This window comes from Cereibacter azotoformans (genome assembly GCF_021391315.1).
GTDB lineage: Bacteria > Pseudomonadota > Alphaproteobacteria > Rhodobacterales > Rhodobacteraceae > Cereibacter_A > Cereibacter_A azotoformans.
The window spans coordinates 1-889,723 of the sequence record NZ_CP090021.1 but is presented as its reverse complement, the minus strand read 5'-3'; the positions used below and the strand labels follow the sequence as shown (position 1 = coordinate 889,723).

Genomic DNA, 889,723 nt, shown 5'->3' with positions numbered 1-889,723 from the left:
GTCATCGCGTCAATGAAATGGTAATCGGTGTAGCCGGCCTTCTTCAGCGCGCCGCAAAGATAGGCGACCCACGCCGGCGGCCAGCTGCCGGCGATCTCGGCGCCCCCGGAGTGGTAGTTCGGGTGAACGAATACGATACGCATGGTGGACTCCCGCTGTGTCCATTTCAGTTGACATAGTTCTGTCGCGGGTAAATTGATGCATGTCAAAGCGACCATTCGCCCCGCGCGGATGGGCACACACTTTCGCAAAGGCGGGGGAAATGCCCTGCGGCAGCAGGGCGCAGGGGCTACTCGTCCTTGTTGAGCAGGCCGAACTTGCGCAGCTTGACATAGAGGGACTGGCGCGAGAGCGACAGCATCTCGGCCGCCGCGACCCGGTTGTTCCGCGTCAGTTCCAGGGCCGTCTCGATGCACATTTTCTCAACGACGTCCGTGGTTTCGGCCACGATGTCCTTGAGGGTCGAGTTGCCCACAAGCTCCATGACGTTGCGGACGGGTTCGTCCACCACGCCGGTCGCCGGGATCGGACGGCGCAGCGTGTCGGCGCGGCTCGTATCCCGCACCACGAGCACGAGCAGCGGATGCTCACGATCGTCGAGCCAGGTGGCCGACAGCTCTGCGGCAATCTGCCCCGCGAAGTCGGTCGTGAGTCGGGTGGCATAGAGCCGCAGCTGTCCAGTGCGCCTGACACTGTCGATCAGCACGCGCAGGTCAACCGTGCCGCGGGCGAGGAAATCGGCCAGCGAGCGGCCGCGGATCGCCGCCAGGCTCGAAGAGTCGGTCAGATTGAGGAACGCCTCGTTCGCGCCGCGGATCGTGCCCTCGGCGTCGGTGAAGACGATGCCGTCCACCCCCTCGTGATAGAGCCGCGCCAGATTGTTCAGCAACTCGTCACTCACGGGTTGCACCACGTCGGCCGGGTCGAGCTGGCAGAGCAGAAGCCGCTCGCCCGCCGCCCGGAAGACCCGCGGCACCACCAGAAGCCGCTTCTGCGACCGGCGCGCCACCAGCTCCAGCGGGGCCGCGCTTTCGGTGGCGGCGAGATTCGCCATCGCCTCCATGAACTCGCCCCGGCGCCGGCCCTCGAACTCCTGCGCGATGGCGGCCCCGAGCAGATCCTGCCGCACGCCGCCGAGCAGCATCCCCGCCGCCCCGTTCAGATCCACGATCCGCCCGGTGGACATCGAGACCAGCACCATCGGATCGCGCGAGACATCGAGGATCACGCGGTAGCGCGTCTCCATCTCGCGCTGGGTCTCGTAGTCCCGTTCCATCGCAAGCTGGGCGGCGACGAGCTGCTGCTGCACCTCGGCGATGGGGCGCAGGTCGCGCCCGAGCATCAGGATCGAGCGATCCTCGGGCAGGCGATGAAGGATGTAGCGGACGGGAAACTCGAAGCTGCGCGGATCGGCGTGGTTCAGCTCGACCGCGATCGAGCCGCGGCCCGGCTCCAGCCCCTCGCTGCGCAGGCGGAACTTCGTGACGCTCTCGGGCGTGAGCACCTCGTCGAGACGCTGACCTTCCCAGGCCGACAGCTGGCCGAAGCTCGGATGGTGCGGATTGACCATCACCGACCGGATCAGCCCCTCCGGCGAGATCATGAGCGAGATGTCGGCCGCGGTGGCCACCACATCGCGCACCATGTCGGGAGCGAGAGGCGGGAGCCCCCCGCCGGCCAGCGTATCTCTGCCTTCTGACGTCAATGTCTCACCGATCATACCGGCCTTCCGGCCGCCCGCCTCACGCGCGCCCCGGCTGGGCCCGCAGCCGGCTTCCGCCCAGCCCGAAGGCCTGCAGCGCCGTCTCTATGTCGTTCGTCACTATATCTGCTTCCGGAACCGCCGCCGCGACCACACCCTCGAGGAACAGCGCCCCGCCGACGGCGACCGGAACCCTGCCACCGGTCATCTCCTTCAGCGTCTTTACCAACTTGCGACAGACTTCAAGCATCTCCGCATGGGCAATCGAGATCATTATTGCATCGAATGCTCTTTTGACAAACAGTTCCCGGAGTTCGGCAGGGCCCGAGCCGATGCGGAGGCAGACGGACACTCCCATCCTGCGAAGTTTCGCGACCGCGACCATGCCGCCGAGCGTGTGCTGCTCGCCCGGCGGAAGCAGCACGAGAACGGTGGGCCCGTCCTGCAGCCCATGCTCGTCCGCCGACCAGGACATGGCGATGTCGCGCAGGATCGCCTGCAGCCGGGCCGTGCCGATCGTGACCTCGGCAAAGGTGCAGCTGTCCTCGTGCCAGCCCTGCCCCAGCCGGCGGGCCACTTCGGGAATGTAGAGTTCGGCCAGCGCCACGCGGCTCACCCGCGCCCGGCGCAGATCGGGCTTCAGGGCCTCGAACGGCGCCCGATCCACCGAGCGCACCGCGAGCAGGAGGCGACGCACCAGATCCTCGCGGATCGGGGCGAGGGTGGCGCCGTCGCGGGCCGACAGTCGTGCCACGATCTCGGCCGCGAAACGCGACACAGCGACCGGGCCATCCCCGGGAGGGCTGCGCCCTTCTCTTTCCAACCCATCATGCATCGCCAGCTCCGCCGGGCGGGCCGGCCATCCTGCACGGCGCCGGGCGGGCCTCCGAAACGTGGGGAACGGAGCCCGGACGGGCGCGGACGCAAGGGCCGGACGCTCGTGATGGGACTGTTCCCCAAGGAGGGGCCATGTCAAAGCAAATTGACACCTTTGACGGAACCATGTGGCGCAGCTTCGCCTACAAGATTGATTTGCAGCGATTATTATGGCGGATTGTCGCAGGTGGGCGCGACGATCTGCACCTTTGCCGCACTGTTTCCGCGCCGCAAAAGATGTAAGTCAGAATTGACACTTTCGGAATCGGAACGATAATCTCCCCCTAAAGGCAGCCCCTTTTGCGGGCCCTCCTCGGAAGGCGAACCTCAAGATGCAGCCCACTTCCCCCGCAACGCCGCGTCGGCGGCTCTACACCGAGGAACAGCGCGCCCGCCGTGACGCGACGCGCTGGACGCTGGTGCAGGCGATCCTCGCGCCGTTGCAGTTCGCGGTCTTTGCCATCTCGCTGGGTCTGGTGCTGTGGTATCTCGCCACCGGCGAGGGCTACCTGGCCGCGACGATCTCGATCCTGATCAAGACGCTGCTTCTCTACACGATCATGGTCACCGGCGCGATCTGGGAGAAGGTGGTCTTCGGCAAGTATCTCTTCGCGCCCGCCTTCTTCTGGGAAGACGTCTTCTCGATGGCGGTGATCGCGCTGCACACCGCCTATCTCTGGGCGCTCTTCACCGGCCAGCCGCACGAGACGCAGATGTTCATCGCGCTTGCGGCCTATGCCACCTACGTCATCAACGCCGGCCAGTTCCTGTGGAAGCTGCGGATGGCCCGCCTCGACATGAAGGCCGCCCAATGAGCCTCGATCTTCCGCCCCCGCCCGCCCGCGGCTGCCGCAACGGCGACATCCTGAAGGAGCGCGGCCAGCGCGAGGTGTTCTGCGGCCTGACCGGCATCATCTGGCTGCACCGAAAGATGCAGGACGCCTTCTTCCTTGTCGTCGGCTCGCGCACCTGCGCGCACCTGCTGCAATCGGCGGCCGGGGTGATGATCTTCGCCGAGCCGCGCTTCGGCACCGCGATCCTCGAGGAAAAGGATCTGGCGGGCCTCGCCGACGCCAATGCCGAACTGGACCGCGAGGTCGAGCGCCTGCTCTCGCGCCGGCCCGACATCCGGCAGTTGTTCCTTGTCGGCTCCTGCCCGTCCGAGGTGATCAAGCTCGACCTGCACCGCGCGGCCGAGCGTCTCTCGGCGCAGCATGGGCCGGCGGTCCGGGTCTACAACTTCACCGGCTCGGGGATCGAGACGACCTTCACGCAAGGCGAGGACGCCTGCCTCGCCTCGATCGTCCCCACCCTGCCCGCCACCGAGGCGCGCGAGCTGCTGCTGGTCGGCGCCCTGCCCGATGTGGTCGAGGATCAGGCAGTCTCGCTGCTGACCGCGCTCGGCATCGGACCGATCCGCGTCCTGCCCGCCCATCACGCGGCCGAGGCGCCGGGCGTCGGGCCGAATACGGTCTTCGCCCTCGTCCAGCCCTTCCTCGGCGAGACGCATGGTGCCCTGACCCGCCGCGGCGCGCGCCACATCGCGGCGCCCTTCCCCTTCGGCGAGGAAGGCACGACGCTCTGGCTGAAGGCCATCGCCGACGAATTCGGCGTGAGCCCCGCGAAATTCGAGGAAGTCACCGCCGCCCCCCGCGCCCGCGCCCGCAAGGCCGTGGCCGCCGCGTCCGAGACGCTGAAGGGCAAGTCGCTCTTCTTCTTCCCCGACAGCCAGCTGGAACCCTCGCTTGCGCGCTTCCTGACCCGCGAATGCGGCATGAGCGCGATCGAGGTCGGCACGCCCTTCCTGCACCGCGGCATCCTCGGCCCCGATCTCGACCTGCTGGCCGAAGGCCCGGTGATCTCGGAAGGCCAGGACGTCGAGCGCCAGATCGACCGGGTGCGCGCCACGAATCCCGACCTGACGGTCTGCGGACTTGGCCTTGCCAACCCGCTCGAGGCCGAGGGCTTCACCACGAAATGGGCGATCGAGCTGGTCTTCACGCCCGTCCATTTCTACGAGCAAGCCGGCGATCTGGCGGGGCTTTTCGCCCGTCCCCTGCGCAGGCGGGCGATCCTGCGGCGCGAGGCCGCGGAATGACGCATCCCCAGAACCCCAATTCTCGGCTATCCCAAGCCCAAGGGGCGGCTCACGGCCCCGGGAACCGGACATGAAACTGACGCTCTGGACATATGAAGGCCCGCCCCATGTGGGCGCGATGCGCGTGGCCACCGGCATGACCGGCCTGCATTACGTGCTGCACGCTCCGCAGGGAGACACCTATGCGGACCTGCTCTTCACCATGATCGAGCGGCGCGGCAAGCGCCCTCCGGTCAGCTACACCACCTTCCAGGCCCGCGACCTCGGCTCGGACACCGCCGAGGTGTTCCAGCAGGCCTGCCGCGACGCCTACGAGCGGTTCCAGCCGCAGGCGATCATGGTCGGCGCCTCCTGCACGGCCGAGCTGATCCAGGACGACACCGGCGGCCTGGCGGATGCGCTGAGCCTGCCGGTGCCGGTCGTGCATCTGGAACTGCCCTCCTACCAGCGCAAGGAAAACTTCGGCGCTGACGAGAGCTTCCTGCAGATCTGCCGCAAGCTTGCGAAGCCCACGGAGCGGACGGCACAGGTCTCCTGCAACATCCTCGGCCCGACCGCGCTCGGCTTCCGCCACCGCGATGACGTGACGGAAATCACCCAGCTTCTCAATGCTATGGGGATCGCGGTGAATGTGGTGGCCCCGATGGGCTCGAGCCCGGCCGACATCGCCCGCCTTGGCGCCGCGCACTTCAACGTCCTCCTCTACCCCGAGACGGCCGAATCCGCCGCCCGCTGGGCCGAGAAGACGCTGAAGCAGCCCTACACCAAGGTCGTCCCGATCGGCGTCGGCGCCACCCGCGACTTCATCGCCGAAGTGGCGAAGCTGGCGGGCGTCGAGCCGAAGGCCGACGAGAGCCGCCTGCGCCAGCCCTGGTGGTCGGCCTCGGTCGATTCGACCTACCTCACCGGCAAGCGGGTGTTCCTGTTCGGCGACGCGACCCATGTCATCGCCGCCGCCCGCATCGCCCGCGACGAGGTCGGCTTCGAGGTCGTCGGCATGGGCTGCTACAACCGCGAATACGCAAGGCCCCTGCGCGCCGCCGCGAAGGACTATGGCCTCGAGGCGCTGATCACCGACGACTACCTCGAGGTCGAGGAGGCGATCCAGGCCCTCGCGCCCGAACTCATCCTCGGCACGCAGATGGAGCGTCACATCGCCAAGCGGCTCGGCATCCCCTGCGCGGTGATCTCGGCCCCGGTCCATGTGCAGGATTTCCCGGCCCGCTATTCGCCGCAGATGGGGTTCGAAGGTGCGAACGTCATCTTCGACACCTGGATCCACCCGCTGACCATGGGGCTCGAGGAACATCTCCTCACCATGTTCCGCGAGGATTTCGAGTTCCACGACGAGGCCGGCCCCTCGCACCACGGCGGAAAGGCGGTGCCGGCATCGGCGCCCCGCGCCGAGGCCACGGCCGACGAGGGGTCAACCCCCGAGGAGGCCGTTCCCCCCGTCGCCGCCGAGGCGACCTCGGGCGAGATCGTCTGGCTGTCGGACGCCGAGAAGGAACTCAAGAAGATCCCGTTCTTCGTGCGCGGCAAGGCACGCAGGAACACCGAGAAATTCGCGGCTGAGAAGGGCCTGACCCGGATCAGCATCGAGACCCTGTACGAGGCGAAGGCTCATTATGCGCGGTGAAGTCTCAGGTTCGGCCGGCGTGACCGGCTACAACATCGTCATCGTCACCCTCGACGCCCATGCGGCGGGGCCCGCCGCGCGGATCGCGCCGCGGCTGCGGCAGGACTTTCCGGGCCTCACGGTCTCGATCCATGCCGCCGCCGAATGGGCCGAAAAGCCCGAGACGCTGGTGCGCGCGAAAGAGGCGATCAACAGCGCCGATCTCGTGATCGCCAACCTCCTCTTCATCGAGGAACACATCAACGCCGTCCTGCCCGAGCTTCAGGCCGCGCGCGAGCGCGCCGATGCCTTCGTCGGCATGATCGCCGATCCCCAGATCGTGAAGCTCACGAAGATGGGCGACCTCGACATGCAGAAGCCGGCCTCGGGGCCGATGGCGCTCTTGAAGAAGCTGCGCGGCTCCTCGAAGGAATCGGGCAACACCGGCGAAAGCCAGATGCGGATGCTCCGCACCATCCCGAAGATGCTGAAGTTCGTCCCCGGGAAGGCGCAGGACCTGCGGGCCTGGTTCCTGGCCATGCAATACTGGCTCGGCGGCTCCGACGACAACCTCGAGCAGATGATGCGCTATCTCGTCTCGCGCTACTCGCGCGTGCGCGAATGGCACAAGGTCAGCGCCAAGGCTCCGATCGAATATCCCGAGGTCGGCCTCTACCACCCGAGCCTGCCCAACCGCATCACCACCGACCCGAACGACCTGCCCCGCCCCGCGGGCGCGAAGGTCACGGTCGGCCTCCTGATGCTGCGCTCCTACATCCTGGCCTCCGACACCGCCCATTATGACGCGGTGATCGAGGCCTTCGAGCAGAAGGGCATCGCGGTCCTGCCGGCCTTTGCGGGCGGGCTCGACGGGCGCCCGGCGATCGACGCCTACTTCCACGACAAGCTCGGCCCCACCATCGACGCGATGGTGTCGCTGACCGGCTTCAGCCTCGTCGGCGGCCCGGCCTACAACGACAGCCACGCCGCGATCGAGGCGCTGAAGGCGCTCGATGTGCCCTACATCGCCGCCCACCCGCTCGAGTTCCAGACGCTCGGGCAATGGGCTCAGGCCGGCGGCGGACTCGGCCCGGTCGAGACCACGATGCTCGTGGCGCTGCCCGAGATCGACGGCGCGACCAACCCCACCGTCTTCGCCGGCCGCCATGACCTGGCCGGCTGCGACGGCTGCCCCGGCGGCTGCCGCGCCACCGCACAAGGCGCCGAGACGCGCGCGATGGCTCCCTGCCACGAGCGCATCCAGACGCTCGCGGAAAAGACCCTGCGCCTCGCCCTCCTCCGCCGCTCGAAGGTGGCCGAGCGCAAGGTTGGCGTCGTCCTCTACGGCTTCCCGCCGAACGCGGGCGCGGTCGGCACCGCCGCCTATCTCGGCGTGTTCGAAAGCCTGTTCAACGTGCTGAACGCGATGAAGCGCGAAGGCTACCAGCTCGAGGTTCCCGAAAGCGTGCAGGCGCTGCGGGACGCGGTCCTCGGCGGCACCTCGAGCCAGTATGGCCAGCCCGCGAACATCGCGGCCCATGTCCCGGCCGAGAAGATCGTCTCGGGCACCCCCTGGCTTGCCGACATCGAGAAGGCCTGGGGCGCCGCCCCCGGCCGCATCCAGTCGGACGGCCGCGGCGTCTACATCCTCGGCCAGAACTTCGGCAATGTCTTCGTGGGCATCCAGCCGGTCTTCGGCTACGAGGGCGACCCGATGCGCCTTCTGTTCGAGAAGGGCTTCGCCCCCACCCATGCCTTCAGCGTCTTCTACCGCTGGCTGCGCGAGGATTTCCACGCCGATGTGCTCTTGCATTTCGGGATGCACGGCGCGCTGGAGTTCATGCCCGGCAAGCAGGCCGGCATGTCGGGCGCCTGCTGGCCCGATCGCCTGATCGGTGCGCTGCCGAACGTCTATCTCTACGCCGCGAACAACCCCTCCGAAGCCTCGCTCGCCAAGCGCCGGACCAACGCGATCACCGTCTCGCACCTGACGCCCCCGCTGACGCAGGCGGGCCTCTACCGAGGGCTGCAGGATCTGAAGGACAGCCTGACGCGCTACCGTCAGCTCGCCCCGGAAGCCCCTGAACGCGAAGAGCTTTCCTTGCTGATCCAGGAGCAGGCCCGCGCCGTCAACCTCGACATGCACCCGGTCGAGACGATGTGGCTGAAGCTGCTGGAGACCGAGGGCTCGCTGATCACCGACGGCCTGCATGTCGTGGGCACGCCCATGACCGAAGAGCAGATCGCGGCCAACATCGCGCTGATGCCCGAGATGGACGCGGACCGCCGCGCCGAGATCGAGGCCCTGCTGCGGCAGGAGACCGAGATCCCCGGCGTCCTGCGCGCCTTGGGTGGCCACTTCATGGAGCCGGTGCCGGGCGGAGACCTGATCCGCGCGCCCGAGATCCTGCCCACGGGCCGCAACATCCACGCCTTCGACCCGTTCCGCATGCCCACCGCCTTCGCGCTGCAGGACGGCGCGGCGCAGGCGCAGCGGCTGCTGGATGCCCATCCGAAGCTGCCCGAGACGGTGGCGCTGGTGCTCTGGGGGTCGGACAACATCAAGTCGGACGGCGGGCCGATCGCGCAGGCGCTGGCGCTGATGGGGGCGCGTCCCCGCTTCGACCATTACGGCCGTCTCGCGGGTGCCGACCTCATCCCGCTCTCGGAACTGGGCCGTCCGCGGATCGACGTGATCATGACCCTCTCGGGCATCTTCCGCGACCTGCTGCCCTTGCAGACCCGGATGCTGGCCGAGGCCGCGTGGAAATGCGCCAATGCGGAAGGTGAGCCGCTGTCGCAGAACTTCATCCGTGCCCATGCGCTGGCCTATGCGCAGGAGATGGGCGTGGACATGGAGACCGCCTCGCTCCGCGTGTTCTCGAACGCGGAAGGCGCCTATGGCTCGAACGTGAACGTGCTGGTGGGCTCGTCCGCCTTCGGTGAGGAAGACGAACTGGCCGACGCCTACGAGGCGCGGAAGTCCTTCGCCTATGGCCGCTCGGGCAAGCCGGTGCAGAACGCGGCGCTGCTGCAGAAGTCGCTCAAGACCGTGGACGTGGCCTACCAGAACCTCGAGTCCGTGGAACTGGGCGTGACCACCGTCGACCATTACTTCGACACGCTGGGCGGCATCGCCCGCGCGGTAAAGCGGGCCAAGGGCGAGGAAGCGGCGGTCTATATCGGCGACCAGACCCGCGGCGGCGGCACCGTCCGCACGCTCAAGGACCAGATCGCGCTGGAAACCCGCGCCCGCAGCCTGAACCCCAAATATTACGAGGGGCTTCTGCGTCACGGCGCCGAGGGCGTCCGGCAGATCGAGGCGCAGGTGACCAACACGCTCGGCTGGTCGGCCACGACCCAGCAGGTCGAGCCCTGGGTCTACCAGCGCCTGTCCGAGACCTTCGTGCTGGACGAGGCGATGCGCCGCCGTCTGGCCGAACTGAACCCCGAGGCGAGCGTCCGCATGGCCGAACGTCTTCTGGAAGCGAGTGCCCGTAACTATTGGCAGCCCGACGCGGAAACGCTTGCCGCGCTTCAGGGGGCTGCGGACGAGTTGGAAGACCGTCTCGAAGGGATCGCCGCCGAGTAAGGCGGCGCCCGGGACGGCGAGCCCCGCAGGCTGCGGGGATGGCTTTAACAAATGGGGGGCCTCCGATGAGCCCGAAAGACTTGACGATCCCGACCGGAGAGGATGGAGAAGGCTCCGTTCAGGTCCATCTCGACGAGAGCGACAAGATCACCGGCGCCAAGGTCTTTGCCGTCTATGGCAAGGGCGGGATCGGGAAATCGACCACCTCGTCGAACCTCTCGGCCGCCTTCTCGATCCTTGGCAAGCGCGTGCTGCAGATCGGCTGCGATCCGAAGCATGACTCGACCTTCACGCTGACCGGCAGCCTCGTGCCGACGGTGATCGACGTGCTGAAGGACGTGGACTTCCACCCCGAGGAGCTGCGCCCCGAGGATTTCGTGTTCGAGGGCTTCAACGGCGTGATGTGCGTCGAGGCGGGCGGCCCGCCGGCCGGTACCGGCTGCGGCGGCTATGTCGTGGGCCAGACGGTGAAGCTCTTGAAGCAGCACCACCTGCTCGACGACACCGACGTGGTGATCTTCGACGTGCTGGGCGACGTGGTCTGCGGCGGCTTTGCGGCCCCTCTGCAGCATGCCGACCAGGCGGTGGTGGTGACGGCGAACGACTTCGACTCGATCTACGCCATGAACCGCATCATCGCCGCGGTTCAGGCCAAGTCGAAGAACTACAAGGTGCGGCTTGCCGGCTGCGTCGCCAACCGCTCGCGCGCGACGGACGAGGTGGACCGCTTCTGCGAGGCCTCGGACTTCCGCCGTCTGGCGCACATGCCCGATCTCGATGCGATCCGCCGCTCGCGCCTGAAGAAGAAGACCCTCTTTGCGATGGACGAGGACCCGGACGTGCTGGTGGCGCGGGCCGAATACCTGCGGCTGGCGCAGAGCCTGTGGGACGGGCTGCCGCCGATGTCGCCGCATTCGCTGCCGGACCGCGAGATTTTCGAGTTGCTGGGTTTCGATTGAGCCGCCCCCTGCCGGAGCCGATCCGGCGTTCAAGGAAGACCCCATGACCGACTATTCGACCACCCGCGACCGTGTCGAACATTACTTCGACCGCACCGCCACCCATACCTGGGAGCGGCTGACCTCGTCCGCGCCGGTGAGCCGGGTCCGCCAGACGGTCCGCGAGGGCCGCGACACGATGCGGGCGAAGATGCTCTGGCGGCTGCCGAAGGATCTGACCGGCCTGCGCGTGCTGGATGCCGGCTGCGGCGCAGGCCAGATGACGGCCGAGCTTGCGGCCCGCGGGGCGCAGGTGACGGCGGTGGACATCTCGCCGCAGCTGGTCGAGATCGCGCGGAAACGCCTGCCGCCCGAGCATCTCGACCGCGTGACCTTCGCCAGCGGAGACATGCTGTCCGATGATCTGGGTCCGTTTGACTATGTCGTCGCGATGGACAGCCTGATCTACTACACCGACGAGGACATCGCGAAGGCGCTGGACAAGCTGGGCGCGAGAACGCGGCATTCGGTCGTCTTTACCGTAGCGCCGCGAACGCCTTTTCTGATGGCGTTTTGGTGGATGGGAAAGCTGTTCCCGCGTTCCGACCGCTCGCCGGTGATGATTCCGCATCCGTTCAAGCCTCTGAATGAGGCCACGGGGGATCGGCTGGTGAAGATCGGTCGGGTCTCGCGCGGCTTCTACATCTCCGAGTGTCTGGAGTTCCGGCCGTGATCCTGGGGCGGAAACAGCTGAAGAGACTAACGATCGGCGCGCTTCCCTTCGCGGATGCGGCCTCGGAAGGGCTGCCGCTGGGGCAACTGCTGCGGCTGTCGCTGTTCCAGGTCTCGGTCGGCATGTGTTCGGTGCTGCTTCTGGGCACGCTGAACCGGGTGATGATCGTCGAACTGGCCGTGCCGGCGACGGTGGTGGCGCTGATGATCGCGCTGCCGGTGCTGTCGGCGCCGTTCCGGGCACTTCTGGGCCACCGAAGCGACAATTACCGCTCGTCGCTGGGCTGGAAACGCATCCCCTATCTCTGGTTCGGCTCGCTCTGGCAGATGGGCGGGCTTGCGATCATGCCCTTTGCGTTGATCGTGCTGTCGGGCGACCAGATCCACGGGCCCACCTGGGCGGGCGAGGCGCTGGCGGCGCTGGCCTTCCTGATGGCGGGGCTGGGCATGCACATGACCCAGACCGCGGGCCTCGCCCTCGCCTCGGACCGTGCGACCGACGAAACCCGGCCGCGTGTGGTGGCGCTGCTCTATGTGATGTTCCTCGTGGGCATGGGGATCTCGTCGCTGATCGTGGGCTGGCTGCTGGCCGATTTCTCCGAGATCCGGCTGATCCGCGTGGTGCAGGGCTGCGCCTTCCTGACGATGGTGCTGAACCTGATCGCGCTGTGGAAGCAGGAGCATGTCCGGCCGATGTCGAAGGAGGAGCGCGCCGCCCCGCGGCCGCGCCTGCGCGACGCCTGGGCCGAACTGAACGTGGACGGCACCGCCTTCCGCCTGCTGGCGGCGGTGGCCTGCGGCACGCTTGCCTTCAACATGCAGGACGTGCTGCTCGAGCCCTATGGCGGCGAGATCCTCAATCTGCCGGTGGCGGCGACCACCCTTCTGACCGCCATGTGGTCGCTGGGCGCGCTCATCGGCTTCGGACTGGCTGCGCGCTGGCTTGCGCGCGGTCTCGACCCGGCCCGCATGGCGGGGCGGGGTATCCTGATCGGGCTGGCGGCCTTCCTGCTCGTGCTCTTCGCCTGGCCGGCGGAGTCGCGGGCGATGTTCTTCGCCGGCGCGGCATTGATCGGGATGGGCGGCGGACTGTTCTCCGTCGCCACCCTCACGATGGCCATGGCGATGCCCGTCTCTGGCCTGGCCGGCCGCGGGCTCGCGCTCGGCGCGTGGGGGGCTGCGCAGGCCACGGCGGCGGGCACCGCCATCTTCATGGGTGGCGCCCTGCGCGACCTGATCGGCCACTGGGCCGAGGCGGGGCATCTCGGTGCCGCGCTGCAGGACGCGGCCATCGGCTACAGCTCCGTGTATCTCCTCGAGATCGGGCTGCTGTTCGCCACACTGATCGTGCTGGGGCCTCTGGTCCGGACCACGATCCTCTCATCCGAACGACCGGCCGGCGGGACCCGCGTGGGACTCGCCGACTTCCCCACCTGACACCGGAGGACCCCTTAAATGGTTGGTGTGACTGCTTTTGGAAACTTCGATCTGGCGTCGCTGGCGATCTATAGCTTCTGGATCTTCCTCGCGGGCCTGATCTACTACCTCCAGACCGAGAACATGCGCGAGGGCTATCCGCTGGAGAACGAGGACGGCACCCCGGCCGCAAACCAGGGCCCGTTCCCGCTGCCGAAGCCCAAGACCTTCATCCTGCCCCACGGCCGCGGCACGCTGACCGTTCCCGGCCCGGAAAGCGAAGACCGTCCGATCCCGCTTGCGCGGACGGCGGTCTCGGAAGGCTTCCCGCATGTTCCGACCGGCGACCCGATGAAGGACGGCGTGGGCCCGGCCTCGTGGGTTGCCCGCCGTGACCTGCCCGAACTCGACGGCCACGGCCACAACAAGATCAAGCCGATGAAGGCCGCCGCCGGCTTCTACGTCTCGGCCGGCAAGAACCCGATCGGCCTGCCCGTCCGCGGCTGCGATCTCGAGATCGCCGGCAAGGTCGTGGACATCTGGGTGGACATCCCCGAGCAGATGGCCCGCTTCCTCGAGGTCGAACTCAAGGACGGCACCACCCGTCTCGTGCCGATGCAGATGGTGAAGGTGCAGGCGAACCGCGTCCATGTGAACGCGCTCTCGTCGGACCTCTTCGCCGGCATCCCGACGATCAAGAACCCCTCCGAGGTCACGCTCCTCGAAGAGGACAAGATCTGCGCCTATGTCGCGGGCGGCCTGATGTACGCCGCACCGAAGCGCAAGTCGGTCATCAGCGCGATGCTGGCCGAATACGCCTGATCTGACCACGGCGCGGCCCTCTCCGGGGCCGCGCCGCACCTGCCGGACCCGATCCGAATGGGGCCCCCGAGGCCCGATCCGCATCCGATCCGCCGCCGACGAACCCGAGGAGACGACCATGGACCATGACGATTTCAAGTTCGAACCGATCCCTGGCCTCCCCGAGCGTCCGCCGCAGGGCGAGACGCTGCTGTGGCAGGGCCGCCCGGCGGCCTTCGCGCTGGCGCGCGAGGCCTACAAGGTCAACTGGATTGCCGGCTACTTTGCGCTGATCGTGCTCTGGCGCGGCTCGATGGGCTGGGCCGATGGCGGACTGCCGATGGCCCTGGCCTACGGCCTGCCCTATGTGGGGATGGGCGTTCTGACCTATCTGCTGCTGCTGCTCGGGGCCTTCTGGCAGGCGCGCGCCACGATCTATACGATCACCACCGCCCGCGTGATCCTGCGGATCGGCGCGGCCCTGTCGGTGACGCTCAACCTGCCCTTCAAGCAGCTTGAAAGCGCGGCGCTTGACCTGCGCAAGTCCGGCTCGGGCACCATCGCGCTGAAGATGAAGCAGCCGAACCGGATCTCGAAGCTGGTCTGCTGGCCGCACATCCGCCCGTGGAAGTGGCGGGGCGAGCCGGCCATGCGCTGCATTCCCGACGCCGAGCGGGTGGCCCGGATCCTGACCGAAGCGGCCGAGGCGCGGCTGTCGGTTCCCTCCATCGCCCGGGCCGAGGCGGCCATGCCGGCGCAGGCCGTGCCCGCCGCCTGAGACCGCCGCGAACGGCAAGATCCACGGCCGGAGGATGCCCTCCGGCAACAGCCCGCAGGAAGACCATGATGACCGCACCGAACTCCCGCCGTCCCCAGAGCGACAAGGAGAAGGAGCTGATCCCGCCCTTCCTGCTCAAGGGGATGTTCGCGCTTGCCCTCGGCTCGATCCTGATGGTGGCCTGGGCCGTCTGGACCGGACGCGAGCCGACCGGCCAGCCACCCGCCGCCCCCGTGGTGGCCGAGCGGCAGCTCGTGCTGGTGGGGCTGGGCGAACAGGCCGTCGCGGTCCGCACCCCCGAGGGCGAGACCCTGTTCGAAGCCGACAACGGCGGCTTCGTCACCGTGATCCAGATCGGCCTGAGGCGCGCCCGCACCGTGCATCGGGTTGAGGACAATCCCCCCGTGCGGTTGGTGAAGTACGAGAACGGCAGACTTTCCCTGCAGGATGACGCAACCGGCTGGAGCGCCGAGCTCCAGGCCTTCGGACCCGACAATCAAGCGGTTTTCGCGCGGATGCTGTCCGAATGACGCCAAGAGAAGGGAACCCCCATGGGTCTGTTCACAAAACAAGCGGAAGAGGTGCCCTGCACCGTTGAAGTGAGTCACAGGTTCGAGTCTCTCCACGCGCATGTGCGCTTTGACAATGGTGCCATCGTCCATCCGGGCGATGAGGTTCTGGTTCACGGCGGGCCGGTCACGGCCGCCTTCGGCGAGGTGGTGGTCGAGGAACGCACCGCCACGATCACCCGTGCCTCGGCGCTCGAGCGGCTGTGGACGCGGCTGACGGGCGACCTCGGCGCGATGGAGCTGTGCGAGTTCTCCTTCTCCGAGCAGGTGACGCTGTGAACGCCTCGCCCGGAGACCTGTCCCCCGCGCTCGATCCCGAAGCCGTCGCCGACACGACCGCCATGGCGACGGAAACCCACATCCTCAACCCGCGCTTCTACACCACCGATTTCGACGAACTCGACCGCGTGGACGTGACCCCGATCCGCGCCCAGTGGGACGAGCTGATCGCCGAGATGAAGGCGGACCCGAACAAGGGCCACTTCAAGAAGACCGACGCGTGGGACCGGATCGACTGGGAGGCGATGGACCCGGCCCTGCGGGTCGAGTTCATCGACTTCCTCGTGTCCTCCTGCACGGCCGAGTTTTCGGGCTGCGTGCTCTACAAGGAGATGAAGCGCCGGGGCTCGAACCCCGACATCTGCGAGCTGTTCAGCTACATGGCGCGCGACGAGGCGCGGCACGCGGGCTTCATCAACGACGCGCTGCGCGAGGCGGGCGTGGCGGTGAACCTCGGCTTCCTGACCAAGGCCAAGAAATACACCTATTTCCGGCCGAAGTTCATCTACTACGCCACCTACCTGTCGGAAAAGATCGGCTACGCGCGCTACATCACGATCTACCGCCACCTCGAGGCCAACCCCGAACATCGGTTCCACCCGATCTTCAAATGGTTCAAGGAGTGGTGCAACGACGAGTTCCGCCACGGCGAGGCCTTCGCGCTCTTGATGAAGACCGATCCGAAGCTGACCGACTCGACGGTCAACCGGCTCTGGATCCGCTTCTTCCTGACGGCGGTCTATTCGACCATGTGGGTGCGCGACCATGCCCGGCCCGAGTTTCACAAGGCGCTCGGGGTCGACATCGACTGGTACGACCAGGAGGTGTTCCGCAAGACCTCCGAGATCGCGCGGCAGATCTTCCCGGTCGAGCTGGACATCGACCATCCGCGCTGGAAGCCGGCGCTGAACCGCATGAACGCCGCCTTCCTTCGGATGGACCGGGGCAACCGCAGGGGCGGCCTTGCGGGGCGGCTCGACAAGGTGCTGGGCGGCGCGCAGGCGCTGGCCGCCTTCACCGCCCTCTACACGATTCCGGTCAGGACCAACGCCCTGCCCGCGAATGTGCGACTGGAGCCGAGCTATTGACTGTTGACGATCTCCGGAAGCGGGCCCTGCCCGCTTCCTCCTGCCGGCTGGGTGGCCGCTGATGCTTACGAGTCCCTGGGTCGTTGCCCTGTCGGCCATCTTCGTCTGGTGGTTCTCCACCGGCATCCTGCTCTGGCGGGTGCGCCACGCCGACAACCGCGGACCCGAGTCGCACCTGACGTCGGTCATCATCGGCCTGCCGATGCTGTTCGCGGGCGCCTGGGGCTATGTTCACACGTTGCAGGATGCAACGGTGCAGGGGGTCTATGTGGCCTTCCTGTCCTCGCTCGCCGTCTGGGGCTGGATCGAGCTTGCCTTCCTGTCCGGCGTGATCACCGGGCCGAACACCGACCCCTGTCCGACCCATGCCGGGCCGCTCGAGCGGTTCCTGCGCGCCGTCGGCACGGTCCTGTGGCACGAGATCGTGCTGGTGACGGTTCTGGTGGCCATGGCCATGCATGCCGGCGACGCGCCGAACCGCTTCGGCCTCTGGACCTTCCTGATCCTCTTCGTGGCGCGGGTCTCGGCCAAGCTGAACCTCTACCTGGGCGTGCCCTACATCAACGTCGAGTTCCTGCCCTCGACCCTGGCCCATCTGTCGAGCTACTTCCGCCGCACGCGGATGAACCATTTCTTTCCGCTGTCGGTGACGCTGCTGACCTTCGCCACCGGCTGCTGGGTCGAGCGCGCGATCTCGTCCGGCGGCACGAGCCATCGGGAAGTGGGCTTCTGGCTGCTCGCCGCCCTGACCGCGCTCGCCGTTCTTGAACATTGGTTCATGGTGGTGAACCTGCAGGACCGCAAGCTGTGGAAATGGATGATGCCCGAGCGGCGGTCGCCCGGCGCGCGCGCCTTCCGGCCCGCACCCGCGCCCCTGCCGGTGCGCCGCGCCGAGGCCAAGCTGCTCAAGGAAGAGGCGAAGGGGGCGCTGCTCAAATCGAGGTGAGGCAGGCCCCTCCGCACATTCTGCGGCAATCCGTCATATAATTCAGGACGTGGGCGGGCGGCATAGTCCCCTGCGTCCGAACAGCCCGGCAGGAAGTTCATGTCAGCCGCCTCGAAACCGCAAGCACCTTTGGGCTCCGCAGGTCCGGCTCTTCCCCGAAGCTACCGGGCGCTCCGCCCGTTCCCCGTTCCCGCCGCCTCCCGTGGCCGTTGCGCAACCTTTTTCCAGATGCCATGGATGATCGGGGGCGCGCGTTCCGCAGTATTGAGTATGTGCCGGCGGCACCCGATATTATCGCAATCATCTACCCATACAGGGAGGATACCCATGAAGTTCGAAATCAAGGCTCTCGCGGCCATCGCCGCACTCGCCGCCGCCCCGGCGCTCGCTCAGGAAGGCGACGCCGCGGCCGGTGAGAAGGCCTTCAACCAGTGCCAGACCTGCCACGTCATCGTGGACGATGCCGGCACCACCATCGCCGGGCGCAACGCCAAGACCGGCCCGAACCTCTATGGCGTGCCGGGCCGTCAGGCCGGCACCCGTGAGGATTTCAAAGGCTACGGTAAGGACCTTGTCGCGGCGGGCGAAAGCGGGCTGGTCTGGAACGAAGAGCAGTTCACCGCCTACACCAAGGACCCCACCGCCTTCCTGAAAGAGTACACCGACAACTCGAAGGCCCGCGGGAAGATGACCTACAAGGTCCGCAAGGAAGAAGACGCCCACAACATCTGGGCCTATCTCGTGTCCGTCTCGCCCGCCGCCGAAGAGGCCCCGGCCGAAGCCGCGACCAACTGATCGCGTTCCCGACGCGAAGAGGGGCCGGCAAGCTCGCCGGCCCCTTTGTCATGCCGCGGCTCAGGACGATCGGCCGTCAGACCGAAACGGCCTGCCGCACCCGGTCACGCCCCAGTTCGGCCTTGGTGCCCGCCACATCGACCGATCCGCGCTTGAGCACATAGAAGCGGTCGGCGAGCCCGTAGGCGAACTCGAAATACTGCTCGACCAGGATGATCGCCATGTCGCCCTTCCCGCGCAGATACGAGATCACGCGGCCGATCTGCTGGATGATGTTGGGCTGGATGCCCTCGGTCGGCTCGTCGAGGAGCAGAAGCCTCGGCTTCATGATCAGGGCGCGGGCAATGGCCAGCTGCTGCTGCTGCCCGCCGGAGAGGTCCCCGCCCCGCCGGTGCGCCATGTCCTTCAGCACCGGGAACAGCTCGTAGATCTCGTCCGGGATGCGGTGCTCGGATCGCGGCAGGACGGCAAAGCCGGTCTCGAGATTCTCCGTCACCGTCAGCAGCGGGAAGATCATCCGCCCCTGCGGCACGAACCCCAGCCTGCGCCGCGCCATGGCCTGCGGCGGCAGCCGTGGCAGCTCTTCGCCATCAAGGATCACGCGCCCGCCCGATCGCGGATGCGCCCCCGCGATGGCCTTGAGCAGCGAGGTCTTGCCCACGCCGTTGGTGCCCATGATGCAGGTCACCTCGCCCGCGCGGGCCTCCATGTCGATCCCGTAAAGGATCTGGCTGCCGCCGTAATGCAGGGTCAGCCCTTCGGTCTTCAGCATCTCATCCCCGCCCCAGATAGACTTCGATCACGGCCGGGTTCTTCGTCACATGGTCAAGGCTGCCCTCGGCCAGAACCGAGCCCTCGTGCAGCACCGTCACCTTGCAGTTCAGCCGGCGCACGAACTCCATGTCATGCTCCACCACCACCACGGCGCGGGTCTTCGCCATCTCGACCAGAAGCGCCGTGGTATGTTCGCGCTCGGCCAGCGTCATGCCGGCGGCGGGCTCGTCCACCAGCAGAAGCCGCGGCTCCTGCGCGAGAAGCATCCCGATCTCGAGCCATTGTTTCTGCCCATGGCTCAGCTCGCCCGACTTGCGCGCGAGATGATCGCCAAGCCCCACCTCGGCCGCCAGTTCCTCGACGCGGGCGGCGTCGCGACCCGATGGACGGAAGAAGAGCACCGAAAAGGGCGAGCGCGGCTTCTTCAGCGCCATCATCAGGTTGTCGAAGACCGTCTGATCCTCGAACACCGTGGGGCGCTGGAACTTGCGCCCGATTCCCTCCTGCGCGATCCGCGACTCGGACAAGGCGAGCAGCGAGACCGAGCGTTCGCCGAAGGTCACCGAGCCTTCGTCGGGCCGGGTCTTGCCGGTCACGATGTCCATGAAGGTGGTCTTGCCGGCGCCGTTCGGCCCGATGATGGCGCGCAACTCCTGCGCGCCGATGTTGAAGGACAGGTTGTTGATGGCGCGGAAGCCGTCGAAGGTGACCGAGACGCCCGAAACCTCGAGAAGCGCGCTCATTCCGTGGCCTCCCTCTCCTGCAGCGCGCCTTCGGCGGGCCCGAGCGGTGCCCCGCGCCGCGCCGGATGGCGGAGGCCCGCGGCCCAGTCGAACAGCCCGCCGATCCCCTGCGGAGCAAGGAGCGTGACCAGCACGAAGGCGAGCCCCAGCAGGATCTGCCACCAGTCCACCCACTGGATCGTGGCGAAGCCGAGGTTCACGTCCGGCGCCCGCCCCCCGGTGAACCAGGTCGAGAGCAGCGAGACGAACGCCGCGCCGATCACGGCCCCGTAGAGCCTCCCCCGCCCGCCGATCGCCACCCAGACCGCCAGATAGATCGAGGCGATGGGCGCCAGCTCGGCCGGGTTGATGATCCCGGCCTGCGGATAGTAGAGCGCGCCCGCAACCGCCGCGACCACCGCCGTAAAGGTGAAGATGAAGAGCTTGTAGCCCTCGACCGAATAGCCGAGGAAGCGCACGCGCTGCTCGTCATCCCGGATCGCGCGCAGGACCGAGCCGAACTTGCCCGACACCAGCCAGGCCGCGAGCAGATAGCCCAGTGCCAGCGCCGCGGCCGAGGCCCAGAAGAACCAGACCGACAGCCGGTCCTGCGACACGCCGCCGAGGCCGGGGATGTTCTGAAGCCCCGAGAGCCCGTTGTTGCCGCGCAGGCCCGAGTCGTTCTGGAAGAGATGCAGCGCGAGGGCGAGGGTCATGGCCTGCGTGAGGATGGAGAGATAGACGCCCGTCACCCGGCTGCGGAAGGCCAGCCATCCGAAGGCGAGCGCCAGCAGACCGGGCACGAGCACCACGAGCGCAAGTTGCAGGGGCAGGCTGTGGGCGAAGGTCCAGACCGCGGGCAGTTCGGCCCCGCCGACCACGCCGAAGATCTGACTGGCCACCCCGTTCGAGATCTCCTGCGGTGTGGCCGGCAGCGGCGCGTTCGCCAGCGCCTGCACCACGATCTCCTCGGTGCGGGCATACATCAGCCACATGCCGATCATGTAGCCGCCGAGCGCGAAGAAGGCCATGTGGCCAAGGCTGAGGATGCCGGCATAGCCCCAGACCAGATCCATCGCGAGCGCCACGAGGCAGAGGCAGAGCGTCTTGCCCAGTGTCTTGATGAAGGAGGTCGAGAGGAAGGCGCTGCCATAGGCGTGCGACAGGAGCGTCACCCCCAGCGTGAACAGCGCGAGGATCAGCAGGAACACCAGCACCGAGGGGTTGCGGGAAAGGAAGCCCTGTCTCATGGCAGGCGGCCCCAGAGGTTCGTCGGGCGCATGTCAGTCTCCTGCGGCGCGGCCCTTGAGGGCGATGATCCCCCGCGGCCGGAACTGGATGAAGATGATGATGAGAAGGATCATGTAGGTCTGGGCCGCAAGCGTGTTCGAGGGGTTCAGCCACTCGATGCCCTTCTGCGCGCCGCCGATCATCGCGGCCCCCGCAAGCGTGCCCCAGATGTTGCCCACGCCGCCCACGACCACGGTCATGAAGCTCTGCACGATATAGTCCTGCCCCAGCTCCGAGGTGACCTTGGCGAAGAGGCCGATGGCCACCCCCGCGACGCCCGCGATGCCCGAGCCGAGGCCGAAGGTCAGCATGTTGATCCGGTCGGGGTTGATCCCCATGGAGGCCGCCATCGACGGGTTCTGCGTCACCGCGCGGACCTCGAGCCCGAGGCGCGTCCGCTTCATGATGATGAGGAAGACGCCAAGGAAGATCAGGGCCAGGACGAAGATCGCGATGCGGATGTAGCTGATCGACACCACGTCGTTGAAGCTCAGCGCGCCGTCGAGCCAGGCGGGCGCGGTCAGCGGCCGGGCCTGGGTGCCGAAGATGTTCTTGGCCAGCTGCTGGAGCGCGATCGAGATCCCGAAGGTGGCAAGCAACGTCTCCAGCGGGCGGCGGTAGAGGTGGCGGATCACCAGCCGCTCCATCGCCACGCCGGCGGCGAAGGTGACGGCGAAGGCGAGCGGCAGCGCCACAAGGATCGAGATCGTGTAATCGGCGATCCAGAGTTGCGTCACGTAGCCGGTGTAGGCGCCCATCATGATGAACTCGCCATGCGCCATGTTGATCACCCGCATGACGCCGAAGGTGATGGCGAGGCCGATGGCGGCGAGGAAATAGATCGAGGCGAGCGAGGCCGCATCAAGCGCGAGGTCCGCCGCCTGCATAAGGCCCACGGTGCGGCCGATCCGGGTCAGCGCGGCGCTGGCGGCCTCGGTCACCGCCCGGTCGGGCTCGGCATAGACCTCTGCGAAGCGGTGGGCCTCGAGCGCGGCCGTCACCTCGTCCTCGGTCGCGGCGGCGGGCACGGCGCCCTGCGCTTCCAGCGCGGTATAGGCACGGTCGCGCGCCTCCTGGCTGTCGAGATCGGCGACCGGGATGCCGGCCGCCTGACCGTCGCGAATCTGGCCCACCAGTGTCTCGCGCTGCGCCTGCAGGGTGAGGCGCGCGGGGGCATCGCCCTGCGCCACCAGCAGGTCATAGGCTTCTTCGCGCGTCAGATCACGTCCGGGCACCAAGTTGCGGGCAATGTTCAGGTTTTCCGCCTCGCCCCGGATCGCCAGGCGGCGCGTGGCAACCAACGGATTGAGCGCCGCGCGCAGGTCGAGACCCAGATCGGCGCCGAAGCTATCGATGGCCGCCACCCGCTCTTCGGGCGTCGCGCCGAAGCGCAGCGTCAGCAGCCGCTCCAGCCGGGCCAGCGCCGGATCGGGCGTCTGGGCCAGCGCGGCGCGCAGCGGCTCCAGATGCTCGGCCGAGGGGTCGCGGGCGATGGACTCCATGGCCGCCGAGCGCCGTGCCGGATCGGGGTCGGCCAACTGGAAGCGGACCAGCGCGGTCGCGATCAGGCCGCGGACGCCGCTGTTCGGGCGCAGTTGGTCGATCTCGGCCCTGGCGGCGGTGCCGGCGGGGGCGCCGTCGAGGTCGGTCAGCGCCCAGCCGCCCTCGGCCGGGGCGATCAGGAAGAAGGCGCCATCCGCCGCGCGCAGGCCGAGGCCGCGGTTGGCCCAGGCATCGAGGATGGTAACCGCGGCGGGATCGCCCGAGGCCGCCAGCGCCTCGATCACCGGCCCGATGGTCTGGCGCGAGGCCCTTTCCACCAGCGCCCGGTTTTCGGACAGGATCTGCGCGGCGGGCGTGCCCTGCGCATGAACGGAGAGCGGCGCGAGCACCACCGCCAGAAGGATCAGGACAAACCGCATTCAAACCTCGGTCTCACGGTCGGGGGCGACGGTGCGGCGCCCCCGCTGTCGGCATGACGGCCGCGGCGGCGGGGACGGCGCGGGGCCGCCCCCGGCCGGTCAGTAGTTCGACTTGATCTGGACGCAGGTCTTGGTCTCGGTGTTGTACATGCCGCAATCCAGCGTCTTCCAGTCCGACTCGAGCACGGCGGATTCGGGCAGGAAGTCGGTCCAGGCGTCGCCCGGCACCGGCTCGGTCTGCGAGACGATGTCGAACTGGCCGTCGTCCATGATCTCGCCGATCAGCACGGGCTTGGTCAGGTGGTGGTTCGGCAGCATCTCGGCCTCGGAGCCGGTGAGGTTCGGGAATTTCTGCCCGATCATCGCATCGGCCACCGGGTCCACGTCGGTCGTGCCGGCCTCGGTGACCGCGTTCACCCACATGTTGAAGCCGATGTAGGTGGCTTCCATCGGGTCGTTCGTCACCCGCTTCTCGCCCATCCGGGCCTTCCAGTCCGTGATGAAGGCCTCGTTCTCGGGGCTTTCGGCGGACTGGAAGTAGTTCCAGGCGGCGAGGTGCCCCACGAGGTTCGACGTGTCGAGACCCGAAAGCTCCTCCTCGCCGACGGAGAAGGCCACCACGGGGATGTCGTCGGCCGAAATGCCGGCGGCGGCCAGCTCCTTGTAGAAGCCGATGTTGGCGTCGCCGTTGATGGTCGAGATCACGCCCACCTTCTTGCCGTCAGCACCCAGCGCCTTCACGTCGGCCACGATCTTCGACCAGTCGGAATGGCCGAAGGGGGTGTAGTTCACGAAGATGTCGCCCTTGGCGATGCCCTTCTGCTGCAGGTAGCTTTCGAGGATGTTGTTCGTGGTGCGCGGATAGACGTAGTCGGTGCCAAGGAGCGCGAACTTCTCGACGCCCAGTTCCTCGAGGAAGTAATCCACCGCCGGAATCGCCTGCTGGTTCGGCGCGGCGCCCGTGTAGAAGACGTTCTTCGAGGATTCCTCGCCCTCATACTGGACGGGATAGAACAGCAGGCCATTCAGCTCCTCGATCACCGGCAGCACCGACTTGCGGCTGACGGAGGTCCAGCAGCCGAAGATCACGTCCACGTCGTTGACGGTCAGAAGCTCGCGCGCCTTCTCGGCAAAGAGCGGCCAATCCGAGGCGGGGTCCACCACCACCGCCTCGAGCTTCTTGCCGAGCAGGCCGCCCTTGGCGTTCTGCTGATCGACGAGCATCAGGACCGTGTCCTTCAGCGTCGTCTCGGAAATCGCCATCGTGCCCGAGAGCGAATGGAGCACGCCGATCTTGATCGTGTCCTGCTGAGCGAGCGCCGCGCCCGCCAGCGACAGGCCCAGCGCCGTGCCGATCAGATATCCCCTGAACATCTTCATGGTCCTGTTCCCTGTTTCAGCAAGGCTCCGCCCGTCCGGTCCCGGTGGGCCGGTCGCGATTCTCGAGCCTTGGCAGTCCCCTGTTGATCCGCCGCGGGGCTGTTTGCCCGCGGGCGCCGGATCGCCTCGCGGACGATCCTCGCGGGATCAGATGACGTCGGGGCGCCGGAGCGGGCAAGACAGCGAGACCAAGCCCGCCGGACGATGGGCGAGAATGCCCGTCTTTTCATCAGAAGCGGGCGCCACGTCCAAGGATCAGGCAGCGGTCGCGCCGGTGTGGCGCGGAATCGGCCAGCTGCTTATTCCTGAGGCAGGAGTTGGAGCCCGCCCTCACGCTCGAGGAAGGCCACGATCTCGGCCACGCCCGCCCCCCGGCGAAGCTGCGCCATGACATAGGGTCTCCGGCCTCGCGCCGTCTTCGTGTCCTCTTCGAGCAGGCGAAGATCGACGCCCACATGGGGCGCGAGATCGGTCTTGTTGACAACCAGCAGATCCGAGCGCGCGAGGCCGGGCCCCCGCTTGCGCGGGATGTCCTGCCCGGCGGCCGTGTCGATCACATAGAGGGTGAGGTCGGCCAGTTCCGGGCTGAAGGTCGCGGCGAGATTGTCGCCCCCCGACTCGATCAGGATCAGGTCGAGGTCGGGAAAGGCACGCCGCAGATCGGCCACGGCGGCGAGGTTGATCGAGGCATCCTCGCGGATCGCGGTATGGGGGCAGCCTCCGGTCTCGACCCCGCGGATCCGCTCGGCCGGCAGCACCTGCGCCCGCATCAGCGCCTCGGCGTCCTCGCGCGTGTAGATGTCGTTGGTGATGACCGCCATCGAGCAGCGATGCGCCAGCGCCGCGCAGAGTTTTTCGGTCAGGGTGGTCTTGCCGGCGCCCACCGGGCCGCCGATTCCCACCCGCAGGGGTCCGTGGCTCATGTCTTGAAGATCCTCACTTGCTGGGTTTCGTGCCGCATGGCCGCAAGGTCGCCGCGGACGGCCGCGCTGCCGATCGCCTCGATCGGCGCCTCCGCCGACTCGCGCGCGATCTCCTCGATCAGCGGATGCAGGCTGGACAGGATCGCCTGCCCCTCGGTCTGGCCGAGCGGGACGAATCGCACCGCCGCCGAGACCAGATTGGCGGCGAAGGCATGGAGCGTCAGCTCCAGCACCTCGGTCACCGGCCGACCGAGCGCGGCCGCCGCCTGCCCGATCGCCACCGGCAGGGGCCGCGGCGGCAGCGCGCGCCCGGTCAGCGCCGCCGTGGTGGCCGCAAAGGCCGCCCCCTGCTCCTCGGTCTCGCGCAGCCGTTCGGCCGAAGGCGCCAGAGCGCGCGCCAGATCCGAGAGCGCCTCGAGATCATGGCCCTTCAGAGCGTGGGCGAGCAGGATCGCATCCGTCCGCCCGGACCCGAAGCGCAGGATGTCGGCGACCCACTGTTCCACGCCGGCCGCATCCTGCACCTCGCCCTCGGCGATCGCCCATTCCAGCCCATGCGAATAGGCGAAGGCCCCGGTCGGGAAGGCCGGCGAGAGCCACTGGACGAGCGTGAGCAGCGCGCGGCTCATGCCGGGTCGGCGTCGGGCGTCTCGTCCTCGTCGGCCTTGCGCGAGATGTGAACATGGACATGCGGGTGGTGATGATCATGGTCATGCGCGGGGCCATGATCGTGGCCCATCGTGCGGCCGTGGCCGTAGGCGCCGCCTTCGGGCCGGAACGGCTCGGTTCTCGGCTCGAGGCTGAGGCCCAGGCCCCGCAGCATCCCTTCGAGCACATGGTCGCGGCGGATCACCAGCCGGTCCGGCTCGATCTGGCAGGGCGTGTGTCGGTTGCCGATGTGCCAGGCGGCCCGCAGGATCGGCCCGGTTATCGAGACCACCTCTTCCTCGGCCGCGCACACCTCGATCAGACGGCCGTCGGCCAGCTCGAAGGCGTCGCCCTCGTCAAGGCTGGTCGTCTCGGGCAGATCCACAAGGAACCCGTCGCCCGCAACGGTCTCGAGGCGCTTGCGGCGCAGGAACCGCTCGTCATAGCCGAGCTGCACGCGGCCCGCGGCCACGCCCGTCCATTCACCCTGTCTCAGCAGCCGGCGTGCCTGGGGAAGCTCGGTCATGGAAGGTCCTTTCTCTGCTCCGGCGTCAGCGATTCGTTAAGGGACGGCCGGTTATGTGTCGGGAACAGAATGGCAACGGGGGCAGACATGCACAAGTCGAAGGCGGCCAGCCCGGCGGACGAACTGGGAGAGGTGCGGGCGGCCATCGCGCGTTTGCGGCTGCGAGAGGCTCGGCTCTGTGCCCGGATCCTTGCGGCACCGGATGACGAGATGGAAGGCCGGCACTTCCGCGCCGAAGTGGCCGAGCGGCGGTTCCGCCTGTTCGACACCGCCCGTCTGCCCGAAGCGGTCCTGGCCGACCCCCGCTACTGGAGCGAGAGCGTCACGCGGGAGGTGCGCTGTCTGCCCGCCGCCGTGGGTCCGGCCCGCCCGCCTGTCCCCGCCCTGCGCGCCGTGCATTAGGCGCGGCGGTCCGCCGCAGGCCGACCCTCCCGCGCCTGCCCCGCCACGGCCGGCCTCAGTACAGGAAGTAGCGTTGGGCAAGCGGCAACTCGGCCAGCGGCTGGCAGGTCAGGATCTCTCCATCCGCGCGCACCTCGTAGGTTTCGGGATTGACCTCGATGGCCGGCCGGTGGGCGTTGAGCTTCATGTCGGCCTTGCCGATCCCTCGCGTCCCTTCGACGGCCAGGGTCCCCTTCTGCAACCGCAGCCGCTCGCCGACGCCGTCGGCCTGGGCCGCCTGCGACACGAACGTGACGGCACTGGCATGAAGTGCCCCGCCGAAGGCCCCGAACATGGGCCGCGAATAGAAGGGCTGCGCCGGGATCGACCCGTTCGGATCGCCCATCTGCGCGCAGACGATCATGCCTCCCAGAAGCACCATGTCGGGCTTGGCCCCAAAGAAGGCGGGCGTCCAGAGCACGAGATCGGCGCGTTTTCCCTCTTCCACGCTGCCGATATGGCGCGAGAGGCCATGCGCAATTGCCGGGTTGATCGTATATTTCGCGATGTAGCGGCGCACCCGCATGTTGTCGTTCGCGCCGGTCTCCTCGGCCAGACGCCCGCGCTGCACCTTCATCTTGTGCGCCGTCTGCCAGGTGCGGGTGATGACCTCGCCCACCCGCCCCATCGCCTGGCTGTCCGACGAGATCACCGAGAAGGCGCCCATGTCGTGCAGGATGTCCTCGGCGGCGATGGTCTCCTTGCGGATGCGGCTCTCGGCGAAGGCCACGTCCTCGGGGATCGAACGGTCGAGGTGGTGGCAGACCATCAGCATGTCGAGATGCTCCTCCACCGTGTTGGCGGTGTAGGGCATCGTCGGGTTGGTCGAGGAGGGGATGACGTTCGCCGCCCCCACCACCTTGATGATGTCGGGCGCGTGGCCGCCGCCCGCCCCCTCGGTATGGAAGGCGTGGATGGTGCGCCCGCCGATCGCGGCCAGCGTGTTCTCGACGAAGCCCGATTCGTTCAGCGTGTCGGTATGGATCATCACCTGCACATCCATTCGGTCGGCGACCGTCAGGCAGCAGTCGATGGCGGCGGGGGTGGTGCCCCAGTCCTCGTGCAGCTTCAGACAGGAGGCGCCGGCGCGGACCTGCTCCTCGAGTGCCGCGGGAAGCGAGGCGTTGCCCTTCCCCGCGAAGGCGAGGTTGATCGGAAAGGCATCAGCCGCCTGCAGCATCCGCCCGATGTGCCAGGGCCCCGGCGTGCAGGTGGTGGCGAGGGTGCCATGTGCGGGCCCCGTGCCGCCGCCGAGCATGGTGGTGATGCCGGAATGCAGCGAATCCTCGATCTGCTGCGGGCAGATGAAGTGGATATGGGCGTCCATTCCGCCGGCTGTGAGGATCCGCCCCTCGCCCGCGATGATCTCGGTGCCCGGCCCGATCACGATGTCCACCCCCGGCTGGGTGTCGGGGTTGCCGGCCTTGCCGATCTTCGCGATCCGCCCGTCGCGCAGGCCGACATCCGCCTTGTAGATCCCGCTCCAGTCCAGGATGAGCGCGTTGGTGATGACCGTGTCCATCGCACCGTCCGCCCGGGTGCGCTGGCTCTGGCCCATGCCGTCGCGGATCACCTTGCCGCCGCCGAACTTCACCTCCTCGCCGTAGGTGGTCAGGTCGCGCTCGACCTCGATGATCAGGTCGGTGTCGCCCAGCCTCAGCCGGTCGCCGGTGGTGGGGCCGAACATGGCGGCGTAGGTCGAACGCGAGATGGAAGCAGGCATGAACCCTCCTTGGCGCTAGCGGGAGTGGGGCGTGTCCGCCCCGTGCGGCGATGGACACAGGCGGGCGTGCAACCCGACATTGGCGCGCCGGGTGCGGTGACCCTAGGTCGCCTCCGCCCCGCACGGCCCGCGCCGGATGTGAGGGAGGCATCCCGAGACGGATCAGCACCTGTCTGCGCGCAGGAACCCTCGTCGGAGCGCCGGCCGGACGCGCGCCCGGCCGGCGCAAGACAGGCGCCGAGGGGTCCGTCCTCTGCCCAAGGGGCCTGCCTCCGCCGCCGGACGCCGATCGGACCGCACAGGCCCGCAGATCCGGCAGGCAGGCGCGTCACGTCAGGCCTTCGCGCGCTTCGCGGCACGGGTGAGGCGCGCCGCATTGACGCGCGTCCGGCGGCGGATCGGCTTCAGCGCGGCCGCGGCGACCTCGTCGGGCCGCTTGCCCTGCATCGCGGCCGTCGTGGCCGCGTGGGCCGCCTGAGCGAAGGCCACGCCCTTCTCGGCCACCATGCGCTGATTCTCGAGCGGGTGCGGCGTCAGCACGCCCATCATGCCCATGGTTCGGATCGCCATGACGGTCTGCGCTTCGACGACCATCATCCCGGTCTGCCAATAGAGCGCCATAAGGCTGGTGAAGGGCAAGGCGAGCGGCATTCCATACTCCTGTTGTCGAGGCCGCTACAACTTGCCCATGATCCGGCCGTTGAAGCCATAGACTTCACGGGCACCGGCATAAGACACAAGTCGCACTTCCCGGGTCTGGCCGGGCTCGAATCGCACAGCGGTGCCGGCGGGGATGTCCAGACGCATCCCGCGTGCGGCCTCACGGTCGAAGTTGAGCGCGGGGTTCGTCTCCGCGAAGTGGTAGTGCGAGCCTACCTGCACCGGCCGATCGCCGGCATTGGAGACAACAAGCGTCACCTGCATGCGTTCCGCGTTCAGCAGAATCTCACCCTCGGCGGGGAAGATCTCTCCGGGGATCATGCGCTCACCTGTGGGGAGACGCGGAAGGGATGGGCCGGCATCCGCACCTCTCAGCGGATCGGGTGGTGGACGGTGACGAGCTTGGTTCCGTCGGGGAAGGTCGCCTCGACCTGCACCGAATGCAGCATCTCGGGCACGCCCTCCATACATTGCTCGGCGCGGATCACATGGGCCCCGGCCTGCATGAGATCGGCGACCGAGCGGCCTTCGCGCGCCCCCTCGACCACGAAATCCGAGATCAGCGCCACCGCTTCGGGGTGGTTGAGCCTGACCCCGCGCTCGAGCCTGTTGCGCGCCACGATGGCGGCCAGACTGATGAGGAGCTTGTCCTTTTCTCTCGGCGTCAGGTTCATGTCGTTCCCCTCAGTCCTGCCACACGCGCGGCAGAGCCCGGCCCCGCAGCACCCCCAGCACCCGCGCCACCTGCCGCCGCAGCGGCCAGCCGTCAAGCGCCAGCATCCGCACCAGCAGCTTGCCATCGAAGGCCGAGGCTGCGGCTTCCACCCCCGGCTCGTCCAGCACGGCCCGCGCGGGCCCGAGCGCATCCTCGGCGCCCGGCCCCACCAGGGCAAGCGTGGCAAGAGCGCGCGATCCACCAAGGACAGCCGCCCCGGCCGCCGCCGCGAGCGCCCGATCGTCCAGCGCCAGCGGCTCGACCAGCACCGGGCGCCCCCCGCGCGTGATCTGGCGCAGGTCGCGGAAGGCCAGCCGCGACAGCGTCTCGCCCATGGCCGCCCGCCCCAGCACCACCGATTCCACCATGAGGCAGCCCGCCCCCGGCCCGAGCACGATCTCGGTCCGCCGGTCCAGGGCCGAATCCTCGAACAGGATCGTCTCCTGCGGCAGCCAGTCGAGCCAGCCGCCCGCCCCGACCTCGTGCGCAACCCGCACCTGTGCGACGCCCCGGCCCGCGGCATAGGCCCGCTCGGCGGTCTGGGTGGTGGCGACGGCGCGGCATCCCTCGCCCACCTCCAGCCGATAGGAGAGCCGGTCGCCGCCGGTCAGTCCCCCCGACGTGTTGAGGAACACGATCTCGGGCACCGGCCCGTCCACCCGCGGCAGAAAGGCCTTGGCCGAGCCCCGCTGCGCCAGATCGCGCAGCCGGACCGCCCCGCGCACCCGCGCAAGCGTCACCTGCGCATGGCCTTGGCTGCGTTCCAGACAGTCGCGTGGGGGCGTGAGGGCGTTCATTCTCAGCGCATACCATCATCGGCCCCCGGGCGCAGCAACCGGCCATCCCGGCCCGGTTCGCGAGGTCACCGCCCGCATGGGCATCATTGCCGGTTTCTCCGGCGCCTTGCCTGCGGATCAGGCGGAATGAAAACGGCCTCTTCGGCTTCCCTTCCGCGAGCGGCTCGCCCATGATCGCCTCCTCATCGCCGAGGAGCCCACCTTGCCCCACTCCGCCTTGCCGATCGGAACCCTGCTCGCCGCGCCCCGCCCCGCCTTCACGGCAACCGAGGCGGAAGGGCTGGCACGGGCGCATTTCGGACAGGACGGCCGAGCCCTGCCGCTCACCTCCGAGCGCGACCAGAACTTCCGCCTCGTGACCGGGCACGGCGAGTTCGTGCTCAAGATCGCGAACGCCGCCGAGCCGCGGGGCGTGACCGAGTTCCAGACGCTCGCCCTCCTTCATCTCGAGGACCGGGCGCCGAGCCTGCCGGTGCCGCGCGTCGGCCGCACCCTGGAGGGCGCGCCGTGGGCCGAGCTGCCGTCGGGCAATCTGCTGCGGCTTCTGACATGGGTCGGGGGCGAGCCGCTCTGGCGCGCCCGCGGCGGGGCGGCGCAGCGGCGGGCCATCGGGCGCTGCCTCGGCGGGATCACGGCGGCCCTGGCCGACTTCGCGCATCCGGCGGCCGATTACGAGCTTCTGTGGGACATCCGCCACGCGGCCCGGCTGCGGCCCCTTCTGCCCGCCATTCCCGATGCGCGAACGGCGGTCCTCGCCGGGCAGGTGATCGACCGGTTCGACGCCGAGGCCGCCCCGCGGCTGGCCGACCTGCCCTGGCAGGTGGTGCACAACGACATGAATTCCCACAATATCATGGTGGATCCGGCCGACCCGTCGCTTGTGACGGGCGTGATCGACTTCGGCGACATGGTGAGGACCGCGCGGGCCTGCGATCTGGCGATTGCGGGATCCTATCAACTGGAGCCGGGCGATCCGGCCGGCTCGCTGGCCGATCTGGTGGCGGGCTATCACGAGGCCAATCCGCTTCAGCCCTCCGAGATCGAGATCCTGCCGGAGCTGGTCGCGGCGCGCATGGTTGCGACGATTGCCATCGCCTCGTCGCGGGCCGCGCAGCAGCCCGAGAACGCGCCCTACATCCTGCGCAACCTGCCCGCGGCGGCGGCGGGGCTCGAGGCGCTGACGGCGCTCGCGCCGGGGGCGGCGGCCGCATCCCTCGCCCGCGCAGTCGGCGAGGCGTGAGGCCAGGATGATCCGCGATGCCATGCCCAACGCCTTCCGTCCGGGCGATGCGCGTCTCTCCGAACGCGAGCGGTTGCTGGTCGGGCGACGGCAGGCGGTGCTCGGGCCGGCCTACCGGCTCTTTTACGAGCGTCCGCTGCATATCGTGCGGGGCGAGGGCGTCTGGCTCTATGACGCGGAGGGGACGGCCTATCTCGATGCCTACAACAATGTGGCCTCCCTCGGCCATTGCCATCCCCGCGTGGTCGAGGCCGTGGCGCGGCAGGCGGCCGAACTGGCCACCCACACGCGCTATCTGCATGACGGCGTGCTGGAGCTGGCCGAGCGGCTGCTGGCCACCCTGCCCGAGGCGATCGGCCATGTGATGTTCACCTGCACCGGGTCGGAGGCGAACGATCTCGCACTCCGGCTGGCCTTTGCGGCGACGGGCGGCACGGGCGTGATCGTGACCGAGAACGCCTATCACGGCGTGACGCTGGCCGTCGCAGCCCTGTCGCCGTCGCTCGGGCCGGGCGTGCCGCTCGGGGCCCATGTCCGCACCGTGCCCGCGCCGGATGCGGCCAGGCAGGCGGATGCCGGCTTTGCCGCGGCGGTCGCGGCGGCGGCGGCGGATCTTCAGCGGCACGGCATCCGCCCCGCGGCGCTGATCGTGGACACGGTCTTCTCGTCCGACGGGGTCTTCACCGATCCGCCGGACTTCCTCGCTCCTGCGGCCGAGGCGATCCGCGCGGCGGGCGGCCTCTTCATCGCCGACGAGGTGCAGCCGGGCTTCGGGCGCACCGGCGAGGCGATGTGGGGGTTCCTGCGGCATGGGGTGGTGCCCGACATGATCTCGATGGGCAAGCCGATGGGCAACGGCTATCCGGTGGCCGCCCTCGCGCTGCGGCCCGAACTGGTCGAGGGCTTCGGGGCCCGTGCGCGCTACTTCAACACGTTCGGCGGCAACGCCGTCGCCGCGGCGGCCGCGCTGGCCGTCCTCGAGGTGATCGAGGCCGAGAGGGTGCAGGCCAATGCCCTGACGGTCGGGGCGCGGCTGCGCGAGGATCTTCGCGCCCTCGCCGCGCGCTTTCCCCGGCTGGGCGCGGTGCGGGGCGCCGGTCTCTTCATCGGAATCGACGTCGAGCATCCCGACTCGCGGGCGCCGGACCCGGTCGCCGCCGGCCGCATCGTCAACGGGCTGCGCGAGGCGCGGGTGCTGATTTCGGCCACGGGTCCGCTCGGCCATGTGCTGAAGATCCGCCCGCCCCTGGTCTTCTCGGAGGCGCATGCGGCGCTCTTCCTCGAACGGATTGAGTCGGTGCTGGTGGCGACCGGCTGATTCAGGGCGCTCCGAGGGGGCGGCCCGCAAGCGGCCAAGCCCCCTGTTCCAGCGGAAAAATCACCCGACATAGGGGAGCCGAGACCCCGGCGCAAGGGGGCCGTCTGGCGTGGATTTCGCGGCAGAACATGGCCTTGAACGGCCCTGGCGAGGGTGCGGCAGGCAGCGTCAATTTTCCGCGCACCTGCGTCAAAATTGTCCCTTTTCAATCTCTTAGTCCGTCGCGTGCGCCAATTCGGCGGCCAATAAGTCGCACCCAAAACGGCCCTGTCAGCCCACGTTGACGTTGAAACTGTCAGTGGGATGTGACACCCATAATGTGAGCCGGGGCGGATCCAAGGACGCCGACAAGGTGGCCAAGGGCTCTCCGGTCTCGTCGAAGCCAGCGTGCAGGCCCTACACGCAAAACCGTCGATTACCAGTTGGGAGACGACACAGTGACTGACGATCTGAACAAAGTCTGGCCGAGCGGCCTGACCGTTGCCGAAGCCGAAGAAGTTCATAAGCAACTCATCCTCGGCACCCGTGTGTTCGGTGGCATGGCGCTCATCGCGCACTTCCTCGCCGCCGCTGCGACCCCGTGGCTCGGCTGATAGGAGAAGACTGACATGACCAACGGCAAAATCTGGCTCGTGGTGAAACCGACTGTTGGCGTTCCGCTGTTCCTCAGCGCCGCCGTCATCGCTTCGGTTGTGATTCACGCTGCGGTGCTGACCACCACCACCTGGCTGCCCGACTACTACCAGGGCTCGGCGAAAGTCGCTGCTGAGTAATGCTGCGAACGGCGCGGGCCGCGGGCCCGCGCCATGCAGGCATTGAGTTCCGAGCAGGCCGGGATCGCAGGGTTCCGGCCTGCTCGTCGCAATAGCGACGCGTTGTTGTCGCCTTACCCGTTCGGGCGGCGTGCCTGAAAGCCCGATCTTCCTCAAGCTGCGCTGTCCTGCGCCTTCCCGGGAACTTCCACGCATGAGCCGCTTTGTCCAGCAACTGGTCCGTGTCGGACCGCGTTTCCTGCCATTTGCCGATGCGGCGTCGGACGAGCTGCCCCTGCGCAAGCTGCTGCGCCTGTCCCTGTTCCAGGTGGCGGTGGGGATGGCCATCGTCCTGCTCGTCGGCACGCTGAACCGCGTGATGATCGTCGAACTCAAGGTGCCGGCCTCGGTCGTCGGCATCATGATCTCGCTGCCGCTGCTGTTCGCGCCGTTCCGGGCCCTGATCGGCTTCAAGTCCGACACCCATGTCTCGGCGCTGGGCTGGCGGCGCGTGCCCTGGATCTATCGCGGAACGCTCGCTCTCTGGGGCGGCTTTGCCATCATGCCCTTCGCCCTCATCGTGCTCGGCGGACAGGGCTATGCCGAGGGCCAGCCTCTCTGGCTGGGCGTCTCGTCGGCCGCCCTCGCCTTCCTGATGGTCGGCGGCGGCGTCCACACGATCCAGACCGTGGGCCTTGCCCTGGCCACCGACCTCGCCCCGCGCGAGGATCAGCCGAAGGTCGTGGGCCTGATGTATGTGGTGCTGCTTGTCAGCATGATCTTCTCCTCGATCGGCTTCGGCTGGCTGCTGGAACCCTACTACGACGCGCAGCTGATCAAGGTGATCTCGGGTGTCGCGGTGGCCGTGTTCTTCCTGAACATGATCGCGCTCTGGAAGATGGAGCCGCGCAACCGCGCCTACACGATCAAGCCCGAGAAGGAGCCCGAGTTCTCGGACCACTGGCGCGAGTTCATCAGCCGCGAGAACGCGCTGCACGGGCTGATCGTGATCGCCCTCGGCACGCTCGGCTTCGGCATGGCCGATGTGATCCTCGAGCCCTACGGCGGCCAGGTGCTGTCGATGACGGTGGCCGAGACCACGCGGCTGACGGCGACCTTCGCCGGCGGCGGGCTCGTGGGCTTCTGGCTGGCCTCCTGGGTGCTGGGCCGCGGCTTCGATCCGCTGCGCATGGCCTTCCTGGGCGCGGCCGCGGGCCTTCCGGGCTTCTTTGCCATCATGGGCGCGACGGGCATGACCAGCACCTGGATCTTCATCCTCGGCACGCTGACGGTGGGCTTTGGCGGCGGCCTCTTCAGCCACGGGACGCTGACGGCCACCATGCGCCTGGCCCCGAAGGAGCAGGTGGGCCTGGCTCTGGGCGCCTGGGGGGCTGTGCAGGCCACGGCGGCCGGGATCGGCATCGCCAGCGCCGGCATCATCCGCGACCTGCTTCAGGCCCTGCCGGACCTGGGCGCCTACGGCCCCGGTGCGCCCTATCTGGCTGTATTCGCTCTGGAAGCGGCCTTCCTGCTGGTCACCATGATCGTGATCCTGCCGCTCTTGCGCTCGGCCCTGGCGGCCCGCCGCCTCTGAGCGAATCAGTGGGCGGGCGAGCCTCGCCCGCCGGCCCGCCTGCGGCGGCACCCAAGGCTCCCCCACAGCTTCCGGTGACCTCCGGCCTGTTCCCTTTCACCGAAAGGTTGAACCCATACAACTCTCAAGGCGAGATTCCGCCCATTGCAGGAATTGTCTTGCAGTGCCGATGATCATGCTTAACACAACGGAAACAATATGTTCCGAGTGTTCATCCAGGGGTGACCTGTCCATTTCGGCAGGGTCGGGGTTGGGATCCACCTTTTTCCTGTCATTACAGGACTTTGCGGCTGCCCATACCGCATGCTAAGTATGGATATCGACAAAACTTTGAAGAGTAGGATTAGCCGGAACAGACGTCCCAGCCACAGAGTGGACAGATTACGATGAAACATTTGCCCGACACTTTTTCCAAGTCCCTGAACTCCATCGGCGCCGATCTGCCCGGATCGGCCGGTGTCTGTCTCTCGGAACGTTGCACCCTGATCATGATCGACCCCCGGACGCTCGAGCGTGAGTGTCTTGTCCGTTGCGTCGAACTCGCTCATCCCGAGATCAAGGTCATGGGCTTCGGCTCGATCGACGAGTGGCAGAACCGCCGCGACCGCCACGGGCACGAGGTGATCCTCTACAGCACCGGCAATCGCCCGGTGACGGAGGTCTCCCGTGAAATCGCGACGCTTGTTGCGGAGGCCGGCGTTGCGCCGGTCGTCGTGATCGGCGCCGCCAACGATCTGCGCGAGATGATCGCGGCCTTCGATTGCGGAGCACGCAGCTATCTGCCCTCCTCGGTCGGCATCGACGATATCGTCGAGGCGAGCCGCCTTGCGTCCTTCGACGGGATCTTCCTGCCGACGGCGAGCCTGACGGCCCTGCGCGGCGCCCTTCCCGACCGGGAAGAGTCGCACATGGCTGTGAACGAGCACCTGACCGAGCGCCAGCGGGCCGTCTGTGACGCGCTCCGCCGGGGCAAGTCCAACAAGATCATCGCGGGAGAGCTCAATCTCTGCGAGAGCACCGTGAAGGTCCATATCCGCAACATCATGAAGAAGCTGGGCGCGAAAAACCGCACCGAGGCTGCCTTCAAGCTGAATTCCAGCATGTTTGCGGGGGAAGGTCGCCTCTCCTGAACCGGAGCGGCCCATGCCCCGGCCCCCTCGCAGGGGGCCGGGGCAATTCGTTCACGAGGCCTGCGAGTAACGCGCCTCGGGCGTCTCATAGGCATCGAACACACGCGCGATCATCCGCGTCAGCGCCCGGCCCTCTGCCTCGATCGACATGGAGCCCGCCTCGTCCACCGTGATGAAGGGCGCGAACTTGGCCGCAGCCTCGGTAATGCGCGGCACCATGGTCTCCGCGGCCTCGCCGAAGCGCGCCCGCAGGGCCGGCAGATCCAGCCGGAACTCGCACATGATCATCTCGATCGCGCGGCCGTGGAGGTAGTCCTCATCGGTCATGCGGTGGCCGCGGTAGCCGGGCAGACGCCCTTCCTCGATCGCCTTGATATAGGCGGCGGTGGCGGCGGTGTTCTGCAGGTAGCCCTGCTCGAACTTCGAGATCGACGAGGCGCCGATGCCCAGCAGCGTCGGGCAGGTGTCGTCCGTGTAGCCCTGGAAGTTGCGGCGCAGCTTGCCGCTGCGTGCGGCGACGGCCATGCTGTCGTCGGGCCGGGCGAAGTGGTCGATGCCGATCCGCTCGAATCCGCCCTCGGTGAACATCTTCGCCGCGAGATTGGCCAGCTCGTGCCGCTCCATGTCGTTGGGCAGCACGTTCTCGTCGATCAGCTTCTGCCGCTTGGCCATCCACGGCACATGCGCATAGCCGAAGATCGCCACGCGGTCGGGCCCGAGTTGCAGCACCTTGTCGATGGTGGCCGCAAGGCTTTCGCGGTTCTGGTGCGGCAGGCCATAGACGAGATCGGTGTTCAGCGAATGGACCCCGTAGCGGCGCAGCGTCTCGACGCAGGCCCGGGTGTTCTCGAAGGGCTGCTCGCGGCCGATGGCGCTCTGAACGATGTCGGTGAAGTCTTGGATGCCGATCGAGGCGCGGTTCATGCCCTCCTCGCTCAGGGCGCGGATCTTCGGCTCGTCCACCATCATCGGGTCGATCTCGACCGAGAACTCGTAATCCTCGGCGAAGGGGATGACCGCCTTGATCGCCTGCGCGAGCTTGTGGATCAGCTCAGGCGAGAGAATCGTGGGCGTGCCGCCGCCCCAGTGCAGCCGCCCCGCCTTCACGCCCGCCGGAAGGTGCTTCTTCACCAGTTCCAGCTCTTGCAGGAGGGTGCCGACATAGGCCTCGACCGGGGCCAGCGTCTGCGTGCCCTGGGTGCGGCAGGCGCAGAACCAGCAGAGCCGCTCGCAGAAGGGCACATGGATATAGACGGAGATCGGCACGGCGGGATCGAGCGCCTCGATCGCCTGTGCCTGAAAGTCCGCACCGACGGCACCGGAAAAGACGGGCGCCGCCGGGTAGCTCGTGTAGCGCGGCACGCGCGCATCAAAGAGTCCGAGACTCTGGAGGAGGGCGATGTTTGTCATGCTGAACCTGATAACGGTTCACGCGACATTAGACTTTGCGCAGGATCAAACGGCCGGGACAGGGTGTCGCAGGCTCAGTGCGGCAGGGGAGAGACCCCCAGCAGGATCGGATGCAGCGCAAGCGCGGCCGCCCAGAAGGCCACGATCGCCAGCAGGCGGGGGATCAGGTGGTCCTCGTTCTGCTTCAGCCACTCGGGGTTCAGCAGCGGGCGCAGCGAGAAGATCGAGGTGGCCCGGAAGGCGTCCCAGGCCTCGCAGGGCGGCAGGGCGCGTCGGGCGCGGGCGTCGAACATCGGGATCGCGGCAAGCGACAGGCCGAAGAACGAGCCAAAGAGGATCACATGCGCCAGGTCGCCGTTCGGAAAGAGATGGGCGAACGACCAGAGCATCAGCGCGATGAGCAGCGGGTGACGGGTGACGGCGGCAAAGCCGGGCCGGTCGGGGTCGAATCGCGCCGCCCGCTGGCCACCGAGCGTCCAGGGCCAGGGCAGGCGGATGCCGAGAACCACCAGCGTCCAGAAGATCGGCGAGGTGACGTTGGGCACCCAGCGCGAAGCCGGCGTCTGCGGCCAGAGTTCGACGTAAGGCGCGCGGCCGGCGGCGACGATGACCCAGGCCAGAACCAGCAGCGAGACGGTGCCATAGAGCGCGAAATAGAGCCGCCGGCCCAGAAGGCCGGTCAGCCGCTCGCGCACGCCGGGCCGCGCCGGCAGCAGGTGCGATCCGAAGAAGGCCGCAAGCGCCGCCGCAAATTCGATCCAGTCGGTCAAGCCTGGGTCTCCGCCCGCTCCATCAGCCGCACGATATGCCCGGCAAAGAGGTGCGTAGCGGGAATGCCGAGGATCATCCCGCCCAGCACCGACCATGCGGGGCTCAGGACCGGCAGACCGACCCAGGAAAGGATGAGCGAGGCGAAGAACAGGTTCACCGCCACCGCCCCGGCCCCGAACGGATAGAGCACCAGCGTCACGCGGCGCTGACGGCTCATCGGCGCTGCACCAGCCATTGCACGGCCGCCAGCGCCACGACGAAGCTGCCGGCCGCCACCGCGAACCAGAATTCGGCCGCGGCGGTCTGGGCCGCGGGGGTCGGAACGTCAAAAGTGGCGGCCATGGCGATGCCGGGGACGAGGATCAGCAGGGGAAGGAGCATGCGCATCTCAGATATCCTGTGTGAGGGAACGGTAGAGGTCGGGCAGAGCGCGGGGAAGACGGGCCGGATCGGGCAGCAGCGTGAAGCCCGCCCGGCCGAAGATGCGGGCGAACCAGTCCTGCCCGTCCGCATCGATGACAACGGCATGAACCGACTGCGCGAGGCTCCGGGCCTCGCGGACGGCCATGCGGCTGTCCTCGATGCCGTGCACGCCCTCGTAATGGTCGAGGTCGTTGGGCTTGCCGTCGGTCAGGATCAGCAGGAGCTTCCGGCTCGAGCCTTCGGCGGCCAGCATGGCCGAGGCATGGCGGACAGCGGCGCCGAGGCGGGTGTAGTGGCCGGGGCGCAGGCCCCCGATGCGGCCGGTGACCGCTTCGCCCATCGGCTCGTCGAAGCCCTTGCAGCGGTGGAGGAACACCCGGTCGCGGCGCAGCGAGGAAAAGCCCCAGATCGCGAGCCGGTCGCCGGCCACGTCGATGCCGCCGGACAGCGCCGCCAGCGCCTCGCGCGCGGTCTCGATCACCGGCCGCTCGCCGACCACGGCCTCGGTGGAACGCGAGCAGTCCATCAGGATCGCCACCGACAGATCCCGCTCGATCGCGCGGGCGTCGCGGTAGATCCGGTCGGACCCGCGGCCGGTGCTGCGCAGCGCCACCTGCGCCTCGATCAGCGCGTCGAGATCCAGTTCCGATCCCTCGACCTGCCGCTTGCAGAGGATGCGGCGGGGGTGCAGCGTCTCGAACTGCCGCCGGACGCGGGTCATCAGCCGCGGATCGGGATGGAACCCCGGCCCCTCGTCGGCCTCGGCCTCCAGCACGCGGGTGTGGTCGGGCATCAGGCTGCGCGAGCGGTGGTTCCATTCGGGATAGGTGAAGCGGTCCGACAGCCGCTCGTGCTCGGCATCCTGCGGCGCAAGGTCGAGATGCAGCCGGAGCCGGCTGGCCGCGCGCTTGAAATGCTGCGTGAGGGTGATGTGATCCTGATCCTCGGCCGCCTTCTGCGCGTTCTCCTGATCGTCGTCATCGGTCGCGCGGTTGATGTTGAGGCTCTCGACCCAGCTCAGGATCGCCTCGAAGCGGTGAACGATGAAGCTGTCCTTGCGGTTCGCCTGGTCGAGGTCGCGGCGCTGGCCCACCTTGCGCGTCGTGGTGGGCAGGCCCGCGGGGGCGTTGGCCGCCTCGGGCGTCTCGGCCGCGGCCTGCCCCCTGCCCCGCCCGAGCCGCAGCCAGAGCGGCACCGGCGCGAAGGGCATGTAGCCGCGCGGCTCGTGGCGCGCGATCTCGCGCGTGGCGGCCGGGCCGCCGAGCGCCGCCCGGACCCGCGCCTCGACGGCCGACTCGATGCCGAAGGCGGCATGGGTGGTGCGCGAGGCCAGCACATGCGCGGCCAGCACCCCGTGAACGGCGGCAAGGCCCGGCGCCAGGGCCCGCACCCGCGCGCTCGCCGCCTCCATCGCCGCGATCTGCGCAAGGTCCGCCGCCAGCGCGCCTTCGGCCTCGGGCAGATCCACCTGCGCGGCCACCGCCGCGAGCCACAGATAGGCCGCGCGGTTGAGGTCGCACGACGGGAAGGCGTCGATCCGGGCGGGCAGCCGCAGCCGCTCGCCGTCGAAACTGGCCACCTGCTCGAGGATGCGCGTCTCGCCCACGACCGAGCCGAGGCTGCGGCGATGGCGGGCGGCGGTGTCGGGGCTGGGGCCGATCTCGACGCCGGCCGCGCCGCCGAGCGCCCGGAAGAGGACGGCCACGCTCGGGCGCATCGCCTCGAGCGACACCGCCGCGCCGTCGTTGGCCGTCACCGCGGCAAAGCGGCTGGCGTAGTCGTGCCAGAGGTTGCCGACGGTCTCTTCCGGCTCCATCAGGTCGAGCAGGTGGAAGCTCATGACATCACCCGTAAACGGTCGCGATCAGGTCGCGCAGCGCCTGCGCGACATCGGGTTCGTCGGTCAGCGGCTCGATCACCGCCGCCTCGAGCGCCTGCTCGACCGTCATGCCCCCGGCCATCAGCGAGGCCGCATAGACCAGAAGCCGGGTCGAGACCCCTTCCTCGAGATCCATCCCCGACAGGGCCCGGACATGGCCCGCAAGCCGGACCAGCGGCGCAACGCGGGCCTCGGACAGCCCGCTTTCGCGGGCCACCACGGCGGTTTCGGTGACGGGATCGGGGAAGGTGAAGCTGATCGACAGGAACCGCTGCCGGGTCGAGGGCTTCAGCCGCTTGAGGATGTTCTGGTAGCCGGGGTTGTAGGAGGCCACCAGCATGAAGCCCGGAGGCGCTATCAGCTCTTCGCCCGTCCGGTCGATCATCAGCGTGCGGCGGTTGTCGGTCAGCGGGTGAAGGACCACGGTCACATCCTTGCGCGCCTCCACCACCTCGTCGAGATAGCAGATTGCGCCTTCGCGGACGGCCCGGGTCAGGGGCCCATCGACCCATTCGGTCGCCCCCCCCTTCAGCAGGAAGCGCCCGATCAGATCCGCGGCCGACAGGTCGTCGTGGCAGGCGACGGTATGGAGCTTGCGCCCCATCCGTGCCGCCATGTGTTCCACGAACCGCGTCTTGCCGCAGCCGGTCGGCCCCTTCAGAAGAAGGGGAAGACCGTTGGCGCTGGCCGCCTCGAACAGCTCGCACTCGTTGCCGACGGGTTTGTAGAAGGGCACCGTGGCGTCGCGCAGGATCGCGTTCATGCCGCTTCTCCCACCGCATGGGCGGCCGGGGCCGTCTTGCGCACGGCGGCGAGGCTGTAGATGAAGAGCAGCGCGCCCAGCACCACCATCGCACCCGAGCCGAAGCGGATCATGTAGAACATGGCCAGCTGGTCCTGCACGTCCATGTAATAGTCGCCGATCACCCGCTGCATGTGGACCTGGACGGTGCCCGCGAAGGTCAGCGTGAAGGTCATGAAGGCCATGCCGGTCGTCATCAGCCAGAACGAGGTCATGTTGAGCCACTGGTTGTAGGGGGCCCGGCCCAGCAGCATCGGCATGGCATAGGTGAACATCGCCAGGTTCAGCGCGACATAGGCACCGTAGAAGGCGAGGTGCCCGTGGGCCGCGGTGATCTGCGTGCCGTGGGTGAAGTAGTTGACGCCGTGCAGCGTGTGCAGGAAGCCCCAGACGCCCGCGCCGAAGAAGGCCACCGTCGAGGCGCCGAGCGACCAGAGCAGGGCCGCCTTGTTCGGGTGGTTCCGGCGGCCCTTCCAGACCATGACGAAGGCAAAGGACATCATCGCGAAGAAGGGGATGACTTCCATCGTCGAGAAGATCGAGCCGATCCACTGCCAGTAGCCCGGCAGGCCGATCCAGTAGAAGTGGTGCCCCGTCCCCAGGATGCCCGAGAAGAGCGCGGTGGCGACGATGACATAGAGCCACTTCTCGATCACTTCGCGGTCAACGCCGGTCAGCTTGAGCATCAGGTAGCCCAGGATCGCGGCCATCACCAGTTCCCAGGTGCCTTCGACCCAGAGGTGCACGATGTACCACCAGTACATCTTGTCGAGGCCGAGGTTGTCGGGGTTGATGAAGGCAAAGACCCACAGCAGGCACAGAAGCCACAGGCCCGCCAGGAGGATGTTGGTGATCGCGGTCTTGCGGCCCGCCAAGGCGGTCAGCGAGATGTTCACGAGGAAGATCACCGCCGCAACGAGGATGCCGAACTTGACCCAGAGCGGCTGTTCCAGGAACTCGCGCCCGCCGTGGATGCCGACCAGGTAGCTGACCACCGCGCCCAGCGTGCCGATGACAAGGATCGCCAGCTGCAGATAGGCGAGTTTCACCGAGAACAGCTCGCGCTCGGCCTCTTCGGGCACGAGGAAATAGGCCGCACCGAAGAAGCCCAGCAGCAGCCAGACGATCAGCGCGTTGGTGTGGATCATCCGCACCACGTTGAAGGGCAGGATTTCCGACAGGGTGTTCGGCGAGACATAGATCCAGCCGGCCAGAAGGCCGCCCAGCACCTGGATGGCGAAGAGCCCCATCGCCACGCTGAAATAGGCCAGCGCCACCTTTTGCGATTGATATTTCATGATGCGGTCCCCCTCAGCCGGCGTCGTTCGGCGGCCAGGATTGCGTGTTCATCTGATCGGCCCAGCGCAGGAACTCGGACAGGCCGCGCTTTTCCTCGTCGGTCAGCTCGAAGTGCGGCATCTGCCGGCGCCCCTCGACGCCCGAGGGCTGCGCATCCATCCAGCCGCCCAGCATCTCGGCCGCGGCGTCGGGATCATCGAGCACGCCCCAGCGGGTCATCACGTTGCCGACCTCGGGGGCGAAATAGGCGCCCTCGCCGTGCAGCGTGTGGCAGTTGATGCAGCTGTTTCGTTCCCAGACATGCTTGCCGAGGATGACCTCGTCGGTCAGCGCGGGCGTGGTGGAAACCACATAGTTGTGGCTCTGGACCGTCAGGCCCACGAACACGGCTATGAAGAAGAGCGATCCCCCATAGAACACGTTGCGGGCCCGCGATTTCGTGAGGATTTCCGACATGGGAGGGTCCTGGCGAATGGTTTCGGGTGGACCTCCTCTAGCCCCGGCCGGCGCCGGAGAGGTTGCGGGATCACAAAGAAGCATGAGATTGACCGGCGTTATCTGGATCCGACATCGGTCGGGCCTTTCCCGGCCGGGCGGAGGCCCAGATGCGACCCGATCTCGACGACCCAGACCTGCCGCTCTCGCGGCTCTTCGACCGCTGGCCGGCCACGGCCGCGGTCTTCCTCACGCGGCGGATGCTCTGCCCCGGCTGTCCCATCGCGCCCTTCCACACGGTCGTGGAAGCCTGCGCCGAATACGGGCTGGACGAGGACGAGTTCCGTCGCGCCCTGCGTCTTCTGGCCGGGATCTGAGAACGCCGCGCCCCGGCCGCCTCAGACCTGTCCGGCAGGCCCGCTCAGCACCACCAGCCGGTGCGGGGCGGTGACGACGATGCGCCGGCGCGTGCTCTCGACGATCCCCTCGCGCTCCCAGGCCGAGAGAAGCCGCGAGACCGTGTGAAGCGTAGTGCCCGTCATCTCCGAGATGTTCTGCCGCGTGATCGGGAACGAGATCTCGATTCCGGTCGCGACCTTCCGCCCGGACTGGTTGACCATGCGCAGGAGGCAGGCCGCGACCCGCTGCTCGACCTGCTGCGTCGCAAGCTCGGTGATCCGGTTCTGCATTTCCCCCAGCCGCGCGCCGAGCGTCCGGTAGCTCTCGGTCGCAAAGCCCGGATAGGACGCGACGAAATCCCCCCAGAGCCGCACGGGCCAGGAGAGCGTGACGCACTCGGCCGCGGCCACCGCCGTCGCCGGATAGGTGTCGCGCGCCAGCGCCGGAGCGATCCCGAACAGCTGCCCCGGTCCGATATGCAGCGCGATGATCTGCTCGCCGGTGGGGGTGGTGCGCACCACGCGGATCGTGCCGTCGAGCAGCAGGTAGAACCGGTCCGCCGCCATCCCCTCGCCAAAGACCGTGCTGCCCTCGTCGTAGCGGCGCGGCGTGGCCTGATCCAGAATGGTGCGGATCTGCGGACGATCGAGCAGCGAGAAGGGCGGCAGCCTGGTCAGAAGGGTTTCGTCGAGTTTGTTCACGGATCCGTTCCGAATTTGCGGCAGCACAATGAGCGTCTGCCGGTCCTGAGGCAAGAGAGTGAGCGACGGGAACAGATCAGGCACCGGCCCACAGCAGAGCCTGACCGTCGTACCTGCAAGCAACCGGCCACCCGCGTCCCGGAACGGCCGGCACCTCGGAGGGCGGCGGCACCAGCCGCCGTCCTCTCTTTGCACGAGGAGGCGGCCAATGGCCAGCGACAGACCCAGAACCTACACCGGACCCGCGCTGCTCAGCTACGGGTTCCGACCCTTCTTCCTCCTCTCGGCCCTCTTCGCCGCCGGCGCCGTCCCGGTCTGGCTGGCGGTGTGGAGCGGACGGATCGGGCTCGCCGGCCCCTTCTCTCCGATCGACTGGCACATCCACGAGATGCTGTTCGGCTATACGTCGGCCGTGATCGCCGGGTTCCTCTTCACGGCGATTCCGAACTGGACGGGCCGGATGCCGCGCCGGGGCCTGCCGCTGGCCGCCCTCGCCGCCCTCTGGATCGCGGGCCGCTTCGCCGTCGCCGGCGCCTTCGGCACCGATCCGCTTCTCGTGCTTGTCATCGATGCGGGCTTCCTGCTCGCCGTCACCCTGATGGCCGTGATCGAGATCGCGGCGGGGAAGAACTGGAAGAACCTCATGGTGGTCGGGCCCGTGGGCCTCTATCTGGCCGCCAATGTCCTCTTCCACCTCGAGGCGATGCAGCAGGGCGAAAGCGACATCGGCCGCCGCCTCGGCTTTGCCACCGTGACCTTCCTCATCATGCTGATCGGCGGGCGCATCATCCCGAGCTTCACCCGCAACTGGCTGGCCAAGGGCGGCCCCGGCCCCCTGCCCGTCCCCTTCGGCCGGTTCGACGGCGCGAGCCTCCTTGTCGCGGTCGGCGCTCTCCTGTGCTGGACGCTGGCGCCCGACGCGATCCTGACGGCGGCCCTCCTCGCCCTGGCCGCCGCGCTCCACGTCGTCCGCCTCGTGCGGTGGCGGGGCCACCTCGTCTGGCGCTCTCCGCTCCTTCTCATGCTCCATGTCGCATATGCCTTCCTGCCCCTCGGCCTGGCCGCCACGGCGGCGGCCGCGGTGGGCTGGGCTTCGGCCCCGGCCGGGCTGCATCTCCTCGGGATCGGCGCCATCGGGGGCATGACGCTGGCGGTGATGATGCGCGCCTCGCTCGGCCACACCGGCCGTCCGCTCGAGGCCGGACGGGCCCTCTCCGCCGGCTTTGCCTGCATCGTGGCCGCGGCCGCCGCCCGGACGGTTCTTGCCGCGACCGACATCGGCGGGATCGACGGCTACAGCCTTGCCGCGGCCTTCTGGACCATGGGCTTCGCGATCTATGTCGGCCGGATCGGTCCCTGCCTGCTGCGGCCCTCGCTCGGCCGGACACCTTCGAAAGGATAGTCTCATCCGTATAGGGTAATTCGCCGAAGGGTTGACAACCTGTCCGGAGGAGAGATTAGTTCTCACATCGGTCCGCGCCCATCCGGGTGCCACGCATATTCGCCGGGTTGGCCGCATCAGGAGCTTATCAAAGGCATGTCCCTTACGGACAAAGAAGCAGCGCGGCTGGCTGCCCTCCAGCGCTACGAGATTCTCGATACGGAACCCGAGGTCGAGTTCGACCTGATGATCGGACTTCTCAGATCGATCTATGCAGTGCCGATGGCGGCCATGACGCTGATCGACGATCAGCGTCTCTGGCTCAAGTCGCACTCGGGCGCGACCGAGGTGGACATCCCGCGGTGCCATGCCTTCTGCGACCAGACGATCCGCGACAACAAGGTGGTGCAGATCGTCGATACGCTCAGCGACCCGCGCTTTCGCGACAATCCCTATGTGGTGGGCGCTCCCCACGTCCGCAGCTATCTCGGGGCGCCGCTGACCACGCCCGACGGCCACAACATCGGCACGATCTGCATCGCGGACACGATCCCGAGGGATTACACGGCGGTGGATCGCGAGGTGCTGGCCGACCTTGCGCGGCTTGCGGTGATCCAGCTGGAACTCCGCCTGCAGGCGACCGAGGATCAGCAGACGACCGCCGCGACCCGCCGCGCCTTCCTGTCCGTGCTGCGTCGCGCGATGGACCGGGCACGGCGGAACGGCCCGCCCTCGGCTGTCGTCACCTTTGACCTTGATCACCTGAAGCTGATCAACGACACGCACGGCCATGCCTTTGGCGACGTCGTGCTCTCGACGGTCGCGCGCACCATCCGCGGCATGATCCGCCGCGGCGACCAGTTCGGTCGGCTGAGCGGCGAGGAATTCGGCATCTATCTCGAGAATGCGACACCCGAGGCGGCCGTGCAGGTGACCGAGCGTCTGAGGCAGGCGGTCGAGGACACGCGCTTTCCCGGCCATCCCGAGGTGCGCGTTACCGCAAGCTTCGGCATCGCGCCCTGGTCGCCGGCCTACACCAGCGCCGAGGCCTGGGTCGCGGCCGCCGATGTCTCCGTCAAGGCCGCCAAGGCCGCAGGCCGCAACCGGAGCGAGATGACGCCCGACAAGCGCGACAGGCCCGTGCCGGGACTGCTTCACTGACTTCAGGCGCAGGCCGCGTTGCGGTAGGCAGCCTGCCCCCTCGGCCCTACCGGCTCGCGTTGAGGCCCGCCCGCGTCTCGGGCGTGGCAAGCTGGCTGTTCAACTCCGTGAAAATCCTTTTCGCCTCCGTGCGCTTGCCGATGTTGAGCCAGGCGTAGCCCCGCAGGATCGCGAGATCGCGGCGCAGGCCGCCGGTCAGCTCCTCGTAGGCGTCGAAGAAGGCGATGGCACGGCGATACTCCTTGAGCCGATAGGAACGCACGCCGCGCTGGTCGAGGATGATCGCCTCGACCTCGCGCCGCTGCTGATCGGTCAGGTCGGTCGCGGCGGCGAGGCGTGCGGCCTCTTCGGTCATCTGCAGGGCAAGGAAGGCCAACGCCTTCCCGAACCGCGCATCACGGGCGACCTGCGCCCCCAGACGCCCCGAGGCGGCCGGTTCGAAGGCCGCCAGCGCCTCCAGCGGCCGTTCGAGATTGTAGACGCACCATGCGCGCTCATAGAGCATCTCGGCCGAGGTCGCTCCGGTGGTCAGGCTCGTGCACCTGCGCCAGTCGCCCTGCTGGGCGGCGGCCCGGACCGCGGAAAGACCCGCCCCGCCGCCGCGCGCAACGGTCGCGACAGCCGCGCCGCGGGGCTGGCCCGCCTGGGGCAGCCCGGCCGCGGACCCCGCCCTTCGGCCTGGCGCAGTGGTCGCCGTGGCAGATGCAGCGCCCGCCGCAGGTGGAGTGCCAGCAGGATCCGTCTGGCCCCGCCCGGCCCGGAGCCGATTTTCGAGGACACGGAGCGCCGGCCCCGAGTTCGGTAGCTGGCTGTTCGCCAGCCGGAACAGCTCCGCCAACTCCGCGTCGCTGGCGACCGTTTCGGCCTTTTCCAGCGTCGCCGTGATCTCGGCCGGCCCCGAGCAGGAGCCGATCACTCCCCGGTAGCTCTGCACCGCCGCCGAGGTCTGGCCGGCCGCCGCCTGAAGCTCGGCCAGACGCCAGACATTGTTCACCCGGTCGCAGCGCAGGATCGCGGGCATGCGCCGGGCGATCTCGACCGCCGCAGCCGCATTGCCCGCGTCGGCCGCGGCGTCGAAGGCCACCTGCGCCTCGGCCGTCTCGAGCAGGCGCACCATCTCGGCCGGCGGCGTCCAGCCGGGAAAGCTGCGCGAGGTCTCGTCCATCGATCGGCGGGCCTCGGTCAACTCGCCCGCGGCAATCTGGCGATAGATCCGGTCGATCTCGGACGCAGGGGATCGTTGCGCGCCCAGCGTCGAGAGATCCGAAGGCACGGCCCAATCGGGAAACTGGGCCCGCAGCCGGCGCAACTCCGCCTCTGCCGCACGTGTATCACCGCTCGAGACATAGTAGTTCAGCGCCTCGAGATCCTGCGGCGTCGGCGCCGCAGCCTGCGCGAAGGCAGCCCCTCCCGCAACAACGAGGACCAGCGTCAGGCGGCGCAGGGAGATCAGATCGGAGCGCATGCGGAAAAACCTTCCACTTGTGCGACGAGCGTCATCAGATGCAGCGTCGCGGGATAGTAGGGCTGCCGCGCGTCAAACGGCGGGATGGCCGCCCCGGGCCGCCCGGACAGCGCACAGTCCGCCAGAGCGGGCACCGAGGCAAAACCCGGATCCGCCGACCTCTCAAGCAGGGCGCCGGTGTCGCGGTCGAAGACGACGGGGGTCCCGGTTCCGGGTTCCGCCTCGCGCTGCACCTCGATGAAGCGGCGAAGGGCGGGGTTCGCCGTAAGGCCGGACCAGAGCAGGAAGAGCGGCACGCGCATCGCATCATAGCCGCTGTGCGCCGACAGGCCCTTGGCCGGCAGATCCCCCGTGGACGTCACCAGCACCCAGTCCGGCGCGAGACCGAGCCCGCCAATCCAGAGGGCGCCATCCTGCGCGCAACGGGCCAGCCGCTCCTGTCCGCTGAAGGCGGCAAGCTCGGTCATGGCGCGCGGCATGTAGTAGGACGGGTTGAGCACCAACCCCTCCTCGGTCTCGAACCCTGTGGCGCCCGGCAGCAGCACCAGCCGCTCGGAGCCATCCGGGTGCGGACGGACACAGTGCAGCGCAATGGCGCGGGCGATCTCGGTTGCGCGTTTGGCAAGGTCGGCGTTGCCGAACCGCTGGGCGGCAAGCGCAAGACCCCAGCCGTAGAACAGGTCGCCGTCGGTGGCGTTGTTCTCGTCGGGCACCGCGAGCGTCACGCCCGGCAGCCAGCGCCAGCTCAGCAGATTGTCGTCACGGCGGGCGAGATTCGTCTCGGTCCAGTCCACGATGCGACGCAGCGCCGCCTCGTCGCCGAAGATGGCCGCCAGCGCCGCACCATACCCCTGCCCCTCGGAGTGGCTGGCATTCTGTTGCGGACCATCGACGATCCGGCCGGCCGGCAGCAGGAAGGCCGCCTTCCAGCTCTCCCAGGCGGTCTGAAGCGGATGATCGGACGGCAGCACACCGCCCTCCTGAGCCAGGAGCCGCCCCGCCGGAGAGGCAAGGGCCGTGGCGGCGGCAAGCCGGAGAAGGGTGCGACGTCTCATGACCGGCTCCTCGCGCGGGTGCGCAACACGAAGGCCACCGCGATGGCGGCGCTGATCCAGGCGAGCCCCAGCATCCCCCCGAGCAGCAGCGGCGGGCGGGCCGAGGCCACGTTGCCCACGACGCTGCGCACATTCGAGAGGCTCACAGGTTCTTCCAGTTGTGGCATCAGCCCCGGAGCGGACCAGCTCGACCAGCTGCCATCCTCAGCCAGAAGCGACACCTGCCCCCGCGGCCCCACGGGCGAATGCACGGCCACGGCCAGCGCCGTGGCGACCTTCGCAGGCTCCGCGCCGGGCCCGAGCACCACCCAGAGATGGCCGGGCTCGGGCGACAGCAGCATGGCGATGCCCTTGCGCGCGGCAAACCACTCGGTCAGCTCTCCATCGCCCGGCCGCGCGAGGCGGCGCATCCCGTCGAGCGCCGGCTCGAGCGTCGCCAGCGTGAAGGCACGCGCCCGGTCAAGCCAGTTCGACTCGACCAACGCCGGCATCGTCCTCTCTCCCGGTGCGGCGCCCAACGGAGAGAGCGGATCCGCGCCCGCGTCGGCCGCCGGCACCTCTGGAAGATCCAGACGCATCGCGCTGGAGGGCAGCAGGGCCATGGCCAGAAGCCGCGGCGTGAGACCTTCCTCTGCCAGCGGCATCCGGCCCAGATCGTGGATCCCCGCCACCGTCATCCGCACCTGTCCGCCCCCTGCCGCATCGCGGAAGGCAGACATGAAGGGCAGCGCGCGTGCCAGCCCCTCGGGCGTGGCGGGTTGCACGGCCTCCGGCGAGACCTGCGCGAGATCCTGCGCCATGTCCGCCATCCGCATCCGGGGCGAGGGCGGCACCGTCAGGTCGGTCGTGTCCAGAACCGCAAGCAATTCTCCCTGCCCGGCCGGACAGGGCTCGTCCGGCGGGTTGCCCGGAATGATCGCCTCGAACGCGAGCCGGTTCGCGCCGGGCCGCAGCAGCCGGGCCGGAAACGGGATCTCGAGCCGCGGCTTCTGCGGAGCCGCCTCGCGGTCGAGCGGCAGCATCCGCACGGTCGTGCCATTGACCTTCACGAGAAGCAGCGCGCCCTCGGCCAGCCCCTCTGCAAAGCCGTAGTCAATGCCGATGCGCGCCTTCTGGCTGGCCAGCAGCAGCCAGTCATCGGGCAGGCGGAAGTCCAGCTTGCGGTAGAAATACCGCTCCTCGGTGACGATCGTGGGCACGCCGAGCGCCGCAAGCGTCGTGGTCTGCCCCGGCGGCACCTGCGGCAGCACCGGCGGCGGGAGGGCGGCGTCGTCCTGAAGCAGCTCTTCCACCAGCGCGAGCCGGGGCGCAGCACCGGCCTGATGCTCGATCACGAGCACGAGGGCGCCGTCGCCACCGCGCCGGATGGTGGCGCGATCCGTATCCGAACCAAGCAGCGTCACACGCGCAAACGACCTGCCCGCGCTGGTCGTCCAGGGCCTGGCCAGCGCGATCGGCAGCGCCTCGTCGGGCAGCGGCCGACCCAACACCTGCGCAAGCTCGCGCAGGATGTCTGCGTCCGGCGTTTCGGCGGCACGGATCTCGATCGGGCGGCCCGAGGCCGCCTGCGCGGTCAGGGCCCCGATGAAGGCGTTCGACCCGGTGCCCAGCGCGGGGCCGGCCATGGCAAGGCCGCTCTGGCTCAGGTCGATGTCGGTCCAGAGGTTGAACTCGGCGTCGGCGCCGCAGTAGATCCGGTGGCGGTGCTGGGCCTCGATCGTCACGAGATTGTCCCCGGCCCGGGCGGCCGTGCCCAGCGGCATCTCGACCGCACCGAGCGCGCCGAACTGGCGCGGCTCGAAACTGCCGATCTCGGCACCATTCAGGCGCACCACGATCCGAGAGGCCTCGGGCAGCACGTCGATGCTGCTGCGCTGCGCAAGCGTGAGGGTTCCGCCCAGCGCCTCTTGCGGCAGGAACAGGCGGAACTCGGCCTGCGCCTGCTGACCCTGGATCCGCAGAACCCGGCCGGGCTGCACCGTCTCGAGCACCGGGCGCAGAGGCAGGAGCCACGGTGCCACGGGCTCTGGCGTGGCGGCCGGGGCTGGCTGCGCCTGTTCCTCGGGCGTGAGCCCTTCGATCACGATCATGGGCGCCTCCTGCGCCCGCGAAGCCTGCAGCGGCACCGCGAGGAGAAGGCAGGCCAGAAGCGGCGCTCGCATCAGTTTGCCCCCCATGCGACGGTGCCGGGCCGGGGCGCCACCTGCGATGTCGGGTCGAGCAGATCATCCTGCCAGTCCGCCTCGGTGGCGAAGTCGGTGCCGAAGGCCAGAAGATGCGCCTGACGCTCCACCGGCTCTTCCCGGCGCCGTTTCCGCCTTGCCGGCTCGGCCAGGAAGTCGCCCGCCGTGCTGGGCAGGCTGGCAACAGCCTTCCACAGGATGCGGCCGAGGCCGCGCAGGAGACCCATCGGCTGCGAGGTCGCCTCGCGCATCGTGCGCCAGTGGGCGCTTTCGCCGAAGATCAGGTAGGCCACCGTCTCGCGGACCGCGATCGGCTGATCGGCCTCGAACACCATGCCGATCATAACCGTCCCTCCGTCCCGCCGCGCCGATCGGATCCGGCCCCGCACCATGCGCTCGAGTTGCGGTGCATCGGGGAACTTCGGCTGGAACTGGATCATGCCACCCGGCTCGATCGCAGGCCGCGGATCGCCCGACCCCGGCAGACGCAGCAGCAGCCGGACGCCCCGCGTCGAGGCATCCAGAACCGTGGCCGCAAGCGGCCGGTTGCCGAAGGCGGGCAACTGGGCTTCGGCCGGCACCTCCATATGGACACGCGGCGCGGTGCGCCGTTGCTGCTTTTCGGCCACGGCGCGCAGGGCGAAGCCCACAAGCACGAAGTTGAACAGGGCCCAGCCGCCCACGACGAGAAGCACGGACCGGTCGCCGGGGAAGGCGACCCAACGCACGAGGCTTGCCGCCACCCCCGCCGCGCAGAGCAGGAAGGTCAGCAGCAGGGGCCGGTAGATCGGCGAGATGTAGTTCTCGCTCAGCGTCTCGTCCTTGGCGGTCACGGCGAAGCGGGCCCCGCGCGGGCGCAGCAGCGTGCCGATCACGGCGCGGGAGAGATAGGGCGCCTGCGCCACCTCATAGACCTCCGAGACGAGCGGCCATCTCTGCCGCGAGAAGAGCGCATTCTGCACGAGAAAGCTTACCGCAAGGTAACCAGGCATGTAGGCCAGCACCTCCTCGAAGGTGGCCACGAACACCTGCACGCCGAAGAAGAGATAAATGAGCGGCGCGATCAGGAAGGTCATGCGCACCAGCGGGAAGAACCAGAAGCTCATAGAGTTGAGGTAGCACAGGCGCTGCGCGATCCCGAGCCCGGGCCGGAAGAGCGGGTTCTTGAGCCGGAGCATCTGCATCATCCCGGTGGCCCAGCGGCCCCGCTGCTGGATGAAGGAGGCGAAGGTTTCCGGCTGCAGCCCCGCGATCATCGCCCGGTCGATATAGAGGCTCTTCCAGCCGCGCGCGTGGATCTCGAGCGCGGTTTCGGCATCCTCCGTGATGGTCTCGCCGGCAAAGCCCCCCACGTCGTCCAGCGCACGGCGCCGCAGGACCGCGGCCGAGCCGCAGAAGAAGGCCCCGCCCCACCGGTCGAGCCCGCGGTGGATCTTGGCGTAGAACATCTCGTTCTCGGGCGGGCAATCGTCGCCGAGCGCGAGGTTGCGCTGGATCGGATCGGGATTGATGAAGAAGTGCGGCGTCTGGACGAGGAACAGCTTCGGATCCTCGACGAAATAGCCCACCGTGCGAGCAAGAAAGTCGCGGCTGGGCACATGGTCGGCGTCGAAGACCACGACAAGGTCGCCCTTCAGCCGCTCGAGCGCGGCCGACATGTTGCCGGCCTTGGCATGTTCGTTGCGCTCGCGCGTGGAATAGACCACCCCCAGTTCCCGGCAGAGCTGCTGGAGTTCCCGCCGCCGCTCCTGCGCCTGCCGGGCGATCTCGGGATCGGGCGAAAGGCAGCGCTGGTCCGTTCCGCCGTCGTCGCAGAGCACCACCGTGCGCAGCCGCGACGGGTAGATCATGTTCTTGGCCGCGGAGAGCGTCACGCTCAGCATGTCGGCCGGCTCGTTGTAGGAGGGCACGAGGATGTCCACCGTCGGCAGATCCTCGGGCTGCACCTGGGGCGGAAAGGGGCGGTCGGTCGGATCGGCGCTGAGAAAGCCGTTCAGGAAGAAGATGCCGATCGAGAAGGTCTCGACCGCGAAGAGGAGCATCGCGAAGACGAAGGACGGGTCGAGCGCGGGCGGTGGCAGGGTCTCGAACAGGCGCCAGAACCAGTAGCGCATCACCAGCATCGAGGCGGCCGACAGCAGCAGGAACCGCGGCACCATATGGCTGGCAAAGGGCTTGAGGACGGCCACGAGGAGCACCGCCGACAGCGCGATGAGGCCCTGCGCCGAGGGAGCCACGGGCGCCGCGGCCAGCAGCGCGAAGGGCACAAGCAGCGCCGCCCACATGAGGAACAGGAACAGCGGCAGGACACGGCTTCGGGCGCGGGCCGCGGTTCGGTCGGTCATGGGCGGGTCTCCGGCAGGGTCAAGGCGGTGGCTCACTGGGTGGGGGCGGCAAGAGGCGAGAGGTTGCGGCGGCTGCCGGTGGCCGTTGCGGCCTCGGGCACGGGCGACGCGAAGCCGAGGCTTGCGGCGTCGATCGGTCGCAGCGCCTCGTCGGGTCCGCCGCGGGCGCAGTTGCGCATCATCACGTCCAGCGCCTCGGTCTGCGGGGGCAGCGGCCGCGCGGTGGGCGGCATCCGCCGCATCGCCAGCACGCAGACCGTATCCACACCCATCCGCCGCTCCGCATAGACGACGGAGCCGAGCGCGTCCTCGCGCGTGTTGAGCGCGCTTTCGCTGGCCCGGCCGAAGGGCGCGGGCAGCCGGCCCTCGGCATCGGCGAAGGAGGCAAGCTGCAGCCGCGGCAGCACCGGGCCCGCGGCGACTCGGGCGCGCAGAAGCATCATGTTGTCGCCCTCGAGCGTCGTGGCGTTGGGCAACGCGATGCGCTGCTCCACATCGCCCCCGAGATCACGCTCCTGCACCAGAAGTGCGCCGGGCACCGCGACCCAGCGGCGGCTGTCCGGCACGCTGAGGAACTGCGCCGTCTCCTCGCGGATGGAGAGGGCCGGCCGCCCGGGGATCGACGTTTCCTGACAGCCGGCGATCGCCAGAAGAGCCGCCCCGAGCAGAAATGCGGGCCTCAGCGAGGCGCGAAAAGTGCAAGCCTGTGTCATCCTTGCTCCGTCACAGCAGATCCGATCGCGACCTTCCCCGACGGGAGGACTCAAGCGATCTGCATCGCATTCCTCGTCCTTTGTCGCTACTTTTTATCAAAACGAGCCCACCGGAATTCCCTGACTGTTGTAGCACTGCATCCTTAAGGAGGTGTAACGCCAGAAATACAGGCCTCCGGCGCGCATGACCCATTCGAAATGGAGAATGGTGGTGACTTCCTTGCCAAGCCGGCGCAATATGTTGAGGACCTTGAAGACCTTCTCGATCTGATCTGACCGGCCCTCGCCAGAGGGGCTCTCCCCTAACGGTTTGACAGTGCCTTCGGCTGTGCTCTAGGTTGAAACCACGGTCGGGTCCCTCCCCGCCTGAACAGAAGACGAAGCCGATCGATGACGGGCAAGGGACAGGGTGGATCATGGGTGCCGACGGTCGTTTCCTCGACCGGGAACGGCAAGTTTCATGCCAGCCCCGCGGCATTGGACCTCATCGACCTGATGGGCCGGCTGCTGCGGTCGGACGATCCGGCCGGGATCCAGGAGGCGCTGGCGCATGTGGCCCTGAGCTGCGGTGCGGATGTGGCGCAGTTCTGCCGTGCCGTTCCGGGCGGCGATCTGGAGACATGCCACCACTGGGCGCGCGATCCTTCCGCGGACGCACCCCGAACAGGTCTGGCCCTGCCCGTCGGAGAGACGCCCCTGGTGCTTCGCGACCGCGCCGATGCGGGGGATGCGGCGCTGCGCGCGCAGCTCGAAGCGGCGGGCCTGCGGTCGGTCGTGGCGATACCGGCGCTGCGGCAGGAGGCGCTTGCGGGCAACCTCCTGCTGGGCTGGCGATCCCAGGGGCCCGGTCTGCCGCCCGAGGATCTCGCCGTTCTGCGGTCGCTGGTCGAGGCGATGCTGGCCGCGGCCGAACGGCGTGACCACGAGGGACGTCACGCCCTGTCCCTGCAGGCGCTTCAGGACGACCGTATGTTGCTCGAGGCGATCCTGCGCACCAGCAACTCGGCCATCATCGCCTTCGACGGCGAAGCCCGGATCGTCTTTGCCAACGAGGAAGCCGCGGGCCTGCTGGGGACAGAGCCCAAGGCGCTGCGGGGATGCACACTGGAAGGCATCGGCTGCCGGCTGCTGTCGCGCGACGGCGAACCGCTTGCGCCCGAGGCGATGCCGGTCCGGCAGGCGATGGCGGAAGGTCATGCTCTGCGCGGGCTCCATCATGTGCTGATCGGCGCCGACGGGCGCCAGCGTATCCTGTCGGTCAATGCCGCGCCGGTCGCGGGCGGCGATGGCGGCGGCGGAGTGCGCGTCGTGGCGACGGTGGATGATGTCACCGGCCAGGTGTCGGCCGACAGCGCGCTACGGACCGCGCTGGCCGAGGCGCATCAGCTCGCCTTCTTCGATCCGCTGACCGGGCTCTACAACCGCCGCGGCGTGGTCGAGGTGCTGCGCGACTGCCTGCAGATCTGCGCGCGGGAAAACTCCTCACTGGCCCTGCTCTACATCGACATCGACGGGATGCGGCAGGTGAACGGCACCCGCGGGCACTGGCTGGGCGACCGGGTGCTTCAGGCTCTGGCCGCGCGGCTCGAGGATCTGCGGCACGACGGCTGCGATCTGGGGCGGATCTCGGCCGACGAGTTCGTGCTCACCTGCAGCGAGAGCCACCCCGATCCCGCCAGCGCCGTGGCCGCCGCCGAGGTCTCGGCCGAGCGTGTGCTCACCGAGTTGCGCAAGCCGCTTGTGGTCGATGGGCTCACCATCGAGATCACCGTCTCGATCGGCCTCGCCGCCATCACGGCCGAGGACACGGTCGAGGGCCTGCTGAAGGGCGTCGATCTGGCGGTCATGGCCGCCAAGGCCGCCGGTGGCGACCGCGCCTGCGCCTACCGCCCCGACATGGAGCAGGACATGGTCGGGCGCGTCGCGCTCGCGCAGGAATTGCGCGAGGCGATCCGGCGCGACGAGTTCCGCATCTTCTTCGAGCCGATGGTCCGGCTGGGCGACGGCGGCCTCGAGGTGGTCGGGCAGGAGGCGCTGATCCGCTGGCAGCATCCGGTGCGCGGCCTGCTGTCGCCCGTGGCCTTCATCCCCTTCGCCGAGGAAACCGGGTTCATCCGCGACATCGACCGCTGGGTCCTGCGCGCCGCGGCGCTGGAGCTGGCCCGCTGGGCCGACGATCCCGAGCGGCGCCACCTGCGGCTGTCGATCAACATCAGCTCGGCCCAGTTCCTCTCGGACGAGTTCGGGCAGATGGTGCGCGAGGTTCTGGCCGAGACCGGGGTCGATCCGACCCGCGTCGAGCTTGAGGTGACCGAGGGCACGCTGCTGTCGAACCTCGGCCTCGCACGGGCCACCATGATGGATCTGCGGTCCCTGGGCCTGTCGATCGCGCTCGATGACTTCGGCACCGGCTTCTCCTCGCTCAGCTATCTGCGGGACCTGCCGGTGGACGTGCTCAAGATCGACCGGAGCTTCCTCGGCGGGCTGTCGGAGTCGAAGGCGAACCGGACGATTCTCGAAGGGATCATCGGCCTCGCCTCGGGCCTGGGCGTGGCGCTGGTGGCCGAAGGTGTCGAAACGACCGCGCAGTTTGCCTGGCTGCGGGCCAAGGGGTGCCGGACCTTCCAGGGCTATCTCTTCGGGCGCCCGACGGACGCGCCGCAGCTGACCCTCCCCCCCGAGGTCGAGGCTCTGGCGGCGCCCGCGTCGGTCGAACGTGCGGCGCTGGGGCACGGTCAGGGCTGAAGACGGCACTCAGGCGGAATCGGTCGTCTCCATCCGCCACTGGCCGCCGCCGCCGCGGAAGGTGCGGGTCTCGGTCGGCCGGAAGCCCGACCCATCCTCGAGCGCGGTGTGGCGCTGCACATGGATGCGGTCCGCCGAGACCTCGAGAAGGTTGAAGTCGTTCGGCTCGCCCCGCACACGGGTCGAAAGGCCCGTGCCCGCATGAACCTGCAGGACGACGCCCCGCCCATCCACTTCAGCGAAGGGCCCGACGCGCCAGGTGTGCAGGTGCCCCGACAGGATCACGTCGGCGCCACATTCGGCCAGTTCGCCGATCGCTCGCCCCGCGCCGCGCATCAGCTCCTTCGTGTCCTCGGGCGTATGTTCCATCGGATGATGCACCACCACCACCCGCACCCGGCTTTCCTCGTTGGCAAAGATGCGGCGGATTCGCGCCAGCGAGCGCGAGCGGAACCAGCCCTGCTGCCAGGCCAGCGGATTGACCGTGTTGGCCCCCGCCACGATCATCTCGTCATCCTCCCAGCAAGGTTCGAGATCGCGGCCGAACCAGCGGCGATACCGCTTCCAGGGCTTGACGAGACGGACATAGAGATTGTGGAGCGGCACGTCATGGTTGCCCGGCACCACCAGCACCGGCGGCTTCAGACGCTCGACAAAGGCCGCCGCCGCCCGGAACTGCGCCTCTGTCGCCCGCTGCGTCAGGTCGCCCGAGATCGCCACCAGATCGGGGGCGAGCCCGTTGACCGTCTCGATCAGCGGGCGCAGAAGCTCGGGCCGGTCGCGGCCGAAATGCAGATCGGACAGGTGGAGCAATCGCTTCATCGGACCTCTCGGTTCCAGTGTTCGGGAACGGTGACCTCGAGGGCGCCCTCGATCGCCCGCAGATCGAAGGGCGGCACCATCCGCTCGCGCTCGCCGTCGCGGGCAACATGCCAGACCCGACGATGCCCCTGCGGCAGGTCGATCTCGACATGCGGGCCGCTCATCATCATGTAGTTCTGATCGACGCTGGCATAGCCCAGCGCCAGCGCCACGGCGTTGCGGAACATGCCAAGCCGCCCCGTGTTCGGCGCGATGAAGACCACCAGATCCCCGGCCGCCACCCGCTCGGCGCCGTCCAGGTTCATCTGCTCGAGCTGGAAGGCGTTGTTCACGACAAAGACCAGCGGCGAGCGCACGACGCGCTCCTCGCCCCCGGCCCGGACGCGCAGCCGCAGGGGCCGTCCCATCCGCGCCAGAACCTTGAGGACCGACCAGTAGGCCAGCGCCCGGCTGCGGCCCCACCGCTTGTAGATCTCCTCGCGCGTCTCGAGGATCGCGGGATAGACGCCGAGGCTTGCGTTGTTCAGGAACACCTCGTCGTTCACCGTGGCGATCCGGATGGGGGCGGTGCGCCCGGCGCAGATCACCGCGACCGCCGCCTCGAGTTCCTGGGGCAGAAGCAGGGACCGGGCGAAATAGTTGAAGGTGCCCAGCGGCAGGATCCCCATCCGGCGCCCCGAGCCCGCCATCGCCGCTGCGACAGCGCAGATGGTGCCGTCGCCGCCCGCGGCCACGATCGTGCCGAAGCCGCGGTTCACCGCCTCCGCCGCCACCGAGGCGAGGCGGCTGCCGTCTTCGACCAGTTCCAGGTGAACCGGCACCTGCTGCGCCTCGAAGGCGGCGCGGACGCGATCCGCGTCCTCGCCCTTGCCCGAACCGGCATTCATCACCACGCAGATATCCGGCTCGGGCATCATGGTCTCCGCACTCGCGCTCCGCGGCCCTGTCGCCGCCGGGCCAAACGTTCCCGGCGGGGCGCGGTTCCTCTCAGGCCGCGGCCGCGCGGTCGGGCTCGAAGACGTCGATGCGGAACAGCCGGTCGAGGTTGCAGGCCGTCAGCGACCGGCCAAGGGCCGCGCCCAGCCGCGCCTGAGGGCGGAAGGCCTCGTCCGGCGCCTCGAACAGCAGGCTGCGCAGGCAGAGGATGTCGGCCGCGGGCGCGACCGCCTGCAGGCGGAGCGCCAGCCGCTCCAGTTCCTCGGGGGACAGGTCCTGCAGCACGCCGTTCAGCACGACGAGATCGAAGGGGCCCTCGGGAATGTCATGGGGCACCCGCCCCTGAAGGAAGTCGGTCCGGGCAAAGCGCGCCGGCAGGGCCCGCGCCTCGACCAGCGCCTCGGCGTCGGCATCAAGCCCGACATACTGATCGCAGCGCACGACCAGGCCGCGCGCCAGCGCCCCCGCGCCGCATCCCAGTTCCAGCACCCGGCGGTAGTGCTGCCGCGGCAGGAACGCCAGGGCCTGACCGAACATCCGCCGTTGCGGGAAGCTCAGGGCAACGGTGGGATTGCCCGCAATGTCGAGGCAGCGGTCCAGTGTCTGGGCCAGGGTCACACTCATCTTCGTCTTCTCCGGGGTTGTCTTCGGCCGCAAGAGGCGGCGGCGTCAGCACAATTCCCGGCGCCCCTCGGCGTTCCCCCCTTTATCCGAAAGGAGAGGACTGTTGCGGCAATGCCGCAGGTTCCTCCTAAAGTTGTCTTTTTTCTTGCATTGGTTGATCCGGCGGATCCCGCAGAAGGAGCGTCTCCTGCCTTTCTTCAAGATAATCATGCACATAAACCTCACGCACCAGGGCGAGCACCAGCGCGGCCAGCGGCGTGGCAAGCAGAAGCCCCATCAGCCCGAACAGCACCCCCATCAGCAGTTGCGCCGAGATGATGAGGGCCGGCGGCAAGGAAACCCTCTCCTTCTGGATGATGGGCGTGACGACGTAGCTCTCGACGGCCTGGACGGTGAGGAACACGGCCAGCACCAGCCCCACCTGGCTCCAGCCCTCGGGCATGGCCAGCAGCAGCGCCGGCACGGCCGAAAGGACCGGACCGATGTTCGGAATGAAGGTGAGGATCGCCGCGATCAGTCCCAGGATGAAAGCCAGCGGGATGCCGATGAGCCAGAGCCCGAGCCAGGTGAAGAGCCCGACAAAGCTCATCGAGATCAGTTGCCCGCCCAGCCAGTTGCGCAACGTATGTCCCGCGACATCCATCACTTCCTCGCCGCGCGGGCGCAGCTCCGGGGACAGCAGCGCCCGCAGGCCGCGCCGGTAGAGACCGGGATCAATGGCCGCATAGAGGCCCACGAAGAGGATGATGACGAAGTTGCCGATCGCGCCGAAGGTGGCACTGACCGCGGTCGAGGCAAAGCCGCCCTCGCCCGACATCAGCCGCGACGGGGCCAGGCGGCCCAGGAGCGAGGGGCCCCAGCTGAAGCTTGAGATCCTGTCACGCAGGCTTTCAAGCGCCGGCGGAAGCTGGCGCGCCAGTTCGTCGGCCTGCTCGAGCATGGCCGGAGCGAAGGCGAGGAAGCTGCCGATCAGCCCCGCCGTCACCAGCAGGATGAAGAGCGCAATGGCGCCCCCCCGTCCGACGCCGGTCACACGCGAGACGAGCCCCGCTCCGGCCGAGAGGAACACGCCGAACAGGATGCCGGCGAAGATCACCAGAAGAACGTCAGCCGCCAAGAGGATCAGGAGCGCCAGCACGAAGGCCAGCACCGAAAGGGAAACCGCGCGCCGGCTCATCATGCCTCCGTCCGTGGTGCGGGGCCGATGAGCCCGTGGACAGAGGCAACGTGGTGGCGGGCAAGCTGTTCCGAAGCCCCGGCGGCGGGCTGCGAGCTCAAGTGAGGGGGCACGTCGTCGCGGATCGCATCGCGTGGATGCCGCCGCCGCGATCCCCTCGCGCTCCGGGCCCGCGACCGGCGTCCCTCCTCAGCGCGGCGGCAACTCGTGGCGGCGGCGCACCGTCGCGGGACGGCCCGGCAGGCCAAGGCGCGCGTCGTTGCGCGCCTTCTCCGAGACGACCTGCCCCTTGGCGATCACGCAGAGCCGGTCGGGCCGGAGCCGCAGCGCCTCGACCGGGTTGCCCGCGTCGAGCACCACGAGCGAGGCCACCGCCCCTTCCCTCAGCCCGTAGTCGAGGCCCATGATCTTCGCATTCTCGGCCGTCACCATGTCGAAACAGCGCCGCATCTCGTCGGGATGGGTCATCTGCGCCACATGGAGGCCCATGAAGGCCACGTCGAGCATGTCGGCCGTGCCCAGCGAATACCACGGGTCGAGGACGCAATCCTGCCCCCAGCCCACGGTGATGCCCAAGGCCTGCATCTCCTTGACCCGCGTCAGGCCGCGCCGCTTGGGGAAGCTGTCGTGGCGGCCCTGCAGCACGATGTTGATGAGCGGGTTCGGGATCGCCGCGATCCCGGCCTCGGCGATCAGCGGCAGGAGCTTGGAGACATAGTAATTGTCCATGGAATGCATCGAGGTCAGATGCCCCGCCGCCGCCCGGCCCTGAAGGCCCGTGCGCAGCACTTCGGCGGCATAGGTCTCGATATGGCGGCTGAGCGGATCGTCGGTCTCGTCGCAATGGAAATCGATCGGAAGGCCACGGTCCGCCGCGATCTCGCACAAGTCGCGCACCGAGGCCGCGCCGTCCGCCATCGTCCGCTCGAAATGCGGGATGCCGCCCACGACATCCACGCCCATGTCGAGCGCGCGCAAGAGGTTCGCCCGCGCCGTCGGGTCGCGGTAGAGCCCGTCCTGCGGAAAGGCCACGAGCTGCAGGTCCATCCAGCCCTTGACCTTTTCGCGCACCGCCAGCATCGCCTCGACACCCAGGAGCCGGTCGTCGCAGACATCGACATGGGTCCGCACGGCCAGAAGACCCATGCTCGCCGCCCAGTCGCAATAGGCCAGCGCCCGCTCGGCCATGGCCTCGACGGTCACGATCTCCTTCAGCTCGCCCCAGAGCCGGATCCCCTCCAGAAGCGTCCCGCTCGCATTCACGCGCGGCAGCCCATAGGAGAGCGTCGCATCCATGTGGAAATGGGGATCGACGAAGGCCGGGCTCACCAGATCGCCCGTGGCCTCGATCACCCGTCCGGCCTCGGTCCCGAGCGCCCCGATGGCGGCGATCCGGTCGCCCCGGATGCCCACATCGGCCACGCGCCCGTCGGGCAGCGTGCCCCCCTTGACGATCAGATCGAACATCAGCGTTCTCCCCTGTTGAACGGCTGCATCAGCGCCGCAGGCACTTCGGCCCGGCGCGACATGAGGACAAGCGCCGCGATCGAGAGCGCATAGGGCGCCATCAGGAAGAGCTGGTAGGGCACGACCTGCCCCACCGGCGTCTGCTGAAGCCGCACCTGCAGCGCGTCGAAGGCGGCAAAGAGGAGCGCGCCGAGCACGGCCTTGCCGGGCCGCCACGCGCCGAAGACCACCAGCGCGATGCAGATCCAGCCGCGGCCGTTCACCATCTCGAAGAAGAAGCTCGAGAAGGCCGAGAGGGTGAGGAAGGCGCCCCCGACCGCCATCAGCCCCGAGCCCACCATCACCGCGCCGATACGGAGCCCGGTGACCGAGAGCCCCTGCGCATCGACCGCCGAAGGATTCTCGCCCGCGGCCCGCACGGCCAGACCGAGCGGCGTCCGCCAGAGGACCAGCGCCGTCAGCGCCGCCACGGCAAAGGCTGCGTAGGTCAGCGGCGTCTGGGCAAAGAGCGCGGGCCCCAGCAGCGGGATCTCGGACAGGAGAGGCACCTCCCAGACGGCGAAGGGCTCGATCCGCGGCGGGCTCGTGACCTCGGGCAGGATCAGCCGATAGGCGAAGTAGCTGGTCGAGGTGGCCAGGAGCGTGATCCCCAGCCCCACGACGTGCTGCGAGAGGCCGAAGGGCACCACGAGCACGGCGTGCAGAAGGCCGAAGAGCATTCCCGACAGCATGGCCACCGCCACGCCCTCCCAGAGCCCGGCCCCCGCCCAGACGGTGATCCAGCCCGAGAAGGCGCCGATCACCATGATCCCCTCGATCCCGAGGTTCAGCACGCCCGCCCGCTCGCAGATCAGCTCGCCCATCGTGGCGAAGATCAGCGGCGAGGCGATGCGGACCGCCGCGGCCCAGAAGGTCGCGGACAGCAGAATGTCGAACAGGCTCATCATCCGCGCACCACCCGGAACCGGATCAGAAGGATCGCCAGCACCATGAAGAGGAGCGAGGTGGCCAGCAGCATGTCGGCGATGTAGGTGGGCACGCCGGCGGCCCGGCTCATGCTGTCGGCGCCGACGAAGACGCCCGCCACGAAGAGCGCAGCCGGCACCACCGCCAGCGGATTGAGCAGCGCGAGCATGGCCACGATGATGCCGGTGTAGCCGAAGCCGGGCGACAGATCGAGCGTGAGGTGCCCCTTCAGCCCCGCCACCTCCGAGAAGCCCGCCAGCGCCGCAAGCCCGCCCGAGAGGAGCGCGGTCTTGACCAGCACACTGTCCACCGGGATGCCGGCAAAGCGCGCGGCGCGGGCGTTCAGACCCACCGCCCGCATCTCGTAGCCGAGCGCGGTGCGCCGCTCGATCACCCAGACCGCGACGGCCGCGATCAGCGCAAGCGCGAAGCCCCAATGGAGGCGCAGGCCATCCACGATGCGCGGAAGGCGGGCCTCCTTCGCCAGGGGCGCCGACTTGGGCCAGCCCATTCCCATCGGATCCTTCAGCGGCCCCTCGAGGAGGTAGCTGACGAAGAGCAGCATGATGAAGTTGAAGAGAAGCGTCGTCACCACCTCGTCCACGCCGAAGCGGGTCTTGAGCACGACCGGCCCCAGCAGCACCACCGCCCCCGCGGCCATGGCGGCGAGCGCCATCAGCGGCAGGACGAGGGGGCCGCCGACCGCACCCGTGCCCAGAAGGACCGTGACGATGGCCCCGGCGTAGAGTTGCGCCTCGGCCCCGATGTTCCAGAGCCGGGCGCGGAAGGCCACGGCCACGGCAAGCCCGGTGAAGATCAGCGGCGTCGCGCGGTTCAGCGTCTCGAGAGCGGCGAACTTCGACCCCACCGCGCCCTTCACGATCAGGCCCAGCGTGGCGAGCGGGTCGGCGCCTGCCACCGCGGCCAGGCCCGAGGCCACGGCGATGGTGGCCAGCAGCGCCGCGGCCGGCAGTCCGGCCCGGCGAAGCGCCGAGGGATTGGCTACAGGCTCAAGCCGCATCGGCGAATCCGTGGCCGGCCATCCAGAGGCCAAGTTCGGCCTGGCTCATCGTGCCGCGGGCGAAACCGGGCGAAAGGCGCCCTTCGGACATGACATGAACGGTGTCGGACAAGGACATGATTTCATCCAGATCTTCCGAGATGAGGATGACCGCGGCCCCCTCGTCCCGCGCCTTCAGCAGGCGGGAATGCACATAGGTGATGGCCCCGATGTCGAGGCCCCGCACCGGCTGGTTGGCCAGGATGATCCGGGGGCCGGGCTCGAGCACGCGGCCGAGGATCAGTTTCTGCATGTTGCCCCCCGACAGGAGGCGGATGCGCGTTTCGGGGCCGGGGCAGCGCACGTCGTAGGTGGCGATGATGCCGTCGGCAAAGGCGCGGGCCGCGCGCCAGTCCATCCAGCCGCCCTTCGCGAAGCGCGAACGGTAGCCTTCGAGAATGGCGTTCTCGGTCAGGGTGAAGTCGGCGATGGTGCCGGTGGAATGCCGGTCCTCGGGGATGCGGGCGATGCCCGAGGCCACGGCGGTTCGCGGCGTCCACCGGACCACCTCGGCGCCCGCCAGCTCGAGCCGCCCCTCCTCGGGGCGCACGAGGCCCGAGACGAGGTCGGAGAGCGCCGCCTGCCCGTTCCCGGACACGCCCGCAAGCCCGGTGATCGTGCCCGCGCGCAGATCGAGGCTGACGCCGCGCAGGCCGGTGGCCGAGCCTTGCGACGGCGTCGTCACCCGGTCGAGCCGCAGGAGCACCGGGCCCGGCTTCGGCGGGGCGACGGCGGGCGGCATGATCTCCTCACCCACCATCAGCGCGGCCAGCCGGTGCCGGTCGGTCTCGGCGGTGGCCACCTCGCCCACCACCCGCCCGTGCCGCAGCACGACGCAGCGGTCGGCCACACCCATCACCTCATGCAGCTTGTGCGAGATGAAGATGATCGACAGCCCCTTCGCCACGGCGAGCTTCAGCGTGCGGAAGAGCGCCTCGGTCTCCTGCGGGGTCAGGACCGCGGTCGGCTCGTCGAGGATCAGGATGCGCGCGTCGCGGTAGAGCGCCTTGAGGATCTCGACCCGCTGCCGCTCGCCCACCGAGAGCGTGCCCACCCGCGCGTCGGGATGGACCGCAAGGCCGAAGTCCCGCGACAGCGCCTCGATCCGCGCGCGCGCCGCCCTCCGGCCGAGGGACAGGCGCCAGAGGGGCGCGGTCCCGAGAAGGATGTTCTCGAGCACGGTCAGGTTGTCGGCCAGCGTGAAATGCTGGTGCACCATGCCCACGCCGGCCGCCAGCGCGGCGCGCGGATGGCCGGGCGGCAGCGGCTGGCCGAAGACCTCCACCGTGCCCTCGTCGGCCACATAATGGCCGAAGAGGATGTTCATCAGCGTCGTCTTGCCCGCGCCGTTCTCGCCCAAGAGGGCCACGACCTCTCCCCTGTGCAGGGAGAGGCTGATGCCGGCATTGGCCAGAAGGGACCCGAACCGCTTGGTGATCCCCGAAAGACGCAGGACGACCGGATCGATCACGAGGATTTCGGCTCGCTGTCGTCGATGGCGACGGTGAAGGTGCCGGCCCGGATCGCGGCCTCGCGCTCGGCCACGAGGGCCTTGGCCTCTTCCGGCACCTTGTCCTCGAAGGTGCCCAGCGGCGCGAGCGACGAGCCGCCTTCCTTCATGAAGGAATAGACGCCGTAGTCGGCGGCCGTGAAGTTGCCGGCCTGAACCTCCTCGACCGCCCGGTCGAAGGTCGGCTCGAAATGCCAGATCGCCGAGGCGACCACCGTGTCGGGATAGTCGCCCTGCGTGTCGATCACGTTGCCGATGGCCAGCACGCCCCGCTCCTTCGCGGCATCCGACACGCCGAACCGCTCGGCATAGAGAAGGTCGGCGCCGTTCTCGATCATGGCGAAGGCGGTCTCCTTCGCTTTCGGCGGATCGAACCACGAGCCGATGAAGCTGACCTGGAAGGTCACGTCCGGCTTGACCTCGCGCGCGCCCGCCATGAAGGCGTTCATCAGGCGGTTGACCTCGGGGATCGGGAAGCCGCCGACCATGCCGATGTTGCCGGCCGTCATGGACCCGGCAATGAGACCAGTCAGGTAGGCGGCGTCCTGAATGTAGTTGTCGAAGACGGCGAGGTTCGGGATCGACTCGTCGGGCGGCAGGCTCGACCCCATGAGGAAGGCCACGTCGGGATATTCGGCCGCCACCTCGCGGGCCTCCTGCTCGACGCCGAAGATCTCGCCCACGATCAGCCTGACGCCGCTTTCGGCATATTCGCGCATGACGCGGGGATAGTCGGTGTTGGCCACATTCTCGGTGAAGGTGTATTCCACCCGCCCTGCAGCGCGGGCCGCCTCGGCGGCCTTGTGGATGCGGCTGACCCACTGCTGCTCGACCGGCACGGTATAGATGCCGGCGACCTTCAGCGCCTCCTGCGCGCGCAGCGTCCGGGGCAAGGCCCCCAGCGCAAGCGCCGCCCCTCCGGCCATCAGAAGCCCGCGCCGTGTGGTTGCGAATCCCGTCATGTCACCCTCTCGTCCTGTCGGATAAGTTTTGCGCGACGGTAAGACGGTGGCGCGCCACGGGCAAGGCCGCCGCTCCTGCCCGAAAGTCGGGCAGCCTGTCGGAATCGTTACAGACTGATTAATCCGCGAAAAATCTGTTACCTGCTCCGGTTAGGGAACTTGCCAGAATCCGTTTCAGGCCGTTAGCTGACACTAATCGCCGCTCCGCTCGCGGAAGAACGGCATTCGGCACGACAACAACCGGGAGAAAGTTCCGATGACGATCAAACTTGCACTGGCTGCTTCGGTCAGCCTTGTGGCGGTCGCCGCCGCCTCGGGGGCCAGCGCGCAAAGCGCCGAACTCGTGGAGGCCGCGAAGGCTGAAGGCATGCTGACCACGATCGCCCTGCCCCACAACTGGTGCGGCTATGGCGACGTGATCGCGGGCTTCAAGGCCAAGTATCCCGAGATCACCGTGAACGAGCTGAACCCCGACGCGGGCTCGGCCGACGAACTGGAGGCGATCCGGGCGAACAAGGACAACAAGGGCCCGCAGGCGCCCGACGTGATCGACGTGGGCCTCGCCTTCGGGCCGCAGGCCAAGGACGAGGGGCTGATCGTTCCCTACAAGGTCGAGACCTGGGACGAGATCCCCGACGAGATCAAGGATGCCGACGGCTACTGGTATGGCGACTATTACGGCGTCATGTCCTTCGGCGTGAACACCGACCTCGTGACCGAGGTGCCGACGAGCTGGACCGCCCTTCTGGACAGCCAGTATGCGAACGCTTTTGCGCTGGCGGGCGATCCGCGCGCCTCGAACCAGGCGATCCTTGCCGTGATGTCGGCCGGTGTCGCGGCCGGCGCCGAGCCGGGCGAGGCTTCGGCGCAGAAGGGGCTCGAGTTCTTCGGCGAGCTGAACAAGGCGGGCGGCTTCGTTCCGGTGATCGGCAAGGCGGGCACCATTGCCCAGGGCCAGACGCCGATTGTCGCAGCCTGGGACTACAACCTGCTCTCGTGGCGCGACGAGCTGAAGGGCAACCCGCCGCTCGAGGTCATCATCCCCGAGGGCCCGAGCCTCGCCGGCGTCTATGTCCAGGCGATCTCGGCCTATGCGCCGCATCCGAACGCGGCCAAGCTCTGGATGGAATATCTCTATTCGGACGAAGGTCAGCTGGGCTGGCTCAAGGGCTACTGCCACCCCGCCCGCTTCAACGCGATGGTCGAGGCCGGCAAGGTCCCGCAGGAGCTGCTCGACGCGCTGCCGCCGGCCGAGGGCTACGCCCGCGCGGTCTTCCCGACCATCGAGCAGCAGGAGGCCAACAAGGCGGCCGTCACCGCCGGCTGGGATGGTGTCGTCGGCGCCAACGTCCAGTAACGCAAGCGCCGGCCCTCGCCCTGCGGGCGGGGGCCTTCGCTCCGGGGGCTCGAGGCGTCCGCGCGCTGTTGGAACGGCCGCGCGCGCCCCGAGCTTCTTCCGCCTTCGCCCGTCTGGCGGAGGCTTCCTCGCCTGACGGACCCTGCATGACCGACCTGCCCCCGCCGAGCGCCCGACGCCGCGTCTCGCTGCCGCTGAACTGGTTCGGCGTGGCGCCCTTCCTGCTGTTCGCGCTGCTGTTCCTGTTCCTTCCGACGATGCATATCGTGCTCGGCGCCTTCCGCACGCCGGCGGGCGACTTCACGCTTGCCAACATCAGAGGGCTCTTCACGCCCTCGATCATGAACGCCTTCTGGATCTCGATCCGGATCAGCCTGGTGACAGCCCTGCTCGGCTGCGTCGCGGGCTTCCTGATCGCCGCGGCCGTGACGCGCGGCCCCCTGCCCAAACCGCTGCGCGGCTTCGCGCTGACCTTCTCGGGGGTGGCGTCGAACTTCGCGGGCGTACCGCTCGCCTTCGCCTTCATCGCGACGCTGGGCCGGTTGGGCTTTCTCACCGTGATCCTGCGCGACTGGTTCGGCTTCAACCTCTATGGGACGGGGTTCAACCTGATCAGCTTCCTCGGGCTGACCCTGACCTACCTCTATTTCCAGATCCCGCTGATGATCCTCATCATCACGCCCGCCCTTGACGGGCTGAAGCGCGAGTGGCGCGAGGCGGCCGAGACGCTGGGCGCGACGGGCGCGCAGTACTGGCGGATGGTGGCGCTGCCGGTGCTCTGGCCCTCGTTCCTCGGCACCTTTGCGCTGCTCTTTGCCAACAGCTTCGGGGCGGTGGCGACCGCCATGGCCTTGACCGGATCGCAACTGTCGATCGTGCCGATCATCCTCTTCGCGCAGATCCGCGGCGACGTGCTGCAGGATCCGCACCTCGGCTATGCCATCGCCTTCGGGATGATCGTGCTCACGGGCCTTGCCAACCTCGTCTATATCGTGCTGCGCACGCGGGCCGAGAGGTGGGTGAAATGAGGTCGGCCAAGCTCTGGTCCTGGATCGCGCTGATCGCGGGCATCCTCTATTTCTTCCTGCCGCTGATCGGGATGTTCGAATTCTCGCTGCGGGCGCGCCGCGGGGAATACAGCTTCGACGCCTATGCCAACGTGCTGGGCGATCCGGCCTTCCGCGCGACCTTCGGCTATTCGGTGCTGATGGCGCTCTTCACCATCGCCTTCGGCATCCTGCTCGTCGTGCCCACCGTCTTCTGGGTCCGGCTGAAGCTGCCCCGCTGGCGCCCGGTGATCGAGTTCATCACGCTTCTGCCGCTGGTGATCCCGCCCATCGTCATCGTCTTCGGCTACATCCGGCTCTACAACACCTCGAGCTGGCTGCCGCTGACCGGCAGCGCGATGGGGACGAACCTGCTTCTGATGTTCGGCTACACGATGCTGGCGCTGCCCTACATGTATCGTGCGGTGGATACGGGCCTGCGCACCATCGACGTGCAGACCCTGACCGAGGCGGCGCAAAGCCTCGGTGCGGGCTGGATCACCATCATCGCGCGGCTGATCCTGCCCAACGTGCTGGTGGCGGTCCTGTCGGGGGCCTTCCTCACCTTCGCCATCGTGATCGGCGAGTTCGTGCTGGCGGCGCTGCTGAACCGCCCGGCCTTTGGCCCCTACATGGTCTGGATGGGCGCCAACAAGGCCTACGAGCCGGCGGCGCTGGCCGTGATCGCCTTTGTCGTCACCTGGGCCTGCATGGCGCTGATCCAGCTGGTGACCCGCCTGTCGAAACACACCCGAGCCCAACAAAGATGAGTAGGAACACAGCCTGATGGCCTTCCTGGAGATCGCCCGGCTGGAGAAATCCTTCGGCCCCCTGCGCGTCGTGCGCGACTTCAACCTGACCGTCGAGCAGGGAGAGTTCGTCTCGCTGCTCGGGCCCTCGGGCTGCGGCAAGACCACCGTCCTGCGCATGGTGGCGGGTTTCGAGATGCCCGACCAGGGCGCCATCCGCATCGAGGGCAAGGATGTCGTCCGCCAGCGCCCGAACGCGCGCAAGATCGGCATGGTCTTTCAGGCCTACGCGCTCTTTCCCAACCTGACCGTCGCGCAGAACGTGGGCTTCGGGCTGAAGGTCGCCGGTGTGCCGCGCCGCGAGGCGGTCGAGCGGGTGGCCGAGATGCTGGCGCTGATCGGCCTGCCCGATCTGGGCGCGCGCTACCCGTTCCAGCTCTCGGGCGGGCAGCAGCAGCGCGTGGCGCTGGCCCGCGCGCTGGCCGTGCGGCCGCGCGTGCTGCTGCTGGACGAGCCGCTCTCGGCGCTCGACGCCAAGATCCGGGTGAGCCTGCGCACCGAGATCCGCGCCATCCAGCAGCGGCTGGGCATCACCACCATCTTCGTGACCCACGATCAGGAAGAGGCCCTGTCGATGTCCGACCGGATCGTGGTGATGAACGGCGGCATCGCCGAGCAGGTGGGCACCCCCTTCGAGATCTACAACCACCCGACGACCAAGTTCGTGGCCAACTTCGTGGGCACGATCAGCACGCTCGTGGCCGAGGTCGAGGATCCGGCGGCGGGAGAGGTCCGCGTCGCGGGCCAGACGATCCGCCTGCCCCAGCCGGTCGAGGCGCCGCGCGGTGGCCGCATCGGGCTCGCGCTCCGCCCCGAGGCGCTGCATCTCGGGCCCGGCGACGGGCGCGACACGATGCTGCCCGCAACCATCGCCGACGTGCAGTTCCTGGGCAGCGTGATCCGCCTGCAACTGCACACGGGCGGCACGACGGTTGCTCTCGACACGTTCAACCGGCCCGATCTGCCCCCGCCGCAGGTGGGCGCCCATACGCAGGTCAGTTTCGCGGCCCGCGACGTGATCGTGCTCGAGCACTGAGGCGGCCGGGGAACCTGTTCCGCCCTCGTGGCCTTCCTTCGGAAAGGGAGGCGCCGATGGACAGACGGATCATCCTGGACGGGCTGGTGGAGTTCGAGACGCTCGCGTTGCGCGGCGGGATCAGGATCGAGCTGTCGGACGAGGACGAGCGCCTCACGGTCGTGACCGAGTTCGAGGAGGCCGACCCCGACTCGCCCGCAGGCTTCCGCCTGCTCGACCTGAGGCAGGAGTTCGAGGTGCGCGGCCGGCTCTGCGAGGCCGGCATCGTGCTGAACGCGGGCGGCATGTACGCCACCTGCGTGGCGGGGCGGCTCGGGCGCTATGTCGCCGAGCGGCTCGTCGAGGTGCAGGAGACGGAAGGAACGGTGCAGGAGCGGCTTGCCGCCGCACGGGATTGTCTTCTGCGCCACGCGGACGACCATGAGGAAGAGGTGCGGCAGGCCCTGGTGCGCTGCGCCTTCCTGGGCCGGACGCTGGCCGACTGAAAGCGGGCGCGGCGGGGGCCGCGCAGGCAGGAGGATCTGATGCGATTGGCAATGCGTGACTTTCACCGGGCGGGGCGCCCGCTCCGTTTCACGAGTCTCGGCCTCGGCACGTCGCCGCTCGGCAATCTCTACCGGGCGATTTCGGACGCCGAGGCGCAGGCGCTGCTCGAACGCGCCTGGGCAAGCGGGGTGCGCTACTTCGACACCGCGCCGCTCTACGGCTACGGGCTGGCCGAAGAGCGGCTGGGCCGGTTCCTCGCGGACAAGCCGCGGTCGGAGCATGTGGTCTCGACCAAGGTGGGCCGGCTCCTGCGGCCGGTCGAGCCGGGCGAGAAACGCGACGGGCTGGGCAAGTTCTTCGAGGTGCCCGAGCGCAAGGAGCGGTTCGACTACGGCTATGACGGGGTGATGCGGTCGCTCGAAGCCTCTCTGGGCCGCTTGGGCCTCGACCGGGTGGACATGCTCTTTGTCCATGATCTCGACCTCTTCACCCACCGCTCGCAGGAGGCGCTCGAGGCGAGGCTGGCCGAGTTCATGCAGGGCGGCTACCGGGCGCTGGTGGAGTTGCGCGACCAGGGCGTGATCGCGGCCTTCGGCGCCGGCGTGAACGAGTGGCAGCCCTGCCAGTGGCTGGCCGAGCGGGGCGACTTCGACCTGTTCCTGCTCGCCGGGCGCTACACTCTCCTCGAGCAGGAGGCGCTCGAGAGCTTCCTGCCGATGGCGGAAGAGCGTGGCATCGGCATCGTCATCGGCGGGCCCTACAATTCCGGCGTGCTGGCCACCGGGCCCCGGCCCGGCTCGTTCTACGACTACCGGCTGGCGCCGCAGGCGGTTCTGGACCGCGTGGCGCAGATCCACACGATCTGCGAGCGCTGGGGCGTGCGGATGTTCGAGGCGGCCTTCCAGTTCCCGCTGCGCCATCCGGCCGTGCTCTCGGTGATCCCCGGCTCGCAGTCCATCACCGAAGTGCTGGAGAACCGCATCGCGGCCGACGCCGAACTTCCCGATGGTCTCTGGCAGGATCTGAAGGAGGCGGGCCTCCTCCACCCTCTGGCCCCGGTCTGATCCGGTCGCCCGCCGCCGACCGGGGCAGCCTCCATGCGACAGGGGGCCCCGGCATCCGCCGCGACGGGCTGATTTTCGGGGCGTTCCTCAGATCTGCTTTTCGGGAATGAAGACCTTCAGCCCGTCGAGCGACTCGGTCACCTTGATCTGGCAGGTGAGGCGCGAGCGGACGGGATCGGGCTCCCAGGCGAAGTCGAGCATGTCCTCTTCCATCGCCTCCTTGCGGGGAAGCTTCCCGACCCAGGCGGGATCGACATAGACATGGCAGGTGGAGCAGGCGCAGGCGCCCCCGCAGTCGGCCTCGATCCCCGGAACGCCATTGTCGCGCGCGCCCTCCATCACGGTCAGGCCGTTGGCCACATCGATGACATGCTCGGTTCCGTTATGTTCGACATAGGTGATCTTGGCCATCTTGCCCCGCTCTTGGCTGCCTCGCAGTGCCGAGAGGCTTAGGGCAATCCGGCAGGCTTGGCCAGAGGCGGGGGCTTGCCTGTTGCGGCGCGCCGCTATATGTTCCCTCTATGTTCCCCAACTCTCCTCCTCCCCCACGGTGGCTCGGCCTGACCCCCACCCCCCAAAGCTGGCCCCGCACCCCCAGGGCCGTCCCCGCGGCCCGGCTGGACGAACCGCCTTCGGGCGCGCGTGTGGCGGTGGCGGGCCTGGTCCTCGTGCGCCAGAGGCCGGGAACGGCAAGGGGCGTGATCTTCCTCACGCTCGAGGATGAGACCGGCGTGGTCAATGTGGTGGTCCGGGCCGGCATCTACGAGCGTTTCCGCCGTGAGGTGGTTGCGGGAAGGCTCCTGCGCGTGACGGGCCGCCTCCAGCGCGAGGGGAAAGTGGTGCATGTGGTGGCAGAGGAGATCGAGGATCTCTCGCACCTGCTCGACAGCCTTCTGCATGACGAAGCCTGCACGCTCCCGCCACCGCACGACGAACCGGCCGAGCGTCCACCGCACGATCTGGAAGCGCGGGTCGCTGCCGATCCGGCCAGGGTAGGAGATGGCCTGCCTCGCGCGGCGTAAGGGAAGACCGAGTTTTCCTCTGTTTCGACCGGACGCTTGGGCCTGGCAGATGCCCGCCGGCGGTGGTTGGGGGCTGCCGATCCTCGGCCTCGTGACCGTGGGGCTCGGCATCCTGCACAGCGCGCGGGGCGCCGAGGCCGCGCATCCGGCCCCGACGCCCGCGATAGCCGACTCCTGATACGCCTGCCTGCCGGAGCCGCGCACCCGCGTTTTCCTGCCGCTCCGTCGTGGCTGGGACCGGTTGCGACCGGCCCCTTTTTCCGTTTGCAATCCCCGGTGCCGCGGCGAGCGTCCGGGCCGCGCCCCTCATCCGGCCGGTCCCCGGTCCACCCCCACTGCCACCCGTTGAGCAAAGACGAGGAAGCCGCCGCCATGTTGTCGGAGGCTTATGCGCATGCTCCGACTGAGCCAAAAGCAAGAGCGAACAAGGCATTTAGGCTCCAGACTTCGGTAACGGGTCCGTCCCGGTCAAGCCGTTTTGCGCATGGGGATGTGCCGCCGAACGGCGATTTTCTGCCTTGAGCAAGTGATCTGCCTCCCTGTTCGGCGGCCTTCGACTGAGATCGCCCCGGGTGCATGCTTCGGTCCGTGGTCGGCGCGAAGGCCGCCAACATGATGCTGGTTCAATGCAGTTTCGGTGTGCCCATCTCATTGGCGTGCTCGATGCTATCGGCATCAGTCCTGAGCACGGCATCACCGGAACCGCGTCCCGTGGGGACCTCGAAGGCCCGCGATCAGGCGGGCAGCGGTCTGGAACCTCTATCTTCAGCCGGCAGGAAACACCGGAAGATCGAAGCGGAAGTCGGTGTCGTCCTTCCACATGCGGTGCAGGATCACGGCGATGCGCCGCGCCAGTGCAACCATTGCGCGCTTGGCACCACGACGGCGCGCGAGTTTCGCCGCCCAGCTTCGCAGCCAGTTCGCCCTCCCGCGATGCATCATGACGGTGGCAGCCTGACAGAGCGCGCGTCGAAGATTGACGTCGCCCGCCTTGGTGATCCCGCCAGAGACATCGCGCTCGCCCGATTGGTTGCGAGACGGCGTCAGGCCGACCCACGGCCCGACCTTCGGTAACGGGTCCGTCCCGGTCAAGCCGTTTTGCGCATGGGGATGTGCCGCCGAACGGCGATTTTCTGCCTTGAGCAAGTGATCTGCCTCCCTGTTCGGCGGCCTTCGACTGAGATCGCCCCGGGTGCATGCTTCGGTCCGTGGTCGGCGCGAAGGCCGCCAACATGATGCTGGTTCAATGCAGTTTCGGTGTGCCCATCTCATTGGCGTGCTCGATGCTATCGGCATCAGTCCTGAGCACGGCATCACCGGAACCGCGTCCCGTGGGGACCTCGAAGGCCCGCGATCAGGCGGGCAGCGGTCTGGAACCTCTATCTTCAGCCGGCAGGAAACACCGGAAGATCGAAGCGGAAGTCGGTGTCGTCCTTCCACATGCGGTGCAGGATCACGGCGATGCGCCGCGCCAGTGCAACCATTGCGCGCTTGGCACCACGACGGCGCGCGAGTTTCGCCGCCCAGCTTCGCAGCCAGTTCGCCCTCCCGCGATGCATCATGACGGTGGCAGCCTGACAGAGCGCGCGTCGAAGATTGACGTCGCCCGCCTTGGTGATCCCGCCAGAGACATCGCGCTCGCCCGATTGGTTGCGAGACGGCGTCAGGCCGACCCACGGCCCGACCTTCTTCGAGGACGTGAATCGAGCCGGGTCGTCGACAGCGGATCGATAGGTCAGTGCCACGACCGCGCCAATCCCGGGCATCGACATGAGGCGCAGACAGACCGGATCCTCATGGGCGAGTTGGCGGACGAGGCGTTCAAGGCCCGCCAGCTCACGCCGCAGCGCCGAGCGTGCGCGGAGCATGGGTTCGGTCGCCGCTATCAGCATCGGGTTTCCCGCAGCCAGTTCGCGGATCCGCTGTTCGAACCCGCCACGCGATATGGTGCCGACCTTGAGCCCGAAGTTCCGCAGCAGCCCGCGCAGGGACATTTCCAGAGTGATGAACCCCTGTTGCACAGCCTTGCGGGCGCTGAGCACCGCGCGGACCTCCTGTGCAGACACCGATTTGCAGTGAACCGGCCGGAACCAGCCGAGATGCAACAGACGCGCGATGCCCTCCGCGTCCCGGCGATCGGTCTTGATCGGCATGGCCTTCAGTGCGCCCTTCACCTGCCGGGTCTCCATCAGCACGACGTCCAGTCCCGCCCCGGTCAGCCCGCGGTGCAGCCATTGCGACAGGGGGCCGGCTTCAAGGCCGATGGCGGCGATGGTGCCGTCCTGGTCCCCAATCCAGCGCGCCAGCGCTTCCGGCTCGCTGGCTGCCTGCGCCTCCCTCACGATCTTCCCATGCTCGTTGATCACGCAGATCGCGGTCTTCTCCAGCGATACGTCCAGTCCGACAAACAGCTTCATCCCGCAGTCCTCCCGATGGATCCGATACGGGAATGGCGCCAGCGTGCCCTCGATTTGGCAACGGGTACGGGCAGGTCGCGACGCAGGCCCCGTTACGGCATCTCATTGCGTTTCAGAGCCCGAACAGGCCGATGGCTGCGAGTGCGATAGCAGAGAAGAACGTCTCCGGGCTGCGGTCGTATCGGGTGGCAACGCGCCTCCAGTCCTTCAGCCGACCGCACATGATCTCGATGCGATTGTGCGCACACCGGGGTCATCCGGTCGCGGATTCCGGGGTGCCCGATCGCTCCGAGATCCTGCCGTAGGACACGCTGCTGGGCGATCGCAGCGGGTTAGCCTTGCCGTCCTGGAGGACGAGCAGGGAGCCCAGGATGAGACGATTGCCGATGCGCAAGATTGCAGAAGCCCTTCGCCTGAAGGCGGCCGGGTTGGCGACCCGGAAGATCGCAGCAAGCCTGAACGTGGGCCAGTCGACGGTCAGCGAGTATCTCAAGCGCGCCGAGCGGGCGGGCTTGGTCTGGCCACTGCCGGATGGCCTGGACGAAGCCGCACTGGAGCGGCGGCTCTTCGCACCAACGGGCGGAAGGACCCGCCGCGGGCTGGCGGTTCCGGACTGGCCGGCGGTGCATCGGGCACTACGCCGCAAGGGCGTCACCCTGGCCTTGATCTGGGAGGACTATCGCGCCGCCCATCCCCATGATGGTTATGGCTACAGCCGGTTCTGCGAACTCTACAGCCGTTGGGAAGGGAAGCTCTCGCCCACGATGCGCCAGCATCACGTCGCCGGCGAGCGCGTGTTCGTCGATTACGCGGGAGATGCCGTGGAGATCATCGACGGTGCGACCGGCGAGGTGCGGGCCGCGCAGATCTTCGTCGGCGTGCTGGGCGCCTCGAACTACACCTATGTTGAGGCGACCTGGAGCCAGAGCCTGCCGGACTGGATCGGCGCCCATGTCCGCATGTTCGACTTCTTCGGCGGCGTGCCCGAGCAGATCGTCTCCGACAACCTGAAGGCGGGTGTCACCAAGGCCTGCTTCCACGAGCCGCGGATCAACCGGACCTACGCCGAGATGGCCGCCCATTACGGCACCGCGGTGCTCCCGGCGCGCCCCTACAAGCCGCGCGACAAGGCCAAGGCCGAGGTCGGCGTGCTGCTGGTTCAGCGCTGGATCATCGCGCGCTTGCGCAGGCGGCGGTTCTTCTCGCTTGCTGAATTGAACGCGGCGATCCGCGACCTGCTGCCCGGTCTGAACGCCAAGGTGACCCGCCACCTCGGCGCCAGCCGCCGGAATCTGTTCGAGCAACTCGACCGGCCGGCCCTGCGGCCCCTGCCGGCCAGCCCCTACGAGTATGCCGACTGGCTCGAGCGCCGCGTCGGTCTCGATTATCATGTCGAGGTCGAGAAGCACTACTACTCGGTGCCCCACCAGCTTCTGAAGAAGACGCTCTGGGCCCGGATCACCTCGCGGACCGTCGAAGTCTTCCACGACGGCCAGCGTGTCGCGTCCCATATCCGCAGCGCGGGCGACTGCCGACACACGACGGTCGCCGTCCACATGCCCGCCAGCCACCGCCGCTATGCCGGGCTCACCCCGGCCGAGCTGCGGCGCAAGGCCGAGAAGATCGGGCCGAACACGGCGGCGCTGGTGGATCTGATCCTGCAAGCAAAGACCCATCCCGAGCAGGGCTTCCGGGCCTGCGTGGGGATCGTGGATCTGGCCAAGCCTCATGGGCGTGACGCGCTCGAGGCCGCCTGCCTGCGCGCCCGGGAGATTGGCGGGCTGTCCTACAGCTCGGTCAAGTCGATCCTCCGGAACAACCTGCATCGCCAACGGCCCGAGACGCCCGCGGAGGGGCCGGCGATCACGCACCCCAACATCCGCGGCGCCAGCTACTTCCACTGAGACGGAGACCACATGCTCGACCATCCCACCCTGAACCGCCTGCGCGAGCTCAAGCTCGAAGGCATGGCCGAAGCCTTCGCCGAGTTGCAGCGACAAGACGATGCCGCCGCGCTCAGCCATGCCGAATGGCTGGGCCTGCTGATCGACCGCGAGGCGGCCCGCCGCAGCACAAAGCGCTATCAGAGCCGGATCCGCACGGCGAAGCTGCGCCATGTCGGCGCCGCCATCGAGGACGTCAACTACCGCGCGCCGCGTCAACTCGACCGGGACCTGTTCCGCCAACTCGCGCAAGGCGACTCCCGCTGCCCGAGTTGCGGCACGGCCTCGACCCGGCTCCACAGCCGATACGCTCGCCGTCTGTCGGACCTGCCCGCGCATGGGCGTCGCGTCCGGATCGTGCTGACCGTGCGGCGCTTTCGGTGCCCGAGCCGGACGTGCCGGACCCGGATCTTCGGCGAACGGCTCGATGAGGGGATCGGCCAGCGGCATGGGCGCCGCACTGCGCGGCTGCAGGGCCTCGTCCAATGTCTCGGGCTGGCCTTGGGTGGCCGGCCCGGGCAGGCACTGGCCCATCGACTGCTGCTGCGCGTGAGCAAGGACACCTTGCTTCGCGCCGTGAAGAATGGCCTGGCTTCGGAAGCGCCACCGCCCCGCGTCATCGGCATCGACGACTGGGCCTGGAGGAAGGGGCACCGCTACGGCTCGATCCTCTGCGACCTCGAGCGGCGCAAGGTGATCGACCTTTTGCCGGACCGGGAGCCGGCGACCGTCGAGGCTTGGCTAGCCGAGCACCCCAGCGTGGAGATCGTCTCCCGCGACCGCGGCGGCGGGTATGGACTGGCCGTGGCGAACGGACGACCTGAGGCCGTCCAGGTGGCCGATCGCTGGCACCTGCTCGAGAATGCGAGCCGCGCGTTCCTTGATGCGGTCCGCAGTTCCATGCCGGAGATCCGTCGGGCGCTGGGGCGGGCAAGGTGGATCCCACCTTGCTGACCTCGGCGGAACGCATTCAATACGTTGGATTTCTCCGTCGGCAAGAGGCGAACGCGGCGGTGCGCGCGCTGGCCGATGAGGGAATGCCCATCAAGCAGATCGTCCGGCGAACGGGCTGCAGCCGACAACTGGTGCGCCGGATCCTGAGGGGGCAGCGCGAGGACGTCTTCCGCGTCCGGCAGCACTCGCTCGAGCCATGGCTGCCTTGGCTGGATGCCGAGTGGACGGCCGGGTGCCGGAACGGTGCCGAGCTCTGGCGTCGGATGCAGGCGGCCGGATTCCGCGGCAGCCTGCGCGTCGTCACTGAATGGGCAACCCGCCGTCGCCGGGCGGAGGCGTCGCGCGCCGAACTTCCGGCCCGCTGCCCGGCAGCCCGCACCATCGCCAGGGCGATGACGTTGCGACGCCACGACCTCGCTCGGGACGAAGCCCTCATGGTCGCGGCGATCGAGGCGAAGGTGCCGGAGCTCGCCACGGCCGCGGCGCTGCTCGACCGGTTCCAGCGCATGGTCCGAAAGCGAAGCGCCGACCATCTGGCCGAGTGGCTGGATGCTGCCGCCACCAGCCCGCTCGCCTCTTTTGCACGGGGCATCAAGGCCGATGAGGCAGCCGTTACCGCGGCGCTGAACGAGCCGTGGTCCAACGGTCAGACGGAAGGCCAGATCAACCGCCTGAAGATGCTCAAGCGCCAGATGTACGGTCGCGCCGGCCTTGTGCTTCTCAAGGCACGCCTGATCGGAGCTGTGTCATGACCGCGGAAATTGCACCGAAATTGAGTCAGAGCCGAAGCGTTGCCCCCTGTGCACGTAGGTTCGGTCCCCGACCGGGACGGAGGCGGTGTTCGTCAAGCTAGTTGTCCCGGTCTCTCGTTTTCAGGCTGCCTGTACGGCCGACCCGGCCATGGGTCCGCCGCCGCCAGCTTGATGGGGGAGCGCGGCGGCGAACCCATGGCCTCCGCGCCCGGCATCGGGCCGGACCGAGCCGATGGGCTGCCAGTTGCGGGTCTGGCCTGACCAGCGTTCGGGGTGTGCAGCGCGGGCCAGCTGGTAGACGCGGTGGCGCTCGGCCAGCAGCGCCTTGTCCTCGCCGCGGTGGCGCTGGTCGGGGGTGACGAAGCGGATCGCGCTGTGACGGTGCTCGAGATTGTACCAACGCACGAAGCTCTGGACCCAGGTCCGCGCCTCCTCGATCGTGGCGAAGCCCCGGGTCGGCCAGCGGGGCGTGTACTTGCAGGTGCGGAACAGCGCCTCGGAGAAGGCATTGTCGTTGCTGACGCGGGGCCGGCTGAAGGAGGCGATGACGCCCAGCCGCTCCATCGTCACCTTCATCGTCGCGCCCTTCATCGGGCTGCCATTGTCCGCATGGAGTACGAGCGGGCTGGTCAGGCACCGCTCCGACCAGACGGCGCGCCTGAGCACCTCGGCCGCGAACTCCGAGGTCTCGCGGTCGTGGACCTCCCAGCCGACAATCTTCCGGCTGAAGATGTCGACGATGAGGTAGAGGTAGAAGAAGGTCCCCGCGATCGACCCTGGAAGCCACGTTATATCCCAACTCCACACCTGGCACGGCCCCTTCGCCTCGAAGCTCGTCGGTGGTTTCCGGCGCGCAGCGGGGCGGGCGCGGCCACGGCGATGGTTCTGCCCGCGCTCGCGCAACACCCTGTAGAAGCTGGATTCCGAGGCGATCCAGATGTTTCGGTCGGCCAGCCGGGGCACGATCTGGCTCGGCGGAAGGCTCGCGAATTCCGGCGTGGCGCAGGTCGCCACGATCCGGTCGCCCTCCTCCTCGGTGAGCTTGTTGGCCGGCGCCGGGCGGTCGGCAGAGGGGCGGCGATCCTCGCGGATCCCGCCGTCGGGGCCCTGCCAGCGGCGCAGGGTGCGCGGGCTGAGGCCCGCTGCGGCGCAGGCGGCCGAGGGCCGGGCCCCGGCCTCCGTGGCGGCAGCGACGAGGGCGGCAATCTCCTGGCGATCCGGGGCTGAGGTCATTCGTCCTCGCCCTCCCTGCGGTCCCAGATCGCCTCGACCTTTTTTCGCAGGATCATCAGCGCGGCCGCCTCGGCCAGCGCCTTCTCCTTGCGCGCCAACTCACGCTCCAGCTGCTGGATCCGTTTCTTGTCGTCGCGCGTCTCGCGGGCGATCCGGCTCGCGGCTGCCCGCTCCCAGTCGTTGGCGCGCGCGCAGGCTTCGCGCCAGACAGCGAGTGCTCGGGGTAGATGCCACGGCGGCGGCAGTACTCAGCCAGCTCCGCCTCGTTCATCGAAGCGGTCTCGATCACCGCCGCCAGCTTGTCCTGGGAGGTCCAGCCCTCAGGCCCGGCGTTCGCATCCGGCAGGAGCTGGCCCTTCGCCCGAGCCTCCGCCCGCCACTTGGCGAGCGTCGCGACACTGATCCCGTCCTCCTTGGCCAACTGGCCCAGGGGCATGTTGTTCGGCGGCAGCATCTTCGTAAGAACCGCCGCCTTTCGTTCCCGTGAGTAAGCCAAACCCGTCGTCCTGTCCCGCCCGCCTCAGGATACACTTCCAGATCCAGAACCGGTGACAACTGCCCTGACGGGGCGGGCGGCAGAGACATTCGCCATACCGGCCGTTTTACGCCGATCCGGCCGGGTATCTTCGCTTCGCCTTGAGCCCCCGACATCCTTGCGACCGCGCGCCTCTTCGGAGGCACGCTGTCGCTGCTCGCCATCCGTCATGATGCGAACGTTCCCGCTCATGTCGGTGCCCCCGACCTGATCCGCCCGCGCCGTCACCACCGTCCCGTCGTGCGGATGAGCCGCCCGCGGCGCGGGCCGGTGGGGTGCGAGCAGGCCATGCGCCTTCATCAGCCGCCGCACCCGGCGCGCCACCGTCCGGAGGCCGCGGAAGCGCAGCCGCGCCTAGACCTTGCGATAGCCTTTCCCCGTGAAGGGCGAGACCTCGATCACCTCGCGGATCGCCGCCAGCAGGTCGGTGTCGCCGGCAGCACCCTGAGGGCCGCGGCGACGGGGTGTGCGCGGGTCGTTCGCTGCTTGCCGCATGCGCTGGCGATGAAGGGTCGCTCGCGACAGGCCCCAGAGATGCGCTGATCGGGCTTTGCGCCAAGCGTCGACGTTGAGACCCTGTCCTGCATCGCAACCGATCAAGGAGCTCATGCCATGGAGTTTTTCGTGGGTCTTGATGTGTCGCTCGACGAGACGCACATCTGCGTCGTCGACGAAGGCGGTCGCATCGTCAAGGAGACACGCGCTGCGAGCGAGCCGAAGGCGATTGCCAAGGCTATCCGGCACCAGGGCCGGCGCATCGAGCATGTCGGCCTCGAAGCCGGAAACCTTTCCCAGTGGCTCCACGAGGGGCTTGTCCGCGAGGGGTTCTCTGTCTCGGTGATGGAGGCGCGTCACGTCCGAGCGGCCTTCGCCGCGATGCGCGTCAAGACCGATCGCCATGACGCCCGCGGCATCGCCCAGCTCGTGCGCCTTGGCTGGTTCAAGCGCGTACACGTGAAGTCGCTGACCGCCCAGGAGACCCGCGTTCTGCTCACCGCGCGCACCTTCCTCATAGAAAAAGTGACGGCGACGGAGAACTCGCTCCGCGCCGCGCTGAGGACCTTCGGGCTGAAGATGGGATCTGTGACGCGGAAGACGTGGGAGGCCCGGGCGCGCGAACTTGCCGCCGGAAACCCGCTCCTCGAGGGCATCGTGGACGCCATGTTGCGGGTGCGAGCCCTGCTCCTTGACGAACTTGCCAGCCTCGACGGCCAGCTCATGGCACTCGCGAAGTCCGATCCCGTGACACGGCTGCTGATGACGACCCCGGGTGTGGGCGTGATCGTGGCGCTGACCTTCCGAAGTGCCGTCGATGACCCGGACCGCTTCCCACGCAGCAGGGATGTTGGCGCCTGGGCGGGACTGACCCCGCGAAGGTGGCAATCGGGCAAGACTGATATCGCCGGACGGATCACCAAGGCCGGTGATCCGCGGGTGCGCGTCATGCTCTTCGAGGCCGCGGCGAGCATTCTCGGGCGGGCGCGGGTCATGTCGCCCTTGAAGTCCTGGGGTTTGAGGATCGCGAAACGGACATCAATGAAGAAGGCGATCGTTGCCGTGAGCCGCAAGCTCGCAACGATCCTGCTGGCGATGTGGAAGTCCGGAACCGCATACTGGGCGGCGGGTCGGCCACCAGCCTCGGCCCAGGACCTCGCAGCAGCATGATGACGAAATTTATCAGGCCCCGCGAGCCACCAGGACCACGTGCTCGTCATCACTGAGATCCGGCGCCTTTGGGCGACGGTGTGAAGTCCCGAGTAGGGACGACGGACGGGATCAGCTCGGATTTGCCCATGGCTGAAGTGAAGCCGAGGTAGAGCTTAGGAGCATCCCGACCTCCACAGTCCGCATCTTGTGGCGGCGCGCCGACCACGGACAGAAGCATGGACCTGCTCGTTGGACCGTCATCGCCATTGACCGAACCCGCCCGATCACAGAAGCGGCATGTGTTCGGAATGCTTGGCCACGGCGACATGGGCAAGCAGCGCCTCGGTCGGCCAGCTGCCTTCCAGCAGATGCGCCGGAGCCTTGGCCTGGACGACGCCAATCCGCCCCTTCGGGCAGGCGTATTTCGGGCGGATCGTGACGATCACCTGGTACCGGGCCGGAATGATGTCGAGCCGCTCGGTTCGATCCTCGCCGATCCGGACCATGTCCCCGCAGCCGCAGGGGCAGACGATGTTGGCCGGCTCGATCACCCGTTCGACCCGCGGCAGGTGGTCCGGCAGGGCACGGGCCCTGCGGGGCGCGCGGGGCTTCTTCTCCGCATCGGGAGCGCTGGCTGCGATCCTCTCCTCGACCGCGGCGATGCGCGCCTCGGTCTCGGCGATGGCGGTCTCCAGATCCTCGAGGGCCAGTTCCAGCTGGGCCGGATCAAGCTTCTCGGACTTCGGCCCGAACTTCGCCTGCCGGTACTGCGCGACCTGGCCCTCCAGCGTCCCGATCAGTTCCTTGAGCTCGGCAATGAAGGCGTCCTTCTCGGCCACCACCGCCTGCTCGTGCAGGCGCGCGGCACGCTCGACGGAGGCCTCGAACCGGGCCGCTTCCAGAGCCGCATGCTGGGCCTGGAAGGCCGTCACCACCTCGGGCGGAAGATCGGGAAACCGGCTGAGATCGAGGGGCTGCGACATGCGCCCTTCGACCCGATCCGAGCCGCGGACCCCAGTAAAACAAGGTCGGAAACGACCGCCTGAGTCACCCCGCCGCAGCCGGAGGCGCCACCCGTTGTGCCACCACCCGACGCCACTCCAGCCCTTCGAACAGAGCCTCGTACTGCGCCCGGGACAGCCGCATGACCCCGTCCTGGATCCTCGGCCAGGCGAAGTTTCCCTGCTCGAGCCGCTTGTAGATCAGCACCAGGCCGCTGCCGTCCCAGACCAAAATCTTCAGCCGATCGCCCCGCTTCGAGCGGAAGATCACCGTCACGCCCGAATGCGGATCGAGCTTCAGCTCGTTCTGCACGATCAGCGCCAGCGCCGGATGGCCGCAGCGGAAGTCGACGGGCCGGGTCGCCACCACGATCGGCAGCCGCTGGCCGGCGACGATCATGGTGCCTCCTGCAGCGCCCGCACCAGCGCCGCCGCCCGTTCGGCCGGAACGTTACCCGGAACCCGCAGGATGACGGCGCCGATCTCGATGGTGACCACGCCTGACAGGCCATCCAGTCCGGCGCCACACTCCGGCTCCACCGTCAGGGGCACGAAGGCAGCCTCCAGGCCCTCCACCGCGTCCTCGGGCAGAGCGAGCAGCCCCTTACGGGCTTGCCGCCGCCAAGCCGAAAGCTGGTGCGCAAGCACCCCGTGCCGCCGCGCCACTTCTGCCACACGGACGCCCGGGCGAAAGCTCTCTGCCACGATCCGGGCCTTCACCTCGTCCGGCCAACGCCGATAGCCACGAGTGCGCCGGATCACCTCGATCCGGCCGTCGAACCCTTCACCGCCATCCGGCATGGTCGCCTCCTTCTGAACCCTCAGAACGAGACTCGCCCCTCCCATCCCGATCCGGAACCCGGGAACTCAATGGGCCATAGGCGGCGCATACGGTCGACCGGCGGCTCAGGGCGGAGGTGACACCCGCGGCATCCGCTACGGCCGCGTCTCCACCCGGTGGCTTCCTGTGCATTCTCGCCATTCCGTCCATGGTTCTGATCGACGGCTGGCGAATGATTATGCAGGTTCAGCTCGGCAGCGCTGCCACGTCTGCCGTGTGGAAGATAGTTCGATGTTGACCCGCCTTCGAACGCCTTCCCATCAGCCGCACGTAATGGCCGTACGGCAGCCCCTCAGAATCATTCACCAGCCTCTCGCCAACCCGTGATGCCCTCGATTGGCTGGGGTGGAACGGGCTGTGTCACGAGGTAATTCTTGCGCTTCTCGTAGAAGGCGTTCCCGCCCGTCACGAGCACGTAGTGCATGTTGTCGTAGGGGAAGCGGTGGCCGGCGGTGTGGAAGAACATCGCGTTGCCGATCATCGGATGGCGCTCGCCCTGCAGGACGGACCGGGCCGTCTCGCGCACCAGCGGCAAGGACCGCGAGTCCATCCGGCGGGACATGATGCGGGGAGCGAACTGGCCCCGCTGGGCGACGACGCCGCAGACCGACCTCGGATACTGGCCTGACTCGACGCGGTTCATGACCACGCTGCCCACCGCGACCATCCCGTCGCGGCTGGAGCGGTTGGATTCGAAATACATCGCCCGCTCCATGCACTCTTGCGGGGAGCGGCCGCAGGCGCCGAGCAGCAGGCCCGCCACGAGACCGGCGAGGAGTGTGGTCCGGGAGAGGTTCATCGCGAAATCCTCATCGAGTGATCCGTCCCTGCGGCGCCACCGGCAGGGCAAGTGGAAGCGCCTTGAGCCGCCTCGCGTCCCAGCCAACCGCCGGATCCTGACTTGCCGCTTGCGAGGATCAGTGCGGGGCCGATCACGTCTCTCGGGTTCAGGCGCATCCTTCTGCCTCTGAACATCCGGGGGCACAGGCCGCATCCGGAGTTTCGTAAGTTTTACCAATACTTGCGCGAAATTTCGCCGGCGGAAAGGACCAGAAGTCAGGGCTGCAAGAACCGCGCGGGACAGACTTTACCCCCCAAACCGGGACAAACTCGCCCGATTTGGGAGGAACTTTCGCCGCAGCGACAACAACCTCAATTTCCTCAGCTGCAGCCGCTCGTTGCACCGCAGGTGTTGCACTTCATGCAGGTGCCGTTGCGCACCAGCGTGTAGTTGCCGCACTCGCCGCAGGGATCGCCCTCGTAGCCCTGCATCTTGGCCTTCGCCCGCGCGTCCATCGCGACCGTGCCGGAGGCGAGGGCCGTCGCGGCGCGCGTTTCGGCGAAGCCGGTCAGCGAGGCGGACTCGAAGCCCACGGCCATGCCGCCCTGAAGCACCGTCAGTTCCTGCGGCAGGCGCTTGCGCAGGTAGCCGGTCGAACTGATCTGCTTGAGCACCTCGAGGCTGCGCGAGGCGGCGGCCTCGGAGACCTCGGTCACGTTCGAGCGCTTGCCCTCGTCCGTGCCGCCGCCGAGATCGTCGAAGCTCGCGCCCTGCGGTTTGACATGCGCAAGGTCGGTGCGGTCGAGGTAGGAAATCGCCAGTTCGCGGAAGATGTAGTCGAGGATCGAGGTCGCGTTCTTGATCGAGTCGTTGCCCTGCACCATGCCCGCGGGCTCGAACTTGGTGAAGGTGAAGGCGTCGACGAATTCTTCCAGCGGCACGCCATATTGCAGGCCGACCGACACCGCGATGGCGAAGTTGTTCATCATCGCCCGGAAGCCCGCGCCTTCCTTGTGCATGTCGATGAAGATCTCGCCAAGCGAGCCGTCCTTGTATTCGCCGGTGCGCAGATAGACCTTGTGGCCGCCGACGATCGCCTTTTGCGTGTAGCCCTTGCGCCGCTCGGGCAGCTTCTCGCGGTTCGAACGGACGATCTCCTTGACGATCACCTTCTCGACGATCTTCTCGGCGATCACGATCGCCTTCTCCTGCGGCGTGCCGGTGGCGAGGATCTCCTCGGCCTCCTCGTCATCCTCGACCAGCGCCGAGGCGAGGGGCTGCGACAGCTTGGAGCCGTCGCGGTAGAGGGCGTTGGCCTTGATGCCCAGCGAGTGGGAAAGTTCGTAGGCCGCCAGCACCTCGGCGATGGTGGCCGAGTTCGGCATGTTGATCGTCTTCGAGATCGCGCCCGAGATGAAGCTCTGCGCCGCGGCCATCATGTGGATGTGGCTCTCGACCGAGAGGTAGCGGCGGCCCTTCTTGCCGCAGGGGTTGGCGCAGTCGAAGACCGGCAGATGCTCGGCCTTCAGATGCGGCGCCCCCTCCAGCGTCATCGTCCCGCAGACATGGTCGTTCGCGGCGTCGATCTGGGCGCGGGTGAAGCCGAGGTGGCGCAGCAGGTCGAAGGTCGGGTCGGCGAGCTTGTCGGCCGGGATGCCGAGCGCGCGCTTGCAGAAGTCTTCGCCCAGCGTCCACTGGTTGAAGACGAAGCGGATGTCGAAGGCCGACGGCAGCGCCGCCTCGACCTTCTCGAGCTCCGCGGCGCCGAAGCCGTGGCCGACCAGCGCGGCATGGCTGATCGCGGGGCAGTTGGCCAGCGTGCCGTGGCCCACCGCATAGGCCACGATCTGCGAGATCTGGGCGGAACTGTAGCCAAGGGTCTCCAGCGCGGCCGGAACCGACTGGTTGATGATCTTGAAATAGCCGCCGCCAGCGAGCTTCTTGAACTTGACCAGCGCGAAGTCGGGCTCGATGCCGGTGGTATCGCAGTCCATCACGAGGCCGATGGTGCCGGTGGGCGCGATCACCGTCACCTGCGCGTTGCGGTAGCCGTGGGCCTCGCCCAGCGCCAGCGCCTCGTCCCAGGCGGATTTCGCGAGACTGACCAGACGCGCGTCCGGGCAGTTGGCGGCATCGAGCGGCACGGGGGCCACGTTCACCGCTTCGTAGCTTGTAGCACCATGCGCCGCGGCGCGGTGGTTGCGGATGACGCGGAGCATGTGCTGGGCGTTCCGCTGGTAGCCCGCGAAGGCGCCAAGCTCGGCCGCCATCTCCGCCGAGGTGGCATAGGCCACGCCGGTCATGATCGCCGAGAGCGCGCCGCAGAGCGCCCTGCCCTCCTTCGAGTCATAGCCCAGCCCCATGTTCATCAGGAGCCCGCCGATGTTGGCATAGCCAAGGCCCAGCGTGCGGAAGTCGAAGGACAGCTGCGCGATTTCCTTCGACGGGAACTGCGCCATCATCACCGAGACTTCCAGCGTCAGCGTCCAGAGCCGCGTGGCATGGATATACGCATCGGCGTCAAAGCGGCCGCCCTCGAAGAACGTGAGCAGGTTCATCGACGCCAGGTTGCAGGCCGTGTCGTCGAGGAACATGTATTCCGAACAGGGGTTCGATCCGCGGATCGGCCCGTCCTCGGGGCAGGTGTGCCAGGCGTTCACCGTGTCGTGGAACTGGATGCCGGGATCGGCGCAGGCCCAGGCGGCGTGGCCCACCTGATCCCACAGCTCGCGCGCCTTCACGGTCTTGGCGACCTTGCCGTCGGTGCGGCGCAGAAGCGCCCAGTCGGCATCCTCCTTCACGGCCCGCAGGAAGGCATCCGTCACGCGGACGGAGTTGTTCGAGTTCTGGCCCGAGACGGTGATGTAGGCCTCGGAGTCCCAATCCGTATCGTAGGTCGGGAACTCGATCGACGAGAAGCCCTGCCGCGCATACTGCAGCACGCGGTTGATGTAGGTCTCGGGGATCATGGCCTTTTTCGCGGCACGGATCGCGGTCTTGAGGCCTGCGTTTCCGGCCGGGTCGGTCGCGCGCTTCATCGAGCCGTCGAAGCTGCGGATGGCGGCGAAGATGTCGTTCAGCTTCGCTTCATGCTGCTTCGAACCGGCGACGAGAGAGGCGACCTTCTGCTCTTCGATGACTTTCCAGTTGATGAACTGCTCGATGTCGGGGTGATCCATGTCGCAGATCACCATCTTGGCCGCGCGCCGGGTCGTGCCGCCCGACTTGATCGCGCCGGCTGCGCGGTCGCCGATCTTCAGGAACCCCATCAGCCCCGAGGACTTGCCGCCGCCCGACAGTTTCTCGCCCTCGCCGCGCAAGCTCGAGAAGTTGGTGCCGGTGCCCGAGCCATACTTGAACAGCCGCGCCTCGCGGACCCAGAGGTCCATGATCCCGCCCTCGTTCACCAGATCATCCGCGACCGACTGGATGAAGCAGGCGTGCGGCTGGGGATGCTCATAGGCGCTGTCGGACTTCACCAGCTTGCCCGTCGCGTGATCGACGTAGAAGTGACCCTGCGAGGGGCCGTCGATGCCATAGGCCCAGTGCAGGCCGGTGTTGAACCACTGCGGGCTGTTCGGCGCCGCCATCTGGCGGGCCAGCATGTGGCGCATCTCGTCGTAATAGGCGCGCGCATCGGCCTCGGAGGTGAAATAGCCGCCCTTCCAGCCCCAGTAGGCCCAGGCACCGGCCAGCCGGTCGAAGACCTGCCGGGCCGAGGTCTCGCCTACGAAGCGCTCGTCCTCGGGCAGCGCCGCCAGCGCCGCCTCGTCGGGAACCGAGCGCCACAGGAAGTCCGGAACCCCCTTCTCCTTCACGCGGCGCAGGCGTGCGGGCACGCCGGCCTTGCGGAAGTATTTCTGGGCGAGCACGTCCGAGGCCACCTGGCTCCAGCCCTCCGGCACCTCGACGCTCTCGTTGCGGAAGACCACGGTGCCGTCCGGGTTCCGGATCTCCGAAACCATGGTCGTGAAGCCGATGTCGCCATAGGCGCCGCCTTCAGCCGTGGTGAACTTCCGCTCGATCTTCATCTCGCCCTCTCCGTTCTCGTCCCTCGCGGGGCTTGGCCCCGTCGTTGATCCAGCAGCCCGCCACAACACGGCGCCCTCCCGCGAAAGCAGGCGGGTCCGGCGCGTCCCGTAGGGCGGTCTGTCGATGGTTCCCGGCAAGCATCCGCTACATGTAGTGGCGGGCCTCCGTGTCACATCAAGTTGTCGCAAAGCCGACAGCGTGGCAACGGGATTCTTGAAGCCGCCTGCTAGATAATGTGCTTGACGCGCCCTCCGCCTCCATGGGTGGTATCAGTCGAAAGGCTGTGGGTAGTCGTGTGGATAATTCGAGGGAGACCGCGAAGGACAGACGCAAAGGCACGGCCCGGCAGGCAGTTGCAGGCGTGGCCGCAGGCTGGGGATGAACGGCCCTGCCCCGAGTCGCGGGCTTCAAGGCACGGAAATCGCGCGCCTTTCGCGTGGCATCCCTGCAACGCAAACCCCGCACGCCCTGGGGCGGTCGAGGCGGGCGATTCCCCCTCTCCGCCCGGCAGGAAACCGCTGGCAGAGCCGCCGGGGATCGCTTAGATCTTCGGCTGACACCGGCCACGACACCGGAGATCTGCATGCAGGACTCGATCATCTCCCGCTGCGAGGCCAAGGGCCTGCGCATGACCGAACAGCGCCGCATCATCGCGCGGGTGATCGGCGAATCCGCCGACCATCCCGATGTCGAGGAACTGCATGCCCGCGCCTCGGCCGTCGATCCGCGCATCTCGATCGCCACGGTCTATCGCACGGTGAAGCTCTTCGAAGAGGCCGGGATCCTCGAGCGGCTCGAGTTCGGCGACGGCCGCGCGCGCTATGAGGATGCCGAGCGCGACCATCACGACCACCTGATCGACGTGACGACCGGCGCGGTGATCGAGTTCGTCGATCCCGAGATCGAAGCGCTGCAGGAGAAGATCGCCGCCCGGCTGGGCTACCGGCTGGTGGGCCACAGGTTCGAGCTGTTCGGCCGCCCCGTGAAGAGGGGCTGACGCTCGCATCCGGGGTCGCAAGACCCCCGCAAAGGGAGCGGCAGGGACCGCCTCCGCATCCGGGGACAGGATCCCCAAGTCAGGGACAGACATGGAAAACTTGCGCGGCATCGTGATGATGATCGTGTCCATGGCGGGCTTCGCCATGGAGGACATGTTCGTGAAGCTGGCCTCGGCCGGCATGCCGACGGGGCAGATCCTGCTGTTCCTGGGCCTCTTCGGCGCGCCGCTCTTCTGGGCGCTGGCCCGGCGCGAGGGCAAGGCGGTCCTCTCGCGCGAGGTGCTGGCGGGCCCGATCCTCTGGCGCAATCTGGGCGAGATGGTGGGCACGGCCGGTTTCGTGACCGCGCTGGCGCTGACGCCGCTCTCGAGCGCCTCGGCGATCCTGCAGGCGACACCGCTTGTCGTGACCTTCGGGGCGGCGGTCTTTCTCGGCGAGAAGGTGGGATGGCGGCGCTGGAGCGCGATTGCCGTGGGGTTCGCCGGCGTGGTGGTGGTGATCCGACCGGGGCTCGAAGGGTTCGAGCTGGCCTCGCTCTGGGCCGTGCTCGGCGTGATCGGGCTTGCAGGCCGCGACCTCGCCACGCGCCGGGTGGCGGCCTCGACCTCGACCATGCAGGTCGGCGCCTGGGCCTTTCTCACGGTGGCGGCCGTGGGCGGGATGATGCTGGCCGTCGGCGGTGGCGCGGTCTGGCCCGGGCCCGGGCAGATGGGCCTGCTGCTGGGCGCGCTCTGTTTCGGCTTCGTCGGCTACTGGACGCTGATCCTGGCCACCCGCGTGGGCGAGGTCTCGGCCATCGTGCCCTTCCGCTACACGCGGCTCGTCTTCGCCATGCTGATCGGGTTCCTGGTGTTCCACGAACGCCCCGACGCCTGGATGCTGGCGGGCGCGGCGCTGATCATCGGCTCGGGGCTCTACAGCTTCACGCGCGAGCAGCGGCTGCGCCGTCTTTCCTTGCGGCAAGCCGCAGAGTAAGAAGCCGCAAACCCACGGCAACCCAAGGGACAGATTATGAGCACGATCATCGACATCCACGCCCGCGAGATCCTCGACAGCCGCGGCAACCCCACCGTCGAGGTGGACGTCACGCTGGAAAGCGGCGCCTTCGGCCGCGCCGCGGTGCCCTCGGGCGCCTCGACCGGCGCGCATGAGGCGGTGGAGAAGCGCGACGGCGACACGTCGCGCTACATGGGCAAGGGCGTGCTCGAGGCGGTTGCGGCCGTCAACGGCGAGATTGCCGAGATGCTGGTGGGGTTCGATGCGACCGACCAGGTCGGCATCGACCGCACGATGATCGAGATGGACGGCACGCCGAACAAGGGCCGCCTGGGCGCCAACGCCATCCTCGGCGTGTCGCTCGCGGTAGCCAAGGCCGCGGCCGAGTTCACCAACCAGCCGCTCTTCCGCTACGTCGGCGGCGCCTCGGCGCGCGTGCTGCCGGTGCCGATGATGAACATCATCAACGGCGGCGAGCATGCCGACAACCCGATCGACATCCAGGAATTCATGATCATGCCGGTCGCCGCGAAGAACGTGCGCGACGCGATCCGCATGGGCTCGGAAGTGTTCCACACGCTGAAGAAGGAACTGGCGGCCGGCGGCTTCAACACCGGCATCGGCGACGAGGGCGGCTTTGCCCCGAACATCTCGTCCACCCGCGAGGCGCTGGACTACATCCTGCGCTCGATCGAGAAGGCGGGCTACAAGCCGGGCGAGGACATCTACCTCGCGCTCGACTGCGCCTCGACCGAGTATTTCAAGGGCGGCAAGTACGAGATGAAGGGCGAGGGCAAGTCGCTGACCTCGGCCGAGAACGTGGACTATCTCGCGGCCCTCTGTGCCGACTATCCGATCATCTCGATCGAGGACGGCTGCGCCGAGGACGACTGGGACGGCTGGAAACTGCTGACCGACCGTCTGGGCGCCAAGGTGCAGCTGGTGGGCGACGACCTCTTCGTGACCAATCCCAAGCGGCTCGAACAGGGCATCAAGGCGGGCGTCGGCAACTCGATGCTGGTCAAGGTGAACCAGATCGGCTCGCTGACCGAGACGCTGATGGCCGTCGATATGGCCCATCGTGCGCGCTACACCAACGTCATGTCGCACCGCTCGGGCGAGACGGAAGACTCCACCATCGCCGATCTCGCGGTGGCGACGAACTGCGGCCAGATCAAGACCGGCTCGCTGTCGCGCTCGGACCGGCTGGCGAAATACAACCAGCTCATCCGCATCGAGGAAATGCTGGGCGAGGTGGCGGAATACGCCGGCCGCTCGATCCTCAAGGGCTGAGTGCCGAAAGGGGGCTGAGCCCCCTCCTCGCATCTGCGTGGGCCGGCTGATCGTCGGCGCGCGCGGGTCGCTTGCGAGCCCGGCCCGGACGCGGTGCGCCCGGGCCTCTTCTCCTGATCAGGAGAAGGTGTAGTCGCACGGATCGTGCGGACGACCACGGCCGGGACCACGGCCATGCCCGGGGCCGCCATGACCGCGGCCATGAGTCATTTCCTCCAGCGTGCCGAGCGCGCGAAGCACCGGAGCTTCGTAAGTCTGAAACTCTTTATCCAATTTTCGTCTCCTTTATGACTGCCAGTGACCTGGCAGCCCAAGCTTGGCGGCCGCTCTTCACCTGTCAACAAAGGGTTCCTTCCAGGCGCCTTGATGGCCGGAAATACAACCGGACGGGCAGCCGCCTTCAATCGGGGTGCTCATTTCGAGAGGGATTCCGCCGGCTTTCGCAGGGCAGCGCGATGCAGCTCCCCTCGGATGCCGGGCGGCCAGCAGGCTTGAAGGCGGGCCGGAGCCCCCCGGTGTTGCCAGGCCCCCGGCGGGCCACGGTCCATGCGCGCGGCGGGATCAGCCTTCGAGAGCCAGTTCCTCGGGGCGGCTGATCCGGCCCCCGCCGATGCAGGCGGACACGCCGGTCGTCGCGGGGCCCGAGGTCGGCAGCCCGCGCGCCACCCTCACGGCCAGGTAGGCGAAGGCCTGCGCCTCGAGCATGTCGCCATCCAGACCCACCTGCTCGACCGGGACGGCCTCGATCCCGGTGCGCGACTCGAGCATGGCCATCAGCACCGGGTTGCGCCGTCCGCCGCCTGTCACCAGAAGCTGCCGGACCGGAGTCGGGAAATGCCCCGCCCCGCGGGCGACCGCCGCGGCCGCCGCCGCGGTCAGCGTGGCTGCCGCGTCGGCGTCGGCCAGCCCCTCCACCGCCCCGAGCAGGTCCGCGAAGGCGTCGCGGTCGAGCGACTTCGGCGGCATCCGGGCGAAGAAGGCGTGGCCGAGAAACCGCTCGACCACCGGCTCCGCCACCTGTCCGCGAGCCGCGAGCCGCCCGCCCTCGTCATGGCTGCGCCCGAAGCGGGCCTGCATGAGGTCGTTGATCGGCGCGTTTGCCGGCCCGGTGTCGAAGGCCAGGCAGGCGCCCGGCGCCTCGGGGCTGGCCTGCCGCGGATCGACCCAGGTGAGATTGCCCACACCTCCGAGGTTCAGGAAGGCCACCGGCTGCTCGGCCCCCAGTCGCCGCGCGCAGGCGAAATGGTAGAAGGGCGCAAGCGGCGCCCCCTGCCCCCCCGCCTGCACATCGGCCGAGCGGAAATCCCAGACCACCGGCAACCCCAGCGCACGGGCGAGCCGCTCGCCCGAGCCCGCCTGATGCGTGCCCCGTCCGCCCGGCTCATGCGCAAGGGTCTGGCCGTGGAAGCCCACCAGTTCCGCGCCCCGAAAGCGGGCCAGCAGCTCGGCGTGGGCCGCCTCGACCACCTGCTCGGCCGCGGCGACCGCCTCCTCGCCGGGCCAGCGCCCGAGCGCCGTCCGCAAGACCTCGCGCTCCGGCCCGGAATAGGGCCGGTAGGCCGTTGCGCCGAACTCGAGGATCCGCTCGCCGTCCGTCAGCACCATGGCCGCATCCACCCCGTCGAGGGACGTCCCCGACATGGTGCCAAGCGCCCAGACCGCACCGCCCTTCAACATGGCTTTCCCTCCATGACCACCACGGATATACCCCGCCATCATAGCTGTGACGACCGCCCAAGGCACGAGGGACCGATGACCTACCATCCCAAATCCGACTTCCTGCGCGTGATGCAGGAACGCGGCTACCTCGCCGACTGCACCGACATGCAGGCGCTGGACGAGGCCATGTCCAAGGGGGTCGTGCCTGCCTATATCGGCTATGATGCGACGGCGGCCTCGCTGCATGTCGGGCATCTGCTGAACATCATGATGCTGCGCTGGCTGCAGAAGACCGGGCACAAGCCGATCACGCTGATGGGCGGCGGCACGACCAAGGTGGGCGATCCGTCCTTCCGCTCGGAGGAGCGCCCGCTGCTCACGCCCGAGAAGATCGACGCCAACATCGCCGGGATGAAGCAGGTCTTCGCGCGCTACCTCGATTACGGCGACGGCGCGACGGGCGCGCTGATGCTGAACAACGCCGAGTGGCTCGACAGCCTGAACTACCTCGATTTCCTGCGCGACATCGGCCGGCATTTCTCGGTCAACCGGATGCTCTCGTTCGAGAGCGTGAAGAGCCGGCTCGACCGCGAGCAGTCGCTGTCGTTCCTCGAATTCAACTACATGATCCTGCAGGCCTATGACTTCCTCGAGCTGTTCCGGCGCTACGGCTGCCGGCTGCAGATGGGCGGCTCGGACCAGTGGGGCAACATCGTCAACGGCATCGACCTGACGCGCCGCGTGCTCGAGGGCGAGATCTTCGGCCTGACCTCGCCGCTCCTGACCACATCGGACGGGCGCAAGATGGGCAAGTCGGCCGGTGGCGCCGTCTGGCTGTCGGGCGAGATGCTGGCGCCCTACGACTTCTGGCAGTTCTGGCGCAACACGACCGATGCGGACGTGGGCCGGTTCCTGAAGCTCTACACCGAGCTTCCGGTCGAGGAATGCGACCGGCTGGGCGCGCTGCAGGGGGCCGAGATCAACGGCGCGAAGATCCGGCTGGCCAATGAGGTGACGACGCTTCTGCATGGGCGCGAGGCGGCCGAGGCGGCCGAGGCCACGGCGCGGGCGGTCTTCGAGCAGGGGGGCGTCGGAGGCGCGCTCGAGGTGGTGGAGATCGCTCCCGCGACGTTGGGAGAGGGTCTTTCGGTCACGCATTTCCTCGTGGTGGCGGGCCTCGTCACGTCGGGCAAGGAGGCCAAGCGCCTCGTGGCCGAGAATGGCCTGCGCTTCAACAACGAGCCGGTGAGCGATGCCAACGCGCCCGTGACGGCGGCCATGATCGGCGACGAACTCAAGGTCTCGATCGGCCGGAAGAAGCACAAGCTGGTGCGCCTCGCCTGAGGTCCGGGCCCGGCGCCAGAGGTGCCGGGCCGGATCCGTTCCCTGATGCCCTTGTGCGCGCGACGCCGGCCGCACGTTTCCCGCAGCCCGCTCGCGCGCCCACAGCCGGGCGCCCCACCTGCAGATGCGACCCGTCGCCGCCGGGTCAGGGTGCCGCTCCCGAGGCGCCGCGATGCTCCCTTTTCTTTTTCCTTGCGGCAAAATAGGGTCGGCCGCAGGATTTCGATCCAATCAGGGAGTTGAACAATGAAGAAGCTGCTTCTGGCCGGAACGGCTACCGTGGCGCTTGCCGGTGCCGCCTCGGCACAGGATGTCAAGCTCGGCATCATCCTGGGCTTCACCGGCCCGCTCGAATCGATCACGCCCAGCATGGCTGCGGGTGCGGAGCTTGCGGTCAACGAGGTGAATGCGGCGGGCACGCTGCTCGATGGCGCGCAGGTGACGGTGGTGCGGGCGGACTCGACCTGCGTCGATGCGGCGGCGGCAACGGCTGCGGCCGAACGTCTCGTGACCTCGGACAAGGTGCAGGGCATCATGGGCGCCGACTGCTCGGGCGTGACCGGGGCGGTGCTGCAGAACGTCGCCCGTCCGAACGGCGTCGTGATGATCTCGCCCTCGGCCACCTCGCCCGCGCTGTCGGAAGCCGAGGATGACGGGCTGTTCTTCCGCACCGCGCCCTCCGATGCCCGCCAGGGCGAGGTGATCGCCGAGATTCTGCAGGAACGCGGCATGGGCTCCGTCGCGATCACCTACACCAACAACGACTACGGCAAGGGGCTGGCGGACTCGATCCAGGCGGCCTTCGAGAAGGCCGGCGGCACGGTCACGATCTCGGCCGCGCACGAGGACGGCAAGGCCGACTATTCGGCCGAGGTCGCGGCGCTGGCGGCGGCGGGCGGCGACATGCTGGTCGTGGCGGGCTATGTCGATCAGGGCGGCAAGGGCGTGATCCAGGGCGCGCTCGACACCGGCGCCTTCGAGACCTTCTTCCTGCCGGACGGCATGTATGGCGACTCGCTCGTGCAGGCCATCGGCTCGTCGCTCGACGGCTCGTTCGGCACCGTGCCGGGCACCGACAGCGAAGGTGCGACGAAGATTCTCGACATGGCGAAGGAAGCGGGCTTCGACGGCACCTCCTCCTATGTGGGCGAGAGCTACGACGCGGCCTCGCTGATCCTACTCGCCATGCAGGCGGCGGGCTCGTCCGCACCGGCCGACTACAAGGCCAAGATCGAGGAAGTGGCGAACGCGCCTGGGGAAAAGATCTATCCTGGCGATCTGGCCAAGGCGATCGAACTGCTCAAGGCGGGCACCGACATCGACTATGTGGGCGCCACCAGCGTCGAACTGATCGGCCCCGGCGAAAGCGCGGGCAGCTTCCGCGAATATACCGTCAAGGACGGTCAGTTCGTCACGGACCGCTTCCGCTAAGGCAGGCGAACGTATAAGGGACCGGGACGGCCCGGGGCGCGCGAGAGGGTGCGCCTTGGGCCGTTGCCATTAAGAAGAACGGACCCGGCGGTGCGGGAGGGCGCGGATCGGCGGGCAAAGGGGAAAGCATGATAGCAGTCGAGAACCTGCACAGGCACTTCGGCGGATTCCGCGCCGTGGACGGCGCCTCGCTGCAGATCGCCACCGGCTCGATCACCGGGCTGATCGGACCGAACGGGGCGGGCAAGACCACGCTCTTCAACGTGATCGCCGGGCGGCTGAAGCCGACCTCGGGCCGCGTCACGATGGACGGCGAGGAGATCACCGGCCTGCCGCCGCACGAACTGTTTCACAAGGGCCTTCTGCGCACCTTTCAGATCGCGCACGAGTTCGGCTCGATGAGCGTGCGGGAAAATCTCATGATGGTTCCGGCCCGGCAGTCCGGCGAGACGCTGTGGAACGCCTGGTTCCGGCGGGGCGCGGTGGAGGCCGAAGAGCGGCGCCTGCGCGACAAGGCCGACGAGGTGCTGGAGTTCCTGACGATCTCGCATCTCGCCGACGAGAAGGCCGCCAACATCTCGGGCGGGCAGAAGAAGCTCCTGGAGCTTGGCCGCACCATGATGGTGGATGCCAAGATCGTGTTCCTCGACGAGGTGGGCGCGGGCGTGAACCGGACACTTCTCAACACGATCGGCGACGCCATCGTGCGGTTGAACGAGGAGCGCGGCTATACGTTCTGCGTGATCGAGCACGACATGGATTTCATCGCCCGCCTCTGCAACCCGGTCATCTGCATGGCCGAGGGCAAGGTCCTGGCGGAAGGCACGGTCGAGGAAGTGAAGAATGACGAGCGGGTGATCGAGGCCTATCTCGGCACCGGCCTCAAGAACAAGGTGGCGGGTCATGCGTGAGACCTCCGGCGTGGTGCGGGAGGCCGCTGTCGGAGCCTCCGGCGGGGATATTTGTGCCAGAATGAAGGGGCACGCCCGTGCGGGAGGCCGCCGTGGCTGAGCCCTTCCTCATCGGCGAGAACATGACGGGCGGCTATGGCGCCGCCGACATCCTGCACGGCTGCACGCTGGCCGTGGAGAAGGGCCAGATCGCGGTGATCGTGGGGCCGAACGGCGCGGGCAAGTCCACCGCCATGAAGGCGGTCTTCGGGATGCTGAAGCTGCGCGCGGGCCATGTGCGGCTTGATGGCGAGGATATCACCGCGCTCTCGCCGCAGGCGCGCGTGGCCAAGGGGATGGCCTTCGTGCCCCAGACCCACAACATCTTCACCTCGATGACGGTCGAGGAGAACCTCGAGATGGGCGCCTTCCTGCGCCGCGACGACATCCGGGGCACCATGGAGCAGGTCTATGGCCTGTTCCCGATCCTCAAGCAGAAGCGCCGCCAGCCGGCGGGAGAGCTTTCGGGCGGCCAGCGCCAGCAGGTGGCCGTGGGCCGCGCGCTGATGACCCAGCCCAAGGTGCTGATGCTGGACGAGCCCACGGCCGGCGTCTCGCCGATCGTGATGGACGAGCTGTTCGACCGCATCATCGAGGTCGCCCGCACCGGCATCTCGATCCTGATGGTCGAGCAGAACGCCCGGCAGGCGCTGATGATCGCCGACCGCGGCTATGTGCTCGTGCAGGGCGCCAACCGATTCACCGACACGGGGCCCGCGCTGATGGCCGACCCCGAGGTCCGCCGTTCCTTCCTCGGAGGCTGACGCATGGACATCCTGAACGCTCTTGTGGCCTTCCTCAATTTCGTCTTCGTGCCGGGCCTGGCCTACGGGGCGCAGCTGGCGCTGGGTGCGCTCGGCGTCACGCTGATCTATGGCATCCTGCGCTTTTCCAATTTCGCCCACGGCGACACGATGGCCTTCGGCACCATGGTGACGATCCTTGGCACCTGGGGCCTGCAAGCGGCGGGCGTGAGCGCGGGGCCGCTGCCCACGGCGCTCCTGGCCCTGCCGCTCGGCATTGCGGTGACGGCGGCGCTGGTGCTGGGCACCGACCGCGCGGTCTATCGCTTCTACCGCAGGCAGAAGGCGGCGCCGACCATCCTCGTCATCGTCTCGCTGGGCGTGATGTTCGTGATGAACGGGATCGTGCGCTTCATCATCGGTGTCGAGGAGATCGGCTTCACCGACGGCGAGCGGTTCCTGATCACCGCCGGCGACTTCCGCAACATGACGGGCCTTTCGGAGGGGCTGGCCATCCGGACCACGCAGGCGATCACCGTCGTGACGGCCGTCATCGTGGTGGCCGCGCTCTTCTGGTTCCTGAACCGCACCCGCACCGGCAAGTCCATGCGCGCCTTTTCCGACAACGAGGATCTGGCGCTGCTCTCGGGCATCAACCCCGAGCGCGTCGTGGCCGTGACCTGGATCCTGGCGGCGGCGCTGGCGACGACGGCGGGCGTGCTTTACGGGCTCGACAAGAGCTTCAAGGCCTTCACCTACTTCCAGCTCCTGCTGCCGATCTTCGCATCGGCGATCGTGGGCGGGCTTGGAAGCCCGATCGGCGCGATCGCGGGCGGCTTCGTCATCGCCTTCTCGGAGGTGACGGTGACCTACGCCTGGAAGAAGGTGGCGACCTACCTCTTGCCCGACGCGCTGGCGCCCGACGGGCTCGTGCAGCTCATGTCCACCGACTACAAGTTCGCGGTGAGCTTTGCCATCCTGATCATCGTGCTGCTGTTCATGCCCACCGGGCTCTTCAAGGGGAAATCGGTATGAACCGCAACCTCCTTCTCTTTGCCTTCGTGGCGCTGCTCTTCATCGCGACGGGGATGCTGCAGAGCTGGAACTCGGCGCTCGGCATCCTGAACATGGCGCTGATCTCGGCGATCATGGCGCTCGGCGTGAACATGCAGTGGGGCTATGCCGGCCTCTTCAACGTCGGCGTGATGGGATTCGTGGCGCTCGGCGGGCTTGCGGTGGTGCTGACGGCGGCGCAGCCCGTGCCGGGCGCCTTCGCGGCCGGCGGCTGGGGGATCCTGGGCGCGCTGGCGCTGGCGGCGGCCACCCTCGCCGCGGCGGTCGCGATCTGGCGCCGCCTGCGGGCCGGCTGGACGCGGACGCTGGCGCTGCTGGCCGTTCTGATCGGCGGCTTCTTCGCCTTCCGCGCGCTCTTCGACCCGGCCGTGGCGGCGATCGAGGCGATCAACCCGGCCCTGACCGGCAATATCGGCGGCCTCGGACTTCCGGTGCTGCTGGCCTGGCCGGCCGGAGGCCTTCTGGCCGCCATCGCCGCCTGGGCGATCGGCAAGACGGCGCTGGGGCTCCGCTCGGACTATCTCGCCATCGCCACGCTGGGCATTGCCGAGATCATCATCGCGGTGATGAAGAACGAGGACTGGCTGGCCCGCGGGGTCAAGAACATGATCTCGCTGCCGCGGCCGGTGCCCTACGAGGTCGATCTGCAACGCAGCGCCGCGTTCGTCTCCTGGGCGCAGGGCTGGGGCTTCGATCCGGTGACGGCCTCGGCCATCGTGGTCAAGCTCTGCTATGCGGCGCTGTTCGTGGCCGTCCTGGCCATCATCATCACCCTGTCCGAACTCGCGCTGAGGTCTCCCTGGGGGCGGATGATGCGCGCGATCCGCGACAACGAGGTGGCCGCCGCCGCCATGGGCAAGAACGTCACCCGGCGGCACCTGCAGATCTTCGTGCTGGGCGCGGCGGTGATCGGCATTGCCGGCGCCATGATGACGACGCTCGACAGCCAGCTCACGCCGGGCACCTACAACCCGTTGCGCTTCACCTTCCTGGTCTGGGTGATGGTGATCGTCGGCGGGTCGGGCTCGAACTGGGGCGCGGTGCTGGGCGGCTTCCTGATCTGGTGGCTGTGGGTGATGGTCGAGCCGATCGGCCTTGCGGTCATGGGCGCGGTGACGGCCGGCATGGCCGACGGTTCCTGGCTGAAGGTCCATCTGCAGGACTCCGCGGCGCACATGCGGCTGCTGACGATGGGGCTGATCCTGCTGATCGTGCTGCGCTTCTCGCCGCGCGGGCTGATCCCCGGGCGCTGAAGTGGCGCCCCTCGCTCCCGTCGTGCTGTTGCTGGCGGCGGGGGCCTCGCGCCGCATGAGGGGTGCGGACAAGCTGCTGGAGCCGGTGGGGGGCGTGCCCCTCCTCCGCCTCCAGGCAGCCAGGGCGCTGGAGGCCGGACTGCCGCTGGTCGTGACGCTGCCGCCCGACCGCCCGGCCCGTGTGGCGGCTCTCGACGGGCTCGACCTGACCCGCGTGACGGTCGCCGACGCCGCAAGCGGCCTCTCGGCCTCGATCCGGGCGGGCCTCGGGGCGGTGCCGGAGGGACGTGCGGTGCTGATCCTGCTGGCCGACCTGCCCGAGATCGAGGCGTCCGACCTTGCCGCACTCGCCGCCCTCCACCATCAGGCGCCCGCCGCGATCCTCCGTGCGACCTCGGCCGACGGGCGCCCCGGCCATCCGATCCTCTTCCCGGCCGATCTTCGCGCCGACCTGCTGGCGCTGGAGGGCGACGCGGGGGCGCGGACGCTCCTGAGGCGCGAGGCGGCCCGGGTGCGCCCTGTCGCGCTGGAGGCCGCGCGCGCCATCACCGATCTCGACACGCCGGAAGACTGGGCGGCCTGGCGGGCCCGGACAGGCCGCTGAGGTCACCATGGGCCGGGAATCGAAAAGGGGCTCCCGGAGGAGCCCCTTTCCGCATCGGCCTGCCTTGGGGGGTGCCGTGCCGATGCCTTGCCTGTCAGCGGACCAGGGCGGCTTCCCTGTCCGGGACGAGAACGGGGCGCGCCCTGCCAAAGGCGGCCAGTCCGTCGCTGCTGCGCAGGCTGGGGAAAAGTTCGAGCAGTTCGGTGCGTTGCGCGTTGCCCATCCCGTGGATGAGCCGCTCGGTCGGCTGGAAGCTCTCGCACCAGGCGCCGTTGGCAAGCACCACCTCATGCCGGTCGAACATGACGTGGATGTAGGTCGTGCCGCCACAGTCCACCTCGCGGATCCCCCGCGGGCCGACGAGGTGCTTGGCCGCAACCAGCGCCTCGGGCTCGTCGAAATGGATGTGCGTCCGATCGCGGGTGACCAGCAGACGGTGGTTCGGGCTGACCATCATGTCGCGGTCGGGCAGGTCCTGTCCGAGGCTCCCTTTCTCGACCAGCACGGGTCTGAGGTGCGGATGGGCCAGAAGCAGCGCGTGATCGAGCCGGCGGCGGCTGATCCAGCGGATGGGCTGGATCCCGTTGTCGCGGCTGATGACACGGTCGCCGACGGCGAGTTCTTCCACCGCCACCTCTCCCCGTGGCGTGGCGATCAGCGTGCCCGGCGTGAAGCAGGCAACAACGACCGTGCCGGATTGGGACCTGGATTCACTCATGACACGCGATGCTCCGATACACCTCCAGCGCCTTTTCGCCGCCCGAAAGGGCCGGGTGATGCGGACCGGAAGCCATCGGCTTCTGCTCCGGGCGTGGCTCACCGGAGCCGGCATGGCGCAATCTGAAATCCAACATTCTCAAAATGGGTCCGGCTTCTCGAGCCGTGCCTGAAACTCCCGATCCGCACCCCGACCGATGGCCGACTGTCGCCGCCGCGAGGTCCGATCCCGCCAAGCCGGGACAGGAAAAACGTAGCGGCCTCCGCGGCTTGCACAAAGGGAAAAGCGAAGGTCGGCTCGGCTGCGGGCTCCCGCGGAGCCTCGTGGCGAGGCGTTTCGCTGCAATTGCACAACCGCCAATGGCAAAATGTCACGCACTCGCCCGAAGGCTGGGAACACTCCCCTGCGCAGGATTGCACCAACCGAAGAAGGCGCTTGGCCTGTCCACCTTCCCCGGCGCCCCTGGCCGATCGGCGCTTCGGCATCAAGAACTGCAACCGCAGCTTGCAAGATCGCGCGCGCACCGCCCTGGATGCAGACGAAAGAGGCGGATCACCCTGAGGTTGCGCGCCCGGCGTTGGGCGCGATTCGTGGCCACGCCGGCAGCGCGCATGATGGGTTGAGAACAAACCGGGATCTGGTGCGGCTGGTCGGACTCGAACCGACACTCCGTGAGGAAAGGGTGTTTGAGACCCCCGCGTCTACCATTCCGCCACAACCGCACGCGGGTCCGTTTAGCCTGCGCCCTCGCCCACGTCAATGTGGCGGTCCGGAGCCGCGATCAAGGGGTGCCAGCCCCCCCCGGCAGGCTGCGAACGTCGCGCACGGTCAGAGGCGGTCGGCGCCGAAGCTGTCGCAATCCACCAGCCTGCCAGAGCCGTAGCCCCTCTCGAACCAGCGCATCCGCTGCTCGGAGGTGCCGTGGGTGAAGGTGTGGGGCATCGGCACCCGCCCCGCCGCGCGCTGGAGCGTGTCGTCGCCGATCCGGCGCGCCGCGTTGATGGCCTCTTCGATGTCCCCCGGCTCAAGGCTGCCGAACTGCGCCTCGGCATGGCGGGCCCATATGCCCGAGAAGCAGTCGGCCTGCAGCTCGATCCGAACCGAGATCGCGTTGCTCTCGGCCTCGCCGACGCGGGCGCGCAGGGCGTTGGCCTCGTCGAGGATGCCCAGTTCGTTCTGCACATGATGCCCGATTTCATGCGCCACGACATAGGCGGCCGCAAAGTCGCCGCTGGCGCCCAACTGCCGCTCCATGGTCGCGAAGAAGGCGGTGTCGAGATAGGCCTTGCGGTCGAGCGGGCAGTAGAACGGGCCGGTCGCCCCGTTCGCCCCGCCACAGGGCGAGCCGGTGGCCTGAGAGAACAGCACCAGCACCGGCGGCCGGTAACGGGCATCGAGCTGGTCGGCGAAAACCTGGGCCCAGACCTCCTCGGTGTCGGCGAGCGTCACCGAGACGAACTCCGCCGCCTCCTGATCCGCGGCCGAAAGTTCCCGCGGGGCCTGCGACCCCGTGGTGCCCTCGAGCAAGGGCGTGACATCGACGCCGAGCGCCCAACCGATCAGGAGCACCGCGAGAAACCCCGCCCCGCCGATCCCGCCGATGCTGCCCACGCGCGAGCGCCGCCGGTCCTCGATGTTCCGGCTGCCCCGCCGTCCGCGCCAGTCCATTCCGATTCTCCCTCGGCCATCTTCTGCACGAACTAGAACCGCCCGACCGCCCCGCCACTCTCGTTTCATCTTGACCGCCGCGGCCGCGCATGATGCAACCCGCGGGATCATGCCGGAGGTGCAGCGATGACACGCAGGTTCCTGATGCTGGTGGCCGCCGCCGGGTCGGCCGGGCTGCTTCTCGGCGCGCTGGGGTTCCAGTTCTTCGTCGAGCTTCCGCCCTGCCCGCTGTGCATCTGGCAACGCTGGCCGCACGTTCTGGCCGTGCTGGCCGGGGCTGTCGCCGTCTTCCGTCCCGCCCCGATTGTGGCGCTGGTGGGTGGCCTTGGCGCCGCGGCATCGGCCGCCATCGGCTTCTACCACGTGGGCGTCGAGCAGAAATGGTGGCTCGGCTTTGCCTCCTGCTCCACCGGCTCCATCGAGGGCATCTCGGCGGCGGATCTGCTCAATCCTGCGGTCGATCTCGGGCCGGTCGTGCGCTGCGACGAGATCGCCTGGCAGTTCATCGGCATCTCGATGGCCGGGTGGAACGTGATCATCTCGGCCACACTCGCCGCCCTCTGGCTGGCCGCGGCCCTGCGGAAGGCATAGGCTTGGCGCCCCTTCCTTCGCAGCCGCAGCGCGCTATGCTGAGGGATCGGCGAAGAGAGGGACGCGCATGGAAGGTTTCTCGCGATACGCGATCTACTGGACGCCCGAGGGCCCGCTCGCCCGCTTCGGCCGGAGCTGGCTGGGGTGGGATCCGGTGACGGCCGAGCCGGTAGCCCATCCCGCGATCGAGGACCTGCCGCGCGATGTGGCCCTCATCACGCAGGCGCCACGCAAGTACGGCCTGCACGCCACGCTGAAGCCGCCGTTCCGGCTGGCCGACGGAGCGGACGTGACAGACCTTCACGCCGCGGTCGTGGCGCTCTGCCCCTATCTCGCGCCCGTGACCCTGCCCGGCCTTAAGCTCGACCGCATCGGCGGCTTTCTCGCACTGGTGCCTGCGGGCAATGAGGAACCTCTCGCGGACCTCGCCGCCGAGGTGATGCGGGCGCTTGACGGTTTTCGCGCGCCGCTGACAGAGGCCGAACTCGCGCGCAGACGGCCCGAGCGGCTGACACCCCGGCAGCGCGGCCATCTGGCGGACTGGGGCTATCCCTACGTCTTCGACGATTACCGCTTTCACGTCACGCTGACGGGTGAACTGCCCGAAGCCGAGCTTGCCGAGGTGGTGACGGTGCTCGAGCCGCTGCTCGAGCCCATTCTGGCCGAGCCCGTGCGCATCGGCAGCCTCTGCCTCTTTGCCGAAGCCTCCGACGGCCGTTTCCGCATGCTCGAGCGGCTGCCGATCACCCGCTCGTGAGGCGTCAGCACATGAGGGTGCCGGGCGCCGCGGCACGGCGACGCTCGCGGACCAGCTGCGCCGGCAGGCCAAGCGCCCAGTGAAGCCCGGCCAGCGCCAGCGCCGTCAGCATCGCCTCGCGCGGGGGCTGCGCGCCCAGCCAGATCAGCATCGGAAAGGTGAGCATGAGCGAGGTGGCCGCGCCCGAAAGAGAGCGCACGATCCAGGTGCCGGCCGGCCGCATGGTGTCGGGCCGGCGGGTCAGGTGCCAGTCGAACCAGTCGAAGAGCAGGCGATGCAGGCCGGACCAGAGGAAGGCCACGGCGGCCACGGGCAGCACCACCGTCAGCGCCGCGCGCGCCGAAACGTCAAGGGCCAGACTGTAGAGCGGGATGGCAAGCGCCAGCGCCACCGCCTCGAAGAAGAGGGTCTGGAACAGGCGTCCGGCAAAGGAAGGCGAGGACATGGAAACTCCAAACAACAAAAGAAAGGTCTCGTATCGGAGCGCGGACGGCGCTCCGCGGCCCTAATGGGACCTGTGCAACCCTTAGCAGCGGATCAGGAAAACCGATAGGCCCCTGTCGGGCCATCGGCGGATTTCAGCGCCGGAACCTGCCCGCGATCCGGTCGTCAGCGGCCCGCGCGGCGGGTTTTCTGCGCAGCCTTCCGCGCCAGCTTGGCCGCCGAACGCGCGCTGCGCGTGGGCCCGGGTGCCCCGAGGACGAGGTCCTGGGCCGCCCCGGCCGCGCGACCGAGGAAGAGGCGCCGGAGCCGGCTGACGAATGCGCGAGCGATCATGGTCAGTCCTCGAAGAGTTCGCTTTGTCCCGTCACCGGCTCGTCCTCGTCCGGCTGCCGCGCGCTGCCCGGCGGCGGACGGTTGTCGAGCAGGCCCGCCGCGCGCAGTTCCTTGATCCCCGGCAGATCGCGCGCCGACTCGAGCCCGAAGTGATCGAGGAAGGTCTCGGTCACGACGAAGGTCACCGGGCGGCCGGGCGTCATGCGCCTGCGGCCGAACCGGATCCATTCCAGCTCGATCAGCTGGTCGATGGTGCCGCGACTGACGGCCACGCCGCGGATCTCCTCGATCTCGGCGCGGGTGACGGGCTGGTGATAGGCCACGATGGCCAGCGTCTCGATCGCGGCGCGCGAGAGCTTCTTCTGCTCGACCGTCTCCTTGCGCATCAGGAAGCCCAGATCGGCGGCCGTGCGGAAGGCCCAGGCGTCGCCCACCCGCACCAGATGCACGCCGCGCCCCTCGTAGCGGCTGCGCAGATGCATCAGCGCCTCGGCCGGATCGCAGCCATGCGGCATCCGGGCCGCCAGCTCGGCCACCGTCACCGGATCGGCGGAGGCGAACAGGATCGCCTCGACCATCCGTTCCTGCTCGGCCATCACCGGCGCGTCGAACAGGCACTTTTCCGGCCGTTCGTTCATCAGCCTTCCTTCCTGCGGATCAGGATGGGGGCGAAGGTCTCGCCCTGTCGGACCTCGATCTGGCCGCGCTTGGTCATCTCGAGGATCGCCGCGAAGTGGGCCGCGGTGGCCGAGCGGCGGCGCATCGGATGGCCGTCCCAGCCCTCGGGCAGATACGAGGTCAGCTCGCCCCAGTCGCCGAACCAGCCGAGCATTCCGCGCATCCGCTCCAGCGCCTGTTCCATGGTGAAGACATGGTGGCGGTCCATCACGAAGGGGCGGAACTCGTCGCGGGTGCGGATGCGGGCATAGGCGCGCATCAGGTCGATGAGGGTGACCGTGTAGCTGATCTGTCGGTGGCGCGTGACATCCTCGGGCAGGCCGCGGGCGAAGAAGTCCCGTCCCTTCTGGTCGCGCGCCATGAGCCGGGCGGCGGCATCGCGCATCGCCTCGAGCCGTTCGAGCTGAAAGGCCAGATGCGCGGCCAGTTCCTCGGCCGAAGGCCCCTCCTCGGTCGGGTCGGGGGGCAGCAGCAGCCGGCTTTTCAGATAGGCGAGCCAGGCCGCCATCACGAGATAATCGGCCGCAAGCTCGATCCGCAGTTGCCTGGCGTGGGTCACGAACAGCAGATACTGCTCGGCCAGCTTCAGGACCGAGATCCGGCGCAGGTCCACCTTCTGCGTGCGGGAGAGCGTCAGAAGCAGGTCGAGCGGGCCCTCGAACCCCTCGACATCGACGATCAGCGCCTCGGCCGCCAGCCGGTCCGCGACGCTGAGGACGGAGGTCTCTTCCCAACCGTCAGCCATGCACATGCCCGCCCAGAAGGCCGGCATGTTCGGCCTCGAGCGCCCGGCTGTCAACCGGCTCCGGCGGACGGCGCGCGGCAAGGGCCGCCCGCGCCCGGGCCAGCGTCGCCGCGCCCATGTCACCTGAGGCCAGGGCCACCGCGTCCATCTCGGCCAGATCGCCGTTGCAATGCAGCGCCAGATCGCAGCCGGCGGCGATGGCCGCGCCCGCGCGCGCGCCGATGCTGCCCGACAGCGCCTGCATCGAGAGATCATCGGTCATCAGAAGGCCGCCGAAGCCGATCTCGTCCCGGATCACCCGGATCATGGCGGGCGAGCAGGTCGCGGGCCGCTCGGCGTCATGGGCCGCAAAGATCACATGAGCGGTCATGGCGAGCGGCAGGTCCGACAGCGCCCGGAACGGCGCGAAGTCGCTTTCGGCCAGCGTCTCGCGCCCGGCGGTCACGGTGGGCAGGTCGTGGTGCGTGTCGGCCGCGGCGCGACCGTGGCCCGGCAGGTGCTTCATCACCGGCAGGACGCCGCCCGCCAGATGCGCCTCGGCCACGGCACGCGCCAGACGCGCCACGCGCGCCGCCTCGTCGGACAGGCAGCGGTTGGCGAGGAACGGGTGCGTGGCCGGGGTCAGGACATCGGCCACCGGAGCGCAGTTGCCGTCGATGCCCACGGCGCGCAGCTCCTCCGCGATCAGCCGGTAGCGCAGCCAGAGCATCCGCTCGGCGCTCTCGCTCGCCTTGCCCACCGCCTCGAGGGGCGGCAGCCACTCGCGCCAGTGCGGCGCGCGCAGGCGCTGGACGCGCCCCCCCTCCTGGTCGATGAAGATCGGCGCGTCGCGCCCGACCGACCCGCGCAGATCGGCCGTCAGGGCCGAGACTTGCGCCGGGTTCTCGATGTTGCGCGCAAAGAGGATGAAGCCGAACGGATCAACCTGCCGGAAGAAGTGGCGCTCGGCGTCGGTCAGGGTGGGGCCGGAGCAGCCGAAGATCGTGGCCGACCGGCCGGCTTCGCTCATCGCAGCGCGACCGGAATGCAGGCGGTGTCCTCGGCCAGAAGCGCCGAGCAGAAGCGGCGTGCTTCGCCCTCATCCGCAAAGCCCGAGGCGCGGAGCCGGTAGAAGGTCCGCCCACCGCTCTGCGCGGTCTGGACCACGCGGCCCTTGTCGGTGATCAGGGCGCCGAAGCGGGAGGCGAGCTTGTCCCACTCGCGGCGCGCCGAATCCGCATCATCGAAGGCGCCGAGCTGGACGAGCCGCGTTCCGGCCGGGAGGGTCGAGGCGTCCACCTCGGTCGCGGCGACGGCGGCGGCGGGCGCAGCGGCCGGCGTGGCGGCGGCCGCGCGTGCGGACCGGGCCGGGCGCGGCGGCGGGATGGGCGAGCTGCGGATGGCGCCGGGCTCGGCCACCAGCGGCATGGTCTCTTCGACCGCGGCCTCGGGCTCCGGCGTGTCCGCAAGGGCCTCGGCAAGCGCGAGCTTCGTGGCATCCACGTCCAGGGCCGGAAGGTCCGTGCCGGCAAGGTCGGCGCCGTCATCCTCCTCCGCGACCTCGGGCAGGATCTCGGTCGTCGCCGCCAGACTTTCTTCGGCGGATGTGGCCGCAGTGGCCCCCGGCTGATCGAGGCCCGGCTCATCTTCCAGGGCAAGTTCCACCGGCTTGGGCGCCAGAACCAGCCGGTCCGGCGGCGGGGCCGCCGTGCCGGCCGCGGCCACATCATTGACGGCAAGCCCCTGATGGGCCGCGATCTCGCCGCCCGGATTGTCGGGAACGATGCGCATCGGCCCTTCCAGCGCGCGCACCACGGGGATGCCGTTCACGTCGCGCACCGCCAGCTTGTAACCCCAGATCGCAAGCCCGAGGATCAGCGCGATCGACGAGACGCCGCCTGCGATGTTGATCATGCGCTGGACCTTCGCAGGCCGCTGGGGGGCGTAATACCCCTCGAAGTCGTCGAAATCCACGTCCGCCATGCTCTGCCCCACTGCGCGCGGGGCACGCCCCGGCGCTGCTTGCCTGTTACGCCCCGGCGGATGCATGTTTTCAGCGCATTTCTTCGACCGGAGTGACCCCCAAGATACCCAAACCGGCGCAAATCACAACGCCTACGGCCCGGGCAAGGGCGATTTTCGCCTGTGAAACCACAGGATCGTCCTGCAGGAAGCGCAATCCCGGCTCATCGTTGCCGCGGTTCCACAGCCCGTGCAGGTCCGAGGAAAGCTCGTGCAGGTAGAAGGCGATGCGATGCGGCTCGTTCGTGCGGGCCGCGATCTCGACCAGCCGCGGCCATTCGGCCAGCTTGGCGATCAGCGCAATCTCGGCCGGATGGTCGAGCCGGTCGAGATCCGCGCCGGCCAGCGCCGCGTCGGCCACGTCCATCCCCTGCTCGCGCGCCTTGCGCAGCACCGAGTTGATCCGGGCATTGGCATACTGGACGTAGAAGACCGGGTTTTCCTTCGACTGTTCGAGCACCTTGTCGAAGTCGAAGTCCAGCGCGGCGTCGTTCTTGCGCGTCAGCATGACGAAGCGGGTGACGTCCGGCCCCACCTGCTCCACCACGTCGCGCAGCGTGACATAGGTGCCGGCGCGCTTCGACATCTTGAAGGGCTCGCCGTTCTTCCACAGCTTCACCAACTGGATCAGCTTGATGTCGAGCGGCACGCGCCCATCCGACAACGCGGCCACGGCGGCCTTCATCCGCTTGACGTAGCCGCCATGGTCGGCGCCGAAGATATCGATCAGCTGGTCGAAACCGCGGGTCACCTTGTCGTAGTGATAGGCGATGTCGGGGGCGAAGTAGGTCCAGCTGCCGTCCGACTTCTTCACCGGCCGGTCCACGTCGTCGCCATGGGCGGTCGAGCGGAACAGGGTCTGCTCGCGCGGCTCCCAATCCTCGGGGGTCTTGCCCTTCGGCGGCTCCAGAACGCCTTCATAGATCAGACCCATGTCCTGCAGGCGCTGCAGCGCGGCCTCGATCTTGCCGGTCCCGTAGAGCGCCTTTTCCGAGGAATAGACATCCATCTCGACGCCGAGGGCGGCCAGATCCTCGCGGATCATCTGCATCATCATCTCGGTGGCGAACTCGCGCACGTCGGTGAGCCAGAAGTGCTCGCCCTTGTCGAGCAGGCTGTCGCCATACTTCGCCTTCAGCGCCTCGCCCACCGGGATCAGATAGTCGCCGGGGTAGAGCCCCTCGCGGATCTCGGGCTCGAGACCATGGGCCTCGCGGTAGCGTTCGTAGGCCGAGCGGGCCAGCACATCGACCTGCGCGCCGCCGTCGTTGATGTAATATTCCCGCGTCACGTCCCAGCCGGCGAAGACCAGAAGCCGCGCCAGCGCGTCGCCCACCACCGCACCGCGGACATGGCCCACATGCATCGGCCCCGTCGGGTTGGCCGAGACGAATTCGACGTTCACCCGCTGGCCCGCGCCGATGGTCGAGCGGCCGTAGGCGTCGCCCGCCTGCAGCACGCGGGCCACGAGGCCCTGCCAGACCGCCGGCCGCAGCCGCAGGTTGAGAAAGCCCGGCCCCGCCACCTCGGCCGACAGAATCCGAGGATCCGCCGCAAGCCGCGTGGCCAGCGCCTCGGCGATCGCGCGCGGCGGCTTGCCCGCGGGCTTGGCGAGCACCATCGCCGCGTTGGTGGCCATGTCTCCGTGGGCCGGATCGCGCGGCGGCTCGACCGCGACGGCGGACAGGTCGAGCCCTGCGGGAAGCTCGCCCGCCTCGGCCATGGCGCCAAGCTCGGCGGTCACGAGAGAACGGATTTCGGTGAAGAGGTTCATTCGGGGCTTGTCCTGATTGTTGCCCCGGCTTTGCCAGAGGCGGGCGCACAGGTCAATGGCGCCCGCCCCGGCCGTCAGCTCCGCCCGTCGCGCCAGTCGTCGAGCGCCGCATTGGCCTCGCCCCGGGCCGCGGGCGCGGCTCCGGGAGCCACCGCCCCCGCCGCGCTTGGATGGCGGGTGCGGAAGTAATGCGCCTCGCGCGAGCCGAAGTAGAAGCCCACGATCGCCGCCAGCAGCCACCAGAGCGGATCGGGCACGAGGGCGAGACCCGACATGCGCCGGCCGAAGCTCTCGGGATCGACCATGGCGAAGCTGAAGAGCGCAAGCGTTCCGAAGGCGAGCATCGGCCGCGGCAGCCGGTTCACCCCGTTCACGAACCGGTCGAACCCGCCATTGCCGGGATTGGCGAACTCTTCGGAATATTGCTGCAGCGCCTCGCCCTGCATCTCGGCCGAAAGCTCGATCTCGCGCGTGGCGTTCGGGCGGAAGACCTCCGCCACATCCTTCACCGCGGCCCCGAGAGTGGCCACGCCGTCGCCGCCGGCGATGATGCGTCCGATCAGGCCCATGAGGCGGTCCTTTCCCGATGCTGGGCATCGGTCAGGCGGTAACGGGGCGCCATGAACTCTTCCGCCCGGAGGATCCAGCCGCCCTTTCCGCCGTCCTTCCTCCGGGCGTACTTGCGCGACGAGGGCCGCCCATCGGCCAGCGCATAGTAGAAGTTTCGGCGGGCGACGGCGTAGGCATCCGCAAGATGATCGGGCGCGGCCTCATGGGCCGCCTGCGCCTGCCGGATGGTCTGGGGCCCGATGGCCCCATCGGCGGCGCAGGGAAATCCCATCTCGGACACGAGCCGCTGGAGGATTTTCACCGCGTTCGAGCCGGCGTTGACATACATGTCGAAGAGGCCGGGGTGCAGCACCTCGGGCAGGTTGCCGATGCCGGGGCGGCGGAAGTAATGTTCGACGAAGATCGCCTCGGCCTGCGCGCGGGTCACGGCGCGCACATCCTCGAGGCCGATGCGCCCGTCGCCCGTCGTGTCGAACCCCAGACGCCGCAGCGTGGCGATGGTGACACCGTATCTCGTGGCCCCGCCGGGATCGTCGGGGTCGTTCACAAAGCCGCCCTCGCGGGCGACGATCTCTTTCGCGATCTGCTGGACCGTCTGCATCTCACCCTCGTCTTCAGCCGGAGGCCAGACTGGAGGAGGAGGTTCAAGCCGTGGTTAAGACCGCGCACGGCGGAGCGGTGAGAGCGGGGGCTCTGCCCCCGCGCCCCCGGGATATTTGGGCCAGAATGAAGGACGGCGTGCGCGGCATCGGGAGGCGGCGCGGGAGCGGCCGGTCAGCCCTGGGGCTGGTCCTCGGTGTGCTGGAAGACGCCCTGTTCCTTCAGCGCATCCACCACTTCCTTCGGCATGTAGGTCTCGTCATGCTTGGCGAGGATCTCGCTGGCCTGGAAGACGCCGTCCACGAGGCGGCCGGTGCCGACCATGCCCGCATCCTCGGCAAAGAGGTCGGGCAGGACGCCGGTGAAGCGGACAGGCACGGTCGCGTTCGTGTCGGTCACGCGGAAGGTGACGGTCTCGCCCTGCCCCCGCACGAGGCTGCCCTTCTCGACCAGCCCGCCGATGCGGAACACCTCGGTCTCGGACGGCGGCGCCTCGACCACCTGCGTCGGCGAGCGGAAGAAGTTGATCCCGTCGCGCATGGCGTAGCCGATCAGGGCCGTCGAACCCGCCAGCGCCACGAAGGCCAGCGTGATGATCTGGATGCGGCGTTTCTTCTTCAGGCCCTTCATGTCACCCTCTTGGCAGAACGGCTCTTACGGGAAGACCGGGGCGAGCCGGAGGCCCGCCGCCTCGTCCAGCCCCAGCATCAGGTTCGCATTCTGGATCGCCTGCCCCGAAGAGCCCTTGCACAGGTTGTCCAGCACCGCCACCACCAGGGCGCAGCCGGGGATCCGGTCCCCGATCACGCCGATATGGACGTAGTTGGACCCCCGGATATCCCGTGTCGAGGGGAGCGCGCCAAAAGGTAGCACCTCAAGGAACGTTTCCGTGAGGTAGCGGTCCGCGAGGGCCCGGTGCACCGCTTGCGGGTCGCCCTTGACATGGACGCTGGCAAGGATGCCGCGGTTCATCGGCGTCAGATGCGGGGTGAAGCGGACCTGCACGGGCCGCCCGGCGATCTTCGAAAACTCCTGGTCGAACTCGCCCAGGTGGCGGTGCGTGCCGCCGGCGGAATAGGCGTGCGTGCCCTCGGACAGCTCGGCATGGAGGAGGTTCTCCTTCAGGCTCCGTCCCGCGCCGGAGACGCCGGCCTTGAGGTCGATCAGGATGTCGTCGAGGTCGATCACGCCCGCCTCGATCAGCGGCCGGATCGCATACTGGCCGGTCGCCGCGTTGCATCCCGTGCCGGCCACCAGCCGCGCGCCGCGGATCTCGTCGCGGTAGAATTCGGTCAGCCCGTAGACCGCCTCCTTCTGCAGCTCGGGCGCGGAATGGGGCTTGCCATACCAGGTCTCGTAGGCGGCCGGATCGCGGAGGCGGAAATCGGCGGAGAGATCGACGATCTTCAGATCGCGCGGCAGGGCCGAGATCACCTCCTGCGAGGTCGCGTGAGGAAGGGCGCAGAAGGCCAAGTCCACATTCGAGAAATTGATCTCGTCGATCTTCTGCAGGCGCGGCAGGTCGAGATGGCGCAGGAACGGAAAGACCTCGGACATCGCCATGCCTGCCTTGCGGTCGCCCGAGAGCGCCACGATCCGCATCGAGGGATGGGTGGCGATCAACCTGACCAGCTCGGCGCCCGTGTAGCCGGAGGCTCCGAGGATGGCGATGTTCTGAACCATGTGTCTCTTTTCCGTTTCTTTCGGTCAGGCGGCCTCGAAGGTGATGCGCCGGCGCAGGAACTGCGTGGCCTTGTTCGAGACCGACCGGGGGTCGCCCGTCGTCAGGAACTTCGACTCGGTGCCCTGCCCCACGAACTCGGGCCTGCGGGCCAGATAATCCGCAAGGCTCTCGGCCACAAGATTGGCCTGCGAATAGACGGTGACCTCCGGCCCCAGCGCCTCCTGGAAGGTGGCCTCCATCAGCGGATAATGGGTGCAGCCGAGGATCGCCGCCTGCGGATGCGGCATCCGCCGCTTGAGCGCTTCGACATGGCTGCGCACCAGCGCCTCGGCGAGGATCTCGTCGCCCTGCTCGATCGCATCCACCACGCCGCCGCAGGGCTGGGCCTCGACATCCACGCCAATGGCGCGGAAGGCCAGTTCGCGCTGGAAGGCGCGGCTGGCCACGGTCGCGGGCGTGGCAAACAGCGCCACATGCTTCACCGCCACCTCGCGCGGGGGGCTGTTGTCGCCCCACTGCCGCTCGGTCAGCGCCTCGATCAGCGGCACGAAGACGCCGAGCACGCGCTTGTCCCGGGGGATCCAGCTCTCCTGCATCCGCTTGAGCGCCGCGGCCGAGGCGGTGTTGCAGGCCAGGATCACCAGATCGCAGCCCTCGGCCCAGAGCCGCTCGGTCGCCGCGCAGGTCAGGGCGAAGATGTCGTCGGCGTCGCGCACGCCGTAGGGCGCATGGGCGTTGTCGCCGAAATAGACGAAGGGCACCTCGGGCAAGCGCCTCTGGACCGCATCAAGAACCGTGAGGCCACCCAGCCCCGAATCGAACACACCAACCGCCATGCCTGCCCCCGCCCCTCAGGACTTTTCTGTCCCGTCAGCATAGGATCATGCCGCGCAAGACGGAAGCGCCGAGGTGGCGCCATCCGACTTATTCCGCAGGGCCCGCGAGCCCGCAACGGGCACGGGAGACCGCACCGCCCTCGGGCGCCGAGGACTACTCGGCCGCCATCGGCAGGGGCGCCCCGCCCGCGCGGATCGCGGCCAGAAGCTCGGCCCGGCGGTGCGCGGCCGTCTCGGCATTGGCCTCCTTCACCGGCCCGTAGCCGCGGATCGCGAGGGGCAGCCGTGCCAGCTCGCGGCCCAGTTCCATCGTTTCGGGCGTCAGAGCGGGAAGGATCTCGGCCATGTCCGCCTCGAACTGGGCGATCAGCCGGCGTTCGAGCCGCCGCTCGGGGTTCCGGCCGAACGGATCGAGCGGGGTGCCGCGCAACGGCTTGAGCGCCGCGAGCAGCCGGAACGCCGGGATCATCCACGGGCCGAACTGGCGCTTCCTGGGCCGTTCCTCTCCCTTGCCGGCCAGGAACGGCGGCGCGAGGTGGAAGGTCGGGCGGAAGTCGCCGTCGAACTCGGCCCGCGCCCGCGCCATCGTGTCGAGATGCAGCCGCGCCACCTCATACTCGTCCTTGTAGGCCAGAAGCTGGTAGTAGCCGCGCGCCACATCCTCGCGGATCTCTGGCGGGGCGCGGTCCACCAGCGCGCGGAAGCGCCGCGCGAGCCGGCGGGACTGGTAGCCGACCAGCCGTTCGGCGCGGTAGTCCACCGGATCGACGGGTTTCACCGGCTCGGGCTGCAGGATACGGGCGGCCTCGGCCGGATGCAGCACCGCCCAACGGCCGAGGGCAAAGGCGCGCGCATTCCGCGCCACCGCCGCGCCGTTCAGCTCGATCGCGCGATGGATCGCCTCGGCCGAGAGCGGGATCAGACCCTTCTGCCACGCCGCCCCGAACACCATCATGTTGGAATAGATCGAGTCGCCCATCAGCGCCCGCGCAAGCTCGGTCGCATCCAGGAAGGCCACCCGATCCTGGAGCCGCGCCTGAAGCGAAACCTGCAACCGTTCCGAAGGCACGCGGAAGTCGGTGTTCCGGGTGAACTCTCCCGTCACGATGTCATGGCTGTTCACCACCGCCCCCGTGCGGCCCGTGGCCATCAGCCCCAGGGTCTTCGCACCCGCCGTCACGACGAGATCGCCCCCGATCACCGCATCCGCCTCGCCCACCGCCACGCGGATGGCGCTGATGTCCGAGGGCTGCTCGGCGATGCGGCAGTGGATGTGGACGGCTCCGCCCTTCTGGGCGAGGCCCGCCATCTCCATCATGGCTGCAGCCTTGCCGTCGATGTGGGCCGCCATCGAGAGGATCGCGCCCACCGTGACCACCCCCGTGCCGCCGACCCCCGTCACGAGCAGGTTGTGCGTGCCCCGGATCGTCGGCAGATCGGGCTCGGGCAGGTGCGGCAGGTCGATCTCGGCGGTCGCGGCCTTTCGGGGCTGCGCGCCTTCGAGCGTGACGAACGAGGGGCAGAAGCCGTTGAGGCAGGAGAAATCCTTGTTGCAGGAGGATTGGTCGATGGCGCGCTTGCGGCCCAGTTCGGTCTCGACCGGCACGATCGAGACGCAGTTCGACTGCACGCCGCAGTCGCCGCAGCCTTCGCACACGTCCGTGTTGATGAACACCCGCCGGTCGATGTCGGGGAAGGTGCCCCGCTTGCGGCGCCGGCGCTTCTCGGCGGCGCAGGTCTGGATATAGACGATGGCCGAGACGCCCGGAATCCGGCTGAACTTCTTCTGCACCTCCATCAGGTCGGCGCGCTCGTGGATCTCGATGCCGCCGGGGAAGCGCGAAAGGTCCACCTCCTCCTTCGCGTCATGCACGACCGCGATGTGGCCCACACCCATCGCCTGGATCTCGCGCACGATGCGGTCGGCGCTGAGGTCGCCCTCGTTGTGCTGCCCCCCCGTCATGGCCACGGCGTCGTTGAAGAGGATCTTGTAGGTGATGGTGGTGCCCGCAGCCAGCGCCGCCCGGATCGCCTGCACGCCTGAGTGGTTGTAGGTGCCGTCGCCCAGATTCTGGAACACATGCGGGCGCTTCGAGAACGGAGCTTCCCCGATCCAGTTCGCGCCCTCGCCGCCCATCTGGGTGAAGCCCACGGTGTCGCGGTCCATCCATTGCACCATGTAATGGCAGCCGATGCCCGCATAGGCGCGGCTGCCCTCGGGCAGCCGGGTCGAGCTGTTGTGCGGGCAGCCCGAGCAGAAATAGGGCAGCCGCGCCGCAAGGTCCTGCGCATTGTCCGCCCGGCGCGCCTCGGCCAGCCGGGTGAGGCCCGCCTTCACCCGGTCGGTGCCCCGGCCCTCCTCGATGAGGATCGCGCCGATCTTTTCCGCGATCCCGACGGGATCGAGCGCGAACCGTGTCGGAAACAGCTCTTCCCCCCGATCGTTCTGCCAGCCGTAGATGCGCCGGCCGCGGCGGTCGTTGAAGATCGCCTCCTTGGCCTGCACCTCGATCAGCTTGCGCTTTTCCTCGACGCAGACGATCAGTTCGAGCCCCTCGGCCCAGTCCTGAAAGCCGCGGAAGTCCATGGGCCAGACCTGCCCCACCTTGTAGGTGGTGATGCCCAGCCGCTCGGCCTCGGCCTCGCCGATCCCCAGCAGCGACAGGGCATGGACAAGATCAAGCCAGCTTTTCCCGGCCGAGACAAAGCCGATCTTCGCGCCGCGGCGGCCCCAGACGCGGCGGTCCATGCGGTTGGCATGGCTGAAGGCTTCGGCCGCGAACCGCTTGTGGTCGATCATCCGCGCTTCCTGCGCGACGGGCGTATCGACAAGCCGGATGTTGAGCCCGCCCTCGGGCATGCGGAAGTCGGGCAGGACGAAATTCATGCGGTCGGGCCGGCCATCCACGACCGCCGTCGCCTCGACCGTGTCCTTCATGGTCTTGAGACCGACCCAGACGCCCGCAAACCGCGACAGCGCCCAGCCATAGAGCCCGTAATCGAGGATCTCCTGCACGCCCGCCGGCGAGAGGACGGGAATGTAGGCATCGACCATCGCCCAGTCCGACTGGTGCAGCGTGGTCGAGCTTTCGCCGGTATGGTCATCGCCCATCGCCATCAGCACGCCGCCGTGGCGCGAGGTGCCGGCCATGTTGGCGTGGCGCATCACGTCGCCGGTGCGATCCACCCCCGGCCCCTTGCCATACCAGAGCGCGAAGACGCCATCGAAGCGCCCCTCGCCGCGCAGCTCGGCCTGCTGGGTGCCCCAGATGGCGGTCGCCGCCAGATCCTCGTTCAGCCCCGGCTGGAACAGGATGTCCGCGCCCCTGAGGTCCTTCTCGGCGCGCGCCATCGTCAGGTCCACCGCGCCCAGCGGCGAGCCGCGGTAGCCTGTCACATAGCCTGCGGTATTCAGCCCCGCCGCCCGGTCGCGCGCCTTCTGCATCAGCATCAGCCGCACCATGGCCTGCGTTCCGTTCAGCAACACCGGCGATTTCGCGAGGTCGGTGCGGTCGGACAGCTTCACATCCTGCCTGCTCATAGGTCTCCTCCCAGTGCCTTTGAACATGACTCCATGTTAGGTCAAAATTGCTGACCTACAAAGCGGTTTCCGAGCCATGTTTCCATTGCAACCCGGATATGCAATCCGATAGGGATCATTGCGCACGGGCCGCCTGACGCGGCGGAGGATTGCGACATGGACTGGGACAAGCTCAGAATATTCCACGCCGTCGCGGATGCGGGCAGCCTGACCCATGCCGGCGACACGCTCCACCTCTCTCAGTCGGCGGTCAGCCGCCAGATCCGGGCGCTGGAAGAGAGCCTGAACGTGACCCTTTTCCACCGTCACGCGCGGGGGCTGATTCTCACCGAGCAGGGCGAGCTTCTGTTCGATGCGACCAGCCAGATGGTCAAGCGGCTGGAGGCCGCGGCCGCGCGGATCCGCGACAGCGAGGACGAGGTCTTTGGCGAGCTGCGCGTGACCACCACCACCGGCTTCGGCACCCTCTGGCTCGCGCCGCGGCTGGTCGGGCTTTACCGCAAGTATCCCGCGCTGAAGATCGACCTGATGCTCGAGGAGCGCGTGCTCGACCTGCCGATGCGCGAGGCCGACGTCGCGATCCGCATGAAGGAGCCGAGCCAGGCCGACCTGATCCGCAAGCGCCTCATGTCGATCCGCATGCGCCTCTATGCCTCGCCGGACTATGTGGCCGAGCACGGAATGCCCGAGAAGATGGAGGATTTCTCGCATCACCGGCTGATCTGCCAGCTTCCGGGGGCGCCTCAGGTGGCGGCGGGGGCGGCGCTGGTGCAGGAGATCCTGACGAACGACATTCCCTCCACTCTCACGGTGAACAACTACTTCGGCGTGCTTCAGGCGGTGCTGAACAATCTCGGGGTGGGCGTCATGCCGGACTATCTGGCCGTGGCCTTCCCGCAGCTGGTCCGGGTCATGCCGGAGGTCGAGTCGAACGACGTGCCCGTGTTCCTCGCCTACCCCGAGGAACTGCGCCACTCCAAGCGTGTCGCCGCCTTCCGCGAGTTCGTGATGGAAGAGATCTCGCTCTACCGCAGGCAGCAACAGACCTGAGCGTGCTCGCCCGGCCGTGCGGCGGGGAAGCGCCTCGGCGGGCTAACCGCATGGCAATACAGGAAAAGATGGATCCGTGGCTAAGCTATGCACCAGACGCATGACGGCCATGCCTTCAGCATAGCATCATGGCGCTTGATCGCGACGAGTCGCGGCCCTACATCGCCTCTCGAAGCGGGTGATCGAGAGTCTCTCTCGTCCGCTTCATACCTCCCTGTTGGACTTGGGCCGAGCTTCTGCTCGGCCTTTTTTTTGCTTTCCGCATAGCTTTGTCGGAATGCCCATCCGATGGGCCATTTGCGGCGACGATGCCGAACGGCACAGCAGAACAAGGACGGTCGGGCGAAAAATCTTGCGCCGGCGCGCGGTGCGCCTCCTTCCCCTGATGGCCGTTCCGTCCTATGAGGCGCCAAAGCCCCTGCCGCGGAGAGATGTGCCATGACCGAGCCCGAAATCACCCCCGAGCTGATCGCGGCCCACGGCCTCAAGCCCGACGAATATGAGCGCATCCTCGGGATCATCGGGCGCGAGCCGAGCTTCACCGAGCTTGGCATCTTCTCGGCGATGTGGAACGAGCATTGCTCCTACAAGTCGTCGAAGAAATGGCTGCGCACCCTGCCCACCACCGGCCCGCAGGTGATCTGCGGCCCCGGCGAGAACGCGGGCGTGGTGGATATCGGCGACGGTCAGGCGGTCATCTTCAAGATGGAGAGCCACAACCACCCGTCCTACATCGAGCCCTATCAGGGGGCGGCGACCGGGGTCGGCGGCATCCTGCGCGACGTCTTCACCATGGGCGCGCGGCCTATCGCGGCGATGAACGCGCTCAGCTTCGGCGAGCCGAGCCACCCCAAGACCGCCCATATCGTCAAGGGCGTGGTCGAAGGGATCGGCGGCTATGGCAATGCCTTCGGCGTGCCCACGGTGGGCGGCGAGGTGCGCTTCCACCGCGCCTACAACGGCAACTGTCTGGTGAACGCCTTTGCGGCCGGGCTCGCGGACGCCGACAAGATCTTCTACTCGGCGGCCTCGGGCGTGGGGATGCCGGTGGTCTATCTCGGCGCCAAGACGGGCCGTGACGGCGTGGGCGGCGCCACGATGGCCTCGGCCGAATTCGACGACACGATCGAGGAGAAGCGCCCGACCGTGCAGGTCGGCGACCCCTTCACCGAAAAGCGCCTTCTGGAAGCCTGTCTCGAACTGATGGCCTCGGATTCGGTCATCTCCATTCAGGACATGGGGGCGGCCGGCCTCACCTGCTCGGCCGTCGAGATGGGCGACAAGGGCGACCTCGGCATCAAGCTGCAGCTGGACAATGTCCCGCAGCGCGAGGCCAACATGACGGCCTACGAGATGATGCTGTCGGAAAGCCAGGAGCGGATGCTCATGGTGCTGAAGCCCGAGAAGGAGGCCGTGGCCCGCGCGATCTTCGAGAAGTGGGATCTCGACTTCGCCATCGTCGGCGAGACCATCCCCGAGGACCGCTTCCTGATCCTGCACGGCAACGAGGTGAAGGCCGACCTGCCGCTGAAGGCGCTGTCGGGCACTGCACCGGAATACGACCGCCCGTGGGTCGAAACGCCCGCCGCCGCGCCCTTGGGCGACGTGCCCGAGGTCGATCCGATCGAGGGTCTCAAGGCGCTGATCGGCTCGCCCTCCTATGCGCACAAGGCCTGGGTCTGGGAGCAGTATGACAGCCAGGTGATGGCGGATACCGTGCGGGCACCCGGCCTCGGCGCGGGCGTCGTGCGGGTGCATGGGACGCCGAAGGCGCTGGCCTTCACCTCGGACGTGACGCCGCGCTACGTCAAGGCCAACCCGTTCGAGGGCGGCAAGCAGGCGGTGGCCGAAGCCTACCGCAACCTGACCGCAGTGGGCGCGAAGCCCTTGGCCACCACCGACAACATGAACTTCGGCAACCCGGAAAAGCCCGAGATCATGGGCCAGTTCGTCGGCGCCATCAAAGGCATCGGCGCCGCCGTCGCGGCGCTCGACATGCCGATCGTCTCGGGCAACGTCTCGCTCTACAACGAGACCGACGGCGTGGCGATCCTGCCCACCCCCACCATCGGCGCGGTCGGCATCCTGCAAAGCCTGGACGAGCTGATCGCGGGCCAGCCCGAGCAAGGCGACGTGGCGCTGGTGATCGGCGAAACAAAGGGCCACCTCGGCCAGTCCGCGCTGCTGGCGGAACTGCTCGGCCGCGAGGACGGCGACGCGCCGCATGTCGATCTCGACGCCGAGAAGCGCCACGGCGAGTTCCTGCGCGCCAACCGCAAGCTCGTGTCGGCCGCGACCGACCTGTCCGACGGCGGCCTCGCTCTCGCGGCCTTCGAGATGGCCGAGGGCGCGGGCCTCGGCCTGACGCTGACGGTCACCGGCACCGCGCAGCTCTTCGGCGAGGATCAGGCACGCTATCTGGTGGCCGTCCATCCCGACCAGACCAAGGCGCTGCAGGCGGCGGCCGAAGCCGCCGGAGTGCCGCTGCAGCAAGTCGGCCAGTTCGGCGGCGAGGAAGTGACGCTGGGCACCGTCTCGGCACCGCTGGTGGACCTGTCGCGCCTCTACCGCGGCGCCTTCGCGGCTGCCATCGGCTGATGCTTTTGCGGGCAGAGGCCACGCGGCCCCTGCCTGCAGCCCGCGCACCGCTTGCGCGCGTCCTGCATGCGTCATACATCTTTCGCAAGAGTGACCGCACAGGAACCCCCGCCCCATGGCCATGGAAGCCCAGGACATCGAGAACCTCATCCGCGCCAGTTTCCCGCAGGCGAAGATCACCATCACCGACCTTGCGGGCGACGGAAACCACTGGTCGGCCGAGGTGATCGACGAAAGCTTCCGCGGCATGAACCGCGTCCAGCAGCAGCGCGCGGTCTATGCCTCGCTCAAGGGCAAGATGGATGGCGCGCACGGCGAACTCCACGCCCTCGCGCTGACCACCAAGGCCCCCGACTGAGCCCAATCCACCATCGACGACCGCGTGAAGGCGCGGCCCAACCACGAGGACGATCCGACATGACCACCACCGTCGAAGAACAGCTCCGTGACCTCGTCACCACGAACGACGTGGTCCTGTTCATGAAGGGCAGCAAGACCATGCCGCAATGCGGCTTCTCGAGCCGCGTCGCCGGCGTGCTCAACTACATGCAGGTGGCCTACAAGGATGTGAACGTGCTCGAGGACGCCGACATCCGCCAGGGCATCAAGGACTTCTCCGACTGGCCCACGATCCCGCAACTCTACGTCAAGGGCGAGTTCGTGGGCGGCTGCGACATCGTCACCGAAATGACCCTCTCGGGTGAGCTTGACCAGCTCTTCGAAGCCAAGGGCGTCACCTACGACAAGGCCGCCGCCGACAAGATCCGCGAAGCCAACGCCTGACCCTTGCGGGCGCGCCTGCGGGGCGCGCCCCTTCCCCCGGCGCCCGCCCGCAGGCGATGCCTCGCACCCTCCGCGCGACAGCCGGCCCTTTCACTCTGTAAAAATATCCTCGGGGGGAGCCGCCCGTTCGGGCGGCCGGGGGGCAGACAGCCCCCCGCCTCCGACACCAACCCTGAAGGCCCGGCCTCAGGCGCGGGCGCGCTCCTCGACCCGCTCGGCCATGGCCTCGGCCCGCGCCGCAAGCTCGGCCAGCGCCTCTTTCACGCCCTCGGGGATCACGGGAACCTCGATCCGCTCGGGCTCCGGCGCCGGACGGGCTTCGAGTTCGGCCACCTGCTCGCGCAGCCGGCGGATCTCCTCGTCCACGCCCGCCATCCGGTCGGCCAGCATCAGTCCCGCCATCAGCAGCATCCGTGAATCCGTCATGCGGCCCATCTGCTCGACCACGGGCGCCGCCTCGGCGTCGAGCATGGCTGCGGCCGCGTGCAGGAACTCTTCCTCGCCCGGCTGGCAGGCGACCTCGAAGGTCTTGCCACCGATGGCAATGCTCAGTTCAGGCATCCGAGCGGCCCTCCGCGATCAGGGGTTGCAGCGCCGAGAGCACCTCGTCCACCTCGGCGGCCTCGGTGGCGCGGGCCGCGCGCAGAGACTCGAGCTCGACCACCATCGAACGGTTGAGCAGGTGCGGGTCGGCCACGCCTTCGGCGGTGGCCTCGCGCAGGCTGCGCAGCGCCTCGCGCAACTGTCCCGTCGTCTTCTTCATCCGCTGAAGCTCCAGCCCCTGCACGTCGAGCTGCCGCGTCAGCGCCTCGACCTGCTCCTCAAGCTGGCCGATCCTGGCCCCCTCGCGCTCCTTCACGGCCTTCAGCCGCTCAGCGAGCTGGGCATTGACCATCCGCTCCTCGTCGAGTTCGGCCTGCAACGGGTTCTCCGCCGGCATGACGGGGATCGCGTCGATCCCCGCTCCGATCCGTTCAAGGGCGGCCGTGAGCCGCCGCTCGAGTTCCACCATCTCCTGCATAGGTCTGCCTTTCCGTTCCGTTTCGGCCGGGCCGTCCACATTTCGCTTGCGCGAACATGCGGCGGCACATTGTCGCGCGAATCACATCCGCCCGGCGCTTTTCCCCGATCTTATCGTCGGTTGCCCCGCGATGCGCCCCCCTTTGGCATCAGAAAGGGACCCACGCGCTTGATCTTGCCGGTCGGGCTGATATGCAGCCCTGAAGCGGTGCGCGCAAGAAGCCGCGCCCGGGGGCATCCAAGTCGGAGAATTGCCGTGGACATACAGAGCCTGCGCGAGCAGCATCCCGATCACTGGAAGAAAGCCTGCGCCATCCGCGCGCTGACGCTCGACGCCGTGGCGGCGGCCAATTCCGGCCATTCCGGCATGCCGATGGGCATGGCGGACGTCGCGACCGTGCTCTACGAAAAGCACATGGTCTTCGACGCGCAGTCCCCCGACTGGCCGAACCGCGACCGGTTCGTGCTGTCCGCGGGTCACGGCTCGATGCTGGTCTATTCGCTGCTTCACCTGACCGGCGACCCCGAGTTCCCGATCGAGCAGATCAGGAACTTCCGCCAGTGGGGCTCCCGAACCGCTGGCCACCCCGAGAACTTCCTCGCCAAGGGGATCGAGACCACGACCGGCCCGCTGGGCCAGGGTCTCGCGATGGCCGTGGGTCTCGCGATGGCCGAAGAGTCGCTCCGCGCCCGCTGGGGGGCGAAGATCATCGACCACTACACCTACTGCATCGCCGGCGACGGCTGTCTGATGGAGGGGGTGAGCCAGGAGGCCATCGGCCTCGCCGGCCGGCACGAGCTGTCGCGCCTGATCGTGATGTGGGACAACAACGGCATCACCATCGACGGCAAGGTGGCGCTGTCGGACCGCACCGACCAGAAGGCGCGCTTCGCCGCCGCGGGCTGGGACGTGTTCGAATGCGACGGCCATGATCCCGCCGACATCGACCGCGCGCTGACCGAAGCCAAGGCCTCGAAGGGCCCGGCCTTCATCGCCTGCACCACGCATATCGCGCTCGGCTCTTCGGCGCAGGACACCTCCAAGGGTCACGGCGCGCTGACCGATGCCAAGCTGATCACCGACACCAAGGCCGCCTATGGCTGGACCGCCGGGGCCTTCGAGATCCCGGCCGACATCAAGACGGCCTGGGAGACCATCGGCTCGCGCGGAGCCGAGGCCCGCAAGGCATGGGACGAGCGGTTCGCCGCCCTCTCGGACAGCAAGCGCGCCCTCTTCCAGCAGCAGTTCTCCTGCGAGCCGCCGAAGAAGCTCGCCGCCGCGGTCCGCGCCGTGAAGAAGGACGCGGTCGAGAAGATGCCGAAGGTCGCGACCCGCCGCGCCTCGGAGATGGTGCTGGAAGCGGTCAATCCGATCATGACCGAGACCATCGGCGGCTCGGCCGACCTGACCGGCTCGAACAACACCAAGACCGCCGACCTCGGCGTGTTCGACCCGATCAACCGCAAGGGCCGCTACGTCTATTACGGCATCCGCGAGCACGGCATGGCCGCGGCGATGAACGGCATGGCGCTGCACGGCGGCCTGCGCCCCTACGGCGGCACCTTCATGTGCTTTGCCGACTACTGCCGCCCCGCCGTGCGCCTCTCGGCGCTGATGCACATGCCGGTGGTCTATGTCTTCACCCATGACTCGATCGGTCTGGGCGAGGATGGGCCGACCCACCAGCCGGTCGAGCATCTGGCCATGCTGCGCGCGACGCCGAACATGCTGGTGTTCCGCCCCGCCGACCTGACCGAGACCGCCGAGGCCTGGGAGATCGCGCTCTCCGAAAAGGCCACGCCCTCGGTGCTGGCGCTGTCGCGGCAGAACCTGCCGGCGGTGCGCAAGACCCACACCAACAAGAACCTCGTCGCGCAGGGCGCCTATGTCCTCGAGGAAGCGACCGGCAAGCGTCAGGTCATCCTGATCGCCTCGGGCTCCGAGGTCGAGGTCGCGCTGAAGGCCCGCGAGGCGCTCGAGGCCGAGGGCATCGGCACCCGCGTCGTCTCGATGCCCTGCATGGAGCTGTTCGCCCGGCAGGACGAGGCCTACCGCCGCAAGGTTCTGCCGGCGGGCGCCGTCCGCATCGCCATCGAGGCGGGTGTCCGCATGGGCTGGGACCGCTGGCTTCTGGGCGAGCGCGGCCGCGAGGGCAAGGACGGCTTCATCGGCATGTCGGGCTTCGGCGCCTCGGCCCCGGCCGAGCGGCTGTTCCAGGAGTTCGGCATCACGCCCGAGGCGACCGTCGCCAAGGCCAAGGCCCTGCTCGGCTGAACCAACCTGCCCACCGCAACAGAGCGTCCCGCCCGATGATGAAGCATCGGGCGGGCGTTTCCATTCGTTTCCTGCCGAGGCCATGCCAGCAATAGGCGATGGCGGCCGTCAACCGCAGGGATATCTGTCTCGGGCGGTTGTCAGTGGGGCTGGCGCTCAGCCTCGTGAGACAACACCCCCTGCGGACCCGGTCCGGGCAGCAGAGTTCCGTGCCGGTGTAGCCTTGAGGGTGAGGAGGCCCACGGCCGCCCCTCATCCCAGACACGGGCATGTAAATCAGGCTTGCAGGAGGGGAGTGGAGCGGGTGAAGGGAGCCGGTAGGCGGTTGCAGCCGGTATCAGGGCGTTGCATTTGGCCTGTAAAACAAGGGGTTTTTGGCGACAGCCTGTAATTTCCAGTTGCGTCTATACGCACCAAGTAGCATCGTTTTTGGCCAGCGGCGTGGCTGGCGGGAAAATGGATCTGCTGCCGTTCTTCGGCTCCCCCGCCACCCGGCTGATGGGAGGCGGTTTGGCAAGCGGACGCGGGTTCTATTCCGGTTCCGATCCATACTGCGGATTGCTGATTGGAGGCTACAGGAATGCCGAAACGGGCGAAAGAGCTCGGGGCGCTCGACATCAAGAGGGCGGCGCACCCCGGCACACATGATCGCAACGTGTGGATGCAGGCGGGCGGCGTGGCCGGGCTCCTGCTGCAGATCACTCCGAACGGGGCGAAGTCTTGGATCCTCCGCACGATGGTCGCGGGCAGCCGGCGGGCCATCGGCCTCGGGGCATATCCTGAAGTCGGTCTCGCCGACGCCCGCGATAGGGCGCGGGAGGCGAAGCGGAAGATCGCCGAAGGGATCGACCCTATCGAAGAGCGGAAGGAGGCGCGCGCCGCACTGGCGGCCGCGCGGCGCAACACGCTGACCTTCGCCGACGCCGCCGACAGGTGGATCAAGGCGAAGCTGTCCGACCGACCTGAGAAGTCTCAGAAGGCGGTGCGCTCGACCCTGACGGCCTATGCCTTCCCGGAGATCGGCGACCTGACCGTGCAGGAGGTGGCACCGCATGACGTGGTGCGCGCCCTCAACACGATCTGGACGACGAAGCCGGACACCGCCACGAAGATGAGGGGCTATCTCGAGGCGATCCTGTCGTGGGCGACCGTATCGGGCTACCGCACGGGCGAGAACCCGGCCCGGTGGGCTGGCAATCTGAAGGAGCTGCTACCGTCGCCCACCGCGGTCGCCAAGGCCCGCGCCGGCAATTTCCCGGCGGTGCCGCTGGCCCGGCTTGCCGACTGGTGGGAGGAGCTGGGCCAGCGCGAGGGCATGGGCGCCACCGCCCTCCGCTTTGCCACCCTGACGGCGGCGCGCTCGGGCGAGGTCAGGGGCGCGACGTGGTCGGAGATCGACCTTGGCGCGGGCCTGTGGGTGATCCAGGCCGACCGGATGAAGATGGGGCGCGAGCACCGGGTGCCGCTCTCTGCGGACGCCGTGGCGATCCTGAAGGCCGTGCCGCGGATGCAGGGGTGCGACTATGTCTTCCCGAGCACCCGCGGCGGGATGATCAGCGACATGAGCGTGAGCGCCGTCATGCGGCGGATGCAGGAGGATGCTGAGGCCGAGGCCAAGGCGGCCGGTCTGCCGGTGGACAAGGCCGGGTGGCGCGACGCCCGCACCGGCCGCCCCGCGGTGCCCCACGGCCTGCGCAGCTCGTTCCGGGACTGGACGGCCGAGCTCGGCTACGACCGCGACATGTCCGAGATCGCCCTCGCCCACCTCGTGGGGTCCGAGGTCGAGCGGGCCTACCGCCGCACCGACATGGTCGAGCGCAGGCGCGCCATGATGGATCATTGGGCCCGATTTCTGCGAGGCGAGGCGACCGGCCGGGTGATCGAGTTGCGCACCGCGCGATGATGCATTGACGAAACGCGGGGCCTTCCCGATATTGGGCAGGTCCGCGAACGCTCCCTGCGCGGAATTGATACTGCTGATTGGAGAGGTGGCGTCGCGCCATGGGGTGCACCAATCATCCCTCCCGAGCGGGAGGGGCAGTGGGGGAACCCCATGCAGTATCAATCAGCGCCCACGGGCGCACTCTCTGCCGCCGATCTGCTCAAGTGGCTCGACCAAGTCGCCGATGACCGGGATCTCGCGCCCGTCACGTCGCGCATTGCCACGAGGCTTGCCGCGAAGCTCACCGGCAGCGAACCGCGTGTGGAGCTTGTCCTCGACGCCGTCGCCGATGATCTGAGGATCGGGAGGTCGACCGCTCATCGCGCGCTAGCAGCCCTTCGGGAGCGCGGGCATGTGCTTGCCGCGCCGTGCCGCGGCAACGTCCTCGCCTATCAGCCCGTCCTTCGGCAGGAGGCGTGAAGCCATGGGGCGAAATGAAAACCCCGGCGCGCTGGCGGGCGCGGCCGGGGCGAATGGGAAGTCGAGCAAGCGCGATGATGCCGCAGGGTGCGACCGCGTGCAAGGGCGCGGCATGAGTGTTGATCGCAAGCCCGAGCGCTCCTCGTTCGACACCGAGCGCGACAGTTTCCTCCTGGAGGTTTCAGCGAACCGGAAGCTCAGTGCTGCCGCCAAGTCGGTCGCCATCGAGATTGCCATCGGGCATGCCAGCCGCAAGCGCTTCAACAAGGGTGATCGCTGGATCGCGTGGCCGTCCTTCGAAACGCTGGCGGGCGCAACCTGCTACGGCCGCAACGCCATCATTCAGGCGGTGAAGGAGCTGGAGGTGGAGGGCCACCTCGCGGTGCTCCGGCACAAAGGCGGCGGGTCGGGCCGTTCGAACCGTTACCGGCCCCTCGTGAAAGGCACGAGGAACAGTATCGTGGAGGATACCATTGAAGGCGACCCGAACGGTATCGTGGAGGATACCGTTTCGGACGGAAACGGTATCGTGGAGGATACCGAGAGGGTATCGTGCAGGATACCTGAACCGCTGAAAGAACCGCTGGACGGCGCGGGCGCTCACGCGCCTGCGCCTGAACCGCCGAAGACGGCACCCAGCCCGGCTACCGTAGAGTCCTCGAATGATGTTTCAGACGCGAGCGCGAGCGCGGGCGCGCGTGGACGCGCCCGCTCGGACGACGTTCAGGGGGAAGATCATCACGCGTCGGATCCAGAGGCCGCGTCTTTCGACCTCGACCTCGTGCCTGAGCACGCGCCGGCCGACGGTGTCGTGCCGCTTCCGATCCCGCGGCGAGGTCAACACATCTCACTCGCCGAACGCGACGCGCTGGCCGAGGGATGGCTCCGAGCTGAAGGCCCGCTCGCAGACGAAGCAGACGACGAGGATGCCGAGGCCGAAGAGCAAGACGATCGGGAATACGCTGCGGTCATCCAAGCCGCCGCCGAACTCCGGAGGCTTCACGGATGGTCGACCGGTGATGCTGAGACCCTTGTTTTTGAGGCCGTGCGCGGTTGCGTCTACGGCGCCCGCGAGAGCGCGCAGCTTGCAGGCGACATGGCCTGTCGCGCCATGAGCGGCTTGCAGGACGAGGCGGCGGCGCAGGCGTGGCGGCGGCATCTTGCCGTGATGCGGGCCGTCTTCGTTGTCCACGCCGGAGACAAGAAGGCTGAGGCTGTCGTCGCACGCTACGCCCGGCGCTACGAGGCAGCGAAGGGCATGGCCGCCCAAGTTCAGGCGGAAGCAGGCAAGGAGGTATCTCATGGGTGACATTGTGCGGCCGAATTTTCGCGGAGCCCGGCCGGACTGTGAGCGACCATCGTCGGAAGGCGCTGGCGCCGTCGTGGCCTCCATCAGGAGCTTCCTGCTCTGGGCGCCGCCAACGCTCGACCCTCATTCTGTCGCGCTCGACATCTTGATGATGGAGACGACTTCAAGGGACCGAGCCAAGGCGAAGGCGGCCGCTCTCGAGGCTTGGCAGGATGCGGTCGCCAAGTTTCGCGCAACAGCCGACGCTCGTCACCTCGACGCCGAAACGGCGGATCGCCTGTTCGCCCAGTGGCGGGCGCTGGTGGCGGTGGCCGGTGCGGCAGAGCGCGCAAGGCGCCAAGCCGCCTTTCTTCACGAGGAGGAAGAAAGGCGGCGCCGCCTCGACAGCTTCAGCCGGATTTTGGCGGCCGACCTGGAGCGGACCATCCGCGGCCTGGAGGGCGGGATCCATGGCTAACGCACGGAAATACCCGATCGACTTTTCCGCACCGCCCGCCGTCGGAACGACGCTGAAGATCGGCCGCAAGGTGGGTGAGGTGGTTGCGGTAACGCCGCACGCCCGGCGCGACGGCGCCCCGTCGTGGCTGATTACATGGTCAATCGAGGGCCGGCGCGCGACCTCCGGGCTGCGCGCCGCCGGGGTTTGCTACGAAAGGGGCGAACGATGAGCGGCGAAGTCCAGATCATGTTGGGCATGACGGAGCGACTTCTTCCCGCGTTCAACCCGGAGGCGTTCGCGCAGATGTTGACCCCGATACTCGACCGCAGCGATTCCGGGACGGCGGTCGCTGTTTGGAGCGCCTGGAAGACGCGGGCGGAGCGGCAGCTCATTCAGCGGAAAGTGCCGGAGGCGACCCGCCGCCTGATCCTGCGCGACCTCACCGCAGCCGTGCGCCTCGAGCTCTACGAGATCCGTGGCAGCGTCAAGTGCGGGCCGCGTCCGGCGCAGGTAGCCTCGTCGGCCCAGGTGCTTTCCTTCCGCCCGCGCGCAGCTGCGGGAGGGGGCGACCGTGGCTGACCTCCTCGCTCTCGACCCCGCCGACCTCTGGCGCCCGCCACTCCACCAGATCGACGAGAACACCCGCCTCAGCCACCTTGACGCGCTGGGGCGGACGAGCCTCTTCCGGCACGCTGCCGACAAGCTTGCAGCCGATCCGGACCCCCGAAGCCGGCTGTTTGTGGAGATGGTCGATCGAGCGCTACATGCGCACGTCCACGAGCGCGAACCACTCGGCCGTGCTCTCGGCACCCAGCCGCCAGCCGGTCTGTCCGCGCGATGGGCGGCGCTGCAGGCCGAGCGAGACCGGCTCTTGCACACTGCCCGCGCCTCTCGGCCGGAATGGCGCACGGCCTCGGCAGCGCGGGCGGCGCAGTTGATCGACGCTGCCTGGCAGCGCTACGCGGCGACCGTCTGGCCACAGGCACGGGAGGATCGTGACACGGCCCCCGCGGTTGAACCGCAAGCGTCGTTCTGGCGGCTCTGTCGTCTCGAGGCCGGGGGCGGGCCCAAGGCGGTGGGCAGCGAGCGGATTAGGCAGATCCTCCAGTTGGCAGACGGCCCCATGGATCGACCGGAACAGCTCCCGCTCCTCTGATGAGGCCCGGGGCGGTCATCCGCCCCGGTGCCGTTTCGGCAAATCTGCCAGAGGTTCGGATTTGTCGCGCGCGCGCGCACCTTGGCTCCAGAACAAAGCACCGGAGCCGCCCATGCCCCCGAAGTCCCCGCCCCTGACCCTCGACCCCGCGCGCCTGGACGCGCTGGCGCGGGTCGCCGACACGAAGACCTCCGCCGTCCGTTCGCACACCGATCGCCGGCACGATCTGCGCGAGAAGCTGTCCGACGTCGATCTGCGTCGCCGCCTCCATGGCGACAAAGTTGCCCAGGCCTCGCCGCCGCGCGATGCCCGCGCCACCTTTGCCGCGTTCGACGGTGAGGCCTCACGGCTTGACCGAGAGGCCGCCGACCTGCGCCGGCAGATGGACGATCTCGACGCCGAGATCAGCGCCACCAGCCGCGAAGCTGGCGCTGCGCGTGAGGCCTACAAGCGCGCCCTCGAGCTCGCCTGCATCGAAGGCTTGCCGCTGACGCTCGCGCACCTTGAGGCGGCGCGGGCCGCTAAATTCGACACGATGGCGAGCGAGCTCGCCGCCTTCTCGGCGGAGGTGGGCCAATGATCGCCGATATCCTCTCCAGGCTCCGCGGGCAGCGTGAGGGCGCCGTGGGCGCTCTCGACGCCTTGGAAACCATGCGTGCCCAGATCGATGATGCCAAGGCCGAGATCCGGCGCATCGCGTCCGCCCCGCAACCGCTCGAAGACGCGATGGCCGCGTTCGACCGGTGGGCGGATCAGCAGGTCGTGGCTGCCATCGACGGGCTGCCGACCGGCCGGCTCCTCGATCCGATCGAAGCCCGCCGTGGGCTCACGCGTGAGGCCGTGCAAGTGGGTGGGCTGACCCTCCTCCCGCCCGAGATCGACAACGTGCGTGGCGTCCTGCTCGCTTCCCCGACCGTCCGCGCGGAGATCCGCGCCGTGGTCGAGGGCCAGCTTCGCGACCGGCTGAACGGCTTGGAGCCGATGGACCCGGAGACCCGCCGGAAGAAGCTGGGCCGTGCGCAGGCTGATCTGCTCGCGCTCGAGATGGCCGAGGAAAGCGCCATCCGCATGATGGAACGCGCCGGCTTGCCGGTGATGCGTCGGCCCGATGCCGATGCGCGGGCGCTGCTGGCGGCCGACGCCTCGCTGCCCGCGGCCTGACATGAACACCCGCCCGGCTGTTAGTGGGTTTCTGGCCGGGCTGGGGCGGCGTGGGCAGGACTTCTTTCGTGGTCCGCAATCTGTCGCGTACGACACGATGTCCCGTCGTCCCGCTGCCTGTCCCGCGTGTCCCTGCACGCGGGGCAGGTGGCAAAGATCACACCGCCCCCCCTTCAAGGGACCGTATGCTGCCCCCTCCAGGTGCGGCGTATCGACGGCCCGACTCTCGCCCGATTTCCGGAAGCGCAAATCGCAATTTTTCTTTGAAAGGTGGAACGTGGTTCCGATGAATGACCGCATGGAAGAACATCATCGCGACCCGAGGGCGATCCGCGCCGAGTTGCAGGATCGCCAAGCGGCGACCCAGCCGGACCTTGCCGTGATTTTCGCCGCACGACCGGCCGTCGCCGATCTCTGCCGGCATGCCGCCGCGCTGATGGCGCCCGACGGTCCCACCTTGCACCAGGAGGATCGCCATGACTGAACCTGCCGTCACGCCGGCCCCGTCCGGCCCCTCGCTTCTGCACATCGCTGACCGGGTGCTGGGGCGCCCGCTTCTGATGCACCCCGGCAAGGTCGAGGTTCTGCTGCACGTCTTGGAGGGCCGCATCCCGCTCGGGGATGCAGCCCTCGCGCCGCTCTCGCCTGACGCCAGCCGGTTCACCGGGCAGATCAGCGCGTCCCGCACCTTCCGCGTTGAGGGCGGCGTCGGGATCGTGTCGATCGTCGGCAGCCTTGTGAACCGCGGCGCGTGGATCGGCGCGAGTTCGGGTCTGACCTCCTACGAGGGGCTGGCGAAGCAGCTGACCGACGCCGCGGCCGATCCCAAGGTCAAGGCCATCATGCTCGACCTGGATAGCCCCGGCGGCGAGGCCACTGGCATGTTTGCCCTGGCGGCGAAGGTGCGCGAGGTGGCGGCCGAGAAGCCCATCGTCGCCGTGGTCAACGACATGGCCGCCTCGGCCGCCTACGGGATCGCGTCGCAGGCGACCGAGATCGTGGTCAGCCCGACCAGCATCGTCGGCAGCATCGGCGTGGTGCTGACCCACCTCGACCGGTCGGGCGAGTTGGCGTCGAAGGGCATCAAGCCGACCCTGATCCATGCCGGCGCCCACAAGGTGGACGGCAATCCCTTTGGTCCGCTGTCCGACGCGGTGCGCGCCGACCTGCAGGCCGAGGTGGGCAAGTTCTACGACCAGTTCGTGGGCCTCGTCGCGCAGGGACGCGGCGGCAAGCTGTCTGCGGCCAAGGCCCGCGCCACTGAGGCGCGGACGTTCATCGGGCAGGAGGCCATCGACCGCGGCCTTGCTGACCGCGTCTCGACCTTCGAGGCGGTTCTTGCGTCCTTGCAATCGCGACCCGCCGGACGAGGTGCCGCCGCCTCGAAGATCGCTCCCGCGACCACGGGCACCACACCGGCCGCCGTCGCGCCGGATGCCGATGTGCTGGCCACCGCGCGGGCTGAAGGCCACGCGGCTGGCCTGGCCGAGGGCAAGGCCCTGGGGGCCAAGGAAGCGGCAGAGCGCATCGGCGCCATTCTCGGCAGCGACGAGGCCAAGGCGAACGCGACGCTGGCCGCGCATCTGGCCTTCAAGATCTCGTTCGGCCCGGAAGAGGCAGTTCATGCGCTGATCGCCGCCGGGCGTGCCGCTGCGCCGGCCGTCCCGAGCATAGCCGAACGGGCGGCCGGTCTGGCCGAGTTCGGCGCCCCGGATGATTTCACCGCGGGGCGCGGCCGGTCCTCGACCGATGAATCCTGGTCGAAGGCCGTGGCCGAGGCGAACCGCTCGATCGGCGCCGTGGGTCCGATGCCGACCGGGAATGAGCATCTGGCCGGCCTGCACGCCCGCGGCGGGATGCGGTGATCTGATGCCCCGCGCCGGCAAACCCCGCGCAGATGCGCCCCCACTGCCACCGGACGCTGTCCGACTGGCCGAGGCGGCCGAGGTCGTCGGCGTCGGTGCCGAGAGGCTGCGCCAACTGGCCCGTGAAGGAAGGTTTGAGATTCGGCGCGGGCAGGTCTCCCTCACGGCGGCCATCGGCGGGGTGATCGCCGCATTGCGCGAGCGGGCGAAGCGGGACACGAAGACCGCGAGCCTGTCGCGGGCGCAGGACGCGCGGGCCGAGCTGCTGGCCGCCCGCACCCAGCGTCGGCGCGAGCTGATGGTCGCCCGTGGCGATGCCGATCAGGCGATCCAGGAGCTTGGCCGCCGGGCGGTGGCGGCCCTCCGTCGCGTCCCTGTGGAGCGTGTCGCGGAGCCGTTGCGGGCTCCTGTGCTGGCTGAGGTCCACGAGGCCGAGCGCGCGATCAACTCGGCCGTGCGCAAAGCCAGGGCTGCGCTAGCGAATGGCGACTTCTCGGAGGTCACACCCCAATGAATAGCCTCGCCGTTGCTCTCCTCGATCGGCCGTTCCGCTATCGCGATGCCGCCAGGGCGCTGGCCGTCCCGCCCGCGCTGCTTGATCCTGCTGCTGATGCCGAAGGGCTGATCGAGTTCCGCCACGCCCTCCGGATCGCACTTGCGCATCATCGGCTGCGGGCCAACGCCGCGCGCGGCCGGAAGCCCGTCCGGGTGAAGCGGTCCACCTTCATGGGCCGGCTGCCCGCGGCCCGGCAGGCGCTGGGTGAAGAGATCTCGACCATCTTCGCGGATGCCGCCACGCGGGTCGCCGATCTACCGGCCGTCCACGAATGGGATGTGGCGGCGCGGGATCGCGTGGCCACGTCGCTCCGCACGGCCTCGGCCCGCCGCCATGGGAGGCGCGCCGATGCCTGACCGCACCGTCACCCTGGCAGCCTTCCGGCACCTCGTGGGCGCCTCAAAAGCCGAGCTGGACGGGCTGATCTCGTCTGGCGTGCTACCCCAGCCCACAGGCCGGGATCGGCGCCTCCCGCTGCGAGAGGCGGCTCGGGCATACCTTGAGCATCTGCGCGCACACCTCGCGACGGCCAGGGCGGGCGCCTCAGCAAGCCGGGCGCAGGACGCTCGCGCTGATGCCGCCGCTCTCGAGCTTGCCGTGGAGCAGCGGGAGCTCATCGACGCCGAGGATGCGCACGCTGCCCTTGATGCGGTCTGCGGCGTCGTCGCCACACAGTTCACGATGATCCCGGCGCGCGTGACCCGCGACCGGATCCAGCGCGAGACCCTGCGGCAGGACTTCTTTGACCTGCAATCAGACCTTGCCGCCGACCTTGCTGGCGAGCCCCCCATATCGGACAGGCCGAATCCATGACCCCGACGACCTACGACAACGTGACCGTGAACGGCGACGGGATCACCCTGCCGCTGCTCATCTGGCGCCGGTTCAAGCGCCCGGTTCCCGGGGTGATCGAGGCGACCCTCGACGCGAACCCTGGCCTTGCGGCCCTCGGGCCGGTCCTGCCGATCGGAACGAATCTCCGCATCCCGATCCCGACCCCCGAGGCCGAGAAGCGGCCTGCCGAACGCATTTCGCTCTGGTGATGTTAAGACACGCAGGGGCGGCCAGCCCTTCAGAAGAACCTGAGGCCTTTTTGCCGCAAGATGTGATGCACGCGACGGCGACCGGCAGCTTACTTTTTTAGCGAGTACCCGCATTCCGTCAGCATGCCATCGTGCTCAGGAATGCTGCCAAGCTTGACAGTTGCCCAGCCTCCCTTCACCGCTTGCGCATCATGCTCGATCTGCGCCCCGTCGGCTTTGTCATTGGACTTCTCGTGGCGGGTCTCGGCCTCGCGATGCTGTTGCCGAGCGGTCTTGATCTTCTACTCGAGGACAGCAACTGCTGGCAGCTTCTCAAGGCCGCACTCCTCACGACTTTGGCCGGCACGATGGTTGCGCTTGCCTGTGCCAACTTTCCACAACGCGCGATCGGCATCCGTCAGGCCTTCGTCCTGACAGCCTCAGTCTGGTTCATCCTTCCCGCGTTCGGCAGTCTGCCGCTAGTCTTCGGCAAGCCGGATCTGTCCTTCACGGATGCCATGTTCGAGGCGGTGTCGGGCATCACCACCACCGGCTCGACCGTCATAACTGGCCTTGATCAGCTTCCCGCCGGGACCAATCTGTGGCGCGGAATGCTGAACTGGCTTGGCGGTCTCGGCATCGCCTTTATCGCCATGATCTTCCTGCCCGTCATGCGGGTTGGTGGCATGCAGTTCTTCCGCACCGAAGGCTTCGACACCATGGGCAAGGTTCTGCCCCGGGCAACCGACATCGCCCGGGCGTTGCTCGGCGTCTATGCCGGTCTTACACTCGCCTGCATCTCGGCCTACCTGCTGGTGGGAATGGAACCGCTCGACGCTGTGGTGAACGGGATGGCCACCATCGCCACAGGAGGCTTCTCCCCGGCCGACATGTCGTTCGGCAAGTACCCGGGCGCGGGAGAGTATGCCGGCATTGTATTCATGATCCTCGGCGCCATGCCCTACATCCGTCTCGTCCAGCTGGTCCACGGATCGACGCGCAACCTGCTCGCCGACAGCCAGATCAGGGCGATGCTGCGCTGGATGGCCTACGCCGTCGGCATCGTGACGCTCTGGCGGACAGCCACCTCCGATCAGGGGTTGGAGCCGGCGTTCCGCGAGTCAGCCTTCAATCTCGTCTCGATTTTCACCGGGACCGGGTTCTTCTCGGGCAGCTTCGGCGGCTGGGGAGGCTTCTCCATGGTCGTGGCGTTCTGTGTCGGGATGATCGGCGGCTGCTCCTCGTCGAGTTCGGGAGCCTTGAGCGTCTTCCGGATTCAGGTCGTGCTGGAGGCAATACGCGTTCAGATCCAGAAAATCGGCCTACCGCATCGGGTGGCTGTAGTGCGCTACGAGAGTCGAGCCGTCCAAGATGACGTGATGAACGCGCTGATCCTTTACGTCACGGGCTACATCGTGGCGATAGGTGTGCTCAGCACGGCGATGACCATCACAGGCGTCGATGCCACTTCTGCCGTCTTCGGCATCTGGACCTCGATCGGCAACATCGGGTACGGCTACGGGCAGATGGTGGCTGCCACCGGCACATTCATCGACTTCCCCGATGCTGCCAAGTGGCTCATGATCGTTGCGATGCTGATGGGACGGCTTGCGCTGCTGTCGTTGGTCGTGCTCGTCATACCGCGTTTCTGGAGAGGCTGATGCGCCCATGATGCTCCGTCTGCCGTGCGGGAAGGGTCGGACGGCTCAGCGCTGGTGATCATGCTTCACAGCAACGAGGTGTAGCGAGGCGGGCGCGCGACAATCTGGATGCACACGCCGAACGGGTGGTCTGCATCAAGGCAGGCGGCCCCGGCTGGCAATCTCGGATGAACCGCGCCCTGCGGGAGGCGGCGGGCCTCTCCGGCTGACGGCGCGACGGGCAGATGGGGCCGGGCGCCCGGAGAACCCCATTTTCCGAGCCACCTGCGGGCGCTGGCCTCTGTGGCTACTAAGCCGCGGCACCCCCGCGCGCTAGCGCCCGTCCTGCGCCCTCTCCGTGTCTCCCGTGGCGTCAAGGTGTTTTCTTGCGGTAGGTTCGGCGCCGTGGCATGTCGGGAACATCCCCACATAGGAGTTGCGCCGATGAACGCCCGGACGCCCGCCCTTGTCGCCCTTCTCGGTGCCGTCGCCGCAGATCTGCGCCTCGATCAGGTCAGGCGCCGGGCCGCGCCCATCGCGGCCCCGGCGCCGAAGGTCGAGCCCGAAGTCGGCTGGACGCCCGAGCTGGTCGAGCAGGCGCTTGTGGACGCGCTGACATGGGTCCGCAGCACGAGCGGATCAGCGGGGCCGAGGGGCTTCTCCCGCAGTCAGAGCCGCTTCGTCCGCGCACTCGGCTGGGAAGATGAATGGGGCGTGGTCGAGACGGCAAACGATGACGAGCCGCCGCAGATCCGCATTCAGGTCTCGGCCGCGCAGGTGACGTTCTACGAGACCGTGCTCGAGTGGCCGGCCCGCTACCTCTGTCCGGATAACGTCGGCAGCGCCCGCTGCGTCGGCCTGTGGGCGCGCTGCAAGGCCCGCAAGGCGAGCTTCGCCGCCGGGGCTGAGGCGCGCGGTCTGGCCAAGCGGCACGCCTACGCGCTGAAGGACCGCGGCCTGTCCATGATCGCCCAGGGCCTCGAGCGGGACCGGGTGCCTGTGCCCCAGCCCGTGGCCCTCTGACCTCGTCTTTTGATGTTGCGCCCGATGGAACACCCGCCCCGCAACCGCAGTCCGGAAGTGGCGAAACCTGGGACTGGACCGAAATGAACCGACACGAGCGGCGGAAAGCTGGCAAGGGCAAGCAGGCGCAGGCACGGCCTGAATTCTACCAGATGATTGGAAAAGGAGGGGTGCCGCTCCTCCTCGATGTGCGCGCGATGCGGCGCTGGGCTCAGCAACACGCGGAGCTGGTGAGGGTGCCCGTCGACTTGGCCTACATCGAGCGGCTATTCAGGCGAGGCGCTATCACGGAAGATAGCCTCCTGAAGAAAGCCTCGACCGGTCGCCCGAAACCGATCCTTCTGTGCCGCGACATCAACGATGAAGGCGACGAGATCGTGGATGGGAACCACACATATGCCGCCACGGCCGTTGCTTGGACAATCGCCCGGCGTCAGGGTTCTGCGCCGGCGGATGCCGTTCCATGGGCGAAAGGGTATCTGCTGGAACGAGAGCACTGGATCCGCTTCGTAGTGCCGCTGCCCGCCTGAGCGCAACCGGAGCTCGGGCTTTCCCGCCCGGCGCTCGATCACCTCCACCTGCTCGGATGGCGTCGGGGCCTTGGCGGCTTCCAGAAGGACCGACTGCGGTGCCTTCGTCTTCTTCGCGGTGGCCTTCGCCTCGGGGCTCAGGCCGGCGATCTTCACCGCCTGCCGAAGGTTCGTCTCCGGCATCCCAATTTCACGGGCCGCGTGCTTGATGCCGCCGGGCTTGCGGCCCTCTGCCCTACTTCTGACGGAGAGTTTCGCGCGAACTTCGCGCGAAACGTCAGCACCGTCTTCGGCCTTCACCGGCCGCCGCGCCACGATCTCGACCCAGCGCGCCAGCAGCTCGGCCCGCTCGATCTCGCCCAGCTCGCGGCGGTGATCCAGCGCCTCAGGGGCGAGCCGCTTGCCGCGGCGGCGGGTCGAGCTGTTCACGCTCCCGCCCAGCCCCGGCGCCCGAATCGCTCTGCGCCGTCCAGCGTCGGAAAAGATCCGACGCCTTGAGCTTTTCCGCATCAAATCCAACCGGCCCGGCCAGCAATCCAACCGCTTCGGCGCGCGCGGGGCAGATCGTTGGAAAATATCCGCCTAACCAGTTGGAAAATATCGTTTCTTTACGAAATGCCGCGATGTGCTACCGTCTTCGCACTGGCAACATGCTGATTGGAGAAGGCCATGACCACGATCGAAACCATCCCCGCCTCTGACGCCCTCGCCGCTGCCGTGCATGGCATCATCCTGCACGACATGCTCGACACGCTCGGGCAGCACCCGGACCTGCCCATGGAGAGGGACGCCGTGAGGGACGCGCTCCTGGGCGCAGGCTTCGGCCAGCGGTCGGTGGATGCGCTGGCAGAGCGGGCGCTGGAGGAAGGGCGAGCGCTCCGGGCGCTCTGCGCCGTGGTCGAGCAAGGGGCCGGACGGGCCTGATCCACAACCGCGAGGACGGGTGGCCGGATGGCGGCCACCTGTCGCACCCCGTGTCAGGACGGCGCATCAAGCATCCTTTTCGTTGGCCAGCGCATTAGGCAGCGGCATTCCGGCGCCATTTTATTTTAGCGCAAAATCAATAGCTTACGGGATGGGGTGGAGCGGGTGAAGGGAATCGAACCCTCGTCGTAAGCTTGGGAAGCTTCTGCTCTACCATTGAGCTACACCCGCGACAGCCCCTCACCTAAGCCACGGACAGGGCTTCGTCAAGCGGTTGCTGCGGGGTCTCGGCCCGGCATCCTCCGCCCGCGCACCCCTTTTCGCGCCGGGCGTCTTGCGGCATTCTCCGCCGCCGGACAGACAGGGAATCCCATGACGCGCATCGCTGCCCTCATCACGCTGCTGCTTCTGCCCGCCTGCCAGGGGCCCGCCATGCCCGAGCCGCCCCGCCTCCCGGATCTGGCGCAGGGCGTCCGTTCCGAGAGGCCGCCGGCCGGGCAGGGGCTGTGCTGGTCGGGAGATGAGGGCCGCTGGTTCCAGGTCCCCTGCCCCGATGCGTTGACCCCGGAGCGGGTGGCAACGCTGCAGCGCGCGCTTGAGGTGCGTGGCCTCCACAGGGGCGCAATCAGCGGAGAGATGGACAGGAAGACGCGGGCGGCGATCCGCAGATTCCAGGAGCCGCTCGGCCTCGACAGTGACCGCCTGTCAATCGAGGCCGCCCGCTACCTGGGGGTGGTTCCGGTCGAACTCGACCTGCCCGAGCCGGAGGAGGAGGAGCCCCTGCCATCCGCCGGGCCGACCGAGGCGCCCGGCACCCCGGCTTCGGCCTGAACCGGCGGCTTGACGATCAGGCCACCGCCCTGACCCTGCGCTAAGAGAAGCGCCGCCCCGTGGGGCGGCGCGACAGTCATTCGGTGATCGTGAGAGCCACGAAGCGTGGGTCACCGCCCCGTCGGATCAGAAGCAGGAGCGACTTGCGCCCGGCCTCGCGAGCCTCGTCCACGCGGTCCTGGAGATCCTTGATCGTCATGACCTTCTGCTGACCCGCCTCGGTGATGACATCCCCCTCGCGCAGCCCCTTGGAATAGGCCTCGGAGGCCGTGTCCACATCCGTCACCGCGAGCCCCTCGGTGCCGGGCGGCAGACCCAGCTCGGCGGCCTGCTCGGCCGTCAGCGGAGCCACTGTCAGGCCCAGAAGGTTGGCGGTCGAAGGTTCCGTCGGGGCAGACTCGACGGACGCCGCCGCGCCCTCACCCTCGGCTTCCTCCCGGCGCCCGAGCACCACGGAGAGCGTGCGGGTCTTGCCTTCACGCATCACGACCACGCGCACGGCCTCACCGATCGGGGCGTCCGCCACGCGGCGCACGAGATCGCGGGTGTCGGCCACCGGCGCCTTGTCAAAGGTCACTATCACGTCGCCCGACTGCATTCCGGCCTCTTTCGCAGGCCCTTCGGGCACGTCCGTCACCAGCGCCCCCTTCGCCTCGGCCAGCCCCATCGCCTCGGCCACGTCCGGGGTCACGTCCTGGATCCGCACGCCGAGCCAGCCGCGCCGCGTCTCGCCGAACTCGCGAAGTTGCTGGACGACCTTCACCACCACGTTCGAGGCCATCGAGAAGCCGATCCCGATCGAGCCGCCGTTGGGCGAGAGGATCGCCGTGTTCACGCCGATCACCTGACCGTCGAGATTGAACAGCGGCCCGCCCGAGTTGCCGCGGTTGATGGCGGCGTCGGTCTGGATGTAGTCATCGTAGGTGCCCGAGAGCGCCCGGTTGCGCGCCGAGATGATCCCGGCCGAGACCGAAAAGCCCTGCCCCAGAGGGTTGCCCATCGCCACCACCCAGTCGCCCACCCGCGCGAGATCCGAGTTGCCGAAGCTCACGAACGGGAGCGGCTGGTTGCTCGAGACCTTGAGAAGGGCGATGTCGGTCTTGGGATCGGTGCCCACGAGCTTCGCCTCGAGCTTGTTGCCCGAGAAGAACTCGATCTGGATGTCGTCCGCCCCTTCGATGACATGGTTGTTGGTCACGATGAAGCCGTCTTCCGAGATCACGAAGCCCGAGCCCAGCGCCTCGGAGCGGCGCGGTCCACCCTCGCGGTTCTGCGGGTCCATGAAGTCGCGGAAGAAATCCTCGAAGGGCGAGCCTTCGGGCACGAGCGGAGAATTCTGCGTGGGTGCCGCGACCACGGTCGAGGTGGTGATGTTCACCACCGCCGGGCTGATCTTTTCGGCGAGACCGGCGAAGCTGGCCGGGGCCCCCTGCGCATGGGCCGACACCGCCTGCGCAAGCGCCAGCCCCAGGCCCAGCATCAGCGCGAGGAAAAGGCGCCATGCGGCGATGGGCACCGGTTCCTTCCGGCGGGCGATGGAAATGGCGTGAGACTGCACACCCGACTCCTTTCGAAATGCGGGGCGCCGTCCTTGGCTGAAACGCCCCAAGATGACAGTCGGGCAACACGCGCCGCAATGCAAATGGCGTGTGGGCCCGTCAAGCGCATGTGAAGCCTCCCGGCCGTGGCCGGGAGGCGCGGAGTCACTGGGCCGCCGCGGGGGCCGGGGCGGCAGGCGCAGCGGCCGTCGGCTGACCGGCCGGCGAGCCGACCTGATCGCCCGGCTCTTCGCCCGCGGCCGCCTCTCCGTCACCGGCCGGTGCGGCTTGGGCGGGGGCCGCGGCCAAGGGACCGCCTTCGGGGGCGCGGTCGGTGCGCAGATACTGGAAGAAGTCGCTGTCCGGCTGCATCACGATCGACGAGCTGCCCGATTGCAGCGCCCGCTCGTAGGAGGTGAGCGACCGGGTGAAGGCGAAGAACTCGGGATCGCGGCCGAAGGCGTTGGCGTAGATCCCGTTGCGCTGCGCATCGGCCTCACCGCGGATCACCTCGGCCAGACGCCGCGCTTCCGATGTGACCTCGACCACCGTCCGGTCCGCCGCCGCACGCACGCGCTGCGCCGCCTCGTTGCCTCGGGCGATCTCGTCGGCGGCCTCACGCTCGCGCTCGGCCCGCATCCGGCCATAGGTGGCCGCAAGGTTCTGCTCGGGCAGGTCGGTGCGCGTCAGACGCACGTCGATGACATCCACCCCCAGCGCCTGTGCCTGACGGCGGGCGAGGTCGCGGATCTGGTTCATCAGCACCGTCCGGTCCTCGGACAGCACCCGGATCGAGGGCACGCCGCCGAGCACTTCACGGATCGCCGGGCTCATGATGCGCTGGAGGCGCGTCTGGGCGGCGTCGATGCCGCCGACGCCCACGGCCTCGCGGAACTCGACCACATCGACGATGCGCCAGCGCGCGAAGGCGTCCACAACGAGACGCCGGTCGTCGAGGGGCGTCACCTCGATGGGCTGCGTCGGCAGGCCGAGGATGCGGCCGTCATAGCGCACGACCTCCTGGATGAGCGGGATCTTGAAGCCGATGCCCGGCTCTTCCTTGACCGCCTTCACCTGGCCGAACTGCAGGACCAGCGCCTTCTCGCGCTCGTCCACGATGAAGATCGACGAGAAGCCGATCGCCACCAGGATCGCGAGGATGGGCAGTATGAGTGAGCTGCGGTTCATCAGTTGGCCTCCCCGCCGTTGGTGGCCGCGCGGGCGGCGGCGGAGTTGCGACCCAGCTCGTTCAGGGGCAGGTAGGGCACCACGCCGGAGCCGCCCTGTCCGTCGATCCCGTCAAGGATCACCTTGTCCATCGAACCGAGCACCTTCTCCATCGTCTCGAGATACAGGCGGCGGCGGGTGACGTCGGGCGCCTTCACATATTCGTCGTAGATCGAGATGAAGCGGCTCGCCTCACCCTCGGCGTTGTTCACCACCTCGGCGCGGTAGCCTTCGGCCTGTTCGGTCAGCCGCGCGGCTTCCCCGCGGGCCGCCGCCGTCACGCGGTTGGCATAGGCGTCGGCTTCCTTCTCGAGACGGTCACGCTCCTGCTGGGCCGCCTGCACTTCGCGGAAGCTGTCGATCACTTCCTGAGGCGGGTCGGCCTTGTCGAAGTTGACGCGGACGACGTTGATGCCGGCCTGATAGCTGTCGAGCGTGGTCTGCACCGCCGCAAGCAGATCCGAGGCGATAATGCCGCGGTCCCGGTTGAGGATCGGAGACAGTTCGGATCGCGCGATGATATCGCGCATCGCGGATTCCGACACGGCGCGGATCGTGTCCGCCGGATCGGCAAGGTTGAACAGGAATTGCGCCGGATCCGAGATGTTCCAGACCACCTGGAACTCGATGTCCACGATGTTCTGGTCGCGGGTCAGCATCAGCCCGTTGTCGGTATCGCCACCGCGGCCGGTGCCGATGTCGGTGGTCCGTTCCCCGGTCACCTGCACCACCTCGGCGGTGACGACCGGCCAGGGCGCGAAGTTCAGGCCCGGATTGCCGATATCGCTGAACTCACCCAGAAACAGCTCGACCGAGCGTTCCTCCGGGCGCACCGTGTAGAGGGACATGAAGGCCCAGACGCCCACCAGCGCGAGCGCGCCCAGCGCGAGACCCTGACGGGTGAAGAGCGGGCCCATCGGGTTGCCCCCGTTTCCGCCACCGCCACCGCCACCGCGTCCGCCGTTCGTACGGCCGCGGCCGCCCATCAGCACACGCAACTGTTCCTGTCCTTTCTTCACGATCTCGTCGATCTCGGGGATCTGCGAGCCGTCACCACCGCCGGGACGCCGCCCGCCGCGGCCGTCACGCCCATCCCTGTCGCCGCGGTCTCCTCCGCCTCCGCCCCAAGGTCCTCCGTTGGACATATAACCCTTTCCCTTTTCCTTGCCTGCCGCCTTAACTGGTCATCAAAAAAGCAAATTCAAGCCGTTCGAACCGGTTTGCGCAGGGTCACGAGTTCCTCGGCCATGGTCGGATGAACCGCGACCGTCCGGTCGAAGTCCTCCTTCGTCGCCCCCATCTTCACCGCGATGGCGGCCAGCTGGATCATCTCGCCCGCATTGGGCGCGACGATGTGGCAGCCGAGAACCTTCCGGCTGGCCTGGCTGACGATCAGTTTCATGAGCACGCGATCGGGCCGCCCGGCAAAGAGCGACTGCATCGGCCGGAACGCCGCGGCATAGACCTCGATCGGCTCCTGCTCGCGCGCGGCCTCTTCGGTCAGGCCGACCGAGCCCAGCTCGGGCTGGGTGAAGACCGCCGAGGGCACAAGCTCGTGATCGGCCGTGCGGGGCTCTCCCTTGAAGACGGTGTCGGCGAAGGCATGCCCCTCGCGGATGGCGACCGGGGTCAGGTTGATCCGGTCCGTCACGTCGCCCACCGCATAGATCGAGGGCACGCAGGTCTGGCTCCAGTCATCGACCGGGATCTGGCCGTGGCGTCCGAGTTCGATCCCCAGCGCCTCGAGGCCAAGGCCCGCGCTGTTGGGCCGCCGCCCGGTCGCATAGAGAACCGCGCCGAACTCCCGGTCCGATCCGTCGGTGGTGATGGCGCGCACCCCACCCTCGGTCCGTTCCAGGCGGATGACATCGGTTCCGCACTTGATCTGGATGCCGCGGTCGATCATGGCGGACGAGACATGGCCGCGGGCCTCGTCGTCGAAGCCGCGCAGGATCTGCGCCCCACGGTAGAACTGACAGACATCGACACCCAGCCCGTGCAGGATGCAGGCGAATTCGCTGGCGATGTAGCCGCCGCCCACCACCAGGATCGACGGCGGCAGGCTCTCGAGCCTGAAGACATCGTCCGACGTCAGGGCCAGCTCGCAGCCGGGGAAATCCGGCACGAAGGGCCGCCCGCCGGTCGCGATCAGGATGTGCTTGGCCGTGACCGTCCGACCCGAGGCGAGCCGCACCGTATGGGCGTCGGCCACCGTCGCGCGCTCGTCGAAGATCTCCACCCCCGCCGAGGTCAGGCCCGAGCGGTAGGCCGCCTCGAGCCGGTCAAGCTCGCGATCCAGGCTCGTGCGGAACTTCGGCCAGTCGAACCCGCCGATCGAGGCCTCCCAGCCATAGGCGCGGGCGTCCTCGACGGCCTCCGGGTAGCCCGAGGCGAAGACCATCAGCTTCTTGGGCACGCAGCCGCGAATGACGCAGGTGCCGCCCATCCGGCTTTCCTCGGCGAGCGCCACCTTCGCGCCCCCTTCCGAGGCCGCGATCCGGGCCGCGCGCACCCCGCCCGAGCCGCCGCCGATCACGAACAGGTCATGGTCGAATGCCAAGCTCACTCTCCAAGGTCGGCGAAGATGTTGCGCGAGGCGCCGAGATCCACCTGCCCGTCCTCCGTCAGGCCGGACTCGAGATCACGCACCGTCACCCGGCCATCGCCATGACCCACCACCACCGTGTCGCAGATGTCAATGAAAAGCCCGTTTTCCACCACGCCCGCGATCTGGTTCAGCGTGAGGGCGAGCTGGCGCGGATGGCCGATGCGCGTCAGGTGCAGGTCGAGGATGTAGTTCTTCTCGTCCGTGAGCAGCGGCGCCTCGCCCGACCGGCGCAGCGTCACCTCGCGGCCAAGGACATCGAGCCCGATCAGCGCCTCCTCGATCAGCATCCTGGTGCTCTGCCAGCCGAAGGGGATCACCTCGACCGGCAGCGGGAAGGCGCCAAGCTGCGCCACCTCCTTGGCCGCGTCGGCGATCACGATCATCCGGTCCGAGGCCGTCGCCACGATCTTTTCCTGCAACAGCGCGGCGCCGCCGCCCTTGATCAGGTTGAACTCGCTGTCGAACTCGTCGGCCCCGTCGATGGTCAGGTCGAGCCACCGCGCCTCATCGAGGGTCACGACCGGGATCCCCAGCTCGCGCGCAAGGTCGGCCGTCCGGGACGAGGTCGGCACGCCCTGCACCCGCAGTCCCTCTTCGCGGACACGCTCGGCCAGGCAGCGCACCATCCACGCCGCGGTCGAGCCGGTTCCGAGGCCCAGCTTCATGCCGTCCTGCACGAAATCCACCGCACGGCGAGCGGCGGCGAACTTGGCGGTGTCAATGGGGGAACGTTCTGCAGGCATCCTCTGTCTCCGCTGGGGCGCCCCCCGGTTATAGGCACGAAGCCGGGGCCGTGCGAGGGGAAAGCTGCACGAGGGCGGATCGGGGCCTGCAAGCAACAGTTGAAGATTTTCACGTTTTCATGCATCCTGAACGCACATTTTCGCGTTTCCTTTTCATGCAGACCTTTGTTCAGGAACCCTTGCCATGAGTAACCTCAGCCAGACGAAGTCTCCCCACCACCTCCCGGACCGCCGGTCGGGCGCGGATTTCACCGACGCCATCCTGCGCGAGGCCGCCTGTCAGGCGATCGTGGACTCGCTGCGCAGCGAAGGCCCGCTCGCGCCGGCGGGCTCGGACGACCGGCACAACTGACCGCCGCTTCCCCGCCCGGCGCGCGATGACGCGAATTGCGCGGCGAGGTCGTTTCCAGCGTGTCCGCGACAGGCCGTCGCACCTATCTAGGAAGGACGCACTGTCCGAGGTCCGCGCATGTTCCTGTCCGTCTTCGATATCTTCAAGGTCGGCATCGGCCCGTCCTCCTCGCACACGATGGGACCGATGGTGGCCGCCGGCCGCTTCCTCGACCGCCTGCGGGCAAGCCCGTTCCACGCCCACGGCCTGCGCGCCTCGCTGCACGGCAGCCTCGCCTTCACGGGCGTGGGTCACGCCACCGACCGGGCCACGATCCTCGGCCTCGCCGGCTTCGAGCCCGGCAGCTATGACGCCGCGCGGGCCGAGGAGGCGCTCGCCGCCATCCGCGCGACGCGCCGGATCGAGGCGCCGGGCCTCGGCCCGCTCCGCTTCGACCCCGAGAAGGACCTGATCTTCGACTATGGCCATGCGCTGCCGGGCCATGCCAACGGGATGCGGCTCACCGCCACCGACGCGCAGGGCGACGTGCTCTTGTCAGAGGTCTATTATTCGGTCGGCGGCGGCTTCGTTCTGACCGAGGCCGAACTGGCCGGGTCGAAGGCCGATCGCACCGTTCCCGGCCCCGCCGTTCCCTTCCCCTTCGACAGCGCGCAGCAGATGCTCGGCATGGCCGAGGCCTCGGGCCTCTCGATCGCCGCGATGAAGCGGGCGAACGAACTGGTCGTCCGCAGCCCGGCCGACCTCGACCGCGGCCTGAAGCGGATCTGGCAGGTGATGAACGACTGCATCGAGCGCGGCATGGCCACCGGCGGCACCCTGCCCGGCGGCCTCCACGTCCGCCGCCGCGCCCAGGGGATCCGCGAGGCGCTCCTGGCCGAGCGGGGGCTGAACATGACGGCGCCGCATACGATCAACGACTGGATGAGCCTCTATGCGATGGCCGTCAACGAGGAGAACGCGGCCGGCGGCCAGGTGGTGACGGCGCCGACCAACGGGGCTGCGGGCGTGGTGCCCGCCGTCCTTCGCTACTGGCTCGACCACGTTCCCGGCGCCAGCCCCGCGAACCTTCCCGACTTCCTGCTCACCGCCGCCGCGATCGGCGGTCTCGTCAAGCACAATGCCTCGATCTCGGGCGCCGAATGCGGCTGCCAGGCCGAGGTGGGCTCGGCCGCCGCGATGGCCGCCGCAGGTCTGGCCGCCGTCCTCGGCGGCACGCCTGCTCAGGTCGAGAACGCCGCCGAAATCGCACTCGAGCATCACCTCGGCATGACCTGCGACCCGGTCAGGGGCCTCGTCCAGGTGCCCTGCATCGAGCGCAACGGGCTCGGCGCGATCAAGGCCGTCTCGGCGGCAAGCCTCGCGATGCGCGGCGACGGCGAACATCTGGTCAGCCTCGACGTCTGCATCGAGACCATGCGCCAGACCGGGCGCGACATGAACGAGAAATACAAGGAAACCTCGCTCGGCGGTCTCGCGGTCAATGTCCCCAACTGCTGATCCCTGCCCGCCGCCTGCGGTCACCTCCTTCATTCTGGCGGAAGTATCCCGGGGGTCCGGGGGCAGAGCCCCCGGCCTTCCCCGCCTGCCTCTGGACGGGCCGGAGGGGCTGCGCTAGGCCGATGCCATGACCGCCCCTCCCGATCGCATCCTCCCCGGCGTCGCGCTGATGATCGCCTTCTGCGTCCTGGCGCCCCTGCTCGACGTCTGCGCCAAGCTGGCCTCGGCCACCATTCCCGTCGGCCAGATCACCTTCGCGCGCTTCCTCGTGCAGGCGATCCTCATGCTGCCCGTGGTGGTGCTGATGGGCACCGACTGGCGGATGGGCCGGCGGATGGCGGGCCTTGTCCTGCTGCGCGCGATCTTCCTGATCCTCTCGACCTACAGCTTCGTCGCGGCCATCACCGTCATGCCGATCGCCGACGCGCTCGCCATCGCCTTCGTCGAGCCCTTCATCCTGCTCCTGCTCGGCCGCCTCCTCTTCGGCGACGAGGTCGGGCCGCGCCGGATCGCGGCCAGCCTCGTGGGCTTTGGCGGCGCGCTGATGGTGATCCAGCCCTCGCTGGCCGCCTTCGGGCCGGTGGCGCTCTGGCCGCTGGGGACGGCGGTCTTCTTCGCCTTCTACATGCTGGTCACGCGGCAGATGTCGCGCGGCATGCACCCGGTGACGATGCAGCTGCACACGGCGCTCGCGGGCGTCCTGGTGATGCTTCCCGTTCTTGCGGTGGGAGAGGCCGCCGCGATCCCGACCCTCGATCCGGTGTGGCCGGAGGGATTTGCCTGGCTGCTTCTCTTCGGCGTGGGCTTCTGGGCCTCGGCCAGCCACATCTGCATGACCTACGCGCTGAAGTTCGCCCCCTCGGCCACGCTCGCGCCCCTCCACTATCTCGAAATCGTGGCGGCGGTGGGCCTGGGCTATCTCGTGTTCGGCGACTTCCCCAATCCGCTGACCTGGGCCGGGATCGGCGTGATCTCGGCCTCGGGACTCTACATCATCTACCGCGAGCGGCTGTCGTCGCGCCTGCCCGCCACCCCGGCACCAGCGCCCTGAGCGCGCGGTCGAGGCGCGCGCGCGGCAGGATGACCAGCATTCCCGGCCCGTCGAACGCCAGCCGCACCTCGGGCTCGGCCACGGCGTTCGAGGTGCCCACCCGCCCGTCCGGCGCGAAGGGGATGCCGTCGATCGGCCAGCGCAGCCCCCGGCTTTCGCCGGTGACCGGGCCGAGCGGAAAGAGCGAGATCCGCTCGCCGACCTTCAGCCGCAGCCTGAGTTCGGGCGGCGCATGAAACACCACGTCCTGCGGCCCGACCAGCAGGCAGACCGGCTCGGTCCGGCGGACGAGCACGTTCATCACCGCAAGCCCGTGGTCGATCCGCGCCCCCGCCACACCCAGCGCCAGCACGAAGGGCGCGCGAATGCTGCGCAGGCACTTGTCGAAATCGGTGGTTTCCTGTTCCGGCAGGTGATGCACACGGCCGCGGAGCGCCTCGCGCCCCTCGTGGGACAGCGAGTCCATGTCCCCGATCACCGCCTGGGGCAGCCGGCCGAGACGCAGGGCGCTGTCGCCACCGCCATCCGCCGCCACCAGCACCGGCGCCCGCGCCAGCGCCACGGAAAGATCGCGCCGCGTGACAGGTCCGCCCGCCACCAGCGTGACGCCTTCGGTCGATTCAACAATGGGCCGGGTCATCTGCATACTGTATATAAGGACCTGTGGAGGTATGCCCGTCCGGAGCCATAATCAATCCTTCAAATCACCCAGATCTCATCGTTGATTTGGAGGGCAGGCAGGTCCCGAACCTGACGAACGCAAGGGAGCGCGCGCAGCCGATGACCGGCGAAACGAAGATCCTCACAGTGACCTGCGGCGGTTTCTGCTGCAGGCTCGAGGGATTCGACGACCCCTTCAGCCTGCTGAAGGAGGTGGCGGATCCTCTCCGCGATCTCGCCGCCACCGGCCTTGCGGGGTGCGACCTGACGGAGTTGCGTCGCCTGTTCCAGAAGGACGGCGCGCGGGGCATCGACGTCGAGGTCACGGCGGAAGGGCTCGTCCTCCGCCCGGCGCCGGCGGAGGACGCAAGTCTGGCAGCCCGCCTCAGCCGCCTGCGGTCGGCCATGGAAGAGGCGCGCCGTCTCCAGCCCCGCACGCCCCCCGCTGCGGCCGGGTCGCGGCACGAACCTGCGCGATCCATGCATCGGCCCGACGCACCGGATTCGCAGCCGTCTGACATGGGCCCTGCCCCGGTCCCCGAGGTCGAGGCCCGGCGGCTTGCGCGCCCCCTAGCGCCGGACGATCCGGTCGGACCTACCGCACCGGACAGCCCCCCTCCCCTTCGCCTCGAGCATCCCTGCCCGCCCGGCCCGCCGGCCGCCGAGGCCGATGACACGGCGATCCGCACGCTCGTGGCCGAGACCCGAGCCCTGCAGGAGCGCGAGGAAGCCGAGGAGCGGGCCCGGAACCTCGAACGGGCCCGCGCCCGCGTCGCCAGGCCCCGCGCGGCGCCCGATCCGCTCCTGCTGCAGGAACTGTCCCGGATCGGGACGGATCTCGCCCATCAGCGGACGCCATGCGCCGCCGGCCGTCAGCTTGCCGAGGCAACCGGCGAGGATGCGGTCGAGCGGATCCTCGACAAGACCACGAACGAGATGCGGGCGCCCGAAAGCCGGCGACGGATCTCGGCGCTGTCCCATCTCAAGGCGGCCGTGGCGGCCACCGTGGCTGACCGGATGGCCGGAGGATTGCCCGCCGGTGGAGAGGCCCGGATGGACGCCTATCGCGACGATCTTGCGCGGGTGGTCCGGCCGTCGGACCTGTCCACGCCGCTGCTGCTGGGCCTGGAGCAGAGGATCGACCCCGCCCGGCCCGCGCGCGCAGGGTCACCGCTGGAGGATCCGGCGCCCCTTTCCGAAGACCTGCCCGAGCCGGGCGGGAGTGCGGCCCGAAGGCGGGGACATTAGGCGGTCCAGACCGGACGGAGCGGCGCCCGGATCGGCCGTCGGAGCCTCCGGCGGGGATATTTGGGCCAGAATGAAAGGCAGGGGCGGCGCCGGGGTGACGGGCCGCACAGGCCCGGACTAGCGGGAGTTGCCGTCGTCCTCGGGCGTCTTCGCGTCGGGGTCGGCCTGCCCGACGCCGATGAAGATCGGCTTCAGGGGCAGAATCCAGACGACACCCAGCGCCACATAGATGACGAGTTCGAGCCAGAAGGGCGGCCGGTCGAAGAGGCCGACCAGCGTCACCGCCGCCACGATATAGAGCGGCATCCCCACGACGAGGACAAGCAGCGACAGGCGGCGACGTGTCTTGTAGCTCAGGGCCATGGAACCTCCTGCGGCAAGGGAGGCCGCCCCGGCGGGGGCGGCCCCGGATGTCTCAGTCCTCGAACGGGTCGGTGACGAGGATCGTGTCGTCGCGCTCGGGCGAGGTGGAGAGCAGCGCCACCGGGCACTGGATCAGTTCCTCGATCCGGCGGACGTATTTCACCGCGGCGCCCGGAAGGTCCGCCCAGCTGCGTGCCCCGGCGGTGCTTTCGGACCAGCCTTCGAGTTCTTCATAGATCGGGGTGCAGCGCGCCTGCTGGTCGGCGGCGATCGGCAGGTGGTCGAGCCGCTCGCCGTCGAGGTCGTAGCCCACGCAGATCTTCAGCGTCTCGAATCCATCGAGCACGTCGAGCTTGGTCAGCGCGATGCCCGAGACGCCGGAGGTGGCGCAGGTCTGGCGCACGAGGACCGCGTCGAACCAGCCGCAGCGGCGCTTGCGCCCCGTCACGGTGCCGAATTCGCGCCCACGCTCGCCCAGACGCTCGCCGTCGGCGTCCTTCAGTTCCGCCGGGAACGGGCCCTCGCCCACGCGGGTGGTGTAGGCCTTGACGATGCCGAGCACGAAGCCGATGGCGCCCGGCCCGATGCCCGTGCCGGTGGCGGCCTGCCCCGCGATCACGTTCGAGGAGGTGACGAAGGGATAGGTGCCGAAGTCGATGTCGAGCAGCGCGCCCTGCGCCCCCTCGAAGAGGATGCGCTTTCCGGCCTTGCGCATCTCGTTCATCACCTTCCACACCGGCTTCGCGTAGGGCAGCACCTGCGGCGCGATCTCGCGCAGCTGCGCCAGCAGGGCCTCGCGGTCGATGGGCTCGATCCCGAGGCCGCGGCGCAGCGCGTCGTGGTGCACCATCAGCCGGTCCACCCGGAGCGCAAGCGTCGCCTCGTCGGCGAGGTCGGCCACGCGGATCGCCCGGCGACCCACCTTGTCCTCGTAGGCCGGGCCGATGCCGCGGCCGGTGGTGCCGATCTTGGCCACCGCATTGTGCGACTCGCGCGCCCGGTCCAGTTCGCCGTGCAGCGGCAGGATCAGCACGGCGTTCTCGGCGATCATCAGATTGTCGGGCGTGATCTCGACGCCTTCACCGCGCAGCTTCGCAATCTCTCCGACGAGATGCCACGGATCGAGCACGACGCCATTGCCGATCACCGAGAGCTTGCCCGGCCGCACGATCCCCGAGGGCAGCAGCGACAGCTTGTAGACCTTGCCGTCGATCACCAGCGTGTGGCCCGCATTGTGCCCGCCCTGGAAGCGCGCGATCACGTCGGCCCGCTCCGAGAGCCAGTCCACGATCTTGCCCTTCCCCTCGTCGCCCCACTGGGCGCCCACGACGACGACGTTGGCCATGTCCGTTCCTTGCTGATGAAAAAAGACCCGCGCTCTATATCTCTCCCCCGAGCGGGACGGAACCGCAAATTCGCCCGACGGACGGACGGCCGCAATCGGCGGCCGGGCCATGGCCGGCGGGGCCCTGGCCGGCGGGGCCGGGACCGGCACCCGCGGCGCGAGGCCCGCGGCACCCGGACCTGCGGCCTTGAAGGGCTTGCGGCGACGGACGCATGGGCCTAGATAGGCGCGTCAGCATCTGAAGGCCCCCTCCGCATGCAAAACGTCGTTCTCATCGTCCATCTGATCCTCGCGCTTCTGCTCATCGGCGTGGTGCTGCTGCAGCGCTCGGAGGGTGGCGGGCTCGGCATGGGCGGCGGCGGCGGCGCCATGACCGGCCGTCAGGCGGCAAACGCCATGACGCGCCTGACCTGGGTCTTTGCGGTGGCCTTCATCGGCACCTCGATCGCTTTGACGATCTTTGCCGCGCAGAACTCGCATGGATCCTCGGTGATCGACCAGTTCGGCGGCACCACGCGCCAGCAGGCCCCGGCAACGCCCGAGGCGCCGCTCGGCGGTGACCTGCTGCCCCCGGCACCGACCAACGCCCCGCTGGCGCCGCCGCGCGCCGACGAGCCGGCGGCCCCGGCGGTGGAAGCTCCGGCGGTGGAAGCTCCGGCTCCGGCCGAAGCGCCCCTTCCTGAGGCCCCGGCCCCCGAGGCGGCGGAGACACCCGACGTGGCACCGGCTGCACCGGAGGCGAGCGCCCCGGAGACGACCGAGCCGGAGGCCGCCCAGCCCGAAGCCAGCGCGCCCGAGGCCGCTCCGGCGCCGGAAACGGCCGCACCGGACGCCCCTGTCGCGCCCGCTCCGACGACGGCCAACTGAGCCCCACAATCCTTTGAGGCCTTTGCCTTTCTGACGACAGCATCTAGCTGTCGTCAGTTGCGAACTCTTTGCGGATGCGCTATATCCCGACTCCCGTGATGGTGGGATTCGGGCAAGCCGATCGCACTACCTTGAACCGACAGTCACGGGAGATCCCACCGCATGGCACGCTACGTCTTCATCACCGGCGGGGTGGTGTCTTCGCTGGGCAAAGGTCTGGCCTCGGCCGCGCTCGGCGCGCTGCTGCAGGCACGCGGATTCTCGGTCAGACTGAGAAAGCTCGACCCCTATCTGAACGTCGATCCGGGCACGATGTCGCCCTTCGAGCATGGCGAAGTGTTCGTCACCGACGACGGCGCCGAGACCGACCTCGACCTCGGCCATTACGAGCGCTTCACCGGCGTCTCGGCGCGCAAGACGGATTCGGTGTCGTCGGGCCGGATCTATTCCAACGTGCTCGAGAAGGAGCGCCGTGGCGACTATCTCGGCAAGACCATTCAGGTGATCCCGCACGTCACCAACGAAATCAAGGACTTCCTGAAGGTCGGCGAGGATGAGGTCGATTTCATGCTCTGCGAGATCGGCGGCACGGTCGGCGACATCGAGGGCCTGCCCTTCTTCGAGGCCATCCGCCAGTTCGCACAGGACAAGCCGCGCGGCCAGTGCATCTTCGTCCACCTGACCCTCCTGCCCTACGTCTCGGCCTCGCACGAGCTGAAGACCAAGCCCACCCAGCATTCGGTGAAGGAGCTGCGCTCGATCGGCATCGCGCCGGACGTGCTGCTCCTGCGCTCGGAGCATCCGATCCCCGAGAAGGAGCGCGAGAAGATCGCCCTCTTCTGCAACGTGCGCAAAGAAGCGGTGATCGCCGCCTATGACCTGAAGACCATCTACGAGGCGCCGCTGGCCTATCACCGCGAGGGGCTGGATCAGGCGGTGCTGGATGCGTTCGGGATCTCGCCCGCGCCGAAGCCCAACCTCGACCGCTGGGTGGATGTAATGGACCGGCTTGAGCATGCCGAGGGCGAGGTGCGCGTCGCGATCGTCGGCAAATACACCCAGCTGGAAGATGCCTACAAATCCATCGCCGAGGCGCTGACCCACGGCGGGATGGCGAACCGGACGCGGGTCAGGGCCGAATGGATCAACGCCGAGCTGTTCGAGCGCGAGGATCCGAGCCCGTTCCTCGAAGGCTTCCACGCCATCCTCGTGCCCGGCGGCTTTGGCGAACGCGGCACGGAAGGGAAGATCCGCGCCGCGCAATATGCGCGCGAGAAGGGCATTCCCTATCTCGGCATCTGCCTGGGCATGCAGATGGCGGTGATCGAGGCCGCCCGGAACCTTGCCCATGTGAAGGATGCAGGCTCGGAAGAGTTCGATCACGAGATCGGCCGGAAGCGCTACACCCCCGTGGTCTATCACCTCAAGGAATGGATCCAGGGCAACCATATCGTCGAGCGCAAGCATGACGACGACAAGGGCGGCACGATGCGGCTTGGCGCCTATACGGCCGCGCTGGCGGCGGGATCGCGCGTGGCCACCATCTACGGCTCGACCGAGATCGAGGAGCGCCACCGCCACCGCTACGAGGTGGACGTGCGTTACCGCGAGGCGCTCGAGGGCTGCGGGCTGACCTTCTCGGGCATGAGCCCCGACGGCCGCCTGCCCGAGATCGTGGAGATCAAGGACCACCCGTGGTTCGTCGGCGTGCAGTTCCACCCCGAGCTGAAGTCCAAGCCCTTCGCGCCCCACCCGCTGTTCGCCGACTTCATCCGCGCCGCCGTCGAGGTGTCGCGGCTGGTCTGAGATTGCCCGCCGGCCGTCCCGAAGGGGCGGCCGCGCGACGACATAAGGCCTGCCCCGCCAGGAGATCGCATGAACCCTCAGCACTCCCGGCATCGGCCCGATCCCGGCCACGCACTGTCGCGACCCGGCGCCCCGGACGCGCGCGGACGGAGGCGGCCCTGATGCTCTCCTATCAGCACATCTTCCACGCGGGGAACCTCGCCGACGTGCACAAGCACGCCCTCCTGTGTGCGATGCTCGACTACATGGTGAAGAAGGACAAGCCGCTCACCTACATCGAGACCCACGCGGGGCGGGGGCTCTACGATCTGTCCTCGGCCGAGGCGGTCAAGACCGGCGAGGCGGCGCAGGGCGTCGTGGTGCTGGAGCGGCGGCTGCCCGAGGACCATCCCTATCGGCGGCGGCTGCGCGAAGAGCGCGCGCTCTTCGGGCCCGCGGCCTATCCCGGCTCGCCCCTGCTGGCTGCGGGGTTCCTGCGCGACGGTGACGTGATGCATCTGGCCGAGCTGCATCCGCAGGAATACCGGGCGCTCGCGCGGGTCATGGAGCCCTGGGGGGCGCATCTGCGGCAGGAAGACGGCTTCCGCGCCGCGCTGGCGCTGACGCCGCCCGTGCCGCGCCGGGGCCTGATGCTGATCGACCCGAGCTTCGAGGTGAAGGCCGACTATGCGGCGATCCCCAGGCACATGGCCGCCATCGCGCGGAAATGGAATGTGGGGACGCTGGCGCTGTGGTATCCGATCCTGCCCGCGGGCCTGCACCGTCCGATGGTCGAGGCGCTGCGGGCGCAGTTCCCGGAGGCCCTGGCGCATGAGGTCCGCTTCCCCCCCGCGCGCGACGGGCACGGTCTGGTGGGGTCGGGGATGTTCGTGGTGAACCCTCCCTGGGGAACGGACGATGAGGCCGCGCGCCTGACCGCGCTCTTCGCCGGATGAGCACTCCGCGCGCGACGTGATGTCCGGGCGCTTGGCAGCCGCCGGGGGCCGCTCTATATCCTGTCCCATGTTCGATAGCCTTCTCCGCCGCCTGACGGCGCCCGCCCCCGATCGTCTGCCCGAGCCCGACGCCGACCTTGCACTGGCGGCGCTTCTGGTGCGCGTGGCCCGCGCCGACGGCCATTACGACGAGGCAGAGATCACCCGCATCGACCGGGTGCTCTCCGGCCGGCGCGGAATCACGCCCGAGGAAGCCACCCGGATCCGACGCGAGGCCGAGGCGCTCGAGGCCGAGGCGCCCGATACGGTGCGCTTCACCCGCGCCCTCAAGGAAGCCGTGCCGGTCGAGGATCGCTTCTCGCTGATGCAGGCGCTCTGGACGGTGGCGCTGGCCGATGGCGAGCGCGACGACGGCGAGGATCAGGTGCTTCGGCTGGTGGCGAACCTGCTCGGCCTGACCGACCAGGAAAGCGCCATCGCCCGCCAGCGGGCCGAACGCGACTGAACGGCCGAAGACCGTGCGGGCCGTTGCCTTCCGACGAGGCAGCAGGGCCCGCGGCCGGTCGTCGGCCGCGGGTGCGCGGCGAATCCGCCTTGCCTTGGCCAAGGATTTGGGTCCTACTCGGGCCAGAGTGACAATTTGCGAGCCGTCGTGACCGCCCAGACCCGAGACCCAGGCCCCTCGCGCCCCGTTCCCGTCATCGAGATCCGAAACCTGCACAAGAGCTACGGCAGTCTCGAGGTGCTCAAGGGCGTGGACATGGTGGCCCCCAAGGGCCATGTGGTCTCGCTCATAGGGTCGTCCGGCTCGGGCAAGTCCACCCTGCTGCGCTGCGCGAACCTGCTCGAGGACAGCCAGGACGGCGAGATCCTCTTCGAGGGCGAGGCGGTGCGCTGGAAGGGCACGGGGCTCGCCCGCCACCCGGCCGACAAGGCGCAGGTGATCCGCATCCGAACCAACCTGTCGATGGTGTTCCAGCAGTTCAACCTCTGGTCCCACATGACCATCCTCCAGAACGTCATGGAGGCGCCGGTGACGGTGCTCGGGCGGCCGCGGGCCGAGGTCGAGGAGGCCGCGCGGCGCTATCTGGCCAAGGTGGGGATCGGCGACAAGTGCGACGCCTACCCCGCCCAGCTTTCGGGCGGCCAGCAGCAGCGCGCCGCCATCGCCCGCGCCCTCTGCATGGAGCCCCGCGCGCTGCTCTTCGACGAACCCACCTCGGCGCTCGATCCCGAGCTGGAGCAGGAGGTGGTGCGCGTCATCAAGGCGCTGGCCGAAGAGGGCCGGACCATGCTTCTCGTGACCCACGACATGCGGATGGCCTCCGACGTGTCGGACCATGTGATCTTCCTCCACCAGGGCAGGATCGAGGAAGAGGGGCCGCCCGACCGGCTCTTCGGCGCGCCGCAGACCGATCGGCTGCGCCAGTTCCTGTCCGCCACCGCCTGACGACCAACAACAACAGAACACTGACCGGGAGAGACCGATGAAGAAGCTGATCCTGACCACCGCGCTTCTGGCGCTGGCCGCGGGCACGGCCGCCGCGCAACAGACCGTGCGCATGGGCACCGAGGGCGCCTACCCTCCCTACAACTTCATCAACGACAAGGGCGAGGTGGACGGCTACGAGCGCGAGCTGGGCGACGAGCTGTGCAAGCGCGCGAACCTCACCTGCACCTGGGTGAAGAACGAGTGGGACAGCATCATCCCCAACCTGCAGTCCGGCAACTATGACACGATCATGGCCGGGATGAGCATCACCGAAGAGCGGGAAGAGGTCATCGACTTCACCCAGAACTACATCCCGCCGCTGGCCTCGGCCTATGCCGCGATTTCGCCCGATGCCGACATCGAGGGCGGCGTGGTGGCGGCGCAGACCGGCACGATCCAGGCGAGCCATGTGGCCGAGAGCGGCGCGACGCTGCTCGAGTTCGCCACCGGCGAGGAGACCGTGGCGGCGGTGCGCAACGGCGAGGCCGACGCGGTCTTCGCCGACAAGGACTTCCTCGTGCCCTTCGTCAACGAGTCGAACGGCGAGTTCACCTTCGTGGGCGAGGACGTGCCGCTGGGCGGCGGCGTGGGCATGGGCGTTCGCAAGTCCGACACCGAGCTGAAGGAAAAGTTCAACGCGGCCATCCAGTCCATGAAGGACGACGGCACGATCAACGCCATGATCCGCAAGTGGTTCGGCGACGAGATCCAGACCTTCTGACCGAAAGGAGGGGGGCCCGGCGAGGGCCCTCCGCCCGCCCATGTTCGCAAGCTGCGCCGATCCCAAAAGTCTCGAGGGCCTGAGCTGGCTCCTGTGCTACCTCACCTCGGGGTCGCACATCGCCTTCTACTGGTCCTTCGTCACCGTGCTTGTGCTGCTCGCCGTCACGGCTCCGGTGGCGCTGGCCTTCGGCTTTGCCGGTGCGGTCGCGGCACGGTCGCACCTCTGGCCGGTCTCGGTCGCGGGCAAGACCTACACGGCCATGGTCCGGGGCATCCCCGACATCGTCTTCTTCCTCTTCTTCGTCATCGCGCTCGACCAGGGCATCGAATGGGTCACCCACCAGATCCGCTGCCCCGACTGGACCGAGCCCGTGCGGCAGGGGCTGGAGTTCCGCGTCTGCCCCTCGGCCAAGGTGCCGCCCGGCAACGCCGCGCAGATCTGGCACCAGATCTACGGCTTCGGGCTGGCGGTCGTGACCTTCGCGATCGTCTTCGGGGCCTTCGTCTCGAACGTGCTGACCGGCGCGATGAACGCCGTGCCGCGCGCGCAGCTTGAGACCGCCGAAAGCTACGGCATGACGCAGGGTCAGGTCTTCCGCCGCATCCTCGTGCCGCAGATGTGGATCTACGCCCTGCCCGGCCTCTCGAACCTCTGGATGATCCTCATCAAGGCCACGCCGCTGCTGTTCCTGCTCGGCGTGCAGGACATCGTCTATTGGGCGCGTGAGCTGGGCGGCACCAAGACCTCGCTCTACGCCTATCCGCACCCGGACTGGCGGCTCTATTACTTCCTCGCGCTGCTGGTCTTCTACCTCGGCATGACGCGCCTGTCCGAGATCGTGCTGGGCCGTCTGACGCGCAGGCTCAGCTTCGGGCAGGCCACGGCCGCGGGCGAAGCACAGCGGAAGGCCGCGGCATGAGTTGCATCGAAACGATCGCCGATTACGGCCTCCGCTCGCTGGGCATGGGCGAGCGGCTGTTGCCGCGCAGCGACTTCACGCTCTGCCAGCAGTTCACGCTGATCGGCTCGGGCATGATCTGGAACATCTATTTCGGGGTGCTGGCGCTGGCGGCGGGCTTCTTCCTCGCCAACGCGCTGGCCATGGCCAAGGCCGCCCCCTCGCCCGTCGTCCGCAAGCCCGCGGAATGGTTCATTTTCCTCTTCCGCGGCTCGCCCCTCTTCATCCAGTTCTTCCTGGCCTACGAGGCGCTGGTTCTGCTGCCGCGGGCGGGCATAGACATCTTCGGCCTCACGGTCGAGACCGGCTGGTTGACCCGCGCCTGGGCGGGGGCGCTGATCGTGCTGTTCCTGAACACGGCCGCCTATTCGGCCGAGATCTTCCACGGCGCGCTGATGGCGATCCCGAAGGGCGATCTCGAGGCGGCCGACGCCTACGGCCTGTCGGGCTGGAAGAAGTTCCGCCGCATCCAGTGGCCCACCATGCTGCGCCTTGCCTGGCCCGCCTACACCAACGAGGCGATCTTCCTGTTCCACGCCACCACGCTCGTCTTCTTCTCGGGCTTTCCGGCCTTCCAGCAGCGCGGCGACGCCCTCTACTACGCCAAATATTTCGCCGACAAGACCTTCAACCCGTTCGTGCCTTACCCCATCGTGGCCTTCTATTTCATCTGCCTCACTCTTCTCGTGATCTGGCTCTTCGGGCTGATGAACCGGAGGCTGAACCGCCACGTTCCCGCGGCCCGCAGGCCGCGCCTGAGGGTCAGGCCGCAGATCATCAGGTGACGTGATGAAAGACTGGCTGAGAAAGCACCCCCAGGTCCGCACGATCCGTGTCGCGGCCGCGGATCTCAACGGGCAGGCGCGCGGCAAGCGCATCCCCGCCCGCTTCGCCGACAAGGTGGTGAAGGACGGGACGCGTTTTCCGTTCTCGGTGCTGAACCTCGACATCTGGGGCGAGGACATCGACGACAGCCCGCTGGTGTTCGAGCAGGGCGACGCCGACGGCATCCTGCGCCCGACCGAGCGCGGCTTCATGCCGATGCCCTGGCTCGAGGCGCCGACCGCGCTCTTGCCGATCTGGATGTTCCGCGAGGACGGCCGCCCCTACGAGGGCGACCCGCGCCACGCGCTGCGCGCCGTGCTTGATCGCTACAAGGCGCGGGGACTGACCCCGGTGGTCGCGGTCGAGCTGGAGTTCTTCCTGATCGACGACAGCGGCAAGACGCTGCAGGTGCCGCCCTCGCCCCGCTCGGGCAAGCGCCGGAAGGCAGCCGAGGCGCTCTCGATCCGCGCGCTCGACGCCTTCGACACCTTCTTCACCGACCTCTACGACGCCTGTGAAGAGATGGACATTCCCGCCGACACCGCCACCTCCGAGACCGGCCTCGGCCAGTTCGAGGTGAACCTGATGCATTGCGACGACGCACTGCGCGCGGCCGACGATGCCTGGCTCTTCAAGCTGCTGGTCAAGGGGCTTGCGCGGCGGCACGGCTTTGCCGCCAGCTTCATGGCCAAGCCCTACCCGGAATATTCCGGCTCGGGGCTGCACATGCATTTCTCGGTGCTCGACGCGCAGGGCCGCAACGTGTTCGACAGCGGCGGCCCCACGGGCACCGCCATGATGCGCCATGCGGTGGCGGGCTGCCTGAACGCGATGCACGACAGCACGCTCGTCTTTGCGCCGCACGCCAACAGCTACGACCGGCTCGTGCCGGGGATGCATGCGCCGACGGCGATCTCCTGGGGCTACGAGAACCGCACCACCGCGGTCCGCATTCCCGCGGGCAATCCCGCCGCGCGGCGGATCGAGCATCGCGTGGCGGGGGGTGACGTGAACCCCTACCTGCTGGTGGCCACGATCCTCGGCGCGGCCCTGACCGGGATCGAGGACCAGGAAGAGCCGCCTCAGGCCATCATGGGCAACGCCTATGCGCTCGAGGACCTGCCCCAGATCCCCGCCACCTGGGAAGAGGCGATCCGGGCCTTCGAAAATTCCGCCATCCTGCCGCGCATCCTTCCGCGCGAGCTGATCCGCAACTATGTGCTGACGAAGCGGCAGGAACTGCACTACCTGGCCGAGCTCTCACCCGAGGAACAGGTCGAGCTCTACCTCGATACCGTGTGACCTCTTGCCGCCTCACCCGGGCCGGGGTTAGTATCCGGCTCAGACAATTTCGGACAATTCATGCTGATCGGCATCCTGCAGACGGGCGAAGCGCCCGACGTCCTCTCCGGCGAGATGGGGGACTATCCCGACATGTTCCGGCACCTGCTCGACGAGAAGGGGCTCGAGTTCCGCACCTACCGGGTGATGGACATGGAGTTTCCCGCGAGCGTGACTGAATGCGACGGCTGGCTCATCACCGGCTCGCGCCACGGCGTCTATGAGGATCACGCCTTCATCCCGCCGCTCGAGACCTTCATCCGCGAGGCGCGCGCGGCGCGCGTGCCGATGGTGGGGATCTGCTTCGGCCACCAGATCATCGCCCAGGCCCTCGGAGGGCGCGTCGAGCGGTCGGAGAAGGGCTGGGCCGTGGGCCCGACCGCCTACGACTTCGGCGCCGACCGGATCGTGCTGAACGCCTGGCACCGCGACCAGGTGATCGAGCCGCCCGCCGATGCCGAGGTGATCGCCTCGAACGATTTCTGCGCGCATGCGGCGCTGCTCTACCCCGGCTTCGCCCTGACGGTGCAGGCCCACCCCGAGTTCCGCGACGATTTCATCGACGGGCTGATGCGGACACGCGGCAAGGGCGTCATTCCCGACGACCGGCTCGAGGCCGCGCAGCAGCGGCTTGGCCAGTCCAACGATGCCGGCCGCCTCGCCGACCGCATCGCCCAGTTCTTCAATCAGGCAAGATAGACCCATGTCCGACTGGACCGATCGTCTCCCCGAAGCCGCCCGCGCCTACATCGGCAACCGCCGCGTGGACGAGGTGGAATGCATCCTCTCCGACATCGCCGGTGTGGCGCGCGGCAAGGCCATGCCCGCCTACAAGTTCGGCCGGCAGACGAGCTTCTTCCTGCCGAACTCGATCTTTCTTCAGACCATCACCGGCGAATGGGCCGACAACCCCTCGGGCGCCTTCACCGAACCCGACATGATCCTGATCCCTGACTATTCGACCGCGACCGCCGCGCCCTGGACGGCGGATGTGACGCTGCAGGTGATCCATGACGCGGTGGACCAGCAGGGCCATCCCGTGCCCGTCTCGCCGCGCAACGTGCTCAAACGCATCGTCGAGCTCTACAATGCCGAGGGCTGGACGCCAATCGTGGCGCCGGAAATGGAGTTCTTCCTCGTCGCCCGCAACATCGACCCGAACATGCCCGTCATGCCGCCGATGGGGCGGACGGGCCGGCGGGCGGCGGCCAAGCAGGCCTATTCCATGTCCGCCGTGGATGAATACGGCAAGGTGATCGACGACATCTATGACTTTGCCGAGGCGCAGGGCTTCGAGATCGACGGGATCCTTCAGGAAGGCGGCGCGGGTCAGGTCGAGATCAACCTCGCCCACGGCGATCCGGTCGCGCTGGCCGACCAGATCTTCTTCTTCAAGCGGCTGATCCGCGAGGCGGCGCTGCGGCACGACTGCTTCGCCACCTTCATGGCCAAGCCCATCGAGGGCGAGCCCGGCTCGGCCATGCATATCCATCATTCCGTGGTCGAGACCGGGACGAACCTCAACATCTTCTCGGACGCCAAGGGGGGCGAGGCCGAGGCCTTCCTCCATTTCATCGCCGGGATGCAGACCCATCTGCCCGCCGCGGTGGCCCTGCTTGCGCCCTACGTCAACAGCTACCGCCGCTATGTCCCGGACTTCGCGGCGCCCATCAACCTCGAGTGGGGCCGCGACAACCGCACCACCGGACTGCGCGTGCCGATCTCGGGGCCCGAGGCGCGCCGGCTTGAAAACCGGCTCGCGGGGATGGACTGCAACCCCTATCTGGGCCTCGCGGCCTCGCTGGCCTGCGGCTACCTCGGGCTGAAGGAGCGGAAGATGCCGCGCCCCGAATGCACGGGCGACGCCTACATGTCCGAGACGGACCTGCCCTACAACCTCGGCGATGCGCTCGACCTGCTCGAGGAGAACGCGGCGCTCCGCGACGTGCTGGGGCACGAGTTCTGCGGCGTCTATGACGCGGTCAAGCGCAACGAATACAAGGAGTTCCTGCAGGTCATCAGCCCGTGGGAGCGCGAGCATCTGCTGCTGAACGTATGAACCTGCTCTATGCCAACGACCGGCCGGGGGAATATCCCCGCTCCTGGTATGCGGCCACCGCGGCCGATCTTGCCCCCTTCCCCGCGTTGGAGGGCGAGGTGCGGGCCGATGTCTGCGTCGTGGGGGCCGGATATACGGGCCTCTCGGCCGCGCTGCATCTGGCCGAGCGCGGCTATTCGGTGGTTCTGCTCGAGGCGCATCGGGTGGGCTTTGGCGCCTCGGGGCGCAACGGCGGGCAGGTGGGCTCGGGCCAGCGGCTCGGGCAGGACGAGCTTGAGGCGATGGTGGGCCTCGACGATGCGCGGAAGCTCTGGGATCTGGGCGAGGAAGCCAAGGCGCTGGTCCGCGATCTGATCCTCCGCCACGACATGCCGGTCAGCTTCCATCCGGGCATTGCCCACGCCTGCCGCAAGTCCTCGGAGGTGGCCCACGCTCACGCTTATGCCGAGAAGCTTGCGCGCGACTACGGCTATGACCGGATCGAGCCGCTCGACCGGGACGGGATCCGCCGCCTGATCGGCTCGGAAGCCTATGTCGGCGGGGACATCGACCGCGGGGCCGGCCATCTCCATCCGCTGAACTACGCCATCGGCCTGGCCCGCGCCTGCGTTGCGGCGGGCGTGCGGATCTGCGAGCGGAGCCCGGTGACGCGGGTCCTTCATGGCGCCGAGCCTGTGGTCGAGACCGCCGCGGGGCGCGTGCGCGCCGCCCAGGTCGTGCTGGCCGCGAACGGCTACCTGGGCAGTCTCGAACCCTCCGTCGCGGCCCGCGTGATGCCGATCAACAACTTCATCCTGACGACGGAACCGCTGGGCTCCCTCGCGGCCGAGGTTCTGTCGGAACCCGTGGCGGTGGCGGACACGCGCTTCGTCGTGAACTACTGGCGGCTGTCCGAGGACGGGCGACTGCTCTTCGGCGGCGGCGAGAGCTACGGATACCGCTTCCCCGACATCGAGCGGACCGTGCGGAAGCCCATGCTCGAGGTCTATCCGCAGCTGCGCGACGTGCGGATCACCCATGCGTGGGGCGGCACGCTCGCCATTACCATGAACCGGCTGCCCTGCTTCACGCGGGTGACACCCAACATCCTGTCAGCCTCGGGCTATTCGGGACACGGGGTGGCGATGGCGACGCTCGCAGGGCGGCTGATTGCGGAAGCGGTGGCAGGTCAGGCCGAGCGGTTCGATCTGATGACAGGCTTGCCGCAGCCCCGCTTTCCCGGCGGCGCTGCGCTGCGCTGGCCGATGCTGGTGCTGGCGATGACCTGGTATTCCCTCCGCGATCGGCTGGGGATCTGAAGCGCGGCGCCAGCGGGAGCCGCCGGGGGCTGTCTGCCCCCGGACCCCCGAGGATATTTGAGCCAGAATGAGAGGCATGTTGCCGAGGCCACTTGCGAAGCGGTCACGCGGCCGACCATGCGGTTCGTCGCGGTGAAGACCGAGAATCAGCAGGCGGTGCTGATGCTGCACAAGGCGCGCGAGCTTCTGGTGCGCCAGCGGACGATGCTGACGAACGCGCTGCGGGCGCATCTGGCCGAACTGGGCCTGGTGGCGGCACAGGGGCCGGAGGGGCTGAACCAGCTGAAAGCCCGGTTCGGCTCCGTCCTAGACAGCCTGTCGGATCATGCCGTTGCCGCACTGACCGCCCGGATCACCCGAGCCGAAGGTCTGGCGGACGAGGTGGATCGCCTCGAGCGCCGGATCCTGGACTGGCACCGGACCAGCGACGCCAGCCGTCGGCTCGCCACCATCTCCGGCATCGGCCCGATCACCGCCAGCGCTATTGCGGCGAACGTGCCGGACGCGAGCCTCTTCCGCTCTGCCCGCCAGTTGTTCGCGGGGGCAAGCGTCCACTGGAAGCTTGCCTGATCCCGCTCACCATGGCTCGGGCTGACACCGAGAGCGCATTCCAGCCGCGGCAAGGGCCGCCAGACCGGGATCAGCAAGCAGCGCGACGGATACATCCGGCGCCTCCTGGTTTCCGGGGCAAGCGCCGCGCTGCGGTTCACGCGCCAGGGCGATCCGGGCAAGGCGTGGCTCTTGCTGCTCAAGGAGCGCAAGCGCCCGAGGGTCGTCGCCGTCGCCCAGGCGAACAAGACCGCGCGCAACGCCTGGGCGCTCCTGCGCCGCAACGAGATCCACGCGGCTCCGGCTCCTTGAGGGGCTGACGGGCTGCGGACGCGAATGCGTGAAGACTGAGGAAAGTTGACAAACCGGTCGAACCGGGGATCAGGACACGCCACGGGGTCAAGGCGCCACCTACAGCGCGTACTTTGAATGGGACCTGATCCGCGGACTTCATCCGGGCCAGCGGGCGACCGCACACATGGGCCGTAGACAAGACTGCTTTCGGCATGGGCTCGTCAGTTTCCCGGCTTGCGCCTCAGGGGCCCTCCAGACAGGACCGCATCGCGCCTGAGCCCCGATCCGGCCAGACCTCGACTTCTACATCGTCGCCGTCGCCCGCCTCGGCGGATACCTTGCCCGAAAACACGACGCGCCGCCCGGAGCCATCATCCTCTGGCGAGGCTTCTCCCGCCTCGCCGACCTCGTCATCGGTTTCGAGGCTGCAGCCCAACCAGAGCAGAACACTTGTGGGTAAGTGAAAGACAGAACGGCCGGTTCCTGTCGAAGGATCGGCGGCGGGTGTTGAACCTCTGCCGGCGCGTCGCTAGCCTGTGCCCCAACCCAATACGAGGAGCCGATCATGCGTGACGATGCGCCAAATTCCTGGGAGTCGCGGGCCGACGCCTTCTCCCTCTACGGTTTCACTGACCTGCCTTCGGTGCACCGGCGCGGCGCTGTGGTGCTGACGCATGGCACGGGGCCCTACGTTTACGACGTTCACGGGCGCGCCTATCTGGATGCCAATTCGGGGCTTTGGAACATGGTGGCCGGGTTCGACCATCCGGGTCTGATCGAGGCCGCCAAGGCGCAGTATGACCGCTTTCCGGGCTATCACGCCTTCTTCGGGCGGATGTCGGACCAGACCGTGATGCTGTCGGAGAAGCTCGTGGAGGTCTCGCCCTTCGACCGCGGCCGGGTGTTCTACACCAACTCGGGCTCCGAGGCGAACGACACGATGGTCAAGATCCTGTGGTTCCTCGGGGCGGCCGAAGGGCATCCCGAGCGGCGCAAGATCATCACCCGCGTGAACAGCTATCACGGCGTCACCGCCGTCTCGGCCTCGATGACCGGCAAGCCCTACAACAGCCTGTTCGGCCTGCCGCTGCCGGGCTTCATCCATGTGGGCTGCCCGCACTACTGGCGCTTCGGCCAGGAGGGGGAGAGCGAGGCCGCCTTCACCCAGCGCCTCGCGCGGGAACTTGAAGCCACCATCATCAAGGAGGGGCCGGAGACGATCGCGGGCTTCTTCGCCGAGCCCGTGATGGGTGCCGGCGGGGTGATCCCGCCGTCGGAGGGCTATTTCCAGGCCATCCAGCCGGTCCTGAAGCGCTACGGCATCCCTCTGATCGCGGACGAGGTGATCTGCGGCTTCGGGCGGACCGGCAACACCTGGGGCTGCCAGACCTACGACTTCGTGCCGGACGCGATCATCAGCTCGAAGAACATCACCGCGGGCTTCTTCCCGATGGGAGCGGTGATCCTTGGGGCGGAGCTGTCGGATCGGGTGCAGGCGGCCGCCGAGGCGGTCGAGGAGTTCCCGCACGGCTTCACCGCCTCGGGCCATCCGGTGGGCTGCGCCATCGCGCTCAAGGCCATAGACGTGGTGATGAACGAGGGGCTGGCCGAGAATGTGAAGCGGCTGACGCCGAAGTTCGAGGCGGGGCTGGCCCATCTGGCCGAACATCCGAACATCGGCGAGTGGCGCGGCAAGGGTCTGATGGGGGCGCTTGAGGCGGTGAAGGACAAGGCCACCAAGACCCCCTTCCCCGGCGACCTCTCGGTGTCGGAGCGGATCGCCAACACCTGCACCGATCACGGGCTGATCTGCCGGCCGCTGGGCCAGTCGATCGTGCTCTGCCCGCCCTTCATCATGACGGAGGCGCAGATGGACGAGATGTTCGACAAGCTGGGCGCCGCGCTGAAACAGGTCTTCGCAGAGGTCGCCTGACCCTTGCCAACGGGGGCTCCGCAGTCGCCTGCGGAGCGCCTCCGGGCCGTCAGAGCTTGGAGAGCTTCTTCTGCAGGTCGGCGAGCTGCTTGCGGATCTGGGCCAGCTCTTCGGCGCTGCCGGCCTCGGGCGTCTCTTCCCTCGTCGGCGCCGGCGGTGTCCAGCCGGGCAAGGCCATCATCGCCTTGATGAAGGCTTCCTGCTGCTTGCGCATCGCCTCGAAGCCCGGCATCCCCGCCATCGGCCCCGACATCTGGCTGAAATTCTCCATCATCTTGGTCTGGCCCGAGCGCAGCATCTCGAAGGAGGCCGCCAGGAACTGCGGCACAACGGACTGAACCTCGGTCGTGTAGCTGCGGACGAGATCGGTCAGCACCGCGAGAGGCAGGACATTGTCGCCCTTCGATTCATGCTCGGCGATGATCTGGAGGAGATATTGCCGGGTCAGGTCATCCCCGGACTTCAGGTCGATGATCTGGACCTCGCGCCCCGCCCGGATGAACCCGGCGATATCCTCGAGCGTGACGTAATCGCTGGTCTCGGTATTGTAGAGGCGCCGACTGGCATAGCGCTTGATCAGCAACGGCTTGTCGGTCTCGGCCATACCCAACCCTGTCCTCTTGTGCGGTTGCAGAGAAGACTAGGGCAGGCCCGGAAAAAAGGAAAGGGCGGGCTTTTGGCCCGCCCCCCGCGCATCCGCCTTGGGAGGAGTGGGTGGATGCGCGCCGGCTCACTTCGCCGGTGCGGTGGACTTCTTGGCGGCCGAGGTCACATCGACGGTCGCCTTCTTGACCGCCGCGGTCGCGTCGTCCTGCATGTCCTTGCCGGCGGCCAGCATCAGCTCGACCGTCTCCATCTGCACCTTCTTGGCCACTTCGGCGAAGGCGGCGAGGTTCTCGGCGGCCATCTCGGCGGCGGCCGACGCAAAGTCCGTCGCAGCCTTGGTATATTCGGTCGGTTCGGACTTGGCCTTGGCCAGGTCGCCGAACTTGGCGATCGTGTCCTTGGCCCACTTGGCGGTGATCTCGGTCGATTTCTCGGCGGCCTCGAGGGTCACCTTCGACATCTTCTCGGCCATCGCGGCCTGGGTCTTGAACGCGTTCTGCATCGCGGACGAGTCGACCGGGAAAGCCGCCATCATGTCCTGCATCACTTTGGTGAAGTCGGGGGTCTTGGTCATTGCCTTGTCTCCTGCGAGCGGGCTCATGCCCGGTTGTCCTGTGACAAGGATATAAATGCTGCGCCGCAGCAAATCAAGCCTGATTTCTGCGACGCAGCATTTTTGGCCGGATGGCCGAAAAGTCCTTACCTTGCGGCAGGCTTTTGCCGGGTCATCCCAGCTCGGGCTGAGAGACGACATAGGTGCCGGGCGCCGGAGCAAGCTCGGGATGCTTCGAATCACCCGGCTGGCGCGCCTTGATCCGCTTGCCCGAACGCTCGGCCAGCCAGGCGCCCCACCGCGGCCACCACGAGCCCTCATGGAACTCGGCCGATTCCCGGAAGGCGTCGGCTGTGGTCAGGGGCGCGGGATTGACGTAGTGCCCATACTTGTTGCGGCTGGGCGGGTTCACGATCCCGGCCACATGGCCGGACTGGGACAGGATGAAGGTCTTGTCATCGGAGCCGAACTGCCGGAAGCCGTTGAAACTGCTCTTCCAGGGCGCGATGTGGTCGGTCTCGCAGGCGATGGCGCAGACCGGGATGGTCACGTCGGCAAGCCCCACGGGCGAACTGAGCACCGGGAAGCTCCCCTTGGCGAGCCGGTCCTGCTGGCAAAGACCGCGCAGATATTCCACCGCCATCTGGGCGGGCAGGTTGGTGCCGTCGCCGTTCCAGTAGAGCAGGTCGAAGGCCGGCGGCGCCTCGCCCATCATGTAGCTCTTGATGGCGGGCTGGTAGATCAGGTCGTTCGAGCGCAGGTAGCTGAAGGTCCGCGACATGAAGGTCTTGTCGAGGATGCCGTCCACCGCGACCTGCCGCTCGATCCCGTCCACGAAATCGTCGTTCAGGAACACGCCCACCTCGCCCGGATCCGAGAAGTCGGTGAGCGTGGTGAAGAAGGTGGCCGAGCGCACGGTCGCGTCGCCAGCCTTTTCCAGATGCGCGAGCGTCAGCGTCAGCGTGGTGCCCGCGATGCAGTAGCCGACCGCGTTGATCTGCTTCTGCCGGGTGATCGAGCGCACCTCGGCCATGGCGCGCATGTAGCCCTCGCGGATGTAGTCATCCATGCCGACGCCGGCATAGCCCTTGCCGGGGTTCACCCAGGAGACGACGAAGACGGTGAAGCCCTGGTCCACCAGCCATTTCAGCAGCGAATTCTGCGGCTTGAGGTCGAGGATGTAGAACTTGTTGATCCAGGGCGGGAAGATCAGCAGCGGCGTCTCGTGGACCGTGTCGGTCGTCGGGCGATACTGGATCAGCTCGAACATGCGGTTGCGATAGACCACCGCGCCTTCCGTCGTGGCGAGGTTGTGGCCGACGTGGAACGCCTCGCGGTCGGCCAGCGTCACCAGCAGGTCGCCGTTGTTCGCCTCGATGTCGCGCACCAGATTCTCGAGCCCCTGCACGAGGCTCTCGCCATCCGTCGCGATGGCGCGCTCGAGCGCGTCGGGGTTCGTGCCGAAGAAATTGGTGGGCGAGAAGAGATCGACGATCTGGCGCGAGAAATACTCGACCCGCTTCTTGTCGGAAGGCTCGATCTGCTCGAGCGCGTCCACGGCCTGCTGCACCGCCTCGGCGTTCATCAGATACTGCTGCTTGAGGTAGTTGAAGAACGGATGCGTCTGCCAGAGCGGGTTCGAGAAGCGCCGGTCCTTCGGCGTCGCATCCGGCGGCGGCTTCAGCTCGCCCTTGACGAGCTGCTGCTGCGCCTCGACGTAGTGCTTCAGGCTCTTGCCCCAGAAACTGATCTGATGCTCGAGGATCTTGGCCGGATTCTGCATCATCTCGGCCATGTAGGCGGTCATCGCCTTGAGAAACACGTCGCTGGACGGGCCATGGAGCGCCGGGTCGGACAGCTTGCGCCGGGTCAGCGCCGCCGTAAGCCGCTTCGACAACTCGTCGATGCGCGCCAGGTTGGCGTTCAGACGCTCGAGCTGCGCGTCGCGGACGGAACCCGGGGCCTGCTCTTCGGTTGCCATATTGACTTTTCCCCCCTCATTTGCTGCCATGCAGCATCGTGTGCCTGCCTCTGGGGGGAGAACTGCAGGATCACAGCGCCTCCACCGGGCAGGGATACCGAATGAAATATATGACAACCTATGACGTCATGGAGAGTGCGCGCAACACCAACGAGTGGTTGGGCGCGACCGCAAGGGCCATGGCCTCCTATCCACTCTTTGCCCTTTCGATGAATCCCATGCTGGCGCTGACCGCCGCCTGGGGAGAGGTGACAGAGCGCAGCTTCGCCCGGATGGTCGCCAAGCCCGACTGGGGCATCCGCTCGATCGTGGGCGAGGACGGGCAGGACCATCTGGTCGATGTGAAGACCATCGTGGAAAAGCCTTTCGGCAACCTCATACAGTTCTTCGTCCGCCGCCGGCCCCCGATGGCCCGCAAGGTGCTGCTGGTGGCCCCCATGTCGGGCCACTACGCGACGCTCCTGCGCTCGACCGTGCTCAGTCTGCTGCCGGACTGCGACGTCTATGTGACGGACTGGCACAATGCGCGGGACATTCCGGTGTCCTGCGGCAAGTTCGACGTCGAGGATTACACCCTCTATGTCGTCGAGTTCATGCGCGCCCTCGGCCCCGACACCAACGTGATCGCCATCTGCCAGCCGGCGCCGCTCGTGCTCGCCGCCACGGCCTATCTGGCGGGCGAGGATCCGGCGGCGCAACCGCGGACCCTCACGCTCATCGGTGGCCCGATCGACCCGGATGCGGCCGCGACCGAAGTGACGGATTTCGGCCGCCGCGTGACGATGGGCCAGCTCGAGCAACTCGCCATCCAGCGCGTCGGCTTCAAGTACATGGGCGCCGGGCGGCTGGTCTATCCGGGCCTCCTCCAGCTTCAGAGCTTCATCTCGATGAACATGGAGCGCCATTCCAAGGCGTTTCACGAGCAGATCGTGCGCGTGGCGCGCGGGCAGGCGTCGGACCATGACGCGCACAACCGCTTCTACGACGAATACCTCGCCGTGATGGACATGACGGCCGAGTTCTACCTCTCGACCGTCGAGCGCGTGTTCAAGAACCGCGAGATCGCGAAGAACGAGTTCACCGTCGCGGGCAAGCGGGTGGATATCGGCGCGATCACCGATGTGGCGGTGAAGACGGTCGAGGGCGAGAAGGACGACATCTCGGCCCCCGGCCAGTGCGTCGCCGCACTGAACCTGCTGACGGGTCTGCCGGACTCGAAGAAGGCGAGCCACCTCGAGCCCGACGCCGGTCACTACGGCATCTTCGCGGGCAAGAGCTGGCGGCTCAACATCCGCCCGCTGGTGTTGCGCTTCATCGACGCGAACGCCCCCAAGCCGAAACCCAAGATCGTCCCCGCGGCCGTGGCGGGCTGACCGGAATGAGGGCGCCCCGCGGGGCGCCCTTCTCGCAAGTCCCGGCCGCGGATCACCGGCCGAGAACCTGCCCCACCGCATCCTCGATCATCGTCAGGCATTCGGGCGTCGAGAATCGGTGGTCCGCCCCCTTGACCAGCGTGAGGCGGATGTCCGGCCCCGTCGCATGATCCAGCAGCCGGAGCGCGACCGAGGGCGGAACATCCGTATCCGCGGTGCCCTGCAGCAGCCGCACCGGGAACGGCAGGTCGAGCGGATCGCGCAGCACGAGGCGCCCGCGCCCCTCCTCGATCAGGCGGCGCGTGATGATGTAGGGCTCATCGGAATAGTCCGAAGGCAACGTCACCTGCCCGTCGCGCTGCAACGCCGCGCGTTGCGCCTCGGAAAAGCCTGCCCACATGCTGTCCTCGGTGAAATCGGGGGCTGCGGCAATGCCGACAAGCCCTGCGATCCGCTCCGGCATCGCGCGGGCAAGGAGGAGCGAGATCCACCCGCCCATCGACGAGCCCACCAGAACGAGCGGCCCCGCCAGCAGGCCGCAGGCGGCGCGGGCATCCTCGAACCAGTCGCCGATGGCGCCTTCGAGGAAGGCGCCCTCCGAGGATCCGTGGCCGGAATAATCGAAGCGCAGGAACGCCCTGCCCGTCTGCTCGGCCCAGCGTTGCAGATGCAGCGCCTTCGTCCCCTCCATGTCCGACTTGAAGCCGCCGCAGAAGACCACCGCCGGCCCTTCGCCGTCGGTGAGACGGTAGGCGATGCGGCGATGTTCGGGGGTCACGAGAAAGCTCGGGTCTGGCATGGGGCACCTCCTTTGCGCCCAGCCTTAGCAAAGCCCGCCACAGCAGGCCACCTCGGGTGCGTTGACTTTCCCCGACGTGCGGCGCAGAAGCGGGCGACCATAACCCGCAACCGGGCGCAATCGTAGGCGCCAAACCGACGAGGAGAGCCAGCCATGGCCCAGATTTCCCTCACATTTCCCGACGGCAACGCACGCGAGTTCCCCGCCGGCATCACCCCTGCCGAAGTGGCGGCTTCGATCTCGACCTCGCTCGGGAAGAAGGCGATCTCGGCCAGCGTCGATGGCCGGCACTACGACCTGCAATGGCCCATCGAGGCGGATGCGAAGATCGCCATCCACACCATGGCCGACGAGGCGCAGGCGCTGGAACTGATCCGCCACGACCTCGCCCACATCATGGCCCGCGCGGTGCAGGAGCTGTGGCCCGACGTCAAGGTCACCATCGGCCCGGTCGTCGCGAACGGCTGGTATTACGACTTCGACCGCGAGGAGACCTTCACGCCCGAGGATCTGGGCGCGATCGAGAAGCGGATGAAGGAGATCATCAACGCCCGCGACGCGGTGCGCACCGAGACGTGGGACCGCGACCGCGCCATCGCCCATTACGAGGCGCGCGGCGAGAACTTCAAGGTGGAGCTGGTGCAGGCGATCCCCGCCGACCAGCAGATCCGCATGTATTGGCACGGGAACTGGCAGGACCTCTGCCGTGGCCCGCATCTGCAGCACACGGGCCAGGTTCCGGCGGATGCCTTCAAGCTGATGTCGGTGGCCGGCGCCTACTGGCGCGGCGATTCGAACAACAAGCAGCTCCAGCGCATCTACGGCGTGGCCTTCAAGACCCGCGACGAGCTGAAGGCCTACCTCCACATGCTGGAAGAAGCCGCCAAGCGCGACCACCGCAAGCTGGGAAAGGAGATGGAGCTGTTCCATCTTCAGGAAGAGGCCCCCGGCATGGTGTTCTGGCACCCGAACGGCTGGCAGATCTACCGCACGCTGGAAGACTACATGCGCGGCCGACTGCGGCAGGCGGGCTACAAGGAGATCCGCACCCCGCAGGTGGTGGACCGCAAGCTCTGGGAAGCCTCGGGCCACTGGGAGGCCTACAAGGAGAACATGTTCCTCGTCGAGGTCGAGGAAGAACATGCCAAGGAAAAGCGCATCAACGCGCTGAAGCCGATGAACTGCCCCTGCCATGTGCAGGTCTATAACCAGGGCCTCAAGTCCTACCGCGACCTGCCGCTGCGGCTCGCCGAATTCGGCTCGTGCCACCGCTATGAATCCTCCGGCTCCATGCACGGGCTGATGCGGGTGCGCGGCTTCGTGCAGGATGACGCCCACATCTTCTGCACCGAGGACCAGATCGAGGGCGAATGCGCGGCCTTCATCGAACTCCTGTCCAGCGTCTACAAGGATCTCGGCTTCGACAGTTTCGAGATCAAGCTCTCCACCCGCCCCGAGGTGCGCATCGGTTCGGACGAGGCGTGGGACAAGGTCGAGACCGCGCTCGAGAATGCGATCAAGAAGGTGGGCGCCGCCTATGAGATCGACCCCGGCGAAGGCGCCTTCTACGGGCCGAAGCTCGACTTCAAGCTGACCGACGCGATCGGGCGGAAATGGCAGTGCGGCACCTTCCAGGTCGATCCGAACCTGCCCACCCGCCTCGGCGCCGAATATATCGGCGAGGATGGGGCCAAGCACCGGCCCTACATGCTGCACCGCGCGATCCTCGGCTCTTTCGAGCGGTTCATCGGCATCCTGATCGAGAACTACGCCGGCAAGCTGCCCTTCTGGCTCGCACCGCGGCAGGTGGTGGTGGCCTCGATCGTCTCGGACGCCGATGCCTACGTCGCCGAGGTGGTGGCGGCGCTTCGGGCGCGCGGCGTGCGCGCCGAGGCCGACACCCGGAACGAGAAGATCAACTACAAGGTGCGTGAGCATTCGGTGGGCAAGGTGCCGGTGATCCTCGCCATCGGGATGCAGGAGGTCGAGGGCCGGACCGTCTCGGTCCGCCGCCTCGGCGAGACACGGACAGAGTCGGCGCCCCTCGATCAGGTGGTCGAGAGGCTCGCCACCGACGCCCGCATCCCCGGTTGAATCCCGCCATCGGCGGGATGTCGCTCATCCGCCCCCGGCATCATCCGACCTTGGGATGATGCCGGCCTCATCGGCCAGGGCCTTCCTCCGCCCGGCCGGAGCGATGGCCGGTTCGGGGCGCCGGTGCGCGCCCCGGCTCTTCTGATTGCGGGTTCCCGCAAGGACACGCCTTATCAAGTGATTAAGAGTTCTGCGCCGCATGCCGCGCGGCAGTTGGTCGCGCGGCCTCCGGCGGATTTCTGCCCTTTAATCGAGAGCACGCAAGCCAGATCCGCCAGCGACCGGAAACCAGAAGGCAATTGCTCGCCCTGCGGGCAAATGCTTGTTTCGCACGACTTTTCCTTTGTTGCTTGATTTTCGTTGGCGCTTTGGCATCCTTTCGCACGTGACAACAGACGTTCTGACGCTTTCCTGTTTCCAGGGCGGATGCGGAGAACCTGGATGCACGGCCCGCGGCAATGTCGCCCGGGTGAAGGCTGACGAAGGGAGAGACGGAATGCCGACCGGCACCGTGAAATGGTTCAACAGCACCAAGGGTTTTGGCTTCATTGCGCCGGATGATGGCGGCAAGGACGTGTTCGTCCACATATCGGCGGTGGAACGTGCCGGCCTCAAAGGCCTCAGCGACAACCAGAAGATCGGTTACGAGCTGCAGTCCGGCCGCGATGGCCGCTCCTCTGCGGGCGACCTGCGGCTGCTGTAACGCCAGAGAACGAGCCTGAGACTACAGAGACAGCCTGCCGACCCGTGGGCTGTTCTCATCCCAGAAGCCGCCGCTGCACCCCCGAATCCCATCCCAGAAACAGCCCCTCCTCCGTGCGGATGACCGGACGCTTCATCAGCGTCGGTTGGGCCGCAATCTGGGCCTCGGGTTCCGAAGCCTTCAGCCAGTCCGAAAGCCCGCGCCAGGTGGTGGACTGCCGGTTGACGATCGCATCGCCGAACTCCGTCACCAGTTCCGAGATCTCGCTCTCGCTCAGGGGCCTGGCCCGCACGTCGCGGAATTCGATGCTGTGTCCCGCCGCCTCCAGCGCCTTCAGCGCCTTCTTGCAGGTGTCGCAGGTGGATATGCCGTAGAGGATCATGGAGTGCCCGTGCTCGCGATGTGGGGGCCCAGTGATGCCGGATTTCCGCGCCTGCGCAAGCACCCTCAGATCGGAGCGATCCAACGTGTGACCGCAACGCCCACGCCGGCCGAAACGCCGGTGAGGATGGCGCCCCAGGCCAGATCCACCGCCACCATCGTCGGGTGCCAGTCGCGCAGGATCGTGTAGCTGGTGAATTCGTAGGTGCCATAGGCCACCGCGCCGAGCACCGCGCCCGCAATCAGCGCCTGCATCGCCGATCCCTCGCGCAGCGCGGGCCAGGAGACGAGCCAGATCAGCCCCGCGATGTAGCCGACATAGAAGATCGCCGCGGGCAGCATCCGCGGGCTTTCGAGCATCAAGGGCCCGATATGGGCCTCAAACAGCGGCTTCATAACGCGCGACAGCATCAGCGCGTCGAGCCCGAGAAAGACAAGGCCGGTGACGATGGCAAGGACGGCGAGACTCATGCGGCGACTCCTGTGCGGGTGGTGAACCCGCCCAGTATCAGCGCCGCCGCAGGTATTCGTAAAGCACGCAGGCGGGCGACGCAGCCCGCAGCTCGATCCGGGCGGCGCAGACCCACTCCGACGGATCGAACTCGGGGAAGAAGGTATCCGCCCCCTCGACCTCCAGATCGACCTCGGTCACGAGCAGCCGGTCGGCGATCGGCAAGTGGGCCGAAAAGACCCGCGCCCCGCCGATCGAATAGATCCGGGCATGGCCCGCCGCCCGCGCCGCGGGAATGGCCGCGTCGAACGAGGTGAAGAGCGCCTCGCCCTCCAGCTTCCGCGAGGTGACCACGATGTTCAGCCGCCGTGGCAACGGCCTCTTCGGCAGGCTCTCCCAGGTGCGCCGCCCCATGATGAGGGCGCCGCCCAGGGTCTCGCGCTGGAAAAAGGCCAGATCCTCCGGCGCGTGCCAGGGGATCGTGCCGTCCTTGCCGATCGCGCCGCCCTTCGCGCGGGCCACCACCAGCGTCAGCATCAGACCGCCACCTCCGCCGCAATCGCCGGATGGGGCTCGTAGCCCTCCACCGCGAAATCCTCGATCCGATAGTCGTCGATGCTCTCCGCCCGACGCACCAGCCGCATCCGCGGCCAGTCCCGCGGCGCCCTCGAGATCTGCTCGCGCGCCTGCTCGAGATGGTTCAGATAGAGATGCGTGTCGCCCCCGACCCAGACCAGCTCTCCGGGCAGGAGGTCCGCCTGCTGCGCGATCATCAGCTGCAGCGCCGCCGCGCCGACGAAGTTGAACGGCGCCCCCAGGAGCAGATCCACCGACCGCTGGTAGAGCAGCGCATTCAGCCGCCCGTCCGAGGTGACGTGATACTGATAGACCATGTGACAGGGCGGCAGCGCCATCTGCCCCACCTCGGCCACATTCCAGGCGTGGAACAGCATCCGTCGGCTTGCCGGATTGGTCCGCAGCGTCTCGATCAGTCCCGCGATCTGGTCATGCTCGCGCCCGTCCGGCCCGAGCCAATGCCGCCACTGCTTGCCATAGACGGGCCCGAGATCGCCCCAACGGGCAGCAAACCCTTCATCCGCCACGATCCGGGCCTCGAACTCGGCCTGGCCAATCTCCTCGCCCGTCGCGCGCCGATAGGCCGCCAGCGGCCAGTCGGTCCAGATCCGCACATTCTGTTGCAGCAGCGGCCGGATGTTCGTGCCGCCGGTGAGGAACCACAGCATCTCCTTCACCGCGGTCTTCCAGTAAACCTTCTTCGTGGTCAGGATCGGCGCCGCGCCCTTCGACAGGTCGAACCGCAGCATCGCTCCGAACAGCGAAAGCGTGCCCACGCCGGTCCGGTCCACCCGCCGGTCGCCGCGCGCAAGCACCTGCGCCAGAAGATCGAGATAATGCTGCTCCGGATGCGCCACGCCGGTCCTCCCTGTCCCGCCCCTGCCATTTTCACTCTGCGAAAATATCCCGGGGGTCCGGGGGCAGAGCCCCCGGCGGTTGCTACCAGACCGCCGCCCGCCATGCCAGTCGGTTTACCGGCCGACCATCGCACCTGCCTCCTGCCCACGGTTTCCTTCCCGCCGCAATCTGGCTAGCCTGCCCCCAAAACATGAAAGGGAACCACATGCAGGTCAAATATCTCCACACCATGGTCCGCGTCCTCGACCTCGAGAAGAGCATGGAGTTCTTCCGCCTTCTCGGGCTGGAGGAAACACGCCGCACCGAGAGCGAGAAGGGCCGCTTCACCCTCGTCTTCATGGCGCCGCCCGGACAGCCCGAATGCCCGGTCGAGCTCACCTACAACTGGGACGGCGACGAGGGCCTGCCCTCCGACAGCCGCCATTTCGGCCATCTCGCCTATGCGGTCGAGGATATCTACGACATGTGCGCCCGGCTGCAGGCGGCGGGTGTCACGATCAACCGCCCCCCGCGCGACGGCCACATGGCCTTCGTCCGCAGCCCCGACAACATCTCGATCGAACTGCTGCAGATGGGCGATGCGCTGCCCCCGGCCGAGCCCTGGGCCTCGATGCCGAACACCGGCCACTGGTAAGGCCTGCGCCTTCGAGGACTGCCCGGCGGGCAGTCCTCAGAGCGGCCGCCAGCGCGCCAGAAGATCCACGCCCACCGTCTCGACCGAGGCCAGCCGGAAGGCCGGCGCTCCGGCAAGCTGCGCCAGCCGCAAGGGCCCCATCGCGCCGCGTCCCTCCTCGCCGATCAGCTTGCCGGCCGTAAAGGACACAAGCTCGTCGCAGAGGCCGGCCCGCACCAGGGCCGCGCCGAGCCGCGCGCCCCCCTCGCAGAAGATGCGCGTCAGCCCTTCGGACGCCAGGCGCCGCATCACCGCGGCCGGATCGAGCCCGTCCGGCCCCGCCTCGCATTCGAGCAGGAGCGCACCCGCCGCCCGCCAGCCGGCCCGCGCGGCTTCGGGCGCATCCGGCCCGTGGCAGAGCCAGACCGGCACATGCCGCGCGGTCCGCCCCAGGCGGCTGTCGCAGGAATGGCGCAGGAGGCTGTCCACCACGATCCGCACCGGCTGGTGCGCCGCCCCCAGGTCTCGCACGGAGAGGTCGGGGTCGTCGGCCAGCGCCGTTCCCACGCCCACCATCACCGCATCATGCCGCATTCGCATCGCATGAACGGCCCGCCGCGCATGCGCCCCCGTGATCCAGCGGCTCTCGCCCGAGGCGGTGGCGATGCGCCCATCGACGCTCGCCGCCAGCTTCAGCGTGACGAAGGGCAGCCCAAGGGTCACGCGCTTCAGGAACCCCGCGTTGGCCGCGCGCGCCTCCGCCTCGAGAACACCTTCGGTCACGGCAATTCCCGCCGCCCGCAGCAGGGCGTGCCCGCGGCCCGCAACGCGCGGATCGGGATCGCCGGCGGCCGTCACCACACGGGCGACCCCGGCGGCGGCAAGCGCCTCGGCGCAGGGCGGCGTCCGCCCATGATGCGCGCAGGGCTCGAGCGTGACATAGGCCGTGGCCCCCAACGCCGCGACCCCGGCCTCGGCCAGCGCCACAGGCTCGGCGTGGGGGCGCCCGCCGGGACGGGTCCAGCCGCGGCCCACCACGCGCCCCGCCTTCACGATCACGCAGCCCACCGCCGGGTTGGGCCAGGTCCGCCCGAGGCCCCGCGCGCCCAGCCGCAGCGCATGGGCCATGTGGTCGGCGTCGGTCACTCTTCCGCGGGGGCGGTGGGACGCAGCTCGGACACGAACTTGTCGAAATCGTCCGCCGCCTGGAAGTTCTTGTAAACGCTCGCAAAGCGAACGTAGGCGACCGTGTCGATCCGCGCGAGGCTCTCCATCACGATCTCGCCGATCACCTTCGAAGGGATGTCGGTGTCGCCCAGGCTCTCCAGCCGCCGCACGATGCCCGAGATCATCTGGTCGATCCGCTCGGGCTCGATCGGGCGCTTCTGCATCGCGATGCGGATCGAACGTTCCAGCTTGGTGCGATCGAAATCCTCGCGTTTGCCCGAGGATTTGATCACGACGAGATCGCGCAGCTGCACCCGCTCGTAGGTCGTGAACCGGCCGCCGCAGGCCGGGCAGAAGCGGCGGCGGCGGATCGAGACATGATCCTCGGCCGGGCGGCTGTCTTTCACTTGCGTGTCGATGTTTCCGCAGAACGGGCAGCGCATCGCCTCTCCCTCATGCCTCAGGTCGGGGGCGCAGGCCCCGGAGATCAGATCCGGGGGGTGCCCCTCTCGTTATCCACAAGACCATAGCCAGAGGCCGAGGGGTTGCACAGCGGAAATCTCAAACCCCCAGATGAGGGACGCGGGCTGTGGCGCAGGAGACTCAGGCGGCCGGATCGAAGGGTCCTGCCGGCGCGCGTGGACGGGCTGGCACCCGGAAATGAAAAGGGCCGGCGCATCGGCCGACCCTCGGACTCATCCTGTCAGGGGCGATCAATCGTTGATCGGCGGGTCCTTCCGGCAGAGGGTGCGGGCGTGGATCGCGCTGAGCGACGCATCCTCGGAGCCCAGGATGAAGAGGCCGGTCTTGCTGGCCGCACCCTCAGGCGACAGGCCAAAACGCACGCCCTCGCCCTGCCGCCGCGGCGGCTCGGACAGGCGCCAGATCCGGGTCGTCGGCGCAAGGCCCATCGCCATCACATAATCCCCCGCCGCGCACCAGCTTTCGCCCGGCCCCTGCCCCGGGCTGCCCACAACCAGAAAGCTGCCGCCGCTTTCGGCCCGGACCTGCAGACCGTTCTGCGCGATGTAGGCCGCCGCCGGCCCTGCAAGGGCCAGCGCGGCGACAGAGGCAATCACGAGATGACGGATCATGGAACCGCTCCTTACTGGTCGAGGAAGCTTCGCAGCTTGCGGCTGCGGCTGGGATGCTTCAGCTTGCGCAGCGCCTTGGCCTCGATCTGGCGGATGCGCTCGCGCGTGACCGAGAACTGCTGGCCCACCTCTTCGAGTGTGTGGTCGGTGTTCATGCCGATGCCGAAGCGCATCCGCAGGACCCGCTCTTCCCGCGGGGTGAGCGAAGCCAGAACCCGCGTCGTCGTCTCCTTCAGGTTCTCCTGAATGGCGCTGTCGAGCGGCAGGATCGCGTTCTTGTCCTCGATGAAATCACCGAGCTGGCTGTCTTCCTCGTCGCCGATCGGCGTCTCGAGCGAGATCGGCTCCTTGGCGATCTTCATCACCTTGCGAACCTTCTCGAGCGGCATCTGCAGCTTTTCCGCCAGTTCTTCCGGCGTCGGTTCCCGGCCGATCTCGTGCAGCATCTGGCGCCCCGTCCGCACCAGCTTGTTGATCGTCTCGATCATGTGGACCGGGATGCGGATCGTCCGCGCCTGGTCGGCGATCGAGCGGGTGATCGCCTGCCGGATCCACCAGGTCGCATAAGTCGAGAACTTGTAGCCGCGGCGATACTCGAACTTGTCCACCGCCTTCATCAGGCCGATGTTGCCTTCCTGAATGAGGTCCAGGAACTGCAGCCCGCGGTTGGTGTATTTCTTGGCGATCGAGATCACGAGGCGCAGGTTCGCCTCGACCATCTCCTTCTTGGCCTGCCGGGCTTCCTTCTCGCCCTTCTGGACCTGGTTCACGATGCGGCGGAACTCGCTGATGTCCACGCCGACATACTGGCCGACCTGCGCCATGTCGCCCCGCAGATCCTCGACCTTGTCGCGGCTCTTCTCCATCAGGGTCTGCCAGCCGCGCCCCGACTTCTGCGCCATCCGTTCGGCCCAGGTCGGATCCAGCTCGTAGCCCTGATATTCCTCGATGAATTCGCGGCGGTTGATGCGAGCGGCGTCGGCCAGTTTCACCATGGCCGAGTTGATCGACATGATCTTGCGGTTGATCCCGTAGAGCTGGTCGATCAGCGCCTCGATCCGGTTGTTGTGCAGGTGAAGCTCGTTCACCAGCAGCACGATTTCCGAGCGCAGCTTCTGGTAGGCGGCCTCATCCTCGGGGTTGAAGCGGATATTGTCGTTCAGCGTGGCCGACATCCGCTTGGTCTGCATCTCGGCCAGCGTCGCGTAGTCGCGCGCGATCAGTTCGAGCGTTTCCAGCACGCGCGGCTTCAGCGCCGCTTCCATCGCGGCGAGCGACATGGCCGAAGCCTCGTCGTCCTCGTCCTCCTCCTCGGCGCGGCTGATCGGATTGCCGTCGGCATCGAGTTCGGGCTCGGAGGCGTTCGTGCGGCGCGGCGCGGGGGACGGGGCCGCGGCGGTCACCTCGACTTCCTCGATCTCGGGCCCGTCCAGGTCGTCATCCCCGTCGAGCGAGCGCCCGAAGGTCGCCTCGAGGTCGATCACGTCGCGCAGCAGGATGTCCTCGGACAGAAGCTCGTCGCGCCAGATCGTGATGGCCTGGAAGGTCAGTGGGCTCTCGCACAGGCCCGCGATCATCGTGTTGCGGCCGGCCTCGATGCGCTTGGCGATGGCGATCTCGCCCTCGCGGCTCAGAAGCTCCACCGACCCCATCTCACGCAGATACATCCGCACCGGATCGTCCGTCCGGTCGAGCGTCTCGCCCTGCGTTCCGGCCACGGCGATCTCGCGCGAGCCCGAGCCCTGCTCGACCAGCTCGCCCGCCGGCTCGCCCTCCTCGGCTTCCTCGTTCTCGATGACGTTGATGCCCATCTCCGAGAGCATCGCCATCACGTCCTCGATCTGCTCGGACGAGACCTGATCCTGCGGCAGGACGGTGTTGAGCTGGTCGTAGGTGATGTAGCCGCGCTCACGCGCCTCCGCGATCATCCGTTTGACGGCGGCCTGGCTCATGTCCAGCGAGGTTTCGGCGTCCTGATCCTCGGGTTTGCCGTCGTCAGTGTCTTTGACTGCCATGGATGCTCCTCAGAAGCGCGGAGGGTGGTCTTGCCGAAGCGAAAGTCGAATCGTCGGGACGATATAGCGAATCAATAGCTCGAATCACAGGTGGGGGAAGCGCACGGGCCGCAGTTTTTACGGCCGCGCCGAGTCGGGGCCCTATCGGTGCCTCGTCCGGCCGCCACGGGAAAAATCGATCTGGTCGAAAGACTTCTTCATGTATTCCACTTCGTCCCTGTTCAGTTCGACCCCGTTGGGCGCGATGATGACCTCCGGCCCGGCCTGGGCGGGACCACGTGCCGCATCGAATCGCGCGCGGTTGATCTGGTCGATCCGCCATGTGAGGCTTTCGTCCGGCAGGCCGTTGATGTCCTCGAGCGCCTCCTCGATCTCGCGCCGGGCGGCGATGCGGGCGGCCTTCTTGGCCAGCGCCTCGCGCACGCATTGTTCGGCCAGATCGTCCTCGTCGCCCTCCCGCGCACCGGGCGCTATGCGCAGGTGGCTCTCCGACAGGAGCTTTTCAAGCCCCTCTCCCGCCTCCGCTGCGATCCGCGCGCGCAGGTCGCGCACCTCCACCCCCGGAAGGGCGTGGCGCATCAGGGACCGCCACACCTGCCGGTGGCCCTCGCCCAGAAAGTCCACCGCCTCGATCCCGGCCTCGAATCGCGCAACCAGCCCCGGATGCGTCACCAGCGCGGCCAGCAGCACGGCCTCCTGCAACTGCTCCTCCGCCGCCTCGCTCGCCGCCCGCGCCAGCAGCGAGTTGCGCGCGACCGAGACCTGCATCCCGGCCCCGGCCTCGCGGCGCCCGCCCCGATGAAAGGCCCGCCGCGGCGTGGCGCTGCCGAAGAGATCCATCCGCAGCCGGTTCAGCTCGTCGCCGTAGTGCCGCCGGATCGTCGGGTCCGCGATCCGCTGCACCGCCGCCCGCAGCCGCTTGTCCAGCGCGGCCCGCCGCTCGGGGCTGTCGAAGATCTGCCCTTCGGTCTCGCGCCGCCAGAGCAGGCTCACCATCGGCTGCGCGCCCTCGATCACGCGCGCCATGGCCGCGGCCCCCTCCGAGCGGATGAGATCGTCGGGATCGAGCCCCGGCGGCAGCACCGCAAAGCGCAGCCCCTGCCCCGCCTCCAGCAGTGGCAGCGCCAGATCCACCACCCGCAGCGCCGCCCGCAGGCCCGCCGCATCCCCGTCGAGCGCGATCACCGGCTCGGAATGGATGCGCCACATCAGGCGCAGCTGATCCTCGGTGACCGCCGTCCCGAGCGGCGCCACAGTGGCCCCGAAGCCCGCCTCCGAGAGCGCGATCACATCCATGTAGCCCTCGGCCACCACGAGCGGCTGGCCCTTGCCCGCCGCCTCGCGCGCCGGCCCGATGTTGTAGAGGTTTCGCCCCTTGTCGAAGAGCGGCGTCTCGGGCCCGTTGAGATATTTCGCCCGCGCCGCCGGATCCATCGCCCGCCCGCCGAGGCTGATCGCCCGCCCGCGCGCGTCCCGGATCGGAAAGATGATGCGGTTGCGAAAGCGGTCATAGGGCGCGCCGCCATCCTCGGGCCGGGCGCAGAGCCCCGCCTCGACCAGCAGTTCCGCCGCAATCCCCTTGCCGGTCAGGGCCTGGAACAGGGCCTGCCGCCCGTCGGGCGCGAAACCGATCCCGAACCGCTCCTGCCCCTCATTCGAGAGGCGGCGCCGCACCAGATAGTCGCGGGCCGCCGAGGCCGCCCCGGTGCGCAGCTGGAGACGGTAGAACTTCACCGCCTCCTCCATCGCCTCGGCCAGCTGGCTTCGCCGGTCCGCCTTCTCCGCCGCCCGCGGATCGCGGGCCGGCATCGTCATCCCCGCCTCCCGCGCGAGGATCTCGACGGCCTCCATGAAGCCCACGTTCTCGGTTTCCTTCACGAAGCCGATGGCATCGCCCTTCGCATGGCAGCCGAAGCAGTAGTAGAAGCCCTTGCGGTCATCGACGTGAAAGCTCGCCGACTTCTCCTGATGGAACGGACACGGCGCCCAGAAGTCGCCCCTGCCCTGGTTCGACTTGCGCAGATCCCATGTCACCTTGCGCCCGACCACCTGCGAGAGCGGGACGCGGTTGCGCAGTTCGTCGAGGAATCCGGGTGGCAGGCTCATGCTCCGGTTATCGTGCCGCCCGGCCCCCGAGTCCAGCAGCCACCGACAGCGCCCCCCTTGCGAGCGCCGCCACCGACCGGCGCCGCGCCCGCCCACTTCATTCTGGCCCAAATATCCCGGGGGGGGTGGGGGCAGCGCCCCCACCCTTAACTTACAGCCCCTTCGACCGATAGGTCGCCGCCACGCGCCGGATCGCCACGATATAGGCGGCCACCCGCAGATCCTCGACCCCGTCGCCCCCGTGCCAGACCTCGCGCATCGACTGGTAGGCGATGCGCATCGCATCATCGAGCCCCGAGCGCACCAGCGCCAGTTCGTCCGAGCCCTGCATGAACTTCTCCTTGAAATCCGGCGCCAGCTGCCAGCCCAGCCCCTGATCGGCCGAGAGCCGCTCCAGCTCCTCGACAAGCGCCCGGCTCCGCGCCTCCTCGGCGCGGCGCTGCATCCGGCCGAAGCGGATGTGGCTGAGGTTCTTCACCCACTCGAAGTAGGAGACCGTCACGCCGCCGGCGTTTGCATAGAGGTCGGGGATGATGACCGTCCCCTTCTGCCGCAGGATCTCGTCCGCGCCGAACGTCACCGGCCCGTTGGCGGCCTCGATGATCAGCGGCGCCTTGATCCGGGCGGCGTTGTCGCGGGTGATCACGCCCTCCATGGCCGCGGGCATGAGGATGTCGCACTCCTCCTCCAGCACCGCGCCGCCCTCTTCGGTGAAGTCGGCATGCGCAAAGCCCCGGATCGAGCCGGTCTTGAGCATCCAGTGGCGGAGTTCCTCGATCGGGATGCCCGCCGGGTTCACCAGCGCCCCGTCGCGCTCGATCACGGCCACGACCTTCGCCCCGTCCTCTTCCGAGAGGAACTTGGCCGCATGGTAGCCCACGTTGCCAAGCCCCTGCACGATCACCCGCTTTCCCTCGAGATCGCCCGAAAGGCCGGCGCGCGCCTTGTCGTCCGCGTGCCGGAAGAATTCGCGAAGCGCGAACTGCACGCCCCGGCCCGTCGCCTCGACCCGGCCATGAATGCCGCCCGCATTGATCGGCTTGCCGGTCACGCAGGCGCGCGCGTTGATGTCGGTGGTGTTCATCCGCGCATACTGGTCGGCAATCCAGGCCATCTCGCGCTCGCCCGTTCCCATGTCCGGGGCGGGCACGTTCTGCGCGGGATGGATCAGGTCGCGCTTGGCCAGTTCGTAGGCGAAGCGGCGGGTGATCTGCTCGAGTTCATGCTCGTCCCATTCGCGCGGGTCGATGCAGAGCCCGCCCTTCGAGCCGCCGAAGGGCGTCTCGACCAGCGCGCATTTGTAGGTCATCAGCGCGGCCAGCGCCTCCACCTCGTCCTGGCTCACCGAGAGCGAGTAGCGGATCCCGCCCTTCACCGGCTCCATATGCTCGGAATGGACCGAGCGGTATCCGGTGAAGGTGAAGATCTTGCCCCGCAGCCGCACCCCGAAGCGCACGGTGTAGGTCGAGTTGCAGACCCGGATCTTCTCCTCGAGGCCAGGCGACAGATCCATGAGCGCCACCGCGCGATTGAACATCAGATCGACGGATTCGCGGAAACCGGGTTCTGCGACATGCATGGTATGCCTCCTCCTCGCATCGGGCGCGGCGTGCGCCCGGGGTGCAAGCTAGTCCGCCCCGGCCCGGTCGTCACCTCCTTCGGCAGCCAAAGCGATTCGCCGGCCCGGCGCCGGCGCCTTTCGCAGGCGTCCGGGCCCGCGGAACGCGGAACAATCCACAGGCCGGCCGCGGCACCGTTTCCGGCAGCCGGCCCAATCCGCCAAGTCTCGTGCGGGGCGCCACAATTCTGCCCCACCCCATACGTTAGATGAGGATGCTCCTCCGCTTTCGGATGCGGCCGCGCCGCAGGCGGCGGAGCGCGTTTCGAGGATCGCGTTTCATGGCCCAGTTCAACATTTCCGTCCCGAGGGAGTCCGACGTCACCGCTTGTCCAGCGGGCCGATCGCAAGGATGCGCCGCACGTTTCGCGCGGTCCGAGGAGGGTTCGATCCTCGTCTTCGGCCTCATGCTGTTCATCCTCATGCTGATGCTCGGCGGCTTTGCGGTCGATGTCATGTCCTTCGAGGCCAAGCGCACCGACCTTCAGCAGGCCGTGGACCGCTGCGCCCTGACGGCGGCGGCGCTGGCGCAGACCCGCGACCCCGAGGAGGTGGTCGAGGACTGCATGCTCAAGGCGGGCAAGGCGGACTATGTCACCCTCATCGACCACGACGAGGGGCTGAACTACCGCGAGGTGGTGGTCACGGCCCAGCAGCCGACCAAACCCCTGTTCGCGCACATGCTGGGCATCGACAGCCTCACCGCCCCCGCCGCCACCAAGGCCGAGCAGAAGGTGACCAACGTCGAGATCGTCATGGTTCTCGACGTGTCCGGCTCGATGGTCCGCGACTCTTACAGCAGACCCACGGACAAGCTGAAGAACCTGAAGGCCGCGGCCAAGGAATTCGTGGACACGATGTTGGCGAAGGATCTGAACCACCGGATCTCGATCGCCATCGTGCCCTACAACGGTCAGGTGAACCTCGGCAAATCCCTGCGGCAGAAGTTCAATATCTACGACAACAACGGCGTGACCTACATGGATTGCGTGGACATGCCGGCGTCAGTCTATGCCAGCACCGGGCTTTCCCGGACGGTGAAGATGCCGATGACGGCGAATGCCGATACCTTTTCGGCGGCCTTCAGCAACGCGCGGACAGGTGGCACGCCGCCCGATACCTATTCGGGTCCGAAGACATCCGAGGCACAGCCCACCCCCGGCAACCGCTGGTGCCTGCCTACGGCTGCCAACGTGGTCCGCCTCCCGACGGGCAGCATTTCGAGCCTTCAGGCCAGCATCGACGGGCTCGAGGGCAACGGCGCCACCTCGATCAACGCGGGAATGAAGGTCGGGCTGTCGCTTCTGGACCCATCGGCCCGCCCCATGTTTTCGGAATTCGTCGGCTCGGGTGAAATCCAGTCCTATTTCCATGGCCGCCCCTTCGACTACACCGACGAAGAGGTGATGAAGGTCATGATCGTGATGACCGATGGCGAGCATTTCGAGGAAGAGCGGGTCAATGACGGCTACCGCGTCGGCGACTCCCCGATCTACCGCAGCAGCGACGGCGAATATCTCTCGCTCAAGCTGAGCAATGGCAAATTCTACTGGCCCTACGACAACACGACGACCAACAGCGCGGCAAAGGGCAAATCACCCACACAACTGACCTGGCAGCAGGTCTGGGCCAGCTACAGGACCTCCTACATCGCCTGGCAGCTTTATTCCCGGCGCCCCGGCTTCAAATCCAGCGACCGGCTGGCCGCCTATACGGCACAGATGAATGCGTTCCGCACCCTGACGCCCATCAGCACGATGGACGCGCAGTTGCAGGCGCTCTGCAACCTCGCCAAGTCCAACAATGTCACCATCTTCGGCATCGCGTTCGAGGCGCCGGCGAATGGCAAGACGCAGATCCAGAACTGCTCGACCTCCAGGAGCAGCCACTATTTCGATGCGTCCGGCCTCGAGATCCAGACCGCCTTCCGGGCCATCGCCAGCCAGATCAGCTACCTGAGGCTCAGCCAATGAACCGCCTCTTCGCACGGCTCCGGCGCAGGGCGTCGAACGAAAGCGGCTCGGCCGGCGTCGAATTCGTGCTGGCGCTGCCGATCATCTTCTCGATCTTCATGGCATCGGCTGAAAGCGGCCTGCTGATGATGCGCCTCATCATGCTGCAACGGGCCACCGACATGACGATGCGGGATCTGCGGCTGGGCAACTTCTCCGACCCGAACGCGCAGATCCTGAAGAAGGAGATCTGCGACAAGGGCGTGATCCTCGGCGACTGCGAAAGCCGGATCATGGTCGAACTTCAGCCGGTCAGTTCGGACAGCTGGGCCATGCCCGCCACCGCGACCCAGTGCAGCGACCGCGACGAGAGCCTCGACCCGCCCCCCTTCGTGCTCGGCTCCGACAAGGAGATCATGCTGGTCCGCGTCTGCCTCATCATGGACCCGATCTTCCCGACCACCGGCATCGGCCTGTCGCTCCAGCGCGACAAGGGCGGCTATGCGCTGATCGCCGCCTCGGCCTTCGTGAACGAACCGCAACAGAACACTCCGGGCACATGATGGACCGTCTGTTCCGTCCCTTCCGCCGCGACGAAAGCGGCACCGCGGTGGTCGAGCTGGTGCTTGTCCTGCCGATCATGCTGTGGGCCTATCTCGCGCTCTTCACCTACTGGGACGCCTACCGCGTGCTCAACACCACGCAGAAGGCCAGCTACACGATCGCCGACATGATCTCGCGCTTCGACACGCTGGACCCTGCGGACTTTCCGGGGATGCAGGACGTTCTCGAATACATGATCGGCGACCGCGAAGGGGCGAAGATGCGGATCACCGCCGTCGTCTGGAGCGACAGGGACAAGCGGTTCAACGTCCAGTGGTCCTGCTCTCCGGGCAACGCGAAATCGGTCTGGAACACGGCCCTCCTCAATGCCGACACCGGGGTCAAGGGGCGCATCCCCTCGCTGGATGATGGCGAATGGTCGGTGATCGTCGAGACCTGGGTCGATTTCGTGCCCGCGATGGATCTCAGTTCGCTGCCGGTCTCGACCCCGCTCGAACCGCGGACCTTTCACCAGTTCATCGCCACCCGTCCGCGTCCGGGCAAGACCAACCTCACGAACAGATGTGAGTGACGGCCGCCACCGCCTTCAGCGCCATGTCGGCGTAGATCGCCTGCACCTCCTCGCGACCCAGACGCCCGCCCTCGCGGTACCAGTTCGTCACGCCCGTCAGCATGGCGATCAGCGCGAGCGAGGCGAGCCTCACGTCGGGCAGGTCAAAGACGCGTTCGGCGGCCCCCCGCTCGAGGATCGCCTCGAGATGCCGCTCATAGCGCCGCCGGAGCCGCTCGATCTCGGCGAAGTTCTCGGGGCTCAGGTTCCGCAGTTCCATGTAGGCGATGAAGACCGCCTCGGGCCGGTCGATGTGATAGCCGATGTGGAACCGGGCGAACCGGGCCAACGCCTCGCGCGGGTCGCGGGGCACGGCAAGCGCCTCATAGGCGGCCAGCAGTTCCTCCATGTGCAGCCGCATGAGGTCGAAGAGCAGCGTCTGCTTGTCGGGCGTGTAGAGGTAGAGGGCCCCGGCCTGCACCCCCACCTCGGCCGCGATCTGGCGCATCGAGACGGCCGCATAGCCGTGGCGCGCGATCAGGGTCTGGGCCGCCGCGCGCACGCGCGGGCCTGTCGTTTCGGCGTGGGATCCTGCCTTGCGTGCCATGACCGCAGGATTATCTGAACGGTGGTTCAGTTCAAGGACCCGCGTTCCCGCCGCCGGACGGGGGCTTGTCGCCGCCGCGGGACGGGCGCTAATCTCCGCCCGCCCGATGGAGCGACCGATGCGCCCTGCCCTGATCCTTGCCGTGATGACCGCTCTCGCAGGCTGCGAGCAGTTTCCAGAGGTCGATGCGGCCCGAGCGGGGCGCGAGGATGCGCCACCGCCTCCCCTCCTGCCGCTCGACGAGCTGCTTGCGCAGGCCGGAACCCCGACCGTCTCTCCCGAGACCGAGGCCGCGCTCGAGGCGCGCGCGGCGGCACTGCGCGTCCGTGCGGCCGCGCTGCAGGCGGCGCCCGCAGCGCCCTGAGCCGCGTTGCTCTTCCGGCCGCGAAAGGCTAACAGACCAGCGCATCCCAGCCCGGCGCGCGCCGCCGGTCCACAGTTCTCGGAGGTTTCATGGCTGCCCCCCTGCGTCTTGGTATTGCCGGTCTCGGCACCGTCGGTATCGGGGTGGTCAAGATCATCCAGCGCCACGCGGACCTGATCGCGGCGCGCGCGGGACGCCCCGTCACCATCACCGCCGTCTGCGCCCGCGACCGCGCGAAGAACCGCGACGCGGATCTCTCCGGCTACGCCTGGGAGACGGACGCCGTGGCGCTCGCACAGCGCGAGGATGTCGATGTCTTCGTCGAGGTCATGGGCGGATCGGAGGGCGCGGCCCGCGCCTCGACCGAGGCCGCGCTCGCCGCAGGCAAGGATGTGGTGACGGCCAACAAGGCGCTCCTGGCCCATCACGGGCAGGCCCTGGCCGAGATGGCCGAGGCCGCGGGCCTCGCCATCCGGTTCGAAGCCGCCGTCGCGGGCGGCATCCCGGTCATCAAGGCGCTGACCGAAGGGCTCGCCGGCAACCAGATGCGCCGCGTGATGGGCGTGATGAACGGCACCTGCAACTACATCCTGACCCGGATGGAGACCGCGGGCCTGCCCTACGAGCATGTCTTCGAGGAGGCCCGCCAGCTCGGCTATCTCGAGGCCGACCCGAACCTCGACGTGGGCGGGATCGACGCGGGTCACAAGCTCTCGCTGCTGGCTTCGATCGCCTTCGGCACCCGCGTCAGCTTTGACGCGGTGCAGCTTGAAGGGATCGGCCAGATCTCGATCGACGACATCCGCCATGCGGGCGATCTCGGCTTCCGCATCAAGCTTCTGGGCGTGGCGCAGGTCTCGGGCCGCGGGCTCGAGCAGCGGATGACCCCCTGCCTCGTGCCGGCCGACAGCCCCTTGGGACAGCTTCAGGGCGGCACCAACATGGTGGTGCTGGAAGGCGACTCGGTCGGACAGATCGTCCTGCGCGGGCCCGGCGCGGGCGAAGGCCCGACGGCCAGCGCCGTGATGGGCGACGTGATCGACCTCGCCCGCGGCCTGCGCCTGCCCACCTTCGGCCGCCCCGCCACCAGCCTCGTCGAGGCGGTGCCCGCCAAGGTCGCGGCGCCTGCGCCCTGGTATCTGCGCATGACGCTCCTCGACAAGCCCGGCGCGCTGGCCAAGATCGCGACCGCCCTCGGCGACGCCGGCATCTCGATCGACCGGATGCGCCAGTATGGCCACGCGGGCGGCCACGCCCCGGTGCTGATCGTCACGCACAAGGCCACGCGCGACGACATTTCCCATGCGATAAGCCAGTTTGGCGCCACCGGCGTCCTCGTCGGCGAGCCTGTGGCCATCCGCATCGAAGAGGTTTGATCCCCCCCTCCCGTTCCGATAGGGAGGGGTCGGAGAACTTGCACCCTCGAGGAAAGTGATCATGGCAGACGCCGCACAATTTCATGACCGAATGCTTTCGCTGGGCCTCGCCCGTGTGTCCGAGGCCGCTGCCCTCGCCTCGGCCCGCCTGATCGGGCGCGGCGACGAGAAGGCCGCCGACCAGGCCGCGGTCAACGCGATGCGCGACCAGCTCAACCTGCTCGACATCGCCGGGGTCGTCGTCATCGGCGAGGCCGAACGCGACGAGGCGCCGATGCTCTTCATCGGCGAGGAAGTGGGCACCGGCCATGGCCCGGCCGTCGATATCGCCCTCGACCCGCTGGAAGGCACGACGCTCACCGCCAAGGACATGCCGAACGCGCTGACCGTGATCGCCATGGCCCCGCGTGGCACGCTGCTGCACGCGCCCGACGTCTATATGGAAAAGCTCGCCATCGGGCCGGGCTACGCACCCGACACGGTGACGCTGAAGATGAGCCCCGCCGAGCGCGTCCATGCGCTGGCCCGCGCCAAGAACGGCACGGCCGAGGATGTGACCGTCTGCATCCTCGAGCGTCCGCGCCACGAAGAGCTGATCGCCGAGGTCCGCTCGACCGGCGCGGCGATCCGGCTGATCACCGACGGCGACGTGGCCGGCGTGATCCACTGCGCCGAGGCCCACCTGACCGGCATCGACATGTACATGGGCTCGGGCGGGGCGCCCGAGGGAGTTCTGGCCGCCGCCGCGCTGAAATGCATGGGCGGGCAGATGTATGGCCAGCTCCTGTTCCGCAACGACGACGAGCGTTCGCGCGCCCGCCGCGCCGGCATCCAGGATCTCGACCGGATCTACACCCGCGACGAGCTGGTGACGGCCGACGTGATCTTCGCCGCGACCGGCGTGACCAACGGCTCGATCCTCGCCGGCATCAAGCGCGAGCCGGGCTGGGTCACCACCGAAACGATTTTGATGCGGTCCAAGACCGGCTCGGTCCGCCGGATGAGCTACCGCAACCCGGTGAAATGACGGGTCCGGCGGCGCGTGCGTTTCTGGGGGTCGAGGCCTCCGCGACCGGGCGCCGCTGGGTCGGCCCCTCCCCCGAGGAGGACCGGCTGGCCGAGGCGATGGCGCAGACCACGCGCCTGCCGCTCGCGCTCTGCCGCACTCTGGTGCGGCGGGGTGTCCCCCCCACGGAGGCCGAGAGCTTCCTTGCGCCCGCACTGCGCGACCTGCTGCCCGATCCCCTCACGCTGAAGGACATGGCGCCCGCCGCCGCGCGGCTCCTGCAGGCCGTGGCGCGGCGCGAGAAGATCGCGATCTTCGCCGATTACGACGTGGACGGCGGCTCCTCGGCCGCGCTGCTGATCGTCTGGCTGCGGGCGATGGGGCGCGCGGCCACGCTCTACATTCCCGACCGGATCGACGAGGGCTATGGCCCGAACGTGCCCGCCATGCAGGCGCTGGCCGCGGCGCACGACCTGATCCTCTGCGTCGATTGCGGCACCCTCTCGCACGAGCCGATCGCGGCGGCGACGGGAGCGGATGTGGTGGTGCTCGACCACCATCTGGGGACCGAGACCCTGCCCCCCGCGCTCGCCGTGGTGAACCCGAACCGGCAGGACGAGGACGGCAGCCTGGGCCATCTCTGCGCCGCGTCCGTGGTCTTTCTCCTGCTGGTCGAGGCCAACCGCCGCCTGCGCGCCGAGGGCGTGCAGGGGCCCGATCTGATGGCGATGCTCGACCTCGTGGCGCTAGCCACCGTGGCCGACGTGGCGCCATTGACAGGCGTCAACCGCGCCCTCGTGCGGCAGGGCCTGAAGGTCATGGCGCGGCGCGAGCGGCCGGGCCTCGTGGCGCTGGCCGATGTCTCGCGCATGAACAGCGCGCCGAACTGCTACGCCCTGGGCTTCCTGCTCGGACCGCGTGTCAATGCCGGTGGCCGCATCGGACAGGCCGACCTCGGCGCGCGGCTTCTCGCCACCGACGACCCGCGCGAGGCTGCGGCGCTGGCCGAGCGGCTCGACCAGCTCAACACCGAGCGGCGCGAGATCGAGGCCCGCGTGCGCGAAGAGGCGCTGGCCCAGGCCGAGGCGCGCGGCACCTCCGGCCCCCTGGTCTGGGCCGCGGGCGAGGGCTGGCATCCGGGCGTGGTGGGGATCGTCGCCGCCCGTCTCAAGGAAGCGACCAACCGCCCGGCCATCGTGATCGGCCTCGAGAACGGGATCGGCAAGGGTTCGGGTCGCTCCATATCCGGGGTGGATCTGGGCGCCGCGGTGCATCGCGTGGCGCATGAGGGGCTCTTGCTGAAGGGCGGCGGGCACCGGATGGCCGCGGGCCTCACGGTCGAGGAAGGGCGTCTTGGCGCGGCGATGGAACGGCTCTCGGACCTTCTGGCGCGGCAGGGTGCGGCCTCGGCGGGGCCGGCCGATCTGCGGCTCGACGGGGTGCTGATGCCGTCGGCCGCCACGGCCGCCTTTGTCGAGCAGATCGAATCCGCGGGCCCCTACGGCGCGGGCGCCGCCGCCCCGCGCTTCGCCCTGGCCAGCCAGCGCGTCGTGACCCGGCGCATGGGCGAGAAGCACCTGCGCCTGACCATCGGCGGCGCCGAGGGCCGGCTGGAGGCGGTGGCCTTCGGCTGTTTCGACGGCCCGCTCGGGCCGCTTCTGGAAGGCGGCGGCGCAGGCTTGTTCCATCTGGCGGGCCGGCTCGAGATCGACACCTGGGGGGGCAGCGCGCGGGTGCAGATGCGGCTCGAAGATGCCGCACGCGCGTGATTTTCACGAAGCGTGAATTTCCCTCTTGCGCCTTTCCGCGCGCCGACATAAGACCGCGCCAGTCCACAGTGGCCCGTTCGTCTATCGGTTAGGACACCAGGTTTTCAACCTGGGAAGAGGGGTTCGACTCCCCTACGGGCTGCCACTTATCCCCTTGATCCAGATAGGGATGGTCGGTTTTCGACTGATCTGGTCTTGTCGAAGCACCCGGGGTCTTGGCGGCATGCCACGGAATTTCCCGGCAAGAGGCGACACGCTTGGATAGGCCGCCGGTAATCCTCCCCAAGGTTAGAGGGATGCGGAAGTAGAATTTTCTCGGCAGGATGGACGAGGAGATTCCGATGAAGAAGAGCCGTTTCACCGAAGCCCAGATCATGGGCGTGCTGCGTCAGGCGGAGGGCGGTTTGGCCGTGGCCGAACTGTGCCGCGAGCATGGGATCAGCACTGCGACGTTCTACAAGTGGCGGGCGAAGTATGGCGGCATGGACGCGTCCATGATGAGCCAGATGAAGGCCCTCGAGGACGAGAACCGGCGGCTGAAGCGCATGTTCGCCGACCTGAGTATGCAGGCCGACCTGCTTCGCGAGGCCCTTGGAAAAAAGTGACGCGGCCAGCTCAGCGCCGCGAGCTGGCCGAGAAGGCGGTGGCGACGAAGGGTGTGAGCATCGCGCTGGCCTGCCGGGCGTTTGGCGTCAGCGAGACCTGTTTCCGCTACAGCCCGAAGCGCGACGAAGAGAACGAGATGATCGCAGACCTGCTGGTCGGGCTGACCAATGTCCACAAGACCTGGGGGTTCGGGCTGTGTTTCCTGCACCTGCGGAACGTCAAAGGGCACGTCTGGAACCACAAGCGGGTCCATCGGATCTACTGCGAACTGGAACTGAACCTGCGCATCAAGCCGCGGCGACGGCTGAAGCGGGAGAAGCCCGAGGAACTGGCCGTGCCCGAGGCGCCGAACCTGGTCTGGTCGATGGATTTCATGGCCGATCGGCTGGCGGATGGGCGGCAGTTCCGGCTGTTGAACGTGCTGGACGACTTCAACCGCGAAGGTCTGGGTATCGAGGTCGACTTCTCGCTGCCCGCCGAGCGGGTCGTCCGGTCGCTGAACCAGATCATCGAGTGGCGCGGCAAGCCCTTGGCGATCAGGGTGGACAACGGCCCGGAATACGTCAGTTCCACGCTGATGACCTGGGCTTCGAAGCAGGGCATCGCCCTGACCTACATCCAGCCCGGCAAGCCGCAGCAGAACGCTTACGTCGAGCGCTACAACCGGACGGTCCGGCATGAATGGCTGGACCTCTACATCTTTGAAACCATCGAGGAAGTGCAGCAGATCGCCACCGAATGGCTCTGGAACTACAACAATGAACGCCCCAACATGGGCATCGGCGGGGTCACACCTGCCATGAAGCTGAAGATGGCCGCGTGAATTCTACGGCCGGATCCCGCTAAAACCGGGAGGATTACCCGCCCGCAAGCCGATCTGCCGCGAGGCCGTCGCCTGCCACGGCGTCAGGCCAACATCTGCAGGCACAGCTTGGCTCCGCCGCCGACAGACTGCTGAAGGCACGTGCCCGCAGGCCGAGAGCCTCCCATCTGACGTTCGGAGGCAGCCGCAAGGAACCCGTGGGAGACCCTTTGACGGGACGGCCGCCACTGCGGCGGGCAAGTGCAGCGGAGATCACGATGCAAAAGTGCGGCTAGTGTCGCCGATCTTTCAGCGTTCGGAAGAAGTGGCAGCCCGTAGGGGAGTCGAACCCCTCTTCCCAGGTTGAAAACCTGGTGTCCTAACCGATAGACGAACGGGCCACTGTGGACGAGGCGCTGTCTAGGCGACTCGGCCGCCGGGCGCAAGAGGCAAAATCACCGATCGATCTGTTGTGCCATGATCGCAATGGCCTGCTGATAGACGCTCGCCGCGTTCCACTCGCGGATCACGGCAAAGTTTGGCTCGCCCGGCTGGTAGCCCAGCCCCGGTTGCCAGCCCTTGCGCGCGAGGAAGTTCGCCGTCGAAGCCATGGCGTCGGTGATGTTGCCCAGATCCACCCGCCCGTCTCCGTTGCCGTCCACCCCGTAGGCCAGCGCGTTGCCCGGCAGGAACTGCGTATGGCCCAGCTCGCCGTGCTTGGCGCCCACCGACGCGGGGCTGATCGAGCCGCGATCCACAAGCACCAGTGCGGCCAGCAGGTGCGGCGTGAAGAAATCCGACCGGCGGCAGTCGTAGGCCAGTGTCGCAATGGCCGAAACCACGTTCGTGTCACCCATGAAGCTGCCGAAACCCGTCTCCATCCCGTGGATCGCCAGCAACACCCCGGCCGGCACGCCGTAGCGCCGCTCGAGCGAGGCGTAGAACTCGGGGTTCTTGGCCTTGCGCGCCCGGCCCTGCCGGATGATCGTGTCCGACCCGCGCACCTGCATGAACTTGTCGAGACTGTATCGGAAGCTCTTCTGGTTGCGATCCGCGGCGATGGTGCGGGAGGAATAGGAACTGCCCATGAGGGCCGCAATGCCCCTCTGCCCCACGCCCGCCGCCGCGGCTTCCTGCGCCATGAGGCTCTTCCAGCTCTCATAGTCGGCGCCGGTGTTGCTGCAGGGCGCCGCCGCCACCGGCCCGGCCAACAGTCCGGCGATCAGGGCGAGGGCGCAACGGCCAAGGCGAAAGGTCATCGTGCAATCCTTGTTGGGAACGCGCTGACTGTAGGCGGGGCAGGGCCGCGCGCAAGAGGTTGCTACCGCTTTCGCACGATAAGTTGTCGAGACGCGGCGCGCAGGTTCCCGCGTCATCACCCTTCGGTGAAGGGGCCACCGGGCCCGCCAGAACCAACTCGATACTCCCGAACCAGCGGTCTCAGCCTCTGCAGTTCGCCATTGCCGGGCATTTCCCGCACGGAACATGAATTATTCTTGACGCTTTCATGACGATCAGGGTTTCCTACCCGGATTGGTGAATTGAGGATTACGATAATGTTACAGGCTGCCGCCGCACTTGATCTGGAGCTTTCGTTGCTGATCAACAGCCCCGTCGGGACGCTGCCCACCTTCGATCAGATCCTGCACATCATCGAGCGGAACAGCCTGTTCAAGGGCGTCTTCTCGATGATGCTCTTCTGGGGGCTCTGGTTCGGGGTGCAGCGGAACGCAGAGCAGACGCGCACCCGTCTGCTCGCGACGCTGGTGGTCTCGATGCTCGCGGTCTTCGTGGGCCGGGCGCTTGCGGTCACGCTGCCCTATCGGCCGCGGCCGATCCATGACCCGGAGCTGGGCTTCCTGCTGCATACGGGCCTCAGCCACGAGACCCTCGACGGCTGGAGTTCGATGCCGAGCGATCATGCGGTTCTCTACTTCGCCCTGGCGACCGGAATCTTTCTTGCGCATCGCGCCGTGGGGGCGGTGGCCCTGCTGCATGCGATCTTCATCATCTGCCTTCCGAGGGTCTATTTCGGGCTCCACTACTCGTTCGACATCCTCGTGGGGGCGGTGATCGGGGTGGCGATGGCGCTGGCGCTGGTGCCGTGGCTGGCCCGGCAGTTCCAGCGGTTCGACGTGCCTGCCTACGCCGCCACTCACGGCGGGCTGTTCTACCCGGCCGTGTTCTTCGTGACCTGGCAGGTGGCGGCCATGTTCGGACCCGTGCGAGACCTGCTGCGCGAACTGGCGGCCGTGCTCACCTGAGCCTGCCCCACCCCCAAGGGGGCCAAGGCGCAAGCCATGCGGTGACGCGGCGCTCGGGCGGATCCTGTCCGGCACATCACCGGGGCGGTCTGCGGCCCGCAGGGCTGTGGATCGGCCCGGCGTCCGGGGGCAGTCGGACAACGGCGCCCCTCGGCAGGAGCCTGCCGGTGCGGTCCTTCGACGCAATCTTCCGACCCAGTGCCTGCGTTACATGACTGAAGGGAGACGGTCACAAAACGGTGTCGTGACCGTGGCATAGCGCGGGCAAGCCGGCCCCGTTTCCCCAGTCAAGGACGCGTCCATGGACATGTGCCCCCTGCCGCCGCCGCGCCGCCACCGCAGCCTCTTTCTGTCCGACCTGCATCTGGGCTCGCGCGGGTGCCGCGCCGAGCGCATCCTCGCCTTCCTGCGCGACCACACGGCGCCGGACATCTACCTCGTGGGTGACATCCTCGACCTCTGGCACCCGCCCTTCCCCCACTGGACGGCCAGCCACGACGCCATCCTCGCGCTTCTGCTGCGGCGCGTGCAGGAGGGCGCGCGCCTGCATTACCTGACCGGAAACCACGACGCGGCGATGCGCGTCTATCTCGGCCAGCATTTCCAGCGCATCACCGTCGCCGAAGAGATCCTCCACGAGGCGGCCGATGGGCGGCGCTATCTGGTGATCCATGGCGATGTCTGCGACCCGCGCCTGCTGCGCTTTCACATGATGACACGGCTGGGCAGCCGCCTCGACTGGATGCTGCGCCACCTCGACGAGCGGCTGAAGCGGATGCGCCGCACCGCCGATCCAGACCGCCGGAGCCTGATCGAGGCCCTGCTGAAGGGCGTGGATGCGGCCATGGCCTTCGGCACCGCCTACGAGCAGCGGCTCGTGGCGCGGGCCCGTCGGGCGGGGTGCGACGGGGTGATCTGCGGCCATTTCCACAAGGCGGCCCTGCACGAGGCCCACGGGCTCGTCTATGCCAACTGCGGCGACTGGGTGGACAGCTTCACCGCGCTGGCCGAGGACGACGCGGGACGGCTCTCCCTGATCGAAGCCAGCGCCGCCCCCGAACCCGCGGACGCCTTCGCCCGCGCCTTTCCCATCCCTGCCGAGGCATGATGTCCCTCACCCTTGCCGCCTTAGGGCTTCTGACGCTTCACCTGCTGGCGGCGGCGCTTGCCGCCTCGCACGGCCGCCGCCGCGGCCCCGCGCCCTCGCACCGGCCCTTCATCTGCCTCCTGCGCCCGGTCTGCGGCCGCGACCGGCATGACCGCGAGACGCTCGGATCCAGCTTCGGGCTGAACTGGCCCGATTACGAGATCGTCTTCTGCGCGGCCCATGAGGAGGATGCCGCCGTCCCGCTGGTGCGCGAGCTGATCCGCCTCCATCCGGGCGCACGGGCGCGGCTGCTGATCGGAGAGGAGCGCCTCACCGCCAATCCCAAGCTCAACAATCTGGCCAAGGGCTGGGCCGGCACCGAAGCGCGCATGATCGCCATTGCGGACGCCAACCTGATGCTGCCGGGCGACTACCTGGAACAGCTCATGTCGGAATGGCGGCCGGGCGTGGGGCTGGTCTCCTCGCCCCCTGCAGGCGGGAGGGCCGAGGGGATCTGGGGCGCTCTCGAGGCATCGTTCCTCAACGGGTTGCAGGGCCGCTGGCAGCTTGCGGCCGCGCGCGTGGGGCTGGGCTTCGCGCAGGGCAAGACCATGTTCCTCGACCGCTCGCTTCTGGACGAGCGCGGCGGTCTGGCAGCACTCGGGGCCGAACTGGCCGAGGATGTGGCCGCGACACGCCTCGTCCGTGCGGCGGGCCGCTCGGTCAGGCTGGTCCCGCGCCCCTTCACCCAGCCGATCGGTCGCCGCCGCCTGCGCGATGTCTGGGACCGGCAGCTGCGCTGGTCACGGATCCGCCGGAAGGGCTTTCCGGCCCTCTTCGCGCTCGAGCCGCTGCTGTCGCCCGTCGTGCCCCTCGTCATGCTGGGGGTGGCCGCGCCGCTCTGGATCCTGCCGTTCCTCGCGCTCTGGTATGGGGCCGAGACGGCGCTCTGCCGGGCGATGGGCTGGCCCTGTGGGCGGCGCGATCTGGCGGCCTGGGCGGCGCGCGACCTGATGCTGCCGGTGCTGTGGGTTGCGACCTTCGCCCGGCAGGGGTTCGAATGGCGCGGCACGTCGATGTCGCCCGCGGCGGGAAAGCCCGCGGCCTGATCCCGCCCGCCGGCCGGGTCAGTCGGCCAGCGCGAGGGTCACGCGGCGGTTCTGCCGGCCCTTCTTCTCGATCTTGCCGATCGCCACCCGTCCGATCTCGCCGGTGCGCGCGACATGGGTGCCGCCGCAGGGCTGGAGGTCCACCTGATCCGCCCCCTGCCCGATGCGGACGAGCCGCACCCGGCCCTGCCCCGTGGGCGGCATCACCGACATGGTCTTGACGATCGAGGGATCGGCCAGAAGCTCCGCGTCGGTGATCCAGTCCTCGGACACCGGCAGGTCACGCCCGACCAGCGCGTTCAGCGCCTCTTCGAGCGCGGCCACATCGGCCGGCGGCTCAGGCATGTCGAAGTCGAGCCGGCCACGCTCGGCCCCGATCTGGCCACCCGTCACCGGCAGAGGGATCACCACCGACAGCAGATGCAGCGCCGTATGCACGCGCATGTGCCGGTGCCGCCGGTCCCAGTCGAGGATCTGGCGAACCGGCGCGCCCTCGGGCGGCAGCGCCGCGGCCTCGGCCGGCACCAGCGCGACGCGCCCGCCCTCGGCCTTGAGCGCGGTGGCGATCGGAAGCCGGCCGCCGTCCCACACGAGACAGCCGCTGTCGCCGGGCTGCCCGCCGCCCGTCGGATAGAAGATCGAGCGGTCGATCAGGATGCCCCCCTCGGCGGTGTGGCCGATGACGCGGGCTTCGGCCTCGCGCAGGTAGGGATCGGTGCGAAAAAGCGGCTCGGTCATCAACGGTTGCTCCCGGTTGCTTCGGCGCCCCCCTCGGTCGCGCCATCGGCGTCCGCATCGCCGTCCGGCTCGTCCTCGGGGTCGTCCTCGTCCTCGGCGCGGGGATCGACCGCGCTCGTGCCCTTTGGCACATTGTCCTTCTGCCGGGGCGCAGGCGCCAGCAGGGCGGCCATCTCCTCCTCGTCGAGCCCTTCGGGCTCGGGTTCTTCCGGCTCCGGCGGCCAGACCTCGCGCGTCATGTGGGTGAGCCGGAGCCCCTCCTCGGCGAATCTCTGCACGATCATGTGGTTGATGTCGGAGCGCACCGAGAGCGAGAAGTTCACGTCGCGCAGGATCACCCGGATCTCGAAGCTCATGAACTCCTGCGTGAAGCCCATGAAGACCACCGAAGGCGGCGGGTTCAGGATCGCGAGCGGCTGCGCCTCGGCGATCTCGCGCAGCACGCGCTCGACCTTGCGGGTGTCGCAGCCATAGGCCACGCCGACGGGCACGATCAGCCGCCCGGTCATGTTGTAGCGGGTCCAGTTCGTCACCCGGCCGGCCACGAGATCCTGGTTCGGCACGATCACGTCGGTTCGGTCGAAGGTCTGGATCCGGGTGGAGCGGACCGAGATCGACTTGACGGTGCCCTGCACCCCGCCCACCTCGATCCAGTCGCCCTCCGAGACGGGGCGCTCGATCAGCAGGATGATGCCCGAGACGAAGTTGCCGACGATGTTCTGGAGACCGAAACCGATGCCGACCGACAGGGCACCGGCGACGATGGCGAGATTCGACAGGTCGAGGCCCGCGGAATTGACCGCGACAAGGGCCGCAAGGATGATGCCGAGGTAGCCCACCCCCGAGACGACCGCGTTGCGCCCGCCCTGATCGAGCCGCGTCTTGGGCAGGATCTGGCTCTTGAGCGCGCCCTGCAGCAGGCGGGTGATGCCGTAGCCGATCGAGAAGACGATGGCGAGGAGCAGGAAGTTCGTGGGCGAGATGCGGGTCGAACCGACCTGATAGCCCTCGCGGAAGCGGGCCCAGATCTCGGTCAGGTCGGCCACGCGCGCGCCCCAGACCAGCGCCAGCAGCGGCACCATGGCCAGCGCAAGCAGGAAGCCGATCAGCACCGGCAGAAGCGCGTCGCGCCCGCCCTCCTCGTTGCGGGTGGCAAGGCCATAGAGGTCCACCACCAGCGTCTGCAGCACGAAGAGCAGCCCGATCAGCCCGAGGGTGATGCCCGCCGGATAGACCAGCGCCGTGGCCGCCGCGATGTAGCCCGGCGCCGCCAGCAGCGGGCCGATCACGCCGATGGCGATGGCGCCGCGCCCGAGCAGGTCGATGACGCTGTTGCGAAAGCTCGTGGGTTCGTCGTCGCCCAGATCGTTGCGGACGCTGGCCAGCATCAGCTGGCCGATGCGGAACAGGACGACGCCCGCAAGGACGATCATGGGGAAGGCCATGACCGAGGTTGCGGCCTCGCCCACCCGCGCGGGCGGCAGCGCCACGCTGCGCAACCCGTCGAGCGCCAGCACCACGCCGAACATGGCCGTGTGGAAGCGCCCCTCGCGCCGGCGCTCGACCGAGAGGTTCAGGGGCGAGGTCTGCTGGCCGTTCTTGGGAAAGATCCGGCCGGCGAGCCACCCCGCCGAATAGAGGATGAAGCCCACGGCCGGCAGGGCCTCGACGATCAGCGTCGTGCGGGGCCCAGCCAGCCCCGAGAGCGTGATCGCGTGGCTCACCGCCACGACGCCCGCCACCGGAGCCGCGATCTGCCCCAGCGAGACCAGGAGCGAGGTCACCTTGCGCCCCCGCGCCGAGGCCTGATCCTGCAGCTGCTGCGTCAGCCGCTCCATCAGCGAGCGCCCGCGCGCCATGAGCAGCAGCCCCACGGCCAGCAGGCCGAGGATCGCGGGCAGGTTGTCCCGCGTGGTCGATTGCGCGGCGGGCGAGTTGACGCGACCCGAGCCCTCGTCCCAGAGATCCACGGCGAGGCCCGACACCTCGGCGGCGGCGCTCGGCCAGTTGGCGGGGTTGAGCGGCATGGGCCAGATGCGCAGCAGCTCTTCGGTCTGACGTTCGCGCACCACGCGGTCGATCTCGCGGATCAGGCCGTCCGCGCGCTGGTAGGCCTCTTCGGCGGCCAGGACCGGCGCCCGAAGCTCGGCCACCTGCGCGGTCAGCTCGCGGCGGCGTTGCGCGATGTCGTCGGGTTCGGTTTCGCCCTCGGCGGGCGCCGGCCCGAGCGCGTCGAGCTGGCTGCGCACCGAGGCGATGCGGCTGGCGTTCAGCCCCTGCGCCCCGAGGAACGTGTCGCGCCATTGCACGAGGTAGCCGCGCATCATCTCGTAGGACGCGCTCTCGGTCTCGCGGTCGGCGATCTCGCGCTCGGCCCGCGTGGCGGTCTTCTCCCACTGCTTGTAGTCCGGCGCCTTCATCTCGTCGGCGCCGGCGGCCGGGCCGACCATCTCCTGGGCCACCGCCCGGTCCGGAGACCAGAGCGGCAGGCTCGCGCAGGCGAACATCACCCACAGCAGCAGGACAGGCATCACGCGCAGGATGGGCATGGGGTCAGATGTCCTCGAACACCGACGGGACGGCCGGCGGCGCCTCGTCGAGCCAATGGGGCACCGGAAGCCCCTTGTCGCGCAGGAAGTAGGGGTTGAACAGCTTGGACTGGTAGCGGTTGCCATAGTCGCAGAGCACGGTGACGATCGTGTGGCCCGGCCCCATCTCGCGCGCCATGCGGATCGCGCCCGCGATGTTGATCCCCGACGAGCCCCCGAGGCACAGCCCCTCTTCCTGAAGCAGGTCGAAGACGATCGGCAGCGCCTCGGCGTCGGGGATGCGGCAGCTGAAGTCGGGCGTCAGCCCTTCGAGGTTGGCCGTGATCCGGCCCTGCCCGATCCCCTCGGTGATCGAACTGCCGGGGGCATCGAACGTGCCCTCGGTGTAGAAGGAATGGAGCGCCGCGCCCTCGGGGTCGGCAAGGCCGATCCTGACGCCCTTCGGCTGCAGCGCCATCGCCACGCCCGCGAGTGTCCCGCCCGAGCCCACGGCGCAGATGAAGCCGTCCACCCCGCCCTGCGTCTGCTCCCAGATCTCGGGGCCGGTGGTCTCGACATGGGCCTGACGGTTGGCGATGTTGTCGAATTGGTTGGCCCAGATCGCGCCCTGCGGCTCGGTCCGGGCCAGCACCTCGGCCAGACGGCCCGAGTAACGGACATAGTTGTTCGGGTTGCGGTAGGGAGCGGCCGGGACCTGCACCAGTTGCGCCCCCGCAAGGCGCAGCATGTCCTTCTTTTCCTGGCTCTGGGTCTCGGGGATCACGATGACCGTGCGGAAGCCCATCGAGGCCCCCACCAGCGCCAGCCCGATCCCGGTGTTGCCCGCCGTTCCCTCGACGATGGTGCCTCCGGGCTGCAGCAGCCCCTTCGCCACCGCGTCGCGGATGATGTAGAGCGCGGCCCTGTCCTTGACCGACTGGCCGGGGTTCAGGAACTCGCACTTGCCGAGGATCTCGCAGCCCGTCAGCTCCGAAGCCTTGCGGAGACGAATGAGGGGGGTGTTGCCGATCGTGTCGGCAAGGTCGCGGTGAATGCGCATTCGGGGCCGTCCTTTGCTGAGACCTCCTGTGTAGGAGGCGGGTCGGCGGAACTCAAGCACCCGGCCCCTCACGCCTTGCGGCGTTCAGCGGCTTTCGGCCCGACGGACGGCGCGGGCCGGACCTGCGCCCCCCCTCAGCGGCGGGCCGCCCTCAGCCCCGGACGCTCGCGCTCGAGCCAGAGCGCGGTCAGCAGCAGCGGCCCGTTGCAGATCTCTCCGCTGCGGACAAGCTCCATCATCTCGTCGAAGGCCATGAGATGCCCACGGATGTCCTCGCCCTCGCCCTCCATGCCGAAGACGCCCTCGATCCCGTCGGGCAGTTCGGCCAGAGCGACGTAGGAATAGAGATATTCCGCCTTGGCCGCGGGCGTGGGGTAGTAGGAGGCCACGGGCAACAACTCGCCCAGCGCAAGGCCCGCCTCCTCGACCGCCTCGCGCCGGGCCGACCCCTCGGGCGTCTCGCCCGGATCGATGCGGCCCGCGATGGGCTCGAGAAGCCAGGGCTGGCCGTCCCCGCGCCCGAAGGGACCGGGGCGGAACTGCTCGATCAGAAGCACCCGGTCGCGCGCGGGATCGTAGGGCACCACCGTCACCGCATCGCCCGAGATGAACACGGCCCGGTTGACCGCCGGGCTCATGCCGCCGCCAAAGCTGCGGAACGACAGGTCATATTCCTCGACCGCGAAGAAATTGGCGTAGGGCTGCCTGCGGCGGATCACCGACACATCGGCGGGCGAGGCCGCAAGGCGCCGCCGCGACGGCGCGGGGGCCGCGGCGCGCACCCGGCTCGCGCCCTGCACCAGCATCAGCCGGTAGCGCCGCCCGACCTGCTCGGCCGGCACCTCGGGCCAGAGCGCCATCACATCGCCCGCGGTGGCCGCGACGATGGGCCCCCAGACGGCGTTCCACGTCACGGGATCCCAGGCCTCGGCCCCGTCGGGATCGGCCGTGAAGACAACCGCCGGCGCGCCGCCGATCTCGTGCGTCTCGACCCGATAGCCCGCGGCCTGCTGGTGATAGGCGAGCCGTGCGGCCGCCTCTGGCCCCGGTTCGGCCAGCACCCCCTCGACCCCATCGGATCCGGCCGGCACCGGCACGACCGTCGCCCCCGCGGCGCGCAGCGCGTGCCCCTCGAGCCGCGCGAGCACGCCCGCCACCTCCTCGCCCAGCACCAGCGCGCGCAGCGCCTCGTCGGCCATCGGCCCGCAGAGGAACACCCTCATTTCCAGCGCCGCCCCGCCCATTCCGAGATGCTGCCACCCATGAGCCCCCCCACGAGCAGCATGGCAAGGATCTCCGGCACGGCGAGCAGCCTGGCATAGGACAGCATCAGCGCGGAGACCCCCAGCAGCGCCTCGATCGGCCCGTCATAGAGCATCCGCATCGCCCGGAGCACCATGATGTAGATCGAATAGGCCAGCAGCGCGACGAAGGCCGTGGTGACGACGGTGCGCACCCCGGTGCTCATGGCGGCGACATAGCCGCGCCCGACCAGCGCCCCCGAGATCATCCAGCCGCAGACGAGGCCCACGGCCGCCGTGGCGGGCCCGAAGATGTCGGTCGGCGTCCCCTCGGGCAGCTGCCCCGCAAAGAGCCGCCCCCCGAGAAAGCCCAGCGCGGCGAAGGCGAGGGCTGCGAACAGTTTGGCGGCGGTCGGCATGCCTGTCCTGCGAAGGGGCCGTCTCAGGCGGCCCGGGTTACCGTGATCTGCGTCACGTCGCAGTTTCCGCCGTCGAACGAGCCCGCGCAAGAGGTCAGGTAGAAGTTCCACATGCGGCGGAACCGCTCGTCAAAGCCCAGCGCCGCCACCCGGTCCCAGCGGTCGTTGAAGGTCTCGTGCCAGCGGCGCAGCGTCATCGAGTAACTCTGGCCGAACTCGACCGAGTCCGTCACATGCAGACCCGCCTTCGCGATCTCGACCCGCAGGGCCGTCGGAGAAGGCAGCATCCCGCCCGGAAAAATGTATTTCTGGATGAAGTCCACGCCGCGGCGATAGACCTCCCACCTCTTGTCCTGCACGGTGATGATCTGCAGCGTGGCACGGGCCTCGGGCTTCAGCCGCTCGCGCAGCGTCTGGAAATAGACCGGCCAGTATTTCTCGCCCACCGCCTCGAACATCTCGATCGAGGCGATGCCGTCGAAGGTGCCGCGCTCGTCCCGGTAATCCTGCAGCCGGATCTCGACCCGGTCCGACAGGCCCGCTCGCGCGATCCGCCGGGCGGCGTAATCGTGCTGGGCCCGGCTGATCGTCAGCCCGGTGACGCGCAGTCCGCGCTCCTTCGCGGCATATTCGGCGAATCCGCCCCAGCCGCAGCCGATCTCGAGCACATGATCACCCGGCTTCGCGCCGATCCGGTCCACCATGCTGGCGTATTTCGCCCGCTGCGCCTCCTCGAGGCTTTCCTGCCCGGTGCGGAACAGGGCCGAGGAATAGGTCATGCTCTCATCGAGCCAGAGCTCGTAGAAGTCGTTGCCGAGGTCGTAATGCGCGGCGATGTTCTTCCGGGCCTGCCGCTTCGAGTTGCCGCGCAGCCAGTGGCGGAGATTCTCGAAGGCGCGCAGCAGCCCCATGCCCGGAAAGCCGTCATAGACGTCGTCATTGTCGGCATGCACGAGATCCATGAACGCCTGCAGATCCGGGGTGGACCAGCCGCCCTCCAGATAGGCCTCGCAGAAACCCAGATCGCCCTCGCGGATCAGCCGGGCGAAGATGTCGGAATCGTGGATGTCCAGCTCGGCCACCGGACCCGGTCCCGCGCCCTCGATGCGGAAGCGCCGGCCATCGTCCAGCACGAAATCAAGCCGCCCGTGACGCAGGCCCTGCATCACGTCGAACACCTGCGGGAAGTAGCGCGGCAATTCGGTCTGCCCTCGCGTGCTCATCAATGCCGTCATTCCTTCTCCTTCCCGTCCGGCGCCTGCCCGCGCCCTGTCAGTCGTCCCTGCGCCCGTAGGCCGCCAGTGCCCGCGCGCGCCCCTCGGCCAGCCCCACGACAGGCCGAGGATAGCATTGATCCGGCGCAAGCCCCCAACTCCGAGGCACCGCCTCGAAGAACGACAGCGCCTCCGGCCCCGGATCGGGCGAAAGTTCGGCGATGAACCGCCGTCGATAGGCGCCGTCGGGATCGAACTTCTCCGCCTGCGTCGCCGGATTGAAGACCCGGAAATAGGGCGAGGCATCGGGCCCCGAACCCGCCACCCATTGCCAGCCCAGCGCGTTCGAGGCCGGATCCCAGTCGATCAGACAATCCTCGAACCAGGCCTGCCCCACCCGCCAGTCCGTCAGAAGGTGCTTCGTCAGGTAGCTGCCCGCGATCAGCCGGGCGCGGTTGTGCATCGTGCCGGTCACGAACAGCTCGCGCATGGCGGCATCGACGAAGGGCTCGCCCGTCATCCCGCGCCGCCACCGCTCGGCCTCGGCATTGTCCGCGCGCCACGGAAACGCATCCCATTCGCCGCGCCAGTTCCGGCTGGCAATCTCGGGCGTGTGGTAGAGCAGATGCCAGGCGAACTCGCGCCAGACGAGCTCCTGCAGGAACTTCTCGGCGCCCGCGCGCCCTTCCGCACGGGCCCGCAGCCCCGCGTGCCAGATCGTGCGCGCCGAAATCTCGCCATAGGTCAGGTTTTCGGACAGTCGCGAGGTCACCGCCTGGTCGGTCCGGTCGCGCCCGGCCGCGTAGCGGTCCATGGGATCGTCGAGGAACCGCGCCAGCCGCTCCGCCGCGGCCGCCTCGCCCACCGCCACATGGCGCGCCACGACGGCCGCGCCCCGGTTCATCGCCCGCGCCAGCCCCCAGTCCGCCAGCCGGTCCGACCGGGGCCAGACCGTCGGCGCCCGCAACCCCGCCGGAGCGGCGAGCGGGGCCGGCACCGGGCGGTCCTTCACGCTCTTCCAGAAGGGCGTGAAGACCCGGTAGAAGCCGCCCTGCCCGGTCCGAACCTCCCACGGCTCGAACAGCGTGTGGCCGGCATGGCTCTCGGCCGCGATCCCCTGCCGCTTGAGCCCCGCCTTCACCCCCTCGTCCCGGCTGCGCCAGCCAGGCTCGCAGAGCCGAGACCAGCGCACGCCCAGGGCCCCGGTCTCTGCGGCCAGCCGCCCGAGCACCTCGAGCGCCGGCCCGCGCCGCAGGATCAGCCGGCTGCCCAACCGCTCCAGCGCCTGCGCGAAAGACTCCACGGCCAAGCCGAGGCGCCATTTCGGCGCCGCGCCCAACCGCTCGGTCTCGGGGTCGAGGATGAAGACCGGCACCAGCGGACGCCCCGTCGCCGCCGCCTCCCGCACCATCGGATTGTCGGTCAGCCGCAGGTCGCGCCGGAACCACAGGATCAGGGGAGCCTCGGCCATGTCGTCCTTTCTCGTCTTGCCCCGTTCTACGCGCGGCCGCCCGGCCCGGATCACATGGCCTGGCCCAACTTGTTCATTCTGGCGGAAATATCCTCGGGGGAGATCGGCCGAAGGCCGATCCGGGGGCAGACAGCCCCCGCCTTCGCCCGGCCCCCACCTTCGCCCGGCCCGCGCGCCCCGCGCCTACAGCACCGCGTCGAGCGCCAACATCAGCTGCGCCACCTCGGCCTCCGAGGTGTAATGCACGAAACTCATCCGCAACACGCCGCGCGTGCGATCCACCCCCATCGCCTCCAGCGGGCGCACCGCGTAGAAATCCCCGCCGCTCGCCATGATCCCGTGCGCCGCGAGCGCCGTCGCAACCTGCTCGGCGGGCCGGTCAAGCGCCAGCGCCACCGTCGGCGCCCGAAGCCCGGCCTCGCTCGGGCCGAGCAGGCGCACGTCGTTCCGCCCCGCGAGCTGGTCGAGCAGCGGCCGCAGCAGCCGGATCTCGTGCTCTCGCATCAGCCGGTGCACCTCGCGCGCGCGATCAAGAGGCGACGGGCACGGGGCCGCCAGGGCGCGCTCGGCGTCACGTTGCACCCGATGCGCGCCATCGACCGACGGCGCCCCGCCCGAGCCCTGCCCCGCGGCCGCATGATGGTCCGCCAGCGCGTCGATGTAATCCGCAAGCCCCGCGCAGGCCGCGACCTGCGCATGATCCGGCCCCGCGGGCGTGAAGCGCTTGTGGAGCGTGCCTGCGTTGAACCAATGCCCCTGCGCGGGCAGCAACTCTCCGACCTCGCGCCGGATCAGCATGAGGCCCTGATGCGGCCCGTAGGTCTTGTAGGTCGAGAAGAGATAGATGTCGGCCCCCAGCGCGCCCATGTCGGGCAGGCCGTGCGGGGCATAGCTGACGCCGTCCACGCAGGTGAAGGCGCCCGCGGCGCGCGCCATGGCGCAGATCTCGGCCACCGGGTTGATTTCGGCCACGACATTCGAGCAATGCGGAAAGCACACCAGCCGCACCCGCCCGTCGCCGAGGAGCTGCGCAAGGCCCGCGGGATCGAGATGCCCCGTGTCCGGGTCGATCCGCCACTCCCGCACCTCGATCCCCTCGTCGGCCAGCCTGCGCCAGACGCCCGAATTGGCCTCGTGGTCCTGATCGGTGACGACCACGGCGCCGCCCTCGCGCTTCAGCCAGCCGCGCACGGCCTGCGCCAGCACGAAGGTGTTGGCCGACGTCGATGGGCCGAAGGACAGCTCGTCCTCATCCACCCCCATCAGCGCGGCAAGCCGGCTCCGCGCCTCGTCCATCTCGGCCCCGGCGGCATGGGAGGCGGCGTAGGGCGCATAGGGCTGCACCTTGCGCTGGTGATAGAAGCGGCTGAGCCGGTCGATCACCTGCCGGCAGGTGTAGGACCCGCCCGCATTCTCGAAGAAGGCCTGTCCGGCAAGGGCGGGCTCGGACAAGGCGGGAAAGCAGGCGCGGACATAGTCGATGTCGAGGACGGTCATGGGATCTCCGGGGCTGGCCAGCCAAGGCTAGACATGCGCTTGCCGCAAGACAAGCAGGCGCGGGCACGCGCCGGCCGCCGGGACGGAGGCCCCGCACGGACAAGCCTGCGTGAGGATCCGGCCGCCCCGCTTGCCCGCCGGCCCGCCCCACCGCCAGACTGCAATAAGTGCTTGAGCCGTCACGGGTGCTATTCTAGCGTCCGATCATCTGCCGGCCAGCCCGGGACCCGTCGCAGACCCATGTTTCAAGGAGCCTCCATGATCCGTCGCACTTCCCTTCTGGTCAGCGTTGCCGCCGTCCTGGCGCAGCCGGCCCTTGCCGCCGATCCGAACCTCATCGTCTTCGACTGGGCCGGATTCGAAAGCGAAGGCCTGATGAAAAGCTACATCGAGAAACACGGGCAGATGCCGACCTACGCCTTCTACGGCGACGATGACGAGGCCTTCCAGAAGGTCGCCTCGGGCTTCAAGGCCGACCTCGCGCATCCCTGCTCGCAGATGGTGTCGAAATACCGCGACGCCGGCCTGATCGAGCCCTGGGACGTGAGCCGGATCCCCGAGTACGAGAACATCTCCGAACGGTTCAAGGACTCCGAGATCTTCAGCGACGATCAGGGCGTCTGGTACATCCCGACCGACTACGCCTACACGGCCATCGCCTACAACACCGAGAGCGTACCCCCCGAGGATCTCGCCTCGGTGCAGATCTTCCTCGATCCCCGATATGCCGGCCGCATCTCGCTGCCCGACAACACCGACGACATCTGGTCGCTCGCCCTGCTCGCCACCGGCGTCTCGGACTGGACCGAGCTTACCGAAGAGCAGTTCCAGGCGGGCGCCCAGTGGCTGCGCCAGGCCCACGAGAATGTGCGCGCCTATTGGGCGGACCCGTCCGAACTGTCGCAGTTGATGGCCACCGGCGAGGTGCAGCTCGCCTGGACCTGGAACGACGCCATCGCGCTGATGCGGCAGGAGGGCTTCCCCGTGGGCTTCCAGCGCCAGTCGGAAGAGGGCTCGGCCACCTGGTTCTGCGGCTATGTCAACATGAAGGACGCGCCCGGCAGCGAGGACAAGGCCTACGACTTCATCAACTCGTGGCTGGCCCATTCCTCGGCGCCCTCGCTGCTCGAGACGCACGGCTATGCGCTGACCAACGAGGCCGCCATGGCCGAGATCTCGGAGGAGGATCTGAAGAAGGCGGATCTCGACCCGGTCGAGACGACGCTGCTCGCCCAGACGCCGCTCGATCCGGCGATGCGCGACCGGATGCTGGAAGAGTTCGAGAAGATCAAGGCGGGCTTCTGACCCGCAAGGGCGCGGGGGCTTCGGCTCCCGCGCCACCATCGGGCGCGCAGGATCGCAACCGCCGCCCCCTTCTTGCGCACTCCACGGCTGGCGGCGCCCCAAGGGTCCGCGCCCTGCACCGGCCCCCCCCCCGCTCGGCTGCGCCTCCCCCAAACCACATCCGCTTGCAGCGCGCGGTGCGCGCCCCTATATTCACCCTGTCCGGGGCAACCCGGACTATGGGCATAAACGCGCTCGTCATAAGCGGATCGGACCCGGGGGCGGTACCCGGCGGCTCCACCATACATCCCTCGTTGGGGGCGGAAGGGGCCGAAACAGGATCGACGAACGTCTAAAGGGGTTGCTTTGTCCCGGTGAGGTACCACCGTTATCGGTCCGAAAAGTACAGTTGCCAACGACAACCGTGCTCCGGTGGCTCTGGCTGCGTAAGCAGTTCGAGTTATCGAAACCTAAGTCCTTGCGCTTAGCCGTGTAAGGCGGGGCTCGCAGGTGCCTGGCAACAGAAACCTGCACTTCCTCCTTGCCCTTCCCGTCACCGCGCGCCACGCTTTGCCATGCTTCGCGCGCTGTTCCTTGCCCTCTGTCTCGCCGCGCCCCTGCCCGCACCGGCCTGCGACACGGCGCTTCTCCTTGCCATCGATGTTTCGGGCTCGATCGACCGCGGCGAATATGCGCTGCAGGTCGAGGGCCTTGCCGATGCGCTCGAGGATGCGGACGTGGGCGAGATGCTGCTCGCCGGCCAGAGCGCGCTCGCCGTCGTCCAGTGGTCGGGCGTGGGCCGGCAGGCGCTGGTGCTGCCCTGGCGGCGGATGCTGGGCCCGGACGAGCTGGCGGATTTCGCCCGCGAGGCCCGCGCGCTCCCTCGCGCCTTCGCCGCCTCGGACACGGCGGTGGGCGAGGCCATCACCTTCGCGCTGGACCAGTTCGGCGCCGTGGCGGACTGCCGCCGCAAGGTGATCGACATCTCGGGCGACGGCCCCGAGAACGCGGGCTTCACCGTCGCCGCCGCACGCCGCGCCGCCGAAACCGCCGGGGTCGAGATCAACGCCATCGCCATCGAGGACATGGGCGCCTCCGCGCCGATCACGGCCTTCTACAACCGCTGGGCCGTGACGCGGAACGGCTTCGTGCTCACCGCCCGCGGCCTGCAGGACTACCGTCGGGCCATCCGCGCCAAGCTGCTGCGCGAACTCGGCAAGCCCGCGAGTTGACCCGGCACCCCGTCGCCTTTCGGCAGAAAAACCCCCGCGCGGCCCCCTTTTCTTCCGAACCGAATCCCCTATGCTGACCCCGAAGCGACAGGGGATATTGCATGGCGCGTTCGATTGACTACGGCAACCTCATGCACCGCGCGATGCGGGGCCTGATCCAGAGCGTGCTCGAGGATGTGGCCGAGCACGGGCTGCCGGGAGCGCACCATTTCTTCATCACCTTCGACACGACCCACCCCGATGTGGCCATGGCCGACTGGTTGCGCGCCCGCTACCCGCAGGAAATGACCGTCGTCATCCAGCACTGGTACGAGAACCTCGCCGTGGACGACCGCGGCTTCTCGATCACGCTGAACTTCGGCAACCAGCCCGAGCCGCTGGTGATCCCCTTCGACGCCGTCCGCACCTTCGTCGATCCGTCCGTGGAATTCGGCCTCCGGTTCGAAACCCACGAGGACGAGGACGAGGAGGAGGACACCGACAGCGACGAGGGTCCCGACGGCGATGACGAGCCGCCGCGCCACGACGCGCAGGTGGTCAGCCTCGACAAGTTCCGCAAGTAGCGCGCCGCCCCCCTTTCATTCTGGCTCAAATATCCCCGGGGGAGTCTCCGGCATCGGCCGGAGACGGGGGCAGGCAGCCCCCCTGCGCCGCTTCCGCATGCGATGGCATGCCGATTGATTTTCCCGCCCGTCTTCCCTAAGAGCTTGCGGGAAAATCAAGGAGCTTGCGCATGACTGCAACCCGCACCGAGACCGACAGCTTCGGCCCGCTCGAGGTTCCCGCCGACAAATACTGGGGCGCGCAGACGCAGCGCTCGATCCAGAACTTCCCCATCGGCTGGGAGCGTCAGCCCGTCGCCATCATCCGCGCGCTCGGCGTGATCAAGAAGGCCTGCGCGCTGGTCAATGTCGATCAGGGCGACATGCCCAAGGAACTGGGCGAGGCCATCGCCGCCGCCGCGACCGAGGTGATCGAGGGCCGCTTCGACGACAACTTCCCGCTGGTGGTCTGGCAGACCGGCTCGGGCACGCAGTCGAACATGAACGCGAACGAGGTGATCTCGAACCGCGCGATCGAGATGCTGGGCGGCGTGATGGGCTCGAAAAAGCCCGTGCACCCGAACGACCATGTGAACATGGGCCAGTCCTCGAACGACACTTTCCCCACCGCGATGCATGTCGCCATCGGCATGATGGCGCGCGATGTGCTGCTGCCGGGGCTCGAGAAGCTGCATGCCGCGCTGCTGGCCAAGTCGGAAGAGTTCAAGGACATCATCAAGATCGGCCGCACCCACACGCAGGACGCGACGCCCCTGACGCTGGGCCAGGAGTTCTCAGGCTATGCCAAGCAGGTGGAAAAAGGCATCGCTCGCGTGAAGGCCTGCCTGCCCGACATCTACGAACTGGCGCAGGGCGGCACCGCCGTCGGCACCGGCCTCAACACCCGCGTCGGCTGGGACAGCCGCGTGGCGGGCAAGATCGCCGAGATCACCGGCCTGCCCTTCGTCACCGCCGAAAACAAGTTCGAAGCGCTGGCCGCGCATGACGCGATGGTGATGTTCTCGGGCGCGCTGAAGACGGTCGCCGCCTCGCTCTTCAAGATCGCGAACGACATGCGGCTTCTGGGCTCGGGCCCCCGCTCGGGTCTGGGCGAGTTGATCCTGCCCGAGAACGAGCCCGGCTCGTCGATCATGCCGGGCAAGGTGAACCCGACGCAGGCCGAGGCGCTGACCATGGTCTGCGCCCATGTCATGGGCAACGACGCCGCCGTGGGCTTCGCCGGCAGCCAAGGCCATTTCGAGCTGAACGTCTACAACCCGATGATGTCCTACAACGTGCTGCAGTCGATGCAGCTTCTGGGCGATGCGGCGGGCAGCTTCACCGACAACATGGTGGTGGGCACGCAGGCCAACACCGCTCGGATCGACAAGCTGATGAAGGAAAGCCTGATGCTGGTGACGGCGCTCGCCCCCACCATCGGCTACGACAACGCGACCAAGGTCGCCAAGACCGCGCACAAGAACGGCACCACGCTGCGCGAAGAGGCGATTGCCCTCGGCTTCGTCGATGCAGAGACCTTCGACCGCATCGTGCGGCCCGAGGACATGATCGGGCCCAAGGGCTGATGGCCGAGATCGTCAACCTTCGCGCGAAGCGCAAGGCGGCGGAGCGCGACGCCCGCCGCCGGAAGGGCGACGAGAACGCCGCGAAGTTCGGCCGCACCAAGGCCGAGCGCGATCTGCAGGAGGCCCGGGCCGAGAAGGCCCGGGATCACCTCGATGCCCACAGGCGAGAGTCCGGGCGCGAGCCCGGGCCCGAGCCGGAATGAGGCCCGAGAAACACTCGCTGACGCTGCGGGGCCACCGCACCAGCGTCTCGCTGGAAGAGGACTTCTGGCGCGCCTTCCGCGAGATCGCGGCCGAGCGGGGACTGCCGGTCAATGCACTCGCCGCCGAACTGGACGAGGGGCGCGACCCAGAGGTGGGGCTGGCCACCGCCATCCGGCTCTTCGTGCTGCGCCACTACCGCGACCGCCGGGTTTAGCCGCCACCGATCGGGGTCATCACCTTGCCGGTGCCGCCGCAATCGGGGCACTCGCCGCCCTCGATCCGGCCGCTGCCCTCGCACCGGCGGCAGATGTTCTCTCCGGCGCCCACGGGCTTGCCGGGCACTTCCTCGGGGTTCTGGTCGGACATGGCGTGCCTCCTCGGATGGCACACGAAACCGGGGCGCGCGGGCTTTGTTCCCCCTCAGCCCAGCCGGGCCAGCGCCGGGAAGGTCTCGAGCAGCCAGTAGGAGAAGCTGGAGAAGCCCCCGGTCAGCATCAGAAGGCCGATGGTCCAGAGCAGCAGGCCCATGATGCGCTCGATCCGCTCCATGTGCCGCTTCATCCAGGCCATGAGGCCGGTCAGCCGCGGGAAGAAGGCCGCGACCAGCAGGAAGGGGATGCCGAGACCGGCGGCGTAGGTGGCCAGCAGCGTGGTGCCGCGCGCGATGCTCGCCTCGGACGCCGCAAGCGTCAGGATCGCGCCCAGCTGCGGACCGATGCAGGGCGTCCAGCCGAAGGCGAAGGCCAGGCCCAGAATGTAGGCTCCGAAGGCCGAGCCGCCCCGGTCGCCCGCATCCATCCGCATCTCCCGATCCAGGAAGGAGATGCGGTAGATGCCGAGGAAATGCGCGCCGAAGGCCATGACGATGATGCCCGCCAGCGTGGCGAAACTGTCGGCGTTCTGAAGGAAGAAGGCGCCAAAGGCAGAGGCGGTGAACCCGAGAAACAGGAAGACCGTCGAAAGCCCCATCACGAAGAACAAGGCCGCGAGGATCGGCCCGCGCGAGGCGCCCTCGTTCAGGTCCTTCATCGAGATCCCGCCCATGTAGGCGAGGTAGGGCGGCACGATCGGCAGGACGCAGGGGCTGAGGAAGGAGAGCACCCCCGCCACCAGCGCAATCAGCATCGCCGGCAGCAGCCCTGCGTCGATCAGCTCCAGTCCGAACATCTTCGCTCCCTCTTTCCTGCTCTCCTAGCCGCTTGCCGGCGCCCCGTCACGGGGCCGGGTCTCACATTGACGTGGACCGGCCCCCGGCGTATCGCGCGGACGGGCGCTGCGCGCGTTGATCCGGCGCAACTTTCGGAGAAGGCCATGGAGTTCGACGAGGATCTGGATTGCGCGGGGCTGATCTGCCCCCTGCCCGTCCTGCGCGCCCGCAAGCGGCTGATGGGGATGGCGCCCGGCCGCGTGCTGCGCGTGACGGCCACCGATCCGATGGCGGTGATCGACCTGCCGCATTTCTGCAACGATGCCGGGCATGAGATCCTCGCCTGTCAGCGCGAGGGCCGAGAAAGCGTCTGGCTGATCCGCCGCGGAGAGTGATCCCGGCCGGGCGAAGGAAAAGGGCGCCCGCAGGCGCCCCGATCCGTTCTTCGCTCAGCGGCTGATCGACCACCAGCCGCGGCGCCTGGGCTTGCTCTCCTCGTCCGTCTCGCCCGAGACCGGCTCGGGCTGGGGCTCGGGGGCCGCCTCGGGTTGCGGGGCCCCCGGGGCCGGCTCGGCCGGCGTCTCGACCACGTCGAGCGCGGCCTCGGCCGGAGCTTCATCGACCGTCACCGCCACCTCGACCGCAGGAGCGGCTTCCTCGGCTGCCGACGCGCTCTTGCGGCTGCGGCTCGTGCGGCTCCGGGAGGGCTTCTTCGGCTCCTTCGGCTCGGCTTCGGGCGCGGCCTCGGCGGGGGCCGCCGCACTCTCCTCGACCACCTTCGGCTTGCGGACGCGGGTGCGCTTGCGCGGGGCGGGCGGCTCTTCGGCCACCGCCTCGGGCTCGGCCACAGGTTCGGCCACCGGCTCGGCTGCGGGTTCCGCGATCACCGCCTCGGGCGCCATCTCGGGCACGAAGGCTGCCGGTTCCGGCACGTCGCCCTCGTCGGCGGTTTCGTCCTCATCCTCGTCCGAGTCGTCCGACTCGTCGCTCTCGGCCACCTCGGCGCCGGTCTGGTCCGTGGCACCGTTCGCGCCATTGCGGCGGCGGCGACGACGGCGGCGCTTTTTCTTGGGCTGGCCTTCAGAGGGAGCGGCCTCGGCAGGTTCCGCGGCCTCGACCGCTTCCTCGGCCTCCTCGACCTCGGGCTCCTCCTCGATCCAGTCGTCCTCGGGCTCGTCCACCGGCGCGCCCATGAGATCGGCGCTGCCCGAGATCACCTTGACCGTCTCGGGCACAACCCGCGTCGCGGTCTTGAACTTCTCGATCACATAGTCCGGGCTGGACAGCGAAGGATCGGCCTCGACCCGCACCGCCATGCCATACCGGGCCTCGATCATCGCGATATGCTCGCGCTTCTGGTTCATCAGGAAGTTGACGACCGCGATCGGGGCGCGCAGCAGCACCTCCTTCGAGCGTTTCCGCGTGCCTTCTTCCTCCAGCTGGCGCAGCACCTGCAGCGCGAGGCTGTCGTCCGAGCGGATCAGGCCCGTGCCGTGGCAATGCGCGCAGGGCTGCGTCGTCGACTCGAGCATCCCCGGACGCAGGCGCTGGCGGCTCATCTCCATCAGGCCGAAGCCCGAGATGCGGCCGACCTGGATCCGCGCGCGGTCGGTCTTCAGCTTGTCCTTCAGACGCTTCTCGACGGCGGCGTTGTTCTTCCGCTCTTCCATGTCGATGAAGTCGATGACGATCAGCCCGGCAAGGTCACGCAGGCGCAACTGCCGCGCCACCTCTTCGGCGGCCTCGAGGTTGGTCTTGAGCGCCGTGTCCTCGATCGAGCCCTCCTTGGTGGCCCGGCCGGAGTTCACGTCGATGGCGACCAGCGCCTCGGTCACGCCGATGACGATGTAACCGCCGGATTTCAGCTGGACCACCGGGTTGAACATGCCCGAGAGGTAGCTTTCCACCTGATAGCGCGCAAACAGCGGCATCGGCTCATCGTAGCGGATCACCTGCCGGGCGTGGGCCGGCATGATCATCCGCATGAAGTCCTTGGCGGTGCGGTAGCCCGTCTCGCCCTCGACCAGCACTTCCTCGATCTCGCGGTTGAAGAGGTCGCGGATCGACCGCTTGATCAGGTCGCCTTCCTCGTAGATCGGCGCCGGGGCGACCGACTTCAGCGTGAGTTCGCGGATCTGCTCCCAGAGGCGGAGCAGGTATTCGTAGTCGCGCCGGATCTCCTGCTTGGTGCGCTTGGCGCCGGCCGTGCGGATGATCAGGCCCGCGCCTTCCGGCACCTCAAGCTCCGAGGCGATTTCCTTCAGCTTCTTGCGGTCGGCGGCCTGGGTGATCTTGCGGCTGATCCCGCCGCCCCGCGCCGTGTTCGGCATCAGCACGCAATAGCGGCCGGCCAGGCTGAGATAGGTCGTGAGCGCCGCGCCCTTGTTGCCGCGCTCTTCCTTGACCACCTGCACCAGCATGATCTGGCGCACCTTGATCACTTCCTGGATCTTGTAGCGGCGCTGGCGGGGCTTCCTCGGGGCCGGGATCTCCTCGGCCACATCCTCGTCGGCGACGGATTCGATCTCGTCGTCGGTCTCGGCGGCGTGATCCACCGCCTTCCAGGGCTTCTCGGCCTCGTCCGCCTCGGGCCGGGCCTCCCCGCGCTCGGTCTCGTAGAGAGCGTCGGCGCCGGTCTCTTCACCGAGATCGACCACATCCATGCCGCCCACATCGCCCGACTGGACGGCATCCGCCGACGGCGCCTCGGCCGGGGCCGGCCGCGACCTGCGGCGCGAGCGGCCGTGATCCTCATCCTCCTCGGCGCGGGCGTAGGCCCGCTCTTCCTCGATCAGGGCCTTACGATCGGCCACCGGGATCTGGTAATAATCGGGATGGATTTCGGCGAAGGCCAGAAAGCCGTGCCGGTTGCCGCCGTAATCGACGAAGGCCGCCTGAAGCGAAGGTTCGACCCGCGTTACCTTGGCGAGATAGATGTTGCCGGCAAGCTGCCGTTTGTTGACGGTCTCGAAGTCGAACTCCTCGACCTTGTTTCCGTCCACCACCACGACCCGGGTCTCCTCCGGGTGGGTGGCATCGATAAGCATTTTCTTGGCCATTTGATTCCATGGCACCCGGACAACGGGCTTGGGCCGGAGCATGCTCCGGCCGGGGTCCATTGCGCGTGGTGGCTTGTTCGGGCGTGGCTGCGCCGGGGGCCGGATCGTGGGCCAGACCGCGCGGAGCCCCAAGGGCCCTTCGCGCGGTCTTGCAGTCGGTCGGCGCGGCTCATCGCGTTTCTGTATCCCGAGACGCCGGAGCGTCCATTGCACTGGCCCGTTCCGTCAGGGACTTGGCGGGCGAACTTGTGGGCCTCGCGGCCCGGAGGTCTGCCAGGACGGTGCCCCGGACCCCTCGTCCGGATTGCGCGCTTGACAGAGAAACTGGTGCGCAAACTCCTGCCGAATAGGGCAGAACCCGCGTAGGTGCGACATTAGCGGCAGGGACGGGCAAAAGACAATGGCCTATTTTTCCCCGACCCCCTGCAACCAGCGGTCGAGCGCGGCCCGGAATGGCCGCGAGGCGGGTGGATTGATCGGGTCAGACGTAGTCCGCGCGGCTCAGGCCATATTTGGCCATCTTCTCGTTCAGCGTCCGCCGCGGCAGGCACAGTTCTTCCATGACGGCCACGATCGAGCCCTTGTGGCGACGCATCGTGTTGTCGATCAGCATCCGCTCGAACGCCTCGACATAATCCTTCAGCGGCTTGCCTTCGGTGGTCAGCGCGGGCCCCGACGCCTCGTTGTCGGCCATCAGCAGCGAGGCGATCGAGCCCGAGCCGCGCCGGTTCTGCAGCACCGCCCGCTCGGCGATGTTCACCAACTGGCGGACATTGCCGGGCCAGGGCGCCTGGAGAAGCTGGGCCGCCTCCTGCGCGGTGACCTGCGGCGCCTCGCAGCCATATTCCTCGGCGAACTGCTCGGACATGCGGGTAAAGAGGGTCAGGATATCCTCGCCCCGCATCCGCAGCGGCGGCAGCACGATCGTCATGGCGCCCAGCCGGTAATAGAGATCCGAGCGGAGCACGTTTTCCAGCGTCGTGTCCGGCGCGTGCTCGTTGCAGATCGCGATGATGCGTGTCTCGGGCGGGGTGCCCTGTTCGTTGATCACCGTCAGCAGCCGCGACTGGAGCGGGTGCGACAGCGACTCGATGTCCTCGAGGCAGAGCGTGCCGCCGCGAGCCTCCTCGACCAGCGGCAGGGAGCCGTCCTCGTTCGGGCCGAAGAGCTTGGCGGAGAGCTGATCCTCGGACCAGGCGGCGCAGGAGATGGTGACGAACTTGCGCCCGGCCCGCGCGCCGACCGCATGCAGCGCATGGGCCACCAGCGTCTTGCCGGTGCCGGTCTCGCCGTCGATCAGCACATGGCTGTCGGCCTGCCCCAGATCGAGGATATCCTCGCGCAGACGCTCCATCACCGGCGAGGAACCGATCAGCTTCTTCATCAGCACGGTGCCGTCCGACAGCTCGCGCCGCAGCGCCCGGTTGTCGAGCGTCAGGCGCCGCTGCTGCGTCGCGCGCTTGGCAAGCTCGGTCATCCGGTCGGGGTTGAACGGCTTTTCCAGAAAGTCGAACGCGCCCACGCGCATCGCCTCGACCGCCATCGGCACGTCGCCGTGGCCGGTGATCAGGATCACGGGCAGGCCCGAATCCATGCTCATCAGCTTCTTGAGGAAGGTCATCCCGTCCATGCCGGGCATCTTGATGTCGCTGACGACCACGCCGGGAAAGTCCGCGTTCAGGCCCTTCAGCGCCTCTTCGGCACTGGCGTAGGTTTCCGTGTCAAAGCCCGAGAGCGCAAGCCACTGGCTGATCGACTGCCGCATATCGGCCTCGTCATCGACGATCGCCACCTTCATCGCACGCGCCATTGCTCTTCCTCACTCGGCTGCTTTCACGTCTGCGCCCAATATGGGGAGCTGGACCTCGAATACAGCCCCGCCTCCCTCGGCGTTTCGCGCCGTCAGCCGTCCCCCGAGATCCGTCACGATGCCCGACGAGATCGCAAGCCCGAGGCCCACACCCTCTCCGGGTTTCTTCGTGGTGTAGAAAGGCTCGAACAGGTTGTCGAGATCCTCGATTCCCTGACCATTGTCCCGGACGGTGAGGGTGGCCGTCTCGCCGGCCGCCAGAACGATGTCGATTTGCGGGCTGGCTACGCCCTTGGTGGCATCGAGCGCATTTCGCAGAAGGTTGATGATCACCTGCTCCAGCCGGAGCCGATCGGCCATCACCATGACGGGCTGGCGCGGCAGCGTCCGGGTGATGCGGACCACGCGGATCTTGAGCTGCGGCTCCATCATCGTCAGCGCCGACGAGACGCAGATGCGCACATCCACCGGCTCGAAGGCCTCGCCCCCCTTCCGGGCATAGGACTTGAGCTGCCGCGTGATCGCCCCCATGCGCTCGATCAGGTCGTCGATCCGCTGGAACGAGGCCAGAGCCTCCTCGGTCCGCCGCCGCTGCAACAGCAGCTTTGCCCCCGCCAGATAGGTCTTCATCGCGGCGAGGGGCTGGTTCAGCTCATGGCTCACCGCGGCCGACATCTCGCCCAGAGCGGCCAATTTCGAGGATTGCGCAAGGGTCAGCTCGGCCACGGCCAGATCCTTCTGCACCTTCTCGCGCTCGGCGATCTCTCGCTGCAAACGCGCGTTGAGCAGGCGAAGTTCCGCCGATTCGCGCTGAAACGACATGCTCTGCGACCAGGCCCGCCGCGACAGGAGATAGAAGGTCAGCGCAAGCAGGATCGCAAAACCCATGATCTCGAGCGCGAGAATGCCGTTCACCCGCTCGCGCACCGAGTCGTAGGCGGTGAAGGTGACGATGCGCCAGCCGCGGAAGGGCACGCGCGCGTCAGTCTTCATCACCGCCTCGCCCTTCAGGTAGGCGTCCGGCGGCTGCTGGGCCCAGTCGGCCGTGGCCTGCAGCGCGCGCCGGATCGCCGAGGGCGCATCGCGGGCGGCCAGCGCCTCCTTGATGGTCAGGCCCCGCCAGCGCGGCTCGGTCGCGAGGATCACGGTGCCGGTGCTGTCGGTGACCATCACCGCATCCTGCAGCCCCGCCCAGGCGCGCTCGTATTTCATCAGGTCCACCGCCACGACGATCACCCCCACGAGCCGATTGTCCGAGAGGATCGCCTTAGAATAGGTGAAGTCGAAGATGCCCGCGTCGCGCTGCGCCGAGGTGAAGACCGTATCGCGCGCCCGTTGCGCGTCGATGAAGAAGGGCTGGGTGCGGTGGCTCGTGCCGATCAGGTTGCGGTTCGTCGCCCCCACCGTCCGCCCGTCCTTGTCGAGCAGCATGATCGAGGCCGCGCCGATCTCGGTCTGGAACGAGATCAGCCGCTGCGAGGTGGCGGAATAGTCCCCCGACCCCAATGCCCCGATCAGCGCGGGATCCCGCGCAAGCAGCAGCGGCACGACCGAGGTGCGCTGCAACTCGGTCAGCAGGTTGCCGGAGTAGAGCGCCAGACGAAGCTCCGCGCGCGAGCGGGTGCTCTCGGTGAAGCGTTCGCTCATCCAGCGGTTGGTGATGAGCACCACGGCAACCGCCACCAGGATGAGCAGGACGACCACGAGCTTGACCCGCCAGCCGTGACCCGGCGGCGGCACCGGCGCATCGCTCTGATAGCCCGTCTCCTGCATGGGCGGGAAGGTACTGAAGGGCGCCTGACGCAACAAGCGCCGCGCGATCACGCCAGCGCCATCCCGCCCAGCAGCGCGCGGAAGAGGCCCATCCCGTCGGCGCCGCCCTGCTCGGCCTCGATCGCCCGCTCGGGGTGCGGCATCAGCCCCAGCACCCGGCGGTTGGCCGAGAGAAGGCCCGCGATGTCCTGCATCGAGCCGTTGGGATTCTCGACATAGGTAAAGGCCACGCGGTCCTCGCCACGCAGCCGCGCCAGCGTCTCGGGATCGGCGGTGTAGTTGCCGTCATGGTGCGCGATGGGAAAGCGGACCACATCCTCCGGCGCCCAGCCCGAGGTGAAGGCGCTGTCGGCGGTCGCCACGCGCAGATCGACGGGGCGGCAGATGAACTTCAGCCCCGCGTTGCGCATGAGCGCGCCGGGCAGGAGGCCTGTTTCCGTCAGCACCTGAAAGCCGTTGCAGATGCCGAGGACATAGCCCCCCCGCTCGGCATGACGGATCATGGCGCCGGCGATCGGCGAGCGCGCCGCAATGGCGCCGCAGCGCAGGTAGTCGCCGAAGGAGAAGCCGCCCGGCACCCCCACCACATCGACGCCCTCGGGCAGTTCGGTGTCCTTGTGCCAGACGCGGCTGACCGTGGCGCCCGCCTTCTCGAAGGCGGTGGCAAGGTCGCGGTCGCAGTTGGACCCGGGGAAGGTGATGACGGCGGCTTTCATCGGCGGCGCTCCGGCTGGCAGAACTGGGGGCGGTGGCCGCGGGCAACGCCCGCGGTCGGACAGAGGCGTGGGCCCGGCGGAACCCGCGCCCCACATAACGCAATCCGCCCGACGCGAACAGTCCCGGGCGTGCCGAGCAGGCCGGACCGAAACCGGCCCGGCGACGCGGGCTCAGCCGATCTCGACCGTGTATTTCTCGATCACCGTGTTGGCGAGCAGCTTCTCGCACATCTGGCGTACCTCGGTCTCGGCCGCGGCGCGGTCGGTGGCGGCGAGATCCAGCTCGATCACCTTTCCCTGACGCACGCCCTCGACGCCCGAAAAGCCGAGGGTGCCGAGCGCGTGCCTCACCGCCTCGCCCTGCGGATCGAGGACGCCATCCTTCAGCATGACATGGACGCGGGCTTTCATCGCGGCAGGGCCTTTCAGTTGATCAGCGTGGGCTTGGGGGAATGGGTGACGTTCGAGGGCAGCACCCCCAGACGCCGGGCGAGTTCGGTATAGACATCCTGCAGCGGGCCCGGCTCGCGCGGGGCCCCGCCCTCGCCCTCGGCGCGCACGTCCCAGAGGCGGCAGCTGTCGGGGCTGATCTCGTCGGCCACGATGAGGCGCATGTAGTCGCCCTCCCAGATGCGGCCGACCTCGATGCGGAAGTCGGCAAGGCGGATGCCCACGCCCATCATCACGCCCGACAGGAAGTCGTTCACGCGCAGCGCCAGCGCCACCACATCGTCGAGATCCTGCTGGCTGGCCCAGCCGAAGGCGATGATATGCTCTTCCGAGACCAGCGGACAGCCGAGCTTGTCGTCCTTGAAGTAATATTCGACGATCGGGCGCGGCAGCGGCGTGCCCTCGGGGATGCCCAGCCGCTTCGAGATGCCGCCCGCAGCAAAGTTCCGCACCACCACCTCGAGCGGGATGATCTCGGCCATGCGGACAAGCTGCTCGCGCATGTTCAGGCGGCGGATGAAGTGGGTGGGAACGCCGATGGCGTTCAGGCCGTTCATGAAGAATTCCGAAAGGCGGTTGTTCAGCACGCCCTTGCCCTCCAGCGCCGGCTGGGGCGGGCTCGAGGAGGCGCTTCCGTCGTCCTTGAAGTACTGGATCAGCGTCCCGGGTTCGGGCCCCTCATAGAGGATCTTGGCCTTGCCCTCGTAGACCTTCTTGCGACGTGCCATGCACACTCCGATCGAACGACGAAGGGGGCGCGCACGGCGCACCCCGTTCAGGTTGCACTGGCCTATAAGCCAAGCCGCCCCGCCTCGCAAGGCAATCGCGGGGCGCGGCCGTGCGCGCACTTGCCCGGCCTTTGCGGCAAGGGCATATCAGGATCAAAGACACTCTAGGGGAGGACCATCAATGACCACCTTTGACGATCGCGAGCGCGCGTTCGAAAGCAAGTTCGCCCACGATGCCGAGATGCAGTTCCGCGCCGAGGTCCGGCGCAACAAGCTGGTGGGCCTCTGGGCGGCGGATCTGCTGGGCAAGACCGGCGACGAGGCGCAGGCCTACGCCCGCGAGGTGATCCAGGCCGACCTGCACGAGCCGGGCTTCGAGGATGTGGTGCGCAAGGTTGCGGCCGATCTGGGCGACAAGGCCTCGGCCGACATGGTGCGCGGCAAGATGCTGGAGCTGCTGCCGGTCGCCAAGGCGCAGCTGATGAGCGAAGCCGCGACCTGATCGCGCCCTCAGCGGCAGGATCCTGCGGGACGGGCGCCGGTCGCGCCGCCCCTCTGAGGGGCGCGCGGTGACGTTCCGTCAGGCGGCAGGGGCGCCCGGTCAACCCGTCAGGCCACACGCCCGCCCACGGGCCCGTCCCGCTTCGGCCGGCAGCCGACCAACGCTGCCGGCAATATGGATTTGCCACGCGGCCCGGCGCATGGCAGAGCTTCGCGCGAACGGCCCGCACTTCCTGCGCGCCGTCCCGGACCTCAGCGAGGACAAGATGACCGACGCCCTTTCCCGCATGCTCCAGACCCGCGAATGGCTCATGGCCGATGGCGCGACGGGGACCAACCTCTTCAACATGGGCCTCTCGTCCGGCGAACCGCCGGAACTGTGGAACATCGACCGGCCGGACAATATCCGGGCCCTCTACCGGGCGGCGGTGGAGGCGGGCTCGGACATCTTCCTGACCAACAGCTTCGGGGGCAACGCCGCGCGGCTGAAGCTGCACGAGGCGCAGGGGCGGGTGGGCGAGCTCAACCGCACCGCCGCCGAGCTGGGACGCGAGGTGGCCGACGCCTCGGGCCGCACGGTGGTCGTGGCGGGCTCGATGGGCCCCACCGGCGAGATCTTCGAGCCGATGGGCACCCTCACCCACCGGATGGCGGTCGAGATCTTCCATGAGCAGGCCGAGGCGCTGAAGGCCGGCGGCGCGGACGTGCTGTGGGTCGAGACGATTTCGGCGGCGGAAGAGTTCAAGGCCGCGGCCGAGGCCGCGCGGCTGGCCGGCATGCCCTGGTGCGGCACGATGAGCTTCGACACGGCGGGGCGGACCATGATGGGCCTCACGCCCGCGGCGCTCGTCGATCTGGTGACGAAGCTGCCGAACCCGCCGCTGGCCTTCGGGGCCAACTGCGGCGTCGGCGCCTCGGACCTGCTGCGCACGGTGCTGGGCTTCACCGCGCAAGGGGTCGAACTGCCGGTGATCGCCAAGGGCAATGCGGGCATCCCCAAGTATCACGACGGCCACATCCATTACGACGGCACGCCCGACCTCATGGCCGAATATGCCGTGCTGGCACGGGATGCGGGGGCGCGGGTCATCGGGGGCTGCTGCGGGACCATGCCGGAGCATCTCAGGGCCATGCGGGCCGCGCTGGAAATCCGGCCCAAGGGTCCGCGGCCCTCGCTCGAGACGATTTCGGAAGTTCTGGGGGGGTTCTCGTCGGCCTCCGATGGGTCGGACGATGCGGGGCCCACGCGCGAGCGTCGCCGGCGGCGGAGCTGAGGAGAGGCCGGGGGCGGGGCTGTCTGCCCCTCCCCCGGACCCCCGCCCCGAGGATATTTGAGCCAGAGTGAAAGCAGCAGGTTGGGTCACGTCCGCCGGGGCCTGTCACGCGGGCTGCACGGGCGGCGGGGTGTCAGAGCAGGGTCAGCTGGTCGCCCGGACGGGGCGGCGGGCGGAAGAGGTCGCAGCGCAGGGGTGGCTGCGCGCGGTCAAGCCCGTGGCGCGCCGTGGCCAGGCGGAAGCGCCGCGCCAGGAGATCGGACCAGATCCCCTCGCCGCGCATCCGCTTGCCCCAGGACGGATCATAGTCGCGGCCGCCGTGGACCTCGCGGATCCGCCCCATCATCTTGTCCGCACGTCCGGGATAATGGTCCTCGGCCCAGGCCCGCACCAGCGGGGCCACCTCGAGCGGCAGGCGCAGCATGATCCAGCTTGCCGCGACCGCGCCCGCCTCGGCCACCGCTTCCACGATCCGGTCCAGTTCGGGGTCGGTGAGGCCCGGGATCACGGGCGCGATCATCGCCCGCACGGGAATGCCCGCGCCGGTCAGCCGCCGGATCGTCTGGAGCCTGCGCGCGGGCGGCGGTGCCCGCGGCTCCAGCCGGCGGGAGAGATCCGGATCGAGCGTCGTGACCGAGATGCCGACCCGGAGCAGGCCGTCGGCGGCCATCGGCGCCAGCAGGTCGAGGTCGCGTTCGATCAGCGTGCCCTTGGTGGTGATCGCGGTGGGGTGGCGGAAGTCACGGAGCACCTCGAGGATCTCGCGCATCAGCCGGTGCGTGCTCTCGATCGGCTGGTAGGGATCGGTGTTGGTGCCGAGAGCCACCGGCGCCACGCGGTAGGAGCGGGAGCGCAGCTCGCGCTCGAGCACGGCGGCGATGCCGGGGCGCGCGATCAGCCGGGTCTCGAAATCGAGGCCGGGCGAGAGGTTCAGATAGGCGTGGGTCGGCCGCGCGAAGCAGTAGATGCAGCCGTGTTCGCAGCCGCGGTAGGGGTTGATCGAGCGGTCGAAAGGCAGATCGGGCGAGCGGTTCCAGGTCAGGGCCGAGCGCGGCCGCTCGGTGCGCACCTCGGTGCGCAGCAGGCGCTCCTCCTCGGGCAGATCCCAGCCGTCGTGGAAGGCCTCGCGCCGCTCGGACTCGAACCGGCCGGTCTCGTTGGCCAGCGCGCCGCGCGCGCGCAGGCGCAGGGCGGGCGGAAGGCTGGGGTGGCGCGGACTCATGCCGGAAGTCTAGAACATTTACGGAACATGCACCAGCCCTCGCCCTGCCGGGAGGCTTGCTGTCGGCTTTCATCTGCCCCATGTCGCAAACCGATGAGTGCCGCCGGACCTTTGGTCGCATTCAGTCGGAAACCCTACGCCCGCAGGAGCCCGCCATGGCTGACGACGAAGAGATCATCCTGTCCGAACTCGACGACGAGGAACTCGTGCTGCAGATGCACGACGACCTCTATGACGGGATGAAGGACGAGATCGAGGAGGGCGTCCGGATCCTCATCGAGCGCGGCTGGACGCCCTACGACGTGCTGACGCGCGCGCTGGTGGCGGGCATGACCATCGTGGGCAACGACTTCCGCGACGGCATCCTTTTCGTGCCGGAAGTGCTGCTCGCGGCGAACGCGATGAAGGGGGGGATGGTGATCCTCAAGCCGATGCTGGTTGAGACCGGGGCGCCGCGGATGGGCAAGATGGTGATCGGCACCGTCAAGGGCGACATCCACGACATCGGCAAGAACCTCGTCGCGATGATGATGGAGGGTGCGGGCTTCGAGGTGGTGGATCTGGGAATCAACAACGCGGTCGAGAAATATCTCGAGGCTCTGGAGACGGAAAAGCCCGACATCCTCGGCATGTCGGCGCTGCTGACCACCACCATGCCCTACATGAAGGTCGTGATCGACACGCTGAAGGAAAAGGGCCTGCGCGACGACTATATCGTGCTGGTGGGCGGCGCGCCGCTGAACGAGGAGTTCGGGCGGGCGATCGGCGCCGATGCCTACTGCCGCGACGCCGCGGTGGCGGTCGAGACGGCGAAGGTGCATGTTGCGCGCCGCCACAACCGGATGAACGCCTGAGGGCTTCCCTGCAACGGTCGGAATGCCCAAGTCGGGGGGAAAGGAGATCTCCATGCCCCCGACCCTGTTCCTCACCATGATCGTGACCGTCATCCTGGCCGCGGGGGTGACGGTCGCCCTCTTTCAGGGGGCCGGCTGGCCACTGGGCGCGCTGGGGCTCGTGGCGCTTCTGGCCAGCCTCCTGTTGCGGCTGCGGGGGCCGCGATGAGGCCGGACGACGGACGCCTGTCGGACGAGGGGCTGGCGCCCGAGGGCGCAGGGCGCGTCCGTCTCATCGCCTGCGGGGCGCTGGCGCATGAGATCCTTGCGCTCAAGCGGGCGAACGGGTGGGAGTATCTCGACCTGCAGTGCCTGCCCGCCAATCTGCACCTGCGGCCCGAGAAGATCGTCGAGGCGGTCGAGGCGGCGGTTCGGGCCGCCGACGGGCCGGTGTTCGTGGTCTATGCCGATTGCGGCACCGGCGGCGCGCTGGAACGGAAGTGCCGCGAGCTGGGCGTGGAGATGATCGAGGGCCCGCACTGCTATTCCTTCTTCGAGGGCAACGCGGCCTTTGCCGCCCATGCCGACGACGAATTCACCGCCTTCTACCTGACCGACTTCCTCGTGCGGCAGTTCGAGGCCTTCGTCTGGCGGCCGATGGGCCTCGACCGCCACCCCGAGCTGCGGGACATGTATTTCGGCCATTACACGAAGCTCGTCTATCAGGCGCAGACCGAGGACCCCGCGCTCGACGCCAAGGCGCAGGACTGTGCGGCCCGGCTGGGGCTTGCCTACGAGCGGCGCTTCACGGGCTACGGCGATCTTTCGGTGCGGTTGGCCGAACTGCGGCCCTGAGGATGGACCGTCGCCCCTGACGCAAAGGATGGCGGGGCGGCGGGCTCTTGCGCGGGTGCGGGATGACGCAGCCCCCCGCCTCTTCCAGCCGCCCGCCCCATGTCTTAGGGTCGCGCCGAAAACAGGGGAGAAGATCATGCGGATCGACGCGGCGCTGGGTGAACTCGAGGCGGTGCTGGGAGAGCGGCTCTCGCGCTCGCGCCCGGTGCGCGAGCAGCACGCCCACAGCGAGACCCACCTGAGATCCGGCCCGCCGGATGCGGTGGCCTTCCCGCGCTCGGCCGCCGAGGTGGCGCGGATCGCCGAGATCTGCACACGGCATCTGGTTCCGATGGTGGGCTGGGGCGCGGGAACGTCGCTCGAGGGTCATGCGCTGGCGCTGCGCGGCGGGGTCACGATCGACTTCGCCCAGATGGACCAGATCCTCGAGATGCGCCCCGAGGACATGATCGTCCGTGTCCAGCCCGGTATCACGCGAGAGGCGCTGAACGCGGCGCTCCGCGACACGGGGCTGTTCTTCCCGGTCGATCCGGGCGCCAATGCCAGCATCGGCGGCATGGCCGCCACGCGGGCCTCGGGCACCACGGCCGTCCGCTACGGCACGATGCGCGACAATGTGCTGGGGCTCGAGGTGGTGCTGGCCGACGGGCGGATGATCCGCACCGGCACCGCGGCGCCGAAAAGCGCGGCAGGCTACGACCTGACCGCGCTCTTCGTGGGCTCCGAGGGGACGCTCGGCCTGATCACCGAACTGACGCTTCGGCTGCATGGCCAGCCCGAGGCGGTTTCGGCCGCCGTCTGCGCCTTCCCCGACATGTCCTCGGCGGTGAACTGCGTGATCGAGACGATCCAGCACGGCATCCCGATGGCGCGGATCGAGTTCCTCGATGCGGCCACGGTGGCGGCCTGCAACGCCTACGCCCAGATGGAGATGCCGCTTCAGCCGCATCTCATGATCGAGTTCCACGGCACCGAGGCGGGCGTGGCCGAGCAGGCGGAACGGTTCGGCGAGATTGCGGCCGGGCACGGCTCGGCCGACTTCCAGTGGGCGACCCGAACCGAGGACCGGGCGCGGCTGTGGAAGATGCGCCACGCCGCCTACCGCGCCTGTCTGGCCATGCGCCCCGGCTGCGAGGGCTGGGTGACGGACGCCTGCGTTCCGATCTCGCGGCTGGCCGAGGCGGTCGAGGAGACACAGGCCGACATCGCGGCCTGCGGCGTGCCGGGGCCGATGGTGGGCCATGTCGGCGACGGCAACTTCCACTCGGTCCTGCTGGTCGATCCCGAAAGCGAGACGGAACGCGAGGCCGCCAAGCGCGTTTCCGCCCGGCTCGCCGAGCGGGCGCTGCGCATGGGCGGGACCGTCACGGGCGAACATGGCATCGGCTTTGGCAAGCTTGGCTACATGGCGGCCGAGCATGGCGAGGGCTGGATCGTGATGGGCGAGATCAAGCGGGCGCTGGACCCGCATGGGCTGATGAACCCCGGCAAGATGGTGAGCCAGACATGAGCGCGCCCACCCCCGAGGAATTCCCCCGCCGCTTTGCCACCCTCTGGGCCGCGCGCGACGCCGAGGCGCTGTCCGAACTCATGGCGCAGGACGCGACCATGCTGACGCTCACCGGGCTCTGGTGCGAGGGCCGCAAGGAGATCCTCGCCGCCCTGCGGGCAGAGTTGGCCGGCGCCTTCGCCCGCTCGCGGCTGGTGACGGGCAAGACCGACATGCGCCCGCTCGGGCCGGGGGCGACGCTCGTCCATCAGCGATTCGTGCTCTCGGGGCTGGTCGATGCCGAGGGTCGCGATGCGGGGCGGATCGGGGCGGTGCTCACCGCCGTCCTCCTCGCCCGCAAGGCCGGATGCGAGGCGGTGACGCTGCATTTCACTGTGATCGAGGGCTGACGACTCGTCAGTCGAGCAGCGCCCGCGCCGCCTCGCGCGCGGCATCGGTGATCGTGTCGCCGGCGAGCATCCGGGCGATCTCCTCGATCCGCCCCTCCGCGACGAGCGGCGTCACCGTCGAGGTCGTCATCCCCTGGGCCACGCGCTTCTCGACGCGCCAGTGATGCGCGCCAAGCGCGGCCACCTGCGGCGAGTGCGTCACCACCAGCACCTGCGCCCCCTGCGCCAGCGCCTTCAGCCGGCGCCCGACCGCGTCGGCGGTGGCGCCCCCTACCCCGCGGTCGATCTCGTCGAAGATCAGCGTGAGGCCGGGGCTGTCGCCCGTCAGGCAGACCTTGAGCGCGAGCAGGAAGCGCGACAGCTCGCCGCCCGAGGCGATGCGGTTCAGGGCGCCGGCGGGTGAGCCGGGGTTGGTGGCGACGGTGAAGGCCACCGCGTCGCGGCCCTCGGGGCCGGGGTCGGCCTCGGTCACCTGCGTCGCGAACACCGCCCGCTCCATCTTGAGCGGCGCAAGCTCGGCCGCCATCGCGGCATCAAGCCGCCCGGCGGCCGCCCGGCGGGCGGCGGACAGGGCGGCGGCCTCGGCCTCCCACGCGGCCTCGGCCTCCTGCACCGCATGGCGCAGACCGTCGATCCGCTTCGTGCCCCCGTCCAGCGCCTCAAGCCGCGTGCGCAGCTCTTCGGCAAAGATGCCCAGTTCGTCCGGCAGGACGGAATGCTTGCGCGCCAGCGCCCGGATCGCAAACAGCCGCTCTTCCAGCGCCTCAAGGTCGCGCGGATCGAAGTCAAGCTCGGCGAGGCAGGCTTCCACACCCTCCTGCGCCTCGCCCAGCTCGATCAGCGCCCGCGACAGCGAGGCCAGCGGCGCCTCGAGCCGGTTGCCGGCGCGGTCCGAGGCGGCCTCGAGCCAGCGCAGCGCATCGACCAGAAGGCTCTCGGCCCCTTCGGCGGACAGGGCCCGGTAGGCGCGGGCGATGTCGTCGCGGATCTTCTCGGCGCCCTGCATCTCGCGGCGGCGGGTGTCGAGCAGCGCCTCCTCGCCGGGCTGGGGATCGAGCTTGTCCAGCTCGGTCACCGCATGGCGCAGGAAATCCTCTTCGGCGCGGACCGCGGCCAGCGCCTCCTCGGCGGCGAGCAGGGACCGCCGCGCGGCTCCGAGGGCAGTCCAGGCGCGGCGGCAAGGCGAGAGATCGAGCCCCGCGAACGTGTCGAGCATCTGCCGGTGGCCGCGCGGGTTCAGCAGGCCGCGGTCGTCGTGCTGGCCGTGCAGTTCCACCAGCCGGTCCGAGAGGCCCCGCAGCACCTCGCCCGACACGCGCCGGTCGTTGACCCAGGCGGTCTTGCGACCGTCGGCGAAATTCACCCGGCGGAGGATCAGCTCGTCCTCGGCCTCGATCCCGGCCTCGTCCAGCACCGCGCGGGCCGCATGGCCGGGCGGCAGGTCGAAGACGGCCGTCACCTCGCCCTTGTCGGCGCCCGCGCGCACAAGCTCGGCCCGGCCGCGCCAACCCAGCACGAAGCCCAGCGAGTCGAGCAGGATCGACTTGCCCGCCCCCGTCTCGCCGGTGAGCACGTTCAGCCCCGGCTGGAAGGCCAGCGAGAGCCGATCGATGATCAGCATGTCACGGATGTCAAGCGAGCGCAGCATCGCCCTGCCCTGTCAGGTTCGGGTGAGTCAGAGCCACTCGCCGCGGATCATCTGGCGATAGACCTGTGCAAGCCAGCTGTCGCCCCGTGCTTCCATCGTCAGCCCGCGGCCGGTGAGCAGCCTGTAGCTGTCGTCGTAGAAGGGGCTGGAGCGGTAGTTGTGCCCGAGGATCGCCCCCGCCGTCTGGGCCTCGTTCGGCAGGCCGAGCGCGAGATAGCCTTCGACCAGCCGGTGCAGCGCCTCGGCCGTGTGGGTGGTGGTCTGGAAATCCTCGACCACGGTGCGGAAGCGGTTGATGGCCGCCGAATAGTGGCCGCGCTTGAGGTAGTAGCGGCCGATCTCCATCTCTTTCGCGGCGAGATGGTCGAAGGCAAGGTCGAACTTGAGGATCGCCGACTGCGCATATTCGCTGTCGGGATATTGCTCAATCACCACGCGCAGCGCCTGCAGCGCCTGGAAGGTCAGGCCCTGGTCGCGGCCGACCTCGTCGATCTGGTCGTAGTAGGACAGGGCCAGAAGATACTGCGCATAGGCCGCATCCTCGTCGCCCGGGTAGAAGTCGAGGAACCGCTGGGCCGCGCCCCGCGCCTCTTCGTAGTTCTTGGCCTTGTGGTAGCTGTAGGCCTGCATGATCAGCGCGCGCTTGGCCCATTCCGTGTAGGGATAAAGCCGTTCCACCTCCGAGAAGTAGCGGATCGCGCGATCGGGCTTTGTCTGCGCCTCGAGTTCGTATTCGCCGCGCTGGTAGATCTGTTCGGCCGTGAAATTCTCGAGGGGCGGCTCTTTCTGGCTGCCACCGCCACAGCCGGTCAGAAGCGCGACACAGAGGGCCGTGCCGAGCATCCGCGCGCCAGACTTCACCATGTTCCGCTTACCTCTGCCCTCTGCCCTGCCGGGCCGGGGCCCGACAGCTGTTTGCCCGGTTCCTAGCACAGAAAAATCCGGGGCGCAAAACGCCTTTGCGCCCCGTCGCCAGGATCAGCGCAGTGCAGGAATGTCCGACCGATGGACGCCGACACCGGGCAGCTTGCAGCCCACCATCAGCCCGCAATCCACCAGACGGAAGGCCTCGCGGCGGGCGAAGAGCGCCCGCAGCAGCCGATTGGTCAGCGCATGGCCGGCGCGGATGCCGGTGTAGCGGCCGATGATCGGGCCACCGGCCAGCGAAAGGTCGCCGAGCGCGTCGAGCATCTTGTGGCGCACCGGCTCGTCGGCGTGGCGCAGGCCGCCCGGCGAGAGGATGCGGTCGCCCTCGAACACGACGGCGTTCTCGAAGGTGCCGCCAAGGGCGAGACCGTTCGCCCGCATCGCATCCACATCCGCCTGGCGGCAGAAGGTGCGGCTGTCGCACAGTTCGCGCACGAAGGCGCCGTTGGCCATGTTCAGCGACTTTTCCTGACGGCCGATGGCGGTCTCGGCAAAGTCGATCGAGAAGTCGATCTCGAACTCGTCGGCGGGCTCCAGCCGGGCGACGGCTTCGCCCTCGCGCACTTCCACCGGCTCGAGGATGCGGATCGCGCGCACCGGCTCGGCCTGCTCGCGGATGCCGCGGGCAAGGAAGGCCTCGACGAAGGGCACGGACGAGCCGTCGAGGATCGGAACCTCGGGGCCGTCGATCTCGATCAGAGCATTGTGGATGCCGCAGCCCGCAAGGGCCGCCATCACATGCTCGATGGTCGAGACGGTGACCCCGGACGGGTTGGCAATGAGCGTGCAGAGCCGCGACGGCACCACCGCATCCCAGCGCGCCGGGATCAGCGCATCGCCCGAGGTGATGTCAACGCGCCGGAACCAGATGCCGTAATCGGCCGAGGCGGGCTTGACGACCATGCGGACAGGCTCGCCGGAATGGAGTCCGACCCCGGTGAATTTCGCTGCGGATTTCAAGGTGCACTGCACGGCCTGGTTCCTTTCCGGCTTGTGATCCGGTTCTCGCCGACGGCTCGGGTCCGTCTTGCCATCGTGAGTTAAGATGTCGCGCATTTCTTCTCAATTCACTCTTTGTGACCGGATGTAACACAGGGCCGCCTTTTCCGTAGAGAAAGCCAACGCCGCCAGCAAGCCTTTGATTTTCCAAATAAAAAGGCCCGGACAAGCCGGGCCTTTCAAAAGAGAGATGTGAACGGATCAGTTTGCCTGGCGCCGCAGGAAGGCCGGGATCTCGATCCGCTCCTGATCGGCGGACAGCTCCGGCTCGTCCTCGTAGGTGGTCACCGGCGGCTGCGGACGCGACGGTTGCACCCGCGGCTCGGGCTGCTGCTCGCCGTGCCCAGCCATCCGGTTGATGAGCGAGCCGATGCCGAACCGCGGCTTCTCGGCCGAGGCGGCGGCCGCCGGACGCGGAGCCTGCGCCGCGGGACGATTGAGGCCCGCAGCCATGCTGGGACGGCTCTGGGCGGGGTTCTTGTTCACCGCGGCCTGAAGGCGGGCGAGCGCCTCGGGCGAGGGCTGGCCGGGCGCGCGCGGACGGGGCGCCACATAGGCGGCCGCATCCTGTTCGTGCACGTTGGTCGCGCGCGGCTGGGCTTGCGGCTGCGGGCGGTAGGCCGGCGGCGGCAGCTCGTCCTCATCGGCGTAGTGGTCCGACTCATACGGCCGGTTGGCCGAGGGATCGAAGTGGTTGGCCATCGGCTCGGGCGCCGGCTGCGGCGCGGCCGGCTGGGGTGCGGGCTGCGGGGCCACGGGGGCGGCGGCAACAGGCTGCGGCGCCTCGCGGCGCGGAGCGGGCTGCGGCGCCGGCTCGGGCGCCGAGAAGCTGGCCGGAAGCGGCGCGGCCATCGAGCGGCGCGGCACCGGCATGTCCAGCGCGGGTTTGGTCGCGTCGATGCCGGTCGCCACGACCGAAACCCGGATCATGCCTTCCATCGAGGTGTCGAGAGTCGAGCCGACGATGATGTTGGCGTCCGAATCCACCTTCTCGCGGATGACGTTCGCCGCCTCGTCCAGTTCGAACAGCGTGAGGTCGTAGCCGCCGGTGATGTTGATGAGCACACCCTTGGCGCCATTGAGGCTGATCTCGTCGAGGAGCGGGTTCGCGATGGCCTTCTCGGCCGCCTGAAGGGCGCGGTCCTCGCCCATGGCCTCGCCCGTGCCCATCATGGCCTTGCCCATCTCGTCCATCACGGCGCGCACGTCGGCGAAGTCGAGGTTGATCAGGCCCGGCCGCACCATCAGGTCGGTCACGCCCTTCACACCCTGATAGAGCACGTCGTCGGCCATGGCGAAGGCCTCGGTGAAGGTGGTGCGCTCGTTGGCCAGACGGAACAGGTTCTGGTTCGGGATGATGATCAGCGTATCGACCACCTTCTGCAGCGCGTCGATGCCATCCTCGGCCTGACGCATCCGCTTGGCGCCCTCGAACTGGAAGGGCTTGGTCACGACGCCCACGGTCAGCACGCCCAGCTCGCGCGCGGCCTGCGCGATGATCGGGGCGGCGCCGGTGCCGGTGCCGCCGCCCATGCCGGCGGTGATGAAGCACATGTGCGCGCCGGCGAGGTGATCGACGATCTCTTCGATCGTTTCTTCGGCCGCGGCGGCGCCAACCGACGGACGAGCGCCCGCGCCGAGCCCCTCGGTGACCTTCACGCCCATCTGGATCTTCGAGGTCGCGCGGCTCTGCTGAAGGGCTTGCGCGTCGGTGTTCGCCACGACGAACTCGACCCCCTCCAGCTGCTGCTCGATCATGTTGTTGACGGCATTGCCGCCGGCACCGCCCACACCGAACACGGTGATGCGCGGCTTCAGCTCTTCACGCGAGTTGTTCATCATGAGGTTGAGTGCCATTGCCAATCCGCCTGCTTGTTGTCCCTCGGCGCGTTCAGCAGCGCGCCCTTTTCCGCATTAGACCGAACCTTACCGGCAGACGCCGGAGTCGTCATCAAAAAAAGGCAAATCACCCACAAAATGTGGGAGAAGCAAGCCCCGCATAAGCGGTATTTCGCTGAGAACGCAGGATCTGGGGGTTACCAGTTGTCCTTGAACCATTTGATCGCCCTCCGAAGCGAACGGGCCGGGTAACGCTCTGCCGGGATCTCGAAATCCCACCACTCGTCCTGCGGATGGGCCGCAAAGAGGCACAGCCCCACGGCCGAGGAAAAGCCGGGCCCGGTGACCTGCTGGGGCAGGCCCTGCACCCGGAGCGGACGGCCCAGGCGCACGCGCTGACCGAGGATGCGCGCGGCCAGTCCGTCGAGGCCTGGGATCTGGCTGCCGCCGCCGGTGATCACGATCTGCTGGCTCGGCAGATGCTCGAAGCCCGCGGCGTCGAGGCGCGCGCGCGCCTCCTCGAGGATCTCCTCGACGCGCGGGCGCATGATGCCGATCAGCTCGGCGCGGCTCACGGTGCGGCGATCCTTGTCCCAGTCGCCGGTGTCGGCGCCGATGTCGATCATCTCGCGGTCGTCCATGCCGGTGGCCACCACGCCGCCGTGCAGGGTCTTGATCTTCTCGGCGGTGGCCAGCGGCACCTGCAGGCCCTTGGAAATGTCCGACGTCACATGATCGCCCCCCATGCGGACCGAGTCGGCGAAGATCATGTGCTTCTTGATGAAGATCGAGATGCCGGTCGCGCCGCCGCCCATGTCGATGCAGGCGGCACCCAGTTCCTGCTCGTCCTCGACAAGGCTCGAGATGCCCGAGACGTAAGCCGACGAGGCGATGCCGGCCAGTTCCAGGTCGCACCGCTTGATGCAGTGCAGCAGGTTCTGGATCGCATCGGCCTCGACGGTGAGGAGGTGCATGTCCACCGCCAGCCGGTTGCCGATCTGACCGCGCGGATCGCCGAGCCCGGTGCGGTGGTCGAGCGCGAAGTTCACGGGCTGGGCGTGCAGCACCTCGCGCCCCGGCCCGAAATCGGGCACGTCGCAGGCGGCCATGACACGGGCCACATCCTGCTCGGTCACGACCGAATCCTGCAACTCCCACTCGCCGGCCAGCCCGTAGCTGCGCGGATCGGCCCCGGCAAAGCAGGCGATGACGTGATCCACCCGGACGTTCGCCATCTTCTGCGCCGCCTGAACCGCGGTGCGGATCGCGCGCTCGGTCTCGTTCATCACCGAGATCTCGCCGAAATGCACCCCGCGCGAGCGGGTGGTGGCCGCGCCGATCACCCGGAACGAGGATTGGCCGGCCATCGGGCCCACCCCGTCATGTTCCCGCAGCCGGTCGGGCCCGTCGAAGCGCAGGATGAGGCAGGTGATCTTGGACGAGCCCACATCGAGGATCGCGATCACCCCCCGCTGCATCGCGGCTCGGCGCATGTTCCGCATCGCGCGCTGGGACTGGTAGAGATCGGTCATAGGTCGCTTCCACTTGTATCAATGCCCCGCGCGCGGCGGACTTCCCGCAGTGCGTAGGGCGCAAGCCGCAGCACGGGACGGTCCTTGATGCGCAGGTCGACGGAAATCACGTCGCGGTCCAGCAGATCCTCGGCCTCGTCGAGCGCGATCATCCGCTCGACGGCCGCCACGGGATCCTCGACGGGCAGCAGAACGCGCTGCCCGCGGTCGAGCACGATGTCCCAGCGCCGCTCGCCCATGCGGACGAGCCCGCGGACCCGGTTCAGGATCGGGCGCGCGGCGGACAGGATCTCGAGCGCCTCGGGCACGGCGCGCTCGGCCCCCTCGCCCGCGATCACGGCCAGATCGGCGCGCTCGCTGCGGAAGGCGAGATCGTCCACCCGCCGGCCGGTCTCGTCGAGCAGCACGAGATTTGCGGCCCGGCGCCAGATGATCGCCGGCTCGCGCTCGGTCACCCGCACCTCGAGCACCCCGCCCGAGCGCACGCGCACATCGGCCTGAGCCACCGCGTCGATGCTCTCGATCCGGGCGCGGGCGGCGGTCAGGTCGATGTCGAACGAGCTGAGCGGCAGCTTGAGCGCCAGCGTCGCGCGGATGCGGTCCGACAGTTCGGGCGAGGCCCCATCGACGGAGAGCAGCGTCACCATGAACTCGGGGCGCTGCTGGAAGCTGTCCACCAGCCCGGTGAAGGACCCCGCGATGGCGGCGCGGCGGTCGGCGCTGGCGAAGATCAGCGCGATCACCAGAACGACGCCGAGGATGGGCAGGCCCACGCGCAGCGAGGTGCGGAACAGCGGCGTGAGCCAGAGCCGCTGCGCGCGATAGGCCCAGCGCGAGGGCGCGGGATCGCGGCGCGCGGGGTCGCGGCGCGGCGGCGGGGCGCCTCTGGGATCGCGTCGGCCGGGCGGGAAGCTCAACGATTGCACGAGGCGTCCTCCACCATCCAGGCGCAGAACTCGGGGAAGGAGAGGCCGCAATGGGCCGCCTGCTCGGGCGAGAGCGAGGTGGGCGTCATGCCCGGCTGGGTGTTGGTCTCGAGCAGGATCAGCCCCTCGGCCCCGCGCGACTCGTCCCACCGCAGGTCCGACCGCGAGATGCCCCGGCAGCCGAGCGCGCGATGGGCGCGCAGCGCGATGTCGAGGCAGGCGTCCGTGATTTCCGCGGGAAGCTCGGCCGGAACGACATGGCGCGACCCGCCGGGGCGGTACTTGGCGTCGTAGTCATACCAGCCGTCGGTCACGATGTCGGTCACCGCAAGCGCCCGGTCGCCCATCACGGTGACGGTCAGCTCGCGTCCCGGAATGTAGGTCTCGACCATCAGATCCCGCGGCATGTCGGGCGCGAGGCGGGGCGGACCGTTGGCATCCGCCTGCACGATATAGACCCCCACCGAGGACCCTTCGCAGTTCGGCTTGACCACATAGGGCGGCGGCAGGACATGGCCTGCCTGCACCTCGTCGGGGGTGGCGATGACGCTCTGCGTGACGGGCAGGCCGGCCGCGGCAAAGACTTCCTTCGCGCGGGCCTTGTCCATCGCCAGCGCCGAGGCCAGCACGCCGGAATGGGTGTAGGGAATGCGGAGCCACTCGAGCAGGCCCTGCACGCAGCCATCCTCGCCCCAGCGGCCGTGGAGCGCGTTGAAGACCGCATCGGGCTGCACTTCGGCAAGCGCGCGGGCGAGGTCGGGGCCGGCATCGACCTCCGTCACCTCATAGCCTGCGTCCCTCAGGGCCGCGCTGCACGAATGACCCGACGAAAGCGACACCTCGCGCTCGGACGAGGTCCCACCCATCAGCACAGCAACCCTGGGGAACGTCCTGCCGGACCGTCCCGCCATGTATCTTTCCGCCTCAGCCGCGTCCTGAAGACGCGTTATTATTGTTTGTTAACGGGCTCTTCGCCGACCCGCATGATTTCCCACTGTAGCTCTATTCCCGAGCTTTGGAAAACCCTTTTTATCACTTCCTCTCCCAAACCTTCGAGATCGGCCGCCGTGGCGCCGCCCGTGTTGATCAGGAAGTTCGAGTGCATCTCGCTCATCTGCGCGCCACCGCGGCGCGCCCCGCGCATCCCGGCCTCGTCGATCAGCTTCCAGGCCTTCAACTCATGCGTGTCGTCGGCGCGGCCCGTGGAGGAGAATCCCGCCGGATTGCGGAAGGTGGAGCCCGCGCTCCGCTCCCGCGTGGGCTGGCTCGAATCACGCCGCGCGATCTGCTCGTCCATGCGGCGGGCCAGAGCGGCCGGATCGCCGGCGTCGGCCCGGAAGGTGGCCTCGACCAGCACCCAGCCCTCGGGCAGCCGGCTCTGGCGGTAGGCAAGGCCCAGATCGGCGGCCGGCAGCGTCACCGCCCTGCCCTCGCGCGTGATGGCCTGCACTTCGATCAGATGGTCGGCGACATAGCTGCCGTAGCAGCCCGCGTTCATCCGCACCGCCCCGCCGATCGTGCCGGGAATCGTGCGCAGGAAGGTGAGGTCGCGCCCCGCCTCGGCCGCACGGCGCGCCACATGGGCATCGAGCGCGGCCGCTCCCGAGATCACGCGCTCGCCCTCGACCCGGATGCCGTTGAAACCGCGGCCCAAGCGGATCACCACCGCGCGCAGCCCCCCGTCGCGGACGATGAGGTTCGAGCCCACCCCCATCGGAAAGACCGGCACCGCCGGATCGAGCGCCGCGAGGAAGCCGGCCAGATCCTCTTCATCGGCCGGCTGAAACAGCCAGTCGGCCGGCCCGCCGACGCGAAGCCATGTCAGATCGGCAAGCGGGCGCCCCTCGGTGAGGGTGCCGCGGACGGGTGGCATCATTCGGCATGCTCCGGCGGGCGACGACGCAGGCGGATCAGGAACCGGCCCACCGGCCAGTAGAGGCTGGCCGCGCCCAGGATCAGCGCCAGCATTCCCAAAACGGGCCCATGCCGGTAGGTCACCCAGCCGAGAAGCGGGATGCCCACCGCCACAAGCAGGGAAAGTCCGGTCCGGTGCAGGCGCACGGGCAGGTGCGCCGCCGCCAGCGCGGCCACCACCCAGAGTCCCGACAGGATAAGCGGCGCGCCCATCATCACCGGCGGCTCACGCCGCCCTCCCCATCAGCCGTGCGGGCAGGTTGTTGGCCCAGACCGAGATCGTGCCCGCCCCGAGGCACACGACCATGTCGCCCGGCCGGGCCTGCTCGCGCACCAGACGCTCGAGATCGTCCTCGCACAGGATGGCGCGTGCGTGGCGATGGCCGTGGGCGATCAGCCCCGCCACCAGATCGTCCCGGCTCGCCCCGGCGATCGGTGTCTCGCCCGCGGCATAGACCTCGGCGATGGCCACCACGTCGGCCTCGTTGAAGCAGGTGCAGAAGTCGTCGAACAGCGTGTGGAGCCGGCTGTAGCGGTGCGGCTGGTGCACCGCGATCACCCGCCCCTTCACCGCCTGCCGCGCCGCCCGGAGAACGGCGGCGATCTCGACCGGATGGTGGCCGTAATCGTCGATGATGGTCACGCCGCCCACCTCGCCCACCTTGGTGAAGCGCCGGTTGACGCCGCCAAAGGCCGCCAGCGCCTCGCGGATCTCGTCCTTCTTCATCCCGAGGTGCCGCGCCACGGCCACCGCCGCCAGCGCGTTCGAGACATTGTGGTCGCCCGGCATCGGCAGCGTCATGCCCTCAATGAGGTGCCCCTCGCCTTCGCCCTGCAGCGCCACGTCGAAATGCGCGGTGCCGTTCTCGTAGCGCAGGTTGATCGCCCGCACATCGGCCTGCGCGTTGAAGCCGAAGGTCACGATCCGCCGGTCGGTCACACGGCCGACCAGCGCCTGCACCTCGGGGTGATCGGTGCAGCAGACGGCGAGGCCGTAGAAGGGGATGTTGGTGACGAAGTCGTAAAAGCCCTTGCGCAGCGCGTCGAACGAGCCCCAGTGCTCCATATGCTCGGGGTCGATGTTGGTCACGATGGCGATGGTGGCGGGCAGGCGGTTGAACGAGCCGTCCGATTCGTCGGCCTCGACCACCATCCATTCGCCGGCGCCCGCGCGCGCGTTCGAGCCGTAGGCGTGGATCACGCCGCCGTTGATGACGGTGGGATCAAAGCCGCCCTTGTCCAGAAGCGTCGCCACCATCGTCGTCGTCGTGGTCTTGCCGTGGGTGCCCGCGATCGCGATGTTCGAGCGCAGGCGCATCAGTTCCGCCAGCATCTCGGCGCGGCGCACTACGGGCAGGCCGCGGCGGCGGGCCTCCTCAAGCTCGGGGTTGCCCTTCTTGATCGCGGACGAGATCACCACCACCCCGGCGTCGCCCAGATTCTGGGCGCGCTGGCCCTCGAAGAAGGTGGCGCCCAGCGACACCAGCCGGTCGGTGATCTTCGAGGCCTTGGCGTCCGAGCCCTGCACGCGGTAGCCGAGCGTCATCAGCACCTCGGCGATCCCCGACATGCCGATGCCGCCGATGCCGACGAAATGGATGGGGCCGAGTTCCCCCGGCAGCTTGGTTGCGGCGTTCATGTCTCTTTCCTTGCCAGATGCTCCACCACCTCGACCAGACGCTCGGTGGCATCGGGGCGGCCGTGGGCCAGCGCATTGCGCGCCATCTGCCGGGCCGCCTCGGGCTGCGACAGCACCGCGGCGATGTGCTCCGAGAGCGAGCCGGGGTCAAGCGCCGATTCCGGGATGAGGATCGCGGCCTCGGCCTCGACGAGGCCGCGCGCGTTCGCGGTCTGGTGGTCGGCGGTGGCCGCCGCGAAGGGCACGAGGATCGCGGGCCGGCCGATGATCGAGATGTCGGCCACCGACGAGGCGCCCGAGCGCGAGATCACCAGCTGCGCCTCGGACAGGCGGCGCGGGATGTCGGTGAAGAAGGTCTTCACCTCGGCCAGAAGCCCGGCCCGGTCGTAGGCTTCGGTCACGCGGGCGACATCCTCCTCGCGGGCCTGATGGGCAATGCGGAGATTGGCGAGGATCTCGCGCGGCAGGCGCGCGATGGCCTCGGGCACCACGTCCGACAGGATGCGCGCCCCTTGGCTGCCGCCGATGACGACGAGGCTCATCGGATAGTCGCCGGGCGCGATGTAGGGGGCCGCCGCCCGCTCGAGCACTGCGGCGCGCACGGGATTGCCGGTGTAATAGCCCTCGACCCCCTCGGGCAGATCGGTGGGCCAGGTGCCGCAGCAGACCGCATCCACCCGCGGCGCAAAGAGCCGGTTCACCCGGCCCAGCACCCCGTTCTGTTCATGGATCATCCGCGGCAGGCGGAGTGCGACGGCCGCCGACAGCGCGGGGATCGACGGATAGCCGCCGAAGCCCACCACCACCGCGGGCCGGTCGCGCAGGAAGCCCACGACGGCCGAGGCGACGCCTGCCGCGATGCGGGCCGGCACCAGCGCCCGGGCCAGCGCGCCGCCGCGCGCGAAGGTGGCCGAACTGACCTGGTCGATCTCGACCACATGGGGAAAGCCCCCGGCATAGCGGGCGCCGCGCGCGTCGGTGGACAGCTTCACGCGCCAGCCGCGGCGGACCATCGCCTCGGCCAGGGCCTGAGCAGGGAACATGTGCCCCCCCGTCCCTCCCGCCGCTATCAGGAGGAGCGGCTGGCCCATGTCACCGCCCCCGCTTGAAGAGGATGTCGCCGATCTCGCCCTGCGGCCGGGTCCGCGTCATGGCGAGCAGCATCCCCACCGTGACGCCCGCCGCGATCACCGACGAGCCGCCGTAGCTGACGAAGGGCAGCGTCATGCCCTTGGCGGGCAACAGACGCACCGCCACGCCCATGTTGATCATGGCCTGCACGCCGAAGATGCAGGCAAGCCCGGTGCCCGCCAGCCGGATGAAGGGGTCGCGCTCGCGCATCAGGCGGAACAGGCTGCGCACCGTGACGGTGCCGTAGAGCGCGATTATGCAGAGCACGAGGATCAGGCCGTATTCCTCGGCCGCGACCGCGATGATGAAGTCGGTGTGCGCGTCGGGCAGCGACCATTTCACCTGCCCCTCGCCCACGCCCACGCCGAAGAAGCCGCCCTCCTGGATGGCGTTCGTCGCATAGCCGAGCTGGGTGCGCGGATCGACCTCGGGTGTCAGGAAGCCGTCAATCCGGCGCGCGAAATGCTCGGACGAGTTGTAGGCGAAGAAGGCGCCCGCACCCACCAGCCCCATGATGATCGCGATCAGCGTCATGGGCGCGCCGGCCACGAAATACATCACGCTCCAGCTGAAGAGGACCAGCGCCGCCTGACCAAAGTCGGGCTGCATGGCCAGGAGCAGCACGATCACCGTCGTCAGCGCGAAGGAAAAGCTCTTGCCCGGCGGGCCGTTCAGCTCCTGGCTCGCGGCCATCAGCCAGGCGCCGAGGATCACGAAGCCGGGCTTGAGGAACTCGGACGGCTGCACCGAGGCGAAGCCGAACGAGAACCAGCGCACCGCGCCCTTGCCGAAGTCGGTTCCGAAGAAGGGCAGCAGCAGCAGCGCAAGAAAGGCGCCCGCAAATCCCACCACGCCCAGCCGGCGCACCATGTCGGGCGACATCATCGAGACGGCGAACATCGCCAGGATGGCCATGCCGCCGAAGAAGGCCTGCCGCTGCACATAGTAGAACGGATCGAGCCCGTTGCGCGTGGCCAGCGGAACCGAGGCCGCCAGGCCGAGCAGCAGCCCGATCCCGAACAGCACCAGAATCGACGTAAGCGACCACTTGTCGATCGTGCGCCACCAACGGGGAAGAACCGGCTCGGTCGCCCGCACGGGCATGGAGCCATAGACCATCTCAGTCATGGGAAAAATCCGCCTGCACTGCCTCGTCCGCCCGTTTTCCGGGTCTGGTGAAAACTGTAGCCAAATCTTCCGTTCAAGGCCAGCGGAAAGGCGGTCTCCGCCGGGGTCGCGCCGCTCAACCCGATGCCGCGAGGCGCGCCTTGATCGCCTCGAACCGGGCGAGGCTCTCGGCGGGCCAGTGGGCGCTGCGCCGGTAGTAGCCCTCCATCGCCGGCACGCGGTCGTCGAGGACGACCCAGGGCAGCCGCGTCGAGGTGTAGATGTGGATGTCGGGCGGGCAGAGTTCGGGCGCGTCGAGGGCGCCCACCCGCACGAAAGCCATCAGCCGCCCTGTCCCGCCGTAGTGGCTCCAGAGCGCGGTCTGGCAGGACGGGCAGCGCGCCACCTCCTGCCCCTGGCCCGAGGCCGAGGGTAACGTCCCCATCTCGGGCGCGCCCCGCAGGAGGCTGACGCGCTCGGTCTCGATCAGCGCGTTCAGCGCAAAGGCGCTGCCGGTCTCGCGCTGGCACCAGCGACAGTGGCAGCAATGGACGAACAGAGGGCGCTCCGTCAGCCGGTAGCGGACCTCGCCGCAGGTGCATCCGCCTTCCATGATCCCCTCCCCTGTCAAAGAAGCGCCTTCACCCGCTCCATGAAATCCTCGCCGCGCTTCTCGAAGTTCGGGTACTGGTCGAAGCTCGCGGCGGCCGGGGCCAGCAGAACCACCTCTCCCGGCTGCGCCTCCTCGGCCGCGCGGACGACCGCCCGGTCCATCGTCTCGCAGATCTCGTGGTCCGTGGCCCCCATCTGAAGCGCGAAGTCCCGTGCCGAATGGCCGATGAGATAGGCCTTCACCACCGCGTCGAGATGCGGACGCAGCGCCGCGATCCCGCCATCCTTGCCCAGCCCCCCCGCGATCCAGCGGATCTTCGGAAAGGCCTGCAGCGCCTTGGCCGCGCTGTCCACGTTGGTGGCCTTGGAATCGTTCACGAAGCGCACGCCGTTTCGCTCGCCGACCAGCTGGCTCCGGTGCGGGAGCCCCTTGAACGAGCCGAGCGCCTCCTCGATCTGGCGCGGCGCGAGCCCCAGCGTCCGGCAGGCGGCGTAGGCGGCACAGGCGTTCTGGTGATTGTGAGCACCGGGCAGGCCCGGCATGGCGCGCAGGTCGATCGAGGCCATCTGCCGCCCCTTGCGCCATTCCGCCAGAAAGCCCTTGCGGGCAAAGACCGCCCAGCCGAACCGCTCGAGCTTCTGGCCGGCCGAGATGCGGATCACCCGGTCGTCCTCGGGCGCCACCGAAAGCTGCCCCGCGAGATAGAGGCCCTCGGGCTCGTCCACGCCGATCACGGCGCGGTCTGGCCCCCCTTCGGCAAAAAGCCGGCGCTTGGCCGCGAAATAGCCGCCCATCCCGCCGTGGCGGTCCAGATGGTCGGGCGAGAGGTTGGTGAGGACCGCCACATCCGGCGTCAGCGCGCGCGCCAGATCGGTCTGGTAGGAGGAGAGTTCCAGCACCACCACCTCGCCGTCGCGGGCCGGGTCGAGATCGAGGACACCCCGGCCGATGTTGCCCGCCATCTGGGTGGGCCGACCGCTCTCGGCGAGGATGTGATGGATCAGCGCGGTCGTGGTGGACTTGCCGTTCGAGCCGGTGACGCAGACCACACGCGGCATCTGGTCGAACGCGTCCCAGTCGCGCGTGGCAAAGCTGCGGAAGAAGAGGCCGATGTCATTGTCCACCGGCACGCCCGCAGCCATCGCGCGGGCGATCACCGGGTTCGGCGCCGGATAGAGATGCGGGATGCCGGGGCTGGTCACAAGCAGCGCCACATCCTCGAAGGCCCGCTCGCGCGTGAGATCCGTCACCGCGAAGCCCTGCCCCTCCGCATTGGTCCGCGCCTCGGGACTGTCGTCCCAGAGGAGCGGTTCGGCGCCCCCGGCTTGCAGCGCACGGGCGGTGGCAAGGCCCGAGCGGCCGAGGCCCAGCACGGCCACCTTTCGGCCCTCGAGGCCACGGACGGGAATCATTCTGGCGCATCCTTCTGCAGGTCAGGCCGGAGAATGAAGCCGGATGCGGAGAGGTGCAAGGCGCCGCCCTCTCCGTCCCCCGGCCGGCTCTGTCCGCAGGAAGGTCAGACGGAGAGTTCGTTGTCCACCGAGCGCACGCCCGGCACGCGCGCCGCCCGCCCGGCCGCGCGCTCGCGATCCTCGGCGCTGCCCGCACTGCCGCGCAGGATGACCGTGTCCCCGCGCACCTCGACCGAGAGATCGGTCACGTCGATCTCGGGATCGTCCTCAAGCACCGCCGTCACCGCCTCGGCCAGATCGGCGACAGGGGCCTCTTCGCCGGTGTCGTCCGACAGATCCTCGTCTTCCAGCGCCTCTTCCTCGGCGGCCTCCTCATCCTCGGTCGCGGGCTCGGCCGGATAGGGCTCGTCGCCCTCCCATTCCGTGGTGCTGTCGAACTCGCGCCAGCCCTGGTGCGCGGCATCCTCGTCCGACAGGCCGATGTCGTGGCTGTGCCGGGTGACGGCATCCGGCGGCGGCTCCACGTCGTAGCCCGAGGCGTCGGTCCGGCCGGTATCCTCGATGTCGCGCTCGGGTTCGGACTCGCGGTCGGCCATGATGGCCGAGCCGGGCCGCACCGCGTCGCCGGTGGCGTAGGGATCCTTCGGGTCGCCTTCCTCGGGACTCTCGTGCGGCGCCTTTGCCATGTCGTTCTCCTCGTGTTGCGGGAGGGAAAACGGGCGGCGGGGCGGGCTTGTTCCCGAATGCCGAAGCGCCCGGCGGGGCCGGGCGCGAAAGGTCTGAGAAGGCGTACCCCTCAGCGCAGCTTGAGCGTCGAGAGGCCGATCAGGGCGAGGATCAGCGAGATGATCCAGAAGCGGATCACGATCTGCGGCTCGGCCCAGCCCTTCTTCTCGAAATGGTGGTGGATCGGCGCCATCAGGAACACCCGCCGCCCGGTGCGCTTGAAATAGAGCACCTGGATGATCACCGAGAGCGCCTCGGTCACGAAGAGGCCGCCCACGATCGCCAGCACGATCTCGTGCTTGGTGCAGACCGCGATCGCACCCAGCGCGCCGCCGAGCGCAAGCGAACCCGTATCCCCCATGAAGACCGCGGCCGGAGGGGCATTGTACCACAGGAAGCCCAGCCCCCCGCCCACAAGCGCCGAGGTGAAGATCAGCAGCTCCCCGGTGCCGGGCACGAAATGGACGCCGAGATAGTCGGTCAGGTTGAAGTTGCCGACGACATAGGCGATCACGCCAAGCGTGGTGCCCGCGATCATCACCGGCATGATGGCCAGCCCGTCGAGCCCGTCGGTCAGGTTCACCGCATTGGCCGCGCCCACGATCACCACCATGGCGAAGGGCACGAAGAACCAGCCGAGATTGACCAGCGCATCCTTGAAGAAGGGCATGGCGAGCTGAAGCGTCAGGTCCGGCGGATGCGACCAGGCGGCGGCCGTGGCGGCGAGCGCCGCGATCACGAGGCCGATCAGGAAGCGCACCCGTCCCGAAACGCCCTTGGTGTTCTGCTTCTTGACCTTGGCATAGTCGTCGGCAAAGCCGATCAGCCCGAAGGCCACCGTCACCAGCAGCACGATCCAGACGTACGGGTTGTCGAGCCGCGCCCACAGAAGGGTCGAGACCACCAGCGACGAGAGGATCAGCAGCCCCCCCATGGTGGGCGTGCCGGCCTTGGCGAAATGGGTGGCCGGCCCGTCGTCGCGGATCGGCTGGCCCTTGCCCTGCTTGCGGCGCAGGAAGTCGATCAGCGGACGGCCGAAGAGGAAGCCGAAGATCAGGGCGGTGAAGAAGGCCGCTCCCGCCCGGAAGGTCAGGTAGCGGAACAGGTTGAAAATGTCGCCGCCGTCGGAAAAGGCGGTCAGGGAGTACAGCATCTACTCGGCCCCTCGGGTCCTGGATGGGCCGGACTGACCCAGTTTGCGGAGCGCGTCAACCACCAGGCTGACCTTGATCCCCTTCGAGCCCTTCACCAGCACGATGTCGCCGGCATCGACCAGCAGCCGCGCCCTCGGCACCAGCTCGGCCGCCGTCTCGACCCACTCGCCGCGCTGGCGGCGGGGCAGCGCCTCGTGCAGGGCCCGCATCCGCGGCCCGACGCAATGGACAAGCGCGATGCCGGCCAGAGCGGGATGGTCGGCGATGGCGCGGTGAAGCGCAGCCTCCGTCGGGCCGAGTTCGAGCATGTCGCCGAGGATCGCGATGCGGCGGCCGGTCGAGATGCGCCCCACACCGTCGGTCGGCGCCATCGCGGCCAGCAGCTCGAGACTGGCCGCGACCGAGGCCGGGTTGGCGTTGAAGGCATCGTCGATTAGGTCGAAGCCCGCCCCGTCCACCGGATCGAGGGCGATGCGCTCGCGCGTGCCGCGGCCGGCGGGCGGCGACCAGAGCCCGAGATCGCACGCCGTGATGGTGAGATCGAGGCCGAGCGCCTCGGCGGCGGCCAGCACCGCGAGCGCATTGGCCGCGAAGTGCCGCCCCGGCGTCAGCACCTTGAAGAGGAAGGTCTGGTCGGCGTGACTGGCGCGGGCGATCGTGGCCTCGGGCGTGATCTGGATGTCGGAGAGGCGCCAGTCGGCCGCGCCGGACTGGCCGAAGGTCATGGCCGGCACACCGAGCGCCAAGGCCCGCGCCGCGAGGACCGGCGTCACCTCGAGATCGGCGGGCAGGATCGCGAGACCGCCGGGCTCGAGCCCCTCGAGGATCGCGGCCTTCTCTTCGGCGATGGCCGTGATGCTGTCGAACGCCTCGAGATGGGCGGGGGCGACCGTGGTGATGAGCGCCAGATGCGGGCGGGCCAGGCGCGCGAGCGGCGCGATCTCGCCGGGGTGGTTCATGCCGATCTCGATCACGGCGAAATCCACGTCGGCCGGCATCCGGGCGAGCGTGAGCGGCACGCCCCAGTGGTTGTTGTAGGAGGCCTCGGCGGCATGGACCGTGCCCTGCCCGCGCAGCGCCGCGCGAAGCATCTCCTTGGTCGAGGTCTTGCCGACCGAGCCCGTCACGCCGATCACGCGGGCGCGGGATCGCGCACGGGCCACGCGGCCGAGGGCTGCGAGCGCTTCGAGAACGTCAGGAACGAGGAGGAGCGGCGCGCCGTCGGTCAGGCCGTCGGGGATGCGCGAGACGAGGGCCGCGGCGGCCCCGTTGGCCAGCGCCTGGGCCACGAACGCGTGGCCGTCGCGCTGGTCCTTGAGCGCCACGAAGAGGTCGCCGGGGCGGAGCGTGCGGCTGTCGATCGAGACGCCGGTCGCGGAGAAGGCGCGGGTGGCGCGGCCGCCCGTGGCGGCCGAGGCCTCGTCGGAGGTCCAGAGGGGGGTCATGGCGTCAGGCCCTGTTGCCGGCGGAGACGGGGGGCCAGCCCCCCGCGCCCCCCGGGATATTTCTGCCAGAATGAAGACGGGGGGACAGGCTCATATCAGCCCGTCCAGCGCCGCGGTGGCGATGCTCGCCTGTTCGGCGTCGTCAAAGGGGAAGATGTCGGTGCCGACGATCTGGCCGGCTTCGTGGCCCTTGCCGGCGATGAGCAGCGCATCGCCCGGCGTCAGCGCATCGACGCCGCGCAGGATGGCCTCGGCCCGGTCGCCGACCTCGTGTGCGTCGGGGCAGGCCTCGAGGATGGCGCGGCGGATCGCGGCGGGATCCTCGGTGCGGGGGTTGTCGTCGGTGACATAGAGCACGTCGGCATGGTCGGCCGCGGCGCGGCCCATCAGCGGGCGCTTGCCGCGGTCGCGGTCGCCGCCGGCGCCGAAGACCACGATGATGCGGCCCATCACATGCGGGCGCAGCGCCTTGAGGGCGGTCGCGAGCGCGTCGGGCGTGTGGGCGTAATCGACGAAGACCGAGGCGCCGTTCTGCCGGGTGGCGGCCAGCTGCATCCGGCCGCGCACGCCCTGAAGCTGCGGGAAGGTGGCGAAGACCCGCTCGGGCGCGTCGCCGGCGCCTATTGCGAGACCGGCAGCCACGGCCACGTTCCAGGCCTGGAAGCCGCCGATCAGCGGCAGGCGGGTCAGGTGCGGCGTGCCCTGCCAGGAGAAGCGCAGGTCCTGGCCGGTGGCGTCGAACCGCTGCGACAGGAGGCGGAGGTCGGCCTCGGGGTGAAAGCCGGTGCCGATCACCTTCTGACCGCGGTCGCGCGCGAGGGCGGCTATCTCGGGGCCCCTGGGGTCGTCGAGGTTGACGACCGTGGTGCCTTCGTCGGGCAGGACGCGGGTGAAGAGGCCCGCCTTGGCGGCGAAATAGGCCTCGAAGGTCTCGTGATAGTCGAGATGGTCCTGGGTGAAGTTGGTGAAGCCCGCGGCGGCCAGATGCACCCCGTCGAGGCGGCGCTGCTCGAGCCCGTGGGACGAGGCCTCCATCGCGGCATGGGTGACGCCCGCCTCGGCCGCGTCCGCGAGCAGGCGGTGAAGCGTGATCGGCTCGGGCGTGGTGTGGGCGGAGGGGGCGGCAAAGGCGCCTTCGACGCCGGTCGTGCCGATGTTGATCGCCGCATGGCCGAGCGCCGCCCAGATCTGGCGGGTGAAGGTCGCGACCGAGGTCTTGCCGTTGGTGCCCGTCACCGCGACCATGGTGGCCGGCTGGCGCCCGAACCAGAGCGCGGCCGCGCCGGCGAGGGCCTGACGGGGATCCTCGGCCACGATCAGCGCGGCCGTCGAGCCCTGGAGCGCCTCGCGCGCGAGGGCGGCGCCCGCGGCGTCGGTGAGGATCGCGCGCGCGCCCGCGGCGAGGGCGGCCGGCACGAAACTCGCGCCATGGCTGCAGGATCCGGGCAGCGCCGCGAAGAGGAAGCCGGGGCGAAGGTGCCGGCTGTCAACCGCCAGCCCCCGGACGGTGATCTCGGCCCCGCGGCCGCCCACGGGCGTCAGCCCGAGCGCCGAGAGTGTTGCTTCGCGATCCGCCATCTGCCGCGGTCTCCCTGTCAGTTGCGGACCGCTGTTACCCGATCCACGGCAGGAGCTTCAACCTTGGGTCGCAGGCCGAGGAGGGGCGCCGTGCGGCGGATGATCTCGGCCGCGACGGGAACCGCGGTGTAGCCGGCCGTCCGGCGCGGCTGGGGGCCGGAGGTCTCGACCGGCTCATCGAGCGTCACGATCAGCACATATTGCGGGTCGGACGCGGGGAAGATCGCGGCGAAGGTGTTCACGACCTTGTCGTGGTGATAGCCGCCGCGCGGGTTCGGCTTGTCGGCGGTGCCGGTCTTGCCGGCCACCTCGTAGCCCACCACGTCGCCGTAGGAGGCGGTCCCGCGCGTCACCACCTGGCGCAGCATCGACAGCGAGTCGCGCGCGACCTCGGGGCGCATCGCGCGCTCGCCCTGCGGGCGGTTCTCCTGGTGGACGAGGGTGGGCCGGACCATGATCCCGCCGTTCGCGATCGCGCCATAGGCGGCGGCGAGATGCATCGGGCTGGCCGCGAGGCCGTGACCGTAGGAGGTGGTGATCGTGGTGATCTCGGGCCACTTGGCCGGCACCAGCGGGCGGGCGTAGGGCGCCTCGATCAGTTCGACCGGGGTCGGATCGAAGAAGCCCAGCGACTTGAGGAAGGCCTGCTGACGCAGCCCGCCGATCTGCAGCGCGAGACGCGCCGTTCCGACGTTCGAGCTCTTGACGATGACATCGGTCGCGGTGAGGAGCGGGCCGTAGTTGTGGTTGCGGAACTCCTTGATCAGGAAGCGGCCCCAGCGCATCGGCGCGTTGGCATCAACCAGCGTCTGGGCGTTCACGAGCCCCAGCTCCATCGCCTGCGCCACGGTGAAGATCTTGAAGGTCGAGCCCAGCTCGTACACGCCCTGCACCGCCCGGTTGAAGAGCGGGCTGTCGCCGGGATCGGCGGTCTTCTCGACCAGCGGCGCGGGACGGTCGTTGGGATCAAAGTCCGGCAGCGAGGCCATGGCCAGGATCTCGCCGCTCCGGGCCTCCATCAGGATGGCCGCGGCGCCCTTGGCGTTCATCATCGTCTTGCCGGCGCCGAGAACCTCGGTGATGGCCGCCTGAATGGTCAGGTCGATCGAGAGGGCCAGCGGCTCGCCGGCCATGGCCGGATCCCGGAGGCGCGCGTCGAGCGCCTTCTCGATGCCCGCCGTGCCGATCACTTCGGCCGAATGGACGCCCTCGGCGCCGAAGCTTGCACCGCCCAGCACATGGGCGGCCAGCCGACCGTTGGGATAAAGCCGCATCTCGCGCGGGCCGAACAGCAGGCCCGGATCGCCGATGTCATGCACCTGCTGCATCTGCTCGGGCGAGAGCTTCTTGCGGATCCACAGGAAGCGCCGGCCGTCGGTGAACCGCTTGACCAGATCCTCTTCCTTCAGCTCGGGGAAGATCCCGGCCAGTTCACGGGCGACGCGCACCGGATCGACCATGTCGTGCGGATGGGCGTAGAGCGAATGGGTCAGCAGGTTCGTGGCGAGGATGCGGCCCGCGCGATCGGTGATGTCGCCGCGCTGGTTCAGGATCTCGGCCCCCGTGGCCGCGGCGCGCGGCTCCATCGGCTGGGTCGAGGCCAGAAGGCCCATGCGGGCGCCGATCACCGAAAAGGCGAGGAAGAAGCTGAGGCCGAGAAGCAGCAGCCGGCCCTCGGCGCGGTTGCGGGCCTTGTCGCGCATCGCCTCATGGCGGAGGCGGCGGTTCTCGCGCTCGATCGAATCGGGATTCTCGCCCTTGGCGCGGGCTTCGAGGATGCGGGCCAGCGGACGGAGCGGCGTGCGGATCACAGCGGCTCTCCCACTTCGCCCGAAATGTCGCCCGGCCGCAGGTCCTGCGGCTCGAGCACCTGAAGCGGGTCAGGCGGATAGGACACCTGGGCGGGCGTCCCGAACTGCGCCGCCTCGAGCGGCAAGAGGCCGAGCCGGTCGAAGTTCAGCGCGGCCAGTTCGCGCAGCCGGTCCGGGCGGTTGAGATAGGCCCATTCCGCGCGCTGCACCGACAGCGCCTCGCGCAGGCTCGCGATCTCGCGGTTGAGCGACGACACATCCTTGAGCGCCTGCTGCGTGGCGTAGTTCTCGCGGTAAGCCCAGAAGGCCAGGCTCATCACGGCGAGGAAGGTGAGGACATAGAGCACGGGGCGCATTCAGCGACGTCCTTTCTTCGGGATGAGCGGCATTCCGAGCGCCTGCGGATCGACCGGGCCGGCGGGGGCATCGGTGCGCACGCCCACGCGCAGCCGCGCCGACCGGGCGCGGGGGTTGTCGGCGAGTTCCGCCTCGTCGGGGCTGATCGCACGGCGCAGCGGCAGGGTGAAGCGCGCGGCTTCCGCGCGGGTCTCGGGCGCGTAGCGGTTGCCCTGCCCCTCGCCGCCCGACCGGAGCTGGAGGAACCGTTTCACGATCCGGTCCTCAAGGCTGTGGAAGGTGACCACGGCCAGGCGCCCGCCGGGCTTCAGCGCGCGTTCGGCGGCCTCGAGCCCTTCGACCAGCTCGGAAAACTCGGCGTTCACGGCGATTCGGATCGCCTGGAAGCTGCGGGTGGCCGGATGTATCTGGCCGGGCTTGGGCCGCGGCAGGCAGCGGGCCACGATTTGCGCCAGGTGCAGGGTGCGGGTGATCGGGCCGGCCGCGCGCGCCTCGACGATGGCGCGGGCGATGCGGCGCGAGGCGCGCTCCTCGCCATAGTGATAGAGGATGTCGGCCAGCGTCTCCTCGGAGGCCTCGTTGACCAGATCGGCCGCGCTTTCGCCCTGCTGGCTCATGCGCATGTCCAGAGGCCCGTCCTTCTGGAACGAGAAGCCGCGATCGGCCTGATCCAGCTGCATCGACGAGACGCCGAGATCCAGCACCACCCCGTCGAGCGGCTCGCCCGCGTGGACGTCAAGCTGCGAGAAGGTGCCGGCGACCAGCCGCAGCCGGTCGCCGTAGGCGCCGGCCCAGTCCTGCGCCATCTCGAGCGCGAGCGGGTCGCGGTCCACGCCGATCACCCGGTCCGCCCCCGCCTCGAGGAGCCCGCGCGCATAGCCGCCCGCGCCGAAGGTGCCGTCGAGCCAGACGCCCGACACGGGCGCCACCGCCGCCAGCAGCGGGCGCAGCAGCACCGGGATGTGGGGCCGGCGCCCGGTCTCGGCCGCGGCCATGACTCAGAGCCCCGTCTCTTCGAGCAGCGAGAGCATGTCGGCGCCCGGAGGCAGGATCACCTCCTCTTCGGCGGCCAGCTCGGCGGCGTAGGTGTCGGCCTTCCAGATCTGGAACTTGTTGAGCGTGCCGGCAAAGGTCGCCTCGGTGCCGCCCTTGAGCTCGTCGGGCGTGATGCCGAGCTTCTCGCGGCCCTTGGGGGGCAGCACGATCCGGCCATCCTCGTCCAGCTCCATGTTGAGCGCGAGGGTGATCATGTTGCGCTCCAGATAGCGGCGCCTAGGCGTGCCCATGGGGAGCGCGCGGATCCGTTCCTCGATCCGGTCCATCTCGGTCATGGTGTAGCATTCGACATAGGAGCGGTCCCCGCCATAGACGAGGACGAAGCTGGCCCGGCCGCCGGAATATTTGGGATCGCCGGCCTCGATCACACGACGGAAGGGGGCCGGGATCGACACCCGCGCCTTGGCGTCAACCTTCTGGTTGTATTCGCCTCTGAACGCCTCCGCCACGGCCTTTCGGCTCCTTCACTGCCCTGTCCCGCACCGGCGGGCGCATCGCCCGGACCGGAAACGAAAGCGGCGGATCGAGCGGCTGCCACTGCCCGATCCGCCGTGCCTGTCCCATCGCTGGGTGTCCAACTGCGCACACACACCTGGGGGGATGTCTGCTCGCATGCGCGCCGGATCTGTCGTTGGATGAAAGCGGGTGCCTGTATGAAGCCTGCTTTTCGCCTGTTCGGGGTCTGTCGCCCCTGTTCACTGTCCCGTTCTCATCTCGTGAACTAGGGATGCCATGGGATTTTATGGGACGCAATGGGCTGTTGCGGCGGAAGGTGCGCGGCAGGCGGTATCCGGCCTGTCGTGCAATGGCTAACAGGGCAGCCTTGCGTGCCGCGCAACCCAACATATCGGGAAGGCGTACGCAGTTCCTCCGAAATATGGTGCGAGAAGTTAACAACCGACCGTCCCACGTTTTCCCGAAGGATCGGCAGGATGAAGCCATTTTGTCACAGGGCGGGAAAATTTGGCGAGCCCGTGCAGGCGAAAGCCGCCCGAATCGCGCCTTTGTGACGAACCTTGATTCGTCGGCATCGGCGCCTGACACCTCTGTTCACGGCTTTGCGAGCAGTTGCCAGCCTTGCGGTGCCGCATCGGGTCGCTTTCCGCGCCGGCTGTGGCCTTGAGGATGCAGTCCGGGATTTGGCGCCGCCACCTCGCATCCCATGCTTTCCCATCTGCGCGCCGCGCGCCCGAGCCGCTCCCATGGTTTCCCGGAACGGAGCGGGCGCCGGGCCGCCGGATGTGGCGGCGCCCGGCCTCTCAGGCCATTCCGCCTTCGACAAGGCGCCGGGCGAGCGCCGCATAAGCCTCGGCGATGGGCCCGTCTCCGGCCGCGACGGGGCGACCCTCGTCCCCGGCCAGCCGGACCGAGAGATCGAGGGGCAACTCGCCCAGGAACGGCACCTCAAGTCGCCGCGCCTCGTCGGCCACGCCGCCATGGCCGAAGATATGCGCCTCGTGACCGCAGTTCGGGCAGACATAGGTGGACATGTTCTCGATCAGCCCGAGGACCGGCGTCTTCAGCTTGCGGAACATGTCGAGGGCCTTGCGCGCATCAAGCAGCGCCACATCCTGCGGGGTCGAGACGACGATCGCACCCGTGAGCTGCGTGCGCTGGCAGAGCGTGAGCTGCACGTCGCCGGTGCCGGGCGGCAGGTCCACGATCAGCACGTCCAGCTCGCCCCAGGCCACCTGCCCCAGAAGCTGCTGGAGCGCGCCCATCAGCATGGGGCCCCGCCAGATCACCGCCTCATCCTCCTTCAGCATGAGGCCGAGCGACATCATCGTGACGCCATGCGCCTGGGGCGGCAGGATCGTCTTGCCGTCGGGCGAGGCCGGGCGGCGATTCACCCCCATCATGCGCGCCTGCGAGGGCCCGTAGATGTCGGCGTCAAGCAGCCCCACCCGGCGCCCCTGCCGCGCAAGCGCCACCGCAAGGTTCGACGAGACGGTGGACTTGCCCACGCCGCCCTTGCCGGAACCTATCGCGATGATCCGGTCGATGCCCGCGATCCGCTGCGGCCCCGCCGCCTGCGGCGAAGGATGCTGGCCGATCTTGAGCGAGGGCGCGGGCGCCGCCGGACCGTGCGCCGTCATCACCGCCTGCACGTCCGACACGCCCGGCAAGGCGCGCAGCGCCCGTTCGGCCTCGAGTCGCGCGGGTTCGAGCGCGCGGGCGGCCTCGGCGCTGGGCGCCTCGATCACGAAGCGCACCCGCCCCGCCTCGACCGAGAGCGCGCGAATCAAATCTCTCGAAACGAGCGTGCCCCCGTCCGGCAGCGGGATGCGGTCGAGGACCGCGAGAATGGAGTCGCGAGCAACCGGCATGGCCTTCTCCTTCAGATGCAGGCGGACCTACCTTGCAGGACCTGCCGCAAAGGACAAGCCCGGCTCCCGATTTCGCTTGCAAAACAGGCGAACCGCCTGCAGGGGCGCCGGAAACACGCTCGTGAAGCCATGCAGACGCCGCATGGCAGCATTGCCGACGCGATGCATTGTGCAGATGCAGCAAATGCCTCATGTTTGCCCTAACAGCGCGACGGCATCGTCACGATCGGAACCGGTCCGCGCACTATCGACGAACCTGAGGCACATGAAATGGCTTACGCTAACACCACCCGTATCGGGCACCACGGTCTGGGCGACCGTGTCTCGGCCCTGGTGGCTTCGGTGAAACTTGCCCTCGCGCGGCGCCGGATCTACCGGCAGACGGTGCGCGAGCTGAACGGTTTGACGACCCGTGAACTGGCCGACCTCGGCATCCATCGCTCGATGATCACCCGCGTCGCGATGGAAGCCGCCTACGGCAACTGAGTTTCCTGCGAGGTCCCACCTCCTCCCGGGACCTGTAGCAGCAGCGGCGACGCCTCTCCTCCTCCCTGGTGTCGCCGTCCTTTATTCCGAAGCGCAAGCTTCACCGACGTTCGAAAGGCCCCTCCTCCTCCCTGGGCCGATCGCAACCGCAGCGACCCCCTCCTCCTCCCTGGGGTCGCTGCACCAGATACGGGCATCGGGCCTTGCGCCCCCTGCCCACCGGGCTTCGGCACTGCACCTCCTCCCGCGGTGCCGATGACCAGGCGGCGGCTCCCCTCCTCCTCCCTGGAGCCGCCGCACCCTTTTCGGGATCGGGCCCTGGCCCCGTCCCACCGGGCTTCGGCGCTGCACCTCCTCCCGCGGCGCCGATGACCAGGCGGCGGCTCCCCTCCTCCTCCCTGGAGCCGCCGCACCCTTTTCGGGCCGGACGTTCCCTCGCCGGCCCTGTTCGAGCGGCGGTGCCTTTCCCCAAAGGCGCCGCCGTTTGTCTTTGCCCCCATGCAGCTTCCGGCTTGCAGCCGGCGACACACTCGGCATAGTCGCGGCCGTTCGCGGGGGCTCAGCATGCGGCTTTCACTTCTTTCGGCGGCCGTGGTGGCCGCGCTGGTCGGCTATGGCTCGACCATCGCGCTGGTGCTGGCCGCCGCCGCGGCGGTCGGCGCAAGCGAGGCGCAGACGGCAAGCTGGGTGCTGGCCCTCTGCCTTGGCAAGGCCATGGGCAGCGCGTTCCTGAGCTGGCAGAGCCGGGTTCCGGTGGTGCTGGCCTGGTCCACGCCCGGAGCGGCGCTGGTCGCCGCGAGCGAAGGGGTCACGATGGCCGAGGCCGTGGGCGCCTTCGTTCTGGCCGGCGGGCTGATCGCGCTGACCGGGGCGCTCCGCCCGCTCGGCCGGGCGGTGGCGCTGATCCCCGACGGGATCGCGGCCGGAATGCTGGCGGGCGTGCTGCTGCCCTTCTGCCTCAAGCTGGCTGGCGCGGCCGAGGCGCTTCCGCTGCTGGTGCTGCCGGCGGTCGCGGTCTTCGCGCTCGTGCGGCTCTGGAACCCGGCCTTTGCGGTGCTGGCCGCGCTTGCGGGCGGCAGCGCGCTGGCCTTTGCCGGAGAGGCCGCGCTGCCCGCGATCCCCCTCGCCTTGCCCACGCTGGCCCTCATCGCGCCCGAGTTCGATGCGGCGGCCCTGATCGGGCTTGGCCTGCCGCTCTATTTCGTGACGATGGCCTCGCAGAACCTGCCGGGCTTTGCGGTGCTGCGCGCCGCGGGCTACGAGCCGCCGGTGCGCAGCGCCCTGACGGTGACGGGCGGGCTTTCGGCCCTGATCGCGCCCTTCGGCGGCCATACGATCTCGATGGCCGCGATCACCGCGGCGATCTGCCTGGGCGATGAGGTGCACCCGGATCGCGGCCGCCGCTGGATCGTGGGCCTTGTCTATGCCGGTGTCTGGGTGGCGCTTGGTCTCTTTGGTCCGGCGATCCTCGCCTGCATCGCGGCCCTGCCGCCCGCACTGGTCGCGGCGCTGGTCGGGCTCGCGCTGCTCGGCCCGCTGACCGGGGCGCTGACGGCGGCCTTCGCCGTGCCCGATCAACGATTCGCGGCCGTGGTCACGCTGGCGGTCACCGGATCGGGCGTGGCGATCCTGGGGATCGGCGGCGCCTTCTGGGGCCTTGCGGCCGGGCTGGCCGTTCACGCGATGGAGCGGGCAGCGCGCCGGGCCTGAGCCTCAGAACGGGATGTCATCCGCCTGATGAGCGGCCACGACAAAGCGCGCCACGATCTTCTTCGGCCCCGCCTTCTCGAAATCGACGTCGAGCTTGTCGCCCTCGATGCCTTGCACGAGTCCATAGCCGAACTTCTGGTGGAAGACACGATCGCCCTCGGAGAAGGCCGAGACCGCCTCGAGGTCGATGGTCACATGGCGGGATTCGCGCGGCTGGGCCATGGGCCGGCTCGTCGCGCGATCCTGCATCCGCTTCCAGCCCGGAGAGGCATAGACATCCGCCCGCACCGCACGGCTTTCCAGCGACGAAGCCATGCCCGCCGCGCCATAGCCCCCGCCATAGAGGCCGGGCGGCGTCAGCACCTCGACATGGGCCGAGGGCAGCTCGTCAATGAAGCGCGAGGGCAGCTGGCTCTGCCACTGGCCATAGACCCGGCGGTTGGCGGCAAAGGAAATGGTGCAGAGCTGCTCGGCGCGGGTGATGCCGACATAGGCCAGCCGGCGTTCCTCCTCGAGACCGCGCAGGCCGCTCTCGTCCATCGAGCGTTGCGAGGGGAACAGCCCGTCCTCCCACCCCGGCAGGAACACGACCGGAAACTCGAGCCCCTTGGCGGCGTGAAGCGTCATGATCGTGACCTTGTCGGCCGCCTCCTCGGTCTCGTTCTCCATGATGAGCGCGACATGCTCGAGAAAGCCCTGCAGGTTCTCGAACTGCTCCAGCGCCTTGACCAGTTCCTTGAGGTTTTCCAGCCGTCCCGGCGCCTCGGGCGTCTTGTCGGCCTGCCACATCGCCGTGTAGCCCGACTCATCGAGGATCTGCTCGGCCAGACGGATGTGGTCATGGTCGCGGTCGAGCGTGATCCCGTGCCAGCGGTCAACCCCCGCCACGAAGGCGCGGAGCTGCCCCGCGCCCTTCCCGCCGATGCCGCCGCGCGCCAGAAGGCTGCGCGCGCCGTCAAGCAGCGAGGTGCCGTGCGCCCGCGCCTCGCGCTGGATCTCCTGCTGGGCCTTGTCGCCCAGGCCGCGCTTGGGCTGGTTCACCACCCGCTCGAAGGCCAGATCGTCGTCGGGCGAGACCGCAAGGCGGAAGTAGGCCATCGCGTCCCGGATCTCGAGCCGCTCGTAGAAGCGCGGCCCGCCGATCACGCGGTAGGGCAGGCCGATGGTCAGGAACCGATCCTCGAAGGCGCGCATCTGGTGCGAGGCCCGGACGAGGATCGCCATGTCGTCGAGCCGGAAGGGCCCGAGCCCGCCGCGGCCCCGCTGGAAGCTCTCGACCTCGTCGCCGATCCAGCGCGCTTCCTCCTCGCCGTCCCAGTGGCCGATCAGGCGGACCTTCTCGCCCTCCTCGCGCTCGGTCCAGAGGGTCTTGCCGAGCCGGCCCGCGTTGGCCGCGATGATGCCCGAGGCGGCGGCCAGGATATGCGGGGTCGAGCGGTAGTTCTGCTCGAGCCTTATGACCTGGGCGCCGGGAAAATCCTTCTCGAACCGGAGGATGTTGCCCACCTCGGCGCCGCGCCAGCCGTAGATCGACTGATCGTCGTCGCCCACGCAGCAGATGTTGCGATGCGACTGCGCCAGAAGCCGCAGCCACATGTATTGCGCGACGTTGGTGTCCTGATACTCGTCCACGAGGATGTAACGCAGCCACCGGCGATACTGATCGAGCACGTCCGGGTGATTCTGAAAGATCGTCAGCACATGCAGCAGGAGGTCGCCGAAGTCGGTGGCGTTCAACTCGCGCAAGCGGGTCTGATACTGGTCGTACAGCTCGGTCCCGCGGTTGTTGTAGGCCGACGCCTCCGAAGCGGGCACCTTGGCGGGCGTCCAGGCCCGGTTCTTCCAGTGGTCGATGAGGCCCGCCAGCATCCGCGCGGGCCACCGTTTCTCGTCGATGTTCGCGGCCACGATCAGCTGCTTGAGCAGCCGCAGCTGATCATCGGTGTCGAGAATCGTGAAGTTCGACTTCAGCCCCACCAGTTCGGCGTGCCGGCGCAGGATCTTGACGCTGATCGAGTGGAAGGTGCCCATCCAGGGCATCCCCTCGACCTGCCCCAGCATGCGCGCCACGCGGTCCTTCATCTCGCGCGCGGCCTTGTTGGTGAAGGTCACGGCGAGAATCTCGTTCGGCCGGGCCCTTCCCGAATCGAGAAGATGCACGATCCGCGCCGTCAGCGCCTTGGTCTTGCCCGTGCCCGCCCCGGCCAGCATCAGGACCGGCCCGTCCAGCGCCAGGACAGCCTCGCGCTGCGCGGGATTGAGATCCTCGAGATAGGGACGCGGGCGCGCCGCCATCGCCTGGCGGCTGAGCGGCACGGCCGCCTCGAAGGCTTCGCTTTCATCGAACTGGCTCATGGGAGGCAATCTAGCCTGCCTCTGCCCCGAGTAAAAGAAGTGTTCTGCAATCGTTCGCCACACCACGTCCTTCGCCCCCGGATCGGTCAAAATTTCTTTCCAGACGTCCGTGTGTGCTATTGCGCCGCACCGCAGCACCACTAGAGTTCGCGCACCAGCCTGATGCCCGGAGGTGAACGCATGGCCGAGTTCAAGAAGATCCTCATCGCCAACCGCGGCGAGATCGCCATCCGGGTGATGCGGGCGGCGAACGAGATGGGCAAGAAGACCGTCGCCGTCTATGCCGAAGAGGACAAGCTCTCGCTCCATCGCTTCAAGGCCGACGAAGCCTACCGGATCGGCGAGGGGCTGTCGCCGGTCGGCGCCTACCTCAGCATTCCCGAGATCATCCGCGTGGCGAAGATGTCGGGCGCCGACGCGATCCACCCGGGCTACGGGCTCTTGTCGGAAAATCCCGATTTCGTCGAGGCCTGCACCGAGGCGGGGATCGTCTTCATCGGCCCGAAGGCCGAAACCATGCGCGCGCTTGGCGACAAGGCCAGCGCCCGGCGCGTGGCGATGGCCGCGGGCGTGCCGGTGATCCCGGCGACCGAGGTGCTCGGCGACGACATGGACGAGATCCGGCGTCAGGCGGCCGAAATCGGCTATCCGCTGATGCTCAAGGCCTCGTGGGGGGGCGGCGGGCGGGGGATGCGCCCGATCAACTCCGAGGCCGAGCTGGCCGACAAGGTGCGCGAGGGCCGGCGCGAGGCCGAGGCCGCCTTCGGCAACGGCGAGGGCTATCTGGAAAAGATGATCCTGCGCGCCCGCCACGTCGAGGTGCAGATCCTCGGCGACAAATATGGCTCGATCTACCACCTGTATGAACGCGATTGCACGGTGCAGCGCCGCAACCAGAAGGTGGTAGAGCGCGCCCCGGCCCCTTACCTTACTGACGATCAGCGCGCCGAGATCTGCGAGCTTGGCCGCCGGATCTGCGCCCATGTGAATTACGAATGCGCGGGAACGGTCGAGTTCCTGATGGATATGGACACCGAGAAATTCTATTTCATCGAGGTCAATCCGCGCGTCCAGGTCGAGCATACCGTCACCGAGGAAGTCACGGGGATCGACATCGTCCAGTCGCAGATCCGCGTCGCCGAGGGCGCGACGCTGGCCGAAGCCACGGGATGCCCAAGCCAGGAGGCGGTTACCCTGTCCGGCCATGCGCTGCAGTGCCGCGTCACCACCGAGGATCCGCAAAACAATTTCATCCCCGATTACGGCCGCCTGACCGCCTACCGCTCGGCCACGGGCATGGGCATCCGGCTCGACGGTGGCACGGCCTACGCGGGCGGCGTCATCACCCGCTATTACGACTCGCTGCTGGTGAAGGTGACGGCCTGGGCGCCGACGCCGGAAAAGGCGATCGCCCGCATGGACCGCGCGCTGCGCGAATTCCGCATCCGGGGCGTGGCCACCAACATCGCCTTCGTCGAGAACCTGCTGAAGCATCCCAGCTTCCTCGACTACAGCTACACCACCAAGTTCATCGACACGACGCCGGACCTGTTCAACTTCAAGCCGCGGCGCGACCGGGCGACGAAGATCCTGACCTACATCGCCGATATCACCGTGAACGGGCATCCCGAGACGGCGGGCCGGGCCCGGCCTTCGGTCGAGCTGAAGGACCCCCGCCCCCCGGCGCCGAAGGGCAAGCCGCAGCCCGGGACCCGCAACCTGCTCGAGGAGAAGGGCCCGCAGGCCGTGGCCGACTGGATGGCCGCGCAGACCCGCGTGCTGCTGACCGACACGACGATGCGCGACGGCCACCAGAGCCTGCTGGCCACCCGCATGCGCTCGATCGACATGATCAAGGTGACGCCGGCCTATGCCGCGAACCTTTCGGGGCTCTTTTCGGTGGAATGCTGGGGCGGCGCGACCTTCGACGTGGCCTACCGCTTCCTGCAGGAATGTCCCTGGCAGCGCCTGCGCGACATCCGCAAGCGCCTGCCGAACGTGATGACCCAGATGCTGCTGCGCGCCTCGAACGGGGTGGGCTACACCAACTATCCCGACAATGTGGTGCAGGAGTTCGTGCGTCAGGCGGCCGAGACCGGCGTGGACGTGTTCCGCGTCTTCGACAGCCTGAACTGGGTCGAGAACATGCGCGTCGCGATGGATGCGGTGATCGCGGCCAACAAGGTCTGCGAGGGCACGATCTGCTACACCGGCGACCTGCTCGACCCGGACCGGGCCAAGTATGACCTCAACTACTATGTCAGCATGGGCAAGGAACTGCGCGCCGCGGGCGCGCACGTGCTGGGGCTGAAGGACATGGCGGGGCTGCTGAAGCCCGCCTCGGCCCGCATTCTCATCCGCGCGCTGAAGGAGGAGGTGGGCCTTCCGATCCACTTCCACACCCACGACACCAGCGGCATCGGCGGCGCGACCGTTCTGGCCGCCTGCGACGCGGGCGTGGATGCCGTCGATGCGGCGATGGACGCCTTTTCGGGCGGCACCTCGCAGCCCTGCCTCGGCTCGATCGTCGAGGCGCTGCGCCATACCGAGCGCGACACCGGCCTCGACATCGAGTCGATCCGCGAGATCTCGGATTACTGGGGCCATGTGCGCCAGCATTACTGCGCCTTCGAATCCGGCCTGCCCTCGCCCGCCTCCGAGGTCTATCTGCACGAGATGCCCGGCGGGCAGTTCACCAACCTCAAGGCGCAGGCGCGCTCGATGGGGCTGGAGGACCGCTGGCCCGAGGTCGCGCAGGCCTATGCCGACGCCAACCGGATGTTCGGCGACATCGTGAAGGTCACGCCCTCGTCGAAGGTGGTGGGCGACATGGCGCTGATGATGGTGGCGCAGGGCCTGAGCCGCGCGCAGGTCGAGGATCCGGCGGTCGAGGTCAGCTTCCCGGACTCGGTCGTGGACATGCTCAAGGGCAACCTCGGCCAGCCCCACGGCGGCTGGCCCGATCCGATCCTGAAGAAGGTGCTGAAGGGCGAGCGCCCCTCGACCGAGCGTCCGGGGGCCCATCTTCCGCCGGTCGATATCGAGGCGGCGCGCGCGAAGCTGCTGTCCGAGATCAAGCAGGGCGCCGAGGATCCGCTCGACTCGGCCGTCGATTCCGAGGATCTGAACGGCTACCTGATGTACCCCAAGGTCTTCACCGACTACCGCGCCCGCCACAAGATCTACGGGCCGGTGCGGACGCTGCCCACGCGAACCTTCTTCTACGGCATGGAGCCGGGCGAGGAGATCACGGCCGAGATCGATCCGGGCAAGACGCTGGAGATCCGGCTGTCGGCGGTGGGCGAGACCTCGGACGAGGGCGACGCCAAGGTGTTCTTTGAACTGAACGGCCAGCCGCGGGTGATCCGCGTGCCGAACAGGGCGGTGAAGGCCAAGACCGCGGCCCGGCCCAAGGCGCAGGAGGGCAACCCCGCCCATGTCGGCGCGCCGATGCCGGGCTCGGTCGCCTCGGTCGCCGTCACGGTGGGCCAGAAGGTGAAGCCGGGCGACCTGCTGCTCACGATCGAGGCGATGAAGATGGAGACGGGTCTCCACGCCGACCGGCCCGCCACGGTGAAGGCGCTTCATGTCGGCACGGGCGCGCAGATCGAGGCCAAGGATCTGCTGGTCGAACTGGACGAGTGAGCCAGCCGGGGCCGGCGGCCGCCGGCCCCTCTCGGCCCAGGATGCGGATGGTCGGCCGGTGGCGCGGTTCAGCCGCGCAGGGCCTGCATGGCCGCCGCATGCATTTCGGGCGACGAGGCCGCGATGACGCGCCCGCCCTCAGGATTTCGGCGACCATTCCAGTCGGTCATGATCCCGCCCGCAGCCTCGATCACGGCCATCGGCGCCTGAACATCATAGGGCTGGAGGCCCGCCTCGACGACAAGGTCAATCTGCCCCGCCGCAAGCAGCGCATAGGCGTAGCAATCGGCGCCGTAGCGGGTCAGCCGCACCTGGCCGCTGAGACGGCGGAAGGCGGCCTCTTCCTCGGCGGTGCCAATCTCGGGGAAGGTGGACATCAGGATCGCTTCGGACAAAGGCCGCGGCGCCCGCGTCGCAAGCTCCCGCTCACCCAGAGGGCCGCGGACCACCGCACGGCCCAGACCGCCTTCGAACCTCTCGCCGATGTAGGGCTGGTCAATCAGGCCGTAGATCGGGCCGGTCTCGTCGGCGACGGAAATCAGCACTCCCCAGGTGGGCGTGCCGCACAGATAGGATCGTGTTCCGTCGATCGGATCCAGAACCCAGGTCAGGCCGCTTTCACCCGAACTGACGCCCATTTCCTCGCCGAGGATGGCGTCCCTCGGGCGTCGCCGTGCAAGGATCGCCCTCATGCGTTCCTCGCACAGCCTGTCGGCGACTGTGACCGGATCGAACCGGTCGCTTTCCTTGGTATCTGCCGTGAGGCCGGTGCTGCGGAAATGCAGCAAGGTGGCTTCCCGGGCTGCCGCGGCCAGTTCGGCCGCCGTGTCGATGAGTTCGGCGGTCTCGTCGTCAGTGAGCATCTGCATCCCGGCCCTCCTGCGCCCCGCGGGTATCCTGCGGGGCGGTCAGGGTCAAGCGCGGTGTCCCTGGCCCGGACACCCGCTCATCCATCGAGCTAGGCCGCTTCGGACAGCACGCGGGCGAGGTCAAACAGGCGGCGACGCTGCGCCTCGGGGATCGCGTAGTAGGAGCGGACCAACTCGAGCGCCTCCTTGTCGGTGATGCGGTCACCCTCGGCCTGACGCGCCTGATCGCCCGCACCCTCGAGCCCCTCGAAGAAGAAGCTGATCGAGACGCCCAGGGCTTCGGCGATGTCCCACAGACGCGAGGCGCTGACCCGGTTCATGCCGGTTTCATATTTCTGGATCTGCTGGAACTTGATGCCCACGCAATCGGCAAGCTGTTGCTGCGTCATGCCCACCATCCACCGGCGGTGGCGGATGCGCTTTCCCACATGGGCGTCGACAGGATGTTTCATGAAATGTCTCCGTAAATCTTCCAGCTGTCCCTGCCTTCTTAACAAGCAAATTGTATGCCAAAGCGGGCTCAGTGCTGCTTTTCTTTCCAGAAAAAGTTCACTTGAAACAAACCTGTCTTTTTGGATATGTCCATTCATACAGACCGGCGCGTCCCGCGCGCAGAGCCCGGTGGATCGCCCATCGGGCGCACAGAAAAGGCCTCACTCGCCTCAGAGTGATTTTGCGAAATGCATTGCAGTTTGCAATCTTTTCACCGCCAAAATTTTGCAGATCGCAAACGAGGCCGAAGGCTCTGGCAAAAACGACATCCTGATGGTGAGATCCGTCCGATTTTCCGCCTCCGAAAGGCCATGAACAGCCCCATGCGCGCCTTCAGACTGACAGAAACCGGACAGGATCCGGCGCTGACCGACCTTCCCCTGCCTGAGCCCGGACCGGGCGAGATCCGCCTCCGCATCGCCGCCTGTGCGCTCAATTTCGCCGATCTGCTGATGATCCAGGGCCGCTACCAGGAGCGCCCGCCCCTTCCCCTGACTCTCGGTATGGAAGTGGCCGGCACGGTCGATGCGCTGGGGCCGGGCGTGGCGGGTCCTGCCCCCGGCACGCGCGTCGCGGCCTTCGGCTCCTGCGGAGGGCTGGCCGAGTTCGGCTGCTGGCCGGCCGACCGCTGCCTGCCGCTGCCCGACGGCGCCGGCTTCCGCGAGGCTGCGGCCTTCCAGATCGCCTATGGCACGGGCCATCTCGCGCTGGAACATCGCGCACGCCTGCAGCCGGGAGAACGGCTTCTGGTGACCGGGGCGGCGGGGGGCGTGGGCCTCGCAGCCGTCGAGATCGGCCGGCGCATGGGGGCGCGTGTCATCGCCAGCGCGCGTGGGGCTGACCGGCTCGAGATCGCGCGGCAGGCCGGCGCGCACGAGACGATCGACAGCGACACGCCCGACCTCAAGGCGGCGCTGAAGGCGCTGGGCGGCGTGGACGTGACCTATGACACGGTGGGCGGTGCGGGGTTCGATGCGGCGCTGCGCGCGTCGCGCCCCGAGGGCCGGCTCCTCGCCATCGGTTTTGCCGGCGGCGATGTCCCGCAGGTGCCGGCGAACCTGCTGCTGGTCAAGAACCTGAGCGTGATCGGCCTTTACTGGGGCGGCTACATGACCTTCGCGCCGCAGGTGCTGATGCGCAGCCTCGAGACGCTGCTGGGCTGGATCGCCGATGGCAGCCTGCGCCCTCACATCAGCCATGAACTGCCGCTCGAACGCGCGGCCGAAGGGCTGGAGTTGCTGCGGAGCCGGCAGGCGACGGGCAAGGTGGTGATCCTCCCCTGACGGTCAGGCGCGAAGCGCCAGCCGCGGCGCGTCCTCGGCCGCCTCGCCCGGAACGTGCCGCGCCGCCACCGGCGCGCCGCCCGCCTGCGCGGCATAGGCGCGGCGGATCAGGTCGGCCAGCACCTCGACCGCCGGGCTGTGCACGGGATCGGCGACATACAGATTGACCTTGCTCGTCTCGAGATCGGGCAGGACACCGCAATGCGGGATACGCTCCATGTAGCGCGGCTCGGCCCCGGCGAGCGAGACATGCACCGCCAGATCGGCCGAGACACTGGCCTCGATGGTGCGCGAGCTGTCGGACTCGACCGCCATTGTCCAGGGAATGCCCGCCGCATCGAGCGCCGACTGAACCCCCATGCGGAAAATGCAGTTCGGCTCGAAGGCAAGGCGCAACGGGCGCTGCTTCCAGGCCTGCCCGCCCGGTGCGCCGACCCAGACCAGCGGCAGTTCGACCAGCGTTTCGCCGCCGGGCTCCACCGCATCCTCGGTGGTCATGATGACGTCGCACTCGCCGCGCGCGAACTGCGCCTTGAGCTTGCGGGTATAAGACGAGAGCAGCGTCACCCGCATCCGCGGGAACTCGGCCGCGAACCGCTGCAGAACCTGCGGGATGGCGGGATAGACAATGTCGTGGGGCACGCCCAGCACCACCTCACCCTCGTAATCATCATGCGTGAGCCGGCCGAAGACCTCGTCGTTCAGTGCCAACATCCGCCGCGCGTAGCCCAGAAGCTGCTCGCCCGCCGCGGTCAGCGTCACCCGGCGGGCCGAGCGATCCAGAAGCGCCAGATCGAGCGCCTCCTCCAGCCGCTTGATCTGCATCGACACCGCGGACTGCGTCAGGTTCAGGAAGCCCGCCGCGCGCGTGACCCCGCCCGCGTCGGCAACCGCCACGAAGGACCGCAGCGCGGTCAGGTCGAGATTTCGGGGCATCACGACTCCTGATGATTGAAGTCAAAAGCATTCATTTTCCAAATGTGAACGATTCGGGCATAAGGATCAAGCGGAGGGAAGGTCCCTCTGGCCAGAACCCGACCACCGAAAGGACGGACACATGTTTGCCTCGCTTCACACAGCCCGCATCGCGACCCGCGGCGTGCAGGCGGGCGGGAGCCTTCAGCGCCTCGTCGCCCGTTTCAACAGCGCGCTCGCCGCCCGTCGCCAGCGCCGCGCGCTGGCCCACCTCGACCCGCATCTTCTGAGCGATGTCGGCCTTACCGCCGAGGAAGCCCGCATCGAGGCGACCCGCCCGCTCTGGGACGTGCCGTCGAACTGGCGCAACTGAGACGTCGCGCCACGCCCCCTGCCCCCGTCGCGGACCGGAAGTCCTTGAACTGGGGGGCCAGCTTTCCAATATTGGCGTCAAACAGTGTCCGGGCGATCGGGCACCCTGACGGATCAACAAGGAGAGCACGAGATGGCTGAGTATCAGACGGTGCGTTCGGTCGGCGCAGGCGCCCGGGCGGCCAGGATCGACGAGGGCCTTCGCGCCCACATGAACAAGGTCTACGGGCTGATGTCGGTCGGGATGCTGCTGACCGGCGGCGTGGCCTGGGCCGTCGGGACCAGCGAGCAGCTCTTCTCGCTGCTGCGCGACCCGGTGACGATGAGCCCGAACATCCTCGGCTGGATCGTGATGTTTGCCCCGCTGGTGATGGTCTTCGCCTTCGGCGCGGTGCTGAACCGTCTGAGCCAGGCCGCGGCGCAACTCTTCTTCTACGCCTATGCGGCCGTGATGGGCCTGTCGCTGAGCTGGATCTTCGTGGCCTTCACCGGCGTGTCGATCGCGCAGACCTTCCTGATCACCGCGATCGCCTTCGCGAGCCTCTCGCTCTTCGGCTACACGACGAAGAAGGACCTCTCGGGCTTCGGCACGTTCCTGATCATGGGCGTGGTGGGCCTGATCGTGGCGATGATCGTGAACATCTTCCTCGCCTCGTCGGCGCTGGCCTTCGCGATCTCGGTGATCGGCGTGCTGATCTTTGCCGGCCTCACCGCCTACGACACGCAGAACATCAAGAACACCTACCTCCAGCACGCCCACAGCGGCGATGCCGAGTGGCTGGGCAAGGCCGCCATCATGGGCGCGCTGCAGCTCTACCTCGATTTCATCAACCTGTTCATGTTCCTGCTGCAGTTCATGGGCAACCGCGAGTAATCGAAGCACCGTTCCGCCGCACCGCCAACCCGCCGGGGCCTCCTCGGCGGGTTTTTCCTTGGGCCGAGCCCAGGTTCTTCTTCGGGCCCCGCCCGGTGGGGCCTTCGCGGTCGGGGCGGCCGCGCCCCCGGATGGAAGAGGCGCAAAAGCAGAAGGCCGCGCCCAGGAGGCACGGCCTTTTCCGCAAACCGGCAGAGGCAGATCTTACTTGATCTTGCCTTCCTTGTACTCGACATGCTCGCGCTTGACCGGGTCGTACTTGCGGACGACCATCTTGTCGGTCATGGTGCGGGCGTTCTTCTTGGTCACGTAGAAGTGCCCGGTGCCCGCCGTCGAGTTCAGCCGGATCTTGATCGTCGTCGGCTTCGCCATGGTTTCTCTCCTGCAGTCGGCGGGCAGACGCCCCCCGCAAAAATCCCTGAGGCCCGCCTTTTACCGAGGCTGATGCAGGAGTCAACCGCAAAAGGCCCCTGAAACGGCAGGCCGCGGAAGATGAAAAGGCCCGCGCGGCGCGTGTGTCGCACGGGCCTGACGCGGCGCCTTTTCGGAGCCTCAGTTCGAGATGCCACGGAGCCTCTCGGAGCGGCGGCGGAGCAGTTCGACCGTCGCCAGCAAGGCCACGGAGATGATCACGAGAATGGTCGCCACGGAGAGAATGGCGGGGCTGATCTGCTCGCGTATCCCGTTCCACATCTGGCGGGGAATCGTCTGCTGATCATGCGCGGCCACGAAGAGAACCACCACCACCTCATCGAACGAAGTGACGAAGGCGAAGAGCGCGCCCGAGACGACGCCCGGCAGGATGAGCGGCATGGTGACCTTGAAGAAGGTCGTGGTGGGACTGGCGCCGAGCGAGGCGGCGGCGCGGGTGAGCGACTTGTCGAAGCCGATCAGCGTGGCCGTCACGGTGATGATCACGAACGGAATGCCCAGCGTCGCATGGGCCAGCACCACGCCCACATAGCTGCCCGCAAGACCGGTGGCGGAATAGAAGAAGAAGAGCCCGGTGGCCGTGATGATGATCGGCACGATCATCGGCGAAATGAGGATCGCCATGATGGCCCGCCGAAACGGCATCTCGGGCCGCGACAGACCGAGGGCGGCAATGGTGCCGAGAACGGTCGCGACGATGGTCGATGAGACGCCGATGATGACGGAGTTCTTGGCCGCCCGCACCCAGGCCGCGTTGTTCCACACATCCATCCACCAGGATGAGGTGCGCGGCGCCTCGGGGTTGGCCATGCCGAAGGTGAGCAGCGTGTCGTACCAGCGCAGCGAGTAGCCGTCGGGGTCGAGCGCAAGCATCTTCTCGGTGAAGGTGAAGTAGGGCTCCACGTTGAAGCTGAGCGGAATGATGATCAGGATCGGCGCGATCAGGAACAGGAAGATCAGGGCGCAGATCACGCGATAGGCGTAGTACCAGATGCGCTCGAGCGGGCTGGCATAAACGGGAAGAGCCATCGGGCGGGTCTCCTGAGGCAGAGGCCGGGGGCGCTGCCCCCGGACCCCCGGGATATTTGGGCAGAGTGAAAGGCCGGTCAGCCCAGCTTGAGATTGTCGATGCCGACCAGACGGTCGTAGAGCCAGTAAAGGATCAGCACGGCGGCCAGCAGCACGGCGGCGAGGGCCGCGGCGAGCGACCAGTTCAGGCTGTCCTGCATGTGGAAGGCGATCAGGTTCGAGATGAGCTGCCCCGAAGCGCCCCCCACGAGCGCCGGGGTGATGTAGTAGCCGACGCCGAGGATGAAGACGAGCAGCGCGCCCGCGCCGATGCCCGGCAGGGTCTGGGGAAGATAGATCCGGCGGAAGGCCGTCCAGCTTGAGGCGCCGAGCGAGCGGGCGGCCCGGACATAGGAGGGCGGGATCGGCCGCATCACGGAATAGAGCGGCAGGATCATGAAGGGCAGCAGGATGTGCGTCATGGCGATGATCGTGCCGGTCTGGTTGTAGATCATCTGGATCCGGTTCGCATCGGAGATGAGGCCTGTGGCCACCAGGGAGTTGTTGACGACCCCCTGGCCCTGCAGCAGCACGATCCACGACGTCGTCCGCACGAGAAGCGAGGTCCAGAAGGGCAGGAGCACCAGGATCATCAGCAGGTTCGAGGTGCGCAGGGGCAGCGTGGCGAGCAGGTGGGCGATCGGAAAGCCCAGCAGCAGGCAGAGCACCGTGATCAGGCCCGCGATCAGGAAGGTTCGCTGGAAGAGCATGACATACACGCGGCGCTCCTGGGGGGCCCGCACGATGTTGCCCTCGTTGTCGCGGGCGAGATCGACCGAGGCGAGGAAGAAGTTCGGCGAATAGGCCCGCGAGACCTGTCGCATCGTGCCCCAGAGACTCGGGTTGCCCCATTTCGGATCCGCCTCGAGGACGGCCTCCCTGTAGGGCGGCTCGAACCCGCGCGCCTTGCGGCCGGTCGAGGTGAAGAGCGAGCGGGTGCCCGGCATCTCGTAGTTCACCCGCGTGCCCACGATGCCGATGGTCTTGGCCTCGGCCGCGCCCTTGAGATCGGCGGCAAGGGCTGCATAGGCGACCTCGTCCGGCTCGGTTCCGGGTTCGGTATCGGCGAACCACTGGCTGAGCTGCGGCATGTTGCGGGAGAAGCCGTCATTGTGGATCGAGCGGTGCAGCATCTGCCCGATCGGGACGATGAAGGTTATGACGATGAAGAGCAGAAGCGGCAGCACCAGAAGGAAGGCGCGGCGCCGTGCGCGGGACTGGGCGCGGCCGAGTGCGGCCTTCAGCGGGCGGCCATCGGCCGTCGTGAGGCGCCCGGGAGTCGGGGCGGCGAGATCTGTGGTTGCGTCGGCCATCTTTACCCTCGCATCAGGGGGCGCGCACCGGAATGCGCGCCCGTCCGTATCAGTTCGCCAGCCAGGCGTTGAACCGCTCTTCCAGCTCGGTATCGTGATCGACCCAGAACTCGTAGGACGAGGGCAGCGCGTTGGTCAGGTTCGCCTCGGCCGTCGGCATGTGCGGGGCCATCTCGGTCTGGCCGTCCTGATAGAGCCCGACCAGCGGGGCCGAGGACTTGCGGGCCGGGCCGTAGCTGATCCACTTGGCCTGGTCGGCCAGCGGCTGCGTCCCGGTTGCGAAGGCCACGAACTTCTTCGCCGCCTCGAGGTTGGGCGCGCCCTTCGGGATCACGAAGAGGTCGTATTCATAGACCTGACCGTCCCAGATCGGCACGAAGGGCTTGTTCTCGCTGACCGCGGCCGCGAAGATCCGGCCGTTGTAGGCGGTCGTCATGGCCACCTCGCCATCCGCCAGAAGCTGGACCGGCTGGGCGCCCGCCTCCCACCAGATCAGGTCGCCCTTGATCGAGGCAAGCTTGGCGAAGGCGCGCTCGACGCCTTCCTGCGTGTCCAGCACGTCATAGACCTCGGCCGCCGGGACGCCATCGCCCATCAGCGCCATCTCGAGCGTGGTCTTGGCGCTCTTCCACATGGCGCGCTTGCCGGGGAACTTCGACGTGTCGAAGAAGTCGGCGATGGTCTGCGGCTTCTCGTCGGGGAATTTCGACTCGTCGTAGGCCACGATCATGGAATAGACGATGTTGCCCACGGCGCATTCGCTGAGAGCGCCCGGCAGGAAGTCCTCGGTCGCCGGAGTGCCGTCGGGCGCGGGCGGCAGCATGGCCGGGTCGATCTCTTCGAGCTGGCCCTCGTCGCACAGGCGCACCGCGTCCGAGGTGTTCACATCCACCACATCGACGCTGACATAGTTGGCCTCGACCATCGCCTTGAGCGGCGTGGCGGGGTTGTCCGCATCCACCGACACCACGCCGATGCCGGTCTCGGCGGTGAAGGGCTTGTGGAACGCCTCGACCTGGCTGGTCGTATAGGCGCCGCCCCAGGACATGACCGTGATCTGCTCCGCCGCGGCGGAGAAGGCCACGGCCGTCAAGGCGGTGGACAGAATGAGGGCCTTCTTCATCGAGTCGTCTCCCATGTTGTGCAGTCTCGTTGTTATTGGCCGCAGCCTGCGGCAGGTCCGTTATTACGGAGTCAAAGCGGATCGAGCGCGCGCGCGTCCTGGGGCGCCCAGCCGATCCGGATCCTTTCGCCGGGCTGCAGCATCCGCTGGCCCAGCGTGTTCCGGCTCTTGATGACGAACTCCTCGGAACCGGCCACCCGCAGGCGGGTGCGGAAGATATCGCCCATGTAGATGAACTCCATCACCTCGGCCTCGATGAGGTGGGCGTTCGGCGGCAGCATCTCGGGCTTGTATTCCACCCGTTCGGGGCGGATCGAGACGAGAGTCTTCTGGCCCTTGTGGCTGACGTTGACCGGAGTTGCGTCGATCAGCTCGCCGGTGTCGAGCCGGACCAGCGCGCGGCCCTCGGCGATCTCCTCGATCACGCCGGGCAGGCGGTTGTTCTCGCCGATGAAGCTGGCGACGAAGCTGTTCCGCGGGCGCTCGTACAGCTCGTCGGGCGGGGCGAGTTGCTGGATGCGGCCGTCGTTGAAGACGGCGATCCGGTCCGACATGGTCAGCGCCTCGCCCTGGTCGTGGGTCACATAGACCACCGTGATGCCAAGGCTCTCGTGCAGGTGCTTGATCTCGAACTGCATGTGCTCGCGCAGCTGCTTGTCGAGCGCGCCGAGCGGCTCGTCCATCAGCACGAGCTGCGGGTCGAACACCAGCGCGCGGGCCAGCGCGATCCGCTGCTGCTGGCCACCCGAGAGCTGGGCCGGGCGGCGGTTCGCAAAGGCGCCCATCTGCACCATGTCGAGCGCGCGCTTGATCTTGCGCTCGCGGTCGCTCCGCGACATGCCCCGCACCTCGAGCGGAAACGAGAGGTTCTCGCCCACCGTCATGTGCGGAAAGAGCGCGTAGTTCTGGAACACCATGCCGATGCCGCGCTTGTGCGGGGGCACGGTGTTGATCGGGCGCCCGTCGAGCCGGATGTCGCCGTGGGTGGCGGTCTCGAACCCCGCCAGCATCATGAGACAGGTGGTCTTGCCCGACCCGGATGGCCCCAGCATCGTGAGGAACTCGCCCTGCCCTATGGTCAGGTTGAGATCCTTAACGACCAGCGTCTCCCCGTCGTAGCTTTTCTGCACATGTTCGAAAACGACGAAACCGTCGTCCTGGGTAGAAGCCACCACCCCATTCTCCCCATCTTGGTCCGGCAGGTTTCCTGCACTCGTTATGATCGTTTAAAACGGAACGGTCCCCGCAATGCAATCTTGTTGTGCACAGGCTGCGGGAGGGGCGGCGGTTGCCACCTTGATGGGCAGGTTGCACGGCAACACGCGCGCCCAAGCGCCGGGATGCGAACTGACGGGATCCAAATACGACGCATGGGCGACAAAAGCGCCGTCGCCCGCCCCTGGCCGAACCTGAAACGCCGAAGGGCGGCCCGGCGGGCCGCCCTTCGGCGTTTCGTCAGAGAAATGGTGCGGTCGAGAAGACTCGAACTTCCACGGGAGTTACCCCACAGCGACCTCAACGCTGCGCGTCTACCAATTCCGCCACGACCGCACTGCCTTGGCTTGGTGGCGGGTTCTTAGCCAAGCTCGCGAGGGAAGAAAAGGGCTATTTTCGCGCCGCGTCAAAAATGTTCGAAAGGCCTGGGATGGCCCCTCGGCTCGCGGGCCAAGCCGCGGGTCTTGCGCGAGAAGTCCCGCGCCAAAGCCCTGCCGCAAGGCTAGCGGCGCGCACCGTCTTGCCATAGATCCCGCACAGGGCCGGCACGATCCGGGCCCTGCGCCGCAGATCGGGAGGAAGGCCGCGATGTCTGACGTGGAATGGTCGGTTCTTCCGGGGCTCAGCCCCTACCAGGAAACGCTGTCGGCGATGGAGGCCCGCGTCGCCGCCATCCGCGCCGGCGACGCCCCCGAGGCGGTCTGGCTGCTCGAGCACCCCCCGCTCTACACGGCCGGCACCTCGGCACGCCCCGAGGATCTGGTCGAACCGGACCGCTTCCCCGTCCATGTCGCGGGCCGCGGCGGGCAATATACCTACCACGGGCCGGGACAGCGGGTGGCCTATGTCATGCTCGATCTCGACCGGAGGGGCCGTGACGTGCGCCGCTTCGTGTGCGCGCTCGAGGATTGGGTGATCGCCACGCTGGCCGAGTTCAATGTGAAGGGCGAACGGCGCGCGGGCCGTGTGGGGGTCTGGGTCGTCCGCCCCGACCGCGCCCCCGGACCCGGCGGCCAGCCCCGAGAGGACAAGATCGCGGCCATCGGCGTGAAGCTCCGCCGCTGGGTGAGCTTTCACGGGCTCTCCATCAACCTCGAGCCCGACCTGTCCCACTTCGAGGGCATCGTGCCCTGCGGCATCCGCGAGCATGGCGTGACGAGCCTCGTCGATCTGGGCCTGCCCGTCACGATGCAGGATCTCGACGCGGCCCTGCTGCGCACCTTTTCCCGCTCCTTCCCGGACTGATCCGCACGCCGTCCGGGCGGCCCGAGCCTCCGCCACCGATCCCGGCGGGCCCTTGCAGCCTGTCCGCGCCCGGGTGCAGCCCGAACGGGACGCAACGGAACGCCCGAGCGAGGCACGTCCGGCATCTCCTGCCGGACGCGGCCCTTCTGCGGCACCATGCCACTCAACAAAACGGCGGACTGGCCGAATTTATTGATCCAGATCAAAGTGCGAAGTTGCCGGAGCACATCCGGCGCTCTACACATAGACGCAGGCGCGGGTCGCGAGCCTGTCCGGCGCCTGCGGGATCGAAACAGCACGCGGGGAGGCGAGCCCATGGCCGACGCAGCCATCCATGGCCACGAGCACGACCGGAGGGGGTTCTTCACCCGCTGGTTCATGTCCACCAACCACAAGGACATCGGCGTTCTCTATCTCTTCACCGGGGGCCTCGTCGGGCTGATCTCGGTGGCCTTCACCGTCTACATGCGGATGGAGCTGATGGCGCCCGGCGTGCAGTTCATGTGCGCCGAGCATCTGGAATCGGGACTGGTCAAGGGCTTCTTCCAGTCGCTCTGGCCTTCGGCGGTCGAGAACTGCACGCCGAACGGCCATCTGTGGAACGTGATGATCACGGCCCACGGCATCCTGATGATGTTCTTCGTGGTGATCCCCGCGCTGTTTGGCGGCTTCGGCAACTATTTCATGCCGCTGCACATCGGCGCGCCGGACATGGCCTTCCCGCGGATGAACAACCTGTCCTTCTGGCTCTATGTGGCGGGGACCTCGCTCGCCGTCGCCTCGCTCTTCGCGCCGGGCGGCAACGGGCAGCTGGGATCGGGGATCGGCTGGGTGCTCTATCCGCCGCTCTCCACCTCCGAATCGGGCTATTCGACCGATCTCGCGATCTTCGCGGTGCACCTCTCGGGCGCGTCCTCGATCCTTGGCGCGATCAACATGATCACCACCTTCCTGAACATGCGCGCGCCGGGCATGACCATGCACAAGGTGCCGCTCTTTGCCTGGTCGATCTTCGTCACCGCCTGGCTGATCCTGCTGGCGCTGCCGGTGCTGGCCGGGGCGATCACCATGCTGCTCACCGACCGCAACTTCGGCACCACCTTCTTCCAGCCCTCGGGCGGCGGCGACCCGGTGCTTTACCAGCACATCCTGTGGTTCTTCGGCCATCCCGAGGTCTATATCATCGTCCTGCCCGCCTTCGGCATCGTCAGCCACGTCATCGCCACCTTCTCGAAGAAGCCGATCTTCGGCTATCTGCCGATGGTCTATGCGATGGTGGCGATCGGGGTGCTGGGCTTCGTGGTCTGGGCGCACCACATGTACACCGCGGGCCTCAGCCTCACGCAGCAGAGCTATTTCATGATGGCGACCATGGTGATCGCGGTGCCCACCGGGATCAAGATCTTCTCATGGATCGCGACCATGTGGGGCGGCTCGATCGAACTCAAGACGCCGATGCTCTGGGCGCTGGGGTTCCTGTTCCTCTTCACCGTGGGCGGCGTTACCGGCATCGTGCTGAGCCAGGCGAGCGTGGACCGCTACTATCACGACACCTACTATGTCGTCGCCCACTTCCACTATGTGATGAGCCTCGGCGCGGTGTTCGGCATCTTCGCGGGGATCTACTTCTGGATCGGCAAGATGTCGGGCCGGCAATATCCCGAGTGGGCCGGCAAGCTGCATTTCTGGATGATGTTCGTCGGCGCGAACCTGACGTTCTTCCCGCAGCATTTCCTCGGGCGGCAGGGGATGCCCCGGCGCTACATCGACTATCCCGAGGCCTTCGCCACTTGGAACTTCGTCTCGTCGCTGGGCGCCTTCCTGTCCTTCGCCTCGTTCCTCTTCTTCATCGGCATCGTCTTCTACACCCTGACGCGCGGCGCGCGCGTGACGGCGAACAACTACTGGAACGAACATGCCGACACGCTGGAATGGACGTTGACCTCGCCTCCGCCCGAGCACACGTTCGAGCAGCTTCCCAAGCGCGAGGACTGGGACCGTTCGCACGCGCACTGACATGCCCTACGAATGGGTCATCATGCCGAAGGCCCCGGAGCGATCCGGGGCCTTTTGCCATGCCGACGGGGACGCTCCGGCCTACCGGCTGCACCTGTGGCCCTACCGCTCGCTGCCGCGCCGCGGCTTTGCGGGTTTCATCGGGGCCACCTGCCTGCTGCTCGCGCTGCCGCTGGTGGGGGTGCTCGGCTCACCCGTGCTCTGGGGGCTGCTGCCGTTCCTGGCCTTGGCGGTCACGGGCATCTGGCTTGCGCTGAACCGCAGCTATGCCGATGGCGAGATCCTCGAGGAGCTGACGCTCTGGAGCGACCGGGTGACGCTCGACCGGCACGGGCCACGCGGACGGCGGCAGAGCTGGCAGGCCAACCCGCACTGGGTGCGGGTGACGCTTCACGGCAAGGGGGGCCCGGTGCCCAACTACCTGACTCTCGGCGGCGGCCCGCGCGAGGTCGAGATCGGTGCCTTTCTCAGCGAGGAAGAGCGGCTGGCGCTGCTGCCCGAGCTGCGTCAGGCGCTGGCCCGCGGGCGGTGACGGAGGCGCGCGCCCCGGTCAGCCCAGGCGGTCCTTCACCATCGGGCCCACGGCGCCGAAGTCCATCTGGCCGGTATAGCGCGCCTTCAGCTCGGCCATGACCTTGCCCATGTCGCGGATCGTCGTGGCGCCCACCTCGGCGATGGCGGCGGAAATGGCGGCCTCCACCTCTTCGGGATCGAGCTGGCGCGGCAGGAACTCCTCGATCACCTCGATCTCGGCCCGTTCCTTCTCGGCAAGCTCCAGCCGGCCGCCCTCCTCATAGGCGCGCGCGCTTTCGGCGCGCTGGCGGACCATGCGGCCGAGGATGGCGGTGATCTCCTCGTCCGACACCATTCCGGCGGCCCCGTCCACACGGGCCGCGATGTCGCGATCCTTGATGGCGGCATTGATGAGGCGCAGGGTCGAGAGGCGATCGGGCTCCTTCGCGCGCATCGCCTCTTTCATGGCATCCTGAAGCTCTTCGCGCAGGGTCATCCTCATCCGTCTCCGTGGCTGTGCGAAACCCGCACCATACAGGCAAGCCTTCGCCGACACAACCACGCCCCCGAAGATCAAGCCATTGATCAAAAAGGATAAGTCATTTCGGTCGCGGCCTTGACCCGCAGGGCCCCAACCCTTAGTGTCCGCCAGATTTTGCCAAGGAGTCGCCCCATGGCCGCCGCCAGCCCCACCGAAAAACCCACGGCCTGCCTCGCACTCGCCGACGGCACCATCTTTTACGGAAAGGGCTTCGGCGCCCGGGGTGAGACGGTGGCGGAACTTGTCTTCAACACCGCCATGACCGGATATCAGGAGATCATGACCGATCCCTCCTATGCCGGGCAGATCGTGACCTTCACCTTCCCCCATGTGGGCAATGTGGGCGTGACCCCCGAGGATGATGAGACGGCCGAGCCGGTCGCCTCGGGCATGGTCGTCAAGTGGGATCCGACCGAACCCTCGAACTGGCGCGCCACCTCCGAGCTGACCTCGTGGCTTCTGGCCAAGGGCCGGATCGGCATCGGCGGCATCGACACGCGCCGGCTGACCCGCGCGATCCGCCAGCAGGGCGCGCCGCATGTGGCGCTGGCCCACGATCCCGAGGGCCGCTTCGACATCGAGGCCCTGGTCGCCAAGGCCCGCGGCTGGCGCGGCCTCGTCGGGCTCGACCTGGCCCGCGACGTGACCTGCGCCCAGAGCTATCGCTGGGACGAGATGCGCTGGGCCTGGCCCGAGGGCTACCGCTCGCGCACCGAGCCGGGCCTCAAGGTCGTGGCGATCGACTACGGCGCCAAGCGCAACATCCTCCGTTGCCTCGCCTCGGCGGGCTGCGACGTGACCGTGCTGCCCGCGAGCGCCACGGCCGAGGATGTGCTGGCGCTGAACCCCGAGGGTGTCTTCCTGTCGAACGGCCCCGGCGATCCGGCCGCGACCGGCGCCTATGCCGTGCCGATGATCCAGGGCGTGCTCGAGAAGGATCTGCCGCTCTTCGGCATCTGCCTTGGCCACCAGATGCTGGCGCTCGCGCTCGGGGCGAAGACGGTCAAGATGAACCACGGCCACCACGGCGCGAACCACCCGGTGAAGGATCTGGACACCGGCAAGGTCGAGATCACCTCGATGAACCACGGCTTCACCGTGGACAGCCAGACCCTGCCCGCCGGCGTGAAGGAAACGCATGTGAGCCTCTTCGACGGCTCGAACTGCGGCATCCGGGTCGCGGACCGGCCGGTCTTCTCGGTGCAGTATCACCCCGAGGCCAGCCCCGGCCCGCAGGACAGCTACTACCTGTTCGAGCGGTTCGCCGCCGCCATGCGCGCCCGCCGCGCGGCCTGAGGCCGGCGGCTCCGGCCAGCCGGAGCCGCAGCAAGTCCGAAGCCCGGAGCGTCGCGCCGGGCACCCGCAGCACATCGGTTCGTGACCCTCTCCGGCGCCCTTGGCCGGAACCAAACACCCTTCGGCTTCCTTTTTCCGGTAACGGAGGGCGCAGGGCCTGCGGCAGGGGCTCGGTCCCGCAAGCGGCCCGCGCGCCCCGCAAGAAGGACAAGCCGATGACCGGATCTCTCCCCCGCCGCCTCCTGCCCGCCCTGGCCGCCCTCGCGCTGGTCGCCGCCTGCGCGCCAGAGCCTCCGCCCAGCCGAAGCGCCGCCCCGATGGGGATCTCTCCGCAGATTGCCGCGGTCTATGGCCCGGTTCAGGACGGAGAGCGCATCATCCCTGCCGTCCCGCCGCAATATCTGGCCGAGCACAAGATCCGCCGCGAGGTCGATTACTGGACCGACCAGCCACCCGGCACCATCGTGGTCGATCCCTACGCCCGCTACCTCTATCTCGTGCAGCCGGGCCAGCGCGCCATCCGCTATGCCGTGGCCGTGGGGCGCGAGGGCCGCGGCTTTTCCGGCGATGCGGTGATCCCGATCAAGCGCGAGTGGCCGCGCTGGATCCCGACCAAGAGCATGATCGAGGAAGACCCCGAACAATACGGCCCCTACAGGGACGGGATGGACGGCGGCCTCTCGAACCCGCTCGGGGCACGGGCACTCTATCTGCACAGGAACGGCAAGGACACCTACTACCGCATCCACGGCACCAACGATGTCTCCTCGATCGGTCAGGCCACCTCGGCCGGCTGCATCCGGCTCTGGAACCAGGACATCCTCGATCTCTACGCGCGCGTGCAGCCCGGAACCCGCGTCGTCGTGCTCACCGAAGCCGATTCCGGGCGGGGCACGGTGCCGACCGGCAACGCCCTCCCGCCGCGCGTGGCCGGGTTCGACCCGGTGGCGCCTCCCGGCGAGACGGCGGCCACGATGTTCTTCACCGAGCGATTCTGACAGTCGGCTTGCGGTGAAGGGGCAGGCACGCTCTGCTGCCCCCTCCCCCAGATTGGCCTTGGGGCTTTCAAGCCTTCTTAACCAGTTCGAGCGAAGGTGCGGCATCCAGCGAAAGGCTTGACCGTGGCCGCCCCTCCCCTTGTCCTGTCCGTCGAAAGGCGCCGCCCGATGCCGCCTTCCAAGGCCGCGCCTTTGCCCGAGGCCCCGGCTCCCGACGCCTTGGGCGTGATGCTCCTGCGGCAGGGCCACCTTGCGCCGCACCGGATCATGGGCGCCCTCCGGCGCAGTTCGGGCCATGCGGCGGGACTTGCCGACGTGCTTCTGGCCGAAGGGGCCATGGATGAGGAGGAAATCCTCGCCCTGACCGCCCGCCAAAGCGGCCTGCCGCTGCTCGATCCGGCAACGGGGGCCGCCGATCCGCGGCTCATCGACCGCCTCGGCGTTCGGACCTGCCTGCGCGAGACGCTTCTGCCGGTGCATGACGTCGGCGGCGCCGTGCTGGTCGCGGCCCCGTCGCCCGAGAGCTTCCGGCGCCACGGCCCGCTGCTCGGGCATCTCTTCGGGCGCGTGATCCCCGTGCTGGCCACGCGAACCGCGATCGAGGGCGCGCTGCATGCGGCGCGCGCCACAGCCATCGGACTTGCGGCCGAAACCCGCGTCACGCCCGGCGAAAGCTGCCGGGGCTGGCGCACCGGGCGGGCCACGCGGCTTGCCCTCGGCACGGCCCTCGGCATTGCCGCAGGGCTGATGCTGGCGCCGGGGCTGGTGGTGCTCGCGCTTTCCCTCTGGGCGCTGTTCGCCATGACCTGTGGCACCGCCCTGCGGATCGCCACAGCCATAGCCACGCTCCGCCGCCGCCCGCCGGAGCCGCCCTGCCCGCCCCTCCTGCGGCTGCCCATCGTCTCGGTGATCGTCGCCCTCTACCAGGAGGAGGATATCGCCGGCCGCCTCGTGGCGCGGCTCGGGCGGATCGACTATCCGCATGACCGGCTCGAGATCCTGCTTGTCGTCGAAGAGGCCGATCTGCGCACCCGCAAGGCTCTGGTCGAGGCCCGCCTGCCGCCCTGGATGCGGATCGTGATCTCTCCCGCCGGCGCCATCCGCACCAAGCCGCGTGCGCTCAACGTGGCGCTCGACCATTGCCGCGGCTCGATCGTGGGCGTCTATGACGCCGAGGATGCGCCCGACCCCGACCAGATCCGCCGCGTGGTCGAGGGGTTCAGCCGCCGCGGCTCGCAGGTGGCCTGCCTTCAGGGCCAGCTCGACTATTACAACCCGCGGACCAACTGGCTCTCGCGCTGCTTCACCATCGAATATGCCTCCTGGTTCCGCCTGATGCTGCCGGGGCTCGACCGGCTCGGGCTTGCGGTGCCGCTGGGGGGAACGACGCTCTTCTTCCGCCGCGAGGCGCTCGAGGATCTGGGAGCGTGGGACGCCCACAACGTCACCGAGGACGCCGATCTCGGCATCCGCCTCGCGCGCCATGGCTACCGGACGGACCTGATCGACACGGTGACGGGCGAAGAGGCGAACTGCCGCGCGCTCCCCTGGATCAAGCAGCGCTCCCGCTGGATCAAGGGCTTCATGATGACCTGGGCCGTCCACATGCGCGATCCGGTGCTTCTGTGGCGGCAGCTGGGCCCCTGGCGCTTTGCCGGCTTTCAGGTAATGTTCCTCGGCTCGCTGTCGCAGACGCTGCTGGCCCCGGTCCTGTGGTCGTTCTGGCTGCTGGCCCTCGGCCTGCCGCATCCGGTGACGCCGCTTCTGTCCACGCCGGCCCTCTGGGCCATCGTCGGCCTGCTCCTCGGAGCAGAGGGGGTGAGCATCGCGCTCGGCATCCTCGCGCTGCGCCTCACGCGGCACAAGCTCAACCCCCTGTGGGTGCCGACGATGCATCTCTACAACCCGCTGGCCACCCTCGCCGCCTACAAGGCCCTGTGGGAACTTCTCCGCGCGCCCTTCTACTGGGACAAGACGCGCCACGGCCTCTTCGACGGCTCTTCGCGGGGGCCGGCGGCCTGGGTGCCGCGGCTGAGAGGCCAACGCGCGGCCTGATGGCGCGTCACCGCATCCGCAACTCGCCCGCATCCACCCTCAGCCGGGTCTCGAAGGCCTTCGAGATGTGATTGCGCAGGGCGGCATAGGCCGCATCGCCGTCACGGGACGCGATGGCCTGAACGATCTGGTCATGTTCGGCCATCGCCACCTCGTCACGCCCCTCGGCCGCGAAGGAGGTGTTCGCCATAAGGGCCATCGACCGATGCACGAGGTCAAGCTGCTGCACGAGAAAGCGGTTGTGCGACGCGAGATGGATCTGCTTGTGGAACCGCTTGTTGGCCTTCGACAGCGCCCGCGGATCGCCGCCGAGGAGCGCGCGGTCATCCTCGACCATGCCGCGCAGCACGCGGATCTCCTCTTCCGTGGCGTGCCGCGCCGCCAGCCGCGCGGCCAGCCCCTCCAGTTCGGTGCGCACGGTGTAAAGCTCGGACAGCTGGTTGTGGTCGAGCGACGCCACGATCAGGCTCCGCCCGTCGCGCGTCAGCATCGACTGGGTCTCGAGCCGCTGCAGCGCCTCGCGAACCGGCGTCCGCGACACGCCCAGCCGCTCGGCCAGTTCGGATTCGACCAGACGGTCGCCCGGCTTGTAGAGCCCTCCCTCGATGGCCTCGAGGATCAGCGTATAGGCATCTTTCTGCACGAGGACGCGGCCCTTTCCCAAGCTTCCTGCGGAACGGCGCGACGTTATCCGCGAGCGGCGATGCAGATCAACGGCAAACCATTGCGCCGTCACGCCGCCGGGTCTAGCGTCCGCCCATGGTGGCCGATCGTTTCTCGCACGTCCGGGGCTGGGTCTTCGACCTCGACAACACACTCTATCCGCCCTCCGCCCGGCTCTTCGACCAGATCGAGCGGCGCATGACCGACTGGGTGATGACCGAGCTTCGGGTGGTGCGCGACGAGGCCGACCGGCTGCGACGGCACTACTGGCACCGCTACGGCACCACGCTCGCGGGCCTGATGGCCGAGCATGGCGTCGATCCGGGCCCCTATCTCAGCCATGTCCACGACATCTCGCTCGACCATCTCGAGCGCGACATGATCCTCGCGGCCCGCATCCGCGCCCTTCCGGGGCGCAAGATCGTCTATACCAACGGCTGCGCCCCCTATGCCGAGCGCGTGCTCGAGGCGCGCGGCCTCGGCGGTCTCTTCGACGCCGTCTATGGGGTCGAGCACGCGGGCTTCCGGCCCAAGCCCGAGCGCGCCGCCTTCGAGACCGTCTTTGCCGCCGACCGGCTCAGCCCCGCCGCCGCGGCCATGTTCGAGGATGATTCGCGCAACCTCGTCGAGCCGCATGCGATGGGGATGCGCACGGTCCATGTCGCGCCCGAGGCGGTGCCGGCGCCCCACATCCACCACCACACGCTCGACCTGTCGGAGTTTCTGGCCCGGCTTCAGCCCTGATCGCCCCGGAACGCGGCATAATGCCCTAGCAATATCGCCCGTTTGCGACTATCTGTCCGACGTTGTTAACGGAGATCCTGCATGAACGCTTACGCCGACATCACCGACCTGCCGAACCACATCATCCCCCCGGTGGAGCGCCACACGCGCAAGACGAACCGCGATGACCTGGTCCTGTTCGCCTTTGCGGCCGCGCTGATCGCGATCGTGGCGCTTGGCACGCTGGCGTTCGGCCCCGTCATGCTGGGCATGACCGCGCTCGTCTTCGTGCCGGTGATGATGGGCCTTATCGTGATGATCACGCTGGGCTGATCTGGACGACCGGCGCCCACGCCTCTAGCGTCCCCGGAAACGGAGGAAACCATGGCCCGGATCGCAACCGACATTCTCGTCTCCGGCGGAGGGGTCGCCGGCCTCACGGCCGCGGCCGCCTTTGCCTCGGCCGGCTGGTCCGTGATCTGCGTCGACCCCCAGCCGCCAGTCACTTCGGCCGAAGCCGAAGGCGCCGACCTGCGCTCGACGGCGCTTCTCCAGCCCTCCATCCCGCTTCTGCAGGCGGCTGGCCTCTGGCCGCGGCTTGCGCCGCACGCCGCACCGCTGCAGGTCATGCGGATCGTGGATGCCGGCGGCCCCGTGCCCGAACCGCGCGTGGTGAAGGATTTCGACGCGGCCGACATCTCCGGCCAGCCCTTCGGGTGGAACCTGCCGAACTGGCTGCTGCGGCGCGAGATGGTGGCTCATCTCAAGACCCTGAAGAAGGTGGATTTCCGCCCCGGCACCGCGACCCGGTCCGTCCTCACCCGCGAGAGCGAGGCGCTCGTGACGCTCTCGGACGGCACGCGCGTCTCGGCCCGCCTGCTGGTGGCCGCCGACGGGCGCGCCTCTCCGGTCCGCGACGCGCTGGGGATTGCGGTGCGCACGCTGCGTTACGGCCAGAAGGCGCTCGCCTTCACCGTCACGCATCCGATCCCGCACGAGAATGTCTCGACCGAGATCCACCGCTCGGGCGGCCCCTTCACGCTCGTGCCCCTGCCCGATGCCGGCGGCAAGCCCGCCTCGGCCATCGTCTGGATGGAGCGGGGCGCCGAGGCGCTGCGCCTGAAGGCCCTGCCGCGCGCGGCGTTCGAAGCCGAGATGACGGCGCGCTCCTGCGGTCTGCTCGGGCCACTCACGCTCAATTCGCAGATCAATGTCTGGCCCATCATCAGCCAGGTGGCCGAACGCATGTCGGGCGAGCGCACGGCGCTGATGGCCGAGGCGGCCCATGTCATGCCGCCCATCGGCGCGCAGGGGCTGAACATGAGCCTCGCCGACCTGCGCGCGCTGCTGGAGCTGGCCGCCGATCACAAGGGCGATTTCGGGTCGGCCGCCATGCTCGACGCCTACCACCGGCGCCGGCACTGGGAGGTGCAGGCCCGCATCCTCGGCATCGACCTTCTCAACCGCGCCTCGATGGCCGGCGATCCCGCCTGGCGCGACCTGCGCGCCACGTTCCTGGGCGCCCTCTACGGATCGGCGCCGGTGCGCCGCACGCTAATGCGTGCGGGCCTCGGCGTCGCCTGAGCCTCAGATCACCCGGTCCACCACCGCCTTCAGCCGCGCAACCGTGCCTTCCACGTCGGCCAGCTTGTCCAGCCCGAAAAGGCCGAGCCGGAAGGTGCGGAACTCGGCCCCCTCGCCCACCTGCAACGGCACACCCGCCGCGATCTGCATCCCCTGCGCGAGGAACTTCCGCCCGGTCTGGATCTCGGGATCGTCCGTGTAGCTGACGACCACACCGGGCGCGGTGAAGCCCTCGGCGGCCACCGATTCAACCCCCTTCGCGGCCAGCATCGCCCGGACCTCCCGCCCAAGCCGCCATTGCGCCTCCTTGGCGGCCCCGAATCCCATGGCCCGCGTCTCCGCCATCGCCTCGCGGAAGCCCAGCAGCGCGTCCGTCGGCATCGTCGTGTGATAGGCGTGCCCGCCCGCCTCGTAGGCCGCCATGATGGCGCGCCACTTCTTGAGGTCGAGCGCGAAGCTGTTCGACTGAGTCGCCTCGAGCCGCTCCGCCGCGCGCGCCGAGAGCATGACCAGCCCCGCCGCCGGCGACGAGGACCAGCCCTTCTGCGGCGCCGAAATCAGCACATCCACGCCCGTGGCCAGCATGTCCACCCAGACGCAGCCGCTCGCGATGCAGTCGAGCACCATCAGCGCGCCCGCCTCATGCGCGGCCTCGGCCATGCGCGCGATGTAATCGTCGGGCAGGATGATCCCCGAGGAGGTCTCGACATGCGGCGCAAAGACCACGTCGGGCTTCACCTCGGCAATCTTCGCCACCACCTCCTCGATCGGCGGCGGCGCAAAGGGCGCGCGCGCCCCGTTGCCCGAGGGCCGCGCCATCACGACCGTCTGCTCCGCCGCAAAACCGCCCGCCTCCAGGATCTGCGTCCAGCGATAGGAGAACCAGCCGTTGCGCACCACAAGAGCATGGGCCCCGGTCGCGAACTGCCGCGCCACCGCCTCCATCGCGAAGGTGCCGCCGCCCGGCACGACGGCCACGGCCTCGGCCGCATAGACCTCGCGCAGCATGGCCGAGATGTCGCGCATCACCTGCTGGAACCGGGCCGACATATGGTTCAGCGAACGGTCGGTGAAGACGACCGAGAACTCCATCAGACCATCGGGATCGACATCCGGGCGCAGCGCGGGCATGGGGGCCTCCTTCCTGTGTCCCCGAGAGATAGCGCCGGCACCCGCCCCTGCGCCACCCGAAAAAGGTCGCAGTCCACCCGGCCTGTCGCCTCGTTCATTCTGGCCCAAATATCCTCGGGGTCCGGGGGCAGACAGCCCCCGGCCTCTCCGCTAGCCGAGCGGCCCGGGGCGTTTCTCCTCGGTCAGTAGCACATTGGCCTCGACCTGTCCCACCCCCGGCAGGGTCATGATCCTCCGCCGGAGCACGCGCTCGAAATCGGCGATGTCGCGGGCCACCACCCGCAGGCGGTAGTCGAACAGGCCCAGCACATGCTGCACCACCTGCACCTCGGGGATCGCCGTCACCGCGCGCTCGAAATCCTCAAGACTCACGCGACCCTTGGTGGCGAGCTTCACGCCGAGGAAGACGGTGACGCCAAAGCCCAGCGCCGCGCGGTCCACCACCAGGCGCCGGCCGGCGATCACGCCCGCCTCCTCCATCCGCCGGATCCGGCGCCAGGCGGCCGGCTGCGACAGGCCAAGCCGACGTCCCAGCGCGCCGGCGCTTTGCGTGGCATCCTCAGCCAGAGCCCGCAGCAGCGCCCGGTCGGTGTCGTCCAGGTCGATCACAGCGGCAACGCCTCGGCCTCGCGGATGGTGGCGACCAGCATCAGCGCCTCGATGTCCGCGATATGGGGAAGGGTCAGGATGCGGCTGCGGTAAAGCTCCTGATAGTGCTTCATGTCGCGCGCGATCACGTTCAGCCGCACATCCACGCGGCCGAGGAAGGTCTCGATCCCGATCACCTCGGGCACCTGCCGGGCGGCGGCAAGGAATTCATCGAACGCCCGCGGGTCGGTCTTGTCCAGCGTGAAGCGCAAGCTGACCTCCACCGAATAGCCGAGCTTCCGCCAGTCGATCAAAGCCTGCCGCGCGCCGATCACGCCGCGCTCGGTCAGCCGTTCCAGCCGTCGCCAGCAGGTCGCCGTGGTCAGACCGGCGCGCTCGGCCAGTTCCGCCGTGCCGAGCGATGGCTCGGCCAGCAGGTGTCGCAGCAGACGGCGGTCGGTATCGTCCAGCATGATCTGTTCACGGAAAGCCACTTCGGCGCATGATCTTTGCCAGAACCTGCGCCAATCGTCAAACTTTGCAGCCGCTCTCGTCCCGATATCCTTAGGGTGCGCATCAGTTCATCACCGAAAGGAGCGCCCCATGCGCGTCTATTACGATCGCGACTGCGACATCAACCTGATCAAGGACAAGAAGGTCGCCATCCTCGGCTACGGCAGCCAGGGTCACGCCCATGCGCTGAACCTGCGCGACTCGGGTGCGAAGAACGTGGTCGTGGCGCTGCGCGAGGGCTCGCCCTCGGCCAAGAAGGCCGAGGCGGAAGGCCTGAAGGTCATGGGCATCGCCGAGGCCGCCGCCTGGTGCGACCTGATCATGTTCACCATGCCCGACGAGCTGCAGGCCGAGACCTACAAGAAATACGTCCACGACAACCTGAAGGAAGGCTCGGCCATCGCCTTCGCCCACGGCCTGAACGTGCATTTCGGCCTGATCGAGCCGAAGCCGGGAGTCGATGTCATCATGATGGCGCCGAAGGGCCCGGGCCACACCGTCCGCGGCGAGTACGTCAAGGGCGGCGGCGTGCCCTGCCTCGTGGCCGTGCACAATGACGCGACCGGCAAGGCGATGGAGATCGGCCTCTCCTACTGTTCGGCCATCGGCGGCGGCCGCTCGGGCATCATCGAGACCAACTTCCGTCAGGAATGCGAGACCGACCTGTTCGGCGAGCAGGCGGTGCTCTGCGGTGGTCTGGTGGAACTGATCCGCATGGGCTTCGAGACGCTGGTGGAAGCCGGCTACGAGCCCGAGATGGCCTATTTCGAGTGCCTGCACGAGGTGAAGCTGATCGTGGACCTGATCTACGAAGGCGGCATCGCCAACATGAACTACTCGATCTCGAACACCGCCGAATACGGCGAATATGTCTCGGGCCCGCGCATCCTGCCCTACGAGGAGACCAAGGCCCGGATGAAGGCGGTTCTGACCGACATCCAGACCGGCAAGTTCGTGCGCGACTTCATGCAGGAGAACGCGGTCGGTCAGCCCTTCTTCAAGGCCACCCGCCGCATCAACGACGAGCACCAGATCGAGAAGGTCGGCGAGAAGCTGCGCGGCATGATGCCCTGGATCTCGAAGGGCAAGATGGTGGACCGGGCGCGCAACTGATCGCGCGACAGGCCGGAAAGGCGCCCCTCGGGGCGCCTTTCGCTTCTTGAGGGGATGGTTTATTCCAGCACCGGCTCCGCGTCCGGCTTCTGGGACGTCGGGCCATCCTTGCGCAGGAAGGCCACGCCGCCCTGCGGGCCGTCCTTGGCCAGCGTCGATTTCGGGGCGTTCGGGTCGTGGCGGCGATCCTCGACGCGCTTCTTGCTGACCATGGCAAACACGATGCCGCACAGCAGCGTGAACATGAACAGGAAGGGGATGATCCAGGCGAAGTCCATGGGCGTCTCCTTGTCGGGATGGGGCCGGAGGGCCGGGCCGGGCCCGGTCCCTCCGCAATGCCTCGACAATGCGCCCGCGCGCGGCCTTGTTCCCTCAGGCGGCGTCCTTGACGGCCGCCACGATCTCCTCGACCACATCGCGCAGCAGCGCCTCGTCCTCGCACTCGGCCATGACGCGGATCAGCGGCTCGGTCCCCGACTTGCGGATCAGAAGCCGCCCCGACCCGTTCAGCCGAACTTCCGCCTCGCGGATCACGGCCTGCACGCTCGGCGCGGTCAGGGGCTCCTGCCCGGCCGCGTAGCGGACATTCTGCAGAAGCTGCGGCACCGTCTCGAAGCTGCGGGACAGCTCCGAGGCCTTGCGCCCCGTCTGCGCCATCGCCGCCAGGAACTGAAGCCCGGCCAGCAGCCCGTCGCCCGTGGTGGCAAAGTCGGTCATGACGATATGGCCCGATTGCTCGCCGCCGAGGTTCCAGCCCCCTCTCCGCATCGCCTCGACCACGTAGCGGTCTCCCACCGGCGTCCGCTCGAGCCGCAGGCCCCGCGCGGACAGGAACCGCTCGAGCCCGAGGTTCGACATCACCGTGGCCACCAGCGTGGCATCCCGCAACCGCCCCTCCTCGGCCCAGCGGGCGGCGAAGAGCGCCATGATCTGGTCCCCGTCGGCCTGCCGCCCCTGCTCGTCGAGGATGATCACCCGGTCCGCGTCGCCATCCAGACAGATGCCCACGTCCGCGCCATGCGCCCGCACCGCCTCGGCCGCCGCCTCGGGGTGGGTCGAGCCGCAGCGCAGGTTGATGTTCTTGCCGTCGGGCTCCACCCCCAGCGGGATCACCTCGGCGCCCAGCTCCCACAGCACCTCGGGCGCTGCGCGGTACGCCGCCCCGTTGGCGCAGTCGATCACCACCTTCAACCCGTCGAGGCGCAGGCCCGCCGGAAAGGTGGTCTTGCAGTATTCCTGATACCGCCCGCGCCCGTCGTCGATCCGCTTGGCCCGGCCGATGTTGCCCGGTTGCGCCGGCTGGATCTCGCCCGCAAGGATCGCCTCGATCTCGGCCTCGGCCTCGTCCGAGAGCTTGAAGCCGTCGGGCCCGAAGAACTTGATCCCGTTGTCCTCGTGCGGATTGTGGCTGGCCGAGATCATCACGCCCAGATCGGCCCGCATCGAGCGGGTGAGAAACCCCACCGCCGGCGTGGGCACCGGCCCCAGCAGAAGCACGTTCATGCCGGTCGAGGTCAGGCCCGCCGTCAGCGCATTTTCCAGCATGTAGCCCGACAGCCGCGTGTCCTTGCCGATCACGACCCGCGGAGAGCCCGCCCCGACGGGCCGGAAATAGCGCCCCGCGGCCGCGCCCAGCCGCAGCGCCACCTCGGCCGTCATCGGATAGCTGTTCGCCCGCCCGCGCACCCCGTCGGTGCCGAAGAGTTTTCTCGTCATGCTTGCGTCCCTCCTCTCGCGGGCTCTTCCGCCTCGCATGTGACTGCCCGCCACAGAACCAGTGCCTGCCGCGTCTCGCGCACGTCATGCACCCGGAGAATCTGCGCGCCCTGCGCCGCTGCGGCAAGCGCGACGGCGACGGAGCCCACCATCCGCCGATCGGCCAGAGGCTCGCCCGAAAGGGTGCCGATGAACCGCTTGCGCGAGGCGCCGAGCAGGATCGGACAGCCGAGCCCGTGGAACAGCGACAGGCGGCGCAGGATGGCCAGATTGTGCTCGAGGGTCTTGCCGAAGCCGATGCCCGGATCGGTCACGATCCGCGATCGCGGGATGCCCGCGGTCTCGGCGGCGCGGATACGCTCCGCAAGCCAGTCATAGACATCGAGCAGCACATCGTCATAGCGGGGATCGGCCTGCATGGTCTGCGGCGTGCCCTGCGCATGCATGAGGCAGACCGGCGCCCCGCTGCGCGCGACCAGATTGGCGAGGCCCGCGTCCCACGTCAGGGCCGCCACGTCGTTCACCAGATCGGCGCCGGCCTGCAAGGCCGCCTCGGCGACCGCCGCCTTGCGCGTGTCGATCGAGACCGGAAGCGACAGCCCCTGCCCGCGCAGCATCTCGATCACCGGGGCGGTGCGGCTGATCTCGTCGGCGGCATCGACCTCGGCCGCGCCGGGACGGGTGCTCTCGCCACCGATGTCGAGGATGTCGGCCCCGTCGGCCGCCAGCGCCTGCGCCTGCGCGAGCGCGTCGGGCAGGGCCGCAAAGCGGCCCCCGTCGGAAAAGCTGTCGGGCGTCACGTTGAGGATGCCCATCACCAGCGGCCGCCCCATCGAGAGGCCCGCCAGAGGCGGACGTGGCGCGGTCAGCGGCGCCAGCACGGAGGGATCAAGCTCCCGCGCGGGCAGGATCAGCGGCGTGCGGCCGCGTTCGAGGATCTCGACACGGTCGAAGTAAAGCGGGCCCCCGGCAAGCGGAAGCGCCTCGTCGGGCCGGGCCGGATCGGCAAGCGGGATCGGACGGACATAGTGCATGGCCGGTTCATGCGGCGCATGCGCCCGGGGCGCAAGAGGGCGCGGTCAGGCGCGCTCGAGCGGCACGCGGCTTCCCGCCGGCAATATTACATCCCCGTGAACAACCAGACGCTCGGCCGCCAGCATCTCGGCCAGCCACAGCGCCAGCGCCACCGGCTCGCGCGAGTTCGGCCCGTCCACCGCGTCGAGCACCAGCTTCGACGGCGCCCAGACGATGGTCTGGCCCCGGCGCATCGCCCAGTCGATCTCGGTCCGCGTCGCCACCACCACGCAGCGCGGATCGCGCGCGGCCAGCGCCCAGGCGTTCTGCTCGATGGCCAGCAGGTCGATCCGCCGCTGGGTCGGCCGATGGCGCGTCTCGGGCCGCGGCGCGTCCGGCAGGCCCACCGCCAGCACGAGAGGCAGCCCCCGCGCCTCGAGCGCATCGAGCCGGGCGGGCAGGTCCGTGGCCGCAATGGCCGCATTGTCGAGAAAGACCACCAGCGGATGCATCGCTTCGCCGCCCTCGCCCGTCCGCCGCAGAGGCGCCTCGGCGCGCGAGCGCACGATCTCCACCCCCAGCGCCCCCGGCCCGCGGTCGAGCTTCTCGATCCGCACGAAGACCCGCATCGCCTGCGGCTCGGCCAGGATCCGCTCGGCGATCCGCTCGGCGAGGGTTTCCAGAAGGTTCAGCCTCTCGGCCGAAAGCTCGTCGGCGATGGCCTCGGTGATGCGGTCATACGAGAGGATCCGGTCCACATCATCCTGAAGCGGCGCCGGATGGGGCCGGACCTCGACCACCACGTTGAAGCGCACGCGCTGGCGGGTGCCCCGCTCCTGCTGGAAGGCGCCGATCTCGACCTCGGCCACATGGTCGCGCAAGGAGATGCGGTCGCGCGGGGCCGCGCCGGCCGAAGCCTCGGCCCGCTCTTCGGGATGGGCGAAGGCGAGGCGGATGTCGTTGGTCAAGAGAGCCTCCCGGCGTCGGTCTTCCGGCAGCATATCCCCGGCACCGGCCCCGCCTAGCGCGAAGGCGACAGGCGAGGCAAGAGGCGCGACCGATCGCGGATCACGAGCCGCCGGGTTGGCGATAGAAGAGATGCGCGCCGATGGCGGCCGTGCGCGGGAAGCGGTGCGCCCATCCCGGCCGCACGGCGCGGGTGTGGAAATGGGTGGCGCCCTGCGTCAGCTGGCGCGGCGCACCGGCCAGCATCAGCGCGGCGATCTTGCCCGCGCGCTGGAAGGCGGCCTTTTCGTGGATCGTCTCGGGCTTGCCGTCGAACATGTAGGAGAACTGGCCGCCCTGATTGACGACGCCGCAGATCGAGCCGGGATAGCCCGGACGGTCCACGCGGTTCATGATGACCTCGGCCACCGCAAACTGCCCCTGGATCGACTCGCCGCGCGCCTCGAAATAGAGCGCGGTGGCCAGGCACTTCCATTCGTCCGAGCCCTTGGACGTCACCGGCTGCGAGGCCAGCCAGGATTCGTCATAGCGCAGCGTCGGAGGAGCGCCCACAGGCTCGCCCGACGCGGGACGTTTTTCGCGGCGCACGACCGCGGCCGCCACCTGCTCAAGCCGGTGCGCAGGCACCGTCCCCAGCGCGTTCTTCTCGGAACCCAGAAGGGCCGAAAGCTGTCCGCTCAGACTGGCGGACGGGTCGTTGGACTGGCTCACCGTCACATCGGCGAAGGCCGCTCCACTCAGAAGCGTCAGCGCCACGGCGCTGCGCATCCAGACATAAAGCAAGCGCATTTACTCTGTTCCCGGTCGTTGCTGCGTCGCACGAGGAGCAGGTGGCCCAGAACCCATCCCGCGCGGAACCGGGCCGTGGCTGCCGGAAAACGCCCGGCGAGTCCAGCCGCGTGACATTTTTACAACGCTCACCAAAGCATCAAATGGGCGGGATCCCGCCCATGTTGCAGGCATGCCACGGTGACAACTTTGACGGAATCCTTGCCTAACGCATTGATCTCTCGGCGTTCGACTCCATTCGGCCGCGGATGGCCAGATGAGCGGCGGCCAGCCGAGCCAAGGGCACTCGATATGGCGAGCAGGAGACATAATCAAAGCCCGCGCGGCGGCAGAACTCGATCGATTCGGGGTCGCCCCCGTGTTCGCCGCAGATCGAGACCACCAGATCCGGCCTCGTCCGGCGCCCACGCTCGGCCCCGATCAGCAAGAGTTCCCCCACCCCGTCCACGTCGAGGATGTGGAACGGATCCTCGGGAAAGACCCCGCTCTGGACATAGGTGCTCATGAAGCGACCGGCATCGTCGCGCGAGAGGCCATAGGTCATCTGCGTCAGGTCGTTGGTGCCGAACGAGAGGAACGAGGCGTGCTGCGCGATCTCGCCGGCCCGCAGCGCCGCCCGCGGCGTCTCGACCATCACGCCCAGCCGGTAGGCGAAGTCGCGCCCGTATTTCGTGTGGACGGCCGCCGCCACCGCGTCGATCCGGGTCTTGACCAGCTCGACCTCGCGGCGGGCCGAGACGAGCGGGATCATGATCTCCGGCACCACAGGATCGCCGCGGCCCGCCACCTCGAGCGTCGCCTCGAAGATGGCCTGCGCCTGCATGTCGTAGATCTCGGGGATGGTCACGCCGAGGCGCACGCCCCGCATCCCCAGCATCGGATTGAACTCGGCCATCGCCTCGACGCGCCGCGTCACTTCCGAAAGCGGCCGGTCGAGCGCCTCGGCCAGCTCCAGCATCCCTTCGCGCGAATGGGGCAGGAACTCGTGCAGGGGCGGGTCGAGCAGGCGGATGCAGACCGGATGGCCCTGCATGATCTCGAACAGCTGCACGAAATCCGCCCGCTGCATCGGCAGGAGGCGGGCCAGCGCCGCCGCGCGGTCGGTCGCGCTGTCGGCAAAGATCATCTCGCGCATCACCACGAGCCGGTCGTCGGTGAAGAACATGTGCTCGGTGCGGCAGAGGCCGATGCCCTGCGCCTCGAACTGGCGCGCCACCAGCGCATCGGCCGGCGTGTCGGCGTTGGCCCGCACGCCGATGTCGCGCATCTCGTCGGCCCAGGACAGGAGCTTGCGGAAGCAGCTGTCGAGCGCAGGCGCGAGCATGGCGGCCTCGCCCGCCAGCGCCTCGCCCGCGGTGCCGTCCACGGTGATGAGGTCGCCCTCGCGGAAGATGCGCCCGTCGGGGGCCACGAGGCGGCGCTCGCGCGCATCGAGCCGGATTTCGGAGGCCCCCACGACGCAGGGCAGACCCAGGCCCCGCGCGATCACCGCGGCGTGGCTGGTGACGCCGCCACGTTCGGTCAGGACGCCCGCGGCGCAGTTCATGCCGCGGATGTCCTCGGGCGAGGTCTCGCGCCGGACGAGGATGCAGGGCTCGCCCCGCGCGGCCGAGGCCTGCGCGGCCTGCGACGAGAAGACGATCCGCCCCACCGCCGCGCCGGGGCTGGCCGGGATGCCGCGGGCGAAGCGGTCGCGCCGCCCCCGCGGATCGACCTGAGGGTGGAGCAGTTCGGACAGCGCGCGCGGTTCGACCCTGAGCAGCGCCTCGGCGCGGGTGATGATCTGATCCTCGGCCAGCGCCACCGCGATCCTCAGCCCGGCCCGCGAGGATCTCTGCACCTTCACCGCATCGAGCACGGCCAGGCGGCTGTCCTCGATGGTGAACTCGATCTGCATCTCCTCGCGCAGCCGGGCGCGGCAGACCGAGCCGTGACGGCAGAGCGCGGCAAAGATCTCGGGCGCGCGTTCCTCGAGCGAGGGTCCGCGCGGGTCGCGGGTGAGATAGAGCGTCTCGGCCTTGCCGTGCCAGGCGCGCGAGCGGTTGAAGAAGCGCCCCGTCACCTGCGGGGCGCCGGTGGCGGGATCGACGAACTGGATCACGCCCGAGCCCGAAATCCCCTGCCCCAGATCCTGCGCCATCTCCTGCACCACGAGGCCGAGCCGCGCCTCGGCGGGCGCGCCCTTGGCTTGGCGCAGCAGCCGCGCCGTCGTGCCCTCCCAGGCGCGGGCCATCGAGCGCAGCACCTCGGAGAGTTGCCGCGCCGGGTCCTGCGGGAAGGGTTCGTCCATCTCCTCCTGCCAGGCGTGCAGCGCCGCCCTCAGCGCCTCGGACGAGGTGCCGTCGGTGTCGAAGGTCTCGGGATCGAGGCGCGCGACATGGATGGCGTAGCTCTGGATGAAGCCGAGATAGATCGCGTCCGCGGCCTCTTCGCCGTGGATGCGGGCAAGCGCGGCGTGGCGGGCCGCGTTCATGCCGATGTTGAGCACGGTGGCCGGCCCGCCCCAGTCGGAGTTTTCCGGGCTGGGCCGGACGGACACGAGGGGCGTGGGGCCAAAATCGGCAAGGATCGCGGCGCAATCGACCGGATGGCCCGTGGCGATGGCGCGGACGGTGGTGGCGGGCAGGGCCACGGTAACGGGCACCGGCAAATCGAGCCGCACGAGGCGCTGCAGGCACTTGGCCCGGAAGCCGTGCGTGCCCAAGGTGATCGCCGCGGTGGGCGTGATGCGGTCGAAGTCGGCGATAGGCTCGATTTTCTGCACTGCGGCGCTCCCTTCAGGGCAGGATACGCAACCGGACCGGGCAAGCAAGCGGAGAGGTGGGAAGCGGGGGTTTCACACCCCCGCACCCCCGTGGGATATTTGAGCCAGAATGAAGGGCTCAGCCCTCGATCCGGGTTAGGTCGGCCACGCTCGCGCAGGTGGCACGGATGGAATGGAGCATGTTGAGCCGGTTGCGCCGCAGGACCGGATTGTCGGCATTGACCTGGACCGTGTCGAAGAAGGCGTCGATCGGGGCACGGAGGGCGGCCATGGCGGCCATGGCGGCGCCGAAGTCTTCGGCCTGCATGGCGGGGGCGATGGCAGCCTCGGCCTGTTCAAGGGCGGCGAAGAGCGCGCGCTCCGCGTCGGTCTCGGCGAACTTCGGATCGGCGCCGAAGGAATATTCGACGCCGTCCCTGGCCTCGGCCTGCGCGAGGATGTTGTTCGCGCGCTTGAAGCCCTGCAGGAGGTTGGTGCCATCGTCGGTCTTGAGGAAGGCCGAGAGGGCCTCGGCGCGTTTCACGAGGAGGGTCAGATCGTCGTTGCCGGGCATGGCGAGGCAGGCGTCGATCACGTCGTGCCGGATCCCCTGCTCGCGCAGGTGGACCTTGAGGCGGTCGTGGAAGAAGGTGAGGAGGTCGGCGGCCTCGCTCGGCGTCGTCACTGTTGCACCATCGCGCCGGATGGCCACTTGCACCCCAACCAGCACGGCGTAGGCGTCGGCGTGGCCAGCGACAGACAGTTGCTGACGCCACAGGAAGATAAGACGGAACAACGAAAGAAGCGGCAACTGGCGGTGCGTCGCCAGCACGAGCCGGATCACCCCCAAAGCCGCCCGCCGCAACGCGAAGGGGTCCTTGCTGCCCGTGGGCTTCTCGTCGATGGCCCAGAAGCCCGTGAGCGTGTCGATCTTGTCGGCGAGCGCCACGGCGACCGAGACGGGGTCGGTCGGCACCGCGTCGGAGGGGCCGAGCGGCTGGTAATGGGCCTTGCAGGCCAGCGCCACAGGCTCGGGGAGGCCGGCCGCGCGGGCGTAGTAGCTGCCCATCGTCCCCTGAAGCTCCGGGAACTCGCCCACCATCGCGGATTGCAGGTCGGCCTTGGCCACGCGCGCGGCCTCGGCGGCGAGGTCGGGCGAGGCGCCCACCAGCGGCGCGATCTCGCGCGCGAGCGCCTCGATCCGGGCGATGCGGTCGGCCTCAGACCCGAGCTTGTTGTGGAAGGTGACATGGGCGAGGCCCGCGGCCATGCCCTCGAGGCCCACCGTCTGCACCGTGCGCCGATCGTTCTCCCAGAAGAAGCGCGCGTCGGAGAGGCGCGCGGACAGCACCTTGGCGTTGCCCTTCAGGATCGTGGCGCCGTGGTCGGCGGTCTCGCGATTGGCCACGGTCACGAACTTCTCGATCCGGCCGGTGGCGGGGTTCCTGACCGAGAAGAACTTCTGGTGCTCGCGCATCGAGGTCTGAAGCACCTCGGGCGGCAGGCCGAGGAACTCTTCGCCGATCGGCCCCATCAGGACCACGGGCCATTCCACGAGGCCCGCGACCTCGGCGAGAAGCCCCGCGTCGGGCACCACCTCGAGGCCCTGCGCGAAGGCCTGGGTGGTGGCCTCGTGCCAGATCGCCTGCTCGCGCTCGGCCGCATCCAGCATCACGAAGGCGCGCTGCAGCTTGGCGCGGTAGTCGTCGAAGCCCGTGACGGCGAAACGGCCGGGCGCCATGAAACGGTGACCCTCGGTGGTGTTGACGGCTGTCACCTGATCGACCGTGACCGGCACGACCTGCGATCCGGCTTCGTCCGAGAGCAGGCAGAGGATCGAATGGAGCGGCCGCACCCAGCGCAAGGAGCCCGTGCCCCAGCGCATCGACTTGGGCCAGGGGAAGGCGCGGATCGTGCGCTCGAGCACCTCGGCCACGATGTCGGGCGCGCGGCGGCCGGGCTTCTCCACCACGGCGAAGAGGACGGCGCCCTTCTTGTCCTCGCGGGTCTCGAGCTGGTCGCGCGTGAGGCCGGTCGAGCGCAGGAAGCCCTCGATGGCGGCGGCGGGCGCGTCGGCCTTGGGGCCCTTGCGCTCCTCGCGGAGCGTCGGGCTTTCGGCCGAAAGCCCCTCGACCGACAGCACCAGCCGCCGGGGGGTCGAGAAGGCGCCCGCCGAGGCGTAGGTCAGGCCCGCCTCGACCAGACCGTCGGTCACGAGCTTCTTCAGGTCCTCGCGCGCGCGGGCCTGCATCCGCGCGGGGATCTCTTCCGAGAAGAGTTCGATCAGCAGGTCGGGCATTACTGTTCCTCGGCGTTCAGCTGGTGCCACGCATAGGCGTGGCCGTCGGGAAAGACCGCAACGACGCGATCCACCCCGGGGGCGATGTCATGTTCGGACAGGAAGGCGATGGCCTCGCCGCGGCGGAGCGCGGCGTCGATCCCCGGCGCGTCGAAACAGTCGAACCAGGGCGGCGCGTTGAGCGGCGTGGGGTTCGGATAGACACGATAGGTCTCGGTCAGCATGGCCTGGCTGAGCGGGGTGGTGAAGCAGGCGCGAAAGCGCAGCGGCGAGGAGTCGGCGTCGATCCCCTTCACCCCGTCCGCCACGATCACCTCGGGCACTTCGCCAAGGAGCGGCGTCAGGCGGATCTCGTTGCCGCGGTCAAAGGAGACCTCCTCGTAATAGGCATGGAGCTGCGTCCACCAGACCGCCGCCCCGGCGATCAGGGCGATCAGCACGATGCCACCCGCGAGGAGCTTGCCATTCACGCAGCCGCCCCCGCTTCGGTGGTCACGAAGGCATCGGCGCATTTCTTCGCCAGCGCGCGGACGCGGCCGATATAGGCCTGCCGCTCGGTCACCGAGATCACGCCGCGGGCGTCGAGCAGGTTGAAGAGGTGGCTGGCCTTGATGCACTGGTCGTAAGCCGGATGGGCCATGACGATCCGGCGGCCCGCCTTGTCGGTCTCGGGCGCGGACAGGATGCGCTCGCACTCGGCCTCGGCGTCCTTGAAATGCTGCAAGAGCATCTCGGTGTCGGCCTGATCGAAGTTCCAGCGCGAATATTCCTGCTCGGTCTGGCGGAATACGTCACCATACTTCAGCGGCGTCGGGCTGTCGGGATCGTTGTAGGGCATGTCCATGACGTGATCGACGCCCAGCACATACATCGCCAGCCGTTCGAGCCCGTAGGTCAGCTCGCCCGAGACCGGCTTGCAGTCGTGGCCGCCGACCTGCTGGAAATAGGTGAACTGGCTGACCTCCATCCCGTCGCACCAGACCTCCCATCCCAGGCCCCAGGCGCCGAGGGTGGGGCTTTCCCAATCATCCTCGACGAAGCGGATGTCATGCAACTCCATGTCGATCCCGATCGCCTGAAGCGAGCCGAGATAAAGCTGCTGCAGATCCGGCGGCGAGGGTTTGATCAGCACCTGATACTGGTAATAGTGCTGGAGGCGGTTGGGGTTCTCGCCATAGCGGCCGTCGGTCGGGCGGCGCGAGGGCTGGACATAGGCGGCGGCCCAGGGCCGCGCGCCCAGCGAGCGCAGCGTGGTGGCGGGGTGGAAGGTGCCCGCCCCCACCTCCATGTCGTAGGGTTGCAGCACCGCGCATCCCTTGCCGCCCCAATAGGTCATCAGGCGCAGGATGATCTCCTGAAAGCTGCGGGGGGGAACGGGTTTGCCGGTCATGCGCTGGCCCTCTTGCAAAGCGCCCTCTCCATAGGCAAGAGGCAGGCGAGGGTCAATCGGCGGCGGCCGCGCGGACCGGAAATGACGGGCCTGCCGCCGCGGCCCGCGCGAGGCGAGACGGCGGATGATGAGACAGGCGATCTTCCTTCTGTGGCTGGCAGTCTTCCCGGCGGCCGCGCCCCTCGCGGCTCAGGAACAGGCGCAGGTCTGGGTGCAGATCGAGGCCCGTCCCACCGAAGCCGAGGCGGATGCGCGCGCCCGCGCCTATGCCGAGCTGTTCCCCGACGTGTCGGGCTACCGGCTCGCCTCGGGCTGGTACGGGATCGTGCTCGGTCCCTACGGGCCGGATGTGGCGCGGCTGCGGCTGCAGGATCTGCGCGACGCGGGCATGATCCCGCCCGACAGTTTCATCGCCGACGGACGCAACTTCCGCGAAGCCTTCGCCGCTCCGGGGCAGGTGCGCCCCGAGATCGAGGCGCTGGCGGTGCCCGGCCCCGAGCCCATCCCGGACGAGGACGCCGCCGTGGCAACGCCCGTGGCCCCGCCCGAGGCGGCACCGCCGCTGCCGGACGAGACGCCGGCCGAGGCGCAACAGTCCGAGGCGCGGCTCTCGCTTGCCGAGCGGCAGGAACTGCAGGCCGCGCTGCAATGGTTCGGCTTCTACACGGCCGCGATCGACGGCGCCTTCGGCTCGGGCACGCGGGCCTCGATGGCGGCCTGGCAGGGAGCGCAGGGCCTTGAGGCGACGGGTGTTCTCACCGCGCGCCAGCGGGCGGCCCTGCTGGACAGCTACGATCGCGCGCAGGCGGAACTGGGGCTCGAGACGGTGACCGAGGAAGAGGCGGGCATCCGCATCATCCTGCCCACCTCCCTCGTCCGGTTCGACCGCTACGACCCGCCCTTCGTCCATTATGCCCCGCTCGATGACACGGGCGTGCAGGTGATGCTGATCTCGGAGCCGGGCGATCAGGGCACGCTCTACGGGCTTTACGACATCCTCCAGACGCTCGAGGTGGTTCCGCCGGAGGGCAACCGCGAACGCAGCGCCAGCTCCTTCACCATCGAGGGACGATCGGACACGCTGGCCAGCTACACCCACGCCGAACTGCGCGGCGGGCTGATCAAGGGCTTCATGCTGGTCTGGCGGCCCGACGAGGACGAGCGCATGGCGCGGGTGCTGACGGCGATGCGGTCGAGCTTCCGCCCCTTCGGCGACCGCGCGCTCGATCCGGGCATGGTGGAGCTGAGCGAGGAACAGCGGCGCGGGATGCTGGCCGGGCTCGAGGTGCGCAAGCCGCGCCAGTCGCGCTCGGGGATCTTCGTGGATGCCAAGGGCACGGTCCTGACCTCCGCCGAGGCGGTGGCGGGCTGCGGCCGGGTGACGATCGACCGCGATCACGACGCGCGGGTGGCGCTGGCCGACCCCGCCCTCGGGATCGCGGTGCTGAAGCCGGAGCGCGCGATGGCCCCGCGCGTCACCGCCAGTTTCCGCAGCGGCGCGGCGCGGCTCGGCTCACCGGTGGCCGTGGCGGGCTATCCCTATGAGGACGTACTGCCCGCCCCCACCCTGACCTTCGGCACGCTGGACGGGCTGACGGGGCTGGAGGGCGAGCCGAACCTGCGCCGGCTGAGCCTTGTGGCACGGCCGGGCGATGCCGGCGGGCCGGTGCTCGACGGCTCGGGCGCGGTGCTCGGCATGCTGGTGGCGCCGCCGCAGGGCGCCCGGCAGCTGCCGGCCGAGGTCTCCTTCGCCCTCGCGCCCGAGGCGCTGACGGCCCGGCTCGCGGAGGCGGGCGTCCTGCCCCGCATGTCCGAAGGCGGAGGCGCGCTCGCGCCCGAGGATCTGGCCCGTCTGGGCGATGGAATGACGGCGCTCGTCTCCTGCTGGGACTGACTGGCAGGAGACGGCTCAGCCGCGCCAGAACCTGCGCATGAAGAGCACATAGACCGACAGAAGCTCCAGCCGGCCCACCAGCATTCCGAGGATCATCATCCATTTCGCCGAATCGGGGAAACGGTCCACCGCGCCGGTGGCGCTGACCTCCGGGCCGAAGACGGGGCCGACATTGGCGATGGCCGTCCAGGCGGCGGTGATCGCGGTCTTGGTCTGAAGCCCCGTCAGCGACAGCAGGACCGACAGGACCCCGAAGCTCAGGATGAACATGGTGAAGAACAGGATCACCGCGTTGATCACGTCCTCGCCCACGCGGCGGCCCTCGTAATCGACGAAGATGACCGCGCTCGGACTCTGGAGGCGGCGGATCTGGACCTTGATCGCCTCGAGCAGGATCAGGTAGCGGAAGACCTTGACCGAGCAGCCGGTCGAGGAGGTGCATCCCCCGATCAGCCCCACCACGATCAGCATCACGAAGGGAAAGGTGCCCCAGAGGCTCAGGTCCACGCTCGCGAAGCCGGTGCCGGAAAAGGTCGAGACGACGTTGAAGGTGGTCTCGCGCAGCGTGGGCAGGATCGGCGCGCCGCGGCTGACGATCTCGTAGATCAGGATCATCGCGATCGCATAGAGGTTCCAGCGCAGGTAGGCCCGCACCTGCGGGTCGCGCCAGAGCGGCAGCACCTCGCCCTGCGCCAGCTGGACGAACCGCACGAAGGGCAGCGAGGCGAGCAACATGAAGACGGCGCAGGCATATTCGGCCGGCCCCTGGAACAGGCCGAAGGACCTGTCCGAGCTGGAAAAACCGCCTGTCGAGACCGTGGTGAGCGCATGGACGACCGCCTCGAAGAGCGGGATGCCGAGCGCGAGATAGGTCAGCACGCAGGCCATCGTCAGCACGAGGTAGATCTGGATCAACGCCTTCGAGATATCGAGGGCTCGGGGCAGGATCTTGCCCAGCGTGTCGAACCCTTCCGAGCGGAAGAACTGCATCCCGCCGACCTTCATCACCGGCAGGAAGATCATGGCGACGATGACGATCCCCAAACCGCCCAGCCATTGCAGCATCCCCCGCCAGAGGTTCGTGCCGAGCGGAAGCCGGTCCAGCCCGACGAAGACGGTGGTGCCCGTGGTGGTGAAGCCCGACATGGCCTCGAACATGGCGTCCGTCACGCCCGCGTCGGGCTGGCCCAGCATGAAGGGAAGGGCCCCGAAGAAGGGCATGACCACCCAGGCGCCGGTCGTGAGCAGGAAGCTCTGCTGGAGCGAGAGGCCCATCCCCTGCCGCCGCCCGTTGGCGCAGGCCAGCGCCAGCAGCGCGCCCGCAAGCGCCGAGATGGTGGCGCTTTCGGCAAAACTCATCCAGTGCGGGTTGCCGGTGGCCAGATCGAGCGCCATGGGCAGCAGCATCAGCACGCCCAGCGTGGCCACAAGAAGACCGAGGATGTATCCGACGGGGCGAGGGTCGATCATGCCAGAGGCTTGGCCGGAGGGTGACGGGGCTGTCAAGCCAGCCTCACACGCGCCGGCGGCGGCCTTCGCACAGGCGGAGCAGCCCGGTCATCGGCGTGGCGGCGTTCAGGAACCATATGGCAAGCCCCGGCAAATCGGCAAGGGTGCCCGTGGGCACCCTCTCGGAGCCGAAGCCCTAGCCGATCTGGCCCACCCGAGTCCACCCGGACGGGCGGCAGGCCCGGTCAGCCGGTGTGATAGAGGCTCGCGAAAAGCCTCGGATCGAGGCTCTCGGCCGCGAAGGTCGGCCCTTCGGTCAGCACCGACACCGCATCATGGGAATGAAGCGATTCCTGATGGCTCGCCACGACGCGGAAGTCGCCGATCCGCGGATCGGACTGCAGCGCCTGGCAGAAGCTGCGCGCCGCATCCTCGACAAAGATCGGGTTGGCGGCGTTCAGCTCGGCGAAGGCCTGTTCGTCCTCGCGCTTGACCATGACCTGCGTCTCGGTCGGCACCGCCGCGCGGGCCAGTTCGATCAGATCCTCGAACCAGAGGCACTTGCCCGGCCGCACCTCCACCGAGATCCGCGCCACCGACCGCTGGGAATGCGGCGTGGCGAGTTGGCCCCGCTCGCGCCGGGCGTGCTCGCTCAGCTCCAGCGAGCAGGGGCAGGTCGAGGAATAGACGAAGTCGAGATGCATGATCTTCTTGCGCACCCCGCCCCGGTCCACCAGCTCCAGCGCGATGTCGTAATACTGCCAGCCCACGAGCCCCGAGCGCAGCGACGGCACCTTCACCGGGAAGGAGAAGCGCATCTGGATGCGGGCGTCGAAGCTTTCGAGGTCGCGCTTGTAGTCTTCCAGCGCGCGCTCGATCACCTCGAAGCTGAAGCCCTGCTCGGCATGGGCATAGAAGGACCGCATGATGCGGCTCATGTTGATGCCCTTCTTCTCGGCCTCGAGGCTCACCGTGCCGGTGACCGAGGTCTCGAGCGTCAGGTCGCCGTTGTCGCGCGTGTGGTAGCGGATCGGCAGGCGGAAGTTCGAGATGCCGACATGCTGGATCACCGCCTTCGCGCCGACGATCAGGCTGGCGGGCCCGTTCTGCAGGTCGGGCAGCGAGGCCTTGTAGGCCTCGTCCACGGTGAAGTTGCGCGGGTAGGAGCGGCTGAACTCGGGATAGACCAGGGCTGGCACGTCGGGCGCAAGACCGGCCACGTCGGAGACCGGCGTGTGCTTCGCCCAGCGCCGGAGGACGGCCAGAGCCTCCTCGGCCTCCTCGCGGCTCGGCAGGCGATCGGCCACGGGCGTCAGGATGTTCATCTCGCTTCCCCTCATCACAGCGGGTCGGACCCTATATAGAGGGTGCCGCCCGTTTCCCCAACAGTCGATCCGGATACGGGGAGACAGACGATTCAGATCACGTCGAGCGCCTGTTTCAGGTCGGCAATCAGATCGTCCGCATCCTCGAGCCCCACCGACAGCCGCACGAGGCCCGGCGTGATGCCGAGATGGGCCTTCTGCGCGTCCGACAGCCGCTGGTGGGTGGTCGTCGCGGGATGGGTCGCGATCGAGCGCGCGTCGCCGAGATTGTTCGAGATCTTGATGATCTTCAGCGCGTCGAGGAAGCGGAAGGCCGCCTCCTTGCCCGCGGCCAGATCAAGCGCGATCATCGTGCCGGGGCGGTCCATCTGCGCCTTCGCCATCTGGTGCTGCGGGTGGCTCTCCAGCGCGGGATGGATCACCCGCACGAGCCGCGCATCGTCCTCGAGCGCCCGGGCGATCTTCTCGGCCGTGTCGGCCATCGCCCGGCAGCGCAGGTCGAGCGTCGCCATGCCGTTCAGCATGAGCCAGGCGTTGAAGGGGCTCATCGAGCCGCCGGTATGTTTCATGAAGGGCTCGAGCACCTTGCGGATGAAGTGCTGCGAGGCGCAGACCACGCCGCCGAGCGCGCGTCCCTGCCCGTCGATATGTTTGGTGGCCGAATAGATCACCACATCCGCACCCTGCCGGACCGCGGTCGAGAAGACGGGGGTGGTGAAGACATTGTCCACGATCACCAGCGCGCCCACCGCATGGGCGATCGCGGCGATGGCGCCGATGTCGGCCACCTCGAGCGTCGGGTTCGAGACCGACTCGAAGAACACGGCCTTCGTGCCCGGCCGCACCGCCGCGCGCCACTGGTCGAGGTCGGTGCCATCGACGAAGGTCACCTCGACGCCGAACCGGCCCAGCACCTCCTCGAGGATGTAGATGCACGAGCCGAAGAGCGCGCGCGCCGCCACCAGATGATCGCCCGCCCGCACGATCGAGGTCAGGACGCCGTGGATCGCAGCCATCCCCGAGGCGGTGGCAAAGGCATCCTCGGTGCCCTCGACGGCCGCGATGCGCTCTTCGAACATGCGGGTGGTGGGGTTGCCGTAGCGGGCGTAGATGAACTCGTCCTCGCCGGTCTCGATGAAGCGGGCCTCGGCCTGCCCGGCCGTGTCATAGACGAAGCCCTGCGTGAGAAAGATCGCCTCGGCCATCTCGCCATACTGGCTCCGCCGGCTGCCCCCGTGGACGAGCTGCGTCCGTGTCTTCCAGTCCTTCGTCATGGCCGATCGTCCTTCGCGATACCAAAAAGCCCCCATGCCGGAGAGCACGGGGGCTGTGCGCCCTCGCCTCTTTAGCGGCTTCTTTAACGTGGCCCGCAATCCGGCAACAAAGCACCACGAGGCCCGGCCTTACGCCTGTCGCAGCGGAAGGTCAATCGATGCGGCGTGCCGTTCCGGGGCGGGCGGCAGGCTCAATCGACCTGCGTCGCCAGCCATTCCAGGACCGCCGGTCGCACCGTCTCGGCCCCCGAGGCGCGGGACATCTCGATCACCTTGCGCGCCTCGATCAGGTCCACCCGGCGCAGGAGCGCCTTGACCGGGCCGATCGAGGCCGGGCGCATCGAGAGCGTGCGGATGCCCATCGCGGCGAAGCACAGCGCCTCGACGGGGCGCCCCGCATCCTCGCCGCAGAACGAGAGCGGGGTTCCCGCCTCGGCGCAGCGGTTCACGATATGCTCGATGAAACTCAGGAAACTCACGTTCAGAACGTCATAGCGCCGGCGCACCCGCTCGTTCTCGCGGTCGGCGGCGAAGAAGAACTGCTTGAGATCGTTGCCGCCGATCGAGATGAAATCCGTCGTCTCGAAGAAGGCGCGGGGCGCATAGGCAAGGCTCGGCGTCTCCAGCATCGTGCCGACCGAGATGTTGACCGGCACCGGATGGCCAAGGCTCCGCTCGCGGTGCAGCTCGCGCAGCAGGTGGCTGCGGGCCATCATGAACTCGTGATGCTCCGACACAAAGGGGAACATGATGCAGAGATCACGCCCGGCCGAGGCCCGGATCAGCGCCTGAAGCTGCATCCTCAGCACGCCGGGCTTGTCGAGGCCCACCCGGATCGCGCGCCAGCCCATGGCAGGGTTGGGCTCATCCTGCGGCTTGAGATAGGGCAGCACCTTGTCCGAGCCGATGTCGAGCGTGCGGAACACGACCCGGTGCCCGCGCGCGGCATCCATCACGCGGGCGTAAAGCCGGGCCAGCTCGTCGCGCTTGGGCATCTGGTTGCGGATCAGGAACTGCAGCTCGGTGCGGAAGAGACCCACGCCTTCCGCCCCCGAACTGTCGAGGCTGGGAAGGTCGGCCATCAGGCCCGCGTTCATCATCAGCCCCGTGACCGAGCCGCACTTCGACTGCGCCGGAAGATTGCGCAGCGAGGCGTAGCGCTCCTGCGCCTTGGCCTGCATCGCCATCTTGTCCCGGAAGGCCGCCGCGACCGAAACCTCGGGACGCAGATGGACGAGGCCGTTGTCGCCGTCCACCATGATGTGATCCCCGTTGAGGGCCTCGGTCGTGATCCGGTCGGCGTGGATCACCAGCGGGATCGCCAGCGCCCGCGCCACGATCGCGGCGTGCGAGCCGACGGACCCCTCCTCGAGCACGACGCCCCGGAGTTTCCGTCCATATTCCAGCAGCTCGGCCGGGCCGATGTTGCGCGCGACGAGAACCGGATTCTCGGGCATCTCGGCGCCGGTGTCCTTGCCCTGCCCGGTCAGGATGCGCAGCAGCCGGTGCGACAGGTCATCCAGATCGTGCAGCCGGTCGCGCAGATAGGCGTCGGGCACCTGCTCCAGCCGGGCGCGGGCGGCGGATTGCTCCTTCTGCACCGCGGCCTCGGCCGAGAGGCCGGCCATGATGTCCTCTTCCATCCGCCGGAGCCAGCCGCGGGAATGGGCAAAGAGGCGGTAGGCCTCGAGCACCTGCCGCTGGTCCTTGTCGAGCACCGAGGCCGAGAGCAGATCGTCCACCGAGACGCGCAGCTGCGCCACCGCGGCCCGGATACGCTCGGTCTCGAGGACGGGATCGTCGGCCACCGGGTTCGTCACCACCACGCGCGCCTCGTGCAGCCAGACATGGCCCTCGGCCGCGCCCTCCTGCCCGGTCGATCCGCGCACCAGCACGGGACGGATGTGCTTGGCCGACAGCGCCTCGCCCTCGCCGATGAACACCCCCAGTTCGGCCATCTCGGCCAGCACCATGGCCACCACCTCGAGGGCATAGACCTCGTCGTCGGTGTAGAGCCGCGCCTCGCGCGACTGCACCACCAGCACGCCCAGCTTCTCGCCGACGCGCTGGATCGGAACGCCAAGGAAGGCGGAATAGATCTCCTCGCCCGTCTCGGGCATGAAGCGGAAGCCGCGCTCGGAGGGCGCGTTGCCGGTGTTGATGGGCGCCGCCGTCCGCGCCACCCGCCCGACAAGCCCCTCGCCCAGCTTGAGGCGCGTCTTGTGAACCGCCTCGGGCTTCAGACCCTGCGAGGCGCAGAGTTCGAGCGTCTCGGGGTCGCGGAAGAGGTAGATCGAGCAGACCTCGGTCTGCATCGAGTCCGCAATCAGCGCCGTGATGCGGTCGAGCCGGTCCTGCCCCTTGGCGGACAGGGCAAGACTGTCACGCAACCGCCTGAGAAGCTTGCGGCTTTCGCTTTCGCTGCGTTCAGGCATGACCCCCCGGCGCCAATGCCGGCCTCAGTTGGCCGTCTCCAATGCGAAGGCATCATGGAGTGCCTGCACCGCGAGTTCCATATATTTCCGGTCGATCAGCACCGAAATCTTGATCTCGGAGGTTGCGATGACCTTGATGTTCACCCCGTCGGCGGCGAGAGCCTGGAACATGGTCGAGGCCACGCCCGCATGGCTGCGCATCCCGATGCCCACGACCGAGACCTTGGCCACCTCGGTATCGACCACCAGCTCGTCATAGACGATGCTGCCGGCGGCCTTGGCATCCTCGAGCGCCTTGCGCGCGCGGGCCACCTGGTTGATCGGGCAGGAGAAGGTCATGTCCGTGACCGAGCCGGGATGGCTGCCGTAGTCCTTTTCCGAGATGTTCTGGACGATCATGTCCACGTTCACCCCGGCCTCGGCCAGCGGGCCGAAGATCGCCGCAGCGACGCCGGGGCGGTCCTCGACGGTGACGAGGGTCATTTTCGCTTCGTCGCGCGAATAGGCGACGCCAGAGACGACTTTCGATTCCATGATATCCTCCTCGTCGCAGACCAGGGTTCCCGAGGTCTCGTCGGTGTCCTCGAACGAGGACAGCACCCGCAGCTTCACCTTGTAGCGCATCGCCAGTTCGACCGAGCGGGTCTGGAGCACCTTGGCCCCGAGCGAGGCCAGTTCCAGCATCTCTTCGTAGGCGATCTTTTCCAGCTTGCGCGCCTTCGACGCGATCCGCGGGTCGGTCGTATAGACCCCGTCCACATCGGTGTAGATGTCGCAGCGTTCCGCGGCAAAGGCCGCCGCGAAGGCCACGGCCGTCGTGTCCGAGCCGCCGCGGCCGAGCGTGGTGATCCGGCCCTCGGGGCTCACGCCCTGGAAGCCCGCCACCACGGCGACCTTGAATCCTTCGGCGAACTTCGCGTCGAGGTTCTCGCGCGGGATCTCGAGGAAGCGGGCGGCCGAATGCTGCGAGGTGGTGCGGATCGGCACCTGCCAGCCCTGCCAGCTGCGCGCCGGAACGTCCATCTCCTGCAGGGTCAGCGCCATGAGGCCCGCGGTGACATTCTCGCCCGACGAGACCACCGCATCATATTCGCGCGCGTCGAACAGCGGCGAGGTCTGCTCGACCCAGCCGACCAGTTCGTTGGTCTTGCCCGACATGGCCGAGACGATCACGATCACGTCGTAACCGCGCTCGACCTCGCGCTTGACCTTCTCGGCCGCATTCCTGATGCGCGCGAGATCGGCAACAGAGGTGCCGCCGAATTTCATGACTAGAAGCGGCATGGTCTAACCCCCGCAGCCGGACCCCGGAATCCGGCGCTTCTTATGCGGGGGCGGGCCGAAGGGCAAGGGCTTCCGGCGTCGCGTGACGCGGGCCGGGGCCCGGCCGATCAGAGCGCGCGCCAGCCGATGTCACGGCGGCAGAAACCCTCCGGCCAGTCGATCGCATCGACCATCGCATAGGCCGCGTCCCGCGCCTCTGCGAGCGTGCCGCCGCGCGCGGTGGCGGCCAGAACCCGCCCTCCGACCGCGGTGATCCGGCCATCCCTCGCCGCCGTTCCGGCATGAAACACCACCTGACGGCTCGTCTCGGGCAGCGCCTCGAGGCCGCGGATCTCCGAGCCCTTTTCGTAGCGGCCCGGATAGCCCCGCGCTGCCAGCACCACGGTCAGCGCGTGATCCTCGGCCCAGTTCACCCGCATTTCGTCGAGCCGCCCCTCGGCGCAGGCCAGAAGCAGGTCGAGCGCCTGCGCCCCCAGCCGCAGCATCAGCACCTGACACTCCGGGTCGCCGAAGCGGACGTTGTACTCCACCAGCCGCGCGCGGCCCTGTTCGATCATCAGCCCGGCATAGAGGACGCCGCTGTAGGGAGCGCCGCGGCGGGCCATCTCGGCGATGGTGGGCTTGATGATCTCGTCCAGCGCCTGCCGCTGGATCGCGGGCGTGAGAACCGGCGCCGGCGAATAGGCGCCCATGCCCCCGGTGTTCGGCCCCTCGTCGCCGTCGAAGGCGCGCTTGTGGTCCTGCGCGGTGCCGATCGGCAGGACGGTGCGCCCGTCGGTGAGGACGAAGAAGCTGGCCTCCTCGCCCGCCATGAACTCCTCGATCACCACCTCGGCGCCCGCCGCGCCCAGACTGCCCGCGAACATGTCGTCGATGGCGGCGATGGCCTCGGCCTCGGTCATGGCCACCACCACGCCCTTGCCCGCGGCCAGCCCGTCGGCCTTGACGACGATCGGCGCGCCCGAGGCCTGCACATGGGCCCGCGCCGCCTCGGCCTCGGTGAAGCGCGCGTAGCCGGCCGTCGGGGCTCCGCAGGCGTCGCAGATCTCCTTGGTGAAGCCCTTCGACGCCTCGAGCCGTGCGGCCGCCTGCGAGGGGCCGAAGGTCAGGATGCCCGCGGCCCGCGTCGCATCGGCCACACCCGCGGCCAGCGGCGCCTCGGGCCCCACCACGACGAAATCGACCGAGTTCGCCTCGCAGAAGGCGACCACGGCCGCGCCATCGAGGATGTCGAGGTCAGAACATTCGGCGATCCGCGCGATCCCGGCGTTACCCGGCGCCACGATCAGCCGGTCGCACTTGGGGTTCTGCTTGATCGCCCAGGCCAGCGCATGCTCGCGCCCGCCGCCGCCGAGAATGAGGATGTTCATGCGCGCTCCTTGTCCAACCTGCCGCTTCCTACTGCCTGCGGCCGCGCCGGACAAGGATCGCACGGCCGCTTGCCTGCCCTGCCCCGCTGGGGCAGAAAGACCCCATGTCCGATCTCTTCGAAGACCCCGCCCCCGCCCGCAACACGCCGGAATACACCGTCTCGGAACTGTCGGGCGCCGTGAAGCGCGTGATCGAGGGCGAGTTCGGCCTTGTCCGCGTGCGCGGCGAGATCGGGCGCGTGTCGCGGCCCGCGTCGGGGCACCTCTATTTCGACCTCAAGGACGATCGCGCCGTGATCGCGGCGATCTGCTGGAAAGGTCAGGCCGGGCGTCTCTCGGTGCGGCCCGAGGAAGGGATGGAGGTGGTGGCCACGGGGCGCATGACCACCTTCCCCGGCCAGTCGAAATACCAGATCATCGTCGAGGACATGGCCCCCGCGGGTGCCGGCGCGCTGATGGCCATGCTCGAAAAGCGCCGCGCGGCGCTCGCGGCCGAAGGGCTGTTCGACGCGGCGCGCAAGCGCCCCCTGCCCTTCCTGCCGCGGGTGATCGGCGTCGTCACCTCGCCCTCGGGCGCGGTGATCCGCGACATCCTTCACCGGCTGCGCGACCGCTTCCCGAGCCATGTGCTGATCTGGCCGGTGGCGGTGCAGGGCGAGAAATGCGCCCCCGAAGTGGCGGCCGCGATCCGCGGCTTCAACGCCCTGCCCGACGGGGGCCCCATCCCCCGCCCCGACCTGCTGATCGTGGCGCGCGGCGGTGGCAGCCTCGAGGATCTCTGGGGCTTCAACGAGGAGATCGTCGTCCGCGCCGCCGCCGAGAGCCGGATCCCGCTGATCTCGGCCGTGGGCCACGAGACCGACACCACCCTGATCGACCACGCCGCCGACCGCCGCGCCCCCACGCCCACCGCCGCGGCCGAGATGGCGGTGCCCGTGCGGCTCGACCTGCTGGCCGGCCTCGATGGACAGGGCGCGCGGCTCTCGCGCTGCGCGGCCGAGACGATCCGGCGCCGTGACCAGCGGCTTCGGGATCTCTCCCGCGCGCTGCCGCGGCTGGACAGCCTTGTCGCCGGCCCCAGCCAGCGGTTCGACCTCTGGTCCGCACGGCTTTCTGGCGCGCTCGGGCAGAGCGTCGCGGCCCGCCGCGCCCGGCTCGAGCCGCTGGGCGCCCATCTGCGGCCCCGGCTGCTGGCCGATCTGGTGGCGCGGCAGAAGGACCGGCTCGCCGACCGCGGCCGCGGCCTCGAGACCTGCCTCGGCCGCCGCAGCGAGCGGGCGCGGGACCGGTTCGAGGCCCTCTCGGGCCGGCTCGCGCCCGCCTTCGCGCGTCTGGTGGCCGAGAGCGAGCGCACGAACCGGCGCGATGCGGCGGCCCTCGGGGCACTGGCCGCCCGTCTGGAGGCCGCCCCCGAGGCGCGGCTCCTGCGGCTGGCCGATCGGCTCGAGGCGCTCGACCGGCTGCGCCAGACGCTGGGCTACCGCGAGACCCTCCGGCGCGGCTATGCGGTGGTGCGCGCGGATGGCGAGGTGGTGACCACGAAAACCGCCGCCGAGCGGGCGGCCAGCCTCGAGATCGAGTTCCAGGACGGCCGTCTCACGCTCGGCGCGCGCAAGCCCCGCAAGGGCAAGGCCGAACCGCCCGCACAGGGCAGCCTGCTCTGAGGCCCGCGCGCCTCACACGCCCACGTCCGGGCCGGCACAGACCAGCGGGGCCGGCGTCTGGGCCACCTCCGACAATTCCGTTCCGGCCGGATCGCCCTCGAACTGCGCCCTGAGGCCCGCGGAATCCCGGTAAAAGGTCCAGCATTGGGGGGTGGAATCGTGCTCGTAGACGAAGCAGATCTGGCCCGCGTCCTCATACCACTCGCCCCGGGCGCATTCCTGTCCACGAAAGGCCCAGACGACGCGGCGGCCGGGCAGATACTGCTCGGCGCCGTAGATCTGCCCACCCACGGCGTAAGAGAGGGTCTTGCCGACCGAATAAGCCTCGAACTCCTCGGCGCTGATCGGCTCGCCCGCCTGCACGGCCCCGGCGAAGGCCAGCGCCATGGCGGTTGGGATGATCCTGTGCATGAGTCCCTCCGGCAGTTCGGCGGGCGGGATCGCCCGCGCCAGACTGCCAGAGGCGCGCCCCCTTGGCCAGTCACGCCTGCGCCAACGCCCGGCGCCGCTGCGGCGGCCTTCCCCCTTCCCTCGCGCCGCCTGAGCGACTAGGTGTCAGAAGCCGCAGGAAGGGGAGGCGGAAGCCCATGTCGTTCTTCAAGAAGATGCGCGAGAAGATGTTCCGCTCCTCGGACCGGCTGTCGGACGAGCTGGACGCGCTGGTCGAGGAAGGCGCCTCGACCGAACCCGCCGCGACCGGACCCGAGATGGACGAGGCGCCCCTGATCCTCGACCGGCCAGCCGCGCCCGCACCGCGCCCGGCCGAGCCTCCGGCCACCTTCGCCCCCGATCCCGTGCCCGTGCCCGAGCCTGCGCGCGCCCTCGCGCCGCCGCCGCCCGCGCCCCTGCCCGATCCCGATCGCCGCGCGCCCGAACCGCCCCCCGAAGCCGGCGGGCGCGATCGCGAACCGGCCCCCGAACCCGAACCCGAACGCCGCCCCGGCTTCTTCGGCCGCATGTTCGGCCAGACGGAAGAGCCGCGCCGGATCCTCGACGACGCCATGCTCGAGAGCCTCGAGGAGGTGCTGATCCAGGCCGACATGGGCGTCGAGACCGCGCTCCGGGTCACGGCCAACATCGCCGAGGGCCGCTATGGCCGCCGCGTCTCGTCGCGCGAGATCAAGGAGGCGCTGGCCACCGAGATCGCCCGCATCCTCGAGCCCGTGGCCCGCCCGATGCCGCTCTATCCCTCGCGTCCACAGGTGGTGCTGGTGGTGGGCGTGAACGGCTCGGGCAAGACCACGACCATCGGCAAGCTCGCCTCCCAGTTCCGCGCCGCCGGAAAGTCCGTCGTGATCGCGGCCGGAGACACGTTCCGCGCCGCCGCCGTCGAGCAGCTTCAGGTATGGGGCCGCCGCGCCGGCGTGCCGGTCCTGACCGCGCCGGAGGGCTCCGACCCGGCCTCGCTGGCGTTCGATGCCATGACGAAGGCCCAGGCCGAGGGGGCCGATCTTCTGATGATCGACACGGCCGGCCGGCTGCAGAACCGCACGGATCTCATGGAAGAGCTGTCCAAGATCGTGCGGGTGATCCGCAAGAAGGATCCCGACGCGCCGCACAACACGCTGCTCGTGCTGGACGCCACCACCGGACAGAACGCGCTGAGCCAGGTCGAGATCTTCCGCAAGCTCGCCGATGTCTCGGGCCTTGTGATGACCAAGCTCGACGGCACCGCCAAGGGCGGCGTGCTCGTGGCCCTGGCCGATCGCTTCGGCCTGCCGATCCATGCGATCGGCGTGGGCGAGCAGATCGACGACCTCGCCCCCTTCGACCCCGAGGAGTTCGCCCGCGCCCTGATGGGCCTCGACGACTGAGACCGACCGCGCCCCTTCCCGGACGCGACCCCTGCCTTTCACTCTGGAAAAATATCCTCGGGGGGTCCGGGGGGCAGACAGCCCCCCGGCGGCCCGCCGCTCCACCCCGCCATGACAGCCTGGATCCTCTCCCTCGAAGGCACCGAAGCCGGGGCGCGGCTCGCGCTCCTTCTCGCGCTGACCTCGGCCCTGGCCCATGCCTGCTTCGGCGCCTTGCAGAAGGGCCGGCACGATCCCTGGCTCGCCCGGGGCGCGATCGACGTCTTCATGGTGCTGCTGTCGGCTCCGGTCGCGCTGTTCCTCGTGCCCTGGCCCCGCGGCTTCGAATGGCTGGTGATGGCGGGAGTGATGGCGATCCACCTCGCCTACAAGATCGCGATGGCGCGGGCCTATTCGCGCGCGGCCTACACGGTCGTCTATCCGGTCGTGCGCGGCGTGGGGCCGCTGGCGACGCTGGCCTTCGCGGCCCTGTTCCTGGGCGAGCAGTATGTCGGCATCCAGTGGCTGGGCGTGGCGCTGCTGTCGGGAGCGATCCTGATGCTCGCGCGGCTCAACTTCACCTCGAGCCCGCACATCGGGCGCATCGACCTGCAGGCGGGCCTTGCCTGGGCCTTCGCCGGCGGCCTGATGGTTGCGATCTACACGACCTACGACGCCTGGGCTATCCGGCTCATGCCCGATCCCTTCACCTTCCTCGCCTGGTTCTTCCTGATGACCTCGCTCGATTTCCCGCTGATGCTGGGGTACAGGCTTCTCAAGGCCCGGCAGATCCCCGAGGCGGCCGGCGCGCTGGCGCTGCGTGGATTCGTGGGGGCGCTGATCGCCTTCGTGAGCTTCGGGGGCGTGATGCTCGGGACGCGGCTGGGCAAGGTGGCCGAGGTGGCTTCGCTGCGCGAGACCTCGACCCTCTTCGCCGCGGCGATCGGCTGGCTGTTCCTCGGCGAGCGGTCGGGGCCTGCGAAGATACTGCTGATGGGCCTGATCGCCCTCGGCGCGATACTGGTTCAGGCGGGATGAAAGGGAGAAAGATGGCAGAGCGGATCAACCCGATGGTCAAGGCGGCGCTGGAGTGGGGGCCGATCGCGGCCTTCTTCCTCGGCTATGTGCAGCTGAAGGACGAAACCTTCGCCTTTGGCGGCACCGACTACCAGGGCTTCATCGTGGTGACGGCCGCCTTCATCCCGCTGATGGTGATCTGCACCGGCCTGCTCTGGCGGCTGACGGGCAAGCTCTCGCGGATGCAGGTGGCGACGGTCGTTCTGGTCGTGGTGTTCGGCGGCCTCTCGGTCTGGCTGAACGACGAGCGGTTCTTCAAGATGAAGCCCACCATGATCTACCTGCTGTTCGGCGCCCTTCTCGGCATCGGATTGCTGCGCGGGCAGAGCTGGCTCAAGCTGGTGCTCGAGGAGGCGGTGCCCCTGCAGCCTGAGGGCTGGATGGTGCTTACTCGGCGCGTGATGCTGTTCTTTTTCGTGCTCGCCGCCGCGAACGAGGCGGTCTGGCGGTTGATGAGCACGGACGCCTGGGTCAATTTCAAGACCTTCGGGCTGCCCCTGGCCATCTTCGCCTTCTTCATGACGCAGGGCAGCCTCTTCAGGCGCTACGGGCTGGAGCGCGGGGACAAGGTCTGAGCCGCGGCCAGTGTCGCAGGGGGCCGGCGGCGGGGAGTGACGGGAACAGGCCGGGGGCTCTGCCCCCGGACCCCCGGGATATTTGGGCCAGAATGAAGGGAGGCGCGCGGCGCTTGAGGGGCGTTTGCCAGGTTTCCCTCAGGCGCGGTATAGCGGGATCGGCCTCACCGCGGACTGGAACTCGGTGAGCACCCGCTCGGGGCCGTGGGTCTGGGCGAGACGCAGCAGGGCAAAGCGGATCTCGGCGATCTCGCGGTAGTAGTTCAGGTAGGCGGCGTTCAGCGTGGCGCCTGTCACCGCGCCGAGCACGGGCACGGCCTGGGCCATGAGTTTCTGGCCAAGCGCCGCGGCAAGTCTGGGCGCGACCGAGGCCACGACCTTGCTGACCGCGGCCCCGCTGAGCGCGATGCGGGCGCCGATGAAGCTGGTGTTCACGCCGTCGTCGCGCTTGAGGGGGCTGCCGGCGCCGAAGATGCGCAGGCACTCCACGCGGATGGCCGGATCGTCCGGGTCGAAGCCCTCGGCTTCGGCCGCGCGGCGGATGGCGTGCATGATGACGGTGATCGTCACCGGCAGTTCGGCGATCGAGGTGGCAAGCCCCCCCGCGCCACCGGCCGCGCCCGTGAGCGCCACGAGAGCGGGCGTGGCGCGCCGTCCGAGGTCGGGGGCGGCACGGCCCGCCGCCGCGATCCGGTGGCTCTGCTCGAGGGCGCGGCGCGTCACCGTCTCGATCTGGCGCTGGAGGGCGGCCGGCAGCAGCGCCATCCGCTCTTCGAGCGACCCGCCGAAGCGGTTCATCAGGGCCATCACCGGACCGTTCGCGCGGTCGAACCGCAGGGCGAGCGCCGCGATCTCGGCTTCGGGACTGGTGCGCAGGGCGGGGAGGCGGCTGTTTGCGGTCATGCGACAAGAGGTAGGATCGGCCCGGGCGTTCGGCAATGGCCGCGCAGGCGCGTCAGCCGGCCTTCGTCACCGACCCCTCGACGCCCTCCCAAGCGCCCGTCACCAGCGGCATTCCCAGCACGCGCTCGGGGTTCGTGGGCGGCGGCATCTCCACCCGCTCGAGCTTGCGGAAGCCGAAGCGCCGGTAGTAGGGCGCGTCCCCGACCAGCATCACCCGCTCCCACCCGAGCTTCCTCGCCTCGGCCAGGGTTTCGGTGATCAGGAGCGCCCCCAGCCCCTCGCCCTGGCGCGTCGGATGGACCGCCACCGGCCCGAGAAGCAGCACCGGCTTGTCTGCGACCTTCACGGGCCAGTAGCGGATGGCCGCGGCGAGCGTGCCATCCGCGTCCCGCAAGAGCGCGCAGAGATCCGCCACCGTCGGCACCCCGTCGCGCAGCCGGTAGGAGGAGAGCGCCGTGCGGCCCGGCGCGAAGCAGAGGTCGTAGAGGGCCTCGACTTCCCACCAGTCGGCATCACGTTCCTGTTCAAGGCGATACAAGCCCGCTCCCCCTGCCTCCGGTTTCGGCTGGAACGGCGCGTAACACGCAGGCAGAACGGGATCAAACCGGAAAGGAGACCCATGTTCTACCGCCCCGAGGATGGCCACGGCCTGCCCCACAATCCCTTCAACGCCATCGTCGCCCCGCGGCCGATCGGCTGGATCTCGACCCGCGGGCCGACAGGGGACAATCTTGCGCCCTATTCCTTCTTCAACGCCGTGGCCTATGTGCCGCCGCAGGTCATGTTCGCCTCGACCAGCACGAAGGACAGCCTTGCCGCCCTCCGCGAGAGCGGGGTCTTCTGCGTGAACATCGTCGAGGAGGCGGCCCTTGCCCGGATGAACGCCACCTCGGCGGCCTTCCCGAGGGGCACCGACGAGTTTCGCGAAGCGGGCGTGGACAAGGCCGAATGCCGGACCATCGACTGCCCGCGGGTGGGAGACGCGCCGGCATCGCTCGAATGTCGCGTGACGCAGGTGGTCGACCTGCTGGGGCAGGACAATCATCTGGTGCTGGGCGAGGTCACGGGCGTGCATCTGCGCGACGACTGCCTGCGCGACGGGCGGTTCGACGTGACGGCCTTCCGGCCGATGGCGCGGCTCGGCTACCGCGACTATGCGGTGATCCGCGAGGTGATCGAACTGTCGCGCCCGCCGGCCGGCTGAGACGCCTGTATTTCGCGCTTCGTGAGTGGCAATGGCGATTTATCGCACCCGGAAACGGCCCGTTGACGCTTTCAACCGGGCGGCGGCGGGCCTAGTGTCCTGCCGGTCAATCAACCGGGGACAGCAATGAAGACCATGATCGGGGTGATCGGCGGTTCGGGGGTCTATGAGATCGACGGGCTGCAGGATGCGGTCTGGACGAAGGTCGAGACGCCGTGGGGCGATCCGTCGGACGAGATCCTGGTGGGCACGCTCGAGGGCGTGCCGATGGCCTTCCTGCCACGGCACGGGCGCGGCCATGTCCACAGCCCCTCCACCGTGCCCTACCGCGCCAACATCGACGCGATGAAGCGGCTGGGCGTCACGGACCTCGTCTCGGTCTCCGCCTGCGGCTCGTTCCGGGAAGAGATGGCGCCGGGCGACTTCGTGATCGTGGACCAGTTCATCGACCGCAGCTTCGCCCGGCCGAAGTCCTTCTTCGGCTCGGGCTGCGTTGCGCATGTCTCGCTTGCCAATCCGACCTGTCCGCGCCTGTCGGCGCTGTGCGCCGATGCCGCGCGCGCAACCGGCGTCACCGTCCACGAGGGCGGCACCTACCTCTGCATGGAGGGCCCGCAGTTCTCGACGCTGGCCGAGTCGCTCCTCTACAAGAGCTGGGGCTGCCACGTCATCGGCATGACCAACATGCCCGAGGCCAAGCTCGCCCGGGAGGCCGAGATCTGCTACGCCTCGGTCGCGATGGTCACCGACTATGACAGCTGGCACCCCCACCACGGCGAGGTGGACATCACCGCCATCATCGCGACGCTCGGCGCCAACGCCGACCACGCCCGCGGGCTGGTGGCGGGGCTGCCCGCCCGTCTGGGCGCCGCGCGCGACGCCTGCCCGCACGGCTGCGACCGGGCGCTCGAACATGCGATCATGACCGCTCCGGCCAAGCGCGACCCGGAGCTTCTGGCGAAACTCGACGCGGTCGCGGGCCGCGTGCTGAAAGGCTGAGGCGATGACGAACAAGTCGGTCCGGGACTATATCCGCACGATCGTGGATTTCCCGCACGAGGGGATCCTCTTCCGCGACGTGACCACCCTGTTTGCGGACCCGCGCGGCTTCCGCATCGCCATCGACCAGCTTCTCGCGCCCTATGCCGGGATGCGGTTCGACAAGGTGGCGGGCCTCGAGGCGCGCGGCTTCATCCTCGGCGGCGCCGTGGCGCACCAGCTCTCGACGGGCTTCGTGCCGATCCGCAAGAAGGGCAAGCTGCCGGGCCGCACGGTCTCGGTGAGCTACCAGCTGGAATATGGCGAGGCGGTGGTCGAGGTGCATGACGACGCGATCCAGGCCGGCGAGCGGATCCTGCTGGTGGACGATCTCCTCGCCACCGGAGGCACGGCCGAGGCCGGCATCCGGTTGATCGAGCAGCTCGGCGGCGAAGTGGTGGGCTGCGCCTTCGTGGTGGACCTGCCGGACCTCGGCGGCCGCAAGAAGCTTGAGGCCATGGGCATGGAGGTCCATGCGCTCTGCGCCTTCGAGGGACTCTGAGGATCCTTCTTAACCCGACGTTAGGGATTCGGTCCTAGAAGCGGAAGAGCCGGGCGACCGGTCGCTGCTTGCAGGACGTGACCTCAACCCCAGCCTTGCCCCGCCGGTCGCTCCGGCGGGGCATTTCGCTGACGCCCCGCGCCTCAGGCTGCGCGCAGGACAGCGCCCGGGTTCATGATCCCGTGCGGATCCAGCGCCGCCTTGATGGCCCGCATCGCCGCCAGCCGGGCCGGATCCCCGTAGCGTTCGAGCTCGGCCACCTTCAGCCGTCCGATCCCGTGCTCGGCGCTGATCGAGCCGCCCGCCGCATGGACAAGGTCATGCACGCAGCGGGTGATCTCGGCCCGCAGCGGCTCGTAGTCCTCGCGCCGCCGGCCGGGGGCCGGGAAGACGTTGTAATGCAGATTGCCATCGCCCAGATGTCCGAAGCAGTTCACCCGCAGCGACCCGATCCGGGCAAGCGCCGCGCCCGCCTCCTCGACAAAGCGCGCAATCTCGCCCAGCGGCAGCGAGATGTCGTGGCTCGCGATCGAGCCGATGCGGCGGTTGCCCTCGGGTATGGTCTCGCGGATCGCCCAGAAATCCGCGCGCTGTGCGAGGGACTGGGCCACGATCCCGTCCGAGACCAGCCCCGCCTCCAGCCCTTCGGCAAAGAGCGCCTCGAGTTCGGCCGCCGGGTCCATCCCCTCGGCAAGCCCCAGATCCACCAGAACGGTCCAGACCGGAGGCTCGGCAAAGGGCTGGCGCAGCCCCGGCATGGTCTCGGCCAGAAAGTCCAGCCCCTGCCGGTGCATGAGTTCGAAGCCCGTCACCAGCGGGCCAAGCCTCCGTTGCGCCCGCCCCAGCAGATCGAGCGCGGCGGCCGGATCGCGCACCGCCAGAAGCGCCGCCCCCTCCGCCGCGGGCGGCCGGACAAGCTTGAGGCTCGCCGCCGTGATGATCCCGAGCGTGCCTTCCGCCCCGATCAGCAGGTTCCTCAGATCATAGCCCGTATTGTCCTTCCGAAGCCGCTTCAGCCCGTGCAGGATCGAGCCGTCGGGCAGCACCGCCTCAAGCCCGAGGCAGAGATCGCGGGCGTTGCCGTAGCGCAGCACCGCCGTTCCTCCCGCGTTGCAGGCCAGGTTGCCGCCGATCCGGCAGGAGCCCTCCGAGGCGAGCCACAGCGGGAACATCCGCCCCGCCGCCTCGGCCGCCGCCTGCACGTCGGCGAGGATCGCGCCCGCCTCGACAAGGATCACGTTTTCCGAAGGGAAGAGGCCGCGCACGCGGCTCATCCGCTCGAGCGAGACGAGGAGCGGCAACGGCCCCTCGCCCATCACCTGCCCTCCCACAAGACCCGTTCCGCCTCCGATCGGCACGATGCCCACGCGCGCCTCGGCGCAAGCCGAGACGAGGCGCGCCACCTCCTCGGTGGTGCGCGGCAGGGCCACCGCTCCGGCCCGGCCCAGGTGGCGGCCGCGCGGCTCGGTCAGGTGATGGGGCTGGGGCTGCGCCAGCGTCCCGGGCGGAAATCGCCGGGCCAGGCCGGCCAGAAAGGCATCATCGGCGGGGTTCAGCATGGGCACCTCCGGCGCCTCTCTATCCCCCCCCCGCCCCTCAGTCCACCCAGGCGGGATCGAGCACCATGATCGTCGGCCGCCGCGGCAGGGAGGCCAGCGACAGCTCCAGCTCGGCCCCCTCGAGGCGCACCACCTCGAACTCCGCCTGCATGTTCGACAGGAACATCTCGAGCGAGCGCCCCGAGAACCAGTGCATCGGCAACACCACCGAGGACCGCAGGCGGCGCACGACCGCCTGCATCGTCTCGAGATTGACCGTATAGCCGCCATCCACCGGCACCATCAGCACATCGAGCCGGCCGAGCGCCGCATATTGCCCCGCGTCCGGCTCGTGGTGCAGGTGCCCCAGATGGCCGATGCAGAGACCCGCCACCTCGAAGACGAAGATCGAGTTGCCGTCCTTGCGCACCCCCTCGCCCCAGCGCGAGCGCACGTCGGTGGGCACGTTGCGCACCAGCATCTCGCCCAGGTCGAGGTGATGCTCGGCCCGCCCCCCCTCCTGCCACCCCGGCAGGACATGCGCGATGCGCGGATCGGGGAAATCGGTCCAGTGGGTCGAATGGGCGTTGTTCATGGTGGCCACGACCGGCACCACGTCGCGCTGCCCCAGCATCCCCGTGTAATCGGTGGCCGCTACCAGCCCGCCCGCTGTCTCGATCAGGAAGGTCGCATGATGGACATAGCGGATGCGCACCCGGTCCTCGGCCAGCGGATCCCCGAAGGCCGCGCTCATCACCCGTTCGGGCCCTTCGGCCAGGGCGATGCAGTGGCTCGGCGTGCGCTCCTGCGCCTCGGCGGCAAGGGGAAAGGCGAGGGCAAGGCTCGCGAGGGCTGGTCGGATCATCGGCGGCACCTCCAGCGCCGAAGCCTAGCAGCGGTCGCCCGCGCCGCCAGTCACAGCTGCGTCAGACCGCGCCCGTCCACCTTTCATTCTGGCACAAATATCCTGCGGGGGGTCCGGGGGGCGCAAAGCCCCCCGTGCGACGGTCGCCGCCCTCAGCCCGCGTCCGTCCGGCCTCGCCGGTCGCCGCGCAGGTTGGCGTAAAGCACATGGTTCCGCCAGCGGCCGGCAATCTGCAGGTAGCTCTGCGCCACGCCTTCATACTTGAAACCGCACTTCTCCAGCACGCCGCGTGAGGCCGCGTTCTCGGGCAGGCAGGCCGCCTCGATCCGGCTGACATCCAGCGTGTTGAAGGCGTGGTGGACGATCCCGAGGATCGCCTCGCGCATGTAGCCCTGCCGCGCGTGGGGGCGGCCGACCCAGTAGCCGAGCGTTCCTGCCTGCGCGGGCCCCCGGCGGATGTTGTCGAGCGTGATCGCGCCCAGAAGCGCCTGATCCTCGCGGCGGATCAGCACGAGCGGCAGGGCCGTGCCCTGGCTCTCGGCGCGGGCGGCCCAATAGACGCGGTTGGTGAAGGCCTTGCGCGTCAGATGGTCCGACGACCAGACCGGCTCCCAGGGCGTGAGGAAGGCCGCGCTCTCGGCGCGCAGCGCCGACCAGTCGCGCCAGTCGGAATGCTGCGGCAGCCGCAGCGTCATCCGCTCGGTCTCGATGCGGACCTTCCGACGCAGTCCGAGCATCAGGCCGCCAGCCGCTCTCGGATCTGCTGGAGCGCGGGCGCCTGCTCGGCCGGCCCATAGAGCGCGAGCGCCGACCGCGCCTGGGCCATCCGCTCGGCATAGTCCCGCACGGCCGCCACGGTCACGGAGTCGATCTTCTCAACCGCCTCGTCCACGCCCGGCACACGGCCCCAGATCGCCAGCAGACGCGCCAGACGCTCGGCGCGGCTCGAGGGGCTCTCGAGGCCCATCAGCAGGCCGGCCTTCAGCTGCGCGCGCGCGCGGGCGACTTCGGCTTCCGACATGTCGTCGGTCGCGCGGCGCAGTTCGTCGATGGTGAGGCCCGCCAGATCGGCCACCTCCTCGCCCGAGGTGCCGGCGTAGATCGTGATCTGCCCGGTATCCTCGTAGGCGCCCGACTGCGCGAAGATCGAGTAGCAGAGGCCGCGTTCCTCGCGCACCTTCTGGAACAGGCGCGAGGACATGCCGCCCCCCAGCGCCATCGCATAGACCTGTGCCGCATAGACATCGGGGGCGCGATAGCTCGGCGCCTCGAAGGCCATCGCGAAATGGACCTGCTCGAGCGATTTCAGCTCGCGCCGTTCGCCGCCGAGGAAGTCCGCCCGTTGCATCGGCCGCCGTCCGACGGGCTTCAGATGCCCGAACAGCGCCTGCGCCTGCGCCAGGATCTTCTGGTGATCGACGCCCCCCGCCGCGGCGAGGATCATGTGGTCGGGCCCGTATTGCTCGCCCACGAAACGGGTCAGATCGTCCCGCGTGAAGGACGACACGCGCTCTTCGGGCCCGAGGATCGTGCGGCCGAAGGACTGCTCCGGATAGGAGGCCTCCTGCAGCCAGTCGAAGATGATGTCGTCGGGCGTGTCGAGCGCCTGCCCGATCTCCTGCAGGATGACGTGCCGCTCGATCTCGATCTCCTTGGGGTCGAAGACCGGGTTCAGCACGATGTCGGCGATCACGTCCAGCGCCAGCGCCGTGTCCGCCTCGAGCACGCGGGCGTAGAAGGCCGTCATCTCGCGCGAGGTGTAGGCGTTGATGTAGCCGCCGACATCCTCGATCTCTTCCGCGATCTGCAGCGCCGTGCGGGTCTTCGTGCCCTTGAAGGCCATATGTTCGAGGAAATGGGCGATCCCGTTCTGTTCGGGCCGCTCGTGCCGGCCGCCCGCGGTGATCCAGATCCCGATCGAGGCCGAATGCAGCCCCGGCATGTGCTCGGTAACGATGCGGAAGCCGTTGGGAAGGGTGTCGAGGAGGACGGTCAACGCCCGGTCCTTTCGCGGATGAGGGTTTCGAGGGCGGCAAGGTCGTTGGGCACGCGCGTCATCCGCTCGGGCCGCTCGAAGAGATCGGCCATGCGGGCGGGCAGCGGCGGGCGGACGCCGGTGGCGGCCTCCACCGCGTCGGGGAACTTGGCGGGATGGGCGGTGGCCAGCGTCACCATCGGCTCGGTCCCGAGGTGCTCCTGCGCCACCTTCACGCCCACGGCGGAGTGCGGGCAGAGCACCTCGCCGGTCGCTGCGTGCGTGGCGCGGATGGTGGCCAGCGTCTCCTCCTCAGAGCAGCGGCCCGAGGTGAAGGTCTCGCGCAGCGTGCCCAGCGCGTTCGGGCTGATGCGAAAGCCACCCTGCTTCAGCTCATCCATCAGCGCGGCCACCGCCGCCCCGTCGCGGCCATAGGCATCGAACAGCGCGCGCTCGAAATTCGAGGACACCTGAATGTCCATCGAGGGGCTGATCGAGGGCGTGACCCCATGGGTGGCGTAATCGCCCGACGACAGCGCCCGGTGCAGGATGTCGTTCTGGTTCGTCGCCACCACCAGCCGCTTGATCGGCAGCCCCATGCGCCGGGCGATGTAGCCCGCGAAGATGTCGCCGAAATTGCCGGTGGGCACGGTAAAGCTCACCTCGCGGTGCGGCGCGCCGAGGCTGGTGGCGGCGGTGAAATAATAGACCACCTGCGCCAGCACCCGCGCCCAGTTGATCGAGTTCACGCCCGCAAGCCCCACCGCGTCACGGAAGGCAAAGTCGTTGAACATGTCCTTCAGCCGGGCCTGGCAATCGTCGAAATCGCCATCGACCGCCAGCGCGTGCACGTTCGCCTCGGCGGGCGTCGTCATCTGGCGGCGCTGCACCTCGGACACACGGCCATGCGGGAAGAGGATGAAGACATCGACGTTGGACAGCCCCCGGAAGGCCTCGATCGCGGCCGATCCGGTGTCGCCCGAGGTGGCGCCGACGATGGTGATGCGCTGGCCCGTCTTCGCCAGCGCCGCCTGGAACAGCTGGCCGATCAGCTGCATGGCGAAGTCCTTGAAGGCGAGCGTCGGGCCGTGGAACAGCTCGAGCAGGAAGTGGTTCGGCCCCAGTTGCACCAGGGGCGCGCGCGCGGCATGGCCGAAGCCCGCGTAGGCGGCGTCGATCAGGCCGCGGAACTCGTCATCTCCGAAGGTGTCGCCGACGAAGGGGCGCATGATGCGGAAGGCCACCTCCTCGTAAGGCAGGCCCGCCAGCGCCGCGATGCCGGCCTCGTCCAGCGTCGGCACGGTCTCGGGCACATAGAGGCCGCCGTCGCGGGCGAGGCCCGTCAGCATGGCCTCGCCGAAGCCGAGAACCGGAGCCGCACCGCGAGTCGAGATATATTGCATCGTTACCCTCATTCCGTCCGACGCCTGATACGCCAGAGCAGAAGAACTGTCATCCCCAGCCAGAGGACGGCAAGAGAAAACCACGTCACCGCATAGCCGAGATGGTCGTTCGGAATACCTTCGGTGCCGACGGGCCACGGCTCGATCCCGTCGCCGGTGGGCGTGCCCGCCACGACGAGGACCGGCTCGGTTCCCAGCGCCTCGGCGAGGGCCGGCAGGTCGCGGGCAAACCAGATGCCCGAGACCGGATCGGGCGAGGGCGTGAAGCCGTCCACCTCGTCGGGCCAGAGGAGGTTGCCGGTCAGGCCCGCCCCGACCGCGGTGCGCGGCAGGCCCCGATCCTGCTGCGGCAGGAACCCGCGGTCGATCAGGATCAGCCGGCCCTCATCGGTCTCGAAGGCCGAAATCACGCGGTAGCCCGCGCCGCGGTCCTTGCGGCTGACCAGAACATCGAGATGCTCACCCGTGAACCGGCCCGAGACGGTGACCGGCAGGTAGCGGTCACGCGCCGGTTCGGGCGCCTCGGGCAGCGTGACGGGCGGGGCCCCGACGCGCGCCTCGATCTCGGCCAGCACGCCCTCCTTCCAGTGCAGGCGTTGCACCTGCCACATCCCCAGCGCGACGAGGATCGCGGCGCCGATCAGGCCGAACAGGAGGGGCAGGATCATCCGGCGGATCATGGGGCAGGTCCTCGATGCAAAAAGCGCGCGCCTTGCGGCCCGCGCCTTGTGGTTCAACTGCACTGCCGGGGGCAAGCCCGGATGACGGGCATGGCCGGCCGCGGTGCCCCTACTGGCCCCAGACGTAGATCGAGGCAAAGAGGAACAGCCAGACCACATCGACGAAGTGCCAGTACCAGATCGCCGCCTCGAAGCCGATGTGCTTTTCGGGGGTGAAATGGCCGCGCTGGACACGGATCAGGCAGACGAGCAGGAAGATCGTGCCCACGATGACGTGGAAGCCGTGAAAGCCCGTCGCCATGAAGAAGTTCGCGCCGTAGATGTTGCCGGCGAAGCCGAAGGCCGCGTGGCTGTATTCGTAGGCCTGGAAGAAGGTGAAGAGGATGCCGAGCGCGATGGCGAGCGTCAGGCCCCAGGTCACGTCGCGCCGGTTGTTCTCGTGCACGAGCGCATGGTGCGCCCAGGTCGCCGCGCAGCCCGAGCAGAGCAGGATCAGCGTGTTGATCAGCGGCAGGTGCCAGGGATCGAAGGTGATGATCCCCTCGGGCGGGAAGATGCCGTCGATGGCCGGGCTTTCCGGCCCCATCGGATAGAGCGCGTGCTTGAAGAAGCTCCAGAACCAGGCCGCGAAGAACATCACTTCCGACATGATGAACAGGATGAAACCCCAGCGCAGCCCGAGACGCACCACCGGCGTATGGTCGCCCTCGAGGCTTTCGGCCACCACGTCCGACCACCAGCCGAACATCGTGTACAGCACCAGGACAAGCCCGATCAGCCCGAGCCAGGGCCCCGATCCATGCATCCAGAGGACGGCGCCGAACAGCATGACGAAGGCCCCGACCGAGGCCATGAAGGGCCAGATCGAGGGCGGCAGGATGTGGTAGTCGTGGTTCTTGGCGTGGGCCATGGTTCCCCCCGGATGGCGTCTTGGGTCAGTTCACGTCGATGCCGGCGGGGCGGGCGGCGAGCGCGGCCTGCTCCTCGGGCAGTTCGGTCTGATGGAAGGTGTAGGACAGGGTGATCTGGCGCACGTAGCGCCCGTCGCGGTCCTTCACGATGGCGGGATCGACATAGAAGCTCACCGGCATCTCGACCCGTTCGCCCGGCGCCAGCACCTGCTCGGTAAAGCAGAAACAGGCGATCTTGGCGAAGTAGCCCCCGGCGGCATCCGGCGTGACATTGTAGCTGGCCGTGCCCGCCACGGTGCGGTCGGTCGGGTTGTAGGCCTCGTAGAAGGCCAGCCCCGTTTCGCCGATGCGGACCTCCATCTCGCGCTGGAGGGGGCGGAACTCCCACGGCATGCCGGCCTCGCGCGAGGCGTCGAAGCGGACCCGGATCGTGCGATCGAGCACCTCGGCGGGCGCCTCGGAGGCGACCGCGGTCGTGCCGCCGAACCCCGTGACCCGGCAGAACCAGTCATAGAAGGGCACGGCCGCGAACGAGGCCGCGCCCATCACCACGACCACGCCCACCAGCCACCCGGCCGTCTTCTGATGCGGCGAGAGGCTCATCGCGCCACCACTCCCGGCGGGGCATGGGCGAAGGCGCCGCGCTCGCCCAGCTGCGAGACCTTGGCGACCGTCAGGCCGAACACGACCAGAATGAAGGCGGCCAGCGTGACCCCCAGCCCCACGTTGCGGCCGAGCCTGCGGCGGTGCATCTCGTGTTCGGCGCGGATGGTCATGTCACCAGCCTCCCAGTCCGTAGGGTTTGAGCGCGGCCTCGGCGAGGATCGCGCCGAAATGCAGGAAGAGGTAATAGAGCGAGAAGCGGAAGAAGCCCTTCTCGACGCGGTAACGGTCCGCCTCGGCCTCGGCCTCGTCCCGCCGCCAGATGCGGACCGCGCCGCGCAGGAGCCAGCCGTTGAGCGCGAGCGCCACAACGAGGTACAGCGGCCCGCCGATTCCGGTGAAGGCCCCCGCCACGGCCAGGGGGGCCAGAAGCAGCGCATAGGCCAGCACATGCCCGCGCGTGACCCGCCGCCCGTGGGTCACGGTCAGCATGGGCACGCCCGCGTCGGAATAATCGGACTTCATGAAGAGCGCGAGCGACCAGAAATGCGGCGGCGTCCACATGAAGATCAGCGCGAACATGAAGAGCGACTCGAGCGAGACGCCGCCCGTGGCCACGGCCCAGCCGATCATCGGCGGGAAGGCCCCGGCCGCGCCGCCGATCACGATGTTCTGCGGCGTCGTGCGCTTCAGCCACATGGAATAGACGACCGCGTAGAAGAAGATGGTGAAGGCCAGCAGCCCCGCCGCGAAGAGGTTGGTGGCAAGGCCCAGCATCACCACCGCGATCCCCGACAGGGCGAGCCCCAGCCCCAGCGCCTCGCCGGGCTGGACGACACCTGCCGGAACGGGCCGGTTGCGCGTCCGCTTCATCACCCGGTCGATGTCGGCATCCCACCACATGTTCAGCGCGCCCGAGGCCCCTGCCCCCAGCGCGATGAAGAGGATGCCCGTCAGCGCGATCATCGGATGCACCGTCGCCGGCGCCACCAGAAGGCCCACCAGCGCCGTGAAGACCACAAGCGACATGACCCGCGGCTTCAGCAGGGCGAAGTAGTCGCCGAACCCGGCCTCCTTCGGAACCTCGGTGATGCGGATGTCGGTCATGCAACTCTCTCCTGCGGCAACTCGTCCGTGCTGCTGTCGAACGTGGCGCAGGCGGTATCCGTTCCAGCCCTCATTCGACGGCGGTGCCGGCAGCGCCCGCCGGGGCCAGCGCCGACAGCTCGTAGGTGCCGCCGCGGGCCTGATCGAGCCAGGCGGCGTAGGCCTCTTCCGAGACCACCTTGACCGTGATCGGCATGTAGGCGTGCGAGATGCCGCACAGCTCGGAGCACTGGCCGAAATAGACGCCTTCGCGCTCGGCCCGGAACCAGAGTTCGGCCAGGCGGCCCGGCACGGCGTCCTGCTTCACCCCGAACGAGGGCACGGTCCAGGAGTGGATGACGTCGGCGCCGGTGACCTGGACGACCACGGTCTTGTTGACCGGCACGACCATGGCGGTGTCCGTGGCCAGCAGGAACTCGTCACGGCCATAGCCCGCCTCGATCAGCTGCTGCTCGACCTCGGGCGTCAGCCGGTTGTCGCCGCCGGTCGCGGGCGAGCCGATCATGTAGCTTTCGAACGAGATCTCCTCGTCGGGATATTCATAGCCCCAGTACCACTGGTAGCCCGTGACCTTCACCGTCACGTCCGCGTCGGGGATCTCCTGCTGATGGAAGAGCACGGGCAGCGAGAAGGCCCCGATCGCCACGAGGATGAGGATCGGCACGATCGTCCAGGCGATCTCGAGCGGCGAATTGTGGGTGAAGCGGGCCGGAACGGCGTTGCGCTTCTCGTGGAAGCGCCAGGCGGCATAGAGGATGAGAAGCGTGACGAAGATGGTGATGGCCGCGATGATGACGAGGATGAACCCGTCCAGCCAGTGGATCTGCGTCGCGACCGGACCTGCCGAGGGCTGGAAGCCGGTTCCGCCCTGCACGGGCTTTCCGATGATCTCGAGGCTCTGCTGCTGCGCGCTGGCAGAGCCGGCCGCAACAAGCCCCGCCGCCCATGTGGCGCATCCGGTCAAGGTCGTGAATTGTCTCATGTTCAGATCCCGTTGGCTCTCGCCGGCCGTCACGCCGCCTGCCCGCCGCCCGGAAACCGGGCAGATTCCCGTTGTTCCTGAACCGATTGAGACCATATTAGTTTCAGGACGACAAGGAAAACGATGCGTCAATGCGTCATCATTTGATCTGAATCAAGGACAGAGCCTATGACAGATTCGGCCTTCCGCCCGTTCCAGACCCATCTGGACGAAGCCGCGGCTCTCACTCTTCTGCGCGAGGCGACGCGGGGCGCGGATGACGGCGAACTCTTCCTCGAACGGTCGCGGTCGGAATCGCTGGTGCTGGATGACGGGCGGGTGAAGACCGCAAGCTACGACGCCTCCGAGGGGTTCGGCCTGCGGGCCGTGCGCGGCGAAGTGGCGGGCTACGCCCATTCGACCGAGATTTCCGAACGCGCGCTGCGGCGGGCCTGCGAGACGGCGCGGCTTGCGGTGGGCGACGGCGGCGGCACCATGGCCGCCCCGCCCGCGGGCACGAACCGCAAGCTCTATTCCGACGCCGATCCGATGGCCGACGCGGCCTTCCCCGTGAAGATCGAGCTGCTCCGCGAGATCGACGCCTTCGCCCGCGGCCTTGATCCACGGGTGATCCAGGTGTCGGCCACCGTGGCGGCCGGCCTTCAGGAGGTGGAGATCCTCCGCCCCGAGGGCGCGCGGCTGGCCGATGTGCGGCCGATGGTGCGGATGAATGTCTCGGTGATCGTGGAAGAGAACGGGCGGCGCGAATCGGGCAGCTTCGGCGGCGGCGGCCGCCATGGCCTCTCGACCCTGATGGAGCCCGGCTGGTGGCAGACCGCCGCGCGCGAGGCGGTTCGGATCGCCACCGTCAACCTCGAGGCGGTGCCCGCGCCGGCGGGCGTGATGGATGTGGTGCTCGGCGCGGGCTGGCCGGGGATCCTGCTGCACGAGGCCATCGGCCACGGGCTTGAGGCCGACTTCAACCGCAAGAAGACCTCGGCCTTTGCCGGCCTGATGGGGCAGCGGATCGCGGCCCCCGGCGTCACGGTGCTGGATGACGGCACGATCCCGGACCGGCGGGGCTCGATCTCGGTCGATGACGAAGGCACCGCCTCAAACCGGACCGTGCTGATCGAGGACGGGATCCTCGTGGGCTACATGCAGGACCGCCAGAATGCGCGGCTGATGGGGACGGCCTCGACCGGCAACGGCCGCCGCGAGAGCTATGCCCATGTCCCGATGCCGCGGATGACCAACACCTGCATGCTGGGCGGGGACGCCGACCCCGCCGATATCGTGGCCGATCTCCGGGACGGGATCTACGCCGTGGGCTTCGGCGGCGGGCAGGTGGACATCACCAACGGCAAGTTCGTCTTCTCCTGCACCGAGGCCTATCTGGTGAAGGACGGCAAGATCGGGGCGCCGGTCAAGGGCGCCACCCTCATCGGCGACGGCGCGACCGCGCTGCGCCAGATCCGCGCCATCGGCAACGACATGAAGCTCGATGCCGGCATCGGGAACTGCGGCAAGCAGGGCCAGTGGGTGCCGGTGGGCGTGGGCCAGCCGACGCTGATGATCGGCGGCCTGACGGTCGGTGGCAGCCGGACCTGACGCGCCGCTTTCCGACCGCCCCCTCGGCCGAAGGGGCGCCGATCCTGCCGGCGGGAGGCCACAGACACAGGGGCCGTGCAGAGGATTGCGCGGCCCCTTTTCGTGCAGGCCCGGCCTCAGACCACCGCCGGCACCTTGGCCGGAACGGCGACCCGCCGCTTGACCAGCGCGAGCGCGAGCACGGTGACCGCCGTTCCCGCGACCAGAGCCGCGCCGAAGCCCACCAGATTGGACACGGCGTTGGGGATCGGCAGCACGAAGATCCCGCCATGCGGCACGCGCTGCGCAACGCCCAGAGCCATGCAGATGCCGCCCGCCACCGCCGAGCCCGCGATGAGGCTCGGGATCACCCGCAGCGGATCGCGCGCGGCGAAGGGAATCGCGCCCTCGGTCACGAAGGCAAGGCCCAGCACGAAGGCCGCGTTGCCGGCCTCGCGCTCTTCGGGCGTGAAGCGGCCGGGGATGATGCGTGTGGCCACGGCCAGCGCGATGGGCGGCACCATGCCCGCGCACATCACCGCGGCCATCGGCTCCAGCACATTGGCCGCGATCAGCGTGGTGGCGAAGGCATAGGCCGCCTTGTTGACCGGCCCGCCCATGTCCACCGCCATCATGCCGCCGATCAGCAATCCCAGCGCGGCGGCCGACGATCCCTGCATCCCCTGCAGCGCCTCGGTGATGATGGCGAGCAGCCGCGCGGTGGGCTCGCCCACCACATAGAACATCATGAGCCCGGTCAGCGCCGCCCCCAGCAGGGGCAGGATCAGCACGGGCTTCAACCCCTGCAGCGTCTTGGGCAGCCGGATCGCGCGGTTGAGCCAGAGGACGCCGTAGCCCGCGATGAAGCCCGCGACGATCCCGCCGAGGAAGCCCGCACCGATGGTCCCCGCGATCACCCCGCCGGTCATGCCGGGGGCGAGACCGGGGCGGTCGGCGATGGACCAGGCGATGTAGCCCGCCAGCGCCGGCACCATCAGCGTGAAGGCCCCGTTCGCGCCGATCTGGAACAGCGTATGGCCGAGCGTGCCGGCATACTGGTCCTCATAGACGTAGATCCCGCCGAGGGCGAAGGCGATCGCGATCAGCAGCCCCCCGGCGACGACGAACGGCAGCATGAAGGAGACGCCGGTCATCAGGTGCTTGTACACGCCCACCTTCTTGGCGTCGGGCGCGGCGGCTTCGGCCGAGGCGGAGCCCGCCTGAACCCGCGCCTCCTGCTGCGCCTTGCGGATCAGCCCGGCTCCGTCCGTGATCGCGGGCTTGGTGGGCGAGAAGAACACGCGCTTGCCGCCGAAGCGCGACAGCTCGACCTGCTTGTCCGCCGCGATGATCACGAGGTCCGCCGCCGCGATCTCGGCGGGCGTCAACTCGTCCTGCGCGCCGACCGATCCCTGTGTCTCGACCCGGATCTGGTGACCCTGCGCCCGCGCGCCCTCGACGAGCCCCTCGGCCGCCATGAAGGTGTGGGCGATGCCCGTCGGACAGGAGGTGATCGCCACGATCTTCAGCGCGCCCGTGGCCGCCGGGGCCGCCGCCGGGGCCGCGTCGCCGCCCTCGGCACGGGCCAGCACGCCCGGCGCGTCCTCCAGCACGTCGGCAAGCGTGGCGCGAGCGGTCGGGCGGCCGGCAAAGCGGGCTTCGTCCGCATCCGCCCCATCCGGCTCGGCCACCAGCAGGACCTGGCCCGCGCTACTCACCGCCTCGGGCGGCAGCGGATCGGTCACGCTGTCCTTCGTGCGCAGCTCGACCGCGATCCCCTGCCCCGCACGCTGCGCGGCCTTGCGCAGGGCTTCCCGCGCGAGCGCCGCATGTGGCCCGAAGCTGCCCGTCGAAATGACGGCGACGATGCCTGTCATGTCCTCTCTCCCTCATCGGCCATCGGCCCGGCGGCGTGGATCCAGTCCGCCACCGCCACCCGTTCCACGCGCGCCTCGAGGGCACGCACCTCGTCTCTTCCCGGCAGGTGAGGGCCGGGGTTGCGCAGCTTGGCCGCGGCGAAGGCCGTGGCCCGCGCGGCGGTGGCCCCAAGGTCCAGCCCCTCGACCAGCGCCGAGGCGAGACCCGCCACCATGGCGTCGCCCGCGCCGACCGTGCTGCCGCGCGACAGCTCGACCGGCCGCGCGAGGACCGCCCCCGCGGCCGAGCAGAAGAGCGCCCCTTCGGTGCCGAGCGAGACGACGACGAGCGCAATCCCGCGGGCGACGAGCGCGCGCGCGGCTTCGGCCAGTTCGGCCCGGTCGGCGAGGCTGCGCCCGGCCCAGCCCTCCAGCTCGTGCCGGTTCGGCTTGATCGCATCGGGCAGAACCGGCGCGGCCAGCACCTCGACCAGCGCCTCGCCCGAGACATCGCACAGCACCCGCGCGCCCCGCTCTCGCGCCAGCGCCGCCAGACGGGCGCTGGCAGAGGCGGGCAGACCCGCGGGATGGCTGCCCGAGATGACCACAAGCTCACCTTCGGCCACCGCGGACAGGCTCTCGGCCAGAGGCCCGAGATCCGACGTGCCGGCCGCAAAGCCCGGCAGGTTCAGGTCGGTCGTGCGCCCGCCTTCCTCGAGGATCTTGACGTTGGTTCGGGTCTCGCCCGGCATCCGCACCATCCGGTCCACGATGGACTTGCGCGAGAAGAGCGCCTCGAAGGGGGCCGCATTGGCGCGGCCCAGAAGACCGTGCGCCATGACGTCCACGCCCCAGTCGGCCAGCACCGAGGCCACATTCACCCCCTTGCCGCCCGGATCGTGGCGGACGGCCGACGCCCGGTTCACCTCGCCCACGGCCAGATGCGGCAGGCTCACGGTCTGGTCGATCGCCGGATTGAGCGTGACGGTGTGAACGCGGCTCATGGCGCCTCCGCAGCCAGCGCGCGCACCGCTTCGGCGTCCGGGCAGGCCAGGGCCCGCCGGGCCAGCGCCTGAAGCGCCGGGCGATCGGACTGGCGCAGCCGCTCCTTGACGGCGGGAATGTCGCGCGGCGTCATCGACAGCTCCTGCACGCCAAGCCCCGCCAGCAAGGCGGCGCCGAACGGGTCGCCCGCGATGCCGCCGCAGACGCCGACCCAGCGGCCATGCACCTCGGCGCCCTTCACCGTCAGGTCGATGAGACGAAGGACGGCGGGATGGAGGCTGTCCGCCTCGGCCGCGAGCTGCGGATTCTGGCGGTCGATGGCGAGCGCATATTGGGTCAGATCGTTGGTGCCGATCGAAAAGAAGTCGGCGTGGGCCGCCAGTTCGGCCGCCAGCAGCGCGGCCGAGGGCACCTCGACCATGATGCCCAGAGGCACAACGGGCGCCGCCAGTTCCTGCCGGATCCGCTCGCAGGTCTCGCGCAATTCCAGCAGTTCGCCGCGCGACGTCACCATCGGGAACATGACCGATATCTGCGACCCGCTCGCCGCCGCGCGGTAGATCGCGCGCAGCTGCGGCAGAAGCAGGTCGCGGCGGCGCAGCAGCAGCCGCGCGCCGCGCACGCCAAGGAAGGGATTCTCCTCGCGCGGCAGGTCGAGATGGGCCACCTGCTTGTCGCCGCCGATGTCGAGGGCGCGGATCACCAGCGGCCGCCCCTCGAGCGCACGGGCCATCGCGCTGTAGGCCTCCATCTGCTCGTCCTCGGTCGGGCTGTCGCTGCGTTCGAGGAAGAGGAACTCGGTGCGCATCAGGCCCACGCCCTCGGCGCCCTGGTCAAGCGCGAAGGCCGCCTGCTCGGCCAGGTTGATGTTGGCGCCGATGTCGATCCGATGCCCGTCGCGGGTGGTGGCCGGCAGCGCCCGCGCCTCGGCCGCCCGTGCGCGGCGGGCCTCTTCCGCGGCGATCCAGTCGCGGGCCGAGGCGAGATCCTCCTCGGCCGGATCGAGCCAGAGCCGCCCCCCATGTCCGTCGATGATGGCCCGCGTGCCACTCTGCAGCCCCTCCACGCCGGCGCCCGCGCCGACGACGGCCGGCAGCCCCAGGGTCCGGGCCAGGATGGCGGTGTGCGAGGTGGGCCCGCCCAGCGCCGTCACGAGACCCGCGACCCGGTGCGCATCGAGCCCCGCGGCATCCGAGGGCGAGATGTCATCGGCCACGAGGATCGTGCCCTCGGGCAGGTCCGACAGGCTCGACCGGGCAAAGCGCGCGTCGATATGGGCCAGCACGCGCCGGCCCACGTCGCGCAAGTCGGCCGCGCGCGCGGCCAGAACCGGATTGCGCAGCGCCGAGAGCCGCGCCGCCATGTCCTCGTAGGCGCGGTGCCACGCCCAGGCGAGACCGTGCCCCTCCACCAGCCACTGCGAGGCGAGCGTGATGAGATCGGGATCGGCCAGCAACCCCGCCTGCGCGCGGAAGATCGCCGCGTCCGACTCGCCCAGCCTGCGCGCCGTGTCGTCGGCGAGCGCGTGGAGTTGTTCGGCCGTCTGCGCGAGCGCGACATGCAGGAGGTCCGCCGCGCGCCCCAGCTCGATCGGCTCGTCAGGGATCTCCATCCCCTCGGGCTGCATCCGCACGATCCGCCCGATGGCAAGGCCGGGCGCGGCGGGCACGCCCTCGACGGCCTGCGCCGCGCCGGACGGCAGCCAGCCGCCGGCCGCCGCCGTGGCCCGGCGCTTCTCTTCGGCGCGGGCCGCATCCGCCTTCTCGCGCGCGCTGAGGCCGGTCAGGGTGGCCTTCATGGCGGCCAGCGCCTCGGCCGCCCCCTGCCCTTCGGCCGAGACCGTCAGCAGGTCGCCCTGCTTCAGCCCGAGGCCCAGAAGCGAGATCATGTTGCGCGCGTCGGCCATCTCCGGGCCGTGGCGCACCCGGATCCGGCAGGGAAAGCGGCGCGCGGCCTCGGCCCATTCGGTCGCGGGGCGGGCATGGAGCCCGGTGGGGTAATCCATCGTCCAGTCGAACCTCTGCGCGAAGTCCGTGGCCGGCTCGCCCGCCGCTTCGCCCCGGGCCGCCAGCCCGTTCAGCGCATCCGACAGGGCCTGCCGGTCGTCGGTGGCCGCCAGCGCCGCCAGCCGCTCCTCGTCCTGCAGGAGCCGCGTCAGCCGGCGGAGGATGTCGATGTGCCCATCCGACCGCGCGGCGATGGCCACGACGAGGCGGGCCCGCTCGCCCGCGTTCCACTCGACGCCCTCGCGCACCTGAAGCACCGCGATGGCGTCCTGCAGGATCAGGTCCCGGTCCTCGACCGTGCCGTGCGGGATCGCGATCCCCTTCCCGAGATAGGTGTTCGAGACCGCCTCGCGCCGCATCATGCTGGCCTCGAAGCCCGATCGCACGCACCCGGCCGCGACAAGGGCCGCCGCCGCCTGCGCAATGGCCTCGTGCTTCGTGGCCACCTGCGCGTCCAGCGTGATCAGCTCGCGCGGTCCCCGTCCCGGCGCCGTCAATGACGTCATCGACTCCTCCCCAGATCGCTCATGGATTCACCTTACCGAATTGTGGAAACGTTTCCACTGCATTTTTTTCTGTGGAGCCCTTTTTCACCGCCGCTCGGGATCTTCTTGCCTTGGGAACGCCCGCGCGTCATTCTCGGCGCCGATCCAAGTGGAAACGATTGCGCATGACCGTCAGCATCAAGGATGTCGCCCGTGCGGCGGGCGTTGCGCCCTCCACCGTTTCGCGGGCGCTGGGAAAGGGGCCCGTCAGCGCGGAAGTGCGGACACTGGTCGAGGCAGCGGTGGCCGCGACGGGATACCGGCCCAACCTCTCGGCCCGCCGGCTGCGCTCGCAGGCTCCGACCACCGTGGGTCTGGTGCTGGCCGACATCCGCAACCCGTTCTTCACGCGCCTGAGCTTTGGCGTCGAGGATGCAGCCTACCGCGCGGGCCTCCGGGTCTTTCTCTGCAACACCGACGAAGACCCGGCGCGCGAGGCGATGCATCTCGAGATGATGGCGGGCGAACGGGTGAGCGGGCTGATCCTTGCCCCGACCCGCCAGTTGCAGCCCGAGGCTCTGAAACGGCTCAGGATGCCGGTGGTGCTGGTGGATCGCGACCCGGAAGGCGCCGGCTGCGATGCCGTCACGCTGGACAACGAGGGGGCGATGCGGGCGCTCGTCGATCATGTGGTGGCGGGCGGGCGGCGGCGGATCTCGGGCCTCTTCGGGGCGAACAGCTTCACCGGCGAGGCGCGGGCCGCAGGTTTCGCTCGGGCGATGGCGCGCCACGGGCTGCCCGCGCTTGTCCACCACGCGCCGCCCAATGCGGCCGCCGGCTATGCCGCCCTCGCCGACTGGCTCGGGCACGAACAGCCCGAGGCCCTGATCGTGAGCAACGGGCTCTTTCTCGAGGCGGCGGTGCGCTTCTGCCATGACCGCGGCCTGTCCATCCCGCGCGATCTGGCGCTTGCCGGCGTGGACGACGATCCTTGGACGGGCATCGTCAATCCGGGCCTGACGGTGCTGCGCCAACCGGCCGAAGCGATGGGCCGCGAGGCGCTCTCGCTCTTGCTCGCCCGGCTCGATGCGCCGGAGCGCCCCCGCCGCAAGCTGGTGCTGGACAGCGAGCTTGTGCCCCGGGCCTCGACGGCCGACCGGCGCGGCGGCGCCTGAAGACGAAGACCGGAACAGGCGCGCGGCCTTCCGTGACGGCAGGCAGGAACAGGCCGCCGCGCCCCTTGTTTCCGCAGCATCCCAAGCTGCGAGGCACCCATGGAACCGAAGGACAAGGGCCTCTTCGTGCTCCTGCTTTTCGCGCTCAGCGCGACATCGGCGGGCATGATCGTCAACGTCTGGCCCTATTGACCCGACCGAAGCGGCGGCCCACAGGCCCCGACTCACGCCCGGCGCAGGGATGACCTTGGCGCCGGCGCGGCAAAGGCGCTGACCACGGCCTCGCGCACCGCCTGCGGCATCGCGTGATGGATCGCATGACCCGCTCCGGGGCAGCGGATGATCCGCAGATGCTCGACCCGCGCCTCGAGCCAGGGCAGGTGCCACTCGGGATCGGCCGTGCGGTCGCCCGTTCCGACGACGGCCGTGGTCGGAATGCGGATGCAAAGCCGGTCCTGGGCCGCTTCCATCGTGTCGTTGAACTGCACGAGCTCGGCCCCCGCCGTCAGGACCGACTCCGGCTGCACGGCGTGTTCGAGCGGGAAATACTCCATCCAGGGCGGCACACCGTTTGGCGCCATCATGGTCTGCAGGATGCTGTGGCGGAAGAAGGGAAGGATCCGGGGGATCAGCGGCCGGACAAGCGCCCCGAAGCGCGGCGCCGCGGCGAGGCGCAAGGCCGGCATCCACCGCTCGGGCGTGGGCCGGCAGAAAGGGGCCAGCAGAACCAGCCCGGTCAGCCGCCGCGGGCTGCGCTGCGCGAGGCAGAGCGCCGCGCCCGCGGCCAGCGAATGCGCCACCAGCCCGCAGCGCCCGACCGAAAGCGCCTCGATGAACCGGCCGAGCCAGCGGGCAAGGCCTTGCGGATCGTTCCGCCCGTCTCGCAGCGGCGCGCTGTAGCCATAGCCGGGCCGGTCGGGCGCGATCCAGCGCAGGCCCGGCACCTCGGGGAAGGCGCGCAGGATCTCTTCGCCGAGGCTGCCGTTGCCATGCAGGAGCACGACCGGCAGGCCGTGCCCCAGGCTGTGATAGTGGACGCCGCGCCCGTCCACGCTGATCACGTCCCCGATCAGGGGCCGTGACCGCTTCGTCAGGGAGGCGGGGCCGGAGCCGGCATGCGACAGCACGGGACGACCCCTCTCAGGGCCGCGGGCCGCGCGGATGGCTGGTGCCGCGTTCCGCCGCAACCTCGCCGCTCTTGGCGGCCTTGAAGAAGACCACGAGTTGCCAGATGGCCGAGAGACCGACGAGAATATAGACGATCCGCGCGAGGATCGCGGTCTGCCCGCCGAAGATGGCGGCCACGAGATCGAACTGGAAGAGGCCGACAAGCAGCCAGTTCAGTCCGCCCACGATGATCAGGCACAGGGTAACGAGGTTCAGGCCGTGCATGGCTTGTCCTTCCTGGGATGAGGTCTGCAACAGGGAGAGAGGGACGTGAACCGCACCGGGCCCCCAAAGTTCCCGGTCCGCCCGCGCCTGCCGGCGGGCGCGGATCCGCCACGCAGGGCCGCCGCCGCGGTGGGACGCGCGCTCCGGGGCGAAGATGCCCCGGGGCCCGGAACAACGGCCGCTGACGCCGGTTCTCGGGCGGCTCGCAACAGGAGGATCACACATGTTTTATGTCGACAAGAGGCTGCAGTTTCCGGTCCGGGTCGAGACCCCGAACCCGGTCTTTGCCCGTGCGCTTCAGCAGGCGATCGGCGGCGTCGAGGGCGAGATCCGGGTGGCCATGCAGTATTTCTTCCAGGCCTGCGGGGCGCGGGGCAATCCCAAGTATCGCGACCTGTTGATGAACACCGCCGCCGAGGAGCTTGGACATATCGAGATGCTGGCCACGGCCGTCGCGCTGAACCTCGAGGGCGCGCCGCTGTCGCTGCAGGAAGAGGCCGCGGCCGATCCGGTGGCGGGGGCGGTCATGGGAGGGATCAACCTCAAGAACCTGCTCTCGGCCGGGCTGTCGGCCATGCCCGTGGACAGCGACGGCGTGCCGTTCGACATGTCGCACATCTATGCCAGCGGCAACATCGCCGCGGACATGGGCGCCAACGTGACCGCCGAATCGACCGGCCGGATCCTCGCCACGCGGCTTTACAACATGACGAACGACCCGGGCATGAAGGAGATGCTGGCCTTCCTGATCGCGCGCGACACGATGCACCAGAACCAGTGGCTCGCCGCGCTGGAAGAGCTGGGTGGCCACGAGACCGTCTATCCGATCCCCAACAGCTTCCCGCAGTCCGAAGAGAACCAGGACTTCAGCTACGCCTTCCTCGGGTTCCAGCGCGATGGAAGCGAGCCGGTGCAGGGCCGCTGGAGCGAGGGCGCCTCGATCGACGGCAACGGCACCTTCACCTCGCGCCCGATGGAGCCCATGGGCGAAGAGCCGAACCTCGGCCCGGCGCGCGAGAACAGCGGCGCGCAGGCCGAACAGCTGTAGGAGGCACCTCGTGGACCGCAGACATCTGCTTCTGGCCGGCGGAGGGGCGCTGGCCGCCCTTCCGCTTGCGGCGGCCCCGCGTGCCACCGGGGGGATTCCCGTGCTCGAGACCTACATCGCCAGCCGCGACCGCTTCCCGGCCGCCCCGCCGCCGCGGCCGGGCGAGCGGCTCCGGCTGCGGCGCGATCCCGCGCGCGGCTTCGATCCGCGCTCGGTGCGGGTGGAACGCGCCTCGGGGGAAGCCCTGGGCTATCTGCCCGGACAGCCGGTGCAGATCCTCGCCGCGCTCATGGATCGCGGCGCCGAGGCCCATGCGCTGGCCGAGGAGGGCGGCGGGCTTCGCATCTATCTCCACCTGCCGCAGGCCATCTGACGCGCGGGGCCGGCCCCTTGGCAGGGCCGGCCCCATGATCCGGCGGGCGGCGGCTCGGCGCCGTCCCGACCTTCCGGCGCCACCGTCACACGTCGGCGCGCATGCCACCGGCCTTCAGCGAGAGATAGGTGCTCGTCACCTGCGGCAGATGCTCGGCGATCCAGGCGGCCATGCGCTTCTCCTCATCGAGGCTCTGCTGCAGCAGCTCCGTCGCCGAGGTCTCGCCATTCTCGCGCGCCATGGTCAACAGCATCGTGTAGGCGGCGATCTCGTAATTCTCGAAGGCCAGGTTCGCCATCGAGTTCTTCAGGATCTCGTCCTGGGCCGGCACATGCCCAAGGGCGGCCATGCTGCCCATGGCCGAGAGGAACATGTCCTTCATCCCCGAGGGGCTTTCCTCGACCATGCCAAGGATCTGCTTGAGACGCTCGACCTGGCCCTCCGTCTCGGTGATGTGCTGCTGCAGCATGGCCGAAACATCGGGATAGTGCTCCAGCCGGTTCAACTGCGGCTGCATGATAGACAAGGCCTGCTTTTCCATCGCATGAGCGTTCTTCAGCCCTTCGATGAAAGTTTGACGCATCACGTCCATGTTGGGGTCTCCTTGTGCCACTGCCCCCGAACCGACGGGAAGCTGGGAAGTTCCGCATCATGGACCACCTGACGCTGCTTCCCCTTCTCGTGCCTGCCCTTTCGGGATCCGGCCGCATGGCCCACAGCCGCTGACCGGCGCCGCGGCGCCGCACCCCGCTGAAAAGTACTCGCCCCGCTTGCGCCGCGCCGGGAGGATCCTCAGGTCAATCTTGGGAGAGACCGGCGAGCGACAGGAACCTCAGGGCCTGCGCCGGGGTTCCCTCGTCGGAGGAGATGACCATGAACATGGGGTTGCAGAAGGGCTTGCTGGCGGGCCTTGCCGTGCTGGTCGTCGAGGACGACTATTTCCTCGCCCATGAACTTGCCGAGATTCTCGAGGCCGAGGGGGCACAGGTCTCGGGCCCGGCCGGCACCCTGACCGAGGCCATGGATCTCGCCAGCCGCGCGCCGCTGGATGCGGCCGTTCTGGATGTGAACCTTCGTCATCTGACGGTGCAGCCGGTGATCGAGGTGCTGGCACGCCGGGACATCCCCGTGCTTCTCCTGACGGGGGCCGATGTCGCCTCGCTGCCGCCGGACCTGTGCCGACAGCCCATCATGAGCAAACCCGTGGACGATCGCGCGCTCGTGGCCCGCCTGGCCGCCTTCGCGCGACCGTCGGCCGATATTCCCGATCCCGCCCAGGCCGTGCCTCTCAGCCCGCGGAAATCTCCGCCGGTGTGACATGGTCACGCCTTGGCGGCGGACATATCCCCTATCAGCGGGTGTGGCGCGTCATCCGGCAGGACGCGGCGAGGGTCCGCGGATGCCGCGCCCGGCCGCCGTCCGCCGATGCCGCACAGGATCGAAAGGGAGAGGAAGATGGATAGAGTTGCACCGAGGATCGCGCTTCTGCTCTGGCTTGCGGGCGCGGCCGTGAGCCCGGCCGCCGCAGAGTCGCCGGATCAGGGCGCGGACCTGACGACCCGGCAGGAACAGGCGCGCGCCGCGATCAAGCATCTGCAACTGTCGCTTCAACTGGCGCTGGGGTACGCGATGCTGGAGGCCGGACCCGAAGGCGCCATCCAGACCTGCAACCTGTCGGCGCTTCCCATGACCGACGAGATCTCCGGGGCGATGGGCGCCGAGATCGGCCGAACCGCGCTTCGCCTCCGCAACCCGGCCAACGCGCCCGATGAGTGGGAGCAGGAGCAGCTGCATTCCTTCGAGGCCCGGCTTGCCGCCGGCGAGCCCGCCGCGGCGATCGAGGCGGTCAGGCAGGACGAGACCGGCTTCCGCTTCATGAAGGCGATCCCGATGCAGGACCAATGCGCCGTCTGCCACGGCACCGAAGTCGATCCGGCCCTGCAGGAGCGGATCGGCAAGCTCTATCCCGCGGACGAGGCCACCGGCTTTCGGACCGGAGACCTGCGCGGCGCCTTCACGGTGACGATCCCAAGTCCCTGATCAGAGCGGCTCAAGTCCGCGCCGGAGCCGCAAGCGCCGGCCCGGCTGCCGAAGCGGCTCCGATGAAGCCAAATCGGGGGCGCGCTCAAAGGGGATGTGAAGGTCTGCACTGCACGGATGCTCGTTCAGGCCATGATGAACGGCCAAGCGGCACGGTCCACGTCAGGATCTGCGTTTAGTATCGTGGCTGGCGCAAGGAGATGAATTGGTGCCCAGAGCCGGAATCGAACCAGCGACACGCGGATTTTCAATCCGCTGCTCTACCAACTGAGCTATCTGGGCCTCGTGTCCGGCATCGCCGGTGGAGTGGCGTGGTCTTAGAATGAAGCGCGGAGGGTGTCCAGAGGGTCTGACAAGATTTTTTTGCCGGCTAGTGACGTGAGGCGCCCGGATCACGCCCGCCGGGCTCCTGCGGGGCCGCCTCCTCGTCTTCGGCGGCCGCGATACGATAGTTGCCCTTCAACCAGTGGCCGAGATCCACGTCGGCACAGCGGCGCGAACAGAAGGGGCGGTATTTCGCTTCCGCCGCACGGCCGCAGATCGGACAGGTCATGCCAGAAGCTCGGCCAAAGGAAGCCGGTCGCGCTTGCGCACAAGCTCGTAGAGGCCGAGCGGGGTCCAGCCCGCAAGGCTCGTCTCGGCCGCCTCGCCCCGGAAGGCAGCACGCAGGACCTGCTCCAGCGCCACGCGGTCCTTCTTGGGCATCGGCGCGAAATCGATCGCCACCTGTCCGCCGAGGCCGCGCAGGCGCAGCTGGCGCGGCAGTTCGCGCGCGGCGGCCACATTGGCCTTCAGCGCCGCAGCGGGCGACGTGTCGGCCCCCGTGTTCACATCCACCGCGACCAGCGCCCGCGTGGGCTCCACGGCCATATGCGCACCACCCCCAAGCGGCACCAGCGGCGACAGAAGCGCATCGCACAGATCGGCCACGCCATGACGGGCAAAGGCGCCCTCGGCCTCGTCGATCTCGTCGGGCGGCGGATCGGACCAGTCGCGCCAGGCGAGATGGTGTGCGCCGGGCGCATCGACCAGCAATTCCGGGTCGCCGGAAAGATCGGCGAGCACGGCCTCGCTCAGCGCCCGCGTCTCGGCGATCTCGGCCGCGATCTCGGAGTCGGGCGCCCCCTCGCAGGCCGACCGCAGGATCAGGCCCAGATCCTCGTCCGCGCCCGCCATCGCCTCGGCGGCCAGCGCCGAAAGCTCTGCGCGCAGATCCTCATCGCGGATCCGGCGCGAGATATTGAGCCCCGGCGCGCCGGGCGTGAGGATGCAGAGGCGGCTTTTGAACAGGAGTCGTGTCGTGACCGGGACCGCCTTGCCCGGCTCGGCCACGCCCGAGACCTGAACCAGCAGGCGCTGGCCCGGCGCAAGGCCCGACGTCTGGCGCAGGAAGCCCGAACCCTCGGGCAGGCGGACGAAAAGCCCCCCCTGCCCCTTGACCGGCCGATCCACGACCGCGCGGAAGATCGCTTCCGGCGCCTGACGGTCGTCCGGCGGGTCGATCAGCAGATCCTCGAGACGTCCGTCCACGAGAAGGGCCGCCGCTTCGCGTCCGCGCAGACGGTCGAGGCAGATCAGCCGCCCCTTCATGCCGCGCTCCGGTAGAGCGGCACGCCCGCGGTGGCCAGAAGCGCCGCGGTCTCCGCAAGCGGAAGCCCCACGATTCCGGTGAACGAGCCCGAAATCCACGGAATGAAGGCCGAGGCCAGGCCCTGGATGGCATAGCCACCCGCCTTCCCCTCCCACTCGCCGCTGGCAAGATAGGCGTTCAGCTCGACATCCGAGAGGCGCTTCATCTTCACCTGGCTCACGACTTCGCGCTGCCAGAGCCGGTCCCCGCGCCGGACGGCGATGGCGGTGATGACGTCATGCCGCCGCCCCCCGAGAGCCACGAGAAAGCGGGCGGCCTCGCCCGCGTCCGCAGGCTTGCCGAGGATGCGCCGGCCGAGGGCCACGGTCGTGTCGGCGCAGAGGACAACATCCTCCGGTCCGGCCGCGACCGCCTCCGCCTTTTCCGCCGCAAGGCGCGCGCAATAGGGACGGGGCAGCTCACCCCGACGCGGCTCCTCGTCGATGTCGGGGGGCAGGATGGCGTCAGGAACCACCCCGAGCTGCGCCAGCAACTCGCGACGGCGCGGGCTGGCCGATCCGAGAATCAGTCGCACTTACTTGAAGCGGTAGTTGATGCGGCCCTTCGACAGGTCGTAGGGGGTCATCTCGACCTGCACCTTGTCGCCGGCAAGGACACGGATGCGGTTCTTGCGCATCTTGCCTGCCATCACCGCGATCAGCTCATGGCCGTTATCCAGCTCGACCCTGAATGTCGCGTTCGGCAGGAGTTCCTTCACGACACCGGGAAATTCGAGCGTATCTTCCTTGGCCATGGTCTCTCCAATGGGATTTGGCCCGCGTCAAGCGCAGGCTCGAAAGGGAAATGAGCGCATTCGCACAATTTTTCAAGAGGAAAAACGCCGCGCCGCGGCCGGACGCTGCATCCAGTGGCCTGCCCCCGCGGTCACAGGACCGCAACTCCGCGCGCAAGCCGCACCTCCTGCTCGGCCCAATGGGCATGGTTCAGCACATGCCCCTCGCGGCGAACCCGTGCAATGGCTTCGCGATCCACCTCGGCAAAGGCCCAGCCCGGCTCGTTCAGGCCGGTTTCCGCGAGGATCCCCGTCGCGGGCCAGCCGTTGTCGGGCGGCCCGTAGATCGCGGCGCGCCCGACGTTCTCGTCCACCGCCGGGCAGAAGTCACAGGGCCCCACGGTGGGCGCATGGACCACGACGCACTGATTCTCGAGCGCGCGCGCCATGGCGCCCACGCGGACACGGGTGAAGCCCGCAAGGCTGTCGGTGCAGGACGGCGCGAGCAGGATCTCGGCCCCCCTCTCCACCATCGCGCGGGCAAGCAGGGGAAATTCGCTGTCGTAGCAGATCACGACCCCGATCCGGCCCAGCGCGGTGTCGAACACCCGCGCCTCGCCGCCCGGAACCACATCCCATGTCTCCCGCTCGAATCGCGTCATGATCAGCTTGTCCTGATGTCCGATGACGCCCGAGGGCCCGTAGAGGACAGCGCGATTGACCGGGCGCGCGCCCTCGAACACCGGCGCCGAAGGGCCGAGGATATGCAGGTGATGCGCCTCGGCCAGCCCGCGCAACACCTCGCCCACCGCGGGACCGTGCCGCGCCACCTCATGCAGCGCCGCCTCGAGATCGGCGGCCACCGCCCGGCCCCCGAGGCTCGCCAGTTCCATCGCGCCATATTCCGGGAAGACGAGCAGATCCGCCCCCTCCTCCGCCGCACGGGCAACCCACCCGGTGATCTTTGCCTCGTAATCGGCGAATCGATCGAACCAGTCGAGCGGATAGGCGGCGGCGGCGATCTTCATGGCAACTCCGGGGATGAGGGGCGTCAGAGCGTGCGCATCCAGAACTGGAGCGGCTTGCGGGTCTCCTGGCTCTCGCCGACGTCGGTCCAGCTGTATTCGGCGATCACTCCGGGCAGGGGCGCATAGCCGCGGCCACGCCAGAAGGGCTCGTTGCTGCGCGACGATGGGGGCCGCAGCGGATGGTCTGCCGGCCGGATCACCGAGCAGAAGGCCGAATTGCGCCGCCCAAGGGCTCGGGCATGGGCCTCGCGCAGGTCGAAGAAGCGGTGGCCCATGCCCTGCCCGCGATAATCCGGCAGCAGCACCGATTCGGCGCAGTAGAAGATCTGGTCGAGCGGCACGCCGGTCGCGGCAAAGGCCGTTGCGAAATCCTCGGCGTGATCCTCCATGGGTGTGCCGGTGGACGCCCCGACCAGCCGGTTCCCGTCGAAGGCTCCCACGAGGATCGCACCGGGGCTTGTCCGGTAGGCCGAGAGATAGGCGCGCTCATACTCCATCGAGCCCTCGTAGAGATAGGGCCAGTCGCGGAAGACCCGCATCCGCAGCGCCGCCACCTCGTCGAGCCGCTCCTCCAGCGCCGGCCCGGTGAGAACCCGCGCCTCCAGGCTCATGCCGAGACCTGCCGGATCCAGTCGTTCAGGTTGTAGAAGGTCGTCACGCGGGCGATCCGGCCATCGCGCAGGTCGAAGAAGGCGCCGGCCGGCAGGACATAGGTCTGGCCATGGGCCTCTGGCAGGCCCGGATCGGTCTGCAGATATTCGCCGTGCACCACGAACTCGGCCGCGCCGCGCGTGCCGTCCTCGTTTACGAAGATCACCATGTCGCGCAGCTGTTCGCGGTAGCTCACGCCCATGTGCGAGCAGAAGTCCGCGAATTTCTCGCGGCCGTGGCGCACCTCGCCCTCGTTCACCCGATGCTCGATGTCGTCGGTCACGCAGGCGAGCATCCCCTCGGCATCGCCCGCATTGAAGGCCGCGTAATAGCGCCCGATCAGTTCATGTCCCATCGCCGGCCTCCTCCGTTTCGCTGGGTGGCCCGAAGCGCGCCACCATCCGGCCACGGATCTGGTCCCGCACCTGGCGATAGACGGCGAGCTTCTGCTCGCGCCCCTCGCCCAGTCCCGTCGGATCCATGATGGGCCAGTATTCCACATCAAGATGATAATATCGCGTAAGTTCAAGGGCCATCCGCTGGCTCGCGGGCGAGAGCGCCACGATGAGGTCGAACCCCGAAAGATCGTCGCCCCAGTCCATCATCTCCTCGAACGAGCGCGAGCGGTGGCGCGAGAGTTCGACCCCGATTTCCTGACAGACGGAGACGGTAAAGCCGTCGATCTCGCGATCGTTCTTGACGCCGGCCGACTGGACATAGGCCTGCCGGCCGTAGAGCTTCTTCATCAGCCCTTCCGCCATCGGCGAGCGGACCGAATTGTGGTCGCAGCAGAACAGCACCGAGGACGGCGGCTTCTGCGACACGGTCAGCCCCAGTGCAGGACGCAGATCAGGGTGAAGAGGCGCCGCGCCGTGTCGATGTCCACCTCGGCCTTCCCCTCCAGACGTTCCTTCAGCACCCGCGCGCCTTCATTGTGGATGCCCCGGCGCGCCATGTCGATGGCCTCGATCTGGCTGGGCGGCAGCCGTTTCACCGCCTCGAAATAGCTCTCGCAGATCTGGAAATAGTCCTTCACCACCTGCCGGAAGGGGCCGAGGCTCAGGTGGAACTCGCCCACCTTCTCGTCCTCCTGCGAGCGGATGTCGAAGACCAGCCGCCCCTCGCGGATCGCGAGCATCAGGCGGAAGGGCCCCTCCACCGGCGGCTTTCCCTCGCGCGGAGGCAGCGCGAAACTGTTCTCTTCGAGAAGATCGAAGATCGCGACCTGCCGCTCCTGCTCGATCTCGGCGGTGGGCGGGATCGGGCTGGCCTGGTCGATCTCGATATGGCAGATGCGGTTCATCTCTCAGACCTCGTTCAGCCGGTCGAGCCGGGCGCGCACGGACAGCCCGTGCGCCTCGAGGCTCTCCGAGATCGCCAGCCGCTCGGCGGCCGGCCCGATGGCGCGCAGCGCCGAGGGCGTCATGCGCGCGAGCGTGGTGCGCTTGAGGAAATCCATCACCGACAGCCCGCTCGAGAAGCGCGCCGAGCGCGCGGTCGGCAGGACATGGTTCGGCCCGCCCACATAGTCTCCGATCGCCTCGGGCGTCCAGGCGCCCAGGAAGATCGCCCCCGCGTGGCGGATCCGGGCGGCCAGCGCCTCGGGATCCTCCACGCACAGTTCGAGATGTTCGGGCGCCACCCGGTCCGACAGCGCCGCCGCCTCCTCGAGGTCGCGCGTCACGATCACCGCGCCGTAATCCCGCCACGAGGCGCCCGCAATCTCCCGCCGCGCGAGCGTCTCGAGCCGCGCCTCGACCGCCCGCGCCACCGCCTGCCCGAAGGCCGCGTCGGGCGTGATCAGGATGGATTGCGCGCTTTCATCGTGTTCGGCCTGGCTCAGCAGATCGAGCGCGATCCAGTCGGGGTCGGTCTTGCCGTCCGCGATCACGAGGATTTCCGAGGGGCCGGCGATCATGTCGATCCCGACCCTGCCGAAGACGCGCCGCTTGGCCGCCGCCACATAGGCATTGCCGGGCCCGGTGATCTTGTCCACCGGCCGGATCGTCTCGGTGCCATAGGCCAGCGCCGCCACCGCCTGCGCCCCGCCGATCCGGTAGATCGTATCGACACCCGCGATCCGCGCGGCCAGCAGAACCAGCGGATTGACCACGCCCCCCGGCGTCGGACAGACAACCGCCAGCCGCTCAACCCCCGCCACCTTGGCCGGGATCGCGTTCATCAGCACCGAGGAGGGGTAAGAGGCCAACCCGCCCGGCACATAGAGCCCCGCCGAGGCGATCGCGCCCCAGCGCCAGCCGAGCGAGGCGCCCGCCGCATCCTCCCAGCGCGCATCCTCCGGCATCTGCCGTTCGTGGTAGGCCCGGATCCGCTCGGCAGCAAGTTCCAGCGCCGCGCGCTCGTCGGCCGGGACACGGGCGATCTCCGCCTCGATCTCCGCCTCGGAGAAGGCCAGCCGCTCGGGCACCAGCTCCATCCGGTCGAACCGGGCGGTCAGCTCGATCACCGCCGCATCGCCTCGCTCGCGCACATCGGCGATGATGGCGGCCACCACGGCATCGACGTCGGGGCTGTCCTCGCGCTTCATGCCCAGAAGAGCCGAAAAGGCCGCCTCGAATCCGGGATCACTGGCATCGAGAAACTGGGGCATGGGTGGAACTCCTTGGCTGAGCCTCCCTTACCGCGCATCCCCCCATCCCTCAAGCACCGCGCCGCAAGCGACGGGTGACACTTTCGCACGAGAGCCCGGACAAATCCCGCTCGACCCGTCCCGCGCAGCCGCTCCGCCCGTTCATTCTGGTGAAAATATCCTCGGGGGGAGCCGCCCCAAGGGGCGGCCGGGGGGCAGACAGCCCCCCGCTCCGGTCAGCCCCTGCGGTCAGTCCCGATGCTCGGGCACCCGGCCCGACGGCGCCACATAGGGCCGCGTCACATCCTTCAGCACGACCTCCAGCGCCTCGACCTCCAGTTCCACCGCGCCGTCTCCGGCCAGCACCAGAACCAGCCGGCCCCCGCCCTCCGCGTCCGGTTCGAACTCCAGCGCGAGCAGCGACAGCACCAGATCCCGGTCGGTCCGGTCGATGCCCTGGGTCCGCACGGCCAGCACGCCCTCGACGGCCAGCACCGACCGCACCCGCTCGTAGGGGCGCCCCTCGCGCTCGGCCGCCTCGCGGTCCTCCCAGCGGAAGCGGTTCAGCAGCAGCGCGAACCGCCGCTTGCGGGGCAGCCAGCGCATGTCCTGCGCGGAAAGGACCGCATCCTGCACCAGCGCCGAGACCACGCCCAGATCCTCGGCGGTCTCGGCCCCCAGATAGAGCGGGCCTTCGTCGGCATCCTCGAACCGCGCATCCGCCATCAGCCGGGTATCCTCCTGATCTGCGCGCCGCAGGCGCTCAGTTTCTCTTCCACCCTCTCATAGCCGCGGTCGAGGTGATAGACGCGGCTCACGACCGTCTCGCCCTCGGCGGCCAGCCCGGCGAGGATGAGGCTCACCGAGGCCCGCAGGTCCGTGGCCATCACGGGCGCACCCCGCAGCTTCTCGACGCCGCTCACCCTGGCCGTCCCGCCATGCACCTCGATCCGCGCCCCCATCCGGGTCAGTTCGGGAGCGTGCATGAATCGGTTCTCGAAGATCTTCTCCTCAAGCACCGACGTGCCCTCGGCCGTGCACAGCAGCGCCATCATCTGCGCCTGCAGGTCGGTCGGGAAGCCGGGGAACGGCTCGGTCGTGACATCGACCGCCTTCACCCGGCCGTTCCGGCGCGCGACGCGCAGCCCGCGCTCGGTCTCCTCGACCGAGATGCCGGCCGCGTCGAGCTTTTCGCAGAAGGCGCCGACCAGTTCGATCCGCCCGCCGAGGAGTTCCACCTCGCCGCCGCAGATCGCGGGCGCGAGCATGTAGGTGCCCAGCTCGATCCGGTCGGTCACCACGGGATGCGTCGCCCCGCCCAGCCGGTCCACGCCCTGCACGGTGATGGTCGCGCTGCCCTCGCCCTCGATCTGCGCCCCCATCCGCCGCAGGCAGCGGGCGAGATCGACGATCTCGGGCTCGCGCGCGGCGTTCTCGAGCACGGTCGTCCCTTTGGCCAGCGTCGCCGCCATCAGGGCATTTTCCGTGGCGCCGACCGACACGATGGGGAAGGCCACCCGGGCGCCCCGCAGCCCGCCGGCCGGTGCCTTGGCGTGGATGTAGCCATCGCGCAGGTCGAGGTCGGCGCCCATCGCCTCGAGGGCCTTCAGATGCAGGTCCACCGGCCGCGCCCCGATGGCGCAGCCGCCGGGCAGCGACACGACCGCATGGCCGTCGCGCGCCAGCATCGGCCCGAGCACGAGGATCGAGGCCCGCATCTTGCGCACGATGTCATAATCCGCGCGATGATCCGTCAGCGCGTGCGACGAGAGCGCGAGCACCTGCCCGCCCTGCAGGCTGGCCACCTCGGCCCCGAGCGACTGCAGAAGCTGGGTCATGGTGCGAATGTCCGAGAGCCTCGGCGCGTTGGTCAGCGTGAGCGGCTCGTCCGAGAGCAGCGTCGCGGGCATCAGCGCGAGGCACGCGTTCTTCGCCCCCGCGATCGGGATCTGCCCCCGCAGCTCGCCGTTGCCCTTCACCAGAATCGAATCCATCCGCCTGCCCTCATTCCGGCGCGTCTTCGGGTCCCGCCTCGCGGGCCGCGCGCGCCTTTGCCTGTGCCTTGCGCCGGGCCATATTGGCCTTCAGCGCCGCCTTCAACCGGTCTTCGCGGCTCTCTGCCGCAGGCCCCTTCGCCCCCGGCGAAGCCTTGCCGCCCGTGGCGCCCTGCGGCGCCTGATCCTTCGCCTTTCCGCTCATGGCGCCTTTCGTAACGCAGCGACAAAAAAGCGTCCAGTTGGCCCTTGCACGACGGTCGGATTGCGTCTAATCACCCGCCACGCCCGGCAGGGGCATCCGACGCTGCAGTAGCTCAGTGGTAGAGCACTCCCTTGGTAAGGGAGAGGTCGAGAGTTCAATCCTCTCCTGCAGCACCATCCTTCCAGTCTCGTGACAACGGCACGCACAGGTCAGCGGATCCCCCGCCATGTGCCGCATGTGGGCCAAGCAGACGCGCGGCAGCGATACCCGCCGCGCCGAGCGGTCTGGCCACATCCGTCAGAAAGCGCCCTTGCCTGCGGCGATCCGCGCCTTTGCGCGACTCTGAACCCCGTGCGATCTTCTTCCCTGTGAGAAAGTGATGTCTTGCAGGTAACCCTGCCGGATCCACCCGCAAGGGCAGAGTGTCCGGCTGCGTGCCCCGAGGGGCGCGAGAGCGGGGTGGCCGGTCCCGCGTCGGACCGCCACCCCGCACGGGCTTTCGAACCTCCGTGGCCCTCTTCCGCAAGTTGCGCTGGCATTTACCGCGACTTCGGGCAAATCTGCCCCCCAAAACCGGAGGGACGTGTGGCAGTGTCGTGGTTCGGATCGTCCGCCTTTCGCGAACGCGATGGGACGGCGCCCCTCTGGCTGGTGCTGATCCTGGTGCTGGCGGGCTACGCCCTGATGGGCCGTATCGGCACGGCAACGGCCATGCCGCCGACCGGCACCGTGGTGCTCTGGCCGGCGAACGCGGTCCTGCTCACGGGACTTCTCTTCAGCAGCCCGCGACACTGGCCCTTCCTGCTGGCCGCGGGTCTCGCGGGCGAAGTCATCGCCGGGTGGGACACGCTCAGCCTGCCCTGGGCGCTGGCCTTCGGCCTCGTCAACGGCGTCGAGGCGATGCTCGCCGCCGCACTTCTGCGTCGCCTCGCCACCGGACCCCTACGGATCGACGGGCTGGCGGCCTTCGTCCGATACGTTCTGGTCGCTCCGTTCGCGGCGTCGGCGCTGGCCGCAACCGCAGGGGCACTGATAATCAAGCTCCGCTTCCCCGAGATCGGCTACCTGCATTACTGGCGGGTCTTCTGGCTGGGCGACGCGCTCGGCCTGCTTCTGGTCGGGACCACCCTCCTCGTCTGGCTCGCCCCGCGCGAGCGACCGCGCATGCCGCCGCGGTTGCGGCTGCTCGAGGCCGTGGCGCTGTCAGCCTGTCTCATCGCCGGCGCGGTCCTGTCGCTGCGCATCGCGCACGATCTGGATCATCTCTATCTGCTTTTCCCGTTGCTGGTCTGGACGGCCCTGCGCTTCCGCATCGAGGGCGCGACGCTCGCCGTCCTTGCGGTGACGGCCATCGCGATCCGGGCCATGCTCGACGGGCTCGGCCCCTTCACGGATCTGGCAGAAGTGGACCGGGTGACGGCGATGCAACTGCTCATCGCCGTCGTCGCGCTCTCGACCTTCATACTGGCGGTGTCCGCCGACGAGCGGCGGCAGGTCACGCGGAACCTGAAGCGTTCGGTCCGCGAACTCCAGCAGGCCCGCGCGGATCTCGAGAGGATGAACGCCGATCTCGACGGCATCGTGACCGAGCGCACCCGCGCGCTCCGCAGCACGCTCGAGCGCAACGAGATGCTGCTGCGTGAGGTGCACCACCGGGTGAAGAACAACCTCCAGCTGATCTCGAGCCTCGTGGCGCTGCAGCGGCGCGGCGTGACAGAGCCCGCCATGCGCGAGCGGATGGTCCGCATCCAGGGCCAGATCGGCGCCATCGCCCGGACCTACGACCTGCTTCACCGGCTGGGGGCGAGTGAACAGGTGGATTTCGGGCCCTTCGTGCCCGCGCTGTGCGAGGCCATCGAGGAAAGCGAGGGCGGCCGGGCGCAGGTGACGCCCGATCTTCAGGGCAGCGCGGAGGTGACGGCCGACAGCGCCATCGCCCTCTCGCTCGCCCTGAACGAGCTGGTGACGAACGCGCTCAAGCACGGCGGGCCCGAGCCGGAGGTTCGGGTGAGCTGCCGCCGCGAGAGGGGTGAACTCGTGCTGACGGTCGCGGACGACGGGCCGGGCCTTGGCGAAGGATTCGACCTGATGGCGCAGCCCGGTTTTGGCGTGCGGATGGTGGCAAGCCTGATCGGGCAGGTGAATGGAACGATCCGCACGCTGCCGGCGCAGCGCGGGGCGGCGATCGAGATCCGCGTGCCGGCGATGGACGGCACGGCGCCGCCCGGCACGCCCTGAGAGGCGGATCAGAGGCCCGCGCGTCTCAATCCCGCATCGGTCGCGGCCCGCAGGCACAACGTCATCGCCGCCAGCACGGCCAGCGCCGCAAACATGAGGTCCGTCTTCATCCGCGCGTTGGCCAGCAACATCAGGTGGCCGAGCCCGGCCGAAGACCCGACCCATTCGCCGATCACGGCCCCGATCGGGGCATAGACGGCCGCGATCCGCAGGGCCGCCGCCAGATGCGGCAGCGCATGCGGCAGCCTCAGCCACATCAGTTCCCGCCAGCGCGGCGCCCGCGCCAGCCGCGCCAGATCAAGGGCCGCCTCGGGTGTCGCCCGCAGCCCGTCATGCAGCGCCGACGCCACCGGGAAGAAGGTGATGAGCACCACGACCGCGACCTTCGACCCCATCCCGTAGCCGAGCCACAGCGTCAGGATCGGCGCCAGCGCAAAGACCGGAAGCGCCTGGCTGATGACGAGAAGCGGCCGGAGGATCTGCCCGAGCCGGTCCGAAAGCGCCGTGGCGAGGCCCGCGGCCAGCCCCGTGAGCACCCCCAGCCCGAGCCCCAGTCCGATCTCGGCCGCCGTCGTCGCGGCGTTCTGCGCAAGCATCCCCCGGTTGGTCCCCATCGCCTGCAGCACCGCCACCGGCCCCGGCAGGATGAAGGGCGGCACCGCGGTGAGGCTCACCACCGCCTGCCAGAGCGCCAGCAGCGCGATCCCCGCCAGCACGGCCCTCATGCCGCAAGCCGCGCCATCAGCCGCTCGGCCTCGGCCGCAAGCGCGGGCAGCGGACGAGGCACGGGCCCCGGCGGCAGCGCGACCGGAGAGAGCGTTCCGCCCTCGAGCAACCAGACCCGGTTGCCCATCCGCAAGGCCTCCATCGGATCATGCGTGACCATCAGCACCGCCGCGCCCGAAAGCCGCTCCAGCGCCAGATCCTGCATCCGCCGCCGCGTGCCCGCATCGAGGGCCGAGAAGGGCTCGTCCAGCAGCGCAAGCGGCGCCTCCTCCATCAGCGCGCGGGCCAGGGCCACCCGCTGCCGCTGCCCCCCCGAGAGGCTCGCGGGCCGGCGCGCCTCCTGCCCTTCCAACCCGACGAGGGCCAGAAGCTCCCGCGCCCGCGCGGCATCGGCGCGTGCTCCCGACAGCCTGCGCCCGAGCAGCACGTTCCCGAGCAGGCTCGACCGCTCCTGCAGGAGATCGCGCTGCGCCATCCAGGCGATCCGCCGCGGCGCCCTCACCTGCCCCTCGAACTCTGCGCCCGTGGGCAGGCCCGCCACGAGCCGCAGGATCGTGCTCTTGCCGGCGCCGCTGGCGCCGAGCAGACAGGTCCAGCCCGGCGCCAGCGGCAGGGCGATGTCGCGAAACAGCACCCGGCCGCCGATCCGGGCCGAGCCCTCGATCCCGAACCCCATCAGGGGGCCGACAGATCGACCGCCACGTCGGCCACCGCGGGCGCCACCGCGATCAGGCCCACCTCGGCCATGTAGCGCCCGAACCCGGCATAGCGGTCGGCGTCAAGCGCCATCGGCCGCGCCGCGAAATGGGGCAGCGTGTCGCCCCATGCGGCGGCGTTCAGGTCATCGTCCACCTCGGCCGACCAGCCGCGAAAGACCTCCCACGCCTCGTCGGGATGGTCCGCGATCCAGCCGGCCGCCCGCTCGGTCACTTTCAGGAAGGCGGCCACGGCGTCGCGGTCCATCCGGTCGGGGTTGGCCACATAGATCAGCTCGTCATAGGCGGGCACGCCATTCTCTTCGGGCAGGAAGCAGCGGCCCTCCTGTCCCGCGGCGGCGATCTGGTGCAACTCGAAGTTGCGGAAGGCCCCCGCCACCGCATCGACCTGCCCGCTCGCCAGCGCCGGGGTCAGCGCGAAGTTGACGTTCACGAACCCGACCTCGGCGGGCTCGACCCCGTTCGTGCGCAGCATCGTGTGCAGAAGCGCCTCCTCGATCCCCGCGACCGAGAAGCCGACCTTGCGCCCCTTCAGATCGGCCAGTCCCTGCACCGGACCATCGGCCTTCGCCATGACGCAATAGAGCGGGCTTTCGACCAGCGTCCCCACCCGCACGAGGGGCAGCCCCTCGGCATGTTGCAGGTAGAGCTGCGGCTGGTAGGTGATCGCAAGATCGACCTGACCCGAGGCCGCCATCTTCGGCGGATCGGCCGGATCGGCCGGGGCCACGATCTCGACCTCGAGGCCCGCCTCGTCGAACCAGCCCTGCCGCTCGGCGACGATGATGGGCCCGTGATCGGGGTTCACGAACCAGTCGAGCGCGATGGTCAGCGGCTGGGCCACAGCGGGCGCAGGCAGCAGCAGGGCAAAGAGGGCTGCGCGTTTCATTCAGGGCTCCTCAGCATGAAGAAGTGATCGGTCGGCCCGTGGCCGCTGCCGACGGACAGGGCATCGGCCCCGGCGATGGCGCCCGAGACGTAGGTCTTGGCGGCCCGGCAGGCGGCGAGCGCGTCGCCCGACAGGGCGAGATGCGTGGCGAGCGCCGACGACAGGGTGCAGCCCGTCCCGTGCGTGTTCCGCGTGTCGGTGCGGGGCGCCACGAGCCATTCCATCCTGTCCCGATCCAGAAACAGGTCGGGGCAGTCCTCGCCCGCGAGATGGCCGCCCTTGAGCAGCACCGCCGCCGGCCCCAGAGCCAGCAGCGCCCGCGCCTGACGCTCCATGCCCGCCCGGTCCGACACCTCGGCCTCGCCCAGCAGGTCCGCCGCCTCGGGGAGGTTCGGGGTGACGATCCGCGCCAGCGGCATCAGACGCTCGCGCAGCGCCGCCACCGCCTCGGCCGCAAGCAGCCGGTCGCCACCCTTGGCCACCATCACCGGATCGAGGACAACCGGCGCCCTCTGGCCGGCCAGTTCGGCCGCCACCGCCTCGGTGATGGCCGCCGTTCCCAGCATCCCGATCTTGATCGCATCCGTGCGCACATCGGTCAGGACCGCGCGAAGCTGCGCGGTGACGAAGGCGGGCGCGACCAGCTCGACCCCCGTCACCCCGCGCGTGTTCTGCGCCGTGAGCGCGGTCAGCACGGCCATCCCGTAGCCGCCGTTCGCGCCGATGGCCTTGATGTCGGCCTGTATGCCTGCGCCGCCCGACGGGTCCGAGCCCGCGATGGAAAGGATGTTGGGGATCATGCCTGTCTCCACTCCTCGGCAAGGGCGCGCGCGGCCGCCTCGGGGTCCGCGGCCGAGCCGATGGCCGACACCACCGCCAGCCCGTCCGCCCCCGCAGCCTTCACCGCCCGCGCATCGCCCGCGCCGAGCCCGCCGATCGCCACGGCCGGAACCGGCGCCGCCGCGACCAGCCGCGCGAGCCCGTCAAACCCGATGGGCGGCGCATGATCGGGCTTGGACGCCGTCGCCCGCACCGGCCCCACGCCCACATAATCCACGATCCCCAGCGGCAGGGCCTGCAGATGTCCGGGCGCCTCGACCGACAGGCCAAGCAGCCGGTCCGGCCCGATCCGCCGCCGCGCCTCCTCGATGCCGAGATCGCCCTGCCCCACATGAAGGCCCGCCGCCCCCGCCGCCAGCACGACCTCGACCCGGTCGTTCACGATCAGCGGCACTCCGAACGGATCGAGGGCCGCGATCAGCCGCCGGGCCAGCGGAACCAGCTCGGCGTCGCTTCGGCGCTTGTCGCGGAGCTGGACCAGCGTGGCCCCGCCACGCACCGCCGCGACCGCCAGCGCCTCGGGATCCGCGGCGCCGTCGGGCGTCACGAAATAGAGCGTGAGGTTCATGCCGCCTCCAGCTTCGCGCCGCGATCGAGATCATCGGGCGTCATCGCATGAAGCGCGTCGAGGAAGGCCACCTGGAAGCTGCCCGGCCCCGCGGCCCGGCGCGCCGCCTCCTCACCCGCAAGGCCGAAGAAGGCAAGCCCCGCGGCGGTGGCCTCGAAGGCGGGCCCGCCCGCCGCAAAGGCCCCGACGATGCCGGTCAGGGAGCAGCCGAGCGCGGTGACCTTCGGCATCAGCGCATGTCCGTTGCCGCACCGGATGCCCCGGCGGCCGTCGGTGACGAAATCCACCGGGCCCGTCACCGCCACCACGGCGCCCGACCCTTCGGCAAGGCGCTGCGCGGCGGCCTCGGCGGCCGCCACCGTGTCGGCGCTGTCGGCGCCCTTGCCCCGCGCTTCGGCGCCGGCGAGGGCCAGGATCTCCGAGGCGTTGCCGCGGATGACGGTGGGCTTCAGCGCCAGAAGCCGCGCCCCGAGACCGCGGCGGAAGGCCGTGGCCCCCACCGCCACCGGATCGAGCACCCAGGGCCGCCCGGCCGCGACGGCGCCGCGCGCCGCGGCCTCCATCCCCTCGACCCAGCGCGGGCTGGGCGTGCCGAGGTTGATGGTCAGCACCTGCGCGATGGCGGCGAACTCGCCCGATTCCTCGGCGTCATGCACCATCGCGGGCGAGGCGCCCGCCGCCAGCAGCACGTTGGCCATGACGTTCATGGCGACGAAGTTTGTGATGCACTGCACCAGCGGCGCCGTGCTCCGCATGGTGTCGAGATAGGCTCCGCAGCGATCCATCTTGCTCCTTCCATGACGGAAGGAGACGAAATGACCCCAGGCACAGGACCTGCAGCACCGCGACTTCCTCCGCCAGCATGACCTGGTTCAGGTTCGAAGGGTGCTTCTCAGCCCGGCTATGTCCCGGACGCCCCTGTCACTGACCAAGCCATACCGCGAGGCGAGCGCGCGGCGCAAGTCTCTTCAGGCGGGCGCGGTGGCGCCCCGGGCCGGGCGTATCACGAAGCGCGAATGGACCCGCGCTGCCGAAGGGCGCGGCCTGCCGGATCAGCGCAGGCCGGTTTCTTCGAGCAGCCCAAGGCGCTTGGCCTCGTAGTAATAGCCGTTGCGATACCACTGGATCGCGCGCTCTTCGTTGCCGCGCGCCACCAGCCACGCGCCGCGCAGATATTTGCCGCCGTAGGTCAGGTTCGTCCGCGCGTCGAGCAGGCTCTCGGCCTCGCCCTTGTAGCCCATGGTCTTCGCGGTCTGGGGATGGATCTGCATCAACCCCATGTAGGGCCCGTTGCGCGCCGCCGGATTGTAGCCGCTTTCGCCCCGCACCACCCGGTGCATCAGCGACGGCGGAACCTGGTAGAGCCTGGCATAGTCGCTCACCATCCGCATCACCTCGGGCTGGCCCGAGCCTTCGCCGCGCCCTTCCGTGGACGTGGCGCCTCCGCCACAGCCCCCCAGCGCCAGCGCCGCTGCAAGAAGCGCGGCGGTCATCATGACCTTCATCCTGCCTGTCCCTCTGCTGCCTTCACAACGGCTGTCAGATCTTCCCACACGTTCGGTGCGGCGACGAGCACCATGCCACCGCTTGCGTCTTCGGGAAAGGGGGAAGCCAGCCCTTGTGTTTCTTCGACCATCAGCATGGCCGCGAGACAGTCCCAGGGGTTCATGTGCGGCTCGTAATAGCCCCCCAGCCGGCCCGCGGCGACCGAGGCCAGCATGATCGCGCCCGAACCGTTGCGGTAGAACATTCCGCCGCGCCGCATCAGCTCGCGCACCAGCGCGGCCGCGACGTCGGGCGGCGTGCGATGGCTCGCCCCGAGGGCCACGTTGCAGTTGCCGATGCGCAGATCGGCGCGCGCATGCAGCCGCTCGCCGTTGAGGAAGGCCCCGCCCCCGCGCCGGGCGGTGAAGGTCTCGCGCGCAAGCGGATGCTCGATGACGCCCGCCACAGTGCGGCCGTCCTGCTGAAGCGCAAGGACCACGCACCAGTGCGGCAGACCGGCGAGGAAGGGTGCGGTCCCGTCGATCGGGTCGATCACCCAGGTGAAGCCGGATGTCCCCGCCTGCGCCCCGTGCTCTTCGCCCAGAAAGCCGTCTTCGGGATGGCGCTCCGAGAGGCGGCGCCGGATCAGCGTCTCGACCTCGCGGTCGGCCCGGCTCACGATGTCCTGGGGGCTCGCCTTGGCCTCGACCGCAAGGCTCTCGCGGCGGGCGAAGAAGTCAAGCGCGAGGCGGCCGGCTTCCGCCGCCACCTCGCAGGCCAAGGCCAGGCGGTCTCCGACCGGATCGGTCACTCTCTCATCCTCACTGCTCAAAGCGCGGGGCCTGATGCCAGCGCCATGCATCGGCGATCATGTGCGGCAGGGTGGACCGTTCGGGCTCCCACCCGAGTTCGCGCACGGCACGCTCCGACCCGCAGACGAGGGCGGCCGCATCGCCCGCCCGGCGCGCGCCGATCACGATCGGCACCTCGCGGTTGGTGACGGCGCGCGACTGTTCGATCACCTCGCGCACCGAGAAGCCGCGCCCCGTGCCGAGGCAGAAGACCCGGCTGGTGCCGCCCTGAAGCAGCCGGTTCAGCCCCAGCACATGCGCCTGCGCCAGATCCATCACATGCACATAGTCGCGGATGCAGGTGCCGTCGCGCGTGGGATAATCGGTGCCGAAGACGGTCAGCGCCGGCCGCTTGCCCGCCACCGCATCCAGCATCAGCGGAATGAGATGGGTCTCGGGCTCGTGCTGCTCGCCGGCCTCGCCCTCGGGATCGGCGCCGGCCACGTTGAAATAGCGGAAGATCGTGTGGTTCAGGCCGAAGGAAGCGCCGAAATTGGCCAGCATCTCCTCGATCGCGCGCTTGGAGGCGCCATAGGCGTTGATCGGGCGCTGCGGCGTGTCTTCATCCAGCACCACGCCATCCTGATCGCCGTAGGTCGCGCAGGTGGAGGAGAAGACGAAGTTCTTCACGCCCTGCGCGACGGTCGCCTCGAGCAGGTTCAGCGCGCCGTTCACGTTCACCCGCCAGTAGGTCGCCGGATCGCGCATCGATTCGCCCACCAGCGACAGGGCCGCGAAATGCATCACCGCGACGGGCTTCCATTCCTCGAGTGCCGCGTCGATGCTGGCGCGGTCCATCAGGTCGCCGCGCGCGAGCGGGCCGAACCGGACCGCCTGTTCCCAGCCGGTCGAGAGGTTGTCGAACGTCACGGGCTCGAACCCGGCCCGCTTCAGCACCTTGCAGGCGTGCGAGCCGATGTAGCCCGCGCCGCCCGTCACCAGAACCCGATCACCCATTCACTCAGCCCTCGGACCGACCGACCGCGACATATTCCTTGAAGCCGGCGCGGGTCACTTCGGCCGGCGCATAGACATTGCGCAGGTCCGCCATCTTCGGCTCGGCCATGACTCGGGCCAGCCGGCCCAGATCGAGGGCCCGGAACTCGTTCCACTCGGTCAGGATCACCAGCGCCGAGGCACCCTCGGCCGCCGCATAGGCATCGTCCATCCAGCGTACGCCCGGCAGGAGATGCTCGCCCTCGCGCCGCCCTTCGGGATCGACCACCCGCACCTTCGCCCCCGCGCCGATCAGGGCCGGGACGATGGTCAGCGAGGGCGCGTCGCGCATGTCGTCGGTGTTGGGCTTGAAGGTCACGCCCAGCACCGTGATCACCTTGTCACGGCACGAGCCCTCGCAGAGATCCTCGATCTTCTCGATCATCCGGCGCTTGATCTCGTCATTGACCTTGATGACGGTCTCGACGATCTGGATCGGCGAGGCATGGTCCTGCCCCATCCGGGCGAGCGCCTTGGTGTCCTTGGGAAAGCACGAGCCGCCATAGCCCGGCCCGGCATGGAGGAACTTGTTGCCGATCCGCCCGTCAAGGCCCATCCCCTTCGAGACGGCCTTGATGTCGGCCCCCACCCGCTCGCAGAGCGCCGCGATCTCGTTGATGAAGGTGATCTTGGTCGCGAGGAAGGCGTTCGCGGCGTATTTGATCATCTCGGCGCTCTCGAGGCCGGTGAAGACCACCGGAAAGTCGCGCAGGAACAGCGGGCGGTAGATGTCGGCCATGATCTTCCGGGCGCGCTCGGACTCCAGCCCCACCACCACGCGGTCAGGGCGCATGAAATCGTCGATGGCGGCCCCTTCGCGCAGGAATTCGGGGTTCGAGGCCACGTCGAAATCGGCGGCCGGATTGGCGGTGCGGATCACCTCGGCCACCTTGCGGTTGGTGCCGATCGGCACGGTCGATTTGGTCACGACCACCGCATAATGCCGGAGCGTGTGGGCGATCTCCTCGGCCGCGGCCATGACATAGGTGAGGTCGGCATGCCCGTCGCCGCGCCGCGTCGGCGTTCCCACGGCGATGAAGACCGCCTCGGCGTCGCGCATCGCCTCGGCCAGATCGAGCGTGAAGGACAGCCGCCCCGCCGCCACGTTGCGCGTCATCAGCGCCTCGAGCCCGGGCTCGAAGATCGGCACCTTGCCGTCCTTCAGCTTGGCGATCTTCGCCGGGTCCTTGTCGACGCAGACGACCTCATGTCCGAAGTCGGAGAAGCAGACCCCGGATACAAGGCCCACATAGCCCGTGCCGATCATCGCGATCTTCATGGAAAAAGCCGTCCTTTCCCTTGTGCGGCCTGTCTGTCAGCCGCATTCCAGACTGTAAATTTCAACCCAAGGCATCTTTCGCAATGGACGCACTCGCCCGCCGCTTCAGCACCGACTCGCGCCAGGTGATGTAGGTGATGGCAGAGATGATGATCCCGCCTCCCAGAAGCACGAAGGGGTCGATGCGTTCCCCGAAGGCCAGCGCCCCGAGCAACGTGGCCCAGACAAGTTGCAGGAAGGTGACGGGTTGCGTCACCGTCAGCGGGGCCGCGGCAAAGGCGCGGGTCATGCAGTAATGGCCGAGCGTGGCGAACACGGCCACGAGCGCAAGCCACAGAAGCTGCGTCGCGCCCACCGGCACCCAGACGAGCAGCGCAAAGGGCAGCAGGCCCACCGTCACCGTCAGCGACAGCATCGCCACGATCGCCCCCGCCCCCGCCACGTCCGACAGCCTGCGGGCCAGCAGGTAGCTGACGGCGAAGAACGAGGCCGCGCCGAGTTGCGACAGGTGCCCCGAAGACAGTTCGCGCAGGCCGGGCCGGAGCACGATCAGCGCCCCCACCAGCGCCACCGCCACCGCCAGAACCCGCCGCAGCGCCAGCCGCTCGGCGAAGAAGAGCGCCGCCCCCAGCGTCACCAGAACCGGGTTCAGGTAGCCGATGGCCGTCACCTCGGCGACCGGAATGCGGGCCATGGCGTAGAACCAGCAGATCACGGCGAAGGTGTGCACGAGGCCGCGCAGGGAATAGACCTTCAGTGCGCCGGGCGGAAAGCCGCCCCGCAGCACCGGGATCAGCGTCGGCAGCAGGAACAGCACACCGAAGGCGAAGCGGAGGAACGCCCCCTGTGCCGCCGGAATGTCGGTGCCCAGATAGCGGACGATGCCCGTCACCGCCACGAAGCTGAGGCCGGAGGCCAGCATCCAGAGCACGCCTTCCAGCGTGCGGGTCCGGCTCGCATCTGCGGGAAAGGCGCTCATGGCCGGCAATCAACCCGATCTCCCAAGGCATCGCAAGGGCAGATCATCAAGAAGCCGCCCCGGTTTCGGCAAAGGCCGAACCGTTGCGCACCCCACCCCGGCACACGAGCCCCCCGCGCAAGACCTGCGGAGGGCGGCGCCTCTCGCGCAGCCCGCCTCAGGCGTCGAGCCTTGCCGCGACATCCTCGGGGATGTCGAAGTTTGCGGTCACCGTCTGCACGTCGTCGTCCTCTTCCAGCGCATCGATCAGCTTCATCAGCTTCTGCGCGGTTTCCAGATCGACGTTCGTGCGGTTCTGCGGCTTCCAGACGAGCTTGGCTTCCTCGCTCTCGCCCAGCACCTTTTCCAGCGCCTCGGACACCTCGTTGAGGCTCGTGTCGCCGCAATAGATCCAGTGGCCGTCCTCGTCCGATTCGACGTCATCGGCCCCGGCCTCGATCGCGGCCATCATCACCGTGTCGGCATCGCCGGCAGCGGGCTTGTAGGTGATCTCGCCCACCCGGTCGAACATGAAGCTCACCGAGCCGGTGGTGCCGAGGTTGCCGCCGAACTTGGTGAAATAGCTGCGCACGTTCGAGGCGGTGCGGTTCACGTTGTCGGTCATCGTCTCGACGATGATCGCGATGCCGTTCGGGCCATAGCCTTCGTAGCGGATTTCCGAATAATCCTCGGCATCGCCACCCTGCGACTTCTTGATCGCGCGCTCGATCACGTCCTTGGGCATCGAGACGGCCTTGGCCGCCTTCACCGCCAGCCGCAGGCGCGGGTTCTTGTCGGGGTCGGGATCACCCATCTTGGCGGCGACGGTGATCTCCTTCGCCAGCTTCGAGAACATCTTCGAGCGCAGCTTGTCCTGCTTGCCCTTGCGATGCTGGATGTTCGCCCATTTGGAATGGCCCGCCATGACCCTCTCCGATCCTTTGATACCGGGCGCCTATAGCCCAGCGCCCGCCCCCCCCGCAAGCCTTGGCGACCTGCGTCAGAAGGGGAAGAACAGCGGGATCAGCAGGCTCATCGCCACCATCATCAGGATGTTGAGCGGCAGGCCGATGCGCAGGAAGTCGGTGAACCGGTAGCCGCCGGGGCCATAGACCAGCGTGTTGGTCTGGTAGCCGATGGGGGTGGCGAAGCTGGCCGAGGCGCCGAACATCACCGCCACGACGAAGGGCCGCGGATCCACCCCGAGCGAGGCCGCCAGCCCGATCACGATGGGCGTCAGGATCACGGCCACGGCGTTGTTGCTCACAAGCTCGGTCAGGAGCGAGGTCAGGGCATAGACCACGAACACCAGCAGGAACGGCGGCAGACCCTGCATCAGCGGCGCGACCGCGCCCACGATCATCCCCACCGCGCCGGAATGTTCGAGCCCCGCCCCGACGGCGAGCATCCCGAAGATCAGCGCAAGAAGGCGACCCTCGATATAGCCGAAAGCCTCGTCGGCATCGATGCAGCGCGTCACGAGCACCACCGCCACGCCGATCATCGCCAGCACCGCGATCGGCGCCACGTTCAGCGCCGACAGCAGCACCACCGCCGCCAGCACCGCCATCACCACGGGCGCCCGGCTGCGGCGGTAGGCACGGTCGGACGGCTGGGCGATGTCCACCACCTGCATCTCGCTGGCCAGCCGCTCGATGTCCTGCTGCGCCCCTTCCAGAAGCAGGGTGTCGCCCACCTGCACCACGAGATCGTCGAGCTGCCGGCCGATGTTCTGGTTGCGCCGGTGCGCCGCCAGCACATAGACGCCGTAGCGCCGCCGAAGCCGCATCGCGCCAAGCGACCGGCCCACCATGAAGCAGCCCGGCGTGATCAGCACCTCGACCACCTGCGTCTGGACCGAGGACAGCTTGTCCACCAGCCGCAGCTCCTTGTTCGATTGCAGGCTGAGGACCTCGGACATCGGGGTGCGCAGCACGACCCGGTCGCCCGCCTCCAGCACCGCCTCGCCGAGATTGCGGCGAAGCGAGGCATCGCCGCGCAGCACGTCGATCACGCGCAGGCTCTCGCGCTTGAAGATGTCCACCTCCTCGACCTTGCGGCCGATCAGCGCCGAATCCTCCGGCACGGCCACCTCGGTGAAGAACTTCATCCGCGTCCGGTCCGAGAGCAGCATCCCCATGCTGTCCCGGTCGGGCAGCAGGCGCGGCGCAAAGAACCACAGGTAACAGAGGCCGATCAGCGCCATCGCGATCCCGAGCGGCGTGATCTCGAAGATCGAGAAGGGCTCAAGTCCCGAGCCGCGCGCGACGCCATCCACCAGCAGGTTGGTCGAGGTGCCGATCAGCGTCACCGTCCCGCCGAAGATCGAGAGATAGCTCAGCGGGATCATCACCTTGGAGGGCGAGATCTTCATCTGCCGCGCGATCTGCATGAAGACCGGGATCATCACCACGACGATCGGCGTGTTGTTCATGAAGGCCGACATGCCGATGATCACCACCGACAGCAGGCCCAGCGTCCGCAACGGCCGATCGGCCGCGTGGCGGATGGCAAGCTGCGTCACCGCATCGAGGGTTCCGGTCCGGACAAGGGACCCCACGATGATGAAGAGCGCGGTGATCGTCCAGGGCGCGGGGTTCGAGAGAACCTTCAGCAGATCGTCCTGCGGCAGGATGCCCACCGCCAGCATCAGCGCCCCGCCCGCGATGGCCGTCACCTCGACGGGATAGATCTCGCGGACAAAAAGCACCAGCATCCCGGCGAGGATCGCCAGCGCCGTCCACGCCTGCATCGGTTCCGAAAGTTCGAGACCGAACATCATCTCTCCTGTTGAACTCTGCTCGCCTGCATACGCGGTGACCGCCGGCAAGCAAAGCCGGCGCGAGACCGCCTGTCACGTTCCGTCGTGAAGACGGGCAGCCTCAGGGCCGCGACTCCTGCAACCGGCCGCCCAGCCGGACAGGCACGACCCGCTGGGCGAGGCCCGTGCGGTCGTCCGTCTCGACATAGACGCCCGACAGGGTGGCGGGCCCCGAGGCGGGCTCGAACCGGCCCTTCGGCATCTGGGTGATGAAGCGCCGCAGCGGCTCGGACTTTTCCATGCCGATCACGGAATCATAGTCCCCGCACATGCCCGCATCGCTGAGGTAGGCCGTGCCACCGCGCAGGATCTGCGCATCCGCTGTCGGCACATGGGTGTGCGTCCCCACCACAAGGCTCGCCCGTCCGTCGCACCAGTGGCCCATGGCCATCTTCTCGCTGGTGGCCTCGCAATGGATGTCGAGGATCGTGGCCTGCACCGCGCCGCCCAGCGGCGAGCCCTTCAGCACCCCGTCCACCGCCGAGAAGGGATCGTCGAAGGGCCGCTTCATGAAGACCTGACCCAGCGCCTGCAGCACCAGCACCTTGCGCCCGCCGACGGTGAAGATCCGCGCGCCCTTGCCCGGTGCGGTCCGGGCGTAGTTCAGCGGCCGCACGATGCGCGGCTCGGTCTCGATGAACTGGAGCATTTCCTTCTGGTCGAAGGCATGGTCGCCAAGCGTGACGCAGTCCGCGCCCGAGGCGAGCAGCTTCTTCGCATGGTCGCCGGTGATGCCCGCCCCGCTGGATGCGTTCTCGCCATTGACGACGACGAAATCGAGCCCCCAGTCCGTGCGCAGCGCCGGCAGCCGTTCCGCCACCGCCGAGCGCCCCGCACGCCCCATCACATCGCCAAGAAAGAGAAGCCTCATGGCGGCAGCGTTAGGGCGCGGGCGTGCCAAGAGCAAGAGGATTCCGCCCCTTTCCGCCCCTTCCCGCGCGCCCTATCCTTTGCGCATGAGCCTCCTGCCGCCGTTCCTTGCGCCCTTTTTCGCCGCCCGTGGCTGGACGCTGCATCCGCATCAGGAAGAGATGCTGGCCGGCGCGGACGCGCCGGCGCTGCTCCTCGTGGCGCCCACCGGCGGGGGCAAGACGCTCGCCGGTTTCCTGCCGACGCTGGCCGAGCTGGGCCCGCATCCCGCGCCGGGCCTGCACACGCTCTACATTTCGCCGCTGAAGGCGCTGGCGGCCGACATCCGCCGCAACCTGCGCGCCCCGATCGAGGGAGCGGGTCTCGCGATCCGGGTCGAGGACCGCACCGGCGACACGGGCAGCCACGTCCGCCGCCGACAGCGGGCCGATCCGCCCCACATCCTGCTCACCACGCCCGAGAGCCTCGCGCTCTTGCTGTCCTACGAGGATGCGCCGCGGATCTTCGCGGGCCTGCAACGGGTGATCGTGGACGAGATCCACGCGCTGGCCGAATCCAGGCGCGGCGACCAGCTCATGCTGTGCCTTGCCCGGCTCCAGCGGCTGGCGCCCGGCCTGCGCCGGGTGGGCCTCTCGGCCACGGTCGAGGACCCGCCGGCGCTGGCCCGCTTCCTCGCCGCCCACCCGGGCCCCTGCCGGGTGCTGATGGCCGATCCCGGCCCCGATCCCGACATCGCCATGCTCGAGACCGAGACGCCCCCGCCCTGGGCGGGCGGCGGCGGGCGGCACGCGATCCCCGAGGTGCTGGCCGAGATCCGCCGCCACCGCACGACGCTCGTCTTTCACAACACCCGCGCGCAGGCCGAGCTGTTCTTCCACGCGCTCTGGCTTGCCAACGAGGACGACCTGCCCATCGGCATCCACCACGGCTCGCTCTCGCGTGAGCAGCGCGAGCGGGTCGAGGCGGCGATGGTCGCGGGAGAGCTGCGCGCCATCGTCTGCACCGGCTCGCTCGATCTGGGCATCGACTGGGGCGACGTCGATCTGGTGATCCAGGTCGGCGCGCCGAAGAACGTCAAGCGCCTCGTCCAGCGCATCGGGCGGGCGAACCACCGCTACAACGCGCCCTCCAAGGCGCTTCTGGTGCCGGCCAACCGCTTCGAGGTGGTCGAATGCCTCGCCGCGCTGGAAGCCGTGCGCGACCATGCGCTCGACGGCGAGCCGCGGGGGCCGGGTCCGCGCGATGTCCTCTGCCAGCATATCCTGATCACCGCGGCGGCCGGGCCCTTTGCGGCCGACGCCCTCTTTGCCGAGGTGATCAGCGCCGGACCCTACGCCGGCCTCTCGCGGGCCGACTTCGACGCCTGCCTCGATTTCGTGGCGACCGGCGGCTACGCGCTGCGCGCCTATGACCGCTGGCAGCGGATCATGCTGCGGGGCGGCCTCTGGCAGCTGCGCGACCCGCGCACGGCGCAAGTGATCCGCATGAACATCGGCACGATCATCGACACCGAGGTGCTCAAGGTGCGGATGCGCGGCCGGGGCGGCGCGCCGCTGGGCGAGATCGAGGAAGGCTTCGCCGCCACCCTCACCCCCGGCGACACCTTCCTGATGGCAGGCCAGGTGGTGCGCTACGAAGGCCTGCACGAGATGACCGTCGAGGTCACGCGAAATCCCGGCCGCGATCCGCGGGTGGCCACCTTCAACGGCACCAAGTTCGCCACCTCCACCCTTCTCACGCACCGGATCCTCGAGCTGTTCCGGCAACCCGGCTGGCCCGGCCTTCCACGCCACACCGCCGACTGGCTGGCCCTCCAGCGCAAGGTCTCGCGCCTGCCCGAGGCCGACCGGCTGCTGGTCGAGAGCTTTCCCCACGACGGGCGCGAGCATCTCTGCCTCTACGGCTTTGCCGGCCGCAACGCGCAGCAGACGCTGGGCCTTCTGCTCACCAAGCGCATGGAGGAGGAGCGCCTCTCGCCCCTCGGCTTCGTCGCGACCGACTATGCCACGCTGATCTGGGGGCTGGAGGCCGTGACCGATCCCGCCCCGCTCTTCGAGGCCGAACGGCTGCGCGAGGGGCTCGAGAGCTGGCTTGCCGGAAATGCGGTGATGAAGCGGACCTTCCGCAACTCGGCCATCATCGCGGGGCTGATCGAGCGCACCCACATGGGCCGGCGGCGCACGGGCAAGCAGGCGACCTTCTCCTCGGACATCCTCTACGACACGCTGCTTCGGCACGATCCGGGTCACCTGCTGCTGCGCATCACGCGCGAAGAGGCCGAGCGTGGCCTCGTGGATTTCGGCCGGATCGAGGAGATGCTGGCCCGCACCCGCGGCCGCGTGGATTGCCTGCGGCTGGACCGCGTGACCCCGCTCGCCGCGCCGCTCTTCCTCGAGATGGGCCGCGTCCCCGTCGAAGGCGCGGGGCGCCAGCGGCTGATGGAGGAGCAGGCCGCGGCCCTCATGGCCGCCGCAGGACTGAGCTGACAGCGAACCTCGGCAAGGGCACGCACCGTGCCAAGCCTCTGGCCGGATCCACAGCCTGCGCTTGCGTGGCGCGCGCGGATGAGACAGGAACGGGCCATGAACGGCCATACCTTCTTCCTTGCCGATGCGCGGCTGGTGGCGATGCCCTCAGGGGCCCTCTGGTGGCCCGAGGAGCGGCTGCTCTGTGTCTCGGACCTGCATCTGGGCAAGGCCGAGCGGATGGCGCGGCGCGGCGGCACGCTGCTGCCGCCCTACGAGACGCAGGCCACCCTCGCCCGGCTGACCGCCGATCTCGAGGCCACGGGCGCGGCGCGGGTGCTCTGCCTTGGCGATTCGTTCGACGATGCCGAGGCGGCGGGCGCGCTGGTCGAGGCCGAGCGCCTCTGGCTCATGCGGCTGATGGCCGGGCGCGAGTGGATCTGGATCCTCGGCAACCACGACCCGGCCCCCACCGACTGCGGCGGAAGCTACCGGGGCGAGATCACGCTCGGGCCGCTCACCTTCCGCCACATCGCGGCGGGCGAGGCCGAGGTCTCGGGCCATTACCATCCGAAATGCACGCTCGCGGGCCGGGCCCGGCCCTGTTTCCTGACCGACGGCCGACGCCTGATCCTGCCCGCCTATGGCGCCTATACCGGCGGGCTCTGGTGCCACGATCCGACGCTGGTGGCGCTGATGCGGCCGGGCGCGCTCGCGATCCTCACCGGCACCAAGGCCATTCCGGTGCCCATGCCGCGCCGGGCCCCTCAAATCAGGCCGCGCTCTTCCAGCTTTGCGCGGTGAGCGCGGCTGACGGGAATGCGGCTGCCGTCCCTCAGCAGCAGGAACAGCTTGCCCGGCCCGCGCTCGACCCCGGTGACGGCCGACCAGGCCACCCAGTGCGAGCGGTGGACCTGCGCCCCCGGCACGCCCTCGGTTTCATCCATCGCGTCCGAAAAGCGCAGCAAGAGGCTCACGAGGCCCGCGCTCGTCATCACATCCACATAATGATCCCGGACCGAGATCGAGATCAGCTCGCCGCGCTGGCCCGGCTCCATCCGCTGCAGGAGGCGCGGGCTGCCGTCCCGGGAGGGCTGCGGCCGCGTGCCCACGCGGAAGGCCGACAGACCCAGCGCCGCGCAGAAGAGCGCGGGCGCCACCTCGACCGCGCTCGGCGCCTCGGGGCCGAAGGCGAGGCGCATGAGCCACCAGATCGGCAGCGTGAGGAACGCCGCGACGGCAAGCGCCAGCCCCGCCCCGCGCCTCAGCTCGCGCAGGCCCGCCGAGGCGAACCAGATCCGAAGGGCAAGCCCCAGCCCGAGCGTGATGGCGACCAGCGCGCTCCACACCAGGAGACGTTCGGGCAGGGCCACGGTCTGATAGCTGCCGAACGGACCCGAGACGGCCAGACCGACAGAAAGGGCCGCCCAGACGATCCAGGGCAGCGGAGCGGCAAGACATTCGGCATAAAGGCGCGAGAAGGACAAGGAAGCCTCCGCCAAGACCTGAACGAATGACTCGTCGCTACAGGGCCGGCGGGGGCCGATCAACTCCGCCGTGTGACGCAGGCGCGAGGCCGCTTCCCGAAGGCGCGGCATCCGGCCCGGTCCGGCGGGCGCGGTGTCAGGCGGTCAGGCCCTGCGGCTCGGGCAGGCCGTTCGCGCGGCAGCAGGCGGTCAGCGTGTTGGCTAGCAGGCAGGCGATCGTCATCGGCCCCACCCCGCCCGGAACCGGCGTGATGGCCCCGGCCACCTCGGCCGCCGAGGCATGATCCACATCGCCCACGAGCTTCGTCTTGCCGTCGCGCTCGATGCGGTTGATCCCCACGTCGATGACGGTGGCACCCGGCTTCACGAAGTCGCCGGTGATCATCTCGGGCCGGCCCACGGCCGCCACGAGGATGTCGGCGCCCCGGCAGACGGCCGCGAGATCCTTCGTGCGCGAATGGGCGATCGTGACCGTGCAGCTGTCGCCCAGCAGCAGTTGCGCCATCGGCTTGCCGACGATGTTCGACCGCCCCACCACCACGGCGTTCATCCCCGAGAGATTGCCCAGATGGTCGCGCAGCATCATCAGGCAGCCGAGCGGCGTGCAGGGGACCATGCTCTTCTGCCCCGTCCCGAGGCGGCCCACGTTCGAGATGTGGAACCCGTCCACGTCCTTGGCCGGGTCCAGCGCGTTGATCACGAGGTCCGAGTTCAGATGCGGCGGAAGCGGCAGTTGCACCAGAATGCCGTGCACCTGAGGATCGCGGTTCAGCCGGTCGATCAGCGCCAGCAGCTCGGCCTCGGAGGTCTCGGCGGGCAAACGGTGCTCGAACGAGGCCATGCCCACCTCGACCGTCTGCTTGCCCTTGGCGCCGACATAGACCTGACTGGCCGGATCCTCGCCCACGAGAACGACGGCGAGGCCCGGCACGAGGCCGTGATCGGCCTTCAGCCGCGCCACATGGTCCGCCACCTGCGCGCGCACGCCCGCCGCAAAGGCCTTGCCGTCGATCCGCTTCGCCGTCATTCCGTCCCCTCCTGCGGGGCGTCGGGCCCCAGAACCTCTTCCTCGCGCGCGATCGACCAGTCGATCAGGATCCGCCAGAGCGTCTCGATCAGCGCCGGATCCAGTCCTTCGGCCATGGCGCGCACACGCACGTTGCGCACCACCTCCTCGACGCGCGACTCGATGCGCGCGGGCAGGCCGATGTCGGTCTTGATCTCGGCGGCACGGTCGATGTAGCCCGCGCGCTGCGCCATGAGCCCGACGATCTGGGCGTCGAGCGCGTCGATCATCGCGCGCAGGTCTTCCATCGAATGGCAGTCTTCCGGGGCTCGCACCTTGGTCCTCGCTTCTGGGTCCGGTCCCCGTTTCAGATACGGGGCATCCGAGGTCAAGGGGGCGAAACGCGCCGTCAGAAGAGGCCCTCGATCCGTCCCTCGCCGTTCAGGCGGATCACTTCCGCGGCGGGCTCGCGCGGCAGGCCCGGCATCGTGCGGATCTCGCCGCAGATGGCCACCACGAACCCGGCCCCGGCCGACAGCCTCACCTCGCGGATCGGCACCGAATGGCCCTCGGGGGCACCGCGGATCGCGGCGTCGGTCGTGAAGCTGTATTGCGTCTTGGCCATGCATACCGGCAGCGCCCCGTAACCCGCGTCCTCCCAGGCCCGCAACTGATCGCGGATCACATGGTCGGCAATCACGTCATGTGCGTGATAGATGCGCCGGGCGACGGTCTCCATCTTCTCGAAAAGCGGCATCTCGTCGGGATAGAGCGGCGCGAACATCGAAGGCGTCTCGGCCAGCTGCACGACCTTGCGCGCCAGATCCTCGATCCCGGCCGAGCCGTCGGCCCAGTGACGGCAGAGGATCGCCTCGGCCCCCTGCCCCGCCGCATAGGCGCGGACGGCCTCGATCTCGGCCTCGGTATCGGTGGTGAAGTGGTTGATCGCCACCACGACCGGCACGCCGAAGCCCTTCACATTGGCGATATGGCGGCCGAGGTTCGCGCAGCCGCGCTTCAGCGCCGCGACATCCTCGCGCCCCAGATCCTCGCGCGCGACACCGCCGTTCATCTTGAGCGCCCGCACCGTCGCGACCACCACCGCGGCCGAGGGCTTCAGCCCCGCCTTGCGGCACTTGATGTCGAAGAACTTCTCGGCCCCGAGGTCGGCCCCGAACCCCGCCTCGGTCACCACATAGTCGGCGAGCTTCAGCGCCGTCCGCGTGGCGATGACGGAATTGCAGCCGTGGGCGATGTTGGCGAAGGGCCCGCCGTGCACGAAGGCCGGATTGTTCTCGATCGTCTGCACGAGGTTCGGCTGCATCGCATCCTTGAGCAGCACCGCCATCGCACCATCCGCCTTCAGGTCGCGGCAGAAGACCGGGCTGCGGTCGCGCCGGTAGCCCACCACGATGTCGCCCAGCCGCCGTTCGAGATCCTCGAGATCCTCGGCGAGGCAGAGGATCGCCATGACCTCCGAGGCCACCGTGATGTCGAACCCCGTCTGACGGGGAAAGCCGTTCGAGACCCCGCCGAGGTTCACCACCATGTCGCGCAAGGCCCGGTCGTTCATGTCCATCACCCGCCGCCAGGTGATGCGCCGGGCATCGAGGCCCAGATCGTTGCCCCAGTAGATGTGGTTGTCGATCATGGCCGACAGCAGGTTGTGGGCCGAGGTGATCGCGTGGAAATCCCCGGTGAAATGGAGGTTCATGTCCTCCATCGGCACCACCTGCGACCGCCCGCCGCCCGCCGCTCCGCCCTTCATGCCGAAGTTGGGGCCGAGCGACGCCTCGCGAATGCAGATGACCGCCCGCTTGCCGATCCGGTTCAGCCCGTCGCCGAGGCCGACCGTCGTCGTGGTCTTGCCCTCACCCGCGGGTGTCGGATTGATCGCGGTGACGAGGATCAGCTTGCCGTCCGGCCGGTCGGCAAGCCCGCGGATGAAGCCCTGCGAGACCTTGGCCTTGTCGTGGCCATAGGGGATCAGATCCCCCGACGGAATGCCGAGACGCGCCCCGATCTCCTGGATCGGCAGCTTGTTCGCCGCGCGGGCGATCTCGATATCGCTCTGGAATGTCATGCCCTCTCCCTCATGCCCTGTCGGACGTCTCCCCTCCATCCATCTAGCGCCCGTCAGGATGAAGGTCGAGGCGGCCGGCGCTAGGCCGTTCGTCGGAGATGGGCGATGGCCTGGATGAGGCAGAGCGCAAAAGCCAACTCGAGCACCTCCTCGATCCGGCCGGCCCGCAGGCCGATCTCGCGCGGCACGTCGATGCCGAACGGGGCGAGCTTGCGGTCGAGCCCGTCGATCGTCTTGGCGATGGTCACGAGCGCAAGCCCGACGAACACCCACAGCGCGCCCGGCTCGAGGCGGGCGAGCCGCGACAGCCAGTCCGACAGGTTGCGGCGCAGGAACCGCACCAGGACAACAAGGATCAGCAGGAGCACGAGGGCACCCACCAGCTTGTCCTCCCATCCGCCGGGGCTGGTGTAGGTGCGGAGCTTCAGGAGCCCCTGGTCGGTCAGACGCTTGTCGAAGTCCAGTTCGCGTGCCGCCATCAGCAGAAGCGCCGCGGGCACATGCCAGCCGCCAAGTCCGCGGCGCAGCCCCTGCTTGACGAACCACAGCAGGATGGCGGCCGCGAACAGGATCACGGTCAGCCGCTCGACGCCGTGCCCCTCCTTGAAGAAGAGATTGAGATCGTCGAGAAAGATCAGATCCCCGAGCAACAACGCAAGCGTGAGGGTGACGCTTGCGGCAAGGACGGGAACCGGCTGGAAGGTCATCATGTCGGCTGTGCCACTGAATTGATGGAAACGCCGCAAGGGTCGAAACTGCGGGCCCTCCTGTGAAGCACGGAACCCCCGAAAGGACAAGCCGGAGAGCAGCCCGAGGCGCTTGCGTCGCAAGCGCAGCCCCTTCAGTCCGGGCGGGTCATCACGAAGAAGCAGCGCCGGAAGGTAAAGAGCACGCTGCCGTCCGGCCGCAGGGGATAGGCGGCCGCGAGCGAGCTTTCATAGGCCGCGACGAAGGCCGATGCCTCATCCGCCGCAAGCCGCGCGAGGAAGGGCCGCATTGCGGTCGATTCCGTGAAACGCCGGACGGGATGCGCGCCGGGGGTGGGCTCGAGGTGCTGGATGAACTCCGTCTCCCAGGCTTGCACCTCGCCGAAGGGGCAGAGCAGTTCCCAGTAATGCGCCGCGGGTGCGACAGGATGGGCATCCTCGAGCGTGAAGCGGTCGGGGAACATGGCCGCCGCGATGTCGCGCAGGAACCGATGCGAGGGCGCGCCATACTGGCGGGGCATCTGCACCGCAAGCGAGCCGCCGGGTGCAAGCATGGCCGCAAGGCGCGGCATCAGCCGGTCGTGGTCGCCCAGCCACTGGAGGGCCGCGTTCGAGAAGATCAGGGCCGGCGCCTCGTCCGGTGTCCACTCGGCTATGTCGGCCTTGACGAGTGCGCTGTAGGCGCCCGACTGCCCGGCCGCGGCCATCATGGCGGGAGAAGCATCGACGCCGACAAGCCGACGGTCCGGGAAACGCGACGCCAGCGCCGGTCCGACCGCCCCACCCCCACAACCAAGATCCACCACGCAGCCCATCGGCAAGGCCGGGATACGGGCCAGAAGATCCAGCGCGGGCCTCAGACGCAAACCCCGAAACCTGGCGTAGGTTTCGGGGTTCCAGTCGCTTATGTCGTTGGCCTCAGACAGAGGGCTCGAGGCCGCCGTCGGCCTTGATGACCTTGGGCCGGGTCTTGGGGATCGCGGCGATCGAGCCGCCGCCCACCGGACGATCGGCATCATCATCCGAGTCGATCGACTCGCCCGCGATGACGCGGCGGATCTGGTCGCCGGTCAGGGTCTCATACTCCAGAAGGCCCTTGGCCAGACGTTCGAATTCTTCCGACTTCTCGGTGAGAATCCGGTAGGCGGTCTGGTAGCCCTCGTCGATCAGACGCTTCACCTCGGCCTCGATCATCTTCTTGGTCTCGGCCGAGACCGAGAAGCCCGCGGTGTTGCCCTGATAGCCCTCATGCGCCTCGGCATAGTCGATGTTGCCCACGACGTCCGACATGCCCCAGCGCATGACCATGGCGCGAGCCAGGGCCGACGCCTGCTGGATGTCGCCCGCCGGGCCCGACGACACGGCCTCCTCGCCGTATTTCAGGATCTCGGCGGCCTTGCCCGCCATGGTCATGGCGATCTTCTGCTTGCCTTCGTCCTTGTGCATGTTCAGCCGGTCCATCTCGGGCAGGCTGACCACCATGCCGAGTGCACCGCCCCGCGGGATGATCGTCGCCTTGTAGACCGGATCGCACTTGGGAAGGTTCATGCCGACGATGGCATGGCCCGCCTCGTGATAGGCGGTCTTTTCCTTCTGGTCGGCCGTCAGCACCATCGAGCGCCGCTCGGCCCCCATCATCACCTTGTCCTTGGCGTTCTCGAAATCGTCCATCGTGACGAAGCGGCGGCCAACGCGAGCGGCCAGAAGCGCCGCCTCGTTCACCAGGTTCATCAGATCCGCCCCCGAGAAGCCCGGCGTGCCGCGGGCGATCAGGCGCAGGTCCACGTTCGGGCCCAGCGGCACCTTGCGGGCATGGACGCCCAGGATCTTCTCGCGGCCCTTGATGTCGGGGTTCGGCACATGAATCGTGCGGTCGAAGCGACCGGGACGCAGCAGCGCCGGGTCGAGCACGTCCTTGCGGTTGGTCGCCGCGACGATGATCACGCCCTCGTTGGCCTCGAACCCGTCCATCTCGACCAGAAGCTGGTTCAGCGTCTGCTCGCGCTCGTCGTTGCCGCCGCCGATCCCCACACCGCGCGCACGGCCCACGGCGTCGATCTCGTCGATGAAGACGATACAGGGCGCGTTCTTCTTGGCCTGCTCGAACATGTCACGGACGCGGGACGCACCCACACCCACGAACATCTCGACGAAGTCCGAGCCCGAGATGGTGAAGAAGGGCACCCCGGCCTCGCCTGCGATGGCGCGCGCCAGCAGGGTCTTACCCGTGCCGGGCGGGCCCACGAGCAGCGCGCCCTTGGGGATCTTGCCTCCGAGACGGCTGAACTTCTGCGGATTGCGCAGGAATTCGACAATCTCTTCCAGTTCTTCCTTGGCCTCGTCGATGCCGGCCACGTCGTCGAAGGTGACGCGGCCCTGCTTTTCGGTCAGGAGCTTGGCCCGGCTCTTGCCGAAGCCCATGGCGCCACCACGCCCGCCGCCCTGCATCCGGTTCATGAAGAAAATCCAGATGCCGATCAGCACGAGGAACGGCAGCCAGAGCGAGATCAGCGAGAAGAATCCCGACTGCTCCTGCGCCTCGGCGCGGACTTCCACGCCCTGATTGATCAGACGGTCGGTGATCTCTTCGCCCTGCGGCTTGATCGCCACATATTGCGTGCCGTCCTTGCCGCGCACCATTACCCGTTCGCCGTCGAGCGTGACCGAGGAAACCTCGCCACCATCCACCCGGGCGATGAAATCGGAATAGGAGATGGTGCGCGAACTGCTGGTGGTCTGGCCGCCGCTGAACAGGTTGAACAGCGCCAGGATCAGCAGGAACAGGACCACCCAGAAAGCGATATTTCGCGCGTTGCCCACAAATGTCTCCTTGCAGAGTCTCTCCGCGGGCCCGCCCGCAGGTCATTGCGGCTTAAGATAGACATAAGCGCGGACCGTTCAATGCGATAGTCGTGAAAGAAAGTCGCCATTTCGCAGGGGATCGGTCAGGGCGACCCATCCGTTCGGCCGGGCCGCGAGCGGGGCAGCCAGCAGATCCGGCCCCCGCCACACCCCCGGCGAGGCGAGCAGGCTGGCCCGGGGCATGTTCGTCGCACGCCAGCCGGGGCAGCGGTCAAGTCCGTCGGCGCCGAGGGCCCGGACCTCAAGCGGCTGATCGGAAATGTCTTCCTGCGGCGGACCTTGCAGCCGCCAGCGCCCGTCCCAGAGCGCCTCCACCGGGGCTGTCAGATCCCTCACCGCCTGCCATTCGCGCCCGATCCGCAGCCCGTCGCGTCGCCACACCAGCCGGCAGCCGTGGAGCGTCCGCCCCTTCCCCTGCCGCAGGTCCCGCATGAGCCGCGCCAGCGCCGGGCCGCGCGGGCCATATTCCGCCGATGCCACCCACTGAACGGCGCCTCGCAGCAGCCTCCGCAGGATCTCGTCGGGCAGATCGAGAACGCCGGGCGCCATCAGCACGTCCCCGCGGTCCACCCGCACGAGTGTCCGCGCCGCCTCGTGCAGTTGCGCATCGAGCGCCGCGCGCACCTCGGCCAGATGCCCCGCGACTTCGGCCAGACGTTCGGGGCCAAGGCCAAGGCCGGCAAGCCCCTGCATCGCCTGCCGCACCCGAACCCGGTCGAAGGCGCGATTCTCGTTGGACGGATCCTCGAACCAGGCCACCCCCCGGCGGCGCAGCTCCTCGCGCAGTTCCTCGCGCCCGATCCCCAGCAGGGGCCGCAGCCAGAGCATCCCCTCGGCCCGCCGCTCGGCCCGCATGGCGGCAAGCCCGTCCACCCCCGCCCCGCGCGCCAGCCGCATGAGGAAAGTCTCGGCCACATCGTCCCGCGTATGACCCAGCGCCACCGCATCAAGGTCCGCCCCCCGCGCCCATTCCGAGACAAGCCGCAGCCGCGCGCGTCGCGCCTGGTCCATCAGATTGCCGCGGCCGTCCCAGCCCTCCCAGCGGAGGATGTCGTGCGGCACGCCAAGGCGCGCGCAGACGCGGCCGACCTCGAGCGCCTCGGCGGCGGCCTCGGGGCGAAGCCCGTGATCCACCGTCACCGCGCGGGCCGCGATGCCCGCCTCGGCCGCAAGATGCAGGAGCGCCATCGAATCGCCCCCCCCGGAAACGGCGAGGCCCAGGGCGCGCACCTCACGCAGCCCCGGGCCCCTCAGGAACCGTTCAAGGATCGGCATCAGTTGCAGCCGAGCCCCTGCATCGCCGTGGCCGCCTCGGCCGCCGAGGGGCTGCCGGGGAAGCGGGTGCCGACCTCGGCCAGCGTCACGCAGGCCTCGGGCGTCTGGCGCAGGTCGCCGAGCGCGCGGCCGAGCTTCAGCAGCGCCTCGGGGGCGCGCGGCCCGTCCGGGTCGCCCGAAAAGCTCTCGAGATAGGCGCGGGCGGCATTCGCGGTCTCGCCGAGCTGCCTCAGCGCCTCTCCCCGCAGATAGTGCGCCTCGTAGGTCAGTTGGCCGCCCGTGTAGGTCTCGGCAAAGGCCTTAAAGAGGTCCGCGGCGGAGCGAAAGTCACCTTGACCGAGCACCTCCTGGGCCCGGTCGAAGTCGGCTTTCTCGTTGACGGCGAAGGTGCCGGCAGGATCGGCCGCCGGGGCCGGAGCGGGGGTTGCCACGGGCGCCGCGGAGGCCTGCCCGCCCAGGGGCGCGGTTTCTCCGAGGGCGCCGATGTCACAGCCGTCCTCAAGCTCGCAGACCCGGAACTCCAGATCGCCCACCCGGTTCGTGCCGTCGCTGACCACGCGGTTGATCTTCAGCTCCAGCGCCTCGGCCTTGGCGGTGACCTGCGACAGCGCCGCCTCCATCGCATCCATGCGCTGAAGCGCCGAGCCGCCCGCCGCCCCCGAGGTCGCGGCGCCGGTCGAGACCAGCTCGCGTTTGAGATCGTTGAACTGGGCCTGAAGCGTGGACAGTTCGGCCTTGATGTCGGCCAGCGTCTGCGCGCGATCCTGCGCCGCCGCCGGAAGCGGCGCAAGCGCAAGCGCGGCGGCCAGGATCAGGGTGCGCATGGGATCAGACCCCCGCACCCATCGAGAGCACCGTCACCGCGCGGCGGTTCTTCGAGTAGCATTCCTCCGTCGAGCAGACCTCGACCGGGCGCTCCTTGCCGTAGGACACCGTCTTCATCCGCGAGGGCGCGATGCCCTTCGAGATCAGGTAGTCCTGCACCGCCGAGGCGCGCCGGGCGCCGAGGGCGAGGTTGTATTCCCGCGTGCCCTGCTCGTCGGCGTGGCCTTCGATGATGATGGCATAGTCGGCGTTCGCCATCAGCCACTGCGACTGCGTGTCGAGCGTGGCGCGCGCCGAGTCGTTCAGGGTGCTCTGGTCCACCAGGAAGAACACGCGGTCGCCCAGGGTCTGCTGGAAATAGGCGATCGAGCGCGGATCGCTCGGCCCGCCGAGACCCTGGCTGTCGATCCCGCCCGCGCCGTAGCCGCCCGCCCCGTAGCCGCCCGTGCCGCCGGCCCCACCGGCCCCGCCCGCGCCGTAGCGGTCCGGGTTGTTGCAGGCGGCAAGGCCCAGGGCCGCCAGGAGAATCAGGGCCTTCGGAAGATGGGTCATGGAAATGTCCTTCGCAGATCGGGCGCAGTGCGGCCGAAGGTAACAGGTTTGGCCGCCGCGGGAAACGGCGGCCGGCATGTCATGTCACGGCAGAAGCGGCGACCAGGCCGGGTCCGAGGCCGGAACGCTGAGCGGCACCTTCTTGAGGTTCCGCCCCGAGATATCCACCGAATAGAGCGCCGGCTGCCCGCCCGCCCCCGCGCCCTCGCGGGTGAACATCAGCACGCGGCCGTTCGGCGCCCAGGTCGGGCCCTCGTCGAGGAACGAGGCGGTCAGCAGCCGCTCCTCCGAGCCGTCGGTCCGCATCACGCCGATGTGGAAGCGGCCCTGGTGCTGCTTGGTGAAGGCGATGAGGTCACCGCGCGGCGACCAGACCGGGGTGCCGTAGCGGCCCGCTCCGTTCGAGATCCGCCGCGGCTCGCCCCCGCCCGCGGGCATGATGTAGAGCTGCTGGCCGCCCGAGCGGTCGCTCTCGAACACGATCTGGCTGCCGTCCGGCGAATACGACGGCGCGGTCTCGATCGAGGGCGAGTTGGTCAGCTGGCGGCGCGTGCCGCTCGCGGTGTCGAGCGTGTAGATGTCGGTGTTGCCGCCCTGTTCGAGCGAGAAGGCGACCGTCCGGCCATCGGGCGCGAAGCGGGGCGCGAAGGTCATCGTGCCGGGCTGCTCGGCAAGGCTGCGGGTCGCGAGCGAGCCCACATCCATCAGGTAGATCCGGGGAAAGCCCGTCGAATAGGAGGTGAAGAGGATGCGGTCGCCGGTGGGCGAGAAGCGCGGCGCGAGCACGATGGACGAGGAGTCCGTCAGATACTGCACGTTCGCACCATCGTAATCCATCACCGCAAGGCGCTTGGCGCGGGCGTTCTTGGGCCCCGTTTCCGAGACGAAGACCACGCGACTGTCGAAATAGCCGCCCTCGCCGGTGATCCGGCTGTAGGCCACGTCGGCCACCTTGTGCGCCATGCGCCGCCAGCCCGAGGCCGAGCCCGCGAACTGCAGCCCCTCGCCGAGCGGCTGGTCGGAGAAGACGTCGTGCAGACGGAACTTCACCACCACCCGGTCGCCCGAAGCCGAGACCGAGCCGGTGATCAGCGCCTGCGCGTTGATCGCCTTCCAGTCGTTGTAGGCGATCGGCGCGTCAAAGCTGGTCACGCGGCTGATGTGGGCCGAGGCCGGGATCTCGCGGAAGAGCCCCGTGCCCGACAGGTCGGCCGCGATCACGCGGGCCATGTCCTGCGCCAGCTGCGAGGCGCCCGACGTCTCGGCCACGAAGTTCGGCACGGCGAAGGGCAAGGGCTCGATCACGCCTTCGGTGATCTGGATGCGCAGCGGCCCCTGCTGGGCCAGGGCGGGGGCCGCCGCCGGCAGAAGCAGGGCCAGGGCAAGGCCCATCGGGGCGAGGGATCTGAACAGGTTCATGGAGTCCTCATGCTCTCCGGGTTCCGTTGAACCGGGCCCGAGGCCCGGATACACGCGCGCTGTATCGTCATTTCATCCGCATCCCGTTGGGATCGAACTCCATCTCGACCTCGCGCCACTGGTCATACTTCTCGGGCGGCAGCGGGAAGCCCCGCGTTCCGCAGCGGATGATGGCGCGCCGCGCGGCCTCGAACGCCTGACGTGCGCCGGCGTCGGTCCCGCCGCGCGATTCGATCATGCGGATCGAGCCGGCATCGGGCGTTCCATCCTGCCTCATGCTCATGGCCACCGTGACGGTCGTGGCCAGCGCCTCGGTCGAAAGCGCCCCCACGTTCCAGCATTGCTGCACGGCGATGCGGAAGGCGTCCTTCTCGCCGCTGGTGACGGGCGGGCCCGAGCGGGCGGGCGCCGAGGGCCGCTCGGACGCGGGCTCGGTGCCGCCACCAAGAGCCTCGGCCAGGGCATCCTCGACCGCGCGGCTGTCGTTCTGGCGCGGCGTTTCGGCCGCGGGCCGCTCGGGCCGCTCGGCCGGTGTCTCGGCGGGCTCCGCCGCGGCGGTCTCGGTGCGGCTGGTCGAGGCCGGGCGCGGCTCTTCGGCCGCCGGTTCCGGCGCACGGGCGCGCTGCGGGCGCACCTTGGGCCGGGCCGAGCTGGTGGGGGCGAGCTGCGCCACCTCCTCGGTCTCGGTCGCCTCGGTCACGATCTCGGTCGTGGCCTCCTCGGGCGCGGCCGGGGGCTTCTCCTCGACCACCTCGGGCGCCGGCGTCTGCGGATCGGGCGCCACCGGCGGGGTCGGCACCTCGGCCACCTCGGCCTCGGGCGGCGGCGCGGGGGCCGGGGTCGGCGCCACGCGCGGCGCAGGCTTGGGCTTGGGGCGCGGCGAGCTTTGCGGCACGAGGATCGGCTGCTCGACCTCGGCCACCGGAGCCAACGGCTCGGGCGCCTCGGCGATCTCGGGCTCGGGCACCGGCGCGATCTCGGGCGCGGTGGGTGCGGCGTCCGGCTGCGGCGCGGGTTCGGGCCGCGGCTCGGGCGCGAGCGGCGGCGGCGTCTCCGCCACCGGAGCGGGGGCCGGCGCGGGCGCGGCCTCTTCAGGGGGGGGCGCCGGCTGTTCCGGCTCGACCGAAGGGGTCGGGCGCTGCTCGGAGGGCTGGGTCGCGGCCGAGGTCATGGCGTCGAACTCGGCGCTCGTCATCAGCGAGACCGAGGTCACGGCCACTTCAGGCGCGTGCTGCGGCTGGAAGAACCAGTCGCCGAACAAGAGCCAGAGGATCAGGCTGAAGTGCCCGATGCCGGAGATGATGACCCCCTTGTCCATGCCGGATGGCCTAGCCGCCGCTTCCGCCGAACGTCGGGCCGCCGACATCCGTCACCAGACCGATGTCCTGGAAACCGCCCCGGTTGAGCGCCCCCATCACCTGCGCCACGCGCTCGTAGGGGATCGCGCCGTCGGCGCGCAGGAAGACCTTCTTCGAGGTCCGCTCGGCCGCGATGGCCGAGAGCTTGGGGATCAGCTCGGCCTCGGGCGTCTCGGTGGTCTGGATCGTCAACCGCCCGTCGGCGGCGATCGTGATCGTGAGGGGCTCTTCCTGCTCGGTCGGCAGGGCATTGGCCGCGGTCTCGGGCAGCTTCACCGGCACGCCCACCGTCAGAAGCGGGGCCGCCACCATGAAGATGATGAGCAGCACGAGCATCACATCCACGAAGGGCGTGACGTTGATCTCGGACATGGCGGCCGACTGGCCGCGACGCCGCCCGCGGCGTCCTCCGCCGGACTTCTTGATGACACCCGCCCCCATGGTTCAGGCCGCGTCCAGCTGGCGCGAGAGGATGGTCGCGAACTCGTCCGAGAAGGCCTCGTAACCGCCGATGATCCGCTCGGAATCGGCGTTGAGCTTGTTGTAGAAGACCACGGCCGGGATGGCGGCCACGAGGCCGAAGGCGGTGGCCAGGAGCGCCTCGGCGATGCCCGGCGCCACCACGGCGAGGTTGGTGTTCTGCGAGATCGCGATCTGCTCGAAGGCGTGCTTGATGCCCCAGACCGTGCCGAAAAGGCCGATGAAGGGCGCGGTCGAGCCGGTGGTGGCCAGGAACGAGAGGCCCGCGTTCAGGGTCTCGCTTTCCTTGTCGATGGCCACACCCATCGAGCGGTCGATCCGCGACTGCGCCCCCGCGATCAGCCCGCCGTCGGTGCGGTGGCTGCGGCGCCATTCGAGCATCCCGGCCGCGAAGATCTTCTCCGAGGCGCCCTCGGGCTGCGGCCCGAGACGCTCGAACAGCTCGTCGAGCGGCTCGCCCGACCAGAAGGCGCGATCGAAGATCGCCGCCTCGCGCCGCGCCTGCCGGTAGAGGAGGTGCTTGCGGATGATGATGGCCCACGACCAGAAGGACATGACGATCAGCAGGATCATCACCACCTTCACCGTGAGCGTCGCGCGCGCGAAGAGGGCGAGCATGGAGAAATCAATCTCCTGCGCCATCGCAAGGGTTTCCGTTTCCATCTGCCTGCTCTCTGGTGGCCGTTCTGCGGGCCGTTCTTACCGGTGATTCTATCTTGGTTTTAGAGGGATTGCCAACACATCTGCGTCAAGTGGCAAAGCGGCGCCAACAGGGCCGATCGCGCCGGATCCGGGCCCTCAGCGCAGAAGCTGGCGGACTTCCGCCGGAAGGCGGGCCGCCCGCCCCTCGGGCCCGAGGCATACGAGGACCACGCGGGCGCCGAACAGCTTCTCGGGCCCGCGGAGCACATCCTGCTCGAGCACGATCCGCGCGCCCCCCGTCTCGACAAGCCGCGTCTCGACCTCGAGAAGATCGTCGAAGAGCGCCGGGCGCAGGTAGTCGGCCTCGACCCGCCGCACGGCGAAGACGATGCCGGAATCGGCCTTCAGGCGCACCTGATCCACGCCCAGCGCCCGGACCCATTCGCTCCGGGCGCGCTCGATGAACTTGAGATAGTTGGCGTAGTAGACGATTCCCGCGAGATCGGTGTCCTCGTAGTAAACGCGCAGGGCGAAACGGTGCTGCATGAGGCGCCTCGGAGGGGGAATCGATCTAGGGCGCGGCCTAGCCCGAAGCGGCCGCCCCCGCAAGGAAGATGCGGAAATTGCAGCCGAAATGGGCGTGCCCTCGCCCATTCGCCATGCGGTGCGAGTGTATGCCGCACCTTTCGTTGCGCGTTTCTGCGTGAGGAAGCCGCGGCGCATGCTAACTTCGGGACCGCAGGTGCATCCGCATCATCCCGAGGCGTGTTGCGCGTCTGATCATGAGTTCTAATGCCCGTTAGAGGAGAGCACTATGTCTGATATGGAAAAGGCGATGTCGCAGATGCTGACCGACATGACGCCGAAGAAACTGCCCACCAACGAAGAGATCTTCGGCAAGGGCGCCCAGCTTGGCGACGCGAAGGCGATGGGCTTCACCGACATCCTCGATTCCATGACGCCGAAGAAGCTGCCGACCAACGAAGAGATCTTCGGCCAACTCGCCGAACTCGACACGACGGCCTTCGACGCGCTGCTCGAGCTCTTCACCCCGAAGAAGCTGATGAGCTACGACGAACTCGGGAAAAGCCTCGGCCTCAAGCTCTGATCGTCTGAGAGGACGCTGACCCTTCGGGGCCCGGGCGGCCGGCCACAGGGCCGGCCACGTCATTTCCGGCCAGCGCGCCGCGACGGCGGCGGGATCCGCTGACGGCGGGCGTCGCGCACGAGGGTTGCAATCGCCCCGGCGACCGTCCTACCTCCGGTTTGCGTGGCCCCGGCCTCGCACATCCAGCCGAGAGGAAGCGATGGCGCAGCCCGCGCAGGACGAGATCCCGGAGCCCGACCGCGTCGAAGGTGCGCCGCACCCGCGCGAGACGCTGGCGCTCTTCGGGCATGAACGGGCCGAGGACGAGTTCCTCGCCGCCTTCACCATGGGCCGCCTGCATCACGGCTGGCTGATCACGGGGCCGCTGGGGGTGGGCAAGGCCACCCTCGCCTGGCGCATCGCCCGGTTCCTTCTGGCCACGCCCGAGGGCGGCGGGCTCTTTGACGCCCCACCCCCTGCCTCGCTCGAGGTGCCGGCGGATCACCCCGTCGCGCGGCGCATGGCGGCGCTGTCGGAGGGACGGCTCTTCCTGCTCCGCCGCGCCTGGGACGAAAAGGCCAAACGGCTCAAGACCCAGATCACGGTCGAGGAGGTGCGGCGGATGAAGGCCTTCTTCGCCCTGTCGGCCGCGGATGGCGGGCGGCGGGTGGCGATCGTCGATCCCGCCGACGAGATGAACGTCTCGGCCGCCAACGCGCTGCTCAAGCTGCTCGAGGAGCCGCCCGAAGGGGTGACGATCCTCCTCGTCTGCCACCAGCCCTCGCGGCTGCTGCCCACGATCCGCTCGCGCTGCCGCGAGTTGCGCCTGTCTCCGCTCTCGCCCGAGGACATGGCCCGCGCCCTCACCGCGGCGGGGGTCGAGGCGGGCGATCCGCAGGCCCTGGCCGAGCTGGCGGGCGGCTCGGCGGGCGAGGCGATCCGGGTGGCGAACCTGGAGGGGGTGAAGCTCTATGCGGCACTGGTGGGGCTGCTTTCGACCCTCCCGCGGCTCGACCGGGCCAAGCTCGTGGCGCTGGCGGATGCCGCATCCGGCAAGGGGGCCGAGCCGCAGTTCGAGCTGATGCTCACGCTGATCGACCTCTTCCTTGTGCGGGTGGCGCGGGCGGGCACGCTGCGGCTTCTGCCGCCCGAAGCGGTTCCCGGCGAGGGCGACCTGATCGCGCGGCTCGCGCCCGACGCGCGGGCGGCGCGGCTCTGGGCCGATCTGGCGCAGACGCTCGGAAACCGGGCACGGCGCGGGCGGGCGGTCAACCTTGACCCTGCCGCGCTTCTCATGGATATGGTTCTCCGGATTGACGAGACGGCGGCCCAGCTCGCCTGAAGGTAAGCCTGATGACGCCCCAAACGCCCCCGCAGATCGTCGACAGCCATTGCCACCTGGATTTCCCCGACTTCGACGGCGAACATGCGGCGCTGATCGAACGGGCACGGGCGGCCGGGGTCACGCGGATGGTCACGATCTGCACCCGCCTGCGCCATGAGCCGCGGGTGCGCGCCATTGCCGAGGCGCATGAGGGGGTCTTCTACGCCGCGGGCACCCACCCGATGAGCGCCGCGGAAGAGCCCATGGCCACCGTCGAGGAGTTGGTGGCGCTGGCCGCCCATCCGAAGTTCGTGGGCATCGGGGAAAGCGGGCTCGACTACCACTACACGCCCGAAAGCGCGCCCGTTCAGCAAGAGAGCCTGCGCATCCATATCGAGGCGGCGCGGCGCACGGGCCTGCCGCTCATCATCCATGCGCGCGATGCCGACGAGGACATGGCCCGCATCCTGACGGAAGAGCATCGTGCGGGCGCCTATTCCTGCGTGATGCATTGCTTCTCGTCGGGGGCGGCGCTGGCGCGGGCCGCGCTGGATCTGGGCTTCTACCTCTCGATGTCCGGGATCGCGGCCTTCCCGAAATCGGCCGAGCTGCGCGCGATCTTCGCCGCGGCCCCGCTCGACCGCATCCTGCTGGAAACCGACAGCCCCTATCTCGCCCCCCCGCCCTACCGCGGCAAGCGCAACGAGCCGGCCTACACCGCCCACACGGCCGCGAAGGGCGCCGAGGTCTTCGGCCTGAACCTGTCCGACTTCGCCGCCGCCACCTCGGCCAACTTCGACCGGCTGTTCGCGAAGGCCGCCGCCTGATGGCCCGGCTGCATTGCACCATCCTGGGCTGCGGCTCGTCGGGGGGTGTGCCGCGCCTGGGCGGGCTCTGGGGTGAGTGCGACCCGACCGACCCGAGGAACCGCCGCCGCCGCTGCTCGCTGCTGATCGAGCGGGTCACGGCGGACGGCACGACGCGGGTGCTGATCGACACGACGCCCGACATGCATCCGCAGCTTCTGGATGCGGGCGTGGGGGAGCTGGACGCCGTGGCCTGGACCCACGCCCATGCCGATCATGTCCACGGCATCGACGACCTGCGCCAGATCGTCTTCAACATGCAGAAACGCCTGCCGGTCTGGGCCGACGCCGATACGCAACAGGCGCTGCTCACGCGCTTCGGCTATGCCTTTGCGCAGCCCGAAGGTTCGCTCTACCCGCCGATCCTCGACCTCAACACGATCGAGGGCCCGTTCGAGATCACGGGCGCGGGCGGCACGGTCCGGCTCGAGCCCTTCCGCGTCAGCCACGGGCCCACCGAGGCGCTCGGCTTTCGCGTCGGCGCCCTGGCCTATCTGCCGGATGTGGTGGCCATCCCCGAAGAGGCCTGGCCCCGGCTCGAGGGGCTCGAGATGTGGGTGCTCGACGCGCTGCGCCGCAAGCCGCACCCGACCCATGCCCATCTCGCGCTCGCGCTGGAATGGATCGCGCGGGCGCGTCCCCGGCGGGCGATCCTGACCAACATGCATATCGACCTCGACTATGCGACGCTGGCGGCGGAGCTTCCGGCGCATGTCGTGCCGGCCTACGATGGGCTGACGTTCGACCTCGCCGCATGAGCGCGCTGATCGACGTCATCCTGCCTGTCTTCCTCGTCATCGGATTCGGATATGCCGCCGCGCGTGCGGGCCTCGTGTCCGATCTTGCCGTGGATGCGGTGATGCGGTTCGCGCAGAACTTCGCCGTACCCTGCCTGCTCTTCTCGTCGATCGCGCGGCTCGACCTTGCGGCGAACTACGACCTCGGCCTGTTCGCGGCCTTCTATGTCGGCGCCTTCACCGGCTTCGGCCTCGGCTTTGCCGGCGCGCGCTACCTGGCCCGCCGTCCGGTCGAGGATTGCGTGGCCATCGGCTTTGCCTGCCTCTTCTCGAACTCGCTGCTGCTGGGCCTGCCCATCACCGAACGCGCCTATGGCCCGGAGGCGCTGGCCGCGAACTACGCGATCATCTCGATCCACTCGCCGCTTCTCTACGGCTTCGGCATCACGGTGATGGAGCTTGTCCGCTCGCGCGGGATGGGCTTGTCGAAGGCGCGGCTCGGGCGGCAGGTGGTGACGGCGATCTTCCGGCAGCCGCTGGTGATCGGGATCTCGCTGGGCTTCGTCGTGAACCTCACGGGTCTGGCCCTGCCCGGCGCGCTCTCGGCCGCGGTCGAGATGATGAGCCGCGCGGCGCTTCCCACCGCGCTCTTCGGTCTGGGGGGCGTGCTGCTGCGCTACCGGCCCGAGGGCGACATGAAGCTGATCGGGATGGTCACGATGATCTCGCTGATCGTGCATCCGGGGATCGTCTGGCTTCTGGGCCGGCATGTCGCGAGCCTCGATACGGCCCAGATCCGCTCGGCCGTGGTCACGGCGGCGATGGCGCCGGGGGTTAACGCCTATCTCTTCTCCAACGTCTATGGCGTGGCAAAGCGCGTCACCGCCTCGGCCGTGCTGATCGCGACGGGCGTCTCGATCCTCACCACCTGGTTCTGGCTGCAACTGCTGCCCTGACGCACAGAGCCGTCAGGGGCGCTTGCGCTCGGTGACATAGGCCAGCGCGAGCGGCAGCGCGTTCAGCCCGCGCGAGGCCGGCCGGGCGAGGCGCAGGGCGGCGGCGGCGGGCGTGATCATGGCCAGCAGCATCGCCATCCGGCGGACGGCCCTCCAGGTTCCTTCGGGCGCATGGTCGAGATAGGTGTTCAGCGCCACCCCCAGAACATCGTGCGAGGTCCGGTCGGCGCAGAGGCACGAATGAATGAAGATCATCACGTCGAGCGCGAAATGCCGCCGTCTCCGCCGCCGGTCGGACCAGTGCGAGAGGCTGATGAAGCGCGCGGAGGCGCCGTCCCAGCAGATCGCCCGGACCGTGGGCCGACCGTGGGTAACGCCCGCGCTGTGAAGCAGGGCAAGCGCCTTGCCCGCGGCCGCGAAGGCCGCCGTCCGCTCGCGCGTCCGCACATCGGAGGAGCGCAGGAGGTGGCGAAGGTTCGCCCCCGCATCGCGCGTCACGAGCCAGTCGCCGTGGCCGCTCACTATCGTGCCGACGGGAAGGCCCGCCGCGGCCATCCGCTCGAACGCCTCACGTTCCCGCCGGAGCAGGCGGCGCATGTCGCCCTTGCGCTGCCAGGCACGGTGGGTCAGATCCTCGATGCGCTTCAGCCAGAGCTGATCGCCGTCCGGCAGAGGCAGGGGCCGGACCCGCACCGGCGGCTCGCAGAGCCCGGCCCGGATCACCTCGGCGAAGGGATCAGCGGAGGAAGAGGCTGCATCGACCTGGGACATGAGGAACACCCCGGCGGCACCGTGCCGTCATGCTCCGAGGTTAGCAGCGGATTCCGGCCGGCCGAGAGCGCCTGTTGACGCACCCACGAAAGAATATGTCGCCAAGGGGTCTCGATCGTCCGCGGCCGACGCCGCGCCGCCCTTCCGGGTGACGCTCGACATGCGAAGGGCGGCCCGAAGGCCGCCCCCGTCACTCCTGCCCGCCCGGCTCAGCGCCAGCTGAAGAAGTCGGACGGCGCCCGGCCGAGAAGCTCCGAGGCCAGTTCGGCGCCCAGCGCGGCCGCGTCGGGAATGCCGCCCCGGATCTCGCCCGAGATCGACTCGGAGCCGTCGGGCCGCAGGATCTCGCCGCGCAGCCAGATCTGGTCGCCTTCCAGCACCGCAAGGCCCGCGATCGGCGTCTCGCACGAGCCGTCGAGCTTCAGCAGGAAGCTGCGCTCGGCCGCAAGCCGGTGGCCGGTGGGCACGTCATGGATCGCGGCCAGCATCTCCTGCGTGCGCGGATCGTCGATCCGCCGCTCGATCCCGATGGCGCCCTGCGCGACGGCCGAGAGCATCTCTTCGGGCTCGATGGCGACACGGGGCACGTGGTCCATCTTCAGCCGGTTCAGCCCGGCCATCGCGAGGAACGTGCCCCGCGCCACCCCGTCATTGAGCTTCTTGAGACGGGTCTGGAGGTTTCCGCGGAACTCGACCACCTGAAGGTCCGGCCGCTTGTTCAGGAGTTGCGCGCGGCGGCGCAGGCTCGACGAGCCGACCGTGGCGCCCTGCGGCAAATCAGCCAGCCCGCCCTCGGCGTAGGTGATGAAGGCGTCCCGCGTGTCCTCGCGCGGCAGGTAGGTGTCGAGGATCAGCCCCTCGGGCTGAAGCGTCGGCATGTCCTTCATCGAATGGACGGCGATGTCGATTCCCCCGTCCAGCAGGGCCTCCTCGATCTCGCGCGTGAACAGGCCCTTGCCGCCGATCTCTTTCAGAGGGCGGTCCAAGACCTTGTCACCCGTGGTTTTTATGACCACGATTTCGAATGCCTCTTTCGGCAGCGAGAACGCGGCCGACAGGCGGCTCCGGGTCTCGTAGGCCTGAGCCAACGCAAGCGGCGAGCCGCGCGTGCCGATCTTGAGGGGTTCAGCGGGGGTGGGCATGGAGTGTGTCATGCCGATTTGGTTAGCGCTGTCCATTTGCCCTGACAACTCCCCATATTGACATCCCATGCGCAGCTTGGGAACCAGCAGGCAAGCTGAGAAGGAGCACCCCATGACCAAGACGATGCTGCGTGCGCTGCGGGGCGAGACCCTGCCCACGCCCCCGATCTGGCTGATGCGTCAAGCCGGCCGTTACCTGCCGGAATACCGTGCGACGCGGGCCGAGGCGGGCGACTTCCTCTCGCTGTGCTACAACCCCGAGCTGGCCGCCGAGGTGACGCTGCAACCGATCCGCCGCTATGGCTTTGACGCCGCGATCCTGTTCGCGGACATCCTGCTCCTGCCGCAGGCGCTTGGGGCGGATCTGTGGTTCGAGACGGGCGAAGGCCCGCGGATGTCCACGATCACCGACATGGCCGGGGTCGAGGCGCTGAAGGGCAAGGATGAGATCCACGAGAAGCTGGCTCCGGTCTATGAGACCTGCCGCATCCTCGCCCGCGAACTGCCCAAGGAAACCACTTTCATCGGTTTTGCCGGGATGCCCTGGACGGTCGCGACCTACATGATCGCGGGCCGCGGCTCGAAGGACCAGGCGGCTGCGCACAAGCTGAAGGACACCGACCGTCCGGCCTTCGAGGCGCTGATGGACCGGATCACCGAGGCCACGATCGAATATCTCTCGAAGCAGGTCGAGGCCGGCTGCGAGGTGGTCAAGCTCTTCGACAGCTGGGCCGGATCGCTGAAAGGTCAGGACTTCGAGGATTTCGCGGTCGCCCCGGCGAAGAAGATCATCGCCGAGCTGAAGGCGCGTCATCCGGGCCTGCCGATCATCGCCTTCCCGCGCGAGGCGGGCGAGGGCTACATCGGCTTCGCCGAAAAGACCGGCGCCGATTGCGTGGCCATCGACAACTCGGTCAGCCCGGAATGGGCCGCCGAGAACGTCCAGAAGGGCAAGAGCTGCGTGCAGGGCAACCTTGACCCGAAATACATGATCACGGGCGGCGACGAACTCGTGCAGGCCACGAAGCGCGTGGTGGAGGCGTTCAGGAACGGCCCGCACATCTTCAACCTCGGCCACGGCATCACCCCCGAGGCCGACCCCGAGAACGTGACGCTGCTGATCGAGACGATCCGCGGCAAATGATCCCTCGGGGGCGGCTCACGCAGGCTTGAGCCGCCCCCCGTTGCCTCGGCCCCACGTCCGCGACAGGGTAGCCCTTCCCTCTCCCGGAGTTGACCCATGCGGCCCTCCCGCAGATCCCTGTCTGTCCCCTGCATCGCGCTGGCGGCGCTTCTGCCGATGCTGCCCGCCGCGGCACTCGCCAAGCCCGAAGCCTGTCTGACCTCGCTGGAAGGCTTTCCGACCGCCCTCGCCTACGATACCGGGGACGAGGAGGTGCGGGCCAACCGCTCGATCCGCGAGAGGTGGCTGGGCGGCTATGGCAGGATCACCTGCCCCGGCTATGTGACGCTGCGCGCGATGACCCCGGGGCTGAATGACCGCGAACGGTCGGTCTTCTGCCTGCAGTTCGATCGCGAGGCGAACACCTACACCGGCTTTGCCGAGGGCAAGCGCGACGCCTACCTGCATTGCGCGAAGCCGTCGGGGGCCTTCTGCGAGAAGGTGAATGCCTCGGCCGAGACGGCCGGCAAGGTCGCGGGCGCGGCGGGCAAGGCGCTGAACGGGGTCCGGGCGGTCGAGAACAGCGCGGGCGCCGTGGTGCTCTCGGGAACGACCGGATCGGTTTCGGCGGCGCTCTCCAACCTGGGCGCGACGGCCCTTGCCACGGTCACCGCCCCGGCCGCCCTCACGGCCGCCGCTGTCACCGTCGTGGCGGTCGGCGGCGCGGTCTATGTCTGCAGCGAGTAGACCGCCCCGCCGGTGGCGCCGCCTCTGTCAGATCCACTTGGCCAGCGGCGGCAGGCTCATGAGCACGGCGTTGGCATCGTGTCCGGTCTCGAGGCCGAACTTCGTCCCGCGGTCATAGACGAGGTTGTATTCCGCATAGAGCCCGCGATGGATCAGCTGCGCCTCGCGGTCGGCCTCGGTCCAGGGGGTGCCCATCCGCCTCTCGACGAGGGGCACGAAGGCGGGCAGGAACGCCTCGCCCACCGCGCGGGTGAAGGCGAAGTCCGCCTCCCAGTCGCCGCTGTTCAGGTCGTCGTAGAAGATCCCCCCGACGCCCCGCGCGCGGCCGCGGTGGGGAATGAAGAAATACTCGTCGGCCCAGGCCTTGAAGCGGGGATAGTAGTCCGCCCCGTGCGCCTCGCAGGCCCGGCGCAGCGTGGCGTGGAAATGCTCGGTGTCCTCGGGATGGTCAAGGCAGGGATTGAGGTCCGAGCCGCCGCCGAACCACCAGGCGTGCGGGGTCCAGAACATGCGGGTGTTCATGTGGACGGCGGGCGCGTGCGGGTTCTGCATATGCGCCACGAGGCTGATGCCCGAGGCCCAGAACCGCGGATCCTCGGCCATGCCCGGCACACCGCGCGCGGCCATCGCCTGCTGCGCCCGCGCCGCCAGCGTGCCGTGGACGGTCGAGACATTCACGCCCACCTTTTCGAACACCCGCCCGCCGCGCAGCACGCTCATCAGCCCGCCGCCCCCCGCCTCGCGGGTGGTCTCGGTCACCTCGAACCGGCCCGGCGCCGGATCGGTGGGAGAGCCGCCCGCCGCGGCATCCTCCAGCCCCTCGAAGGCCGCGAGGATCCGGTTCCTCAGCTCGCGGAACCAGTCGGCGGCCCGTGCCTTCTGCCCGTCCATCGCATCATTCATGCATCCCTCCCGCAGCTTTGTGCTCAGGGCTAGCAGCTTTCCTGCCAGCGATCCAGAAAAGGCGGCTCAGAATCCTCTGGCGCGGCGCCGGGAATGGATTAGCTTCAGCCTCATGAAACATGCCGCGCTCCTCCTACTGCCCCTGCTTGCCGCCTGCGCCACACCGCAGGAGCGGTGCCTCCTGCAGGCGACGCGCGATCTGCGCGTGGTGGACGAGCTGATCCAGGAGGGAGAGCGCAATCTCGCCCGCGGCTACGCGATCGAGGAAGTGACGGATTACCGCACCGAATGGGTGCAATGCCGTCCGCCGATCGTCCGCTACAGGCCCGACGGCCGGCGCGTGGTCTATCCCGCGCGGCACTGTTTCGATCAGGTGCCCTACACGGTGCGCCAGCCGCGCGCGATCGACCTCGCGGCCGAGGCCCGCACCCTTGATCAGCTCAAGCGCAAGCGGGTCGAGCTGGCCCGGACGGCCGGCCCGGCGGTCCAGCAATGCAAGCTGATCTATCCCGAGACGAACTGACGGCGGGGCCCCTGCGCCCGCCGGAACGCTCTCAGTGAACGGGGGCCAGGGCCGGGTCGATCAGGCTGCGCCCCCCGTCCAGCGTCACGACCTGCCCGGTCATGAAGGCCGCCGCGTCCGAGGCGAGGAACTGCACCGTCTCGACGATCTCGGCCGGCGAGGCGATGCGCTTCATCGGCGTGCGCTCGGTGATCTGGGCGCGCATCGCCGGGCTGTCCTTCAGCGCGGTCTGGAGGCTCGCGCTCATGACCGAGCCGAAGGAGACGGCGTTGACGCGGATGCCCTTGGACGCCAGCGCCACGGCCATCGAGCGGGTCATCTGCTCGACCGCGGCACAGCTGATCGAATAGGCCAGCAACTCGGGCTGGGTGCGGATCGCGGCAATCGACGACAGATTGATGATCGAGCCGACCTGCGTGGGCTTTTCCTCGCTCTTTTCCGCGCGCGCGATCATGCGTTTGGCGGTCATCTGGGTGAGGCGCAGGCCGGTCAGCAGGTTCTGCTGCAAGAGCAGTTCGACCGCGTCCTCCTCCATGCAGAGCGGGTCCGAGAGCGCGATCTGCCGGCTGGCGTTCACGAGGATGTCCACCCGGTCGAAGGCGTCCATCGTGGCCGAGAGCAGGTTGGTGATGGTGAGCTTTTCGCGCAGGTCGCCGGCGAACATGCGCACGGGCCCCTCGCTGCGGGCCTCTTCGCCGATCTGGTCGGCGAGGCGCTCTTCGTCCATGTCCACGAACATCACGTTCGCGCCCTTGTCCACGAAATGCCGGGCCACGGCGAGGCCGATGCCGGCGGCGGCTCCGGTCACGATGGCGGTCTTGCCGGAAATGACGAGCGACATGCGAGGCTCCCCTTATGCAGATGTGCCGGCCGTGCGTTGCGGTCGCGCGGCACGGACGATGCGGAAGGCGGCATCGCCGCTGATCTCCTCCACCTCGCGGAAGAGGGCGCGGAGACCGCGGTCATAGGGCAGATGCCGGTTGGCCACCAGCCAGAGCACGCCGGACGGGGCCAGAAGCCGGGCCGCCGCCTGCAGGAAGCCCATCCCGAGCGTCGGATCGGCCTCGCGCGTGGTGTGGAAGGGCGGGTTGCAGACCACCACATCGGCCGGTTTCGACAGGCGGAAGCGCGTGGCGTCGGCCCAGTGGAAATGGGCGCGCTCGTCAGTGATGTTCAGCCGCGCGCAATCCAGCGCCGCATGCTCGGCCTCGACCAGGTCGATCCGCTTCACGGCCCGCCGCTCGAGCACCGTGCGCGCGAGGAAGCCCCAGCCCGCGCCCAGATCCACCACCCGGCCCGAGAGATCGGGCGGAAGGGCCTCGAGCAGAAGCTGCGAGCCGCGGTCGGGCGCATCGGCCGAGAAGATGCCGGGAAGGGTGCGGAAACCGCCTGCAATCTCGGCCGGACGCGCCGCCCAGTCCTCGAGCCCCGGCTCGGCCGCGAAGGTGAAGAGCTTGCCATGCGCCTTGGAGAGCGTCGCCGACACGGCCAGACGCTCGGCCAGATCGCGCCAGACCGCTTCGATCCCGTCGGTCTTCTGCCCGTCCACGACGATGAGCCCGCCCGGCTCGACCGCGGCGGTGGCCTCGGCCAGCAGCGCCCGCGCCTCGGCCCGCGCGCGCGGCAGGCAGACGACGGCGGCCGCATGGCCCGAACCGCCCGCCACGGCCACGCGGTATCCCTGCGCCGCGAGCGCATCGTGATCGGGCCGGAAGCCCTGCACCAGCAGAAGCCGGTCCTTCGGCAGCGCCGACAGATCATCGGCCGCGCGCGGACGATAGACGACGATGCTGCCCGCGTCGGGCAGCACGACCGCGCCGGTTTCCAGCGCCAGTGTCAAGCGGGCAGATCGCATCCGCAGGCCCCGGGGCCTATTCCTTTTCCATGGTGCACTGGAGCGGATGCTGGTGGCGCCGCGCGAAATCCATCACCTGGGCCACCTTGGTCTCGGCGACCTCGAACGAGAAGACGCCCACCACCGCCAGCCCCTTCTTGTGGACGGTCAGCATGATCTCGAAGGCCTGCGCATGGCTGAGGCCGAAGAACCGTTCGAGCACATGGACGACGAACTCCATCGGCGTGTAGTCGTCATTGAGCAGCAGCACCTTGTAGAGAGGCGGCCGCTGCGTCTTGCTGCGGGTCTTGGTCAGGATGGACGTGTCGTCGCCGGTGCCGCCCGTCTTGTCGGACATCTGAAGCGGACGAAGTTTCAAGATCGTGGCTCCTGCCGGTGGGCGGATTCGCGGTTTGCGAGAGAGAAACAGTATAGTCGGTTTTCATCCGTCGGAAAGGGGCGGACATGACGCGGAGAGGCTTGCGGCCGGGGGGGCTTGCGGCTTAATCCGGCTGCGACGGGAGGGGCTATGGACCGGCGCATCACCACCATCGCGTTCGACGCGGACGACACACTCTGGCAGAACGAGGCCTTCTACCGGCTGACGCAGGAGCGTTTTGCGGCCCTGCTCGCCGACCATGTCGAGGCGGGCCGGCTGCATGACCGGCTGCTCGAGGCCGAGCGGCGCAACCTCGGCCACTACGGATTCGGCATCAAGGGCTTCATGCTGTCGATGATCGAGACCGCCATCGAGGTGACCGAGCAGCGGGTTCCGGCCGCGGTGATCGGCGAGATCATCGCCGCAGGCCAGGAGATGCTGGCCCACCCGATCGAGCTTCTGCCCCATGCGCGTCAGGCCGTGGAGGTCCTGGCGGCCGATTTCCGTGTCATTCTTGTCACGAAGGGCGATCTTCTCGACCAGGAGCGGAAGCTCGCCCAGTCGGGGCTGGGAGAGATGTTCGACGCGGTCGAGATCGTTTCGGACAAGAACGCGCGCGTCTATGACCGGATCTTCCGGCAGCACGGCGACGGACCGGAGCGCGCGCTGATGGTGGGCAACTCCTTGAAATCCGACGTTCTGCCACCGATCGAGGCCGGGGGATTCGGCGTGCATGTGCCCCACGGCCTGACCTGGGCGCTGGAACATGCCGATCCGCCCGACGGGCACCCGCGGTTCTTCACGCTGCCGGACCTCGCCGGGCTGGCCTCGCTCATCGAGACCCTTAACGAGAATCCGCCGTAACTTGAAGTTCTTGACCGGGCGCGCCCCACTTTTGCCACAGACGTTAAAAAGGCTGGCGAAAGCCCTTGAAATGGAGGGGTTTTCCTGAATCGCCTCCTGTGCTAGCGTCGGGTCAAATCATAAGATCCCCGGACTGCGTAAACCGGCGGAAACGAGGCAGACAGAAGGACAGGCGACGTGACATCGCAGCTGGGGCAGTACGTCCGGAAAATGCTATTCGTGGTCGCAGCCGTGGTGGTTGCAGCGCAGTCGGCCGTTGCCGCGCCCTACGCGGCCATCGTCATGGATGCGCGAACGGGCGAGACGCTTTACGAGACCAACGCCCGCACGCGCCTGCATCCGGCGTCATTGACCAAGATGATGACGCTCTACATCACCTTTCAGGCCATCCAGCGGGGCGAAATCTCGCTCGACAGCATGGTGACGGTGACGAAGAACGCGGCAGCGGAACCCCCCTCCAAGCTGGGCCTGAAGAGCGGGCAGCGCATCGCGCTCCGCTATCTGATCCGCGCCGCCGCCGTGAAGTCGGCCAACGACGCCGCCACCGCGATCTGCGAGGCGGTGGGCGGCTCCGAGGCCGCCTTCACCGAAAGGATGAACCGGACGGCGAAGGCCATCGGGATGACCAACTCGACCTTCAAGAACTGCCACGGCCTCACGGCCGAGGGTCATCTGTCCACCGCCTATGACATGAACATGCTGGGCCGGCGGCTCTTCTTCGATTTCCCCCAGTATTACAACATCTTCTCGCGCCGGACGGCGGATGCGGGCGTGACCACGGTCTCGAACACCAACAGACGTTTCCTCGATGCCTACAAGGGCGCGGACGGGATCAAGACCGGCTACACCTCGCCCGCGGGCTACAACCTGACCGGCTCGGCGCAGCGCGGCAACAAGCGCATCATCGCCACGGTCTTCGGCGGCAAGAGCACCGCCCACCGCAACGCCAAGATGGCCGAACTGCTCGACCTCGGCTTTCGTGAGGCGCCGGCGAACGCCAAGGTCCGCAAGCCGGCCCCGATCGACACCAATGCCCTTGCGATCGCCTCGGCTCAGGCGGCCCAGCAGCCGCCGCTCGAGATGGCGTCGCTGACACGGTCTCCGCGGCCGCAGGCCCGGCCGGGCTCGTCCGCGGCCATCGCGGCGGCCGCCGTGGTGAACTCGATGCAGGGCGGGATCGAAAGCGCGCTGGCGCAGGCTTCGGCCGAGGATGTGGTGGCGATGCAGGTGGCGCAGGCGGTTTCGTTCGAGGGCGAGGGCTCCGATTCGGGCATCGCACCCCGCAGCCGCCCGGCGATGCAGCTGGTGGCTGCCTCGCCGGTGCCCACCTCACCCGAGGTGATCACCCGCATGTCCACCTCGGGCGGGCGCCACTGGGGCGTGAACGTGGGCCGTTTCCCCTCGCGCACGGCGGCCGAGCGGCAGCTCATGCAGATCGCGCTGGCCGAGACCGGCACCCTCGCCGAGGGCCTGCGCAAGATCATCGACCGCCCCGGCGGGTATGATGCGAACTTCATGGGTCTCACGCAGGACCAGGCCGATCTCGCCTGCCGCCGCCTGCAGGCCCGCGCCATCCAGTGCTTTGCCATCGGCCCCTGAGCTCACAGCCGACCCTCCAACAAAAGGCCCGCGAGGTGACTCGCGGGCCTTTTGCCATGCGCCTCTGGTCCGCCCCTATTGCCGGGGCTGATCGTCGTAATCGGTCTTGAGGATGCGGTTCGCGTCGCCTTCCGGGTCGTCATACTGGCGCGACTTCAGCGACCAGAAGAAGGCGGCCAGCCCCAGCCCCCCGAGGAAGAGCGAGATGGGGATGAGGTAGGCAAGAATGTCCATCACTTCACCCGCAGCGCATTGAGCGAGACGCTGATCGACGAGAGCGACATGGCCAGCGCCGCAGCGAGCGGCGTGGCGAGGCCCACCAGCGCGATCGGAACGGCCACCACGTTGTAGAGGCCCGAAATGGCAAAGTTCTCGCGGATCCGCCGGGTCGCCTTGACCGCGATCCGGGCGGCATCGGCGATGGGCGCCATGTCCTTGCCCAGAAGCACGATGTCGGACGCCACCCGCGCCGCATCGAGCGCCGAGGCCGGCGATATCGACACATGGGCCGCCGCCAGCGCCGCCGTATCGTTGAGCCCGTCGCCCACCATCAGCACGCGCCGCCCCTCGGCCGTGAGGTCGGAAACGCGCGCGGCCTTCTCGGCCGGAAGCTGGCCCGACCGCCACTCCGCAATCCCGAGCCGGTACGCCAGATCCGCCACGGCGCCTTCGGTGTCGCCCGAGAGCAGCAGGATGCGCTTGCCCTGCCCCGTCAGCGCGCGCACCGCCTCTTCGGCGCCGGGCCGGAGCCGGTCCGCGAAGGTGATGGCGCGGGTGGCGCCCGAGATCGAAAGGTAGGTGGCGGTGACCGGCTCGGGCGCGGCACCGACCCATTCGGCGCGGCCGAGGCGGACGGTGCGCCCGCCGTGACGCCCCTCGACGCCGAAACCGGGCACCTCACGCAGGTCGGTGACGTGGGCGGGGCGCAGGCCCATGTCCCGCGCGGCCGCCGCCAGCGCCGTGGCGAGCGGGTGCGACGAGGCCCCGGCCAGCGCCGCCGCCACCTCCAGTTCGGCCCGCGCGAGCGTCGCCAGATTGGTGGGTTGCGGCGTGCCCAGCGTCAGCGTGCCTGTCTTGTCGAAGACGACCGTATCCACCTCGGCCAGACGCTCGAGCGCGGTCCCGTCCTTGATCAGCAGCCCCTTGCGGAAGAGCCGCCCGCTCGCCGCCGTCACCACGGCGGGCACCGCCAGACCGAGCGCGCAGGGGCAGGTGATGATGAGAACCGCCGCCGAGATGTTGATCGAGGTCCGCAGGTCGCCGTTCGTGATCCACATCCAGACCCCGAAGGCGCTGAAGGACAGCAGATGCACCAGCGGCGAATAGAGACGCGAGGCGCGCTCGGCCAGCGAGGTGTATCGGGTCCGCGCGCTCTCGGCCACCGCCACCAGATCGGCCATCCGGTGCAGCGAGCTGTCCCGGCCGGCCGCCGTCACCCGCAGGGTGAGCGGGCCGGTCAGGTTGACCTCGCCCGCCGAGACGACCGTATCCGGGCCCGCCGGGACCGGCAGGCTTTCGCCCGTCAGAAGCGAGCGGTCCAGCTCGGAAAAGCCCTGCGTCACGACGCCATCGACCGGCATCCGCCCGCCCGGACGCACGCGCACCAGATCGCCGGCGGCCAGCTCGGCGATGGGCACGGTGACTTCCTCGCCGTCCCGCAGGAGCGTCGCGCGCGGCACCTCGAGCGCCGCCAGTTCCTCGGCCGCCGATCGCGCCACGGCGCGGGTGCGATGGTCGAGATACCGCCCGGCCAGAAGGAAGAAGGTCAGCATCACCGCCGCGTCGAAATAGGCGTGGTGACCCGAGTGGAAGGTCTCGAACAGCGAGATCGAGGAGGCGAGGACGATGGCCAGCGAGATCGGCACGTCCATGCCGAGCCGCCCGGCCCGGAGCGAACGCCACGCGCTGCGGAAGAAGGGTTGCCCCGCGAAGACGACCGTCGGCAGGGCGATCGCCGCCGAGATCCAGTGAAACAGGTCGCGCGTCGCGGCCTCGGCCCCCGACCAGACGGCCACCGAGAGCAGCATGACGTTCATCATCGAGAAGCCCGCCACGCCCAGCCGCATCAGCAGGTCGCGCCCCTGCCGGTCGGTCTCGGTCGCAGACAGCATCCCCGCATCCAGCTCGTGCGCCTCGTAGCCGAGCCGCGACAGGGCCTCGATCAGGACCGGAGCGGTCACTTCGGCCTCGGCATCGACCGACACCCGGCGCAGCGTCAGGTTCACCCGCGCCGAACGGACACCGGGGAGTTTCTCGAGCCCGCCCTCGACCGTGGTCATGCAGGCGGCGCAATGGGCCGTCGGCAGGGACAGCACGAGCCGCCCCGACGCAGGCCCCACCATGGCCGCCAGCCGCTCGGCCGAAGGCGCCGCGAGGCAGGCCGGGCAGGCCGACGCGCCTCCGGCGGCCTCGGCCTGGGGCACGTCCATCCGCTCGACCACCGACATGGTTCAGTTCCGGACGTGCAGATCGAGCCGCTGGCGGAACAGCGTGCCCGATGCGGAGGTGGCCTCGACCCGCAGGATCCATTTGCCGGGCGCAAGCTCCTGCGCCGCGCGGAAGGCGCCGTCGCGGAGGAGGAACTCGGGCCGGCGGTCGTCGCGCGCCTCGGTCGAGCGGCCGATCAGGACGTCGAGCGTATGGACGGCGGCCGGTCGGCCCTCGGCGTCGCGGAAGCGCAGCGTGATCTCGTGGGCGGTGTCGTCATAGTCGGCCGCCAGAGACCAGCCGAGCGCCTGCTGCGCCGTCCGCTCGGCGTCGAAGGTCTGGCTGGCCACGTAAGGATTCTGCACCTCGAGCCCCGGAAAGGTCGAGACCGCCTTGAACGCCATGAGAAGATTCACCGCGATGATGACGCCGAAGGCCCCGACGGTGATGGCCAGAACCTTGCGCCCGGTGATTTCGGCCATGTCAGTTGCCCCTTCCGTTGAAGATCGTGTCGTGATGGACCCGCTGCGCGGCCGAGAGATCCTCGACCCAGAGCCGGACATCGGTGCGCTCGGCCTCGGCAGCCGAGGTGCCACGGTTCGCGATGATATAGACGCGCTGGGTCATGGTCTCGTTCGCGGGAACGGTTACCACGGAACCCGGCACCCCCTCCAGCGAAAGGGCGAGATCGGCGGCGCTGGTCACCGAGATCTGATAGTCGCGCGCCTCGCCCTGCTTGTTGCGCAGCCGGACGTCGTAGGTGTTGCGGATCGACCCGTCGGAGAGCGTGACGAAGATCGGGTTGCGCAGCGGCGTCACGTTGATGTCGATCGGCGAGCGCAGGAAGAGGGCCACGACGAGCGCCACGCCCACCCCGCTCCAGAGGGCGGTGTAGAACAGGGTCCGCACCCGGAAGATGTGCCGCCAGGCGGACCGGGCCGGCTGGCCCGCACGCTCGGCGCGTTCGTCGGTCAGCGCGAGGTAGCCGATCAGGCCGCGCGGCTTGCCGATCTTGTCCATCACCTCGTCGCAGGCGTCGATGCAGAGCGCGCAGGTGATGCAGGCAAGCTGCTGGCCATCCCGGATGTCGATGCCCATCGGGCAGACGTTCACGCAGGCCATGCAGTCGATGCAGTCGCCCTGCGTCTCCGAGACCGGCTCACCCTTCTTGAGCTTGCCGCGCGGCTCGCCGCGCCATTCGCGGTAGGCGACGGTGATGGTCTCCTCGTCCATCATCGCGGCCTGGATGCGCGGCCAGGGGCAGGCATAGATGCAGATCTGCTCGCGCGCGAAGCCGCCGAAGGCGAAGGTCGTGGCGGTCAGGGTCGCCATCGTGATGTAGGCGACGGGATGGGCGTTGCCGGTCACGAGATCGACGAGAAGCGTCGGCGCATCGGTGAAGTAGAACACCCAGGCCCCGCCGGTGGCGAGGCCGATCAGCAGCCAGAGCGTCCATTTCGTAAGATATTTCCGCGTCTTCTCTAAGTCCCACCGCTGCCGCAGCAGGCGGATGCGCGCGTTGCGGTCGCCTTCGACCCAGCGTTCGACGAGGATGAAGAGATCGGTCCAGACCGTCTGCGGGCAGGCATAGCCGCACCAGACGCGCCCCGCGGCCGAGGTAAAGAGAAAGAGGCCAAGTCCCGCCATGATCAGCAGGCCCGCCACGAAGTAGAATTCGTGCGGCCAGATCTCGATCATGAAGAAGAAGAAGCGCCGGTTCGCGATGTCGACGAGGATCGCCTGATCGGGAAGGCTCGGGCCACGGTCCCAGCGGATCCAGGGCGCGATGTAGTAGATCCCCAGCGTCACGGCCAGGATCCACCACTTGAGAGTGCGGAACTGGCCGCTCACCCGCTTGGGGAAGACAGGCTCGCGCTTGGCATAGAGGCTGGACGTTTCGGTATCGGGGCTGGTCACGACGGACTCCGGCTTCGTGGATGTTCCGGGTGCTATCAGACAGGACCGCCATGGCAACTTGACATCGGTCAAAATTACGCATCCGTGATGCATCATTCACGGCAGGGACAGGCCCTCCATCTCCCGCTCTGGGGCATGGGAGGCGCCGACCCTCCGCACTCGGAACGCGTGAACTGAACCGAGGGCCGGCGTCGGCCCGGGAGATCATCCCCCCGGGCCGCTTCAGCACCACTTACTCGCCGCCGCCGAGGCCGTGGACATAGATGGCCACCGACCGGATGTCCGCTTCGGACAGGCGGTTGTTCCAGTTGGGCATCACGCCGAAGCGCGCGTAGGTCACCGACTCGGTGATCGTCTCGCGGCTTCCGCCATAGAGCCAGATCGCGTCCGTCAGGTTCGGGGCGCCCACGTCGCGGCTGCCGGTGCCATCGTCGCCGTGGCAGGCGGCGCAGTTGTCGAGGAAGACCGTCGCGCCTTCGGTGGCAAGAGCGGCGTCATGCTCCTGCCCCGAGATCTGCAGGACATATTCGACCACCTGCGAAAGCTGGGTGTCATCCAGCAGACCGTCGGCGCCGAAACGCGGCATCTCGGAATAGCGCGCGTTGTCGTCGGTCGTGTTGCGGATGCCGTGCGTGACGGTGGTGTGGATCGACTCGATGTCGCCGCCCCAGATCCAGTCGTCGTCGAGCAGGTTGGGATAGCCCTGCCCCTGCACGCCCGCCGCCCCCGAGCCGTGGCACTGCACGCAGTTGGTGCGGAACACGGCCGCACCGGCGTTGGTCGCGTACTGGACCAGATCCGGGTTGGCCGCGATCTCGGTCAGCTCCGTCTCGACGAGCCGCGTGCGGATCTCGGCATTGGCGTCGGCGTAGGCCTGGATCTCGGCGGCCACATCGGCCCGCGTCGATTGGCCGAGAAGCCCCTTGGTGGCGTCGTTCACCAGCGGCCAGGCCGGGTAGAGGATCGAATAGCCGATCGCCCAGATGATGGTGACATAGAAGGTCCAGAGCCACCAGCGCGGCATCGGATTGTCATATTCCTCGATGCCATCCCAGGAATGGCCCGTGGTCGGCGGCTCGCCCGGCTTCTGTTTCGTCGGTTTCACACTCATTTCCTCGCCTCCTCGGACGACGACTCCGGGTCGTCATCGGCGGGTTTTGTCTCGTGACGGAAGATCGCGTTGGCGGCGTCCTCATGGTGCTTTCGGCTTCTCGGACGCCAGGCCCAGAACACCACGCCCACGAAGAAGAGCGTCATCACGACCAGCATCCAGCTGTCCGCAAAGCCGCGCAGCAGGCTGTAGGTCTCCATGCCCCGCCCCTTTACCGGCTGTCGTCAGGCGTGAAGGTCGAGAAATCGACCATCGTGCCCAGCACCTGCAGGTAGGCGATCAGCGCGTCCATCTCCGTCAGCTGCGGCTGGCCGTCGAAGTTGCGCACGGCGGCCTTGCCATAGCGCTCGAGCAGCCCGTCGCTGTCACCCAGCGGATCCGCCTGCACCCGGAAATCGGCAACCGCGGCTTCCATCATCTCGTCGGAGTAGGGCACGCCGACGATGCGGTGCGTCGCCATCGTGTCACGGATGTAGCGTCCGTCGATCACTCGGTTCGAGAGGAAGCCGTATTTCGGCATGATCGATTCGGGCACCACCGACTGCGGGTCGGTGAGGTGATCGACGTGCCACTCGTCCGAGTAACGCTCGCCCACGCGGGCGAGGTCCGGGCCGGTGCGCTTGGAGCCCCACTGGAACGGGTGGTCGTACATCGACTCGGCCGCAAGGCTGTAGTGGCCATAGCGTTCGAACTCGTCGCGCATCGGACGGATCATCTGGCTGTGGCAGACATAGCAGCCTTCGCGGATGTAGATGTCGCGGCCGGCCAGCTCGAGCGGGGTGTAGGGGCGAACCCCTTCCACCTTCTCGATCGTGTTCTCGAGATAGAACAGCGGCACGATCTGGACCAGGCCGCCGATGGTCACCACGAGAAAGCTGAAGATCAGCAGCAGCGTGGCGTTCGTCTCGAGGATCTTGTGTTTTGCAAGGATACCCATGGTCCCCTCCGTCACTCAGCGGGAACCGCCGTGGCGCGCACCACCCGGGCGGGGGCGGACGTCACGGTTTTCCACATGTTGTAGCACATGATCAGCGCACCGACGAGGTAGAGCACCCCACCGAGACCCCGCACCACGTTCATCGGGAACTTGGCGGCCACCGTGTCGGCAAAGGCGTTCACGAGGAAGCCGTTCGCATCGACTTCACGCCACATCAGCCCTTCCATGATCCCCGAGACCCACATCGACGAGGCGTAGAGCACGATGCCGATGGTCGCGAGCCAGAAGTGCCACGAGACGAGGCTGAGGCTGTAGAGCCGTTCCTTGTTCCAGAGCTTCGGCGTCAGGAAATAGAGCGCACCGAAGGTGATCATGCCGTTCCAGCCAAGCGCGCCGGAATGGACATGGCCGATGGTCCAGTCGGTGTAGTGCGACAGCGAGTTGACGGCCTTGATCGACATCATCGGGCCTTCGAAGGTGGACATGCCGTAGAAGCCGATCGAGACGACCATCATGCGGATGATCGGGTCGGTGCGCAGCTTGTCCCAGGCGCCCGAGAGCGTCATCAGGCCGTTGATCATGCCCCCCCACGACGGCATCCACAGCATGATCGAGAAGACCATCCCGAGCGTCGAAGTCCAGGTCGGCAGCGCCGTGTAGTGCAGGTGGTGCGGACCGGCCCAGATATAGAGGAAGATCAGCGCCCAGAAGTGCACGATCGACAGCTTGTAGCTGTAGACCGGACGCTCGGCCTGCTTGGGCACGAAGTAATACATCATGCCGAGGAAGCCCGCGGTCAGGAAGAAGCCCACGGCGTTGTGGCCATACCACCACTGCACCATGGCGTCCTGCACGCCCGAGAAGACCTGCACGGATTTCGAGCCGAAGAACGAGACCGGCACCGAGAGGTTGTTGAAGATGTGGAGCATCGCCACGGTGACGATGAAGGCAAGGTAGAACCAGTTGGCCACATAGATGTGGGGCTCCTTGCGCTTGATGATCGTCCCGAGGAACACGGCCAGGTAGCAGACCCAGACGATCGTCAGCCACCAATCGAGATACCACTCGGGCTCGGCATATTCCTTCGACTGGGTCGCCCCCAGCAGATAGCCCGAAGCCGCGAGCACGATGAAGAGGTTGTAGCCCCAGAAGACGAACCAGGCGAGGTTGCCGCCCCACAGGCGCGCCGCCGAGGTCCGTTGCACGACATAGAAGCTCGTCGCGATCAGGGCGTTGCCGCCGAACGCGAAGATCACCGCGGACGTGTGCAGGGGACGCAGACGGCCGAAGTTCAGATAGCCTTGCGCCCATTCGAAGTTGAGCACCGGAAAGGCCAGCTGGAAGGCGATGAAGACCGCCACGAGGAAGCCCACCACACCCCAGAAGGCCGTCGCCACCACACCGTAGCGGATGACGCCGTCCATGTATTCGGTCTGGAGCGCGGGCTTGGGACGGATCTCGTCCCCCACCCGGCGCACCTGCCACAGAAAGAGACCGCCGGCCACCAGCATGACCGTCACGGCGTTGACCAAATATGCCAGGTCGCGCGCATAATTGGCTGCGATCGCGGCGCACAGCGCGATCACGCCGAGCGCGACCAACTTAACGTAATCCCACATCTTGCGTCCCTTCGTCTTCGCTAGGCCGACTCCCCCGGCCGATGCTTATCGACAGGCCGTGTGTGGCGGCATGTCGCGGAATGTGCCTTGATCCATGTCAACGGTTTCGGTCCTGATACTTGATCAGCATCAAGGAACAAAGCCCCATTCGATCACACATTCGAGGCGGATGCTCATCGGCTGGAGGTAGTGAAATGGCCTATAAATCCTTGTTGACGGTGGCCACCTCGCCCGACCGGGTCGAGCCGGCCATCTCGGTTGCGTCGCGGCTCGCCCTGAACGAGGACGCGCACCTGGACGTGCTGGCGCTTGGCATCGACGGAACGCAGGTGGCCTACTACAACATGGGCGGCACGGCGGTCGTGCTGCAGATGGCGCTGGAACGCGCCGAGCACGATGCCCAGGCCGTCGAGAAGGCCGCCACTGCGGCGCTTTCGGGGCAGCCCTCGATGCTGCGCCATTCGGTCGAGACAGCGGTGGCCCAGATGGGCGGGCTGGCCGGTCTCGTCGCGCTGCGCTCGCGCTTTGCCGATCTCGTGGTGCTGTCACGGCCCTACGGCAAGGGCCGGGGTGCCGAATCCGAAGCCGTGGTCGAGGCGGCGCTGTTCGAGGGCCAGGCCCCGGTGCTGGTGGTGCCGGACGATCCCTCGCTCAGCACGAACTTCGGCCGGCGGATCGTGATCGCCTGGGACCAGAGCCGCGAGGCGCTGACCGCGGTGCGCAAGGCGATGCCCTTCCTGCTGCGGGCGGACAACGTGAACATCGTGATCGTGGACCCCGCCGCACATGGCGCCGAGCGGTCCGATCCGGGCGGGGCGCTGTGCCAGATGCTCGTGCGTCATGGCGTGCGGGCCGAAGTGTCGGTTCTGGCAAAGACCCTGCCGCGCGTCTCGGACGTGATCGCGCGCCATGTGCGCGACCAGGATGGCGACCTGCTGGTGATGGGGGCCTACGGTCACTCGCGCTTCCGCGAAGCCATTCTGGGCGGCGCCACCCGAGACATGCTGGAACTGGCCGAGGTGCCGGTCCTGATGGCGCACTGAGGCGCAAGGGACCGCCGGTCGGGCGGGCCCTTCTCAGACGGGAAGGCCGCCGTCGCTGTCGTCGCCCGCCTCTTCCAGAAGGCGGGCGAAGTCGTTCACGATCACATGCCGCTTGCCCTCAAGCGCGATCACCCCGTCGCGCTTGAGCGCCGAGACCTGACGGCTCACGGTCTCGAGCGTCAGGCCCAGATAGTCCGCCATCTCCTCGCGCGTGAGCGGCAGGTCGAAGGTCAGCGGCCCCTTGGCGTCACGCAGCTTAAGCGACGCGTCGCGCCGGGCGATGATGGCAAGCAGGCTCGCGATCTTCTCACGCGCAGTCTTGCGCCCCAGCAGCAGCATCCACTCCCGCGCGGCATCCAGTTCGTCCAGCGTCATCTCGAGCAGCCGCTGCCCGACATGGGGCGTCTTCTGCATCATGTCCTCGAACGGCTTGCGCCGGAAGCAGCACATGAGAAGATCGGTCGTGGCCGTGACATCATAGGCCACCGTCTGCCGGCCCGGACGGCCGACGAAATCCGACGGAAGGAGAAGCCCGACCATCTGCCGGCGGCCATCCTCGAGGGTCTGGGTCAGCGTGGCGATCCCGGTCACGACCGAGGCCACGAAATCCATCTTGTCCCCCGACCAGATCACCGTCTGGCCGGCCTGATAGCTGCGGTAATACTTGATCTGCTCAAGGGTCGTCAGCTCTTCGCTGTCGCAGCGCGCGCAGACGGCGCGATGACGGATCGGGCAGTCGCCGCAGCGGTGGAGGAGGGTTGGGACTTCGTGCAGCGTCATGCTGTTTCCCCGCTTGATCTGAATCAAAGCAATAAACGACTTTCGCACCTAGCGAAAGCCGATGGAGTCGGTTTCTCATCTTGCAAAACTCGGGCTCTTTGACGCGCGGGTTCCACGCTACACGAGCTACCCGACCGCCCCCCACTTTGGCGAAGGGGTGACGCAACAGCTTCATGCGGGATGGATCTCGTCCATTCCTGCCGGAAGTTCAGTGTCCTTGTACCTGCACGTCCCCTTCTGCCGCCGGTTGTGCTGGTTTTGCGCCTGCCGCACGCAGGGCACGAGCTCTGACGCCCCGGTGCGCGCTTATGCCGCAGCCCTCAAGTCCGAGATCGCCCTGATCCACGCGCGGCTCGCGCCGGGGGTGCGCCTGTCGCGGATGCACTGGGGCGGAGGCACCCCCACGCTCCTGCCGCCCGACCTGATCCGCGAACTGGTGCTGGCGATTCGCGACGCCCTGCCCTACGGGCCCGAGACCGAGTTCTCGGTCGAGGTCGATCCGAACGAGATCGACGCCGCCCGGCTCGATGCGCTCTTCGAGGCCGGCATGAACCGCGTCTCGATCGGCGTGCAGGATTTCGACCCGATGATCCAGAAGGCCATCGGCCGCGAACAGGGCCATGACCTGACCCGGCGCCTCACCGAGGATCTGCGCGCCTGCGGGCTCGAGGGGCTCGACATCGACATGCTCTACGGTCTGCCGCACCAGACCCCGCAGGGCATCGCGGCCACGGTGCAGAAGCTGCTGGCGCTTTCGCCCGATCGGGTGGCGGTGCTGGGCTACGCTCATGTGCCCGCGATCTCGCGGCGGCAGCTGATGATCCCCACGGCCGCCATCCCCCGCCCGGAAGAGCGTCTGGGCCTGTTCGAGACCGCGCGCGACCTGATCCTGTGGGACGGCTACCAGCCCGTCGGCCTCGACAGGTTCGCCCGCGCCGGCGATCCTCTGGCCCACGCCCGCGCCTGCGGCCGGCTGCGCCGCTCGTTCGCGGGCTACACCGATGACCGGGCCGAGACGCTGATCGGGATCGGGGCCTCGGCCATATCCCGCTTTCCACAGGGCTTCACCCAGAACGCGCCCAGCACCTCCGATCACCTCCGCGCGATCCGGTCCGGGCGGTTCTCGACCAGCCGCGGCCACGCGCTGACCGACGAGGACCGGCTGCGCGGGCGGATGATCGAGCAGCTTCTCTGCGATTTCCGCATCAGCCGCGCCCAGATCCTCGCCCGGTTCGCCATCACGCCCGAGCGGCTCGAGGCCCTGTTCCGCAGCTGCGCGGCCGCCTTCCCCGGCATGGTCGAGATCACGGGCCACGGGCTCGAGATCACCGACGAGGGCCGCCCCCTCACCCGCATGATCGCCCGCACCTTCGACGCCTACGACCAGAGCCGCAGGCGGCCGGACACGGTCTGAACCCGCCTCGACGTCGACCCTTCACGCCGGACGGCGCCGCTCGACAAACTCCACCAGCCGCGGCAGGCAGACCGTGCGCAGGTCGTAGCGGCCGAGGATCGTGTCGCGCGCGGCCTCGCGCAGCGGCCGGAACCGCTCGGGCTCGGCCAGGGCAAGGATCATGGCGCGCGACCAGCCCGGCACGTCGAAGAAATCGACCAGCAACCCGTTTCGCCCGTCCTCGATCACCTCTTCGACCGGCGCGGTGCGCGAGCCGATCACCAGCGCGCCCGCCGACATCGCCTCGAGCATCGACCAGGAGAGGACGAACGGATAGGTCAGATAGGCATGGGCCCGGCTGACCTGCATCAGCGCCCTGAACCGGTCGTAAGGCACGCGGCCCATGAAATGCACGCGCGAGAGATCGAGCCCGCCGCCCGCCTCGTCGAGGAAACGCTGCTTCCAGCTGCCCGTCGCCGGTGCGGGGCCGTAGCTCACGCCCTCGCCGCCCACCAGCACCACCTGCGCCTGGGGGCGTGCCGAGAGAACCTCGGGCAGGGCGCGCAGGAAGATATGATAGCCGCGGTAGGGTTCGAGGTTGCGGTTGACGAAGGTCAGCACCTCATCGCCGGGGCGGAGCACACGCCCGTCCGGCAGCGCGAAGGATGCGCCGGGGTCGGGCGCCATCGAGAGGGTATCCACCCCGTCGTGAATGACCTCGATCTGCCGCCGCAGCGCCGCGGGATAGGTCGAGGCCTGCCACTGCGTCGGTGACAGCCCGGCGTCAGCGTGCAGCAGCGCCTGCCCCAGATGCGCCGCCCTGCCCTGCGCGATCATCACCGCGTCAAAGGCGTGCCGGTCGAACTCGGGATCGAAGCCCACATCCTGCCCGATCCCGCGATAGTAGAACTCGGCATAGATCAGCAGCTTCGCCTCGGGCCAGACTTCCTTCAGGAACAGCGTCTCGCCCCAGCCGGAGTGACCGAAGATGACATCGGGCCTGTAGCCCTTCTGGTCGCGCAGCTGCAGCGCCGCGCGCGCCACGGTCACGCCCCGATCGCTCATCTGCGTGAAATTCCGCCCCAGCCGCGTCGCCTGCGGATCTGGGACGGGGGTCGCGTGGCGATAGCGCAGCACGGGGATGGGCGCCTCGCGCCCGTTGGTCGCATCGGTCAGGGCCAGACACTCGTGCCCGCGGCGCGCAAGCTCGGGTGCGAGATGCAGGAACTGGCCGGGAAAGTTCTGGTGGACGAACAGGATCTTCATGGCGCCTCAGGCGGGCTGGCGCACCGGCCCTCCGAAGGCGGCGGCCAGCAGGGTGCGGGTGTAGTCGGTCTTGGGCCGCTCGAAGACCTCGTCGCCCTCGCCGGCCTCCACAACATCGCCGTCCTTCATGACCAGAACCTTGTGCGACAAGGCCCGCACCACCCTCAGGTCGTGGCTGATGAACAGATAGGCCAGCCCCCACTTGCGCTGCAGCGCGCGCAGAAGATCCACGATCTGGACCTGCACGGTCATGTCGAGCGCGCTTGTGGGCTCGTCCAGCACCACGAACTTCGGGCGCAGGATCATCGCCCGGGCGATGGCGATGCGCTGGCGCTGCCCGCCCGAGAATTCGTGCGGGTAGCGGCCCATCGCGGCGGGGTCGAGGCCGACCTCGGTCATGATCTCGGCCACCATGTCGCGGCGGTCGCGGCCCTTCTCCACGCCATGCACGCCCAGCCCCTCGGCGATGATCTGCTCGACCGTCATGCGTGGCGACAGGCTGCCATAGGGATCCTGGAACACGATCTGCATGTCGCGCCGGATCTCGCGCAGCGCCCGCGCCCGGCGCGACTGGATCTCCTGCCCGAGGAAGGTGATCGGCCCCTGCGACTCGATCAGCCGCAGAAGTGCAAGCGCCAGCGTCGTCTTGCCCGAGCCGCTCTCGCCCACCACGCCCAGCGTCTCGCCCTCGCGGATCGAGAGGCTGGCGGCGTTGACCGCCTTCACATGGCCGACGGTGCGCCGCAGGATGCCGCGCTGGATCGGGAACCAGATGCGCAGGTCGCGGGTGCGCACGATCTCGGCCGCGCCGGCCGGCACCGGATCGGGCCGGCCCTTCGGCTCGGCCGCCAGCAGCTTCTGCGTGTAGGGATGCTGCGGCGCCGCGAAGATCTGCGCCGCCGGCCCCTGCTCGACGATCTCGCCGCCCTGCATGACGCAGACCCGATCGGCAATGCGCCGCACCACGCCGAGATCGTGGGTGATGAACAGAAGGCTCAGGCCTTCCTTCGCCTTCAGTTCGGCCAGAAGGTCGAGGATCTGCGCCTGGATCGTCACGTCGAGCGCGGTGGTCGGCTCGTCCGCGACCAGCAGGTCGGGGCCGTTGGCCAGCGCCATCGCGATCATCACCCGCTGCCGCTGCCCGCCCGACAGCTGGTGCGGATAGGCGCCCAGCCGGCTTTCGGGCTCGCGGATGCCCACCTTCACCAGCAGGTCGAGGATGCGCGCCCGCGCCTTCTCGCCGGTCAGGCCCTGATGCAGGGCGAGGCTCTCACCGATCTGCCGCTCGATCGTGTGCAGCGGGTTCAGCGAGGTCATCGGCTCCTGGAAGATGAAGCTGATGTCGTTGCCGCGCACCTTGCGCAGCGCGGGTTCCGGCGCGCCCACCATCTCGCGCTCGCCATAGCGGACGGACCCCGAGACCTCGGCGCTGTCGGGCAGAAGCGACACGGTGGACAGCGCCGTCACCGACTTGCCCGAGCCGCTTTCCCCCACCAGCGCCACCGTCTCGCCGCGCCCGACCGAGAAGCTGACGCGCTTGACAGCCTCGACCACGCGGCCGTCCTGCCGGAAGCGGACGGTCAGCTCTTTCACCTCGAGAACGCTCATCGGAAGGTCTTTCGCGGGTCGAAGGCGTCGCGCACGCCCTCGAAGATGAAGACCATCAGCGACAGCATGATCGCGAAGGCGAAGAAGGCGGTGAAGCCCAGCCACGGCGCCTGCAGGTTCTGCTTGGCCTGCAGCGTGAGTTCCCCCAGCGACGGCGCCGACGAGGGCAGCCCGAAGCCGAGGAAGTCCAGCGCGGCGAGGCTGCCGATCGTGCCGGTGATGATGAAGGGCAGCATGGTCAGCGTGGCCACCATCGCATTCGGCAGCACATGGCGGAACATGATGACCAGATCGGACACGCCCAGCGCCCGCGCCGCCCGCACATATTCGAAGTTGCGCGCGCGCAGGAATTCGGCCCGGACGACGCCGATCAGGCTCGTCCAGCCGAACAGAACCATCAGCCCCACCAGCAGCCAGAAGTCCATCTGCCAGATCGCGGCCACGATGATGATGATGTAAAGCGAGGGGGTCGAGCCCCAGAGTTCAATGATCCGCTGAAAGATCAGGTCGGTCAGGCCGCCGAAATAGCCCTGCACCGCACCCGCCGCGATCCCGATGACCGAGGTCAGGAAGGTCACGATCAGCGCGAAGGCCACCGACAGGCGGAAGCCGTAGATCACGCGGGCCAGCACGTCGCGCGCCGTGTCGTCGGTGCCGAGCCAGTGGTTGGCGTCGGGCGACGAGGGCGCGGCGCGGCCGATGTCGTTGATCGTGTCATAGCTGTAGGGGATCGGTGGCCAGAGCAGCCAGCCCGCCTCGATCGGCTCGCCATCGACGCTGCCCGTGTCGATCTGGGCCTCCACCGCCTCGGGATCGTCGAGGCAGGCCTCCAGCCCGCCCGAGCGGATCAGGCAGCGCACCTCGGGGTCGCGATAGGCGGCCTCGGTCTGGAAGTCGCCGCCGAAGACGGTCTCGGGGTAGAAATGGGTGATGGGCGTGTAGAGGCTGCCGCGATAGCTGACCAGCAGCGGCTTGTCGTTGGCGATGATCTCGGCGAACAGCGACAGGCCGAACAGGATCGAGAAGATGAACAGCGACCAGTAGGCGCGCCGGTTGGCCTTGAAGTTGCGCCAGCGGCGTTGGTTGAGCGGGGAGAGCGCCATCTCAGCCCCGCGTCCCGAAGTCGATCCGCGGGTCGATCCAGACATACATCAGGTCCGACAGGATCCCCATCAGCAGCCCCAGCAGGCCGAAGACGAAAAGCGTGCCGAAGATCACCGGATAATCGCGCGCCACCGCCGCCTCGAATCCCAGCCGCCCCAACCCGTCGAGCGAGAAGATCGTCTCGATGATGAGGCTGCCGCCGAAGAAGACCGACACGAAGACCGACGGGAAGGAGGCGATCACGATCAGCATGGCGTTGCGGAAGACATGGCCGTAGAGCACCCGACCCTCGGTCAGGCCCTTGGCCCGCGCCGTCATCACATATTGCTTGCGGATCTCCTCGAGGAACGAGTTCTTCGTCAGCAGCGTCAGCGTGGCGAAGGCCGAGATGGTCGAGGCCACCACCGGCAGCGTGATGTGCCAGAAGTAGTCCACGATCTTGCCCCAGAGCGACAGGCTCTCCCAGTTGTCGGATGTCAGCCCGCGCAGCGGGAACCACTGCCAGTAGGAGCCGCCGGCAAACAGCACCAGCAGAAGGATCGCGAACAGGAAGCCCGGAATCGCATAGGCCACGATGATGGCGCCGCTGGTCCAGGTGTCGAAGCTGGTGCCGTCGCGCACCGCCTTGCGGATGCCCAGCGGGATCGAGACCAGATAGGCGATCAGCGTGGACCACAGCCCCAGCGTGATCGAGACGGGCATCTTCTCCAGCACCAGGTCCACGACCGAGATCGAGCGGAAGTAGCTCTCGCCGAAGTCGAAGCGCATGTAGTTCCACATCATGTCGAGGAAGCGTTCCAGCGGCGGCTTGTCGAAGCCGAACTGCTTCTCGAGCTGGGCGATGAACTCGGGCGGAAGCCCGCGCGAGCCGACATAGCGTTCGTCGGCCTGCATGGTGGGCGTGCTCGTGGTGCCGGCGTCGCCTCCGCCGGCCACGGTCTGGAACACGTCGCCCTGCCCTTCCAGCCGCGCGAGCACCTGCTCGATCGGGCCGCCGGGCACGAACTGCGTCAGGGCGAAGTTGATGACCATGATGCCGAACAGCGTCGGCACGATCAGCAGCAACCGCCGGAGGATGTAGGCTCCCATTTGGGATGCGACCCCTTAGCGTCTCAGCGCGCCCGCCGCGCGCAAGGCCTCGGCCTTGTCGGGGTTGAACCACCAGAAGTCCAGCTCTCCCAGCGCATAGGGCGGAAGTTCCTCGGGATGCTCGTACATGTCGTAATAGGCGACGGTGTGGCTGGCCTTGTACCATTGCGGCACCCAGAACCGCTGAAGCCGCAGCACACGATCCAGCGCCTTGGTCGCCACCTCGAGCTCGTCCGAGGTCTCGGCCGCCAGCACCATCTCGATCATCCGGTCCACCGCCGGGCTCTTGAGCCCCATCATGTTGAAGCTGGAGACATCGGCGGTTTCCGACCCGTAATACTGCTTGAGTTCCGAGCCGGAGATGTAGTTCGTGCGCGCGTTCCCGGTGGTGATGTCGAAATCGTAGCTCGGCGGCCGGGTGCGGCTTTCCATCTGGGCGTTGTCCACCCGCGTCATCAGCGCGTCGATACCGAGCGCCCGCAGGTTCTCGATGAACGGGTTGATGACGCGGTCGAAGGTCTGGCTGTCGTTCAGGAACTCGATCCGCAGCACCTCGCCGCTGGCGTTGCGGCGCAGGCCGTCGGCGCCCACCGCCCAGCCGGCCTCGTCCAGAAGCCGGCTCGCCGCGCGCAGGTTGCCACGGTCGAGTTGCCGGTCGCCCGATCCGGCGGGGCTGACGGGAGGGTCCGTCAGGATCGACTCGGGCAGCAGCCCCTCGTCCACCAGCGGCTTCATCAGCGCCACCTCGGCCTCGGACGGCGGGCCCTCGGCCTCTAGGTAGCTGTTTTCCCAGAAGGAATCGACGCGGGTATAGAGGCCGTAGAACAGCGTCGCGTTGGACCATTCGAAGTTGAACATCAGGCCCAGCGCCTCGCGCACGCGGGGGTCCTGGAACTTCTCGCGGCGCAGGTTCATCATCCAGCCCTGCCCGGTGGCCTTGGCGCCCGAGGGCAGTTCGACCTTCGTCACATGGCCGTCGTTGACCGAAGGAAAGTCGTAGCCCGTGGCCCAGAGGATCGAGGAGGCCTCGTTGCGGAAGGTGTAGCTGCCGCCCTTGAAGCCCTCGAAGGCCGCGTTGTAATCGGCGTAATATTCAATGCGGATCGTGTCGAAATTGCCCCGCCCGCGGTTGATCGGCAGATCATTGCCCCAGTAGTCGGGATTGCGGCGATAGACGACCGTCTGGCCCACGTTCATCCGGTCGAGCACATAGGGCCCCGAGCCGAGGAAGGGCTTGAGGCTGCCCTCCTCCAGATCCAGCCCCTCGCGCTCGTACTGGGCCTTGGACAGGACCGGCAGGCCGCCCACGTCCTGCGGCAGGTCGCGGGTGGGGATGCCCGGCTTGAAGGTGAACCTGACCCGGTGACTGTCGAGCGCCTCGGCGCTTTCGACCTGCTGGGCAAAGACGGTGCGGAAATCGGTCAGCCCCTTGGTGACGAAGGTCTCGTAGGAAAAGACCACATCCTCGGCCGTCACCGGCGTTCCGTCCGAGAACTTCGCCTCGGGGCGCAGGTTGAAGATCACCCAGCTGCGATCCTCGGGATATTCCAGCGTCTCGCAAAGCAGGCAATAGGAGGCGCCGATCTCGTCGGCAGTGCCGGTGAGGATCGATTCGTACATGATCGACGAGAGCGCGGCGGCCCGGCCCTTCACCGAGTAGGGGTTCATCGAATCGAACCCGCCGAAGGTCCACTCCGAGATCTCGCCCCCCTTGGGCGCGTCGGGGTTCACATAGGCGAGATGCGTGAAATCGGCCGGGTATTTCAGTTCGCCGAAGGTCGAGATGCCATGCGAGCGGATGATCGTCTCAGCCTCCTGCGCGCGGACCGGAAGCGCCGCGGCCGTGACGATCAGAAGGCCAAGCCCCCCCAGAAGCCATGACTGCACGTCGGGAAGTCTCGAGGTTGCGACCCTGCCCTGCGCCGTGCGCGCCGCGACTCCACCCATACCGTTCTCCCTGCCCCGTTCCGTTCCGCCCCTGGACCTCGAGCGGCCCTGCGGTGGACCATGCTACGGTGCAACCCGCAGCGGCCTCAAGTTGCGATTGCGTGACAGGGGCTGCAAGAGCCGGCCCCGACAGCAAAAAGGCCGCCCGGTGGGCGGCCTGCCGCAGGGCGTGGGCCGTGCGTTACTGAAGCGAGGCGAGATAGGCCACGACATCCGCCCGGTCCTGCTCTTTCGGCAGGCCCGCGAAGGTCATCTTGGTGCCGGGCACATGGCTCCGGGGGTTCTGAACGAAGGCGCCGAGTTCCTCGACTGTCCAGGCCGGCGCATCGGCCGCGTGGGCCACCATCGCGTCCGAATAGGCAAAGCCGTCAACACCCGCCACCGCGCGATCGATGATCCCGTCGAGATGCGGGCCGGTGGCGTTCGACCCGTCGAGCTTGTGGCAGGCTGCGCATTTCGCATAGACCTTCTGACCGGCCGCCGGATCGGCCGCGGCCACCAGCTCGGCGAAGGGCACGGCCTCGGCATCGGGCTCTTCCTCGGCCGCCCCGCCTCCGCCCGTCTCGATCACATAGGCCTGCACGGCATCCTCGCCATGACCCCCGCCGGTGGTGTAGAGCCCGGTGGCCGCCCAGGATCCGAGCAGGAATACCAGGAGCGCGCCGCACCCGGCGCCGACCGCCTTCGTCAGGGTCATCGTGTCGAACATGTCGCATTTACCTCGATTTGGGTCCGCGGGACATGTATCCGCTTCTTCCCGATCCTTTCAAGGTGTAGTAGCGCCGCCGGACGCGGGGACAACCTGTTTTTGATCGCGGAGACCCTAGTCATGACCGGCCGAATCGCTTTCCAGGGGGAACCCGGAGCCTATTCGCACCAAGCCTGCCGGCAGGCCCGGCCCGGGATGGAGGCCGTCCCCTGCCGCACCTTCGAGGATGCGATCGAGATGGTCCGCGCGGGCGAAGCCGATCTGGCGATGCTGCCGGTCGAGAACTCGACCTACGGCCGGGTCGCCGACATCCACACGCTGCTGCCGGGCTCTGGCCTGCGGATCGTGGACGAGGCGTTCGTGCGGGTCCATATCAACCTGCTGGCGGTGCGCGGCACGCCCGTCGGGCGGATCGAGCGCGCCATGAGCCATACGGTGCTGCTGGGCCAGTGCCGAACCTTCCTGCGCGACCACGGGCTCCGCCCGGTGACCGGCGCCGACACGGCAGGTTCGGCGCGGCTGGTGGCCGAGAAGAACGACCCCGCGCTCGCGGCCCTCGCCTCCGAGCTTGCGGGCGAGATCTATGGCCTCGACGTGATCGCGCGCCACATCGAGGACCAGTCCAACAACACCACCCGGTTCCTCGTCATGTCGCGCGAGGCCGACTGGAGCCGGCGCGGCCCCGGCAAGATGGTCACGACCTTCACCTTCCGCGTGCGCAACATCCCGGCCGCGCTCTACAAGGCGCTCGGCGGCTTTGCCACCAACGGGGTGAACATGACCAAGCTCGAGAGCTACATGGTCGGCGGATCCTTCACGGCGACCGAGTTCTACGCCGACATCGAGGGCCATCCCGAGGATGCGAACGTGGCGCTTGCGCTCGAGGAGTTGCGCTTCTTCACCAGCCAGTCCGAAATCCTCGGCGTCTATCCCGCCGATCCGGGGCGGGGCTGACCCGAGCATCGGGGCACGCGGCCTTTCGGTTCAGCCCTGCGTGTCGCTGCGGCGCGCCTTCCAGCGATCCTCGATGTCGGCGGCAAGGCCCGCGATGCGCCTGTCGTACTTCTCCTGCAGCTTGCCCCGCGCAAGCCGCAGCGACTGGATGAAGACCCGCGCGGTCATCGACAGGGGCCGGACCTCCGAGACCACCGTCACCCGCGTCCGACGCAGGGCGACCTCATGGAGATCGAGCATCAGGTCGGCCTTCATGGAGTGTCCGATGGCCTCGAACAGCAGGCGCTGGCCCGGCTCGGCCCCGGCGAGGCGCATGTCCACCTCGCGCGGCTTGCCCTGAAATCCGAAGCGGATCAGCCAGGCCATGCCCGGCCCTTCGGTCGGCGCACCGTCGAGCCGCTGCATCTCGACCCCGCGCCTGAGCGCCGTCCGCTCCCAGAGGGTGAAATCCGAAAGCTGCCCCCATACGAAATCTATCGGAGCCTCGACGACTTCCTTCGCGCTCAGCCGCATCATCCGTCCCCTTTCGCGTTCCGGCGCCTTCTGGCCTCAATCCAGCCGGTCCGCAAGCCAGTTGGCGATGAGGAAATGCGCGATCGAGCCCTCGCGCGCCGGCTTGATCGCGGGATGGCGCCCGGCCATCACTGTCAGCATCTCCTCGCGTGAGACCCAGCAGGCCTGCTCGAGTTCGGCCGGGTCGAGGGTGATCTCCTCCGTGAGGGCGATCCCGTGGCAGCCCATCATCAGCGACGCCGGAAAGGGCCAGGGCTGGCTTGCGAGGTAGCGCACGGGGCCGACGGTCACGCCCGCCTCCTCCAGCACCTCGCGGCGCACGGCGGCCTCGATCGTCTCGCCCGGCTCGACAAAGCCCGCGAGACAGGAATGGACGCCCTCGGGCCAGCCGGGCGAGCGGCCGATCAGCGCGCGGTTTCCGTGGGTCACGAGCATGATGACCACCGGATCCGTCCGCGGAAAATGCTGCGCCGCGCAGACGGTGCAGCGGCGGTGCCAGCCGCCCTCGGTGGGCGCCGAGGGCGCCCCGCAGGCCGAGCAGAAGCGGTGGCTCCGGTGCCACTGGACCAGCGCCTTGGCCGTCGCCGCAAGCTCTGCCTCGCGGGGCGAGAGCCGCAGCATGACCCCGCGCAGCTCGCCGAAGCCCAGGGCCCCGGGCAGCGCCGGATGGGTCTGGAACGAAGGATCGAAGAAGCCCGCCTGAACCGCCTCGGCCCCCGCTTCGGCCGACCAGTGCGAGATGTCGGCGGCAAAGCGGGGCAGGTCTCCGTCGAGCCCCAGAAAGACCGGCGCATCGGCGCCGGCCAACGCCGGATGGCCGGCCTCGAGCCAGCCCAGGTGCCCGCCATCCGCGCAGAGCGGGCGGCCTCGCCAGACCGGCAGGATCCGCCCGGCCTTGAGCAGACCCGCCAGCCCCTCGGCATCCCCCCTCAGCCGCCCTGCCCGATCCAGTCCCGAGCCTCCGAAGGTCACCGTTTCCGCGATGCGCATTCCGCCCTCCCACAGCCGGCGCCCCCGCCACCCGTCGGCCGTCATGCCACGCCGCGCCCGCCCGGCCAAGGGGCCCGGAGGCGCCTTGCGGCCGGGCCGCCGCGAGAGCAGCGCGGCGCATGAGCCTCGAGCCACCCTGCGTCCCCGGGGCGCTTGCAAATGCGGACGGCCCGGCCTATATCGGCCGCGAGAGGTTGGCGCGGGCAGGCGCCTCGCCAACCCGGTCAGGTCCGGAAGGAAGCAGCCGTAACGAGCCCCGTCTGGGTCGATGTCCAGCCTCTCACCTTTCCGCACGTTCGTGACTACAGGGTGCCTCCGGGGCGGCGCTGGCGCGTCGGCCCTCGTCACATGGCCGTTTCCCGTGTCAGAATGACGGTGGCTTGCGATCCGACGCGATCCGCTCCACGGCGCGGCGGCGGGCCCCTTCGGGTGGACGTTGCGCGTTTGCGGCCCTAATCTCGCTCCGTCCCCGAATCCGCCGAGGCCCGATGTCCGACACACCCGAGCAAGGCTACCAGGTCCTTGCCCGCAAATACCGTCCGCAGACCTTCGCCGACCTGATCGGGCAGGATGCGATGGTGCGCACGCTGAAGAACGCCTTCGCGGCCGACCGGATCGCCCATGCCTTCGTGATGACCGGCGTGCGGGGCGTGGGCAAGACCACCACCGCGCGGATCATCGCCAAGGGGCTGAACTGCGTCGGCCCCGACGGAGACGGCGGACCGACCACCGAACCCTGCGGGGCCTGCGAAGCCTGCCGCTCGATCGCCGAGGGCCGGCACGTCGATGTCCTGGAGATGGACGCGGCCTCGCGCACCGGCGTGGGCGACATCCGCGAAATCATCGATTCGGTGCATTATCGCGCGGCCTCGGCGCGCTACAAGATCTACATCATCGACGAGGTCCACATGCTCTCGACCAGCGCGTTCAACGCGCTGCTCAAGACGCTCGAGGAGCCGCCCGCCCATGTGAAGTTCATCTTCGCCACCACCGAGATCCGCAAGGTGCCGGTCACGGTGCTGTCGCGCTGCCAGCGGTTCGACCTGAAGCGGATCGAGCCCGAGGTGATGATCGCGCATCTGGCGAAGGTGGCCGACAAGGAAGGCGCGCGGCTTACGGCCGACGCGCTCGCGCTGATCACCCGCGCGGCCGAGGGATCGGTGCGCGACGCGATGAGCCTGATGGATCAGGCCATCGCGCACGGCGCGGGCGAGACCACGGCCGACGAGGTGCGGGCGATGCTGGGCCTCGCCGACCGGGGCCGGGTGCTCGACCTCTTCGATCTGGTGATGAAGGGCGATGCGGCGGGGGCGCTGGCCGAGCTTTCGGGCCAGTATGCCGACGGGGCCGATCCCATGGCCGTCCTGCGCGATCTGGCCGAGATCACGCACTGGATCTCGATCATCAAGATCAGCCCGGACGCCGCCGACGATCCGACCACGCCGCCCGACGAACGCACGCGCGGCCTCGAGATGGCCGAGCGGCTGCCGATGCGGGTGCTCACCCGCATGTGGCAGATGCTGCTGAAGGCCATCGAGGAGGTCTCGCTGGCCCCGAACGCCATGATGGCGGCCGAGATGGCGGTGATCCGCCTGACCCATGTCGCGGACCTGCCCGACCCCGAGGCGCTGATCCGCAGGCTCCAGTCCGAGCCGCGGCCTTCGGGCCCGGGGGGCGGTGGTGGGGGCATGCCGGCGGGAGCGCCGGCCGCGGCGCCGATGGCGCGGATGCAGGCCGCCGCGCCGCGCACCGCCGCCCCTGCGCCGCAAGCCTCGGGCGCCGCCACCGCCATGGCGCTCGCGCCGGGCGCCGTCCTCTGTCAGAGCTTTGGCCAGATGGTGGAGCTGATCCGGCAGAAGCGCGACATGAAACTGCTTTACGAGGTCGAGACGGGCGTGCGGCTCGTCCGCTTCGCCCCCGGCCGGATCGAGTTCGAGCCCGCGCCCGATGCCGCGCCCGACCTGGCCGCCCGGCTCTCGCAGCGGCTCCAGGGCTGGACCGGCGCGCGCTGGGGCGTCTCGGTCGTCTCGGGCGGCGGCGCGCCGACGCTCGCCGAAGAGCGCGACAAGGGGCGCCTTGAAGAAGAGGCGCGGGCGCTGGAAAACCCGCTCGTCCAGGCGGTGATGGCCGCCTTCCCGGGCGCGCGCATCGCCGAGATCCGCAAGCTCGAGGAACAGGCCGCGGCCGAGGCTCTGCCCGAGGTCGAGGATGAGTGGGACCCGTTCGAGGACAATTGAGAGGAGCAACGAATGCTGAAGGGTTTGGGCGGTCTTGGCGACATGGCCAAGATGATGAAGGCCGCGCAGGGATTCCAGGAGAAGATGGCGCAGCTGCAGGAGGATCTCGGCAGCATGACCGTCGTGGGCGAGTCCGGTGCGGGCCTTGTGCGCGCCACGGCGACCGCCAAGGGCGAGCTGACGGGTCTCGAGATCGACCCCTCGATCTTCGTGGCCTCGGAGAAGGAAGTGGTCGAGGACCTGATCCTCGCCGCCATCAAGGACGCGCAGTCCAAGGCCTCCGAGCGGGCCAAGCAGGAAATGGGCAAGCTGACCGACGGTCTCGGCCTGCCGCCGGGCATGAAGCTGCCCTTCTGACATGGCCGAGGCCCCGGGCGACATCGAGCGGCTGATCGAGCTGATGGCGCGCCTGCCGGGCCTCGGGCCGCGCTCGGCCCGCCGGGCCGTGCTTGTGATGCTGAAGAAACGGGGGGCCGTGATGGCCCCTCTGGCGCAGGCCATGGCCGAGGTTGCGGCCACGGCGCGCGACTGCGCCCGCTGCGGCAACATCACCAGCGCCGACCTCTGCGACATCTGCCGAGACGACCGCCGCGCCACGGGCGAGCTTTGCGTGGTCGAGGATGTGGCCGACCTCTGGGCGCTGGAACGCGCGGGCGTGTTCCGCGGCCGCTACCATGTGCTGGGCGGCGTGCTCTCGGCGCTCGACTCGGTGGGGCCGGACGAGCTGCGCATTCCCCGCCTTGCCGAAAGGGTCCGGGATGAAGGCATCTCAGAGGTGATCCTCGCACTCAATGCCACCGTGGACGGGCAGACGACCGCCCACTACATCGCCGACGTGCTCGAACCATCGGGCGTGCAGGTCACTTCGCTGGCGCAGGGCGTGCCCATCGGCGGCGAGCTGGATTACCTCGACGACGGCACCATCGGCGCGGCGCTTCGGGCGCGCCGGAGGTTCTGAAGGCGGCCGCCCCGCCGGACGGCCGCCCCCTCGCCCCCACGGACGGGTCGGCCCCTCGCCTGCCCTACCCCCTCGACGGCACGAGCCGCGACACCGTCCCGTCCACCGGCCGCTGCATCCAGCGCACGAGGCGCTGAAAGCGGGTGGCAACCGCCCGCCAGATCCGGCTCGCATCCGCGGCAACCGGCGTCATGAGCCGCAGGAAGAGCCAGCTCTGCCCCATCATGATCGCGAAGACCACCAGCGCAAGCGGCAGCCCGCCGCCGATCACGGGAACCCTCTCTGGCGCCAGATAGAGCAGGATGTTGCCGAAGGCGAAGGTAAAGAGGCTCGTCCGCCCGAGGAACAGCAAGGGGCTGCCCCAGCGCCGCCCGAGCCGGTCAAAGAGCAGGATCGCAAGCAGCACCTCGAGCAGGGTCGCGGTGAGGCCGATGGTGGCATAGATCGGGTGGTTGTCGTTCCGCAGGCTCATGTCGGCGATGGCCGCGACGGTCTCGAAGGGCGCGTGCCAGTTCCACATGAGCGCCGAAGCCGCCGCCGTGGTGCCCAGCATCAGGCCGAGGATGACGCCGCCCCGACGCCGCTCGCGCACGTCAGACGATAGCAGCAGCCGAACCCCACGACCGAGGAGCATCCCGGCCGCAACCAGCGCCAGCCCGTGCAGCACGGACGGGCCGCCCGCCTCGTTCGTGCCTCCGTAAAGGAAGCTCGCAGGTTTCAGCAGATAATCGCGCCCCAGCAGGAGAGGCGGCTCGGGGATCTGCGAAAGCAGCGGATAGGCCGCCGGCACCGCCACCGCGAACAGAAGGATCGCCTTCAGCCCGTGCCGCATCCTCAGGCGCAGCAGGAGGGGCGCCGCCAGCAGCGCCAGCGCGTAGAACTTCAGGATATCGGCATAGGGCGTGATGCCCAGCATCAGCAGGCAGCGGATCGTATAGCCGAGCGACTGCTCGCCCGAGACATGCAAAGCAAACACGGTCAGCGCATAGAGCAGGTAGCATTGCAGCGCCCGCGTCCAGAGTTGCCGCGTGGCAGCTGCGGCCCCGCCGTTGGCAAAGCGCGGCGCATAGACGATCTCGAGCATCGCGCCGAAGAGGCCGATGAAGGTCACCGGCGCCGTCTGCATCGCAAAACGTGTCACGGTGGCGGCGGTGCCTTGCCAGATCTGGAAGACATCAAACTCGATCAGCGCGTGGCTCAGCATCGCCAGCATGATCGCCAAGGAGCGGGTGACGTCCACGCCATTGATGCGCGGTGTCGAGCTTCGGGAAATCTTGGTCGGCATGGTCGGTCCTGCAAGGGAGGCGACTGCCCGGCGCTCGACCGGCGGCAGCCCCCAAGGCGGAAAAGGGAATGTGACGTCAATGCGGCACGATCAAAAGCGAACAGCCGCACGAGGCGGCTGTTCGAGTCCTCACCCATCGAACGAGTGAGATCAATCATAAATTGTCCGGCGCCGCCCTGCCGGCGATCGGTCGCCGGTCAGCGGCGGGGATCCTCGTCCTCGTCCTCGTCCTCGTCCGCATCATCGCCGTGCGGCAGATTGAAGAAGGAGTCGGCGTCCGAGAAATCCGCGGGCCGCTTTTCTTCTTCGGGGCGCCCGAACTGCTCGAGCCCCGCCAGGCCCGAGGGCATCCGCGGCTCGTCCGGCATCGAGAGCGACTGCTCGGTCGAGACGAGCTTGCGGCGCTCGTCATCGCTCATCACCACGCCCTCGGCGGCCTTGCGGCGGGCCGCCTGCTGCACGGCCGTGTCAAGCTCGGTCTGGCGGCAGAGACCCAGTGCCACCGGGTCGATCGGCTGGATCGAGCCGATGTTCCAGTGCGTCCGCTCACGGATCGACTGGATGGTGGGCTTGGTGGTGCCGACAAGCTTGGCGATGGCGCCGTCCGAAAGCTCGGGGTGGAACTTGACAAGCCACAGGATCGCCGCCGGCCGGTCCTGCCGCTTGGAGAGCGGCGTGTAGCGCGGGCCGCGGCGCTTCTCCTCGCCCACCGCGGCGGGGTTGAACTTCAGCTTCAGCCGGTAGAGCGGGTCCTTCTCGCCCTTCTGGATCTCGATCTGGTCGAGCTGGTTGTTGGCCACCGGGTCGAAGCCCTTGACCCCGGTCGCCACATCCCCGTCGGCGATGCCCTGCACCTCGAGTTCGTGCATGCCGCAGAAGTCCGCGATCTGCCTGAACGAGAGAGTGGTGTTGTCGATCAGCCAGACCGCGGTGGCCTTGGACATCAGCGGCTTGTTCATCGGACGATCCTCTGCAAATCTTGACCATGCCGGGAAAACGGCTGCGGCCTGGCCGCGTCTTCTCGTTTTCGGGAAGTTCACGCTGGCATATACTGCCGATCCGCAGCGAGGGGAAGTAAAAATGCGCATCCTGGCTGTCATGCTCGCACTGGGCGCGGCACCGGCCCTTGCCGATCACGACCGGGCGGGCGACTTCACCCACTACATCCTCGCCCTCAGCTGGGAGCCGACCTGGTGTGCGCTGGAAGGCGAGGCCCGCGGAGCCGAGGAATGCAGCTGGGGCCGCGGCTTCGTGCTGCATGGCCTCTGGCCGCAGCGCGAGGAAGGCTGGCCGGCCTATTGCCTCACGGTCGAGCGCGACCCCTCGCGGCGCGAGACGAATGCCATGTCCGACCTGATGTCGCCGGGCCTCGCCTGGCACCAGTGGAAGAAGCATGGCCGCTGCGCGGATCTGCCGCCGACGGACTATTTCGCCCTCATGCGCGAGGCCTTCGCCCGCGTCACCGTGCCCGAGCCGCTGCGACGGCTGGAGGAGGACATCTCGCTGCCGCCGCGCGTGCTCGAGGAGGCTTTCACCGAGGCCAACCCGGGGCTGATGCCCGACGGGATCACGATCACCTGCGAAGGCGGCCATGTGCAGGAGGTGCGGATCTGCCTGACGAAGGACCTCGCGTTCCGTGACTGCGCGCCGGACACGCGGAGGGACTGCCGTCTGCCGGTTGCGATGATGGACCGGCCGTAGCGACCGGAGCCGGCGGCCGGGGGCGCTGCCCCCGGACCCCCGGGATATTTGGACCAGAGTGAAAGCCGCAGCGGCGGCAGGCTGTAGCGAGGGTGCTCTCGGGATATCCGGGCAGCGTGGGTATCCGGGCGTTCGCGGTCACCGTCTGTCGGCGCACGGGCCTCCTTCCGCGGCAGCGCCGCCCGAGGGGGTTCGATGCCCCCGAGGGCGGCTCCGCCTGCCGGTCCGGGCGGCGCCGTCTCAGCGCTGGTCCGTGCGCTGGAGTGAAGCGGCGTCATAGCCGCTCCGCTCGAAGAGGTCGCGGGCCGCGCGCAGTTCCTCGGGCCCGATCTGCCTGTCGCGGTGCAGCACCCATCCGGCGATGCGCGTCGGTGTGCCGACGACCAGCGTCCGCCCGTCGCGCGACTGACCGAGGATCCAGTAGTCGCCCCCGAAGGGCACGCCCCGCAGGTCCACCGTCAGTCTGCCCGGTGCCACCACCCGCGCCGTGCCCGAGATCTGGCGCACCATGCCGTTCACCTCGCAGCGGTTGGTGAGGGCGAGGGTCCCGTCCGGCAGCGGGCGGTATTCCGCGGTCGTCCGGCGACAGCCCTGCTGGAAGGGCGCGGGATAGCTCGCCACCTCATACCACAGGCCCGCGATGTCGGCGGGCTGCACCGTCGGATCGAGGAAGAAGGGCGCCCCCAGCCAGCGATCCGAGGGCACATGCCGCTCGCAGGCCGCCAGTGCGAGTAGAGCGATAAGGGCCAGGCCTTTCATCCGGAACTCCCTTGTCCAGTTGCCGCATTGCAGGGTGCGGCTGTCGGCGGCCGCAACCCGTTCTGTGCTGCCGCCTCAGGCGGCGTCGAGCAGTCCGCGGCCGCGAAGCAGCGCCTCCACCCCCGGCATCCGGCCGCGGAAGGCGGTGTAGAGCGCCTCTGCCTCATCCGACCCGCCGGCCGACAGCACATGCCGCTCGAGCCGCCGTGCCATCTCGGGGCTGAAGGCGCCCCCCGCCTCCTCGAAGGCGGCGAAGGCGTCCGCATCCATCACCTCGGACCACATGTAACTGTAGTAGCCCGCGGAATAGCCGTCGCCAGTGAAGACATGCGCAAAGTGCGGCGTCGCGTGGCGCATCCGGATTGCCCGGGGCATTCCGAGGCTCTCGAGCACCTCGGCCTGCCGCGCCATCGGATCGGCCGGGGCCTCACCCTCGTGGAACGCCAGATCCACCATGGCCGAAGAGATGAACTCGACGGTCGCAAAGCCCTGATCGTAGGTCGAGGCGGCGAGCAGCCGTTCCCGCATCTCGGCCGGCATCGGCTCGTCCGTCTGCCAGTGGCGCGCGTGCCGTTCCAGCACCTCGGGCACCTCGAGCCAATGTTCGTAAAGCTGGCTCGGCAGTTCGACGAAATCGCGCGCGACCGAGGTGCCCGAGATGTAGCCGTAGGTCACGTCCGAGAGCATCTGGTGCAGCGCGTGGCCGAACTCGTGAAAGAGCGTGCGCGCATCGTCCCACGACAGCAGCGCCGGCTCGCCCTTGGCGAAGTTGCAGACATTGACCACGATGGGCCGCACCTCGCCGCCAAGCTTGCGCTGCCCCCGCATGGTCGAGCACCAGGCGCCGGAGCGTTTCGAGGCGCGCGCGAACCAGTCGCCGAGGAAGACCGCCATGTGCCGGCCCTCGCGCGTCACCTCCCAGGCGCGCACATCCGGGTGGTAGAGCGGCACGTCGAGCGGCCGGAACTCCAGCCCGAAGAGGCGGTGGGCGCAGTCGAAGGCCGCCTCGATCATCCGCTCGAGCGGCAGGTAGGGTTTCAGCGCCGCCTCGTCGAGGTCGAACTCGGCCGCGCGGCGCTTCTCGGAATAGTAGCGCCAGTCCCAGGGCTCGAGATCGCCGTTGATCCCGTCGCGGTGCATCATCGCCTCGAGCACGGCCCCGTCCGCCTCGGCCCGCGCCTTGGCGGGCTCCCAGACGCGCAGCAGAAGCTCTCGCACCGCGTCGGGGGTCTTGGCCATTTCGGTCTCGAGCTTGTAGGCCGCAAAGCCCGGATAGCCGAGGAGCTTCGCCCGCTCCTCGCGCAGCGCCAGGATCTCGGCCGCCACGGCGCGATTGTCGGTGGCGTTGCCGTTGGCCCCCCGCGAAACCCAGGCCTCATAGGCGCGCCGGCGCAGCTCGCGCCGCGGCGAGAATTGCAGGAAGGGCACGATCAGCGAGCGGTTGAGTGTGACGACCGGCCCTTCGGCCCCGCGTTCGGCGCCCGCCGCGCGGGCGGTCTCGACCACGAACTCCGGCAGCCCCTCCAGATCCTCTTCGGCCAGCGGCATCATCCACTCGCGCTCATCGGCCAGCAGGTTCTGCGCGAACGTAGTGCCCAGCACCGCCAGCCGCGCCTTGACCTCGGTCAGCCGCTCGGCCTCGGCCCCCTCGAGCCGAGCGCCCGAGCGCACGAACATCCGCCGGTAGAGCATCAGCACCCGCTCCTGTTCGGGGGTGAGGCCGAGCCCGTCGCGCTGCTGCCAGAGCGTCTCGATCCGCTGGAAGAGCGGGCGGTTGGTCACCACCTCGGAGGAGAAGGCCGACATCCTCGGCGCCAGCTCGCGCTGGAGCGCCTCACGCGCCGCGTTGCTGTCGGCCCCAGCGAGGTTGTAGAAGACGTCCGCCACCCGGTCGAGCGTCTCCTGGGCCAACTCAAGCGCCTCGATCGTGTTGGCAAGGCTCGGCGCTTCGGGATTGTCGGCGATGGCGCGGATGTTGGCGCGCGCCTCGGCAAGTCCCGCCTCGAAGGCCGGACCGAACTGCTCGTCGCGGATCTCGGCGAAGGGAGGCAGGGCGAATGGCGTGGTCCAGGGCGCAAGCAGCGGATGGGTCATGGCGGGTCTCCTTCGCCCTCAAGGCTAGGGCGGCGACCCGTCGCCGTCCATCCCCTCGGGCGCGACCGTCAGCCGGCGCCGCCTCGGCCGCCGCAGACCGGGCAGCCTGCACGAGGTTTCAGCGCGATCCGCCGCGTCTCGCCCCAGAGCGCATCGTGGATCAGCAGCGCCCCGCGCAGGGTCGCGCCCGCGCCGGTCAGATGCTTGATCGCCTCGACCGCCATGATCGAGCCCACCACCCCCGGCAGCGGTGCGATCACCCCCGCCTCGGCGCAACTGGGCACAAGGCCCGGTGCCGGCCGCTCGGGGAAGGTGCATTGGAAGCAGGGTCCGCCGCGCGCCGGGTCATAGAGGCTGACCTGCCCCTCCCATTGCGTGATGGCGCCCGAGATCAGCGGCTTCTCCGCCGCCACGGCCATGCGGTTGGCCAGGTAGCGCGTGTCGAAATTGTCCGTCCCGTCGAGGATCAGGTCGTAATCGGCGAACAGGGCCGCTGCATTCTCCTCGGTCAGGCGCCGCTCGTAGGGCCGGACCTCGACGAAGGGATTGAGCGCGCGCATCGCCTCGGCCGCCGATCGGACCTTGGGCCAGCCGATCCGCGCATCGGTGTGGATCACCTGCCGCTGAAGGTTCGAGGCCTCGACCCGGTCGGCGTCGATCACGCCCACCGTGCCCACGCCCGCCGCCGCCAGATAGAGCAGCGCGGGCGAGCCGAGGCCGCCGGCGCCGATCACCAGCACGCGCGCCTCCTTGAGCCGCTTCTGTCCCGGTCCACCCACCTCGCGCAGCATGATGTGGCGGGCGTAGCGTTCCAGCTCGGCCGGGCGGAAGAGCCCCGGCGCAGGTGGCGCCTCGGCCCCGCGCGCGCGCCGCCGCAGCGCCCCGAGGCCCAGCCGGTAGCCCAGCACCAGGGCCGCGAGGCCGCCGATGACCAGCCAGGGCTCGGGCCCGCCGCCGGTCGCCTGACGGAACGGATGCGCCTCGGGCAGAAGCAGATGCGCGAGCACCACGGCGAGCCACAGGACAGACAGGGCCAGCAGCCGCAGCCTGACTGGCATCCCGAGGAACCAGGCCAGGCCCCAGAGACCCGCCGCGAACAGGATCAGCGCAAGCATCGCATCCTCCCCGGACCCGAGCCTCCCCGGCCGCCCTCCCCGGCCGCACGGCGCGCCTCAGGCCGGGCGCAGATCATCGGGGCCCATGCGCCAGGCGCGGCCGAAGCCGCCGTTCAGGATCGCCGAGACGGGCGTCAGGCGGGCGAAGGCGAAATCGGCGAAATCCACATAGAGCTTTGCCTTGGGATGCAGGCCGAGCCAGTGCGTCCGCAATTCGCCATGTTCGGGCGTGCCCCGGGGGATCAGTTCGGCCCGGACGCGGATCATCAGGCGCGGATGCGTCAGAGGGTCGCCCTTCGCGCCGGGACTTCCCACCATCACGGCCGCCTCGGGATGCGCCCTCAGGGCCGCCATGTGCGGCGCAAGGCCCGAGACCAGCGTCAGCGGCGCCCCGTCGGGGTCAAGGCCGAAGGCGATCAGGCTGATGCCGGGCGTGTGGCTCTGCGCATCGGTCACGGCCAGCGAGGCGTGGCGGGCCCTCGACAGAAGCGTCCGCGCCAGCACGCGGGCGTCGTCATCGGCCGCAAGCAGAGGGTCTGTGGGAACGGGCATCATCCGCGCCGAGGCTTGACAAGCAGGAAAGCGGACGTTCCGCTCTTGATGCCAAGCGGTACAGGTATGCGATGCGCGACACAACCCTCACCTTCTGGGATCATTTCTTGCCGAAGATCGTGACGGTGCTGCGCGAGGGCTACGGGCTGCGCGACCTCAGGGCCGACGCGCTGGCCGGGCTGACGGTGGCCATCGTGGCGCTGCCGCTCTCGACGGCCATCGCCATCGCGTCGGGTGTCGGCCCCGAGCGCGGGCTTTACACGGCGATCGTGGGGGGCTTCCTCGTCTCGGCCCTGGGGGGCAGCCGATTCCAGATCGGCGGACCCGCCGGGGCGTTCATCGTGCTCGTGGCGGCCTGCGTCATGCAGACCGGGATCGAGGGGCTGATCCTCGCCACATTCCTCTCGGGCTTCCTGCTGATTGCGCTCGGCACACTGAGGATGGGCAGCTACATCCGCTTCATCCCCTATCCGGTGACGGTGGGCTTCACGGCAGGCATCGCCGTCATCATCGGGGCCAGCCAGATGAAGGAACTGCTCGGCCTGACCCTCGCCGGGCCCGAGCCTTCGGATCTGATCGAGAAGGTCGAGGTGCTCTGGGCCGCGCGCGGGACGCTGACGCCGCCGGCCCTTGCGGTGGCCGTGGGCACCATCGCCATGATCGAGGCACTGAAACGGCTGGCGCCCCGCCTGCCGAGCCTGCTGATCGCGGTCGTCGTGGCCTCGGTCACGGTCGAGATGCTGGGCCTTCCGGTCGAGACGATCGGCACCCGCTTCGGCGAGCTGCCCACGATGCTTCCCATGCCCGCGCTGCCGGATCTCGGGTCCGAGGCCGTGCTCGCGGCGCTTCCCTGGGCGGTGAGCTTCACGCTGCTGGGCGCGATCGAGTCGCTCCTGTCGGCTGTGGTGGCGGACGGGATGGCGGGCACCCAGCACCGTCCCAATGCCGAACTCATCGCACAGGGCTGGGCCAACGTCGGTTCGGCCGTCTTCGGAGGCTTCTGTGTCACCGGCACCATCGCCCGGACCGCCACCAACGTGCGGGCGGGCTCGCGCAGCCCCGTCTCGGGGATGCTCTGCGCCCTCTTCGTGCTGGGGTTCATGATGCTGGCCGCGCCCCTGGCCGCCTATATCCCGCTGGCGGCGCTTGCGGGGCTGCTGGCCGTCGTCGCGTGGAACATGTTCGAGAAGGAGGAATTCTGGACGCTCCTGCGGACCTCGCGCGGGGATGCGATGGTGGTGCTGGTCACCTTCCTGCTCGTCGTCTTCCGTGACCTGACCGAAGGGATCGTCGTGGGCTTTGCGCTGGGTGGCCTCGTCTTCATCCGCCGCATGTCCGAAAGCGCCTCGGCCGAACCGGCCCCGGTGCCCGATCCATCGGGCGCCCTCACCTCCGAGCGCGTGATCTACCGGCTGCGCGGCCCCTACTTCTTCGGCGCGGCGGCCATGCTCGGTTCGGCGCTTGACCGCTTTGCCGAGCGCCCGCGCGCCTTCGTGCTCGACTTCACCGACGTGCCCTTCATCGACAGTTCGGGGGCACGCTCCTTCGAGCTTCTGGCCCACAAGATGCACCGCCGCGGCGGCCAGCTCTTCCTGACCGGGGCCAATGTCGAGGTGCGTCGCGTGCTGCTGGCGCAGGGGCTGCGCGAGCCTCTGGTGCGCTACCTTCCGGACGTGGCGGGCGTGGACGAGTTCCTCGCAAACTGAGCGAATCGCTTTCCGCGGTGGATGCATGGGGCAGCGGCATGGTGCCGCTGCGGCCTCGCGGGCCGTTGGCAGGGCTTGCGCCGCGGCAGGCATGGTCTGGCAAGGGGTCTCGTGACCCGGCGTCAGCCGACCGCGGGCAGGCCGTTGAAAAACAAGCGCAAATGAGTTTGTCAATTTTCAGGATTTACAGCTTTTCGGATATACCAGTAAAGGAAATTACAGAAAAATCCAAGCTTCAAAAAGAGTTACGCGAAAATTGACTGATGCGTTACACTCTGCCTATTGGAGGAGGGTGGCCGCGGTTGCGGCCGGGTGGCGGGCCACGCCAGGCCTGCATGTTGGAGGAGCTTTCATGGATCACGCTCAGACGAATGCGGTCTATTCCGCCTCGGCAGATTTCATTGCGCAGGCGCATGTCGATGCCGCCGGCTACGAGCGGATGTATGCTGCATCCGTGTCCGATCCCGAGGCCTACTGGGGCGAGCAGGGCAAGCGGCTCGACTGGATCAAGCCCTACACCAAGGTCAAGAACACGAACTTCAAGCTGGGCGAGGTCTCGATCAAGTGGTTCGAGGACGGCACGCTGAACGTCGCCTGGAACTGCATCGACCGCCATCTGGCGACCCGCGCCAGCCAGACCGCGATCATCTGGGAGCCGGATGATCCGAACCAGCCGGCCCAGCACATCAGCTACCAGGAGCTGCACGATCAGGTCTGCCGCATGGCGAACGTGCTGGTCAGCCAGGGCGTGCGCAAGGGCGACCGCGTGGTGATGTATCTGCCGATGATCCCCGAGGCGGCCTACGCGATGCTGGCCTGCGCGCGGATCGGCGCGATCCATTCCGTCGTCTTCGCGGGCTTCTCGCCGGACGCGCTGGCGAACCGGATCAACGACTGCCAGGCCAAGGTGGTGATCACCGCCGACACCGCGCCGCGCGGCGGGCGGCGCACGCCGCTGAAGTCCAACACCGACGCCGCGCTGCTGCACTGCTCGGACCGGGTGCGCTGCCTGGTGGTCAAGCACACCGGCGACCAGATCCACTGGATGGACGGCCGCGACGTCGATGTGAAGGCGATGATGGCGCAGGCCTCGCCCGACTGCCCGATCGAGGAAGTCGGCGCCGAGGATCCGCTCTTCATCCTCTACACCTCGGGCTCGACCGGCAAGCCGAAGGGCGTCGTCCACACCTCGGGCGGGTATCTGACCTACGCGGCGATGACCCACCAGATGACGTTCGACTACCATGACGGCGACGTCTTCTGGTGCACGGCGGATGTGGGCTGGGTCACCGGCCACAGCTACATCGTCTATGGTCCGCTCGCGAACGGCGCCACCACGCTGATGTTCGAGGGCGTGCCGACCTACCCGGACGCCGGCCGCTTCTGGGCGGTCTGCGAGAAGCACAAGGTCAACCAGTTCTACACCGCGCCGACGGCGATCCGCTCGCTGATGGGCCTCGGGCCGGAGTGGGTCGAGAAATACGACCTGTCGTCGCTGAAGCTGCTCGGCTCGGTCGGCGAGCCGATCAACCCGGAAGCCTGGAGCTGGTACAACACCCATGTCGGCAAGGGCCGCTGCCCGATCGTCGATACCTTCTGGCAGACCGAGACCGGCGGCCACATGATCACGCCGCTGCCGGGCGCGACTCCGGTCAAGCCGGGCGCGGCCTCGAAGCCCTTCTTCGGGGTGAAGCCGGTGGTGCTGGACCCGACCGACGGGCACGAGCTGACCGAAACGGCGACCGAGGGTGTCCTTTGCATCGCCGACAGCTGGCCGGGGCAGATGCGCACGCTCTGGGGCGACCACGAGCGGTTCGAAGAGGCCTATTTCTCGCAGTACAAGGGCTACTACTTCACCGGCGACGGCTGCCGCCGCGATGCGGATGGCTACTACTGGGTCACCGGGCGGGTCGATGACGTGATCAACGTCTCGGGCCACCGGATGGGCACGGCCGAGGTGGAATCGGCCCTCGTGGCCCATGCCCAGGTCGCCGAGGCCGCGGTGGTGGGCTATCCGCACGACATCAAGGGCCAGGGCATCTACGCCTATGTCACGCTGATGAACGGCGTGGAGCCCTCCGAGGAGCTGCGCAAGGACCTGGTGAAGTGGGTGCGGACCGAGATCGGCCCGATCGCCTCGCCCGACATCATCCAGTGGGCGCCGGGCCTGCCCAAGACCCGCTCGGGCAAGATCATGCGCCGCATCCTGCGCAAGATCGCCGAGAACGACTTCGGCTCGCTCGGCGACACCACGACGCTCGCCGATCCGTCGGTGGTGGACGACCTGATCTCCAACCGCAAGAACCGGGGCTGAGCGATGCAGGACGGGACCGAAACGACCACCCGTCCGGCCGTGCTGATCCTGCTCGGGCCTCCGGGCGCGGGCAAGGGCACGCAGGCGCGGATGCTGGAGGAGCGCTTCGGCCTCGTCCAGCTCTCGACGGGGGATCTCTTGCGCGCGGCGGTGGCCGCAGGCACGCCCGCGGGCATGGCCGCCAAGGCGGTGATGGAGGCCGGCGGCCTCGTGTCCGACGAGATCGTGCTCGAGATCCTTGCCGAGCGGATGGCCCAGCCGGATGTGGCGCGCGGCATCATCCTTGACGGCTTTCCCCGCACCGCGGGGCAGGCTGCGGCCCTCGACGGGCTTCTCGGACGCACGGGCCAAAGGGTGACGGCCGCCATCAGCCTCGAGGTGGATGACGCGGCCATGGTCGAGCGTGTCTCGGGCCGCTTCACCTGCGCGGCCTGCGGCGAGGGCTATCACGACCACTTCAAGCAGGCTGCCGTGGCAGGAACCTGCGACAAGTGCGGAGGGACGGATTTCAGGCGCCGCCCCGACGACAACGCCGAAACCGTGGGAGCGCGGCTTGCCGCCTACCATGCGCAGACGGCGCCGCTGATCGCCTACTACGACGGCTGCGGCGTGCTGGAGCGGATCGACGCGATGGGAGCCATCGACGAGATCGCCCGGTCCCTCGGCCGGATCGTGGATCGCGTATCCGCGTGAAGAGGCCAGCGTCCCTCGAGGAGGTGGGACGCCGGCAGGGAGAAGAAACCTACAGGGAGAAGGTCCAATGGTGGACAGAACTGGTCATGTGACATCAGACCGGACGTCGTCGAATGCCTACTGGTCGGCGAACGTCCGCATCATCCTCATCTCGTTGGCGATCTGGTTCGCCTGCTCGTTCGGTCTCGGCATCCTCCTGCGCCCGGCGCTGGAAGGCATCATGGTGGGCGGCGCCGATCTGGGCTTCTGGTTCGCGCAGCAGGGGTCGATCTACGTCTTTCTCGTTCTGATCTTCGTCTATGCGTGGCTCATGAACCGGCTGGACCGCCAGTACGGCGTGGACGAGTAAGGGAGGCAGGAACGAATGGATCAATTCACCCTCAACCTGATCGTGGTTGGCATCACCTTCGCCATCTACATCGGGATCGCGGTCTGGGCCCGGGCGGGCTCCACCGCCGAGTTCTATGCGGCCGGCCAGGGCGTCCACCCCGTGGCGAACGGCATGGCGACCGGCGCCGACTGGATGTCGGCGGCGTCCTTCATCTCGATGGCCGGCATCATCGCGCTGGCCCCGGCGGGCGGCTACACGCAGTCGGCCTTCCTCATGGGCTGGACCGGCGGCTATGTGCTGCTGGCGCTGCTGCTGGCGCCCTACCTGCGCAAGTTCGGCAAGTTCACCGTGCCGGAATTCATCGGTGACCGCTTCTACTCGGGCGGTGCGCGCCTTCTGGCGGTGATCTGCCTCATCGTGATCTCGGTCACCTACGTGATCGGGCAGATGCGCGGCGTGGGCGTGACCTTCGGGCGCTTCCTCGAGATCTCGACCGACATGGGCCTCTATATCGGCGCGGCGATCGTCTTCGCCTATGCCGTGTTCGGCGGCATGAAGGGCATCACCTACACCCAGGTCGCCCAGTATGTCGTGCTGATCATCGCCTACACGATCCCGGCGATCTTCATCTCGCTCGCGCTGACCAACTCGTTCCTGCCGCAGCTGGGCCTGATCGGCAACTATGCCCCGGGCGGCGGCGACCAGGCGTTCCTGGCCAAGCTCGACCAGGTGGTGACCGAACTGGGCTTCACGGCCTATACCGCCGACACCACCAGCCAGCTGAACATGTTCCTGTTCACCATGTCGCTGATGATCGGCACCGCGGGCCTTCCGCACGTCATCATCCGCTTCTTCACCGTGCCGAAGGTGGCCGACGCCCGTTCGTCCGCGGGCTGGGCACTGGTCTTCATCGCGCTGCTCTACACCGTGGCCCCGGCCGTCGGCTCGATGGCGCGCCTGAACCTGACCACCACCATGTGGCCGAACGCCGTGGCCGGCAACGCGCTCGACGGCGACGCGATCTCGGTCGAGGCGATCCAGAACGACCCGCGCCTGAGCTGGGTGAAGACCTGGGAACAGACCGGCCTTCTCGTCATGGAAGACAAGAACGGCGACGGCATGATCCAGTACTACAACGAGGCCAACCCGGCGATGCAGGCCATCGCGGCCGAGCGTGGCTGGGTCGGCAACGAGGTCACCAAGATCGACAACGACATCATGGTGCTCGCCAACCCCGAGATCGCCGCTCTTCCGGGCTGGGTGATCGCGCTCGTGGCCGCCGGTGCGCTGGCTGCCGCCCTCTCGACCGCCGCGGGCCTCCTGCTCGCCATCTCGTCGGCGATCTCGCACGACCTCATCAAGGGCTCGATCAACCCCAACATCTCGGAAAAGGGCGAGCTTCTGGCCGCGCGGATCTCGATGACGGGTGCGATCGTGATCGCCACCTGGCTCGGCCTCAACCCGCCCGGCTTCGCCGCGCAGGTGGTGGCGCTGGCCTTCGGTCTGGCCGCCGCGACGATCTTCCCGGCGCTGATGATGGGGATCTTCTCCAAGCGCGTGAACAAGGAAGGCGCCATCCTCGGGATGCTCGTCGGCCTCGTCTTCACCGCGGTCTACATCTTCCTCTACAAGGGCTGGTTCTTCATCCCCGGCACCGCCACGTTCGAGGACGTGCCCGCCAACTACTTCTTCGGCATCTCGCCGCTGTCCATCGGGACCGTGGGTGCGCTGCTGAACTTCGGCGTGGCCTTCCTGGTGTCGGCCATCACCAAGGCGCCCCCGCGCGAAGTGGTGGACCTGGTCGAGAGCATCCGCATCCCGCGCGGTGCCGGCAAGGCCACGGCCCACTGAGATCAACGGTGCGCCCCCCGTCGGGGGCGCACCATCCAGGTGCAGTGTCGAGGAGCCTCATGGAAGACGTCCAGACCATCGTGAGCTTTCTGGAGACGGTGCATCCCTACGACAGCCTGCCGCAGGACGAGCTGGCGCGTGTCGCCGGTTGCTTCAGCCGCAGGGAAGTCGCCGCAGGCGAGACGGTCTATCGACACGGAGACCGGCTGGTCGGGCTCTATCTCGTCAAGCGTGGCGGGGTCGAGATCCTCGAACCGTCGGGCGACGTGATCTCGGTGCTCGGGCCGCGCAACTCGTTCGGCGAGCGGGGGCTCATGCGCGACGGCCGCGCGGCCACCACGGCGCAGGCCACGACGGACGGGGTGCTCCTGATGCTTCCCGGCGACGAGTTCCGGCGGCTCTTTGCCGCGTCGCCCGCCTTCGAGCGGTTCTTCACCCGGCGACGGACTCAAGGGTACCGCGCCTCCGACCTGACCACGCAGAAGGTGGCCGACCTGATGGCGCGCAAGCCCGTGACCTGCGGGCCGGCCGAGACGATCCGGGCCGCGGCGATGAAGATGCGCGACGCCGGCGTGTCCTCGCTGGGTGTCGTGGAGGGGCCGACCTTCCTCGGCATCGTGACCACGCGCGACATGACCAACAAGGTGGTGGCCGTGGGGCTCGATCCGTCCACTCCGGTGGCCGAGGTCATGACCCGCGATCCGATCGCCCTTCCGCCCGAGGCTCTTGGATCCGACATCCTTCATGTGATGCTCGAGCGGCGGATCGGCCATCTGCCGGTGATCGAGGAAGGCCGTCTGGTGGGCATGATCACCCAGACCGACCTGACCCGCTTCCAGGCCGTGTCCTCGGCCCAGCTCGTGCGGGATGCGGCCACGGCCGAGTCGCTGCCCGAACTGCAGGCCGTGACCTCGCGCATCCCCAAGCTGCTGGTCCAGCTGGTGGCGGGGCACAATTCGCATGAGGTGGTCACGCGCCTCATCACCGACATTTCCGACACGGTGACACGGCGCCTGCTGGCGCTGGCCGAAGCCCGGCTCGGGCCGCCGCCCGTGCCCTATTGCTGGTGCGCCTGCGGAAGCCAGGGCCGGCAGGAGCAGACGGGCGTCTCCGATCAGGACAACTGCCTGATCCTGTCCGACAAGACGCTTCCGGCCGATGACGCCTACTTCTCCGAATTGGCACGGCAGGTTTCGGACGGGCTGCACGCCTGCGGCTACATCCATTGCCCCGGCGACATGATGGCCACCAACCCGCGCTGGCGCCAGCGGCTTTCGGTCTGGCGGCAGTATTTCCTCGGCTGGATCGACCGGCCCGACCCGATGGCGCAGATGCTGTCGTCGGTGATGTTCGACCTGCGCCCGATCGGCGGCGACGAGGGCCTGTTCCATGAGCTGCAGGCCGACACGCTGGCCGTGGCGGCGAAGAACTCGATCTTCGTGGCCCACATGATCTCGAACTCGCTGAAGCACACGCCACCGCTGGGCCTGATCCGCGGCTTTGCCACCATCCGTTCGGGCGAGCACAAGAACCACATCGACCTGAAGCACAATGGCGTGGTGCCGGTGATCGACCTCGGCCGCGTCTATTCGCTGATCGGCCAGCTTGAGCCGGTGAACACCCGCGCGCGGCTGCAGGCGGCCGAGAATGCCGGCGTGATCTCGGTGTCGGGCGCGCGCGATCTGGTCGAGGCCTACGACATGATCGCCCAGATCCGGCTCGAGAACCAGGCACGGCTGATCCGGTCCGGCCGCAGCCCCGACAATTTCCTCGCGCCGTCGGACCTGTCGGATTTCGAACGCAGCCACCTGCGCGACGCCTTCGTGGTCGTCCGCACCATGCAATCCGCGCTGGGCTCGGCCCGCGGCGCGCGCACCTGAAGGCCCGAACCATGGTCATGGACCTCCTCGCTACCCTCGCCGCCGGAGCCGGTCTCGCCGGGATCGCACTGCTCCTGCGCCGGCTGAGCGGTCAGCGCCTGCCGAAATGGATCGTCCCGGCCGGGGCGGGGGCGGGGATGCTGCTCTTTTCGGTCTGGAACGAATACAGCTGGTATCCGCGCGTGACCGCCGCCCTGCCGTCCGAGGTCGTGGTGATCTCGGCGCCCCAGGACCGCGTGGGCATCCGTCCCTGGACGTTCCTCTTCCCGGTTGCCACCCGCTTCATGGCGCTGGACCGGACAGGGATGCTGCGGTCGGAGACCGACCCCGCCATCCGCCGCGCCGAGGTGGTGGTGGTGCAGCGGTGGCACAACACCCAGCGCGTGCCCATGGCCTTCGATTGCACGCGCCGGCGCACGGCAAATCTCGAGACCACGTCGGAGCTTCGGCCCGACGGCACCTTGACCGGCACCAGCTGGCTGTCGGTCCCGGACGACGACGAACTGCTGACAGCGGCCTGCAGGGAGGGGTGACATGGCCGACGGAGCCAGAAAGCGCCGGATCCTCGTGGTGGAGGACGAGGACAACATCGCCATCGCGCTCGACTATCTCATCACGCGCGAAGGCTACGAGCACGACCGGGTGGCAAGCGGGGCCGAGGCGCTCGGCCGCATCCGTGCCACCCATCCCGATCTCGTGCTGCTGGACGTGATGCTGCCCGAGGTCTCGGGCTACGAGATCTGTCAGGGCGTCCGGCTCGACCCGACGCTCGCCGACGTCAAGATCCTGATGATGACGGCGCGCGGGTCGGCCATCGAGCGCAAGAAGGGTCTGGCGCTCGGCGCGGACGGGTTCATCTCGAAGCCGTTCGAACTCAAGGCCCTGCGTGAGGAGGTCCGCCGGCTCCTGGGCGAAGGGGTCTGATCCATGCTCGATCGCCTCAACCTGCGCGTGCGGATCCTGCTCTTCTTCGCTGCGCTGGCAGTGGGGGCGAATGTGGCGGTGTCGATCGGCCTGTTCCTCGCCTATCGGCGCCTCAGCGCCCCCGAGCTGCTGCCCGCCTTCCAGCAGGTCGGCCTTGTGGCCGGGCTTGCGATCCTGGGCCTCGTCACCTGGATCTGGTATCTGTTCGATGCCAATGTGGCGCTGCCGATCATCCGGCTCGCCTCGAAGCTGCGGGCACGGGCCCATGCCGCCGTCGATGGCGCGATCGAAGAGCCGACGGCGCGCTACCTCGGCGATCTCGAGCCCGCCGCTTCGGCCACGGCCCTGACGCTGGCCGAGACGCGGAACGCCCTGGCCGAGTCCGTCGCGCGCGAGACGTCGCGCCTATCGTCCGAGAAGGCCCGGCTCGAGGCGCTGCTGTCCGATGTGCCGGTGGGGGTGCTGCTCTGTTCGGGCGACCACCAGCTCGTGTTCTACAACGGGCCGGCGACCGACCTGATGAACACGGCCGGCGCGCCGGGCCTCGACCGCAATCTCTTCGACTATCTGCGCGACGGGCCGATCCGCCACGCCCACCAGCGGCTCGTCGAGGCGGGCGACCCGGACGCGGCCTCGGACATCCTCTGCACGACAGTGGTGGGCGCGCGGGTGCTGGCCGCCCGGATGCGGCTGATCGGGGGCGAGACCACGAAGCCCGGCTATGTCCTCACGCTGCGCGACGTCACCTCGGCGCTTGCGTCCTACGCGCGTCGCGAGGCGCTGCTGGCCGAGGTGTTCGACCGGGTGCGGCGGCCGGCGGCCAACCTCCAGACGCTGTTCGAGGTGCTTCCGCCCGGCACCTGCCCGCCGCCGGATGTCGAGCGGGCGCTGCGGCAGGAAGTCGGCGGTCTCGCCGCCGCGATCACCGACCTCGGCGCCCGGCACGACGAGAGCCGGCACGACGGCTGGCCGCTGTCGATCACGCGCGCCTCGGATCTGCTCGACGGGCTGAGGGCGCGGATGGAACAGGCGGGCCTTTCGGCCGAGATCGGCGAAGCGCCGCTTCTTTTGCGCTGCAACGGGTTCGAGGTGATCGGTCTGGTGGCGACCCTGGCCGCCCGCGTCGCGGCCCGCCGCACCGGCAACCACTTCCGCGTGACCCTGACCGAGGACGGAACCGAGGCCATGCTGCGGCTGGTCTGGCAGGGCGCTCCGCTGCCCGTCGGCCTGCTCGAGGACTGGCTGGGCGAGCCGCTCGAACCGGGTGTGCCCGAGGTGACGGGCCGCACCGTGCTTTCCACCCACACGACCGAGATCTGGCCCGAACCTGCGGCTCCGGGAGAGAATGCGCTCTGCCTGCCCTTGCGCGCCGCCCGCCGTGCCGGCCGCCGCCCGCGTCCGATCCCGCGGGCCGTGGTCTATGATTTCGAGCTGCTCTCGAAGGCGCGGAACGAGAAGGTGGCCGAGGCGCGGCTCGAGGATCTGACCTATGTGGTCTTCGACACCGAGACCACCGGCCTCATGCCCTCGCAGGATGAGATCGTGCAGATCGCCGCCGTCCGCATCGTGAACGGCCGCCGCGTCGAGGCCGAGGTGTTCGACACGCTGGTCAATCCGCGCCGGCCGATTCCGCCTTCGTCCACCGAGGTCCACGGGATCACGGATGCGATGGTGGCCGACGCGCCGGACATGACCGAGGTCGGGCGGCAGTTCCACAAGTTCGCCGAAGGGGCGGTGCTCGTCGCCCACAATGCGCCCTTCGACATGGAGTTCCTCCGCCGGGCCGAGCTGCTGATCGACCGCCGCTTCGACAATCCGATCCTCGACACGGTGCTCCTGTCGGCGGTTCTCTTCGGGCAGACCGAGGTGCACAGCCTCGATGCGCTGGCGCACCGGCTGGGGATCACCATCCCGGAAGAGGCGCGCCACACGGCCATCGGCGACACGGTCGCGACGGCCGACGCCTTCCTGAAGCTGCTGCCGATGCTGCAGGGCCGGGGCTTCGAGACCTTCGGCGCCGTGCTCTCCGAGGTGCGCCGCCACGGACGGCTGCTCAAGGATCTGAACGAGGCCAATCTGACCGACGCCTGATCTCCGGCGCGCCCGGCCCTCAGGTGGCGGCGAACGGATCGGCCGGGTAGCCCACCCCGGTGAGATAGAGGCCCTGCGGCGGGCAGACCGGGCCGCAGGCGGCACGGTCGCGGGCCTCGAGCGCCTCCTTCACCCGATCCGGTGCCCAGGCGCCAGCGCCCACCCGCTCGAGCGTGCCCACGATCGAGCGGACCTGATTGTGCAGGAAGCTGCGCGCCCGCAGGCGGAAGCGGTATTCCACCCCGTTCGGCACCTCGACCGTCTCGAGCATCAGCTCATCCAGCGTCTTGACCGGCGAGGCCGCCTGACATCCGATCGCCCGGAAGGTGGTGAAGTCGTGCCGTCCCACGAGATGGGCCGCCGCCTCGCACATGGCGGCGCCATCGAGCGGATGCGGCACGCGCCAGACCCGGCCCCGGTCGTGCACCTCCGGCGCGCGGCGCGCGAGCAGCCGGAAGAGATAGCGCCGCTCGATCGCCGAGAAGCGGGCGTGAAAGTCCTCGCCCACCCGCGCCGCAGCGACAACCGCCACCGGCAGCGGCTTCAGATGGGCGTTGAGCGCCCCCGCCAGGCGGAACGGGTCCCAGTCCTTGCCGAGGTCGCAGTGGGCCACCTGGCCCGTGGCGTGAACGCCCGTATCGGTGCGCCCCGCCGCGGCAATCGTGTGGGGGCCGGGTTCAAGCCGCCCGAGCGCGGCCTCGACCGCGCCCTGCACCGAGGCCAGGACGGCCTGCCGCTGCCAGCCCGCGAACGGGGCACCGTCATACTCGATCTTCAGCGCATATCTCGGCATGACGCGCCCCCTAGCACCGCAGCCGCGCCCTGCCAAGGACGGGGTGCGCCGGTCATCCACGAAGCGCGAATGGCAGACGGCCGCCGATCCTGCGATCCGCCCCGGCGGATGCGGCCTGTTGGCACAGCGGCCCGTCACGCCTACATCCATCCCCAAGGGCCGCCTATCCTTGAAGCGGCACAAAGAGAGGCAGGCGCGTGGTTCTCCGCAGACTGACCGACGGTGTGGCGCGCGGAATCGAGGGCGCCGTCAGCACCGTCTCCGAAACCTTCTTCGAGCCGGTGATCCGGCTCGGCGTCACCGGCCTGTCGCGGGCGGGCAAGACCGTCTTCATCACCGGCCTTGTCGCGAACCTGCTGGACCGCGGGCGGATGCCGCAGTTGCGCGCCCACGCCGAAGGGCGCATCGACGCGGTCTTCCTGCAGCCCCAGCCCGACGACACGCTGCCGCGGTTCGATTTCGAGAACCATCTGGCCGCGATCCTGGGCGAGGATCCGCGCTGGCCCTCGTCCACGCGCTCGATCTCGGAGCTTCGGCTCTCGTTCCGGGTGCGGCCCTCGGGGATGATCTCGGGCCTGACCGGGCCGCGCACCGTCCATCTCGACATCGTGGATTATCCGGGAGAGTGGCTGCTCGACCTCGCGCTGATGGACAAGACCTATGCGCAATGGTCCGAGGAGACCCTTAAGCGGCTGTCGCTGCGCGAGGAAGCGCGCGATTTCATGGCGACCGCGCGCGCCGCGGACGGCTCGCTCCCGCTCGAGGAGGCGCAGGCGCAGGCGCTGGCGGCAAGCTTTACCGCCTATCTGCAGGCCGCGCGCCGGGCGGGCTGGTCGGATTGCACGCCGGGGCGGTTCCTGCTGCCGGGGGATCTGGCGGGCTCGCCGGTGCTGACCTTCGCACCGCTGCCGATGCCCGCCCAGACGTCCCGCACGAGCCTCTGGCGCGAGATGGGACGGCGCTACGAGAGCTACAAGGAGAACGTCGTCCGCCCCTTCTTCCGCGAGCATTTCTCGAAGATCGACCGGCAGGTGGTGCTGGTCGATGCGATGGGCGCGATCCATGCGGGGCCGCAGGCTCTCGAAGATCTGCGCCGCACGATGGCCGAGATCCTGACCGCCTTCCGTCCGGGTCGGAACTCGTTCCTCTCGACGCTGCTGCTGGGCCACCGGGTCGAGCGGATCCTGTTCGCGGCCACGATGGCCGACCATCTGCACCACACCCAGCACCCCAAGCTCACCGCGATCATGGAGGCGATGCTGCGCGAGGCCCGCGACCGGGCGGCCTTCGCGGGATCGCTGACGGCGGCCATGTCGCTCGCCTCGGTGCGCGCCACGGTCGAGGAGGAGGTGACACGCCACGGCGAGACGGTCGAGGCGGTGCGCGGGCGGCTTCTGTCGAGCGGGCGGCAGGTGGCGATGTATCCCGGCGAGCTACCCTCGGACCCCTCGCGGCTCCTCTCGCCCGCGCGCGAAGGGGTGCAACGCTGGCTCGACGCCGAATTCGCGCTGATGACCTTTGCGCCCGCGCGCGTGCTGCTCAAGCCCGGCGAGGGGCCGCCGCACATCCGGCTCGACCGCGCCGCCGAGTTCCTGATCGGGGACCGGCTGTGACCCGTTTCGACCGTCCGGCGGGGTGCCGGGCGGCCGTCCTTCATCCGCAGGGAGACAGGTCGTGAGCGACACGCCCCCGAAGAAACCGATGCTTCTCGACTGGGACACGCGCGAGGCGCCGCCGCCCGAGGCGCCGCGCATGGCCCGCCGTCCGCCACCGCCGCCCGAGACCGTCTCCGGGCCCACGCCGGCCGACGTGCCCCCGGTGCCCGACCTCGACCTGCCGCAGGGGCAGGCGATGCTGGCCGCAAGCCGGATCGCCACGGTCCGCACCTCGCGGCTGGGCCGCTTTGCGGGCTGGGTGTTCGGCACGCTGCTGGTGTTCGTGCTGTCGGTGGCGGCGGTGGATTTCGTCACCTCGCTCCTGACGCGCAACAGCCTGCTGGGGGCGGCGGCCTTCGTGCTGATCGGCACCGCCGTCGTCACCGGCCTTGCGCTCGCGCTGCGCGAATGGTGGGCCTATGTCCGGCTCGAGCGGCTCGACAGCCTGCGCGAGTCCGCGATCGCCGCCCGCGCCTCGGGCGATCTGAAGGCCGCCCGCCGCGTGGTGGGGGCGCTCGAGAAGATGTATGGCCACCGGCCCGACCTGCGCTGGGGCCGCGCGCGGCTGTCCGAGCGGCAGGCCGAGGTCTTCGACGTCGACGGGCTGCTGGGGCTGGCCGAGAACGAGCTTCTGGTCTCGCTCGACCAGAGCGCGCGGCGCGAGATCGAGGCGGCCGCGCGGCAGGTGGCGGCGGTCACCGCGCTGGTGCCGCTGGCGCTGGCCGATGTGGCGACGGCGCTTTATGCCAACCTCCGCATGGTGCGCCGCATCGCCGAGATCTACGGCGGGCGCTCGGGCAGCTTCGGCAGCGTGCGCCTGTTGCGCCGGGTCTTCACCTCGCTGATCGCGGCGGGGGCGGTGGCCATGACCGACGACCTGCTCCACTCGGTCGCGGGCGGGGGGGTTCTCTCCAAGGTCTCGCGCCGCTTCGGCGAGGGGATGGTGAACGGCGCCCTGACCGCGCGTGTGGGCGTGGCCGCGATGGAGTTGTGCCGCCCGCTGCCCTTCCATGCCGCGCCGCGCCCCAAGGTCACGAACCTCATCAGCCGCAGCCTTACGGGCCTCTTCGACAGGTGAGGCTCCGCGCCACTGGACCGGCCCTCGGGGCGCGTCTATAAGCCAGCCATGAGGCATCGCATCGCGATCATCGCCCGAATTACCGGCCCGGCGTCCTGACTTCAGGCGCCGGGTGACGACGTTTGCGCGGCGCCAAGGCCCGGGGGGCCGCGCCCGATCCCGCACATTCCCAAAGGACCGCATCCGATGTCCGCCGACACGACCACCGTTCCCGACTACAAGGACACCGTCTTCCTGCCCGAGACCGACTTCCCGATGCGCGCGGGCCTGCCCCAGCGCGAGCCGGAATGGCTGGCGCGCTGGGAACAGATCGGGATCTACGACCGCCTGCGCGAGAAGACCGGCCGCAAGCCCTTCACGCTGCACGACGGCCCTCCCTATGCCAACGGGCACCTGCATATCGGGCACGCGCTGAACAAGACGATCAAGGACATGATCGTGCGCTCGCACCAGATGATGGGCTTTGACGCGCGCTATGTGCCGGGCTGGGATTGCCACGGGCTGCCGATCGAATGGAAGATCGAGGAGCAGTATCGTGCCAAGGGACTGAACAAGGACGATGTGGATGTGGTGGCCTTCCGGCAGGAGTGCCGGAAGTTCGCCGAGGGCTGGGTGCAGATCCAGCGCGAGGAGTTCAAGCGGCTGGGCGTGACCGGCAACTGGGCCGACCCCTACCTGACGATGGACTTCCATGCCGAGGCGGTCATCGCCGAGGAATTCATGAAGTTCCTGATGAACGGCACGCTCTATCAGGGCTCCAAGCCCGTGATGTGGAGCCCGGTCGAGAAGACCGCACTGGCCGAGGCCGAGGTCGAATATCACGACCATACCTCGCACCAGATCTGGGTGAAGTTCCCGGTCGTGGCGGCGGGCGCCTTCCCCGAGGCCGAAGCCTGCCTGCAGACCGAGGCGCTGGCGGCCTCGGTCGTGATCTGGACCACGACGCCCTGGACCATTCCGCAGAACCGCGCCGTGGCCTTCAACCGCGAGATCGCCTACGGCCTCTACCGCATCGAGGCGGTGGCCGAGAATGCTGCCGCGAAGGTGGGCGAGACGGTGATCGTGGCCGACAAGCTGTCGGAGGGCATCTTCAAGTCGGCCCGGATCGAGGGCGCCACGCGGCTGCGCGCCGTCTCGTCCGACGAGCTGCAGGGCTTCGTGCTGGCCCATCCGTTCCGGGGCCTCGAAGGCTCGGCGGGCGAGTGGGATTTCGACGTGCCGATGCTGCCGGGCGAGCATGTCACCGACGATGCGGGAACGGGCTTCGTCCATACCGCGCCCTCGCACGGCGACGACGACTATCAACTGGGCCTGAAGTTCGGCCTGCCCATGACCTACAACGTGCTCGAGGACGGCTCCTACCGGGCGGACCTGCCGCTCTTCGGCGGGCAGGTCATCATCACGCCCGAGGGCAAGGAAGGCCCCGCCAACGTCGAGGTCATCAAGGCGCTGGCCCGCGCGGGTGCGCTCTTCGCCAAGGGCAAGCTCAAGCATTCCTACCCGCATTCCTGGCGCTCGAAGGCGCCGCTGATCTACCGCAACACGCCGCAATGGTTCGTGGCCATCGACCATCCGCTCGACGACGGGATGGGCGAGCATGGCGACACGATCCGCAAGCGCGCGCTGCGCTCGATCGAGGAGCTGGTGAAGTTCACGCCGATCTCGGGCCGCAACCGCCTCCATTCCATGATGGAGACGCGGCCCGACTGGGTGCTGAGCCGCCAGCGCGCCTGGGGCGTGCCGCTCACCTGCTTCGTGAAGAAGGGGGCGAAGCCCACCGACCCGGATTTCCTGCTGAAGGACCCGGCCGTCAACGCCCGCATCTCCGCCGCCTTCGAGGCCGAGGGCGCGGACGTCTGGTATCGCGAGGGCTTCAAGGCCGAGGTGCTGGGCGGGCTCCACGATCCCGAGGCCTATGAGCAGATCTTCGACGTGCTCGACGTCTGGTTCGACAGCGGCTCGACCCATGCCTTCGTGCTGCGCGACCGGCCCGACGGCACCGAGGACGGCATCGCCGACGTCTATATGGAGGGCACCGACCAGCACCGCGGCTGGTTCCACTCCTCGATGCTGCAGGCCTGCGGCACCAAGGGGCGCGCGCCCTACCGGGGCGTCGTGACCCACGGCTTCACGCTGGACGAGAAGGGCATGAAGATGTCCAAGTCGCTCGGCAACACCGTGGTCCCGCAGGAGGTGATCGACCAGTATGGCGCCGACATCCTGCGGCTCTGGGTGGCGCAGGCCGATTTCACGGTCGATCAGCGCATCGGCAAGGAGATCCTGAAGGGCACCGCCGACAGCTACCGCCGCCTGCGCAACACGCTGCGCTACATGCTGGGCGCGCTCGGCGGTTTCTCCGAGGCCGAGCGCGTGGCCCCCGCCGACATGCCCGAGCTGGAACGCTGGGTGCTGCACCGGCTGGCCGAACTCGATACCGAGGTGCGGCGCGGCTATGCCGCCTACGACTTCCAGGGCGTGTTCCAGAAGCTCTTCACCTTCTGCACCAGCGACCTCTCGGCCTTCTACTTCGACATCCGCAAGGATGCGCTCTATTGCGACGCGGCCACCAGCCTCCGCCGCCGCTCGGCGCGCACGGTGATGGACCTGCTGTTCCACCGGCTGACCACCTGGTTCGCGCCGATCCTCGTCTTCACGATGGAGGATGTCTGGCTGTCGCGCTTCCCCGGTGCGGACAGCTCGATCCACCTGCAGGACATGCCGGATACGCCCGCCGACTGGCGCGACGAGCCGCTGGCCGCGAAGTGGGCCACGCTGCGGCAGGTGCGGCGCGTGGTGACGGCCGCGCTCGAGGTGCAGCGGACGGCCAAGGTGATCGGGGCCAGCCTCGAGGCCGCGCCGGTCGTCCATGTGCGCGAGCCCGAGGTGCTGTCGGCGCTGAAGTCGGTCGATTTCGCCGAGGTCTGCATCACGTCCGACCTGGCGCTGACCGGCGATCCGATGCCGGCCGAGGCCTTCCGCCTGCCCGAGGTTCAGGGCGTGGGCGTGGTCTTCGAGCGCGCCGAGGGCGCCAAGTGCGAGCGGTGCTGGCAGTATCTGCCGGACGTGGGCACTCACAGGCATCCGGGCACCTGCGCCCGCTGCAACGAGGTCCTCGGCTGAGCCGATTCCGGCGGATCTGACCCGGGGCGAGGCAGGTGCCCTCGCCCCCCAGTCAGGATCGCGCACTGGCCGTCGGGCGGACGGCAGAAGATTGTTCTGCGGACGGTGCGGATGAGCCTTCCTGTCCTTCTGGCGGTCCTTTGCGCGGCCTTCCTCCATGCCGGGTGGAACGCGATCATCAAGGTCGGCACCTCGAAGGTCTCGGCCATGGTCATCCTGTCGGTGGCCGAGGTGCCGATCGGGCTGGCGGTGGCCGTCACACGGCCCTGGCCTGCGGCGGAGGTCTGGCCGTGGGTCCTCGCGGCGGGCTGCTGCCATTTTGCCTACAAGTCCTTCCTGACCTTCGCCTACGAGCATGGCGACCTGAGCCGCGTCTATCCGATCGCGCGCGGAGCCGCGCCGATGGTCGTGGCGCTGGTGGGGGCAGCCACGCTCCCCGATGTGGTGAGCGCGGGGCAGTATGCGGGGATCGCGGTCCTCGGGGCCGGGATACTCCTCATGGCGCGCGGCGTCTTCACCTCGGGCGAGGAGCGGAGGCTCCTGCCGCTCGCGCTCGGGTCGGCGGCGGCGACGGCCTGCTACACGATGATCGACGGGCTGGGTGCGCGGGTCTCGGGGGATGCGGTGGCCTATGTGGCCTGGGTCTTCGTGGCGGACGGGATCCTGTTCGGCGTGGGGATGGTGGCCTGGAAGGGACGGGCGCTCCTGCGCGTTGACCGCAAGGCCTGGGCCGCCGGTACCCTGGCCTGTGCCGCGTCCTACGGGGCCTATGCGATCTCGATCTGGGCCATGACGGTCGCCCCCATCGCCGTGGTGGCGGCGTTGCGCGAGACCTCGATCCTCTTTGCGGTCCTGATCGGCTGGCTGGTCTTCGGCGAACGGATGACGCGGGACAAGGCGGTGGCCGCGGGCCTCATCGTGGCGGGCGTGATGCTCACGCGGCTCTGATTGCGCCTCGCGACGCGTCCCGCTGGCGCCCGCACAGGGCCGCGCCCTCCTGTGCAGCGTCCAGCCGCTGTGGGCCAGAGCGCGCCTGTTTCGACCGGCCTCAGGCCTTCGCGCGGGACGGGATGATCTGCTGCGCCACGCCCGCGAGCACGAGATAGACGGAGGTCACGACGAGGCCCCAGTGCGCCCAGCTTTCCTCGTTGAACTCGACCCAGGCGGCCCAAGCGGCGAAGAAGACCCAGGCCGCCGCGACCGGCAGCGAGACCATGCGCCAGCGCGCCGTCCGCACCGGATGGATGAACTTGAGGTTGGTGAACATGGCGAGCGTCAGCGCCAGCACGATCCCGAGGATCGTCCATTCTCCCGGCGAGATGGCGAAGAGCACGAGCACCACCATGTTCCAGCAGGCGGGAAAGCCCGCAAAGGAATAATCCTTGGTCTTCATGCGGGTATCGACGAAATAGATCGCCGAGCCATAGACGATCACGATGATGACCAGCCAACCCGTCCATCCCGTCAGCAGCCCCGACTTGAAGAGCGCATAGGCGGGTATGAAGACATAGGTGAGATAGTCGATGATGAGATCCAGCACCACGCCGTCGTAGGTCGGCCAGTTGGTCTTGACGTCATAGCGGCGGGCGAGCGGACCATCGATCCCGTCCACGAACAACGCCACGACGAGCCAGAGGAACATCAGGCTCCACTCTTCCTCGACCGCCGCCAGCATGGCGAGCATCGAGAGCACGGCCCCCGTGGCGGTCAGCAGGTGAACGGACAGGGCTTTGAGGCGTGCATTCATCTGTCCCTCATGCCGCATCCGAAGCCATGAGGCAAGGTGGGAGGCCCCGGTGCGACACGTCCGCCCACAGGCGCAAGGCGCTTGTGGCACGGCGCGAGGGGGTGCCGCCCTCGGGGGCATCGAACCCCCTCAGGCGGCGCTGCCGCGGCTGCGGGCCGCCCGAGGGTCACTCGCCGCGGGGGAAGCGCTTGCTCTCCTCCAGGATGTTCAGATCCATGTGGTTGCGCATGTAACGCTCGGAGGCCTTCTGCAGCGGCTGATAGTCCCACGGATAGTAGCCGCCCTGCCGCAGAGCCTCATAGACCACCCACCGCCGGGCCTGACTCTCCCGCACCGCCGCGTCGAAGGCGGCGAGATCCCACCGCGCCTCGGACAGCGCCCGGAGCCGGGCCAGCGTCCCGGCATGGGCGGGATCGGACGCAAGGTTCGTCCGCTCGGCAGGGTCGGCCTCAAGGTCGAACAGCTGCTCGGGATCGGCGAGGCACCGGACATGCTTCCACCGCCCGTCCCGGATCGCGACGAGAGGCGTCACCGACCCTTCGGCGGCATATTCCATCAGCACCGGCTCGGGACGCCCGGAGCCCTGCGCCAGCGGCACGAGACTGACCCCGTCGGTCCAGGGCGCGATCTCGCCCATGTCGATCCCCGCGAGCGCGCAGAGCGTGGGCGTCACGTCGATGGTCGAAACCGGCGCGTCGATCCGGCCCGCCGGCAGGCCCGGAGCCGCCATCATCAGCGGCACCCGGGCCGAGCCCTCGTGGAAGCTCATCTTGAACCACAGGCCGCGCTCGCCCAGCATCTCTCCGTGGTCCGAGACGAAGACCACGATCGCCTCCTGCCGCGAGGCGTCGAGCACCGCGAGGATCTCGCCGATCTTGTCGTCAATGTAGGAGATGTTGGCGAAATAGCCCTGACGCGCCCGGCGCACATGGTCGCGCGTGATCTCGAACGCGCCGAAATCGCAGGCGTCCATCAGGCGCTGCGAGTGGCTGTCCTGCTGGGCGTAGGGGATCGGCTCGGGCGGCTCGAGCATCGGATGATCCTCGTAGAGATCCCAGTATTTCCGCCGCGCCACGAACGGATCGTGGGGATGGGTGAAGCTGACCGTCAGGCACCAGGGCCGCGGATCGGCGCCGCGCGACAGGTCGTAGAGCTTCTGGATCGCCTGATGCGCCACGTCATCGTCATATTCGAGCTGGTTGGTGATCTCGGCCACACCGGCGCCGGTCACGGAGCCCAGGTTGTGATACCACCAGTCGATCCGCTCGCCCGGCTTGCGGTAGTCCGGCGTCCAGCCGAAATCGGCCGGGTAGATGTCGGTGGTCAACCGCTCCTCGAACCCGTGGAGCTGGTCGGGGCCCACGAAATGCATCTTGCCCGAAAGGGTCGTCTGGTAGCCCGCGCGCCGCAGATGGTGGGCAAAGGTCGGGATGTCCGAGGCGAATTCGGCCGCATTGTCATAGACGCGGGTCCGCGAGGGCAGCTGGCCGGACATGAAGGAGGCGCGGGCGGGCGCGCAGAGCGGGCTGGCCGTGTAGCTGTTCGCGAACCGCGTCGATCGCTCGGCCAGCCGCTTCAGGTTCGGCGCGTGCAGCCAGTCGGCCGGCCCGTCGGGGAAGAGCGTCCCGTTGAGCTGATCGACCATCAGGATGAGGATGTTGGGCTTTGTCATGAAGGGCCTTCCTGGACTGTCTCGGGAACTCCTGCCCCGCCTCGGCAGGACCGTCTGTTCCGCAGGCGACCTGTTGGCGCCGGCTTCACCGCACCCGGACGGCCCTGCCCGCCCTGGCGGGTGCCCTATCCGGGGACAGCCGGAAGGTCGGGACGAGAGCCTGCCGCTCGATCGACCCCGCCTTTCCATGCCAAAGGGCGGGCTTGCGCCCGCCCTTTGGCTGCCGAGGACGGATCCTCAGGCGATCGAGATGTTCGTCGCCGATTCGCGGCCGTCGCGGCCCGACTCGATGTCGAAGGTCACGGCCTGGCCGTCGTTGAGGGCGCGGATGCCGGCGCGCTCGAGGGCGGTGATGTGGACGAACACGTCCTTCTTGCCGCCTTCAGGGGCGATGAAGCCGTAGCCCTTGGTGGCGTTGAACCATTTCACGGTGCCTTTGGCCATCGTGTTGTCTCCTGTTCATGTGCCGCCCGCGGAAGTGCGGCGGCTCGGCTCAGTCAGGGCAAGATCGAAGGACTGTTGCCGGCGAGGGAGACAGTGGTCGATAAAGATAACGTCGCGGCCGGAATTATGACAAAATATTCGCCGCGTTCAACAGGAATTGCGAGGTCTGGCAGAAGGTCGCTGGTGCGTCGCATTGGCAGCGGCGAAGGCAGGCGCTAGGCTCGCCGCAAAAGACAGTCTGGAGGCTGAGAATGACCTGGGGAACATTGATGAGCCGCGCCCACGGAATGTGCGAGTTCTGCGGCGGCATGGACGACTGCCTGCCGGTCGAGGTCGAAGGAGCGGGTGAAATGCTCGTCTGCGCCGTCTGCGACAGCGATCCGCCGGTCGAGCATTGGCGCTGCCTGGAGGCGGCCTCGCGGTCGGATGTCCCCGAGGTTCAGGTTGCGGTCTGGCGCAAGCTGGGCGCGATCGAAACCCCGTGGGCGGCCGAGATCAGGTCGCGGATGACGCTTCTGCCCGAAGCGCAGGCGCTGGTCTGAGGGGTTCAGGCCCGGACCGGATCCGGGCCACTCCCCTGCCCCGCTCAGATGCGTCCGGTGAGGACGAGGACCAGCACGATCAGGACGACGACCCCGACGGCGCCCGAGGGGCCATAGCCCCAGGTGCGGGAATAGCCCCAGTTGGGCAATGCGCCGATCAGAATCAGGATCAGGATGATCAGCAGAATGGTCGAAACCGTCATGGCGTCCTCTCTGGCCGGGGCTGTTTTCCGGCCAACGCCCTCACGCCGCACCGGTTCCGGGGCGTCGCGACGCATTCACGTTGTTGAATGTGGCGGCGAGGCCTGTTAGGCTGGCATTCTCAACCCTGTCAAGGAATGGCCCGATGACCCTCGATCGCATGGTGATGCTCTTTGCCGGCTGCATGGTGCTTGTGAGCGTCCTGCTCACCCTGCTCGTCTCGCCGCTCTTCGTCTGGTTCACGGTCTTCATCGGACTGAACCTGATCCAGTCCTCCTTCACCGGCTTCTGCCCCGCGGCCATCGCCTTCCGCAGGATGGGCGTCCGGACCGGCTGCGCCTTCGAATAGGACTCGCTGACGCCGGCCCCGGCGGATGGCTTTCGGCTTCGGGGGAGGCGCCTCAGGGCAGGCGGCGCGGCTCGAGCATCTTCAGCCGGTCGCCCATCTGCGTGTTGATGTCCCCCATCGAATCAAGCGCCTCCTGCGTCCGGCGCGCCCGCTCGTTGAAGGGCGAGGTGCGCCGGCCGAGATCATTCACCGCCCCATCGGGGATCTGGGTCTTGTCCTGCGGCGGCACGGTCCGGACGCGCTGGCGCTGAAGCGCCTCGGCCTGTTCGCGGTGCTTGCAGATCAGATAGTCGAGCGTCAGATCGTCGTCGGTGCGCAGCGGCGTGCCCTTCGACTTGACGCAGGCTGCCTGCGCCGCCCCCGGAAGGGCGAGCGCCAGAGCCGCGGCAAGGAAGAGCCGCCGCGCCGTCATCGGGTGAACTTCTTGTATTTCACCCGGTGCGGCTCGACCGAGTCGGGGCCGAGACGGCGGATCTTGTCTTCCTCATAGGCCTCGAAGTTGCCCTCGAACCATTCCACATGCGCATCCCCCTCGAAGGCGAGGATATGCGTGCAGAGCCGGTCGAGGAAGAAACGATCGTGCGAGATGATGATCGCCGAGCCCGCGAAATCGTCGATCGCCGCTTCCAGCGCCTGCAGCGTTTCCACGTCGAGGTCGTTGGTCGGTTCGTCCAGGAGCAGCACGTTGCCGTTCGAGCGCAGAAGCTTGGCCATGTGAACGCGGTTGCGCTCGCCGCCCGACAGCAGGCCCACCTTCTTCTGCTGGTCGGTGCCCTTGAAGTTGAAGGCGCCGCAATAGGCGCGGCTGTTCATCTCGAAGTCGCCGAGGTGGATCACCTCCAGCCCGTCCGAGATCTCTTCCCACACCGTCTTGTTCGGGTCGAGCGCGTCGCGGCTCTGGTCCACATAGGACAGCTGCACCGTGTCGCCCACGGTGATCGTGCCGGAATCCGGCGGCTCCTGCCCGGTCAGCATCTTGAAGAGCGTGGACTTGCCGGCGCCGTTCGGACCGATCACGCCCACGACACCGCCCGGCGGGATCGAGAAGGACAGGTTCTCGATCAGGAGCTTGTCGCCCATGTGCTTGGTCAGGTTCTCGACCTCGATCACCTTGCCGCCCAGACGCTCGCCGTTCGGAATGATGATCTGCGCGGTCGAGATCCGCTCGCGCACCGACTGGCCGGCCAGTTCGTTGTACTTCTGGATCCGCGCCTTCTGCTTGGCCTGCCGCGCCTTGGCGCCCGAGCGGATCCAGTCCAGTTCGCGCTGCAGGACCTTCTGCTTGGCCTTGTCCTCGCGCGCTTCCTGCACCATCCGCTTGGCCTTCTGCTCCAGCCACGAGGAATAGTTGCCCTCGTAGGGCACGCCGCGGCCGCGGTCGAGTTCCAGGATCCAGCCGGTGATGTCGTCGAGGAAGTAGCGGTCGTGGGTCACGATCAGGATCGTGCCCTTGTAGTCGATCAGGTGCTGCTGCAGCCAGGCGATCGATTCCGCGTCGAGGTGGTTGGTCGGTTCGTCCAGAAGCAGCATGTCGGGCGCTTCCAGCAGCAGCTTGCAGAGCGCCACCCGGCGCCGCTCGCCGCCCGAGAGGGCCTCCACGTCGGCATCATCCGGCGGGCAGCGCAGCGCCTCCATGGCGATGTCGACCTGGCTGTCGAGATCCCACAGGTTCTGCGAGTCGATCAGGTCCTGCAGCTGGGCCATCTCGTCCGCGGTCTCGTCCGAGTAGTTCATGGCCAACTCGTTGTAGCGATCGAGGATCGCCCGCTTGGCCGCCACGCCCTCCATCACGTTGCCGCGCACGTTCAGCGCCGGATCGAGCTGCGGCTCCTGCGCAAGGTAGCCAACGCGCGCGCCCTTGGCGGCCCAGGCCTCGCCTTTGAAGTCGGTGTCCATGCCGGCCATGATGCGCAGCAGCGTGGACTTGCCCGAGCCGTTCACGCCGACGACGCCGATCTTCACGCCCGGCAGGAAGTTCAGGTGGACGTTCTCGAAGCACTTCTTGCCGCCCGGATAGGTCTTCGAGACCCCCTCCATGTGGTAGACGTATTGGTACGAGGCCATGCCAACTCTCCAGATCGCGGTTTGGCGGCCCTTTTACCGATTGCGCTGGACAAGCACAACGCGAGGATGGTTTCAGGTCGCGGACTTGTGGGGGAGGTGCCGGTGCAGGGCTGGCCGGTGGCGCGGAAGGGCATGGTCGTGGGGCTGCTGGGGGGATCGTTCGATCCGCCGCACGCGGGCCATGTCCACATCAGCCTCGAGGCGCTGAAGCGGTTCCGGCTGGACCGGGTCTGGTGGCTGGTCTCGCCCGGCAATCCGCTGAAGCCCCGCCCGCCCGCGCCGCTGCCCGCGCGCCTGGCCGAGGCGCGGCGCCTGATGCGCCATCCGCGGGTGGTGGTGACGGACATCGAGGCGCGCCTCGGCACCCGTTTCACCGCCGAGACGCTGGCCGCGCTGCGGGCGCGCTATCCCGGGGTGCGTTTCGTCTGGCTGATGGGGGCGGACAACCTTGCCCAGTTCCACCGCTGGGACCGCTGGCAAGGCATCATGCGGACGGTGCCGGTGGGGGTTCTGGCCCGCCCCGGCGCGGGGCTCCGCTCGCGCACGAGCCCCGCGGCGCGCATCTATGCGCGCGCGCGGGTGGGGGCGGCGGATCTCGCCGCCGCGCGGCCGCCCGCCTGGTGCTTCCTGAACCTGCCGATGGTGGATCTCTCCTCGACCGCGATCCGCGCCACCGGCCGCTGGCGCTAGGCCAGCCGCGCCACCAGCGTGATCTCGGCGGTGAACAGCTTCGACACGGGACAGTTGGCTTTTGCCGTCTCCGCCGCCTCGCGGAAGGCCGCCTCGTCCGCGCCGGGAATCGTTGCGCTCAGATCGAGATGGACCGCCGTGATGGCAAAGCCGTCGCCCTGCTTCTCCAGCGAGACGGTGGCGGTGGTCTCGATCCGGTCGGCCACCATGCCCTTCTCGCCCAGCACGTTCGACAGCGCCATCGAGAAGCAGCCGGCATGGGCCGCGCCGATCAGCTCTTCGGGGTTTGTGCCGGGGCCGTCCTCGAACCGGGTGTTGAAGCCATAGCGCGCGTCCGACAGCACGCCCGACTGGGTGCTGACCGTGCCCTGGCCGCTCTTCAGGTCGCCCGTCCAGACCGCTGAACCCTTGCGTTTCATGGTGCCCTCCGTTCTCCCGGGGCAGGCTCGCCCCACGGGCCAACGGCAGCCCTGCGCAACGGTTCCACGAGGCACCCCGCCGACCGGCCCCGAACCGGAGGTCACCACCGTCCGCGGCAGCGCCGCCCGAGGGGGCTCGATGCCCCCGAGGGCGGCTCCCCCGCCCGGCTCAGGCGGCCAGCGCCCCCGAGAGACCCCGGTCGATCAGCGCCACGGTCTCCTCCACGCCGTAAAGCGCGATGAACCCGCCGAACCGCGGCCCTTCCGAGGCCCCCAGCAACACCTCATAGAGCGCCTTGAACCAGTCGCGCAGCGGCTCGAACCCGTGCTCGCGGCCCACGGCAAAGACCAGCGACTGAAGCGCCTCGGCGTCGAGCCCGCCCTCCCAGGCCACCAGCCGGTCGCGCAGGTCGGCGATCGCCGCGCGCTCGGCTTCGGTCGGCAGACGGTAGACCCGCTTCGGCGCCACGAAATCGTGGAAGTAGCGCACCGCGAACCCGGCCGCCGCGTCGAGGTCGGGATGCGTTTCGGGGCTGGCCTCGGGCGCGTAACGCCTGATGAAGCCCCAGAGCCCCTCCTTGTCGTGGGCCTGCGCGACCGAGGCGAGGTTCAAGAGCATCGCAAAGCTCACCACCATCTTCGATTCCGGCGGACGGCCCTGGTGGATGTGCCAGACCGGGTTGTCGATCTGCTTGGCCACCTCCTGCGTGGGATAGGCCCGCAGCTGCTGGTGATATTCGTCCACCGCCTTCGGGATCACGTCGAAATGCATCCGCTTGGCGGTCTTGGGCTTGAGGAACATGAAATAGCTGAGGCTTTCCGTCGAGGCGTAGCTCAGCCACTCGTCGATCGTCAGCCCGTTGCCCTTCGACTTCGAGATCTTCTCGCCCTTGTCGTCGAGGAACAGCTCATAGGTGAAATGCTCGGGCTTGCGGCCGCCCAGCACCTCGCAGATCCCGTCATAGATCGGCGTGTTGGTGGAGTGGTCCTTGCCATACATCTCGAAGTCCACGTCGAGCGCCGCCCAGCGGGCGCCGAAGTCGGGCTTCCACTGCAGCTTCACGTTGCCGCCCGTCACCGGCAGCGTCATCTCGGTGCCGTCCTCGTCGTCGAAGGTGATGGTGCCATCCTTCGCATTCACCTCCTTCAGCGGCACATAGAGCACGCGCCCCGTGGTGGGCGAGATCGGCAGGAAGATCGAATAGGTCTGCTGGCGCTCCTCACGCAAGGACGCCATCATGATCTCCATCAGCCGGTCGTAACGTTCGCAGGCGCGCAGCAGCACCGCGTCGAACTGGCCCGATCGGTAGAAGTCGGTGGCCGAGATGAACTCGTATTCGAACCCGAACGTGTCGAGGAAACGCCGCAGCATGGCGTTGTTGTGGTGGCCGAAGCTCTCGTATTCGCCGAACGGGTCGGGGACCGAGGTCAGCGGCCGCTGCAGGTTCTCGCGCAGCATGTCGCCGTTCGGCACGTTGTCGGGCACCTTGCGCATGCCGTCCATGTCGTCCGAGAAGCAGATGAGCCGCGTGGGAATGTCCGAGATCGCCTCGAATGCGCGGCGGATCATCGTGGTGCGCGCCACCTCGCCGAAGGTGCCGATGTGCGGCAGGCCCGAGGGGCCGTAGCCGGTCTCGAACAGCACATAGCCCTTTTCAGGTGCCTTGCCCTTGAAGCGTGCGAGAATCCGGCGGGCCTCTTCGAAGGGCCAGGCTTTCGACGTCATCGCGGCATCGCGGAGCGCGGACATGGGCGGCATTCCTCGGCAGGCGGGCGACCCCGTGCCGCCCGAACCCCCGTCCTCTATTGCCGGTGGGCCAGCGCGTCAATAACGCGGGACGGCCGAGCCCGCGGCCACCCCCCGCGGCAAACCGGCCGTGACGGGGCGGCCGCGGGACAGGCCGCCTCGCCTGAGGCGCGAGACCCGGACCACCCTGCCCCGCTGACGCCTCCGTGATCGCGCAGGCCCCGACTTGCCGGACGCGGAGGCGATCCATATTGTGCGCCGCGACATGGACTTCAGGATGCGCACCTTGGCCGATACACTCCCCTCGCTCAGCCCTCAGGATGCCCTCGTGGCCATCATGATCGCCGTCTCCTTCTCGGACGAGACGGTGCGGACGGTCGAGCTGATCGCCATCGAGCGCATCGTCACCCATCTGCCCATCTTCGCCAATTACGACGGAGACAGGATCCGTCCCATCGCACAGACGATCATCGACCTCTTCGAGGAGGATGAGGGCCTCGACGCCCTGTTCGGCCTGATCCGGGCGGCGCTGGAAGAGCGGCTTCACGAGACCGCATATGCGCTCGCCTGCGACGTGGCGGCGGCGGACGGGACGCTCGGCCAGCCGGAACTCCGCATGCTCGAGGAAATCCGCAACGAGCTGGACATCGACCGGTTGCACGCCGCGGCCATCGAACGCGGAGCCCGGGCCCGGCACATGCTGGTCTGAGAGCGGGAACCGTCGCGCCTTCGGTGCGCGTCGCCGGGGGCTGTCTGCCCCCGGCCGCCCCGGCGGGGCGGCTCCCCGAGGATATTTGGGCAGAGTGAAGGACGAAAGACGTTGCGCGGCGGCTCGGGCCTTGGCCCGTCTTCTTGGGCCGGGCGCGGGGCGTCAGGCGGGCAGTGCGGCCCAGCGTTCGATGAGGGCACGCTGCAGGCCACGGGCACGGCCGAGCCACTCGGACCCGCCGGGCGGGCGCTCGCGCGCGTCCATCGGCAGGGCCGAGCGGCGGGCGCGGTCGGCGCAGTAGATCGCAAAGACGAGGTCGCGGCCTCCCTCGGCGCGGGCGATGCCCGCGAGCCCCGAGACGAAGTTCAGCGTGCCGGTCTTGGCCGCGACCGCGATGGGAGGCCTGCGCGTCCTCGCACCTCCGGGATCGACCAGGTCCGTCCGCTTGAGGATCTCGCGCAGGCCAAGCCCCTCGCGTTCGGCTGCGAGCAGCGCCGTCACCATGTCGCGCGCCGAGACGAGCGAGCCGCCTCCGAGTCCGGAATGGTCCTGGAACGCGGTGGAGAGGCCGAAGCGGCCGTTGACCCAGGCGCTCATCGCGGCCGCCGACTGGCCGAGGGAGGGCGCGCCCGAGGCGGCCAGCCCCACCGCCTCGGCCGTGATGTTGGTGGAGAACTTCAGCATGTCGCGCAGGATCTCGCGCAGGGGCTGGCTCTGCCATTCGACGAGGCTCGTGCCCTCGGGGCGGACCCGCACGATCTGCGCGTCGGGTAGGGTGATGCCCTGCGCCCGGGCCAGCGTCTGGAAGACCTCGGCGGTGTAGGTCTCGGGATGGCGCACCGGAAGCCAGCGGCTTCCCGCCTTGCCGAGCGCGCTGCTGGCGACGGTCCAGCTGTCCGAGCCCTGATCGCCGGCGTAGGTGTAGATCGGCAGGTCGCGGGTGACGACCTCCATCCGGGCCATCGCGACCTGGGGCACGAACCGCTCGGCCCGGGCATCCATCGTGACGGACCAGCCGGTCTTCGCCCGCCTCCATTCGAAATGGACCCGGTTGAAGTTCAGGTTCAGGCCGGAGAGGGCGGGATTGTAGCCGACATGGGCGGGCTGCTCGGGATCGATCAGCGGCACCGCGGGCAAGGCGCTCGCATCGGCGATGTAGCGCCCGGTCACCCCGCGCACCCCGGACGCGTGCAGCTTCGCCGCCATGTCGCCGAGCGCATCGGTGGAGAGCGTGGGATCGCCCGCGCCCGACAGCACGAGGTCGCCCTGCACGATCCCGTCCCGGACCGGCCCGGTGGCGAGGAGGCGCGTGGCGAAGCGGAAGTCGGCACCGAGCGTCTCAAGCGCGTAGAGCGCGGTGATGGCCTTGGCGGTGCTGGCGGGCGGCAGGCGCAGCGCGGCGTTGCGGGCCTCGAGCAGTTCGCCGGTGGCGGCATCGGCCACGGCGAAGGCCACCGCACCGCCGAGCGAGGCCCGTGCGATGAGGCTGTCGGCGTCGGGCGGCGGCTCGATGAAGCCGCGGCGCGGCGGGCGGGGCGATGTGAGGGGCGCATCGGGCAGCGCGGGCGTGGCGGCGCCCGCGAGAAGCGCGGCCAGCAGCCAGCGCCGGGAGACGGTCATGCGATCATCCTCATGGGGCGAAGGTAGCGGCAAGGCCGGCCGGCTGACAAGCCCGCCGGCGATCACGCGCGTTGACCGCTGCGTGCGCCCGCCGGCAAGCTCAGGCGAGGCGGTCGGCGATCCGTTGCGCGAGCCGCCGCGCCACCTCGTCCTTGCCCAGGCGCGGCCAATCCTCGATGCCGTCTTCGGTCACCAGATGAATGGCGTTCTCGGTGCCGCCCATGATCCCCGTGCCGGGAGAGACATCGTTGGCCACGATCCAGTCGCAGCCCTTCCGCGCGCGCTTGGCGCAGGCGTGATCGACCACCCGGTCGGTCTCGGCCGCGAATCCCACCACGAGGCGCGGCCGTCCCTTTTCCATCCGCGAAACGGTGGCGAGGATGTCGGGATTTTCAGCAAACTCCAGCGTCGGGCCGCCCGCCTGCTTCTTCATCTTGGAGCCGGCCGCATTGGCCACCCGCCAGTCCGCCACGGCGGCGGCGAAGATGGCGGCATCGGCCGGAAGGGCCGCCGTGACGGCCGCCATCATCTCCTGCGCGGTCTCGACCCGCACCAGTTCCACCCCGACCGGAGGCGGGACCGAGGCCGGGCCGGTGACGAAGATCACCCGCGCGCCCAGATCGCGCAGCGCCGCGGCGAGCGCGGTCCCCTGCGCGCCCGACGAGCGGTTGGCGATGTAGCGCACCGGGTCGATCGGCTCGTGCGTCGGACCCGATGTCACGAGCACCCGCCGCCCGGCCAGCGGGCCCGCGCCGAGCGCGCCCTCGATCGCGGCAAGGATCTCGGCGGGTTCGGCCATCCGCCCGAAGCCATATTCGCCGCAGGCCATGTCGCCCTCGTTCGGACCCACCGTCCGCACGCCGTCGCCGCGCAGCGTGGCAAGGTTCCGGCGGGTCGCGGGATGTTCCCACATCCGCACGTTCATGGCAGGGGCCACCAGAACCCGGGTGTCGGTGGCCAAAAGCAGGGTCGAGGCGAGATCGTCCGCCCGACCCTGGGCCATCCGCGCCATCAGATCCGCCGTCGCAGGCGCCACCACCACCAGATCGGCGACGCGGGACAGGGCGATATGGCCCATCTCGGCCTCTTGCGTCAGATCGAACAGTTCGCGGTGCACGGTCTCGCCCGCCAGTGCCGAGACCGACAGCGGCGTCACGAACTCGGCCGCGGCGCGCGTCATGACGGGCGTCACGGCGCAGCCCCGCTCGCGCAGACGGCGGATCAGTTCGAGCGCCTTGTAGGCCGCGATCCCGCCACCGATGATCAGAAGTATTCGCTTGCCGTTCAGCATGTCCACGCCCCCCGAGGCCGAGGCTCTGGTGTAGGAGGGGCGCGGCCGCGTGACAAGCCACCGGGGCGAACGCCGGGTCAGATGCCGCCCCCTGCCCCGTTACGGGGTCATGCCGCCTTCGCGAAGACCCGCGCAGGGATCGTCCCGCGCGACGGGTGCGGTCACCACCCACATGTCAAAGGGCACCTCTCCCTCCGGCACCTGCTCGAACTGCCCGACCGAGAGCACGCGCAGATGCGGGGCCGCCTCGGCCAGAAGCGATGGCACACCGACGTCGCGCCGGGCGTGGCCCGTCCCTGTGATGACGGCCACCGGCCCTCCGGTCGCCTCCATCGCCTCGAGCACGGCAAGGGCCAGCGAAGCATCCCGCAGGCGCTGCGCCTCGACCATGCCCGGCAGCAGATCGGCCGGCAGCGCGTCGCAGTGGGCTACACGCTGCTCCTCGGTCCGCCGGGCCAGTTCCTCGGGATCGAGCGGACGGTCAAGGCCGAAGCGGGACGCTTCGGCGCCGAAGGTCGCCGCAGCCCCATCCGCGACCGCGCGGCGAACGTCCTCGCGCGGCATTTCGGCGCCGAAGACCAGCGCATCGGGGGCAGCAAGAAAGATGGGATGATACATTCCGAAATCGGGCCAACCCGAACGGTCCCAATCGAGCCGCAGCGCGAGCTTGCGCTCGTTCTGCCGCAGATCGGGTGTCACCAGGGCTGCCTGCTCGGCCGTCAGCATCTCGAAGACCAGCGCCGCGGGCCTCAGGCCGGCCACGGCCACGGCCTGGTTCTCGTGATGGCGCGGGTTGTCATGCACCTCGCCGAGGAGCACCACATCCGCCAACGGCAGCCGCGCAAGCTGCGCCGGCTCGATCCGATCGGCCAGCCCCGGCCGAGCCACGACGGCCAGCCCGGCCGCAAGAAGGAGGCACCGTTTCATAGAAGGAAGTGATGCACCTCCCGCGACTGGGCTTCAAGGCTCCGCCGCATCTTGGCAAAGGCCGCCGCTTCAAGCTGACGCACCCGCTCCTTGGACAATTTCAGCTCTTCGCCAAGGCTTTCGAGCGTCCGCGGCACGTCGCGAAGCTTGCGCTCGGTCACGATGAACCGCTCGCGCGCGTTGAGCTGCTGCATCGCCACGACCAGCCAGCCGCGCAGCCGCTCGGCATCGAGCGAGCCCTCGACCACTTCCGAGGCTTGGGCCGAATCATCCTCCAGCGCGTCGATCCACTCGCGGCCTTCGTCGTCCGCCGACTGCGTGGCGTTGAGCGAGAAGTCCGAGCCCGACAGCCGCCCCTCCATCATCTCGACATCCGAGAGCGGCACGCCCACGTCATGCGCCACCAGTTCGCGCAACTGGTGCGCGTCAAGCTGCTCGCCCCGCTGGGAGGCCTCGCGCTCGAGGCGGGCCTGCACGCGGCGCATGTTGAAGAACAGCGCCTTCTGGCTCGAGGTGGAGCCGGTGCGCACCAGCGACCAGTTCCGCATGACATAATCCTGGATCGAGGCCTTGATCCACCAGACGGCGTAGGTCGAGAAGCGCACGCCCCGGTCCGGGTCGAACTTGTCGGCCGCCTTCATCAGCCCCAGCGAGGCCTCCTGGATCAGGTCGTTCATCGGCGCGCCATAGCGGCGGTATTTCGACGCCATCGAGATCGCTAGCCGCATGTAGGCGGTGATCAGACGGTGCAGAGCCCGCTCGTCACGCTGGTCGCGCCAGGCATAGGCGAGCCGAAGCTCGGTCTGGGCATCCAGAAGCTCCGCCCTCATCGCTTGGCGGGACATCGTTTGATCGGTATATCCGTCCAGTGCCATCAGGACCCCCTGTCGAACCCGGCCGCGTCTCGGGAATTACTACGGAAAAAACATATGCCCGGATCACATGATTGCGCACTTCCACCGCTCACCCTGGTGCTGGGCGGGGCGCGGTCCGGGAAATCTCGGATGGCGGAGCGGCTGGTCATCGGTTCGGGCCGCCCCCGGTTCTATCTGGCAACGGCCGAAGCATGGGATGACGAGATGCGCGAGCGGATCTCGGCTCACCGCCACGACCGCGGCGACGGGTGGCAGACCGTCGAAGAGCCTCGTGATCTCTCTCCTGTCCTGTCACGGATGCCTCCCGAGGCTTGCGTGCTGCTGGATTGCGCAACGCTCTGGCTGACCAATCATCTGCTTGCCGAGAGCGACCTCGATGCCGCGATCGCCTCGCTTCTTCATGCGCTTGACGCCTGTCCTGCGCCTGTTGTCGTGGTCTCAAACGAGGTTGGCTGGTCGATAGTTCCCGAAAATTCTTTGGCAAGGCGCTTCCGTGACGAGCAGGGGCGCCTGAACCAGAGGCTTGCGGGGCAAGCGGATCTGGTCGTGGCGGCGATGGCGGGCCTGCCGATGGTCCTGAAGGGCTGCCTGCCCGAGGGGGTCCTGTGACGCGGCTGCACTGGGTCCGGCACGGGCCCACCCACGCTACGGTGATGCTGGGCTGGACGGACCGGCCGGCGGATCTCTCCGACCGGGAGGCCGTGGCACGGCTTGACGCGGCCCTGCCGCGCAAGGCGCTCCTGGTCTCGTCCGACCTGTCGCGCGCCGCGCGCACCGCCGACCTGCTGGGCGAGGGTCGCGTCCGCCTGCCCCACGACCCGCGCCTGCGGGAGATCCACTTCGGCGCGTGGGAAGACCGGAGCTTTGCCGCAATCGAGGCCGGCACGCCCGAGCGCATCCGCGCCTTCTGGCGCGACGCGGGACCTGCCCGCGCCCCCGGCGGAGAGACCTGGCACGAGCTTCAGCACCGCGTCACCCAGGCCGTGCAGGACCTGTGCACGCGTCACCCGGGCGAGGAGATCGTGATCGTCGCGCACTTCGGCCCGATTCTCACGGGGCTGCAACGCGCGCTTGGCCTGAGCATCCAGGAGGCCTTCGCCCACCGGATCGAACCGCTTTCGATCACCTCGATGACCCTCGGCCCCAGCGGATGGAGCATTGGGCCCATCAACCGGCTCGCGTGAAAGTCGCGGACGACGCACAGCATCCTGTTGCAGGCGCCGCATCAAGCCGCTATACCCCGCTTCGACGCACCCGTAGCTCAGCTGGATAGAGCGCTGCCCTCCGAAGGCAGAGGTCACACGTTCGAATCGTGTCGGGTGCGCCATAAATCAGACAGTTAGCGGCTAGCTGGACAGCAGCGCCACGAATACGCCCCGGAAACGGGCGGTTTCGAGCGCTGCGCGGTCATTTCCGGCGCCTCTCCATCGCCTCGACGGCGCTCGCCTGATGGTCCGGATGGTGGTGGGCGTAAACCTCCTCCATCGTCTCCCGCGACACGCCGAAGAATCCGCCCGCCTCCCACATGTCGGCACCCCGCTGCATCGCCCAGGTGATCGCCGTGTGGCGAAGGACATGCGGCGTCGTGTCGGACAGATCGATCTCGCGCCCTGCCCTCGCCGCCATCTCGGCGGCTTTCACCACGGCTCCCGCCCAGGCCTTCTTGATGTCGGCGACCCGGTTGCCTTCGCTGGTCTGGACGACAAACCGCCGGCCGCTGCGGGCTCCGGCCGCAAGGAGCGCGCGGAGTTGCCGCGGAAGCCTCACCGAAGGCTGGCGCTTGTTCGTCTCGCGCTTCCCGCTGCCAGCCCTGTAGAGGACGCCGCGCTCGGTATCGACCCAGCCCGCGTCTGTGCCGGGCTGGTTGATGCGCAGGCCGAGCAGGGCCGTCTTCCGGGTGCCCGTGTAGAGACCGGCCACGATGAACCACGCGAGGTGACGACCGTCGCGGCGCAGGTTCCGGGCCGCCCGCAGGAGCCAGTAGGCCTCCTCCTGCGTCAGCCAGCGCTCCCGGGCCCTGGGCTTCTCTGGTAGCGTCACCTTCGGCGCGCTGAGAAGATGGCCCTCCCGGACGCAGTGATTCAGCGCCGCCTGCAGCGTGCCCAGCTCGCGCCGGATCGTGCCCGGCGCCCTGCCCCGCTGGCGGGCGTAGGTACGGCACGTCTCTCCCCGGATCGCCGCCACCCTGAGGTTACCCCAGAAGGTCATCAGCGCCTCGATGGCGTAGCCGATCCGCTGGGGATCCGCGACGGTGGGGCCATGCTCCTCCCCATAGAGGGTGAGCGCATGGGCCACCGTCATCTCGTCCGCGGCGAGGCAGCTTCTCGGTCTCGCTCGCTGGTCTCGGTCGGCAATGTAAGCCGCGAGAGCCGTTTCAGCTTCGCCGCGGTGGCCAGTGCGGGTCGAGATCTCGCAGGCGCCGTCTCGGATGACCCAGACCGGGGAACGGCCGGTCCGGGTGACGAGATAGAGACGGGCGCCTTTGGACGGACGCGACATTGCTCAACAAGCTCCTGCAACTCGTCAGGTCTCAGCCGCTTGTGCGGGCAGGTCCATGATGGTGTCTGCAATTGCATCGCGAACGGCTTCGGCACCATGACCGGCAAGAGCCGGTCCATTCTTGATGGACCTGGTCGCTCCATGGCCCTCCATCCGCGGCAGATGCAGCAACATCGTGAAGCGCGTGGTCCGTTCGACCAGGGTGCCGATTGCCGAACTGCCGAGGCCAAGGATGAGATCTCCCTCCCAGTGGCCCGGCACCTCCCTGTCGCCCACTTCCGCCGGGCGGTCGCTGATCATCAGTGCATCCCCGACGAAAGCCTTGCCTCGGTTTCGGGCGCGCTCCCGGGGGAGACGTAGCGCTCGGCCCGAGCGCAGGCAGGCGGAAAGCTCCCGCTTCAGCGCGCCACGCCCCTGAATGTAGAGCGCCTGATAGATCGCTTCGTGGCTGATGCGCATGGTCGGGTCCTCGGGAAAATCCATCTTCAATCGCTGCGCGATCTGTTCCGGGCTCCATGCCAGGGACCATCGTCGCTTTGCCGGTGAACCGCCCGCCGCTTCTTCCATACCACGACAGGCCCGTCGAAGGCGACGCCGTCCGGCGTGGCGATCACACCCGCGAGCCGGTCCTGCACGTAGTCACGCAGGGCCGGATTGTTCGCGAGCTTGCTGGTCTTAGGTCGTTGGGCTGCACGGCCCGCATGCCACTGCGCGGTGATGGCGCGGCAATCGAAATCCCCGCCACGGGTCGCGGAGTTGCGCCTGATCTCGCGTGAGATCGTGCTCGGCGAACGCCCCAGCTTCCGGGCGATGGCGCGCACCCCGGTCTTCCGCGCGCACTCCAGAGCGATTTCCTCACGCTCGGCAAAGGAAAGGCTGCGGCCCAGCGGCCGGGGTGCAGAAGGGGCCAAATGTGTGGGTGGCATCCCGCCAGAACTCCGAAACCAACGGCTTCCGACAGGAGCAGAGACACCAGCTTCGACACCAGCCTCTTCGCTCGAGAGACCTGCTGCGATTCCCCGCCAGAACCGACACAGGTTCTCACGTCGCCAGGCAGGCGGCCGCCCTGGCGAGGACAGTTTGCGCCGAGTGGACCGTCCGGATTGTCGTTTTCCCGTTGCCATCTACACCTCCAAAATCGGCGGTGTTGCGACGATCGGTTGAATCCGTGTAGAGCGTCAACCTTCTTGGCCGTGACCGACAACCAGGATGGCCGGTTTTGACCGCTGCGGTCGTTGGTGTTACTCGGCGCTGATCTCCCTAAGCTTGTCGTTGATGTTGTCGGTGGCTTCGACGCCGATGTTGTCGCTGGAGGCTGTCGGCGCAGCGACAGGCTCGGAGGATCGGCGTCGTGCGGCGGCGCGGCGGCGGAAGCTCTCGCCGTTCATCTCGAGGATGGTGGCGTGGTGAACCAGCCGGTCGATGGCGGCGACGGTCATGGCCTGATCGGGGAAGACGCGGTTCCAGGCGCTGAACGGCTGGTTGGCGGCGATGGCGAGGCTTCGCGTCTCGTAGCGCCGGGCGATGAGCTCGAAGAGCACCGAGCTCTCGGCCTGGTCCTTCTGGGCGTAGGTGATGTCGTCGAGAATGATCAGGTCGAACTTGTCGAGCTTCGCGAGTGCGGCCTCGAGGACCAGATCGCGGCGGGCGGCCTGCAGCCTCTGCACGATGTCGGTGGTGGGGGTGTAGAGGACGCGCTTGCCGGCCTCGACGAGAGCATGGCCGATGGCACAGAGAACGTGGCTCTTGCCGGCGCCCGAGTTGCCGATGGCGATGAGATTGGCGCCGGTCTCAACCCAATCCCCGGCGGCCAGCGCCTCGATGCGGGCCCGGGTCACGCCGGGCAGTGCCTTGAAGTCGAGCGTTGCCAGCGTCTTGCCGCCGGGGAGTTCGGACTGCTGCAGATGGCGCTGGATGCGGCGGGCATCGCGATCGGCGAGCTCGACCTCGGCCAAAGCTGCGAGGAAGCGCGACGCGGGCCAGCCCTCGGCGTCGGCGCGGTCTGCGAGCATCGTCCAGTGGCGCTGGATGCTGGGCAGGCGGAGAGCCGTGAGCATGGCGGGCAACGCATGCACATCGACGGGGCGCGGGGCAGCGGCGGTCATGCGCGCGCCTCCAGCAGTTCGTCGAAGCGGGCGAGATCGGTGAGGTTGACGGGCGTGTCGTCGGGCAGCTCGCGCCGGCGCGGCTCCAGCTTACTCCTTAGCGCATGGGCTTCGGGCAATTCGCCATGACCGAGGGTCTGGGCAATCAGCGCGGCCAGTTCAGCCTCACAGCCCTCCTCATGGGCGAGCCACAGCAGATCGACCATGCGACGGCAGGCGTCGCGACGCGGCAAGGCGGCGGACAACGCGACCCAGGCCTCGGCGTATTCCGATCGCGGGAACAGGCCGTCGCGGTAAACGGAACCGGCCAGCGCCTGCGGCTTGCGGCGCAGGGCGTGGATGACATGGCGATAGTTGACGCAGTGGACGCGGGTGCCGTCATCGCGGCCGCGACGGCGGGGGTGCGTGACGACAGGGGTCGCTCCGAGAAAGGCCTCGATCCGGTCGTCGTAGACATGGACCCGTTTCGCCGGAGGCGAACCTCCGGTTCGACCGCTTGCCGATCAGTTGGGAGGGCGCCGAGTAGAAGACCTGGTGGACCAGGAAGCCCCCGGTCTTCGTGACCCGCGCGACCACCTCGGTGAAGTCGGTGGTGCGCCGGGCCGGCAGCGGCCTGAGCGCCGCCATCTCAATGCGCACCGCGGACTCGCGCCGGCGGTTGCGTCGAGCAACCAGTTCATCGACGAAGCGGCGCCAGCTGGCGAGATCGGCGAAGTCGCGGGAGCCGCGCAGGATCAGGGCCTGATCAAGGGCGACCTTCAGGTGGTTGTTGTGGGCCTCGACAGATCCATTCTCGTGCGCCTCGCCCGGATTGTTGCGGCTGGCGAGCATGCCGTAGTGGGCGCAGAAGGCGTCATAGCGCTTGGTGACGTCCGCCGCGGCCTCGGCATCGAGGTTCCGATAAGCTGCGGACAGGCTGTCGGTGCGATGCTCGCCAGGCACTCCGCCAAGGGTCCAGAGCGCGTTCTGGAGGTTCTCGGCCAGCGCCGGGAAGCTCTCGCCGCCCAGCACCACGGCGGCATGTTCCCAGCCGCTGTAGGCCAGGACGAAGTGGTAGAGGCGCTGCTCAAGCGGCTGCCCCGCGATCGTCACGCAGAGTTCGTTCGCATCGGTGAAGTCCGACAGCGCCATCCGGCCGGGTTCCGGCGTCTGGCGGAAGATCACGTCGCGCTCGGGTCCGTTCAGGGCACGCCAGTCGCGGACGCGCCGCTCGAGCGTCCGGCGCACGCGGTCGTCGGGGAAGGCCTCCGGATCGCTCGTCTGAAGGTGCCGCAACAGGGTGACGGCCTGAACGGCTGGATCACGCGCGAGGATCGGCAGCAGCACCGGTTCCCACACCGCCTCGAGCGGGTCGGGCACGGTGCGGCCCCGGGGGGCCGGACGTTGCGATGGAAGGCGCGGATCGGCATCGATGCGGCGGGCGGTGCGTTCGCTGAAGCCGGCGCGGGCGGCGGCGACACGCTGGCTGTGCTGGAGACGGTCGGTCATGTAGACTCTCACTTGCTGGTCGGTGACGGGTTTGCCCGGCACGGTCGGATCTCCGTTTGGTAGCAGAGACCTCGACCCTACCGGCCCGCAGCGGCCAGCACCTACCCTTCTCCCCCGAAACGAGGGCCAGCCGCTGGGTTCAGCCTCCGGGACGGGCTACGCCCGTCCTCCGGCTGAACCCAGCGGCCAACTTGCCTGACGGTTTCGGCCAACTTGGTTGTCGCTCATCAGCATCCGCCCAATACGCATCTCAAACCTACCGTGATGCCCTTCAGGCCGCGGGTCTGCGCGGCTCCATGAGCAGCGTCGGAAACCCCTATCACAACGCGCAGGCGGAAAGCTTCATGAAGACACTGAAGGTCGAGGAGGTCTATCGGGCCGGATACGAGACCTTCGCTGATGTGGCTGCCCGCTTGCCCGTGTTCATCGAGCAGGTCTACAGTTCAAGGCGACTGCACTCCGCCCTCCGCTACCGAACCCCCGAGGAATTCGAAACCCTATTCGCCCGCAAGGCGGCTTAGTTTGGACAGCCCCCGTGGTCCAGGCCGCGGGGTTCACTCCAGACCCGGGTCGGTTTTGCATGGAAATCAACACAGTGGCGTTCCCATGGCTCGATCTGCAGGTGGCTCTTGTGGATCGGTGGCAGGTCCTTCAGCCCTTCGAAACCCTGCGTCTGAAACCGCCGCTTCCACTCGTAGAAGCTGGTCCGATACAACCCACGCTGGCGACACGCTTCGGCGACGTTGCCGAGCTCCCTGGCCAGCTCCCGCACGCTCAGGCGGTGCCGCGCCAGCTTCGTGTCCGAGTCGCGCCTCCGCCTTTCGAAGCCTTCGTCGACTGATCCATGAATCCATCTCCTTTCCAAGATTTGCACGGAAAGAAGGTCAAGTGGACAGCTTACCTCAGGAAGAACCTGGGGATGGACCAGCGGCGCGAGGAGATTGTCTTCACGTCCGGCGCCTGGACTCGATTGCCTGCCAGATCAAGGCCGCGCCATTGGTTCCGTCGAACCGCTCGAGTTCCTGCAAACCTGTCGGCGAGGTCACGTTGATCTCCGTCAGGCGGTCTCCGATCACGTCGATTCCCACGAAGATCTGTCCCTTCTCGCGCAGCAGCGGGCCTATGGCCGCGCAGATCTCGCGGTCGCGATCTGTCAGCCCCACCCTTTCGGGCCGACCACCCGCGTGCATGTTCGAGCGCGTCTCGCCCGCCTGCGGCACGCGGTTGATCGCGCCGATCGGTTCGCCATCGACCAGGATGATCCGCTTGTCCCCCCGCTCCACGGCCGGCAGGAACTTCTGAGCGATCATGGGCTCGCGGCTCATCGAGGTGAAAAGCTCGTGCAGGGACGACAGGTTGCGGTCCTGCGGGTCCAGACGGAACACGCCCGCGCCACCGTTGCCATAAAGCGGCTTCAGAATGATGTCGCCGTGCCGCTCCTTGAAGGCGCGGATGGTGGCGAGGTCCCGCGCGATGGTCGTGGGGGGGATCAGGTCGGGGAACCGCAGGACGAGAAGCTTCTCGGGAGAATTGCGCACCCAGAACGGGTCGTTTGCCACCAGCACCTTCGGCATCAGCAACTCGAGGATGTGGGTCGTGGTGATGTAGCCCATGTCGAAGGGCGGATCCTGCCGCAACCATACCACGTCGAAATCGCCGAGATTGACCAGGGTCTCCTCGCTGTAGGTGACATGGTTGCCCTTCTCGCGCCGAAGCTCGATCCAGAAGCCGCGGGCCGTCACGCGGCCATCATCATAGGCGAGATGCTCGGGCGTGTAGAAGAACAGCCGGTGGCCGCGGGCCTGGGCTTCCAGCGCGATGCGGAAGGTGCTGTCCGCATCGATATTGACCGATCCGATCGGATCCATCTGAAGGGCGACGTTCAGGCTCATGCGCATCTCCTGCCGATGGAGCCCTTGATGGCGCAGCGACCGGCCGGTTGCAACCGCATCAGGCCGCGAAGGCGTTCTCGATGATCTCGATCCGGCCCATGCCGTCGACAAGCGCCACATCGAAGCGGCTCGCCGTCAGCTGCCCGAGGGGTTCGCCGGCCAGAAATTCCGAGGCCGCGCCATAGATCCGTTCCATCTGCCGGCGGGACAGCCGTGCGGCCGCAGCCGCGTGGCTCTTGCTCTTCTTCACCTCGATGAAGATGACCTCGGCCCCGTCCCGGGCAATAAGGTCGATCTCGCCCGCGGCGCCCCGCCACCGTCGCGCGGTGACCGGCCGATCGGACCGCTCATAGATCCGGGCCACGGCCTCTTCGGCCACGAAGCCCGCCCGATGTGAAACCTCTCCGCTCATCGCTCCTCCGTCAGCCGCAGGGCGGCCTGATACACATCCCTTCGGGCCAGGCCGAGCCGCCCTGCGACCGCCGCCGCGGCCTCCTTGACCGACATCGTCTCGAGCGCCTCCGACAGGGCCACCTCCAGCTCTTCCGCCCCCGCCTTCACCGGCGGGGCCCGGTCCACGACGATCACGATCTCGCCCTTCACGGATCGGTCGCGGAACGCCTCCGCAAGATCCGGCACCGGGCCGCGCGACACTTCCTCGAATCGCTTGGTCAGTTCCCGGCAGACCGCCGCCTCCCGGTTGCCCAGTTCTAGCGCCATATCCTCTAACGTTCGGCTAACGCGCCTGGGCGATTCATAGAACACGAGCGTCGCGGGCACGGCGGCCAGTTCGGCGAGGAACTTCCTGCGGGCCGAGGCCGTGGCGGGAGGGAAGCCTGCGAAAAGGAAGCGATCCGTCGGCAGCCCCGATACCGTCAAGGCCGCGAGCACCGCGGAGGGACCGGGCGCGGCAAGCACCCTGTGGCCCTCGGCGATGGCGGCGCGCGCCAACTGGAAACCGGGATCGGCCACAAGTGGCGTGCCCGCCTCGGACGCATAGGCCACGCTCCGCCCTTCGGCGAGGGCGCGCAGGAGCCGCGGGCGCGCCACCCCTCCGTTGTGATCGTGATAGGCCACCAGCGGCCGTGATCCGAGGGGAATGCCGTGGATCTCCATCAGGTGGCGCAGCGTCCGCGTATCCTCGGCCGCCAGCACATCGGCCGTCCGCAGGATGTCGAGCGCGCGGAGCGTGATGTCACGCGCGGCCCCGATCGGGGTTGCGATGAAATGCAGGCCCGCCTCGAGCGGGCGGCCCCCGCCGAGGTCCGCGTCCGGCTCGGCTTCGCCGATGGTCATGGCGCTGCTCCTTCCAAAGTTGCCATCCCGGGTGCGACCGCTTAGGCTCGGGCCGGCATAGCAACGGGATGAGGAGCCAGCATGTTGTCCGTTCTCAGCCGCGCCCGCAAGTCGCTGGGCCGCGCCGCGGTCGCGCTTGCGGCCCTGGCAGTCGCCGCGTGTGAGCCCGTCACCACGGCCGGCAGCGGCCCTGCGGTGGACAGGTCGCAACCGGTGCCGGTCGCGCTGCTCGTGCCCGCGGGATCGGGCCAGGCGAGCGACGAACTCCTCGCCCGCAGCCTCCAGAACGCGGCCCGTCTGGCGGCCGCCGATCTCGGCAACGTGCAGATCGACCTCCGGGTCTACAACACCGCCGGACAGCCGTCGCGCGCCGCAACGGTCGCCGCTCAGGCCGTCGAAGAGGGGGCGAGGATCATCCTCGGCCCGGTCTTCGCCCAGGAGGCCAACGCCGTGGGCGCCGCCGTGGCCCCCAGCGGCGTGAACGTGCTCAGCTTCTCGAACAATCCCGACATTGCCGGCGGCAATGTCTTCGTCCTCGGTCCGACCTTCCAGAACACCGCCAACCGGCTCTCGCGCTATGCCGTCAGCCAGGGCAGCGGGCGGATCATGGTGGTGAACGATCGCAACACCGCCGGGCAACTCGGCCGGACGGCGGTCGAGCGGGCGGTCGCGCAATCGGGCGGCACACTGGTCGCGGCGATGGACTACGAGTTCTCGCAGAACGGCATCGTGTCGGCCGCACCCGGCATCGTCGAGCGCGCGAAGGCGAGCAACGCGCAGGCCCTGTTCCTCACCGCGGACACGGCGGGGGCATTGCCGCTCGTGACCCAGCTTCTGCGCGAGAACGGCCTGCCGGCGGACACGGCCCGTTTCATCGGTCTGACCCGCTGGGACATTCCCTCGGCCACGCTCTCGCTGCCGGGCGTCCAGGGCGGCTGGTTCGCCCTGCCCGATCCGGGCGTCTATGGCCAGTACGAGCAACGTTATCGCGCGGCCTACGGCGAGGCGCCGCATCCGATTTCGGGCCTTGCCTACGATGGCGTCGCCGCGGTCGGAGCGCTGCTCAAGCGCGGGGCATCCGACGGGCTCAGCGGCCGCGCCCTGACCCAAGGCTCTGGATTCGTCGGCGTGAACGGCATATTCCGGCTGCTCAGCGACGGCACCAACGAACGCGGATTGGCCGTCGCCCAGATCCGCAACAACCAGGTGGTAGTGATTGACCCCGCGCCGCGAAGCTTCGGTGGCGCCGGCTTCTGAGCCCGGCGCTTCGCAGGATCCGCTCTTTTCCGGGCTGATCCTGCCCCGCTCCCGCATCATCGACCCCGAGGCGCTGACGCGCAGCATCCTCGCCGAGATCGATGCGGTGTCTCCCACCGACCCGAAGGCCGCCCGCGCCATCGCCGTCCGCCAGATGACGGAGGCGAAGGCGGCGGGCAACCGCGCCCTTTCCGAGACCTTCGAGGCCCGCCCGCGCGAGGCCCGCGGCCTGATCCGCGCCCAGGCCGTGCTGACCGACGGGCTGGTCACCACCGCCCTCCGCGTCGCCTGCGAGCGGCTTCATCCGCTGCCAAACCCGACCGAGGCGGAGCGCGTGGCCGTCCTTGCCGTCGGCGGCTATGGCCGGGCCGAGATGGCGCCCCATTCCGATGTGGACCTGCTGTTCCTCACGCCCTGGAAGATGACCCCCTGGGCCGAGATGGTGATCGAGAGCATGCTCTACATGCTCTGGGACCTGCGGCTGAAGGTGGGCCATTCCAGCCGCACCGTCCGGGACTGCCTCCGCCTCGGGCGCGAGGACATCACGATCCGCACCGCCCTTCTCGAACATCGCTTCCTTGCCGGGCACGAGCCCCTCGCGCACGAACTCGACGAAAAGCTCTGGACCGACCTCTTCCGCGGAACCGGCCCCGAGTTCATCGACGCCAAGCTCGAGGAACGCGCCCAGCGCCACAAGCGGCAGGGCGGCCAGCGCTACGTGCTCGAACCCAACGTGAAGGAGGGCAAGGGCGGGCTGCGCGACCTCCAGACGCTCTACTGGATCGGGAAATATCTCAACCGCGTGCCCTCGGCCTCGGGTCTCGTGGCGGCGGGGCTGCTCACGCGCGACGAGTTCGAGACCTTCGAGCGCGCCGAGGCCTTCCTCTGGGCGGTGCGCTGTCACCTGCACTACATCACCGGCCGCGCGACCGACCAGCTCACCTTCGACATACAGGTCGAGGTGGCCTCACGCATGGGCTATGCCGACGTCCGCGGCCGCCGCGGGGTCGAGATCTTCATGCAGGACTACTTCCGCCACGCGACGCGCGTGGGCGAGCTGACCCGCGTCTTCCTCGCCCAGCTCGAGGCGCGCCACGAAAAGCGCGAGCCCAAGCTCATGGGTCTCTTCCGGCGCAAGAAGCGGCTGAAGCCGGGCTACAGCCTCGTGAACGGCCGGATCGACGTCAGCGACCCCAAGGCCTTCCTCGCCGACAAGCTGAACATCCTGCGCATCTTCGAGGAGGCGCTGCGCACCGGCCTGCTGATCCATCCCGGCGCCATGCGGATCATCGCGGCCAACCTGCATCTGATCGACGAGGAGATGCAGCACGACCGCGAGGCGAACCGGATCTTCCTCGACACGCTTCTGAAGCACGGCAACCCCGAGCGCGCGCTGCGCCGGATGAACGAACTGGGCGTGCTCGGCGCCTTCATCCCCGAGTTCGAGCGCATCGTCGCCATGATGCAGTTCAACGTCTACCATCACTACACGGTGGACGAGCACACCATCCAGTGCATCTCGACGCTGGCGCAGATCGAGCGGCACGAGCTGGACGAGGAACTGCCGATCGCCAACCGGATCCTGACCGAGGGGATCAACCGACGCGTCATCTATGTGGCGCTGCTCCTGCACGACATCGGCAAGGGCCGCCCCGAGGACCATTCGATCCTGGGCGCCCAGATCGCCCGCCGCGTCGCCCCCCGCTTCGGGCTGAACGCCGAGGAATGCGAGACGGTGGAATGGCTTGTCCGCTACCACTTGCTCATGTCCGACATGGCGCAAAAGCGCGACATCGGCGACCCTCGGACGGTGCGCGACTTCGCCAAGGCGGTGAAGTCGAAGAAGCGGCTTGACCTGCTGACCGTGCTTACCGTCTGCGACATCCGCGGCGTGGGGCCGGGCACCTGGAACAACTGGAAGGCCCAGCTTCTCCGCAAGCTCTACCGCGACACGGTGACGGCGCTGGACGCGGGGCTCGAGAGCCTGAACCGCGAGAACCGGGCCGACGAGGCCAAGCGCGCGCTGCGCGAGATGCTCGAGGACTGGGACCCGAAGGAGCTGAGGGCCGAACTTGCCCGTCACTACCCGCCCTACTGGCAGGCGCTCTCGAACGCAACACACGCGGTCTTCGCGCGGATGCTGCGGAACCTCGGCGAGGACGAGATCCGCATCGACCTCGACCCCGATCCCGACCGCGACGCCACCCGCGCCTGTTTCGCGCTGGCCGACCATCCGGGCATCTTCTCGCGGCTTGCGGGGGCGCTGGCGCTGGTGGGCGCGAATGTGGTGGACGCACGCACCTACACCACCAAGGACGGCTATGCGACGGCCGTCTTCTGGATCCAGGATGCCGAGGGCTCGCCCTACGAGATCAGCCGCCTGCCCCGCCTGACCAGCATGATCGACAAGACGCTCAAGGGCGAGGTCGTGGCCCGCGAGGCGCTGCGCGACCGCGACAAGGTGAAGAAGCGCGAGTCGCAGTTCCGCTTCCCCACCCACATCGCCTTCGACAACGAGGGGTCGGACATCTACACGATCATCGAGGTGGACACGCGCGACCGGCCCGGCCTGCTCTATGACCTGACGCGGACGCTGGCCGCCAACAACATCTACATCGCCTCGGCCGTGATCGCGACCTACGGGGCGCAGGTGGTGGACAGCTTCTATGTGAAGGACATGTTCGGCCTCAAGCTGCACCAGAAGACCCGGCAGGAGACGCTCGAGAAGAAGCTGCGCCAGGCGATCCTCGAAGGCGCGGAGCGGGCGCGGCAGTGAAACCGATCTCTCTTGCACGCGGCTTCCTGACGGTGGGCGGCTGGACGCTGCTCAGCCGCGGCGCGGGCTTTGCCCGCGACGTGATGATGGCGGCCTATCTGGGCGCGGGACCGGTGGCCGAGGCGTTCCTGATCGCCTTCTCGCTGCCCAACATGTTCCGCCGCTTCTTTGCCGAGGGCGCCTTCAACATGGCCTTCGTGCCGATGTTCGCCAAGAAGCTCGAGGGCGGCGAGGATGCCAAGGGCTTTGCGCGCGACGCCTTTTCCGGCCTCGCGGGGGTGCTGGTCGCCTTCACGCTCCTGGGCACGCTTCTCATGCCCTGGCTGGTGCTGGCGATGGCCTCGGGCTTTGCCGGGGACGCGCGCTTCGATCTCGCCGTCGAGTTCGGCCGGATCGCCTTTTCCTACATCCTCTTCATCTCGCTGGTGGCGCTGCTGTCCGGAGTGCTGAACGCCTTCGGCCGCTTCACCGAGGCGAGCTTCGTGCCGGTGCTGATGAACCTGATGTTCATCGCGGCCATGCTGCTGGCCGACCGGCTGGGCTGGGACATGGGCCTGACGCTCGCCTGGACGGTGCCGGTGACGGGCGTCGCGCAGTTCCTGTTCACCTGGTTTGCCGCCAGCCGCGCGGGCTTCACGCTCTGGCCGCACCTGCCGCGCCTGACGCCGGAGCTGAAGCGGCTGGCGGTGATCGCCGCGCCCGCGGTGCTGGCGGGGGGCGTGGTTCAGGTGAACCTGCTTGTGGGGCGTCAGGTGGCCAGCTTCACCGAGGGCGCCGTCGCTTGGCTCTCTTACGCCGACCGGCTCTACCAGCTGCCGCTGGGGGTGGTGGGCATCGCCATAGGAACGGTCCTTCTGCCCGATCTCTCGCGGAGGCTGCGGGCCGGCGACGAGGCCGGAAGCCGCGCCTCGTTCAACCGGGGAACCGAGTTCGCGCTGATGCTGACCCTGCCGGCGGCGGTGGCGCTGGTGATGATCGCGCTGCCTCTGACGCAGGTGCTGTTCGAGCGCGGGGCCTTCGGGCCCGAAGACAGCTGGAACACCGCGCTGGCGCTGGCGGCCTACGGCCTCGGGCTGCCGGCCTTCGTCCTGCACAAGGTTCTGCAACCACTCTATTACGCCCGCGAGGATACGCGGCGGCCGTTCTACTATGCCGTGGTCTCGATGGGCGTGAATCTCGCCTTCGCGGTCGGCCTGATGCCGGTGCTGGGCTTTCTCGCCGCGGCCCTGGCGACGACCGTCTCGGGCTGGGTCATGGTCTGGCAACTCTGGGCGGGGTCGCGCGGCATGGGCGCGGCCACCCGCCTCGACGAGCGGCTGAGGGCGCGGCTGCCCCGGATCATCGCGGCCTCGATCTTCATGGGGTTGGTGCTTTACGGGGCGCACCAGATCCTCGGGCCGTTCCTCGGCGATCCCGGCTGGCGCTACCCGGCCCTCGCCCTGCTCGTGGCCACGGGGATCGTCAGCTACTTCGGCGCAGGCGCCGCGATCGGAGCCTTCCGCCTCTCGGATCTGCGCACGCTTCGCCGGCGGGGCTGAGGACGCCTCAGCGCCGGCGGATCATGTCCCTCACGCGGGCCCAGCCGCCGGGGCTGACGGCGAAGGAGATCAGGAAGCCCGTGACAAAGCCCGCGAGATCGGCCACCCATTCGTAGCCGCCGCCAAACAGCAGCCCGAAGACAAGCTGGATGCCGAGCAGCAACCCGATCAGGGTGAAGGCGCGGTAGCGGTTGCCGCCTGTCGTGGCGAGCCGGGTCCAGAGCAGGAAGGTGAAGGCGCCCACCAGCCCGTAGTCGGCCGGATAGGCGCCGATCAGCGGCGCCCTCACCCCCGGCAGCGCGGTGTAGGCCAGCGCCCCCGCGACGGCCGAGCCGAGGAAGACCGCCGCCACCGCCCAGGGCCGGAACACCTCACCCACCATCTTCCCAAGCGCGAGCAGGATCACCACCGCCATCAGCGCATGGAGGAAGGTGGCGTGGACGAGCGGATAGGTCACCAGCCGGATCATCCCCTGCCAGGGGAAGGTCTGGGTCTCGATCATCGCGCGCATCAGGTCGGGCGAGAAGGCGAACCGCTGCCACGCATCCAGCCGCCAGCCCGCCCCCGCACCGCCCCCCACGATCCCGCTCGCCCCCAGCGCCACGACCGCCTCCACGGCGATGATCGGCAGGGCGAGCAGCCAGACCACGGCCGGCAGCGGATTGACCGGCGGGGCGTTGTAATTGTCGCGCATGGGCACCCTCGTCTGGCGCGGGCGGTCACATTGACGGCCCCTGCCCCGGGGGATAAGGCCAATGGCACCCTTTTACCAGACGGAGCCAACCATGACCGAGCCGGTCCAAACGCCTCAGGTCTTCCCCACCCGGGTCTTCTCCGGCATCCAGCCCTCGGGCGGGCTGACGCTGGGCAACTATCTCGGCGCGCTGAAGCGGTTCGCCGACATGCAGAAGGACGGGGTCGAGACCATCTACTGCGTCGTCGACATGCACGCCATCACCGTCTGGCAGGATCCCGCCAAGCTGCGCCAGCAGACCCGCGAGATCGCGGCGGCCTTCATCGCCGCGGGCGTCGATCCGGTGCGCTCGATCCTCTTCAACCAGAGCCAGGTGACGGCCCATGCCGAGCTGGCCTGGATCTTCAACTGCGTGGCCCGCATGGGCTGGATGAACCGCATGACGCAGTGGAAGGACAAGGCGGGCAAGAACGCCGAAGCGGCCTCGCTCGGCCTCTTTGCCTATCCCGCGCTGATGGCTGCGGACATCCTCGCCTATCGCGCGACCCATGTGCCGGTGGGCGAGGACCAGAAGCAGCATGTGGAGCTGACCCGCGACATCGCGATCAAGTTCAACAACGACTTCGGCGTGAACTTCTTCCCCGTGACGGAGCCCGTGATCGAGGGTGTGGCGACCCGCGTCATGAGCCTGCGGGACGGCACCAGGAAGATGTCGAAATCCGATCCCTCGGACCAGAGCCGGATCAACATGACGGACGATGCCGACACGATCACGCAGAAGATCCGCAAGGCCAAGACCGATCCCGAGCCGCTTCCCGACACGATCGACGGGCTGAAGGACCGGCCCGAGGCGCGCAACCTCGTGAACATCTACGCCGCGCTCTCCCAATCCACGCCCGAGGCGGTCGTGGCCGAGTTCGCGGGCGCGCAGTTCGGCACCTTCAAGCCGAAGCTGGCCGAGCTGGCCGTCTCGGTGATGGCGCCGATCTCGTCCGAGATGAACCGGCTGATGGCCGATCCCGCCGAGATCGACCGCATCCTCGGCGCGGGCGCTGACCGGGCCGACGCGCTGGCGCGGCCGATCCTAGAGCAGGTCTATGACATCGTCGGGATGATCCGCTCGCGGCGGGTGTGAATGGGCAGCGGCCGGCAAGAAGGCTGACACGGGCGCGGGTGCCTGAAACCCGCGCCTTTTTCATGCAGGGGACAGGTGCCGGAGGAACGGCCGGCACCGACCCCGGCCGGATCCGCGGAGCCTTCGCTGCGGGCCGCCCGTTCGACCGCCGAGCCTAGCGGAGGCTGGCTGCCGCGAGGATCGCGCCCGGCCCCTCGTTCTGCAGGATCACGGCGACGGGCTCGGGCCCCGCGGCGCGGGCGTCGATGGCCAGGGGCGCCTGACCGCCCCAGTCGCCCACGACCTCCCACGAGGTCACGATGTTGCGGTAGGTCACGGTCCGGCCCTCGTTCTCGCCGTGCTTGATGGCGACCGTCTCCTCGGGCCGGTAGCGCACCAGCTGGACGCGCACCGCCTGATCCAGCGGGGGATCGGCCTCGGCGCGGATGCGCAGAACATCGCCCTCGCGTTCGAGCCAGAGACCCACGCGCTCGGCCTTCTGCATGTGCTTGAGGATCAGCGCGGCCACCTTCTCGGGCGCGTTGCCCTCGACACGGTCCACACCACCGACAATCATCTGCGGCGTGTAGATCGTGCGGCTTCCCACGGCGCGGGCGTAGGACTTCTGGCGTTGCGTGAACCGCGGGTCGGCGAACTGGTCCTCCCAGCCGATGTAATCCCAGTAATCGACATGAAGCGCGAGGGGGATCAGGCGGGGGTCCGAGGCCAGCGCCGCAAGAAACGCATCCGCCGGCGGGCAGGACGAGCAGCCCTGCGACGTGAACAGCTCGACAACCACGCCGGTGTGCGACTGCGCCTGAGCGAGGCCTGCAATGCCCAGCGAAAGGGCGCAAGCGGCGCCGAGCGTCCATCGCATCTGCATGAGGTCTCCCTGTTCTCTGTCCCCCGTTCTAGCCCTGCCTGCCGCACCCGTTCCAATCAAGGTTTTGCGAGGCTGACCCGCGAAAAAGCCGCAGGATGACACTGGATTTTCGGCATACATCAGTATACAACGCCGCCATCTCCCTTGCGCGACCATGCCCGGTGGGGCAAAACGCGCTCGGAGCACCAAGCCCAACCCTCGCCACGGCGCCAGGAGGACCGAATGACCGTCATCGTCGGACACGACAGCCAGAAGACCCGCAAGACCCTCAGCGTCGGCGGCTCGAGCTATGCCTATTACTCGATCCCGGCGGCAGAGGAAGCCGGTCTCGGCCAGTTCTCGCGCCTGCCCGCCGCGCTGAAGGTGGTGCTGGAAAACATGCTGCGCTTCGAGGACGGCAAGACGGTGTCGGTCGATGACATCCGCGCCTTCTCGGAATGGGGCGCGAACGGCGGCCGCAACCCGCGCGAGATCGCCTATCGCCCGGCGCGCGTTCTGATGCAGGACTTCACCGGCGTGCCGGCCGTGGTGGACCTGGCCGCGATGCGCGACGGGATCCTGGGCCTTGGCGGCAACGCGCAGAAGATCAACCCGCTGAACCCGGTCGATCTGGTCATCGACCACAGCGTGATGATCGACGAATTCGGCACGCCGCGCGCCTTCCAGATGAACGTGGACCGCGAGTATGAGCGGAACATGGAGCGCTACACCTTCCTGAAATGGGGGCAGAAGGCGTTCAATAACTTCCGCGTGGTGCCGCCGGGCACCGGCATCTGCCATCAGGTGAACCTGGAATATCTCGCCCAGACCGTCTGGACCGACAGCGATCAGGACGGGATGGAAGTGGCCTATCCCGACACGCTCGTCGGCACCGATTCGCACACCACGATGGTCAATGGCCTTGCGGTCCTCGGCTGGGGCGTGGGCGGGATCGAGGCCGAGGCCGCGATGCTCGGCCAGCCGGTCTCGATGCTGATCCCCGAAGTCGTGGGCTTCAAGCTGACCGGCCAGATGGTCGAGGGCACGACGGCCACCGACCTCGTGCTCAAGGTCGTGCAGATGCTGCGCAAGAAGGGCGTGGTGGGCAAGTTCGTCGAATTCTACGGCGAAGGGCTCGACCACCTGCCGCTGGCGGACCGCGCGACGATTGCCAACATGGCACCGGAATATGGCGCGACCTGCGGCTTCTTCCCGATCGACGGCGAGACGCTGCGCTACCTGCGCCAGACGGGCCGCGACGAGGCCCGCATCGCGCTGGTCGAAGCCTACGCCAAGGCCAACGGCATGTGGCGGGATGCGGATTACGAGCCGATCTACACCGACACGCTGCATCTCGACATGGGCGAGATCGTGCCCGCCATCTCGGGCCCCAAACGCCCGCAGGACTACCTGCCGCTGACCGACGCCAAGGCCTCGTTCGCGCGTGAGATGGAGGCCTCGTTCAAGCGCCCGATCGGCAAGGAAGTCCCGGTTCAGGGCGAGGATTACACCATGTCCTCGGGCAAGGTGGTGATCGCCTCGATCACCTCCTGCACCAACACCTCGAACCCCTATGTGCTGATCGGCGCGGGCCTCGTGGCGCGGAAGGCCCGCGCGCTGGGGCTGAACCGCAAGCCCTGGGTCAAGACCTCGCTCGCCCCCGGATCGCAGGTCGTTTCGGAATATCTCGAAGCGGCAGGCCTGCAGGAGGATCTGGACGCCATCGGCTTCAACCTCGTGGGCTACGGCTGCACCACCTGCATCGGCAACTCGGGCCCGCTGCAGCCGGAAATCTCGGCCGCGATCAACGAGGGCGACCTCGTGGCCGCCGCGGTGCTCTCGGGCAACCGCAACTTCGAGGGCCGGATCTCGCCCGACGTGCGGGCGAACTACCTCGCCTCGCCGCCGCTGGTGGTGGCCTATGCGCTGGCCGGTGACATGAACATCGACCTGACCTCCGAGCCGCTGGGCATGGGCTCCAACGGGCCGGTCTATCTCAAGGACGTCTGGCCGACCAACGCCGAGATCGCCGAACTGGTCGACCGCTGCGTGACCCGCGAGGCCTTCCAGGCGAAATACGCCGACGTGTTCAAGGGCGATGCCAAGTGGCAGGCGGTCGAGACCACCGACAGCGAGACCTACGACTGGCCGCCGACATCGACCTACATCCAGAACCCGCCCTACTTCCAGAACATGTCGAAGGAGCCGGGAGTCATCACCAACATCACCGGCGCGCGGGTGCTGGCGCTCCTGGGCGACATGATCACCACCGACCACATCTCGCCCGCGGGCTCGTTCAAGGAAACGACGCCGGCCGGGAAATATCTGGTGGACCGTCAGGTGGCCCCGCGCGAGTTCAACTCCTACGGCTCGCGGCGCGGCAACCACGAGGTGATGATGCGCGGCACCTTCGCCAACATCCGCATCAAGAACGAGATGCTGGACGGGGTCGAGGGCGGCTACACCCTCGGGCCGGACGGACAGCAGACCTCGATCTTCGACGCCTCGATGGCCTACCAGGCGGCCGGGACGCCCTTGGTGATCTTCGGCGGCATCGAATATGGCGCGGGCTCCAGCCGCGACTGGGCCGCCAAGGGCACGGCGCTTCTGGGGGTGAAGGCGGTGATCGCCGAAAGCTTCGAGCGCATCCACCGCTCGAACCTCGTGGGCATGGGCGTGATCCCGTTCGAGTTCACCGAAGGCCAGAACCGCAAGTCGCTGGGTCTGACGGGCGCGGAAGTGATCTCGATCGAGGGGCTCGAGGGCGACCTGAAGCCGCTTTCGCTCGTGCCCTGCACCATCACCTATGCCGACGGGACGGTGAAGACCATCCAGCTCAAGTGCCGGATCGATACCGAGATCGAGATTGAATATGTCGAGCACGGGGGTGTGCTGCACTACGTGCTGCGCGACCTCGCCTCGGCCTGAGAACGGATCTGAACGCGATGCGCCCCGGTCGAAAGGCCGGGGCGTTCTGCTGCGCGGGCCGGGCGATGGCGCGACAGGATCGACCGTCGGAGCCTCCGGCGGGGATATTTGGGCCAGAATGAAAGCCGGCGGATGCGCCTTCGGGCGCGGAGGCCCTCAGTTCGTGGGTGCGGCGGCCTTTTCCATCGCGGGGCGGATGGTCTCCTGCAGCGTCCGCTCGGTCACGGGACCGGGGAAGCGCAGGATGATGCGTCCTTCGCCGTCGATCACATAGGTCTCGGGCACGCCATAGACGCCCCAGTCGAGCGCCATGCGGCCGTTCGGGTCGGCGCCCATCGTGGCGTAGGGATTGCCGAGTTCCGCAAGGAAAGCCTGAGCGTTCTCGGGCTTGTCCTTGTAGTTCACACCGTGGATCGCCACACCCTCGGCCGCGAGCTTCTCGAGCGTCGGTGCCTCGACCCGGCAGGGCGCGCACCAGCTCGCCCAGTAGTTCACGAGCTTCACCCCCGGCTCGCGCAGGGTTGCGTCGGTAAAGGGCGCGGCGCCGGTCATCCCGGTCAGCTGCACGGCGGGTGCCGGCTTGCCCGCGAGCGCGGAGGGCAGCTCATCGGGGTTCTCGCGCTGCATGCCGAGGAAGAAGGTGGCCGCCAGCCCCGCAAAGAGCAGCGGCGGCACGAGCATCAGCGCCTTAGCCATCCGTCCGCCCCTGACGCCGTTCGACGTCGCGCAGCAGCCGCCGCACCCGCGCGCCCCGCCACAGCGACAGCACGACAAGCGCGCCGAGAAGCGCGAGGGAGGCGCCGTAGGCGGTCAGCACCGAGAAGGCGTATTTGCCCAGATCCGGCATCATGCCATCCGCTCCCGCGCGAGCAGCGCCTGGACGCGGCGGACGCGGATCTCGGTCCGGGTGCGCAGCAGCACGAGCGTCAGGAAGAGCAGGACGAAGCCGCCGATGCAGACGAGGAGCGGGAAGTAGAAGACATCCGCCACATTCTCTTCCTTGTCGAGCGAGAGCGAGGCGCCCTGATGCAGCCCCTGGTTCCAGAAGTTCACCGCATAGCGGCTGAGGACGGCGAAGACCGAGCCGACGATGCAGAGCACCGAAGTCAGATCCGCCGCCGTATCCGGGTTCTCGATCGCCTGCCAGAGCGCGATGTAGCCGAGGTAGAAGAGCGCGAGGATCAGGAACGAGGTCAGCCGCGGATCCCAGGCCCACCAGGTGCCCCACATCGGCTGGCCCCAGACCGCGCCGGTGACGAGCGCGACCAGGGTGAAGGTCAGCCCCACAGGCCCGGCCGCCTTCGCGGCCAGCGCGGAGACATGGTGCCGGCGCACCAGCCAGATCAGCGAGGCGACCAGCATCATCAACCACGCGTTGATCGCCATCAGCGCCGAGGGCACATGCAGATAGATGATCTTGACGGTCGATCCCTGCTTGTAGTCATCGGGCGTGAAGAAGAACCCCCACACCAGCCCGACCAGCAGGCACAGCAGCGCCCCGGCCGCGGCCCAGGGCAGCGCGATGGAGGAGGTCTCCATGAACTTCTTCGGGTTGGCGTATTCCCAGATCGACATGGCCTTGGAGCTAGGCGGTTCCGTGCGCGGATTCAAGCCGCGAGTTCGTTACCTGAGATTTATCCTGACGGCTGCCGCTGAGGCGAAAGGTAGCAGGGCCGCCACGCCCGCCGTGATGCCTCCGAGGAGGAGGAAGGGGGTGGCGACATCCATGCCCGCGGCCCCTCTGCGCACGGCCTCGGCGCCGAAGACGAGCGTCGGGACATAGAGCGGCAGGACCAGCAGGCTGAGGAGCAACCCGCCGCGCTTCAACCCCACGGTGAGCGCCGCGCCGAAGGTGCCGATGACCGACAGCGCCGGCGTGCCGATGGCCAGCGAGGCCAGCAGGAGCGGGTAGCCGTCGGGCGGCAGGTTCATCAGCAGCCCGAGGAGCGGCGAGACCAGCGTGAGCGGCAGACCCGTGACGATCCAGTGGGCGGCGGCCTTGACCGCGACGACCCCTTCCAGCGGGATCGGCGCCGTGGCCAGCAGGTCGAGCGAGCCGTCCTCGTGATCGAGGGCGAAGATCCGGTCGAGCGAGAGCAGGCAGGCCAGCAGCGCCCCCACCCAGAGGATGCCGGGCGCGATCCGGGCCAGCGTCGCGGGCTCGGGCCCGACGCCGAGGGGCACGAGAACCGCCACCAGCAGGAAGAAGGCCAGCCCGAGGCCGAAGCCCCCCCCGGCCCTCAGCGCAAGACGAAGATCCCGGAGGAGAAGCGCGATCATGCCGTCACTCCGGCAAACGGGTCGTCGTCGGTCCCGGGCCCGGCGGAGGCTGGGGACCGGGCGCGGCAGGGCGTCAGGTCCAGCACCTCGGCCTCGGCCAGCCCGAGGTCGATGTGGGTGGCCATGAGGGCCGAGCCGCCCGAGGCCAGATGCTCGCGCACGACCGTTCCGAAGAGCGCGACGGAGGCCACGTCGAGCGAGACCGTCGGCTCGTCCAGCACCCAGAGCGGCCGCCCCGTCACCAGCAACCGCGCGAGCCCGAGACGCCGCTTCTGGCCGGCCGAGAGATTCTGCGCCTGCCGATCGGCGAGCGCCGCGAGGTTCATCCGCTCCATCGCGCGGGAAACCTCGTCGGTGCCGTAGATCGCGGCCCAGAAGGCGAGGTTCTCGGCCACGGTCAGCGTAGCCTTGAGCCCGTCGGCATGGGCCGCATAGGCCACGGACTCGGGCGCCATCGACACGTCGCCCGCCACCGCCGGCTGCAGGCCCGCCACCGTGCGCAGCAGGGTGGTCTTGCCGATCCCGTTCGGCCCCCGGAGGATCAGCGCCGCGCCCGCCGCAAGCCGGAAGTTCACGCGCTCGAGCACGGTCACGCCGCCACGGGCGCAGGCGAGGTCGGTGACGGTCAGGTCCATGCCCCCGCCCTAGCGCATCCCGCGCGGCAGCGGAAGGGTCGCCGGACCGGGGTCGCGCGAGGGTGCAGGGCTCCCCATCCGGCGCGTGCCAGATCAGACGGGCAGCAGCGCGATGGCGACGCGGCGGCCTTCGGAGAGGAGGACGTTGTAGGTCCGGCAGGCGGCGGGCGAGGACATGGTCTCGACCCCGACACCGGCCTCTTCCAGAGCCGCCCGGAAGGCGCGAGGCACATGGGCCACGTCGGCGCCCATTCCCACGAAGAGCACGTCGATCCGGTCGGCGAGGGCCAGCGGGCCGGACGTGTCCTCGAGCCCGCCCCAGGGGCCGGCGCCCCAGGGCGAGATCAGGCAGGCCCCCTCCAGCACCTGCCCGCCGATGCGGAAATAGCCGGGGCCGTAGCCCTCGACGGGTCGGGCGCTGTCATAGGCAATCTCGGTCAGTCGCATCAGGGATCCTCCTCATCGGGCGCCGGGCCACCGGGGCGGCCCTGCGACAGCCGGCCCGGCGGCACGAGCCGGGCCGGGCGCGGTCGGGAACACAAGCGACCGCAACGGGCACTCTGCAAGCCGGTCCGCGAGGCACGGGGGCGGCGTCCCGCCGCCCCTTGCGTCACGCGTCGATGTTGGCGAACTGGGTGCCCGCCTTGCTGTCCTTCTTCGGCCCTCCGCGGTCAACGCCGAGATAGAGCACGATGTTCTTGGCCATGTAGATCGAGGAATAGGTTCCGATCACCACGCCAAAGGTGATGGCGAAGACAAAGCCGCGGATCACGTCGCCGCCGAAGACCAGCAGCGCGCTCAGCGCGATCAGCGTCGTCATCAGCGTCATGAGCGTCCGGCTCAGGGTCTCGTTGACCGACAGGTTCATCACGTCGCGCAGCGGCATCGACTTGTATTTCACGAGGTTCTCGCGAAGCCGGTCGAAGACCACCACCGTGTCGTTGATCGAATAGCCCAGAACGGTCAGAAGCGCCGCCACCGTCGTCAGGTCGAACCGGATCTGGAACAGCGCGAAGACCCCGATCGTCACGAGCACGTCATGGACCAGCGCCGCCACCGAGCCCACGGCGAACTGCCATTCGAACCTGAGCCAGATGTAGAAGGCGATGCCCGCACAGGCCGCCGCAACCGCCGTGATCGCCGACCAGATCAGCTCGGACGAGACCTTGGGCCCGACCGACTCGACCGACGGGAAGGTGATCGTGGGATCGACCGTCTGAAGCGCGGCCTCGACCGTCGCGATCTGCTCGGGCGTGATCGACTGGGTGTCGTCCTGCGCCCCGATGCGGACCATCGCGACATGCTGATCCTCGCGGAAGCCGGGGTCGAACACCTCGGTGATCGAGATGTCCCCAAGTTCGAGCCCCTGCAGCGCGGTGCGGTAGGCGCCCACATCCACGGGCTGGGTGGATTCGGTGCGGATCGTGGTGCCGCCGCGGAAGTCGATCCCGAAGTTCAGTCCCATCGTCAGCCACACGACGAGCGAGGCCACCATGAGGAACACCGAGAAGCCGAAGGTCAACGGCGCGGCGCGGAAGAAGTTGATGTTCGTCTTCTCGGGGCAGAGCTTGAGGCGGAAGGCCATGGGAACTCCTCAGACGACGATCGCACGCGGCCGCCGCCAGGCGAACCAGGTGGCGACAAGGATCCGGGTGACATAGACGGCCGTGAAGACCGAGGTGAAGATGCCGATGGTCAGCGTGACGGCAAAGCCCCGCACCGGACCCGCACCCACGAGGAACATGATGACGGCGACGAGGAAGGTGGTCGCGTTCGCGTCGAGGATCGCCGAGAAGGCCTTCTGAAAGCCAAGCTCGATGGCCCGCGCGGGCATCTTGCCCTGCCGCAGTTCCTCGCGGATGCGCTCGAAGATCAGCACGTTGGCATCGACCGCAACGCCGATGGTCAGCACGATTCCGGCGATGCCGGGCAGCGTCAGGGTCGCCCCGATCACGGACAGAAGCGCCAGGATCGCCATCATGTTGATCGCGAGCGCGATGTTGGCCAGCACGCCGAACCAGCCGTAGCTTGCGATCATGAAGGCCACGACGGCGATCATGCCGACGATGGCCGCGGTGCGGCCGGCATCGATGGAATCCTGCCCCAGCTCGGGGCCGATGGTGCGTTCCTCGAGGAAGGTCATCTCGGCCGGAAGCGCACCCGCGCGAAGCAGGACCGCGAGTTCCGTGGATTCCTCGACCGAAAAGTTGCCGGTGATGATGCCCGATCCGCCCGCGATATGGGCCTGAATCACCGGCGCCGAGATCACCTCGTCATCGAGAACGATCGCAAAGGGCTTGCCGATGTTCTGCGCGGTATAGTCGCCGAAGAGCCGCGCCCCCGAGGGGTTGAAGCGGAAGCTCACGGCCGGGCGGTTGTTCTGGTCGAACGAGGGCTGGGCATCGACCAACTCCTCGCCCGTCACGACGGGCGCGCGCTCGAGGACGTAGTAGATCCCCTGCTCGTTGGAGGCCGGCAGCACGAGGTCGCCACTGGCGCTTGGCGGCGCCTCGGCGGTGCGGCTCAGGACCGGGTGGAAGGTCAGCTTGGCCGTGGTACCGATCAGCGACTTGAGTTCGGCGGCCGAGCCGATGCCGGGGACCTGGATCAGGATCCGGTCCTCGCCCTGGCGCTGGATGGTGGGCTCGCGCGTGCCCACCTCATCGACACGCCGGCGGATGATCTCGAGGCTCTGCTGAACGGTCCGGCTGTCCATCGCCGTGCGCTCGGCATCCGTCAGGCGGATCACCAGCACGTCGTTCTGGCTCGACACCTCGATGTCGCTCTGCCCCATGCCGGTGAAGGAAATCACCGGCTGGGCCAGCTTGCGCGCGGCGTCCAGCGCGGCGGGCATCCCCTCGGGGCGCGAGATGGCGATGCGCAGCTCGCCCGCGGGGGCCGTCTGGCGTCGGATCGAGCCCACCTGGTCGCGCAGGCCGCGCAGAGCGTCGCGCACCTCGGGCCAGAGCCCGTCCATCCGGGCCTCATAGACATCCTCGACACGGACCTCGGCGAGCAGGTGCGCCCCGCCGCGAAGGTCGAGCCCGAGGTTGACGATGCTCGAGGGCAGCCAGTCGGGCCAGAGCGCCACCGCCTCCGCCTGCTCGGGGGTGGCGGTCCCCCCGGCCTTCTCGATGGCTGCAACCGCATCGTTGTGGGATTCGACACGGCCGTAGAGGAAGTTGGGCGCGGCGTAGAGGATCGCAAGGGCGCAGATGCCCCAGATCAGAACGCGCTTCCAAACGGGGAAATGGAGCATCTGGACCGGACCTTGGATCAGGCGGCGGCAGGTTCGGTCTTGGACATGACCTGCACGATGGTGGACTTCATCACGCGGACCTTCACGCCCTCGGCAATCTCGACGTCGATGATGCCGTCCTCATGGACCTTCACCACCTTGCCGACGATGCCGCCGCCGGTGAGAACCTGGTCACCGCGGCGCAGCGCCTCGACCATCGCCTTGTGTTCCTTCAGTTTCTTCTGCTGAGGACGGATCAGAAGGAAATACATGATCACGAAGATCAGGATGAGCGGCACGAAACTGGTGAAAGCGCCGGCAGCACCACCCGGAGCGGCGGCCTGAGCGAAGGCGGGGGTCACGAACATCATCGTCCTCTTGGATACACCCGGGGGTCAGGCCCGGACTTTGGCGGGGCGCACCCTAGCCGCGGGGTGCCGCGATGGCAAGCAAGCCATGGCGGCCCATATATGCGCGATCCCGCCCGTTCCAAGGCCGGTGCGCGGATCGGGTGCGGGCGGCGCGGGCCAAAGGTGGCTGTAACCGCCTGGATCGGGAACAGGCTTGGCCGCGCCCCGTTGCCCCTCGACACGCCCCGTCCGAAGGAGGAGACCCATGCACAGGACCATCACCCTCGCCGCCGCCGCGCTGCTCGCCGGCCCGGCCCTCGCCCAGCCCGCGCTGGCACAGGACGTGCCGCAACATGCCCACGATGCACAGGCCGCTCCCGGACAGGCGGGCTTCTCCGAGCGCCGGGCAACCTTCATCAACAGCGACGGCACCGCCATCGGCACCGCCCAGCTTGCGCCGCTGCCGCACGGCGTCCTCATCACGCTCGACCTGCAGGGCCTGCCGGCCGAGAGCTGGCTCGGCTTCCACATCCACGAGAACGGCGAGTGCGACCAGGGCAACAACTTCGAGTCCGCCGGCGGGCACTTCGCCCTCGCCGACACCGACCACGGGCTCATGGTCGAGACAGGCCCTCATGCCGGTGACATGCCCAACCAGTATGTCGGCGCCGACGGGATCCTGCGCGCGCAGGTCTTCAACACCTTCGTCCAGCTGGGCAGCGAGAACGACTCGGACCTCGTGGGCCGGGCGCTGATGCTTCATTCGGGGCCTGACGATTACGTGAGCCAGCCCGCCGGCGACGCGGGCGACCGCATTGCCTGCGCCGTCATCGAGTAGGACGGTCAACCCGCCGCGGAAGATTCCGGTTCACCTGGCGGAAGGGATCGGGCAATAGAGGCCCGATCCTCAAGCGAAGGTGAACCCATGCACGACATCCGCGCCATCCGCGAGAACCCCGACCGCTTCGACACCGCCCTTGCGCGGCGGGGCCTCTCGGCGCTCTCGGGCGAGATCCTTGCGATCGACGAGGCGCGGCGGTCGAAGATCCTGGCCGCCGAGACGGCGCAGGCCGAGCAGAACCGCGCCTCGAAGGACGTGGGCGCGGCCAAGGCGCGCGGCGACGAGGCCGAGTTCGAGCGGCTGCGCGCCCTGGTGGCCGAGAAGAAGGCCGAGATTGCCCGCCTGAACGAGGAGGCCGCGGCCGAGGATGCGCGGCTGCGCGACATGCTGGTGGCGCTGCCGAACCTGCCCCTCGACGATGTGCCGGACGGGCCCGACGAGAGCGCCAACGTCGAGATCCGCCGCTGGGGTGCGCCGCGCAGCTTCTCCTTCACGCCCAAGGAGCATTTCGAGATCGCCGGCGCGAAGCCCGGCATGGATTTCGCGACGGCGGCCAAGCTGTCGGGAAGCCGCTTCGTGATGCTGACGGGCGCGGTGATCCGCGTGCACCGGGCGCTCGCGCAGTTCATGCTCGACACCCATGTGGCCGAGCACGGGCTGACCGAGACCTGGACCCCGGTTCTCGTGAAGGACGAGGCCATGTTCGGCACCGGCCAGCTGCCCAAGTTCTCGGAGGACAGCTACCAGACCACGAACGGCTGGTGGCTGATCCCCACCGCCGAGGTGACCCTTACGAACACGGTGGCGGGCGAGATCCTCGAGGAAGCGCAGCTTCCGATCCGCATGACCGCCCATACCCAGTGCTTCCGCTCGGAAGCGGGCAGCGCGGGCAAGGATACGGCCGGCATGCTGCGCCAGCACCAGTTCGAGAAGGTCGAGATGGTCTCGATCACCACGCCCGAGACCTCGCGGGACGAGCATGAGCGCATGACCCGCTGCGCCGAGGCGATCCTCGAAAAGCTGGGCCTGCCCTATCGCACCATCGTGCTCTGCACCGGCGACATGGGCTTCGGCGCCACAAGGACGCACGACCTCGAGGTCTGGCTGCCGGGGCAGAACACCTACCGCGAGATCAGCTCGGTCTCGGTCTGCGGCGACTTTCAGGCGCGGCGGATGAACGCCCGTTTCCGGCCGGCCGGCGGCGGCAAGCCCGAGTTCGTGCACACGCTGAACGGCTCGGGCCTCGCGGTGGGGCGCTGCCTGATCGCCGTGCTCGAGAATGGCCAGCAGGAGGATGGCGCCGTGGAGCTTCCGGCCGTGCTGCATCCCTATCTGGGCGGCAAGGGGCGCATCGCAGCGGACGGCACGCTGGAGTGATCCCCGGCTGCCGCGCTGACACGGATGGTCCCCGCGGGGCCCTCCGTGGCGGCAGGTCAGCCGTTGCCCCAGATGACCTTGACGTAATTCTGCGTCTCCCGATAGGGTGGGATGCCCGAGTGCTTTTCGACCGCCTTCGGCCCGGCGTTGTAGGCGGCGAGCGCAAGCTGCCAGGTTCCGAACTTGTCAAACATCATCTTGAGGTAGCGCGCGCCACCCTCGAGATTCTGATGCGGATCGTTGATGTCCACGCGGAGGAGCTGCGCCGTGCCCGGCATGAGCTGCGCCAGCCCCGTGGCGCCCTTCACCGAAACCGCGCCCGGGTTCCAGCCCGATTCCTGCTGAACCAGCCGCAGGAACAGCTGTTCGGGCACGCCATGCTTCCGCGCGAGCGTCTTGGCAACCTCGAGATACTCGCCCTTGTAGCGCCCGCTGTAGCGGACCGCAGGCAGGGCCGCCGGAATCGGCTCGACCTTGGGCTTCAGCCGGACCGAGCCCTCGTATTGCTGCGAGAGACGGCCGTCGAGAAGCCTCGTCTGTGACTTGAAGATGCCGGCCCGGTTCATCGTCGATCGCTGAAGAGTCTGCCCTTCGGCATGAACCTCGACGGGCACCACAGCCAGGCCAAGACCCAGGACCGCCGCGCCGACAGCACCGATCAATTGCCGCATGAAATCAACCTTCATCTGTCCCGCCGGGAACGTTATACGGAAACCCCCGATCTTCGCTACCGTTTTGACCACAACCCCTGCGGGAGTTTCCGGGGCATGGGCGGGCTCCCTCCCCCGAAGGAGGCAGCCGTTGCGGGTGCGGCCGGCTCGGTATAGGCATCCCTTAACCAGATCCGGGGCACCATGCCCCGGTCCAAGGAATCGGAGGAAGCATGGCGGGCTCGGTCAACAAGGTCATCATCATCGGCAATCTCGGCCGCGATCCCGAGGTTCGGAGCTTTCAGAACGGCGGGAAGGTCGTGAACCTGCGCATCGCCACATCCGAGCAGTGGCGCGACCGCGCCTCGGGCGAGCGGAAGGAGCGGACCGAGTGGCATTCGGTTGCGATCTTCGACGAGAACCTCGCCCGGGTGGCCGAGCAATATCTGCGCAAGGGCTCGACGGTCTATATCGAGGGCCAGCTCGAGACGCGGAAGTGGCAGGACCAGTCGGGCCAGGACCGCTACACGACCGAGGTCGTGCTGCGCCCGTTCCGCAGCGCCCTGACGATGCTCGGAGGCCGCGGAGACAGCGCGGGCTCCAGCGGCGGCTACGAAGACCGCGGCGGCTCGGAAAGCTACGACAACTTCGGAGGCTCCCGCGGCAACGCCCCCTCGGGTGGCGGTCGGCGGAGCGATCTGGATGACGAGATCCCGTTCTGAGGCATTGGCCTCAGGAATCGGAAGAAGGAACCCTTGACCGCGGCCCTGTTGCCGAGATGGTTAAGGGTTCGGGCGTTCTTGCGGGGCGGGAGTGACGAGGTGGGTCTTCCAGTGGAAGGACCGCCCGACGAACGCGGCGACCCCCAGGGCGGCGATGGCCTCATGGCGCTTGCGGGTATCGGAGGCGCCATCGGCGGCGACCTCCTCGGATCTGGTCGAACAACTCGGGCAGCAGGGCGCATCGCCGATGGCACCGATGCGGGAGGTCCAGCGCAACGAATACCGGGACCGGGGCTGGGAGATCCGCGCCGCACGGATCGCGCTGGAGATCCCCAAGCTCGGGAGGGGCAGCTGCCTCTCCGGGTTTCTGGAACCGCCGGACGGCGGAGAAGGCCCTTGGGGCCATCATCGAGGAAGCTTGCGCCCACGTCGTCTCGACGCGGGCGGTCGAAGTTGTCGGGATCGAGTCCGAGAAACGCTGCGGCCAGATCCGCTCTGAGCAGCCAACCAGCGGGGCCTGCCGGCGTATTGAAGGGGCTTCTTTCGCATCGCGGGCAGCCCCGGTCCCGCGCGGTCGAACTGCCGTGCGGAGCGGGAAGTGGACGCGCTCGCCCGGGGACGGAAACCGTGACTCCGTCTCGGGGCTGCGAAGGGGTGACGCGGGTGGGCCAGAAAAAATCCGAAGCAACGCCCCTACGGGGACGCGCCTGCCGCACGGCCTCAATAAATCCTCGGCGTTGAGTGGTACCGACTCCCCGGCTCGAACGGGGGACCCCCAGATCCACAATCTGGTGCTCTAACCAACTGAGCTAAGCCGGCACTCGCGGCCATTTAGACGCCGGGAACACGGAATGCAAGAGGGCATCGTGCATTACAGAAGGATCTCCCACTCCTGTTCGATCACGTCCCGGCCGAAGGAGTGGGCGGGGTGCGAGGTCACCAGACGGAAGCCCACGGAGAGGTAGAGCGCCTCGGACGCCCGCTGCCCGTCGAACGTCCAGAAACCGATGCTGCCGTAGCCGTGGGCACGGGCAAATCCCATCGCCTCCTGCAAGAGGCGGCGGCCGATGCCGCGGCACCGCATCTCGGGCTCGACGAGGAACAGGCCGACCTTCGCGCTCTCCTCGGTCAGGCGCATGCAGAGCAGGCAGCCCACGCGCCGCCCGTCGAACGCGGCGATGAAGGCCCGCTCCCGGATCGGATCGCGCGTGCGGATGAAGCGGGCCATCACCTCGGCCACCTGCGCCTCGAAGGTCATGTCGAAGCCGGCCTCGACCGCATAGATCTCGGCGTGGCGGGCCACGATCCAGCCCGCATCGCCGATCTCGAGGTCACGCAGTTCCAGTTCCTCCAGCATGCACGCGCCCTCCCCTTCCGATCATGGGGCCGCACCCTTCGCCGATCAAGGCGGCGCCTTGCCAGCGCGACCGAAGGGCGCTACGCCCACGCAACTGGCATCGGAGGACAGGATGGGGATCGACAAGCAGAGCGAGATCGCGGCGAACCTGCAGATCGGGCCGACGTCGCTTGGCATGGTGCGGATCTATGTCGAGGGCGACGGCGTAGATCTTCCGCTGGATTTCGACCCGGACGAGGCCGACGAGATCGCCGAAGAGCTGCGCGCTGCGGCCGAGCGGGCGCGGGCAATGGGCAAGCAGAGCGATTCGCGCCCCCCCCGGAAGCGGCCCTGACTATCCCGCCAACGAGCCGGGGTCGCGCAGGCCCTGCAGGCGCAGGGCCGCATGCCGGGCGAAAGCCTGAATCAGCGCCTTGCGCCGCGCCGGGGCGAGCCTGCCTTCCGGCGCCATCCGCAGGATGTCGGCGTCATAGGCGTCGGTGAGGATGAGGCCCGCATCGCCGGGCAGCAGGTCGAGCGGGAAGGCCTGATCCACCGCAAAGAAGAATCGGTCGCACCAGTCGAGATATCCCTGCCACTTGCGGTCCGACAGGAAGTCGGCGCGCGATGACTTGCACTCGATCACCCAGATCTCGCCCTTCGGGCCGAGCGCCATGACATCCACGCGCAGACCGGGCGTCGGAACCAGCTCGACCACCGACACGAAATCGAGCCCGCGCAGGTGCCGACAGACCCCGCGGGCGAGCCGCTGGCCCGGGGCGAGCGCCGCGAGACCGGAATCGGGAAGAGTGGCTGTGTGCATCCGACGATCATGAACGGAAAGAGAACAGAAGTCCATGCTCTGGCGCCGCCAACATTCCCGCCCGCCGGGAACGGATCTGGAGAGGGAGGTTCAGGCTCTCTTGCCGCGCCGGGCTCAAGGCCCTATCTAGAGCGGTGGCGGGTTCTGCCCCTCTCGTGTGTGGTTCTTTTCCAGTGGCCGATAAGCATCTCCGAGGGAGCTGGCTCTGCCAGGGCCGTGGCTCTGGTATCTGGCGACCACCTGACACTCAGGCTCTCGGGAAACGCACGCCACCACGGTTGCCGCGGTTCCCGCCGCATTCCCCGCGCGCCGAAGGTCGTGGGCCTCCGGGCGCAGGAAAGGGGGCGAGTATCCCCGCCCCCCCTATCCTCAGAAACCATAGACCAGCGACACGCCGAGCTTGTTGTCGGTGCGGATCGCGCGCGCCTCGTTGTAGTCGGTGAGATAGCTCACCCGGGTCGAGAAGGCGTCGGTCATCCGGAAGTTCACGCCGAAGTCGTTGTTGACCCGAAGGGCTTCGTCCGACTCGAGAACGTCGGTGTCGTTCGTCAGGAACACGTTCTCGTTGAAGCGCCAGTAGAAGCGGGACGAGGCGATGTAGCCCGTCTCGGTCTCGTCGCGACCGTCTCCGAACTCGAGGTAGCTGACGCCGATACCGGCCTGGACCCGCCAGGTCATGTCGGGGCGGTTCACGACGCGGTAGCCCGGGCCGAAGCCGATGAATCCGTCGGTCTTGACGCGTTCCGCGAGCGGCACATCGGCAAGATCACCTGTCACGTCCAGTTCGTCAGCGAGTCCGTTGAACTCCGCCCGGCCCAACACGAAGCCGTAGAACTGTTCGTTGAAGTAGTAGTTGCCCTCATAGACCATGAAGATGTCTTCCTGGTCCGAGTTTCCGTCGGTCTCGGCATAGTCGAGCACGAGGCCGAAGTTCTGAACGAACGGACCCTGCGCGTGACGCAGGCGGGCGCCGATGGTAAGGTTCTGCTCATCGGTGTTGCCGTCCGAGCCGCTGTAGCCGATCGAGGCGCTGCCGGAGAAGCCGGGACGGAACTCCGGGGTTCCGAAACGATAGGGGTCCTCGGCCTCTTCGAGATCCTCCTGAATGTCTTCCTCGATATCCTCGAGCCGCTCCTCCAGTTGCCGCGTGCCGGTGATCGTGCCGACCTGGGCATGAACCGCGGTGGAGCCGATCAGCAGGGCCAACGCCGTGAGACCGGTCAGGCGAATGTTCTCTTTCATGCTTTTCCCCTTCTTGAAGGTTGCCGCTGAATTGCGGCTGGCATGTGCTGCCGAAGGGACAACTGCAGGTGGTGATGCCTGTTCCGCCAAGGCCGGGCAGCGCCAGGTCCTGTGTCAATATTACAACATTTCATTGGCACGCGACAGAGCCGCCATGCCTCCAATCCGTTCAGATGACCGCATTTTTGGAGCAGGCGAGCCTCAACGCCGCTTTTTGTGATCGCGCGAAACCGCAACCGGAATCGGAACCAGCTCGGTCCGAATCGGGCGCAGGCGGCCGCCGGGTGGGGTGCGATCCTCAGGATCGGCCATGCGCATCACCGCGATGGCGAATTGCACTCCGGCGAAGACGACGCCGTTGAACATCACGAGCATCAGGCCGCCGAGCCAGCCCATGTCGGTGTGCAGCACGAGATGGCCCAGACCCGCCACATCCATCGCGACAAGAGCCACGACGAAGGCAAGCGAGATCCCGAAGCCGATGAGGACGTTCACGATATAGAGTCGGACAAGCTGTGGCATGATCTGGGCTCCTTGCGACCACGATACCGCCAGCCATCCGGCAAGCCACAAGAATCTGCATCCTGGGCGCAGGATTCCTGTCCGCCGCCCCGACCCGCGTGATCTGTGTGCGCCCCCTGCACAGGGGCGTCACTGCCGCGGTCCGGGGGCAGTGCCGCTCCGGTATCATCGCGTGAACAGGAGGCACGGAGGCTTTGTTCCCGGACCTGTCCAAAGGAGCATGGGCCCCGCGCACGCGGGTGGCTCAGCCCTGCGGGAAGGCCTCGGGCCTGGCCTCGCGGGCCATGTGATCGAGCACCGCATTCACGAACTTGGGCTCGCGGCCATCGGGAAAGAAGGCCTTGGCGATGTCCACGAACTCGTTGATCACCACCTTGGGCGGCGTGTCGCTCTCGAGCAGCTCCGAGCCCGCGGCCCGGAAGAGCGCGCGGATCACCGGGTCGATCCGGTCGATCGGCCATTTGGCGACCAGCGCCCGATCGGTCAACTGGTCGATGCCCGCCTGACGGTTCACCGCGCCCGAGACGATGCTGCGAAAGCTGCGGGCGTCGCCCTCGGCCATCTCGTCGCCCTCGTAGATCGCGCCGAACCGATGGGTCTCGAACTCCCGCGCGACCTGCTCGACCGTCTGGCCGGAGCATTCCATCTGGAAGAGCGCCTGCACCGCATAGAGCCGCGAGGCCGATTTCATCTGCCGCTTGTCGGGTTTCACGCTCATGCTTCGGTCTTCCCGGCAAGGCGGAACTCGTCCACCGGCTTGAAGCCCATGCCCTTGCGCTGGCCCGACCACTGCCGCGAGAGGGCGATCAGATGCAGCGCGGCGGCCGCGGCCCCGCCGCCCTTGTCCTGGCCGGAGGGTGCGGCGCGCACAACCGCCTGCTCGCGATTCTCGACCGTGAGGATGCCGTTGCCGATGCAGGCACCCTGCAGGCCGAGGAGCATCAGCCCGCGGCTCGAATCGTTGCAGACCGTGTCGTAATGGGTGGTCTCGCCGCGGATCACGCAGCCGAGCGCGACATAGCCGTCGAAATTCGCCTGACGCTCGGCCATGGCGATGGCCGTGGGCAGCTCCAGCGCCCCCGGCACCTCGACCAGATCCCAGCTTGCGCCGCAGCCTTCGATCACGGCCTTGGCGCCGGCGATCAGATCGTCGGCGATGTCGCGGTAATAGGGCGCCACCACGATCAGAAGCCGGGCGGGCTTGTCGAAGGCGGGCAGCGGCAGGCTGTAGTGGGATTCGGAACCGGCCATCGGTCAGACCTCGGAAATATGGTGCGTGCCGACGATGGAAAGGCCGTAGGCCTCAAGCCCAACCACCTTCGGCGCACGGGAATTGGTGACAAGCACGATCTGCGACAGGCCGAGCGCCGAGAGGATCTGGGCGCCGAGCCCATACTGGCGCAGCGTCTGCGGCGAGGCCTCGTCATCCATCACGAGCTTCATGGTGACGTCGCGCAAGAGCACGACCACGCCGCGACCCTCCTGCGCGATCAGCCGCATCGCGCCGTGCAGATCGCCCGCATGGGCCGAGCCGATGCCCAGCACATCCTCAAGCGGGTTGAGCGCATGCATCCGCACCAGCACCGGCTCGCCGTCCGTGACATTGCCCTTCGAGAGGATCACATGCTCGGCGCCCTGCGTGTCGTCGGCGAAGATGCGCATCAGCCAGTCGCCGCCGTAGCACGAGGTAACATGCTTGACCGCCTTCTCCTTCACGAGATTGTCATGCCGGCGGCGGTAGGCGATCAGGTCCGAGATCGTGCCGATCTTCAGCCCGTGCCGCTGGGCGAAGGCCACGAGATCCGGCAGGCGGGCCATGGTGCCGTCGTCGTTCATGATCTCGCAGATCACGCCCGACGCGTTCAGACCCGCAAGGCGGCTCACGTCCACCGCGGCCTCGGTATGGCCCGCGCGCACGAGCACGCCCCCGTCCCGCGCACGCAGCGGGAAGACATGGCCCGGGGTCGCGATGTCCTGCGGCCCCTTCGTCGGGTCGATGGCGACGGCCACGGTGCGGGCCCGGTCGGCCGCCGAGATCCCGGTCGTGACGCCCTCGCGGGCCTCGATCGAGATGGTAAAGGCGGTCTCGTGGCGCGACGAGTTCTTCGGCGCCATCAGGTGCAGGCCCAGCTGGTCCACCCGCGCCGAAGGCAGTGCAAGGCAGATCAGCCCGCGCCCGTGAGTGGCCATGAAGTTGATGGCGGCCGGCGTGCACATCTGCGCGGGGATCACGAGGTCACCCTCGTTCTCGCGGTCCTCATGGTCCACGAGGATGAACATCCGCCCGTTGCGAGCGTCGTCGATGATCTCCTCGATCGGAGAGATCGCGTCGGAATATTCGGTCTTCGTGTGGCTCATCGCATCGCTCCGGGATCAGACCTGCCCATAGCGCGAGCGTGCGCGAAAGGCCAGAGGCAGCGCCGCCCGCCCGCGACCCGGACTTTCCATCTCCGTGCCGCGAAGGCGCCCCAATCGCAGATCAGAAACGGTGCGTTCATCACGGAGAACCGAATGCACGTTGCCGGGCATGTGACGGGCGCGCTGCGGCACGCTTTCCACGAGAACCGATGGCTGATCCTTGCATGCGGCGCGAACGTCCTTGCGGCAAGGCTTCTCGCGGCCGCCTATGGCCTCGAATACGAGAACAACACGGCTCTCTTCCTCCTAAAGCTGCTGGGGGTGATGCTGCCGCTCTATCTCTTTGTCATGTCGGTGGTCCTGCTGGTCTCGATTGCCCGCCAGCGCCCCGCGGGCCGACCGATCCCGCTCTACCTCGCCGAGTTGCGCCGGCATCTCTCGGACGCACCGCGGCTCGCCTCGGGCGCGGTGGCTCTGGGCGCGTTCAGCTTCTTCTTCGATGCCTTCTCCTACATCAAGAGCATCATTCCGGCCGTGAACCCCTTCGGCTGGGACACAACCTTCGCCGCCCTGGACCGCAGCCTCCACGGCGGGATGGATCCCTACCACTGGACGATGCAGCTCATGGGCAACCCGCTTGCCACGACCGCCCTCAATGGCGCCTATCACTTCTGGCTGCTGCTGCTCTATTTCGTGGTGATGGCCGGCTGCTTCACCGGCACAAATCCCGGTGCGCGCCGCACGTTCCTTCTGTCCTTCACGCTGGTATGGGGACTTGGCGGCAACCTGCTGGCCATTGTCTTTTCTTCGGCCGGCCCCTGCTACTACGCGGCCCTCGGCCTTGGCGACCGCTACGAGCCGCTGATGCAGACGCTCCGCCAGTTCCACGGGACAAGTCCCGTCTGGGCACTCCATGTGCAGGACCTGCTCTGGACGGGCTACCAGTCCGGCGAGGGCCTGCGCGGCATCTCGGCCTTCCCGTCCATGCATGTGGCCAGCACCACGCTGATGACCCTCTATGCCTTCACATGGCGCCGCTGGGCGGGCGGGCTGATGGTGGGCTTCCTCGGCCTGATCCTTGTCGGATCGGTGCATCTGGGCTGGCACTATGCCGTGGACGGCTATGCCAGCATCGCCCTGACCGCAGCCGTCTGGTTCGCCGTCCGGCGGATGATCGAGGGGCGGGCATCAGGCCCCGAGGCGGACCCTCAACCTGCCCGCATGTAACGGTCGGCCTCAAGGCAGGCCGCGAAACGCGCGGCCTGTGACCATTCCCGCTCCAGCCAGCCCTCGCCCACCAGGATCACCCGGTCCGACGGGATGCGCCCCAGCGCCGCGCGCAGGAGGTGGCGCTGTTCGGACCATCCGGCGAAAGGCCGCGGGGCGGGATGAGCCGCGGCCAGCAGCCCCTGGGCCGCGGCGAGCAGATCCTCGGGCGCAAGGCGGCCCTGCGCGAGACCGATGCGCTCGGCCCCGATCCGGCCAAGCCTATCCGACCGATCCGCCGGCATCTCCTGCCCCGGCATCACGCGCAACGCGTTTGACGAAAAGAGGAAGGCCACCACGTCATGCCCGGTCGCGGCCCGAACCGACGCGTAGGTGCGGTAGTCGAGCCCCAGTTCGGCCGCACGGCGGACGCGCGTCCGCAGCACCTCGAGCGGCAAGGTCGGCAAGAGGTCGGCCCGTGCGCGCGACCAGCAGTGCCTCCGCCAGCTTCCGCCGCTCTCGAGCGTCGGCCCGCCGTTGTGGCCGAGGCCCGCGAGCGCCATCTCACGCGAACTCGTTCAGGCGCGCGACATAGCGCGCGAGCGTGTCGATCTCGAGGTTCACACGCAATCCCGGCGCGATACCGCCCCAGGTGGTCACCTCTTGCGTGTGGGGGATGAAGTTGATCCCGAACTCGGCCCCCTCGACCTCGTTCACGGTGAGCGAGGTGCCGTTCAGCGCCACGGACCCCTTGGGAGCGATGAAGCGGGCCAGCGCCTCGGGGGCGCGGAAGGTCACACGCAGGCTGTCGCCCTCGGGCACGGCGCGCACCACTTCGGCCACCCCGTCCACATGGCCCGAGACGATGTGGCCGCCAAGTTCGTCCCCCACCTTCAGCGCCCGCTCCAGGTTGACGCGGTGCCCCACCTGCCAGCCGCCGAGGACGGTCTTCGAGAGCGTCTCGCCCGAGATGTTGACCTCGAACCAGTTCTCGGGCGCGGTGCCGGTGGCGACGACCGTGAGGCAGACACCGTCGCAGGCGATCGAGGCGCCGATGTCGATGGTCTCGACCCTGTAGCCCGTGGCGATGCGGGCGCGCAGGTCGCCCCTGCGTTCGAGTTCCAGAACGCGGCCGATGTCGGTGACGATCCCGGTGAACATGACCTCTCCTTTTCCCTGGCCCAAGGCGTAGCCCCCGCCGCCCCGGCGCGCAACGGATTTGCCACGTCGGGAAGGCTTGTGTTGCCCAGCCCCCCGCCCCAACTGCCGCAAGCCGCCCGTGGGCCGAAGCGCCGCGGGCCGAGCCCAACCTGCCGGTCCCCTGCCCCCGGCGCCTGGCTCTTGTGCAAAACCGCCTTTCGAACAGGCCACGAGAAGACGGCCGGGTGCCGCTGGCGTTCCTGCCGGAACCACAGGATCCCTGCCGTCACCGTCCGGCGCGGACGCGAGCCGCTTGCGCCGGCCGGTGCCGCGTGCAGGGCTTCGACCTGTCGCGGCCCTGAAAATCCATTGCATCCCGCGACCCCGCAGCAACAGTCGCCGACGGCCTTGGGTGCGCGGAAGGCGGCTCTGGCAATCCGGGCCGGGTTCCGCTAGCTTCACGCAAAAAGCGAATTGGACGTGACAAGGTCTGCAAGGAGCCGGGCAGTGACATTTTCGGCAGTCAGGGGCGCGAAGACGCTCACCCTTCTCTTGCTCGTGTCCTCGGTCGCCGCCTGCGGCCTGCCCCGCTCGGGCCCGCACAAGCGTGAGATCTTCGCCGGCTCCTTCGAGAAGCAGGGCGATGCCTTCGTGGTGCCGGTGAACCGCTTCGTCAGCAGGGTGACCGCCGTGACCCCGGCCTTTGGATTCAATTCGAATTTCCGCAGCGCCGATCTCATAGGCTCGGATGTGATCGCGGCCGGCGACACGCTCGGCATCACCGTGTTCGAGAACGTGCGCGACGATCCGCTGCTCGGCAACTCCGGCCAACGCGTGTCCTCGCTCGATCAGGTGCAGGTCGATGGGCAGGGCTATATCTACGTCCCCTATGCCGGCCGCATCCGCGCCGCAGGTCAGACGCCCGACGGGCTCCGTCAGGCCATCACCCGCAAGCTCGACACACAGACCCCGGACCCGCAGGTGTCGGTCCAGCGTCTCGCCGGGGACGGCTCGTCCGTCACGGTCTCGGGCGCGGTGGGCAGCCAGGGCGTCTTCCCGATCGAGCGCCCCACCCGCACCCTTTCAGCCATGCTGGCCCGTGCCGGCGGGACCAGTGTTCCCGTCGAGACCGCCATCGTGCGCGTCACGCGCAACGGCAACACCAGCCAGATCTGGCTGCAGGACCTCTATGACAATCCCGCGCTCGACATTGCCCTGCGGCCGGGCGATGTGATCGTGATCGAGGAGGACGACCGGTCCTTCGTGGCCCTCGGCGCGACGGGCCATCAGACCCGTATCCAGTTCGAGACGCAGAATGTCTCGGCCATCGAGGCGCTTGCGCAGGTCGGCGGCCTCAACACCCAGCTGGCCGATCCCAAGGGCGTCTTCGTGCTGCGGGACGAGCCGGCCGAGATCGCCAACAGCCTGCTGGGGCGCACGGATCTCGTGGGCGATCAGCGCATGGTCTATGTGCTCGACCTGACACGGCCGACGGGCCTGTTCGAGGCGCGCGACTTCATGATCCGTGACGGCGATACGGTCTATGTGACCGAAGCGCCCTTCGTCCAGTGGCAGAAGACGCTCAGCGCGATCACGGGGGCGACGTCCGCCGCCAATCAGGCGTCAAACGTCGGGAACTGAGCCTTCCGGTCGAGGCCCCTCGCCCCGCAGCGGCGGACGTTCCGTCCCCGCAGCAACGGCAGGGCCTCCGGTCGATCGCGAAGCAGGGATCGAGCGACCGAGGAAGGCCGACCGTCCGGCTCGGGATCAGACGGGACATCGGCTAGCGGGCCGCCCGATCGTCAGTAGATGTAACGGATCTGCTCGGTCCAGTAGCGCTCCATCCGTCGGAGCGCCTGATTCAGATCCTCCATCCCCGCGGGGCCGACGATGCCCCGACGCTCCAGCCCCTCGGCATGGCGGGAGAAGAGATCCGACAGGATGCCGCGCACCGTCCGCCCCTTCTCGGTCAGGCGCACACGGACGGAGCGGCGGTCGATCTCGGACCGCTGGTGGTGCATGTAGCCCAACTCCACCAGCTTCTTCAGGTTGTAGCTGACATTGGAGCCCTGGTAGTAGCCGCGGGACTTCAGCTCGCCCGCCGTCACCTCGTTCTCTCCCACATTGAACAGAAGCAGCGCCTGCACCGAGTTGATCTCGAGCACGCCGATCCGTTCGAACTCGTCCTTCACCACATCGAGCAGCAGCCGGTGAAGACGCTCCACCAGCGAGAGGCTTTCCAGATAGCCGAGCAGAAAGGCCTTCTGCGACCCATCGAGAATGCCTGCGTGAACCGTCATTCCTCATCTCCAACACTGCGTTGCCAGAGACAGAATCGGCACAAAGCGCAAACATAACGTAAACTGTCGCCAGATTTCCGGCGCCGGAGGGCCTCAGCGGGCCAGACGCGTGCGGGCGAACTCCCCGATCTCGGAGATCAGCGCGGTCAGGGGCGCAGGCGGCTCCCGCTGGCCGAGAATCCAGGGCAGGAGATCCTGGTCATTCTCGTTCAGAAGAGAATCATAAAGCGCCAGACGCTCCTCCGACAGCTGCGCAAGATGGGCGTCGGACCAGGGGCCGAGGATCAGGTCCATCTCCTTGGTGCCGCGCCGCCAGGAGCGCATGGACATGCGCTTGAGCCGCGCCTCGTCCGCCTCGATCATTCCGCCTCCTTGCGCAAGAGCGCCCGCATCCGCTTTTCCAGCTGCCCCATCTCCTGCGCCAGCGCAAGCATCTGCGTGCGCATCCGCGCCAGCTCGGCCAGCGCCTCGCGGCCCTCGGCCGGCAGCACCACAGGTTCCGACGGGCCCTCGACCCCGTCGCCCTCGCCGGTCAGCAGCCACCGCAGGCTCACGTTCAGCATCCCGGCCATCATCTGCAGCCGGTTCGCGCGCGGCTCGGCCAGGTCATCCTCCCAGGATTGCAGCGTCTTCAGCCGCACGCCGAGCCGGCGCGCCATCTCTTCCTGCGTCAGGCCGGCCGCTTCACGCGCGCCGGCGAGGCGGTCTCCGAAGGTCGCTGTTTCGTTGCTGAACCACCCGGGGCTGTCCGCTGCCATCCTGCCTCTCCCTTGATACCGCTTGATCGCTTTCGGGGCTGAACCTAAGACAAGTGGCCGAAAGTTACAAACCGGCCCCAGCCACCCTCGCCCGGAGTTTTTCCCGCATGGCCTTCCTCTCCGACACGCTTGCCCGCGTGAAACCTTCGCAGACCATCGCGGTGACCAACAAGGCGCGCGAGCTTGCGGCCGCGGGACGTGACGTGATCGGCCTCGGGGCGGGCGAGCCCGACTTCGACACGCCCGACAACATCAAGCAGGCCGCCAAGCGCGCCATCGACGCGGGTCGCACGAAATACACCGCGGTGGACGGCATCCCCGAACTGAAACGCGCGATCTGCGAGAAGTTCGAGCGCGAGAACGGCCTGAAATACACGCCGTCGCAGGTGACGGTGGGCACCGGCGGCAAGCAGATCCTCTACAACGCGCTGGTGGCGACGCTGAATCCGGGCGACGAGGTCATCATCCCCGCCCCCTACTGGGTCAGCTACCCCGACATGGTGCTGCTCGCGGGCGGGACGCCGGTCAGTGTGGCGGCCGGGATGGAGACGGGCTTCAAGCTGACGCCCGCGCAGCTCGAAGCCGCGATCACGCCGAAGACCAAGTGGTTCATCTTCAACTCGCCCTCGAACCCGACCGGCGCGGCCTATACGCGCGACGAGCTGAAGGCGCTGTGCGCGGTGCTGATGCGCCATCCCCATGTCTGGATCATGTCCGACGACATGTATGAGCATCTGGTGTTCGACGATTTCGACTTCACCACCCCCGCGCAGGTCGAGCCCGGCCTCCATGACCGCACGCTGACCTGCAACGGCGTGTCCAAGGCCTATTGCATGACCGGCTGGCGGATCGGCTATGCCGCGGGGCCGGTGGAACTGATCAAGGCGATGGGTACGATCCAGTCGCAATCGACCTCGAACCCCTGCTCGATCGCGCAATATGCGGCTCTCGAGGCGCTGTCGGGGCCGCAGGATTTCCTCGCGACCAACCGCGAGGCCTTCCAGCGCCGCCGCGATCTGGTGGTCTCGATGCTGAACGAGGCCAAGGGCGTGACCTGCCCGAACCCCGAGGGCGCCTTCTACGTCTATCCCGACATCTCGGGCTGCATCGGCAAGACCTCGGCGGGTGGCGCGAAGATCACGGACGACGAGGCCTTCGCCTCGGCCCTGCTCGAAGAGACGGGCGTCGCGGTGGTCTTTGGCGCGGCCTTCGGTCTCTCGCCGAACTTCCGGGTGAGCTACGCCACCTCCGACGAGGTGCTGCGCGAGGCTTGCGCCCGCATCCAGGCCTTCTGCGCCGGGCTGAGCTGAGGCAGGGACGTTCGTCCCGCCCGGATCAGGGCGGGACGGATCGCTCAGGCCAGCGCCAGCCGCGGGGCGCGCATCCAGAAGCGCGTCATGAGCAGGATCGCCGCGAGCGTCAGCCCCACCACCAGCCCGAGCCAGAGCCCGGGCCCGCCCAGTCCCATCGGAAAGGCGAGGAGATAGCTCGCCGGGATCCCCACCATCCAGTAGCTGAAGCTGGCCAGCCACATCGGCACCTGCGTGTCGCGCAGCCCGCGCAGAAGGCCCAGCGCGATCACCTGCATCGCATCCGCGATCTGGAACAGGGCGGCAAAGGCCAGCAGGACCGAGCCGAAGGCCACGATTTCGTCGAACTGCGGGTTCGCGCGATCAAGGAAGAGCGCAATGATCGGTCCCGGCGCAAGCAGGAAGATGGCAACCATCAGGAGCCCGAAGACCAGCGAGAGCAGGATCGCCACCTTGGCCCCGTCGCGCAGCCCCGCGGTGTCCCCTGCCCCGTCCGCGCGCCCGGTGCGGATCGTGGCCGCGTTCGAGATCCCCACATGGACCATGAAGGCCAGCGCCGTCACCTCGAGCGCGATCCCATGGGCCGCCAGCGGCACGGTGCCGAGCCAACCCATCATCAGCGCCGCCGCCTGAAAGATCGACCCCTCGGCCAGTCCGGTCAGACCTATGGGCCAGCCGAGCGCGAAGACCCGCGCCAGCGCATGCCAGTCCGGGCGCCAGAACCGCTGGAACAGGTTGAACCGACGCAGGGGCGGCAGAAGCGCCGCATAGAGCCCAAGCGCCGCCAGCGACATGAGCTGCGCCCCGACCGAAGCGATGGCGGCCCCCTCGACACCCAGCTCGGGCGCCCCCAGCTTGCCGAAGATCAGCACCCAGTTCAGGCCGGCATTCACCACCACCGCGGCCAGCGTGGCCCACAGCACGATCTGCGTCCGTTCCAGCGCCGAGAGGTAGCTCTTGAGCACCATGATCAGCAGCGCGGGCACCATGCCCAGCCCCGCGATCCGCAGGTAATCCTGCGCGAGCGCCGCCACCTCGGGCTGCTGGCGAAGCGCCAGAAGGAGGGTGCCCGAGAACCAGAACAGCGGATAGACCAGCGCCCCGAAGGCGATGGACAGCCAGAGCCCCATGCGGGTGTCGCGCCGCACCTGCGTCTCGTCTCCGCGCCCCAGCGCTTCGGCCACCATCGGCATGACCGCCTGCGCAAAGCCCGAGCCGAGAATGAAGGTGACGAAGAAGAGCGAGGCCCCCAGCACGACCGAGGCCAGCTCGGTCACTCCATACCAGCCCAGCATCACCGTGTCGGTGACATGCAGCGACATCTGCGCCACGTGGCTTCCGACAAGAGGAAGCCCCAGCGCGAGAATCGCCCTCGCGTGGCCGGTAAAGGTCGGATGGTGGAACATGCGCCAGCACTAGCCCGCCGCAGGGGCCGCATCAAGCCGGTGCCGCCCGATCAGGCAGAAAGCGGCTTTCGCGCCACGAAATCCACCAGCCCCGAGAGGCCGGCATGGGCGGAACCTTCCGGGATCGTCTCGGCACGGTCCGCAGCCAGCAGCACCTCCCATCCGGCAGAGCCGGCCTCGAGGTGGGCCGGCTCATGGATGTTCTCCGCGGCCGGCGGGCCTCCGGTGCCGTAGCCGTTCCGCGCCGGATCGGGCGGAAGCAAGGGTCAGGTGCGACGCGGTTTGCGCAAGGCTGGCGGCGTGGCGCTGTCGAGGATGCCGGCGGACGTTCCGATCACCTGCGACGCGCGCCCCACGATCAGCGGATCGGGCTGGCCCACCACCTCGGCATCCTTGCCCGGATAGTCGAGGCTGGACAGGAAGTGCTTCATGCAGTTCAGCCGCGCGCGCTTCTTGTCGTTCGACTTGACGATCGTCCAGGGCGCATCGGCCGTGTCGGTATAGAAGAACATCGCCTCCTTCGCCTCGGTATAGTCGTCCCACTTGTCGAGGCTCGCCTTGTCGATCGGCGAGAGCTTCCACCGCTTCAGCGGATCCGTCTCGCGCGCGAGGAAGCGGGTGCGCTGCTCGTCGCGCGTGACCGAGAACCAGTATTTGTAGAGCCTTATCCCCGAGCGGACGAGCATCCGTTCAAGTTCCGGCGCCTGCCGCATGAACTCGAGATATTCCGAAGGGGTGCAGAAGCCCATCACCCGTTCGACGCCCGCCCGGTTGTACCAGCTGCGATCGAAGAAGACGATCTCGCCCGCGGTGGGCAGATGCTCGATGTAGCGTTGAAAGAACCACTGGCCCCGCTCGCGGTCGCCAGGCTTGGTAAGCGCCACGACGCGGGCGTAGCGCGGATTGAGATGCTCCATGAACCGCTTGATCGTGCCGCCCTTGCCCGCGGCATCGCGGCCTTCCATCAGGATCACGAACTTCTGGCCCGTCTCCTGCGCCCAGATCTGCACCTTCAGCAGTTCGGCCTGCAGCCGGGCCTTTTCCGCCTCGTAGGTGGCGCGCCCCATTCGGCGCGGATAGGGATAGTGGCCACCCTCGAACGCCTGCCGGATCGCGTTCGCATCCACCGCCGGAAACTGCCGCGGCCCGTGCAGCGGCCCGGATGGAGGTGCCTCGTCCACCGGACCCGCGTCGGCTGCAGCCGGTGTCGGGATGGCCTGCGGAATGTCCGCCGTGGGAAGCCCCTCGGTCGCCCGCTCGGCCACGGGATGGTCATCAGCCATGGGATCCTCCTTCTCCGGCTCGATCCAAGTCTGAAGCGCGCGGCTCCGGCCACCTTGATCCGCATCATCTGACGAGGATCCGCTACCAGATAATTCGGGGGCGGTGTCTCCACCGCCCCCCTTCAGGAACAATCTTGCGCAGAAATGAGAAGTTTGTTGAAAAGTCTTGTGAGTGGGTTCCTTACATATGAGCAAGATTCAGCGCATACTCCAATTGCGGTAAAACTATTGTTCGAGATCTTCAGCGCGCGGTAATGGAGCAAAGACGGTTCAGGACTGTCTCCCATTGCTCAAGAAACAGCAGCCGCGCGCAGCCTGCCAGCACCTCGACCTCGGCCCCGGTCCTTGCGGCGAGCGCCGCCACATCGGCAGGCGGGGCCAGAGGGTCAAGCCCGCCCTGAAGAAACAGAAGCGGGCTTTGCGCGGGTCCGGGCGGCAACGCCCGACATGCCTCGATGCGGCTCCGGCAGAAGGCCGCGTGCGCCGATGTCTCGGCCCCGAGGCAGATCTCGCTGCCCACAAGCAGCGCCTCGCGCACTCCCGGGATCCGCAGCGCAAGCCGGTCCGCCGCCGCCCCTCCGCAGGCCCCGAGCAGCCAATGTTCCTTCCCACCATCAAGGGCGAAGGCAAAGGCCGCCTGCACCATCAGCGCAAGCGCCGCGGGCGACCGTTCCGCCGTGCGGGCCAGAAACCCCGGCCAATGGGCGGCGGCCGCGTCCGGCAGGTCAAGGGCGCAGGCGGCGATCCCCGTGACCAGCCCGGGCCGCGACCGCGCGAGCCACAGGGCCGCACCAAGATCCCCGCCAAGCGCCAGGACCGCCACGCGCGGAAGGCCGAGATGACCGGCCAGCGCCGCCAGATCCGCGGCGTTCCCTTCCGCAAACGGGGTCTCCTCGGGCAGGGGATCGCTCCGGCCATAGCCCGCCCGGATCGGCACGATCACCCGCAGCCGCCGCAACCGCGCCGCCCGCTCGGCCGCGGGCGTCCAGCGCGCGAGACCGAACTCGCCGTGCAGATGCAGGACCGGCGCCCCGACCGGATCTCCGAACTCGAGCCACTCGAGCCGTCGCCCGTCCGGCAGCAGGAAGCTCTGCCGCATGAGAGGCTCGTGAAGCCGCCCTGCCGAGCGCGGCGGCGCACCGACCGCCGGCGCAAGCGCCAGTTCCATGAGCCCCATCACCAGGCGCAGAAGCTCGGACTGCGAATGGGTCTCGGTCTTCTGCTGGATCGAGCGCATCTGCGTCCTGACCGTCTCGACCGACCGCCCCCGGAGCGAGGCGATCTCGCGCAGGGGCAGCCCGAGCGTCAGGCCATGGACGATCTCGACCTCGGCCCCCGTGAGGCCGAATGTCTCGTTGAGAAGCTCGCCGAAGGGTTCGGGCCAGACGGGTTCGGTCGCCAGAACCAGCGCCTTGGCCCGGCCCTCCTGCCCGTCGATCGGGCAGACCCGCACGACCACCGTTGTCCCGTTCGGCACCGAGCGCAGGCGGAGGTTCCGCGCAGGCACCGCCCGGCGGGCCACGCGCCGGATGGTCGAGGACAGGGCGACCACATCGGCCGCATCGAAGGGCAGCGCCGCCAGCGGCGCACCGGCCGAGATCCGGAAGGCCGACTCGGCCGCAAGGTTGCAGGCGGCGATCCGCACCACCCCGTCGCTCAGGAAGGCCGGCACCCGCAGGATCCCTGCCAGGATGGCCTCGATCCCTCGGCGCTGGTCCCGGGGAACCCGCTCCAGGAGGCGCCGCGCCCGCTCGAAATGCAGATCGAGCGTCGGCTCCGCAGCGCGCGGCCCCTCCGTCGCGGGTGTCAGCTGCTCCTGCCAAAGGGCTGCGAAGTCGGGCAGCCGAGCCGGATCGAGCGCAAGCTCATAGGCCAGATGCACGAGATCCGTGCCGCCGGCACCCGACGCCGCGGCCCGATCCTCCGGCACCCCAGACAGGTCTTCCATCCTCCCGCGACCCTCGCCGCCCCGATTGCGCCCGCTGGTTGCACAACCCACCCGGCCCGCCAATACGGGTTACCCCGTATGGGCGAATGGGTCGCAACGGCGGGCGGGCGCCCGACCCCCCGTCCCTTGCGCACCCGGCCCTGTCTTGCCATGTGAGGACCGCACACCGTTCCGCAGGCGGGGCGCAGCCGATCCCACCAGATCTTGCGCACTCCTCCCGCGGGATGCTCTATTGGTATTTCAATCGTCCAGAAAGAATCGAGCAGCCATGGCCAACGACCTTCTCTCCGGCCAGCCGGAAACCTATGACGCCTCCTCGATCGAGGTGCTCGAAGGGCTCGAGCCCGTCCGCAAGCGTCCCGGCATGTATATCGGCGGCACCGACGAACGGGCGCTGCACCATCTGGTGGCCGAGATCCTCGACAACTCGATGGACGAGGCCGTGGCGGGCCATGCGACGCGGATCGAGGTCGAACTTCACGCCGATCACTCCGTGACGATCCGCGACAACGGCCGCGGCATCCCGGTCGATCCGCATCCGAAGTTCCCCGGCAAGTCGGCGCTGGAGGTGATCCTCTGCACGCTGCACGCGGGCGGCAAGTTCTCGGGCAAGGCCTACCAGACCTCGGGCGGCCTGCACGGCGTCGGCGCCTCGGTGGTGAACGCGCTCTCGGACACGATGCGGGTCGAGGTCGCGCGCAACCGCGAACTCTGGGTGCAGAGCTTCGCCCGCGGCATCGCGCAGGGCCCGGTCAAGATGGTGGGCGCCGCCTCGAACCGCCGCGGCACCACGATCACCTTCCACCCGGACCCCGAGATCTTCGGCCATCTGCAGTTCAAGCCCGCCCGCCTGATGAAGATGGCGCGGTCCAAGGCCTATCTCTTCTCGGGCGTCGAGATCCGCTGGAAATCCGCGATCCCCGACGGCGACATGGCCCAGGAGGCGGTCTTCCACTTCCCCGGCGGCCTGGGCGATTACCTCGCCGAGCAGCTCTCCGGCGCCTCGACCTATGCCGAGAAGCCCTTCGCCGGGAAGGTAGGATTTCAGGAGAAGTTCGGCGTTCCCGGCTCGGTCGAATGGGCGATCAACTGGACGCCCGCACGCGACGGCTTCATCCAGTCCTACTGCAACACCGTCCCCACCCCCGAGGGCGGCACGCATGAGAGCGGCTTCTGGTCGGCGATCCTCAAGGGCATCCGCGCCTATGGCGAGCTGGTGAAGAACCGCAAGGCCGACCAGATCACCCGCGAGGACATGCTGGCCGGCGGCTCGGCGCTGATCTCGGTCTTCATCCGCGAGCCGCAGTTCGTGGGCCAGACCAAGGACCGTCTTTCCACCGAAGAGGCCGCGAAGCTGGTCGAGAACGCGGTGCGCGACCATTTCGACAACTGGCTGGCGGCCAACACGAAATCGGCCGGTGCCATCCTCGACTTCCTCGTGCTGCGCGCCGAGGAGCGCCTCCGCCGCCGGCAGGAGAAGGAAACCCAGCGCAAGAGCGCGACGAAGAAACTGCGCCTGCCGGGCAAGCTGGTCGACTGCTCCGCCACCGCCCGCGACGGGACCGAGCTCTTCATCGTCGAAGGCGACTCGGCCGGCGGCTCGGCCAAGATGGCGCGCGACCGCACGCTTCAGGCCCTGCTGCCGCTGCGGGGCAAGATCCTGAACGTGCTGGGCGCGGCCTCGGGCAAGATGGGGGCGAACGCCGAGATCAACGACCTGTGCCAGGCGCTGGGCACCGGGATGGGGACGCGCTTCAACATCGACGACCTGCGCTATGACAAGATCATCATCATGACCGATGCCGATGTGGATGGCGCCCACATCGCCTCGCTGCTGATGACCTTCTTCTTCACCCAGATGCGGCCGCTGATCGACCGCGGACATCTCTACCTCGCCTGCCCGCCGCTCTATCGCCTCACGCAGGGGGCCAAGCGGCTCTACGTCGCCGACGACGTGGAAAAGGAGCTGTGGCTGGCCAAGGGTCTCGGCGGCAAGGGCAAGATCGACGTGCAGCGCTTCAAGGGCCTGGGCGAGATGGATGCCAAGGACCTGAAGGACACCACGATGAACCCGGCCACGCGCAAGCTGATCCGCGTCTCGATCGACGAGGACGAGCCGGGCGAGACCGGCGACCTCGTGGAGCGCCTGATGGGCAAGAAGCCCGAGCTGCGCTTCCAGTATATCCAGGAGAACGCGCGCTTCGTCGAGGAACTCGACGTCTGAGGCCGCGCAGGCGCCGGAAAGGCCGCTTGCCGGCCGGCCGGCCCTTCCGTGGCGCCGCCCCCCGCCCTTTCATTCTGGCAAAAATATCCGCGGGGGTCCGGGGGCAGCCAGCCCCCGGCGGCCGGCCCCGGGCGGGTCCGTCTCAGGCCCCGCGCACCAGCGGGTGATCCAGCGCGGTCATGATCCCGCGCAGCTCGGCCAGCCCCTTCAGCCGCCCGATCGCGGGATAACCCGGCTGCCCCTTGCGGCCGAGATCGTCAAGGATGTCCTGCCCGTGGTCGGGCCGCATCGGGATCGAGATGTCCGTCCGCCCCTCGGCCTCGCGCCGCCGTTCCTCGGCCAGCACCGCGGCGATCATCGCCACCATGTCCGTGCCGCCGTCCAGATGTCCGTCCTCGAAGAACGAGTTGCGCAGATCATCCCCTTCCAGCGTGACGTTGCGCAGGTGGAGGAAATGCACCCGCTCGCCCATCCGCTCCATCATGCCCGGCAGGTCGTTGTCGGGCCGCGCGCCGAGGCTGCCGGTGCAGAGCGTGATGCCGTTGGCCTTGAGATCCACCGCCTGCATCACCTCGGCGTAATCGGCCTCGGTGGACATGACGCGCGGCAGGCCCAGCAGCGGGAAGGGCGGATCGTCGGGATGACAGCAGAGCCGGACGCCGACCTCCTCGGCCAGGGGCGCCACTTCCGACAGGAAGTCGATCAGATGCCGCCGCAGCGTCCCGGCGCTCATCCCGGCATATTCGGCGAGATGGCGGCGCACATCCTCCAGCGTGAACTGCTCGGCCGCGCCGGGCAGGCCGAAGACCACGTTCCGCGCCAGCGCCGCCTTGCGATCCTCGTCCATCCCGGCCAGGCGCAGCGCGGCTTCCGCCACGACCCATTCCGGGAATTCCTCGGCCGCGCCGGGCCGCTCCAGGATATGGATGTCGAAGGCGGCGAAGTCCGGCAGGTCGAACCGCATGCAGGTCGCGCCCGAAGGCCGCCGCCAGGCGAGATCGGTCCGCGTCCAGTCGAGAACCGGCATGAAGTTGTAGCAGATCACCTCGATCCCGGCCGCGCGGAGGTTGCGCATCGACTCCTTCCAGGTCTCGAGATGCGCGCGCCAGTCGCCCTTCTGCTTCTTGATGTCCTCGGACACCGGCAGGCTCTCGACCACCTCCCAGTTGAGCCCCGAGGCCGAGCCGTCCCGCATCACCCCGATCTGGCGCTGGCGCCGGGCGATCTCGTCCGGCGTCCAGAGCGCGCCGGTGGGAATGTGGTGCAGCGCCGAGACCACGCCCTCCACCCCCGCCTGCCGCATGTCGTCCACCGACACGAGGTCCTTCGGCCCGAACCACCGCCATGTCTGCCGCATCTCATCCTCCCGCTGTGCGCTCGCAAACTAATATGCAAGTATGCCAGTTAGCAAGGGAGCAGAAAAAACGGGCGCGGAAATCCCCCGCGCCGGCGCTTCGGTCGCTGTGTCGGTGGCGGGGGCCGACCGCCCCCGCCACCCTCCCGGATGGCGCCTTCAGTCCCGCCTGAATCCCTTCAGCGCATCGGCAAAGGGATTGCTCGCGCCACTCTCGCGCGGAGCGGCCTGCCGGGGCAGCGGCTTGCCGCCCTTGCGCGGCGGCTCGGACTTTCGCTCCGACGCCTGCGCGCGGGCATCGGCGCTGTCCTTGCGCATGGTGAGCCCGATGCGCTTGCGCGCCACGTCCACCTCGACCACGCGGACCTTCACCACGTCGCCGGCCTTCACCACCTCGTGCGGATCCTTCACGAAACGGTCGGCGAGCTGGCTGACATGCACCAGCCCGTCCTGATGCACGCCCACATCGACGAAGGCGCCGAAGGCCGCGACGTTCGTCACCGTCCCTTCCAGCAGCATCCCCACCTTGAGGTCCGAAATCTCCTCGACCCCTTCGGTGAAGGTCGCGGTCTTGAAGGTCGGGCGCGGGTCGCGGCCGGGCTTTTCCAGTTCCGCAAGGATGTCGCGGACGGTCGGCAGGCCGAAGCGGTCGTCGGTGAAGTCCTGCGGATCGAGCGCGCGCAGCCGCTGCGGCTCGGCCATCAGGCTGCGCAGGTCGCGCCCGCAGGCGGCCACGATCTTGCGCGCCACGTCATAGGCCTCGGGGTGGACGCTCGAGGCATCGAGCGGCTCGGTCCCGTTCGGGATGCGCAGGAAGCCCGCCGCCTGCTCGAAGGCGCGGGGGCCGAGGCGCGCGACCTTCAGCAGGTCGCGGCGCTTCGCAAAGGGGCCGTTCGTGTTGCGGTGCTGCACGATCGCCTCGGCCAGCCCCGGCCCCACGCCCGAGACGCGCGCCAGAAGCGGCGCCGAGGCGGTGTTCAGATCCACCCCCACCGCGTTCACCGCATCCTCGACCACCGCTTCCAGCGAGCGTCCCAGCCGATGCTGGTCCACATCATGCTGATACTGGCCCACGCCGATGGATTTCGGCTCGATCTTCACCAGTTCCGCCAGCGGATCCTGCAGCCGCCGCGCGATCGAGACCGCGCCGCGCAGGGACACGTCGAGATCCGGGAACTCGGCCGCCGCCAGCGCGCTCGCGGAATAGACCGAGGCGCCGGCCTCGCTGACGATCACCTTCACGGGCTTCGGCATCTCGGCGGGCATGGCGGCCAGCAGGTCGGCCACCATCTTCTCACTCTCGCGGCTGGCCGTTCCGTTGCCGATGGCGATCAGCGTCACCCCATGCGCGCGGATCAGCTTCAGAAGCTCCACCTGCGAGCCCCGCAGGTCGTTCTTCGGCTGGAACGGATAGATGGTCGAGGTGGCGAGCAGCTTGCCCGTCGCATCCACCACCGCAACCTTGCAGCCGGTGCGGATGCCCGGGTCGATCCCCATCGTGACCTTGCCCCCCGCCGGCGCAGCCAGCAGCAGGTCCTTGAGGTTGCGGGCAAAGACGCCGATCGCCTCGGCCTCGGCCCGCTCGCGCAACTCCGCCATGAGATCCAGCGTCAGCGAGGTCTTCAGCTTCACCCGCCACGCCCAGGACGCCGCCTCGCGCAGCCACTGATCGCCCGGCCCCTTGCCCGCCGCCTGAAGCGCCATGCCGGCCATCCGCTCGGCCGGGCTTTCGCCGCGGGCCGCGTCGGCATCGACCTCGAGTTCGAGCACCAGCACGCCCTCGTTCCGCCCACGCAGCATGGCCAGCACCCGGTGGCCCGCAGCGGTGGCCCAGGCCTCGGAATGGGCGAAATAGTCCGAAAACTTGGCGCCCTCGGCCTCCTTGCCCTCGACCACCTTGGCCGAGACGCGGCCGACCTGTTTCATGTGGGCGCGCAGCCGCCCCAGAAGGTCCGCGTTTTCGGACAATCCCTCGGCCAGGATGTCGCGCGCCCCCTCCAGCGCCGCCTTCACGTCCGGCACCGCCTCGGTGACAAAGGCCTTCGCCAGATCGGCCGGCACCGCCGCACGGTCGGCAAGGATCGCCTCGGCCAGCGGCCCGAGGCCGTTTTCGCGCGCGATCATCGCCTTGGTCCGGCGCTTGGGCTTGTAGGGCAGGTAGATGTCTTCCAGCTCGGACTTGGTCGTGGCCTTGCCCACGGCCTGTTCCAGCTCGGCCGTCAGCTTGCCCTGCTCGCGGATCGAGGACAGGATCGTCTCGCGCCGCGCCTCAAGCTCGCGCAGATAGGCCAGCCGCTCGGACAGCGTGCGCAGCTGCGTGTCGTCGAGGCCGCCCGTAACCTCCTTGCGGTAGCGGGCGACGAAGGGAACGGTCGCGCCGCCGTCGAGAAGCTCGATGGCCGCCGAGACCTGCTCGGGTCGGGCCGCGATCTCGGCGGCGATCAGCTTGGGAATGCGGCGGATGGCGTCGGTGCTCATGGGGTCCGGCTCCAGAAATTCGGGAGGCGGACCATAGGGCCAGACCGGCCGGAACGGAAGCTCTAGCGCTGCAGGGTGCGCAGATGTTGCTCAAGCTGGACGAGGCGGATCGGCGTCGGGGTCAGGATCCCGTCGCCACCGTCGAAGGGCACCATCTCGCTGTCGAGAAGCGGGCCGAACTCGGGCATCACCCGGTCGCCGGTCTTCGCATAGCCCCAGATCTGGGCCATGACGCGGGTGCCGGGGAAGTTGCCGCCGTTCCGCGCCGCGAGCGTCGTCAGATCGGTGGGCTTCTGGTCGAGCAGCGCCGCCATGTCGCCGTCGCCGCGCCCGGTGGCGCCGTGGCACCCGGCGCAGAGCGCCTCAAAATCCGCGCGCCCCGTCGGCACGTCGGGCTGCGCCACGCAGGCCGCAAGCGGCAGGGCAAAGAGCGCGATCAAGGCTGGTTTCATGGCATCCTCCCTTTGGGTCCAGATCACCATTCCCGCCGGGGACGAGCCTTGACGCAGATCAGACGACGCGCCCCGCGTCGAGCCGCACCACCCGGTCCATCCGCGCCGCAAGCTCGAGGTTGTGCGTCGCGATCAGCGCCGAAAGGCCGGTGCCCCGCACCAGATCCATCAGCACGCCGAAGACCTGATCCGAGGTGCCGGGATCGAGGTTCCCGGTGGGTTCGTCGGCCAGAAGAAGCCGCGGGGCATTGGCCAGCGCCCGGCAGAAGGCCACGCGCTGCTGCTCACCGCCCGAAAGCGCCGCGGGCCGGTGCCCCTCGCGCGGGCCGACGCCGACGCGGCCCAAGAGGTCGCGGGCCCGCGCCTCGGCCTCGCGGCGCGCGACGCCATTGGCCAGCTGCGGCAGCACCACGTTCTCGAGCGCGGTGAATTCGGGCAGCAGGTGGTGGAACTGGTAGATGAAGCCCACCTCGCGCCGCCGCGCCTCGGTTCGCGCCCGGTCGCGCAAGCCCTCCATCGCCATGCCGCCGATGGCGACGCGGCCCTCGTCGGGCGTGTCCAGAAGCCCCGCGATGTGCAGAAGCGTGGATTTCCCCGCCCCCGAGGGCGCGACCAGCGCCACCACCTCGCCGGTCCCGACCGAGAGCGTGGCGCCGCGCAACACCGTCACCTCGCCGGGCTTGCCGCGGTTGTAGGCCTTGGTCAGCCCGTCGAGAACCAGCATCTCACTCATAGCGCAGCGCCTCGACCGGGTTCATGCGGGCCGCCCGCCGCGCGGGGATCAGCGTGACGAAGAACGACAGCGCGAGCGACAGCGACACCGCCGACAGCACATCCTGCCACTGAAGCCGTGCCGGCAAGGCGTAGATGCCGCGGATCGACGGATCCCAGACCCCGCCGCCCGAGACATAGTTCACCAGCGAGAAGATCGGGTCGATGTAGATGGCAAAGAGGCAGCCCAGCGCCACGCCCAAGGCCGTGCCGATCAGGCCCGTCGAGGCACCGCAAAGGAAGAAGACCCGCAGGATCGAGCCCTCGGTCAGGCCCATGGTGCGAAGGATGCCGATGTCGCGGCCCTTGTTCTTCACCAGCATGATCAGCCCCGAGACGATGTTCATCGAGGCGATCAGCACGAGAATCGACAGGATCACGAACATCACATTGTCCTCGATGGTCAGCGCCCGCAGGAACGCCCCGGCCGAATCGCGCCATGTCCAGAGCATCGAGCCCTCGCCCGCCGCCTGCATCAGCGCGGCCCCCATCGCATCGACCGCCTCGGGGTCCGAGACCATCACCTCGATCTCGTCGGCGCGGCCCTCGCGGTTGAAGTAGCTCTGCGCCTCGGCCAGCGGCATGTAGATCCGCGTCCGGTCGATGTCGTAGCGCCCGGCGGTGAAGACATAGACGACCTCATAGGCCGAGACCCGCGGCGAGGTGCCGAAGGCGGTCTTCACCCCGTCGGGCGAGATCAGCCGGATCCGGTCGCCGACCGTCACGCCCAGCTCCTGCGCCACGCCCGAGCCGATGGCGATGCCCTCGTCGAAGCGCCCGACGTCGCCGACATGACCCGAGCCATGCCCGATCCGCGGTATGGTCGCCAGATCGGCCTGCCGCATCCCGAAGACCTCGACGCCGCTCGACCGGCCGCTGGCGGTGGCCATCACCTGCCCCTTCACCACCGGTGCCGCGCGCACCACTCCGGGCACCGTGCGCAGCCGCTCGGCCACCGGATCGAAGTCGTCAAAGCCGCGGATCAGCTGCCCCGTCTCGCTGACCTGCCCCGCCGAATAGACGGTGACATGGGCGTTGGCCCCGAGGATCGTGTCCACGAACTCGGCCCGAAAGCCCGCCCGCACCGAGAGCGTGGCGATCAGCGCGAAGACCGCAAGCGTGATGCCCACGAGGCTGATCCAGGTCATGACCGAGACCCCGCCCTCGGCGCGACGCGCGCGCAGGTAGCGCCAGGCGATCATCCATTCGAAGGCCGCAAAGGGCCGCGTCCGGCCAGCCATCCCGTCCATCCTTTCACGTCCGCCGCAGGGCCCGGCCACGCCGCAGCCGCCCGCCCCACCTGCTTTCATTCTGGCTCAAATATCCTCGGGGGGTCCGGGGGGCAGACAGCCCCCCGGCGGTTCCCAAGCGCCCTCAGATCCCGGCGTAGATCTGCGCCAGCCGGTCCACCGCGGCGCCCGAGGACATCTCCTCGCTCTCGCCGGTGCGGCGGTTGGTCAGTTCCACCTTGCCGGCCGCGATGCCGCGCGGGCCGACGGTGAGCCGCCACGGCAGGCCGATCAGGTCCATCGTGGCGAATTTCGCCCCCGCCCGCTCGTCGCGGTCGTCGTAGAGCGGCTCGAGTCCCTTGGCCGAGAGGTCGCGATAGAGCGCCTCGCAGGCCAGATCGGTCGAGCTGTCGCCCTGCTTGAGGTTCACGATGCCGACATGGAAGGGCGTGACGCCTTCCGGCCAGATGATGCCCTTGTCGTCGTGGCTGGCCTCGATGATCGCGCCCAGAAGCCGCGAGACGCCTATCCCGTGCGAGCCCATGTGGACCGGCACACGGGCACCGTCGGCCGTTACCACCGTCGCACCCATCGGTTCGGAATATTTGGTGCCGAAGTAGAAGATCTGGCCGACCTCGATCCCCCTCGAGGTGCGGCGGCGCTCTTCGGGGATGGCGTTGAAGATCGCCTCGTCATGCGTCTCGTCGGTGCGGGCGTAGGGGGTCGTCCACTCCTTGACGATGGCCTCGCATTCCTCGCGGCTGTCATAGTCCACCACGCGGTCGCCGAACTTCAGGTCGGTGATGGCCGCGTCATAGAACACCTCCGACTCGCCGGTCGAGGCCAGCACGAGGAACTCGTGCGTGTTGTCGCCGCCGATCGGCCCCGAGGCCGCGCGCATCGGGATCGCCTGCAGGCCCATGCGCTCGTAGGTGCGCAGGTAGCTGACCATGTGGCGGTTGTAGGCGTGGATCGCGCTGTCGAAGTCGAGGTCGAAGTTGTAGCCGTCCTTCATCAGGAACTCGCGCCCCCGCATCACGCCGAAGCGCGGGCGGATCTCGTCGCGGAACTTCCACTGGACGTGATACAGCGTCAGCGGCAGGTCCTTGTAGCTGTTGACATGCGACCGGAAGATGTCGGTGATCATCTCCTCGTTCGTCGGCCCGTAGAGCATGTCGCGCTTGTGGCGGTCGGTGATGCGCAGCATTTCCTCGCCGTAATCGTCATAACGCCCGCTCTCGCGCCAGAGGTCGGCCGGCTGCAGCGTCGGCATCAGAAGCGGGATGTGGCCGGCGCGGATCTGCTCTTCATGCACGATCTGCTCGACGCGCTTGAGCGCCTTGAAGCCCAGCGGCAGCCAGGAATAGATCCCCGCCGCCTGCTGCTTGATCATGCCGGCGCGCAGCATGAAACGGTGGCTGACGATCTGCGCCTCGGAGGGATTCTCCTTCAGGACGGGCAGGAAATAGCGGCTCAGGCGCATGGGGGCCCCGTGTCTGTTCGGTGGATTGTTCCGCAAGGGGTTTAGGCGAGGCCGAGGGGGCAGGCAAGCGCCGCCCGCGCGGCATCCCGCCCATGTCCGACGGGTCCGCCGGGCCGGAAGGTCCGCCCGCACCGTCCGCTCCCCGCCTCGCGCCCCGACCGAAGCCCTGCCTTTCCCTTGCAAGGATCGGGGCCATGAGCCATCTCTGCGGAACATCAGCGAGGTTTCAGGCATGGCTCTTCCGATCAGCGACCAAGCCAAGTGGTGGGGCCTTTCCACCCTCGTCTTCCTGCTTGTCCTGTGGCTTCTCGGCGACGTGATCCTGCCCTTCATCGTGGGCGGGGCCATCGCCTACTTTCTCGATCCGGTGGCCGACCGGCTCGAGCGGGCGGGCCTGAGCCGGGTGGCCGCCACCTCGCTCATCTCGGTCGGCATGCTGCTCGTGGTGGTGCTGCTCGTCCTGGCCGTCATCCCGACCCTGGCCAGCCAGTTGACCGCGCTCATCGACGCGGCGCCCACGATCTTCCGCCAGCTTCACACCTTCCTGCTCGAGCATTTCCCGCAGCTCTCGGACGAGACGAGCACGATGCGCCAGACGCTGCTGTCGATCGGCGACACGATCAAGCAGCGCGGCGGCGAGTTGGCCAACACGGTGCTGATCTCGGCCTATGGCGTGATCAACGCGCTGATCTTCGTGGTCGTCGTCCCGGTCGTGAGCTTCTACCTGCTGCTCGACTGGGACCCGATGGTGGCCAAGATCGACAGCTGGCTGCCCCGCGACCATGCCCCCACCCTGCGCCGCCTCGCCAGCGAGATCGACGAGGTGCTGGCAGGATTCGTGCGGGGGCAGATCTCGGTCTGCCTCGTGCTGGGCACCTTCTACGCGGTGGCGCTGGCCGCGGTGGGGCTTCAGTTCGGGCTTGTGGTGGGGGCGATCGCCGGCGCGATCACCTTCATTCCCTATGTCGGCGCCCTGATCGGGGGCGCGCTGGCCATCGGCCTCGCGCTCTTCCAGTTCTGGGGTGACTGGCTCTCCATCGGGCTGGTGGCGGGCATCTTCGCGCTGGGGCAGTTCCTCGAAGGCAACGTGATCACCCCCCGCCTCGTCGGCGGCTCGGTGGGGCTGCATCCGCTGTGGCTGCTCTTCGCGCTCTCGGCCTTCGGGTCGATCTTCGGCTTCGTGGGGATGCTGGTCGCCGTTCCGGTGGCGGCGGCGATCGGGGTGCTGGCGCGCTTCGGCATCCGGCAATATACGGGCTCCCGCCTCTACCGGGGCACCCACATCATCACCGAGGAGGACATGTGAAGGGTCAGCTCGCCTTCGACCTGCCGATGCGACCGGCCCTGAGCCGCGAGGATTTCTTCGTCTCGCCGGCCAATGCGCTGGCGCTGGCAAGCCTCGACGGCTGGCGCGACTGGCCGCGCGGCAAGATGGTGCTGGTCGGCCCGCGCGGGTCGGGCAAGACCCATCTGGCCCATGTCTGGGCGGCGCAGGCCGAGGCGCGGCTGATCCCGGCCGAGGCGCTGGCGCGCGCGGACCTGCCCGCGCTTGCCGCCGATGGCGCCGTGGCGGTCGAGGATGCCGAGCGGCTGGGCGGCGAACGGGCCGCCGAAGAGGCGCTCTTTCACCTCCACAACCTCATGCTCGAACGGTCGGGCGCGCTGCTCATCACCGCCGACACGCCGCCGCGCGACTGGGGGCTGGTGCTGCCCGACCTCAAGAGCCGGATGCAGGCCGCCGCCGTCACCCGGCTCGAGGCGCCCGACGACGCGCTTCTGTCGGCCATGCTGGTCAAGCTCTTTGCCGACCGCCAGATCGCGGTGCCGGGAATGCTCGTGCCGTGGCTCGTGGCGCGGATGGATCGGTCGTGCGAGGCGGCCCGGGCGCTTGTTGCGGCGCTCGATGCCCGCTCGCTGGCCGAGCGGCGGCCGATCTCGCGCCAGATGGCGGCGGAGCTTCTGGGACTGGCCGGTGCCGAATGAGATCTGTCACATAACCTTCACAAGATACGGGCAAACGGACCCGAACCGAGGCTGAGAGCATGACACCGGCAGATTTCCTGAAGGCCCCCTTCCCCGAACCCGTCCCGTTGCCCGAGGAGGAGGTCACAGGTCCGCGGCGCTTCTTCAACCGCGAACTCAGCTGGCTTGCCTTCAACTGGCGCGTTCTCGACGAAGCCGACAATGTGCGGGTTCCGCTGCTCGAGAGGCTGCGCTTCCTGTCGATCTCGGCCACCAACCTCGACGAATTCTACACCGTGCGCGTCGCGGGCCTGCGGGCGCTGGTGCGCGCCGGCAACCTCGTGCTCTCCGAGGACGGGCGCTCGCCGGCCGAGCAGCTCCAGCTGATCAACGCCGACGCCCGGCGGCTGATGCAGACCCAGCAGACGGTCTGGAACAAGCTGCGCCGCGAGATGGAGGAACAGGGGATCTCGATCCTCACCCGCTCCAAGCTGACCGCCCGCGACCTGCGCCATCTCGAGGACCACTTCCTGTCCAAGGTGTTTCCGGTCCTGTCGCCGCTGGCCATCGACCCCGCCCATCCGTTCCCCTTCATCCCGAACACGGGCTTCACGCTGGGGCTCGAGCTTGAGCGCATGTCCGACCGGCGCCCGCTGCAGGCGCTGCTGCCGATCCCGCAGCAGATCGCCCGCTTCGTCGAACTGCCCGCCAAACCCGGCGAGCACCGTTTCCTGCCGCTCGAGGAATTGCTGCTCCTGCATCTGGGGATGCTCTTTCCCGGCTATGCCGAGCGCGGCCACTGCGCCTTCCGGGTGCTGCGCGACAGCGATCTCGAGGTCGAGGACGAGGCCGAGGATCTGGTGCGCGAGTTCGAGACGGCGCTGAAGCGCCGCCGCCGGGGCGAGGTGATCCGCATGAAGATCTCGGCCGGCGCGCCGAAGGAGCTTCACGCCCTGATCATGGAGGAGCTGGGCGTCACCTCCGACGAGGTGATCGAGGTCCGCGGCGTCATCGGCATCGCCGACCTGAAGGAGCTGGTGATCTCGTCGCGCCCGGACCTGCTGTGGCCCGCCTTCACCCCGCGCGTACCCGAGCGGCTGGCCGATCACGAGGGCGACATGTTCTCGGCGATCCGGCAGAAGGACATCCTGCTGCATCACCCCTACGAGACTTTCGATCTGGTGATCCGCTTCCTCCAGCAGGCGGCGAGCGATCCGAACGTGCTGGCGATCAAGCAGACGCTTTACCGGACAAGCTGGGACAGCCCGATCGTCACCGCGCTCTGCGAGGCGGCCGAGGCGGGCAAGTCCGTCACCGCGCTGGTGGAACTCAAGGCCCGCTTCGACGAAGCCGCCAACATCCGCCAGAGCCGGCGGCTCGAGCGGGCGGGGGCGCATGTCGTCTATGGCTTCATGCATCTCAAGACCCACGCCAAGATCTCGACCGTGGTCCGGCGCGAGGGCGACAATCTCGTGACCTACACCCATTACGGGACGGGCAACTACCACCCGATCACCGCTCGGGTCTATACGGACCTGTCCTTCTTCACCTGCGACCCGGCGCTGGGGCGCGATGCCACCAAGATCTTCAACTATCTCTCGGGCTATGTGCAGCCCGTGGGGCTCGAGAATGTGGCCATCGCCCCCATCACGCTGCGCGGCCGCCTGCACGAGCTGATCGCGGCCGAGGCCGATCACGCCCGCGCCGGACGGCCCGCCGAGATCTGGCTCAAGGTCAATTCCATCATCGACCCCGAGCTGATCGACGCGCTCTATGCCGCCAGCCAGGCGGGCGTGAAGATCAGCCTGATCGTGCGCGGGATCTGCGGCCTGCGCCCCGGCGTGAAGGGCCTGTCGGACAACATCCGGGTGAAGTCGGTCGTCGGCCGCTTCCTCGAACACAGCCGCATCGTCTGCTTCGGCAATGGCGCCGGGCTGCCGTCCAAGAAGGCGCGGGTGTTCTTCTCCTCGGCCGACTGGATGGGGCGCAACATGGATCGCCGGGTCGAGACGCTGGTCGAGGCGCTGAACCCGACCGTGAAGGCGCAGATCGTGGGGCAGATCATGGCGGCGAACCTCGCCGACGATTCCCAGAGCTGGCTGCTTCAGGCGGACGGCCGCTACGTGCGCCCACCGGCCGGCGAGGAGGCCTTCTCCTGCCATGGCTTCTTCATGGAGAACCCCTCGCTCTCGGGGCGGGGAACGGCGGGCGCGAAGGACGTGCAGCGTCTGGCCACCCTGCGCGACGAGGGACCGCTTTGATCCGCCCTACGCCCACCGACCGACCTGCGCACGCCGGCAGCCTCCCGCAGGCGCCGGATCCTGCCGCTTTGCGTATTGACGGACCGGCCGCAGCCATTACCTTGGCCGCAACCAATGCGGGAGATGTGCCGTGAACGACATCCCGGATCCGCATGACGAGTTCGGCCCGTTCGGCAGGCCCCTGTTCGAGGACCCGTCCGCCCGCGCCCTTTCGCGCGTGGGTGTGGTCGATGTCGGCTCGAACTCGGTCCGCATGGTGGTCTTCGACGGCGCCGCCCGAAGCCCGGCCTATTTCTTCAACGAGAAGGTCATGTGCGGGCTGGGCCAGGGCCTTGCCGAGAGCAACCGGCTGAACCCGCGCGGGCGCGAGCGGGCGCTGGCGGCGCTCCGCCGGTTCGCGCTGCTTGCCCGCGGCATGAAGGTCTCGCCCATGACCGTCGTCGCCACCGCCGCCGTGCGCGAGGCCGAGGACGGGCCGGACTTTCAGGCCGAGGTCCTGCGCGAGACGGGCCTCCGGCTCTGGGTCATCGACGGCGACGAGGAGGCACGGCTTTCGGCCCAGGGCGTCCTGCTCGGCTGGCCCGACGCGCGCGGGATTGTCTGCGACATCGGCGGCAACTCGATGGAGCTTGCCCGGATCGGCGAGGGCAAGGTCGGCCGTCGCGTGACCTCGCCGCTCGGACCCTTCCGGCTCCAGCAGGTCAAGGGCAGCCCGAAGGAGCGGCAGGCCCATATCAGCCGGATCATCAAGGAGTTGCGCGACACGATCCAGCCCGACCATGACCGGATCTACCTCGTGGGCGGGTCGTGGCGGGTGATCGCGCGGCTCGACATGGAGCGGCGGGGCTATCCACTGACCGTGCTGCACGAATACCGGATGCTGCCGCGCTCGCTGATCGAGACGCTCGACTGGATCGAGGCCAGCGACCTGGCCGCGCTGCGGGTCCGCACCGGCACCTCGCCCGAGCGGATGGAGCTGGTCCCCCTCGCCGTCGAGGTGCTGCGCGAGCTGATCCGCATCTTCCGGCCGAAGGAGATCGACGTCTCCTCCTACGGCATCCGCGAGGGGCTGCTCTACGAGCAGATGCCGCCGAAGTTGCGCGCGCGCGATCCGCTGATCGAGGCGGCACGGGTGGCCGAGGCGACCTCGGCCCGCACCCCCGGCTTCGGCAAGAAGCTCCACCAGTTCCTGGCCCAGCTCTTCAAGAACGCCCCGCCCGAGCGGCAACGCCTGATCAAGGCCGCCTGCCTGCTGCATGACACAACATGGCGCGCCCATCCCGACTACCGTGCCGAGATGTGCTTCGACAACGCGACCCGCGCCAACCTCGGCGGTCTCGACCATCCGGGCCGCGTGTTCCTCGGGCTCGCCCTGCTTCACCGCTACAAGAACTCGCGTTCGGGCTCGCGGCTCGAACCGCTGTTCCGGCTTCTGAGCGAGGAGCAGATCCACGAGGCCGAGGTGCTGGGCAAGGCCATGCGGTTCGGCTCGATGTTCTCGATCGACGATCCCGGCACGGCGGGCAGCCTGAAACTCATGCCCAAGAAGAAGATCCTCGAACTGACCCTGACGCCCGAGGGGGTGGCGCTCTATGGCGAGGTGGCGCAGGCGCGGTTCAAGTCGCTCGCGACGGCCCTGCGCGCCACGCCGGTGGTGAAGACCACGGCATGACACTCGCCCCGCCCCTCCCCGGTGAGCCGGGCCTGCAGGACGCGCCGCCCTCTGGTCGGCCGCCATCGCTGACCATCCGCCCGGCCCGGCCCGAGGATGTGCCGGCGCTGCTCGCGATCTGGAATCCGATCATCCGCGACACGCTGGTGACCTTCAACGCCGACGAGAAGTCGCCCGAAGAGCTTCGGGCCATGATCGAGACCCGCCCGGCGTTCCTCGTGGCCGACGAGGGCGCGGGACCGATGGGCTTTGCCACCTACTCGCAGTTCCGGGGCGGCGTGGGCTACCGCCACACGATGGAGCACACGATCATCCTCGGCCCGGCCGCGCGGGGGCGCGGGATCGGCCGCGCCCTGATGGCCGCCATCGAGGATCACGCGCGACAGGCCGGCGCGCATTCCATCTTCGCGGGCGTCAGCGCGGGCAATCCCGAAGGCCGCGCCTTCCATGCGGCGCTGGGATATGCCGAGACGGCAGTGCTGCCGCAGGTCGGCTGCAAGTTCGGGCGCTGGCTCGACCTTGTGCTGATGCAGAAATTCCTCTCCTGACACCGGCCGCCGCGGGGTCTATGCTGGTCCCATGTCGATCTGGAGCCGCATCACCGACGCGCTGGCCGCCCTCGCCTCGGGTGAGGGGCTGTCGGCTGTGCTCGACCGCCTTCGCACCCCGCCCGAGCGGTCGGTGGCCTTCACCATCGCCGTGATCGCCCTTGGCGCGAAGATGGCCAAGGCCGACGGGCAGGTGACGCGCGACGAGGTGGCCGCCTTCCGCCAGATCTTTGCGATCCCGCCCGGCGAAGAGGCCAACGCGGCCCGCGTCTTCAACCTCGCGCGGCAGGATGTGGCCGGGTTCGATGCCTATGCCCGCAAGATCAAGCGCATGTTCCGCGACGACGACCAGATCCTCACCGATCTGGCCGAGGGGCTCTTTCACATCGCGGTGGCGGACGGCCATTATCACCCGGACGAGGATGCCTTCCTGTCCGAGGTGGCCCGGATCTTCGGGTTGAGCGACCGCTGCTTCCGCGCGCTGCGCGCCCGCTTTGTCGGCGACGCGCCGCGCGATCCCTACGACGTGCTGGGCGTGGGGCACGATGCGCCGCTGACCGAGATCCGGTCGGCCTGGAAGCGCGCCGTCCGCGACTGCCACCCGGACCGGATGGTGGCGCGCGGCGTCCCGGAAGAGGCGGTGAAGCTGGCCGAGCGGCGGCTGATCGACATCAACCGCGCCTGGGAGGAGATCAGCGCGAAGCAGGCGGCGTGAATGGGACAGCGGCTGCGCATCGCGACCTACAACGTCGAGTGGTTCAACGCGCTCTTTGACGACCGCGGGCGGCTTCTGGCCGACAACGAACTCTCGGGACGCTACGAGATCACCCGCCGGAACCAGATCGAGTCGCTCGGCATCGTCTTCACCGCCCTCGATGCCGATGCGATCATGGTGATCGAGGCGCCGAACCACGGGCGGCGGCGCTCGACCGTCAAGGCGCTCGAGACCTTCGCCCGCACCTTCGAGCTTCGCGCCTCGCAGGCGATCATGGGCTTTGCCAACGAGACCGATCAGGAGATCGCGCTTCTGTTCGATCCGTCGCGGATCGAGGCGCGGCATGACCCGCAGGCCAGCCCCAAGGCGCCGCGGTTCGACGGGATCTTCCGCTTCGACATCGACGTGGATGCCGCGCCCGAGGCGATCCGGTTCTCCAAGCCGCCTCTGGAACTGGCGGTGCGCGCCGATGGACATGCGCTGCGGTTGATCGGCGTCCACGCCAAGTCCAAGGCCGGGCGCGGCGCGCGCAACGGCGCCGAAGAGGTCCGCATCGCCATCCAGAACCGCCGCCAGCAGCTCGCGGAATGTGTCTGGATCCGCAGGCGGGTGGCCGCGTTGCTGGCCCGGCACCAGAGCGTGATGGTGATGGGCGACTTCAACGACGGGCCGGGGCTGGACGAGTACGAAAAGCTGTTCGGCCATTCGGGGGTCGAAATCGTGCTCGGCCTCGACGAGCCGCCGGAGTTGCGCCTCCACGAGCCGCATGCGCGCATGGCCCTGACCCAGCGGGTCGGCGTCCAGCCGAGTTCGGCGCGCTTCTGGCTCGCGCCCGAGGACCAGTATTTCGAGGCGCTGCTCGATTTCATCATGATCTCGCCCGATCTGGCCGAAAAGGGACCGCGCTGGCGGATCTGGCATCCGCTGAACGATCCCAACTGCTTCCGCATCCCAGAACTGCAGGAGGCGCTTCTTGCCGCCTCGGATCATTTCCCGGTGACGCTGGACATCGAACTCTAGCGGGCTGCGACCGCGCGGGCCTTGCGCGTGGCACGGGAAAGGCCGATGGTGCGCGGGACGGTTCCCGGGGGCAGCCCCGGGCGAAGAGGGAATGCGGTGCGGGCCTGTTCGGCCCCAAGCCGCGACTGCCCCCGCAACTGTAGGCGGCGAGCGCGTCCCATCATGCCCACTGGCCCCGGACAGGCCGGGAAGGGCGGGACAAGCCGAGACCCGCGAGTCAGGAGACCTGCCGTCATCGGACCTGTAACAGCCGGGCGGGGTGTCCCGGGCGCAGGGTGCGTGCGCCTGCGCCGCCCCTCCGCCTGCCCGTCCCCAAGATGCGCGGAGGGCGCGATGATCGTGACGCGGAACGGACGGACCTACAGCCTGACCCAGTGCCGACACCGGCACCAACCCTGCCTCAGCGGCCTGTCGGTGATCGAGCATCTGGCGGACTCCGCCCGCTCGACCGAGGGCCTGATGGGGCCCGACTTCGAGATGCAGGGCTGCGTGCGCCTGACCGGATGCAGCCGTCCCTGCACGGCGCTGTTCCGGCTGACGACGGGCGGGCTGCAACTCTTCTGCGATCTCGAGCCCGGCGACTGGTCGCCGGGGCTCGTGCGGCTGGCCGAGATGCTCGAGGGCGGCGGCTCCTTCGCGGGCGCGCTTCCGGCCGAGCCGGCGGCCATGGTCCTCGCCTCGGCACCCGCGCGCCCCTCGCGGACGGGCCTGCAGCCGGAGGCGGCCCTCCATTGATCGAGACGAGGGTAGAGGCGGATGCGGCCGAAGGGTTCGCGCAGGTCGCGGGCCATCTGGGCGAGTTCCTGCAGGGCCGGCTCGGCCCTTCGGGGCCGCTGGCGCTCGTGACGCTGCCCTGCCCTGCGCTCCGGGCCGAGGCGGTTCGCAGGCCCGGCCCGCTCGCCCTCGAACAGCCGGGCGCGCGGATGCTCACCCTGCCTGCCCTGCGCCGGTTGCTGGCCGCGGCCGAAGGAGCGGAAGGGCGCTTCCGCCTCGTGCTCGACCTGCCGCCCGGAGGCGGCGCGGGGGCCTCGACCGCGGCCCGCGTGGCGATCCTCCGGGCGGCGGGTGTCACCGATACCGGCACCCTCGCGCGCGCCTGCCTCGCTTCGGAAGGGGCCAGCGATCCGCTGATGTTCGAGCGGCCGGAACGGCTCCTCTGGGCCTCGCGCGAGGGGCGCGTGCTGGCCGACCTGCGCCCCCTGCCGCGGATGGATCTGGTCGGCGGCTTCTTCGGCGCGTCCCAGCGAACGGATCCGGCGGATCTGTCCTTCCCCGACATCGCCGACCTCGTGGCGGGGTGGGCCACGGCCGACCTTCCCGGCCTCGCGCGCCTTGCGACCCTCTCGGCCCGCCGCTGCCTCGCGCTGAGGGGGCCGGCCGACGATCCCACCGAGGCCCTGGCTGCCCGGCTCGGAGCGCTCGGCTGGGCCATCGGGCACACGGGCCCGGCGCGGGCCCTGATCTTCCCCCCCGGCGCCGTCCCGCCCGCCGCGGGGGGGGCATTGCAGGCGGCCGGCTTTTCCCGCATCACCCGCTTCCGCATCGGCGGGGCCTGAGGAGGGAACATGCGCGACCACGGCGGCAACCTTGACAGCGCGGCGGCGCTCTTCGGCGGCGCGGCGGCGGACTGGCTCGACCTCTCGACGGGGATCAACCGGGTGCCCTACCCGATGCCCCCCCTGCCCCCGCGGGCCCTGACGGCGCTGCCCGATGCGGCCGCCGAGGCGCGGCTGCTGGCGTCGGCCCGGATCGCCTACCGCACCGAGGCGCCGATGCTGCCACTGGCCGGCGCGCAGGCGGCCATCCAGCTTGTCCCGCGGCTGGCACCCGCAGGCCGGGCCCGCATCCTCGGGCCGACCTACAACGAACATGCGGCCAGCCTGCGGGCGTCGGGCTGGCAGGTCGAGGAGGTGGGCGATCTCGAGGCGCTGGCGGGCGCTGACCTTGCCGTTCTCGTCCATCCGAACAATCCCGACGGCCGCCGCCATGCGCCCCACAGCCTCCGTGCGCTGCTGCCACGGGTGGGGCGGCTGCTGGTGGACGAGAGCTTCGCCGACCCGCTGCCCGAGCTTTCGCTCGCGCCCGAGGCGGGGGTGCCGGGGCTGCTGGTGCTGCGCTCGTTCGGCAAGTTCTACGGGCTGGCGGGGCTGAGGCTCGGCTTCGTGATGGGCTCTGCCCTCGACGTTGCGTCGCTGGCGCGGATGGCCGGGCCCTGGGCGGTTTCGGGTCCGGCCCTTGCCGCCGGAGAGGTGGCGCTGTCGGACCGCGACTGGGCCCGCGCGACAACCGGGCGTCTGGCGGCGGAGGGGCCGCGGCTCGACGCGCTGGCGGCCCGCATGGGCTGGCGGCTGGCGGGCGGCGCGCATCTCTTCCGCCTCTATGAGACCGAGGATGCCCGCACCGCGCAGGAGCATCTCGCCCGCGCCCGGATCTGGAGCCGGATCTTTCCCTGGTCGGACCGGCTGATCCGCCTCGGCCTGCCGGGGGGCGAGGCGGAATGGGCCCGCCTCGACGCGGCTCTGCGGCCCGCAAACCCTTAGAAGCCTGCGCCGCATCCCTCCCGGCGTGGCAGGCAGAGGTCGGCGCGGCGCCTCAACCCTCGGGCGCCCCACCCGAGAAGTTGCGATAGAGGAAACGGTCAGAGCCCGCCTCCGCCTCGGCCCCCGCAAGCGAGAAGAGTCCCGCATGAAGGGGCGACTTGGCGCAGGCCGGATCGGTCGCCGCCGCATCGCCCGCAAGCGCAAAGGCCTGGCAGCGGCAGCCGCCGAAGTCCTCTTCGGCGTGGATGCAGGATCGGCAGGGCTCCTGCATCCAGGCCGTGCCGCGATAGAGGTTCAGCGCCTCGGACCGCTGCCAAATCTCGGCCAGCGGCGCCTCGCGCACCGAATCGAACCGCAGCCCGGTGATCGTCTCGGCGGCATGGCAGGGCAGAACCTTGCCCGAGGGCGAGATGTTGAAGAACTGCCGCCCCCAGCCGCCCATGCAGGTCTTGGGGCGCACCGCGTAATAGTCGGGGATCACATAGTCGATGGCGAGCACGCCTGCGAGGCGCGCCTGCGCCTCCTCGACGGTCCGCGTCGCCTCGTCGAGCTGGGCCAGCGTCGGCATCAGCGCCGCGCGGTTCTTCAGCGCCCAGCCGTAATACTGGACATGCGCCACCTCGAGCCGCTGCGCCCCCATCTCGACCGCCATCTCGATGATCCGGGGCAGCTCGTCGAGGTTCTGGCGGTGCATCACCGCGTTGAGCGTCAGCGCCATGCCCGCCTCGCGCACCCAGCCCGCGGCCTCGATCTTTCGGGCGTGTCCGCCGCGGAAGCCGCCGATCCGCTCCGCCAGGGCCGCGCTCGCGCCCTGAAGGCTCACCTGCACATGGGCGAGCCCCGCCTCGGCCAGCTCAGCCACTTTCGCCGGCGTGAACATCACCGCCGAGGTGATGAGGTTGGTGTAGAGCCCCGCCCCGTCGGCATGGGCCACAAGGTCCACCAGATCGCGCCGCACCAGCGGCTCGCCGCCCGAGAAATGGATCTGCAGCACCCCCAGCGCGGCCAGTTCCCCGATCACCCGCTGCCACTCGTCCCTCGAAAGCTCGCGGCTCGCGGCCTCCAGCTCGACCGGGTTCGAGCAATAGGGGCATTGCAGCGGACAGCGGTGGGTCAACTCGGCCAGCACCGCCATCGGCAGGCCGGGCGCGGTGGGCCGCGCGGGGCCGGGTTCGGTGAAGGCGCGATCGTCCATCAGGCGGCCTCCCTGTCGATGAGATAGCCCCGGTCGGCCAGATCCTGCAGCAGCGCCAGCACCTCGCGCGCAATGACGCCGGGCTCGGCCCGGTATTTCTGCTCGAGCATGGCCGTCAGCCCCCCCACCGTCGCGCGCCCGTCGCAGGCCTGCAGGATCTCGACGCAGATCTCGTCGGGCGTCATCACCCGCTCGGGCACCAGAAGCACCCATCGCTCCCGGTTCCGGTCGAAGCGCAGACGGGCGTGGCGCGCAAGCGCAGGCACGCTTTCGGCCGAGAGATGAAGGCGACTCACCGCATGTCCTCCGGGACGAAGGCGCCGGGCGGGACATGGCCCAGCACATAGGCATGATGCAGCGCGTCGAGCTGGGTCCAGAGCACCTGCGTCTTGAAGATCAGCGCGTTGCAGACGGCCGCACGCTCTTGCGGCGTGCGGGCGTGCTCACGCACATAGCGCAGGGCGTAATCGGCATCGCGCGGCGCCTGACTGAGACGGCGCTGGAAATAGGCCATCACGGTCGGGTTCACGAAGTCGTAATGCGCAAGCATCCCCGAGATCCGCTCGGCGTGGATGTGGGGCGCGAAAAGCTCGGTCAGGCACGAGGCGATCGCCTCGAGCGGGCTCTGGTCCCGGACGAAATGGACATAGGCGTCCACCGCAAAGCGCGTGGCGGGAAGGATGCCGTCGGTCGCTTCCACATAGGCCCGGTCCAGCCCCAGCGCGTCGGTCAGCACAAGCCAGCGGTCGATGCCGCCCTCGGCCCCTTCGGCCCCGTCGTGGTCCTCGAGCCGGTGGCGCCATTCCACGCGGGTCGCCCGGTCGCGAAAGCGCGAGATCACCACCGCATCCTTCACCGGGATCGAGCACTGGTAGTAGTAGCGGTTCAGCGCCCAGGCCTGCACCTGCCCCCTGGTCAGCTGGCCGCCGTGCAGCAGGTGGTGGAACGGGTGGCGGTCGTGATAGCGCGCCGCACCGATCTCGCGCAGACGCTCTTCCATCGCGTCGGCGCTGTCGAGGGGCCGGGCGGGAGAGAGGGTGGGCGTCAGGTCGAGGCTCATGCGACGAACTCCATTCCGGGGGCGGGCACGCACCAGCCGGCGCGCTCGGCGGCCGCACGCTCGGGCGTGCCGGGGATCAGCACCGGGTTCGAATTGTTGATGTGGACAAAGACCTTGCGGCCGATGCCGAGCGGCTCGAGCGCGGCCATCGCGCCGTCGGGCCCGCTGATCGAGATATGGCCCATGCGCCGGCCGGTCTTCTGCGACAGGCCCGCGCGGATCATCTCGTCATCGGTCCAGAGCGTGCCGTCGAAGAAGACCAGAGCCGCCCCCCTGAGCCGCCCGGCCAGCGCGGGCGTGACCTCCGCGCAGCCGGGCAGGATGAAGGCGCGGCGGCCGCCGGCCGACAGTTCGAGACCGATGCTGTCGCCTTCCGCCGCCCCCTCCTCCTCGCGCCAGAGCGCGGGCTTTCCGGGAACCGTGAAGGAGCGGATCGTGAGGCCCGAGGGCCGTCCGTCCGCCAGAAGCGGCTCGAACGGCACGTCCGTCAGCATGGCGCGGCGCGGCACGATCTCGTCGCGCAGGACGCCGAAGATCGGGTTCGCGGCCAGCACCGACAGGACGTCGGGATGGGCATGGATGGCAAAGGGCCAGCCTTCGCGCAGCGTCAGAAGCCCGGCCACCGCGTCCACCTCGGCGTTGGTCAGGACCACGCCCGCGATCGGGGAATGACGCAGCCCCTCGCGCGGATGCAGGGCGGGCGTGTCGAGGATCTGCTGGCGCAGGTCGGGCGAGGCGTTGATCAGGAACCAGTGCTCGCCGTCCGCGCTGGCCGCCAGCGCGCACTGCCCGTTGCGCAGCGCGGGCTTGTCCCGCGCCTCGCGGCAGCCCGCGCAGTTGCAGTTCCACTGCGGCAGGCCGCCGCCTGCTGCGGAGCCGAGGACGATGATCCGAAGCATCGCAGCAGGCTCCACTCGTTACTTGCGCTTGGCGCAGGAATACATGTTGATTTCCATCCCCACCGGGGTCTCGTCGTAACGCGGGGTCTTCCAGGCCATTCGCTTCTCCTCCTCTGCGATGGATGCCGCCGGGGCGGCTGCCCTCAAGTATGGAGATGCGGCAAATCGTCGCCAGCTATGCCGCCGATAGGCCGGGCCTATGGGCGCGCCAGCAGCGGCGGCAGCGGCGCGATGGGCGGCAGGCGGACGGCGCGGCCCGCGGCCCGAAGCGCCTCGATAACGGCGGCGTGGCGGCCGGCGCGGTGCTGCGCGGGCTGGATCAGCGCCACGATCCGCCGCGGTTCCATCCCCGCGTGATAGAGGCGCAGGCCCGGCGCCTGCGCCACCGAAAGCGCGGGCACGATGCACACCCCGAGCCCCGCCCGCACCATCGAGAGCGCCGTCTCGAAGCTGCGCACCCGCGCGGTCATGCGGTTGCGCGGCAGCATCTCGGCAAACCAGCTTTCGATGCGGCGGCTGTGCTGGGTGCCGAAGGCGATCTGGATCGAGGCGTTCAGGATGGCCTGCTGCTCCTCGGGCAGGTCCTCAAGACGGCGGACCGCACCGAGATCCACCGCTTCGGGCACGGCCAGCACGGTGGGATCGTTCATGATCGGGATCTGCAGGAACCCCGTGCTGGCCTCGGAGACGGAATTGGCGGCCAGAAGCCCGATGTCCGCGCGCCGGGAATAGAGCATCTCGAGCACGTCGGCGGGCGCACCCTCCAGCAAATCGCACTCGGTCGTGCCGTCGAGGTCCAGATGCTTGAGCGCCTCGGGCAGGATGGTGCGCAGAAGCGACTCGACCCCCGCCAGCCGCAGCGGATGGCGCGCGCCGCTGGCGTAGGTCGCGAGCGTGTCCTCGAGTTCCTGCATCCCGCGCAGGACGGGCTCGGCCTTGCGCAGAAGCAGGATGCCGGCCTCGGTCAGGATCATCCGGTTCGACCGCCGGGTGAAGAGCGCAAAGCCCAGCGACTGTTCCAGCCCGATGATCTGCTGCGAGAGCGACGGCTGCGCGATGCCCAGAAGCTTGGCCGCGCCCGTCAGCGACTGGGACTGCGCCACCGCCCAGAAGGCGCGCAACTTGCGCAGCGTCAGCTCGGGCCCGGCGGCGGCGGCCAGCCGCAACTCGGGCCCGTCGATCTTGCGGGCCAGATCATTCATGCAGGTCTCCTCCCCGTGGAAGTCTGTCAGGCGGCGAAGGTTCCGTCTCCTCCGACAAAGGGAGGACAGCGGGCGTGTCATCGGCGCTTCGTGAACGGCCGCGGGCGTCGCGGTCTTGGCAAATCCGCGCCGACGCGCGAGAAGGCGCCGGGGACAGCATGAGGGACCAGCATGCCTGCGGTGATGATTCAGGGCACCGGCTCGGATGTGGGCAAGTCGCTCCTCGTGGCGGGACTCTGCCGCGCGGCCCGCAGGCGGGGGCTGTCGGTCGCGCCGTTCAAGCCGCAGAACATGTCCAACAACGCGGCCGTCACCGCCGACGGCGGCGAGATCGGCCGGGCGCAGGCGCTGCAGGCACGGGCCGCGGGGCTCGAGGCGATGACCGACATGAACCCGGTGCTGCTCAAGCCGGAAAGCGACCAGGGCTCGCAGGTGATCGTGCAGGGCCGCCGTGTCGGCACGCTGCGCGCCCGCGACTGGTTCGAGCGCAAGCCCTCGCTGATGGCGCCGGTTCTCGAGAGCTTCGGACGGCTGACGGCGGCCCATGACCTTGTGATCGTCGAGGGGGCGGGCAGCCCGGCCGAGGTCAACCTCCGCCGTGGCGACATCGCGAACATGGGGTTCGCGCGCGCGGCAAACGTGCCGGTGGTGCTGGCCGGCGACATCGACCGCGGCGGGGTGATCGCGCAGATCGTGGGCACTCAGGCGGTGATCGACACCGAGGATGCCGCGATGGTGGTGGGGTTTCTCGTCAACAAGTTCCGCGGCGATGTGCGGCTCTTCGACGAGGGCTACCGGCTGATCGAGGAACGGACCGGCTGGCGCGGCTATGGCGTGGTGCCGTTCTTTCCGCAGGCCGCGCTCCTGCCGGCCGAGGATGCGCTCGACCTCGGCCGGCCCACCGGGCAAGGGGCGCTGACGGTGGCCTGGCTCGCCTTCTCGCGCGTGGCCAACTTCGACGATCTCGACCCGCTGAAGCAGGAGCCGGGCCTGACGGTGGTCATGGTGCGCCCCGGCCAGCCGATCCCGGCCGAGGCCGGTCTGGTAATCCTGCCCGGCACGAAATCCACCCGCGGCGACCTCGCCTTCCTGCGCGCGCAGGGGTGGGACGTGGATCTGCTGGCCCACCACCGGCGCGGGGGGCAGGTGCTGGGGATCTGCGGTGGCTACCAGATGCTGGGGCGGACCGTCGCCGATCCGCAGGGGCTGGAGGGAGAGCCCGGTGTGACAGAAGGGCTCGGGCTGCTGGACGTCACGACCGTCATGCACCCCGACAAGCGCCTGACCCGCGTCGAGGGCCGGCATGTCGCCAGCGGCGAGCCGCTCTCGGGATACGAGATCCACATCGGCGCGACGGAGGGCCCCGACTGCGCCCGCCCCTTCGCCGAGGTGGACGGGCGGCCCGAAGGCGCGGGTTCACCCGACGGGCGGGTGACGGGCAGCTACCTGCACGGGATGTTCGGCTCCGATCGGTTCCGCGCGGCCTTCCTCCGCAGTCTCGGCGCCCGGACGTCCGACCTCGCCTATGACGCGCGGGTCGAGACGGTGCTGGATTCGCTCGCCGATCATCTCGAGGCTCATCTCGATGTGGCGGGGCTGCTGGAGCTGGCGCGGTGACGGCCGCCCGGCACGCCCTCGCCCATACCGGCGGCCTGCGCCGTCGCGCCTCTAGGTGATCCCCGCGCCTTCGCCTATATTGGGCGCATGAAACAGAGTGCCATCATCCTTGCCCTCTGCCTCGCCCTGACCCCGGTTCAGGCGCAGGAAGGGCCCGGCCCCGCGCCGGACGAAGAGATGGAAGAGGGCTTCAGCCTGCTGAACGAGGGCGCGAAACTGCTGTTCCGGGGCCTGATCGACCGGATGGAGCCCACGATGCGCGACATGGGCGAGGCGATGGGCGAGTTGCAGCCCGCGCTGCGCGACCTGCTGGCCAAGGTGGACGATCTGCGCAACTACGAGGCGCCGGAGCGGCTGCCCAACGGCGACATCATCATCCGCCGCAAGCCGGACGCGCCGCCCCTGCCCGAAGCGCCGCCCGAGGCCGGGCCGGACGCACCGGGCATCGAGCTCTGATCAGCCCTTGGCCCGCACCGTCTGCAGCAGCGGCATGACGTCGGCCATTTCGGGGCCATGCGCCTGCCCGGTCAGCGCCTTGCGCAGCGGCATGAAGAGCCCCTTGCCCTTGCGGCCGGTCGCCTCCTTGACCGCCGCGGTCCACTGGCCCCAGGTCTCGGGCCCGTAGGGCGGCTCGGGCAGGAGCGCCATGGCCTGCCGGATGAAATCGGCATCCTCGGGATCGATCTGCGGCTCGGCCCCTTCCGAGAAGAGCGTCCACCAGCCGGCCAGATCCTCGAGCACGGCGATGTTGTCCTTGGCGACGCGCCAGAAGGGCTCGGCCAGCGCATCGGGCACACCCAGCGAGCGGATGCGTTCGGCCACCGCCTCGAAGGGCAGGCCCTGCACATAATGGCGGGTCAGGGGGAAGAGATCCTCGGCGTCGAACTTGGTGGGCGCCGCGCCGAAGGTGCCGACGTCAAAGCCCGCCAGAAGCTCTTCATGGGTGCGGAACAGTTCGACCGGCTGAGAGGAGCCCAGCCGCGCCATCAGCGACAGAAGCGCCATCGGCTCCACCCCCCGCGCGCGCAGATCGCGCAGCGACAGGGTGCCGAGCCGCTTCGAGAGCGCCTCGCCCTGCGCCCCTGTCAGCAGCGAATGGTGCGCGAAGGAGGGCGGCGTGCCGCCCATCGCCTGCATGATCTGGATCTGGGTGGCCGTGTTCGTCACATGGTCGGCGCCGCGGACGATGAAGGTCACGCCCATGTCGATGTCATCGACCGACGAGGCGAAGGTGTAGAGCACCTGCCCGTCCGCGCGGATCAGCACCGGGTCGGACACGCTGGCCGCGTCGATCGAGATCGGGCCGAGGATGCCGTCGGTCCATTCGATGCGCTCCTGATCGAGAAGGAAGCGCCAGTAGCCGCCCCGCTCCTCGCGCAGCCGCGCCCGGTCCTCGTCCGACAGCTTGAGCGCCGCGCGGTCATAGACCGGGGGCCTGCCCATGTTGAGCAGCTTCTTGCGCTTCAGGTCCAGCTCGGTCGGGCTTTCGAAACACTCGTAGAAGCGCCCGGCGCGGCGCAGGTCCCCGGCGGCCTCGGCGTAGCGGTCGAGCCGGTCCGACTGCCGCTCGAGCCGGTCCCATGTCAGGCCCAGCCACTCGAGATCCTGCATGATCGCGTCGGAATATTCCTGCTTCGACCGCTCGCGGTCGGTATCGTCCAGGCGCAGGATGAAGGTGCCGCCGGACTTGCGGGCGATGGCCCAGTTCATCAGCGCGGTGCGCAGATTGCCCACATGGATGAAGCCGGTGGGCGACGGAGCGAAGCGTGTAACGGTGGTCATGGGCGGCTCTCCTGATCCCGCTCCTGTTTCACAAGGCGGCGCGATTGTCCAGTTCGGTGCCCGTTGCCGCCAGGCCGTCCGGCGCAGGCCCGCAGGACCATGTGCCGCGTGCCCGCGCCGAGACTTCCCGCCGTGCATCCCCCGCCCTATCATGGGCGGATGACCCATGACCCGGCCCAGGCCACCGCCCCCGACCTCGATCTGCTGGAACGGCTCGCCCGCGAGGCGGTGGAGGGCCTGCCCGACGCCTGGCGCGGAGCGGCCTCGGCCGTGCTTCTCAGGGTGGCGGACCTTCCGCCCGACGAGATCCTCGACGAGATGGAAATCGACGACCCCTACGAGCTGACCGGCCTCTACGAGGGGATCCCCCTCACCGAGAAGTCGGTGATGGATCAGCCGATGCAGCCGGACGCGATCTGGCTCTTCCGCAGGCCGATCCTGGACGAGTGGGTCGAACGGGGCGATGTCACCCTGCGCGAGCTTGTGACCCATGTGATGGTCCATGAACTCGCCCATCATTTCGGCTGGTCCGACGACGACATCGCCGCCATCGACCCTTGGTGGGAGTGACCGGCTCCGCGGCGGCGCGCCGATCATCTTTTCGTCAGAAGTGGTGCAGGCGGCGCCGGCCCGGCTACCATCAACGCCGACGCCGCTTTGACCCGGAGGAAGCCGATGACCATGACCCGCCGCCATGCCCTTCTGGCCGGGGCCACCCTGCCCCTCGTTCCCGCCTTCGCACCGCTGGCCCACGCGGCCGCCGACAAGCTGGGCGCCGCCACCCCGCCCTTCCGGCGCTACAGCCTCGGCTCCTTCGAGGTGACGCCCCTCCTGGCCGGCACGCGGGTGCAGGAGGATCCCAAGGCGATCTTCGCAGGCAACGTGCCGCAGGAAGAGTTCGAGGCCGCCGCGCGCGCCGCGTTTCTGCCGACCGACCGGGCGCAGGGCTTCTTCACCCCGACGCTGGTCAACACGGGGACCGAGCTGATCCTGTTCGACACCGGCCTTTCGCAGGAAGGGATCCTGGCCGCGCTCGAGGCGGCGGGCCATTCCGCCGGCGAGGTGGATCTCGTGGTGATCACCCACATGCACGGCGACCATATCGGCGGGCTGATGGAGGGCGAGACGCCCACCTTCGCCAATGCCCGCTATCTCACGGGGCAGGTCGAAAACGACCATTGGTCGGCGCAGCAGAACGAGGGCTACGAGGGCAAGGTGCGCCCGCTGCTCGAGACGATGTCCTTCGTGGCGGGCGGCGACGAGGCGGCCCCCGGCATCACCGCGGTCGAGGCCTTCGGCCATACGCCGGGGCACATGGCCTGGCGGCTCGAGAGCGACGGGCAGGCCCTGATGCTGACGGCGGATGCCGCGAACCATTATGCCTTCTCGCTCGGCCACCCCGACTGGGAGGTGCGCTTCGACATGGACAAGGCCGCCGCCGCCGCCACGCGCCGCGCCCTGTTCGGGCAGATCGCCGAAGAGCGCATCCCCTTCATCGGCTATCACATGCCCTTCCCCGCGGTGGGCTACGTCGAGACCTCGGGCGACGGCTTCCGCTTCGTGCCCGAGAGCTACCAGCTCATGCTGAACGGCTGAGCCGAGACGCCGGCCCACCGGAGCCCCCCGCATGGGGATCGTCAGTCCAGCCGGAAGGTCTTGTCGCGGCCGGTGGCCCCTCGGACGAGGGTCAGGCGGCTCTTGGCCACGCCAAGCGCCTTCGCCAGCACCTCGGTCACCGCGCGGTTGGCCTTGCCATCCTCGGGCACGCAGGTGACATGGACCCGGACCGTGCCCTCCTGCACGTCGATCCTCTCGCGCGAGGCACGCGGGGTCACCCGCACGGCGAAGGGCACGCCCGGCATGGCAAGATCACTCAGCTTCGGGTCGGTCATGGCTTCCCCCTTGCGCAAGTCCTAGCGCGGACGCAGGCTCGGCGCAAAGGGAGGGCGGCATGACCACGGGCTTCTTCTGGGACGAGCGGTGCTTCTGGCACCATGGCGGCAACTATGCGCTGACGCTGCCGGTGGGCGGGCTCGTGCAGCCGGGCGGCGGCCTGCCCGAAAGCCCCGAGACCAAGCGTCGGCTGAAGAACCTGCTCGACGTGACGGGCCTCTCGGGCGAGCTGCGCATGCTCCACGCCGCGCCCGCCACCGAGGAGGAGCTGCGTCTTGTCCATCCGCAGGGCTACGTGGCCGAGTTCAAGGCGCTCTCCGACCGGGGCGGCGGCGAGCTTGGGCTGCGCACGCCCTTCGGCCGCGACGGCTACGAGGTGGCGGCGCTGTCGGCGGGCCTGGCCACGGCCGCCCTGCGGCAGGTGCTCGAGGGGCGGCTGGCCAACGCCTATGCCCTCAGCCGCCCACCGGGGCACCATTGCCTGCCCGACTGGCCGAACGGCTTCTGCCTTCTCGCCAACATTGCGATCGCCGTCGAGGTGGCCCTCGCCGAACGGCGGGCCGAGAGGGTCGCGGTGGTGGACTGGGACGTCCATCACGGCAACGGGACCGAGGCGATCTTCCTCACCCGCCCCGATGTGCTGACGATCTCGCTCCACCAGGAGCGGAACTACCCACTCGACACGGGCGGCGCCGAGGTGCGCGGCGAGGGTGCGGGTCTGGGGGCCAACATGAACATTCCCCTGCCGCCGGGGACCGGCCACCGCGGCTATCTCGAGGCGATGGAGCGGCTCGTGCTGCCCGCGCTGCGCCGCCACCGGCCGGACGTCCTGGTGGTGGCCTGCGGCTTCGACGCGGGCGCCCTGGATCCGCTCGGCCGGATGCTGGCTTCGGCCGAGACCTTCCGGGCCTTGACCCGGATGATGAAGGAGACCGCCGCCGACCTCTGCGGCGGCCGGCTCGTCCTCGTCCACGAGGGCGGCTATTCCGAAGTCCATGTCCCCTTCTGCGGCCATGCGGTGCTGGAAGAGCTGTCGGGCAGCGGCATCCACGCGCCCGACCCGCTCGGCATGACCATCCAGGCGCGCCAACCCGGCCCCGCCTTCGATGCTTTCCTCAGCGCCCACCTGTCGGACCTGGCAACTCACTTCGCCTGATGCCCCAGGGCGCGTGCACATGCCCGCGCCCGAGGTCCCCCGCCCTCCCCCCGGCTTTCACTCTGCCCAAATATCCCGGGGGTCCGGGGGCAGCGCCCCCGGCGGCCGGACCTCGAGCCTCACGCCCCCCAGGTGCGCTCCAGCACCGCATACCAGTTCTCATGGCAGAGCTTGCGCATCAGCGCCTCGTCATAGCCGTGGGCGCGCAGGGCGGCCTGCAGGGCGGGCAGCCCCGTCACGTCCCCGATCCCCTGCGGGATCGTCGCCCCGTCGAAGTCCGAGCCCAGACCCACATGATCCTCGCCCAGCAGGCCGATCAGGTGGTCGAGATGGCGCAGGACCGGCTCCCAGCCCATCTCGGGCGACTGCCGGCCGTCCTCGCGCAGGAAAGAGGTGGCGAAGTTCAGCCCGACCATGCCGCGGCTCTCGCGGATCGCGTCGAGCTGGCGGTCGGTGAGGTTCCGGGTCGAGGGCGTCACCGCATGGGCGTTGGAATGGGTCGCCACCAGCGGCGCGTCGCTCAGCCCCGCCACATCCTCGAACCCCTTCTGGTTCAGGTGCGACAGGTCCAGCATGATCTTCAGCCGGTTGCACTCGGCCACGAGGCGCCGCCCGGCGTCGGTCAGGCCGCTGCCGGTGTCGGGCGTGCCGGGGAACCGGAAGGGTACGCCATGGCCGAACACGGTGGGACGGCTCCAGACCGGCCCGAGCGAGCGCAGGCCCAGCGAATGGAAGAGGTGGAGCGCATCCAGGTCCGCGCCGATGGCCTCGGCGCCCTCCATGTGCATGATGCCGGAGACGATCCCCTCGGCGTGGCAGGACCGCAGGTCCGCCACGGTCCGGCAGACCTTGAAGCGGCCGCGGGCCGCGCGCTCCATCCACAAGAGGTGGCCCGCCATGGCCAGCGCCACGGGCTGCGCCTGTTCGTGGCGGATCAGCGCGGGCAGGGGCAGATCGAACGGCGGATTGTTCATCATCGCCTCGAAATCGGCCGAGTCATGCGCCTGCGGCGAGGGGATGTAGATGGCGAAGAAGCCGCCCGCGAAGCCGCCCGCCTTCATGCGGGGCAGGTCGAGGTGGCCCGTCCCGTCGCCGCGCAGCCAGATCGTCTCGCGGTTGGCGGGGTTGCGCAGCAGCCGCAACAGGAAGTCGTTGTGGCCGTCGAAGACGGGGATCGTGTCGCTCATCGGATGCTCTCGGCGGGGCGGTATCCTTCGGACGCGGCCAGAAGGTCCCGGGTGTAGGTCTCGCGGGCGGCGCGGGCGCGCAGGTCCGCCCGTGTCAGTTCCTCGACCGCCTGCCCGTGCTGCATGACGAGCAGCCGCTCGCACATGTGCGCGACCACGGCGAGGTCGTGCGAGACGAGGATGTAGGTCAGCCCCCGCTCGGCCCGCAGCCGGTCGAGCAGGTTCAGCACCTCGGCCTGGATCGAGGCATCGAGCGCCGAGGTCGGCTCGTCGAGCAGCATCACCCGCGGCTCGAGGATCAGGGCGCGGGCGATCGCCACCCGCTGCCGCTGCCCGCCCGAAAGCTGGTGCGGATAGCGGAAACGGAAGCCCCGCCCGAGGCCCACCTCGTCGAGCGCGCGCAGGATGCGCGCCTCGCGGTCGTCGAAGCCATGGATGGCCAGTGGCTCGGACAGCACGCGGTCGATCGTGTGCCGGGGGTGCAGCGAGGCGTAGGGGTCCTGGAACACCATCTGCAGCCGGCGGTGAAATCCGGCCGAGCGCCGCCGGCCCAGCTCTTCGCCCGCCACGGTGACGCGGCCCTCGGAGATGGGCGCGAGCCCGCAGATGGCGCGGAGCACCGTGGACTTGCCCGAGCCGCTCTCGCCCACGATGCCGTAGCTTTCGCCCTCGGCCACGCGGAACGAGACACCGCGCACGGCATGAACCTCGCCGAAGCGGACATGGAGGTCGGAGACGTCGATCAGCGCCATCAGAGGGCCCATCCTTCTTCGCGCGTCAGCACCGGAAGGGGGCGCCGGCCTCCCTCGATCCGCGGCAGGCAGTTCAGCAACCCCTGCGTGTAGGGATGGCGCGCCTGCGCCAGTTCCGCGGCCTTCAGCTCCTCGACGACGCGGCCGGCATACATCACCAGCACCCGGTCGCAGAAACTGCCGACGAGCCGCAGGTCGTGGCTGATGAAGACGAGCCCCATGCCGCGGTCCTGCACCAGCCGGTCGAGGATGCGCAGCACCTCGATCTGCACCGTCACATCAAGCGCCGAGGTGGGCTCGTCCGCGATCAGAAGGTCCGGCTCGGCGATGAGCATCATGGCGATCATCGCCCGCTGGCCCATGCCGCCCGACAGCTCGTGCGGATAGGCGCCGAAAACGCGGGCCGGGTCGCGGATCTGCACCGCCTCGAGCATGGCCATCGCCCGGTCCCTCGCCTCGGCGCGCGAGGCGGTGCGGCGGGCGGCCTCCATCAGCTGGCGGCCGATGGTCATCACCGGGTTCAGCGAGAATTTGGGGTCCTGCATGACCATCGACATGCGGATGCCGCGCAGGCCCCGCCACTGGCGCGGGGTGGCGGCGCGCAGGTCGATCCCGTCGAACTCGAGCCGGTCGGCGGTGGCCCGACCCGGCGGAGGCGTCAGGCCCAGGATCGCGCGGCCGGTCTGGCTCTTGCCCGAGCCGCTCTCGCCCACGATCCCGAGCCGCTCGCGCCCGAGGGTGAAGCTGACGCCGCGGACGACCTCGGCCGGGCCCTGCCGGGTCGGAAAGGTCACGCGGAGGTTCTCGACATGGAGGAGCGTCATCGGCGGGCTGTCCGCCCGGCGGAAGCGTCGGAGCCTCCGGCGGGGATATTTGAGCCAGAATGAAAGCGCGCGCCGGAAGAGGCGGCGGCGGCGCGGCGGCGGACGGGGTGCGTGGGAAGGATCATTTGCGCGCCTTGGGGTCGAGCACGTCGCGCAGGCCGTCGCCCAGCAGGTTGAAGCCCAGCGACACGGCAAAGATGGCGAGGCCGGGCATGGTGGCCACCCACCAGTAGTCGATGATGAAGCGGCGCCCGCCCGCGATCATGGCGCCCCATTCGGGCTGCGGAGGCTGGGCGCCGAGGCCGAGGAAGCCGAGGCCCGCCGCGGTGAGGATGATGCCCGCCATGTCGAGCGTCACGCGGACCACGACCGAAGACAGGCAGAGCGGCGTGACATGGCCCCAGAGGATGCGCAGCGAGGAGGCGCCCTGCAGGCGGGCGGCGTTGATGAAGTCGCTGTCGCGGATCGTGAGCGTCTCGGCCCGCGCGAGGCGCGCGTAGGGTGGCCAGGAGGTGAGCGCGATGGCGATGATCGCGTTCTCGATGCCCGGACCGAGCGCCGCGACGAAGGCCAGCGCGAGGATCAGCCGCGGGAAGGCGAGGAAGATGTCGGTCGCCCGCATCAGCACCGTGTCGATCCAGCCGCCGAAATAGCCGGCGGTGGTGCCGATGGCGAGGCCGATGGGCGTCGCGATCACCGCCACAAGCACCACGACCATCAGCGTGAGCCGCGCGCCGTGGATCACCCGGCTGAAGATGTCGCGCGCCAGATCGTCGGTGCCCATCGGATGCTCCCACGAGGGGGGCTGGAGGCGGTCGGTGCGCAGGTCGCCGCCTACGATCGGGTCGTAGGGCGCGATCCAGGGGGCAAGGAGGGCCACCGCGATCAGGGCCAGGACGAGAGTGAGGCCCACCATCGCGAGGCGGTTGGCCTTCAGCGCAAGCCAGGTGCGGTAGGCCTGACCAAGCCGGGCCTGCCGCCGCGAGGCGGGCTGTTCCGACAGAAGCCACTCGGTCCGCGTCATGGCCGCACCTGCCGCCGCGTGCGCGGGTCGAGGATCGTGTAGAGCAGGTCCGACAGGAGGTTCAGCGCCACGAAGATGGCACCGATCACGAGTGTCCCGCCAAGGACGGCATTCATGTCGGCCACCTGCAGGCTGTTGGTGAGATAGAGGCCGAGGCCCGGCCAGGCAAAGACCGTCTCGGTCAGGACCGAGCCTTCGAGAAGCCCTGCATAGGACAGCGCCACCACGGTCACGAGCGGCACGGCCGCGTTGCGCAGCGCATGGACCCAGACGATCCGCCACTCGGGCACGCCCTTGACCCGGGCGGTGGTGACATATTCCTGCGCGAGTTCCGCCAGCATGAAGCTGCGCGTCATGCGGCTGATGTAGGCCATCGAGAAATAGCCGAGCAGCGCGCCGGGCAGGATGATGTGCGAGAAGGCGTTGCGGAAGGCGCCCCAGGCGCCCTGCATGGCGCTGTCGAGCAGGAGAAGCCCCGTCGTCACGGTGAAACTGTATTCATGGGCGATGTCGATCCGCCCCGGCCCCGCGACCCAGCCGAGCCGGGCGTAGAAGACGAGAAGGCCAAGCAGCCCGAGCCAGAAGATCGGCGCCGAATAGCCCACGAGGCCCAGGACGCGCACGACCTGGTCGATGGCGCGGCCCTGTTTCACGGCCGAGATCACCCCCAGCGGGATGCCGAAGAGCGTTCCGATCAGGATGCCCACGGTCGCCAGCTCGAGCGTGGCGGGAAAGACCCGTGCCAGATCGTCCGCGACCGGCCGCTTGGTCAGGAACGAGCTGCCGAGATCGCCCGAGAGCACGTTGCGCAGGTAGATCCAGAACTGCTCCCACACCGGGCGGTCGAGGCCCATGGCGCGATACATCGCGTCGTAGGTGGACTGGCTCGCACGGTCGCCGACGGCCCGCAGCACGGGATCGACCGACATGTAGCGGCTGATGACGAAGGTGACGAGAAGGAGGCCCAGGAAGGTCACCGCGACCGTGAGGGCCACCTTCGTGCCCTTCCAGAGCCAGAGGGAGAGGGCGCGGCCGCGCCCCCTTCCGATCTGCGGGGTTCCGGCCATTTACTTCGTCACGGCACGGAACGAGTTGTCGTTGAACGAGGGGCCGATGATGTAGCCCTCGACGTTCTTGCGCATGGCGACGACCTCGGATTCCTGGAACATGATCACGAAGGGCGAGGTTTCGAGCACCTCGCGCTGCATCTCGCGATACATCTCGGCGCGCTTGTCGGTGTCGCGTTCGAGCACCGCGGCATCGGCCTTGGCGGTCAGCTCGGGGATCTCCCAGGCGTTGCGCCAGGCGAGCGGTTTCGAGGCGGCATCGTCCGAATTGTCGGGGTTCTGCGCGAAGGTCGCGTTGGTGTGCGGGTCCTGATAGTCCGGGCCCCACTGGCCGATGTAGATGTCATGCGTGCGGGCGCGGTATTTCTCGAGCGTCTGGCCGCCGTCGCCGGGGATGATCTCGATGCGGATGCCGGCCTCAGCCATGGTCTGCTGGATCGCCTGCGCGATCGAGGTCACTTCGGGCGTGTTGCGGGTGTCCATCGTGACGGTGAAGCCGTCGGGCAGGCCGGCCGCGGCCAGAAGCTCCTTGGCCTTGGCGGGATCGAAGCTGTAGGGGTTTTCGTCCAGCGCGCCGAGGAAGCCCTCCGGCAGGAAGGTCTGGTGCTTCTTCTTCATGCCCTTGACCAGCGTCTCGGCGATGGCGTCGTAATCGACGAGCCATTTCATCGCCTCGCGCACCTCGGGCTTGGCCAGGTTCTCGTTCTTCTGGTTCAGGCCGAGGTAGAAGATCGTGCCCTTCACCCCGCTCTGGATCTTGATGTCGGGGTTCTGGCTCAGCGCCTCGATCTCTTCGGGCAGCAGCTTGCGCGCGATGTCGATGTCGCCCTGTTCGAGCAGCAGCCGCTCGGTCGCGGCTTCGGGGATGTGGCGGTAGATCGCGCGTGCCATCGCGGGCGTCTCGCCGTCCCAGTTGTCGTTCCGCTCCATCACGACGGCCTCGTTGGCGCGCCATTCGCGGATCGTGAACGGGCCCGAGCCGGCATAGTTGGTCTTGAGCCAGTTGTAGCCCCAGTCGCCGTCCACCTCGTTCGACTGCACCAGATCCTTGTCCACCACCGCGGCGACCGTCGCCGTCAGGCAGTAGAGCAGGAACGTCGGCGCATAGGCCTTGTCCATCTCGAAGGTGAAGGAATGGTCGCCGGTCTGGACGATCTTCTCGTCGACGTTGTCGGGGGTCAGGCCGAACTGGCCCAGGATGAAGGCCGGCGACTTGTCGAGCTTGACCGCGCGGACGAGACTGTAGACCACATCCTCGGCGGTCAGGTCGTTGCCCGAGGCGAACTTCTTGCCCTGACGGACCGTGAAGCTCATGGTCTTGCCGTCTTCGGACAGCTCCCAGCTTTCCGCCACGCGGCCGAAGATGTTCGAGACGTCGTTCACATCGTAGCCGATGATCGTCTCGTAGCTGTTGCCGATGATTTCGGAGGCGGTGAACTCGAACACCTCGGCCGGGTCGAGGGTGATCATGTCGTCGATCGCCCAGGCCTGGATGAAGGTGTCGGGCGGCGTCTCGGCGGAAAGCGGTGCCGTGGTCAGGGCGAATGCGGCAACGGCCGCCGTCGCCAGCAAGCGCGCTCGGATGAACATGGAGAACCCCCTGTCGAAGTGTTTTTCACGGGCTCCTGTCCGTCGCCGGGCGTCTGGACGGGCCCGGCAACATGCTGAGCAGCGGGTTGCGGAACTGTCAAGGGTTGCTCTCGGATCGGGAAACATGCGCCGGCAGACCGCCTTCGTCCGGCGCATCGCACCGCTTCGGCGCCGGATGCTGCCCCCGCGGGGGGCCGAAGTGCGCTTGACCCTGCCCGCCCGATCCTCAAGATCGCGCGCAAAGGAGACGCCCATGCCCGACGCGCGACCCGAGGTCCTCGATTTCCTGCTGAGCCGCCGCTCGCGCCCCGCCAAGACGCTGGCGCTGCCCGTGCCCGGCCGGAACCAGCTCGGCCCGATCCTCACGGCCGCGCTGCGCACGCCCGACCACGGCAAGCTCGAGCCGTGGCGGCTGCTGGTCCTCGAGGCGGGGGCCATGCCCCGGCTGGTCGCGCTGGCCGAGGCGCGGGCCGAGGCGCTTGGCCTCGATCCCGAGAAACGCGCCAAGGGCCGGTCGCAGTTCGAGCAGAGCCACTTGGCCGTGGTTGTGGTGGCCATCCCCAAGCCGTCCGACAAGGTGCCGGCGATCGAGCAGACGCTCTCGGCCGGCGCGGTCTGCCTCGGGCTGCTGAACGCCGCTCAGGCGGCGGGCTGGGGCGCCAACTGGCTGACAGGCTGGCCCGCCCACGACCGCGACTTCGTGCGCGAGGGTCTGGGGCTTGAGGATCACGAGTTCGTCGCGGGCATCATCCATATCGGCAGCGAGACCGTCGCCCCGCCCGACCGCCCCCGACCCGACATTGCCAGTCTCACCACATGGGTAAGTGAATGATCCGCGACTTTTTCCGCGCCATCGCCCAGATCGGCGACCCGCCCTTCCGGCGTGTCGTCCTGCTGGGCATCGGGCTCTCGCTGCTGCTGCTGATGGCCGTCTATGGCGGCTTCCTGTTCCTGCTGAACATGTTCGTGCCCGACACCGTCACGATCCCCTGGATCGGCGAGGTGGGCGCCATCGACACGATCCTCTCCTGGGGGTCCGCCGTGCTGATGCTCGGCCTGTCGGTGTTCCTGATGATCCCGGTGGCCTCGGCCTTCACGGGGCTCTTTCTCGACAGCGTGGCGGATGCCGTCGAGCAACGGCACTATCCGCAGCTCCCCCCGGCCACGCCGCTTCCCCTGATGGACCAGCTGATCGACAGCGCGAATTTCTTCGCGGTGCTGATCCTCGTCAACGTGATCGCGCTGGTGGTCTTCATCTTCGCCGGGCCGGTGGGGCCCATCCTCTTCTGGGCGCTGAACGGCTTCCTGCTGGGGCGGGAATATTTCACGCTGGTTGCGATGCGCAGGCTGGGGCGCGCGGGCGCCAAGGCCCTGCGCGCGCGCCACGCCGGACAGATCTGGCTGGCGGGGACGCTGATGGCGGCGCCGCTGTCGATCCCGATCCTGAACCTCGTGGTGCCGGTGCTGGGGGTGGCGACCTTCACCCACATCTTCCACCGGCTGGACGGCGCCCGCCGAACCTGAAGCCGAACCGCGCCGGCCCCTGGTCGGGCCGGCGCGTGATCAGAGCGGCGGAGGCGGGGGCATCCGCCCCATCACGTCGATGTCGCGCAGGCTGATCACGCCCGACAGGATGATCCCGCAGAGCACCGCCCAGACCAGCGTGCCCCAGAGCGTCGTGAGCCAGGCCTTGCGCCGGATCACATAGCCCGCGGGTGCGCCCCGCGGCGTGCCCGGCACCACATCCCCCGCCTCGTCCTGGCTCTGCACCCGCAGGGGGAGCAGGATGAAGAACACCATGAACCAGGTCACCGCATAGAGGACGATGGCGCCGGTGATGCTCATACCTGCTCAAGCTCCACGAGGCATCCGTTGAAGTCCTTGGGATGCAGGAAGAGCACCGGCTTGCCATGCGCGCCGATCTTCGGCTCGCCCGAACCCAGGACCCGCGCGCCCGAGGCCTTCAGCCGGTCGCGCGCGGCGATGATGTCCTCGACCTCGTAGCAGATGTGGTGAATGCCCCCCGCGGGGTTCTTCTCGAGGAATCCGTTGATCGGAGAGGTCTCGCCCAGCGGATAGAGCAGCTCGATCTTGGTGTTCGGCAGGGTGATGAAGACCACGGTCACGCCATGGTCGGGCTCGTCCTGCGGCGCGCCCACCTCGGCGCCGAGCGTATTTCGATATTGCGCCGCCGCAGCCTCAAGGTCGGGCACGGCGATGGCCACATGGTTCAGGCGTCCGATCATGATCTCTCCCTTGCGTCCGGTGGGGACGTTATGGGAGCGGCCCCCCTTCCGCGCAAGGGGTCAGCCGGTCGCGCGGGGCGCAGGCGGCTTAACCGGATCTTGACCCGGATCGGATTGACTGGCGCGACTCGCCCTTGCCGGAAGATCCCGATGCCCCATCTGCACCTCCTGCCCGATCCGCCGCCGTCCCCTGGCCCTTACCGGCCGCGGGGGCCGCTGCCTCTCGCGGGGCTGACCGTCCTCGCGGTCGAGGACAGCCACTTCGCGGCCGAAGCGATCCGGCTGCTGTGCCACCGCTCGGGCGCGCGCCTCCGACGGGCCGACGATCTCGAGGGGGCCCGGAAACATCTCGAGCGTTACATGCCCGACGCCGTGATCGTCGATCTCGGCCTGCCCGACGGCTCGGGCGAGATGCTGATCGCCCAGCTGGCCGCTGGCCCCGGCCCCGTGATCATCGCGGCCAGCGGTGACCCCACCCGGCGCGAGGCGGCCCTGGCCGCTGGCGCCCATGCCTTTCTGGAAAAGCCGCTCGACAGCCTCGCCCTCTTTCAGCAGGTCCTGCTCGACCATCTGCCGGGACGCCCGCGCCTTGTCGAGGATGAGACCCTGCCCCCGCCCGACCCGTTCTCGCTGCGCGAGGATCTCAATCGCGCGGCGGATCTGACCACAACCGTCCGGCCCGGAACGGCACGGGCGCGCTATCTGTCGGGCTTCGTGACCGGCATCGCGCGCAGCTGCGGCGACAAGGCGCTTGAACAGGCCGCCGTGGCCGCCCCGGACAGCGCCGAGGGGCTCGACCTCCTCCGACGCCTGATCTCCTCCAGGCTCGAGGGCCCGGCCGCAGCCGTCTGACGGCGCACCGTCACAGCAGCGGATCGGCCCCGCCCCGCACGAGCCCCGTCAGGTCCGACAGCCGCTCGATCTGCCGCCCGAAGCCGTCGAAGTTACGCGGAGACAACCAGGCCTCGAACGCCTCGCGCAGGGCGGGCCATTCCTTGTCGATCACCGAGAACCAGGCGGTGTCGCGGTTGCGCCCCTTCACCACCGTGGCCTGGCGGAACGTGCCCTCGTAGCTGAAGCCCAGCCGCTGCGCCGCCCGGCGCGAGGCAAGGTTCAGCGCGTCGCATTTCCATTCGCAGCGCCGGTAGCCGGCGGCAAAGCTCCAGGCCATCATCAGGAACAGCGCCTCGGTCGCGACCGGCGTGCGCTGGATCTCGGGCGAGAGGCAGATGTGGCCGATCTCGATCGAGCCCGCCTGGGGCGCGATGCGCAGGAAGCTTGCGACCCCGCCGCAATGGCCGGTGGCGCGGTCGCGGATCGTGTAGAACAGCGGATCGCCGCCCTCCTCGACCCCGCGCGCCCAATGATGATAGGCCGCCGTCGAGGCGAAGGGACCGTAAGGCAGATAATCCCAGAGCGTGTCATCCCCCGAAAACGCCCGGTGCAGATCGGCGGCATGGCGGTCGGCCGAGAGCCGCTCCAGCCGGGCATGGCGCCCCTCGAGCGCCTCGCCCGAGGGATGCGATGCCGAAACCCAGCCCGGAACCGGCTCGCCGAACCGCTTCACAAGTCAGTCCTTCGGCACGACACGCAGCCGCAATTCGCGCAGCTGCTCGTTGGTCGGCTCCGACGGCGCACCCATCAGCAGATCCTCGGCGCGCTGGTTCATCGGGAACATGATCACCTCGCGGATGTTCGCCTCATCCGCCAGCAGCATCACGATCCGGTCGATGCCCGCCGCGCAGCCGCCGTGGGGCGGCGCACCGTAGCGGAAGGCCTTGACCATGCCGCCGAACCGCTTCTCGACCTCCGAGGCCGGATAGCCCGCCAGTTCGAAGGCCTTGAACATGATCTCGGGCTTGTGGTTGCGGATGCCACCCGAGATCAGCTCGTAGCCGTTGCAGGCGAGGTCATACTGATAGGCCAGAACCTTCAGCGGATCGCCTTCCAGCGCCGCCATCCCGCCCTGCGGCATCGAGAACGGGTTGTGGCTGAAATCAACCTTCCCCTCGTCGTCCTTCTCGTACATCGGGAAATCGACGATCCAGGCGAAGCGGAAGCAGTTTTCCTCGGTCAGCCCCAGCTCGCGGCCGATCTCGTTGCGCGCGCGTCCCGCAACGGCCTCGAAGGTCTCGGGCTTGCCGCCAAGGAAGAAGGCCGCATCGCCCTCGCCCAGCCCCAGTTGCTGCCGGATCGCCTCGGTCCGCTCCGGCCCGATATTCTTCGCCAGCGGCCCGGCGGCCTCCATGGCGCCATCGTCGCCCTTGCGCCAGAAGATGTAGCCCATCCCCGGCAGACCCTGCGATTGCGCGAAGGCGTTCATCCGGTCGCAGAATTTCCGCGAGCCGCCCGTCGGCGCCGGGATCGCGCGGATCTCGGTGCCCTCGTTCTCCAGCAGCTTCGCGAAGATCGCAAAGCCCGAGCCGCGGAAATGCTCGCTCACCACCTGCATCCGGATCGGGTTGCGCAGGTCGGGCTTGTCCGAGCCATACCACAGCATCGCGTCGCGATAGGCGATCCGCGGCCAGTCGGCATCGACACGGCGCCCGCCGCCGAACTCCTCGAAGATGCCCTGGATCACCGGCTGCACCGCCTGGAACACGTCCTCCTGCTCGACGAAGCTCATCTCGACGTCGAGCTGGTAGAAGTCGGTGGGCGAGCGGTCGGCGCGCGGATCCTCGTCACGGAAGCAGGGCGCGATCTGGAAGTAGCGGTCGAAGCCCGCCACCATGATCAGCTGCTTGAACTGCTGCGGCGCCTGCGGCAGGGCGTAGAACTTGCCCGGATGCAGCCGCGACGGCACGAGAAAGTCGCGCGCCCCTTCGGGCGACGAGGCCGTGATGATCGGCGTCTGGAACTCGTTGAAGCCCGCGTCCCACATCCGGTTGCGCAAGCTGCGCACCACGTTCGACCGCAGCATCATGTTGGCGTGCAGCTTCTCTCGCCGCAGGTCGAGGAAGCGGTAGGTCAGCCGCGTCTCCTCGGGATAATCCACCTCGCCGAAGACCGGCATCGGCAGCTCGTCCGCCGCGCCCAGCACCGTCAGCCCGGTGGCATAGACCTCGATCTCGCCCGTGGCGAGTTTCGGGTTCACCAGCGCCGCGTCGCGGCCCTTCACGCGGCCCTCGATGCGGATCACCCATTCGGCGCGCACCGTCTCGAGCTCGGCAAAAGCGGGCGAATCGGCGTCGGCGATCACCTGGGTGATGCCGTAATGGTCGCGCAGGTCGATGAAGAGCACCCCGCCATGGTCGCGCACGCGGTGGACCCAGCCCGAAAGCCGCACCTCCTGACCGACGTGCCCGGCGTTCAGTTCCGCGCAAGTGTGGCTGCGATAGGCGTGCATTCGGCTCCCCTTCCCGAGGCTCTGGTTCGTCCGCGCCGATACACTCCCTGCCGAAGGGGAAGTCAAGCCGCCCGCCTTTTCACTCTGGCACAAATATCCCCCGCGGAGCGGCGCCTGAGCCGCGGCGGCCCGGCCGCTGCGGCGAGGCCGAAGGCTTGGCGGGAACCGCCTCCTTGCGGCTCAGAAGGGCCGGACCGCGTTGGCCGCAACGAAATGCGCGCCGAGCCCCGCGGCAAACATGATCCCGCCCGCCACGGCATGAAGAACCACCGCCATCGGAAAGCTCCGCCGCGTCTCGTAGGCCCAGCCGAAGACCAGCCCGCCGCAGAAGGTCAGCAGCGCCACAAGTCCGCTCCAGTACATCAGGTGGACCAGAGAAAAGAGCGCCGCATTGATCACGATACGCGCCCACCCCGGCGGCAGGAGCGCCCCGTAGCGGCGGAAGAACAGCGGCCGGAAGATCACCTCCTGCGGCAGGACCGACAGGAAGGGATAGACCAGAAGCACAGCCACAAGCATCGCCGGATGGTCGCGCGCCAGATCGAACAGCCGCTCGGGTCGCGTGGCCAGCACGATCGCCACCGCCCCCGCCAGCGTGGCGAGCGCGAAGCCCGCCACCAGCGGCCCGTCGATCGCCCGCCAGCCGCGCACGAGGTGCGACCAGTCGAAGTCCGGCGTCAGACCGAGCAGCACGAGGCCCAGCGCCGTGAAGGCGAACAGCGCCAGGAACATCTGCGAGGGCGGCAGGAAGAGCGCGATCACCACCGGCACGAACAGGTAGAAGGCGACGAACTCGGCCCAGAGCCGTGTTCGCGATGAAGATGTGGCCGGCATGTCCGCATGATCCGTTCGGGGTGATCCCCTGCGAACCGATCAGGAGGGCGCCGGTTCCCTTCCGGCGCCGTCCCCCGCCCATTCCGCCACCATCAACCCGCGCAGCGAATTGCCGACCCACAGCCGCACGCGGGGCAGCGCCTCGCCCGGCAGCGGCGCCTCGCGGCAGCGGCCCGCGTCCAGCATCGACTCGCGCAGGATCCCCGGCAGCAGCCCCGACGACAGGGGCGGCGTCCGCATCCCCTCACCCGCGTCGAAGAAGACGGTCGTGATGGTTCCGTCGCAGAGCTCGCCGCGCTCGTTGAGGAAGAGCAGCTCGTCGATCCCCTCCGGCAGCGCCGCCCGCGCGGCATCATAGGCCGCCCGGCGGCTCGACTTCACCTGCAGCCAGGGATCGGCCGAGCACAGCCGTTCCTCCGCGAGCCCCACCCGCCAGACGCGCTTCGCCGGCGGCAGCGGCACCACCTCGACGGCCATCCGCCCCTCGCGGTCGAGCGTGAGGCGCATCCGGGCAGGCGCCTCGGGCACCGCCGCCTTCAGCGCGTCGCCCGCCCCCCGGCACCGCCAGCCCAGCCGGGCCGCGGCCCCCTCAAGGCGCCTCAGATGGCGCCGGAGCCGCACAAGACGGCTTCCGTCCCACAGCAGCGTCTCGATGAGCCTCAGCTCGGGATCGTCGGCAGCTCCGCGAAGCGGGTCTTCCACAAGGCTTCCTCCCATTCGCCCTCGGCGGTCGAATCCTGCACGACTCCTCCGCCGACATCGAGCCGCAGCCTGCCCTCCGCGAACAGACGCAGCGTGCGGATCGCCACGTTGAAGGCCGCGCGCCCGTCCGGCGCCATCCAGCCCATCGCTCCGCAATAGAGGCCGCGGGGAAAAGGTTCCAGTTCCGAGATGATCTGCATGGCGCGGATCTTGGGCGCCCCGGTGACCGATCCGCAGGGAAAGAGCGCGGGCAGAAGCTCCGCGATCCCCGGCCGTCCGCCGAGACGGCCCGTCACGCGGCTCACCATCTGGTGCACGGTCGCATAGCTCTCGATGGCGAACAGTTCGGGCACCCGGACCGAACCCACTTCGGCAATCCGCCCGATGTCGTTGCGCAACAGATCCACGATCATCAGGTTCTCGGCCCGCCCCTTCTCGCTCTCGCGCAGCGCCTGGGCGAGGGCGGCATCGCGCGCCGGGTCGGCATCGCGGGGCGCCGTCCCCTTCATCGGCCGCGTCGAGATCCGGCCCTCGGCGTCGCAGTCGAAGAACAGTTCGGGCGAGGCCGAGATCGCAACCGGCCCGCCCAGCGCGCAGAAGGCGCCCTGCCCCACCGGCTGCCGCGCACGAAGCGCGCCATAGACGCCGAGCGCGCTGCCCGCCACAAGCTGCCCGTCGAAGGGGAAGGTCAGGTTGACCTGATAGCAGTCGCCTGCGGCAATATAGGCCATCAGCCGGGCAAAGGCCGCGTCATAGTCCGCCCGGGCGATGCGCGGGCGGAAGGGTGCAAGCCTCACCTCGGCCGCCTCGGCCGCCGCGCGGGCCAGCATGGGCCCGCCCGGGTCAGGCCCACGGAAGGCCCCGAACACCAGCAGCGGCTCGTCGCGCCGTGTGGGCATGAGGGGCGCGAGACGCGGCTCGAACACGAGCCCGGCCTCGTAGGCCACGGTTCCCGCGATCCAGAGCCCCTTCGCGCGCAGTTCATCCAGCCGCGCCAGCGCCGGGCGGAGCGCCTGCGGCTCGTCCACGATCACCGTCTCGACGGCGTCCCCAAACAGGGCCGGACCGCCCTCGGGTCCGTTCTCGCACAGGAACACGCTCTTCTCCTTCTGATGGCGGGCATCTAGCACGCTTGCCCCGCCCGGTGACAGCCCGCCCGCGACATGATGCAAGAGGGTTGCGCCGCGCGGCGGCAGGTCTATAACCGCGCCAATTTGCGCAGAGCGTAGAATCCGACCATCCCCGCCCGAACCGGGCGCGGGACCAGAGACATGGGGCCCCCGAATGCCGAAAAGAACCGATATCAGCTCGATCATGATCATCGGGGCCGGGCCCATCGTCATCGGGCAGGCCTGCGAGTTCGACTATTCCGGCGCCCAGGCCTGCAAGGCCCTGCGCGAAGAGGGCTACCGGGTCATCCTGGTGAACTCGAACCCGGCGACGATCATGACCGATCCGGGTCTCGCCGACGCCACCTATATCGAGCCGATCACGCCGGAAGTCGTCGCCAAGATCATCGAGAAGGAGCGCCCGGACGCGCTTCTGCCCACGATGGGCGGTCAGACCGGCCTGAACACGGCGCTCGCGCTGGCCGACATGGGCGTGCTGGAAAAGTTCGGCGTGCAGCTCATTGGCGCCAACCGCGAGGCCATCGAGATGGCCGAGGACCGCAAGCTCTTCCGCGAGGCGATGGACCGGATCGGGCTGGAAAACCCCAAGGCCACCATCATCGCCGCCCCGAAGCTGCCCAACGGGCGCTATGACATCAACGCCGGCGTGGCCGAGGCGATGGCCGCCATCGAATATGTGGGCCTGCCCGCGATCATCCGTCCCGCCTTCACGCTGGGCGGCACCGGCGGCGGCGTGGCCTACAACCGCGACGATTACGAGGCGATCTGCCGCTCGGGCCTTGACGCGTCGCCGGTGGCGCAGATCCTCGTCGATGAAAGCCTGCTCGGCTGGAAGGAATACGAGATGGAGGTGGTCCGCGACCGTGCGGACAACGCCATCATCGTCTGCTCGATCGAGAACGTGGACCCGATGGGCGTGCATACGGGCGACTCGATCACCGTCGCCCCGGCGCTGACGCTGACCGACAAGGAATACCAGATCATGCGCAACGGCTCGATCGCCGTGCTGCGCGAGATCGGGGTCGAGACGGGCGGCTCGAACGTGCAATGGGCGATCAACCCGGTGGACGGCCGGATGGTCGTGATCGAGATGAACCCGCGCGTGTCGCGCTCCTCGGCGCTGGCGTCGAAGGCCACGGGCTTCCCCATCGCCAAGATCGCGGCGAAGCTCGCCGTCGGCTACACGCTCGATGAACTGGACAACGACATCACCAAGGTCACGCCCGCCTCGTTCGAGCCCTCGATCGACTATGTCGTGACCAAGATCCCGCGCTTTGCCTTCGAGAAGTTCCCCGGCTCGAAGCCGGAACTGACCACCGCGATGAAGTCGGTGGGCGAGGTCATGGCCATCGGCCGGACCTTCCACGAATCGATGCAGAAGGCGCTGGCCTCGCTGGAAACCGGCCTGAGCGGCTTTGACGAGATCGAGATCCCCGGCGCGCCGGACAAGGCTGCGATCATCAAGGCGATCTCGGCCCAGACCCCCGACCGGCTGCGCCTGATCGCACAGGCGATGCGCCACGGGCTGTCGGACGATGAGATCCAGGCCGCCACCGCCTTCGACCCCTGGTTCCTCGCCCGCATCCGCGAAATCATCGACGCCGAGGCGAAGATCCGCGCGAACGGCCTGCCGCTGGCCGAGGAGCCGCTGCGCAAACTGAAGATGATGGGCTTTACCGACGCCCGGCTGGCAAAGCTGACGGGCCGCGAGGAAGGCCAGGTGCGCCGCGCGCGCCGGAACCTTGGTGTCAAGGCGGTCTTCAAGCGCATCGACACCTGCGCGGCCGAATTCGAGGCCCAGACCCCCTACATGTATTCCACCTACGAGGCCCCCGCGATGGGCGACGTGGAATGCGAGGCGCGGCCCTCGGGCGCGAAGAAGGTGGTGATCCTCGGCGGCGGCCCCAACCGGATCGGTCAGGGCATCGAGTTCGACTACTGCTGCTGCCACGCCTGCTTCGCGCTGACCGCGGCCGGTTACGAAACCATCATGATCAACTGCAACCCCGAGACCGTGTCGACCGACTACGACACGTCGGACCGGCTCTATTTCGAGCCGCTGACGCTGGAGCATGTGCTGGAAATCCTGCGGGTGGAGCAGGAGAACGGCACGCTGCACGGCGTGATCGTGCAGTTCGGCGGGCAGACGCCCCTGAAGCTCGCTCAGGCGCTGGCGCATGAGGGCATCCCGATCCTTGGCACCACGCCCGATGCGATCGACCTTGCCGAGGACCGCGAGCGCTTCCAGAAGCTGCTGAACGATCTGGGCCTGAAGCAGCCGATCAACGGCATGGCGCGGTCGCGCGACGAGGCCTTCGCCATCGCCGGCCGCATCGGCTATCCGCTGGTGATCCGCCCCTCTTACGTCCTCGGCGGCCGCGCCATGGAGATCGTGCGCGACGACGCCCAGCTCGAACGCTACATCCGCGAGGCGGTGCAGGTCTCGGGCACCTCGCCCGTGCTGCTCGACAGCTATCTGGCCGGCGCCATCGAGGTCGATGTGGACGCGCTCTGCGATGGCGAGAACGTCCATGTGGCCGGTATCATGGAGCATATCGAGGAAGCGGGCGTTCATTCGGGCGACTCGGCCTGCTGCCTGCCGCCGCATTCGCTCTCGGCCGAGACCATCGAGGAACTGAAGCGCCAGACCGTCGAGATGGCCCGCGCACTGCATGTGGTGGGCCTGATGAACGTGCAGTTCGCGATCAAGGACGGGGTGATCTTCGTTCTCGAAGTGAACCCGCGCGCCTCCCGCACCGTGCCCTTCGTGGCCAAGGCCACCGACAGCGCCATCGCCTCCATCGCGGCACGGCTGATGGCGGGCGAGCCGCTGAGCGCCTTCCCGCTGCGCGAGCCCTACCCGGCGGGCGTCGGCCCCGACACCGACCTGCCGCTGGCCGATCCGCTGACGCTGGCCGATCCGATCACGCCCTGGTTCTCGGTGAAGGAATCGGTGCTGCCCTTCGCCCGCTTCCCCGGCGTGGACCCGCTCCTCGGCCCCGAGATGCGCTCGACCGGCGAGGTGATGGGCTGGGACCGCAACTTCGCGCTCGCGTTCCTCAAGGCGCAGATGGGCGCCGGCACACATCTGCCCGAGGGCGGCCGCGTCTTCCTGTCGGTCAAGGATCAGGACAAGACCGATGCGCTGGCCAAGGCCGCCGCCGGGCTGACCGCGATGGGCTTCGAGATCGTGGCGACGAAAGGCACCGCCGCCTGGCTGAGCGCGCAGGGCATCGAGGCGACCTCGGTCAACAAGGTCTATGAGGGCCGCCCGAACATCGTGGACCGGCTGAAGAACGGCGACATCACGCTGGTGATGAACACGACCGAGGGGACGCAGGCGATCAGCGACAGCCGCGACATCCGCCGCGTCGCGCTGATGGACAAGATCCCCTACTTCACCACCGCCGCCGCAAGCATCGCCGCCGTCGAGGCGATGCAGGCCCGCGGCGAAGGCTACGGGGTGCGCACCCTTCAGGGCTGACGCCACCGGGCCCCGGCCGCCTTCGCGCGGCCGGGCCGGCCCTCTTCCCCCTCCTCGTCGGCGGAACCCTGCGCAGCGCGCCGGCCGCGCGCGGCGCTGCGGGACTAATCCGGCCGCGCGCTACGTCCTTCCTTGCAGTCCTGCGACGCCGCAGGGCGCCCCAGTCAAGGAGACCAACGGAATGCCGACGATCATCGGAAACGGCTCGGCCAACCGGCTGAACGGCAGCAACCTCAACGACATCATTCGGGGCCTGGATGGCGAGGACACCATCTTTGGCAATGGCGGGCGCGACCGCATCGAGGGCAACGACGACGACGACCTGCTCTATGGCGGCGCCGGCGCGGATACGATCCTCGGCGGCAAGGGCGAGGACCGGCTTTACGGTCAGGGCGGCGACGACCTGATGACCGACGAGAGCGGCAACGACCGCTTCTTCGGCGGCGCGGGCAACGACACGATCCGCGCCGGCGAGGGCAATGACCTGCTCGACGGCGGCACCGGGGCCGATTTGCTTGTCGCGGGCTCCGGCAACGACACGCTGCGCGGCGGCGACGGCGCTGACCGGCTGCACGGCGGCGAGGGCAACGACCGGATGAGCGGCGGCGCCGGCAACGACCGGATGTGGGGCGGCGAGGGCGATGACGTGCTGAACGGCGGCCGGGGCAACGACGTGATGATCGGCGGCGAAGGCGACGACCGCTTCGTGTTCAACTTCGGCGCCGATGTGATCCGCGACTTCGACGACGATGACGACAAGATCGACCTGTCGTCCTTCGGTCTCACCTACGCGCAGGTGATGAACCGGACCGTCGAGCGAGGCGAGGATGTGCTGATCCGCATCGGCGCCCATTCCCTGCGCATCGAGGACACGTCGCGCAGCGATCTCGACCGCGACGACTTCATTCTGTGACCCGGCGCGACGGGGCGGCGTTCAGGCCGCCCCGTCGTTCCGGCGCGGCGCGGGACAGCTTTCGCTTGACTTGCAGCCGGAAAACCCCCATCTCCGCCAAGACGCCCAAGACCCCGCTGCCGCGTGAGCAGCCGCTCCCGATCGGGGGCCAGGGTCGGGCCGACAGGTTCCCACCGTCACGCAGGGGCACCGCGGCATATCCCGTGCCGCCCCGCCTCCCGCCTCCCCTGAAGGGGAGACACTCCCATTCCGCGGGCCGATGCCCGCCTGCCGAAAGATGACCATGGCTGATTTCAGCACGCTCGGGCTGTCCGAGAAGATTCTTCAGGGCCTTGCCAAGGCCCAGTTCACCAAGGCCACCCCGATCCAGGTCGAGGCGATCCCGCATGTCATGCAGGGGCGCGACCTGATGGGCCTGGCCCAGACCGGCACCGGCAAGACGCTAGCCTTCGGGCTGCCGCTCTTGCACCGCCTGCTGGGCGTCGGCCACCCGCCGCCGCCGCGCACCATCCGCGCGCTGATCCTTGCGCCCACGCGCGAACTGGTGAGCCAGATCGCCGCCAACCTCGAGCTGTTCACCAAGGGCACGCCGGTCAAGGTCGTCACCATCACCGGCGGCGCCTCGATCAATCGCCAGACCGAGCGGCTGGCGCGCGGGGCGGACATCATGGTGGCCACGCCGGGTCGCCTCATCGACCTGCTCGACCGCAACGCGGTGGTGCTCGATCATACGGGCTATCTGGTGCTGGACGAGGCCGACCAGATGCTCGACATGGGCTTCATCCACTCCCTGCGGAAGATCGCGCGCTTCCTGCCGCTCAAGCGGCAGACGCTGCTCTTCTCGGCCACCATGCCGAAGCTGATCGAGGAGCTGGCCCACACCTTCCTGCGCGAGCCGGTTCGCGTGCAGGTGGCCCCGCCCGGCAAGCCGGTCGAGAAGATCGCGCAGGGCGTGCACTTCATCCCGCAGGGTGACAAGGCCAAGCTGCTGGAGAGCTACCTGCTCAAGCATCCGGGCGAGCAGGCGCTGGTCTTCGGCCGCACCAAGCACGGCTCGGAAAAGCTGATGAAGCTGCTGGTCAGCTGGGGCTTCAAGGCGGGCTCGATCCACGGCAACAAGAGCCAGAACCAGCGTGACCGCACCCTGACCGAGTTCCGCGACGGCACGCTCGACGTGCTGGTGGCCACCGATGTGGCGGCCCGCGGCATCGACATTCCGGGCGTGCGCCACGTCTACAACTACGACATGCCGAACGTGCCCGAGAACTACGTCCACCGGATCGGCCGCACCGCCCGCGCCGGCGCCGAGGGCAGCGCCGTTGCCTTCGTCGCCCCGGCCGAGATGGATGAGTTCCGCGCGGTCGAGAAGCTGCTGAAGCAGCCGATCCCGGTCATCGGTGGCGCGCCCTGGGCGGCCGACATCGTGGCCGCCGCACCGCGTCCGGGGCAGAAGCCGCGGCAGGGCGGCCGTCCCAGGGCCGCCGGCAAGCTGCAGGGCAAACCGCAGGGTCAGGCGAAGGCGCATCCGCGCGCCGGACGTGCCTCGGGCGTGCCCGGTGGACAGGCGGCGCCCAAGCGTCCCCAGCGCGGTCCGCGTCGCAGCGAAGCCGCTCGCGGCTGAAAAGATACATCCAGGGCAGCCTGCTTCCTGGTGACGCAGGCTGCGATTCCGGCGGGCGCCGGCATTCAGGATCGCGCATAATGAAGCTCCGGTGAGCCGGAGTTGTAACGAGTATCCGGCGACTGCAGCGCCGGGGGTTAGCCTTACGAGTGAACACGCATTGCGCGAAGGGGCCCGGCAGATGCCGGTGGCAACGCCACCCGCCTGCCGGGCAACCCTTCGCTGCGGATCGGCCCCTCTCCCCACATGTCGCGCCGGATCAGCCCGCCCGACGGCTTGATGCGGATCAAGGCGATCGGAACGGCCTGTGCGGCAGACTGCCCGCGGACACGTTGGCCCTTCCCCCGGAGATCCTCGCCATGACCCGCCTGATGATGATCCTGTTCTCGTTCATTTCCGTCACTCTCATGGGCATCTGCATCGTGATCGCCCTCGTGACCGGGAACGACACTCTCACTCCGATCGTGGTCTCTGCGGCAATCGGCTTCGTGGCGGCGCTCCCCGCGAGCTTCATCATCGCGCGCAAGCTCGCCTGATTCCCGGCCAGCCAGACAAGGAGATCGCGATGAAGAAGGAAGCACCCGCAGGATATTCGAGGATGCAGGTCATCCTGCATTGGGCGGTGGTGGTGCTCATCGTGGTGCAGTTCCTGCTCGGGCCTGCCATTGCGACCGTGTTCGAGGGGATGCAGACCGGCAGCCCACAGGGCGTGACGGCCTTGGCTTGGGTGCATGTGGTGCTCGGGATGGCGGTGCTGCTTTTTGCCTGCTGGCGTGTGGGCCTGCGCTTTGCGCGCGGCGTTCCGGCCCCCGCCTTCGAGCCGAAAACCCCCGAGCAGGGCTTTCTGGCCTTCGTCACCCACGAGCTGACCTTCTTCCTCTACCTCGCGATTCTCGCCATGCCCATTCTGGGTGCGGTTGGCTGGTTCTACGGCAACGGGGTCGCCGCCTCGGCCCATGCCAGCATGAAATACCTGCTGATCCTGGTGGTGGCGGTGCATGTCGGCATCTCGCTCTTCCACCAGTTCGTGCTGCGCGACGGCGCGTTCGAGCGGATGCGGAAGATCCGCGACTGATCCTGCGGGGGCGGGCCGGCCGGCCCGCCCCGCGGCCTTCAGGCGTCGAGGAACACCCGGACCGTATCCTCGAACGCGCGGGGCTTCTCGGCGTGAAGCCAGTGCCCCGCCCCCTTCAGCTCGGCAAAGCGCGCGGCGGGGAAGAGCCGCAGGATCGTCTCGCGATGCTCGGGCCGGACATAGGTCGAGAGTTCGCCGGTCAGGAACAGCGTCGGCCCCTCGAACCGGCCCTCGACCGCGGGCCAGCCGACGATATGGGGCATCTCGGCGGCCAGCAGGTCGAGGTTCAGCCGCCAGCGCGGCGGGTCGGATTTCAGATCCAGCGATTGCAGGAAGAAGGCGCGCAGGCCCGCGTCGGGCAGCACCTCGGCCAGCTTGCGGTCGGCGTCGCCCCGCGTCGCGACCGTCGCCGGATCGAGCCCGCGCATCACATCCACGTTGCGCGTCTGGTCATGGTCATAGGCCACCGGCGCCACATCGGCCACCACCAGCCGCCGCACCCGTTCGGGTTCGGTCAGCGCAAGCATCATCGCGGCCTTGCCGCCCATGGAATGCCCCAGCACATCCGCCTGCCCGCCCTGCGCCCGGATCACCTCGGCGAGGTCGGCGGCCATGTCGGGATAGCGGTGGGTCTCGGTCCAGGGACTGTCGCCATGATTGCGCATGTCCACGGCGATCACCTTGCGCGTCTCGGCAAGGCGGCGGCAGATCACGCCCCAGTTCCGCGCCGAGCCAAAGAGCCCATGCGCGATCAGAAGCGGCGGTGCGTCGGACGGCTGCTCCGCCCGGTAGAGGGTCATGTTCAGCATGGGGCGGTTCTAGCCCGTTGCCGCACCGCCTTCCAGAGCGGTTGATCGCTCCGGTTCCGCTTCCTAATCTGGCGCCGTGGCAGAGGGATGAGCATGAGTGCTTTGGCGATCAGGCAGATGGTGGATCGTGTGGCGGCCCTGATGGAGGAGCGGCTCCATGTGCGCGGGCAGGGCCTGACGGCCAAGTTGAAGCGCGGGGCGGGCCGCCTGCCCCGCCGGGTGCGGGCCGCGGCACGGGATCTGGCGCGGGCGGGCGAGATGGCGCGCGATCCGCGGCTGCTCATGCAGATGGATTTCGAGAAGGTCTCGGCCGACTATGACCTCTGCGTGCGGCATCTCGTATCGATCGATGCCCGGACGCGGATCATGGGTCGGGTGCTGGCGTTGGTTCGGGTCGTGGCGGCGGCGGGCCTGCTGGCCGGAGGTGCGGCCTTCGCCGTGGCGCGCCTGCGCGGCCTGATCTGACGGGGCGCGCGCCCTGCACGAGCGCGCGCCACGCCGGTCTCAGAGCGTCGGGTAGAGCGGGAAGCGGGCGCAGAGCGCCGCAACCTTGGCCTTGACGGCCTCCTCGACCGCGGCATTGCCCTCTTCGCCATGGGCGGCGAGCCCGTCCACCACCTCGACGATCAGGCGGCCGATCTCGCGGAACTCCTCCTCGCCGAAGCCGCGGGTGGTGCCGGCCGGGGTGCCGAGGCGGACGCCCGAGGTCACCATCGGCTTCTCGGGGTCGAACGGGATGCCGTTCTTGTTGCAGGTGATGTGCGCGCGGCCCAGCGCCTTTTCGGTCGCGTTGCCCTTCACGCCCTTCGGGCGCAGGTCCACGAGCATCACATGGGTGTCCGTGCCGCCCGTCACGATGTCGAGCCCGCCCTTCATCAGCTCGTCCGCCAGCGCCTGCGCGTTCTTCACGACCTGCGCGGCATAGGCCTTGAACTCGGGGCGCAGCGCCTCGCCGAAGGCCACGGCCTTCGCGGCGATCACATGCATCAGCGGGCCGCCCTGGATGCCGGGGAAGATCGCCGAATTGACCTTCTTCGCGATCTCCTCGTTGTTCGTGAGGATCATGCCGCCGCGCGGGCCGCGCAGGGTCTTGTGCGTCGTGGTGGTGGCCACATCGGCGTAGGGGAAGGGCGAGGGATGCGCGCCGCCCGCGACGAGGCCCGCAAAATGCGCCATGTCCACCATGAGCCAGGCGCCGACTTCATCGGCAATGGCGCGGAACTTCGCGAAATCGATCTGGCGCGGGATGGCCGAGCCGCCGGCGATGATGAGCCGGGGCTTGTGCTCGCGGGCCAGCGCCGCGACCTGATCATAGTCGATCCGCTGGTCCTGCTGGCGCACGCCATATTGGACCGCATGGAACCACTTGCCCGACTGGTTCGGCGCCGCCCCATGCGTCAGGTGCCCGCCCGAGGCCAGCTCCATCCCGAGGATCGTGTCGCCCGGCTTGATCAGCGCCTGGAACACGCCCTGGTTGGCCTGGCTGCCCGAGTTGGGCTGGACGTTGGCAAAGGCGCAGCCAAAGAGCTGCTTCGCCCGCTCGATGGCCAGCGTCTCGGCGACGTCCACATAATCGCAGCCGCCGTAGTAGCGCTTGCCCGGGTAGCCCTCGGCGTATTTGTTGGTCATGACCGAGCCCTGCGCCTCCATCACGGCGCGGCTCACGATGTTCTCCGAGGCGATCAGTTCGATCTCGTCGCGCTGCCGGCCAAGCTCGCCGGTGATCGAGGCGAAAAGCTCGGGGTCACGGGAGGACAGGCTTTCGGTAAAGAAGCCGTCGTCGCGGTGCGGGGCGTTCATGGGCGTCTCCTGTGGAAAGGGTTGCGCCCATTTAGAACATCGAAGCCGCGACAGAAAGTCAGGAAAACGACGCATGGCCGGGATTGCGCGAAGCGGTGGCGCGCGAGGGGTTGAGTTTGCCGCACGCCGGGTCCAACACTGGCCGCCACGGCAGCCGGAGGGGGACATGACGCCACAGCGCATCGGATTCGTGGCGAGCCCGGCCCCCGTCGCGCAGGAGGCGCTGGTGGCGATGGAGGCCCGATATGGCCAGTGCCCCCTGCCGGAGGCCGAGGTGATCGTGGCGCTTGGCGGCGACGGCTTCATGCTTCAGACGCTGCACGAGACGCAGAGCCTCGACATCCCGGTCTATGGCATGAACCGCGGCACGGTCGGCTTCCTGATGAACGGCTATGCCGGAGACGGCCTGCGCGAGCGGCTGGCCGAGGCCGAGGAAGAGATCCTCAACCCGCTCGTCATGACCGCCGTCACCGAGGCGGGCGAGGTCTTCCACCGGATCGCGATCAACGAGGTCTCGCTGCTGCGGGCCGGGCCGCAGGCGGCGTGGCTGAAGATCTCGGTCGATGGCAAGGTGCGGATGGAAGAGCTGGTCTGCGACGGCGCGCTGGTCTGCACGCCCGCGGGCTCGACGGCCTACAACTACTCGGCGCACGGGCCGATCCTGCCGATCGGCGCCGACGTGCTGGCGTTGACCGCCATCGCGCCCTTCCGGCCGCGCCGCTGGCGCGGGGCGCTGCTGCCCAAGACGGCGACCGTGCGTTTTGACGTGATCGATGCGCGGAAGCGGCCGGTGATGGCGGATGCCGACGGCCGCTCGGTGCGCGATGTGGTCTCGGTCGAGGTGCGCAGCGAGCCGGCGATCCGGCACCGGCTGCTGTTCGACCCCGGCCACGGGCTCGAGGAGCGGCTGATCCGCGAGCAGTTCGTCTAGCGCCCGGCCTCAGCGGAAACGGTCGGCCAGCCTTTGCAGCGCGCTGCGCGTGTCGGGGGCGGCTTCGGGCGCCTCGGGGGCGGCGGCCTTCGCCTCGCCCTTCGGCTTCTCGGGCTTCGGCGGCTGCATCCGCAAGGCCACGGCGTTCTGGAACCGCGCCCCGTCCCCCCGCGCCAGCGCCTCGGCGCCGTCGGCGATCCCGCGCAGAAGATCCTCGAGCCAGCCCTGATCGGCCTTGGCGAAATCGTTCAGCACATAGGAGGCGACCGCATCCTTGTGCCCCGGATGGCCGATCCCCAGCCGCACCCGGCCGTAGGCCTCGCCGACATGGGCATGGATCGAGCGCAGCCCGTTGTGACCCGCGTGCCCCCCGCCCTGCTTCAGGCGCAGCCTGCCCGGCGCGAGATCCAGCTCGTCATGAAAGACGGTCAGATCGGCGGGGGACAGCTTGTAGAAGCGCATCGCCTCGCCCACCGACTGCCCCGAGAGGTTCATGAAGGTCTCGGGCTTCAGAAGCAGCACCTGCTCGGCGCCCAGCCGCCCCTCCGAGGTCACGCCCTGAAAGCGCGAGCGCCACGGACCGAACCCGTGCGCCGAGGCGATGGCCTCGACCGCCATGTAGCCGATGTTGTGCCGGTTGCCCGCATAGCGCGCACCGGGATTGCCGAGACCGACGAACAGCTTCATGGGCAGGCTCCTTTCGGGACCGGGCCTGTTTACGGTCGCGGGGGCCGTCCGGCAACCCTTCGGGCCGCGCGCATCGACGGGCATGGGCCGGAACGCAAAGGGCGGAGGCACCCTGCCCCCGCCCCCCCGCAATCCGCTCGCTCGTGGCTCAGGCCTCGGCGGCTTCTTCCTCATTGTCCGACGAGCGCAGGCCCGACGGCGCCGAGATGTTGGCGATCACGAAGTTCCGGTTGATCGTCGGAACCGCGCCTTCCGGCAGGGCGATGTCCTGGATGTGGATGACATCGCCGATCTGCTTGCCGGTCAGGTCCACGGTGATGTGATCGGGGATGTCGCCCGCGGTCACTTCCAGTTCCACCTCGGGGCGCACCACCGTCAGGGTGCCGCCACGCTTCAGGCCCGGGGCCTGGTCGTGGTTCTCGAAGGTGACGTGGATGAACAGGTTGATCCGGCTCGTGCGGCGCAGGCGCATGAAATCGACATGCGTCGGCAGGTCCTTGACCACGTCGCGCTGCACGCCGCGGCAGATCACACGGACGTCTTCCTGACCTTCGACCTTGAGGTTGAACAGCGTCTGCAGGAAGCGGCCCTTCTTCAGCCGGTTCAGCAGGTCGTTGTACTTGACGTTGATCGACAGAGGCTCTTGCCCACCGCCGTAAACGATGCCGGGTACGTAGCCCTCACGACGAGCTTGACGAGCGGCCCCCTTGCCTGTCCCCGTCCGTACCTCAGCCTGAAAATCCGGGATTTCACCAGCCATTGAGGTTCTCCATATGTGAAACGCCCCATCCTCCAAGGGTGCATGGGGTCGCAAGGCGCCGCCTTAGACGATCCTCGCCCGGAAGGAAAGGCCCCGCGTGCGGATTCCACGCATCCGGCGGCGCTCCGGCCGGGGCTCAGGCCCAGCGTCCCTCGAAGTCCTGCGGCACCAGCAGATTGTGCGGCCCCAGTGCCTTGACGTCCTTCTCGCCGCACAGCGCCATCGAGACGTCCAGTTCCTTCCAGATCACCTCGAGCGCGCGCCGCACGCCCGCCTCGCCCATCGCGCCGAGGCCATAGATGTAGGAGCGGCCGATGTAGGTGCCCTTCGCCCCCATCGCGAGCGCCTTCAGCACGTCCTGTCCCGACCGGATGCCCCCGTCCATGTGGATCTCGACCTGATCGCCCACCGCCCGAACGATCGGCGGCAGCATGCGGATCGACGACAACGCCCCGTCCAGCTGCCGCCCGCCGTGGTTCGAGACGATGATCGCCTCGGCCCCGAAATCCGCGGCGCGGCGGGCATCCTCCTCGTCGAGGATGCCCTTCAGGATCAGCTTGCCGCCCCACTTGTCGCGCAGCCGGGCGATCTTGCCCCAGTCGAGCTGCGGATCGAACTGCTCGGCGGTCCAGCTTGCGAGGCTCGTCGTATCGCCCACCCCCTTGGCATGACCCACGATGTTGCCGAAGGTGCGCCGCGGGGTCTTCAGCATCTCGAGGCCCCAGCCCCATTTCGTCGCCAGATCCATCATCACCGGCAGCGTCATCTTCGGCGGCGCCGAGAGGCCGTTCTTCAGATCCTTGTGACGCTGGCCGAGGATCTGCAGGTCGAGCGTCAGCACCAGCGCCGAGCAGCCCGCCTTCTTCGCCCGCTCGAGCATCGAATCGACGAACTCCTCGTCCTTCATGACGTAAAGCTGGAACCAGAAGGGTTTCGTGGTGGCCGCCGCCACGTCCTCGACCGAACAGATCGACATGGTGGACAGCGTGTAGGGCACGCCGAAGGCCTCGGCCGCGCGGGCCGCCTTGATCTCGCCATCGGCGCATTGCATCCCGGTCAGCCCGACCGGGGCCAGCGCGACCGGCATGGACACCTCCTGCCCGATCATCGTGGATCGGGTCGAGCGGCCCAGCATGTCCACGGCGACCTTCTGGCGGAGCCGGATCTTCTGGAAGTCCGAGCAGTTGTCGCGGAAGGTCTGCTCGGAGTAGCTGCCCGACTCGCAATAGTCGAAGAACATGCGCGGCGTGCGCCGGCGGTGCATCCGCTTCAGATCCTCGATGCAGGTGATGACGGGCATGGTGCTCTCCGGCTGGAACTGGTCATGTTTCCTTACCGGCCATGCCGCAACAGATCAACGGATGATGCAGCGCCGACAGGCACCTCCCGCGCCGCGGGCCGAAATCCCGACAGGGGCCGGCGGGCGCGGATGGCCGCCAGAGAGACCGCGTCCGCTCGTTCCGTGGCAACGCCGTCGGCGGGGGTTCGATGCCCCCGGCGACGGCACCTCCCCCGGCCGTTTCCCCGTCAGGCGGCGTGAGCGCCGGCCGCCAGCGCCGCCACCCGGTCCAGCACCTCCGCGACCGGACGGCCCTCCGCCACGAGCTTCACGATCGCCGAGCCAACCACGCAGCCGTCGGCCACGCCCGCGATGTCCCGCGCCGCCTCGGGCGAGGTGATGCCGAATCCCACGATCACCGGCAGGTCCGTCGCCGCCTTCAGCCGCGCCACCTCGGGCGCCACATCCACCGCCTGCGCGGCGGCCGCCCCGGTGATCCCGGTGATCGAGACGTAATAGACGAAGCCCGACGTGTTCTGCAGCACCTTGGGCAGGCGGCGGTCGTCGGTCGTGGGAGTGGCCAGCCGGATGAAGTTCAGCCCCGCCGCCTGAGCGGGCAGGCACAGCTCGGCATCCTCCTCGGGCGGCAGGTCCACCACGATCAGCCCGTCGATCCCGGCCTCCTGCGCCTCGGCCACAAAGCGGTCCACGCCGCGCGCATGGATCGGGTTGTAGTATCCCATCATGACGATCGGGGTCGAAGCATCGCCCCTGCGGAACTCCCGCACCATCGCGAGCGTCCTTGCCAGCGTCTGCCCACCCTCGAGCGCGCGCTGCCCCGCCGTCTGGATCGTCGGCCCGTCCGCCATCGGATCGGTAAAGGGCATGCCCAGCTCGATGATGTCCACGCCCGCGCCGGGCAGGCCCTTCATCACCTCGAGCGAGGTCTCGAGATCGGGATCGCCCGCCATGATATAGGCCACGAAGGCCTTCTTCCCCTCGGCCCGAAGCCGCCGGAAGGTGTCATCGATCCGCGTCATTGCCCTGCCCTCGCCCGTGTCGGCTGCCGGTTTGCGTCACCGGCGCGGGAAAATCAATGGGCGGAAGGGCGCGCCCCCCTCCCGGATCGTTCGGCCGCCGGCGCACCGGCTGGTTCCATTCCCCTTCGCGCAAGCCCGCGCGCTCGCCGCCGAGCCCCCGGCCGTCGCCTCGCGGCCGCGGCCGGGCAGGCGCTCCATGCCCTCCGCCGCCCGCTTGCCTTGGATGGGGCGCTTCCCTATGAAGCGGCAGAGCTTTCAAGGAGTGGATCATGGGCTTCCGCATGGGGATCGTCGGCTTGCCGAACGTGGGCAAATCCACGCTCTTCAACGCCCTCACCCGCACCGCCGCCGCGCAGGCGGCCAACTTTCCCTTCTGCACCATCGAGCCCAACGTGGGCGAGGTCGCCGTTCCCGACGCGCGGCTCGACATTCTCGCGAAGATCGCGGGCTCCAGGCAGATCATCCCGACGCGCATGACCTTCGTCGATATCGCGGGCCTCGTCCGCGGCGCCTCGAGGGGCGAGGGCCTTGGCAACCAGTTCCTCGCCAACATCCGCGAATGCGACGCCATCGCCCATGTGCTGCGCTGCTTCGAGGACGGCGACATCACCCATGTCGAGGGGCGTATCGACCCCGTGGCCGATGCCGAGACGATCGAGACCGAGCTGATGCTCGCCGACATGGATTCGATCGAGCGGCGGCTGTCGAACCTCTCGCGCAAGCTCAAGGGCGGCGACAAGGAGGCCGCCGATCAGGACCGCCTGCTGCGCGCCGCGCTGGCGGCGCTCGAGGCGGGCAAGCCGGCCCGGACGGTGGCGGTCTCGGCCGACGACCAGCGCGCCTGGCGGATGCTGCAGCTTCTGACCGCCAAGCCCGTCCTCTATGTCTGCAACGTCGAGGAATCCTCGGCGGCCAGCGGCAATTCCCAGTCGGCCCGGGTGGCCGAGATGGCCAAGGCGCAGGGCGCGGCCACGGTGGTGATCTCGGCCCGCATCGAAGAGGAGATCGCCCAGCTTCCCGCCGAGGAGGCCGCGATGTTCCTCGAGGAAATGGGTCTCGAGGAAGCCGGGCTCGACCGGCTGATCCGCGCGGGCTATCAGCTTCTCGGCCTGCAGACCTACTTCACCGTCGGGCCGAAGGAGGCGCGCGCCTGGACGATCACCAAAGGGATGCTCGCCCCGCAGGCCGCCGGCGTGATCCACGGCGACTTCGAGAAGGGCTTCATCCGCGCCGAGACAGTGGCCTACGAGGATTATGTCGCAGGACAGGGCGAGGCGGGCGCCAAGGAGGCCGGCAAGTTCCGCATCGAAGGCAAGACCTACGAGGTTCAGGACGGCGACGTGCTGCACTTCCTGTTCAACGCCTGAGGGAACTTCTCGACCTGCGCCTGGGCCGGGGCACGGACGGGGGCGTCACGCCTGCTGCAGATCGATGATGTTGGCCCCGGGGCAGGCGTCCCGGGCGATCTCGCACAGGTGGCGGTGGTGGGTGAGGTAGATCACCTGCCCCACCCGCGACATCTCGGACAGCAGCGCGAAGGCCGCGGCCGAGCGGTCGTCGTCGAAGGTCTCCATGATGTCGTCGGCGATGAAGGGCACGGCCGGCCGGCTTTGCGCAAGCTCGTGGTAGCCCGCGATCCGCAGAGCCAGATAGAGCTGGAACCGCGTGCCCTTGGAAAGATCCGTCGCAAGCTTGGTGCCACCGTCCGCGCCCAGGGCGACCAGCACCTCCTGCGCGCCGTCCGGCTGGGCGGCAAGACCCGAATAGGCGCCCCGGCTGAGCAGGCGGAAGGCGGCGGCGGCACGGGCGAGCATGGCGCTGCGATGCTGGTCCCGGTAGCGGCGGAGCCCGGCCTCGACCGCGATCAGCCCGAAGCGGGCGGCCAGATGCTCCCGCGCCCGGTCGTGGATCTCGAGCAGCAGGTTCTCCCGCTCGAACGCCAGGCGGGCAAGGGCGTCATCGCCCCCCACCGCCTCGATCTGGCGCGCCGCCTCGAGATGGGCGGCCAGACAGGTCTCGGTCCGCGCCCGTAGAAGCTGCTGATCCGCCTTCAGCGTCCCGATCCGCTGGCGGAGGGCTTCGGGATCGTCCCCCTCGGCCGGACAGGGCCGCCCCGCAAGAGCCGCATCCAGCGCCGCAAGTTCCCGGCGCAAGGTCGTGGCCTCGAGGCAGGCTGCGACATGGTCCGAAAGGCTGCCCTCCTCCCAGCCCAGCGAGGCGCCCAGCGCCGCGGCCTCCTGCTGCCGGGCCGCAAGGGCGCGGCGATCCTCGGCATCCTGGCACCGCTCGTCCGCGATCTGCGCGGCCAGCTGGTGCCGGTCGCGAAGCGCGTCCTGGGCCCGGCGCAGCCGTGCCAGCACCTCAGGCCATGCCGTCGCCTCGTCCAGATCGAGCGCCGTCAGCACCTCGGCCCGCGCCCGGCGGAAGCGATCCCGGTTCGCCTCCATCTTGGAGATCCGGTCCTCGAGCCCGGCAAGGGTGCGGTCGGTCGCCCCCAGCTCGTCGAGCAGGTCGAGCATCCGGCCCAGTTCCGGCGACATGTCGGGATGGTCGGCGAGGAGGGTGCCGCGGCTTGCGGCCGCCCACTCCCGCTGCCAGCGGGCGAGGCCCTCAGCGGCCTCCCGGTCCGCCTGTTCCCGCTCGCGCAGGTCGGAGAGCAGCGCGGCGAGATGCCGCCGGGCCTCGCGCCGCCGCTCGGCCGCCTCGTTGCGCGCGGCAGCAAGGGCCAGAAGCGGCTCATAGGCGCCCTCCGACTGCCCGAGCGCCGCGGCAAGCGCCTGCGCGGCTCCGGCCACGGCCTCGTCGGCGCGGCGGAGGCCGGCCTCGGCCTCGCGGCACGCGGCAAGCGCCGCGAGGGCCGCCTGCCGCAGCTCGAGCCACGCCTTCAGATCCGCAAGGGACATGTGCCCGAGGCCCAGCCGGGCGCATGTCTCCGCGACCGCATCCCGGATGCCGGCCGATGCCGCCGCTGCGCCATCCTGCCGGGTCCGGGACGCGGAAAGCCTGTCCGAGAGCCGGTCCTCATCGGCCTGATCGAGCGCCTCTCGCCGGGCTTCGGCCATGGCCTCGGCCAGCAGGGACGAGAGGCGGTCATCCTCGCGCATCGCCTGCTCGAACCTCGTCGCGCTGTCGGCATCCAGCGTCGCGAGATGGGCAGCCCAGAGCGACTCCCGCCGGCCTCGCACGGCGGCCACATCCGCCAGCGTGGCGCCTACGGCCGTCCCGGCTGCCATTCGCCGCGCTCGGTCGGACCGGACACGGTCCAGATCCGCGCCGACGGCCTCGGCCTCTCGGGCGGCATCGGCCTCTTCCTGACGGGCGGCCTCCAGACGGGCCTCCCATCCGGCGATCTGCGCAGGCGATGGGACGGCAAGGGGCTCAAGGCTCTCGCCGTCGCCACTCCACGGAGCCAGACGCGCCAGCGCAGCCCCGAGCCGCTCCCGCGCCTGATCGCGGTCGCGCAGCGCACGCAGGCGGAGGTCGGCGGGGTCCTGCGCGCGCAGGCGGGCGAGAAGCGGCGACAGCATCGCCTCATCCTCGTCCGGGCCGGGATCGCCCAGCCGGTCGCGCTCGCGCGCCAGATGCTCGACCGCCTTTCGCCGCTCGGCCGCGGCGGCGCTGGCGGCGGCGGCAAGCCCGGACCGTTCCGCCAGCAGCGCCCGCATCCGGCCCAGCGTCGCGGCAGGCAGCACGAGATCGCCCGCGGCCCCCTCGGCGCGGCCAAGCTCGAACAGGAGCGCCTTGAGCCGCGCAAGCGCCTCGTCGGCCTCCTGCCGTCGGCGCGGCAGATCCTTGAGCGCCGCCTCATGCTCGGGCCGCAGCACCTCGGCCGCGTCGATGGCCTCGGACTGCCCGAGCACCGCCGGATCGGTGGCCAGCGCGGCCACCCGTGCGTCGAGCGCCTCAAGACGCACCCCCCGATCCGAGATCCGGGCCTCCAGCGTCAGGCGGTCACGCTCGATGGCCTCGACCCGGTCCCGCAGCGCCGGGTCGGCATCGGGCAGATGACGAATCGGGCCGAGCCGCACCTCGAGCCCCGCGCGCTGGCTGCGCAGCGGGACGGCGGCGGCAAGGTCCTGCAGATGCAGCAACTCGACCTGAAGGGCATCCTCGCGGGCCCGCGCCTCGCGCCACGCCGCCTCGGCCGCCGCCGCCTCGCGCGTGAGCCTCTGCAACGCCCCCGCCGTCACCTCGGTCTTGCGCCGGCGCGCGTCGAGATCCGCCAACTGCCGCCGGGCGTCGCAAAGCCAGCCGCTCCGCTTGCCGGTGCGGTGGAATCCGTCAAGCTCGGCCCGGACGCTCTCGAGTCGGGGCGCGAGATCGGAAAGGCCGGCGCTGGCCGAGAAGAGCATCTCGCCCAGATCGCCCCGGTTGGCGAGGATGCTGTCGCCGCCCTTCTCGAGCGTGTCATCATCCAGCGAGAACATGGCCGAGTAGCCCTCGCGCGAGAGGCCGCCGAGCAGCGATTGCACCACGGTCTCGGGCAAAACGGCATCATGGCCGTCCAGCAGGCTCGCGTTGTTGCGCTTGAGCCGCCTGAGATCGAGCCGCCCCCCCGCATGGCTGAGCTGCGCCCCGATCTGCATGGTCGGGCCGCGGTGGAGGAAGTCGTAGCGGCTGCGCAGCGGGATGCCGAACAGCAGGTCGAGCCAGGCCGAGAAGAGCGTGGACTTTCCCGCCTCGTTCGGTCCGAAGACCACATGCAGGTCCGGCCCGCCGGGTGCGGGGGCGGCGAAGTCCAGGCGCTTGTCGGTGAACCGGCCGTAGCGGGTCAGGTCGAGACGGTCGAGACGCATCACCCGGTCCTGTCGCTGGCGAGGCGGGCAAGAACGGCCGGCGAGCCCTCGGCCAGCAGGCGCTGGCAGAGCGCGGCCAGCTCTGCCTCATCCGCGCCCAGCATGTCGCGCAACTCGGGCGGAAGATCGCGCGCCAGATCCTGCGCGGCCGAGGCAAGGGCCGCGGCAAGGCCCGGATCGGCCGGAAGATCCTGCCGCACCATCCGCACCAGATCCGCGGGCAGCTGCGCCTCGATCGCGGCCGCCTGCCCGTCGGCCAACTGGCATTCGAGCCTGTCGATCCAGACCCCGGCATCGGCCGCGAAGGACCGCGCCTCCTCGGTCAGCCGGTCAAGATCGCGCCGCACCCGCCAGGCAAGCGGCGAGGCGCCCTGCAGGACGGGCCGCAGGACGAGGTGATCCTCGAAGCGGGGGGCGCGGCCGATGCGGTTGATCTCGGTCTCGAGGCGTTTGAGCAGGTCCGGCCAGTCCTCGACCGGGCCGCAGTCGATCGCCATCCGGTCGAACCGGAGAGGCGCGACCTGCCGCGGCTCTGTCGTCACACTCCCGTCATCGGTTACGGTGACCAGCGTGACGGACATCGGCCCCGCCTCGCCGATATCGCGGCCCTGCGGGATGCCGGGCATGACGATGGTCGCCCGTCCCGCATGTTCGAAGCGGCGGTGGATATGGCCGAGGGCCCAGTAGTCGTAGCCATGCGCCTCCAGCTCGGCGAGGCTGCAGGGCGCATAAGGATCGTGACCGGGGCTGCCGTTCAGGCTGGTGTGCAGCATGCCGATGTTGAAGGCGCCCTGTTTCGGCGGAGGATAGCGCGGAAGCAGGCTTTCGGCGGCATGGACCTCGCGGAAACTGAGGCCGTGGATGGCGATCCGGTCGCCGTCGATCTCCAGCTCCTGCGTCGAGGGGCGCCCACCGAATACGAGCGTGTTGTCGGGGGCCTCCAGCTCTCCGGTCTGGCGGGCCATCGCGTCATGGTTGCCCCGGATGATGTAACAGCGGATGCCCGCGCGATGCAGCCTCAGGAGCTCCTGCTTGAGGAAGCGTGGCGTCTTGGTGGAGCTGTAGTCCCCGTCCCACAGGTCGCCCGCGATCAGCAGGAAGGCCGCGCGCTCACCGATGCACAGATCGACGATGCGGGAAAAGGCCGCGCGGGACGCGCCGGCGACCTCGCGGGCAAGGGCGGCGTCACGGAAGGCGATGGCCTTCAGCGGCGCATCGAGATGAAGATCAGCCGTGTGGACGAAGCGAAAGCTCAACGAGAAACACCCATCGGATCAGGCTCGCGACTATGGAGCGCGGGACGTTCGCCCCGCAAGCCCGCCTTGTCGCGGATTTTCCGCAGACGCGCCAGACGTGGGTGGAACTCCCCGTCGCCGCGGACCTCGTCGCCACTGGACCTCGCGGCCGTCTTTCCTTATATAAACTGTCAGAAACGCGCGAGGCTCCCATGAACCAGCAACAGGACATGATCGAGGGCGCCCCCCTCATCAAGCCGTCGACGACCGACCATCCGCTCTACGAGACGATCGTCGAGGCCTGCCGCACGGTTTACGACCCCGAGATCCCGGTGAACATCTTCGACCTCGGCCTGATCTACACGATCGACATTTCGGCCGAGAACGATATCGAGATCATAATGACGCTCACCGCACCGGGCTGCCCGGTGGCGGGCGAGATGCCCGGCTGGGTGCAGGATGCGGTCGAGCCGGTTGCGGGGGTGAAGTCCGTCGCCGTCGGCATGACCTTCGATCCGCCCTGGGGCATGGACATGATGTCCGACGAGGCCCGGCTCGAACTCGGCTTCATGTAAGGGCACCAGGGCAGGATGCGGCTCTCCCGCCGGCACGGGACGCGCCGGCAGCCCGTCTCCGGGACTTGAGACCGGCCCTTCCTCCTCCCATATCCGCCCGACAAGCGAGAGGTTCTTCCGATGTTCTCCATCCCCGGCAAGCAGGCCGTCACCCTCACCCCCGCCGCCGCCCGGCAGATCGCGCGGCTGATGCAGAAGCAGGGCTCCAAGGGGCTGCGCATCGGCGTGAAGAAGGGCGGCTGCGCGGGCATGGAATACACGATGGATTACGTCGCGGACATCAACCCGATGGACGAGACGGTCGAGCAGGAGGGCGCCCGGGTCATGATCGCCCCGATGGCCCAGATGTTCCTGTTCGGAACCGAGATCGACTACGAGACGGGGCTCATCGAATCCGGCTTCAAGTTCCGCAATCCGAATGTGGTGGATGCCTGCGGCTGCGGCGAATCGATCAAGTTCCGCGACGCCGAAGCCTGAGCCAAGGCTTTTCCCGCCGGCCCGCTTGGCATAACAAGTCCCCGACCGAAACACACAAGGGGACGGACATGCGCAAGCTTGCAGCGGGGAACTGGAAGATGAACGGAACCGAGGCCGATCTCGCAGAGATCGATGCCCTGATGGCCGCCCATCCGGCGCCGCACTGCGAGATGCTGATCTGCCCGCCTGCGACGCTGCTGTCCCGCATGGCGGCGCGCGCGACGTCGGACCTGATGGTCGGCGGTCAGGACTGCCACCCCAAGGTCTCGGGCGCCCATACCGGCGACATTTCCGCCGCCATGCTGGCCGATGCCGGGGCCAGCCATGTGATCCTCGGCCATTCGGAGCGCCGGGCGGACCACGGCGAGAGCGACTCGCTCGTCAGGCTCAAGGCCGAGGCGGTCCATGCCGCGGGGCTTGTGGCGATCATCTGCGTGGGCGAGACCGAGGCGCAGCGCGACGCGGGCCAGACGCTCGACGTGATCGGGGCGCAACTCGCGGGCTCGGTGCCCGACGGCGCCACGGCCCTCCGGACCGTGATCGCCTATGAGCCGGTCTGGGCGATCGGCACCGGGCGCACGCCCACGACCGCCGAGATTGCCGAAGTCCACGGCTTCCTGCGCGCCCGTCTGGCCGAGCGTTTCGCGGATGCGAGCGGCTTCCGCCTGCTCTACGGCGGCTCGGTGAAACCCTCGAACGCGGCCGAGATCTTCGCGGTGCCGAACGTGGACGGGGCGCTCGTCGGCGGCGCAAGCCTCAAGGCCGCGGATTTCGGCGGCATCGTCGCCGCCCTCTCGGCCGCCTGACGTCCGCGCGCGCGCCCCTCCCGCCCACGGGAGGGCCCCGCCCGCAATGCACAGGAGGAATGCGCGCATCCGGCGCCCTTTCATTCTGGCCGAAATATCCCGGGGTCCGGGGCAGAGCCCCGGCGGCCGGCCCCGGTTGACCCACCCACCGCATCTTCCTCCGGGATGCAATACTGCCGGGCGGGACCGACCACCCGCCGGCGAACTGGACAGCCAGCGGCCCGTCGGTCATCCTTTCGGGGCGGGGCCCGGTCAGTGGCCAGGCTCCGCCGACAGCGCGGAACCCTTGCCCGGCCGATGAAGACCCTGAGCCAATCGCCCCACGACCGACGCTTCCTCCGCGATCCCTACCGCTTCTACCGGCAGGCGCGCACGGCCGGGCCGTTCTTCCGGTGGGAAGAGCTCGATGTCATCTGCACCACCTCATACGCCGCGGCCAATGCGATCCTGCGCGACCGGCGATTCGGCCGCGAGGTTCCGGCAGAGCGACGCGCCCCGGTGCCCCCGCATCTGGCCCCCTTCGCGGCCGTGGAGGAGCATTCAATGCTGGAGCTCGAGCCGCCGCGCCACACGCGGCTGCGCAACCTCGTGCTCCGCGCCTTCACCACGCGGCGGCTCGGCTCGATGCAGCCCCAGATCGCCCGGCTGGCACACGGGCTCATCGACGATATGCCGGGCGGGCCGTTCGACCTGCTGCCGGCCTTCAGCCAGCGCCTGCCCATCACCCTCATCGCGCGGCTGATCGGCATTCCCGAGACGCTCGCCCCCGAGCTTCTGCGCTGGTCCTCGGCGATGGTCGCCGTGTATCAGGCGGGGCGGAACCGCCAGACGGAAGAGCGCGCCGCAGAGGCCGCCGCCGCCTTCTCGGACTTCCTGAGGCTTCACATCGCGGATCGCCGCGATCGGCCCGCCGACGACCTGCTGACCCATCTGATCGCGGCCGAAGCCGACGGCCAGCAACTCTCGACCGACGAAATCGTCTCGACCTGCATCCTGATCCTCAATGCGGGGCACGAGGCGGCGGTCCATGCGATCGGCAACGCGGTGGCGACGCTCCTTCAGCATCGGACACCGCCCGAGGCGCTCGCACCGGCCCGAATCGCGGCCACCGTCGAGGAGATGCTCCGGTTCGATCCGCCCCTGCATCTCTTCCGGCGCATCGCCTACGCGCCGGTCGAGATCATGGGCCGGACCTTTGCCGAAGGCGAGGAGGTGGCGCTGCTCCTGGCGGCCGCCAACCGCGATCCCGGCCCGTGGGAGCGACCCGACCGCTTCCTCTGGAACCGGCCCGAGAAGCCCCATCTCGCCTTCGGAGCCGGCCTGCACTTCTGCCTGGGCGCGGCGCTTGCGCGGCTCGAACTGGCCACGGCCGTGCCCATCCTCTTCACCCGTCTGCCGGGGCTGCACCTCGTCAAGCCGCCGCGCTGGTCGGACAGCTGGCATTTCCGCGGGCTCGAGCGGCTGATCGTGGCGCCCTGAGCCGGCCGGCGCCGGGGGCTTCGCGCCCCCGCACCCCCGCGGGATATTTGCGCCAGTGTGAAAGCCGGTCCGCTGGGGTGGCGCCGTCCGCGGCGGCGGCCCGGTCAGACGGGAAGGACGGTGGTGGCCTTGATCTCCTCCATCGAGAGGAGCGCCGTCACATTGTAGATACGCACCTCGGATATGAGCGCCTGGTAGAAGGTGTCGTAGGCCCGCGCATTGGCCACGCGGACCTTGAGGATGTAGTCGATGTCCCCAGCCAGCCTGTGCGCCTCGAGCACTTCGGGCCGTTCCCGCAGCGCCTTGAGGAACTTGCGCTGCCATTCGGCCTCGTGCTCGGAGGTGCGGATCAGCACGAAGAAGCAGGCTTCGAGCCCCAGCGCCTCGGCATCAAGCAGGGCGGTCTGCCTGAGGATGACGCCCGCCTCGCGCATCCGCCGGATCCGATTCCACACCGGCGTCTTGGATGAGCCCACCTTGCGCGCGATCTCGTCGAGCGACTGGCTGGCGTCGGCCTGCAGCTCGGCAAGGATTTTCCTGTCCATCTCGTCCAGCCGGACTGCCATCCGCGCAACTCCCCTTTCCGCGGAACCCCGTTCCATCCCGCGCACCATAGGGAACAATCTTCCTTATCTGCAAGGGGATATGGCGCCACACGGGGAAACTGTCCTAGATTGCATGGCGAACTCCCAGCAATGGATGGCAAGGATGCTGCACGCCCCCACCGCCCCCGGACAGGTCATCTTCGTCGGTGCCGGCCCCGGCTCGGTCGATCATCTGACCATGGGCGCCTGCCGGGCGCTGACGCAGGCCGAGGTGGTCATCCATGACCGGCTGGTGGGGCTCGAGATCCTCGAGCTGATCCCGCCGCAGGCGCTCCGGATCGAGGCCGGCAAGGAAGGCTTTGGCCCCTCCACCCCGCAGGGCGAGATCAACGCCCTGATCGTGGACCATGCCGGGTCGGGCCGGCGCGTCGTCCGGCTCAAGTCGGGCGACAGCGGCATCTTCGGCCGGCTGGACGAGGAGATCGAGGCGCTGGACGAGGCGGGGATCGCCTGGCGCATCGTGCCGGGGCTGACCACGGCCGCCGCCGCCGCCGCGACCATCGGCCAGGGCCTCACGAAGCGCGGGCGCAACGCCGCGCTCCGCATCGTGACGGGCCATGACATGGCGGGTTTTGCCGAGCAGGACTGGCGGGGTCTTGCCCGCGCCGGCGAGGTCGCCGCGATCTACATGGGAAAGAAGTCAGCCCGGTTCATCCAGGGCCGGCTCATGATGCATGGGGCGAGTCCCGAGACCCCCGTCACCGTGATCGAGAATGTCAGCCGCGCCGACGAGCGGATCGTTGCCGGCACCCTTGCCACCCTTGCCGAGGCCGTTGCCGGTTTGACCGGCCCGGCTATCGTGCTCTACGGGCTCGCGCCTCGCCGCGCTGCGGCGGCGCTGCCCCAACTGAAGGAAGCCACCGCATGAGCCGTCCGTTCATTCCGAAGGTCGTGACCGCCAACGCGCTGCTCGAGGGCGATGTCGTCTATCTGACGGCCGATGACCGCTGGACGCGCCACCACCATGAGGCGGAGCTGATCGAGGACGAGGCCCACGGCCAGCTTCGGCTGCTGCATGCCGCGGCGCGCAAGTCCGAGGTGGTGGGCGCCTATCTCGCCGACGCCCGGTCGGGCGCGATGGGGCCCGAGCCCGTCCATTTCCGCGAGGTCTTCCGCACGCGCGGCCCCTCGAACTACCGCCACGGCAAGCAGGAACTGGCGGCGCGCTGACGCCGGAGGGAAGCGATCATGTACAGCTACAATGACTTCGACGAGGCCTTTGTCCGCACCCGTGTCGCCCAGTTCAGCGAACAGGTGCGCCGCCGCATCGACGGCTCGTTGACCGAAGACGAGTTCAAGCCGCTGCGCCTGATGAACGGGCTGTACCTGCAGCTTCACGCCTACATGCTGCGGGTGGCGATCCCCTATGGCACGCTCGACAGCCGCAAGATGCGCCAGCTTGCGATGATCGCCGAGCGGTGGGACAAGGGCTATGGCCATTTCACCACGCGCCAGAACATCCAGTTCAACTGGCCGAAGCTGTCGGACGTGCCCGAGATCCTGTCGGCGCTGGCCGATGTGGAAATGCACGCGATCCAGACCTCGGGCAACTGCGTGAGGAACGTGACCGCGGACCATTTCGCCGGCGCCGCCGCCGACGAGATCGAGGACCCGCGCCCGGTGGCCGAACTTCTGCGCCAGTGGTCCACGGACCATCCCGAGTTCCAGTTCCTGCCGCGCAAGTTCAAGATCGCGATCACAGGTTCGCCCAACGACCGGGCGGTGACGCGCGCGCATGACATCGGCCTGCGCATGGTGCGGAACGCGGCCGGAGAGCCGGGCTTCGAGGTGATCGTGGGCGGCGGCCTCGGCCGGACGCCGATGATCGGCCATACGGTGCGGGAGTTCCTGCCAAAGGCGGACCTGCTGCCCTACGTCGAGGCGATCCTGAGCGTCTACAACGAGCTTGGGCGGCGCGACAACAAGTTCAAGGCGCGGATCAAGATCACCGTCTTCGAGACCGGCGTCGAGACGATCACCCAGATGATCGAGGAGCGGTTCGTCGAGACCCGCGCCGAGTTCGGGGGCAACGACCAGGCGCTTCTGGCCGAGATCGAGAAGGCCTTCGCCCCGCCCGCCTTCCGCAACGCGCCAACCGACGCCTACGACGATTTCTACGAGGCCGATCCGGTGTTCCGCTCCTGGGCGGATACGAACCTGACCGCGCACCGGCAGGCGGATTACGCCATCGTGACGATCAGCCTGAAGGCGCATGGCGCGACCCCGGGCGACGCCACGGCCGTGCAGATGCGGGTGATGGCCGACCTCGCCGAACGCTACGGCCATGACGAGCTGCGCATCAGCCACGAGCAGAACGTGATCCTGCCGCATGTCCACAAGTCGGATCTGCCGGCGGTCCATGCGGCGCTGGCGCAGGCGGGGCTGGCCACGGCGAACGTGGGCCTGATCTCGGACATGATCGCCTGCCCGGGCATGGATTACTGCGCGCTGGCGACGGCGCGCTCGATCCCGGTGGCGCAGCAGATCGCGACCCGCTTTGACGAGCTGAAGCTCGAGCACGAGATCGGCCCGCTGAAGATCAAGATCTCGGGCTGCATCAACGCCTGCGGCCATCACCACGTCGGCCATATCGGCATCCTCGGCCTCGACCGGGCGGGGGTCGAGAACTACCAGATCACTCTCGGCGGCGACGGCACCGAGACGGCGGCGATCGGCGAGAAGACGGGCCCGGGCTTTGCCTATGACGAGATCGTGCCCGCGATCGAGCGGATCGTGCGTGCCTATCTCCGGGTCCGCAGCGGGCCGTCCGAGACCTTTCTCGAAACCGTGCGCCGTCTGGGGCATGCGCCCTTCAAGGCGGCCCTCTATGACGCGGAAGGCGCAAAGGATGCTGCGTAAGGTTCCCCAGGGCGCCGTCGCCGATCGTGTGGCGGCGCTGAATGCCCGCTACAGGCACCACGGCGCGACCGCGGTGCTCGAACATGCGCTGAAGGATGCGGATCTGGGCCGGGTGGCGCTCGTTTCCTCCTTCGGGGCCGAGTCGGTCGTGCTGCTGCATCTGGTTTCGGTCATTGCACCCGAGACGCCGGTGATCTTCATCGACACGCGGATGCTCTTTCAGGAGACGCTCGACTACCAGCGCCAGCTGGCCGACACGCTGCATCTGTGCGACATCCGCACGATCCGCGCCACCCAGCCGCGGATCTCGTTCGAGGACCCGGACGGTACGCTGAACCAGTACAACACCGACGCCTGCTGCGCGGTCCGCAAGGTCGAGCCGCTCGAGCGGGCTCTCCGGCATTTCGACGGCTGGATCACGGGGCGCAAGCGCTACCAGAGCGGCACGCGCGCGGCGGTGGACTTCTTCGAGGCCGAGGACGATCGGCGCATCAAGGTCAATCCGCTGGCCCACTGGGGGCGCGAGGACCTCGAGGACTACATCGCCAACAACAACCTCCCCCGGCACCCGCTGGTGGCGAAGGGCTACCCGTCCATCGGGTGCGAGCCCTGCACCTCGCCGGTGGCCGAGGGCGAGGACCCGCGCGCGGGGCGCTGGCGCGGCAGCGCCAAGACCGAGTGCGGCATCCATTTCATCGACGGTCGTGCGGTGCGCGGGCCCGTGAACAAGGAGGACGCGGCATGAGCATCATCGTCACCGACAAGGGGTTCGTGGCGGACGACTGGCCGGGCGAGATTGCCCCGCTCGAGGCGCTGGCCGACGGGGCCGAGGCGGTGGATCTGGCCAACACCGACGATCCGGCGCGGCTGGGCAATCGGCTCGAGCGGCTCGGCCTCATCCGCATCGCCTTTCCGTCCTTCAGCGACGGGCGCGGCTTCACGCTGGCCCGGCGGCTGCGCCGGATGGGCTACCGCGGGCGACTGCGCGCCTTCGGGCCGCTGATCGCGGATCAATATGCCATGGCCCGCCGTTCCGGCTTCGACGAGGTGGAAATCCCGGACGATCTCGCCGCCCGCCAGCCCGAGGATCAGTGGCTCTTCCGCGCCAACTGGCAAAACCATGACTATCAGTCGCAGCTTAAAGGCTGATTCCGGCCTTTCTTCGCAGGGTGCGAAGATTTACTGAAAGAGCGGACCAAGGGGACCGAGCCATGAACCAGAATGCCGCCATTGTGAAGACCCTGCCCGATGCGCAGACCGTGACCACGGTGCAGCATTGGACGGACCGCCTCTTTTCGTTCCGCGTGACGCGCCCGCAGTCGCTGCGCTTCCGCTCGGGCGAGTTCGTGATGATCGGGCTGCTCGACGAGCGCGGCAAGCCGATCATGCGCGCCTATTCCATCGCCTCGCCCAACTGGGACGAAGAGCTGGAGTTCTACTCGATCAAGGTGCCGGACGGGCCGCTGACCTCGCGGCTGCAGCACATCCAGCCGGGCGACCAGATCATCCTGCGCCCGAAGCCGGTGGGCACGCTCGTGCTCGACGCGCTGCTGCCCGGCAAGCGGATCTGGTTCCTCGCAACCGGGACCGGCCTTGCGCCCTTCGCCTCGCTGATGCGCGATCCCGAGACCTACGAGCGGTATGAGCAGGTGATCATGATGCACACCTGCCGCGAGAAGTCCGAGCTGGAATACGGCCGGCAGCTGGTCGAGAGCCTGAAGGACGATCCGCTGATCGGCGAGATGGTGGGCGACAAGCTGCTCTACTATCCCACCACCACGCGCGAGACGTCGGACCGGATGGGCCGGATCACCGACAACCTGACCTCGGGCAAGGTGTTCGCCGACCTCGGCATCCCGCAGATGAACATGGACGAGGACCGCGCGATGGTCTGCGGCTCGCTCCAGTTCAACCTCGACGTCAAGACCGTACTCGAGGGCTTTGGCCTGCGCGAGGGCGCCAACTCCGAGCCGCTGGAATATGTGGTCGAGAAGGCCTTCGTGGGCGACGGTATCTGAACACGGCGACCGCTGTCGGAACGCCGCGCAACCCCCCGCGCGGCGTTCCTGCATTTCGCGCTTCGTGAACGGCGCGACCGGGGTCGCCCCTTACTGCGCGTCGGCCGCGGGCGCGCCTACCCCCAGCGAGGTCCGCACCGTTTCAAGGGCCGATCCAAGCAGTTCGGGGGTCGCCTCGGCCGCCTCGATCGTGTTCTTCAGCCGCTCCTTGGTCGCCGGGTCCAGATCCGAGGAGTCGATCATGGCATCGACACGGGCGCGGTCATAGGTCTCGACCCGCAGCAGGTCTTCGGGAAGCAGCTCACCCGCCGCGTCGGCCGCGTTGCGCGCGGCGAGCGTGGCGGCGGCGGCGGCCTGACGTGCGGCCTCGACGGCCGCATCGGCCGCGGAAGAGGCCGCCTCTCCGGCCGTGCGCGCTGCCTCCTGGGTCGCCGCGGCGGCGGCAGCGGCGGCATCCGAAGCGGCCTCGGTCGCCGCGTCGGCCGCGGCCGCCGCAGCGGCGGCCGCTTCGGCGGCGGCATCCTCGTCGGCGCGGGCGGCTTCGGCCGCCTCCTCGCGCGCCGCCTCGGCGGCAAGACGGGCCTCTTCGGCCGCCCGCGCCGCCTCATCCTCGGCGGACCGAGCCGCCTCGGCCGCCTCCTGCTGCGGCAGATAGCCATACTGATACCAGCCGAACCCCGCCGCCGCGAGCAGCACCAGCCCGACGATGATCGCAATCCTGTTCATTCCCTGTCCTTCACCTGCGGCGCCTCTGCCCAGTGGCAACGTCGCGATGCCGCAGGCCGTTCCCCCACAAGACACCGCGACAAGCCCCGAATCCGGTTGAAAGGGAGCGGTAGGGACACTATTTTGCGCCGCACATTTGTTAACCGCACAAGGAACGCCACCATAGCCCGCAGACCCCACAACGCCCCGCCGCAACGTGAAACGGGCCCCCGTGTCAACGAGCGCATCCGCTGCCCCGAGATCCGTCTGATCGGCGCCAATGGCGAGAACATCGGGATCGTCACCCCCTCGCGCGCCATGTCGATGGCCGAAGAGGCGGGGCTTGATCTCGTCGAGATCTCGCCGAACGCGGAACCGCCGGTCTGCAAGATCATGGACTTCGGCAAGTTCAAGTACGAGCAGCAGAAACGCGAGGCCGAGGCCCGCAAGAAGCAGCACATCATCGAGATCAAGGAGATCAAGTTCCGCCCCGGGACCGATACCCACGATTTCGACGTGAAGATGCGCTCGGTGCTGAAGTTCCTCGGCGAGGGCGACAAGGTGAAGGTCACCCTGCGCTTCCGCGGCCGCGAGATGGCGCACCAGGAACTCGGGCTCGAGCTTCTGAACCGGGTCGCCGCGCAGGTGTCGGAGGCCGAGGTCGGCAAGGTCGAGGCCATGCCGAAGCTCGAAGGCCGTCAGATGGTGATGATGATCGCCCCGAAGTAAGGGCGCCTCGCACGGCGGAACAGGGGGGCCATCGGCCCCCTTTTTCAGGTCCGCTCCCGCCGTTCGCGCGGTTGCGGGCGCAGCGGTATCTCCTTCAGAAGCCCGCCCACGCCCATCGCGGCGATGGCCTCGTCATCGACCTCGAGCCCGCAGGCGAGCCGTTCCAGCACCCAGTCCGCGCCGTTCAGCGCCGGGGATCGGGCGCAGCCGGGCAGGCCGATCACCGGACGGGCGTCGAAGCTGCCGTGGAACAGCAGGTTCCCCGGATCGACCGGCATCCCGAACCGGGCCACCCGGCCGCCCGCCTGCCGCAGCGCCTCCGGCGCGGTGTCGTGGAGGTCGGAGGTGGCCGAGCCGGTCAGGATGAGCAGCATCTCGCCCGGCAGGCGCCGAAGGGCGTCGGCCATGGCGCCCGCCTCGTGGGGCGTCACCTCGCAGGCCAGAAGCTCCATCCCCAGCGCCGACAGCCGCTTTTCGACCGAACGGCGGCCCTTGGAGGTCAGCTTCGCCTCCTGCCCCGGCACCTCGGTGCAAAGCAGCCCTGCGCTCCGTCGTACGACGGGCAGGATGCGGATCGCGGCCCGCGCCAGCGCCTCGGCGCGCGCCAGCTCCGCCTCCTCCACCGCATAGGCGATGATCTTCACCGTGCCGACCAGCATTCCCGGCTCGACCCGCGTGAGCGGCGCGAGCGTGGCCAGCGTCAGGGCCGGATCGATCCGGTTGAGCGCATGGATGCGCGGGGCGTCGAGGGCCACCAGCCCCGGCGCCGTGGCGTTCAGGTTCACCCGCCCCGTGAAGGCCGCCGAACGGCCCAAGCGTGCCCCGGCCTCGTCGGGCACCAGCGCCGCGGCAAGACGCGCGGCGGCGGCATCCTCGGGCACATCCCCGGCCCCCAGTCGCGCCACCGTCACCTCGGTCACCTGTGCCGCCCGAAGCCGCGCGAGTTCGGCCGGCCCCAGCACGAGACCCTTGCGCAGCCGCCCCTCGGGCAGGACGAGCGAGTGGGCGAGGATCGACCCCTCGGCCTCGTCCAGCGGAACCGGGCCGAACCGCATCAGCCCCGCCTCAGCCGCTCGGTGATCTGGGCGAGGATCGAGACCGCGATCTCGGCCGGGCTGCGCGCGCCGATGTCGAGCCCGACGGGCGCATGGATCCGGGCGATCTGGTCCTCGGACACTCCGGCCTCCCGCAGCCGGTCCAGGCGCCGGGCATGGGTGCGGGGCGAGCCGAGGCATCCGAGGTAGAAGGCCGGCGTGGCGAAGGTGGCGAGGATGGCCGGATCGTCGAGCTTTGGATCGTGCGTCAGCGTCACCACCGCCGTGCGGGCATCCGGCTCAAGGCGGGCAAGCGCCTCGTCCGGCCAATCCTCGAGGATCGTTTCGCCGGGGAACCGCGCGGCAGAGCCGAAGGCGCTGCGCGGGTCGATGAGGGTCGGCTCGAAGCCGGCGATCCGGGCCATCGCCAGCAGCGGCTGGGCGATGTGGACCGCGCCCACCACGACCATTCGCAAGGGCGGGTTGTGGATGCCGATGAACCAGCCATCCTCCTCGAGACCCGAGCGGTCCGCGCGCAGGCGCGTGGCCACGCGGGCCTCCTCGGGCCCCGCCAGCCGATGCGCGCCACTCTCGGGATGCACCAGCAGCGCGATCGGCCGCCGGGCCGCGCGCGCCGCCACGAGATCGGCCAGCAGCGCCTCGGGCAGGGCCGTGCCGATGGGTTCGACCAGCACGCGGATCGTGCCGCCGCAGGCGAGGCCCACGGCAAAGGCCTCGTCGTCCGACACGCCAAACGTCATCAACCGCGAGCGGCCGTCCGCGCGTGCGGCGGCGGCTTCGGCAATGACCGCCCCCTCGACACAGCCGCCCGAGACCGAGCCCATCATCGCGCCGTCCCCGGCCACCACAAGCTGGCTGCCCGCAGGGCGCGGAGCCGAGCCCCAGGTCTCGATCACGGTCGCGAGGACGGCCCCCCTGCCCGCGCGGTGCCAGTCGAGGGCGGTTTCCGGAATGTCATCATGGCCGGTCAAGAGCATCTCCCGTCGCTTGCAGGGATCATGCGACGGCCGATGCGGGGGCCGCCACTGCCAAAAGGTGGCATGGCGGCCCCACGTCCCGTCAGTTCGAGGCGGTCCGCATCAGCGGCGTGATCAGGCGCACCGCCACGCGCCGGTTGCGCTGCTCCGGCCCGTCGGTGTCGATCCGCAGATCGCCTTCGCCGTAGCCCTGGACCACCATGTTCTCCGGGGGAACGTCGAAATACTCGGACAGCGCCAGCGCCACCGATTCGGCCCGCCGGTCCGAGAGCGCGAGGTTCGAGGCCTCATCGCCCACGGCATCGGTATGGCCCTCGATGAGGAAGACCTCGCCCGGACGCTCGGCCACCATGTCGGCGATGGTCTGCCCGAGCACGGCAAGCCGTTCCGCCTGGCCCGGATCAATGGCAGCCGAGCCGGTCGCAAAGGTGATCTGGTCCACGTCGATGGCCGGGGCCAGAGCCCGGACCTCACGGTATTCCCGGATCTGGCGCAGGCTGTAGGTCCGGTCGAGGGTCCGGCTCCGGGCCTGTTCCAGCGCCTGCCGCAGTTCGCGCCCGTTCGTGGTCTCGACGAAACTGAAGCCCGGCGCAGGCTCGGGCAGGCGCGAGACATCCACCCGCTCCACCGGAGCCAGATCGTCGATCAGCCGGACCTCGCGGCCGTCGCGGTCGATCGCGGTCCGGCGCAGCACCCGGCCGGCCCCATCGCGGATAGTGACGATCTGCGTTCCGTCGGCGCGCGTCACGACCGCCCGGGTCGAGCCGTCATCGAAGCTCTGGGTCACGACCTCGGACCCCGGCCGGCGGAGCAGCGTGTCATCGTCCTTCAGCACCGAATAGGTGCCATCCGAACGCTGCACCACGACCCGGTCTCCGCTGTTGGACACCACCTCGTCGCGGTTGTTGAGCATCGCCCCCACCGCAAGGCCACCCAGCGCAAGCAGGCCGAACTTCTCGAAGTTCGACAATCCGCTGTCGCGGTCGCTCTCGCTGTCACTCCTCTCCCGGCTGCCATCCAGCAGCGTCCGGAACTCCTCGTCGCTCGAACGGCTGTTGTCTTCGGTGATCTCCTCGGCCCGACCGGCGGCCTCACGCGCCTCGCCGGCGGCATCGCCGGCATCATCGGCAGAGGCCGCGGCCGCGGCAACGGCCCCGGCACCGGCTTCCTCGCTTTCGAGGATGCGCGACAGGAGGCTGCGCGCCTCTTCCTGATCGGCCGGAGAGCGTTCCGCCTCCTCGGTCTCGGCGGTCGTCTGATCGGACTCGGCGGCCGCGTCCTCGTCCGCCTCCGTGCGGGCCGCTTCGGCCTCACCGTCAGCCTGCGCACCGGCACGGTCCGCGCCGCCCCCCGTGGCGTCGCCGTCGTCTTGGGTCGCGGCCCGGTCCGCTTCGGCCCCAGGCGCTCCGTCCTCGAGGTCTGCGGCTTCGGCCTCACCGTCCGGCTGCCCGGCGCCCTCGACCTCGCCTTCGGCCTCCGACGACGCTCCGGTCTCCGGCGCGGTTTCGGCAGCACCATCATCCTCGCCGGCCGCGGTCGCTCCCGCCGTGGCGGCGGCACCGTCCTGACCTTCGTCCGGCGCAGCATCGACCGGAGGCTCGGCATCCGCCTCGAGACGGCGGCGAAGCTCGTCCGCATCCGGCGCAGCCTCTCGCTCGACCGCACGCTCCTGATCGGGCTCGCCCGTGGGTTCGGCGTCGACCGCCGCATCCTCAGGCGCATCCGGACTGCGCGCCGCGCCCTCAGCGGGCGGCGCCTCTTCCCCTGCCTGTTCGGCTTCGGCCGGACCCGCCTCTTCCCCCGCCGGAGCCGCTTCCTCCGGGCCGTTCAGGATACGGCTGATGCCCGAGCGTTCGGTTTCGGCTTCCGCCTCGGCCCCCTCCGCCTCAGCCCCGTCCGGTTCGGCCGCTACCGGCCGGTCTGCGGCATCCGAATCCGGCGCTGGCTCGACGGGCCGGGCAGCCTGCCCGGCGGGCTCGTCCGCCGTATCGACTGCGGCCCCGGCAGGCTCTGCAGCGTCGGCCTGCCCTGTCGCTTCAGCGTCAGCGGGCGGCGCTTCCTCGGCCGCGGCCGCAGGTTCGGCCTCCCCCTCGGCGTCTGGCGCAGGTTCGGCGCCGGCTGCGGCCCCCTCCTCGGCCGCAGGGGCATCGGGTTCGCCTTCGTCGGCCCCATCCTCGGGGGCATCCTGCCCGGCCGGCGCCTCGCCATCCTCGGCAGGCTCCAGCCCCGGCGGGCAATCCTCGGGATTGGCAGCGCAGCGCGCGGCTGCATCTTCCTGCGCGACGAGCGGCAGCGGCTGAAACGTCGAGAGCGCCACCGAAAGGGCGGCCGTTGTGGTCAAAAGACGGCTCTTCATCGGAAATTCCTTTCATTCCTGATCCGGCGGGCAACGCCCGGACCGTTCCTGCTGCAGAAAAACCTTGATCCTGTCGTTTCGTTCCCGAGCCACCTCAACAGGCGCGGCTTGTTCCCGTGCCTGGCCACCACCTTGCACCACCGGCCGTCGCAGCCATGAAAAAAGCCGCCGCTCTTGCCGAGCGGCGGCTTTCCTGACGCACTCTGCCGATTATTGCACGGGAACCGCGCCCTGCGAATCGTCCGTCCCGTCGGGCTGCTCGGTGCCCGGAACCGTCGGAGCGTTGCCGTCGGTCACCACGCCACCGCCCGTGGACGACGGATCAACCGGAGCCGCCGACTGCGAGTCGTCCGTGCCGCCGGGCGTCTCGGCGCCCGGAACCATCGGCGTCATCTCGGTATTGCCCGAGACACCTCCGCCGGTCGAGCTGGTCGGATCGACCGGAGGCGCGGCCGTGGAATCATCCGTGCCGTCCGGGGACTCGGCGCCCGGCACCGAAGCGGCACCCGGCGGGCAGGTCACGGTGGCGGAGGGAATGCAGTCCTCCGTGGTCGTGGTCTGCGCGGCGGCGGCCAGCGGCTGAAGCGCGAAAAGGCCAAGCGACAGGGCGGCGGTCGTCTGGAGCAGTCTGAAGCTCATCGTCGTTCCTTTCTGTCCATGATCCCGGCCTGTGGGACCCGGATCTGCATGGCGCCTCAACAGGCAGGGGACCGGAGCGTTCCAAGCGCGCCGACCGGGCTGGATAACAGATGTGTGAAAACCGCCGGACCCGCAGGCCTGTCAGCGCCGCGAGAGCGCCTCGGCCAGAGCTTCGAGCGAGGCCACCGAATGGGCCGCACGCAGACTGTCCACATGGGGCAGCATGGCGCGGATGCCGCCCGCCCGCGGGGCAAAACCCTCCCAACGCAGGAGCGGGTTGAGCCAGATGAGCCGCCGGGCCGAGAGATGCAGACGCTCCATCTCGCGGGCAAGCGCCACAGGGTCGCCGCGGTCGAGCCCGTCGGTGATCAGAAGCACCACCGCCCCCTGCCCCAGTACCCGGCGCGACCAATCCCGGTTGAAGACGTGGAGGCAGTCGCCGATCCGTGTCCCGCCGGACCAGTCCTGCGCCTCGGCCCCCGCAGCCGCCAGCGCGGCATCCACGTCCCGGCGGCGCAGGTGGCGCGTGATGTCGGTAAGCCGCGTGCCGAAGGTGAAGGCATGGACCCGCGCCCAGCCCTGCCCCTTTCGGTTGGCGACTGCGTGAATGAAGTGGAGAACCAGCCGCGAATAGCGCGACATGGACCCGGAGATGTCGCAGAGCACCACGAGGTTCGGCCAGCGCAGCGCCCGACGGCGGCGGGCGAGCGCGGGGATCTCGCCGCCCTGCCGCAGCGCCCGCACCAGCGTCCGGCGCAGATCGACCCGCGGCCCGCCCGCGGCGGCAACCAGACGCCGCGAGCGGATCGGCGGCACCGGCAGCGACAGCCGCGCGAGCATGCGCCGGGCCTCGTCCATCTCGGCTGTGGACATCTGCTCGAAATCGAGCCGCTTCAGCCGCTCCTGCTCCGAGGCGGTTTCGGCGGCGTCGATCTCGATGAGGCTGCCTTCGGGCTCGGGCGCGGCGCGCTCGGGTCGCGGAGCGCCATCGAGCAGCGCCTCGGCCGCGCGCTTCTCGGCGGGATCGGGCGGTCGATCCTCGGGCGCGGCGCGCAGCTGCGGCAGGAGGAGGCTCATCATCTGCTCGAGGAACTGCGGGTCGCGCCAGAAGAGGCGGAAGACCTGCGCGAAGGTGGCACGATGCTCGGGGCGCGAGACGAAGCAGGCGTGGAGCGTCCAGTAGAAATCCTCGCGCGAGGTGAAGCCGGTGGCCTCGACGGCGCGGACGGCATCGGCCACGCGGCCCGAGCCGATGGGCAGGCCCGCCTTGCGAAGCGCGCGGGCGAACCACAGGATGTTGCGGGTGAGGCTGCCGTCGGAGGGGGCCTGGAGTTCCATCGCTCAGGCCCGGTGGAGCGGGCGCCGGGGGGCTGTCTGCCCCCCGCGCCTCCGGCCGGGGCCGGAGGCCCCCCCGAGGATATTTGGGCCAGACTGAAAGAGGCTCATGCCGGTGCGAGGTCGCGGCGGGCCTCGTCCAGAAGGCGGCGCGCCTCGGAGCCCTGGATCTTCTGGATGTCGTCCTGATATTTCAGGAGCGCGCCCAGCGTGTCGGCGATGAGTTCGGGCGAGAGTTCGATCACGTCGAGCGCGAGCAGGCATTTGGCCCAGTCGATCGTCTCGGCCACGCCGGGGCGCTTGAAGAGATCCTCGCGGCGCAGGCGCTGGACGAAGGCCACGATCTCGCGGCTGAGCGCCTCCTGCGCTTCGGGCGCGCGGGCGGCGAGGATGCGGGCCTCGCGCGGGAAATCGGGGTAGTCCACCCAATGATAGAGGCAGCGGCGCTTGAGCGCGTCATGCACCTCGCGCGTCCGGTTCGAGGTGAGGATCACGATGGGCGGTTCGGGGGCCCGGATGGTGCCAAGCTCGGGGATCGTGACCTGGAAATCCGAGAGCGCCTCGAGCAGGAAGGCCTCGAAGGGCTCGTCGGTGCGGTCAAGCTCGTCGATGAGCAGGACGGGGGCGCCCCCGGGCTGGGGACGCATGGCCTGCAGGAGCGGGCGCTCGATCAGATAGTCCTCGGTGAAGAGCTCGGTGCGCAGGCTGTCGCGGTCGGCCGCACCCGACGCCTCGGCGGCGCGGATCGCGATCATCTGGGCGGCAAAGTTCCAGTCGGCCACGGCGGAAGCCGCGTCGAGGCCCTCGTAGCACTGAAGCCGGATCAGGCGGCGGCCCAGCGCGGCGGCGAGCGCCTTGGCGATCTCGGTCTTGCCGGTGCCGGCCTCGCCCTCGAGAAAGAGCGGACGGCCGAGCCTGAGGGCCAGGAACACGACCGTGGCGAGGGCCCGGTCGCTCACATAGCCCTGCTCGGCCAGAAGGGCGGCGGCGGCGTCGATCGAGGCGGGGAGAGGATGGGTCAAGACGGCACTCCGGTTGCAGGCGCGAGGTTGGCCGAGGTGGCCCGGAGCGGTCAAGCGCCGGCCGCGGCTCTGCGACCAAGGTGGGGGCGCGGCCGATCGGAAGCGGGCGGAGGGCGGAGCCTCCTGCACCCGAGCCCGCAGGGAGGTGTGCGCCGCCGGCGCGTCAGGGCCCTCAGGCCAGGCTGTCCTGTCCGGGAGGGGCAAGCGCCGCATGGGCCGCGGCGGCGGCCTCGTCATAGGCGGCGGCAAGCACGGGATCCGTGGCGCGGCAGGCTTGGGCCACTCGATCCGCGCGGGACAGATAGGCCGCCAGCGCCTCTGGGTCCCACTCTCCCGGCCCGCTGGAGGTGAGGGCCGCGAGGTTCGACGCCTTGTCGGCGAGCCGCAGGCGTTGCGCGGACGGTGAGAGGCCGCGGGCGTCCTCCTCCGGCGGATCGGTCACCTCGGCCACCAGCCGCGCCACCTCGGGCCCGAAGAGCGCCTCGATCTGCTCCTGCGTGGCGCCGGCCTTCTCGACCGTGTCGTGCAGCAGGGCCGCGAGCACCAGCACCTCGTCGGCTGCGGGACTGCGGGCCACCCGAAGCGCCACATCGATCGGGTGGTTGATGTAGGGATGGGCGGCATGGCCCTTCTGCCGCGCGCCGGCGTGCAGGCGCGCGGCGAAGGCGCAGGCTTCGAGCAGTCTCTGCATGGCGTCTCCTTTCGAGGGGCGAACGTGCGGCGGGGCCGCACGTTCCCGGGGATCGACTCACTGGAAAAGGTGCGTCCTTTGCAGTAGGCGGCAGGCATGACCCAGAGCCTCACAATCCGCCGCCCCGACGACTGGCACCTCCACCTGCGCGACGGCGCAATGCTGGAGGGGGTGCTGCCCGAAACCACCCGGCATTTCGCCCGCGCCATCGTGATGCCGAACCTCGTGCCGCCGGTGGTGACGGGCGCCGAGGCCGCGGCCTACCGCGAGCGCATCATGGCCGCCCTGCCCGCGGGCGCCCGGTTCGAGCCGCTGATGGTGCTCTATCTGACCGAGACGACCGATCCGGCGGACGTGCGCGCCGCGGCGGCCTCGGGGCTGGTCAAGGCGGTCAAGCTTTACCCGGCGGGGGCCACGACCAACTCGGCCTCGGGGGTGCGCGACTTCGACCGGGTGCGCGGCGTGCTGGAGACGATGGCCGAGATCGGTCTGCCGCTCTGCGTGCATGGCGAGGTGACGGATCCGGCGGTGGACATCTTCGACCGCGAGGCGGTGTTCCTCGAGCGGGTGCTCGAGCCGATCCGGCGCGCGACGCCGGGGCTGCGGGTGGTGCTGGAGCATGTCACGACGCGGGAGGGGCTCGATTATGTGCGCGGCGGCGGGCCGGACATGGCGGGCACGCTGACGACGCATCACCTGATCATCAACCGCAACCACATCCTCGCGGGCGGCATCCGGCCGCACTACTACTGCCTGCCGGTGGCGAAGCGCGAAACGCACCGGCTGGCGCTGCGTGAGGCGGCAACGGGCGGCGAGGGGTGCTTCTTCCTCGGCACCGACAGCGCCCCCCATGCGGACGCCGCCAAGGAATCCGCCTGCGGCTGCGCGGGCTGCTTCACGGCGACCAACACGCTCTCGATCCTGGCCCATGTGTTCGAGGAGGAAGGCGCGCTCGACCGGCTGGAGGGCTTCGTCGCGCTCAATGGTCCAGCCTTCTACCGCCTGCCGCCGAACGAGGAGCGGATCACGCTGCGCAAGGGCGAACCGCTCGTGCTGCCCGCGCGGATCGAGACCGGCGCCGGCCCCGTGACGCTTTTCGATCCCGGCTTTCCGCTGCTGTGGCACGTCGAGAGCTGACCCCCTTCCCGCCCCCGGCGGGCCCCCGATGAAAGGACGATCCCGATGATCCCCACCTCCTTCCCGCCCCGCGAGGAGATCGCGCGCCTGACCGCGCGGATGCTGCTCGAGATCCAGGCGGTGCATTTCCGCCCGCACGAGCCCTTCACCCTCGCCTCGGGCCTGCCCTCGCCCACCTACATCGACTGCCGCAAGCTGATCTCCTATCCGCGCATCCGCTCGACGCTGATGGACTTCCTGACCGTCACGCTGTTGCGCGACGCCGGCTTCGAGGCCTTCGACAATGTGGCGGGCGGCGAAACCGCGGGCATCCCCTTCGCGGCGATGATGGCCGAGCGGCTGGCCCTGCCGATGACCTACGTCCGCAAGAAGCCCAAGGGCTACGGTCGCAACGCCCGGATCGAGGGCGTGATGACGGAAGGCCAGCGCGTGCTGCTGGTCGAGGATCTGACCACGGACGGCGGGTCGAAACTGTCCTTCGTCGATGCGATCCGCGACACGGGGGCAACCTGCGCCCACACCGCGGTGATCTTCTATTACGGCATCTTCCCCGAGACGATCGGGCGGCTTCAGGCCCACGGCGTCACGCTGCACCATCTGTGCACCTGGTGGGACGTGCTGGCGGAGGCGCGGGCCTCGGATGCGTTTGATGCCGGCACGCTGGCCGAGGTCGAGTGCTTCCTGTCGAACCCGCGGGACTGGCAGGACGCGCGGAAACCAGCCGATCCGGCCGCCGGTCTCTGACCGGCCGCCGGAACCCGTCTGGGGACGAATCCGCCCCGCGCGCCGGGGGCAAGCCACCGGCTGCGTTTTCCGGCTGCACCTTCCGCGAGATATGGTAGGCTTCGGGGGCGCGGAAACGATCCACAACCTTTCCACAGGGTCCGGGCCGGTTCGCCCCCAGGACTATACCCTCTGCCCGGCGCCGCCGTTCGGGGGTATCAGGTGGCACCGCGCATCCAAGGGCGCCCGCTGAAGGTGGCGCCCGCAAACGAGAGCAGAGGGCAGATCCGTGAACGAGGTCAGGGCGCTACGCGAGTCGCAGCCGGAGAAGACTCCGGAAGTTCTTCCCCACAACATCGAGGCCGAGCAGCAGTTGCTTGGCGCGATCCTGACCAACAACGACATCTTCGACCGCATTGCCTCGGTGATACGGGCCGAGCATTTCTTCGATCCCGTCCACCAGCGGATCTTCGAAATCGCGGCGGCGCGGATCCAGAAGAACGCGCTCGCCTCGCCCGTCACGCTCAAGGCGTTTCTGGAAGAGGATGCGGGGCTCAAGGAATTGGGCGGGCCGGCCTATCTGGTGCGGCTGGCCGGTGCGGCGATCTCGGCCTTTGCCGCGCGCGATTATGCACAGATGATCTATGACCTCGCGGTGCGGCGCGAGCTGATCGGGCTGGGGCGCGACATCGCCGCCAAGGCCGCGCGGGTCGATGTGGCCTCGGAGCCGAAGGAGCAGATCGTCGAGGCCGAGCAGAAGCTCTACCGGCTGGGCGAGCAGGGCCATGCCGAGCGTGGCTTCCAGAGCTTCCTCAAGGCGGTGACCGATGCGGTGAACGTGGCCAACGCCGCCTACCAGCGCGACGGGGGTCTCGCGGGCATCTCGACGGGCCTCGCCGATCTCGACAAGAAGCTGGGCGGGCTGCATCCGTCGGACCTTCTGATCCTCGCGGGCCGGCCCTCGATGGGCAAGACCTCGCTGGCCACGAACATCGCCTTCAACATCGCCAAGGCCTTCCGGCGCGGCCGGCTGCCGGACGGGACCGAAGGGGCGGTCGAGGGCGGCGTGGTGGGCTTCTTCAGCCTCGAGATGAGCGCCGAGCAACTGGCGGCGCGGATCCTGTCGGAGGCGGCCGAGGTGCCTTCGGAACAGATCCGCCGCGGCGACATGACCGAGGCCGAGTTCCGCCGCTTCGTCGAGGCCGCGAAGGCGCTGGAGGCCTGCCCGCTTTACATCGACGACACGCCGGCCTTGCCAATCAGCCAGGTCGCGGCGCGGGCGCGCCGGCTGAAGCGGACCCATGGGCTTGACGTGCTGATGGTGGACTATCTGCAACTGCTGAAGGGCTCGGGCGGGTCGCGCGACAACCGGGTGCAGGAAGTGTCCGAGATCACGCAAGGTCTGAAGGCGATCGCCAAGGAGCTGAACATCCCGGTCGTGGCGCTGTCGCAGCTGTCGCGGAGCGTGGAAAGCCGCGACGACAAGCGGCCGCAGCTGTCGGACCTGCGCGAGTCGGGCTCGATCGAGCAGGACGCCGACGTGGTCATGTTCGTCTTTCGCGAGGAATATTACCGCGAGCGCGAGAAGCCGGGCGACCACGAGATGGAGAAGATGGCCCAGTGGCAGGCCATCATGGAGCAGGTGCACGGCAAGGCCGAGGTCATCATCGGCAAGCAGCGTCACGGGCCGATCGGCTCGGTGGAACTGAGCTTCGAGGGCCGCTTTACCCGGTTCGGAAATCTGGTCCGGCCCTGGCAGCAGGGGATCGACGCTTACTGACGCTCCGGGAGGTGCCGGCTCGGGGGGCATCGAGCCCCCGCTCGCCGGTGCTGCCGCGGAGGACGGCCACGGGCGGCCTGCGAACGCTGCGCCGGGGCCGTGGGCCTCCGGCGGGGATATTTGCGCCAGAATGAAGTGGCCGGGTGGTGCGGGCCCGTCAGTAGCCCGCCGCCTTGCGCAGCATGTTCAGCGCCACGATCATGATGAAGACGGCGAAGACCCGCTTGAGGGGCTTGGGGTCCATCGCATGCGCGAGCCGCACGCCGAGCGGCGCCGTCAGGAGCGTCATGGCGATGGTGATGCCGAAGGCCGGCAGGTTCACGGATCCCACCGTCCAGGGCGGGGCGGCATCGGTGGGCGTGAGCAGGAAAAGCAGGGCGGACGGCAGGGCGATGATCACGCCGAAGCCTGCGGCCGTGGCGACCGCCCGGTGGATGGGCACGTTGAAGAGGCTCATGAGCGGGACGCCGAAGGTGCCTCCGCCGATCCCCATGAGCACCGAGAGAAAGCCCATTCCGATGCCGGTGGCGCCGCGCGCCGCACCGCGCGGCATGCGCTCGCCAAGGCGCCAGCTGGCCTTTCCAAAGGCCATGTAGAGGCCGACCGCCACGCCGACGGTGCCGAAGATCGCCTGAAGCACGCCGGAGCGAAGGCCGGAGGCGGCGAGCGTGCCCGCGACCGCGCCCAGCGCGATCCAGGGCCCCCACTGGCGCAGGATGCCGAGATCGACGGCGCCCTTGCCGTGATGGGCATGAACCGACCGCAAGGAGGTCACGATGATCGTGGCGAGCGACGTGGCGAGGCAGACGCGCATCAAGGCCGGGCCGCCATGGCCCAGCGTCTCGAAGGCATAGAGATAGGCCGGCACGAGGATCAGGCCGCCGCCCACGCCAAGCAGCCCGGCGATGATGCCGGCGAAGGCGCCGATGGCGAGGAGGAGCGCCAGCATCGGCAGCAGGAGCGAGGGATCCGGCATGTCAGCCCTTTCGCAAGGAAGGCCCCCGCCATAGCGCCAGAACCCCCCGATGGCCAGAGGCGCGGAGGGTCAGAGGCGCGGAGGGTCAGGCCGCCCGCGGCCGCACCGCCTCGAGCGCCTCGTCGAAGAGATCCAGTCCCGCCCCGGGCCGCGAGGCGCCCTCGGACAGGATGCGGCGCCAGTGGCGCGCTCCGGGGCGGCCGGAGAACAGACCCAGCATGTGCCGCGTGATCTGGTGAAGACGTCCGCCCGCCGCCAGATGTTCGGCGATGTAGGGCCGCATGTCGGCCAGCACCCGGTCGAGATCCCGCGGCGGCTCGCAGCCCCAGAGCCTGTCGGCCCCGATCAGCAGTTCGGGCTCGTTGTAGGCGGCGCGCCCGATCATCACCCCGTCCAGCCCCTGCGCAAGCAACTCCTCGGCCTGCGAGAGGGTCGCCACGCCCCCGTTGAGGCAGATGGTCAGTTCGGGGAAGCGCCGCTTCATGGCGATCACCAGCGGATAGTCGAGCGGCGGGATCTCGCGGTTCTCGCGCGGGCTGAGGCCCTGGAGCCAGGCCTTGCGGGCATGGATCACGAAGTGGCGGACGCCGGCGGCGGCCACGGTTTCGAGGAAGGCGGGCAGGATCTCGGACGGCTCCTGCTCGTCCACGCCGATCCGGCACTTGACCGTGACGGGCACCGGGCTTTCCGCAATCATGGCGGCCACGCAGTCGGCCACCAGGGCCGGGCGCTCCATCAGCACGGCGCCGAAGCAGCCGGACTGGACCCGGTCGGACGGGCAGCCGACGTTGAGATTGATCTCGTCGTGACCATGGGGCGCTGCCACCCGCACCGCCTGCGCAAGCTCGGCCGGGTCGGAGCCGCCGAGTTGCAGGGCCACCGGATGCTCGGCGGGCGAGAAGCCGAGCAGGCGCTCACGCGGGCCATGGATGACGGCCGGAGCCGTCACCATCTCGGTGTAGAGCATCGCGCGCCGGGTCATGAGTCTGTGGAAGAACCGGCAGTGCCGGTCCGTCCAGTCCAGCATCGGGGCAATGGAAAGACGGTGGCTGCCGTAAACCGTTGATTTCTCGTCTATCTCGTTCTGATTCAACGACTTCTCCACAGCTCATCTCGCCCCGTTTGCAGTCCGTAACTGCGCATTTCCGCCCGTTTTTGCCAGGGTCGGCCTACAATGTAGTCCCGACGAAGGTATTGTAGTTCCGTGATCCGCAAGCATGTGAAGAAGGACGGTTCCGCTTCCTATACCGCTCAAGTCAGGATCAAGCGAGGCGGAAAGGCCTCCTGCGTCGAGCGGCACGTCAAGTGGTTCGATGCCAGGCGGAGGAGCAGGTACCGGGTTTTGTTGCGCCGCGGCAGGCTCGCCCTCGCCGGCAAGGTGCTCGGCAGCCCTAAGGACATAGCGCCCTGCGGAGCGTCGAGGACCTGCGGATGGCCAGAGCGATCGACGTCCGGCGCTATGACAAGCGCACCCGCGTCCAGGAGGACCTGCACCGCTTTCAGCAGCATATCGCGGCTTGCCTTGTTCCACGGATCCGGCAGCGACCCACGGTTCTCATGGACGCCGGCCTTGCCGGTTCGGGAGAACGGCGCGCCCATGTCAGCGGCCTCAACCAGCGCCTCCAGCAAGAGGAAGTGCTCCCCATCAACCTGCACACCGGCGGCCCGGCCGTCATCAGTGACCTCCACCAGAACCGGTGATTCCTCATCCCGAAGGTAAAGGTGGATGGAGCTGTCGTGTTTGTAGTTCGCCTTGACGACAGCCCCGCTGACCAGCATGCCGCGCTTGTAGGTCAGGCCGAGTTTCTTGCAGGCCTTCTCGGCCTCATTCTCGGGGGTAGCCCAGAGAGCGCAAGCCACGCGGGAACCGTCCACGATGGCGCTGTTGCCCTTGATGAGGCTCCGCGCATGTCTTGTGGAAAACTGGTGTTCCGCTAAGCCTCTACCTGCAACTTGCCGATGGTCAGATCGCCGACCTGGAAGTGGTTTCTAGAGCGTCGATTGAATTCGCCACTGCCATGCGGGAGATGGCTGAGTTCGTCGACGGTGGACTGGAGACGGTGGACTGGAACTGAAGATCGGAATACAGAACACCGCAGAAGGCAGCCTGCGGCTGAACACCTTGGTCAAGGTCGTCTTGCCGCCCTCGCCTCGCCGAAGGTGCGCGCCGTCTTCGCCGACTATCACGAGAAGATCGGCCAGGACCGCCCACGCGAGGCAGACAACCGGATGACCGTGCTGTCGCTGGTGTTCAGCTATGCCGCCTCCCGAGGCACGATCAAGATGAACCCCCTGGAGGGCTTGGAGCGCCTCTACTCCGCCGACCGATCGGAGATCATCTGGACCGAGGCCGACATTCTCAAGTTCATGGCCGGCGCACCTGTCGAGCTGCAACGCGCCCTGATCCTGGCGATCCACACCGGCCAGCGATACGGCGACCTGATCCGGCTGCGCTGAGCCGACTATGACGGCGAGAACATCAGCCTCAAGCAGCGCAAGACGACCGCGCGCGTGACCATCCACCGTTCCGAGGCCCTTCGCCTCATGCTGGACAGTGCGCCACGGCAGGGACCCTGCATCCTCACCCGGGCCGATGGACGCCCGTGGTTTACCGATGGCAGCGACAAGGAGCTGTCGAAGCAATGGCGGGCGCGCATGCAGGCGGCCGGCTTCTACCCTCGTCCCTTCGATGAAATGACCAAGGCCGAGAAGGCAGAGCATCTGCACTTCAACGACCTGCGCGGAACCGCAGTGACGATGCTGGCAGAAGCCGGCAACGCCATTCCGCTGATCTGTTCAATCACCGGGCACACCCTCCAGTCGGCAACCCGAATTCTGGAGAAGTATCTCGCCCGCACATCGGCCATGTCGAAGGCCGCGATTCTCGCCTTCGAGAACAGCCCGGCAACGGCTTTTGCAAACCGCCTGCAAACCGGCTCGAACCCCTTAGGAGAGGGGAAGAAGAATGCGTAACGAAAACAGGAATTGGCGCACCCGGAGCGATTCGAACGCCCGACCCTCAGATTCGTAGTCTGATGCTCTATCCAGCTGAGCTACGGGTGCGGTATGACCGCCATTTAGCCGGGAGTGCGGGACAACGCAAGAGCATCGGCGAAGTTTTTTCAATAGGTCAGGGTGTAGGTCGCGTCCGTCAATGAGATGTAGAATTTCGGTGTAGCGGAGGCTAGGCTCCAGACTTCTGCGTTTCAGAGCCCGAACAGGACGATGGCTGCGAGTGCGATAGCAGAGAAGAACGTCTCCGGGCTGCGGTCGTATCGGGTGGCAACGCGCCTCCAGTCCTTCAGCCGACCGAACATGATCTCGATGCGAGTGCGGCGCTTGTACCTCCGCTTGTCGTATCTGACGGCTTTCTTGCGAGATTTCCGGCCGGGGATGCAGACCTTCATCCCCTTGTCTTTCAACGCTTCTCTCAGCCAGGCCGCGTCGTAGCCCCGGTCGGCCAGCAACCAGTCCGCCTTCGGCAGGCTGCCCAGCAGCGCCGCCGCGCCTGCGTAGTTCAGCCTGAACAACGCGATCAGGCCGCGGCAGGACGGTAGCTGTCGGTTCGCTCCTGCCGGATCATGGCCAGGACGAGGGCGATGACGGCGGCAAGAAGAGCCCTCAGACGGGCGAGGATCTTGCGGATGTTGTTGCCGCAGCCGCAGAGGACGGCGAAGAGCGCGTCACCAAGTGTGCCCTTCAGAAAGCAGCGGGCAAGGCGACCGTCGGCCTTCATGTGACCGATCTCGGGCTCGATGCTGCTGCGCCGTCGGAGGGCTCTTGCCAGCGCCGGGGTCAGGCCGCGGCGGGTGCCGCTGATCAGGACCTGGGTGTGCTCGACGCCGTGACCCTTGTAGCCGCGATCGACGACAGCCCGCTTCGGCGGGTGGCCGGTGAGAATGGCAACCTGCTCCAGCGCCTCGCCGAGGGTGTGGCCGTCGTAAGGGTTCCCCGGCAGCGAGCGCGTGCCCACCACGAAGCCGCCCTTCAGCGTGGTGGCGATGCTAACCTTGGTGCCGAACTCGTAGCGCACCCGAGCCTTTCCCTTCGAGATGCAGTCGACCTCAGGCTCATGGAGCGAGTAGATCTTGCCCGGGTCCTTCGGCGCCTGGTGGAGCAGCCGCGAGACCAGCACGAGCTTGTCGAGCACCCGCTCGCGCAGCGGCCCCGCGGGGATCTCGTCAAGCTGCCGACGGATGTCCCGCATCACGCGGCCGGTGTAACCCTTGAGCGTCCTCAACGCCTTGCGCATGCGCCGGAACTGCTTCGCATGCGCATAACGGCCGACCTGCGCCGCAAGCCGCGGCCCGAGACGCGCGTAGGTCTGGCGCAGCTCGATCCCGGCGTCCCGGGCCAGATCCACCAGCTGCGCCCGTGCGCGTTCGTAGAGCCGGGAGTCCGTCGGGTGCGCGATGTTCTTCTCCATGACGGTCGTATCCACCGCCACCTCGTCCAGGTTCGCACCCTCGACGGCACCGGACTTGCGACCTGCCTCGATGGTCTTCGTCAGCAGCCATTCGACGCCCTCTTCCCCGATCCGCTTCCGCCACCGGATGAGCGAGGTCGGGTCGATCGGCGGGCGATGCTGAAAGAACGTCTCGCCGGTGAAATGCTGAAAGTAGGGGTTCTCGACCCACCGCGCGACCACGGCCTCATCCGACAGCCGGAACGCGTGCTGCAGATAGAGCAGCCCCGCCACGAGCCGCGGCGACGTCGCTGGACGACCCGTGGTGAATGGGAAGAACCCCGCCCATTCGCGCTCGAAGAACTCCCAGTCGATCAGCCCCGCCAGCGTGACCAACTCATGACGCATGTCGATCATGTCGACGAGGCGCGGCCGGAAGAGGTCGTTCTGCTCGGGAGGACGGGGACGATGCTTCATGCGACGGGCCAAAATTGCAGGGTTCTGGGCCGAATCCTATGAAATCCTGCAGGCCATGGCGACAGAAACCTCGGGTTTCAGACGGAAGATCAAACACTTCGGCGTTGTTCCGGCCGGACTGAGTAGTCGCTGACCTGTCCAGCGGACATGAAGAACCCGATCGGCCGGCCCTGCGCATCGGCGACGGCATGCAACTTGGTGTTCATGCCCCCCGTTCTCAGGGAAACAGTCCCCCGGACTGTTTCCTGATCTTCGAACTGCGACCTATCTGACGCGCGCGCCCCCCTTTTTCACGCACAGGCTGGAAGCCGTGCGATGCGCCTTCAGCTAGGTCGCGTCGATCATGATCGTCTTGTGCTCGGCCCTCTCGGCCGCCAGGCCCATCATGATCCGGGCGAAGACTCCGTTCTCGCTCCAACGCTTCCAGCGATTGTAGAGGGTCTTCGCCGGCCCGTACTCCCTGGGTGCGTCGCACCACCGCAAACCATTGCGATTGACGAAGATTATGCCGCTCAGGACGCGCCGGTCGTCGACACGGGGCTTGCCAATGGCTCTTGGGAAGGAACGGCTTCAGGCGCTCCATTTGCGCCTCGGACAGCCAGTAGAGGTTGCTCATCGGTCAGGTCTCCTTGCGAGGCCTGAATCACGCGATCCCGACGAAATCAATGGGTCTGGAGTCTAGCGCATCATGGCAGATGAGAAAAGCCGGTAAGTCCAGACGGCCCTCGGCGTCAGCTTACGCTGAAAATGCGCTCGCCCCGCGAGTTCATCGCAGCCCAAACCGCAACCGCCTGAGTGTCCGGTGAAACAGGGGCAAGACCAGTAAGGGGCGGTCACGCCCCAGGCCTGAGTTCTGCAACAACGCCGTACTGGTGTCCCGGCTGCTGCACCAGCGGCCGAAGGATCCCGGCAAGATCTACGCGCTCCACGAGCCGGAGGTCGACTGCATCTCGAAGGGGTGAGGGCTGTCGGGCTTGCCCGCGCAACGCTCCAGTGGAGCGTTGCGAAGCCCGAACGCTCAGGTGCGCTACGAGTTCGGCACCAAGGTCAGCGTGGTCACCACGCTGACGGGCGGGTTCGTGGTGGGTACGCGCTCGCTGCCGGGCAATCCCTACGACGGCCACACCCTCGGCGAGGCGCTGAAGCAGGTGGCGATCCTCACCGGCCACCCGCCGAAGCGCGCCGTCGTCGACCGCGGGTACAAGGGCCACGGGGTCGAGCACACCCAGGTGCCGATCAGCGGCACCCGCCGCGGACTGACCCCGGCCCTGGCGAAGGCCCTCCGCCGACGGAGCAGCATCGAACCCGAGATCGGCCACATGAGACTGACGTCCGACTCGCACGCTGCTTCCTAAAAGGGACACTAGGTGACGCGCTCTTCGCCGTCCTCTGCGGCTGCGGCCACAACATCCGCAAGATCCTCGCCCATCTGAGGGCTCTTCTTGCCGCCGTCATCACCCTCATCCTGGCGGTGCTCCGGCAGGCAAGACTCAGCGGCACAGCCTCGCGGCCGCCTGATCGCGTTGTTGAGGCTGAACTAATTGGTGCAGGGGATACTTTCCATCAGCTCTGCTCCACGGCGGGTTCGGATGGTGCAGCTGGGCTTTTCCTCGATCACGACGATCCTGTCCGGCTCGCCGATCAGGATGCGGGTATCGACAGGAGCGGCATCCGCTTCGGTCGTATCGTCACGTCCCACCAGCGACAGCGAGAGGCGACCCGTTGCCTGTGCCTGAGCGAGGCGAGCGACCTGCTGGGGCGAGACCTCCACGGTCACCGTGCGGGCGATGATCGCCGACGTGGCGAGATCCGCGTTCGCCGTCTGATCCACCGCAACGATCGGGATCGTCTTTTCGATCAGGCGTGTGGTCTCGCCATTGGCACCGGCACCCGTCCAGTAGACGTCCACGCGGTCACCCGGCTGCAGGAATCCCGAAACGCCGGAAGCCACATCCACCTTGATGGCGAAGGCGCGCATGCCGCTTGCGAGCCGGAGACCAGCCTCGACACCCGGCTCCGTGACCTTCACCGCCAGCACGGGCTCGAACTTCTCCATCTGGCGGAGGACATAGCGCGGCTTGCCGGTCTCGGGGAAAAGGGCGGTCTCGTCCTTGAAGATCGTCTCGGGCAGCGCGTTGGCGGGCCACAGGATCTTCTGGACATCCTCTCTGGAGAGCGGGGCGCCGTAGTTCAGGGGCTTGTTGGTCACGAAGACCTCGACCATCGGGCCAAGCCTCTTGCGCGCCTCGCGCTCCTTCTCGAGGGCGACCTGGGTCTGGCTGATATAGCCTTGCGCCATGTAGACTGCGGCACCGGCCAGACCTAGCCCCATCAGCAGGACGAGGGCAAACATTCCGCGCATCAGTCTAATCTCCGTGATGTCTCGGGCGCCCCGCCGGGCCTTCAACGAAAATCAACTATAGTCCAGCGCTTGCTGCACTGCGTTGTTGATCTTGTCAGCCGCATCTAGAAACAGGGAAGGGTATAGCAGTGAAATTAGCACCAGGGTCAGAGTCAAGATGGCCGCTGTGAGCACAACCCAATCAACTGTGACTGCCCCTTCTTCGTTACTCCAAACGAACCGCAAAGCCGGCAGCATCAGCGCACTTCCTTACGAACCTGGCTTTCGCGCAGTCAAGCCAAGACTTGAAGCGCTGTTTTCCGCCTAGCGTTGTCAGCATCAAGAATCAGGAAAGGCCGGGGGCGTCCCCGACCTTGATCTTTAGAAGAAGCTTATTCTGCCTCTTCTCCTGTGTAGTCGATCCCCGCCTGCACATCGTTTGCGATGGAGGTGCCGGCTGCAATAATCTTCGGGCCAATTGCCTGCACGACGAGAAGCCCAAGGCCAACGATGGCAGCGGTCAGCACGACCCAGTCGACGGTCACGGCGCCGTCTTCGTCATTGCGGAAGTTCTTGAAGATGTTCAGCAGTTTCATGGTTCCAACCCTTGCTTGAGGTTCATCCTGTCGCCGCCGGTTCGGTGCGCTCTTCCCGGTCTCGTCCGGTCAGGTTTCCGCTTCGGCATGGGGTCAATTAGCCTGTCGAATGTGGCGGCACTTTGGTCTCCCGCAGGTTTTTTGCGGCACGGACGTCAGCGAACCCCATCCATATGCAAGCCCGTGCATCCGAAAGATAATTCCAACCCGGCAAGGCCGGGCGCGGGGACGGACTGTGGGGTTTCGGTCCCATTTGTGACGAATCCGGCAGAAAGGCGGCGGGAAATCTGGCTCGCGACACCGCCTCCTCCTAGAATCGCCGAAAGACAGAACGAGCGGGCAGTCCTGCAATGCGAACCCGGAAAGGCTTGCTGTTTCTCGCCGCGGCGCTGGCCGTGCCCGGCATGGCGTGGGCCGAACTCGGTCCGGCCGGGGATTTCACCTTCCGGCGCGTGAAGCCTCCGGGCGAGGGAGCCTCGCGGAGGATCACGGTGCAGATCGACCCCGCAGAACAGGCGCGCAGGCTGGCCGCCCTTCCCAAGGTCCAGCCGCGCAGGCCCGATCCGCCGCCGGCGCCACAAGCGCCGTTCCAGCCGGGGACGGCGGGGATAACCCCCGGCCCGACGCCGGGCAGCGCCTCCTACGGCTGGTTCTGGGACCGGGTGCCGGTCGCGCTGGCGGCGATGCAGGGGCGCTTTCCGCTCGCACTGGCCAACCTCTCGCAAGGGCCCGGAGGCGCCGCCGTCCGCGCGCCGAGGATGCAGCACATGCAGCAGATCGCCGAGCGACACGGGCTCGACATCCTCAAGGCCACGCTGGGCACGCGCGTTTCGCCGGCGCTGGTGCTGGCCGTGATCGGGATCGAGAGCGGCGGGCGCGTCAATGCGGTCAGCTCCGCCGGAGCGCAGGGGCTGATGCAGCTCATACCCGCAACCGCGAGGCGCTTCGGCGTCACCGACTCGCTCGACCCCGCGCAGAACATCCGCGGCGGCGTGGCCTATCTCGACTGGCTGATGGGAGAGTTCGGAGGCGATCCGCTGATGGTGCTGGCCGCCTACAACGCCGGCGAGGGGGCCGTGCGGGCGAACGGCGGCGTGCCGCCCTACGCCGAGACGAGGGATTATGTGCCGAAGGTTCTTGCCGCATGGCAGGTGGCCCAGGGCCTGTGCCTGACGCCGCCGGAGCTGGTGTCGGACCCGTGTGTCTTCCGTGTCCTGTCCGCAGGACTCTGACCGCCGTGCGGCGAGGGCGACCGCCCGTTTCGTGCAAGGAAGCGAACAGGCCGCGCTCTGTGTTGCCGGTTGTCCACATGCATCTTCACCTGCAAACCCATGAATATTGAATTGATTTGCGCTATGCGTCATCGTGCGGGCCTGCGTGGGCGACAAGACCTGCGGGGAGGCGGCATCCGAAAGGCAGGCCAGATGAGCATGAACCATATACTTCGGATGGGGATGGCCGCGCTCGCGTTCATGGCCTCCGCCGCACCGATGGCCGTCTCGGCCCAGACCTTGCGGGTGATGGAGGGCTCTGCCTCCGGGGCGCTCAATGTGCCGATGAACCGCGCCGTCGTGGTGGAGAGCGACCGCCCCTTTGCCGAACTGTCGATCGCCAACCCGGGCATCGCCGACATCTCCACCCTCTCGGAAACCTCGATCTATGTGCTGGGCAAGGCGCCGGGGCGGACGACGCTCACGCTTCTGGGGGCTGACGGGCGGCTGATCTCGAACGTGGATGTCCATGTCACGCCCGACGTGGCCGAGTTCAAGGAACGCCTTCGCCAGATCCTGCCCGGCGAGAACATCGAGGTGCGCACGGCCAACGACGGGATCGTGCTCTCGGGCACCGTCAGCAGCGCCGAGCGGCTCGACCGGGCGCTCGATCTCGCCAATCGCTACGCGCCGGACCGGGTCTCGAACCTCATGAGCGTGGGCGGCACGCAGCAGGTCATGCTGAAGGTGCGGTTTGCCGAGATGCAGCGGTCCGTGGCAAAAAGTCTCGGCTCGTCGATCTATGCCCGCAACGGATCGGGCTCGGTCATCGGCGGCACCGGAACGCTGCTTCAGAACGGCATCCCGCCCTCGGGCGCCCCGATCACCACAGCGGCGACGGGCGCGCTCGGGCTGGGCTTTTCGGTGGGGGCGCTGGAGTTTTCGGTCCTGCTCGAGGCGCTCGAATCGAAGGGTGTCGTGCGCACGCTGGCCGAGCCGAACCTCACCGCGCTGTCGGGACAGGAGGCGAAGTTCCTCGCCGGCGGCGAATATCCGATCCCGGTCGCAAGCGGCGACGAGAAGATCGCCATCGAATACAAGCCCTTCGGCGTCGAGCTGAACTTCACCCCGGTGGTGGTGGACGGCAGCCAGATCAACCTGATGATCAATGCCGCGGTCTCCTCGATCGACAACACCGTGTCGCTCGAAAGCGCGGGCTTCACCATCAACGCCTTCAAGCGGCGCGAGACCTCGACCACGGTCGAGATGCGCGACGGCGAGAGCTTTGCCATCGCGGGCCTCCTGCAGGACGATTTCCGCAATCTCAACGGACAGGTGCCGTGGCTGGGCGACATCCCGATCCTCGGCGCGCTGTTCCGCAGCGCCGAATACCAGAGATCGCAGAGCGAGCTGGTCATCATCGTGACCCCGCATCTGGTGACCCCCACCCGCGGCGAGGCGCTGGCCCTGCCGACCGACCGGATCAAGCTGCCGTCCGAGAAGGAGCTGTTCCTCTTCGGACGCGTCACCGGACGGGGGGCCGCGGGCGAGGTCGCGCGGCAGGATTTCAGCGGCTCTTACGGCTATGTGATGGAGTGAGCGATGAAGATGCTGCGCAGCTCCCTCCTCGCCGCACCGCTTGCCCTTCTTGCGGCCTGCGGTGACCATCCGGTCTCGTCCGAGATCAACGACGGCACCTTCGGCAACGCCACGATGAACAACTCGCTCCTGCAGATGGGCGAGATCGACGCGACCCAGGCGCTCGGCCAGCGGTTCGCGTCCGAGGTCGAGCCGACCATCACCTTCCCGTTCGACAGCGCCCGGCTGACCCCGGAGGCCCAGCGCGTCCTGCGCGAACAGGCCAACTGGATCCGGCAATTCCCCGAGGTTCGCTTCCGCGTCTATGGCCACACGGACCTTGTGGGATCTGCCGCCTACAACAAGTCTCTGGGCCTGCGGCGCGCCAAGGCGGTGGTCGCCTTCTTCGCCTCGCAAGGCATCAGCCCCTCACGATTGGAGGCGCTTGTTTCCTATGGCGAAACAAGACCGGTGATTCCCGTCGCCACACCGGAAGAGCGCAACCGCCGGACCGTCACCGAGGTCTCGGGGTTCATCGCGGGCCGAGGGATGTCGATCAACGGCAAGTACATGGCGGTTGTCTTCCGGGAATATGTAAGCGGCGCGACGCGCGTTCATCCTGCGAACCGCGTGATCGCCACGCAGGTCGCCCCCGGAGGCTGACGGACGGGGTCCTGTGGGGCCCCGCCTCCCGATCAAACAATAACGTTTTTTTAGCCCAATTCCTGCCACCATTGCGCAGCACCATGTGCGCAACGGGAAACAGTCGGTGCGGCAGGTCGGCTCGTGCCGCAGCTTTGGGTGTTCAGGGCCGCTCGGGTCCGAAATCGGTTTGACGATGGTCACCCGTTCCGGCGCCCGCCAGGGGAAGGACGTGTTGGGATGAACAGCGTGGCGACGCTTCAACCGGATCCTGCGCCGATCGTGGCCTGCACGATCTCGCGGGATGTCCAGAATTTCGAGATCCTGATCAATGACATGGAGATCGAGCTGGGCGAGAGCTGGGGGGACCTGTCGTTCGAGGATGCCGAGCTGTTTCTCCGCCAGCCCGAATCGCGAACGCTGGAATTCGTGGCCCTGGCGGTCAATGGCGAGGATGAGGGCGACCTCGCGCGGCTGACGGACATCATCCGCACGGCGAGGGACAAGGGCATCAAGATCATCCTGATCGCCGATCAGGTCAGCCCGATCGCGCTGCACCAACTGCTGCGACTCGGGGCCGATGACTTCGTCCCCTACCCCCTGCCCGAGGGGGCGCTGCATGAGGCGATCGACCGGATCCGCAAGGCGCCGCCGCCCGTGTCGGACCTGCCCGCCGCGGTGCCGGCGGCCCCGGGCACGCCCCATGCGCCGACGTTCAAGGCCCGCGGCGACCGCGACGCGATCCTCTTGCCGGTGCATGGGATGGCGGGGGGTGTGGGGGCCTCGACCTTCGCCTGCAACCTCGCGTGGGAACTGGCCACCGTCACCCGGACCGACGCGCCGCGGGTCTGCCTGATCGACCTCGACTTCCAGTTCGGCGCAATCTCGACCTACCTCGACCTGCCGCGGCGCGAATCGGTGTTCGACATCCTGTCGGACACGGAATCCGCCGACAGCGACAGCTTCCTGCAGGCGATGATCACCTTCAACGAGAAGCTGCATGTCTTCACGGCGCCCCCGGACATGCTGCCCCTCGACATCGTGACGGCCGAGGACATCGGCCGGCTGCTCGACATGGCTCATGCCAATTTCGACTTCGTGGTGGTGGACATGCCCACCACCGTCACCTCCTGGACCGAGGCGGTTCTTGCCCGTTCCCACGCCTATTTCGCGATGATGGAGCTTGACCTGCGGTCGGCGCAGAACGTGCTGCGTCTGGTCCGCGCCCTCAAGGCCGAAAGCCTGCCGCACGAGAAGCTCCGCTTCGTCCTCAACCGCGCGCCGCGCTTCACCGATCTTTCGGCCAAGAGCCGGGTCAAGCGCATGGCCGAGAGCCTCGACATCACGATCGAGCTTCAGTTGCCCGACGGTGGTGCCGCGGTGACGCAGGCGAATGATCACGGCCTTCCCCTCTCGGAATCGGCCGGAAAGAACCCGCTCCGGCGCGAACTGCAGAAACTGGCCAGGTCCCTCCACGACCACAGCCGAACCGCCGAGGCCGCCAAGGCCTGATGAACCGGAAGGTGCCCTGAATGTTCTCGCGCTACCGCAAGTCTCCGGACGGCCAGAAGCCCGCGCCCTCGGCGGCGGTGGGGGCGGCGACGCCGTCGGTCACCGCTCCGGCCGCGCCCGCCCCGGCCAAGCCCGTTCCCGCCCGCCCGGGCCCCTCCGTTCCGCGTCCGGGCGCCGAGGCCATCGCAAGCGACAAGGAAAAGAAGCGCCGCGAACGGCTGATGGAGCTGAAGGTCGAGCTTCACCGCCGGCTGCTCGACAACCTCAACCTCGCCGCCCTCGAAAAGGCGTCCGAATCCAGCCTCCGCACCGAAATCGCCGCGATCTGCGGCGAGGCGCTCGAGGAGATGAGCGTCGTCCTCAACAAGGAAGAGCGCACGATCCTCAACCAGGAGCTTTACGACGAGGTGATGGGCCTCGGCCCGCTCGAGCCGCTGCTCAAGGATGAGACGATCAACGACATCCTCGTGAACGGCCCGAACCGGATCTTCGTCGAGCGCGGCGGCCGGCTGGAGCTGACCGACACGACCTTCAAGGACGAGCGGCACCTGCTGCGGATCATCGACAAGATCGTCTCGGCGGTGGGCCGGCGCGTCGATGAATCGACCCCCTATGTCGATGCCCGCCTCGCCGACGGCTCGCGCTTCAACGCGATGGTGCCGCCGATCGCGGTGGACGGCTCGCTCGTCTCGATCCGCAAGTTCAAGAAGGACAAGCTGGGGATCGCCGATCTCGTGCGCTTCGGCGCCTTCACAGAAGAGATGGCGGCCTATCTGCAGGCCGCGGTGGCGACGCGCCTGAACATCATCGTCTCGGGCGGCACGGGCTCGGGCAAGACCACCACGCTGAACGCGCTGTCCTCCTTCATCGACCATTCCGAGCGGATCCTCACCATCGAGGACACGGCCGAGCTTCAACTCCAGCAGGTCCATGTGGGCCGCATGGAAAGCCGGCCCCCGAACGTCGAGGGCAAGGGCGCGGTGACGCAGCGCGACTGCCTGCGGAACGCGCTCCGGATGCGCCCCGACCGGATCATCGTGGGCGAGACCCGCGGCGAAGAGGTCATCGACATGCTGCAGGCCATGAACACCGGCCACGACGGCTCGATGACCACGATCCACGCCAACTCGGCCCGCGACGGGATCAGCCGTCTGGAAAACATGGTGGCGATGGCCGGGATCGAGATGCCGATCAAGGCGGTGCGCGCCCAGATCGCCTCGGCCGTCAACCTCATCGTGCAGGCCAGCCGCCTGCAGGACGGCTCGCGCCGCATGGTCTCGATTACCGAGATCACCGGGATGGAGGGCGACGTGATCTCGATGCAGGAGATCTTCCGCTACGAGCGTCTCGGGGTCGAGCCGTCGGGCAAGATCGTCGGCCGCTTCAACGCGACAGGCGTGCGCTCGCACTACTCGGACCGCTTCCGCCAGTGGGGCTACAACCTGCCCGCCTCCATCTACGAACCGATCGTCTGAGGGCCCCATGCAACTGAGCGCGGCACCCATCATCTACATCCTGATCTTCGTCGCGGTGCTGCTGCTGGTCGAGGGGATCTACCTCACCGTCTTCGGCAAGTCGATCAGCCTCAACTCACGGGTCAGCCGGCGGCTCGCGCTGCTGGAAAAGAACCAGAACCGCGAGCAGGTGCTGGAACAGCTCCGCAAGGAGATGAGCCAGCACATGAACGCCCGCGGCATCCCGCTCTATGCGGTGCTGGCCTCAAAGGCGCAGAAGGCCAACATCGCCTTCTCGCCCAAGGCGCTGGTGGCGATCATGGCGCTGCTGTCGGCCGTGGCCTACATGGGCCTGACCATCGGGACGGCCGCCTCGCCGGCCGTGCGGGTGGCGGTCGCGATCTTCATGGGCGTGGGCGCGGTCTATGTCTGGGTGAACAACAAGGCCAAGAAGCGCATGGCGCTGATCGAGGAGCAACTGCCCGACGCGGTCGAGCTGATGGTCCGGTCGCTGCGCGTGGGTCACCCCTTCTCATCCGCCATCCAGATCGTCGCCAAGGAGGTGCCGGACCCCCTCGGCACCGAATTCGGCGTCATCGCCGACGAGGCCGCCTATGGCCGCGACGTGGCCGAATGCATCCGGGCCTTTGCCGAACGGATGGACAGCCAGGACCTGCGCTTTCTGGCGGTCGCGGTGAACATCCAGCAGCAGTCGGGCGGCAACCTGGCCGAGATCCTCGAGGGTCTGGCCAAGGTGATCCGCTCGCGCTTCAAGCTCTTCCGCAGGGTCAAGGCCATCACGGCCGAGGCGAAATGGTCGGGCACCTTCCTCTCGGCCTTCCCCATCGTGGCGCTGGTGATGATCTCGGTTCTCAAGCCGGACTACTACGACGGCGTGAAGGAGACGCCGCTCTTCATCCCCGCGGCGCTGGTGGTCGGCGCGTTTCTCGTCGCCAACGTGATCTTCATGAAGATCATGGTCAACATCAAGGTATGAGCCGATGGACCTTCTCAACCGTCTCGAAGGCTACCTGATCGACAGCCTGGGCCCGCTCGGGCCGCTGATGGCGATGGGGATGCTGGGCATCCTGCTCATCGCCCTTACGCTTCCGGTCATGCTGAAGAAGCGCGACGAGCCCTTCGACCGGATCAAGGCGCAGCGGACGGTCGGGGCCGCGCCGGTGAGCCAGGCGCTGCGGCGCTCGTCGGGCACCGAGAAGCTCGACAGGTTCGCCAACCTGCTCGAGCCGAAGACGGCCGAGGAGCTGTCCGCCTCCCGCCTCAAGATGATGCGGGCGGGATACCGCTCGAAGGGGGCGGTGCGCGCCTTCCATGCCGCCCAGTTCGCGCTCGGCGTGGGTTTTCTCGTGCTTGGGGTGCTTTATGCGCTGCTGGCCTCGGCCACTGCACCGCTGACCATGCAGCAGATGGTGATCTACACCCTTCTGCCCGGCGCGATCGGCTATTACCTGCCCGTCTACTGGATCAAGCGCCGCGCGCAGGAGCGGCACGACCAGATCGTCGCGGGCTTTCCCGATGCGCTCGACATGATGCTCGTCTGCGTCGAGGCGGGCCAGTCGCTCGACCAGTCGATCCTGCGGGTCGCGCGCGAGTCGGCGTCAGGCTATCCGGCCCTCGCCGAAGAGTTCGAGATGGTGGCCCACGAGGTGAAGGCCGGCAAGGAGCGCGTCGCCGTTCTCAAGGACATGGCCGAGCGGGTGGGCATCCCCGACGTGTCCTCCTTCGTCACGACGCTGATCCAGTCGGCCACCTTCGGCACCTCGATCGCCGAGGCGCTCCGCGTCTATTCCTCCGAGATGCGCGACAAACGCGTCATGAGGGCCGAGGAAAAGGCAAACACCTTGCCGACCAAGCTGACCCTCGGCACAATGCTGCTCACCGTGCCGCCGCTGATGCTGATCCTGATCGGCCCTTCGGTCTATGGCATCGCCACGCAGCTGGGCGGACAGTGAGAGAACGTGACCCGAGGCCTGCCGATCCTCCTTTCCTGCGTGATCCTTGCGGCCTGCGGTGCGCCGGACGCGCTGTCCCGGCAAGCGGTTGCGCGCAATGCACCCTTTGCCGTGGATCCGGGTCGGAACGGGGTCGATGGGCTCTTGGTCGGTCACCGGCTTCTGGCGGCGGGAGAGGCCGAGCTGGCCCTTCGGGCCTACCTGCGCGCGGCGTCCGAACAGGGGATCAACGCCGACGTCCTTTCGGCGCTCGGCTCGGCGAACCTGCAGCTCGGGCGGCTGAACCAGTCCGAGCAGTTGCTGCGGCAGGCGATCCAGATGGATCCCGCCTTCGTGCCGGCTGTCAACAATCTGGGCGTCGTCCTGATGGAGCGGGGACGGACGGCCGAGGCGAGGCTCGTCTTCCAGCAGGCCTTTGCGCTCGACAGTGGCGCAACGGACGCCATCCGCGAAAATCTGCAGCGCGCCATCGTGAAAAGCGCCTCGACCCTTTATCCGGAAGAGGAAGAGCGACACGAGTTCTCCCTCGTGCGGCGCGGGCAGGGGCAGTATGTGCTGCTCTCGCAGCTCTAGGGGGCGACCGGGATCGAGCAGCAAGAGGACGCAAGAACATGCGCCACCCTGTCCTGACCGCCTTGTGCCTTGCCGGCACGACCATGTTGAGTGCCTGTGGCGGCCGTGATGCCGATGTGGATCGCGCCCTGAAGGGCGTCAACATCATCGACGAAAGCAACCTCAACGACATCATGCTGACCGTCGGGGCGCCGGACGAGGCGGTGGCCTATTTCCGCGGCGCCGTGGACAAGGCCCCGGACCGGATCGACCTCAAGCGCGGGCTGGCGAAGTCGTTGGTGCGCGCGCAGCGTCCGGCCGAGGCGGCCACCGTCTGGAGTCAGGTGGTCAACACCCACGAGGGCACGAACGAGGATCGCGTGGCCTTCGCCGACGCGCTGATCCGGGCGAATGACTGGAGCCGGGCCGAGCAGGAGCTGGCCAGCATCCCCCCCACCTACGAGACCTTCCAGCGGTATCGGCTCGAGGCGATGGTGGCCGACAGCCGGAAGCATTGGAAGAAGTCGGACAGCTTTTACGAGACCGCCGTCGGCATGACGACCCAGCCCGCCGGCGTGCTGAACAACTGGGGCTTCTCCAAGCTGACGCGCGGCGATGCGGCCGCGGCCGAGCGGCTGTTCTACGAGGCGCTGACCTACGACCCGACCTCGTTCACCACCAAGAACAACCTCGTGCTGGCCCGCGGCGCCCAGCGGAAATACGACCTTCCCGTGATCCAGATGACCCAGAAGGAGCGGGCCGAGCTGATCTACACGCTCGCCCTGGCCGCGGTGAAGAAGGGCGATGTGACCGTGGGCAAGGGTCTGCTGCAATCGGCGATCGACACGCATCCGCAGTATTTCGAGGCGGCCGTCCGCAGCCTCGAGGCGCTCGACGCGGGCTGACGATGCAGGGTCTGGTGGCAACCTCTCCGACGGCGGCGCTCTGGTTCCTGCCCTTCGTCGTGCCGATCGCGCTCTGGGTCGCCTGGAGCGACATGAAATTCATGAAGATCCCGAACAAGGCGGTGATGGCCCTGGCGCTGGTCTTTCTGGTCGTCGGCCCGATGGCGCTCCCGCTCGAGGATTGGCTCTGGCGCGGGCTTCACCTGCTTGTCGTGCTGGTCATCGGCTTCCTGATGAACCTGGGCCGGATGGTCGGCGCGGGAGACGCCAAGTTCGCCGCCGCGATGGCGCCGTTCTTCGCCCTGGGAGACCTGCGCCTCGCCATGGGCCTGCTGGCCGCGTCCCTTCTCGGCGCCTTCGCCAGCCATCGTGGGCTGGGTCTCGTCCCTCCGTTCCGCAGCGCCACCGCCGAATGGGAGAGCTGGCGGCGCCGTGACTTTCCCATGGGGCTGGCGCTGGCGGGTATGCTGTTCCTTTACCTTCTCGCGGCAATCCTTGACGGCTGATCCCCGCTTCCGGTGCAATCCATGAACATGCAGAACCCAGACGTCACAGCTCCTCCGTCGCCGCGCACGCTGGCGGACACGGGCCTGCCCCTGGTCATGTTGCGCGACATCCTGATCAAGACCATGTTCCGCATGAACCTGGACCTCGTGTCGCAGATCGCGCGGGTCATCTGCCTGCCCCCCCAGCTCACGCAGGAGCTGGTGGATCTCGCCCGTGGTCAGCGGCTGATCGAGGCGACCGGGACGCTGCACGCCACCTCGGGCAACGAGATGGGCTACCAGCTGACCGACGGGGGCAAGGCGCGGGCGCTCGATGCGCTGGGCCAGTCGGAATATTACGGCGCCATGCCCGTTCCGCTTGACGACTATCGCAGCCAGGTCGAGCGGCAGTCGGTGCGCAACATCAAGCTCACGCGCGCGCAGCTGACCTCGGCCATGGGGCACCTGATCCTGCCGGACGAGCTGCTGGATCATCTCGGCCCGGCCGTCACCTCGGGCCGGTCGATCCTGATGTATGGCCCGCCCGGCAACGGGAAATCCTCCATCTCGAACGGGATCCGCGACGCGCTCGGCGACCGGATCCATGTGCCGCGCGCGCTGGAATATTCCGGCCAGGTCATCACGGTCTATGACCCGATCGTGCACCGCTCGGCCGAGGCGGCGGTGGATGATCCCAACAGCCTGCGCCGCACCTCGAACCGGTTCGACAACCGCTATGTCTGGTGCGAACGGCCGACGGTAATCACGGGGGGCGAGTTGACGCTCGACATGCTCGACCTGACCTACAACCCGGTGGCGCGCACCTACCAGGCGCCGCTCCAGCTCAAGGCGACCGGGGGGATCTTCATCGTGGACGACCTCGGTCGGCAGGCCGAGCCCCCGCAGAAGCTGGTCAACCGCTGGATTGTCCCGCTCGAGGAAGGGCGCGACATCCTGGCGCTGCAATCGGGCGAGAAGTTCACCGTGCCCTTCGACACGCTGGTGATCTTCTCGACCAACTTCCACCCGAACGAGATCTTCGACGGCGCGGCCCTGCGGCGGATCTTCTTCAAGATCAAGATCGAAGGCCCGACCCAGGAGAACTTCCTCAAGATCTTCGCGATGGTGGCGCGAAAGCGGAAGATGCCGCTCGACGAGGCGGCCCTGCTGCATCTGATGAAGGTGAAGTTCCCCACGATCGGCAACCGCTACGCCAATTACATGCCGGTCTATCTGATCGACCAGATGGCCGCCGTCTGCGAGTTCGAGGGCCTGCCCTACCAGATGAGCCCCGCCCTGATCGACCGCGCCTGGTCGAACATGTTCGTCCGGGACGAGACGATCGCCCGCTAGATCCGCGGTCCGCGGAGCGGGATCGGCCCCGTCTCGGTCAGGATCGCGTCGAGCGGCTGGTCGGTCGGCTCGATCGGCACCTCGGGCAACTCCTGCGCGCTGAAGGCGAAGCCCACCGCCGTGACGGGATGCAGCGCACGCAGCCGCTCCAGCGTCCGGTCGTAGAACCCGCCCCCATAGCCCAGACGATAGCCACGGCGGTCGAAGGCGAGCAGCGGCACGATCAGCAGTTCGGGATCGAGCCAGGCGCCCTCCGGCGGCACGCGGGCACCGAACGGTCCCTCGATCATCGGGCAGCCCGGGCTCCATTCGCGAAAGCGCAGCGGCTGGCCGGGGCCCACGATCACCGGCACGCAGACCGGCCCGTCATGGGCGATCATGGCCGCAAGCGGATCGATCTCGGACCGGATCGCCATATAGCCCGAGAGCACGCGGCCGCGGTGCGGCGCCAGCCAGTCCGCCAGAAGCTCCGCCGCCTGCCCCTGCCCCGCCTCGTGCGCCAGCGCCCGCGCGGCGCCGGCGGCGCGACGGGCCTCGGCCTTCCGCGCCGCAAGCGTCATGTCAGCACCAGCGTGGCAAGCCCGAGGAAGACGAAGAACCCCATGACATCGGTCAGCGTCGTGACGAAGGTGCCCGAGGCAAGCGCCGGGTCAAGCCCGAGCCGGTTGAGCCCGAGGGGCACCAGCACCCCGCCCAGGGCCGCCACGACCTGATTGCAGATCATGGCCATCCCCAGCACGGCGCCCAGCAGAGGGTCGCCGAAGATCACGAAGCCCGCCAGCCCCAGGATGAGCGCAAGCCCCAGCCCGTTCAGCAGACCGGCCATCAGTTCCCGCCGGACCACCCGCGGCGCGTTGGCCGAGGTGAGGTTGCGCGTCGCCAGCGCCCGCACGGCGACGGCGAGCGACTGCGTCCCCGCGATCCCCCCGGTCGAGGCGACGATGGGCATGAGGGCCGCCAGCGTCACGAGCTGCGCGATCGTCGCCTCGAAACCCGAGATCACGAGGGCCGAGAGCGAGGCGGTGAAGAGGTTCGCCACCAGCCAGGGAAGCCGCTGGCGCGCGGTGGCGACCGGCCCGTCCGAGAGGCTGCTCTCGTCGCCCACACCGGCCAGACGAAGGATGTCCTCCTCATGCTCCTCATCGAGCACGTTCATCGCATCGTCGATGGTGATGATCCCCACCAGCCGGTCGTTCTCATCCACCACCGGGCAGGAAATCAGGTGATACTGGTTGAAGATATAGGCCACCTCCGACTCCTCGATGGTGGCGCGGATGGTGCGGAAGCTCTCCTCCTCGATGTCGGCCAGCCGGACCTCGCGGCGCGACGAGAGCAGCCGGCCGAGCGTGACATAGCCCTGCGGCTTCATCCGCGGATCGACGAGGATGACGTGATAGAACTGGTCGGGCAGCTCCTCGCTGCGGCGCAGGAAATCGATGGTCTCGCCCACCGTCCAGTGGATCGGCGCCACGACGACCTCGCGCTGCATCAGGCGGCCCGCGGAATATTCCGGGTAGGCCATCGCCTGTTCGACCGCCACCCGGTCGGCGCGGTCGAGCGCGCCGAGGATCGCCTCCTGCTGCTGTTCCTCTAGGTCCTCGAGGATGTCCACCACGTCGTCGGTGTCGAGTTCGCGCACCGCCTCGGCGATGACCTCCGGCGGGAGATGCTCGATCACCTCCTCGCGGATCGAATCGCTGATCTCCGAGAGGATCTCGCCGTCGATGCCGGCGGACCAGAGCGTCAGCAGCTCGCGCCGCTCGGCCGGGCCGATCTGTTCGAGCACGTCGGCGATGTCGGCGGCGTGGAGCGGCTCGAGCAGGTCCGACAGGCGCGCCTCGTCGCGCTCGTCCACGGCCTCGAGAACCGAGGTCACCACCCGGTCGGGCACACCCGACCGCTCTTCCTCGCGCATGTCGCCCGTTTCTGCCTGCAAGGTGGCGCCCCCGTTCCGCTTACGCCGCGACCATATCGGAGGATGGCGCGCAGAAACAGGGGCGGCAGGAAATTTACGCTGCCCTCGAAAGGGTCTAGGTTGAGCGCTTGACCAGAGGGGAGACCTGTCATGACCGACCTGCTGCTGGGACAGGTCCTGTCCTTCGCCGGCGACCCGTTCCTCGAAGGAGAGGCCGCGGCCCGGCACGAAACCCGCGGCGGCGTTCTTGTGGACGAAGGGCGGATCCGGGCCGTGGGTCCGGCCGACAGGCTCCGCGCGGCCCATCCCGAGGCGCGGGTGACCGACTACGGGCAGGCCCTGATCTCGGCGGGATTCATCGACGCCCATGTGCATTATCCGCAGACCGCCATCATCGCGAGCTGGGGCAAGCGGCTGATCGACTGGCTGGTGACCTACACCTTCCCTGAAGAGATGCGCTTTGGCGATCCGGGCTATGCCGCCGACATCGCCGGCCGTTATCTCGATCTCACGCTGGCGCAGGGCACGACCACCGTCTGCAGCTACTGCACCATCCACCCCGAGAGCGTGGACGCCTTCTTCGAGGCGGCCGGCCAGAGGGGTGTGCGCGCCTTTGCGGGCAAGACCTGCATGGACCGCAACGCCCCGGAGGGGCTGCGCGACACGGCCGAAACGGCCTATTCCGACAGCAAGCGGCTTCTGGAGAAGTGGCACGGGCGGGACCGGCTTTCCTATGTCATCACGCCCCGCTTTTCGCCCACCTCGACGCCCGAGCAGCTTGCGGCGCTTGGCGCGCTCTGGCGCGAGCACCCCGGTTGCCTGATGCAGACCCACCTCTCCGAACAGCTCGACGAGATCGAATGGGTGAAGGAGCTTCATCCGCAGGCGCGCGACTATCTCGACACCTACGAGGCGCAGGGCCTGCTGCGCGAGGGTGCGGTCTTCGGCCATGCGATCCACCTCGCCCCGCGCGAGCGCGCGCGGCTGGCCGAGGCGGGGGCGAGTCTCGTCCATTGCCCGACCTCGAACAGCTTCATCGGCTCGGGGCTGTTCGACATGGGCCTCGTGGCCGAGGGCATCCGGGTCGGGCTGGCGACCGACACGGGGGGCGGTTCGTCCTTCTCGATGCTGCGCACGATGGCCGCCGCCTACGAGATCGGCCAGCTGCGCGGACAGGCGCTGCATCCCGCGCAGCTCTGGTGGCTGGCAACGGCGGGCTCGGCCCGCGCACTCCGGGCCGAGGACCGGATCGGCAACCTCGCGCCGGGCATGGAGGCCGACATCGTGGTGGTGGATCTCGCCTCGACGCCCGCCATCGAACAGGCCACCCGCCGCGCCGAGACGATCTGGCAGGCGCTCTTCCCGACCATCATGATGGGAGACGACCGGGCCATCCGCGCGGTCTGGGTCGGCGGCCGAGCCCGGAGCTGAACCTCGCGGCCCCTCAGCCTCAGCCGCAGTCGGCGGCCTGCCAGAGGCGGAGCCCTTCGCCCGCCTCGGCGCCGAGTTCGTGGCATTCTCCTGCCGCGCACAGCCGCCAGCCCCCGGCCGCCATGCCCGAGGCCGCAAGCCGGACCTCGCGCTGCGGCGGCAGGCGCGGGACGTAGTGCCAGCCGTCCGCCTCGCGCCAGGCATCCGGTGGAAGCTCCATCCCCGCGCCCGAGCCCTGGATGCGGGCCTCGACCGGCCGCAGGCCCGCCTCGGTCGCCTCCCACCGCTCCCACCATTCGATGCGTTCGACCGAATGGGTCCAGCTCAGCGTGAAGCTCGAGGTGGCAAGCGACAGCACCGCCACCCCGGTTGCGATGCACAGGCTCATGCCGTCCGCGCGCTGCGGCGCAGGCGCAGCCAGTGCACCAGCGCGAAGAGCAGCGCGAGACCGAAGCCCGCCTCGTCCGTCACCGGCATCGCGAGGATCAGCGACACGCCCGCCGCCAGCGCCAACGCCCGCTCGAACATGTTGGCGCGTCCGATGAACTGGCCGACGACCGCCACCCCCCAGAGGCCGATGGCCAGCATCGCCTTGAGGAAGATGTAGATCACCTCGACCGGATAGCCCCAGGCCTCGGCGATGGGGCCTCCGTCCTGCAGCATGAGCGCGGGCGTATAGACCGCCATGAAGGGGATCACGAAGCCCGCCGCCGCCAGCCGCACCGCCTGCAGCGAGATCTTCAGCCCCGAGGCCTTGGCGATCGGACCCGCCGCAAAGCAGGCCAGCGCCACCGGCGGCGTCAGATCCGCCATGATGCCGAAGTAGAAGACGAACATGTGGCTCACCAGAAGCGGCACGCCCAGATCGAGCAACGCCGGCCCCGCCAGCGAGGAGGTGATGATGTAGTTGGGGATCGTCGGGATACCCATGCCGAGCACGAGGCAGGTGATCATGGTCAGCACGAGCGACAGGAAGAGGTTCTCGCGCCCGATGGCGATGATCGCGCCGATGAAGGTCGAGGCGATGCCCGTCAGGGTGAGCGTGCCGATCACGATGCCCACCACGGCGCAGGCGATGCCCACCGGAAGCGCGTTCCGCGCGCCCTGCGCCAGCGCATCGCGCAGGATGCCGATGGTTGGCCGCGTGCCCCGGAAAAGGGCGCAGGCCAGGATCAGCACCCCGATGACCAGCACGAGGAAGTTGACCCCGAACCTGAGGAAGCTCGCCGCGGCCAGCCCCAGCGCGATCCAGAAGACCATGCGGAAGGCGGTCGGCCCGATCATGGCGGCGAGCGGCGTGCCGAGGATCAGCACCGCCACCAGCGCAAGCCCCATCGTGCCGGCAAAGATGGGCGTGTAGCCCGCGAAGAGCAGATAGACGAGCGCTGCCAAGGGCAGGATCAGCGGCCACCGGTCGCGGACCGCGTGCCAGGGGTTCGGCAGCTCGGCCCGCGGCAGCCCACTCAGCCCGTCGCGCCCGGCCTGCAGCCAGACCATCCAGAAGACCACGCCGAAATAGAGGACCGCGGGCAGGATCGCCGCCTGCACCACGGCCGCATAGGGCACGTTCAGCGTCTCGGCCATGATGAAGGCCACCGCCCCCATGACCGGCGGCATGATCTGGCCGCCCATCGAGGCCGTGGCCTCGACCCCTCCGGCGAAGGCCGGCTTGAAGCCGAAGCGTTTCATCATCGGGATGGTGAACTGCCCCGAGGCCACCACATTGGCCACGCCCGAGCCCGAGATCGTGCCCATGAGCGCCGAGGAGAGAACCGCCACCTGCGCCGGCCCGCCCCGCACCCCTCCGACGAGGCCGAGGGCGAAGTCGTTGAACAGGTTCAGCATCCCCGCCCGCTCGAGGAAGGCCGCGAAGACCACGAAGATGAAGATGTAGGCCGAGCTGACATAGACCGGCGTGCCGTAGATCCCCTCGGTGCCGAAGGCGAAATGCTCGACGATCTGCTCGAAGTCATAGCCGCGGTGGATGAAGGGCGCGGGAAGATGCTGGCCGAAGAAGCAGTAGGCCAGGAAGATCCCGGCGATGATGGCCAGCGGCCAGCCCATCAGCCGACGGCTCGCCTCGAAGACCAGGAGCACCAGCACCGTGCCGACCACGAGATCCGCCTGCGTCAGGAAGCCCGTCCGCCGGATCAGCTCTTCGTAGAAGACCCAGTTGTAGATGCCCGTGCCGAAGCCGATCAGCCCCATCCCCCAGAAGATCGCCCGCGTCAGCGCCGTCCGGGCCAGCAGGTTGCCGACCAGACCGAAGCCCAGCAGCAGCAGAAAGGCCACATGCATCGCCCGCACCACCTGGCTCGGCAAGGTGCCGTAGCCGGCGGTCCAGAGCTGGAAGAGCGAGAAGGCGACAGCGATCCAGAAGGCCACATGGCCCATGATGCCGGGTCCGAAGCCGGGCGGCAGGCCCTCGGTGACTTCGGGTTCGGCATGTGCGTGGGGAGGGGCCGCCCCCGATGCGGCGGTCTGTGCAGACATGGCTTTCTCCGAAAGGAACGAGCCGCGGCGGCCGGGCGCCGGTGCGCTCCGGTCCGCTGCGGCAGGAGGAAGGCCCGGGCGGCTCCGCCCGGGCGGTTCTGCGGGGCGGTTACTGGATCAGGCCGATTTCGCGGTAGTACTTCTCGGCGCCCGGATGAAGCGGGATCGGCAGCGCCTCGATGGCCGTCTCGGGCTTGATGTTCGCCGCGGCGGCGTGGGCCGACTTCAGCCGCTCGATGTTGTCGAACATGAGCTTCGTCATCTGGTAGGCGGTTTCCTCGCTCACGTCCTCATGCGTGACCAGCAGGTTGCCCACGGCCGCTGTCGGCACGTCCTGATCCTGGCCGCTGTAGGTGCCGGCCGGGATGACGGCGGGCACATAGGGCGCACCGATCTTCTCGACCACCTCCGAGGGGATGCCCACGAGGGTGATGTCGTGGGTGGCCGAGAGGTCCTTGATGAAGGCCACGCCCAGCCCCGAGGATTGCAGCGTCGCCTGCAACTGCCGGTTCTTGATCAGTTCGGCGGATTCCGCGTAGGGCAGATATTCGACCTTGCCGAGATCGTCGTAGCTCATCTCGGCCGCGCCGAAGATCGCACGCGCGTTGAGCTCCGTCCCCGACGCCGGAGCGCCGACCGAGAGCGTCTTTCCCTTGAGATCCTCGAGCGTGGCCGCATCCGCCGAGGCGTCGGCCACGATCTGGATGTAGTTCGGATAGATCGCGGCGATGGCGCGCAGGTTGGTCAGCGGGCGCGGGAAGCCGGCTTCCTCGTTGCCCTCCCAGGCCATCGTGACGGAATCGCCCAGCGCGAAGGCCAGCTCGCCCTTGCGCTGCGCGAGCAGGTTGAGGTTCTCGACCGAGGCCTTCGTGGCCTGCACCTGCGTGCGGGAGCCCTCGATGTTCTCGGCATAGATTTCGGACAGACCGACACCGAGCGGGTAATAGACGCCCGAGGTGCCCCCGGTCAGGACGTTGATGAACTCCTGCGCGGCGGCCGCTTGCGGCTGCAGGCTCAGCGCGGCAGCGGCCAGGGCCGCGGACAGGGTTGTGCGGCGGAACATGCGTTCTCCTCCCTTGCATGGTCGTCGCACAGAGAGTGGGCAACCCGCGCACGACAGGCAAATGTGCGTGATACCGGCAGCCGGACGGCACCACTGAGAAAATCATGCCGAACTTTCTGATATTTAGGCGACGCCACGTCGGCCAATGCGCGGGCGCTCTGGCGATCATCCGCCAGATGCCGCTTCGAACCGGGCAATTCTCCGCCCGATCAACCCTCCCGCAGGCCGTAGCGGGCGATCTTCTCGTTCAGCGTCCGCCGGGGGATTCCCAGCCGTTCGGCGGCCAGAGCGGACGAGCCGCCGCAATCCTCCAGCGCCTCGGCGATGAGGCCGGCCTCGATCCGGGCGATGCGGTCGGGCAGCGGCAGGGGCTCGGCCTCGGCCGCCTGCGGGCCCGCGCGCAGGCCCAGCACGGCGCGCTCGGCCGCGGCCTTCAGCTCGCCCACGTTGCCCGGCCAGCGGTGGCCACGCAACGCCCGCAGGTCGGCCTCCCGCAGGGCGGGGACCGGGCGGCCGAAGCGGGTCGCGGCCTCCTCGGCAAAGCGCATGAAGAGGAGCGGGATGTCCTCGGCCCGCTCACGCAGCGGCGGCAGATCCAGCGTCACCGGCGAGAGGCGGTAGTAGAGATCCGCCCGGAAGCGCCCGGCCGCCACCTCGGCCGGCAGGTCCACCCGCGTCGCCGCCATGATGCGCAGATCGACCGGGCGCAGCGCGTTCGAGCCCAGCCGCTCCACCCCCCGTTCCTGCATCGCCCGGAGGAGACGCGACTGGAGCGAGAGCGGCATGGTCTCGATCTCGTTGAAGAAGACCGTCCCGCCGCTCGCATGTTCGAGCTTGCCGATCCGCGCGGCGGCGGTCCCGGCCAGATAGCCGCGCTCGTGGCCGAACAGCTCGGCCTCGAACTGCGCCTCGGGCAGGCCCGCGCATTGGATCGCCACGAAGGGCCGGCGCGCGCGGCGCGAGAAGTCGTGAAAGGCGCGCGCCAGCTCTTCCTTGCCCGATCCGGTCTCGCCGCGGATCAGCAGGTCCACCGCCACGTCCGACAGGTCCTGCACCATCTGGCGCAGCGCCGCGATGGCCGGCGAGGCGCCGATGAGCCGCCCCTCGAGGCGGGCCGAGGCCAGGTCCGACCAGCGAGCCGTTCGCGCCTCGCGCCGCACCCGGCGCAACTCCACCGCCCGGTCGAGAACCTCGACCAGATGCTCGGCACCATAGGGCTTTTCCAGAAAGTCGTGCGCGCCCATCCGCATCGCCTCGACGGCCACCGGCACGTCGCCGTGCCCCGAGAGCAGGATCACCGGCAGGTCGGGATCGGCCACGCGCAGCCGCGCCAGCACCTCCTGCCCGTCGAGGCCGGGCATCCGGAGATCCGTCACCACGCAGTCGCAGCGCGAAGGATCGATCCGGGCCAGCGCCAGCGCCGCGTCGGTGAAGGTCTCGACCTCGAAGCCGGACGCCTCGAGCCAGTCCGCCGCCGCCGCGCAGAGCTGGGGTTCGTCGTCGATGAAGGCGATGGAGCCGCGGGTCATGCGCGTCTGCGTAACGCCTCGCGGCCCGGCTCGTAAAGCGCGAGATCGACCCGCGTCAGCGTTCCGCCAGCCGGCCGCTCGGCAAAGCTCAGGTGCCCCGCCATCTGGTCGAGCATGGTCCGCACGATCGAGAGACCGAGGCCGAGCCCGCTGGTGCGGGTGGTGAAGAAGGGTTCGAGGATCTTCTCGCGCATCGCCTCGGGAATGCCGGGGCCGCGGTCGGCGATCGTCAGGCGCAGGCCCCCGCCCGCGCGCTCGAGCCGCACCTCGACCGGATCGCGCCGCCCGCCCGCCGCCGTCGCCTCGGCCGCGTTCAGGATCAGGTTCGTCGCCACCTGCTCGAGCCGGACGGCATGGCCGCGCACGGGCGGCCACTCCTGCACGGGCGGCAGGTCGAGCGTCACGCCCAGCTCGCGCAGGCGCGGGGCCAGCACCTCGGCCGCCGCGGCCAGCACGCCGCCCATGTCCACCGCCGAGGGAGGCTCGAGCCGCTGGCGCGATCCGAAGCTCTTCAGCGCCTTCACCATCTTCTGCATCCGCACCAGCAGGTCGCGCCCCGACCGCACCGATCGCAGCGCCCGCGCCGCATCCTCGCGGTCCAGATGCAGTTCGGCCGCCGCCAGCGTCGTGTCGAGCGCCGAGAGCGGCTGGCTCACCTCATGCACGATGGTCGAGGACATCCGCCCCAGCACCGCGAGCTTCGCCGCATGGACGAGATGTTCGTGCGTCTCGCGCAGCTCGCGCTCGGCCCGGCGGCGCTCCTCGATCTCGTGGGCCAGCGCCTCGGTCCGCTCGGCCACGGCGCGTTCAAGCAGCGCATGCTGGTTCAGCCGCTCGCGCAGAAGCTGGCGGCGCTCGTGCAGCACGAGAAGGCCCGCCGAGGCGAGAAGCCCCGCCAGCGCCACGATCAGCGCCGAAAGGCGGGCGGTGGCGATGGCGGGCGCAACCGGCAGGCCGACGAGAAGCCGCCAGTCGTCGGGAGCGATCGTCGCATCGGCCATGCGCAGCGCGCCGCCCGCATCCGTGGCCATCGCCGGGCCCAGCGGCGCGGCCTCATCCACCGCAAGCCCGGAGTAGCGCCGCTCGGCGCGCAGCAGATCAAGGCTGTCCGCGTCCAGCGGGGTGAGCGGGCGGTAGAGCCAGCCCTGCGGCCCCGCCAAGAACACCACCCCCAGCGGATCGGCCAGCGCCACCGCCTCGCCCGCCCGCACCCAGGTGGCCTGCAGACCGGCCAGATCCACCTTGGCCACGGCCACGCCCAGCGGCCGCTTGGCCGTTCCGAGGCGCGAGGCCAGGAAGTAACCCGGCTTGCCGGTGGTCACACCCACCGCGTAATAGCGCGCCTCGCCCTCATCCAGCGCGCGGCGGAAATAGGGGCGGAAGCCGTAGTTCTGGCCGAGAAAGCTGCCGGGCTCGTTCCAGTTGCTCGCGGCCACCGTAGTGCCCGAAGGGTTGATGACATAAAGCTCGTCCACCCCGGACAGTTCGCGCACCCGGCGCAGGTAGAGATTGGCCTCATCCGCAGACGCCGTGCCGGCCAGCAGCGCCAGCACCCGCGCGTCCTGCCCCACCACGCCCGGAAGGTAGCGGAACCGCTCGACCTCGGTCACGACCGCATGGCGGGCGACCGTCAGCCGGTCCTGAAGATCGGCATCGAGGGCGGCAAGACCCGCGTAGCGGATCCCCAGAAAGGTTGCGATCGACAGGGCCAGCGTGGCGGCCAGCAGCAGGGCTCCGGCCGCAAGGCTGCCGGGGCTGCGGCGGAAGGGACTGGGCACGGAACGGGGCACGGCGATCCTCCTGTCCGCATCCTGCGGCGGACGGGGCCGGAGGGGCAAGCGGCTTGCGCCCCTCCGGCCCGCGGGTCAGAGCGTGGCGCCGATCTTCCACGGCACGAACTCGTTGTCGCCGTAGCCGAACTCCTCGGACTTCGACCTCTTGCCCGAGGCCGTGTCGAGCAGCAGGTCGTAGATCCGCCGGCCCATCTCCTCGAGGCTCACCCCCTCTTCGACGACCACGCCGCAGTCGATGTCCATGTCCTCGGGCATCCGGCGGGCGAGGTCGCTGTTCGAGGCGAGCTTGATCGAGGGTGCGGGCTTGGCGCCAAAGCAGGAGCCGCGCCCCGTGGTGAAGGCGATGAGGTTCGCCCCCGAGGCCACCTGCCCCGTCGCCGCCACCGGATCGTAGCCGGGGCTGTCCATGTAGACGAGGCCCGGAATGCGGATCGGCTCGGCATAGGCGAAGGCGCCCGCAAGCGGCGAGAGCCCGCCCTTGGCCACCGCGCCGAGGCTCTTCTCGAGGATCGTGGTCAGCCCGCCCCGCTTGTTCCCCGGCGAGGGGTTGTTGTCGAGCGAGGCGCCGTTCCTCGCGGCATAGTCGCGCCACCAGTCGATCATGCCTTCGATCCGGCGGCCCGTTTCGGCGTCGGCGCGCGCGATCAGCAGATGCTCGGCGCCATAGATCTCGGGCGTTTCCGAGAGGATCGAGGTGCCCCCCGCCGCCACCAGCATGTCCGAGGCCACGCCGAGCGCGGGGTTCGCGGTAATGCCCGAGAAGCCGTCCGAGCCGCCGCACTGCATCCCCAGCACCAGCTTCGAGACCGGCTGTTCGCTGCGCCGGTCCTGATCGGCCGCCGCGCAGATCGGCTCGAGCAGTTCCAGCGCGCGGCGCACGGCCGAGGCCGAGCCGCCCACGTCCTGGATGTTGAAGATGCCGATGCGCTCCTCGGTCCAGTCGGTGCGCTTGTAGAGCGTGAGCTGGTTGACCTCGCAGCCCAGCCCCACGATCAGCACGCCGCCGAAGTTCGGATGGTCGCGGTAGCCCTTGAGCACGCGCACGAGTGCGTCGAAGCCCTCGCCCGCGCTGGCCATGCCGCAGCCCTGATCGTGCACAATGGGCGCAAAGCCGTCGATGCCCGGAAAGCGCGGCAGCAGCGTCCGGTTCGCGGCCTCGGCGATGGCGTTGCAGACGGTCGAGGAGCAGTTCACCGAGGCCATGATCCCGATGTAGTTGCGCGTCCCCACCCGCCCGTCGGGGCGCAGGTAGCCCTGGAAGGTCTGCCGCCCGGGCGCGGCATGGAGCCTGCCCTTCGCGTCGGCCCGGTCCGAGTGGCTGTCGGACATGGCGCAGTTGTGGCTGTGGACATGATCGCCCGGTGCGATGTCCGCCGTGGCCACGCCCATCACCTGCCCGTATTTCACCACCGCCGTGCCCGCGGGCATCGCCACCACCGCGAACTTGTGGCCGAGCGGCACATCGGCCCGCAGCGTCACCCCCAGCGCCTCCTCGCCCGAGGGCAGGGCGCGCAGCGCGATACCCACCGTGTCGGCGGGGCTCAGATGCAGGAAGGCGGGGCGGCTTGCGGTCATTCGCGGGCTCTCTTCAGGATGGCGTTCGGGCTGACGGACGGGTACGGGCCCCGCGGCGGGCGCAGGATCAGCGCCGCCGCGGGACGGATCTCAGACGCGGATGATGGCCTTGATCAGGGTGCCCCGGTCCTCGGCCCAGAGGGGCAGGTTGGTGACGGCATCCTCGAAGCCGGTCGCGTGCGTCGCCAGCGCCTCGACCGGCACACGCCCGTCGCGGATGCAGGCGATCACATGCTCGAAATCCTCCTTCAGCGCGTTCCGGCTGGCAAAGAGGGCGGTCTCACGCTTGTGGAACTCGGGATCGGCAAAGCAGAGGTCGCCCTTCACCACCGAGAGCAGCACATAGGATCCGCCATGCGCCACATGGTGCAGGCCCGCGTTCATGGCCCGGATGTTGCCCGTCGCATCGAACACCACATCGTAGGCGGCGGGGTACTCGACCCCGACCAGCTCGAACCGGGCCTCCGGCAGAACCTTCCGCGCCAGCGCCAGCCGCGAGGCCGACGTGTCGCGCAGCGTCACCTCGGCCCCCTCGATCGATGCGAAGAGCGCAGCCCCGATCCCGATCGGCCCCGCCCCCACCACCAGCGCCGACATCCCCGCCCGCACGCCGCCCCGCCGCACCCCATGCGCACCGATGGCCAGGAACTCCACCATGGCGGCCGATTGCTCGGTCAGGCCCTCGGCCGAATAGACGTTGCCCTCGGGCACCACGATTTCCTCGCACATGCCGCCGTCGGTATGAACGCCAAGCACGGCGATGTTCTCGCAGCAGTTGGGCTTGCCGGCCCGGCAGGCCCGGCAGGTGCCACAGGTGAGATAGGGGTTGATCACCACCAGATCGCCCTCGGCGATGCGTCCGTCGGCCGAAGGCTCCATCGCCCGGCCGGACAGTTCGTGGCCCATGATGCGCGGATAGGCCAGGAACGGCTGATGACCGGCATAGATGTGATAGTCGGTGCCGCAGATCCCCACCTGCAGGATGCGCACCCGGACATGACCCGGCTTGGCTTCAGGGCGGGGGCGGTCCTGCTGCTCGAACCGGCCGGGTTCGACGCAGACGAGGGCTTTCATCAGGCTCATGGGTCACTTTCGCATGGAGGGCTGTGTCGGAGCGTCTTGCCCGGCATCGTCGTTTTTTATTTAATAAGAACCGTTCGCGTCAAATCAATTTCTGCGGACAGCCGATGGCAAGGGGAGTTGCATGGCGCGCGACAGGAACCTGTTCAAGATGCTGGTGAATCGGCTGCTCGACCGGCTTGCGGGGTTGCCGCCGGGGGCCGAGCTGGGCTCGGAGGGCGAGCTTGCGACCGAGCTTCAGGCCAGCCGGACGACGATCCGGGCCGTTCTGGCGCATCTGGCCGAGGCGGGCCTCCTGTCGTGGGAGGGGCGGCGCAAGGTGCTGCTCCGCCCGCCCTGCCCCGCCGACCGTTTCGACGAGGGCGAGACGCGCCCGCGGCAGGAACTGGTCGAGGAGCCCTTCCTCACCTGGGTGCTGCAGGGCGACCTGCCGCCCGGAATGCTGCTGCACGAATCCGACCTCGCCCGGCGGTTCGGCGTATCGCTGGCGACGGTGCGCGAGTTCCTGATCCGGTTCGAACCGTTCGGCCTGATCGAAAAGCAGCCGAACCGGCACTGGGTGCTCAAGGGCTTTACCCGGGACTTTGCCGAGGAGATGTTCGCCGTCCGCAAGATGTTCGAGTGCCACGCGCTGTCGGGCCTTCTGGCCGAGGTCGCGCGGGGCGGCATGCTGCGCGCCGAGCTTGAAGCGCTGCGCGCCGAGCACGAGACCATGGCCGCCGGACCCGAGGCGGGGCTGGCGGCCTTTCCCGCGCTGGATGCGCGCTTTCACCGGCTGCTCTGCCGCGCGGCGCGCAACCGCTTCATCCTCGACTTCAGCCGGACGATCTCGATCATCGTCCATTTCCACTACCGCTGGAACAAGCGCGACGAGCTGCGCCGCAACCGCGCCGCGCTGGCCGAGCATCTCGAGATCATGGCCGCCGTGCTGGAGGGCGATGCCGGGGCCGCCCGCGCCGCGCTGGAGGCCCATCTCGCCACCGCCTACCGCACCCTGATGGATTCGGTCACCTGGGCCGAGGCCTGAGATCCCGAGACCGGATGCAAGGTCGCAGGCCGCCGACATTCGTCAGCGTTCCGCAACCTTCCGCCCGCCGCTATGATCCCGCGCGGGGCTGGCAGCGCGAGGGCAAGGAATGGCACAGCATCACGGGCATCTGGGGGCGGTCTATGGCGCGGCCGGACCGCAGGAGGTGGCGGCGCTCTATGACCGCTGGGCCGAGACCTACGAGAGCGAGATGGCCCGTGCGGGCTACCGCCATCCGGCCGTGGGCGTGGCGCTTCTGGCCCGTCACCTGCCGCGGGGTGCGCGGCCCGTGCTCGACGCCGGCGCGGGAACCGGCCTCCTGGGGGAATGGCTGGGGATCGTGGGCTATCCCGAGGTGGAGGCGCTCGACATCTCGGCCGGGATGCTCGAGGTGGCCCGCTCCAAGGGGATCTACTCACGCTTCCACAACCTGCCGCTCGGGGCGGCGCTGCCGTTCCGGGACGGCAGCTTTGCGGGGATCATCTCGACCGGGGTCTTTACCACCGGCCATGTCGGCGCCGAGGCGCTGCCCGAGCTTCTGCGGATCTGCCGCTCCGGCGGGGTGATCGTGCTGACCGTGAAGGAATCGCTCTGGCAGGGCGGCTTTGCCGTCAGCCTCGAGGCGGCGGTGGCCTCCGGCCGCGTCAGCCTTGCCGAAATGACCGATTCCTACGTCTCGATGCCCGGCGAGCCCGGAACCACGCCAAGCCGGGCCGTGGCCCTGCGCGTCACCCCCTGACCGGACGTTGCCTGCGCCTACGTGGTCGCGACCGGGGGCGCGGATGTGCGTGCGCCGAGCGCGATCGTGGCCCCGGCCAGCGCGATCAGCGCCATGCCCACCACGGCCATCGGCGAGAGCATCTCGGACCAGAGCAGCCAGCCCCAGAAGGCGGAGGCGGGCAGGATGATGTATTCGAACACCGACACCCGGCTGGCCGTCGCCACCTGATAGGCCCGGATCATCATGCCGACGGCAAAGAGCGAGCCCGCCGCCTGGACGAAGGTCCAGAACCAGAAGCCCTGCGACGGCAGGACGAGCCCGCGCATCACGAAGCCATCCGCCCCTTCCGGCACGGCCAGCGGAAAGAGGCCGAGCAGGATCAGCCCCAGCGCACCCATCCCGCCCAGCGCCGCGAAGAAGCCGGCCAGCAGCGTGCCCGCGCTCTCCTGCGCGCACCAGGCGCGGGTGGCGATGTTGCCCATGCCGTAGAGCAGGCCCGCCGCAACCGGCAGCGCCGCCGCCAGGCTCGCCCCCGCCATCGCCTCGGGCCCCAGCACGAGCAGCACGCCAGCGAAACCCACCAGCACCGCCAGCACCCGCAGCGGCCCGATCCGCTCGCCATACACGAAGCGCGAAATGACGAGCACGAAGATCGGCGCTGTGAAAAGCCCGGCGGCCACCTGTGCCACGGGCAGAAAGGCCAGCGCGCCGAAGTAGATCAGCATCGCCGCGCCGTGGATCGACGAGCGGGCCGTCACCGCCCGCCAGTTCACCGGCCGCAGGCGCAGCCGCAGGACCCGCGCCGCCACCGCCAGGATCGTCAGCGCCAGGGCCGAGCGCGTCAGATGGAACTGCCACAGCCCCGCCTCGGCGGCGATGACACGCACATAATTGTCCGTGAATCCGATCACCACGGCATAGAGCGCGATGAAGCCGGCGGCAGCCAGCGTCCGGTCCTGGGAAATCATCGGCTCTCCTCCTCGTTCGGCCCTTCCCTAAATGCCGATCCCGCGCCATTCTGCGCGCCGGAAAACGACATATCCGGCACAACGAGGGGAGGCGTTGCAATGGGTTGGCTTGCCGACGAGCGCGGACTGGAAAAATGCGCGGCGAACCATGCGCCGCTCACGCCGCTGTCGCACCTCAGGCGCGCCGCTGACGTGCATGCCGAGCGCACCGCGCTGGTGCACGGCTCGATCCGCCTCACCTACGGCGAGTATCACGCCCGCGTCAGCCGCCTCGCCTCGGCCCTCGCGGGCATGGGCATCCAGCCGGGCGATGTGGTGGCGACGATCCTTCCCAACATCGCGGCCCATGCCGAGGCGCATTTCGGCGTGCCCGCCTGCGGCGCGATCCTGAACGCGATCAACACCCGCCTCGACCTCGATACGGTCAGCTACATCCTCGAGCATGGCGGCGCCAAGCTCGTCCTGTGCGACACGGCCTTCCTCAAGCTTGCCTCCGAGGCCGCAGCAAGGCTCGGGGCCAGGGCGCCCGTCATCGTCGAGGTCTGCGACCGCGAGTCCGGCTTCACGCCCAGCGGCGACTTTCTGGAATATGAAGAGCTGATGGCCCGCGGCAATCCCTGGGCCGCGTGGGTGATGCCCGAGGACGAATGGGAGAGCCTAGCCCTCAACTATACATCGGGCACGACGGGGCGGCCCAAGGGCGTGGTCTATCACCACCGCGGCGCCTATCTCGCGACCTGCGGCAATGCGATCGCCTGGCGGATGCAGCTTTTCCCGGTCTATCTGACCATCGTGCCGCTCTTTCATTGCAACGGCTGGTGCCACACCTGGATGGTGCCCATGCTGGGCGGCACGGTCGTCTGCTGCCGCGACATCACCGCGAAGGCGATCTATGCGGCCATCGCCGACGAGCGCGTGACCCATTTCGGGGGCGCGCCGATCGTGCTGAACACACTGATCAACGCGGCCCCCGAGGATCGGCGCCACTTCGATCATGTGGTCGAGGTTTTCACCGCCGGTGCACCTCCGCCGGCGGCCACGCTGGCCGCGATCGAGCCGCTGGGCTTCAACGTGACCCAGGTCTATGGCCTGACCGAAGTCTATGGACCCGCGACGGAGTGCATCTGGAAGCCCGAATGGGAGGGAACAACGGGCGACGAGCGCGCCGCGCTGAAGGCGCGGACGGGCGTGGCCATGGCGACGCTGGAAGGGGCCGAAGTGCACGACACCCACGGCCAGCCGATCCCGCGCGACACCGTGCATCTGGGCGAGATCGCGATGCGCGGCAACATGGTGATGAAGGGCTATTACAGGAACCCCGAAGCGACGGCCGAAGCCTTCCGGGACGGCTGGTTCCGCTCGGGTGACATCGCCTTCCAGCACGAGGACGGCTACATCAAGATCACCGACCGCGCCAAGGACATCATCATCTCGGGCGGCGAGAACGTGAGTTCCGTCGAGGTCGAGGGGGTGATCGCCCATCACCCGGCCGTCAGCCTCTGCGCCGTGGTGGCCAAGCCCGACGAGCGGTGGGGCGAGGTGCCCTGCGCCTTCGTCGAGCTGAAGCGCGGCCGCGAGGCCACCGAGGACGAGATCATCGCCTTCGCGCGCGAACGCCTCGCCGGTTTCAAGACCCCCAAGCAGGTGATCTTCTGCGAGCTGCCCAAGACCTCGACCGGCAAGATCCAGAAGTTCGAGCTGCGTGCGGTTGCCAAGCTGGCCGTGGAGACGGAAGAGGCCCGTTGATTGTGGGTGGCGGTGATTGTGGCTGCCGGTGAGGCAGGCTATCGTCGCGCGGCAGGAACTCAGGGCCGGGGCCGACCGCGCGCATGACGGCGCTGAAGAAATACCAGAAACTCGAATGCACGGGCCTCTGGCGCAGCGCGCCGGGCGAGCAACGGCGCGAGGTGGTCGTCAACTTCGGCGAGGCGTCGCTGATCATGTCCGATCCGCGGACCGAGCAGGCGCTGTCGCACTGGTCGCTGCCCGCGGTCGAGCGGTTGAACCCCGGCGAGCGGCCCGCCCTCTACGCGCCGGGCGCCGATTCCGACGAGACGCTCGAGATCGAGGACGGCGACATGATCGCGGCCCTCGACACCGTGCACGAGGCGCTGGTCTCGACGCGGCCGCATCCGGGGCGGCTGCGCACCACGATCCTCGCCGGCGCAAGCGCCCTCATCCTGACCTTGGGCATCTTCTGGCTGCCGGGCGCGCTGGTGGATCATACGGTGGCCGTCGTGCCGCCGGCCACGCGGGCCGAAATCGGCCGCCTTGTGCTGGCCGACATGATCCGCCTGACCGGCAAGCCCTGCGCCGAGCCGCTGGGCCGGCGGGCGGCGGACCGGCTGGCGCGGCGGCTCTTCGGCGAAGAGCGGATGCGGATCCTCGTGGTGCGCGACGGGGTGCGGACGCCGGTCTATCTGCCGAACCGTCAGATCCTTTTTGGCCGCACGATGGTCGAGACGGCGGAAGAGCCCGAGGTTCTGGCCGGTCACGCCCTCGCGCTGCAACTGCACGCGCGCCAGCAGGATCCGCTGATCCCCGTGCTCGAACATGCGGGTCTCACCGCCACCTTCCGCCTGCTGACGACGGGCACCCTGCCCTCGGATGCCGTTCAGGGGTATTCGGCGGAACTCCTGCAACGGGCGGCCGCGCCGCTCTCCGAACAGACCCTGATCGCGCGGTTCGAGGAGACGGCGGTGGCCGCGACGCCCTACGCCTTCGAGCTTGATCCGACAGGCGAGTCCGTGCTGGACCTCATCGAGGCGGACGACCTCCGAAGGGACTCTGTCCGGCCCGTGCTGACCGACGAGGACTGGGTCAGCCTGCAGGGGATCTGCGCGGACTGACCCACGCGGTCATTCGCGAAGCGCGAATTGCAAAGGCGGTGCCGGCAGGAAAAGACGCGCCCCACCGCACAAGCGAGGGGCGCGAGGTTTATGGCTGCCCGGGTTTCCGATTGCCCTGTATCTAGCGGATGAACGCGTCGTGAAATCCGGCCCGGCGCAGATCGCGCAACGCGCCGCGGGTCGCGGTGCGGTCCTCGAACGGCCCGGCGAGGATGATCTCGAGGGCGCCGCCTTCGGCCACCGCGACCGGCAGGCCCAGAGCGGTGAGGCGTTGCCGGGTGCCGATGGCGTTGCCCCGCCGGGCGTAGGCGCCCACCTGCACATAATGCCCGGCCGCCTGACTGGCCTGTCGGACGTCAGGGGCGCGCGAGAGCAGCGCCATCTCGGGCGCCGGCAGTCGGGGGACGCGCGCGCCCTGCAATCCTCCGCCGGGGCGCGTGCACAGAAGCGTCGAGCCTCCGTCCGAGGTTGCGAAGCGGCGCGGGCGCGGCGCCGAGGCCGGACAGGACACACCCGTCGGCAGGTCGGCGGCGGCCCGGATCTCGCCCGGGCCGAGCGTCAGCCGCCGCAGGGCCAGCGCCTCGGTGGCATCGGCAGGCTGGATGGTCACGGGCTGCGGCTTGTGCCTGCGCACGGCCGTGCGGCGCGGAGCGGGGTCGGCCACGGCAGCCGCGACCGTCGCCCGCGCGGCATCGGCCGCAGCCTGCGTCGCGGAACCGGCCGTTGGCGCCCCATCCGCAGGACTGTCACCCTGCGGCGCCGCCGCTTCGCCCTCCGGCGGCAGGGGCAGAGCCTCGGCAACGGCAGGTCCGGGGTCGGTCACGGCGAGCGAGGGGGGATAGCCACACAGCGGCTTGCGGTCCGGCGTCACGCGCGGAACCCATGTCACCGCCCCGCCGAGGCCCGCGCGCAGGAAGACGCAGCCCTGGCTGTCCACATATTGCGGCGCACGGAAGCTGTCCGGCGGCAGCTCGGCCGGAGCACCCTGCGCAAGGGCCAGACCCGTCCCTGTAGCCAGAGCACAGACCGCGGCGGAGACAGCCTTGGACAGCATGGAAACTCCCATCGAACCTCGGGCGATCTTGCCTCGGGCCGGGCCTTCTGTAAAGGCGCTTTACCTTATTTGGTGCCGAACATCCGGTCTCCCGCATCCCCTAGACCGGGGACAATATATCCATGGTCGTTGAGCTTTTCGTCCACAGCTGCTGTCACGATCGGCACGTCGGGATGGGCCTCCTTCATGCGCTCGATGCCCTCGGGCGCGGCCAGCAGGCAGAGGAAGCGGATGTTCTTCGCGCCCTTTTCCTTCAGCAGGTCGATGGCCGCGACCGAGGAGTTGCCGGTGGCCAGCATCGGATCGACGGCGATCACCAGACGATCCTCGAGCGCCTCGGGGACCTTGGCGTAATATTGCACGGGCTTCAGCGTCTCGGGGTCGCGGTAGAGGCCGATGAAGCCCACCCGCGCCGCCGGAACCAGTTCGAGGATGCCATCCAGAAGCCCGTTGCCCGCCCGCAGGATCGAGATCAGCGCCAGCTTCTTGCCGTCGAGGATCGGCGCCTCCATCTCGCAGAGCGGCGTCTGGATCGTGGTCGTGGTCATGTCCAGCTCGCGCGTTACCTCGTAGGCCAGAAGCAGGCTGATCTCGCGCAGAAGGCGCCGGAACCCGGCCGTCGAGGTCTCCTTGTTGCGCATGATCGTCAGCTTGTGCTGCACGAGCGGGTGGGTGACGACGGTCAGATGGTCAAGCATGGTCGGGCTCCAGTAGCTTGGCGATGCGGGCGCGGGTATCGGGGTCGCAGAAGGCCGCGTCAAGGGCCGTGCGCGCGAGGGTGCGGAACACGCCCTCGTCCCAGTCGAAGGCTTCGGCCAGCCGGTCGTATTCGCGCGTCATCGTGGTGTGGAAGAAGGGCGGATCGTCGGTCGAGACGGTGACCTTGACGCCGCGGTGGAAGAGTTCGCCGATCGGATGCTTGCGCCAGCCGGGATAGAGGCCGAGCGCGATGTTCGAGCCGGGGCAGCATTCAAGGACGATGCCCTTTTCGGCCAGCTCGTCCACCAGCGCCAGATCCTCGATCGCGCGCACCCCGTGGCCGATCCGCTCGACGCGCAGGTCGCCGAGTGCGGCGCGGATGCTGTCGGGTCCGTCCCATTCGCCGGCATGGCAGGTCAGCCGCAGCCCGGCCTCGCGCGCCATGTCGAAGGACCAGGCGAAATCCTTGGGCCGGCCCGTCTTCTCGTCTCCGGCCAGGCCGAAGCCCACGACGAAGCGCCCCGCGGTCTCGGCGGCGCAGAGCGCGCTCTCCTTCGCCTTGTCGGGGCCGAAATGGCGGATCGGCGTGACGATGGCGCGCAGGGTGACGCCCATCGTCCGCTCCGCCTCGGCGGCGGCCTCCTCGATGGCGTGGAGATATTCGCGCCACGCCCCCAGATCGCGGCCGCCGCAGAAATCGGGCGAGAGGAAGGTTTCGGAATAGACCACGCCGGAGGCCGCGCTTTCCTCCAGCACGGCAAGCGTCAGGCGGCGGTAGTCGTCGGGGCTGGTGAGGACGGAGGTCGCCGCTTCATAGACCTTCAGGAAATGCCAGAAATCGGTGTAGGCGTAGCTGCCGTCGGGCGCGAAGATGCCCGAGATGTCGATGTTCTTCTCGCGCGCAAGGCCCCGGATGAACGCGGGTGGCGCGGCCCCTTCGAGGTGGAGGTGAAGCTCGATCTTCGGCAGGCTCACGGCAGCGCCCTCCCCGGTCCCGGATTGGGCAGGCCCAGATGGGCCGCCACCGTGGCCGCCACATCCGCGTAGGCGCAAAGGCCGAGTGGCCCCGCGCCCGTGCCCGCGATCAGCACCGGCACCCGCTCGCGCGTGTGTTCGGTGCCGCGAAAGGTGGGGTCGTTGCCGTGATCGGCGGTGAAGATGGCCATGTCGCCGGGACGCAGCCGGGCGAGGAAGCCCCCTGCCCGCCCGTCGAACCATTCGAGCGCCCGTGCGTAGCCCGCCACGTCGCGCCGGTGGCCATAGAGCGTGTCGAACTCCACGAAGTTGGCGAAGATGAGCGCGCCTTCCTCGGCCGTCTCGGCCAGAGCGTCCAGCCGGTCGAAGAGGGCGGCATCGTCGCGCCCCTTGTGGAGCCGTCCGATCCCGCGGTGCGAGAAGATGTCGCCGATCTTGCCGACCGCATGGGTCGCCCGCCCAGCCGCCGCCGCCACATCGAGAATCGTCGGCGCCGGAGGCGCGATGGCATAATCCCGCCGGTCCGGCGTGCGGGTGAAGGCCCCCGGCTGCCCGACGAAGGGGCGCGCGATCACCCGGCCCACGCGCATCCCATGGACAGTGGGCGCCAGCCCCTCGCACAGCGCCAGCAGCCGGTCGAGGCCGAATCTCTCTTCGTGCGCCGCGATCTGGAGCACGCTGTCGGCCGAGGTGTAGCAGATCGGCCAGCCGGTGCGCAGGTGCTCCTCTCCCAGCGCGTCGATGATGGCCGTGCCCGAGGCGTGCCGGTTGCCGAGAATGCCGTCGGCGCCCGCGCGCCGGCAGATCTCGGCGGTGAGGTCTTCGGGAAAGGAGGGGCAGGAGTCGGGGAAATAGTGCCAGTCCCAGGGCACCGGCACGCCGGCCAGCTCCCAATGCCCCGAGGGCGTGTCCTTGCCTTTCGAGACCTCGGTCGCGGCGCCCCAGCGGCCTGCGGGCTCGGCTCCGAGACCGGGCGGCAGGAGCCCCGACGCCAGCTCCACCGCCCGGCCGAGGCCCAGCGCGTCGAGCACGGGCAGCCGCAGCGGGCCGCTGCGTCCGGTATCGGCACGGCCCGCGGCGCAGGCCTCGGCAATGTGGCCGAGCGTGTTGGCGCCCTCATCGCCAAAGGCCGCAGCGTCGGGTGCGCCGCCGCATCCCACCGAATCCATCACGATGAGAAAGGCGCGCGGCATCAGGCGATCCTCGCATGAATGAGCGGCGGTTCGGCCGGCTCCTGATCCGAGATCACATAGGCCGCCTGAATCGCCGAGATCGCCGCCTCGGCATCCGCTTCGGTGGCGGCATGGACCATCGCGAGCGGCAGGTCCTCGGACACTTCCTCGCCGATCCCCGCAATGTCGGCGAGACCCACCGAGGGATTCACCCGATCGGTTTCTCGCAGCCTGCCCCCGCCGAGCCGCACGACCGCCTGGCCCAGCGCCGCCGTGTCGATCCGCAGCACGAAACCCGTGCGCAGGCTGGGCACCTCGCGCATTACCGGGGCCGAGGGCAGCCGGTCGGGCCATCGCTCGACGAAATCGACGGGCCCGCCCTGCGCCGCCACCATGCGGGCGAAATATTCGGCGGCGTGGCCGCTTTCCAGCGCCTGCTCGATCCGGTGCGCGCCATCCTCGGCGTCGGCCGCCAGCCCGCCCAGCGCCAGCGCCTCGCCGCCCAGCGCCACCGTCACATCCCAGAGGGCCGCGTTGATCGAGGTTCCGGTCAGGGTCTCCATCACCTCGATCACTTCGAGCGCGTTGCCCGCCGCGGTGGCGAGCGGCTGGCTCATGTCGGTGATGAGCGCCGAGGTCATGCAGCCCGCCCCCTGCGCCGTGCCCACCAGGGCACGCGCCAGCGCCTCCGCCTCGTCCATCGACTTCATGAAGGCACCCGACCCCACCTTCACATCGAGCACCAGCCCCTCGAGCCCGGCCGCGAGCTTCTTGGACAGGATGGACGCCGTGATGAGGTCGATCGACTCGACCGTGCCGGTCACGTCGCGGATCAGGTAGAGCCGCCGGTCCGCCGGGGCCATGCTCTCGTCGGCGGCGACGATGGCGCAGCGCACATCCTCGATCTGCCCGCGCAGGCGGTCCTCCCCAAGAGCGACCCGAAAGCCCGGGATCGACTCGAGCTTGTCCAGCGTGCCGCCGGTGTGGCCGAGCCCGCGGCCCGAGATCATCGGCACATAGGCCCCGCAGGCGGCGAGCGCGGGCGCCAGCAGCAGAGAGGTGCAGTCGCCGATCCCGCCCGTCGAGTGCTTGTCGAGCACCGGCCCCGGCAGGTCCCATTCGAGCACCCGGCCCGAGTCGCGCATGGCGCGGGTGAGCGCCACGCGCCCCTCCTCGCCCAGGCCCTGCAGGCAGACCGCCATGGCGAAGGCGCCGGCCTGCGCGTCGGTGACATGGCCCGAGGCAAGCCCCTGCGCGAACCAGCCGAGTTCGGCCGCCGAGGGCACCTCGCCGCGGCGCAGCCTGGCGTTGATCGAACGCGCGTCCACGTCAGGCCCGATCCATATGCGCGGCGCGGAACACTCCGGGCAGCAGATCGGCGACCGTGGTCCGCAGGCTCTGGCCGTCGGTGGTGCAGAGCGTGACAGGCACCTCGGGCGCGGCGAATTCGGCGATCTTCTGGCGGCAGCCGCCGCAGGGGGGCACAGGGTCAGGGCTGTCGGCGATCACGACCATCTCGGCGATCCGCGTCTCGCCCGCGGCCACCATGGCGGCGATGGCGCCGGCCTCGGCGCAGGTGCCCTCGGGGTAGGCCACATTCTCGACATTGCAGCCCGCATGGACGGTGCCCGAGGCCGTGCGCAGCGCCGCCCCGACCTTGAAGCGGGAATAGGGGGCATAGGCGTTCTCGCGGACCGCCGTGGCGGCTTCGAGCAGGGACATGAGGTCCTCCATTTCAGTTGCGCCGACTTTGGGGCGTGGGCGACCCGGATGCAAGCGGAGGCCTTGGCCGTTCGGCGGAGGAGGACCGGCTCCCAGCAGGCCGCTTCGCGGTTGCGCGACGCGGCAGATGGTTTAGTGCTGAACCATCGGCAAGGGAGGCGAGGAATGGACGAGGCTCGGCAGGACAACGCGCGCCATGCGGCGCTGGATTACCACGAGTTCCCGCAACCGGGAAAACTCGAGATCCGGGCGACGAAGCCGCTGGCCAACGGCCGCGACCTTGCCCGCGCCTACTCGCCGGGCGTGGCCGAGGCCTGCCTCGAGATCAAGGCCGACCCGTCCACGGCCAGCCGCTACACCGCGCGCGGGAACATGGTGGGGGTGGTGACGAACGGCACCGCCGTCCTCGGGCTGGGCAACATCGGGGCGCTGGCCGCCAAGCCCGTGATGGAGGGCAAGGCCGTCCTGTTCAAGAAATTCGCCGGCATCGACTGTTTCGACATCGAACTGGCCGAGCCCGACCCGGTGAAGCTGGCCGAGATCGTCTGCGCGCTCGAGCCCACCTTCGGCGCCATCAACCTTGAAGACATCAAGGCGCCCGACTGTTTCGTGGTGGAAAAGATCTGCCGCGAGCGGATGAACATTCCCGTCTTCCACGACGACCAGCACGGCACGGCCATCGTGGTGGGTGCGGCCGCAACCAACGCGCTGCATGTGGCGGGCAAGCGGTTCGAGGACATCAAGGTGGTCTCGACCGGCGGCGGCGCGGCCGGCATCGCCTGCCTCAACATGCTGCTGAAGCTGGGGGTGAAACGCGAGAACGTCTGGCTCTGCGACATCGCGGGCCTCGTCTGGAAGGGCCGCGAGGCCGAGATGACGCCGCAAAAGGCCGAATATGCGCAGGACAGCGATCTGCGCACGCTGGCCGAGGTGATCGAGGGCGCCGACCTCTTCCTCGGCCTGTCCGGACCGGGCGTTCTGACGCCGGCGATGGTCGAGCGGATGGCCGAGCGGCCGATCGTCTTTGCGCTGGCGAACCCGACGCCCGAGATCCTGCCCGACGAGGTGCGCTCGGTTCGCCCGAACGCGATCATCGCCACGGGCCGCTCGGACTATCCCAACCAGGTCAACAACGTCCTCTGCTTCCCCTTCATCTTCCGCGGCGCGCTCGACGTGGGGGCCACCACGATCAACGACGAGATGCAGCTGGCCTGCATCGAGGGGATCGCGAGCCTCGCGCGCGCCACCACCAGCGCCGAGGCCGCCGCCGCCTACAAGGGCGAGCCCATGAGCTTCGGCGCCGACTACCTGATTCCGAAGCCGTTCGATCCGCGGCTGATCGGGGTCGTGGCCCTCGCCGTCGCGCGCGCCGCCATGGAAAGCGGCGTCGCCAGCCGCCCGATCGCGGACCTCGCGGCCTACCGACGCAAGCTCGACGGCTCGGTCTTCCGCTCGGCGCTGATCATGCGCCCGGTCTTCGAGGCCTCGGCCGCCGAATCGCGCCGCATCGTCTTTGCCGAGGGCGAGGACGAGCGCGTGCTGCGCGCCGCGAACGCGGTGCTGGAAGAGACCGTCCACAAGCCCGTCCTGATCGGCCGCCCCGACGTGGTCGAGATGCGCTGCGAACGCGCCGGCCTGCCGATCCGGCCGGGCCGCGACTTCGACCTCGTGAACCCCGAGAACGACCCGCGTTACCGCGACTACTGGGAGAGCTACCACGCGCTGATGGCGCGCAAGGGCGTGACCCCCGACACCGCCCGCGCCGTCATGCGCACGAACACCACCGCCATCGGCGCCATCATGGTCCAGCGGGGCGAGGCCGACAGCCTGATCTGCGGCACCTACGGGCAATATCTGTGGCACCTGAACTATGTCACCCAGATCCTCGCCCACCATGGCCGCCGGCCGATCGGGGCCCTGTCGCTGATGATCCTCGAGGACGGGCCGCTGTTCATCGCCGACACGCATGTCCACCACGAGCCCACGCCGGACGAGATCGCCGAGACGGTGCTGGGCGCCGCACGCCATGTCCGCCGCTTCGGCCTCGCGCCCAAGGTCGCGCTCTGCTCTTCGTCGCAGTTCGGCAACCTCGACTGCTCGACCGGCCGCCGCATGCGCTCCGCGCTGGAGATTCTCGACCAGCGCCGGCCGGACTTCGCCTATGAGGGCGAGATGCACATCGACGCCGCGCTGGATCAGGGCATCCGTGACCGGATCTTCCCCGGAGGACGCTTCGAAGGACCGGCAAACGTGCTCGTCTTCGGCAATTCCGACGCCGCGTCCGGCGTGCGCAACATTCTCAAGGTGAAAGCGAACGGACTCGAGGTCGGCCCGATCCTGATGGGCATGGGCAACCTGGCCCATATCGTGACCGCTTCGATCACGGCGCGCGGATTGCTGAACATGTCGGCTCTCGCGGGAACTCCGGTCACGCACTACGGCTGATTTTTTCTCACCCCGACAAGATGTGCCAGCGTCCTGCGGCCGATGGTAGCGCAAAACGTGACCAAAGGCCGCGGGACCCCTCTCGAAACATCCTTGAAACAATCTTGCGTCGGAGCGCAACCCGACATAACAGAACATGCGCGCCGAGGGGAGGGTATACGATGGCATACGCAAGTCTCTACAAGTGGTCTCTCGAAGATCCCAACGGCTTCTGGATGAAGGCGGCCGAACAGATCGACTGGATGAGCCCGCCCTCGAAGGCGCTGTTCGACGAGAAAGAGCCCTTCTACGAGTGGTTTTCCGACGGCATGGTCAACACCTGCTGGAACGCGGTCGATCGCCATGTCGAGGCCGGTCGCGGCAAGCAGATCGCGATCATGCACGAAAGCCCGATCACCCATTCCTCGAAGGGCATCACCTATGCCGAGCTGCAGCAGCGCGTGGCCTCGCTGGCCGGTGCGCTGCGCGCCAAGGGGGTCGAGAAGGGTGATCGCGTCATCATCTACATGCCGATGATCCCCGAGGCGCTGGAGGCGATGCTGGCCTGCGCCCGCCTTGGCGCGATCCATTCGGTGGTGTTCGGCGGCTTTGCCGCGCACGAGCTGGCCGTCCGCATCGACGACTGCAAGCCCAAGGCCATCATCGCGGCCTCCTGCGGTCTCGAACCGAGCCGCGTGGTCCATTACAAGCCGCTCCTCGACCAGGCGATCGAGGAGGCTACCCACAAGCCCGACTTCTGCGTGATCTTCCAGCGCGAACAGGAAGTGGCCAAGCTGATCGACGGCCGCGACGTCGCCTGGCATACGTTCCAGTATGGGGTGGAGCCCGCAGAATGCGTGCCGGTCGAGGGCAACCACCCGGCCTACATCCTTTATACCTCGGGCACGACCGGCCAGCCGAAGGGCGTGGTGCGGGCGACCGGCGGCCACCTCGTCGCGCTGAACTGGACGATGAAGGCGATCTACGACATCGACGCGGGCGACGTCTTCTGGGCGGCCTCGGACGTGGGCTGGGTCGTGGGCCACAGCTACATCTGCTACGGGCCGCTGATCGCGGGCGCCACCACCATCGTCTATGAGGGCAAGCCCGTCGGCACCCCCGACGCGGGCGCCTTCTGGCGGGTGATGCAGAACCACAAGGTCAAGACCTTCTTCACCGCCCCCACCGCGCTGCGCGCCATCAAGCGCGAGGATCCGCAGGGCGAACTGATCAAGGATTACAACCTGCGCAACCTCAAGGTGCTCTTCCTTGCGGGCGAGCGCGCGGACCCCGACACGATCGTCTGGGCGCAGAAGAACGTGGGCGTGCCGGTGATCGACCACTGGTGGCAGACCGAAAGCGGCTGGGCGATCGCGGCGAACCCGATGGGGATCCAGCCGCTGCCGGTCAAGGTCGGCAGCCCGTCGGTGCCGATGCCGGGTTATGACGTTCGCGTGCTGGACGAGGGCGGCCACCAGCTTCCGCCCGGCCAGCTCGGCGCCATCGCGATCAAGCTTCCGCTGCCCCCCGGCACTCTGCCGGGCCTGTGGAACGCGCAGGATCGCTTTGTCAAAAGCTACCTTACCCACTTCCCCGGCTACTATGAGACCGGCGACGCAGGCTACCTCGACGAGGACGGCTACGTCTATATCATGGCCCGCACCGACGACGTGATCAACGTCGCAGGCCACCGCCTCTCGACCGGCGCGATGGAAGAGGTGCTTTCCTCGCACAACGATGTGGCGGAATGCGCCGTCATCGGCGTCTCGGACGAGCTGAAGGGCCAGGCGCCGCTCGGGTTCCTCTGCCTGAACAAGGGCTCGAACCGCTCGCCGGAGGATGTGGTCAAGGAATGCATCAAGCTCGTGCGCGAGCAGATCGGCCCGGTTGCCGACTTCAAGCGCGCCTGTGTGGTGGACCGGCTGCCCAAGACGCGCTCGGGCAAGATCCTGCGCGGCACCATGGTCAAGATCGCCGACGGGCAGGAGTTCAAGATGCCCGCCACGATCGACGATCCGATGATCCTGGACGAGATCCGCGAGGCCCTGCGGACCGTCGGCTATCCGCGCGCCTGAGCCGCCGGACTTGCGCCGCAGCCCATGCTGCGGCGCAAGTCAGCACAACCGAAGGCTGAAGGGCCCACTGGACTTTGGCACCCCAGCAGGTAACCTGCGGGCCACATGCTGCCCCGAAAAGACCCATGCCAATGACGGCCCCTCAGGATGCTCTCACCGCCGGCTCGGACGACGCGGCGACTCGCGGACGTCCCGCAGCGGATGTCGTGGCCACCCTCGCGGAGGCGATGGAGCGGCTTGCCGAACTGGAACAGCTCATCGGACCGGGGCCGACGGCGGCGTTGCGACAGACGCTCTCGCGGCTGCGTGCGCAGATCCGGGTGGATGAACCCGCATCCGAGGCCCGCTCCTCCGAGGCGGTGGATGAGGTCCGGTTCCGCCGTCTGCTCGAGATCGCGGGCCCCGACACGGCGGACGAGCTGGTCCACCGCCTCCACCTCGACCTCAAGAGCACGCGCGAGCGGCTCGACGAGGCGATGGCCGCGGCCGACTGGATGGAGATCCGCGCCCAGACCCATGTGCTCGTGAGCCTTGCAGGCACGGTCGGCGCGGCGGATCTGCAGCGCCTGTCGGAAGAGCTGAACGCGGCGGCCCATCTGCGCGACCGGACCCAGGCCGTCGGCCTCAAGACCGAGCTGTTGATGCGTCTCGACGGTCTCCTCGCCTTCGTGGCCAGACAGCGGGATGGTTCATGAGCCCCGCTGCCCGTCCGGTCGGCACGGACAGCCGCGCCCGCGGAGGGGCGCCCGCCGAAGCGGGGCGCCCCCGGCCGATCCTGCTGATCGAGGACACGCCGTCCCTGCAGATGGTCTATCGCTCGGTCCTCGCCTCGGCCGGGCACCGGGTCGCCGTGGCCGGGACGGCGGCCGAGGGCCTGACCCGCTTCGGCGAGGTGCTGCCCAATGTGGTCCTGCTCGACCTGATGCTGCCGGACCGCGACGGGCTGGACCTCATGCAGGACATGCTCCGGCTGCGCCCCGAGACGAACGTGATCGTGATCACCGCGAACGGCTCGATCAACAAGGCGGTCGAGGCCATGCGGGCCGGCGCGCACGAGTTTCTGGTCAAGCCCTTTGACGAGCAGCGGTTTCTCGGCGCGGTCGAGAATGCCTCCATCGCGCGCGAAACCCGCCAGCTGCGCCGCCCCCTGCCCGAGCCGAACGCGCCTCCGCCGCCGACGAGCGCCTTCCTCGGCTCCTCCGAAACGATGGCCCGGATCCATGCCAAGATCCGGTCTGCGGCGCGGTCGATGGCGACCGTCTTCATCACCGGCGAGAGTGGCACGGGCAAGGAACTCTGCGCCCTCGCCGTGCACGACACCTCGCCCCGCGCCTCGGGTCCGTTCATCGCCCTCAACTGCGGCGCGATCCCGCAGGACCTGCTCGAATCCGAGGTCTTCGGCCATGTGAAGGGCAGCTTCACCGGCGCGATCGCGGACAAGCCCGGCGCCGCGGCGGCGGCCGACGGCGGGACGCTCTTTCTCGACGAAATCTGCGAGATGGCGCCCGCGCTGCAGACCAAGCTCCTGCGGTTCCTGCAGACCTCGATGGTCCAGCCGGTCGGCGCCACCCGGCCGCGCAAGGTCAATGTGCGCATCGTCTGCGCCACCAACCGCGATCCGCTCGATGCGGTGCGTCGCGGCCAGTTCCGGGAGGATCTGTATTACCGGCTGTTCGTCGTTCCGATCCACATGCCCCCGCTGCGCGAGCGCGGCAACGATGTGATCGAGATCGCCGAGGCCGCCCTTGCCCGCTTCGCCGCCGAAGAGGGCCGCGAGTTCTTCGGCCTCGACGCCGAGGTGACGGCGCTGTTCCGGCGCCACCCGTGGCCGGGCAACGTGCGGCAGGTGCTGAACGTGATCCGCAACATCGTCGTGCTCAATGACGGCGGCCTCGTGACGATGCGGATGCTGCCCGACGCCTTCACGGACCATCTCGAACTGCCGCAAGAAGAGCCGCCCACCCCCGCAGCGCCGACCGATGAGCTGACGGCCGACAGCCTGATCGGACGGACGCTCGCCGAGATCGAGCAGATCGTGATCGAAGCCACCATCGCGCGGCACGGAGGCTCGGTTCCCAAGGCGGCTCGGGTTCTCGACGTGTCGCCCTCGACGCTCTACCGCAAGCGCGACGCCTGGAAGAGCTGATCCCGCCCGTGTGGCGCATCGAACGCCGGTTCGGGCGTCAACGGCACGATTCGGTGCGGGTTTATGTGATCGTGACTGTAGTAGTAATGCTGCAGAATGTGATCGAAATGCACCGTCTGAGCCACTCCCGGCCATTGCCACAGCTCGCGCAGCCACGCCCACAGGTTCGGATACTGGACGATCTGGCGGCGGTTGCACTTGAAGTGGGTGTGATAGACCTTGTCGAACCGCACCAGCGTGGTGAAAAGCCGCCAGTCGGCTTCGGTGATGCGGTCGCCCACCAGATAGCGCCGGCCCGCCAGCCGATCCTCGAGCCAGTCCAGCGTCTGGAACAGGGCGGTGGCAGCCTCGTCGTAAGCCTCCTGCGAGGTCGCGAACCCCGCGCGATAGACGCCGTTGTTGACGGTCGCGTAGATGCGCTCGTTGAGCCGGTCGATCTCGTGCAGATGCTCGGCCGGCAGGAAGTCCGCGTCATTGCCGGTCAGATGGTCGAAGGCCGAATTGAACATGCGGATGATCTCGGCCGATTCGTTGTTCACGATCGTCTCACGCTCGCGATCCCACAGCACGGGCACCGTGACGCGCGCCGACAGGCCCGGATCGGCCCTCAGATAGACGTCGCGCAGGAACGCCTGGCCATGAAGCCGATCCCCCGTCGCACCGGCAAAGGAGGCGTCGAAGGTCCAGCCATCCTCCAGCATGTGCGGATGCACGACCGACACCTCGATCAGCGGCTCAAGCCCCTTGAGGCTGCGAAAGATCATCGTGCGATGCGCCCAGGGGCAGGCGTGCGAGACATAGAGATGGTAGCGACCCGGCTGGGCGGCAAATCCGGCCTCTCCGGAAGGGCCGGCCTCGCCGTCCGCCGTGATCCAGTTCCGAAATTGCGCCCGGCTGCGCACGAACCGCCCGCCGCTCGAGCTGGTGTCGTACCAGTTCGGGTGCCAGACACCCTCGATCAGTTCACCCATGAGATCCTCCTTCCCCCCAGCTAGCGCGAAGAGCTTGAGGGCAAGGGCTAAAAGAAGATGTCGTCCAACTCGACCTCGGATCCTTCGGGCGCTTCGGCGAGAGGTTGCGCCTCGACCGGCGCGGGATCGGCCACCGGATCGGCAGGGGCTTCTGCCTGAGCCCCGCTGCCGCCGGCGCATGTGGCGGCCGCCACGATGGCATCATGGATGCGGCGTTCGTCGGGCACCGTGTAGCGGCCCCGCACCGATGCCAGCAGCGTCCCGGCGGCCGAGCCGGGTTCGAGCGTGATCGCGCTGCCCTGCAACATCATGCGCCGCCGCACCATCTGCTCGCGGAAGACCTGCAGACTGGTCAGGTTGCGCCTGTAGCCGCTCATGAGGCCAGCCGCGGTCTCGAGGCTGGCGGTCAGGATGCGGCCCGCCTTGCCGAAGGCGTGCCCCGTCTCATCATGCGCCTCGTTCGCTTCCCGCAGGATCTCGCGGATGGCCCGCGCCCCATGGGCCACCCGTTGCATCTCCTGCTCCAGCCCCGAGACCGCCTCGGTTCCGATGGCCGACGCCCGCTCCTGCGTCAGTTCCAGCCGGCCATGGAGCCGCGTGAACACGGCCGCGGACACCTGGGTGAGATCACGAAGCTGGCGCGAAATCTCCTGAAGCGCGCGCCCCTCCTGGCCAAGCTTTGCGCAGACGATCACCGCGTTCAGACCGAAGAGACGCACGAGATCCTCGATCCGGCGCATCCGCTCCTCATGATGGCGGATCTTCTCCAGGTGCGCGGCGACGCGGGCGGCATGTCCGGCCAGCAAACGAAGGTGCTCGGTGCAACGCGCCAGCCCCACCTCCACCGCTTCGGCACGCCCGACCATCGCGTGCAGGGCACCGCCGCCGCGCTGCGCCTCGCCGAGGTAGAGCCCGCGGGCAACGGCGATGGCCGCGTCGGCGTTGCCCTGCACATCCAGGAAATTGCGGGTGGCGTCGTCGAGGTCCCCGGTCAGGCCGCGGACGGTCGCATCCGTCTGGCCCACCCCGATCTCGAGCAGCAGGGCCTGAAGAGCCGGCTGCCCTTCGGCCTGCTCCAGCGAATCCGAGGTGAGATCCCGGATATGCTCGAAGCGTTGCCGGGCGCTGTCGCCCGCCTGCAGCGCGAGAATGAGGTGCGAGACGCCGGTGAAGATCCCTTCCATCCGCCGCGCCAGCGCCAGATTGCCGTCGGCAATGCGCTGCTGGTCGGACTGCACCTCGGCCGCGGAGGCCCCGATGGCGGCCAGATTGGGCAGCACGAGTTCGCGCAGGGTCTGCGACAGATGCGCCGCCTCTCCGTCCATCGCATCGGTGGCGGCCGCGATCTCGTTCATGGCCTCATCCACCTCGGCCACCAGATCGGCGGCCTCGGCGGCCATGCGCGTCAGCCCGCCCGTGAAGGCCTCGACCCGCTGGCGGCTGCTCGTCAGCATGTTGCCGATGATCCGCGCCTGCAGCTTCACGATCGAGATGGCACGGATTGTGGCCATCAGATCGGTCACTTCCGAACGCATGGCCGACACGGCAGACCGCAGCGCGCGGGAGGCCTCTTCGGAGCGCGAGAACTCCTGCGCCAGTGCGGTGATCTGGGCCCCGGTGTCGGCCGTCAGGGCGGCGAACTGGGCGTTGCGGGCAGGTCCGAGCGCCGCATCAAGCCGCACGAAATCCGCGCGCAGCCCGTTCAGCTGACCCACGGCCATGGAGAGCGTCTCGCCGGCACGCAGGAAGGTCTGCTCGGTGCTGAGCAGCACGAAATCGAGAGGATGGGCCGGTTGGGCGGTACGAGCATTTTCCCGCAGGCTCGCTTCGTATTTCACCGGACCATCCTTTCTGCAAATCTGCGTCCGAACTCGGTGATGCGGACCGCGATCCTGTCGAGCGGCTCAACCTTCTGGATGCCGCCATGGGCCACGGCCTCGCGCGGCATCCCATAGACGACGCAGGTCTCTTCATTCTGGGCAATGGTCTCGGCGCCGGCCGCACGCATCTCGGCCATGCAGCGCGCGCCGTCATCGCCCATCCCCGTCATGATGATGCCAAGGGCATTGGCGCCGGCCTCCTGTGCGGCCGAACGGAACAGGACATCGACCGAGGGGCGGTGCCGGCAGACATAGGCGCCGTCGAGCACGGAGACGCGGTAGCCCTGGTTTCGGCGCCGGAGCAGCAGATGCCTGTCCCCCTGTGCAATGATCGCCCGTCCGGGCAGGACCTGCATCTCGTCCTCGGCCTCGAGCACCTCGATGGCACACAGGGAATTGAGGCGTCGCGCGAAGGCGGCGGTGAAGCCCCTCGGCATGTGCTGCACGATGACGATCGGCGGCGCCGAGGCTGGAAGGGCGGTCAGAACGTCCCGCAGCGCCTCGGTGCCGCCGGTCGAGGCGCCGATGCAGACCACGGGCATCGTGTCGGGCACCGACCGGGGCGGACGCGCGGGCAGGATTTCATCCGCCGTCAGCTTGGGTCCGGGGGCCAGGGGACGGGGCTCGGGCTGCGAGCGTCGGCGCTCTGTCTCGGAAGACGCCCGGATGGCGTCGCAGATGCGGATCGAGGCCTCCTGCCGTTCCAGGTCATTGCGGGCCGCGGGCTTCGAGATCACTTCCCGGGCCCCGAGTTCGAGCGCGGCCACCATCGCGTCCGAGCCCGCGCCCACATGGCTTGAGCAGACGACCACGGGGATCGGGTGCTGCTGCATGATCTTTCGCAGGAAGGTGAGGCCGTCCATGCCCGGAAGTTCCAGATCGAGCAGGATCACATCGGGCAGTTCGGTCCGCATGGCTCGGGCGGCAGCATAGGCATCGGGAACGGCGGCCATGACCTTAAGCGCCGGATCGCTCTCGACGATCACCTTGAACATGGCCCTTGCCGCTGCGGAATCGTCCACGATCAGGACGCGGGTCGGGGTAGAGGGGGCTGCCGCGCGAAGAGCCATGATCAGGTCTTTCGGAAGATGGAGGGGGAATGCTGTGTCAGATGCGGATGGCTCACCACCATGGATTCGGAATGGCCCACCATCAGGTAGCCGCCGGGCCGGAGGTGGCTCACCATCCGTGAAACCACCGCGGCCTGATCCTCTGCGCCGAAATAGATGAGAACGTTCCTCAGGAAGATGACATCAACATCCCGATCCACGGAGTAGGTCTGATCCATCAGGTTCAGATGCATGAACTGCACCCGGTCGCGGAGTTCGGGAACAATGCGCGCGGTTCCCGCGTGCGTGGGCGCGCGCGCTTTCATCGTGTAGCGCGCGCGCAACTCGGACGGCACGGGGGCCAGCTGCTCGGTCGAGTAGATGGCGCGCTGCGCTCTTTCGAGCATGCGCCGAGAGATGTCGGTTCCCAGGATGGCGTAGGAGAAGCGCTGCCCCGCCCGCTGCGCTTCGGCAAGGACGATGGCCGTGGTGTAGGCCTCTGCCCCTTCGGAACTTGCCGCACTCCAGATCTTGAGGCGGGGGGCATGCGGGGCCGTCCGCCGGATGGCTTCCGGGACGATCTCGCGCACAAGCACATCGAAATGGACCGACTCCCGGTAGAAGTCGGTCTTGTTCGTGGTCAGCAGATCGATGACCAGCGGCAGCTCTTCCTCGAGAAGACCGTCGTCGAAGAGGCGGGAGAGGTAGTTGTCGAACCCGCTTGCCCCCACGGCCGAGATCCGCGGCCGGAGCCGCGACTCGATCATCTGGCGGCGATGGACCGGCAACTGGATGCCGGTCCGGCTGCGGATCAGGTCCGAGAAGCGCTGGTCATGCGGGCAGCGGAGCATCTGGTTCATCAGACGAGACCCTGACGCGCCTCGGCAAACACCGTCAGCCGCGAAGGATCCATGAGCCGGTCGATGTCGAGCAAGGTGACGAAGGCGCCGTTGCGCTTGCCGATGCCCAGGACCGCCGTGTCGGTCCAGTTCAGCATGTCGGCGCTGCTCATGTGCTGCATCCGGCCTTCATCGAGCGTTGTGACTTCAATGACCCGCTCGGTCTTGATGCCGACGACATGACGCTCTTCCGCCCCGCCGATCCAGGTGACCAGGATCCGGCTGTGGCCCGTGTCCTCCGTCGGAGGAAGGCCAAGGAGGCTGCGCAGGTCCACGACAGGAACTCCGGCCCCGCGAACGTCGCAGAGCCCGAGCAGATGTGCCGGCGCGTTCGGGAGCGGCGCGATGGGGCGCAGGTCCAGGATCTCCTGAACCCGCTCGACGGGCAGAGCGTAGAGCATCTGCCCGGCTGCGAACGTCACCACCGAAGGGGCCTCGGCAGAGGTCACCTCTTCACGCGGCGCCAGTGCGGAGAAATCCGTCATCGTGTTCATTCTCATTCTCCAAAGCCAAGTTCGCAAACGCGCAGTCCGGTTCGCCCGCGCCCAGGTGATCGTGTGGTGCCGGCACCCGGCCGCCTGATGCGGCCCGCCGCAGCCTCAGGCAGCGGCCGTTCCGGAAGCGGAAGCCAGAGAGGCGAAGATGTTCGACAGATTTGGCAACAGCAGCAGCCCCTTCTTCGTGCGGAAGACGCCTTGGACGAAGGCGTGCGGCCAGCTGCTCCCCTTGGGGGGCAGCGCCTCCATCGTCGCACGATCCAGCTCGGTCACTTCAAGCACCGCATCGGCCGAGATCGCGACGATCATCGGCTCGTCCGCCAGTTCGACCTCAACAACCAGCATCTTGCTTGCGTCGGTCCGTGGCTCTTCCGGGATGCCGAAGGCGAAGCGCAGCTCGGCCAGGGGCACGACAGCCCCCCGGACGTTGATCACCCCCGACACCGAGCGGTCGGCCGTCGGCACGCGCGTCACCGGCAGCGGATCAAGGATCTCGCGCAGCGCCGAAGCGGGAATCGCCAGCATCTGACGCCCGAGCCGCATGGTGACGACCGTCATCAGGGCCGCCGGTTTCAGTTCGACGATGTTGGTCATGCCGCCACTCCCCTGCGATCCTCGACGCCCTGGCCCACGCCGGCCAGATGCGGCACATCAAGGATCAATGCCACGGTGCCATCGCCCAGGATCGTGGCGCCCGAGAAGGCCCGGACGCCCGAATGGAGGCGAGACATCTGCTTGATCACGATCTGGTTCGTCCCGATGATCCGATCGACGACCGCCCCGGCGCGTGTCTCGCCCGCGCGAACGATGACAACGGTCTGGAACTCGCCCGGCGCGCCGGGACTGGAGAACATCCTGCGGAGACGGACGAGCGGCACCAGGCGGTCCCGCACGTCGAGGAAGTCCGAGCTGCCATCCTCTTCGATCCGGTCGGCCGGAAGCTCGACGATCTCCTGCACGGCGGCGAGAGGGATCGAGAACCGCTCTCCCGCCACTTCAACCAAAAGACCCTCGATGATGGCGAGCGTCAACGGCAGGCGCAGGGTAAAGGTGGTTCCCCGGCCTTCGACCGATTGCACCTCGATCGAGCCGCGCAGGCCCTCGATCGTCTTCTTCACCACATCCATGCCAACACCGCGGCCGGAGATCTCGGTGATCGATTCGGCCGTCGAGAAGCCCGGTTCGAGGATGAGAGCGTTCATCGCACTTTCGGTCAGGATCGTGTCGGCGCCGATGAGGCCGTTCGCGATCGCCTTGGCCCGTATCCGGTCGCGGTTGAGCCCGCGTCCATCGTCACTTATGCGGATCACGACTTCGGCGCCGGAATATTCGGCCTCGAGCATGATCCGGCCCTCGGCCGGCTTGCCCGCGGCGGCGCGGTCGGCGGGCGACTCAAGTCCGTGATCGACCGAATTGCGCAGCATGTGCACGATGGGATCGGCAAGCTGTTCGATGACCGTCTTGTCGAGTTCGGTCTCCTCGCCCCGGACGATGAAGCTCACCGGCTTGCCGATGGTTTCGGACAGGCCGTGGATCAGGCGGCGGAAGCGGCCGATCATCGAGCGGACCGGCACCATGCGGATCCGCATGGTCGTGTCGCGCAAGCCGGCTGCGAGGCGGCTGATCTCTTCCGCGGCCGCCATCAGCGCCGGGTCACGGCTTTGCTGGGCCAACTGCAGCAGCCGGGCATCGGCGATCACGAGTTCGCCCACACGGTCCATCAGGTGATCCAGACGCTCGGCGGCCACGCGCATCGTCGCGCCGCCCTTGTCAGCCTGCGGCCCCTCTTCCGACGGCTTCCGCGCGGGCGCAGAGACCGGCTCTGCCACGGGCACAGGATCCGACGCCGCTACGGGCACTCGATCCACAGCCGCCTGGGGCGCCTCGAGCCGCAGGTCCACATCGTTGAACAGGAACACATTGTCGATCGCGTCCCGCGTGATGCCGTTCGGAAAGTCCATCGACCAGCCGATCATGCAGACTTCAGGATCGAGCGCATCCAGCGCCGGCACCTCGGAGAGGTCGGCGCGGATGTCCGTGGCGCCAAGCTCACGAAGCTCGGCCAGCAGCAGGTCCGGGCGAGCCCCCAGAGCCAGCGCGTTGCCGGTCAGGCGGAACCAGAGGCGATGCGCCTGCCCCGTGGGCGCCGCTTCCGGCAAAGGCGCCGTGCCAACGGCATTGCCGGTGGCGCCCACCGCCGCCTCAAGTGCCGCAAGGATCGCGGCGCGCCGACCGTCCGGGTCGGCCTGTTCCGACAGGAACCCGATGATCTCGTCGCGCGCCTCGAGCGCGAGGCGGATGATGTCGGGCGTCACGGCGGCCTGCCCCGACCTGAGCAGGTCGAAGGCCGATTCGAACGCATGGACGAAGGCCGCCATGTCGGCAAAGCCGAACATCGCACCCGAGCCCTTGATCGTGTGGAGGTCGCGGAACACCGCGTTGATCAGGTCACGATCCCCCGGCTGGTCGCTCAGATCCAGAAGGCCCCGCTCGAGGCTTTCAATGAGATCCGTCGCTTCCTGCCGGAAGACGGCCATCATGTCGTCGTCCATCATCCGAGCACCTTCTTGATGACGGCGAGCAGCTGCGGCTGGGTGAATGGCTTGACCATCCACCCCATCGCCCCTGCCTCGCGGGCCTGTTGCTTGAGAGTGTCGGCGGAATCCGTGGACAAAAAGATAATGGGTTTGCCCTTGCTCTCGGGATGCTGCCGGAAGGCGCGAATGAAGCCGAGCCCGTCGAGGTTCGGCATGTTCTGATCGGTGAGAATGGCGTCCACATGGTGGCTGAGGGCCTTTTCGAGGCCCTCCTTCCCGTCGGCGGCCTCGATCACCTCATAGCCCGCCTCGCGGAGGGTCATGGCAACCATGCACCGAATCGACGGGGAATCATCAACGGCGAGAACGGTCTTGGTCATGCGCCGACCCCGTCCGGCGCGATCCCGAGCGCCTCCAGCTGCGCGGCAAGGGGAGACCCTGCGCACTGCAGCGACAACGTCCTGCCCGTCATGGACGCACTGCGCGCCGCCGAGAGCAGCACCTGCACGACCGCCGCATCCGCCCCGGCAAGCTCCGAGGCATCGACCTCGACGTCGCCCGTGGCGAGGGCTGCCTCGAGCCGCTCGATCAGACCGGGCGCGTCCTGCAGACGCAGGTTCCCGGAGAGCTTCAGTGGGTTCATCCGCTTCTTCCCTTGGTCTCGTCCAGCCCCGGCAGGCCTGCACCTGGGGTCATCGGCTGGAGGCTAGCCAAAGGAACGGCGCAGCACGCCCCGGGTTTATGGCGAAGGCGGCCTGTCTTGAGAAAAGGGGCGCAGCCTTTCGTCTCGAATACATCCGAAAGATGGGCGCCGCCGGGCGAAGATCGCACACGCAGGACAAGGGTTCACGCCACGCACGAACCCCGCCCCGCAAGCGGGGCGTTCAGGAGCGTCAGGAAAGGGCAAGGGGCGACTCGGCTGAGAGGCAGTACGGGCGGGAAAGGCCCCGCCGCAGACTCACCCGCGCCGATCGGGGGGCAGCGGCACCAGCGGCCGCCGCCTCAGATGGTTCACCGTCAGTCCCGGTGCTTCGCCTCGAGCGCGGCGATGCGCGCGGAGAGGGCCTCGTTCTCTTCGCGCGCCTTCTGGGCCATGGCGCGGACAGCATCGAATTCCTCACGGGTCACGAAGTCGCGGTCGGCCAGCCACCGGTCGAGAAGGCTCTTCATCGCCGTCTCGGCCTCGGTCTTGGCGCCCTGCGCCACACCCATGGCGTTGGTCATGAGCTGCGACATGTCGTCGAAGAATTTGTTGCGGGTCTGCATGCGGTTCCCTCCAGCGATCGGCCCTATATGGTCTTGCACCTCCTTGCGCGCAAGGTTGACTTCGCCGCAGCCGCGCCGGACAACCCGGGCCGAAAGGAAAAGCCATGTCCTATATTCCCTTCCCCGACATCTCGCCCGAGATCTTCTCGGTCGAGCTTTTCGGAGCGACCTTCGCGCTCCGCTGGTATGCGCTGGCCTATATCGCGGGCCTGCTGATCGGCTGGCGGCTGGTGCTGCGCATGATCCGGTCGGACCGGCTCTGGACCTTCGGCGCCCCCATGACCGAGGACCAGCTCGAGAGGTTGCTGACCTGGGTGATCCTCGGCGTGATCCTCGGAGGCCGGCTGGGCTTCGTGCTCTTCTACCAGCCGTCCCACTACCTCGCGCATCCGCTGGACGCGCTGAAGGTGTGGGAGGGGGGCATGTCCTTCCACGGCGGCTTCCTCGGCGTGATGGTCGCCGTCATCGCCTTCTGCCTCAGGGAGCGCATTTCCATCCTGCCGGTGGCGGACCTTCTGGCGGCCGCCACGCCGCCGGGCCTGTTCCTCGGGCGGATCGCCAACTTCATCAATGCCGAGCTGTGGGGCCGGCCGACCACCCTGCCCTGGGGCGTGGCCTTCCCCGGAGAGGCCGCGCAGACCTGCCCCGGCATCGAGGGCATCTGCGCCCGCCACCCGTCGCAGCTTTACGAGGCGGCGCTCGAGGGGATCGTGCTGTTCGCGATCCTCGCGATCCTCATCTGGCGGCGCGGCTGGCTGCGCTGGCCCGGTGCCGTGACCGGCGCCTTCCTCGCCGGCTACGGCTGCGCACGCTTCCTCGTCGAGTTCGTGCGCCAGCCCGACGCGCAGTTCGTGACGCCCGGCAATCCGCTCGGCCTTGCGTGGGAAATCGGCGGCTACGGCCTCACGATGGGGCAGATCCTGTCGCTGCCCATGATCCTCCTGGGCCTCTACTTCATGCTCCGCGCACGGCGGACCGCGTGACGGCGCTGGCCGGCATCCTCGCACGACGGATCGGCGCCACGGGGCCGATCACGGTGGCCGACTACATGGCGGAGTGCCTGCTCCATCCCGAGCACGGCTACTATTCCACGCGCGAGCCCTTTGGCGCGGCCGGCGATTTCACCACGGCGCCGGAAATCAGCCAGATGTTCGGGGAACTGCTGGGCCTCTGCCTCGCGCAGGCCTGGCTCGACCAGGGGGCGCCGGCCCGCTTCACGCTGGCCGAACTGGGGCCGGGGCGCGGAACGCTGATGGCGGACGTTCTGCGCGCCACGCGCGGCGTTCCGGGCTTTCACGCGGCCGCGCAGGTGCGGCTGGTCGAAGCCTCGCCCCGGCTTCGCAACCTCCAGCGCCAGAGGCTTGGGAACCATCCGGCCGAGTGGCTCGATCGGGCGGCGGACCTGCCCGAGGCGCCCCTCTTCCTTCTGGCCAATGAGTTCTTCGATGCGCTGCCGATCCGCCAGTTCGTGCGCGGGCCCTCCGGGTGGCACGAACGGATGATCGGCCTTGACGGCGGCCGCCCCGCCTTCGGCCTTGGTCCCGAAACCGGCCTTGCAAGCCTCGAGCATCGGCTGAAGGACACGCAGCCCGGCGAGATCGTCGAGCTTTGCCCGGCGGCGGGCCCCATCATGGCAGAGATCGCCCGGCGCATCGACGGCCACGGAGGGCTGGCGCTGGTGGTGGATTATGGCGGGTGGCGGTCGCTCGGGGACACGCTGCAGGCCCTTCGCTCTCATCAATTCGACGATCCGCTGGCCGCGCCCGGCGAAGCGGACCTGACGGCCCATGTGGATTTCGAGGCCCTGGCCACGGCGGCCCGCCCCTGCGCGACCGCCTTCACGACGCAGGGCGCGCTGCTGCTGCGCCTCGGCCTAGCCGAACGCGCCGAGCGGCTCGCCCGCGCCCTCGAGGGAGAGACGCTTGCCAGTCACCGCGCCGCATCTCACCGCTTGACCGACGCTGCCGAAATGGGAACGCTCTTCAAGGCGCTGGCGGTGTTTCCGCCGCAAGGACCGGCGCCCGCAGGATTTGACGCATGATGGAACTGATTACGGCCGACGCTCTCGCCCCCCTCCGCCACGGGTTCTTCACCCGGAAGGGAGGGGCCTCGTCGGGCATCTTCTCGGGCCTGAACTGCGGCCCCGGCTCGAGCGATCTGGCAGAGGTCGTCACCATCAACCGCGCCCGCGTGGCCGAGGCGATGGGAGTGCCTGCGGATCATCTCGTCACGGTGAACCAGGTTCACTCGCCGGACGTGCTGCATGTGACGGGCCCGGTGGCGGACCGGCCGCGGGCGGATGCGCTGGTGACGGCGACGCCGGGCCTCGCCATCGCGGTGCTGACGGCCGACTGCCAGCCGGTGCTGATGGCCGATGCCGAAGCGGGCGTCATCGCCGCCGCGCATGCCGGCTGGCGCGGCACCCGGGCCGGGGTGCTCGAGGCAACGGTCGCCGCGATGGAGGGGCTTGGCGCCCGGCGCGACCGGATCGCGGCCGTGATCGGCCCGACCATCAGCCAGCGCGCCTACGAGGTCGGCCCCGAGTTCGTCGAGGAATTCATGGATGAGGACCCGGACTCAGCCCGGTTCTTTGCGCAAGGGACGGCGGACCGGGCCCTGTTCGACCTGCCGGCCTTCGGGCTCGCGCGGCTGCGCGCGGCGGGGGTGGGACACGCCGAATGGACGCGGCACTGCACCTATCACGATGCCGAGCGGTTCTTTTCCTACCGTCGCACGACCCATGCCGGCGAAGCCGACTACGGGCGGCTGATCTCGGCCATCCGGCTCTGAGCGCCGCGGGCCCGGCGGGATGCCGGCTCAGGCGCTGCGCTGGAGCCGCGCCTCGAGCACGTCGAAGGGAACCCCCGGCTCGTCCTTGGCGCAGCGGATCACGAGGCTCGTCTTGACCGAAGCCACATTCTCGGCGGCCGTCAGTTCCTGCGTCAGGAAGCTCTGAAAGCTGGGCAGGTCGGGGGCCACGCACTTCAGGATGAAGTCGATCTCGCCGTTCAGCATGTGGCACTCACGCACCAAGGGCCAGGCGCGGCAGCGCGCCTCGAAGGCCGAAAGATCACTCTCGGCCTGGCTGTGCAGCCGCACCATGGCAAAGACCTGAACCTCGAACCCAAGCTCGCGCGGGTCGATGTCCGCGTGATAGCCGCGGATATAGCCCGCCTCCTCCAGCGTGCGGACGCGCCGCAGGCAGGGCGGCGCCGAGATCCCCACGCGCTTGGCAAGCTCGACATTGGTCATTCGGCCGTCGCCCTGCAGCTCCGCCAGAATGTGACGGTCGATGGGGTCCAGTTTCGATCCGGCCATGAAGCTCTCCTTGCTGCCGGGAGATTCTAGAGGCTCCGGCCGCGCTGCGCAATATTGTTTCGCGAACGCATCAAAAACCTTGGCTCCATTGCGGAAAACCGTCGCCGCGCGCAATGCGGGTGCGGGGCGGGGATCCAGGGCCGGCCCCGGCGATGAGGGCTTCCGGCCCGCTGCGGCAGGTCCTATATGAGGCGCCGGGAAAAGACCATGAGGGGCAAGGCATGTCCGAGACGCGGCACACGAGGGTTCTGATCATCGGCTCGGGGCCCGCGGGCTATACGGCGGCCGTCTATTCCGCCCGGGCGATGCTGAACCCGCTGCTGATCCAGGGGCTGCAGCCGGGCGGCCAGCTCACCATCACCACCGAGGTCGAAAACTGGCCGGGCGACCGCGAGGTTCAGGGCCCCGACCTGATGGTGCGGATGGAAGAGCACGCGAAGGCCATGGGGGCCGAGGTGATCTCGGACTACATCGCCTCGCTCGACCTGTCGCAGCGGCCCTTCACGGCCCATGCCGACAGCGGCACGACCTACACGGCCGACGCGGTGATCCTCGCGACCGGCGCGCAGGCGCGCTGGCTGGGCCTGCCCTCCGAGGAGAAGTTCAAGGGCTTCGGCGTCTCGGCCTGCGCCACCTGCGACGGCTTCTTCTACCGAGGCAAGGAAGTCGTGGTGGCCGGCGGCGGCAATTCGGCGGTCGAGGAGGCTTTGTTCCTGACCAACTTCGCCACCAAGGTCACGGTGATCCACCGCCGCGACTCGTTCCGCGCCGAAAAGATCCTGCAGGAGCGGCTGGTCAAGAACCCCAAGATCGAGGTGATCTGGAACCACACGATCGAGGAGGTTCTGGGCACCGAGGCGCCCCTGGGCGTGACCGGCGTGGTCGCGAAGCACGCCCAGACCGGCGAGACGGTCGAGATCCCCTGCGCGGGCTTCTTCGTGGCGATCGGCCACGCCCCGGCCAGCGAGCTGGTCAAGGACCAGCTGGAGCTGCACCACGGCGGCTATGTGAAGGTCGAGCCCGGCACCACCCGCACCTCGATCCCCGGCGTCTTCGCGGCGGGCGACCTGACCGACCATGTCTATCGCCAGGCCGTCACCTCGGCGGGCATGGGATGCATGGCGGCGCTCGATGCGGAACATTTCCTCGCGAGCCAGTAGGTCGCAGGGCACATCGTCCCCCTCCGGCGGCGCCCTCGGACGGGCGTTCGCCGAAGGACTCGCAGGGTGGCATTTTCGCCTTATTGCTCGCGCATCGCGGTATCAGCGCTTGAACCGCTGCAGGGCACGGGCTACTCCCGCCGCGAAACCGGGGTAGCCCCGTGCCACACCTGCAAAGGCCATTCGTGATGTCCCTTCCGAATCATGCTCCCGTTCCAGAACTCTACGTGTCCCACGACTCGGCGCAGAAGCTGAAGGCCGACGCGGGCAATTTGCCCTCGTGGGACCTGACGCAGCGCCAGGTCTGCGACCTCGAGCTGCTGATGAACGGCGGCTTCCATCCGCTGAAGGGCTTCCTGACCGAAGCCGACTACGACGGCGTGGTCGAGAACATGCGGCTTGCCGATGGCCGACTCTGGCCGATGCCGATCACCCTCGACGTCAGCGAGAAGTTCGCGGAAGGCGTGGAGCCGGGCCAGGACATCGCGCTGCGCGACGCCGAGGGCGTGATCCTCGCCATCCTCTCGGTCACCGACAAGTGGGTTCCGAACAAGGACCGCGAGGCCGAGAAGGTCTTCGGCGCCAATGACCTCGCCCACCCGGCGGTGAACTACCTGCACAACACGGCCGGCAAGGTCTATCTCGGCGGGCCGATCACCGGCATCCAGCAGCCCGTCCACTATGACTTCAAGATGCGCCGCGACACGCCGAACGAGCTGCGCGCCTTCTTCCGCAAGATGGGCTGGACCCGCGTCGTGGCCTTCCAGACCCGCAATCCGCTGCACCGCGCCCATCAGGAACTGACCTTCCGCGCCGCCCGCGAGGCGCAGGCCAACCTGCTGATCCATCCGGTCGTCGGCATGACCAAGCCGGGCGACATCGACCATTTCACCCGCGTGCGCTGCTACGAGGCGGTGCTGCACCAGTATCCGGCCTCGACCACCACGCTCAGCCTGCTCAACCTCGCCATGCGCATGGCGGGCCCGCGCGAAGCGATCTGGCACGGTCTGATCCGCCGGAACCACGGCTGCACCCACATGATCGTCGGCCGCGACCATGCCGGGCCCGGCAAGAACAGCCAGGGGCAGGATTTCTACGGCCCCTATGACGCGCAGGAGCTGTTCAAGGCCCATGCGGAAGAGATCGGCATCGAGATGGTCGATTTCAAACAGATGGTCTATGTGCAGGAAAAGGCCCAGTATTACCCGGTGAACGAGGTTCCCGAGGGCTCGACCGTGCTCGACATCTCGGGAACCGAACTGCGCCGCCGCCTGCGCGAAGGGCTGGAGATCCCCGACTGGTTCTCGTTCCCCGACGTGGTGACGGAACTGCGCCGCACCTCGCCCGCGCGCTCCAAGCAGGGCTTCACCGTCTTCTTCACGGGTCTGTCGGGCTCGGGCAAGTCCACGATCGCCAACGCCCTGATGGTCAAGCTGATGGAGATGGGCGGCCGGCCGGTGACGCTCCTTGACGGCGACGTGGTGCGCAAGCACCTCTCTTCGGAACTGGGCTTCTCGAAGGAGCACCGGGACATCAACATCAAGCGCATCGGCTATGTCGCCTCCGAGATCACCAAGAACGGCGGCATCGCGATCTGCGCGCCGATCGCGCCCTACACGGCCACCCGCCGCGCCGTGCGCGAGATGATCGAGGCGTTCGGCGCCTTCATCGAGGTCCATGTCGCAACCCCGATCGAGGAATGCGAGAAGCGCGACCGCAAGGGGCTCTACAAGCTCGCCCGCGAAGGCAAGATCAAGGAGTTCACCGGGATCTCGGACCCCTACGAGACGCCCACGAAAGCCGAACTCGTGGTGGACACCACCAATGTGGACGTGGACCACTGCGCGCATCAGGTGATCCTGAAGCTCGAGCAGATGGGCCTTATCCGGGCCTGAGACCGACATGTGCCAGACATGGGCGCCCGCCGGGTGCCATGTCTGGCGGCTCAGGACAAAGCCCGCCCTCGAACGGGGCGGGCTTTGTCCTGACCATACGCGTGCGAAGGCGAGGGGCCGGCCGTCGATCAGCGGTGGCTTTCAGGGACGACGGCTGAAGGTCTCAACCTCTGGAGGGGCAGGACCGTCGCGGCAGGAAGGGCCGCGTTCTTCGGGACAGGCGCGGCTGTCGGGTTCAAGCCAATGCGTCCATCTTCTGCGCGAGCTTGAGGTCGCGCGCCGTCAGCCCGCCCGCGTCGTGGCTTGTGAGGGTCACCTCGACCAGCCCGTAGGAGTTGCGCCAGTCCGGGTGGTGATTCCACTTCTCGGCCCAGAGGGCTGCACGGGTCATGAAGCCGAAGGCCGCCACGAAATCCGGGAACCTGTAGGTCTTGCAGATCGCCCGCTGATCCGCACTCAGGCTCCAGCCGGCGGCGAGGACCGGGGCGAGGTCAGGCGTCTCAGACATCGGCCGATCCTCGGGCCAGTGCGTCGTCAAGCGCGTTGGCCCGCAGCAAGGCGGGGCGATCCTTCAGCCGGTTCCAGTAGGCGCGGAAGGCCGGCCGGTCCGGGATCGTTCCGAACTCGAGCCCCCAGCCTATCTGCAAACCCACCTGCACGTCAGCCGCGCTGAAGCTCTCGCCCGCAATGAACGGAGAGGCGGATACCGCCTGTTCGAGGGTGGCGATGGTCCGGTCGAAGTCTCCATAGCCCACCATGACCGTCCGCTCCGGTGGGATCTGCAGGCCGAGCGCCCGGTCGAAGACGGCAGCCTCGAACGGACCTGCGGCAAAGAAGAGCCAGCGGTAGTAGGAGGCGCGGTTGGCCGGCAGCAGGCCCGCTTCGGGGAAGGCGTCGGCAAGATAGGCGCAGATCGCGGCGGTCTCGGTGATCACGCGCGGCCCGTGGGTGACGGTCGGGACCTTCCCCATCGGGTTCAGCTCGAGATAGGCGGGGCTGCGCATCGGCGCCCCATAGTCCAGAACCACCGTCTCGTAGGGCTGGCCGATCTCCTCGAGCATCCAGCGCGCGATCCGCCCCCGCGAGCGCGGGTTCGTGTAGAACGTGAGTTTGTCCATGCCTCTCTCTTTCACTCGTCGCCGCCGCCCCGGCGGAAGGGGCCATAGGCGGTCAGAACCTCGATCTCCTCGTCGGTGGCGCGCCGCTCGGCCTCGAGATAGCGCGCGACCGCATCGCCCAGCCCGGGATCCGCAAACCAGTGCAGCGAATGGATCGGGACCGGCAGATAGCCGCGGGCGAGCTTGTGCTCACCCTGCGCCCCCGCCTCGACGCGGGCAAGCCCGTGCGCGATGGCCCAGTCGATCGCCTGATGGTAGCAGAGTTCGAAATGCAGGCACGCGTGGTCCTCGATGCAGCCCCAGTAGCGGCCGAACAGCGTGTCGCGCCCGATGAAGTTGAGCGCTCCGGCCACGGCCCGCCCGTCGCGCTCGGCGAGGACGAGCAGGATGTCCTCGCGCATCGTCTCGTGGAATTCGGCGAAGGCGCGGCGCGTGAGATAGGGGCGGCCCCACTTCCGGCTGCCCGTGTCCTGATAGAAGGTCCAGAAGGCGTCCCAGTGCTGCGGTTCGATCGCATCGCCCGTCAGGCAGCGGATGGTGCCGCCGAAGGCCTGGGCGGTCTCGCGCTCCTTTCGGATCGCCTTGCGCTTGCGCGACGAAAGCACTGCGAGGAACGCGTCGAAGTCGGCATAGCCCCGGTTCAGCCAGTGGAATTGCTGCGTGACGCGGGACAGAAGCCCCATCCGCGCGCCGGCCTCGGCCTCGGCTTCGGTGCAGAAGGTGGCGTGAAGCGACGAGAGCCCGTTGCGCCCGGCGATCTCGACGGCGCCCTGCACCAGCGCCGCGCGGCCCGTGTCCTCGAGCCCCGGCAACGTGAGGAAACGCCGCCCGGTGGCGGGGGTGAAGGGGACCGCGATCTGCAGCTTGGGGTAGTACCGCCCGCCGGCCCGCTCGTAGGCATGGGCCCAGCTGTGGTCGAAGATATACTCGCCCTGACTGTGGAGCTTGGCATAAAGCGGGGCGGCGGCGATGATCCGACCGCCCATCCGCGCAACCAGCGGATGCGGTTGCCAGCCGGTGCCCGCTCCGACCGATCCCGAGCGTTCGAGGGCGATCAGGAACCGGTGGGTGGTAAAGGGATCGAGCGGACGGCCGCCGCCCGCCGCCTCGGGACAGGCGACGGCGTCCCAGTCGGCGGCGGAAATGTCGGCGAGACCGGAATGGGCGGTGATCTCGATGTTGGCGGTGCTCATGCGGGCGCGGGTCCGGCGGTCTGGGGCGTCAGGCGAAGTCACGGAAGGCCAGCGTCCGCGGGGGCTGTCGGCCCCCGCACCCCCCGAGGATATTTGTCCAGAGTGAAAGTGCCTCCGGGCCGCCTCTCAGGTGGGGCGGCCCGGGCCGGGGTCAAGCGGGCAGCGCCGCCGGATAGTGCTCGAAGGTGACGTTGGCGGCGATCCGGCGCGCCTCGGCCTCGGCGCGGGGCGAGCGGATGGTCCAGCAGAGGATGGCGGCGCCCTCAGCCTTCAGCTCGGCCACGCGGGGCCGGGCGAGATCGGCGGCCTCGTGCGAGATGAAGCTCGCCTCCACCCTCTCGTAATCCGGGATCGCGCGAAGCTGCGCGCAGGTCTCCGGCGGCACGGGGGCCCAGTCGGCCGGGTCGTAGCTCGAGGTCACGAGGCCGCGGGGCAGCGCGGGCGCCAGCCGGGCCATCTCGGCCACGGAATGGGGGTTGAAGGACATGACGGCCACCGGACCCGCATAGCCCTCGAGCGCGGCGGCGGTGGCGGCTTCGAGAGCGCCGACGGCGGGTCCGAGCGCGCCATCCTGGTCCTTGATCTCGATGAGAAGCGGCACCTGGCCGGCAACCAGCCCGAGCACCTCGGTCAGGGTGGGGATCGTTCCGCCGCCGTGGCGGAGCGGGATGCGGCCGAGCTCCGCCGCAGTGCGCGCGGACAGCGGGCCCGTCTCGGCGGTCAGCCGGTCCAGATGCTCGTCATGGAACACCATCGGCACGCCGTCGGCCGAGAGCTGGAGATCGATCTCGATCCCGTAGCCCGCCTCGATCGCCGCGCGCACGGCCTCGAGCGAGTTCTCGGGCCGGCCGGCCACGGGATCGTGCAGCGCACGGTGCGCGATGGGACGCCGCAGGAAGGCTTCAGGCAGCGGGGCGCGCATCAGCGGATCTCGAAGATCGCCTCGATCTCGACGGCCACGCCGAAGGGCAGGCTTGCCGCCGAGACCGCGGACCGGGCGTGGCGGCCGGCCTCGCCCAGCGCCGCGACGAGGAAATCCGAGGCGCCGTTGATCACCTTCGGCTGATCGGTGAAGTCGGGCGTGGAATTGACGAAGCCCACGAGCTTGACGACCCGGACGAGCCGATCGAGATCGCCGTCGCAGGCGCGGCGAAGCTGCGCCAGCAGGCTGATGGCGCAGGCGCGGGCGGCGCCGGCGCCGGCCTCGACATCGAGATCGGCACCGAGCTTGCCCGTGATCAGACCCTCGGGGCCCTGGCTGATCTGGCCCGACACATGGACGTGATGGCCGGTCACCACGAAGGGGACATAGTTGGCCGCGGGGGCGGGCGCGTCGGGGAGGGTGACGCCGAGTTCGGCGAGGCGGTCTTGGATGGACATGGCAGGCTCCGGTGGTTCGGCCCGGAGGCTAGACCTCGGGACCGCAGCAGGCAAGCCGCTCGCGCGAAGGGCCTTGCGCCGCCCGCCGCCGGACCAGCGAACGGATGAAGTTGCGAGTCATTCTCATCTTTGCCCTTGCATTATTGCGAATGCGTCGCATTATCGAGATCAGGAGGTGCCGAGATGAATGAACGCGGAACGGGGATGGCGGCCCTGCTCATTGCGCTGGGGCTGGCGTTGCCCGCGTCAGCCGAGGATGGACGCATGAAGGTCGCCACGACCTTCACGGTGATCGCGGACATGGCGCAGAACGTGGCGGGAGAGGCGGCCGAGGTGGTCTCGATCACCCGCCCGGGGGCCGAGATCCACGGATATGAGCCCACGCCTCAGGACATCGTGCGGGCATGGGACGCGGACCTGATCCTGTGGAACGGGCTCAATCTCGAACTCTGGTTCGAGCAGTTCCTGTCGAATCTGGAGGACGTGCCCTCGGTGACGGTCAGCGAGGGGATCGAGCCCGTCGCCGTTGCAGGGGGCGAGTATCGCGGCAGGCCCAATCCCCACGCCTGGATGGGGCTCGACAATGCGATGATCTACATCGACAACATCGCCGCGGCCTTTGCCGAGCACGATCCCTCGAACGCCGACATCTACCGCGCCAATGCGGAAAACTACAAGGAACGGCTGCGCGCGACGATCGGGCCGCTGCGCGAGCGCATCGCCGCGCTGCCCGAGGATCGCCGCTGGCTCGTGAGCTGCGAGGGCGCCTTTTCCTATCTTGCGCAAGACTTCGGGCTGAAGGAGCTCTATCTCTGGCCAATGAATACGGATCAGGTGGGAACGCCGCAGCAGGTGCGGGCCGTGATCGACGGGGTGAGGCAGCACCGGATTCCGGCTGTCTTCTGCGAGAGCACGGTGAACAACGCGCCCGCGCGGCAGGTCGCGCGCGAAACGGGCGCCGCCTATGGCGGGGTGCTCTATGTGGACAGCCTGAGCGCGAGGGACGGGCCGGTGCCGACCTACCTCGACCTGCTGCGCGTCACCGCCGAGACAATCGCCGCCGGACTGGAGGGCAGCCAGTGAAACCCGAGAGGCCGGCGATCGCGACAGACGCCGAGGGCTTGTCCGTCAACGATGTGACCGTGACCTACCGCAATGGCCACACCGCCCTGCGCCACGCGAGCTTTGCGCTGCCGCGCGGCACGGTGGCGGCCCTCGTGGGTGTGAACGGCGCGGGCAAGTCCACGATCTTCAAGGCGATCATGGGCCTCGTGCCCATCGGCTCTGGCGAGATCCGGCTGCTCGGCCGGACGGTTCCGGAGGCGCTGCGGCAGAACCTCGTGGCCTATGTCCCGCAGTCCGAGGAGGTGGACTGGAGCTTTCCGGTTCTCGTCGAGGATGTGGTGATGATGGGGCGCTACGGCCACATGGGCTTCCTGCGCCGCCCGAAGGCCGCGGACCGGGCGGCCGTGAGCGAGGCGCTGGAGCGCGTCGGCATGGCGGACCTGCGCCACCGCCAGATCGGCGAGCTGTCGGGCGGCCAGAGGAAGCGCGTGTTCCTGGCGCGCGCGCTGGCGCAGGAGGGGCAGGTGATCCTGCTTGACGAGCCCTTCACCGGCGTCGATGTCCAGACCGAGGCCGAGATCATCGCGCTCCTGCGCGAACTGAGGGCCGAGGGGCGGGTCATGCTGGTCTCGACCCACAACCTCGGCTCGGTCCCCGAATATTGCGACCGGACCGTGCTGGTCAAGGGCACGGTGCTGGCCCATGGGCCGACCGAAACCACCTTCACCCATGCCAACCTCGAGGAGGCGTTCGGCGGCGTGCTGCGCCGCTTTACCCTGTCGGGCGCCCTGCTGCATGACGACGACGACCCGCGCGAGGTCAGCATCCTCACCGACGACGAGCGGCCCTTCGTGCAATATGGCGGCCGCACCCACCGGCAGGAGGGCGAGGATGAGCGCGGCTGAGCTGTGGGAGCCCTTCCTCTACGGCTACATGACCAACGCCATGTGGGTCTCGGCGCTGGTGGGGGCGGTCTGCGCCTTCCTGTCCTGCTTCCTGATGCTCAAGGGCTGGTCGCTGATCGGCGACGCGCTCTCGCATTCGGTGGTGCCGGGCGTGGCCGGGGCCTACGTGCTGGGCCTGCCCTTTGCGATCGGCGCCTTCCTTGCGGGCGGGCTGGCGGCGGGGGCCATGCTCTTCCTGTCGAACCGGAGCGGGCTCAAGACCGACGTGGTGATCGGGCTGATCTTCACCTCGTTCTTCGGGCTGGGGCTGTTCATGATCTCGGTCGATCCGATGTCCGTCTCGATCCAGACCATCGTGATGGGCAATATCCTCGCCATCTCGGCCTTCGACACGGTGCAGCTCGTGATCATCGGGATCGTGTCGCTGGCGATCCTGCTCGCGAAATGGAAGGATCTGATGGTGACCTTCTTCGATGAGACCCATGCGCGCTCGATCGGCATCCGCACCGGCGCGCTGAAGGTGCTGTTCTTCACGCTGCTCTCGGCCTCGGTCGTGGCGGCGATGCAGACGGTAGGGGCCTTCCTCGTCATTGCCATGGTGGTGACGCCGGGGGCCACGGCCTACCTGCTCTGCGACCGCTTTCCGCGCCTTCTGGCGCTTGCGACCGGCATCGGGGCCGCGACCGGCTTCGCCGGGGCCTACCTGTCCTACTTCCTCGACGGGGCGACGGGGGCGGTGATCGTGACGCTGCAGACGGCCCTCTTCCTGCTGGCCTTCACCTTCGCGCCGAGGCACGGGATGCTGGCCGCGCGCCGCCGCGCGGCCGAGGCGCTGGAGCAGCCATGATCGACACGCTCCTCTTTCCGTTCCAGTTTCCCTTCATGCAGAACGCCTTCCTCGTCTGCCTCCTGGTGGCGGTGCCGACGGCGCTTCTGTCCTGCCTCCTCGTCCTCAAGGGCTGGGCGCTGATGGGCGACGCGATCAGCCACGCGATCCTGCCGGGCGTGGTGCTGGCCTACATCACCGGGATCCCGCTTCTCGTCGGGGCCTTCGGCGCGGGCATGGCCTGTGCGCTCGCCACGGGCTTTCTGGCCGGCAACAGCCGGGTGAAGCCGGACACGGTGATGGGGGTGGTGTTCTCGGGCATGTTCGGGCTGGGGCTGCTGCTCTACACCGCCGTCGAGACGGACGTGCATCTCGACCATATCCTTTTTGGCAATATGCTGGGCGTGGGGCGCGAGGATCTGCTGGTGGCGGGTGCGATCTCGGCGGGGGTGACGGGGGCGCTCCTGCTGACGTGGAAGGATCTGCTGCTGCATGCCTTCGATCCGGCGCAGGCGCGGGCGTCGGGCCTGCGGGTGGGGCTGCTGCATTACGGGCTGCTCACGGCACTGGCGCTGACCATCGTGGCCACGCTGACGGCGACGGGCCTCATCCTCGCCGTGGGCCTGCTGATCGCGCCGGGGGCCATCGCCTTCCTGACGGTGCGCCGCTTCGGGCCCATGCTGATCGTGGCGGTGGCCGTCTGCCTGGCTGCGATGCTGGCCGGCACCTATGCGAGCTTCTTTCTCGACAGCGCCCCGGCCCCCACCATCATCCTGATCCTGACCGGGATCTTCGTGCTGGTCTTTCTCGACCGGCTTCGTCGGAACCGGCGCGCGGCGCTCAGCGCGGCAGCCCCGCCTCGCTGAGCAGCGCGGCCAGCTCCACCGCGTTGCGCGCGCCCATCTTGGCGATCAGGCGCGAGCGGTGCAGTTCGACCGTGCGCATGGCGATGCCCAGCGTGTAGGCGATCTGCTTGTTGAGCCGCCCCTGCAGCATCAGCCGCAACACCTCCTCCTCACGGGTCGAGAGGCTGGCGAGGCGGCGCGCCACATCCTCGCGCGCGCCGCTGTGGGCCACCTGCGCCGCATGCGCCTCGATAGCGGCCAGCACGAGATCGACGAGCGCATTGTCGTTGAAGGGCTTCTCCACGAAGTCGAAGGCTCCGGCCTTCAGCGCGCGCACCGCCACCGGCACGTCGGCATGGCCGGTGAGGAAGATCACGGGCGCAAGGCAGCCCGCCGCGCGCAGCCGGTCGAACGTGTCGGGCCCCGAGAGCCCGCCCATCCGCACGTCGAGCATGATGCAGGCGCAGTCGGGCAAGGGCAGCGCCTGCAGGAAGTCCTCGCCCGAGGGCCAGCCCTGCACGCGGAGCCCCCGCGAGGCGAAGAGGAACGAGAGCGCGTCGCGGATCGCCTCGTCATCGTCGATGATATGGACACATCCGGTCATTCGGCGGCCACTCCTTCTTCAGCGGCGGCGGGCAGCGCCACCCGGAACACGGTGCCGCCTCCGTCGCGGGGGCGGTGGGTCAGGCGGCCGCGGTGCATCTCGACGATGGTGCGGCAGATGTTCAGCCCGATCCCCATGCCCTCGGCCTTGGTCGAGGTAAAGGCATCGAACAGCCGGTCGGCCACCTCGGGCGCGATGCCGGGGCCGCGGTCGGCCACCTCGATCACCGCGCCGCCGGGCTCGGCGCGCAGGCTGACGGTCAGCGCGTCGCCGCGCCCCCCCTCGCCCATCGCCTCGATCCCGTTGCGCATGAGGTTGATCAGAAGCTGCTCGAGCAGGATGCGATCCGCGAGCACCGGCGCCACCGGCGAAAGGTCGAGGGCAATCCGCACGCCGCGGGCGCGCGCGTCCGACGAGAGGAAGCCCGCCGTCTCGCGCACCACCGACGCCAGATCGAGCGTGGTGAAGCGCGGCTCGCGCTTGCGGACGAGATCCTGGATGCGGCGGATGATCTGGCCCGCCCGGTCGGCCTGATGCGACAGCTTGGACAGCGCCGACGCCAGGAGCACGGGGTCCGCCCGGCCCTGAGCGAGAAGGTTCGCGGCCCCGGCCGCATAGCTCGCGATCGCCGCAAGCGGCTGGTTCAGCTCGTGCGCCAGCGTCGAGGCCATCTCGCCCAGCGTCACCAGACGGCCGGTCCGCGCAAGGCTTTCCTCCTGCTCGCGGGCGTGGCGGGCGGCGCGACGGGCCTCGGTGATGTCGATGATCGAGCCCATCCAGCCGCGATGCATCCCCTTGGCGTCGATCAGCGGCGCCTCATAGACCTGCACATCGATCTCGCGGCCGTCGCTGCGGCGGAAGCGCGTCTCGAAGCTCTGCGGAACGTCGCCCCCTTCGGCGAGGATGCGCTGGCGGCGCAGCGTCTCGTCCAGCCGGTCGGGCGCCCAGTAGGGCATCGGCTGGTCGCGCCCCACCAGGTCGGCCGCACTCCAGCCCACCAGCTTGCAGAAGGCCGAGTTGGCATAGAGCACGCGCCCGGCGTGATCCTTGGCGCGCAGGCCCACGGTCAGGCTTTCCTCCATCGAGCGGCGGAAGGCCATCTCCTCGTTCAGCCGCAACTCGACCGCCCGCCGGCGCTTGCCGTTGCGGTAGAGCGCCAGCAGAGCCAGAACGGCAAAGGCCGCCAGCCCGGCGATGGCGGCGGGCAGGAAGGCGCGGGTGAAGGGCGCCCCCCCTTCGTAGGAGGTGATCCGCAGCGCCGCACCGGGGATCGGCGGGTCGAAGCTGATCGTGTGGCTCGGGCTGTCGGCCCCCGGCGTCCCGCGCGAGCGGCTGGCGCGCACGGCGCCGCTGCCGTCGAGCAGCCAGACCGCATATTGTTCGGCGATCCACCAGGGGATGTGCCGCTCGAGCATCAGGGGCAGGGACACGGTGGCGGTGATGACGCCCTCGGCGCCCTGCGGCCTCAGTCCCATGGTCACGGTCTGCCCGTCCATCAGCGCATAGGCCGGCCGGGCCCGCGGCCCGATCCGCAGAAGCTGCGTGGCGAGTGCGTCGTCGGCGCTGGTTTCGGCAGGCCCCGGCACCGCGCGGCGGATCCGCCCCGCGCCGTCATGCCAGACGATCGAGAGGATCTCGGGGTTGGCCGCGATGTGGCTCCGGGCGCGCGCCTCGAGCACGGCGGCGGGCGTTCCCCCCGCCTCGTCGAGCGCAAGCCGCGCCAGCATGTCCTCATCGACCGAGAGCTGGAACCGCAGCGTCTGCTCGACCCAGAGGGCATCCGTGGCCAGCTTGGTGCGGAGCTGCTCGGTCTCGCTGCGGCCCGCGATCCAGACAGCGGCGCCGACCAGCGCCAGAAGCGCCACGATGGCCAGGAGCGGCATCAGCGACAGCAGGTCCAGCCGCCCGCGATCCGGGGGTGGCTCGAGCGCCCAAGGCTCGCCCGGACGTGCGCCCGCCTGCCGGCCCGACCGCTGCTGCACCCATGCCTCCTGCCCTTGCGCGCGTGCGACAAGCTGTCATGGCCGCCGCCCCTTGCGGAAACCCACAATAGCGGGAGCGCGTGCGGACTGGCAAGGAAGGCCGGAACCGCCGGGAGGGCGGCACACAGGAGGATAGTCATGACGTTCCGTCGCAACCTTGCCGTGCTGGCAGGGTCGGCCGCGCTTGCGCTCGCCGCAGCCCTGCCGGCGCTGGCCCAGCCGATCGTGATCAAGTTCAGCCACGTCGTCGCCCCCGATACGCCGAAGGGCAAGGGCGCGGCGAAGTTCGAGGAGTTGGCCGAACGCTACACCGACGGCGCCGTCGATGTCGAAGTCTATCCCAACAGCCAGCTCTACAAGGACAAGGAAGAGCTTGAGGCCCTGCAACTGGGCGCGGTGCAGATGCTCGCCCCGTCGCTGGCCAAGTTCGGCCCGCTCGGCGTGCAGGATTTCGAGGTCTTCGACCTGCCCTACATCTTCAAGGGCTATGACGCGCTGCATACCGTGACCCGCGGAGAAGTCGGCCGGATGCTGTTCTCCAAGCTCGAGGACAAGGGCATCAAGGGCCTCGCCTACTGGGACAACGGCTTCAAGGTCATGTCGGCCAACAGCCCGATCGCGACGCCCGATGATTTCCTCGGGCTCAAGATGCGGATCCAGTCCTCGAAGGTGCTCGAGGCGCAGATGAACGCGCTCGGCGCCGTGCCGCAGGTCATGGCCTTCTCGGAGGTCTATCAGGCGCTGCAGACGGGTGTGGTGGACGGCACCGAGAACCCGCCCTCGAACATGTTCACCCAGAAGATGCACGAGGTGCAGAAGCACGCCACCGTGTCGAACCACGGCTACCTCGGCTATGCGGTCATCGTGAACAAGCAGTTCTGGGACGGCCTGCCCGAGGACGTTCGAGCCGGTCTCGAGAAGGCGCTCGACGAGGCGACCGACTATGCCAACTCGATCGCCAAGGAAGAGAACGACGCGGCCCTTCAGGCGATGAAGGACGCCGGCACGACCGAGTTCCACGAGCTGAGCCCCGAAGAGCTTGCCGCGTGGGAAGAGGCGCTCGCCCCGGTCCATGAGGACATGGCCGGCCGCATCGGCGCCGAGACCATCGCCGCCGTCAAGGCCGCAGCCGCCGGCCACTGAGGCCAGTCCTTCGGGCGGGCAGCCGGTGTCGCCGGCCGCCCGCCCTTGCCTTTCCCGCAACATCCTAGCCTCAGGAGGGTCGCCATGATGCGCCTTCTCGACCGGCTGGAAGAGACGCTCATCGCCTCGCTCATCGCGGCGGCGACCGGGCTGATCTTCGCCTCGGTCGTCCACCGCTACTCGCTGGGCATTCTTGCCGATGGCGTGGCCTTCTTCCGCAGCCACGATCTGCCCGAACTGTCGGCCATGATGCGCAGCGCCTATTTCTGGCTGCGCGGCGTCAACCTCGTCTGGGCGCAGGAGCTGTGCATCATCCTGTTCGTCTGGATGGCCAAGTTCGGCGCAGCCTACGGCGTGCGCACCGGCATCCATGTCGGCATCGACGTGCTGATCAACAAGCTCGACATGCGCCGGCGCGGCTTCTTCATCCTGCTCGGGCTGATGGCGGGGGCGCTCTTCACCGGCATCATCGCCACCCTCGGGGGCAACTTCGTCTGGCACATGTCGCAGACCAGCGCGATCTCGCCCGACCTCGAGATGCCGATGTGGATCGTCTATCTCGCGATCCCGCTCGGCTCGGCGCTGATGTGCTTCCGCTTCCTGCAGGTCGCCTTCACCTTCTGGCGCACCGGAGAGCTGCCGCACCACGACCACGGCCATGTCGAGGGGCTGGACGAAGAGGCCGAGGCCATCGCCGACAGCCCGCTGACGTTGAAGGACAAGTGAGATGAACGCAGCCCTCATCTTCGGCGGTCTCATCGCCCTGATGCTCACCGGCATGCCGATCTCGATCGCGCTCGGCCTGACGGTGCTGACCTTCCTCTTCACCATGACCACGGTGCCGATCGACACGGTGGCGCTGAAGCTGTTCACCGGGATCGAGAAGTTTGAGATCATGGCGATCCCGTTCTTCATCCTCGCCGGCAACTTCCTGACCCACGGCGGGGTCGCCAAGCGGATGATCAACTTTGCCACCGCGATGGTCGGCCACTGGCACGGCGGCCTCGGGCTCGGTGGCGTCTTTGCCTGCGCGCTCTTTGCGGCCGTGTCGGGGTCTTCGCCCGCCACGGTGGTCGCCATCGGCTCGGTCATCCTTCCGGCCATGGTGGCGCAGGGCTTCCCCACCCGGTTCGGCGCGGGCGTCATCACCACGAGCGGCGCGCTCGGGATCCTCATCCCGCCCTCGATCGTGATGGTGATGTATTGCGTGGCCACCTCGGGGATGCTGGTCGAGGGGCCGGACGGCCGGATCGTCGATGCCGCCTCGGTGGGCGAGATGTTCATCGCGGGCGTCATTCCCGGCATGATGCTGGCGGGCATTCTGGCGCTGACCACCTGGTATCGCGCCCGCAAGTTCGGCTATCCGCGCCTCGCGAAGGCCAGCTGGGCCGCGCGTTGGCAGGCGTTCCGGCGCGCGATCTGGGGGCTTCTGCTGATCTTCGTCGTGATGGGCGGGATCTACAGCGGCACTTTCACCCCCACCGAGGCCGCGGCGATGAGCGCCGTCTATGCCTTCGTGATCGCCGTCTTCGTCTACAAGGACATGACGCTTCGCGACGTGCCGCGGGTGCTGCTGCAATCGGCCAACATGTCGGCCATGCTGCTCTACATCATCACCAACGCGGTGCTGTTCAGCTTCCTGCTCACGCACGAGAACATCCCGCAGGCGCTGGGGCAGTGGATGGTGGATTCGGGCCTGACCTGGTGGATGTTCCTGATCGCGGTGAACATCATCCTGCTGATGGCCGGCAATTTCATGGAGCCCTCGTCGATCGTGCTGATCATGGCGCCGATCCTGTTCCCGGTCGCGGTGCGCCTTGGCATCGACCCGGTGCATTTCGGGATCATGATCATCGTGAACATGGAGGTGGGCATGTGCCATCCACCCGTAGGCCTGAACCTCTATGTGGCCTCGGGGATCACCCGGATGGGCATCACCGAACTGACCGTCGCGGTCTGGCCCTGGCTGCTCACGATGCTGGGCTTCCTCCTGCTCGTGACCTACGTGCCGCAGATCTCGCTGTTCCTGCCGCAACTGCTCGGGATGCACTGAGGAAGCCATCTGCGGGCGGGCCGTCCCCGGATGGCGCGCCCGCAGCCCCAGAGGGACCGAAGCGACCCGCCCGTCTGGAGCCCCCCTGCTTCGGAACCATCCGGCAAGGCGGATGTTGAGCCCGCAGACATTCATGCCCGGAGAACCATCATGAAGAAAGTGCTTTTCATTCTGCCGGTCGTGGCCCTGTTCGCCGGCTGCGAGACTGCGGACCAGACGACTGCGGCGAGCGCCCTTGGCGGCGCGGCCCTCGGAGCGGCGGTCTCCAGCGACAACGACCGTGTGCAGGGCGCGGCCCTTGGCGCCGCGGCCGGTGCGATTGCGGGCACGCTGATCGGCCCGGCGGGCAACGGCACCTGCTACTACCGCAACGCGCGCGGCCAGCGGTTCACCGGGCCCTGCTGACACGCCTCGCGCAGGGCGCGGAGGGCCTCAGGGCAGGATCTCGAACCGGTCCACGTCCACGATGCCCCGGTCGGTGATCTTGAGATGCGGGATCACCGGCAGCGCGAGAAAGGCCAGCTGGAGGAACGGCTCCTCCAGCGTCACGCCGAGGCCGCGCGCGGCCTCGCGCAGCGCCACCAGCGCATCCCGCACCTCCTCGAACGGGCGCAGGCTCATCAGCCCGCCCACCGGCAGGGCGAGTTCGGCGAGGATTTCGCCCTCGGCCGCCACCGCGAACCCGCCCTCGATCTCGCGCAGCCGGTTGGCGGCCAGCGCCATGTCGGCGTAATCCACGCCGACCACCGCCAGGTTGTGGTGGTCGTGGCAGACGGTCGAGGCGATCGCGCCGCGCCTCATCCCGAAGCCCCGCACGAATCCCACGGCGCGCCCGCCGTTCCGGCCATGCCGCTCGATCACCGCGATCCGGGCAAGGTCGCGGGACGGGTCGGGGCGCTTGTCGCCGTCCACGGGCTCGATCGCGTCCGTCAGATGTTCGGTGATGATCTTGCCCGGCAGGATGCCGATCACCGGCGTCTCGGCCCGGTTGCCGGGGCAGCGGAAGGCCGCGGCCTCCACCGGCGCCACCCGCACCGAGGCCCGCGCCACCGGCGCAACCGTTCCGCGGGCCGCGAAGGCCCCGGCATCAACCACCACGCCGCCGGCCACGACCAGCCCGGCGTGGCAGCCCTCGAGCGACTCCAGCGCCACCACATCCGCCCTCTTGCCCGGCGCGATCAGGCCGCGGTCCTTCAGCCCGAAGGCCTCGGCCGCCGACAGGCTCGCGGCGCGGTAGACGGCCAGTGGCGGCGCCCCCAGCCGGATCGCGGTGCGGATCATGTGGTCGATATGGCCATGCTCGGCGATGTCGAGGGGGTTCCGGTCGTCGGTGCACAGGCACAGGTAGGGCGAATGCCGCTCGGTCAGCAGCGGCACGAGCGCCTCAAGATCCCTCGAGACCGATCCTTCGCGGATCAGCACCCGCATCCCCTTGCGCAGCTTCTCGAGCGCCTCCTCGGCGGTCGTGGCCTCGTGTTCGGTGCGGATGCCGGCCGCGATGTAGCCGTTCAGATCCTTGCCGCGCAGCAGGGGCGCGTGGCCGTCGATGTGCCGGCCGCGGAACGCCTCGAGCTTGGCAAGGCAGCCCGCGTCCTTCGCCAGCACACCGGGAAAGTTCATGAACTCGGCCAGTCCGATCACCCGCGGATGATCCATCAGCGGCACGAGATCCGCCGCCTCAAGCGCCGCGCCCGCCGTCTCCATGTGGGTCGAGGGCACGCAGGAGGACAGCTGCACCCGCAGGTCCATCACCAGATGCTCGGCGGCCTCCAGAAAATAGCGGATGCCTTCCAGCCCGCAGACATTGGCGATCTCGTGCGGATCGCAGATCGCCGTGGTGATGCCGCGTGGCGTCACGCAGCGGTCGAACTCGAACGGGGTGACGAGCGAACTTTCCACATGGAGATGGGTGTCGATGAAGCCGGGGACGAGGATCCTGCCCCGGCAGTCGATCTCGCGCCGGCCCTCGTAGGTTCCGAAGGTGCCCACGATCCGGTCGCCGCAGATCGCCACGTCCGTCTGCACCAGTTCGCCCGTCACGAGGTCGAAGATCCGGCCGTTCTTCAGCACGAGATCGGCCGGAGCCTTGCCCCGCCCCTGGTCGATGAGATCGGAAAGGCTGCGCCGCATGGATCCTCCTGTGCCGGACACCAGAGAAACCCATGCCCGCCGCCGCGTCCAGCGGATTGCGGCAGCGCCGGAAGAGCCTGATCGGTGATGTCGTCGGCAGGGTGTGCCATTCGCCCTTGCGCCCGGCGGCCGGGAGTGATCCTTCTCTCGTATCAATCCGAGAGAGTCCCATGCATCCGCTGCGCGGCATCGGCCTGAAGGTCGCCTCCGTCCTCATCTTCATCATCATGTCGGCGCTCATCAAGGCGGCCTCGGACCGGGTGCCGGCGGGCGAGGCGGTCTTCTTCCGCTCGTTCTTCGCCATGCCCGTGATCATCGTCTGGCTGATCTGGCGGCGCGAGTGGCGCACCGGGCTGCGCGCGGTCAACCCGATGGGTCACGTCTGGCGCGGGCTGGTGGGGACTCTGGCGATGGGGCTGGGGTTTGCCGGTCTCGCCTATCTGCCGCTGCCCGAGGTGACGGCGCTCGGCTATGCCGCCCCCCTCCTCACGGTGATCTTCGCCGCCATGTTCCTCGGCGAGGAAGTGCGCGCCTTCCGCATCTCGGCCGTCATCCTCGGGCTGGTGGGGGTGCTGATCGTGCTGTCGCCGCGCCTGACGCTCCTGTCGGGCGGGGTGGGCCATCGCGAAGCCTTCGGCGCCTCGCTCGTGCTGGGGGGCGCGGTCTTCGCGGGCCTCGCGCAGGTCTTCATCCGCAAGCTCGTCCATACCGAGGCGACCGCGGCCATCGTCTTCTATTTCTCGCTGACGGCCACGCTTCTGTCCTTTGTCACCCTCCCCTTCGGCTGGGTCTGGCCCACACCGGCCGAGGCCGCGCTGCTGACCGGGGCGGGCATCCTGGGCGGGGTGGCGCAGATCCTGCTGACCTCGGCCTACCGCCACGCCGATGCCTCGCTGATCGCGCCGTTCGAATATGCCTCGATGATCTTCGCGCTGCTGATCGGCTTCTTCGTCTTTGCCGAGGTGCCCACGCTCGTGATGCTGGCCGGCGCGAGCCTCGTGGTCAGCGCGGGCATCCTCATCATCTGGCGCGAGCGTCGGCTGGGGCTGGAACGGGCACGCCAACGCAAGGCGATGACCCCGCAGGGCTAGGGCCAGCGGATCCGCCGGTCCGCCGGGGCCGAGCCGCCGATCACCCGCCGCACGTTCGGCATGTCGTTCGAGGCCACCCACGCCGCCCCGCCCGGCCGTGCCGCCCACCGCGCAAGCAGCCGCCGTTCGAGTTCGGCCTCGGGCACGTCGAGAAAGAGCGTGAGGTCGAAGAAGCCGCGCAGCCGCCGCCACGGCTCTTCGTCGAGCAGCAGGTAGTTGCCCTCGACCACAAGGATGCGGTCCTCATCCGTCACCACGTCGGCGCCGGCACGGGCCAGTTCCATCGCGCGGTCGAAGACCGGGATCGCGATCTCGCCCCCCGCCCGCAGCCGCTCCATGAGGTTGAGAAAGCCCCGGACGTCGAAGGTCTCGGGCGCGCCCTTGCAGTGCGCAAGCCCGCGGGCGACCAGCACGCGATCGTCGAAGTGGAACCCGTCCATCGGCACGAGGCGGGCGCCGGCGCCGAGGGCGGCCACCAGCGCCTCGGCCAGCGTGGATTTCCCCGCCCCCGGCGGCCCGGCGAGCGCCACCACGAACCGCTCCCGCCCCTCCGCCGCCGCCCGGATCTCCTGCGCGAGCGCCTCGGGGCTCATGCGAACTCGTTCAGTTGCTCGGGCGCCATGGCGCCGGTCATCAGCGCCACGGCATCGGACATGGAATGGCGCCGGGGGTCGATCACGCAGAGCCTCTGTCCCAGCCGGTGGACATGCACGCGGTCGGCCACCTCGAACACATGGGGCATGTTGTGGCTGATGAGCACTATGGGCAGGCCGCGCCGCTTCACATCGAGGATCAGCTCGAGCACGCGGCGGCTCTCCTTCACGCCCAGCGCCGCCGTCGGCTCGTCCATGATCACCACCTTCGAGCCGAAGGCCGCGGCGCGCGCCACCGCCACCCCCTGCCGCTGCCCGCCCGAGAGGGTCTCGACCGCCTGCCCGATGTTCTGGATCGTCATCAGCCCCAGCTCGGTCAGCTTCTCGCGCGCCTTGTGCTCCATCGCGGCGCGGTCGAGGGCACGGAACCACCGGCCCATGATGCCCGGCTTGCGGATCTCGCGCCCGAGGAACATGTTGTCGGCAATCGAGAGCGCGGGCGACAGCGCGAGGTTCTGATAGACCGTCTCGATCCCCGCCTCGCGCGCATTGAGCGGCGAGGCAAAGTTCATCGGCTTGCCGTCGAGCTCGATCGTGCCCTCGTCCACCCGGATCGCGCCGGACAGCGCCTTGATCAGCGAAGACTTGCCCGCGCCATTGTCGCCGATCACCGCGAGAATCTCGCCGGGATAGAGGTCGAAGTCGCAGTTGTTGAGCGCCGTGACCCGGCCGTAGCGTTTCACGAGGCCACGGGCCTTCAGGATCGGTTCCATCACGCAGCCGCCTTTCTGATCCACTGGTCCACGGCCACCGCCGCGATGATGAGGATGCCGATGAGGAGGTAGGTCCATTGCGGGTCCGTCCCCATGAGCTTCAGCCCCAGCGAGAAGACACCCACGATCAGCGCGCCGAAGAGCATCCCCAGCACCGAGCCGCGGCCGCCGAAGAGGCTGATCCCGCCGATCACCACCGCGGTGATCGATTCGATGTTGGCAAACTGCCCCGCGGTCGGCGACACCGACCCGAGGCGGCCGATCATCACCCAGCCCGCCAGCGCGCAGATCAGCCCCGAGAGCGTATAGACGGTGACAAGGACGGTCTTCGTCTGCACGCCCGCGAGTTCGGCCGCTTCGGGATCGTCGCCCACGGCATAGACATGGCGGCCCCAGGCCGTCTGACGCAGCACATAGGCGATGAGCAGCACGAGAACGATCAAGAGGACCGCGCCATAGGTGAAGACGGCGCCGCCCCGGCCGGCCTCGTCCGCACCGATGCGGAAGGTGGAGCCGAAGAACTGCAGGATCTGCGCCTCGGCCGCGATGTCCTGCGAGCGGATGGTCTCGTTCCTCGAGTAGAGGAAGTTCGCCGCCAGCACGATCTGCCACATGCCCAGCGTCACGATGAAGGGCGGCAGCTTCATCCGCGCGACCAGCGTGCCGTTCACGAAGCCGATGGCGGCCCCGACACCCAGCCCGCAGAGCACCGACAGCGGTGCCGGGATTCCGTAGCGGAAGGTGAACTGGCCCATGACCACCGAGGACAGGACCATGATCGCGCCCACCGAGAGGTCGATGCCCGCCGTCAGCACCACGAGCGTCTGTGCCGCGCCGACGATGCCGACGATGGCCACCTGCTGCAGGATCAGCGTCAGCGTGAAGGCCGAGAAGAACTTCTGGCCCAAGAGCGCCCCGAAGATCGAGATCGAGACGACCAGCACGATCAGCGGCACGAGCGAGGGCGTCTGATGCAGGAGGTGCCGTGCCTGTTGCACGGGCGACCTGCGCTGCGTGAATTCGGCCACGGCCTCGGGCTTGCGGGTCAGCGCAGCCTCGAAGCCCTGCGGCCCCTGGGTTTCGGTTGCCATGTTCCGTTGACCTCCCGCTTCGCATTGCGGACCGCCGGACGCGGATCCCGCTCGGGGGCGGATATGACCCCGCCCCCGGTCCAGGCTGCCGCGGCTCAGCCCCAGCAGAGTTCCGCGCCGCGGGCGCTGTCGATCGACTCCACGCCCTCGACCGGCTGGTCGGTCACAAGCGCCACGCCCGTGTCGGTGAAGTCCTTGCCCTCGGTCGTCGCGGGCCGGGTGCCGTCCTTGGCAAAGGCCGCGATGGCCTCGACCCCCAGCGCCGCCATCTGCAGCGGATATTGCTGCGAGGTGGCGCCGATCACCCCGTCCTTCACGTTCTGGACGCCCGGGCAGCCGCCATCGACCGATACGATCAGCACATCGCTCTCGCGCCCGATGGACCGGAGCGCCTCGTAGGCGCCGGCCGCCGCCGGCTCATTGATCGTATAGACGAGGTTGATCATCGGATCCTGCGCCAGCAGGCTCTCCATCGCGCGGCGCCCGCCCTCCTCGTTGCCGTCGGTCACGTCATGGCCGACGATGCGCGGGTCGGTCTCGTCGCCCCAGCGGTTCGGGTCGCCCAGATCGACGCCGAAGCCCTGCAGGAAGCCCTGAGCGCGCAGCACGTCCACGGAGGGCTGCGAGACGCCGAGGTTCAGCATCGCGATCCGCGCATCCGCTGCCGCATCGCCCATCTTGGCCTGCGCCCACTGGCCGATCAGCTCGCCCGCGAGGAAGTTGTCGGTGGCGAAGGTGCCGTCGGCCGCGTCGATCGGATCCAGCGGCGTGTCGAGCGCGATCACGAGGATGCCCGCGTCGCGCGCCTTCTGCACCGTCGGAACGATCCCCTTGGTGTCGGACGGCGTCAGCAGGATGCCCTTCGCCCCGTCGGCGATGCAGGTCTCGATGGCGGCCACCTGGCTTTCGCTGTCGCCGTCGATCCGGCCCGCGTAGGACTTGAGGTTGATGCCGAGTTCCTGTGCCTTCGCCGTGGCCCCTTCCTTCATCTTCACGAAGAACGGGTTTGTGTCGGTCTTGGTGATCAGGCAGGCGCCGACCTCCTGGGCCAGGGCCGGAGCGGCCGACAGGGCAAGCGCCCCCGCACACCCCATCAGGGCGATCTTGAGTCGTGTCACGATGTCTCCTCCCACTGGCGGGCCTCTCCCTGCCCGCCGATCTTGCGCTGCGCAGGCACCCGCCCGCCGCGACGCCCTTCATGGAAGCCGATTCCCGGCGCTGCGTCAATAAATAAATCACTCTGATTTAGTATTGACAGCCGAGGCCGCCAGAGGCCCAATGGCAGCCGGGAGGCCCGCGGTGCCGGGCAGGGAGATGACCGTGAGACAGGGACAGGAGACCGCAGAGCGCCCGGCCGCAGCCGAACCCGGGCTGCGCGGCTCGAACCAGAGCGGGATGCGCGCCCGCAACGAACGCCTCGTGCTCTCGCTCGTGCGGCGCGCGGGGGCGCTGGCCAAGTCGGACATCGCGCGGATGACGGGCCTGTCGGCCCAGACCGTCTCGGTCATCATGCGCGAGCTTGAACGCGACGGCCTCCTGTGCCGGGGAGAGCCAATCCGCGGCCGCATCGGCCAGCCCTCGGTTCCCATGTCACTCGCGGCCGAGGGCGCCTACTTTCTCGGCCTCAAGATCGGACGGCGCTCGGCGGAACTCGTGCTGATCGACTTCCTCGGCCAGCCGGTCGCGGCGCGGCGCCGGATCTATTCCTACCCGACGCCGGATGCGGTCGTGGACTTCACCGCCGAGGCGCTGCCCCTGCTGACCGGAAGCCTGCCGCCCGAGGCGCGCGCGCGTGTGGGGGGCATGGGCATCGCCATGCCGTTCCAGCTGTGGAACTGGGTACAGTATGTCGGCGCCCCCCAGTCCGAAATGGACGCCTGGCGCGAGCGCGACATCCAGACCGAACTGGCCGCCCTCACCGGGCTGCCGGTCCATCTGCGCAACGATGCCACGGCCGCCTGCGGCGCCGAACTGGTCTTCGGCACCGGCGAGCGCCCGAAGGACTTCCTCTATTTCTACTTTGCCTATTTCATCGGCGGCGGGCTGGTCCTGAACGGGCACCTCTATGCCGGCCGCACCGGCAATGCGGCCGGCGTCGGGCCGATGCCGGTGCCCGACCGCTCCGGCCGGATGCGTCGGCTGCTGAACGTGGCCTCCATGTCCGTCCTTGCCGAAGCGATGGAACGGGCGGGCGAAGACCCGGCAGCCCTGTGGGAGAACCCCGACCACTGGGAGGTGAGCGCGCCCGTCCTGTCGGACTGGCTCGACGGCGCGGCGGCGGGGCTTGCCTCGGCGATTCTGTCGGCCTCGGCCCTGGTCGAGATGGAGACGGTGATGATCGACGGCTGGATGCCGCCGGAGATCCGGGCCGAGATGGTGCGCCGGACCCACGCCGCGCTGCACCGGCTGGACCTGTCGGGGATCGAGCCCCCGCAGATCCGCGAGGGCACCGTCGGAGCCCAGGCGCGGGCCCTCGGGGCGGCCGCCATCCCGCTTTCGCAGCGTTACCTTGTCGAGGCCTGGGGCGCCGCCGCCGAAGGCTGAGGTTTTCGGTCCGTCCGCAGTTGACTTGTGAAGGCCAGAACACCAGTTTGGCCCCGAACCGAACCCGAATGTGAAAGAAATTCATGAGAGCGCGACGTTTCGCATCTGGAATGGAGGCGCCGGCGGCATGTCCCTTGCGCTGATAGCCGCCCTCCCGTTCCTCGGGGCCCTGCTGCCGGGCCTCATGATCCGATCCAGCCGCACAACCTGCGCCTTCGTCACGGGCAGCGTCACGGCCCTCGCCCTGCTGATGCTGGGGCTGCATGCCCCGGCCGTCCTGCGCGGCGAGACCGTGCAGACGCGCATCGAGTGGATGCCCGCGCTGGGTCTGAACGCCAACTTCTTCCTCGACGGGCTCGGCCTCCTGTTTGCGGGGCTGATCCTCGGGATCGGCCTGCTGATCATCCTCTATGCCCGCTTCTACCTGTCGAAGCAGGACTCGATGGGGCAGTTCTACAGCTACCTCCTGCTCTTCCAGGGGGCGATGGTGGGGATCGTCCTGTCGGACAATATCCTGCTCCTGCTGGTCTTCTGGGAGCTGACCTCGCTCTCCTCCTTCCTGCTCATCGGCTACTGGAAGCATCTGCCCGCCGGCCGTCAGGGCGCGCGCATGGCGCTGGCGGTCACCGGCATGGGCGGGCTCGCGATGATCGCGGGGATGCTGATCCTCGGCCAGATCGCTGGAAGCTACGATCTGACCGTGATCCTGCAGGCGGGCGACGCGATCCAGGCGTCGGAATGGTATCTGCCGGCGCTGGTGCTGATCCTGATCGGCTGCTTCACCAAGTCGGCGCAGTTCCCGTTCCATTTCTGGCTGCCGCACGCGATGGCGGCGCCGACGCCGGTCTCGGCCTACCTGCATTCGGCGACGATGGTGAAGGCGGGGCTCTTCCTCATGGCGCGGATGTGGCCGGCGCTGGCCGGCACGCCCGAGTGGTTCTACCTGGTGGCCACAACCGGCCTCGTGACCATGGTCGTGGCCGCCAAGATCGCGCTCTTCAAGGACGACCTCAAGGCGCTGCTGGCCTTCTCGACCGTCTCGCATCTCGGGCTCGTGACGATGCTGCTGGGCTTCGGCACCCAGTCCGCCGCCATTGCCGCGATCTTCCACATCATCAACCATGCCACCTTCAAGGCCGCCCTCTTCATGACCGCGGGCATCGTGGACCACGAGACCCACACCCGCGACCTCAAGCGCCTCGGCGGCCTGCGCAAGCTGATGCCGATCACCTTCACCATCGGCACCCTCGCCGCGCTGTCGATGGCGGGCATCCCGCCGCTGAACGGCTTCCTCTCCAAGGAGATGATGCTTGAAGAGGCCGCCCATACGGCCTGGGCCGGGCAGGCGTGGCTGATGCCGGTCTTTGCGACGCTGGGTGCGGTCTTCTCGGTGGCCTATTCGCTGCGGTTCGTGGCGCACACGTTCCTCGGGCCGGTGCGCAACGACTATCCGCACAATCCGCACGATCCGGGCTTCGGCATGTGGGCGGCCCCGGCCTTCCTGGCGCTGCTCGTGGTGGCGATCGGGATTGCGCCGATGCCGGTGGCAGGCTGGCTCGTCGATGCGGCGGCGGGCGCCACGACCGGCGAGGCCCTCCATGCCCACATCTACCACTGGCACGGGCTGACGCCGGCGCTCTGGATGTCGATCGCGGCCGTCGGCGGCGGCCTCGTGCTGCTCGGCCTTCACGCGGGGCTGATGCGCGGCTGGCTCGCCACGCCGCGGCCCGAGGCCAAGCGGATCTTCGACGGCATCGTGGACCCTCTCGCGCACTTCTCGCGCAGGTTCTCGCAGGGGCTGCATGACGGGGCGCTGAGCCGCTACTTCGCCATCGCCACCTTCGCGATGGTCGCCGCCGGAGGCTACGCCTTCTTCTCGGGGGGCCATACGCCCGGCACGCGGGCTCTGACGCCGGTCGATGTCGTGCCGGTCATCGGCTGGCTTCTGCTGATCGTATCGACCTGCACGCTGGTGATCGTCCATCACAACCGGATCCTCGCGCTGGTCGTGCTGGGGGTGGTGGGCCTCGTCGTCTCGATGGGCTTTGCCTATCTCTCGGCGCCGGACCTCGCGCTGACGCAGATCCTCGTCGAGGTGGCGACGGTGATGCTCCTCCTGCTCGCGCTCAACTTCCTGCCCAAGCGGACACCGATGGAGAGCAAGGCCCCGCGCCGCATCCGTGATGCGATCCTGTCGGGCACCGCGGGGCTGGGCATCGGCAGCCTGATCTACATGATGATGACGCGTGACTTCGCTTTCCCGAGCATCTCCGGCTATCACCTCGAGAATGCCAAGACCGGAGGCGGCGGAACGAACGTCGTCAACGTCATCCTCGTGGACTTCCGCGGATATGACACGTTCGGCGAGATCACCGTCCTCGGTATCGCAGCGCTCGTGATCTTTGCCGTGACGGAGACGATCCTGCGGCCGGGCCCGGCCAACAACCGGCTGCTCTCATGGGCGCAGGAGCATCGCCACGCCGGCGACCGTCATCCGCTGATGCTGGTGGTGGCGACGCGGATGATGCTGCCCGTCGCGATCATGGTCGGTGTCTACATCTTCCTGCGCGGCCACAATCTGCCGGGCGGAGGCTTCATCGCCGGTCTGGTCGTCGCCATCGCGGCGCTGATGCAATACATGGCCTCGGGCTTCGGCTGGACGGCGGCCCGCAAGCGGGTCGAGTATCACGCGCTGATCGCCATGGGCGTGCTGATCGCGGGCGCGGCCGGCGTCGGCGCCTGGTTCGCCGGGCGGCCGTTCCTGACCTCGGACTACGGCTATGTCCACCTGCCCCCGCTCGAAGAGTTCGAACTGGCGACCGCAATGATCTTCGACACCGGCGTGTTCCTCGCTGTTCTGGGGGCGGTGCTGCTGGCGCTCGCCTCGATCTCGCGCATCGCCGTGCGTGCGGGAGAGGAGGTCTCGTCAACTCCCTACGACATCGACCTGCCGCGCGACCGCTTCGGAGACCGCTGATGGAGATCCTCGTCGCTTCCGCCGTAGGAACGCTGACCGCCGCAGGCATCTATCTGATCCTGCGCATGCGCACCTTTCCCGTGATCGTGGGCCTCGCCCTCCTGAGCTATGCCGTGAACGTCTTCATCTTCGCCTCGGGCCGTCTGGCCGTGGGCCTGCCGCCCGTCCTGTCCTACACCGCCGAGGGCTACACCGACCCGCTGACACAGGCGCTGGTGCTGACGGCGATCGTGATCTCGTTCGGCATGACGGCCGTGATCGTGATGGTGGCGCTCGGCGCCTTCCTTGAAGCCGGCACGGACCGGATGGACAGCGACGACGAGGCCGGACGATGAACCACTGGATCATTGCCCCGGTCGTGCTGCCGGCGGTGCTTGCGCCGCTGATCGTGCTGTTCATGCGCCATGACCTCGTGTTGCAGCGGGTCTTCTCGCTGGCGGGCACCATCGCCCTTTGCGGCGTGTCCGGGGTGCTGCTGGTCAGCGCCTCGACCAACCCGCCCGAGGCCTATTTCCTCGGCAACTGGCCCGCGCCCTTCGGGATCGTGCTGGTCCTCGACCGGCTTGCCGCCGTGATGGTGGCCCTGACGGCCTTCCTTGCGCTGATGGTGCAGCTTTATGCCATCGGCACCGGCTGGGACCGGCGTGGCCAGCATTTCCACGCCCTCTACCAGTTCCAGCTCATGGGGATCTGCGGCGCCTTCCTGACGGGGGACGCCTTCAACCTCTTCGTCTTCTTCGAGGTGCTGCTGATCGCGAGCTACGGCCTCATGATCCACGGTGGCGGCCGCGCGCGCCTGCGCTCGGGCGTGCAGTATGTGGCCTACAACCTGATGGGTTCGACCCTGTTCCTGTTCGCGCTGGCCACGATCTATTCGGTGGCGGGCACGCTCAACCTGGCCGATCTGGCCGAGCGGGTGGCAGCCATGCCCGAGGCCGAGACGGCGATCCTGCGCGTGGCCGGCGTGCTGCTGCTGATCGTCTTTGCCATCAAGGGTGCACTGGTGCCGTTCCAGTTCTGGCTGCCCGGCACCTATGCCGCGGCGCCGGGCCCGGTGGCGGCGCTGTTCGCGGTGATGACCAAGGTTGGCGCCTATGCCGTGATCCGCGTCTTCAACCTGATCTTCCCGCCCGAGACCCCGGCCACCGGCGGCTTCTTCGCCGAGCTTCTGCTGCCCGCGGCGCTCGTGACGCTTGCCATAGGCGCGATGGGCGTGCTGGGGGCCGCCAGCATCGGGCGGCTCGTGGCCTTCGGTGCCATCGCCTCGATGGGGACGCTGTTCACCGCCGTCGCGGGCTTCACCCCCGCAAGCACCTCGGCCGCGCTGTTCTACCTTCTTCACTCGACGCTTGCGACGGCGGCGCTGTTCCTCGTGGCCGATCTGGTGCTGGCGCGGCGCGGCAGCGAGGATCTGACCCAGCGCCAGCCCCCCGTGGCGCAGGAGGGGCTGATCGCGGCGCTCTTCTTCGTTGGGGCGATCGCCCTGGCCGGGATGCCCCCGCTGTCGGGTTTCCTCGGCAAGCTGTTGATCCTCGACGCGCTGCGCGGCCCCGGCATGGCCTTGATCTGGGGCACGGTGCTCGTCACCTCGCTCCTCATGATCGTGGGCTTTGCCCGCGCGGGCAGCCTCCTCTTCTGGAAGTCGCACGAGACGCTGGCCGAGCCCGAGCCCCACCGCCCCGACACGCTCGCCTTCGTCGCGGTGGGCGGGCTTGTGGCCGGGCTGGTGGCGCTGACCGTTGCCGCAGGCCCGGTGTCGGCCGCGCTCGGCTCCATCGCCGATGAACTGGCCGAGCGGACGCCCTACATTGCCTCCAACCGCCTGACGGAGCCCGCCCGATGATCCGACGGCTCTTTCCCCACCCGTGGCTGAGCGTCACTCTGATCGTGACCTGGATGCTGCTCGTCAACCAGCCGGCGCTCGGCAGTCTTGTCTTTGCAATCATCCTGGGGATCCTGATCCCGCTGCTGGTCGCGCCCTACTGGCCGGGGCAGACACAGCTTCGCAGTCCGCTGCGGCTTGCGGCCTATGTGCTGCTGGTGATCGGTGATATCGTCAGGGCCAACGTGGCGGTGGCCAAGATCGTGCTCTTCTACCGCAGCGACGACATCCACTCCGCCTGGATCGCCGTCCCGATCGAACTCACCTCGCCCGAGGCGATCTCGATGCTGGCCGGCACCATCACGCTGACGCCCGGCACGGTCGTCACCGACGTCTCGGCCTGCGGCCGTGTGCTGCTCGTCCACTGTCTCCATGCGCCCGACCCTGATGCGGTGCGCGACGAGATCAAGGCCCGCTACGAAGCCCGCCTCAAGAGGATCTTCGCATGATCGCACTTGCCCTGACCTACGCGCTCGGCTGCTTCGGCGTGGCGCTGCTGTTCAACCTCGCGCGGCTCCTGCAGGGGCCGACGATCGCCGACCGCATCCTCGCGCTCGACACGATGGTGATCAACATGATCGCGCTGATCGTGCTCTTCGGCATCCGCGGCGCCGGAACGATGACCTTCGAGGCGGCCTTGCTGTTCGCCATGACGGGCTTCGTCTCGACCGTGGCCTATGCCAAGTTCGTCCTGCGCGGCAACATCATCGAGTGATGCTCATGGATCTGGCCCTGGAAATCCTCGTCTCCGCCCTTCTCGTCATCGCCGGCACCTTCGGGCTGGTCGGCAGCTTCGGCCTGCTGCGCCTGCGCGATGCGGTCCAGCGCCTCCATGGGCCCACCAAGGCCACGACGGTGGGTGTCGGCGCGGCGCTCATCGCCTCGATGGTCGATCTCTACCAGTATCGCGCGACCCTGACATGGCAGGAGCTGCTGGTCGCGGCCTTCCTCTTCATCACGGCGCCCATCACGGCGCTGTTCCTCGGCAAGATCCACATGCATCAGTCGATCCCGCGCGACGCCCTGCCCAACACCGGCACGGATCGCGACTGGGCCACGTTCGACCCGACCTTCAAGGGACCGGAACCGAAGTTTCCCGGAGAATGATCGCGGCCCCGGTCGCCCGCGCGTCCCGCCGGCGGCCTGGTCTGCCGTCAGGCGTGACCGGCGGTCGAGGACAGGGTCAGCGGATCAATGCCCATGTGGCGCAGCATCCCGCTCCACTTTCCCGTATCATCATCCGAAAAGACCAGCTCCGCCGGGGCCTCGGCCGTCAGCCAGTCGTTGCGCTGCACCTCCGCCTCGAGCTGTCCCGGACCCCAGCCCGAGTAGCCGAGCGCCATGAGGGCCGAGCTTGGCCCCTGCCCACGGGCCAGCGCCTCGAGGATATCGACGGTCGCCGTCATGCCGAACTTGCCCGAGACCAGCATCGTGGCGCCCGCGCTCATGTAGTCGGGGGTATGGAGCACGAATCCCCTCCCCCGCTCCATCGGCCCGCCGAGATGCACCCGGATGTCGCGTCCGTTGGGCGCGCGCGGAATGTCGAGCTGTTCGAGCATCCCCGCGAAGCTCAGGTCGTTCACGGGCTTGTTGACGACAAGCCCCATCGCGCCATCCGTCGAATGGGCGCAGATCAGCACGAGGCTGCGCTCGAACCGCGGGTCGGCCATGCTGGGCATGGCGATGAGCAGGTTGCCAGAAAGATCCATGAGCGTTTCCTTTTCCCGACTATGGGGCGGCGGACGCATCGGCTCAAGGGGGTCGCGGCGGCACAGGCGCCCGGTCGCGCGGTCGCTTGGCGGGATTGTGACTTCCCAATCGCGGCCTGCTGCGGAATTGTGCGGCTCATGCTGATACGCTCGCTTCTCGCCTCATGCCTCGTCCTGTCGGCCCTCCCGGCCGCTGCGACCCCGCCCGACCAGATCTTCAGGGCCGAACTTCTGCCCGGCTGGCGTGAGGGCGGCCGGCACATCGCCGCCCTCCGGCTGCGGCTGGCGCCCGAGTGGAAGACCTACTGGCGCAGCCCCGGAGAGGCGGGCATCCCGCCCGAGTTCGACTGGAGCGGATCGGAGAATGTCGCGCGCGTGCACATGCACTGGCCCGTGCCGAGCGTCTTCAACCTGAACGGAATGCAGACGATCGGCTACCGCGACGAACTCGTGCTGCCCTTCGAGATCGAGACGCGGGACCCGACGCGCCCGGTGCATCTGAAGGCGCGGGTGGATCTCGGCGTCTGCCGCGACATCTGCGTGCCGGCCGAGTTCGAGCTGCAGGCCGAGCTTCCGCCGGCCGGCGCGCCGGATTCCGTCATCTCCACCGCGATGCGGTCCCGTCCCGAATCGGGCCGCGAGGCGGGTGTCGGCCGCATTGCCTGCCGGGTCGAGCCGATCAACGACGGACTGCGGCTCACGGCCGAGCTCGATCTGCCCGCGATGGGCGCATCCGAGGTGGTCGTGCTCGAGCCCGGAACATCCGCGATCTGGACCTCCGAGGCGGTGACCTCGCGGCAGGGCGCGCGCCTCACCGCCGTCTCCGATCTGGTCGGGCCCGACGGGGCGCCCTTCGCGCTCGACCGCTCCGCGCTGACGGTGACCGTCCTGGGTGACCGGCGTGCGGTCGAGATCCGGGGCTGTCCGGCGCCCTGAGGCGGGGCTGCCGCGCCTGCGGCCGCCGGGGCGGGGGCTCGATGCCCCCGGTCCGGCGCCACCCGGCGCAGTCCGGCAGCCGAGGCGATCGGCGGTGCCGGCGTCAGGCCGACAGCCGCGCCTTCAGCTCCAGCAGGTCCGCCCAGGCCTCGCGCTTGGCCTCGGGGTTGCGCAAGAGATAGGCCGGATGGCACATCGGCATCACCGGCCGCCCCCAGGCCTCGGCCCAGCGCCCCCGCAGCCGGGTGATTCCCGTCCGCCCCAGCACCGCCGAACAGGCCGTGTTGCCCATCACCACGATCAGGTCCGGCGCCGCCAGCTCCACATGCCGCTCGAGGAACGGCGTCATCATCGCCACTTCCTCGGCCGAGGGATCGCGGTTCTGCGGCGGCCGCCAGGGCATGACGTTGGTGATGTAGAGGGCCCCCGCCGGGTCCGGGCTCGTGCGGGCGATGCCGATCGCCGCGAACATCCGGTCCAGCAGCTGCCCCGCCCGCCCCACGAAGGGCCGGCCCGCCGCATCCTCCTCGCGCCCCGGAGCCTCGCCGATCAGCATCAGCCGGGCCGAGGCGTTCCCGTCGCAGAAGACCGTGTTCCGCGCCCCCCGCTTCAGGTCGCAATGCTCGTAGGCGGCCATCGCGTCCCGCAGCGATCCGAGGTCGGTCGCGGCGGCGGCCGCCCGGCGCGCCTCCTCGACCGGATCCGCCGCCGCGGCAGGATCGAGCGCGACCGTCGCCACCGCCACCGCGGTGGCCTTCGGCACCGGCTGCGCCGCCACCAGCTCGTAGCGGTTCACCGGCGCGTCGCAGATCGCCTCGGTCACGCCGAGATCCACCTGCCAGGCCAGCGCCGCCAGCGCCGCGTTCCAGTCGAGCCCGTCCATCGCCCCTCCGACTCAAGGCAGAGACCCTAGGCCGCGCCCGCCCCTCCGGCAACCGCCTTGCCCCGCCCGAGCGGCCTTCCTATAAGCGGCCGAGCCGAGCCCGCGCCCTGCCTGAGCCCTCGACGGAGACGCCCATGACCTTCCGTGCCCGCCACCTTCTCGGCATCGAGCAACTGGCCCCAGACGAGATCCGATCCGTCCTCGACCTTGCCGACAGCTATGTGGACCTGAACCGCCGCACGATGAAGCAGTCGGACGCGCTGGCGGGGATGACCCAGATCAACATGTTCTTCGAGAATTCCACCCGCACCCAGTCGAGCTTCGAGCTGGCGGGCAAGCGGCTCGGGGCCGACGTGATGAACATGGCGGTGGCCCAAAGCTCGGTGAAGAAGGGCGAGACGCTCCTCGACACCGCCATGACGCTGAACGCGATGCATCCCGATCTCCTCGTGGTGCGCCACCCGGCCTCGGGGGCGGTCAACCTGCTGGCCTCCAAGGTGAATTGCGCCGTTCTGAACGCGGGCGACGGGCGGCACGAACATCCGACGCAGGCGCTGCTCGATGCGCTCACCATCCGCCGCGCCAAGGGGCGCATCCAGCGCCTGACCGTGGCCATCTGCGGCGACATCGCCCACAGCCGCGTGGCGCGCTCGAACCTGATCCTGCTCGGCAAGATGGAGAACCGCGTGCGCCTGATCGCACCGCCCACCCTCATGCCGCCGGGCGTGGGCGAGTTCGGCTGTGAGCTTTACGACGACATGAAGAAGGGCCTCGAGGGGGCCGACGTGGTGATGATGCTGCGCCTTCAGAAAGAGCGGATGGACGGCGCCTTCATCCCCTCCGAGCGCGAATATTACCACCGCTTCGGGCTGGATGCCGACAAGCTCGCCTTCGCCAGGGAGGATGCGATCGTCATGCATCCGGGCCCGATGAACCGCGGGGTCGAGATCGACGGCACGCTCGCCGACGACATCAACCGCTCGGTGATCCAGGATCAGGTCGAGATGGGGGTGGCGGTGCGCATGGCCTGCATGGATCTTCTGGCGCGGAACCTGCGCGCCGAACGCGGCCGCGCCGCGGTGGGGGTGATGGTATGAGCCTGTTCCTGACCAACGCCCGCCTGATCGACCCCGAGGCCGGGACCGAGACCGAGGGCGACCTGCTGATCGAGGGCGGGCTCATCGCCGCCGTGGGCGCGCTCGAGCCGCCACCCGGCACCGAGGTGATCGACTGCGGAGGCAAGTGCCTCGCGCCCGGCATCGTCGATCTGGGCGTGAAGGTGGGCGAGCCCGGCGAGCGCCACCGCGAGAGCTTTCGCTCGGCGGGCCTGGCCGCGGCCGCGGGCGGCGTCACCACGATCATCGCCCGCCCCGACACGATGCCCGCCATCGATACGCCCGAGGTGCTGGAATTCGTCACCCGCCGCGCCGCCGAGGCGAGCCCGGTCCGCATCCGCCACATGGCGGCGCTGACGAAGGGCCGCGAGGGGCGCGAGATGGTCGAGCTGGGCTTCCTGCTCGACACGGGCGCCATCGCCTTCTCCGACTGCGACCATGTGATCGAGACCACCAAGGTCGCCGCGCGCTGCATGACCTATGCCCGCAGCCTCGGCGCGCTGGTGATCGGCCATCCGCAGGATCCGGGCCTCTCGGCGGGCGCCTCGGCCACCAACGGCAAGTTCGCCAGCCTGCGCGGCATCCCCGCCGTTCATCCGATGGCCGAGCGCATGGGCTTCGACCGGGACATGGCGCTGGTCGAGATGTCGGGCGTGCGCTACCACGCCGACCAAGTCACCACCGCCCGCACCCTGCCCGCGCTCGAGCGGGCCAAGGCCAACGGGCTCGACGTGACGGCCGGCATCGGCATCCACCACCTGACGCTGAACGAGTTCGACGTCGGCGACTACCGCACCTTCTTCAAGCTGAAGCCGCCGCTGCGCTCGGAGGAGGATCGGCTGGCCATGGTCGAGGCGGTGGGATCGGGTCTGATCGACATCATCTCCTCGATGCACACGCCGCAGGACGAGGAATCGAAGCGCCTGCCCTTCGAAGAGGCCGCCTGGGGCGCGGTGGCGCTCGAAACCTTCCTGCCCGCAGCGCTCCGGCTCCATCACGCGGGCCTCCTGAGCCTGCCGCAGCTCTTCCGGGCGATGGCGCTCAACCCGGCGAAGCGGCTCGGCCTGCCGCAGGGGCGGCTCTCCGAGGGGGCACCCGCCGACCTCGTGCTGTTCGACCCCGATGCCCCCTTCGTCCTCGACCGCTTCACCCTGCGGTCGAAATCGAAGAACACGCCCTTTGACGGGCAGCGGATGGAGGGGCGCGTGCTGGCGACCTTCGTCGGCGGCCGGCAGGTCTTTGCGGTCGCGTGACGATGGCGGCCCCTGTCATTCACGCGTCGCGAACGGCAGGCACGTCTTCAGGCGTCCCCTGCGGCGGCGCGCCCTCTTCCCTCGGGCGCCCCGGCGGGACCAGACCGGAGCAGATCCGTCCCGGCATCCGGGACCAGAGCGGGAGAGACTGACATGCCGGCCATCGAGAGCGGCCTTCTGGCGCTGATCCTGACGGGGGTTCTGGGCTACCTGCTCGGCTCGATCCCCTTCGGCATCGTCATCACCCGTGCCTTTGGGCTGGGCGACCTGCGCCGGATCGGATCGGGCAACATCGGCGCCACGAACGTGCTGCGCACCGGGAACAGGCCGGCGGCGCTGGCGACGCTGCTGCTCGATTCGGGCAAGGGGGCCATCGCCGTCCTGATCGCCCGCGCGGCGGTCGGAGAGGATGCGGCGCAGCTTGCGGCCTTCACCTCCTTCCTGGGGCACCTCTATCCGGTCTGGCTCGGGTTCCGCGGCGGCAAGGGGGTGGCCACCTTCCTCGGCACGCTGCTTGCGCTCGCCTGGCCGGTGGGGCTGGCCTGCTGCCTCACCTGGCTCGCCACGGCCGCGGTGAGCCGCATCTCGTCGCTGTCGGCCCTGGTGGCGGCGGCGAGCGGCGTGGTCTGGATGCTGCTGCTCGGCCAGGGGCAGATGGCGGCGCTCGGGCTGGTGCTGGCGGTGCTGATCTTCATCCGTCACCATGAGAACATCCGGCGCATCGCCAACGGGACCGAGCCGAGGATCGGCAAGAAGGCCAGCCAGGACCAGAGCGCCGAACAGTGACGCAGGATCCCGACGACCTCCCCCCGCAAGGCACGGGCGCCGACGAGGATATGGCCTATGCCAACGGAGCCTTCATCCCGGGCGCAGAGGCCTATCCCCCGCGCTGGGACGCCGCCGCCGCCGCCTTCCGCACGAGCCTGGGCGAGCGCGCCCGCCTTGGCCTCCCCTATGGCCACGACCCGCGCCACCGACTTGACCTCTTCATGCCCCACGGGCCGGTCCGTGGCCTCGTGGTCTTCCTCCATGGCGGCTACTGGATGGCCTTTGGCCGCGAGAGCTGGTCGCATCTGGCCATGGGGCCGCTTGCACGGGGCTTCGCCGTCGCGATGCCGTCCTATCGGCTCGCGCCTGCGGCCCGCATCCGGGACATGGTCGAGGATGCCGCGCAGGCCGTGGACCACGCCGCCGCACTGATCCCCGGCCCCATCACCGTGACGGGCCACTCAGCCGGAGGCCATCTGGCCGCCCGGCTGGCCTGCGCAAACGCTCCGCTGCCGGCGGCGGTGGCGGAACGGCTCGTCCGCAGCGTTCCGATCTCTCCGCTGGCCGAGCTGGGGCCCCTGATGCGCACGCGGATGAACGAGACCCTCAAGCTTGATCCGCAGGAGGCCGCGGGCGAAAGCCCGGCCCGTCGGACGCGGCGCCCCTCGACCGAGGTCATCGTCCATGTGGGGGGCCAGGAACGGCCCGCCTTCCTCTGGCAGGCCCGGCTTCTGTCGGAGGCCTGGTCCTGCCCGTGGCATGTCGCACCCGGCCGCCATCATTTCGACGTCATCGACGCGCTGGCCGACCCGTCCTCGCGCCTCGTGGCCGACCTGACCGGGGGCTGAGCCCTCCGGCCGCGTCAGCCTGCGCTGATCCGCTCGATATAGGCGCGCATCTGCTCGGCTTCGGCGCGGGCCTCGCGCAGCCCGTCCATCGCGGCGCGCAGCTCGGCCTCGGTCTGCGCGAGCTGGGCGCCCAGCTCGGCCTCGCGGCTTTCCAGATAGAGAACGGCCTGATCGCGCTGTTCCTCGGCCTCGTGCAGATGCTGCGCGAGCCGGTCCACCTCGGACATGTCGCCCGTCACGCGCGAGAAGCGGCTGACGAGCCAGTGAGCAAGCCATCCCATGCCAAAGGCAAGAAACAGGATGACGGCGGTCGCGATGATGAATTCTGTCCGGTTCATGCTCTTCTCGGTCGCTCAAGCCACCCGCCTCGGGCAGCGGCAGCCCCGCCTTCAGCCGTCCTGCGGGCGGCGCTTGGGGCGGAGCGTCATCTCGGCCGGGGCCGCCGAGGGCCCCTCGGATGCCTCCGCCGTTTCCTCCACGACCGGGGTCTCCTCGTCAACCGGATTGCCGTCATCGCCCAGCAATGTGAACTCGATCCGGCGGTTGGCCTCGCGCCCCGCCTCGTCGCGGTTGTCGGCGATCGGGCGCTCTTCGCCGTAGCCCACGGCCTTCATGCGCCCCACATCGACCCGGCGTCCCTGAAGCGCCATCAGCACCGCCTCGGCCCGCGCCTGGCTGAGCGCCTTGTTTCCACCCTCGCTGCCCTGGCTGTCGGTGTGGCCCGAAATCTCGAGCGGCATTCCCTTGCAGTCCTTGAACACCTCGGCCAGCCCGTCGAGCGTGCCGCGCGCGCTCGGGTCGATCTCGGCCGATCCGGGCTCGAACGTGATTTTCTGCCCGGCAAGGACACGACGGATGCGGGTCATGCATTCCTGCGGCGTGGGCAGCGCGGCCTCGGGGTCGAACTTCTCGTCATAGATCACGTCCACCTTGAAGCTGCGCCCCTGCCCCAGCCGCGCCGACAGAACCTGCGAGATCCGCGCGCTCGCCTGTTTCGAGCCGGTGACGCCGTTCACCTCGACCGTGTCGGCCCGCACCAGAAGCTCGCCATGCTGAAGCTGGGCCAGCGACTCGAGCCCGGCAAGCACGCGCACGGGCCAGCCTTCGGGCAGCTCGCCGTCGAGCCGCGTGGTGCTGCGCACCTTCGAGGCCCCGAACTGCGCGCGGGCAAAGCTGTCCACAGCCTTGCGGGTCAGCTCGTCCGTGACGCGGCCGGCCAGCTCCACCCGTCCCGCTTCGGACAGCGTGGCGCGGAACTCGGCCGGGCCTTCCGGCACCGCCTGCGGGGCTGGCGGCAGCGTCGCCTCAAGCGAGAAGACCGGCGGCAGCGCGGCCTCGAGCGCGCCCACCGCGCGGTCGAAGGCGGCGCGCGGGGTGCCCGGCCGACCCTCGAGGGTCACATCGGCGTCCGAGAAGGTCACGCTGCCCGCCCCCAGTTCGGCCACGGCGCGCAGGCCGGCCTCGGCGGCCTCGGCCCAGCGTGGCGACGGCACGCCGAGGCCGATGGTGCAGGTCGTCTCGCCCGCCACACCCGCGGCCCGACCGGCGGCCAGGATACGGTCGCGTGCGCGGGCCGTGTCGGCGGAACAGGCGTCGAACCGTGCCCCCTCCTCGTCCATGACGAAGCGCAGGGTGAAGGGCGTCAGGACCGGGCGCGGCGCGCTGATGTTCATCACCAGCTCGAGCCCCTCGGGCGCCAGTCGCAGGATCTGCCCCTCGAGCCTGCGCTTCTCCTGCTCGCTGTCCGAGATGGCGGTGATCGACACACGATCCGCCGCGACCGAGATCTTGGATTGCGGCAGCAAGCGCAGCGCCTTCAGGCCGAAGTCAACGGCGGCCGACCAGCCTTCGGGCGCGGGGAAGTCGGCGGTCTCGAGCATGTCGGCCACCTGCAAGCCGGTCGCCAGTCCCCGCGCGGCTTCGGCAAGATCCTCGGTCCCGGCCGTCTCGGGCAGGAGGCCGATCAGCGACACGCCATCGTCGTTGCGCAGCATCTCGACCGAAAAGCGCGGCGCCTCGATCTCGCGCACGGGGATCACCTCGAGCGCATCGCGCAGGCGGGCCGCATCGACCACGCTTCCGGCGGCATTGACGGCACGGAAGCGGGCGGCCTCGTTCGGGGCCGTTCCGGTCAGCCAGACCTGCAACCCGTCGGCCCTGACATCGACGAAGGTGAGGCCCGCCGTGGTCAGGCGGGACCGGACCGCCTCGGCGGAGCGGTCCTCGATCATGGTCGCGGCCCACGAGGCACCCACCACGGCAAGCGCCGCGGCCGTGGCGAAGGCGGCAGAGGCGAGGAGGTTCGATCTCAGGGGCATGGCAGGGAATCTCCCGTCGGACAGGCGTCGGTCGCCCGTGCTTAGGCCCTACGCCGCGGCCCTTCAATCAAAGGAGCGCCGCCACGGCAAGAAACAGCGCAGGGATCAGGCCCGCGTCGCGGTTCGAGCGGAAGAGCCGGAGGCAGCGCCCCGTGTCCTCGGTGTCGAGCTGCGCCAGCTGCCAGGTCATGTGCGCCCCGAAGCCCCAGACGCCCGCCAGCGCGATCATCAGTTGCAGGATCGAGCCCTGCGGCAGCACCGCGAGCAGGACAGCCAGCGTCATCAGCAGGGTCGCGATCACCATGAAGGCCACGAGCCACCTGCCCGTGTTCTGCCCGAAGAGACGGGCGGTGGAGCGGACCCCGATCAGCGCATCGTCCTCCTTGTCCTGGTGGGCGTAGATCGTGTCGTAGAAGAGGGTCCAGGCAATGCCGGCCCCATAGAGGGCGACGGGCGGCCATCCCAGGCTGCCCGTGTGCGCGGCCCAGAGCAGGAGCGCGCCCCAGTTGAAGGCCAGCCCGAGGAAGGCCTGCGGCCACCAGGTGAAGCGCTTGGCAAAGGGATAGATGCCGACCAGCGCCAGCGAGGCGATGCCGAGCAGGATCGCCGCCGCGTTGAAGCTGAACAGGATGAGAGAGGCCACCAGCGCCTGCACCACCATCCAGACCACCGCGCCCTTGGTGCTCACCTGTCCCGAAGGGATCGGGCGCGAGCGGGTGCGCGCCACCGCCGCGTCGAAATCGCGGTCGGTGATGTCGTTCCAGGTGCAGCCCGCCCCGCGCATGAGGAAGGCGCCGACCGCACTGCCGATCACGAGCCACAGGTCGAGCGGGCGGTAGCCTTCGGGCTCGGCCAGCGCCGCCAGCGCCACGGCCCAGAGGCAGGGGATCAGCAGCAGCCATGTTCCGATCGGACGATCGGCCCTTGACAGCCGCAGATAGGGCCGCGTGACGCCCGGCGCGTGCCGGTCCACCCAGTTGTCCGGCGGCGCGTCCGCCACCTTTCCCTGCGACGCTGCCACCGACGTGGGAGCCTCTGGCGCTTGGCTCGGCTGCTGCATAAGGTGCCCCCATGTCGGATGCGAAAGTCAGGCTCTATGTAGATCAGCCCCTCGGACCCGGGCAACCCGTTCGTCTGACGCAGGATCAGGCGCATTACCTCTTCGGGGTGATGCGACTGGCGCGCGGCGCGGCAGTGCTGCTGTTCAACGGGCGGGATGGCGAGTGGCGCGCCGAGGTGACCGAGGCGGGCAAGCGCGGCGGCACGCTCACCTGCGCGGCGCAGACGGCACCGCTGCGCCGGCCGCCGGACCTCTGGCTGATGTTCGCGCCGATCAAGAAGGCGCGCACGGATTTCATCGTGGAAAAGGCGGCCGAAATGGGCGCCGCGCGCATCCTGCCCGTGCAGACCCGCTTCACCAACTCCGAACGCATCCGGCAGGATCGCCTTCAGGCCCACGCGGTCGAGGCGGCCGAGCAGTGCGGCGGCACCTATGTCCCCGAGGTGGCCGAACTGGCCGCCCTCGACCGGCTTCTGTCCGACTGGCCCGCGGATCGGCGGATCATGTGGTGCGACGAGAACCTGCTCGGCGCGCGGGCGGGGCTGCTTGAAGGGGCGGGCGCGATCGAGGCCCGCGGCTTCGAGGAGGCGCCCAGCCAGCCCTCGCCGGGCCCGTGGGCCATCCTCATCGGCCCGGAAGGCGGCTTCTCCGAGGACGAGCAGGCGCGCCTGCGCCGGATGCCGCAGGTCGTGCCGGTCAGCCTCGGCCCGCGCATCCTGCGCGCCGATACGGCCGCGGTGGCGGCGTTGACGCTCTGGCAGTCCGTGCTGGGGGACTGGGTGTGAGCTTCCTTCGCCCGGAGGTGCAGGCGCTCCTCCTGCGCTGGCGTGAACCGGCGGCCGCGGCGGGCGGCATGGCCCTGGCCCTCTGGCTCGGCTCGTTCGGCGGCTGGTTCTTCGTGCCCCTGGGGGCGCTCGTCTTCGCGGCCTCGGTGGCCTGGGGCATCATCGCGCTTCGGCGGATGCGGTTCCGGCAGGCGGCCGGCGCGCCCGGCCTTGTCGAGCTGGACGAGGGCCAGATCGGCTACCTCGGGCCGGAGTGGGGCGGGTTCGTGGCGCTGGACGATCTCGAGGAGCTGCGGCTGGTCACGATCCGCGGCGAGCGGCACTGGCGTCTGGCCCAGTCGGACGGGCAGGTGCTGGCCATCCCGGTCGGCGCCAAAGGGGCCGAGCGGCTCTTCGATGCCTTCGCCACGCTGCCGGGCCTCGAGATGCGGGTGCTTCTGGCCGCGCTCGACACGCCGCCCTCGGCCGCGCCGACCGGCCCGAATGTCATCAGTCTTTCGTCGCAGGCCCCCACGATGGGGCGCGTGATCTGGCGCAGGCCCGCCCGCGCGGTCTTGACTTGACTGCGACGAAGCGACAGGTCTTGCGTCCCGAATGAGCGATCGGAGCGCGTGCATGTCCATTCCCCAGTCCGGCGGCGGGCCGATCGAGAATTTCGAGCAGCTGGCGGCCTACATGGAGGCGGGCTGCAAGCCCGCGTCCGACTGGCGCATCGGGACGGAACACGAGAAGTTCGGCTATCTGACCTCCGGCCTCGCGCCGTTGCCCTACGAGGGCGAGGCCTCGGTCCGCGTCGTGCTCGAAGGGCTGCGCGACCGCTTCGGCTGGACGCCGGTCATGGAGAAGGACGCCATCATCGGCCTGTCGCGGGAGGGCGCCAACATCTCGCTCGAGCCGGGAGGGCAGCTCGAGCTGTCGGGCGCGCCGCTGGCCACCGTGCACGAGACCAGGGCAGAGCTGGAAAGCCACCTGCGCGAGGTGGCCGAGGTGGCCGAGCCTCTGGGCGTGCGCTTTCTCGGCGCCGGCGCCGCGCCGATCTGGACGCACGACGAGATGCCGGTGATGCCGAAGGGCCGCTACCGGCTGATGACCGATTACATGGGGCGCGTGGGCACCCACGGCACCCAGATGATGTATCGCACCTGCACGGTTCAGGTGAATCTCGATTATGCGTCCGAAGCCGACATGGTGAAGAAGCTGCGCGTGGCGCTGGCGTTGCAGCCGGTGGCGACCGCGCTCTTTGCCTCGTCGCCCTTCTTCGAGGGCCGGGTGAACGGACACAAGAGCTGGCGTTCGCGCATCTGGCGCAGCCTTGACGCCTCGCGGACGGGAATGCTGCCCTTCGTCTTCGAGGAGGGGATGGGCTTCCAGCGGTATGTCGATTGGGTGCTCGATGTGCCGATGTATTTCGTCTACCGCGACGGCCATTACATCGACGCCCTCGGCCAGTCGTTCCGCGACTTCCTGAAGGGCGAGCTTCCGGCGCTGCCGGGCGAGAAGCCCACCCTGTCGGACTGGGCCGACCACATGACCACGGTCTTCCCCGAGGCGAGGGTCAAGAAATACATCGAGATGCGCGGCGCCGACGCCGGACCGCTGTCGCATCTGGTGGCGCTGCCGGCCTTCTGGGTCGGACTGATGTATGACGGATCGGCGCTCGACGCCGCCTGGGATCTCGCACGGGGCTGGAGCGCCGAGACGCGCGAAGGGTTGCGGGTTGCGGCTTCGGTGGACGGGTTGCAGGGCGAGGCGGGCGGCGTGCGCCTGCTCGATGTCGCCCGCGAGGCGGTCGCCATCGCCCAGGGCGGCCTGCGCGCACGGGCGCTGGCGGGCGAAGGCATGGCGGACGAAGCCGGCCATCTCGAGGTGCTGGCCGAGAGCGCCGCCTCGGGCCGTGTGGTGGCCGACGATCTCCTGGCGCGGTTTCATGGCGTGTGGGAAGGCGACCTGCGCCGGATCTATCCCGAGTTCAGCTACTGACGCGGTTCGCCGCGGCGCGGTCTTTCTCTGCCCCGGACTGGACATGTCCGGCGCTGCGTGGTCAGCATGAGAAACGTGCCCCGCCCTCTTGTCCGTGCGGCGGCAAATCCAGTCCCCCGGGAGGATCTCATGCTCGACTCCGTCACCGACCTGCGTTCGATACTCAAGGATCCGTCGCTGCTCGAAACCCGCGCCTTCGTGGCGGGCGAGTGGGTGGCGGCCGATGACGGTGCCAGCTTCGAGGTAACGAACCCCGCCCGCGGCGACGTGATCTGCACCGTCCCGGACCTCGGCCGGGCCGAGACCGCGCGTGCCATCGCCGCCGCGGCCGAGGCGATGAAGGACTGGGCCGCCCACACCGGCAAGGAACGCGCGCAGGTGATGCGCAAGTGGTTCGACCTGATGATGGCCAACCAGGACGACCTCGGCGCGATCCTGACGGCCGAGATGGGCAAGCCCCTCGCCGAAGCCAAGGGCGAGATCGCCTATGGCGCCTCCTTCATCGAATGGTTCGGCGAAGAGGCCAAGCGCGTCTATGGCGAGACCATCCCCGGCCACATGCGCGACAAGCGCATCACCGTGCTCAAGCAGCCGATCGGCGTCGTGGGCTCGATCACGCCCTGGAACTTCCCGAACGCGATGATCACCCGCAAATGCGGCCCGGCGCTGGCCGCGGGCTGCGGCTTCGTCGCCCGCCCCGCCGCCGAAACGCCGCTGTCGGCGCTGGCGCTGGCGGTGCTGGGCGAGCGCGCGGGGCTGCCCAAGGGCATCCTGTCGGTCATCACCTCGAGGAAATCCTCGGACATCGGCAAGGAGTTCTGCGAGAATCCGGCCGTCCGCAAGCTGACCTTCACGGGCTCGACCGAGGTGGGGCGCATCCTGCTCAGGCAGGCGGCGGATCAGGTGATGAAATGCTCGATGGAGCTGGGCGGCAACGCGCCCTTCATCGTCTTCGACGACGCCGATCTCGACGCGGCGGTGCAGGGCGCCATGGCGTCCAAGTTCCGCAACAACGGCCAGACCTGCGTCTGCGCGAACCGCATCTATGTGCAGGCCGGCGTCCATGACGCCTTCGCCGAAAAGCTGGCGGCCGCGGTGAAGAAGCTGCGCGTCGGCGACGGGCTGGTGGAGGGGACCGAGGCCGGCCCGCTCATCAACGAGAAGGCGGTCGAAAAGGTCGAGGAACATATCCGCGACGTGCTCGACGGCGGCGGCGAGGTGTTGACCGGCGGCAAGCGGCACGCACTGGGCGGCACCTTCTTCGAGCCGACCGTCGTGACCGGCGTCACGCAGGAGATGAAGGTCTCGACCGAAGAGACCTTCGGGCCGCTCGCGCCGCTCTTCCGGTTCGACACCGAAGAGGAGGTGATCGGCTATGCGAACGACACGATCTTCGGCCTTGCCTCCTACTTCTACGCCCGCGACGTGGGCCGCATCACCCGCGTCCAGGAGGCGCTGGAATATGGCATCGTCGGCGTCAACACCGGCATCATCTCGACCGAGGTCGCACCCTTCGGCGGGGTGAAGCAATCCGGCCTCGGCCGCGAGGGCTCGCGGCACGGCATCGAGGATTATCTCGAGATGAAATACATCTGCCTCTCGATCTGAGGCAGGCACCGCATCCCTGATCGAGACACCGATCCCGGACGCACTGACGGAGACCGCCGATGACGTGCGTTTTCCGCCATCGCCGGTTTCGGAGGGCTTTTGCACAGGTCGGACATGCTCGGCCCCGAGGGTGGGCCGCGGCCATCGCGCTCGCCGAGGGGGCCCGCGGGACGGACGCCTTGGGCTGCCGGGTGGAGGCCGTCCAATTCATGCCGCACGCAGAGCCTGAGCCGCTAGTTGCATTTCGCGCTTCGTGAATGGCAGGCGGACAGACAAGGGACGCGCCTCGCGGCGCGCCCCCAAGGCAACAGCGACGGATCAGGCCTCGTCCGGGTTCTTCACGGCCTCGATGGTCCGGGTGGAGGCCGCGTCACCGCGCGCGATCTCGATCCGGCGCGGCTTCAGCGCCTCGGGCGTCTCGCGCACGAGGTCGATATGAAGCATCCCATGCTCCTGGCTCGCGCCCGTCACGCGCACATGATCGGCCAGGGCAAAGCGGCGCTCGAAGGCGCGGGTGGCGATGCCACGGTGCAGGTAAGTCCGCTCGGACTCGTCCGCGGCCTTGCGCGCTCCGACATGGAGCGTGTTCTCCTTGACCTCGACGGCCAGTTCCTCGGGCGCAAAGCCCGCCACGGCGATCGAGATGCGGTAGGCGTTCTCGGCCGTCTTCTCGATGTTGTAGGGCGGGTAAGTCGGCTGGGCGACCTCGCTGGTCATCACCCGATCCATGAGATCGGCGATCCGGTCGAAGCCGACGGTGGCGCGGTAGAGCGGCGAGAAATCGTAGTTGCGCATGTTCATCCTCCTGGAAGCGATGCGGGTCGGCCCTCCCACCGGGGGACGGGCCCAGAAGCGCCGAGCCCGTTCCGGCACTCGGCAGGGGGAATCTGGGAAGGTCGCGCCAGCCTTTCAAGGGGTTCGCGGGCCAAGCCGGACGCTGCGGCGGCCGGGCCTCAGGGCGTTTCGGGACGCACGAACTTGGCGCCGCCCGATCCCGCACGCTCCATCCGCACCAGCGGCTGCACCCGGCGGATCAGGCCGTCACCCCGGTCGAACTCGGCCAGCACATCCTCGAGCGGATCCTCGATGTCGGTTCCCAGCGCGATGGGCCGTCCGTGCAGCTCGGCCTTCGCGGACACGACCGAGACCAGCCGCGGCGCCCCCTCGCGCATGGTGAAGACCGGCGCGCCGGACGAGCCGAAATCGACCGAGCAGGACAGGACGAGCGTGCCCGGCATCCGGCCGATCACGCGGCAGATCTCCTGCAGCGAGGGCGCCTCGGCCCGGCCCTGCGCATAGGACACCACCCCCACCCGATCCCCCGAGAGCGTGCCGCGGTCGATCCCGAAGGGCTGGACCGACGGCAGCCGGATCGGCTGGTCCAGCTCGAGCACGGCCAGATCGAAAGCCACGCGATCCACCGGATCCTGGCCGGAGTAGGCATAGTCGGGATGCACCACGGCGCGCCGCACATGACGGTAGGCGGCCGCGCGCCCGTTCCGCCATCCGGCAAGAAACTCGACCCGGTCCGGTTCGATCCGGCTGCCGCTGTCCTTCTCGAAGAGGCAATGGGCCGCCGTCAGCACGAGATCGGGCCGGATCAGCACACCCGTGCAGAAGCCGCGATCGCCGAGCAGAAGCTTGCCGACCGCGTTCCAGCCGCGGCTGTCGTCCCCGGTCTCGAGGCTGCGGAGCCTCGCCTCATCGGCCATCGCCGGCAGGGCGAGGCCGAGGGCCAGAGTGAGAATCGCGATCAGTCGCATGGCCGCTCCGGTAGCCGCTGACCAAGGGCTAGGCCTGCGATATGGCCATTTCAAGGCGGATCGTTGCCGAGGTCGAGCCTCCGGGGCTTTGGCCCGCCCGTCGCCCAGTCCAGCAGCTCGACCGTATGGACGACAGGCACCTCGGTGCCCGAACCGATCTGCATGATGCAGCCGATGTTGCCCGCCGACACCACGTCGGGCCGGCGCGCCTCGATGGTCGCGACCTTGCGGGCCTTCAGCTCGGCCGAAATCTCGGGATGAAGCAGGTTGTAGGTCCCGGCCGAGCCGCAGCAGAGATGCGGATCGGCCGGCTCGGTCACCTCGAATCCCGCGCGGATCAGCAGGTCCTTCGGGGTCTGCCGGATGCGCTGTCCATGCTGGAGCGAACAGGCCGAGTGATAGGCCACCCGCACCCCTTTGGGCGCTCCTTCGGGCAGGCCCAGCCGCTCGAGCAGTTCCGTGACATCCAGGGCCAGTGCCGACACCTCGGCCGCATCCGCCGCCAGGGGATCGTTGCGGAAGATGTGCCCGTAATCCTTGATCGTGGTGCCGCAGCCGCTGGTGTTGATCACGACCGCATCCAGGCCACGCGCCCGCTTTTCGGCCATCCAGGCGCGGATGTTGGTGGCGGCCAGCGCATGGCTTTGGTCGGCCCGCCCCATGTGATGGGTCAGGGCCCCGCAGCAGCCCATGCCCTTCGGGATCACCACCTCGCAGCCCAGCCGCCGCAGAAGCCGGATGGTCGCGTCGTTGATGTCGGTGTCGAGCGCCCGCTGCGCGCACCCCGTGAGCAACGCCACCCGCATCCGGCGCGGAGCCGTCGCCTCGAACACCTGCGGCCGGTCGTTCGGCGAGGCCTTCGGGATGTGGTGCGGGGCAAGGGCCAGCATCGCCTTCAGCCGCGCGTCGGGCATCAACCGGGCGAAGGGCCGGCCAAGCTGCGCCAGCCGCAGCGCCAGCCGGAACCGCCCCGGATAGGGCAGAAGCTGCGCCACGGTCCAGCGCATCAGCCGCTCCAGCGGCGGGCGGCGGTAGGTCTTCTCGATATGGTCGCGGGCGTGATCGACGAGGTGCATGTAATGCACCCCCGAGGGGCAGGTCGTCATGCAGGCCAGGCAGCCAAGGCAGCGATCGATGTGCTTGACGGTCTTCTCGTCGGCGGGGCGCCCCGCCTCGAGCATGTCCTTGATCAGGTAGATCCGGCCGCGCGGGCTGTCGAGTTCGTCGCCCAGCACCTGATAGGTGGGACAGGTCGCCGTGCAGAAGCCACAGTGGACGCAACTCCGCAGGATCTCGTTCGCGCGTGCGACGCCGGGATCCTTCAGCTGCTCGTCGGTGAAGTTCGTCTGCACGTGATTCTCCCGTCAGGCCATGAGACCGGGGTTGAAGAGACCGCGCGGATCGAATCGCGCGCGCAGCCCGGCGGCGATGGCCGCAAGCGGCCGCGGCTCGGGCTGGAAGACCGCCACCGGCGCCGAGCCCCGGATCAGGGTGGCATGACCGGCGAAGGGCGCGATCCGGGCCCGAAGGTCGATGCCCGGATCGCAGAGCAGCCAGACCAGTCCGCCGCCCCAGTCAAAGAGCGCCTCGCCCCCCGCCCGAGCGGCCACGGCCGGCGCGTCCGATGGCTTGAGCGACAGCCGCCAGACATCGCCTTCGCGGCCGTGGAAGGGCGCCACGTCGCGGATCGCCTCCCACGGACTCTCCACCTCCTCCGCCACGCCGAAGGGCGCCAACAGGGCGCGCAGCCGCATGGCCCGGTAGCGCACCGAGGCCTCGAACCCCTCCACCCGCAGGAAGGTCCCCCGCCCGGGCCAATGCGCCGCGGCCGACGGATCGAAGGGCGAGCCCAGCGCCGCCGCCATCGCCGCAACCGCCCGGTCGGGCGCCAGATCCGGCAAGGCCAGCGTGACGGTCGTCTCCGGCATCGGCAACAGCTTGAAGGCCACCTCGGTCAGAACCCCCAGCGTCCCATGACTGCCGGCCAGCAGCTTCACCAGATCGTAGCCGGTGACATTCTTCATCACCCGCCCGCCGTTCTTCACCACCTGCCCCGCCCCATCGACAAAGCGCACGCCGATCAGGCTGTCGCGGCAGGCGCCCGCCTGGATGCGCCGCGGCCCCGAGGCATTGGCCGCAACCACCCCCCCCAGCGTCGAGGCGCCCGCGCGCCCCAGAAGACCGCGCATGTCGGGCACCTCGAACGGCAGCCGCTGCCCCTCGCCCGCAAGCAGCGCCTCGATCTCCGCAAGCCGGCTTCCCGCCCCGGCCACCAGGGTCAGCGCGCCCGGCTCATAGAGCCGTACCCCCGCAAGCCCCACCGTCTCCAGCAGATCGCCCGCCGCGTGCCCGATCGCCCGCGTGCCGCCGCCCCGGATCCGCAGCGGGCCCGCCGCGCCCTGCACGATCTCCGCCAGTTCCTCCTCTGTCGACGGCCGCATCCTGCCCCTTTCATTCTGGTTCAAATATCCTGCGGGGGTCCGGGGGCGCAAAGCCCCCGGTGCCTCAGCCCGCACGCCGGACCCCGCTCGCCTCCAGCGGAAAGACCTTGGCCGGATTGAGCAGCCACCGCGGATCGAACACGTCCTTCACCCGCATCTGCGCCTCCAGATCCACCGGCGAGAACTGCACCGACATCAGGTCGCGCTTCTCGACGCCCACGCCATGTTCGCCGGTCAGGCAGCCGCCCACCTCGACACAGAGCTTCAGGATCTCGGCCCCGAGCCGTTCGCAGCGTTCCAGATCCCCCGGCCGGTTGGCGTCGAACAGGATCAGCGGGTGCATGTTGCCATCGCCCGCATGGAAGACATTGGCCACCTCGAGCCCCGCCTCGGCCGAAAGCTCGCCGATGCGCCGCAGCACCCGCGGCAGTTCCGTCACCGGGATCGTGCCGTCGAGGCACATGTAGTCGTTGATCTGCCCCATCGCCCCGAAGGCCGATTTCCGCCCCAGCCAGATCCGCCGGCTCTCCTCGTCCGAGCGGCTCTCGCGCAGCTCGACCGGATCGTGCCGCCGCGCGATCTCGACGATCCGGGCCAGCTGGTCGTCGATCTCTGCGGCCGAGCCCTCGACCTCGACGATCAGCAGCGCCTCGCAATCGGGATAGCCCGCCTTGGCGAAGGCTTCGGTGGCCCGGATGCAGGGCCGGTCCATGAACTCGATCGCCACCGGCAGGATGCCCGCGCGGATGATGTCCGAGACGCAGGCCCCCGCCACCTCGTTCGAGGCAAAGCCCATCAGAACCGGCCGCGCGCCCTCGGGCTTGGGCAGGATGCGCAGCGTGGCCTCGGTCACGACGCCAAGCTGCCCTTCCGAGCCGCAGATCACGCCCAGCAGGTCCAGTCCGCCCGCGTCGAGATGCGCGCCCCCGATCTCGACCACGGTTCCATCCATCAGCACCAGCGTCACGCCCAGCAGGTTGTTCGTCGTCACGCCGTATTTCAGGCAATGCGCCCCGCCCGAGTTCATGGCGATGTTGCCCGCGATGGCGCAGGCCAGCTGGCTCGACGGGTCGGGCGCGTAGAAGAAGCCATCCGCCTCGACCGCCCCCGTGACCGAAAGGTTGGTCCGGCCCGACTGGACCCGGATGAAGCGGTTGGCGTAGTCCGTCTCGAGCACGCGGTTCAGCCGCGCGACCCCCAGGATCACGCAATCGGCCGTGGGCAGCGCACCGCCCGCAAGCGACGTGCCCGAGCCGCGCGGCACCACCGGCACCCTCTCTTCGTGGCAGACCCGCAGGACCGCCGCCACCTCATCGGTCGAACGCGGCAGGACGGCGGCGAGCGGAGGGCAGCGGTAGGCCGTCAGCGCATCGCATTCATAGGCGCGCGTCTCGGCCTCGTCATGCACCACCGCATCCTCGGGCAGCACGGCCAGCAGGCGCTCGACGATGCGGGACTTGCGAGCCAGAACGCCCGCGTCCGGTGGCGGCATGTGCATGGCGATCCTCCCTGGCGTGGTCAGCTTTTATAACCAATTTTACCTCATGGCAACAGCGCGCGCTTGGCTTATCGTGCCGCCATGCTGATCAACCTGTCCGCCGCGCTGATGCCGCTCGACCTCCTGGCCGTCTCCCTCCTGCTCTTGGCTTGGGCGGGCACGGGCTACCTGTGCGAGAACCCGCCCTCCGGTCGCCCCTCGGTCTCGGTGCTGATGAAGGACCATCGCCGCACCTGGATGCGGGAAATGGTCAGCCGCTCGCCGCGGATCTTTGACGCCAGCGTGATCGACAGCCTGCGGCGCGGGACGGCCTTCTTTGCCTCGGGCTCGATGATCGCCATCGGCGGCGGCATGGCACTGATCGGCAACCGGGACCGGCTCGAGACCCTGGTCGAGGATCTGACGCTGGCCACCGATGCGGTGCGGCTCGAGCTGCGGGTGATCCTCGTGCTCTTCATCGTGGCCAACGCCTTCCTGAAGTTCGTCTGGGCGCATCGGGTGTTCGGCTATTGCGCGATCCTGATGGCGGCGGTGCCGAACGATCCCGAGGACGCACGCGCCTATCCGCTGGCGGCGCAGGCGGCCGAGGTCAACATCAACGCGGCGCGCAACTTCAACAGCGGCCTTCGCGCGGTGTTCTTTGCGCTGGCGGCAATCGGCTGGCTCCTGGGCCCCGTGGCACTGATCCTGACGACCCTTGCGACCAGCTTTGCGATCCTGCGCGCCGAGTTCCTGTCCGGCACCCGCGCCGCGATCCTCGACCCCAGCGGGCTCGATCCGCGCCTGCTCTACCCGCCCGGCTTCGGCCCGCGCCCGCCGGACCTCCGGGACTGATCCGAAGGCGGCCCGGTCAGGCCCTGCGGCCAAAGCGGCCCTCGCGCAGCCAGGCGCCCAGGGCGAGGCTCGCGGCCAGCAGCAGGTAGAGCCAGCCGGGCAGCAGCGCCGCCACCCGCACATCCTGCGTGACATGGGCGCCGCGCGGGGTGATCCCGATCCAGCCCCGCCCCGCCGCCACCCGTCCTTCGCGGACCGCCCGGATGTCCGGCGCCCCCTCCTCAAGCCGGAGCGTGCCGCCATTCGTCGGCCCGATCACCGGCGCGAGCCTGTCGCCGCTGGCAATCGTTTCCTCAAACTCGCGCGGGGCCGAGGGGCCGACGGCGATCACCGCCCTCTGCTCGCCCTGGGCCAGCCGGTAGACCCCCATCTCGGGCGCCTCCCATACGACGCTCCAGCGGCCGGGCGCCGTCTCCTGCATGGAAAGCGTCGTCTCCGCGCCATCGGGGCCGGTGATCGTCACCTCGCCCGGATCCTCGCCGATCGTGCGGCGCGTGATGGTCATCCGCGCCCCCTCGCCCGCGGCGATCAGCGCCTCCTCCTCGAGGTCGGGCTCCTTCATCATCCAGTGCGCCAGCCGCCGCAGCAGTTCGAGCTGCGGCCCGCCCCCCTCGTAGCCCCGCCCCCAGAGCCAGATCTGATCCGAGGCAAGCACGGCGATCCGACCCTCGTCCACACGGTCGAGCACGAGGAGCGGCCGGTCGCCGGCCCCGTTCATCACCACCTGACCCGAGGTGGCCGACAGTTCGATCTGGCGGAACCAGCGGCCCCAGCCGCCCTCTGGGGCCTGCGCCTCGAGCCCCTGAGTCACCGGATGCTTGCGGCCCACGTCGGTCAGGGTCGGGCGGAAGCCGCCCTCGGTCACGCGGCTGGTGGCCTGCACCGGCATCACGTCCGCCAGCGGCGAACGCCAGAGGCTGTCGGCCGAGCCGAACTCGGGCCCCGCGGCCACCAGAACCGTGCCGCCGTTGCGGACATAGTCCCGCACATTCTCGAGGTAGGAGGTCGGCAGAATCCCCCGCAGCCGGTAGCGGTCGAAGATGATGAGGTCGAACTCCTCGATCTTCTCGACGAACAGTTCGCGGGTCGGGAAAGCGATCAGCGACAGCTCCGAGACCGGGATGCCGTCCTGCTTCTCGGGCGGGCGCAGGATGGTGAAATGCACCAGATCCACCGAAGCGTCCGACTTCAGCAGGTTGCGCCAGACGCGCTCGCCCGCATGGGGCTCGCCCGAGACCAGCAGCACCCGCAGCCGGTCGCGCACGCCGTTGATCTGCACCACGGCGGAATTGTTGCGGTCTGTCAACTCGTCCGGCGAGGCCGCCACCTGGAACTGGAGGACGTTCATGCCCCCGTGCGGCAGCGTCACGGGCAGTTCCAGATCCTCGCCCACCGGCACGCGCACCGTCTGCGGCTCGCCCCCGTCGATCGAGATGGTGAGGTCGGCCGAGGTCCCGGCCGAGGCGGGCACCCGCCCCTGATCCTCGATCCGCAGCACGAGCGAGACCGGCTCGCCCAGGATCGCGAAGGCCGGCGCGTTGCGGATCACCAGCCGGCGGTCCCAGTCCTCCTCGTGGCCGGTCAGCAGCACATGGAGCGGCGCGGGCATCTGCGGCGCAAGCTCGAGGTCATGGACCTGCCCGTCGGTGATCAGGATGGCCCCCGCGATGCGCGCCCGCGGCTCTTCGGCCAGCGACTCGGCAAGGGCGGTCATCACGAGAGAGCCCTCGTCGCCTTCGCCATCGCCCACCCGCACCACGCGCAATTCGGTATCGGGCAGGGCCCGGATCTCGGCCTCGACCGCCGCCAGCGCCGCCGCGCTCTGGGCTTGGCGGTCGCTGATCCGCTGGCTTGCGCTTTCGTCCACCACCGCGATCACGATGTCGGAGAGCGGCGCGCGATCCTCTTCCTGCAGCGCGGGATTGGCCAGCGCCACCAGCAGCACGCCGAGCGCCAGCCCGCGCAGCCACCAGCCCGAGAGACCGCGCCAGAGCGCGAACGCCACCATGACCGCCCCGAGGGCGGCCAGGGTCCAGATGACGGCCCAGGGCAGGATCGGGTCGAAGACGACGCTTCCGGTCATTGCCCGAGCCTTTCCAGCAGCGCCGGCACATGAACCTGGTCGGACTTGTAGTTGCCCGTCAGCACATGCATCACGAGGTTGATCCCGAAGCGCCAGGCGATCTCGCGCTGCCGGTCGCCCGCATAGCCGCGGCCCACGGGCAGAAGCTCCATCCCGCGCTCGTCCACCGCCCAGGCCGAGGCCCAGTCATTGCCGCCGATCACCACCGGCGTCACGCCGTCGTTGAGATTGCGGAAGGGCATCCCCTCAGCCTGCTGGGCATCGGGCGGTGCGGCCTCGACCCAGACGGGCGCGTTCTGGTAGCGGCCGGGGAAGTCCTGCAGCAGGTAGAAGGTGCGGGTCAGGACATGATCCTGCGGGATGGTCTCGAGCGGCGGAATGTCGAGCGGGGCCGCCAGCTGCTGCAGACGCCGCGCCTCGGGGGTGGAGCCACCGCCCACGCCCGCGTCACGCGTGTCGAAGAGGATCATCCCGCCGGTGCGCAGATAGGCGTTGAGGCGGCTGTAGGCCTCGGCCGAGGGCATGGGCTGACTCGCCGTCACGGGCCAGTAGAGAAAGGGGAAGAAGGCCAGCTCGTCCCGCTCGATGTCGAGACCCATCGGCGCGCCGGGCTCGACCGACGTCCGTTCGCGCAAGCGGAGGCCGAGGCCGCGGAGGCCCGCCTCGGCCACGCGGTTCACCTGCGCATCGTCGGTCTGGACAAAGGCGAGGTGAACCTCGGCCGTGGCCTCGACGGCGAACGTGTCGTCGGGCGCATCGGGATCGGCCTGCGCCCGCGCCTCGCCTGCGCCAAGCGCGAGGCAGGCCAGCAGCGCCGCACCCCGCACCGCGCCCATGCCCGACCCGAGCCGGCCCGAGACGAACAGCGCCGCCAGCACGTCGATCAGCAGAAGCCCCAGCGCCCCGGCGAGGAACGCGCCCTTCAGGGCCTGTTCCTCGGTGGCCTCGAGCCCTTCGACGGGGATCCGGTCGGGCCAGGTCGTGGCCACCAGCTCGGTCTCGGGCCCGACCGCGTTCAGCGCCACCCGCCGGTCCGTGCCCGCATAAAGGCCGGGCGGCAGCGCCGGCCCCGGTGTGCCCTCGGCGAGACGCTCGCCCGCCACACCCGCCACCTCGCCCGAGTCGCGCGGCGTGCCGAACCCGTCGAGCACCACCTCGGGCACCCAGACCTGCCCCGCCAGATCGGCCGCATCCGGCGCGGTGGGGCGGGTCGAGACGGCCAGCCGTTCGAGCATCTGCACGAAGAGGCCCGAGAGCGGCAGGCTCGACCATTCGGCATTGGCCGTGACATGGACCAGCACCACCTGCCCCTGCCCCACCGCCTTGCGCGTCACAAGGGGCGTCCCATCGGCCAGCGAGGCGATGGTGCGCTGGCCCAGCTCGGGATCGGGCTGCGCCAGAACCTGCGCCGACACCGACACTTCGGGCGGGACCGGCAGGCCGTGGAAGGGCGAGCCTTCGGGGAAGGGCGCCAGCGTCTTTGGCTCACCCCAGCTCATCGCGCCGCCGACCGTGCGGCCGCCCTCGCGCAGCCGCACCGGCAGCAGGGGATCTTCGGTCATCCGGCTCACGTCCGACGAGGCCAGTTGCGGGCCGGCGAAGCGCAGCAGCAACCCGCCGCTGTCGAGCCAGTCGAGGATGGCATCCTGCTCGGATTGCGTGAGGCGCGCGACATCGGCCAGCACCACCACGTCCGGGCTGGCCAGCAGCACATCCTGGAGCGATCCGTCGATCAGGTCGGCCACCGGCTCCAGCGCCTGCCGCAGATAGTGGGTCGGCGACAGAAGCTGAAGCTGCTCGCGCCCCGCGCGGCCCGCGATCAGCGCCACCTTGCGCCGCTTGAGGCTGTCGTCGGTCAGGCTGACGGCGCCCGCCGACCGCACGCCCGCAATCTCGAAGCGCGAGATGCGGTTGCGCAACTCGGGCGGGAGCGAGAGCGCGGCACTGGCCTCGTCCGAACCGGCGCCGAACTCGACCGTGGCACGGGCCAACTCGCGCTCGATCCCGGCGGGGTCGAGGCCGCGGGCCAGAACCTCGACCGTCACCGCGTCGGCCGCCGGTTCGCGCAGCGCCGTCAACTGCACGGCCCCGTCGGCAAAACCCGCGGGGCGCAGGGCGAGGACAGGGCGCGGGCTCTGGAACAGGGTCACCGGGCCACGGGACTCGAGCGCCACCAGCAGCGTCTCGCGCCCCGGATGATCCAGCCCGTCCGACAGCCAGAAGCTCTGGAACCGGCCCTCGGGCAGCGCCTCGGCCCAGGGGCCGAGGTCGGGTATCCAGGGATGCGGGGCCAGGGCCGCCAGCCGGCCCTCCCATGCGCCCGCGCTCTGGAAGGCGGGGGGCTCGGGCCGGTCGGTCAGACGCACCACCGCTACGGGGCGGCCGTCGCGGCCAGCCTCTTCCACCAGCGCCGAGGCGCGCTCGATCCGCCGCGGCCAGTCGCGCGCGTCGGCCCAACTGCCATCGAGCAGGATCAGGAGCGGCCCGGTTCCGGGCTCGCGCACCTGCGGATTGAGCACCGGCCCCGCAAAGGCCACGATGGCCGCCGCCACGGCAAGCATCCGCAGCAAGAGAAGCCACCAGGGGGTCTTGTCGGTCTCGGTCTCGTCGTCGGTGAGGCCGAGCAGCAGCGCCACCCCCGGAAAGCGCCGCCGGATCGGCGCTGGCGGCACGGCGCGCAGCAGGAGCCACAGCACCGGCAGCAGCACGAGCCCCAGCAGGATCCAGGGCGCGGTGAAACCGACGGGGCCCAGGATCCACATCAGGAGGTGCGCTCCAGCGCGCGATAGAGCCAGAGCAGTGCGGGCAGCGCCCCCTGCCCGGTGTGGTGGCAGTGATAGTGCCAGCCCGAGGCCCGGGCGAGCGTCGCCAGACGATCCTTGCGCTGCGCCAGCCGCTCGAGATACCGGGTGCGCAGGTCGCCCGCGCGCAGCGTCTCGTGGCGCAGGCTGCCGCCCATCGACTCGAAGATCGTGCGCCCGTCAAAGGGAAAGGCCTCTTCGGCGGGGTCCAGGACCTGCAGAAGCGCGCCGCGGACGTCGCGATCCGCCGCCCGCTCCAGCGCGCGCTCGATCGCCTCCAGGTCGCCCAGGAAGTCCGAGATGAACACCATCCGCCCGTGCGCCACGAGGCCTGCGAGGTCGGGTCGGCCGTAGTCCGAGGCGCCCTCGTCGGCCAGCGCATCGGCAAGACGCAGGATCTGCGACCGACCCGAGCGGGGCCGCGCGATCTCGCCGGCCAGCCCCACCCGCTCGCCGCCGCGCAGCAGCAGCACGGCCAGCGCCAGCGCCACCAGCCGGGCGCGGTCGGATTTCGGCTCGCGCGCACGGTCGCCCGAGAAGGACATCGAGCGCGACCCGTCCACCCAGAAGAGCACGGTCTGCGCCGCCTGCCATTCACGCTCGCGCACGAAATGGCTGTCCGAGCGGGCCGAGCGGCGCCAGTCGATCATGCGGGCGCTGTCCCCCTCATGGGCGGGGCGGTACTGCCAGAACTCGTCGCCCATGCCCGCCCGCCGCCGCCCGTGCTCGCCAAGGATCACGGTCGCGGCGAGATGCTCGGCCGAGGCCAGAAGGGGCGGCAGGGCCTGCCCCAGCGCCTCGGCCCGCGGGCGGAGGGCGAGGATGTCGCTCACTGGGCCGCCCAGTCGGCCGAGCCGTCGCCCATTTGCCGCGTGACGACGCGATCAATCACCCCGGCAAGGCTCTCGCCACGCGCCCGGGCCGCGAAGTTGAGCTGCATCCGGTGGCTGAGGACAGGCCGGGCCAGCGCCGCCACATCCTCGACCGAGGGCGCCAGCCGCCCCGAGAGCAGCGCCCGCGCCCGCACCGTCAGCATCAGCGCCTGCGCCGCCCGCGGCCCCGGCCCCCACGAGAGCACCTCGGCCAGCCCCGCGCCCTCGGGCTCGCCGGGTCGGCAGGCGCGGACCAGATCGAGGATCGCCTCGACCACCGCATCGCCCACCGGCATCCGCCGCAGAAGGCCCTGCGCCGCGATCAGCTCTTCGCCGGTAAAGACCTGATGCACCTGCGCATCCTCGGCGCCGGTGGTGGCGATCAGGATCTCGCGCTCGGTCGCCCGGTCGGGGTAATCGACGTCCACCTGCACGAGGAAGCGGTCAAGCTGCGCCTCGGGCAGGGGATAGGTGCCCTCCTGCTCGATCGGGTTCTGGGTCGCCAGCACATGGAACGGCCGGCCCAGCGGGCGATGCTTGCCGGCAATCGTCACCTCGCGCTCCTGCATGGCCTGCAAGAGCGCCGACTGGGTGCGGGGACTGGCGCGGTTGATCTCGTCGGCGAGCAAGAGCTGGCAGAAGATCGGCCCCTCGATGAAGCGGAAGGCCCGCGCGCCGTCGGCGGTCATGTCCAGCACCTCGGAGCCGAGGATGTCGGCGGGCATCAGGTCGGGCGTGAACTGGATGCGGTTGCCCTTCAACCCCATCACCGTCGAGAGCGTGTCCACCAGCCGCGTCTTGCCCAGCCCCGGCAGGCCCACCAGCAGCGCGTGCCCGCCGCAGAGCATCGCGCCCAGAACAAGCTCCACCACCCGCTCCTGGCCGATGAAGCGGCGGGAAATGCTGGCCTTGGCCTCGGCCAGCTTCGCCTCAAGCGCTTCGATCTCGGCAACAAGTGCAGCGGCGTCGGCCATGACAACTCTCCCGGGGGCGTTATATGAGCATCTGACCAAACTATGACGTGCGGCACAAATGGCAAAAAGCGGGAAGGCACAAATGATCGTGAAACCTTCGGCCGAAGGCGTGATGGCCCAGGCCGCGGCCGCCGCGAAAAAAGGCCCCGCGCCGGTCCATCTGTGGAATCCGCCCTTCTGCGGCGATCTCGACATCCGCATCGCGCGGGACGGGACGTGGTTCTATCAGGGCACGCCGATCGGCCGGCCCGAGATGGTGCGGCTCTTCTCGTCGATCCTGAAGCGCGAGGACGGGAAGTATTTCCTCGTCACCCCGGTCGAGAAGGTGGGGATCGCCGTCGATGACGCGCCCTTCGTCGCCGTGGATTTCGAGGCGACCGGAGAATGCCCCGACCAGACGGTGACCTTCACCACACAGGTCGGCGACGAGGTGACGGCTGGCCCCGACCACCCGATCCGGGTCGCGCGGGCCGAGGACGGCGAGCCCTCGCCCTATGTCATGGTGCGCGCGGGGCTCGAGGCGCTGATCGACCGCAAGTCCTTCTACCGGCTGGTCGAGATCGGCGTCCATCACGAGGGCTGGTTCGGCCTGTGGTCGGGCGGCGCCTTCTTCCCCATCATCCCCTCGGACGAGTTGCCCGCATGATCCCTGCCCGCTTCGCGCCGGTCCTGTTCGGCTTCATCCTGTCGGGCCTGATGTCGGCCATCGTGTCGGGGGTGGCGACGCTGAAGGCCGTGGGCCTGCCGCCGGGCTTTGCGCTGCAATGGCTGGGGGCCTGGCTCACCTCCTGGAGCATCGCCTTTCCCTCGGTCCTTGTGGTGGCGCCGGTGGCGCGTCGGGCGGTCGATCGCCTCGTGCGTCGCTGAGGGGCCTTGCCCGCGCGGCCCCGGTCGCTATCATGCGCCGCCAGTCGCAACCCAAAGGAGCCCGCCCGCATGCCCATCGACGCCCCCGAAACAGTCGTCGTTTCGACCTGGAAGGTCGCTTGCGACGGAGGCGAGGGTGCACTCGGCCATCCGCGCGTCTGGCTGACGATCCCGCACGAGACCGGCTTCGTCGAATGCGGCTATTGCGACCGCCGCTTCGTGCATGAGACCTTCGCCCAGGCGAAGTGACCGAAGGGCCCTTCTCGGGGCGACCGATACATTCCGGGGAGGGCGCCATGACGTTCGGCAAGGGCCACCATCTGCATCTCATCGACGGCTCGGCCTTCATCTTCCGCGCCTATCACGCGCTGCCTCCGCTGACGCGGAAATCCGACGGCCTGCCGGTGGGCGCCGTCGCGGGCTTCTGCAACATGCTGTTCCGCTATGTCGAGAACAACAAGGGCCCCGACGCGCCGACCCATGTCGCGGTGATCTTCGACCATTCCTCGAAGACCTTCCGCAACGAGATCTACCCGCTCTACAAGGCCCAACGCCCGGAGCCGCCCGAGGATCTGCGCCCGCAGTTTCCCCTGACGCGCGAGGCGACGCGGGCCTTCAACATCCCCTGCATCGAGACCGAGGGCTTCGAGGCCGACGACATCATCGCGGCGCTGGCCTGCCGCGCGCGGGAGGCGGGAGGCACCTGCACGATCCTGTCCTCGGACAAGGACCTGATGCAGCTGGTGGGCGACGGGGTCGAGATGCTCGACCCGATGAAGAACAAGCGCATCGGCCGCGACGAGGTGATCGAGAAGTTCGGCGTCCCGCCCGAGCGGGTGGTGGACGTGCAGGCGCTGGCGGGCGATTCCGTGGACAACGTGCCGGGCGCGCCGGGCATCGGGATCAAGACCGCGGCGCTGCTGATCCAGGAATACGGCGACCTCGAAGGCCTGCTTGCGCGGGCGGGCGAGATCAAGCAGCCCAAGCGCCGCGCCGCCATCGAGGACAACGCCGAGCAGATCCGCATCTCGAAGCGGCTGGTGGAACTGGACTGCAACACGCCGCTCGACTTTGCGCTCGAGGATCTCGAGGTGCGGCTTCCGGTGGCGGACGAGCTTCTGGGCTTCCTCAACCGGATGGAGTTCCGCACGCTGACGACCCGTGTGGCCGCGAGCCTGAAGGTCGAGCCGCCCCCTGCCCCCACGGCCTTCGTGGTCCAGAACGAGAGCGTGCCCGAGATCGTCGAGCAGGTCGAGGCGGCGCTGCCCGTCGACAGCGCCTCCTATGCCTGCGTGCGCGACGCCGAGGCGCTGGCCGCATGGATCGCGCGCATCCGCGAGCGGGGCCATGTCGCCATCGACACCGAGACCACCAGCCTCGACGAGATGCGGGCCGAACTGGTGGGCATCTCGCTCTGCGTCGAGGCGGGATCGGCCTGCTACATCCCGCTCGGCCACCGCGCGGGCGGGGGCGATCTGTTCGGCAGCTTGGATCTCGTGGCCGACCAGATCCCGCTCGATCTGGCGCTCTCGATGCTGAAGCCGGTGCTGGAGGATGACGCGATCCTCAAGATCGGCCAGAACATGAAATACGATGCCAAGATCTTCGCGCGGCATGGCATCCGGGTCGCGCCGATCGACGACACGATGCTGATGTCCTACGCGATGCACGCCGGCCGCCACGGGCATGGCATGGACGAGCTGTGCGATACCTACCTCGGCCACAAGCCCATCGCGATCAAGACGCTTCTGGGGTCGGGCAAGAGCCAGATCACCTTCGACCGGGTGCCGGTGGATCAGGCGGTCTGCTACGCCGCCGAGGATGCCGATGTCACGCTGCGGCTGTGGCGGCTGTTCAAGCCGCAGCTGCACCGCGCGCGGGTGTCGACGGTCTATGAGACGCTGGAGCGCCCGCTTGTCCCGGTCCTGGCCGAGATGGAGATGGCGGGGGTGCAGGTCGACCGCGATACGCTTTCGCGCATGTCGAACGCCTTCGCACAGAAGATGGCCGCGCTCGAGGCCGAGATCCACGGCCTCGCCGGCGGCCCCTTCAACGTCGGCAGTCCCAAGCAGCTGGGCGAGATCCTGTTCGAGCGGATGAGCCTTCAGGGCGGGGTCAAGGGCAAGAACGGCGCCTGGGGCACCGGCGCCGACGTGCTGGAGGATCTGGCGGCCGAGGGCCACGACCTGCCCGCCCGCGTGCTGGACTGGCGCCAGCTCTCCAAGCTGAAATCGACCTATACCGACGCGCTGCAGGAGCACATCCACCCCGAGACGGGACGCGTTCACACCTCCTATTCCATCGCGGGGGCGAACACCGGACGCCTCGCCTCGACCGACCCGAACCTGCAGAACATTCCCGTCCGCACCGAGGAAGGCCGCCGCATCCGCGAGGCCTTCGTGGCGCCGAAGGGCAAGCTGCTGGTCAGCCTCGACTATTCCCAGATCGAGCTGCGCATCCTGGCCCATATCGCCGACATCCCGGCGCTGAAGCAGGCCTTCCGCGAAGGGCACGACATCCACGCCATGACGGCCGCGGAGATGTTCAACGTGCCGCTGGAGGGGATGGACCCGATGGTGCGCCGGCAAGCCAAGGCGATCAACTTCGGGGTGATCTACGGCATCTCGGGCTTTGGGCTGGCGCGCAACCTGCGCATCCCGCGCGCCGACGCCCAGGGCTTCATCGACCGCTATTTTGAGCGCTTCCCCGGCATCCGCGCCTACATGGACGAGACGGTGGCCTTTGCGAAGGCCCACGGTTTCGTCCAGACCCTGTTCGGCCGCCGCATCAACACGCCCGAGATCAACGCCAAGGGCCCCGGTGCGGGCTTTGCCCGCCGCGCGGCGATCAACGCGCCGATCCAGGGAACCGCGGCCGATGTGATCCGCCGCGCCATGATCCGCATGCCGAAGGCGCTCGACGGGCTGCCGGCGAAGATGCTGCTGCAGGTCCATGACGAACTGCTGTTCGAGGTGGACGAGGCGGCGGTGGACCCGGTGATCGCCCGGGTCCGCGAGGTGATGGAAAGCGCCTCCGAGCCGGCGGTGAAACTGTCGGTGCCGCTGACGGTGGATGCGGGCCGCGGCGCCAACTGGGCCGAGGCCCACTGAGCCTCAGTCGCGCCGCGACAGCATCGGCCCCAGCGGCCGGCCGGCCAGGATGTGCATGTGGTAGTGGGGCACCTCCTGCACCGCATCGAGCCCTGCGTTCGAGACGGTGCGGAACCCGTCGCCGCCCGCGCCGGGGCTGATCCCCAGGTCGGCGCAGACCCGCGCGGCGGTGCGGTGGAAATCCACGATCTCCTCGGCGCTCGCCTCGGCCGCGAAATGGTCGAAACAGACATAGGCGCCCTTCGGGATCACCAGCAGGTGATGCGGCGTCTGCGGGCGGATGTCGCGGAAGACAAGCGTGTGCTCGGTCTCGAGAACCGTGTCGTTCGGGATCTCGCCGCGCAGGATGCGGGCAAAGATGTTCTGCGGGTCGTAGTCGTAGGCCATGCGTTCATCCATCCTCGGAGATACCGCCCGGAAGCGTCCGGCCAAACCTCCGAAATCCCCGCGCCAAGCGCAAGGGGCCGCGGCGCGCCGGGTCCGCCTTCCGCGGCAGCGGCGCGCGGCGATGGCCCCGGAGGGGCCTGAGCCGCGCGCCTCCCCCCGCTCAGATCGCGCCGTGACGCTTGAACAGCGCCTTCAGATCGGCCTCGGCCCGGGCGCCGATATGGCTGATGACCTCCGAGGCCGCGATGCAGCCCATCCGCCCCGCCGCCTCATGGCCATGCCCGTTGGTGATCCCCCACAGGAACGCCCCGGCGAACAGGTCCCCCGCCCCGGTCGCATCGACGATCTTCGTCGGAATGGCCGGCACATGCCAGTGCTGCCCCTCGGCCAGCACATGCGCCCCCTTCTCGCTTTCGGTGCAGGCGACGATCGCCACCTCGGCGGCGGCGGCCTTCAGCGCCGCGCCGAAATCCTCGGTCTGGTACATCGACAGCAGTTCCGCCCGGTTCGCGAACAGCAGGTCCACGTCCTCTCGGATCATCCTGCGGAAGGCGTCGCGGTGGCGCTCGACGCAGAACGGGTCGGACAGCGTCACCGACACCCGGCCCCCCGCCCCCTTCGCCGCCGCGATGGCCTTGGCAAAGGCGCGGTGGCTGTCGGGCCCGTCGAAGCGATAGCCCTCCAGATAGATCCACTCGGAAGCCGCCACCTGCGCCTCGTCGATGTCATCGGCGGTCAGGAACTCGGACCAGCCGAGATAGGTGTTCATCGACCGCTCGCCGTCCGGGGTGACCAGCACGATGCAGCGCCCCGTCTCCTGCGCGCCACCCTTCGGCGCCATCGGCGTCTCGTAGACCGCCCCCTGCGCGCGCAGGTCATGGGCGAAGATCGCACCCAGCTGGTCGTCGCAGACCTTGCCGACATAGGCTGTCCGGCCGCCCAGATGCGCGATCCCCGCGATCGTGTTGGCGGCCGACCCGCCCGAGATCTCCTGCGCAGGGCCGATGCGACCGTAAAGCTCCACCGCGCGATCCATGTCGATCAGCTGCATGATGCCCTTGCCCACCCCGTTCGCGTCAAGGAAACCATCGTCGCAATGGGAAAGCACATCGACCATCGCATTGCCGATGCCGACCACCTGGAACGTCTTCATGCTGTCTTGTCCTCGTAAAGGCAGAGATCGCGGATCGGGCAGATGCCGCATTTCGGTTTGCGCGCGACGCAGATGTAGCGGCCGTGCAGGATGAGCCAGTGGTGCGCATGCAGCGCGAAGGGCGCGGGCACATGATCCTCGAGCGCCCGCTCGACCGCCTCGACATCGCGGCCGGGCGCGATGCCGGTGCGGTTGGCCACGCGGAATATGTGCGTGTCCACCGCCATCGCCGGCTGGTGGAACCACATGTTCAGCACCACATTCGCCGTCTTCCGCCCCACCCCCGGCAGCGACTGGAGCGCCGCGCGCGACGCGGGCACCTCGCCGTCGTAGTGATCGACGAGCAGGCGGCTCAGCGCGATCACGTTCTTCGCCTTGTTGCGGTAGAGGCCGATGGTGCGGATATGCTCGGTCAGCCCCTCCTCGCCCAGCTCCAGCATCTGGGCGGGCGTTGTCACCCGGGCAAAGAGCGCGCGCGTGGCCTTGTTCACCCCGGCATCCGTCGCCTGCGCCGACAGCGCCACCGCCACGAGCAGCGTGTAGGCGTTCACATGTTCAAGCTCGCCCTTCGGCTCCGGCTCCAGCGCATGGAGGCGGGTGAAGATCTCGTGGATCGTGCGGTAATCGAGTTGGCGCGCCATTGCCGCAACCTATGCCCGAGGCCGCAGGGCGGGGCAAGCGAAGCCGCAGGAATCGGGTCGCGGCGGCCCGTCGCGGCCGCTAGGGTCGGCACAACAGATCCGAGGAGCCGCCATGACCGACAGCCTCGCCCCCGAGCGCCCCGCCTATCATTACGCCGTCATCGCCCGCGCGCTCGCCGAGATCGACGCGGGCGGCCCCGGCCTCTCGCTCGAGGATCTGGCGGCCCGGATCGGCCTCAGCCCGGCGCATTTCCAGCGCATCTTCTCGCAATGGGTCGGCGTGTCGCCCAAACGCTACCAGCAGTATCTGACGCTGGACCATGCGCGCCGGCTTCTGGCCGAGCGGTTCACCGTGCTCGACACGGCCCTGGCCACGGGCCTGTCCGGGGCGGGCCGGCTCCATGACCTGTTCCTGCGCTGGGAAGCGATGAGTCCCGGCGACTTCGCCCGCGCCGGCGCGGGACTCGAGATCCGCTGGGGGGTCTTTCCCTCCCCCTTCGGCGAGGCGCTGGTCATGGCCACGCCCCGCGGCATCTGCGGCCTCGCCTTCTGCGCCGAGACGGGCCGCGAGGCCGCCATGGCCGACCTCGCCGGCCGCTGGCCGGCAGCCCGGTTTGTCGAGGCCCCCGCGGACGTGGCACCCATGGCCGAGGCGGCCTTTGCGGGCGGGGCGGCCGACCTGCACCTGATCGGGGCGCCGTTCCAGATCAAGGTGTGGGAGGCGTTGCTGCGCATCCCTTCGGGTCATGTGACGACCTATTCCGAGATCGCGCAGGCCATCGGCCATCCCGCCGCGGTGCGCGCCGTGGGCACGGCCGTCGGGCGCAACCCCGTCTCGTTCCTCATTCCCTGTCACCGCGCGCTGCGCAAGTCGGGGGCTCTGGGCGGTTATCACTGGGGCCTGCCGGTCAAGCGCGCCATGCTGGCCTGGGAGGCCGCGCGGACGGACGCAATCGCGTGATCTCGGCAGCTTTTCGCCATGCTGCTCCATGGAACCCTCTCCCTCGCCTGTCGCTTGTGCGATATGCAGGGGCGCACCCATCTCCGGGAGCCAAGGACAATTCGTGAGGCGGCAATGAAGATCGTGAAATCCCCCTTTGTGCTGATGACGGCCGGCGTCGTGCTTCTGGCCGGCTGCGACCCCTACGCCAGCGGCGGCAATCCCGGCATGGGCGCCCCCGGCAGCTACACCCGTGAGAACCCCCGCGCTTCGGCCGGCATCGCCACCGGCGCGATCCTCGGTGGTCTCGTCGGGGCCTCGGCCAGCGACAACAAGCTCGAGAAGGCCGTGGTCGGCGCGGCGGTGGGCGGCATCCTGGGCGGCGCTGTCGGCTCGGCGCTCGACCGCCAGGCCGCGGACCTGCGCAACTCGATCGGAAACAGCCAGGTGAGCGTGACCAACACCGGCTCGGAGCTGGTCGTGACCATGCCGCAGGACATCCTCTTCGCCACCGACAGCGCGAACCTCCGGCCCGACCTGCAGCGCGATCTCGCCGCCGTGGCGCAGAACCTGCTGCGCTACCCGAACTCCACGATCATGGTGGTGGGCCACACCGACAGCACGGGCTCGGCGGCCTACAACCAGGATCTGTCCTTGCGCCGGGCCCAGTCCGTCGCGGGCGTGCTGATCGGAAACGGCGTGCCCTCCTACCGGGTCGCATCCCTCGGCCGCGGCGAGGATCAGCCCATCGCCTCGAACCTGACGCCCGAGGGCCGCGCCCAGAACCGGCGCGTGGACATCATCATCCGCCCGACCAACTGACACGGGCGGCGGGCCTTCGGGCCCGCCCCCTTCCCGGGACGCCTTTCCCGTTGAGCTTCCGCCCCTGCGGTCATAGATTCAGACCGGTTCGAGGGGAGCTTTGATGCCATTCCAGAAGATCCAGTCCGAAAAGCTGTCGCAGAGTGTGATGCGGCAGATCGAGCTTCTGATCCTGCGCGGCGTTCTCCGGCCCGGAGAGCGGCTGCCCTCGGAGCGGGACCTCTCCGAGCGGCTGGGCGTCTCGCGCCCCTCCCTGCGTGACGCGATCGCCGAACTGCAGGAGCGGGGACTGCTGGTCAGTCGCCCCGGCTCCGGCATCTTCGTCGCCGAGGTGCTGGGATCGGCCTTCGCCCCCGCGCTGGTCGAGCTGTTCGCCAGCCACGAAGAGGCCGTGTTCGACTACATCGACTTCCGTCGCGACCTCGAGAGCCTCTCGGCCGAGCGCGCGGCCAGCCGGGCCTCGGACACCGACCTCCAGGTGATCGACACGATCTTTCGCAAGATGGAGGCCGCGCATCTGAAACGCGATCCCTCGGACGAGGCGGCGCTCGATGCCCAGTTTCACATGGCCATCATCGAGGCGAGCCACAATGTCGTCATGCTGCACATGATGCGTTCGATGTTCGACCTGCTTCGGAACGGGGTCTTCTACAATCGCCAGATGATGTTCCGGCAGCGCACGACGCGCGAGTCGCTGCTCGACCAGCATCGGCGCATCAACGGGGCCCTGCAGGCGCGCGATCCGCAAGAGGCGCGGGCCGCGGTGGAGCTGCACCTCGGCTATGTCGAGAAGGCCGTGACCGAGGGGCTCCGCGCCGATCGGCACGAGGCGGTGGCCCGGCAGCGGCTCGAGCATGAGAAGAACCGCTAGGCCGGCCGCCTCTCGCAGGGCAGCAAGGGGCGCCGCGATGAGGGGGCAACCCCCGCTTCGCCCGGAAGGCCGGCCTATGACAAAGGCCCGGTCCTCGCGGACCGGGCCTTGCCTTTGATCTGTCAGCCGCTCAGTGGAAGCGGGCTTCCACTTCCTTGATCGACTCGTCGATGGAGGCCGAGGTCGCCGCCGGCGTCATCTGGCGAGCCAGCACGTCCGAGGCCGCGGCCACGGCGACCGAGATCGCCTGCTCGCGGATCGCCCGCACCGCACCGGCCTCCGCCGAAGCGATCTGGTCCTCGGCCGCGGCGAGACGCCGGGCGATCGAGGCCTTCAGGTCGGCCTTGGCCTGTTCGGCCGCGGCCTGCGCCTCGTCCCGGGCCGAAGCCACGATGCGAGCCGCCTGCTCCTGCACTTCCTTCTGCTTGCGGTCGTAGGAGGCGAGGATGGTCCGCGCTTCCTCGCGCAGGGCGCGGGCCTCTTCCAGCTCGCTGCGGATCTGCACCGCGCGCCGATCCAGCATCCCGAGGATGCGGCCCGGCACCTTGGCATAGACCAGGATCCCCATGAAGATGAGGAAGGCGAGCGTCACGATGAAGTTCGTGTTCGACAGCGAGAAGAACGGCCCCGTGGCCGCCATCGCCGGCGAAGCGGCCAGCGCCGCGAGGATCGAGAGCTTCTTCATCCCGCTCACCCCTTCATCCGGGCCGCGACGGCCGCATCGACGCTGGCCGCGTCGGACTTTCCGCCCAGGGCCGCAACGAGCGCCTCGGCCGTATCCTTCGCCACCTCGGTCACGCTTTGCAGCGCGCCCGCGCGGATCTCGGAAATGCGCGACTCGGACTCGGCCGATTTCGCGGCAATCTCGGAATCGGCCTTCGCCGTGGCCACGGCCAGTTCGGCCTGGATGGCCGCCCGGGTCTCGGCAATGATGGCCTGAGCTTCGGCACGGGCCTTCGCCAGCGCCTCGTTATAGGCTTTCTCGGCCAGAACGGCCTTCTGCTTCAGCTCTTCGGCCGCGGCCAGATCGTTGGTGATCGTGCCACGACGTTCGGCGAGAACGGCCCCGATCCGGGGCAGAGCCACCCGCGTCAGCAGGAAATAGATCGCGACCAGTGTGACCAGAAGCCAGAAGATCTGGTTCGGCCAGTAGTCGAAGTTGAGCTGCGGCATGCCAACGGCTTGCCCAGCGTGGCCGGCCGCACCCGCCGCTTCATGCACTTCGGTTTCCATCTCGTTCTCCTGCAGCCCCGATGCTCCGGCCGGAGGGGCGCGAGGCCCGACCGGCCGGGTTCGCCGTCATCAGACGGCGAACATCAGCAGGAGCGCGATCAGGAACGAGAAGATGCCGAGAGCTTCCGCGAAGGCGATGCCAACGAAGAGGTTCGCCATCTGGCCCGGAGCGGCCGACGGGTTGCGGAGGGCGCCGGCGAGGAAGTTGCCAGCGACGTGGCCCACGCCGATACCAGCACCGCCGAGGCCGATGGTGGCCAGGCCCGCGCCGATGAATTTGCCCATTTCTGCGATATCGCCTTCCATAGCATTCAGCTCCTTGGTGGAATGGTCAATTGAGGGTTTTCGGGGTCCGACCTCAGTGGTGGGCGTCGCCCACCGCGTCACGAAGGTAGACGCAGGTCAGGATGGTGAAGACATAGGCCTGCACGACGGCGACCAGCAGCTCGAGCGCATAGATCGCGGTCACGGCGCCGACGACGACCGGCGAGACCACCGCGATCGAGGCAAAGCCCGCGATCACCTTGATCACCGCGTGGCCGGCCATCATGTTGCCGGCAAGTCGGATCGAGTGGCTGACGGGGCGCACGAAGTAGGAGATCACCTCGATCACGGCCAGCACCGGACGGATGGCCAGCGGCGCCGACGTCACCCAGAACATCTTGAGGAAGCCGGGGCCGTTCCTCATGAAGCCGAGAGCTGTCACGCCGACGAAGACCATGAGCGCGAGCGGCACGGTCACGGCCATGTGGCTCGTGGTGGTGAAGGAGAGGGGCAGCAGGCCCAGCACGTTCCCGCAGAGGACGAAGAGGAACAGCGTCATCACATAGGGGAAGTATTTCACCCCCTCGTGGCCGGTCACTTCCTCGACCATATTGTGGATGAAGCCGTAGAGCAGTTCCGCGACCGACTGGCTGCGCGAGGGCACGATCGCCCGGCGCCGCGTGCCGAGCACGAGGATCGCCGCGATCACCAGCACCGCGATCGCCATCCACATGGTGACATTGGTGATGTCATACCAGTGGATGTTGGTGGTGCACTCGTTCATCGGCGAGGCGCTCTCCGTGTGGCAGAAGAGCTTCCTCACGATGAACTGGTCCATCGGGTGAATGGCCAACCCGGTGTGCTCGACTTCCGTTTCCACGCGTCAATCCCCTCTTGCAGACGTGTCTGCCGTCCTGTCCCGATCCGACACCTGAAGCTGCCGCGCGGTCCGCAGCATTGTCTTCACCCCGGCGACGAACCCCAGCAGGGCGAAGATCATCAGGAAGATGGGCATCGTGCCGAACGTCCAGTCCAGCCCGTAGCCGATCGCCAGACCCAGCACCATGCCGGAGACCAGTTCGATCACCATCCGCCAGGCAACTTCACCCTGCGAAAATCCCTTGCCTGCCGTCGAACGCCCACTCTTGCGACCCGAGTTCGCCTTCGCGATCCGCTCTTCCAGCGCCCGCAGCCGGTCGGGATCGGGCTCTTCCGCCATCCTGAGCGTCCCTTCAACAGTCCCGGCCTTCCTAAGCAGGGGTCGGCACCGAGTCAAGCCGCCATTTATCGGCGCTTTACCATTGAAATACAATGGTTTTCCCGAGGGTCGGGCCACGCCGGGACGGCGGTTTGGGCGCTAACGGAGGCCCCGCACACATTCAACCTCGAGGTTGACGATGCCGCGGCGCCGCGTCACACCAAGGCCATGACCGGCGCTCTCGACATCATCTTCTCGGCCTTGGCCGACCCGACGCGGCGGGCGATCCTGACCATGCTGCTCGAGGACGACATGGCGGTGACCGACGTCGCCCACCCGTTTGACATGTCACTGGCCGCCATCTCGAAGCATCTTCAGGTGCTGGCCGAGGCGGGCCTCATCACGCAGGAAAAGCGCGGCCGGGTGAAATGGTGCAAGCTGGAACCCGACGCGCTCAAGGCGGCCTCGGTCTGGATGCAGGGCTTTGGCCAGTTCGAGCCGGTGAACCTCGACGCGTTCGAACGGTTCCTGGCGTGCGAACTGGACGAGCGCCACGAGCCGCCAGACGCCCCCCTGCCCTGAGCCCTTCAGAAGTCGGGCTTCACACCGGGCAACTTCAGCTCGATCAGCAGGTCGCGCACCTCCTGCCGCGCCGCGATGTTCGAGAGGCTGAGCTGCTCCACCCCTGTGTCGCGAAGGTCGAGAAGCGTCAGACCGCGCGGAAAGAGTTCGCGGAAGATCACCCGCTCGGAAAAGCCCGCGGCGACGCGGAAGCCGATCCGACGCGAGAGATCCTCGAGTGCCGCCCCCACCTTCTTCTTGTTGTGCATCTGCTGGGCCCCGAGGCGGTTGCGCAGCACGATCCAGTCGATCGGCTTGAGCCCGGCCTGCGCGCGGAACTGCCGCGCGCTCCAGACCATCTCGGCGTAGATCGAGGGCCCCTTGACCTTGCCGCTTTCGGGATCAAGGCGGGCGAGCAGGTCGAAATCAACGAAACTGTCGTTCAGCGGCGTCACCAGCGTGTCCGCGAGCGAGTGGGCCACCTGGCTCAGCCGCGTGTGCGAGCCGGGGCAGTCGATCAGGATGAAGTCCGAAACCGGGCCGAGATCGGCCATCCCCTTGGCAAGCCGCACGTCGAGCGGGTTCTCTCCCTCGGGCACCTCACCCTCCTCGACGTCGGGCAGGAGTCGGTAGTCGGGCATCGGCAGCGCAAGCCCCGAGCTGGCCGCAAAGGCCTGCCGGTTCTCGACGTAGCGGCCGAAACTGCGCTGGCGCAGATCGAGGTCGAGCGCGCCCACGCGGAAGCCGAGCCGCACGAGCGCGGTCGCTACATGCATGCAGGTCGTGGATTTGCCCGAGCCACCCTTCTCGTTGCCCACCACGATGATATGCGCCACGGGAAGCCCTCTTTACTTGCCCCTCCGTCCGCGACTAGCCGCTGTCTCTCATCGGCGCAAGGGCACGGGGGGCCGCGGCCCCATTCCCGCGGGCAGGCATGGCGCGAAGAGCGCAGCCGACGAGGCGACGGGCGCGGGACCGCCATCAGGCGCGGATCGACGCGGGCCGGTGGTTCGGCGGCGACCGCGTGCCGAAGACTCCGCTCCAAAGGAAAAGGGCGCACCCGAGGCGCGCCCTTCGCAGAAGTCGGTCCGAACTCAGAAGCCGAGGCCGGCGTACTTGTTCTTGAACTTCGACACGCGGCCCCCGGTGTCCATCAGCTTGGCGGTGCCGCCGGTCCAGGCGGGATGGGCGAGCGGGTCGATCTCGAGCGCCATCTGTTCGCCTTCCTTGCCCCAGGTCGAGCGGACCTGGAACACGGTGCCGTCCGTCATCTTGACGTCGATCATGTGGTAGTCGGGGTGGATGCCCTTTTTCATCGGCGCCGCTCCTTACTCGGATTTTTCTTTGTAGTTGGTGACTTCCGCGATCCGGGCCGACTTGCCGCGGCGCGAGCGGAGGTAGTAGAGCTTCGCGCGGCGCACGCGGCCACGACGCACCACCTCGATCGAGTCGATGTTGGTCGAGTAGAGCGGGAAGACGCGCTCGACGCCTTCGCCGAAGGAGATCTTGCGCACGGTGAACGAGGCCGAGATCGTGTTGCCGCCCTTGCGGCCGATCACGACGCCTTCGTAGTTCTGCACACGCGAGCGGGTGCCTTCGGTCACCTTGTAGCCGACGCGAACGGTGTCGCCGGCCTTGAAATCCGGGATGGTCTTGCCGAGGGCGGCGATCTGCTCCGCCTCGAGTTGTGCGATCAGGTTCATCGCAAGTCCTTTCCTCTGCTCGCGGTTTCCCCGCGAAGTGATGCCGCCTCAGAGCTCTCGGTCTTCGTCCGGGTCCCTACCCTGCGCCGCAAGGTAAGCCCGCCAGAGATCAGGCCTGCGTTCCTTCGTCAGCCTTTCGGCCTCGGCCCTCCGCCAGCGGGAGATGTTCGCGTGATGGCCGGAAAGAAGAATCTCCGGGATCGCGCGATCCTGCCAGACGGTCGGCCTCGTATACTGCGGAAATTCAAGAAGTCCCTCCGAAAAGGATTCCTCTTCGGTGGAGACATGATTCCCGAGCACGCGCGGTATAAGACGCACGGTGGCGTCGATCAAGGCCTGCGCCGCGATCTCGCCCCCTGTCAGGACGAAATCGCCGAGACTCACTTCCTCGACCGCGTAGGCATCGAGGACGCGCTGGTCCACCCCCTCGAAGCGGCCGCACAGAAGCGTCAGCCCCTCGGCCTGAGCCCAGTCCCGCGCCATGGCCTGACTGAACGGCCGGCCGCGGGGCGAAAGATAGACGACGGGCCAGCGCGGCCGCTCGGGCGGGGTGCCCACGGCCGCCGCATCGAGCGCACGGGCCACGATGTCGGCCCGCAGCACCATGCCTGCTCCCCCGCCCGCGGGATTGTCGTCCACGTTGCGGTGCTTGCCCTCGCCGAAGCTGCGCAGGTCGATCGTCTCGAGCGCCCACAGGCCCATGTCCAGCGCCTTCCCGGTCAGCGACAGGCCCAGCGTGCCGGGGAAGGCCTCGGGAAACAGGGTCACCACGCGCGCCTGCCACGCGCCTTTCAGCGTCGGAGGTCCGCCCAGCTCGCGCGGCTGCAACGAGGGGCGGATGGCAAGTCGGCCGTGAGAACGGGGAACGTCGGGTCTGTCGCTCATGGCCGTGGTATGGGCGAAGCCGGCCTTGCGGGCAAGGGCGGAAGCCCACCCCCTGCGTCAGGCGGCCCGGCGCCGGCCGATCCGGTCCAGCACCGTCGCACGGGAGGCCGCGGCCCGCAGATCCGGGATCGAGGGGCAGTCGCCCTCGGCCTGCGGGCGCTGCTCCAGCAGGTCGCGCAGCCGCAAGGTCAGCAGGTGGAGGAGGCCCCGGTCGTCCGCCGCCACGCGCAAGGCCCGCATCGGCTCGGCCCGTCCCTGGCAGGTGTCGGCCGTGGCCACCGACGTGGCCTGAAGGATCAGCGCGCGGCGTGCGGCGCGGGCCGGCCCGTCCGCCGCTTCGATCCCCCTGTCGAGCGCGTCGAGCAGCGCGGCGCTCGTCAGCGCGGGCGCCAGTGCCACGAGCCGCCGCATCAGCTCGACCTCGCCGGTATCGTCCGGCAACCGCAGGAAGGGCGCCACCAGCCGGTCCGCGCGCTGCCCCTCCAGCTCGACGGCCAACTCTTCGGGCACCTCCTCAAGGTAGCCGCGGGCGAACGCCAGCCGCTCGGGATCGAGAGCCAGCCGCGACAGCGGGATCGACACCAGCGCCAGTGCGAGCGGCAGGGATAGCGGGATGGTCACGTCGGGCAGAAAGCCCCCGATGCCGCGGCCGATGGCGTGGAGCAGCACGACGAGGAACGTCTGCATGGCGGCCGTGGCAGCGACCCGGACGACCACGCCCGGCCCTCGCCAGCCGGCCCGATCGCGCGGCCACTGCGCGGGGCGCACCACCATCGTCCAGAGGAGGAACAGGGCCACGAAAGCCGGGACGACGGGCCAGGGATGCCGGCCGACACCCGCGAACAGGGGCCCGAGGTAGAGAAAGGCCGTGAACAGCAGCGAAAGACGGAGTTGAAGCCCGAGCGGCATGGGATCACCTTTTGCGGTCCGGCGGACAGCATCCCGGGCAAAAATGGTGAAGGTTTGGCAGGCGCGGGCTGATTGCGCGGCGCCCGAGGTGGCCCTTATTCGAGACCTTCGGGCGGGTCGGCCACGATCCGTCCAGTGGACAGATCGACCGTCGGCACCACGGCCCGGGTAAAGGGCAGAAGCAGCGCCTCGCGCCGGCCCGCCCCCGTCACCTCGAGGATGTCGCCCGCGCCATGATTGTGCACCGCATGGACACGCCCGAGCAGGGCGCCGCCGGTGTCACGCACCTCGAGCCCGATCAGATCGGCGTGATAGAACTCGTCATCGCCCAGCGAGGGAAGCCGGTCCCGGTCGGCATAAAGCTGCACGCCGCGGAGCGCATCGGCCTCTTCCTTGGTGGCCACGCCGGACAGACGCGCCCCGAGGGCCCCGGCGACCGGGCGGGTGAGGGTGACGCGAAAGCTGCGGCCGCCGTCCTCGGTGAAGAGCGGACCGTAGGAAGCGATGTCGGACGGCTCGGCGCAGAAGGATTTCAGCCGCACCTCGCCCTTCACGCCGAAGGCTCCGGCGATGGCACCCACACAGAGGCGGTCGGTCCTGGTCATGTTCGGCCCCGGATGCAACGATGCCGCGACGGGCCGGGCCTCCAGGCCCGAACCCGTCGCGGGAAGGTGGCGGCCCCCGCAGGGGCCGCCGGCCCGATCACTCGGCCGAAGCCGCGGCGCGCTCGGCCTTCTTCTTGGCCAGTTCGGCCATGCGCTTGCCCGGCACGGCGGCCTTGGGGTTGTTGCGCACGGCCTTTTCCTTCAGGCCGGCGGCCTCGAGGAAGCGGGCGACGCGGTCGGTCGGCTGGGCGCCCTGCGAGAGCCAGTACTGAACGCGCTCGACGTTCATCTTGATGCGGTCCTCGCTGTCCTTGGCGAGCAGCGGGTTGTAGGTGCCGAGCTTCTCGAGGAAGCGGCCGTCGCGCGGCATGCGGCTGTCGGACGCGACGATCGAATAGTGCGGACGCTTCTTCGAACCGCCACGGGCGAGACGGATTTTCATAGCCATGGGTCTTCTCCTGTCTTGGCTTTTGCCGGGCAGAACCCGGTCATTTCTGCAGTTTCTCGTGATGCCTGATGACTTCGGAAATGATGAAGTTCAGGAATTTCCTTGCAAACTCCGGGTCGAGGTCGGCCTCTTTCGAGAGCCATTCCAGCCGCTCGATCTGGCGCGCCTCGCGCGCGGGATCCGAGGGCGGAAGATCGTGCTCGGCCTTGAGCCGGCCGACCGCCTGGGTCTGCTTGAACCGTTCGGCGAGCGTATAGACGAGGATCGCGTCCAGCCGGTCGATGCTGTCGCGATGTTCGCGCAACAGCGCCTGGGCGCGGGCAGCAGCGTCGGTCATGGGAACGGGACCCTCTGGATCGTCGGAACAGGGGACACTCATACGGACAACTCCGGCACGGGGTGACGGTACACGAGCACGCCATCCAGCGTGCCGGGATCGGGACGGGCGCCAAGCCTTTCAGCCAGCCGGCGCGACCGGAAATTCTCGGGTGCGATGCAGGAGACCAGCCCCGGCAGCCCCAGGTCGCGGAACGCATGGGCGCGCGCGGCCTCGGCCGCTTCCTGCGCGTAGCCCTGCCCCTCGGCCTCGGCGGTGAAGAGGAAGCCGAGTTCGGGCTCGGGGTCGCCGGGCTCCATCCCGATCAGGACGAAGCCCAGAAGCCCACCCTGCCCCTCGACCGACCAGAGCCCGTGGCCGCGCAGCAGCCAGGTGGCCACCATGCGGCAGAAATCGTCCCAGGCCTCGGCCGGATCCATCGGGCCGCCGACGTGGAGCCCGCGGTCCGAGCTCATGATCTCGGCATAGGTGCCGAAGTCGTCGAGCCGGGGCGCACGCAGCCGAAGCCGCGCGGTGCACAGTTCCGGCAGGGCCGCCGCGATGCCCGCGGCCTGCATCGCAGCCTCGCGGGTCAGGGGATGGGTCCAGGGCTGCCTCATCGGCGCGCCTCCGGGCCCGGATGCCGGAACACGAGCGCGGGGCCGTCGCCGGGGAAGGACGCATCCTCGTCACGCACCGCGCCCAGCCGTTCGGCCAAGGCAAGCGAGCGGACATTGTGCGGATGGATGTAGCTCACCGCCGTCTTCCAGCCGAGGTTCTGAAAGGCATGGCGGCGCGCGGCCTCGGCCGCCTCGCGGGCGTAGCCCTGCCCCTCGCCCGCCTCGGAAAAGACCGACCAGCCGATCTCATGCTCGGGCCAGCCTTCGGGATACCAGGGCCCCGCCATGCCCAGCGCCTCGTCGCTGCCGCGCAGGGTGAAGATGAACATGCCGTAGCCGCGCAACACCCAGTGGCCGACCATGTGGCCGAAGGCGCGCCAGGCCTTGTCCCGCGTGAGCGTGCCGCCGATGTAGCGGACCCGGTCGGACGTGAGGAAGCCCGCGACCGGCTCCCAGTCGCGCGCTGCGGGCATCCGCAGCGTCAGCCGCTCGGTCGTGATGGCGGGGCTGCCGGTGACGGCGATCATGCGTAGGCCTCCATCCCGCCATCCTCTTCGCCCGGGTGACGGTAGATGTGGATGAGGCGCCCGCCCTCCTCCAGCACCCGCTCGAGCGTGGCGCCGAGGCGCCGGGCGAGCGAGAGGCTGCGGAGGTTCTCGGCATCGATCATGGTGATGAGCGGCCCCATCCCCAACTTGCCCTGCATGTGGTCCCGGACCGCCAGGGCCGCCTCATAGGCATAGCCCTTGCCCTCGTGCCCCTCATAAAGGTGCCAGCCCAGTTCGGGCTCGGGCCAGCCGATGTGGTTGATGACGCCGACGCGGCCAACGAAGGCGCCCCCGCGGGTGTCCACCGACCACATGCCGTAGCCGCGCAGGGCCCAGTGGCCGATCCCGGCCAGGAAGATCCGCCAGGTTCCGAAGCTGTCCTGCCGCCCGCCGATGAAGCGCGTGCGGTCGCTCTGGCCAAAGGCGATCATGGCGGGCAGGTCGCTTTCGCGCGGCCCGCGCAGGACGAGCCTGTCGGTCTCGATCACGGGGATGGGGAAGGGAAGGCTCATGCGCGCACCCACGGCCCATGCGCCGACACCCGCGTGCAGGCGGGATCGGTCGCAAAAGCGGACTGCGCGCGAGCCATCATTTCTTCTTGCCCGTGCCCAGGCCCGAGAGGCCCGGCGGCAGCTTCATCCCGCCCGGCATCCCCGGAAAACCACCCATGCCGCCGGGCATCCGGCCCTTCATGGCCGCGGCGGCGGCCTGCATCTCCTCGGGGCTGATGCCGGACATGTCGGGCGCACCGCCCTTGCCCATCATCTGCTTGAGGGCCTGCTTCATCATGCCCCCCTTGCCCATCTTCTTCATCATGTCGGCCATCTGCCGGTGCTGCTTCAGGAGCCGGTTCAGCTCCTGCACCTCGAGCCCGGCGCCGGCCGCGATCCGTTTCTTGCGGCTGGCCTGCAGAAGGTCGGGGTTGGCCCGCTCCTTCTTGGTCATCGAGTTGATGAGCGCCACCTGGCGGCGGATGAACCTGTCGTCGAAGCCCGCCTCCTCGGCCGCCTTCGACATCTTGCCCATGCCGGGCATCATGCCCATCATGCCCTGGATACCGCCCATCTTGAGCATCTGCTCCAGCTGCATCTTCAGGTCGTTCATGTTGAAGAGGCCCTTCTGGAACCGCTTCATCATCTTGGCGGCCTGCTCGGCCTCGAACGTCTCCTGCGCCTTCTCGACGAGCGCCACGATGTCGCCCATGCCGAGGATGCGGCCGGCGATCCGATCGGGCTCGAAGGTCTCGAGCGCGTCCATCTTCTCGCCCAGACCCACGAAGCGGATCGGCTTGCCGGTGACGGCGCGCATCGACAGCGCAGCACCGCCGCGGCCGTCGCCGTCCATCCGGGTCAGCACCACGCCCGAGATGCCCACCTTGCCGTCGAATTCGGCCGCGACATTCACCGCGTCCTGACCCGTGAGGCCATCGACCACCAGCAGCGTCTCGCGCGGCTGGGCCAGATCGCGGACGGCCTGAACCTCGTCCATCAGCACTTCGTCGATGTGCAGGCGGCCGGCGGTGTCCAGCATGATCACGTCATAGCCGCCCATCGACCCTTGGGTCTTGGCGCGCTTGGCGATCTGCACCGCGGTCTCGCCCTTGACGATCGGCAGCGTGTCCACCCCGATCTGCGCGCCGAGGATCTGCAGCTGCTCCATCGCGGCCGGACGGTTGGTGTCGAGCGAGGCCATCAGCACCCGCTTGCCCTGCTTCTCGCTGAGCCGTTTGGCCAGCTTCGCCGTCGTCGTCGTCTTGCCCGAGCCCTGCAGGCCCACCATCAGGATCGTCGCCGGCGGGTTGTCGATCTTCAGCGCATCGGCCGGACCCTCGCCGCGCAGCACGGTGACCAGCTCGTCATGGACGATCTTCACGACCTGCTGGCCCGGCGTCACCGACTTGGTGACGCCCTGCCCGGTCGCCTTCTCCTGCACCCGCTTGACGAAATCGCGCGCGACCGGCAGCGAGACATCCGCCTCGAGCAGCGCCACGCGCACCTCGCGCAGCGCGGTCGCCACGTCGTCCTCGGTCAGCGCCCCCTGCTTGGTGAGCCGCTCGAACACGCCGCCAAGGCGTTCGGACAGACTTTCGAACATCGCGGTCTCCCCCGACCTGTTGAACTCTGCCCCGACCTAGGACGGGACGGCCAAAATAACAACGTCACCCATGGGCGCATCGCGCTGATGGGTGGCGATCCCGGACAAGCACCGGGACCGGAGGCTCCAACGGAACTCCGGAAATCCCTGCGGCGATACGCGTGCCCGCCCGGAGAGTCAAGCCCGCCCGAACGCGAGGGTGCCCCCGCGCGCGCCAGACGCGTCACCCGGCGCTTCTCGTTGCCGGCCATCGTGACGCGCAGGGAGGTGCCGGCCGTGGCCGGAGTCAGACGAGGGGCCGCGCCTTGCGGACGCGGTCCCGGATGGGTGGCGGTCCGCCGTTCAGGCGCGCTTCACCGGCACGCCATACTTGTTCTCGTGCGGCTGGCCCTCCACGACCAGAAGCAGGACCGTCGCGATCAGGGCAATCAAGGCGCCCACGTAGGGAATGAGGCTGATCGCCGTCACAACGAAGATGATCCACCCGGGCTGGCCGAGGTCGTGCAGCCGCCGAAAGTTCACCGCCCAGGACGGGACGATCAGCGCGAGAAAGACAATACCCAAGATCACCAGAGGCAGCGTCATTGCCTCGTCTGACCCGGTTGCCGCCGCAGGAATGAACAACAGCGACGGGATCAGCAGAAGCAGGAAGTAGATCACGCCAAACCCCCAGGCTTCCTTGCGGCGCGCACGACCACTGAAAGCTGCGTACTTGGCAGTGACCGCTCGCCAGCCATAGCCGAACAATCCCAGATCAGGTTCGACCTTGCCCACGTAACTGCCTTGATGGGCAGCCGCGGCCCCGCCGATCACATAGATGTCGCGCGCGGCGCCGTTCCGCGGCTCGAAATCGACTTCCGCTCCCACCGCTGGCCGGACCGGCTGCTTCAGGTCCTGCTGGCTGAAGTCATAGCGATGGCCGTCCGCGCCGGAAATCCGGCCGGTCGAGGTGGCGTTGTCGAAAAAGATCACTCGTCCTTGCATCATCAAGTCCCTGGTACTGAAATCAGAAGTTCGTCCCGGCAGCGGAGACTGCCGGACATATGCGGCAGGATTGCGGCTCGAACCGCAAGGGTCCGGACACACATCCGGATACTGCCTCGCGTGGGCGGTGCTGGACAGTGCATGACTCGGTAAAAGGCGGGATGTGGCACCCGCATCGCACCCAACCCTCTTGCCCGGTCGAGCGGCCGATCAAGGCGTCGGCGCTGCGGTGGGTGCAGGATCCGCAAGGCGGGACATGCAGGAGCCACCGGCCAAACCGAGCCTGAAAGAACGCCCTCCGCTACGAAAGGCGGGCTGTTCAAAACTTCATGCGGGAAATTGGTCGGAGCGAGAGGATTCGAACCTCCGACCCCCTGCTCCCGAAGCAGGTGCGCTACCAGGCTGCGCTACGCTCCGACCGTGGCGTGCGGAATAGATCGTCGCGCACGCGAATGCAAGGGGGTCCGCGCGCTTTTCGCTACGCGCCGTCTCGCGTGTCGCGACGGCGGAGCAGACGCGGCATGAGCCCGACCTCGGGGCGCAGGCGCGTCTGGCTCGCCGGACGGTGCTCGGACACGTTGCGGCGTGCCTCGCGCCCCACGATGTAGAGGCCACTCGCGATGATCACCCCCGCCCCGAGCCACGTCCAGACATCAGCGCGCTCGCCGAAAACCAGCCATCCGAAGATCGCGGCCCAGATCATCTGCGAATATTGCATGGGCGCCACGATCACGGCCTCGGCCATGCGATAGGCCGCGATGGTGAGCAGCATCGCCACAAGACTGAAGACCGCGATGATGCCCATCATGCCCAGATGCTCGAGCGGCATGGGCCGATAGACGAACGGCAGCGCGAGGCCCAGGACGAAGAAGTTGGCCACCATCGGATAGAGGAGCAGCACCACGGACCGCTCATCCTGGCCGATCTTGCGCACGATGACCGATCCCAGCGACGAGGTGGCCGCGGCGAGGAGTGCGGCCCCATGCCCCAGGCTCAGCGGCTCGGCGCCCGGGCGCAGCACGATCAGGACACCGCAGAGCCCCGCCGCGATGGCGCAGCCGCGGTGGAGGCCGATCGTCTCGCCGAGCAACGGAATGGCGAGCAGCGTCACGAGAAGCGGCATGGTGAAGAGGATCGCGTAGGTCTGCGCCAGGGGCAACACCGAGAAGGCATAGAAGGCGCAGAGGGCCGTCGTCACGATGCAGCCCGTGCGCAGCAGCACCCACCAGGGATGGCGGGGCCTGAGGTTGCCCGAAACCCGGTCGCGCATCAGGATGATCGTGGCGAGCGGGAAGCCCAGGAGCGTCGCGAAGAACAGGATCTGGACAGCCGAATAGTCGCGACCGAGGAGCTTCACCACGACGTCGTGGGTGGCGTAGATCGCGAATGCCAGCAGCGCGAGAAACGCGCCGCGCGTGTTGGATTTGGCCACGGGAAGGGACCGCCGCTTGCTTTCGGGAAGGTTCGGCGCACCATTGCCCGGAACCGCCGCGAGCGCAAGCGGCCGCCGGATAAAAAGGGGCGGCGGGCCGCCCCTTTTCAGCGGATCACAGGCTTGCGTCGAGCGCCGCGAGGATCGCGTCGCCCATGCCCGAGGTCGAGACCGGCGTGCCGCCCTCGGGGCCCATGAGGTCGGCGGTGCGGATGCCGTCGGCCAGCACCTTCTCGACCGCCTTCTCGAGGCGCGTGGCCTCGTCGCCCATGTCGAACGAATAGCGCAGCGCCATGGCAAAGCTGAGGATGCAGGCGATCGGGTTGGCCTTGCCCTGCCCGGCAATGTCGGGAGCCGAACCGTGCACGGGCTCGTAAAGCGCCTTGGGGCGACCGTTCGCCATCGGCGCGCCCAGGGAGGCCGAGGGCAGCATCCCCAGCGAACCCGTCAGCATGGCGGCGCAGTCGGACAGGATGTCGCCGAACAGGTTGTCGGTCACGATCACGTCGAACTGGCGCGGCCACCGCACAAGCTGCATGGCGCCATTGTCGGCATACATGTGGCTCAGCTCGACATCCGGATATTCGTTGTCGTGGACCCACTGCAGCTCTTCCCGCCAGAGGATGCCCGACTCCATGACGTTGGCCTTCTCCATCGAGCAGACCTTGTTGTTGCGCCGGCGGGCAAGCTCGAAGGCCGAGCGGGCCACGCGGCGGATTTCCTCGGTCGTGTAGCGCTGGGTGTTGATGCCGACGCGGCCGCCCTCATTGTCCGGGAAGATCCCGCGCGGTTCGCCGAAATAGACGCCCGAGGTCAGTTCCCGCACGATCATGATGTCGAGCCCGGCCACGATCTCGCGCTTGAGGCTCGAGAACTCGGCCAGCGCGTCGAAGCACTGGGCGGGGCGCAGGTTGGAATAGAGGTCCATCTCCTTGCGCAGGCGCAGGAGGCCACGCTCGGGCTTTACCGAGAAATCCAGCACGTCGTATTTCGGCCCCCCCACGGCGCCGAGCAGAACCGCATCCACCTCCTGCGCCTTGGCCATGGTGGCATCCGCCAGGGGCACGCCGTGAACGTCATAGGCCGCGCCCCCGACGAGATCCTCGGACAGGTCGAAGGTCACGCCGCGCTTCTCACCGAACCAGCCGATGATGCGTTTCACCTCGGCCATGACTTCGGGACCGATGCCGTCGCCGGCGAGGATGAGAAGGGAGGGATTGGCCAAGGGACGCTCCTGCTAGCAATGGGATGTGCCGTGGCTACGCTCTCGCCCCTGTCGGGTCAAGCATCGCCCCCTCGGGGCCACGGGTGCCGGAGCCCGATGGGCAACGGCCCTTGTGGCGGCCGCGCCGTCAGGGAGGCTCAAGCTCCACCCAGACCGGGCGGTGGCGCGAGGCCCGCGCGACGACATGTGCCAGCGGATCCTCGGGCGGTGGCCAGAGGACGCCGGAGCGCAGCACCCGCAAGCCGCGATCCGGCAGGATATAGTCCGTCCGCAGCAGACCCGGTCCGTTCGCGGCCCGGAAGTCGGCCGTGGCAAGGCTGCCGTCCGGCCCCGCCGGGGCCGGATCCCGCAGGCCTGGATAGGCCAGCAGGGCACGGATGGCACCCTGCGCCCCGTCTCCGGCCGAAGGGTCGATGTTGGCCTTGCCCATCAGAAGAACCGGGCCCTGCGGCGGCGCATGAGGCAGCCGCCCCTCCAGCAGGTGCAGCCAGAACAGGGCCTCATCTCCGCCGCGCCGCCCGTTTCGATCTTCCGGGCCATCGAAGATCGGCGGCGTGGCCGACCAGAGCAGAAGCCGCAGATCCGGCCCGTCCGGCAGGCGCAGGGGGACGTCCCAGTGGCCGGTCGTGGACAGACGCTGCACCGCCCGCGCCTCGGGCGCCATGGGGGGCAGGTTGGCCGCGGGCAGATCGCGCCAGAGGACATCGGAGAAGTCGCGCGCCTCTCCGAGCGGCAGCCGCGACAGAAGCGCCATCCCCCCCTGCCCCGAGAACCGGCCCCACCCCTGCGCGTCGCCCGCACCTCCGCGCCGGCCATCGCCGTCGAGGTCGAGCCCGGTCTGGAGCCCCGTGTTGGGCCTCAGCGCGAACAGATGGGGATAGAGGTCACCGGCCAGCGCCCGCACCGCGAGATGGCCGGCATCATAGTCCACATCGAGCAGCAGGAGCACATCGGCATCGAGCGCCTCGATCACCTGACGAACCGCGAGGATCTGCGGATCCTCTCCCCTCAGGATGTCGCGAAGCAGCAGGCCGGGCCCCTTCCGCGACAGCCCGGCATCCCATACGGCGAAGCGAAGGACCTCTGCGCCGGCCGCTCGCGGCAGGAGCAGGAGGAGCGCGATCAGACAGGCACAAAGCCCGCGTTGCCAATCATCTCTCCCATGCGCCGCTTCTCGCGGATCATCTGCGCGATACGGGCCATGCCCACGCCGCGCATGAAGAGACTTGCCGGAAGGAAGGCCCATGCCGCCGTCGTCCACACCAGGGTCTGTGGCGATTCCAGCGTCAGCGGATCGAGCCCGCTGCTGCCCATCTTCACCACCGTCGGGATCAGGAATGGCAGCAGAAAGCCTAAGGCCACGTTAAGACGCGCGTCCCGCTGAAGGCGTTGCACCACGTCTCCGCCGGCCGTGGCCTCGAAGGTGGGCAGGTTGACCCAGACGTTGAAGGCGGCGTGGCGCGAGGGCCAGCGGTTCAGCCGGATCACCGCCACGAAGACGGCAATGGCGGCCGTGGCCACGAGATAGGCGATGCCCGCCGCGTTGCGCACCGCCTCCAGATCCTCCTGCGTGGCGCCCTCCGAGAGCATCAGGGTGGCAAGCCGGACGGGGCTGTAGGGAAAATCCATTGCATCGCCGATGGCGGCAGCCACCGCCGCGAAGAGCGTGGTCAGCGTGGAGGGGTCGCTTGCGTCCCGCTGCATCAGCGTGAGCGACAGGACCAGCACGAAGAGCAGCGCGTAACGCAGCCGGTTGAAGGGGGGCGCATCTCGGAACTCCACCAGCCCGGGATAGGTCGCGTTGTATTCGACAAAGGTGAGGACGCCCCCGAACAGGGCGACGAGGGCCACCATCTGCTTGCCGTCCGGGCCTACGCCCGGCAGCAGGATCGAGGGGGTCGCCAGAAGAATGACGACGAGAAACGCGCGCAGGAGCGCGCCCGCCAGCCTTGGAATCACGTCCGTCCCACCCCTATCCGGATTGCCCGGAGCACCTGCCCCGGCCTGTTTCCGAAATTTCCCGCTCGTTTCGGCGGGTTGTCATGTCTCTGCTCAAATTGCCGTCTTCCACTTTCGGCCGCAATCTGGGGTAAGAGTAAGCTAACCTTTGTGACGTAATCGGGGAGATTGTGTCGCCGAACTGCACCAAAAGGAGGTAATAAAAAGGCCGCCCGAAGGCGGCCTCTCATCCATAGGTAGACAGGGCTTCAGACCCATGGCCTCAAGGTTGCGGCCGTCTTCTCGAAGCCGTCGATGGCCGCCACTTTTTCCAGCGTCAGACCGATGTCGTCGAGGCCGTTCATCAGGCAGTGACGGCGGAACGAATCAACCAGGAACGGGAAGGACTGCCCGTCCGAGGTGGTGACGGTCTGCGCTTCGAGATCCACGGTCATGCGGGCGTTGGCGCCCTTGCGGGCGTCCTCCATCAGCACGGCGACCACTTCGGGCGGCATCACGATGGGCAGGATGCCGTTCTTGAAGCAGTTGTTGTAGAAGATGTCGGCGAAGCTGGTCGCGATCACGCAGCGGATGCCGAAATCCAGAAGCGCCCAGGGCGCGTGTTCGCGGGACGAGCCGCAGCCGAAGTTGTCGCCCGCCACGATGATCTGGGCCTGCCGATAGGCCGGCTGGTTCAGCACGAAGTCGGCGATCTCGGTGCCGTCCTGGTTGTAGCGCATCTCGTCGAACAGGTTCTTGCCGAGACCCGAGCGCTGGATCGTCTTCAGGAACTGTTTCGGGATGATCATGTCGGTGTCGATGTTCACGAGCGGCATGGGCGCCGCGACACCGGTCAGCTTGGTAAATTTGTCCATTTCGATTTCCCTGGGTGGTCCGCCGCAGCGGCGCCGGAGGCGGGCTTCGCCTCCGGCCGGGGATCAGACGGTCTCGGCCATCATCTCGCGCACATCGGTCAGGTGCCCGGTGATCGCGGCGGCGGCCGCCATGCCGGGGCTGACCAGATGCGTGCGGCCGTTGCGACCCTGACGGCCCTCGAAGTTCCGGTTCGAGGTCGAGGCGCAGCGCTCGCCCGGCGAAAGCTGGTCGGGGTTCATCGCGAGGCACATCGAGCAGCCGGCAAGCCGCCATTCGAAGCCCGCGTCGATGAAGATCTGCGCCAGACCCTCTTCCTCGGCCTGTGCCCGCACGAGGCCCGAGCCGGGCACGACCATCGCCCGCATTCCCGGCGCGATCTTCTTGCCCTTCAGGATCTCGGCCGCGGCGCGCAGATCCTCGATCCGGCCGTTGGTGCAGGAGCCGATGAAGACCGTGTCGATCTTGATGTCGGTGAGCTTCATGCCGGGCGTGAGGCCCATGTAGTCGAGGCTGCGGCGCGCGGCCTCGACCTTGCCGCCCGAGAACTCCTCGGGCGAGGGCACGGTCGCGGTGATCGGCAGCACATCCTCGGGGCTGGTGCCCCAGGTCACGACGGGCGCGATGTCCTCGCCGCGTATCGTCACGACCTTGTCGAAATGGGCGCCCTCGTCGGTGAAGAGCGTCTTCCAGTAGGACAGCGCCGCCTCCCACGCCGCGCCCTTCGGCGCGTGCGGGCGGCCCATGACATAGGCGAAGGTCACCTCGTCCGGTGCGATCAGGCCGGCGCGGGCGCCGCCCTCGATCGCCATGTTGCAGACCGTCATCCGGCCTTCCATCGACAGTTCGCGGATCGCCTGCCCGCAATATTCGATGACATAGCCGGTGCCGCCCGCGGTCCCCGTGAGGCCGATGACCGAGAGCGTGATGTCCTTGGCGGTGACGCCGGGGCGCAGGCTCCCGGTGATCTCCACCTTCATGTTCTTCGACTTCTTCTGGATCAGCGTCTGGGTGGCGAGCACATGCTCCACCTCGGAGGTGCCGATGCCGTGCGCCAACGCACCGAAGGCGCCGTGGGTGGCGGTGTGGCTGTCACCGCAGACGACCGTCATGCCGGGCAGCGTCCACCCCTGCTCGGGGCCGACGATGTGGACGATACCCTGACGGATGTCGGACACCGGGTAGTAGTTGATGCCAAAGTCCTTCGCGTTCTTGTCCAGCGCCTCGACCTGGATGCGCGATTCCTCGTTGTCGATCTTCGTGTCGCGCCCCTCGGTGGTGGGAACGTTGTGGTCCGGCACGGCGATGGTCTTTTCCGGCGCGCGCACCTTGCGGCCGGTCATGCGCAGCCCCTCGAAGGCCTGCGGGCTCGTCACCTCATGGACGAGGTGGCGGTCGATGTAGAGCAGGCAGGTGCCGTCTTCGGCCTGATGGACGACGTGATCGTCCCAGATCTTGTCATAGAGCGTTCTCGGAGCGGTCATGGCTCTCTCGCGATGGCTGTGGATTTAGGGGGGAAGGCAGGCGAAAGCCGCACGCCGACTCAAAGTCGGGCGAGGATCGAGAGGCTGGCGCCGTAGAACCGCCAAGGCAGCCGGGCGCGATCGTCCATGTCGAAGATGCGTTCCATGCCGGGGCTTTTACGTTGTTATGCGCGCGCAGGCAACAACTGCGTGAACCGGAAGCACCTTCGCGGAGTTGTTCCCGATCCGCAAAGGAGTCGCGAGATGAATGGTGTCATCGACTACAAGGGATACGAGCAGCCCCACTACCAGGTCGAATCCGTCGATGCCGGCGCCGAGATCCGGCAATATGGCTCGCATCTCGTGGCCGAGGTCGCCATGAGAGGCGATCGCTCCACCGCCATCACCCGCGGCTTCCGCGTGCTCGCCCGCTACATCTTCGGCGGCAATGCCCAGAGCCGGAAGATCGAAATGACCGTTCCGGTAAGCCAGTTGCCGGAAGGGTCCGACGGGTGGGTCGTCCGCTTCATGATGCCCGCCGGGATGAGCGCGGGCACCCTGCCCGTGCCCAACGACAGCCGCATCCGCTTTGTCACCGTGCCGCCATCGCGGCAGGCGGTGCGCCGCTTCTCGGGCTGGCCCACGTCGAACCTGCTCCAGCGCCAGTCGGGCGAGCTTGCGCAATGGATCGACGCGCGCGGGCTGACGATACGCGAAGGGCCCTTCTACTACTTCTACGATTCGCCCATGACCCTGCCCTGGCAGCGGCGCAACGAGGTTGCCTTCCGCCTCGGCGAGGGCTAACCGCAGCCTGCCGCCCGCATTGAGATTCCGGCGCGGCAATGTTACCTTTGACGGATAGCCCGGCGCCGGGGCCTGTCGGCGCGCCACACGGGAGGACGACCCTGTCACATTCTGACCCCGCGACCGGACTTCCGGTCGGGCAGCGGCCGGCTCGCACGAGCACCGCGAACGAACCCGCCAACGAGCCTTCGAGCGAGGAGCTGCTGCAGGCTGTGCTCGCCTCGGTGGAAGATGACAAGGCCGAGGACATCGTCCAGATCGATCTCCGCGGACGCTCGGACATGGCCGATTACATGGTCATCTGCTCGGGCCGCTCGTCGCGTCAGGTCGCCGCGATCTCGGAAAAGCTGATGGACCGGGTGAAACAGCAGTTCGGCCGGCTCTCGAAGGTCGAAGGCAAGGAAACCGGCGACTGGGTGCTGATCGACACGGGCGACGTGATCGTCCATGTCTTCCGACCCGAGGTGCGCGAGTTCTACCAGCTCGAGAAGATGTGGATGCCGGGCGGCGCCCAGGGCCTGTCGCGCGGCTGATGAAGCTGCAGCTCTGTGCCGTGGGACGGCTGCGCAGCGGCCCCGAGCGGGATCTGGTCGAGGATTATCTCGGCCGGTTCGAGCGGACGGGCCGCCCGCTGGGCCTGCCCCCGGTGCAGCTTCTCGAGGTCGAGGACCGCAAGGGCGGCGGCATGGAGGCCGAGGCCGACCTTCTCGCGCGGGCCATGGCGCCGGGTGCGGTTCTCGCCATCCTGGACGAGCGCGGGCGCACCCTCTCCTCGCCCGAGTTTGCCGAGCAGCTCGCGCGCTGGCGCGACGCCGGGCGGGACGTGGCGCTGGCGATCGGCGGGGCGGACGGCCTCGCCCCGCGCCTGCGCGACCGGGCCGATCTCGCGCTTTCCTTCGGACGGATGGTCTGGCCGCACATGCTGGTGCGGGTGATGCTCGCAGAACAGCTTTACCGGGCCGCCACCATTCTCGCCGGCTCGCCCTACCATCGGGTCTAGCGCCCAAGCCACCCGCTTGTGCACCGCCGCCGCTTGGGCTAGGCCCGCACCATGTCAGATCTCTTTGCCTATACCGATGGTGCCTGCAGTGGAAATCCCGGCCCCGGAGGCTGGGGCGTGCTGATGCTCGCCCGCGACGGCGAGGCGGTGGTCAAGGAGCGCACGCTTCAGGGGGGCGAGGCGCTCACCACCAACAACCGGATGGAGCTGATGGCGGCGATCTCGGCGCTCGAGGCGCTGACGCGGCCGACCGAGATCACCATCGTGACCGACAGCGCCTATGTGAAGAACGGCGTCACCACCTGGATCCACGGCTGGAAGCGGAACGGCTGGAAGACGGCCGACAGGAAGCCCGTGAAGAACGCCGAACTGTGGGAGAGGCTGGACGCCGCGCAGCAGCGGCACAAGGTCGTCTGGCGCTGGATCAAGGGCCACGCCGGCCACGCGGAGAACGAACGCGCGGACGCGCTGGCTCGCGCGGGCATGGCCCCCTTCAAGACGCGCTAGTTTTCGAGCCTTCGTTCGGTTACAGTCGGGCGATGGCCCGACCCCGCTCCCTGCCCGACGCCGAGGTTCATGACACGATCTGCCGGATGCTCTCGGGCAACGGCGACCGGGCGGTGTCCTTCGGCACCGTCTCGCGGGCCACCGGCCTCGCGGCCGCGACGCTCGCGGGGCGCTACGGCACGCGCGACGGGATGGTGCAGGCGGCGCTTGGCCACTTCTGGGACCGGCTCGAGGCGGCGGCCGAGGACAGCGCCGCAGAGACCAAGGCGCCCGCCTTCCTGAAGGCTCTGGGAGAGGCGGCCGATCCGCATCTCGTGGCCCTTTCGCTCACGCTGCCCGAGTTGCGCCCGCGCGCCGAGGCCTGGCGCCAGACGGTCGAGGCGGCGCTTGCCCTGCGTCTCGGCCGGGCGGAACCGGCGGCGATGATGTTCGCGCTCTGGCAGGGCCAGCGGCTCTGGCAGGAGGCGGGCGGGCGCAGCTTCAGGCTGAAGGACGCCGCCAGACGGCTCACCCCCTCGGGCTGAGGCCTGCGGGCTCAGGACATGTAGCGCCGCCAGAGCCAGATCAGCAGCATCGCCCCCGCCACCGCGCCCACGAAGGTGCCGATGGCGCCGGTCAGGGCCATGAGCAGGCGCAACAGCAGCCAGCCCACCACCGCCCCGCCCATGCCGATGGCGACGGTCGTCGGCACATCGGTCTCGACGCGCATGATGCGCGTGGCGAGGAAGCCCGCCGCCGCGCCAATGATCAGAAGCATGAGGAACAGGGCCATCGGCCACCTCCGGGAACGGGTTGAACCGCGCCGCCCGGCCCCCGCGGGAACGGAGGCTCAGGACGCCGTGGCGAGGCTGCCCCTAGGCAGCGCAAAGCCGCGCAGGAATTCGTCGCGCTCCATCGGGCGCTTGCCCTCGCGCTGCGCGAGCGTGATCTCGACCGCGCCCGAGCCGCAGGCGATCACGAGCCCCTCGAGCAGCTCGCCCGGAGCGCCCTGCCCCTCGGCCAGCCGGCAGCGCAAGAGCTTGACCCGCTCGCCGCCCAGCATCGTCCAGGCGCCGGGGAATGGCGAGAGGCCACGGATCTGCCGATCGATCTCCGCTGCCGGGCGACTCCAGTCGATGCCCGCCTCGGCCTTGGCGATCTTCTCGGCATAGGTGACGCCCTCTTCGGGCTGCGGCTGCGGCACGAGATCGTCGAGCGCCTCGATCGCGCCGAGGATCAGCCGCGCCCCCATGCCGGACAGCCGGTCATGCAGATCCTGCACCGTGTCTTCGGCGCCGATGTGGGTCTTTTCGCACATCAGCACCGGCCCGGTGTCGAGCCCGGCCTCCATCTGCATGATGCAGATGCCGGTCTCATTGTCCCCCGCAAGGATCGCGCGGTGGATCGGCGCCGCCCCCCGCCAGCGCGGCAGCAGCGAGGCATGGATGTTCAGGCAGCCGCGGTCCGGCGCATCGAGGATCGGTTGCGGCAGGATCAGCCCGTAGGCCACGACCACCGCCACCTCGGCCCCGAGCGCCGCGAACTCGGCCTGCACCTCGGGCGTGCGCAGCGATTTCGGGTGACGGACCGGCAGGCCCAGCTCTTCGGCACGGGCCTGCACCGGCGTCGGCCGGTCCTTCTTCCCCCGCCCCGCGGGCCGGGGCGGCTGGCAATAGACGCAGACGACCTCGTGATGGGCGTGCAGCGCCTCGAGCACGGGAACCGAGAAGTCGGGCGAGCCCATGAAGACCACGCGCATGGCTCAGCCCACCCGGCGCAGGTATTTCTCGGACTTCGCGATCACCATCTTCCGCTTCAGGGCCGAAAGATGGTCGATGTAGAGCTTGCCGTTCAGGTGGTCGATCTGGTGCTGAACCGAGGTCGCCCAGATGTCCACGAAGTCGCGTTCTTCCATCTCGCCGGCCGGGTTCAGGAAGCGCACGGTCACGGCGCGCGGGCGCGAGATCACGGCCGTGGCGCCGGGCAGGTTCGGGCTGCCCTCCTCATGCTCGCGAAACTGGCCCGAGGCATGGAGGATCTCGGGGTTGGCGAGCCGGATCGCCTTGCCGCGGCTGTCCGAGCAATCGACCACGGCGAGCCTCAGCATCACCCCGATCTGCGGCCCGGCAAGACCGTAGCCCGGCATCGCGTCCATCGTCTCGACCATGTCGTCCCAGATCGCGCGGATCTCGTCGGTGACGGCGCCAACCGGCGCGGCGGCCGTCTTCAGCCGCTTGTCGGGATACATCACGAAGGGGCGGATCATGGCTGCATCTCCCGCAGGGCCGCGTCGCGCGCCGCGGGCGCTGCGCGGTCGAGGATCACGATCCCGTCCAGATGGTCGATCTCGTGCTGGGCGCAGATGGCGGCAAAGCCCGAGAGCAGCGCCTCCTGCTCGGCGCCGAAAAGGCTCGTCCAGCGCAGGCGGATCTCGGGCGCGCGGGCGACGGTCAGGCGGGGGCCGGCGATCGAGAGGCAACCTTCCGGCCCCTCCACGCGCTCCCCGGACATCCAGAGGATCTCGGGATTGACGAAGACCTGCGGCTCGGCCGGCCCGTCCTTCCAGACCGCATCCATCACGAAGAGCCGCACCATCTCGCCCACCTGCGGCGCCGCAAGCCCGCGGCCCTGCGCGTGATACATGGTGGCCAGCATGTCCGACGCCAGCTCTTCCAGCGCCGGCCCCGGCACGGCGGGGGCGCAGGGCTGCGACAGGCGCGGGTCTGGCCAGCGCAGGATCGGACGGACCGCCATCAGGCCTTCTGCACCAGACCCGAGGCCTGGGCCCGCTTGAACTTCTCCATCTTGCGCGTGATCATCTGCCGCTTGAGGGGGCGCAGGTAGTCGATGAAGAGCTTGCCGTCGAGATGGTCGATCTCGTGCTGCACGCAGGTGGCCCAGAGGCCCGAGAACTGCTCCTCCTCCTCGCGGCCGTCGATGCCGGTCCAGCGGACCTTGACCTCGGCCGGGCGCTCCACCTCGGCGAAGACGTTGGGCAGCGAGAGGCAGCCCTCCTCGTAGGTCGAGAGATCCTCCGACGCCCAGACGACCTGCGGATTGATCAACGCGATCGGGCGCCGCGGCGCTTCGGGCTGCTTGTTGCAGTCCATCACCACGAGCCGCCGCATCACGCCCACCTGAGGCGCCGCAAGCCCGATGCCCGGCGCGTCATACATCGTGGCCAGCATGTCATCGGCCAGGCGGCGCAGATCGTCCGTGATCTCGGCGACGGGGTCGCAGATCTTCTTCAGGCGCGGGTCCGGGTGGATCAGGATGGAGCGTATCATGGGCGTGATTTACGACCTGCCGAAGCTTCGCGCAATGGGCGGGGCGCCCGGCGGCTGCGGCACGCTCTCGCAGATCCCGGCAGGCCCGGCCGCCCTTGCGCCTGCCGCCGCGTCGGCTAGGCTCGCCCCAAACAGGAGCGACCATGAACTTCGACGAGCGCATCGACCGCCGCGGCTCTCACTCGGTCAAGTGGGACATGATGGAGACCCTCTACGGCGTGCCCGCCTCGACCGGCATCGCCATGTGGGTGGCCGACATGGAGTTCCGGCCGCCGGCCGCCATCCAGAAGGCCGTCGAAGGCATGGCGGCGCATGGTCTCTACGGCTACTTCGGCGACGACCGCGACTATCTGGCCGCGATCCGCTGGTGGATGGAGCACCGCCACGGCTGGGAAGTGGCGCCCGAATGGATCTTCACCGTCCACGGCCTCGTGAACGGCACCGCCCTCTGCGTCGATGCCTTCACCCAGCCGGGGGATGGGGTGGTGCTGATGACGCCGGTGTATCACGCCTTCTCGCGCGTGATCCGCGCGGCGGGGCGCGACGTGGTCGAATGCCGGCTGGCGCAGGACAATGGCCGCTATGTCATGGACCTTGACGCCTGGGACGCGCAGATGACGGGGCGCGAGCGGATGCTCATCCTCTGTTCGCCGCACAATCCCGGCGGCCGGGTCTGGACCGTCGAGGAACTGCGGCAGGTCGCCGATTTCTGCGTGCGGCACGACCTGATCCTCGTGTCGGACGAGATCCACCACGATCTCGTCTATCCCGGTCAGCGCCATACGGTGATGCCGCTGGCCGCGCCCGAGGTGCTCGAGCGGCTGGTCATGCTCACGGCCGGGACCAAGACCTTCAACATCGCCGGCGCCCATTGCGGCAATGTCATCATTCCCGACCCCACGCTCCGCGCCACCATGGCCCGCAGGATCGGGGCGCTCGGGATCTCGCCGAACTCGTTCGGGCTGTTCATGGTGTCGGCCGGCTATTCGCCGGAAGGCGCGGAATGGGCCGATGCGCTGATGCGCTATCTCGAGGGCAACCGCGCGCTGTTCGACGAGCGGATCAACCGGATCCCCGGCCTGCGCTCGATGCCGCTCGAGGCGACCTATCTGTCCTGGGTCGATTTCGCCGGAACCGGCATGAGCGCCGAAGAGATCCACTGTCGCGTGCAGTCCGAGGCGCAGATCGCCGCCAACCACGGCGCAACCTTCGGCGCGGGCGGCGAGAGCTTCTTTCGCTTCAACATCGCGGCCCCGCGAGCGCAGGTCGAAGAGGCGCTGGAGAGGCTCTCCCGTGCCTTCGCCGACCTGCAATGATCAGGCGCGCGGCAGATATCCGGCGGGCGGCTCCTGCTCCTGCCAGAAATCCAGCGGCGGCCGATCCGTCGGAGCGGTCGCGCGTTTGAAGTCGCAGATGAGTTCGCCCTTCTCGACCACCGCGCAGACGATCAGGCACTGGCACACCAGACGCTCACCGTCATACAGGTTCACAAGGCCACGAAGGGTCCGGATCTGGTCCGCGTCGAGCGCGAACCCGCCATCCCAGAGCCGCAGCACCGGGATCTCGGTGCCGCCGAAGCGGACCCGGAGCCGCGACTTGCGTTTCATCTCGGCCTTCTGCGCCGCGGCGAGGCCGTCCCTGATCTCTTGAGGCAGATACTCGAGCATGAATGACTCCCTGGTGCTCAAATGTGAGTCTGGGGGCAAATGGTAAAAAATCAAGCTATCCGAAAGAATATTTCACAATACGGGGGTCGTATGATAATAATAATGCGCACCCTAGGCGGCGTGAACGTAATGTTCGACAATGGTTGCCAGATCGTTCACGGGAGTCGAGATGGCAAAATAGCCACAGGCGTTCTGGCAATGGCTGAAGATCGACCCGTCCGAGAACACGGCCGTGTCCGTCAGGAACACCACCTTCGCCCAGGGCTGCCGGAAGGCCGCGAAATCCGCCACCGCCAGCGCCGAGCCTTCATCGAGCATCAGGTCCAGCATCACCACCTGGATCCGGTGCGCGCAGAGCACCCGCACCGCGCATTCCTGGCTGTGGGTCACATGAACCGTGATGCCGCCCTCGCGCAGCCGCTCGGCCCATTGGCTGGCAAGATCCTCGCGGCTTTCCACGATCAGGACATGCATTCTGGCTTTCCTTCGATTTTGCCGAGAACTTGTCTCACCTTGGGCCAGAATGTTTTAACGTGTCGTTAACGCAATCGATCATGTTGGGAAAATTGGCGTGAGCCGGCGGATCCCGGCCGCCGGACCCCGAACGGGCCGACGCCACGGCTCGCCGCGTTCCGCACGGGTTTGCCGAGATCCCGTCGGCGCATCCATGGCGCGTTCCCGCGCGGGGAGGCGGCACGAACCCTGCCCTTTCCGCGCAAACCTGCCTTCCGGCCGTGCCCTCCGGTATCCGCGCAAGCTTATCAGTCCAAGAAGATCTGGAGCGCCACTGCGCTCGGCCGGTGCCGCCGCCGCTCGGGCGCTGGTCCTGCAAGATGCGATAGCCGCAGCCGATGGAGGCGGGGTGGCTTGAACGTCATGCGCGCATCGAGCGGCCGCTCGGGCGCAGGACGATTCCCCGCGGCGCACGCCCGTCAGGCGACCAGCGCCTCGGCCTTCTTCAGATCCACCGAGACAAGCTGGCTCACGCCCTGTTCGGCCATCGTCACGCCGAACAGGCGGTCCATGCGCGCCATCGTCACCGCATGATGGGTGATGATCAGGAACCGCGTCTCGGTCCGCCGGGTCATCTCGTCCAGCAGGTCGCAGAACCGCGTGACGTTGGCATCGTCGAGCGGCGCATCCACCTCGTCGAGCACGCAGATCGGCGCCGGATTGGCGAGGAACACCGCGAAGATCAACGCGAGCGCCGTCAGCGTCTGCTCGCCGCCCGACAGCAGCGACAGAGTCGACAGCTTCTTGCCCGGCGGCTGGCACATGATCTCGAGCCCGGCTTCCAGCGGGTCGTCGCTTTCCACCATCACCAGCCGCGCCTCGCCGCCGCCGAAGAGATGGGTGAAGAGCGTGCCGAAACTGCCGTTCACCTGCTCGAAGGCGGTCAGCAGCCGTTCGCGCCCCTCGCGGTTCAGGCCCTGGATGCCGGCGCGCAGCTTTTTCACCGCCTCCTCGAGATCGATCTTCTCGGCCTTCAGCGTGTCATGCTCGGTCTGGACGGCCTGCGCATCCTCTTCGGCGCGCAGGTTCACCGCGCCAAGCGCCTCGCGCTGCCGCTTGAGCCGCGCGACGTCGGTTTCCAGCGCCTCGACGGAGGGAATGGCCTCGGGATCGACCGCCAGCGTCTCGAGAAGCTGCTGGGGCGTCCGTTCGGTCTCTTCCCGGATCCGCTCGGCGGCCAGCTGCAGCGCCTCGGTCGCGGCATCGGCCCGGGCCTCGGCGCGGGCGCGCGCCTCGCGGCTCTCGCCCGCCTGACGCTCGGCCTCGCGCTCGGCCTCCTGCGCGGCGCGCAGCCCGGCCTCGGCGGCGGCCAGCGCGTCGGCGGCACGGGCACGGCGCTCCTCGGCCGCCTCGATGGCCTCGGCCAGCTCCTCGCGCCGGGCCGCGATCTCTTCGGGCGCCTCGGCGGCCTCGCGCAGATCCTCCTCGGTCTCGGCCTTGCGCTCGGCCAGCTCGGTGCTGCGCTTCTCGGCGGTCTCCAGCCGGTGCTTCCAGCCCGAGAGGTCCTTCGTCACCTCCTGCCGCCGCTTCACCCGCGCCTCGCCCTCGCGGCGCAACTCGTCATGGAGCGACCGGCGCGACATCATCGCGATCCGGGCGGCCTCGACCGCCATCTTCAGATCCTCGATGCCCGCCCGCGCCGCCTCGAGATCGGGCAGGGCCGCAGCCACGCCTTCCGCCTCGCGCAGCCGCGCGCGGGCCTCCATTGCCTCGTCCTCGTAGCGCTTCACCGCAAGGCGCGCCGATTCGAGCTTGCCACCCGCGATCGAGCGTTCGGCCTCGGCCTTCGAGGCCGCACGGCTCGCCTCGGTCACGCGGGCGTCGGCCGCCCGGCGGGCCTCGCGCGCCTCCTGATCGGCGCGGGTCAGTTGCGCAAGCCGGGCCTGCAGCGCCTCGTGCCCCTGCCGCGCGCCCTCGGCGCGGGCCGCCACCTCCTCCAGGTCGCGCTTCAGAGCCACCAGCCGGTTCAACTGCCTGAGCCGCAGGGCCGCGGCCGATGGGGCATCCTCAGCCCCCGCGCGAAACCCGTCCCAGCGCCAGAGGTCGCCCTCGAGGCTCACCAGCCGCTGACCCGGTTGCAGCAGCGGCTGGAGCGCCGCGCCCTGATCGCGGCCGACGAGGCCGATCTGGCCGATCCGGCGGCGCAGCACCTCGGGCACGCCCACATGCGGCGCGAGGGGCTCGGCGCCCGCAGGCAGCGGGGCCGTCGCGTCATAATCGGGCAGCGCGGCCCAGCCAGAGGGCGCATCCGCCGCCACCTCGGGCGCGCGCAGATCGTCGGAGAGTGCCGCACCCAAGGCCGCCTCAAAGCCCGGCTCGACCTGAATGCGGTCGAGAAGCTGGCTGCCCGCCTGCGCCTCGCGCTCGACGAGCCGCGCCAGAGCCGCCACCTCGGCCCGCAGCGCGTTGGCCTCGCCCTCGGCCGCCGACCGCTGCGCCCGCGCCTCGGCCTCGCGCGACTGCGCCTCGGCCCGCGCCTCGTCGGCCTGAACCAGCGCCTCCTCGGCGGCCTCGGCGCGCTCCTGCGCCTCCTCCTGCAGGGCCGCCGCCTCTTCCCAGGCCTCGGCCGCGCGCTCCTGCGCCTCTGACGCCGTCTCGACCGCCTCACGCGCGCGCGCGGCCTCGGCTTCGGATCTGGCCAGCGTCGTGCGGCTGTCGGCCAGCATCCGCTGGGCCGACTGGTGGCGCGCCGACAGCCGCGCCACATCCTCGGTGCGCTCCGACAGGATCTCCTCACGCTCGCTGAGCGCGGCCCCCGCCTCCCGCGCCGCCTCGGCGGCCTCGGCCAGCCGCTCGTCGTGGCCCTCGTGCGCCGCCTCGAGCGCCCCGCGCTCCCATTCCAGCCGTCCGATCGTGTCGGCCGCGTCGCGGTTCAGGCCGGCCTCACGCTCGATGTCGCGGGCCAGCTGGTCCACCCGCGAGGTCAGGGTGGCGATGGTGGCCCGCGCGCGATCCTCTTCGGCGGCCAGCGCATCGCGCTGCACCGACAGCCGCTGGAGCACGGCGCCCGCAATCGCCTCTTCCTCGCGCTTGGGCGGCAGCGTCTCCTCGGCCTCGGCGCGGGTGAGGACGGCCTTGCGCGCGGCGGCCTCGGCGTTCCCCGCGGCCATCATCCGCTCGCGCAGGATCGCGAGCGCCTCGGTCCGCGCCAGATCCGCCTCGCGCCAGCGGCGATAGAGCAGCGAGCCCTCGGCCCGCCGCAGTTCCTCGCCGATCTCGCGATAGCGCGCCGCCTGCCTCGCCTGCCGCGCCAGCGTGGCGAGCTGCTGGGCCAGCTGGTCGAGCACATCCTCGACCCGCGCAAGATTCTGCTCGGTCGCCGCCAGCCGCAGCTCGGCCTCGTGCCGGCGCTGGTAGAGGCCCGAGATGCCCGCCGCCTCCTCGAGGATGCGGCGACGGGCCCTGGGCTTGGCGTTGATCAGCTCCGAGATCTGGCCCTGCCGCACGAGCGCGGGGGAATGCGCCCCGGTCGAGGCGTCGGCGAACAGCATCTGGATGTCGCGCGCCCGCACATCCTTGCTGTTGGCCTTGTAGGCCGAGCCCGCATCCCGCGTGATCCGGCGCACGATCTCGATCGTGTCGGCGTCGTTGAAGCCCGAGGGGGCCAGCCGGTCGGCGTTGTCGAGAACCAGCGCCACCTCGGCGAAGTTGCGCGCGGGCCGCGTGGCCGCCCCGGCAAAGATCACATCCTCCATACCTGCGCCGCGCATCGCCGTGGGGCGGTTCTCGCCCATCACCCAGCGCAGGGCTTCCAGAAGGTTCGACTTGCCGCAACCGTTCGGCCCCACGACACCCGTCAGCCCGTCGTGGATCACCAGGTCGGTGGGGTCCACGAAGCTCTTGAAGCCGTTCAGTCTGAGGCGGGTGAACCGCAAGGCCGGATCCTTCTGATTCCCGTCGGGGGCGGCATCGTCCGGCCTGACGCGCCTCAAGTCAACCGCACCACCCTCGATCTGGCGGCAACCGGCCGGTTATCCCCAAGATGTTGCCGTCAGCAGGCGTCGGAGAGCCGACCCTGCGAAAAGCGGCGAGCGATCCTCGCACTGCTCCTGCGCGCCTTCACGGGGGCTGGATCGTTCCACACTGCCCGGCCCGACCAGCCGACCGCGCTCACCTTCCGGCGCGCGCCCGTGCCCGCACCTGCTCGCGCCAGAGGGTGAAGAGCCCCGCCGAAACCACCACGCAGGCGCCGAGGATGACATTGATCTCGGGACGCTCGTTGAAGACGAAGAAGCCGAGCAACGCCGCAAAGGGAAGTTGCAGATAGGCGAAGGGTTGCACCGCGCTCGCCTCGGCCACCTCGTAGGCCCGGATCAGGAACCAGTGCCCCAGCGCCGCCGAACAGCACAGCGCCGCCATCCAGAGCCAGTCCTGGGGGGCCATCGGCTCCCAGTGCCAGAGGCCGACGGCGCTCATGGCGATCGCGCCGACCGTCCCCGTCCAGAAGAAGCTGACGGCCGCCGAGTCGCCGCGCGCGACATAGCGTGTCAGCAACGAGTAGATCGCGAAGAGCAACGCCGCTCCCAGCGGGATCAGCGCCCAGGGCGAGAAGACGGCAACTCCGGGCTGAAGGATGATGAGGATGCCCACGAAGCCCGCCGCAATGGCGAGCCAGCGGCGCCAGCCCACCCGCTCGCCCAGCACCGGCCCCGAGAGCGCGGCAACCAGCAGCGGATAGCAGGTGAAGACCGCGTGACTGGCGACAAGGCCCAGCTTCACGAAGCCCAGGACCATGATGCAGACCTCGGCCGCCAGCAGCAGCCCGCGCAGCACCTGAAGAACCGGAAAGCGCGACCGGACGGCCGGCGCGAGACCGCCCGCCTGCCGCGCGGCCATAGCGATCACGAAGGCCGCGAAGAACCAGTAGCGGATCATCACGACCATGAAGACGCTGTAATGTTCGGCCAGGTGGCGCGAAATGCCGTCCTGCAGGGCGAAGATGCAGGTGGTGAGCACCATGAGCCCGATGCCAAGCCGCGTGTTCTGTTCGGTCATCCGCCGAGGACTCCGGTCGTCATGTGCCGCTTGCGGCCGTGGCCGGGCTGGCGCGTGACGGCAAAGCCGGCCTGCGCCAACGCGCGCCGGACATGGCCCGCCGCCGTGTAGGTGGCGAAGGTGCCGCCGGGCGTCGTATGGCGCCCGACCTCGGCCATGAGCGCGTCGGACCAGAGTTCCGGGTTCCGGGCCGGTGCGAATCCGTCCAGATACCAGGCATCCGCCCGACCCTCCCAGCCCGGCAGACGGGTGCGGGCATCGCCGATCAGCACCTCGACCTCGAGCCCGTCATTCACGAAGCGCGAATGACCGGCGGCCCAGGCGTCCAGAAACGGGCCGGCCACCGCTTCGGCCTCGGGGAAGGCCCGGAGGGCGCGGGCGATGTCGCGCGCCTCCATCGGAAAGGCCTCGAACGAGGTGTAGCGCAGCCGCCCCGGCCGCCCCGCCTGCCGCCAGGCGATCAGCGTGGCCAGCATGTTGAGCCCGGTGCCAAAGCCGAGTTCGGCGATCGCAAACCCGTCCCGGAAGCGTCCCGGCAGCCCGTTCCCGGCCAGAAAGACGTGCCGCGTCTCGGCCAGCCCGTCGGCGAGCGAGAAGTAGGGATCGTCGAACCGCGTCGAGACCGGCACGATCCCGTCGCGCCATTCCAGGCTGGCCGGGCCGCCGGCCGTCGCTGCGGGGTCCTGCGCGGAAGCGACATCCGTGCTCTGGCCTGTGGCTGGCATCTGTCCTAAGCCTGCTGTCTTCGAAGGTGCGGACATTGGGCGAGGACAGGGCGAATGGCAACGCCGGATCTGACAATTCGCGGCGGCGGGATCTTCGGTCTCGCGGTCGCCTGGGCGGCGGCACGGCGTGGCGCGCGGGTGCGGCTGATCGAGACGGCGCGGATTGGCGCTGGCTCGTCCGGGGGCGTGGTGGGCGCGCTGTCGCCGCATGTGCCCGAGCAGTGGAACGAGAAGAAGGCCTTCCAGTTCGAGAGCCTCGCCATGGGCGAGGAGTGGTGGGCGGCGGTGGCCGAGGCCTCCGGCCTTGCCACGGGCTACGACCGGCTCGGCCGGTTCCAGCCGCTGGCCGACGCGCGCGCGGTGGACCATGCCCGCGCCCGCGCCGAGGAGGCCCGGACGCTCTGGCAGGGCCGCTTTGCCTGGGAGGTCGTGCCGGCGGACGGCGAGTTCATGCCGCAAAGCCCCACGGGCCTCGTGATCCACGACACGCTGACGGCCCGACTCAACCCGCGGCTCGCGGTGCCGGCGCTGGTCGAGGCGATCCGCGCAAAAGGCGGCGAGATCCTGATCGGCGAGGGCGATGAGGCGGGGCCCGTGGTCTGGGCCACCGGCGTGGCGGGGCTCGAGGCGCTGTCGCAGGATCTGGGCAAGCCGGTCGGCAACGGCGTCAAGGGACAGGCGATGGTCGTGGGCCTGGACGCCCGCGACCGTCCGCAGATCTTCGGGCCGGGCCTCCTGATCGTGCCCCACGCCGACGGCACGACCGCCGTCGGCTCGACCGCCGAGAAGGACTGGGTCGCGCCGGACACGACCGATGCCCAGCTCGACGAGGTTCATGCCCGCGCGGTGGCGCTCTGCCCCTGGCTCGAGGGGGCGCCGGTCCTGACCCGCTGGGCCGGCCTGCGCCCGCGCGCCCGCAGCCTCGCGCCGATGCTGGGCGAATGGCCGGGACGGCCCGGGCACTTTGTGGCGAACGGGGGCTTCAAGATCGGCTTCGGCATGGCTCCGAAGGTCGGCGAGGTGATGGCCGCGCTGGTTCTGGAAGGGACGGACGCGATCCCCGAGAGCTTCCGGGTCGAGGCCTCGCTGAAGAAGAAGGTGAAGTCCGAGGATTAACCCACGGAAGGCACGCCATCGGCGGGCATCGGGGGTTGGCGCACACGACAACAACCCGGGCCCGCGATGCGGATGCCGCGCGGCGCCGCCCATCGGGCACCCACGGGGCGACCGTTCGGGGCTCGGACGCTCCACCGGAGCGTCCGCGAGACGCCGCCCATTGGCCGCCCACGGGGCGACCGTTCGGGGCTCGGACGCTCCACCGGAGCGTCCGCGAGACGCCGCCCATTGGCCGCCCACGGGGCGACCGTTCGCGGCTCGGACGCTCCACCGGAGCGTCCGCGAGACGCCGCTCACCCGGTAAGCTCGGGGGTGATGCGGACGGGGCCGCCGCTGCCACGCAATTTCGCCCGGTAGATCACCACCGACTCCGTCACCCGCATGACGTAGGTGCGCGTCTCGGCGAAGGGGATCTGCTCGACCCAGTCCACCGGATCCACATCGCCGGAACGGGGATCACCGAACTCGGTGATCCAGCGCCTCGGCCGGCCGGGCCCGGCATTGTAGCCCGAGGCCACCAGCGCAAGCGACGGTCCGAACTCCTCGACAAGCTGCGCGAGATAGGCCGTGCCGAGTCGAACGTTGTAGGCCGCATCCTGCGTGAGCCGGGCAGGCTCGTAGTCGAGCCCCAGCTTCGGCGCCACCAGCTTGGCCGTTCCCGGCATCACCTGCATAAGACCGCGGGCACCGGCCGGGCTGACGACCACCGGGTTGAACTCGCTCTCGCGCCGCGCGATCGAGAGCGCGAGCGCCCGGCTCACCGGCAGCCCATCGCCCGGCACGAGATCGGGAACCGGGAAATAGGCTTGCGGCAGGATCGTCCCCTGCTCGGCCGCCTGCTTGGCGATCAGCACCGCCACATGCGGCTCGCCCATGTCCAGCGCCATCTCGGCAAGCCGCCCGAGATCGCCGGCATCGAGGCTCTCGGCCAGATGCAGCAGGAACCGCTTGCCCAGATCGCGCTCACCCGCCGCCAGCAGCAGCCGACCCGCGGCCAGCACCGACGAAGAGGCAAAGCCCGCTTGCCGCCAGTCGCCCGCACGCGGCACCGAGATGAGGGCCGGATCGAGCGGAATGCCCGCCCGCTCGGCCGACAGAAGCCCGTAATAGGCCGTCTGGTAGCGCGCACCCTCGGCGAAGGCCGCCCCCGCCGCGTCGTAGCGGCCCAGCTGCTCCAGCGCACGGCCCTGCCAGTAATGCGCCCGTGACAGGCTGATCGGCGTCCGCACCGCCGCCTGCAGGCGCTGGAAATGCGTCAGGGCTGCCGCCGGATCGCCCAGCTTGCGCAGCGCGATGAAGCCCGCAAGGAACTCCAGCTCGGCAAAGTCCGCGCCGCCCTCGAGATGATGGCTCGCCGCGATCCGGTAGGCCGTGCGCGCCTCGCCCCTTTCGTTCATCGCCCGCGCCAGCCCCGCACGGCGGCCCGACCACAGTGAGGGGCTGCCAAGGCCCGCCACGCTCTCGGACCGTTCGATGAGCAGCGCCACCGCATCCGCCGTCCGCCCCTTCCGCGCGCGCCAGAGAAACCGCTCATAGGCCAGGCCCGGATCCGATGAGAGGGCCGCGGGCACGGCCGCGATCAGCGCGTCCACGCCGTCCGCATCGGCGCGCAACGCAAGACGCGCCGCGGCGAGGCGCTTCCAGCCGTCCGGAACGCGGGTCAGCATCCGGCGCGCCTGATCGGGCCGGTTCTCCCACAGAAGCATGTCGAGCCGCGCCTCATGCGCCTGCACAAGCACGTCGGGAAAGGCGGCGATCGCGGCCGATTCCTCTTCGGCCGTGAAGGCCAGCGTCGTCCATGCCCGGCGGATGACGGCTTCGGCCTCGGGGCGACGGCTCGATTCCGCCAGTGCGCGGGCAAGCGCAAGCGCCCCCTTCGCCGTCGCCGGCGTCCGCGAGCCGAAATAGTCGATCACCCGGGCGGGTGTCGAGGAGCGCGCCACCGCCTCTTCGCCCTTGTCCTGCAAGAGCTTCAGCCCGGGCCAGTCGGGATGCCGCGCCAGAAAGCCCTCGTAGTCGCCGAGAAGCCCTTCGCCCGCGCGCAACCGGTGCCACTCGACGAGGGACTGGGCGAGCGGCCCCGCAACCCGCGCCTGCGCCGCCGCCTCGCTCCAGTTCTTGGACCAGGCAGCGCGGAGCGCAAGGCGGAGCGCGCCCGGATCCTCGGCCCGCGCGGGCAGGGGCGCGCAGATCAGCGGCAGGATCAGGCAGGCCACGAGGTGAAGCGTGCGGAGGCGGGCGGGGGCGGACGTGGGGCGCGACATGGGCGCAATCTGCCCAAGCCCGTGCCCGCCCGCAACACACAAGCTGTCGAGCGCGTCGTGGCTTGGGGACAACTTGGCAAGTCCTGCGCCGGGCGCTAGGAAGACGCGGTTCAACCGGGCGAGTCTGCCCATTCAGATGGAGTTGCGTGTCATGATCAGAGGGTCCATTCCCGCCCTTGTGACGCCGTTCAAGAACGGCGAACTGGATCTGGACACGCTGAAGAAGCTGGTTGACTGGCAGATCGCCGAAGGCTCGACCGGCCTTGTGCCGGTGGGCACCACGGGCGAAAGCCCGACCCTCAGCCACGAAGAGCACGAGACGGTGATCGAGGCGGTGGTGCAGGCCGCCGCGGGCCGCGTGCCAGTGATCGCGGGCGCGGGGTCGAACTCGACCACCGAGGGGATCCGGCTGATCCGCTTTGCCGAGCGGGTGGGGGCCGACGCGGCGCTGGTGGTGACGCCCTACTACAACAAGCCCACGCAGGCGGGCCTGATCGCGCATTTCACCGCGCTTCACGACTGCTGCAACCTGCCGATCGTGATCTACAACATTCCCGGGCGCTCGGTGGTGGACATGACACCCGAGACGATGGGCCGGCTCGCACAGCTGCCGCGGATCATCGGGGTCAAGGACGCGACCGGCAAGATCGAGCGCGTGAGCCAGCAGCGGGCCTCCTGCGGGGCGGAGTTTCTCCAGCTTTCCGGCGAGGATGCGACGGCGCTCGGCTTCAACGCGCACGGCGGCGTGGGCTGCATCTCGGTCACGGCGAACGTGGCGCCGCGGCTCTGCGCCGAGTTCCAGCAGGCAACCCTGCGCGGCGACTATGCCACGGCGCTGGAGTACCAGGACCGGCTGATGCCGCTGCACGAGGCGATCTTCCTCGAGCCGGGGCTCGTCGGGGCCAAATATGCGCTCTCGCAGCTCGGCCTCTGCTCGGACGAGGTGCGCCTGCCGCTCGTGGGCCTCACCGATCCGACGAAGACACGCATCGACGCCGCCATGCGCCACGCCGGACTGATCTGAGCCGGGCGTTCCGCGTCCGCGGCAGCGCCGTCCGAGGGGGTTCGATGCCCCCTCGGACGGCTCCCCCGCCCCATCACGGCGCGCCGGACGCTGGACAGCGGCCCGGCTCTCGCCTATCTCCGTCCGGTCATGGTCAAGCACTCCGATCCCAACAGCAAGCTCATCGCCGAGAACCGGCGCGCCCGCTTCGATTACTTCATCGAGGAGGAGATCGAGGCCGGGATCATTCTCATGGGCTCCGAGGTCAAGTCGCTCCGGCAGGGCGGCTCGAACATCGGTGAAAGCTATGCCTCGGTCGAAAATGGCGAGCTGTGGCTGATCAACGGCTACATCGCCCCCTACCTGCAGGCCAAGACCTGGGGCCACGAAGAGCGGCGCAAGCGCAAGCTGCTCGTCTCGCGGCGCGAACTGGCCCGGCTCTGGAACGCGACCGCCCGCGAAGGCATGACCATCGTGCCGATCCGCATGTATTTCAACGACCGCGGAATCGTGAAGCTCAAGATCGGCATCGCCAAGGGCAAGAAGCTGTCCGACAAGCGCGCGACCGAAGCCAAGCGCGACTGGGGCCGCGAAAAGCAGCGGCTGCTCAAGCAACATTCCTGAACCACGGGCTTGCGCGCACGCGCCACGCCCGAGCGGGCTTGCCTGCGGGCACCGGCAGGATTAAGCGGGATTGGCTTTCCGAGGAGCCCGACATGACCGATGATCCCCGAACGCTCGTCTCCACCGATTGGCTCGCCGCCCATCTGCGCGACCCCGACCTGAGGATCCTCGACGGCTCCTGGTATCTGCCGCAGGAGAACCGGGATCCACGGGCGGAGTACGAGGCCGAGCACATTCCCGGCGCGCGCTTCTTCGACATCGACGAGATCGCCGACCGGCGCTCGGCGCTGCCGCACATGGCGCCGCCACCCGAGAAGTTCATCAGCCGGATGCGGGCCATGGGGATCGGCGACGGCCATCAGGTCGTCATCTACGACGGCTCGGGGCTGCGCTCGGCTGCGCGGGTCTGGTGGACCTTCCGCCTGATGGGCAAGACGGACGTGGCCGTGCTTGACGGCGGCCTGCCGAAATGGAAGGCCGAGGGCCATCCGACCGAGGACATGCCGCCCGTGATGCGCGACCGGCACATGACGGTGCAGCGCCAGGCGGGGCTGGTGAAGGATGTGACGCAGGTCGCTCATGCCTCGAAGCTCGGCGAGGCCGAGATCATCGACGCGCGCTCGGAAGGCCGCTTCCGGGGCACCGAGGCCGAGCCGCGGCCCGGCCTCCGCTCCGGCCACATTCCGGGCTCGAAGAACGTGCCCTTCCCGACGCTCCTCACGCCTCAGGGCACGTTGAAGTCGCCCGACGAGCTGCGCGCCATCTTCGAGGCGGCGGGCGTGGATCTTTCCAAGCCCGCCATCACCACCTGCGGCTCGGGCGTGACGGCCGCGGTCCTGAGCCTCGCGCTCGAGATCCTCGGGCACCGCAACCATGCGCTCTACGACGGGTCCTGGGCCGAGTGGGGCATGTATGACGATCTCAAGGTCGCGAAAGGATGACGACGGAATGCTGACCGCCCTGAAACCGCAGCCTGCGGACAAGATCCTGCAACTGATCCAGATGTTCCGCGAGGATGCGCGCGCGGACAAGATCGACCTGGGCGTGGGCGTCTATAAGGATCCGACCGGGCTTACCCCGGTCATGCGGGCCGTGAAGGCGGCCGAAAAGCGGCTGTGGGAGGTCGAGACCACCAAGACCTACACGGGTCTTGCGGGCGAGCCGGCCTACAACGCCGCCATGGCGAAGCTGATCCTTGCCGGGGCGGTGCCGTCCGACCGGCTGGCCTCGGTCGCCACGCCGGGGGGCACGGGCGCCGTGCGTCAGGCGCTCGAGCTGATCCGCATGGCCGCACCCGATGCCACCGTCTGGATCTCGAACCCGACCTGGCCGAACCACCTGTCGATCGTGAAATATCTCGGCATTCCCATGAAGGAATACCGCTACTTCGACGTCGAGACCGGCGCGGTGGATTTCGACGGCATGATGGCCGATCTCGCGCAGGTGAAGGCGGGTGACGTGGTGCTGCTGCACGGATGCTGCCACAACCCGACCGGGGCGAACCCGAACCCGGTGCAGTGGCTCGCCATCTGCGAGGCGCTGGCCAAGGCCGGCGCGCTGCCGCTGATCGACCTCGCCTATCAGGGCTTCGGCGACGGGCTCGAGATGGATGCGGCGGCGACGCGCCTTCTGGCCACGCGGCTGCCCGAGGTGCTGATCGCGGCCTCCTGCTCGAAGAACTTCGGCATCTACCGCGAGCGGACGGGCATCCTCATGGCCATCGGCGACGCGTCGGCCAAGGCGACGGTGCAGGCCAACCTCAACTTCCTGAACCGGCAGAACTATTCCTTCCCGCCGGATCACGGCGCGCGGCTGGTGACGATGATCCTCGAGGATGAGATCCTGACCGCCGACTGGAAGTCCGAACTTGAGGAGGTGCGGCTGAACATGCTGACCCTGCGCCGCCAGCTCGCCGATGCGCTTCAGGCCGAGACCGGCTCGAACCGCTTCGGCTTCGTGGCCGAGCATCGGGGCATGTTCTCGCTGCTCGGCCTCTCGCCCGAGCAGGTCGAGAAGCTGCGGATGGAACATGCGGTCTATATGGTGGGCGACTCGCGGCTGAACATCGCGGGCCTGAACAGCACGACCGTGCCGGTTCTGGCGAAGGCGGTGGCGCAGGTGCTGCGCGGCTGACGACGGCTCGGAGACGCTTCGGGGGGCGCAGGCACGGACCTGCGCCCCTTTTGCATGGGCTGTGCTGCGGGGGGCCGATTGGAAAGGGAAGAAGGCCCGGATCTTCATCCGGGCCTTCCTCTCGAACGGCGGGGGGAGGAGATCCCGCCGCTCGATCCGCATCATCCGTGATAGGCGGCCTCGCCGTGCGCGGTCTGGTCGAGACCGATGCGCTCGCTCTCGGTATCGACGCGCAGGCCCACGATCAGATCGGCGATCTTGAAGGCCACAACCGACACGACGGCCGTCCAGATCAGCGTCACGACGACGGCCTGGATCTGGATGATGGTCTGGCCGACGATGGAATAGTCGTCGCCGTTCACGCCGCCCAGCGTCGCCGCCGAGAAGATGCCGGTGCCGACCGCACCGATGATGCCGCCGATGCCGTGGATGCCGAACACGTCGAGGCTGTCGTCATAGCCCATGGCGTTCTTGACCGTGGTCACGAAGAAGTAGCAGACCCCCGAGGCCGCGGCGCCGAGCACGATGGCGCCCATCGGGCCGATGGTCCCGCAGGCCGGCGTCACCGCCACGAGGCCCGAGATCATGCCCGAGGCGGCACCCAGCATCGAGGCCTTGCCGCGGGCCAGAGCCTCGATCAGCGACCAGGCCACGACGGCGGCGGCGGTGGCGACGAAGGTGTTGATCATGGCCAGCGTTGCGCCGCCGTTGGCTTCCAGGTTCGAGCCCACGTTGAAGCCGAACCAGCCGAACCACAGCATCGAGGCGCCGATCATGGTCATGACCATCGAATGCGGAGCCATGTTCTCCTTGCCGAGCCCGATCCGCTTGCCGACCATGATCGCGCCGATCAGGGCCGCGACGCCCGCGTTGATGTGGACCACGGTGCCGCCGGCAAAGTCGATGGCGCCCCAGTTGAAGATCAGGCCCGAGCCGTCCCAAACCATGTGGGCGATCGGGAAGTAGGCGAAGGTCACCCAGATCACGGTGAAGATCATCACCGCCGAGAACTTGATCCGCTCGGCGAAGCCGCCGATGATCAGCGCGGGCGTCAGCGCCGCGAAGGTCATCTGGAAGCAGATGAAGAGATATTCGGGAATGACGAACTCGTCCGAGAAGGTGGCCGCCATGCTGTCGGCCGTCACCCCGGACAGGAACAGCTTGCCCAGTCCGCCCCAGAAGGGGCTGGTCCCGCCGCCGAAGGCGAAGGAATAGCCATAGATCACCCAGATCACCATGACGGTGCAGGCGATCAGCGTGGTCTGCATCAGCACCGAGAGCATGTTCTTCGCGCGCACGAGGCCGCCGTAGAACAGCGCGATCCCCGGCAGGATCATGAAGAACACGAGCACGGTGGACATCAGCATCCAGGCCACGTCGCCCTTGTCCATCACCGGGGTGACGGTTTCGGCCACGGCCTCGACGGCATCGGTCGCGGCCTCCTGGGCCCAGGCCGGCAGGGCCGCCGCCGCGGCGAGCGCCGAGAGCCCCATGAATTGCGAGATTTTCTTCATTTTACCCTATCCCTCTGCCGGCCCGCGTTACAGCGCGTCGTCGTTGATTTCGCCCGTGCGGACGCGGACCGCCTGTTCGACATCGAGCACGAAGATCTTGCCGTCGCCGATCTTGTCGGTCTTGGCGGTGGTGCGGATGGTCTCGACAACCGAGTCGGCAAGGCTGTCGGCCACGACGATCTCGAGGCGGACCTTCGGCACGAAATTCACGGCATATTCGGCGCCGCGATAGATTTCCGTGTGACCGGACTGCGAGCCGAAGCCCTTGATCTCGGTCACCATCATGCCGCGCACGCCGATGGTGGTGAGCGCCTCGCGCACCTCCTCCAGCTTGAACGGCTTGATTGCTGCAATGATCAGTTTCACGACGATCCCCTGTTCTGCACCGGGCCGCTGCGGACCCCACGAGGCCAAGAGGCTCGTTGGTGGGGTCCTGCACAACAAAACGGCGCCAGACGGAGAGGGCCGGGACGCGGAAGTTGCACATTTTTTGCACTTACCCGCCGGATAGCCCATTTTTAATGCAACATGCGGAGAGGATTCAAAGCCACTTCACCTCCACATTCGCGGCCCCTGCGGGTAGAGTCGCACGAAGGTCCACAAGAGCCAGAAGGCGGGCAACGAGGCATGAGCGGGTCGAACGGGCGGCGTCCGCCGCTGGTCGCGGACAGGCGCTACGGCGCGCCGGCCGCGAAGAAGACGACATCGAAGGGCGGCGGCGGCGGGCGGGGCGCGAAGCCTCCGCCCAAGTCAACGCCTCGGCGGCGGCCCCGCAAGCGCGATCCGCTCTCGGCGGCAGTAGCTTGGGTGCTCGGGCTGATCTGGGGGATCGTGATGTTCTTCTGGCGCATCCTGTGGGGCGTGGGCTGGCGCATCGCCGCGGTGGTGGGCCTCGTTCTGGGGCTCTCGGCCTATTACTTCTACTCGCAGCTTCCCGAGGTGACGCAGCTCGTGGACGGCCGTGCCCGCGGCTCGGTCACCATGCTCGACCGCGAGGGCAAGGTCTTCGCCTGGCGCGGCGAGACCTACGGCGGCCTCGTCACCTCCGACAAGGTCTCGGAACATCTGCGCGAGGCCGTGGTGGCGACCGAGGACCGCCGCTTCTACCGGCATTTCGGCATCAGCCCCCGCGGCATCGCCTCGGCGGTCAGGATCAACCTGGCCGAGGGGCGCGGCCCGCTTGAGGGCAACGGCGGCTCGACGATCACCCAGCAGGTGGCCAAGCTGCTCTGTCTCGGGGTGCAGTACGATCCGCAACAGTGGAAGAGCGAGGCCGACTATGAGGCGGACTGCCGCCGGGGCGGCATCTGGCGGAAGGTGAAGGAAGTGCCCTTCTCCCTCGCGATGGAGGCCAAGTACACCAAGGCCGAGATCCTGACGATCTACTTCAACCGCGCCTATCTGGGGGCTGGCGCACGCGGCTTCGAGGCGGCGGCGCAGCGTTACTTCGGCAAGTCCGCAAGCCAGGTGAACGCGGCCGAGGCGGCAATGCTGGCGGGCCTGCTCAAGGCGCCGTCCTACTACGCTCCGACGGCGAACCTTCAGCGGGCGCGCGACCGGGCGAATGTCATCATCGGTCTCATGGAAGAGCAGGGCTACCTGACGCGCGCCGAGGCCGAGCAGGCGCGGCGCAATCCGGCCCAGCTCTCCGAGGCGGCCCAGAGCCGGTCCGGCGGCTTCTTTGCCGATTGGGTGATGGAATCGGGCCCCGCTTTCCTCACGCGCGACACGACCGAGGACGTGATCATCCGCACCACCCTCGACCAGCGGCTGCAGAAAGCCGCCGAAGGTGCGCTCGCCGATGTCTTCAAGTCCAAGGTGAGCGAAGGCTCCAAGGCGCAGGCGGCCGTTGTCGTGATGTCGGCCGACGGCGCGGTGCGCGCGATGGTCGGAGGCCGGAAGCTCGAGGCCGCGGGCTCGTTCAACCGGGCGACGCAGGCGCTCCGCCAGACCGGCTCGGCCTTCAAGCCCTTCATCTATGCGGCGGCGATGGATCTCGGCTACAGCCCGGCGGATTTCGTGGACGACAGCCCGCTCACCGTCATGGTGAAGGGCTCCGGCCCCTGGACGCCCGCGAACTACGACCGGAAGTTCCGCGGGATCGTGACGCTGACCGCGGCCCTGAAACAGTCGCTGAACATTCCGGCGGTGCGGATCACCGAGGCCGTGGGCCGCGACAAGGTCCGTCAGGTCGCCTCGGAGTTCGGCATCCAGAGCAACCTTGCCGCCGGCCCCGCCCTCGCGCTCGGGGTCTCGGAGGCCACGCTCATCGAGATGACGGGCGCCTATGCCGGCATCCTGAACGGCGGCTCGGCCGTCAAGCCCTATGGACTCGTGGAACTGCGGCTTCAGGGCGAGGAGACGCCGCTCATCGGGCAGGAAGGCGGCATCGGCGAGCGGGTGATCTCCGAACAGGCGGCGCAGCTTCTGACCTACATGATGACCGAGGTCATCAACAGCGGCACGGGCACCCGCGCCCGCCTGCCCGACCGCGAGGCCGCGGGCAAGACGGGCACGACCCAGGCTGCGCGCGACGCATGGTTCGTCGGCTTCACCGCCGACTATGTGGCCGGCGTCTGGATGGGCTATGACGACAACACACCGCTCAAGGGCGTGACCGGCGGGGGACTGCCGGCCGAGATCTGGCGCGAGGTGATGGTCCGGGTGCACGAGGGCGTGCCCCCTGCCCCGTTGCGCAAGATCGTGCCCGAGCCCCGGCTGCCGCCCCAGTCCACGGCCGAGGTCCGCACAGAACCCGTGCCGCAGGATACGGGCGACTGGCAGGCCGCCCGGCCGCGGGACACGGGCGACTGGCAGGCTGCACCCCGTCAGCCGAGCGCCGGCGAACAGATCGTGCGGGACGTGCTCGGGATCTTCGGCGGCGGCCGGAACTGACCCGTCCGCCGGATGCGGGGCCGCCGGTTCGCGGGGAGGCCCCGCGAAAGCTCCGAAAGCAGAACGCCGCCCCAAGGGCGGCGTTTCAGGTCGCTCCGGCGGCGTCTCTCAGCTTGAACGGCGCAGCTGCTCGGCCAGGGCCGGGATCGAGCCGCGGTTCCGGTCGAGCAGCGCCCCGATCTCGGCCCGCTCGGAGGCAAGCATGTTGACGCCCTCGATGATGATGTTGAAGAACGCCGGCCGGCCCGAGCGATCCGACACATGCCAGCGCACCTCGAACGGATTCTCGTTGCGCAGGTAGGCCGTCGAGATCACCTCGACCGCGCTCTTCATCGGGCGGGCGTCGATCACCTTGATCTCGCTGCCGACGAACTCGCGGAATCGCTTGCCATACTTGCGCGCGATGTAGCCCTGATAGGCCTGGGTGAAGGCGGAAAGCTCGGACTGGCTCGCGCCGCGGGCAGCGACCCCCAGGGCGGTGCGCGCGATGGCCGGCACGTCGGCATAGCGCGAGAAGAGGCGCTCGAACTCGACATACATCTGCTGCTCGGACTTGCCGGAGTTGATGGTCTGGTTCACCTGAGCCACGGCCTCGACCACAAGCGCACGCGCGCTTCCGGTGTCGAGCGCCAGCGCACGCCACGGCAGGACGGTGGCGGCGATGCCCGCGGCAAGGCCCAGCGTCATGGTCCGGCGGCTGGGCCGTGCGTCGAAGAAAAGGTCATTGGGCATCGTATTCCTCATAGGGATCGGCGGCGTAGGGATCGATGAAGACGTCATCGGTCCCGCCGGTCTGACCAAGTTCGAAGCGCCGGTTCTGCAGGTAGAGCAGACGGGCCTGCGAATAGCTGTCCGCGCTTTCATATAGGACAGAGTCGATCGTTTCGGAATACTGCGCCCGATCACCAAGTATTGAGCCCGCCTCGGCCGCCCGTCCCGCCGTCCGCACGCCGGGCGGCACGATCAGCCGCACCGGGTTCAGCGCAATGTCCACGACATCGCCCACCAGATCGCGCTCGGTCCGCGGCCCGAGGAACGGCACCTCGCCATAAACCCCCTCGTCGGCGCCCCAGGTATAGAGCGTCTCGCCAAAGCCGGTTTCGCGCCCCTCCAGCCCCATCGAGCGGGCCGGGTCGAACAGACCCCCGATCCCGATCGTGCTGTTGACGACGAAACGCGCCGCATTCTCGACCGCAGCCCCGGGCCGCCCCTGCAGAAGGCTGTTGAGCGACTCGCCCGGCAGATCGAGGTTCTCGGCAAAGTTCTCGATCCCGCGCTCCACCGGATCGGGCAGGACGGCATAGGTCCGCGACGCCGGCCGCAGGACCGTCCGGTCCACATCCTTGTTGAACTCGTGGATCTGGCGGTTGTGGGCCTCGTCTGGGTCATTTATCGCCTGCGTGGGCCCCGCCGTGGCGCAGGCAGAGACGAAGGCGCCGAGAACGGCTAGAAGGGCGCCGTGAGCCGCGATTCGGCATCCACGGAAATTGGCAGTTCGATGTTCCACGCTGATGATCCCGGTCTGCGAAAGATGCCGTGCGAAGAGGAATCGCTATTACGAACAAGGGTCAAGGCATAAGCAGCTTGCAGGGACAAGGCAACGCGCGAATGCAGGACCACCTCGGGGCTCGGGGATTCTCGCCCAACTTTGTTGCGGCGGATAACGAAATCGTAAGTCGGCCGTGCGACATGGATGCAGGGCCGAGAGGGTTCAGATGAACGGAATGGACATTCGCAAGGGGCTGGCGGAGTTGCGGGCCGCGCGACACAGCTCGATGGGCTCTCTGGCCGCGGTTTTTCTCTTCAGCATCTTCGTGAACCTGCTGATGCTGACCGGGCCGCTCTACATGCTTCAGGTCTATGACCGGGTGCTCGGTTCGGGATCGGAAGAGACGCTCCTCGCGCTCTCGCTCCTGGTGACCTTTCTCTTTCTGGCCATGGGTTTCCTCGACCATGCCCGCGCCCGCGTGATGGCGCGCGTGGGCGCGGGCTTTCAGGAGAAACTGGATCGCCGGGTGTTCGAGGCATCGGTCCGCAGGCTCTCGCTGGCCCCCGGCGATCCGTCCGCCGTGGCTGCCCAACGCGACCTCGAGGCGGTGCAGCGCCTGTGGGCGTCGCCGGTGCTGATCGCGCTCTTCGACATCCCCTGGACGCCCCTGTTCATCGCCGCGATCTTCATCTTTCATCCCTGGATGGGATGGCTGGCCGTCGGTGGCGGCGCCGTGCTCGTGATGGTGACGCTGCTGAACCAGCGCCTCTCCGAGGGGCCGATGCAGCGCGCCAACATGGTCTCGTTGCAGGCGGACCGTTTCGCCGAGAACCTGAAGTCCGAATCCGAAGTGGTGCAGGCGCTGGGCATGGCCGGCAACGGCTTCGACCGCTGGCAGAAGGCGCGTTCGGTGGCCCTCGCGTCGAACATGTCGGCGTCCGACCTCACGGGCGCCTTCGGCACGCTGACCAAGACGCTCCGTCTCTTCCTGCAGTCGGCGATGCTGGGTCTGGGCGCCTGGCTCGTCCTGCAACAGGAGCTGACCGCCGGTGCGATGATCGCCGGCTCGATCCTGATGGGTCGGGCCCTCGCCCCGATCGAAAGCGCCATCGGCCAATGGTCGCTCGTGCAGCGCGCCAGCGAAGGGTGGAAGCGGCTGGGAGAGCTGTTGTCGCGTCAGCCGGTCGAACCGGCACGCATCGCCCTCCCGCGGCCGCGAGCGCTGATCGAGGCCCAGAACCTGACCGTCGTTCCACCGGGAGAGATGACGCCCGTCCTGCGCGGCGTGACATTCCGGCTCGAACCAGGCCAGGCGCTCGGGGTGATCGGCCCGTCCGGCTCCGGGAAGTCCACGCTCGCGCGCGCGCTCATCGGCGTCTGGCGCCCGGCGGCGGGTCATATGCGCCTCGATGGTGCGGCGCTGGACCAGTATGATCCCGACGTGCTGGGCGGCTACATCGGCTACCTCCCACAACGCGTGACGCTCTTCGAGGGCACGATCGGAGAGAACATTGCCCGTCTCCGCGGTGCACCGGATGGCGAGGCGGTGGTCGCGGCCGCGCGCAAGGCCGCCGCCCATGACATGATCGTGGCCCTGCCTTCCGGCTACGACACCCGTGTGTCGGCGCTGGGCGGCCGCCTCTCCGGCGGCCAGATCCAGCGAATCGGCCTGGCGCGGGCCATGTTCGGAAATCCGGTGTTCCTCGTTCTGGACGAGCCCAACTCGAATCTGGACAATGAGGGGTCACTGGCCCTCAACGCGGCGATCCGCGCGATGAAGCAGGCCGGAGGGTCGGTCTTCATCATGGCGCACCGGCCCGCCGCCATTCAGGAATGCGATCTGTTGATGGTGATGGAAAACGGCATGCGCGCGGCCTTCGGCCCGCGCGACACGGTCCTGCGCGAAATGGTCAAGAACCACACCGAGATCGTCCGAAACGCCGGCCCCGGAGGCGTGTCATGAGCCGCTCCCCCTCCTGGTCAAGCCGCAGGCCGCTCCTGATCGGATACCTCACGCTCGGCGTTCTCGTCGGCGGCTTCGGCACCTGGAGCGCCTTCTCCTCCATTGCCGGCGCCATCGTCGTATCGGGCCAGATCGAGGTCGCTCAGAACCGCCAGGTCGTCCAGCACCCGGATGGCGGCGTCGTCGAGAGCATCGAGGTCACGGAAGGCGCGAGCGTCCGCGCCGGCGACATCCTGCTGCGTTTCGACGGCGCGTCCCTGCGCACCGAACTTGCGATCGTCGAGGGGCAGCTCTTCGAGATGCTCGCCCGCCGGGCACGTCTCGAGGCCGAGCGCGACGACGCCGAAGCCCTCGCCTTCCGGCCCGAGCTTCTCGAGGCCGGCAAGGGACGCACCGCCGTCGCCGAGCAGGTCGAGGGCCAGCAACGCCTGTTCGTTGCGCGGCGAGAGAGTTTCGCGCAGCAGATCGACCAGCTCGGCAAACGCAAGGGCCAGATCAACAGCCAGATCGCGGGTGTTGACGCGCAGATGGCAGCGCTCGGCACGCAGCTTCGCCTGATCGAGGAAGAGCTCACAGACCAGCAGGGACTCCTCGCCAAGGGGCTTGCCCAGGCAAGCCGCGTGCTCAGCCTGCAGCGCGAACAGGCTCGACTGCAAGGCGAACTGGGCGAGCTCGCAGCTTCACGCGCCAACGCCGAGGGCCGCATCACGGAACTGGACATCGAGATCCTGCGCCTCGGCTCCACGCGCCGCGAGGAGGCCATCACGCAGCTTCGCGACTTCGGCTACCGCGAACTCGAACTGGCAGAGCGGCGGGGCGCACTGATCGAACAGATCCAAAGGCTCGATCTGCGCGCTCCCGTCTCGGGGATCGTCCTCGGCTTGCAGGTGACGACACCACGGGCCGTCATTCGCCCCGCCGATCCTGTTCTCTACCTGATCCCCCAAGACCGACCGCTGGTGATCGCCGCTCAGGTTCCTCCGATCCATGTCGACGAAGTGCGGGAAGGCCAGCCGGTCCGTCTCGTCTTTTCGGCCTTTTCCAGCCGCACTACGCCCGAACTCGCGGGACATGTATCGGTCCTTTCGGCAGATGCCTTGACCGACAACCGAACGCAGACCGCCTTCTATCGGGCAGAGATCGCGCTTGAGCCGGGCGAGATGGAGAAATTGGATGATCGCACTCTTCTTCCCGGCATGCCCGTCGAAGCTTTCATCCGGACGTCGGAACGCTCTCCCATCGCGTATCTGCTCAAGCCCTTCACCGACTATTTCAACCGCGCCCTGCGGGAAACATGAGAACCGGGCGCGATAGTCGCCAGCCTCCTGCGCCTGGCTGGCCTCGACCAGCCGGTTCCGGACTGCTCCGCTCTGTGCCGTCGTAGATGTCTCTGGTTGAGGGGATTCCGTATCGCCGCGCCGACGGGCCACCGAACTGCTGGGCGACGGCACCGGGATCACGTTGAGGCAGGACCGTGGACCAGCAATCAAAGGCTACGATGCTGCGCCTCAAGGCCTATGGAGAACCCTGACCGTCAGACCACCGACATCCACGCTCGCGCCGCGCTTCAGCGCCCTGGGACCACCAAGTTCTGCTCCGTCACCCGAACCGATCGCGGAGAGCGGCGGTCACGCCTCAGGCCGGTGCTTTGCAGCGCACTTCCGGTCAGCTGTCCGGCAGCCCCCACCATTGCCAAGACGATGACGTTGCGCAGGACGAGGCGCGCATGGTCATCACGATCGAGACGAAGGTGCGGGAACTCGCCGCAGCCGCGGTGCTGCGCGACCGCTTCCACCGCATGATCCGAAAGCGAAGCGCCGAGCATCTGGCCGAGTGGCTGGAGGCAGGCCGCGCATTGAAAGGCGGGGTTCATGGAAGTGATCGATGAGGATCCGGGCAAGGCTACGGCCCTCGTCTTCCGAAACAGACAAAACTCCGCTGGAGATGCGGAGTTTTTTGCGACCCGAGCTTTCTGTATTTTTGGTGGAGCCAGGCGGGATCGAACCGCCGACCTCTTGAATGCCATTCAAGCGCTCTCCCAACTGAGCTATGACCCCACCGGAGGTGCGGACCGTTGCCGATCCGCTTGGGCTTTGCGATCCGCTTCCGGTTCGCTCGGGCTGTCTAGTGTCTCACGACGGAAGGCGCAAGAGGAAAAATCGCCTTCCGCTGCTCTCAACCTTCCTCGTCGTCGCCGGCCACATCAGCCAGTTCGTCGAGCGACACGTTGTCGTCCGAATCATCTTCGAGCAGGTCATCATCGACATCCGTATCTTCCGTCGCTTCGGAGTCGAGCAGGTCATCTTCGCCGTCGATGTCGTCCACGAGCAGTTCGTCGTCCTTCTCGGGCGCGACGCGCGATATGACGGCCGCCACGGCCTTCCGGCGCGCGCTTTCGATATCCACGACCTCGCCGGTATAGGGGCTGACGACGGGTGAACGGTTGAGGTCGTAGAAGCGCTTGCCCGTCGTCGGGCAGACACGCTTCGTGCCCCATTCTTCCTTGGGCATGGTGATCCCCTTGCAAGGCTGTCTGCTGCAGAATTGGGGAGCCATGCCACAAGCCCCCGGGACTGTCAAAGCCTTTCCACCCGCAGGTTCCGCCGAATTTTCACTGCTTTTTCTTGGACCGGCCGCCCGTTAGACTGCCGCCCGGAAGGAGATTTTCCATGCCCGTTCTGCCCGGTTCCCCTCCGGTCGAGGTCACGCTGCGCCGGTCGGCGCAGGCTCGGCGCTTTTCGCTGCGGGTGTCGCGGCTTGACGGGCGCGTCACCCTGACCGTTCCTGCACGGGCGAGAGAGGCCGAGGCGCTGGCCTTTGCCCGGGATCAGGAGGGCTGGATCCGTCGCGCCCTGCTGGATGTGCCCCGGACGGCGTCGGTCGGGCTGGATACGCTTCTGCCTGTCGAGGGGCGACAGCTTCTGGTCCGGCCGGGAAGCGGGCGCTGCGTTCGGATCGAGGATGATTCGCTTCTTGTGCCCGGCGATCCCGCACTGGCGCCGGTGCGGCTGGCTGCCTTCCTCAAGGCGCTGGCGCGGGAGCGCCTCGCTGCGGCCTGCGACCACCATGCCCGTACACTGGGACGCTCTTATGCGCGCCTCACCTTGCGCGACACGCGGTCGCGCTGGGGGTCGTGCACGCATGACGGCTGCCTGATGTTCTCGTGGCGGCTGATTCTCGCGCCGCCGCCGGTTCTCGACTATGTGGCGGCCCATGAGGTGGCGCATCTGGCGCAGATGAATCACTCGCCCGCCTTCTGGGCCGAGGTCTCGCGGCTCATGCCCGACTATGCCCCGCACCGCCTCTGGCTGAGGCGGCATGGGCAGGCGCTGCACGGCTTCCGCTTCGGGGATTGACCGCAGGCGGGCAGGAGTGCTTGCTCGCGCACATGCCGACCCAGACGCGCCCCTCAGACCTGACCGCCGCCGCCCATGAGAGGCTTTATCGTGCCCTGAGGGCACAGGTGATGCATGGCGAACTGTCGCCGGGGCAGGCTCTCACGCTGCGCGGTCTCGCGCGCAGTTTCGAGGTCTCGATGACCCCCGCGCGCGAGGCCGTCCGGCGCCTCGTGGCCGAAGGTGCCCTGTCGCTCTCATCGTCGGGCCGGGTGGCGACACCCGACCCCAGCCCGGAGCGAATCGAAGAGCTGGCGGCGATCCGGGCCCTGCTCGAGCCCGAACTCGCGGCTCGCGCCCTTCCCCGCGCCCATTTCGCGCTGCTCGACCGGCTGGCCGCCATCAACGCCGCCAATGCCGAGGCGGTCGTGAAGGGCGATGCCGTGGCCTACATCCGCACCAACCTCGAGTTCCACCGGACACTCTACCTCCGGGCCCAGGCGCCCGCGATGCTCGCGATGGCCGAGACCGTCTGGCTGCAGCTCGGCCCGACCATGCGCGCGCTCTATGGACGGCTGCGGAGGAACGAGCCTCCGCAGCATCATCGCAGCATCCTGGCCGCGCTGCGGGCGGGGGATGAGCCGGGGCTGCGGCTGGCGGTCCGCATGGACGTGACGCAGGGGCTGCGACACCTGATCGGCTGAATTGGTCACTTTATTTGACCGGGATCATGTTTTGCGCGCGGGTAAAAGGTTACTCGTGGGTCGACGAAATGGATCAGACCCAGGGAGAATGGCCATGCTGGACCGAGTTCGCGCTTTTTTCGACCGTTGGCACCGGCTTCAGGAAGTGCACGCGATGACCGACCGCGATCTTGAGGATCTGGGCATCACGCGCTGGCAGATGGAGCAGTTCGCGCGCATGCCCGAACATGTGGGCGATCGTCTGCTGCAGATGGCGCAGGTCTTCGGGCTGGACCCGGCGGAAGTCCAGCACGCCTATGCCGATTATCTGGAACTGCTGGAGGTGTGCCGGCACTGCGGCAGCACGCGGCTCTGCCAGTGCCGTCTGGCCGAAGCCGACCGGCTGGCGCCCGCCGACTGCGGCTTCTGCCCGAACGCCGCCACCTACGAACTGATGGCCCGACACACGCTGCACTAGCGACCCGGGCCGCCGGAAAGGCGAACGGCGCCCTCTCGGGCGCCGCGGATGTCAGATGACGCGCTCGACCATCATCTTCTTGATCTCGGCGATGGCCTTGGCCGGGTTGAGGCCCTTGGGGCAGGTCTTCGCGCAGTTCATGATCGTGTGGCAGCGGTAGAGCTTGAACGGATCCTCGAGCATGTCGAGCCGTTCGGGCGTGGCCTCGTCGCGGCTGTCCACGATCCAGCGATAGGCGTGCAACAGCGCCGCCGGCCCGAGGTAGCGGTCGCCGTTCCACCAGTAGCTCGGGCACGAGGTCGAGCAGCAGGCGCACATCACGCATTCATAAAGCCCGTCGAGCTTGGCCCGGTCCTCGACCGACTGGCGCCACTCCTTCGCGGGCTCGACCGTCTTGGTCTCGAGCCACGGCATGATCGAGGCGTGCTGCGCGTAGAACAGCGACAGGTCGGGGATCAGGTCCTTGATCACCGGCATGTGCGGCAGCGGGTAGATCTTCACGTCGCCCTTGATCTCGTCGAGACCGTAGATGCAGGCCAGCGTGTTGATCCCGTCGATGTTCATCGCGCAGGAGCCGCAGATCCCCTCACGGCAGGAGCGGCGGAAGGTCAGCGTGGGATCGACCTCGTTCTTGATCTTGATCAGCGCGTCCAGAACCATCGGGCCGCACTTGTCCATGTCGAGGAAGTAGGTGTCCACCCGCGGGTTCTCGCCCGTGTCGGGATCCCAGCGATAGATCATGAACTTGCGGACGTTCCTGCCCTCGGGCTTCGGCCAGGTCTTGCCGGTGCGGACCTTGGAGTTCTTGGGGAGCGTGAGCTGGACCATGGTTCATCCCTTCCGGTCTTAGCGGGAGTAGAGCGGCCGCGTCGGGGGCTGGCCGGATTTCTGATAGACGCAGGCGTCGTAGATGGCCGAGGGATCCCGGCCCATGAGATAGTCCGAGGTCACGGTCAGCTCGACGTTGCTGACCATGCCGCCGCTGCCGGCGCCCACCCCGACCGACCCGCGCGGGGCCTCGGCAAGGCGCGCGCGCTCGGCACAGGCCCTCTCGGCCTGCTCGACCGTGACGGGTCCGCAGGCGGCGAGAAGCAAGACGAGCAGCAGCGGCTTTTGCATGGCCTAGACCGCGGGCAGGAGCGGCAGGCCGCTCGTCTGGAGGCACCGGATCGTGTCCGGCCGGGTGGCGATCGTCACCACGTTCTGCACCGTGGTCGTGCCGGCGCGCACGCCCACGTCGCGGGACAGGGCGCTGAGTTCCTGCGCCGTGGCATTGTCGATGATGCAGGTGGTGACGCCCTGCGCGGCGGGGCCGGGCATGTATTGCTCGACCACCGGCAGCACGACGGTGCGCGCGGTCTGCCGCGCCACGCTGTCGGCCACCGACTGCGGACTGCAGGCGGCGAGCGCGAGGGCGCAGGAGGCGAGAGCCGCGCCCCGCATCAATAGACCCGCGCCTTGGGCGCGATCTTCTTCAGGTCGATCCCGCCTTCGGACTGTTTGGTCAGCGGGTCGAGATGGACCGGCCGGGAGGCGAGCGTGACCTCGTTGCCCTTCACCGTGGCGAGGCTGTGCACGCGCCAGTTCTCGTCGTCGCGGTTCGGCCAGTCCTCGTGGGCGTGGGCGCCGCGGCTTTCCTTGCGCGCCTCGGCCGCTACGATCGTGGCCAGCGCGTTCGGCATCAGGTTGGTCAGTTCCAGCGTCTCCATCAGGTCCGAGTTCCAGATGAGGCTGCGGTCGGTGACCTTGAGATCCGAGAGCTTGGCCGCGATCCCCTTCATCTTCTCGACGCCTTCGGCCAGCGTCTTGTCGGTGCGGAACACGGCGGCGTCGGCCTGCATGGTGCGCTGCATCTCGAGCCGCAGGTCGGCGGTCGGGATGGCGCCGTTGGCGTGGCGCAGGTCGTCGAACCGGCCGAGGATCTCGTCCACCTGGGCCTTGGGCACATCGGCGTGGAACTCGTGCGGTTTCACGATCTGGCCCGCGCGGATCGCCGCGGCGCGGCCGAACACCACGAGGTCGATCAGCGAGTTCGAGCCCAGCCGGTTCGCGCCATGCACCGAGGCGCAGCCGGCCTCGCCCACCGCCATCAGGCCCGGGAAGACGCGGTCGGGATCGTCCGCGATGGGGGCGAGAACCTCGCCCCAGTAGTTGGTCGGAATGCCGCCCATGTTGTAGTGCACAGTCGGCAGGACCGGGATTGGTTCCTTGTGAACGTCCACGCCGGCAAAGATCTTCGCCGATTCCGAGATGCCGGGCAGGCGCAGCGCCAGCGTCTCGGGCGGCAGGTGGTTCAGGTGCAGGTGGATGTGGTCGCCATGCTCACCCACGCCGCGGCCCTCGCGGATCTCCAGCGTCATGCAGCGGCTGACCACGTCACGGCTGGCGAGGTCCTTGTAGGTCGGAGCGTAGCGCTCCATGAACCGTTCGCCGTTCGCGTTCGTGAGATAGCCGCCCTCGCCGCGCGCGCCCTCGGTGATCAGGCAGCCCGAGCCGTAGATGCCGGTCGGGTGGAACTGGACGAATTCCATGTCCTGCAGCGGCAGGCCGGCCCGCGCCACCATCCCGCCGCCGTCGCCGGTGCAGGTGTGGGCCGAGGTGGCCGAGAAATATGCGCGGCCGTAGCCGCCGGTCGCCAGAACCGTGAGCTTGGCGTTGAAGACGTGGATCGTGCCGTCTTCCAGCCGCCAAGCGACGACGCCGGTGCAGCGGCCGTCCTGGATGATGAGATCCAGCGCGAAATATTCGATGAAGAACTCGGCGTTGTTCTTGACCGACTGGCCATAGAGCGTGTGCAGGATCGCGTGGCCGGTCCGGTCCGCCGCGGCGCAGGTGCGCTGCACCGGCGGGCCTTCGCCGAACTGGGTCGTGTGGCCGCCGAACGGGCGCTGGTAGATCTTGCCTTCCTCGGTGCGCGAGAAGGGCACGCCGTAATGCTCGAGCTCGTAGACCGCCTTCGGGGCCTCACGCGCGAGATATTCCATCGCGTCGGTGTCGCCCAGCCAGTCCGACCCTTTCACGGTGTCGTACATGTGCCACTGCCAGCTGTCCGGCCCCATGTTGGCGAGCGAGGCGGCGATGCCGCCCTGCGCCGCAACCGTATGGCTGCGGGTCGGGAAAACCTTGGTGACGCAGGCGGTGCGCAGGCCCTGCTCGGCCATCCCCAGCGTCGCGCGGAGGCCGGCACCGCCGGCGCCCACCACCACGACGTCGTAGTCATGCGTCTCGTACGTGTAAGCAGCCATTACTTGATCCTCAGAGGGCGATCTTGGCGAGGGCGAACAGCCCGATCGCCGCCACGCCATAGGCGAAGGATTGCGCGCAGATCACCAGCAGGCGGCGCGGCACGCCCTGCCAGTAGTCCTCGATCATCATGGTCGAACCTTCGGCGAAGTGGCGCATGCCGAAGAACAGCACCAGTCCCGACAGGATCGCGTTGAACGGATGCGAGAAGATCTCGAGCACGCGCTCACGGCCTTCGCCGATGGCATTGCCGACGACATAGACGAAGATCGGGATCAGGACCGCGAGACCCACCGCCGAGACGATCATGTACCAGTGGCGGTCGGTGCCGTGGTGGGCGGCGCCCATGCCCTCGGCGCGCTTGCGGGCGGTGATGAAACGCATCGGGTGCCCCTTCAGATGAGGATGACGGTGAGCAGGGTCAGGATCAGCGAGCCGCCGATGCAGGCCCAGCCGAGCTTCTCGGCGGTGGTGATCTCGAGCCCCTTGCCGGTGTCCCAGTAGAGGTGCCGCAGCCCCGCAAGGTAGTGATACCACAGCGCCCAGACCGACAGCAGCAGAACGATGTCTCCGAACCACGAGGTCAGCACCGCGTCGGCGGTGGCGAACTGCTCGGGGCCGAGAGCGGCGGCCAGCAGCCACCAGGTCACCAGCATCGTGCCGACGATCAGACCGTTCCCGGTGATGCGGGTGAAGATCGAGGTCGTCGAGGTCAGCTGCACCCGGTAGATCTGGAGATGGGGGGAAAGGGGCCGCTCGACCCGCTTCGTTTCAGCCATGTCGTTGCCTTTCGCTGGCCGGCCCCGCCGGAAGGGGCGGCTGTCTCGCTGGTGTCACTCAATAGCGGTTTTTTCGTCCGAGTCACGGGGGCGGTGCCTCCCCCGTGCTTCAAAATCAGGCTCGCATCAAAAAAAGTCTGCCATGTGATCACAAAAAACGGGGGCGTGATCACATGTTTGCGCAATCAGTCCGGGGCCCATTGCCCGCTGGCGTCTCAGCGGGGGACGAGCGCCCAGTAGTCGAGATCGAGCAGAACGCCGGGCTGGTATTTGCCGGCCTCATCCCGAAGGCCGAAGGGCTCTGCCCCATGTTTCACGGCCACGAGTCGCAGCCTCAGGGCGCCGACGCCGGGGGCGGAGGTCTCGGCCTTGTCGAGAACTTCCGACCAGGCCCGCACCGTGTCGCCGGCGAAGCAGGGGTTGGCATGGGCGCCCGCGTTCAGCGCCACGATCATCTGCGCGTTGGCAAGCCCGTTGAACGACAGCGCCCGCGCCATCGAGATCACATGGCCGCCGTAGATCAGCCGCTTGCCGTCGGGGCGGTTGGTGGCGTCGAAATGGACCTTGGCGGTGTTCTGCCAGAGCCGGGTGGCGAGCATGTGCTCGCTCTCCTCGATCGTGACGCCATCGACATGGTCAATCCGCTCGCCGATGTCGTAATCGCCCCAGCGGTGCGGCTCGCCCGCAAGGGTGAAATCGTAGCGCGAGAAGTCCAGCCCCTCCGGCACCACCAGATCCGCCGCCGGAACCGCCTTGGAGAGCGCCGGAACGTTGGCTTCGGGTGCCGGCGCCGCCTCGTCACGCTTTCTCACCATCACCCAGCGGACATAGTCCAGCACGGCCTCTCCCTGCTGGTTCAGGCCGCGGGTGCGGACATAGACCACTCCGGACTTGCCGTTGGAATTCTCCTTCAGCCCGATGACGGTGCTTTCCGAGCGCAAGGTGTCGCCCGGAAAGACCGGCTTCAGCCAGCGCCCCTCGGCATAGCCGAGGTTCGCCACGGCGTTCAGGCTGATGTCCGGCACCGTCTTGCCGAACACCAGATGGAAGGCCACCAGATCATCGACCGGAGCGGCGGGAAGGCCGCAGGCGCGGGCAAATTCATCCGAGGAATAAAGCGCATGACGCGCCGGATAGAGCGCGTGATACAGCGCCCGCTCGCCGCCCGAGACGGTGCGCGGCACGGCATGGACGATGGTCTCGCCCAGCCGGTAATCCTCGAAGAAACGGCCCGCGTTGGTCTTCATTCAGTGGTCTCCCAGCTTGGTCTCGGGCGTGTAGGTGCCCGGAACATCCTTCACCACCGCCTGACCGCAGCGCATCACGCCCTTGCCCGCGTCGAAGGCGTAGGTGGGCCCACCATGCAGGTGCCAGCCCTTGTTCAGAGCGGCGGTCACCTTGTGGCAGAAGGCCTGCGTGTCGTCTTCGGTCAGGAAGCGGTAGAGTTTCATGCGTAGGTTCCGGCAAAGGGGTTGTGGCCCGTCCAGATATGGACGAGGGCAATCAGCCCGTACATCACCAGAACGACGCCCACGAGGGCGAGGTCGCGCTTCGGCCCGCCCGAGACGGGGCGCACCCAGTCGGTCTGCTTGTTGATCAGCACCACCTCGGCCACCGCCCAGGCGCCGAGGCCGCCGAACAGGATCAGCGAGGCCACGTCGCCGTTCACCAGCAGGTGGGCAAAGGCCCAGAGCGCGAAGCCATAGAGCATCGGGTGGCGGATCTTCGTCCAGAGCCAGCCCTTGGCCATGCCGGCGCCGAAGATGATCAGCGCGAACAGCATCAGCAGGTTGTTGGCGTGGCCCATGCCCGGCGCCGGCGTGTAGATCGAGATGAAGTCGGCCTGACGGTAGCCCACCACCATCATCACCACCGACGCCACCAGCAGAAGCGCCGCAACACCCTTGCCGGCATTGCCCAGCGGCGCGCGCAGGCCCGGCGCCACGCGCTTGAACAGATGGGCCGCCGACCAAAGCGCGACCCCGCAAATCAACAGAAGCATGGCATCCCTCAGCTTGCTCCGAACGCGGCAATCGCCTCGGCCTTGGCCAGAGTCTGCCGCGCGGTCACGATATGCAGGTTCTCGACGATCTTTCCATCCACCACGGCCACCCCCTGCCCGTGGCGTTCTGCCTCTTCGAAGGCAGCGATCTGGCGGTTGGCCAGTTCGATCTCGGCCGACGATGGCGAGAAGACCTCGTTGGCAATCTCGAGCTGCGCGGGATGGATCAGCGTCTTGCCGTCAAAGCCCATGTCGCGGCCCTGCTCGCATTCCGCGCGCAGGCCGTCCTCGTCCTTGAAGGCGTTGTAGACGCCATCGACGATGGTCAGCCCGTGCGCGCGCGCGGCCAGCAGGCAGAGGCCGAGGCCGGTCTGCAGCGCGAGGCGGTCGGGCCGGAAGCGGCTGGTCAGTTCCTTGGCGAGGTCGTTCGTGCCCATCACCATGCCCGTCAGGCGCGGATGGGCGGCGATCTCGGCCGCGTTCAGCATCCCCAGCGCCGTCTCCATCATCGCCCAGAGCGGCACGTCGGGGATGAGGTCGGCCACCGCCTGCACATGCGCCGCCGACGAGACCTTGGGGATCAGGATCACGTCGGCCTTCGAGCCCGCAAAGGCCGCCACGTCGTCGCGGCCCCATTCCGTATCCATTCCGTTCACCCGCACGATGCGGATGCGCCGGCCATAGTCGGCGGTCTCGAGCGTCTTCCTCAGCAGGTCGCGTGCATGGATCTTCTCGTCATGCGCCACGGCATCCTCGAGGTCGAAGATGATCGCATCGGCGGCGAGGCCCTGCGCCTTCTCCAGCGCCCGCTCCTTCGAGCCGGGGATATAGAGCACGGAGCGGAAGGGATGAGCCTGATGCGCCATGACGATTCTCCTTCAAGCAACAATCTTTCGCTTGGGAACATATTTGCGGCATATCCGGCAAGACCTGATTTGCCGCGCCGCAGAAATCAGGCGACGGCCTGCCAGATCAGCCGCAAGGAAATCAGGAGCAGCGCCCAGATCACGATGCGGAAGAAGAGCGCCTGAGGCACGATCCGCACCAGCCGGTATCCCACGAAGACCGAGAGCGCCGCGGGCAGCATGAGCCAGGCCGCCACCCGCAGGTTCTCGGTGGAAAGCTGGCCGAGCGCCGCATAGGGGATCAACTTGATGGCGTTGATGTAGGCAAAGAGGATCGTGGAGGTGCCGGCAAAGACCGTCTTGGGCATCTTCAGCGGCAGGACATAGACCTGATAGGGCGGCGCGCCGGCGTGGCTCACGAAACTCGTGAAGCCGGTTGCCGTGCCCCAGACGAGGCCGGGCGTGACCTTGGCCACCCTGGCCGGCGGATCGGTGCGGCGGAGCAGCAGGTTCGTCGCGAAGGCCGCGCCAATGAGGCCCACGAGCCCTCCGACAACCGTCTCGGGCACGACGCTTGCCGTAAGCCAGCCGATCACGACGCCAACCGTGGCGCCGGGGATCAGGATCTTCAGCACCCGCGCGTCGAACTCGTGCCGGTAGGCATAGAGCCCGAACATGTCCGAGACGACATAGATCGGCAGCAGAAGCCCCGCCGCCGTCACGGGCGAGATGACCAGCGCCAGCAGCGGCACGCTCATGATCCCGACCACGGGCAGGCCGCCCTTGCTCATGCCCACGAGAACCGAGGCGGTCACCGCCAGCGCCCAGAAGCCGAAGCCCTCCATTCACCTCTCCGAATCACCCCGGCCGCTCCGGTATGCGACTGGATACCGCATCCCGCCGCCATGCCGGAGCCCCGGGGCTGCTTTAGCGCAAACATCTGCGGAGAAACAGCCGAAGGGGCTTGCGCGCAAGAATGTGAAGGTCTACCCATCGCCGCGACAATTCCTCACGGGAGATCCACTCATGGCCAGACCCAAGATTGCGCTGATCGGTGCGGGGCAGATCGGCGGCACGCTCGCCCATCTCGCCGCGATCAAGGAACTGGGCGACGTCGTCCTGTTCGACATCGCCGAGGGCACCCCTCAGGGCAAGGCTCTGGACATCGCCCAGTCGGGTCCCTCGGAAGGCTTCGACGCCGTGATGAAGGGCGCCAACAGCTACGAGGACATCGCGGGCGCCGATGTCTGCATCGTCACCGCCGGCGTGCCGCGCAAGCCGGGCATGAGCCGCGACGACCTGATCGGCATCAACCTCAAGGTCATGAAGTCGGTCGGTGAGGGCATCAAGGCCCATGCGCCGAACGCCTTCGTGATCTGCATCACCAACCCGCTCGACGCGATGGTCTGGGCGCTGCAGCAGTTCTCGGGCCTGCCGCCGGAGAAGGTGGTCGGCATGGCCGGCGTGCTCGACTCGGCGCGCTTCCGCCACTTCCTGTCGGTCGAGTTCAACGTCTCGATGCGCGACGTGACGGCCTTCGTGCTGGGCGGCCACGGCGACACGATGGTGCCGCTCGTCCGCCGCTACTCGACCGTGGCCGGCATCCCGCTGCCCGACCTCGTGCAGATGGGCTGGACCTCGCAGGAGAAGCTCGACCAGATCGTGCAGCGCACCCGCGACGGCGGCGCCGAGATCGTGGGCCTGCTGAAGACCGGCTCGGCCTATTACGCGCCGGCGACCTCGGCGATCGAGATGGCCGAAGCTTACCTCAAGGACCAGAAGCGCCTGCTGCCCTGCGCGGCCTGGGTGGACGGCGCCTTTGGCCTGGACGGCATGTATGTGGGCGTGCCCACCATCATCGGCGCCGGCGGCATCGAGAAGGTCGTGGACATCAAGCTGAACGCCGACGAACAGGCGATGTTCGACAAGTCGGTCGATGCGGTGAAGGGCCTTGTCGCGGCCTGCAAGGGCATCGAGCCGTCGCTGGCCTGAGTCGGCGCGAAGCGGAAGCACGGGGCGCGCCAGATCGCTGGCGCGCCCTTTCTCATGTCGCGCCAGATGCCGCAGGGCAGCATCTTCAACCCTTGTGATCACGCCCTTCCGGCCTGTGATCACAAAACTTTCTTTTTGTGCGGAAAACCCCTTGGTAGCGCAAAACCCGTTTTGAACACGCTCGTTTCTGTGGCATCACGCCGCAAATCATCAGCGATGGGACAGTTCAATGAACATCCATGAATACCAGGCGAAGGCGCTCCTGCGCAGCTACGGCGCGCCGGTGTCCGACGGCCGGGTCGTCCTGAAAGCCGACGAAGCCAAGTCTGCCGCAGGCGAACTTGGCGGGCCGCTCTGGGTCGTCAAGGCGCAGATCCACGCCGGCGGCCGCGGCAAGGGCAAGTTCAAGGAGCCGGAGGCCGGCGAGAAGGGCGGCGTCCGTCTGGCGAAGTCGGTGGGCGAGGCCGCCGAACTGGCCAAGCAGATGCTCGGCCGCACGCTGGTCACGCACCAGACCGGCGCCTCGGGCAAGCAGGTCAACCGCATCTACATCGAGGAAGGCTCCGACATCGCGCGCGAACTCTACCTCGCGCTGCTGGTGGACCGCGGCACCTCGCGCATCTCGTTCGTGGTTTCGACCGAAGGCGGGATGGACATCGAGGAAGTGGCGGCCTCGACGCCCGAGAAGATCGTGTCCTTCTCGGTCGATCCGGCCTCGGGCCTGTCGGACTTCCACGGCCGCCGCGTGGCCTTCGCCCTCGGGCTGGAAGGCGCGCAGGTCAAGCAGTGCGTGCAACTGGTCAAGAACCTCTACCGCGCCTTCGTCGAGAAGGACATGGAGATGCTCGAGATCAACCCGCTGATCGTGATGACCGACGGCAACCTGAAGGTGCTCGACGCCAAGGTGGGCTTCGACAACAACGCGCTCTACCGCCAGCCCGACATCATGGCGCTGCGCGACGAAACCGAGGAAGACCCGAAGGAACTCGCCGCCTCGAAGTTCGACCTGAACTACATCGCGCTCGACGGCGAGATCGGCTGCATGGTGAACGGCGCGGGCCTCGCGATGGCCACGATGGACATCATCAAGCTCTACGGCGCGGAGCCGGCGAACTTCCTCGACGTGGGCGGCGGCGCCACGAAGGAGAAGGTGACGGAAGCCTTCAAGATCATCACCTCGGACCCGAACGTGAAGGGCATCCTGGTCAACATCTTCGGCGGCATCATGCGCTGCGACATCATCGCGGAAGGCATCATCGCCGCGGTGAAGGAAGTGGGCCTGCAGGTTCCGCTGGTCGTGCGACTTGAAGGCACCAACGTCGAGAAGGGCAAGGAGATCATCGCGAACTCCGGCCTGAATGTCATTGCGGGCGACAATCTGTCGGACGCCGCTCAGAAGATCGTCAAAGCGGTGAAGGGGTAATCCGATGGCCGTTCTCGTCAACGAAAACACCAAAGTCATCTGCCAGGGCATCACCGGCAGCCAGGGCACCTTCCACACCGAGCAGGCGATCGCCTACGGGACCAAGATGGTCGGCGGCGTGACGCCCGGAAAGGGCGGCTCCGAGCATCTGGGCCTGCCGGTCTTCAACTCGGTCTTCGAGGCCCGCGACGTCACCGGCGCCAACGCCTCCGTGATCTACGTCCCGCCGCCCTTTGCGGCCGACTCGATCCTCGAGGCGATCGACGCCGAGATGGAGCTGATCGTCTGCATCACCGAGGGCATCCCGGTGCTCGACATGATGAAGGTCAAGCGCGCCCTCGAAGGGTCGAAGTCGCGCCTGATCGGGCCGAACTGCCCCGGCGTCATCACCCCCGGCGCCTGCAAGATCGGCATCATGCCGGGCCACATCCACAAGCGCGGCTCGGTCGGTGTTGTCTCGCGCTCGGGGACGCTTACCTATGAGGCCGTGAAACAGACGACGGATCTCGGGCTGGGCCAGTCTTCGGCCGTGGGCATCGGCGGTGACCCGATCAAGGGCACCGAGCACATCGACGTGCTCGAGATGTTCCTCGCGGACCCGGAAACCACCTCGATCATCATGATCGGCGAGATCGGTGGCTCGGCCGAAGAGGAAGCGGCGCAGTTCCTGGCCGACGAGAAGAAGCGCGGCCGCTGGAAGCCCACGGCGGGCTTCATCGCCGGGCGCACGGCGCCTCCGGGCCGCCGGATGGGCCACGCGGGTGCCATCGTCTCGGGCGGCAAGGGCGACGCGGAATCCAAGATCGAAGCGATGAAGAGCGCGGGCATCGTCGTGGCCGACAGCCCGGCCCATCTGGGCGAGGCCGTGATGCAGGCGCTCGGCAAATAATACCTTCGGGTCCGCGCCATGTTGGTGCGGACCCATTCAGATGTCAGGTGCAGCCATGACGGAACAGTCTCCGAACGCGCAGTTCCACGCCTCGAGTTTCCTCCAGGGGCAGAATGCCGAGTATATTGACCAGTTGCAGGCACGTTATGCCGAAGATCCCGCATCGGTGGATGCAGGCTGGGCGGAGTTGTTCCGTTCGCTGGGTGACAGCGAACTCGACGCCAAGCGTCAGGCGCACGGGCCCAGCTGGGCGCGCACGGACTGGCCCCCAACGCCGGCCGACGATCTGACGGCCGCGCTCACCGGCGAATGGCCCGCAGCCCCGCCGAAGGAAGCCCGCACCGCCGGTCAGAAGATCGCCGCCAAGGCCGCCGAGAAGGGCGTAAGCCTGTCCGACGCGCAGGTGCAACGCGCCGTTCTCGACTCGATCCGGGCGCTGATGATCATCCGGGCCTACCGGATCCGCGGCCATCTGGCCGCCGATCTCGATCCGCTCGGGATGCGCAACACCTCGAACCACCCCGAACTCGACCCCAAGTCCTACGGCTTCACCGAAGCGGACATGGACCGGCCGATCTTCATCGACAATGTGCTCGGTCTTCAGGTCGCTTCGATGCGACAGATCGTGGACATGGTCAAGCGCACCTACTGCGGCACTTTCGCTCTGCAGTACATGCATATTTCGGATCCCGAGCAGGCAGCCTGGCTCAAGGAGCGGATCGAGGGCTACGGCAAGGAGATCCACTTCACCCGTGAGGGCCGCCGCGCCATCCTGAACAAGATGGTCGAGGCCGAGGGCTTCGAGAAGTTCCTCCATGTGAAATACATGGGCACCAAGCGGTTCGGCCTCGACGGCGGCGAAAGCCTGATCCCCGCGATGGAGCAGATCATCAAGCGCGGCGGTGCGCTGGGTGTGAAGGAGATCGTGATCGGCATGCCGCACCGCGGCCGCCTGTCGGTCCTGGCCAACGTGATGGCCAAGCCCTACCGCGCCATTTTCAACGAATTCCAGGGCGGCAGCTTCAAGCCTGAGGATGTCGATGGCTCGGGCGACGTGAAATACCACCTCGGCGCCTCGTCCGACCGCGAGTTCGACGGCAACACCGTCCACCTGTCGCTGACCGCGAACCCCAGCCACCTCGAGGCGGTGAACCCGGTCGTGCTGGGCAAGGTCCGCGCCAAGCAGGAGCAGGCGGGCGACAAGACGCGCCATACCGTCCTGCCGATCCTGCTGCATGGCGACGCGGCCTTTGCCGGGCAAGGCGTGGTGGCCGAGTGCTTCGGCCTGTCGGGCCTTGTCGGGCACCGCACCGGCGGCACGATCCATATCGTCGTGAACAACCAGATCGGCTTCACCACCGCGCCGTCCTTCTCGCGCTCGTCGCCCTACCCCACCGACATCGCGCTGATGGTCGAGGCGCCGATCTTCCACGTCAACGGCGACGATCCCGAAGCCGTGGTCCATGCCGCGAAGGTGGCGACCGAGTTCCGGCAGAAGTTCCACAAGGATGTCGTCATCGACATCTTCTGCTACCGGCGCTTCGGGCACAACGAGGGCGACGAGCCCATGTTCACCAACCCGGCGATGTACACTTCGATCAAGAAGCACAAGACGACGCTCCAGCTTTACACCGAGCGTCTGGTGCAGGACGGCCTCATCCCCGAGGGCGAGATCGAGGACATGAAGGCCGCCTTCCAGGCCCGGCTCAACGAGGAGTTCGAGGCCGGCAAGGACTTCAAGCCGAACAAGGCCGACTGGCTGGACGGCCGCTGGAAGCACATCGACCGGCATGGCGACGAATACCAGCCGGGCCGCACCTCGATCGCGGCCGAGACGCTGCAGGAGATCGGTCAGGCGCTGACGCGCGTGCCCGAAGGGTTCGACCTGCACAAGACGGTCGGCCGCCAGCTCGAGGCCAAGAAGCAGATGTTCGAGACCGGGAAGGGCTTCGACTGGGCGACGGGCGAGGCGCTGGCCTTCGGTTCGTTCGTGGTTGAAGGTTACCCGGTGCGCCTCTCGGGGCAGGACTGCACCCGCGGCACCTTCAGCCAGCGGCACTCGGCCTTCATCAACCAGTCGACCGAGGAACGCTACTACCCGCTGAACAACATCCGTTCCGGTCAGGCGCGCTACGAGGTCATCGACTCGATGCTATCGGAATATGCCGTGCTCGGCTTCGAGTATGGCTATTCGCTGGCCGAGCCGAATGCGCTGGTCATGTGGGAGGCCCAGTTCGGCGATTTCGCCAACGGCGCCCAGATCATGTTCGACCAGTTCATCAACTCGGGCGAGTCGAAGTGGCTGCGCATGTCGGGCCTTGTGGTGCTGTTGCCGCACGGCTTCGAGGGCCAGGGCCCCGAGCATTCCTCGGCCCGCCTTGAACGCTTCCTGCAGATGTCGGCCAACGACAACTGGATCGTGGCGAACTGCTCGACGCCGGCGAACTACTTCCACATCCTGCGCCGGCAGATCCATCGCAACTTCCGCAAGCCGCTGATCCTGATGACGCCGAAATCGCTTCTGCGCCATCCGCTCTGCATTTCGAACGCCGAGGATTTCACCACCGGATCGGGCTTCCACCGGGTGCTGTGGGACGACGCGCAGAAGGGCCACTCCGAGACGGTCCTGAAGCCCGACGCCGAGATCCGGCGCGTGGTGATCTGCTCGGGCAAGGTCTATTACGACCTGCTGGCCGAGCGCGACAAGCGGGGCATCGACGACATCTACCTCCTGCGGCTCGAGCAGTTCTACCCCTTCCCGGCGCTGAGCCTCGTGAAGGAGCTGGGCCGCTTCAAGGAGGCCGACATCGTCTGGTGCCAGGAAGAGCCGAAGAACCAGGGCGGCTGGACCTTTGTCGAGCCGAACCTCGAATGGGTGCTGACGCGGATCGGTGCCAGGCACCACCGCGCCCACTATGCCGGCCGAGCGGCCTCGGCTTCGCCCGCCACGGGCCTGGCCAGCCGCCACAAGGCGGAACAGGAGGCGCTGGTGAATGACGCGCTGACGATCGGGAGCTGAGGATGGGAACGGAAGTTAGGGTTCCGACGCTGGGAGAAAGCGTCTCGGAGGCGACGGTCGCCACCTGGTTCAAGAAGCCGGGGGACCGTGTGGCCGCCGACGAGATGCTCTGCGAACTCGAGACCGACAAGGTGACGGTCGAGGTTCACGCGCCCGTCGCGGGCCGCCTGACCGAGATCGTCGCCCCCGAGGGGACGACGGTTGCGGTTTCGGCCCTTCTGGCGCAGATCGGAGCAGCGGAGGCCGGCGACGAACCGGCCCCGGCAAGGACTCATGGGGGCGCCGAGGCACAGGCCGGCGCGGGAGAGAGCAAGATGATCGACGTGATGGTGCCTGCCCTTGGCGAATCGGTGTCCGAGGCAACCGTGTCCACCTGGTTCAAGAAGCCGGGCGACACGGTGGCGCAGGACGAGATGCTCTGCGAGCTCGAGACCGACAAGGTGTCGGTCGAGGTGCCCGCGCCCGCGGCGGGCGTGCTGGCCGAGATCCTCGTGACCGAGGGCACGACCGTCGCCGCGGGCTCGCGCCTTGCGCTGATCTCGACCGATGGCCAGGGCGTGGCTGCCGCGCCGAAGGCCGAGGCTCCGAAGGTTGACGCGGCCCCCGCCAGGGCCGCGAAGAAGGACGTCGAGGATGCTCCGGCCGCGAAGAAGGCGATGGCCGAGGCCGGCCTTTCGCCGGATGCGGTGCAGGGCACCGGCCGCGATGGCCGGATCATGAAGGACGACGTCGCCCGCGCGGTCGCGGGCGCATCGCAGGCTCAGGCCCCGGCACCCGCGCCGCAGCCCTCGCTGCCGCGCCAGCCGGTCCCGGCCGACGATGCGGCCCGCGAGGAGCGGGTCAAGATGACCCGCCTGCGCCAGACCATCGCCCGCCGCCTGAAGGAGGCGCAGAACACCGCCGCCATGCTCACCACCTACAACGAGGTGGACATGTCGGGCGTGATGGCGCTGCGCAACGAATACAAGGACCAGTTCGAGAAGAAGCACGGCACCAAGATGGGCTTCATGTCCTTCTTCGTGAAGGCCTGCTGCCACGCGCTCAAGGAAGTGCCCGAGGTCAATGCGGAGATCGACGGCACCGACATCGTCTACAAGAACTACGTCCACATGGGCGTGGCGGTGGGCACGCCCTCGGGCCTCGTGGTGCCGGTGGTGCGCGACGCCGACCAGATGGGCTTTGCCCAGATCGAGAAGAAGATCGCCGAGCTTGGCGCGCGGGCGCGTGACGGCAAGCTCTCGATGGCCGAGATGCAGGGCGGCAGCTTCACCATCTCGAACGGCGGTGTCTATGGCTCGCTCATGTCCTCGCCGATCCTGAACCCGCCGCAGTCGGGCATCCTCGGCATGCACAAGATCCAGGACCGGCCGGTGGTAGAAAAGGGCCAGATCGTCATCCGCCCGATGATGTATCTCGCGCTCAGCTACGATCACCGCATCGTCGATGGCAAGGGCGCGGTGACCTTCCTCGTCCGCGTCAAGGAGGCGCTGGAAGATCCGCGCCGCCTGCTGCTCGACCTCTGATACCCGCGTGGGCCCCGGGACCGTCCCGGGGCCCTCCCGTCTCCGGGGACCATGATGACCACCGAACTCACCGTTCTCTGCCTGGCCGGCCTCCTGCAGGCCCTGACCTTCCTTCCCTTCGCGCTCCTCGCCAACATGGAGCTCGGCTACAAATGGACGACCGGCCCGCGGGACGAGCCGCCGAACCAGCCGCTCTCCACCGTGCCGGGCCGGCTCCAGCGGGCGCTGAACAACCATTTCGAGGGGCTGATCCTCTTCACGCTCGCGGTGGTCGTCGTGACGCTCGGCGGCCAGGCCACCGGCTTCACCGCCGCGATGGCCTGGATCTACCTCGCCGCCCGCATCCTCTACATCCCGGCCTATGTGCTCGGCTGGCGCCCCTGGCGCTCGGCCATCTGGGCCGCAGGCTTCACCGCCACCGTGGCGATGCTCCTCGCCGCGCTCGTCTGATCCTTTCCGCGCCCCTTCACTCTGTCCAAATATCCTCGGGGGGCACGGGGGGCAGACAGCCCCCCGCCTCTCCCCTCGCGGACCCGCAGGGCGCTCGCAACCCGGAGGCCACAATGGCAACTTTCGACGTCATCATCATCGGCGCGGGCCCCGGCGGCTATGTCTCCGCCATCCGCTGCGCGCAGCTCGGGCTGAAGACCGCCGTGGTCGAGGGCCGCGACACGCTGGGCGGCACCTGCCTCAACGTGGGCTGCATCCCCTCCAAGGCGCTGCTGCACGCCACCCACAACCTGCACGAAGTCCACGAGAACTTCGAGAAGATGGGCCTGATGGGCGGCCATCCCACCGTGGACTGGCCGAAGATGCAGGCCTACAAGCAGGATGTGGTGGACGGCAACACCAAGGGCATCGAGTTCCTGTTCAAGAAGAACAAGATCACCTGGCTCAAGGGCTGGGGCTCGATCCCCGAGGCCGGCAAGGTCAAGGTCGGCGACGAGATCCACGAGGCGAAGTCCGTCGTGATCGCCACCGGCTCCGAGCCCGCAAGCCTCCCGGGAGTCGAGGTGGACGAGAAGATCGTGGTCACCTCGACCGGCGCCCTCAGCCTCGACAGGATCCCCGAGACGATGGTGGTGATCGGCGCGGGCGTGATCGGGCTCGAACTCGGCTCGGTCTATGCCCGGCTGGGTGCCAAGGTGACAGTCGTCGAATATATGGACAAGATCATCCCCGGCGCGGATGGCGAGATCATCAAGGGCTTCCAGCGCATCCTGGCCAGGCAGGGGCTCGAGTTCGTCCTCGGCGCCGCGGTGCAGGGTGTCACGGTGCAGGACGGCAAGGCCACCGTGACCTGGAAGGCCAACAAGGACGGCAAGGACTCGAGCCTCACCGCCGACACGGTGCTCGTCGCCACCGGGCGCAAACCCTTCACCGAGGGGCTGGGGCTCGAGGCGCTCGGCGTCGAGATGCTCCCGCGCGGCATGGTCAAGATCGACGACCACTTCCGCACCAACGTTCCGGGCCTCTACGCCATCGGCGACTGCGTGCCGGGGGCCATGCTGGCCCACAAGGCCGAGGACGAAGGCATGGCCGTGGCCGAGATCCTCGCCGGCAAGCATGGCCATGTGAACTACGGCGTGATCCCGGGCGTGATCTACACCACCCCCGAAGTCGCGAGCGTCGGCCAGACCGAGGAGATGCTGAAGGAGGCGGGCCGCGCCTACAAGGTCGGCAAGTTCCCCTTCATGGGCAATGCGCGCGCCAAGGCGGTCTTCCAGGCCGAAGGCTTCGTGAAGCTGCTGGCCGACAAGGAAACCGACCGCATCCTTGGCTGCCACATCATCGGACCGGCCGCGGGCGACCTGATCCACGAAGTCTGCGTGGCGATGGAGTTCGGCGCCTCGTCGCAGGATCTTGCGCTGACATGCCATGCCCACCCGACCTGGTCCGAGGCCGTCCGCGAGGCAGCGCTGGCCTGTGGTGACGGCGCGATCCACGCCTGATCGGCTGCGTGACCCTCGGGAGGGGCCCTGCGGCCCCTCCCGTCTTGCGACATGGGCCGCCGGACCGCGGTCTCAGCTCACGTCTCCGAGACCGAGCCCCTTGGGCAGGCGGATGATGAACTCGGTTCCCTGCGCATCGCTGCGCAGCAGGTCCAGACGCCCGCCGTGCCCCCTCACCAGTTCCGACGAGATCGCAAGCCCGAGCCCCGATCCGCCCTTGCGCGCCCCGCCCTGAAAGGCCGTGAACAGATGCTCGCGCGCCTTGGGCGGCAGGCCGGGCCCGGTATCTCCGACCCGGATCCACCACTCCTCCTCGCCCTCGCCGGCCGACAGCTCGATCGTGCCCTGCTGGCCGGTCGTCTCGATCGCCTGCCGGGCGTTGCGCACGAGGTTGCCCAGAACCCGGTAGAGCTGTTCGCCATCGGCCCGGATCACCATGTTCGGCGGAACATCGATCAGGCAGCCGACCTCACCGCCGCCGACGAGCGATTCGGCCTCGGCCACCTCCTCCATCAGGCGGCGCAACGGGACGCGGGTGATCTGCGGTGGCGGCTCCTCGGCCCGGCCAAAGGTCAGCGTGGCTTCGCACAGGGACACCGCCCGGCGGATCGAGCCCAGCAGCTTGGGCGCTGCCCGCGCCACCGCCGGATCGTCCGAGGACGAGAGCCGGTCGGCAAAGAGTTGCGCCGTCGTCAGGATGTTGCGCAGGTCGTGGCTGATCTTGGCGACCGCCCCGCCAAGCTGGGCAAGGCGCTCCTTCTGGCGCAGCGCCCCGATCAGCTGGGTCTGCATCATCTGCAGCGCCTCTTCCGCCTCGCGCAGCTCGCGGATGCCGGCGGTGGGCGTGATCACCCGGCGCGCATCCTCGGGCGCCTCGGCGTAGGATGTCATGTGCGTCACCACGCGCCGGATCGGCAGCACCAGAAGCCGCCGCACCGCCAGGAACAGAAGAAGCGCCGTCACCATCGAGATCAGCGCCGAAAAGACCAGCACGCGCGCGCCATGTTCCAGCATCGCCGTGCGCATCGGGCCCCGCTCGAGCGCGACCTCGATCTGCTGGCCGCCGCTTTCCACGGGCTCGCCGATCACCCGGATCACGCCCTCGCGATCCAGGAGGTCCATGAACGTGTCGCGGATCATCCCCAGCGGCCCGGCAAAGCGCAGGTCGTAGGTCACCTCGACCGGCACCGGGATCGGCGAGGACAGCACGAGTTGCCGGATCTCGTCGCGCCGCAGCACGACGTTGTAGACACCCGCGTTGGCCAGCAGTTCGGCTTCCAGCTCGGGCGTGATCATCTCGTCGGCCGCCAGGAGCGCAAGCGAGGCGATCTGCGCCTTCTCGAGCCGCAAGAGCAGGTAGCCTTCGCGGAAGCGCGCCACCGAGGGCACGAGAATCAGCACCTCTGCCAGCATGACGAAGGCAGCGGTGAGCATCAGGAACCGCCCCGAGAGCGTGTTCAGGAACCGCCGCAAAATCCCGTCCTTCCGACTCTACCTGCTACCAACGCGCCCGCCGGATCCTGGGTCCGTCAGGGCAGGAGGCGCTGCAGGGTGCGCACCGCCGTCCCGACCAACCGACTATCAAACAGTCTGGGGGAAAAATAGGCTCCTGCCGCCCGCTTGGACAGTTCGTTGAGGGTGGGATAGGGCAGCACCACACCCGCAACCGTCGAAAGCTTCGCCCCCGAGGCCAGCGCCATGGCCCAGAGGCCGATCATCTCGCCCGCGTGCGGGGCCGCGATGGACACGCCCACCGGGCGCCCGCGCGCCACCATCAGCTTCACGAGCCCTTCGGTCGCGCCCTCCGCCTGCGCCCGGTCGCTGCCCGAGACGGGCACGCGCAGCACCTCGAGCCGCGACCCATGCCGCTCGCGCGCCTCGGCCTCGGTCAGCCCGATCTGCGCCAGCTCGGGTTCGGTGTAGGTGACATGCGGGATCAGCGCCGCAGCCTTCGACGGCAGCCCGAACAGGATCGAGCGGATCACGACCGAGGCATGGTATCCGGCCAGATGGGTGAACTGCAGCCCGCCCGCGGCATCCCCCACCGCATAGACGCGCCGGTTCGACGTCCGCAGGTCGGGGCCGACCTTCACGCCCTTCGCGGTCACCTCGACCCCCGCCGCGGCCGGATCGAGCCTCTCGAGGGCCGGCCGCCGTCCGGCCGCCACCAGCAGGTGAGAGCCCACGATCCGACGGTCTCCGGCCGTTACCGCAATCCCTTCCGGGCAGGGATCGACCGCCGCGGCCGAGGCGCCCTCGAGGATCTCGACACCCTCGGCCCGCAGCCGCCCGAGGACGATGGCGGACAGCTCCGGGTCGTCCTTGGGCAACGCCTTGTGCCCCGCGATCACCGTCACGCGGACCCCGAGGCGGCGATGCGCCTGCGCCATCTCGATTCCCACCGGACCGCCGCCGATGATCACCAGATGCTCCGGCCGTTCACGCAGCGCGAAAATCGTCTCGTTCGTCAGCACCTCCACCCGGTCGATGCCCGGGATGGACGGCACGACCGGACGCGAGCCGGTGGCGATCACGAAGCGCCGCGCCGTGACGGTCCGCTCGCCCACGCGCAGTTCGGCGGGCGAGACGAACCGGCCCCAGTCGCGCAGGACGCGCACGCCCAGCCCCTCGAACCGCTCCTGGCTGTCGTGGGGTGCGATGGCGGCGATGGTTCGGGCCACATGATCCTTCACGGCGGCAAAATCGATCTCGGGCTCGACCGGGCGGATGCCGAGGGGCCCGACCGTTCGCATCGCCTGCGCGGCCTTGGCCGCGGCCAGCAGCGCCTTGGAGGGCACGCAGCCCGCGTTCAGGCAGTCGCCCCCCATATCGCCCGCCTCGACCAGCACGACCCTTGCGCCCATCTGCGCCGCCCCGGCCGCGACCGACAACCCGCCCGAGCCCGCGCCGATCACGCAGAGATCCGTCTCGATCCGCTCCATCACCGCCCCCTTCGTGCGAGTCTGAGCACGATAGGCAGCGCCGAGAGCGCGGCAAGGCCCAGAAGCGGCCCGAGCACCTGTGGGGTGAAGATGATGCCCAGATCCGGCGCTTCGCCGCGCGCCAGAACCGCCCCGAGGCCGGTGCCGACCGACGTATAGACCAGCGCTCCCGGCAGGATGCCGAGCACGGTCGATATGGCAAAGCGGTGCAGCGGCACGTTCAGGAACGCGGGCAGGAGGTTGGCCACGAAGAAGGGCACGACAGGCACCAGCCGCATGAGGAACAGCACCGACCATTCGCTTTCCTTCAGCCCCGCCTGAAGCCGAGCCACCGCCCCGCCCTGCGCGGCCATCCGTGCCGCAATGCTCGCGCCGAAGCCCGCGCGCGCGGCGAGAAACAGAAGCACCGCTCCGGCCGAGGCCGCCGCGACATTGTAGAGCACGCCGGGAAAGAGGCCGAAGAGAAAGCCTCCGGTCAGCGTGCAGATCAGCGCCCCCGGCAGGCTGAACAGGACGATGGCCATGTAGGCCGCGACGAAGGTCAGGGCCGCCGCCGCGTGATTGGCGTCGCGGAAGGCCAGCAACGCCTCGCGGTGCCGCGCCAGCCCCTCGAACGACAGCCGGTCATGCAGCAGGAGGGCGCCTCCGATCGCGACCACGAGGATCAACAGGATGGGCAGGCGGCGGGCGAGGGCGGGGGATCGGCTGAGGGACAAGGGCGGCTCCTGGCGGGTCGCCCACAAGATGGGGCCGAGGGGCGCCGGCGGCCAGTGTCGCCGGGGCCCGAGCCCGATTTTCTTGAACCGGACGAATTGACTTGCGCCCGCGTCGCCACTAAGAGGCGGGCTTCAAAGGAACGTGGCCTGCGAATCCGCGGGGGTTCCGGCTGCATACCTAGGAGATCCGCGATGAAGCGCACTTTTCAACCGTCGAACCTGGTCCGTGCGCGTCGCCACGGCTTCCGCGCGCGCATGGCCACCAAGGGCGGCCGCCTCGTGCTGAACGCCCGCCGCGCCAAGGGCCGCAAGAAGCTCTCGGCCTGAGCGACGCCCCGGGCCCAGTGACATGACGCCGCCGGAGGCCGGAGGGACGGGCAGCGATGCCGCGCCCGCCGGATGTCCGGCGGCGTCGCCACATCCTGCGCCCGAAATTCTGAGGAAGCGCGCCGATTTCCTGCGCGCCGCCCAGGCCCGGCGTCAGGGAACGCCCGGCTTCCTGCTGCAGGCCCGGCGCCGCGAGGCGGAGGGCGGCATTCGCGTGGGCTTCACCTGCTCGAAGAAGGTCGGCAACGCCGTCATGCGCAACCGCGCCAAGCGGCGGCTCCGCGCGCTTGCGCGCGAGCTGCTGACGACGAGGGGGCATCCGGGTTGGGACTACGTCCTCGTAGGCCGTCCGGGGGCCACGATCGAGCGTCCCTACGCCGCGCTGCTCGCCGATCTCGAACGGGCGCTGCGCCAGATCCACGGCGAGCGGGGATGAGCCCTCTCGCGCAGATCTTCGCGCTGCCGGTGCGGGCCTACCGCCTGCTCCTCAGCCCCTGGGTCGGCCACGGCTGCCGCTACCAGCCCACCTGCTCGGTCTATGCGCTCGAGGCGCTCGAGCGGCACGGCGCGCTGAAGGGCGGCTGGCTCGCCGCCCGCCGCATTCTGCGCTGTCATCCCTGGGGCGGGTCGGGCTACGATCCCGTGCCGGGCGCCGATCCCGAGCACGACCGGCGCCCGCGCGGCTGAGCGCCCGTGCTCGACGATCGGGACGAGATCCATCCGCTGCTCGCCGGAGCCCCACAGACGACTCGAGTTGCGCAAGCGCATCGGGCGCGAGGTCCGCAAGGCGATCGGGACCTGCGGCATGGTCCAGCGCGGCGCGCGCTGGACTCGTCTGCCTGTCGGCGGCGAGGGGCAGGCCATCTTCCGCGGCCTCTTTTCCCGCAGGCGTCCTGCGGCTAAAGCTCGGCCATGGAGATTGCCTGCCCCGACTGGAGCCACGAATCCGCCGCCTTCGCCGAGGGCTTTACCTGCATCGTCGGTGTGGACGAGGTCGGCCGCGGCCCGCTGGCAGGCCCGGTGACCGCCGCCGCCGTGCGGCTCTTTCCCGGACGCGTCCCCGAGGGCCTCAACGACAGCAAGAAGCTCACCGCCGCCCGGCGCGAGACGCTCGCCGCCGAGATCCTCGCGGTGGCCGAAGTGTCGGTGGCGCACGCCTCGGTCGAAGAGATCGACCGGCTCAACATCCTGCAGGCAAGCCATCTGGCCATGGCGCGGGCGCTGGCGGGGCTGCCCTGCCCGCCCGATTTCGCGCTGATCGACGGCCACCTGATCCCGAAGGGCCTCGCCCACCGCTGCCGGGCCATCGTGAAGGGCGATGCGCTGTGCCTGTCGATCGCCGCCGCCTCGATCGTGGCCAAGGTCGCCCGCGACCGCATCATGGTGGATTTGGAGCAACAGCATCCCGGCTACGGCTGGCGCACCAACGCCGGTTACGGCACACGGGATCATCTTCAGGCTCTTCTAAATCTTGGCCCGACCCCTCACCATAGGCGTTCCTTCAAACCCGTCCACAACATCTTGTATCAAGAGGCTTCCGTAAGCCCTTGATTCAAAAAAGAATTTGACGGCGATTCGCCAATGACTCATCCTTTGCCCCCATAGAACGGCGAATAAATGCCGGCGACAGAGGCAGAGAATGGCGACCAAGACGAAGACGACGGAGGCCACGGCGCTTCCGCTGAACCAGATCCTTGCGGGCGATTGCATCGAGGTGATGCGGTCGCTGCCCGAATGTTCCGTGGATCTGATCTTTGCCGATCCGCCCTACAACCTGCAGCTCCGCGGTGACCTGCACCGGCCCGACAACAGCCGGGTGGATGCGGTGGACGACCACTGGGACCAGTTCTCGAGCTTTGCCTCCTACGACCAGTTCACGCGCGAGTGGCTGGCGGCCGCCCGCCGCCTTCTCAAGCCGAACGGCGCGATCTGGGTGATCGGCAGCTACCACAACATCTTCCGCGTCGGCGCCGCCCTTCAGGACCAGGGCTTCTGGATCCTGAACGACGTGGTCTGGCGCAAGTCGAACCCGATGCCGAACTTCAAGGGCAAGCGGCTGACCAACGCGCACGAAACGCTGATCTGGGCCTCGAAGCAGGAGGCCAGCAAATACACCTTCAACTACGAGGCGCTGAAGGCGCTGAACGAGGGCGTGCAGATGCGCTCGGACTGGGTGATCCCGATCTGCACCGGGCACGAGCGGCTGAAGGACGAGCACGGCGACAAGGCCCACCCGACCCAGAAGCCGGAGGCGCTCCTGCATCGGGTGATGGTCGCCACCACGAACCCCGGCGACGTGGTGCTCGATCCGTTCTTCGGCACCGGCACGACGGGTGCGGTGGCCAAGATGCTCGGCCGCGACTTCATCGGCATCGAGCGCGAGGAAGGCTATCGCAAGGTCGCCGCCGAGCGCCTGTCGCGCGTGCGCCGGTTCGACGCTTCGGCGCTGGAGGTTTCGGGCTCGAAGCGGGCCGAGCCGCGCGTGCCCTTCGGCCAGCTTGTCGAGCGCGGGATGCTGCGTCCGGGCGAAGAGCTTTACTCGATGAACAACCGCCACAAGGCGAAGGTTCGCGCCGACGGCACGCTGATCGGCAACGACGTGAAGGGCTCGATCCATCAGGTCGGCGCCGCGCTGGAAGGCGCACCCTCCTGCAACGGCTGGACCTACTGGTGCTACAAGCGCGAGGGGAAGATGATCCCCATCGACATCCTGCGCCAGCAGATCCGGGCGGAGATGGAAGAGCCCCGCCCGAACTGATCCTCGGACATCCGGTTCCGCCTGTGCCGTCGGTCCTGCGCCACGGCACCACTTCCCTCGCCGTGTCCTCACGGCGAGGTCTTTTCGTGTGGCGGATCGCCCGGACCGGGCCGAAGACGTGTCCCCGCCGGATCGCCCGGCGGGGATCTGCCCGTCAGATCGCGGGCTCGCTCTTCTGCGTCTCGGGGGCAGCGGCCGGCGCAGCGGCGACACGGGGCGCCTCGGCCGGCGGGGGGCTGGCGACAGCACCGCTGGGGGCGACCGGCTCCGCCGGGGCTGGTGCGGCTGCGGGCGGGCCACTGTCGAGGGGCGCCCAGTCCGTGACGTCGGGATAGTAGGTCTTCCGCCAGTCGAGCAGGCGCGGGTTCATCCGGCTGTGCCAGACCTTCGGGAAGAGCGCCAGGGCCGCCATCTGCAGGAAGCCGTGGGGCAGTTGCGGGGCCTGCTGCTCGGGCAAGGCCTGCAGCAGCGGGTAGCGCCGCTCGGGATGGGCGTGATGGTCCGAATGGCGCTGAAGGTTGATCAGCAGCCGGTTCGAGGCCTTGCCATCCGCGTTCCAGCTGTGATGCGGCATGACAGGCTCGGGCGTGCCGTCCGGCAGGATGCGGCGGGTGAGGCCGTAATGCCCGACAAAGTTCAGCAACTCGAGCTGGCAGACCGCCACGAAGGCCTGCACGAGGAACAGCAGAAGCCCCTGCGCCCCGCCCAGTGCGAGCGCAAGGCCCACCATCACGATCTGCAGCGCCCCATAGACCCAGAACGGGTTCCTCAGCGAATGGAGAGGCCGACCCATGTGCTTGAGCTGCTCCGCCTCGACTTCCCAGGCGTGCCTGTGCCCTCCGGCAAGGACGCGCTGGAAGTAGCGGTAGAAATCCTCGCCGGGGCGGGCCGTCGCCGGATCCTGCAGCGTGCCGACATGAAGATCGTGGACCTTCAGCCGCTCCGTGCGGACGTGGCTGTAGAGGGTCATGGCGAGAAGGATGTCGCCCAGCCAGCGTTCGAGCCGGCTGTTGCGGTGAACAAGCTCGTGGGCATAGACCATGCCGACAAGTCCGGTCATCACGCCGATGCCGAGGAAGAGGCCGATCTTCTCGATCAGGCCGAGGTGGGCGGCGTGGCTGACATATCCGACGAGGCCGAAGACCAGCAGGAACTGGATCGGCACCCATATCATGGTGAGAAGACGGAACCAGAACAGGTCCTTCTCGTCCGTCGCGGGGTCCTCGTTCGTCGTGTCCTTCTTGAACACGAGATCGAGCAGAGCGAAGAGCCCCCAGCCGAAGAGGGGCAACAGCAGGATCGTCCAGCCGCCATAGGCGGCGCCGATCAGGGCAAGGGGCACCATCGCGAGCGAGATCGCGAAGGGCAGCGCGCGCTTGAGATGCGCGATCGGTGGCGGGTTTGGCGTCACGACGTCAGGAGGAGAAACCATTTCACTACTCCACTTGCTACGGTCGATCCGCGGAGACTAGTCGAGTCGCGCCTCCCCCCTCGGGTGACGGATCGCCGCTGCGGCAACGTTCCATGCCTTTTGCATCACGGTGGGAAGACTGGACGGGCGGAACCGCTCGTGCGGCACGAAGCTCCCTCGGGCGGGCACCGCCTCCTGGGCCACCTCGGCCAGCAGCACCGAAAGCCGCAGGTGGAAATGGCTGAAGGTGTGACGCACCTCGACGCCCGTCGCGCGCCAGTCCGCCGCGATCGGCGGATCGGTCGGCCCGCCGCTCCGGTCCCAGTCGGTTCCCGGCCAGCCGAGCATCCCCCCCAGCATCCCCGTCTCGGGCCGCGTCTCGAGAAGCAGCGCCCCGTCGGCCCGGACGGCGATCCAGAGCGTGCCTTCGCGGACGGGCTTGACGGCCTTGGGTGCCTTGCGGGGCAACTCAACCTCAAGACCGTCGCGCCGGGCCGCGCAGTCCGGGCCAAGCGGGCAGAGGCTGCAGACCGGCTTTCTCGGGGTGCAGATCGTCGCGCCGAGATCCATCATCGCCTGAGCATGGTCGCCCGGCCGCTCCTGCGGGGTGATGGCGGCGGCCAGACGGGTCAGCGCGGGCTTGGCCGCCGGAAGCGGGGTCTCGACCCGGAAAAGGCGCGCAACCACGCGCTCGACATTGCCATCTACCACGGTCGCGGGCTCGTCGAAGGCGATGGCCGCCACGGCAGCGGCCGTGTAGGGGCCGACGCCCGGCAGGGTCAGCAGGCCGTCGCGCGTCTCGGGGAAGCGGCCGCCGTGATCGGCCACCACCGCCCGCGCCCCCCTCAGCAGGTTGCGCGCGCGGGCGTAGTAGCCCAGCCCCGCCCATTCGGCCATGACCTCGGCATCCTCGGCCGCCGCGAGCGCCCCCACATCGGGCCACCGCTCGGTGAAGCGACGGAAATAGCTCCGCACCGCGGCCACCGTCGTCTGCTGGAGCATGATTTCCGACAACCAGACCCGGTAGGGATCGGGCCGCACGCCGGCGCGCCGGTCGGCCGGGCCCACGCGCCACGGCATCTCGCGCGCGTGGCGGTCATACCAGCCAAGCAGGCGGGCCGAGATGTCCGCCACCTCCTCCTCCGGGCTTTCCTCGGTGTCACGCAATCTTTATGCTCTCCCCTGCACCGCGGCTCTGGCGCCCCCGGGCGCGGCGCCTAAGATAGGCGCGCGATCAGGAATGAACAGATGACCCGAGCCCCCGCTCCACCTCCAGCCAAGCAGAACCGCCGGATGCGCGGGTTCGAGGCGGCGTCGGGGCTGCTGCAGGAGCGGATCCGCAAGGCCGGCGAGAAGCGGGGCTTTGCCGTGACGCGGCTTCTCACCCACTGGCCCGAGGTTGCGGGCGAGGATCTGGCCCGCATCACCCGGCCGGTGAAGGTGGGCTACGGCGCCCGCGAGGGCTTTGGCGCGACGCTCACGATCCTTGTCTCGTCCGCCCATGCGCCGCTCGTGCAGATGCAGCTTCCGACCTTGAAGGAGCGGGTGAACGCCTGCTACGGCTATGCGGCGATCCACCGGATCGTGCTGACACAGACGGCACCTTCCGGTTTTGCCGAGGGGCAGGCCCTGTTCGATCCGGCCCCTCCGGCGCCCCGCGCCGCCGATCCGGTCGTCAAGGCGCGCGCGGCCGCGGCCGCCGATGGCGTGCAGGACGAGGGCCTGCGGGCGGCCCTTGAAAGGCTCGCCGAGAATTTCCTATCACGCTCCAAAGCATGAAGAGGCACGGAATGGTCAAGAAACTCGGGCTGGCGGCGCTGGCACTCACCACGGTCGCGGGCTTCGCGCTCTGGAACGGCGGCCGCGAGCCGGCACAGACGCTGCTGCCGCCGATGGCGGCCTCGGCGCAGGAAGCCGGCTCGTCCGAGACGGCCCCCGTGATCGAGGACATGGTGATGGGCGCCGAGGATGCGCCGGTCACGATCGTCGAATATTCCTCCTTCACCTGCCCGCACTGCGCCACCTTCGAGAAGGAGGTGCTGACACCGCTCAAGCGCGACTACATCGACACCGGCAAGGTGCGCTTCGTCTATCGCGAGGTCTATTTCGACCGCTACGGTCTCTGGGCCGCGATGGTGGCGCGCTGCGGTGGCGAGATGCGCTACTTCGGCATCGCCGATCTGATCTTTGACCAGCAGCAGGAATGGGTGACGAACGACCCGGCGCAGGTTGCGGAAAACCTCCGCAGAATCGGCAAGACGGCCGGGCTCGACGATGCGGCGCTCGACGCCTGCATGAACGATCAGGCCAAGGCCGAAGCGATGGTTGCCGCCTTCCAGAAGAACACGCAGGCCGACGACATCACCGCGACCCCCTCGCTGATCATCAACGGCACCAAGCATTCGAACATGGGCTACGACGAGCTGCGCAAGATCATCGAGGCGGAGCTGGCCAAGGGATGAGCACGCCCCTAGCCGGCGTCCGGGTCGTGGAACTGGCCCGGATCCTGGCCGGCCCCTGGGCGGGGCAGGTGCTGGCGGACCTTGGCGCGGATGTCGTCAAGGTCGAGGCGCCCGAGGGCGACGACACCCGTCGCTGGGGCCCTCCGTTCATCGAGCGCGAGGGCGACCGGTCCGCCGCCTATTTCCACGCCGCGAACCGCGGCAAGCGGTCGGTCACCGCCGACTTCCGCACGGCCGAGGGGCAGCAGATCGTGCGCCTTCTGGTGGCCGAGGCCGACGTCGTGATCGAGAATTTCAAGGTCGGCGGGCTTGCGAAATACGGGCTCGACTGGCCGTCGCTGCGCGAGGTGAACCCGCGCCTTGTCTATTGCTCGATCACGGGCTTCGGGCAGGACGGGCCCTACGCGCACCGGGCCGGCTACGATTTCATCATCCAGGGCATGGCCGGGCTGATGAGCGTGACCGGCGCGGCCGAGGGCCAGCCGCAGAAGGTGGGCGTGGCCGTCACCGACGTCTTCACCGGCATCTATGCCGCGACGGCGATCCTGGCCGCCCTCCACCAGCGGGCCAGCACGGGGCGCGGGCAGCAGATCGACATGGCGCTGATGGATGTGGCCACCGGCATCATGGCCAATCAGGCCATGAACTATCTCGCGACCGGCACGGCCCCGCGCAAGATGGGCAACGAGCATCCGAACCTCGCGCCCTATGCCGTCTTCGATTGCGCCGATGGCTGGATCATCATCGCGACGGGCAATGATGGGCAATACCGCAGGCTCTGCGGCTTGCTCGGGCTGCCGGGCCTCGCCACGGCGCCGGCCTTTCTCACCAACGCCGACCGGGTGGCGAACCGGGCCGAGCTGACGCGCGCGTTGACCGCTGTCACCTCGGGCTGGAGGAAGGCCGACCTGCTGGCCGCCTGCGAGGCCGAAGGCGTTCCCGCCGGTCCGATCAACGACATGGGCGAGGTGTTCGCCGATCCCCAGATCCTCCACCGCGGGATGCGCATCGCGCCCGAGGGGGTGCCGGGCGTGCGCTCGCCCTTCCGCTTCTCGGAGGCGGAGCTGGCGCTCGGCCGCCCGGCCCCGCGGCTTGGCGAGCATCAGGCCGAGGTGCTGGGCACCCCGGCGGAGCAGGACTGACGCGGCGGGGCCTCAGGCCTGCCGCGTCAGCCCCAGCCGGTCGAAGGCCGCATCGAGCGCGGTCCAGTCATCCAGCTCCAGCCGGACGGGAAGGGTCAGCACCTTCTGCCGGAACGAGGGCGGCAGGCGGACTGCGTCCTTTTCGGTCGTGACAAGCTGCGCCCCCAGCGCCATCGCCTCGATCTCGAGCCGCCGCATCAGCGCCTCGCCGAGGGGCTGGTGATCGTCGAGCGCCTCGGCGCGCAGAAGCACCGCGCCCTCGGCCCGCAGCGAGGCGAAGAACTTCTCGGGCCGGCCGATCCCGGCAAAGGCCAGAACGCGCGCCTCCTGCCAGTCCATTCCCATCTGCAAGGTGGCCAGCCGCCCCGTCAGCCGGGGCACCGGCAGCGCGGGCCAGTCCGCGGCGAAGCGGCGCTGCGCCTCGGCCTCGCCGATCGAGAGCAGCAGGTCGGCGCGCGCCAGACCCTCCGCCACCGGCTCGCGCAGCGGGCCTGCCGGCAGGCAGCGGCCATTGCCGAAGCCCACCGCGGCATCGACGACGACGACGGATAGATCCTTGACCACCGAAGGGTTCTGGAAGCCGTCGTCCAGCAGGATCGCCTGCGCCCCCGCCGCCTCGGCGGCCCGGACGCCCGCGGCGCGGTCGCGCGCGACCCACGCCGGGCCGAAGGCCGCCAGCAGCAGGGGCTCGTCGCCCACCTCGGCCGCGCGATGACGGCGCGGATCGACCTGCACCGGCCCCTCGAGCCGCCCGCCATACCCGCGCGAGACGACATGCGCGGCCACGCCCCGGTCGGACAGCCGTTGCAGGAGCGCGATGGCCGTGGGCGTCTTGCCCGTCCCCCCCGCGTTCAGGTTGCCGATGCAGATCACCGGCACGCCCGCGCGGTGCCCCTCGGCCCGCAGCCGCCGCGCCGTGGCCGCCGCATAGGCCCGCCCCAGGGGGGCAAGCAACCGCGCGGCAAGGGACGGACGGGCGGGCGGCGTGAACCAGAAGGCGGGCGGTCGCATCAGGGTTCCCTCTCCACAAGGCGGCCAGCCAGCGCCACCACCCGGTCGGTCACTTCCGTTCCTTCCGAGGCCACGGCCCAGCCCGCATGGGCCAGCCGCGCCACCCGGTCGGGCGCGAGCAGGTCGGCCAGCGCCTCGGCAAGATCGCGCGCCGTTTCCACCGTCATCGAGGCCCGCGCCGCCGTCAGCCGGCCCAGCGTCACGCCATGAGATCCAGCACGCGGCCCGTGAATCAGCGCCGATCCGAGCGAGGCCGCCTCCAGCGGGTCGAGCACGCAGCCGGTGCTGAGGCTGCCGCCCAGCCAGGTGACCTGCGCCAGCCGATACCAGAGGCCGAGTTCGGCCGCACCATCGGCGACGAAGACCTCGGTCTCGGCATCCGGCTCTTCGTCGGCGGCGCGGCGGGCAACCTTCCAGCCTTCGGCCTCGAACCGCTCGGCGAGGGGGCCCGCGCGGTCGGGCTCCTGCGGAACGACGATGAGAAGCATCCGGTGGGCGAGCTTCAGCGCCGCATGATGCGCCCCGATCACCGCGGCCTCCTCCTGAATCGGAAGGCCCGCCGCAAGCCAGACCTGCCGCGTGGCGAGCAGCCGGGCCATCGCCGCCCGCTCGGCCTCGGTGCAGGGCAGCGCGAGGCTGCCTTCTTCCAGCCGCCCGGCGACCTGCGTCACCTGTGTCGGGCTGCCGGCCTTGCGAAAGGCGCGCGCGGCCGCCTCGTCCACGGTGAAAATGTGGCTGAACCGCCCGAGCAGGTTGCGCATCTGCCCCGGCCACCAGCTTTCGCGCCCGGGCAGGATGCGCGGCGCCACGCCATCGACCAGCGCCAGCGGCACGCCCCGGTCCGAGGCGGCCTGGATCAGGGAAGGCCTCAGTTCACCCTCGGCCATGAAGGCCGCATCGGGCCGCCAGTGTTCCAGGAAGTCCGCCGCCGCGGCCTGCGTGTCGGGCGGCGGGGTCTGCACGATCAGGATGCCGCCCGAACTCACCGGGGCGTGGGTGGTCAGCAGGACCGGAAACCCCTCGTCGAGGATGATCCGGCGTCCGAGTTCGGCCATCGGCCGCGCCGACTCGCGCGAGGGCGCATGGAGCCAGACCAGCTTGCCAAGAGGGCGCTGGGGTCGGACCGGGCCCTCGGCGGGCTCACGCCGCAGGGCAGTCCCGAACGGGAGGCCGAAGGCGGTCGCCATGGGGGGATCTCGTCAGGCCCCCAGTTCCTCGGTGGCCGAGGCCGGCTGCTCTTCGTCGCGGAGGCGGTGGAGATGGGCAATGAAGTAACGCACATGCGCATCGTCCACCGTGCGCTGCGCCTCGGCCTTCCATGCGGTGTAGGCCGAGGCATAGTCGGGGAACATGCCGACGATATGGATGGCCTTCACGTCCTTGAACGCGTTCTTCGTCGGGCTGACGAGTTCGCCCCCGAACACGAGGTGAAGACGCTGGGCCATGGCGTTGCTCCTTTGACTGGCGGAATGTCGCGCACCCTAGACGATGCGCCGCAGGGGTCAAGGAGCCAGAGGCCGCCGGCCCTGCCGTCTCAAGCGAGGTCGCGGGCGAGAAGCTGCCCTCCGGGGCCGGCCTTCACCTCGAACCGGCTGATCTTCTTGATGAGATCCGACAGTTTGGCCGAACCATAGGTCCGGGTGTCGAAATCGGGATTCGCCTGCGTGATGAACTGGCCGACCTGGCCGAGCGTGTACCATTCGCCGTCGGGGTCGATGGCGCGCATGGCGGCCACGATCAGGGGGATCGCCTTCATCGGCTCTTCCTTGCCGCGCTGCGCGGGCGCCTGCTGCGGTTCGTCCGCCGGGCGCGGCCCGCGCGCCGGAGGCTCGTCCGAGCCGAGGTTCTCCACATAGATGAACCGCTTGCAGGCCATGCGGAAGGCTTCGGGGGTCTTCTTCTCGCCGATGCCATAGACATCGAGCCCCTGCTCGCGGATGCGGGCGGCGAGGCGGGTGAAGTCGCTGTCGGACGAGACCAGCACGAACCCGTCGAACAGCCCCGAGTGCAGGAAGTCCATCGCCGCGATCACCAGCCCGATGTCCGAGGCGTTCTTGCCCTTCGTGTTCGAAAACTGCTGATCCGCGACAAGCCCCAGCGCGGCCACCTTCTTGGCCCAGGCATTGAGGCGCATCGCCGACCAGTCGCCATAGATCCGGCGCACCGAGGCTTCGCCCAGGGCCGCGATCTCCTCGAAGATGGCCTCGGCGTAGTTGGCGGGCACGTTGTCTGCGTCGATCAGCACGCAAAGGCGAGGGGCGCGGGGTTCGGACATGATCGCTCCTGTTTTCCCCTTCCTGCCCCAAACGCTGCATCGGCGGAAGCCCGGAAACGCGGCCTTGGGTGACGTGGGCGGATCGTGCCCCGGCCCCTCGGTCGCCCGCGCACCTTCACGGAGGCGTCATCGGGCCTCTGCCGCGCCCGCGTCGGCTTGTGTCGGGATGCGCGCCCGACTAGTTTGCGCGCCGTTCGACCGGAGACCTCGACATGCGCCGCACACTTCTTCTCCTTTCCGCCGTTGCCAGCCTGTCGGCTTGCAGCAAGAAGGAAACCGAGATCATCCTCCCGACAGACAGCTGCGGCGCGGTTCGGCTGCAGGGCCTTGTCGGCCAGCCGGCCGAAGTGCTCGAGACGATCCGCTTCACCCAGCCGGTCCGGCTCGTGCGGCCGGGAGAGGCCGTGACGATGGATTTCAGCCCCCACCGGCTGACCGTCGAGGCGAACGAAGCCGACCGGATCGTCCGGCTGGCCTGCGGCTGATCCCGTCCCGGAGTCGGTGACTCGACTCCGTTCCATGGCCTGCGGTATCCTGAACGAAACAGGAACAACATGGCAATGGCACAGCGACGGATTCTCTGCCTCTGGTTTCCCCGGCTCGCGGCCGAGCGGGTCCTGCGGCGGCGCGACGATGCGCTGCCGCCCCCTTTCGCGGTGGTGGGAGAGCGGCGGGGGGCGCAGGTCCTCACCTCTGTCTCGACCGAGGCCGAGGCGCTGGGGCTGGGGCCCGGACAGGGCCTTCGTGACGCCACCGCGATCTGCCCGCATCTTGTCACCGCCGCCGAAGACCTGCCGGGCGAGGCGGCCTTCCTGACCGTGCTCCGCCGCTGGGCGGGAAAGTTCTCGCCTTGGGTGGCCGAGGAGCCCCCGGCGGGGCTGACGGTCGATCTGACCGGCTGCGCCCATCTGTTCGGCGGCGAGGAAAAGCTGCTCGGCGTGGTCGAGGCGGATTGCGCGGCGCTCGGCCTGACGGTGCGGGCGGCGGTCGCCGATACGCCCGGCGCGGCCTGGGCGCTGGCCCGCCATTCCGGGCGCGCGGCCCCGGCCCTCCGCAGCGGGGACGCGATCGAGCAGGAGGCCCATGCCACACGGTCACGCGCGACGAAGCGCCGGAGGCTGGCCCCGCCCACCGGCGGGCCCCTCGGCGTGATCGCCGCCCCCGGCCACATGCGGCAGGCGCTGGCCCCGCTGCCGGTCGCGGCGCTCCGGCTGCCGGACGGGGCGGCCGAGTCGCTGGCCCGGCTCGGCCTGCGCCATGTGGGCGACCTGCTCGACCTGCCGCGGGCCGCGCTCGCCCGGCGCTTCGGCACGGCCGTGCTGCGCCGGCTCGATCAGGCCCTGGGTTTCGAGCCCGAGCCCGTCTCACCCGCCCGCGCGCCGCTGCATTTCGCGGTGCGGCTGACGCTGCCCGATCCGATCGGCCTGCGCGAGGATGTGGAGGCCGGCCTCGACCGGCTGCTCCCCCCGCTCTGCGACCGGCTGAAGGAGAAGGAGCGGGGCGCCCGCCGGGTGCGGCTGCAGGCCTTTCGCACCGACGGGCAGGTGCCGACAATCGAGATCGGCCTGGCCCAGCCCGCCGATACGCCCGACCGGATCCGCCCGCTGCTGGCCCTGAAGCTCGAGACGATCGACGCGGGGTTCGGGATCGACATGCTGCGGCTTTCGGCCATCGAGACGGAACCGATGGTGACAACGCCCCATCGCGGGCCCTCGTCGGCCGCACGTCAGGCCGATGCGCTGGCCGATCTCGTGGGCCGGCTCGGGGCGCGGCTGGGAACCGAGGCGGTGACGCGGCTGCATCCGGCCGAGAGCCATGTGCCTGCGAAATCCGCCTTGATCCTCGCCGCCGCCTGGTCCGAGCCTGCCGGCCCCTGGCCCGAACCGCACGCCCCCCGCCCGCTGGTCCTTTTCCCGCCCGAGCCCGCCGAAGCCGAGGGCTCTCCTCCTTCGCGCATCCGTTGGCGCCGCCGCGAGCGCCGGATCATCCGCGCCGACGGGCCCGAGCGCATCCTGCCGGAATGGTGGCTCGACGATCCCCAGTGGCGCAACGGCCCCCGCGACTACTGGGTGGTCGAACTCGACGGAGGCGAGCGGATCTGGCTCTTCCAGGCGCTTGGGGGGCTGCTGTCGGGCGGCTGGTGGGTCGAGGGTGAAATGGCCTGACACAGACCCGCCCCCGTGATCCGTCCGGCCGGGCCGGAGGCAAGGGCCCGTTCAGAGCAGGTGCCGCAACAGCGCCATCGGATGCGCCCGGAGTGTCAGGCGAAAGGCGGCGTAATCCTCGACCACCTGCTCACCCAGCGTCATCTCGCGCAGGGCGACCGCGGGTTCGACGATCCCCTCGCCATCCATGTCGCCGGAAAAGAGCGGCAGCGGCTTGTCCCCGGTCAGCGCGCGCGCCTGCCACAGGGCCTCGCGCCGCGAGAGACCGAGGGCCGCGAAACAGTCGGCCTCGGCCAGCCGGGTCACGGTGGCGGGCGGGGTCCCCGCCCGGCGCCAGACATCCTCGACCGCGCGGTAGCCGTTGCCGCGGGCCCCGACGATCCAGAGCGCCTCCTCCTCGGCCACGCCCCTGATCTGGCGCAGCCCCAGCCGGAGCGCCAGACGCCCCCGTCCGTCCGGCTCCATCACATTGTCCCAGCGGCTGGCGTTGATGCAGGGCGGCAGCACCGTCACCCCGTGGGCGCGGGCGTCCCGCACGATCTGCGCCGGCGCATAGAAGCCCATCGGCTGCGAGTTCAGCAACGCGCAGGCGAAGATGCCGGGGTGGTGGCACTTCAACCAGGCCGAGGCATAGACGAGGAAGGCAAAGCTTGCCGCGTGGCTCTCGGGAAAGCCGTAGGAGCCGAAGCCCTCGATCTGCGCGAAACAGCGGGCGGCGAACTCCTCGTCGTAGCCGTTGGCGCGCATCCCCTCCATGAAGCGGTCCTTCAGCGCCGTCACGTTGCCGTGCTTCTTGAAGGTGGCGAGCGCGCGGCGCAGGCGGTCGGCCTCGTCCGGGGTGAAGCCCGCGCCGATGATGGCGATCTGCATCGCCTGCTCCTGAAAGAGCGGCACGCCCAGCGTCTTGCCCAGCACCTCTCCCAGCGCGTCCGAGGGGAAATGGACATCCTCTTCGCGGTTGCGGCGCCGGATGTAGGGATGGACCATGTCGCCCTGGATCGGACCGGGGCGGATGATGGCGACCTGGATCACGAGATCGTAGAAGCGGCGCGGCCGCATCCGGGGCAGGAAGTTCATCTGCGCCCGCGACTCGACCTGGAACACGCCCAGCGAATCCGCCTGACAGAGCATGTCGTAGGTCGGCCCGTCCTCCTGGGGCAGGGTGGCGAGCGTGTAGCGCGTGTGGTGGTGCATCTCGATCAGGTCGAACGCCTTTCGGATGCAGGTCAGCATGCCCAGCGCCAGCACATCCACCTTGAGGATGCCCAGCGCGTCGATGTCGTCCTTGTCCCAGCAGATGACCGTCCGATCCTCCATCGCCGCATTCTCGATCGGCACCAGCTCGTCCAGCCGTCCCTCGGTGATCACGAAGCCGCCCACATGCTGCGAGAGATGGCGGGGAAAACCCTGGATCTCGTCGATGAGTTGCAGGGTCAGCCAGAGCCTCCGGTCGTTCGGATCAAGGCCGATCTCGCGCAGGCGCTGCTCGGTCAGGGCGCCGGGCCCGCCCCATCCCCAGATCTGGCTCGACATGGCGGCGAGCGTGTCCTCCGAAAGCCCCATCGCGCGGCCGACCTCGCGCACCGCCCGTTTGCCGCGATAGTGGATCACGGTGGCGCAAAGGCCGGCGCGATGCCGCCCGTAACGCTCGTAGATGTGCTGGATCACCTCCTCGCGCCGCTCATGCTCGAAATCCACGTCGATGTCGGGCGGCTCGTTCCGCGCCTCGGACACGAAGCGCTCGAAGACCATGGTGCCGATCTCGGGGCTGACCGAGGTCACGCCCAGCGCATAGCAGACGATGGAATTGGCGGCCGAGCCGCGGCCCTGGCAGAGGATGCCCCGGTCCCGCGCGAAGCGGACGATGTCATGGACGGTGAGGAAATAGGGCTCGTAGCCGAGCTTGCCGATCAGTTCCAGCTCGTGCCGCGCCTGGGCCGCAACCTTGTCCGGCACGCCCGACGGATAGCGCCAGTCGAGACCCTCGCGCGTCAGCCGGGCCAGCCGGTCCGAGGAGCTTTCGCCCTCGGCGATCTCGGAGGGATATTCATAGCGCAGCTGGCTCAGGCAGAAGCCGAGCCGCCCGGCGATCTCGCCGCTGCGGAAGACGGCCTCCTCATGGCCGGGATAGAGGCGCAGCATCTCGGCCTCGGACCGGATGCGCTGCTCTCCGTTCGCCAGCGCCCGCCGGCCGAGTTCCTCCACCCGGCAGCCGGTGCGGATCGCCGTCAGCACGTCGGCCAGCCGCCGCCGCGCGCCATGATGCAGGATCGGCAGGCTTGAGGCCACGGCCGGCACCCCGAGCCGCGCGGCCAGCGCCGCGAGCCGCTCGAACCGGGCCCGGTCCTGCCCCGCATACTGGGGGGCAAGGATCAGCCCGACCCGCCCGGGGCAGGCCTCCGCCAGCCGCCCGGCCAGGGCCCGCCACTCCGGCGCAAGACGCGCCGGCGGATGGAGCAGCAGCTCCTGGCCTTCGGCATGGGCCAGCAGATCCCCAAGGCCCAGATCGCAGCCCCCCTTGGGCGCCGCCCGCCGCCCAAGGGTCAGCAGGCGGCAGAGCCGGCCCCAGGCGGCGCGGTCCCGGGGCAGGACGGTCACGGCGACACCCTCACGCACCACGACCCGAGCCGCCGGGACAAGGCGCGGGGCGGTGCCCGTCTCGCGCGCGATCTCTTTGGCCTCGCAGAAGGCGCGCACGATCCCGGCGACCGAGTTCTCGTCGGCAATCGCCAGCGCAGGCAAGCCGAGAGAGGCGGCCCGCCGCATCAGCTCCTCGGGATGCGAGGCGCCGGTGAGAAAGGTGAAATTCGACGTGGCCGACAGTTCCACGAACGGCATGGCAGTGCCCGAGTCGCCTGAACGAAAAGGGAACATACCTTGCGTGGGAGCGGAAGGGGAGTCCCTCCTGGCCCAGCCCCTGACCGTAAATGTTGAAGCTCGCGGCCCCTGGCTGCGAGCTTCTTGCGTTCAGCCGATTGGCTGAGCCAACACAGGCGATCACAGCAGGTCCCGTTCATAGATTCGGCCTTTCGCGAGTCCTATGCGCATCGCGGGCGTCTTCCGATCGACACCTGGCTCCATCCAGTTGTGGTAGAAGCGGTAGATCTCGACGAGCTTCGACAGAATGACCGGGTCATAGAGGTGGTGGCGTCCCCAGGTCCGCCCGTGGCTATTCGTCGACACCTGAGGTCGACTCGCGAAACGCACATTCGAGCGGAAGCGGTGGAAATAGCTATCGACGCTCCGAAGCGTGGCCAGACGCATTAACTTCGCCGTCTCCTCGATGGTCAGGTTTGGGACGAGGCTGTGTGGAAACCCCTACCTGTGGTAGACTTTCTGAGGTCGGAGGGGTTCGGGATGGCAGGTTTCATCGAGGGCGCCGAGCGCAGCCAGACGGTGCTGTTTCCGGATCGGCTTGAGGATTGGATCAGCGAGGATGCCCTTGTGCGCGTCGTCGATCTCTTCGTTGACGAACTGGATCTGGCGGAACTCGGCTTCGTCCGATCGGCTGCGGCACGCACGGGTCGGCCGGGGTATCACCCGGCCGTGCTGCTCAAGCTGTTCATCTACGGGTACCTGAACCGCATCCCGTCGAGCCGCCGACTGGCCGGGAGGCCGGCCGCAACGTCGAGGTGATGTGGCTGACCGGCAAGCTGGTGCCCGACCACAAGACCATCGCCGACTTCCGGCGCGACAATGCAGCTGCCATCCGCAAGACCTGCGCGCAGTTCGTCGAACTCTGCCGCCGGATCGGCGTGCTGAAGGGCGACTGCGTCGCCATCGACGGAAGCAAGTTCAAGGCGGTCAACAACCGCGACAGGAACTTCACCAAGGGCAAGATCGCCAGCCGGCTGACCCATCTCGAAGCGGATGTCGCGCGCTGCATCAATGAGATGGTCCGGATCGACCGGCAGGAGGAGGGAGAGGCGCGGGCGGAGAAGGTTGCCCATCTCGCCCGCCGCTACGGCCGCATCCGGCGGGAAATCGAGCGGCTGAAGGCGATGGACAAGGCCTTGGCCGACGCACCGGACGGGCAGATCTCGCTGACTGATCCTGATGCCCGTGCGATGGCGACCAGTGCCAGGAACAGCGGCCTGGTCGGATACAACGCGCAGTGCGCGGTCGATGCCGAGACGCACCTGATTGTCACCCATGATGTCACCAACCACGGCTTCGACCGCGACCAGCTGAGCCCGATGGCGACGGCGGCCAGGGAGGCTCTTGGTCACGACGACCTGCACGCAATCGCCGACAAGGGCTATTTCAGCGGCACCGAGATCCTCGCCTGCCATGAGGCCGGCATCACCACGACCGTGCCGCGGCCCATGACCTCCGGCAACGAGGCCAAGGGCATGTTCGTGAAGACGGACTTTCTCTACGACCCGGCGCGCGACATCTACACCTGCCCGGCTGGCAACGGGTTGACCTACCGCGGCACCCGCGAGGAAGGCGGCCTGCAGGTCCGCCGATACTGGATCAACGACTGCCAGACCTGTCCCATCCAGCGCCGCTGCACGAGCGGCACGGAGCGGCGGATCACCCGTTGGGAGCACGAGCACCTGATCGACGCGATGCGGGAACGCCGCGCCCGCGATCCCGACCCGATGACGCTCCGGCGCTGCACGGTCGAGCATGTTTTCGGCACCCTCAAGGCCTGGATGGGCACGACCCATTTCCTGACGCGGCGTCTGAAGAACGTCCGGACGGAGATGGCGCTGAACGTGCTGGCCTACAACATGAAGCGGATGATCTCGTTGATCGGTGCCCGGCGCCTGATGGAGGCGATTCCCGGCTGATCGGCGGAAACGAGCGCCGCTATTTGCAACGAGGAGCCCCACGCGGCTCCTGCCGCCGCCGAACCATCCCCCAGATCCGCTTGCCGGAAATCCCACCCTACAGGGCGCAGGGCCGTTCCTAACGAACGTCAGGCCGGGAGTTTCCACACAGCCTCGGCCATCTGTCAGCAGGAGAACGCGCTTGTTGGGCTCGCTCTTGGTCGAGAAAGGATCGGAGAACCAGCCGCCGATGGGCGTGCCTGCGAGCCGGGTCGCGATCTCGGCATCGACGATCTTGGCGTAGAACTCGGACGGGATCAGGTTCAGTTCCGCGGGGCTGAGGCCGGTTGATCTACAGAGGTCTTCACGACCCTCGGCGACAACCGAGTTCCTCTTGTCGTTCGTCATCGCCTTGTCGAAGTCGATGACTGCCAGATGGGCGCGGCCGGCACAAATCTCGGGTTGGAAGACAGCCTGAAAAGCGAGCTTCAGCCCCGCGTCGCCATCAATCACGAAGATCAGCGGCACCTCCCCCTCGCCAATATGCTCACACAGACGGAGCGCGTGGGCAATCTGCATGATGTCGTAGCGCAACATCGAGCCCGTCGCCGGTAATCCGTATTCCTCGACCTCTGCAAGGCCGGCCGCCTTGGCCAAGCGAACCAGATGCGCATCAAACTCGGATTTCGTCCAGATGCGGGCGTGGTCGCGGTATGCTGTCGAGATATGGTCTTCCGCAGCTGCCGCAGCCTGTGCCTCGGCTTCCTTGGGCGAGACCGCCGGGTCCAGCTGGAATGACGCTTCCATGATGAAGCCGGAGCGAGCGTGCGCGGTGCAAAGATGCTGAAACACCACAGGGAAGCGACGCTTCCGGCTGGGCCAGTTGATCGTCAGGGCCTGGCTGTCGGGGGCAAACCTGGAACCCGCATCGCGAAAGTCGATACGACCGAAGTCCTCTCGCCGGGCAACGAAACCCTGAACCCGTTCGAAGTAGAAATCGACCCGCCGGTAGATGTCGCGATAGGCGAGGCCAGAGATCCTGGACATCTTGGCGAACGACAGGTCATTGCAGAGCATATCCAGGACGAGGCGGTTCTTGTCGGAGCGCTTGTGCCTCCGAGCAGGCTTTCCGACCGAGAAGGTCTTGCCGCAGCCTTTGCAACGCCAACGCGCATCCCCGCCCTTCGTCTTGCCGAAGCGCTGATACATCCCGGGATGGGCAGCGATCGAAAGGCCGTGGTTCGCGCAGTCGGTGTTGCGACAGGCAGGAGCGGATGGGTCAGTCGAACGGATTCTCCGCAGCCGCTCGACCTCCTCGGCAACTGCGCGGTTGTTCTTCAACCGATGGGTTGTCCCGCAACTGTCGCACTGGTAATACTCCTCGTGCTTCTTGCCGGAAACGGCACCACGAGGAACTCCGGGCAGAGCTGGTTCGGAACCATTGGGGCGCTTGAACGGGTCCGGTAATATGCCATACTCGGCGCAGGCCGGATTGCGGCAGAAGTTCAGGTCGATCCCCGCCACCGGATACGGCATTCTCCGTTCCAGTGGCGCTGACAATGTTCCCGAAGATATCTTCGAAACGCTCGACACCAGTCTTCTCCCATTCGGATATCGGTCAAGCGTTGTCTCAAAGGCAAGATTGGCCGCAGTGCGGCCAATCAAAGGAGCTTTTTCAACATTTACTGTCAGGGGCTGGCCCTCCGTGCCGGCCCTTCGGCTCAGGCCCCCTCGCGCAGCCGGTTCAGGATCGCCTCGTTGGCATAGCCGTCGGCGACGAGACCCCGCGCCGCCTGCCAGGCCCGAAGGGCCGCGAGCGTGTTCGGCCCGATCATCCCGTCCGCACCGCCCGTGTCGAAGCCCGCCGCCGTCAGCAGCCGTTGCAGCTCGGTCCTCTCGGCCGCAGCCAGCGCCCGGTCGCCCCGCGGCCAGCCGCCCGTGAAGGCAGGCCCGCCCTTCAGCCGGTCGGCAAGATGGCCCACGCCGATCACATAGGCATCGGCCGGATTGTAGCGCGAGATCGCGCGGAAGTTCGGATAGATCAGGAAGGCCGCCCCCTGCGCCCCGGCCGGCAAGAGAAGCGCGGCCTCGCCCGCCGGCAGCGGTGCGCCATCGGGCCGGCGGAGGCCGAGTGCCTGCCACTGCCCGACAGGCTGGCGCAAGGCCTTGCCGCTCCGCGCGAAGTCGAAGCCCGGGGGCAGCCGCACCTCGACGCCCCACGGCTCGCCCGTCCGCCAGCCCGAACCGGCCAGATAGGCCGCCGTCGACGCCAGCGCATCCGACGGATCCTCCGACCAGATGTTGCGCCGCCCGTCGCCGGTGAAATCCACCGCATGGGCAAGGTAGGAGGTCGGCATGAACTGGGTATGCCCCATCGCCCCCGCCCAGCTTCCGGTCATCGCCTCGGGACGCACGTCGCCACTGTCGAGGATCTTCAGCGCCGCGATCAGCTGCTCCTCGAAGAAGGCGGCGCGCCGCCCGTCATGGGCCAGCGTCGCCAGCGCCCCCACCAGCGGATGATCGCCGCGCCGCGTCCCGTAGGAGGTCTCCATCCCCCAGACCGCCACCACGATCTCCTTCGGCACGCCGTAGCGCGCCTCGATCCGCTCGAGCAGCGCCCCGTGCCGCACCAGCGCCGCCCGCCCGTTGGCGATCCGCACCTCCGAGACGGCTGAGTCGAGATAATCCCAGAGTGTCCGGTTGAACTCGGCCTGGTTGCGGTCGCGCGCCACGGCCTCGGCGTCGTAGCGCACGCCCCGGAAGGCCGCGGCCAGGGTCTCGGGCCGGATCCCCGCCGCCAGCGCCCGCGGGCGGAACTCGACGATCCACCCTTCAAGCCCGGCCTGCGCCTCCCGTTCCGCCTCGGTCACCGTCACCTCCCCGCGCGCCACCGGCCGCTGCGACCCTGCCGCCGGATCCGCCACCACGGGCGAAGCCGCCACCACCAGACCCAGTCCGAGAAGAAGTTTCCGCACCATCTGCCCCATCCCTGCCCTCGCTCTTGTCGTTTTGGCAACCCTAGCGCGAAACGCCCCACCCGAAAAGCGCAAGCCCATGCCCCGATGCCGGCAACCGCCGGATCCGGCGCAACTCCCTCCTCTCACTCTGGAAAAATATCCTCGGGGGGCGCGGGGGGCAGACAGCCCCCCGCCCTGGCCGTGGCGCGGCCCGTCACCGCCGCGTGCGCAACACCCGGCGCTTCGCCTTCCCGGCCCTTGCCGCGTCACGGGCGGGCTTGCGGGGCGCCGACCGGCCACGCCGCCGCTTGGGGGCGGGCAACCCCCGATCCTCGACCGTCAGAAGTTCCAGCGTCAGCCCCCCCGTCAGCGGCACGGCTTCCGCAAGGCGCACCGTCACCCGCTGCCCGATGCCCAGGACGGTTCCCGTATCCGCGCCCATCAGGGTCTGGCTCTCGGGATCGAAATGGAAGAACTCGCGCCCCACGGACCGGATCGGGATGAGACCGTCGGCCCCGCTCTCGTCGAGTTTCACGAACAGGCCGAACCGCTGCACCCCCGAGATCCGACCGGCGAATTCCGCCCCCACCCGGTCCGAGAGCCAGGAGGCGAGGTAGCGGTCGGTCGTATCCCGCTCGGCCGCCATGCTGCGCCGCTCGGTGTCCGAGATCTGCTTGGCCGTCTCTTCCAGCATCTCGATGTCCTGGGCCGACAGCCCGTCATCGCCCCAGCCATGCGCAAGGATCAGCGCCCGATGCACGATCAGATCCGAATAGCGACGGATTGGCGAGGTGAAATGCGCATAGCTGCGCAGCGCCAGACCGAAGTGGCCGAAGTTCTCGGCATGATAATAGGCTTGGGTCATCGAGCGCAGCGTGGTGATGTTCAGCAGCTCGTCGAACTCGGTGCCCTCGGCCTGAGCCAGAAGCCGGTTCAGATGCGCGGTCTTCAGCACCTGCCCCTTGGCCAGCGTGAAGCCGGAGGCCTCGGCCACCTCGCGCAGCGCCTCGAGCTTGTCGGGCGACGGCTCCTCATGGACGCGGAACAGCAGCGGCCGGCGCAGGCGCGTCAGTTCCTCGGCGGCCGCGACGTTCGCCAGCACCATGAATTCCTCGATCAGCCGATGGGCGTCGAACCGCTCGCGGAAGGCCACCGACAGCACACGCCCGTCCTCCGACAGCTCGATCCTGCGCTCGGGCAGGTCGAGGTCGAGCGGCTGGCGCACCGCGCGGGCGTGCTTGAGCGCCCGGTAGGCCTCGTAGAGCGGCCGGATGATGGTCTCCAGGAGCGGCGCCGTCGCCTCGTCGGGCTGGCCGTCCTGCGCCTTCTGCACCTGCGCGTAGTTCAGGCTTGCGCGCGAGCGCATCATGCCCCGCGTGAAGCGGTGAGAGATCTTCTCGCCCTGCGCCGAAAGCCGCATCCGCACGGCCATGCAGGGCCGGTCCACCTCCTCGTGCAGCGAACAGAGATCGCCCGACAGCGCATCCGGCAGCATCGGCACGACGCGGTCGGGGAAGTAGGTGGAGTTGCCGCGCTCGCGCGCCTCGCGGTCGAGCGCCGAACCGGGACGGACGTAGTGGGCCACATCGGCGATGGCCACCCAGACGACATGGCCGCCCGGATTCTGCGGATCGGGGTCGGGCTCGGCCAGCACCGCATCGTCCCGGTCGCGCGCATCGACCGGATCGATGGTGACGAAGGGCAGGTGGCGCAGATCCTCGCGCTCGCCCATCGGCGCGGGGCCCGCAGCCTCGGCCTCGGCCAGCACGGCGTCGGGGAAGCTGTCGGGGATGCCGTGCTGATGAATGGCGATCAGCGACACCGCGCGCGGACCCGCCGGATCGCCCAGCCGGGACGTCACGCGGGCCAGCGGCAGGCCGAGACGGCGCGGCCCGACCTGCTCGGCCTCGACCAGTTCGCCGTCACGGGCCCCCGCCGCGCCGTCGCGCGCCACGCGCCATTCCTTGTCCTCACCCTTGTCGATCGGCAGGATCCGCCCGCCATCCGCACTCGCCCGGAAGATGCCGAGGATCCGTGGCTTCGCGCCCCCGAGCCGCCGGATCAGCCGCGCCTCGTGGCTGTGCTCCTCGCCCTCGACCTCGGTCAGCCGGGCGAGGATGCGCTCGCCCTGCGCCATCGCGGGATCGCCCTTCTTGGGCACGAAGAGGATGCGGGGCGGCTCGCCCTCGGCGTCCCATTCCAGCGGCCGGGCGAAGAGGTCGCCCTCGGCGTCCGGGCCCGTGATCTCGAGCACCGAGACCGGCGGCAGGGCGCCTTGCGGGGCGAAGCTGCGCTTGCGTTTTTCCAGCGCGCCATCCGCCTCCATCTCGCGCAGGAGGCGCTTCAGCTCGATGCGCGCGGCACTGCCCTTGATGCCGAAGGCGCGGGCAATGTCGCGCTTCGCGGAAAGGGCGGGGTTCTGGGCGATCCAGTCGAGGATCTGGGCTTTGGAGGGCAATTGGTCCATCGTTCTGGCCTAGCACGGGCCGCGGGACTCGTCATCCGCAAAGCCTCAGAGGTCCAGCACCATGTCGCGGTGGGGGATGCCCGCGTCGAGATAATCCTGGCCCACCGGCCGGAAGCCCAGCTTGGCGTAGAACCCCATGGCGTGGGTCTGCGACCCGAGCCTGAGCTGGCGGAGGCCCGGCTCTTGCCCAAGTTCGGCCACCGCGGCACGGATCAGGGCCGCGCCGACGCCCCTGCCCCGGCATTCGGCCAGCACGCAGACCCGGCCGATCTTGCCGGTCTCGCCCCGGATCAGCAGGCGCGCGGTGCCGACCGCCCGGCCGTCGTCGGTGGCCAGCAGATGGATCGCCTCACCGTCCAGATCGTCGATCTCGTCGGCCTCGGACACGCCCTGCTCCTCGATGAAGACCGCCCGCCGCAGCGCCCGGCAGGCATCGACGTCACGCGTGCGTTCGATCTTCATGTGAAATAATCTTTCAGGATGCGCTTGTAGATGGCCTTGAGCGGTTCGATCTGCGCCACCTCGACCCGCTCATCGACCTGATGCATGGTCTTGCCGACGAGGCCGAACTCCACCACCGGGCAATGGGCGCGCACGAAGCGCGCGTCCGAGGTGCCCCCCGAGGTCGAGGGCTCGGGCCGGAGGCCGGTCTCGGCCTCGACCGCACGGGCCACAAGCTCCGAAAGCTCGCCCGGCGGCGTCAGGAAGCTCTCGCCCGAGATCTTCGCGCTGAGGCCGATCTCGACCCCGGTCTCCGCCGCCACCTCCGCGGCCTCCTGCTCAAGCCAGCGGATCAGGCTGGCGCCGCTGTGCCGGTCGTTGAAACGGATATTCACCGTGGCCCGGCAGAGCGCCGGGATCACGTTGGTGGCCGGGTTGCCGGTGTCGATGGTGGTCACGGCAAGCGTGGAGGGATCGAAATGCTCGGTGCCCTTGTCCAGTTCGTGCGAGGAGAGTCGGTCGATCAGCCGCGCCATCGCCGAAACCGGGTTCTTCGCCCGCTGCGGATAGGCCGAATGACCCTGCACCCCGCGTGCGGTGAAAAAAGCCGTCATCGAGCCGCGGCGGCCAATCTTCATCATCTCGCCCAGCCGCTCGGGGCAGGTCGGTTCCCCCACGAGGCAGACCGTCATCGCCTCGCCCTCGGTCGCCATCCAGTCGAGAAGGGCCGTCGTCCCGTCCACCGAGTCGCCCTCCTCGTCGCCGGTGATCGTCAGGATCACGGCCCCGTCGGGCGGTGTCTCCTGAACGAAATCCACCGCCGCCGCCACGAAGGCCGCAACGCCCGACTTCATGTCGGTGGCGCCCCGCCCCCAGAGCCAGCCGTCCGCGATCTCGCCGCCGAACGGGTCGCGGGTCCAGGCGGCGGCATCGCCCACCGGCACCACATCCGTATGGCCGTTGAAGCCGAAGGTCCGGTTGGCGCCCTTGCGCCCCCAGCGCGCAAAGAGGTTCGGCACGCCGTTCCGGTCCACCCGCCGGCAGTCGAAACCCGCCTCGGTCAGGATCCGCTCGAGCAGGACGAGCGCCCCGCCCTCCTCGGGCGTCACCGAGGGGCAGCGGACGAGGTCGGCGGTCAGCGCGACGGGATCGAGGGGCATCTGGGTCTCCGGGCAGATCGGTGCGGTCGCCGCCGTCGGGGCGATCCGCAAACGGGTCAGTCGTAGAAGGGCGTCACCTGCGCCACGACGACCGAATTCTCGGCAAGCGCCCTCTGCATCAGCGCGCGCTCTTCCTCGTCGATCTCGTCGCCATTGGCGAGCCGCTCTTCAAGCGTGCCGTAGCCCGACACATCCAGCGGCGCCATCTCGGCGGTCTTGAGCAGCGCCACCGTCTCGCGCACGGCCTCGGCCTCGTCCACGCCGCTGGCGTAGCAGATGAGGGCCGCGCCGGTGGCATCCTTCGGAAGCCCGTCCCCCTCACAGCGGCCGACCTCGATCACCAGCGTATAGACCTGCTGCGGCCGCTTCGGCTTCTTCTCGTCCGCCATGGGCGTCCCTCCCTTGGTCTCCGGCACGGGTTCGCAGGAAACGGCGGCCCGCGCAAGGGCGCCACCTCCTGCGTCCGCCCGCCGGATCAGTCGCGCAACAGCTCGTTGATCGAGGTCTTCGACCGCGTCTGCGCATCGACGCGCTTCACGATCACCGCGCAATAGAGGTTCACCCCGCCCTTCGACGGCATCGAGCCCGCGACGACGACCGAACCGGCCGGGACCTCGCCATACATGACCTCGCCGGTCTCGCGGTCCACGATCTTCGTCGACTTGCCGATGAAGACCCCCATGCCCAGCACCGAGCCTTCGCGGACGATGCAGCCCTCGACCACCTCCGAGCGGGCGCCGATGAAGCAGTTGTCCTCGATGATCGTCGGCCCCGCCTGCATCGGTTCCAGCACGCCGCCGATGCCCACGCCGCCCGAGAGATGCACGTTCTTGCCGATCTGCGCGCAGGAGCCGACGGTGGCCCAGGTGTCCACCATCGTGCCTTCATCGACATAGGCGCCGAGGTTCACGAACGAAGGCATCAGCACCACGCCCTTGGCGATATAGGCCGAGCGGCGGACGATACAGTTCGGCACCGCGCGGAAGCCCGCGGCCTTCCACTGCGCCTCGCCCCACTGGGCGAACTTGCTGTCCACCTTGTCCCACCAGGTGCCGCCCTGCGGGCCGCCCGTCTGCACGTCCATGTCCTTCAGCCGGAAGCCGAGCAGCACCGCCTTCTTGGCCCACTGGTTCACATGCCAGTCGGCGCCGCGCTTTTCGGCGACCCGCAGACTGCCCTTGTCGAGCGCCTCGAGCGTCGCCTCGACGGCGTCGCGCGCCTCGCCCTTGGTGGCGGGGGTGATCGTGTCGCGCGCCTCCCAGGCGGCTTCGATGGCGGCTTCGAGCGCGGAATACGACATGCGGATCACCCTTTTTCGTGGTTCTTTACCCCCGAAGCCTATAAAGGCTGGCCCCATTCGCCGCAATGCGCCGAAGGATCATCATGAAAGACGACCGCCGCCACCCGTTCCGCGACAGTTCGCAGGACATGGAAACCGCCCATCGCGTGCCGGACACGCCGCAAAGCCGCGCGCCCGCCTACCGGCTCGCCTTCGCGGACCCGGAATTTCTCATGCGGGACGAGTTGCGTCCCGTGCGCCTTCAGCTTGAGCTGATGAAACCGCAGATCGTGATGGACGAGCGTGGGATCGTCTCGACGGTCGTCATGTTCGGGGGCGCCCGCATCCCCTCGCCCGAGCGGAAGGACAGCACGACCGAAGGGCTGGCCTCGCTGGCACCCTACTACGAGGAAGCGCGGAAATTCGCCCGCGCCGTGACAGAGCGCAGCATGGAAACCTACGGCCGCGAACTCGTGATCGTCACGGGCGGCGGGCCCGGCGTGATGGAGGCGGGGAACCTCGGCGCGCATGAGGCGGGCGGCCAGTCCATCGGGCTGAACATCGTGCTGCCGCACGAACAGGCGCCGAACGCCTATGTGACGCCGGACCTGTCGTTCAACTTCCACTATTTCGCGGTGCGCAAGATGCATTTCCTGATGCGCGCCCGCGCGGTCGTGGTCTTTCCGGGCGGCTTCGGCACGCTTGACGAGATGTTCGAGAGTCTGACGCTGATCCAGACCAAGCGGATGAAACCGATCCCGTTCCTGCTCTTCGGGCGCGATTTCTGGGAGAAGATCATCAACTGGCAGGCGCTGGCCGAGATCGGGACCATCTCCCCCGAGGATCTGCGGCATTTCCGCTTTGTCGAGACCGCGGACGAGGCGCTGGACGCTCTGGACGAATGGGAGTGACGGCCCTCCCGCCGCGTCACTCCACCGGCCGGATCAACTTTCTCTCCAGCACGCGCAGCACCTGCGCCAGATCCTGGCCGCGCCGGAGGATCTGGCCATCCATGCCGACCACCGCATACATGCCCTGCCGCCCGCGCAACCGGGGCCTTTTCTCAATCCGATAAAGGGCATTCTCGGCCGTGCGCCGGAAGATCGAGAAGACCGCCACGTCGCGCAGATGCGAGATGCCGTAGTCGCGCCACTCGCCCAGCGCCACCATGCGGCCATAGAGGGCCAGGATCCGCCCCAGCTCGTGCCGGTCGAAGCTCACCTGATCGGGGAGGTGCGAAGCGAACGGGTTCGGCGGCTGCACGGTCATGTCACGAGGCTGACGCAATCGGCGAGGCATGGCAAGCCCGCTTGCCCGCCACCGCGCGGCTATCCGGACACCTCCTGCCGGGCGGCCGCGAGAGCGCCCGAAAAACGCCCCGGATCGACCGTTGCGCGGCCGCATTCCTGCGGCAACTTCCCGTCACGTAGCGAGTGACCGGACACCCGGCGGCGGCACAAGCTGTCCCCTGTCTGCCGCCGGCCCGGCATAAGAGACCCGCGGAAGCCCCGCTCTGCCGGGGCTTCCGTCGGCCCATTGCCCTGGGTCGCGGCGCCCGGACTCAGGCAAAGCCCTCGGCCTTGCGGATGATCCCGGTCTCGATGCCGCGCCAGTTGCTCTGCACCGCGTTCAGCCGCTTGAGCGTGGCCGGATGCCCGGCGTCCAGCATCCCATGCCGCACCAGAAGCGCCGCAATGGCGGCCTCGGAGGCGCGGGTCGCGCCATCGACGATCTTCAGCGCGATTCCCAGCCGCTTTTCCGGCACGATGGCGACAAAGACCGCCTCGGCGCCAGTCTTGATCGCGGCCCGCCCGCGCATCGCGCGCATCAGCTCGGTGCAGGCGCGTCCCTCTCCGGCGACCAGATCGGGATGGGCGATCATGGCCTCGACCAGCCGCGCGGCCGCCCTCTCACGCGCACCGCCGCCCGCGGAGGCCGCGGCAAAGAAGGCCATCGCCCGCGCCAGCCCCGCAACCGTGGTGGCAAAGTTCGGCGCCGAGCAGCCGTCAATCCCGAAGCCCGGGCTCTCCTCGCCCGTCACCTCCTCGAAGGCGGCGCGCACCGCACGCTGCACCGGATGGTCGATCTCGACATACTCCGGCCCGGCCTTCAGACGCTGCGAGAGCATCAGGAACCCGGCATGTTTGCCCGAGCAGTTGTTGTGAAGCTGGCACGGCGCCTCATGCGCCCGGACCAGCCGGTCACGCTCGGCCACGTCGGCGGGCATGTGGGCCCCGCACCGCAGGTCGCCCTCACCCAGTCCCAGCTCCGAGAGCCAGCGTCCGACCTGACGGGTGTGACGCTCCGACCCCTGATGGCTCGCACAGGCCAGCGCCAGACGCTCGGACGACAGACCCTCGCCCGCGCCGCTCTCCAGCAGGGGCAGCGCCTGCAGCATCTTGCAGGACGAGCGGGGGAAGATCACCGTCTCCGGCTCGCCCCAATGCTCGATCAGGCCCGCATCCGCGCTCCAAACCGCCGCATGACCGACATGCCAGCTTTCGAGCAGGCCGCCGCGCCAGAGTTCGACCATCTTCACGGGACCTGTCATGGCTCCTCTCACAGCTGCGCGATTTTGTGCCCAAGGGGGCTTTTTACCGGCCCGATGCTTGCGCTATGAAGCGTTATCGGGTTGAAACGGCCTGCGCTACTGGAAAAGGTCGCCTCAAGGCGGCGTAGAGCGGGCAGAGGCACTGGCAGCTGGAGGCTGTAACGACATGAGAACCACGATGGGGCGCCTGCTTCCGGCGGCGGCGATTGTGCTCGCCGGTCTCGCGACGGGTGCGGCCGCGCAGACTTCCAACAATCTGGTTGCGACCAAGACGGACTGGAGCGTGTTCGCCGAGAATTCGCCCAAGGAATGCTGGGGCGTCTCGATGCCGAAGCAGACCGAGGCGACGCGGGACGGCAAGGCCGTCTCGGTGCGGCGCGGCGACATCCTGCTGTTCGTGACCTATCGCCCCGGCTCTGGCGCGAAGGGCGAGGTCTCCTTCACCGGCGGCTATCCCTTCGCCCCGGGATCGACTGTCAATGTCAATATCGGCGGCACCACCTACGAGTTGTTCACCGACGGCGAGTGGGCCTGGCCGGCCAATCCGCAGGATGATGCGTCGCTGCTCGCCTCGATGAAGCGCGGCAGCACGGCCGTTCTCACGGCCCGCTCGGCCCGCGGCACCCAGACCAAGGACACTTTCTCGCTCTCGGGCTTCACGGCGGCCATGTCCGACGCCGAGACGCGCTGCAAGTAAGCACGGCTGCGATGCGGCCCTGTCGAGCCCCGGCCAGTGCCGGGGCTTCGTCATGTCGCGCGGCGGGTTCCGTTTCAGCGCCGAATCCCCTATATCAGGCGCTTCCCGCTTCCCGAGGCATTGCCATGACCGCCACCGCTCCGATCACCCAGGACGTAATGACCCTTCCGCGCAAGCTGCCCGAGGGCGGCCCGCTCAACATCGTGGGCCTCACGCGCGAAGAACTGATGGCGGCCCTCCTCGCCGCCGGCACGCCCGAGCGGCAGGCCCGGATGCGCATGGGACAGGTCTGGCAGTGGGTCTATCACTGGGGCGTGCGCGACTTTGCGCAGATGACGAACCTCGCCAAGGACTACCGCGCGCTGCTGGCCGAGCATTTCGCCATCGTCCTGCCCGAGGTGGTGACCCGGCAGATCTCGGCGGACGGCACGCGGAAATATCTCATCCGGATCGCGGGCGGGCACGAGGTCGAGACCGTCTATATCCCCGAGGAAGGCCGCGGCACGCTCTGCGTTTCCTCTCAGGTGGGCTGCACGCTGACCTGCTCCTTCTGCCACACCGGCACGCAGAAGCTGGTGCGCAACCTGACGGCGGGCGAGATCGTGGGCCAGCTCATGCTCGTGCGCGACGATCTCGGCGAATGGCCCGAGCGGGGCGCACCCAAGGACGAGACGCGGCTTGTGTCGAACCTCGTGCTGATGGGCATGGGCGAGCCTCTCTACAATTTCGAGAATGTTCGCAACGCGATGAAGGTGGTGATGGACGGCGAGGGCCTCTCGCTCTCGCGTCGGCGGATCACGCTCTCGACCTCGGGCGTCGTGCCCGAGATCGCGCGCACGGCCGAAGAGATCGGCTGCCAGCTTGCCATCTCGTTCCACGCCACGACCGATGAGGTGCGCGACATTCTCGTTCCGATCAACAAACGCTGGAACATCCGCACGCTTCTCGACAGCCTGCGCGACTATCCGCGGCTGTCGAACTCCGAGCGGATCACCTTCGAATATGTCATGCTCGACGGGATCAACGACAGCGACGCTGACGCGCGGCGGCTGGTCAAGCTGATCTCGGGCATCCCCTCCAAGATCAACCTGATCCCCTTCAACGAGTGGCCGGGCGCGCCCTACCGCCGCTCGACGCCCGAGCGGATCGCGGCCTTCGCCGACATCATCTACAAGGCGGGCTATGCCTCGCCGATCCGCACCCCGCGCGGCGAGGACATCATGGCGGCCTGCGGCCAGCTCAAGTCCGCGACCGAGCGCGCCCGCAAGAGCCGGGCCCAGATCGCCGCCGAAACCGGCCTCTGACCGGGCCGGCGGCCGTGATCCTCTCCAATCCGCTTGCGCGCCGGCTGTTCCTGCATCTTCACGCCCTTGCCGAGCCGCCGACCGGCCCGGCCAAGGGCGAGGCGCTGCTGGCGCTGATCGACCGGCTGGGCTTCGTGCAGATCGACAGCATCTCGACCGTCGCCCGCGCGCACCACATGATCCTCTTCGCGCGCCGGCAGGCTTACCGGCCCGAGGCGCTCGACCGGCTGCTCGCGCAGCGGCACCTGTTCGAGCACTGGACCCATGACGCTTCGGTGATCCCCACCCGTTTCTTCCCCTTCTGGCACCACCGCTTCCGGCGCGACCGGCCGCGCCTGCTCGCCCGCTGGCGCGGCTGGCAGCGCGAGGGTTTCGAGGAACAGTTCGAGACGGTCCTTGCGCGGATCGCCGAGGGCGGGCCGGTCTCGGCCGCCGAGGTGGGCGAGGAAGAGCAGCGCGGCACCGGCGGCTGGTGGGACTGGCACCCGTCGAAGGCGGCGCTCGAATATCTGTGGCGGGTGGGCGAGCTGTCGATCACGCGCCGCGACTCGTTCCGAAAGGTCTATGATCTGTCCTCGCGCGTGATTCCGGCCGACGTCCTTGGCATGGACCCGGGCGATGCGGCCACGATCCACTGGGCCTGCTCCGAGGCGCTGGACCGGCTGGGCTTCGCCACCTCGGGCGAACTGGCCGCCTTCTGGGCCGCGGCGACCCCGGCCGAGGCGCAGGCCTGGTGCCACGACGCGCTGGCGCGCGGCGAGATCGTCGAGGTCCGAATCGAGGGAGCGGACGGCAGCCTTCGCCGCAGCTATGCCCGCCCGGGTCTCGCCGCACTGGCCGAGGCCGCTCCCGATCCCACGCCCCGCCTGCGCATCCTCTCGCCCTTCGATCCGGTGCTGCGCGACCGCGCCCGCGCCGAGCGGCTGTTCGGCTTCCGCTACCGGATCGAGGTCTTCGTCCCCGAGGCCAAGCGCACCTACGGCTATTACGTCTTCCCGATCCTCGAGGGCGACCGGCTGATCGGCCGGATCGACATGCGCGCCCACCGCGAGAGCGGCGGCCTGCGCATACGCGCGCTCTGGCCCGAGGCGGGGGTGCGGCTCGGCTCGCGCCGCTTGGGGCGGCTCGGGGCCGAACTCGACCGGCTGGCCCAGTTCGCGGGCTGCGATCAGGTCACGTTCGAGCCCGACTGGCTGCGCGAGACCCTGCCCGAAGCATCGGACGGATAGCGTCGCCCGCGCGCTTCAGGGCCTGCGGCGGGCCAGAACCGGCCCCTCTCCCGCCGCGGCGATCCGGGCAATGGCAGCCTCGATCTCTTCCTCGATCACACCCATCACATAGCCCGTGGCATGGATCATCCGCCGCGCGTCGATGGCCAGGGCGACATGGCCCTTCCAGAACAGAAGGTCGCCCGCCTGCAACTCGCCCGTGACCTCGGAGCCGACCGCCTGCTGCAGGTCGCTGTCGCCCGGGCACTCGATCCCGCAGGCCAGCAGCGCCGCCTGCGCCAGACCCGAGCAGTCGATCCCGGCCCGGCTGTTTCCGCCCCAGAGATAGGGCGTGCCGTGGAACAGCCGCGCCACCGCCACCGGGTCGGAATGGAGCCGATCCACCGGCCACAGATGTCGCGCCGGCACCCAACCAAATGTCGTTTCGAAGAAATTTCGCGCTTCGCCAATGACCGTCAGCCGCGCACCGAAGCTGAGGGCCCCGATCTCGTGCGCCTGCACCCGCGGCTCGGGGTAGAGATGGCTGGCGGGAACGGCAACGTGGTGCGTGGCTGTCTCGGGCGCGGCCAGCGCCGCCTCGGGCAGCCAGCCGCAGTAGCCGTCCCTGTCGGCGCGGCCGAAGGCATGACCCTCGCGCCGGTCGATCACGAGAAACCTCTCGCCCAGCAGGAGCTGTCGGTCCCGCGGACCCTCGGGATGCGCCAGCAGATCGACCAGCGGGATCCCCACCTGCGCAGGCTCTCCTTCGGTGAAACGCGCGGCCGCCACCTGCCCCTTCAGCGCGACATGGGCCACCTCGCCGCTGTAGGGCGTCGTCCGGCGGTCCATCACAGGCCCAGCATCTGCGGCAGGGCAGTGAGGATCGCCCGCGCGCCCTGCCCCACCCCGCCCTTCGGCCGCGCCGGCGCATCGGACGGTGTGTGGCCGTAGATGTCGAAATGCATGTAACGCGGATTCTCGACGAAGCGGCGCAGGAAGAGCGCCGCGGTGATCGAGCCCGCAAAACCGCCCGAAGGGGCATTGTCGAGATCGGCGATGCCGGGCTCGATCAGCGGCTCGTAGGGGTCCCAGAAGGGCAGGCGCCAGACCGGATCGCAGGCCGGGCCGGCGGCCGCCTGCAGCGCGGCGGCCAGACCGTCGTCGTCGGTGTAGAAGGGCGCGAGATCGGGACCGACCGCCACCCGCGCCGCGCCCGTCAGCGTCGCCATCGAGACGATGAGGTCAGCCTCCTCCTCGTCGGCCAGCGCCAAAGCATCGGCGAGGATCAGCCGCCCCTCGGCGTCGGTGTTGTTCACCTCGACCGTCAGCCCCTTGCGCGAGGTCAGGATGTCCCGCGGCCGCATCGCAGTGCCGGATATGGCATTTTCCACCGCTGGCACCAGCACGCGCAACCGCACGGGCAGGTCGAGCGCCATGATCATCTGCGCAAGCCCCATGACGGTCGCGGCCCCGCCCATGTCCTTCTTCATCAGAAGCATGCCGGCTGAGGGCTTGATGTCGAGCCCACCCGTATCGAAGCAGACGCCCTTGCCCACCAGCGTCACGCGCGGCCCGCGCTCGCCCCAGCGCAGTTCCATCAGCCGGGGTTCGCGCGGAGAGGCGCGGCCGACGGCGTGGATCATCGGCAGGTTCCGCTCGAGCAGCCTGTCGCCGCGGATCACCACGGATTCCGCCCCGAAGCGATCGCCGAGCGCGAGGAAGGCCGCTTCAAGCTCCTGCGGTCCGAGGTCGGACGCGGGCGTGTTGATCAGGTCACGGGTCAGCATCTCGGCCTCGGCCATGGCGAGAAGCCGCGCGCCGTCGCAACCCTCGGGCAGCTTGAGCCGCGCCTTGGGCGGAGTGCTGCTGCTGCGATAGCGCGTGAAGGCGTAGGTGGAGAGGAGCCAGCCGAGGACGGCCTCATCGGCGGCCTCGGGCGAGAGATCCCCCTCGAGGTGCCAGTCGCCTGCGGGCAATGCCGACAGGCCGCGGGCAAGTCCGAAGCGGCTGCGCGCACGGGCCCTTGCGGTGCCCGAACCCAGAACGGCCGCAGCGATCGTGCCATCGGGCGCGGGCAGCAGCCGCACCTCACCCAGTCCCGCCTCGAAGCCGGTCTCCGACAGCCACATGCGGACCGGCTCGGGCCGGGCGGCGAGCCATGCGGCGAATGCGTCGGACGCAACGACATGGACCGGGCGCGAGGCCGCGGCGGGATCAGCGAAGGCGAGGGACATGGGTGCGTTCCACCAGGCAGGGCAATCGCGCCGAGCCTAGCCGTTCCAGCGCCACCCGCAAGTCCCGGCGCCTAGAGGCTCTGGTCGAGCAGGTCCTTGTCGGAGGCGAGCGAGCGTTCCGCCACCCTGAGCAACCGGGCCCAGATCGCGGCAAAGGCGGTGGTGTCCCCGGTCTCGAACACGCTGCGCGCATCCGCCGCAACGAGCCCCAGGCTCACCATCCCGAGGTTCTCGGACATGCGTTGCAGCCGCCGCAGGCGGCGCGGAAGATCGACCAGATCGCGGTTCTTCACCTGCTGCGAGAGGGTCGCGATGGTCAGGGCAAGCTCTCCCAGAGCCCGATTGACCACCTGCTCTGCCGCTTTCGTGCCCATGTCCCGATACATGGCGGCAATCGGCTCTGCGTCCTGTCGCACGCGATCCACCGGCCGCAAGGCCGTTATCATGCAGGTCATCACACCTACCCCCAGTTTCACACCCGGTCCCAACCTGCAGCCGACTGCTGAACAAAAGGTTGCGGTGCGCTGAAGAAATCCCTCGAATTTTCCGGGGCCGCCCCCTATTCAGTCGCGTGGACCCGACTGAGGACGATGCGATGCACAATGCGAGGCCGCTTCCGAACTACCTTGTCCAGCGCTTCCACGGCTGGCGCGCGACCACCTTTGCCGACAACAAGGCCTGGTATCGCCGACTGTCCGAAAGCGGGCAGCATCCGCGCGCCATGGTGATCTCGTGCTGCGACTCGCGCGTGCATGTGACCTCGATCTTCGGCGCGGACGAGGGCGAGTTCTTCATCCACCGCAACATCGCCAATCTCGTGCCGCCCTACCGCCCCGACGGGCAGCAGCATGGCACCTCGGCCGCGGTGGAATATGCGGTCACCGCGCTCAAGGTCGCGCATATCGTGGTGCTGGGCCATTCGAACTGCGGCGGCGTCAAGGGATGCCACGACATGTGCTCGGGGGCGGCGCCGCAGCTCGAGGAAACCTCGAGCTTCGTCGGCCGGTGGATGGACATCCTGCGCCCCGGCTACGAGCGGGTGAAGGACCTGCCCGAAGACCAGCGGATCACCGCGCTGGAGAAGGAGGCCGTTCTGGTCAGCATCGGCAACCTGATGAGCTTTCCCTTCGTGCGCGAGGCGGTCGAGCAGGAAGTGCTGACCCTCCACGCGCTCTGGACCCACATCGGCGACGGCTCGCTCGAGCAATACATGCCCGGTCAGGGCTTCATTCAGGTGTAAGACCCGGACTGCGGCGTCAGAAGGACGAGCGCAGCCCCAGCACCAGTCCGTTCGACGACCCGCCCTCACCGATCGCGCCGTAGGCGTCCGATCGGTGATGGATGCGGGCGAACAGGCTGCAGCAGTCGCGGCTTCGCGACCGGTGCTCGACTTCGGCGAACCAGTAGACCTGAGCCTTCTGCGCCTCGCCTCCGCGCATCTTTTCAAGCGCGGGGGGCTTGTCGGCCAGCGAGGGGCCGATCCCGAAGGCCGCCGTGTCGAAGAGACCGAGCAGCGGCTCCTCGGGGACCAGCCGGGCGGTGACGGGAAGGTTGAATTCCCAATTCGACTGCACCCCGGCGTGGCGGACGATCTGGAACTCCACCTCCCAGCGGATCTCGCCGAAGCGGGTCTCGAAGCCGCGCCCCAGCGGCTGGGTCAGGGCGACGCCGAGGAAGCCGGGATCCTGCGGATCGGTCTCCCACGGCGTCAGGAAGTAGTCTTCCCAGGTGTTGTCGGTCAGGATGCCGGCGAAGAGGCTGTAGGACCGCCGCTCCTCGCCGGAGGCGGCAGGAGCGAGGAGGACGAGAGCCAGAACCGCCGCTGCCCGCCAACCCGCTCGCACCATGCGTTCACCCCTTCTTCAGGCAACGGTTGCCCAGCACCTCGGCGATCTGCACCGCGTTCAGCGCGGCCCCCTTGCGCAGGTTGTCCGACACGCACCAGAGGTTCAGGCCGTTGTCGAGCGTCGAATCCTGCCGGATGCGGCTGATGTAGGTGGCATAATCGCCCACGCATTCCACGGGCGTAATGTAGCCGCCGGCCTCGCGCTTGTCGACCACCAGAACACCCGGAGCCTCGCGCAGGATGTCCCGGGCCTCCTCCTCGTCGAGGAAGTCCTCGAACTCGATGTTGATCGACTCGGAATGGCCCACGAACACCGGCACGCGGACGCAGGTCGCCGTGACCTTCACCTTGGGGTCGAGGATCTTCTTCGTCTCGGCCACCATCTTCCACTCTTCCTTGGTGGAGCCGTCCTCCATGAAGCTGTCGATGTGGGGGATCACGTTGAAGGCGATCTGCTTGGTGAATTTCTCGGGCGCGACCTCCTGACCGGGGACATAGATGCCCTTGGTCTGGTTCCACAGCTCGTCGATACCGGCCTTGCCCGCGCCGGAGACGGACTGGTAGGTCGAGACCACCACGCGCTTGATCCTCGCCCGGTCGTGCAGCGGCTTCAGCGCCACCACCATCTGCGCGGTCGAGCAGTTGGGGTTCGCGATGATGTTCTTGGCCTTGTAGCCCTCGATCGCGTCGGCGTTCACCTCGGGCACGATCAGCGGCACCTGCGGGTCGTAGCGGTAGAGCGACGAGTTGTCGATCACCACGCAGCCGGCGGCCGCGGCCTTGGGCGCATAGACTTTCGTCGCCTCCGAGCCCACGGCGAACAGCGCGATGTCCCAGCCGGTGAAGTCGAACGTGTCGAGGTCCTTGGTCGTCAGGGTCTTGTCGCCAAAGCTCACCTCGGTGCCGAGCGACTTGCGGCTCGCGAGAGCGGCAATCTCATCCACCGGAAACTCGCGCTCGGCGAGGATGTTCAGCATTTCACGGCCCACGTTGCCCGTGGCACCCGCGACGACGACCCTGTAGCCCATCGGGGACCCCTTCTCATGTCGGAATGACGCGCCCCCATAGCGCAAGCGGGGTCAGGGGGGAAGCAAATTCGGGCCGGGCGGGCTTGCGGCGCAAGGGATGCGCCAACCTGGCCTCAGCCCTCGGGCCTGCGCAGCGCAAAGCGCGGATCGGTCTCGAGCAGCGCCTGCACGAAGCGCCCCTCGGCCGCGAAATCGTGGGGCACCTGCGCCGCCGTCCGGCTGCCCGTCAGCGAGAGGCTTGCGAAGAAGTCGAACCCGTAGAGCGTGACCGAGGCGGCACGGCTCCGTGCCAGCAGGTCGATCATCATCAACCCGGTCGAGGGCGGTGCCCCCAGGCGGCGCCGGAGGTGGCCGTAATCGCTCAAGGGGTGCAGGTAGAACCCCCTCCGGCTCGCCACATGCCACGGCAGCCGCTTGCGCTTGTGCGACATCCACAGCGTCAGATGCGGGGCCAGCCCCTCCAGCGCCTCGCGCGGGAGCGAGGTGGCCAGCGCCAGCGCATCCGTCCGGGTCCCGTGGCTCTGCGTGGAGGGCATCGGCGCCCGGTTCAGCCGGATCACGAGGTCGGCCGCGTCGATCTCGTCGCCAAAGGAGGCGCCGGTGAGGCTCCGCGCGTTGCCCACCAGCGCGATCCGTTCGGTGGCAAAGCGGGCCAGCAGCGCCTCTTCCGACAGCGACAGCGCCGACAGGGCGGCCTCCCGCCGCAGGGTCCGGGCCAGAAGGAAGGCCAGCCGGTTCATGCAAGAAGCCTCCGGTAAAGGGCGACCAGCGCCGCCGCCTCGTCCTCGATGCGGAAGCCTGCAAGGGTGCGGGCGCGCGCGGCCTCGGCCATGCGGGCGCGCAGCGGGCCATCGTCGAGCAGCGCCGCCACCTCGGACACCATGGTCTCCAGATCGCCCGGCGGCACGAGGCGGCCGGTCTCGTCGCTCAGCAGTTCCTCGAAGGCGCCGACGCGGGTCGCAACGACCGGCACACCGCAGGCCATCGCCTCGATCGGGGTCAGACCGAACCCTTCCCACCGCTGCGGCGCCACATAGAGGTCGAGCGCCCGATACCAGTCGGGCATCCGGTCCACCGTCACCTCCGGCCGGAAGAGGATGCGCTCGGCCAGCCCCGCCTGCGCAACCTCGGCCTTGAGCCCATCGAGGAAGGCCTGATGCTCGCCCACCGCGCGCCCCATCACCACCGCGGCCACGCCCGGCCGGTCCGGCAAGAGGCGCATCATGGCGCGCACGAAGACATCCGTGCCCTTCTGGGCGCGGATGCGACCGTAGCAGCCCACCAGCACCGCCTCGGGCAGGCCCAGCCGCGCCCGCACCTCGGCGCGGTCTCCCGGCCGGAAGGTTCCGGTGTCGATCCCGTGCAGGATCACCTCGCACGGCCGCTCGAGATACGAGGCCGAGCGCCGCGAGGTGGCAACCAGCGCATCCATCCGCCCGATCAGCCAGCGTGTGTAGCCGGTGTGGCGCCGCTGCGAGGCCGTGGTGAACAGCAGCTTCAGCCGGCGCCGCAGCACATGCCGCAGCAAAAGGCCCATCAGCATCTCGGTGTTGCGCCGCGCGTGCCAGACGCGCCAGCGGTCGCGCGGCAGGAACGGCAGGCGCCACAGGGGCAGGTGCGGGATCCCGGCCGGCAGGCCCGGACCCGTCGCCACGATGCCGATCATCGACGCCTGCACCGGCACGAGCCGCGCGATGGTGGCCGTCACCCCCGACAGGCGGCGCTTGAGGTTGGGCGCGATGACCTCGATCCGTTCGGGCTGCACTGCCATGTCTCCTCCCTGCGCCTCTGGTTAGCGCAGGACGCACCGGACGGGAAGTCAGTCCGTCCGGTCGCCGCTGAAGGCATAGACGGCGCAGCCCGCCAGGATGAAGAGCGCGAAGAAGAGGAAGAGGGCCTCATAGGGCGCCTCGGGCGGCACCGGCGCCACCGCGCCGTGCACCGCGCCCGTCGCGAACTGCATGATCCCGGGCGAGGCGATCCCGAAGAAGTTCAGCAGCGTCACCCCCCGCCCCATCAGATGCGGCGGCACGAAGGCGCGCCCGTGGGCGATCACCATCGGGAAGGAGGCGCCAAAGAGCCCGATCCCCGCAAAGAGCAGCAGCCCCGTCCAGCCGCCCGCCACAGGCCAGATCCAGAGCGCGATCAGGCACAGCGCCGCCAGCAGGTTTCCGCCAAGGATCAGCCCCTTGCGCGTGCCGAGCAGCCGGTCGAGTGGCCCGTAGGCAAAGCTGCCCGCCACCATGGCCAGCCCCATGACCAGCGTCGCCCGCCCGATCTCGACCGCCGAGGCGCCGAAGACATCGGCGTAATAGGGTCCGATCCACAGCCCCCGCAGCCCCGCCGCCGGGGCATAGCAGACGACCATCATGATCAGCACGGGCCAGAGCGCCGGCATCCGCAGAAGCTGCCAGAGCGACCCGTTCGCAGACCCTTCGATGCGGCCCGGATCGCGCACCAGAAGCCCGATGGCCCCCGCAACCCCCAGGGTCACGCCCGCCAGCGCAAACAGCGTCTCGCGCCAGCCGAAGGCCTCGACGGCCCAGGCGAGCGGAACCGACCCCGCGATGTTGCCGAGGCTTCCGATCCCCACCACGGCGGCGGCAAGCGTGCCGAAGACCGCCGGGCTGTAGCTGCGCGCAAAGATGTAGTAGCTGGCCATCAGCACCGGCGAGCAGCCGATCCCGATCAGCGCCATCGCGGCGAGGATCGCCGCCGGCCCCTGGGCCATGCCGAAAACCAGCGCGCCGCCCGCGCCGCCCGCCCCCAGCAGCACCATCGAGGTGAGCCGCGGCCCCACACGGTCCAGCGCCCAGCCCACCGGGAACTGCATCAGCGCGAAGGCCAGGAACCAGATGCCCGAGGCCGCCGCCAGATCCTCGGACGTCGCGCCCAGCTCGGTCTTCAGGACGGGCGTCAGCACCGCCAGGAAGGCGCGGTAGAACTGGCTCAGCACATAGGCCAGCACAAGGCAGGCAATTCCGGCGCGCATGACGTCTCCTCCAGGGCGGACCGAGGTATATCCGGCGCGGCGGCAGGGGCAAGGACCTGCCCCTCGGGCCCATGTCGTTCGCGCTTCGTGAAACCGGCACGCTGCGGCGCCATGCGGGGCAAGGCGCCTCTCAGGCCGGCTGCAGGGCCGGCGCGCGATTCTCGCGGATCGGCAGATGGACGATGGCCGAGAAGGCGCCGACGCCCACCCCGATCCACCAGACCAGCGTGTAGTCGCCCGTCATGTCGTACATCCGCCCGCCCAGCCAGACCCCCATGAAACTCCCGAGCTGGTGGCTGAGGAAGACGAACCCGTAGAGCGTGCCCATGTAGCGCAACCCATAGAGGTGGGCTACGAGACCGCTGGTCAGGGGCACCGTCGCCAGCCACAGCGCCCCCATCGACAGCGAGAAGACGAGCACCGTGGCGGGCGTCATCGGCAGCAGGATGAAGAGCGCGGCGGCGATGGTCCGGCCGGTGTAGATCGCCGCCAGCAGGTACTTCTTGGAATAGCGTTTGCCGAGCCAGCCGGCCGTGATCGTGCCCACGATGTTGGCCAGCCCGATCAGCGAGATCGCCACCGCCCCCAGGGCCGAGGTCGTGGTAATCCCCAACGCCGCCAGCGGCCCGCGCGGATCGATCGCCCCGCACATCTCGGTCACGAAGGCCGGGAAGTGGGCGGTGATGAAGGCCAGCTGGTAGCCGCAGGAAAAGAAGCCCACGAAGATCAGCGTGTAGGACGGGTCGCGAAAGGCGCGCAGCACCACCTGCCCCAGCGATTCCTCCAGTTCAGCCTTCGAGGCCGTCACCGGCGAGCGCATGAAGGGCAGCGCGAACAGCGCCAGCAGGATCACCGCCGCAAAGATCAGGAACACCACCTGCCACGAATAGAAGCCCAGCAGGATCTCGGCCACGGGGGCCCCGAACACCTGCCCCGCCGATCCCGCCGCCGTGGCGATGCCCAGCGCAAGCGAGCGGTTCTCGGGAGCCGCGGCCCGGCCGACCACGGCCAGGATCACGCCAAAGCCCGTGCCCGCGATCCCGAACCCCACCAGAACCTCGAGGACCTGGTGCTGGAGAGGCGTCACGGCAAAGCTCGACAGCACCAGCCCCGCCGCATACATCAGGGCCCCGGCCACGATCGCCCGCCGGTCGCCGAACTTCTCGGCCAGCATGCCGAAGATCGGCTGCCCGATGCCCCAGGCCAGGTTCTGGATCGCGATCGCCATCGAGAAATCCGCGCGCAGCCAGCCGAACTCTTCGGCGATGGGGATCTGAAACACACCAAAGCTGGCGCGGATCGCGAAGCCGAGCATCAGGATGATGCAGCCCGAGATCAGGACGGGCGTGAAGATCGGAGCTTTGGTCATGAAGGGTCCGGGCAGGCTGGAGAGCGGGCGCGAAGCCTGCGCCGCGCCCCGAACCCCCGTCAAACGCTATTTCCTGATGACACCTTTGACATTCCGTGATGTGGCAGCCGGGCCGGCCGCAACCCCTGTCCGCGCCCTTCATTCTGGCCCAAATATCCTCGGGGGAGCCATCCCGCAGGGATGGCCGGGGGCAGACAGCCCCCGCCTCCGCCGGCACCGGGCGGTCGGCATGGGGATCTCGGCGGGAACCCACGCCCGGCCGGTCGCTTGACACCGGAACAACCGAAGGAGGCAGCATGTCGGACTGGTGGCGCGGCTCGGTGACCTATCAGATCTATCCACGTTCGTTCCAGGACTCGAACGGCGACGGTGTGGGCGACCTGCGCGGCATTCACGAGCGGCTCGATCATGTGGCCTGGCTCGGCGCCGACGCGATCTGGCTTTCCCCGTTCTTTCCCTCGCCCATGGACGACATGGGCTACGACGTCTCGGACTATACCGGCATCGACCCGCTCTTCGGCCGGATGGAGGATTTCGACGCGCTTCTCGCCCGGGCTCACGAGCTGGGCCTCAAGGTCATCATTGACCAGGTCCTCAGCCACTCCTCCTCGCGACATCCCTTCTTTCAGGAAAGCCGGCAGAGCCGCGACAATCCGAAGTCGGAATGGTATGTCTGGGCGGATCCGCAGCCCGACGGCAGCCCGCCGAACAACTGGCTCTCGGTCTTCGGCGGCTCCGCCTGGGAGTGGGACGCGCAGCGGCGGCAATATTACCTGCACAATTTCCTGACCACCCAGCCCGACTTCAACTTTCACAACCCCGAGGTGCAGGACTGGCTGCTCGAGCAGATGCGCTTCTGGCTCGAACGCGGCGTGGACGGCTTCCGCCTCGACACGGTGAATTTCTACTTCCACGACGCCGACCTCAGGTCGAACCGGCCGAACCCGCAGAACGGACCCGTCCCGCCGGTCAATCCCTACGACATGCAGGACCACGCCTTCTCGAAATCCCGTGACGAGAACATCGCCTTCCTGCTCAGGATGCGGAAGCTTCTCGATGAATATCCCGACCGGACCATGGTGGGCGAGGTGGCCGACGGGCTTCGCGGGCTGTCGATCATCGCCGAATACACCAGCGGGAACGACCGGCTCCACATGGCCTACACGTTCGAAATGCTCTCGCGCACCTTCACCGCCGGGCATTTCCGCAGCCGGATCGAGGAATTCTTCGCCACCGCCCCGCACGGCTGGCCCTGCTGGGCCTTTTCCAACCATGACGTCGTGCGCCACGTCACCCGCTGGGCCGGGCACGGCGCCTCCGACGATGTGGCGCGGCTTGCGGCGGCGATGCTGCTGTCGTTCGAGGGGTCGGTCAGCCTCTATCAGGGCGAGGAACTCGGCCAGACCGAGACCGAGCTTCTCTACGAGGAACTCACCGACCCGCCCGGCCTGCGCTTCTGGCCCGAGGACAAGGGCCGCGATGGATGCCGGACGCCGATGGTGTGGGACGGTGGGCCGCACGGAGGCTTCACCTCCGGCAAGCCCTGGCTGCCCGTGAAGCCGCCGCAGCTTGCGCGGAACGTGGCCGCGCAGAAGGGCGTGGCGGGCTCGGTGCTCGAGACCTACCGCGCGCTCCTGCAGTTCCGCCGGAGCGAACCCGCCCTCATCCGGGGGAAGAGCCACTTCTTCGACCTGCCCGAGCCCGTCCTCGGCTTCACCCGCAGCCATGAGGGACGCACCCTTGCCTGCCTGTTCAATCTCGACACGGCGCCCGCAACCCTGACCGTCCCCGGCCACGGCGGGCTCGTGGGGCCCTCGCAGGCGGCGCGGATCGAGGGGGATCGCCTGACGCTGGGCGCGAACGGCTACGCCTTCCTGCCGGTGCCCGAAACCGCCGTCGTCAGCTGACCGATCGCGGCGGCGAGGCCGCCCAGCGTGCAGGCCCGAGCCGGCAGGAGGCGGGCCTGCACGCCTTGCGCGGCGAGGGCCGCGGCATAACGCTCGGCCAGCCCCTCGTCCGCCACCAGCACCACCGGCTGGCCGAGCCAGTAGCTGCGCGCTCCCACCAGTTCGAGCCCGATCAGCAGCCCCGAGAGGCGCGCCCGCGCGGACGCAGGGGGCAGATCCTGCAAGAGCCCCTCGGCGCGAAGGGCAAAGAGCTTGGAGCCAAGCTTCTGCGGATGGGACATCCCGTCCGATACGGCGGCGAGGAAAACATCCGCGTCCCAGCCCTCGCCGACCAGACCCTGCCGCAGCACCGACTGTTCCGACAGAAGGGCAAAAAGCTCTCCGGTCAGGAAGCTGCGGAAGCTGACCACCTCGCTGGCCGAGACCTGCACCCATTTGGAATGGGTTCCGGGCAGACAGATCACGCCGTCGAAGTCTCCCAGCACCGCCAGCGCGCCGGCAATCTGCGTCTCTTCCCCCCGCATCACGTCGGCCGGCCGCGACTGAGCGAGGCCGGGCACGATGCGGACCGAGATCCGTGCATCCTCGGCCGCAACCGGCACCAGCGACTGCGGATCGACCGGGGCGCAGGGCAGCATCCGGTAGGGCGCCTCGTGCCAGCCCCGCCGCGCCCCGGCCATGCCGCAGATCACCACGGGCACCGCCTGTCCCTCGTCCAGCCACGGCCAGATCAGCCGCAGAAGCGCAATCTCGAACCCGCCCTCATCAAGCCGGGCCATGCCTTCGGCCGACTGCGCCTCGGCCAGCACGCCCTCCGCCCCCATCGCCCAGGCGCGCAGGCGGCTCGTCCCCCAGTCCACCGCGATCCAGTCGGGCCTCATCCCGTCACCACCACGCCACCGTCGATCACCAGCGCCTGCCCCGTCATCATCCGTGAGACGTCCGACGCAAGGAACAGCACGCCCCCCACGATGTCGTCGGGCTCCAGCGGATCCTTGAGGCACTGGCGGTCGAGATGGGCCTGCAACCCCTCCTCGGTCACCCAGAGGTCCTTTTGCCGCTCGGTCAACACCCATCCCGGCGCCAGCGCATTGACCCGGATCCGATCCGGCCCGAACTCGCGCGCGAGGCTGCGGGTCAGGCCGTTGATGCCGGAGTTGGCGGTCGTGTAGGCCGGATAGCCCGCATTGCCCATCATGTAGGAGATCGACGAGAAATTGATGATCGAGCCGCCACCCGCGGCCTTCATAGCCGGCACCACCGCCTGAGCGGCAAAGAAGTAGTGCCTGAGGTTCACCGCCATCGCCCGGTCCCAGTAGTCCTCGGTCACCTCGGCCGTCGTGTGACGTTCGTCGTGCGCCGCGCCGTTCACCAGAACCCGGATCGGTCCCTGCCGCTCGGCCGCCTCCGCCAGCGCCTCCCGCAGCGCCGGGATGTCGGTGACGTCACAGGGCAGGAACAGCGGCCGCGCGCCCGTCTCGTCCTCCATCCGGTCGCAGAAGTCGGTGGCATCCGAACGCTGCACGAAGGCGACCCGTGCACCCTGCCGAAGAAAGGCTTCGGTCACGGCCGCCCCGATCCCCGAGCCGCCGCCGGAAATGAAGACCGAGGCGCCGTGCAGATCCGGGAAAACGGGGTGCGAGGCTGTGTCGGCGTCTGTCACGGGGAACCTCCGGTCCGGGCACCGGCCCGGAAGCGGAGGCCGTGGCCGGGATTGGGCGGGAAAAGGGCTTCCTCTCCACATCTTGTCACCCAGGGCGGCGGCGTGCGTCAAGGCCGGCGCGGCATGCCCTCCATTGACCTCCGCGCCGGCACTCCTTAGCCCTTGGCAACGGAATTTCCTACGGAGGCGGACATGCGGCCCCTGACCGAAGCCCTCATCGTCATCGACGTGCAGAACGACTTCTGCCCGGGCGGGGCGCTTGCCGTCGCCGGAGGGGATGCGATCATCCCCCGCATCAACGCGCTCCTGCCGGAGTTCGGCGCGCGGATCTTCACGCAGGACTGGCACCCGGCCGATCATTCCTCCTTTGCCGCCAACCACGGCGCCGAGCCCTTCTCGCTGGTCGAGATGCCCTACGGTCCGCAGGTGCTCTGGCCCACCCATTGCGTGCAGGGCACGACGGGGGCCGAGTTTCACCCGGCGCTGGACACCGACCCCGCCGAACTCATCCTCCGCAAGGGGTTTCGCGCAGGCATCGACAGCTATTCGGCCTTTTTCGAGAACGACCGGACCACGCCCACCGGGCTCGAGGGCTACCTGCGCAGCCGCGGGATCGAGGCCGTGACGCTCGTGGGCCTCGCCACCGATTTCTGCGTGGCCTATTCCGCGCTCGACGCGGCGCGGCTGGGCTTCCGCGCGACGGTGCTCGAGAGCGCTTGCGCCGCCATCGACCTCAACGGCTCGCTTGCCGCGATCAAGGCGCAGATGGCCGCGGCCGGCGTCCGGCTGGAGGCCTGAGATGGTCGAGATTGCCACCCGCGTCTATAACCACAAGTGGAAGATCGACCCGATCGTCCGATCGCTGATCGACACCGACTTCTACAAGCTGCTGATGTGCCAGTCGGTGTTCCGCAACAAGCCGGACACGATCGTGCGCTTCAGCCTGATCAACCGCACCTCGTCGGTGCGGCTGGCCGAGCTGATCGACGAGGGCGAACTGCGCGAGCAGCTCGACCACATCCGCACCCTGCGGCTTTCCCGCGGCGAAAGCACCTTCCTGCGCGGCAACACCTTCTACGGCAAGCGCCAGATGTTCCGCCCCGACTTCATGGAGTGGTTCGAGAACCTGCGGATGCCGCCCTACCATCTGGAAAAGCGCGACGGGCAGTACGAGCTGACCTTTGAGGGCAAGTGGCCCGAGGTCATGCTGTGGGAGATCCCGGCGCTGGCCGTGCTGATGGAGCTGCGCTCGCGCGCGGTGCTGGCCACGCTGGGCCGGTTCGAGTTGCAGGTGCTCTATGCGCGGGCGATGACCAAGCTCTGGGAGAAGATCGAGCGGCTGAAGCGGATCGAGCGGCTGAAGATCGCCGATTTCGGCACGCGGCGGCGGCATTCGTTCCTGTGGCAGGACTGGTGCGTGCAGGCGATGATCGAGGGGCTGGGCGATGCCTTCACCGGCACCTCGAACTGCCTGATCGCCATGCGGCGCGAGGTCGAGGCGATCGGCACCAACGCGCACGAGCTGCCGATGGTCTATTCCGCCCTCGTCCGGACCGACGAGGAACTGGCCCGCGCGCCCTATCAGGTGCTGGCCGACTGGCACGAGGAGCATGACGGCAACCTGCGGATCATCCTGCCCGACACCTACGGCACCGAGGGCTTCCTGCAACGGGCGCCGGACTGGCTGTCGAAGTGGACGGGCATCCGCATCGATTCCGGCGACCCCGCCAAGGGCGCCGAGACCGCGATCCGCTGGTGGGAAAGCCACGGCGAGGATCCGCGCAAGAAGCTGGTGATCTTCTCGGACGGGCTCGATGTCGAGAAGATCGAGGAACTGCACCGCCAGTTCCACAACCGCGTGAAGGTCAGCTTTGGCTGGGGGACGATGTTCACCAACGACTTCCGCGGTCTGGTCCGGGACGACGCGCTCGCTCCCTTCAGCCTCGTCTGCAAGGCGGTGGCGGCGAACGGGCGGCCGACCGTCAAGCTGTCGGACAATCCGCTGAAGGCGATGGGGCCCGCCGACCAGATCGAGCGGTACAAGCGCGTGTTCGGCGTGGGCGAGCAGGTCGCCTACGAGGTCAAGGTCTGACCGCGAGGGCCTTCAGGCGTCCTCGTCGCTCACCCGACCGCGCCCGGCCTTCACCTCGCCCCGGATCGCCTTGGCGGCCAGACGCCTCCGTTGGCTGCCGAGCGTGGGCTTGGTGGCGATCCGCCGCTTGGGCGCGACCAGCGCCGCGCGCACCAGCTCGACCAGACGCTCGCGCGCCAGTTCGCGGTTGCGCTGCTGGCTGCGGGTCTCCTCGGCCCGGATGACGATCGCCCCCTCCTGCGTCCAGCGGCGGCCCGCGAGCCGCTTGAGCCGCGCCTTAACCGCAGGCGCCAGATGCGGCGACCGCTCGGCCTCGAACCGCAGTTCCACCGCCGTCTCGACCTTGTTGACGTTCTGCCCGCCCGGCCCCGACGAGCGCGAGAAGCTCTCGGTCAGTTCCCAGTCGGCGAGCGTGATCTGATCGGTGATGCGCAGCATGAGAGGGGCCTACCGCGGCGGCCGGCCCGCCGCAACGGCCCCGGCCAACAGAGAAAGGGTCGCCAAGGCTGGCGACCCTTTCCGAGATCCAAGGAGATGAGCCAGTTAGGAGCTAGCCCAACTTCCGGTGCGTTTTAGGAGGGGCTGCCCTCAGAAAACACCCCCGCAAGCTGTCCCGACACGTCTCTCCAATATCACTCTAGACACTGGATCACCTCCTTTCAAATGGTTGCCGATGAGAGGAAGGTGGCACAGATCTGGTGTTTGTCAAATGATGATTACGCAACCTCTGCGGTCATCCGCCTGACAATTACGCGGAAAGGCAGAAGTGCCACCAAAGCGAGCAGAAGTTTGACGGACCAGTCCGCAACGGCCAGCGACAGCCAGAGCGGAGCCTCGGGGCCGGCCCCCAGAAGCGGCAGGATCTCGTTCGCCCATGACACATCGCTGCCCGGCTCCAGCCAGACGAGCGAGGCCGAGAAGGCGACCCCGAAGAAGATCAGCGTGTCGAGGCTCGAGCCGACGAGGGTCGAGGTCAGCGGCGCCCGCCACCAGCGGCGCGAATGGCGCAGCCGGTCGAACAGCGTCACGTCCAGCATCTGCGCCACGAGGAAGGCGAGCCCCGAGGCCAGCGCGATGCGCAGCGTGACCAGCGGGCCGAACTCGCCCATGATCTGCGTGCCGATCAGCGAGCAGAGGATGCCGGTGGCGAAGCCCGCCAGCACCACACGCCGCGCGGCGGCCGCGCCCTGCAGGCGGTTCGTCAGGTCGGTCACGAGGAAGGCGAGCGGATAGGTGAAGGCGCCCCAGGTCAGCCACTGGCCGAACAGGAACTGCACGAGGATGTTCGAGGCCACCACGATGGCGGCCATCGCCAGGATGGCGGGGATCAGGCTGCGGGTCATGTCGGTTCCGTTTTGACAAGGTCGCGGAGACTTGGCCCCCGTCGGGGGACAGCGCGGCCTACAGCCCCGAAGGGCGGCCTGTCAATCCGGGAGTCGGACCTCGACCACTTCCGTCCGCTGCACGAACAGGAAATTGTCGTCCGAGACCATGCTCACGACGATCCCGCCGCCCGGCTCCTGCCAGACCGAAATGCCTTCGAGGTTGTCGTAGCGGCCCGAGGGCGTCTCGAACAGGACCTCCTCCGACACAACCCCCTGAGGCCCGAACTCGAAGCGCCGCACCCGGCTGGCAAAGCCGAGGAATCCCCGGAAGTTGCGCTCGAGCAGGTAGAACCGGCCGTCGGGTCCGAAATCGGCCCCCACGGCGAGATAAGGCCCGCGGCGCGGCAGGTCGAAGGGCTGCGTCCACTCGCATCCGTCGAAGCGATAGACCGGGAACGGCCGGTTCAGGCGCCCCGACCGTTCGGGCAATGTGTAGAGCGCGCCCGTTGCGTCGATCGCCAGCGCCTCGAGCGCGCTGTTGTTCTGCATCAGCTGGAAATCCGGATGCACGGGCAGGTTCTCGGCCGGCCCCGCAAGGTCGCGATAGCGCAACACGCGCGCGGCGCCCTCGAACGACACATAGGCGGTGCCGTCGCGGGCAATGGCCAGGCCCTCGCTGTCGCTGCGACGGCGGGCCAGCGGCGCCTCGCCCCGGCCGCGCAGCATCCGCATCGGGTCGGTCTCGATGCCGGTGATCCGGCCGCTCGCGTCGCGCCGCACCTGGCCGCGGGTCCAGCTGCCCCGGTCGGACAGGAGCGTGAGCGACAGACCGTCGTCCGCCATCTCGATGGCCGAGAACCCGCCGAAGAGCGGGTCCTCCTTGCTCCAGGAAAAGCTCGTGAAGCGGTCGTCGCCTGGGCTGCCCGCGCTGCCGCCCAGCGCAAGCCCCCCGACGATCGCCGCGATCAGCGCGATGCGAGAACTTCGCGGCATTGGGCCGGCAGATCCGACAGGGTGAAGTCGCGCGCGCCCTTCGGCCGCGGGCCGCTTGGCCTCTGCGGCGGCGTCTTGGGCGGGTCCAGATAGTCGGTCACCCACCAGGTCAGCGTTTCGTCGCAGCCGTCGCCGCCCTTGGAGAGATCGGCCACCGTGGGTGTCTGCGTCTGACAGGCGACGGCGCCCCTCGGGCATTTCAGCCGGATGTGGAAATGCGTGTCATGGCCGGGAACCGGCCGGATCTTCTGCAGCCACGCCCGGTCGGCGCGGGTCGCGGTCCGGCACATCTCGAGCTTCACCGCGGCGGCCACGAAGATCCGGTCCACCCGGTCATCCGACGCGGCCGAGCGCAGGAGCGTGTGGTGCGCCCGGCTCCAGTTGGCGGTGACGCTCCGCTGATCGGCCGAACGGACGGGGATCGACGAGATCCGTTCGCGGTCCGCCACCGTGAGATCGAGCCGGCGCGGCGGCAGCATCCAGACATCGGCATCCAGACCGATCTGGTGGCTGGCATGGCCCGACGTCATCGGCCCGCCCCGCGGCTGGCTGATGTCGCCGATATAGAGCCCCGCCCAGCCGATCTGCCGGGCCGCGACCGACAGCGCCTGAAGGAACTCGATCATCTCGGGATGGCCCCACGCGCGGTTGCGCGACAGGCGCATCACCTGCCAGGTCGGCCCGCTCTCGGGCATCTGCACCAGGCCCGCCGCGCAGCCCCGGTTGTAGCTGCCGATCGGCATCGGTGCCTGCCGCGAGGCGGCCGTCTGCGCGCCGAAGAGCTGGTTCGCCTTCGGTTCGGCCTGAGCGGCGGTCGCCATCCCCATGGCGAGGATGAAAGAGAGGATGCGCATCATGTCACTGCCCGCTGTTCGCCTTCCGGTTTAACCCAGACTAGCAGAACGAGCCCCGCAAGGAAGAGCACGATCAGAGGAGCGATCCCCACGCGCTGCGATCCGCTGAGGCTGGTCGCGATCGCGATCAGCAGCGGGGCGAGGAAACTCGTGACCTTGCCCGACAGCGCATAGAGGCCGAAAGCCTCGGTCGCGCGCTCGGATGTGGTGTGGCGGGCCATCATCGTCCGGCTCGCCGCCTGAAGCGCCCCCCCGGCCCCGCCGATCAGCGCACCGCAGAGGAAGAAGATCTGGTCCGGCAGGCGCGAGCCCTCGGGCAGCGGCTGGCCGAAGAGGCTGTCGCGCGAGGTGGCGACGATGAGGATGCAGGTGGTGCAGAGAAGCAGGATGCAGGTGGCGATGACGGGCTTCGGGCCCCAGCGCCGGTCGGCGTGCCCTCCGAGCCACGAGGCGACGGTGGCCGTCACCGCCCCCACCACTCCGAAGACCCCGATCTGGATGATGCTCCAACCCAGCACGCCCGAGGCATAGACCCCGCCAAAGCCGTAGAGCGCATTCAGCGCGTCGCGGTAGAGCAGCGACGAGCCGAGATAGGCCGACAGGCTGCGCCTCCGCGGCAGGCTCATCAGAAAGCCGCGAAGCGAGGCCAGGCCTGCCCCGAGGCTCATGCGGCGCGGCTGGGCGGGTGGCTCCTTCACCCAGAGGAAGAAGGGCAGCATGAAGAGCAGATACCAGACCGCCGTGAACGGCCCGACCGCCCGCGTTCCCTCGCGCAGCGCCGGATCGAGGCCGAAGGCCGGCGGCAGTCCGATCAGCGTCCGGCCGGTGCTGGCGCTTTCGGCAAAGAACAGAAGCATGAGGGCCAGCGACAGCACGCCGCCGAGATAGCCGAAGGCAAAGCCCGATCCCGAGATCTCGCCGATCCGGTCCCGCGGCCCGAGCGCGGGCAGCAGCGCGTTGGTGAAGATGGTGGCAAACTCCATCCCCACGAAGCCAAGCCCGAAGCAGGCCAAGGCCCAGATGAGGGCGTCTCCGCCCGGCGTCAGGGCCCAGAGGCCGGCCGAGCCCACGAGGTAGAAGGCGGAAAAGCCCCAGATCCACACGAGCCTGCGGCCGCCCGCATCCGCCACCGCCCCGAGCAGCGGCGCAAGAAGGGCCACGACGAGGCTGGCAGAGCCAAGGCCCGTCGCCCACAGCGACTGCGCGGCCGCGCCGGCGGCCGACGGATCCATGCCGTCCGCGACAAAGCGGGCCCGCGCCACTTCGGCGAAATAGGGCGCGAAGACGAAGGTCAGCAGCAGCGTGTTGTAAGGCTGGCTTGCCCAGTCGAAGAAATACCAGCCCCAGATGCGCTTGTTTCCGCGTGCCATGGCCCCTCCGACGGATCGCGCGGATCAAGCCCGAAATGTCGCCGTGGCGCAAGCGATCGTCGGCCGCTCAGTGGGTCGGCGGCCAGGGCCGTGTCGCATCCGCCTCGATCCAGGCCGTCACCCAGTCCGGCAGGGGAGGACTCTCGTCGGCCTCGAGCAGCGCCGCCACCTCGGTCGGCGGGACGATCCCCGCGGGCGAGGTCACCGCCGCGCGCAGCAGCATGTGGCTCGTGCAGTCGCCCTTTCGCCAGAGGCTCTGCTCGATGTAGAAGAACCGCTCGTCCCAGCCGAGACAGCGGCTCACCATGTCGAGCCGGTCCATCAGCACGATCCGCCGCCGATAGCGCAACGAGCTGCCCGCCACCGTCAGGCCCCAGCCCCTGGCGGCGCAGGCGCGCGCCATTCCGGTCCGGTGGATCAGCGGCAACCGCCCGAGATCGAAGAGCGTCAGCGTCCGGCCGTTGTTCAGCTCGCGCCAGGGATCGAGATCCCAGGGCAGGCAGCGGTGCGAGGAACGGTGCGTGCCCAGAACGGGCAGCGGCGCGAGATCGCGCGTGCGGCGCATCTCCATGAAAAGGCGGAGGTAAGGATACATCAATCACTCCTTCACGCCTTGGGTGCTATGTCCTCACCAGGTCGTCAAGCCGCGACGCTGCGGAACGAGGTTGCCCTTTGCCGGGCCCGTCTATACCTGTCTGAGTGATTTCCCGTGAAGGATGCGTCCATGATATCCCTCTTCCAGATCCTGATGCTGATCCTCGACATCGCGAAGTTCATCATCTTCGTGCACATCATCATGAGCTGGCTCATCAACTTCGAGGTGCTGAACCTGCGCCAGCCGCTCGTCGGCCAGATCTGGGACGGGCTGAGCCGCCTGCTCGAGCCGATCTATTCGCAGGTCCGGCGGATCCTGCCCTCGATGGGGGGCCTCGATCTGGCACCGCTGATCGTGCTGGTCGCGATCTATGCGCTGCAGATCGTGCTTCGGAACAACATGGCCGCCTTCTACTGACCTGCCCCTTCGCACCTGCCGGTCCGGCCACCGCGCCGGACCCTACCGGATTCCGACATGCCGGCGCCGCGTGACCTTCTCCATTCCGTCTTTGGCTTCCCCGACTTCCGTCCGGGGCAGGAAGAGATCGTGCAGGCCGTGCGCGCCGGTCGCAACACGCTCGCCATCATGCCCACGGGGGGCGGCAAGTCGCTCTGCTACCAGTTGCCCGCGCTCTGCCGCGAGGGGGTGACGCTCGTCGTCTCGCCATTGATCGCGCTGATGCGCGACCAGGTGCGCTCGCTGCGCGAGGCGGGGGTCGAGGCGGGCGCCCTGACCTCGGGCAACACCGAGGCCGAGACGGACGAGGTGTTCCGGGCGCTCGACGAGGGCCGGATCAAGCTGCTCTACATGGCGCCCGAGCGGCTCGCCTCGGCAGGCGCCTTCGCGCTGCTGCGTCGGGTGGGCGTCAGCCTCATCGCGGTGGACGAGGCCCATTGCGTCAGCCAGTGGGGACACGACTTCCGCCCCGACTACCTGCGCATCGGCGAATTGCGCCGCGCGCTCGACGTGCCACTTGCGGCCTTCACCGCGACGGCCGACGCCGAGACGCAGGAAGAGATCGTCGCGCGCCTCTTCGACGGCGCGCCTCCCGCGACGTTCCTGCGCGGCTTCGACCGGCCGAACATCCACCTCGCCTTCGCCGTCAAGTCGAGCCCTCGGCAGCAGATCCTGTCCTTCGCGGCCGCCCGCAAGGGCCGCTCGGGCATCGTCTATTGCGCGACGCGGGCCAAGACCGAGACGCTCGCCCAGGCGCTGCGCGAGGCGGGCCATTCCGCCTGCCACTACCACGGCGGGATGGAGGCCGACGATCGCCGCGCCGTCGAGATCCGCTTCCAGCAGGAGGACGGGCTGATCGTGGTGGCGACGGTGGCCTTCGGGATGGGGATCGACAAGCCGGACATCCGCTGGGTGGCCCATGCCGACCTGCCCAAGTCGATCGAGAGCTATTACCAGGAGATCGGCCGCGCCGGCCGCGACGGCGCCCCGGCCGAGACGCTGACCATCTACGGACCCGACGACATCCGCCTGCGCCGCGCCCAGATCGACGAGGGGCTGGCCCCGCCCGACCGCAAGGCCGCCGATCACGCCCGGCTGAACGCGCTTCTGGGGCTGGCCGAGGCCACCGGCTGCCGGCGGCAGGTTCTGCTCGGCTATTTCGGCGAGGCGTCGCAGCCCTGCGGCACCTGCGATCTCTGCGAGCGTCCGGCCGAGCTGTTCGACGCGACCGAGCCCGTGCGCAAGGCGCTCTCGGCGATCCTGCGCACGGGCGAATGGTTCGGGACCGGCCATCTGATCGACATCCTGACCGGCAATGCGACCCAGAAGGTGCGCGACCGTGGGCACGACCAGCTTCCCACCTTTTCGGTCGGCCGCGATCTGTCCCGCCCGGCGTGGGAGGCGGTGTTCCGGCAGATGATGGGGCGCGACCTCGTGCGCCCCGACACCGAACGCCACGGCGCGCTGAAGATGACCGAGGCCGCGCGCCCCATCCTGCGCGGCGAGGAGCAGATCACGCTCCGCCGCGACACGGTGAAATCCGCCGCGGCACGGCCGCAGGCCCGCGCGCTGGTCTCGGAAGAGGATGCGCCACTTCTCTCCGCGCTGAAAGCCAAGCGCCGGGCGCTGGCCGAGGCCGCGGGCGTGCCGGCCTATGTGATCTTCACCGACCGAACCCTGATCGAGATGGCCGAGCGCCGCCCGCAGAGCCTGGATGACATGGCCGGCATCACGGGGGTCGGCGCCAAGAAGCTGGACAGTTACGGCGCGACCTTCCTTGAAGTCATCACCGGCGAGGCCGAGGCCGCCATGCATCCCCAGCGCCGCCGCCTCGCAGGGCGCAACTCGGCCGAGCTGTTCGACCGGCTGGCCGAGGTTCAGGTCGCGCTGATGCGGGGCGAGGACGGAACGGGCAAGCCCATGAGCCTGCCGCAGAGCACGCTGCGCCGGATCGCCGAGGCGCGGCCCTCGACGCTGGCGGATCTCGACCGCGTCGGCGATCTGGGCGCCCAGAAGATGGAGCGGTTCGGCGACGCCTTCCTCGACGTGCTGCGCGAGGCCTGATGCTCACCGTCCTGTCGCCCGCAAAGCGCCTCGCGGCGCGGCCCCGGCTGGATCTGCCGCGCGGCCTCTCGCCCACCTCTCCGTGGTTTCAGAACGAGGCCGACGAACTGGCGGCGGTGGCCCGCGGGCTGACCGCCGCGGACCTGCGCCGGCTCATGCATATCTCCGAGCCGCTGGCCCGGCTGAACGTCGCGCGATTTGCGGAATTTCACGAAGCGCGAACGGCAGCCGTTCCGGCGCTCGCGCTCTTCGACGGCGACACCTATACCGGCCTCGAGGCGCGGACGCTGGACGAGGATGCGCTTCGCTGGGCGCAGGACCGGGTCTGCATCCTCTCGGGGCTCTATGGCCTGCTGCGACCGCTCGACCTGATCCAGCCGCACCGGCTGGAGATGGGGACCCGGCTCAAGACCGCGCGAGGGGTCAGCCTCTACGAGTTCTGGGGCGACCGGATCGCCCTCGCCCTGAACGAGCGCGCGACCAAGACGGGTGCCCGCGCACTGATCAACTGCGCCTCGGCAGAGTATTTCTCGGCCGTGGATCTCGAGGCACTGTCCCTTCCGGTGATCTCGCCCGTCTTCCTCGAAGAGCGCGAGGGGGAACGCAGGATCGTCAGCTTCTGGGCCAAGCGGGCCCGCGGCGCGATGGCCCGTTTCATCGCCGAGAACAGGCTCGAGCACCCCGAGGAGATCCTCTCCTTCCGCGCGGGCGGCTATGCGTTCGAACCCGACCTCTCGACCGACGACCGGCCGGTCTTCCTGCGCACCGCCTGACGGAACCGCCAGACATCAGGGCCCGGTGCCTGTTGCGGCCGCATCCGCGCCGGGATGCAAAGGGCGGGCCTCGGCCGGGCAGAAGGCCGCCAGCGTCTCGAGGATCGCGGCGCGCCGGAGCGGCTTGGTCAGCGTCCGGTCGATGCCCACGGCGGCGCTGGCCAGGGCGTCGCTCTCGAGCGCATGGGCGGTGAGGGCGACGATCGGCACATGATGGCCGTCGGCTTCACGCGCGCGAATGGCCCGGGCGGCGGCGCGGCCGTCCATCTCGGGCATCGAGATGTCCATGAAGACAAGATCGGGCTGGAGCCGGTCGAACAGCTCGACCGCCTCGCGGCCGTTGGCGGCGAAGCTGAGGTCGATGTCGAGGTCACGCACCATCTTGCGAAAGACCAGCTGGTTCGTCCGGTTGTCCTCGGCGGCAAGCACGCGCATCCGGCGCAGTTCGGGCATGGCGGCGGGAGGCGGGGGCGCCTCGGGTTCGGCCGGGGCCACCGTCAGGCTCTGAAGCCGCCGGTAGAGATCCGATCGCAGCAGCGGCTTTTGCAGCACGCCCGCCAGCAGCGCCGCCGCGGGGTGATCGCGCACCCCCGCCGGGTTCGAGGTCAGAAGCAGGATCGGCATCAAGGACCCGCAGGCCCGCACCCTCTCGGCGAGGGCCAGCCCGTCCAGCTCGGGCATCTCGTGATCGGTCAGCAGCAGATCATAGTCGGGGTCCGAGATCAGCTCGGACAGGGCCTCGCTGCCCGACCGGCAGAGCCGGACCTCGATCCCGCAGGGGGCAAGCTGGCGCTCGAGTATGGTGCGGTTGATGAACTGGTCATCCACCACCAGCGCCCGACGCACCATCAGCGGCTCGGCCGGAGCGGCCTCGTCATCGCAGGCCGGCAGCGAGAGCCGGAAGCCGAAGCAGGAACCGCGCCCCAGCTCGCTCTCGACCCAGACCGTGCCCTGCATCATCTCGATCAGCCGGCGGGTGATGGCCAGGCCCAGCCCCGTCCCTTCGAACCGGCGCGTGGCCTCGGCGTCGATCTGGTTGAACTCGCCGAAGACGTGGTCGAGGTTGCCGGGGGCGATCCCGATGCCGGTATCCTCGACCGTGACATGCAGATCGTGCCGGCCGGGCTCGACCTCGAGCCCCACGACGCGGATCAGCACATGGCCCGCTTCGGTGAATTTCACCGCGTTGCCGATCAGGTTCGTCAGCACCTGCCGGAGGCGGCAGGGATCGCCCACAAACCGCGTGGGAAGGAACATGTCGAAATCGATCAGCAGATCGAGCCCCTTGGCCCGCGCCTGAGGCTGGAGAAGCATCGCGACCTCGTGGATCGTCCGTTCGAGGTCGAAGGGCTCGGGGTAAAGCGTCAGCCGGTTCGCCTCGATCTTGGAGTAATCCAGGATGTCGTTGATGATGACCAGGAGCGCCTCGCCCGAGGAACGGATCGTCTCGGCAAAGAGGCGCTGATCCTCGGTCAGCGGGGTCTCGCAGAGCAGGTCGGCCATGCCCACGATCCCGTTCATCGGCGTGCGGATCTCGTGGCTCATGTTGGCGAGGAAGGCGGACTTGGCGCGGCTTGCCGCCTCGGCCGCGGCGCGGGCCGTCTCGAGCGCGGCCTGCTGCAGCTTGAGCTGCGTGATGTCCACCCCAAGGCCCACCCGGCCGCCATCGGGGGTCTCGTGCTCGATCACCCGCATCCAGCGCCCGTCATCGAGCTGCTGCTCGGCCGCTCCGCCCAGTTGGCGGAAGGCGGCGAGCCTGTCGGTCAGCCACTCCTCCTCGCGGCCGGCGGCGTCGGGGAACTGACCGTTGGCAAGGCCGTGGCGGAGGATCTCTTCGAAACGCGCGCCGGGCTGCATCGCCGGCGCCGAGCGGGGATAGATCTCGCGGTGGCGGTCGTTGCAGAGCACGAGCCGCTCGGCACGGTCAAAGAGCACGAAACCATCGGGAATCGCGTCGATCGCCGCGCGCAGCCGCATCTGTTCGGTGATGTCGATCAGAAGGCTCACCATGTCGCCGTCACGGGCGCGCCGGTTGACCAGGCGCATCCACTGGCCCGACGTCCGCCGCAGGATGATCGGCTGGACCGGATCCTCATCCCAGCGGCTGGCCATGCGCGCGCACCAGGCATCGGGCGCCTCGCCGCCAAGGTCGATCAGCCCGTTCCCGACCGTCACCTCCAGAAGATCCATCAGCGTCATGCCGAGCCGCACCTCGACCCCCGCGAAATGCGCGCGATAGGCCTCGTTCGCGGCCACGAGCCGCTGGTGCGAATCATAGACGGCAAAGCCATCCTCGATCGTGTCGATGGAATCCCACAGGCGCCGTTCGGCCATGACGGCCGCCGTGTGGGCCCGTTCCAGTTCGACCAGGAAGCGGCTGTTCTGGCCCTTGAGCCGTTCGGCCTCGGAAAGGGCGGTCTTCACCACGGCGCGCTGCTCGATGATCTGATCCGACAGCGCCCGCGCGTGGATCGCGAGCTTTTCGTTCGCGGCGAACAGCTCCCGCTGCTTGTATTCCAGCAGGCGTTCCGCCGCGAGCCGCGCCCGCCGCTCCTTCGCCAGCCTTTGTTCGATATCCATCCGCCCGTCCCGCCTGTTCCGCGGACATGTTGCGGCGGCCATGATGAATCCCCGCTTAAGCGCGAACCGCGCGACCGAAGAAAAGCCTCCCGCGAATCCTTGCCTCGGCGTGGGGGCGGTGACAGCATCCGGGTGACTTCAGGAGGAGAACCCGATGCGCACCCGTCACTTGCTGCCGGCCCTGATGCTTGGACTTCTGCTGCCGCTCTCGGCCATGGCCCAGGACTGGCTGCCGGACCGCCGCTTCGTCCTCAGCGCCGACACGGACCTGCCGGGCAGCGACATTGCCACCCTCCTCGACACCACGCTCGAGGCCTGCGAGCGCGCCTGCCTGTCGCGCGCGGGCTGCGTGGCCTTCACCTACAACGCGCGCAACGGCTCGTGCTTCCCCAAATCCGCCTCGGGCGACGAGGCGCCCTATCAAGGCGCCACCTCGGGCGTCGTGGTCCCGGCGGACCCGGCCCGGCAGGAGACGGCGCGCCTTCGCGCGTCCGAGCTGGCCTTCCTGCCGGACTACGACCTGACGCGCGCGAAGGAGCAGGCCGCGAGCCTCGGAAACGAACATGCGGTGAACGGCTTCACCGCCGACGAGCATCTTCGCAGCGCCTCTCGCGCCCAGGCGCAGGGTGATCTCTTGGCGGCGGCGAACTTCACGGGCGCCGCGGTCAACGCCTCGGACCGGGGCGAGACATGGATCGACTACGCCCGCCGACTGCGCGCGGCGGGCGAGCCCGACACGAGGGGCCGCGACATGCTGCGCGACCGCGCCTTCCGCGCCGCCATCAACGGCTATCTCCGCGCCGCCACCCCGGCGCTGCGCCATACGGCGCTGGTCGAACTGGGGCTCGCGGCCGAAGCGGTGGACCGCGGGCGCGACATGGTGCAGGCGCTGCGGCTGGCCCAGTCGATCCAGCCGCGGGACGATACGGCGCGGCTGCTGGCCTCGGCGGCGGGCAAGTACGGGTTCCGCATCATCGAGGACACGGTCGAGGCGGACACGGCGCGCCCGCGGATCTGCGTCACCTTCTCTGAAAGTCTGGTCGAGAGCGGCGTGGACTATTCCAGCTTCGTCCAGCTCACCGAGCCGGGTCTGACGGTCGAGGCCGAGGACCGACGGATCTGCGTGGGCGGCGTGAGCCACGGCGCGCGCCATGTGCTGACCTTCCGCGAGGGGCTGCCCGCGGCCGACGGCCAGACGCTCGCCCGATCGGTGCAGATCGCGGCCTATGTGCGCGACCGCGCGCCCTCCGTCCGGTTCCCGAGCCGCGCCTATGTGCTGCCACGAACCGGCTCTCCGGCAATCCCGGTCGAGACGGTGAATACCCAGACACTCGATCTGGCCGTCTATCGCGTGTCGGACCGCAACTTGTTGCGGGCTATCCAGCAGGACTATCTCGGCCGGCCGCTCGATCAGTGGCAGGCGGACCAGTTCACCTCGGAGGTGGGCGAAGAGATCTGGACGGGCACGGGCGAGGTGGCCATGGAGGTCAACCGCGACATGACCACCCGCCTGCCGATGGACGCGCCGCTGCGGGGCCTGCCCGGGGGCATCTACGCGCTGAAGGCCGCGATCCCGGGGCAGGACCGCTACGAGCATCCGCCCGCCTGGCAATGGTTCGTGGTCTCGGACCTGGGTGTGACCACGCTCTCGGGGACCGACGGGCTGCATGTCTTCGTGCGCAGCCTCGGGACGGCCGAGCCAAAGGCGGGCGTCGAGGTCGAGCTTCTGTCGCGCGCGAACGCCGTTCTCGGCACGGCCACGACCGACGCCGAGGGCCTTGCCGCCTTCGATCCGGGCCTGACCCGCGGCACCGGCGCGGCCGAGCCCGCGCTCGTCGTGGTGAAGGAGGGCGAGGCGGATGTGGCCTTCCTCTCGCTGACCGACCCGGAGTTCGATCTCTCCGACCGCGGCGTCGAGGGGCACGAGCCTGCCCCTCCGGTGGATGTGTTCCTTGCGACCGACCGCGGGGCCTACCGGGCTGGCGAGACGGTCCATGCGCTCGCGCTGGCGCGCGATGCCGCCGCCGCGGCCATCGAGGGCCTGCCGCTGACCGCGATCCTCAAGCGCCCGGACGGGGTGGAATATTCCCGCGCACTGGCCTCGGGCACCGGCGCGGGCGGCCATGTGTTCGACCTGCCGCTTGCGGGCACCGCGCCGCGCGGCGTGTGGCGGCTGGAGGTGCTGGCGGATCTCGAGGCGGCCCCGCTGGCCGCGAAGACCCTGCTGGTCGAGGATTTCCTGCCCGAGCGGATCGACGTTGCGGCCAGCCTGCCCGAGGCGCCCATTAAGCTCGGCGATGCGCCCGAACTGACGGTCGAGGCCAGTTTCCTCTATGGCGCGCCGGGGGCGGACCTCGCCATCGAGGGCGAGGTGCTGCTGCGCACGGCCGAGGGGCTGCCCGGCTTCCCCGGCTATGTCTTCGGCCGGTCCGACCGCCGGTTCGATCCGCAGATCGCCTCGTTCGGCGGCGAGCGCACGGACGAGACAGGAGCGGCCCGCTTTGCGATCCGCCTGCCGCAGGTGGAGGATCCGGCGCGTCCGCTCGAGATCCTTGTGGCGGCGCGGGTTTCGGAAGGGTCAGGTCGCCCGGTCGAGCGGACGATCACCCGCCGGCTGCGTCCGGCCGAGCCGATGATCGGCCTGCGCCCGCTCTTTGACGGGGTGGCCGCGCAGGGGTCCGAGGCGCGTTTCGCGCTGGTGGGCGTGGGCCCCGAGGAGACGCCCGTGCCGATGCAGGTGCGTTGGACGCTGAACCGGGTCGAGACCGACTATCAATGGTATCAGCAATGGGGCAACTGGGCGTGGGAGCCGGTCGAGACCCGCACCCGCGTGGCCGAGGGCGAGGCGCAGCTGGGCACCTCTCCGGTCGAGATCGGGGCCCCGGTGGACTGGGGACAATACGAGCTTGTGGTCGAGCGCGCCGACGGCCGGCCGGCCGCGAGCTCCACCAGCTTCCATGCCGGCTGGTATGCCCCCGCCGATGTCACCGCGACACCCGACACGCTGGAACTGTCGCTCGACAAGCCCGCCTACCGGCCGGGCGAGACGGCGCAGCTTCGGATCGTGCCGCGCGCGCCGGGCAAGGCGCTGGTGACGGTGCTCTCGAACCGGGTGATCGCGATGAAGGCGGTCGAGGTCGGTGAGGGCGAGACGCTGGTCGATCTGCCGGTGACGGACGACTGGGGGACGGGCGTCTATGTGACGGCCACGCTCCTGCGGCCGATGGACGTGGCGGCCGGGCGCAACCCGACCCGCGCCCTGGGGCTGGCCCATGCGGCCATCGACCCCGGCGAGAAGAGGCTCGCGGCCACGATCGAGACCGCCGCCGAGGCCGCGCCGCGTGGCCCGATGGAGATCGCGGTCAAGGTCGAGGGGACAGCGCCGGGCGAGACGGTCCACGCCACGATTGCCGCCGTCGATGTGGGGATCCTGAACCTCACCGGCTTCGAGACGCCCGACCCCGAGGATCATTACTTCGGCCAGCGCAAGCTCGGCGTCGGCATCCGCGACCTCTACGGGCGGCTGATCGACGGGATGAACGGCGCGCAGGGCTCGGTCCGCTCCGGCGGGGATGGCGGGCGTGCGCAGATGCAGGCGCCGCCTCCGACGGAAGAGCTGGTGGCCTTCTTCTCCGGCCCGGTCGAGGTGGGGGCCGACGGCCTCGCCCGCGCGCGCTTCGATCTGCCGGCCTTCAACGGCACGGTGCGGGTGATGGCGGTCGTCTGGTCGAAGACCGGCGTCGGCCATGCCGAGCAGGATGTGCTCGTGCGCGATCCGGTGGTGGTGACGGCGAGCCTGCCGCGCTTCCTCGCGCCGGGCGACGAAAGCCGCCTTCTCCTCGAGATCGCCCACGCGACCGGCCCCGCCGGACGGGTGAGCCTCGATGTCTCCTCGCCGGGCCTCACGGTCGGATCGGTGCCCTCGGGCCTCGATCTGGCCGAAAAAGGCCGAGCGCGCGTTGAAGTTCCGGTTTCGGCCGGCCGGACGGGCCTGCAGGAGATCGAGGTCGCGCTCACCACGCCGGAGGGCAAGCAGCTGACGAGGCGCCTTGTGGTGCCGGTGCAGGTGAACGACCCCGAGATCACGCGGCGCGACCGGCTGACGCTCGATGCGGGCCAGACATTCACGCTGGACGACAACCTGTTTGCCGGCTTCGCGCCGGGCACGGGGCGCGCGACCATGGCCATCGGCCCGATCGCGCGGCTCGATACGGCGGGGCTGCTGGCCAGCCTGGACCGCTATCCCTATGGCTGCACCGAGCAGATCACCTCGCGGGCGCTGCCGCTCCTCTACCTGAGCGGCGTGGCCCGGGCGCTCGATCTGCCCGGCACCGAGGACATGTCGGCGCGCATCGGGCAGGCCATCGACGAGGTGCTGACCAACCAGACGGCCGAAGGGGCCTTCGGCCTCTGGCGGGCGCAGTCGGGCGACTTCTGGCTTGACGCCTATGTCACCGACTTCCTCTCCCGCGCGAAGGCGCAGGGATACAAGGTGCCGGATCTGGCCATGCGCCGGGCGCTCGACAACCTCCGCAATCAGGTGAACTACGCCGCCGACTTCGACTCGGGCGGCGAGGGGCTGGCCTATGCGCTGATGGTGCTGGCCCGCGAAGGAGCGGCCGCCATCGGCGACTTGCGCTACTATGCCGATGTGAAGGGCGACGCCTTTGCCACGCCCGCGGCGCAGGCCCAGCTTGGCGCGGCGCTCGCCAGCTACGGCGATCAGGTCAGGGCGGATGCGATGTTCCGCAAGGCCGCCGCCCGGCTCAACGCCGCGCTTGCCGCGCCATCCGAGCAGCTGTTCCGTGCCGACTACGGCACCCCGTACCGCGACACGGCCACGGTGCTCACGCTGGCGGCCGAGGCCGGCTCGCAGGCGGTGGACCGCGAGGCGGTGACGACCGCGCTCGCCACGCGGACCGGCACGCTCTCCACGCAGGAGGCGACCTGGACGCTTCTGGCCACGAACGCCCTGATCGACCGGCCGGAGGTGGAGGGCATCGCCCTCGACGGCGCGCCCGCGACAGGCCCGCTCGTGCGGCTCTTGCGCGACGGGGATCCGGCGGTGGCGGTCACCAACTCGGGTGGCCCGCAGGTGCTGACCATCACGACCACCGGGGTTCCCTCGGAGCCCGCGCCCGCCGGGGGCAACGGCTATGCCATCGCGCGAAGCTACTACACGATGGAGGGCGAGGCCGCCGATCCGGCCTCGGTCGCGGCGGGCACGCGGCTGGTGGCGGTGCTGGAAGTGACACCCTTCGGCAACGGCGAGGGCCGGCTCATGGTCAACGACCCGCTGCCCGCGGGATTCGAGATCGACAACCCGAACCTGATGCGGGGCGGACAGGTCGATGCGCTGGACTGGCTCGCGCCGGTCGAGGATGTGGCCCATGCCGAGTTCCGGCAGGACCGTTTCCTCGCCGCGCTCGACCGGCTCGACGGCGAGGCCTTCCGGCTGGCCTATGTCGTGCGCGCCGTCTCGCCGGGCACGTTCCACCACCCCGCGGCCTCGGTCGAGGACATGTACCGGCCCGAGTTCCGCGCCTGGACCGAGGCGGGCCGCGTCTCCGTCACCCCATGATCCGGGCGCGGTGGCTGTTCGCGGCGGCGGCAGGCCTGTTCCTCGCCGCCGCCGCCCGCGACGGGTTCGACGGCTTCATCGCCGCGACGGACATGCCGCCCCTCGCCCTGCAGACCTCGGTCGAGGTCGAGGCGCGCGACGGCACGCTCCTGCGCGCCTATACGGTCGCAGACGGCCGGTGGCGGCTGGAGCCTGGGCCGGTCGATCCCTTGTTCCTGAAGATGCTGGTGGCCTATGAGGATGGCCGCTTTGACCGCCATCCGGGAGTGGACGGCCGGGCCTTGCTGCGCGCGGGCTGGCAGGCGCTGCGCCATGGGCAGGTCGTCTCGGGCGGCTCGACGCTGACCATGCAGGTCGCGCGGTTGCTGGAAGAGAGCGGCACCGGAAGGATGGCGGGCAAGCTGCGGCAGATGCGTGTCGCGCTCGCGCTGGAACGGCGACTGTCGAAGCCGGAGATCCTGTCGCTCTACCTCCGCCTTGCGCCCTATGGCGGCAATCTCGAGGGGGTCCGGGCGGCCTCGATCTCCTATCTCGGCAAGGAGCCCGGCCGGCTGACCGCGGCCGAGGCGGCGCTTCTGGTCGCGATCCCGCAATCGCCCGAGAGCCGGCGCCCCGACCGCCACCCCGAGCGGGCCGAGGCGGCGCGGGCCCGCGTCCTTGCCCGGGCCGTGCGGGCGGGCGTGATCGAGGCCGAGCGGGCCGAGGCCGCCCTGCGCGAGCCGGTGCCCCGCGCGCGCAAGCCCTTCCCCGCCCTCGCGCCGCATCTGGCCGACCGCGTGGTGAAGGCCGATCCCTTGCGCCAGAAGCATCGTCTGACGCTGGACGCGGCCCTGCAGAAGCGGCTCGAGGCGCTGGCCGCCGAGACGCTCGAGGCGCGGGGCGAGCGGCTTCAGGTGGCGATGCTGGTGGCCGACCACCGCTCGGGCGAGATCCTCGCCTCGGTCGGCTCGGCGGCCTATCGCGCCGATCGGCGGCAGGGCTTTCTCGACATGACCGTGGCGCTGCGCAGCCCTGGCTCGCTCCTCAAGCCGCTGATCTACGGGCTCGCTTTCGACGAGGGCCTCGCCCATCCCGAGACCCTGCTCGACGACCGGCCGATGGATTTCGCGGGCTACCGGCCGCAGAACTTCGACCGGATATTCCGCGGCGAAATCCGCGCGCGCGAGGCGTTGCAGCTCTCCCTCAACCTGCCCGCGGTCGCGCTGACCGATGCGCTGGGACCGGCGCGGCTTCTGTCGGCGCTGGAGCAGGCCGGGGTGAAGCCGGTGCTGCCGGGCGGGCAGCCGGGCCTCGCCGTGGCGCTGGGGGGCGTAGGGGTCACGCTGTCCGACATGGTGCAGCTCTTTGCGACGCTGGCGCGGGGCGGCGTGGTCCTGCCGCTCCATGTCGCGGGTGAGGGCGCGCCGGGGCGCCGGCTTCTGTCCGAGGTGTCGGCCTGGCAGGTGGCCGACATCCTCGCGGGTCTGGCGCCGCCGCCCGGATCGCCCGCGAACCGGCTGGCCTACAAGACCGGCACGAGCTACGGCCACCGTGACGCCTGGGCGGTGGGGTTCGACGGACGGCATGTGGTCGGCGTCTGGCTCGGGCGGGCCGACGGAACGCCGGTGCCGGGTGTCTTCGGCGCCGATCTCGCGGCGCCGGTTCTGTTCCGCACCTTCGCCCGGCTGAAGCCCGCGCTCGATCCGTTGCCGCCCCCGCCGCGCGCGGCCCTGACCGTGAGCAACGCCGAGTTGCCCCAGCCGCTCCGCCGGTTCCGCTCGCGTCTTGCGGCCTTCCAGACGGCGGGCGGGCCGCAGGTCGCCTTCCCGCCCGACGGGGCCGAGGTCGAGCGGCTGCGCGGCGGCCTGAAGGTGAAGGTCGAGGGCGGGGCCGCGCCCTTCACCTGGCTTGCCAATGGGGCGCCGGTCGCGGTCTCGCTCGGCGGGCGCGAAACGATGCTCGACCTGCCGGCGGGATTCCTCACCCTGTCGGTGATCGACGCGGACGGCCGCTCGGCCCGGACAAGCGTTCGGCTGCGCTAGGCGCGGCCGTCAGACCCGTTCCAGCGCCAGCGCGATCCCCTGCCCGCCGCCGATGCACATGGTGACAAGCGCGCGACGCCCGCCGGTGCGGTGCAGCTCGTGCAGCGCCTTCACCGTGATGATCGCCCCCGTGGCGCCGACCGGATGGCCGAGCGCGATGGCGCCACCGTTCGGATTGACCTTCGCCGGATCGAAGTCGAGCGCGCGGCTCACCGCCAGCGCCTGCGCGGCAAAGGCCTCGTTCGACTCGATCACGTCGAAGTCCGCGACCGAGAGGCCCGTGCGTGCGCAGAGCGCCTGCACCGCCGGGATCGGCCCCAGCCCCATCACCTCGGGATCGACGCCCGCATGGGCATAGCCGATGAGCCGGCCGAGCGGACGCGCGCCGGGCACCGCCCCCTCGCGCGCCAGCACCAGCGCGCCGGCTCCGTCGTTGATGCCGCTCGCATTGCCGGCCGTCACGGTGCCGCCCTTCTGGAAGGCGGGGCGCAGACCCGCCAGCGCCTCGGCCGTGGTGGCCTTGGGATGTTCGTCCCGCGCGAAGGAAACCGGCCCCTTGCGGGAGGCGATCTCCACCGGGGCGATCTGGCCGTCAAACCGCCCCTCCTCCTGCGCGCGCGCGGCACGGGTCTGGCTTTCCAGCGCGAAGGCGTCCTGATCCTCGCGGCTGATGCCGTGCCGCTCGGCCACGATCTCGGCGGTGATGCCCATGTGGCCGGTGCCGAAGGGGCAGTTCAGCGCCCCCGTCATCATGTCGAGCGCGCGCGTGTCGCCCATCTTCTGTCCCCAGCGGGCCGAGGCCAGCACGTAGGGCGCGCGGCTCATCGATTCCGCCCCGCCCGCCAGCGCCACCTCGGCATCGCCCAGCATCAGCGCCTGCATGGCCGAGACGATGGCCTGCACGCCCGAGCCGCAGAGCCGGTTCACGTTCATTGCCGGCACGCCCGAGGGGATGCCCGCCTGCATCGCCGCCACGCGCGAGAGATACATGTCGCGCGGCTCGGTGTTGATCACATGGCCGAAGACCACATGGCCGACGCGGTCCGGCTCGACCCCCGCGCGCTCCAGCGCGGCGCGGGTGACGGTGGTGGCCAGATCGCCCGGCGGCACGGCGGCGAGCGCGCCGCCGAAGCCGCCGATGGCGGTCCGCACGGCGGAGAGGATGAGGATGTCGGACATGGCGCGGCCTTTCTCTCTGTTCGAGGCACAGCTTACCGTCCCGTCGGCGGGCCGCTGCCGTGACGTTGCGTTCCGCGAAAGGTCAGGCGATCGGGATGCGCCCGTCGGGGCCGAGTTGCCAGACGGAATGGCCCTCGATCACCACCGCCGAGAGGGGGCCGCCATAGGCCGCCCCGCTGTCGAGGTTCAAGCGGTTCCCGTAGTGGGTCACGGCGTCAATGGCCGTGTGCCCGTGCACGACGAGGAATCCGTGATCGCGCGTGTCCGACAGGAAGGGCTCGCGGATCCAGACCAGATCGGTCTCATCCTGACTGGCGAGCGCAACACCCGGCCGGATGCCGGCATGGACGAACAGCGCCTCGCCGCGACGATACTGGACCGGAAGCGCCTCGATGAAGGCCACATGCTCGGGCGGCACGAGGGCGAGGGCCTCCTCATGCACCGGGCCGAGCGGGCGGTCGGCGGCGTGGTGGACACCGTAGGACTCCAGCGTCGGCCCGCCGCCAAGCCGGGGATGCAGCCACGACAGCTCGCGCCGGAGGCCCGGATCGTGGTGGGTCAGGTCGCGCATGAAGCCCGCGAACATCCGGTCGTGGTTGCCCTTCAGCACCACCCAGTTCTCGCCCTGCTCGATTCCCTGCCGGAGAAATTCCACGACACCGCGGCTGTCGGGGCCCCGGTCCACCAGATCGCCGATATGGACGACAGGCGCCTCGTCGTCCCCGGTCTGGCGCCGGTCCGCGGCGATCCGGTCGTGGATCTCCTGCAGAAGCGACAGATGTCCGTGGATGTCGCCGATGGCGTAGCTTCGCATCTGGGTCCTTCCAAAATGATACGGAGGCCCGGCCAAGCCGGACCTCCGCACCATATGCGCCCCCGCCGGAAACCGGAAGGGCAGCCGGACGCCCGGTCAGGCGACGTCGAACTCGAGCGGCTTGACCTGCTGGAACATGCCGGTCGATTCGAGCGTCTCGACGACCTTCGGATCAATGGCCTGATCGAGGTAGAGGATCGCGATGGCCTCTTGCCCGACCGAGGTCCGGCCAAGGGTGAAGTTCGCGATGTTCACGCCGTTCTTGCCCATCGTCATGCCGAGAAGGCCGATGATGCCCGGCACGTCCTCGTTCGTGGTATAGAGCATGTGGCGGCCAACCTCGGCGTCGATGTTGATGCCCTTGATCTGGATGAAGCGCGGCTTGCCGTCCGAGAAGCAGGTGCCCGCGACCGACCGCTCGCGCTTGTCGGTCACCACGGTCAGCTTGATGTAGGCGTCGAAGCTGCCCGATTTCTCCTGAGTGGTCGTCGAGATCTGGATGCCGCGCTCTTTCGCGACGACCGGCGCCGAGACGAGGTTCACGTCGGGGTTCGTGGCTTTCATGATGCCGGCGATGGTGGCGCAGTTCAGCGCGGCGAGGTTCATCTCGCCCACGGCGCCGTCATAGAGCACGTTGATCGCCTTGATCGGCTCGTCGGTCATCTGGCCCACGAAGGCGCCAAGGTGACCGGCAAGCTTCACCCACGGCCCCATGACCGCGGCCTCTTCCGCCGTCACCGAGGGCATGTTCAGCGCGTTCTGCACCGCGCCGGTCAGCAGGAAGTCCGACATCTGCTCGGCGACCTGCAGGGCCACGTTCTCCTGCGCCTCGGTGGTGGAGGCGCCGAGGTGCGGGGTCACGACGACGTTCGGCAGGCCGAACAGCGGGCTCTCGGTGGCCGGCTCCACCTCGAAGACGTCGAAGGCGGCGCCCGCGACATGGCCGGACTTCAGCGCCTCGGCCAGCGCGGCCTCATCGACCAGACCGCCGCGGGCGCAGTTGATGATCCGCACGCCCTTCTTCGTCTTGGCGATGTTCTCGGCCGAGAGGATGTTGCGGGTCTTGTCGGTCAGCGGCACATGCAGCGTGATGAAATCGGCCTTGGCCAGAAGCTCGTCCAGTTCGACCTTGATGACGCCCAGCTGCTTCGCGCGCTCTTCCGACAGGAAGGGATCGTAGGCCACGACCTTCATGTGAAGCCCGACCGCGCGGTTGCAGACGATGCCGCCGATGTTGCCCGCGCCGATCACGCCGAGGGTCTTGTTGAAGACCTCGACACCCATGAAGCGCGACTTCTCCCACTTGCCGGCGTGGGTCGAGACGTTGGCCTCGGGCAGTTGCCGCGCCACGGCGAACATCATCGCGATGGCGTGCTCGGCGGTGGTGATCGAGTTGCCGAACGGCGTGTTCATCACGATCACGCCCTTGCGCGAGGCGGCCGGGATGTCGACGTTGTCGACGCCGATGCCGGCGCGGCCGATCACCTTCAGGTTGGTGGCGGCTTCCAGCAGCTTCTCGGTCACCTTGGTGGCCGAGCGGATGGCGAGACCGTCATACTGGCCGATGATCTCGGCCAGCTTTTCCTTATCCTTGCCGAGTTTCGGCATGTAGTCGACCTCGACGCCACGGTCGCGGAAGATCTGGACAGCGGTTTCGGAGAGTTCGTCGGAAACGAGAACGCGGGGGGCCATGTCGGGCATCCTGTGGAATGGGGAAACGTTGGCGGGGGCTGTCCCCCGCCTTTGTCATGTCTGGAGAAGGTGGCTCAGGCGGCCTTGGCGAGCGCCGCGATCTCGGCCTCGAAGGCCCATTTCAGCCAGGGCATCAGCGCCGCGACATCCGAGGTCTCGACGGTCGAGCCGCACCAGATCCTGAGGCCCGCCGGCGCGTCGCGATAGGCGCCCACGTCCAGCGCCACGCCTTCCTTTTCCAGCCGCTTGGCCACCGCCTTGGCGAAGGCCGCGCCGTCGGTGATGCGCGGATCGGTGAACTTCAGGCAGACCGAGGTGGTCGAGGCTGTCGCCGGATCGACGGCAAGGTTCGCGATCCAGTCGTTCGCCGCCACGAAATCGGCCACGGCCTTCGAGTTGGCCTCGGCCCGCGCCACCAGCGCCTTGAGCCCGCCGATGGACTTCGCCCATTTCAGCGACACGAGGTAGTCCTCGACCGCCAGCATCGACGGCGTGTTGATCGTCTCACCCTCGAAGATGCCCTCGATCAGCTTGCCGCCCTTGGTCATGCGGAAGATCTTCGGCATCGGCCATGCGGGGGTGTAGCTTTCCAGCCGCTCGACCGCGCGGGGGCTGAGGATCAGCATCCCGTGCGCGCCCTCGCCGCCCAGCACCTTCTGCCAGGAGAAGGTGACGACATCGAGCTTGTCCCACGGCAGGTCCATGGCGAAGGCCGCCGAGGTCGCATCGCAGATGGTCAGGCCCGCGCGGTCCGCGGGGATCGCGTCGCCGTTCGGCAGGCGCACGCCGGACGTCGTGCCGTTCCAGGTGAAGACCACGTCCTTATCGAAATCGACCTGCGCGAAATCCACGATCTCGCCATAGGGCGCCTTGCGGACGGTCGCGTCGAGTTTCAGCTGCTTGACCGCGTCGGTGACCCAGCCTTCGCCGAAGCTTTCCCAGGCCAGCATCTCGACGGGCCGTGCGCCCAAGAGCGACCACATCGCCATCTCGACCGCGCCGGTGTCGGAACCGGGGACGATGCCGATGCGGTATCCGGCGGGGACGCCGAGGATCTCGCGGGTCAGCTCGATCGCCTCTTTCAGCTTGGCCTTGCCGACGGCGGCACGGTGCGAACGGCCCAGCGGGGCGTCCGACAGAAGGTCCAGCGAATAGGCGGGAATCTTGGCGCAGGGGCCGGAGGAGAAGCGCGGATTGGCCGGCCGCGCGGCCGGGGTCTGCAGATCAGACATAGTATCCTTCCAGATAGATGCCTCTCGTTGGGGAGAGGTGTCCCGCCGCCGCCATTACGCCTCGCCGGGCTCTGGCGCAAGGAAAAGAATTGCCCTAGAGCGGCGTTCGACCTCGTGAAAGCGACCTTGGGAGAGTGCGATGTTCGTTGCCGTCCTCATGACCGATCCGACCTCTCCGGGCCTCGAGCGCGCCACCGTCGAGTCGCTGCGCAACGCCTGGGGCGGAGGCGATGCGCGCTGGTTGCAACCGGGGGTGGCGGCGGAATTTCCCGTGTCTGCAATGCCTTCGAACCTTTGGCAGGTCTGGGAGGATCTGCAGGCGCTGAAGGTGGATCTGGCCGTGGTTCCCGCCGAGGGCCGGCGCAAGAAGCTGCTTCTGGCGGACATGGATTCGACCATGATCCGTCAGGAATGCATCGACGAGCTGGCCGACGAGGCGGGCGTTGGCGAATATGTCGCAGGCATCACCCGGCGCGCGATGAACGGCGAGCTGAACTTCGAAACCGCGCTGCGCGAACGGGTGGGGCTGCTGAAGGGCCTGCCGGCCTCGGTGATCGACCGGGTGCTCGAGACGCGGATCCATTACATGCCCGGCGGCCGGGCGCTGGTGCAGACGATGAAGGCCAACGGCGGACGCGCGGCGCTCGTCTCGGGCGGCTTCACCGCCTTTACCGCGAAGGTCGCCGCGGGCCTCGGCTTTGACGAGCATCGCGCCAACATCCTCCATGTCGCGGATGGCGCGCTCACCGGCACGGTGGCCGAGCCCATCCTTGGCCGGGAGGCGAAGCTCGCGGCGCTCGAGGAGATCACCGCCCGCATGGGGATCGGGGTCGAGGCGGCCATGGCGGTGGGCGACGGGGCGAACGATCTGGGCATGCTCAAGCGGGCGGGCGCGGGCGTGGCGCTGCACGCGAAGCCCGTGGTGGCGGCCGAGTGCGACATCCGCATCAACCACGGCGACCTGACCGCGCTGCTCTTCGTGCAGGGCTACGCCGAGGACGAGTTCCGCACCTGACCGGCGCGGCCGGCCCCGCCCTGCGCCCGGCCGGCCGGGGCTAGGCCCCCCACTCCGCCGATTGCATCTCGCGCAGGCGGCTCGCTGTGCGCTCGAACTCAAAGACGCCTTCGCCTTCGATATAGAGACGCTCGGGCTCATCCGCGGCGGAGGCGATCAGGCGCACCCGCGCCTCGTAGAGCGCGTCGATCAGGGTCACGAACCGCTTGGCCTCATTGTAATTTTCCGCAGACAGCCGCGGAATGTCCTCGAGGATCAGCACCCGGCAGGCCTCGGCGATCGCGAGGAAATCGGCCGGTCCCAGCGGGCGGGCGCAGAGGTCCCAGAAGGTCGCCCGCCCCACGCCATTCGCGAAGCATGGAATCTCGACCGTCCGGCCATTGACCGGAAGGCGCAGCGGATGGCCGCGGTCGCCGCCCGTGAGATCGGTCCAGATGCGGGAGATCTCACCCTGCGCACGGCTTGCCGGATGGAAGAAGACCTGCGCCCCCTGCAGCCGGTGCTGGCGGTAGTCCGTCGGGCTTTCCAGCTCGACCACCTTCATCCGCTCGCGCAGGAGGTCGATGAAGGGCAGGAAGACCTGCCGGTTGAGGCCGTTCTCGTAAAGATCCTCGGGCGGCCGGTTCGAGGTGGTCACGATCACCACGCCCTGATCGAACAGCTTCTGGAACAGGCGCCCGACGATCATCGCGTCGGTGATGTCGGTGATCTGCATCTCGTCGAAGGCCAGAAGCCGGACCTCGCCGGCCACCCGGTCGGCCACCGGCTGCAGCGCATCCTCGACCCCCTTCTTGCGGGCCTCGTGCATGCCCTGCTGCACCTCCTGCATGAAGGCGTGGAAATGCACGCGGCGCTTCGCCGGGATGTCCACGGCATCGGCGAAGAGGTCCATCAGCATCGACTTGCCCCGCCCGACCCCGCCCCAGAGATAGAGCCCCTTCGGCAGCTCTTCCTTCGCTGCAAAGAGGCCGAAGAGGCCCCGCTTGCGTTCGGGATGGGCCTCAATCCACTGCCGGATGTGCTCGAGATCCGGCAGGACGGCGTGCTGCGCGGGATCGGCCCGCAGATCCTCGGCATCGACGCGGGCTTCGTAGATTTCGGTCAGGGTCTGGCGCATGGCCTTCCTTAGAACGTCGCCGCCGCGTGGAAAAGGCGCCCGCACCGTCGGATCAGCCCCGCCCCCGCCTGCGCCGGATCGGCCTCAGGTGTCCAGATTCTCGACGTTCAGCGCGTTCTGCTGGATGAACTCGCGCCGCGGCTCGACCACGTCGCCCATCAGCTTGGTGAAGATGTCGTCGGCCTCGGCCAGATCCTCGACCTTGACCTGCAGCAGCGTGCGCGCCTCGGGGTCGAGCGTGGTTTCCCAGAGTTGCTCCGGGTTCATCTCGCCAAGGCCCTTGTAACGCTGGAGCGACAGGCCCTTCTCGCCCTCGGCCAGCACCGCCTTCAGAAGCGCGATCGGCCCGTGGATCGGCTGCTCGCGGTCCTTGCGGACGAGCCGCGCCCCCGGCGCATAGACATCGCGCGTCTGGCCCGAGACCTGCGACAGACGCCGCGCCTCACCCGACCGAAGCACGGCCCCGTCAAGCGTCCGAAGCTCTTCCACCCCGCGAAGCACGCGCGACAGACGGATGCCGTGGTCCTGCGTGATCCGGCCCTTCCAGCCGCGCTCGTATTCCGCGGCCGTCAGATCCAGCCGCTCGGCCACACGGTCGGCCACGAGTTGCAGATCGTCATCGGCCCGGCCCGGATCGAACGCCCCCGAAAGGGCCGCCTGTTCCAGGATGTTGCGCGGGTAATGCGTGGGGAAACCCTCCAGCACGCGGCGGAACTGGCGCGCGCCCTCGATCACGCGGAGCAGGTCCTGCCCGGCGATCTCTTCGCCCGTCGCCAGCCGCAGGATGGCCCCCTCGATCCCCTGCTGGATCAGGTAATCGTCCAGCGCCGCCTGGTCCTTGAGGTAGACCTCGGACTTGCCGCGCGCGACCTTGTAGAGCGGCGGCTGCGCGATGTAGAGGAAGCCCCCCTCGATGATGGCGGGCATCTGCCGGAAGAAGAAGGTCAGCAGCAGCGTGCGGATATGGGCGCCGTCCACGTCCGCGTCGGTCATGATGATGATCTTGTGGTAGCGCAGCTTGCCGATGTCGAACTCGTCGCGCCCGATGCCCGCGCCGAGCGCGGTGATCAGCGTGCCCACGGTTTCCGAGGACAGCATCCGGTCGAAGCGCGCGCGCTCCACGTTCAGGATCTTGCCCCGGAGCGGCAGAACCGCCTGGTTCTTCCGCGCGCGCCCCTGCTTGGCCGAGCCGCCGGCCGAGTCCCCCTCGACGATGAACAGTTCCGACAGCGCCGGGTCCTTCTCCTGGCAATCGGCCAGCTTGCCGGGGAGCGAGGCCACGTCCATCGCGGTCTTGCGCCGGGTCATCTCGCGGGCCTTGCGCGCCGCCTCGCGCGCCAGCGCCGCCTCGACGATCTTGCCAACGATGCCCTTGGCGGCGGCCGGGTTCTCCTCGAACCACTCGGCGAGCTTCTCGTTCACGAGGTTCTCGACCGCCGGGCGCACCTCGGACGAAACCAGCTTGTCCTTGGTCTGGCTGGAGAACTTGGGGTCCGGCACCTTGACCGACAGAACGCAGGTCAGCCCCTCGCGCGCGTCGTCGCCGGTGAAATCCACCTTCTCGCGCCGGGCGATCCCGCTGTCCTGCGCATATTTGGTGATGGTCCGCGTCAGCGCGCCCCGGAAGCCCGCAAGGTGGGTGCCGCCGTCACGCTGCGGAATGTTGTTGGTGAAGGGCAGCACCGTCTCGTGGTAGCTGTCGTTCCACCACATCGCGATCTCGACCCCGATCCCGCCGCGCTCGCCCGTGATGAAGATCGGCTCGGGCATCACCGGGCTCTTCGATCGGTCGAGATAACGGACGAACTCGCGCACGCCGCCCTCGTAGAACAGCTCGCTGTGCAGCGGCTCCGCAGGGCGCTCGTCCTCGAGCAGGATACGGACACCGGAGTTGAGGAAGGCAAGCTCCCTCAGGCGGTTCTCGAGCGTCTTGAAGCTGTAGTCGAGGTTCGAGAAGGTTCCGTCAGGTCGGTTGGTCTTGGCCGCGGCGAGGAAGCGCACCTCGGTGCCCTTCTCGCCCGGCGCGTCGCGGACCACGCGCAGATGCTCTACCGTCTCGCCGTTCTCGAACCGGGCGAAATGCTCCTTGCCGTTGCGCCAGATGCGCAGTTCGAGCCAGTCGGACAGGGCGTTCACCACCGAGACGCCCACGCCATGCAGGCCGCCCGAGACCTTGTAGCTGTTCTGGTCGAATTTGCCCCCGGCATGGAGCTGGGTCATGATGACCTCGGCCGCCGACACGCCTTCGGAGGCATGCATGTCCACCGGGATCCCGCGCCCGTTGTCGCGCACGGACACCGAACTGTCGGCATGGATCTTCACCGTCACAGCGGTCGCGTGGCCCGCCAGCGCCTCGTCGATCCCGTTGTCCACCACCTCATAAACCATATGGTGGAGGCCCGAGCCATCGTCCGTGTCGCCGATATACATGCCGGGACGCTTGCGGACAGCCTCCAGCCCCTTGAGAACCTTGATGGAATCGGCGCCATACTCTTCCGGCACGCGGGCAGCTTCGGCCATTCGGACAAACCCTTTGCTTTGCGCGCGAGTTATAGCGGTCCTGCCCGGGAATGTCACGCCCGGGGCCCAAGATTTAGCCCCGCCCCGCCGTCAGGGCAGCGTGAGGCTGCCATCCTCGGCCAGCGGCCACAGGGGGTTCATCGCCACCTCCCAGACATGACCGTCAGGATCGGCCCAGTAGCCCGAGTAACCACCCCAGAATACCTTTTCGGGCCGCTTCAGGGCTGTCGCGCCCGCGGCAAGCGCCGCGTCGAAGGCCGCATCGACCTCGGCTTCGGTCGCGAAGTTCTGTGCCAGCGTCACGGCTCCCGTCCCGAGGCCGGCCCCCGGCCGCCCCTGATCGGCCGCAAGCGCAGCGCTTCCGAACAGCGCCAGGGCCGAGCCTTGCAACTGGAAGAAGGCCACGTCCTCCTGCGCCCGGTGCTGCTTCCAGCCCAGCCGCTCGTAAAAGGCGACCGAGGCCGCCAGATCGCCCACGCCCAGCGTGATGAGCGTGACGCGCTGCGGTGTCATGGCGACATCTCCCTTGTCTGCGAAAGCCCCTCGGCCTCCGTCACCTCGATCCTCTGCGCCCGCCCCCCGAGCGCGGTGAACAGCTCCGGCCCCGTGCCGGTCATGTAGGCCTGCGCCCCGAGCGCGCAGATCTCGTCGAACAGGGCCGCCCGTCGCCCCTCATCGAGATGGGCCGCCACCTCGTCGAGCAGCAGGATCGGCGCCGCCCCCAGATCCTCGGCCAGCGCGCGCCCATTGGCAAGGACCAGCGAGATGAGAAGCGCCTTCTGCTCGCCCGTTGAACATTGCGCCGCCGGAACGCCTTTGGCCGCATAGATCGCCGTCAGATCGGCGCGGTGCGGCCCCAGCAGCGTCCGCCCCGCCGCCATGTCCCGCCGCCGCCCCTCGGCCCAGGCCGCGGCCAGATCCTCGGGATCCTCCGAGGCGACCGACAGCACGGCCCGCGGAAAGGCCGTCTCGGCCGCCCCCTGTGCCGCCATCAACCGTGCCACCGCCGCCTCCCGATGCGCCCGGATCACCCGCGCGGCCTCGGCCATCCGCCCCTCGAGCGCCGCATGCCAATGGGCATCGGCCACCTGCTCCTTCAGAAGCCGGTTCCGCTCGCGCATCGCCTTCTCGTAATCGAGCACCGCCTCGGCATGGTCGGGCGCGAAACTCATCGCCACCCGGTCGAGAAACCGCCGCCGTCCCTCCGCCGCCTCGGTCCAGAGCCGGTCCATGGCGGGCACCAGCCAGACGATGCGCAAGAGCCGCCCCAGCATCACCTGCGTCGCGGCCTTGCCGTCGATGCGCACCTGCCGCGCCCCGCCGCCCTCGGCCCAGGTCTCGACCTCATGGTCGGAATGGAGCCCCCGCACGGCGGCGGCCACCTTCCATCCCAGCGCCTCGGGCCGCCGCGCGATCTCGTCGGCCGCCGCGCGCCGCAACCCCCGCCCGGGAGAAAGCAGCGAGATCGCCTCGAGCACGTTCGTCTTGCCCGCCCCATTCGCGCCCACGAAGGCCACCGGCCGCCCGTCGAACGCCATCCGCGCCGCGCGATGCGAGCGGAAGTGCGAGAGAGCGAGGGATGTGACGGCAAGCCCGCGCATCCCTTCTCCTTTCATTCTGGGAAAAATATCCCGGGGGCGCGGGGGCAGCGCCCCCGGCTGTCTTCCGTCACACGCGCATCGGCATGACGACATAGACCGCCGACATGTCGTTGCCTTCCCGCATCAGCGTCGGATCGCCCGACGAGTTGAACAGGAACACGGCGTTCTCCCGGTCCACCTGGCTTGCGATCTCGAGCAGATACTTGGCGTTGAAGCCGATCTCCAGCCGCTCGTCGCCATAAGCCACGGCCAGTTCCTCCTCGGCCGCGCCGGAATCAGGCGCATTGACCGACAGAACCAGCCGATCCTCGTCGAGCGACAGCTTCACCGCCCGCGACCGCTCGGACGAGACGGTGGCCACCCGGTCCACAGCCTTCGCGAACTCCTGCGCATCCACCTCGAGGCGCCGCGCATTGCCCGTCGGGATCACACGCGAATAGTCGGGAAAGGTGCCGTCGATCACCTTCGAGGTCATGGTGATCTGCGGCGTGGCGAAGCGCACCTTGGTCTCCGACACGGAAACCTTGATCTGCGCCTCGTCGTCGTCGAGCAGCTTGCGCAGTTCGTTCACGGTCTTGCGCGGCACGATCACCCCGGCCATGCCCTCGGCACCCTCGGGCAGCGGGGCGTCGATCCGCGCGAGACGGTGGCCGTCGGTCGCCACGCAGCGCAGCACCGGCCCCTCCTCGCCCGTCGCCACATGCATGAAGACGCCGTTGAGGTAATAGCGCGTCTCCTCGGTCGAGATGGCGAACTTCGCCTTGTCAAACAAGCGCCGCAGCACGGGGGCCGGCGCGGTGAAGTTCGAGCTGTATTCCGAGCTTGCCATCACGGGGAAATCCTCCCGCGGCAGCGTGGCAAGGCTGAAGACCGACCGGCCGGCCGTCACCGTCAGCCGGCCCGAGGCCGCATCCTCGCTCAGGCCGACCAGCGCGCCGTCCGGCAGCTTGCGGACGATCTCGTGCAGCATGACCGCCGAAACGGTCGTCGCGCCGGGCCGCTCCACCACCGCGGGCGTCCGGTCCACCACCTCGATGTCGAGGTCGGTGGCGCGGAACGAGACGGTGTCGCCTTCGGCCTCGATCAGCACGTTGGCGAGGATCGGAATGGTGTTCCGCCGCTCGACGACCGACTGGGCCTGGCCCACGGCCTTTAGCAGAGCGCCGCGCTCGATACTGATCTTCATTCCCTCACCCCTTCTTGACGCGGACGCCGAAACTGCCCGGTTTCGCACCGAACCTCAAGATTTTTCCCGACTATGGATGGTTCAAGGGGGGCGTCAAGCGCCCCCGTGGCCACAGATCAGGCCTGCAGCAGGCGGCGCAGAAGCTGCAGGTCGTCCGCCAGTTGCGAGTCGGTGGCCATCAGCTCCTCGATCTTGCGCACGCCATGCATGATCGTGGTGTGGTCGCGGCCGCCGAAGCGTCGGCCGATCTCGGGCAGCGAGCGGGGCGTCAGGTGCTTGGCCAGATACATCGCCACCTGACGCGGGCGGGCGATGGTGCGCAGGCGCTTGGGGCCGATCATGTCGCTGAGGCGGATGTTGTAATGCTCGGCCACCTTGCGCTGGATCTCCTCGATCGTGACCTTCCGGTCGCTGGCTCGGAGAATGTCGGCCAGGCAGTCCTGCGCCAGATCCAGCGTGATCTCGCGCCCCACGAGGCTTGCGAAGGCAAAGAGGCGGGTGAGGGCGCCTTCCAGCACGCGGACGTTGGTCGTGATGCGGTGGGCGAGGAACTCGAGCACGCCGTCGGCAATGACGAGGCCGCGATACTGTTCGCGGTAGAAGTCGGCCTTCTGCTGCAGGATGCCGAGGCGCAGCTCGTAGTCGGTCGGATGCAGGTCCACCACGAGGCCGCATTGCAGGCGGCTCTTGATCCGCTCCTCGAGATCCTTGATCTCGCCGGGCGCACGGTCGGCCGAGATCACGATCTGCTTGTTCTGATCGACCAGGGCGTTGAACGTGTGGAAGAATTCCTCCTGCGTCGAGTCCTTGCCGGCGATGAACTGCACGTCATCCACCATGAGCACATCGACCGAGCGGAAGAGTTCCTTGAAGCCGAGGATCTCGCGCTCGCGCAGCGCCTGGACGAAGCGGTACATGAACTGCTCGGCCGACAGATAGAGAACCCGCGCGCCCGGCTGGCGTTTCTGCAACTCGTGCGCGATGGCGTGCATGAGGTGCGTCTTGCCCAGCCCCACGCCGCCATAGAGGAACAGCGGGTTGAAGGTGACGGGCCCCCCTTCGGCGACGCGGCGGGCGGCGGCGTGGGCAAGCTCGTTCGGCTTGCCGACGACGAAGCTGTCGAAGGTGAAGCGGGAATCCAGCGGGGCGCCGCGAAGATCCTCTTCGGCCGGTGCCGGGCGGGCCTTGGCGACGGGGGCCGCGGCCGTCCTGACCTCCTTCAGCGGCGGGCGCGGCGAGTTGGAGACGGCGAACTCCAGCCGCTCGACCGGCGAGCCGGCCTCGGTCAGGCGCAGGCGGATATGATCCGCGAAATTGCGCTGCACCCAATCGCCGAAGAAAAGTGTCGGGACTTCAAAGCGCGCCACGCCATCGTCGAGACCCATGAGCCGCAGAGGCTCGATCCAGGTCACAAAATTGTTCCGGCCCACTCGCTTGAGCAGCCCTTCGCGCACTTGAACCCAAGTCTCATTCGTCAT

General features: G+C 68.7%; 854 protein-coding genes, 12 tRNA genes, 2 other RNA genes, 17 pseudogenes and 3 riboswitches (1 of these 888 cut by a window edge). Of the genes and pseudogenes, 368 read left to right on the top strand and 517 right to left on the bottom strand.

Annotation, left to right across the window (positions count from 1 at the left end; translation table 11 throughout):
- From bchE to LV780_RS04410, 3 genes are all read right to left on the bottom strand, one after another.
- Window positions 1-143, bottom strand: partial view of a magnesium-protoporphyrin IX monomethyl ester anaerobic oxidative cyclase gene (gene bchE / locus LV780_RS04420; protein ID WP_108221399.1) — the 5' portion only. 1,660 nt of this gene lie to the left of the window's left edge; only the first 143 of its 1,803 coding nucleotides appear in the window; the start codon lies at window positions 141-143; its stop codon lies beyond the left edge, outside the window.
- Between the two features lie 146 nt (window positions 144-289).
- Window positions 290-1,720: a transcriptional regulator PpsR gene (ppsR, locus tag LV780_RS04415; protein WP_108221398.1), complete on the bottom strand. Its 1,431-nt coding sequence runs from the start codon at window positions 1,718-1,720 to the stop codon at window positions 290-292.
- Between the two features lie 22 nt (window positions 1,721-1,742).
- Complete coding sequence (locus LV780_RS04410; RefSeq protein WP_275055968.1) at window positions 1,743-2,480, bottom strand: cobalamin B12-binding domain-containing protein; 738 nt, start codon at window positions 2,478-2,480, stop codon at window positions 1,743-1,745.
- A 191-nt stretch (window positions 2,481-2,671) separates the two neighbouring features.
- On the opposite strand from LV780_RS04410, the gene LV780_RS04405 reads away from it, so the two are divergent.
- The 15 genes from LV780_RS04405 to LV780_RS04335 all read left to right on the top strand — a co-directional run bounded on the left by LV780_RS04405 (window position 2,672) and on the right by LV780_RS04335 (window position 18,228).
- The gene (locus LV780_RS04405) at window positions 2,672-2,821 is read left to right on the top strand and encodes a hypothetical protein (protein ID WP_181969632.1); all 150 of its coding nucleotides are present in this window, start codon (window positions 2,672-2,674) and stop codon (window positions 2,819-2,821) included.
- 89 nt (window positions 2,822-2,910) lie between these two features.
- Entirely contained in the window at window positions 2,911-3,393 is a 483-nt protein-coding gene (gene bchF / locus LV780_RS04400) for a 2-vinyl bacteriochlorophyllide hydratase (RefSeq protein ID WP_011908050.1), read from the top strand.
- The gene (locus LV780_RS04395; protein ID WP_108221397.1) at window positions 3,390-4,676 is read left to right on the top strand and encodes a ferredoxin:protochlorophyllide reductase (ATP-dependent) subunit N; all 1,287 of its coding nucleotides are present in this window, start codon (window positions 3,390-3,392) and stop codon (window positions 4,674-4,676) included. Before bchF ends, LV780_RS04395 begins: the two co-directional genes overlap by 4 nt.
- A gap of 70 nt (window positions 4,677-4,746) precedes the next feature.
- Window positions 4,747-6,315: a ferredoxin:protochlorophyllide reductase (ATP-dependent) subunit B gene (gene bchB, locus LV780_RS04390; RefSeq protein ID WP_011908048.1), complete on the top strand. Its 1,569-nt coding sequence runs from the start codon at window positions 4,747-4,749 to the stop codon at window positions 6,313-6,315.
- A complete protein-coding gene (locus LV780_RS04385) occupies window positions 6,305-9,886 on the top strand; it encodes a magnesium chelatase subunit H (protein WP_108221395.1) in 3,582 nt (1,193 codons plus the stop codon). The genes bchB and LV780_RS04385 overlap by 11 nt, the downstream gene beginning before the upstream one ends.
- Window positions 9,887-9,951: 65 nt before the next feature.
- Window positions 9,952-10,845, top strand: coding sequence for a ferredoxin:protochlorophyllide reductase (ATP-dependent) iron-sulfur ATP-binding protein (gene bchL / locus LV780_RS04380; RefSeq protein WP_011908046.1), 894 nt, complete (start codon window positions 9,952-9,954; stop codon window positions 10,843-10,845).
- A gap of 43 nt (window positions 10,846-10,888) precedes the next feature.
- On the top strand, window positions 10,889-11,557 hold the full coding sequence (gene bchM, locus LV780_RS04375) for a magnesium protoporphyrin IX methyltransferase (protein ID WP_101340589.1): 669 nt from the start codon (window positions 10,889-10,891) through the stop codon (window positions 11,555-11,557).
- On the top strand, window positions 11,554-12,993 hold the full coding sequence (locus tag LV780_RS04370) for a PucC family protein (RefSeq protein ID WP_011908044.1): 1,440 nt from the start codon (window positions 11,554-11,556) through the stop codon (window positions 12,991-12,993). The genes bchM and LV780_RS04370 overlap by 4 nt, the downstream gene beginning before the upstream one ends.
- Before the next feature lie 18 nt (window positions 12,994-13,011).
- A complete protein-coding gene (puhA, locus tag LV780_RS04365; protein WP_011908043.1) occupies window positions 13,012-13,794 on the top strand; it encodes a photosynthetic reaction center subunit H in 783 nt (260 codons plus the stop codon).
- A gap of 118 nt (window positions 13,795-13,912) precedes the next feature.
- Window positions 13,913-14,551 (top strand): photosynthetic complex putative assembly protein PuhB, encoded by a 639-nt coding sequence (gene puhB, locus LV780_RS04360; RefSeq protein WP_011908042.1) that lies wholly within the window; start codon window positions 13,913-13,915, stop codon window positions 14,549-14,551.
- Between the two features lie 68 nt (window positions 14,552-14,619).
- On the top strand, window positions 14,620-15,081 hold the full coding sequence (gene puhC, locus LV780_RS04355; protein WP_233863906.1) for a photosynthetic complex assembly protein PuhC: 462 nt from the start codon (window positions 14,620-14,622) through the stop codon (window positions 15,079-15,081).
- A gap of 21 nt (window positions 15,082-15,102) precedes the next feature.
- Entirely contained in the window at window positions 15,103-15,399 is a 297-nt protein-coding gene (locus LV780_RS04350; protein ID WP_011908040.1) for a hypothetical protein, read from the top strand.
- The gene (gene acsF, locus LV780_RS04345) at window positions 15,396-16,487 is read left to right on the top strand and encodes a magnesium-protoporphyrin IX monomethyl ester (oxidative) cyclase (RefSeq protein ID WP_011908039.1); all 1,092 of its coding nucleotides are present in this window, start codon (window positions 15,396-15,398) and stop codon (window positions 16,485-16,487) included. The genes LV780_RS04350 and acsF overlap by 4 nt, the downstream gene beginning before the upstream one ends.
- A 61-nt stretch (window positions 16,488-16,548) precedes the next feature.
- Complete coding sequence (gene puhE / locus LV780_RS04340; RefSeq protein ID WP_108221394.1) at window positions 16,549-17,433, top strand: putative photosynthetic complex assembly protein PuhE; 885 nt, start codon at window positions 16,549-16,551, stop codon at window positions 17,431-17,433.
- 327 nt (window positions 17,434-17,760) lie between these two features.
- Complete coding sequence (locus tag LV780_RS04335; RefSeq protein ID WP_011908037.1) at window positions 17,761-18,228, top strand: c-type cytochrome; 468 nt, start codon at window positions 17,761-17,763, stop codon at window positions 18,226-18,228.
- Between the two features lie 76 nt (window positions 18,229-18,304).
- Here the strand turns inward: LV780_RS04335 and urtE are convergent, their stop codons facing one another.
- The 8 genes from urtE to ureE form a co-directional block, all read right to left on the bottom strand.
- Window positions 18,305-19,000: an urea ABC transporter ATP-binding subunit UrtE gene (urtE, locus tag LV780_RS04330; protein ID WP_101340586.1), complete on the bottom strand. Its 696-nt coding sequence runs from the start codon at window positions 18,998-19,000 to the stop codon at window positions 18,305-18,307.
- A 1-nt stretch (window position 19,001) separates the two neighbouring features.
- Window positions 19,002-19,745: an urea ABC transporter ATP-binding protein UrtD gene (urtD, locus tag LV780_RS04325; protein ID WP_011908035.1), complete on the bottom strand. Its 744-nt coding sequence runs from the start codon at window positions 19,743-19,745 to the stop codon at window positions 19,002-19,004.
- Window positions 19,742-20,974 carry an urea ABC transporter permease subunit UrtC gene (gene urtC, locus LV780_RS04320; RefSeq protein ID WP_108221392.1) on the bottom strand — a complete coding sequence of 411 codons (1,233 nt, stop codon included), beginning with the start codon at window positions 20,972-20,974 and terminating at the stop codon, window positions 19,742-19,744. The genes urtD and urtC overlap by 4 nt, the downstream gene beginning before the upstream one ends.
- Window positions 20,975-21,007: 33 nt before the next feature.
- Window positions 21,008-22,936 carry an urea ABC transporter permease subunit UrtB gene (gene urtB / locus LV780_RS04315; RefSeq protein ID WP_108221391.1) on the bottom strand — a complete coding sequence of 643 codons (1,929 nt, stop codon included), beginning with the start codon at window positions 22,934-22,936 and terminating at the stop codon, window positions 21,008-21,010.
- A gap of 99 nt (window positions 22,937-23,035) precedes the next feature.
- Window positions 23,036-24,316, bottom strand: a complete 1,281-nt coding sequence (gene urtA / locus LV780_RS04310) for an urea ABC transporter substrate-binding protein (RefSeq protein WP_108221390.1) — start codon at window positions 24,314-24,316, stop codon at window positions 23,036-23,038.
- Between the two features lie 299 nt (window positions 24,317-24,615).
- Window positions 24,616-25,239 carry an urease accessory protein UreG gene (gene ureG, locus LV780_RS04305; protein WP_011908031.1) on the bottom strand — a complete coding sequence of 208 codons (624 nt, stop codon included), beginning with the start codon at window positions 25,237-25,239 and terminating at the stop codon, window positions 24,616-24,618.
- Window positions 25,236-25,868 carry an urease accessory protein UreF gene (locus tag LV780_RS04300; protein ID WP_011908030.1) on the bottom strand — a complete coding sequence of 211 codons (633 nt, stop codon included), beginning with the start codon at window positions 25,866-25,868 and terminating at the stop codon, window positions 25,236-25,238. Before LV780_RS04300 ends, ureG begins: the two co-directional genes overlap by 4 nt.
- A complete protein-coding gene (ureE, locus tag LV780_RS04295) occupies window positions 25,865-26,413 on the bottom strand; it encodes an urease accessory protein UreE (RefSeq protein ID WP_011908029.1) in 549 nt (182 codons plus the stop codon). Before ureE ends, LV780_RS04300 begins: the two co-directional genes overlap by 4 nt.
- Before the next feature lie 87 nt (window positions 26,414-26,500).
- Here ureE and LV780_RS04290 point away from each other — a divergent pair, with 87 nt between their 5' ends.
- Window positions 26,501-26,815 carry a hypothetical protein gene (locus tag LV780_RS04290; RefSeq protein ID WP_108221389.1) on the top strand — a complete coding sequence of 105 codons (315 nt, stop codon included), beginning with the start codon at window positions 26,501-26,503 and terminating at the stop codon, window positions 26,813-26,815.
- A gap of 55 nt (window positions 26,816-26,870) precedes the next feature.
- Here the strand turns inward: LV780_RS04290 and ureC are convergent, their stop codons facing one another.
- The 5 genes from ureC to LV780_RS04265 form a co-directional block, all read right to left on the bottom strand.
- Window positions 26,871-28,577 (bottom strand): urease subunit alpha, encoded by a 1,707-nt coding sequence (gene ureC / locus LV780_RS04285; protein ID WP_108221388.1) that lies wholly within the window; start codon window positions 28,575-28,577, stop codon window positions 26,871-26,873.
- A gap of 333 nt (window positions 28,578-28,910) precedes the next feature.
- Window positions 28,911-29,228, bottom strand: a complete 318-nt coding sequence (locus LV780_RS04280) for a hypothetical protein (RefSeq protein WP_011908026.1) — start codon at window positions 29,226-29,228, stop codon at window positions 28,911-28,913.
- Between the two features lie 24 nt (window positions 29,229-29,252).
- Window positions 29,253-29,558: an urease subunit beta gene (locus tag LV780_RS04275; protein ID WP_108221387.1), complete on the bottom strand. Its 306-nt coding sequence runs from the start codon at window positions 29,556-29,558 to the stop codon at window positions 29,253-29,255.
- 50 nt (window positions 29,559-29,608) lie between these two features.
- Entirely contained in the window at window positions 29,609-29,911 is a 303-nt protein-coding gene (locus LV780_RS04270) for an urease subunit gamma (RefSeq protein WP_011908024.1), read from the bottom strand.
- Window positions 29,912-29,921: 10 nt separating this feature from the next.
- A complete protein-coding gene (locus LV780_RS04265) occupies window positions 29,922-30,749 on the bottom strand; it encodes an urease accessory protein UreD (protein ID WP_101340579.1) in 828 nt (275 codons plus the stop codon).
- Between the two features lie 202 nt (window positions 30,750-30,951).
- Here LV780_RS04265 and LV780_RS04260 point away from each other — a divergent pair, with 202 nt between their 5' ends.
- The 6 genes from LV780_RS04260 (at window position 30,952) to LV780_RS04235 (ending at window position 36,783) form a co-directional block, all read left to right on the top strand.
- Entirely contained in the window at window positions 30,952-31,989 is a 1,038-nt protein-coding gene (locus tag LV780_RS04260; RefSeq protein ID WP_101340578.1) for a phosphotransferase, read from the top strand.
- A 7-nt stretch (window positions 31,990-31,996) separates the two neighbouring features.
- The gene (locus tag LV780_RS04255; protein ID WP_108221386.1) at window positions 31,997-33,307 is read left to right on the top strand and encodes an aspartate aminotransferase family protein; all 1,311 of its coding nucleotides are present in this window, start codon (window positions 31,997-31,999) and stop codon (window positions 33,305-33,307) included.
- 437 nt (window positions 33,308-33,744) lie between these two features.
- Entirely contained in the window at window positions 33,745-33,900 is a 156-nt protein-coding gene (gene pufB, locus LV780_RS04250; RefSeq protein WP_002720479.1) for a light-harvesting antenna LH1, beta subunit, read from the top strand.
- Between the two features lie 15 nt (window positions 33,901-33,915).
- Entirely contained in the window at window positions 33,916-34,080 is a 165-nt protein-coding gene (locus LV780_RS04245) for a light-harvesting protein (protein ID WP_011908020.1), read from the top strand.
- Window positions 34,081-34,273: 193 nt separating this feature from the next.
- Window positions 34,274-35,653, top strand: a complete 1,380-nt coding sequence (locus tag LV780_RS04240; protein WP_108221385.1) for a PucC family protein — start codon at window positions 34,274-34,276, stop codon at window positions 35,651-35,653.
- A 386-nt stretch (window positions 35,654-36,039) separates the two neighbouring features.
- The gene (locus tag LV780_RS04235; RefSeq protein ID WP_011908018.1) at window positions 36,040-36,783 is read left to right on the top strand and encodes a response regulator transcription factor; all 744 of its coding nucleotides are present in this window, start codon (window positions 36,040-36,042) and stop codon (window positions 36,781-36,783) included.
- Window positions 36,784-36,834: 51 nt separating this feature from the next.
- Here the strand turns inward: LV780_RS04235 and hemN (LV780_RS04230) are convergent, their stop codons facing one another.
- The 8 genes from hemN (LV780_RS04230) to LV780_RS04195 all read right to left on the bottom strand — a co-directional run bounded on the left by hemN (LV780_RS04230) (window position 36,835) and on the right by LV780_RS04195 (window position 43,823).
- Window positions 36,835-38,193: an oxygen-independent coproporphyrinogen III oxidase gene (hemN, locus tag LV780_RS04230; RefSeq protein ID WP_011908017.1), complete on the bottom strand. Its 1,359-nt coding sequence runs from the start codon at window positions 38,191-38,193 to the stop codon at window positions 36,835-36,837.
- A 74-nt stretch (window positions 38,194-38,267) separates the two neighbouring features.
- Window positions 38,268-38,963, bottom strand: a complete 696-nt coding sequence (locus LV780_RS04225; protein ID WP_011908016.1) for an NnrU family protein — start codon at window positions 38,961-38,963, stop codon at window positions 38,268-38,270.
- On the bottom strand, window positions 38,960-39,181 hold the full coding sequence (locus tag LV780_RS04220; RefSeq protein WP_108221384.1) for an NnrT protein: 222 nt from the start codon (window positions 39,179-39,181) through the stop codon (window positions 38,960-38,962). The genes LV780_RS04225 and LV780_RS04220 overlap by 4 nt, the downstream gene beginning before the upstream one ends.
- Window positions 39,178-39,351 carry a hypothetical protein gene (locus LV780_RS04215; protein ID WP_011908014.1) on the bottom strand — a complete coding sequence of 58 codons (174 nt, stop codon included), beginning with the start codon at window positions 39,349-39,351 and terminating at the stop codon, window positions 39,178-39,180. Before LV780_RS04215 ends, LV780_RS04220 begins: the two co-directional genes overlap by 4 nt.
- Window position 39,352: 1 nt before the next feature.
- Window positions 39,353-41,227: a nitric oxide reductase activation protein NorD gene (locus tag LV780_RS04210; protein WP_108221383.1), complete on the bottom strand. Its 1,875-nt coding sequence runs from the start codon at window positions 41,225-41,227 to the stop codon at window positions 39,353-39,355.
- Window positions 41,228-41,231: 4 nt separating this feature from the next.
- A complete protein-coding gene (locus LV780_RS04205) occupies window positions 41,232-42,029 on the bottom strand; it encodes a CbbQ/NirQ/NorQ/GpvN family protein (protein WP_108221382.1) in 798 nt (265 codons plus the stop codon).
- The gene (locus LV780_RS04200) at window positions 42,026-43,366 is read right to left on the bottom strand and encodes a cbb3-type cytochrome c oxidase subunit I (RefSeq protein ID WP_011908011.1); all 1,341 of its coding nucleotides are present in this window, start codon (window positions 43,364-43,366) and stop codon (window positions 42,026-42,028) included. The genes LV780_RS04205 and LV780_RS04200 overlap by 4 nt, the downstream gene beginning before the upstream one ends.
- A 13-nt stretch (window positions 43,367-43,379) precedes the next feature.
- The gene (locus tag LV780_RS04195; protein WP_011908010.1) at window positions 43,380-43,823 is read right to left on the bottom strand and encodes a c-type cytochrome; all 444 of its coding nucleotides are present in this window, start codon (window positions 43,821-43,823) and stop codon (window positions 43,380-43,382) included.
- Window positions 43,824-43,972: 149 nt separating this feature from the next.
- Between LV780_RS04195 and LV780_RS04190 the strand changes: the two genes are divergently transcribed.
- The gene (locus tag LV780_RS04190) at window positions 43,973-44,179 is read left to right on the top strand and encodes a DUF1858 domain-containing protein (RefSeq protein ID WP_011908009.1); all 207 of its coding nucleotides are present in this window, start codon (window positions 43,973-43,975) and stop codon (window positions 44,177-44,179) included.
- A gap of 21 nt (window positions 44,180-44,200) precedes the next feature.
- Here the strand turns inward: LV780_RS04190 and LV780_RS04185 are convergent, their stop codons facing one another.
- Window positions 44,201-44,902, bottom strand: coding sequence for a Crp/Fnr family transcriptional regulator (locus LV780_RS04185; RefSeq protein ID WP_117344887.1), 702 nt, complete (start codon window positions 44,900-44,902; stop codon window positions 44,201-44,203).
- Between the two features lie 208 nt (window positions 44,903-45,110).
- On the opposite strand from LV780_RS04185, the gene LV780_RS04180 reads away from it, so the two are divergent.
- On the top strand, window positions 45,111-46,304 hold the full coding sequence (locus LV780_RS04180) for an NnrS family protein (RefSeq protein ID WP_117344886.1): 1,194 nt from the start codon (window positions 45,111-45,113) through the stop codon (window positions 46,302-46,304).
- A gap of 135 nt (window positions 46,305-46,439) precedes the next feature.
- Window positions 46,440-47,444, top strand: a complete 1,005-nt coding sequence (locus LV780_RS04175) for a sensor domain-containing diguanylate cyclase (RefSeq protein WP_011908006.1) — start codon at window positions 46,440-46,442, stop codon at window positions 47,442-47,444.
- A 46-nt stretch (window positions 47,445-47,490) separates the two neighbouring features.
- On the opposite strand, the gene LV780_RS04170 is transcribed toward LV780_RS04175, so the two are convergent.
- The 5 genes from LV780_RS04170 to LV780_RS04150 form a co-directional block, all read right to left on the bottom strand.
- Complete coding sequence (locus LV780_RS04170; protein ID WP_108221380.1) at window positions 47,491-48,909, bottom strand: hypothetical protein; 1,419 nt, start codon at window positions 48,907-48,909, stop codon at window positions 47,491-47,493.
- The gene (locus tag LV780_RS04165) at window positions 48,894-49,964 is read right to left on the bottom strand and encodes a glycosyl hydrolase family 8 (RefSeq protein ID WP_108221379.1); all 1,071 of its coding nucleotides are present in this window, start codon (window positions 49,962-49,964) and stop codon (window positions 48,894-48,896) included. Before LV780_RS04165 ends, LV780_RS04170 begins: the two co-directional genes overlap by 16 nt.
- Window positions 49,961-52,054: a cellulose biosynthesis cyclic di-GMP-binding regulatory protein BcsB gene (locus LV780_RS04160; RefSeq protein ID WP_233863904.1), complete on the bottom strand. Its 2,094-nt coding sequence runs from the start codon at window positions 52,052-52,054 to the stop codon at window positions 49,961-49,963. Before LV780_RS04160 ends, LV780_RS04165 begins: the two co-directional genes overlap by 4 nt.
- Before the next feature lie 71 nt (window positions 52,055-52,125).
- Window positions 52,126-54,492 carry a UDP-forming cellulose synthase catalytic subunit gene (gene bcsA / locus LV780_RS04155; protein ID WP_011908002.1) on the bottom strand — a complete coding sequence of 789 codons (2,367 nt, stop codon included), beginning with the start codon at window positions 54,490-54,492 and terminating at the stop codon, window positions 52,126-52,128.
- A gap of 32 nt (window positions 54,493-54,524) precedes the next feature.
- Window positions 54,525-55,205: a hypothetical protein gene (locus tag LV780_RS04150; RefSeq protein WP_108221378.1), complete on the bottom strand. Its 681-nt coding sequence runs from the start codon at window positions 55,203-55,205 to the stop codon at window positions 54,525-54,527.
- Window positions 55,206-55,595: 390 nt separating this feature from the next.
- Between LV780_RS04150 and LV780_RS04145 the strand changes: the two genes are divergently transcribed.
- Window positions 55,596-57,950 (top strand): putative bifunctional diguanylate cyclase/phosphodiesterase, encoded by a 2,355-nt coding sequence (locus LV780_RS04145; protein WP_108221377.1) that lies wholly within the window; start codon window positions 55,596-55,598, stop codon window positions 57,948-57,950.
- Window positions 57,951-57,959: 9 nt separating this feature from the next.
- Here LV780_RS04145 and LV780_RS04140 read toward each other — a convergent pair whose 3' ends face one another.
- From LV780_RS04140 to LV780_RS04100, 9 genes are all read right to left on the bottom strand, one after another.
- Window positions 57,960-58,772: a metallophosphoesterase family protein gene (locus tag LV780_RS04140; RefSeq protein WP_011907999.1), complete on the bottom strand. Its 813-nt coding sequence runs from the start codon at window positions 58,770-58,772 to the stop codon at window positions 57,960-57,962.
- Window positions 58,769-59,686 (bottom strand): diacylglycerol/lipid kinase family protein, encoded by a 918-nt coding sequence (locus LV780_RS04135; protein ID WP_101340857.1) that lies wholly within the window; start codon window positions 59,684-59,686, stop codon window positions 58,769-58,771. The genes LV780_RS04140 and LV780_RS04135 overlap by 4 nt, the downstream gene beginning before the upstream one ends.
- Window positions 59,687-59,759: 73 nt before the next feature.
- Window positions 59,760-60,332 carry a class I SAM-dependent methyltransferase gene (locus LV780_RS04130; protein ID WP_108221376.1) on the bottom strand — a complete coding sequence of 191 codons (573 nt, stop codon included), beginning with the start codon at window positions 60,330-60,332 and terminating at the stop codon, window positions 59,760-59,762.
- Window positions 60,333-60,459: 127 nt separating this feature from the next.
- Complete coding sequence (locus LV780_RS04125; protein WP_011907996.1) at window positions 60,460-61,509, bottom strand: AI-2E family transporter; 1,050 nt, start codon at window positions 61,507-61,509, stop codon at window positions 60,460-60,462.
- 189 nt (window positions 61,510-61,698) lie between these two features.
- The gene (locus LV780_RS04120) at window positions 61,699-62,976 is read right to left on the bottom strand and encodes an amidohydrolase family protein (RefSeq protein WP_108221375.1); all 1,278 of its coding nucleotides are present in this window, start codon (window positions 62,974-62,976) and stop codon (window positions 61,699-61,701) included.
- Window positions 62,976-63,923 (bottom strand): ABC transporter permease, encoded by a 948-nt coding sequence (locus LV780_RS04115; RefSeq protein ID WP_011907994.1) that lies wholly within the window; start codon window positions 63,921-63,923, stop codon window positions 62,976-62,978. Before LV780_RS04115 ends, LV780_RS04120 begins: the two co-directional genes overlap by 1 nt.
- Window positions 63,920-64,963 (bottom strand): ABC transporter permease, encoded by a 1,044-nt coding sequence (locus LV780_RS04110; protein ID WP_108221374.1) that lies wholly within the window; start codon window positions 64,961-64,963, stop codon window positions 63,920-63,922. The genes LV780_RS04115 and LV780_RS04110 overlap by 4 nt, the downstream gene beginning before the upstream one ends.
- On the bottom strand, window positions 64,953-66,473 hold the full coding sequence (locus LV780_RS04105) for an ABC transporter ATP-binding protein (RefSeq protein ID WP_108221373.1): 1,521 nt from the start codon (window positions 66,471-66,473) through the stop codon (window positions 64,953-64,955). The genes LV780_RS04110 and LV780_RS04105 overlap by 11 nt, the downstream gene beginning before the upstream one ends.
- The gene (locus LV780_RS04100) at window positions 66,470-67,474 is read right to left on the bottom strand and encodes a BMP family protein (RefSeq protein WP_108221372.1); all 1,005 of its coding nucleotides are present in this window, start codon (window positions 67,472-67,474) and stop codon (window positions 66,470-66,472) included. Before LV780_RS04100 ends, LV780_RS04105 begins: the two co-directional genes overlap by 4 nt.
- Before the next feature lie 256 nt (window positions 67,475-67,730).
- Here LV780_RS04100 and LV780_RS04095 point away from each other — a divergent pair, with 256 nt between their 5' ends.
- From LV780_RS04095 to LV780_RS04070, 6 genes are all read left to right on the top strand, one after another.
- Window positions 67,731-68,831, top strand: a complete 1,101-nt coding sequence (locus LV780_RS04095) for an ABC transporter substrate-binding protein (protein WP_011907990.1) — start codon at window positions 67,731-67,733, stop codon at window positions 68,829-68,831.
- 146 nt (window positions 68,832-68,977) lie between these two features.
- The gene (locus LV780_RS04090; protein WP_108221371.1) at window positions 68,978-69,859 is read left to right on the top strand and encodes an ABC transporter permease; all 882 of its coding nucleotides are present in this window, start codon (window positions 68,978-68,980) and stop codon (window positions 69,857-69,859) included.
- Window positions 69,856-70,647, top strand: coding sequence for an ABC transporter permease (locus tag LV780_RS04085; protein WP_011907988.1), 792 nt, complete (start codon window positions 69,856-69,858; stop codon window positions 70,645-70,647). The genes LV780_RS04090 and LV780_RS04085 overlap by 4 nt, the downstream gene beginning before the upstream one ends.
- Before the next feature lie 16 nt (window positions 70,648-70,663).
- Window positions 70,664-71,722, top strand: coding sequence for an ABC transporter ATP-binding protein (locus LV780_RS04080; protein ID WP_108221370.1), 1,059 nt, complete (start codon window positions 70,664-70,666; stop codon window positions 71,720-71,722).
- Window positions 71,723-71,778: 56 nt separating this feature from the next.
- Complete coding sequence (locus LV780_RS04075; protein ID WP_011907986.1) at window positions 71,779-72,207, top strand: hypothetical protein; 429 nt, start codon at window positions 71,779-71,781, stop codon at window positions 72,205-72,207.
- Between the two features lie 39 nt (window positions 72,208-72,246).
- On the top strand, window positions 72,247-73,272 hold the full coding sequence (locus LV780_RS04070) for an aldo/keto reductase (RefSeq protein WP_108221369.1): 1,026 nt from the start codon (window positions 72,247-72,249) through the stop codon (window positions 73,270-73,272).
- An 87-nt stretch (window positions 73,273-73,359) separates the two neighbouring features.
- On the opposite strand, the gene LV780_RS04065 is transcribed toward LV780_RS04070, so the two are convergent.
- On the bottom strand, window positions 73,360-73,683 hold the full coding sequence (locus tag LV780_RS04065; RefSeq protein ID WP_011907984.1) for a 2Fe-2S iron-sulfur cluster-binding protein: 324 nt from the start codon (window positions 73,681-73,683) through the stop codon (window positions 73,360-73,362).
- Between the two features lie 110 nt (window positions 73,684-73,793).
- Here LV780_RS04065 and LV780_RS04060 point away from each other — a divergent pair.
- Window positions 73,794-74,168, top strand: a pseudogene (locus LV780_RS04060) (OB-fold nucleic acid binding domain-containing protein); the annotation flags it as partial.
- A 175-nt stretch (window positions 74,169-74,343) separates the two neighbouring features.
- Entirely contained in the window at window positions 74,344-74,472 is a 129-nt protein-coding gene (locus LV780_RS21900; protein ID WP_267964956.1) for a hypothetical protein, read from the top strand.
- Window positions 74,473-75,059: 587 nt separating this feature from the next.
- Here the strand turns inward: LV780_RS21900 and LV780_RS04055 are convergent.
- The 3 genes and pseudogenes from LV780_RS04055 to LV780_RS04045 form a co-directional block, all read right to left on the bottom strand.
- Window positions 75,060-75,362, bottom strand: a pseudogene (locus tag LV780_RS04055) (transposase); the annotation flags it as partial.
- Window positions 75,363-75,679: 317 nt separating this feature from the next.
- Entirely contained in the window at window positions 75,680-76,711 is a 1,032-nt protein-coding gene (locus LV780_RS04050; RefSeq protein WP_108222809.1) for an IS110 family RNA-guided transposase, read from the bottom strand.
- A 112-nt stretch (window positions 76,712-76,823) separates the two neighbouring features.
- Window positions 76,824-76,949, bottom strand: a pseudogene (locus LV780_RS04045) (IS5/IS1182 family transposase); the annotation flags it as partial.
- Between the two features lie 133 nt (window positions 76,950-77,082).
- On the opposite strand from LV780_RS04045, the gene istA (LV780_RS04040) reads away from it, so the two are divergent.
- The gene (gene istA, locus LV780_RS04040) at window positions 77,083-78,615 is read left to right on the top strand and encodes an IS21 family transposase (RefSeq protein WP_117344885.1); all 1,533 of its coding nucleotides are present in this window, start codon (window positions 77,083-77,085) and stop codon (window positions 78,613-78,615) included.
- A 12-nt stretch (window positions 78,616-78,627) separates the two neighbouring features.
- Window positions 78,628-80,360: pseudogene (locus LV780_RS22065) on the top strand (ISL3 family transposase).
- A 120-nt stretch (window positions 80,361-80,480) separates the two neighbouring features.
- Here LV780_RS22065 and LV780_RS04025 read toward each other — a convergent pair.
- A pseudogene (locus tag LV780_RS04025) lies at window positions 80,481-82,047 on the bottom strand (IS3 family transposase).
- A gap of 435 nt (window positions 82,048-82,482) precedes the next feature.
- The gene (locus LV780_RS04020; RefSeq protein ID WP_181969631.1) at window positions 82,483-82,737 is read right to left on the bottom strand and encodes a hypothetical protein; all 255 of its coding nucleotides are present in this window, start codon (window positions 82,735-82,737) and stop codon (window positions 82,483-82,485) included.
- 3 nt (window positions 82,738-82,740) lie between these two features.
- Here LV780_RS04020 and LV780_RS04015 point away from each other — a divergent pair, with 3 nt between their 5' ends.
- Window positions 82,741-83,793 carry an IS110 family RNA-guided transposase gene (locus LV780_RS04015; RefSeq protein ID WP_108222804.1) on the top strand — a complete coding sequence of 351 codons (1,053 nt, stop codon included), beginning with the start codon at window positions 82,741-82,743 and terminating at the stop codon, window positions 83,791-83,793.
- Between the two features lie 272 nt (window positions 83,794-84,065).
- Here LV780_RS04015 and LV780_RS04010 read toward each other — a convergent pair.
- From LV780_RS04010 to LV780_RS03990, 5 genes and pseudogenes are all read right to left on the bottom strand, one after another.
- Window positions 84,066-84,758: pseudogene (locus LV780_RS04010) on the bottom strand (IS66 family transposase); the annotation flags it as partial.
- 64 nt (window positions 84,759-84,822) lie between these two features.
- Window positions 84,823-85,176 (bottom strand): IS66 family insertion sequence element accessory protein TnpB, encoded by a 354-nt coding sequence (gene tnpB, locus LV780_RS04005; RefSeq protein WP_108221760.1) that lies wholly within the window; start codon window positions 85,174-85,176, stop codon window positions 84,823-84,825.
- A complete protein-coding gene (gene tnpA, locus LV780_RS04000; protein ID WP_044247894.1) occupies window positions 85,173-85,577 on the bottom strand; it encodes an IS66-like element accessory protein TnpA in 405 nt (134 codons plus the stop codon). The genes tnpB and tnpA overlap by 4 nt, the downstream gene beginning before the upstream one ends.
- 338 nt (window positions 85,578-85,915) lie before the next feature.
- Window positions 85,916-86,416 (bottom strand): cell wall hydrolase, encoded by a 501-nt coding sequence (locus LV780_RS03995; protein WP_101341700.1) that lies wholly within the window; start codon window positions 86,414-86,416, stop codon window positions 85,916-85,918.
- A gap of 362 nt (window positions 86,417-86,778) precedes the next feature.
- Window positions 86,779-90,429: a vitamin B12-dependent ribonucleotide reductase gene (locus LV780_RS03990; protein WP_108221759.1), complete on the bottom strand. Its 3,651-nt coding sequence runs from the start codon at window positions 90,427-90,429 to the stop codon at window positions 86,779-86,781.
- A gap of 584 nt (window positions 90,430-91,013) precedes the next feature.
- Between LV780_RS03990 and LV780_RS03985 the strand changes: the two genes are divergently transcribed.
- The 3 genes from LV780_RS03985 (at window position 91,014) to eno (ending at window position 93,717) form a co-directional block, all read left to right on the top strand.
- A complete protein-coding gene (locus LV780_RS03985) occupies window positions 91,014-91,427 on the top strand; it encodes a Fur family transcriptional regulator (RefSeq protein WP_011907975.1) in 414 nt (137 codons plus the stop codon).
- A 91-nt stretch (window positions 91,428-91,518) separates the two neighbouring features.
- On the top strand, window positions 91,519-92,403 hold the full coding sequence (locus LV780_RS03980; protein WP_011907974.1) for a DMT family transporter: 885 nt from the start codon (window positions 91,519-91,521) through the stop codon (window positions 92,401-92,403).
- Between the two features lie 36 nt (window positions 92,404-92,439).
- A complete protein-coding gene (gene eno, locus LV780_RS03975) occupies window positions 92,440-93,717 on the top strand; it encodes a phosphopyruvate hydratase (protein ID WP_108221757.1) in 1,278 nt (425 codons plus the stop codon).
- A gap of 561 nt (window positions 93,718-94,278) precedes the next feature.
- On the opposite strand, the gene LV780_RS03970 is transcribed toward eno, so the two are convergent.
- Entirely contained in the window at window positions 94,279-95,394 is a 1,116-nt protein-coding gene (locus LV780_RS03970; RefSeq protein ID WP_101341704.1) for an anhydro-N-acetylmuramic acid kinase, read from the bottom strand.
- Window positions 95,395-95,469: 75 nt separating this feature from the next.
- Between LV780_RS03970 and tyrS the strand changes: the two genes are divergently transcribed.
- From tyrS to LV780_RS03935, 7 genes are all read left to right on the top strand, one after another.
- The gene (tyrS, locus tag LV780_RS03965; RefSeq protein WP_108221755.1) at window positions 95,470-96,720 is read left to right on the top strand and encodes a tyrosine--tRNA ligase; all 1,251 of its coding nucleotides are present in this window, start codon (window positions 95,470-95,472) and stop codon (window positions 96,718-96,720) included.
- A 246-nt stretch (window positions 96,721-96,966) separates the two neighbouring features.
- Window positions 96,967-98,151, top strand: a complete 1,185-nt coding sequence (locus tag LV780_RS03960; RefSeq protein ID WP_011907969.1) for an ABC transporter substrate-binding protein — start codon at window positions 96,967-96,969, stop codon at window positions 98,149-98,151.
- A 128-nt stretch (window positions 98,152-98,279) separates the two neighbouring features.
- Window positions 98,280-99,062 (top strand): ABC transporter ATP-binding protein, encoded by a 783-nt coding sequence (locus LV780_RS03955; RefSeq protein ID WP_108221753.1) that lies wholly within the window; start codon window positions 98,280-98,282, stop codon window positions 99,060-99,062.
- 92 nt (window positions 99,063-99,154) lie between these two features.
- Window positions 99,155-99,865 (top strand): ABC transporter ATP-binding protein, encoded by a 711-nt coding sequence (locus tag LV780_RS03950; RefSeq protein WP_044248611.1) that lies wholly within the window; start codon window positions 99,155-99,157, stop codon window positions 99,863-99,865.
- Window positions 99,866-99,868: 3 nt separating this feature from the next.
- Complete coding sequence (locus LV780_RS03945) at window positions 99,869-100,879, top strand: branched-chain amino acid ABC transporter permease (protein ID WP_108221751.1); 1,011 nt, start codon at window positions 99,869-99,871, stop codon at window positions 100,877-100,879.
- A complete protein-coding gene (locus LV780_RS03940; RefSeq protein ID WP_117344882.1) occupies window positions 100,876-102,171 on the top strand; it encodes a branched-chain amino acid ABC transporter permease in 1,296 nt (431 codons plus the stop codon). Before LV780_RS03945 ends, LV780_RS03940 begins: the two co-directional genes overlap by 4 nt.
- Window positions 102,172-102,226: 55 nt before the next feature.
- Window positions 102,227-102,775, top strand: coding sequence for a nucleotidyltransferase family protein (locus LV780_RS03935; RefSeq protein WP_044248609.1), 549 nt, complete (start codon window positions 102,227-102,229; stop codon window positions 102,773-102,775).
- A gap of 94 nt (window positions 102,776-102,869) precedes the next feature.
- Here the strand turns inward: LV780_RS03935 and LV780_RS03930 are convergent, their stop codons facing one another.
- From LV780_RS03930 to ypfJ, 3 genes are all read right to left on the bottom strand, one after another.
- The gene (locus LV780_RS03930) at window positions 102,870-103,493 is read right to left on the bottom strand and encodes a Hint domain-containing protein (RefSeq protein ID WP_117344881.1); all 624 of its coding nucleotides are present in this window, start codon (window positions 103,491-103,493) and stop codon (window positions 102,870-102,872) included.
- 638 nt (window positions 103,494-104,131) lie between these two features.
- Window positions 104,132-104,215, bottom strand: a tRNA-Leu gene (locus LV780_RS03925).
- A gap of 106 nt (window positions 104,216-104,321) precedes the next feature.
- On the bottom strand, window positions 104,322-105,161 hold the full coding sequence (gene ypfJ / locus LV780_RS03920) for a KPN_02809 family neutral zinc metallopeptidase (protein WP_108221748.1): 840 nt from the start codon (window positions 105,159-105,161) through the stop codon (window positions 104,322-104,324).
- A 126-nt stretch (window positions 105,162-105,287) separates the two neighbouring features.
- On the opposite strand from ypfJ, the gene LV780_RS03915 reads away from it, so the two are divergent.
- Together LV780_RS03915 and LV780_RS03910 are read left to right on the top strand one after the other, a co-directional pair.
- Complete coding sequence (locus tag LV780_RS03915; protein ID WP_108221747.1) at window positions 105,288-105,752, top strand: disulfide bond formation protein B; 465 nt, start codon at window positions 105,288-105,290, stop codon at window positions 105,750-105,752.
- Between the two features lie 67 nt (window positions 105,753-105,819).
- Entirely contained in the window at window positions 105,820-106,509 is a 690-nt protein-coding gene (locus tag LV780_RS03910) for a DUF1045 domain-containing protein (RefSeq protein ID WP_108221745.1), read from the top strand.
- A 4-nt stretch (window positions 106,510-106,513) separates the two neighbouring features.
- On the opposite strand, the gene LV780_RS03905 is transcribed toward LV780_RS03910, so the two are convergent.
- The 13 genes from LV780_RS03905 to LV780_RS03845 form a co-directional block, all read right to left on the bottom strand.
- Window positions 106,514-106,954: a chlorhexidine efflux transporter gene (locus LV780_RS03905; protein WP_101341711.1), complete on the bottom strand. Its 441-nt coding sequence runs from the start codon at window positions 106,952-106,954 to the stop codon at window positions 106,514-106,516.
- Between the two features lie 164 nt (window positions 106,955-107,118).
- Entirely contained in the window at window positions 107,119-107,286 is a 168-nt protein-coding gene (locus LV780_RS03900; RefSeq protein ID WP_181318535.1) for a hypothetical protein, read from the bottom strand.
- A gap of 2 nt (window positions 107,287-107,288) precedes the next feature.
- The gene (gene scpB, locus LV780_RS03895) at window positions 107,289-107,924 is read right to left on the bottom strand and encodes an SMC-Scp complex subunit ScpB (RefSeq protein WP_108221743.1); all 636 of its coding nucleotides are present in this window, start codon (window positions 107,922-107,924) and stop codon (window positions 107,289-107,291) included.
- Window positions 107,924-108,709: a segregation and condensation protein A gene (locus LV780_RS03890; protein WP_044248604.1), complete on the bottom strand. Its 786-nt coding sequence runs from the start codon at window positions 108,707-108,709 to the stop codon at window positions 107,924-107,926. Before LV780_RS03890 ends, scpB begins: the two co-directional genes overlap by 1 nt.
- Window positions 108,702-109,718 carry a glycoside hydrolase family 3 N-terminal domain-containing protein gene (locus LV780_RS03885; RefSeq protein ID WP_108221741.1) on the bottom strand — a complete coding sequence of 339 codons (1,017 nt, stop codon included), beginning with the start codon at window positions 109,716-109,718 and terminating at the stop codon, window positions 108,702-108,704. The genes LV780_RS03890 and LV780_RS03885 overlap by 8 nt, the downstream gene beginning before the upstream one ends.
- Window positions 109,715-110,671, bottom strand: coding sequence for an SPOR domain-containing protein (locus LV780_RS03880; protein WP_108221739.1), 957 nt, complete (start codon window positions 110,669-110,671; stop codon window positions 109,715-109,717). Before LV780_RS03880 ends, LV780_RS03885 begins: the two co-directional genes overlap by 4 nt.
- A 70-nt stretch (window positions 110,672-110,741) precedes the next feature.
- A complete protein-coding gene (gene argS, locus LV780_RS03875; RefSeq protein WP_101341946.1) occupies window positions 110,742-112,484 on the bottom strand; it encodes an arginine--tRNA ligase in 1,743 nt (580 codons plus the stop codon).
- Window positions 112,485-112,558: 74 nt separating this feature from the next.
- A complete protein-coding gene (locus LV780_RS03870; protein ID WP_108221737.1) occupies window positions 112,559-113,053 on the bottom strand; it encodes a holin family protein in 495 nt (164 codons plus the stop codon).
- Entirely contained in the window at window positions 113,044-113,655 is a 612-nt protein-coding gene (locus LV780_RS03865) for a holin-associated N-acetylmuramidase (RefSeq protein WP_108221734.1), read from the bottom strand. The genes LV780_RS03870 and LV780_RS03865 overlap by 10 nt, the downstream gene beginning before the upstream one ends.
- A 173-nt stretch (window positions 113,656-113,828) precedes the next feature.
- Window positions 113,829-114,284, bottom strand: a complete 456-nt coding sequence (gene ccmE / locus LV780_RS03860; protein WP_011907947.1) for a cytochrome c maturation protein CcmE — start codon at window positions 114,282-114,284, stop codon at window positions 113,829-113,831.
- Between the two features lie 24 nt (window positions 114,285-114,308).
- Window positions 114,309-115,337: an N-acetyl-gamma-glutamyl-phosphate reductase gene (gene argC, locus LV780_RS03855; protein ID WP_011907946.1), complete on the bottom strand. Its 1,029-nt coding sequence runs from the start codon at window positions 115,335-115,337 to the stop codon at window positions 114,309-114,311.
- Window positions 115,338-115,361: 24 nt separating this feature from the next.
- Complete coding sequence (locus LV780_RS03850) at window positions 115,362-116,174, bottom strand: glutamate racemase (protein ID WP_011907945.1); 813 nt, start codon at window positions 116,172-116,174, stop codon at window positions 115,362-115,364.
- Window positions 116,175-116,328: 154 nt separating this feature from the next.
- Window positions 116,329-119,715 (bottom strand): indolepyruvate ferredoxin oxidoreductase family protein, encoded by a 3,387-nt coding sequence (locus LV780_RS03845; protein WP_108221733.1) that lies wholly within the window; start codon window positions 119,713-119,715, stop codon window positions 116,329-116,331.
- A gap of 156 nt (window positions 119,716-119,871) precedes the next feature.
- Here LV780_RS03845 and LV780_RS03840 point away from each other — a divergent pair, with 156 nt between their 5' ends.
- The 4 genes from LV780_RS03840 to grxD all read left to right on the top strand — a co-directional run bounded on the left by LV780_RS03840 (window position 119,872) and on the right by grxD (window position 124,146).
- Entirely contained in the window at window positions 119,872-120,765 is an 894-nt protein-coding gene (locus LV780_RS03840) for a LysR family transcriptional regulator (protein ID WP_011907943.1), read from the top strand.
- Between the two features lie 438 nt (window positions 120,766-121,203).
- The gene (gene purL / locus LV780_RS03835; RefSeq protein ID WP_108221731.1) at window positions 121,204-123,363 is read left to right on the top strand and encodes a phosphoribosylformylglycinamidine synthase subunit PurL; all 2,160 of its coding nucleotides are present in this window, start codon (window positions 121,204-121,206) and stop codon (window positions 123,361-123,363) included.
- A gap of 115 nt (window positions 123,364-123,478) precedes the next feature.
- The gene (locus LV780_RS03830) at window positions 123,479-123,721 is read left to right on the top strand and encodes a BolA/IbaG family iron-sulfur metabolism protein (RefSeq protein ID WP_011907941.1); all 243 of its coding nucleotides are present in this window, start codon (window positions 123,479-123,481) and stop codon (window positions 123,719-123,721) included.
- Window positions 123,722-123,780: 59 nt separating this feature from the next.
- Window positions 123,781-124,146 (top strand): Grx4 family monothiol glutaredoxin, encoded by a 366-nt coding sequence (grxD, locus tag LV780_RS03825; RefSeq protein ID WP_011907940.1) that lies wholly within the window; start codon window positions 123,781-123,783, stop codon window positions 124,144-124,146.
- Window positions 124,147-124,332: 186 nt separating this feature from the next.
- Here grxD and LV780_RS03820 read toward each other — a convergent pair whose 3' ends face one another.
- Both LV780_RS03820 and LV780_RS03815 read right to left on the bottom strand, forming a co-directional pair.
- Window positions 124,333-124,707: a cell division protein ZapA gene (locus LV780_RS03820; protein ID WP_011907939.1), complete on the bottom strand. Its 375-nt coding sequence runs from the start codon at window positions 124,705-124,707 to the stop codon at window positions 124,333-124,335.
- A complete protein-coding gene (locus LV780_RS03815) occupies window positions 124,700-125,167 on the bottom strand; it encodes a hypothetical protein (RefSeq protein ID WP_101341954.1) in 468 nt (155 codons plus the stop codon). Before LV780_RS03815 ends, LV780_RS03820 begins: the two co-directional genes overlap by 8 nt.
- Before the next feature lie 255 nt (window positions 125,168-125,422).
- Between LV780_RS03815 and tkt the strand changes: the two genes are divergently transcribed.
- The 19 genes from tkt (at window position 125,423) to LV780_RS03725 (ending at window position 139,974) form a co-directional block, all read left to right on the top strand.
- Complete coding sequence (gene tkt, locus LV780_RS03810; protein WP_108221729.1) at window positions 125,423-127,441, top strand: transketolase; 2,019 nt, start codon at window positions 125,423-125,425, stop codon at window positions 127,439-127,441.
- A gap of 580 nt (window positions 127,442-128,021) precedes the next feature.
- Complete coding sequence (locus LV780_RS03805) at window positions 128,022-129,344, top strand: tyrosine-type recombinase/integrase (RefSeq protein ID WP_108221727.1); 1,323 nt, start codon at window positions 128,022-128,024, stop codon at window positions 129,342-129,344.
- Between the two features lie 150 nt (window positions 129,345-129,494).
- Entirely contained in the window at window positions 129,495-129,803 is a 309-nt protein-coding gene (locus LV780_RS03800; RefSeq protein WP_108221725.1) for a hypothetical protein, read from the top strand.
- 4 nt (window positions 129,804-129,807) lie between these two features.
- Window positions 129,808-131,112, top strand: a complete 1,305-nt coding sequence (locus LV780_RS03795) for a helix-turn-helix domain-containing protein (protein WP_181318534.1) — start codon at window positions 129,808-129,810, stop codon at window positions 131,110-131,112.
- Window positions 131,105-131,569, top strand: coding sequence for a hypothetical protein (locus LV780_RS03790; RefSeq protein ID WP_101341866.1), 465 nt, complete (start codon window positions 131,105-131,107; stop codon window positions 131,567-131,569). Before LV780_RS03795 ends, LV780_RS03790 begins: the two co-directional genes overlap by 8 nt.
- The gene (locus LV780_RS03785) at window positions 131,562-131,780 is read left to right on the top strand and encodes a hypothetical protein (protein ID WP_143542853.1); all 219 of its coding nucleotides are present in this window, start codon (window positions 131,562-131,564) and stop codon (window positions 131,778-131,780) included. Before LV780_RS03790 ends, LV780_RS03785 begins: the two co-directional genes overlap by 8 nt.
- Window positions 131,777-132,130 carry a hypothetical protein gene (locus LV780_RS03780; protein ID WP_101341865.1) on the top strand — a complete coding sequence of 118 codons (354 nt, stop codon included), beginning with the start codon at window positions 131,777-131,779 and terminating at the stop codon, window positions 132,128-132,130. Before LV780_RS03785 ends, LV780_RS03780 begins: the two co-directional genes overlap by 4 nt.
- On the top strand, window positions 132,123-132,707 hold the full coding sequence (locus LV780_RS03775; RefSeq protein ID WP_108221720.1) for a hypothetical protein: 585 nt from the start codon (window positions 132,123-132,125) through the stop codon (window positions 132,705-132,707). Before LV780_RS03780 ends, LV780_RS03775 begins: the two co-directional genes overlap by 8 nt.
- 112 nt (window positions 132,708-132,819) lie before the next feature.
- A complete protein-coding gene (locus tag LV780_RS03770) occupies window positions 132,820-133,287 on the top strand; it encodes a hypothetical protein (RefSeq protein ID WP_108221718.1) in 468 nt (155 codons plus the stop codon).
- The gene (locus LV780_RS03765; protein ID WP_108221716.1) at window positions 133,284-133,868 is read left to right on the top strand and encodes a hypothetical protein; all 585 of its coding nucleotides are present in this window, start codon (window positions 133,284-133,286) and stop codon (window positions 133,866-133,868) included. The genes LV780_RS03770 and LV780_RS03765 overlap by 4 nt, the downstream gene beginning before the upstream one ends.
- Window positions 133,869-134,154: 286 nt before the next feature.
- Window positions 134,155-134,352, top strand: a complete 198-nt coding sequence (locus LV780_RS03760) for a hypothetical protein (RefSeq protein WP_146172315.1) — start codon at window positions 134,155-134,157, stop codon at window positions 134,350-134,352.
- Window positions 134,345-135,733, top strand: a complete 1,389-nt coding sequence (locus LV780_RS03755; RefSeq protein WP_108221711.1) for a S49 family peptidase — start codon at window positions 134,345-134,347, stop codon at window positions 135,731-135,733. Before LV780_RS03760 ends, LV780_RS03755 begins: the two co-directional genes overlap by 8 nt.
- Complete coding sequence (locus LV780_RS03750) at window positions 135,690-136,247, top strand: hypothetical protein (RefSeq protein ID WP_233863886.1); 558 nt, start codon at window positions 135,690-135,692, stop codon at window positions 136,245-136,247. Before LV780_RS03755 ends, LV780_RS03750 begins: the two co-directional genes overlap by 44 nt.
- Window positions 136,244-136,645 carry a hypothetical protein gene (locus tag LV780_RS03745; protein ID WP_108221709.1) on the top strand — a complete coding sequence of 134 codons (402 nt, stop codon included), beginning with the start codon at window positions 136,244-136,246 and terminating at the stop codon, window positions 136,643-136,645. The genes LV780_RS03750 and LV780_RS03745 overlap by 4 nt, the downstream gene beginning before the upstream one ends.
- Complete coding sequence (locus tag LV780_RS03740) at window positions 136,638-137,102, top strand: hypothetical protein (RefSeq protein WP_181318533.1); 465 nt, start codon at window positions 136,638-136,640, stop codon at window positions 137,100-137,102. The genes LV780_RS03745 and LV780_RS03740 overlap by 8 nt, the downstream gene beginning before the upstream one ends.
- Entirely contained in the window at window positions 137,099-137,332 is a 234-nt protein-coding gene (locus LV780_RS03735; protein WP_108221705.1) for a tail protein X, read from the top strand. Before LV780_RS03740 ends, LV780_RS03735 begins: the two co-directional genes overlap by 4 nt.
- 191 nt (window positions 137,333-137,523) lie before the next feature.
- On the top strand, window positions 137,524-138,972 hold the full coding sequence (locus LV780_RS03730) for a TrkH family potassium uptake protein (protein WP_108221703.1): 1,449 nt from the start codon (window positions 137,524-137,526) through the stop codon (window positions 138,970-138,972).
- A gap of 125 nt (window positions 138,973-139,097) precedes the next feature.
- Window positions 139,098-139,181, top strand: coding sequence for a BrnA antitoxin family protein (locus LV780_RS21995; protein WP_236860558.1), 84 nt, complete (start codon window positions 139,098-139,100; stop codon window positions 139,179-139,181).
- Between the two features lie 214 nt (window positions 139,182-139,395).
- On the top strand, window positions 139,396-139,974 hold the full coding sequence (locus LV780_RS03725; RefSeq protein WP_181318532.1) for a hypothetical protein: 579 nt from the start codon (window positions 139,396-139,398) through the stop codon (window positions 139,972-139,974).
- Between the two features lie 266 nt (window positions 139,975-140,240).
- On the opposite strand, the gene LV780_RS03720 is transcribed toward LV780_RS03725, so the two are convergent.
- A complete protein-coding gene (locus tag LV780_RS03720; protein WP_108221701.1) occupies window positions 140,241-140,933 on the bottom strand; it encodes a hypothetical protein in 693 nt (230 codons plus the stop codon).
- A 240-nt stretch (window positions 140,934-141,173) separates the two neighbouring features.
- Between LV780_RS03720 and LV780_RS03715 the strand changes: the two genes are divergently transcribed.
- Window positions 141,174-141,428 carry a hypothetical protein gene (locus LV780_RS03715; RefSeq protein ID WP_108221700.1) on the top strand — a complete coding sequence of 85 codons (255 nt, stop codon included), beginning with the start codon at window positions 141,174-141,176 and terminating at the stop codon, window positions 141,426-141,428.
- 157 nt (window positions 141,429-141,585) lie between these two features.
- Here the strand turns inward: LV780_RS03715 and LV780_RS03710 are convergent.
- Window positions 141,586-141,659: transfer RNA gene (locus tag LV780_RS03710), tRNA-Gly, on the bottom strand.
- Window positions 141,660-141,800: 141 nt separating this feature from the next.
- Between LV780_RS03710 and LV780_RS03705 the strand changes: the two genes are divergently transcribed.
- Entirely contained in the window at window positions 141,801-142,259 is a 459-nt protein-coding gene (locus tag LV780_RS03705; protein ID WP_108221698.1) for a peptidoglycan-binding domain-containing protein, read from the top strand.
- A 76-nt stretch (window positions 142,260-142,335) separates the two neighbouring features.
- On the opposite strand, the gene LV780_RS03700 is transcribed toward LV780_RS03705, so the two are convergent.
- From LV780_RS03700 to rpiA, 5 genes are all read right to left on the bottom strand, one after another.
- On the bottom strand, window positions 142,336-143,817 hold the full coding sequence (locus LV780_RS03700) for a DegQ family serine endoprotease (protein ID WP_180325222.1): 1,482 nt from the start codon (window positions 143,815-143,817) through the stop codon (window positions 142,336-142,338).
- A gap of 145 nt (window positions 143,818-143,962) precedes the next feature.
- A complete protein-coding gene (hflC, locus tag LV780_RS03695; protein WP_011907934.1) occupies window positions 143,963-144,985 on the bottom strand; it encodes a protease modulator HflC in 1,023 nt (340 codons plus the stop codon).
- The gene (hflK, locus tag LV780_RS03690) at window positions 144,985-146,169 is read right to left on the bottom strand and encodes an FtsH protease activity modulator HflK (protein ID WP_011907933.1); all 1,185 of its coding nucleotides are present in this window, start codon (window positions 146,167-146,169) and stop codon (window positions 144,985-144,987) included. Before hflK ends, hflC begins: the two co-directional genes overlap by 1 nt.
- A gap of 56 nt (window positions 146,170-146,225) precedes the next feature.
- Entirely contained in the window at window positions 146,226-147,584 is a 1,359-nt protein-coding gene (gene gor / locus LV780_RS03685; RefSeq protein ID WP_011907932.1) for a glutathione-disulfide reductase, read from the bottom strand.
- A 2-nt stretch (window positions 147,585-147,586) separates the two neighbouring features.
- On the bottom strand, window positions 147,587-148,375 hold the full coding sequence (rpiA, locus tag LV780_RS03680) for a ribose-5-phosphate isomerase RpiA (RefSeq protein ID WP_101340514.1): 789 nt from the start codon (window positions 148,373-148,375) through the stop codon (window positions 147,587-147,589).
- Between the two features lie 184 nt (window positions 148,376-148,559).
- Here rpiA and LV780_RS03675 point away from each other — a divergent pair, with 184 nt between their 5' ends.
- The 3 genes from LV780_RS03675 to LV780_RS03665 all read left to right on the top strand — a co-directional run bounded on the left by LV780_RS03675 (window position 148,560) and on the right by LV780_RS03665 (window position 151,275).
- A complete protein-coding gene (locus tag LV780_RS03675; protein ID WP_181318531.1) occupies window positions 148,560-148,727 on the top strand; it encodes a hypothetical protein in 168 nt (55 codons plus the stop codon).
- Window positions 148,728-148,844: 117 nt separating this feature from the next.
- Window positions 148,845-150,224, top strand: a complete 1,380-nt coding sequence (locus LV780_RS03670) for an L-serine ammonia-lyase (RefSeq protein WP_108221696.1) — start codon at window positions 148,845-148,847, stop codon at window positions 150,222-150,224.
- A gap of 127 nt (window positions 150,225-150,351) precedes the next feature.
- Window positions 150,352-151,275 carry a DMT family transporter gene (locus LV780_RS03665; protein WP_108221694.1) on the top strand — a complete coding sequence of 308 codons (924 nt, stop codon included), beginning with the start codon at window positions 150,352-150,354 and terminating at the stop codon, window positions 151,273-151,275.
- Here LV780_RS03665 and LV780_RS03660 read toward each other — a convergent pair.
- On the bottom strand, window positions 151,217-151,915 hold the full coding sequence (locus LV780_RS03660; RefSeq protein WP_044248601.1) for a thiamine diphosphokinase: 699 nt from the start codon (window positions 151,913-151,915) through the stop codon (window positions 151,217-151,219). The genes LV780_RS03665 and LV780_RS03660 overlap by 59 nt on opposite strands.
- A gap of 140 nt (window positions 151,916-152,055) precedes the next feature.
- Between LV780_RS03660 and LV780_RS03655 the strand changes: the two genes are divergently transcribed.
- The gene (locus LV780_RS03655) at window positions 152,056-153,183 is read left to right on the top strand and encodes a hypothetical protein (RefSeq protein ID WP_108221693.1); all 1,128 of its coding nucleotides are present in this window, start codon (window positions 152,056-152,058) and stop codon (window positions 153,181-153,183) included.
- 117 nt (window positions 153,184-153,300) lie between these two features.
- On the opposite strand, the gene LV780_RS03650 is transcribed toward LV780_RS03655, so the two are convergent.
- Both LV780_RS03650 and LV780_RS03645 read right to left on the bottom strand, forming a co-directional pair.
- Complete coding sequence (locus LV780_RS03650) at window positions 153,301-153,546, bottom strand: DUF2842 domain-containing protein (protein WP_108221691.1); 246 nt, start codon at window positions 153,544-153,546, stop codon at window positions 153,301-153,303.
- Window positions 153,547-153,598: 52 nt separating this feature from the next.
- Entirely contained in the window at window positions 153,599-154,891 is a 1,293-nt protein-coding gene (locus LV780_RS03645) for an adenylosuccinate synthase (protein ID WP_011907923.1), read from the bottom strand.
- Between the two features lie 255 nt (window positions 154,892-155,146).
- Here LV780_RS03645 and secG point away from each other — a divergent pair, with 255 nt between their 5' ends.
- From secG to LV780_RS03570, 15 genes and pseudogenes are all read left to right on the top strand, one after another.
- Complete coding sequence (gene secG / locus LV780_RS03640) at window positions 155,147-155,758, top strand: preprotein translocase subunit SecG (protein ID WP_117344880.1); 612 nt, start codon at window positions 155,147-155,149, stop codon at window positions 155,756-155,758.
- Window positions 155,759-155,920: 162 nt separating this feature from the next.
- Window positions 155,921-157,564: a CTP synthase gene (locus tag LV780_RS03635; protein WP_108221688.1), complete on the top strand. Its 1,644-nt coding sequence runs from the start codon at window positions 155,921-155,923 to the stop codon at window positions 157,562-157,564.
- 161 nt (window positions 157,565-157,725) lie between these two features.
- Window positions 157,726-158,499 carry a 23S rRNA (adenine(2030)-N(6))-methyltransferase RlmJ gene (gene rlmJ, locus LV780_RS03630; protein ID WP_108221686.1) on the top strand — a complete coding sequence of 258 codons (774 nt, stop codon included), beginning with the start codon at window positions 157,726-157,728 and terminating at the stop codon, window positions 158,497-158,499.
- 67 nt (window positions 158,500-158,566) lie between these two features.
- Complete coding sequence (locus tag LV780_RS03625) at window positions 158,567-159,004, top strand: tellurite resistance TerB family protein (RefSeq protein WP_044247882.1); 438 nt, start codon at window positions 158,567-158,569, stop codon at window positions 159,002-159,004.
- A 147-nt stretch (window positions 159,005-159,151) separates the two neighbouring features.
- Window positions 159,152-159,949, top strand: a complete 798-nt coding sequence (locus tag LV780_RS03620; protein WP_044248593.1) for an ABC transporter ATP-binding protein — start codon at window positions 159,152-159,154, stop codon at window positions 159,947-159,949.
- A gap of 37 nt (window positions 159,950-159,986) precedes the next feature.
- Window positions 159,987-160,712 (top strand): transporter substrate-binding domain-containing protein, encoded by a 726-nt coding sequence (locus LV780_RS03615; protein ID WP_011907917.1) that lies wholly within the window; start codon window positions 159,987-159,989, stop codon window positions 160,710-160,712.
- A 40-nt stretch (window positions 160,713-160,752) separates the two neighbouring features.
- Window positions 160,753-161,634: an ABC transporter permease gene (locus LV780_RS03610; protein ID WP_101340509.1), complete on the top strand. Its 882-nt coding sequence runs from the start codon at window positions 160,753-160,755 to the stop codon at window positions 161,632-161,634.
- Window positions 161,631-162,458 (top strand): ABC transporter permease, encoded by an 828-nt coding sequence (locus LV780_RS03605; protein WP_101340508.1) that lies wholly within the window; start codon window positions 161,631-161,633, stop codon window positions 162,456-162,458. Before LV780_RS03610 ends, LV780_RS03605 begins: the two co-directional genes overlap by 4 nt.
- A 4-nt stretch (window positions 162,459-162,462) precedes the next feature.
- The gene (locus LV780_RS03600; protein ID WP_101340517.1) at window positions 162,463-163,800 is read left to right on the top strand and encodes a glutamine synthetase family protein; all 1,338 of its coding nucleotides are present in this window, start codon (window positions 162,463-162,465) and stop codon (window positions 163,798-163,800) included.
- Window positions 163,801-163,860: 60 nt separating this feature from the next.
- A complete protein-coding gene (locus LV780_RS03595; protein ID WP_108221684.1) occupies window positions 163,861-164,538 on the top strand; it encodes a type 1 glutamine amidotransferase in 678 nt (225 codons plus the stop codon).
- A gap of 4 nt (window positions 164,539-164,542) precedes the next feature.
- Entirely contained in the window at window positions 164,543-165,898 is a 1,356-nt protein-coding gene (locus LV780_RS03590; RefSeq protein ID WP_108221682.1) for a glutamine synthetase family protein, read from the top strand.
- On the top strand, window positions 165,895-167,196 hold the full coding sequence (locus tag LV780_RS03585) for an NAD(P)/FAD-dependent oxidoreductase (protein WP_108221680.1): 1,302 nt from the start codon (window positions 165,895-165,897) through the stop codon (window positions 167,194-167,196). The genes LV780_RS03590 and LV780_RS03585 overlap by 4 nt, the downstream gene beginning before the upstream one ends.
- A gap of 81 nt (window positions 167,197-167,277) precedes the next feature.
- Window positions 167,278-168,057: pseudogene (locus tag LV780_RS03580) on the top strand (IS110 family RNA-guided transposase); the annotation flags it as partial.
- Between the two features lie 265 nt (window positions 168,058-168,322).
- Window positions 168,323-168,499 (top strand): IS4 family transposase, encoded by a 177-nt coding sequence (locus LV780_RS03575; RefSeq protein ID WP_080517453.1) that lies wholly within the window; start codon window positions 168,323-168,325, stop codon window positions 168,497-168,499.
- A gap of 105 nt (window positions 168,500-168,604) precedes the next feature.
- Window positions 168,605-169,972, top strand: a complete 1,368-nt coding sequence (locus LV780_RS03570; RefSeq protein WP_108221678.1) for an aminotransferase — start codon at window positions 168,605-168,607, stop codon at window positions 169,970-169,972.
- A gap of 49 nt (window positions 169,973-170,021) precedes the next feature.
- Here LV780_RS03570 and phaR read toward each other — a convergent pair whose 3' ends face one another.
- From phaR to LV780_RS03555, 3 genes are all read right to left on the bottom strand, one after another.
- Window positions 170,022-170,576 (bottom strand): polyhydroxyalkanoate synthesis repressor PhaR, encoded by a 555-nt coding sequence (gene phaR / locus LV780_RS03565; protein ID WP_108221676.1) that lies wholly within the window; start codon window positions 170,574-170,576, stop codon window positions 170,022-170,024.
- A 126-nt stretch (window positions 170,577-170,702) separates the two neighbouring features.
- Window positions 170,703-171,152 carry a phasin gene (locus tag LV780_RS03560; protein ID WP_044247879.1) on the bottom strand — a complete coding sequence of 150 codons (450 nt, stop codon included), beginning with the start codon at window positions 171,150-171,152 and terminating at the stop codon, window positions 170,703-170,705.
- Between the two features lie 151 nt (window positions 171,153-171,303).
- Window positions 171,304-173,112, bottom strand: a complete 1,809-nt coding sequence (locus LV780_RS03555) for a PHA/PHB synthase family protein (protein ID WP_108221675.1) — start codon at window positions 173,110-173,112, stop codon at window positions 171,304-171,306.
- 101 nt (window positions 173,113-173,213) lie between these two features.
- Between LV780_RS03555 and phaZ the strand changes: the two genes are divergently transcribed.
- Window positions 173,214-174,485 (top strand): polyhydroxyalkanoate depolymerase, encoded by a 1,272-nt coding sequence (gene phaZ, locus LV780_RS03550; protein ID WP_108221673.1) that lies wholly within the window; start codon window positions 173,214-173,216, stop codon window positions 174,483-174,485.
- A gap of 52 nt (window positions 174,486-174,537) precedes the next feature.
- On the opposite strand, the gene LV780_RS03545 is transcribed toward phaZ, so the two are convergent.
- Window positions 174,538-175,284, bottom strand: coding sequence for an alpha/beta hydrolase (locus LV780_RS03545; RefSeq protein ID WP_108221671.1), 747 nt, complete (start codon window positions 175,282-175,284; stop codon window positions 174,538-174,540).
- A 153-nt stretch (window positions 175,285-175,437) separates the two neighbouring features.
- On the opposite strand from LV780_RS03545, the gene thrS reads away from it, so the two are divergent.
- Complete coding sequence (gene thrS / locus LV780_RS03540; protein ID WP_108221669.1) at window positions 175,438-177,378, top strand: threonine--tRNA ligase; 1,941 nt, start codon at window positions 175,438-175,440, stop codon at window positions 177,376-177,378.
- 496 nt (window positions 177,379-177,874) lie between these two features.
- Window positions 177,875-178,081 carry a cold-shock protein gene (locus LV780_RS03535; protein ID WP_002720550.1) on the top strand — a complete coding sequence of 69 codons (207 nt, stop codon included), beginning with the start codon at window positions 177,875-177,877 and terminating at the stop codon, window positions 178,079-178,081.
- A gap of 55 nt (window positions 178,082-178,136) precedes the next feature.
- On the opposite strand, the gene LV780_RS03530 is transcribed toward LV780_RS03535, so the two are convergent.
- The 4 genes from LV780_RS03530 to LV780_RS03515 form a co-directional block, all read right to left on the bottom strand.
- A complete protein-coding gene (locus tag LV780_RS03530; RefSeq protein ID WP_011907899.1) occupies window positions 178,137-178,463 on the bottom strand; it encodes an arsenate reductase family protein in 327 nt (108 codons plus the stop codon).
- Between the two features lie 65 nt (window positions 178,464-178,528).
- Window positions 178,529-178,933, bottom strand: a complete 405-nt coding sequence (locus LV780_RS03525) for a DUF2177 family protein (protein WP_011907898.1) — start codon at window positions 178,931-178,933, stop codon at window positions 178,529-178,531.
- 37 nt (window positions 178,934-178,970) lie between these two features.
- Complete coding sequence (locus LV780_RS03520) at window positions 178,971-179,450, bottom strand: dihydrofolate reductase (protein WP_108221667.1); 480 nt, start codon at window positions 179,448-179,450, stop codon at window positions 178,971-178,973.
- Complete coding sequence (locus tag LV780_RS03515) at window positions 179,450-180,346, bottom strand: thymidylate synthase (protein WP_108221665.1); 897 nt, start codon at window positions 180,344-180,346, stop codon at window positions 179,450-179,452. The genes LV780_RS03520 and LV780_RS03515 overlap by 1 nt, the downstream gene beginning before the upstream one ends.
- A gap of 206 nt (window positions 180,347-180,552) precedes the next feature.
- Here LV780_RS03515 and LV780_RS03510 point away from each other — a divergent pair, with 206 nt between their 5' ends.
- Window positions 180,553-180,981 (top strand): VOC family protein, encoded by a 429-nt coding sequence (locus tag LV780_RS03510; RefSeq protein WP_011907895.1) that lies wholly within the window; start codon window positions 180,553-180,555, stop codon window positions 180,979-180,981.
- Window positions 180,982-181,017: 36 nt separating this feature from the next.
- On the opposite strand, the gene ribD is transcribed toward LV780_RS03510, so the two are convergent.
- The 6 genes from ribD to LV780_RS03480 form a co-directional block, all read right to left on the bottom strand.
- Window positions 181,018-182,088 carry a bifunctional diaminohydroxyphosphoribosylaminopyrimidine deaminase/5-amino-6-(5-phosphoribosylamino)uracil reductase RibD gene (gene ribD / locus LV780_RS03505; protein WP_108221762.1) on the bottom strand — a complete coding sequence of 357 codons (1,071 nt, stop codon included), beginning with the start codon at window positions 182,086-182,088 and terminating at the stop codon, window positions 181,018-181,020.
- Between the two features lie 14 nt (window positions 182,089-182,102).
- The gene (gene nrdR / locus LV780_RS03500) at window positions 182,103-182,570 is read right to left on the bottom strand and encodes a transcriptional regulator NrdR (protein WP_011907893.1); all 468 of its coding nucleotides are present in this window, start codon (window positions 182,568-182,570) and stop codon (window positions 182,103-182,105) included.
- 270 nt (window positions 182,571-182,840) lie between these two features.
- Window positions 182,841-183,221 carry a hypothetical protein gene (locus LV780_RS03495; protein ID WP_011907892.1) on the bottom strand — a complete coding sequence of 127 codons (381 nt, stop codon included), beginning with the start codon at window positions 183,219-183,221 and terminating at the stop codon, window positions 182,841-182,843.
- An 11-nt stretch (window positions 183,222-183,232) separates the two neighbouring features.
- Complete coding sequence (gene rpoD, locus LV780_RS03490; protein WP_011907891.1) at window positions 183,233-185,236, bottom strand: RNA polymerase sigma factor RpoD; 2,004 nt, start codon at window positions 185,234-185,236, stop codon at window positions 183,233-183,235.
- A gap of 141 nt (window positions 185,237-185,377) precedes the next feature.
- Window positions 185,378-187,342: a DNA primase gene (gene dnaG, locus LV780_RS03485; RefSeq protein WP_108221662.1), complete on the bottom strand. Its 1,965-nt coding sequence runs from the start codon at window positions 187,340-187,342 to the stop codon at window positions 185,378-185,380.
- 151 nt (window positions 187,343-187,493) lie between these two features.
- Window positions 187,494-188,921, bottom strand: a complete 1,428-nt coding sequence (locus tag LV780_RS03480) for a Glu/Leu/Phe/Val family dehydrogenase (protein WP_101340440.1) — start codon at window positions 188,919-188,921, stop codon at window positions 187,494-187,496.
- A gap of 320 nt (window positions 188,922-189,241) precedes the next feature.
- Here LV780_RS03480 and LV780_RS03475 point away from each other — a divergent pair, with 320 nt between their 5' ends.
- From LV780_RS03475 to LV780_RS03465, 3 genes are read left to right on the top strand one after another with little or no spacing between them, the layout of a single operon-like run.
- Complete coding sequence (locus tag LV780_RS03475) at window positions 189,242-190,933, top strand: pilus assembly protein TadG-related protein (protein WP_181318530.1); 1,692 nt, start codon at window positions 189,242-189,244, stop codon at window positions 190,931-190,933.
- Window positions 190,930-191,475 carry a TadE/TadG family type IV pilus assembly protein gene (locus tag LV780_RS03470; RefSeq protein WP_108221659.1) on the top strand — a complete coding sequence of 182 codons (546 nt, stop codon included), beginning with the start codon at window positions 190,930-190,932 and terminating at the stop codon, window positions 191,473-191,475. Before LV780_RS03475 ends, LV780_RS03470 begins: the two co-directional genes overlap by 4 nt.
- Complete coding sequence (locus LV780_RS03465; protein WP_146172314.1) at window positions 191,472-192,047, top strand: TadE/TadG family type IV pilus assembly protein; 576 nt, start codon at window positions 191,472-191,474, stop codon at window positions 192,045-192,047. The genes LV780_RS03470 and LV780_RS03465 overlap by 4 nt, the downstream gene beginning before the upstream one ends.
- Here LV780_RS03465 and LV780_RS03460 read toward each other — a convergent pair.
- Entirely contained in the window at window positions 192,028-192,633 is a 606-nt protein-coding gene (locus tag LV780_RS03460) for a TetR/AcrR family transcriptional regulator (RefSeq protein WP_101340437.1), read from the bottom strand. The two genes, LV780_RS03465 and LV780_RS03460, sit on opposite strands and share 20 nt — an antisense overlap.
- Window positions 192,634-192,751: 118 nt before the next feature.
- Here LV780_RS03460 and LV780_RS03455 point away from each other — a divergent pair, with 118 nt between their 5' ends.
- From LV780_RS03455 to LV780_RS03430, 6 genes are all read left to right on the top strand, one after another.
- Window positions 192,752-192,997 carry a hypothetical protein gene (locus tag LV780_RS03455; protein ID WP_108221655.1) on the top strand — a complete coding sequence of 82 codons (246 nt, stop codon included), beginning with the start codon at window positions 192,752-192,754 and terminating at the stop codon, window positions 192,995-192,997.
- 89 nt (window positions 192,998-193,086) lie between these two features.
- Window positions 193,087-194,373, top strand: a complete 1,287-nt coding sequence (locus LV780_RS03450; RefSeq protein ID WP_011907884.1) for a homoserine dehydrogenase — start codon at window positions 193,087-193,089, stop codon at window positions 194,371-194,373.
- Window positions 194,374-194,434: 61 nt separating this feature from the next.
- Window positions 194,435-195,400 carry a class II fructose-bisphosphatase gene (gene glpX / locus LV780_RS03445; RefSeq protein ID WP_233863884.1) on the top strand — a complete coding sequence of 322 codons (966 nt, stop codon included), beginning with the start codon at window positions 194,435-194,437 and terminating at the stop codon, window positions 195,398-195,400.
- Complete coding sequence (gene recJ, locus LV780_RS03440; protein ID WP_108221653.1) at window positions 195,397-197,148, top strand: single-stranded-DNA-specific exonuclease RecJ; 1,752 nt, start codon at window positions 195,397-195,399, stop codon at window positions 197,146-197,148. The genes glpX and recJ overlap by 4 nt, the downstream gene beginning before the upstream one ends.
- Before the next feature lie 70 nt (window positions 197,149-197,218).
- Window positions 197,219-197,293: transfer RNA gene (locus LV780_RS03435), tRNA-Glu, on the top strand.
- Between the two features lie 196 nt (window positions 197,294-197,489).
- Window positions 197,490-198,577, top strand: a protein-coding gene (locus LV780_RS03430; protein ID WP_117345046.1) for an IS3 family transposase whose coding sequence is annotated in 2 segments (ribosomal slippage) — window positions 197,490-197,751 and window positions 197,751-198,577 — 1,089 coding nt in all. Because the reading frame shifts where the segments join, the coding sequence is not laid out codon by codon here.
- Window positions 198,578-198,882: 305 nt separating this feature from the next.
- Here the strand turns inward: LV780_RS03430 and LV780_RS03425 are convergent.
- Window positions 198,883-198,957: transfer RNA gene (locus tag LV780_RS03425), tRNA-Glu, on the bottom strand.
- 54 nt (window positions 198,958-199,011) lie between these two features.
- Window positions 199,012-199,815 (bottom strand): lytic murein transglycosylase, encoded by an 804-nt coding sequence (locus LV780_RS03420; protein ID WP_108221032.1) that lies wholly within the window; start codon window positions 199,813-199,815, stop codon window positions 199,012-199,014.
- Window positions 199,816-200,112: 297 nt separating this feature from the next.
- Here LV780_RS03420 and LV780_RS03415 point away from each other — a divergent pair, with 297 nt between their 5' ends.
- From LV780_RS03415 to LV780_RS03405, 3 genes are all read left to right on the top strand, one after another.
- On the top strand, window positions 200,113-200,820 hold the full coding sequence (locus LV780_RS03415) for a phosphatase PAP2 family protein (protein ID WP_011907875.1): 708 nt from the start codon (window positions 200,113-200,115) through the stop codon (window positions 200,818-200,820).
- 301 nt (window positions 200,821-201,121) lie between these two features.
- Window positions 201,122-201,928: a UDP-2,3-diacylglucosamine diphosphatase gene (locus LV780_RS03410; protein WP_108221033.1), complete on the top strand. Its 807-nt coding sequence runs from the start codon at window positions 201,122-201,124 to the stop codon at window positions 201,926-201,928.
- Window positions 201,928-203,016, top strand: coding sequence for a glycosyltransferase (locus LV780_RS03405; RefSeq protein ID WP_181318493.1), 1,089 nt, complete (start codon window positions 201,928-201,930; stop codon window positions 203,014-203,016). The genes LV780_RS03410 and LV780_RS03405 overlap by 1 nt, the downstream gene beginning before the upstream one ends.
- An 18-nt stretch (window positions 203,017-203,034) precedes the next feature.
- Here LV780_RS03405 and LV780_RS03400 read toward each other — a convergent pair whose 3' ends face one another.
- The 8 genes from LV780_RS03400 to LV780_RS03365 all read right to left on the bottom strand — a co-directional run bounded on the left by LV780_RS03400 (window position 203,035) and on the right by LV780_RS03365 (window position 213,184).
- Complete coding sequence (locus LV780_RS03400) at window positions 203,035-203,754, bottom strand: alanyl-tRNA editing protein (protein ID WP_101340552.1); 720 nt, start codon at window positions 203,752-203,754, stop codon at window positions 203,035-203,037.
- On the bottom strand, window positions 203,754-206,303 hold the full coding sequence (locus LV780_RS03395) for a DUF3772 domain-containing protein (RefSeq protein WP_108221035.1): 2,550 nt from the start codon (window positions 206,301-206,303) through the stop codon (window positions 203,754-203,756). Before LV780_RS03395 ends, LV780_RS03400 begins: the two co-directional genes overlap by 1 nt.
- Before the next feature lie 4 nt (window positions 206,304-206,307).
- Window positions 206,308-207,342 carry a cysteine synthase A gene (locus tag LV780_RS03390; protein WP_108221036.1) on the bottom strand — a complete coding sequence of 345 codons (1,035 nt, stop codon included), beginning with the start codon at window positions 207,340-207,342 and terminating at the stop codon, window positions 206,308-206,310.
- A gap of 134 nt (window positions 207,343-207,476) precedes the next feature.
- Window positions 207,477-208,565: a tellurite resistance ADP-ribose pyrophosphatase TrgB gene (trgB, locus tag LV780_RS03385; RefSeq protein WP_101340570.1), complete on the bottom strand. Its 1,089-nt coding sequence runs from the start codon at window positions 208,563-208,565 to the stop codon at window positions 207,477-207,479.
- Window positions 208,562-209,002, bottom strand: a complete 441-nt coding sequence (locus LV780_RS03380; RefSeq protein WP_108221037.1) for a TrgA family protein — start codon at window positions 209,000-209,002, stop codon at window positions 208,562-208,564. The genes trgB and LV780_RS03380 overlap by 4 nt, the downstream gene beginning before the upstream one ends.
- A 23-nt stretch (window positions 209,003-209,025) precedes the next feature.
- Entirely contained in the window at window positions 209,026-210,237 is a 1,212-nt protein-coding gene (locus tag LV780_RS03375; RefSeq protein ID WP_011907867.1) for an SAM-dependent methyltransferase, read from the bottom strand.
- A 37-nt stretch (window positions 210,238-210,274) separates the two neighbouring features.
- The gene (locus LV780_RS03370; protein ID WP_108221038.1) at window positions 210,275-211,687 is read right to left on the bottom strand and encodes a cryptochrome/photolyase family protein; all 1,413 of its coding nucleotides are present in this window, start codon (window positions 211,685-211,687) and stop codon (window positions 210,275-210,277) included.
- A 183-nt stretch (window positions 211,688-211,870) separates the two neighbouring features.
- Window positions 211,871-213,184: an aminotransferase class V-fold PLP-dependent enzyme gene (locus LV780_RS03365; RefSeq protein WP_101340557.1), complete on the bottom strand. Its 1,314-nt coding sequence runs from the start codon at window positions 213,182-213,184 to the stop codon at window positions 211,871-211,873.
- Window positions 213,185-213,442: 258 nt separating this feature from the next.
- Here LV780_RS03365 and LV780_RS03360 point away from each other — a divergent pair, with 258 nt between their 5' ends.
- The 7 genes from LV780_RS03360 (at window position 213,443) to LV780_RS03330 (ending at window position 218,246) form a co-directional block, all read left to right on the top strand.
- The gene (locus LV780_RS03360) at window positions 213,443-214,489 is read left to right on the top strand and encodes an ABC transporter substrate-binding protein (protein ID WP_101340558.1); all 1,047 of its coding nucleotides are present in this window, start codon (window positions 213,443-213,445) and stop codon (window positions 214,487-214,489) included.
- 160 nt (window positions 214,490-214,649) lie between these two features.
- Window positions 214,650-215,003, top strand: a transfer-messenger RNA (tmRNA) gene (gene ssrA / locus LV780_RS03355).
- Window positions 215,004-215,043: 40 nt separating this feature from the next.
- The gene (locus tag LV780_RS03350; RefSeq protein ID WP_108221039.1) at window positions 215,044-215,700 is read left to right on the top strand and encodes a DUF1194 domain-containing protein; all 657 of its coding nucleotides are present in this window, start codon (window positions 215,044-215,046) and stop codon (window positions 215,698-215,700) included.
- A gap of 101 nt (window positions 215,701-215,801) precedes the next feature.
- Window positions 215,802-216,263: an SspB family protein gene (locus LV780_RS03345; RefSeq protein ID WP_011907775.1), complete on the top strand. Its 462-nt coding sequence runs from the start codon at window positions 215,802-215,804 to the stop codon at window positions 216,261-216,263.
- A 170-nt stretch (window positions 216,264-216,433) separates the two neighbouring features.
- Complete coding sequence (gene fumC / locus LV780_RS03340) at window positions 216,434-217,828, top strand: class II fumarate hydratase (protein WP_108221040.1); 1,395 nt, start codon at window positions 216,434-216,436, stop codon at window positions 217,826-217,828.
- Complete coding sequence (locus tag LV780_RS03335; protein ID WP_101340562.1) at window positions 217,828-218,031, top strand: DUF4169 family protein; 204 nt, start codon at window positions 217,828-217,830, stop codon at window positions 218,029-218,031. The genes fumC and LV780_RS03335 overlap by 1 nt, the downstream gene beginning before the upstream one ends.
- Window positions 218,028-218,246 carry a ribbon-helix-helix domain-containing protein gene (locus LV780_RS03330; protein ID WP_011907772.1) on the top strand — a complete coding sequence of 73 codons (219 nt, stop codon included), beginning with the start codon at window positions 218,028-218,030 and terminating at the stop codon, window positions 218,244-218,246. The genes LV780_RS03335 and LV780_RS03330 overlap by 4 nt, the downstream gene beginning before the upstream one ends.
- Here the strand turns inward: LV780_RS03330 and LV780_RS03325 are convergent.
- Window positions 218,243-218,398, bottom strand: a complete 156-nt coding sequence (locus tag LV780_RS03325; RefSeq protein ID WP_180325138.1) for a hypothetical protein — start codon at window positions 218,396-218,398, stop codon at window positions 218,243-218,245. The two genes, LV780_RS03330 and LV780_RS03325, sit on opposite strands and share 4 nt — an antisense overlap.
- A gap of 54 nt (window positions 218,399-218,452) precedes the next feature.
- Entirely contained in the window at window positions 218,453-219,199 is a 747-nt protein-coding gene (locus LV780_RS03320) for a cytochrome c biogenesis CcdA family protein (protein ID WP_011907771.1), read from the bottom strand.
- A 144-nt stretch (window positions 219,200-219,343) separates the two neighbouring features.
- On the opposite strand from LV780_RS03320, the gene LV780_RS03315 reads away from it, so the two are divergent.
- Window positions 219,344-219,574 carry a sulfurtransferase TusA family protein gene (locus LV780_RS03315; RefSeq protein ID WP_101340564.1) on the top strand — a complete coding sequence of 77 codons (231 nt, stop codon included), beginning with the start codon at window positions 219,344-219,346 and terminating at the stop codon, window positions 219,572-219,574.
- Between the two features lie 54 nt (window positions 219,575-219,628).
- Here LV780_RS03315 and LV780_RS03310 read toward each other — a convergent pair whose 3' ends face one another.
- The 6 genes from LV780_RS03310 to LV780_RS03285 all read right to left on the bottom strand — a co-directional run bounded on the left by LV780_RS03310 (window position 219,629) and on the right by LV780_RS03285 (window position 227,715).
- Window positions 219,629-222,238, bottom strand: coding sequence for an Rne/Rng family ribonuclease (locus LV780_RS03310; RefSeq protein ID WP_117344879.1), 2,610 nt, complete (start codon window positions 222,236-222,238; stop codon window positions 219,629-219,631).
- A gap of 481 nt (window positions 222,239-222,719) precedes the next feature.
- Window positions 222,720-224,048 (bottom strand): sigma-54-dependent transcriptional regulator, encoded by a 1,329-nt coding sequence (locus LV780_RS03305; RefSeq protein WP_011907768.1) that lies wholly within the window; start codon window positions 224,046-224,048, stop codon window positions 222,720-222,722.
- A 9-nt stretch (window positions 224,049-224,057) separates the two neighbouring features.
- Entirely contained in the window at window positions 224,058-225,821 is a 1,764-nt protein-coding gene (locus LV780_RS03300) for a sensor histidine kinase (protein ID WP_044247830.1), read from the bottom strand.
- A 47-nt stretch (window positions 225,822-225,868) separates the two neighbouring features.
- Window positions 225,869-226,537, bottom strand: coding sequence for a phosphoribosylformylglycinamidine synthase subunit PurQ (gene purQ, locus LV780_RS03295; RefSeq protein WP_011907766.1), 669 nt, complete (start codon window positions 226,535-226,537; stop codon window positions 225,869-225,871).
- A 171-nt stretch (window positions 226,538-226,708) separates the two neighbouring features.
- Entirely contained in the window at window positions 226,709-226,948 is a 240-nt protein-coding gene (purS, locus tag LV780_RS03290) for a phosphoribosylformylglycinamidine synthase subunit PurS (RefSeq protein WP_011907765.1), read from the bottom strand.
- A gap of 14 nt (window positions 226,949-226,962) precedes the next feature.
- A complete protein-coding gene (locus LV780_RS03285; RefSeq protein ID WP_011907764.1) occupies window positions 226,963-227,715 on the bottom strand; it encodes a phosphoribosylaminoimidazolesuccinocarboxamide synthase in 753 nt (250 codons plus the stop codon).
- 181 nt (window positions 227,716-227,896) lie between these two features.
- Here LV780_RS03285 and LV780_RS03280 point away from each other — a divergent pair, with 181 nt between their 5' ends.
- Together LV780_RS03280 and bmt are read left to right on the top strand one after the other, a co-directional pair.
- Window positions 227,897-228,217 carry a DUF1476 domain-containing protein gene (locus tag LV780_RS03280; protein WP_108221043.1) on the top strand — a complete coding sequence of 107 codons (321 nt, stop codon included), beginning with the start codon at window positions 227,897-227,899 and terminating at the stop codon, window positions 228,215-228,217.
- Window positions 228,218-228,482: 265 nt separating this feature from the next.
- The gene (gene bmt / locus LV780_RS03275) at window positions 228,483-229,490 is read left to right on the top strand and encodes a betaine--homocysteine S-methyltransferase (protein ID WP_108221132.1); all 1,008 of its coding nucleotides are present in this window, start codon (window positions 228,483-228,485) and stop codon (window positions 229,488-229,490) included.
- 133 nt (window positions 229,491-229,623) lie between these two features.
- Here bmt and LV780_RS03270 read toward each other — a convergent pair whose 3' ends face one another.
- Window positions 229,624-230,712, bottom strand: coding sequence for a PA0069 family radical SAM protein (locus LV780_RS03270; protein ID WP_101340566.1), 1,089 nt, complete (start codon window positions 230,710-230,712; stop codon window positions 229,624-229,626).
- A 155-nt stretch (window positions 230,713-230,867) separates the two neighbouring features.
- Between LV780_RS03270 and LV780_RS03265 the strand changes: the two genes are divergently transcribed.
- From LV780_RS03265 to LV780_RS03245, 5 genes are all read left to right on the top strand, one after another.
- Window positions 230,868-231,566 (top strand): corrinoid protein, encoded by a 699-nt coding sequence (locus LV780_RS03265; RefSeq protein WP_011907760.1) that lies wholly within the window; start codon window positions 230,868-230,870, stop codon window positions 231,564-231,566.
- A 52-nt stretch (window positions 231,567-231,618) separates the two neighbouring features.
- Window positions 231,619-231,774: a hypothetical protein gene (locus LV780_RS03260; protein WP_085996546.1), complete on the top strand. Its 156-nt coding sequence runs from the start codon at window positions 231,619-231,621 to the stop codon at window positions 231,772-231,774.
- A complete protein-coding gene (locus LV780_RS03255; RefSeq protein ID WP_108221044.1) occupies window positions 231,771-232,400 on the top strand; it encodes a DUF1638 domain-containing protein in 630 nt (209 codons plus the stop codon). Before LV780_RS03260 ends, LV780_RS03255 begins: the two co-directional genes overlap by 4 nt.
- Before the next feature lie 136 nt (window positions 232,401-232,536).
- Entirely contained in the window at window positions 232,537-233,910 is a 1,374-nt protein-coding gene (locus LV780_RS03250; protein ID WP_108221045.1) for an FAD-binding oxidoreductase, read from the top strand.
- Window positions 233,907-234,299 carry an SgcJ/EcaC family oxidoreductase gene (locus tag LV780_RS03245; RefSeq protein WP_101340567.1) on the top strand — a complete coding sequence of 131 codons (393 nt, stop codon included), beginning with the start codon at window positions 233,907-233,909 and terminating at the stop codon, window positions 234,297-234,299. The genes LV780_RS03250 and LV780_RS03245 overlap by 4 nt, the downstream gene beginning before the upstream one ends.
- A 7-nt stretch (window positions 234,300-234,306) precedes the next feature.
- Here the strand turns inward: LV780_RS03245 and recN are convergent, their stop codons facing one another.
- The 23 genes from recN to LV780_RS03130 all read right to left on the bottom strand — a co-directional run bounded on the left by recN (window position 234,307) and on the right by LV780_RS03130 (window position 260,440).
- Window positions 234,307-235,947, bottom strand: coding sequence for a DNA repair protein RecN (gene recN, locus LV780_RS03240; RefSeq protein ID WP_101340568.1), 1,641 nt, complete (start codon window positions 235,945-235,947; stop codon window positions 234,307-234,309).
- Window positions 235,948-235,974: 27 nt separating this feature from the next.
- Window positions 235,975-236,811 (bottom strand): outer membrane protein assembly factor BamD, encoded by an 837-nt coding sequence (locus LV780_RS03235; RefSeq protein WP_108221046.1) that lies wholly within the window; start codon window positions 236,809-236,811, stop codon window positions 235,975-235,977.
- Window positions 236,812-236,925: 114 nt separating this feature from the next.
- Window positions 236,926-237,846, bottom strand: coding sequence for a UDP-3-O-acyl-N-acetylglucosamine deacetylase (gene lpxC, locus LV780_RS03230; protein WP_044247828.1), 921 nt, complete (start codon window positions 237,844-237,846; stop codon window positions 236,926-236,928).
- A 228-nt stretch (window positions 237,847-238,074) separates the two neighbouring features.
- Window positions 238,075-239,730 (bottom strand): cell division protein FtsZ, encoded by a 1,656-nt coding sequence (gene ftsZ, locus LV780_RS03225; protein WP_108221047.1) that lies wholly within the window; start codon window positions 239,728-239,730, stop codon window positions 238,075-238,077.
- A gap of 179 nt (window positions 239,731-239,909) precedes the next feature.
- Window positions 239,910-241,244 (bottom strand): cell division protein FtsA, encoded by a 1,335-nt coding sequence (gene ftsA / locus LV780_RS03220; protein WP_011907752.1) that lies wholly within the window; start codon window positions 241,242-241,244, stop codon window positions 239,910-239,912.
- Entirely contained in the window at window positions 241,241-242,170 is a 930-nt protein-coding gene (locus tag LV780_RS03215) for a cell division protein FtsQ/DivIB (protein ID WP_101341161.1), read from the bottom strand. The genes ftsA and LV780_RS03215 overlap by 4 nt, the downstream gene beginning before the upstream one ends.
- Entirely contained in the window at window positions 242,158-243,081 is a 924-nt protein-coding gene (locus LV780_RS03210) for a D-alanine--D-alanine ligase (protein ID WP_108221048.1), read from the bottom strand. The genes LV780_RS03215 and LV780_RS03210 overlap by 13 nt, the downstream gene beginning before the upstream one ends.
- 38 nt (window positions 243,082-243,119) lie before the next feature.
- Window positions 243,120-244,046, bottom strand: coding sequence for a UDP-N-acetylmuramate dehydrogenase (murB, locus tag LV780_RS03205; protein WP_108221049.1), 927 nt, complete (start codon window positions 244,044-244,046; stop codon window positions 243,120-243,122).
- Window positions 244,043-244,297 carry a DUF2484 family protein gene (locus LV780_RS03200; protein WP_044248568.1) on the bottom strand — a complete coding sequence of 85 codons (255 nt, stop codon included), beginning with the start codon at window positions 244,295-244,297 and terminating at the stop codon, window positions 244,043-244,045. Before LV780_RS03200 ends, murB begins: the two co-directional genes overlap by 4 nt.
- A gap of 13 nt (window positions 244,298-244,310) precedes the next feature.
- A complete protein-coding gene (murC, locus tag LV780_RS03195) occupies window positions 244,311-245,723 on the bottom strand; it encodes a UDP-N-acetylmuramate--L-alanine ligase (protein WP_011907747.1) in 1,413 nt (470 codons plus the stop codon).
- Window positions 245,720-246,814, bottom strand: coding sequence for a UDP-N-acetylglucosamine--N-acetylmuramyl-(pentapeptide) pyrophosphoryl-undecaprenol N-acetylglucosamine transferase (locus tag LV780_RS03190; protein WP_101341164.1), 1,095 nt, complete (start codon window positions 246,812-246,814; stop codon window positions 245,720-245,722). Before LV780_RS03190 ends, murC begins: the two co-directional genes overlap by 4 nt.
- Before the next feature lies 1 nt (window position 246,815).
- On the bottom strand, window positions 246,816-247,982 hold the full coding sequence (gene ftsW, locus LV780_RS03185; protein ID WP_011907745.1) for a putative lipid II flippase FtsW: 1,167 nt from the start codon (window positions 247,980-247,982) through the stop codon (window positions 246,816-246,818).
- 115 nt (window positions 247,983-248,097) lie between these two features.
- The gene (locus tag LV780_RS03180; RefSeq protein WP_108221050.1) at window positions 248,098-248,574 is read right to left on the bottom strand and encodes a GFA family protein; all 477 of its coding nucleotides are present in this window, start codon (window positions 248,572-248,574) and stop codon (window positions 248,098-248,100) included.
- A gap of 14 nt (window positions 248,575-248,588) precedes the next feature.
- Window positions 248,589-249,986, bottom strand: a complete 1,398-nt coding sequence (gene murD, locus LV780_RS03175; protein WP_108221051.1) for a UDP-N-acetylmuramoyl-L-alanine--D-glutamate ligase — start codon at window positions 249,984-249,986, stop codon at window positions 248,589-248,591.
- Window positions 249,987-250,090: 104 nt separating this feature from the next.
- Window positions 250,091-250,672: a BON domain-containing protein gene (locus LV780_RS03170; RefSeq protein WP_108221052.1), complete on the bottom strand. Its 582-nt coding sequence runs from the start codon at window positions 250,670-250,672 to the stop codon at window positions 250,091-250,093.
- A gap of 110 nt (window positions 250,673-250,782) precedes the next feature.
- Window positions 250,783-251,865, bottom strand: a complete 1,083-nt coding sequence (gene mraY / locus LV780_RS03165) for a phospho-N-acetylmuramoyl-pentapeptide-transferase (protein WP_108221053.1) — start codon at window positions 251,863-251,865, stop codon at window positions 250,783-250,785.
- On the bottom strand, window positions 251,866-253,311 hold the full coding sequence (locus tag LV780_RS03160) for a UDP-N-acetylmuramoyl-tripeptide--D-alanyl-D-alanine ligase (protein WP_108221054.1): 1,446 nt from the start codon (window positions 253,309-253,311) through the stop codon (window positions 251,866-251,868).
- Window positions 253,312-253,401: 90 nt separating this feature from the next.
- Window positions 253,402-254,889 carry a UDP-N-acetylmuramoyl-L-alanyl-D-glutamate--2,6-diaminopimelate ligase gene (locus LV780_RS03155; protein WP_108221055.1) on the bottom strand — a complete coding sequence of 496 codons (1,488 nt, stop codon included), beginning with the start codon at window positions 254,887-254,889 and terminating at the stop codon, window positions 253,402-253,404.
- A 17-nt stretch (window positions 254,890-254,906) separates the two neighbouring features.
- Window positions 254,907-256,700 carry a peptidoglycan D,D-transpeptidase FtsI family protein gene (locus tag LV780_RS03150; RefSeq protein WP_108221056.1) on the bottom strand — a complete coding sequence of 598 codons (1,794 nt, stop codon included), beginning with the start codon at window positions 256,698-256,700 and terminating at the stop codon, window positions 254,907-254,909.
- Entirely contained in the window at window positions 256,697-257,056 is a 360-nt protein-coding gene (ftsL, locus tag LV780_RS03145) for a cell division protein FtsL (RefSeq protein ID WP_011907737.1), read from the bottom strand. Before ftsL ends, LV780_RS03150 begins: the two co-directional genes overlap by 4 nt.
- Window positions 257,057-258,052 (bottom strand): 16S rRNA (cytosine(1402)-N(4))-methyltransferase RsmH, encoded by a 996-nt coding sequence (rsmH, locus tag LV780_RS03140; protein WP_108221057.1) that lies wholly within the window; start codon window positions 258,050-258,052, stop codon window positions 257,057-257,059.
- A 3-nt stretch (window positions 258,053-258,055) separates the two neighbouring features.
- Window positions 258,056-258,562 (bottom strand): division/cell wall cluster transcriptional repressor MraZ, encoded by a 507-nt coding sequence (gene mraZ, locus LV780_RS03135; protein WP_011907735.1) that lies wholly within the window; start codon window positions 258,560-258,562, stop codon window positions 258,056-258,058.
- An 810-nt stretch (window positions 258,563-259,372) separates the two neighbouring features.
- Window positions 259,373-260,440: an Mrp/NBP35 family ATP-binding protein gene (locus LV780_RS03130; protein WP_101340545.1), complete on the bottom strand. Its 1,068-nt coding sequence runs from the start codon at window positions 260,438-260,440 to the stop codon at window positions 259,373-259,375.
- A 270-nt stretch (window positions 260,441-260,710) separates the two neighbouring features.
- Here LV780_RS03130 and LV780_RS03125 point away from each other — a divergent pair, with 270 nt between their 5' ends.
- Together LV780_RS03125 and LV780_RS03120 are read left to right on the top strand one after the other, a co-directional pair.
- Window positions 260,711-260,926, top strand: coding sequence for a DUF1127 domain-containing protein (locus tag LV780_RS03125; RefSeq protein ID WP_011907733.1), 216 nt, complete (start codon window positions 260,711-260,713; stop codon window positions 260,924-260,926).
- A 564-nt stretch (window positions 260,927-261,490) separates the two neighbouring features.
- Window positions 261,491-262,636, top strand: coding sequence for a benzoate/H(+) symporter BenE family transporter (locus LV780_RS03120; protein ID WP_108221058.1), 1,146 nt, complete (start codon window positions 261,491-261,493; stop codon window positions 262,634-262,636).
- A 3-nt stretch (window positions 262,637-262,639) separates the two neighbouring features.
- On the opposite strand, the gene LV780_RS03115 is transcribed toward LV780_RS03120, so the two are convergent.
- Window positions 262,640-264,991 (bottom strand): ATP-dependent helicase, encoded by a 2,352-nt coding sequence (locus LV780_RS03115; protein ID WP_101340542.1) that lies wholly within the window; start codon window positions 264,989-264,991, stop codon window positions 262,640-262,642.
- A gap of 180 nt (window positions 264,992-265,171) precedes the next feature.
- Here LV780_RS03115 and LV780_RS03110 point away from each other — a divergent pair, with 180 nt between their 5' ends.
- Window positions 265,172-268,636 carry a pyruvate carboxylase gene (locus LV780_RS03110; protein ID WP_101340541.1) on the top strand — a complete coding sequence of 1,155 codons (3,465 nt, stop codon included), beginning with the start codon at window positions 265,172-265,174 and terminating at the stop codon, window positions 268,634-268,636.
- A 68-nt stretch (window positions 268,637-268,704) separates the two neighbouring features.
- Here the strand turns inward: LV780_RS03110 and LV780_RS03105 are convergent, their stop codons facing one another.
- A complete protein-coding gene (locus LV780_RS03105; protein ID WP_011907729.1) occupies window positions 268,705-269,505 on the bottom strand; it encodes an inositol monophosphatase family protein in 801 nt (266 codons plus the stop codon).
- A gap of 89 nt (window positions 269,506-269,594) precedes the next feature.
- On the bottom strand, window positions 269,595-269,957 hold the full coding sequence (locus LV780_RS03100) for a helix-turn-helix domain-containing protein (RefSeq protein ID WP_002722818.1): 363 nt from the start codon (window positions 269,955-269,957) through the stop codon (window positions 269,595-269,597).
- A 363-nt stretch (window positions 269,958-270,320) separates the two neighbouring features.
- Here LV780_RS03100 and LV780_RS03095 point away from each other — a divergent pair, with 363 nt between their 5' ends.
- Window positions 270,321-271,280 carry an NADPH:quinone oxidoreductase family protein gene (locus LV780_RS03095; RefSeq protein WP_011907728.1) on the top strand — a complete coding sequence of 320 codons (960 nt, stop codon included), beginning with the start codon at window positions 270,321-270,323 and terminating at the stop codon, window positions 271,278-271,280.
- A 3-nt stretch (window positions 271,281-271,283) separates the two neighbouring features.
- On the opposite strand, the gene LV780_RS03090 is transcribed toward LV780_RS03095, so the two are convergent.
- The gene (locus LV780_RS03090; RefSeq protein WP_011907727.1) at window positions 271,284-272,216 is read right to left on the bottom strand and encodes a LysR family transcriptional regulator; all 933 of its coding nucleotides are present in this window, start codon (window positions 272,214-272,216) and stop codon (window positions 271,284-271,286) included.
- 121 nt (window positions 272,217-272,337) lie between these two features.
- Here LV780_RS03090 and LV780_RS03085 point away from each other — a divergent pair, with 121 nt between their 5' ends.
- The gene (locus LV780_RS03085; RefSeq protein WP_011907726.1) at window positions 272,338-272,568 is read left to right on the top strand and encodes a DUF1127 domain-containing protein; all 231 of its coding nucleotides are present in this window, start codon (window positions 272,338-272,340) and stop codon (window positions 272,566-272,568) included.
- A gap of 132 nt (window positions 272,569-272,700) precedes the next feature.
- On the top strand, window positions 272,701-273,441 hold the full coding sequence (locus LV780_RS03080) for a Bax inhibitor-1/YccA family protein (protein WP_011907725.1): 741 nt from the start codon (window positions 272,701-272,703) through the stop codon (window positions 273,439-273,441).
- Window positions 273,442-273,645: 204 nt separating this feature from the next.
- Here LV780_RS03080 and rpmG read toward each other — a convergent pair whose 3' ends face one another.
- From rpmG to LV780_RS03050, 6 genes are all read right to left on the bottom strand, one after another.
- On the bottom strand, window positions 273,646-273,813 hold the full coding sequence (rpmG, locus tag LV780_RS03075) for a 50S ribosomal protein L33 (protein WP_002722806.1): 168 nt from the start codon (window positions 273,811-273,813) through the stop codon (window positions 273,646-273,648).
- 180 nt (window positions 273,814-273,993) lie between these two features.
- Window positions 273,994-274,902, bottom strand: coding sequence for an ABC transporter permease (locus LV780_RS03070; protein WP_108221059.1), 909 nt, complete (start codon window positions 274,900-274,902; stop codon window positions 273,994-273,996).
- Between the two features lie 77 nt (window positions 274,903-274,979).
- A complete protein-coding gene (locus LV780_RS03065) occupies window positions 274,980-276,254 on the bottom strand; it encodes an ABC transporter permease (RefSeq protein ID WP_108221060.1) in 1,275 nt (424 codons plus the stop codon).
- Between the two features lie 49 nt (window positions 276,255-276,303).
- A complete protein-coding gene (locus LV780_RS03060) occupies window positions 276,304-277,392 on the bottom strand; it encodes an ABC transporter substrate-binding protein (RefSeq protein WP_181969630.1) in 1,089 nt (362 codons plus the stop codon).
- A 56-nt stretch (window positions 277,393-277,448) separates the two neighbouring features.
- Window positions 277,449-278,552: an ABC transporter ATP-binding protein gene (locus LV780_RS03055; RefSeq protein ID WP_011907721.1), complete on the bottom strand. Its 1,104-nt coding sequence runs from the start codon at window positions 278,550-278,552 to the stop codon at window positions 277,449-277,451.
- 289 nt (window positions 278,553-278,841) lie between these two features.
- Window positions 278,842-278,928 (bottom strand) — tRNA-Leu (locus LV780_RS03050).
- A 252-nt stretch (window positions 278,929-279,180) separates the two neighbouring features.
- On the opposite strand from LV780_RS03050, the gene lipB reads away from it, so the two are divergent.
- The 3 genes from lipB (at window position 279,181) to LV780_RS03035 (ending at window position 282,385) form a co-directional block, all read left to right on the top strand.
- A complete protein-coding gene (lipB, locus tag LV780_RS03045) occupies window positions 279,181-279,837 on the top strand; it encodes a lipoyl(octanoyl) transferase LipB (RefSeq protein ID WP_108221061.1) in 657 nt (218 codons plus the stop codon).
- 315 nt (window positions 279,838-280,152) lie between these two features.
- On the top strand, window positions 280,153-281,853 hold the full coding sequence (gene ctaD, locus LV780_RS03040; RefSeq protein WP_101340536.1) for a cytochrome c oxidase subunit I: 1,701 nt from the start codon (window positions 280,153-280,155) through the stop codon (window positions 281,851-281,853).
- Window position 281,854: 1 nt separating this feature from the next.
- Complete coding sequence (locus tag LV780_RS03035; protein WP_108221062.1) at window positions 281,855-282,385, top strand: DUF2244 domain-containing protein; 531 nt, start codon at window positions 281,855-281,857, stop codon at window positions 282,383-282,385.
- Between the two features lie 18 nt (window positions 282,386-282,403).
- Here LV780_RS03035 and LV780_RS03030 read toward each other — a convergent pair whose 3' ends face one another.
- Window positions 282,404-282,862 carry a GatB/YqeY domain-containing protein gene (locus LV780_RS03030; protein ID WP_044248565.1) on the bottom strand — a complete coding sequence of 153 codons (459 nt, stop codon included), beginning with the start codon at window positions 282,860-282,862 and terminating at the stop codon, window positions 282,404-282,406.
- Between the two features lie 177 nt (window positions 282,863-283,039).
- Here LV780_RS03030 and carA point away from each other — a divergent pair, with 177 nt between their 5' ends.
- The 3 genes from carA (at window position 283,040) to LV780_RS03015 (ending at window position 287,256) form a co-directional block, all read left to right on the top strand.
- Window positions 283,040-284,203 (top strand): glutamine-hydrolyzing carbamoyl-phosphate synthase small subunit, encoded by a 1,164-nt coding sequence (carA, locus tag LV780_RS03025; RefSeq protein WP_108221063.1) that lies wholly within the window; start codon window positions 283,040-283,042, stop codon window positions 284,201-284,203.
- A gap of 215 nt (window positions 284,204-284,418) precedes the next feature.
- Window positions 284,419-285,201: a L,D-transpeptidase gene (locus LV780_RS03020; protein WP_011907715.1), complete on the top strand. Its 783-nt coding sequence runs from the start codon at window positions 284,419-284,421 to the stop codon at window positions 285,199-285,201.
- 168 nt (window positions 285,202-285,369) lie between these two features.
- Window positions 285,370-287,256 (top strand): glycosyltransferase, encoded by a 1,887-nt coding sequence (locus LV780_RS03015; protein ID WP_181318495.1) that lies wholly within the window; start codon window positions 285,370-285,372, stop codon window positions 287,254-287,256.
- Window positions 287,257-287,263: 7 nt separating this feature from the next.
- Here LV780_RS03015 and LV780_RS03010 read toward each other — a convergent pair whose 3' ends face one another.
- Window positions 287,264-287,899 (bottom strand): GntR family transcriptional regulator, encoded by a 636-nt coding sequence (locus tag LV780_RS03010; protein WP_011907713.1) that lies wholly within the window; start codon window positions 287,897-287,899, stop codon window positions 287,264-287,266.
- A gap of 116 nt (window positions 287,900-288,015) precedes the next feature.
- Between LV780_RS03010 and LV780_RS03005 the strand changes: the two genes are divergently transcribed.
- From LV780_RS03005 to LV780_RS02995, 3 genes are all read left to right on the top strand, one after another.
- Window positions 288,016-288,663 carry a pyrimidine 5'-nucleotidase gene (locus LV780_RS03005; protein ID WP_101340533.1) on the top strand — a complete coding sequence of 216 codons (648 nt, stop codon included), beginning with the start codon at window positions 288,016-288,018 and terminating at the stop codon, window positions 288,661-288,663.
- Window positions 288,664-288,744: 81 nt separating this feature from the next.
- Complete coding sequence (locus tag LV780_RS03000) at window positions 288,745-288,975, top strand: hypothetical protein (RefSeq protein WP_011907711.1); 231 nt, start codon at window positions 288,745-288,747, stop codon at window positions 288,973-288,975.
- A 51-nt stretch (window positions 288,976-289,026) separates the two neighbouring features.
- Window positions 289,027-290,226: a UbiH/UbiF family hydroxylase gene (locus LV780_RS02995; protein WP_101340532.1), complete on the top strand. Its 1,200-nt coding sequence runs from the start codon at window positions 289,027-289,029 to the stop codon at window positions 290,224-290,226.
- 3 nt (window positions 290,227-290,229) lie between these two features.
- Here the strand turns inward: LV780_RS02995 and LV780_RS02990 are convergent, their stop codons facing one another.
- The 3 genes from LV780_RS02990 to LV780_RS02980 all read right to left on the bottom strand — a co-directional run bounded on the left by LV780_RS02990 (window position 290,230) and on the right by LV780_RS02980 (window position 292,418).
- Complete coding sequence (locus tag LV780_RS02990; RefSeq protein ID WP_108221064.1) at window positions 290,230-291,357, bottom strand: aminotransferase class V-fold PLP-dependent enzyme; 1,128 nt, start codon at window positions 291,355-291,357, stop codon at window positions 290,230-290,232.
- Between the two features lie 150 nt (window positions 291,358-291,507).
- Complete coding sequence (locus LV780_RS02985) at window positions 291,508-291,966, bottom strand: Lrp/AsnC family transcriptional regulator (protein WP_101340531.1); 459 nt, start codon at window positions 291,964-291,966, stop codon at window positions 291,508-291,510.
- Complete coding sequence (locus LV780_RS02980; RefSeq protein WP_011907707.1) at window positions 291,963-292,418, bottom strand: Lrp/AsnC family transcriptional regulator; 456 nt, start codon at window positions 292,416-292,418, stop codon at window positions 291,963-291,965. Before LV780_RS02980 ends, LV780_RS02985 begins: the two co-directional genes overlap by 4 nt.
- A gap of 130 nt (window positions 292,419-292,548) precedes the next feature.
- Between LV780_RS02980 and ilvC the strand changes: the two genes are divergently transcribed.
- Window positions 292,549-293,571: a ketol-acid reductoisomerase gene (gene ilvC / locus LV780_RS02975; protein ID WP_011907706.1), complete on the top strand. Its 1,023-nt coding sequence runs from the start codon at window positions 292,549-292,551 to the stop codon at window positions 293,569-293,571.
- Window positions 293,572-293,630: 59 nt separating this feature from the next.
- Here ilvC and LV780_RS02970 read toward each other — a convergent pair whose 3' ends face one another.
- From LV780_RS02970 to LV780_RS02930, 9 genes are all read right to left on the bottom strand, one after another.
- Entirely contained in the window at window positions 293,631-293,849 is a 219-nt protein-coding gene (locus tag LV780_RS02970; protein WP_011907705.1) for a hypothetical protein, read from the bottom strand.
- Between the two features lie 94 nt (window positions 293,850-293,943).
- Window positions 293,944-295,287: a phosphoglucosamine mutase gene (gene glmM, locus LV780_RS02965; protein WP_011907704.1), complete on the bottom strand. Its 1,344-nt coding sequence runs from the start codon at window positions 295,285-295,287 to the stop codon at window positions 293,944-293,946.
- Complete coding sequence (gene folP / locus LV780_RS02960) at window positions 295,284-296,321, bottom strand: dihydropteroate synthase (RefSeq protein WP_117344878.1); 1,038 nt, start codon at window positions 296,319-296,321, stop codon at window positions 295,284-295,286. The genes glmM and folP overlap by 4 nt, the downstream gene beginning before the upstream one ends.
- Window positions 296,322-296,366: 45 nt before the next feature.
- Window positions 296,367-297,269, bottom strand: a complete 903-nt coding sequence (locus LV780_RS02955; protein ID WP_108221066.1) for a dihydroneopterin aldolase — start codon at window positions 297,267-297,269, stop codon at window positions 296,367-296,369.
- Between the two features lie 100 nt (window positions 297,270-297,369).
- On the bottom strand, window positions 297,370-298,056 hold the full coding sequence (locus tag LV780_RS02950; RefSeq protein WP_101340528.1) for a cell wall hydrolase: 687 nt from the start codon (window positions 298,054-298,056) through the stop codon (window positions 297,370-297,372).
- A gap of 205 nt (window positions 298,057-298,261) precedes the next feature.
- On the bottom strand, window positions 298,262-300,820 hold the full coding sequence (locus LV780_RS02945; RefSeq protein WP_011907700.1) for a putative PEP-binding protein: 2,559 nt from the start codon (window positions 300,818-300,820) through the stop codon (window positions 298,262-298,264).
- Between the two features lie 118 nt (window positions 300,821-300,938).
- The gene (gene glyS, locus LV780_RS02940; RefSeq protein WP_108221067.1) at window positions 300,939-303,098 is read right to left on the bottom strand and encodes a glycine--tRNA ligase subunit beta; all 2,160 of its coding nucleotides are present in this window, start codon (window positions 303,096-303,098) and stop codon (window positions 300,939-300,941) included.
- Window positions 303,098-303,568 (bottom strand): DUF6446 family protein, encoded by a 471-nt coding sequence (locus tag LV780_RS02935; protein WP_108221068.1) that lies wholly within the window; start codon window positions 303,566-303,568, stop codon window positions 303,098-303,100. The genes glyS and LV780_RS02935 overlap by 1 nt, the downstream gene beginning before the upstream one ends.
- Complete coding sequence (locus LV780_RS02930) at window positions 303,565-304,488, bottom strand: glycine--tRNA ligase subunit alpha (RefSeq protein ID WP_011907697.1); 924 nt, start codon at window positions 304,486-304,488, stop codon at window positions 303,565-303,567. Before LV780_RS02930 ends, LV780_RS02935 begins: the two co-directional genes overlap by 4 nt.
- 124 nt (window positions 304,489-304,612) lie before the next feature.
- Between LV780_RS02930 and LV780_RS02925 the strand changes: the two genes are divergently transcribed.
- Window positions 304,613-306,382, top strand: coding sequence for a serine protease (locus LV780_RS02925; protein WP_108221069.1), 1,770 nt, complete (start codon window positions 304,613-304,615; stop codon window positions 306,380-306,382).
- 15 nt (window positions 306,383-306,397) lie between these two features.
- Here LV780_RS02925 and LV780_RS02920 read toward each other — a convergent pair whose 3' ends face one another.
- From LV780_RS02920 to purD, 6 genes are all read right to left on the bottom strand, one after another.
- Complete coding sequence (locus LV780_RS02920) at window positions 306,398-307,852, bottom strand: TrkH family potassium uptake protein (RefSeq protein ID WP_108221070.1); 1,455 nt, start codon at window positions 307,850-307,852, stop codon at window positions 306,398-306,400.
- 224 nt (window positions 307,853-308,076) lie between these two features.
- Complete coding sequence (gene folE2 / locus LV780_RS02915) at window positions 308,077-309,156, bottom strand: GTP cyclohydrolase FolE2 (RefSeq protein ID WP_101340522.1); 1,080 nt, start codon at window positions 309,154-309,156, stop codon at window positions 308,077-308,079.
- Between the two features lie 92 nt (window positions 309,157-309,248).
- Window positions 309,249-310,430: an O-succinylhomoserine sulfhydrylase gene (gene metZ / locus LV780_RS02910; RefSeq protein ID WP_108221071.1), complete on the bottom strand. Its 1,182-nt coding sequence runs from the start codon at window positions 310,428-310,430 to the stop codon at window positions 309,249-309,251.
- Window positions 310,431-310,480: 50 nt separating this feature from the next.
- A riboswitch (SAM riboswitch) is annotated at window positions 310,481-310,558 on the bottom strand.
- Window positions 310,559-310,621: 63 nt separating this feature from the next.
- Entirely contained in the window at window positions 310,622-312,865 is a 2,244-nt protein-coding gene (ptsP, locus tag LV780_RS02905; RefSeq protein ID WP_108221072.1) for a phosphoenolpyruvate--protein phosphotransferase, read from the bottom strand.
- A gap of 24 nt (window positions 312,866-312,889) precedes the next feature.
- Window positions 312,890-314,149 (bottom strand): aspartate kinase, encoded by a 1,260-nt coding sequence (locus LV780_RS02900; RefSeq protein WP_108221073.1) that lies wholly within the window; start codon window positions 314,147-314,149, stop codon window positions 312,890-312,892.
- 107 nt (window positions 314,150-314,256) lie between these two features.
- Window positions 314,257-315,519: a phosphoribosylamine--glycine ligase gene (gene purD, locus LV780_RS02895; RefSeq protein ID WP_108221074.1), complete on the bottom strand. Its 1,263-nt coding sequence runs from the start codon at window positions 315,517-315,519 to the stop codon at window positions 314,257-314,259.
- Between the two features lie 104 nt (window positions 315,520-315,623).
- On the opposite strand from purD, the gene xseA reads away from it, so the two are divergent.
- Window positions 315,624-317,183 carry an exodeoxyribonuclease VII large subunit gene (gene xseA / locus LV780_RS02890; RefSeq protein ID WP_011907689.1) on the top strand — a complete coding sequence of 520 codons (1,560 nt, stop codon included), beginning with the start codon at window positions 315,624-315,626 and terminating at the stop codon, window positions 317,181-317,183.
- A gap of 12 nt (window positions 317,184-317,195) precedes the next feature.
- Here the strand turns inward: xseA and LV780_RS02885 are convergent, their stop codons facing one another.
- A complete protein-coding gene (locus LV780_RS02885; protein ID WP_108221075.1) occupies window positions 317,196-317,594 on the bottom strand; it encodes a hypothetical protein in 399 nt (132 codons plus the stop codon).
- Window positions 317,595-317,770: 176 nt separating this feature from the next.
- Between LV780_RS02885 and ftsY the strand changes: the two genes are divergently transcribed.
- The 3 genes from ftsY (at window position 317,771) to LV780_RS02870 (ending at window position 320,628) form a co-directional block, all read left to right on the top strand.
- Complete coding sequence (ftsY, locus tag LV780_RS02880; RefSeq protein WP_108221076.1) at window positions 317,771-318,997, top strand: signal recognition particle-docking protein FtsY; 1,227 nt, start codon at window positions 317,771-317,773, stop codon at window positions 318,995-318,997.
- Window positions 318,998-319,108: 111 nt separating this feature from the next.
- Window positions 319,109-320,014, top strand: a complete 906-nt coding sequence (locus LV780_RS02875; RefSeq protein ID WP_101341802.1) for a DMT family transporter — start codon at window positions 319,109-319,111, stop codon at window positions 320,012-320,014.
- 11 nt (window positions 320,015-320,025) lie between these two features.
- Window positions 320,026-320,628, top strand: coding sequence for an inner membrane-spanning protein YciB (locus LV780_RS02870; RefSeq protein WP_108221077.1), 603 nt, complete (start codon window positions 320,026-320,028; stop codon window positions 320,626-320,628).
- Between the two features lie 138 nt (window positions 320,629-320,766).
- Here the strand turns inward: LV780_RS02870 and LV780_RS02865 are convergent, their stop codons facing one another.
- A complete protein-coding gene (locus LV780_RS02865; protein WP_108221078.1) occupies window positions 320,767-321,531 on the bottom strand; it encodes an EcsC family protein in 765 nt (254 codons plus the stop codon).
- A gap of 52 nt (window positions 321,532-321,583) precedes the next feature.
- Window positions 321,584-322,069 carry a GNAT family N-acetyltransferase gene (locus LV780_RS02860; RefSeq protein ID WP_108221079.1) on the bottom strand — a complete coding sequence of 162 codons (486 nt, stop codon included), beginning with the start codon at window positions 322,067-322,069 and terminating at the stop codon, window positions 321,584-321,586.
- An 81-nt stretch (window positions 322,070-322,150) separates the two neighbouring features.
- On the opposite strand from LV780_RS02860, the gene LV780_RS02855 reads away from it, so the two are divergent.
- From LV780_RS02855 to LV780_RS02845, 3 genes are all read left to right on the top strand, one after another.
- Window positions 322,151-322,735, top strand: coding sequence for a flavin reductase family protein (locus tag LV780_RS02855; RefSeq protein ID WP_108221080.1), 585 nt, complete (start codon window positions 322,151-322,153; stop codon window positions 322,733-322,735).
- A 126-nt stretch (window positions 322,736-322,861) separates the two neighbouring features.
- Window positions 322,862-323,734 carry an S-methyl-5'-thioadenosine phosphorylase gene (locus LV780_RS02850; protein ID WP_101341797.1) on the top strand — a complete coding sequence of 291 codons (873 nt, stop codon included), beginning with the start codon at window positions 322,862-322,864 and terminating at the stop codon, window positions 323,732-323,734.
- A 4-nt stretch (window positions 323,735-323,738) separates the two neighbouring features.
- Window positions 323,739-324,275: an adenine phosphoribosyltransferase gene (locus tag LV780_RS02845; RefSeq protein ID WP_101341796.1), complete on the top strand. Its 537-nt coding sequence runs from the start codon at window positions 323,739-323,741 to the stop codon at window positions 324,273-324,275.
- A gap of 143 nt (window positions 324,276-324,418) precedes the next feature.
- Here LV780_RS02845 and LV780_RS02840 read toward each other — a convergent pair whose 3' ends face one another.
- From LV780_RS02840 to coxB, 11 genes are all read right to left on the bottom strand, one after another.
- The gene (locus LV780_RS02840; protein WP_108221081.1) at window positions 324,419-325,834 is read right to left on the bottom strand and encodes an FAD-binding oxidoreductase; all 1,416 of its coding nucleotides are present in this window, start codon (window positions 325,832-325,834) and stop codon (window positions 324,419-324,421) included.
- Between the two features lie 37 nt (window positions 325,835-325,871).
- Window positions 325,872-326,678, bottom strand: a complete 807-nt coding sequence (locus tag LV780_RS02835) for an MBL fold metallo-hydrolase (protein WP_108221082.1) — start codon at window positions 326,676-326,678, stop codon at window positions 325,872-325,874.
- Window positions 326,679-326,830: 152 nt separating this feature from the next.
- Window positions 326,831-327,415, bottom strand: a complete 585-nt coding sequence (locus LV780_RS02830; RefSeq protein WP_011907677.1) for a GNAT family N-acetyltransferase — start codon at window positions 327,413-327,415, stop codon at window positions 326,831-326,833.
- Window positions 327,415-328,674, bottom strand: a complete 1,260-nt coding sequence (locus LV780_RS02825) for a M16 family metallopeptidase (protein ID WP_101341794.1) — start codon at window positions 328,672-328,674, stop codon at window positions 327,415-327,417. The genes LV780_RS02830 and LV780_RS02825 overlap by 1 nt, the downstream gene beginning before the upstream one ends.
- Window positions 328,671-330,056, bottom strand: a complete 1,386-nt coding sequence (gene thrC, locus LV780_RS02820) for a threonine synthase (RefSeq protein WP_108221083.1) — start codon at window positions 330,054-330,056, stop codon at window positions 328,671-328,673. Before thrC ends, LV780_RS02825 begins: the two co-directional genes overlap by 4 nt.
- Before the next feature lie 8 nt (window positions 330,057-330,064).
- Entirely contained in the window at window positions 330,065-330,736 is a 672-nt protein-coding gene (locus LV780_RS02815) for an SURF1 family protein (RefSeq protein ID WP_011907674.1), read from the bottom strand.
- A gap of 109 nt (window positions 330,737-330,845) precedes the next feature.
- The gene (locus tag LV780_RS02810; protein ID WP_011907673.1) at window positions 330,846-331,646 is read right to left on the bottom strand and encodes a cytochrome c oxidase subunit 3; all 801 of its coding nucleotides are present in this window, start codon (window positions 331,644-331,646) and stop codon (window positions 330,846-330,848) included.
- A 25-nt stretch (window positions 331,647-331,671) separates the two neighbouring features.
- Window positions 331,672-332,250: a cytochrome c oxidase assembly protein gene (locus tag LV780_RS02805; protein ID WP_011907672.1), complete on the bottom strand. Its 579-nt coding sequence runs from the start codon at window positions 332,248-332,250 to the stop codon at window positions 331,672-331,674.
- The gene (locus tag LV780_RS02800) at window positions 332,247-332,423 is read right to left on the bottom strand and encodes a hypothetical protein (RefSeq protein ID WP_101341791.1); all 177 of its coding nucleotides are present in this window, start codon (window positions 332,421-332,423) and stop codon (window positions 332,247-332,249) included. The genes LV780_RS02805 and LV780_RS02800 overlap by 4 nt, the downstream gene beginning before the upstream one ends.
- A 1-nt stretch (window position 332,424) precedes the next feature.
- Window positions 332,425-333,357 (bottom strand): heme o synthase, encoded by a 933-nt coding sequence (cyoE, locus tag LV780_RS02795; RefSeq protein WP_108221084.1) that lies wholly within the window; start codon window positions 333,355-333,357, stop codon window positions 332,425-332,427.
- Window positions 333,358-333,427: 70 nt separating this feature from the next.
- Window positions 333,428-334,339 (bottom strand): cytochrome c oxidase subunit II, encoded by a 912-nt coding sequence (coxB, locus tag LV780_RS02790; RefSeq protein ID WP_108221085.1) that lies wholly within the window; start codon window positions 334,337-334,339, stop codon window positions 333,428-333,430.
- Window positions 334,340-334,507: 168 nt separating this feature from the next.
- Here coxB and tldD point away from each other — a divergent pair, with 168 nt between their 5' ends.
- Window positions 334,508-335,929 carry a metalloprotease TldD gene (gene tldD / locus LV780_RS02785; RefSeq protein ID WP_108221086.1) on the top strand — a complete coding sequence of 474 codons (1,422 nt, stop codon included), beginning with the start codon at window positions 334,508-334,510 and terminating at the stop codon, window positions 335,927-335,929.
- Window positions 335,930-336,045: 116 nt separating this feature from the next.
- Here the strand turns inward: tldD and LV780_RS02780 are convergent, their stop codons facing one another.
- From LV780_RS02780 to ptsP (LV780_RS02770), 3 genes are read right to left on the bottom strand one after another with little or no spacing between them, the layout of a single operon-like run.
- Window positions 336,046-337,785, bottom strand: coding sequence for a fructose-specific PTS transporter subunit EIIC (locus LV780_RS02780; RefSeq protein ID WP_108221087.1), 1,740 nt, complete (start codon window positions 337,783-337,785; stop codon window positions 336,046-336,048).
- Window positions 337,782-338,768 (bottom strand): 1-phosphofructokinase, encoded by a 987-nt coding sequence (gene pfkB, locus LV780_RS02775; protein ID WP_108221088.1) that lies wholly within the window; start codon window positions 338,766-338,768, stop codon window positions 337,782-337,784. The genes LV780_RS02780 and pfkB overlap by 4 nt, the downstream gene beginning before the upstream one ends.
- Window positions 338,765-341,281, bottom strand: a complete 2,517-nt coding sequence (ptsP, locus tag LV780_RS02770; RefSeq protein WP_108221089.1) for a phosphoenolpyruvate--protein phosphotransferase — start codon at window positions 341,279-341,281, stop codon at window positions 338,765-338,767. Before ptsP (LV780_RS02770) ends, pfkB begins: the two co-directional genes overlap by 4 nt.
- 164 nt (window positions 341,282-341,445) lie before the next feature.
- Here ptsP (LV780_RS02770) and LV780_RS02765 point away from each other — a divergent pair, with 164 nt between their 5' ends.
- Window positions 341,446-342,435: a LacI family DNA-binding transcriptional regulator gene (locus LV780_RS02765; RefSeq protein ID WP_108221090.1), complete on the top strand. Its 990-nt coding sequence runs from the start codon at window positions 341,446-341,448 to the stop codon at window positions 342,433-342,435.
- A 224-nt stretch (window positions 342,436-342,659) separates the two neighbouring features.
- Here LV780_RS02765 and LV780_RS02760 read toward each other — a convergent pair whose 3' ends face one another.
- Window positions 342,660-343,562 (bottom strand): alpha/beta fold hydrolase, encoded by a 903-nt coding sequence (locus LV780_RS02760; RefSeq protein ID WP_108221091.1) that lies wholly within the window; start codon window positions 343,560-343,562, stop codon window positions 342,660-342,662.
- 13 nt (window positions 343,563-343,575) lie between these two features.
- The gene (locus LV780_RS02755) at window positions 343,576-343,827 is read right to left on the bottom strand and encodes a DUF378 domain-containing protein (protein ID WP_108221092.1); all 252 of its coding nucleotides are present in this window, start codon (window positions 343,825-343,827) and stop codon (window positions 343,576-343,578) included.
- Between the two features lie 223 nt (window positions 343,828-344,050).
- On the opposite strand from LV780_RS02755, the gene LV780_RS02750 reads away from it, so the two are divergent.
- On the top strand, window positions 344,051-344,875 hold the full coding sequence (locus LV780_RS02750) for a manganese catalase family protein (protein ID WP_108221093.1): 825 nt from the start codon (window positions 344,051-344,053) through the stop codon (window positions 344,873-344,875).
- Between the two features lie 10 nt (window positions 344,876-344,885).
- Window positions 344,886-345,248, top strand: coding sequence for an HIRAN domain-containing protein (locus tag LV780_RS02745; RefSeq protein ID WP_233863877.1), 363 nt, complete (start codon window positions 344,886-344,888; stop codon window positions 345,246-345,248).
- An 85-nt stretch (window positions 345,249-345,333) separates the two neighbouring features.
- Here the strand turns inward: LV780_RS02745 and LV780_RS02740 are convergent, their stop codons facing one another.
- A complete protein-coding gene (locus tag LV780_RS02740; RefSeq protein ID WP_011907660.1) occupies window positions 345,334-345,840 on the bottom strand; it encodes a ferritin-like domain-containing protein in 507 nt (168 codons plus the stop codon).
- Window positions 345,841-346,121: 281 nt separating this feature from the next.
- Here LV780_RS02740 and LV780_RS02735 point away from each other — a divergent pair, with 281 nt between their 5' ends.
- Window positions 346,122-346,565 carry a response regulator gene (locus LV780_RS02735; RefSeq protein WP_108221134.1) on the top strand — a complete coding sequence of 148 codons (444 nt, stop codon included), beginning with the start codon at window positions 346,122-346,124 and terminating at the stop codon, window positions 346,563-346,565.
- 138 nt (window positions 346,566-346,703) lie between these two features.
- A complete protein-coding gene (locus tag LV780_RS02730) occupies window positions 346,704-347,288 on the top strand; it encodes a Tll0287-like domain-containing protein (RefSeq protein WP_108221094.1) in 585 nt (194 codons plus the stop codon).
- 206 nt (window positions 347,289-347,494) lie between these two features.
- On the opposite strand, the gene LV780_RS02725 is transcribed toward LV780_RS02730, so the two are convergent.
- From LV780_RS02725 to LV780_RS02660, 14 genes are all read right to left on the bottom strand, one after another.
- Window positions 347,495-347,570: transfer RNA gene (locus LV780_RS02725), tRNA-Phe, on the bottom strand.
- A gap of 88 nt (window positions 347,571-347,658) precedes the next feature.
- Window positions 347,659-347,841: a DNA gyrase inhibitor YacG gene (locus LV780_RS02720; protein ID WP_011907657.1), complete on the bottom strand. Its 183-nt coding sequence runs from the start codon at window positions 347,839-347,841 to the stop codon at window positions 347,659-347,661.
- Window positions 347,838-348,878: a ribonuclease E/G gene (locus LV780_RS02715; RefSeq protein ID WP_108221095.1), complete on the bottom strand. Its 1,041-nt coding sequence runs from the start codon at window positions 348,876-348,878 to the stop codon at window positions 347,838-347,840. Before LV780_RS02715 ends, LV780_RS02720 begins: the two co-directional genes overlap by 4 nt.
- Window positions 348,875-349,453, bottom strand: coding sequence for a Maf family protein (locus LV780_RS02710; RefSeq protein ID WP_011907655.1), 579 nt, complete (start codon window positions 349,451-349,453; stop codon window positions 348,875-348,877). The genes LV780_RS02715 and LV780_RS02710 overlap by 4 nt, the downstream gene beginning before the upstream one ends.
- Window positions 349,454-349,672: a translation initiation factor IF-1 gene (infA, locus tag LV780_RS02705; RefSeq protein WP_002720792.1), complete on the bottom strand. Its 219-nt coding sequence runs from the start codon at window positions 349,670-349,672 to the stop codon at window positions 349,454-349,456. It lies immediately after the preceding gene.
- Window positions 349,673-349,803: 131 nt separating this feature from the next.
- Window positions 349,804-350,679, bottom strand: a complete 876-nt coding sequence (locus tag LV780_RS02700; RefSeq protein ID WP_108221096.1) for a carbon-nitrogen hydrolase family protein — start codon at window positions 350,677-350,679, stop codon at window positions 349,804-349,806.
- Between the two features lie 23 nt (window positions 350,680-350,702).
- Entirely contained in the window at window positions 350,703-351,290 is a 588-nt protein-coding gene (locus LV780_RS02695; RefSeq protein WP_108221097.1) for a GNAT family protein, read from the bottom strand.
- Window positions 351,287-351,685, bottom strand: a complete 399-nt coding sequence (locus tag LV780_RS02690; RefSeq protein WP_011907652.1) for a ketosteroid isomerase-related protein — start codon at window positions 351,683-351,685, stop codon at window positions 351,287-351,289. Before LV780_RS02690 ends, LV780_RS02695 begins: the two co-directional genes overlap by 4 nt.
- Window positions 351,675-352,160 (bottom strand): arsenate-mycothiol transferase ArsC, encoded by a 486-nt coding sequence (locus LV780_RS02685; protein WP_080517416.1) that lies wholly within the window; start codon window positions 352,158-352,160, stop codon window positions 351,675-351,677. Before LV780_RS02685 ends, LV780_RS02690 begins: the two co-directional genes overlap by 11 nt.
- Window positions 352,157-352,633 (bottom strand): UPF0262 family protein, encoded by a 477-nt coding sequence (locus LV780_RS02680; protein ID WP_108221098.1) that lies wholly within the window; start codon window positions 352,631-352,633, stop codon window positions 352,157-352,159. The genes LV780_RS02685 and LV780_RS02680 overlap by 4 nt, the downstream gene beginning before the upstream one ends.
- A 3-nt stretch (window positions 352,634-352,636) precedes the next feature.
- Window positions 352,637-353,941 carry a histidinol dehydrogenase gene (gene hisD, locus LV780_RS02675; protein ID WP_108221099.1) on the bottom strand — a complete coding sequence of 435 codons (1,305 nt, stop codon included), beginning with the start codon at window positions 353,939-353,941 and terminating at the stop codon, window positions 352,637-352,639.
- 228 nt (window positions 353,942-354,169) lie between these two features.
- Window positions 354,170-354,646: a DUF2948 family protein gene (locus tag LV780_RS02670; protein ID WP_101341178.1), complete on the bottom strand. Its 477-nt coding sequence runs from the start codon at window positions 354,644-354,646 to the stop codon at window positions 354,170-354,172.
- Window positions 354,646-355,914, bottom strand: coding sequence for a UDP-N-acetylglucosamine 1-carboxyvinyltransferase (gene murA, locus LV780_RS02665; RefSeq protein WP_108221100.1), 1,269 nt, complete (start codon window positions 355,912-355,914; stop codon window positions 354,646-354,648). The genes LV780_RS02670 and murA overlap by 1 nt, the downstream gene beginning before the upstream one ends.
- Window positions 355,915-355,924: 10 nt before the next feature.
- A complete protein-coding gene (locus tag LV780_RS02660; RefSeq protein ID WP_011907646.1) occupies window positions 355,925-356,119 on the bottom strand; it encodes a hypothetical protein in 195 nt (64 codons plus the stop codon).
- A gap of 101 nt (window positions 356,120-356,220) precedes the next feature.
- Here LV780_RS02660 and LV780_RS02655 point away from each other — a divergent pair.
- Both LV780_RS02655 and LV780_RS02650 read left to right on the top strand, forming a co-directional pair.
- A tRNA-Thr gene (locus LV780_RS02655) sits at window positions 356,221-356,295 on the top strand.
- A 409-nt stretch (window positions 356,296-356,704) separates the two neighbouring features.
- Entirely contained in the window at window positions 356,705-358,357 is a 1,653-nt protein-coding gene (locus tag LV780_RS02650; protein WP_108222647.1) for a sensor histidine kinase, read from the top strand.
- A gap of 8 nt (window positions 358,358-358,365) precedes the next feature.
- On the opposite strand, the gene LV780_RS02645 is transcribed toward LV780_RS02650, so the two are convergent.
- The 14 genes from LV780_RS02645 to LV780_RS02580 all read right to left on the bottom strand — a co-directional run bounded on the left by LV780_RS02645 (window position 358,366) and on the right by LV780_RS02580 (window position 371,357).
- A complete protein-coding gene (locus LV780_RS02645) occupies window positions 358,366-359,082 on the bottom strand; it encodes an ABC transporter permease (protein ID WP_011907644.1) in 717 nt (238 codons plus the stop codon).
- Window positions 359,079-359,759, bottom strand: coding sequence for an ATP-binding cassette domain-containing protein (locus tag LV780_RS02640; protein ID WP_011907643.1), 681 nt, complete (start codon window positions 359,757-359,759; stop codon window positions 359,079-359,081). Before LV780_RS02640 ends, LV780_RS02645 begins: the two co-directional genes overlap by 4 nt.
- On the bottom strand, window positions 359,759-360,688 hold the full coding sequence (locus LV780_RS02635; RefSeq protein WP_108222648.1) for an ABC transporter substrate-binding protein: 930 nt from the start codon (window positions 360,686-360,688) through the stop codon (window positions 359,759-359,761). The genes LV780_RS02640 and LV780_RS02635 overlap by 1 nt, the downstream gene beginning before the upstream one ends.
- On the bottom strand, window positions 360,685-361,488 hold the full coding sequence (gene thiD / locus LV780_RS02630; RefSeq protein WP_108222649.1) for a bifunctional hydroxymethylpyrimidine kinase/phosphomethylpyrimidine kinase: 804 nt from the start codon (window positions 361,486-361,488) through the stop codon (window positions 360,685-360,687). Before thiD ends, LV780_RS02635 begins: the two co-directional genes overlap by 4 nt.
- Window positions 361,485-362,096 (bottom strand): thiamine phosphate synthase, encoded by a 612-nt coding sequence (gene thiE, locus LV780_RS02625; RefSeq protein ID WP_101341174.1) that lies wholly within the window; start codon window positions 362,094-362,096, stop codon window positions 361,485-361,487. Before thiE ends, thiD begins: the two co-directional genes overlap by 4 nt.
- Window positions 362,093-362,881: a hydroxyethylthiazole kinase gene (gene thiM / locus LV780_RS02620; RefSeq protein WP_108222650.1), complete on the bottom strand. Its 789-nt coding sequence runs from the start codon at window positions 362,879-362,881 to the stop codon at window positions 362,093-362,095. Before thiM ends, thiE begins: the two co-directional genes overlap by 4 nt.
- A gap of 47 nt (window positions 362,882-362,928) precedes the next feature.
- A riboswitch (TPP riboswitch) is annotated at window positions 362,929-363,026 on the bottom strand.
- A gap of 122 nt (window positions 363,027-363,148) precedes the next feature.
- Complete coding sequence (locus LV780_RS02615) at window positions 363,149-363,601, bottom strand: lytic transglycosylase domain-containing protein (protein WP_108222651.1); 453 nt, start codon at window positions 363,599-363,601, stop codon at window positions 363,149-363,151.
- Entirely contained in the window at window positions 363,598-364,392 is a 795-nt protein-coding gene (locus tag LV780_RS02610) for an inositol monophosphatase family protein (RefSeq protein ID WP_108222652.1), read from the bottom strand. The genes LV780_RS02615 and LV780_RS02610 overlap by 4 nt, the downstream gene beginning before the upstream one ends.
- 10 nt (window positions 364,393-364,402) lie before the next feature.
- On the bottom strand, window positions 364,403-365,389 hold the full coding sequence (galE, locus tag LV780_RS02605; RefSeq protein WP_011907636.1) for a UDP-glucose 4-epimerase GalE: 987 nt from the start codon (window positions 365,387-365,389) through the stop codon (window positions 364,403-364,405).
- Window positions 365,390-365,393: 4 nt separating this feature from the next.
- Entirely contained in the window at window positions 365,394-366,707 is a 1,314-nt protein-coding gene (locus LV780_RS02600; protein WP_011907635.1) for a UDP-glucose dehydrogenase family protein, read from the bottom strand.
- Between the two features lie 61 nt (window positions 366,708-366,768).
- Window positions 366,769-367,686, bottom strand: a complete 918-nt coding sequence (locus LV780_RS02595) for a DMT family transporter (RefSeq protein WP_108221534.1) — start codon at window positions 367,684-367,686, stop codon at window positions 366,769-366,771.
- Between the two features lie 157 nt (window positions 367,687-367,843).
- The gene (locus tag LV780_RS02590) at window positions 367,844-368,590 is read right to left on the bottom strand and encodes a YebC/PmpR family DNA-binding transcriptional regulator (protein ID WP_011907633.1); all 747 of its coding nucleotides are present in this window, start codon (window positions 368,588-368,590) and stop codon (window positions 367,844-367,846) included.
- A gap of 75 nt (window positions 368,591-368,665) precedes the next feature.
- Window positions 368,666-370,444, bottom strand: coding sequence for an SLC13 family permease (locus tag LV780_RS02585; RefSeq protein ID WP_011907632.1), 1,779 nt, complete (start codon window positions 370,442-370,444; stop codon window positions 368,666-368,668).
- Between the two features lie 103 nt (window positions 370,445-370,547).
- Entirely contained in the window at window positions 370,548-371,357 is an 810-nt protein-coding gene (locus LV780_RS02580) for a TIGR00282 family metallophosphoesterase (protein WP_108221536.1), read from the bottom strand.
- Window positions 371,358-371,442: 85 nt separating this feature from the next.
- Between LV780_RS02580 and LV780_RS02575 the strand changes: the two genes are divergently transcribed.
- Entirely contained in the window at window positions 371,443-373,842 is a 2,400-nt protein-coding gene (locus tag LV780_RS02575; protein ID WP_108221538.1) for a ligase-associated DNA damage response DEXH box helicase, read from the top strand.
- Window positions 373,843-373,938: 96 nt separating this feature from the next.
- Window positions 373,939-374,625: a ligase-associated DNA damage response endonuclease PdeM gene (gene pdeM, locus LV780_RS02570; RefSeq protein ID WP_108221540.1), complete on the top strand. Its 687-nt coding sequence runs from the start codon at window positions 373,939-373,941 to the stop codon at window positions 374,623-374,625.
- On the opposite strand, the gene LV780_RS02565 is transcribed toward pdeM, so the two are convergent.
- From LV780_RS02565 to ybgC, 15 genes are all read right to left on the bottom strand, one after another.
- Window positions 374,589-375,308: a LytTR family DNA-binding domain-containing protein gene (locus tag LV780_RS02565; protein ID WP_108221543.1), complete on the bottom strand. Its 720-nt coding sequence runs from the start codon at window positions 375,306-375,308 to the stop codon at window positions 374,589-374,591. The two genes, pdeM and LV780_RS02565, sit on opposite strands and share 37 nt — an antisense overlap.
- A 136-nt stretch (window positions 375,309-375,444) precedes the next feature.
- A complete protein-coding gene (folD, locus tag LV780_RS02560) occupies window positions 375,445-376,335 on the bottom strand; it encodes a bifunctional methylenetetrahydrofolate dehydrogenase/methenyltetrahydrofolate cyclohydrolase FolD (RefSeq protein WP_108221545.1) in 891 nt (296 codons plus the stop codon).
- Window positions 376,332-376,649, bottom strand: coding sequence for a chorismate mutase (locus LV780_RS02555; RefSeq protein WP_011907626.1), 318 nt, complete (start codon window positions 376,647-376,649; stop codon window positions 376,332-376,334). Before LV780_RS02555 ends, folD begins: the two co-directional genes overlap by 4 nt.
- Window positions 376,650-376,723: 74 nt before the next feature.
- The gene (locus LV780_RS02550) at window positions 376,724-378,397 is read right to left on the bottom strand and encodes a formate--tetrahydrofolate ligase (protein WP_108221547.1); all 1,674 of its coding nucleotides are present in this window, start codon (window positions 378,395-378,397) and stop codon (window positions 376,724-376,726) included.
- Window positions 378,398-378,477: 80 nt separating this feature from the next.
- The gene (locus LV780_RS02545; RefSeq protein ID WP_044248556.1) at window positions 378,478-379,104 is read right to left on the bottom strand and encodes a hypothetical protein; all 627 of its coding nucleotides are present in this window, start codon (window positions 379,102-379,104) and stop codon (window positions 378,478-378,480) included.
- Between the two features lie 134 nt (window positions 379,105-379,238).
- Complete coding sequence (locus LV780_RS02540) at window positions 379,239-379,970, bottom strand: methyltransferase domain-containing protein (protein WP_326489518.1); 732 nt, start codon at window positions 379,968-379,970, stop codon at window positions 379,239-379,241.
- A gap of 52 nt (window positions 379,971-380,022) precedes the next feature.
- Window positions 380,023-381,924 (bottom strand): ATP-dependent zinc metalloprotease FtsH, encoded by a 1,902-nt coding sequence (gene ftsH, locus LV780_RS02535; protein ID WP_011907622.1) that lies wholly within the window; start codon window positions 381,922-381,924, stop codon window positions 380,023-380,025.
- Window positions 381,925-382,002: 78 nt separating this feature from the next.
- On the bottom strand, window positions 382,003-383,241 hold the full coding sequence (gene tilS / locus LV780_RS02530; protein WP_101342100.1) for a tRNA lysidine(34) synthetase TilS: 1,239 nt from the start codon (window positions 383,239-383,241) through the stop codon (window positions 382,003-382,005).
- Window positions 383,241-384,065, bottom strand: a complete 825-nt coding sequence (ybgF, locus tag LV780_RS02525) for a tol-pal system protein YbgF (RefSeq protein ID WP_101342099.1) — start codon at window positions 384,063-384,065, stop codon at window positions 383,241-383,243. The genes tilS and ybgF overlap by 1 nt, the downstream gene beginning before the upstream one ends.
- A gap of 4 nt (window positions 384,066-384,069) precedes the next feature.
- Window positions 384,070-384,618, bottom strand: coding sequence for a peptidoglycan-associated lipoprotein Pal (pal, locus tag LV780_RS02520; protein ID WP_101342098.1), 549 nt, complete (start codon window positions 384,616-384,618; stop codon window positions 384,070-384,072).
- 84 nt (window positions 384,619-384,702) lie between these two features.
- The gene (gene tolB / locus LV780_RS02515; RefSeq protein ID WP_011907618.1) at window positions 384,703-386,037 is read right to left on the bottom strand and encodes a Tol-Pal system beta propeller repeat protein TolB; all 1,335 of its coding nucleotides are present in this window, start codon (window positions 386,035-386,037) and stop codon (window positions 384,703-384,705) included.
- Between the two features lie 67 nt (window positions 386,038-386,104).
- Entirely contained in the window at window positions 386,105-387,355 is a 1,251-nt protein-coding gene (locus LV780_RS02510; protein WP_117344877.1) for a cell envelope biogenesis protein TolA, read from the bottom strand.
- A gap of 10 nt (window positions 387,356-387,365) precedes the next feature.
- Window positions 387,366-387,836 carry a protein TolR gene (tolR, locus tag LV780_RS02505; protein WP_011907616.1) on the bottom strand — a complete coding sequence of 157 codons (471 nt, stop codon included), beginning with the start codon at window positions 387,834-387,836 and terminating at the stop codon, window positions 387,366-387,368.
- A 3-nt stretch (window positions 387,837-387,839) separates the two neighbouring features.
- Window positions 387,840-388,538, bottom strand: a complete 699-nt coding sequence (gene tolQ, locus LV780_RS02500) for a protein TolQ (protein ID WP_011907615.1) — start codon at window positions 388,536-388,538, stop codon at window positions 387,840-387,842.
- 135 nt (window positions 388,539-388,673) lie between these two features.
- A complete protein-coding gene (gene ybgC / locus LV780_RS02495; RefSeq protein WP_108221552.1) occupies window positions 388,674-389,063 on the bottom strand; it encodes a tol-pal system-associated acyl-CoA thioesterase in 390 nt (129 codons plus the stop codon).
- Window positions 389,064-389,331: 268 nt separating this feature from the next.
- Here ybgC and LV780_RS02490 point away from each other — a divergent pair, with 268 nt between their 5' ends.
- The 5 genes from LV780_RS02490 (at window position 389,332) to LV780_RS02470 (ending at window position 393,487) form a co-directional block, all read left to right on the top strand.
- A complete protein-coding gene (locus LV780_RS02490; RefSeq protein WP_011907613.1) occupies window positions 389,332-389,625 on the top strand; it encodes a hypothetical protein in 294 nt (97 codons plus the stop codon).
- Window positions 389,626-389,824: 199 nt separating this feature from the next.
- Window positions 389,825-390,946: a DNA polymerase III subunit delta' gene (locus LV780_RS02485; RefSeq protein WP_108221553.1), complete on the top strand. Its 1,122-nt coding sequence runs from the start codon at window positions 389,825-389,827 to the stop codon at window positions 390,944-390,946.
- A gap of 11 nt (window positions 390,947-390,957) precedes the next feature.
- A complete protein-coding gene (locus LV780_RS02480; protein WP_011907611.1) occupies window positions 390,958-391,755 on the top strand; it encodes a TatD family hydrolase in 798 nt (265 codons plus the stop codon).
- A complete protein-coding gene (locus tag LV780_RS02475; RefSeq protein ID WP_108221554.1) occupies window positions 391,755-392,552 on the top strand; it encodes an MBL fold metallo-hydrolase in 798 nt (265 codons plus the stop codon). The genes LV780_RS02480 and LV780_RS02475 overlap by 1 nt, the downstream gene beginning before the upstream one ends.
- Window positions 392,549-393,487 (top strand): AEC family transporter, encoded by a 939-nt coding sequence (locus tag LV780_RS02470; protein WP_011907609.1) that lies wholly within the window; start codon window positions 392,549-392,551, stop codon window positions 393,485-393,487. The genes LV780_RS02475 and LV780_RS02470 overlap by 4 nt, the downstream gene beginning before the upstream one ends.
- 12 nt (window positions 393,488-393,499) lie before the next feature.
- Here LV780_RS02470 and LV780_RS02465 read toward each other — a convergent pair whose 3' ends face one another.
- Both LV780_RS02465 and hemC read right to left on the bottom strand, forming a co-directional pair.
- Window positions 393,500-394,258: a serine/threonine protein phosphatase gene (locus LV780_RS02465; RefSeq protein WP_101342292.1), complete on the bottom strand. Its 759-nt coding sequence runs from the start codon at window positions 394,256-394,258 to the stop codon at window positions 393,500-393,502.
- A gap of 209 nt (window positions 394,259-394,467) precedes the next feature.
- Window positions 394,468-395,436 (bottom strand): hydroxymethylbilane synthase, encoded by a 969-nt coding sequence (gene hemC / locus LV780_RS02460; protein ID WP_101342293.1) that lies wholly within the window; start codon window positions 395,434-395,436, stop codon window positions 394,468-394,470.
- 76 nt (window positions 395,437-395,512) lie between these two features.
- Between hemC and hemE the strand changes: the two genes are divergently transcribed.
- Both hemE and LV780_RS02450 read left to right on the top strand, forming a co-directional pair.
- Entirely contained in the window at window positions 395,513-396,544 is a 1,032-nt protein-coding gene (hemE, locus tag LV780_RS02455) for a uroporphyrinogen decarboxylase (RefSeq protein WP_011907606.1), read from the top strand.
- Window positions 396,545-396,640: 96 nt separating this feature from the next.
- A complete protein-coding gene (locus tag LV780_RS02450; protein WP_101342295.1) occupies window positions 396,641-397,270 on the top strand; it encodes a hypothetical protein in 630 nt (209 codons plus the stop codon).
- A 27-nt stretch (window positions 397,271-397,297) separates the two neighbouring features.
- On the opposite strand, the gene hemF is transcribed toward LV780_RS02450, so the two are convergent.
- A complete protein-coding gene (gene hemF, locus LV780_RS02445) occupies window positions 397,298-398,173 on the bottom strand; it encodes an oxygen-dependent coproporphyrinogen oxidase (RefSeq protein ID WP_108221556.1) in 876 nt (291 codons plus the stop codon).
- A gap of 112 nt (window positions 398,174-398,285) precedes the next feature.
- Between hemF and LV780_RS02440 the strand changes: the two genes are divergently transcribed.
- Window positions 398,286-398,696, top strand: a complete 411-nt coding sequence (locus LV780_RS02440; RefSeq protein ID WP_011907603.1) for a hypothetical protein — start codon at window positions 398,286-398,288, stop codon at window positions 398,694-398,696.
- Between the two features lie 31 nt (window positions 398,697-398,727).
- On the opposite strand, the gene LV780_RS02435 is transcribed toward LV780_RS02440, so the two are convergent.
- Genes LV780_RS02435 through clpS form a run of 3 tightly spaced genes read right to left on the bottom strand, consistent with a single transcriptional unit; the run spans window position 398,728 to window position 400,888 of the window.
- Window positions 398,728-399,537 (bottom strand): SDR family NAD(P)-dependent oxidoreductase, encoded by an 810-nt coding sequence (locus tag LV780_RS02435; RefSeq protein WP_011907602.1) that lies wholly within the window; start codon window positions 399,535-399,537, stop codon window positions 398,728-398,730.
- A gap of 12 nt (window positions 399,538-399,549) precedes the next feature.
- Window positions 399,550-400,551, bottom strand: a complete 1,002-nt coding sequence (locus tag LV780_RS02430; protein WP_108221558.1) for a class I SAM-dependent methyltransferase — start codon at window positions 400,549-400,551, stop codon at window positions 399,550-399,552.
- A gap of 16 nt (window positions 400,552-400,567) precedes the next feature.
- Window positions 400,568-400,888 (bottom strand): ATP-dependent Clp protease adapter ClpS, encoded by a 321-nt coding sequence (gene clpS / locus LV780_RS02425; protein ID WP_044247789.1) that lies wholly within the window; start codon window positions 400,886-400,888, stop codon window positions 400,568-400,570.
- Window positions 400,889-401,059: 171 nt separating this feature from the next.
- Between clpS and LV780_RS02420 the strand changes: the two genes are divergently transcribed.
- Both LV780_RS02420 and LV780_RS02415 read left to right on the top strand, forming a co-directional pair.
- A complete protein-coding gene (locus LV780_RS02420) occupies window positions 401,060-401,773 on the top strand; it encodes an HAD family hydrolase (RefSeq protein WP_011907599.1) in 714 nt (237 codons plus the stop codon).
- A 210-nt stretch (window positions 401,774-401,983) separates the two neighbouring features.
- Window positions 401,984-403,372, top strand: a complete 1,389-nt coding sequence (locus tag LV780_RS02415) for a D-alanyl-D-alanine carboxypeptidase family protein (protein WP_233863873.1) — start codon at window positions 401,984-401,986, stop codon at window positions 403,370-403,372.
- 75 nt (window positions 403,373-403,447) lie between these two features.
- Here LV780_RS02415 and ccoS read toward each other — a convergent pair whose 3' ends face one another.
- The 8 genes from ccoS to ccoN all read right to left on the bottom strand — a co-directional run bounded on the left by ccoS (window position 403,448) and on the right by ccoN (window position 411,383).
- Window positions 403,448-403,606 carry a cbb3-type cytochrome oxidase assembly protein CcoS gene (gene ccoS, locus LV780_RS02410; RefSeq protein ID WP_011907597.1) on the bottom strand — a complete coding sequence of 53 codons (159 nt, stop codon included), beginning with the start codon at window positions 403,604-403,606 and terminating at the stop codon, window positions 403,448-403,450.
- On the bottom strand, window positions 403,606-405,819 hold the full coding sequence (locus LV780_RS02405) for a heavy metal translocating P-type ATPase (RefSeq protein WP_108221560.1): 2,214 nt from the start codon (window positions 405,817-405,819) through the stop codon (window positions 403,606-403,608). Before LV780_RS02405 ends, ccoS begins: the two co-directional genes overlap by 1 nt.
- A gap of 3 nt (window positions 405,820-405,822) precedes the next feature.
- Window positions 405,823-406,281 (bottom strand): FixH family protein, encoded by a 459-nt coding sequence (locus LV780_RS02400; RefSeq protein ID WP_108221561.1) that lies wholly within the window; start codon window positions 406,279-406,281, stop codon window positions 405,823-405,825.
- A gap of 1 nt (window position 406,282) precedes the next feature.
- A complete protein-coding gene (ccoG, locus tag LV780_RS02395) occupies window positions 406,283-407,716 on the bottom strand; it encodes a cytochrome c oxidase accessory protein CcoG (RefSeq protein ID WP_108221563.1) in 1,434 nt (477 codons plus the stop codon).
- Between the two features lie 232 nt (window positions 407,717-407,948).
- A complete protein-coding gene (ccoP, locus tag LV780_RS02390; RefSeq protein ID WP_108221565.1) occupies window positions 407,949-408,827 on the bottom strand; it encodes a cytochrome-c oxidase, cbb3-type subunit III in 879 nt (292 codons plus the stop codon).
- On the bottom strand, window positions 408,824-409,027 hold the full coding sequence (locus LV780_RS02385) for a CcoQ/FixQ family Cbb3-type cytochrome c oxidase assembly chaperone (RefSeq protein ID WP_011907592.1): 204 nt from the start codon (window positions 409,025-409,027) through the stop codon (window positions 408,824-408,826). Before LV780_RS02385 ends, ccoP begins: the two co-directional genes overlap by 4 nt.
- A gap of 11 nt (window positions 409,028-409,038) precedes the next feature.
- The gene (gene ccoO / locus LV780_RS02380; RefSeq protein ID WP_011907591.1) at window positions 409,039-409,764 is read right to left on the bottom strand and encodes a cytochrome-c oxidase, cbb3-type subunit II; all 726 of its coding nucleotides are present in this window, start codon (window positions 409,762-409,764) and stop codon (window positions 409,039-409,041) included.
- An 11-nt stretch (window positions 409,765-409,775) separates the two neighbouring features.
- Window positions 409,776-411,383 (bottom strand): cytochrome-c oxidase, cbb3-type subunit I, encoded by a 1,608-nt coding sequence (gene ccoN, locus LV780_RS02375; protein WP_011907590.1) that lies wholly within the window; start codon window positions 411,381-411,383, stop codon window positions 409,776-409,778.
- A 194-nt stretch (window positions 411,384-411,577) separates the two neighbouring features.
- Between ccoN and LV780_RS02370 the strand changes: the two genes are divergently transcribed.
- On the top strand, window positions 411,578-412,426 hold the full coding sequence (locus LV780_RS02370) for a universal stress protein (protein ID WP_011907589.1): 849 nt from the start codon (window positions 411,578-411,580) through the stop codon (window positions 412,424-412,426).
- Between the two features lie 33 nt (window positions 412,427-412,459).
- Here the strand turns inward: LV780_RS02370 and fnrL are convergent, their stop codons facing one another.
- The gene (fnrL, locus tag LV780_RS02365) at window positions 412,460-413,206 is read right to left on the bottom strand and encodes a transcriptional regulator FnrL (RefSeq protein ID WP_011907588.1); all 747 of its coding nucleotides are present in this window, start codon (window positions 413,204-413,206) and stop codon (window positions 412,460-412,462) included.
- Window positions 413,207-413,267: 61 nt separating this feature from the next.
- On the opposite strand from fnrL, the gene hemN (LV780_RS02360) reads away from it, so the two are divergent.
- Window positions 413,268-414,620 carry an oxygen-independent coproporphyrinogen III oxidase gene (hemN, locus tag LV780_RS02360; protein WP_108221567.1) on the top strand — a complete coding sequence of 451 codons (1,353 nt, stop codon included), beginning with the start codon at window positions 413,268-413,270 and terminating at the stop codon, window positions 414,618-414,620.
- Window positions 414,621-414,641: 21 nt separating this feature from the next.
- Here hemN (LV780_RS02360) and LV780_RS02355 read toward each other — a convergent pair whose 3' ends face one another.
- The 6 genes from LV780_RS02355 to LV780_RS02330 form a co-directional block, all read right to left on the bottom strand.
- On the bottom strand, window positions 414,642-415,865 hold the full coding sequence (locus LV780_RS02355; RefSeq protein ID WP_108221569.1) for a glycosyltransferase family 4 protein: 1,224 nt from the start codon (window positions 415,863-415,865) through the stop codon (window positions 414,642-414,644).
- 6 nt (window positions 415,866-415,871) lie between these two features.
- Entirely contained in the window at window positions 415,872-417,473 is a 1,602-nt protein-coding gene (locus LV780_RS02350) for an ABC transporter ATP-binding protein (RefSeq protein ID WP_108221571.1), read from the bottom strand.
- The gene (locus LV780_RS02345; RefSeq protein ID WP_011907584.1) at window positions 417,470-418,576 is read right to left on the bottom strand and encodes an ABC transporter permease; all 1,107 of its coding nucleotides are present in this window, start codon (window positions 418,574-418,576) and stop codon (window positions 417,470-417,472) included. The genes LV780_RS02350 and LV780_RS02345 overlap by 4 nt, the downstream gene beginning before the upstream one ends.
- 1 nt (window position 418,577) lies before the next feature.
- A complete protein-coding gene (locus LV780_RS02340; protein WP_011907583.1) occupies window positions 418,578-419,666 on the bottom strand; it encodes a microcin C ABC transporter permease YejB in 1,089 nt (362 codons plus the stop codon).
- Window positions 419,667-419,681: 15 nt separating this feature from the next.
- Complete coding sequence (locus LV780_RS02335; RefSeq protein WP_108221573.1) at window positions 419,682-421,613, bottom strand: extracellular solute-binding protein; 1,932 nt, start codon at window positions 421,611-421,613, stop codon at window positions 419,682-419,684.
- 181 nt (window positions 421,614-421,794) lie between these two features.
- Window positions 421,795-422,322: a c-type cytochrome gene (locus tag LV780_RS02330; protein WP_011907581.1), complete on the bottom strand. Its 528-nt coding sequence runs from the start codon at window positions 422,320-422,322 to the stop codon at window positions 421,795-421,797.
- 120 nt (window positions 422,323-422,442) lie between these two features.
- Between LV780_RS02330 and LV780_RS02325 the strand changes: the two genes are divergently transcribed.
- Entirely contained in the window at window positions 422,443-423,276 is an 834-nt protein-coding gene (locus LV780_RS02325; RefSeq protein WP_108221575.1) for a prephenate dehydratase, read from the top strand.
- A 30-nt stretch (window positions 423,277-423,306) separates the two neighbouring features.
- Here LV780_RS02325 and LV780_RS02320 read toward each other — a convergent pair whose 3' ends face one another.
- Both LV780_RS02320 and nudC read right to left on the bottom strand, forming a co-directional pair.
- Window positions 423,307-423,789 carry an SRPBCC family protein gene (locus LV780_RS02320; RefSeq protein ID WP_181318525.1) on the bottom strand — a complete coding sequence of 161 codons (483 nt, stop codon included), beginning with the start codon at window positions 423,787-423,789 and terminating at the stop codon, window positions 423,307-423,309.
- Between the two features lie 36 nt (window positions 423,790-423,825).
- Window positions 423,826-424,779, bottom strand: a complete 954-nt coding sequence (gene nudC, locus LV780_RS02315; protein WP_101342193.1) for an NAD(+) diphosphatase — start codon at window positions 424,777-424,779, stop codon at window positions 423,826-423,828.
- Between the two features lie 187 nt (window positions 424,780-424,966).
- Here nudC and ffs point away from each other — a divergent pair.
- The 4 genes from ffs (at window position 424,967) to recR (ending at window position 427,974) form a co-directional block, all read left to right on the top strand.
- Window positions 424,967-425,065: signal recognition particle sRNA small type (ffs, locus tag LV780_RS02310), an RNA gene on the top strand.
- A gap of 202 nt (window positions 425,066-425,267) precedes the next feature.
- Entirely contained in the window at window positions 425,268-427,016 is a 1,749-nt protein-coding gene (locus LV780_RS02305; protein WP_108221578.1) for a DNA polymerase III subunit gamma/tau, read from the top strand.
- A 12-nt stretch (window positions 427,017-427,028) separates the two neighbouring features.
- Window positions 427,029-427,373 carry a YbaB/EbfC family nucleoid-associated protein gene (locus LV780_RS02300; RefSeq protein ID WP_011907576.1) on the top strand — a complete coding sequence of 115 codons (345 nt, stop codon included), beginning with the start codon at window positions 427,029-427,031 and terminating at the stop codon, window positions 427,371-427,373.
- Between the two features lies 1 nt (window position 427,374).
- Window positions 427,375-427,974 carry a recombination mediator RecR gene (recR, locus tag LV780_RS02295; RefSeq protein WP_011907575.1) on the top strand — a complete coding sequence of 200 codons (600 nt, stop codon included), beginning with the start codon at window positions 427,375-427,377 and terminating at the stop codon, window positions 427,972-427,974.
- A gap of 64 nt (window positions 427,975-428,038) precedes the next feature.
- Here recR and opgC read toward each other — a convergent pair whose 3' ends face one another.
- Entirely contained in the window at window positions 428,039-429,259 is a 1,221-nt protein-coding gene (gene opgC, locus LV780_RS02290) for an OpgC domain-containing protein (RefSeq protein ID WP_108221580.1), read from the bottom strand.
- A gap of 197 nt (window positions 429,260-429,456) precedes the next feature.
- Window positions 429,457-430,218, bottom strand: coding sequence for a DUF1013 domain-containing protein (locus LV780_RS02285; RefSeq protein WP_011907573.1), 762 nt, complete (start codon window positions 430,216-430,218; stop codon window positions 429,457-429,459).
- A 121-nt stretch (window positions 430,219-430,339) separates the two neighbouring features.
- On the opposite strand from LV780_RS02285, the gene LV780_RS02280 reads away from it, so the two are divergent.
- Entirely contained in the window at window positions 430,340-430,960 is a 621-nt protein-coding gene (locus tag LV780_RS02280) for a ribonuclease T2 family protein (RefSeq protein WP_108221582.1), read from the top strand.
- Window positions 430,961-431,200: 240 nt separating this feature from the next.
- On the opposite strand, the gene LV780_RS02275 is transcribed toward LV780_RS02280, so the two are convergent.
- From LV780_RS02275 to LV780_RS02260, 4 genes are all read right to left on the bottom strand, one after another.
- On the bottom strand, window positions 431,201-431,719 hold the full coding sequence (locus LV780_RS02275) for a lipocalin family protein (RefSeq protein WP_108221584.1): 519 nt from the start codon (window positions 431,717-431,719) through the stop codon (window positions 431,201-431,203).
- A 75-nt stretch (window positions 431,720-431,794) separates the two neighbouring features.
- On the bottom strand, window positions 431,795-433,813 hold the full coding sequence (locus tag LV780_RS02270) for a M3 family metallopeptidase (RefSeq protein WP_108221586.1): 2,019 nt from the start codon (window positions 433,811-433,813) through the stop codon (window positions 431,795-431,797).
- A gap of 68 nt (window positions 433,814-433,881) precedes the next feature.
- Window positions 433,882-434,928, bottom strand: a complete 1,047-nt coding sequence (locus tag LV780_RS02265; RefSeq protein WP_108221588.1) for a HesA/MoeB/ThiF family protein — start codon at window positions 434,926-434,928, stop codon at window positions 433,882-433,884.
- A gap of 57 nt (window positions 434,929-434,985) precedes the next feature.
- Complete coding sequence (locus LV780_RS02260; protein ID WP_181318526.1) at window positions 434,986-435,480, bottom strand: HugZ family pyridoxamine 5'-phosphate oxidase; 495 nt, start codon at window positions 435,478-435,480, stop codon at window positions 434,986-434,988.
- A gap of 71 nt (window positions 435,481-435,551) precedes the next feature.
- Here LV780_RS02260 and LV780_RS02255 point away from each other — a divergent pair, with 71 nt between their 5' ends.
- From LV780_RS02255 to LV780_RS02210, 10 genes are all read left to right on the top strand, one after another.
- Window positions 435,552-437,186 (top strand): SulP family inorganic anion transporter, encoded by a 1,635-nt coding sequence (locus tag LV780_RS02255; protein WP_180325084.1) that lies wholly within the window; start codon window positions 435,552-435,554, stop codon window positions 437,184-437,186.
- 38 nt (window positions 437,187-437,224) lie between these two features.
- Window positions 437,225-437,446, top strand: a complete 222-nt coding sequence (locus LV780_RS02250; RefSeq protein WP_233863871.1) for a hypothetical protein — start codon at window positions 437,225-437,227, stop codon at window positions 437,444-437,446.
- A gap of 92 nt (window positions 437,447-437,538) precedes the next feature.
- The gene (gene acs / locus LV780_RS02245) at window positions 437,539-439,500 is read left to right on the top strand and encodes an acetate--CoA ligase (RefSeq protein WP_108221592.1); all 1,962 of its coding nucleotides are present in this window, start codon (window positions 437,539-437,541) and stop codon (window positions 439,498-439,500) included.
- Between the two features lie 3 nt (window positions 439,501-439,503).
- The gene (locus LV780_RS02240; protein WP_011907565.1) at window positions 439,504-440,193 is read left to right on the top strand and encodes an adenylate kinase; all 690 of its coding nucleotides are present in this window, start codon (window positions 439,504-439,506) and stop codon (window positions 440,191-440,193) included.
- A gap of 67 nt (window positions 440,194-440,260) precedes the next feature.
- Window positions 440,261-440,542 (top strand): DUF4212 domain-containing protein, encoded by a 282-nt coding sequence (locus LV780_RS02235; RefSeq protein ID WP_011907564.1) that lies wholly within the window; start codon window positions 440,261-440,263, stop codon window positions 440,540-440,542.
- Between the two features lie 15 nt (window positions 440,543-440,557).
- Window positions 440,558-442,375 carry a sodium:solute symporter family protein gene (locus tag LV780_RS02230; RefSeq protein ID WP_011907563.1) on the top strand — a complete coding sequence of 606 codons (1,818 nt, stop codon included), beginning with the start codon at window positions 440,558-440,560 and terminating at the stop codon, window positions 442,373-442,375.
- A gap of 59 nt (window positions 442,376-442,434) precedes the next feature.
- Entirely contained in the window at window positions 442,435-444,255 is a 1,821-nt protein-coding gene (locus tag LV780_RS02225) for a DUF294 nucleotidyltransferase-like domain-containing protein (RefSeq protein ID WP_011907562.1), read from the top strand.
- A gap of 17 nt (window positions 444,256-444,272) precedes the next feature.
- A complete protein-coding gene (locus LV780_RS02220; protein WP_233863869.1) occupies window positions 444,273-444,788 on the top strand; it encodes a hypothetical protein in 516 nt (171 codons plus the stop codon).
- 1 nt (window position 444,789) lies between these two features.
- The gene (locus tag LV780_RS02215) at window positions 444,790-445,179 is read left to right on the top strand and encodes a response regulator transcription factor (RefSeq protein ID WP_011907560.1); all 390 of its coding nucleotides are present in this window, start codon (window positions 444,790-444,792) and stop codon (window positions 445,177-445,179) included.
- Window positions 445,180-445,182: 3 nt separating this feature from the next.
- A complete protein-coding gene (locus LV780_RS02210) occupies window positions 445,183-447,270 on the top strand; it encodes a 3'-5' exonuclease (RefSeq protein WP_011907559.1) in 2,088 nt (695 codons plus the stop codon).
- A gap of 19 nt (window positions 447,271-447,289) precedes the next feature.
- Here the strand turns inward: LV780_RS02210 and truA are convergent, their stop codons facing one another.
- A complete protein-coding gene (gene truA / locus LV780_RS02205; RefSeq protein WP_108221595.1) occupies window positions 447,290-448,063 on the bottom strand; it encodes a tRNA pseudouridine(38-40) synthase TruA in 774 nt (257 codons plus the stop codon).
- 197 nt (window positions 448,064-448,260) lie between these two features.
- Between truA and LV780_RS02200 the strand changes: the two genes are divergently transcribed.
- The 4 genes from LV780_RS02200 (at window position 448,261) to LV780_RS02185 (ending at window position 454,864) form a co-directional block, all read left to right on the top strand.
- The gene (locus tag LV780_RS02200) at window positions 448,261-449,676 is read left to right on the top strand and encodes a YcjX family GTP-binding protein (protein ID WP_011907557.1); all 1,416 of its coding nucleotides are present in this window, start codon (window positions 448,261-448,263) and stop codon (window positions 449,674-449,676) included.
- 61 nt (window positions 449,677-449,737) lie between these two features.
- Window positions 449,738-450,796, top strand: a complete 1,059-nt coding sequence (locus LV780_RS02195) for a YcjF family protein (RefSeq protein ID WP_108221597.1) — start codon at window positions 449,738-449,740, stop codon at window positions 450,794-450,796.
- A 186-nt stretch (window positions 450,797-450,982) separates the two neighbouring features.
- Window positions 450,983-453,916 (top strand): isoleucine--tRNA ligase, encoded by a 2,934-nt coding sequence (ileS, locus tag LV780_RS02190; protein WP_108221599.1) that lies wholly within the window; start codon window positions 450,983-450,985, stop codon window positions 453,914-453,916.
- 111 nt (window positions 453,917-454,027) lie between these two features.
- A complete protein-coding gene (locus LV780_RS02185; protein ID WP_044247779.1) occupies window positions 454,028-454,864 on the top strand; it encodes an EamA family transporter in 837 nt (278 codons plus the stop codon).
- Window positions 454,865-454,964: 100 nt separating this feature from the next.
- Here LV780_RS02185 and LV780_RS02180 read toward each other — a convergent pair whose 3' ends face one another.
- From LV780_RS02180 to LV780_RS02170, 3 genes are all read right to left on the bottom strand, one after another.
- On the bottom strand, window positions 454,965-455,681 hold the full coding sequence (locus LV780_RS02180) for a CDP-alcohol phosphatidyltransferase family protein (protein ID WP_044247777.1): 717 nt from the start codon (window positions 455,679-455,681) through the stop codon (window positions 454,965-454,967).
- Window positions 455,682-455,829: 148 nt separating this feature from the next.
- Window positions 455,830-457,335 (bottom strand): choline-sulfatase, encoded by a 1,506-nt coding sequence (betC, locus tag LV780_RS02175; protein WP_011907552.1) that lies wholly within the window; start codon window positions 457,333-457,335, stop codon window positions 455,830-455,832.
- 237 nt (window positions 457,336-457,572) lie between these two features.
- On the bottom strand, window positions 457,573-457,779 hold the full coding sequence (locus LV780_RS02170; protein ID WP_002720759.1) for a cold-shock protein: 207 nt from the start codon (window positions 457,777-457,779) through the stop codon (window positions 457,573-457,575).
- A 251-nt stretch (window positions 457,780-458,030) separates the two neighbouring features.
- Here LV780_RS02170 and LV780_RS02165 point away from each other — a divergent pair, with 251 nt between their 5' ends.
- The gene (locus LV780_RS02165) at window positions 458,031-458,321 is read left to right on the top strand and encodes a hypothetical protein (protein WP_108221601.1); all 291 of its coding nucleotides are present in this window, start codon (window positions 458,031-458,033) and stop codon (window positions 458,319-458,321) included.
- A gap of 44 nt (window positions 458,322-458,365) precedes the next feature.
- Here LV780_RS02165 and LV780_RS02160 read toward each other — a convergent pair whose 3' ends face one another.
- A complete protein-coding gene (locus LV780_RS02160; RefSeq protein WP_011907550.1) occupies window positions 458,366-458,524 on the bottom strand; it encodes a DUF3309 family protein in 159 nt (52 codons plus the stop codon).
- A 143-nt stretch (window positions 458,525-458,667) separates the two neighbouring features.
- Here LV780_RS02160 and LV780_RS02155 point away from each other — a divergent pair, with 143 nt between their 5' ends.
- Window positions 458,668-458,871, top strand: a complete 204-nt coding sequence (locus LV780_RS02155) for a YgaP family membrane protein (RefSeq protein ID WP_011907549.1) — start codon at window positions 458,668-458,670, stop codon at window positions 458,869-458,871.
- A gap of 52 nt (window positions 458,872-458,923) precedes the next feature.
- On the opposite strand, the gene LV780_RS02150 is transcribed toward LV780_RS02155, so the two are convergent.
- Both LV780_RS02150 and ettA read right to left on the bottom strand, forming a co-directional pair.
- Entirely contained in the window at window positions 458,924-459,283 is a 360-nt protein-coding gene (locus tag LV780_RS02150; protein WP_101339511.1) for a hypothetical protein, read from the bottom strand.
- Entirely contained in the window at window positions 459,280-460,935 is a 1,656-nt protein-coding gene (ettA, locus tag LV780_RS02145) for an energy-dependent translational throttle protein EttA (protein WP_108221603.1), read from the bottom strand. Before ettA ends, LV780_RS02150 begins: the two co-directional genes overlap by 4 nt.
- Window positions 460,936-461,067: 132 nt before the next feature.
- On the opposite strand from ettA, the gene LV780_RS02140 reads away from it, so the two are divergent.
- Window positions 461,068-461,625: a nicotinate-nucleotide adenylyltransferase gene (locus tag LV780_RS02140; RefSeq protein WP_044248546.1), complete on the top strand. Its 558-nt coding sequence runs from the start codon at window positions 461,068-461,070 to the stop codon at window positions 461,623-461,625.
- On the opposite strand, the gene LV780_RS02135 is transcribed toward LV780_RS02140, so the two are convergent.
- Together LV780_RS02135 and LV780_RS02130 are read right to left on the bottom strand one after the other, a co-directional pair.
- A complete protein-coding gene (locus tag LV780_RS02135; protein ID WP_011907545.1) occupies window positions 461,622-462,044 on the bottom strand; it encodes an OsmC family protein in 423 nt (140 codons plus the stop codon). The two genes, LV780_RS02140 and LV780_RS02135, sit on opposite strands and share 4 nt — an antisense overlap.
- 169 nt (window positions 462,045-462,213) lie before the next feature.
- Entirely contained in the window at window positions 462,214-463,794 is a 1,581-nt protein-coding gene (locus tag LV780_RS02130) for a lysine--tRNA ligase (RefSeq protein ID WP_108221605.1), read from the bottom strand.
- 274 nt (window positions 463,795-464,068) lie between these two features.
- On the opposite strand from LV780_RS02130, the gene LV780_RS02125 reads away from it, so the two are divergent.
- On the top strand, window positions 464,069-464,500 hold the full coding sequence (locus tag LV780_RS02125; protein ID WP_407647905.1) for a tellurite resistance TerB family protein: 432 nt from the start codon (window positions 464,069-464,071) through the stop codon (window positions 464,498-464,500).
- 162 nt (window positions 464,501-464,662) lie between these two features.
- Here LV780_RS02125 and dacB read toward each other — a convergent pair whose 3' ends face one another.
- From dacB to LV780_RS02105, 4 genes are all read right to left on the bottom strand, one after another.
- Window positions 464,663-466,120, bottom strand: coding sequence for a D-alanyl-D-alanine carboxypeptidase/D-alanyl-D-alanine endopeptidase (gene dacB, locus LV780_RS02120; protein ID WP_108221607.1), 1,458 nt, complete (start codon window positions 466,118-466,120; stop codon window positions 464,663-464,665).
- A 100-nt stretch (window positions 466,121-466,220) separates the two neighbouring features.
- Window positions 466,221-467,411: a bifunctional phosphopantothenoylcysteine decarboxylase/phosphopantothenate--cysteine ligase CoaBC gene (gene coaBC, locus LV780_RS02115; protein ID WP_108221608.1), complete on the bottom strand. Its 1,191-nt coding sequence runs from the start codon at window positions 467,409-467,411 to the stop codon at window positions 466,221-466,223.
- Between the two features lie 99 nt (window positions 467,412-467,510).
- The gene (locus tag LV780_RS02110; RefSeq protein WP_108221610.1) at window positions 467,511-468,338 is read right to left on the bottom strand and encodes a ChaN family lipoprotein; all 828 of its coding nucleotides are present in this window, start codon (window positions 468,336-468,338) and stop codon (window positions 467,511-467,513) included.
- Window positions 468,335-469,213 (bottom strand): RNA polymerase factor sigma-32, encoded by an 879-nt coding sequence (locus LV780_RS02105; protein ID WP_011907539.1) that lies wholly within the window; start codon window positions 469,211-469,213, stop codon window positions 468,335-468,337. Before LV780_RS02105 ends, LV780_RS02110 begins: the two co-directional genes overlap by 4 nt.
- 54 nt (window positions 469,214-469,267) lie before the next feature.
- On the opposite strand from LV780_RS02105, the gene cobU reads away from it, so the two are divergent.
- The 3 genes from cobU to LV780_RS02090 all read left to right on the top strand — a co-directional run bounded on the left by cobU (window position 469,268) and on the right by LV780_RS02090 (window position 470,540).
- Complete coding sequence (cobU, locus tag LV780_RS02100; RefSeq protein ID WP_101339505.1) at window positions 469,268-469,822, top strand: bifunctional adenosylcobinamide kinase/adenosylcobinamide-phosphate guanylyltransferase; 555 nt, start codon at window positions 469,268-469,270, stop codon at window positions 469,820-469,822.
- The gene (locus LV780_RS02095; RefSeq protein ID WP_108221612.1) at window positions 469,819-470,397 is read left to right on the top strand and encodes a histidine phosphatase family protein; all 579 of its coding nucleotides are present in this window, start codon (window positions 469,819-469,821) and stop codon (window positions 470,395-470,397) included. The genes cobU and LV780_RS02095 overlap by 4 nt, the downstream gene beginning before the upstream one ends.
- Before the next feature lie 66 nt (window positions 470,398-470,463).
- Window positions 470,464-470,540, top strand: a tRNA-Arg gene (locus tag LV780_RS02090).
- 80 nt (window positions 470,541-470,620) lie between these two features.
- Here LV780_RS02090 and LV780_RS02085 read toward each other — a convergent pair.
- From LV780_RS02085 to istA (LV780_RS02070), 4 genes and pseudogenes are all read right to left on the bottom strand, one after another.
- Complete coding sequence (locus tag LV780_RS02085) at window positions 470,621-471,514, bottom strand: tyrosine-type recombinase/integrase (RefSeq protein ID WP_002720771.1); 894 nt, start codon at window positions 471,512-471,514, stop codon at window positions 470,621-470,623.
- Window positions 471,515-471,751: 237 nt separating this feature from the next.
- Window positions 471,752-472,836: pseudogene (locus tag LV780_RS02080) on the bottom strand (IS30 family transposase); the annotation flags it as partial.
- A 117-nt stretch (window positions 472,837-472,953) separates the two neighbouring features.
- Entirely contained in the window at window positions 472,954-473,817 is an 864-nt protein-coding gene (gene istB, locus LV780_RS02075; protein ID WP_101339570.1) for an IS21-like element helper ATPase IstB, read from the bottom strand.
- Window positions 473,814-475,347 (bottom strand): annotated as a pseudogene (gene istA, locus LV780_RS02070) (IS21 family transposase). Before istA (LV780_RS02070) ends, istB begins: the two are co-directional and overlap by 4 nt.
- 254 nt (window positions 475,348-475,601) lie before the next feature.
- On the opposite strand from istA (LV780_RS02070), the gene LV780_RS02065 reads away from it, so the two are divergent.
- Window positions 475,602-475,826 (top strand): integrase core domain-containing protein, encoded by a 225-nt coding sequence (locus LV780_RS02065; protein ID WP_011907532.1) that lies wholly within the window; start codon window positions 475,602-475,604, stop codon window positions 475,824-475,826.
- 80 nt (window positions 475,827-475,906) lie between these two features.
- Here LV780_RS02065 and LV780_RS02060 read toward each other — a convergent pair.
- From LV780_RS02060 to rsmI, 4 genes and pseudogenes are all read right to left on the bottom strand, one after another.
- Window positions 475,907-476,151: pseudogene (locus tag LV780_RS02060) on the bottom strand (helix-turn-helix domain-containing protein); the annotation flags it as partial.
- Between the two features lie 101 nt (window positions 476,152-476,252).
- Window positions 476,253-477,197, bottom strand: a complete 945-nt coding sequence (gshB, locus tag LV780_RS02055) for a glutathione synthase (protein ID WP_181318440.1) — start codon at window positions 477,195-477,197, stop codon at window positions 476,253-476,255.
- A 58-nt stretch (window positions 477,198-477,255) separates the two neighbouring features.
- Entirely contained in the window at window positions 477,256-477,609 is a 354-nt protein-coding gene (locus tag LV780_RS02050) for a YraN family protein (protein WP_101340643.1), read from the bottom strand.
- On the bottom strand, window positions 477,606-478,493 hold the full coding sequence (gene rsmI / locus LV780_RS02045) for a 16S rRNA (cytidine(1402)-2'-O)-methyltransferase (RefSeq protein ID WP_108220130.1): 888 nt from the start codon (window positions 478,491-478,493) through the stop codon (window positions 477,606-477,608). The genes LV780_RS02050 and rsmI overlap by 4 nt, the downstream gene beginning before the upstream one ends.
- An 81-nt stretch (window positions 478,494-478,574) precedes the next feature.
- Here rsmI and LV780_RS02040 point away from each other — a divergent pair, with 81 nt between their 5' ends.
- The 3 genes from LV780_RS02040 to murJ are packed head-to-tail and all read left to right on the top strand — an operon-like array spanning window position 478,575 to window position 484,064.
- On the top strand, window positions 478,575-479,750 hold the full coding sequence (locus LV780_RS02040) for a penicillin-binding protein activator (protein ID WP_101340641.1): 1,176 nt from the start codon (window positions 478,575-478,577) through the stop codon (window positions 479,748-479,750).
- Window positions 479,734-482,526, top strand: a complete 2,793-nt coding sequence (locus LV780_RS02035) for a [protein-PII] uridylyltransferase (protein WP_101340646.1) — start codon at window positions 479,734-479,736, stop codon at window positions 482,524-482,526. Before LV780_RS02040 ends, LV780_RS02035 begins: the two co-directional genes overlap by 17 nt.
- A complete protein-coding gene (gene murJ / locus LV780_RS02030; RefSeq protein WP_101340640.1) occupies window positions 482,523-484,064 on the top strand; it encodes a murein biosynthesis integral membrane protein MurJ in 1,542 nt (513 codons plus the stop codon). Before LV780_RS02035 ends, murJ begins: the two co-directional genes overlap by 4 nt.
- 7 nt (window positions 484,065-484,071) lie before the next feature.
- On the opposite strand, the gene LV780_RS02025 is transcribed toward murJ, so the two are convergent.
- Window positions 484,072-484,758, bottom strand: coding sequence for a rhomboid family intramembrane serine protease (locus LV780_RS02025; protein ID WP_101340639.1), 687 nt, complete (start codon window positions 484,756-484,758; stop codon window positions 484,072-484,074).
- 91 nt (window positions 484,759-484,849) lie between these two features.
- Between LV780_RS02025 and trpS the strand changes: the two genes are divergently transcribed.
- Window positions 484,850-485,893 carry a tryptophan--tRNA ligase gene (gene trpS, locus LV780_RS02020; protein WP_011907523.1) on the top strand — a complete coding sequence of 348 codons (1,044 nt, stop codon included), beginning with the start codon at window positions 484,850-484,852 and terminating at the stop codon, window positions 485,891-485,893.
- A gap of 154 nt (window positions 485,894-486,047) precedes the next feature.
- On the opposite strand, the gene LV780_RS02015 is transcribed toward trpS, so the two are convergent.
- Entirely contained in the window at window positions 486,048-486,755 is a 708-nt protein-coding gene (locus tag LV780_RS02015) for a DUF1223 domain-containing protein (RefSeq protein WP_108220129.1), read from the bottom strand.
- A gap of 222 nt (window positions 486,756-486,977) precedes the next feature.
- Between LV780_RS02015 and acnA the strand changes: the two genes are divergently transcribed.
- Window positions 486,978-489,662: an aconitate hydratase AcnA gene (gene acnA / locus LV780_RS02010; protein ID WP_108220128.1), complete on the top strand. Its 2,685-nt coding sequence runs from the start codon at window positions 486,978-486,980 to the stop codon at window positions 489,660-489,662.
- Window positions 489,663-489,818: 156 nt separating this feature from the next.
- Here acnA and LV780_RS02005 read toward each other — a convergent pair whose 3' ends face one another.
- The 9 genes from LV780_RS02005 to yajC all read right to left on the bottom strand — a co-directional run bounded on the left by LV780_RS02005 (window position 489,819) and on the right by yajC (window position 496,183).
- Entirely contained in the window at window positions 489,819-490,358 is a 540-nt protein-coding gene (locus tag LV780_RS02005; RefSeq protein ID WP_108220127.1) for a DsbE family thiol:disulfide interchange protein, read from the bottom strand.
- On the bottom strand, window positions 490,351-490,512 hold the full coding sequence (gene ccmD / locus LV780_RS02000) for a heme exporter protein CcmD (RefSeq protein WP_108220126.1): 162 nt from the start codon (window positions 490,510-490,512) through the stop codon (window positions 490,351-490,353). Before ccmD ends, LV780_RS02005 begins: the two co-directional genes overlap by 8 nt.
- Window positions 490,509-491,237 (bottom strand): heme ABC transporter permease, encoded by a 729-nt coding sequence (locus LV780_RS01995; RefSeq protein WP_101340634.1) that lies wholly within the window; start codon window positions 491,235-491,237, stop codon window positions 490,509-490,511. Before LV780_RS01995 ends, ccmD begins: the two co-directional genes overlap by 4 nt.
- A 48-nt stretch (window positions 491,238-491,285) precedes the next feature.
- Entirely contained in the window at window positions 491,286-491,942 is a 657-nt protein-coding gene (ccmB, locus tag LV780_RS01990; RefSeq protein WP_011907517.1) for a heme exporter protein CcmB, read from the bottom strand.
- Entirely contained in the window at window positions 491,939-492,577 is a 639-nt protein-coding gene (gene ccmA / locus LV780_RS01985; protein ID WP_108220125.1) for a heme ABC exporter ATP-binding protein CcmA, read from the bottom strand. The genes ccmB and ccmA overlap by 4 nt, the downstream gene beginning before the upstream one ends.
- 93 nt (window positions 492,578-492,670) lie before the next feature.
- Window positions 492,671-493,024, bottom strand: a complete 354-nt coding sequence (locus tag LV780_RS01980; protein WP_108220124.1) for an Mth938-like domain-containing protein — start codon at window positions 493,022-493,024, stop codon at window positions 492,671-492,673.
- A 163-nt stretch (window positions 493,025-493,187) separates the two neighbouring features.
- Window positions 493,188-494,162: a protein translocase subunit SecF gene (gene secF, locus LV780_RS01975; protein WP_011907514.1), complete on the bottom strand. Its 975-nt coding sequence runs from the start codon at window positions 494,160-494,162 to the stop codon at window positions 493,188-493,190.
- A gap of 9 nt (window positions 494,163-494,171) precedes the next feature.
- Entirely contained in the window at window positions 494,172-495,836 is a 1,665-nt protein-coding gene (secD, locus tag LV780_RS01970; protein ID WP_011907513.1) for a protein translocase subunit SecD, read from the bottom strand.
- A 17-nt stretch (window positions 495,837-495,853) separates the two neighbouring features.
- Window positions 495,854-496,183 (bottom strand): preprotein translocase subunit YajC, encoded by a 330-nt coding sequence (gene yajC / locus LV780_RS01965; protein ID WP_011907512.1) that lies wholly within the window; start codon window positions 496,181-496,183, stop codon window positions 495,854-495,856.
- Between the two features lie 247 nt (window positions 496,184-496,430).
- Here yajC and LV780_RS01960 point away from each other — a divergent pair, with 247 nt between their 5' ends.
- Together LV780_RS01960 and serS are read left to right on the top strand one after the other, a co-directional pair.
- Window positions 496,431-497,003 carry a superoxide dismutase family protein gene (locus LV780_RS01960; protein WP_108220123.1) on the top strand — a complete coding sequence of 191 codons (573 nt, stop codon included), beginning with the start codon at window positions 496,431-496,433 and terminating at the stop codon, window positions 497,001-497,003.
- 87 nt (window positions 497,004-497,090) lie between these two features.
- Window positions 497,091-498,383, top strand: a complete 1,293-nt coding sequence (gene serS, locus LV780_RS01955; protein WP_108220122.1) for a serine--tRNA ligase — start codon at window positions 497,091-497,093, stop codon at window positions 498,381-498,383.
- Between the two features lie 56 nt (window positions 498,384-498,439).
- Here serS and LV780_RS01950 read toward each other — a convergent pair whose 3' ends face one another.
- On the bottom strand, window positions 498,440-499,054 hold the full coding sequence (locus LV780_RS01950) for a lytic transglycosylase domain-containing protein (RefSeq protein ID WP_108220141.1): 615 nt from the start codon (window positions 499,052-499,054) through the stop codon (window positions 498,440-498,442).
- Between the two features lie 212 nt (window positions 499,055-499,266).
- Here LV780_RS01950 and ssb point away from each other — a divergent pair, with 212 nt between their 5' ends.
- The gene (gene ssb, locus LV780_RS01945) at window positions 499,267-499,755 is read left to right on the top strand and encodes a single-stranded DNA-binding protein (protein WP_101340629.1); all 489 of its coding nucleotides are present in this window, start codon (window positions 499,267-499,269) and stop codon (window positions 499,753-499,755) included.
- Between the two features lie 253 nt (window positions 499,756-500,008).
- Window positions 500,009-500,207: pseudogene (locus LV780_RS01940) on the top strand (transposase); the annotation flags it as partial.
- Between the two features lie 290 nt (window positions 500,208-500,497).
- Here LV780_RS01940 and LV780_RS01935 read toward each other — a convergent pair.
- A tRNA-His gene (locus LV780_RS01935) sits at window positions 500,498-500,574 on the bottom strand.
- Window positions 500,575-500,626: 52 nt separating this feature from the next.
- Window positions 500,627-501,112 carry a GNAT family N-acetyltransferase gene (locus LV780_RS01930; protein ID WP_011907486.1) on the bottom strand — a complete coding sequence of 162 codons (486 nt, stop codon included), beginning with the start codon at window positions 501,110-501,112 and terminating at the stop codon, window positions 500,627-500,629.
- Between the two features lie 112 nt (window positions 501,113-501,224).
- On the opposite strand from LV780_RS01930, the gene LV780_RS01925 reads away from it, so the two are divergent.
- A complete protein-coding gene (locus LV780_RS01925; protein ID WP_011907485.1) occupies window positions 501,225-501,446 on the top strand; it encodes a DUF6324 family protein in 222 nt (73 codons plus the stop codon).
- Here the strand turns inward: LV780_RS01925 and LV780_RS01920 are convergent, their stop codons facing one another.
- Window positions 501,447-501,914, bottom strand: a complete 468-nt coding sequence (locus LV780_RS01920; RefSeq protein WP_044247750.1) for an MmcB family DNA repair protein — start codon at window positions 501,912-501,914, stop codon at window positions 501,447-501,449. It lies immediately after the preceding gene.
- A gap of 369 nt (window positions 501,915-502,283) precedes the next feature.
- A complete protein-coding gene (locus tag LV780_RS01915; RefSeq protein WP_108220121.1) occupies window positions 502,284-503,156 on the bottom strand; it encodes a DUF481 domain-containing protein in 873 nt (290 codons plus the stop codon).
- On the opposite strand from LV780_RS01915, the gene LV780_RS01910 reads away from it, so the two are divergent.
- Window positions 503,143-503,376 (top strand): hypothetical protein, encoded by a 234-nt coding sequence (locus LV780_RS01910; protein WP_147326416.1) that lies wholly within the window; start codon window positions 503,143-503,145, stop codon window positions 503,374-503,376. The genes LV780_RS01915 and LV780_RS01910 overlap by 14 nt on opposite strands.
- Here the strand turns inward: LV780_RS01910 and LV780_RS01905 are convergent.
- From LV780_RS01905 to ribB, 4 genes are all read right to left on the bottom strand, one after another.
- Window positions 503,358-503,678, bottom strand: a complete 321-nt coding sequence (locus LV780_RS01905; protein ID WP_011907482.1) for a hypothetical protein — start codon at window positions 503,676-503,678, stop codon at window positions 503,358-503,360. The two genes, LV780_RS01910 and LV780_RS01905, sit on opposite strands and share 19 nt — an antisense overlap.
- A 244-nt stretch (window positions 503,679-503,922) precedes the next feature.
- Window positions 503,923-504,396 carry a transcription antitermination factor NusB gene (nusB, locus tag LV780_RS01900; protein WP_011907481.1) on the bottom strand — a complete coding sequence of 158 codons (474 nt, stop codon included), beginning with the start codon at window positions 504,394-504,396 and terminating at the stop codon, window positions 503,923-503,925.
- On the bottom strand, window positions 504,393-504,929 hold the full coding sequence (locus LV780_RS01895; RefSeq protein ID WP_011907480.1) for a 6,7-dimethyl-8-ribityllumazine synthase: 537 nt from the start codon (window positions 504,927-504,929) through the stop codon (window positions 504,393-504,395). The genes nusB and LV780_RS01895 overlap by 4 nt, the downstream gene beginning before the upstream one ends.
- A gap of 3 nt (window positions 504,930-504,932) precedes the next feature.
- Window positions 504,933-506,036, bottom strand: coding sequence for a 3,4-dihydroxy-2-butanone-4-phosphate synthase (gene ribB, locus LV780_RS01890; RefSeq protein WP_011907479.1), 1,104 nt, complete (start codon window positions 506,034-506,036; stop codon window positions 504,933-504,935).
- Window positions 506,037-506,189: 153 nt separating this feature from the next.
- Here ribB and LV780_RS01885 point away from each other — a divergent pair, with 153 nt between their 5' ends.
- On the top strand, window positions 506,190-507,263 hold the full coding sequence (locus LV780_RS01885) for a phosphatase PAP2 family protein (RefSeq protein ID WP_108220120.1): 1,074 nt from the start codon (window positions 506,190-506,192) through the stop codon (window positions 507,261-507,263).
- On the opposite strand, the gene LV780_RS01880 is transcribed toward LV780_RS01885, so the two are convergent.
- Window positions 507,245-507,805: a hypothetical protein gene (locus tag LV780_RS01880; RefSeq protein ID WP_108220119.1), complete on the bottom strand. Its 561-nt coding sequence runs from the start codon at window positions 507,803-507,805 to the stop codon at window positions 507,245-507,247. The two genes, LV780_RS01885 and LV780_RS01880, sit on opposite strands and share 19 nt — an antisense overlap.
- A 1-nt stretch (window position 507,806) precedes the next feature.
- Entirely contained in the window at window positions 507,807-508,403 is a 597-nt protein-coding gene (locus tag LV780_RS01875) for a riboflavin synthase (RefSeq protein ID WP_101339768.1), read from the bottom strand.
- Window positions 508,404-508,889: 486 nt separating this feature from the next.
- Here LV780_RS01875 and LV780_RS01870 point away from each other — a divergent pair, with 486 nt between their 5' ends.
- A complete protein-coding gene (locus LV780_RS01870; RefSeq protein WP_101339769.1) occupies window positions 508,890-510,023 on the top strand; it encodes a polysaccharide biosynthesis/export family protein in 1,134 nt (377 codons plus the stop codon).
- 161 nt (window positions 510,024-510,184) lie between these two features.
- On the opposite strand, the gene LV780_RS01865 is transcribed toward LV780_RS01870, so the two are convergent.
- The 3 genes from LV780_RS01865 to LV780_RS01855 all read right to left on the bottom strand — a co-directional run bounded on the left by LV780_RS01865 (window position 510,185) and on the right by LV780_RS01855 (window position 511,440).
- Complete coding sequence (locus LV780_RS01865) at window positions 510,185-510,682, bottom strand: MarR family winged helix-turn-helix transcriptional regulator (RefSeq protein ID WP_011907474.1); 498 nt, start codon at window positions 510,680-510,682, stop codon at window positions 510,185-510,187.
- Window positions 510,683-510,775: 93 nt separating this feature from the next.
- A complete protein-coding gene (locus LV780_RS01860; RefSeq protein ID WP_108220118.1) occupies window positions 510,776-511,045 on the bottom strand; it encodes an FAD assembly factor SdhE in 270 nt (89 codons plus the stop codon).
- Window positions 511,042-511,440, bottom strand: a complete 399-nt coding sequence (locus tag LV780_RS01855; protein WP_101339771.1) for a helix-turn-helix domain-containing protein — start codon at window positions 511,438-511,440, stop codon at window positions 511,042-511,044. Before LV780_RS01855 ends, LV780_RS01860 begins: the two co-directional genes overlap by 4 nt.
- 107 nt (window positions 511,441-511,547) lie before the next feature.
- Between LV780_RS01855 and LV780_RS01850 the strand changes: the two genes are divergently transcribed.
- A complete protein-coding gene (locus LV780_RS01850) occupies window positions 511,548-512,750 on the top strand; it encodes a pyridoxal phosphate-dependent aminotransferase (protein WP_108220117.1) in 1,203 nt (400 codons plus the stop codon).
- 44 nt (window positions 512,751-512,794) lie between these two features.
- Here LV780_RS01850 and LV780_RS01845 read toward each other — a convergent pair whose 3' ends face one another.
- The 4 genes from LV780_RS01845 to LV780_RS01830 form a co-directional block, all read right to left on the bottom strand.
- Window positions 512,795-514,156, bottom strand: coding sequence for an MATE family efflux transporter (locus tag LV780_RS01845; protein WP_011907470.1), 1,362 nt, complete (start codon window positions 514,154-514,156; stop codon window positions 512,795-512,797).
- A gap of 50 nt (window positions 514,157-514,206) precedes the next feature.
- A complete protein-coding gene (locus LV780_RS01840; protein WP_117344876.1) occupies window positions 514,207-514,419 on the bottom strand; it encodes a hypothetical protein in 213 nt (70 codons plus the stop codon).
- 3 nt (window positions 514,420-514,422) lie between these two features.
- Window positions 514,423-515,439, bottom strand: coding sequence for a polyphosphate kinase 2 (gene ppk2 / locus LV780_RS01835; protein WP_108220116.1), 1,017 nt, complete (start codon window positions 515,437-515,439; stop codon window positions 514,423-514,425).
- Between the two features lie 241 nt (window positions 515,440-515,680).
- Window positions 515,681-517,387: an alpha/beta fold hydrolase gene (locus tag LV780_RS01830; RefSeq protein ID WP_108220115.1), complete on the bottom strand. Its 1,707-nt coding sequence runs from the start codon at window positions 517,385-517,387 to the stop codon at window positions 515,681-515,683.
- A 268-nt stretch (window positions 517,388-517,655) separates the two neighbouring features.
- Here LV780_RS01830 and parE point away from each other — a divergent pair, with 268 nt between their 5' ends.
- A complete protein-coding gene (parE, locus tag LV780_RS01825; RefSeq protein ID WP_108220114.1) occupies window positions 517,656-519,611 on the top strand; it encodes a DNA topoisomerase IV subunit B in 1,956 nt (651 codons plus the stop codon).
- A 142-nt stretch (window positions 519,612-519,753) separates the two neighbouring features.
- Here parE and uxuA read toward each other — a convergent pair whose 3' ends face one another.
- The 6 genes from uxuA to proS form a co-directional block, all read right to left on the bottom strand.
- Window positions 519,754-520,968: a mannonate dehydratase gene (uxuA, locus tag LV780_RS01820; RefSeq protein WP_108220113.1), complete on the bottom strand. Its 1,215-nt coding sequence runs from the start codon at window positions 520,966-520,968 to the stop codon at window positions 519,754-519,756.
- A gap of 156 nt (window positions 520,969-521,124) precedes the next feature.
- Window positions 521,125-523,443: a Tex family protein gene (locus LV780_RS01815; protein ID WP_108220112.1), complete on the bottom strand. Its 2,319-nt coding sequence runs from the start codon at window positions 523,441-523,443 to the stop codon at window positions 521,125-521,127.
- A 62-nt stretch (window positions 523,444-523,505) separates the two neighbouring features.
- A complete protein-coding gene (locus LV780_RS01810) occupies window positions 523,506-523,895 on the bottom strand; it encodes a c-type cytochrome (protein WP_011907463.1) in 390 nt (129 codons plus the stop codon).
- Window positions 523,896-523,953: 58 nt separating this feature from the next.
- Entirely contained in the window at window positions 523,954-524,628 is a 675-nt protein-coding gene (locus LV780_RS01805; RefSeq protein ID WP_108220111.1) for an ABC transporter ATP-binding protein, read from the bottom strand.
- A complete protein-coding gene (locus LV780_RS01800) occupies window positions 524,621-525,907 on the bottom strand; it encodes a lipoprotein-releasing ABC transporter permease subunit (RefSeq protein ID WP_108220110.1) in 1,287 nt (428 codons plus the stop codon). Before LV780_RS01800 ends, LV780_RS01805 begins: the two co-directional genes overlap by 8 nt.
- Before the next feature lie 133 nt (window positions 525,908-526,040).
- A complete protein-coding gene (gene proS, locus LV780_RS01795) occupies window positions 526,041-527,378 on the bottom strand; it encodes a proline--tRNA ligase (protein ID WP_117344875.1) in 1,338 nt (445 codons plus the stop codon).
- A gap of 232 nt (window positions 527,379-527,610) precedes the next feature.
- On the opposite strand from proS, the gene LV780_RS01790 reads away from it, so the two are divergent.
- The 10 genes from LV780_RS01790 to cobD all read left to right on the top strand — a co-directional run bounded on the left by LV780_RS01790 (window position 527,611) and on the right by cobD (window position 538,096).
- Entirely contained in the window at window positions 527,611-528,684 is a 1,074-nt protein-coding gene (locus LV780_RS01790; protein WP_101339782.1) for an AI-2E family transporter, read from the top strand.
- Window positions 528,681-529,361 carry a P-loop NTPase family protein gene (locus LV780_RS01785; protein ID WP_011907458.1) on the top strand — a complete coding sequence of 227 codons (681 nt, stop codon included), beginning with the start codon at window positions 528,681-528,683 and terminating at the stop codon, window positions 529,359-529,361. The genes LV780_RS01790 and LV780_RS01785 overlap by 4 nt, the downstream gene beginning before the upstream one ends.
- A gap of 59 nt (window positions 529,362-529,420) precedes the next feature.
- A complete protein-coding gene (locus tag LV780_RS01780; protein WP_108220108.1) occupies window positions 529,421-531,601 on the top strand; it encodes an RNA degradosome polyphosphate kinase in 2,181 nt (726 codons plus the stop codon).
- Window positions 531,602-531,731: 130 nt separating this feature from the next.
- Window positions 531,732-533,273, top strand: a complete 1,542-nt coding sequence (locus LV780_RS01775; RefSeq protein WP_108220107.1) for a Ppx/GppA family phosphatase — start codon at window positions 531,732-531,734, stop codon at window positions 533,271-533,273.
- On the top strand, window positions 533,270-533,821 hold the full coding sequence (locus LV780_RS01770) for a GNAT family N-acetyltransferase (protein WP_233863866.1): 552 nt from the start codon (window positions 533,270-533,272) through the stop codon (window positions 533,819-533,821). The genes LV780_RS01775 and LV780_RS01770 overlap by 4 nt, the downstream gene beginning before the upstream one ends.
- A gap of 31 nt (window positions 533,822-533,852) precedes the next feature.
- A complete protein-coding gene (locus tag LV780_RS01765; RefSeq protein ID WP_108220106.1) occupies window positions 533,853-534,536 on the top strand; it encodes a molecular chaperone DjiA in 684 nt (227 codons plus the stop codon).
- Window positions 534,537-535,556 (top strand): endonuclease/exonuclease/phosphatase family protein, encoded by a 1,020-nt coding sequence (locus tag LV780_RS01760; protein WP_108220105.1) that lies wholly within the window; start codon window positions 534,537-534,539, stop codon window positions 535,554-535,556.
- 41 nt (window positions 535,557-535,597) lie between these two features.
- A riboswitch (cobalamin riboswitch) is annotated at window positions 535,598-535,804 on the top strand.
- Between the two features lie 85 nt (window positions 535,805-535,889).
- Window positions 535,890-536,291, top strand: a complete 402-nt coding sequence (locus LV780_RS01755) for a hypothetical protein (protein ID WP_108220104.1) — start codon at window positions 535,890-535,892, stop codon at window positions 536,289-536,291.
- Window positions 536,288-537,112 (top strand): propanediol utilization protein, encoded by an 825-nt coding sequence (locus LV780_RS01750; RefSeq protein WP_108220103.1) that lies wholly within the window; start codon window positions 536,288-536,290, stop codon window positions 537,110-537,112. The genes LV780_RS01755 and LV780_RS01750 overlap by 4 nt, the downstream gene beginning before the upstream one ends.
- A gap of 9 nt (window positions 537,113-537,121) precedes the next feature.
- Complete coding sequence (gene cobD, locus LV780_RS01745) at window positions 537,122-538,096, top strand: threonine-phosphate decarboxylase CobD (RefSeq protein WP_108220102.1); 975 nt, start codon at window positions 537,122-537,124, stop codon at window positions 538,094-538,096.
- A 52-nt stretch (window positions 538,097-538,148) separates the two neighbouring features.
- Here the strand turns inward: cobD and pqqE are convergent, their stop codons facing one another.
- From pqqE to LV780_RS01715, 6 genes are all read right to left on the bottom strand, one after another.
- Window positions 538,149-539,291 (bottom strand): pyrroloquinoline quinone biosynthesis protein PqqE, encoded by a 1,143-nt coding sequence (gene pqqE, locus LV780_RS01740; protein WP_108220101.1) that lies wholly within the window; start codon window positions 539,289-539,291, stop codon window positions 538,149-538,151.
- Complete coding sequence (pqqD, locus tag LV780_RS01735; RefSeq protein ID WP_101339791.1) at window positions 539,291-539,587, bottom strand: pyrroloquinoline quinone biosynthesis peptide chaperone PqqD; 297 nt, start codon at window positions 539,585-539,587, stop codon at window positions 539,291-539,293. The genes pqqE and pqqD overlap by 1 nt, the downstream gene beginning before the upstream one ends.
- Complete coding sequence (pqqC, locus tag LV780_RS01730) at window positions 539,584-540,351, bottom strand: pyrroloquinoline-quinone synthase PqqC (RefSeq protein ID WP_101339792.1); 768 nt, start codon at window positions 540,349-540,351, stop codon at window positions 539,584-539,586. The genes pqqD and pqqC overlap by 4 nt, the downstream gene beginning before the upstream one ends.
- Window positions 540,348-541,250 carry a pyrroloquinoline quinone biosynthesis protein PqqB gene (pqqB, locus tag LV780_RS01725; RefSeq protein ID WP_108220100.1) on the bottom strand — a complete coding sequence of 301 codons (903 nt, stop codon included), beginning with the start codon at window positions 541,248-541,250 and terminating at the stop codon, window positions 540,348-540,350. Before pqqB ends, pqqC begins: the two co-directional genes overlap by 4 nt.
- Window positions 541,251-541,268: 18 nt before the next feature.
- Window positions 541,269-541,349, bottom strand: coding sequence for a pyrroloquinoline quinone precursor peptide PqqA (gene pqqA, locus LV780_RS01720; RefSeq protein ID WP_002720979.1), 81 nt, complete (start codon window positions 541,347-541,349; stop codon window positions 541,269-541,271).
- A 98-nt stretch (window positions 541,350-541,447) separates the two neighbouring features.
- A complete protein-coding gene (locus LV780_RS01715; RefSeq protein ID WP_011907445.1) occupies window positions 541,448-542,452 on the bottom strand; it encodes a LysR family transcriptional regulator in 1,005 nt (334 codons plus the stop codon).
- A gap of 171 nt (window positions 542,453-542,623) precedes the next feature.
- Between LV780_RS01715 and LV780_RS01710 the strand changes: the two genes are divergently transcribed.
- Complete coding sequence (locus LV780_RS01710; protein ID WP_108220099.1) at window positions 542,624-544,069, top strand: cobyric acid synthase; 1,446 nt, start codon at window positions 542,624-542,626, stop codon at window positions 544,067-544,069.
- 87 nt (window positions 544,070-544,156) lie between these two features.
- On the top strand, window positions 544,157-544,525 hold the full coding sequence (locus LV780_RS01705) for an AAA+ family ATPase (RefSeq protein WP_101340770.1): 369 nt from the start codon (window positions 544,157-544,159) through the stop codon (window positions 544,523-544,525).
- Here LV780_RS01705 and gltX read toward each other — a convergent pair whose 3' ends face one another.
- Complete coding sequence (gene gltX, locus LV780_RS01700; RefSeq protein WP_108220098.1) at window positions 544,526-545,851, bottom strand: glutamate--tRNA ligase; 1,326 nt, start codon at window positions 545,849-545,851, stop codon at window positions 544,526-544,528. It lies immediately after the preceding gene.
- Between the two features lie 159 nt (window positions 545,852-546,010).
- Between gltX and LV780_RS01695 the strand changes: the two genes are divergently transcribed.
- Both LV780_RS01695 and LV780_RS01690 read left to right on the top strand, forming a co-directional pair.
- Window positions 546,011-546,421 (top strand): metallopeptidase family protein, encoded by a 411-nt coding sequence (locus LV780_RS01695; RefSeq protein WP_108220140.1) that lies wholly within the window; start codon window positions 546,011-546,013, stop codon window positions 546,419-546,421.
- 105 nt (window positions 546,422-546,526) lie between these two features.
- Window positions 546,527-547,447, top strand: a complete 921-nt coding sequence (locus LV780_RS01690; protein WP_108220097.1) for an MBL fold metallo-hydrolase — start codon at window positions 546,527-546,529, stop codon at window positions 547,445-547,447.
- Window positions 547,448-547,488: 41 nt separating this feature from the next.
- Here the strand turns inward: LV780_RS01690 and LV780_RS01685 are convergent, their stop codons facing one another.
- Window positions 547,489-547,743, bottom strand: a complete 255-nt coding sequence (locus tag LV780_RS01685; RefSeq protein WP_101340766.1) for a DUF167 domain-containing protein — start codon at window positions 547,741-547,743, stop codon at window positions 547,489-547,491.
- 59 nt (window positions 547,744-547,802) lie between these two features.
- Here LV780_RS01685 and LV780_RS01680 point away from each other — a divergent pair, with 59 nt between their 5' ends.
- Entirely contained in the window at window positions 547,803-548,900 is a 1,098-nt protein-coding gene (locus tag LV780_RS01680) for a class II histone deacetylase (RefSeq protein WP_108220096.1), read from the top strand.
- A gap of 119 nt (window positions 548,901-549,019) precedes the next feature.
- Here LV780_RS01680 and LV780_RS01675 read toward each other — a convergent pair whose 3' ends face one another.
- From LV780_RS01675 to LV780_RS01650, 6 genes are all read right to left on the bottom strand, one after another.
- Window positions 549,020-550,087, bottom strand: a complete 1,068-nt coding sequence (locus LV780_RS01675; protein ID WP_108220095.1) for a dipeptidase — start codon at window positions 550,085-550,087, stop codon at window positions 549,020-549,022.
- A complete protein-coding gene (locus LV780_RS01670; RefSeq protein WP_011907436.1) occupies window positions 550,084-550,839 on the bottom strand; it encodes an ABC transporter ATP-binding protein in 756 nt (251 codons plus the stop codon). The genes LV780_RS01675 and LV780_RS01670 overlap by 4 nt, the downstream gene beginning before the upstream one ends.
- Window positions 550,839-551,663: an ABC transporter ATP-binding protein gene (locus LV780_RS01665; RefSeq protein WP_011907435.1), complete on the bottom strand. Its 825-nt coding sequence runs from the start codon at window positions 551,661-551,663 to the stop codon at window positions 550,839-550,841. The genes LV780_RS01670 and LV780_RS01665 overlap by 1 nt, the downstream gene beginning before the upstream one ends.
- 121 nt (window positions 551,664-551,784) lie before the next feature.
- Window positions 551,785-552,687 (bottom strand): nickel transporter permease, encoded by a 903-nt coding sequence (nikC, locus tag LV780_RS01660; protein WP_011907434.1) that lies wholly within the window; start codon window positions 552,685-552,687, stop codon window positions 551,785-551,787.
- Window positions 552,684-553,754, bottom strand: a complete 1,071-nt coding sequence (locus LV780_RS01655) for an ABC transporter permease (RefSeq protein WP_011907433.1) — start codon at window positions 553,752-553,754, stop codon at window positions 552,684-552,686. The genes nikC and LV780_RS01655 overlap by 4 nt, the downstream gene beginning before the upstream one ends.
- Window positions 553,755-555,344 (bottom strand): ABC transporter substrate-binding protein, encoded by a 1,590-nt coding sequence (locus tag LV780_RS01650; protein WP_108220094.1) that lies wholly within the window; start codon window positions 555,342-555,344, stop codon window positions 553,755-553,757.
- Window positions 555,345-555,597: 253 nt separating this feature from the next.
- On the opposite strand from LV780_RS01650, the gene LV780_RS01645 reads away from it, so the two are divergent.
- Together LV780_RS01645 and LV780_RS01640 are read left to right on the top strand one after the other, a co-directional pair.
- Window positions 555,598-556,176: a nitroreductase family protein gene (locus tag LV780_RS01645; RefSeq protein WP_108220093.1), complete on the top strand. Its 579-nt coding sequence runs from the start codon at window positions 555,598-555,600 to the stop codon at window positions 556,174-556,176.
- The gene (locus LV780_RS01640) at window positions 556,173-556,868 is read left to right on the top strand and encodes an EI24 domain-containing protein (RefSeq protein ID WP_011907430.1); all 696 of its coding nucleotides are present in this window, start codon (window positions 556,173-556,175) and stop codon (window positions 556,866-556,868) included. Before LV780_RS01645 ends, LV780_RS01640 begins: the two co-directional genes overlap by 4 nt.
- A gap of 39 nt (window positions 556,869-556,907) precedes the next feature.
- Here LV780_RS01640 and LV780_RS01635 read toward each other — a convergent pair whose 3' ends face one another.
- Together LV780_RS01635 and mce are read right to left on the bottom strand one after the other, a co-directional pair.
- A complete protein-coding gene (locus LV780_RS01635) occupies window positions 556,908-557,189 on the bottom strand; it encodes a DUF1467 family protein (protein WP_108220092.1) in 282 nt (93 codons plus the stop codon).
- Window positions 557,186-557,590: a methylmalonyl-CoA epimerase gene (gene mce / locus LV780_RS01630; protein ID WP_011907428.1), complete on the bottom strand. Its 405-nt coding sequence runs from the start codon at window positions 557,588-557,590 to the stop codon at window positions 557,186-557,188. Before mce ends, LV780_RS01635 begins: the two co-directional genes overlap by 4 nt.
- Window positions 557,591-557,740: 150 nt before the next feature.
- On the opposite strand from mce, the gene LV780_RS01625 reads away from it, so the two are divergent.
- Window positions 557,741-558,442, top strand: coding sequence for a response regulator (locus LV780_RS01625; protein ID WP_108220091.1), 702 nt, complete (start codon window positions 557,741-557,743; stop codon window positions 558,440-558,442).
- 10 nt (window positions 558,443-558,452) lie between these two features.
- Here LV780_RS01625 and LV780_RS01620 read toward each other — a convergent pair whose 3' ends face one another.
- The 5 genes from LV780_RS01620 to LV780_RS01600 all read right to left on the bottom strand — a co-directional run bounded on the left by LV780_RS01620 (window position 558,453) and on the right by LV780_RS01600 (window position 563,569).
- Window positions 558,453-559,157, bottom strand: coding sequence for a GNAT family N-acetyltransferase (locus LV780_RS01620; RefSeq protein WP_108220090.1), 705 nt, complete (start codon window positions 559,155-559,157; stop codon window positions 558,453-558,455).
- Between the two features lie 3 nt (window positions 559,158-559,160).
- The gene (aspS, locus tag LV780_RS01615; protein ID WP_108220089.1) at window positions 559,161-560,936 is read right to left on the bottom strand and encodes an aspartate--tRNA ligase; all 1,776 of its coding nucleotides are present in this window, start codon (window positions 560,934-560,936) and stop codon (window positions 559,161-559,163) included.
- 180 nt (window positions 560,937-561,116) lie between these two features.
- Entirely contained in the window at window positions 561,117-561,770 is a 654-nt protein-coding gene (locus LV780_RS01610; protein ID WP_101340754.1) for a CPBP family intramembrane glutamic endopeptidase, read from the bottom strand.
- 39 nt (window positions 561,771-561,809) lie between these two features.
- Window positions 561,810-562,472 (bottom strand): aminotransferase class IV family protein, encoded by a 663-nt coding sequence (locus LV780_RS01605; protein ID WP_101340753.1) that lies wholly within the window; start codon window positions 562,470-562,472, stop codon window positions 561,810-561,812.
- Window positions 562,430-563,569, bottom strand: a complete 1,140-nt coding sequence (locus LV780_RS01600; RefSeq protein WP_108220088.1) for an aminodeoxychorismate synthase component I — start codon at window positions 563,567-563,569, stop codon at window positions 562,430-562,432. The genes LV780_RS01605 and LV780_RS01600 overlap by 43 nt, the downstream gene beginning before the upstream one ends.
- A gap of 187 nt (window positions 563,570-563,756) precedes the next feature.
- Between LV780_RS01600 and carB the strand changes: the two genes are divergently transcribed.
- The 5 genes from carB (at window position 563,757) to LV780_RS01575 (ending at window position 570,695) form a co-directional block, all read left to right on the top strand.
- Window positions 563,757-567,086, top strand: coding sequence for a carbamoyl-phosphate synthase large subunit (gene carB / locus LV780_RS01595; protein WP_108220087.1), 3,330 nt, complete (start codon window positions 563,757-563,759; stop codon window positions 567,084-567,086).
- A 181-nt stretch (window positions 567,087-567,267) separates the two neighbouring features.
- The gene (locus tag LV780_RS01590) at window positions 567,268-567,999 is read left to right on the top strand and encodes a calcium-binding protein (protein ID WP_011907420.1); all 732 of its coding nucleotides are present in this window, start codon (window positions 567,268-567,270) and stop codon (window positions 567,997-567,999) included.
- A gap of 259 nt (window positions 568,000-568,258) precedes the next feature.
- Entirely contained in the window at window positions 568,259-569,620 is a 1,362-nt protein-coding gene (locus LV780_RS01585) for a DEAD/DEAH box helicase (protein WP_108220086.1), read from the top strand.
- Window positions 569,621-569,979: 359 nt separating this feature from the next.
- Window positions 569,980-570,156 carry a hypothetical protein gene (locus tag LV780_RS01580; protein WP_011907418.1) on the top strand — a complete coding sequence of 59 codons (177 nt, stop codon included), beginning with the start codon at window positions 569,980-569,982 and terminating at the stop codon, window positions 570,154-570,156.
- A gap of 29 nt (window positions 570,157-570,185) precedes the next feature.
- On the top strand, window positions 570,186-570,695 hold the full coding sequence (locus LV780_RS01575) for a cytochrome b (protein WP_011907417.1): 510 nt from the start codon (window positions 570,186-570,188) through the stop codon (window positions 570,693-570,695).
- Between the two features lie 38 nt (window positions 570,696-570,733).
- On the opposite strand, the gene LV780_RS01570 is transcribed toward LV780_RS01575, so the two are convergent.
- Window positions 570,734-571,504, bottom strand: a complete 771-nt coding sequence (locus LV780_RS01570) for an alpha/beta fold hydrolase (protein WP_108220085.1) — start codon at window positions 571,502-571,504, stop codon at window positions 570,734-570,736.
- A 93-nt stretch (window positions 571,505-571,597) separates the two neighbouring features.
- Between LV780_RS01570 and LV780_RS01565 the strand changes: the two genes are divergently transcribed.
- The gene (locus LV780_RS01565) at window positions 571,598-571,969 is read left to right on the top strand and encodes a hypothetical protein (RefSeq protein WP_011907415.1); all 372 of its coding nucleotides are present in this window, start codon (window positions 571,598-571,600) and stop codon (window positions 571,967-571,969) included.
- A 39-nt stretch (window positions 571,970-572,008) separates the two neighbouring features.
- On the opposite strand, the gene glyA is transcribed toward LV780_RS01565, so the two are convergent.
- Window positions 572,009-573,304, bottom strand: coding sequence for a serine hydroxymethyltransferase (gene glyA / locus LV780_RS01560; RefSeq protein WP_011907414.1), 1,296 nt, complete (start codon window positions 573,302-573,304; stop codon window positions 572,009-572,011).
- Window positions 573,305-573,470: 166 nt separating this feature from the next.
- Here glyA and LV780_RS01555 point away from each other — a divergent pair, with 166 nt between their 5' ends.
- On the top strand, window positions 573,471-574,235 hold the full coding sequence (locus LV780_RS01555; RefSeq protein ID WP_011907413.1) for an NAD kinase: 765 nt from the start codon (window positions 573,471-573,473) through the stop codon (window positions 574,233-574,235).
- Between the two features lie 9 nt (window positions 574,236-574,244).
- Here the strand turns inward: LV780_RS01555 and pth are convergent, their stop codons facing one another.
- The 4 genes from pth to trpA all read right to left on the bottom strand — a co-directional run bounded on the left by pth (window position 574,245) and on the right by trpA (window position 578,001).
- Window positions 574,245-574,922, bottom strand: coding sequence for an aminoacyl-tRNA hydrolase (gene pth / locus LV780_RS01550; RefSeq protein ID WP_108220084.1), 678 nt, complete (start codon window positions 574,920-574,922; stop codon window positions 574,245-574,247).
- A gap of 148 nt (window positions 574,923-575,070) precedes the next feature.
- Complete coding sequence (locus tag LV780_RS01545; RefSeq protein WP_011907411.1) at window positions 575,071-575,682, bottom strand: 50S ribosomal protein L25/general stress protein Ctc; 612 nt, start codon at window positions 575,680-575,682, stop codon at window positions 575,071-575,073.
- A gap of 136 nt (window positions 575,683-575,818) precedes the next feature.
- The gene (locus LV780_RS01540) at window positions 575,819-576,982 is read right to left on the bottom strand and encodes an alpha-hydroxy acid oxidase (RefSeq protein ID WP_108220083.1); all 1,164 of its coding nucleotides are present in this window, start codon (window positions 576,980-576,982) and stop codon (window positions 575,819-575,821) included.
- Window positions 576,983-577,209: 227 nt separating this feature from the next.
- Entirely contained in the window at window positions 577,210-578,001 is a 792-nt protein-coding gene (gene trpA, locus LV780_RS01535; RefSeq protein ID WP_108220082.1) for a tryptophan synthase subunit alpha, read from the bottom strand.
- A gap of 269 nt (window positions 578,002-578,270) precedes the next feature.
- Here trpA and ychF point away from each other — a divergent pair, with 269 nt between their 5' ends.
- On the top strand, window positions 578,271-579,368 hold the full coding sequence (gene ychF, locus LV780_RS01530; RefSeq protein WP_108220081.1) for a redox-regulated ATPase YchF: 1,098 nt from the start codon (window positions 578,271-578,273) through the stop codon (window positions 579,366-579,368).
- Between the two features lie 45 nt (window positions 579,369-579,413).
- Here the strand turns inward: ychF and LV780_RS01525 are convergent, their stop codons facing one another.
- Window positions 579,414-582,797: a YhaN family protein gene (locus LV780_RS01525; RefSeq protein ID WP_108220080.1), complete on the bottom strand. Its 3,384-nt coding sequence runs from the start codon at window positions 582,795-582,797 to the stop codon at window positions 579,414-579,416.
- A complete protein-coding gene (locus LV780_RS01520) occupies window positions 582,797-584,053 on the bottom strand; it encodes a metallophosphoesterase family protein (RefSeq protein ID WP_108220079.1) in 1,257 nt (418 codons plus the stop codon). Before LV780_RS01520 ends, LV780_RS01525 begins: the two co-directional genes overlap by 1 nt.
- Window positions 584,054-584,244: 191 nt before the next feature.
- Here LV780_RS01520 and LV780_RS01515 point away from each other — a divergent pair, with 191 nt between their 5' ends.
- From LV780_RS01515 to LV780_RS01500, 4 genes are all read left to right on the top strand, one after another.
- The gene (locus tag LV780_RS01515; RefSeq protein WP_011907405.1) at window positions 584,245-584,607 is read left to right on the top strand and encodes an SUF system Fe-S cluster assembly protein; all 363 of its coding nucleotides are present in this window, start codon (window positions 584,245-584,247) and stop codon (window positions 584,605-584,607) included.
- Window positions 584,608-584,727: 120 nt separating this feature from the next.
- Window positions 584,728-585,084, top strand: coding sequence for a HesB/IscA family protein (locus tag LV780_RS01510; RefSeq protein ID WP_011907404.1), 357 nt, complete (start codon window positions 584,728-584,730; stop codon window positions 585,082-585,084).
- Between the two features lie 68 nt (window positions 585,085-585,152).
- Window positions 585,153-585,890 carry a triose-phosphate isomerase gene (tpiA, locus tag LV780_RS01505; protein WP_108220078.1) on the top strand — a complete coding sequence of 246 codons (738 nt, stop codon included), beginning with the start codon at window positions 585,153-585,155 and terminating at the stop codon, window positions 585,888-585,890.
- A gap of 297 nt (window positions 585,891-586,187) precedes the next feature.
- Window positions 586,188-587,369, top strand: a complete 1,182-nt coding sequence (locus LV780_RS01500; protein WP_108220077.1) for a cytochrome P450 — start codon at window positions 586,188-586,190, stop codon at window positions 587,367-587,369.
- A 104-nt stretch (window positions 587,370-587,473) separates the two neighbouring features.
- Here LV780_RS01500 and LV780_RS01495 read toward each other — a convergent pair whose 3' ends face one another.
- A complete protein-coding gene (locus LV780_RS01495; RefSeq protein ID WP_002722912.1) occupies window positions 587,474-587,935 on the bottom strand; it encodes an Lrp/AsnC family transcriptional regulator in 462 nt (153 codons plus the stop codon).
- Between the two features lie 142 nt (window positions 587,936-588,077).
- Between LV780_RS01495 and cobA the strand changes: the two genes are divergently transcribed.
- From cobA to LV780_RS01465, 6 genes are all read left to right on the top strand, one after another.
- On the top strand, window positions 588,078-588,842 hold the full coding sequence (gene cobA / locus LV780_RS01490; RefSeq protein WP_108220076.1) for a uroporphyrinogen-III C-methyltransferase: 765 nt from the start codon (window positions 588,078-588,080) through the stop codon (window positions 588,840-588,842).
- Window positions 588,839-589,144: a DUF2849 domain-containing protein gene (locus tag LV780_RS01485; protein WP_108220075.1), complete on the top strand. Its 306-nt coding sequence runs from the start codon at window positions 588,839-588,841 to the stop codon at window positions 589,142-589,144. The genes cobA and LV780_RS01485 overlap by 4 nt, the downstream gene beginning before the upstream one ends.
- An 18-nt stretch (window positions 589,145-589,162) precedes the next feature.
- A complete protein-coding gene (locus LV780_RS01480) occupies window positions 589,163-590,833 on the top strand; it encodes a nitrite/sulfite reductase (protein ID WP_108220074.1) in 1,671 nt (556 codons plus the stop codon).
- Complete coding sequence (locus LV780_RS01475; RefSeq protein WP_011907398.1) at window positions 590,823-591,578, top strand: phosphoadenylyl-sulfate reductase; 756 nt, start codon at window positions 590,823-590,825, stop codon at window positions 591,576-591,578. Before LV780_RS01480 ends, LV780_RS01475 begins: the two co-directional genes overlap by 11 nt.
- On the top strand, window positions 591,575-591,982 hold the full coding sequence (locus LV780_RS01470; protein ID WP_108220073.1) for a DUF934 domain-containing protein: 408 nt from the start codon (window positions 591,575-591,577) through the stop codon (window positions 591,980-591,982). The genes LV780_RS01475 and LV780_RS01470 overlap by 4 nt, the downstream gene beginning before the upstream one ends.
- Window positions 591,983-592,044: 62 nt before the next feature.
- On the top strand, window positions 592,045-592,851 hold the full coding sequence (locus LV780_RS01465) for a ferredoxin--NADP reductase (RefSeq protein WP_011907396.1): 807 nt from the start codon (window positions 592,045-592,047) through the stop codon (window positions 592,849-592,851).
- 90 nt (window positions 592,852-592,941) lie between these two features.
- Here the strand turns inward: LV780_RS01465 and LV780_RS01460 are convergent, their stop codons facing one another.
- Window positions 592,942-593,577, bottom strand: coding sequence for a hypothetical protein (locus LV780_RS01460; protein WP_108220072.1), 636 nt, complete (start codon window positions 593,575-593,577; stop codon window positions 592,942-592,944).
- 123 nt (window positions 593,578-593,700) lie between these two features.
- On the opposite strand from LV780_RS01460, the gene infC reads away from it, so the two are divergent.
- A complete protein-coding gene (gene infC, locus LV780_RS01455; RefSeq protein WP_011907394.1) occupies window positions 593,701-594,285 on the top strand; it encodes a translation initiation factor IF-3 in 585 nt (194 codons plus the stop codon).
- A gap of 44 nt (window positions 594,286-594,329) precedes the next feature.
- On the opposite strand, the gene LV780_RS01450 is transcribed toward infC, so the two are convergent.
- The 7 genes from LV780_RS01450 to LV780_RS01420 all read right to left on the bottom strand — a co-directional run bounded on the left by LV780_RS01450 (window position 594,330) and on the right by LV780_RS01420 (window position 602,360).
- Entirely contained in the window at window positions 594,330-595,340 is a 1,011-nt protein-coding gene (locus tag LV780_RS01450; protein WP_108220071.1) for a molybdopterin-binding protein, read from the bottom strand.
- Window positions 595,340-596,311 carry an XdhC family protein gene (locus LV780_RS01445; RefSeq protein ID WP_108220139.1) on the bottom strand — a complete coding sequence of 324 codons (972 nt, stop codon included), beginning with the start codon at window positions 596,309-596,311 and terminating at the stop codon, window positions 595,340-595,342. Before LV780_RS01445 ends, LV780_RS01450 begins: the two co-directional genes overlap by 1 nt.
- Before the next feature lie 88 nt (window positions 596,312-596,399).
- A complete protein-coding gene (locus tag LV780_RS01440) occupies window positions 596,400-598,673 on the bottom strand; it encodes an OmpA family protein (RefSeq protein WP_181318439.1) in 2,274 nt (757 codons plus the stop codon).
- A gap of 210 nt (window positions 598,674-598,883) precedes the next feature.
- The gene (locus tag LV780_RS01435; protein ID WP_011907390.1) at window positions 598,884-599,312 is read right to left on the bottom strand and encodes a hypothetical protein; all 429 of its coding nucleotides are present in this window, start codon (window positions 599,310-599,312) and stop codon (window positions 598,884-598,886) included.
- A 141-nt stretch (window positions 599,313-599,453) separates the two neighbouring features.
- The gene (locus LV780_RS01430; protein ID WP_108220070.1) at window positions 599,454-600,650 is read right to left on the bottom strand and encodes a vWA domain-containing protein; all 1,197 of its coding nucleotides are present in this window, start codon (window positions 600,648-600,650) and stop codon (window positions 599,454-599,456) included.
- Window positions 600,651-600,754: 104 nt separating this feature from the next.
- The gene (locus LV780_RS01425; RefSeq protein WP_108220069.1) at window positions 600,755-601,669 is read right to left on the bottom strand and encodes an AAA family ATPase; all 915 of its coding nucleotides are present in this window, start codon (window positions 601,667-601,669) and stop codon (window positions 600,755-600,757) included.
- Window positions 601,670-601,841: 172 nt separating this feature from the next.
- A complete protein-coding gene (locus LV780_RS01420; RefSeq protein WP_101342046.1) occupies window positions 601,842-602,360 on the bottom strand; it encodes an HD domain-containing protein in 519 nt (172 codons plus the stop codon).
- A gap of 96 nt (window positions 602,361-602,456) precedes the next feature.
- Between LV780_RS01420 and pyrC (LV780_RS01415) the strand changes: the two genes are divergently transcribed.
- The 3 genes from pyrC (LV780_RS01415) to LV780_RS01405 all read left to right on the top strand — a co-directional run bounded on the left by pyrC (LV780_RS01415) (window position 602,457) and on the right by LV780_RS01405 (window position 606,000).
- Window positions 602,457-603,497: a dihydroorotase gene (gene pyrC, locus LV780_RS01415; RefSeq protein ID WP_108220068.1), complete on the top strand. Its 1,041-nt coding sequence runs from the start codon at window positions 602,457-602,459 to the stop codon at window positions 603,495-603,497.
- Window positions 603,498-603,542: 45 nt separating this feature from the next.
- Complete coding sequence (locus LV780_RS01410; protein ID WP_101342048.1) at window positions 603,543-604,241, top strand: orotate phosphoribosyltransferase; 699 nt, start codon at window positions 603,543-603,545, stop codon at window positions 604,239-604,241.
- Window positions 604,242-604,509: 268 nt separating this feature from the next.
- Complete coding sequence (locus LV780_RS01405) at window positions 604,510-606,000, top strand: replicative DNA helicase (protein ID WP_011907384.1); 1,491 nt, start codon at window positions 604,510-604,512, stop codon at window positions 605,998-606,000.
- Window positions 606,001-606,157: 157 nt separating this feature from the next.
- Here the strand turns inward: LV780_RS01405 and LV780_RS01400 are convergent, their stop codons facing one another.
- From LV780_RS01400 to LV780_RS01390, 3 genes are all read right to left on the bottom strand, one after another.
- Entirely contained in the window at window positions 606,158-606,976 is an 819-nt protein-coding gene (locus LV780_RS01400) for a sulfite exporter TauE/SafE family protein (protein ID WP_101342049.1), read from the bottom strand.
- 85 nt (window positions 606,977-607,061) lie between these two features.
- The gene (gene dusA / locus LV780_RS01395; RefSeq protein ID WP_233863971.1) at window positions 607,062-608,003 is read right to left on the bottom strand and encodes a tRNA dihydrouridine(20/20a) synthase DusA; all 942 of its coding nucleotides are present in this window, start codon (window positions 608,001-608,003) and stop codon (window positions 607,062-607,064) included.
- Between the two features lie 224 nt (window positions 608,004-608,227).
- Window positions 608,228-608,851 carry a hypothetical protein gene (locus tag LV780_RS01390; RefSeq protein ID WP_146172287.1) on the bottom strand — a complete coding sequence of 208 codons (624 nt, stop codon included), beginning with the start codon at window positions 608,849-608,851 and terminating at the stop codon, window positions 608,228-608,230.
- A 285-nt stretch (window positions 608,852-609,136) separates the two neighbouring features.
- Here LV780_RS01390 and LV780_RS01385 point away from each other — a divergent pair, with 285 nt between their 5' ends.
- Together LV780_RS01385 and LV780_RS01380 are read left to right on the top strand one after the other, a co-directional pair.
- Window positions 609,137-609,433 (top strand): site-specific integrase, encoded by a 297-nt coding sequence (locus tag LV780_RS01385; RefSeq protein ID WP_052292648.1) that lies wholly within the window; start codon window positions 609,137-609,139, stop codon window positions 609,431-609,433.
- Window positions 609,434-609,487: 54 nt separating this feature from the next.
- Window positions 609,488-609,949: a site-specific integrase gene (locus LV780_RS01380; protein WP_108220066.1), complete on the top strand. Its 462-nt coding sequence runs from the start codon at window positions 609,488-609,490 to the stop codon at window positions 609,947-609,949.
- Between the two features lie 13 nt (window positions 609,950-609,962).
- Here LV780_RS01380 and LV780_RS01375 read toward each other — a convergent pair.
- The 4 genes and pseudogenes from LV780_RS01375 to LV780_RS01360 form a co-directional block, all read right to left on the bottom strand.
- Window positions 609,963-610,039: transfer RNA gene (locus tag LV780_RS01375), tRNA-Arg, on the bottom strand.
- Window positions 610,040-610,182: 143 nt separating this feature from the next.
- Window positions 610,183-610,494, bottom strand: a pseudogene (locus tag LV780_RS01370) (transposase); the annotation flags it as partial.
- Window positions 610,495-610,511: 17 nt separating this feature from the next.
- Window positions 610,512-611,858, bottom strand: coding sequence for an IS5 family transposase (locus LV780_RS01365; protein ID WP_108220065.1), 1,347 nt, complete (start codon window positions 611,856-611,858; stop codon window positions 610,512-610,514).
- Between the two features lie 119 nt (window positions 611,859-611,977).
- A pseudogene (locus LV780_RS01360) lies at window positions 611,978-612,474 on the bottom strand (IS5 family transposase); the annotation flags it as partial.
- Window positions 612,475-612,721: 247 nt separating this feature from the next.
- On the opposite strand from LV780_RS01360, the pseudogene LV780_RS01355 reads away from it, so the two are divergent.
- A pseudogene (locus LV780_RS01355) lies at window positions 612,722-613,356 on the top strand (IS5/IS1182 family transposase); the annotation flags it as partial.
- Between the two features lie 39 nt (window positions 613,357-613,395).
- On the opposite strand, the gene cpaB reads toward LV780_RS01355, so the two are convergent.
- Together cpaB and LV780_RS01345 are read right to left on the bottom strand one after the other, a co-directional pair.
- Window positions 613,396-614,220 (bottom strand): Flp pilus assembly protein CpaB, encoded by an 825-nt coding sequence (gene cpaB / locus LV780_RS01350; RefSeq protein ID WP_108220064.1) that lies wholly within the window; start codon window positions 614,218-614,220, stop codon window positions 613,396-613,398.
- A 371-nt stretch (window positions 614,221-614,591) separates the two neighbouring features.
- Complete coding sequence (locus LV780_RS01345; protein WP_108220062.1) at window positions 614,592-614,795, bottom strand: Flp family type IVb pilin; 204 nt, start codon at window positions 614,793-614,795, stop codon at window positions 614,592-614,594.
- 350 nt (window positions 614,796-615,145) lie between these two features.
- Between LV780_RS01345 and LV780_RS01340 the strand changes: the two genes are divergently transcribed.
- From LV780_RS01340 to LV780_RS01290, 11 genes are all read left to right on the top strand, one after another.
- Complete coding sequence (locus LV780_RS01340; RefSeq protein ID WP_101340055.1) at window positions 615,146-616,027, top strand: lytic transglycosylase domain-containing protein; 882 nt, start codon at window positions 615,146-615,148, stop codon at window positions 616,025-616,027.
- A 192-nt stretch (window positions 616,028-616,219) separates the two neighbouring features.
- Entirely contained in the window at window positions 616,220-617,605 is a 1,386-nt protein-coding gene (locus LV780_RS01335) for a type II and III secretion system protein family protein (RefSeq protein WP_108220061.1), read from the top strand.
- A gap of 3 nt (window positions 617,606-617,608) precedes the next feature.
- Window positions 617,609-618,247 (top strand): OmpA family protein, encoded by a 639-nt coding sequence (locus LV780_RS01330; protein ID WP_108220060.1) that lies wholly within the window; start codon window positions 617,609-617,611, stop codon window positions 618,245-618,247.
- A gap of 219 nt (window positions 618,248-618,466) precedes the next feature.
- Window positions 618,467-619,738 (top strand): AAA family ATPase, encoded by a 1,272-nt coding sequence (locus LV780_RS01325; protein WP_108220059.1) that lies wholly within the window; start codon window positions 618,467-618,469, stop codon window positions 619,736-619,738.
- Between the two features lie 20 nt (window positions 619,739-619,758).
- The gene (locus tag LV780_RS01320; protein WP_011907367.1) at window positions 619,759-621,213 is read left to right on the top strand and encodes a CpaF family protein; all 1,455 of its coding nucleotides are present in this window, start codon (window positions 619,759-619,761) and stop codon (window positions 621,211-621,213) included.
- A gap of 7 nt (window positions 621,214-621,220) precedes the next feature.
- Window positions 621,221-622,189 carry a type II secretion system F family protein gene (locus tag LV780_RS01315; RefSeq protein ID WP_011907366.1) on the top strand — a complete coding sequence of 323 codons (969 nt, stop codon included), beginning with the start codon at window positions 621,221-621,223 and terminating at the stop codon, window positions 622,187-622,189.
- A gap of 4 nt (window positions 622,190-622,193) precedes the next feature.
- Window positions 622,194-623,165 carry a type II secretion system F family protein gene (locus LV780_RS01310; RefSeq protein WP_011907365.1) on the top strand — a complete coding sequence of 324 codons (972 nt, stop codon included), beginning with the start codon at window positions 622,194-622,196 and terminating at the stop codon, window positions 623,163-623,165.
- A gap of 6 nt (window positions 623,166-623,171) precedes the next feature.
- Window positions 623,172-623,738: a tetratricopeptide repeat protein gene (locus LV780_RS01305; protein ID WP_101340059.1), complete on the top strand. Its 567-nt coding sequence runs from the start codon at window positions 623,172-623,174 to the stop codon at window positions 623,736-623,738.
- 38 nt (window positions 623,739-623,776) lie between these two features.
- Window positions 623,777-624,622, top strand: a complete 846-nt coding sequence (locus LV780_RS01300; protein WP_108220058.1) for a tetratricopeptide repeat protein — start codon at window positions 623,777-623,779, stop codon at window positions 624,620-624,622.
- A gap of 2 nt (window positions 624,623-624,624) precedes the next feature.
- Window positions 624,625-625,128 (top strand): prepilin peptidase, encoded by a 504-nt coding sequence (locus LV780_RS01295; protein ID WP_108220057.1) that lies wholly within the window; start codon window positions 624,625-624,627, stop codon window positions 625,126-625,128.
- Window positions 625,129-625,149: 21 nt separating this feature from the next.
- A complete protein-coding gene (locus LV780_RS01290; RefSeq protein WP_108220056.1) occupies window positions 625,150-626,460 on the top strand; it encodes a P-loop NTPase family protein in 1,311 nt (436 codons plus the stop codon).
- Here the strand turns inward: LV780_RS01290 and LV780_RS01285 are convergent.
- Both LV780_RS01285 and mgtE read right to left on the bottom strand, forming a co-directional pair.
- Window positions 626,457-627,020, bottom strand: a complete 564-nt coding sequence (locus tag LV780_RS01285) for a 5-formyltetrahydrofolate cyclo-ligase (protein ID WP_108220055.1) — start codon at window positions 627,018-627,020, stop codon at window positions 626,457-626,459. The two genes, LV780_RS01290 and LV780_RS01285, sit on opposite strands and share 4 nt — an antisense overlap.
- Complete coding sequence (mgtE, locus tag LV780_RS01280; protein ID WP_101340064.1) at window positions 627,017-628,396, bottom strand: magnesium transporter; 1,380 nt, start codon at window positions 628,394-628,396, stop codon at window positions 627,017-627,019. Before mgtE ends, LV780_RS01285 begins: the two co-directional genes overlap by 4 nt.
- Window positions 628,397-628,525: 129 nt before the next feature.
- On the opposite strand from mgtE, the gene guaD reads away from it, so the two are divergent.
- Entirely contained in the window at window positions 628,526-629,806 is a 1,281-nt protein-coding gene (gene guaD, locus LV780_RS01275) for a guanine deaminase (protein WP_108220054.1), read from the top strand.
- A 19-nt stretch (window positions 629,807-629,825) separates the two neighbouring features.
- On the opposite strand, the gene LV780_RS01270 is transcribed toward guaD, so the two are convergent.
- The 7 genes from LV780_RS01270 to LV780_RS01240 form a co-directional block, all read right to left on the bottom strand.
- A complete protein-coding gene (locus tag LV780_RS01270) occupies window positions 629,826-630,194 on the bottom strand; it encodes a DUF1850 domain-containing protein (protein ID WP_101340066.1) in 369 nt (122 codons plus the stop codon).
- A complete protein-coding gene (locus tag LV780_RS01265; protein WP_108220053.1) occupies window positions 630,191-632,299 on the bottom strand; it encodes a TRAP transporter permease in 2,109 nt (702 codons plus the stop codon). The genes LV780_RS01270 and LV780_RS01265 overlap by 4 nt, the downstream gene beginning before the upstream one ends.
- A gap of 109 nt (window positions 632,300-632,408) precedes the next feature.
- Complete coding sequence (locus tag LV780_RS01260) at window positions 632,409-633,362, bottom strand: TAXI family TRAP transporter solute-binding subunit (RefSeq protein ID WP_108220052.1); 954 nt, start codon at window positions 633,360-633,362, stop codon at window positions 632,409-632,411.
- A gap of 209 nt (window positions 633,363-633,571) precedes the next feature.
- Window positions 633,572-634,891, bottom strand: a complete 1,320-nt coding sequence (locus LV780_RS01255) for a sigma-54-dependent transcriptional regulator (RefSeq protein WP_108220051.1) — start codon at window positions 634,889-634,891, stop codon at window positions 633,572-633,574.
- Complete coding sequence (locus LV780_RS01250; protein ID WP_108220050.1) at window positions 634,888-636,681, bottom strand: ATP-binding protein; 1,794 nt, start codon at window positions 636,679-636,681, stop codon at window positions 634,888-634,890. Before LV780_RS01250 ends, LV780_RS01255 begins: the two co-directional genes overlap by 4 nt.
- A 75-nt stretch (window positions 636,682-636,756) precedes the next feature.
- On the bottom strand, window positions 636,757-638,259 hold the full coding sequence (locus LV780_RS01245) for a UxaA family hydrolase (RefSeq protein ID WP_108220049.1): 1,503 nt from the start codon (window positions 638,257-638,259) through the stop codon (window positions 636,757-636,759).
- Window positions 638,260-638,349: 90 nt separating this feature from the next.
- Entirely contained in the window at window positions 638,350-639,342 is a 993-nt protein-coding gene (locus LV780_RS01240; RefSeq protein WP_101340071.1) for a zinc-binding alcohol dehydrogenase family protein, read from the bottom strand.
- A gap of 121 nt (window positions 639,343-639,463) precedes the next feature.
- On the opposite strand from LV780_RS01240, the gene LV780_RS01235 reads away from it, so the two are divergent.
- Entirely contained in the window at window positions 639,464-640,366 is a 903-nt protein-coding gene (locus LV780_RS01235; RefSeq protein WP_011907350.1) for a GntR family transcriptional regulator, read from the top strand.
- A gap of 109 nt (window positions 640,367-640,475) precedes the next feature.
- The gene (locus LV780_RS01230) at window positions 640,476-641,105 is read left to right on the top strand and encodes a class I SAM-dependent DNA methyltransferase (RefSeq protein WP_011907349.1); all 630 of its coding nucleotides are present in this window, start codon (window positions 640,476-640,478) and stop codon (window positions 641,103-641,105) included.
- 17 nt (window positions 641,106-641,122) lie between these two features.
- Here the strand turns inward: LV780_RS01230 and LV780_RS01225 are convergent, their stop codons facing one another.
- Complete coding sequence (locus tag LV780_RS01225) at window positions 641,123-642,055, bottom strand: DMT family transporter (protein WP_108220048.1); 933 nt, start codon at window positions 642,053-642,055, stop codon at window positions 641,123-641,125.
- 99 nt (window positions 642,056-642,154) lie between these two features.
- Between LV780_RS01225 and LV780_RS01220 the strand changes: the two genes are divergently transcribed.
- Both LV780_RS01220 and LV780_RS01215 read left to right on the top strand, forming a co-directional pair.
- Entirely contained in the window at window positions 642,155-643,801 is a 1,647-nt protein-coding gene (locus LV780_RS01220; RefSeq protein ID WP_101340074.1) for an acyl--CoA ligase family protein, read from the top strand.
- An 83-nt stretch (window positions 643,802-643,884) separates the two neighbouring features.
- Window positions 643,885-644,904: a hypothetical protein gene (locus LV780_RS01215; RefSeq protein WP_011907346.1), complete on the top strand. Its 1,020-nt coding sequence runs from the start codon at window positions 643,885-643,887 to the stop codon at window positions 644,902-644,904.
- 121 nt (window positions 644,905-645,025) lie between these two features.
- Here LV780_RS01215 and LV780_RS01210 read toward each other — a convergent pair whose 3' ends face one another.
- The 6 genes from LV780_RS01210 to LV780_RS01185 all read right to left on the bottom strand — a co-directional run bounded on the left by LV780_RS01210 (window position 645,026) and on the right by LV780_RS01185 (window position 650,526).
- Entirely contained in the window at window positions 645,026-645,958 is a 933-nt protein-coding gene (locus LV780_RS01210) for an SPOR domain-containing protein (protein WP_108220047.1), read from the bottom strand.
- Between the two features lie 65 nt (window positions 645,959-646,023).
- Complete coding sequence (upp, locus tag LV780_RS01205) at window positions 646,024-646,656, bottom strand: uracil phosphoribosyltransferase (RefSeq protein ID WP_011907344.1); 633 nt, start codon at window positions 646,654-646,656, stop codon at window positions 646,024-646,026.
- Window positions 646,649-647,632 carry an adenosine deaminase gene (locus tag LV780_RS01200; protein ID WP_108220046.1) on the bottom strand — a complete coding sequence of 328 codons (984 nt, stop codon included), beginning with the start codon at window positions 647,630-647,632 and terminating at the stop codon, window positions 646,649-646,651. The genes upp and LV780_RS01200 overlap by 8 nt, the downstream gene beginning before the upstream one ends.
- A complete protein-coding gene (locus tag LV780_RS01195) occupies window positions 647,629-648,825 on the bottom strand; it encodes a phosphopentomutase (RefSeq protein ID WP_108220045.1) in 1,197 nt (398 codons plus the stop codon). Before LV780_RS01195 ends, LV780_RS01200 begins: the two co-directional genes overlap by 4 nt.
- Window positions 648,825-650,132 (bottom strand): thymidine phosphorylase, encoded by a 1,308-nt coding sequence (locus LV780_RS01190; RefSeq protein ID WP_011907341.1) that lies wholly within the window; start codon window positions 650,130-650,132, stop codon window positions 648,825-648,827. The genes LV780_RS01195 and LV780_RS01190 overlap by 1 nt, the downstream gene beginning before the upstream one ends.
- A gap of 1 nt (window position 650,133) precedes the next feature.
- The gene (locus LV780_RS01185; RefSeq protein ID WP_011907340.1) at window positions 650,134-650,526 is read right to left on the bottom strand and encodes a cytidine deaminase; all 393 of its coding nucleotides are present in this window, start codon (window positions 650,524-650,526) and stop codon (window positions 650,134-650,136) included.
- Between the two features lie 165 nt (window positions 650,527-650,691).
- Between LV780_RS01185 and LV780_RS01180 the strand changes: the two genes are divergently transcribed.
- The 4 genes from LV780_RS01180 (at window position 650,692) to LV780_RS01165 (ending at window position 657,171) form a co-directional block, all read left to right on the top strand.
- Window positions 650,692-652,971, top strand: a complete 2,280-nt coding sequence (locus LV780_RS01180) for an NADP-dependent malic enzyme (protein ID WP_108220044.1) — start codon at window positions 650,692-650,694, stop codon at window positions 652,969-652,971.
- A 161-nt stretch (window positions 652,972-653,132) separates the two neighbouring features.
- Entirely contained in the window at window positions 653,133-655,025 is a 1,893-nt protein-coding gene (locus LV780_RS01175) for a propionyl-CoA synthetase (protein WP_108220043.1), read from the top strand.
- A gap of 125 nt (window positions 655,026-655,150) precedes the next feature.
- Entirely contained in the window at window positions 655,151-655,720 is a 570-nt protein-coding gene (locus tag LV780_RS01170) for a hypothetical protein (protein ID WP_233863863.1), read from the top strand.
- Window positions 655,717-657,171: a sigma-54-dependent transcriptional regulator gene (locus LV780_RS01165; RefSeq protein WP_108220041.1), complete on the top strand. Its 1,455-nt coding sequence runs from the start codon at window positions 655,717-655,719 to the stop codon at window positions 657,169-657,171. Before LV780_RS01170 ends, LV780_RS01165 begins: the two co-directional genes overlap by 4 nt.
- On the opposite strand, the gene LV780_RS01160 is transcribed toward LV780_RS01165, so the two are convergent.
- The 10 genes from LV780_RS01160 to LV780_RS01115 all read right to left on the bottom strand — a co-directional run bounded on the left by LV780_RS01160 (window position 657,141) and on the right by LV780_RS01115 (window position 666,270).
- The gene (locus tag LV780_RS01160) at window positions 657,141-658,142 is read right to left on the bottom strand and encodes a glutathione S-transferase family protein (protein ID WP_108220040.1); all 1,002 of its coding nucleotides are present in this window, start codon (window positions 658,140-658,142) and stop codon (window positions 657,141-657,143) included. The two genes, LV780_RS01165 and LV780_RS01160, sit on opposite strands and share 31 nt — an antisense overlap.
- A 47-nt stretch (window positions 658,143-658,189) precedes the next feature.
- Window positions 658,190-659,980, bottom strand: a complete 1,791-nt coding sequence (locus LV780_RS01155; protein WP_101340083.1) for a coiled-coil domain-containing protein — start codon at window positions 659,978-659,980, stop codon at window positions 658,190-658,192.
- Window positions 659,977-661,092, bottom strand: coding sequence for a protein-glutamate methylesterase/protein-glutamine glutaminase (locus tag LV780_RS01150; RefSeq protein WP_011907333.1), 1,116 nt, complete (start codon window positions 661,090-661,092; stop codon window positions 659,977-659,979). The genes LV780_RS01155 and LV780_RS01150 overlap by 4 nt, the downstream gene beginning before the upstream one ends.
- Before the next feature lie 2 nt (window positions 661,093-661,094).
- Window positions 661,095-661,931 carry a protein-glutamate O-methyltransferase gene (locus LV780_RS01145; protein WP_101340085.1) on the bottom strand — a complete coding sequence of 279 codons (837 nt, stop codon included), beginning with the start codon at window positions 661,929-661,931 and terminating at the stop codon, window positions 661,095-661,097.
- Window positions 661,931-662,464: a chemotaxis protein CheW gene (locus tag LV780_RS01140; RefSeq protein WP_011907331.1), complete on the bottom strand. Its 534-nt coding sequence runs from the start codon at window positions 662,462-662,464 to the stop codon at window positions 661,931-661,933. Before LV780_RS01140 ends, LV780_RS01145 begins: the two co-directional genes overlap by 1 nt.
- Before the next feature lie 105 nt (window positions 662,465-662,569).
- Window positions 662,570-663,061, bottom strand: a complete 492-nt coding sequence (locus LV780_RS01135) for a chemotaxis protein CheW (RefSeq protein ID WP_011907330.1) — start codon at window positions 663,059-663,061, stop codon at window positions 662,570-662,572.
- Entirely contained in the window at window positions 663,058-665,022 is a 1,965-nt protein-coding gene (locus LV780_RS01130) for a chemotaxis protein CheA (RefSeq protein WP_181318437.1), read from the bottom strand. Before LV780_RS01130 ends, LV780_RS01135 begins: the two co-directional genes overlap by 4 nt.
- Entirely contained in the window at window positions 665,019-665,384 is a 366-nt protein-coding gene (locus tag LV780_RS01125; RefSeq protein ID WP_101340086.1) for a response regulator, read from the bottom strand. The genes LV780_RS01130 and LV780_RS01125 overlap by 4 nt, the downstream gene beginning before the upstream one ends.
- Window positions 665,381-665,647, bottom strand: coding sequence for an STAS domain-containing protein (locus tag LV780_RS01120; RefSeq protein ID WP_108220039.1), 267 nt, complete (start codon window positions 665,645-665,647; stop codon window positions 665,381-665,383). Before LV780_RS01120 ends, LV780_RS01125 begins: the two co-directional genes overlap by 4 nt.
- A gap of 374 nt (window positions 665,648-666,021) precedes the next feature.
- A complete protein-coding gene (locus tag LV780_RS01115) occupies window positions 666,022-666,270 on the bottom strand; it encodes an accessory factor UbiK family protein (protein WP_011907326.1) in 249 nt (82 codons plus the stop codon).
- A 104-nt stretch (window positions 666,271-666,374) separates the two neighbouring features.
- Between LV780_RS01115 and lgt the strand changes: the two genes are divergently transcribed.
- The 3 genes from lgt to pgeF are packed head-to-tail and all read left to right on the top strand — an operon-like array spanning window position 666,375 to window position 669,060.
- Window positions 666,375-667,253, top strand: a complete 879-nt coding sequence (gene lgt, locus LV780_RS01110; protein WP_011907325.1) for a prolipoprotein diacylglyceryl transferase — start codon at window positions 666,375-666,377, stop codon at window positions 667,251-667,253.
- Window positions 667,250-668,311, top strand: coding sequence for a class I SAM-dependent methyltransferase (locus tag LV780_RS01105; RefSeq protein WP_108220038.1), 1,062 nt, complete (start codon window positions 667,250-667,252; stop codon window positions 668,309-668,311). Before lgt ends, LV780_RS01105 begins: the two co-directional genes overlap by 4 nt.
- Window positions 668,308-669,060 (top strand): peptidoglycan editing factor PgeF, encoded by a 753-nt coding sequence (pgeF, locus tag LV780_RS01100; protein ID WP_108220037.1) that lies wholly within the window; start codon window positions 668,308-668,310, stop codon window positions 669,058-669,060. Before LV780_RS01105 ends, pgeF begins: the two co-directional genes overlap by 4 nt.
- Window positions 669,061-669,087: 27 nt before the next feature.
- On the opposite strand, the gene LV780_RS01095 is transcribed toward pgeF, so the two are convergent.
- Window positions 669,088-669,588, bottom strand: a complete 501-nt coding sequence (locus LV780_RS01095; RefSeq protein WP_011907322.1) for an Lrp/AsnC family transcriptional regulator — start codon at window positions 669,586-669,588, stop codon at window positions 669,088-669,090.
- A 221-nt stretch (window positions 669,589-669,809) separates the two neighbouring features.
- On the opposite strand from LV780_RS01095, the gene trxB reads away from it, so the two are divergent.
- Together trxB and LV780_RS01085 are read left to right on the top strand one after the other, a co-directional pair.
- Window positions 669,810-670,748, top strand: a complete 939-nt coding sequence (gene trxB / locus LV780_RS01090) for a thioredoxin-disulfide reductase (protein ID WP_117344873.1) — start codon at window positions 669,810-669,812, stop codon at window positions 670,746-670,748.
- Between the two features lie 188 nt (window positions 670,749-670,936).
- On the top strand, window positions 670,937-672,643 hold the full coding sequence (locus tag LV780_RS01085; RefSeq protein ID WP_108220036.1) for a bifunctional sulfate adenylyltransferase/adenylylsulfate kinase: 1,707 nt from the start codon (window positions 670,937-670,939) through the stop codon (window positions 672,641-672,643).
- A gap of 235 nt (window positions 672,644-672,878) precedes the next feature.
- Here the strand turns inward: LV780_RS01085 and LV780_RS01080 are convergent, their stop codons facing one another.
- From LV780_RS01080 to LV780_RS01060, 5 genes are all read right to left on the bottom strand, one after another.
- Window positions 672,879-673,151 carry a 4a-hydroxytetrahydrobiopterin dehydratase gene (locus LV780_RS01080; RefSeq protein WP_108220035.1) on the bottom strand — a complete coding sequence of 91 codons (273 nt, stop codon included), beginning with the start codon at window positions 673,149-673,151 and terminating at the stop codon, window positions 672,879-672,881.
- Window positions 673,144-673,761 carry a glutathione S-transferase family protein gene (locus tag LV780_RS01075; RefSeq protein WP_108220034.1) on the bottom strand — a complete coding sequence of 206 codons (618 nt, stop codon included), beginning with the start codon at window positions 673,759-673,761 and terminating at the stop codon, window positions 673,144-673,146. Before LV780_RS01075 ends, LV780_RS01080 begins: the two co-directional genes overlap by 8 nt.
- 11 nt (window positions 673,762-673,772) lie before the next feature.
- The gene (locus tag LV780_RS01070; RefSeq protein WP_108220033.1) at window positions 673,773-674,954 is read right to left on the bottom strand and encodes a GNAT family N-acetyltransferase; all 1,182 of its coding nucleotides are present in this window, start codon (window positions 674,952-674,954) and stop codon (window positions 673,773-673,775) included.
- Window positions 674,955-675,105: 151 nt separating this feature from the next.
- Complete coding sequence (locus tag LV780_RS01065) at window positions 675,106-675,876, bottom strand: glycerophosphodiester phosphodiesterase family protein (RefSeq protein ID WP_108220032.1); 771 nt, start codon at window positions 675,874-675,876, stop codon at window positions 675,106-675,108.
- Window positions 675,876-676,334, bottom strand: coding sequence for a RidA family protein (locus tag LV780_RS01060; protein ID WP_011907315.1), 459 nt, complete (start codon window positions 676,332-676,334; stop codon window positions 675,876-675,878). Before LV780_RS01060 ends, LV780_RS01065 begins: the two co-directional genes overlap by 1 nt.
- Window positions 676,335-676,517: 183 nt before the next feature.
- On the opposite strand from LV780_RS01060, the gene LV780_RS01055 reads away from it, so the two are divergent.
- From LV780_RS01055 to LV780_RS01040, 4 genes are read left to right on the top strand one after another with little or no spacing between them, the layout of a single operon-like run.
- Complete coding sequence (locus LV780_RS01055; protein ID WP_108220031.1) at window positions 676,518-677,417, top strand: metal ABC transporter substrate-binding protein; 900 nt, start codon at window positions 676,518-676,520, stop codon at window positions 677,415-677,417.
- Window positions 677,414-678,304, top strand: a complete 891-nt coding sequence (locus tag LV780_RS01050; RefSeq protein WP_011907313.1) for a manganese/iron ABC transporter ATP-binding protein — start codon at window positions 677,414-677,416, stop codon at window positions 678,302-678,304. Before LV780_RS01055 ends, LV780_RS01050 begins: the two co-directional genes overlap by 4 nt.
- Window positions 678,291-679,151 (top strand): metal ABC transporter permease, encoded by an 861-nt coding sequence (locus LV780_RS01045; RefSeq protein ID WP_101340096.1) that lies wholly within the window; start codon window positions 678,291-678,293, stop codon window positions 679,149-679,151. Before LV780_RS01050 ends, LV780_RS01045 begins: the two co-directional genes overlap by 14 nt.
- Entirely contained in the window at window positions 679,148-679,996 is an 849-nt protein-coding gene (locus tag LV780_RS01040) for a metal ABC transporter permease (protein ID WP_011907311.1), read from the top strand. Before LV780_RS01045 ends, LV780_RS01040 begins: the two co-directional genes overlap by 4 nt.
- Here LV780_RS01040 and LV780_RS01035 read toward each other — a convergent pair.
- Window positions 679,971-680,579, bottom strand: coding sequence for a response regulator transcription factor (locus tag LV780_RS01035; RefSeq protein ID WP_117344872.1), 609 nt, complete (start codon window positions 680,577-680,579; stop codon window positions 679,971-679,973). The genes LV780_RS01040 and LV780_RS01035 overlap by 26 nt on opposite strands.
- On the bottom strand, window positions 680,576-682,561 hold the full coding sequence (locus tag LV780_RS01030; RefSeq protein WP_108220030.1) for a two-component system sensor histidine kinase NtrB: 1,986 nt from the start codon (window positions 682,559-682,561) through the stop codon (window positions 680,576-680,578). Before LV780_RS01030 ends, LV780_RS01035 begins: the two co-directional genes overlap by 4 nt.
- A gap of 138 nt (window positions 682,562-682,699) precedes the next feature.
- Here LV780_RS01030 and LV780_RS01025 point away from each other — a divergent pair, with 138 nt between their 5' ends.
- The 4 genes from LV780_RS01025 (at window position 682,700) to LV780_RS01010 (ending at window position 686,162) form a co-directional block, all read left to right on the top strand.
- Complete coding sequence (locus tag LV780_RS01025; protein WP_108220029.1) at window positions 682,700-683,704, top strand: TRAP transporter substrate-binding protein; 1,005 nt, start codon at window positions 682,700-682,702, stop codon at window positions 683,702-683,704.
- Between the two features lie 84 nt (window positions 683,705-683,788).
- Window positions 683,789-684,430, top strand: coding sequence for a TRAP transporter small permease (locus LV780_RS01020; RefSeq protein ID WP_011907307.1), 642 nt, complete (start codon window positions 683,789-683,791; stop codon window positions 684,428-684,430).
- Between the two features lies 1 nt (window position 684,431).
- Window positions 684,432-685,757 (top strand): TRAP transporter large permease, encoded by a 1,326-nt coding sequence (locus tag LV780_RS01015; RefSeq protein WP_108220028.1) that lies wholly within the window; start codon window positions 684,432-684,434, stop codon window positions 685,755-685,757.
- A gap of 150 nt (window positions 685,758-685,907) precedes the next feature.
- Window positions 685,908-686,162 carry a glycine zipper 2TM domain-containing protein gene (locus LV780_RS01010; protein WP_011907305.1) on the top strand — a complete coding sequence of 85 codons (255 nt, stop codon included), beginning with the start codon at window positions 685,908-685,910 and terminating at the stop codon, window positions 686,160-686,162.
- Between the two features lie 27 nt (window positions 686,163-686,189).
- On the opposite strand, the gene ade is transcribed toward LV780_RS01010, so the two are convergent.
- Window positions 686,190-687,887 (bottom strand): adenine deaminase, encoded by a 1,698-nt coding sequence (ade, locus tag LV780_RS01005; protein ID WP_108220027.1) that lies wholly within the window; start codon window positions 687,885-687,887, stop codon window positions 686,190-686,192.
- 170 nt (window positions 687,888-688,057) lie between these two features.
- Between ade and LV780_RS01000 the strand changes: the two genes are divergently transcribed.
- Window positions 688,058-688,978 carry a DMT family transporter gene (locus LV780_RS01000; RefSeq protein ID WP_044247706.1) on the top strand — a complete coding sequence of 307 codons (921 nt, stop codon included), beginning with the start codon at window positions 688,058-688,060 and terminating at the stop codon, window positions 688,976-688,978.
- Here LV780_RS01000 and LV780_RS00995 read toward each other — a convergent pair.
- The 4 genes from LV780_RS00995 to LV780_RS00980 all read right to left on the bottom strand — a co-directional run bounded on the left by LV780_RS00995 (window position 688,975) and on the right by LV780_RS00980 (window position 692,553).
- Window positions 688,975-689,571 carry a nucleoside/nucleotide kinase family protein gene (locus LV780_RS00995; RefSeq protein ID WP_101340101.1) on the bottom strand — a complete coding sequence of 199 codons (597 nt, stop codon included), beginning with the start codon at window positions 689,569-689,571 and terminating at the stop codon, window positions 688,975-688,977. The genes LV780_RS01000 and LV780_RS00995 overlap by 4 nt on opposite strands.
- A complete protein-coding gene (locus tag LV780_RS00990) occupies window positions 689,568-690,344 on the bottom strand; it encodes an ATP-binding cassette domain-containing protein (RefSeq protein WP_011907301.1) in 777 nt (258 codons plus the stop codon). Before LV780_RS00990 ends, LV780_RS00995 begins: the two co-directional genes overlap by 4 nt.
- Window positions 690,344-691,435: an ABC transporter permease gene (locus LV780_RS00985; RefSeq protein ID WP_011907300.1), complete on the bottom strand. Its 1,092-nt coding sequence runs from the start codon at window positions 691,433-691,435 to the stop codon at window positions 690,344-690,346. The genes LV780_RS00990 and LV780_RS00985 overlap by 1 nt, the downstream gene beginning before the upstream one ends.
- A gap of 95 nt (window positions 691,436-691,530) precedes the next feature.
- Window positions 691,531-692,553, bottom strand: coding sequence for a sugar ABC transporter substrate-binding protein (locus LV780_RS00980; RefSeq protein ID WP_108220026.1), 1,023 nt, complete (start codon window positions 692,551-692,553; stop codon window positions 691,531-691,533).
- Between the two features lie 202 nt (window positions 692,554-692,755).
- Between LV780_RS00980 and LV780_RS00975 the strand changes: the two genes are divergently transcribed.
- The 7 genes from LV780_RS00975 (at window position 692,756) to LV780_RS00945 (ending at window position 699,945) form a co-directional block, all read left to right on the top strand.
- Entirely contained in the window at window positions 692,756-693,979 is a 1,224-nt protein-coding gene (locus LV780_RS00975) for an ROK family transcriptional regulator (RefSeq protein WP_108220135.1), read from the top strand.
- Window positions 693,980-694,106: 127 nt separating this feature from the next.
- On the top strand, window positions 694,107-696,956 hold the full coding sequence (locus LV780_RS00970; protein ID WP_108220025.1) for a monovalent cation/H+ antiporter subunit A: 2,850 nt from the start codon (window positions 694,107-694,109) through the stop codon (window positions 696,954-696,956).
- Window positions 696,956-697,291 carry a Na+/H+ antiporter subunit C gene (locus LV780_RS00965; protein ID WP_011907296.1) on the top strand — a complete coding sequence of 112 codons (336 nt, stop codon included), beginning with the start codon at window positions 696,956-696,958 and terminating at the stop codon, window positions 697,289-697,291. Before LV780_RS00970 ends, LV780_RS00965 begins: the two co-directional genes overlap by 1 nt.
- A complete protein-coding gene (locus LV780_RS00960; RefSeq protein ID WP_011907295.1) occupies window positions 697,288-698,799 on the top strand; it encodes a monovalent cation/H+ antiporter subunit D in 1,512 nt (503 codons plus the stop codon). Before LV780_RS00965 ends, LV780_RS00960 begins: the two co-directional genes overlap by 4 nt.
- Window positions 698,796-699,287: a Na+/H+ antiporter subunit E gene (locus LV780_RS00955; protein WP_108220024.1), complete on the top strand. Its 492-nt coding sequence runs from the start codon at window positions 698,796-698,798 to the stop codon at window positions 699,285-699,287. Before LV780_RS00960 ends, LV780_RS00955 begins: the two co-directional genes overlap by 4 nt.
- Window positions 699,284-699,553, top strand: coding sequence for a K+/H+ antiporter subunit F (locus tag LV780_RS00950; protein WP_011907293.1), 270 nt, complete (start codon window positions 699,284-699,286; stop codon window positions 699,551-699,553). The genes LV780_RS00955 and LV780_RS00950 overlap by 4 nt, the downstream gene beginning before the upstream one ends.
- 5 nt (window positions 699,554-699,558) lie before the next feature.
- Complete coding sequence (locus LV780_RS00945) at window positions 699,559-699,945, top strand: Na+/H+ antiporter subunit G (RefSeq protein WP_011907292.1); 387 nt, start codon at window positions 699,559-699,561, stop codon at window positions 699,943-699,945.
- Window positions 699,946-699,992: 47 nt separating this feature from the next.
- Here the strand turns inward: LV780_RS00945 and LV780_RS00940 are convergent, their stop codons facing one another.
- Entirely contained in the window at window positions 699,993-700,547 is a 555-nt protein-coding gene (locus LV780_RS00940; RefSeq protein WP_044247701.1) for a YqgE/AlgH family protein, read from the bottom strand.
- Window positions 700,548-700,685: 138 nt separating this feature from the next.
- On the opposite strand from LV780_RS00940, the gene LV780_RS00935 reads away from it, so the two are divergent.
- Window positions 700,686-701,483 (top strand): protein-disulfide reductase DsbD domain-containing protein, encoded by a 798-nt coding sequence (locus tag LV780_RS00935; protein ID WP_108220023.1) that lies wholly within the window; start codon window positions 700,686-700,688, stop codon window positions 701,481-701,483.
- A 103-nt stretch (window positions 701,484-701,586) separates the two neighbouring features.
- Here the strand turns inward: LV780_RS00935 and LV780_RS00930 are convergent, their stop codons facing one another.
- Window positions 701,587-702,366, bottom strand: a complete 780-nt coding sequence (locus LV780_RS00930) for a uracil-DNA glycosylase (RefSeq protein WP_108220022.1) — start codon at window positions 702,364-702,366, stop codon at window positions 701,587-701,589.
- A 134-nt stretch (window positions 702,367-702,500) separates the two neighbouring features.
- Between LV780_RS00930 and LV780_RS00925 the strand changes: the two genes are divergently transcribed.
- The 4 genes from LV780_RS00925 (at window position 702,501) to LV780_RS00910 (ending at window position 706,350) form a co-directional block, all read left to right on the top strand.
- On the top strand, window positions 702,501-703,463 hold the full coding sequence (locus tag LV780_RS00925; RefSeq protein ID WP_011907288.1) for an aspartate carbamoyltransferase catalytic subunit: 963 nt from the start codon (window positions 702,501-702,503) through the stop codon (window positions 703,461-703,463).
- A complete protein-coding gene (gene pyrC / locus LV780_RS00920; RefSeq protein ID WP_101340108.1) occupies window positions 703,460-704,734 on the top strand; it encodes a dihydroorotase in 1,275 nt (424 codons plus the stop codon). Before LV780_RS00925 ends, pyrC (LV780_RS00920) begins: the two co-directional genes overlap by 4 nt.
- A gap of 153 nt (window positions 704,735-704,887) precedes the next feature.
- Window positions 704,888-705,520 (top strand): glycerol-3-phosphate 1-O-acyltransferase PlsY, encoded by a 633-nt coding sequence (gene plsY, locus LV780_RS00915; protein WP_101340109.1) that lies wholly within the window; start codon window positions 704,888-704,890, stop codon window positions 705,518-705,520.
- A gap of 50 nt (window positions 705,521-705,570) precedes the next feature.
- Window positions 705,571-706,350, top strand: coding sequence for an alpha/beta hydrolase (locus tag LV780_RS00910; protein ID WP_101340148.1), 780 nt, complete (start codon window positions 705,571-705,573; stop codon window positions 706,348-706,350).
- A gap of 14 nt (window positions 706,351-706,364) precedes the next feature.
- Here LV780_RS00910 and LV780_RS00905 read toward each other — a convergent pair whose 3' ends face one another.
- From LV780_RS00905 to ubiA, 3 genes are all read right to left on the bottom strand, one after another.
- The gene (locus LV780_RS00905) at window positions 706,365-706,688 is read right to left on the bottom strand and encodes a hypothetical protein (RefSeq protein ID WP_101340110.1); all 324 of its coding nucleotides are present in this window, start codon (window positions 706,686-706,688) and stop codon (window positions 706,365-706,367) included.
- A gap of 51 nt (window positions 706,689-706,739) precedes the next feature.
- Entirely contained in the window at window positions 706,740-708,668 is a 1,929-nt protein-coding gene (locus LV780_RS00900; protein WP_108220021.1) for an OmpA family protein, read from the bottom strand.
- Between the two features lie 67 nt (window positions 708,669-708,735).
- Window positions 708,736-709,728: a 4-hydroxybenzoate octaprenyltransferase gene (ubiA, locus tag LV780_RS00895; protein ID WP_108220020.1), complete on the bottom strand. Its 993-nt coding sequence runs from the start codon at window positions 709,726-709,728 to the stop codon at window positions 708,736-708,738.
- An 11-nt stretch (window positions 709,729-709,739) separates the two neighbouring features.
- On the opposite strand from ubiA, the gene LV780_RS00890 reads away from it, so the two are divergent.
- The 4 genes from LV780_RS00890 to LV780_RS00875 all read left to right on the top strand — a co-directional run bounded on the left by LV780_RS00890 (window position 709,740) and on the right by LV780_RS00875 (window position 714,101).
- Window positions 709,740-710,513 carry a 16S rRNA (uracil(1498)-N(3))-methyltransferase gene (locus LV780_RS00890; RefSeq protein WP_108220019.1) on the top strand — a complete coding sequence of 258 codons (774 nt, stop codon included), beginning with the start codon at window positions 709,740-709,742 and terminating at the stop codon, window positions 710,511-710,513.
- A complete protein-coding gene (locus tag LV780_RS00885; protein ID WP_101340113.1) occupies window positions 710,510-711,076 on the top strand; it encodes a hypothetical protein in 567 nt (188 codons plus the stop codon). Before LV780_RS00890 ends, LV780_RS00885 begins: the two co-directional genes overlap by 4 nt.
- A gap of 52 nt (window positions 711,077-711,128) precedes the next feature.
- The gene (locus tag LV780_RS00880; protein WP_108220018.1) at window positions 711,129-712,493 is read left to right on the top strand and encodes a glutamate--cysteine ligase; all 1,365 of its coding nucleotides are present in this window, start codon (window positions 711,129-711,131) and stop codon (window positions 712,491-712,493) included.
- Window positions 712,494-712,622: 129 nt separating this feature from the next.
- The gene (locus tag LV780_RS00875) at window positions 712,623-714,101 is read left to right on the top strand and encodes an NAD-dependent succinate-semialdehyde dehydrogenase (RefSeq protein ID WP_108220017.1); all 1,479 of its coding nucleotides are present in this window, start codon (window positions 712,623-712,625) and stop codon (window positions 714,099-714,101) included.
- 318 nt (window positions 714,102-714,419) lie between these two features.
- On the opposite strand, the gene LV780_RS00870 is transcribed toward LV780_RS00875, so the two are convergent.
- The 5 genes from LV780_RS00870 to LV780_RS00850 form a co-directional block, all read right to left on the bottom strand.
- Window positions 714,420-714,896: an Hsp20 family protein gene (locus LV780_RS00870; RefSeq protein WP_011907277.1), complete on the bottom strand. Its 477-nt coding sequence runs from the start codon at window positions 714,894-714,896 to the stop codon at window positions 714,420-714,422.
- 158 nt (window positions 714,897-715,054) lie between these two features.
- A complete protein-coding gene (locus tag LV780_RS00865) occupies window positions 715,055-715,864 on the bottom strand; it encodes a trypsin-like serine peptidase (RefSeq protein WP_108220016.1) in 810 nt (269 codons plus the stop codon).
- A gap of 50 nt (window positions 715,865-715,914) precedes the next feature.
- The gene (gene glcF / locus LV780_RS00860; protein WP_108220015.1) at window positions 715,915-717,216 is read right to left on the bottom strand and encodes a glycolate oxidase subunit GlcF; all 1,302 of its coding nucleotides are present in this window, start codon (window positions 717,214-717,216) and stop codon (window positions 715,915-715,917) included.
- A gap of 12 nt (window positions 717,217-717,228) precedes the next feature.
- Window positions 717,229-718,305, bottom strand: coding sequence for an FAD-binding protein (locus LV780_RS00855; RefSeq protein WP_108220014.1), 1,077 nt, complete (start codon window positions 718,303-718,305; stop codon window positions 717,229-717,231).
- Window positions 718,306-718,369: 64 nt separating this feature from the next.
- Window positions 718,370-719,803: an FAD-linked oxidase C-terminal domain-containing protein gene (locus tag LV780_RS00850; RefSeq protein ID WP_011907273.1), complete on the bottom strand. Its 1,434-nt coding sequence runs from the start codon at window positions 719,801-719,803 to the stop codon at window positions 718,370-718,372.
- A gap of 81 nt (window positions 719,804-719,884) precedes the next feature.
- Here LV780_RS00850 and LV780_RS00845 point away from each other — a divergent pair, with 81 nt between their 5' ends.
- On the top strand, window positions 719,885-720,637 hold the full coding sequence (locus tag LV780_RS00845; protein WP_101340120.1) for a DUF599 domain-containing protein: 753 nt from the start codon (window positions 719,885-719,887) through the stop codon (window positions 720,635-720,637).
- A 16-nt stretch (window positions 720,638-720,653) separates the two neighbouring features.
- On the opposite strand, the gene LV780_RS00840 is transcribed toward LV780_RS00845, so the two are convergent.
- Genes LV780_RS00840 through LV780_RS00825 form a run of 4 tightly spaced genes read right to left on the bottom strand, consistent with a single transcriptional unit; the run spans window position 720,654 to window position 727,367 of the window.
- Complete coding sequence (locus LV780_RS00840) at window positions 720,654-722,720, bottom strand: DUF7408 domain-containing protein (RefSeq protein WP_108220013.1); 2,067 nt, start codon at window positions 722,718-722,720, stop codon at window positions 720,654-720,656.
- Window positions 722,717-725,482 carry a DUF4159 domain-containing protein gene (locus tag LV780_RS00835; RefSeq protein ID WP_108220012.1) on the bottom strand — a complete coding sequence of 922 codons (2,766 nt, stop codon included), beginning with the start codon at window positions 725,480-725,482 and terminating at the stop codon, window positions 722,717-722,719. The genes LV780_RS00840 and LV780_RS00835 overlap by 4 nt, the downstream gene beginning before the upstream one ends.
- The gene (locus LV780_RS00830; protein ID WP_108220011.1) at window positions 725,482-726,354 is read right to left on the bottom strand and encodes a DUF58 domain-containing protein; all 873 of its coding nucleotides are present in this window, start codon (window positions 726,352-726,354) and stop codon (window positions 725,482-725,484) included. Before LV780_RS00830 ends, LV780_RS00835 begins: the two co-directional genes overlap by 1 nt.
- The gene (locus tag LV780_RS00825; protein WP_108220010.1) at window positions 726,351-727,367 is read right to left on the bottom strand and encodes an AAA family ATPase; all 1,017 of its coding nucleotides are present in this window, start codon (window positions 727,365-727,367) and stop codon (window positions 726,351-726,353) included. Before LV780_RS00825 ends, LV780_RS00830 begins: the two co-directional genes overlap by 4 nt.
- An 82-nt stretch (window positions 727,368-727,449) precedes the next feature.
- Here LV780_RS00825 and LV780_RS00820 point away from each other — a divergent pair, with 82 nt between their 5' ends.
- The 4 genes from LV780_RS00820 to polA all read left to right on the top strand — a co-directional run bounded on the left by LV780_RS00820 (window position 727,450) and on the right by polA (window position 731,344).
- Entirely contained in the window at window positions 727,450-728,013 is a 564-nt protein-coding gene (locus LV780_RS00820; protein WP_011907267.1) for a DUF1285 domain-containing protein, read from the top strand.
- Window positions 728,010-728,234: a DUF2798 domain-containing protein gene (locus tag LV780_RS00815; RefSeq protein ID WP_044247698.1), complete on the top strand. Its 225-nt coding sequence runs from the start codon at window positions 728,010-728,012 to the stop codon at window positions 728,232-728,234. The genes LV780_RS00820 and LV780_RS00815 overlap by 4 nt, the downstream gene beginning before the upstream one ends.
- Window positions 728,235-728,303: 69 nt before the next feature.
- Window positions 728,304-728,483 carry a zinc-finger domain-containing protein gene (locus tag LV780_RS00810; RefSeq protein ID WP_011907266.1) on the top strand — a complete coding sequence of 60 codons (180 nt, stop codon included), beginning with the start codon at window positions 728,304-728,306 and terminating at the stop codon, window positions 728,481-728,483.
- Between the two features lie 47 nt (window positions 728,484-728,530).
- The gene (gene polA, locus LV780_RS00805; RefSeq protein WP_108220009.1) at window positions 728,531-731,344 is read left to right on the top strand and encodes a DNA polymerase I; all 2,814 of its coding nucleotides are present in this window, start codon (window positions 728,531-728,533) and stop codon (window positions 731,342-731,344) included.
- Between the two features lie 3 nt (window positions 731,345-731,347).
- Here polA and LV780_RS00800 read toward each other — a convergent pair whose 3' ends face one another.
- The 3 genes from LV780_RS00800 to nth form a co-directional block, all read right to left on the bottom strand.
- The gene (locus tag LV780_RS00800) at window positions 731,348-731,731 is read right to left on the bottom strand and encodes a histidine triad nucleotide-binding protein (protein ID WP_011907264.1); all 384 of its coding nucleotides are present in this window, start codon (window positions 731,729-731,731) and stop codon (window positions 731,348-731,350) included.
- A gap of 160 nt (window positions 731,732-731,891) precedes the next feature.
- The gene (locus LV780_RS00795; protein ID WP_108220008.1) at window positions 731,892-732,884 is read right to left on the bottom strand and encodes an adenosine kinase; all 993 of its coding nucleotides are present in this window, start codon (window positions 732,882-732,884) and stop codon (window positions 731,892-731,894) included.
- On the bottom strand, window positions 732,881-733,525 hold the full coding sequence (nth, locus tag LV780_RS00790; RefSeq protein WP_011907262.1) for an endonuclease III: 645 nt from the start codon (window positions 733,523-733,525) through the stop codon (window positions 732,881-732,883). Before nth ends, LV780_RS00795 begins: the two co-directional genes overlap by 4 nt.
- A gap of 112 nt (window positions 733,526-733,637) precedes the next feature.
- Here nth and LV780_RS00785 point away from each other — a divergent pair, with 112 nt between their 5' ends.
- From LV780_RS00785 to LV780_RS00775, 3 genes are all read left to right on the top strand, one after another.
- A complete protein-coding gene (locus LV780_RS00785) occupies window positions 733,638-734,486 on the top strand; it encodes a methylated-DNA--[protein]-cysteine S-methyltransferase (RefSeq protein ID WP_108220007.1) in 849 nt (282 codons plus the stop codon).
- Window positions 734,487-734,600: 114 nt separating this feature from the next.
- Window positions 734,601-735,287, top strand: coding sequence for an OmpA family protein (locus LV780_RS00780; protein ID WP_101340128.1), 687 nt, complete (start codon window positions 734,601-734,603; stop codon window positions 735,285-735,287).
- Between the two features lie 103 nt (window positions 735,288-735,390).
- Window positions 735,391-736,158, top strand: a complete 768-nt coding sequence (locus LV780_RS00775) for a FadR/GntR family transcriptional regulator (RefSeq protein ID WP_108220006.1) — start codon at window positions 735,391-735,393, stop codon at window positions 736,156-736,158.
- 130 nt (window positions 736,159-736,288) lie between these two features.
- On the opposite strand, the gene LV780_RS00770 is transcribed toward LV780_RS00775, so the two are convergent.
- The 5 genes from LV780_RS00770 to LV780_RS00750 all read right to left on the bottom strand — a co-directional run bounded on the left by LV780_RS00770 (window position 736,289) and on the right by LV780_RS00750 (window position 738,874).
- Window positions 736,289-736,843, bottom strand: a complete 555-nt coding sequence (locus LV780_RS00770; RefSeq protein ID WP_011907258.1) for a F0F1 ATP synthase subunit B — start codon at window positions 736,841-736,843, stop codon at window positions 736,289-736,291.
- A gap of 5 nt (window positions 736,844-736,848) precedes the next feature.
- Window positions 736,849-737,391, bottom strand: a complete 543-nt coding sequence (locus LV780_RS00765) for a F0F1 ATP synthase subunit B' (protein ID WP_108220005.1) — start codon at window positions 737,389-737,391, stop codon at window positions 736,849-736,851.
- 69 nt (window positions 737,392-737,460) lie between these two features.
- The gene (locus LV780_RS00760; RefSeq protein ID WP_002721372.1) at window positions 737,461-737,697 is read right to left on the bottom strand and encodes a F0F1 ATP synthase subunit C; all 237 of its coding nucleotides are present in this window, start codon (window positions 737,695-737,697) and stop codon (window positions 737,461-737,463) included.
- Between the two features lie 52 nt (window positions 737,698-737,749).
- On the bottom strand, window positions 737,750-738,535 hold the full coding sequence (locus LV780_RS00755) for a F0F1 ATP synthase subunit A (RefSeq protein ID WP_011907256.1): 786 nt from the start codon (window positions 738,533-738,535) through the stop codon (window positions 737,750-737,752).
- A 3-nt stretch (window positions 738,536-738,538) separates the two neighbouring features.
- Window positions 738,539-738,874 carry an AtpZ/AtpI family protein gene (locus LV780_RS00750; protein ID WP_011907255.1) on the bottom strand — a complete coding sequence of 112 codons (336 nt, stop codon included), beginning with the start codon at window positions 738,872-738,874 and terminating at the stop codon, window positions 738,539-738,541.
- Window positions 738,875-739,081: 207 nt separating this feature from the next.
- On the opposite strand from LV780_RS00750, the gene LV780_RS00745 reads away from it, so the two are divergent.
- Complete coding sequence (locus LV780_RS00745) at window positions 739,082-739,435, top strand: ArsR/SmtB family transcription factor (protein ID WP_011907254.1); 354 nt, start codon at window positions 739,082-739,084, stop codon at window positions 739,433-739,435.
- A gap of 5 nt (window positions 739,436-739,440) precedes the next feature.
- Here LV780_RS00745 and LV780_RS00740 read toward each other — a convergent pair whose 3' ends face one another.
- The 20 genes from LV780_RS00740 to leuC all read right to left on the bottom strand — a co-directional run bounded on the left by LV780_RS00740 (window position 739,441) and on the right by leuC (window position 755,478).
- Entirely contained in the window at window positions 739,441-740,250 is an 810-nt protein-coding gene (locus LV780_RS00740; protein ID WP_011907253.1) for a division plane positioning ATPase MipZ, read from the bottom strand.
- A 258-nt stretch (window positions 740,251-740,508) separates the two neighbouring features.
- Window positions 740,509-740,730, bottom strand: coding sequence for a 50S ribosomal protein L31 (gene rpmE, locus LV780_RS00735; RefSeq protein WP_011907252.1), 222 nt, complete (start codon window positions 740,728-740,730; stop codon window positions 740,509-740,511).
- Window positions 740,731-740,742: 12 nt separating this feature from the next.
- Window positions 740,743-741,117, bottom strand: coding sequence for a 50S ribosomal protein L19 (rplS, locus tag LV780_RS00730; protein WP_002721387.1), 375 nt, complete (start codon window positions 741,115-741,117; stop codon window positions 740,743-740,745).
- Between the two features lie 48 nt (window positions 741,118-741,165).
- Window positions 741,166-742,002, bottom strand: a complete 837-nt coding sequence (gene trmD, locus LV780_RS00725; RefSeq protein WP_011907251.1) for a tRNA (guanosine(37)-N1)-methyltransferase TrmD — start codon at window positions 742,000-742,002, stop codon at window positions 741,166-741,168.
- A 57-nt stretch (window positions 742,003-742,059) separates the two neighbouring features.
- Window positions 742,060-742,911, bottom strand: coding sequence for a hypothetical protein (locus tag LV780_RS00720; RefSeq protein ID WP_108220004.1), 852 nt, complete (start codon window positions 742,909-742,911; stop codon window positions 742,060-742,062).
- A 95-nt stretch (window positions 742,912-743,006) separates the two neighbouring features.
- On the bottom strand, window positions 743,007-743,516 hold the full coding sequence (rimM, locus tag LV780_RS00715; protein ID WP_101340150.1) for a ribosome maturation factor RimM: 510 nt from the start codon (window positions 743,514-743,516) through the stop codon (window positions 743,007-743,009).
- A gap of 97 nt (window positions 743,517-743,613) precedes the next feature.
- On the bottom strand, window positions 743,614-743,964 hold the full coding sequence (gene rpsP / locus LV780_RS00710) for a 30S ribosomal protein S16 (RefSeq protein ID WP_011907248.1): 351 nt from the start codon (window positions 743,962-743,964) through the stop codon (window positions 743,614-743,616).
- A 40-nt stretch (window positions 743,965-744,004) separates the two neighbouring features.
- Window positions 744,005-744,301: a chorismate mutase gene (locus LV780_RS00705; RefSeq protein ID WP_011907247.1), complete on the bottom strand. Its 297-nt coding sequence runs from the start codon at window positions 744,299-744,301 to the stop codon at window positions 744,005-744,007.
- A gap of 38 nt (window positions 744,302-744,339) precedes the next feature.
- The gene (locus LV780_RS00700; protein WP_108220003.1) at window positions 744,340-744,900 is read right to left on the bottom strand and encodes a GNAT family N-acetyltransferase; all 561 of its coding nucleotides are present in this window, start codon (window positions 744,898-744,900) and stop codon (window positions 744,340-744,342) included.
- Window positions 744,897-745,427, bottom strand: a complete 531-nt coding sequence (locus LV780_RS00695) for a GNAT family N-acetyltransferase (protein WP_011907245.1) — start codon at window positions 745,425-745,427, stop codon at window positions 744,897-744,899. The genes LV780_RS00700 and LV780_RS00695 overlap by 4 nt, the downstream gene beginning before the upstream one ends.
- The gene (locus tag LV780_RS00690; RefSeq protein WP_108220002.1) at window positions 745,424-745,960 is read right to left on the bottom strand and encodes a GNAT family N-acetyltransferase; all 537 of its coding nucleotides are present in this window, start codon (window positions 745,958-745,960) and stop codon (window positions 745,424-745,426) included. Before LV780_RS00690 ends, LV780_RS00695 begins: the two co-directional genes overlap by 4 nt.
- Before the next feature lie 76 nt (window positions 745,961-746,036).
- Window positions 746,037-747,542, bottom strand: coding sequence for a signal recognition particle protein (gene ffh, locus LV780_RS00685; protein ID WP_011907243.1), 1,506 nt, complete (start codon window positions 747,540-747,542; stop codon window positions 746,037-746,039).
- Between the two features lie 342 nt (window positions 747,543-747,884).
- Window positions 747,885-748,514: a DUF805 domain-containing protein gene (locus LV780_RS00680; protein ID WP_044247692.1), complete on the bottom strand. Its 630-nt coding sequence runs from the start codon at window positions 748,512-748,514 to the stop codon at window positions 747,885-747,887.
- A gap of 352 nt (window positions 748,515-748,866) precedes the next feature.
- Window positions 748,867-748,943: transfer RNA gene (locus LV780_RS00675), tRNA-Pro, on the bottom strand.
- 61 nt (window positions 748,944-749,004) lie between these two features.
- Entirely contained in the window at window positions 749,005-749,958 is a 954-nt protein-coding gene (locus tag LV780_RS00670) for a DMT family transporter (RefSeq protein WP_011907230.1), read from the bottom strand.
- A gap of 115 nt (window positions 749,959-750,073) precedes the next feature.
- Window positions 750,074-751,183: a 3-isopropylmalate dehydrogenase gene (leuB, locus tag LV780_RS00665; protein ID WP_117344871.1), complete on the bottom strand. Its 1,110-nt coding sequence runs from the start codon at window positions 751,181-751,183 to the stop codon at window positions 750,074-750,076.
- A gap of 127 nt (window positions 751,184-751,310) precedes the next feature.
- A complete protein-coding gene (locus LV780_RS00660) occupies window positions 751,311-752,294 on the bottom strand; it encodes an endonuclease/exonuclease/phosphatase family protein (protein WP_407647918.1) in 984 nt (327 codons plus the stop codon).
- Window positions 752,295-752,305: 11 nt separating this feature from the next.
- A complete protein-coding gene (locus tag LV780_RS00655) occupies window positions 752,306-753,142 on the bottom strand; it encodes a hypothetical protein (protein ID WP_011907228.1) in 837 nt (278 codons plus the stop codon).
- Between the two features lie 248 nt (window positions 753,143-753,390).
- Window positions 753,391-753,996, bottom strand: coding sequence for a 3-isopropylmalate dehydratase small subunit (leuD, locus tag LV780_RS00650; protein WP_117344870.1), 606 nt, complete (start codon window positions 753,994-753,996; stop codon window positions 753,391-753,393).
- Window positions 753,997-754,059: 63 nt separating this feature from the next.
- Entirely contained in the window at window positions 754,060-755,478 is a 1,419-nt protein-coding gene (gene leuC / locus LV780_RS00645; RefSeq protein WP_101340137.1) for a 3-isopropylmalate dehydratase large subunit, read from the bottom strand.
- A gap of 243 nt (window positions 755,479-755,721) precedes the next feature.
- On the opposite strand from leuC, the gene LV780_RS00640 reads away from it, so the two are divergent.
- From LV780_RS00640 to LV780_RS00620, 5 genes are all read left to right on the top strand, one after another.
- Complete coding sequence (locus tag LV780_RS00640) at window positions 755,722-756,261, top strand: SOUL family heme-binding protein (protein WP_108219999.1); 540 nt, start codon at window positions 755,722-755,724, stop codon at window positions 756,259-756,261.
- 212 nt (window positions 756,262-756,473) lie between these two features.
- Complete coding sequence (gene rsfS, locus LV780_RS00635; RefSeq protein ID WP_044247675.1) at window positions 756,474-756,794, top strand: ribosome silencing factor; 321 nt, start codon at window positions 756,474-756,476, stop codon at window positions 756,792-756,794.
- Window positions 756,794-757,261, top strand: a complete 468-nt coding sequence (rlmH, locus tag LV780_RS00630; protein ID WP_101340151.1) for a 23S rRNA (pseudouridine(1915)-N(3))-methyltransferase RlmH — start codon at window positions 756,794-756,796, stop codon at window positions 757,259-757,261. Before rsfS ends, rlmH begins: the two co-directional genes overlap by 1 nt.
- A 51-nt stretch (window positions 757,262-757,312) precedes the next feature.
- On the top strand, window positions 757,313-757,768 hold the full coding sequence (rnhA, locus tag LV780_RS00625; RefSeq protein ID WP_101340138.1) for a ribonuclease HI: 456 nt from the start codon (window positions 757,313-757,315) through the stop codon (window positions 757,766-757,768).
- Between the two features lie 32 nt (window positions 757,769-757,800).
- On the top strand, window positions 757,801-758,292 hold the full coding sequence (locus LV780_RS00620) for a transcriptional regulator (RefSeq protein WP_101340139.1): 492 nt from the start codon (window positions 757,801-757,803) through the stop codon (window positions 758,290-758,292).
- Between the two features lie 11 nt (window positions 758,293-758,303).
- Here the strand turns inward: LV780_RS00620 and LV780_RS00615 are convergent, their stop codons facing one another.
- Genes LV780_RS00615 through def (LV780_RS00595) form a run of 5 tightly spaced genes read right to left on the bottom strand, consistent with a single transcriptional unit; the run spans window position 758,304 to window position 761,034 of the window.
- Window positions 758,304-758,540 (bottom strand): GlsB/YeaQ/YmgE family stress response membrane protein, encoded by a 237-nt coding sequence (locus LV780_RS00615; protein WP_101340140.1) that lies wholly within the window; start codon window positions 758,538-758,540, stop codon window positions 758,304-758,306.
- Between the two features lie 57 nt (window positions 758,541-758,597).
- A complete protein-coding gene (fmt, locus tag LV780_RS00610; RefSeq protein ID WP_108219998.1) occupies window positions 758,598-759,506 on the bottom strand; it encodes a methionyl-tRNA formyltransferase in 909 nt (302 codons plus the stop codon).
- Between the two features lie 3 nt (window positions 759,507-759,509).
- Window positions 759,510-760,013, bottom strand: coding sequence for a peptide deformylase (gene def, locus LV780_RS00605; RefSeq protein WP_101340142.1), 504 nt, complete (start codon window positions 760,011-760,013; stop codon window positions 759,510-759,512).
- A complete protein-coding gene (def, locus tag LV780_RS00600) occupies window positions 760,010-760,501 on the bottom strand; it encodes a peptide deformylase (protein WP_108219997.1) in 492 nt (163 codons plus the stop codon). Before def (LV780_RS00600) ends, def (LV780_RS00605) begins: the two co-directional genes overlap by 4 nt.
- The gene (gene def / locus LV780_RS00595; protein WP_108219996.1) at window positions 760,501-761,034 is read right to left on the bottom strand and encodes a peptide deformylase; all 534 of its coding nucleotides are present in this window, start codon (window positions 761,032-761,034) and stop codon (window positions 760,501-760,503) included. The genes def (LV780_RS00600) and def (LV780_RS00595) overlap by 1 nt, the downstream gene beginning before the upstream one ends.
- 143 nt (window positions 761,035-761,177) lie before the next feature.
- Here def (LV780_RS00595) and LV780_RS00590 point away from each other — a divergent pair, with 143 nt between their 5' ends.
- Window positions 761,178-762,350, top strand: a complete 1,173-nt coding sequence (locus tag LV780_RS00590) for a MalY/PatB family protein (RefSeq protein WP_108219995.1) — start codon at window positions 761,178-761,180, stop codon at window positions 762,348-762,350.
- On the opposite strand, the gene LV780_RS00585 is transcribed toward LV780_RS00590, so the two are convergent.
- The 5 genes from LV780_RS00585 to mnmD all read right to left on the bottom strand — a co-directional run bounded on the left by LV780_RS00585 (window position 762,351) and on the right by mnmD (window position 768,934).
- Window positions 762,351-762,701 carry a hypothetical protein gene (locus LV780_RS00585; RefSeq protein ID WP_011907214.1) on the bottom strand — a complete coding sequence of 117 codons (351 nt, stop codon included), beginning with the start codon at window positions 762,699-762,701 and terminating at the stop codon, window positions 762,351-762,353.
- 111 nt (window positions 762,702-762,812) lie between these two features.
- The gene (locus tag LV780_RS00580) at window positions 762,813-763,175 is read right to left on the bottom strand and encodes a DNA-binding transcriptional response regulator (protein ID WP_011907213.1); all 363 of its coding nucleotides are present in this window, start codon (window positions 763,173-763,175) and stop codon (window positions 762,813-762,815) included.
- Between the two features lie 458 nt (window positions 763,176-763,633).
- Entirely contained in the window at window positions 763,634-767,089 is a 3,456-nt protein-coding gene (gene smc / locus LV780_RS00575; protein ID WP_108219994.1) for a chromosome segregation protein SMC, read from the bottom strand.
- A gap of 235 nt (window positions 767,090-767,324) precedes the next feature.
- Window positions 767,325-768,209: a DMT family transporter gene (locus LV780_RS00570; RefSeq protein WP_117344869.1), complete on the bottom strand. Its 885-nt coding sequence runs from the start codon at window positions 768,207-768,209 to the stop codon at window positions 767,325-767,327.
- Window positions 768,206-768,934 carry a tRNA (5-methylaminomethyl-2-thiouridine)(34)-methyltransferase MnmD gene (gene mnmD, locus LV780_RS00565; protein WP_108219993.1) on the bottom strand — a complete coding sequence of 243 codons (729 nt, stop codon included), beginning with the start codon at window positions 768,932-768,934 and terminating at the stop codon, window positions 768,206-768,208. Before mnmD ends, LV780_RS00570 begins: the two co-directional genes overlap by 4 nt.
- 54 nt (window positions 768,935-768,988) lie before the next feature.
- On the opposite strand from mnmD, the gene LV780_RS00560 reads away from it, so the two are divergent.
- Window positions 768,989-770,050: an NAD(P)/FAD-dependent oxidoreductase gene (locus LV780_RS00560; protein ID WP_101341138.1), complete on the top strand. Its 1,062-nt coding sequence runs from the start codon at window positions 768,989-768,991 to the stop codon at window positions 770,048-770,050.
- A gap of 293 nt (window positions 770,051-770,343) precedes the next feature.
- Here LV780_RS00560 and LV780_RS00555 read toward each other — a convergent pair whose 3' ends face one another.
- A complete protein-coding gene (locus LV780_RS00555; RefSeq protein WP_108219992.1) occupies window positions 770,344-772,314 on the bottom strand; it encodes a lytic transglycosylase domain-containing protein in 1,971 nt (656 codons plus the stop codon).
- Between the two features lie 151 nt (window positions 772,315-772,465).
- On the opposite strand from LV780_RS00555, the gene dapA reads away from it, so the two are divergent.
- The 4 genes from dapA to LV780_RS00535 all read left to right on the top strand — a co-directional run bounded on the left by dapA (window position 772,466) and on the right by LV780_RS00535 (window position 776,074).
- Complete coding sequence (gene dapA, locus LV780_RS00550) at window positions 772,466-773,338, top strand: 4-hydroxy-tetrahydrodipicolinate synthase (RefSeq protein WP_108220134.1); 873 nt, start codon at window positions 772,466-772,468, stop codon at window positions 773,336-773,338.
- Window positions 773,339-773,467: 129 nt separating this feature from the next.
- On the top strand, window positions 773,468-773,941 hold the full coding sequence (gene smpB / locus LV780_RS00545) for an SsrA-binding protein SmpB (protein WP_011907191.1): 474 nt from the start codon (window positions 773,468-773,470) through the stop codon (window positions 773,939-773,941).
- Window positions 773,942-774,033: 92 nt separating this feature from the next.
- A complete protein-coding gene (gene sseA, locus LV780_RS00540) occupies window positions 774,034-774,882 on the top strand; it encodes a 3-mercaptopyruvate sulfurtransferase (protein ID WP_117344868.1) in 849 nt (282 codons plus the stop codon).
- 7 nt (window positions 774,883-774,889) lie between these two features.
- Window positions 774,890-776,074, top strand: a complete 1,185-nt coding sequence (locus LV780_RS00535; protein WP_117344867.1) for an amino acid aminotransferase — start codon at window positions 774,890-774,892, stop codon at window positions 776,072-776,074.
- Between the two features lie 161 nt (window positions 776,075-776,235).
- Here LV780_RS00535 and LV780_RS00530 read toward each other — a convergent pair whose 3' ends face one another.
- Both LV780_RS00530 and LV780_RS00525 read right to left on the bottom strand, forming a co-directional pair.
- Window positions 776,236-777,588: an ammonium transporter gene (locus LV780_RS00530; RefSeq protein ID WP_011907188.1), complete on the bottom strand. Its 1,353-nt coding sequence runs from the start codon at window positions 777,586-777,588 to the stop codon at window positions 776,236-776,238.
- Between the two features lie 27 nt (window positions 777,589-777,615).
- Window positions 777,616-777,954, bottom strand: coding sequence for a P-II family nitrogen regulator (locus tag LV780_RS00525; RefSeq protein ID WP_101341140.1), 339 nt, complete (start codon window positions 777,952-777,954; stop codon window positions 777,616-777,618).
- A gap of 261 nt (window positions 777,955-778,215) precedes the next feature.
- Between LV780_RS00525 and LV780_RS00520 the strand changes: the two genes are divergently transcribed.
- On the top strand, window positions 778,216-780,483 hold the full coding sequence (locus LV780_RS00520; protein ID WP_108219990.1) for a transglycosylase domain-containing protein: 2,268 nt from the start codon (window positions 778,216-778,218) through the stop codon (window positions 780,481-780,483).
- Window positions 780,484-780,591: 108 nt separating this feature from the next.
- Here LV780_RS00520 and LV780_RS00515 read toward each other — a convergent pair whose 3' ends face one another.
- Together LV780_RS00515 and LV780_RS00510 are read right to left on the bottom strand one after the other, a co-directional pair.
- Window positions 780,592-781,215: an MlaC/ttg2D family ABC transporter substrate-binding protein gene (locus LV780_RS00515; RefSeq protein WP_108219989.1), complete on the bottom strand. Its 624-nt coding sequence runs from the start codon at window positions 781,213-781,215 to the stop codon at window positions 780,592-780,594.
- The gene (locus tag LV780_RS00510; RefSeq protein WP_011907184.1) at window positions 781,205-781,990 is read right to left on the bottom strand and encodes an MlaA family lipoprotein; all 786 of its coding nucleotides are present in this window, start codon (window positions 781,988-781,990) and stop codon (window positions 781,205-781,207) included. The genes LV780_RS00515 and LV780_RS00510 overlap by 11 nt, the downstream gene beginning before the upstream one ends.
- Before the next feature lie 208 nt (window positions 781,991-782,198).
- Between LV780_RS00510 and LV780_RS00505 the strand changes: the two genes are divergently transcribed.
- The 4 genes and pseudogenes from LV780_RS00505 to LV780_RS00490 all read left to right on the top strand — a co-directional run bounded on the left by LV780_RS00505 (window position 782,199) and on the right by LV780_RS00490 (window position 785,823).
- Entirely contained in the window at window positions 782,199-783,935 is a 1,737-nt protein-coding gene (locus LV780_RS00505) for a type I secretion system permease/ATPase (RefSeq protein ID WP_108219988.1), read from the top strand.
- The gene (locus tag LV780_RS00500) at window positions 783,932-785,233 is read left to right on the top strand and encodes an HlyD family type I secretion periplasmic adaptor subunit (protein ID WP_011907182.1); all 1,302 of its coding nucleotides are present in this window, start codon (window positions 783,932-783,934) and stop codon (window positions 785,231-785,233) included. Before LV780_RS00505 ends, LV780_RS00500 begins: the two co-directional genes overlap by 4 nt.
- A gap of 12 nt (window positions 785,234-785,245) precedes the next feature.
- A pseudogene (locus LV780_RS00495) lies at window positions 785,246-785,400 on the top strand (transposase); the annotation flags it as partial.
- A 261-nt stretch (window positions 785,401-785,661) separates the two neighbouring features.
- A complete protein-coding gene (locus LV780_RS00490; protein ID WP_180325172.1) occupies window positions 785,662-785,823 on the top strand; it encodes a hypothetical protein in 162 nt (53 codons plus the stop codon).
- Window positions 785,824-785,916: 93 nt separating this feature from the next.
- Here the strand turns inward: LV780_RS00490 and LV780_RS00485 are convergent.
- Both LV780_RS00485 and LV780_RS00480 read right to left on the bottom strand, forming a co-directional pair.
- A tRNA-Ala gene (locus LV780_RS00485) sits at window positions 785,917-785,992 on the bottom strand.
- A 118-nt stretch (window positions 785,993-786,110) separates the two neighbouring features.
- Window positions 786,111-786,446 (bottom strand): TIGR02300 family protein, encoded by a 336-nt coding sequence (locus LV780_RS00480; protein ID WP_085996539.1) that lies wholly within the window; start codon window positions 786,444-786,446, stop codon window positions 786,111-786,113.
- Between the two features lie 158 nt (window positions 786,447-786,604).
- On the opposite strand from LV780_RS00480, the gene LV780_RS00475 reads away from it, so the two are divergent.
- The 3 genes from LV780_RS00475 (at window position 786,605) to LV780_RS00465 (ending at window position 788,431) form a co-directional block, all read left to right on the top strand.
- On the top strand, window positions 786,605-787,291 hold the full coding sequence (locus LV780_RS00475) for a M48 family metallopeptidase (RefSeq protein WP_108219987.1): 687 nt from the start codon (window positions 786,605-786,607) through the stop codon (window positions 787,289-787,291).
- Between the two features lie 32 nt (window positions 787,292-787,323).
- Window positions 787,324-787,974, top strand: a complete 651-nt coding sequence (locus tag LV780_RS00470) for a GntR family transcriptional regulator (protein WP_011907161.1) — start codon at window positions 787,324-787,326, stop codon at window positions 787,972-787,974.
- Between the two features lie 94 nt (window positions 787,975-788,068).
- Window positions 788,069-788,431, top strand: coding sequence for a DUF1127 domain-containing protein (locus LV780_RS00465; RefSeq protein ID WP_011907160.1), 363 nt, complete (start codon window positions 788,069-788,071; stop codon window positions 788,429-788,431).
- Window positions 788,432-788,482: 51 nt separating this feature from the next.
- Here LV780_RS00465 and LV780_RS00460 read toward each other — a convergent pair whose 3' ends face one another.
- The 11 genes from LV780_RS00460 to LV780_RS00410 form a co-directional block, all read right to left on the bottom strand.
- Window positions 788,483-789,259, bottom strand: a complete 777-nt coding sequence (locus LV780_RS00460; protein WP_011907159.1) for a succinate dehydrogenase iron-sulfur subunit — start codon at window positions 789,257-789,259, stop codon at window positions 788,483-788,485.
- 18 nt (window positions 789,260-789,277) lie between these two features.
- Window positions 789,278-789,550, bottom strand: a complete 273-nt coding sequence (locus LV780_RS00455) for a hypothetical protein (protein WP_011907158.1) — start codon at window positions 789,548-789,550, stop codon at window positions 789,278-789,280.
- Between the two features lie 3 nt (window positions 789,551-789,553).
- Window positions 789,554-789,874 carry a hypothetical protein gene (locus LV780_RS00450; RefSeq protein WP_011907157.1) on the bottom strand — a complete coding sequence of 107 codons (321 nt, stop codon included), beginning with the start codon at window positions 789,872-789,874 and terminating at the stop codon, window positions 789,554-789,556.
- Entirely contained in the window at window positions 789,874-791,676 is a 1,803-nt protein-coding gene (gene sdhA, locus LV780_RS00445) for a succinate dehydrogenase flavoprotein subunit (protein WP_108219986.1), read from the bottom strand. The genes LV780_RS00450 and sdhA overlap by 1 nt, the downstream gene beginning before the upstream one ends.
- 10 nt (window positions 791,677-791,686) lie before the next feature.
- Entirely contained in the window at window positions 791,687-792,058 is a 372-nt protein-coding gene (locus tag LV780_RS00440; protein WP_011907155.1) for a succinate dehydrogenase, hydrophobic membrane anchor protein, read from the bottom strand.
- Between the two features lie 11 nt (window positions 792,059-792,069).
- On the bottom strand, window positions 792,070-792,453 hold the full coding sequence (sdhC, locus tag LV780_RS00435; RefSeq protein ID WP_011907154.1) for a succinate dehydrogenase, cytochrome b556 subunit: 384 nt from the start codon (window positions 792,451-792,453) through the stop codon (window positions 792,070-792,072).
- A gap of 215 nt (window positions 792,454-792,668) precedes the next feature.
- Window positions 792,669-793,700 carry a MaoC family dehydratase gene (locus tag LV780_RS00430; protein ID WP_101340876.1) on the bottom strand — a complete coding sequence of 344 codons (1,032 nt, stop codon included), beginning with the start codon at window positions 793,698-793,700 and terminating at the stop codon, window positions 792,669-792,671.
- Window positions 793,701-793,904, bottom strand: a complete 204-nt coding sequence (locus LV780_RS00425) for a DUF1737 domain-containing protein (protein ID WP_011907152.1) — start codon at window positions 793,902-793,904, stop codon at window positions 793,701-793,703. It lies immediately after the preceding gene.
- Window positions 793,901-794,455 (bottom strand): NnrU family protein, encoded by a 555-nt coding sequence (locus LV780_RS00420; RefSeq protein WP_011907151.1) that lies wholly within the window; start codon window positions 794,453-794,455, stop codon window positions 793,901-793,903. The genes LV780_RS00425 and LV780_RS00420 overlap by 4 nt, the downstream gene beginning before the upstream one ends.
- Before the next feature lie 8 nt (window positions 794,456-794,463).
- Complete coding sequence (locus tag LV780_RS00415; RefSeq protein ID WP_108219985.1) at window positions 794,464-795,321, bottom strand: (3S)-malyl-CoA thioesterase; 858 nt, start codon at window positions 795,319-795,321, stop codon at window positions 794,464-794,466.
- Between the two features lie 86 nt (window positions 795,322-795,407).
- Window positions 795,408-796,145, bottom strand: coding sequence for a sulfite exporter TauE/SafE family protein (locus LV780_RS00410; protein ID WP_101340874.1), 738 nt, complete (start codon window positions 796,143-796,145; stop codon window positions 795,408-795,410).
- 181 nt (window positions 796,146-796,326) lie between these two features.
- Here LV780_RS00410 and mdh point away from each other — a divergent pair, with 181 nt between their 5' ends.
- From mdh to lpdA, 7 genes are all read left to right on the top strand, one after another.
- Window positions 796,327-797,292, top strand: a complete 966-nt coding sequence (gene mdh / locus LV780_RS00405; protein WP_233863860.1) for a malate dehydrogenase — start codon at window positions 796,327-796,329, stop codon at window positions 797,290-797,292.
- 229 nt (window positions 797,293-797,521) lie between these two features.
- Window positions 797,522-798,715, top strand: coding sequence for an ADP-forming succinate--CoA ligase subunit beta (sucC, locus tag LV780_RS00400; RefSeq protein ID WP_101340873.1), 1,194 nt, complete (start codon window positions 797,522-797,524; stop codon window positions 798,713-798,715).
- Window positions 798,716-798,719: 4 nt separating this feature from the next.
- On the top strand, window positions 798,720-799,604 hold the full coding sequence (gene sucD / locus LV780_RS00395; RefSeq protein WP_011907146.1) for a succinate--CoA ligase subunit alpha: 885 nt from the start codon (window positions 798,720-798,722) through the stop codon (window positions 799,602-799,604).
- 55 nt (window positions 799,605-799,659) lie between these two features.
- The gene (locus tag LV780_RS00390; protein ID WP_180325156.1) at window positions 799,660-802,623 is read left to right on the top strand and encodes a 2-oxoglutarate dehydrogenase E1 component; all 2,964 of its coding nucleotides are present in this window, start codon (window positions 799,660-799,662) and stop codon (window positions 802,621-802,623) included.
- Window positions 802,624-802,625: 2 nt separating this feature from the next.
- Window positions 802,626-804,146 carry a 2-oxoglutarate dehydrogenase complex dihydrolipoyllysine-residue succinyltransferase gene (gene odhB / locus LV780_RS00385; protein ID WP_011907144.1) on the top strand — a complete coding sequence of 507 codons (1,521 nt, stop codon included), beginning with the start codon at window positions 802,626-802,628 and terminating at the stop codon, window positions 804,144-804,146.
- 54 nt (window positions 804,147-804,200) lie between these two features.
- A complete protein-coding gene (locus LV780_RS00380) occupies window positions 804,201-804,596 on the top strand; it encodes an MAPEG family protein (protein ID WP_108220133.1) in 396 nt (131 codons plus the stop codon).
- Between the two features lie 113 nt (window positions 804,597-804,709).
- Window positions 804,710-806,098, top strand: a complete 1,389-nt coding sequence (gene lpdA / locus LV780_RS00375) for a dihydrolipoyl dehydrogenase (protein ID WP_108219984.1) — start codon at window positions 804,710-804,712, stop codon at window positions 806,096-806,098.
- A 72-nt stretch (window positions 806,099-806,170) separates the two neighbouring features.
- Here lpdA and LV780_RS00370 read toward each other — a convergent pair whose 3' ends face one another.
- Genes LV780_RS00370 through LV780_RS00360 form a run of 3 tightly spaced genes read right to left on the bottom strand, consistent with a single transcriptional unit; the run spans window position 806,171 to window position 809,756 of the window.
- Window positions 806,171-807,571, bottom strand: coding sequence for a sensor histidine kinase (locus LV780_RS00370; RefSeq protein WP_108219983.1), 1,401 nt, complete (start codon window positions 807,569-807,571; stop codon window positions 806,171-806,173).
- A gap of 56 nt (window positions 807,572-807,627) precedes the next feature.
- Window positions 807,628-809,040, bottom strand: coding sequence for a dihydrolipoyl dehydrogenase family protein (locus LV780_RS00365; protein ID WP_108219982.1), 1,413 nt, complete (start codon window positions 809,038-809,040; stop codon window positions 807,628-807,630).
- Window positions 809,040-809,756: a TVP38/TMEM64 family protein gene (locus LV780_RS00360; protein ID WP_181318436.1), complete on the bottom strand. Its 717-nt coding sequence runs from the start codon at window positions 809,754-809,756 to the stop codon at window positions 809,040-809,042. Before LV780_RS00360 ends, LV780_RS00365 begins: the two co-directional genes overlap by 1 nt.
- 192 nt (window positions 809,757-809,948) lie before the next feature.
- Between LV780_RS00360 and rpmH the strand changes: the two genes are divergently transcribed.
- The 6 genes and pseudogenes from rpmH (at window position 809,949) to LV780_RS00330 (ending at window position 812,841) form a co-directional block, all read left to right on the top strand.
- Window positions 809,949-810,083 (top strand): 50S ribosomal protein L34, encoded by a 135-nt coding sequence (gene rpmH, locus LV780_RS00355; RefSeq protein WP_002721419.1) that lies wholly within the window; start codon window positions 809,949-809,951, stop codon window positions 810,081-810,083.
- Window positions 810,084-810,105: 22 nt separating this feature from the next.
- A complete protein-coding gene (gene rnpA / locus LV780_RS00350; RefSeq protein WP_011907139.1) occupies window positions 810,106-810,519 on the top strand; it encodes a ribonuclease P protein component in 414 nt (137 codons plus the stop codon).
- Window positions 810,516-810,770, top strand: coding sequence for a membrane protein insertion efficiency factor YidD (gene yidD / locus LV780_RS00345; RefSeq protein ID WP_011907138.1), 255 nt, complete (start codon window positions 810,516-810,518; stop codon window positions 810,768-810,770). Before rnpA ends, yidD begins: the two co-directional genes overlap by 4 nt.
- Window positions 810,771-810,776: 6 nt before the next feature.
- A pseudogene (locus LV780_RS00340) lies at window positions 810,777-810,937 on the top strand (tRNA 2-thiocytidine(32) synthetase TtcA); the annotation flags it as partial.
- Window positions 810,938-810,995: 58 nt separating this feature from the next.
- The gene (locus LV780_RS00335; protein ID WP_108219980.1) at window positions 810,996-811,634 is read left to right on the top strand and encodes a ribonuclease HII; all 639 of its coding nucleotides are present in this window, start codon (window positions 810,996-810,998) and stop codon (window positions 811,632-811,634) included.
- A gap of 88 nt (window positions 811,635-811,722) precedes the next feature.
- Window positions 811,723-812,841 carry a site-specific DNA-methyltransferase gene (locus LV780_RS00330; RefSeq protein ID WP_101340864.1) on the top strand — a complete coding sequence of 373 codons (1,119 nt, stop codon included), beginning with the start codon at window positions 811,723-811,725 and terminating at the stop codon, window positions 812,839-812,841.
- Between the two features lie 154 nt (window positions 812,842-812,995).
- Here LV780_RS00330 and LV780_RS00325 read toward each other — a convergent pair whose 3' ends face one another.
- Window positions 812,996-814,273 (bottom strand): alkane 1-monooxygenase, encoded by a 1,278-nt coding sequence (locus LV780_RS00325; protein WP_108219979.1) that lies wholly within the window; start codon window positions 814,271-814,273, stop codon window positions 812,996-812,998.
- A gap of 36 nt (window positions 814,274-814,309) precedes the next feature.
- Window positions 814,310-815,419: an A/G-specific adenine glycosylase gene (gene mutY / locus LV780_RS00320; protein ID WP_108219978.1), complete on the bottom strand. Its 1,110-nt coding sequence runs from the start codon at window positions 815,417-815,419 to the stop codon at window positions 814,310-814,312.
- A gap of 81 nt (window positions 815,420-815,500) precedes the next feature.
- On the opposite strand from mutY, the gene LV780_RS00315 reads away from it, so the two are divergent.
- The 3 genes from LV780_RS00315 to LV780_RS00305 are packed head-to-tail and all read left to right on the top strand — an operon-like array spanning window position 815,501 to window position 817,856.
- Window positions 815,501-816,031, top strand: a complete 531-nt coding sequence (locus tag LV780_RS00315) for a DUF721 domain-containing protein (RefSeq protein ID WP_011907133.1) — start codon at window positions 815,501-815,503, stop codon at window positions 816,029-816,031.
- 11 nt (window positions 816,032-816,042) lie between these two features.
- Window positions 816,043-816,714, top strand: coding sequence for a DsbA family protein (locus tag LV780_RS00310; protein ID WP_011907132.1), 672 nt, complete (start codon window positions 816,043-816,045; stop codon window positions 816,712-816,714).
- Window positions 816,711-817,856, top strand: a complete 1,146-nt coding sequence (locus LV780_RS00305) for a CaiB/BaiF CoA transferase family protein (protein ID WP_108219977.1) — start codon at window positions 816,711-816,713, stop codon at window positions 817,854-817,856. Before LV780_RS00310 ends, LV780_RS00305 begins: the two co-directional genes overlap by 4 nt.
- A gap of 12 nt (window positions 817,857-817,868) precedes the next feature.
- On the opposite strand, the gene lpxK is transcribed toward LV780_RS00305, so the two are convergent.
- From lpxK to LV780_RS00285, 4 genes are all read right to left on the bottom strand, one after another.
- Window positions 817,869-818,867: a tetraacyldisaccharide 4'-kinase gene (gene lpxK, locus LV780_RS00300; RefSeq protein ID WP_108219976.1), complete on the bottom strand. Its 999-nt coding sequence runs from the start codon at window positions 818,865-818,867 to the stop codon at window positions 817,869-817,871.
- Entirely contained in the window at window positions 818,867-820,054 is a 1,188-nt protein-coding gene (locus LV780_RS00295) for a 3-deoxy-D-manno-octulosonic acid transferase (protein ID WP_108219975.1), read from the bottom strand. Before LV780_RS00295 ends, lpxK begins: the two co-directional genes overlap by 1 nt.
- A gap of 12 nt (window positions 820,055-820,066) precedes the next feature.
- The gene (locus LV780_RS00290; protein ID WP_011907128.1) at window positions 820,067-820,312 is read right to left on the bottom strand and encodes a DUF4170 domain-containing protein; all 246 of its coding nucleotides are present in this window, start codon (window positions 820,310-820,312) and stop codon (window positions 820,067-820,069) included.
- Between the two features lie 89 nt (window positions 820,313-820,401).
- Window positions 820,402-821,142 (bottom strand): NYN domain-containing protein, encoded by a 741-nt coding sequence (locus tag LV780_RS00285; RefSeq protein WP_011907127.1) that lies wholly within the window; start codon window positions 821,140-821,142, stop codon window positions 820,402-820,404.
- A 212-nt stretch (window positions 821,143-821,354) separates the two neighbouring features.
- On the opposite strand from LV780_RS00285, the gene LV780_RS00280 reads away from it, so the two are divergent.
- A complete protein-coding gene (locus tag LV780_RS00280) occupies window positions 821,355-821,627 on the top strand; it encodes an I78 family peptidase inhibitor (RefSeq protein WP_011907126.1) in 273 nt (90 codons plus the stop codon).
- A gap of 75 nt (window positions 821,628-821,702) precedes the next feature.
- Entirely contained in the window at window positions 821,703-823,307 is a 1,605-nt protein-coding gene (locus LV780_RS00275; RefSeq protein ID WP_108219974.1) for a Y-family DNA polymerase, read from the top strand.
- Window positions 823,308-823,358: 51 nt separating this feature from the next.
- Here the strand turns inward: LV780_RS00275 and LV780_RS00270 are convergent, their stop codons facing one another.
- Entirely contained in the window at window positions 823,359-826,145 is a 2,787-nt protein-coding gene (locus LV780_RS00270) for an error-prone DNA polymerase (RefSeq protein ID WP_101341057.1), read from the bottom strand.
- 159 nt (window positions 826,146-826,304) lie between these two features.
- Complete coding sequence (locus LV780_RS00265; protein WP_108219973.1) at window positions 826,305-826,571, bottom strand: hypothetical protein; 267 nt, start codon at window positions 826,569-826,571, stop codon at window positions 826,305-826,307.
- A 93-nt stretch (window positions 826,572-826,664) separates the two neighbouring features.
- On the opposite strand from LV780_RS00265, the pseudogene LV780_RS00260 reads away from it, so the two are divergent.
- Together LV780_RS00260 and LV780_RS00255 are read left to right on the top strand one after the other, a co-directional pair.
- Window positions 826,665-828,103 (top strand): annotated as a pseudogene (locus LV780_RS00260) (IS1182 family transposase).
- An 819-nt stretch (window positions 828,104-828,922) separates the two neighbouring features.
- Window positions 828,923-829,549, top strand: a complete 627-nt coding sequence (locus tag LV780_RS00255; protein WP_146172320.1) for a hypothetical protein — start codon at window positions 828,923-828,925, stop codon at window positions 829,547-829,549.
- 254 nt (window positions 829,550-829,803) lie between these two features.
- On the opposite strand, the gene LV780_RS00250 is transcribed toward LV780_RS00255, so the two are convergent.
- The 6 genes from LV780_RS00250 to dapD all read right to left on the bottom strand — a co-directional run bounded on the left by LV780_RS00250 (window position 829,804) and on the right by dapD (window position 836,407).
- On the bottom strand, window positions 829,804-831,057 hold the full coding sequence (locus LV780_RS00250) for a lytic murein transglycosylase (protein ID WP_108222218.1): 1,254 nt from the start codon (window positions 831,055-831,057) through the stop codon (window positions 829,804-829,806).
- A gap of 196 nt (window positions 831,058-831,253) precedes the next feature.
- Entirely contained in the window at window positions 831,254-833,506 is a 2,253-nt protein-coding gene (gene rnr / locus LV780_RS00245) for a ribonuclease R (protein ID WP_117344866.1), read from the bottom strand.
- Window positions 833,507-833,551: 45 nt separating this feature from the next.
- Entirely contained in the window at window positions 833,552-833,968 is a 417-nt protein-coding gene (locus LV780_RS00240; RefSeq protein ID WP_108222210.1) for a GNAT family N-acetyltransferase, read from the bottom strand.
- On the bottom strand, window positions 833,965-835,107 hold the full coding sequence (dapE, locus tag LV780_RS00235) for a succinyl-diaminopimelate desuccinylase (RefSeq protein ID WP_108222216.1): 1,143 nt from the start codon (window positions 835,105-835,107) through the stop codon (window positions 833,965-833,967). The genes LV780_RS00240 and dapE overlap by 4 nt, the downstream gene beginning before the upstream one ends.
- 56 nt (window positions 835,108-835,163) lie before the next feature.
- On the bottom strand, window positions 835,164-835,496 hold the full coding sequence (locus LV780_RS00230; protein ID WP_011907117.1) for a hypothetical protein: 333 nt from the start codon (window positions 835,494-835,496) through the stop codon (window positions 835,164-835,166).
- Between the two features lie 86 nt (window positions 835,497-835,582).
- Window positions 835,583-836,407, bottom strand: a complete 825-nt coding sequence (dapD, locus tag LV780_RS00225) for a 2,3,4,5-tetrahydropyridine-2,6-dicarboxylate N-succinyltransferase (RefSeq protein WP_011907116.1) — start codon at window positions 836,405-836,407, stop codon at window positions 835,583-835,585.
- 83 nt (window positions 836,408-836,490) lie between these two features.
- Between dapD and LV780_RS00220 the strand changes: the two genes are divergently transcribed.
- Window positions 836,491-837,297, top strand: a complete 807-nt coding sequence (locus tag LV780_RS00220; RefSeq protein ID WP_108222208.1) for an LOG family protein — start codon at window positions 836,491-836,493, stop codon at window positions 837,295-837,297.
- Between the two features lie 16 nt (window positions 837,298-837,313).
- On the opposite strand, the gene LV780_RS00215 is transcribed toward LV780_RS00220, so the two are convergent.
- Complete coding sequence (locus LV780_RS00215) at window positions 837,314-837,655, bottom strand: DUF2794 domain-containing protein (protein ID WP_108222206.1); 342 nt, start codon at window positions 837,653-837,655, stop codon at window positions 837,314-837,316.
- 292 nt (window positions 837,656-837,947) lie between these two features.
- Window positions 837,948-838,937: an asparaginase gene (locus LV780_RS00210; protein WP_108222203.1), complete on the bottom strand. Its 990-nt coding sequence runs from the start codon at window positions 838,935-838,937 to the stop codon at window positions 837,948-837,950.
- 166 nt (window positions 838,938-839,103) lie between these two features.
- Here LV780_RS00210 and LV780_RS00205 point away from each other — a divergent pair, with 166 nt between their 5' ends.
- The 3 genes from LV780_RS00205 to LV780_RS00195 all read left to right on the top strand — a co-directional run bounded on the left by LV780_RS00205 (window position 839,104) and on the right by LV780_RS00195 (window position 842,167).
- Window positions 839,104-839,634: an invasion associated locus B family protein gene (locus LV780_RS00205; RefSeq protein ID WP_101341050.1), complete on the top strand. Its 531-nt coding sequence runs from the start codon at window positions 839,104-839,106 to the stop codon at window positions 839,632-839,634.
- Between the two features lie 125 nt (window positions 839,635-839,759).
- Entirely contained in the window at window positions 839,760-840,938 is a 1,179-nt protein-coding gene (gene rlmN, locus LV780_RS00200; RefSeq protein ID WP_108222202.1) for a 23S rRNA (adenine(2503)-C(2))-methyltransferase RlmN, read from the top strand.
- Between the two features lie 14 nt (window positions 840,939-840,952).
- Window positions 840,953-842,167 carry a winged helix-turn-helix domain-containing protein gene (locus tag LV780_RS00195; protein ID WP_108222200.1) on the top strand — a complete coding sequence of 405 codons (1,215 nt, stop codon included), beginning with the start codon at window positions 840,953-840,955 and terminating at the stop codon, window positions 842,165-842,167.
- 15 nt (window positions 842,168-842,182) lie between these two features.
- On the opposite strand, the gene LV780_RS00190 is transcribed toward LV780_RS00195, so the two are convergent.
- The 3 genes from LV780_RS00190 to LV780_RS00180 all read right to left on the bottom strand — a co-directional run bounded on the left by LV780_RS00190 (window position 842,183) and on the right by LV780_RS00180 (window position 844,835).
- Entirely contained in the window at window positions 842,183-842,995 is an 813-nt protein-coding gene (locus tag LV780_RS00190; RefSeq protein WP_108222198.1) for a C40 family peptidase, read from the bottom strand.
- Window positions 842,995-844,380 (bottom strand): leucyl aminopeptidase family protein, encoded by a 1,386-nt coding sequence (locus LV780_RS00185; RefSeq protein WP_108222196.1) that lies wholly within the window; start codon window positions 844,378-844,380, stop codon window positions 842,995-842,997. Before LV780_RS00185 ends, LV780_RS00190 begins: the two co-directional genes overlap by 1 nt.
- A 71-nt stretch (window positions 844,381-844,451) precedes the next feature.
- Window positions 844,452-844,835, bottom strand: coding sequence for a hypothetical protein (locus LV780_RS00180; protein ID WP_044247606.1), 384 nt, complete (start codon window positions 844,833-844,835; stop codon window positions 844,452-844,454).
- Window positions 844,836-844,975: 140 nt separating this feature from the next.
- Here LV780_RS00180 and LV780_RS00175 point away from each other — a divergent pair, with 140 nt between their 5' ends.
- The gene (locus tag LV780_RS00175) at window positions 844,976-845,620 is read left to right on the top strand and encodes a carbonic anhydrase (protein WP_108222194.1); all 645 of its coding nucleotides are present in this window, start codon (window positions 844,976-844,978) and stop codon (window positions 845,618-845,620) included.
- A gap of 16 nt (window positions 845,621-845,636) precedes the next feature.
- Here LV780_RS00175 and LV780_RS00170 read toward each other — a convergent pair whose 3' ends face one another.
- From LV780_RS00170 to LV780_RS00145, 6 genes are all read right to left on the bottom strand, one after another.
- Window positions 845,637-846,227, bottom strand: a complete 591-nt coding sequence (locus LV780_RS00170; protein ID WP_108222192.1) for a hypothetical protein — start codon at window positions 846,225-846,227, stop codon at window positions 845,637-845,639.
- Between the two features lie 4 nt (window positions 846,228-846,231).
- Entirely contained in the window at window positions 846,232-847,254 is a 1,023-nt protein-coding gene (locus LV780_RS00165; protein WP_011907104.1) for an aspartate-semialdehyde dehydrogenase, read from the bottom strand.
- 113 nt (window positions 847,255-847,367) lie between these two features.
- Window positions 847,368-847,994 carry a glycosyltransferase family 29 protein gene (locus LV780_RS00160; protein WP_108222190.1) on the bottom strand — a complete coding sequence of 209 codons (627 nt, stop codon included), beginning with the start codon at window positions 847,992-847,994 and terminating at the stop codon, window positions 847,368-847,370.
- Entirely contained in the window at window positions 847,991-849,025 is a 1,035-nt protein-coding gene (locus tag LV780_RS00155) for a glycosyltransferase family 4 protein (protein ID WP_108222188.1), read from the bottom strand. Before LV780_RS00155 ends, LV780_RS00160 begins: the two co-directional genes overlap by 4 nt.
- Window positions 849,026-849,073: 48 nt before the next feature.
- The gene (locus LV780_RS00150; RefSeq protein ID WP_108222187.1) at window positions 849,074-850,246 is read right to left on the bottom strand and encodes an MFS transporter; all 1,173 of its coding nucleotides are present in this window, start codon (window positions 850,244-850,246) and stop codon (window positions 849,074-849,076) included.
- Window positions 850,247-850,376: 130 nt separating this feature from the next.
- Window positions 850,377-851,615, bottom strand: a complete 1,239-nt coding sequence (locus tag LV780_RS00145; RefSeq protein WP_108222185.1) for an MFS transporter — start codon at window positions 851,613-851,615, stop codon at window positions 850,377-850,379.
- A gap of 296 nt (window positions 851,616-851,911) precedes the next feature.
- Between LV780_RS00145 and LV780_RS00140 the strand changes: the two genes are divergently transcribed.
- Window positions 851,912-853,522, top strand: a complete 1,611-nt coding sequence (locus LV780_RS00140) for an alpha-amylase family glycosyl hydrolase (RefSeq protein ID WP_101341038.1) — start codon at window positions 851,912-851,914, stop codon at window positions 853,520-853,522.
- Here LV780_RS00140 and LV780_RS00135 read toward each other — a convergent pair.
- Complete coding sequence (locus LV780_RS00135; RefSeq protein WP_108222177.1) at window positions 853,480-854,403, bottom strand: 2-dehydro-3-deoxygalactonokinase; 924 nt, start codon at window positions 854,401-854,403, stop codon at window positions 853,480-853,482. The genes LV780_RS00140 and LV780_RS00135 overlap by 43 nt on opposite strands.
- Complete coding sequence (locus tag LV780_RS00130) at window positions 854,400-855,185, bottom strand: SDR family NAD(P)-dependent oxidoreductase (protein ID WP_108222175.1); 786 nt, start codon at window positions 855,183-855,185, stop codon at window positions 854,400-854,402. The genes LV780_RS00135 and LV780_RS00130 overlap by 4 nt, the downstream gene beginning before the upstream one ends.
- 192 nt (window positions 855,186-855,377) lie before the next feature.
- On the opposite strand from LV780_RS00130, the gene pncA reads away from it, so the two are divergent.
- Together pncA and pncB are read left to right on the top strand one after the other, a co-directional pair.
- On the top strand, window positions 855,378-855,983 hold the full coding sequence (gene pncA / locus LV780_RS00125; protein WP_101341035.1) for a bifunctional nicotinamidase/pyrazinamidase: 606 nt from the start codon (window positions 855,378-855,380) through the stop codon (window positions 855,981-855,983).
- Window position 855,984: 1 nt separating this feature from the next.
- Entirely contained in the window at window positions 855,985-857,277 is a 1,293-nt protein-coding gene (pncB, locus tag LV780_RS00120; RefSeq protein ID WP_108222173.1) for a nicotinate phosphoribosyltransferase, read from the top strand.
- A 12-nt stretch (window positions 857,278-857,289) separates the two neighbouring features.
- Here the strand turns inward: pncB and arfB are convergent, their stop codons facing one another.
- The 6 genes from arfB to LV780_RS00090 all read right to left on the bottom strand — a co-directional run bounded on the left by arfB (window position 857,290) and on the right by LV780_RS00090 (window position 862,414).
- On the bottom strand, window positions 857,290-857,715 hold the full coding sequence (gene arfB / locus LV780_RS00115) for an alternative ribosome rescue aminoacyl-tRNA hydrolase ArfB (protein ID WP_011907094.1): 426 nt from the start codon (window positions 857,713-857,715) through the stop codon (window positions 857,290-857,292).
- 278 nt (window positions 857,716-857,993) lie between these two features.
- Window positions 857,994-858,620: a queuosine precursor transporter gene (locus LV780_RS00110; RefSeq protein WP_108222171.1), complete on the bottom strand. Its 627-nt coding sequence runs from the start codon at window positions 858,618-858,620 to the stop codon at window positions 857,994-857,996.
- A gap of 81 nt (window positions 858,621-858,701) precedes the next feature.
- Complete coding sequence (locus LV780_RS00105; protein WP_101341033.1) at window positions 858,702-859,595, bottom strand: esterase-like activity of phytase family protein; 894 nt, start codon at window positions 859,593-859,595, stop codon at window positions 858,702-858,704.
- A complete protein-coding gene (gene mepA, locus LV780_RS00100) occupies window positions 859,568-860,452 on the bottom strand; it encodes a penicillin-insensitive murein endopeptidase (protein ID WP_044247596.1) in 885 nt (294 codons plus the stop codon). Before mepA ends, LV780_RS00105 begins: the two co-directional genes overlap by 28 nt.
- Window positions 860,449-861,819: an MFS transporter gene (locus tag LV780_RS00095; protein ID WP_108222170.1), complete on the bottom strand. Its 1,371-nt coding sequence runs from the start codon at window positions 861,817-861,819 to the stop codon at window positions 860,449-860,451. The genes mepA and LV780_RS00095 overlap by 4 nt, the downstream gene beginning before the upstream one ends.
- Before the next feature lie 67 nt (window positions 861,820-861,886).
- The gene (locus LV780_RS00090; protein WP_101341031.1) at window positions 861,887-862,414 is read right to left on the bottom strand and encodes an acyl-CoA thioesterase; all 528 of its coding nucleotides are present in this window, start codon (window positions 862,412-862,414) and stop codon (window positions 861,887-861,889) included.
- Between the two features lie 129 nt (window positions 862,415-862,543).
- Between LV780_RS00090 and LV780_RS00085 the strand changes: the two genes are divergently transcribed.
- From LV780_RS00085 to yaaA, 3 genes are read left to right on the top strand one after another with little or no spacing between them, the layout of a single operon-like run.
- Window positions 862,544-862,831 (top strand): YggT family protein, encoded by a 288-nt coding sequence (locus LV780_RS00085; protein WP_011907088.1) that lies wholly within the window; start codon window positions 862,544-862,546, stop codon window positions 862,829-862,831.
- Window positions 862,832-862,888: 57 nt separating this feature from the next.
- Complete coding sequence (gene recQ / locus LV780_RS00080; protein WP_108222169.1) at window positions 862,889-864,934, top strand: DNA helicase RecQ; 2,046 nt, start codon at window positions 862,889-862,891, stop codon at window positions 864,932-864,934.
- Window positions 864,934-865,707, top strand: a complete 774-nt coding sequence (yaaA, locus tag LV780_RS00075) for a peroxide stress protein YaaA (RefSeq protein ID WP_108222167.1) — start codon at window positions 864,934-864,936, stop codon at window positions 865,705-865,707. Before recQ ends, yaaA begins: the two co-directional genes overlap by 1 nt.
- Before the next feature lie 15 nt (window positions 865,708-865,722).
- On the opposite strand, the gene LV780_RS00070 is transcribed toward yaaA, so the two are convergent.
- Window positions 865,723-868,287, bottom strand: a complete 2,565-nt coding sequence (locus LV780_RS00070) for a response regulator (protein ID WP_108222165.1) — start codon at window positions 868,285-868,287, stop codon at window positions 865,723-865,725.
- Window positions 868,288-868,441: 154 nt separating this feature from the next.
- Here LV780_RS00070 and LV780_RS00065 point away from each other — a divergent pair, with 154 nt between their 5' ends.
- Together LV780_RS00065 and pbpC are read left to right on the top strand one after the other, a co-directional pair.
- On the top strand, window positions 868,442-873,868 hold the full coding sequence (locus LV780_RS00065; RefSeq protein ID WP_108222163.1) for an alpha-2-macroglobulin family protein: 5,427 nt from the start codon (window positions 868,442-868,444) through the stop codon (window positions 873,866-873,868).
- Window positions 873,865-875,889 (top strand): penicillin-binding protein 1C, encoded by a 2,025-nt coding sequence (gene pbpC / locus LV780_RS00060; protein WP_108222161.1) that lies wholly within the window; start codon window positions 873,865-873,867, stop codon window positions 875,887-875,889. Before LV780_RS00065 ends, pbpC begins: the two co-directional genes overlap by 4 nt.
- Window positions 875,890-875,898: 9 nt before the next feature.
- Here pbpC and LV780_RS00055 read toward each other — a convergent pair whose 3' ends face one another.
- The 4 genes from LV780_RS00055 to LV780_RS00040 form a co-directional block, all read right to left on the bottom strand.
- The gene (locus LV780_RS00055; protein WP_011907082.1) at window positions 875,899-877,068 is read right to left on the bottom strand and encodes an acetyl-CoA C-acyltransferase family protein; all 1,170 of its coding nucleotides are present in this window, start codon (window positions 877,066-877,068) and stop codon (window positions 875,899-875,901) included.
- Window positions 877,069-877,150: 82 nt separating this feature from the next.
- The gene (locus tag LV780_RS00050; RefSeq protein WP_044247590.1) at window positions 877,151-877,882 is read right to left on the bottom strand and encodes a metallophosphoesterase; all 732 of its coding nucleotides are present in this window, start codon (window positions 877,880-877,882) and stop codon (window positions 877,151-877,153) included.
- A gap of 96 nt (window positions 877,883-877,978) precedes the next feature.
- Window positions 877,979-879,574: a phosphoglycerate dehydrogenase gene (gene serA, locus LV780_RS00045; RefSeq protein ID WP_011907080.1), complete on the bottom strand. Its 1,596-nt coding sequence runs from the start codon at window positions 879,572-879,574 to the stop codon at window positions 877,979-877,981.
- 74 nt (window positions 879,575-879,648) lie between these two features.
- Window positions 879,649-880,806: a phosphoserine transaminase gene (locus LV780_RS00040; protein ID WP_108222160.1), complete on the bottom strand. Its 1,158-nt coding sequence runs from the start codon at window positions 880,804-880,806 to the stop codon at window positions 879,649-879,651.
- Window positions 880,807-880,945: 139 nt separating this feature from the next.
- Between LV780_RS00040 and serB the strand changes: the two genes are divergently transcribed.
- Window positions 880,946-881,821: a phosphoserine phosphatase SerB gene (gene serB, locus LV780_RS00035; RefSeq protein WP_108222158.1), complete on the top strand. Its 876-nt coding sequence runs from the start codon at window positions 880,946-880,948 to the stop codon at window positions 881,819-881,821.
- Between the two features lie 40 nt (window positions 881,822-881,861).
- Here serB and zapE read toward each other — a convergent pair whose 3' ends face one another.
- The 6 genes from zapE to dnaA all read right to left on the bottom strand — a co-directional run bounded on the left by zapE (window position 881,862) and on the right by dnaA (window position 889,723).
- A complete protein-coding gene (gene zapE, locus LV780_RS00030) occupies window positions 881,862-882,938 on the bottom strand; it encodes a cell division protein ZapE (RefSeq protein ID WP_108222156.1) in 1,077 nt (358 codons plus the stop codon).
- 84 nt (window positions 882,939-883,022) lie between these two features.
- Window positions 883,023-885,458, bottom strand: a complete 2,436-nt coding sequence (gene gyrB / locus LV780_RS00025) for a DNA topoisomerase (ATP-hydrolyzing) subunit B (RefSeq protein WP_101341508.1) — start codon at window positions 885,456-885,458, stop codon at window positions 883,023-883,025.
- A gap of 90 nt (window positions 885,459-885,548) precedes the next feature.
- Entirely contained in the window at window positions 885,549-885,971 is a 423-nt protein-coding gene (locus tag LV780_RS00020) for a VOC family protein (RefSeq protein WP_108222154.1), read from the bottom strand.
- Window positions 885,968-887,059 (bottom strand): DNA replication/repair protein RecF, encoded by a 1,092-nt coding sequence (recF, locus tag LV780_RS00015; protein ID WP_108222152.1) that lies wholly within the window; start codon window positions 887,057-887,059, stop codon window positions 885,968-885,970. Before recF ends, LV780_RS00020 begins: the two co-directional genes overlap by 4 nt.
- Before the next feature lie 67 nt (window positions 887,060-887,126).
- Window positions 887,127-888,245 (bottom strand): DNA polymerase III subunit beta, encoded by a 1,119-nt coding sequence (gene dnaN, locus LV780_RS00010; RefSeq protein WP_011907073.1) that lies wholly within the window; start codon window positions 888,243-888,245, stop codon window positions 887,127-887,129.
- A gap of 116 nt (window positions 888,246-888,361) precedes the next feature.
- Window positions 888,362-889,723 carry a chromosomal replication initiator protein DnaA gene (dnaA, locus tag LV780_RS00005; protein ID WP_044247587.1) on the bottom strand — a complete coding sequence of 454 codons (1,362 nt, stop codon included), beginning with the start codon at window positions 889,721-889,723 and terminating at the stop codon, window positions 888,362-888,364.

Bases quoted from the DNA above. Each gene is read 5' to 3' on its own strand.
- LV780_RS04090 (WP_108221371.1), top strand. From the start codon at position 68,978: ATGACCGACCTGCCCCCGCCGAGCGCCCGACGCCGCGTCTCGCTGCCG.
- LV780_RS03170 (WP_108221052.1), bottom strand. From the start codon at position 250,672: ATGGCAAAGGCGCCGCACGAGAGTCCCGAGGAAGGCGACCCGAAGGAT.
- LV780_RS00765 (WP_108220005.1), bottom strand. From the start codon at position 737,391: ATGGAAACCGAAGTGCATGAAGCGGCGGGTGCGGCCGGCCACGCTGGG.
- LV780_RS04115 (WP_011907994.1), bottom strand. From the start codon at position 63,923: ATGATGAGCCTGTTCGACATTCTGCTGTCCGCGACCTTCTGGGCCGCG.
- LV780_RS00270 (WP_101341057.1), bottom strand. From the start codon at position 826,145: ATGCCGTTCGTGGAACTGTCGGCCACGTCGAATTTCACCTTTCTCACC.
- ccmD (WP_108220126.1), bottom strand. From the start codon at position 490,512: ATGATGCCGGATCTGGGCAAATACGCCTTCTCGGTGCTGACCGCCTAC.
- gltX (WP_108220098.1), bottom strand. From the start codon at position 545,851: ATGACCACCGTTACACGCTTCGCTCCGTCGCCCACCGGCTTCATCCAT.
- murB (WP_108221049.1), bottom strand. From the start codon at position 244,046: ATGATGCCACCCGTCCGCGGCACCCTCACCGAGGGGCGCCCGCTTGCC.
- LV780_RS00870 (WP_011907277.1), bottom strand. From the start codon at position 714,896: ATGCGCAACTACGATTTCTCGCCGCTCTACCGCGCCACCGTCGGCTTC.
- galE (WP_011907636.1), bottom strand. From the start codon at position 365,389: ATGGGTGATCGGGTTCTGGTGACGGGCGGCGCGGGCTACATCGGCTCG.
- metZ (WP_108221071.1), bottom strand. From the start codon at position 310,430: ATGACGAAGGACTGGAAGACACGGACGCAGCTCGTCCACGGGGGCAGC.
- LV780_RS01450 (WP_108220071.1), bottom strand. From the start codon at position 595,340: ATGCGGTTCGGCCCGGTTCCGCTGGACGAGGCCGAGGGGTCGATCCTC.
- LV780_RS02995 (WP_101340532.1), top strand. From the start codon at position 289,027: ATGGCCCGGATCGCAACCGACATTCTCGTCTCCGGCGGAGGGGTCGCC.
- opgC (WP_108221580.1), bottom strand. From the start codon at position 429,259: ATGCCGACCAAGATTTCCCGAAGCTCGACACCGCGCATCAATGGCGTG.
- LV780_RS03545 (WP_108221671.1), bottom strand. From the start codon at position 175,284: ATGCCAGACCCGAGCTTTCTCGTGACCCCCGAACATCGCCGCATCGCC.
- LV780_RS01705 (WP_101340770.1), top strand. From the start codon at position 544,157: ATGAAACAGAGTGCCATCATCCTTGCCCTCTGCCTCGCCCTGACCCCG.
- LV780_RS03245 (WP_101340567.1), top strand. From the start codon at position 233,907: ATGAGCGCGCCCACCCCCGAGGAATTCCCCCGCCGCTTTGCCACCCTC.
- LV780_RS04220 (WP_108221384.1), bottom strand. From the start codon at position 39,181: ATGAGCCGTCAGCGCCGCGTGACGCTGGTGCTCTATCCGTTCGGGGCC.
- proS (WP_117344875.1), bottom strand. From the start codon at position 527,378: ATGCGCCTGAGCCGCTATTTCCTGCCCGTCCTGAAGGAGAATCCCTCC.
- LV780_RS04145 (WP_108221377.1), top strand. From the start codon at position 55,596: ATGACGGGCAAGGGACAGGGTGGATCATGGGTGCCGACGGTCGTTTCC.
- LV780_RS04180 (WP_117344886.1), top strand. From the start codon at position 45,111: ATGGCCAGCGACAGACCCAGAACCTACACCGGACCCGCGCTGCTCAGC.
- coxB (WP_108221085.1), bottom strand. From the start codon at position 334,339: ATGAGACAATTCACGACCTTGACCGGATGCGCCACATGGGCGGCGGGG.
- LV780_RS01690 (WP_108220097.1), top strand. From the start codon at position 546,527: ATGACCATGACCCGCCGCCATGCCCTTCTGGCCGGGGCCACCCTGCCC.
- tilS (WP_101342100.1), bottom strand. From the start codon at position 383,241: ATGCCGATCCTTGAACGGTTCCTGAGGGGCCCGGGGCTGCGTGAGGTG.
- LV780_RS00835 (WP_108220012.1), bottom strand. From the start codon at position 725,482: ATGTGGATCCTGGGCCCCGTCGGTTTCACCGCGCCCTGGATCCTGCTG.
- LV780_RS04165 (WP_108221379.1), bottom strand. From the start codon at position 49,964: ATGAGACGTCGCACCCTTCTCCGGCTTGCCGCCGCCACGGCCCTTGCC.
- LV780_RS02595 (WP_108221534.1), bottom strand. From the start codon at position 367,686: ATGAGCGCCTTTCCCGCAGATGCGAGCCGGACCCGCACGCTGGAAGGC.
- LV780_RS03370 (WP_108221038.1), bottom strand. From the start codon at position 211,687: ATGGCCGAGGCTCCCCTGATCCTGTGGTTCCGGCGCGACCTGCGGCTG.
- LV780_RS00265 (WP_108219973.1), bottom strand. From the start codon at position 826,571: ATGCGTCTGGCCACGCTTCGGAGCGTCGATAGCTATTTCCACCGCTTC.
- LV780_RS00105 (WP_101341033.1), bottom strand. From the start codon at position 859,595: ATGCCGCGAAGTTCTCGCATCGCGCTGATCGCGGCGATCGTCGGGGGG.
- LV780_RS01345 (WP_108220062.1), bottom strand. From the start codon at position 614,795: ATGAAACTGCTGAACATCTTCAAGAACTTCCGCAATGACGAAGACGGC.
- LV780_RS01815 (WP_108220112.1), bottom strand. From the start codon at position 523,443: ATGAGCACCGACGCCATCCGCCGCATTCCCAAGCTGATCGCCGCCGAG.
- mnmD (WP_108219993.1), bottom strand. From the start codon at position 768,934: ATGCCAGCCACAGGCCAGAGCACGGATGTCGCTTCCGCGCAGGACCCC.
- LV780_RS02015 (WP_108220129.1), bottom strand. From the start codon at position 486,755: ATGCAGATGCGATGGACGCTCGGCGCCGCTTGCGCCCTTTCGCTGGGC.
- LV780_RS00190 (WP_108222198.1), bottom strand. From the start codon at position 842,995: ATGGACCGCCGGACGACGCCCTACAGCGGCGAGGTGGCCCATGTCGCG.
- smpB (WP_011907191.1), top strand. From the start codon at position 773,468: ATGGTCAAGCACTCCGATCCCAACAGCAAGCTCATCGCCGAGAACCGG.
- bchB (WP_011908048.1), top strand. From the start codon at position 4,747: ATGAAACTGACGCTCTGGACATATGAAGGCCCGCCCCATGTGGGCGCG.
- LV780_RS00795 (WP_108220008.1), bottom strand. From the start codon at position 732,884: ATGAAGACGTTCCAGGTGGTCGGCATCGGCAATGCGATGGTCGATGTG.
- serS (WP_108220122.1), top strand. From the start codon at position 497,091: ATGCACGACATCCGCGCCATCCGCGAGAACCCCGACCGCTTCGACACC.
- LV780_RS01460 (WP_108220072.1), bottom strand. From the start codon at position 593,577: ATGAACAGGATTGCGATCATCGTCGGGCTGGTGCTGCTCGCGGCGGCG.
- LV780_RS00160 (WP_108222190.1), bottom strand. From the start codon at position 847,994: ATGAACCGGCTGGCCTTCCTTCTGGCCCGGACCCTGCGGCGGGAGGCC.
- LV780_RS01905 (WP_011907482.1), bottom strand. From the start codon at position 503,678: ATGCCACAGCTTGTCCGACTCTATATCGTGAACGTCCTCATCGGCTTC.
- urtD (WP_011908035.1), bottom strand. From the start codon at position 19,745: ATGAGCGCGCTTCTCGAGGTTTCGGGCGTCTCGGTCACCTTCGACGGC.
- hemC (WP_101342293.1), bottom strand. From the start codon at position 395,436: ATGGACAGCGCTAACCAAATCGGCATGACACACTCCATGCCCACCCCC.
- dapA (WP_108220134.1), top strand. From the start codon at position 772,466: ATGATCAGAGGGTCCATTCCCGCCCTTGTGACGCCGTTCAAGAACGGC.
- LV780_RS01135 (WP_011907330.1), bottom strand. From the start codon at position 663,061: ATGACCAACATCGTCGAACTGAAACCGGCGGCCCTGATGACGGTCGTC.
- LV780_RS01210 (WP_108220047.1), bottom strand. From the start codon at position 645,958: ATGCTGTCCAAGGCTGTCTCCGCCGCGGTCTGTGCTCTGGCTACAGGG.
- rpmG (WP_002722806.1), bottom strand. From the start codon at position 273,813: ATGGCGAAGCCGACGACGATCAAGATCCGGCTGAACTCGACGGCGGGC.
- LV780_RS04195 (WP_011908010.1), bottom strand. From the start codon at position 43,823: ATGTCGGAAATCCTCACGAAATCGCGGGCCCGCAACGTGTTCTATGGG.
- LV780_RS04270 (WP_011908024.1), bottom strand. From the start codon at position 29,911: ATGAACCTGACGCCGAGAGAAAAGGACAAGCTCCTCATCAGTCTGGCC.
- hisD (WP_108221099.1), bottom strand. From the start codon at position 353,941: ATGCCCCAGTTTCTCGATGCCAGTGATCCCGGATTCGAGGCGGCCTTT.
- LV780_RS02510 (WP_117344877.1), bottom strand. From the start codon at position 387,355: ATGGACAAGGGGGTCATCATCTCCGGCATCGGGCACTTCAGCCTGATC.
- LV780_RS00285 (WP_011907127.1), bottom strand. From the start codon at position 821,142: ATGTCCGAACCCCGCGCCCCTCGCCTTTGCGTGCTGATCGACGCAGAC.
- LV780_RS03100 (WP_002722818.1), bottom strand. From the start codon at position 269,957: ATGAAACATCCTGTCGACGCCCATGTGGGAAAGCGCATCCGCCACCGC.
- LV780_RS02335 (WP_108221573.1), bottom strand. From the start codon at position 421,613: ATGGGTGGAGTCGCGGCGCGCACGGCGCAGGGCAGGGTCGCAACCTCG.
- LV780_RS00365 (WP_108219982.1), bottom strand. From the start codon at position 809,040: ATGGAGCGGATCGAGACGGATCTCTGCGTGATCGGCGCGGGCTCGGGC.
- LV780_RS01650 (WP_108220094.1), bottom strand. From the start codon at position 555,344: ATGTTCATCCGAGCGCGCTTGCTGGCGACGGCGGCCGTTGCCGCATTC.
- LV780_RS01035 (WP_117344872.1), bottom strand. From the start codon at position 680,579: ATGACCGGATGTGTCCATATCATCGACGATGACGAGGCGATCCGCGAC.
- polA (WP_108220009.1), top strand. From the start codon at position 728,531: ATGACGTTCGGCAAGGGCCACCATCTGCATCTCATCGACGGCTCGGCC.
- LV780_RS04070 (WP_108221369.1), top strand. From the start codon at position 72,247: ATGCGATTGGCAATGCGTGACTTTCACCGGGCGGGGCGCCCGCTCCGT.
- LV780_RS02550 (WP_108221547.1), bottom strand. From the start codon at position 378,397: ATGACATTCCAGAGCGATATCGAGATCGCCCGCGCGGCGAACAAGCTG.
- LV780_RS03180 (WP_108221050.1), bottom strand. From the start codon at position 248,574: ATGGAAGGCGGATGCACCTGCGGCGAGGTCCGCTACCGGCTGACGGAG.
- LV780_RS04075 (WP_011907986.1), top strand. From the start codon at position 71,779: ATGGACAGACGGATCATCCTGGACGGGCTGGTGGAGTTCGAGACGCTC.
- LV780_RS03900 (WP_181318535.1), bottom strand. From the start codon at position 107,286: ATGATCGCTCGCGCATTCGTCAGCCGGCTCCGGCGCCTCTTCCTCGGT.
- LV780_RS01235 (WP_011907350.1), top strand. From the start codon at position 639,464: ATGGCGCGCGACAGGAACCTGTTCAAGATGCTGGTGAATCGGCTGCTC.
- LV780_RS04100 (WP_108221372.1), bottom strand. From the start codon at position 67,474: ATGACGGGATTCGCAACCACACGGCGCGGGCTTCTGATGGCCGGAGGG.
- LV780_RS01670 (WP_011907436.1), bottom strand. From the start codon at position 550,839: ATGGCGCTGATCGACGTCTCCGACCTCCATGTCCGCTTCGGCGAGGTT.
- LV780_RS03765 (WP_108221716.1), top strand. From the start codon at position 133,284: ATGATCGCCGATATCCTCTCCAGGCTCCGCGGGCAGCGTGAGGGCGCC.
- LV780_RS00930 (WP_108220022.1), bottom strand. From the start codon at position 702,366: ATGGACGGGCTCGACTGGAACGCGGCGCTGGCGGCGCTGGCCTGGCAG.
- def (WP_108219997.1), bottom strand. From the start codon at position 760,501: ATGGCGGTCCGTCCGATCCTGCGCTGGCCAGACCCGCGCCTGTCGCAG.
- rsmI (WP_108220130.1), bottom strand. From the start codon at position 478,493: ATGACCATCGGCGAAGCCGAGCCGGACGCGGACCTCGGCGGGGGCCGC.
- LV780_RS03325 (WP_180325138.1), bottom strand. From the start codon at position 218,398: ATGTCCGACCAGAACCCCGAGGAAGTGCCCGGCAAGCCCGTGGGCGCC.
- LV780_RS01500 (WP_108220077.1), top strand. From the start codon at position 586,188: ATGAAGACCCTGAGCCAATCGCCCCACGACCGACGCTTCCTCCGCGAT.
- LV780_RS00535 (WP_117344867.1), top strand. From the start codon at position 774,890: ATGCTGACCGCCCTGAAACCGCAGCCTGCGGACAAGATCCTGCAACTG.
- LV780_RS01180 (WP_108220044.1), top strand. From the start codon at position 650,692: ATGGACGAGGCTCGGCAGGACAACGCGCGCCATGCGGCGCTGGATTAC.
- LV780_RS00640 (WP_108219999.1), top strand. From the start codon at position 755,722: ATGAATGGTGTCATCGACTACAAGGGATACGAGCAGCCCCACTACCAG.
- LV780_RS01255 (WP_108220051.1), bottom strand. From the start codon at position 634,891: ATGACCCGCGGCTCCATCGCCTTCATCGACGACGAACCCCAGCTCTGC.
- coaBC (WP_108221608.1), bottom strand. From the start codon at position 467,411: ATGCTGAACGGCAAGCGAATACTTCTGATCATCGGTGGCGGGATCGCG.
- ileS (WP_108221599.1), top strand. From the start codon at position 450,983: ATGTCCGCCGACACGACCACCGTTCCCGACTACAAGGACACCGTCTTC.
- rlmJ (WP_108221686.1), top strand. From the start codon at position 157,726: ATGCTCTCCTATCAGCACATCTTCCACGCGGGGAACCTCGCCGACGTG.
- LV780_RS04350 (WP_011908040.1), top strand. From the start codon at position 15,103: ATGGGTCTGTTCACAAAACAAGCGGAAGAGGTGCCCTGCACCGTTGAA.
- LV780_RS04175 (WP_011908006.1), top strand. From the start codon at position 46,440: ATGTCCCTTACGGACAAAGAAGCAGCGCGGCTGGCTGCCCTCCAGCGC.
- LV780_RS01300 (WP_108220058.1), top strand. From the start codon at position 623,777: ATGCGCCACCCTGTCCTGACCGCCTTGTGCCTTGCCGGCACGACCATG.
- ychF (WP_108220081.1), top strand. From the start codon at position 578,271: ATGGGCTTCCGCATGGGGATCGTCGGCTTGCCGAACGTGGGCAAATCC.
- pdeM (WP_108221540.1), top strand. From the start codon at position 373,939: ATGAACGGCCATACCTTCTTCCTTGCCGATGCGCGGCTGGTGGCGATG.
- thiD (WP_108222649.1), bottom strand. From the start codon at position 361,488: ATGATCCCCAACATCCTTTCCATCGCGGGCTCGGACCCGTCGGGCGGC.
- LV780_RS01165 (WP_108220041.1), top strand. From the start codon at position 655,717: ATGAGCCCCGCTGCCCGTCCGGTCGGCACGGACAGCCGCGCCCGCGGA.
- LV780_RS00970 (WP_108220025.1), top strand. From the start codon at position 694,107: ATGTCCCTTGCGCTGATAGCCGCCCTCCCGTTCCTCGGGGCCCTGCTG.
- dnaA (WP_044247587.1), bottom strand. From the start codon at position 889,723: ATGACGAATGAGACTTGGGTTCAAGTGCGCGAAGGGCTGCTCAAGCGA.
- pyrC (WP_101340108.1), top strand. From the start codon at position 703,460: ATGAGCCTGTTCCTGACCAACGCCCGCCTGATCGACCCCGAGGCCGGG.
- LV780_RS02160 (WP_011907550.1), bottom strand. From the start codon at position 458,524: ATGACGGTTTCGACCATTCTGCTGATCATCCTGATCCTGATTCTGATC.
- LV780_RS02085 (WP_002720771.1), bottom strand. From the start codon at position 471,514: ATGACGGTGGCCCATGCGCTCACCCTCTATGGGGAGGAGCATGGCCCC.
- bchF (WP_011908050.1), top strand. From the start codon at position 2,911: ATGCAGCCCACTTCCCCCGCAACGCCGCGTCGGCGGCTCTACACCGAG.
- LV780_RS03210 (WP_108221048.1), bottom strand. From the start codon at position 243,081: ATGGCGGGACGGTCCGGCAGGACGTTCCCCAGGGTTGCTGTGCTGATG.
- sucD (WP_011907146.1), top strand. From the start codon at position 798,720: ATGGCCGTTCTCGTCAACGAAAACACCAAAGTCATCTGCCAGGGCATC.
- folP (WP_117344878.1), bottom strand. From the start codon at position 296,321: ATGCACTATGTCCGTCCGATCCCGCTTGCCGATCCGGCCCGGCCCGAC.
- LV780_RS01875 (WP_101339768.1), bottom strand. From the start codon at position 508,403: ATGTTCACCGGGATCGTCACCGACATCGGCCGCGTTCTGGAACTCGAA.
- LV780_RS01065 (WP_108220032.1), bottom strand. From the start codon at position 675,876: ATGCGCGCCCCGCTGCCTGAAGCCTTCCTGCGGCGTCCCATCGCGCAC.
- trmD (WP_011907251.1), bottom strand. From the start codon at position 742,002: ATGAGCGACAGACCCGACGTTCCCCGTTCTCACGGCCGACTTGCCATC.
- folD (WP_108221545.1), bottom strand. From the start codon at position 376,335: ATGACGGCGAAGCGGATCGACGGCAAGGCCTTTGCGGCGGGCGTGCGC.
- LV780_RS01175 (WP_108220043.1), top strand. From the start codon at position 653,133: ATGGCATACGCAAGTCTCTACAAGTGGTCTCTCGAAGATCCCAACGGC.
- rnpA (WP_011907139.1), top strand. From the start codon at position 810,106: ATGACGCCGCCGGAGGCCGGAGGGACGGGCAGCGATGCCGCGCCCGCC.
- recF (WP_108222152.1), bottom strand. From the start codon at position 887,059: ATGCGCGGGCTTGCCGTCACATCCCTCGCTCTCTCGCACTTCCGCTCG.
- LV780_RS02185 (WP_044247779.1), top strand. From the start codon at position 454,028: ATGAGCCTTCCTGTCCTTCTGGCGGTCCTTTGCGCGGCCTTCCTCCAT.
- LV780_RS01485 (WP_108220075.1), top strand. From the start codon at position 588,839: ATGAGCCGTCCGTTCATTCCGAAGGTCGTGACCGCCAACGCGCTGCTC.
- LV780_RS02850 (WP_101341797.1), top strand. From the start codon at position 322,862: ATGAAGACCATGATCGGGGTGATCGGCGGTTCGGGGGTCTATGAGATC.
- LV780_RS02130 (WP_108221605.1), bottom strand. From the start codon at position 463,794: ATGTCCGCGCTCCGCGATGCCGCGATGACGTCGAAAGCCTGGCCCTTC.
- trpS (WP_011907523.1), top strand. From the start codon at position 484,850: ATGACCGAGCCGGTCCAAACGCCTCAGGTCTTCCCCACCCGGGTCTTC.
- glpX (WP_233863884.1), top strand. From the start codon at position 194,435: ATGGCAGACGCCGCACAATTTCATGACCGAATGCTTTCGCTGGGCCTC.
- thrS (WP_108221669.1), top strand. From the start codon at position 175,438: ATGGCCCAGATTTCCCTCACATTTCCCGACGGCAACGCACGCGAGTTC.
- LV780_RS01580 (WP_011907418.1), top strand. From the start codon at position 569,980: ATGACCCGCCTGATGATGATCCTGTTCTCGTTCATTTCCGTCACTCTC.
- hflC (WP_011907934.1), bottom strand. From the start codon at position 144,985: ATGAACCGCAGCTCACTCATACTGCCCATCCTCGCGATCCTGGTGGCG.
- zapE (WP_108222156.1), bottom strand. From the start codon at position 882,938: ATGCGCCAGACCCTGACCGAAATCTACGAAGCCCGCGTCGATGCCGAG.
- ubiA (WP_108220020.1), bottom strand. From the start codon at position 709,728: ATGCAGCAGCCGAGCCAAGCGCCAGAGGCTCCCACGTCGGTGGCAGCG.
- LV780_RS01055 (WP_108220031.1), top strand. From the start codon at position 676,518: ATGAATGAACGCGGAACGGGGATGGCGGCCCTGCTCATTGCGCTGGGG.
- tnpA (WP_044247894.1), bottom strand. From the start codon at position 85,577: ATGCCGGATGGCGGTGAAGGGTTCGACGGCCGGATCGAGGTGATCCGG.
- LV780_RS00800 (WP_011907264.1), bottom strand. From the start codon at position 731,731: ATGGCCTACGACTACGACCCGCAGAACATCTTTGCCCGCATCCTGCGC.
- LV780_RS01625 (WP_108220091.1), top strand. From the start codon at position 557,741: ATGCCCCATCTGCACCTCCTGCCCGATCCGCCGCCGTCCCCTGGCCCT.
- LV780_RS00865 (WP_108220016.1), bottom strand. From the start codon at position 715,864: ATGCGACTGATCGCGATTCTCACTCTGGCCCTCGGCCTCGCCCTGCCG.
- LV780_RS02250 (WP_233863871.1), top strand. From the start codon at position 437,225: ATGGTGCCGCTGCGGCCTCGCGGGCCGTTGGCAGGGCTTGCGCCGCGG.
- LV780_RS02470 (WP_011907609.1), top strand. From the start codon at position 392,549: ATGAGCGCGCTGATCGACGTCATCCTGCCTGTCTTCCTCGTCATCGGA.
- LV780_RS01285 (WP_108220055.1), bottom strand. From the start codon at position 627,020: ATGACGCTTGCGGCGCGGAAGGCCGAGGCCCGTCGCGCCGCCGGCGCC.
- LV780_RS03795 (WP_181318534.1), top strand. From the start codon at position 129,808: ATGGGGCGAAATGAAAACCCCGGCGCGCTGGCGGGCGCGGCCGGGGCG.
- LV780_RS03670 (WP_108221696.1), top strand. From the start codon at position 148,845: ATGTTCCTGTCCGTCTTCGATATCTTCAAGGTCGGCATCGGCCCGTCC.
- LV780_RS02925 (WP_108221069.1), top strand. From the start codon at position 304,613: ATGATGAGACAGGCGATCTTCCTTCTGTGGCTGGCAGTCTTCCCGGCG.
- LV780_RS01170 (WP_233863863.1), top strand. From the start codon at position 655,151: ATGCCAATGACGGCCCCTCAGGATGCTCTCACCGCCGGCTCGGACGAC.
- LV780_RS03320 (WP_011907771.1), bottom strand. From the start codon at position 219,199: ATGTTCGGACTGGAGCTGATCGACGCAGGGCTGCTGCCGGCGATGCTG.
- LV780_RS02330 (WP_011907581.1), bottom strand. From the start codon at position 422,322: ATGTTCGACACGATGACCCTGACGAAGGCGGTCGGCGCCGGGTGCGGC.
- pqqE (WP_108220101.1), bottom strand. From the start codon at position 539,291: ATGGACGATCGCGCCTTCACCGAACCCGGCCCCGCGCGGCCCACCGCG.
- acnA (WP_108220128.1), top strand. From the start codon at position 486,978: ATGACCGTCATCGTCGGACACGACAGCCAGAAGACCCGCAAGACCCTC.
- LV780_RS04205 (WP_108221382.1), bottom strand. From the start codon at position 42,029: ATGAACGCGATCCTGCGCGACGCCACGGTGCCCTTCTACAAACCCGTC.
- ccoP (WP_108221565.1), bottom strand. From the start codon at position 408,827: ATGAGTGTGAAACCGACGAAACAGAAGCCGGGCGAGCCGCCGACCACG.
- rpmE (WP_011907252.1), bottom strand. From the start codon at position 740,730: ATGAAAAAGGGCATCCACCCCGACTACCACATGATCGACGTCAAGATG.
- LV780_RS03350 (WP_108221039.1), top strand. From the start codon at position 215,044: ATGCTTCGCGCGCTGTTCCTTGCCCTCTGTCTCGCCGCGCCCCTGCCC.
- LV780_RS04210 (WP_108221383.1), bottom strand. From the start codon at position 41,227: ATGAGCTTCCACCTGCTCGACCTGATGGAGCCGGAAGAGACCGTCGGC.
- serA (WP_011907080.1), bottom strand. From the start codon at position 879,574: ATGGCCCCCCGCGTTCTCGTTTCCGACGAACTCTCCGAAACCGCTGTC.
- LV780_RS01715 (WP_011907445.1), bottom strand. From the start codon at position 542,452: ATGAATGATCTGGCCCGCAAGATCGACGGGCCCGAGTTGCGGCTGGCC.
- LV780_RS01540 (WP_108220083.1), bottom strand. From the start codon at position 576,982: ATGCCCGTCATCACCTGCATCGAGGATCTGAAGCGGATGCACCGCCGG.
- LV780_RS00580 (WP_011907213.1), bottom strand. From the start codon at position 763,175: ATGCATGTCCTGATCGTGGAAAGCCGCGAGGATCTTGCCAGCCAATGG.
- LV780_RS03955 (WP_108221753.1), top strand. From the start codon at position 98,280: ATGATAGCAGTCGAGAACCTGCACAGGCACTTCGGCGGATTCCGCGCC.
- LV780_RS03085 (WP_011907726.1), top strand. From the start codon at position 272,338: ATGTTTGCCTCGCTTCACACAGCCCGCATCGCGACCCGCGGCGTGCAG.
- LV780_RS04135 (WP_101340857.1), bottom strand. From the start codon at position 59,686: ATGCCCGAGCCGGATATCTGCGTGGTGATGAATGCCGGTTCGGGCAAG.
- puhA (WP_011908043.1), top strand. From the start codon at position 13,012: ATGGTTGGTGTGACTGCTTTTGGAAACTTCGATCTGGCGTCGCTGGCG.
- LV780_RS01860 (WP_108220118.1), bottom strand. From the start codon at position 511,045: ATGATCGAGGCGGACGAGGCGCGGCTCAAGCGCATGTCCATGCGCTCC.
- LV780_RS00785 (WP_108220007.1), top strand. From the start codon at position 733,638: ATGACCGACAGCCTCGCCCCCGAGCGCCCCGCCTATCATTACGCCGTC.
- LV780_RS00490 (WP_180325172.1), top strand. From the start codon at position 785,662: ATGGTCATCACGATCGAGACGAAGGTGCGGGAACTCGCCGCAGCCGCG.
- LV780_RS03190 (WP_101341164.1), bottom strand. From the start codon at position 246,814: ATGGGCCAGCCGCTCCTCCTGATAGCGGCGGGAGGGACGGGGGGGCAC.
- LV780_RS01680 (WP_108220096.1), top strand. From the start codon at position 547,803: ATGACCACGGGCTTCTTCTGGGACGAGCGGTGCTTCTGGCACCATGGC.
- sdhA (WP_108219986.1), bottom strand. From the start codon at position 791,676: ATGGCTGCTTACACGTACGAGACGCATGACTACGACGTCGTGGTGGTG.
- LV780_RS03415 (WP_011907875.1), top strand. From the start codon at position 200,113: ATGTTACAGGCTGCCGCCGCACTTGATCTGGAGCTTTCGTTGCTGATC.
- LV780_RS03005 (WP_101340533.1), top strand. From the start codon at position 288,016: ATGGTGGCCGATCGTTTCTCGCACGTCCGGGGCTGGGTCTTCGACCTC.
- ccoS (WP_011907597.1), bottom strand. From the start codon at position 403,606: ATGGACATTCTTGCCTACCTCATCCCCATCTCGCTCTTCCTCGGGGGG.
- LV780_RS02170 (WP_002720759.1), bottom strand. From the start codon at position 457,779: ATGGCCAAAGGCACCGTGAAATGGTTCAACGCCACCAAGGGCTACGGC.
- LV780_RS00855 (WP_108220014.1), bottom strand. From the start codon at position 718,305: ATGCGGCCGTCGACAGAGGAGGAACTGGCGGAGATCGTGCAGGGCGCG.
- LV780_RS01150 (WP_011907333.1), bottom strand. From the start codon at position 661,092: ATGGCTCTTCGCGCGGCAGCCCCCTCTACCCCGACCCGCGTCCTGATC.
- LV780_RS00480 (WP_085996539.1), bottom strand. From the start codon at position 786,446: ATGCCCAAGGAAGAATGGGGCACGAAGCGTGTCTGCCCGACGACGGGC.
- LV780_RS21900 (WP_267964956.1), top strand. From the start codon at position 74,344: ATGCCCGCCGGCGGTGGTTGGGGGCTGCCGATCCTCGGCCTCGTGACC.
- LV780_RS00155 (WP_108222188.1), bottom strand. From the start codon at position 849,025: ATGGCAGTGCAGCCCGAACGGATCGAGGTCATCGCGCCCAACCTCAAG.
- LV780_RS02875 (WP_101341802.1), top strand. From the start codon at position 319,109: ATGACAGCCTGGATCCTCTCCCTCGAAGGCACCGAAGCCGGGGCGCGG.
- argC (WP_011907946.1), bottom strand. From the start codon at position 115,337: ATGGTTCAGAACATCGCCATCCTCGGAGCCTCCGGCTACACGGGCGCC.
- LV780_RS03300 (WP_044247830.1), bottom strand. From the start codon at position 225,821: ATGCAGGAGACGGGCTATCAGAGCGATGCGCCGGTGCCGCCGCCGGGT.
- LV780_RS02485 (WP_108221553.1), top strand. From the start codon at position 389,825: ATGGCGCAGCCCGCGCAGGACGAGATCCCGGAGCCCGACCGCGTCGAA.
- LV780_RS02640 (WP_011907643.1), bottom strand. From the start codon at position 359,759: ATGGGGTTCGGGATCGAGGGCTCGGCCCGGATCGGCGGCCGGGTGCTG.
- LV780_RS03830 (WP_011907941.1), top strand. From the start codon at position 123,479: ATGGCCATGGAAGCCCAGGACATCGAGAACCTCATCCGCGCCAGTTTC.
- LV780_RS04190 (WP_011908009.1), top strand. From the start codon at position 43,973: ATGCGACCCGATCTCGACGACCCAGACCTGCCGCTCTCGCGGCTCTTC.
- LV780_RS04080 (WP_108221370.1), top strand. From the start codon at position 70,664: ATGGCCTTCCTGGAGATCGCCCGGCTGGAGAAATCCTTCGGCCCCCTG.
- LV780_RS03335 (WP_101340562.1), top strand. From the start codon at position 217,828: ATGGCCGAGATCGTCAACCTTCGCGCGAAGCGCAAGGCGGCGGAGCGC.
- LV780_RS03990 (WP_108221759.1), bottom strand. From the start codon at position 90,429: ATGAAGATCGAGCGGAAGTTCACCACGGCTGAAGGCGGCGCCTATGGC.
- LV780_RS02680 (WP_108221098.1), bottom strand. From the start codon at position 352,633: ATGAACCGCATCTGCCATATCGAGATCGACCAGGCCAGCCCGATCCCG.
- LV780_RS03595 (WP_108221684.1), top strand. From the start codon at position 163,861: ATGCTGATCGGCATCCTGCAGACGGGCGAAGCGCCCGACGTCCTCTCC.
- fumC (WP_108221040.1), top strand. From the start codon at position 216,434: ATGACTGCAACCCGCACCGAGACCGACAGCTTCGGCCCGCTCGAGGTT.
- rplS (WP_002721387.1), bottom strand. From the start codon at position 741,117: ATGAACCTGATCGCACAACTCGAGGCGGAGCAGATCGCCGCCCTCGGC.
- ccmE (WP_011907947.1), bottom strand. From the start codon at position 114,284: ATGAAGGGCCTGAAGAAGAAACGCCGCATCCAGATCATCACGCTGGCC.
- LV780_RS01365 (WP_108220065.1), bottom strand. From the start codon at position 611,858: ATGAAGCATCGTCCCCGTCCTCCCGAGCAGAACGACCTCTTCCGGCCG.
- rpoD (WP_011907891.1), bottom strand. From the start codon at position 185,236: ATGGCAGTCAAAGACACTGACGACGGCAAACCCGAGGATCAGGACGCC.
- LV780_RS03910 (WP_108221745.1), top strand. From the start codon at position 105,820: ATGGAAGGTTTCTCGCGATACGCGATCTACTGGACGCCCGAGGGCCCG.
- carA (WP_108221063.1), top strand. From the start codon at position 283,040: ATGGCCGCCGCCAGCCCCACCGAAAAACCCACGGCCTGCCTCGCACTC.
- LV780_RS00760 (WP_002721372.1), bottom strand. From the start codon at position 737,697: ATGGAAGGCGATATCGCAGAAATGGGCAAATTCATCGGCGCGGGCCTG.
- urtB (WP_108221391.1), bottom strand. From the start codon at position 22,936: ATGCGGTTTGTCCTGATCCTTCTGGCGGTGGTGCTCGCGCCGCTCTCC.
- LV780_RS03480 (WP_101340440.1), bottom strand. From the start codon at position 188,921: ATGCATGTCGCAGAACCCGGTTTCCGCGAATCCGTCGATCTGATGTTC.
- LV780_RS00095 (WP_108222170.1), bottom strand. From the start codon at position 861,819: ATGGCACGCGGAAACAAGCGCATCTGGGGCTGGTATTTCTTCGACTGG.
- cyoE (WP_108221084.1), bottom strand. From the start codon at position 333,357: ATGACCGACATCCGCATCACCGAGGTTCCGAAGGAGGCCGGGTTCGGC.
- LV780_RS01245 (WP_108220049.1), bottom strand. From the start codon at position 638,259: ATGACCGCAAGCCGCCCCGCCTTCCTGCATCTGAGCCCCGCCGACACG.
- LV780_RS04110 (WP_108221374.1), bottom strand. From the start codon at position 64,963: ATGCGGCTTGAGCCTGTAGCCAATCCCTCGGCGCTTCGCCGGGCCGGA.
- LV780_RS02300 (WP_011907576.1), top strand. From the start codon at position 427,029: ATGCTGAAGGGTTTGGGCGGTCTTGGCGACATGGCCAAGATGATGAAG.
- LV780_RS00890 (WP_108220019.1), top strand. From the start codon at position 709,740: ATGTCGGATGCGAAAGTCAGGCTCTATGTAGATCAGCCCCTCGGACCC.
- recN (WP_101340568.1), bottom strand. From the start codon at position 235,947: ATGCTGCGCTCGCTTGACATCCGTGACATGCTGATCATCGATCGGCTC.
- LV780_RS04235 (WP_011908018.1), top strand. From the start codon at position 36,040: ATGAAACATTTGCCCGACACTTTTTCCAAGTCCCTGAACTCCATCGGC.
- ppsR (WP_108221398.1), bottom strand. From the start codon at position 1,720: ATGATCGGTGAGACATTGACGTCAGAAGGCAGAGATACGCTGGCCGGC.
- LV780_RS03455 (WP_108221655.1), top strand. From the start codon at position 192,752: ATGCGCCCTGCCCTGATCCTTGCCGTGATGACCGCTCTCGCAGGCTGC.
- LV780_RS01810 (WP_011907463.1), bottom strand. From the start codon at position 523,895: ATGAAACCAGCCTTGATCGCGCTCTTTGCCCTGCCGCTTGCGGCCTGC.
- LV780_RS01770 (WP_233863866.1), top strand. From the start codon at position 533,270: ATGACACTCGCCCCGCCCCTCCCCGGTGAGCCGGGCCTGCAGGACGCG.
- LV780_RS03380 (WP_108221037.1), bottom strand. From the start codon at position 209,002: ATGCCGACCGCCGCCAAACTGTTCGCAGCCCTCGCCTTCGCCGCGCTG.
- LV780_RS01310 (WP_011907365.1), top strand. From the start codon at position 622,194: ATGGACCTTCTCAACCGTCTCGAAGGCTACCTGATCGACAGCCTGGGC.
- LV780_RS03315 (WP_101340564.1), top strand. From the start codon at position 219,344: ATGGAGTTCGACGAGGATCTGGATTGCGCGGGGCTGATCTGCCCCCTG.
- trpA (WP_108220082.1), bottom strand. From the start codon at position 578,001: ATGACGCGGATCGATGACACCTTCCGGCGGCTTCGGGCCGAGGGGAAG.
- LV780_RS01270 (WP_101340066.1), bottom strand. From the start codon at position 630,194: ATGAGCCTGTGCATCGCAACCGGGGTGGCGGTGCTGTCGCTTGCCACC.
- LV780_RS01665 (WP_011907435.1), bottom strand. From the start codon at position 551,663: ATGACGCTCCTCCATGTCGAGAACCTCCGCGTGACCTTTCCGACCCGG.
- LV780_RS00950 (WP_011907293.1), top strand. From the start codon at position 699,284: ATGATCGCACTTGCCCTGACCTACGCGCTCGGCTGCTTCGGCGTGGCG.
- LV780_RS00310 (WP_011907132.1), top strand. From the start codon at position 816,043: ATGGTCAAGAAACTCGGGCTGGCGGCGCTGGCACTCACCACGGTCGCG.
- fnrL (WP_011907588.1), bottom strand. From the start codon at position 413,206: ATGACGCTGCACGAAGTCCCAACCCTCCTCCACCGCTGCGGCGACTGC.
- LV780_RS00420 (WP_011907151.1), bottom strand. From the start codon at position 794,455: ATGCTTCTGTTGATTTGCGGGGTCGCGCTTTGGTCGGCGGCCCATCTG.
- recJ (WP_108221653.1), top strand. From the start codon at position 195,397: ATGACGGGTCCGGCGGCGCGTGCGTTTCTGGGGGTCGAGGCCTCCGCG.
- LV780_RS00335 (WP_108219980.1), top strand. From the start codon at position 810,996: ATGGAGATTGCCTGCCCCGACTGGAGCCACGAATCCGCCGCCTTCGCC.
- LV780_RS04200 (WP_011908011.1), bottom strand. From the start codon at position 43,366: ATGAAATATCAATCGCAAAAGGTGGCGCTGGCCTATTTCAGCGTGGCG.
- LV780_RS01685 (WP_101340766.1), bottom strand. From the start codon at position 547,743: ATGACCGACCCGAAGCTGAGTGATCTTGCCATGCCGGGCGTGCCCTTC.
- LV780_RS01045 (WP_101340096.1), top strand. From the start codon at position 678,291: ATGAGCGCGGCTGAGCTGTGGGAGCCCTTCCTCTACGGCTACATGACC.
- LV780_RS01085 (WP_108220036.1), top strand. From the start codon at position 670,937: ATGTCCCTTCCGAATCATGCTCCCGTTCCAGAACTCTACGTGTCCCAC.
- LV780_RS00875 (WP_108220017.1), top strand. From the start codon at position 712,623: ATGCTCGACTCCGTCACCGACCTGCGTTCGATACTCAAGGATCCGTCG.
- LV780_RS02855 (WP_108221080.1), top strand. From the start codon at position 322,151: ATGTTCTACCGCCCCGAGGATGGCCACGGCCTGCCCCACAATCCCTTC.
- LV780_RS02730 (WP_108221094.1), top strand. From the start codon at position 346,704: ATGGATAGAGTTGCACCGAGGATCGCGCTTCTGCTCTGGCTTGCGGGC.
- pfkB (WP_108221088.1), bottom strand. From the start codon at position 338,768: ATGAGCCGCGTTCACACCGTCACGCTCAATCCGGCGATCGACCAGACC.
- LV780_RS02325 (WP_108221575.1), top strand. From the start codon at position 422,443: ATGACCGGCCGAATCGCTTTCCAGGGGGAACCCGGAGCCTATTCGCAC.
- def (WP_108219996.1), bottom strand. From the start codon at position 761,034: ATGATACGCTCCATCCTGATCCACCCGGACCCGCGCCTGAAGAAGATC.
- LV780_RS00990 (WP_011907301.1), bottom strand. From the start codon at position 690,344: ATGGAACCGATCCTGAAGGCCCGTGGCCTCGTGAAACGCTACGGCCGG.
- LV780_RS03390 (WP_108221036.1), bottom strand. From the start codon at position 207,342: ATGCGCATTCACCGCGACCTTGCCGACACGATCGGCAACACCCCCCTC.
- sucC (WP_101340873.1), top strand. From the start codon at position 797,522: ATGAACATCCATGAATACCAGGCGAAGGCGCTCCTGCGCAGCTACGGC.
- LV780_RS00240 (WP_108222210.1), bottom strand. From the start codon at position 833,968: ATGAAGATCGAACGCACGCGTGACGTCGATGCCTGCCGGGCGCTGCGG.
- LV780_RS03840 (WP_011907943.1), top strand. From the start codon at position 119,872: ATGGACTGGGACAAGCTCAGAATATTCCACGCCGTCGCGGATGCGGGC.
- LV780_RS02900 (WP_108221073.1), bottom strand. From the start codon at position 314,149: ATGCCGCTTCTAGTCATGAAATTCGGCGGCACCTCTGTTGCCGATCTC.
- LV780_RS01960 (WP_108220123.1), top strand. From the start codon at position 496,431: ATGCACAGGACCATCACCCTCGCCGCCGCCGCGCTGCTCGCCGGCCCG.
- LV780_RS01925 (WP_011907485.1), top strand. From the start codon at position 501,225: ATGGGGATCGACAAGCAGAGCGAGATCGCGGCGAACCTGCAGATCGGG.
- LV780_RS01325 (WP_108220059.1), top strand. From the start codon at position 618,467: ATGAACAGCGTGGCGACGCTTCAACCGGATCCTGCGCCGATCGTGGCC.
- puhB (WP_011908042.1), top strand. From the start codon at position 13,913: ATGGACCATGACGATTTCAAGTTCGAACCGATCCCTGGCCTCCCCGAG.
- LV780_RS03060 (WP_181969630.1), bottom strand. From the start codon at position 277,392: ATGGGAGACGACTCGATGAAGAAGGCCCTCATTCTGTCCACCGCCTTG.
- pncB (WP_108222173.1), top strand. From the start codon at position 855,985: ATGGTCGAGATTGCCACCCGCGTCTATAACCACAAGTGGAAGATCGAC.
- LV780_RS02320 (WP_181318525.1), bottom strand. From the start codon at position 423,789: ATGCGGCTGAGCGCGAAGGAAGTCGTCGAGGCTCCGATAGATTTCGTA.
- LV780_RS03345 (WP_011907775.1), top strand. From the start codon at position 215,802: ATGGCGCGTTCGATTGACTACGGCAACCTCATGCACCGCGCGATGCGG.
- LV780_RS03495 (WP_011907892.1), bottom strand. From the start codon at position 183,221: ATGATCCGTCATCTCGTGATTGCCTCTGTCGCCGCGCTGGCCCTTGCA.
- istA (WP_117344885.1), top strand. From the start codon at position 77,083: ATGAGACGATTGCCGATGCGCAAGATTGCAGAAGCCCTTCGCCTGAAG.
- yidD (WP_011907138.1), top strand. From the start codon at position 810,516: ATGAGCCCTCTCGCGCAGATCTTCGCGCTGCCGGTGCGGGCCTACCGC.
- LV780_RS03125 (WP_011907733.1), top strand. From the start codon at position 260,711: ATGGCTTACGCTAACACCACCCGTATCGGGCACCACGGTCTGGGCGAC.
- LV780_RS01330 (WP_108220060.1), top strand. From the start codon at position 617,609: ATGAAGATGCTGCGCAGCTCCCTCCTCGCCGCACCGCTTGCCCTTCTT.
- LV780_RS02355 (WP_108221569.1), bottom strand. From the start codon at position 415,865: ATGAAGATCCTGTTCGTCCACCAGAACTTTCCCGGCCAGTTCCTGCAT.
- LV780_RS00455 (WP_011907158.1), bottom strand. From the start codon at position 789,550: ATGCAAAAGCCGCTGCTGCTCGTCTTGCTTCTCGCCGCCTGCGGACCC.
- LV780_RS04335 (WP_011908037.1), top strand. From the start codon at position 17,761: ATGAAGTTCGAAATCAAGGCTCTCGCGGCCATCGCCGCACTCGCCGCC.
- urtC (WP_108221392.1), bottom strand. From the start codon at position 20,974: ATGAGACAGGGCTTCCTTTCCCGCAACCCCTCGGTGCTGGTGTTCCTG.
- LV780_RS02815 (WP_011907674.1), bottom strand. From the start codon at position 330,736: ATGATCCGCCGGATGATCCTGCCCCTCCTGTTCGGCCTGATCGGCGCC.
- yajC (WP_011907512.1), bottom strand. From the start codon at position 496,183: ATGTTCGTGACCCCCGCCTTCGCTCAGGCCGCCGCTCCGGGTGGTGCT.
- rlmH (WP_101340151.1), top strand. From the start codon at position 756,794: ATGAAGCTGCAGCTCTGTGCCGTGGGACGGCTGCGCAGCGGCCCCGAG.
- upp (WP_011907344.1), bottom strand. From the start codon at position 646,656: ATGCTTGACCATCTGACCGTCGTCACCCACCCGCTCGTGCAGCACAAG.
- LV780_RS01225 (WP_108220048.1), bottom strand. From the start codon at position 642,055: ATGATTTCCCAGGACCGGACGCTGGCTGCCGCCGGCTTCATCGCGCTC.
- LV780_RS02180 (WP_044247777.1), bottom strand. From the start codon at position 455,681: ATGCGGCATGAGGGACAGATGAATGCACGCCTCAAAGCCCTGTCCGTT.
- LV780_RS02265 (WP_108221588.1), bottom strand. From the start codon at position 434,928: ATGCTTGCGCTGATCCTGTTCGCGGCGGGTCTCTGGGGCCTGGCCTGG.
- nudC (WP_101342193.1), bottom strand. From the start codon at position 424,779: ATGCGCATCGCGGAAACGGTGACCTTCGGAGGCTCGGGACTGGATCGG.
- LV780_RS02885 (WP_108221075.1), bottom strand. From the start codon at position 317,594: ATGCACAGGATCATCCCAACCGCCATGGCGCTGGCCTTCGCCGGGGCC.
- LV780_RS03405 (WP_181318493.1), top strand. From the start codon at position 201,928: ATGTCCCTCACCCTTGCCGCCTTAGGGCTTCTGACGCTTCACCTGCTG.
- LV780_RS03330 (WP_011907772.1), top strand. From the start codon at position 218,028: ATGAGGCCCGAGAAACACTCGCTGACGCTGCGGGGCCACCGCACCAGC.
- LV780_RS01025 (WP_108220029.1), top strand. From the start codon at position 682,700: ATGACGTTCCGTCGCAACCTTGCCGTGCTGGCAGGGTCGGCCGCGCTT.
- LV780_RS01855 (WP_101339771.1), bottom strand. From the start codon at position 511,440: ATGGCAGCGGACAGCCCCGGGTGGTTCAGCAACGAAACAGCGACCTTC.
- LV780_RS02275 (WP_108221584.1), bottom strand. From the start codon at position 431,719: ATGAAAGGCCTGGCCCTTATCGCTCTACTCGCACTGGCGGCCTGCGAG.
- LV780_RS00900 (WP_108220021.1), bottom strand. From the start codon at position 708,668: ATGCCCCTGAGATCGAACCTCCTCGCCTCTGCCGCCTTCGCCACGGCC.
- LV780_RS02210 (WP_011907559.1), top strand. From the start codon at position 445,183: ATGCTCGATCGCCTCAACCTGCGCGTGCGGATCCTGCTCTTCTTCGCT.
- LV780_RS02415 (WP_233863873.1), top strand. From the start codon at position 401,984: ATGCTATTCGTGGTCGCAGCCGTGGTGGTTGCAGCGCAGTCGGCCGTT.
- LV780_RS03655 (WP_108221693.1), top strand. From the start codon at position 152,056: ATGACCGGCGAAACGAAGATCCTCACAGTGACCTGCGGCGGTTTCTGC.
- LV780_RS00705 (WP_011907247.1), bottom strand. From the start codon at position 744,301: ATGACCGACGCTGCTGCCCGCGCCCAGGCGCTGTTGCGCGAACATCGC.
- LV780_RS03235 (WP_108221046.1), bottom strand. From the start codon at position 236,811: ATGGTGAAGTCTGGCGCGCGGATGCTCGGCACGGCCCTCTGTGTCGCG.
- LV780_RS02025 (WP_101340639.1), bottom strand. From the start codon at position 484,758: ATGCGCGACAATTACAACGCCCCGCCGGTCAATCCGCTGCCGGCCGTG.
- def (WP_101340142.1), bottom strand. From the start codon at position 760,013: ATGATCCGCCCCTTCGTGATGTATCCCGACAAGCGGCTGAAGACGGCC.
- LV780_RS01995 (WP_101340634.1), bottom strand. From the start codon at position 491,237: ATGTCGATCTGGGAATACGCCAACCCGAAGAAGTTCATGGAGACCTCC.
- puhE (WP_108221394.1), top strand. From the start codon at position 16,549: ATGCTTACGAGTCCCTGGGTCGTTGCCCTGTCGGCCATCTTCGTCTGG.
- LV780_RS03615 (WP_011907917.1), top strand. From the start codon at position 159,987: ATGAAGAAGCTGATCCTGACCACCGCGCTTCTGGCGCTGGCCGCGGGC.
- LV780_RS01845 (WP_011907470.1), bottom strand. From the start codon at position 514,156: ATGTTCCACCATCCGACCTTTACCGGCCACGCGAGGGCGATTCTCGCG.
- LV780_RS01040 (WP_011907311.1), top strand. From the start codon at position 679,148: ATGATCGACACGCTCCTCTTTCCGTTCCAGTTTCCCTTCATGCAGAAC.
- LV780_RS02050 (WP_101340643.1), bottom strand. From the start codon at position 477,609: ATGAGCGGAGAGGTTTCACATCGGGCGGGCTTCGTGGCCGAAGAGGCC.
- LV780_RS00825 (WP_108220010.1), bottom strand. From the start codon at position 727,367: ATGGCCGACGCCGCTGCACTTGTTGCCGAGATCGAAGCGCTTGAGGCG.
- LV780_RS01675 (WP_108220095.1), bottom strand. From the start codon at position 550,087: ATGAGCGACACGATCCCCGTCTTCGACGGCCACAACGACTTCCTGTTG.
- LV780_RS00185 (WP_108222196.1), bottom strand. From the start codon at position 844,380: ATGTCCCTCGCCTTCGCTGATCCCGCCGCGGCCTCGCGCCCGGTCCAT.
- LV780_RS00210 (WP_108222203.1), bottom strand. From the start codon at position 838,937: ATGACAGGTCCCGTGAAGATGGTCGAACTCTGGCGCGGCGGCCTGCTC.
- LV780_RS02165 (WP_108221601.1), top strand. From the start codon at position 458,031: ATGACCTGGGGAACATTGATGAGCCGCGCCCACGGAATGTGCGAGTTC.
- LV780_RS00505 (WP_108219988.1), top strand. From the start codon at position 782,199: ATGAACGGAATGGACATTCGCAAGGGGCTGGCGGAGTTGCGGGCCGCG.
- LV780_RS02645 (WP_011907644.1), bottom strand. From the start codon at position 359,082: ATGAGGGCCGTGCTGGCGGGGATCGCGCTGCTGGCGCTCTGGCAGGCG.
- LV780_RS00520 (WP_108219990.1), top strand. From the start codon at position 778,216: ATGAGCGGGTCGAACGGGCGGCGTCCGCCGCTGGTCGCGGACAGGCGC.
- LV780_RS00845 (WP_101340120.1), top strand. From the start codon at position 719,885: ATGCTGATCAACCTGTCCGCCGCGCTGATGCCGCTCGACCTCCTGGCC.
- LV780_RS02780 (WP_108221087.1), bottom strand. From the start codon at position 337,785: ATGACAGGCATCGTCGCCGTCATTTCGACGGGCAGCTTCGGGCCACAT.
- LV780_RS00530 (WP_011907188.1), bottom strand. From the start codon at position 777,588: ATGAAGAAAATCTCGCAATTCATGGGGCTCTCGGCGCTCGCCGCGGCG.
- LV780_RS00090 (WP_101341031.1), bottom strand. From the start codon at position 862,414: ATGTATCCTTACCTCCGCCTTTTCATGGAGATGCGCCGCACGCGCGAT.
- mdh (WP_233863860.1), top strand. From the start codon at position 796,327: ATGGCCAGACCCAAGATTGCGCTGATCGGTGCGGGGCAGATCGGCGGC.
- LV780_RS00590 (WP_108219995.1), top strand. From the start codon at position 761,178: ATGAACTTCGACGAGCGCATCGACCGCCGCGGCTCTCACTCGGTCAAG.
- LV780_RS03555 (WP_108221675.1), bottom strand. From the start codon at position 173,112: ATGGCAACCGAAGAGCAGGCCCCGGGTTCCGTCCGCGACGCGCAGCTC.
- LV780_RS04085 (WP_011907988.1), top strand. From the start codon at position 69,856: ATGAGGTCGGCCAAGCTCTGGTCCTGGATCGCGCTGATCGCGGGCATC.
- nikC (WP_011907434.1), bottom strand. From the start codon at position 552,687: ATGACGCGGACCGAGTGGCTTCTGTCGGAACAGCCCGCCTCGCGGCGG.
- bchL (WP_011908046.1), top strand. From the start codon at position 9,952: ATGAGCCCGAAAGACTTGACGATCCCGACCGGAGAGGATGGAGAAGGC.
- lpdA (WP_108219984.1), top strand. From the start codon at position 804,710: ATGGCAACTTTCGACGTCATCATCATCGGCGCGGGCCCCGGCGGCTAT.
- LV780_RS02465 (WP_101342292.1), bottom strand. From the start codon at position 394,258: ATGTCCCAGGTCGATGCAGCCTCTTCCTCCGCTGATCCCTTCGCCGAG.
- LV780_RS02255 (WP_180325084.1), top strand. From the start codon at position 435,552: ATGCGCGACACAACCCTCACCTTCTGGGATCATTTCTTGCCGAAGATC.
- scpB (WP_108221743.1), bottom strand. From the start codon at position 107,924: ATGAACGAACGGCCGGAAAAGTGCCTGTTCGACGCGCCGGTGATGGCC.
- LV780_RS00695 (WP_011907245.1), bottom strand. From the start codon at position 745,427: ATGATCGCCGTCACCGGCAGCCCCGCCATCACGACCGAGCGGCTGACG.
- LV780_RS02695 (WP_108221097.1), bottom strand. From the start codon at position 351,290: ATGAGCCTGGAGGCGCGGGTTCTCACCGGGCCGGCGCTGGAGGAGCGG.
- LV780_RS03015 (WP_181318495.1), top strand. From the start codon at position 285,370: ATGCCGCCTTCCAAGGCCGCGCCTTTGCCCGAGGCCCCGGCTCCCGAC.
- carB (WP_108220087.1), top strand. From the start codon at position 563,757: ATGCCGAAAAGAACCGATATCAGCTCGATCATGATCATCGGGGCCGGG.
- trxB (WP_117344873.1), top strand. From the start codon at position 669,810: ATGTCCGAGACGCGGCACACGAGGGTTCTGATCATCGGCTCGGGGCCC.
- LV780_RS03890 (WP_044248604.1), bottom strand. From the start codon at position 108,709: ATGGCTGACGGTTGGGAAGAGACCTCCGTCCTCAGCGTCGCGGACCGG.
- LV780_RS03410 (WP_108221033.1), top strand. From the start codon at position 201,122: ATGGACATGTGCCCCCTGCCGCCGCCGCGCCGCCACCGCAGCCTCTTT.
- LV780_RS03820 (WP_011907939.1), bottom strand. From the start codon at position 124,707: ATGCCTGAACTGAGCATTGCCATCGGTGGCAAGACCTTCGAGGTCGCC.
- LV780_RS00140 (WP_101341038.1), top strand. From the start codon at position 851,912: ATGTCGGACTGGTGGCGCGGCTCGGTGACCTATCAGATCTATCCACGT.
- thrC (WP_108221083.1), bottom strand. From the start codon at position 330,056: ATGCAATATATCTCGACTCGCGGTGCGGCTCCGGTTCTCGGCTTCGGC.
- LV780_RS02920 (WP_108221070.1), bottom strand. From the start codon at position 307,852: ATGATCGACCCTCGCCCCGTCGGATACATCCTCGGTCTTCTTGTGGCC.
- LV780_RS03815 (WP_101341954.1), bottom strand. From the start codon at position 125,167: ATGCAGGAGATGGTGGAACTCGAGCGGCGGCTCACGGCCGCCCTTGAA.
- LV780_RS03605 (WP_101340508.1), top strand. From the start codon at position 161,631: ATGAGTTGCATCGAAACGATCGCCGATTACGGCCTCCGCTCGCTGGGC.
- ftsA (WP_011907752.1), bottom strand. From the start codon at position 241,244: ATGACCGATCTCTACCAGTCCCAGCGCGCGATGCGGAACATGCGCCGA.
- LV780_RS00470 (WP_011907161.1), top strand. From the start codon at position 787,324: ATGCCGACCCAGACGCGCCCCTCAGACCTGACCGCCGCCGCCCATGAG.
- pyrC (WP_108220068.1), top strand. From the start codon at position 602,457: ATGACCCAGAGCCTCACAATCCGCCGCCCCGACGACTGGCACCTCCAC.
- LV780_RS01655 (WP_011907433.1), bottom strand. From the start codon at position 553,754: ATGGCCGGAACCCCGCAGATCGGAAGGGGGCGCGGCCGCGCCCTCTCC.
- hemN (WP_011908017.1), bottom strand. From the start codon at position 38,193: ATGACAAACATCGCCCTCCTCCAGAGTCTCGGACTCTTTGATGCGCGC.
- LV780_RS00880 (WP_108220018.1), top strand. From the start codon at position 711,129: ATGTCCATTCCCCAGTCCGGCGGCGGGCCGATCGAGAATTTCGAGCAG.
- LV780_RS01220 (WP_101340074.1), top strand. From the start codon at position 642,155: ATGGGTTGGCTTGCCGACGAGCGCGGACTGGAAAAATGCGCGGCGAAC.
- LV780_RS03850 (WP_011907945.1), bottom strand. From the start codon at position 116,174: ATGGCGGTTGGTGTGTTCGATTCGGGGCTGGGTGGCCTCACGGTTCTT.
- LV780_RS01800 (WP_108220110.1), bottom strand. From the start codon at position 525,907: ATGGCTGGCCGGACGCGGCCCTTTGCGGCCTTCGAATGGATGATCGCC.
- LV780_RS02110 (WP_108221610.1), bottom strand. From the start codon at position 468,338: ATGAAACGGTGCCTCCTTCTTGCGGCCGGGCTGGCCGTCGTGGCTCGG.
- LV780_RS00850 (WP_011907273.1), bottom strand. From the start codon at position 719,803: ATGCACATGCCGCCACCGGACGCGGGCGTTCTGGCTCGCAAGTCCCGC.
- LV780_RS01160 (WP_108220040.1), bottom strand. From the start codon at position 658,142: ATGGGTGAACTGATCGAGGGTGTCTGGCACCCGAACTGGTACGACACC.
- LV780_RS01400 (WP_101342049.1), bottom strand. From the start codon at position 606,976: ATGCCGGATCCCTCGCTCCTGCTGCCGATGCTGGCGCTCCTCCTCGCC.
- LV780_RS02865 (WP_108221078.1), bottom strand. From the start codon at position 321,531: ATGACCGCAAACAGCCGCCTCCCCGCCCTGCGCACCAGTCCCGAAGCC.
- LV780_RS01930 (WP_011907486.1), bottom strand. From the start codon at position 501,112: ATGCTGGAGGAACTGGAACTGCGTGACCTCGAGATCGGCGATGCGGGC.
- LV780_RS03130 (WP_101340545.1), bottom strand. From the start codon at position 260,440: ATGCCGGTTGCTCGCGACTCCATTCTCGCGGTCCTCGACCGCATCCCG.
- LV780_RS01020 (WP_011907307.1), top strand. From the start codon at position 683,789: ATGATGCGCCTTCTCGACCGGCTGGAAGAGACGCTCATCGCCTCGCTC.
- LV780_RS01805 (WP_108220111.1), bottom strand. From the start codon at position 524,628: ATGAGTGAGATGCTGGTTCTCGACGGGCTGACCAAGGCCTACAACCGC.
- LV780_RS03600 (WP_101340517.1), top strand. From the start codon at position 162,463: ATGAAAGACTGGCTGAGAAAGCACCCCCAGGTCCGCACGATCCGTGTC.
- LV780_RS02225 (WP_011907562.1), top strand. From the start codon at position 442,435: ATGGAAGACGTCCAGACCATCGTGAGCTTTCTGGAGACGGTGCATCCC.
- LV780_RS03995 (WP_101341700.1), bottom strand. From the start codon at position 86,416: ATGAACCTCTCCCGGACCACACTCCTCGCCGGTCTCGTGGCGGGCCTG.
- tldD (WP_108221086.1), top strand. From the start codon at position 334,508: ATGACAGATTCGGCCTTCCGCCCGTTCCAGACCCATCTGGACGAAGCC.
- LV780_RS01015 (WP_108220028.1), top strand. From the start codon at position 684,432: ATGAACGCAGCCCTCATCTTCGGCGGTCTCATCGCCCTGATGCTCACC.
- xseA (WP_011907689.1), top strand. From the start codon at position 315,624: ATGTCCGATCTCTTCGAAGACCCCGCCCCCGCCCGCAACACGCCGGAA.
- pbpC (WP_108222161.1), top strand. From the start codon at position 873,865: ATGATCCGGGCGCGGTGGCTGTTCGCGGCGGCGGCAGGCCTGTTCCTC.
- LV780_RS04095 (WP_011907990.1), top strand. From the start codon at position 67,731: ATGACGATCAAACTTGCACTGGCTGCTTCGGTCAGCCTTGTGGCGGTC.
- LV780_RS03625 (WP_044247882.1), top strand. From the start codon at position 158,567: ATGTTCGATAGCCTTCTCCGCCGCCTGACGGCGCCCGCCCCCGATCGT.
- ybgF (WP_101342099.1), bottom strand. From the start codon at position 384,065: ATGCGCACCCTGATCCTGGCCGCCGCGCTTGCGCTTGCGCCGCTTCCG.
- ypfJ (WP_108221748.1), bottom strand. From the start codon at position 105,161: ATGGACTGGCGCGGACGGCGGGGCAGCCGGAACATCGAGGACCGGCGG.
- LV780_RS02835 (WP_108221082.1), bottom strand. From the start codon at position 326,678: ATGATCCGACCAGCCCTCGCGAGCCTTGCCCTCGCCTTTCCCCTTGCC.
- ettA (WP_108221603.1), bottom strand. From the start codon at position 460,935: ATGGCCTCGTACCAATACGTCTACCACATGGAGGGGGTCTCGAAGACC.
- LV780_RS01000 (WP_044247706.1), top strand. From the start codon at position 688,058: ATGCATCCGCTGCGCGGCATCGGCCTGAAGGTCGCCTCCGTCCTCATC.
- mraY (WP_108221053.1), bottom strand. From the start codon at position 251,865: ATGCTGTACTCCCTGACCGCCTTTTCCGACGGCGGCGACATTTTCAAC.
- LV780_RS02285 (WP_011907573.1), bottom strand. From the start codon at position 430,218: ATGAACAAGCCGCTGATGTCCAAGGCCACCGCGGTCTGGCTGATCGAC.
- LV780_RS00325 (WP_108219979.1), bottom strand. From the start codon at position 814,273: ATGGTTTCTCCTCCTGACGTCGTGACGCCAAACCCGCCACCGATCGCG.
- nusB (WP_011907481.1), bottom strand. From the start codon at position 504,396: ATGAGCGTGAAACCCGACAAGCGGCAGATGAAATCGGCCTCGCGGCTC.
- LV780_RS01640 (WP_011907430.1), top strand. From the start codon at position 556,173: ATGATCCGCGACTTTTTCCGCGCCATCGCCCAGATCGGCGACCCGCCC.
- LV780_RS03200 (WP_044248568.1), bottom strand. From the start codon at position 244,297: ATGGGCGCGCCGCTTATCCTGTCGGGACTCTGGGTGGTGGCCGCGCTG.
- LV780_RS03985 (WP_011907975.1), top strand. From the start codon at position 91,014: ATGCAGGACTCGATCATCTCCCGCTGCGAGGCCAAGGGCCTGCGCATG.
- LV780_RS02040 (WP_101340641.1), top strand. From the start codon at position 478,575: ATGTTGTCCGTTCTCAGCCGCGCCCGCAAGTCGCTGGGCCGCGCCGCG.
- grxD (WP_011907940.1), top strand. From the start codon at position 123,781: ATGACCACCACCGTCGAAGAACAGCTCCGTGACCTCGTCACCACGAAC.
- LV780_RS00305 (WP_108219977.1), top strand. From the start codon at position 816,711: ATGAGCACGCCCCTAGCCGGCGTCCGGGTCGTGGAACTGGCCCGGATC.
- cpaB (WP_108220064.1), bottom strand. From the start codon at position 614,220: ATGCGCGGAATGTTTGCCCTCGTCCTGCTGATGGGGCTAGGTCTGGCC.
- thiM (WP_108222650.1), bottom strand. From the start codon at position 362,881: ATGGATCGCTGCGGAGCCTATCTCGACACCATGCGGAGCACGGCGCCG.
- rnr (WP_117344866.1), bottom strand. From the start codon at position 833,506: ATGGACCAATTGCCCTCCAAAGCCCAGATCCTCGACTGGATCGCCCAG.
- LV780_RS01265 (WP_108220053.1), bottom strand. From the start codon at position 632,299: ATGTCTGCACAGACCGCCGCATCGGGGGCGGCCCCTCCCCACGCACAT.
- LV780_RS01435 (WP_011907390.1), bottom strand. From the start codon at position 599,312: ATGAGCTTCAGACTGCTCCAGACGACCGCCGCCCTGTCGCTTGGCCTT.
- LV780_RS00255 (WP_146172320.1), top strand. From the start codon at position 828,923: ATGCTGAAACACCACAGGGAAGCGACGCTTCCGGCTGGGCCAGTTGAT.
- purS (WP_011907765.1), bottom strand. From the start codon at position 226,948: ATGAAAGCCCGCGTCCATGTCATGCTGAAGGATGGCGTCCTCGATCCG.
- LV780_RS04020 (WP_181969631.1), bottom strand. From the start codon at position 82,737: ATGAGCTCCTTGATCGGTTGCGATGCAGGACAGGGTCTCAACGTCGAC.
- murA (WP_108221100.1), bottom strand. From the start codon at position 355,914: ATGGATTCGATTCTGGTGAAGGGCAACGGCGAGCTGCGGGGGCAGATC.
- LV780_RS04050 (WP_108222809.1), bottom strand. From the start codon at position 76,711: ATGAAGCTGTTTGTCGGACTGGACGTATCGCTGGAGAAGACCGCGATC.
- LV780_RS03400 (WP_101340552.1), bottom strand. From the start codon at position 203,754: ATGACCGAGCCGCTTTTTCGCACCGATCCCTACCTGCGCGAGGCCGAA.
- LV780_RS01515 (WP_011907405.1), top strand. From the start codon at position 584,245: ATGAACCAGCAACAGGACATGATCGAGGGCGCCCCCCTCATCAAGCCG.
- mepA (WP_044247596.1), bottom strand. From the start codon at position 860,452: ATGATGCGCATCCTCTCTTTCATCCTCGCCATGGGGATGGCGACCGCC.
- murD (WP_108221051.1), bottom strand. From the start codon at position 249,986: ATGATTCCCGTCCGTGGCCTCGAGGGCCGAAAGGTGGCCGTGCTGGGC.
- sseA (WP_117344868.1), top strand. From the start codon at position 774,034: ATGACCGATGATCCCCGAACGCTCGTCTCCACCGATTGGCTCGCCGCC.
- LV780_RS04130 (WP_108221376.1), bottom strand. From the start codon at position 60,332: ATGAGTGTGACCCTGGCCCAGACACTGGACCGCTGCCTCGACATTGCG.
- glmM (WP_011907704.1), bottom strand. From the start codon at position 295,287: ATGACGAGAAAACTCTTCGGCACCGACGGGGTGCGCGGGCGGGCGAAC.
- ade (WP_108220027.1), bottom strand. From the start codon at position 687,887: ATGCGGCGCAGCCTTTCCGATCTCATCGACCAGGGGCGGGGCAAGGCT.
- LV780_RS04150 (WP_108221378.1), bottom strand. From the start codon at position 55,205: ATGACACAGGCTTGCACTTTTCGCGCCTCGCTGAGGCCCGCATTTCTG.
- LV780_RS04405 (WP_181969632.1), top strand. From the start codon at position 2,672: ATGTCAAAGCAAATTGACACCTTTGACGGAACCATGTGGCGCAGCTTC.
- LV780_RS02950 (WP_101340528.1), bottom strand. From the start codon at position 298,056: ATGCGCTTGCTTTATGTCTGGATGCGCAGCGCCGTGGCGCTGACGCTT.
- LV780_RS03800 (WP_108221725.1), top strand. From the start codon at position 129,495: ATGCAGTATCAATCAGCGCCCACGGGCGCACTCTCTGCCGCCGATCTG.
- truA (WP_108221595.1), bottom strand. From the start codon at position 448,063: ATGCCGAGATATGCGCTGAAGATCGAGTATGACGGTGCCCCGTTCGCG.
- LV780_RS04065 (WP_011907984.1), bottom strand. From the start codon at position 73,683: ATGGCCAAGATCACCTATGTCGAACATAACGGAACCGAGCATGTCATC.
- LV780_RS03790 (WP_101341866.1), top strand. From the start codon at position 131,105: ATGGGTGACATTGTGCGGCCGAATTTTCGCGGAGCCCGGCCGGACTGT.
- recQ (WP_108222169.1), top strand. From the start codon at position 862,889: ATGCCGGCGCCGCGTGACCTTCTCCATTCCGTCTTTGGCTTCCCCGAC.
- LV780_RS01885 (WP_108220120.1), top strand. From the start codon at position 506,190: ATGCACGTTGCCGGGCATGTGACGGGCGCGCTGCGGCACGCTTTCCAC.
- LV780_RS03740 (WP_181318533.1), top strand. From the start codon at position 136,638: ATGCCTGACCGCACCGTCACCCTGGCAGCCTTCCGGCACCTCGTGGGC.
- LV780_RS03525 (WP_011907898.1), bottom strand. From the start codon at position 178,933: ATGAGTCTCGCCGTCCTTGCCATCGTCACCGGCCTTGTCTTTCTCGGG.
- LV780_RS00560 (WP_101341138.1), top strand. From the start codon at position 768,989: ATGGCAACGCCGGATCTGACAATTCGCGGCGGCGGGATCTTCGGTCTC.
- LV780_RS02970 (WP_011907705.1), bottom strand. From the start codon at position 293,849: ATGGACTTCGCCTGGATCATCCCCTTCCTGTTCATGTTCACGCTGCTG.
- puhC (WP_233863906.1), top strand. From the start codon at position 14,620: ATGACCGCACCGAACTCCCGCCGTCCCCAGAGCGACAAGGAGAAGGAG.
- fmt (WP_108219998.1), bottom strand. From the start codon at position 759,506: ATGCGCGTGGTCTTCATGGGCTCGCCCGACTTCTCGGTTCCCGTGCTC.
- LV780_RS03735 (WP_108221705.1), top strand. From the start codon at position 137,099: ATGACCCCGACGACCTACGACAACGTGACCGTGAACGGCGACGGGATC.
- LV780_RS02670 (WP_101341178.1), bottom strand. From the start codon at position 354,646: ATGGCGGATGCGCGGTTCGAGGATGCCGACGAAGGCCCGCTCTATCTG.
- pqqA (WP_002720979.1), bottom strand. From the start codon at position 541,349: ATGGCCTGGAAGACCCCGCGTTACGACGAGACCCCGGTGGGGATGGAA.
- LV780_RS01545 (WP_011907411.1), bottom strand. From the start codon at position 575,682: ATGGCTGGTGAAATCCCGGATTTTCAGGCTGAGGTACGGACGGGGACA.
- LV780_RS04280 (WP_011908026.1), bottom strand. From the start codon at position 29,228: ATGCCGCTCGCCTTGCCCTTCACCAGCCTTATGGCGCTCTATTGGCAG.
- LV780_RS00290 (WP_011907128.1), bottom strand. From the start codon at position 820,312: ATGGCCCAGCGTCTTCACCTCGTGTTCGGGGGCGAACTCGTCAGCCCG.
- LV780_RS03020 (WP_011907715.1), top strand. From the start codon at position 284,419: ATGACCGGATCTCTCCCCCGCCGCCTCCTGCCCGCCCTGGCCGCCCTC.
- LV780_RS00945 (WP_011907292.1), top strand. From the start codon at position 699,559: ATGGATCTGGCCCTGGAAATCCTCGTCTCCGCCCTTCTCGTCATCGCC.
- LV780_RS03450 (WP_011907884.1), top strand. From the start codon at position 193,087: ATGGCTGCCCCCCTGCGTCTTGGTATTGCCGGTCTCGGCACCGTCGGT.
- phaR (WP_108221676.1), bottom strand. From the start codon at position 170,576: ATGGCCGAGACCGACAAGCCGTTGCTGATCAAGCGCTATGCCAGTCGG.
- LV780_RS01780 (WP_108220108.1), top strand. From the start codon at position 529,421: ATGACACCGGCAGATTTCCTGAAGGCCCCCTTCCCCGAACCCGTCCCG.
- LV780_RS02810 (WP_011907673.1), bottom strand. From the start codon at position 331,646: ATGGCCCACGCCAAGAACCACGACTACCACATCCTGCCGCCCTCGATC.
- ccoO (WP_011907591.1), bottom strand. From the start codon at position 409,764: ATGGGTATCCTTGCAAAACACAAGATCCTCGAGACGAACGCCACGCTG.
- LV780_RS02840 (WP_108221081.1), bottom strand. From the start codon at position 325,834: ATGCTGAACCCCGCCGATGATGCCTTTCTGGCCGGCCTGGCCCGGCGA.
- LV780_RS01060 (WP_011907315.1), bottom strand. From the start codon at position 676,334: ATGTCCATCCAAGACCGCCTCGCCGAACTCGGCGTCACCCTCCCCGAC.
- LV780_RS04140 (WP_011907999.1), bottom strand. From the start codon at position 58,772: ATGAAGCGATTGCTCCACCTGTCCGATCTGCATTTCGGCCGCGACCGG.
- serB (WP_108222158.1), top strand. From the start codon at position 880,946: ATGTTCGTTGCCGTCCTCATGACCGATCCGACCTCTCCGGGCCTCGAG.
- LV780_RS03110 (WP_101340541.1), top strand. From the start codon at position 265,172: ATGGCCGAGTTCAAGAAGATCCTCATCGCCAACCGCGGCGAGATCGCC.
- LV780_RS03305 (WP_011907768.1), bottom strand. From the start codon at position 224,048: ATGGCGCGTGCGATGAAGGTGGCGATCGTCGATGACGAGGCCGATATG.
- LV780_RS00150 (WP_108222187.1), bottom strand. From the start codon at position 850,246: ATGCGCGCCGGAATTGCCTGCCTTGTGCTGGCCTATGTGCTGAGCCAG.
- LV780_RS04275 (WP_108221387.1), bottom strand. From the start codon at position 29,558: ATGATCCCCGGAGAGATCTTCCCCGCCGAGGGTGAGATTCTGCTGAAC.
- LV780_RS03270 (WP_101340566.1), bottom strand. From the start codon at position 230,712: ATGAGTCCGCGCCACCCCAGCCTTCCGCCCGCCCTGCGCCTGCGCGCG.
- LV780_RS02720 (WP_011907657.1), bottom strand. From the start codon at position 347,841: ATGACCTGTCCGATCTGCGGCCGTGCGGCGGAAGCGAAATACCGCCCC.
- LV780_RS00615 (WP_101340140.1), bottom strand. From the start codon at position 758,540: ATGGCCCTGTTCCTCATGCTTCTGATCATTGGCGCGGCGGCGGGCTTC.
- LV780_RS02240 (WP_011907565.1), top strand. From the start codon at position 439,504: ATGCAGGACGGGACCGAAACGACCACCCGTCCGGCCGTGCTGATCCTG.
- LV780_RS02345 (WP_011907584.1), bottom strand. From the start codon at position 418,576: ATGGCGCTCTCCCCGCTCAACCAACGCCGCTGGCGCAACTTCAAGGCC.
- LV780_RS00410 (WP_101340874.1), bottom strand. From the start codon at position 796,145: ATGGAGGGCTTCGGCTTCTGGGCGCTGGCGGTGACCGCCTCGGTTCTC.
- LV780_RS02400 (WP_108221561.1), bottom strand. From the start codon at position 406,281: ATGGCCGAAATCACCGGGCGCAAGGTTCTGGCCATCACCGTCGGGGCC.
- LV780_RS00275 (WP_108219974.1), top strand. From the start codon at position 821,703: ATGGCACAGCGACGGATTCTCTGCCTCTGGTTTCCCCGGCTCGCGGCC.
- LV780_RS03280 (WP_108221043.1), top strand. From the start codon at position 227,897: ATGACCACCTTTGACGATCGCGAGCGCGCGTTCGAAAGCAAGTTCGCC.
- LV780_RS01525 (WP_108220080.1), bottom strand. From the start codon at position 582,797: ATGCGTCTCGACCGTCTCGACCTGACCCGCTACGGCCGGTTCACCGAC.
- LV780_RS03755 (WP_108221711.1), top strand. From the start codon at position 134,345: ATGACTGAACCTGCCGTCACGCCGGCCCCGTCCGGCCCCTCGCTTCTG.
- LV780_RS02590 (WP_011907633.1), bottom strand. From the start codon at position 368,590: ATGGCGGGCCATTCCAAATGGGCGAACATCCAGCATCGCAAGGGCAAG.
- glyA (WP_011907414.1), bottom strand. From the start codon at position 573,304: ATGAACGCCCCGCACCGCGACGACGGCTTCTTTACCGAAAGCCTGTCC.
- lpxK (WP_108219976.1), bottom strand. From the start codon at position 818,867: ATGCGACCGCCCGCCTTCTGGTTCACGCCGCCCGCCCGTCCGTCCCTT.
- LV780_RS03115 (WP_101340542.1), bottom strand. From the start codon at position 264,991: ATGAGCCAGTTCGATGAAAGCGAAGCCTTCGAGGCGGCCGTGCCGCTC.
- LV780_RS02800 (WP_101341791.1), bottom strand. From the start codon at position 332,423: ATGACCATCCGCGCCGAACACGAGATGCACCGCCGCAGGCTCGGCCGC.
- LV780_RS01080 (WP_108220035.1), bottom strand. From the start codon at position 673,151: ATGTCTGAGACGCCTGACCTCGCCCCGGTCCTCGCCGCCGGCTGGAGC.
- LV780_RS02870 (WP_108221077.1), top strand. From the start codon at position 320,026: ATGGCAGAGCGGATCAACCCGATGGTCAAGGCGGCGCTGGAGTGGGGG.
- rnhA (WP_101340138.1), top strand. From the start codon at position 757,313: ATGTCAGATCTCTTTGCCTATACCGATGGTGCCTGCAGTGGAAATCCC.
- LV780_RS02135 (WP_011907545.1), bottom strand. From the start codon at position 462,044: ATGAAACGCAAGGGTTCAGCGGTCTGGACGGGCGACCTGAAGAGCGGC.
- LV780_RS02440 (WP_011907603.1), top strand. From the start codon at position 398,286: ATGAAACATGCCGCGCTCCTCCTACTGCCCCTGCTTGCCGCCTGCGCC.
- rsmH (WP_108221057.1), bottom strand. From the start codon at position 258,052: ATGGCCGCGGCCGAGACCGGGCGCCGGCCCCACATCCCGGTGCTGCTG.
- LV780_RS01950 (WP_108220141.1), bottom strand. From the start codon at position 499,054: ATGCGGCAATTGATCGGTGCTGTCGGCGCGGCGGTCCTGGGTCTTGGC.
- ptsP (WP_108221089.1), bottom strand. From the start codon at position 341,281: ATGACGTCATTGACGGCGCCGGGACGGGGACCGCGCGAGCTGATCACG.
- ybgC (WP_108221552.1), bottom strand. From the start codon at position 389,063: ATGCAGCACCGTTTCGCCCTGCGCGTTTACTACGAGGACACCGATCTC.
- LV780_RS00965 (WP_011907296.1), top strand. From the start codon at position 696,956: ATGGAGATCCTCGTCGCTTCCGCCGTAGGAACGCTGACCGCCGCAGGC.
- LV780_RS00770 (WP_011907258.1), bottom strand. From the start codon at position 736,843: ATGAAGAAGCTCTCGATCCTCGCGGCGCTGGCCGCTTCGCCGGCGATG.
- rpsP (WP_011907248.1), bottom strand. From the start codon at position 743,964: ATGGCTATGAAAATCCGTCTCGCCCGTGGCGGTTCGAAGAAGCGTCCG.
- LV780_RS01710 (WP_108220099.1), top strand. From the start codon at position 542,624: ATGCCTGCGGTGATGATTCAGGGCACCGGCTCGGATGTGGGCAAGTCG.
- infA (WP_002720792.1), bottom strand. From the start codon at position 349,672: ATGGCCAAGGAAGATACGCTCGAATTTCCCGGTGTCGTGAAGGAACTC.
- LV780_RS01410 (WP_101342048.1), top strand. From the start codon at position 603,543: ATGATCCCCACCTCCTTCCCGCCCCGCGAGGAGATCGCGCGCCTGACC.
- LV780_RS01230 (WP_011907349.1), top strand. From the start codon at position 640,476: ATGGCACAGCATCACGGGCATCTGGGGGCGGTCTATGGCGCGGCCGGA.
- LV780_RS00570 (WP_117344869.1), bottom strand. From the start codon at position 768,209: ATGACCGAACAGAACACGCGGCTTGGCATCGGGCTCATGGTGCTCACC.
- LV780_RS01125 (WP_101340086.1), bottom strand. From the start codon at position 665,384: ATGACCAAGACCGTTCTCGCCGTTGATGATTCCCCGTCGATTCGGTGC.
- bcsA (WP_011908002.1), bottom strand. From the start codon at position 54,492: ATGACCGACCGAACCGCGGCCCGCGCCCGAAGCCGTGTCCTGCCGCTG.
- leuD (WP_117344870.1), bottom strand. From the start codon at position 753,996: ATGGACAAATTTACCAAGCTGACCGGTGTCGCGGCGCCCATGCCGCTC.
- ftsY (WP_108221076.1), top strand. From the start codon at position 317,771: ATGTCGTTCTTCAAGAAGATGCGCGAGAAGATGTTCCGCTCCTCGGAC.
- phaZ (WP_108221673.1), top strand. From the start codon at position 173,214: ATGAAATATATGACAACCTATGACGTCATGGAGAGTGCGCGCAACACC.
- LV780_RS01765 (WP_108220106.1), top strand. From the start codon at position 533,853: ATGTCGATCTGGAGCCGCATCACCGACGCGCTGGCCGCCCTCGCCTCG.
- LV780_RS02270 (WP_108221586.1), bottom strand. From the start codon at position 433,813: ATGACCCATCCGCTGCTTGCGCCCTGGACCACGCCATTCGCCCTGCCT.
- LV780_RS02805 (WP_011907672.1), bottom strand. From the start codon at position 332,250: ATGAGCCTCTCGCCGCATCAGAAGACGGCCGGGTGGCTGGTGGGCGTG.
- LV780_RS03590 (WP_108221682.1), top strand. From the start codon at position 164,543: ATGTCCGACTGGACCGATCGTCTCCCCGAAGCCGCCCGCGCCTACATC.
- LV780_RS04255 (WP_108221386.1), top strand. From the start codon at position 31,997: ATGATCCGCGATGCCATGCCCAACGCCTTCCGTCCGGGCGATGCGCGT.
- LV780_RS00910 (WP_101340148.1), top strand. From the start codon at position 705,571: ATGGCCTATGCCAACGGAGCCTTCATCCCGGGCGCAGAGGCCTATCCC.
- LV780_RS00775 (WP_108220006.1), top strand. From the start codon at position 735,391: ATGCCATTCCAGAAGATCCAGTCCGAAAAGCTGTCGCAGAGTGTGATG.
- LV780_RS00720 (WP_108220004.1), bottom strand. From the start codon at position 742,911: ATGCCGCTCGGGCTTCAACTCCGTCTTTCGCTGCTGTTCACGGCCTTT.
- LV780_RS00925 (WP_011907288.1), top strand. From the start codon at position 702,501: ATGACCTTCCGTGCCCGCCACCTTCTCGGCATCGAGCAACTGGCCCCA.
- LV780_RS00995 (WP_101340101.1), bottom strand. From the start codon at position 689,571: ATGAGCCCCGAGGCGCTCGCGCAGGAGATCCGGGCGGCGGCGGAGGGG.
- LV780_RS01145 (WP_101340085.1), bottom strand. From the start codon at position 661,931: ATGAACCAGATGCTCCGCTGCCCGCATGACCAGCGCTTCTCGGACCTG.
- LV780_RS01240 (WP_101340071.1), bottom strand. From the start codon at position 639,342: ATGAGCCTGATGAAAGCCCTCGTCTGCGTCGAACCCGGCCGGTTCGAG.
- LV780_RS02600 (WP_011907635.1), bottom strand. From the start codon at position 366,707: ATGAAGATCGCGATGATCGGCACGGGCTATGTGGGCCTTGTATCCGGG.
- tyrS (WP_108221755.1), top strand. From the start codon at position 95,470: ATGACCTACCATCCCAAATCCGACTTCCTGCGCGTGATGCAGGAACGC.
- LV780_RS03535 (WP_002720550.1), top strand. From the start codon at position 177,875: ATGCCGACCGGCACCGTGAAATGGTTCAACAGCACCAAGGGTTTTGGC.
- LV780_RS00460 (WP_011907159.1), bottom strand. From the start codon at position 789,259: ATGGTCCAGCTCACGCTCCCCAAGAACTCCAAGGTCCGCACCGGCAAG.
- LV780_RS03660 (WP_044248601.1), bottom strand. From the start codon at position 151,915: ATGACCCGGCCCATTGTTGAATCGACCGAAGGCGTCACGCTGGTGGCG.
- LV780_RS00215 (WP_108222206.1), bottom strand. From the start codon at position 837,655: ATGACCGTGCAGCCGCCGAACCCGTTCGCTTCGCACCTCCCCGATCAG.
- LV780_RS00555 (WP_108219992.1), bottom strand. From the start codon at position 772,314: ATGTCGCGCCCCACGTCCGCCCCCGCCCGCCTCCGCACGCTTCACCTC.
- LV780_RS00960 (WP_011907295.1), top strand. From the start codon at position 697,288: ATGAACCACTGGATCATTGCCCCGGTCGTGCTGCCGGCGGTGCTTGCG.
- LV780_RS02305 (WP_108221578.1), top strand. From the start codon at position 425,268: ATGTCCGACACACCCGAGCAAGGCTACCAGGTCCTTGCCCGCAAATAC.
- rlmN (WP_108222202.1), top strand. From the start codon at position 839,760: ATGACCGCCACCGCTCCGATCACCCAGGACGTAATGACCCTTCCGCGC.
- LV780_RS02660 (WP_011907646.1), bottom strand. From the start codon at position 356,119: ATGAGCGGAAAGGCGAAGGATCAGGCGCCGCAGGGCGCCACGGGCGGC.
- LV780_RS01115 (WP_011907326.1), bottom strand. From the start codon at position 666,270: ATGCAGACCCGCAACAAATTCTTCGACGACATGTCGCAGCTCATGACC.
- aspS (WP_108220089.1), bottom strand. From the start codon at position 560,936: ATGCACGCCTATCGCAGCCACACTTGCGCGGAACTGAACGCCGGGCAC.
- LV780_RS03805 (WP_108221727.1), top strand. From the start codon at position 128,022: ATGCCGAAACGGGCGAAAGAGCTCGGGGCGCTCGACATCAAGAGGGCG.
- LV780_RS02575 (WP_108221538.1), top strand. From the start codon at position 371,443: ATGAGCCTCCTGCCGCCGTTCCTTGCGCCCTTTTTCGCCGCCCGTGGC.
- betC (WP_011907552.1), bottom strand. From the start codon at position 457,335: ATGACAAAGCCCAACATCCTCATCCTGATGGTCGATCAGCTCAACGGG.
- LV780_RS04395 (WP_108221397.1), top strand. From the start codon at position 3,390: ATGAGCCTCGATCTTCCGCCCCCGCCCGCCCGCGGCTGCCGCAACGGC.
- pqqB (WP_108220100.1), bottom strand. From the start codon at position 541,250: ATGCTTCGGATCATCGTCCTCGGCTCCGCAGCAGGCGGCGGCCTGCCG.
- LV780_RS03265 (WP_011907760.1), top strand. From the start codon at position 230,868: ATGGCTGACGACGAAGAGATCATCCTGTCCGAACTCGACGACGAGGAA.
- LV780_RS02580 (WP_108221536.1), bottom strand. From the start codon at position 371,357: ATGAGGCTTCTCTTTCTTGGCGATGTGATGGGGCGTGCGGGGCGCTCG.
- hemE (WP_011907606.1), top strand. From the start codon at position 395,513: ATGACCAAGACGATGCTGCGTGCGCTGCGGGGCGAGACCCTGCCCACG.
- LV780_RS03310 (WP_117344879.1), bottom strand. From the start codon at position 222,238: ATGGCCAAGAAAATGCTTATCGATGCCACCCACCCGGAGGAGACCCGG.
- LV780_RS04120 (WP_108221375.1), bottom strand. From the start codon at position 62,976: ATGTTCGATCTGATCGTCAAGGGGGGCACGCTGCCCGACGGGCGCGTG.
- LV780_RS00465 (WP_011907160.1), top strand. From the start codon at position 788,069: ATGCTGGACCGAGTTCGCGCTTTTTTCGACCGTTGGCACCGGCTTCAG.
- LV780_RS00620 (WP_101340139.1), top strand. From the start codon at position 757,801: ATGGCCCGACCCCGCTCCCTGCCCGACGCCGAGGTTCATGACACGATC.
- LV780_RS01645 (WP_108220093.1), top strand. From the start codon at position 555,598: ATGCCCGACGCGCGACCCGAGGTCCTCGATTTCCTGCTGAGCCGCCGC.
- secG (WP_117344880.1), top strand. From the start codon at position 155,147: ATGCAAAACGTCGTTCTCATCGTCCATCTGATCCTCGCGCTTCTGCTC.
- LV780_RS02490 (WP_011907613.1), top strand. From the start codon at position 389,332: ATGTCTGATATGGAAAAGGCGATGTCGCAGATGCTGACCGACATGACG.
- LV780_RS02765 (WP_108221090.1), top strand. From the start codon at position 341,446: ATGACCGTCAGCATCAAGGATGTCGCCCGTGCGGCGGGCGTTGCGCCC.
- LV780_RS03365 (WP_101340557.1), bottom strand. From the start codon at position 213,184: ATGACCGTCCTCGACATCGACTATGTCCGCGCCTGCTTTCCCGCCTTG.
- LV780_RS00170 (WP_108222192.1), bottom strand. From the start codon at position 846,227: ATGGTGCGAGCGGGTTGGCGGGCAGCGGCGGTTCTGGCTCTCGTCCTC.
- LV780_RS02735 (WP_108221134.1), top strand. From the start codon at position 346,122: ATGAACATGGGGTTGCAGAAGGGCTTGCTGGCGGGCCTTGCCGTGCTG.
- LV780_RS03090 (WP_011907727.1), bottom strand. From the start codon at position 272,216: ATGCCCCGAAATCTCGACCTGACCGCGCTGCGGTCCTTCGTGGCGGTT.
- LV780_RS01555 (WP_011907413.1), top strand. From the start codon at position 573,471: ATGACGCCACAGCGCATCGGATTCGTGGCGAGCCCGGCCCCCGTCGCG.
- LV780_RS00940 (WP_044247701.1), bottom strand. From the start codon at position 700,547: ATGGATCTTTCTGGCAACCTGCTCATCGCCATGCCCAGCATGGCCGAC.
- hemN (WP_108221567.1), top strand. From the start codon at position 413,268: ATGGAGTCGGTTTCTCATCTTGCAAAACTCGGGCTCTTTGACGCGCGG.
- LV780_RS03095 (WP_011907728.1), top strand. From the start codon at position 270,321: ATGCGCGCCTTCAGACTGACAGAAACCGGACAGGATCCGGCGCTGACC.
- LV780_RS02005 (WP_108220127.1), bottom strand. From the start codon at position 490,358: ATGGCTAAGGCGCTGATGCTCGTGCCGCCGCTGCTCTTTGCGGGGCTG.
- LV780_RS03730 (WP_108221703.1), top strand. From the start codon at position 137,524: ATGCTCGATCTGCGCCCCGTCGGCTTTGTCATTGGACTTCTCGTGGCG.
- LV780_RS04160 (WP_233863904.1), bottom strand. From the start codon at position 52,054: ATGATCGTGATCGAAGGGCTCACGCCCGAGGAACAGGCGCAGCCAGCC.
- LV780_RS01480 (WP_108220074.1), top strand. From the start codon at position 589,163: ATGTACAGCTACAATGACTTCGACGAGGCCTTTGTCCGCACCCGTGTC.
- ffh (WP_011907243.1), bottom strand. From the start codon at position 747,542: ATGTTCGAAAGTCTGTCCGAACGCCTTGGCGGCGTGTTCGAGCGGCTC.
- LV780_RS04170 (WP_108221380.1), bottom strand. From the start codon at position 48,909: ATGCGCTCCGATCTGATCTCCCTGCGCCGCCTGACGCTGGTCCTCGTT.
- cobA (WP_108220076.1), top strand. From the start codon at position 588,078: ATGCTGCACGCCCCCACCGCCCCCGGACAGGTCATCTTCGTCGGTGCC.
- ribD (WP_108221762.1), bottom strand. From the start codon at position 182,088: ATGGCCCATGCGCTGCGGCTGGGCGCGCGGGGCCTCGGGCGGACCTGG.
- LV780_RS04300 (WP_011908030.1), bottom strand. From the start codon at position 25,868: ATGAGCCGCGCGCTGCTCACGCTCGTCCAGTGGCTCTCGCCGGCCTTC.
- LV780_RS00475 (WP_108219987.1), top strand. From the start codon at position 786,605: ATGCCCGTTCTGCCCGGTTCCCCTCCGGTCGAGGTCACGCTGCGCCGG.
- LV780_RS03780 (WP_101341865.1), top strand. From the start codon at position 131,777: ATGAGCGGCGAAGTCCAGATCATGTTGGGCATGACGGAGCGACTTCTT.
- dnaG (WP_108221662.1), bottom strand. From the start codon at position 187,342: ATGAGCCTGCCACCCGGATTCCTCGACGAACTGCGCAACCGCGTCCCG.
- LV780_RS04015 (WP_108222804.1), top strand. From the start codon at position 82,741: ATGGAGTTTTTCGTGGGTCTTGATGTGTCGCTCGACGAGACGCACATC.
- ptsP (WP_108221072.1), bottom strand. From the start codon at position 312,865: ATGCCTGAACGCAGCGAAAGCGAAAGCCGCAAGCTTCTCAGGCGGTTG.
- LV780_RS01430 (WP_108220070.1), bottom strand. From the start codon at position 600,650: ATGGAACTCCAGGCCCCCTCCGACGGCAGCCTCACCCGCAACATCCTG.
- LV780_RS03745 (WP_108221709.1), top strand. From the start codon at position 136,244: ATGAATAGCCTCGCCGTTGCTCTCCTCGATCGGCCGTTCCGCTATCGC.
- LV780_RS00315 (WP_011907133.1), top strand. From the start codon at position 815,501: ATGACCCGAGCCCCCGCTCCACCTCCAGCCAAGCAGAACCGCCGGATG.
- LV780_RS03160 (WP_108221054.1), bottom strand. From the start codon at position 253,311: ATGACCCCCCTCTGGACCTCCGACGAGGCCTCGGCCGCCACGGGCGGC.
- LV780_RS01120 (WP_108220039.1), bottom strand. From the start codon at position 665,647: ATGAACCCACTGAAGCTCTCCGGGAACCTGCGTCTGCAGGACGCGCCC.
- ctaD (WP_101340536.1), top strand. From the start codon at position 280,153: ATGGCCGACGCAGCCATCCATGGCCACGAGCACGACCGGAGGGGGTTC.
- recR (WP_011907575.1), top strand. From the start codon at position 427,375: ATGGCCGAGGCCCCGGGCGACATCGAGCGGCTGATCGAGCTGATGGCG.
- LV780_RS00745 (WP_011907254.1), top strand. From the start codon at position 739,082: ATGACCGGCGCTCTCGACATCATCTTCTCGGCCTTGGCCGACCCGACG.
- LV780_RS03905 (WP_101341711.1), bottom strand. From the start codon at position 106,954: ATGTCCTCGCCTTCCTTTGCCGGACGCCTGTTCCAGACCCTCTTCTTC.
- LV780_RS02065 (WP_011907532.1), top strand. From the start codon at position 475,602: ATGAGCAGCGTCGGAAACCCCTATCACAACGCGCAGGCGGAAAGCTTC.
- LV780_RS04240 (WP_108221385.1), top strand. From the start codon at position 34,274: ATGAGCCGCTTTGTCCAGCAACTGGTCCGTGTCGGACCGCGTTTCCTG.
- LV780_RS00425 (WP_011907152.1), bottom strand. From the start codon at position 793,904: ATGAAACTCTACCGCTTCCTGACCGAAGACGACACGCAGGCCTTCTGC.
- LV780_RS01320 (WP_011907367.1), top strand. From the start codon at position 619,759: ATGTTCTCGCGCTACCGCAAGTCTCCGGACGGCCAGAAGCCCGCGCCC.
- LV780_RS02830 (WP_011907677.1), bottom strand. From the start codon at position 327,415: ATGCTCGGACTGCGTCGGAAGGTCCGCATCGAGACCGAGCGGATGACG.
- argS (WP_101341946.1), bottom strand. From the start codon at position 112,484: ATGAACCTCTTCACCGAAATCCGTTCTCTCGTGACCGCCGAGCTTGGC.
- LV780_RS02740 (WP_011907660.1), bottom strand. From the start codon at position 345,840: ATGGACGTGATGCGTCAAACTTTCATCGAAGGGCTGAAGAACGCTCAT.
- LV780_RS00280 (WP_011907126.1), top strand. From the start codon at position 821,355: ATGCGCCGCACACTTCTTCTCCTTTCCGCCGTTGCCAGCCTGTCGGCT.
- LV780_RS01140 (WP_011907331.1), bottom strand. From the start codon at position 662,464: ATGAACACGATGACGGATTTCTCCGCACTGGCGCCGCGTGAAGAGGTG.
- thiE (WP_101341174.1), bottom strand. From the start codon at position 362,096: ATGAACCTCACGCTCTATTTCGTGACGCCCGACGGCGCCGCGGATCCC.
- LV780_RS01510 (WP_011907404.1), top strand. From the start codon at position 584,728: ATGTTCTCCATCCCCGGCAAGCAGGCCGTCACCCTCACCCCCGCCGCC.
- LV780_RS02235 (WP_011907564.1), top strand. From the start codon at position 440,261: ATGGTGGACAGAACTGGTCATGTGACATCAGACCGGACGTCGTCGAAT.
- secD (WP_011907513.1), bottom strand. From the start codon at position 495,836: ATGCTCCATTTCCCCGTTTGGAAGCGCGTTCTGATCTGGGGCATCTGC.
- LV780_RS02370 (WP_011907589.1), top strand. From the start codon at position 411,578: ATGGCCTATAAATCCTTGTTGACGGTGGCCACCTCGCCCGACCGGGTC.
- LV780_RS03470 (WP_108221659.1), top strand. From the start codon at position 190,930: ATGAACCGCCTCTTCGCACGGCTCCGGCGCAGGGCGTCGAACGAAAGC.
- LV780_RS02405 (WP_108221560.1), bottom strand. From the start codon at position 405,819: ATGTCGGTGGTCGAGCGGATGGACGTGCCCCAGGCCGAGGCCGCCGGA.
- LV780_RS02125 (WP_407647905.1), top strand. From the start codon at position 464,069: ATGCGCACCTTGGCCGATACACTCCCCTCGCTCAGCCCTCAGGATGCC.
- LV780_RS02260 (WP_181318526.1), bottom strand. From the start codon at position 435,480: ATGCCCGTTCCCACAGACCCTCTGCTTGCGGCCGATGACGACGCCCGC.
- LV780_RS00585 (WP_011907214.1), bottom strand. From the start codon at position 762,701: ATGCTCGAGTATCTGCCTCAAGAGATCAGGGACGGCCTCGCCGCGGCG.
- tnpB (WP_108221760.1), bottom strand. From the start codon at position 85,176: ATGATCGTCGCCGGCCAGCGGCTGCCGATCGTGGTGGCGACCCGGCCC.
- LV780_RS03650 (WP_108221691.1), bottom strand. From the start codon at position 153,546: ATGGCCCTGAGCTACAAGACACGTCGCCGCCTGTCGCTGCTTGTCCTC.
- tolR (WP_011907616.1), bottom strand. From the start codon at position 387,836: ATGGGGGCGGGTGTCATCAAGAAGTCCGGCGGAGGACGCCGCGGGCGG.
- LV780_RS00905 (WP_101340110.1), bottom strand. From the start codon at position 706,688: ATGAACCGGACAGAATTCATCATCGCGACCGCCGTCATCCTGTTTCTT.
- LV780_RS00065 (WP_108222163.1), top strand. From the start codon at position 868,442: ATGCGCACCCGTCACTTGCTGCCGGCCCTGATGCTTGGACTTCTGCTG.
- ureC (WP_108221388.1), bottom strand. From the start codon at position 28,577: ATGCCTGCTTCCATCTCGCGTTCGACCTACGCCGCCATGTTCGGCCCC.
- eno (WP_108221757.1), top strand. From the start codon at position 92,440: ATGAGCACGATCATCGACATCCACGCCCGCGAGATCCTCGACAGCCGC.
- LV780_RS03930 (WP_117344881.1), bottom strand. From the start codon at position 103,493: ATGAGTGAATCCAGGTCCCAATCCGGCACGGTCGTTGTTGCCTGCTTC.
- LV780_RS00380 (WP_108220133.1), top strand. From the start codon at position 804,201: ATGACCACCGAACTCACCGTTCTCTGCCTGGCCGGCCTCCTGCAGGCC.
- LV780_RS00070 (WP_108222165.1), bottom strand. From the start codon at position 868,287: ATGGATATCGAACAAAGGCTGGCGAAGGAGCGGCGGGCGCGGCTCGCG.
- odhB (WP_011907144.1), top strand. From the start codon at position 802,626: ATGGGAACGGAAGTTAGGGTTCCGACGCTGGGAGAAAGCGTCTCGGAG.
- LV780_RS02475 (WP_108221554.1), top strand. From the start codon at position 391,755: ATGGCCCGGCTGCATTGCACCATCCTGGGCTGCGGCTCGTCGGGGGGT.
- LV780_RS00390 (WP_180325156.1), top strand. From the start codon at position 799,660: ATGACGGAACAGTCTCCGAACGCGCAGTTCCACGCCTCGAGTTTCCTC.
- LV780_RS03080 (WP_011907725.1), top strand. From the start codon at position 272,701: ATGGCTGAGTATCAGACGGTGCGTTCGGTCGGCGCAGGCGCCCGGGCG.
- nrdR (WP_011907893.1), bottom strand. From the start codon at position 182,570: ATGCGCTGCCCGTTCTGCGGAAACATCGACACGCAAGTGAAAGACAGC.
- LV780_RS02755 (WP_108221092.1), bottom strand. From the start codon at position 343,827: ATGCACGGCCTGAACCTCGTTACCCTGTGCCTGATCATCGTGGGCGGA.
- LV780_RS01635 (WP_108220092.1), bottom strand. From the start codon at position 557,189: ATGAGCATCACCGGCGCCATCGTCCTCTATGCGGTGACCTGGTTCATG.
- LV780_RS02350 (WP_108221571.1), bottom strand. From the start codon at position 417,473: ATGAGCGTTCTCGAGGTGAAAGAGCTGACCGTCCGCTTCCGGCAGGAC.
- LV780_RS03675 (WP_181318531.1), top strand. From the start codon at position 148,560: ATGAGTAACCTCAGCCAGACGAAGTCTCCCCACCACCTCCCGGACCGC.
- LV780_RS00955 (WP_108220024.1), top strand. From the start codon at position 698,796: ATGATCCGACGGCTCTTTCCCCACCCGTGGCTGAGCGTCACTCTGATC.
- LV780_RS01760 (WP_108220105.1), top strand. From the start codon at position 534,537: ATGGGACAGCGGCTGCGCATCGCGACCTACAACGTCGAGTGGTTCAAC.
- bmt (WP_108221132.1), top strand. From the start codon at position 228,483: ATGACCGACGCCCTTTCCCGCATGCTCCAGACCCGCGAATGGCTCATG.
- LV780_RS03760 (WP_146172315.1), top strand. From the start codon at position 134,155: ATGAATGACCGCATGGAAGAACATCATCGCGACCCGAGGGCGATCCGC.
- guaD (WP_108220054.1), top strand. From the start codon at position 628,526: ATGACCGACCTGCTGCTGGGACAGGTCCTGTCCTTCGCCGGCGACCCG.
- ureG (WP_011908031.1), bottom strand. From the start codon at position 25,239: ATGAGCCACGGACCCCTGCGGGTGGGAATCGGCGGCCCGGTGGGCGCC.
- LV780_RS04245 (WP_011908020.1), top strand. From the start codon at position 33,916: ATGACCAACGGCAAAATCTGGCTCGTGGTGAAACCGACTGTTGGCGTT.
- LV780_RS02750 (WP_108221093.1), top strand. From the start codon at position 344,051: ATGTTTTATGTCGACAAGAGGCTGCAGTTTCCGGTCCGGGTCGAGACC.
- rimM (WP_101340150.1), bottom strand. From the start codon at position 743,516: ATGACCAGGACCGACCGCCTCTGTGTGGGTGCCATCGCCGGAGCCTTC.
- trgB (WP_101340570.1), bottom strand. From the start codon at position 208,565: ATGAGGGTGTTCCTCTGCGGGCCGATGGCCGACGAGGCGCTGCGCGCG.
- LV780_RS03635 (WP_108221688.1), top strand. From the start codon at position 155,921: ATGGCACGCTACGTCTTCATCACCGGCGGGGTGGTGTCTTCGCTGGGC.
- LV780_RS01590 (WP_011907420.1), top strand. From the start codon at position 567,268: ATGCCGACGATCATCGGAAACGGCTCGGCCAACCGGCTGAACGGCAGC.
- LV780_RS03980 (WP_011907974.1), top strand. From the start codon at position 91,519: ATGGAAAACTTGCGCGGCATCGTGATGATGATCGTGTCCATGGCGGGC.
- LV780_RS02845 (WP_101341796.1), top strand. From the start codon at position 323,739: ATGACGAACAAGTCGGTCCGGGACTATATCCGCACGATCGTGGATTTC.
- ppk2 (WP_108220116.1), bottom strand. From the start codon at position 515,439: ATGGCTGATGACCATCCCGTGGCCGAGCGGGCGACCGAGGGGCTTCCC.
- tolB (WP_011907618.1), bottom strand. From the start codon at position 386,037: ATGAACCTGTTCAGATCCCTCGCCCCGATGGGCCTTGCCCTGGCCCTG.
- LV780_RS02385 (WP_011907592.1), bottom strand. From the start codon at position 409,027: ATGGAGACCTACAGCCTGCTGCGCGGCTTTGCGGACAGCTGGATGCTG.
- LV780_RS00750 (WP_011907255.1), bottom strand. From the start codon at position 738,874: ATGGCGGAAGAGCCCGATCCCGACCGGCTGCGGGCGCTGGAAGAGCGG.
- parE (WP_108220114.1), top strand. From the start codon at position 517,656: ATGGCCAACGACCTTCTCTCCGGCCAGCCGGAAACCTATGACGCCTCC.
- LV780_RS03585 (WP_108221680.1), top strand. From the start codon at position 165,895: ATGAACCTGCTCTATGCCAACGACCGGCCGGGGGAATATCCCCGCTCC.
- ftsW (WP_011907745.1), bottom strand. From the start codon at position 247,982: ATGACTGAGATGGTCTATGGCTCCATGCCCGTGCGGGCGACCGAGCCG.
- LV780_RS02155 (WP_011907549.1), top strand. From the start codon at position 458,668: ATGACCCTCGATCGCATGGTGATGCTCTTTGCCGGCTGCATGGTGCTT.
- LV780_RS03395 (WP_108221035.1), bottom strand. From the start codon at position 206,303: ATGCCCATCCTGCGCGTGATGCCTGTCCTGCTGCTGTGGGTGATGTTC.
- LV780_RS01610 (WP_101340754.1), bottom strand. From the start codon at position 561,770: ATGCCGGCCACATCTTCATCGCGAACACGGCTCTGGGCCGAGTTCGTC.
- LV780_RS01880 (WP_108220119.1), bottom strand. From the start codon at position 507,805: ATGGCGCTCGCGGGCCTCGGCCACAACGGCGGGCCGACGCTCGAGAGC.
- LV780_RS01755 (WP_108220104.1), top strand. From the start codon at position 535,890: ATGATCGTGACGCGGAACGGACGGACCTACAGCCTGACCCAGTGCCGA.
- LV780_RS00220 (WP_108222208.1), top strand. From the start codon at position 836,491: ATGAAAGACGACCGCCGCCACCCGTTCCGCGACAGTTCGCAGGACATG.
- LV780_RS00135 (WP_108222177.1), bottom strand. From the start codon at position 854,403: ATGAGGCCCGACTGGATCGCGGTGGACTGGGGGACGAGCCGCCTGCGC.
- dapE (WP_108222216.1), bottom strand. From the start codon at position 835,107: ATGCCCCTCGATCCCGTCGCGCTGACCGCCGACCTCGTCCGCTGCCCC.
- LV780_RS02435 (WP_011907602.1), bottom strand. From the start codon at position 399,537: ATGTCGCTCGTCATTTCCGGCAAGACCGCCATCGTGACCGGAGCCGCC.
- LV780_RS01335 (WP_108220061.1), top strand. From the start codon at position 616,220: ATGAGCATGAACCATATACTTCGGATGGGGATGGCCGCGCTCGCGTTC.
- LV780_RS02430 (WP_108221558.1), bottom strand. From the start codon at position 400,551: ATGCGATCTGCCCGCTTGACACTGGCGCTGGAAACCGGCGCGGTCGTG.
- LV780_RS00230 (WP_011907117.1), bottom strand. From the start codon at position 835,496: ATGGCGGACGAGAAGAAGCCGAAGCGGCCGCAGCAGGTCTATACGCTG.
- ccmB (WP_011907517.1), bottom strand. From the start codon at position 491,942: ATGATCGCGCTTCTCCTCCGGGATCTTCGTCTTGCGCTGAGGGCCGGG.
- LV780_RS00180 (WP_044247606.1), bottom strand. From the start codon at position 844,835: ATGACCTGCATGATAACGGCCTTGCGGCCGGTGGATCGCGTGCGACAG.
- LV780_RS01570 (WP_108220085.1), bottom strand. From the start codon at position 571,504: ATGCTGAACATGACCCTCTACCGGGCGGAGCAGCCGTCCGACGCACCG.
- LV780_RS00430 (WP_101340876.1), bottom strand. From the start codon at position 793,700: ATGAAGACCAACGCGGGCCGTTTCTTCGAGGATTACCGGCTGGGCGAG.
- LV780_RS03065 (WP_108221060.1), bottom strand. From the start codon at position 276,254: ATGGCCGACGCAACCACAGATCTCGCCGCCCCGACTCCCGGGCGCCTC.
- clpS (WP_044247789.1), bottom strand. From the start codon at position 400,888: ATGTCCGACAAGACGGGCGGCACCGGCGACGACACGTCCATCCTGACC.
- LV780_RS00820 (WP_011907267.1), top strand. From the start codon at position 727,450: ATGATCGTGAAACCTTCGGCCGAAGGCGTGATGGCCCAGGCCGCGGCC.
- LV780_RS00415 (WP_108219985.1), bottom strand. From the start codon at position 795,321: ATGGCGCATCAGGCTCATCCCTTCCGCTCCGTGCTCTATATCCCCGGC.
- sdhC (WP_011907154.1), bottom strand. From the start codon at position 792,453: ATGGCTGAAACGAAGCGGGTCGAGCGGCCCCTTTCCCCCCATCTCCAG.
- rpmH (WP_002721419.1), top strand. From the start codon at position 809,949: ATGAAGCGCACTTTTCAACCGTCGAACCTGGTCCGTGCGCGTCGCCAC.
- pth (WP_108220084.1), bottom strand. From the start codon at position 574,922: ATGAAGCTGTTCGTCGGTCTCGGCAATCCCGGTGCGCGCTATGCGGGC.
- LV780_RS02635 (WP_108222648.1), bottom strand. From the start codon at position 360,688: ATGAAACGCGCAGCCCTCTTTGCCCTGCTGCTGCCTGCGCCCGCTGTG.
- LV780_RS00205 (WP_101341050.1), top strand. From the start codon at position 839,104: ATGAGAACCACGATGGGGCGCCTGCTTCCGGCGGCGGCGATTGTGCTC.
- LV780_RS00515 (WP_108219989.1), bottom strand. From the start codon at position 781,215: ATGCCCAATGACCTTTTCTTCGACGCACGGCCCAGCCGCCGGACCATG.
- LV780_RS01075 (WP_108220034.1), bottom strand. From the start codon at position 673,761: ATGGACAAACTCACGTTCTACACGAACCCGCGCTCGCGGGGGCGGATC.
- LV780_RS00840 (WP_108220013.1), bottom strand. From the start codon at position 722,720: ATGACCGGAAGCGTCGTCTTCGACCCGATCCTGCCCTGGGCCGTCATC.
- LV780_RS02480 (WP_011907611.1), top strand. From the start codon at position 390,958: ATGACGCCCCAAACGCCCCCGCAGATCGTCGACAGCCATTGCCACCTG.
- tpiA (WP_108220078.1), top strand. From the start codon at position 585,153: ATGCGCAAGCTTGCAGCGGGGAACTGGAAGATGAACGGAACCGAGGCC.
- LV780_RS00040 (WP_108222160.1), bottom strand. From the start codon at position 880,806: ATGTCTGATCTGCAGACCCCGGCCGCGCGGCCGGCCAATCCGCGCTTC.
- LV780_RS00110 (WP_108222171.1), bottom strand. From the start codon at position 858,620: ATGACCCGCAGCCTGATCCCCGCCATCCTGGCGATGGCCGCCATCGTG.
- LV780_RS00440 (WP_011907155.1), bottom strand. From the start codon at position 792,058: ATGCGTTTCATCACCGCCCGCAAGCGCGCCGAGGGCATGGGCGCCGCC.
- LV780_RS03725 (WP_181318532.1), top strand. From the start codon at position 139,396: ATGAACGCCCGGACGCCCGCCCTTGTCGCCCTTCTCGGTGCCGTCGCC.
- LV780_RS00055 (WP_011907082.1), bottom strand. From the start codon at position 877,068: ATGTCCGACATCCTCATCCTCTCCGCCGTGCGGACCGCCATCGGCGGC.
- rpiA (WP_101340514.1), bottom strand. From the start codon at position 148,375: ATGCCTGCAGAACGTTCCCCCATTGACACCGCCAAGTTCGCCGCCGCT.
- LV780_RS01465 (WP_011907396.1), top strand. From the start codon at position 592,045: ATGAACCAGAATGCCGCCATTGTGAAGACCCTGCCCGATGCGCAGACC.
- dapD (WP_011907116.1), bottom strand. From the start codon at position 836,407: ATGTCGTATTCCGCGCTCGAAGCCGCCATCGAAGCCGCCTGGGAGGCG.
- LV780_RS01315 (WP_011907366.1), top strand. From the start codon at position 621,221: ATGCAACTGAGCGCGGCACCCATCATCTACATCCTGATCTTCGTCGCG.
- LV780_RS04215 (WP_011908014.1), bottom strand. From the start codon at position 39,351: ATGCGCATGCTCCTTCCCCTGCTGATCCTCGTCCCCGGCATCGCCATG.
- LV780_RS03560 (WP_044247879.1), bottom strand. From the start codon at position 171,152: ATGACCAAGACCCCCGACTTCACCAAAGTGATGCAGGACATGATGGCG.
- LV780_RS03915 (WP_108221747.1), top strand. From the start codon at position 105,288: ATGACACGCAGGTTCCTGATGCTGGTGGCCGCCGCCGGGTCGGCCGGG.
- LV780_RS02980 (WP_011907707.1), bottom strand. From the start codon at position 292,418: ATGCTGGACGATACCGACCGCCGTCTGCTGCGACACCTGCTGGCCGAG.
- hemF (WP_108221556.1), bottom strand. From the start codon at position 398,173: ATGAATGATGCGATGGACGGGCAGAAGGCACGGGCCGCCGACTGGTTC.
- LV780_RS02220 (WP_233863869.1), top strand. From the start codon at position 444,273: ATGGACCTCCTCGCTACCCTCGCCGCCGGAGCCGGTCTCGCCGGGATC.
- LV780_RS03935 (WP_044248609.1), top strand. From the start codon at position 102,227: ATGAGGGGTGCGGACAAGCTGCTGGAGCCGGTGGGGGGCGTGCCCCTC.
- ccoN (WP_011907590.1), bottom strand. From the start codon at position 411,383: ATGTGGGATTACGTTAAGTTGGTCGCGCTCGGCGTGATCGCGCTGTGC.
- LV780_RS04125 (WP_011907996.1), bottom strand. From the start codon at position 61,509: ATGAGCCGGCGCGCGGTTTCCCTTTCGGTGCTGGCCTTCGTGCTGGCG.
- purQ (WP_011907766.1), bottom strand. From the start codon at position 226,537: ATGAAAGCCGCCGTCATCACCTTCCCCGGGTCCAACTGCGACCGCGAC.
- LV780_RS00450 (WP_011907157.1), bottom strand. From the start codon at position 789,874: ATGCGGGGCGCGGCTCTCGCCTCCTGCGCCCTCGCGCTCGCCGCCTGC.
- LV780_RS02700 (WP_108221096.1), bottom strand. From the start codon at position 350,679: ATGAAGATCGCCGCCGCCGCCTATCCGCTCGACTGGTTCGATCGATTC.
- ssb (WP_101340629.1), top strand. From the start codon at position 499,267: ATGGCGGGCTCGGTCAACAAGGTCATCATCATCGGCAATCTCGGCCGC.
- LV780_RS01260 (WP_108220052.1), bottom strand. From the start codon at position 633,362: ATGTTCCGCCGCACAACCCTGTCCGCGGCCCTGGCCGCTGCCGCGCTG.
- LV780_RS00780 (WP_101340128.1), top strand. From the start codon at position 734,601: ATGAAGATCGTGAAATCCCCCTTTGTGCTGATGACGGCCGGCGTCGTG.
- ureE (WP_011908029.1), bottom strand. From the start codon at position 26,413: ATGACCGAGCTTCCCCAGGCACGCCGGCTGCTGAGACAGGGTGAATGG.
- LV780_RS02930 (WP_011907697.1), bottom strand. From the start codon at position 304,488: ATGACCGGCAAACCCGTTCCCCCCCGCAGCTTTCAGGAGATCATCCTG.
- LV780_RS03250 (WP_108221045.1), top strand. From the start codon at position 232,537: ATGCGGATCGACGCGGCGCTGGGTGAACTCGAGGCGGTGCTGGGAGAG.
- acs (WP_108221592.1), top strand. From the start codon at position 437,539: ATGGATCACGCTCAGACGAATGCGGTCTATTCCGCCTCGGCAGATTTC.
- ilvC (WP_011907706.1), top strand. From the start codon at position 292,549: ATGCGCGTCTATTACGATCGCGACTGCGACATCAACCTGATCAAGGAC.
- LV780_RS03705 (WP_108221698.1), top strand. From the start codon at position 141,801: ATGACGCGCATCGCTGCCCTCATCACGCTGCTGCTTCTGCCCGCCTGC.
- LV780_RS01585 (WP_108220086.1), top strand. From the start codon at position 568,259: ATGCCCGCCTGCCGAAAGATGACCATGGCTGATTTCAGCACGCTCGGG.
- LV780_RS01290 (WP_108220056.1), top strand. From the start codon at position 625,150: ATGAACATGCAGAACCCAGACGTCACAGCTCCTCCGTCGCCGCGCACG.
- LV780_RS03000 (WP_011907711.1), top strand. From the start codon at position 288,745: ATGAACGCTTACGCCGACATCACCGACCTGCCGAACCACATCATCCCC.
- LV780_RS03460 (WP_101340437.1), bottom strand. From the start codon at position 192,633: ATGGCACGCAAGGCAGGATCCCACGCCGAAACGACAGGCCCGCGCGTG.
- LV780_RS00145 (WP_108222185.1), bottom strand. From the start codon at position 851,615: ATGACCAAAGCTCCGATCTTCACGCCCGTCCTGATCTCGGGCTGCATC.
- LV780_RS01340 (WP_101340055.1), top strand. From the start codon at position 615,146: ATGCGAACCCGGAAAGGCTTGCTGTTTCTCGCCGCGGCGCTGGCCGTG.
- LV780_RS01010 (WP_011907305.1), top strand. From the start codon at position 685,908: ATGAAGAAAGTGCTTTTCATTCTGCCGGTCGTGGCCCTGTTCGCCGGC.
- plsY (WP_101340109.1), top strand. From the start codon at position 704,888: ATGCCGGCCATCGAGAGCGGCCTTCTGGCGCTGATCCTGACGGGGGTT.
- LV780_RS03035 (WP_108221062.1), top strand. From the start codon at position 281,855: ATGCCCTACGAATGGGTCATCATGCCGAAGGCCCCGGAGCGATCCGGG.
- LV780_RS03030 (WP_044248565.1), bottom strand. From the start codon at position 282,862: ATGACCCTGCGCGAAGAGCTTCAGGATGCCATGAAAGAGGCGATGCGC.
- LV780_RS03530 (WP_011907899.1), bottom strand. From the start codon at position 178,463: ATGATCCTCTACGGCATATCCACCTGCGACACCTGCAAGAAGGCGCTG.
- ccmA (WP_108220125.1), bottom strand. From the start codon at position 492,577: ATGGACCTGACCGTCACCGACCTCGCCTGCGCCCGTGGCGGCGTGACC.
- LV780_RS03945 (WP_108221751.1), top strand. From the start codon at position 99,869: ATGGACATCCTGAACGCTCTTGTGGCCTTCCTCAATTTCGTCTTCGTG.
- LV780_RS01195 (WP_108220045.1), bottom strand. From the start codon at position 648,825: ATGCCGCGCGCCTTTCTCATCGTGATGGATTCGGTGGGATGCGGCGGC.
- pal (WP_101342098.1), bottom strand. From the start codon at position 384,618: ATGACCCATCTTCCGAAGGCCCTGATTCTCCTGGCGGCCCTGGGCCTT.
- LV780_RS03105 (WP_011907729.1), bottom strand. From the start codon at position 269,505: ATGCAGATGCTCACTGACGACGAGACCGCCGAACTCATCGACACGGCG.
- LV780_RS03865 (WP_108221734.1), bottom strand. From the start codon at position 113,655: ATGCAGACGGTCCAGCAGATCGCGAAAGAGATCGTCGCCCGCGAGGGC.
- LV780_RS02450 (WP_101342295.1), top strand. From the start codon at position 396,641: ATGCGGCCCTCCCGCAGATCCCTGTCTGTCCCCTGCATCGCGCTGGCG.
- LV780_RS00085 (WP_011907088.1), top strand. From the start codon at position 862,544: ATGATATCCCTCTTCCAGATCCTGATGCTGATCCTCGACATCGCGAAG.
- LV780_RS02140 (WP_044248546.1), top strand. From the start codon at position 461,068: ATGGTCGTGGGGCTGCTGGGGGGATCGTTCGATCCGCCGCACGCGGGC.
- LV780_RS02545 (WP_044248556.1), bottom strand. From the start codon at position 379,104: ATGACCTTCCAGCCGGTTCCCGTCCTTGCCGCAAGCGTCACCCTCACG.
- LV780_RS01830 (WP_108220115.1), bottom strand. From the start codon at position 517,387: ATGGAAGACCTGTCTGGGGTGCCGGAGGATCGGGCCGCGGCGTCGGGT.
- LV780_RS01695 (WP_108220140.1), top strand. From the start codon at position 546,011: ATGACCCATGACCCGGCCCAGGCCACCGCCCCCGACCTCGATCTGCTG.
- istB (WP_101339570.1), bottom strand. From the start codon at position 473,817: ATGACCGCCGCTGCCCCGCGCCCCGTCGATGTGCATGCGTTGCCCGCC.
- LV780_RS03570 (WP_108221678.1), top strand. From the start codon at position 168,605: ATGCGTGACGATGCGCCAAATTCCTGGGAGTCGCGGGCCGACGCCTTC.
- LV780_RS02280 (WP_108221582.1), top strand. From the start codon at position 430,340: ATGCGCATCCTGGCTGTCATGCTCGCACTGGGCGCGGCACCGGCCCTT.
- lgt (WP_011907325.1), top strand. From the start codon at position 666,375: ATGTCCTATATTCCCTTCCCCGACATCTCGCCCGAGATCTTCTCGGTC.
- LV780_RS01095 (WP_011907322.1), bottom strand. From the start codon at position 669,588: ATGGCCGGATCGAAACTGGACCCCATCGACCGTCACATTCTGGCGGAG.
- LV780_RS01070 (WP_108220033.1), bottom strand. From the start codon at position 674,954: ATGAGCACCGCCAACATCGAGATCACCGCCCATTCCGGTCTCGCCGAC.
- LV780_RS02105 (WP_011907539.1), bottom strand. From the start codon at position 469,213: ATGGCACTGGACGGATATACCGATCAAACGATGTCCCGCCAAGCGATG.
- cobD (WP_108220102.1), top strand. From the start codon at position 537,122: ATGCGCGACCACGGCGGCAACCTTGACAGCGCGGCGGCGCTCTTCGGC.
- LV780_RS01895 (WP_011907480.1), bottom strand. From the start codon at position 504,929: ATGGCCGGTTCCGAATCCCACTACAGCCTGCCGCTGCCCGCCTTCGAC.
- LV780_RS00500 (WP_011907182.1), top strand. From the start codon at position 783,932: ATGAGCCGCTCCCCCTCCTGGTCAAGCCGCAGGCCGCTCCTGATCGGA.
- LV780_RS01915 (WP_108220121.1), bottom strand. From the start codon at position 503,156: ATGAAAGAGAACATTCGCCTGACCGGTCTCACGGCGTTGGCCCTGCTG.
- dusA (WP_233863971.1), bottom strand. From the start codon at position 608,003: ATGCTGGACTGGACGGACCGGCACTGCCGGTTCTTCCACAGACTCATG.
- LV780_RS01440 (WP_181318439.1), bottom strand. From the start codon at position 598,673: ATGAAGAGCCGTCTTTTGACCACAACGGCCGCCCTTTCGGTGGCGCTC.
- LV780_RS00700 (WP_108220003.1), bottom strand. From the start codon at position 744,900: ATGAGGCAGCCCTGGACCCATCCCCTGACCCGCGAGGCTGCGATGCAG.
- LV780_RS02150 (WP_101339511.1), bottom strand. From the start codon at position 459,283: ATGACGGCGCGGCGGCTCTTCCTTGCCGCGGCTCTGGCGCTCGCCCTT.
- glyS (WP_108221067.1), bottom strand. From the start codon at position 303,098: ATGCCCGACCTGCTGATCGAACTCTTCTCGGAAGAGATCCCCGCGCGG.
- LV780_RS02690 (WP_011907652.1), bottom strand. From the start codon at position 351,685: ATGGGACATGAACTGATCGGGCGCTATTACGCGGCCTTCAATGCGGGC.
- purD (WP_108221074.1), bottom strand. From the start codon at position 315,519: ATGAACATCCTCATTCTCGGCGGCGGCGGGCGCGAGCATGCGCTGGCC.
- leuC (WP_101340137.1), bottom strand. From the start codon at position 755,478: ATGACCGCTCCGAGAACGCTCTATGACAAGATCTGGGACGATCACGTC.
- dnaN (WP_011907073.1), bottom strand. From the start codon at position 888,245: ATGAAGATCAGTATCGAGCGCGGCGCTCTGCTAAAGGCCGTGGGCCAG.
- LV780_RS03880 (WP_108221739.1), bottom strand. From the start codon at position 110,671: ATGGCGGACGTGGATTTCGACGACTTCGAGGGGTATTACGCCCCCCAG.
- pqqC (WP_101339792.1), bottom strand. From the start codon at position 540,351: ATGAGCCTCGACCTGACGCCCACCCTCTCTCCCGCCCGGCCCCTCGAC.
- LV780_RS00175 (WP_108222194.1), top strand. From the start codon at position 844,976: ATGCACAATGCGAGGCCGCTTCCGAACTACCTTGTCCAGCGCTTCCAC.
- LV780_RS03785 (WP_143542853.1), top strand. From the start codon at position 131,562: ATGGCTAACGCACGGAAATACCCGATCGACTTTTCCGCACCGCCCGCC.
- LV780_RS03845 (WP_108221733.1), bottom strand. From the start codon at position 119,715: ATGAGCAGGCAGGATGTGAAGCTGTCCGACCGCACCGACCTCGCGAAA.
- ribB (WP_011907479.1), bottom strand. From the start codon at position 506,036: ATGAGCCACACGAAGACCGAATATTCCGACGCGATCTCTCCGATCGAG.
- secF (WP_011907514.1), bottom strand. From the start codon at position 494,162: ATGGCCTTCCGCCTCAAGCTCTGCCCCGAGAAGACGAACATCAACTTC.
- cobU (WP_101339505.1), top strand. From the start codon at position 469,268: ATGCCCGGATCACATGATTGCGCACTTCCACCGCTCACCCTGGTGCTG.
- yaaA (WP_108222167.1), top strand. From the start codon at position 864,934: ATGCTCACCGTCCTGTCGCCCGCAAAGCGCCTCGCGGCGCGGCCCCGG.
- LV780_RS03750 (WP_233863886.1), top strand. From the start codon at position 135,690: ATGAGCATCTGGCCGGCCTGCACGCCCGCGGCGGGATGCGGTGATCTG.
- LV780_RS01295 (WP_108220057.1), top strand. From the start codon at position 624,625: ATGCAGGGTCTGGTGGCAACCTCTCCGACGGCGGCGCTCTGGTTCCTG.
- bchM (WP_101340589.1), top strand. From the start codon at position 10,889: ATGACCGACTATTCGACCACCCGCGACCGTGTCGAACATTACTTCGAC.
- purL (WP_108221731.1), top strand. From the start codon at position 121,204: ATGACCGAGCCCGAAATCACCCCCGAGCTGATCGCGGCCCACGGCCTC.
- LV780_RS03510 (WP_011907895.1), top strand. From the start codon at position 180,553: ATGCAGGTCAAATATCTCCACACCATGGTCCGCGTCCTCGACCTCGAG.
- LV780_RS03260 (WP_085996546.1), top strand. From the start codon at position 231,619: ATGCCCCCGACCCTGTTCCTCACCATGATCGTGACCGTCATCCTGGCC.
- LV780_RS03770 (WP_108221718.1), top strand. From the start codon at position 132,820: ATGCCCCCGAAGTCCCCGCCCCTGACCCTCGACCCCGCGCGCCTGGAC.
- LV780_RS03520 (WP_108221667.1), bottom strand. From the start codon at position 179,450: ATGCTGACGCTGGTGGTGGCCCGCGCGAAGGGCGGCGCGATCGGCAAG.
- LV780_RS04385 (WP_108221395.1), top strand. From the start codon at position 6,305: ATGCGCGGTGAAGTCTCAGGTTCGGCCGGCGTGACCGGCTACAACATC.
- LV780_RS02715 (WP_108221095.1), bottom strand. From the start codon at position 348,878: ATGAAGGGGCGGCTGATCTGCCTCGACCGTCTGCGCGGACGCGAAGCG.
- LV780_RS03715 (WP_108221700.1), top strand. From the start codon at position 141,174: ATGACCACGATCGAAACCATCCCCGCCTCTGACGCCCTCGCCGCTGCC.
- LV780_RS02215 (WP_011907560.1), top strand. From the start codon at position 444,790: ATGGCCGACGGAGCCAGAAAGCGCCGGATCCTCGTGGTGGAGGACGAG.
- urtE (WP_101340586.1), bottom strand. From the start codon at position 19,000: ATGCTGAAGACCGAAGGGCTGACCCTGCATTACGGCGGCAGCCAGATC.
- LV780_RS01495 (WP_002722912.1), bottom strand. From the start codon at position 587,935: ATGGCAGTCCGGCTGGACGAGATGGACAGGAAAATCCTTGCCGAGCTG.
- LV780_RS04265 (WP_101340579.1), bottom strand. From the start codon at position 30,749: ATGAACGCCCTCACGCCCCCACGCGACTGTCTGGAACGCAGCCAAGGC.
- LV780_RS01920 (WP_044247750.1), bottom strand. From the start codon at position 501,914: ATGCACACAGCCACTCTTCCCGATTCCGGTCTCGCGGCGCTCGCCCCG.
- LV780_RS03870 (WP_108221737.1), bottom strand. From the start codon at position 113,053: ATGGGCCTGATCGGACGCATCATCGCCGGCGGCGACGGCGTGGCCACT.
- dacB (WP_108221607.1), bottom strand. From the start codon at position 466,120: ATGACCGTCTCCCGGCGCTGGCTGCTGGCCGCGCTTCTCGCGGGCGCC.
- LV780_RS03960 (WP_011907969.1), top strand. From the start codon at position 96,967: ATGAAGAAGCTGCTTCTGGCCGGAACGGCTACCGTGGCGCTTGCCGGT.
- LV780_RS01575 (WP_011907417.1), top strand. From the start codon at position 570,186: ATGAAGAAGGAAGCACCCGCAGGATATTCGAGGATGCAGGTCATCCTG.
- LV780_RS03970 (WP_101341704.1), bottom strand. From the start codon at position 95,394: ATGTTGAAGGGCGGTGCGGTCTGGGCGCTTGGCACCATGTCGGGGACG.
- LV780_RS00020 (WP_108222154.1), bottom strand. From the start codon at position 885,971: ATGACACCGCAGCGCGTCACGCTCATCACGCTGGGCGTGGGCGATCTG.
- uxuA (WP_108220113.1), bottom strand. From the start codon at position 520,968: ATGCGGCAGACATGGCGGTGGTTCGGGCCGAAGGACCTCGTGTCGGTG.
- LV780_RS03475 (WP_181318530.1), top strand. From the start codon at position 189,242: ATGGCCCAGTTCAACATTTCCGTCCCGAGGGAGTCCGACGTCACCGCT.
- LV780_RS01565 (WP_011907415.1), top strand. From the start codon at position 571,598: ATGAGTGCTTTGGCGATCAGGCAGATGGTGGATCGTGTGGCGGCCCTG.
- LV780_RS01130 (WP_181318437.1), bottom strand. From the start codon at position 665,022: ATGATGGACGACGACATGATGGCCGTCTTCCGGCAGGAAGCGACGGAT.
- LV780_RS00985 (WP_011907300.1), bottom strand. From the start codon at position 691,435: ATGGCAACCGAAACCCAGGGGCCGCAGGGCTTCGAGGCTGCGCTGACC.
- urtA (WP_108221390.1), bottom strand. From the start codon at position 24,316: ATGAAGATGTTCAGGGGATATCTGATCGGCACGGCGCTGGGCCTGTCG.
- LV780_RS00815 (WP_044247698.1), top strand. From the start codon at position 728,010: ATGATCCCTGCCCGCTTCGCGCCGGTCCTGTTCGGCTTCATCCTGTCG.
- ftsZ (WP_108221047.1), bottom strand. From the start codon at position 239,730: ATGGCACTCAACCTCATGATGAACAACTCGCGTGAAGAGCTGAAGCCG.
- LV780_RS00935 (WP_108220023.1), top strand. From the start codon at position 700,686: ATGCTGATACGCTCGCTTCTCGCCTCATGCCTCGTCCTGTCGGCCCTC.
- ftsL (WP_011907737.1), bottom strand. From the start codon at position 257,056: ATGCGCCCCGTGCTCTATGTCCTCACCTTCCTCGCCGTGATGAGCCTG.
- gyrB (WP_101341508.1), bottom strand. From the start codon at position 885,458: ATGGCCGAAGCTGCCCGCGTGCCGGAAGAGTATGGCGCCGATTCCATC.
- LV780_RS01790 (WP_101339782.1), top strand. From the start codon at position 527,611: ATGGCTCTTCCGATCAGCGACCAAGCCAAGTGGTGGGGCCTTTCCACC.
- LV780_RS01910 (WP_147326416.1), top strand. From the start codon at position 503,143: ATGTTCTCTTTCATGCTTTTCCCCTTCTTGAAGGTTGCCGCTGAATTG.
- LV780_RS01850 (WP_108220117.1), top strand. From the start codon at position 511,548: ATGGCCTTCCTCTCCGACACGCTTGCCCGCGTGAAACCTTCGCAGACC.
- LV780_RS02230 (WP_011907563.1), top strand. From the start codon at position 440,558: ATGGATCAATTCACCCTCAACCTGATCGTGGTTGGCATCACCTTCGCC.
- nth (WP_011907262.1), bottom strand. From the start codon at position 733,525: ATGGCGCGCCAACTCGATTACCGCACGATCCACGAGATCTTCACCCGC.
- LV780_RS03360 (WP_101340558.1), top strand. From the start codon at position 213,443: ATGATCCGTCGCACTTCCCTTCTGGTCAGCGTTGCCGCCGTCCTGGCG.
- LV780_RS01865 (WP_011907474.1), bottom strand. From the start codon at position 510,682: ATGACGGTTCACGCAGGCATTCTCGATGGGTCGCAGAAGGCCTTTCTG.
- LV780_RS01185 (WP_011907340.1), bottom strand. From the start codon at position 650,526: ATGTCCCTGCTCGAAGCCGCCACGGCGGTCCGCGAGAACGCCTATGCC.
- LV780_RS03610 (WP_101340509.1), top strand. From the start codon at position 160,753: ATGTTCGCAAGCTGCGCCGATCCCAAAAGTCTCGAGGGCCTGAGCTGG.
- LV780_RS01420 (WP_101342046.1), bottom strand. From the start codon at position 602,360: ATGCAGAGACTGCTCGAAGCCTGCGCCTTCGCCGCGCGCCTGCACGCC.
- folE2 (WP_101340522.1), bottom strand. From the start codon at position 309,156: ATGAACATCCTGACGCCCGTGGCCGATCGCCTGCCGAGCCGCGAGGAG.
- LV780_RS03285 (WP_011907764.1), bottom strand. From the start codon at position 227,715: ATGGCACGTCGCAAGAAGGTCTACGAGGGCAAGGCCAAGATCCTCTAT.
- LV780_RS03420 (WP_108221032.1), bottom strand. From the start codon at position 199,815: ATGACCTTTCGCCTTGGCCGTTGCGCCCTCGCCCTGATCGCCGGACTG.
- tolQ (WP_011907615.1), bottom strand. From the start codon at position 388,538: ATGGAAACGGAAACCCTTGCGATGGCGCAGGAGATTGATTTCTCCATG.
- LV780_RS03070 (WP_108221059.1), bottom strand. From the start codon at position 274,902: ATGGCTCTTCCCGTTTATGCCAGCCCGCTCGAGCGCATCTGGTACTAC.
- LV780_RS01215 (WP_011907346.1), top strand. From the start codon at position 643,885: ATGACGGCGCTGAAGAAATACCAGAAACTCGAATGCACGGGCCTCTGG.
- mce (WP_011907428.1), bottom strand. From the start codon at position 557,590: ATGATCGGACGCCTGAACCATGTGGCCATCGCCGTGCCCGACCTTGAG.
- arfB (WP_011907094.1), bottom strand. From the start codon at position 857,715: ATGCTGCGCATCACCGATCAGATCACGCTCGCCGACTGGGAACTGACC.
- hflK (WP_011907933.1), bottom strand. From the start codon at position 146,169: ATGTCCAACGGAGGACCTTGGGGCGGAGGCGGAGGAGACCGCGGCGAC.
- LV780_RS00295 (WP_108219975.1), bottom strand. From the start codon at position 820,054: ATGGCGACCGCCTTCGGCCTCCCGTTCGGGACTGCCCTGCGGCGTGAG.
- LV780_RS04290 (WP_108221389.1), top strand. From the start codon at position 26,501: ATGCACAAGTCGAAGGCGGCCAGCCCGGCGGACGAACTGGGAGAGGTG.
- LV780_RS02420 (WP_011907599.1), top strand. From the start codon at position 401,060: ATGGACCGGCGCATCACCACCATCGCGTTCGACGCGGACGACACACTC.
- LV780_RS03940 (WP_117344882.1), top strand. From the start codon at position 100,876: ATGAACCGCAACCTCCTTCTCTTTGCCTTCGTGGCGCTGCTCTTCATC.
- LV780_RS01475 (WP_011907398.1), top strand. From the start codon at position 590,823: ATGCTGCGTAAGGTTCCCCAGGGCGCCGTCGCCGATCGTGTGGCGGCG.
- LV780_RS02585 (WP_011907632.1), bottom strand. From the start codon at position 370,444: ATGTTCGGTCTCGAACTTTCGGAACCGATGCAGGCGTGGACGGCGCTG.
- LV780_RS00690 (WP_108220002.1), bottom strand. From the start codon at position 745,960: ATGAGCCTTCCCTTCCCCATCCCCGTGATCGAGACCGACAGGCTCGTC.
- gshB (WP_181318440.1), bottom strand. From the start codon at position 477,197: ATGAGCCTGAACGTCGCCCTTCAGATGGATCCGATCGGATCGGTCAAT.
- LV780_RS00050 (WP_044247590.1), bottom strand. From the start codon at position 877,882: ATGCGAAGCTACGCCATCGGCGACATCCACGGACATCTGTCGCTTCTG.
- LV780_RS01470 (WP_108220073.1), top strand. From the start codon at position 591,575: ATGAGCATCATCGTCACCGACAAGGGGTTCGTGGCGGACGACTGGCCG.
- LV780_RS02615 (WP_108222651.1), bottom strand. From the start codon at position 363,601: ATGAAGGTCATGATGACCGCCGCGCTTCTTGCAGCGGCGCTGGCGCTG.
- LV780_RS03375 (WP_011907867.1), bottom strand. From the start codon at position 210,237: ATGACGGCATTGATGAGCACGCGAGGGCAGACCGAATTGCCGCGCTAC.
- LV780_RS00330 (WP_101340864.1), top strand. From the start codon at position 811,723: ATGGCGACCAAGACGAAGACGACGGAGGCCACGGCGCTTCCGCTGAAC.
- LV780_RS02990 (WP_108221064.1), bottom strand. From the start codon at position 291,357: ATGCCCGCGCTGCGCCCGGATGTCGATCCCGATGGTCTGATGGAGTTC.
- LV780_RS03255 (WP_108221044.1), top strand. From the start codon at position 231,771: ATGAGGCCGGACGACGGACGCCTGTCGGACGAGGGGCTGGCGCCCGAG.
- murC (WP_011907747.1), bottom strand. From the start codon at position 245,723: ATGAACGCCGCAACCAAGCTGCCGGGGGAACTCGGCCCCATCCATTTC.
- LV780_RS03155 (WP_108221055.1), bottom strand. From the start codon at position 254,889: ATGGCGGATCGCGAAGCAACACTCTCGGCGCTCGGGCTGACGCCCGTG.
- LV780_RS03665 (WP_108221694.1), top strand. From the start codon at position 150,352: ATGACCGCCCCTCCCGATCGCATCCTCCCCGGCGTCGCGCTGATGATC.
- LV780_RS01980 (WP_108220124.1), bottom strand. From the start codon at position 493,024: ATGCGACTGACCGAGATTGCCTATGACAGCGCCCGACCCGTCGAGGGC.
- LV780_RS03465 (WP_146172314.1), top strand. From the start codon at position 191,472: ATGATGGACCGTCTGTTCCGTCCCTTCCGCCGCGACGAAAGCGGCACC.
- pncA (WP_101341035.1), top strand. From the start codon at position 855,378: ATGCGGCCCCTGACCGAAGCCCTCATCGTCATCGACGTGCAGAACGAC.
- LV780_RS03645 (WP_011907923.1), bottom strand. From the start codon at position 154,891: ATGGCCAACGTCGTCGTCGTGGGCGCCCAGTGGGGCGACGAGGGGAAG.
- pgeF (WP_108220037.1), top strand. From the start codon at position 668,308: ATGATGGAACTGATTACGGCCGACGCTCTCGCCCCCCTCCGCCACGGG.
- lipB (WP_108221061.1), top strand. From the start codon at position 279,181: ATGTCTGACGTGGAATGGTCGGTTCTTCCGGGGCTCAGCCCCTACCAG.
- LV780_RS00165 (WP_011907104.1), bottom strand. From the start codon at position 847,254: ATGGGCTACAGGGTCGTCGTCGCGGGTGCCACGGGCAACGTGGGCCGT.
- LV780_RS02340 (WP_011907583.1), bottom strand. From the start codon at position 419,666: ATGGGAGCCTACATCCTCCGGCGGTTGCTGCTGATCGTGCCGACGCTG.
- LV780_RS03120 (WP_108221058.1), top strand. From the start codon at position 261,491: ATGCGGCTTTCACTTCTTTCGGCGGCCGTGGTGGCCGCGCTGGTCGGC.
- LV780_RS03885 (WP_108221741.1), bottom strand. From the start codon at position 109,718: ATGAGCGAAGCCGGCCGGTCGGCCACGATCTTCGGCTGCTCCGGCCCC.
- LV780_RS00810 (WP_011907266.1), top strand. From the start codon at position 728,304: ATGCCCATCGACGCCCCCGAAACAGTCGTCGTTTCGACCTGGAAGGTC.